Source organism: Streptomyces albidicamelliae, from assembly GCF_025642175.1.
Lineage (GTDB): Bacteria > Actinomycetota > Actinomycetes > Streptomycetales > Streptomycetaceae > Streptomyces > Streptomyces albidocamelliae.
The window spans coordinates 1,418,228-2,337,415 of record NZ_CP106795.1 but is presented as its reverse complement, the minus strand read 5'-3'; the positions used below and the strand labels follow the sequence as shown (position 1 = coordinate 2,337,415).

The window sequence follows — 919,188 nt, the reverse complement described above, 5'->3', positions numbered from 1 at the left end:
CTTCTCGCCCGGCACGGAGTGCTCCCCGCCGTCCCGGGTGAACACGGTCAGGCCGTCCCCGCCCCGGGTGACCACCACGGCCGACGGCCCCGCGGCCAGCCACTCCCGCGGAGTGTCCCCCAGCCAGGCGGCGTCCTCCGCGGAGAGCTTCAGCAGCGTCACCGAGGGCAGCCAGCTCCCGAAACGCGCCCGGTAGGCGTCCGCGTCCGGGATCAGCCCCGCCCGGACATTGGGGTCCAGCGCCGTGAACAGCCCCTGCCCGGCCGCTGCCCGCATCAGCTCCTCGTAGGCGCTCGCCCCCGGTTCCAAAACGAGCGAGCAGGTGCCGAAGGACACCGCGCGCGTGCCGGCGGGCAGGGCGGCCGGCGCGGTGAACAGGCGGTCGGCGGTGCCGTCCACGTAGAAGGAGTAGGCGGCCGAGCCCGCGCTGTCGAGTGTGGCCACCGCGAGGGTCGTCGGCTCCGGCCCGCGCTCCACTCCCGACACGTCGACCCCGGCCCGCCGCAGCCCGTCCAGCAGAGCCTCGCCGAAGGCGTCGGAGGACGTCCGGGAACAGAAGGCGGTGCGCGAGCCGAGCCGGCCGAGCGCCACGGCGGTGTTGTACGGGCCGCCGCCCAGCGCCGGCTTCAGGTCCGCGAGAGCACCGGGGCCCTGCGGTACCAGGTCGATCAGTGCCTCACCGGCGACGACGATCACGAGTCGGTTCCCTTCTCGGACGGCTTGGGGGAGGGAGTGCGCCCGGGCTCCTCGGTCCGCCCGGCTTCCTCGGGGCACCCGCACGAGGCGCGGTGCATGAACGCGCACGGCAGCCGCACCGTCCGGGACGGCCGGTCCGGCTCGGCGAGCCGGTCCAGCAGCATCCGGACGGCCTGTGCGCCGAGTTCCCTGCTGGGCTGGGCGACCGCGGTGAGCCGCGGCGAGAACAGGTCGGCCCACGCGAAGTCGTCGAAGCAGCACAGGGCGATGTCCTCCGGCACGGACATGCCACGTCGGCGCAGGGCCCGCAGGGCGCCGATGGTCATCGCGTTGTTGGCGGTGACGAGTGCCGTGGGCGCGTCCGGCAGGGCGAGCAGCGCGTCCGTGGCCCGCTCGGCACCGGCGGACTCGGAGTTGCCGGTGACGAGGAGACGCTCGTCGTGCCCGAGGCCGGCGGCGCCGAGCCCGTCCAGGTAGCCGGCGATGCGCTCACCGGTCGTGCTGAGCCCGGGCAGGCCGGCGACCAGGCCGATCCGGCGATGCCCCAGTCCGGCGAGATGGGTCACGAGCCGGGCCGTCGGTTCGGCGCTCTCGGAACAGACCTGATCGAAGAACGGAGCCGGCACCCGCGGGTCGATCAGCCGGTCCAGGAACACCGTCGGCACGGTGTGGCGGCCCAGGTAGCCGACGAGATCGTGCGGCTCCGCGGAGGGAGCGACGATCATGCCGTCCACCCGGCGCTCGTGGAGGAGCTGGACGACCTTCCGTTCATGCCGGGGATCGTCGTGCGGGTCCGCGATGAGGAGGCTGTAGCCGGCTTCCAGGGCGGCCGCCTCGACCCCCTGGAGGATCTCGGTGAAGTACGGATTGCTGATCGCCGACACCGCGAGGCCGATGGAGCGGGTTCTGGAGGTCACCAGCGAGCGGGCCAGGGTGTTGGGCGTGTAACCGAGGGCGTCGACGGCGTCCAGCACGGCCTGGCGGGTGTGCGGCAGCACCGGACGGGTGCCGTTGAGGACATGGGAAACGGTGGCCACGGAGACTCCGGCACTGCGGGCCACGTCCGCCATGGTGGGCATCGGCATCTCCTCCCCGGATCGGCGCGACCGCCTGACAGCGCGCCCGGCGACGCACCACGGCCTCACGGCCGGGAAGGTACCCCAGCGGAACCTCCCGCGTAAACGCTTGCGCAAACGTTTACGTCGAGCGGTCCGATTCCCGCATGACGCCGCTCCGCCCCCGGCCAGCCTCCGGGCCAGCCTCTCCGCCCCCGGCCCCCGCCCTGGGCCCCCGCCCTGGGTCCCCCCCTCGGCCCCGCCCTCCGAGCGGCCCTTCTGCCCGGGTATCGTCGCCCTGCACACCCCTTGACCCGTGGAGTTCCCGATGCCCGCCCGATCGTCCGCGAGCCGCCGTACCGTTCTCCGGGGAGCCGCCGCGGCCCCGGTCGCCGGCATCGCCCTGGCTGCCTGCTCCGCGCCGGGCAGCGGGGACACGGCCTCCTCCGCGCCCACCGCACCCGTCGACCTCGGGGCGGAGAGCGAGATCTCGAAGGGCGGCGCCAAGCTCTACCGGGATCACAACGTGGTGGTCAGCCGCGGCGCGGACGGCACGTTGAAGGCGTTCAGCACCGTGTGCACGCACGCCGGGTGCCCGATCAACAAGCTGCAGGGCACCACCCTGATCTGCCCCTGCCACGGCAGCCAGTTCGACGCGGCGACGGGCAAGGTGGTCCAGGCGCCGGCCACCGAGCCCCTGACCGAGCTGTCGGTGAAGAGCACGAACGGCCGGATCGTGGCGGGCCCCGCCGACTGAGCTGGTAAAGCCGCGGAGTCACCGACGCTCCCCGCGCCACGTCCCTCTGCCCCGGCACCCAGGTGCCTCAGCGGGCGGGCGGCCCGTTCACTCCCACTCCCAGGCGATCCCCAGGATGCCCGGGCGTATACGCGGCTCGACGACGTGGACACAGTGGTGCGGCTCGGTCATGGACAGTTCCTGCCGGCCGTTGCGGGGAGCCGCAGCCGAGTGCTGGGTGAAGCGGTGGCAGCGCCCCGGCAGTGCGGCCGTCTCGAAGTGGACCTGGAGGGAGTACTGCCCGCCGGGGAGGTCGAAGCGGTTCAGGTACTCGCCGGAGACGCCGGCCGTGCCGTCGTCGACGCCGTAACGGAAGAGGAACGTGTCGCCGGAGCGGAGCCGGGTGCCGAAGAGCAGCTCGGCCACCAGGACGCCGGTGTCCTGGTCCCAGTGGACACGGCCCGTGCGGCAGTTCTCCAGCGCCCGCACCCGCATGTCGCGTGGGCTGCTGCCGGGGTCGCCGTGGTGCACGGCGAGGAACCGGTCGACGCCGTCGCGGTGGGCGCGCACGATGTGGTGGGCCTCGCGTCCGGCCAGCTCGCGCCGGGCGCCGATCCGGACGTGTTCATGGTGACCGAGGGTGTGCAGCCCGCCGTCCAGGGACCCGCCCAGCTCGGCGCGGAGCCGGTCCTGGACGTCCGAGGCCTCGATCAGGGAGCGGTAGGAGCGGCCCGCCGGGCGGCCGGCCGTCGCGCGGTCGTCGGACTCGGCGAGCAGCCGGATCAGTGACTCGTCCGGCAGACGCAGGATCTCCTCCAGCGCCCGCACCGCCCGGAGCGACTCGGGGCGCTGTGGGCGGCGCGCTCCCTGCTGCCAGTAACTGAGACTGGTCACCCCGACCTTGACCCCGTACCGCGACAGGTGGTGCTGGACGCGCTGGAGTGGCAGTCCGCGTGCGGCGATCGCGGCGCGCAGCGCCACGTGGAAGGGGCCGCCCCGCAAAGCCGTGTCCAGTTCCGCGGTGGGGAAGTCCGCGTGCTCTGTGGCATGCCGCATGCCGAGGGGCCTCTCTGTGAAGTGTCACTACGGCTGGTCAGACCGTCTGCGCGGGTGTGGGCGCGGCCACACCCGTGAGCGCTATGGGCGCCCGTGGCCGTGCGTGCCGCGCCCCCGTCCGCGGGCACGCACCGCCCCGATTCCCGTGCATTGAAGCGTGTTGACCAGACACCGACAACACCTGGAACCCGCCCGTCGCACAGTCCTGGCCGGACAGTGGCCCCCTCGGCGGGTGCCGGAGGACCGGTGCGGGTTCGCCCGGACCGGGCCGAACGGCGCCGCGCCGGAAGCCGGCGGGAGAGCCGGACGGTCCCGGCATGGCCGAAACGCGCCGGTAGGAGGGCCGGCGCGCCTCGGGAGGGCTGCCTGGGAAAGACCGGGAAGCCCGCACCTCCCGGGTGGTGCGCCGGGCGGGGCGGGCGTTGTCCACAGGCCCGACGCGGTGTCGGTGCGCGCCAGTAGGGTGTGAGACATGGCCGACCCCTCCAGCTACCGCCCCAGGCCGGGAGACATCCCGGACACTCCCGGGGTGTACAGGTTCCGCGACGAGCACCGCCGGGTGATCTACGTCGGAAAGGCGAAGAGCCTGCGCCAGCGCCTGGCGAACTACTTCCAGGACCTGGTGAACCTGCACCCGCGCACCCGGACGATGGTGACGACCGCCGCGTCCGTGGAGTGGACCGTGGTGTCCACGGAGGTGGAGGCCCTGCAGCTGGAGTACTCCTGGATCAAGGAGTACGACCCCCGGTTCAACGTCAAGTACCGCGACGACAAGAGCTACCCGTACCTCGCGGTGACGATGAACGAGGAGTTCCCGCGGGTGCAGGTGATGCGCGGTCACAAGAAGAAGGGCGTCCGGTACTTCGGCCCGTACGCCCACGCGTGGGCCATCCGGGACACCGTCGACCTGATGCTGCGGGTCTTCCCGGTGCGCACCTGCTCCGCCGGCGTCTTCAAGAACGCCTCCCGCACCGGCCGGCCCTGCCTGCTCGGCTACATCGGCAAGTGCTCCGCGCCCTGCGTCGGCCGGATCAGCCCCGAGGACCACCGGGAACTGGCCGAGGAGTTCTGCGACTTCATGGCCGGCCGCACCGGCACCTACCTCCGCCGTCTGGAGAGGCAGATGATGGAGGCGGCCGAGGAGATGGAGTACGAGCGGGCCGCCCGCCTGCGCGACGACATCGGGGCCCTGAAGAAGGCCATGGAGAAGAACGCGGTCGTGCTCGCCGACGCGACAGACGCCGACCTCATCGCCGTCGCCGAGGACGAGCTGGAGGCCGCCGTCCAGATCTTCCACGTGCGCGGCGGGCGGGTGCGCGGCCAGCGGGGCTGGGTGACCGACAAGGTCGAGGAGGTCACCACCGGCGCCCTGGTGGAGCACGCCCTGCAGCAGCTGTACGGCGAGGAGACCGGGGACGCCGTGCCCAAGGAGGTCCTGGTCCCGGCGCTGCCCGAGCCGCTCGACCCGGTCCAGGAGTGGCTGACCGCCCGCCGCGGGTCGAACGTCTCGCTGCGCATCCCGCAGCGCGGCGACAAGAAGGCGCTCATGGAGACCGTGCAGCGCAACGCCCAGCAGTCCCTGGTTCTGCACAAGACCAAGCGCGCCTCCGACCTGACCACCCGCTCGCGCGCGCTGGAGGAGATCGCCGAGGCCCTCGACCTGGACAGCGCCCCGCTGCGGATCGAGTGCTACGACATCTCCCACCTCCAGGGCGACGACGTGGTGGCCTCCATGGTCGTCTTCGAGGACGGTCTGCAGCGCAAGAGCGAGTACCGCCGCTTCCAGATCAAGGGCTTCGCCGGGCAGGACGACGTCCGTTCCATGCACGAGGTGATCACCCGCCGCTTCCGGCGCTACCTCGCGGAGAAGGAGAAGACGGGGGAGTGGACCGACGGGAGCGGGGCCGACGGCGCGCTGGCCGACGGGGACACTGCTCTCACCGGCCCGGACACGGTCACCCGCGGTCTGGAGGAGGAGGTGGTCGACGGCTCCCTCAAGGACGACGACGGCCGCCCCAAGAAGTTCGCCTACCCGCCGCAGCTCGTCGTGGTCGACGGCGGCCGGCCGCAGGTCGCGGCGGCCCAGCGGGCGCTGGACGAGCTCGGCATCGACGACATCGCCGTCTGCGGCCTCGCCAAGCGACTTGAGGAGGTCTGGGTGCCGGACGAGGAGGACCCGGTGGTGCTGCCCCGCACCAGCGAGGGTCTCTACCTGCTCCAGCGCGTCCGTGACGAGGCCCACCGGTTCGCGATCACCTACCAGCGCACCAAACGCGCGAAGCGTTTCCGCTCCAGCCCGCTCGACGACGTGCCCGGCCTCGGCGAGACCCGCAAACAGGCGCTCATCAAGCATTTCGGCTCGGTGAAGAAGCTGCGGTCCGCCACAATCGAGCAGATCCAGGAAGTGCCCGGGATAGGCCGGAAGACGGCCGAGACCATCGCCGTGGCCCTCCTCCGCGCGGCCCCGGCCGCACCCGCCGTGAACACGGCGACCGGAGAGATCATTGAGGACGAGGAACCCGACACGACGGGGGGTTCCTCGGGGGAGCCCGTGACCGCGGGCGCCCCGGACGAACGACGGGGGCAGGAGACATGACCGAGCACGAGACACAGCCCACGGCGCCGCGGGATCGGGCGCACGGCGGCACGGACGACGATGCCGTCCGGGACACGGCCGCGCAGGACACGGTTCAGGACAACGGAGCACAGGTGAGTACGGGCAGCGAGACAGCCACAGCCCCCGAGGCGGCCATCCCCGAGCTGGTGATCATCTCCGGCATGTCCGGAGCGGGCCGGTCGACGGCCGCCAAGTGTCTGGAGGACCTCGGCTGGTTCGTCGTGGACAACCTCCCGCCCGCGCTCATCCCCACCATGGTGGAGCTGGGCGCCCGCTCCCAGGGCAACGTGGCGCGGATCGCCGTCGTCGTGGACGTCCGCGGCCGCCGCTTCTTCGACAACCTGCGCGAGTCGCTGGCGGACCTGGAGGCGAAGAACGTCACCCGGCGGATCGTCTTCCTGGAGTCCTCCGACGAGGCTTTGGTCCGCCGCTTCGAGTCGGTGCGCCGCCCGCACCCGCTGCAGGGCGACGGCCGGATCGTCGACGGCATCGCCGCCGAGCGCGAGCTGCTGCGCGAGCTGCGCGGCGACGCGGATCTGGTGATCGACACCTCCAGCCTCAACGTGCACGAGCTGCGCGCCAAGATGGACGCGCAGTTCGCCGGTGAGGAGGAGCCCGAGCTGCGGGCCACCGTCATGTCCTTCGGCTTCAAGTACGGCCTGCCGGTCGACGCCGACCTGGTGGCGGACATGCGGTTCCTGCCCAACCCGCACTGGGTCCCGGAGCTGCGCCCCTACACCGGCCTCAACGAGGAGGTCGCCGCCTACGTCTTCAACCAGCCCGGCGCCAAGGAGTTCCTCGACCGGTACGCCGAGCTGCTGCGGCTCATCGCCGCCGGGTACCGGCGCGAGGGCAAGCGCTATGTGACCATCGCCATCGGCTGTACCGGCGGCAAGCACCGCTCGGTCGCGATGTCGGAGAAGCTCGCCGCGCGCCTCGCGGCCGAGGGCGTGGAGACGGTGGTAGTGCACCGGGACATGGGACGGGAATGACGGAACGTACACGGCGGCTCAGCAGGCTCCGCCGGATGGTGCCGGAGGGCCGCTCGAGCCGCGCCACGGCCGAGTCGCGGACGGCGCGGCCCGTCGAGGCCCGCGGCGGCCGGCCCCGCCGGCGCGGCACCCAGCCCAAGGTCGTCGCCCTCGGCGGCGGCATGGGCCTGTCCGCCTCGCTCGCCGCGCTGCGCCGGATCACCGGTGACCTCACCGCCGTCGTCACCGTGGCCGACGACGGCGGTTCCAGCGGCCGGCTCCGCGACGAGCTGGGCGTGCTGCCGCCCGGCGACCTGCGCAAGGCGCTGGCCGCGCTGTGCGGCGACGACGACTGGGGCCAGACCTGGGCCCGGGTCATCCAGCACCGCTTCCAGTCCCAGGGCGACCTGCACGACCACGCGGTCGGCAATCTGCTGATCGTCGCCCTGTGGGAGCAGCTGGGCGACCATGTGCAGGCACTGGACCTGGTGGGCAAGCTGCTCGGCGCGCACGGGCGCGTGCTGCCCATGTCCGCCGTGCCGCTGGAGTTGCAGGCCCTGGTCAAGGGGCACGACCCGGAGCGGCCGGAGGACGTGGACACGGTGCGCGGTCAGGCGACCGTCGCGCTCACGCCCGGTGAGGTGCAGTCGGTGCATCTGCTGCCGCACGACCCGCCGGCCGTGCCGGAGGCGGTGGCCGCGGTGCTGGACGCCGACTGGGTGGTGCTGGGACCCGGGTCCTGGTTCTCGTCGGTGATCCCGCACCTGCTCGTGCCCGAGCTGCTGGACGCGCTCACCGAGACCAAGGCGCGCAAGGTCCTCTCGTTGAACCTCGCTCCGCAGCCGGGAGAAACCGAGGGCTTCTCCCCGCAGCGTCATTTGGAGGTTTTGGGGCGACACGCCCCTAAACTCGCCCTGGACGTGGTGCTGGCCGACGAGGCCGCCGTGCCCGACCGCGACTCGCTCACCGAAGCCGCCAAGCGGCTGGGAGCCGCGGTCGAGCTGGCGCCTGTCGCCCGGACCGACGGAAGCCCCCGGCACGACCCGGAGCTGTTGGCCGCCGCGTACGACCGTATTTTTCGGATGCATGGAAGGATCGGCCCATGGCGATGACGGCAGCGGTGAAGGACGAGATCTCCCGGCTCCCCGTCACCCGCACCTGCTGCAGGAAAGCGGAGGTCTCCGCCATCCTGCGGTTCGCCGGCGGCCTTCACCTGGTGAGCGGGCGCATCGTGATCGAGGCGGAGCTGGACACGGCGATGGCGGCCCGGCGTCTCAAGCGGGACATCCTGGAGATCTTCGGCCACAGTTCCGAGCTGATCGTGATGGCTCCCGGCGGGCTGCGGCGCGGCTCGCGGTACGTCGTGCGGGTCGTCGCCGGCGGTGACCAGCTGGCCCGTCAGACGGGCCTGGTGGACGGCCGGGGCCGGCCGATCCGGGGTCTGCCCCCGCAGGTCGTGTCCGGGGCCACCTGCGACGCCGAGGCGGCCTGGCGCGGAGCCTTCCTGGCGCACGGCTCGCTGACCGAGCCGGGCCGCTCCTCCTCGCTGGAGGTGACCTGCCCCGGGCCGGAGGCCGCGCTCGCGCTGGTCGGTGCCGCCCGCAGGCTCTCCATCGCCGCCAAGGCCCGCGAGGTGCGGACCGTGGACCGGGTGGTCGTCCGGGACGGTGACGCGATCGGCGCGCTGCTGACGCGGCTCGGCGCGCACGAGTCGGTGCTGGCCTGGGAGGAGCGGCGGATGCGCCGCGAGGTGCGGGCCACCGCGAACCGGCTCGCCAACTTCGACGACGCCAACCTGCGCCGCTCGGCCCGCGCGGCCGTGGCCGCCGGCGCCCGGGTGCAGCGCGCTCTGGAGATCCTCGCGGACGAGGTCCCCGAGCACCTCGCCGCCGCGGGGCGGCTGCGCATGGAGCACAAGCAGGCCTCCCTGGAGGAGCTGGGCGCGCTCGCCGACCCGCCGCTGACCAAGGACGCGGTCGCGGGCCGTATCCGCCGGCTGCTGGCGATGGCCGACAAGCGCGCGTCCGACCTGGGCATCCCGGGCACGGAGGCCAACCTCTCGGAGGAGCTCGCGGACAACCTCGCGGGCTGACCACCTCAACACCCCGGTGCCGACGGCCACTTGGATCCGTCGGCACCGGCATCTCCGGGCCGGGCGAGCCGCTGTTCGCGTGTCCGTGAGGCACTCTTGACTCGATCATCGAGTGACATGAGCCTGGCAACCTGTTCGCCGCCGTGGCGGACCACCGCTAGGGGGGTTCATGAGACACAGGGCGAGATCGATCCTCGCTGTCGGCGCGCTTCTCATCGGCGGAGCGAGTCTTGCACCCGTAGCCCAGGCACAGACCGGAAACCCGGCGACGTCCGACCAGGACGAGGTCAAGGTCTTCCGCGCCGACGTCACCAAGCAGCAGGTACCCCTGCTCCTCAAGGCCGGACAGGACGGCCACGAACTCGGCGAGCAGACCGCGGCGCGGGGGAGGACCCGGGTCGAGGTCTACCTCACCGACCAGCAGGCCGCGAAGCTCCGGAAACAGGGCGTCGACCTCACCGAGCACACCCTCTCCGCGAAGGCGGAGGCACGCGTGGAGGACGCCGCGCAGGGCGTGTTCCGCCCCTACAGCGGGAGCGGCGGGCTCCGGCAGGAGATCCTCGCGGCAGCCCGGGCGAACCCCGGTCTCACCAAGGTCGAGTCCATCGGGAAGACCGTCGACGGCCAGGACATCCTCGCGCTCAGGCTGACCAGGAACGCCCGCAAGTCCAAGGACGGCTCCAAGCCGTCCGTGCTGTACATGTCCAACCAGCACGCGCGCGAATGGATCACGCCGGAGATGACCCGCCGGCTGATGCACTACTACCTGGACCACTACCGGACCGACAAGCGCGTCAGGAAGATCGTCGACTCGACGGAACTGTGGTTCGTGCTCTCGGCCAACCCCGACGGCTACGACTACACGTTCAAGAGCGCCGACAACCGCCTGTGGCGCAAGAACCTGCGGGACGTCAACGGCGACGGCGCCATCAGCACGGGCGACGGCGTCGACCTCAACCGCAACTTCGCCTACAAGTGGGGCTACGACGACGAGGGTTCGTCCCCCAACCCCACCAGCCAGACCTACCGTGGCGCGAGCCCCGCCTCCGAGCCCGAGACCAGGGCCCTCGACGCCTTCGAGAAGCGCGTCGGGTTCACGTACGGCATCAACTACCACTCCGCCGCCGAACTCCTCCTCTACGGCGTCGGCTGGCAGGTGGCCACCCCGACCCCGGACGACGTCCTCTACAAGGCACTCGCCGGCACCCCCGACAACCCGGCGATCCCCGGCTACCGTTCACAGGTCTCCTCGGAGCTGTACACCACCAACGGCGAGGCGGACGGCCAGGCGTCCAACGTCAACGGGATGGCGATGTTCACCCCCGAGATGTCGACGTGTCAGACCGCGTCGGACGTCGATCCGGACGACGCCTGGAAGGCCGCGGACTGCCGGTCGGTCTTCAACTTCCCGGACGACGAGAAGCTGATCCAGCAGGAGTTCGCCAAGAACGTCCCGTTCGCGCTCTCCGTCGCGGAGACCGCCGCGCACCCGGACCGGCCGGTCTCCACGGTCGGGCTGAGCGCCGCCGACTTCACCCCGGCCGCGTTCACCACGTCGTACTCGCGGGGCGCGGACCAGCAGGTCTCGGTCGTCGTGCGCAGGGCGATCCGGGACAAGGAGCTCAAGTACCGCGTCGACGGCGGCCGTACCCACGACCGGGCGCTGAGGCACTGGAAGGGCGGCGAGGTCTACGGCGGCGAGGACGACCTCTACTTCGACGAGTACCGGGCCGCGGTGCGCGACGGCGAGCCGGGCGACAAGGTCGAGGTGTGGTTCACCGGCCGGACCAGGGGCGGCAAGAAGGTCTCCAGCACCCACTTCACGTACACCGTCGCCGAGCGGCCCCGGGCGGACACCCTGGTGGTCGCCGAGGAGGGCGCGACCGCCACGCAGGCACGCACGTACGCGGACGCGCTGAAGGCGGCCGGGCACCGGGCGCTCGTGTGGGACGTGGCCACGCGGGGCGTGCCGGACGCGCTCAACGTGCTGAAGCACTTCCGCACGGTCGTGCACTACTCCGGCGCCAAGGGCCCGGGCAACCCCGTCCAGCTCCAGCTGCGCGCCTACCTCAACGAGGGCGGCCGGCTGATCGAGGCCGGCGAACTCGCCGGCGGCAGCGTCGACCTCGGCGACGGCACCCTGTCGGACGACTTCAGCCAGTACTACCTGGGCGCGTACAGCCGCACGTCGACGAAGGGGGCCACCGGCTTCACCGGGACGGGTGGCCTCGACGGCCTCAGCGCCGCCCTCGCCGACGCCCCCGGCAACCCGCTGGACCGGGCCGGCACGTACGGCGTCACCTCCGACGAGCTGCCGGCCTCCAGGTATCCGCAGTTCCGCAGTGCGGGCGCGGGCCGGTTCGCCGGGACCGTCAACCCGTACGGGCCGTACGCGGGCTCGGGCATGGCCGCCGCCGTCCACACCGACGACGCCTACAAGCGCCTCACCCGCACCATCGACCTCACCGGTGTCACCGCTGCCGACCGGCCGGCCCTGAGCACCCGGCTGCTGTGGGACACCGAACCCGGTTACGACCACGCGGTGGTCGAGGCGCACACCGTGGGCGCCGACGACTGGACGACCCTGCCGGAGGCATCCGGGGCCACGAAGACGGCGGTGCCGGCCGAGTGCGGGGGCGGGTTCCTGATCGGCGAGCACCCGTGGCTCAAGCACTATCTGACGCTGTCCGGCAACGCCTGCGCCGCGAGCGGCACCACCGGCACGTGGAACAGCCTCACCGGCAGCTCCGCCGGCTGGCAGCAGGTGAGCTTCGACCTGAGCGCGTACGCAGGCAGGACGGTGGAGCTCTCCATCAGCTACGTCACCGACCCGGGCAGCGGCGGCCACGGCGTGCTCGCCGACGACGCCTCGCTCGTCACCGGCACCACGGTGAGGGACACCGAGGGCTTCGAGTCGTCACTGGGGGCGTGGAAGGCGGCCGGACCGCCGCCCGGCAGCCCGGCGGTGCTGAAGGACTGGACGCGCACCGGGACCCTGTTCCAGACGTACGGAGCGGTCACCACCCGCGACACCGTGCTGCTCGGGTTCGGCATCGAACAGGTGCCCTCCGCGGCCGATCGGGCGGCGCTGCTGAGGAAGGCGTTCACCTCGCTCGGCCGGTGAGTGAAACAGGTGAGCGGAACCCCCTCTCAGGGGTGCGGAACGGGGTAGTCGACAGGTGAGCAGACCCGCTCACGAACGAGTGAAAGAGGCGCCGAAAACGGGCCGCAAACTGTAAGGAATACGGGCGAAACCACAGTCGATCCCTGGTGTTCCGTACCCCTACCGACGGGTACGGAACGCCTGCCCTCTATGCGGCATCTCGATGTCACCTCGGGGGCCCCGGAGGGGTAGGGTCGGGGGTGGTCGGGGACATCCCAAATACAGCTCGCCGGCACCGCATGGCCGGCGTACCAACGAGGAGATCGGTTCGTGACGATCCGCGTAGGCATCAACGGCTTCGGCCGTATCGGGCGTAACTACTTCCGCGCGCTGCTGGAGCAGGGTGCCGACATCGAAGTTGTGGCTGTCAACGACCTTGGTGACACCGCCACCACCGCTCACCTGCTGAAGTACGACACGATCCTGGGCCGCCTCAAGCAGGAGGTCACCCACACCGCCGACACGATCACCGTCGACGGCCACACCATCAAGGTGCTCTCCGAGCGCAACCCCGCCGAGATCCCCTGGGGCGAGCTGGGCGTCGACATCGTCATCGAGTCGACGGGCATCTTCACCAAGCGCGACGACGCCGCCAAGCACCTCGCCGGCGGCGCCAAGAAGGTCCTCATCTCGGCTCCGGCCAAGGACGAGGACATCACCATCGTCATGGGCGTCAACCAGGACAAGTACGACCCGGCGCAGCACAACGTCATCTCCAACGCCTCCTGCACCACCAACTGTGTGGCGCCGATGGCGAAGGTCCTCGACGAGAACTTCGGCATCGTCAAGGGCCTGATGACGACGGTGCACGCGTACACGAACGACCAGCGCATCCTGGACTTCCCGCACAAGGACCTGCGCCGCGCCCGTGCCGCCGCCGAGAACATCATCCCGACCACGACGGGCGCCGCCAAGGCCACCGCCCTGGTCCTGCCGCAGCTCAAGGGCAAGCTGGACGGCATCGCGATGCGCGTCCCGGTCCCCACCGGCTCGGCCACCGACCTCGTGGTGCAGCTCCAGCGCGAGGTCACCAAGGACGAGGTCAACGCCGCGTTCAAGAAGGCCTCCGAGGACGGCGACCTCAAGGGCTTCCTGGCCTACACCGAGGACGAGATCGTCTCCTCGGACATCGTCGGCGACCCGGCCTCCTGCACCTTCGACTCCTCCCTGACCATGGTTCAGGACGGCAACTCGGTGAAGATCCTCGGCTGGTACGACAACGAGTGGGGCTACTCCAACCGCCTCGTGGACCTCACGGTCTTCGTCGGCGACCAGCTCTGATCGTCGAAGCAGGACCTTGAAGTGAGAGCAGGGCTCGGGCAGCGCACCGTCGCGCTGTCCGGGCCCTGTCCCACGCCCGGACCACGTCCTCTTACGATCAGGTGCACCACGAGCCCTCCTCAGGAGTCCACTCAATGAAGACGATCGACGAACTTCTCGCCGACGGCGTGAGCGGTAAGCGGGTATTCGTCCGCGCCGACCTCAATGTGCCGCTCGCCGACGGGACGATCACCGACGACGGCCGTATCCGCGCCGTCCTGCCCACCGTCAAGGCACTGGCCGACGCGGGCGCGAAGGTGGTCGTCGCCTCGCACCTGGGCCGCCCCAAGGGCGCCCCGGACCCCGCCTTCTCGCTGCTGCCCGCCGCCGAGCGCCTCGGTGAACTGCTCGGCGCCCCGGTCGCCTTCGCCCAGGACACCGTCGGCCCCGCCGCGCACGACGCCGTCGACGGCCTCCAGCCCGGCCAGGTCGCGGTCATCGAGAACCTGCGCTTCAACCCCGGCGAGACCTCCAAGGACGACACCGAGCGGGGCGAGTTCGCCGACCGGCTCGCCGCCCTCGCCGACGTCTACGTCGGTGACGGCTTCGGCGCGGTCCACCGCAAGCACGCCTCCGTCTACGACCTCCCGGCCCGGCTGCCGCACTACGCCGGCTACCTCATCGCCACCGAGGTCGGCGTCCTGAAGAAGCTCACCGAGGACGTCAAGCGCCCCTACGTCGTCGCGCTCGGCGGCGCCAAGGTCTCCGACAAGCTCGCCGTCATCGACCAGCTGCTCGGCAAGGCCGACCGGCTGCTCATCGGCGGCGGCATGGCCTACACCTTCCTCAAGGCCAAGGGCTACGAGGTCGGCATCTCCCTCCTCCAGGAGGACCAGGTCCCGGTCGTCACCGAGTACCTGGAGCGCGCCGAGAAGCAGGGCGTGGAGCTGCTGCTCCCCGTCGACGTCGTGGTCTCCCGGGAATTCCCGGACCTGAAGACCAAGGCGCCGACCGAGAACACCGTGGTCGACGCGGACAAGATCCCCGCCGACCAGGAGGGCCTGGACATCGGCCCGAGGACCCGAGAGCTGTACGCCTCGAAGCTCGCCGACGCCGAGACCGTCTTCTGGAACGGTCCCATGGGCGTCTTCGAGCACCCCGACTACGCCGAGGGCACCAAGGCGGTCGCCCAGGCCCTCGTCGGATCGAAGGGCTTCACCGTCGTCGGTGGCGGCGACTCCGCCGCGGCCGTGCGTACGCTCGGCTTCGACGAGAACGCATTCGGCCACATCTCGACCGGTGGCGGCGCCTCCCTCGAATACCTCGAGGGCAAGACGCTCCCCGGCCTCGCCGCACTGGAGGACTGACCTACATGAGCACGCGCACGCCGCTGATGGCGGGCAACTGGAAGATGAACCTCAACCACCTCGAGGCCATCGCACACGTCCAGAAGCTCGCCTTCGCCCTGGCCGACAAGGACTACGAGGCCGTCGAGGTCGCCGTCCTGCCGCCCTTCACCGACCTGCGCTCCGTGCAGACCCTGGTCGACGGCGACAAGCTGCGGATCAAGTACGGCGCCCAGGACATCTCGCAGCACGACTCCGGTGCCTACACCGGCGAGATCTCGGGCCCGATGCTGGCCAAGCTGAAGTGCACCTTCGTGGCGATCGGCCACTCGGAGCGCCGCCAGTACCACAACGAGACCGACGAGCTGGTCAACGCCAAGGTCAAGGCCGCGTACAAGCACGGCCTGACCCCGATCCTGTGCGTGGGCGAGGAGCTGGACGTCCGCGAGGCGGGCAACCACGTCGCCCACACCCTCGCGCAGGTCGAGGGCGGCCTGAAGGACCTCCCGGCCGAACAGGCCGAGACCGTCGTGATCGCCTACGAGCCCGTGTGGGCCATCGGCACCGGCAAGGTCTGCGGCGCCGAGGACGCCCAGGAGGTCTGCGCCGCCATCCGCGCCAAGATCGCCGAGCTGTACTCGCAGGAGCTGGCCGACAAGGTCCGCATCCAGTACGGCGGCTCCGTGAAGGCGGGCAACGTCGCCGAGATCATGGCCCAGGCCGACATCGACGGAGCCCTGATCGGGGGCGCCTCGCTGGACGCGGACGAGTTCGTCAAGATCGTGCGTTTCCGCGATCAGTGATCATGTCCGTGAGTAGGCGGTAGCGGCGATACGTCGTACCCTTGCGGGGGCGCAGCCAAGACGCTGTGCCCCCGCAGTCCATCCGAATCCGAGGAAGTTGGTCCAGCCGTGGTTTTGGGGTTCTCGATCGCCCTGATCGTCTTCAGCCTGCTGCTGATGCTGCTGGTGCTGATGCACAAGGGGAAGGGCGGCGGCCTCTCCGACATGTTCGGCGGCGGCATGCAGTCCTCCGTCGGCGGCTCCTCGGTCGCCGAGCGCAACCTCGACCGGATCACCATCGTGATCGGTCTGTGCTGGTTCGCGTGCATCATCGTCCTCGGCATGCTGATGAAGACGAACAGCTGATTCGCACAGCAGGCACATCACGCATATTCCGCACGTAACGCCCCATGTTCGGTACGCGCTCCTGAGCGCGGCCTATCATGGGGCTTGCGTCTGGATATGGGGCCGGTAACTCCAATCGCTGGACGCGCGTTGGGCCTTACGTAGACTGAGGCGCTCGCGGCGAAGCGGAACGCCGACTCGCTTCGCGGCACCATCACGCAGGGAGTTACGACCGTGGCAAGTGGCAACGCGATCCGAGGAAGCCGGGTCGGTGCGGGGCCGATGGGCGAGGCCGAGCGCGGCGAGTCCGCGCCGCGTCTGCGCATCTCCTTCTGGTGCTCCAACGGGCACGAGACCCAGCCGAGCTTCGCCAGCGACGCTCAGGTCCCCGACACCTGGGACTGCCCGCGCTGCGGCTTCCCGGCCGGCCAGGACCGGGACAACCCGCCGGACCCGCCGCGCACCGAGCCGTACAAGACGCACCTCGCGTACGTACGGGAGCGGCGCAGCGACGCGGACGGCGAGGCCATCCTCGCCGAGGCGCTCGCCAAACTGCGGGGCGAGATCTAGAACTTCTCATCGGCCGGGCGCCTGCGGGCTCCTGGCCGAAGCCGTCTCGCCCCGCCGCGGACGGCCCCTTGTCAGTGGTGCCCCCTACGGTTGGCCACAACGGCACATCGTGAGGGGGACGCGTGGCTGCGGTCGAAGGGGCGGACGAGGGCGCCCCCATGGCGGGACCGGGCGCTGCGCGCGGTCGGCGTGGCGACGACCCTGTGCAACGTCGGCATGGGCGCCCTCGTCCGCCCCTTCGACCGCACGTCACCCGCTGGCTGCACGCCGGCGGCAGCGGATACGCCGCCGCCATGACGGCGTACTCGGTCACGTTGATGAAGTAGCGCAGCCCCGCCGCCATGGTGGGCCGCGCCCCCTCCGCGTTCCGCACGGCCTCGACCTCCGGCGCCCCGCTCGGTGCCCTCCTCGGCGGAGTGGCCGCCCGGGTGTACGGGCCGAACGGGCCGGCCCTGCTCGCCGTCGTGCTCTTCGCGTCGGCCGTCACCGCGCTGATACCGGCGCGCCGCCCGGACGTACCTGTTGTTGCCCGTGAGGACAGCGTCGCGAGCGCTCCTCCCGCGTGGTGATCAACTAGGTTGGGACCGGCAGCGGGCAAGGTACGCAGCAGGACAGGTGCAGGAAAGAAGGCTGAGGTCGGAAATGAACGCAGACGGCCGTACCAGGCTCAACCACACGCCCGAATGGGCCGCTCTCGCCAAGCACCGCGAGGAGTTCGCGGACACCCGTCTGAGGGATCTGTTCGCCGCCGATCCGCAGCGCGGCGACGCGTACACGCTCCAGGTCGGCGACCTGTACATCGACTACTCGAAGCACCTCGTCACCGATGAGACGCTGCGGCTGCTGCGCGAGCTGGCCGCCGCGAGGGACGTCTTCGCGTTGCGGGACGCGATGTTCCGTGGTGAGCGGATCAACGTCACCGAGAACCGGGCGGTACTGCACACGGCGTTGCGTGCGCCGCGGGACGCGGTGGTCGAGGTCGACGGTGAGAACGTCGTGCCCGGTGTGCACGCCGTGCTGGAGAAGATGGCCGCTTTCGCGGAGCGGGTGCGTTCGGGTGAGTGGACCGGTCATACCGGCCGGCGGATCCGGAACGTGGTCAACGTCGGGATCGGTGGGTCGGATCTGGGTCCGGCGATGGCCTACGAGGCGCTGCGTGCGTTCACCGACCGTGATCTGACGGTGCGTTTCGTGTCCAATGTGGACGGTGCGGATCTGCACGAGGCCACGCGGGATCTGGATCCGGCGGAGACGCTGTTCGTCATCGCGTCGAAGACGTTCACGACGATCGAGACGATCACCAACGCGACGTCGGCCCGCTCGTGGGTGCTGGACGCGCTGGGTGATCAGGCGGCGGTGGCGCGGCATTTCGTGGCGCTGTCGACGAACGCCGAGAAGGTGGCGGAGTTCGGTATCGACGTGGCGAACATGTTCGAGTTCTGGGACTGGGTGGGGGGCCGGTACTCCTTCGACTCGGCGATCGGGCTGTCGTTGATGATCGCGATCGGTCCGGAGCGGTTCCGGCAGATGCTGGAGGGTTTCCGTCTGGTCGACGAGCATTTCCGGAGCGCGCCGGCGGAGGCGAACGCGCCGTTGCTGATGGGGCTGCTGGGGATCTGGTACGGCAACTTCCATGACGCGCAGTCGCATGCGGTGCTGCCGTACGCGCATTATCTGTCGCGGCTCACGGCGTATCTGCAGCAGTTGGACATGGAGTCCAACGGCAAGTCGGTGCAGCGTGACGGTGAGCCGGTGCACTGGCAGACGGGTCCGGTGGTGTGGGGCACGCCGGGTACCAACGGGCAGCACGCCTACTACCAGTTGATCCATCAGGGCACGAAGCTGATCCCGGCGGACTTCATCGGGTTCGCCCGTCCGGTGGGTGAGCTGCGGGGTGGGCTGAGGGGCCAGCACGATCTGCTGATGGCGAACTTCTTCGCGCAGACGCAGGCCCTGGCGTTCGGCAAGACCGCCGAGGAGGTCCGTGCGGAGGGTGTCGCGGAGGAGCAGGTCCCGCACCGCACGTTCCCCGGGAACCGTCCCACCACCACGATCCTGGCCCGGGAGCTGACCCCCTCGGTCCTCGGCCAGCTCGTCGCGCTGTACGAGCACAAGGTGTTCGTCCAGGGCGCGATCTGGAACATCGACTCCTTCGACCAGTGGGGCGTCGAACTCGGCAAGGTCCTCGCCAAACGCGTCGAACCCGCCCTCACCGAAGGCGCCGACGTCCCCGGCCTCGACCCCTCCACCAAGGCACTCGTCGGCAGGTACCGGGAGCTGCGCGAACGCGGCTGACCACCCGGGCCGCGCCCGCCCGGCGATATCCGCTGTGCGTTCGCGCCGCGCATCCCCTAGGGTTCCGCTGATCCAGGGGAGGACGCACGCATGATGCGCAGGGGGTTCGCCGCGGCGGTCGCGGTGGCCGTGGTGGGGATGTCGGTGGCGGGCTGCGGCAGCGGATACCGCCCGTCGAAGGGGGAGCACGGCGCTCCCGCGGCCACCTTCACGGCCCATCCGGCCTACGCGGGACTGTCCGAGGTACCGGAGCGGCTGGAGGCGGACGGGACGACCGTCACGGTCGGGGACCCCGACGCGCCGGTGACGGTCCGCCTGTACGAGGACCCGCGCTGCCCGGTGTGCGAGGAGTTCGAGACCGAGGGCGGCGCTCCGCAGCTGCGCGAGGCCACCATCCGGCGGGAGACGAGGGTCCAGTACACCCTCGCTTCCTTCCTCGACGACCGCCTCGGCGGCTCCGGTTCGAAGAAGGCGGTCAACGCCCTGCGGGCCGCCCTGGACGCCGGGAAGTTCGCCGAGTACCACGACCTGCTGTACGCCAACCAGCCCGAGGAGAGCGTCGACGGCTTCACCGACGCCCGCCTGCTCGCGCTGGCCGGGCAGGTCGACGGGCTGCGCGGGCCGGAGTTCGACTCGGCCGTGCGCACCATGAAGTACCGGTCGTTCGTGACCGCCGCCGAGAAGCGGTACGAGAAGGCGGGCGGCGAGAAGGACCCCCGGGGGCCCGGCACCCCCACCGCCGAGATCGAGGGGGTGCGCATCCCGGCGCAGTACAACGGACTGCTCTTCGACGGGAAGGTGTTCGGCAAGCTGCTGTCCGACATCCGCAACCGGCCGCGGCAGTGGCAGGACATCCCCTTCTGAGCCGGGTGTCCTGCCGAGCCGGTCTCAGGAGACCGCGCTGAGCGTGTCCGCGAGGCGCCGCCGGGCCGCGCGCGCGGCCGGCAGCGCGGCCAGGCCCGCCGCCCCCAGCACCGCGGCCAGGAGCACCAGGAACAGCAGCCCGGGCGAGGGGGACTGGGCGATCCCGGCCCCGATGCCGCTGGAGTCGCCCTGGGCGTCGATCAGCCTGCGGGCCAGCGGCAGCCCCAGGGCCGTGGCGGCGACGGCCGCCGCCAGGGCCGTACAGCTCGTCGCCGTGACGGTGATCGCGGTGATCTGCCGGGGCGACATGCCGATCGCCCGCAGTGCCAGCACGTCCCGCTCGCCCTCGCGGACGCTGCCGCCGATCGCGGTGAGCAGCTCCACGAGTCCGATGAGGGCCAGCACGGCGATCAGCCCGGCGACGACCGCGCGCAGCGGCGACAGCCCGTCGGCGGGGTTCGTCACGGGATGCACGTCCAGATGGCCCTGGCCGGCCTCGGTGAGCGCGGCGGCCACCCGCATCGGATCGGCCCCGGCGCGCAGGCGCAGCTCGTAGAAGGCGGGGGACACCTCGGGATCGTTCTCGCGGAGGGTGTCCAGGGTGGTGGTCACCACCCGGCCGGCGTTCTGCGGTTCGAGGCTGCGGCCCACGATGTGCAGGATCTGCGGGCGGTCGCCCACCGTCATCCGCACCCAGTCGCCGACCCGCGCGTGCAGCAGGTCCAGCAGGCCCTGGCCGGCCACCGCCTCGTCCGGTCCGCGCGCGGCGCGGCCCTCGGCGAGCGCGCAGGGGTAGGGCTCCGCGTGGGTGCCGATGCCGCGCAGGGCGATCGTCCCGGTCTGGCCGGGGACCAGCGCGGCCACCTCGACGCCCGGGTAGGCGGCGGCGACCCGGTGGTCGCGGGTCAGGCCGGCCTGCACGTCCGCCGTGCCGTCGTCGCCGTCGGAGCGGACGGTGAGCGTGGTCGGCAGCCCCACCCGCCCGGGACTGCTGTGGAACCGGTCGATCGTGGTCCACGCGCTCAGCGCCACCACGATCAGCAGCAGCGGGAGGGTCAGCCGGGCCACGGTCGCCAGGGACCGGCCGCGCCCCGCGAACGCCTTGTGGCAGCCGAGGACCAGCGCGGCCGGCAACCGCAGCCCGAGCGCCCGCCGGGCCAGAGGGGTCAGCCGCCCGCCCGCCGGCGCGGACCTGCGCGGCACCGGCACGGGCGGCACCCGCCCCGCCCGCCAGGCCGCGAGCCCGGTGGTCAGGCCGATGAACAGCACCGCGCCCACCGGCACCACGAACAGCGCCAGGGTGTGTCCGGGCAGCCCCTGCCACACCCCCACCGCGTCACCGAGCCGTCCGGGCACCCGGCGGCCCAGTGCCTCGGTGAGCGCGACCGCGCCCACGGCGCCGAGCAGGGCGTACGCGAGATGCTGGAGGAGGAAGATCCGCACCACCTGGCCGGGTGTGAAGCCGATCGCCTTGAGCACCGACAGGTCCCGCAGGTGCCCGCGGATGCGGGTGGCGATCGCGCCGTGCACCGCGAGCCCCGCGGCGATCAGCGCGCCCAGACCGAAGAGGCCGAGGACCTGGCCGAGCAGCCGGTCGTCGCCCTGGGCCTCGGCGCGTGCCTGCTGCCAGGTGGACACCTCGCCGACCGCGCCGGCGCCCAGCACGGTCACGGCACGCTGCACGGCGTAGTCCGTGTCGGCCGGATCGTCGAGCCGCAGGCCGATCACCCGGCCCGCGGGTGCGCGTACGGCGGACGGCAGCGCCCACACCAGACCCGGCTGCTCACCCGGGCTGTAGTGCGGTTCGGCGCTGTCGGCGACGCCCTCCACGGTGAGGGTGCGGGCGGTGCCGGGCAGCGTCAGCGTGTCCCCGGGCTCGGCCAGCAGGGCCCGGGCGAGCCCGGTCTCCAGCACCACCCCGTCCGGTTCGGCCGGGTCCAGCCAGCGCCCGGTGGTGACCAGCGGGCGGCCGATCGAGGGCAGTGCGGGCGTGCCGCGCAGTTCCACGGAGGCACGGGTGCCGCGGGAGGAGACGGTGGCGGCCTCGGTGCGGTAGGGACCGGCGACGGACTCGACGCCGTCCAGCCGGGACAGCTTGCGGGCGTCCGCCGAGGGAGCGGTGTGCAGCCACACGTGCGCGCCGCGGGCCTGGGTGAAGATCCGCTGCCAGGGATTGGTGGCGTAGCCGAACAGGGCGGTGGCCAGCAGCAGGGAGGCGACGATGCCGGCGGTGGCGAGCACGAGGAACAGCGCCTCGCCGCGGTGCGTGCGCAGATCCGAGTGCGCCCAGCGCAGGGTGGCCCGCACGCGCCTCAGCCCCTCGCCCCACGGGAAGCGGTCGCAAGGCCGCTCGTACGGCCGGTCGCGCGGTCGGTCGGCGGCCCTCCCGGCCGGGTCGCCGGCGGCGCCGTCCGCCGAGCCGTCAGCCGCGCCATCAGTCCCTCAGCTCCAGCACACCGGAGATGCCGCGGCGCCGGGACGGCGTGGCGTCCAGGGCGGCGTCGTCGGCTATCCGGCCGTCGAAGAAGCTGATCACCCGGTCCGCGGCGCTGGCGAGCCGGGCGTCGTGGGTGACGAGGACGATGCTCTGCCCGCGTCCGTGGAAGTGGGACAGCAGCCGCATCACCTCGCGGGTGCCCTTGCTGTCGAGGCTGCCGGCGGGTTCGTCGGCGAGCAGCAGCGGCGGGTGGTTGACCAGCGCCCGCGCGAGCGCGACCCGCTGCTGTTCGCCACCGGAGAGCTCGCCGGGCATGCTGCGCTCCTTGCCCGCGAGGCCCAGCTCCGCGAGGAGGGTTTCGCGCTCGGCGCGGGCCTTCTTCGGCGGGACGCCGGCCAGCAGCGCGGGCAGCTCCACGTTGTCGGCGACGGACAGGTTCGACACGAGATTGAAGAACTGGAAGACGATCCCGATGGCCCGGCGGCGCTCCACCGCCCAGCGGGCCTCGCCGAACGAGTCCGTGCACCGCCCGTCGAGCCAGATGCTGCCCTCGTCCGGCCGCTGCAGCCCGCCCAGCAGGTGCAGCAGCGTCGACTTCCCGGCGCCGGACGGGCCGGTGATCGCCACGAACTCGCCCCGCTCGACGCACAGGTCCACCCCGCGTACGGCACGCGCGGGCGCGCCCTCGCCGTGGTGGGTCTTGACCAGCCCCTCGGCGCGCAGCAGGGGAGCGGCAGAGCCGTCGCTCATTCCAGCTCCTCCAGTTCCTCCTGGCACCGCTCCAGCCAGTCGAGGTCGGCCTGCAGATGCAGCATGGCGCCCTCGATCAGCAGGTGGGCGATTCGGTTGTCCCGGTTCTCGGCCGCGGCGAGTTTCGACAGGTCACGCATGGTGTTGAGGTACTGGCGCCGCTGCCGGTTGATGAGGGCGATCTGGTCGGCGAGACCGGTCTGCGGGGCGAGGGCGAGCTTCATGAAGAACTCGTCCCGCACCCGCGGCTCGTCCTCGGTCTCCTCGAACCAGGCGTGCAGCGCCTCCCGCCCGGCGTCGGTGAGGTGGTAGACCTTCTTGTTGGGCCGGCTGGACTGCTCGACGTCCTCGCCCTCGATCAGCCCCGTCTTCTCGAGGCGGCCGAGGGTGACGTAGATCTGGCCGACGTTCGGCTGAGGGTACGCGGAGCCCAGCAGTTGCTCAAGGTCCTGTTTGAGCTCGTAGCCATGGGCCGGACCACGGGCGAGGAGAGCCAGGAGGGGCAGGCGCACTCGTGCTGTCCTCCTGTCTGCTCAATGTGCTCCAGGCCCTAGTATCGCCCATACCTAACAGGTATACATGGCCTCTGACCCCACGGGCGAGGGTGCTCGCGGCGCCGGTGTACAGGGAGGAACCTATGCGGTGGATACGCGCCGCCGGTAGGGGCCTGCTCGTTCTCGCCGTGGTCATGACCGGTTACGTCGCCTCCGGCGCCCGCGCGGAACAGGGGAGCGCCACCGGGCGCGGACCGCTGACCCTGGCCACCGCGGGTGATCTCACCAACTATCTGGGCCCCCTGCTGGCGGGCTGGAACCGCACCCACCCCGGCGAGAAGGTCACGCTCGTCGAGCTGCCGGACTCCGCCGACGAGACCCACGCCCAGATGACGACCGACCTGCGCGGCGGCGACCGGGGCCGCTTCGACGTCCTGAACATCGACGTCAACTGGACCTCCGAGTTCGCGGCGGCCGGCTGGATCCGCCCGCTGGAACGCGGCCGCTTCCCGCTGAAGAGCTTCCTCGACCCGGTCGTGCGCACGGCGACCTACGACGGACACCTGTACGCCGTTCCGTACGTCACCAACGCCGGGCTGCTGCTGTACCGCAAGGACGTCCTGGCCGAGGAGGGAGTACCCCCGCCGCGTACCTGGGCCGAGCTGGAGCAGGACGCGAAGACCATCGCGCCGAAACACGGACTCGGCGGCTACGCGGGCCAGTTCCTGCCCTACGAGGGCCTCACCGTGAACGCGGCCGAGGCCGTGTACTCGGCGGGCGGCACGATCCTCGGCGCCGAGGGCAAGCGCGTCACCGTCGACTCGGCGGCGGCCCGCGAGGGCATCGGCTTCCTCGCGCGCGGCATCCGCGAGGGCTGGATCCCGAGGCAGGCGCTGACGTACAAGGAGGAGGAGTCCAAGCAGGCCTTCCAGGACGGAAAGCTGCTCTTCCTGCGCAACTGGCCCTACGCGTACGCCGTCGCCTCCGCCCGGGGGTCCAAGGTCGCCGGGAGGATCGGCGCCGTACCGCTGCCGGGACCCGACGGGCCGGGGAAGAGCGTCCTCGGCGGCTCCAACCTCGCCGTCAACAGCCACGCCCGGCATCCCGACTCCGCCGCACGGCTGATCTCCTACCTCACCAGCGCGCCCGTCCAGCGCCAGGTGCTCACCCGGGGCGCGCTGCCCCCCGTACGCGCCGCGCTGTACCAGGACCCCGCGCTCATCCGGCAGTTCCCTTATCTGCCGACCCTGCGCACCGCGGTGATACACGCCGAGCCGCGTCCCAAGAGCGCCCACTACGACCAGGTCAGCCTGGCGGTCCAGGCGGTCGTGCAGGACGCGCTCACCGGGCGCGAGACGCCCGAGGCGGCGGTGCGCCGGCTGGCGCACGAGCTGGCTGCCATCTCCAGTCGCTAGTTACTTGTTAGGTAACGCGGAGATCTCATCTGGGTTCGGGCTGCCCCCTTACGTCCGTCTTTGACGGGTCAACTCTCCAGTAGCTTCCGTTCTTTTCATTGACACCTTCGCGACACGCCTACCTAACATGCATGCATGTTGAGTAAGTACCACTGGTGGCGCGACGCGGTGATCTACCAGGTCTACGTCCGCAGCTTCCTGGACAGCACCGGCGACGGCATCGGCGATCTGGCCGGCGTCCGGGCCGGGCTGCCGTACCTGAAGAAGCTCGGCGTCGACGGCATCTGGCTGAGCCCGTTCTACCCCTCGCCCCAGCACGACCACGGCTACGACGTGGCCGACTACTGCGGGGTCGACCCGCTCTTCGGCGACCTCGCCGAGTTCGACCTGCTGATGGCGGACGCCCGGCGCCTCGGCGTCAAGGTGCTCCTCGACATCGTCCCCAACCACTGCTCCAGCGAGCACCCGTGGTTCCGCGAGGCGCTGGCGAGCGGGCCCGGCAGCCCGGCCCGCGCCCGCTTCCACTTCGCCGACGGCCGCGGCCCCGACGGCGGCGAACCGCCCAACAACTGGCACGCGATGTTCGGCGGCCCCGCCTGGACCCGGGTGACGGAGCCCGACGGCCGCCCCGGCCAGTGGTACCTGCACATGTTCACGCCCGAGCAGCCCGACTGGAACTGGCGCGACCCCCAGGTCCCCGCCGAGTTCGACCGCGTCCTGCGGTTCTGGCTGGAGCGGGGCGTGGACGGCTTCCGCATCGACGTCGCCGCCGGCCTGTACAAGCACCCCGCGCTGCCCGACTCGGACGACCCGGAGGCCGACGCCCGCACCCGCGACTCCGTCAACCCGCTCGCCTGGAACCAGCCCGAGGTGCACGAGGTGTGGCGTGCCTGGCGGGCCGTCTGCGAGGAGTACCGCGAGCGCGACGGCCGCGAACGCCTCCTCGTCGGCGAGGTCTCCGTCCCCACCGCCCGCGAACACGCGCTCTACGTCCGCCCCGACGAACTCCACCAGGCCTTCTTCTTCGACCTGCTCGGCGCCCCCTGGGACCCCGACTCCTTCCGCAAGGTCATCTCCGAGGCCATGCAGGACATCGCGGGCACCGGCTCGACCGTCACCTGGGTGCTCAACAACCACGACCAGGTCCGCACCGTCACCCGCTACGGCGAGCCCGCCACCGAGGGCAGCGGCCTCGGCCCCGCCCGGGCCCGCGCCGCCGCCCTGCTGATGCTCGCGCTGCCCGGCGCCGCGTACATCTACCAGGGCGAGGAGCTGGGCCTGCCCGAGGTCGTCGACCTGCCGGACGACGTGCTCACCGACCCGATCTTCCACCGCACCGGCAGCCGCGCCCGCATCCGCGACGGCTGCCGGGTGCCGCTGCCCTGGTCCGGGCAGGCCTCCCCGTTCGGCTTCACCTCCGGAGCCGAAGGCGCCAAACCCTGGCTGCCGCAGCCCGAGTACTTCGCCGAGTACGCCACCGACCGCGCCCTCGCCGACACCCGCTCCTTCTGGCACCTGTACCGCGACGGACTCCAGCTGCGGCACTCCCTGCCGCAACTGGGCGAGGGCACGCTGCGCTGGCTCGACACCCCGCCCGGCGTCCTCGGCTTCGTCCGCGGCGACGGCCTGGTCTGCGCCGTCAACTTCGGTACGGCCCCCACGCCCGCGCCGGTCTCCGGCACCCCCCTGCTCTCCAGCGAGCCCTGCCCGCCCGGCGTCCTGCCCGGCTCCACGGCCGCCTGGTGGCTGAACGACCTCTGAACCCACCCGTCAACGCCCATTCCCCCGAAGGGACATCAACGATGATGCGACGTCGTACGACTCTGCTCACCGGCTGCACCGCCCTCGTCCTCGCCCTCGGCGCCACCGCCTGCGGCGGCGGCCCGGTCTCCGCGGGCGGGGGTGACAAGGCCCTTGACGGCCAGACCGTCACCGTCGCCGGCGTCTGGTCCGGCAGCGAGCAGAAGAACTTCCAGAAGGTCCTGGACGCGTTCACCGAGAAGACCGGTGCCAAGACCCAGTTCGTGTCCACCGGCGACAACGTCTCCACCGTCGTCGGCAGCAAGATCGAGGGCGGCAACGCGCCCGACGTCGTCATGGTCCCGCAGGTCGGCGTGCTCCAGCAGTTCGCGAAGAAGGGCTGGCTGAAGCCGCTGTCGCCGGCCGCGCAGAAGACGATCAGCGCGGACTACGCGCCGGTGTGGAAGAAGTACGGCAGCGTCGACGGCACCCTCTACGGCCTCTACTTCAAGGCCGCCCACAAGTCCACGGTCTGGTACAGCCCCGAGGCGTTCACCCAGGCCGGGGTCAAGCCGCCGAAGTCGTACGACGAGCTGCTCAAGGCCGGCCACACCGTGTCCGACTCCGGTCTCGCCGCCTTCGCCGTCGCCGGACAGGACGGCTGGACCCTCACCGACTGGTTCGAGAACATCTACCTCTCCCAGGCCGGCCCCGAGAAGTACGACGCCCTCGCCGCCCACAAGCTGAAGTGGAGCGACCCCTCGGTCGTCGAGGCGCTCACCACCCTCGGCAAGCTGTTCAAGGACAAGCAGCTGATCGCGGGCGGCCAGAAGGAGGCCCTCAACACCGACTTCCCGGGCTCGGTGGAGAAGGTCTTCGGGCCCAAGGCCGAGGCCGGCATGGTCTACGAGGGCGACTTCGTCGCCGGTGTCGCCCACGACCAGTTCGGCAAGGCCATCGGCAAGGACGCGAACTTCTTCCCCTTCCCCGCGGTCGGCGGCGGCACGGCACCCGTCGTCAGCGGCGGTGACGCGGCGGTCGTCCTGAAGGACGCCAAGAACGCCAAGGCCGGCATGAAGCTCCTGGAGTACCTCGCCACCCCGGAGGCGGCGGCCGTGTGGGCGAAGGCCGGCGGCTTCCTCTCCCCGAACAAGAAGCTCGACCTCGCCCAATACGGCGACGACGTCACCCGCGCCACCGCCAAGTCCCTCGTCGACGCGGGCGACACGGTCCGCTTCGACATGTCCGACCAGGCCCCGGCGGCCTTCGGCGGCACCAAGGGCACCGGCGAGTGGAAGCTGCTCCAGGACTTCCTGCGCGACCCCTCCGACCCGAAGGCGACCGCGGCGAAGCTCGAAGCCGCGGCGGCCAAGGCCTACCAGGACTGAACGGCAGCATCATGACCGCCACACTCGTCAAGGAGCAGGCGGGCCCGCGGGCCGCCGGCGCGGCGCGCGGGCGCCGCAGCCGGCGGCGCGCCCGGCTGATCGCCCTGCTCTTCGTGTTCCCCGCGCTGCTCCTGCTCGGCGCGCTCGTCGTCTACCCGGTGCTGTTCTCCGTCGGCCGCAGCTTCTTCGACGCCTCCGGAACCCGGTTCGTCGGCGGCGGCAACTACGCGGAGATGTTCCGCGACCCGGCCACGCTGAAGGCCATCCGCAACACCACCATCTGGGTGGTGGTGGCCCCGGCACTGCTCACCGGGCTCGGCCTGATCCTGGCCGTCCTGGTGGAGAAGGTCCGCTGGGCCACCGCCTTCAAACTGCTGCTGTTCATGCCGATGGCGGTGTCCTTCCTGGCCGCCGGCATCATCTTCCGGCTCGCCTACGACGAGGACCCGGACAAAGGTGTGCTCAACGCGGCCGTCGTCTCCGTCCACGACGCCTTCACGGGCACATCGACGTATCCCACGGCCCGAGGCCGGGTGGGCCTGCTGGACCAGGGCCGCGACGGCTCCTGGCTGACCCGCGCGGGCGTCTCGCCCGGCGAGTCGGTGGCGATCCCCATGGTCGGGGTGCTGCCCAAGGACCTGCCCGCCGGCACCGAACCCGCGCGGACCGCGGCCTCGCACGCGGTCTCCGCCAAGGAGGTGCGCGGTGTCGTCTATCTCGACTTCACCCCCGGCGGAAGCGGCAGGCAGGGCAAGGTCGACGCCCGGGAGAGCGGCCTGCCCGGCATGAAGGTCGAGGCGCTGCGCGACGGCCACCCGGTCGCGAGCACGACGAGCGCAGCCGACGGCTCCTTCCGCTTCCCCGGTCTGGCCGGCGGCTCGTACACCGTGAGGCTGCCGGCGGCCAACTTCGCCGCGCCCTACCAGGGTGTCTCCTGGCTCGGCCCGACCCTCGTCACCCCCGCCATCATCGGCGCGTACCTGTGGATCTGGACGGGCTTCGCGATGGTGCTGATCGGCGCGGGACTCGCCACGCTGCCGCGCGACGCGCTGGAGGCCGCCCGGATGGACGGCGCGAACGAGTGGCAGATCTTCCGCCGGATCACCGTTCCCCTGCTCGCCCCCGTGCTCACCGTGGTCTTCGTGACCCTCGTGATCAACGTGATGAAGGTCTTCGACCTCGTCTACATCATCGCCCCCGGACCGGTGCAGGAGGACGCCACCGTCCTCGCCACCCAGATGTGGCTCGTGTCCTTCGGCGGCGGCAACAACCAGGGCCTCGGCAGTGCCCTCGGCGTGCTCCTGCTGCTCCTGGTGGTTCCCGCGATGGTGTTCAACGTCCGCCGCTTCCGAAGGAGTCAGCGATGAACGCGATCAGGCGGGGCCTGGGCAACGGACTGGTGCAGGCCTTCCTGGTGGTGATCGGCCTCGTCTGGCTGACCCCGCTCGCGGGGCTGTTCCTGTCCTCCCTGCGCTCGGCACAGGACACGGCGAAGGGCGGCTGGTGGACCGCGCTCGCGAGTCCCGGGCAGCTGTCCTTCGACAACTACTCGGCGCTGCTGAAGAACTCCGGCATGACCCAGGCGTTCTGGAACACCGTGCTGATATCGGTGCCGGCGACCACCCTGGTCGTCGTCATCGCGGCACTCGCCGGATACGCCTTCGCCTGGCTGGACTTCCCGTTCCGGGAGCCCCTCTTCCTGCTGGTGGTGGCCCTGCTGGTGGTGCCGGTGCAGATCGGTCTGCTGCCGGTGGCCAAACTCTTCGGCCAACTGGGCCTGTTCGGCACGATCCCCGGAGTGGTCCTCTTCCACGTGGCGTACGGGCTGCCGTTCGCGGTGTTCCTGCTGCGCAACTACTTCGCCGAGATGCCGAAGGAGATGCTGGAGGCGGCACGGATGGACGGCGGCAGCGAGTGGCGCATCTTCACCCGGCTCGTCCTGCCGGTGGGCCGCCCGGCCATCGCCTCGCTGGCCATCTTCCAGTTCCTGTGGGTCTGGAACGACATGCTGGTCGCCCTGCTCTTCGCCGACAGCTCCGCCCAGCCGCTGACCGTGCAGCTCCAGTCCCAGATCCGCCAGTTCGGCAGCAACATCGACGTCCTGGCGCCGGGCGCCTTCCTGTCCCTGATCGTGCCGGTGGTGGTCTTCTTCGCCTTCCAGCGGCACTTCGTCCAGGGCGTGATGGCGGGCTCGGTCAAGTGACCGGGCCCGCCGGGCTCACGCGTACGTCCAGCGCCACGCGTTGGAGCTGTAGGCGCATCTGATGCGGCTGCCGCTCGCGGTGGTGGTCGTCGCCCCGTGGTCGCTGTTGCGGCAGAACTGGCCCGCCGAGTAGCAGTTGCCCGCGTTGGAGACGATCGAGCAGGTGCCGGTGTGGGTGGAGCCGGAACCGGTGCCGCTGGTGTCACTGCGCACCGTGCCGGCGGCGGCCCTGGTGACGGTGACGGTGGGTCCGGGCTTCCTGACGGTCTTCGTCTTCGTGACCGTCGGCCCGGGCTCGGGCGAAGTGGTCACCGTGGCCGTCGCGGTGACGGTCACGGTGGGGCGGGGCGCCGGCGTGGACGCCTTGGCCGCGCCGTCGTCCGCGGATCCGCAGCCGGCCGCACCCGCGGCCAGCAGGGCCACGCCCACCGCCCACGTCCGCACGCGCCGGCTCGCGTTCTTGTACCTGTGCACGGTCACTCTCCCCGGATGACGTTCTGTCAGTGGAAGGAGATGTAGCCGTTGCCGTCGCGGTCGTCCTTCGACTTGCTGTAGGCGTGGGTGTCCGCGTGGGCGCCGGACGGCTTGGACAGGTAGATGGTGTCCTTGTCGTTGTTCCACATGAAGTTGCAGTTCTGGCGGTAGACGACGTTCTTGGCGTCCGAGTCGGTGCCGTGGCCGCCGCGCAGCTTCACGTAGTCGCCGGGCTCGAGGTAGTGGTTCGAGCGGAAGGTGAACCTGTTGCCGGTGGCGTCCTTGACGACGTAGCCCTTGAGGTTCACCTTCGCCGTGCGCGAGTAGTTCCTGATCGTCAGGTACTCGCTCTTGCTGTTGCCCGTGGTGCAGTTGTTCGAGTCCCGCCCCGGGGCGTCGTACTGGACACCCTTGATCTTCAGGGCCGAGGAGTACTCGGTGGCCTGGGCCGGAGCGGCGATGACGACGGCGAGCGTTCCGGCGGCGGCGGTGGCGGCCAGGGCGAAGCGTATGCGCATGAGGTCCCCCCTCAGTGGTGCGATCGATGCGCTCAGGAGCTTACACACAAGTTGAGTGTTGTATGAATGTTTCGTGGAGAGAGTGAAGGACTCGCTGAGTACTCGCTGAGGGGGAGTCAGCGCACGACAACGACGAGGGCGGCAGGGAGTCGTTCCCTGCCGCCCTCGTTCTCCGGAGATTCAGCGCATCACCGGTTCACCGGCTCATGGTGAAGCCGGCGGATACAGCGACCGCGGCAACTGCGAGGCCGCGGCCGCGTCCAGCAGCCACAGCGTGCGCGAACGGCCGTACGCCCCCGCCGCCGGCGCCTGGATCTCGCCCGCTCCCGACAGCGCGATGGCCGCCGCCTCCGCCTTGTCCTCGCCGGCCGCGAGCAGCCACACCTCGCGGGCCGACCGGATCGCCGGAAGGGTCAGGGTGATCCGGGTGGGCGGCGGCTTGGGCGCGCCGTGCACCCCGACCACCGTCCGCTCGGTCTCCCGCACGGCCGGCAACTCCGGGAAGAGCGAGGCCACATGGGTGTCCGGACCGACGCCCAGCATCAGCACGTCGAAGGCCGGCACCGGCCCGTGGTCCTGCGGCCCGGCCGCCTTCGCCAGCTCCGCCGCGTAGGCCTCCGCCGCCGCCTCGACGTCCGCGCCGTACGGACCGTCGGAGGCGGGCATCGCGTGCACGCGCTCCGGATCCAGCGGCACCGAGTCCAGCAGCGCCTCACGGGCCTGCGTGACATTGCGCTCGGGGTCGCCCTCGGGGAGGAAGCGCTCGTCGCCCCACCACAGGTCCAGCCGGCCCCAGTCGATGGCGTCGCGGGCGGGCGCCGCAGCCAGCGCAGCCAGCAGGCCGTTGCCGTTGCGGCCGCCCGTGAGGACCACGGACGCGGCGCCCCGGGAGGCCTGCGCGTCCACGATCTTCGTGATCAGGCGGGCCGCGGCGGCCTGCGCCATCAGTTCCTTGTCGTGGTGGACGACCAGCTGCGGAGTGCTCACTTCGCCGCCGCCTTCCTCGCGGGTGCCTTCTTCGCGGTCTTGGCCGCGGCCTTCTTCGCCGGAGCCTTCGCGGCCTCCTCGACCGGCCGCTGCTCCGCGACCGCCTCGTCACCGGAGCCGGCCGAGTCGGCGGACCGCTCCGCGGACTGCCCGGGGACGGTGCCGAGGCGCTCCACGCCGTAGCGCAGCGCCGACGCGTAGGTGTCGTCCGGGTCCAGCCGGCGCAGCTCCTCCGCGATCAGCTCGGCGGTGTCCCGCCGCTTCAGCGCCACCGCTCGGGCCGGCTGGCCCTCGATGGTCAGCGTGGCCAGCGAGCCGTCCGCACGGTCCAGGGCGATCGGACCGCTGGTCGTCTCCATCCGGACCGCGGTGAGGCCCGGACCGTCCGACAGCGACCGCTTCACCGGCACGTCCAGCCGGTCGGCGAGCCACATCGCGAGCAGCTCGCAGCTCGGGTTGAACTCCTCGCCCTCCACCTCGACCGCCCGCACCTCGCAGGTGACCTGGTCCAGGGCCGCCGCGAGCATGGAGCGCCACGGGGTGATCCGGGTCCAGGACAGGTCGGTGTCGCCGGGCGTGTAGGCCGCGGCACGGGCGGACAGCTCCCGCACCGGCTGCTCGGCGGCGTAGGTGTCGGTGACCCGGCGCTGGGCGAGCGCGCCCAGCGGGTCCTTCGCCGGGTCCACCGGGGCGTTCACCGGCCACCACACGACGACCGGCGCGTCCGGCAGCAGCAGCGGCAGGACGACCGAGTCGGCGTGGGCGACGACCTCGCCGTACAGCCGGAGCACGACCGTCTCGCCGGTGCCCGCGTCCGCACCCACCCGCACCTCGGCGTCGAGGCGGGAGGAGGTGCGGTCGCGCGGGGTGCGGGAGACCCGCTTGACGACCACCAGCGTGCGCGAGGGGTGCTCGCGCGACGCGTCGTTGGCGGCCTTCAGGGCGTCGTAGGCGTTCTCCTCGTCGGTGACGATGACGAGGGTCAGGACCATGCCGACGGCGGGGGTGCCGATGGCGCGGCGGCCCTGGACGAGCGCCTTGTTGATCTCGCCGGCGGTGGTGTCGGTCAGATCTATCTTCATGGCCGGCGCCAGCTCCGTCCGTCTCGTGCGAGCATCTCGTCCGCCTCCACGGGACCCCAGGTGCCCGACGGGTACTGCGCGGGCCTGCCGTGCTTGTCCCAGTACTCCTCGATCGGGTCGAGGATCTTCCAGGACAGCTCGACCTCCTCCGTGCGCGGGAAGAGGTTGGCGTCGCCCAGCAGCACGTCCAGGATCAGGCGCTCGTACGCCTCGGGGCTGGATTCGGTGAAGGACTCGCCGTAGGCGAAGTCCATGGAGACGTCCCGGATCTCCATCGAGGTGCCCGGCACCTTGGAGCCGAAGCGGACCGTGATGCCCTCGTCCGGCTGGACGCGGATCACGATCGCGTTCTGGCCCAGCTCCTCCGTCGCCGTGTGGTCGAAGGGGGAGTGCGGGGCCCGCTGGAAGACCACCGCGATCTCCGTCACCCGGCGGCCGAGCCGCTTGCCGGTGCGCAGATAGAAGGGGACGCCCGCCCAGCGGCGGTTGTCGATCTCCAGCTTGATCGCGGCGAACGTGTCGGTCTTCGACTTCGGGTCGATGCCCTCCTCTTCGAGGTAGCCGATGACCTTCTCGCCGCCCTGCCAGCCGGCCGCGTACTGACCGCGCACGGTCGACCTGCCCAGGTCCTTCGGCAGCCGTACGGCGCCGAGCACTTTCTCCTTCTCGGCGGCCAGTGCGTCCGCGCCGAAGGAGGCGGGCTCCTCCATGGCCGTCAGGGCCATGAGCTGGAGCAGGTGGTTCTGGATGACGTCACGGGCGGCGCCGATGCCGTCGTAGTAGCCGGCCCGCCCGCCGATGCCGATGTCCTCGGCCATGGTGATCTGCACGTGGTCCACGAAGGACCGGTTCCAGATCGGCTCGAACATCGTGTTGGCGAAGCGCAGCGCCAGTATGTTCTGGACGGTCTCCTTGCCGAGGTAGTGGTCGATCCGGAACACCTGTTCCGGCTCGAACACCTCGTGCACGACCTTGTTCAGCTCCTCGGCCGACTTCAGGTCGTGGCCGAACGGCTTCTCGATGACCGCGCGCCGCCAGGATCCGCCGGACTGGTCGGCGAGACCGTGCTTCTTGAGCTGCTGGATGACCACCGGGAAGGAGCGGGGCGGCACCGACAGGTAGAAGGCGAAGTTGCCGCCCGTGCCCTGGGCCTTGTCCAGCTCCTCGATGGTGGCCCGCAGCCGCTCGAACGCCTCGTCGTCGTCGAAGGTGCCCTGGACGAAGCGCATCCCCTGGATGAGCTGCTGCCAGACCTCCTCGCGGAACGGGGTGCGCGAGTGCTCCTTGACCGCGTCGTGGACGACCTCGGCGAAGTCCTCGTGCTCCCAGTCGCGGCGGGCGAAGCCCACCAGGGAGAAGCCCGGCGGCAGCAGCCCCCGGTTGGCGAGGTCGTACACCGCGGGCATCAGCTTCTTACGGGACAGGTCGCCCGTGACGCCGAAGATGACCAGACCCGACGGCCCCGCGATACGCGGGAGCCGTCGGTCGGCCGGGTCACGAAGCGGGTTCGCTCCGGAACCGGAAACGGGTGACAAGTCAGCCCTCCGTGGGGGCGAGGCGCTCGAGCTCCGCCTGGGTGGACTTCAGCAGGTCGTTCCAGGACGCCTCGAACTTCTCGACGCCCTCGTCCTCCAGCACCTGGACCACGTCGTCGTACGAGATGCCCAGGTTCTCCAGCGCGTCGAGGTCGGCGCGAGCCTGCTCGTACGTGCCGGAGACGGTGTCGCCGGTGATCTCGCCGTGGTCCTCGGTGGCCTCCAGGGTGGCCTCCGGCATGGTGTTGACCGTGTTCGGCGCGACCAGCTCGGTGACGTACATGGTGTCGGGGTAGGCCGGGTCCTTGACGCCGGTCGACGCCCACAACGGACGCTGCTTGTTGGCGCCCGCCTTCTCCAGCGCCTGCCAGCGGTCGGAGGAGAAGACCTCCTCGTACGCCTGGTAGGCGAGACGCGCGTTGGCGACGGCGGCCTTGCCGCGCAGCGCCTTGGCCTCGTCGGTGCCGAGGGCGTCCAGGCGCTTGTCGATCTCGGTGTCCACGCGGGACACGAAGAAGGACGCCACGGAGTGGATCAGGGAGAGGTCGAGGCCCCGCTCCTTGGCCTTCTCCAGACCGGAGAGGTAGGCGTCCATGACGGCCCGGTACCGCTCCAGGGAGAAGATCAGGGTGACGTTGACGCTGATGCCGTGGCCGATCGTCGACGCGATCGCCGGCAGGCCCGCCCGGGTGGCCGGGATCTTGATCAGGGTGTTCGGGCGGTCGACGAGCCAGGCGAGCTGCTTGGCCTCGGCGACGGTCGCCTTCTCGTTGTGCGCGAGGCGCGGGTCGACCTCGATGGAGACCCGGCCGTCCTTGCCGCCGGTGGCGTCGAAGACGGGGCGCAGGATGTCGGCGGCGTCGCGGACGTCCGCCGTGGTGATCATGCGGATGGCCTCTTCCACGGTGACCTTGCGGGCGGCGAGGTCCGAGACCTGCTGGTCGTAGCCGTCGCCCTGGGAGATCGCCTTCTGGAAGATCGTCGGGTTGGTGGTGACGCCCACGACGTGCTGCTGGTCGATCAGCTCGGCGAGGTTGCCGGACGTGATCCGCTTGCGCGACAGGTCGTCCAGCCAGATCGCGACGCCTTCCTCGGAGAGGCGCTTGAGTGCGTCTGTCATGGAATTACATCTCCTACGTGTCGATATGAGCGTCAGCGCTGTGCGGCGGTGATGGATTCCCGGGCCTTGGCGGCCACGTTCTCGGCAGTGAAGCCGAACTCGCGGAAGAGCACCTTGCCGTCCGCGGACGCACCGAAGTGCTCCAGGGAAACGATGCGGCCGGCGTCCCCCACGTACTTGTGCCAGGTCAGCCCGATGCCCGCCTCCACGGCGACTCGGGCCTTGACGGACGGCGGCAGCACGGAGTCCCGGTACCCCTGGTCCTGCTGCTCGAACCACTCCACGCACGGCATGGACACGACCCGGGTGGGCACGCCGTCGGCCTGGAGCCGCTCACGCGCCTCGACGGCCACGTGCACCTCGGAACCGGTGGCGATCAGGATGACCTCGGGGTCGCCGCCCTCGGCCTCGAACAGCACGTAGCCGCCCTTGACCGCGTCCTCGTTGGGCTCGTAGGCCGGCACACCCTGGCGGGTGAGCGCGAGGCCGTGCGGCTGGCCCTTGCCGAACTCCTTGGTGTAGCGCTTGAGGATCTCGCGCCACGCGATCGCGGTCTCGTTGGCGTCGGCCGGGCGGACCACGTTCAGGCCCGGAATGGCGCGCAGCGAGGCGAGGTGCTCGACGGGCTGGTGCGTGGGGCCGTCCTCGCCGAGACCGATGGAGTCGTGCGTCCACACGTACGTCACCGGCAGATGCATCAGGGCCGACAGGCGCACGGCGTTGCGCATGTAGTCGGAGAAGACGAGGAAGGTGCCGCCGTAGACGCGGGTGTTGCCGTGCAGCGTGATGCCGTTCAGCTCCGCGCCCATCGAGTGCTCGCGGATGCCGAAGTGGATCGTTCGGCCGTACGGGTTGGCCTCGGGCAGCGGGTTCCCCGCGGGGAGGAAGGAGCTGTCCTTGTCGATCGTCGTGTTGTTCGACCCGGCGAGGTCGGCGGAGCCGCCCCACAGCTCGGGGACGACCGCGCCGAGCGCCTGCAGCACCTTGCCGGAGGCGGCGCGGGTGGCGACGGCCTTGCCCGGCTCGAACACCGGGAGCTTCTCCTCCCAGCCGGTGGGCAGCTCGCCCCGGCTGATGCGGTCGAAGTCGGCGGCGCGCTCGGCGTTGGCGTCCCGCCATTCCTGGAAGGACTTCTCCCACTCCGCCTTGGCCTGCCGGCCCCGCTCCAGCGCCTGGCGGGTGTGGTCGATGACGTCGCCGTCGACCTGGAAGGACTTCTCCGGGTCGAAGCCGAGGACGCGCTTGGTGGCCGCGACCTCCTCGTCACCCAGCGCGGAGCCGTGGGCGGCCTCGGTGTTCTGGGCGTTCGGGGCCGGCCAGGCGATGATGGAGCGCATCGCGATGAAGGACGGCCGGTCGGTGACCGCCTTGGCCCGCTGGATCGCGGCGAAGATCGCCGCCGGGTCCAGGTCGCCGTTCTCCTGGGCCTCGACGCGCTGCACGTGCCAGCCGTAGGCCTCGTACCGCTTGACGGTGTCCTCGGAGACGGCCGTCTCGGTGTCGCCCTCGATCGAGATGTGGTTGTCGTCCCACAGCAGGACCAGGTTGCCGAGCTTCTGGTGGCCGGCGAGCGAGGACGCCTCGGCGGAGATGCCCTCCTGGAGGCAGCCGTCTCCGGCGATGCAGTAGATGAAGTGGTCGAAGGGCGACTCGCCCTGCGGGGCCTCCGGGTCGAACAGGCCGCGCTCGTAGCGGGCGGCCATCGCCATGCCCACCGCGTTGGCGACACCCTGGCCGAGCGGACCGGTGGTGGTCTCCACACCCCTGGTGTGCCCGTACTCGGGGTGGCCCGGGGTCTTCGAACCCCAGGTACGGAAGGACTCCAGGTCCTCCAGCTCCAGGCCGAAGCCGGCCAGGTAGAGCTGCGTGTAGAGGGTCAGGGAGGAGTGTCCGGCCGACAGCACGAAGCGGTCGCGTCCGACCCACTCCGGGTCGGCCGGGTCGTGCCGCATCACCTTCTGGAAGAGGGTGTAGGCGGCCGGGGCCAGGCTCATCGCCGTACCGGGATGGCCGTTGCCGACCTTCTGCACGGCGTCGGCGGCCAGTACGCGGGCGGTGTCCACGGCCCGCTGGTCCAGGTCGGTCCACTCAAGGTCTGTGGTGGTCGGCTTGGTGCTCACCCTGGGTCAGGGCTCCTCTCCACATGTCGGTCGCCGGTCTTCGGGCCATGCCCGCGACCCGGCCGCCGGCGTGCTTCTGCCCGCCGGCCGTTGTCGAGCCTACCCCCGTGAGGACGTGCGTTTTTTCGAGTGTTTCCAGACTGCCGGGAGTCCGTGCGATCCGCCTCCCGACTGGCCGGGAAGGCATTCGGCACATGAATACGGAGGCGCTCATCTGACTGCTCAATCGAGCCCGATCGCGGCCGATGAGCGACCCCTGTCAACACGAGCCCACCCCCGCGAAGGCCGGGGTCTGGGCAACGTCTAAAGTGGCGTGGTACGCGCGAGCCTTTACCGGGACCTCACACGGGGGGGCTTGCTGGGATGTCTCTGTCAGGGGTGTGCGTGACGGCCGTCGAATCCCGTCCATCGGGTGTGCTCGGTGGTGCGAGCCAGGGCCCGGCTCATCGGCCGTTCGGGGCCCGTGTCAAGGCGTTCGTGGCGCTGACCAAGCCGCGGATCATCGAGCTGCTGCTCATCACCACCGTTCCGGTGATGTTCCTGGCGCAGCAGGGTGTGCCGGACCTGACGCTGGTCCTGCTGACCTGTGTCGGCGGGTACCTCTCGGCCGGCGGCGCCAACGCGCTCAACATGTACATCGACCGGGACATCGACGCCCTGATGGACCGCACCTCGCAGCGGCCGCTGGTCACCGGCATGGTGAGCCCGGTCGAGTGCCTGGTCTTCGGCATCACCCTCGCGGTCGTCTCCACGCTGCTGTTCGGATTCACCGTCAACTGGCTGAGCGCCTGGCTCTCGCTCGGGGCCCTCCTCTTCTACGTCGTCGTCTACACGATGATCCTCAAACGGCGTACGTCGCAGAACATCGTGTGGGGTGGCATCGCGGGCTGCCTCCCGGTGCTGATCGGCTGGTCCTCCGTCACGAACTCCATGTCGTGGGCGCCGGTCATCCTCTTCCTCGTCATGTTCTTCTGGACGCCGCCGCACTACTGGCCGCTGTCCATGAAGGTCAAGGAGGACTACGCGCGCGTGGGCGTGCCGATGCTGCCGGTCATCGCCTCCAACAAGGTCGTCGCGCGGCAGATCGTCATCTACAGCTGGGTGATGGTCGTCGTCTCCCTGCTGCTGACCCCGCTCGGCTACACGGGCTGGTTCTACACGGTGGTCGCCCTCGCCGCCGGCGGCTTCTGGCTCTGGGAGGCGCACGGCCTGCAGAACCGGGCGAAGGCCGAGGTGAGCGGCGCCAAGCTGAAGGAGATGCGTCTCTTCCACTGGTCGATCACCTACGTGTCGATCCTCTTCGTCGCCGTCGCGGTGGACCCCTTCCTCCGCTGACGTCACCTGCTCTCCCGACGGGAGGGGTGCGTGGTCAAGGCCACGCACCCCTCCCGTCGCCGTTTGATCTACCCGTCGGTAGCATCCTGGCCATGGCAGACACGCAGCAGGTTGACCCGAAGGCCGAGGCCAAGGCCGAGCGCAAGGTGGCGAAGCTCGCCCGGCAGATCAGCGCCTTCTCCAAGGCGCACGGCGGTGCCGAGGGCCAGGTGGCCCACATCGGAGAACGCGGCGCCCGCATCGTCCTCGTCGGCGAGGACGGCGGCTGGGGCGACCTGGTGGCCCCCACGTACGCCATCGCCGAGCAGGCGGTGGAGAAGTCCGGCATCACCGTGCACGAGTCCTTCGACGGCGAGTTCGCGGCGAAGGTGCGGACGGGTCCGTACGAGTGGAAGCGGATGGCCGGCATCCAGGTCGGCGGCTGAGCGACCCGCGCCGGAGGGGCGCGGGAAACCGCGGGCAGCCGCATACCGGACGGGCACGGGACACCGTGCGATCAACCACATACGGTCTCAACCCGCCAAAGAACCCGCAGTCCCGGGCTCGGCCGCGACCTCGCACCCCGTTCCCCCGTTAGGCCCCTCGAAGCCAGCGCCCACGGGGAGGCCGGAATGATCGAGACGCCGTCCCTCGTGGACCAGTACTGCCACGGCGTACTGCGCACCGAGCTGGGCCTCGGCACCTTCGAGGCCCAGCTGGCCCGCACCGAGGGGCCGCCGGCTCCGGGCACCACCCTCTTCGACACCCAGACGGGTTTCGCCGTACGGCGCTGGTGCCCGCCCCTGCTCGGCCTGGAGCCGCACTGCCCGCCGGCCCGCTACCTGGCCCGGCGCCGGGAACTGGGGGTCCTGGAGGCGGGCCGCCGACTGCTGCGGGGCAGCGGCATCACCACCTATCTCGTCGACACCGGCCTGCCCGGCGACCTCACCGGGCCCGCCGACATGGCCGGCGACGGCGACGCCGACGCCCGCGAGATCGTCCGGCTGGAACTGCTCGCCGAGCAGGTCGCCGACACCTCCGGCACCGTCGAGGCCTTCCTCGCCAACCTCGCCGAGTCCGTCCACGGCGCCGCCGCGACCGCCGTCGCCTTCACCTCCGTCGCGGGCCTCCGGCACGGCCTGGCCCTCGCGCCCGAGCCGCCCGGACCGGGGAGGTGCGCGGGGCGGCGGGCCGCTGGCTGGCCGGACGGCGCGTCGGCGGGCCGCTGACCGACCCGGTACTCCTCCGGCACGTGCTGTGGATCGCCGTCGCCTCCGGCCTGCCGCTGCAACTGCACGCCGGGCTCGGCGAGCCGGCCTCCCGCATCGACCGCACGGACCCGGTGCTGCTCACCGACTTCGTGCGGGCCACGGCCGGTCTCGGCACCGACCTGATCCTGCTGCACGGCTATCCGTACCACCGTCACGCCGCCCATCTGGCGGGCGTCTTCCCGCACGTCTACGCCGACTCGGGCGCGGCGCTCGTGCGCACCGGCGCCCGCGCGGCCACGGTCCTCGCCGAGATCATGGAGCTGGCGCCCTTCGGCAAGATCCTGTTCTCGACCGGCGCCCACGCCCTGCCCGAGCTGCACGTCGTCGGCGCCCGGCTCTTCCGCGAGGCGCTGGGCCGGGTCCTCGGCACCTGGGTCGCCGACGGCGCATGGTCCCTGGAGGACGCGCAGCGGGTGGCCCGGCTGATCGCGGCGGACAACGCGCGCCGCGTGTACGGGCTGGGATGAAGCCGTACCGGCGGCCGCCCGGCGCACCGGCTGAAACGAGACCTGTACCAGGAAGGCGCCCGCTGTCCAGACTGATCCGATGGCCACCGACACGCTCGTCGCCCGCTTCCTGCGCGAACTGTCCGCCCTCGCACCCCTGGCGGTGTGGGCGCACGGCTCACTGGCCGGCGGGGACTACCAGGAGGGCCGCAGCGACCTCGACCTCATCGCCGTACTGCCCGGGCCCGTGGGCCCCCGGCAGGCCTGGCGGGTGGCCGTGGCGCACCGGCGGCTGCGCGCGGAACCGCTCGCCGGGAAGCTCCACTGCAGCTACTTCGCCCCGGACACCCTCTCCGACCCGGACCGCTCGCACCTGACCTGGGCGCACGGCGGCCTGATGCGCCGCCCGGTCACCCCCGTCACCCGCCGGGAGCTGCACGACTTCGGACTGGTCCTGCACGGCGAGGCGCCCGCCGGACTCCTGCCGCCGGTGTCGGACCGGCAGCTCGGCGACTTCGTCGTACGGGACCAGCGGGACTTCTGGCGGCCGGCGGTGCGCAGGAGCAGGCTGTGGCGGCAGGACGTCTGGGTCGACCTGGGGCTGCTGACCTTCGCCCGGGCCACCGTGACCCTGCGGGACGGAAAGCTTCTCTCCAAGCGGGAGGCGCTCGACGAACTCTCCGCGCTCGGCGCGCCAGAGGAGGTCGTCGCGGACATCGCGCGGCGCCGCTACGAGGATCCGGCCCCGGCCGGCGACGCCTGGCTCGCCCGCCGCGCCGGACTGACCCGCGCCTACCTCGGCCCGGCGATCGACGCGCTGGTCACGGAGTACGGGTGAGCCGGGCGGGGGTGGGTCAGGCGGACGCGCGGACCGTCGCCTCGGCCGCGGGGCCGGGCAGGTCCAGGCCCGCGAGCGGGCGCTCGCGCAGCGAGAGCAGGACGCGCAGGGTGCCGATCCACACCAGGCACGAGCCGAACATGTGCAGGCCCACCAGCACCTCGGGAAGGTGGGTGAAGTACTGCACGTAACCGATCACGCCCTGGGCGAGCAGGATCAGGAACAGCTCCCGGGTCCGGGCCAGCGGGCCCCGGGGCGCGTCCACCGCCTTCAGCACGAACCACAGGGCGAAGGTCAGCGTGACCACGATCCAGGCGAGCACCGCGTGCAGTTTCGCGACGTTCTCCCAGTCGATGTGGATCCGGTCGACCTCGCTGGAGTCACCCGCGTGCGGACCGGCCCCGGTCACCACCGTGCCGACCGCGATGAGCAGCACGGAGGCGGCCACCAGGAACCACACCAGCTGCTGCACGGCCTTGCCGACCAGCGGACGCGGCGCCTCGTCACCCTCCCGGGTGCGCTGCCACATCACCGTCGCCACGGCGATCAGCGCCGAGGACAGCAGGAAGTGCGCGGCCACCGTGTACGGGTTGAGACCGACCAGCACCACGATGCCGCCGAGCACCGCGTTGCCCATGACCACCCAGAACTGGGCCCAGCCCAGCCGGGTCAGGCCGCGCCGCCACGGCTTCCGGGAGCGGGCCGCCACGATCGCCCAGCCGACGGCGGCGCACAGCACGTACGTCAGCATGCGGTTGCCGAACTCGATGACCCCGTGGAAACCCATCTCCCGGGTGGTGGTCAGCGAGTGCTCGGTGCAGGTGGGCCAGGTCGGGCAGCCGAGGCCGGAGCCCGTCAGCCGTACGGCGCCGCCGGTGACGACGATGACCACCGACATCACGAGCGCGGCGAGGGCCGCCCGCTGGACGGTCCGGGGGGCCGGGGTCCACCGTGCGGCGATGAAGGCGAGCGGGTTGCGCAGGGCCGCCTGGACGTCGGCCGGGTTCAGCTTTGGCACGCCCCCATCGTAGGCCGCCGCTTGTGCACGCGTTCACGAGGGGCCGGTCACACGCGCGTCGCGGAGTCCCGCCGGGCGGACCCGCACCGGGTCACTCCCAGCGGAAGAACTTCCCGGCGGCGGCCAGTCCGGCCACCGCCCACACCGCGAGGATGCCCAGATCGCCCCACGGCGTCCCGGCGCCGTGCTGGAGCACGTCCCGCAGGCCGTCCGAGAGGGCGGAGATCGGCAGCAGCCCGAGCACGTGCTGCCCGGCCGGCCCGAACTTCTCCAGCGGCACGATCACCCCGCCGCCGACGAGCAGCAGCAGGAAGACGAGGTTGGCGGCGGCCAGCGTCGCCTCCGCCTTGAGGGTGCCGGCCATCAGCAGCCCGAGCCCCGAGAAGGCGGCCGTGCCGACGATCAGCAGGAGCAGGACGGCGGCCGGGTTCCCGTGCGGCGACCAGCCGAGCGCGAAGGCGATCGCCGTCAGCAGGATCACCTGGAGGACCTCCGTGACCAGCACGGACGCCGTCTTCGCGGTCATCAGGCCCCAGCGGGGCAGCGGGGAGGAGGCGAGCCGCTTCAGCACCCCGTAGCGGCGCTCGAAGCCGGTGGCGATCGCCTGGCCGGTGAACGCGGTGGACATCACCGCGAGGGCCAGGACGCCGGGCGCGAGGAAGTCGACCGCCTTGCCGGAGCCGGTGTCGACGATGTCGACGGAGCTGAACAGCACCAGCAGCAGCGTCGGGATGACGACCGTCAGCAGCAGCTGCTCGCCGTTGCGCAGCAGCATCCTGGTCTCCAGCGCGGCCTGCGCGGCGATCATGCGGGGGAGGGGGGCGGCACCCGGCTTCGGGGTGTAGGTGCCCGAGGCGGTGGTCATGAGCGCAGCTCCTTGCCGGTCAGCTCCAGGAAGACGTCCTCGAGGGTGTGCCGCTCCACCGAGATCCGGTCCGGCATCACGCCGTGCTGGGCGCACCACGAGGTCACCGTGGCCAGCAGCTGCGGATCGACCTTGCCGACGACCCGGTAGGAGCCGGGGGTCAGCTCCGCGGCCGTGCAGTCGGCCGGGAGCGCCTTGAGCAGGGAGCCCACGTCGAGGCCCGGCCGGCCGCCGAAGCGCAGGGTGTTCTCGGCGCCGCCCTTGCACAGTTCCTCGGGCGAGCCCTGGGCGATGACCCGGCCGCCGTCGATGATCGCCACGTCGTCGGCGAGCTGCTCCGCCTCGTCCATGTGGTGCGTGGTGAGGATGACCGAGACGCCGTCGGCGCGCAGGTCCCGCACCAGGTCCCAGGTGGCGCGGCGGGCCTGCGGGTCGAGGCCGGCCGTCGGCTCGTCCAGGAACACCAGCTCCGGGCGGCCCACGACGGCCATGGCGAGCGCGAGGCGCTGCTGCTGGCCGCCGGACAGCCGGCGGTAGCCGGTACGGCCGCAGGAGCCGAGTCCCAGCCGATCGATGAGCGCGTCCACGTCCAGCGGGTGGGCGTGCAGCTTCGCCACGTGCCGCAGCATCTCGTCGGCCCGGGCACCGGAGTAGACGCCCCCGGACTGGAGCATCACGCCGATGCGGGGCCGCAGCCGCGCGGACTGCCGTACCGGGTCGAGGCCCAGGACGCGCACCGTGCCGGAATCGGGCTTCCGGTACCCCTCGCAGGTCTCGACCGTGGTCGTCTTCCCCGCCCCGTTGGGACCGAGGACGGCGGTCACTCCCGCCCCGGCCACCAGGTCGAGGCCGTCCACCGCGGTCTTCGTGCCGTACCGCTTCACCAGGGCCTGGACCTGGACCACGGGCTCGCTTCGCATGGGTCCAAAGTCTAGGGAGACGCCGTGGCGCTCAGTCGTGGGGGTGCGGGAACTCCTCCTCACGGGGCCGGTGCAGCGGCAGCCAGCGCTCCGCGTAGGCCACCGCGTCCGCCACCGGGAACAGCCGCGCGTCCGCCGCGCCGACCGGGCCGCGCAGGACGGGCCGGTCCCTCTCGAAGTCGTGCCCCAGCTCGTCGAAGCGGTCGGAGGTGATGGAGACCTCGACGACCCGCTCCCAGCCTCCGCCGGGGGCGGGCCGGCCGACCTCGACGCGGGGCGCGGGTATCCGGTACTCGGCCAGGTGGAAGCTGGTGCAGGCGCCGTAGCCCGCGCCGAGCAGCAGCACCCGGGCGCCCAGCCGCTCCAGGCGGGCCAGCGGGCTGCGCTCGCCGAGCCGGCAGTCGGGCGCGTGGCCGGCGGTGACGTCCCGCGCCAGCGGACCGAGGGCGGCGAAGGAGGTCTGCGGATGCGCGCTGCGCACGGCGCCGGGCCAGGTCCGCACGGTCTCCGGGATCACCCCGACCCCGCGCGAGGGGGTGATCAGGGGGTCGTACGGCGGCATGGTGGCGCGGACGCGGTCCCACCACTCCTCGGGCACCGGCGGGTCGCTCCACAGGGCCGGATCGGACTGGTCGCCGGTCTGGGTGGGGACGACCAGCGTCCCCGAAGGGCCCAACGCGTCGAGGACCGCCCGGACGACCGCGACGGCCCCGCCGTTCACCCAGCCGAGGGAACTGAGCGAGGAGTGCAGGAGCAGCGTCTCGCCGGTCTCGACACCCAGCAGGCGCAGCTGTCGGGCGATGCTGTCCCGGGTGACGAGAGGGCCGGTCGGAGGGGGTGTGGGCATGGTCCGGGAGTCTTCCCGAAGGGGCCGCACGACGCCAGCGAATTGCCTGGTCGGACGCGTGCGAATGATCGATCAGAAGATCGTTTCCGCAGGTCGGATTAGGTTCGCCTAAGTGACGCAGGGCACCGCCCCATGATCCGGACGGCGCTTGTCAGGCCCGGAGGAATTACGCAACAATGGCGTTGTGAAAAACGTCGGCGAGGCTCGGGAGACCCCCACGGGGGCCCCTCAGGAGGAACTCGCGACCGGTGAGCGCTCGACGCGCAACCGGGTCGCGCGGTCCATCCTGGACCACGGCCCGTCGACCGTCGCCGACCTCGCCGGCCGGCTGGGACTGACCCAGGCGGCCGTCCGGCGTCACCTCGACGCGCTGGTCGCCGACGACGTCGTGGAGCCCCGCGAGCAGCGCGTGTACGGCACGCGCACGCGCGGGCGTCCCGCGAAGGTCTTCGCGCTGACCGACTGCGGCCGCGACGCCTTCGACCAGTCGTACGACAAGCTCGCCGCCGACGCGCTCCGCTGGATCGCCGAGCGGGAGGGCGGGCCCGAGGCGGTCGCCGCCTTCGCCCGCGCCCGGATCGCCGCACAGGCGGGCGCGTACCGCGAGGCCGTCGAGGCCGTGAGCCCCGACAAACGCGCCGAAGCGCTGGCCAAGGCCTTGAGCGCCGACGGGTACGCTGCTACGGCGCGCAGCGCACCGGTCGGTGAGCAGCTCTGCCAGCACCACTGCCCGGTCGCCCACGTCGCGGAGAAGTTCCCGCAGCTGTGCGAGGCGGAGACCGAGATCTTCGCCGAGCTGCTGGGCACGCATGTACAGCGACTGGCGACCATCGCGCACGGCGACGGCGTCTGCACGACGTTCATCCCCAAGATTTCCACTGACGCACCTGCAAGCACGGCCGGGAGGAACCCCGCATGACTCTCCCCACGGAGACTGCTCACCCCGAACTCGAGGGCCTGGGCAAGTACGAATACGGCTGGGCCGACTCCGACGTGGCCGGTGCGTCCGCGCGCCGTGGCCTGAACGAGGACGTCGTCCGTGACATCTCGGGCAAGAAGTCCGAGCCGGAATGGATGACGAAGCTGCGCCTCAAGGGGCTGAAGCTCTTCGAGAAGAAGCCCATGCCGAACTGGGGCTCGGACCTGTCGGGCATCGACTTCGACAACATCAAGTACTTCGTGCGCTCCACGGAGAAGCAGGCGGAGTCCTGGGAGGACCTGCCCGAGGACATCAAGAACACCTACGACAAGCTGGGCATCCCGGAGGCCGAGAAGCAGCGCCTCGTCGCCGGTGTCGCCGCCCAGTACGAGTCGGAGGTCGTCTACCACCAGATCCGCGAGGACCTGGAGGAGCAGGGCGTCATCTTCCTCGACACCGACACCGCCCTGAAGGAGCACCCGGAGCTCTTCAAGGAGTACTTCGGCACGGTCATCCCGGCCGGTGACAACAAGTTCGCCTCGCTGAACACGGCCGTGTGGTCCGGCGGCTCCTTCATCTACGTGCCGAAGGGCGTGCACGTCGAGATCCCGCTCCAGGCCTACTTCCGTATCAACACGGAGAACATGGGCCAGTTCGAGCGGACCCTGATCATCGTCGACGAGGGTGCCTACGTGCACTACGTCGAGGGCTGCACGGCGCCGATCTACAAGTCGGACTCGCTGCACTCCGCGGTCGTCGAGATCATCGTCAAGAAGAACGCCCGCTGCCGTTACACGACCATCCAGAACTGGTCGAACAACGTCTACAACCTGGTCACCAAGCGCGCCGTGGCCTACGAGGGCGCGACCATGGAGTGGGTCGACGGCAACATCGGCTCCAAGGTGACGATGAAGTACCCGGCCGTCTACCTGATGGGCGAGCACGCCAAGGGCGAGACCCTGTCCATCGCCTTCGCGGGCGAGGGCCAGCACCAGGACGCCGGCGCCAAGATGGTCCACATGGCGCCGAACACGTCGTCCAACATCGTCTCCAAGTCGGTCGCGCGCGGTGGTGGCCGCACCTCCTACCGCGGTCTGATCGAGATCGGCGAGGGCGCCCCGGGCTCCAAGTCCAACGTGCTCTGCGACGCGCTGCTGGTCGACACGATCTCCCGGTCGGACACGTACCCGTACGTCGACGTCCGTGAGGACGACGTGTCCATGGGCCACGAGGCCACCGTCTCCAAGGTCTCCGAGGACCAGCTCTTCTACCTGATGAGCCGCGGTCTCTCCGAGGACGAGGCGATGGCGATGATCGTGCGCGGCTTCGTCGAGCCGATCGCCAAGGAACTGCCCATGGAATACGCGCTGGAGCTCAACCGGCTGATCGAGCTGCAGATGGAGGGCGCGGTCGGTTAATCACCGGCCCGCAGTCCCCGTCAAGCCACTTACGCAAGAAAGCGAGCATTACGACAGCCATGGCTGAGGCTCAGAACATCCCCGTGGGCTCCACCACCGCGGGCCAGATCGCGGTGGCCGCCGAGTCGACCGTCGTCTCGCGCATGAGTGCGCCCCCCTCCTTCGACGTGGCGGACTTCCCGGTCCCGCACGGCCGTGAGGAGGAGTGGCGGTTCACCCCGCTGGAGCGGCTGCGCGGACTCCACGACGGCACCGCCGTCGCCACCGGTGACGGTGTGAAGGTCGACGTGCAGGCCCCCGAGGGCGTCACCGTAGAGGCCGTCGGCCGCGACGACGCACGGCTCGGCCGGGCGATGCCCGTGGACCGCGTCGCCGCGCAGGCGTACACCGCCTTCGAGCAGGCCTCGGTCGTGACCGTGCCGAAGGAGACCGTCCTCACCGAGCCGATCCGCATCGCGGTGCACGGCCAGGGCGGTACGGCCTTCGGTCACCAGGTGATCGAGCTGGGCGCCTTCGCCGAGGCCGTCGTGGTCATCGACCACACCGGTGACGCCGTCCTCGCGGCCAACGTCGACTACGTCCTCGGTGACGGCGCCAAGCTGACCGTCGTCTCCGTCCAGGACTGGGACGACAAGGCCGTCCACATCGCCCAGCACAACGCGCTGATCGGCCGGGACGCCTCCTTCAAGTCCGTGGTCGTGACCTTCGGCGGCGACGTGGTCCGGCTGCACCCGCGCGTGGAGTACACCGGCCCCGGCGGCGAGGCCGAGCTGTTCGGCCTGTACTTCACCGACGCCGGCCAGCACCAGGAGCACCGCCTGCTGGTCACCCACAACACCCCGCACTGCAAGTCGAACGTCGTCTACAAGGGCGCGCTCCAGGGCGAGGCCGCCCACGCCGTGTGGATCGGTGACGTGCTCATCGAGGCCAAGGCCGAGGGCACGGACACGTACGAGATGAACCGCAACCTGGTCCTCACGGACGGCGCGCGGGTCGACTCGGTGCCGAACCTGGAGATCGAGACCGGTGAGATCGTCGGCGCCGGCCACGCCTCCGCGACCGGCCGCTTCGACGACGAGCAGCTCTTCTACCTGATGGCCCGCGGCATCCCGGAGTACGAGGCCCGCCGCCTGGTGGTCCGCGGCTTCTTCGCCGAGCTGGTCCAGCAGATCGGCGTCACCGACATCGAGGAGCGCCTGCTCGCCAAGATCGAGGAGGAGCTGGAGGCTTCGGTCGCATGACGACCTTCGTACGCGCCTGCGGACTGAGCGAGCTGGAGGAGGACACCCCGAAGCGGGTGGAACTCGACGGCACGCCGGTCTCGGTCGTGAGGACCGAGGGGGAGGTGTTCGCCATTTACGACATCTGCTCCCACGCGAACGTCTCGCTCTCCGAGGGCGAGGTGGAGGACTGCCAGATCGAGTGCTGGCTGCACGGCTCCGCCTTCGACCTGCGTACCGGCAAGCCGTCCGGCCTCCCGGCCACGCGCCCCGTCCCCGTATACCCCGTAAAGATCGAAGGGGACGACGTGCTCGTCTCCCTCACCCAGGAGTCCTGAGGCACCCATGGCAACGCTTGAAATCCGAGACCTGCACGTCACCGTCGAGGCCGACAACGCCACGAAGGAGATCCTCAAGGGCGTCGACCTCACCGTGAAGCAGGGCGAGACGCACGCCATCATGGGCCCCAACGGCTCCGGCAAGTCGACTCTCGCCTACTCGCTCGCGGGTCACCCGAAGTACACGATCACCAGCGGCACCGTGCTGCTCGACGGCGAGGACGTCCTCGAGATGTCCGTCGACGAGCGCGCCCGCGCGGGCCTGTTCCTGGCGATGCAGTACCCGGTCGAGGTCCCCGGCGTCTCGGTCTCCAACTTCCTGCGCACCTCCGCCACCGCCATCCGCGGCGAGGCCCCGAAGCTGCGTACCTGGGTGAAGGAGGTCAAGGAGGCCATGGAGCGCCTCAACATGGACCCGTCCTTCGCCGAGCGCAACGTCAACGAGGGCTTCTCCGGCGGTGAGAAGAAGCGCCACGAGATCCTCCAGCTCGAGCTGCTCAAGCCGAAGGTCGCGATCCTCGACGAGACCGACTCCGGCCTGGACGTCGACGCGCTCCGCATCGTCTCCGAGGGCGTCAACCGCGTCCGCGAGACCGGCGAGGTCGGCACCCTGCTGATCACGCACTACACGCGCATCCTGCGCTACATCAAGCCCGACCACGTCCACGTCTTCGCCGGCGGCCGCATCGTCGAGTCCGGCGGCCCCGAGCTCGCGGACAAGCTGGAGAACGAGGGCTACGAGGCATACGTGAAGGGTGGCGCATCCGCGTGACACAGCTGCCGGGCCTCCTCGACACCGAGGCGATCCGCAAGGACTTCCCCGTCCTGGACCGACAGATCCACGACGGCAAGAAGCTTGTGTACCTGGACAACGCGGCGACCTCGCAGAAGCCGCGCCAGGTGCTGGACGCCCTGAGCGAGTACTACGAGCGCTACAACGCCAACGTCCACCGCGGTGTGCATGTGCTCGCCGAGGAGGCCACGGCGCTGTACGAGGGCGCGCGCGACAAGGTCGCCGCTTTCATCAACGCGCCGAGCCGCGACGAGGTGATCTTCACCAAGAACGCCTCCGAGTCGCTCAACCTCGTGGCCAACATGCTGGGCTGGGCCGACGAGCCCTACCGCGTGGACCACGAGACCGAGATCGTCATCACGGAGATGGAGCACCACTCCAACATCGTGCCGTGGCAGCTGCTCGCGCAGCGCACGGGCGCGAAGCTGAAGTGGTTCGGCCTGACCGACGACGGCCGGCTCGACCTGTCCAACATCGACGAGATCATCACGGAGAAGACGAAGATCGTCTCCTTCGTGCTGGTGTCGAACATCCTGGGCACGGTCAACCCGGTCGAGGCGATAGTGCGCCGCGCCCAGGAGGTCGGCGCCCTCGTCTGCATCGACGCCTCCCAGGCCGCCCCGCACATGCCGCTGGACGTCCAGGCCCTCCAGGCCGACTTCGTGGCCTTCACCGGTCACAAGATGTGCGGTCCGACCGGCATCGGCGTCCTGTGGGGCCGCCAGGAGCTGCTCGAGGACCTGCCGCCGTTCCTGGGCGGCGGCGAGATGATCGAGACCGTCTCGATGCACTCGTCGACCTACGCCCCGGCGCCGCACAAGTTCGAGGCGGGTACCCCCCCGATCGCCCAGGCCGTCGGTCTCGGTGCCGCGATCGACTACCTGGACTCGATCGGCATGGACCGGATCCTCGCCCACGAGCACGCGCTGACGGAGTACGCCGTACGCCGTCTGGCGGATGTCCCGGACCTGCGGATCATCGGCCCGACCACGGCCGAGGAGCGCGGCGCCGCGATCTCCTTCACGCTCGGTGACATCCACCCGCACGACGTGGGCCAGGTCCTCGACGAGCAGGGCATCGCGGTCCGGGTCGGCCACCACTGCGCGCGGCCGGTCTGCCTCCGCTACGGAATTCCTGCGACCACGCGAGCGTCGTTCTATCTGTACTCCACGCCCGGTGAGATCGACGCACTGGTCGAGGGGCTGGAGCACGTACGGAACTTCTTCGGCTGAGAGGCGTGAGCTGAAACCGTGAAGCTGGATTCGATGTACCAGGAAGTCATCCTGGACCACTACAAGAACCCGCACGGGCGTGGTCTTCGGGATGGCGACGCCGAGGTGCACCACGTGAACCCGACGTGCGGCGACGAGATCACTCTCCGCGTGAAGTACGACGGCACGACGATCGAGGACGTCTCCTACGAGGGACAGGGCTGCTCCATCAGCCAGGCCTCCGCGTCCGTGCTGAACGAGCTGCTGGTCGGCAAGGACCTGGCCCGGGCGCAGCAGATCCAGGAGACCTTCCTGGAGCTGATGCAGTCCAAGGGCCGGATCGAGCCGGACGACGCGATGGAGGACGTGCTGGAGGACGCGGTCGCGTTCGCCGGCGTCTCCAAGTACCCCGCGCGGGTCAAGTGCGCCCTCCTGAGCTGGATGGCGTGGAAGGACGCGACGGCCCAGGCATTGGGTGGCGCCGACGCCGAAAGGAAGACGGCATGAGCGAGACCGCTGAGATGAAGCCGGCCTCGGAGGAAGAACTCCGCGAGGCGCTGTACGACGTCGTCGACCCCGAGCTGGGCATCGACGTCGTCAACCTCGGCCTGATCTACGGCATCCACATCGACGACGCGAACATCGCGACGATCGACATGACCCTGACCTCGGCGGCCTGCCCGCTGACGGACGTCATCGAGGACCAGGCCAAGTCCGCCACGGACGGCCTCGTCAACGAGCTCCGCATCAACTGGGTCTGGATGCCGCCGTGGGGTCCGGACAAGATCACGGACGACGGTCGCGAGCAGCTCCGGGCGCTCGGGTTCAACGTCTGAGGACACCGCGTACGCGAGCGTGACATGAGCGGCGGCACCCGGCCGGGTGCCGCCGCTCACGTGTGCTCAGGCCGGCTTGTCCACCAGCAGGAACGCCGAGTCCGCCCGGTAGAGGTCGGTGTTGCGGTACGGGTCCAGCCGCAGCCGGGAGCCGTCGTGGCGCAGGAAGCGGCCGGAGTGGGCGGCCGACTCCAGCGAGGTCCCGCCGGCGAAGGCGGACGGGCGCGGGCAGAAGGTGGCGTCCCGCTCGAACGCCGGTGATCCGTCGTCGTCTCCGGCGCGCAGGAGGCCGTCCCGGGCGTTCAGGTATCCGCCGCCGGCCGTGGCGAAGGAGTAACAGCGGCCGTTCGCCAGGCCCTTGACCAGCCGGAAGGTGGCGGCGCGGCGGGCGGCGGCGGAGGTGAGCGGGCCGAGCTTCACGTCGTCGCCGCTGAGGTGCCAGTAGTCGCCCGGGTGGTTGAGGGAGCGTACGGCAATCTCCCCGCCCGTGGCCTTGGGCGATCCGCCCTGGCGGAACGGGGACTTGGCCGGCGTCGGGGTCGGGTCGCCGTGGGGCAGGACGGGGGACTCGGCGGCCCGCGGAGCCGCCGGGGACGGGTGTCCGCCGCGCTTCGCGGGGGCGGAGGCCTTCGTGGACACCGAGGCGGACGGCCGCGGGGCGGGGCTGCCGCCGCCCCCGTAGCCCCGCCCCCGTAGACCCGCCGGCCGGCGACCCGTTCGCCGCCGGGGCCGTCCGGCTCTCGGGGGTCCGGCCGTGCACGGCGATCACGGTGACACCGGCGGCCACGGCCGCCAGGACCAGTGCGCCGACGGGCCACAGCAGCCGTCTGCGGCGGCTGCGCGGAGCGCCGGGAAGCGGGTCTTCCGCCGGCCGCTGCTGCTCCGGGGTGAGGGGACTGTTCTCAGGCATGCGTGGGTCTCCACCGCAGTCCGGACGGCGGCCGGGGGCGGGAGGGTGAGGTGGGCGAGAGGTGAGGATGACGGGGTGCCGAGAGGCGGACGTTAGTGAACCCGGCGCCGTCCGGAGGCAGCTTTCGGCGCATCTCTGCCCCGAAAGTGTGACTTTCCCATGATGTGCACTCGTACGTCTGTGCGGTGCACCCCGTGCACCCTCTGCCGTGAGCACCCCGCGTCTCCCGCTGTGTACGCCCGTACGCAACCGTTGTGTACGGCCGTACGCAACCGTTGTGTACGCTCGTACACATGGGATACCTGCTGCTCGCGGGCGCCATCGCCGCCGAGGTCGCCGCGACGACGGCGATGAAGTACACCGAGGGCTTCACCCGGCTCTGGCCCTCCCTCGTGACCTCGCTGGGCTACGTCGTCTCCTTCGCGCTGCTCGCCCAGACGCTGAAGACCGTGCAGATCGGCACGGCGTACGCGATCTGGTCGGGCGTGGGCACCGCCGCCATCGCCGTGCTGGGCCTGCTGCTGTTCGGCGAGGGGCTGAGTCCGGCCAAGGTCGCCGGGATCCTGCTGATCATCGGTGGAGTGGTGGTCCTCAACCTGGGCGGGACGGCCCACTGATGCCCCGCCGCTACGACCCCGACCGGCGCCAGCGGATCATCGACGCGGCGATCCGCGTGGCCGGCCGGGACGGCATCGCCGGGCTCAGCCACCGCTCGGTCGCCGCCGAGGCCGACGTGCCGCTCGGCTCCACCACCTACCACTTCGCGACCCTGGACGACCTGCTGGTGGCCGCCCTCTGCCAGGCCACCGAGGGCTTCGCCGGGGTGCTGGACGACAGCGGGCTGCTGCGGGCGGCCGACGGCGACCTCGCGGCCGGCCTCGCCCGGGTCCTCGGCCAGTGGCTGGACGGCGACCGGCCGGGCGTGGAGCTGGAGTACGAGTTGTACCTGGCGGCCCTGCGCCGGCCCGCCCTGCGGCCCGTGGCCGCCCGCTGGACCGAGGAGACGGCCGAGCGGCTCACCGCGCGGGTCGACCCGGTGACGGCACGCGCGCTGCTGGCGCTGATGGACGGAATCTGCCTCCAGGTGCTGCTGACGGGCGGTTCCTACGACGAGGAGTACGCCCGCGCCGCGCTGGCTCGGCTGATCCCCTGAACCGGCGCCCGCCACCTGAGACGCCCCGGTGGCGGTTGGCCTCCGCGACCCCGCCCACGTTAGGTTTTCCCCCATGACCGACTCTGCTTCCCGCACCACCGGCGCCGTCGCCGCCGGCCTCGCCACGATCGCCTCCGACGGCACCGTCCTCGACACCTGGTTCCCGGCCCCCGAGCTGGTCGCCGAGCCCGGCCCGGCCGGCACCGAGCGGCTGACCGCCGAGCGGGCGGCGGAACTGCTGGGCGGCGGCGCGACCGCGGCGATCGGCCCGGACGGCCGCCGGGGCGTCGAGGTGGTCGCGGTCCGCACGGTCATCGCGTCCCTGGACGAGAAGCCGCTCGACGCGCACGACGTGTACCTGCGGCTGCACCTGCTCTCGCACCGCCTGGTCAAGCCGCACGGCCAGAGCCTGGACGGCATCTTCGGCCACCTCGCGAACGTCGCCTGGACCTCGCTCGGCCCGGTCGCCGTGAACGACATCGAGAAGGTGCGTCTGAACGCCCGCGCCGAGGGCCTGCACCTGCAGGTGACCTCGATCGACAAGTTCCCGCGCATGACGGACTACGTCGCCCCCAAGGGCGTCCGCATCGCCGACGCCGACCGGGTCCGGCTGGGCGCGCACCTCGCCGAGGGCACCACGGTCATGCACGAGGGCTTCGTCAACTTCAACGCCGGCACCCTCGGCACCTCGATGGTCGAGGGCCGCATCTCCGCGGGCGTCGTGATCGGCGACGGCTCCGACATCGGCGGCGGCGCCTCCACGATGGGCACCCTGTCCGGCGGCGGCAACGTGATCATCTCCGTCGGCGAGCGCTGCCTGATCGGCGCCGAGGCGGGCGTCGGTATCGCGCTCGGCGACGAGTGCGTGGTCGAGGCCGGCCTGTACATCACCGCGGGCACCCTCGTCACCATGCCCGACGGCCAGATCGTCAAGGCCCGCGAACTGAACGGCGCCTCCAACATCCTCTTCCGTCGCAACTCGGTCACCGGCAAGGTCGAGGCCCGCCCGAACAACGCGGTCTGGGGCGGCCTGAACGACATCCTGCACAGCCACAACTGACGTACGGCGGCCGTGACCTGCGGCCGCCCGACCGATCACCGCCCCGACCTGCCGCCGAACCGCCGGCAGTCCGCGGGCGCTGGTCATCGCTGAGCGCCCTTCCACGACCCGAGAACGGCCAGGAAGGGCGCTCCGGCTGTAGCCGGGCCCCGCCCGGTGGCGCGGACGCCTGAGAGTACGCGGGATTCGGTGCTGTGCAACGATCCTCGGGGACACGAGGGGGAGCCAGTGAGGTTGCGCAACGTATCGACGGACGATGTCGACGCCTACGTCCGGATGCGATGTGATCCTGTCATGATGGCCGACCTCGGCGGCCCCCAGTCGCGCGAGGAGATGGCGGCCAAGGTTCGCCGGGATGCCGAGCAGGCGGCCGCCGATCTTGCTTGGTTGAAGATGATCGTCCCCGATCCGGCCACCCCCGAGGTGGTGGCGGGGACGGTGACCCTCTGGTCACATGACACGGACAACGGACCGATCTCCGAGATCGGCTGGATGGTTCTCCCTGAGTTCCAAGGGCAAGGGCTGGGCAAGCGCGCGGTCCGCGCTCTGCTGGAGCAGGCCCGGGAAGAGAACCGCTGGGGAGTCGTGCACGCCTTTCCGGCAACAGGCAACGCCGCCTCGAACGGCATCTGCCGCTCGGTCGGCTTCCGCTTCGTCTCAGTGACCGATATGCCCTTCGCCGGACAGATCTTCAAGACCAACCACTGGTCCATGGACCCCAGGACCGACCTGACCTGAGAACGCGACGATCCCGCCGGAAGCGCGCCTCTCGCGACTGCGTACCCGCCCAGTAGGCGCTGGTCCACTGCCGTCACGCTAGGCTCCCGGCCATGCCGATGGGGGGGGAGCCCGTAAATGACGCCGTATCGATTGGGCGAATGGACGGGCTACATCCTCATGGCCCTGGTGGTGGTCTGGGTAGGGACCGGCCGATGGCGGGATCACCCGAGCCCGAGAGGAAGGACGGCACACGAGGTTGCCGCCGTGGCTCGGCGGCGGACCCGACTGTTCAAGCGTTCGGTCCTCGCCATACTTGCGGTCCTGTTCCTGGCGGACATCGTCGTCGGCATCGGCTTCTGAGTCAGCTCGACGCGTGCGGAGCGGGCCGGACACAGGAGCGTCGCCCGCAGCGCAGCCGGGGCTCGATGACGTAGGGAAAGCCTTTGTCCGCGCGACGGATCACCGTTCTCGCGCACCACGACCCCGGCCACGGACGCCTCGGTCATCACCACCCGAGCTTCACCCGCACGTACACGCACCTGATGCCGAACAGCGAAGTCCGTACCCAGGCCGCGGTGGATCGGCGTCTTCCGGGGCGCCGGCAGCATCGAGGACGGCCCGGAAACTGCCCGAGGAGCAAGGTGGTTCCCTGACTTGCGTCGCATCCAGAACAGTTACAACCGACATACGGACGCCGAGCGCCCTCCCGGTCGTGGGCCGGGAGGGCGTTCGTGTGGGAGTGCCGCCGAGGTCGGTGGGGGTGTCAGGCGGGGCGTGGCACGATGCTCAGCGCGCGGTAGTCGTAGCCGTCCTGCTGGAAGCCGGGGGCTTCCCATGTGAGGTCGACCCGCTGGCCGGCCGTCAGGGTGCGGAAGCCGGGCGCCTGGATGTCGGAGTAGTGCCCGAAGCAGCCGCCGGGGGTGTCGGGGGAGTCGAGGACACCCCACCCTTCCTCGTCGTACCACTCGCGGACAGTCGCAGTCACCATGGACGAAATCCCTCTCAGTTCTTGCCGTTGTCGACGATGACCGGGGTGCCGCCCGAGTCCGTGCCGCACGGGACCGCGTACACCGGGTGGGCCTTCGCGGCCTCCTTGTAGGCGTCGAGGCACTGGTTGTACAGGACCTTGTCGCTCAGCGACCGCTCGATGATCTTGTTGGCGGCGGCGATGCCCTCCGCCTCGATCCGCTTGCGCTCCGCCTCCGCCTTGGCCGTGCGCGCCGCCTCGGTGGCCCGCTCGGTGGCCTGCTCCTGCTGGATCTTCTTGTCGATCTGCTCCTGGAGCTTCTTCGACGGCTTGACGTTGCGCAGGTTGACGGAGGTGACGTCGATCCCGCGCGGTGCCAGCCGCTCCTTGACCAGGTCGGCGATCTGTGAACCGATCTGCTCGCGGGCGGACGCGTACCCCTCCTCGCTGGTGTGCTTCGCGAACACGTTGCGGATGATCTCGCGGCTGTCCGGCAGCACCAGCCGCGACTCGACGGCGTCCTCGCTGCCCGCCAGCCGGTACAGCTCGACCGCCTTGGCCGGCACCACGGCCCACTTGATGGTGACGTCCGCGTACAGCACCCCGCCCTGCGAGGAGCGGACCTCGACGGTGTCGTCCTCGTTGAGGTCGAGGTCCACCGGGCGGGTGGAGAAGGAAGTGACGTCGGTGAAGGGTGACTTGAAGTGCACGCCCGAGGTCAGCGGCGTGCCGACCTTGCCGAAGGTCACCGGCACGCCGACCTCGGCGGCGCTGACGACGTGCACGCAGGCGAACGTGCCCGCCAGCAGGGCCGCCACGGCGCTGACGGCCGCTCCCAGCTTCAGGCCCGCCGTGTCGCGGCTGCGGCCTACGAGAAAGAGCACCACCGCGGCTATGAGCAGCAGGATGGACAGCACGAACACAGGAATCCCCCTCAGGAAAGAACGTTTCCGCGCCGCCCAGGGCGCGGCCCCGGCGCATCGTAGCGATCTCAGGTGACCCGGCCGTGCGAAATTCCTGTCGCGGGCAGGCATAGCGGGGGACCTGTCGACGCGTCGGACGGTATGGAGGGCCCGGACACCGAAGGGCCCGGGGGACAGAGAAGGTGACGACGGATGCCCAGGCACAGGAGAGCTTTCGACACTTCGTGGCCGGTAGATCGTCCGCGCTGCTGAGGACGGCCGTCCTGCCGGCCGGCGGCGACCGGCACGCCGCCGAGGACCTCCTGCGGAACGCGCTGGTCAAGGCGGCGGACGGTGGGAGCGGATCGAGGAGCCGGAGGCGTACTTACGACGGATCCTGTACCGGCAGCAGGTCAGCCGCTGGCGGCTGAAGTGGCGGCGGCGTGAGGTCATGGTCGCCGAGCCGCCGGAGACCGGGGCGGGACACGGCAGTCAGAAGGGGCGGCCGCTCAGCGGCCTTCGCTCGCCCGAGGACGACAGCGGCGGCCGCTGGGAGCCCCTGTTCACCACGCGCTGACCAGCTCCTCGTACCGGGCCCGCAGCCCGTCGGCCGTCTCCCGGCCGGCGGGCCGCAAGGCGCGCGGCGGGCCGGCGGGCAGGCCGAGGCGGGCCAGGAGGGCCTTCGCGGTGACCGTGCCCGGCAGACCCGCGCCCATCATCGCCTCGATCAGCGGAATCGCCGCCAGCTGGAGCCTGGTCGCCCGAGCGGTGTCGCCCGCGTCGAAGGCGTCGAGGATCGCCGCGAAGTGCCCGGGCACGGCGTTGGCGACCGTGCTCACGCAGCCCGCCGCGCCCACCGCGTACAGCGCGAGCACATGCTCGTCGCAGCCCGCGTAGTACGCCAGCTCGGTGCGCGCGAGCACCTTCTGGGTGCCGAGGAAGTCGTAGGAGCAGTCCTTGACGGCCACGATCCGGGGATGCTCCGCGAGGCGGATCAGGGTGTCCGGCTCGATCCTGGTGCCCGTGCGGCCCGGGATGTCGTACAGCATCACCGGCAGGCCGCTCGCGTCGGCCACCTCCAGGAAGTGGGCGGCCACGGCCTCCTGCGGCGGCCTGCTGTAGTACGGCGTCACCACCAGTACGCCGTCCGCGCCCGCCTTCTCGGCCGCGACGGCCAGCTCGGCCGTGTGCCGGGTGTCGGACGTGCCCACGCCCGCGACCAGCGCGACCCGGTCGCCGACCGCCGCCCGCACCGCCGTGATCAGCTCCGCCTTCTCCGCGTCCGAGGTGGTGGGCGACTCACCCGTGGTGCCGCTGAGGACCAGCCCGTCGCAGCCCTGCGCCACCAGCAGCGCGGCCAGCCGTCCGGCGCCGTCGGGATCGAGGGCGCCGTCCTCGGTGAACGGTGTGACCATCGCGCAGAGCGTGCGGCCGAAGGGTGGGGCGGGCTGGTGCGTGCTCGTCATGGGAGTAGTCTCGGCGCAAGCCGGATGAAGCTCTACTTAAATTAACTACACCTTATTCCTAAGCACTGCTAATGATTGTGGGGGTGGGGCGGCGGCCCTGTGTCCAACTCGGCACCTCATGGGTCACTATGGCCGGAGGGTCACCGACGTCTGTCATGGGAGGCACCATGAAGCTCGGCAAGGCACTGGCCACCGGCGTCGCCGAGGAGCGGCCGCCCGTCCGCGACGAGGAAGCACGGCTCCCCGAGGAGACCGTCCGCACCGAACCGGCCGAGCCGGCCCGCGAAGAGGTCCCGGCCGTCCGATGAGGATGCGGCTCCCGGCGGAACGCCCCACGGAGCCGCCGACCGGATACAAGATCGCCCACCCGGTGCTGTCCCAGGACGGCACCCGGGCCGGGTTCACCGGCGTGTCACTCGGCGGCGCGCTCCCTTACGGCGTGCTCGACGACGCCGCGTGCGTCTACGGCCGCAGGCACCGCCCGCCCGCGCGCTGGTGCGACTGCGGTTTCCACTGCGTCCACGACCGTACGGCGGCCGAGGCCCTGCTCTGCGCGTCCGAGTACCGCCGGGCGGTGCTGCTCGAGGTGTCCGTCCTCGGCGCGTACATCCGATTCGAGCGCGGCTTCCGCTACGCCCGGCAGCGGGTGCGCACGGCGACCGTGGGACCGTGCGACTGCGGTGCGGGGGCGGCCGGGCTGGCCGACGCCGGCCGGGGCAGGCCCGGCTGGCGCGTCCTGCTCCCCGTCTGCGGGGGCTGCGCGCGCGGCCGTACGACCGTCTCGCTCGCGGGGTTCGCCCGGCTGGCCGGAGAGGGGCTGCGGATGGCTCGGGGAGCCGGTGCCGCTGCCGCGCCGCCCGGCGGGTTGGCGGTCGAGGACGAGTTCGGTGTGCCCGAACTCGCCGCCGAGGCGGCCCTGTTGCAGGCGCGCCTCGACTGGTTCCAGACCCAACTCACCCGACTCGGGGAAAGCGGGGACCGCGGCGGAGGCCAGGGCTAACGGCTCTGCGGCCGGGTACCCGGATGTTCCGTAAGGAAGGAGGCGGGGCACCGTGACCGTGACCCAGCACGCACGGCCCGCGGCCGACGGACACCCCTCCACGGGCGAACTCGTCGGCCGGGCCACCGAACAGGTCTCCCGGCTGCTGCGGCAGGAGGTCGCCCTCGCCAAGGAGGAGCTGGCTGAGAAGGGACGCCGGGCCGGACGCGGCGGCGGACTGCTGGGCGCCGCGGGCGCCGTCGGCTACGTCGGACTGATCGTCCTGGCCGGAGCGGCCACCGCCGCCCTCGGTCTTGCGCTGCCCGTGTGGGCGGCGGCGCTGATCGTGGCCGCGGTGTTCTTCGCCGTGGCCGCCGTGCTGGCCGCGACCGGACGCGCCCAGCTGCGCCGCGCCGCCCCGCCCGCACCGGAGGAGACCCTCGACAGTGTCAGGGCGGACGTCGACGTGATCAGGGAAAGGGCACACCGATGACGCACAGGACCCCGCACGGCTCGGGCGCCAAGGGCCCCGACGAGCTGCGGCAGCAGATCGAGCAGACCAGGCACCAGCTCGGCGACACGGTCGCCCAGTTGATGGAGAAGGCGGATGTGAAGGGCCGGGCCCGCGCGCGGGCGGCCGACCTGCGGGACAAGGCCGGCGCCATGACCGTCCAGCTGCGTGCGAGCGCCGCCCACGCGGGGCACGACATGCAGGACAAGGCAGCCAGGGCGGGGCACGCCGTGCAGGGCGGTGCGGCCAAGGCCGGTCACGCCGTGCAGGGCAGCGCGGCGAAGGCCGGGCACGCGGTGCAGGGCAGCGCGGCGAAGGCCGGGCACGCGGTGCAGGGCAGCGCGGCGAAGGCCGGGCACGCGGTGCAGGGCAGCGCCGCCAAGGCCGGGCACGCCGTGCAGGGCAGGGCGGCCGGTGCCGGGCACAGCCTGGAGGGCTCCGTCCCGCAGCCGCTGCGCGGCGCGCTGCGCAGGGGCGTGCGCCACCCGGGTCCGGTCATCGCGGTCGGTGTACTGGGCGCGGCCGCGGTGGCGGCCGGCATCGCCTGGCGCCGGCAGCACCACCGCTGAGCTGCCGCGACGAGCTCCGAAGGGGCCCCGCGGACGCCCTCCCGGCACCCGTGACACCCTCCTGCCGAAGACTCCTTCCGTCCGGAAGGACGTTCCCGGTGGGAGGGTGGGCGCACGCCGGGCGTGACGTCGCCGGCCGGCCCGCCGTGGAGAGCCGAGCAGGAGCCCCGCCACGTCCGAGGAATTCGAGATCGTCCGTGAGTTCGAGGTCGACGTCCCTCCCGAGCAGGTGTGGGAGGCGGTCACCACCGGAACCGGCGGATACCTGTGGCCGACGGAACCGCCCGAGCCCCGGGTGGGCGGCAAGGGCCCCCTCGGATCCACGGTCACCGCCTGGGACCCGCCCCACCGCTACACCCACCGCAGCGAGGACGCCGGCCTCGGCGACCGGTCGCTCGACCAGGTCGACCACACCGTCGAGCCCCGCGACGGGCGCCGCCGCTCCTGGGTGCGCGGCAGCTGGAGCGCCCCGCTCGGCGTCGGCGTCCACGACTTCGCGCCGGACGCCGACGCCGAGGCGAACCGGACCGCCTGGCAGGACTGGCTGAACGGCGTGTTCGGCCGGTCCTGAGCGGTCCTACGGACGGAACCGCAGCACCTGCGGGTCGTGGTCGCTGATCTGGTCGTTGAACTCCGAGTTGATGTGCACGCTGTCGTACTCGAAGTCGCAGCCGCGGCGGATCGCCGGGCTGACCAGGATCTGGTCCAGGACCTGCTGGTTGCCCTGGTAGTCGTAGGTGTAACGCTCGCTCCGCGGCAGCGACTTGATCGCCGACCACAGCTCGCCGTCACCCTCGAGGATCTGCGCCGTCTCGGAGAACTCGAAGTCGTTCATGTCGCCGAGCGCGATGACGTTCGCGTTCTTCTGCACGGACAGGATGTCCTTGACGAACGTGTTCACCTCGGTCGCCTGCGCGTGGCGCTGCACCTCCGAGCTGCGCACCGGCGGCTGGTACTGCGAGGTCAGCCCCTGGTCGCCACCCTTGGAGTTGAGGTGGTTGGCGATCACGAAGACGGTCTTGTCGCGGAAGACGAACTCGCCCGCGAGCGGCTTGCGGCTCTTGGCCCAGGCCGCGTTCGCCGGGTCGATACGGCCCGGGGAGGCCGTCAGCTGCGCCTTGCCGTGCACCTTGGTGACACCGACCGCGGTGGTCGAGTCGCCGCCGGCACGGTCCACGAAGGACACCCGCTCGGGGTTGAACAGGAACACCTGGCGGATGTTGCCGCCCGGCTCGCCGCCGTCCTGGTCGTTGACCGGGTCGATCGAGCGCCAGTCGTACTTCGGGCCGCCCGCCGCGACGATCGCGTCGATCAGCTTGTTCACGGTCCCGCTCGCGTCGACCGTGCCGTCGTCCTTGGCGCCGTTGTTGTCCTGGATCTCCTCCAGGGACACGATGTCCGGCGACTGCAGGTTGTGCACGATCGCGGCGGCGTGCTGGTCGAAGGTGGCGTCCGACGGGTCGAGGTTCTCGACGTTGTAGGTCGCGACCGCCAGCTCGCGGCTCGACTGCTTCTGCGTCGTCTCGCGCTCCAGGCCGGCGCTCTTCAGCGTCCCCAGCCGGCTCGCGACCAGCGTGTAGCCGCCGAACTGGTTGAAGTCCAGCGGGCCGGTGGTCGCGCCCTCCAGGGTGTCGCCGACGTTCGCCTTCGGGAAGTCGGCGGTGGAGCCCAGGGACTGGATCTGCAGCCGGCCGGTGTTCTGCGACTCGTAGGAGCCGTAGACCGTGCCGCCGCGGTGGCTGCGGTGCTCCCACGGCTTCACCGTGACCCACAGCTCGCTGTACGGGTCCGTCGCGGTGACCACGCGGGCGTCGGCGACCTGGACGTCCATGCCCTCGAGGGACTCGTAGTAGTCCAGGGCGTACTTCGACGGGTCCAGGGTCAGACCGTTGATCGAGCCGGCGGCGGCGGTGTCGCCCTCCGGGGCGTACGCGTCCGGCACCGACCCGCGGTCCACGACGATCGGCGCCGGGACGGCGTTGCCGCTGGAGACGGTGGTGACCACCGGCTTGGTGATCTCCGTCAGCGACTGGTTGCCGGACGAGGCGCCGCCCGGGACGTACTCGGAGACCGTGCCGGTCACCGTCACCGAGTCGCCGACGGCGACCTTCGGCGTGGAGCTGGTGAAGACGAACACACCTTCGCTGGTGGCGGGGTTGTCGTCCGGGGTCGCGTCCTGCATCCAAAAGCCTTTGGAGGACCCGTACGTGCGCGTGGCCGTGACGATGCCCGGCACGTCCGTGACCTTCTGCCCGGCCAGCGGCGATATTCGGGTCGTGCCCTGGACGTCGTGGATGCGCACCGAGTCGGCGTGCGCGGGAGACGTGAGGACGACGGCGGACGTCGCGCTGCAGACGGCGGCGACGGTGAGCGCGGCGAGGCGCGCGGAAGACCTGCTCGGCAAGGGATCCCTCCGGGGACGTGCGTGAGCGCCGGGACGAGGGTGGAACGGGAGCGTGTCGGGCTCGTGGCCCTCTGTGACACGCATAGAGCCGAGTGAACAGTTGTCCCCCCAACTTCTACGCGCGTCAATCTCCTGCCTGACGCCGGGAGTTGTCAAGGTTTCGGCCATGTACGCGGGCTGACCGGTAGATGAACCGGGCTGCATGGGTGGAAATCCGTCTAGGCTGAGCGGCTGAGCCCGTTCACGGTCCGAGGAGAACCAGCCGATGCCAGACAGCTCCCCCCTGCCGCCCGTACGGCTGCGCCCCGAAGCGGAGCTGGCGCACGCCGCGCTGTCCACGCCCCTGCTCTCCCGGGCCGCCCGCCTGGCCCGCTGGGCCGGACCCGAGACCCGCGTGGACGCCGGCGGCGGACTCGCCGAGGAGCAGCTGCCGGCCGCCGTGGAACTCCTCGGGCTGACGGGTGACGACGCCGTCGCCCACGCGAGTGAGGCGTGGCGGGTCGCCGTGGACGCGGGCCTGGTGGAGATCGTCGACGAGGAGGCCGGCACCGTCCGGGCGGGGGCGGAGCTGGGGCTGCTCACCGGGGGTTCCCCGCACGACGTGCTCACCGTGTGGCTCACCGCCCTGGAGACGGTGCTCGCCGACGCGAGCGTGCCCGATCTCGACGACCTGGTCGCCGCCATGGACGAGGACGGCGAGGTCGATTTCTCGTCACTCGACTGGGACCCGGATGCCGAGGCGGAGTTCCTCGACGGCGTCCTCGGCAACCTCTACCTGCTGACCGTCAGTGAGGACGGTCCCGGCGAGGGTCCCGTCCCGCTGCCCGCCCTCGCCGCGTCGATGATCGTGCCGGACGACATGGGCGAGCCCACCAACGACGTCCTGGAGCAGGTCTCCGACGCGATGATGCGCCTCGACGACCAGTTCCGGACCCTGGAGCCGGTCGGACTGGTCGAGTACCGGCCGGTGGACGAGGCGCTGATGGCCGACGCCGACGACGAGCCCGGCGCGCCCGTCGACGACACCGACGTCTCCCGCTACGGGATGGTCCGCCTCACCCCGCTCGGCGTGTACGGGCTGCGGGCGCGACTGCTGGAAGCCGGCTTCGGGGCACCCGCCGTCGGTGAACTCGTCGACAAGGGCGCGGACGCGCTGCTCGACGGCACGTCGGCGTTCGGGCAGTCCGCGGCCCGCGCCGAGACCGAGCAGTGGCTGGCCCGCCGTGAACCCCTGTCCTCGGCACGGGAGTTGCTGGCCGCGGCGCGCGGCGCCGACCCCGGGGCGCCGCTGCGCAGGCTGCGCTGCCAGCAGGCCCTGTCCCTGGTGGGCGCGGAGGCCGAACCGGCTCTGCGGGAGGTCCTCGACGACCCCGAACTGGGCGGGCTCGCCCGGGTGTGGCTGAGCGAACGCGGGGCCGCCGAGGTGCCGGCGCCCTCCGAGGAGCTGGTGTTCTGGCTGACCGTGGACACCGTGGCCGCGCAGCTTCAGGCCGAGGGGAACTCCGACGAGCTCCAGGCTCTCGTGGAGGGACTGGCCGAGCAGCACAGCGGTTTCTTCTCCGCCGCCTGGCGGGTGGACCACCCCGCCACCGCGGACGTGCTGGAGGCGATGGGCCGACTGCACCCCGACAAGAAGGTGGCCAAGGAGGCCCGGAAGGCCGCGTTCAAGGCGCGCTCCCAGCAAGGGGGTTGAGCGACGGGAGCATGGGCCCGGGGCGAGTGACGGAGCCCGGGCCCGGCGGTTCGGCGCCGGCACGCGAGAAGACCGCAAGGCCGGACCCGGGCCCCACCCGCCGTACCGGACGCAGGGGGCGGCGCTTTCGCTGGGCATGGGGCAGTTCATGCGGATTCTCGAACACGGGCCCCCGAAGTAGCCCCGCGTTCAACTCCCGTTCAGAAGTGGACGGGAACGTGTGCGCCGAAACCGAGGCCCGCCACCCTCCACGGCACTCCCACCGTCACAGGAGACACCATGTCGCTCACCCGCAGGGACTTCGCCAGGAAATCCGCGATCACCGGTGCCGGGGTCGCCCTGGCGGGCAGCGTCGGCGCGCTCGCCACCGCGCCGAACGCCCTCGCGTCCACGGAGACCGACACCGAGAGCGCGGACGGCGCGCCGGCACACGGCCACCACGGCGTCGGCTACGGCCCGCTCCTCCCCGACCCCGACGGCATCCTCGCGCTGCCCGCCGGCTTCCGGTACGAGATCATCACCTACAGCGGGAAGACCAAGCTGGAGTCGGGCGAGTTCACCCCGTCCAACCACGACGGCACCGCCACCTTCCGCGGCCCCCGCGGCACCACCCTGCTCGTCAACAACCACGAGCTGGCCGGCGCCCGCGCGCAGTGGCCGCACCCGGTGCCGCTCACCGAGGGCCTCGTGTACGACCCCGCCGCGGCCGGCGGCTGCACCGTCGTCGAGGTCCGCCACGGCGGCGAGGTCGCCGAATGGGTGGGCATCGCCGGCACCGCCACCAACTGCGCGGGCGGCAGCACCCCGTGGGGCACCTGGCTGACCTGCGAGGAGACCGAGGACAAGACCGGCAAGAACGGCTTCACCAAGGACCACGGCTACGTCTTCGAGGTCGACCCCGAGGACCGCCGCGCCAACCGCGACCCCAAGCCCGTCAAGGCCTTCGGCCGCTACGCCCACGAGGCCGTCGTCATCGACCCCAAGCGCGGTCACGCGTACCTCACCGAGGACGCCTCCGGCCCCAACGGCCTGTTCTACCGCTGGGCCCCGCCGGAGGGCTTCCGCCACGGCCGCGGCAAGCTGCGCACCCTCGCCGACGACGCCGGCGTCCTCCAGGCCTTCAAGTGCTTCGACTCCGGCGGCAAGTTCGTCGACGACCTCTCCCGCGCCACGAAGGTCGGCACCGTCTTCGGTGTCGACTGGGTGGACGTCCCCGACCGCGACGCCAGGACGGTCTCCGTCCGCAAGCAGTTCGAGACCGGCCAGGTCACCCGCGCCCGCAAGCTGGAGGGCATGTGGTGGGGCGACGGCGGCGTCTACGTCGTCTCCTCCTTCGCCCGTGCGGAGAGCCCCGTCCAGCACGACGGCCAGGTCTGGTTCTACGACCCCAAGCGCCGCACGCTGACCCTGAAGGTCCTGCTCGGCGTGAACCCCGACCCGGCCGCGGACGGCGCCTTCGACGGGCCGGACAACATCACCGTCTCTCCCTACGGCGGCCTGGTCATCGCCGAGGACGGCGAGGGCGTCCAGCACCTGTTCGGCGCCACCGACAGCGGCCGCACCTACCCGATCGCCCGCAACGAGCTGAACATCGGCACCGCGGAGGAGCCCGAGTACAGCGAGTTCACCGGCGTCACCTTCTCCCCGGACGGCCGCACCCTGTTCGCCAACATCCAGACCCCCGGCATCATGCTGGCCATCACCGGCCCCTGGAAGCGGCAGAAGCGGGGCTGAACCCCGCGCCGCGATTAATTCGCTCGCCCGTCCCGCGGCCCCCCTCCTAGAGTGATGTTCGTCCAGGAGCGGGAGCCGCCGGCCTCGATCTCTGGACACCGAAGAACTTCACGCACCTCCCGGTGCGAAGGCAACGGCTACTTCCCTTTCCCGGAATGAAAAACAGCCGTCGCCGAGCTGATCTCGGGAGGCGCGGCACATGGTGGGTGTCCGGTGCGCAGGCAGCGGTTACTTCATTGATCGGACGGTTGCGGGTTCGAGTCCCGTCACCGACTTCGGGTCGGTGTAGCTCAATCGGTAGAGCATCTGGGTAAACACCGCCGTCGACCCTGATCTCGGGCACCCTCCAGCTGCCGCGCCTCCCTCCGGAAAGACGACGAACACGGTCAGGAATTCGGGGGAATTCACCATGGCGCGATTCAACACGCGTACCGCCAAGGCACAGCCGAAGTCGGCGGTCACGTCGACCGGCCGCATCCTGCGCACCTACGAGGGCGGGCGGGGTCAGGAGCGCGACCCTCGCTCCGAGCTCTTCCTGCTCGCGGTGGCGAACTTCGTCTCGCAGAACACCTTCTACGAGAAGGCCGAGGACCGCGACGACCGGTACACCCGCCTCGTGCGCGATCTCGCCGTGACCGACCCGGTCTGGACGGCCGGGCTGCTGCGCTGGCTGCGCGGTGACGGCAACATGCGGACGGCCTCGATCGTGGGCGCCGCCGAGTACGTGCACGCGCGGCTCGCGGCCGGCGCGACCGACGGACCGTCGAACCGGCAGGTCGTCGACTCCGTGCTGCAGCGTCCGGACGAGCCCGGCGAGCTGCTGGCCTACTGGACGTCGACGTACGGCCGCGCCGTGCCCAAGCCCGTCAAGCGGGGCGCCGCCGATGCCGTACGACGGCTGTTCCACGCCAAGTCGCTGCTCAAGTACGACACCGCGACCAAGGGGTACCGCTTCGGCGACATCCTGAACCTCGTGCACGCGTCCCCGGACGCGGACAAGCCGTGGCAGGGCGAGCTGTTCCGGTACGCCCTCGACCGCCGGCACAACCCGGACACCGCCGTGCCGCCCGCGTCGCTCCCGGTGCTCACCGCGCACCGCGAGCTGATGGCGCTGCCCGTCGCCGAGCGCCGGGCGGTCGTCACCTCGCCCGGCGGCGCCGAGCGGCTGGCCGCTGCCGGGATCACCTGGGAGGCGCTGGCGGGCTGGCTCCAGGGCCCGATGGACAAGGCGGCGTGGGAGGCCGTCATCCCGTCCATGGGCGCGATGGCGCTCGTCCGCAACCTGCGCAACTTCGACCAGGCCGGAGTGTCCGACGAGGTCGCGGCCCGGGTCGCCGCGCGGATCAGCGACCCCGAGCAGGTGGCACGCTCGCGGCAGTTCCCCTTCCGCTATCTGGCCGCCTACCAGCACGCGCCGTCGCTGCGCTGGTCCTACCCGCTGGAGCAGGCGCTCGGCCACTCGCTGGCCAACGTGCCCGTGCTGCCGGGCCGGACCCTGGTGCTGGTCGACCGGTCGGGCTCGATGTTCTGGTCGCCGGTGGCCGAGCGCTCGCAGCTCAACCGGGCCGACGCGGCGGCGATCTTCGGCACCGCCCTCGCGCTGCGGGCGGAGAGCGCCGACCTCGTGCAGTTCGGTTCGACCAGTGACAGGGTGAGGTTCCGCAAGGGGGAGTCGGTGCTGAAGGTCCTGGGGCGCTTCGGTGACCTGGGCGGCACGGACACCACCGCGGCGGTGCGCCGGCACTACAAGAAGCACGACCGGGTGCTGATCGTCACCGACGAGCAGTACGCGCCGAGCGGGCACGGCGGCCCGACCGACCAGATCCCGGACCGGGTCCCGGTCTACACCTGGAACCTGGAGGGCTACCGGGCGGGCCACGGCCCGTCGGGCTCGGGGAACCGGCACACCTTCGGGGGTCTCTCGGACGCGGCGTTCCGGATGGTGCCGCTGATCGAGGCGGCCCGCGACACCCGCTGGCCGTGGCAGCACTGAGCCGCGACGGCCGGCACCGGGCGTGGCCCGCACTTCACGGGGGGTGCGGGCCACATCCGTGTCCACGCGCGGGCCGCACGCCCGGGACCGGCCGGGCCGGGGATCGGTAAAATCCGAGGAGAACCGCCGGTTCGCGAGGAGTTGCTGGATGTCGCAGGTCAGGCCCATGCGCGCGGACGCTCGGCGCAATTACGAGCGGTTGCTCGAGGTGGCGGCGGAGGCCTTCGCCGAGCACGGGGAGAACGCGTCGCTCGACCAGATCGCCAAGCGGGCGGGCGTCGGCTCCGGCACGCTGTACCGGCACTTCCCCACGCGGCGGGCGCTGCTGGAGGCGGCGTACGTGGACCGGATCGAGGCGCTCGGCAGACGCGCCGACGAGCTGGCGGCGGAGCTGCCGCCGGGGGAGGCGCTCCCGGCGTGGCTGACCGAGCTGTGCGCGGCGACGACCCGGCTGCGGGGCATGAAGGCCCTGTTGGGGGCTGCCGTCGCGGACGGCGGCGCGGTGGCGGTGACGGCCTGCGGTACGGCGGTGCAGGGGGCGGCGACCAGGCTGGTCGGGGCCGCGCAGGAGGCCGGGTGCCTGCGGGCGGACCTCTCGCCGGTCGAGGTGCTGCGGCTGGCGCACGGGGTGGCCACGGCGTCGGAGCTGGGAGGCGGGGGGCCCGAGGAGATCCGCCGGTATCTGACCTTGCTGTGGGAGGGGCTGCGGGCGTAGCGGGCGGCCTGCGCGCGGGGCTGTCCTGCGCGCAGGCCGGGGTCGTCCGCGGAGCCGGGGCTCCGGGAAGCTACAGCGCCCTCGCCCCCGGGTCCACCATGTTGCGGACCGTGCGGGCCTTGACGAAGTCGCCGATCGCCGTCATGTCCCACTCGCCGGAGAACTGGCGGACGAGCTTGGCCATCATGACGCCCGTCTGCGGCTCGGCGCCGGTGAGGTCGAAGCGGACCAGTTCCTCGCCCGTCGCCGTGTCGACGAGACGGCAGTACGCCTTGGCGACCTCCGTGAACTTCTGCCCGGAGAACGAGTTGACGGTGAAGACCAGGCCGGTGACCTCCTGGGGGACACGGCCGAGGTCGACCACGATGACCTCGTCGTCGCCGCCGCCCTCGCCGGTCAGGTTGTCCCCGGAGTGCTTGACCGCGCCGTTCAGGATCGTCAGCTTGCCGAAGTAGCAGCTGTCGATGTGGTTGCGCTGCGGGCCGTAGGCGATGACCGAGGCGTCCAGGTCGATGTCCTTGCCGCGGAACGCGGGCTCCCAGCCGAGACCCATCTGCACCCGGGAGAGCAGCGGCCGGCCGCCCTTGACCAGGGACACGGTCTGGTTCTTCTGCAGGCTGACCCGGCCCTTGTCCAGGTTGATCTTCCCGGCGCCCGGCGCGGGGGGAGCGGGCGGTGCCGGGGGCATGGGGGGAGCGGCCGGGGCGGACACCGCCGGGGCCGGCGGGGCGGGTGCCTGCGGCGCGGCGGCGGGAGCGGCGGCCGGCTCCTCCACCGTCACGCCGAAGTCGGTGGCGATGCCGGCCAGTCCGTCGGCGTACCCCTGGCCGACGGCGCGGGCCTTCCACTGGCCGTTGCGGCGGTAGATCTCGACGATGACCAGTGCGGTCTCGGTGCCGAGCTGCGGCGGTGTGAACGAGGCCAGTTCGGTGCCGCCGTCCGCGTCGCGGATCGTGGCGGTCGGCTCGATGCCCTGGAAGGTCTGGCCGGCCGCGTCCGGGCTGGCGGTGACCACGATCTTCTCGATGTCGGACGGTACGGCCGCGGTGTCGACCGTGATGGCGTCGGGTGACGTACCGCCGCCGGAGCGGTACGTCACGCCGGGGCCCGCCGGCTGGTTGTAGAAGATGAAGTCGTCGTCCGAGCGCACCTTGCCGTCGGCGGTGAGCAGCAGGCCCGACACGTCGAGCCGCACCGGGGCGGCGACGTCCACCGTCACGCGCGCGGCGGAGAGAGGGATGTTCGAGCCAGGGGTCATAGCTGTCATGCCGGGTGAACGAACGAGGGCGCTTTACCGTTCCCTTACCAGCCGATCGGCCTACGGCACCACGACGATCTTCCGTCCCACCCCGGCCGCGAACTGCTCCAGAGCCTGGGGGTAGCGCTCCAGCGGGATCCGGTCGCTGATGAGGACGTCCGGGTCCAGCACCCCGCCGGCGAACAGTTCGGCGGCCCGCTCGAAGCTGTGCAGCACGGCCATGGAGCCGGTGATGGTGATCTCCTGGTTGTAGACGCGGTACGGGTCGATGGTGACCCGGGTCGCGTAGTCGGCGACCCCGAACTGCAGGAACGTCCCGGCCTTCGCGACCCGGTCCAGGCCGTCCTGGATGGCCGCCGCGTTGCCGGTCGCGTCGACCACCACGTCCCAGCCGTGCGGCCGGTCGAGTTCGTCCGCGCCGGCCGCCGCGCCCGAGACGCCGAGCCGGCGGGCCGTCTCCAGGCGGGCGGGGTTCACGTCGACCACGTCGACGCTCGCCGCGCCGGTCCGCTTGGCCAGCTCCAGCATCATCAGGCCCATGGTCCCGGAGCCGTAGATCAGGACGTGCGCGCCGAGGCGGGACCGGAGCACGTCGTAGCCGCGGACCGCGCAGGAGAGGGGTTCCACCAGGGCCGCGTCCTCGGTGCGCACGTGGTCGGGCAGCCTGACGCAGTTGGCCACCGGGGCGAGGGCGTACCGGGCCGCGCCGCCCGCCGTCGTCACGCCGATCGCGGCCCACCGCTCGCACAGGTTGTTGTGACCGGTACGGCAGTACCGGCACTCGTGGCAGTACAGCGAGGGGTCGACCGCGACCCGGTCGCCGACGGCGACCTCCGTGACCCGGGTGCCGACCCCGACCACCTCGCCGGCGAACTCGTGCCCCGGCACGATCGGCAGCTCGGGGGCGAACTCGCCCTGGAGGATGTGCAGGTCGGTGCCGCACAGACCGCACGCGGCGACCTCGACGACGACCTCGCGGGGCCCTGGCGTCGGGTCCGGGACCTCGGTGACGACGGCGCGGCCCACGGACTCGATGACGGCGGCCTTCATTTCACGGCTCCCAACGACAGGCCCTGGACCAGTTTGTCCTGGGCGGCGAACCCCGCGGCGAGCACCGGCAGGGAGATGACCAGCGACGCGGCGCACACCTTCGCCAGGAACAGGCCCTGGCTGGTGATGAAGCCGGTCAGGAAGACGGGGGCGGTCTCGGCGACCACGCCCGTCAGGACCCGGGCGAAGAGCAGTTCGTTCCAGCTGAAGATGAAGCAGATCAGGGCGGTGGCGGCGATGCCGGGCAGGGCGATCGGGGCGACCACGCGCGCGAGGATCACGGGCAGTCGGGCGCCGTCGACGCGGGCGGCCTCGATGACGGCGACCGGCACCTCGGCGAGGAAGGACTGCATCATCCACACCGCGATCGGCAGGTTCATGGAGGTGTACAGGACGACCAGGAGCCAGATGTTGTCGAGCATTCCGGTGTTCTTGGCGAAGAGGTAGACCGGCAGCAGTCCCGCGACGGCCGGCAGCATCTTCGTGGAGAGGAAGAAGAACAGGACGTCGGTCCATTTCCGCACCGGGCGGACGGACAGGGCGTAGGCCGCCGGGAGGGCCAGCAGGAGAACGAGGAGCGTGGAGGCCGCGGACGCCACCAGGGAGTTGATCAGGGCGGGCCAGGGGCTCGCCCCGCCGCCGCTGCCGAAGAACTCGCGGTAGCCGTCGAGGGTCGGCGAGGCGGCGAAGGAGGGCGGGTTGGTCGCCGCGTCGGCCTCCGAGTGGAAGGACGTCAGCGCCATCCACGCGACGGGCAGGAAGAACACGATCCCGGTCAGCCAGGCCAGGAGACCCAGGCCGCCTCGGCGCAGGACACTCATGCGCGGGACACCTCCTCGCGGAACAGGGACGACACCACGCGCAGTGCGAAGGTCGCGATGACGATCGAGCCGACGACCACCAGGACGCCCGCGGCGGAGGCGAGCCCGTTCTCGTGGGCCTGGTAGAAGCTCTGGTAGACGGTGTAGGGCAGGTTGGCGGTGCCCAGGCCGCCGGAGGTGAGGGTGAAGACGGCGTCGAAGTTCTGCACGATGTAGACCGACCCCAGCAGGGCGCCGAGTTCGAGGTAGCGCCGCAGGTGGGGCAGGGTGAGGTGGCGGAAGATCTGCCAGTCGCTCGCGCCGTCGACGCGGGCGGCCTCGATCTGCTGCTGGTCGCGGCTCTGCAGTCCGGCCAGCAGGATCAGCATCATGAACGGCGTCCACTGCCACACCAGGGAGGCCTCGACCGCGAGCAGCGGGGTCTTCGAGATCCAGTCCGGCTGCGGGCCGCCCACCAGGTGCAGCAACCCGTTGAACAGGCCGTACTCGGGGTTGTAGAGCACGTGCTTCCACAGCAGGGCGGCGGCCACCGGTACCACGAGGAAGGGGGCGATGAGCAGGGTGCGGACGATGCCGCGGCCGCGGAACCTGCGGTCCAGCAGCAGGGCCAGCGCCAGCCCCAGGACCAGGCTGGCCACCACCACGGCCGCCGTGAGCAGCACGGTCGTCCACACCGAGTGGCGCAGGTCCGTGTCGGTCAGCACCTGGCGGTAGTTGTCGAGGCCGGTGAAGTGACGGGCCTTCGGGTAGAGGGCGTTCCAGTCGAAGAAGGAGATCACCAGCGTGGCCACGAAGGGCAGCTGGGTCACCACGATCATGAAGACCAGGGCGGGCAGCAGCGGGGCCCGGGTGGCCCAGGCGCGCAGCCGGGCGGGGGGCCGCCGTACCGTCCGTGCGGGAGTGGCCGTGAGCGGGGCCGTCGTCGTCGCTGTCATCGTCCCTCGTACTCCTCGGAGATCCGCTCGGCGAGCGCCTGGGACTTCTTCAGGGCCGTGCCGACGGACTGGCGTCCGGCGATGGCCGCGCTGATCTCCTGGGAGACCTTGGTGCCGAGGTCGGTGAACTCGGGGATGCCCACGAACTGGATGCCGGGCGCGGGGCGCGGCTGGACGCCGGGGTTGTCGGGGCGGGCGCTCTCGATGGCCTCCCTGGTCATCTCCTGGAAGGCGGCCGCCTCCTTGCGGTAGGCGGCCCTCTCGTAGGTCGACGCGCGTTTGCCGGCCGGGACGTTCGACCAGCCGCCGGTGTCGCCGACCAGTTGCTCGTAGCCCTTGCCCGAGGCCCAGGAGACGAACTTCCAGGCCTTGTCGGGGTTGCGGGAGGCGTGCTGGATGCCCCAGGCCCAGGTGTAGAGCCAGCCGGAGGACCGGGTCTCCTGCACCGGGGCGGGTGCGTAGCCGAGCTTGCCCCGGACCGGGGAGCCGTCGGCCTCCAGCAGTCCGGCGGCGGAGGTGGCGTCGTACCACATGGCGACCTTGCCCTGCGTCATGTTGTTCAGGCACTCGGCGAATCCGGCCTGGGCGGCGCCGGACTCGCCGTGCTCGCGGACGAGGCCGACGTAGAAGTTCGTGGCCTTCTCGAAGGCCGGGGAGTCGAGGCGCGCCTTCCAGTCCTTGTCGAACCAGGTGCCGCCGAAGGTGTTCACGACCGTCGTCAGCGGTGCCATCAGCTCGCCCCAGCCGGGCAGCCCGCGCAGGCAGATGCCCTTCATGCCGGGCCGGGCGCCGTCCGCCTCGGCGGCGAGCGCGGCGACCTGCCGCCAGGTGGGGTGGGCGGGCATGGTCAGGCCCTTCGCCGCGAACACGTCCTTGCGGTACATCAGGAAGGACGACTCGCCGTAGAAGGGCTGCCCGTAGAGCTTGCCGTCGTCGCCGGTGAGGGACTGGCGCATCGGCTTCAGGACGTCCCGCTCGTCGTACGCGGGGTCCGCGGCGACGTACCCGTTCATGGCGTGCAGCCAGCCGTTGCGGGCGTAGATCGGTATCTCGTAGTTGGAGAGGGTGGCCACGTCGTACTGGCCCGCCTGGTTGGCGAAGTCCTGACTGATCTTGTCGCGGACGTCGTTCTCCGGCAGCACCGTGAAGTTGACCTTGATGCCGGTCTCCTTGGTGAAGTGCGCGGCGGTCAGCTTCTGCAGCTCGGTCATCTGGGGGTTGTTGACCATCAGGACGTTGAGGGAGTCGCCGCCGGAACCGGTCCCGCCCGCACCGGCCCAGCAGCCGGAGATCAGCGGGGCGAGCAGCGTCCCTGCGGCGGCCGTGGCGAGCGTGGCTCGCGGCCTCCGTCGGCTCGGGGTGCGCATGGATCGCTCCTGGAGGTATGGGGATATAAGGGGCGCTCGGAGGGGTGGCGCGCCCTCGGGGGAGGTGGGTGGAGGTGGGTGGGGCAGTCAGACCCGGACGACCTGCGGGCCCAGCAGGGAGTAGCGGTGGGCCTCGGCGGCCGGGAGCAGGGTGCTCGTCACGATCGCCTCCAGGGCGCCGACCTCGGCGAACCGGCAGAAGCTGACCGCTCCGAACTTGGTGTGGACCCCGGCGAACACGGTCCGCCGGGCGCCCCGGATCGCCTGCGCCTTGACCTCGCTGACGGCGGGGTCGGGCGTGGTGAGTCCGTGCTCGCGGGAGATGCCGTTGGCGCCGATGTAGGCGAGGTCGACGACGAATCCGGCCAGCATCCTCGTGGTCCAGTGGTCGACGGTGGCCAGGGTGCCGGGGCGGACCCGGCCGCCCAGCAGCAGGACGGAGACCTGCTCGGCCTCCGCGAGGGCGCCCGCGACCGGCAGGGACGCGGTGACCACGGTCAGCTGCCGGTCCCGGGGGAGGGCTTCGGCGATGAGCTGCGGGGTGAAGCCCTCGTCGACGAAGACGGTCTCGGCGTCCCCGAGCAGCTCGGCCGCGGCGGTCGCGATCCGGCGCTTCTCGGGCACGTGGCTGGTGGCCCGGAAGGCGAGCGTCGTCTCGAAGCCGGCGCTCTCCACCGGGCAGGCCCCGCCATGGGTGCGGCGGACCAGGCCGTGGTCCTCCAGCGCGCGCAGATCGCGCCGTACGGTCTCCTTGGCCACGCCCAGCTCGGCGGCGAGCGCGGTGACGTCCACCGAGCCGGTGGCGCGCGCGGCCCGCACGATCTCGCGCTGGCGTTCTTCCGCCGTCCTCGTGCTCATGCCGTCACCCGCTTCCCTGGGAACTGCCCGTTCGGGCCCATGGGGGAAGTTCTACAGCGGGTGCGCGGCGCTGACCAGGTCTGTTGCGGGCCCGATACTGCCCGGGTGTGCCCGTTCGCCCCCTGCTGTGCCCGTCGCGGACCTGCGGCGGCGTGGGCGGCGGGGTGGGAGCGGGCGGCGCGGATGCCCGAACGCGGCGCGGGCGGGCCCGTTCGGTGCCCGTCCGCGCGCGTGGACGGTCGTTTCCGGCTGCCGGCCCGCCGGTGTGAGGGCTGCCGGGCCCGCCGGCGTCACGGCTGTCGACCCACCGGCGTCACGGCCGTCGGACTCGCCGGTGTCACGGGTCTCCGGCCCGGCGGTCTCCCGGCTGTCCGGAGCCGACGGCGGCTCAGTGGGGCCAGATCGGCGGGTCGGTCACGAAGTGCCCGCCGAGGCGGCCCTGGGCGGGGTCCGCCGGGTCCAGTTCGCCCTGTTCGGCGATCAGCTTCGCGGCCCAGGGTTCGGAGTCGTCCCGCGGTTCGTAGCCCAGCGCCCGTGCCGAGGTGAGGTCCCACCACAGGCGGGTGTTGGCGGAGGAGCCGTAGACCACCGTGTGGCCGACGTCCTCGGCGGTCAGGGCCGCGTGGAAGAGGCGGGCGCCGTCGGCCGGGCTCATCCACACCGAGAGCATGCGCACGCTGGTCGGCTCCGGGAAGCAGGAGCCGATGCGGACGGAGACGGTCTCCAGGCCGTGCCTGTCCCAGTAGAGCTGGGCCAGGTCCTCGCCGAAGGACTTGGAGAGGCCGTAGAAGGTGTCCGGGCGGCGCGGGGTGTCGACCGGGATCAGCGGATCGCCCGCGCGCGGGGCGGGGGTGAAGCCCACGGCGTGGTTGGAGGAGGCGAAGACGATCCGGGGCACGCCTTCGAGGCGGGCCGCCTCGTACAGGTTGTAGGTCCCCTCGATGTTCGACCGGAGCACTTTCTCGAAGGGGGCCTCCAGGGAGATCCCGGCGAGGTGGAGGACCGCGTCCACGCCCCGCACGGCCTCGCGCAGGGCCTCCTTGTCGGCGAGGTCCGCGGTGATCGCGTCCGGCGCGTCCTCCACGGGGCGCACGTCGAACAGGCGCAGTGTGTGACCGTGCTCCGGCAGCAGGGACCGCATCAGGGTGCCGAGCCCGCCTGCGGCGCCGGTGAGCAGGACGGTGCGGGGTGCGGGCATCCTCGGTCTCCTTCGACGTCAACGGCCGCGTTCATGAACGGCATTCACATGCGTGGACACGCTAGGGAGCGCGGACTTGCCTCGTCAAGTGTGCCGTGAACGGGGGAAATCCGCCGCCGATGCGCCCGTTCGCGCGCTTGACCCGCTCCGAGGGCGGCCCGTAGCGTGAGATCGTTCAGAAATATAGACGACGATCAGAAGCATGCACCGACAGGGAGCGCTCGTGACGCCTGCCCCTCTCGCCGCCCGGCTCCGCGACCCGAGCGGGCCGCTCTTCTTCCCCGTCACGGCCTACGGCCCCGACGGCGCCCTCGACCTCGACGTCTTCCGCACCCATGTGCGTCGCGGCGTCGCGGCCGGTGCCGCCGCCGTGTTCGCCTGCTGCGGCACCGGGGAGTTCCACGCGCTGCTGCCGGAGGAGTTCGAGGCCTGCGTCCGGGCGGCCGTGGAGGCCGCCGAGGGGCGGGTCCCGGTCGTCGCGGGCACCGGATACGGCACCGCGCTCGCCGTCCGCTACGCCCGTCTCGCCGAGGGCGCGGGCGCCGACGGCCTCCTCGCCATGCCGCCGTACCTCGTGCTCGCCGGACAGGAGGGGCTGCTGCGGCACTACCGCGAGATCGCCGCCGCCACCGCGCTGCCGGTGATCGTCTATCAGCGGGACAACGCCGTCCTCACCCCGGCGACGGCCGTGGAACTCGCCCGCACCGACGGCGTCATCGGCCTCAAGGACGGCCTCGGCGACCTCGACCTCGTCCAGCGCGTCATCAGCGCCGTCCGCACCGAGGCGCCCGGCGAGTTCCTGTACTTCAACGGCCTGCCCACCGCCGAGCAGACCCAGCTCGCCTACCGCGCCCTGGGCGTCACCCTGTACTCCTCGGCGGTGTTCTGCTTCGCCCCCGGGATCGCGCTCGCCTTCCACCGGGCGCTCGAAGCGGACGACACGGAAACCGTCCGGCGCCTCCTGGACGGCTTCTACCGGCCCTTCGTCGAACTGCGCGCCCAGGGCCGCGGCTACGCCGTCTCCCTCGTCAAGGCCGGCGTGCGGCTGGGCGGCCTGGACGTCGGCGAGGTCCGCCCCCCGCTGCACGAACCGGCCGAGGACCACGTCAAGAAGCTCGCCCGGCTGATCGAGCGCGGGTACGCGCTGCTGGAGGGGGACGCGTGAAGGCGTCGGCGTTCGTCTACCCGTGGGACGTCAACGGGGACCCCGGTGCCGCGGCACGCGTCGCCGGACTCGGCGTCGAGCAGGTGACCCTCGCGTCCGCCTACCACTCCACACGCGCCCTGACCCCCCGCCACCCCCGCCACCGCATCGTCACCGCGGAATACGCGGCCGTCCTCTACCCGCCGGGCGACCGCTGGGCGGGCCGCGGCCTGCGCCCGTACCCCGCCGGCCGCTGGGCGCCCGGCAACGCCTACGGCGAGGCCGCGGCCGCGCTCGCGGACGCCGGTCTGGAGGTGCACACCTGGGTCGTCCTCGCCCACAACTCCCGCCTCGGCGCCGAGCATCCGGACACCTCCGTCGTCAACGCCTACGGCGACCGCTACCCCTGGGCGCCCTGCATCGCCCAGCCCGCCACGCGCGCCTACCTGGTCGACCTCGCGGCCGAGGCCGCGGTACGGCCCGGCGCGCGGGGCACCGAACTGGAGTCCCTCGGCTGGTACGGGCTCCAGCACCTGCACGCGCACGACAAGACCGCCGGGATCGCCCTCGGTGACGCCGGGCAGTACCTGATGTCCCTGTGCTTCTGCCCCTCGTGCCGGGACGGGTACGGCGCGCGGGGCCTCGACGCGGACGGGCTGGCGGCGGCCGTGCGCACCGCGCTGGAGCCGCTGTGGCGGGGCGCCGCGGACGACGGGGGCTGGCCCACGGTCGGCAAGCTGCTCGGCGAGGACACCGCGGCCGCCACGCGCGCGTGGCGTGAGGAAACGGCCGCCGGCCTCCAGGAGGAGGCCGTCACCGCCGTTCGTGCCGCCGCGCCCGAGGACTTCCAGGTCCTGCTGCACGCCGACCCGGTCTCCTACCACTGCGGCGCCAACGTGGGCACCGACCCCGCCCGCGTGCTCTCCGTGGCCGACGGCGTGGTGGTGCCCTGCACGGGGGGTACGGACCTGCTGGCGCCCTTCGCCGAACACGCGGGCGGACGGACGGTGCTGGCCGCCAACCTCACGATCGTCGCCGGCATGGGCGGCGGGCCCGGCACGCTCGCGGCGGACGCGGCACGCGCGCGTGCCGAGGGCGCGACGGAACTGCGGCTGTATCACGCCGGATTGGCGTCGGACGGCGACCTGGCGGCGGTGCGGGAGGCGCTGTCCGCGCGCTGAGCGAGCGCCGCGGCCGTCGCGAGCAGCCCGACGCCGTACAGGGGCAAAAACAGCACGGGGGAGGCCAGTTCGACCAGCCCGGCGCCCGCCCCCAGCCCGACGGCGGTGGGCGAGAGGACGAGGGTGTTCGCGGTGGCCGTCGCGCGGCCCAGCATCGGGCCGGGCGTCTGCCGCTGGACGGCGGTGAACACCGCGACGAGCACGCAGGGCAGGCCCAGGCCGATCCCCGCGGCGGAGGCGAGCGCGACGGCGTCGCAGGGCACCGCCCGCGCGGCGACCGCGCACCCCGTCAGCGCCGTTCCCGCCGCCGCGAACCGGCGCCCGCCGAGCCGCCGCAGCGCGGCCCCCGACACGAGCCCGGCCGTCACCGAACCAGCCCCTGGACGGCGGACAGCACACCCGTCCAGGCGGGGGAGTGGCCGAGGCGGTCCACGACGGCGTACGTCGTCGTGCTGCTCAGCGCGGCCAGCAGCATCGTGGCACCGCCCGCCCGGACCAGCGCGCGCAGCCCGGGGTCGCCCCACAGCCGCCGGACGCCCTCGGCGGTCTCCCGCGACCAGCCGGCGCCGGACCGCACGGGCGGCTCCTCGCGCACCCGCAGCAGCGCGCACAGACCGGCGGCCAGCACGAAGGTGACCGCGTCCAGACAGGCCACGGCCGGGCCGCCGAAGGCCGTGTACAGCGCCGCGCCGGTCAGCGGGGCGAGGAGCTTCGTGCCCTCCGCCGCGGTCATCCGCAGTCCGTTGAAGTCGCCCAGGAGCCGGCCCGGGACGGCCGCGGTGACCAGGGCCGACTCCGCGGCCTCGGCGACGGCGCCGACGGTGCCGTACAGGAACAGGACGGTGCACAGCAGCCACAGCCCGTCGGGCGAGCGGACGGCGAAGAGCGCCATGAGGGCGGCGGCGAGCCCCAGGTTCAGGGCGATGAGCAGGGGCCTGCGGCGCACGCGGTCGGCGATTCCGCCCAGCGCCGGGCCGGCGAGGGTGGGCGCCCACGCGGCGAGCATGCACAGGGCGGGCAGGCTGTCGGACCCGGTCAGGTCCTTGACCCACACGCCGACCGCGGGCGCGAGGGAGGTGGTGCCGAAGGAGGACACCACCACCCCCGCGAGGTACAGCCCGGCGTTGCGGTCCCGCAGGACGCGGCGCACGGTCCAGGAAGTCGTCATGCCAGGTCATCGTGGGCCTGAGGCGGGTACCACCGGATCGGTCAGGTGCCCTGTTCCGGGCCGGGCCGCGGCGGCGACAATCCGTCGGAACCTGGCACCAACGCCCCTGGGGCGCGGGCGGGCGGAACCCTACCGTCGAGCGCATGCGCTACCTCGCTCCGGTCCTCATCGGCCTGCTCTACGTCGTCCTCATGTCCCTCGTCCCCGAGCCGCACCGGCGCCGCCTCAACGCCGTCATGGTGGCCGGTGCGGGCGCCGCCTACCTCGGCGGCGGGGGCCTCGGCGGCTGGGAGTTCGCGTTCACGGCGGTCGCCACCTGGGTCGCCTACCGGGGCCTGGACTCCTGGACCTTCGTCGGCGTCGGCTGGCTGCTGCACACCGCGTGGGACGTCGTGCACCACCTCAAGGGGCATCCGATCGTCCCCTTCGCCCACGACTCCTCGTTCGGCTGCGCGCTGTGCGACCCGGTGATCGCCCTGTGGTGCCTCCGCGGCGGACGCGCGCCGTGGAACCGGGGGCAGGGCACCGATGAGTTTCCGGCCGCCGCCAGGTCAGCCCTGGGTACGGGTACCGCACCTTCGAAGGAGTGAGCCATGACCATGGTGGACCTCGGCCCGCAGACCAGGATCCTCGCGGGGCTCGCCGAGTCCGTGTCCGACGACCGGCTGGCGGACGCCACCCCCTGCCCGGACCTCCCGGTGCGCAACCTGCTCGGCCATCTGCTGCACCTGTCCGTGGCCTTCCGCGACGCCGCCCGCAAGGACCTCGGCGCGGCGACCGACACCAACCCGAACGCCACCCTGCCGGACATCGGCCACGGCTGGCGCGAGGACCTGCCCAAGGTGCTGGACGAGCTGGCCGACGCCTGGCGCGACCCGGCCGCCTGGACCGGTGACACCCGGGCCGGCGGGGTGGACCTGCCGGGGGCGGTGGCGGGTGCCGTCGTCGCGGACGAACTGGTGATCCACGGCTGGGACCTGGCCCGCGCCCTCGGTCTGCCCTACGACCCCGATCCGGACGCCCTCGCGTCCGCCCACGGCTTCCTGCGCGCCGCCGCCGACGACCCGAGCCGCGGCGGCGGCATCTTCGGACCGGTCGTCCCGGTCCCGGCGGACGCACCCCTGCTGGACCGGGCGGTCGGTCTGAGCGGGCGGGACCCGGGCTGGCAGCCGGGGCGCGCGGCTGAGTGTCCGGGCGGGCTCGGCACGAGGGCCCGGGCCGGTGCGGTGGAGGCACGGCGCCGGTGCACCGGCCGACGCCGGCCCGATCGGCGGACGACATGCCCTGACCGGACGGGCCGCGTCCCCCCTTCGGCACGGCGCCGCCAGGATCCACCCGATCCGGTGACCGGAGTTCCGTTTGGCGGAGTGGCGCGGGTCCGGGCGGTCGGCGCCGTACGCTCCCTCCCATGCCGCTCACCCTCACCGTCCTCGGTACCGCCTCGCCCCACCCGGGGCCGGACCGGCCCTGCTCCGGGTACCTGGTGTCCGGTGGGGGCGCCGAGGTGTGGGTGGACGCCGGGCCAGGGACGTTCGCCGCGCTGCAACGGCACACGGACCCGGCGCGGCTCACCGCGATCTGGATCTCGCACCTGCACGCCGACCACAGCGCCGACCTGCTGTCCGCCGCCTACGCGTTCGCCTTCGGTGGCATGACCCCGCCCGCGCCGATCCCGCTGTACGCCCCGCAGGACTGCGCGCGGCGCCTCGCGGGCTTCTTCGGCCGTGCCGACGTCGACTTCCTCAAGGGCGTCTTCGACTTCCGGGCCCTGTACGACGGCTGCGACGTCCGGCACTGGAACCTCCGCCTGACCGCGCGGGCCGTCGTCCACGACACGGAGGCCTACGGGCTGCGCGCCGAGTCCCAGGGCAGCGTGCTGGCGTACTCGGGGGACACCGGACCCTGTCCCGCCCTCGCCGAACTCGCCGCCCGGGCCGACCTGTTCCTCTGCGAGGCGGACGTCGACGCGCACCGCGAGGGCGGACGCCCGCACCCGGTGCACCTGACACCGGAGGACGCCGGCCGGGTCGCCCACGACGCCCGGGTGCGCGAACTGCTGGTCACCCACGTCGGCCCCACGCTGACCCGGGAGTCGGCTGCGGCCCGCGCCGGCGCCGTCTTCGGCAGGCCGGCGCGCATGGCCGTCGAGGGCGACCTCCACGCCCTCTGAGCGTCCTGCGGGTACCGCGCCGACCTCCTTTTGTCAGAGGCATTGACGAAAGCCGGGCCTCCTCCTACCTTCGACGCGTCGTACTTCGTATGTCATATATGAGACGCGCCAGGTGAGATCCGAGAGGGACCGCATGGCCTCCCGCACGGCCGCTGTGCCCCCGCCGATCCCCTCCCGCACGCAGTACGTGCTGGACGCGATCAGACACCGCATCCTCACCGGAGAGCTGACGCCCGGCCGGGCGCTGGTCGAGTCGGAACTGGCCGCGCTGTTCGGGGTGTCCAAGACCCCCGTACGGGAGGCGCTGAAGACCCTCGCCGGGACCGGTCTCGTCGTGATGAACCAGTACAAGGGCGTCACCGTGCGCACGGTGGACGCGGACATGGCGCGCGAGGTGTACGACGTACGGCTGCTGCTGGAGCCCGAGGCCCTGCGCCGGACCGTCCGGCGGGGCGCCTTCCTCGACGCCGCCCGCGACGCGCTGACCCGCGCCGACGAGGCCACCGACACCGCCGAACGCTCCCTGGCCAACCGGGAGTTCCACCGCGCCCTCTACCTGCCGTGCGGCAACCCGCTGCTCGGCCGGATGCTGGACGAGGTCCGCGACCAGGCCGCGCTCGTCTCCGCCGCCGCCTGGGCGGCCGACCCGTCCTGGGAGCGGGAGGCGGCGGAGCACCGCGACATCCTGCGGCTCGCCCTCGGCGGCGACGCGGACGGCGCCGCGAGCGCCCTGCACGCGCACATCGCCTCGTTCGTGGAGCGGGCCTTCCCCCCGGACACCGCGCCCTGGCCCGAGGAGGGCCGACGATGAGCACCCACACCTTCGAGGCGCAGCGGGCGGCCCTGGCCGACGTGGTGGCCATCCCGGTCACCCCCTTCGCCGCCGACGGCTCCGTCGACACCGGCACCCTCCGGGCGCTGCTGCGCCGCCTGCTCGACGGCGGGATCACCACCCTCACCCCCAACGGCAACACCGGCGAGTTCTACGCGCTCACCCCCGAGGAGCGCCGCCTGGTCACCGAGACGACCGTCGAGGAGGCGCGGGACCGTGCCGTCGTCCTCGCCGGGGTCGGGCACGACCTCCCCACGGCGACGGAGTCCGCCCGGCACGCCCGCGACGCCGGCGCCCGCATGGTCATGGTCCACCAGCCGGTCCACCCCTACGTGTCGGCCGCCGGCTGGGTCGACTACCACCGCGCCGTCGCCGAGGCCGTACCCGGGCTGGGCGTGGTGCCGTACGTCCGCGACCCCGGGCTGCCCGGCGCCCGCCTCGCCGAACTCGCCGCGCACTGCCCCAACGTCATCGGTGTGAAGTACGCGGTCCCCGACGCGGCGCGCTTCGCGGCCTTCGCCCGGGACGCCGGCCTCGACCGCTTCGTCTGGGTCGCCGGTCTGGCCGAACCGTACGCCCCGTCCTACTTCTCCGCGGGCGCCACCGGCTTCACCTCCGGACTGGTCAACGTCGCCCCGGCCGTCTCACGGCACATGCTGCAAGCCCTCCGGACCGGCGACTTCCCGGCCGCCATGAAGGTCTGGGAGCGGATCCGGCGCTTCGAGGAACTGCGCGCCGCCCACCGCTCCGCCGACAACGTCACCGTCGTCAAGGAGGCCCTCGCCGCGCTCGGCCTGTGCCGGCGGGACGTGCGCCCGCCGAGCAGGGCGCTGCCCGAGGAGGAGCGTGCCGAGATCGCCGCCGTCGTCGCCGGATGGCCGACATGAGCACACCGCGCCGCGACCCCGCGGAACTGCGCAGCCACCAGTGGTACGGCGCCGACGGACTGCGCTCCTTCAGCCACCGGGCGCGCACCCGCCAGCTCGGCTACCTCCCCGAGGAACACCTCGGCAAGCCGGTCGTCGCCGTCCTGAACACCTGGTCCGACATCAACCCCTGCCACGTCCACCTGCGCGACCGCGCGCAGGCCGTCAAGCGCGGGGTGTGGCAGGCGGGCGGCTTCCCGCTGGAGTTCCCGGTCTCCACCCTCAGCGAGACCTTCCAGAAGCCGACCCCCATGCTCTACCGCAACCTGCTCGCGATGGAGACCGAGGAACTGCTGCGCTCCTATCCCGTCGACGGCGCGGTGCTCATGGGCGGCTGCGACAAGTCGACCCCGGCGCTCCTCATGGGCGCCGCCTCCGCCGATCTGCCCGCCGTGTTCGTACCGGCCGGACCCATGCTCCCGGGGCACTGGCGCGGGGAGGTGCTCGGCTCGGGCACCGACATGTGGAAGTACTGGGACGAGCGGCGCGCCGGCCTCATCGGCGACTGCGAGCTGAGCGAGCTGGAGAGCGGTCTGGCCCGTTCGCCCGGCCACTGCATGACCATGGGCACGGCGTCCACGCTGACCGCGGCCGCCGAGGCGCTCGGGGTGACCGTGCCGGGCGCGTCCAGCATCCCGGCGGTGGACTCCGGGCACGACCGGATGGCGGCCAGGGCGGGGATGACGGCCGTCGAACTGGTCCACCGGGACCGGAAGCTGAGCCGGATCCTCACCCGCGAGGCGTTCGAGGACGCCGTCACCACCGTCCTCGGCCTCGGCGGCTCCACCAACGCCGTGATCCATCTGATCGCCATGGCGGGCCGCGCCGGAGTGAGGCTCACCCTCGACGACTTCGACCGCATCGCCCGCACGGTGCCCGTCCTCGCGAACGTCCGGCCGGGCGGGCGGAAACACCTCATGGAGGACTTCCACTTCGCCGGCGGCCTCCCGGGATTCCTGTCCCGGATCCCCGACCTGCTCCACCTCGACCGGCCGACGGTCACCTGCGACACCCTGCGCGAGCAGCTCGCGGGCGCCGTCGTGCACGACGACGACGTCATCAGGACCCGGGACGACCCGGTCGCGAGCGAGGGCGGGGTCGCCGTCCTGCGCGGCAACCTCTGTCCGGACGGCGCGGTCGTCAAGCACATCGCCGCGGCCCCGCACCTGCTCCGGCACACCGGCCCGGCCGTCGTCTTCGACGACTACCGGACCATGCAGCGCACCATCGACGACCCGGCGCTCGGCATCACCGCCGACAGCGTCCTGGTGCTGCGCAACGCCGGCCCCAGGGGCGGCCCCGGCATGCCCGAGTACGGCATGCTCCCGATCCCGGAGTACCTGCTCAGGCAGGGCGTGCGGGACATGGTCCGGATCTCCGACGCCCGGATGAGCGGCACGAGTTACGGCACCTGCGTCCTGCACGTGGCACCCGAGTCGTACGTCGGCGGACCGCTGGCGCTGGTCCGCACCGGGGACCTGATCACCCTGGACGTCGACGCCCGCAGCCTGCGCCTGCACGTGACGGACGAGGAGCTGCGGCGGCGCCGGGCCGAGTGGACCCCACCGCCCGCCCGCTACACACGCGGCTACGGCGCCCTCTTCGACGAGCAGATCACCCAGGCCGACACGGGCTGCGACTTCACGTTCCTCAGCCGCCCGGGCACAGTAGCGGACCCGTACGCCGGATGAACCTCACGTCCCGCCATCGAACGCCACGCTACTGAGGGGCACTTGTGGACCCGGAAGGGTTCGGTCAAGTGAACGCCACGTGTGGGCAAGGGGAATGTAATGGTCCAGGTCGGCGGGGATGTGGGGGCCGGCGGGGGTGCGTATCGATCGGGTAACAGGGCTCGCGATGTGGTTGTGATGCGCGTAGACAATCTCTGACCTGGTACATCACGTACTTTCACCAGATCCGGAGAATCCATGCGGAAGTCCCTCAGAGCGGCCGCCGCCGGCGCCGCCTGCGTCGTCGCCGGTGCCGCCCTGTACGGCGCGGGCGCGGCCACCGCCGGTCAGTCCACGGCCAACTCGACCCACGAGCCCTACAACATCGGGCTCCTGGTCAAGGACATCGACACCTACTACGGCACCACCGCCGACAGCAACGGCGTCTACCAGGCGTCCCCGGACAGCCCGTACGCCGAGGACCTGGCGCGCATCGACGCCGACGCCAAGCGCTACATCGACAAGGCGGCCCGCAAGGCGCACCGCCACGGTGAGAAGCCGGCCGTCGTCTTCGACATCGACGACACGCTGCTGCTCAGCCTCGACTACGAGAAGCGTTACAACTACACGTACAACTCCACCACGTGGAACGACTACGTGAACAAGGCCGACCGCCCGGCCGTCTTCGGCAGCCCCGAGCTCGTGCGGTACGCCGAGGCCCACGGCGTCGAGGTCTTCTACAACTCCGGCCTCGGCGAGGCCCAGCGGGCCGCCGCGGTGGAGAACCTGAAGAAGGTCGGCGCCGACGTGAACCTCGACGCCGACCACATGTTCCTCAAGGACAAGGCCAACCCGCCGGCCTACCTGAAGGACTGCGCCACCCCGGGCACCTGGAACTGCACGACCGTGCAGTACAAGGGCGGCACCCGCAAGCACATCGAGGACGACCTCGGCTACGAGATCATCGCCAACTTCGGCGACCAGTACTCGGACCTGGACGGCGGCCACGCCGACCGCAGGTACAAGCTGCCCAACCCGACGTACTTCGTCTCCTGACCGCCCCGGCGGCAGGCCGCAGGTCCTGAGCGGACGCTCGTGCCCGGCCCCCGTCACCGGCCCACCGTGCCGGTGACGGGGGCCGCCCGCTGTCCATTCCGTAACACGGCGAAAACCTGAAACAGATGTGGCGCGGGAACAATCCAGCCAGCACCCGCACACCGCTCACCAGGCACCGAGGAGTTGGACCATGTCCGAGTCGCAGAAGGTGGATCAGCGTCCCAGCACCGCGCCACCCGCCCGGAACGGCGTCGACCGGTACTTCCGGATCTCCGAGCGGGGATCCACGTTCGGCCGGGAGATACGCGGCGGCTTCGCCACGTTCTTCACCATGGCCTACATCCTTGTCCTGAATCCGATCATCCTGGGCAGCGCCAAGGACAAGTTCGGCCACTCCCTCGACACCGGCCAACTCGTCACCGCCACCGCGCTGGTGGCCTGTGTGATGACCGTCGTGATGGGCGTCGGCGGCAACCTCCCGCTCGCCATCGCCGCGGGCCTCGGCCTCAACGCCGTCGTCGCCTTCCAGCTCGCCCCGCTGATGAGCTGGTCCGACGCGATGGGTCTGGTCGTCCTCGAAGGCCTGGTCATCTGTCTGCTGGTCCTCACCGGCCTGCGCAAGGCCATCATGAACGCGATCCCGCAGCAGCTGAAGCAGGCCATCGGCGTCGGCATCGGCCTGTTCATCGCGTTCATCGGCTTCGTCGACGCCGGCTTCGTCAGCCGCATCCCGGACGCCGCGCACACCACCGTGCCCGTACAGCTCGGCGCGGTCGGCCGCCTCACCGGCTGGCCCGTCCTCGTCTTCTGCCTCGGCGTCCTGCTCACCATCGCCCTGCTCGCCCGCAAGGTGAAGGGCGCGATCCTCATCAGCATCGTGACGACGACCGTGGTCGCGATCGTCATCGACGCCGCCGCCGACATCAAGAGCTGGGGCCTGACCACCCCGAAGGTCCCGGACAGGATCGTCGCCGCCCCCGACTTCGGACTCGTCGGCCACTTCAGTCTGTTCGGCGGCTTCGCCAAGGCCGGCGTCCTCACCGCCGTCCTGCTGGTCTTCACCCTCGTCCTGTCCGACTTCTTCGACGCCATGGGCACGATCGTCGGCGTCAGCGCCGAGGCCGGACTGCTCGACGACCGGGGCCAGGTGCCCGGCATCGGCCGTGTGCTGTTCATCGACGGCGCCGCCGCCGTCGCGGGCGGAGTCGGCTCGGCCTCCTCCAGCACCGCCTACATCGAGTCCGCGGCCGGCGTCGGCGAGGGCGCCCGCACCGGCTTCGCCAACCTGGTCACCGGCGGCCTCTTCGGCCTCGCCCTCTTCCTCACCCCGCTGCTCACCATCGTCCCGCTCCAGGCGGCGGCGCCCGCGCTGATCGCGGTGGGCTTCCTGATGATGACCCACGTCAAGCACATCGACTGGGACCGCTACGAGATCGCCATCCCGGCGTTCCTGACCATCGCCGCGATGCCGTTCACCTACTCCATCACCGACGGCATCGGCGCGGGCTTCCTGTCCTACGTCGTCATCAAGGCGGTGCTGGGGAAGGCACGGGAGGTCAACTGGCTGCTGTGGGGCGTCTCGGCCCTGTTCCTCGTGTACTTCGCGATCGACCCGGTGGAGCAGATCCTCGGGGTGAGGTGAGGCACGTGGCGCGACCGGTCCGCGGGTGCGCCCGCGGACCCGTCGCGCCCGCGTCGAGCGCTACTTCAGCGCCGCCTGCATCATCGCCTTGGCCACCGGTGCCGCCAGGCCGTTGCCGGAGACCTCGGAGCGCGCCGCGTCCGACTGCTCCACCATGACCGCCACGGCGACCTCCTTGCCGTTGCCGTCCGACTTGCCGTACGAGGTGAACCAGGCGTACGGCGTCTTGCTGTTGTTCTCGCCGTGCTGCGCGGTACCGGTCTTGCCGCCGACGGTCACCCCGTCGATCAGCGCGTTCGTGCCCGTGCCGTCCTTGACGACCGTCTCCATGGCCGACTGGAGCTGCTCGGCGGTCGTGGAGCTGACGACCTCCTCGCTGTCCGCGCCGTCGTCGTAGTCCTTCAGCACCTCACCCCCGCTGTCGGTGATCTGCGAGACCATGTGCGGGGAGACCAGCTTGCCGCCGTTGGCGATGGCAGCGGACACCATCGCCATCTGCAGCGGGGTCGCGGTGACGTCGAACTGGCCGATACCGGACAGCGCCGTCTGCGCCTCGTCCATGTCCGAGGGGTAGACGCTCGCGTAGGCCCGCACCGGGACGTCCCGCTCCTGGTCGTTGAAGCCGAACTTCTCCGCCATGGCCCGCACCTTGTCCTGGCCGAGCTGGACCGCCATGTGACCGAAGACGTTGTTGCACGAATACCGCAGCGCCTCCCGGATCGGAGCGTTCCGGCACGGCGCCGACTTGCTCTCGTTCGGCAGCTCGCGCACCGTGCCCGGCAGGGTGTACGGGTCGGGGCTGTCGGTGGGCACGTCCACGTTCTTGTACAGCCCGTCCTCCAGCGCGGCGGCCGCCACGACCAGCTTGAAGGTCGAGCCCGGCGGCAGCGGCTGACGCAGCGCGCGGTTGGCGAGCGGCTTGTCCTTGTCCGTGGTGAGGGACTTCCAGGCCTTCCCGGCCGTGTTCGCGTCGGTGAGCGAGGCGGGGTCGTACGACGGCGTCGAGACCGCGGCGAGGATCTTGCCGGTCTTCGGGTCGATCGCGACCGCCGCGCCCTTGTTGCCGCCGAGCGCGCGGTACGCCGCCTTCTGCACGGCCGGATCGATCGTCGTCAGCACGTTGCCCGGCTCGGCGCGCCGCCCGGTGACGGTGTCCATCACGGTCTTCAGCTGCGGATCGGTGCCGTTGAGCAGGTCGCTGTAGATGCCCTCCAGCTGCGTGGGGGCGTAGGCCTGCGAGGCGTAGCCCGTCACGGCCGCGTAGAGACTGCCGTTCTTGTACGTCCGCTTGTACGCGAGGTCGCTGCCCTTCGTCCGGGTGGAACCGGTGATCGCGTCGCCGGCCACGATGATGTTCCCGAGCGGCCGCGAGTAGGTCTCGATCGCGTTCCGCCGGTTGTCGTTGTCGTCCGCGAGGGCCTTGCCGTCGTAGAACTGCACCCAGGTCGCCCTGCCCAGCAGAGCGAGCACGAGCAGCAGCGTGAAGACGGACGCCCGCCTGATCGTCTTGTTCATCCCGCTCGGAAGACGAGTGGGACCGGGGCGGACGTTCCCGATCTCACCGCATTCTCATGGAGGCTTCGGTCACCCGGCCCCGCGCGGGGATCAGTCCGCCAGGACCAGGACGACCTCGTCGATCTCCCGGCCGCGCCCGTTCGCGAACCCCCGGGCGCGGGCCGTCTCACGGAACCCGCACTTCTGCAGCACCCGCAGCGAGGCCGCGTTGTCGGCCGCCGCCCGCGCGTACAGAGGCCGCTCGGGCACCTCGGTGACCAGGGCCCGCAGGGCGGCCGTGGCCACGCCCCGCCCCCAGTACGCGCGGTCGATCCAGTACGTCACCTCGCGCTCGCCCGGCTCGCCGTAGACCGCCGTGCTGCCCGCCACCCGTCCGTCGGCCAGGACCGTGCGCACCACGTCGGCGGAGGCCAGCAGACGCTTCCAGCGGACGTCGAAGGCGTCCCGGTCGCCCGGATCTGGTGTGCCGAACGCGGCCATCCGGGCGGCCTCCGGGTCGGTCATCTGCCGGAAGAACACCGCCAGATCGGCGTCCTCCACGGCCCGCAGCGCGATCTCCATGGCTCCCGAGCCTACGACGTGACCCGGCCCGGACCTACGACCACGCGGGCCCGGCCACGGCGGTCCCTCAGAGCCTGCGCGTCGCCAGCGCGAGCCGGTCGCGGGCGTCGAACAGCGCGTCCTTGATGAGCTGCTCGTGGGCGGGGGTCAGCCGGGCCACAGGCACCGAGCAGCTGATGGCGTCGCGGGCGGGGGTGCGGTACGGGATCGCCACGCCGAAGCAGCGCAGCCCCAGGGTGTTCTCCTCGCGGTCGACGGCGAAGCCCTGCTCCCGGACCTGGTGCAGCTCCTCGATGAGCTCCTCGCGGTCGGTGAGGGTGTGCTCGGTGAGCGCGGGCAGCGTCTCCGGCAGCAGCTTGCGCACCTGCTCGTCGGTGTACGTGGCGAGGATCGCCTTGCCGAGGGACGTGGAGTGGGCCGGCAGCCGGCGCCCGACACGGGTGAAGGGCCGCAGGTAGTGCTGGGACTGGCGGGTGGCCAGGTAGACCACGTTGACGCCGTCGAGGCGGGCCAGGTGGATGGTCTCCGTGGTGTCGTCGGAGAGCCGGTCCAGGGTCGGCCGGGCGGCGGCCACCACCTCGTCGCCGTCGATGTACGAGGTGCCCACGAGCAGCGCCCGCACCCCGATGCCGTACCGCGTGCCCGTCGCGTCCGTCTCCACCCAGCCGAGCTCCACCAGGGTGCGCAGCAGCATGTACAGGCTGGACTTGGGGTACCCCACCGCCTCCTGCACGGCCGCGAGGGAGTGCATGCCGGGCCGGCCGGCGAAGTACTCCAGCAGTTCCACGGTCCGTACCGCGGACTTGACCTGCGCCCCGCCGCCTGCGTCGCCTGCCGTCATCGCCCTTGACCCCTTCGTTCGACGAGGACCTGGATATGTGAGGACCCAGATATGTAGTCTCCGAGCAGGAAATTCATCATCAGAGACAGTGTTCAGTATATCGAACGCGGCTGATGGGTGACCGAGGAATTGCGGCCTTACTGGGAGGGACCCGCGGTGACAGCAGCACCAGTCTGGAGTGTCGACCCGCGTACCGGGAAGCAGCGTGAACAGGTCGGGACGGAGGCCACGGCCCAGGAGGTGGACGCGGCGGTCCGCGCGGCCCACGGCGCCCGCGCCGCCCTCGCCGACCGCGCGGTCCGCTCCGCGTTCCTGCGCACGGCCGCCGCGGGCCTGGACGCGGCCAAGGACGGCCTGGTCGAGGCCGCCGACGCCGAGACCGCCCTCGGCCCGGTCCGGCTCACCGGAGAACTCGCCCGCACCGCCTACCAGCTGCGCGCCTTCTCCGACATCGTCGACGAGGGCGCCTTCCTCGACGTCGTCATCGACCACCCCGACGACACCGCGACCCCGCCCGTCCCGGACCTGCGCCGCTACAAGGTCCCGCTCGGCGTCGTCGCGGTCTACTCGGCCTCCAACTTCCCCTTCGCCTTCTCCGTCGCGGGCGGCGACACCGCCAGCGCCCTGGCCGCCGGCTGCCCCGTCGTCGTCAAGGCCCACCCCGACCACCCGGCACTGTCCGAGCTGGTCGCCGGGGTGCTGCGCCGGGCCGCCGCCGAGCACGGCATCCCCGAGGGCGTCGTCGGACTCGTGCACGGTTTCGAGGCGGGCGTCCGGCTGATCGAGCACCCGCTGGTCGCCGCCGCCGGCTTCACCGGGTCCGTACGGGGCGGCCGGGCCCTGTTCGACGCGGCCGCCGCGCGTCCCGTGCCCATCCCGTTCCACGGCGAGCTCGGCTCGCTGAACCCGGTCCTGGTGACCGAGGCGGCGGCGGCCGAGCGCGCCGAGGAGATCGGCGACGGGCTCGCCGGGTCGATGACCCTCGGCGTCGGCCAGTTCTGCGTCAAGCCCGGTCTGGTCCTGGTGCCGTCCGGCGCGGGCGGCGACCGGCTGGTGAAGTCCCTCACCGACGCGGTCGCCGACACCGCACCCGGGGTGCTGCTCGACCACCGGATGCGGGACAACTTCGTCGCCGGGGTGGGCGAGCGCGCCGCCCTGGCGGGCGTCGACTCCCCGGTGCCCCCGGGCGCGGGCGGCGAGCACACGGTCAGCGCCGGGTTCCTGACGGTGCCCGCGGACCGGCTGACCGAGGACGGCGGGCACGACCTGCTGCTGGAGGAGTGCTTCGGGCCGGTCACCGTGGTCGTGCGCTACTCCGACGAGACGGAGGCCACGACCGTGCTGTCCCGGCTGCCGGGCAACCTCACCGCGACCGTCCAGCTCTCCTCCGAGGAGGCCGCCGGACAGGGGCGGGGCCCGGAGATCCTCGCCGAGCTGACCCCGCTGGCCGGGCGCGTGGTCGTGAACGCGTGGCCCACCGGCGTGGCCGTGGCCCCGGCCCAGCACCACGGCGGTCCGTACCCCGCGACGACCTCCGGGTCCACCTCCGTGGGGGGTACGGCCATCGAGCGGTGGCTGCGGCCGGTGGTCTACCAGAACGCGCCGCAGTCCCTGCTGCCGAGGGAACTGCGCGACGACAACCCCCTGGGGCTGCCCCGGCGGTTCGACGGGGTGCTGGAGCGGTAGGCCCGCGGGGGCCCGGCCCGGCGCGAACGAGCTGCTGCGACAATCGGACGATGGACGTGGAACTTCCCGAACTGCCCTTCCCCCTCCGCACGTACGGGCCCGACGGGCACTGGTTCCACGAGGACGGTGTGCTGTCCGGATGGGCGGGCCCCCGGCAGGACCGGTTCGTCACGCCCACCGGCGAAGCCCTCGACCCGGCCTCCGACGCGCCCCGGCTGCTGGGCGCGCCGGAGGGCGACTTCCAGCTGATCGCCCGGGTCACCGTGGGATTCCGCGCCGCGTTCGACGCCGGGGTCCTCTACGTCCACGTCGGCGAACGGGCCTGGGCCAAGCTGTGCCTGGAGTACTCCCCGGACGTGCCCACCGTTTGCACGGTGGTCACCCGGGGGCACTCCGACGACGCCAACTCCTTCACCGTGGACGGCAGCTCGGCGTGGTTGCGGGTCAGCCGGACCGGCCGGTCGTTCGCCTTCCACGCCTCCCGCGACGGCCGGCGCTGGACCTTCGTCCGGCTCTTCACCCTGGGCGACGAGAAGGAGACCGGCGCCGCGCTGGTCGGCTTCATGACCCAGTCCCCGCTGGGGGAGGGCTGCGTGGTCACCTACGACCACATCGAGTTCCGTCCCGCCTGGCCGAGCGACCTGAGAGACGGCAGCTGAGGCTCCTGCCGTCCGCTACGCGGCGAACGCGTCGACGCCCGTCAGTTCTGCCGACAGCGCCCACAGCCGTGCCGCCTGCTCCGGGTCGGTCGCCCAGGCCTTGACGCCGGTGCGCTCCTCGCCCTCGGTGGCGGGTTCCGCGATGTCGCAGTCCTCCAGGTAGACGCCGCCGAGACCGTCCAGCTGGGGAGAGGTGGCCGCCCACACCTGGGTGGCCGCGCCCTGCGGCGGGGTCTTGAAGCCCTCGGGGTCGAGCGGGTTGCCGTCCTCGTCGATCCAGCCGCGCTCGACCATCTCCGCCTTGGGCAGGTGCCGCTGCAGCGGGGTGATGATGCCGCCGGGGTGCAGGGAGAACGCGCGCACACCGGAGTCCCGGCCGAGCCGGTCGAGATGGACGGCGAACAGGGCGTTGGCGGTCTTGGCCTGGCCGTAGGCCTCCCACTTGTCGTAACCCCGCCGCCAGTGCACGTCCTCCCAGCGGATGCCGGAGAAGTGGTGGCCGCGCGAGGACACGGAGACGACCCGGGCGCCGCCGGGGGCGATCGCCGGCCACAACCGGTTGACGAGGGCGAAGTGACCGAGGTGGTTGGTGGCGAACTGGGCCTCCCAGCCGGGCCCCACCCGGGTCTCCGGGCACGCCATGATCCCCGCGCTGTCGATCACGATGTCGAGGGTCCGTCCGGAGGCGAGGAACCGCTCGGCGAAGCCGCGCACGCTGTCCAGGTCGCCGAGGTCCAGCTCGTCGAGCTCGACGCCGGACAGACCGGCCACTGCCTGCTCGGCGGTGGCCGGACGACGGGCGGGCACGACCATGCGCGCGCCGGCCTTCACGAGCGCGCGGGTGGTCTCCAGGCCGATGCCCGAGTAGCCGCCGGTGACGAGGGCGAGCTTCCCGGTCAGGTCGACGCCCCGCAGGACGTCGTCGGCGGTGCTGGTGGCGCCGAAACCGGAACCGATCTTGTGCTGTGCAGTGCTCATGCCCGGAACGCTACGAATTGGAGTGCTCTCGAAGTCAAGCGGAGCCCCGGGCCGGACGGGTGAGGCGGGGCCGGGGAATGAAGCGCGCTGTTTGAAGGTTCACGCACCGGGCGGAGAGAGCCTCCATGCCCGTACGACCGTGAGAGAGCCGAAGAATGCGCGTCGAGATCTGGAGCGACATCGCCTGCCCCTGGTGCTACGTGGGCAAGGCACGCTTCGAGAAGGCGCTGGCCGCCTTCCCGCACCGCGACGAGGTCGAGGTGGTGCACCGCTCCTTCGAGCTGGACCCGGGCCGCGCCAAGGGCGACGTCCAGCCGGTGATCACCATGCTGACCAGGAAGTACGGCATGAGCGAGGCGCAGGCCCAGGCCGGCGAGGACAACCTGGGCGCGCAGGCCGCCGCCGAGGGGCTGGACTACCGCACCCGGGACCGCGACCACGGCAACACCTTCGACATGCACCGCCTGCTGCACCTCGCCAAGGAGCACGGCAGGCAGGACCAGCTGATCCAGGCCTTCTACCGGGCCAACTTCGCCGAGGAGCGGTCGGTCTTCACGGAGGGCGACGAGCGCCTGGTGGAGCTCGCCGTCGAGGCCGGTCTGGACGCCGACCGCGTCCGCGCGGTGCTCGCCGACCCCGACGCGTACGCCGACGCCGTCCGCGCCGACGAGCGCGAGGCCGCCCAGCTCGGCGCCAACGGCGTGCCCTTCTTCGTCCTCGACCGGACCTACGGCGTCTCCGGCGCGCAGCCGGCCGAGGTCTTCACCCAGGCGCTGAGCCAGGCCTGGGGCGAGCGCTCCCCGCTGCGGCTGATCGACGAGGGCGACGACGCCCAGGCGTGCGGCCCGGACGGCTGCGCGGTCCCGCAGCACGGCTGAAACCGCAGGTCGGAGGGCATGTATAAGGATCCCTAAGCGGATCCCCGCAAAATTTCGCAATGGACGGGGACTTCGCCGGACCGCAGAGTGGTCCCATGGAGACCACGGAGACGTTCGAGAGAATCGTCCGCGCCGAGTTCACCCCGAAGAGCACCTACCTCAACACCGCCAGCAACAGCCTGCTCCCCGCCCGTACCGTGGCCGCCCTCCAGGAGGCGGCGCTGCTGCGGGCCGAGGGCCGGCCGCTGACCCCGCTGTACGAGGACGTCGAGGCCTGCCGGGCCGCGTACGCCCGGCTGGCCGGCGTACCGGCCGGCCGGGTCGCGCTGGGCGCATCCGTCGCCGCGCACACCGGAGTGATCGCGGCCTCGCTGCCCGCGGGCGCCGAAGTCCTCACCGCCGACGACGACTTCACCTCCGTGCTCAACCCGTTCCACGTCCGGGGCGACCTCCTGGTCCGCACGGTACCGCTGGAGCGGATCGCCGAGTCCGTCCGGCCGGGCACCGCGCTCGTCGCGGTCAGCGCCGCCCAGTCCGCCGACGGCCGCATCGCCGACCTGCCCGCCCTGCGCGCGGCCGCCCGCGCGCACGGCGCACGCACCTACGTCGACTTCTCCCAGGCGGCGGGCTGGCTGCCGATGGACGCGGGGGCGTACGACTTCACCGCCTCCGTCTCCTTCAAGTGGCTGATGGGCCCGCACGGGACGGCCTTCCTCACCGTTCCCGAGGACTTCGGCGGGCTGAGGCCGGTGCTCGCGGGCTGGACGGCGGGCGAGCGGCCCTGGGAGAGCTGCTACGGCCCGGTCGACGAACTCGCGCTTTCCGCGCGGCGGTTCGACCTCACCCACGCCCTGTTCACCCTCGCGGGGCTGCGCCGCTCCCTGGACCTCGTCGAGGAACTCGGGGTGTCCGCGATCCACGCCCATGACGTGGCCCTCGCCGACCGCTTCCGGACCGGGCTCGCGGACCTCGGGCACAAGCCCGTGCCCGCCCCCGGCTCGGCGATCGTCTCGGTGCCCGGACTCGGCTCCCGGCAGCCGGAGTTGAGCGAGGCGGGCATCGAGATCTCCGACCGCGCGGGCAACCTGCGCGCGTCCTTCCACCTCTACAACACGACCGCGGACGTGGACCGCCTGCTGGACGCCCTGTCCGGCTGATCCGGCCGGTTCCGGACATGACCGGGCCGGGGCCTCCCGTCCCACACGAGGAGGCCCCGGCCCGGTGCTCGGGGGGTCACTTCACCGGGGTCTGCCCGACCGGGGTGAAGTCGCGCGCGCCGATGAAGTCCGGCCTGCGCACCGGAGCCGAGAACGGCTCCACCGCCGTGTTCTCCACACTGTTGAACACGATGAAGACGTTGCTGCGCGGGAACGGCGTGATGTTGTCGCCGGAGCCGTGCATGCAGTTGCAGTCGAACCAGGTCGCCGAGCCGGCCTTGCCGGTGAACAGGCGGATGCCGTGCTCGCCCGCCAGCTCGGTCAGCGCCTCGTCGGACGGTGTGCCCGCGTCCTGCATCTGCAGCGACTTCTTGTAGTTGTCCTCGGGCGTGGCGCCGGCGCAGCCCAGGAACGTCCGGTGCGAGCCCGGCATGATCATGAGCCCGCCGTTGGTGGCGAAGTTCTCGGTCAGCGCGATCGAGACGGACACCGTGCGCATGTTCGGCAGGCCGTCCTCGGCGTGCCAGGTCTCGAAGTCCGAGTGCCAGTAGAAGCCGCTCGCGCCGAAGCCCGGCTTGACGTTGATCCGGGACTGGTGGACGTACACGTCCGAGCCGAGGATCTGCCGAGCCCGGCCGACCACGCGGGGATCGCGCACCAGGTTCGCGAACAGCTCGCTGATCTTGTGCACCTCGAAGACCGAGCGGATCTCCTTGGACTTCGGCTCGACGATCGAGCGCTCGTCGGCGCGGATCGCCGGGTCGGTGACCAGGCGCTCCAGCTCGCGCCGGTACACCTCGACCTCGTCCGGGGTGATCAGCTGGTCGACGGCGAGGAAGCCGTCCCGCTCGTACGCCTGGAGATCGGCGGTCGGGATCGGGCCCGGCGTGTCCGGGGAGCCCCAGACGACCGGGTCCTGCCGGGGGACGGTCACCTCGCTGGTGCCGCGGGTGGGGTACAGGTCGGTGACAGTGGTCATGGGTGTCACACCTCCTCGGGCTCGGTGAGCAGCGGGTACACGCCGTTCTCGTCGTGGTCCTCCCGCCCGGTGACCGGCGGGTTGAACACGCAGATGCAGTGGAAGTCCTCCTTGACGCGCAGCGTGTGCCGCTCGTGCCCGTCGAGGAGGTACATGGTGCCGGGCGTGATCGTGTACGTCTTCCCGGCCTCGTGGTCGGTGAGTTCGGCCTCACCCTTGGTGCACACGACGGCCTCGATGTGGTTGGCGTACCACATCGACGTCTCGGTACCGGCGTACAGGATGGTCTCGTGCACGGAGAAGCCGACCCGCTCCTTGGCGAGGACGATGCGCTTGCTCTCCCACGTGCCGGACTTCGCCTTGACGTGCCGGTCGGTGCCTTCGATGTCCTTGAACGATCGGACGATCACGGTGCTGTACTTCCTCCTTGCTAGACGGTTTCGCGGACCGAACGGGCGAGGATGCTCAGCCCCTCGTCCAGCTCGTCGGGGGTGATGGTGAGGGCCGGCAGCAGTTTGACGACCTCGCCCTCCGGGCCGGACGTCTCGATGAGCAGCCCGAGCTCGAAGGCGCGGCGGGCGACCCGCGAAGCCCGGTCCTTGTCACGGAATTCGAGACCCCACACGAGTCCCCGTCCGCGGTACTCCTTCACATCGGCGAGGTTCTCCTCGGTGATGGAGATCAGCGCCTGTTCGACCTGCTCGCCGCGGGTGCGGGTCTGCTTCTCCATGGCCGAGCCGTCGGTCCAGTACGTCTCCAGGGCCGCGGTGGCCGTGACGAACGCCGGGTTGTTGCCGCGGAAGGTGCCGTTGTGCTCGCCGGGCTCCCAGACGTCCAGCTCGGGCCGGAACAGGCACAGCGACATGGGCAGGCCGTAGCCGCTGATCGACTTGGACACCGTGACGATGTCGGGGGTGATCCCCGCCTCCTCGAAGGAGAAGAAGGCGCCCGTGCGGCCGCAGCCCATCTGGATGTCGTCGACGATCAGCAGCATGTCCTGCCGCTCGCACAGCTCCTTCAGCGCGCGCAGCCACTCGGGCCGGGCGACGTTGATGCCGCCCTCGCCCTGCACGGTCTCCACGATCACGGCGGCGGGCTTGTTCAGGCCGGAGCCCTGGTCCTCCAGCAGCCGCTCGAACCACAGGAAGTCCGGGACCTGGCCGTCGAAGTAGTTGTCGAACGGCATGGGGGTGCCGTGCACCAGGGGGATGCCCGCGCCGGCCCGCTTGAAGGCGTTGCCGGTGACGGCGAGGGAGCCGAGGGACATCCCGTGGAAGGCGTTCGTGAACGACACGATCGCCTCCCGACCCTTCACCTTGCGGGCCAGCTTCAGCGCCGACTCGACGGCGTTGGTGCCCGTCGGGCCCGGGAACATGACCTTGTACGGCAGGTCGCGCGGGCGCAGCACCAGGTCCTGGAAGGTCTGCAGGAACGACCGCTTGGCCGTGGTCGACATGTCCAGGCCGTGGGTGACCCCGTCCCGGGACAGATAGTCGATCAACGCCCGTTTCAGTACCGGGTTGTTGTGGCCGTAGTTGAGTGAGCCGGCGCCGGCGAAGAAGTCGAGGTACGCGTGGCCGTCCTCGTCGTACATGCGGCTGCCCTGGGCACGGTCGAAGACGGCGGGCCAGCTGCGGCAGTAGCTGCGGACCTCGGACTCGAGGGTCTCGAACACGCTGAGGTCGGGCTGGGTGATGGTCACGGTGATTCGCTCCTCAGTGGGGGGTGGAGGCGGTCAGCGGGCCTATGCGGTACAGGACTTCGGGGTCGTGCGGGCCGTCCGGGAAGAGGTCGGCGCCGAACAGCACCTCGCGGTCGACCTGTGCGCCGTGCCGGGCGGCGAACGAGGTGAACAGGCGCTCGGAGGCGGTGTTGCCGGGGGTGATCGTGGTCTCCACCTCCGTGATGCCGCGCTCGGCGGTGAGCCGTGCGGTCAGCCCGTCGAGCAGGGCGGCGGCGATGCCGTGGCCCCGGTGGGCGGAGTCGACGGCCACCTGCCAGACGAGCAGTGTCCGGGGACGGTCCGGTCGCACATAGCCGGTGATGAAGCCGACCGGCTCTCCGTCCGCACCGCGCGCCACCGCCGAGGTGCCGGCGAAGTCCCGGCACCACAGCAGATAGCTGTACGAAGAGTTCAGGTCGAGGGTTTTCGAGTCCTTGGCGAGACGCCAGAGCGTGGCTCCGTCGGTCATCGCCGGTCGGTCGATGAGAAGGTCTGCGGGTGCGGCAGTCATGCGGCACGAATTTAGCGAGGCGAATTAGAAATTGCACGGGCGGTTCCGCTGTGCCGCGCAGGGACTCGGGGGAAATGCCCGTATTACCCCACGGAAAATCGGGACAAAGGTGTCTGGTTGTGGAGTGTGTCACAACAAGGAAACCGTCCGAAACGTGCCGGAAAACTTCCCCGTTTAGCTCCGCGGAAAGCGGGCAGAAGAAGACGGGAAGCTATCGTCCGAAGAATTGGCGGAGTTTGTGAAATTGAATTGAATTCACGATCCGCTGGTTTCGCCGACGCGTTCACGTAAAATGCGCACGCCCGCTGCCCCGGCCAAACCCCCGCCTCCGCCCGCCGAACACCTACCACCCACCGACGCCCTACGGCGCCGCCGAACTTCGCCCCGGTGAGCCCGGGCGGCCGGTCGCCTTGCCGGTGTCCCGCTCGGGGGTGCCGGGGCTCTCGGCCCGGTGAGCCCGGGGGCGGGTGGCCGTGTCTGCATCCCCGCGGACTGGTGGCCGGCCCCTGCCGGGGTGGCAGTGGGGCGGGCGGCCGTATCTGTGTTCGTGCGCATCCGCCCGTAGCTGGCGAACGCCTGCCCGCGACCGGCGTCGGTGCCGTGCGCGCCCGTGGGTGGCGGGTCGTCTTGCCGGCGGCGTCGGCCGGGGGTCGGTGTCCCGCTCGGGGGTGTCGGAGCCCTTGGCCCGGTGTGCCCGGGCGGCCGTGTCCGCGTCCAGGTGCCCCCCCGCCTGCGGCTGGCGAGCGCCCGCCTCTGGCCTGCGGCCGTGCCGCATCGCGTCGGTGGGTGGCCGATTGCCTGGCTGGTGCTGGTGTCCCGCTCGGGGGTGTCGGAGCCCTTGGCCCGGTGTGCCCGGGCGGCCGTGTCCGCGTCCAGGTGCCCCCCCGCCTGCGGCTGGCGAGCGCCCGCCTCTGGCCTGCGGCCGTGCCGCATCGCGTCGGTGGCCGGTCGATTGCCTGGCTGGTGCCGGTGTCCCGCTCGGGGGTGTCGGAGCCCTTGGCCCGGTGCGCCCGGGCGGCCGTGTCCGCGTCCAGGTGCCCCCCCGCCTGCGGCTGGCGAGCGCCCGCCTCTGGCCTGCGGCCGTGCCGCATCGCGTCGGTGGGTGGCCGGTCGTCCTGCCGGTGGCGCCGGTCGGGGCCCGGCGCCCGCTCGGGGGTGGCTGGGGTGAGCCTCCCTGCCGGGGCGGTGTGGTCGGTCAGGGGGTGTTCAGGGCTCGGGCGGCCGACTCGATGTCCACCGGTGCTCCCGCCTCGGCCAGCGCCGCGCCCAGCGCGGTGAGGGATCGGCGGACCGTGTCCAGGGTGGCGTCGGGGCCGTAGTGGTTGACCCGGATCATCTCCTTGGCCAGGGCGCCGCCGCCCGCGGCCAGCGGCAGCGCCGGGTCGCTCTCCAGGGCCCGCGCCACCAGCTCCGACGCCACCAGATCCGACGGCACCCGGAGCGTCGTGGCGACCGGCGCCGCGTCCGCGGCCTCGTACACGTACGGCTCCAGGCCCCCGCCGAGCGCGACCGCACCCGCCCGCGTGGCCAGCGCGGCGCCCCGGTGCCGGGCCATCACCGTGTCCAGCCCCGCCGACCCGATGCGCTCCAGGCACGCCTGAAGGGCCAGCATCTCCAGCTGGGCGGGGGCGTGCGGCAGCACCCTGCGGCCGGCGTCGATCCAGCGGTCCTTCCAGTCGAGCAGCGACAGGTAGGAGCGGCGCGGCGCGTGCGGGTTCGCCGCCATCCGGGCCCACGCCCGCTCGCTCACCGAGATCGCCGACACGCCCGCCGGGCCGCCCATCGCCTTCTGCGCCCCGATCACGCACAGGTCCACGCCCCACGCGTCCGGCAGCACCGGCTCGGCGCCCACGGAGGCGACCGCGTCCAGGTAGAACAGCGCGCCGTGCCGCCGTACCACCTCGCCGATCTCCGCGACCGGGTTGGTGTTGCCGGTGGCCGCCTCGGCGTGCACCAGCGACACGAAGTCGATCTCCGGGTGATCGGCGAACGCCTGCTGGATCTGCCCGGGCGTCACCGCCGTGTGGAAGGGCACGGAGATGTCGTGCACGGTCGCGCCGGAGTCCCGGAGCCAGTTGCCGAAGGTCTGCCCGTACGGGCCCGTGATCACGTTCAGGGCCACCGTGCCGGGACCGGCCGCCGCGCGGATCGCGCCCTCCAGCGGCAGCAGCGCCTCGCCCTGCGTGATCAGCACGTCCTGCCGGGTGTCCAGCAGCCGGGCCACCCCGTCCTCGATGGCGGCGAAGCGCTCGGCACTCAGCGGGGGCAGATCGAGGAACGGGTGGGTCACGGCGGTGCTCTCTTCGCTCACGAGGGTTCACGGGCCGGCCGGAGGCCGACGCACACGAGCGTAACCCTCGCCACATCGGCGCCCGCGAACCGGCGACTTCTCAGGCCGGACGGCTCCGATGCCATCGGTTTGGTTTGAGTGACCCAAACATCTCCTTATAATCGGAAGCCACAGTTCCCCCATAGGAGATCCCCCCATGAATACGCTCCTCGGGCGCCGGACCCGCCTTCTGGCCGCCACCACCGCGACCGCCGCACTCGTGCTCGTCGTGGCCGGCTGCTCCTCCAGCGACTCGGGGAGCGGCAAGACCACCGTCAAGGGCGTCCACCTGGCCAAGGCCGGGCAGCTGACCACCTGCACCCACCTGCCCTACCCGCCGTTCCAGTCGGAGATCGACGGCAAGGTGCAGGGCTTCGACGTGTCCCTCATCGACCTCGTCGCTAAGGACCTGGGCGTCAAGCAGCAGATCCTCGACACGCCCTTCGAGAACTTCAAGACCGGCGCCTTCCTCAACTCCGGGCAGTGCGACCTGGCCGCCGCCGGCATGACCATCACCGCCGAGCGCAAGAAGAACGTCGACTTCTCCGACCCGTACTTCGAGGCCACCCAGGCCGTCCTGGTCGACAAGAGCAGCGGTGTGAACTCGCTCGCCGACGTCAAGGCCAAGGGCAAGAAGCTGGGCGCCCAGGCGCAGACCACCGGCGAGGACTACGTCAAGAGCAAGGGCTACGACCCGATCTCCTTCGAGTCCTCCGACGCGGTCCTCAACGGCCTGCGCACCGGCCAGGTCCAGGCCGTCGTCATCGACTACCCGGTCGTCCAGGGCTGGCTCAAGGACAAGGCGAACGCGGACAAGTTCAAGGTCGTCGACAACCTGAAGACCGGTGAGCAGTACGGCTTCACCGTGAAGAAGGGCAACACGGCCCTGCGCGACGCCATCAACAAGGCGATCAAGAACGCCAAGGCCGACGGCACCTACAAGAAGCTGTACGAGCAGTGGATCGGCCCGTACGACTCCTCCGTCGCCTCTCCCGCGGCCTCATGACCGACACGGACACGACCCTCCAGCCGAAGAAGAAGGGACTGACCCGGCGCCAGAAGCGCGCCGTGTCCCGCGGGGTGCAGTACGCCGTCTTCGTCGCCGCCGTGATCGCCTTCGCGGTCTCGGCGGACTGGGGCCGGCTGCAGAACCAGTTCGCCCAGGCCGACATCGCCGAGCAGATGTTCCCGGACGTCATCACGCTGGCGCTGAAGAACACCGTGCTCTACACGCTGTCCGGCTTCGTCGTCGGGCTCGTCCTCGGCATGGTCGTCGCCCTGATGCGGCTGTCCTCGGTGGGACCGTACCGCTGGCTGGCGGGCGTCTACATCGAGATCTTCCGCGGCCTGCCCGCCCTGCTGATCTTCATCTTCGTCGGCGTGGCCGTACCCCTCGCCTTCCCCGGCACGGAGATCCCCGGCGGGACGTACGGCAAGGTGGCCATCGCGCTCGGCCTGGTCTCGGCCGCCTACATGGCGGAGACCATCCGGGCCGGCATCCAGGCCGTGCCCAAGGGACAGATGGAGGCGGCCCGTTCGCTCGGCTTCTCGCCGGCGAAGGCCATGGTCTCGATCATCGTTCCGCAGGCGTTCCGGATCATCCTGCCGCCGCTCACCAACGAACTCGTCCTGCTCTTCAAGGACTCCTCGCTGGTGCTGTTCCTCGGTGTCACCCTGGAGGAGCGGGAACTGTCCAAGTTCGGCCGCGACCTCGCCAGCACGACCGCCAACTCCACGCCGATCCTGGTCGCGGGCCTGTGCTACCTGCTGGTCACCATCCCGCTCAGCTTCGTCGTCCGCCGTATGGAATCCAAGGCCCAGGAGGCGATCCGGTGAGCCGCCCGGAGATCGAGGTACGCGGACTGCACAAGTCCTTCGGCGCCAACGAGGTGCTGCGCGGCATCGACCTGGAGATCGGCCAGGGCGAGGTGGTCTGTGTCATCGGCCCGTCCGGTTCCGGCAAGTCGACGCTGCTGCGCTGCGTGAACCTGCTGGAGGAGCCCTCCAAGGGGCAGGTCTTCGTCGGCGGCACCGAGGTCACCGACCCGGACGTCGACATCGACGCCGTACGCCGCCGCATCGGCATGGTCTTCCAGCAGTTCAACCTGTTCCCGCACCTGAACGTCACCGAGAACCTCGCGCTGCCCCAGCGCCGGGTCCTCGGGCGGGACAGGGCGACGGCCGCGCGGGTCGCCGCCGAGAACCTGGCCCGGGTCGGCCTGTCCGAGAAGGCGGACGCCTACCCGGCCTCCCTCTCCGGCGGCCAGCAGCAGCGCGTGGCGATCGCCCGGGCCCTCGCCATGGGCCCGCAGGTGATGCTGTTCGACGAGCCGACGTCCGCGCTCGACCCCGAGCTGGTCGGGGACGTCCTCGCCGTGATGCGCAGGCTCGCGGAGGAGGGCATGACGATGATGGTCGTCACGCACGAGATGACCTTCGCGCGCGAGGTCGCCGACCGGGTCGTCTTCATGGACGGCGGGGTGGTCGTCGAGGACGGCAGCCCCGAGCGGGTCATCGGCGACCCGCAGCACGAGCGCACCCGGCACTTCCTGTCCCGGCTGCTCGACCCGGCGATGGCCGAGGTCGAGGAGGAGACCTCCGACCAGGTGGGCAAGGACACGCCGTAGGTCGTTAGGGTGCGGTGCATGAGCGATGGCGCGGTGCTGCACGTGAAGGGCCGGGTCCTGGCCGGACCCGAGGACGTCCGTGACGAGCTGTGGGTGGTCGGGGGGCGGGTCTCCTACGACCGTCCCGCCGGCGCCCGCGACATCACCACCGTGACCGGCTGGGCGCTGCCCGGACTGGTCGACGCGCACTGCCACGTCGGTCTCGGCGCGGACGGCCCGGTGGACGCCGACACCGCCGAGAAGCAGGCCCTGACCGACCGCGAGGCGGGCACCCTGCTGATCCGCGACGCGGGCTCGCCCTCCGACACCCGCTGGGTCGACGACCGCCCCGACCTGCCGAAGATCATCCGGGCCGGCCGGCACATCGCCCGCACCCGCCGCTACCTGCGCAACTACGCCTGGGAGATCGAGCCGGAGGACCTGGTGGCGTACGTCGCCCGGGAGGCCGGGCGCGGCGACGGCTGGGTCAAGCTGGTCGGCGACTGGATCGACCGCGGCGTCGGCGACCTGGCCCCGTGCTGGCCGCGCGAGGCGGTGGAGGCCGCCATCGCCGAGGCTCACCGCCTGGGCGCCCGGGTCACCGCGCACTGCTTCGCCGAGAGCTCCCTGCGCGACCTGGTCGAGGCCGGCATCGACTGCATCGAGCACGCCACCGGCCTGACCGAGGACCTGATCCCGCTGTTCGCCGAGCGGGGTGTCGCGATCGTGCCGACCCTCGTCAACATCGCCACCTTCCCGCACCTCGCGGCCGGCGGCGAGTCCCGCTTCCCGGCCTGGTCCGCCCACATGCGGCGGCTGCACGAACGCCGCTACGACACGGTGCGCGGCGCCTACGACGCCGGTATCCCGGTCTACGTCGGCACGGACGCCGGCGGCTCCCTGGCCCACGGGCTGGTCGCGGCGGAAGTGGCGGAACTGGTCACCGCCGGCATCCCGCCGCTGCAGGCCGTGTCCGCGACGAGCTGGGGCGCCCGCGCCTGGCTCGGCCGGCCCGGGCTGGAGGAGGGCGCACCGGCCGACCTGGTGGTGTACGAGGGCGATCCGCGGGCCGACGTACGGGTGCTGGCGGCGCCGCGGCGCGTGGTGCTCGACGGCCGGATCGTCGAATAGCGGGCGCGCCGGCGGACGGTGGGGCGGCGGGGTCCGGGGGGAACGCCTGTGCCCGGTGATTCGAAGAGACGTGCTGAAACACCCCGATCGAGTGAAGTGACTCAGGATCGCAGACCGTTCACCCACAGTGCGTACAAGGTTGACGGGTCCCAAGCATGTTCCGTCTGGGGGTCCCACCGCCTTGAACAGCAACAACTTCCGCATGCCCGCCCGCCGGCTCGCCGCGGTCGCCACCGTCACCGCGCTCACCGCGGCGCCCGCGGTCCTGGGCGTGGGCGCCGCGCACGCGACCGGCGGCCACGGTCGCGCCTCCGCCGTCGTCCTGCGCACCGGGCTCGACGTGTCCCTGCTCAACAAGACCGTGAACGTCCCGCTCGCGGTCTCGCTCAACGAGGTCCAGGCACCGCAGAGCGCCGACAGAACGGCGTTGTCCGCCCGGCTCGACGGCGTGAACGGCGGAAAGCCGTTCACGGTGCTGGCCGCGGACGTCGCCTCGGCGAAGGCCACGGTCACCGCGAAGCGCGCCGAGGGCTCCGTCCGGCTCGTCCACGCCAAGCTGCACGTGCCCGGTCTGCCGCTGCTGTCGGTGATCGAGACCGACGACGTCACCGCCAAGGCGACCTGCGAGGTCGGCAAGGCACCCGTGGCCGCCGCGAACGTCCTGGGCGCCGTCACGGTCCTCGGCAAGCGGGTCACGCTGACCGCCGGCGGCCCGACCGTGGTGAAGGTGCCCGGCGTCGGCGAGGTCGGGCTGGACCTCGCCGAGCGGCGCACCACGACCCGCACGGCCGCCGCTACCGCCCTGCAACTCAAGGTGTCCGTCAACCCGTTGAAGCTCAACGTGGCGGACGTCCAAGGCACGGTCACCCTCGCCAAGGCCACCTGCGAGTCCCCGATGGCGGCGCCCACCAAGCACCCGGCGCCGAGCCACGACCCGGCAGCCGACGTGCGCCCGCAGGGAGCGCCCGCCAAGGCCGACCTCGCGGAGACGGGCGGCAGTTCGGCGACCCCGTACATCGCGGGCGGCGCGCTGGCGCTGCTGCTGGTCGGCGGGGGAGCGGTGACCGTGGCACGGCGCCGCAGGGGCTGACGGCGGACCGGCTCCGCCGGGCCGGGGAACCCGCCCGGCGGCCCGGGCCCCCGTCACCCGTCCGCCTCCCGGATCACTGCCGGCCGAGCGTGGTCAGCGCGGCCGACAGTGCGTCCAGGAAGCCGCCGGCCGTCGCACGGTCCCGCACGGCGACCCGCACCCACTCCGGCCCCAGCCCCGGGAACGTGTCCCCGCGCCGGACCGCGTAGCCGAGGTCGCGCAACCGCCGTCGTACCGCGGCCGCTCGGTCCATGCGGACCAGCACGAACGGCCCGTGTGCCGGTTCCACCACCCGCACACCCCGGTCGGCGAGGGCGGTCAGCCCCGCCACCAGGTGCGCCCGGTCCACGGCGACGCGATGCGCCGCGTGCCCGGCCTCCGCGAGCGCCCGCGGCGCCACGCACGCCTCGGCGGCGGCCAGCGCGGGCGTCGACACCGGCCACAGCGGCTGGGCCCGCTCCAGCGCGTCGACGGTCTCCGGGTCGGCCAGTACGTAGCCGATCCGCAGCCCCGCCAGCCCCCAGGTCTTGGTCAGGCTGCGCAGCACGACGAGACCGGGCACGTCGGTCCGCCCGGCCAGCGCCTCGCGCTCGCCCGGCACCGCGTCCATGAAGGCCTCGTCGACCACCAGCACCCGCCCGGGCCGGGCCAGTCGGGCGATCGCGCCGGCCGGGTGCAGCACGGACGTCGGGTTCGTCGGATTCCCGATCACGACCAGGTCCGCGTCCTCGGGCACGGCCGCCGGATCCAGCCGGAAACCGTCCTCCGCCCGCAACAGCACCCGGTCCACGGTGTGCCCCGCGTCCCGCAGCGCCGCCTCCGGCTCGGTGAACTGCGGGTGCACCACCACCGGCCGGCGCACCTTCAGCGCCCGTGCCAGCAGCACGAACGCCTCGGCCGCCCCGGCCGTCAGCAGCACCCGCTCCACCGGCAGCCCGTGCCGGGCCGCCACCGCCGCCCGCGCGGCCCGACCGTCCGGGTAGGCCGCGAGCGACGGCAGGGACGCGGCGATCTCCTCCCGCAGCCAGACCGGAGGCGTGTCGGCACGGACGTTGACGGCGAGATCGATCAGCCCCGCCCCCGCGTCCCGGACCTCGGCGTCCCCGTGGTGGCGCAGATCGTGTCCGGCGTCCTCAGTGCGCATGGCTGTGCGAGTGCCCGCCGTGAGGGTGGTGCCCGTGCCCGTGGTGGTGGCCGTCGTCGTCGGGGTGGAAGTGCGGCTGCTGCGGCAGCCCCACCTTGTCCTCGAAGCCCGGCAGCGCGATGCGGTACACGCACGAGTCGCAGTTCATCCGCAGGTCGCCCTTGACGGCCTCCTCGTACCGCTCGATCACCAGGTCGAGCAGCTCCGGCTCCGGCCCGATCACGTCGGCCGACCGCACCTCGACGTCCGGGTGCGCGGCCGCCCAGCCCTCGGTCTGCTGCCGCACCCGGTCCGGCAGGATGCCGGTGAACAGGAAGTACGGCAGGACGACGATGCGCCGCGCGCCGAGCCTGGCGCACCGGTCGAGGCCGCTCGGCACGTCCGGCGCCGCCAGCGACACGAACGCCGTCTCCACGCCGGCGTACCCGCGGCCCTCCCACAGCAGCCGCGCCGCCTTGTGCACCTCGGCGTTGGCGTCCGGGTCGGTCGAACCGCGCCCCACGAGCAGCACCGTCACGTCGGCCCGGTCCTCGGGGGTGCGCGCCGCACCGCCGAGCGCCTCGTCCAGCCGCCGCTCCAGCACGTTCAGCAGCGCCGGATGCGGGCCGAGCGGGCGGCCGTAGGTGTACGAGATGCCCGCGTGCCGCTCCTTCTCACGGGCCAGCGCCGCGGGGATGTCCCCCTTGGCGTGCCCGGCGGACACCAGCATCAGCGGTACGGCCGCGAACCGGCGGACGCCCTTGCCGACCAGTTCGGCGACGGCCTCGCCCAGCGGCGGCGGGGACAGCTCGATGAAGCCGCCGGCGACGGGCAGGTCGGGGCGGCGGCGGCCCAGCTGTCGTACGAAGTCGCGGAACGCCTCGGCTCCGGCGTCGTCACGGGTGCCGTGGCCGGCGATCAGCAGGGCGGGCGGGGTGGTCACGAGGTCTCCTCAGACGAAACGGGGTGGTACAGAAGGGCGTTGAGCGCGGCGGAGGCGACGGCCGAGCCGCCCTTCTCGGACACGTTGCTCACGGCGGGCAGTCCGCTCTCGCGCAGCGCCTCCTTGGACTCGACCGCGCCGACGAAGCCGACGGGCAGGCCGATGACGAGCGCGGGGGAGGCGTCCAGGGTCAGCAGCTCCTCCAGGGCGGTCGGCGCGTTGCCGATCACCCAGAGGGCGCCGGGCCCGACCTGTTCGTAGGCGAGCCGGATGCCGTGCGCGGAACGGGTCAGCCCGGGACCGGCCGTGGCGTCCTTCAGCCGGCAGACGGATTCCCGCCGGGTGATGCCGGCCGCGACCATCTCCACGTCCACGACGACGGGCGCCCCGGCGTGCAGCGCCGCGTGCGCCGCCACCAGGTCCTCCTCCGCCATGACGAGGTCGCTCGCGTACTCCAGGTCGGCGGCGGAGTGGACGACCCGCTCCACCACCGCGCGGGTCAGCGGCGGGAAGTGCGTGGTGTCCAGGCGGGCGCGCAGCCGCCGGTAGGACTCCTCCTCGATGGGGTGGACCACTCGGTTCACCGGGCACTCTCCTGCCAGCGGTAGCCGCGCGGGGTCACCATGCGCCCCGCGACGGTGCGGGTCGCCGTGTTGCCCACGGTCACGACCGTCATCATGTCGACCGTCGCCGGATCCAGTCCGGCCAGCGTGGTGACCCGGCTGGACTCGTCCGGCCGGGAGGCGTTGCGGACGACGCCGACCGGTGTGGCCGGGTCCCGGTGCCCGGCGAGGATGCCGAGCGCCTTCGGCAGCTGCCAGTCCCGGCCCCGCGAGCGCGGGTTGTAGAAGGTCACCACGAGGTCCGCCTCGGCCGCCGCGCGCACCCGGCGCTCGATGACCTCCCACGGCGTGTGCAGGTCGGACAGGCTGATGGACACGTGGTCGTGGCCCAGCGGCGCGCCCAGGACCGCCCCGGCGGCCAGCGCGGCCGTCACCCCGGGCACCCCGACCACGTCGATGTCGTCGGACGCCTCGGCGAGCGCCGGGGAGGCCATGGCGTACACGCCCGCGTCACCGCTGCCGATCAGCGCCACCGCGTGCCCGCGCCGGGCCTCCGCGACGGCCGTACGCGCCCGCTCCTCCTCGGCGCCGAGCCCCGACTCCAGCACCCGGGTGCCCGGTCGCAGCAGATCGCGGATCTGGTCCACGTACTGGTCGAGCCCGACCAGCACCGACGCCCGCCGCAGTTCGGCCGCCGCGCGCGGGGTGAGCAGGTCGCGGGCCCCCGGCCCGAGCCCGACGACGGCGAGCCGCCCGCGTCCCGGGCGCCGTACGACGGCGCAGGTCACCATCGCCGGCCGCCCGTCGGCACGCTCGGACTTCCGCTTGGGCACGAGGAGTTCACCGCCGGCGGCCAGGGCGGCGGCCTCCGCGACCGACGGGGTGCCGACGGCGGCGAGGGGCGCGTCGGACGGGTTGGGCACCTCGACGGCCGCCAGCTCCTCCGCGGAGTACGTCACCAGCGGCACCCCGAGCCGTCCGGCGGCCGCGACGAGGCCGGGCTCCTCCGCCTTGGCGTCCACGGTGGCCAGTTCCGCCACCGACCCGGCGGACAGACCCGCCTCGCGCAGCGCCTCCCCGATCAGCCCGAGGACCTCCTCGGCCGGCGCGCCCCTGGACGCGCCGACCCCGACCACCAGGGACGGCGGCCGCAGCAGCACCTCACGCTCGGCCGGCTCGACCGCCCGGTCGGTGAGCCGCACGGTGTACGCCCCCTCGGCCGAGAACGGCAGCGGCGGCAGCGGCCACGCCACCTCGGCCGCCAGCGCCACCGGCTCACCGTCCAGCAGGGCGCGGGAGACCGCGGCGACCGCACCCTCGTACGGCAGCCCGAGCGTGTCCAGCGCCGCCAGGCCGACGGCGTCCGTCGCGGTCGTCACCACGGGCTCGGCGCCCAGCAACCCGCCCACCTCGCGGGCGAGTTCGTTGGCGCCGCCACCGTGCCCGCCGACCAGGGACACCGCGAACCGGCCGCCCTCGTCCACGCACACCACGCCCGGGTCGGCGGTCTTGTCGCCGAGCAGCGGCGCGAGCAGCCGCACCACGGCCCCCGTCGCCAGGAAGCAGACCAGCTGCTCGCACTCCGCGAACGCGGCCCGTACGGACTCGCCGACGGGTCCCTCGTACACCCGGGTACGGTCCGGCCAGGCCGCGGCCAGCCGGTCCCGCGCCGCCGCCCCCGCCGAGGTGGCGGAAATGAGGCCGATCACTGGGCTACTCCTTCACTGGATGCCCGGGGCCTGTCGCCCCAGAGCAGGAACACTGGATTGGTGGCCGCGAGCCGGGTCACGTCCCCGGGCAGCGGCGCCAGCCGCGACGACTGCAGGAGCACCCCGTCGCAGCGGAACCCGGCGGCCGTCAGCGCCTCCCGCGCCGCCGGCACCCGGTCCAGCGCGGCCACGGCGACGACCACGGTCCGCCGGGCCCGCCGTGCGCACGCGCCGACGACGGCCGGCAGCTCACGCCCCCGCCGCCGACGAACACCGCGTCGGGGTCGTCGGCCAGGCCGGACAGCGCGTCCGGCGCCACACCGTGCACCACCCGCACATCGACACCGTGCGCCCGCGCGTTGGCGCGGACGCGCTCCACCCCGTCCTGGGTCTTCTCGACGGCGACGACGGCCGCGCCGAACCGCGCGCACTCCACGGCCACCGAGCCCGACCCCGCGCCCACGTCCCAGACCAGGTCGCCCGGGCGCGGCCCCAGCCGGGCCAGGGCCAGCGCCCGCACCTCGAACTTGGTGATCATCGAGTCCCGGTGCGCGAACGCGTCCTCGTCCAGCGCCCACCGGTCCGGTCCCGCCGGAACACCGGCGACCGTGCGGACCGGCCCCAGCGCCCGGCGCTCGTCCAGGCAGAGCACCACGCTGACCGACGCGCCCCAGTCCCGGGCCGCCGCCTCGGCGGGCGTCACCCGCTCCACCCGCTCCCGCTCCGGGTCGCCGAGCGCCACCGCCACGACCAGGACGCGCGCGCCCGGGTCCGTCCCCGGACCGGCGAGGGCGGCACCCAGCTCCGCGGGGCCGGCTCCCGGCCCGGTGAGGACCGCGACCTTGGGACGCGCCCGGCAGACGTTCACCGCCGTGCGCAGATCCCGGCCGTGCGCGCTGACCACGACCGCGTCGTCCCAGGGCAGCCCGATCCGGGCGAACGCGGCGGCCACCGAGGACACGCCCGGCCGCACGTCCAGCGCACCGGCGCCGAACCGCTCGGCCAGCGCCCGGACGATCCCGAAGAACCCGGGATCCCCGGAGGCCAGCACGACCACCGGCAGTTCCTTGCCGACGTACCCGGCGATCGTGTCCAGGGCGGGCGCCAGCGGTCCGAGCACGACCCGCTCGGCACCCTCCGGCAGAGCCGCCGCGTCCAGGTGCCGGCGCCCGCCGACCACCAGCGCCGCCCGGTCGAGCACGCCGTCCGGCACCGGCGCCCCGGTCCCCGTACCGACGACGGTGATCAACTGTTCGCCCCCCGCTCGCGCAGTGCCCGCCGGGCCTGCGGGTCGGCCTTGCGGTACCCGTGGAAGTGACCCGGGTGGTACAGGTGCGACCGGGTGCCGTGCGCGTCCAGTGCCGGACCGACCAGGAAGAGCGTGTGCTTCCAGAGCTTGTGCTCCTTGACCGTCTCCTCCAGCGTGCCGATCGTGCACTTCACGACCAGCTCCTCCGGCCAGGTCGCCTGGTGGGCGACGACGACCGGGGTGTCGGTCGGGTAGCCGCCCTCCAGCAGCTCGCGCACCAGCTGCCCGCTGCGCGCCGCCGACAGGAACACCGCCATGGTGGTGCCGTGCCGGGCGAACTCGCGGACCTCCTCGCCGGGCGGCATCGGCGTCTTGCCGCCGCCCAGCCGGGTGAGCACGACCGACTGCGCGACCTCGGGGATCGTCAGCTCGCGCCGCGCCAGCGCCGCCACCGCGGAGAACGACGACACACCCGGTACGACCTCCGTCGCGATCCCGAGCTCCGCGCACCGGTCCAGCTGTTCCTGGGTGCCGCCCCACAGCGCCGGGTCGCCGGAGTGGATGCGGGCGACCCGCAGGCCCTCGGCCAGGGCCCGCTCGTAGACGGCGACGACGTCCTCCAGGGACATCGTGGCCGAGTCCAGGACCTCCGCGCCCGCACGCGCGTGCTCCAGCACCTCCGCCTGGACCAGGCTGGCCGCCCAGATCACCACGTCCGCCTCGGCGATCGCGCGCGCGGCACGGAACGTCAGCAGATCGGCGGCGCCGGGGCCGGCACCGACGAACGTCACCTTGCCGGTGGGGGCATCGGCCATGGGAAGGGTCCTCTCGTACGGGGAACGCAAGCGCGGGACGCAAGCGGAAACCAAGTCGGAATCAGTGAAATGTCAGGGTCTGGGGGAGTGTGTCCGACGCCGGATGTGCGCGAAGGCACCTCCATCGGATAGCAAGGGCCTATGGCGGTCTTCGTCGCGCTCGGCGCGTTCCTGATGACGCTGGCCGGCGGCTGGACGGCACAGCGCGTGACCGACCGCAGGCATCTCGTCCTCGGACTCGCCGGCGGACTGATGCTGGGCGTGGTCGGCCTGGACCTGCTGCCGGAGGCGCTGCGGGCGGCGGACCGCGAGGTCTTCGGCGTACCCGCCGCCCTGTTGCTGTTCGTGGCCGGATTCCTGCTGGCCCACCTGGTCGAGCGCACCCTCGCCGCCCGGCAGGCCGCGCACGGCGGCGCCGAGGGACACCGCCACCGCGCGCCCGAGGTGGGCCTCACGGCGGCCGCCGCGATGGTGGGTCACAGCGCCATGGACGGTGTGGCCATCGGCGCGGCCTTCCAGGTGGGCGGCGGCATGGGCACGGCCGTGGCGCTCGCCGTGATCGCGCACGACTTCGCCGACGGCTTCAACACCTTCACCCTGACGAGCCTGTACGGCAACGCGCGCCGGCGCGCCATCGGCATGCTGGTGGCCGACGCGTGCGCCCCTCTCGTGGGCGCGCTGTCGACCGCCTTCTTCCACATCCCCGAACCGGTGCTCGGCGGGTATCTGGGCCTCTTCGGCGGCGTCCTGCTCTATCTCGCCGCCGCCGAGATCCTGCCCGAGGCCCACCACGAGCACCCCGCCCGCTCCACGCTGCTGTGCACGGTCGCGGGGGTCGCGTTCATCTGGCTGGTGGTCGGCCTCTCCGGCGCCTGACCACGGGCGCGGTGTCACAGCTTGCCGCCCCGCCCGCCGTCCCGGCGCGGGGGCGCGATCAGCGTCGACAGGTACGGCAGCGGCGCCCCGTCCAGCTCGGCGGCCGGCCGCACCGACTCCTCGGGCAGACCCAGTGCCGACCCCCACACCGCGTCCCCGAGCCGCCCGGTCTCCCGCAGTGCCTCGGCGACCTCCGCGGCCTGCCGGCCGAACTTGTAGGCCACGACGGTGCCCGGCCCGGCCAGCGCCTCCTTCAGCACCGCCGACCCGGCGGTGACGGGGACGAGGGTCAGCGGCTCGGTGCCCTCCGTCAGCACGGCGCCCGACCGCGCGGCGAGATCCTGCATGGCCGTGATCCCGGGCACGGTCTCCACCACGACGCCGGGCACCAGCTCGGCGATGGTCTGCGCGAGATACGTGAACGTCGAGTACACGTTGGGGTCGCCGATGGTCGCGAAGGCCACGGAGCCGTGCCGCCGCAGCAGTTCCGCGACCCGTCCGCCGGCCGCGTCCCAGGCCGCCTCGCGGCGCGCCCGGTCCGTCCGCTCGTTCAGCGCGAACACCACCCGGACGATGCGCTCCGCGGGCACGTAGTGCGCCACGGTCGCCTCCGCCCGCCCCCGCTCACCGGTGTCCATCACCGGTACGACGACGACGTCGGCCGCACGCAGCGCGTTGACTCCCTTGACGGTCACCAGCTCCGGATCACCGGGACCGACCCCGACTCCGACCAGCGTGCTGCTCATGACGTCCGGCACCTCTCCACGAACCGACGGGCGACACCGGGCTCGGACGCCCAGTGCGTGTGCAGGTAACTCGCGTGCACGCCCTGCTGTACGAAACCTTCGACCCGCCGGACGGGGGCGCGCACGCCCCAGGCGGGAGCGGCCCCGGCGCCCGGCTCGACGACCGTGCGGTGGAACTCGTGCCCCCGCATCCGCGTCCCCGCGGGCGCCAGGACACTGTCGCCGACGGCCACCGCGTCCCGGTAGCCGAGAGTCAGCCGCTCGCTCATCCGGGCGGAGGCGTCGAGCACCCCGCACATGGGACGTCCGTCCAACTCCCGGCACAGATAAAGCAGTCCGGCGCACTCGGCGGCCACCGGGGCGCCACTGAGCGCGAGGGCGGCGACGGCCTCGCGCAGCGGCTCGTTGGCGGACAGCTCGGCCGCGTACACCTCGGGGAATCCGCCGCCGACGACCAGCCCGGCGGTGTTCTCGGGCAGCCGCTCGTCCCGCAGCGGATCGAAGGTGACCACCTCGGCACCGGCGGCGGCGAGCAGCTCGGTGTGCTCGGCGTAGGAGAAGGTGAACGCGGGACCGCCGGCGACGGCGACCACGGGCCCCGGCCCTCGGGCGGGCCGGACGTCGGGCGTCCAGGGGGCGGTGTCCGCCGGCAGCGGGCCGGCGGCGCGCGCCAGCGCCTCCAGGGCCGCCAGGTCGCAGCCCTCGGACACCGCCGCGGCCATCGCCGCCACGGCCTCCACCGCGGCCGTCCGCCGCTCGGCGACCGGCACCAGCCCCAGGTGGCGCGAGGGCGTCTCCACCGGGGCCGCCCGCCGCAGCGCGCCGAGCACCGGCACCCCCGACGCGTCCAGCGCCTCCCGCAGCAGCGACTCGTGCCGGTCCGAGGCGACCTTGTTGAGGATCACGCCCCCGACCCGCACCCGCGGATCCCAGGACGCGAACCCGTGCACCAGCGCCGCCACCGACCGCGACTGCGACGAGGCGTCCACGACGAGCACCACGGGCGCCCGCAGCAGCTTGGCGACCTGGGCCGTGGACGCGAGCTCCCCCTCGCCCGCGGCCCCGTCGTACAGCCCCATCACTCCCTCGACGACCGCGAGGTCGCAGCCCCGCGCGCCGTGCAGGAACAGCGGAGCGACCAGCTCCGGCCCGCACAGGTACGCGTCCAGGTTGCGCCCCACCCGCCCGGTCGCCAGGGAGTGGTACCCGGGGTCGATGTAGTCCGGCCCGACCTTGTGCGGGGACACGGCGAGCCCCCGCGCGGCGAACGCGGCCATCAGCCCCGTGGCCACGGTGGTCTTGCCGCTGCCCGACGAGGGCGCGGCGATGACCAGCCGGGGCACCGACGTCGTCACCACTCGATGCCCTTCTGGCCCTTCTGCCCCGCGTCCATGGGGTGCTTGACCTTGGACATGTCGGTGACGAGGTCGGCGAGGTCCACCAGCCTCTCCGGCGCGTTCCGGCCGGTGATCACCACGTGCTGCGTGCCCGGGCGGTTCCGCAGCACCTCCACCACCTCGTCCGTGTCCACCCAGCCCCAGTGCATCGGGTAGGCGAACTCGTCGAGCACGTACAGCCGGTACGTCTCGGCGGCCAGGTCCCGCTTGACCTGCTCCCAGCCCTCCCGGGCCTTCTCCTCGTTGTCCATCTGGGCGTCCCGCTGGACCCAGGACCAGCCCTCGCCCATCTTGTGCCAGTCGACGGTCCCGCCCTCGCCGGAGGCTCCGAGCACCCGCAGCGCGTTCTCCTCGCCGACCTTCCACTTGGCCGACTTCACGAACTGGAACACCCCGATGGGCCAGCCCTGGTTCCAGGCGCGCAGCGCGAGCCCGAACGCGGCGGTGGACTTGCCCTTGCCGACCCCGGTGTGCACGACGACCAGCGGACGGTTCCTGCGCTGACGGGTCGTCAGGCCGTCGTCCGGTACGACACTCGGCTGTCCCTGCGGCACTACGCGGCCCTCCTCGACGTCCCCTGCACATCCCTGACCAGACCGGCGATCGAGTCGGCCCGCAGCCCGTCCAGCGTGACGGCCGCACCGCCCAGCTCATCCGCGAGCCGCCCCGCGAGACCGAGCCGTACCGGTCCCGACTCGCAGTCCACGACCACCGAGGCGACCTGCTCGGCCGCGAACAGCCGCGCCGCCCGCCCCGCGTGGGCGACCGGCTCCGGACCACCGGTGGCCCGCCCGTCGGTCACCACCACGACCAGCGCGCGCCGCGCCGGATCCCGCAGCCGCTCCACCCGCAGCACCTCGTGCGCCCTGAGCAGCCCGGCCGCCAGCGGTGTACGGCCACCGGTCGGCAGCGACTCCAGCCGGGCTGCGGCCGCGTCGACGGACGAGGTCGGCGGCAGCGCGACCACGGCGTCCGCACCCCGGAAGGTCACCAGACCCACCTTGTCCCGCCGCTGGTAGGCGTCCAGCAGCAGCGAGAGCACGGCGCCCTTCACGGCGCCCATCCGCTGCCGTGCCGCCATCGACCCGGAGGCGTCCACCACGAACAGCACGAGGTTCCCCTCGCGCCCCTCACGGGTCGCCTGCCGCAGGTCGTCCCGGCGGATCACCAGACCTGGCCCGGACCGGCCGCGGGCCCGCTGGTGCGGGGCGGCGGCCTGCACGGTCGCCGCCAGGTGCAGCTTGGTCAGCGCGCCGCGGGGCCGCCGGGCCCCGGTCGTCCGCCCGTGCTCCGTCCGCGCCCGGGACCGCCGCCCGGCGGCGCCCTCGCCGATGCCGGGCACGCTCAGCACCTTGGCCCGGAACGGCTCGGAGGCCCGCGCGGCCGACTGCTCCTGCGCGCCGGACGCCTGCGGCTGCCCGCCCTCACCGGCCTCGGGCCGCGCGGCACCGCCGGCGTCGTCCTGCGGCCCGCTGTCCGGCGCCGGCTGCCCGCCGCCGCCACCGGGGCCGTCCGGATCGGGGTCGTCGTCGGTGTCGCCGTCGTCCCCGGAGAACTGCTCCAGCGTCTCGTCCAGCTTGTCCTCGTCGAGCCCCGGCGCGTCGAAGGGGTTGCGCCGGCGCCGGTGCGGCAGCGCGAGCAGCGCGGCCTGCCGCACGTCCTCGGCGAGCACGTCGGTCCGTCCGGCCCACGCGGCCAGCGCGGTCGCCGTACGGGCCATCACGATGTCGGCGCGCATGCCGTCCACCTCGAAGGCCGCGCAGGTCGCCGCGATCTGCCGCAGCGCCCCGTCGCCGAGCCGCACCTGCGGCAGCAGCCGCCGCGCCGCCACGATCCGCTGCCGTACGGCGGCCTCCTCCTCGGCCCACCGGGCCCCGAAGGCGGCCGGGTCGTCGTCGTACGCCAGCCTGCGGCGCACCACCTCGACCCGCTGCTCGGGCTCCCGCGAGGCCGCCACCTCCACGGTCAGCCCGAACCGGTCCAGCAACTGCGGCCGCAGTTCGCCCTCTTCGGGGTTCATGGTGCCGACGAGCAGGAAACGGGCCGCGTGCCGTACCGAGACACCCTCGCGCTCCACGTACGACGCACCCATCGCCGCCGCGTCCAGCAGCAGGTCGACCAGGTGGTCGTGGAGCAGGTTGACCTCGTCCACGTACAGGATCCCGCGGTGGGCGTCGGCCAGCAGGCCCGGCTCGAACGCCTTCACGCCCTCCGCGAGCGCCCGCTCGATGTCGAGCGCGCCGACCAGCCGGTCCTCGGAGGCGCCGACGGGCAGTTCCACCATCCGCGCGGGTCGCCGGGCACCGCCGCCCGGCTCGTGCGGACCGTCGGGGCACGACGGGTCCGGTGCCGCCGGGTCGCAGGAGAAGCGGCAGCCGGACACCACGTCGACCTCGGGCAGCAGCGCCGAGAGCGCGCGCACGGCGGTCGACTTGGCGGTGCCCTTCTCACCGCGCACCAGCACACCGCCGACCGCCGGCGAGACGGCGTTCAGCAGCAGCGCGAGCCGCAGGTCGTCCTGGCCGACCACGGCCGTGAACGGGAACGGGGTGGTCACTGGTCGCCCTCCAAGTCGCCTTCCAGCTCCAGATAGGTGGCGCGCAGCCGCTCCAGCGTGTCCGCGTCCGGCTCCGCCCACAGCCCGCGGTCCGCCGCCTCCAGCAGCCGCTCGGTGATCCCGCGCAGCGCCCACGGGTTGGACTTCTTCATGAAGTCCTGGTTCTCCGGGTCGAAGACGTACTCCGCGCTGAGCTTCTCGTACATCCAGTCGTCGACCACGCCGGCCGTGGCGTCGTACCCGAACAGGTAGTCCACGGTCGCCGCCATCTCGAAGGCGCCCTTGTAGCCGTGCCGGCGCATGGCCGCCATCCAGCGCGGGTTCACCACACGGGCCCGGAACACCCGGTGGGTCTCCTCGCCGAGCGTGCGCGTGCGCACCTGGTCGGGTACGGCCGAGTCACCCACGTACGCCTCGGGGTTGGCGCCGGTCAGGTGCCGGACCATGGCCACCATGCCGCCGTGGTACTGGAAGTAGTCGTCGGCGTCGACCAGGTCGTGCTCGCGGGTGTCGACGTTCTTCGCCGCGACCGCGATCCGCTGGAACGCCGTCTCCATGTCGCCGCGCGCCGCCCGCCCGTCGAGCCCGCGCCCGTAGGCGTAGCCGCCCCACACCGCGTACACCTCGGCGAGGTCGGCGTCGGAGCGCCAGTTGCGGGCGTCGATCAGCGGCAGCAGGCCCGCGCCGTACGCGCCCGGCTTCGAGCCGAAGATCCGGGCCGTGGCGCGGCGCCGGTCGCCGTGCCCGGCGGTGTCCTCGTCCACGTGCGCCCGCACGTAGTTGGACTCGGCCGGCTCGTCCAGCTCCGCCACCGCCCGCACCGCGTCGTCGATGAGCCCGACCACGTGCGGGAACGCGTCCCGGAAGAAGCCGGAGATGCGGACCGTGACGTCGATGCGCGGCCGGCCCAGTTCCGCGAGCGGGACCACCTCGAAGCCGGTCACCCGGCGGGAGGCGTCGTCCCACACCGGGCGGCAGCCCAGCAGCGCCAGGATCTCGGCGATGTCGTCGCCCTGGGTGCGCATCGCGGAGGTGCCCCACACCGTGAGCCCCACCGACCTCGGGTACGCGCCGGTGTCCTGGAGGTAGCGGGCGACGAGCGAGTCGGCGAGCGACTGCCCGACCTCCCAGCTCAGCCGCGAGGGGATCGCCTTGGGGTCGACCGAGTAGAAGTTCCGGCCGGTCGGCAGCACGTTGACCAGACCGCGGGTCGGCGAGCCCGAGGGGCCGGCCGGCACGTAACCGCCGTCCAGGGCCCGCAGGATGTGGCCGATCTCGTCGGTGGTGCGGGCGAGACGCGGGACGACCTCGGCACAGGCGAACTCCAGCACGGCCACCGCGTCCGGGAGTTCGGTGCCCAGCACGTCCCGCAGGACACCGGGCACCTCCGCGCCGTCCCAGGCACCCGCCTCCAACCGCTCCGCGATCCGCCGGCACAGCTGCTCCAGCAGGTCGATCGCGTCGGACGCGGTCCGGGCCGGGCCCGCCACCAGGTCGGTCAGCTCCACCGGCACCTTCACCGGGGCGCCCGGCTCGGCCAGCAGTTCCTTCTCCTGCAACCCGAAGTACGCGGCCAGCGCGGCCCGCAGCCCCGGCAGCGCGTTCGCCTGCCCGCCCCACACCTGCGAGGCGCGCAGCACCGCGAGGACCAGGTTCACACGCGGCTCGCCGACCGGACCGCCGCCCAGGATGTGCAGACCGTCACGGATCTGCACGTCCTTGATCTCGCACAGGTAGCCGTCGATGTGCATGACGAACTCGTCGAACGCCTCGTCGTCCGGCTGCTCGGCCACGTGCAGGTCGTGGTGCAGCTCGGCGGCCTTGACCAGCGTCCAGATCTGCGCGCGGACGGCCGGGGCCTTCGCCGGGTCCAGGTCGGAGACGAGCGCGTACTCGTCCAGCAGCTGTTCCAGCTTGGCCAGGTCGCCGTACGTGTCGGCGCGCGCCATCGGCGGGACGAGGTGGTCGACCACCGTGGCGTGCCCACGCCGCTTGGCCTGCGTGCCCTCACCGGGGTCGTTGACGATGAACGGGTAGATCAGCGGCAGTTCGCCGAGGACCGCGTCCGGTGCGCAGCCGGCGCTCAGGCCGAGGCCCTTGCCCGGCAGCCACTCCATCGTGCCGTGCTTGCCCATGTGCACGACCGCGTCGGCGCCGAAGCTGTTGTCCAGCCAGCGGTAGGCCGCCATGTAGTGGTGCGAGGGCGGCATGTCGGGGTCGTGGTAGATCGCGATCGGGTTCTCGCCGAAGCCGCGCGGCGGCTGGATCATCACGACGACGTTCCCGAACCGCAGGGAGGCCAGCACGATGTCGTCGCCGTCCACGTACAGGTTGCCCGGCGGCTCGCCCCACGCCTCGGTCATGGCGTCCCGCAGCTCCGGGTCGAGCTTCTCGAACCAGGCCCGGTAGTCGGCCAGCGGAACCCGGGCGGGCGCCGCGGCCAGCTGGTCCTCCGTCAGCCACTCCACGTCGTGGCCGCCGGCCTCGATCAGCCGGTGGATCAGCTCGTCACCGTTGTCCGGGTACTCGGTGAGGCCGTAACCCGCCTCCCGGAGGGCGTCCAGGACGCGCACCGCCGACGCGGGCGTGTCCAGGCCGACCGCGTTGCCGACGCGCGAGTGCTTCGTCGGGTACGCGGTGAAGACCAGGGCGATCCTCTTCTCCGCGTTCGCCTTGTGCTTCAGCCGCGCGTGCCGCAGGGCGATCCCGGCCACCCGCGCGGCCCGCTCCGGGTCGGCCACGTACACCGGGACGTCGTCGGGGCCCTGCTCCTTGAAGGAGAACGGCACGGTGACCAGGCGGCCGTCGAACTCCGGGATCGCCACCTGCATCGCCGCGTCCATGGGGGACAGGGCGGCGTCCGACTCCTCCCAGGCGGCCCGCGAGGAGGTGAGGCAGAGCCCCTGCAGGACGGGCACGTTCAGGTCGGCGAGGGCGCCGATGTCCCAGGCCTCCTCGTCACCTCCCGCCGACGCCTGCGAGGCGTGTGTGCCGCCGGCCGCGAGCACGGTGGCGACCAGCGCGTCGGCCCGCCCCAGCAGCTCGTACAGCCCGTCGTCCGCGCCGCGCAGCGAACCGCAGTACACGGGCAGGGCGTTGGCGCCCTTCGCCTCGATCGCCTCGCACAGGGTGTCCACGAAGCCGGTGTTGCCGCTCAGTTCGTGCGCCCGGTAGAAGAGCACGCCCACCGTCGGCCGGTCCGCCCGCGGTTCGTACGCCCCGTGCACGCCGTACTCCGGCATGCTGTGCGGGCCCTCGAAGCCCTCACCGGTCAGCAGCACCGTGTCCGACAGGAACCGGGACAGCTCCAGCAGGTTCGCCGGGCCGCCCTCGACCAGGTACTTCAGCGCCTCCGCCACCACACCGGCCGGCACCGACGACTCCGCCATCAGCTCGGCGTCCGGCACGGCCTCGCCGCCCAGCAGCACGGTCGGCACACCGGACGCCCTCAGCGCGGCCAGCCCGTCCTCCCACGCGCGCTTGCCGCCCAGCAGCCGGACGACGGCGATGTCCGCGCCCTCGACCAGGCCCGGCAGTTCGGCGGCGACGTCGACCCGGGTGGGGTTGCCGATCCGGTACCCGGCGCCGCAGGCGCGAGCGGCCAGCAGGTCCGTGTCGGCGGTCGACAACAACAACACTGTGCTCATGCGGGCGCTCCCGGTGGAATGAAAGGCAGTCCTTGCGGCGCGCCCGACTCGATGAGCTGCCAGAGCGCGTCCGTGTCCGCGTGCTGTTCGATCAGGTCGCCGAGCCGGTCGAGCTGCTCCTCGCGCAGCGCGGCGAAACAGGTGTCCGGCGCGGGGACGAAGCGGCGGCCCGCGGCGGCCGCCACCTCGCGCAGGAAGGCCCGCCGGAAACCGTCCGACTCCAGCGAACCGTGCCAGTGCGTGCCCCACGTCCGGCCGACCCGGCAGCCGTCCAGGAAGGGCTCGCCCCCGCCGACGGTGGCCACCCCGTGGTGGATCTCGTATCCCTCGACCGGTTCGCCGAGGGCCTCGCCGACCGGCCGGGTCAGCGTCTTCTCGCGGGCGAACCGCACCCGCACGGGCAGCAGTCCGAGCCCGGCGACCTCCCCGGCGCGCGACTCGACCTCGTCCTCGATGTGCTCACCGAGGATCTGGAAGCCACCGCAGATGCCGAGGACCGGACGTCCCTCGGCCGCCCTCCTGGCGAGGGCCCGCGCGAGCCCGCGCTCCCGCAGCCACTGGAGCGCCCGTACGGTCCCGCGCGTGCCCGGGACCACCACGAGGTCGGCGTCCGCCAGCTCCTCCGGGCGGTCCACGAACCGCACCACGACACCCGGTTCGGCGGCGAGCGCGTCCACGTCGGTGAAGTTGGACATCAGCGGGATCGCGCACACGGCGACCCGCAGCACGTCCTCACCGACCGGGGGCGCGACGGCGGACTCCCGGACCGTGCCGCGCAGCGACACGCGCAGTCCGTCCTCCTCGTCGATGCCGAGGCCGTGCCGGAACGGCAGGACGCCGTAGGTGTGCCGCCCGGTCAGGCCGTGCAGCATGTCCAACCCCGGCTCCAGCAGGCTGACATCGCCCCGGAACTTGTTCACCAGGAACCCGGCGACCAGCTGCTGGTCCTCGGGGGAGAGCAGGGCGACCGTGCCGAAGAAGGAGGCGAAGACGCCCCCGCGGTCGATGTCCCCCACCACCAGCACCGGCAGCCCGGCGCCCCGCGCGACGCCCATGTTGACGATGTCGGTCCGCCGCAGGTTGATCTCGGCCGGGCTTCCCGCCCCCTCACAGATCACCGCGTCATACGTGCCCCGCAACTCGGCCAGGCAGTCCAGCACCGTGCCCAGCAGCCGCTGCTGGCGCCCGCCGTGGTACCCGCGCGCGCTCATCTCGCCCACCGGCCGGCCCAGCAGCACCACCTGGCTGCTCTGCTCGCCGCCCGGCTTCAGCAGCACCGGGTTCATCTGCGCGGTCGGCTCGATCCGGCACGCCTGCGCCTGCATGGCCTGCGCCCGCCCGATCTCCGCACCCTCCCGGGTCACGAAGGAGTTGAGGGACATGTTCTGCGCCTTGAACGGCGCGACCTTCACCCCCTGGCGCACCAGCCACCGGCAGATCCCGGCCGTCACGACGCTCTTGCCGGCGTCGGAGGTGGTGCCGGCGACGAGGAGACCCCCGTTCACTTCCCACGTCCCTTCACGAGTCGGCGCGCGGCGACGGTGACGCCGAGCGCGAGCAGGCCGACGCGGCGGGAGAGCCGTACGGCCCGGTCGATGTCGGTGGCCCGGACGGCGCGCCCGGTCCGGCCGTTGAGCACCGGGCGGTGCTCGACCCGGCCGCCGTAGGACAGCGTCCCGCCCAGGCGGACTCCGAGGGCGCCCGCGAACGAGGCCTCCACGGGCCCGGCGTTGGGGCTCGGGTGCCGGTGCGCGTCGGCCTTCCAGGCACGCAGGGCACCGCGCGGATCGGGGCCGGCCGCGGCGGCGAGTACGGCGGTCAGCCGGGCCCCGGGCCAGCCGGCGAGGTCGTCCAGGCGGGCGGAGGCCCAGCCGTAGCGCCGGAACCGGGGCGACCGGTGACCCACCATCGCGTCCAGGGTGTTGACCGCCCGGAAGCCGAGCAGCCCCGGCACTCCGGCGACGGCACCCCACACCAGGGCGCCCACCACGGCGTCGGACGTGTTCTCGGCGACCGACTCGACCACGGCCCGGGCGATCCCGTCGGCGTCCAGCGCCTGCGGGTCCCGGCCGCACAGATGAGGCAGCCGCGCGCGGGCCGCGTCGACGTCCCCGGTCTCCAGGGCGTGCCCGATGGCCCGGGCCTCCCGGGCGAGCGAAGTCCCGCCGACGACCGACCAGGTGGCGGCGGCGGTCAGCGCGGCCGCGGCGGCGGGGGAGGGGCGTACGGCGCGTGTGGCCAGCGCGCCCAGGGCCACGGCGCCACCGGCGCACACGGCGGTGTGCAGCGTCCCCCAGCCGCGGTGGTCGTGCCACAGCGCGCTCTCCACGGCCCCGGCCGCCCGTCCGAACGCGGCGACGGGATGCCCGCGGCGGGGATCGCCGAGGAGCAGGTCACCGAGAAGGCCGGCGGCGGCGCCGTACGCGTAGGAGCGATCGGCACCCATCGGCTCAGCCGGCCGTGGGCACAGGGGCGGGCCTGGTACTGGTCCTCGATCGGCAGCCGAGCATGGCGATACGTGTCCTCACTCAGGGTGTCCGCGCCCTGGTTCGACTGATCCGGCGGTGAGAGTTCCTGGCTCCCGGGGGTTCTTCCCCGGTCACAGTGGCGGGACCGCGCCGGATTCGCACCGGCTTCCTCTCTTGCCGCCGTACATGGCCTGGGCAGTCCACCACGCGCCCGGAAGGGCCGTCAACTTGCCTTTGACCTGCGTGGGGAGAGTGTGCCGATCCCCACATCGTGGGGCGGGCGAGCATGCCGGAGGCTCCCCTCCCGGGCGGGGAGGGGAGCCTCTGCGGTGCTCGTTCGCGTCCGCCGTGCGGCGGACGCCGGGTCAGGCCTTGGCGACGATGAGATACATGCCGTACGCCACCGCGGCCGCGCAGGCGGCGAAGCAGACGTACGCGCCGGTGACGGCGAGGGCGGCGGAGTCGCCCTGGGCCGCGGCCTGTTCGCGCCGGGCCAGGCCCTTGATACCGAGGGTGAACAGGGCCACCAGGCCCACCGTGACCACGAGGCTGACGCCGAAGACGGAGCCGAGGGCCGCCCAGTCGATCTTCATGGGGATGCTTCCTTCAGTAACCGGGGTGCCGGGGTCAGACGGTGGCGGCCGGCGGCGTAGCCGGGGCGGCGGAGGCGGGGTCGGCGACCCGGCCCGGGCCGGTGGACTGGTGCGGGAAGGCGACGGCCGGGTCCTCGGCGACCGTGCCGGCGGGCGGCGGGATCACGGCGGCGATGGCGGTGGTCACCACGCCGGCCGGCTCCTCGGTCTCGGCGACGACGTTGGTGTGGTCGACGACCTCGCGGCGGGAGAGCTTCCAGATCGCGGCGCTGGCGGAGACCAGGAAGACCGCGACGACGGCGGTGCCCCAGTCACCCAGGTCAGTGACGGACTCGGCGCCCGCGCCGACCAGCGCGGCGGCCGGCAGGGTCAGCGCCCAGGCGACGAACATCCGGGTCGCGGTGGACCAGCGGACCACACCGCCCTTGCGGCCCAGACCCGCGCCCATCACCGAGCCGGAGACGACGTGGGTGGTGGAGAGGGAGAAACCGAGGTGCGAGGAGGCCAGGATGGCGGTCGCGGCGCTGGTCTGGGCGGCGAAGCCCTGGCGCGGCTCCAGGTCGGTCAGGCCCTTGCCCATGGTGCGGATGATGCGCCAGCCGCCGATGTAGGTGCCGAGCGCGATGGCCAGACCCGCGGAGAGGATGACCCAGGTGGGAGGGTTGGAGCCGGGGGAGATGGCACCGCCCGCGATCAGCGCGAGGGTGATGATGCCCATCGTCTTCTGGGCGTCGTTGGTGCCGTGGGCGAGGGAGACCAGGCCGGCGGAGGCGATCTGGCCGGCGCGGTAGCCCTTGCGCGTGGCCTCGGCCTCGGCCTTGCCGCCGATGCCGTACGAGAAGCGGGTGGCCAGCATGGCCGCGAGGCCCGCCACGATCGGCGCGGCGACCGCGGGCAGCAGCACCTTGGTCACCAGGACCTCGCCGTGGACCGCGCCGAAGCCGGCCGAGGCGACGGTGGCGCCGATCAGGCCGCCCATCAGGGCGTGCGAGGAACTGGACGGCAGGCCCACCAGCCAGGTCAGCAGATTCCAGAGGATCGCGCCGACCAGGGCGGCGAAGATGACCTCGGGACGGATGCCGGTCTCGTCGACGAGACCCTTGGAGATCGTGTTGGCGACCTCCACGGAGAGGAATGCGCCCACAAGGTTGAGGGCGGCGGACATGGTCACCGCGATCTTGGGCTTCAGGGCGCCTGTCGAGATGGTGGTGGCCATCGCGTTCGCGGTGTCGTGGAAACCGTTCGTGAAATCGAACGCGAGAGCGGTTACCACCACTATCGCGAGGATCAGCGAGAAGCTTTCCATTTACCCAGGCAATCGTTCGAGGTCGTTGGCTGGTCGACCGTAGGCAACCTGGGTGAACGGAAGATGAACTGGGTCCGGCGTCATGGTGACTGTAACGAGTGTTCGGGGTTCCGCTTGTCCGCTTCCGGCCTGGTCGACTCAAGCGCCCCTTGGGTCTCAGCCCCGGGCGAAGCTCCGCAGCCGGCCCGCCGGGCCGTGGAAGAGATTCTGGTCACCCGGCAGCCCGCCCTTGACCCCGTACTGCCAGAACGTCCAGCGCCGCCATCCGCCGGGCAGCTCCCCCGGGGCTTCACCGCCGTGCCGGGCGATCCACAGGGCGTGGGAGGAGAAGGCGCGGCTGTTCCCGGTGCAGAGCCGCCACCACTGGGTGGTCGTGTAGATCACCGGGCGGCGGCCGGTCTCCCGCCGGATCTCGTCGCTGAACGAGCGGATCCAGCGGACCATCCGCCGGTCGCTCAGTCCGTAGCACTTGTCCGAGCCCCCGTACGGGTTGTACTCGATGTCCAGCGCGGGCGGCAGCGTCCAGCCGTCCGCCCGCCAGTCGCCGCCGTGCCGCACGAAGTAGGCCGCCTGCCGGGCGCCGGAGGACTCGTCCGGCCGCGCGAAGTGGTAGGCGCCCCGGATCAGGCCGGCCTCGCGGGCGCCGCCGTACTGCCGGGAGAAGTAGGGGTTGCGGTAGTCCGTGGACTCGGTCGCCTTCACGTAGACGAACCGCGCCCCCTCCGCGCGGGCCTCCGGCCAGTCGACGTGCTTCTGGTGGGACGACACGTCATGCCCGTGCGACAACCGGGCCGACGCCGTCCGGGGGGCGCGGACGCGGGAACCGCGGGCTCCGGCCCCGACCGCCCCGGCTCCGGCGGCCCGGGGGTCGGTTGCCCGGGGGCGGCTGCGGGAAACGCTGCGGCCCGGGGGTCGGCTGCGGGGAGTGCTGCGGCCCGGGGGCCGGCTGCGGGGAGTGCTGCGGCCTGGGGTGCGGCGGCCTGGGGATCAGCTGCGCGGGGGCTGCGGCCCGGGGCCCGGACAGCCACGGGTCGGGCGCCCGGAGGCCGGGAGTCAGGAACCCGGCCCCTTCCGGCGCTGCCCGGCGGGCGGTGGCCGGGAGGTCCGGGGTCCGGAACCCCGAGGCCCGCGGTGCCGCCGCCTCCCGGGCGCCCGGCGTCCGGGCTTCGAGCGTCTCCGCTCCGGTCGCTCGGTGGCTCGCTTCCGCTTCGGTCGCTCGGTGACCTGTCGCCGTCCGCCCTTCCGTCTCCGGCGGCCGGGCCGCACGCGGACCGGCCGCTTCCAGTCGGGCCGCCCGCAAGGTCGTCGCCGTGGGCGCCGCCGAGGCCGGCGCGGTGGCCGTCAGGGCGAGGGCCGCCGTCGCCGCCGCGAGGACACCGGCGCGGTGGCGGAGGGGGATGCGGTCACAGGCCATGCGTCGACTCCCCGGAAGTGGCGGGCGGATGATCACCGGGCGGGCAAGGGGGCTCATTGAAGTCCCGCCGTCCGCCGGACCCACGGCCATCCCCGGCGATCCGCGGCGACTTCCGCCCGTTCGGAGGTACGGCCCCCCCGGTCGCCCGGACGGCCCCCTCACCCGGCGCGAATCCGGCTGGCAGGATCACCGCATGGCTGAAGAGCGACAGGGCACGGCGGAGGAAGCGGCGCCCGGCGGCGAAGGGGAGTCCCCGCACGCTGACCCGGAGCGACGGGCACCGGACCCGGCGCGCGTCTGGGAGGCGCTGGTCGCCACCGCCCGGCGCACCGTCACCGACGGACTGGTCGTCGGCACTTCCGGCAACGTCTCCGCACGCGTCGGCGACCTCGTCCTGGTCACCCCCACGGGCGTCCCCTACGACCGGCTCACCCCCGACGACATCACCGGCGTCGACCTCACCGGACGCCAAGTCCTCGGCACCCTCGTACCGACCAGCGAGCTGCCCCTGCACCTCGCCGTCTACCGCACCACCGGTGCCCGCGCGGTCGTCCACACCCACGCCGTGCACGCGACCGCCGTCTCCACGCTCGTCCCCGAGCTGCCGGCCGTCCACTACATGGCCGGCGCCCTCGGCGGAACCGTCCGGGTGGCCGCCTACGCGACGTACGGCACCGAGGAACTCGCCGAGAACATGCTCCGCGCCCTCGCCGGCCGCTCCGGCTGCCTGCTCCGCAACCACGGCACCGTCACGTACGGCGACACCCTCGACCAGGCGTACGACCGCACCGCCCAGCTGGAATGGATGTGCCGCCTGTGGCTGACGGCGTCCTCCGTGCCGGGTCTGACGCCGTCCCTGCTGACGGAGGCACAACTTGCCGAAGCCGGGGCACGCTTGAAGGGGTACGGCCAACGGAGGTGACCCCTTGCTGCCCAGCCCCCTGCTCCGCCCGCTGCGGGCCCCGCTCGCCCTGATCCGGCGCACGGTGACGAACCCGCCGGCACCGGCCGCACGCTCGGCGCGTGCCGCCCTTCCACTGGCCGGTGGCCGGAACCGCCCCGACACTGGACACGTGGGCCCAGCCAAAGCGACCGCCACCGCACTCACCGCCGTCCTCGCCGCCGGCGCGGCATCCGTCGCCGCCGGCCGCCTCGCCAGCGACGCCGCCCTGAAGGCGCCCGCCGGCCGACCGCTGCCCACCGAGCCCCGGCTCACCGTGCACGGCACGGCACCCGGCCGCATCGCGCTCACCCGCGACCTGGCCTCGCTGCGCCCCGGCACCTACGGCCTCGCGGGCGACGGCTCCCACGCGGTCGTGGGCCCCGTCCTGGAGACGGCCCCGCACACCGCCGACGCCGTCGTCCGCCGCCTCGAACGGGTCACGCACGGCACCTTCGCCGCCGGCGACTCCGTGTGGCTCACCCCGAACCTGTACGTCGGCGATCCGGCGGCCGCCCTCGGCCTCGACCACGCCGACATCGACGTGCCCGGCGAACTCGGCGCCCTGCCCGCCTGGTTCCTGCCCGGCGGCCGGGACACCTGGGTGATCGCCGTGCACGGTCTCGGCACCACCCGCGAGCAGGCCATGAACGTCATGCGCTTTCTGCACGGCCGCCGTCTGCCGGTCCTCGCGCTCGCCTACCGCGGCGACCTCGGCGCCCCGCGCCCGCCGGACGGGCTGAACCACCTCGGCGAGACCGAGTGGCGGGACGTGGACGCGGCGATCCGCTACGCCGTCCGCTACGGCGCCCGCCGGGTCGTGCTCCTCGGCTGGTCCACCGGCGCCACCATGGCCCTGCGCGCCGCCGAGCACTCCGCGGTGCGCGAGCGCATCGCCGGGCTGATCCTCGACTCGCCGGTACTCAGCTGGGAGGCCACCCTGCGCGCCCTCGCCCGGGCCCGCCGCACCCCGCAGCCGCTGCTGCCGCTCGCGGTGCGGGCCGCCCAGGGCCGGGCCGGGCTGCACGCCGACCGGGTCGCCGAGATCGTCGACCCCGCCCGGCTCGCCGTGCCCACCCTGATCGTCCACGGCCCGCAGGACCGGGTCGCCCCCTGGGAGTTCTCCCGCCGGCTCGCGCACAGCCGCGCCGACCTGGTCACCCTGCACACCGTCCGCGACGCACCGCACGCGGCGATGTGGAACGCGGACCCGCAGGAGTACGAGGAGCGCATGCGGCGCTTCCTCACCCCGCTGATGTAGGAACGGCCGGCCCCCGCCTCCCACCCGGTCCCACCCATTCCGTTTAAGGCCGTACGGCTGGCCGGATCACGTCGGCGCACCCCTCGCCGCGCCCCGTGCGTTGGCCAGCCCCGTCGCCCCCGGTGACATTCCGTTTGGGTTTTCGGACCGTCAACCGGAAGACTGCACCCGTGACGTCCCGTATCCCGCGCGACTCCAGGCTTCGACTCGTCCGACCGCGACCCCTGGCCGCCGCCCCCAGAGCTGTGAACCAGCGGCGCCCGAGCCGCCCCGCACCCCGGCCGCCGGAGGGCACCCCCGCCCCCGCCGAACTGGCCAGAATGGCACGCACCGGCCTGGCCGGCCCGGTCCGCGTCGCCCGCTGGGCCGATGCCGCCCTCGGCCCCGGCAGCGACGGCGCCACCGCCGACGGCAAGGCCACCCTCTCCGAGTCCACCGCCCGACGGGCCGCCGCCGACCTCGGCCTGAGCCTCGCTCAGGTCCGCGCCGACTGGGACACCGCCCGGCTCGCCGGCCTCGTCGAGGTGCAGGCGACAGCGCGCGCCCCGGCTGGCGACTGCGCGCCTGGGACCGCGACGACAGCGCCGTGCTGCGCGGCTGGGTCGCCCTCTTCGACGCCTGGTCGCTCGCGCACCCGGAGCACGAGGAGCACGAGCCCGCCGCCGTCGCCGAGGTCGTCTCGGCCATGCCGCAGCTGCTCTCCTTCCTGCAGCTGTCCGCCGGGCCCGTCCCCGTCGAGCAGCTGCTCGACCTGCTCCAGCAGCGGGTCACCGAACTGCGCACCGAACGCTGTGAGGTGCCCTACGAGCCCGGGACCGAGCAGCCGGCCGGCGCCCCGGGCCCTGCCGAGCCCGCCCCCGCCGCGGACGCCCCGCTCGATCCCCTGCTCGACTGGGCCCTCAAGGCCCTCGCCTCCGTCGGCGCGCTGACCTACGGCGCCGGCCAGGCCACCCTCACCCCGCTGGGCAGCTGGGCGGTCTGGGTCAAGCTGGAGCAGATCTGCGTGGCCGCGCAGAGCCCCGCCGGGAACATCGAGCAGTCCGCCGAGGACATGCTCCGCGGCTGCGCCCAGCTCCGCCCCAACGCGGCCCGTGCCGAGTACCGCGCCTGGCTCGCCGCCCGCCCCGTCGGCAGCGCGGTCACCCAGCTGATCGACGCCGCCCGCGGTGAGGACGCCCTGCTGCGCGGCCTGGCCTTCGAGGCGCTGCGGGTCGTAGGCGCCCCCGCCGAGCCGGACGTCCGGGCGGTCGTGGTGGAGCCGGCGCTCAGACCGTACGCCCTGCTGTGGCTCGCCGAGCACGACGGCGTCGACCCGGAGGACGCCCACGAGGCACTCACCCGGGACGAGGCCACCTGGCTGTGGGTGGACACCGCCGCGGCCGTCGCCGACCACGGTGAGGCGCCGATGCTGGTCCGGCACCTGGAGGCCGCGGTGCAGCCCACCGTCCCCCAGCTGCTCGACGAGGTCCGCGCCGTCGGTCACCCCCGCACCGTGCAGGTGCTGGTCGCGCTCGCCGCCGCGCATCCCGACCCGGCCCTCGCCAAGGCGGTACGCCGGGCGGCCTTCCAGGTGCACACCGGGGGCTGAGCGGCGCGGGGGCCGCTCAGCCGCCGATCTCCGGCGCGTACGTCCCGAAGCTCCACAGGTTGCCCTCGGCGTCCCGGGCCATGTAGTCCCGGGAGCCGTAGTCCTGGTCCGTCGGGGGCATCAGGATCTCCACCCCGTGCTCCACGGCCCGCTGGTGGTGGGCGTCCACGTCGTCCACCACGACGTACACCCCGGCGGGTCCCGCGTCCTTCATCGCCGTGTCGAAGAGGCCGCCGCGGCCCTTGGAGCCGATCATCACCGCGCCGCTGCCCTGGACCAGCTCGGCGTGCATCACCTTGCCGTCCTCCGTCTCGTACACCGAGAGCTCGGTGAAGCCGAGGGCCTCCGTCAGCTGTCTGATCGCCGCCTGCGCGTCCGCGTACAGCAGGGTGGGGTAGATGCTCGGCCGTCCCGTGCCCGTGCCCGCCATGCCGATCACTCCTTCGTGCGTCGGTTCCGTGGCCTGCCGCCCAGTCTCGCAGCCGGCACTGACAACGCGTCAGCGGAACGTGTCGCACCGGCTCATGTCGCCCGTCCGGTACCCCTGCGTGAACCACTGCTGCCGCTGCCTCGCCGACCCGTGCGTCCAGGTCTCCGGCGTCACCCGGCCCTGGAAGCGCTCCTGGATCCGGTCGTCGCCGACGGCCGCCGCCGCGTCCAGGCCCTCGCGGACGTCGGCGGCCGTCAGGCTGGTGATCAGCGGACGGCCCGTCGACTCGTCCGGGGTGGTCGTCGCGTGCCGCGCCCACACGCCCGCGTAGCAGTCCGCCTGGAGCTCGGTGCGCACCGAGTTGCTGTTCGCCCCGGTCAGCCCGTCCTGGGACCGGCCGAGGACACCGAGGAGGTCCTGCACGTGATGGCCGTACTCGTGCGCCACCACGTACGCCTGCGCGAAGGGGCCGCCGGTGGAACCGAACCTCGTCCGCAGGTCGTCGAAGAAGCCCAGGTCCAGGTAGACCTTGCGGTCGCCCGGACAGTAGAAGGGCCCGACCGCCGAGGTGGCCGCCCCGCACGCGGTGCCCACCCGGTCGCTGAAGAGCACCGTCGGCGAGCCGGTGTACGTCCCCCGGCGCCGCCGGAACTCCTGCGTCCAGTAGTCCTGCACGCTGTTGACGACCGCCACGATCCGGCAGTCGTCCCTGGTGTTGGCGTCCCGCCCGGTACGGCAGGTCTGCTGCACCTGCTGGAGCGAGGAGGCCGCCGGCCGCGGGGTGTCACCGCCGGAGGACAGTCCCAGCTCGTCCGGGCCCACACCGAAGAACAGTCCGAGCAGCAGGGCGATCAGCCCGGCGATGCCGCCGCCGACCGTCGCGCGGCCGCCGGGGATCCGGCTGCCGCGCACGTCCTGCACTTCGGAGGTGTCCAGATTGGCGTCGTCGTCGAACTGCACGCGTCACCGCCCTACGTCCCGGTCCCGAGCCCGTGCTCCCCACGGCCGCGAATCCTGGTACCCGCCGCCCCCCACCGGACACCGGCCGTCACCCACGACCACCCACCACCAGCATCCGACCCCACCCCCCACCCCGCATCCCCCGGCGCGCCCCCGCGACGGCCTCCTAGGGCAGGGCGGCTTCTCCGGCCCGGCGACTCCTCGGCCACGACGACCCGCCGCCGCAGCGATCTCCCGGCAGGACCACGCCCTCACCCACGCCCTCCCGGGCCCGGCGGCACCCCGGGCCCGACGTCCCGTGGCAGCGGCTGCCTCCCGAGCCGAGGTCCCGGGCCCCCGGCAGTGCGGCCGGCAGGCCGGCTCGACCGTGACGGCCGCCCGACGGAGTCGCCCGGCAGGCCGCGGCCCGTACGGCGCCTCCCGGCGGACCGGCCCCGGCCGCGCGGGCCACGGACCGCGGCCTACCGGGCGACTCCGGCCATGGCCCCCTCGCGTGAGATCGGCCTCCCGGCGGAACCGCCCTTCCCCGCAGGCCGTGCCCCCGCGCCCCGTACCAGGTCGCAGCCCCGCAGAGGACCGCTACGGGGCGGGAACGATCAGTGGGACGCGGGCCGAACACATGGACGTAGAAAAACCGCTTGCCCGGCCCCGTTAGACTGTCGTCATGGCCATTCTCCTCGCGCATTAGACGGCGGGAACGTCCTCAGCCGCCCACCTGCCAATCCTGTACGCCCTGGAGTCTGTCCGTGATCTCCGCCTCCGGTATCGAGCTGCGCGCCGGTGCGCGCGTCCTCATCGAGAACGCCACCTTCCGTGTCGCCAAGGGCGACCGCATCGGCCTCGTCGGCCGCAACGGCGCAGGCAAGACCACCCTCACCAAGGTCCTCGCCGGCCAGGGCATCCCCGCCGCCGGCACCGTCACCCGCTCCGGCGAGGTCGGTTACCTCCCGCAGGACCCCCGCACCGGCGACCTCGACGTCCTCGCCCGTGACCGCGTCCTGTCCGCCCGCGGGCTCGACGTCCTGATCCGCAAGATGCGCGAGAACGAGGAGCGCATCGCCAACGGCAAGGGCGCCACCCGCGACAAGGCCATGAAGCAGTACGAGCGCCAGGAGACCGAGTTCCTCACCAAGGGCGGGTACGCCGCCGAGGCCGAGGCCGCCACCATCGCCGCCGCGCTCAACCTGCCCGACCGCGTGCTCGGCCAGCCGCTGCACACCCTCTCCGGCGGTCAGCGGCGCCGTATCGAGCTGGCCCGCATCCTCTTCTCGGACGCCGACACCCTGCTCCTGGACGAGCCGACCAACCACCTCGACGCGGACTCGATCATCTGGCTGCGCGACTACCTGAAGACCTACCGCGGCGGCTTCATCGTGATCTCCCACGACGTCGACCTGGTCGAGACGGTCGTCAACAAGGTGTTCTACCTGGACGCCAACCGCTCCCAGATCGACGTCTACAACATGGGCTGGAAGCTCTACCAGCAGCAGCGCGAGGCCGACGAGAAGCGCCGCAAGCGCGAGCGCGCCAACGCCGAGAAGAAGGCCGCCGCCCTCCACTCGCAGGCCGACAAGATGCGCGCCAAGGCCACCAAGACGGTCGCCGCGCAGAACATGGCCCGCCGCGCCGACAAGCTGCTCTCCGGCCTGGAGGCGGTCCGCCAGTCCGACAAGGTCGCCAAGCTGCGCTTCCCGGAGCCCGCGCCCTGCGGCAAGACCCCGCTCACGGCCGAGGAACTGTCGAAGTCGTACGGCTCCCTGGAGATCTTCACCGACGTCGACCTGGCCATCGACAAGGGTTCCCGGGTCGTCATCCTCGGCCTCAACGGCGCCGGCAAGACCACCCTGCTGCGCCTGCTCGCGGGCGTGGAGACGCCGGACACCGGCCAGGTCGTCCCCGGTCATGGGCTCAAGCTGGGCTACTACGCGCAGGAGCACGAGACGCTGGACCCCGACCGCACGGTGCTGGAGAACATGCGCTCGGCCGCACCCGACATGGACCTGGTCGAGGTCCGCAAGGTGCTGGGCTCGTTCCTGTTCTCCGGTGACGACGTCGACAAGCCCGCCGGCGTGCTCTCCGGCGGCGAGAAGACCCGCCTCGCGCTGGCGACCCTGGTCGTCTCCTCGGCGAACGTGCTCCTCCTCGACGAGCCGACCAACAACCTCGACCCGGCGAGCCGCGAGGAGATCCTCGGCGCCCTGCGCACCTACAAGGGCGCGGTCGTCCTCGTCACGCACGACGAGGGCGCCGTAGAGGCACTCCAGCCGGAGCGGATCATTCTGCTGCCGGACGGCGTCGAGGACCTGTGGGGTTCCGACTACGCGGACCTCGTCGCCCTGGCGTGATCGAACGGACTGATCCACTGCGTATGGATCATTCGGCCGATCGGTGATCCATCATCTGTGTGAGATCTCCTCGTATCGAGGTGTGTCGTACACGGATTTTCCGGCCGATCCCTTGGCAGCCAAGGGATCGGCCGCTTCGCATCCCTGACCTGGTACTTCGCGGAACCACCCGTTCGGCCCCGCCGACACGATCCGCTGGAATGGTCCATTCCGCTTGTGGGGACGCGCTCCCGTCGTCACAGCGATGTCCTACGGACCTTGCCGAATGGGTGGCCATCGGGCGCGGGAGGGGTGATCATGAGGAGACCAGAGCGCACTTCCCATGAGGAGGCACGGGTGGCCGAGACTCTGAAGAAGGGCAGCCGGGTGACCGGCGCCGCGCGCGACAAGCTCGCGGCAGACCTGAAGAAGAAGTACGACTCCGGTGCGAGCATCCGGGCGCTGGCCGAGGAGACCGGCCGCTCGTATGGCTTCGTACACCGGATGCTCAGCGAGTCGGGCGTCACGCTGCGTGGGCGTGGCGGAGCGACCCGGGGCAAGAAGGCCGCGACGTCCTGACTCCGGGCGGCCCATCGGCTTCGATGGTGGCCACCCGGTCGGCCGGCTGATCGACCGGGTGGTTACTGTGCAGTCACTTAAGCGTGCCCCCGCACGCGAGCGTGCCCACGGCACGTGCTGCTGACCGCACCCATCGGAGGCGCCCCATGGCTTCGCCCGACCAGGACCTCGCTCCTGTACTCGACAAGGACGGCGTACGGCTCACCGTCGACGACGCGCTCGCGACGGTGACGCTGACCAACGCGGCCAAGCGCAACGCGCAGAGCCCCGCTCTGTGGCGGGCGCTGGCCGAGGCCGGTCGGCTGCTGCCGGGCTCCGTCCGGGTCGTCGTGCTGCGTGGCGAGGGCAAGTCCTTCTCCGCCGGGCTGGACCGTCAGATGTTCACCCCGGAGGGAATCCCGGGCGAGCCGACCTTCATCGATCTCGCGCGCCGTGACGACGCCGGGCTCGACGCGACCATCGCCGAGTTCCAGGAGGCGTTCACCTGGTGGCGGCGCAACGACCTCGTGTCCGTCGCCGCTGTCCAGGGCCATGCCATCGGGGCGGGCTTCCAGCTCGCGCTGGCCTGTGACCTCCGCGTGGTCGCCGACGACGTGCAGTTCGCCATGCGCGAGACCAGCCTCGGCCTCGTGCCCGACCTGACCGGCACGCATCCGCTGGTCGGTCTCGTCGGGTACGCCCGCGCGCTGGAGATCTGTGCGACCGGACGGTCCGTCGGAGCCGAGGAGGCGGTGGCCGCCGGGCTGGCCAACCTCGCCGTGCCCGGGGCCGAACTCGACGCCGCGGCGCGCGATTTGGCGGCGGCGCTGCTGGCCGCGCCGCGTGACGCCGTCGTGGAGACCAAGGCGCTGCTGCGGGGTGCCGTGGACCGCACGTACGACGAGCAGCGTGCGGCGGAGCGGGCTGCCCAGGCGCGGCGGCTGAGGGACCTCGCCGGCGTGGGGAGTGACGACGCCCGCGCGCGGCTGACGAGCCCCCTCTCCGCACGCGCGCGGCCGAGCGCCCCGCCTTCGCCGGGCCGGGGGTCAGTCCACGGCCGTCACCAGGACCGCCACCGTGGGCCGGCCCGCCAGCGCCTCCCGTACGGCCGTGCGGACCTGCCGGGCCACGTCCACGGTCCGGCGGTCCGCGGACACCGCCAGCTCCACCCGGACATGCGGGTGCGGCAGCGCGGCCTCACCGGCACGCTCCTCCACATGGACCGCCCGGCCGAGCCCGCCCAGCGACCCCGTCAGGCCCGTCACCCCGGGCACGGCCAGCGCGGCGGCGGCCACCCGGGTCTCGTCCGGATCGGTGACCTCACGCGCGGGCGCCGGCCGCGGCGCGCGTACGGCCGCGCCGCTCTCCCCGTCGGCCTCCAGCAGGTCCGTCACCCGCAGATCCACCTCCGTCACCGCGAGACCGAGCCGCTCGTGCGCGGCCGTGGCCAGTGCCAGCCGCAGCCGGGCGGCCACCGCCGGCAGAGGTTCGGCGGCCGTCGCCGCGAAATCGGCCGTCACCCGCAGGGCACCGGGCGCCAGCGCCCCCGGCGGAGCGGGTACGACGGGCTCCGGCGCCGCTTCGGGATCGGCCGGCGCGATCCGCAGCGTGCCCAGCCGCACCCCGGGCACCTCGACCGCCGCCACCCGCGCCAGCACCGCCCCGGCCGCGCCCTCCGCGAGCCACGCACCGTCGCGCGGGCCGCCGAGCGGCAGCAGTCTGCCGAGTCCCACCTGCTGCCGCACCGCCTGTGTCCACCGGTCCGCCGTCATTCCTCCAGCCTGCCCCATCCTGGGGCGCAACCGGCGAACCTTGCATACGGTGGTCGAAGGACGACGACCGGAGGGACGTACGGCGATGACCGACATGACGACGAGCCCAGAGGACGGCCAGGAGCCGCAGGTGTCGACCCGCAAGGCCGTTCGGCGCGGCGGTGGCGACCCCGCGGCGCGCGGACGGACCACCATCGCCGACGGCGTCGTGGAGAAGATCGCCGGGCTGGCCGCCCGGGACGTCCTCGGCGTCCACGCCATGGGCAGCGGTTTCGCCCGCACCTTCGGCGCCGTGCGCGACCGGGTGCCCGGCGGCGCCAAGTCCGTGACCCGCGGTGTGAAGGCCGAGGTCGGCGAGGTGCAGACCGCGCTGGACCTGGAGATCGTCGTGGACTACGGCGTCTCGATCACCGATGTCGCACGCGCCGTACGGGAGAACGTGATCGCCGCGGTGGAACGCATGACCGGACTCGAAGTGGTCGAGGTCAACATCGCGGTCAGCGACGTCAAGCTGCCCGACGAAGAGGAGGAGGAGCCCGAAGTGCCCCGCATCCAGTGAGAGTCACGCGTCCGGCACCGCACATCCCTTGAGTCGAGGAGCGCTGCATGAGCATGGCCGTGGCCGGCATGATCGCCGGGATGGCGCTGGGATTCGCCGGCTATTTCGGGGGGTTCGGCGCCTTCCTGCTGGTGGCTGCCCTGGGGGCCGTCGGTTTCGTCGTGGGCCGGTTCGCCGAGGGCGACCTGGAACCGGGCGAGTTCTTCCGTATCCGCGGTGACCGGCGCGACCGGCGGCGGTGACCCGGTGAGCGCCGAGAGCGGCACGCTGCGACCCCCGTCGCCCCTCGTGCCGCCGGGCGAGCGCGGCGCCACCCGGATCGCCGACCGGGTGGTGGCGAAGATCGCCGCACAGGCCGCCCGCGAGGCGCTGCCGCCCCCGCCGGGAGAGGCGGCGGCCCCGCACGCCACCGTCGTCGTGCGGCACGGAACCGCCCGGGTCCGCGTCCACCTCGCGCTCGGCTACCCCTGCGACATCGGCGCCCGCTGCGCCGCCGTCCGCCGCCAAGTCGCCGAACGGGTGGGCGGTCTGGCGGACCTGGAGGTGGCCGAGGTCGCCGTGCGGATCGAACGGCTGCACCTCCCCGCGGCCCCCGGCACGGTCGGGAGGGCGCGATGAGCGAGCCGGGAGCCACCCCGGCCCTCGACGGGGACACCGCCGTCGAGGAGCCCGAGCCCGCGCCCGTGAGCAGCCGGCGCTTCTGGGCCCCGCGCCGGATTCCCGCCGTCGTCGTCGCGCTGCTGCTGGCGGCCGCGTCCGCACTCCTCCTCTACGACGTCGTCGCCGTCCGCGCCGGACACCCGGCGATGCGCTGGCGCCACGCGCTGGCCCGCCAGCTGGCCGAGCGGCAACTGGACGACATGTGGGTGCTGGTGGGCGCGGGCGTCGCCGCCGCCCTGGGCCTGTGGCTGATCGTCCTCGCCGTGACCCCCGGACTGCGCTACCTGCTGCCCATGTGGCGCCCGCGCCCCGACGTCCGCGCCGCGCTCCGGCGCGACGCGGCGGCGCTCCTGCTGCGCGACCGGGCCCTGGACGTCTCCGGGGTGCGCGCGGCACGGGTACGGATGCGCCGCCGGAGGGCCGACGTACGGGCCGTCGCCCACTTCCGCGAACTGGACGACGTACGCGCCGATCTGGAGGCCTCGCTCACCGACACGATCCGGGGCCTCGGCCTGGCCCGGCCGCCCGCGCTGTCGGTGCGCGTGGCCCGGCCCGGACGGAAGGGATGAGGACGATGCGCATCGGTCGCGTCCACCGCGTGCTGCTCGCGCTCGTGGGCCTGCTGCTCCTCGTGGGCGGCGGTTCGGTCCTGGCCGTCGGCCTGGGCGTACGGCCGCCCTTCCGGTGGCTCCACACCGGCCCGCACGACGTACTGCTCAGCCGGGCCGAGCGCACCCACTGGCGGGACACCGGCTGGTGGTGGCCGGCGGTCATCGCCGCCCTGGCCGTCCTGCTGCTGCTCGCCCTGTGGTGGCTGCTGGCGGCCCTGCGCCGGCGCCGGCCGGCCGAGATCCCGGTCGACACCGGGGACGGCGAGGACGCGGTGCTCCTCGGCGGCGCCCTGGAGTCGGCGCTCACCCAGGACGCGGCCCGGCAGGAGGGGGTGGCCCGGGCCCGGGTCCTCCTGCGGGGCCGCCGGGGCGCCCCGACGGCCAGGGCCTGGCTTCAGCTGGAACCGGACGTGGATCCGGCGCCGGCCCTGGCCGACTTCACCCGTCAGGCCCTGGCGCACGCACGCGAGTCGGCGGGCCTCGCGTCGCTCCCCGCCGAGGTACGGCTCGGGGCGGTCAGGCACCACGCGGAGCGGGTGACCTGAGGACCGCCCTCAGAACCCGTGCCGCGTCAGAACCCGTGCCGCGTCAGAACCCGTGCCGCATGCCCCCGTCCACCGGCAGCATGATCCCGGTCAGGTAGGAGGCCGCGGGCGACAGCAGGAACGCCGCCGCCTTCCCGAACTCCTCCGGGGTCCCGTACCTGCGCAGCGGGATCCGGGACTCGTTCGCGGCCCGGGTCGCCTCCGGGTCGGCGGACAGCCCGTCCAGCTCGCGAACGCGGTCGGTGTCGATGCGCGCCGGCAGCAGTCCCACCACCCGGATGCCGCGCGGCCCCAGCTCGTCCGCCAGGGACTTGGCGAAGCCGGCGAGCCCGGGGCGCAGGCCGTTGGAGATGGTCAGCGCCGGGATCGGCTCGTGCACCGAGCCCGACAGCACGAACCCGACGACCCCGCCCTCCTCCAGCTCGGCCGCCGCCGCGCGGGCCAGCCGGACCGCGCCGAGGAACACCGACTCGAAGGCGCTCCGCCACTGTTCGTCGGTGTTGTCGGCGAGGAACCCGGGCGGCGGGCCGCCCACGCTCACCAGTACTCCGTGGAAGCCGCCGAAGTGCTCGCGGGCGGCCGCGATCAGCCGCTCGGGAGCCTGCTCGTCGGCGTTGTCCACGGCCACGCCGACGGCGTTCGGGCCCAGTTCGGCGGCGGCGTCGGCGACCCGCTTCTCGTCGCGGCCGGTGATCACCACCTTCGCCCCGTCGGCGACGAGCTCCCGCGCGGCGGCGTTGCCCAGCCCGCGGGTGGCTCCGGTGACGACGTACACCCGGTCCTTCAGTCCAAGATCCATGGCCCCTATCCTGCCTCCTCGTCCCCGAACAGCGTGAGGGCGGTGTTCACCAGGCCGACGTGGCTGAACGCCTGCGGGAAGTTGCCGAGCTGACGGCGGTGCACGGGGTCGTACTCCTCGGCGAGCAGACCCACGTCGTTGCACAGGCCCACCAGCCGCTCGAACAGCTCCCGCGCCTCCTCGGTCCTGCCGGTCATGTGCAGCGCGTCGGCCAGCCAGAACGAGCAGACGAGGAAGGCGCCCTCGCCGCCCGGCAGGCCGTCGACGACGGAGTCCTCGGTGTCGTAGCGGCGCAGGAAGCCGTGGTGGCCGAGGTCGTCCCGGACGGCGTCGACCGTGCCGACGACGCGCGGGTCGTCGGGCGGCAGGAACCCGACGCGCGGGACGAGCAGCAGCGCGGCGTCGAGTTCGCGGGAGCCGTAGGTCTGGGTGAAGGTGTTGCGCTCGCGGTCGAAGCCCTTCTCGCACACCTCCCGGTACACCTCGTCACGCAGCCGGCGCCAGCCCTCCAGGTCACCTTCGAGCTCGTCGTACCGCTCCAGGGTCCGCACGGCCCGGTCGGCGGCCACCCACACCATGATCTTGGAGTGCACGAACTGCTGCCGGCCGCCGCGCACCTCCCACAAGCCCTCGTCCGGCTGCCGCCAGGCCGACTCCAGGAACTGCATCAGGGAGCGCTGGATGGCCCACATGTGCGGCCGGGTGGGCAGCCCCGCGGCGCGGGCCAGGAACAGCGAGTCCATCACCTCGCCGTACACGTCGAGCTGGAGCTGGTCGACGGCGCCGTTGCCGGTCCGTACCGGCGTGGACCCGGCGAAGCCCGGGAGCCACGGCAGCTCGGTCTCCGGCAGCCGGCGCTCGCCCGCGACGCCGTACATGATCTGGAGGTCGGCCGGATCGCCCGCGACCGCGCGCAACAGCCAGTTGCGCCAGGCCTCGGCCTCCTGGCGGTAGCCCGCGGCGAGCAGTGCGTTCAGCGTGAGCGTGGAGTCGCGCAGCCAGCAGTACCGGTAGTCCCAGTTGCGCACGCCACCGGGTTGCTCGGGCAGGGAGGTGGTCGCCGCGGCGAGGATGCCGCCGGTCGGGGCGTAGGTGAGGGCCTTCAGGGTGATCAGGGAGCGGACGACGGCGTCCCGGTGCGGGCCGTCGTACCCGCACTGCCCGGCCCATCGCCGCCAGTCCGTGACGCTGCTCTCCAGGGCCTCGTACGGGTCGATGAGCGGGGGGCGGGGCTCGTGCGAGGGGTGCCAGGTGAGCACGAACGCGACCCGTTCGCCCTCGGCGACGGTGAACTCGGAGTGGGTGCCGTAGTCCTCGCCCCAGGTGCGGACGTCCGGCTCGGCGCGCAGCCACACCGAGTCGGGGCCCGCGACGGCCACCCGGTGGCCGTCCGAGCGGCGCACCCACGGCGTGACGGAGCCGTGGTCGAAGCGCAGGCGCAGCGTGCCGCGGACGGTGACCCGGCCGCTGACCCCTTCCACGATGCGGACGACATCGGGGGCGTGCTCGCGCTGCGGCATCAGGTCGGTGACGCGGACCGTGCCGTCCCCGGTCTCCCACTCGGTGTCGAGCACCAGGGTGTCGGACCGGTACGCGCGGCGGGTGCAGGTGTCCGCGCCCCTCGGCGCGATCCGCCAGTGACCGTGGTCCTCGTCGCCCAGCAGTCGGGCGAAGCAGGAGCCGGAGTCGAAGCGGGGCAGGCAGAGCCAGTCGATCGAGCCGTCCCTGCCGACCAGGGCCGCCGTCTGTGCGTCGCCGATGAGGGCGTAGTCCTCGATGCGCGATGTCACGCGTTCCGGCTTCCCGGCCTGCCGGGGGGCCAACCAGGTGGTGCGCCGGGGGAGTGATCCGCTCCCGGGGAGCCCGGTGCCGACCGCGGGACGGGTCAGACCGTCGCCGGTTCGCTCTCCTCGGGCTGCTCCTCGGCCGCGGCCTCCTCGCGGTCGCGGATCTCGCGCCGGACCAGGAACCACCAGCCGACCGGTACGGCGGCGGCGAACAGCCACCACTGGATCATGTACGCGTAGTTCAGCGGGGCGTCCTCGCTGCCCGGGTCGGAGATCTGCTCCGGGGACCCGTCCTTGGCCGCGGGTGCCGTCTGTTCCACATAGCCGCCGAGCACACTGGCGCCGAGCCGCCGTGCCTCCTCCGCGCTGTTGATCAGCATGACCTGCCGGTCGGGGAGACCGGCGACGTTCTTGATCCCGCTCGCCGCGGTCGTCTCGTCGGCCTTCAGCCGCCCGGTGACGGTGGTACGGCCGGCCGGCGGGGCGGGGATCTTCGGGAAGTCGGTCTGCGCGCCGTTCGCGGGGATCCAGCCGCGGTTGACGAGGAGCACCTTGCCGTCCGTGAGCACGAACGGGGTGAGGACGTGGAAGCCGACCTCGCCGTCGGCGTTGGTCCGGCGCCGGACCACGACCTCGCGGCCGGTGTCGAAGGTGCCGGTCGCGGTGACCGTGCGGTACTTCTCGGTACGGGTGATCGAGTGCCCGGGGGAGGTCAGCCGCTCGACCGGAACCGGGTCGGCGTGCAGCGCGGTGGAGACCAGGTCGTTGCGTGCGGTGCGCTCCTGGTACCGGTGCTCCTGCCAGAAGCCCAGTCTGATCATCGTCGGGATCAGCGCGATCGCCACGAGGGTGAGGATCACCCACTGGAGGGAGAACAGGAAGCGGTAGCGGTGCACCCCACGACGGTACCTCCGAGCCGTGGGGTGCAATCGGGCGGGTACCGGGTCACACCCGGTCGACCACGCCCGCCTTTCCTTCCGCGCGGGCGCAGTGGGCGCCGCAGTACCAGTGGCCCTCCACCTCGACGCCCTGCCCGATGATCTGCACCCGGCAGTGCTCGCAGATGGGGGCCATGCGATGGATCGCACAGGAGAAGCAGTCGAACACGTGCACAGCGCCCTGTGCGTGGACCTCGAAGGTCATCCCGTAGTCATTGCCGCAAACTTCGCATGTCGCCATGCGCCACAGGGTGAGCCGTCGCCGACCCGCGGGCGAGCGGCCACCGGGTGAGTCGTACGCCAATCACCCATTCGTACGATTACCTGCCGGTCCGGTCGGCTGTGTCCCCACTTGTGCGCGGTCAGCCGTCGGCCGGTTCCACGTCCCCGAGGAGCTGGCCGAAGGCCGCCTCGTCCACGATCGGCGTGCCGAACTGCCGTGCCTTGACCGTCTTCGACGTGCCCGAGTCGGGGTCGTTGGTCACCAGCAGACTCGTCAGGCGCGAGATGCTGGAGGCCACGTGCAGACCGCATTCGGTCGCCCGGTCCTCCAGCAGCTCCCGCTCCGTGGAGGTGTCGCCGGAGAACGCCACCCGCATGCCCTGTTTGAGGCGTTCGCCGTCCTCGTACCGGCCGGGGTTGGGGTAGGGGCAGGCGGGCCGCTTCCGCGAAGGCCGCCAACCACCCGCCCGGTAGCCGCCGTAACCGCCCGACGCCTGGCGCGGCACGGGCCGGTCCGACCACTCCGTCAGCGGCAGGCACTCCAGCAGCGGCAGCCGTACGTCGCCCGCCGCCGCGGCCAGCAGGCTGGGCCGGAACGCCTCCGCCAGCACGCGCGCGTCGTCCAGCGCGTGGTGCGCCCGCTGCTGCACGACCCCGAAGTGCGCCGCGAGCGACTCCAGTTTGAAGTTGGGCAGCGGCAGGCCCAGCTCCTTCGACAGCGCGATGGTGCACAGCCGCTGCCGCACCGGAGCCTCCAGGCGCGCACGCGCGTACTCCCGGGCGATCATCTGCCAGTCGAAGACGGCGTTGTGCGCCACGAGCACCCGGCCGTCCAGCCGGGCCGCGAACTCCTCGGCGACGTCCGCGAACAGGGGCGCCCCTTCGAGCACGTCGCTCGTCAGGCCGTGTATCCACACCGGTCCCGGATCGCGCTCCGGGTTGACCAGCGTGTACCAGTGGTCCTCGACCTCGCCGCGCGCGTCCAGCCGGTAGACGGCCGCCGAGATGATCCGGTCGTCCCGGGCCAGGCCGGTGGTCTCCACGTCAACGACCGCGTATCCCTGGGGATACGCGGCCGGCCACTGGGTGGGGGAGGACACTGCGGTCGCACGGTCTTCGAGCATGGTCATTGAGGATACGGGCCACGACCGACAGCGCCGTCCCTCAGGTGCCGGCCGGCGCTCCGCAATCCGCCCGCGCGATCGGCCGCCGTACGCGCGTGCGTGCCCCCGGCCGCCCTCGCGCCGTCACGCGCCGTCGGATCCGTCCGGCGCCAGCAGGGCCCGCACCAGCGCCTCCACGGCCGTCGTGAACAGCCGCTCCGTGTCGACCGGGCCCGCCAGCGCGCGGGCCAGCGCCGGATCGTCACCGGCGGCCCCCGCGCCCCACAGCTCCTCCTCGCCGGGGTGCTGCGCCGGGGCCCGCTCGCGGTTGCGCTCGACCAGCACGTGCCCGACGACCTGGAACTGCACGGCCCGGACGAACTCGGCGGCCCGTGCCCCGCGCAGCCCGGCCGCGTGCGCCTCGCGCACCAGCGCCTGCTGCGCGGGCAGGAACATCCGCTCGGTCAGGCCCCGTTCGTGCACCAGGGCGACCAGGTGCGGGTGCTCACGCAGCCGGCGGCGCAGGGTGTGCGCGACCGACACGACCCGTGCACCGGGCGTGGCCCCGGACGGGCGGATCTCCCCGAGGTCCGCCATGGTCCGCTCCACGAGCGCGTCCAGCAGGGCCTCCCGCCCGCCGACGTGCCAGTAGATGGACGTCACCGCGGTGCCCAGCTCGGCGGCGAGCCCGCGCATGGTGAGAGCCTCCGGGCCGTGCCGCCGCACCAGCCCGGCGGCTGCCTCCAGCACCGCGTCCCGGGTCAGCGCGCCCCTCGTCCCGCTCGCCATGCGCCCCGACTCCCCTCCGTGCCACCGGCTTCGCCCCGCACGTCTTTACCCCGCACGGAGTCTGCTGTAACTGTGTTACAGATGACGGTCCGTCAGAAGAAGGGCGGTACGGCGTATGGCACGCGTACGGTACGGCGCACGGACCGAGGAGGAGATCGCCGCCGCGCGCGCCGCGAGCGGCCGGCTCCCCGAGATCTGGTCCACGGGCGTGGTGGCCGTCTGGGAGACCGACCCGGACGCCGTGGCCGCGGTGCTGCCGCCACCCCTGAAACCGACCGGCAGCCCCCTCGTCAGGGTGAACATCAGCACCGTCGACCTGCCCGGACAGCCGCTCCCGCTCGGCGCGGGCTCCCTCGCGGTCGCCGCCGCCCACGGTCCGGTCGAGGGCTGGTACCCGCTGGTCATGCCGATGACCCAGGAGCGGGCCCTCACCGGTGGGCGCGAGGTCTTCGGGGAACCCAAGAAGCTCGGCGAGGTGACACTGGAGCGCGACGAGGCCGCCGTCGCCGCGGCGCTGGCCCGGCACGGCGTCGCCTTCGTGACGGTGCGCGGCACGGTCGCCGGTGAGCTGCCCCCGCCGGAGCCGGCGCGCCGGACCGACTTCTACTTCAAGTTCCTCCCCGCGGTGGACGGTTCCGGCTTCGACACCGGCCCCGTCCTGGTGCACTGCCTGCGCCGGGAGAGGACGCGCCGGCTGGAGCGGGTCGACGGCGAGGTCGTCCTGCGGGAGTCGACGTACGACCCCGTGGCCGATCTGCCGGTGCTGCGCCTACGGGAGATCACGCTCGGCGAGAGGACCACCGCGCAGAGCGGCCGGGTCGTCGCACGGGTCGACCCCGACGCCCTGCTGCCCTACGTCCACCAGCGGTACGACGACCCGCTGCAGATCCTCGACGCGCCGGCCGGCGGGCGTCGCTGATGGACCTCGAAGCGGGACAGGTCGCCGTCGTCACCGGTGCGGCGAGCGGCATCGGGCTCGCGCTGGCCCGGAGGTTCGCGGCCGAGGGCCTGAAAGTGGTCCTCGCCGACGTCGAGGCGGCCGCCCTGGACGAGGCCGCCGCCGAACTCCGCGACCGGGGCGCCGACGTGCACGCGCGCGTGGTCGACGTCGGGGTGCGCGAACAGGTCGTGGAGCTGGCCGAGTCGGCGTACGAGACGTACGGCGCCGTGCACGTGCTGTGCAACAACGCCGGTGTCGGCTCCGGCGCCGAGGGCCGGATGTGGGAGCACGAGCCGAACGACTGGCGCTGGGCCTTCGCCGTCAACGTGTGGGGCGTCTTCCACGGCGTCCAGGCGTTCGTGCCCCGGATGATCGCGTCCGGGGCGCCCGGTCACGTGGTCAACACCTCCTCCGGCGACGGCGGTATCGCCCCGCTCCCGACCGCCTCCGTCTACGCCGTCACCAAGGCGGCCGTCGTCACCCTCACCGAGTCCCTGTACGCCCACCTGCGCGCCGAGCACGCGCGCGTGAGCGCGTCGGTGCTCTTCCCCGGGCCGCACATGCTGCGCACGGGCCTGTGGGAGTCGCACCGCAACCGGCCCGGGCGGTACGCCAAGGAACGCCCGCGCAGGACGCCGTACCGCAGCCTCGACCAGTGGGAGACGGCCATGCGCGCGGCGGGCCGGGACGTCCGCTTCACCTCCGTCGAGGACGTCGCCGGACTCGTCGTCACCGGCATCCGGGAGGACCGCTTCTGGATGCTGCCGCCGAGCGAGCACAGCGACGCGCAGATCCGCGCGCGGGCACGCTCGATGCTGGACCGCGCCAACCCGTCGTACCTCGAGAACTTCATTCTGGATTGACCGGGAGGCCGCAGTGACCGACGCCGATTCCGGCCAGGACCCCTACCTGATCATCTCCTCCGACTGCCACGCCGGACCGCCCACCGAGGAGTACCGGCCCTACCTGGAGTCCCGCTTCCACCGGGACTTCGACGAGTTCCTCGCCGGACGCGACCGCCGCCGGGAGGAGATGACCCGGCTCGGCATCCGCAACGAGGAGTTCGCCGACCGCTGGTTCCACGACAACGAGGAGGGCCTGCGCGGCGGCTGGGACTCCGCGCGGCGCCTGAAGGAGCTGGACGGCGACGGGGTGGCCGCCGAGGTCGTCTTCCCGGACGCCGACGCCGTCGACAGCCGGACCGCGGCGCCCTTCGGCGTGGGTCTCGGCCTCTCCGGCGACCAGGACCCCGAACTGGGCATGGCCGGCGCCCGGGCGCACAACCGCTGGCTCGCCGACTTCGTCTCCGCGCACCCCGAACGGCACTGCGGAGTCGCCCTGCTGCCGGTCACCGCCCCCGTGGACCGGGTCGTCGCCGAGATCCACCGCGCCCGGGAGTCCGGCCTCGGCGCGCTGATGATCCCGTCCATGTGGGAGGGGAAGGAGCCCTACCACGACCGCCGTTACGATCCGGTGTGGGCGGCCGCCGCCGAGTGCCGGATGCCCGTGCTCACCCACTCCGGAGCCGCTCCCCGCCACGAGTACGGCGACCATCTCGGCATCTACGTCTCCGAGGTCACCTGGTGGCCCGCCCGCCCGCTGTGGTTCCTGCTCTGGTCCGGTGTCTTCGAACGCCACCCGGGGCTGCGCTTCGGCGTCGCCGAGTCGGGCTGCTGGTGGCTGCCGAACCTGCTGTGGTTCATGGACCGCCTCTACCTCGGCGCCCACGGCGGCAAGAAACTCTCCCCGTTCGAGGGACTGAGGCGCCCGCCGCACGAGTACCTGGACCGCCAGGTGTTCGTCTGCGCCACCAACACCAAACGGCGCGAACTGGCCCAGCGGTACGAGATCGGCGTCGACAACATCCTGTGGGGCAGCGACTTCCCGCACCCGGAGGGCACCTGGCCCGACACCCGCGGATGGCTGCGCCGCACCTTCCACGACATCCCGGTCGCCGAGACCCGCCGCATGCTGGGCCTCGCCGCGGCCGACGTCTTCGGCTTCGACACCGACCGGCTGACCCCCCTGGCCCGCCGCATCGGGCCGACCCCCGCCGACCTCGGCCAGCCGGCCGACCAGAGGGCCGTGGAGGCGTCCTGGGCCCGCTCGCGCGAGACCGGCCGGCACTGGCTGACCGGCGAGGACTTCCCGGCACTGGGGGTGACCCGATGACCGACGACCGCTACACCGTGATCTCCGCCGACTGCCACGCCGGCGCGGACCTGCTGGACTACAAGCCCTACCTGGAGAAGCGGTACCACGACGACTTCGACGTCTGGGCCGCCACCTACGTCAACCCCCACGAGGACCTGCTCGCCGACTCCGCCGACCGCAACTGGAACTCGCGGCGGCGCCTCGCCGAACTGGAGGCGGACGGGATCGTCGCGGAGGTGATCTTCCCGAACACCATCCCGCCGTTCTTCCCGTCCGGCTCGCTCATGGCCCCGCCCCCCGGCGCCGAGGACTTCCGGCGGCGCTGGGCGGGCCTGCGCGCCCACAACCGCTGGCTCGCCGACTTCTGCGCGGCCGCACCGGGCCGCCGCGCGGGCGTCTTCCAGATCCTCCTCGGCGACGTCGAGGAGGCCGTCGAGGAGGTGCGGTGGGCCGCCTCCGCCGGCCTCAAGGGCGGTCTGATGCTGCCCGGCACCCCGCCGGGATCGGGCCTGCCTGAGCTGTACTCGCGCACGTACGACCCGCTGTGGGCCGCCTGCGCGGAACTCGGCGTCCCGGTCAACCACCACGCCGGCTCGGCCTCGCCGCCGCTCGGCGAGGAACCGGCCGCCCGCGCGGTCTTCATGGTGGAGACGACCTGGTTCTCCCACCGCGCCCTGTGGCACCTGATCTTCGGCGGCGCCTTCCGCCGTCACCCGGAGCTCAGGCTGGTCCTCACCGAGCAGGGCTCGGGCTGGATCCCCGGCGTGCTCGGCATGCTGGACTACTACCACGGGCGGCTGGTCGCGGCCGCGTCCGGTGCCGACACCGCGGAGTCGAAGTTCGGCGCCGGACTGGCCGCCGGCATGGGCGCGCCGCCCTCCGAGGTGTGGCGGGACAACTGCTTCGTCGGCGCCAGCTTCATGCGCCCCCACGAGGTGGCGCTGCGCGAGCGCATCGGCGTCGACAAGATCATGTGGGGCAGCGACTACCCGCACGACGAGGGCACCTTCCCCTACACCAGGGAAGCGCTGCGCTTCGCCTGCGCGGGCGTCCCGCGCGCGGAGCTCGCGGCCGTGCTCGGCGGCAACGCGGCCCGCGTCTACGGCTTCGACCTCGCCCTCCTGGACGCCGTCGCCGCGAAGGTGGGCCCCACGGTGACGGAACTCGCCGAACCCCTGCGGACCCCACCGCCCGACGCGACGAGCCCGGTGTTCGCCCGGGGGGCGTCCCTGCGGGTGTGGTGAGACCGGGCACCACCGCCGACGTCGACGGACGCCGCACCCCGGCCACCGCGCCACACCGGCCGTGAGCCTGCACCGGCGGTCGGCGGCGCGCCGACTACGGCGGCGGGCCGGAGGCGGGGCAGAGGCGGGGCAGCTGTCGCGCCGGAGCGGTCGCCAGGATGGGGAGCCGGCCATGGTGCGGTGCCGGCTACGGCGGTGCGCCCGGGGCGGGCAGCCGCTGCCGTGGAGCGGTCGGCACCGCGCGGGAGGCCGGGGAGCGTCGGTGCGGTGACGGTGTCGTTCGGAGTGCGATCCTCCCTGCTGTGACGGAACCCACGCACGACGAGACCCACGGCGGCGCGCTCGGCTCCCGGCTGAACTGGCTGCGGGCCGCCGTGCTGGGCGCGAACGACGGCATCGTCTCCACCGCGGGACTGGTCGTCGGTGTGGCCGGCGCGACCGAGAGCCGGGCCGCCCTGCTCACCGCCGGTCTGGCCGGCCTGCTCGCCGGGTCGATGTCCATGGCGGCCGGCGAGTACGTCTCCGTCTCCACCCAGCGCGACTCGGAACTGGCCGCGCTGGCCGTGGAGCGACGGGAACTGCGCGAGCAGCCGGAGGCCGAACTGCGGGAGCTGACCGACCTGCTGGCGGCACGCGGCCTGTCCCGCGAGGTCGCCCGCGAGGCCGCCGTACAGCTCACCGAACGGGACGCGCTGCGGGCCCACGCGCGCGTGGAGCTGGGCATCGACCCGGACGAGCTGACCAACCCCTGGCACGCGGCCTGGGCGAGCTTCCTGTCTTTCACCGTCGGCGCGCTGCTGCCCCTGCTGGCCATCGTCCTGCCCCCGGCCGGCTCGCGGCTCGCGGTCACGGTCCTCTCCGTCCTGGCCGCGCTCGTCCTCACCGGCTGGAGCAGCGCCCGCCTCGGCGCCGCGGACCCGGGGCGGGCGATCGTGCGCAACGCGGTGGGCGGGGCACTGGCGATGGCGGTCACCTACGCGGCGGGAAGCCTGCTGGGCGCCGCGGGCGTCTGAGCCGGCAGGACACGGCGGCAGGGCACGGCGGCGGGAGCACGGCCCCGCGACGCCGGCCCGAGGGCACCCTCGGCGCGCGGGCCGCGACGGCCGCGGCGTACCGTGAAGTGCGCGTTCGACCACCCCCTGAGCGCGCCGTACGTCTCCGCACACCCCTGCACGAGAAGGACCCCCGCCATGCGCGCCACCACCATCCACGCCCCGTTCGACATGCGCGTGGAGGACGTCCCCGAACCCATGGTGCAGCTGCCCACCGACGCCGTGGTCCGGGTGCTGCGCGCCTGCATCTGCGGCAGCGACCTGTGGGCGTACCGCGGCGAGGCCGCCCGGCAGCCGGGACAGCGCATCGGCCACGAGTTCCTCGGCATCGTCGAGGAGACCGGCTCCGAGGTGGCCACCGTCCGCCGCGGCGACCTGGTGGTCGCGCCCTTCATGTGGTCCGACGGCGTCTGCGACTACTGCCGCGAGGGTCTGACGACGTCCTGCGAGCACGGTGGCTTCTGGGGCTCCGTGGGCTACGACGGCGGCCAGGGCGAGGCCGTGCGCGTGCCGTTCGCCGACGGCACCCTCGTCCAGCTGCCCAAGGAGGCGGCCTCCGACGAACGCCTGCTGTCCGCCCTGCTGACCCTCTCCGACGTCCTCGGCACCGGCCACCACGCCGCCCTCGGCGCGGGCGTCCGCCCCGGCGCCACGGTCGCCGTGGTCGGTGACGGCGCCGTCGGCCTGTGCGCGGTGCTGGCCGCCAAGCGGCTGGGCGCCGAGCGGATCATCGCGCTGGGCCGGCACGAGGTCCGCACCGACATCGCGCGCCGCTTCGGCGCCACCGACGTGGTCGCCGAGCGCGGCGAGGCGGCCGTCGCGGCCGTCCGCGAGCTCACCCGCGGTCAGGGCGCCCACGCCGTCGTCGAGGCGGTCGGCACCGAGCAGTCCATGCGGACGGCCGTCGACATCACCCGCGACGGCGGCGCGATCGGCTTCGTCGGTGTGCCGCACGGCAGCGGCACCGGCCTGGACCTCGGCGTCATGTTCGACCGGAACATCGCCCTGCGCGGCGGTGTCGCCCCGGTCCGCGCCTACATCCCGGACCTCATGCCCGACGTCCTCGACGGCACCGTCGACCCCTCGCCGGTGTTCGACATGACCGTCGGCATCGAGGGCGTGCCGGACGGCTACAAGGCGATGGACGAGCGCACCGCGCTGAAGGTGCTCGTCACCAACGACCGGTGAACCGCTAGGACCAGCGGATCGGCAGCGGCAGCGCGGTGAGCAGTCCCGAGACCGCGACCACCGCGCCCAGCGCGGCCACCTCGGCCCGCGCGGGCGCGCACGCGGTCAGCGGATCGGCGGCCCGGCCGAGCCGGATCCGCGCCCACAGGGCGAGCACGGCGACGACGGCGACCAGGACCACCTTGGCCAGCAGGGTGCGTCCGTACGCCGTCGTCGTCAGCTGCTCCAGAACGGTGCCCGGCGGCATCCGGCGCAGCGCGCTGTACACGCCGGTCGCCGTGACGAGCGCGAGCAGCACGGCCGCCACGCGCGCGTAGCGGCCGAGCAGCGCCGCCCCGGCCGGGTGGCCGCGCCACAGCCGCAGGGTCCGCAGGGCGTGCGGCAGACCACCGGCCCACAGCGCCGCGCACGTCAGGTGCACCAGCGTCAGACCCGAGCCCGCCAGGGCACCGGACTCGCCGGCCGGGTGCGCGCGCAGCGCCTCGGCGACCACCACCGCGGCCAGTGGCCACACATGGGCGGCGCGGCGCCGCGCGAGCACCACCGCCAGCAGGAAGGCGTTCACCTCCAGCAGGGCCAGCCTGCCGTCCCGGGAGTCGTAGAGGCCGCCGACGTCGATCTGGCCCGGGCTGTGCGGGACCAGGTTGCCGGTGGACACCACCGTCGCCAGCGCCAGCGCGGCGAGCAGACCGGCCGTGTTCGCGAACCGCGCCCAGCTGCGCGGCACTTCGGGCGGAGCGCCGGGCAGCCGGCCGGCGAGCCGGTGCACGAACAGCTCGCCCAGGGACACCGACAGCGCCGCGAACAGCACCGCGCGCAGCAGGGCGATGCCGCCCACCCCGGGAGCGGCGGCCTCCCCGGTGCCGTGCAGCGCCGCCGACGGACCGAGCAGGGGGACCAGGGCGCCCAGGGCCACCAGGACCAGGAGGGCCGCGGCCCGGCGGGTGCCGTGCCGCCGGGCCGCGCCGTCCGCGCCGGTCGTCCCGCCGGCCGGTCGTATCAAGGTCACCCCACGATCTTCACCAGTCGCCGCAGAGCCGGGCAAGTCCGGGAAAACAACTGACGGTACGGCATTCCACCGATCCGTACGTTTCCGGCCGCCGGTGTGCTCACCGCCAGGCGGCCGCGTCCGAACCCCAGGGCACGGCGGGCCGGACCCAGTCGGCCGGGCCGCCCGTGAAGGACACCGGCGGCCGGGCGTACCGCAGCCGGCCGAGGGGGCTGTCCGTCTCGGCGAGCCAGGCGTCCGGGCCCGGGTACGGCGGGCCGGTCGCCGGCTCCGGCCGGATCCCGTCCGTCAGCCAGTGCGCGGTCCGGGCGAGGGCCAGCCGTACGCACCGGCCGTACCCGTCGTACGACTGCTCGGTCAGCGCCCGCAGGACGGCCGCCGCCAGCAGATAGCCGGTGCCGTGGTCCAGCACCTGCGCGGGCAGCGCGCCCGGCTTCCCGGCCGAGCCCTCGGTGACCGCGATGCCCGTCGCGACCTGGACCAGGCTGTCGAAACCGCGCCGGTCACCCCAGGGTCCGTACGCGCCCCACGCGGAGATCTGTGCCACGACCAGCCCCGGCCGCCGCGCGGCGAGCGCCCGCGGGGAGAGGCCGAACCGGTCGAGGGCGGCCGGCCGGTAGCCGGTGACCACGACGTCCGCCGAGGCGAGCAGTTCCTCGAACCGGTCCCGGCCGACGGCGAGATCGAGGGTCGCCGACCGCTTGCCGAAGCCCGTGTCAGCGTGCTGGTCGGGGAGTTCGGGCAGCCAGGGTGCGTCCAGGCGCAGTACGTCCGCGCCTAGCAGGGCGAGGGTGCGGGTGGCCACGGGTCCTGCGAGGACCCGGGTCAGGTCCAGTACGCGCAGGCCCGCGGCGGGCAGCAGCACGGCGGAGGCCGGATCGAGCGGAGGGAGCACGGGTGCGCGGGCCGTGTCCAGCCGTTCGCGCTCGACCAGCGGCCGGGCGCGGACCTCTGCGGACTGCTCGTGCGCCCGCCACCGGCCCGGGGTGCGCAGGGCCACGGCCAGGCCGCCCGCGCCGTGGACGGTCTCCTCCGCCTCCAGGGAGGGGAGTTTTGCGAACCGCGCGGCCACCTCGTCGGCCGGGGAGTCCTCGGTGAGGTTCAGCGCGGCGAGCAGCCGGGCCCGGTGGTGCGGGTAGTTGCCGTGGGTGCGCACCCAGCCGTCCGCCGTCCGCCAGAACCGGGACAGCGGTGCGAAGGCGACCGGGGCGCGCCCGTCGACCCGGAGCAGACGCTCGCTGTGGAAGGCGGCCGCGACCGCGCCGTCGTCGACCCGGACGGCGGGCGGGTCACCGAGTCCGGCCCGGCGGGCCGCCAGCTCGGCGGCGGCCAGCGCGCACGCGCCGACGCACGCCCGGGCGAGCTCCCGGACGGGAAGGCGCGCCGGGAGCGCGCCTTCCCGCTTGACGGTGGTGAGCCGTGCCGGGTGGGCGGGATCACCGCCCAGGGCGGACCATGCGTACTCGATAGCAGTCATGACTGCACTATGCAGTATTGACTCGATCAATATGTCTGTCGCGCGGTCCGCCCGCGGAACCGGGTGCCGGGATCTACCTGGTGACGGCGGCCAGTGCGTCCGCCGTGCCCCAGCCGTAGAAGCCGTTGCGGTTCTTCGACCCCTCGCACACCGCGTCGACCTTGCCGTCGCCGTTGATGTCGTACGGGTCGGTGCACGGCGTCGGGTTGGCCTCCGCGTACAGCAGCGCCTTCACCAGGGCCGCCGGGGCGTGCGGATGGGTCGACTTGATCAACGCGGCGACACCCACGACATGCGGCGTCGCCATCGACGTGCCGGCCATGTAGCCCCACTTGCCGCCCGGCAGCGGGCCCAGGATGAGACCGCTGGTCGCCGGGGGCTCCGGCTTCTGGTAGGCCGTCGAGTCACCGCCCGGCGCGGCGATGTCGATCACGCCGAGACCGTAGTTGGAGAAGGACGACTTCAGGCCCTTGGCGCCGGTCGAGGCGACCGTCACGACACCCGGCAGCTGGGTCGGTATGTCGTAGCACTGGTGCGGGTCGATCACCCGGTCCGACGGGGTGCCGTCGTTCGGGGACACCGGGTCGGTGATCGAGTCGGACGCGAGGTCGTAGCTCTCGTTGCCCGCCGCGGCGACGTTGACCGTGCCCTTCCGCTCCGCGTACCGCGAGGCCCGGGTGACGGCGTCCACGAGGGCCCGCTGGTCCGGGTCGTTCTTGCAGTTGAAGTACCACGGGTCGGTGTAATAGCTGTTGTTGGTCACGTCGACGTGGTGCTCGGCGGCCCACATGAAGCCGCAGACCACGGCCTCGGTGTAGAAGTACCCGTCCGGATTGGCGACCTTGATGCCCGCCACCTTGACGCCCGGCGCGACACCGGTGACGCCCACGCCGTTCTTCGCGGCCGCGATCTCGCCCGCCACGTGCGTGCCGTGCGGGCTCTCCGCCGCGCTCGGGCGCCACGACCCGTCCGTCGTGTCCGCCTTGCCCGACACGCAGTTGGCCGACGCCGCGCGGTCGAAGTTCGGCGCGATGTCCGGGTGGGTGTCGTCGACGCCCGTGTCGATGACGGCGACCGTGACGTCCGGGCTGCCCAGCGTCTTCTCGTGCGCCTTGTCCGCCTTGATGGCCGGCAGGTCCCACTGCAACGGCTCCAGCGGGTCCTGGCCGTCCGCCGCCTGCGCGTCGGCGACCTCCTCGGCGGTCAGCACCTTCGGTGTGCCCACGTCGGTGGTGGACTGGGCGGGCAGCGGCGCGTGGCGCGTGGCTCCCGCCGAGTCGACCCCGTGCACCTCGCGGATCTCCTTGGCGAAGTCCGGGTCGGCGGAGTGGACGACGATCACGCCGATCCGGTCGTAGGAGACCACCACCGAGCCGCCGGCCCGGGCGATCGCCTTCCGGACGTGGGCCGAGACCCCGTGTCCCGGGGCCACGTTGACGACGTAGCTGAGCGCGGGCCCGTCGGCGGTGGCCGCGGGAGCGTTGTCCGCGGCGGAGGCGGTGACGTCGGGCAGGAACGCGAGGGCCGTCGCCAGGGCCATTCCCACGGGGATCGCGAGGGCGCGGCGGTAGCGCTGCTTGGGCGCTGTCATTCAGTTCTCTCCAGTTCGTTCGCGGTACGAGCGTGCCGTGCGGGACGTCCTCGTCGTACGACGTCCACCCGCCGGCTACTTGACTGCACGCAGGGCGTCGACGATGCCGAACCCGTAGAAGCCGTTGACCCGCTTGCTGCCGACGCAGGTGGCGTCCACGACTCCGTCGCCGTTCCCGTCATAGGGGCCGGCCGGGCAGCCCGGGTTGTCCGCCTGGGCCTTCAGCAGCGCCTGCAGCTGGGCGGGAGTGGCGTGCCGGTGGGCGGACTTCAGCAGTGCGGCCACCGCGGCCACGTGCGGGGACGCCATCGAGGTGCCCTGCAGGAATCCGTACTGGTTGTTGGGCAGCGTGGACAGGATGCGCCCGTTCTTCGACGGGGTGTCCGGGATCTGGTACTTGTCGCCGCCCGGGCCCGCCACGTCGACGACGCCCTGTCCGTAGCTGGAGTAGTAGGACTTCGCGCCCTGCACGCCCACCGCGCTGACGGTCACCACACCGGGCAGCTGGGTCGGCACGTCGAAGCACTCGTGCGGATCGACCGTGCGGGGGGTCGCCGTCGAGTCGTCCGGGCTGGAGTCGTCCGTCAGCGAGTGCGAGTCGAGGTCGTCGTTGGAGTTGCCCGCCGAGGCCACGTTGAGCGTGCCCCTGTCCTGGGCGTACAGCTGCGCCCTGTTGACCGCGTCCACGATGGCACGTTGATCGGGGTCGTCCATGCAGTTGTACAGCCACGGGTCCACGTAGTAGCTGTTGTTGGTGATCTCGATGCCGTGGTCGGCGGCGAACACGAAGGCGCAGACCACGCTCTCCGGGTAGAACAGCGACGACGGGTCCGGCTGCGCGACGGTGATGCTCGCGACCTTCACCCCGGGCGCCACACCGGCCACGCCGACGCCGTTGCGGGCCGCCGCTATCTCACCGGCCACATGGGTGCCGTGGTAGTGGTCGGCGTCCACCGGCCGCCACGCGCCGTACGTCGTGTCCGGCTTGCCGCTCACACAGTTCGCCGACTGGGCGGCGGAGAAGTTCGGGGCGATGTCCGGGTGGGTGTCGTCGACGCCCGTGTCGATCACGCCGACGGTCACGCTCCTGCTGCCCGGGTCGATCCGCGCGGCCTTGTCGGCGCCGATCGCCCGCAGGTCCCACTGGTCCGCCTCCAGCGGCTCCTCGCCCGCCGCGGCGCCCTTCGCGAGCTTCGCGGCCTCCGCCTTGGACAGGACCTGGACCGCGCCCTCGTCCGTCGTACCCGCCGCGCTCAGCGGCGCCGTACGCGTGGCGCCCGCCGACTGCACGCCGCGCACCGCGCGCATGCGCGCACCGAAGTCCGGGTCCGCCGAATGGGCGACGATCACGCCGATCTTGTCGTAACTGACCACGACCTCGCCGCCGTTGAGGGCGATCGCGCGCAGTACCGAGGCGATCGTGCGGTGGTCCGTCCGGGTGTTGACCACGTACGCGAGATTCGTGCCGTCCGCCGCCCGCGCCGCCGCCGGCGCGGCGGGTGCCGCCGAGGCCGCCGCCGGCAGGAAGCCTAGCGAGGCGGTCAGCGACAGCACGACCGGCACGGCGAGCGCGAGCCGGCGTCTGGAACGCAGATGAGCCATGGGGTCTCCACATCATCCGAAAACGAAACCGCCCGAGACACAGGTGGTGCTCGGGCAGGTGCATGACGGGTGGTGCAGGCCGAAGCTATCTTCCACGCCCGATCTCCGAAAGAGTCCGACCGGCTTGAACCGCTCCGCGCGTGGCGCCGTGACCGTGGACAGGGGGCCCGAGCAGGATCGTGGCCCCCGCCGGAATCACACGGCGGAGTCGGAAGCTGACTTTCGGTAACGTGATCCCGATCCCGTGAGGTCCGACATCGCGCATGACCGTCACCCGAGGAGACTCCGTGGCCACCGAGACACCGCCCCCCGCGCGGGGGACCACACTTCCCTCCACCGAGGAGTTCACCGAGGTGCAGCAGAGCGCGGAGTTCGGTGAACTGCGCCGCGCCTACCGCTCCTTCGCCTTCCCGCTGACCGTCGCCTTCATCGCCTGGTACCTGCTGTACGTGCTGCTCTCCAGCTACGCGGGCGGCTTCATGGGCACCAAGGTGGCCGGCAACGTCAACGTGGCCCTCGTGCTGGGCCTCGCCCAGTTCCTGACCACCTTCCTCATCGCCTGGTGGTACGCGCGGCACGCCGCCGCCAAGCTCGACCCCAGGGCCGAGGCCATCAAGACCCGGATGGAGGGCGGCGCATGAGCCCCGCACAGCACACCCTGCTGGCCGCCGGAGAGGCGAGCGAGCACCGCACGCTGATCATCACGCTGTTCGCGGTGTTCGTCGCCGCGACCCTCGTCATCACCGTCTGGGCGGGCCGCCAGACCAAGGACGCGGCCGACTTCTACGCCGGCGGACGCCAGTTCACCGGCTTCCAGAACGGCCTCGCCGTCTCCGGCGACTACATGTCCGCCGCGTCCTTCCTCGGCATCGCCGGCGCCATCGCCCTCTTCGGCTACGACGGCTTCCTGTACTCCGTCGGCTTCCTGGTCGCCTGGCTGGTCGCCCTGCTCCTCGTCGCGGAGCCGCTGCGCAACTCCGGCCGCTACACGATGGGCGACGTACTGGCCTACCGGATGCGCCAGCGCCCGGTCCGCACCGCCGCCGGCACCTCCACCATCGTCGTCTCGATCTTCTACCTGCTCGCCCAGATGGCGGGCGCCGGCGTCCTCGTCTCGCTCCTGCTGGGCATCACCAGCGACGGCGGCAAGATCGGCATCGTCGCCCTCGTCGGCGTCCTGATGATCGTGTACGTCACCATCGGCGGCATGAAGGGCACCACCTGGGTGCAGATGGTCAAGGCCGTGCTGCTGATCATCGGCGCCCTGCTGCTGACCTTCCTGGTCCTGCTGAAGTTCGACTTCAACATCTCCGACCTGCTCGGCAGTGCCGCCGACAACAGCGCCAAGGGCTCCGCGTTCCTGGAGCCCGGTCTCAAGTACGGCGCCTCCGGCACCACCAAGCTGGACTTCCTCTCGCTCGGCATCGCCCTGGTCCTCGGCACCGCGGGTCTGCCGCACATCCTGATCCGCTTCTACACGGTCCCCACCGCCAAGGCCGCCCGCAAGTCCGTGATCTGGGCGATCGGCCTGATCGGCGCCTTCTACCTGATGACCCTCGCCCTCGGCTTCGGCGCCGCCGCACTGATCAAACCGGACGAGATCATCGCCTCCAACAAGGCGGGCAACACCGCCGCCCCCCTGCTCGCGCTGCACCTCGGTGGAGTGGACTCCAACTGGGGCGCCGTCCTGCTGGCCACCATCTCCGCGGTCGCCTTCGCCACCATCCTCGCGGTCGTCGCCGGCCTCACCCTGGCCTCCTCGTCCTCCTTCGCGCACGACATCTACGCGAACGTCATCAAGAAGGGGAAGGCCACCGAGAAGCAGGAACTGGGCGCGGCCCGCTGGGCCACGGTCGGCATCGGCGCCGTCTCCATCGTGCTCGGCGCCCTCGCCCGCGACCTGAACGTCGCCGGACTCGTCGCCCTCGCGTTCGCGGTCGCCGCCTCCGCCAACCTGCCGACCATCCTCTACAGCCTGTTCTGGAAGCGGTTCACCACCTCGGGCGCCCTGTGGTCGATCTACGGCGGCCTGGTCACCGCCGTCGGCCTGGTGCTGTTCTCCCCGGTGGTCTCCGGCAAGCCGACCTCGATGTTCCCCGACGTCGACTTCCACTGGTTCCCGCTGGAGAACCCCGGGATCATCTCCATCCCGGTCGGATTCCTGCTGGGCGCCGTGGGGACCTGGCTCTCGAAGGAGGTCCCGGACGCCGGCAAGTACGCCGAACTGGAGGTGCGGTCCCTGACCGGTACCGGAGCGCACTGAGCTTCGTACGGACGGCCGCGTCGTCCCGGACTGTACGGTCCTACGACGCGGCCGGGTCGTACCTCGTAAGATCGGGTCGCTGCCCGGTGTCGGCGGTGTCACGTAGGCTCGCAAGTGACGGGCGACATACCTCGCCCGTGAGGACCCTGCATGACCGGGAGAGAGGGAGGGGGCCCACGTGCTCATCGACACCTACGGCCGAGTGGCCACCGACCTGAGGGTCTCGCTGACCGACCGGTGCAATCTGCGGTGCACCTACTGCATGCCCGAGGAGGGGCTGCAGTGGCTGGCCAAGCCCGACCTGCTCACGGACGACGAGATCGTCCGCCTCATCGACATCGCGGTCCGCACGCTCGGCATCGAGGAAGTCCGCTTCACCGGCGGCGAGCCCCTGCTCCGCCCCGGGCTGGTCGGCATCGTCGAGCGCGTCGCCGCGCTCGACCCGCGCCCCCGGATGTCCCTCACCACCAACGGCATCGGCCTGCGGCGCACCGCGCCCGCCCTGAAGGCGGCGGGCCTGGACCGGGTCAACGTCTCCCTGGACACCCTCCGCCCGGACGTCTTCAAGACCCTCACCCGCCGCGACCGCCACAAGGACGTGCTCGAAGGCCTGGAGGCCGCCCGCGAGGCCGGCCTCACCCCGGTCAAGGTCAACTCGGTGCTGATGCCGGGACTCAACGCCGACGAAGCCCCCGACCTGCTGGCCTGGGCCGTCGAGCACGACTACGAACTGCGGTTCATCGAGCAGATGCCACTGGACGCCCAGCACGGCTGGAAGCGCGACGGCATGGTCACCGCCGGGGACATCCTCGACTCCCTGCGCACCCGCTTCGACCTCACCCCCGAGGGCGCCGACGAGCGCGGCTCGGCACCGGCGGAGCGCTGGCTCGTCGACGGCGGCCCGCACCGGGTCGGGGTGATCGCGTCGGTCACCCGCCCGTTCTGCGCGGCCTGCGACCGTACCCGGCTGACGGCCGACGGTCAGATAAGGACCTGCCTGTTCGCCACCGAGGAGACTGACCTTCGCGCCGCCCTGCGCTCCGGCGCCCCGGACGAGGAGATCGCCCGCCTCTGGCGGCTGGCGATGTGGGGCAAGAAGGCGGGCGCGGGGCTGGACGACCCCTCGTTCGTCCAGCCCGACCGGCCGATGTCCGCCATCGGCGGCTGACGAACCCGTCAGGGACGCGGGTCCTCCCACTCGCCGAGCAGGACGACGTCCTTCAGGAACCCGCGCACCCCGAGGAACTGCGACAGATGCTCGCGGTGCTCCTCGCAGGCGAGCCACGTCTTGCGCCGCTCCGGCGTGTGGATCTTCGGGTTGTTCCACGCCAGCACCCACACGGCGTCGACGCGGCATCCCTTGGCCGAACAGACAGGCGTCTCACTCACAGGGTCAGTCACTGGTTCCGTCTCGCAAAGCCCCCGGAAACAAGGCGACGCCGAGCAGCCACGGGGGGAGCTGCCCGGCGTCGGTCCGTCGCTCCGACGGGGGATGCGGAGCGCGTACGCAGTATGTCATGGGTCACCCGCCGCACGGCACCGGAACAGCATGATTGATCTGAGGTTTTCTTGAGCTTCCCGGGTGGCCGCGTTCCGCTTCCGCCACGTCGGCCATGGTCACACCGGGTCGGCCCGCTCGCCCCGCGTTCCGGCCGCCGGGTCCTCGGTCGCGCCCCCCGCGGCGGGCTCCGTCCGCTCGTCCTCACCGCGTGGCGCGTTGATCATCGGACGCGTGGGTGCCGTCACGAACGTGGAGGGCAGCGACGGCGGCCTCTCCCGGCCGGCGTTCGCGATCACTACGGCGACGTAGGGGAGGACGGCACCGAGCACCAGCGCCACGACGGCGACGTACCGCTCGACGTTCCACAGTGTCGCCGCGAGGATCACGGAGACCGTACGGATCGACATCGAGATCACGTACCGTCGCTGCCGGCCCCGCACGTCCTCGGCGAGCCCGGTCCGGGCCCCGGTGATCCGGAAGACCTGGGCGCTGCCGCCGTGCTGTTTCCGCGTCACATTCCACCATCCGCGCGCATCGGACTCACCCCGGGCCCGCACCGTCGTCACACCCGGCGGGGAACCGGCCCGGGCATCTCTTACCGTACGCCGCGCCCGCGCCGGCCACGAGACCGGGGCACCGCCCTGCCAGCGGGAACGCCAGGGGCCCGGACCCGTACGGGGGAGGCCGACATGCGCCGAACGGTGTACACAACCACACTGGCGGTAGTGCTCACGTCGAGCCGTACGAGGAGGAGCCATGGGCTGGTTGTGGGCGATCATCGTGGGATTCGTGCTGGGCCTGATCGCCAAGGCGGTCATCCCGGGCAAGCAGCACAGCCCTCTGTGGCTGACCACCATCTGCGGCATCCTGGGCGCCATCGCGGGCAACGCCATCGCCGGCGCCCTCGGCGTCGCGGAGACCCGGGGCATCGACTGGAGCCGGCACTTCTTCCAGCTCGTGGCCGCGATCATCATCGTCGCGCTCGTCGACGCCCTCTACATGGCGACGCTGGGTAAGAGGAAACAGCAGCGGGCCTGACCCGGCGGCACAGCTGTCGAGCGAGCCGGACCGTTACCGAGCGAGGGGCGCGCCTCCGTACGAGGCGCGCCCGTCGTCGTGCTAGGCGGGGACGACCTCCACCGCGGCGAGGTTCTTCTTCCCGCGGCGCAGCACCAGCCACCGTCCGTGCAGCAGGTCCTCCTTCGCCGGGACGGCGTCCTCGGAGGCGACCTTCACGTTGTTCACGTACGCGCCGCCCTCCTTCACCGTCCGCCGCGCGGCGGACTTGCTGGCGACGAGGCCGACCTCGGCGAGCAGGTCGACGACCGGGCCCAGCTCGGTGACCCGCACGTGCGGCACCTCGGAGAGCGCCGCGGCCAGCGTCGGGCCGTCCAGCTCCGCCAGCTCGCCCTGTCCGAACAGCGCCTTGGACGCCGCGACGACCGCCTCGGTCTGGCCGGCGCCGTGCACCAGCGTCGTCAGCTCCTCGGCGAGTGCGCGCTGCGCGGCCCGGGCCTGCGGACGCTCCTCGGTCTGCCTCTCCAGCTCCTCCAGCTCCTCGCGGGACCTGAAGGACAGGATGCGCAGGTACTTGGAGATGTCCCGGTCGTCCACGTTCAGCCAGAACTGGTAGAACGCGTACGGCGTCGTCATCTCCGGGTCGAGCCAGACGGCGCCGCCCTCGGTCTTGCCGAACTTGGTGCCGTCCGCCTTCGTCATCAGCGGGGTGGCGAGGGCGTGGACCTCGGCACCCGGCTCCAGCCGGTGGATCAGGTCGAGCCCGGCCGTGAGGTTCCCCCACTGGTCGCTGCCGCCCTGCTGGAGCGTGCAGCCGTGGCGGCGGTAGAGCTGGAGGAAGTCCATGCCCTGGAGGATCTGGTAGCTGAACTCCGTGTAGCTGATGCCCTGGTCGGACTCCAGGCGGCGGGCCACGGAGTCCTTCGTCAGCATCTTGTTGACACGGAAGTGCTTGCCGATGTCCCGCAGGAACTCGATCGCGGAGAGGTTCGCGGTCCAGTCGAGGTTGTTGACCATGACGGCCGCGTTCTCACCCTCGAAGGACAGGAACGGCTCGATCTGCGAACGCAGCTTGCCGACCCAGCCGGCCACCGTCTCCGGGTCGTTCAGCGTGCGCTCGGCGGTCGGGCGGGGGTCGCCGATCAGCCCCGTCGCACCGCCCACCAGCGCCAGCGGCCGGTGCCCGGCCTGCTGGAGCCGGCGCACGGTGAGCACCTGCACGAGGTGCCCCACGTGCAGGGACGGCGCCGTCGGGTCGAAGCCGCAATAGAACGTGACGGGACCGTCCGCGAGCGCCTTGCGCAAGGCGTCCTCGTCGGTGGACAGGGCGAACAGCCCACGCCACTTCAGCTCGTCGACGATGTCCGTCACGGTTCTCGTGTCTCCTCGGTGATCTTCGGGGCGGTCGGGTGACAGCCGACTACGAGGTTATACGCCCTGACTGACAGAGCTCATGTTGAAATCGGGGATCCGCAGCGCGGGCATCGCGGCCCGCGTGAACCAGTCGCTCCACTCCCGCGGCAGCGTCTTCTCCGTACGTCCGGCCTCCGCGGCCCGGCCCAGCAGCCCCACCGGGGACTCGTTGAACCGGAAGTTGTTCACCTGCCCGGTCACCTCGCCGTTCTCCACGAGGTAGACGCCGTCCCGGGTCAGACCGGTGAGCAGCAGCGTGGCCGGGTCGACCTCGCGGATGTACCACAGGCAGGTCAGCAGCAGTCCGCGCTCGGTGTCCGCGACCATCTGGTCCAGCGAGCGGTCACCGCCGCCGTCCAGGATCAGGTTCCCGAGCACCGGGGCGACCGGCAGTCCGGTCAGGCCCGCGCTGTGCCGGGTGGTGGTCAGGTGCTTCAGCACCCCCTCGTCGACCCACTCGGTCGCGTGCGTGGGCAGTCCGTTGTCGAACACCGACTGGTCGCCGCCGGAGGAGTGGGCGACCACGAAGGGCGGGCACTCCAGGCCCGGCTCGTTCGGGTCGCTGCGCAGGGTCAGCGGCAGCTCGCTCAGCTTCTCGCCGACGCGGGTGCCGCCGCCCGGCCTGGAGAACACCGTCCGCCCCTCGGCCGCGTCCCGGCCCGACGCCGACCACAGCTGGTAGATCAGCAGGTCGGCGACCGCGGTCGGCGGCAGCAGCGTCTCGTAGCGGCCGGCGGGCAGCTCCACGCGCCGCTCCGCCCAGCCCAGCCGTACGGCGAGCTCGGCGTCGAGCGCCCCCGGGTCGACGTCCTTGAAGTCCCGCGTGGACCGGCCGGCCCAGGCCGAACGGGTGCGGTCGGGAGACTTTGCGTTCAGCTCCAGCGTGCCGGTGGGCTGGTCGTGCCGCAGGCGCAGCCCGGTGGAGGTGCCGACGTACGTCGAGACCACCTCGTGGTTGGCGAAGCCGTACAGCTCCCGGCCACCCGCACGCGCGCGTGCGAACGCCTCGCCCAGCGCCGGGGCGAAGTCGGCGAACACCGCGGAGGAGGTCTCGGCGGGCGCGTCCGTGAAGTCCGGCGACTGCGGCACGCCGCCGACCAGCGGCTGCGCGTCCTCGGCCGGTCCGGCCCCGCGCGCGGCGGCCTCGGCGGCCCGCACCAGGGGCTCCAGCTCGTCCGCGGTGACCGCCGACCGGGACACCACTCCGGACGCGGTGCCCTCCTTGCCGTCCACGGTCGCGATCACGGTGAGCGTACGGCCGCGCGTCACGCCGTTCGTGGTGAGCGCGTTGCCGGCCCAGCGCAGGTTGGCGGTGGACTGCTCGTCCGCGATGACGACGCAGCCGTCGGCACGGGACAGCGCCAGGGCCTGCTCGACGATCTCGTGCGGCTTGTGGGTGCGGGCGCTCATCGACCGGCCTCCTGCGTGGTGTTGAGGATGTTGACGCCCCTGAAGAGCGCGGACGGGCATCCGTGGGACACGGCGGCCACCTGGCCCGGCTGGGCCTTGCCGCAGTTGAAGGCGCCGCCGAGGACATAGGTCTGCGGTCCGCCGACCGCCGCCATGGACCCCCAGAAGTCGGTGGTGGTCGCCTGGTAGGCCACGTCCTTCAGCTGCCCGGTGATCCGCCCGTTCTCGATCCGGAAGAAGCGCTGCCCGGTGAACTGGAAGTTGTACCGCTGCATGTCGATCGACCAGGACCGGTCGCCGACGACGTAGATGCCCCGGTCGACGCCCCCGATCAGGTCCTCGGTGGACAGCCCGGCGGGATCCGGCTGCAGGGAGACGTTCGCCATGCGCTGCACCGGCACATGGCCGGGGGAGTCGGCGAAGGCGCAGCCGTTGGACCGCTCGAACCCGGTCAGCCGCGCGATCCGCCGGTCCAGCTGGTAGCCGACCAGCGTGCCGTCCTTCACCAGGTCCCAGGACTGCGCCTCCACGCCCTCGTCGTCGAAGCCGACGGTCGCGAGGCCGTGCTCGGCGGTGCGGTCACCGGTGACGTTCATCAGCTCGGAGCCGTACTTCAGCTTGCCGAGCTGGTCGAAGGTGGCGAAGGAGGTGCCGGCGTAGGCGGCCTCGTAGCCGAGGGCACGGTCCAGCTCCGTGGCGTGCCCGATGGACTCGTGGATGGTCAGCCACAGGTTCGACGGGTCGACGACGAGGTCGTACAGGCCGGGGTCCACGCTGGGCGCGCGCATTTTCTCGGCGAGCAGTTCGGGGATCCGCTCCAGCTCGGCGTCCCAGTCCCAGCCCGTGCCGGTCAGGTACTCCCAGCCGCGCCCGGCCGGCGGCGCGACGGTCCGCATCGAGTCGAACTCACCGCTGGACTCGTCCACCGACACCGCGGTCAGCTCCGGGTGCAGCCGCACCCGCTGCTGGGTGGTGACGGTCCCGGCGGTGTCGGCGTAGAACTTGTTCTCGTGCACGGTGAGCAGCGAGGCGTCGACGTGGTCGACGCCGTTCGCCGCCAGCAGCCGGGCGCTCCACTCCGCCAGCAGCGCGGCCTTCTCCTCGGCGGGCACGGAGAACGGGTCGATCTCGTACGACGAGATCCACGTCCGCTCCGCGTGCACGGGCTCGTCGGCGAGCTCCACCAGCTCGTCCGACCCGGCCGCCCTGATCACCTGCGCGGAGAGCTTGGCCATGGCCACCGCCTGCGAGGCGACCCGCGCGGCGGCGTCCATGGTCAGGTCGACCCCGGACGCGAAGCCCCACGTACCGCCGTGCACGACCCGGACCGCGTACCCGAGGTCGGTGGTGTCCGACGAGCCGGCGGGCTTGGCGTCCCGCAGCCGCCAGGAGGCGCTGCGCACCCGCTCGAACCGGAAGTCCGCGTGCTCGGCCCCCAGCGCACGCGCGCGTGCGAGCGCGGCGTCGGCGAGGGCCCGTAGGGGAAGCGCCGTGAAGGCTTCGTCGATGGAATGGGGCACGGAGATCTCCCTGCTGTCGTGGCCTGTCGGCTCCGATCATGTCGCGCGATCCGCCCGGCGGACCACATGTTTCCGTTCGTCTTCGGGCGTTTCTGTAGGGACCCGACAGTGACTCCCCTCAGCCACTGTCGGTGCCCGATTGCCCGCGGCAGGGGCGCGACCGATAGGTTTTTGGATGAAGCCGCCTGTCACCAGGTGTTCGGGCGGGCTGTCGGACCGCTGCAGACCGCTATCGAAAGGGTGATCAGTTGAGCCGCTCGGTTCTCGTCACCGGAGGCAACCGGGGCATCGGCCTCGCCATCGCCCGTGCATTCGCCGACGCCGGCGACAAGGTCGCGATCACGTACCGCTCCGGGGAGCCGCCGGCCGGCTTCCTCGCGGTCAGGTGCGACATCACCGACCCGGAGCAGGTGGAGCAGGCCTACAAGGAGATCGAGGAGCAGCACGGTCCGGTCGAGGTTCTCGTTGCCAACGCCGGCGTCACCAAGGACCAGCTCCTGATGCGCATGTCCGAGGAGGACTTCACCTCGGTCATCGACACCAACCTCACCGGCACCTTCCGCGTCGTCAAGCGCGCGAACCGCGGCATGCTGCGCGCCAAGAAGGGCCGTGTCGTCCTCATCTCGTCCGTGGTCGGTCTGCTCGGCTCGGCGGGGCAGGCGAACTACGCCGCCTCCAAGGCCGCCCTGGTCGGCCTCGCGCGCTCCCTCGCCCGTGAGCTGGGTTCGCGCAACCTCACCTTCAACGTCGTCGCGCCCGGCTTCGTCGACACCGACATGACCAAGGCGCTCACCGACGAGCAGCGCGAGAACATCGTCTCGCAGGTGCCGCTCGGCCGTTACGCGCAGCCGGAGGAGATCGCCGCGACGGTGCGGTTCCTCGCCTCGGACGACGCCTCGTACATCACTGGAGCCGTCATCCCCGTTGACGGCGGACTGGGAATGGGTCACTGATCACCATGAGCGGAATTCTCGAGGGCAAGCGCATCCTGGTCACGGGCGTGCTGATGGAGTCCTCCATCGCCTTCCACGTCGCCAAGCTGGCCCAGGAGCAGGGCGCCGAGATCATCCTGACCGCGTTCCCGCGGCCCACGCTGACCGAGCGCATCGCCAAGAAGCTGCCCAAGCCCACCAAGGTGATCGAGCTGGACGTCACGAACGACGAGCACCTCGGCCGCCTGGCCGACGTCGTCGGCGAGGAGCTGGGCGGGCTGGACGGCATCGTCCACTCCATCGGCTTCGCCCCGCAGGACGCGCTCGGCGGCAACTTCCTCAACACGCCGTTCGAGTCGGTCGCCACCGCCATGCACGTCTCGGCGTTCTCGCTCAAGTCGCTGACCATGGCCTGCCTGCCGCTGATGCAGAACGGCGGCTCGGTCGTCGGTCTCACCTTCGACGCCCAGTACGCCTGGCCGCAGTACGACTGGATGGGCCCGGCCAAGGCCGCGCTGGAGGCCACCAGCCGCTACATGGCGCGTGACCTCGGCAAGCAGAACGTCCGCTGCAACCTCATCTCCGCGGGCCCGATCGGCTCCATGGCCGCCAAGTCCATCCCGGGCTTCGGTGAGCTGGCCTCCGTGTGGGACACCCGCGCTCCGCTGGAGTGGGACCTGAAGGACCCGGAGCCGGCGGGCAAGGGTGTCGTCGCCCTGCTCAGCGACTGGTTCCCGAAGACCACGGGTGAGATCATCCACGTCGACGGCGGTCTGCACGCCATCGGCGCCTGATCACCGCGACCGGCGCCCGACCGCCGCACCCGATCGCCGGCGAGGCCCGCACCCCTTCGAGGGGTGCGGGCCTCGGCCGTACGGGGGATTCCCTTCGGGCGTCACCCGTTCGGCCCACCGGCCGGGCCGCCGGGGCACCGGCGGAGCACCCTGGATTACGCGTTCACCTCGCGATTTCCCCACCGCAGCCCGGCGAGGAGGTCCCCTTGTGCGCCTGTCCCGCAGCCTGGCCCCGCTGACCGTGGCCGTGGCCCTCGTGCTCTGTCTGCCGTACGACGCGATGTCGCACGTCCGCGCGGGGGACGGCAAGCCTCCCGCGCCCGGACTGTTCGGCGCCGCCTGCCGTACGTCGGTGGACGGCTCCCACGTGGTCGCCTACTGCCACAACCCCTATGTCGACACCGATCGCGTGCGCCTGCACATCGAGTGCGCCCGCTGGTGGGACATCGACACCGACAGCGCCCCGGTGGACGCCGGGCCCGCCATGACCGTACGGCTCAGCGGCCGCTGCTGGAAGGACGTCGGCTCGGTCTGGGTCAGCCACCAGAAGGTCCGCTGAACCTGTCCGGGCGGCACAGGAACGGATAGCTGGCGGCCTCCACCGCCGCCGCCTCGGCGTCCCCGGTGCGGATCGCGTCCAGCAGCCGGGTGTGGTCCATGTGCGTCTCCGGGGTCAGCTCCGCGCCGACGTCCGCGCGCAGCCAGTCGCGCAGCACCTCGCCCAGGTCGGCGTACATGGCGGTCATGGCGTCGTTGTGGGACGCGGCCACGACGGCCAGGTGGAACGTGGCGTCGGCGGTCACGAAGGCCTCGGCCTCGCCCGTCTCCCACGCCTCCTCGCGCCGCGCGAGGAGCGCGTCCAGCTGCTTGAGGTCCTTCTCGGTGCGCCGCTCGGCGGCCAGCTTCGCCGCGGCCGACTCCAGCGTGGAGCGCAGCTCGGCGATGTGCCGGGGGTCGGCGTCGGCGAAGCGGCGGTGCATCACGCCGGCCAGCTCGCTCGTCGCGACCACGTAGGTGCCCGAGCCCTGCCGGATGTCCAGCAGTCCGTTGTGCGCGAGCGCGCGGACCGCCTCGCGGACCGTGTTGCGGGCCACCCCGAGCTGCTCGACCAGCTCCGGCTCGGTCGGGATGCGCGCGCCGACCGGCCACTCGCCGGAGGTGATCTGGTGGCGCAGCGCGGCGATGACCTGCTCGGACAGCGCCGAACGGCGCGGGTGGCTCAGAGGCATGGCCCACCTTCGCACGTAAGGCCCGGGTGGGGACGCCCCGGGAATGGACAACCAATCATCCCATGATTCTATGATGGGCCTCATGGCTAGTGAGAAGTTCCGGACAGTGGACACCCGTACGGCGATGTCATCCACCGAACGCGGTACGGACGCCCCGGCGGGCACCGAGGAGACGAACCCCGGCGCGGGCCGTACGCGCGCGTGGGCGACCCGGCTGGTCGTCGCCGGCATCCTGCTGTCCGCCCTGAACCTCCGCCCGGCCATCACGAGCCTCGGCGCCCTCCTGGAGGAGGTGCGCGACGATCTCGGCATGAGCGGCAGCGTGGCCGGGCTGCTCACCTCCGTGCCCCCGCTGTGCTTCGCCGTCTTCGGTGTCACCGCGCCACGGCTGGCCCGCCGCTTCGGACCGGCCGCGGTGATCTGCGCCGGCATGGCCGCCATCGCCACCGGCCTCCTGATACGTCCCTACGCCGGCGGCACCCCCGGCTTCCTCGCCGCCAGCGCGCTCGCCCTCATGGGGATCGCCGTCAGCAACGTCCTGATGCCGGTCGTCGTCAAGCGCTGGTTCCCCGACCGGGTCGGCTCCATGACCGGCCTGTACTCGATGGCCCTCGCCCTCGGCACGTCCCTGGCCGCCGCGGTGACCGTCCCGCTGACCGGCGCCCTGGGCGGCAGCTGGCGGTCCGGCCTCGCCGTCTGGGCGGTCCTCGCCATGGCCGCCGTGCTGCCCTGGCTGCCGCTCGTCAGGGACCGCGGCACCGCGCCCGCCCCGTCCCGGCAGCGGACGGCCGCGACGGCGGAACAGCACGCCCCGCTGCGGATGGCCCGGAGCCGCACCGCCTGGGCGCTCGCCGTGTTCTTCGGCCTCCAGGCCACCGCGGCCTACGTCACCATGGGCTGGATGCCGCAGATCTTCCGCGACGCCGGGGTCCCGGCCGGCACCGCGGGCGTCCTCCTCGCCGTCACCATGGTGATGGGCGTGCCGCTGGCCTTCGTCATCCCGCGCGTCGCCACGCGCCTGCCCCACCAGGGACCGATCGCGCTGGTCCTGGGCGTCTGCGGGCTCGCCGGATACGCCGGTCTGTACTTCGCCCCGGCCGCCGGCGCCTGGGCCTGGGCCCTGCTGCTCGGCGTCTCCAACTGCGCCTTCCCGCTCGCGCTGACGATGGTCGGCATGCGGGCCCGCAGCGGACCGGGCGTGGCCCAGCTGTCCGCGTTCGCGCAGAGCACCGGCTACCTGATCTCCATCCCCGGCCCGCTGCTGGTGGGCGTGCTCTACCAGCGCAGCGGCGGCTGGGGCCTGCCGATCGCCCTGATGGCGGCCCTCATGGTGCCCCAGATGGTCATGGGCGTCCTGGCGGGCCGCAACCGCACGGTCGAGGAGGAGGCGGCGGTGCGCTGACCGGGCGACCCCGGCGGACCGGTCCGGACGAAGGGTGCGAGACTGGGCGCATGCAGCCTGTGCTCGACCCGAACCCGAAGAACGGCCAGAAGAAGATGCTGCTCGTCTTCGGCTCGTTCCTCGCCATCTTCGTGATCATCGCCGTCATCGCGACCCTCGCGTCCCCCTGACGGCAGCCCGCACCCGCCGATGGTGGGGCTGGCCCCCCAACCCCTAGGGGGTCAGGGTCAGGGTCAACTGGGTGGACTTCCGGATGGGTTGGCGACCCCGTCGTCCGTATCTTCGAGAAGTGACCGCAGGACGCGGTCACCGACCCGCTCGACGTCACGGAGGCGACCATGCCGGCCCGCACCCCCTCCCGGCCCCACCCGGCGACCACGGGCGGCGTCGACATCCGGCTGCCCTGGTGGGCCCTCGCCCTGCCCGCGCTCGCCTTCCTGGCGCTCCTCGCACTGATACTGAACCCGTCGGACGCCCACGCGGCGACCGGCGACCCGGCGATCACCCACCTCCTGGAACGCGCCCAGCAGCTCCTCGCCCGCTGACCCGGAGCCCCCGCGCGCGGTGAATCCGCATGTCAACTCCCTGCGCCGCGTGGCCTGTTTCATGCGAAGCTGGGTCACATGAGCGCCGCAGAACCCCGCAGGATCGCCCTCTTCCGGCATGCGAAAGCAGACTGGCCCCAGGTGTCCGACCATGAGCGCCCGCTCGCCGAGCGCGGCCGCATGGACGCCGCGGTCGCCGGACGGAAGCTGGCCGACACCGCCATCACCTTCGACCTGGCCCTGTGCTCGACCGCGGTCCGGACCCGCGAGACCTGGAAGCTCGCCGTCCACGAACTGTCGCACCGGCCGAAAACCGTCTACGAGGAGCGGGTCTACGAGGCCTCGCCCGGTGAGCTGATCGCCGTGCTCAACGAGATCCCGGACGACGTGCGGAACGTGATCATGATCGGTCACAACCCCGGCATCCACGGCCTGGCCGACATCCTCTCCGGCGACGCGGAGGGCGATGCCCGCGACCGGATGAACCGCCGCGGCTTCCCCGCCGCCGGCTTCGCGCTGCTCTCCTACGACGGCCCCTGGAAGAGCCTAGAGCCCGCCGTCGCCACGCTGACGGAGTACTGGGCGCCCACCGAGTGAGTCACGGACGACCCGGCGTGTCCGGGACGCGGGAGGGCCCGGCGCCTCAGGGGCGCCGGGCCCTCCCGCGTCCGCACCGCCGGTGCGGGAGCGGACGGGTGCGGGTGGCGGCGTTCAGTCCTCGCCGTGCGTGTCGGCGGTCTCGACCTCTTCGCGGGTGACGCCGAGCAGGTAGAGGACGGTGTCGAGGAAGGGGAAGTTCACCGCGGTGTGCGCCGCCTCGCGGACCACCGGCTTGGCGTTGAAGGCGACACCGAGACCGGCCGCGTTCAGCATGTCCAGGTCGTTGGCGCCGTCACCGATCGCCACGGTCTGCGACAGCGGCACCCCGGCCTCGGCGGCGAACCGGCGCAGCAGCCGCGCCTTGCCCGCCCGGTCCACGATCTCGCCGGTGACCCGGCCGGTCAGCTTGCCGTCGACGATCTCCAGCGTGTTGGCCTGGGCGAAATCGAGCCCGAGCCGCTCCTTCAGATCGTCCGTCACCTGGGTGAAACCACCGGAGACGACACCGACCTGGTAGCCGAGGCGCTTCAGGGTGCGGATCAGGGTACGGGCGCCCGGCGTCAGCCGCACCTCGTCGCGCACCTTCTCCACCACCGAGGCGTCCAGCCCCGCCAGCAGCGCCACACGCGCGTGCAGCGACTGCTCGAAGTCCAGCTCCCCGCGCATGGCCGCCGCCGTCACCTCGGCGACCTTGTCCTCGCAGCCGGCGTGCGCGGCGAACAGCTCGATGACCTCGTCCTGGATCAGGGTGGAGTCCACGTCCATGACCACCAGCCGCTGGGCACGCCGGTGCAGACCCGCCGAGACCACGGCGATGTCGACACCCAGTGCCGCCGCGTCGGAGGCCAGGGCCGTGCGCAGCGGCTCGGTCTCCACCCCGGAGACGGCGAACTCCACCGCGGTCACCGGATACTTGGCCAGGCGGAAGATGCGGTCGATGTTGCCGCCGGCCTTCGCGATGCGCGCGGCGATGGCGGCCGTCGACTCGGCGGTGAGCGGATGACCGAGCACGGTCACCAGGGAGCGCCCGACCCCGCGCGGACGGTTGTCGCCGTGCCCCGAGAGGATCTCCGCCTGCATCTTCATCGACTCGGCCCAGCTGTGCACGGTCGCCCTCAGGTCGCCCTCCCGGCCGGCCGGCGGCTGGGTGACCAGCACGCACAGCACCAGGCGGCCCCGGGTGACGACCTGCTCGATGTCGACCACGTCGACGTAGAAGGCGGCCAGGGTGTCGAAGAGGCCGGCCGTGATGCCCGGCCTGTCCTTGCCGAAGATCTTGACGAGGAGAGTGGGGACCTCGGAGGTCTGCGAAGCGCTCATGGTGTCACCACCGTATCCGGCACCCAGTGCCGCACGCCGCCGAGGTCCGCCTGACGGACAGGGAACAGTGGGTGTCGGCCCGATGTCAGGGATCTTGCCACCGGAGGACACCACGGCCACCCGCCCGCGTGTCTCCGGCTCCACCACGACTGTGCCACGGGACGCCCGCGAAGGCAGTTCCACGACCGCCGGCCCCGCCGGACCGGCCTCCGTCCCGGGCATCGCGCGCTCCCGGGGCGGCGGGCCCTCATCCGCCGCGCTTCGGTCGCCCCGGTGGCGGCGGCGGTGGCGGTGGCGGCGGCCACTCGGAGCCGTCCGGCCCCGGCGGACGCTCACCCGGCCGCGTGGACGGGCGCTTCCGCGGCCGCGGGGAAGGCCGGCCCAGCGGCCGGACGACGGTCGGGGCGCCGTACACGTCGTCCGGGGGCCGCGGCTCCGGGGCGTCCCGCACCTCCTCCGGGACCCGCAGATAGGGGTTCGTGTCGGGGTTGGGCGGCCGGTGGGGCCGGCCCGGCACGTACGGCCCGGCCTCTCCGCCCGGCCCGGTGGCACCTGCGCCGGGCACCGGCCCGCCACCCCCGGACGTCAGGCCGCACACACCAGGCCGCCCCTGATCCGTCAGGTACGCGGACCCGGCCGGGCTCCCGGCGCCCTGCGCTCCGTTCCCGGCCGCCGCCCACGCACCCGCCGCCCCGGTCGCCCGGGCGAGCAGCGCTCCCACCGCCCCGGCCCCGGCACCCCACACGGCCCCGAGGAGCAGGGCCGCGCCGAGGTGCCCGTGCAGGGTGACTCCCGCGCCGAAGGCGTCGAAGCCGAGCACGGACAGGGAGGCGTCCACGGACAGGTCCGTCAGCCGGGCCAGCAGCGGCAGGGCGAGCGCGGTCGCGACCCCCAGCCGCAGCGCACACCGCCCGGCCAGCCCGAAGGCGCTGTCGGCGGCCCCGCCGCCCCGCCTCCCGCCACCGCTCGCCCCGCCGGCCCGGGTGCCGGTCCCGGACACAGGCCCCCGGCCGCCCCCGCCCCCGGGCCAGCGGTGTCCGCAGGGCCGTCAGCACCCCGGCGAGCAGCATGGTCAGCGCGGCCGCCACCGCCAGCAGCCACACCCGGTCGTCCAGTCCGGCCAGCCGCCCGAGGGTCACCGGCTCGTCGGAGCCCCCGCCGAGGAGTTGGTCCAGGGGATGGGGGAGCAGCTTGCCGAGGACGCCGGTGGCGCGGCCGTCCCAGGGGACGAACAGGCCGAGCGGCAGGCCCAGCCAGACCCCGTTGGGCGTGCCGAGCAGGGCCGCGCCGGCGATCCGCCGCGGATGGTCGTCGCCGACGGCCGCGTACGCCGCCGCCGCGGCCCCCGCCAGCACGGCCAGCAGCAGCACGGTCACGAGTGCCGAGACCGCCGGCCGGACCACCCGGTGCAGGGGAGCCCAGCCCGGCGGCAGCGGGGCGCGGCGGGAGGCGAGCAGCGCGATCAGCAGGATTCCGGCGCACCAGCCGAAGCCGCCGAGGAGTGTGGCCGGGGTGTCCACGGTGAAGCCGACCGCCGCCTTGGCGTGGACCAGGTCACCGACCTTGTCCGGCAGCAGCCCGCCGAGGTCCCCGAGGCCCGGGATGCTCAGGCCGCCGCCGCCGCCCTTCCCGCCCCCGCCCGGCAGCCTGTCCAGGCCGAGCGAGTCGCCGTCGATGGTGACGACGTCGTGACCGGCCCAGGCGAGACCGCCCAGCATCGCCACGAAGAGCGCGATCACCGTGCCCGCGCGCGTGAGGAGTTCGGCGGGGGTGACGGCAACTCCGGCCGCGCGCAGGGACCGTAGGAAGAACCACGACAGCAGCAGCGCACCGACCAGCCCCACCCCGAGTGGCGTGATGTCGATGGCGGTGTGCGCCTCCGCGCCTTTCAGCCCGAACACGGACACATCGCCGGACGGCGAGACCGAACCACCCGCGCCCAGCGCCACAACGGCCGCCGTCATGGGGCCCAGGGAGGCCGAGGTGTCGGCCTGCAGCAGGTGCAGGCCGAGCGCGGCGGTGCCCGCCATCCCGATCAACGCCCAGCTCACCGTGGCGATCGCGGACACGGCGATGTCCGTCCAGGGCAGCCCGGTACCGCGCCGTGCGGTCCCGACGTCCGTGGCAGCGCTCATGGCAGACCCCCCGATCCGCGGCGCGGCACCGCAGCCGCGCTTGTCCCCCCTCGCGGGGATTACCACTCTCCGGCCCGGTTTCAACCCCGTCAACGGGGCGAGTTGAAGCGCGCACCGGTGTTCTTCGCAAGGCCCGAGTTTCGGTCAGAGGGCCGAGCCTGAAATAGTTCCCCACGATGTTCGACATCCCTAGACTCCCTGTGATGGGGGTAACTCGGGGGACAACTCAGTGGGGCATGGAGTGCCGGAACTCGTACTGGAATCAAACGGACGGACCTGGACGCTCGACACGTCCCGGTCCTACACCCTCGGCCGCGATCCGCAGGGTGACATCGTCTTCGACGACGCCAGGGTCTCCTGGCGGCACGCCACGGTCAGCTACAACGGCCGCAGTTGGGCCATCGAGGACCACGGCAGCACCAACGGCACGTTCGTGCAGGGCCAGCGGATCCATCAGATGGAGATCGGCCCGGGCTCGTCGCTGCACCTCGGCAACGCGACGGACGGGCCGCGGCTGAACCTGTCCGGGGCCGCCGCCCCGGTCGGCGGACAGCCGCAGGGGGTGGCGCCGTACGCGGCCCAGGGAGCCGGCGCACCGGGCTGGGCCCAGCAGCAGGCGCCGCAGCAGGCCGCGCCGCCGCAGTCCGTGCCGCACCAGGCACCGGCGCAGCAGAACCCGCAGCCCGGCTGGCAGCAGCCGCAGGCGGGGGCCGGCTTCCCGCAGCAGCAGGCGGGACCGCCCGAGCAGTACGCGCAGAAGACGCCCGGTGGAGGCGCGGGGGCGCCGCCGGTGTACGGCGACCGCAGCCCGACCACGTTCCACCAGTTCTCCATCGGCCGCGTGATGCGCATCGGCCGTTCCCTGGAGAACGAGCTGGTCGTCTCCGACCTGCAGGTCTCGCGGCACCACGCCGAGTTCCACTCGACGCCCGACGGCCGCATGGAGATCCGCGACCTGGGCTCGCACAACGGCACCTACGTCAACGGTCAGCCGATCGCCAAGGGCGGCTCGGCGCTGCTCGGCCCGAACGACATCGTCGGCGTCGGCCACTCCACCTTCCGTATCGTCGGCGACCGCCTCGAGGAGTTCGTCGACACCGGTGAGGTCTCCTTCTCCGCACGCCACCTCACCGTCACGGTCGACGGCGGCAAGCAGATCCTGAAGGACGTCTCCTTCGGCGTCCCGGAGAAGTCCCTGATCGCGGTCATCGGCCCGTCCGGGTCCGGCAAGTCGACCCTGCTCAAGGCGCTCACCGGCTACCGGCCCGCCAACCAGGGCGAGGTCCTCTACGACAACCGCAACCTGTACAAGCAGTTCGCGGAGCTGCGCCAGCGCATCGGTCTGGTCCCGCAGGACGACATCCTGCACAAGGAGCTGACCGTCAAGAAGGCCCTGAAGTACGCGGCCAAGCTGCGCTTCCCGGCCGACACCACGGCCCAGGAGCGCGACTCCCGGATAGACGAGGTGCTGCGCGAGCTGAAGCTGGACATCCACAAGGACAAGAAGGTCACGTCCCTGTCCGGCGGTCAGCGCAAGCGTGTCTCGGTGGCCCTGGAGCTGCTCACCAAGCCGTCGCTGATCTTCCTGGACGAGCCGACCTCCGGTCTCGACCCGGGCATGGACCGTGACGTCATGCAGCTGCTGCGCGGCCTCGCCGACGACGGCCGTACGGTCCTGGTGGTCACCCACTCGGTGGCCGAGCTGGCCCTGTGCGACAAGCTGCTGGTGATGGCGCCGGGCGGTGCGGTCGCCTACTTCGGCCCGCCGGAGGAGGCGCTGAACTTCTTCGGCTACGACAGCTGGGCCGATGTCTTCTCCGCCTTCGAGAACTACCGCGACTACGACTGGGCCGGCCGCTGGAAGGGCTCGCAGCACTACCAGATGTACGCCGCGGACATCGACGCGGTGGCGCCGCAGTCCGTACACATGCCTCCGCCGCAGGCGATGAAGCCGCCCAAGCCGCAGGGCTGGGGCTCGCAGCTGATCACCCTGATCCGGCGCTACGTGTCGGTCATCGCGTCCGACAAGGGCTTCCTGGCGCTGACGGTGATCCTGCCGGCCGTGCTCGGGGCGGTCAGCCTGCTCATCGACTCGGACAAGGGCCTGCTGGTCAACCCGGTCAACCCGCGCACCCACGTGCCGATCCCGAACGGCACGGCGACCACCGTCCTGCTGATCCTCGCGGTCGGCGCCTGTTTCGCGGGCGCCGCGAACTCCGTGCGTGAGCTGATCAAGGAACGGGTCATCTACGAGCGGGAGCGGGCGACCGGCCTGTCCCGGTCGGCGTACCTGATGTCCAAGGTGGTCGTGCTGGGCGCGGTCACCGTGCTGCAGGGCCTGATGGTCGGCCTGATCGGCTTCTCCAGCCGGGAGATCCCGGCCGAGGGGGTCGTCCTCGGCAACTCGACGCTGTTCGAGCTGTGCCTGCCGATCATGGCGCTCGGCTTCACCTCGATGATGTTCGGCCTGGTGATCTCCTCGCTGGTGAAGACCGCGGAGAAGACCATGCCGCTGCTGGTGATGTTCGCGATCATCCAGGTCGTCTTCACCGGCTGCCTCTTCACCCTGCACGGCACCGTCGGCGTCAACGAGTTCTCGTACCTGATGCCGTCGCGCTGGGCGGTGGCCGCGGCCGGCGCCACGCTGGACTTCAACAACATCGCCCCGAACGCCGACGACCCGGGCAGCACCGATCCGCTGTGGGACCACGCGGCCTCGGCCTGGGGCATCGACATGGTCGCGCTGATCGTGCTCGGTGTGGTCTGCGGCTTCCTGGTGTCCCGCTTCCTGCGCCGGCACGAGCCGGAGGTCATGCGGAAGTAACCGCGTCACCGCGTCCGGACGACGTGAAGGGCGGCATCCCCCCGAGGGGTGCCGCCCTTCCGCGTTACGTCAGAGGTCCGCGCCGACCTCAGTACGCGCTGTTCACGTTGTCGATCGAACCGTACTTGTCGGCCGCGTAGTTGGCGGCGGCGGTGATGTTCGCGACCGGGTCGTAGATGTTCCACGAGGTGCCGGCGACGTGGTACGCGTTGAAGGTCGGCGGGATGACCTGCAGCAGGCCCTTGGACGGGATGCCGTTGATCGCGTTGATGTCCCAGTTGTTGATGGCCATCGGGTTGCCCGAGGACTCACGCATGATGTTCTTGTGCAGGCCGTGGTAGGAGCCCGGGATGCCCTTGGTCTTCATGATGTCCAGGGCCTGGCGGATCCAGCCGTCCAGGTTGTTCGTGTACGTCTTCGCGGCGACCGGCTGGATCTCGACACGCTGCGTGGAACGGCTCGCGGCGGCCTGGACGGCGTGCGCCTGCGCGGCCTTCTTCGCGGCGGCCTGGACGGCGGCCTTCTTGGCGGCGGCGTCCGCGGCCTTCTTCGCGACGGCGGCGTCGGCGGCCTTCTTCTGGGCCGCGAAGGTGTCGAGCTTGACCGTCTGGGTGGCGAGCTGGTCGGTGACCGTGCCGTGGACGTTCTTCAGGGCGGTGCCGGTGGCGACCTGGGCGGTCGTGGCCGGGGCACCGGTGGTGACCGTGCCGGCGTTGCTGGGGACGGCCGAGGCGGCGATGGCGACGGCGCCGAGAGCGGCGACACCGGCGATCGCGATCTTGTGCTGCTTGGTCAGGTTGCGACTATGAGCTCGACCGAGAATGTTCTTGGGCATGGCTGAAGGACCTCTTCTGTAGCGCGGAGGTCGCTCTGGCGTCCGCCGTGGGAATCGCTTCCTCCCACACGAACGCCGCGGGGCGGAAACCCACGGCGCTGAGCGACGGAAGCAATTCTTAGCTGGCGCAAAATTCCCAGGCAAAGGTGTGACGTACGATCCCCCATAGTGGATCAGGGAAGGGCAAATCGGGACAGACGAGACCGTCTGCCCCGTTCATGTGGGGGTGGTTTATCTCCTATGCCCTTTCGTACGTGATGTGGGCCCTATGTGCGGGCTCACACCGGCCACCCACCGGTCTCACCGGGAGTTGCCGCAGCGATTCGCTGCGTGAGGGCCCTCCTCCCGGAGGAGGAGGTGCACGTCGCCGAACTCGTGCCAGAGGTAGAGCCCGCGCAGCGCCTCGTCGTAGGCACGCTCGACGGCGGGCCGCCCGGCGACCGCCTCCAGCATCAGCAGGTGCGAGGCCTCGGGCTCGTGCAGTCCGGTCAGCAGCCCGTCGACCACCCGCACCCCCCGCTCCGGCGTGACCACCAGGTCCGTCCACCCCCGTGCCGCCCGGACCGCCCCGTCCGCCCCCACCGCCGACTCCACGGCCCGCACCGCCGTCGTTCCCACGGCGATCACCCTGCCCCCACCGGCCCTCGCCGCGTCGATCAGCCGCGCCGAGGCCGCCGGTACCGCGAACCGCTCCGGGTAGGGCGGCTCGTGCGCCTGTGCCGACGCCACCCCCGTGTGCAGGGTGACCGGCGCGAACTGCACCCCCCGGCTCACCAGCTCCGTCACCGTCCGCGCGGTGAAGGGCCGCGCCGCGCTCGGCATCTCCGCGCTTCCCGACCCGTCCGGCGCGGGCAGCGCGAACACCGTCTGGTAGACCGACAGCGGCTGGTCCCGCTCCGTATAGGAGTAGCGAATGGGCCGCCCGTGCTCCCGCAGCACCTCCGGTACGGCCGCCCCGGCGGCACGCGCCCACCACAGCCGCTCCCCGCGCGGGCTCAGCGGCTCCTCCAGCACCAGCCGCCCCCCGCCCGGCAGCACCACCTCCGTCCGCGTGCGCGTGCCCGTACGCGCGCGTGAGGTGCCGCGCCCGTCCGGCTCCCGCAGCTCCACGGCCCACCGCCCGTCGTCCCCGCGCGTGGAGAAGTGCACCACCACGCGCGCGTGGCCGATCCGTCCGTCCACCGCGGCGGCCAGCGTCGGGGAGGTGTTCACCACCAGGAGGTCCCCGGCCCGCAGCAGCCGCGGCAGCTCGGGGAAGTCGTGATGCGTCACCTCCGTGCCGCGCGACACCAGCAGCCGTACGGCGTCCCGGTCCAGCCCCGGCCCCCGCTGCTCGGCCGGCACCCGCGCGGACAGTTCCTCCGGGACCCGCACGTCGACGGTCACGGCGCCTCCAGCAGCGCCGGCGCCGTGTACCGGCCACTGGCCGGCCGCTCGTCCAGCAGCCGCAGGAACGCCGGTACCACCCCGGCCGGCGCCGGCCGCGGACCGTGGTCCTCCGGTACGGCCGCCGCGTACAGGTCGGTGGCCATGTCCCCGGGGTCCACCGCCCACACCCGCAGCCCGGGCTCCTCCACGCCCAGCACCGCCGCGAGCTGGTCGAGGGCCGCCTTCGAGGCGCCGTACCCGCCCCACGTCCCGTACGCCTCGGCCGCCGCGTCCGAGCTGACCGCGATCACCGCACCCGCGGGCGACTCCCGCAGCAGCGGCAGCACCGCCTGGACGAGGCCGAGCGCGGCCGTCACGTTCACCTCCAGCGCCCGCCGCAGCCCCTCCAGGGGCAGCTCGGCCAGCCGCACCAGCGGCTCGGCGCCCAGCGCGCTCGCGTTGCTCACCAGCAGATCGGCGCCCCCGAACTTCTCCGCGGCGGCCACCAGCTCCCCCCGGTGCTCCGCATCCGTGACATCACCGGGCAGAGCCGCCACCCGCGCCCCCGGCCGGCGACCGCCTGAGCGGTCACCGCCAGCGCCCCGGCGCCCCGGGCGTCGAGCACCAGATCCCAGCCGTGCGCGGCCAGCGCCTCGGCGAGCGCCCGCCCCAGGCCCTTCGAGGCCCCCGTGATGATCGCTACCGGCATGACAACCGTCCCCTCGTCGCTCACCGCCCGCGCCGGGCGGTGCCCACAACCTAGGAACGGCACGGACCCCGCCGCCTCGGACGCGGGCCGCAGAGCACGCGGTCCCTTCGGCGTACACCGCGCGCCCCGGGCCGCTGGACGTACACCGCGGGCCCTGGGCCGTAGGGACATGCACCGCGGGCCCTGGGCCGTAGGACATGCACCGCGGGCCCTACGACGCGGGACGTACACCCCGGCCCGGCCCCCCGGGCGTACGTCCCCCGCCCTAGGCCCAGCGGCCCGGCCCCGGCCGCCACAGGTCCGATCCGCACCGCCGGACCCCGCCGGTACCGTGAGGACATGAGTCAAGGCCCCCGGTCCGGCCTCGCCGCGGTCAGCTCCGCGCTGCTGGCCATGAGCAGGCACCTGGAGGTGCGCGACGTCCTCAAGACGATCGTCGCCTCCGCCCGCGAGCTGCTCGACGCGCAGTACGCCGCCCTCGGCGTCCCCGACGACCACGGAGGCTTCGCCCAGTTCGTCGTCGACGGCGTCAGCGACGCCCAGTGGAAGGCCATCGGCCCGCTGCCCCGCCAGCACGGCATCCTCGCCGCGATGCTGCACGAGGCCCGCCCCGAGCGCCTCGCCGACGTGCGCACCGACCCCCGCTTCGAGGGCTGGCCGGCCGCGCACCCCGAGCTGGCCGACTTCCTGGGCCTGCCCATCCGCGACGGCGACGAGGTCATCGGCGCCCTGTTCCTCGCGAACAAGAACTGCCCCAAGCAGCAGGGAAGCTGCGGGTTCACCCAGGAGGACGAGGACTTGCTCGGCATCCTCGCCCAGCACGCCGCCATCGCCCTCACCAACGCCCGCCTCTACGAGCGCAGCCGCGAGCTGACCATCGCCGAGGAGCGCTCCCGCCTCGCCCACGAACTGCACGACGCCGTCAGCCAGAAGCTGTTCTCGCTGCGCCTGACCGCACAGGCCGCCGCGGCCCTCGTCGACCGCGACCCCGCCCGCGCCAAGGGGGAACTGCACCAGGTGGCCGTCCTCGCCGCCGAAGCCGTCGACGAACTGCGCGCCGCCGTCGTGGAGTTGCGGCCCGCGGCCCTCGACGAGGACGGGCTGATCGCCACCCTGCGCACCCAGACGCAGGTCCTCGACCGCGCTCACAGCGCACGCGTCACCTTCAGCGGCAACGGGTTCCGCGCCCTGCCCGCCGCCCAGGAGGAGGCCCTGCTGCGGGTCGCCCAGGAGGCCCTGCACAACGCCCTGCGCCACTCCGGCGCCGGACACGTCGACGTCAGCGTGGCCCGACGCGGCGGCGGAGCGGTCCTGCGCGTCACCGACGACGGCGGCGGCTTCGACCCGCAGACGGTCCGCCGCGCCGGACGCCATCTGGGCCTGGTCTCGATGCGGGACCGGGCGAGCGGGGTCGGCGGCACGCTGACCGTGGAATCGGCGCCCGGCAAGGGCACCACGATCGAGTTGGAGGTCCCCGGTGGGTGAAGCGATCAGAGTGCTGCTGGTCGACGACCACCAGGTCGTCCGCCGTGGGCTGCGCACCTTCCTGGAGGTGCAGGACGACATCGAGGTGGTCGGCGAGGCCGCCGACGGAGCAGAGGGAGTCGCCCGCGCCGAGGAACTGCGGCCCGACGTCGTCCTCATGGACGTCAAGATGCCGGGCATGGACGGCATCGAGGCCCTGCGCAGACTCCGCGAACTCGACCATCCCGCGCGCGTGCTGATCGTCACCAGCTTCACCGAGCAGCGCACGGTCGTCCCCGCCCTGCGCGCGGGCGCCGCGGGGTACGTCTACAAGGACGTGGACCCCGACGCCCTCGCCGGTGCCATCCGCTCGGTGCACGCCGGGCACGTGCTGCTCCAGCCGGAGGTGGCCGGCGCCCTGCTCTCCCAGGAGGAGGCCAACTCCGGCCAGGGCCGCGGCGGATCGCTCACCGAACGCGAGCGCGAGGTGCTCGGTCTCATCGCGGACGGCCGCTCCAACCGGGAGATAGCCCGCGCCCTCGTCCTGTCGGAGAAGACCGTCAAGACGCACGTCTCCAACATCCTGATGAAACTCGACCTCGCGGACCGCACCCAGGCCGCGCTGTGGGCCGTACGGCACGGTGTGACCGGCTGACACCGCGCTCCAGGAGGAGCCGGCCCCACGGTTCCGGGAGGGGTTCCGTTCCGGGCTGAGATTCATACCGTCGTGGGAATGTCACCCGGATGGCGCATCCTCCGGCGATCTCCGCCGTTCTCCAGTGCGTGCCGCGGCGGACCGCCGCGGTGATCGCCTAGGAGGGGTTGAAAGTGAAGAACCTGAAGAAGGCAGCGGCCGTGACGATGGTGGCCGGCGGCCTGATCGCCGCCGGTGCGGGGATGGCCTCCGCCACGGACGGTGCCTGGGCCGGCGGCGCCGCCCACGGCTCCCCGGGCGTCGGCTCCGGCAACGTCGTCCAGGTCCCGGTGCACGTCCCGGTGAACGCGGTCGGCAACAGCGTGAACGTCATCGGCCTGCTGAACCCGGCCTTCGGCAACGTCGGCCTCAACCACTGAGGTCCCCGGCCCCTGGGGGTTCCGCGTGACGCCGGCCGGGCCCAGCCCGTCCGGCGTCACCGCACGCCCGCGACCAGCGGACCGCGCTCAGCGGACCCCCCGCTCCCGCTCCTCCACGACGGAGTTGTACGCCGCCACCTGCGCCCGCCGGGCCGTCCGCTCCACCGGCCGCAGCGCCGCACCCCGCGCCGCCATCTCCCCGGCGCTCACCGCACCGCCGTGCCCGCGGTCGTACGCCAGCGAGACCAGCAGCCCCACCCGCTGGGCCAGCTCCAGGACCCGCACCGCACGCGGCGGATACCCCGGCGCCAGCACCTCCCGCCCCCGCTCGGAGCGCGCCCGGTACGCGTCGATCGCCGCCTCCGCCACGGGCCCCGAGCCGGCGACGTCCAGCTTCGACAGCACCTCGGTGGCATCCCGCAGCGCCTCCGCCAGCTCCCGCTCCGCCTCGCCCAGCGAGGGCACGTCGGCGGGCGGCGCCTCACGCACCGGCAGCACCGACCAGACCACCTCGACATGCACATCACCCTCGGGCCCGGCCTCGTGCACCGCCGGCACCAGCCCCAACGCGGCACCGAAGCAGACCACCGCCTCCTCGGCCTCCAGCGCCCGCGCGTTGAAGTCGGGCGGACCGCTCAGCCCCAGCGGATGACCGGGCGCCGGCAGCGCGACCCGCAGCCCGGTCGTCCCCAGCGTCCGCAGCCGCCCCAGCGCGAGGGTGAGCCCGACCTGCCCGGATTCACCGGGCAGCCCCTCCACCCGGTGCACCGCGTCCTCGCCCACGATGGCGAGTGCGGCGTCGTCCGGAGAGACAAGTCCGGCCAAAAGGGCGTTTCCCCAAGCGGCGAGGCGTCCTGAACGCGGTTCCGAGAGCATGCCCCCACCCTAAGGACCGGACCGATGGAATGGAGCCGGGCACTCGTGGCGTAGATTTCATATGGGCTGCGCCCACCGGCGCGGCGGACCGAGCCACAGGCGTACGCCAGAGCCGAGACCGGCCACACTGCAAGGGGAGACAACGCGCTCATGAGCGATGTTCTGGAGCTTCAGGACGTATCCGTGGTCCGTGAGGGCCGGGCTCTTGTGGACCAGGTCTCCTGGTCGGTGAAGGAGGGTGAGCGCTGGGTCATCCTCGGCCCCAACGGCGCCGGCAAGACCACCCTTCTGAACGTCGCCTCCAGCTACCTCTACCCCAGCACCGGCACCGCCACCATCCTCGGCGAGACCCTCGGCACCCCCGGCACCGACGTCTTCGAGCTGCGCCCCCGCATCGGCGTGGCGGGCATCGCCCTGGCCGAGAAGCTCCCCAAGCGCCAGACGGTCCTGCAGACGGTCCTCACCGCCGCCTACGGCATGACCGCCGGCTGGCAGGAGGAGTACGAGGACGTCGACGAGCAGCGCGCCCGCGCCTTCCTCGACCGCCTCGGCATGAGCGACTACCTCGACCGGAAGTTCGGCACCCTCTCCGAGGGCGAGCGCAAGCGCACCCTGATCGCCCGCGCCCTCATGACCGACCCCGAGCTGCTCCTCCTCGACGAGCCCGCCGCCGGCCTCGACCTCGGCGGCCGCGAGGACCTGGTCCGCCGTCTCGGCCGCCTCGCCCGCGACCCCATCGCACCCTCGATGATCATGGTCACGCACCACGTCGAGGAGATCGCCCCCGGCTTCACCCACGTCCTCATGATCCGCCAGGGCAAGGTCCTCGCCGCGGGCCCCATCGAGCTCGAACTCAGCTCCCGCAACCTGTCCCTCTGTTTCGGCCTGCCGCTCGTCGTCGAGCAGGTCGGCGACCGCTGGACCGCCCAGGGCCTGCCCCTGTCCTGACCCGCGGCCGACCCGCCCCCTCAGGGGCGTCCCGACCCAACGGTGCCCGGCCCGCTCCCTTTTGCGCCCTGTCCGCCGCCCGACCGCGGTCCTACCATGACCCGTGTGAACGACATCGACGCATGGGTGTGGTGGCTCGTCGGCGCGGCGGCGCTCGGAATCCCGCTCGTGGTCACCGCGATGCCGGAGTTCGGCATGTTCGCGGTGGGAGCCGTCGCGGCCGCGGTCGTCGCCGGTCTCGGCTTCGACGCCGTGATCCAGGTGCTCACCTTCGTCGCCGTCTCCGTCGCCCTCATCGCCGTCGTCCGGCCCATCGCCGCCCGCCACAGCAACCAGCGCCCTCAACTCGCCACCGGAGTCGAGGCGTTGAAGGGCAAGCAGGCCGTCGTACTGGAACGCGTCGACGGCTCCGGCGGCCGGATCAAACTCGCCGGCGAAATATGGTCGGCACGCGCCCTCGACACCGGCAGCGCCTACGAGGTCGGCCAGGAGGTGGACGTCGTGGACATCGAAGGAGCCACCGCGATCGTCATCTGAGGCATCCGGCCCACGAGTTGGGCGACGGTCTGTCAGACTCGACCAGCAAGATCTTCAACATCCGCGAGATCTGCCGACGGTGCCGAGGCGGAGAGGGGTACGGGGAACACGATGGAACCGGTCATCATCGTCCTGGTCATTCTGGTGGTGTTGGTCTTCATCGCCCTGATCAAGACCATCCAGGTCATCCCACAGGCCAGCGCGGCCATCGTCGAGCGCTTCGGCCGCTACACGCGCACGCTGAACGCGGGACTCAACATCGTGGTCCCGTTCATCGACACCATCCGCAACCGCATCGACCTGCGCGAGCAGGTCGTGCCCTTCCCGCCCCAGCCGGTGATCACCCAGGACAACCTGGTCGTGAACATCGACACCGTCATCTACTACCAGGTGACCGACGCCCGGGCCGCCACCTACGAGGTCGCCAGCTACATCCAGGCCATCGAGCAGCTCACCGTCACCACGCTGCGCAACATCATCGGCGGCATGGACCTGGAGCGCACCCTGACCTCCCGCGAGGAGATCAACGCGGCCCTGCGCGGCGTCCTCGACGAGGCCACCGGCAAGTGGGGCATCCGCGTGAACCGCGTCGAGCTGAAGGCCATCGAACCGCCCACCTCCATCCAGGACTCGATGGAGAAGCAGATGCGCGCCGACCGGGACAAGCGCGCCGCGATCCTCACCGCCGAAGGCACGCGCCAGGCGGCCATCCTCACCGCCGAGGGCGAGAAGCAGTCGCAGATCCTGCGCGCCGAGGGTGAGGCCAAGGCGGCCGCCCTGCGCGCCGAGGGCGAGGCCCAGGCCGTCCGTACGGTCTTCGAGGCCATCCACGCCGGCGACCCGGACCAGAAGCTGCTGTCCTACCAGTACCTGCAGATGCTCCCGAAGATCGCCGAGGGCGACGCCAACAAGCTCTGGATCGTCCCCAGCGAGATCGGCGACGCCCTCAAGGGGCTCTCCGGAGCCATGGGGAACTTCGGTCCCCTGGGCGGCGGCAACGGCGGCGGCAACGGCGGCGGCGCCTCCGTCCCGCCCCAGAACAGCGGCCCCGCCACCGGCCGCCGCGAGAAGCCCAGCATCGACTAGGGGTCACCAGGACCCGCCGCCGGGTTCCTAACCGCGCCCCCAGGGGCGCGGTGGCCCCTCGCCTAGGCCGCGTCCCTGGCGAGCCATGCCGGAAGCGCCTCGAAGTCCTCGGCACCGAGAGCCAGCAGCATCGCGTCCGCCGGCGTCGGCTCGAACGGCTCCCGCAGCAGAGCCATCCCGGCTTCGTCCGGCGTCCGGTTCGCCTTGCGGTGATTGTCCTCCGCACACGCGGCCACCGTGTTCAGCCACGTGTCCTGGCCGCCCTGTGACCGCGGCAGTACGTGGTCCACGGTCGTGGCCCTGCGCCCGCAGTACGCGCACCGGTGCCGGTCCCGGACCAGCACCCCCCGCCTCGACCACGGGGCTTGTCTTCGGAACGGCACCCGTACGTATCTGCACAGCCTGATGACCCGGGGCGCCGGTATGTCCAGATCGGCACCGCGCATGCGCAGTTCGGGATGGGCCTGCTCGACGACGGCCTTGTCCTGGAGGACCAGGACGACGGCTCGGTTCAGAGTCACCGTCGACAGCGGCTCGAAGCTCGCGTTCAGCACCAGCGTGTCACGCATCCAGCCCACCTCCCGTGTGCACCTGCCCACCCCCCGGCGGGCTCGGATCAACTCTGTACGGGCACGCCGAGATGGACAACGCAATAAAAAATGCCCGCCTCCGATCACTTCCAAGACCGGAGGCGGGCAAACGTTCCATGAACGCTCGGCTGAATCGACGCGGTGCGGTCAGCCCTTGCCGGGGTTCTCGTACTCACCGATGAGCTGGGCACGCGCGATCGCGTGGAACCGCAGGTTGAAGCCGACGACGGCGGGAGAGGCGTCCGAGTCCGGACCGAGCTTCTCCTGGTCCACCGCGTACACCGTGAAGACGTACCGGTGCGGGCCGTCCCCGGGCGGCGGGGCGGCCCCGCCGAACTCCTTCGTCCCGTAGTCGTTCCGCGCGTGCACGGCACCGTCCGGCAGTCCCTCGAACTTGCCGCTGCCCGCACCCGCCGGCAGCTCCGTCACCGAGGCCGGGATGTCGAACAGGACCCAGTGCCAGAACCCGCTGCCGGTCGGCGCGTCGGGGTCGTAGCAGGTCACGGCGAAGCTCTTGGTCTCCGGCGGGAAGCCCTCCCACCGCAGCTGCGGTGAGGTGTCGCCCTCCGCCTGGACCTGAGCGCCGCCCAGCGTCGCGCCCTCCTCGATGTCCGTGCTCGTCACCGTGAACGACGGCACGGGCGGATGGAAGTCGTGGGGGAGCGGCCGCCGCTTGTGCTCGGTCACCTCGGTACCTCCTGAATCAGTGACGGTAGTCAGCAGCTACCGAGCCTAGAACCAGTTCCGCTTGCTGCCGACCTCGGACAGCCACTGGTTGAGGTAAGCCGCCCAGTCGGTCCCCTGCCAGTCGTTCAGACCGACCTGGAAGGAGCGGAAGGTGTCCGAGCCCTCGCTGAAGAGCCCCGGCTTCTTGTCCATCTCAAGGACGACGTCCATCGCGTTCTCGTCGGCGACGAAGCTGACCTCGACCTGGTTCAGGCCGCGGTACTGCGACGGCGGGAAGAACTCGATCTCCTGGTAGAACGGCAGGCGCTGCCGGGTACCCCGGATGTGGCCGCGCTCCATGTCCGCGTTCTTGAAGCGGAAGCCCAGCTGGATGAAGGCGTCGAGGATGGCCTTCTGCGCCGGCAGCGGGTGCACGTTGATCGGGTCCAGGTCGCCGGAGTCGACGGCCCGCGCGATCTCCAGCTCGGTCGTCACACCGATGTGCATCCCGCGCAGCGCCTGGCCGTCGATCATCGTGACCGGCGTCTCCCAGGGGATCTCCAGGCCGAACGGCACCGCGTGCACCGCGCCGGCCTGCAGCTCGAAGGCACCGCCGAGCCGCACCTTGGTGAACTCGATGTCCTGCTTGTACTCCTGGTCGCCGCTCTCCACCTCGACCTTGGCCTGCAGGCCCACGGAGAGACCCTCGATGTTCTGGTTCACGGACCCGCCCTGGATCCGCACCTCACCCTGGACGACACCGCCCGGTACGACGTTGACCTCCGTCAGCACCGTCTCGACCGAGGCCCCACCGGCCCCGAGGCTCGCGAGCAGCTTCTTGAACGCCATTGACTCTCCCTTTGCGAATGGACCCTCGCCCCGTACAAACGCGATCCACCCCCCGCCGGTTCCGCGGGGACGCCGACCCGTCTGGACTACCCTCGGACGGCATGATCGCGCCCCCGGACCGTACGCCACTGCCCCGAGAGTTCTTCGACCGCCCGGTCCTGGAGATCGCCCCCGACCTCCTCGGGCGCATCCTGGTCCGGTCTACTCCCGACGGCACGATCGCACTCCGCCTCACCGAGGTCGAGGCCTACGACGGCCCGAACGACCCGGGGTCGCACGCCTATCGCGGTCGCACCGCCCGCAACGAGGTGATGTTCGGTCCGCCCGGACACGTGTACGTCTACTTCACCTACGGCATGTGGCACTGCATGAACCTGGTCTGCGGTCCGGAGGGCCGGGCGAGCGCCGTGCTGCTCCGCGCGGGAGAGGTGGTCGAGGGCGCCGAACCGGCCCGCAAGCGTCGACTTTCGGCCCGCAACGACAAGGAACTGGCCAAGGGGCCGGCCCGTCTGGCCACGGCCCTTGGCGTCGACCGCTCCCTGGACGGCACGGACGCGTGCGCACCGGGTGACACCCCGCTGAGGATGCTGACGGGCGCCCCCGTCCCTTCCCACCAGGTACGCAGCGGCCCGCGCACCGGAGTGGCCGGCGCAGGCGGAGACGGCGACCGCTACCCCTGGCGCTACTGGGTGGCGGACGATCCGACGGTGAGCCCCTACCGGGCGCACGTGCCGCGGCGCCGACGAAGTTGACTCGCCCCCGCGAGGTGCGTAATGTATCCCGAGCCGCTGAACCGGGTACGGCGATCGCCTGCAGCCGGAGCGGCCAACCCACTACCTAGCTACAGCCCTCGACGGGGTCGATTCTGGCGCGCCCGCGCGCTCGAATTCGAACTCGCGGGACTCGATTATGAGTCACCGAGGGAATCGGCTAACGTAGTGAATGTCGAAAGGCCGACGAGCGAAAGCCCAAAGCCCCAGACAATCCCGCCGACCGGGAATCGGACGCCGAAAGGATCTGATAGAGTCGGAACCGCCGGAAAGGGAAACGCGAAAGCGAGAACCTGGAAAGCACCGAGGAAATCGGATCGGAAAGATCTGATAGAGTCGGAAACATCGAAGGGAAGCCCGGAGGAAAGCCCGAGAGGGTGAGTACAAAGGAAGCGACCGTTCCTTGAGAACTCAACAGCGTGCCAAAAATCAACGCCAGATTAGTTGATACCCCGTCTCCGGTCGTCACGATCGGGACGAGGTTCCTTTGAAAAAACACAGCGAGGACGCTGTGAACCATCGGACTATTCCTCCGGTGGTTCCGCTCTCGTGCGTGTGCACCGGATTACCGGTAAACATTCACGGAGAGTTTGATCCTGGCTCAGGACGAACGCTGGCGGCGTGCTTAACACATGCAAGTCGAACGATGAACCACTTCGGTGGGGATTAGTGGCGAACGGGTGAGTAACACGTGGGCAATCTGCCCTTCACTCTGGGACAAGCCCTGGAAACGGGGTCTAATACCGGATATCACTCCTGCAGGCATCTGCGGGGGTCGAAAGCTCCGGCGGTGAAGGATGAGCCCGCGGCCTATCAGCTTGTTGGTGAGGTAATGGCTCACCAAGGCGACGACGGGTAGCCGGCCTGAGAGGGCGACCGGCCACACTGGGACTGAGACACGGCCCAGACTCCTACGGGAGGCAGCAGTGGGGAATATTGCACAATGGGCGAAAGCCTGATGCAGCGACGCCGCGTGAGGGATGACGGCCTTCGGGTTGTAAACCTCTTTCAGCAGGGAAGAAGCGAAAGTGACGGTACCTGCAGAAGAAGCGCCGGCTAACTACGTGCCAGCAGCCGCGGTAATACGTAGGGCGCAAGCGTTGTCCGGAATTATTGGGCGTAAAGAGCTCGTAGGCGGCTTGTCACGTCGGGTGTGAAAGCCCGGGGCTTAACCCCGGGTCTGCATTCGATACGGGCAGGCTAGAGTGTGGTAGGGGAGATCGGAATTCCTGGTGTAGCGGTGAAATGCGCAGATATCAGGAGGAACACCGGTGGCGAAGGCGGATCTCTGGGCCATTACTGACGCTGAGGAGCGAAAGCGTGGGGAGCGAACAGGATTAGATACCCTGGTAGTCCACGCCGTAAACGGTGGGAACTAGGTGTTGGCGACATTCCACGTCGTCGGTGCCGCAGCTAACGCATTAAGTTCCCCGCCTGGGGAGTACGGCCGCAAGGCTAAAACTCAAAGGAATTGACGGGGGCCCGCACAAGCAGCGGAGCATGTGGCTTAATTCGACGCAACGCGAAGAACCTTACCAAGGCTTGACATACACCGGAAACGTCTGGAGACAGGCGCCCCCTTGTGGTCGGTGTACAGGTGGTGCATGGCTGTCGTCAGCTCGTGTCGTGAGATGTTGGGTTAAGTCCCGCAACGAGCGCAACCCTTGTCCTGTGTTGCCAGCATGCCCTTCGGGGTGATGGGGACTCACAGGAGACCGCCGGGGTCAACTCGGAGGAAGGTGGGGACGACGTCAAGTCATCATGCCCCTTATGTCTTGGGCTGCACACGTGCTACAATGGCCGGTACAATGAGCTGCGATACCGTGAGGTGGAGCGAATCTCAAAAAGCCGGTCTCAGTTCGGATTGGGGTCTGCAACTCGACCCCATGAAGTCGGAGTTGCTAGTAATCGCAGATCAGCATTGCTGCGGTGAATACGTTCCCGGGCCTTGTACACACCGCCCGTCACGTCACGAAAGTTGGTAACACCCGAAGCCGGTGGCCCAACCCCTTGTGGGAGGGAGCTGTCGAAGGTGGGACTAGCGATTGGGACGAAGTCGTAACAAGGTAGCCGTACCGGAAGGTGCGGCTGGATCACCTCCTTTCTAAGGAGCACTTCTCACCAGCTTCGGCTGGTCAGAGGCCAGTACATCGGCAAATGTTCGATGCTGGTTGCTCATGGGTGGAACGTTGATTATTCGGCACGATCCAGGATGGATCAGGCGCTAGTACTGCCCTTCGGGGCGTGGAACGCAGATCTGATCGGCTGATCGTGTCGGGCACGCTGTTGGGTGTCTGAGGGAATGAGTTTCCTTCAGTCGCCGGTCCCGGTAAAGCATCGCGTAAGTGGTGTGTGACGGGTGGCTGGTCGTTGTTTGAGAACTGCACAGTGAACGCGAGCATCTGTGGCCAAGTTTTTAAGGGCGCACGGTGGATGCCTTGGCACCAGGAACCGATGAAGGACGTGGGAGGCCACGATAGTCCCCGGGGAGTCGTCAACCAGGCTTTGATCCGGGGGTTTCCGAATGGGGAAACCCGGCAGTCGTCATGGGCTGTCACCCGCTGCTGAACACATAGGCAGTGTGGAGGGAACGAGGGGAAGTGAAACATCTCAGTACCCTCAGGAAGAGAAAACAACCGTGATTCCGGGAGTAGTGGCGAGCGAAACCGGATGAGGCCAAACCGTATGCGTGTGAGACCCGGCAGGGGTTGCGCATGCGGGGTTGTGGGATCTCTCTTCTGCGGTCTGCCGGCCGTAGGACGAGTCAGAAACCGTTGATGTAGGCGAAGGACATGCGAAAGGTCCGGCGTAGAGGGTAAGACCCCCGTAGTCGAAACGTCAGCGGCTCGTTTGAGAGACACCCAAGTAGCACGGGGCCCGAGAAATCCCGTGTGAATCTGGCGGGACCACCCGCTAAGCCTAAATATTCCCTGGTGACCGATAGCGGATAGTACCGTGAGGGAATGGTGAAAAGTACCGCGGGAGCGGAGTGAAATAGTACCTGAAACCGTGTGCCTACAAGCCGTGGGAGCGTCGGATACGTGCTTGCACGTGTCTCGTGACTGCGTGCCTTTTGAAGAATGAGCCTGCGAGTTTGCGGTGTGTTGCGAGGTTAACCCGGGTGGGGAAGCCGTAGCGAAAGCGAGTCCGAATAGGGCGTTTCAGTAGCACGCTCAAGACCCGAAGCGGAGTGATCTAGCCATGGGCAGGTTGAAGCGGAGGTAAGACTTCGTGGAGGACCGAACCCACCAGGGTTGAAAACCTGGGGGATGACCTGTGGTTAGGGGTGAAAGGCCAATCAAACTCCGTGATAGCTGGTTCTCCCCGAAATGCATTTAGGTGCAGCGTCGTGTGTTTCTTGCCGGAGGTAGAGCACTGGATAGGCGATGGGCCCTACCGGGTTACTGACCTTAGCCAAACTCCGAATGCCGGTAAGTGAGAGCGCGGCAGTGAGACTGTGGGGGATAAGCTCCATGGTCGAGAGGGAAACAGCCCAGAGCATCGACTAAGGCCCCTAAGCGTACGCTAAGTGGGAAAGGATGTGGAGTCGCACAGACAACCAGGAGGTTGGCTTAGAAGCAGCCACCCTTGAAAGAGTGCGTAATAGCTCACTGGTCTAGTGATTCCGCGCCGACAATGTAGCGGGGCTCAAGCGTACCGCCGAAGTCGTGTCATTGCAGCATATAGCCCCAACGGGTGCTGTGATGGGTAGGGGAGCGTCGTCTGCCGGGTGAAGCAGCACCGGAAGGTAGTTGTGGACGGTTGACGAGTGAGAATGCAGGCATGAGTAGCGATACAAACGTGAGAAACGTTTGCGCCGATTGACTAAGGGTTCCTGGGTCAAGCTGATCTGCCCAGGGTAAGTCGGGACCTAAGGCGAGGCCGACAGGCGTAGTCGATGGATAACCGGTTGATATTCCGGTACCCGCTGTGAAGCGTCAAACATCGAGCATCGTGATGCTAAGGCCGTGAAGCCGCCCTGATCTCTTCGGAGTTGAGGGGAGTGGTGGAGCCGCCGAACCAAGCGGTTAGTAGGTGAGTGATGGGGTGACGCAGGAAGGTAGTCCATCCCGGGCGGTGGTTGTCCCGGGGTAAGGGTGTAGGACGCAAGGTAGGTAAATCCGCCTTGCACATAGTCTGAGACCTGATGCCGAGCCGATTGTGGTGAAGTGGATGATCCTATGCTGTCGAGAAAAGCCTCTAGCGAGTTTCATGGCGGCCCGTACCCTAAACCGACTCAGGTGGTCAGGTAGAGAATACCGAGGCGTTCGGGTGAACTATGGTTAAGGAACTCGGCAAAATGCCCCCGTAACTTCGGGAGAAGGGGGGCCACACTCGGTGATCCGATTTACTCGGTGAGCTGGGGGTGGCCGCAGAGACCAGCGAGAAGCGACTGTTTACTAAAAACACAGGTCCGTGCGAAGCCGTAAGGCGATGTATACGGACTGACGCCTGCCCGGTGCTGGAACGTTAAGGGGACCGGTTAGCTCCATTTCGGTGGGGCGAAGCTGAGAACTTAAGCGCCAGTAAACGGCGGTGGTAACTATAACCATCCTAAGGTAGCGAAATTCCTTGTCGGGTAAGTTCCGACCTGCACGAATGGCGTAACGACTTCTCGACTGTCTCAACCATAGGCCCGGTGAAATTGCACTACGAGTAAAGATGCTCGTTTCGCGCAGCAGGACGGAAAGACCCCGGGACCTTTACTACAGTTTGATATTGGTGTTCGGTTCGGCTTGTGTAGGATAGCTGGGAGACTTTGAAGCAGCCACGCCAGTGGTTGTGGAGTCGTCGTTGAAATACCAGTCTGGTCGTGCTGGATGTCTAACCTGGGTCCGTGATCCGGATCAGGGACAGTGTCTGATGGGTAGTTTAACTGGGGCGGTTGCCTCCCAAAGGGTAACGGAGGCGCCCAAAGGTTCCCTCAGCCTGGTTGGTAATCAGGTGTTGAGTGTAAGTGCACAAGGGAGCTTGACTGTGAGACCGACGGGTCGAGCAGGGACGAAAGTCGGGACTAGTGATCCGGCGGTGGCTTGTGGAAGCGCCGTCGCTCAACGGATAAAAGGTACCCCGGGGATAACAGGCTGATCTTCCCCAAGAGTCCATATCGACGGGATGGTTTGGCACCTCGATGTCGGCTCGTCGCATCCTGGGGCTGGAGTCGGTCCCAAGGGTTGGGCTGTTCGCCCATTAAAGCGGTACGCGAGCTGGGTTTAGAACGTCGTGAGACAGTTCGGTCCCTATCCGCTGTGCGCGTAGGAATATTGAGAAGGGCTGTCCCTAGTACGAGAGGACCGGGACGGACGAACCTCTGGTGTGCCAGTTGTTCTGCCAAGGGCATGGCTGGTTGGCTACGTTCGGGAGGGATAACCGCTGAAAGCATCTAAGCGGGAAGCCTGCTTCGAGATGAGTATTCCCACCTCCTTGAGAGGGTAAGGCTCCCAGTAGACGACTGGGTTGATAGGCCAGATATGGAAGCCGGGTAACCGGTGGAGTTGACTGGTACTAATAGGCCGAGGGCTTGTCCATTGATGCTCGCGTTCACTGTGTTGGTTCTGAGGCAACGGCCGTTGCCGGTTTGAGCAGAACGCATAACTACAAAGTGTGCTTGTTCGCTCGAAACCATTAGGGTTTCGGTGGTCATAGCGTGAGGGAAACGCCCGGTTACATTCCGAACCCGGAAGCTAAGCCTCACAGCGCCGATGGTACTGCAGGGGGGACCCTGTGGGAGAGTAGGACGCCGCCGAACAATCTTTGGAGGACCCCTGGTCCCAGCGTTCAGCTGGGACCAGGGGTCCTTTCGTTTTTACAATGCTTGCGGTACCGAAGACAGGAGTCACCATGTCCACCAACTCTCCCGACGATCGACCGGAGCGCGACCAGCGGCGACGGGACAGTGGTGACCGTGGCGATCGGGGCGGCTACCGCAGTGACCGTGGCGACCGTGGCGACCGCGGTGGCTTCCGTCGGGACAACGACCGTCGCGACGACCGAAGTTACGGCCGCCGCGACGACCGCGCCGGCCACGGCGGCCGGCGTGACGATCGCCGTGACGACCGTCGGGACGACCGCGGTGACCGTGGCGGTTTCCGCCGCGACGATCGTCGTGACGACCGGCGCGATGACAACCGTGGTGGTGGCTACCGCCGCGAGGGCGACCGGGGTCCGCGCCCGGCGTACCAGCGTGACGACCGCGACCGTGGCGACCGCGGTGGCTTCCGCGGCCGGGACGACCGCGGCGGCCACGGTGGCCATGGCGGCTTCCGCCGTGACGACCGGCGCGACGACCGCCGTGACGACCGCGGGGGCGACCGCCCCTCGTACCGCCGCGACGACGACCGGGGCGGCTACGGCCGCCGCGACGACCGTGGTGGTTACGGCGGCCGGCGTGACGATCGCCGTGACGACCGTCGGGACGACCGCGGTGAGCGTGGCGGTTTCCGTCGTGACGACCGCCGTGACGATCGTCGTGACGACCGGCGCGATGACAACCGTGGTGGTGGCTTCCGCCGCGAGGGCGACCGGGGTCCGCGCCCGGCGTACCAGCGTGACGACCGCGACCGTGGCGACCGCGGTGGCTTCCGCGGCCGGGACGACCGCGGCGGCCACGGTGGCCATGGCGGCTTCCGCCGTGACGACCGGCGCGACGACCGCCGTGACGACCGCGGGGGCGACCGCCCCTCGTACCGCCGCGACGACGACCGGGGCGGCTACGGCCGTCGCGACGACGACCGCGGCGACCGTGGGGGCTTCCGTCGTGACGACCGGCGCGACGACCGCCGCGACGACCGTCGCGGCGACGACCGCGGTGGCTTCCGCGGCCGGGACGACCGGGGCGACCGTCGGGACGACCGCGGTGGCTTCCGAGGACGCGACGACCGCGGTGCCCGTGGGCCCCGTCGGGACGACCGTGGCGGTCGCCCCGGTGGCTTCCGGGGCCGTGACGACCGGCGTGACGACCGTCGCGGCGACGACCGCAGGGGCGGTGGCCGCTTCCGCGACGAGCGTGACCGCGACCGCGACCGCGAGCCGATCAAGCGGCTGCCCATCCCGGAGGACGTCACCGGCGACGAGATCGACAAGGACGTCCGGCAGGAGCTGCAGAGCCTGCCCAAGACGCTCGCGGAGGACGTCGCCAAGAACCTGGTGATGGTCGCCCGGCTCATCGACGAGGAGCCCGAGAGGGCCTACGGCTACTCCAGGGTCGCCCTGCGCCTGGCCTCCCGTGTGGCCGCCGTGCGTGAGGCCGCCGGCTTCGCCGCGTACGCCACCCAGAAGTACAGCGAGGCCCTCGCGGAGTTCCGGGCCGCCCGGCGAATGACCGGCACCGTGGACCTGTGGCCGATGATGGCCGACTGCGAGCGTGGGCTCGGGCGTCCCGAGAAGGCGCTGGACATGGCCGGTGCCCCGGAGGTGCAGAAGCTGGACAAGGCCGGCCAGGTCGAGATGCGGCTCGTCGCCGCCGGCGCCCGGCGCGACATGGACCAGCTGGACGCGGCCATCGTGACCCTGCAGAGCCCGGAGCTGGCCTCCAGCTCGGTCCAGCCGTGGACCGCGCGACTGCGCTACGCGTACGCCGACGCCCTGCTGGCGGTCGGTCGCGAGAGCGAGGCGCGGGAGTGGTTCGCCAAGGCCGTGGAGGCCGACCGGGACGGCAGCACGGACGCCTCCGACCGGCTCGCCGAGCTGGACGGCGTGGAGTTCGTCGACGCCCTCGACGAGGACGAGGCCGAGGTCCCGGCCGAGGCCGCCGCCGAGCCCGCGAAGGCCGACGCCGACACGTCGGAGAGCGCGGGCGCGAACGACGGCGACACCGAGTCCGCCGCCACCGCCGAGGACGACGGCGACAAGGACTGACCAGGACTGACCAGGACTGACCAGGACCGAAAGGTCTGGCCAGGACCGATGAGAAAAGGGCAGGCCCCGTGGGCCTGCCCTTTTTCATGTGCCGATTTCCTGTGCCGGCCTCGCGGGCCGGCTCAGATCTCCAGCGCCCGCAGCACCAGCCCGGTCGCCGGCTTCGGTCCGAAGGACGTCGACTTGCGGGGCATCGTCACCCCCTGGCGGGCCAGGTCCCGTACGACCTCCTCGCGCACCGGATGCATCAGGACGGCGGTCGAGCCGTCCTGTTCGGCCTTCTCGACCGTGGCCGCCGTGTCGTGGATGTACGCGATGTGGGCCGGCGAGTCCTCGGGGATGTGCCAGACGTGCTCGAGGAGCGTGGCGTGCAGGACGGTGGCGTCCAGGGAGCGCCAGGCGGCCGGCCGGTCCGCCGGGATCGTCCGGGCGAGCAGAGCGGGGTCGGGGTGGTCGAGCAGGTGGAAGGCGCCGTCGCCGGCCAGCAGGAAGGCGTTCCCCGCGCAGGACGCGTCGGCCAGGGCCGCCTGGGCCTCGGCGAGCGGCGTGTCGAGGTGCCGTACCCGGAACAGGCCCTCCACGGCGGCCAGCGCGTCCGCGACGGGCAGGCCGTGCAGCAGCCGGTGGATGGCGCGGACGCGCAGCGGATAGCGGGCGGTGTCGACCAGGAGGACCAGACCGTGGTCCCAGGGGCTCGGGGAGGGGTGCTCCGCACGCAGCCGGCGGTAGGTGGCCCAGCGGTGGTGGCCGTCGGCGATCAGCGCCTGCCGGTGGGCCAGGTCGGACTGGATGAGGCCGAGTTCGGCGGAGTCGGTGACCGCCCACAGCCGGTGCCGGTAGCCGTCCTCGGTGGTCGTCGCCAGCAGGGGCGGGCGCTCGACCGTGCGCTCGACGACGTCCGCCGCCGCGCCGTTGCCGCGGTAGGTCAGCAGCAGCGGTTCCAGGTTGGCGCGTGTGGCGCGCATCAGGGCCGCGCGGTCCGCCACCACCGGCGGCATGACGTCCTCGTGCGGCAGGACCACCCCGTCCTCGGGGTCGGAGACCCGCAGCGCGCCGATGACACCGCGCTGGATCATGCCGTCGCCGTCCCGCTGCTCGTACACGTAGAGGCCCGGCTCGGCGTCGGCGGTGAGGATGCCCTCGTCCAGCCAGCGGCGCAGGGTGTCGGCGGCCTGTTCGGTGCGGGCGCTCGGGGTGCCGGCCTGCGGCAGAATCAGCCGGACGATGTTGTGCGGATCCGCCGACTGGAGGTGGTGCACCCCGTCGGGGCGTACGACGACGTCGTACGGCGGAGAGGTGACGGAAGCCAGGCTGCCGACCCGGTCGGGGTCGTACCGGAGGCCCCGGAACGGGGTGAGTTCCAGCCCTCGGCGCGCCGTTGCTTCCGAGTGACCTGCAGTGTTCATCCCGGCATCGTACGTGTGTCGGTGGCATGCGGGATGATCGGGGGAAAGCGAGTGAACGAGGAGCGATGTGGACATGAGCCAGGGCGTCAGGACGAGTCCCGAGGGCAGTGCGCGGCCCCTGAGCGAGGCGTACGACACGGCGCTGCTCGATCTGGACGGGGTGGTGTACGCGGGCGGGAACGCGATCGCGCACGCCGTGGACTCGCTGGAGGAGGCACGCTCGGGCGGGATGCATCTGGCGTACGTCACGAACAACGCGCTGCGTACGCCGGACGCCGTGGCCGGCCATCTGACGGAGCTGGGCATACCGACGGGGGCGGCGGACGTCATCACCTCGGCGCAGGCCGTCGCGCGGCTGATCAGCGAGCAGGTGCCCGCCGGGGCGCGGGTGCTCGTGATCGGTGGTGAGGGCTTGCGGGTGGCGCTGCGCGAGCGCGGGCTGACGCCGGTGGAGTCGGCGGACGACGACCCGGTGGCGGTGGTGCAGGGGTACGGCGGTCCGGATCTGCCGTGGGGGCGTTTCGCCGAGGCGTCGTACGCCGTCGCGCGTGGCGTGCCGTGGTTCGCGTCCAACACCGACCTGACGATCCCGAGCGGGCGGGGCATCGCCCCGGGCAACGGGGCGGCGGTGGAGGTCGTGCGGATCGCGACCGGTGCCGAGCCGCAGGTGGCGGGCAAGCCGCTGCCCCCGATGCACAAGGAGACGATCATCCGGACCGGCGCGAAGCGGCCGCTGGTGGTCGGAGACCGGCTGGACACGGACATCGAGGGCGCGTTCAACGGCGGGGTGGACTCGCTGCTCGTGCTGACCGGTGTCACCGACGGCGCGCAGCTGCTCGCGGCGCCGCCCCGGCACCGGCCGACCTATGTCGACGGCGATCTGCGCGGACTGCTCGCCGCGCAGCCCGAGGTGACGCGGGACGGGGACGGTTTCCGGTGCGGCGAGTGGACGGCGCGGGCCGGCACGGAGCGGCTGGAGGTCGACGGCGGCGGCGCGGCGGCGCTGGACGGACTGCGCGCCCTGTGCGCGGCGGCCTGGGCGGCGGCCGGTGACGGGGCGTGCGAGCTGGACGGTGGCAAGGCGCTGGCCCGCCTCGGCCTGTGAGCCGGCCCGCCTCGGCGTGAACGAACCCGGGGCCGGCCGCGGATCCGGCCGGGGCGGACCGGACGAACGGAGGGCGACCGGGGATCGAGATCGCATGCGAGGGTAGGCTAACCTAACCACGTGTTGGTCGACAGTCCTCCGGAACAGTGCGCGGAGTCCGCCCCCGCGCCCCCAACCCGCCGGGCGGCGCGGGCCCTTGGGCTCCTGCTCTCGGTCGCGATCCTGGTGCTCGTCGCCGTGGCGAGCATCGCGGTCGGGGCGAAGGCCCTGTCGCCGGACCAGGTCTGGCACGGTCTGTTCCACGACACGGGGACGTACGGGGACGTCGTCGTGGACGAGCGGCTCGCGCGCACGGTCCTCGGTCTGCTGGTCGGCGCCGCGCTCGGGCTCGCCGGCGCGGTGCTGCAGGCGCTCACCCGCAATCCGCTGGCCGACCCCGGACTGCTCGGCATCAACGCCGGTGCCTCCGCGGCCGTCGTCACCGCCATCAGCTTCTTCGGCGTCACCAGCCTGACGGGCTATGTGTGGTTCGCCTTCCTGGGCGCGGCGGCGGTCGGCGCCCTGGTGTGGTTCCTCGGCGGCAGCCGGGGTGCCACCCCGGTACGGCTGGCGCTCGCCGGCACGGCCGTCAGCGCGGCCCTCTACGGCTATCTGCAGGCCGTGATGATCCTGGACGACGCGGCGCTGAGCCGGATGCGCTTCTGGACGGTCGGTTCGCTGGCGTCGGCCACCGACTCGACCATCGTGCAGGTGCTGCCCTTCCTCGCGGTCGGCACGCTCCTCGCGCTCGCGCTGGCCCGGCCGCTGAACGCCGTGGAGATGGGCGACGACACCGCCCGCGCCCTCGGTGCCGACCTCAACCGCACCCGCGCCCTGGCCATGCTGGCCGCCACCGTGCTGTGCGGTGCCGCGACCGCCGCCTGCGGACCGATCCTGTTCGTCGGCCTGATGGTGCCGCACGTCGTGCGCTCCTTCACCGGCCCCGACCTGCGCTGGATCCTGCCGTACGCGACGGTCCTGTCACCCGTGCTGTTGCTCGGCGCCGACGTGATCGGCCGGATCGCGGCCCGGCCCTCGGAGCTACAGGTCGGCATCGTCACCGCGATCATCGGCGGTCCGGTCTTCATCCATCTCGTACGACGGCGGAGGACGGCCCAGCTGTGAAGACTCGCTCCACGAGCCGTGCCGTACGCACCCCCGGCGGTCTCTCGCTGCGCCTGGACCCGCGTGCGCTGATCGTCGTCGTCCTGCTGCTGGCCGCCGCGCTCGCCGCGGCCGTCGCGCTGATCGGCACCGGCGACGCGAAGATCCCCGCCGCCGACGTGCTGCGGACGCTCGCCGGGAACGGCACCGCGTACCAGGACTTCATCGTCAACGAGCTGCGGCTGCCGCGGGTGCTCGTCGGCCTGCTCGTCGGCGCCTCGCTCGGGCTGGGCGGCGCCCTGTTCCAGGCCGTCTCCCGCAACCCGCTGGGCAGCCCGGACGTGCTCGGTCTGTCGCAGGGCTCGACGGCCGGCGCGCTCGTCGTGATCGTGCTGATGTCCGGCAGCGCCACCCAGGTGACCGCCGGTGCGCTGATCGGCGGTCTGGTGACCGGTCTCGCGATCTACCTGCTCGCCTGGAAGCAGGGCGTGCACGGGTACCGGCTGGTCCTGGTCGGCATCGGCGTGTCCGCGGTCGTCACGGCGGTCAACGGCTATCTGCTCACCAAGGCCGACCTGGTCGACGCGACCCGCGCGGTGGTGTGGATGACGGGCTCGCTGAGCGGCCGCGACTGGTCGCAGGTGTGGCCGCTGCTCGCCCTGTGCGCGGTCCTCGTCCCGCTGGTCCTCGCCAACGCGCGCGGTCTGCGGATGATGGAGATGGGCGACGACGTCGCGGGCGCCCTCGGTGTGCGCGTGCAGCGCGTCCGGCTCGTGCTGATGGTCTGCGCGGTCCTGCTCACCGCCGCCGCGACCGCCGCCGCCGGGCCCGTCGGCTTCGTCGCGCTCACCGCGCCCCAGCTCGCCCGGCGCCTGACCCGTTCGCCCGGCCCGAACCTGGTGGCCTCCCTCTGCATGGGCGCCGCGCTGCTCGTCGCGGCCGACTGGGTCTCGCAGCGGGCCTTCGGCGCCGACCAGCTGCCCGTCGGCGTGGTCACCGGCGTCCTCGGCGGCGCCTATCTCCTGTGGCTGCTCGTCACCGAGCGCAGGGCGGGCCGGATATGAGCGCCGCGGAACCCGGGACCAGCGGCACGGAGCCGGCTGTGCGCGATCCGCACCCGAACACCCCTAGGAGCACTGTGAACCGCCTGTCCGCCGAGAACGTCACCCTCGCCTACGACCAGCGCGTGATCGCCGAGGAACTCTCGGTGGAGATCCCCGACAACTCCTTCACGGTGATCGTCGGCCCCAACGCGTGCGGCAAGTCGACGCTGCTGCGGGCGCTGTCCCGGATGCTCAGGCCCAGCCAGGGCCGGGTGCTGCTCGACGGGCAGGCCATCCGGTCGATGCCCGCGAAGAAGGTCGCGCGGACCCTGGGGCTGCTCCCGCAGTCGTCCGTCGCGCCCGACGGCATCACGGTCGCCGACCTCGTCGGGCGGGGCCGCTACCCGCACCAGGGGCTGCTGCGCCAGTGGTCAGCGGAGGACGAGCGGGTCGTGCAGGAGTCGATGCGGCGGACCGGCGTCGCCGAACTCGGCGACCGGTACGTGGACGAGCTGTCCGGCGGCCAGCGGCAGCGCGTGTGGATCGCCATGGCCCTGGCCCAGCAGACCCCGCTGCTCCTGCTCGACGAGCCGACCACCTACCTCGACATCCAGCACCAGATCGACGTCCTCGACCTGTGCGCCGACCTGCACGAGACCCAGGGCCGCACCCTCGTCGCCATCCTGCACGACCTGAACCACGCGGCGCGCTACGCCACCCACCTCGTCGCCCTGCGCGGTGGCCGGGTGATCGCCGAGGGCGCCCCGGCCGAGATCGTGACCGCCGAGCTGGTGGAGGAGGTCTTCGGGCTGCGCTGTCAGGTCATCGAGGACCCCGAGACCGGGACCCCGCTGGTCGTGCCGGCCGCGCGCCGGGCACGGGTCACAGCAGCTTCCTGAGCCGGAACAGGTCCAGCAGGCTCGCCTCCAGCCGCACCCGGCCCCTGCCCCAGGCCGTCGCGAAGTTCAGGTCGCCGCCCACCAGGGCCACCAGGTCGTCGCCGGCCATGGCGAGCCGGATCTGCGCCCTCTCGCGGGGCGGCCCGGGGTGGGTGTCGTCGACCTCGATCCGGCCACCGGTCATCCGGCCCTCGAAGGTGACGTCGAGATCGGTGATGTGACAGCTCACCGAGCGGTCCAGGGCGGCGGCCGCGCGCACGTCGCCCTCGGCGCCCCGCATGTTGTCCGAAAGCTTTCCCAGTGCCGCCCGGCACTCCTCGATCGTGGCCATCGCCACCGACGGTACCCCAGCGGTTCGCGGTAGCGTCTGGGCATGAGCGAGTCCGTGTCCGAGGCCCAGGCCGTCACGCAGGCCGCGGCGGTCGTCACCGAGGCGGAACCGGAGCCGGAGTACGACCCCGCCGCCCCGGCCCCCCTGGACGTCCCCCGCACCCCCACCGGCAACGCCGAGGTGGACGCCCAGCTGGAGCGGGTGGCCGACGTCGACCACCTCGCCACCGACGGCCACATCGAGGTGTACGAGGATGTACACCGGGGGCTGCGCGACGCGCTCACCGCGCTCGACGCCCGCCCGGGACCTCCGGGGCCCTCACCGACGCACCACCAGAGCAGGAGCTGAACCGAACGTGGCAGGAGTCGCACGCCGCCGTCTCGACGCGGAGCTGGTCCGCCGGAAGCTCGCGCGTTCGCGCGAGCACGCCAGCCAGCTGATCGCCGCCGGGCGGGTCACCGTCGACAGGACCGTCGCGACCAAGCCGGCCACGCAGGTCGAGACCGCCGCCCCGATCGTGGTGCAGGCCGACGACAGCGACCCCGACTACGTGTCCCGCGGCGGCCACAAGCTGGCCGGCGCGCTGGCGGCCTTCGTCCCGCAGGGACTCGTCGTCGAGGGCCGGCGCGCGCTCGACGCCGGCGCCTCCACCGGCGGCTTCACCGACGTCCTGCTGCGCGCGGGCGCCACGCACGTCGTCGCGGTGGACGTCGGTTACGGCCAACTCGCCTGGACTCTGCAGAGCGATGAACGCGTCACCGTCAAGGACCGTACGAACGTACGCGAGTTGACGCTTGAGGCGATCGATGGGGAACCTGTGGATCTTGTCGTGGGCGATCTGTCCTTCATCCCGCTCGGGCTGGTGCTGCCCGCCCTGAAGCGGTGCGTGAAACCGGACGCCGACCTGGTGATGATGGTCAAGCCGCAGTTCGAGGTGGGGAAGGAACGGCTCGGCAGCGGGGGTGTCGTACGGAGTCCGCAGCTGCGGGCGGAGGCCGTGCGGGGAGTGGCCGACAAGGCCTGGGAGCTGGGGCTCGGGGTGCGGGGGGTCACCGCGAGTCCGCTGCCCGGCCCGTCGGGCAATGTGGAGTACTTTCTCTGGCTGCGGTCCGGGGCACCCGCACTGGACCCGGCCGACGTCGACCGTGCAGTGGCGGAGGGGCCGCGTTGACACAGAACCAGGCGCGTACGGTTTTCCTGCTGGCCCACACCGGGCGGCCCGCGGCGATCCGCAGTGCGGAACTCGTCGTCAAGGGCCTGCTGCGGCACGGCATCGGGGTGCGGGTGCTGGAGGAGGAGGCCCGCGACCTGCCGCTGCCGGACGAGGTGCGGCTGGTCAAGGAGGCCACCCCGCAGTGCCTCGACGGCTGCGAGCTGCTGATCGTCCTCGGCGGTGACGGCACGCTCCTGCGCGGCGCCGAGTTCGCCCGGGCCTCCGGGGTGCCGATGCTGGGCGTCAACCTCGGGCGCGTCGGCTTCCTCGCGGAGGCCGAGCGGGACGACCTGGACCGGGTCGTCGACCGGGTGGTGGCGCGGTCGTACGAGGTCGAGGAGCGGATGACCGTCGACGTCGTCGTGCACCGCAACGGCGACATCGTGCACACGGACTGGGCGCTGAACGAGGCGGCCGTGCAGAAGGCCGGCGCGGAGAAGCTGCTCGAGGTCGTGCTGGAGATCGACGGGCGTCCGGTGACGGGGTTCGGCTGCGACGGTGTCGTGCTGTCGACGCCCACCGGGTCCACGGCGTACGCGTTCTCCGCCGGCGGCCCGGTGGTGTGGCCCGAGGTGGAGGCGTTGCTGATGGTGCCGATCAGTGCCCACGCCCTGTTCGCGAAGCCGCTGGTGACCTCGCCGGACTCGGTGCTCGCCGTGGAGGTGCTGCCGCACGTCCCGCCGGGCGTGCTGTGGTGCGACGGCCGCCGGACCGTCGAGCTGCCGCCCGGGGCGCGGGTGGAGGTGCGGCGCGGCGCCGTACCGGTGCGGCTGGCCCGGCTGCACCACTCGTCCTTCACCGACCGGATCGTGGCGAAGTTCGCGCTGCCCACCACCGGCTGGCGGGGAGCGCCCCACTAGCGTCCGCCGGCGGATCGGGACCACTCGCCGGAGTGATAGGGGCGGCCTGTGTGCACTCCCCGCCCCGGACCTCGTATGGTCTGTTCCGTGTTGGAGGAGATGCGGATACGGTCACTCGGGGTCATCGACGATGCCGTCGTCGAGTTGTCACCGGGGTTCACCGCCGTCACCGGTGAGACGGGTGCGGGCAAGACCATGGTGGTCACCAGCCTCGGGCTGCTGCTCGGCGGCCGGGCGGACCCGGCGCTGGTGCGGATCGGGGCCGACAAGGCGGTCGTGGAGGGGCGGATCGCCGTGCCCGCGGGTGCCTCCGCCGTCGTACGGGCCGAGGAGGCCGGCGCCGAGCTGGACGACGGCGCGCTGCTGATCAGCCGCACCGTGTCCGCCGAGGGCCGCTCCCGGGCGCACCTGGGTGGACGCAGCGTGCCCGTGGGACTGCTCGCCGAGCTGGCCGACGACCTGGTCGCGGTGCACGGGCAGACCGACCAGCAGGGGCTGCTGAAGCTGTCCCGGCAGCGGCAGGCCCTCGACCGGTACGCGGGCGACACGGTCGCCGTACCGCTCACCAAGTACACCGAGGCCTACCGGCGCCTGCGGGCCGTAGCCACCGAGCTGGAGGAGATCACCACGCGCGCGCGTGAGCGTGCGCAGGAGGCCGACCTGCTGCGGTACGGCCTCGATGAGGTCGCCGCCGTCGAGCCGCGGGCCGGTGAGGACACCGAGCTGGCCGAGGAGGCGGAGCGGCTGGGGCACGCCGAGGCCCTGTCGTCCGCCGCGACGGCCGCGCACGCCGCCCTGGCCGGCAACCCCGAGGACCCCGAGGGGATCGACGCCTCGACCCTCGTCGCGGGCGCCCACCGGGCCCTGGAGGCCGTGCGGTCGCACGATCCGGCACTGGCCGCGCTCGCCGACCGGATCGGGGAGATCGGCATCCTGCTCGGTGACGTGGCCGGTGAGCTGGCCGGATACGCCGACGATCTCGACGCCGACCCGCTGCGGCTCTCCGCGGTGGAGGAGCGCAGGGCCGCGCTGACCGCGCTGACGCGCAAGTACGGCGAGGACGTGAACGCGGTCCTCGCGTGGGCCGAGCAGAGTGCCACGCGCCTCACCGAGCTGGACGGCGACGACGAGCGGCTCGGCGAACTGACCGCCGAGCGGGACGCGCTGCGGACCGAGCTGGGCGGGCTGGCGCAGGCGCTGACCGACGCGCGGACCGGGGCCGCCGAACGGTTCGCGGCGGCCGTGACCGCCGAGCTGGCCTCCCTCGCCATGCCCCACGCGCGCGTGTCCTTCGCCATCCGGCAGACCGAGGACCCCGAGGGCGTCGAGGTCGGCGGACGCGCGGTCGCGTACGGGCCCTCGGGCGTCGACGAGGTGGAACTGCTGCTCGCCCCGCACCCGGGGGCACCGCCGCGGCCCATCGCCAAGGGCGCCTCCGGCGGTGAGCTGTCCCGCGTGATGCTGGCCGTGGAGGTCGTGTTCGCGGGCACCGACCCGGTGCCGACGTACCTCTTCGACGAGGTCGACGCGGGTGTCGGCGGCAAGGCCGCGGTCGAGATCGGGCGGCGCCTGGCGAAGCTCGCCCGGACCGCGCAGGTCGTGGTCGTCACCCACCTGCCCCAGGTGGCCGCCTTCGCCGACCGGCAGCTGCTGGTCGAGAAGACCAACGACGGGTCGGTCACCCGGTCCGGCGTGAAGGTCCTGGAGGGCGAGGAGCGCATCCGCGAGCTGTCCCGGATGCTGGCGGGCCAGGAGGACTCCGAGACGGCCCGCGCGCACGCGGAGGAACTCCTGGAGACGGCCCGGACCGACCGGTGACGAGCCGCGCCGGCTCCTTCGCGCTCGCCGCCGCCGTCACCGGCGCCGGCATGGCCGCGCTGCGCGCCCGCGCTCCCGGCACCCGGGCACGCTGGGAGCGGACGAACCACGCCGGGCGGACGGTCGGGCTGTACGCCGGTCCCGCGTCGGCGGTGGGCGCGGCGGTGGGAGCCGCCCGGGTCCACCCCGCCGCCGGGCTCGCGGTGCTGGTGGCCGGTGCCTGCGGCGCGTACGACGACGTCGCCGGGGACCACCGGCGCGGGTTCCGGGCGCATCTCGGTGCCCTGCGGGGCGGCGAGGTGACCAGTGGCGCCGTCAAGCTGTTCGGTATATCGGCCGCGGGGCTGCTGGCCGGTGCCCTGATGAAGGAACGGCCCGCCGACCGGGTGCTGGCCGGGGTCGTCATCGCCGGATCCGCCCACTTCGCCAATCTCCTCGACGTCCGCCCCGGACGGACCGCGGGCGCGGTGCTCGCGCTCGGGGCGCCCGGACTGCTGCGGAAGGGGCCGGGCGGCGAACTGACCGCGGCCGCCCTGGGGGCCGCCGCGGCCGTCCTGCCCGACGACGCCGGTGAGCGTGTGATGCTCGGGGACACCGGGGCGCACGCGCTCGGAGCGGCGCTCGGCACCGCCGTGGTCGCGAGCAACCGGCGCGCGGGTCTCCTCGCGCACGCCGTCGCCGCCGTGGCCGCCGCCGCGTACGGGGGCCGGGTGTCCGCGTGGGCGGGGGCCCGGTGAGCGGCCGGGACGGTCGTACCCGCGTGTGCTGAGCGTTCGCCCCGTCGCCTCCGCGGCGACGGTGGGGCCGTGGCGGGGTTTCTCTCACCCGTGTGGGTGACGTGCTCCGGCGCATTGCCCCGGCCCGCCGCGGTATGCGCCCTCCCGTGTTCCCGCAACGGCCGGGCCGCCTGGCATGCTTGGCGGGGAACAGGGGGCGGGCGGCGGGCCGGAGCGGTCCGCGCCGCAGGCACGCGGGGTACGTCCTTCCGCCCCCCTGAGCCCGCTACCTTCTGTACGTTTCCTCGTGACCACCCGCGTCGTCGTGACCGCCCCCGCCGAACCAGGAGCCCCGGCCCGTTGAGCCCCGTGAGCAGCAACGCACCGCACGGCCAGTCGCTGCTGCGCACCGTGCAGGTGCTGGGCGGAGGCAACGCCGGCAGCAGCGCGCACGTGCGCTCCCTCGCCGGGGGACTCGTCGCGCGGGGCGTGCGGGTCACGGTGTGCGCCCCCGTCGAGGCCGACCGCACCTACGACTTCACCGGGTCCGGCGCCGAGCACGTCCACGTGCCCCGCAGCAGCGACCCCGCCTCGGTGGCCGCGCTCCGGGCGGCCTGCGCCGACGCCGACCTGGTGCACGCGCACGGGCTGCACGCCTCCTTCCGGGCCGTGCTCGCGCTCGGCGGGCGCGACACCCCGCTGGTGGTCACCTGGCACAACCGGGCACGGGCCGAGGGCGCGCGGGCGCATCTGCTGCGGCTGCTGGAGCGGCGGGTGGTGCGGACGGCGGCGGTGGTGCTCGGCACCAGCTCCGACCTGGTCGACCGGGCACGGCGGCACGGCGCGCGGGACGCCCGGCTCTCGGCGGTCGGCCTGCCGGGCCGGCGCGGGCCCGTCGAGCCCGCGGACCCCGACCGGCCGCGGCCCAAGGTGCGCGCCGAACTCGGCACCACCGGCCGCCCGTTGCTCCTCGCCGTCGGCTCGCTCGACGGGCACCGCGGCTACGAGGTGCTGCTGGACGCGGCCCGCGCCTGGCGCGACCTGGACCCCGTGCCGCTGGTCGTCGTCGCGGGGGAGGGACCGCTGCGGCCGCTCATGCAACGGCGCATCGAGGACGAGGGTCTGCCGGTGCGGCTCCTCGGCCACCGTGAGGACGTGCCCGAACTCCTCGCCGCCGCCGATCTGGCCCTGGTCACCAGCCGCTGGGAATCGCGGTCCGTGCTCGCCCAGGAGGCGCTGTACGCGCGCGTACCGCTCGTCGCGACCCGCGTCGGCGGTGTCCCCGACCTCGTGGGCGACGCGGCCGAGCTCGTCCCGTACGGCGACGCGGAGACGCTCGCGCGGTGCGTGGTCGGGCTGCTCGGTGATCCCGAGCGGCGGGAGCTGCTGCGGGAGCGAGGTGTCCGGCAGGCGGCCACCTGGCCGACGGAGGACGAGACGGTCGCCCAGGTGCTCAGCGTGTACGACGAGTTGACGCAGCCCCGGCCGCTCGCCTGACGCCGCCCGTTCCTAGGGGACATGGCGGCGGGCGCGCAGGGCCAGGCTCAACGCCAGGACCGTCTGCGGGTCGTCGAGGTCGGTGCCGAGCAACTCGCCGATGCGGGCGAGGCGGTTGTAGAGCGTCTGCCGGTTCAGGTGCAGTTCCCGGGCCGTCTCCGCCTTGCGGCCGGCGTGTGCCAGGTAGGTCTCCAGGGTCGGCAGCAGCGGCGGCTTGGAGCGGCGGTCGTGGTCGCGCAGCGGGCCGATCGCACGGTCCACGAAGGCCGCCAGGTCGGGATGGTCGCGCAGCCGCCACAGCAGCAGGTCGATGTCGAGGCGGCGGGCGTCGTACCAGGGCCGGTCGGTCAGGCCCTGGGCCGCCGTCGCCGTCTCCGCAGCGTGCCGCAGCCCCGCCGAGGCCGCGGCCCAGCCGCCGGCCACACCGACCACGACCACCGGCGGCGGCGAGCCCGGCCGCCGCATCCCGGCGCGCTCCACCCCCGTCCGCAGCGCCGCCGCCACCCGGTCCGCGATCGCCGGACGTTCGGACTCCGCCCGCAGCCCCAGCAGCACCAGGACCCGGCCCTCCACCGGTCTGACGCCGAGCAGCACCGGCACGCCCACCGCGGCCAGTTCCTCCGAGACCGCCCGGGCCAGCACGGCCCAGCCGCCGCCGGGCGACAGGGAGTCACCGATCCGCATGACGACGGGCAGCAACGGGCTCTCGCCGGGCCGGAAGCCGAGGACCCGGGCCTGTGCCGGGGCGTCCTCCGCCGCGATACGGCCCTCGGCGAGGTCGGTGAGGAAGTCCCCGCGTCCGCGCGCCGCGAGTTCCTCCTCCTGCCGGGCCTGCATCAGCACCACGGCCAGGATGCCCGCGGCCCGGTCGGCGGCGATCCGGTGCACCGGCGACAGCGGCGAGCGGACCGGCAGCAGCACCAGCCGGGCACGGACCGAACCCGGCGTACCCGGACCGCCCCCGGGCACGTCCACCAGCACGGAACCGGCGGGCGGCGGTGCGTCCTTGTGCGGGCCGCGCAGCCCCTCCCACACCTGCAGCGGGTCCGCGCCCTCCGGCCCGGAACCGGCGGCGTACAACAGCCGGCCGTCGGCGGTCTCCAGGAACACCGGGTTGTCACCGAAGTCGGCCAGGATGCCCAGCACCTGCGGCACCCCGCCGCCCCCCAGCAGGGCCTCGGTACAGCGGCGGTGCACCTCGTCGGCGCGCTGGAGCAGCGCGTAGTGCCCGTTGACGATCTCGGTGTGGATCTCCTCCGTCACCGTCACGAACGGCACCTCGCGGTGCAGCTGGACCAGCGGCAGACCGGCCGTGCGGGCCGTGTCCACCAGGGCCGAGGGCAGCCGGGTGAAGCGCGGGCCCAGCTCCACCACCAGTGCGGCGATCCCGCGCTCGGCGAGGGTCCGGACGAAGGCCCGCTGCTCGGCCGGGCGGGTGCCGAGGCCGTAGCCGGTGGTGAGCAGCAGCTCGCCGCCCTTGAGCAGCGAGGCGATGTTCGGCACCTCGCCCGCGTGCACCCAGCGCACCGTGCGCCCCAGCCGGTCGCCGCCCGCCAGGATCTCCGGCAGACCACTGCGCAGACCGGGCAGCTCCAGCGCCCGCTGCACGGTGATCCCGGCGCCCTGGGTGTCGAATCGGTTGTCCGTACGGCTGTCCATGCAGCGGACGCTACCTGCGCAAACGCCCCGAGGACAGCTTCGGCTCCGGGCCGTTCGCGGCGGTCGGCTACACGGGCCGGATGTTGTGGTTGAAGCGGAACACGTTGTCCGGGTCGTACCGCCGCTTCACCTTCTCCAGACGCAGCGCGTTCTCCTCGCCCAGGCCCGCCCGGACCCGCTCCCGGCCCTCGTCGCCGATGAAGTTGAGGTAGACCGCCCCGGTGCTCCACGGCCGGACGTCCGCCCGCACGTCCCGGACCCAGGCGACGGCCCGCTCGTCGTCGGCCGGATCCGCCCAGATGGCGAACGGGTGCGCGGCCCACGCCGCGTCCCGGTACGGCACCGGGTACTCGTGCGGGCCCGCGGCGATCGCGCCGCCCTGCGGGAACAGCAGGTGCTGGGTGCTGGTCGGCACCGGCATGCTGTCGGCGCGGGCGCAGAAGACGTCCACCAGGTCGTCCGGCAGCCCGCTCAGATACTCCGCCGACCAGTAGTTCCGCAGCCCGGGCGGATCGTCGAGCATGCACTGCACGTCGGCGTACGGCATGTCACCGGCCAGCTCCACCTCGTGCGGCAGCGCCAGCAGCGGCTCGGCGAGCTTGCGCAGGTCGTCCTCGCCGCCCGCGTAGGTCAGCAGGGCGGCGCACACCAGCTTGCCCACCAGCTCGGGCGGGGTGAACTCCTCGGGCGGGCCGGTGATGTACAGCGCCGCGCCGCTCAGCTCGTCCGGTCCGGTGCGGATGACCTCGCGGTAGGTGCGGATCACGTCCGGCCCGAACTGCGGCTGGTACATCAGCAGCACGATGGAGAACTCCGGCAGTTCGTGCAGCTGAAGAGTGAGCGCGGTCGCGATCCCGAAGTTGCCGCCGCCGCCGTGCAGGGCCCAGAACAGCTCGGGGTTCTCGTCGGGGTTCGCGTGCACGCGCTCGGCGTCCGCGGTCACCAGCTCGACGCCGAGGAGGTTGTCGACGGCGAGTCCGAAGGCCCGGTCCAGCCAGCCGGTGCCGCCGCCCAGGACGAACCCGCCCACACCGGTGGTGGAGGCGCGTCCGCCGGTGGTCGCGAGGCCGTGGCGCTGGGTGGCCCGGTCCAGATGGCTCATCGTGGCACCGCCCTCGACCCGGGCCGCCTCGGCGGCCGGGTCCACGGTCACCCGGTGCATCCGGCGCAGGTCCACCACGAGCGCGCCGTCGCCGAGCGCCGACCCGGCCACGCTGTGGCCGCCGCCGCGTACCGCGATGTGCAGGTCCAGTTCCCTGCCGAAGCGCACCGCGCGGACCACGTCCGTGGCGTCCGCGCACTGGGCGATGACCGCCGGCCTGCGGTCGATCATCGCGTTGAAGACGGTACGGGCCTCGTCGTAGCCCGGGTCCCCGGGGGCGAACACGTCCCCGACCAGATCCTCGCGCAGCGCGACGAGGGCCGCGCCCGCCTTCGATGGGGGAGCCATGGCCGCCCCCTTCCGTGCAGGGGCTGGGTGACTCTCCCAGCGTAGGCGCGCGCGGCCCGGTGCTCCTGCTCAGCCGCCGTAGGCGCCCGAGGCCGTCAGCCGCAGCGCGGTGTCGATCAGCGGCACGTGGCTGAAGGCCTGCGGGAAGTTGCCGACCTGCCGCTGCAGGCGCGGGTCCCACTCCTCGGCGAGCAGCCCGAGGTCGTTGCGCAGCGCGAGGAGCCTCTCGAACAGTTTGCGGGCCTCGTCGACCCGGCCGATCATCGCCAGGTCGTCCGCCATCCAGAACGAGCAGGCGAGGAACGCGCCTTCGTCGCCGGGCAGGCCGTCGACGCCCTCGTGCGCGCCCTCGGTCGGGTAGCGCAGGATGAACCCGTCCGTCGTGGACAGCTCGCGCTGGATCGCCTCGATGGTGCCGATCACCCGCTTGTCGTCCGGTGGCAGGAAGCCCATCTGCGGGATGAGCAGCAGCGAGGCGTCCAGTTCCTGCGAGCCGTAGGACTGGGTGAAGGTGTTGCGCTCCTTGTCGTAGCCCTTCTCGCACACGTCCCGGTGGATGTCGTCGCGCAGTTCCTTCCAGCGCTCCAGCGGGCCGTCCGCGTCACCGGACTCGATCAGCTTGATGGTGCGGTCGACGGCGACCCAGGCCATGACCTTGGAGTGCACGAAGTGCCGGCGCGGGCCGCGCACCTCCCAGATGCCCTCGTCGGGCTCCTGCCAGTGGTCCTCCAGGTAGCGGATCAGCTTCAGCTGGAGCAGCGAGGCGTAGTCGTGGCGGGCCAGGCCGGTCATGTGCGCCAGGTGCAGGGCCTCGGTGACCTCGCCGTACACGTCCAGCTGGAGCTGGTGGGCGGCGCCGTTGCCGACGCGGACCGGGGCCGAGTTCTCGTAGCCCGGCAGCCAGTCCAGCTCGGCCTCGCCCAGCTCCCGCTCGCCGGCCAGGCCGTACATGATCTGCAGGTTCTCCGGGTCGCCGGCGACCGCGCGCAGCAGCCACTCGCGCCAGGCGCGGGCCTCCTCGCGGTAGCCGGTGCGCAGCAGCGAGGACAGGGTGATCGCCGCGTCCCGCAGCCAGGTGTAGCGGTAGTCCCAGTTGCGCACCCCGCCGATGTCCTCGGGCAGCGAGGTGGTCGGAGCGGCGACGATGCCGCCCGTCGGGGCGTACGTCAGCGCCTTCAGGGTGATCAGGGAGCGGACCACCGCCTCGCGGTACGGGCCGTGGTACGTACAGTGCTCGACCCACTCGCGCCAGAAGTCCTCCGTCGCCTCCAGCGAGGTCTCCGGCTCGGGCAGCGGCGGCGCCTCCTTGTGCGAGGGCTGCCAGGAGATGGTGAAGGCGATGCGGTCGCCCGGGGCGACCGTGAAGTCGGCGTAGGTGGTCAGCGACTTCCCGTAGGTCTCCGCCTCCGTGTCGAACCACACCGAGTCGGGGCCCGCGACGGCCACCGTGCGGCCCTCGTGCTTGTGCACCCACGGCACGACCCGGCCGTAGGAGAACCGCATCCGCAGGGCCGAGCGCATCGGCACCCGGCCGGTGACGCCCTCCACGATCCGGATCAGCTGGGGGGCGCCGTCACGCGGGGGCATGAAATCGGTCACGCGGACCGTGCCGCGCGGGGTGTCCCACTCCGATTCCAGGATCAGCGAGTCGCCGCGGTAGCTCCGCCGGGCGGCCGTGGGCGGCTCGACGTCGGCGGCGTGCGCCGGGCCGAGCCGCCAGAAACCGTGTTCCTCGGTGCCCAGCAGGCCGGCGAAGATGGCATGCGAGTCGAAGCGGGGCAGGCACAGCCAGTCGACTGTGCCGTCCCGGCAGACCAGTGCGGCGGTCTGCATGTCTCCGATGAGTGCGTAGTCTTCGATGCGCCCGGCCACGTGCAACTCCAGTCGAACGGCCACGTCACCCCCGCGCAGGGGGGCTGTCGCTAGTGCGGTCAAGGGGTCGTTGTTATGCGTCGTTGAGCGGTGAAGCAAAGCAGTCCGCCGAGCCCTGGGGCAACACGACAGTCCTTGCTCAACGAACTGCCGCGCTCTCGTTGTTCCGGATGATGGTGGCGGGGGTGTGCCGTCGTTCCGGCCGGGCTCGGCAGCGAGTGTCCGAGCAGGATACGACGCACGTAGATGATCTGCGTGCCGCTCCGGGCAACCCGTGTGGGCCGAACGAGTGAGCAGCGGGTAAAACCAGTGTGACCCGAGCGCGCCCGTGATGACAGGTGTCGCGCGCCACGCCGTAGCCGGGGAAGCGCGGAGCGTGGCCGGAAGCCATCGCGCTCGGGCGCTGATACCCTGGTAGCCCGTGGACCGGTGGGCCTGAAACCCCCGAACCGCAGCGACGGCACCGACGGCCGGAAGCACAGTGTCTTCCGGGCCGGAAGCCGTACCGCACGACAGCCAGCGACCACGGGAGCCCCCTCTTGGCCATGCCGCCGAAATCTACGACGACCAAGCACATCTTCGTCACCGGGGGTGTCGCCTCCTCTCTCGGCAAGGGCCTCACCGCCTCCAGCCTGGGCATGCTGCTCAAGGCCCGCGGCCTGCGCGTCGTGATGCAGAAGCTCGACCCGTACCTGAACGTCGACCCGGGCACGATGAACCCCTTCCAGCACGGTGAGGTGTTCGTCACCAACGACGGCGCCGAGACCGACCTGGACATCGGCCACTACGAGCGCTTCCTCGACCGGGACCTGGACGGCACCGCCAACGTCACCACCGGCCAGGTGTACTCCACCGTGATCGCCAAGGAGCGGCGCGGCGAGTACCTGGGCGACACCGTGCAGGTCATCCCGCACATCACCAACGAGATCAAGCACCGCATCCGCCGCATGGCCACCGACGAGGTGGACGTCGTCATCACCGAGGTCGGCGGTACCGTCGGCGACATCGAGTCGCTGCCGTTCCTGGAGACGGTCCGCCAGGTCCGCCACGAGGTCGGCCGGGACAACGTCTTCGTGGTGCACATCTCGCTGCTGCCGTACATCGGCCCGTCCGGCGAGCTGAAGACCAAGCCGACCCAGCACTCCGTCGCCGCCCTGCGCAACATCGGTATCCAGCCGGACGCCATCGTGCTGCGCTGCGACCGCGAGGTCCCCACCGCGATCAAGCGCAAGATCTCCCTGATGTGCGACGTGGACGAGGCCGCCGTCGTGGCCTGCCCCGACGCCCGGTCGATCTACGACATCCCGAAGACCGTGCACGGCGAGGGCCTGGACGCGTACGTGGTGCGCAAGCTCGACCTGCCCTTCCGGGACGTCGACTGGACGACGTGGGACGACCTGCTCGACCGTGTCCACAACCCCGACCACGAGATCACCCTCGCCCTGGTCGGCAAGTACATCGACCTGCCCGACGCCTACCTGTCGGTCACCGAGGCCCTGCGCGCCGGCGGTTTCGCCAACAAGGCCCGCGTCAAGATCAAGTGGGTCACCTCGGACGACTGCAAGACCCCGGCCGGCGCCAAGGCGCAGCTCGGCGACGTGGACGGCATCTGCATCCCGGGCGGCTTCGGCGAGCGCGGTGTGACCGGCAAGGTCGGCGCCATCCGCTACGCCCGCGAGAACAAGATCCCGCTGCTCGGCCTCTGCCTGGGCCTGCAGTGCATCGTGGTCGAGGCCGCCCGCAACCTGGCCGACATCCAGGACGCCAACTCCACCGAGTTCGACCCGGCCACCGCCCACCCGGTCATCTCCACCATGGCGGAGCAGATGGACATCGTCGCCGGCGAGGGCGACATGGGCGGCACCATGCGGCTCGGCATGTACCCGGCCAAGCTGGCCGAGGGCTCCATCGTCCGCGAGGTCTACGACGACAGGGAGTACGTCGAGGAGCGGCACCGCCACCGCTACGAGGTGAACAACGCCTACCGCGCGGAGCTGGAGAAGAAGGCGGGCATCCTGTTCTCCGGCACCTCCCCGGACGGCAAGCTCGTCGAGTACGTGGAGTACCCGCGTGACGTGCACCCCTACCTGGTCGCCACGCAGGCGCACCCCGAGCTGCGCTCGCGGCCGACGCGTCCGCACCCGCTGTTCGCCGGCCTCGTGAAGGCGGCCGTCGAGCGGAAGACTTCGAAGTAACACACCAGTTGTACGGTGGCCGGGGTGCGAACCTTCAAAGGTGGGCACCCCGGCTTTCGTATCGGCCGGTTTCTCACTTGCACGTGTGGAAGGACAGGGCATGACGATCAAGGACACCGCCGAGGCGTGGGAGATCCGGGCGACGGACACCCCCTTCGTGGGCAACAAGACCTCCGTCCGCACGGACGACGTGGTCATGCCCGACGGCTCGGTGGTCCGCCGCGACTACCAGGTCCATCCGGGCTCGGTCGCCGTCCTCGCCCTGGACGAGGAGGACCGGGTCCTGCTGATCAACCAGTACCGGCACCCCGTGCGGCACAAGCTGTGGGAGATCCCGGCCGGCCTGCTCGACGTACCCGGCGAGAACCCGCTGCACGCCGCCCAGCGCGAGCTGTACGAGGAGGCGCACGTCAAGGCGGAGGACTGGCGGGTCCTGACCGACGTCTACACCACGCCCGGCGGCTGCGACGAGGCGGTGCGGATCTTCCTCGCCCGCGACCTGTCCGAGGTCGAGGGGGAGCGCTTCGAGGCGGAGCACGAGGAGACCGACATGGAGCACGCGCGCCTGCCGGTCGACGAGCTGGTGCGCCTGGTCCTCGCCGGTGACCTGCACAACAACTGCCTCGTCGTGGGCGTCCTGTCGCTGGTCGCCGCCCGCGGAGGGGACGGCCTGGACGCCCTGCGGCCCGCCGACGCGCCCTGGCCGGCACGCCCCTTCACCTCCTGAACCCACCGCGTCCGCCCATTGGTGTGACCATCGCCTGATCCGATCGGGCGACCCGTCCGCCGCGCTCCCCACGGATCGTCGCAGAGCGTGAACTAGGCTCTGGAAACGCCCGTACCGGAAGATCCGGCGGGCTTGCGCGTGCGGTGGGACGGGAGTGTGGCCCGTGACGGATCAGGCGGTGGACACAGACGAGGCGCGGCTGTCCGCGCACACGGCCGCAGGGGACGGATTCCTGGGCCGCACAAGGGAGTTGAAGGAGCTGCGCGCCGACATCGAGCGTGCGGGCCTGGACACCCTCTCCGGCCGCAAGGCCCCGCGCGCGCGGGTGCTGCTGGTCGCCGGCCGGCCCGGTTCCGGACGGACCGCGCTGGCCGAGGAGCTCGTCCGCCAGGTCGCGGGGCGTTACCCCGACGGGGTGCTGCGGGTACGGCTCGGCGAGCCCGACGGCACCCCGTCCCGGTCGAGCGCGCCGCCCGCGAACTGCTCGGCGCCCTCGGCCTGCCGACCCCCGCCGGAGCCGCCGAGGACGACCTGACCGAGGCGCTGCGCGCCGCTCTCGCCGGCCGGCGGACGCTGCTCCTGCTGGACGACGCCCCCGGCGCCGAACAGGTCGACGCGCTGCTCCCGGAGGCCCCCGACTGCCTGGTGGTGGCCGTCTCCGGCGGACCGCTCACCGGTATCGCCGACGTCCGCCCGTGCACCCTCGGCGGCCTGGACACCAAGTCCGCGGTGGAGCTGCTGACCCGGTTCACCGGCTCGGTCCGCATCACCGTCGACCCGCGCTCCGCCGAGAGCCTCGCCGAGGCCTGCCAGGGCCACCCGGCGGCGCTGGTCCTGGCGGGCGGCTGGCTCGCCGCCCGTCCCCAGGCCGCCGTCTCCGACCTGGCCAAACGTCTGCACGCCGACACCGAGGACGGCACCCCGCTCGCCCGCGTCCTGCGGCTCGTCCATGCCCAGCTGCCCGGCCCCGCCGCCCGGATGCTGCGCATGCTCTCCCTCGCCCCGGCCGGCCTGGCCGACCCGCACACCGCCTCGGCCCTGGCCGGCTGCTCGGTGGAGGGCGCGCGGGCGGTCCTCGACGACCTCGTCGCCCTCGGCCTGCTGCGCACGACCGGCTCCCCCCTGCCCCAGTACGAGGTCCCCGGCTGTCTGCAACCCCTGCTGAAGGCCCTCGCCGAGACCCACGAGAGGCCCGCGGAGCTCCAGCTGGCCCGGGCCCGGATGCTGGAGCGGACCGTCCGGCTCCTGCAGGCCTGCCGGACGATCACCGAGACGGACAGCCCGCAGGCCCGCGAGAAGCTGAACGCCATGCCCCGCGAGGTGCGCTTCCCCAGTCCGCGGGCCGCCGCCGACTGGCTGCGCGTCCGCCGGCCCGCCCTGCTGGCCTCCGCCCGGCTCGCGGTCGCCGACGGGGAGCTGGACACGCTGGCGAGGCGGCTGCTGTCCCAGCTGGTCAGGGCCGTCGTGGCACATGTCGGCACCCGGGCGGCCGCGGCGGACCTGTACGGCGTGCACGGCCTCGTCCTCGACGTCGCCGAGCGGCGCGGACTGTCCCGGGAGAAGGCCGCGGCCCTGCTGAACCTGGGCGATCTCGACGCCCAGACCGGTCGTACCCGGGACGCCCTCGCCCGCTACCGGTCGGCCCTGGACGCCGGACGGGAGGCGAACGATCCGTACGCGACCGGCCGCGCGATGGAATCCGTAGGCGGCGCGTACCAGGAGCTCGGGGATCACGACCGGGCCGCCGACTGGTACGGCCGCGCCCTGTCCGAGCGGCTGGCGCGGGGCGAGCGCGAGCAGGCCGCCCGGCTCTACGGCCGGATCGCCACCGCCCACACCTACGCGGGCCGCTACGGCGAGGCGCTCAGGAACTGGCGGGCGGCCGTGGCCGGCTACCGCAAGAGCGGCGATGTCGCCGCCCAGGCCCGGGCGTTGAGCGAACTGGCCCGGGTGCAGGAGTACGCCGGGCGGCCCGAGGAGTCACTGCGCACCTGCCAGGAGGCGGTGGAGTGGGCGCGGCGCGCCGAGGACGTCCGGCTGCAGGCCGCGCTGCAGCTCAGACTGGCCGACACGCTGGAGCACCTGGGCGACCCCGCGTCGGCCCACCTGCACCGTGCCGCGGCCGAGCGCATGCTGGACGAGGAGCCGTCGAAGGACGACGCAAGCCCGGAACACGACGTTAGCGCCTGCGAAATCCGCAGTGCCGTGAGCGAAGATTGATGCAATGAAAGGCTAGACAGCCGGAACACCTTCATTAGACTGGCTCTGCCGCACACTCCAGCGGTGTCTCCCGGTATGCCCCCGCATGTCTGGGTACGTCTGTAATGCACCCCCATACCCTCTGAGCCAAGGACCGTGATCCACGTGAAGGTCGGCATCCCCCGCGAGGTCAAGAACAACGAGTTCCGGGTGGCCATCACCCCCGCCGGTGTGCACGAGCTGGTGCGCAACGGGCACCAGGTCGTCGTCGAGCGGGGCGCCGGCCTCGGTTCCTCGATCACGGACACCGAGTACGTGGCCGCCGGTGCCGAGATCCTCGAGACGGCGGACGAGGTCTGGACCGCCGCCGACCTGCTGCTGAAGGTCAAGGAGCCCATCGCGGAGGAGTACCACCGCCTCCGCAAGGACCAGATCCTCTTCACCTACCTGCACCTGGCCGCCTCCAAGGAGTGCACGGACGCGCTCGTCGAGTCGGGTACCACGGCCATCGCCTACGAGACCGTCGAGCTGCCGAACCGTGCCCTGCCGCTGCTCGCCCCGATGTCCGAGGTCGCGGGCCGCCTGGCCCCGCAGGTCGGCGCCTACCACCTCATGCGCGCGGCCGGCGGCCGTGGCGTGCTGCCGGGCGGCGTCCCGGGCGTGACCCCGGCGAAGGCCGTCGTCATCGGCGGTGGCGTCTCCGGCTGGAACGCCACCCAGGTCGCCGTCGGTATGGGCTTCGACGTGACCCTGCTGGACCGCGACATCAACAAGCTGCGCGAGGCCGACAAGATCTTCGGTACGAAGGTCAAGGCGATCATGTCCAACGCCTTCGAGCTGGAGAAGGCCGTCCTCGACGCCGACCTCGTCATCGGCGCGGTCCTCATCCCGGGCGCCAAGGCCCCGAAGCTGGTCACCAACGAGCTGGTGTCCCGGATGAAGCCCGGAAGTGTCCTTGTCGACATCGCGATCGACCAGGGCGGCTGCTTCGAGGACTCGCGTCCCACCACGCACGCCGAGCCGACCTTCGAGGTCCACAACTCGGTCTTCTACTGCGTCGCCAACATGCCCGGCGGTGTGCCGAACACCTCCACCAACGCCCTCACCAACGCCACGCTGCCGTACATCGTGTCGCTGGCCAACAACGGCTGGGTCGAGGCGCTGCGCCGCGACGCCGCGCTCGCCAAGGGTCTCAACACCCATGACGGCAAGGTCGTTTACAAGGAGGTCGCCGAGGCCCACGGCCTGGAGCACGTCGAGCTCGAGACCCTGCTCGGCTGACCTACGCGACCTGGTGAGTCGTTAAGTCGTCCCCGGTCAAAAGGCGATTCGTCAACACGTCTCGTCAACATCGCACGCCCGGCCGGACCTTGCCCGACAAGGTCCGGCCGGATGTGTGTATGGTCACTTTGCGACTCTCGGTCAACTCGCCTCGAACGTAACCCTTCGACCGATTCGCACACCGGTGAAACCTGCTGTGCGACGGCCGTACGCCCTTGACAGCGAGATGTTTCATTGCCGACACATCCTGCCGGGTCCGGCGGATTGTGTTGCTGCGGACCGCCGACACGCCATAGAGTCGCCAACCGTCGGCATGGTGCCACGCTGACCTTGTCTAGAAGTTTCCTGGTCACCAAGGAGGTAAGACGACTTGTGAATGAGTCGACATTTTCTCCCGGGGGTGGTCAACCAGGAATGCCCGCACGGGGCCAGGGCCCCGCGGGTGTCGAGGCTGTCGGCTCCGTAGCTGTGCGCACCTTCGCAGCCCACCAGAGTCCGGGGCCGCAGACCGCCCGGACAGCACACCAGAGCATGGATGGCCATCACGTGAACGCCATGGCCGGCGACGGAAGTGGCGCGCCCCACAACCACTTCGCCGACTACGACGAACTGCCCGAGGGGCACTTCTACGACCCCGACGCCGAGTACGAGCCCGATCCCGAGTACGCGGCCACGCTGGCGCCCGACGCGGCCCGCCAGCGCCGTGAGCGCATCGGTCCGACCGGACGCCCGCTGCCGTACTTCCCGATCCCGGGCCCGCTGACCGACCACGGCCCCGCGAAGATCATCGCGATGTGCAACCAGAAGGGCGGCGTCGGCAAGACGACGTCGACCATCAACCTGGGTGCCGCGCTCGCGGAGTACGGCCGGCGCGTGCTGCTCGTGGACTTCGACCCGCAGGGCGCGCTGTCGGTGGGTCTCGGCGTCAATCCGATGGAGCTCGACCTCACCGTCTACAACCTGCTCATGGAGCGGGGCATGTCGGCGGACGAGGTCCTGCTGAAGACGGCGGTCCCCAACATGGACCTGCTGCCGTCCAACATCGACCTGTCGGCCGCGGAGGTCCAGCTGGTCTCCGAGGTCGCCCGCGAGTCGACGCTCCAGCGGGCGCTGAAGCCGCTGCTGCCCGACTACGACTACATCGTGATCGACTGTCAGCCCTCGCTCGGCCTGCTCACGGTCAACGCGCTGACGGCCGCGCACAAGGTGATCGTGCCGCTGGAGTGCGAGTTCTTCGCGCTGCGCGGTGTGGCCCTGCTGACCGAGACCATCGAGAAGGTCCAGGAGCGGCTCAACCCCGAGCTCGAACTGGACGGCATCCTCGCCACGATGTACGACTCGCGCACCGTGCACAGCCGTGAGGTGCTCGCGCGGGTCGTCGAGGCGTTCGACGACCACGTCTACCACACGGTCATCGGGCGCACGGTCCGCTTCCCGGAGACCACGGTCGCCGGTGAGCCGATCACCACGTACGCCTCCAACTCCGTCGGTGCCGCCGCCTATCGCCAGCTCGCCAGGGAGGTGCTCGCCCGGTGTCACGCCGAGTGAGTCTGCCGGGGGCCGACGAACTCTTCCGCACGACAGGGGGAATGGCGCTTCAGCCGTCCAGTCCCCGGCGCGGGGCCAATGGTGAGGCCCGGGTGCCGGCTCCCGCGGGGGAGAGCGACGAGACGGCCGCCACGGACGACGCACCGCAGTCGGTGCCCGTCCAGGGCGGCGACGGAGAGGGCGCAGAGCATGTCGCGGCGGTCGAGACGGAGTCGGCCGAGGCCGGCACCCGTCCGGCGCGACGGCAGGGTCCGCAGGAAGGTTCTGCCGCCGCGCAGCCGCGCAAGCGGGGACGGGCGGCGAACCGGCGGCCCAGCGGGCGCGAGCGGCACGACGAGAAGATCACGGTGTACGTGTCGGCCGAGGAGCTGATGGACCTGGAGCACGCGCGCCTCGTGCTCCGCGGCGAGCACGGTCTCGCCGTCGACCGGGGCCGCATCGTCCGCGAGGCGGTGGCCGTGGTCCTGGCCGACCTGGAGTCCCGCGGGGACGCGAGCATCCTCGTACGACGGCTGCGCGGGCGGTAGCGGTAGCCTGCGGGGGCCATGACCTCGAACGACACCCCCGCCCCCGGCCCAGCAGCCGGCCGCCGGCGTGCGCTGGGCCGGGGACCGGGGACGCCGTCGGCTCCGCGGCCCGAAGCGCCCACGCCGCCCACCGAGCCCGTGCGGGCTGCCGGGGCGGCGGTTGTTGCCGGCCCTGTGTCGGACTCCGAGCCGGTCGCGGTCGCCGAAGCGCTGAGCGCCGCCGAGCCTGCGGCGGCTGCCGGGGCGGTGGATTCCGAGGCTGAGTCGGTCTCCGAGGCGGTCGCGGTCGCTGAAGCGGGGGGAGTCAGCCGGCCCGTGACGTCTGCCGCACCGGCGGTGGCGTCCGAGCCCCTGCCGGACACCGAGCCCGTGCGGGCTGCCGGGGCGGCGGTGGTCGCCGAGCCTGTGTCGGACTCCGAGCCGGTCGCGGTCGCCGAAGCGCTGAGCGCCGCCGAGCCTGCGGCGGCTGCCGGGGCGGTGGATTCCGAGGCTGAGTCGGTCTCCGAGGCGGTCGCGGTCGCTGAAGCGGGGGGAGTCAGCCGGCCCGTGACGTCTGCCGCACCGGCGGTGGCGTCCGAGCCCCTGCCGGACACCGAGCCCGTGCGGGCTGCCGGGGCGGTGGTGGTCGCCGAGCCTGTGTCGGACTCCGAGGCGGTCGCGGTCGCCGAAGCGCTGAGCGCCGCCGAGACTGCCGAACCGGCCCCGCCGTCCGAGCCCGCGGCGGATACCGGACCCGTGCGGGCTGCCGAGGGGGCGAGCGCCACCGGGCCCGTGACGGCCGCCGGAGCGGCGGTGGCGTCCGAGTCCGGGCAAGTGGGGGCGGCGGCGGTCGGTTCCGAGGTGCCCGACGGGGTCTTCACGGTGCGGCTCGCCAACTTCGAGGGGCCCTTCGACCTGCTGCTCCAGCTGATCTCCAAGCACAAGCTGGACGTCACCGAGGTCGCCCTGTCCAAGGTCACCGACGAGTTCATGGCGTACATCCGGGCCATGGGACCGGACTGGGACCTGGACCAGACGACCGAGTTCCTGGTCGTCGCCGCCACCCTGCTCGACCTGAAGGCGGCCCGGCTGCTGCCCCGCGCCGAGGTCGAGGACGAGGCCGACCTGGCGCTCCTGGAGGCGCGTGACCTGCTGTTCGCCCGGCTCCTCCAGTACCGCGCCTACAAACGCATCGCGGACATCTTCAACGAGCGCCTCGCCGAGGAGGCCCTGCGCCGGCCCCGCACCGTCGGCCTGGAACCCGAGCACGCCGAGCTGCTGCCCGAGGTCGTCATCAGCATCGGTCCCGAGGGGTTCGCCAAGCTCGCCGTCAAGGCGATGCAGCCCAGGCCCAAGCCGCAGGTCTACGTCGACCACATCCACGCCCCGCTGGTCAGCGTCCAGGAGCAGGCGGGCATCGTGGTGGCCCGGGTGAGGGAGTGGGGCGAGGTCAGCTTCCGGGTGCTCGTCGAGGACACCGACGACACCCTCACCGTCGTCGCGCGGTTCCTCGCGCTGCTGGAGCTGTACCGCGAGAAGGCGGTCGCCCTGGACCAGGAGACCGCGCTCGGGGAACTGGTCGTGCGCTGGACCGGCGGGGACACGGACGCGGCGCCCCGGGTCACCGACGAGTTCGACCGGCCGCCCGAGGAGCCCAAGGAGGAGAGGAAGCCATGAGCGAGGAGACCGCGGAGCTCCCGGCGGGCCCGCACGGCGCCGCCGACCTCGAGCTGAAGCCCGCCCTGGAGGCGATGCTCATGGTCGTGGACGAGCCCGCGACCGAGGAACACCTCGCCCGGATCCTGGAGCGGCCCAAGCGGCGGATCGGGGACGCGCTGCGCGAGCTGGCCGACGAGTACACCGTGCAGGGCCGCGGCTTCGAACTGCGGTACGTCGCCGGCGGCTGGCGCTTCTACACCCGGGCCGCCTACGCGCCCGCGGTCGAACGGCTGGTGCTGGAGGGGCAGACCGCCCGCCTCACCCAGGCGGCTCTGGAGACCCTCGCGGTCGTCGCCTACCGCCAGCCGGTCAGCCGCAGCCGCGTCTCCGCCGTGCGCGGAGTGAACTGCGACGGCGTGATGCGCACCCTCCTGCAGCGCGGTCTGGTCGAGGAGGCGGGCGCGGAACCCGAAACAGGTGCGATCCTGTACAGGACGACGAACTACTTCCTGGAGCGGATGGGCCTGCGGGGCCTGGACGAACTTCCGGAGCTCGCGCCCTTCCTCCCGGAGGCGGAGGCGATCGAGGCCGAGACCCAGGAGGGCGTACCGTCGTTCGATCCGGACGCCCCGGATTCCGAGGACGCAGACGACAAGACGGAACTTTGATGCGAAGCAGCAGCGGCAGGAACAGCAGCGGAAACAACGGCGGGAGCCGTGGTGGCAACAGCGGCGGCCGCGGCGGGAGCGGTGGTGGCCGCGGTAACTACCGCGGCGCCGGCAACTCCCGTGACGACAACCAGGGCGGCCGGCCGAAGAAGCCGCGTCCGGAGGAGCGGCGCTACGACGTGGGTCCCGGCGCCACCCAGTCCGGCCCGAAGTCCGGACGGGGCGCCTCGGCGCGCGGTGGCGCCAAGGGCGGCCCCCGGCAGGGCCAGGGCACCGGGCGCGACCGTTCGGCGCCGGCCCGCTCGCGCGAGTACGAGACGCGGGTCGAGGAGCGCAACCGGGATCGGTACGCGGGCAAGAAGGACGTCAAGCTGCCCAAGACGTTCCCCGGCGCCGAGCAGGAGGGCGAGCGGCTGCAGAAGGTCCTCGCGCGCGCGGGCTACGGCTCCCGGCGCGCCTGCGAGGAGCTGATCGAGCAGGCCCGGGTCGAGATCAACGGCGAGATCGTGCTGGAGCAGGGCCGCCGGGTGGACCCGGAGAAGGACGAGGTCAAGGTCGACGGCCTGACGGTCGCGACGCAGTCGTACCAGTTCTTCTCGCTGAACAAGCCCGCCGGTGTCGTCTCCACCATGGAGGACCCGGAGGGCCGCCAGTGCCTTGGTGACTACGTCACCAACCGCGAGACGCGGCTCTTCCACGTCGGCCGGCTGGACACCGAGACCGAGGGTGTCATCCTGCTCACCAACCACGGCGAGCTGGCGCACCGGCTGACGCACCCCAAGTACGGCGTGAAGAAGACCTACCTCGCCGCGATCGTGGGCCCGATCCCGCGCGACCTCGGCAAGCGCCTGAAGGACGGCATCCAGCTGGAGGACGGCTACGCGCGCGCGGACCACTTCCGCGTCGTCGAGCAGACCGGCAAGAACTACCTGGTCGAGGTGACCCTGCACGAGGGCCGCAAGCACATCGTGCGGCGCATGCTCGCCGAGGCCGGCTTCCCGGTCGAGAAGCTGGTCCGCACCTCCTTCGGCCCGATCACCCTGGGCGACCAGAAGTCGGGCTGGCTGCGCCGCCTGTCGAACACCGAGGTCGGCATGCTGATGAAGGAAGTCGATCTCTAGACCGCACCTTGCGCCGTTCACCGTCCCCCTTTATTGTCACCGTGACGATAAAGGGGGACGGCGTATGTCCAAGCAGCCGGCGACCGGAGCACTGATCGGCCTCGCCCTCGGGGACGCCCTAGGCTTTCCGACCGAATTCGACGACGTGCCCTCCATCCTCGCCAAGTGCGGGCCCTGGCGGGAGATGGAGCTGCCGAAGCGGGCCTTCGTGTCCGACGACACCCAGATGACCCTCGCCCTCGGGCGCGGACTCCGCACCGCCATGGAACGCGGTCACCTGGCGCCGAAGCGGCTGGAGCGGCCGCTGCGCGAGGAGTTCGTGGACTGGTACCACTCACCGGAGAACAACCGCGCCCCCGGCCGCACCTGCCTGACCGCCTGCGCCCTGCTGAACGACGAGGGCCGGCGCTGGCAGGACGCCAGCCAGATCGGTTCCAAGGGCTGCGGCGCCAACATGCGGGTCGCCCCCATCGGCCTCGCGCCCGGCCTCAGCGACGAACAGCGCTCCGGCGCCGCCCAGTTGCAGTCCGCGCTCACCCACGGCCACCCCACCGCGCTCGCCGCCTCCGACCTCACCGCGCGCGCCGTCCACCTGCTCGCGCGGGGCGTGGACCCGGCCGGCCTGGTCGGGCGCCTGCGCTCGTACGCGCTGGAGAACCGGACCCGTTACGACCACACCTGGCTCGGCGACCTGTGGACCCGCTCCCAGGACCCCGGCCCCGAGCACTTCATCACCCGCGGCTGGGACGAGTGCCTGGCCGTCCTCGACCGCCTCCAGGAGGCCGTGCGGACCGTCTCCCCGGAGACCGACCCGTGCCTGGCCACCGGCGAGGGCTGGATCGCCGAGGAGGCCTTCGCCACCGGACTGCTGTGCTTCCTGCTCTTCCCGGACGAGCCCGTCACCGCGCTGCGCCGGGCCGCCTGCTCCAAGGGCGACTCCGACTCCATCGCCTGCCTGACCGGTGCCTTCGCGGGCGCCTGGCTGGGTGCGGACGCCTGGCCCGCCGACTGGGCCGAGCGGATCGAGTACCGAGGCGACCTGTTGGCCCTGGGAGCGCTCTGGGACGCTTAGGCCCATGATCGAAGACCTCGACATCGACCTCGCCCCCGTGGTCGCGGAACAGCCCGACCCGCTGCTGTTCGCGACCGTCTCCGGCGCCCACCTGTACGGCTTCCCCTCGCGGGACTCGGACGTGGACCTCCGGGGCGTCCATCTGCTGCCGACGGCCGACCTCGTCGGGCTGCGCGAGCCGGAGGAGACCCGCTCGCGGGCCTGGGTGCGGTTCGGTGTCGAGCTCGACCTCGTCACCCACGACCTGCGCAAGTTCGCCCGGCTGATGCTCCGCCGCAACGGATACGTCCTGGAGCAGCTGCTCTCGCCGCTGGTCGTGCACACCTCGGACGCGCACCGGGAGCTGGCCGCGCTCGTCCCGGGCGTCCTCACCGGCCACCACGCCCACCACTACAGGGGGTTCGCGGTGACCCAGTGGCGGCTGTTCGACAAGACCGGCGAACTCAAGCCGCTGCTCTACACGTTCCGGGTGCTGCTCACCGGCATCCACCTGATGCGCAGCGGCGAGGTCCAGGCCCACCTGCCCACGCTCCTCGGCCTGGTGGACGCCCCCGGGTACCTGCCCGAGCTGGTGGCCGCCAAGGCCGAGCGCGAACACGGCACCGCGCGGATCGACCACGCGCGCGTGGAGGCGGACGTGGAGCGGCTGCACGCCGTGCTCGACGAGGCCCAGTCGGCCTCAGTCCTGCCGGACGCGCCCACCGCGCACGACGCCCTGCACGACCTGGTGGTGCGGCTCCGCCTCGAGCGCTGAGGCGCGGCGCACGCGGTAGAGGAAGTCGGCCACCCGCGCGCGGTCCGGCTCCGGCGGCAGCGGGGTGCCCCGCCCGGCCTCCTCGGCCTCGGCCGCCAGCCGGACCATCCACCCCTCGACCTCCGCCCACGGCACCTCGCCGCGCTTCACCGCGAGCAGGGACTCGCGCCGGTCGCCGACGTCGATCCGCAGCTCCCCGGTGCGCAGCAGGTCGCGGGCGCTGATCAGCAGCCGCAGCAGGTGCATCGCGTGCTTCCAGCGCGGTGCGCCCGTCGCGCGGACGTCGGCGTCTAGCTTGCGCCGCTGGCCGAGCGCATAGCGGGTGAAGGTGCCGTGGACGTGGCGGGAGAGGAAGGCGCCCCGCAGGGACAGCAGCTCGCGGCCGGTGCCGTCCACGTGCTCGACCAGGGGCGAGTGCAGGCACTCCAGGATGTTCGGGTTGCCGCGCAGCGCCAGCTCGCAGAACCGCTCCAGCTCCCAGGAGAACTGCTCCTCGCCCGGACCCTCCACATGCGTCGGCGGCTTCTCGAACCGCCAGAACAGGGGGGTGGGGGCGAGGAACACGCCCCGCCGGTCGGTGTCGCTGCCGTCCGTGGCCAGGCCGAAGGCCCGCGAACCCATGACACAGGAGTAGATCGTGTGGTCGCGCACCAGGCGCACGGCGCCTTCGCGGTTCTCGGGGTTCGCGCTGTGCTTCGGGTTCTCGAGCGGCATGCGCGGAGCGTACGCGGAGTGCTCAGGTCAGGCGGATCGAATTTCCCTCCACCTTGATCGACTTCTTCGGCAGCGGCTTCGTGGCGGGGCCGTGGGCCACCGAGCCGTCGGTGACGTGGAACCTGCTGCCGTGGCAGGGGCAGTCGATCGTGCCGTCCGCCACCTTGGCCACCGTGCAGCCCTGGTGCGTGCAGATCGCCGAGAAGGCCTTGAACTCGCCCTTCTTCGGCTGGGTCACCACCACCTTCTCCTCCTTGAAGATCTTGCCGCCGCCCTCCGGGATGTCACTGGTCCGCGCCAGCTCGTTCTGGGTGAAGGCCTCGGCGGCGGGGGAGGTGGACGCCGAGGGGGATGCCGGAGTGCGGGACACCGCGGTGTCCGTGGCCGGAGAGCTCTTGTCGTTCTCGGCGCCGCATCCCACGCATCCCACGGCGAGCGCCGCCGCGCTCGTCGCCAGAACCGTGCGCCGCGTCGTGGGCTGGGTCATGTCACCACTCCGTACAGACGTTGGGGGCAGAAGGTGAAACCGGTACATACCGGGGCGTTCGCATCGTCTCAGTGATCGGGCGCCGCGCGCCCCGCCCGCGCGGGCTGACTACGCTGGACGGATCAGCACAGACACACCTGTCAGCGAGGAGCAGCGCCGTGGCGGTACGAGCGGTCCGGGGGGCCGTCCAACTCGAACGGGACGAGGCCGGACACATGGACGAGCAGGTCGGGGCCCTGCTCACCGCCGTCCTCGAGCGGAACGGGCTGACCGTCGACGACCTGATCAGCATCTGGTTCACGGCCACCCCCGACCTGCACAGCGACTTCCCGGCCGCCGCCGCGCGCAAGCTCGGCATCGTCGACGTCCCGCTGATCTGCGCCCAGGAACTCGACATCGAGGGCGCCATGCCCCGGGTGGTGCGGGTCCTCGCGCACATCGAGTCGGACCGGCCCCGCGCCCGGATCGCCCACGTCTACCTCGGCGCCGCGGCCGCCCTGCGCAAGGACATCGCCCAGTGAGAACCGCACTCGTCATCGGAACGGGCCTCATCGGCACCTCCGCCGCCCTGGCGCTGGTCCAGCGCGGCGTCACCGTGCACCTCGCCGACCACGACCCCCAGCAGGCCCGTACGGCCGCCGCGCTGGGCGCCGGCACCGACGAGGCCCCCGAGGGCCCGGTCGACCTGGCGATCGTCGCCGCCCCGCCCGCCCACGTGGCCGGGGTGCTCGCCGACGCCATGCGCCGGGGCGTGGCCCGCGGCTACCTGGACGTCGCCAGCGTCAAGGGCGGCCCGCGCCGCAAGCTGGAGGCACTGGGCCTGGACCTCACGGGCTACCTCGGCACCCACCCCATGTCAGGCCGGGAGAAGTCCGGCCCGCTGGCCGCCACCGGCGACCTCTTCGAGGGCCGGCCCTGGGTGCTCACCCCGACCCGGGACACCGACACCGAGGTGCTGAACCTCGCCCTGGAGTTGGTCTCCCACTGCCGGGCCGTCCCGGTCGTCATGGACGCCGACGCCCACGACCGCGCCGTGGCCCTCGTCTCCCACATGCCCCACCTGGTGTCGAGCATGGTCGCCGCCCGCCTGGAGCACGCCGAGGAAGCGGCCGTACGGCTGTGCGGGCAGGGCATCCGGGACGTGACCCGGATCGCCGCCTCCGACCCGCGCATGTGGATCGACATCCTGTCCGCGAACCCGGGCCCGGTCGCCGACCTGCTCTCCGACGTCGCCGCCGACCTGGACGAGACGGTGCGGGCCCTGCGGGCCCTGCAGTCCTCCGACGAGGACAAGCGGCGCGACGGCACGGCCGGCGTCGAGGACGTCCTGCGCCGCGGGAACGCGGGCCAGGTGCGGGTACCCGGAAAGCATGGCAGCGCGCCCCGGGTGTACGAGACCGTCGTCGTCCTCATCGACGACCAGCCCGGACAGCTGGCCCGCATCTTCGCGGACGCGGGACGGGCCGGGGTCAACATCGAGGACGTGCGGATCGAGCACGCCACCGGTCAGCAGGCCGGCCTGGTCCAGCTCATGGTCGAGCCGAAGGCGGCGGCGCCCCTGAAGGAGGCACTGCGCGAGCGGGGCTGGGCCCTGCGGCAGTGAGCCCGGTGAGGGCCCCTCCCGCGAGCCAGTAACCTTGTGCGGGGCGCCCTCGCGCCCCCACCCCGCCCACCACCCTTCACCAGGAAGGTGCCCTCCCGTGGAAAACGGCGCCGCCCCGACCGCCAAGCCCGTGATCGTCGCGATCGACGGCCCCTCCGGCACGGGCAAGTCGAGCACGTCGAAGGCCGTCGCCGCCCAGCTCGGCCTGAGCTACCTGGACACCGGCGCCCAGTACCGCGCCATCACCTGGTGGATGGTGGACAACGGCATCGACCTGGCGGACCCGGTCGCCATCGCCGACGTGGCAGGCAAGCCCGAGATCATCTCCGGCACCGACCCGTCCGCCCCGACCATCACGGTCGACGGCGTCGACGTGGCCGGCCCGATCCGCACCCAGGAGGTCACCTCCAAGGTGAGCGCGGTCAGCGCGGTGCCCGAGGTGCGCGCCAGGATCACCGAGCTCCAGCGCACCCTCGCCACCGGCGCGGAGAAGGGCATAGTGGTCGAGGGCCGGGACATCGGTACGACCGTCCTGCCGGACGCCGACCTGAAGATCTTCCTCACCGCCTCGGCGGAGGCCCGCGCGGCCCGGCGCAGCGGCGAGCTCAAGGGCGCCGACGTGCAGGCCACCCGCGAGGCCCTGATCAAGCGGGACGCGGCCGACTCCAGCCGCAAGACCTCGCCGCTCGCCAAGGCCGGCGACGCCGTCGAGGTGGACACCACCGAGCTCACCCTCGCCCAGGTCATCGAGTGCGTCGTCACCCTGGTCGAGGAGAAGCGGGCCGGGAAGTGACCGAGCCGTCCCTCCCCTCGGAGCGGGGCGCCGAGGTCGGGCGGCGTATCGGCGTCGGCCTGATGTACGGGCTGTGGAAGCCCCGGGTGCTCGGCGCCTGGAAGGTGCCCGCCACCGGCCCGGTGATCTTCGCGGTGAACCACTCGCACAACGTCGACGGCCCGATGGTCATGGGCGTGGCGCCCCGGCCGACGCACTTCCTGATCAAGAAGGAGGCGTTCATCGGCCCGCTGAACCCCTTCCTGACCGGGATCGGCCAGGTGAAGGTGGACCGCGCCTCCGCCGACCGCACCGCCATCACCCGGGCCCTCGGCGTGCTGGAGGCCGGGGGAGTCCTGGGCATCTTCCCGGAGGGCACCCGCGGCACGGGCGACTTCGCCTCCCTGCGCGCCGGGCTCGCGTACTTCGCGGTCCGCAGCGGGGCGCCGGTCGTGCCCATCGCCGTGCTGGGAAGCTCCGACCGGCCCGGACGGTTGATCAAGGGGCTCCCGCCCCTGCGGTCCCGCGTCGACGTCGTCTTCGGCGACCCCTTCGAGGCGGGCGACGGCAGCGGGCGGCGCACGCGCAAGGCCCTGGACGAGGCGACCGAGCGCATCCAGAAGCAGCTCACCGCGCACCTGGAAAACGCCAGGCGCCTGACCGGCCGCTAGGCGACACTTGAGTAGTGGATCAGCCGGGAGAAAACCGGACCGATCCACCGACCACCACGAATGAACAACGAGGTACGGACTTCATGAACGACCAGAACCAGCCCGGCGGCTCGGCTGAGCACGAGTACGACCACGGGGCGCTCGGCGACGCCGAGTACGCGGAGTTCATGGAGCTCGCCGCGGAAGAGGGCTTCGACATCGAGGACGTCGAGGGCGCCATCGAGGCGGCGGGCCACGGCCCGCTGCCCGTGCTCGCCGTCGTCGGCCGCCCCAATGTCGGCAAGTCGACCCTGGTGAACCGGATCATCGGCCGCCGCGAGGCGGTCGTCGAGGACAAGCCGGGCGTCACCCGCGACCGCGTCACCTACGAGGCCGAGTGGTCCGGCCGCCGCTTCAAGGTCGTCGACACCGGCGGCTGGGAGCAGGACGTCCTCGGCATCGACGCCTCCGTGGCCGCGCAGGCCGAGTACGCGATCGAGGCCTCCGACGCCGTCGTCTTCGTCGTGGACGCCAAGGTCGGCGCGACCGACACCGACGAGGCCGTCGTACGGCTGCTGCGCAAGGCCGGCAAGCCGGTCGTGCTGTGCGCCAACAAGGTCGACGGCCTGAGCGGCGAGTCGGACGCGGCCTACCTGTGGTCCCTCGGCCTCGGCGAGCCGCACCCGGTCTCCGCCCTGCACGGCCGCGGCACCGGCGACATGCTGGACGCCGTCCTGGAGGCGCTGCCGGAGGCCCCGGCGCAGACCTTCGGCACGGCCGTCGGCGGTCCGCGCCGCATCGCCCTGATCGGCCGCCCGAACGTCGGCAAGTCCTCGCTGCTGAACAAGGTCGCCGGCGAGGAGCGGGTCGTCGTCAACGAGCTGGCGGGCACCACCCGCGACCCGGTCGACGAGCTGATCGAGCTCGGCGGCACCACCTGGAAGTTCGTCGACACCGCCGGTATCCGCAAGCGCGTCCACCTCCAGCAGGGTGCCGACTACTACGCCTCCCTGCGTACGGCCGCCGCCGTGGAGAAGGCCGAGCTCGCCGTCATCCTGCTGGACGCCTCCGAGAACATCTCGGTGCAGGACCAGCGCATCGTCACCATGGCCGTCGAGGCCGGCCGTGCCGTGGTGCTCGCCTTCAACAAGTGGGACACCCTCGACGAGGAGCGCCGCTACTACCTGGAGCGGGAGATCGAGACCGAGCTGGGCCAGGTCGCCTGGGCCCCGCGCGTGAACGTGTCGGCCCGCACCGGCCGTCACATGGAGAAGCTGGTCCCGGCGATCGAGGCCGCGCTCGCCGGCTGGGAGACCCGCGTGCCGACCGGCCGCCTCAACGCCTTCCTCGGCGAGCTCGTCTCGGCCCACCCGCACCCGGTCCGGGGCGGCAAGCAGCCCCGCATCCTGTTCGGCACGCAGGCCGGCACCAAGCCCCCGCGGTTCGTGCTCTTCGCCTCGGGCTTCATCGAGGCGGGCTACCGGCGCTTCATCGAGCGCCGGCTGCGTGAGGAGTTCGGCTTCGAGGGCACCCCGATCCACATCTCGGTCCGGGTGCGCGAGAAGCGCGGCAAGAAGAAGTAGCCCGGACGGCAGCGGCCGTACGGACGAGAAGGGCGGCCCCCCCGGAGCACCGGGGGCCGCCCTTCTCCGTTCGTCCGTCACGCGCCGCGACGCGGCCCGGGCGGCAGGGGCAGGCCCGCCGGGACGTAGTGCATCCCGGTGTCCTGCTGCTGCCGGCCGAGGGTGCCGACGCGCTGCCACTGCGACTGCTGCCGGGCGCTGTACGCCCCGGCGCTGTAGGCGCTGTAGGAGCTGCTGAACGACCCCGCCCGGTGGCCGCCGAGCGACCCGGCACCGTCCGGGATGTCCCCGAAGGCGCTGAACCCGAGCTCCTCCTCGCCGCTGCGGTCGCCCGGCAGCGTACGGAAGGCCTTGACCCACTCCGCGTAGAGCGAGTCGTAGATCGGCGTGGCCGACTGCCCGCCGGCGCCCTCCTGCGCCGCCCGGGCGGACGGGACGGAGGCGAAGGAGGACCGGCGAGGAGGAGGGGGGGTGTCGTATGCGTGCACGTATGTCCAAACGACGGCGCCCGCAAAGGGATGCGGTTGCCTGGCCCGCCTTCGGAGGCGCGGGGCCGCGCCGTACTCAGGTGCCGGCGAGCGGCAGCGCCGCCGCGACCAGCTTCCCGTTCACGGCGGCCTTGTCCAGCGCGTCCCGCAGCAGGTCCTCCCGCGGCTGCCGCCCGATCGAGCCCACCGGCGCCGCGAACATGAGCACCTGCTGGTGCTTGTTGGCCGCCGCCCGCCAGCTGTCGGTCACCTGGAGCGGCTGGTGCGCCTGCCACCAGGCCACCGGCTGGCCCCCGTTCGGGCCGGGCTGGAGCACCGCGTGCAGCTGACCCACGGCGAGCAGACACGACCAGCCGTGCAGCACCGGCGGCACCGAGGCCAGCGCGGTCACCGGCATGAAGCCCTGCTCGATGAGGAGCGGGAGGAAGTCGTCACCCGCGCCGGCGCTGCCCGGGCGCACGATCGGCGAGGTCGGCTCCACCACGAGCGCGGGGTGCAACTCGCCGTCGAGCAGGACGAGTCCGCTGGTCACGCCCAGCACCGCCTGCTGGGGCGCGGCGCTGTGCGGCTCGGCGCCGGCGAAGTCGGCACCGGAGCCGCCGATCGAACGGACGGCGCCCTGCAGCTGCTCCTCGGTGACCTGGACGACCTGCGAGGGCAGACAGCCCGCGTGGGCGAAGGCGAGGACGGCGGTCTCGTCGCCGATGAACAGGACGGTGCTGGTGCGCTCCTGCTCGGAGTCGCCCGGGGTGCGACAGGAGGTGCAGTCGTAACTGCCCGGGGCGTTCTCTCCGGCGAGCAGCCGGTCGGCTTCTTCGTCGCCGATCTCGGCGCGTACGGCGTCACTGACGTCGAGCATGCGCGGCACGGGTGGCTCCCTCGGATGCGGTGCTGGGTCGGCCGGGTGGCTCCCGGCCGATGAGCCCCGGGGTTCCGGGCTCATGAAGAAGACAACGGACGTCCTGTGGTGGGGGTCACGCCCCGCGGGAAACCGGTTCGAACCTTCCACCGCGCTGGGTCACCTTTCGTGCGGAACCGGCCACTCACCGTCAACTGGGCGCCACGTCAAGGAACTTGAATGGGTGAAGTGGGTCACAGATCGCCTGAACAGTTGGTCGACAAATCACGAAATCCACGGACGAACTGGGTGGCCGAAAATCGCCGATACTCGCGGTAACTGTCAACTGGCCTCGCACGACACGTAGTTGGTTGATTCCGGCCGCTCGACCTCCCTACATTCCTCCGCCGTGTGCAACGAGCACCGCTCGGGTTCGTCCGCCACCCGGCACCGGCAGAGCACGATCGCCGGCACCGGGGGCGCGGACGGGGCGGGCGCGGGGGACCGCGGTGATCCGCGGGAAGACGCGCTCCGCCCGGGGGAGCCCGGGTTCGTGGAGAGGGAAATACATGTCCGAGTGTGCCGATACCACCCGCAGCACCGCCCGTGACGACAGCGCCCGCAAGGGCCGTACGACGGCCGCGCTCGCCGGAGCCGCCCTGCTGGCCCCGCTGGGCCTGCTGGCCGCGACCGGCAACGCCGCAGCGGCGGACAACGGAGTGTGGGACCGCATCGCCCAGTGCGAGAGCGGCGGCAACTGGCACATCAACACCGGCAACGGCTACTACGGCGGGCTGCAGTTCTCCGCCGGCACCTGGCGCGCGTACGGCGGCTCCGCCTACGCCCCGACGGCCGACCAGGCCTCCAGGAGCGCCCAGATCGCCGTCGCCACCAAGGTGCAGCAGGCCCAGGGCTGGGGCGCCTGGCCGGTCTGCTCGGCCCGGGCGGGAGCGTCCGGCACGGCACCGACGGCGGCCTCCACCGGCTCCGCGGGCGGAACCGCCTCGAAGGGCGTGACGACGAAGTCCGCCCCGGCGAGGTCCGCCCCGGCGAGGTCCGCCCCCGCGAAGTCCGCCCCGGCGAAGACGCAGGACCGTCCGGCGGCGCAGACGGGCCGCAGCGCGTCCCGCGGCGACCACATCGTCCGCCAGGGCGACACCCTGAGCACCATCGCGGCCTCCCACGGCACCACCTGGCAGCGGATCTACGCCGCCAACAAGGCCGTCATCGGCGAGGATCCGAACCTGATCGTGCCCGGCCAGCGCCTGGACCTCTGAGCACACGCGGGCCCGGGCAGCCGCTGTTCCGACGAGGACAGCGGCTGTCCGCGTCCGCTGGCACACTCGGCCCCATGTTGGAGACCTCGGCACGGCTGCTGCGTCTGCTCTCGCTGCTCCAGGCCCACCGCGAGTGGTCCGGACCCGAACTCGCCGAACGGCTGGGCGTCACCGCGCGCACCGTCCGCCGGGACGTGGACCGGCTGCGCGAGCTGGGCTACCCGGTCAACGCCAGCCCCGGCACCGGCGGCGGCTACCAGCTCGGCGCGGGCGCCGAACTGCCCCCGCTGCTGCTGGACGACGACGAGGCGGTCGCCGTGGCCGTAGGGCTGCGCACCGCGGCGGGGCAGGGCATCGAGGGCATCGGCGAGACCTCCGTGCGCGCCCTCGCCAAGCTGGAGCAGGTGCTGCCGAACCGGCTGCGCCGCCGGGTGGGCGCCCTGAACGCCTTCACGGTGCCGATGCTGCGCGGCGGACCGCCGCTCACCCCGGTCGACCCGGGCCTGCTCACCGAACTCGCCCACCTGTGCCGGGACGCCGAGCGGCTGCGCTTCGACTACGAGAGCCACGAGGGCACCGCGAGCCGCCGTACCGTCGAACCGCACCGGCTGGTGTGCACCGAGCGGCGCTGGTACCTGGTCGCCTGGGACGTCGACCGGGCGGACTGGCGGACCTTCCGCGTCGACCGCATCACCACCAGGCCGCCGCACGGGCCGCGCTTCACCCCGCGCGAACCGCCCGCCGAGGATCTCGCCGCCTACGTGTCCCGGGGTGTCTCCACGGGCGCGTACGCCACGCACGCCACGGTGCGGCTGCTGGTGCCGCTGCCCGAGGCGGCCGAGCGGGTCTCACCGTCCGCGGGGACGCTGGAGCCCGAGGGGGAGGAGACGTGCCTCCTGCGCAGCGGTGCCGCGAGCCTGGACGTGATGGTCGTCCACATCACGATGCTGGGCCTGCCGTTCGAGGTGCTGGAGCCCGCCGAGCTGACGGACGCGGTCAGGAGGATGCGCGACCGGCTCGACGAGGCGCTGGCCCGGGGCGCGGAAGACGGGCCGCGCGCTCCGGGCGGTCCGGGGCGAACGCCGGCGCCGTAGCCGGGGAGCGTACCGCGCTCGGTGTGCGGAAACGGTGAATTTCCTATGCCGCGTCAGCTGCGGTGACCTGCCCGCGGATTGTCGGGACAATCGTGCCCGGGGCCGCCGTGATGCGCGCCGAGCCGCTTTCCGATCGGGGAATTCCGAGCGGCGGCGCGACACGCGTGAATTCTGTTCGACTACCCCGGTAAGCGGTACGAAAACCCCCGTACGTGTGACGGAGTTCGAGCAGAACCGACCCCCGTGGCTGTGACAGAAGCGTGACGGAGCGCGGACGCTTCTCCTACTCGGGCGTGCCGACTAGCCTGGCGGTATGGCACCGATTCCCACTCCATCGGCGGAGCCCCAGGACAGCCCGGACGGGTACGTCGGCCTCGACGCCCCGGACGCCGAGCGGCTCGCTCGGCAGCGGGGGTGGTCGACGGTACGGTCGCTGCCGCCGGGCGCGATCATCACCATGGAGTACCGCACCGGGCGGCTGAACTTCGAGGTCAGGGACGGACTGGTGGCCCGCGCCTGGAAGGGCTGACTCCGGCCCCCGGTACGTGAGTACGGCGAAGGCCCCGCCCCCGGGAGGGGGCGGGGCCTTCGCCGTGGCGCGGGCTGGTCGTGCGTACCGGACCCGCCGCCTGTGTGCCGTCAGCCGCCCGTCAGGGGGCGGGCCGGCTGGGACGTGCCGCGCGGGTGGCGGTCGGCGTGCGGCGGCCGGCGGCTGCCCACCGGGGTGACCGGGGTGCGCTCGGAACGGGCCGTGTGCGGGCCCGGGGCCAGGTGCACCGGGCCGCGGGAGGCGCGCGTGGAGGAGACGGGTTCGCGCGCCGACGGGTTGTCGGCGGCCGCGCCGCGCGGGGTGAGCGCCACCGGCGTGACCGGGACGAGCGGTTCGGTGGCGGGCCGGCCGCGGCGGGCGCGCCAGCGGTCGCGCAGGTCGAAGAGGGCGGTCTCGACCTTGGTGATCAGCGGCTCGAACCAGGGCAGGGCGAGCAGGATCAGCAGACCGGCGGCCCAGCCCAGCAGTACGTCGCTCAGCCAGTGCGTACCGAGGTAGACGGTGGTGAGGCCGACGCCGAGCGAGGTGACCGCCGACAGTGCGGACAGCCAGCGCCGGGCTCGGGGGCTGGAGGCCAGATACGCCAGGATGCCCCAGGTCACCACCGCGTTGGCGGTGTGGCCGCTGGGAAATATATCGCCGCCCAGGCCCATCTCGTTCGAGCCGATGGTGGTCGCGTAGTGCGGACCGAGCCGCCCCATGCCGAGCTTGGCGGCGCCGACCGTGATGTTCAGCAGCAGCAGCGAGGTGGCCAGGGTCAGCAGCGGGCGGAGGGTGTGCTGCCGCCAGGAGCGCCAGCCGAGCCAGGCCGCGACCATCACGGCGGTGGGGCCGCGCTGGCCGAGCACCACGTAGTAGTCGAGGAACGCGTGGATCTGCGGCCACTGCTGGTAGGGCCGGAAGAACATGACCTGCCAGTCCAGCCGGACCAGCCACGAGCTGATCACGACGGCCCACACGATCGCGAGGTAGAAAGCCAGGGTCGCGGTGAACAGGACGACCCGGTGCCGGCTCATCCTCGGCACATCGATGTGGGCCGGTCGTTCCGGCTCACGGTCCAGTCTGGCGAACACCCGGTCCAGACGCCGGGTGAGGTTTCGTTCGGTACGCACCCAATCGACGTTACAGCGAGTGAGCTGTGTTCCCGGTCGAAACAGGGGCTTTGTGATGACGATGTGATGTGGGAAACCTCTCAAGGGCGGTCCGAATTCACGGGATTTCACAATCCCGTGGGGCCGCTCCCGTCAATTCCTTTGATCATGCCGGGTGTTGTTTATATGGCGCTTATGAATGCGTTAACCCGGACCTGGTGCGGAATTCTCCGGGACGTCATCGTCCGGGGGAGTGGATCACGGCGGACCGGAGCCGTTCAGCCAGAACGCCCCGTAGACCGCCGAGGCGACCGCCACCCCGGCCGTGACCAGCGTCGATCGGGAGGTGCGGAGCCGGGCCAGGGCGCAGGCGAGCGGCAGCAGCACCGGGAAGGCGGGCAGCAGCAGCCGGGGCTTGGAGCCGAAGTAGCTGGACGCGCACAGGGCGAGCGCGAGCACGACACCGGTGTACACCAGGAGTTCGACGGGCTGACGGGCGCGGACACCCTTGACGTACAGCCAGATCAGCAGGGCGACACCGATGATCAGGCCGGCGCCGGCGAGGGCGGACGGGAATGACGTGAACTTGTCGGCAACGAATCGGGCGAACGCGTACCCCCCGTCGAACCCGTTGCGCCATCCGGCCTGGACGTCCAGGTATCCGAGCGGGCCCCTGCCGGTGTGCCGGCCCACCCAGAGGACGTACCCCGCGGCACCGAGCGGGGCGAGCGCCATGCCCAGCGCGCGGCGCGTACGGGAGGGGTGCGCAGAGGTCCGTGCGCCGGGGGCGGGCGAGGGGGCTCGTGTGACAGATGGGGTGTATGCGGTACTTGCGTCAGAAGTGGGTGAAGGGGTCGCATGTGCGCGGGGGGCGTGGGGCGTCTCCTGCGCGCCGTCAGTTACCTGATCGCGCCCCGCGTGTGCGCAGTGCTCCTGCGCCGAGGCGTGTTCGTCGCCGCGCGCGCCGTGCGATGCACTCGCGCTTCGGTCCCGCACGAAGGAGAGCGCCCCCGCGACCCATACCGCCGCGACCACCGCCACGCCCACCGGCCGGGTCAGCCCGGCGAACGCCGCCAGCAGCCCCGCGCCGACCCACCGCCCGGTCAGCAGCGCGTACAGCGACCAGGCCGCCAGCGCCGTGAACAGCGACTCGCTGTACGCCATCGACTGCACGATCCCGACCGGCAGCACCGCCCACAGCAGCACCGCGCAGACCCCGGCCCGCCGTCCGTACACCAGGTCGGCGACGGCGAAGATCCCGGCCGCCGCGGCCAGCGAGGAGAGCAGGGCGACGACGAGGCCCGCGTCCGCGTACGACAGCGGGGCGACCGCGTGCAGCAGCCGCTCCAGCCACGGCAGCAGCGGGAAGAACGCGAGGTTGGAGTGGACGTCGCCGTTCGGCAGCCGCACCTCGTAGCCGTATCCCCGCTCGGCGACCCGCGTGTACCAGAGGGAGTCCCAGCGTGCGGTGAGCAAGGTGGACGCGCTCTTGCCGCGCGCGGCACTCCACACCGCCAGCACGAGCAGCCCCAGGACGCGGACCGCCGCGTAGCCCAGGAGGGCGGGGGCCGCCCGGCGCAGGAGGGGGGCGTGGGCCGGTGCCACGCGCGTCTCAAGGTCGGTCACGGGCTCGATTATCGACAGGCGGGGGAACCGGACGGTTCACCGGGTCGTGGTCAAGAGGAGACGGTGTGGCGTACGCCACACGGGTTCCGTTGAGCGTGTGAGAGGTCCGCCACGTGACCGGGCGGTGAACTCGCGTACGCTGACGAGTCACCCGCGTGGGTTTGCGCGGGCCGGAGACCCCGCTCCTCTCCGGCCGTACGACAGGGAGTCCCCACCCCGTCGCTCCGCCCCACGCGAGGGATCATCTGGGAGGTACGTACATGTCCGGGACGACCACGGCTGCCGTACGGCCGCGCCGTCGGACGGCCGGGGCCGGTGCCAACCGCTGGGTCGTCCTCGTCGTCCTCTGTGTGAGCCTGCTGCTCGTCGCCCTCGACGCGACGGTGCTGCACGTGGCGGTCCCCGCCGTCACCGAGGACCTCAGACCCGGCGCCGTGGAACTGCTCTGGATCGTCGACGTCTACCCCCTGGTGTGCGCCTCCCTGCTGATCCTCTTCGGCACCCTCGGCGACCGCGTCGGCCGCAGACGGATCCTGCTGCTCGGCTACTCCCTCTTCGGTGTCGCCTCCGCCGTCGCCGCCTTCGCGCCGACCGCCGAGACGCTGATCCTCGCCCGCGCGCTGCTCGGCGTCGGCGGCGCGATGATCATGCCCGCGACCCTGTCCATCCTGCGGCAGGTCTTCCCCGACCGGCGCGAGCGCGCGCTCGCGATCGGCATCTGGAGCGCGGTCGCCGCCGTCGGCGCGGCGGTCGGACCGCTGCTCGGCGGCTTCCTGCTGGAGCACTTCTGGTGGGGCGCGGTGTTCCTGGTGAACATCCCCCTGATGCTGGTCAGTCTGCCGGTGGGCCGGATCCTGCTGCCCGAGTCCCGCGGCGACGGGCGCGGCCCCTGGGACGTGACCGGCGCGCTGATGGCGGCGGCCGGCCTCTTCGGTGCCGTCCTCGGGGTCAAGCGGGTCGGCGGCGGCGAGGCGGTGCTGAGCCCCTTCACCCTGCTGCCCCTGCTGGGCGGCGCGGCCCTCCTCCTTCTCTTCGTACGGCGGCAGCGCCGGCGCCCCCATCCGCTGGTGGACCTGCGGATGTTCCGCCGGCCCGCGTTCAGCACCTCCGTGGGCTGCATCGTGCTGGCCATGCTGGCGCTGGTCGGTCTGGAGCTGATCGCCGCCCAGTACCTGCAACTGGTGCTCGGCCTCTCGCCCCTGGAGACGGGCCTGCGGCTGCTGCCGCTGACCGTCGCCGCGATGGGGGCGGGACTGGCGGGCGCGCGGATGCTGCGCCGCTTCGGACCGCGCCGGATGGTGTGCCTCGGCTTCTGCCTGACGGCCGCCGCGGTGCTGACCCTGACGGCGATGGGCGCCACCGACAACACCGCACTGCTGCTGGCCGGCTTCGTGCTGCTGGGCTTCGGCCTGGAGACCACCCTCTTCGGCGCCTACGAGTCGATGCTCAGCGAGGCCCCGTCCGAGCAGGCCGGCGGCGCGGCGGCCATCGGCGAGACGTCGTACCAGCTGGGCGCCGGCATCGGCATCGCGCTGCTCGGCAGTGTGATGAACGCGGCGTACGCGCCGGGGTTGCGGTCGGTGCCGGGCGTGCCGCGGCACGCGTCGGCCGCGGCGGGCCACTCGCTCGGCGAGGCCTACGAGATCGCCGGGCGCCTCGGCGGATCGGCCGGGGCCGCGCTGCGCCGGGCGGCGCGGGACTCCTTCGTGCACGGGCTCCATGTGACGCTCCTGGTGAGCGCGGTTCTGCTGCTGCTGGGCGCGGTGATGGCGCTGCGGCTGCCGCGGACCATGCAGTGCGGCGAGGAGCAGGCCGCGGCCGAGGTGGGACTGCCGGCGCCCCGGGAGGCGGAGCGGGCGGCCGAGAAGCCGCGGGTCTCCGCCTGACCCCCTCTGGACGTGCGGGACACTGCACCGTAACGTCGGCCGGAGTGCCGTAACTAGCGCTGCTAGTTTTTGATGAGTTCCCGTGTCCCGGAGGGTGTTCCATGTCCGCGTCCGCGAAGCTGCCCCCGTTCGATGCCGCCGACCCGCTCGGGATCGACGACCTGCTGGACCCGGAGGACCTGGCCGTCCGGGACACCGTCCGCAGCTGGGCCGCCGACCGCGTGCTGCCGTACGTCGCCGACTGGTACGAGAAGGGCGAGCTGCCGCAGATCCGCGAGCTCGCCCGGGAGCTCGGCGCCCTCGGCGCGCTCGGCATGTCCCTCACCGGTTACGGCTGCGCGGGCGCGTCGGCCGTGCAGTACGGTCTGGCCTGCCTGGAGCTGGAGGCCGCCGACTCGGGGATCCGCTCCCTGGTCTCGGTGCAGGGCTCCCTCGCCATGTACGCGATCCACCGGTTCGGCAGCGAGGAGCAGAAGCAGGAGTGGCTGCCCCGCATGGCGGCCGGCGAGGTTATCGGCTGCTTCGGCCTGACCGAGCCCGACCACGGCTCCGACCCCGCCGCCATGCGCACGTACGCCAAGCGCGACGGCGACGACTGGGTGCTCAACGGCCGCAAGATGTGGATCACCAACGGCTCGGTCGCCGGGGTGGCCGTGGTCTGGGCGCAGACCGAGGAGGGCGTGCGGGGCTTCGCCGTACCCACCGACCGGCCGGGCTTCTCGGCGCCCGAGATCAAGCACAAGTGGTCCCTGCGCGCCTCCGTCACCAGCGAACTCGTCCTCGACGACGTACGCCTGCCCGCCACCGCCGTGCTGCCGGAGGTCACCGGACTGCGCGGACCGCTCAGCTGTCTGTCGCACGCCCGCTACGGCATCGTCTGGGGCGCGATGGGCGCCGCGCGCAGCAGCTTCGAGGCGGCCGTGGAGTACGCGAAGACGCGCGAACAGTTCGGGCGGCCCATCGGCGGCTTCCAGCTCACCCAGGCCAAGCTCGCCGACATGGCGGTCGAACTGCACAAGGGGATCCTGCTCGCCCATCATCTGGGGCGGCGGATGGACGCCGGCCGCCTGCGTCCCGAGCAGGTCAGCTTCGGCAAGCTCAACAACGTCCGCGAGGCCATCGAGATCTGCCGGACGGCGCGGACGATCCTCGGTGCCAACGGGATCTCCCTCGAATACCCCGTGATGCGGCACGCGACCAACCTCGAATCGGTGCTCACCTACGAGGGCACCGTCGAGATGCACCAGCTGGTGCTGGGCAAGGCGCTCACCGGGCTCGACGCCTTCCGGTGAGCCCCCGGGGGGAGACAGGGCCGGCGGGCGGCCCTGCCTCAGCTCTGGTTGAAGAATCCGTCCTCACGGCGTGACGCCGGGTCGCCGCTGATGATCTCCGTGTTGGAGGGCGTCAGCAGGAAGACCCGGTTGGCGACCCGCTCGATCGTGCCCCGCAGGCCGAAGGTCAGCCCCGCGGCGAAGTCCACGACGCGCTTGGCGTCGGCGGGCTCCATCGCCGTGAGGTTCATGATGACCGGGACCCCGTCCCGGAACAGCTCGCCGATGGCGCGGGCGTCCCGGAAGCTGTCCGGGGTCACCGTGCCGATCCTGCGCCCCTTCTCCTCGGCCGTGTCCGTGGCCACCTTCACCCGGGGGTCGGTGACCCAGGCGGCCCCGGACTCGGTGCCCTCGGAGTAGTCGTCGTCGTAGTAACGCTCGTCATCGTTGTCGTCGACGAGGCCGAGCCACGCACTCGCCTTGCGTACCGATCCCATGGACGCCTCCTCTCACAGCGGTCTTGCTTTCCGCATCCCTATGGTCATCCATGATGCGGACGGTGCGCCAAGTGGATAGACGCCGCGCGGGGGGTTTGTGACGGTACTGGTGCACAGCGGATCCGTCGAGAGTCCTTGTGCCCCAAGGGCTGAGACTCATACGGATGCTGACTGTGAGTGAAATATGATTGTCAGGGGCGGATGGGTGACGCGCGGGGCGTACGGGTGAACGAGGGCGCTGATACGACCCGACAGTCGGCCGATACGATGCCGAGCTCAACGTCGTGGCACGGCACGGGGGATCGAAGTGTTCGGAATCGTCAGGCCCTGCTCCCACCGGCTCGGGGAGCACCTCAAGGACCAGTGGATGGCGCACTTGTGCGGGCTCTGCCTCGCACTGCGCCGCGACCACGGACAGTTCGCACGGATCGTGACGAACTATGACGGGCTGCTCATATCGGTTCTGACGGAGGCTCAGGCCGGGACGACGGCCGGCTCCCGGCGCACGGCCGGGCCCTGCGCCCTGCGCGGGATGCGCACGGCCTCCGTCGCCCAGGGCGAGGGCGCGCGGCTCGCCGCCGCCGTCTCGCTGGTGCTCGCCTCGGCGAAGGTGCGCGACCATGTCGCCGACCGTGACGGCCTGCTGGCGCGCAGGCCCGTAGCCGCCGCCGCGCGCCGGGTCGCCGCCGGCTGGGGTCGCGCGGGCGCGCACAGCGCAGCCGCGGTCGGGTTCGACACCGGCGTCCTCGTCGACGCGGTCGACCGGCAGCTCGGCATCGAGACGCTCGCCGGTCCCGGCACCCCGATCCTGACGGTCACCGAGCCCACCGAGACCGCGACCGCCGCCGCCTTCGCGCACACCGCGGTGCTCGCCGGACGGCCGGGGAACGCGCGGCCCCTCGCGGAGGCCGGGCGGCTCTTCGGCCGGCTCGCCCACCTGCTGGACGCCGTCGAGGACCAGGGGGCCGACGCGCTGTCGGGCGCGTGGAACCCGCTCACCGCGACCGGCACCTCCCTGACCGAGGCGCGCCGGCTCGCCGACGACGCCCTGCACGGCATGCGGCTGGCGCTGCGGGACGCCGAGTTCAGCGACGGGAAGCTCGTCCATCTCCTCCTGGTCCACGAGCTCCGGCGCTCCGTCGACCGGGCGTTCGGCACGGGGGCGTGCGGACACGGACCCGAGGCCTCCTTCGGACCGCCCCCGGGCCATCACGCGCCCCCGGCGCCGGGCAACCCCTACGGCGCACCCTTCGGCGGCGAGCCGCCGCGCCCGGACAAGCGGGGCTTCTGGGCCGGGTGCGCGGCCGCCATCGGACTGTGCTGCACCTGCAAGGTCTGCTGCGCCGACGAGTACGAGGGGCCGTGGTCCCGCAAGAAGCGTGAGGGCTGCTGCGGCAACTGCGACTGCTCGTGCTGCGAGGCCTGCCAGTGCTGCGAGTGCTGTGAATGCTGCTCGTGCTGTGACTGCGGGATCTGAGGCGCGCCCGGCCTTCCGGTTCCTCAGTCCCTCAGCTCCGGCGGGGAGACGCGGGACGTGGTGAGCGCGGACCCGGACGTGCCCCACTTCTTCAGGATCCGTTGAGGCACTTCAGGCCCGGCTGGTGGGCGAGGGCGTACCGCAGGCCGTTGATCGTGGACATCACGACATCGCTGGGAGGGTCCGGCCGTCGGACAGGTAGGTGGTGCCGGGCGGGGTGCCGTACGCATCGGGAAGCGGTCTCCTGGAGCAGAAGGACGTGAGGCAACGCGAGGAAGGAAAGGCGAGGGGAGGGGTGCGCGTGTGAAGGCGTGGCGGAACACGGGAGAACGCGAGGACACCCGCCGCGAGGCGGGGGCGCGCAGGGGGTCGGCTCAACAGGAGGAGGACCACACGCGACCGAAGTCGATGTGGGAGCGGGTGACCAGCCACTGCTGCGGATGCATGGGCCAAGTGGAACAGGCATCCGATGGCCCGTCAACCGACCTGAGACGTACGGCTCACAGTATGGACATCCTTGACAGCGCACCGAAACGGACGCGTACTCTCGGCGCACGGCCCTGCTGAGGGGCTCGGCCGTGTCCCGCCCCGCTGGGCGCGCCCGTGTGAAGGCACCACCCCCTGACTCTTCCTGTCACGGAGCCTTCGCATGTCATCCGACACCCTCGCCCAAGTCCCCACCGCACCGCTGCTGATGGTCGCGACCCTCTGGTACGCCGTCGTCACCTCCCTGCTCAGCGGCACGGGGGACGCGCGATGAGGCCCCAGCTGGTGATCGTGGGAGCCGGTCCGCGGGGGACCGGCATTCTCGAACGCCTCGCCGCCAACGCCCCCGAGCTGTACGCCGGTACCGGCCTCGACATCCACCTGGTCGACCCGCACCCGCCGGGCAGCGGGCGCATCTGGCGCGAGGCCCAGTCGCCGCTGCTGTGGATGAACTCGCACGCCGAGGACGTCACCATGTTCACCGACGACACCGTGCTGATGGACGGCCCGGTGCGCGAGGGCCCCACCCTGCACGAGTGGGCCGCACTGGGCGGCCGCACCTTCGCCGACCGGCGGCTCCAGGGCCGCTATCTGCGCTGGGTCCACGAACGGGCATGCGCCGAGCTGCCGCCCGGCGTCACCGTCCACCACCACCCCCGCCGCGCCCTGCGGATCACCGGCTCGCCCGAGGGCCGCCAGCAGGTGTGGCTGGAGGACCGCCCGCGCCCCCTCCACGCCGACCTGGTCGTCCTCGCCGTCGGCCATCTGGACGCCGAGCCGGACCCGGCACAGGCCGGGCTGGCGGCGTACGCCCGGGCGCACGGCCTGGTGCACCTGCCGCCCGACTTCACCGCCGACAGCGACCTGTCCGTCCTGCGGGCCGGCGAGCCCGTGCTGGTGCGGGGCTTCGGGCTGGCCTTCGTGGACCTCATGGTGCTGCTCACCGAGGGACGCGGCGGACGGTACGAGGGGGACACCTACCTCCCCTCCGGGCGGGAGCCCGTGCTGTACGTCGGCTCACGGCGCGGGGTGCCGTACCACGCGAAGATCGGCTACGACTGGACCGGCGACCGGCCCCCGCTGCCCCGCTTTCTCGGCCCCGCCGAGGTGCGCCGGCTGCTGGCCCGGCCGGACGGGTTCGACTTCCGGCGCGACGTGTGGCCCCTGGTGGAGAAGGAGCTGGGGTTCGCCCACTACCACCGGCTGTTCACCGCCCACCCCGAGCGCACCGCGATGCCGTGGACCGCCTTCGAGGAGAGGTACGCGCGCACCGGCGGACCCGCCGAGGCGGGCGCGCTGATCGCCGCCGCCGTACCGGACCCGGCCGACCGGCTCGACCTGGCCGCGCTCGACCGTCCGCTCGACGGCGTGCGCCACACCTCCCACGAGGCGTTCCAGGAAGGGCTGCGCGGCTACATCGAGGACGACCTGGCCCGCCGTCACGATCCGGCGTTCAGCGCCGACCTGGGGGTCTTCCTCGGGCTGCTCTCCGTCTACGGGCAGCTCGTGCGGCTCGGGAACACCGGCACCGGATGGCACGGGTTCTTCAGCTATCTGGCCTCCGGTCCGCCCGGACCCCGGCTGCGGCAGATGCTCGCGCTGTCCCGGGCCGGCCTGCTCAGGTTCGTCGGCGCCGACATGGCCGTCACCGCCGAGGACGGGCTGTTCCGGGCCACCAGCCCCACCGTGCCGGACTTCCACGTCGAGGCCCGCGCGCTGGTCGAGGCCCGGCTGCCCGAGCCCACCGTGTCGCGGGCCCGCGACAGCCTGCTGCGCGAACTGCACGCCGACGGCGCCGCCGAGACCTCCGACGGGCTGCTCCGGGTCGACCCCGGCGACGGCCGGATCCTCGACGGCGCCGGGCGCCCGCACCCGCGGCGCTTCGCCCTCGGCCCGTACACCGACGCCCGTACCCCCGGCGCCTTCACACGGCCCCGCACCGGCGGGCCCGCGTTCCGGCAGAACGACGCCGTCGCCCGGGCGGTGCTGACCTTCGTACGGGACCGGGCGGCCGGACGCGCCGCCGCCTGAGCCATCCCCCTTCCGCGAACTCGTAAAGGACACGCATGCGATGACCGTCATGGTCGACATCAGGTCGGTGCACAAGAGCTTCGGCTCGCTCGAGGTGTTCAGGGGCATCGACCTTGTACGAACTCCCCGAGCGCCAGGTGCTCCGACAGCGCACCCGGATCGGTTTCGTCTTCCAGAACTTCCCCCTCTTCCCGCACCTCACGGTCCTCGACAACGTCGTCGAGGCACCCGTGTCCGGGCGGAATCGGCCGCGGAGGGAGGCCGAGGCGAGCGCGCGCCGGCTGCTGGCGCGCGTCGGGCTCGCCGACAGGGCCGGCGCGCCTGTCCACGGCAGTTGTCCGGGCTCGCGCTGGAGCCCCGGCTGCTGCTGTTCCACGAGCCGACCTCGGCACTCGACCCCGAGCCGGCCGGCGAAGTGCTCGCAGTCCGGGACCTGGCCGACCGGGGCACGACGATGATCGTCGTCACGCACGAGATCGGGTTCGCCCGGGAGATCGCCGACACCGTCGTGTTCACGGCCGACGGGAGGATCGTCGAACAGGGCCCACCGCAGGAGGTGCTCGGCGCTCCGCGGGAGGAGCGGACACGGGCGTTCCTCTCGAAGGTGCTGTGAGGATGGCCGGCTCGCGGCCGTCACCGCGGAGCGGCATGCGCAGGCGCGGCGCATGAGCAGTCTGCTGCACCTCGCCGCCGCCCTCGACCAGCTGGACGTCCACGACGCCGGGAGCTACGTCGAACTCGCCCGGCTCGCCGAGCGCGGCGGCCTGGACTTCGTCACGCTGGACGACTCCCCGGACCCCTCCGGTCCCGACGCCCTCGCGGTGCTGTGCCGGGTGGCGCCCGCGACCCGGCGGATCGGACTGGTCCCGACCCTCACCGCCACCCCCACGGCGCCGTACCGGGTGCCGGCGGCCGTGGCCGCCCTGGACCGGGTCGGCCGGGGGCGGGCCGGCTGGCGCGTCGACGTGTCCGGCGGCGCGGAGGAGGCCCGGCCGTCCGGCCGCCGGGCCGTGACACCGGACGGGACGGCGCGGTTCGGGCCGGGTGAGGCCACCGGCTCGGCGGCGGGACCGTGGGAGGAGTGGTGGGCGGGACGGGACGACGGCACGGCGGCGGGTCCGTGGGGCGGCGAGGTCGTGCGGGCCCCGGCGGGCGGCCCGCTCCCCGGACACGACCGGGCGCACCCGGCCGGCTCCACCGCCACCGCCCTCCAGGACCGCGGCCCCACGCCGCTGCCCGGTCCGGCGCCGGGCGACTGCGTCCGCGTGGTCGACGCCACCGACGAGCGGACCTGGAACGGTGCCGCCTTGCACGCGGACGTGGCGCTGGTCCGTGCCGCGACCCCGGCGCGCGCCGCCGCCGTACGAGACGGACTGCGCGCGCGTGCGGCCGTTCACGGACGGCGGCCGGACGCACTGCGGGTGCTGGTGAGCCTGCTGGTGGATCTCGGCGACGGCGAGTACGCGGCCGAACCGGGACACGGCGGCGGGGGGCCGCGGCCCACCACGCGGGGCCCGCTCTACCGCGGCGGCCCGGTCGACCTCGCCGAACTGGTCGGCTCCTGGCACGCGGCCGGTGTCACCGACGGTTTCCACCTGCTGCCCGCCGAACCGCGCCGCGATCTGGAGCGGCTGGTCAACGGCACGGTGGCGCTGCTCCAGCACCGCGGCCTGTTCCGTACCTTCTACCCGGGCGGCACCCTGCGCGAGCACCTGGGCCTCGCCGCACCGGCGTACCGGACGGCCCCGCGGGGAACGGCCGAACACCGATGAGAGGAATGACGGCATGACGACGGACGCGCCCGACGCGTGGAAGCGGTGGCACGAGCAGCGCGTGGAAACGGTTTCCGCGCCCTACGGACCGCTCGCCCTGACCGCGACCCACTGGATCGAGGATTATCCGGAGGGGCGACTTCCGGACATTCCCGGGATCTGGGCCACGGACGGTGCGGGAGTCGTCCTCACCGCCGCCGAAGCCGACGGCCTCACCGTGGACGGCCGGCCCTTCACCGGCGGGCTCCCGCTCACGGCCGACGACGGACCACAGGCCGCGTCGCGCGTCGCCCTCGGCCGCAAACGGCTGTTCGTCCTGGTCCGTGAGGGTGTCTGGGGGGTCCGGGTCTACGACCCCGAAGCCGCGGCCCGCCGTGCCTTCCGGGGTGTCGAGGCCACCCCCTACGACCCCCGCTGGTCGGTGCCGGGGTGCTACACGCCGTACGACGGCCCCCGTACCGTCCGGGTCGGCCACGCGGACGGCCGGGAACGCGGGCTCGCGCTCGCCGGCGAACTCGCCTTCACCCTCGCCGGGCGGGAACGGACGCTGCAGGTGGCACGGCAGGGCTACGGGCGGCTGTGGGCGGTGTTCGCCGACGCCACGAGCGGCGTCACCAGCTTCCGGTTCCGGTTCCTGCATCCCGCGGCGCCGGACGGCGACGGCCGCACCACGGTCGACTTCAACCGGGCCCAACTCCCGCCCAACTCCCGCCGTGCGCCTTCGCCGAGCACTTCATCTGCCCTTTTCCGCCACCCGGCAACACGCTGGACCTGGCGGTCACCGCGGGGGAGCGTGCGCTGACCTGACGTCAGGAAGGAGCCGGGGGCAAGCGCTTGCCGGGGCGGACGCACCGAGATGGTTCAAAGTCCAACGGCCGAAAGGCACCCTTGTGCCGACCGGCCGTTCGGCCGAATACTCCCCCTCAGCGCTTGTCAGGGGCATGCGTGTTCGGAAACCAGCCGCGCCCCTGGCTGCGCCTCACGGGCCCCGACCCCACGCGGGCCCCCGACTTCCCTTGGAGGGAACGAAACGTGAGGATCAAGCGCACCACTCCCCGCAGCGGCACCGCTAGACGGACCCGGCTCCTCGCCGTGGCCACCGGCTTCCTGGCCGCGGCGGCGTTCGCCGCCCCCACCGCGAACGCCAGCGACGCCCACACGTTCAGCGCCACCCAGCTCAGCACGGCGAGCGCCTCCGTGCTCAAGGCCGACGTCCCCGGTACGGCCTGGGCGGTGGACGCCAAGACCAACCGCGTCGTCGTCACCGTCGACAGCACGGTGTCCAAGGCCGAGATCGCCAAGATCAAGGAGCAGGCCGCCGGCAACGCGGGCGCGCTCACCATCAAGCACACGGCCGGCAAGTTCAACAAGCTGATCACCGGCGGCGACGCGATCTACGGCGGCTCCTACCGCTGCTCGCTCGGCTTCAACGTGCACAGCGGCAGCACCTACTACTTCCTGACCGCGGGTCACTGCGGCGAGGTCGCCTCCACGTGGTACAGCAACTCGGGCCACACCACGGTGCTGGGCACCAACGTCGGCTACAGCTTCCCGGGCAACGACTTCGCGCTGGTGCGGTACACCAACTCCTCGGTGGCGCACCCGAGCGCGGTCGGCAGCCAGACGATCAGCCGCGCGGCCACCCCGTCCGTGGGTACGACCGTCTACCGGCGCGGTTCCACCACCGGCACGCACAGCGGCCGGGTGACGGCACTGAACGCCACGGTCAACTACGGCGGCGGTGACGTCGTCTACGGCCTGATCCAGACCACCGTGTGCGCAGAGGGCGGCGACAGCGGCGGTCCCCTCTACTCCGGGTCCACGGCCTACGGTCTGACCTCCGGCGGCAGCGGCAACTGCAGCTCCGGCGGCACGACCTTCTTCCAGCCGGTGACCGAGGCGCTGAGCTACTACGGGGTCACGCTTCCCTGACGGTTCCCCTTCCGGATTCACCGGGCCCCCGCACGCCGTGCCGCGTGCGGGGGCTCGCCGTTGTGCGCTCCGGGGGCGGTGATTTTCGGCCAGGCGTGACGGTCACCGTCCGCCGAGCGGTTACTCGCTCGTAGTGTTTGCAGCGCGAACTTCCAGGCGTGCGCGAGGGCCTGATGGCGAGACGGCGCGTGCGCACCGCCTCCGCGCGCGTCCTGAAGTCGACCTTGTGTGCTCCCTGTGCCGTTAGGAAGAGTAGGCGCCCGTCAACCAGCCTTCCGGCCCGTCAGGTCCCCACAACCCGACCGGCCGACCCCCCACAGGAGGACACGAGTTGAAGCACCGACGCATATCCGGGCGGCGCGCGGCCATGGCGGGCGGCGCTGTGGCCGCACTGGTCGCCGCGGGTGTCACCTTGCAGAATGCGAACGCCAGCGAACCCGCCCCGTCCACGCCGGAGCTGCGGATCCTGTCCGCTCCGGCGGCCGGAAAGCTCGCCTCGACCCTCGGCAGTGACCTCGGCGCCGACTCGGCCGGCAGCTACTACGACGCCCGGGCGAAGCGTCTCGTCGTGAACGTACTCGACGAGACCGCGGCGAAGACCGTCGAGGCGGCCGGGGCCAAGGCCAGAATCGTCGCCAACTCCCTCGCCGAACTGGGTGCCGCGCGCACCACGCTGAAGGCCGACGCGACCATCCCCGGCACCTCCTGGGCGACCGACCCGGTCAGTAACAAGGTGGTCGTCACCGCGGACCGTACGGTGTCCGGCGCCGGGTGGGACAAGCTCAGCAAGGTCGTCGACGGTCTCGGCGCAAAGGCCGAACTGAAGCGGTCCACGGGGAAGTTCAAGCCCTTCATCGCCGGTGGCGACGCGATCAACGGATCGGGCGGCCGCTGCTCGCTCGGCTTCAACGTGGTCAAGGACGGGCAGCCGTTCTTCCTGACCGCCGGTCACTGCACCCAGGCCATCTCCACCTGGACGGACTCCAGCGGCAAGCAGATCGGGAAGAACGAGGAGTCGCACTTCCCGGGGACCGACTTCGGCCTGGTCAAGTACACGGCCCAGGTGGACCACCCCAGCGAGGTCGACCTCTACGACGGCACCTCCCAGAAGATCAGCGGCGCCGCCGAGGCCACCGTCGGCATGAAGGTGACCCGCAGCGGTTCGACGACCAAGGTGCACTCCGGCACGGTCACCGGCCTGAACGCCACGGTCAACTACTCCGAGGGCTCGGTCAGCGGCCTGATCCAGACCGACGTGTGCGCCGAGCCCGGTGACAGCGGCGGCGCGCTCTTCTCGGGCGACGCCGCCGTCGGCCTGACCTCCGGCGGCAGCGGGGACTGCACCGCCGGCGGAGAGACCTTCTTCCAGCCCGTCACCGCGGCCCTGAAGGCCACGGGCACGCAGATCGGCTGACCCGCCCGACACCCCGACACCACGCCCCGCCCCGGCCTCCGGGACGGGGCGTGCGGCTGCGACACCCGGACCGGACGATCGGCAGCGGGTTCGGCCGGTGGTCCGCGGCGGCTTCGGGTGTGTGCTTGTCCGGCGCTGCGGCCCTGGCGGTCGCGGGCCCGTGGATCGGTCGATCCACGGGTGGCCGGGCGTGAGGTCTCGGTCGGGCCTTCGGGGGTGGGGGCGTGTTGGTTCGCCCGGGCCGGCAGAGAGGCCGCGTACCTGGGGACAGGGGGCCGGCCACCGGCCCCGGCCGGCCGCCGGTGCGCACCGCCGGCCGGTGGTTCGACGGCGGCTTCGGGTGTGCGCTCGTCCGGTGCTGCGGCCCTGGCGGTCGCGGGCCCGTGGATCGGTCGATCCACTGGCGGCAGGCGGGCGATCGCGGGGCTCCGGTCGCCGGGGTCAGTCCGCGAGGGCTGCCGGGCGTACCGCCTGGGGGCCGAAGCGGCGGCGTGCCCGGTCCGCGGCGGCTTCGGCCGCGCGTGCCCGCCCGTCGCCGGGGTCCAGCGAGAGCTGGCGGTAGGCGTTACCGGTCGGCAGCAGGCCGTCGGCGCGGATCGCGAAGGCACGGACTCTCGCCCGTTGCAGTCCGAGGGCGGTCAGCAGTCCGAGGGCGGTCGCGGCGAGGGCGGGGGAGTGGTCGGTCGCCTCCGGCAGCGTGCGGGTGCGCGCGCTGGAACTGCGGTCGGCGTACCGCACGGTGAGGGTGAGCCGGCCGGCGACCTGCTTCTCGCCGCGCAGGCGCTGGCCGACCCGGTCGGCGAGGCCGAGGACGGCCCGGTGCTGCTGTGCCGGGTCGAGGCAGTCCCGGTCCAGCACGACGTCCGCGGTCAGGTGCGCCGCCGGTTCCGCCGGGGCGACCGGGCGGGGGTCGCGGCCGTGGGCGCGCTCGGCCAGCAGGCGGGCCGGGCCGGCGCCGAGAAGCCGTTGCAGGGTCGCCATGGGGAGGTCGGTGATCTGGCCGATGGTGTGCAGCCCGTACCTGCCGAGCGTGTCCGCCGTGGCCCGGCCGATCCCCGGCAGCGCGGTGACCGGGCGGGTGTACAGCCAGTCGGCGGCCCGGTCGGCGGGCACCCAGGTGGCGTGTCCGGGCGCGGCGGTGTCGGCCGCCATCGCCGCCAGCATGCGGTTGCCCGCGAGCCCGGCGCTGCTGTCGATGCCGTAGAGGAGCTTCAGCCTGAGCTGGGTCGTCTGGATCAGCTCGTAGGGGGACAGGTCGAAGTACCTGAGCGCCGAGGTCAGGTCCAGCTGGACGGCGTCGGGCGGAACGGCCTGGACATGGGGTGTGACACCGGACATCAGTTCGATGATGTCGTCGTACCGGGTCTCTTCCGGTGCGGCGTGCAGATGGATGTGGGCGATGTGCCGCTGACGCGTCGTCATCCTGCGCTCCCCTGGCTGGTGTACCCGAACTTCTTCAGGTCCGCCGAACGGCTGCCGGCGGGCTGCAGATCGGCGTACGGATGCAGCCGGGCGCCCGTGGTGCCGTTGGCCAGGGTGCGCCGCGGCTGGGCGGGGGTCGGATGCGGATGACGGGAGCCGATGAGGGCGAGCGCGGCCTCCGGGCCGTCGTCGCGGCGGGCGGCGGCGATCTCGTCCAGGTCCCAGGCCATGGTGCCGACGACGGTCCGGCGGGTGCCGCGCACCTGGACCGTGCCGCGGACCAGCAGCAGCCCGCTGTGGAAGACGGTGTACGCGCAGGCCGGGTGGGAGTCCTCGAAGAACGCCAGGTCGACCAGGCCCGAGCCGTCCTCCAGGGTGACGAAGATGATCCGCTTGCCGCTCGCGATCGGCGGTGTCTGGGTGGAGGCCCGCACACCGGCGACGAGGACCTGCTGACCGGCGCGCAGTCCGGCCAGGTGGGCCGCGTCGGTCGCGCCGATCTCGCGCAGCAGCCGGTGGTGGTGCTCCATCAGGTGCTTGGAGACGTCGATGCCGAGGGTGCTCAGTTCGGCGCTCAGGGCCTCGCGGCCGGTCAGCTCCGGCAGACCGCTCGGCTCCGCCCCGCCGACCGCGTGCGTGTCGAAGGGCAACTGGCCCTTGCCCGCCGACCTGCTGCGGGACTGCCGGTGGAGTTCGGCGATCTGGAGCAGCAGGTCACGCCGGGTGAGAGGGCCGTCGTGGAGGGAGTTCAGGGCGCCGATCTCCGCGAGGCGTTCGGCGACCGGCCTGCTGGGACGGGCCCGCTGCCAGAAGTCCGACAGCGATCCGTACGGCTGCTCCTCCTCGATCCGGGCGCACTCCTCCTCGCCGATGCCGTGCACCGCGGAGAGGGCGAGGCGTACACCCCATTGCTCCCCGTCGGTCTTCTCCACGGTGTGCTTCACCCCGGAGCGGTTGACGTCGACGGGCAGCACCGGCACACCGCGCCGGCGGGCGTCGGAGACGAGGACCCGCTTGGGCCACATGCCGGGGTCGTGTTCGAGGAGGCCGGCCAGCAGGAACGCCGGATAGTGCGCCTTGAGCCAGGCGCTCTGCAGGGCGGGTACGGCGAACGCGACCGCGTGCGCCCGGCAGAAGCCGTAGGCGCCGAAGGCCTCGACGGTCTTCCAGACCTGGTCCCGCACCTCCTCGGAGTAACCGCGCGCCTCCGTTCGCTGGTGGAACCAGTCCCTGATCCCCGGCATCCGCTCCTTGTCGCCGAGCGCCCGCCGGGCCATCTCGGCCAGGGCGCGGTCGCAGCCCGTCATCACCGACAGCGTCTCGATGATCTGCTCGTGCCAGATCGTCACGCCGTAGGTGTCGCAGAGCACGGGTTCGAGGTCCGGGTGGGCGTACCGGGGTGTGCCGCCGTGGCGTGCGGCGATGTACCGCTCGGGCATGCCCCCGGCGACCGGTCCGGGACGGAAGAGGCTGATGTCGGCGATGACGTCCTGCGGATCGCGGGGCTGCAACCGGGACAGCAGGTCCTGCTGGCCGGGCGACTCCAGCTGGAACAGCCCCAGGGTCTGGCTCTCCTGGATCAGCTTGAACGCGAAGACGTCGTCGAGCGGCACCTGCTCGGGGTCGTCCAGGTCGATGTGGTTGCCGGTGGTCCGCTCGATCTCGGTGACGGCGTGGGCCATCGCCGACTGCATACGGACCCCCAGCACGTCGAGCTTGATGTTGCCCAGCGCCTCGATCTCCTCCTTCGCCGCCATGGCCATGGGGTAGTCCCCCTGCGGTGTGGGCTGCACCGGCAGCCGGTCCAGCAGGGTCGCGTCGCTGACGACCACGCCGCAGGGGTGCATGGCCATGCCGTGGACCAGTGAGTCGAGGCCTTCGGCGAGCTCCCACAGCGGTCCGTACCGGTCGGCCTCGGCGGCCAGTTGCCGCAGTTCGGGCAGTTCGGCGAGCGCGCGGCTGATGTCCGAGGCCCTCAGGTGCGGAAAGCTCTTGGCGATCCGGTCGATGTCCGCGGGCGCGATGCCGAGGGCCAGGCCGGTGTCCCGCAGGGCCCGGCGGGCCCGGTAGGTCTCGGGCATCGCGGTGACCGCCACCCGCTCCTTGCCGAACCGCTCGAAGATCGTGTCGTAGCACTCCAGCCGCCGGGCGGACTCCACGTCGATGTCGATGTCGGGCAGCGACGCCCGGCGCACGCTCAGGAAGCGTTCGAACAGCAGGCGGTGGTCGAGCGGGTTGGCCGTGGCGATCCCCAGGGCGTGGCAGACCATCGACCCGGCGCCGGAGCCGCGGGCCGCGACCCGGATGCCCTTCTCCCGGATGTCGGCCACGACCTGGCCGACGGCGAGGAAGTACGAGTCGTAGTCCAGCTCGGAGATCACGCCGAGTTCGTCGTCCAGCCGGTCCAGGGCCGCCCGGTCGCGGTCGAGGCCGCGTCGGACCAGGCCGGCCTCGCACCGCGCGCGCAGCAGTTGCGCGGCGCCCGCCGTGCCGGGACCGGCGCCGAAGAGCGTCGGCTCCGGGAAGTGCGGCCTGCCCAGGCCGAGGTCGGCCGCGGGGTCGACGGTGCACAGGTCGGCGGTGGCGGCGGTGTCCGCCAGCAGCCGCTCGGCCCGCCGGGCGTCGGCTCCGGCGCACTCGGCGATCATCAGCGCGGTGGCCGCCATGCTCTTCTCGTCCTTGAGCCAGCGCTGCCCGCTGTCCAGCCGGCGCCGGTCGATCGGGCGCAGCAGTCGCGCGGCGTCCAGGACGTCGGCCAGCCGGTGCTGGTCCGGGTCGGCGTAGCGGACGGAGTTGGAGAGCACCGCGGCGGTACGGGTGCGGTCGGCGAGCGCCAGGGTGCGGGCGGCGAGGCGGAGCGAACCGGGCCCGGTGCCGAAACGTTTATGCACCACGGCTTCCAGCCTGATCCCCCCGCCGAAGATCTCCTGCCACGGCGCCAGCAGCCGCACGGCCACGTCCTCGCGGCCGGCCGCCAGGGCCCGTACCGGTTCCGAGAGCGGTCCGAGCAGCACGGTCAGACCGGGGCCGCCGTACTCGCGCAGCGCCTCCCACGGCACTATCGGAGCCGTACCGGACACCGCGCCGACATGGCCGGCCGACGTGATGCGGCACAACCGGGCCCATCCCTCCCGGTTCTGCGCGAGCAGCGTGAACCGCAGCGGCGGCTCGACGACGTGTGCGCCACCGCGCGCGGGGGTGCGGTGGCGCCGGGCGGGCGGTGGCGGCGCGAGGGCCGCCACCGCGAGGTCGATCCCGAAGAGCGGCCGTATCCCCGCCCCGGCGCACGCCTCGGCGAACCGGACGGCGCCGGTGACGGTGTCCCGGTCGGTGAGTGCGAGCGCGGTCATGCCCCGCTCGGCCGCCCGCCGGGCGAGGAGCTCGGGCTGGGCGGCGCCGTAGCGGACGGAGTAACCGGACGCGACGTGCAGATGGGCGAAGCCCGCCATGCCGCACCTCCCTCACTCCACCCCTTTTCCGCCATACGTCCGATACGTACATCGTACGCTCGTTCGATTACTGTAACCCCACCCGCATCGGTCGGGCGACCAGAAATCGAACGTGTCAGCGATTATCTTCCCGGGACGGAGTGCCGGTGGAACGGGATCTCCCGTGATCCGGCGGGGGCGGGCTCAGTTGGCCCAGGGCGGGGAGAGGCGGGTGCCGTCGGCCAGGCGGGCTTCCAGGCCGATCGAGGTGGTGACCCAGGAGATCGCGGTGTGGTCCGTCGGATTGGTCACGGCCAGGGTCGCCCCCGGATTGATGATCACCGTGTCGCCGGCGGTGATCCGGTCGGTCCGGCCGTCGAGCGTGATGAGCAGCTCGCCGATGAGCAGGTGGAAGATCTCCTCCCGGTTGACGGTGTGGGCGGGGGCCTCGGTGCCCGGCGGTATCTCGCCCCGCCACGCGCACAGCTCCTTGCTGCCGGTGAGCGGGGTGGCGTACGAGACGAACCGGGCGCCGTGGATCTCATGGGTCACGGCTTCCGAGGAGCGGATGACGGGCATGGCGGTGTCTCCCTGGGGAAAGTGGTCAAGCTGCTTGACCATCTCTCCATATGGTCAAGCAGCTTGACCAAATCGTCAAGGGTGTTTCAATGCCTCCGTGCAGAACTCCGACGCCATGGCCCTGTCCGCCGCCCTGCTCGCCGTGGCGGGCGACCTCACCCAGCGCATCCACGACGGGGTGGTGGCCCGCGGCTTCACCGACCTCCGGCCCGCCCACGGCTTCGCCTTCGCGCGGCTCGCGCCGGACGGTGCCACCGTCACCGACCTCGCCGCCCACCTCGGGGTGACCAAGCAGGCGGCGAGTCAACTGGTGGAGGAGATCGTGCGCAAGGGGTACGCCGAGCGGCTGCCGCACCCGGAGGACGCGCGCGCCCGGCTGATCGTGCTGACCGGGCGGGGGTGGGCCTGCACCCGGGCGGCGGAGGAGGCGGCCGCCGAGGTCGTGGGGCGCTGGGCCGAACTGCTGGGCGAGGGTGAAGTGCGCGTGTTGCGCGACCGTCTGGCCCGGATCGCTCCCTACGGTCCGATCAGGCCTGCCTGGTGACGGTCCGTCGGAGCGCCGGTGCGGCGCGCCGGTGATGCTCCGGTTATCACTGGAAGTTTTTACTGACGCGTAACTTCACACTTCCACTACTCGTCCGTAACTTGACGAGTGAACAGCATCCTCGTGATCCGGATCACAGGGTAAGGCCGTCGCACCTCCCTTGAGCCGCAAGGAGATCACACGATGCTGCCCTGGAAGCGAGTGCTCAGACCCCTCGCCGCGCTGCTCCTCACCGCCGCCGTCGCCACCCTCCCCGCCGCCACCGCCCAGGCCGCCTCCGCCCCGAGCAGCGGCTGGAACGACTTCTCCTGCAAGCCCTCCGCCGCCCACCCCCGCCCGGTCGTCCTGGTCCACGGAACCCTGGGCAACTCGATCGACAACTGGCTCTCCCTCGCCCCGTACCTGAAGGACCGCGGGTACTGCGTCTACTCCCTGGACTACGGCCAGCTGCCCGGTGTCCTGCTCTTCCACGGCCTCGGGCCCATCGACAAGTCGGCCGAACAGCTGTCCGCCTACGTCGACAAGGTGCTCGCCGCCACCGGAGCCGCCGAGGCCGACCTGGTCGGCCACTCCCAGGGCGGCCTGATGCCCCGGTACTACCTCAAGTTCCTCGGCGGAGCCGGCAAGGTGAACGCCCTCGTCGGCATCGCACCCGACAACCACGGCGCCACTCTGAGCGGGCTCACCAACCTGCTGCCGTACTTCCCCGGGGCCGCGAACCTGATCAAGGCCACCACCCCCGGCCTCGGCGACCAGATCCCCGGCTCCGCCTTCCTCACCAAGCTCAACGCGGACGGCGACACCGTCCCCGGAGTGCACTACACGGTCCTCGCCACCAAGTACGACGAGGTGGCCACCCCCTGGCGCAGCCAGTACCTGACCGGCCCCGACGTCCGCAACGTCCTGCTGCAGGACCTGTGCCCGCTCGACCTCTCCGAACACGTGGCGATCGGCCTGTTCGACCGGATCGCCTTCCACGAGGTGGCCAACGCGCTCGACCCGGCCCACGCCACCGCCACCACCTGCGCGTCGGCCTTCAGCTGACGCACCGCCGGGGCCCGTCCGGCCTGAGCCGCCGGACGGGCCCCGGAACCCTCACCCGCGGCGGCCGCCCGCGGCGCGCCGCCGCACCGACAGGAACAGCGCCGCCGAACCGAGCGCCAGCGCGGCCGCGCCGCCGATGGCCGCGTACGCGGTGCCGGTGGACGCGCCGGTCTCGGCGAGGTCCTCCGGACTCCCCTCGGCCTTCGGCCGGTCGGGCGCGGCGGCGGGCTCCGCCGAGGTGCTCGCGTCGTCGTCCCCGTGACCGTGGTGCTCGACCGTCGACTTGTCCTCGCCGGCCGCGATCTGCTCGTCGGACGGCGCGGAGGCGACCGGAGCCGGGGTGGACCCGGCGGATCCGGTGCTCTCCGTGCCGCCGGAGCCGGAGCCGGAGCCGGAGCCGGTGTCTTCGGTGCTCCCCGTGCCGCCGCTGCTCTCCGTGCTCCCCGTGCTTCCCGTGCTTCCCGTACCGCCGAAGTCGACGTCCGAGCAGGAGTAGAACGCCTCCGGGCTGTCCGAGCGCTGCCAGATGGCGTACAGCAACTGCCGTCCGGACCGCTCGGGAAGCCTGCCGGCGAAGGTGTAGAAGCCGCCCGAGGCGGAGGGGTCGGTGACCGTCGCCACCGGGTGCTCCAGATCCAGCGCGGACCAGGCCAGCGGCTTCGCGGGGTCGTAACCGGGCTTGGTCAGATAGACCTTGAAGGTCCCCCTGTGCGGCGCGGTCACCCGGTACTCGAAGGTGTACGACCCACCGCGCACGCTCGTCGCCGGCCAGTCGGCGCGGGCCAGGTCGAGCCCCTTGAACTCGGCGTTGCCCGCGCTGCACAGCCTGCCGTCCGGGATCAGCTGCTGGTGCCGGCCGTTCGCATCACCGATCCGGATGCCGTTCCAGTCGTACAGGGCCTGGGTGCCGCCGGCCGTCACGGCCGCCCTGCACGCGGCCGACTTCGGGCTCTCCGGTCCCTCCGCGTAGCACTGCGAGACCCGGCTGACCGGGTCGCCCATCGAGCCGTGCGCGGACGCGGGGGTGGCGGCGAGCGCGGTCAGGGCGAGCGGTGCCGTACCGAGTACGGCGACGGCGGCGGCCTTGCGGCGGGCGCGAGCGGGCATGCGGAACTCCTCCGGACGGTCCGTGGGGGTGGGGTGGATCCCGTGGGGTGATCCGAAACTAGCCCCGGAAGACCGTGGAATCGCCTGCTGGAGGCGGGTGGAGGAGATCCTTATGGTCCCCTTAAGGGGGTGCTCAGACTGCGCTCAGACAGCTACCGTGCGCGGCATGGACGACCAGGAGAACGAGGGGGTCCGGCCGGCCCGCGCTGCCGACGTACCGGCCGTGCGCGCGGTGACGGACGCGGCCTACCGCCCCTACATCGAGCGCATCGGCGTGGTGCCCCGACCCATGGAGGCGGACCACGGAGCGGACGTGGCCGCCGGCCGGGTGTTCGTCACCGGCGACCCCGTCGTCGGGCTGGTGGTGGTCGAGGCGTTCGCCGACCACCTCTTCCTGGACAGCGTCGCCGTCCACCCCGCCGCCCACGGCACGGGCGTGGGGCGGCGGCTGCTGCGCTTCGTGGAGACGCACGCGCGTGAGCTGGGGCTCGGTGAGATCAGGCTCTACACGAACGCGATGATGTGGGAGAACCGGAGGATCTACCCGAAGTACGGGTACGAACTCGTGGAACGCCGCGTCGACGGCCCCTACGACCGGATCCACTACCGCAAGCCGCTGGGCTGACGGCGCCGGGCGGCATCAGCCGTCGGGCCACCAGGTGCGCGCGATGTCCTTGCGCACTTCGGGGCGTCCCGCGGGGCGCTCCTCGGCCTCTTCGCGGATCCGGCGGGTGTCCGTCCTCTTCAGGGGCTTCTGCAGGATCGAGCGGCGCATGGCTGCCTCCTTCAGTGCCTACCGGGTTCCGCGATGTCACGGCGATAGACCCTTTTGGCGAGAGTTCCTCATCGGTGCCGGTCTGTCAGTGGCGGCTGTCACGTCCGCGTTGTCAGTGCTGTGTGTCACTCTCCGGGGATGACGAGCGAGAGTGGACGCACGGTTGCGGATGCCCCGTACGTGGACTGGGATGCCCGGGCCGCCGCGTTCGACGACGAGCCGGACCACGGCCTGCGCGACCCCGAGGTCCGCGAGGCCTGGTCGGACCGGCTCCGCACCTGGCTGCCCGAGGACCCCGCCGATCTCCTCGACCTCGGCTGCGGCACGGGCAGCATGTCGCTCCTCGCGGCCGGCCAGGGACACCGGGTGACGGCCGTCGACCTGTCCCCGGCGATGGTCGAGCGGGCCCGGGCCAAGCTGGCCGGCCACGACGCGGTGGTGCTGCGCGGACAGGCCGCCGACCCGCCGGTGGGGGAGCGGCGCTTCGACGTGATCCTCGTGCGCCACGTGCTGTGGACGCTGCCGGACCCCGCCCGGGTCCTGCGGCGCTGGCGGGACCTGCTGCGGCCCGGAGGCCGCTTCGTGCTGGTCGAGGGCGTCTGGGGCACCCTGCACCCCGTCGGCCTGTCCGCCGGGCGCCTCACCGCCCTGCTGGAGCCGCTGACGGCCGCCCCGCGCGTGGAACGGCTGTCCGGCGACCCGCGGCTGTGGGGCAAGGACGTCGACGACGAGCGGTACGTCGTGATCGCCACCGTGTGAGCGCGCCCGGCGACACCGGACGTCAGGCGAGCAGCTCCGCGAAGCCGCCCGCACGGGCCAGCGCCTCCAGCTCGCCGAGGGCGGCGAGGGCGGCCGACGCGGCCGCGGGGTCCCGCTCCGCCAGACCGCTCTCGGCGAACTCGTCCTCGTCCAGCCGCCGCACGTCCGAGCCGTCGGCGGAGCGCCACAGGTCCAGGTCGAGGTCCTCCACGACCAGTTCGCCGCCGGAGACGACCGCGGGCCGGGTGATGTCGCAGTACCAGCCCTTGAGGGAGCCGTCCGCGGCACGCACCTCCTTCACCGAGTACCAGCGGTCACGCCAGTAGTACTCGGTGAAGACGTCGCCCGGCTCGAACCGCACGAAGCCGAAGTCACGGACTCCGGAACCCGCCCAGGGCGCCCGCACCGCGATCCGGGTGCCGTCGTCCCCGAGCGCGTCCGCCGGGTAACGGATCTTCGTACGGCCCGCCTTGACCAGGACGACCTCCAGACGGGCCGCCGGATCAGCCGAGTTCACGGACATGACGCACCTCCGTGGCGCAGATCTCGTAACCGAGCCACTTGTTGATCGCGATCATCGGGTCGTTCCCCGCGTCGTTCCCGGTGAACGCCTCGGTGAGGCCGGCGGCTCGGGCCCGGTGCAGGGAGTGGGTCTTGGCGAGCTTGGCCAGGCCGCGGCCGCGGTGGGCGCGGGCGGTGCCGGTCATCGCCGTGGAGTAGCGGCCGCCGCCGTCGGTGTAGGCGACGCTGAAGGCGACCGGGCGGCCGTCGACGCACGCGGCCACCGTCAGGTCGCGGTCCAGCAGCGGATGCTTCCAGTACTGCTCGATCCAGGCGTCGTAGTCGGTGTACTCGACGTCGATGTCTCCGGGCTCGTCCCGCATCGTCTCCGTGTCCAGCTCGAACAGCGGACGCGGGTCGTCCGCGAAGTCCGCGGCCGTACGCAGCTCGACACCCGCCGGGGTCTCCGGGAGCGCCGGGAGGGCGGCGCCCGCCAGGTCGAGGCGGAGGAAGTGGGAGGAGCGGCTGCTCCGATAGCCGTGCCGCTCCGCGAAGGCGCGGTGGGCCGGCTCGTCGAGGACCCAGGTGAACAGCCGGGTGGCACCCTCGGCGGTGAGGTGCTCCTCGGCCGCGCGCAGCAGCAGCCCGCCCGCGCCACGGCCGGTCCGGTCGGGCCGGACGTAGATGTTCACCAGGCCCTGGCCCGGCTCGGCGCTGTCGTGGGCCAGATGGACCTGGGCCGTACCGATCACCTCGCCGTCCTCCTCCGCGACCAGGGGGCGGTACCGGGCCTCCGCCGGGACGTGGACGGCGTTGTGACGGACCGAGTCCGAGGTGAACAGGATGTACGGCAGGGCGAGCCGCCGCACCCGGGCGAAGCCCTCGGTGTCGGCCGGGACGTCGGGGCGGAGGTCGCGCACGATCACTGTCATGGGCAGGCACCGTACGCGGCGGACTTCCCCCGGTGCCTCTCATTTTCCGGCGGGTGCGGGACAATCGCCCCGTGAGCCTGAAGATCCGCATCGACGACAGCGCGCCCCCCTACGAGCAGGTACGGGCGCAGATCTCCGAGCAGGCGCGGTCCGGGTCTCTCCCGGTGGGGTACCGGCTGCCGACCGTGCGGGGGCTCGCCGAGTCCCTGGGGCTCGCGGTGAACACGGTGGCCAAGGCGTACCGGGCCCTGGAGGGCGACGGGGTGATCGAGACGCGGGGGCGCAACGGCACGTTCGTGGCCGCCGCCGGCTCGGCCGCCGAGCGCGAGGCGTCGTCGGCCGCCCAGGCGTACGCGGAGCGGGTGCGGCGGCTGGGCCTGGGCGAGGACGAGGCCCTGGCCGCGGTCCGCGACGCCCTGCGCGCCGCCTACGGCGAGTAGCCGGGCCCCGCCGGGGCGGCTCCGGCCCCCGGCCGCACGGCGGTCACCGGTGCCTGGCGGGCTCCGGAAACCGTGTCACCTCAAGACCCGCCCGGCCCGCCGCCCTGCCGAAGACCACCGCGTCTTGGACCGCAGCGCCCCCCGGGTCGTTGTTGAAGTACGCGTACACGTCCTCCGTGCCGCCGAACGTCGTCGCGATCCGGTCCACCCACGTCTCCAGCGACCGTCGGCCGTAGCGCGGCCACGGCTGGGCGCGGCCCTGGTGGAAACGGACGTAGCCCCAGCCTGTGGTGCGCCACAGCGGGGCGACCGGGCGGGCCAGGACGTCAGCCCAGCACAGGGCCGCGCCCCGGGACTCCAGCACCGCGCGCACCTCCGGCGTCCACCACGAGTCGTGGCGCGGCTCGACCGCGACCCGGGTGCCGGCCGGGAAGCAGGCCAGGCAGGCGTCCAGCAGGGACGGGTCGGCACGCAGGGTGGGCGGGAGCTGGAGCAGGACCGGGCCCAGCCGGTCGCCGAGCCCCGCCGCGTGGCTCATCAGCCGCTCCACCGGCTCCCCCGGATCCTTCAGCCGCTTGATGTGGGTGAGATAGCGGCTGGCCTTGACCGCGAACACGAAGTCCGGGGGCACCCGCTCACGCCACGCCTCGAAGTTCTCGCGCGTCGGCAGCCGGTAGAAGGCGTTGTTGATCTCCACCGTCGCGAACAGCCGGGTGTACTCCTCCAGCCACAGCCGCGCCGGGACCCCGGCCGGATAGACGAGGTCCCGCCAGTCCTTGTACTGCCACCCGGAGGTGCCGAGGAACAAGGTCATGGCACCATCAAAGCACTACAGGTACAGGCCCGCGTCCGCCCCTTCGCGGGCGCCGGGCACCGACGTCGGCGTCGTGCCCCTGCGCAGCGCGTACAGCTCGGCGAGGGTCGCCCCCTCCCGGCCGACGCCCTCCTCCGTGCCCAGCCAGTTCACCGCCTCGCCGCGGGTCAGCGGGCCCACCTCGATCCGGGCCAGACAGCGGCCGGGGCGGACCACCGCCGGGTGCAGCCGCTCCAGGTCCTCGTTGGTGGTGACGCCCACCAGGACGTTGCGGCCCTGGCCGAGCAGCCCGTCGGTGAGGTTCAGCAGCCGGGACAGCGCCTGGCCCGCCGTGTGCCGGGCCTCGCCGCGGATCAGTTCGTCGCAGTCCTCCAGCAGCAGGAGCCGCCAGCGGCCCTTGCCGGCGCCGTCGTCCTCGCCGATCGCGATGTCCATCAGATAACCGACGTCGGAGAAGAGCCGCTCCGGGTCGAGCACGCAGTCGACCTGGCACCAGTCGCGCCAGGAGCGGGCCAGGGTGCGCAGCGCCGAGGTCTTCCCGGTGCCGGGCGGTCCGTGCAGCAGGAGCAGCCGCCCGGCGATGTCCTCCGGGGTCGTCTTCATCAGACGGTCCATCGCGTCCGCCACCGGCGCGGTGTAGTTGGGCCGGACCTCGTCCCAGGTGCCCGCCGAGATCTGCCGGGTCGTGCGGTGCGGGCCGCGCCTCGGCGAGACGTACCAGAACCCCATCGTCACGTTCTCCGGCTGCGGTTCGGGCTCGTCGGCCGCGCCGTCCGTGGCCTGGTCGAGGATCCGCTTCGCCAGTTCGGCGCTGGTCGCGGTGACCGTGACGTCCGCACCCCGGTTCCAGCGCGACACCAGCAGGGTCCAGCCGTCGCCCTCGGCGAGGGTCGCGCTGCGGTCGTCGTCGCGGGCGACCCGCAGCACTCGGGCGCCGTCCGGCACCAGGGTCGCGCCGGAACGCACGCGGTCGATGTTCGCCGCGTGCGAGTACGGCTGCTCGCCCGTCGCGAAGCGGCCGAGGAACAGCGCGTCGACGACGTCGGACGGCGAGTCGGAGTCGTCGACGTGGAGCCGGATCGGCAGAGCGTCGTGTGGGTTCGCAGACATGCCGCCATGATCCGGCACGGATGCCCTCCGCGCACGGCATTTCCGCCGCTTGTTCCGGGTGTTCCAGAACTGTTCCGGGTGTTCCCGGAGAGCCGCCCGGCACCCTCCGGCACCACCGGTACGGCCGGTGCCGCCCGCTGACGGCCCGTCAACCCACGGTCCGGTCATGTGCAATAGATGAGCGGTGAACGTTTCGCGTTGATCCTGTTGAGACCACAAAAGTCTTGGCATGGACACTTCCCGTCAACACGCGTAGTTGCTACGACAGTTGTGGCAGAGATGCTGCTAAAGGGAGGTTCCATGAGACGTTCCCGACTTACCGGATTCGTGACCTCGCTCCTCCTCGCCGCCGGCCTCGGTCTCACCGGGGCCGCTTCGGCGCAGGCGTCCACGACCGCCGCCGGTGGCTACGTGGCCCTCGGTGACTCCTACTCCTCCGGGGTGGGATCCGGCAGCTACATCAGCTCCAGCGGCAGCTGTGACCGCAGCACCAAGGCGTACCCGTACCTGTGGAACGCCGCCCACAGCCCGTCGTCGTTCGCCTTCAACGCCTGCTCGGGCGCCAAGACCGACGACGTCCTCGCGGGCCAGCTCGGCTCGCTGAACTCCTCCACCTCACTGGTGTCCCTCACCATCGGCGGCAACGACGCCGGCTTCGCCGACGTCATGACGACCTGTGTGCTCCAGTCCGACAGCGCCTGCATCTCCAAGATCAACACGGCCCGGGCGTACGTCGCCAACACGCTTCCCGGCAAGCTGGACACCGTCTACAACACGATCAGCGCGAAGGCCCCGTCCGCCCGGGTGGTCGTCATCGGCTACCCCCGCTTCTACCTGCTCGGCCAGTCCTGCCTCGGCCTCTCCGAGACCAAGAGGTCCGCGATCAACGACGCCTCCGACTTCCTCAACACCACCATCAAGGCCCGCGCCACCGCCCACAGCTTCGTCTTCGGCGACGTCCGCACCACGTTCTCCGGTCACGAGATCTGCTCGAGCAACTCCTGGCTGCACAGCGTCAACTGGCTCAACATCGGCGAGTCCTACCACCCCACCGCGGCCGGTCAGTCCGGCGGCTACCTGCCGGTGTTCACGAACAACGCGTGACCCGTTCGGGCTCGCCCGTCAGGGTGAACTCGCCGGCGAGCCCGAGGCCGATGCGGAGGCCCCGTCCGACGGGGTCTCCGTCGGGGTGCAGGTCACCGAGAACGGCACGGAGTTCGAGGTCGTCCGCACCGGAGAGCGCACCTCCACGCTGATCTCGTTCTCGACCGTCCCGCCCCCTTCCGGGTACGCCGTGACCGTCACCCGCACCTGTTTGGTCCGTCCGGCGCCCTCCGCGAAGGACAGCGTCCGCCACCCCGGCTCCGACACCGAACCGTGGGCCGCCACCCACCGGTACTCCACGTCGGCCGGCAGCCGCCCCACCGTGAACGTCGCCGTGAACGCCGGCATGCTCGCCGACGGCGGCGGACAGGTCCCGGAGTACGTCGTGCCCGTACCGGTCAGGGTGACGTGCACGGACTGGGCCGGCCGGCTGCTCGCCGACGCGCTGGCGCGCGTGGGCGGCGCAGGTGCCGCCGTGTCCGCGTCGGTGCTGCCGGTGGAGGCGGGGAGTGCGCGCTGCCGCTCGCCCGGCCGGTGTTCGCGGTGTCCTTCCCGCCGTCGCCGTCACCGCCCCGGTGCAGCAGCGCGTACGTCAGTCCCGCCAGTGCCAGGACGACCGCGAGGACGCCGGCGACCAGGACCAGCGCGGCACGGCGGTTCCGCCCGGTCCCCCGATCCGGCTGCGCGGCCGTCGTCGCGGGGTCCGGATACCCGGTGGGCAGCGGCATCGGCGGGGTGCCGGAGGGCCGCGGTGACGGGGACACCGTCGTCGGGGCGTACGGCGACACGACGGCCGCCGTCTCCGTCCGGGACGTGCCGCCCGCCGCCACCAGCCGCAGCTCCCGCTCGGCCTGCTCAGCGGACAGCCGCTCGGCCGGGTCCTTGCGCAGCAGCCCGGCGATCACGGTTGCGAGCGGACCCGCCCGGCGGGCCGGCGGCAACTCCTCGTCCACCACGGCCCGCAGGGTGCTCAGCGGGGTGTCCTGCCGGAACGGGGTGACGCCCTCCACGGCGGCGTACAGCAGCACGCCCAGCGACCACAGGTCCGATTCCGGCCCCGGCGTGCGCCCCAGCGCCCGCTCCGGGGCGAGGAACTCGGGCGAGCCGATCACCTCGCCGGTCATCGTCAGCGCGGACGTGCCCTCGACCGTGGCGATCCCGAAGTCGGTGAGGACCACCCGGCCGTCGTTGGCCAGCAGCACGTTGGCCGGCTTCACGTCCCGGTGGAGCACCCCGGCCGCGTGCGCGCCGCGCAGCGCCGAGAGGACCTCGGCGCCGATGTGCGCGGCCCGCTGCGGCGGCATCGGCCCCTCCGCCTCCAACTGGTCGGCGAGGGACAGGCCGCGCACCAGCTCCATCACGATCCAGGGCCGGCCCGCCTCCATCGCCACGTCGTACACGGTGACCACGTTGCGGTTCGCGACCCTGGCCGCCGCCCACGCCTCACGCTCCAGGCGGGCGTACATCCGCTCCACGTCCGAGGCCGGCAGCCCGGCCGGGGCCCGCACCTCCTTGACGGCCACCTCCCGGTGCAGCGCCTCGTCACGGGCGCGCCACACCGTCCCCATGCCGCCCTCGCCCAGCGGGGACAGCAGGCGGTAGCGGTCCGCGATCACACGTTCACGGCCCGGCTCTTCGGACACGGGCGCCCCCAAGGCATCTCGCGCGAATTCTCCACAAAAGTAGCTCAGCCGAGCGCGGATGCGGCCCCCTTGAGCACCAATCCGATACCCAGGGCCAGCACCACCGACGCGGAGACGAGGGGCAGGGTGCGGCGCACGAGGGCGGTCAGCGGGTGGGCCGTCCAGCGCGGGCGCCGGTCCAGCACCCGGGTGGCGCCGGCACCGAGCCGTACGACGGCGAACCCGGCCGCGCCGAGCGTCAGCGCGAGCCCCGCCCCGTACGCGACGACGAGCAGCAGCCCGAACCAGGCCTTGCCGAGCGCCGCGGCGCCGACCAGCACCACCACGGCGGACGGGCTGGGCACCAGCCCACCGGCGAACCCGAGCAGGATCGTGCCGCGCAGGGTGGGCGCGGTGGGATGGCTGTGGGTGTGACCGCCGTGGGTGTGCACCACACCACCGTGGTGGTGATGCCCGCCGTCGTGGGCGTGGGCGTGGGCGTGGTCGTGATGGTGGTCGTGGTCGTGGTGCCCGTGCCGGTGGGTGTGTCCGTCGTGGCCGTGGTGGTGTCCCGCGCCCGCGGCCTCCGCGTGCGCGCCGACCAGGGCCAACGGGCGTTCTCCGGCGGCCTCGTGGGAGTGCGCCTCGGGACGCGGGTGCGTGGGTACCCGGCTGCGCCAGGCCCGGCGTACGAGGTTGACGCCGGCCACGAGCACCAGCACGCCGCTGGCGACGGACAGCCAGGCGATCACCGAGGGCGTGGCGGCGGAACCGGCCGTGACGAGCAGGCCCAGCGCGACGACGCCGAGGGTGTGGGTCACGGTGACCGAGGCGGCCAGGGGCAGTACGTCCCGCAGCCGGGCCCGGCCCCCGCGTGCCGCCGCCGTCGCGGCCATCAGCGTCTTGCCGTGGCCCGGGGCGAGCGCGTGCATCGCGCCCAGGGCGACCGCGATGAGCAGGGCGAGCGCGGCGAATCCGACGGTGAGGTCACGGCGGGCCACCAGGTCGTCCAGGGCCCGGGTGAAGCGGTCGGCACCCCGGGGCAGCACCCCGGCGCCCGGCGCGTTCTGCCGCTCCTCGGCGAGCGCCGGGCCGCCGGGGCGCACCCGCAGCGACGCGCCGGTGGTGTCGGCGGGCGAGGACAGCAGGTCCTTCGGGTACGTCGTCAGTTCGCGGGACACCGACGTCTTCGGCACGTCCGTCGCGGTGAGCGTCATGCGGTCGCCGCGCGCCGTGATCTCCCGCCAGCCGGGTCCGCCGTCCGCGCCCGCGCCGTGGAAGCCGAGGGCGACGGTGCGGCCGCGGGGAGCGGGGCGGTCAGCCGGCACTCCACGCGGAGGGTGTGCAGACCGGCCTGACCGGGACGCAGCCGTGCCGTGCTCCGGCCGGCCGTGAGCGTGGCCGGCCGCCCGCCGACGGTGAGCCTGCTGTCCTCGGCCGCCCGGGCGCACCGCTGCCGGGCCCAGCCGGCCAGGCCCAGCCGCTTCAGGTCCGGGGCGGCCTGGGTGGCCGGGATCTCGGCCAGGTCCTCCACGTGGTCGACGCGGAGCCGACCGGGAGCGGCGACCAGGCCGTCGTAGCGGTTGACCGTGAAGTTGCCGAGGGGGTGGGCGCTCGCGGTGCCGGCCGGCAGCAGCCCGAGGGCGCACACGGCGAGCAGGACGAACAGCAGACGCGTTTTCACCGGGCGGCCTCCAGGGCCTTGCGGGCCCGCTCGGCACCCAGCGGCGAGAAGCCGGGGTTCAGCCTCAGGGCGGTGCTCAACGAGGCGCGGCCGTCGGTGCGGTGGCCCGTGGCCAGCTCGATCATGCCGCGGTGGTAGAGGAAGGCGGCGTTGCGGTAACCGGTGGCACCGGCCCGGCGGGCGTACGGCAGGGCCTCCTCGTCGAGGCCGTTGACGTGCAGGGCCCAGGCGAGGGCGTCCGCGGTGTGCACGGTGTGCCTGCGGGCCCACTCGGCGCGGGCCGCCCGCAGCGCGGCCCTGCGGTCGCCGTGGTCGGCCGCGGCGAGCGCGGTGTCCAGGTCCGCGTCGACGCCGTTGGCGCGGGCCAGCGCGATCCACGCGTCCACGAGGGCGTACTGCCGCCGGGCCCGCGCCCGGTCGCCGGCCGCGCCCCGCGCCTCGTACAGTTCGCCCAGTTCGACGAGCGGTCCGGGCAGCGGATTCTGCGCGACCACCGTCTCCAGCCCCTTGATCGCCGCCGCGCGGTCCCCGGTCGCCGCCTGCGCGCGGGCCCGGCCCTCCAGCGCAGGCAGATAGGTGTCGTCCGCGGCGAGTGCGCGGGCGTAGTAGGTGAGCGCCGCACTGTGGTCGCCCTGGTTCCAGGCGAGCTGGCCGAGCTGCGCGGCCACGTACGCCGTGTCGCCGGGCGAACTCGCCACGGACAGCGCCTGCTTCAGGACCCGGCGGGCCGTCCGTACGTCGCCCCGCAGCTCGTGCACGTAGGCGTAGCGGGTGAAGACCGGCACTCCCGGCCTGCGCTCGTCGGCCGTCGTGGCCGCCTCGGCCGCCTCGGCGTACCGGCCGAGTTCGACCAGGGCGTCGACGCGGGAGGACAGCGCGCGCTCGCTGTACGGGTTCAGCCGGAGGGCCTGGTCGGCGTGGACCAGGGCGTGCGCGAAGTCGTGCCGGGCCGCGGCCAGAGCGGCGCGTCCGGCCAGCGCCTGGTCGTTGTCCGGTGCCAGCGACAGGGAACGCCCCAGTGCCTTCTCCGCCTGCGGGTACCGGGCGGGGTCGCCCTTGGTCCGCGCCTGCTCGACGTAGGCGAGGCCCAGGGTGGCCCAGCCGCCGGCGTCCCTGGGCTGGGACCGCAGGTGCGCCTGGAGCGCGGCGATGCTCGCGTCCAGGTTCCCGCCGCCGAGGACCCCGGGGTCCACGGCACGGGCGGCGACCGGCACCGACGCGGGCGCCCGGTCGGTACCGAGGGCGATCGCCCCGCCGGTCATGGCCACCGCCAGCAGCACGCCGCACACCGCGAGCTGAGCCCCTCGCCAGTGGCGTCCGGCACCGCGCACCCGCCGGACGGCGACCACCCGGTCGTCGGGCCCGGGAGCCCCGGGCCCGTCGGCGCCGGCCGCGACCTCGCCGGTGCCGGAGGAGGGGGTGTCGTCACCGGTGCCGGCGCCGCGGTGGTCCGTGGCGGGGGTGTCGGGCTTGCCGGTGTCCGTGGCGGGGGTGTTGCGCTCGCTGGTGTCCGCCGCGGAGGTGTCGGGCTCGGCGGTGCCGGGCGCCGCGGTGCCGGCGGTCGCCGCCTCGTCGGTGTGCGGGCCGGACGGTTCACCGGCGTCCGGGCGGGCGTCGGAGGGCCCGCGTCCGCCGGTTCCGGCGGTCACCGCTTCCGTCGCGTCTGCGAAGTCGTTCCTGCGCGGGGCCATGCCCTCTCCTCGGTCGCCCGGTGGTGTCGGAAGGGGAAGGCGCGGCCCGCCGTGGGGGAAGGGAACACGGGCCGCGCCGGTCTGGGGGAGTGCGGATCAGTACGGGCGCTGCAGGCGCCGGCGCCACCACGCGAAGGCGGTGCCGATCAGCAGGATCCCGGCCGCGCCGGAGGCCGCGGAGGCGGCGATCAGCACGGTGTCGTCGGAACCGCCCGCGGACGCGCCGGCCGGCTGGAGGGCGTCACCGAGCTGGCTGCGCACGTCCGTACCCGCGGTCGTGCCCTTGGCGAGCTTGCCCCGCGAACCGGCCGTGGGCTGGGCGACGTACGGGAAGTACTTCTCGAACGACTTGTCGTTCTTGTCGACCGCGTCGCCCAGGTCGTTCTTGGAACCGACCAGTTCACCCTCGACGACCTGGAGCGCCTCGTCGATCACGTCGTCGGTGAGCCGGCGCCCGTTCGGGAAGCCCGCGTTGTCGCCGTCCAGCACACCGAGCCGCTTGGGGTGCATGGCCGGCTTGACCGACGTGTTCAGCCGCAGCTGCTCCGAAGGCTTCACGTTCGGCGGCTGGTTGAGGCCCTTGACGCCCTTCAGGAAGACGTCGACGAGGTCGTTGCGCGGCTCGGCCGGAGCCTTGATCTTGTAGATCGACTCGATGAGCTTCGGCAGCTCCGGATTGGTCACGTTCTTCAGGAACTGCCCGTCGTACGCGGGCTGGGACGCGTTGAACTTGTCCTTGTCCTTCTGCGGGTTGACCACCTCGTTGACCAGCGGGTTGCCGAGGCGCGAGACCTGCGAGTAGTAGCCCTGCGCGTTGCGGCGCTGGGTCGTGGACCAGATGCCGACGATCGGCTGCTTCGCGGACTCGCGGATCAGCGCGTTCGGGACCTGCAGCGCGATCGAGTTGACGTTGTAGCCCTTGAGCGTGTCCCGGCCGACCTCCGTGAGGTTCCCGCCGTACAGCAGGTCGAAGACCCGCAGGTCCAGGAAGAAGGGGTCGTCGGCCTGGCCGGCGAAGGTGGCCGCGCCGCCGGCCGTCTTGTACACGGCCTGCGCGCGCAGCTTGCCGTAGTCCGGCATGGACGCCTTGCCGACGTTCGACGGGGCCACCGGTATGTCGTCCGCGAGCTTCGTCTTCGACATCACGTGCTGGTTCTTCAGCCGGATCAGGTCGATGTCGTACGTCTGCGTGATGTTGAGGTCCGGGTCGTCGAGGCTGGTGACCGGACCGGTGTTGTACAGGAAGGTGTTGCCGTTCTTGGTGTGCGTCTTGAAGGTGTAGCGGAACAGCAGGTCACCCTGCGCGTCACCGTTGCTGTCGACGTGGATGTCGTACTGGGCGTCGTCCGCGAACGTGTAGAAGTTCGGTCCGCCCGCCGGCTCCTCGAACGGGATCCAGTTGGCCACGATCGTCGTCGTGTCGGGCTTGTCGGGACTGACGAACGCGTACAGGTCCGTGTTGTCGTACTGCGGGGTGCCCGAGATCAGCGGGGCCTCCCGGTGGGAGGAGGCGGATGCCGCCCCGGGTTCCAGCGCGGTGACGCCGGCGGCTGCGAGCCCTCCGGCGGCCAGCGCACCGCAGATGAGCGTGACCAGGCCCTTGCGACCTGTGCCGCTCCTGGAGAAGAGAGGTGTCATGCCGTCCGTCCTCAGTGCCGACTTGCCTTTGACGGACGGGTATACGGAGCGGGACCGCCGATCGGTTTGGTCGGACGCCGAAAAACTTTTCCCGAGTTCGCACCCGCGTTTTCGGCCCGTGCATCCGTAACACCTCGGGGAGGTGTGTGCGGTGCGGATGCGCGGTGCGCGGGGAAGAGCCGGCTGCGGCCACGGAGAGGGGGCCCGGATGGCGGCCGACGATCTGCTGGTGCTCGTGGCGGGCGGCGACCAGAGGGCGTTCGAGGAACTGTACGGACTCGTGTCGGGGCCGGTGTACGGACTCGTACGGCGGGTGGTGCGCGACCCCGCCCAGTCCGAGGAGGTCGCCCAGGAGGTGCTGCTCGAACTGTGGCGCTCCGCCGCCCGGTTCGACCCCGGCCGGGGCAGTGCCCTGTCCTGGATCCTCACGCTCGCCCACCGCCGCGCCGTCGACCGGGTGCGCAGCGCCCGGGCGGCCGGCGAACGCGAGCAGCGGGAGGCGCTGCGGGCCGGGGAGCCCGCCTTCGACCAGGTCGCCGAGGAGGTCGAGGCCGGTCTGGAACGCGAATGGGTGCGCCGCTGCCTGAGACGGCTCACCGACCTGCAACGCCAGTCGGTGACCCTCGCCTACTACGACGGCTACACCTACCGTGAGGTGGCCGAGCGGCTGTCGCTGCCGCTCGGCACGGTCAAGACGCGGATGCGTGACGGGCTCACCCGGCTGCGCGAGTGCCTGGGAGGTGCCGCATGAGCGTGCTCGGCAGGCTGCTCGGCCGCGACGACCCGCACTCCCTGGCCGCACCCTACGCGCTCGACGCCCTCGGAGCGGGCGAGCGGCACCGCTTCGAGAAGCACCTGCGCGGCTGCGACCGCTGTGCCGCCGAGGTGCGGGAGCTGGCCGAGGACGCGGTGCGTCTCGCCTGGTCCACGGCGGCCCCGCCGCCCGCCGCCCTGCGCGACCGGGTGCTGGCCGCCGTCCGCGCCACCCCGCAGGAGCAGGCGGCGCCCGCACGCGAGCGCGCGCCCCGACTGCCGCCGCACGTGTGGGGAGTCCAGCCACCCCCGGGCCGCGCGCGTGCGACGGCCCGGCGCCCCCTGTTCGTGCCCTTCGCGACGGCCACCGCCGCCGCGGCCCTCGTCGTCGCCTCGCTGTTCGCGGTCCAGGCGCACCGCACCGAGGGCCGGCTCGACGCCGAGCAGGCCCGGGCACGTGAGATCGCCCACGTTCTCGCCGCCGCCGACGTCCGCGCCACGAGCAGCGCGGATCCGCGGGGGCGCGGTATCGGAGTGATCGCTTCCGCGTCCGAGGGGGAAGCCGTCGTCACGCTCAGCGGGTACGGCAGCCCGTCCGGCGGGCGCGTGCACCAGCTCTGGCTCATGCGCCCCCGCGTGCAACCGCGCTCCCTCGGGCTCTTCGCGGGCGACACGCCCTTGGTGGCCAAGGGGCTCGGCAAGTCCTCGACGTCACTCGCCGTGACCGTCGAGCCTGACGGCGGGTCAGCACAACCCACCAGCCAGCCCATTGTCCAACTCACCCTGAAATCGGTCGGATTCGGAGAGTAGTCAAAGAGGGATGGTCAACCCCCTTGCAGGGAAGGTGAATCCTGTGGCCGTGATACCCGCGTGCCCCACCGGGACGGTAGGGTTACCCTGCCCGGGCCGGGTGGACTCGTACGGGTGGGGAGTGACATGGAGCAGATAACGATGCGCAGCAGGGCCAGGGTCCCTGCGATCACGTGTGGGAGCAGCGCGACCAGTTCGCGTCTCGACCGCCATCTGTCGGTGCTGGGCGGACCCGCCATACCGCAGCGTGAGACGGTCGAGGCGACGTCGCTGATGCGCGAGCTGACGGCGCGTGACACCGTGCACGAGCGCAGCGACCGGGGTACACGCGTCCGTCGCGTCTCCCTCTTCGCGCCGCTGCGCAGGCTGCGCCGCTCGCTGTTCGGCGGCCACTGAGCCGCCCCGAGGGGCCCCGGCCGGTCAGCCGCCGGCCGCCGAGCACCCTCGCCGGGTACCGGCACCGAGCGAACCGGCACACCCGGAGTCCGGTCCCGCCTGCCCGCGCTCAGGCCGCCACGCCGTCCCGGCGCAGCGCTGCGATCTCGTCGTCCGTCATTCCCACGGCGCGCAGCAGCGCCTCGGTGTGCTGACCGAGCGCGGGCACCTCACCCATCCGTGCCTCCTCCCCGCCCGGCAGCGTGATGGGAGGCAGCAGCGCCCGCAGCGGCCCGACCGGCGAACCCACCTCGCGCCACCGCTCCCGGGCCGCGAGCTGCGGATGTTCCGCCAGCTCGTGCAGATCCCTCAGCCGCGCACAGGCGATGCCCGCCTTCTCCAGCCGGGCCAGCGCCTCGTCCGCGTCCAGCCGGCCCAGCGCCCCGGCCACCAGCTCGTCGGTCCGCTCCCGGTTCGCCACCCGCGCCGCGTTCGTCGCGTAGGCGGGATCCGTGCCCAACTCCGGGCGTCTCACGACCTGTTCGGCCAGACGGCACCACTCCCGGTCGTTCTGCACCGACAGCAGTACCCGGCCGCCGTCCGCGGTCGTGTAGGCGTCGTAGGGCGCGATCACGGCGTGCGCGAGCCCGGTGCGCGCCGGCGCCTCGCCTCCGTGCATCGTGTGGTGCAGCGGATGCCCCAGCCACTCGGCGAGCGCCTCCAGCATGGACACCTCCACCGGGCCGCCCCGCCCGGTCGTCCCGCGCCGCACCAGGGCCGCGAGCACGCCCGAGAACGCGTACATGGCGGCGGCGATGTCCGCCGCCGGGACGCCCGCCTTCACCGGCTGCTCCGGGGTCCCGGTCACCGACACGAGCCCCGCCTCGCACTGCACGAGCATGTCGTACGCCCGCTTGTCCGCGTACGGCCCCGAGCCGCCGTACCCCGAGATGTCGACCGCGACGAGTGCCGGGTGCGCGGCGCATAGGGTGGCCGCGTCGAGACCCAGCCGGGCCGCGGCCCCGTGCGCGAGGTTCTGCACGAACACGTCCGCGTCCGCGATCAGCCGCCGTACGACGGCGAGTCCGCGCGGGTCCTTCAGGTCCAGCGCGAGGGACTCCTTGCCGCGGTTGCACCACACGAAGTGCGAGGCGAGACCGCGGGCCGCCGTGTCGTAGCCGCGTGCGAAGTCGCCGCCGTCGATCCGCTCCACCTTGATGACCCGGGCGCCCAGGTCGGCGAGCTGCCGGGTCGCGAAGGGTGCGGCCACGGCCTGTTCGACGGCGACGACGGTGATGCCCTCCAGGGGCAGGGGCTGCTGGTCCATGCCCCGGATCATGCCGGTGACCGGCGGGTTTGTCAGCAGCCCGTCAGCGCTCGCCGCGCGCGTAGCGGCGTACGGCGAGCGGCAGGAAGACCGCGGTCAGGGCGAGACTCCACAGCAGCGACCCGGCGACCGGATGCGCCACCGGCCAGGCGGAGTCCGCCGGGACCGCCGCGTTGCCGAAGAGGTCCCGCAGGGCCGTCGCCACCGCGCTGATCGGGTTCCAGTCGGCGAGCGTGCGCAGCGGGCCGGGCAGGCCGCCCGTCGGGATGTACGCGTCGGACAGCAGGGGCAGTACGAAGGAGGCGGCGCCGAGCTGGCCGGCCGCTTCCTCGCTGCGGGTGAGCAGCCCGAGGAAGATCCCGGCGCAGGTGCAGGCGAACCGGAAGAGCAGCAGCAGTCCCACGGCGCCGGCCGCCCCGGCCGCGGACCCCTCGATCCGCCAGCCCACCGCGAGCCCGACGAGCAGCAGCGGCACGGTCCCGACGGTGGTCACGACGAGGTCCGCGACGGCCTGCCCGAGCGGTACGGCGGCCCGGCTCACCGGCATCGTGCGGAACCGGTCCATCACGCCGCGGTGGGTGTCCTGGGCGGCCTGGAACATGCCGGCCATCAGCCCGCCCGCGGCCGTCGCGACGAGCAGCCCCGGCACCAGGAAGGAGCGGTACTCGCGGCCGGGCATCGCCAGCGCGCTGCCGAACACGTAGCCGAAGAACAGCAGCATGTTGACCGGCATCAGCTGGGTCAGGACCGCCAGTCCCGGGTTGTTGCGGACCCGGCGCAGCTGCCGGCCCGTCATCGCCAGTCCGTCGTACACCGTCGCGGTCATGCGGCGAGCTCCTCGCTGTCGGCGGACTCCCCGGTGAGCCGCAGGAAGACGTCGTCGAGCGTGGGCGGCCGCAGGCTCGCGTCGAGCAACGGCACGCCCGCTGCGTCGAGTTCGCGCACCAGGCGCGGCAGGGTCAGGGTCGTGTCGGTGCTGACCGCGCCCACCGCGTGCCGCTCGCGGTCGAACACGGGCGCGCTGCCGGTGAGCCGGTCGAGGACGCCCGCCGCCTTCGCCAGCGCCTCCCCGTCCGCGACCACGGCCTCCGCGTACGAGCCGACGAGCGCCTTGAGCCGGGCGGGCGAGCCGGTGTGGGCGATCCGCCCCCGGCCCATCAGGGCGACGGTGTCGGCGCGTCCGCGACCACGGCCTCCGCGTACGAGCCGACGAGCGCCTTGAGCCGGGCGGGCGAGCCGGTGTGGGCGATCCGCCCCCGGCCCATCAGGGCGACGGTGTCGGCGAGCCGGTCCGCCTCCTCCAGGTACTGCGTGGTCAGCAGCACGGTCGTGCCGTCCGCCCGCAGGTCGCGCACCGCCTCCTGGATCCGGGTGCGGCCCGCCGGGTCGAGGCCCGTGGTCGGCTCGTCGAGGAAGAGCACCTCGGGCCGGCGGATCAGGCTCGCGGCGAGGTCCAGCCGGCGCCGCATGCCGCCGGAGTACCCCGCCACCCTGCGGTCCGCCGCCTCGGTGAGACCGAAGCGCTCCAGCAGTTCGTCCGCGCGGGCGGCCGGCCCGCGCACCCGGTGCAGCCGTGCGAACAGCCGCAGGTTCTCCCGGCCCGTGAGGTCCCCGTCGACGGAGGCGTACTGCCCGGTGACCGCGATCCGGCGGCGCACGGCCGGTGCCTCCCGGACGAGGTCGTGCCCCGCGATCCGCGCCGAGCCCGCGTCCGGCCGCAGCAGCGTGGTCAGCAGCCGTACCGCCGTCGTCTTCCCCGCGCCGTTCGGTCCGAGCAGACCGCAGACCGTGCCCTCGGCGACGGCCAGATCCAGCCCGCGCAGGGCGTGCACGGCGCCGAAGCGCTTCCCCAGACCTTCACTAAGTACAGCGTACGTAGTAGTCATGCGGAGACCATAGCGCACTACGTACGGTGTACGTAACTAGGATGGTGGCCGAGGTGATGTCCGATGGCAGTCCGAGGGGCCGTTCCCGAGGTGATCTGGGCGCGTCCCGAGCGCACCGGCCGGGGCCCGAAGCCGGCGTACACGCGCGACGACATCGCGGCGGCGGCCGTCCGGATCGCCGACGCGCGAGGGCTCGACGCGGTGTCCATGCGGCACGTCGCGGCCGAACTGGGCTGCGGCACCATGTCGCTGTACAACTACGTCCCCCGCAAGGAGGACCTGCACGAGCTGATGGTGGACGCGGTCAGCGCCGAGCACGTCCTGTGGGAGCCGAGCGGCGACTGGCGGGCCGACATGCTCCGGGTGGCCGGCCGGACACGGGAGCTGATGCACCGCCATCCGTGGCTGCCGCGGCTGATGTCCCCGGTGTACGGCTTCAGCCCGCACGCCCTGCGTTACCTGGAGCACTGCCTGGCCTGCCTGGACCCGCTGGAAGCGGCCTACGGCACCAAGCTGGAGCTGATCGCGATGCTGAACGGCATCGTCACGACGTACGTCCGCAACGAACTCGACACCGCCGAGCGGGTGCGGGCGCTGCCCTGGTCGGAGGACGAGGAGAACGCGGTGCGGATCGCCTACCTCGGCGGCCGGATCGCCTCCGGCGCGTACCCGAGGATGGCGGCGGCGTTCATGGAGGACGCGGGCCCGATCGACCTGGAGGCGGTCTTCCAGCGAGCTCTGGAACGGGTCCTGGACGCCTTCGCGCCGCGTCGGGCCGGCACGGCGGACGCCGGGGGCGTCGCGCGCCCGGAAGCCGCCCCCGGTCGCGGGGCCGACTAGAGCAGGGCGAACTGGCCGTCCGGGCCCTCCTCGTGGTGGTCCAGGACGGAGGCGGGACGGCGGGACGGCTCCGGCGGAGGCAGCACGCCCGCCTCCCGCAGGGCGGCCGCCGTGACCGCCGACGGCACGTCGAAGCCGGCCCGCCGGGCCCGGAGTTCCGCCAGCAGGGCGAGAACCGTGATCAGCTCCAGCAGCTCCGACGTCCAGGTCTGCGGCCAGGTCGCCGGGCGGATCGCGGCGAGCGTGCCCGGTTCGGCCGGGGCGGTGCGGGCGGTGAACCAGGCCTGAAGGACCCGCACTCCGGCCACCTCGTGGTCCCAGGCCGCCGGCGGGACCGGTGCGATGCGGCCCTCGTCGAGATGCAGGGTCTCCTCGTCGCGGTCGTAGTGCAGGGTCAGCGGGCGGCCCGGCAGCGGGGCCCGGACGTAGGGGCGGCGCCCGCCGGGCAGCTTGGGGCGCTCGCCGTCCCGGCGCAGCAGCCACAGCAGACGGCGGCCCAGGTCCACACCGGACGCCCACCGCCCCGGGTCGTCGGTGAGCGGAACGGTCCGGTCCGGCCGGGCCGCCGCCAGCACCCAGGCCAGCACGTCCGGCGCCGTGGGGCGCTCGCCCAGCCGGGCGGCCAGGTGGTCCAGCAGGCCCGGGGCCAGGTTCGGTTCCGTGCCGCCGGGGCGACGCCACAGCGGGCGGATCCGGCCGGCGCGCAGCGTGGGCAGGAGCGAGGTCGCCAGCAGGGGAGCGTCCTCGTCGCCCGTCTCCACCACGAAGACCTGGTGCGGGCCGGCCACCCGCCACAGCTCCGGGCGGGCCGTGTCCAGCAGCCGGTGGTCCGGGATCAGCCACTGCTCGTCGAAGGGCGCCGCCAGCACCCGTACCGGATCCGCGCACGGCCCGTCGGCGCGCGCCAGTCGCCCGGTGCCGGTGGACTGGCCGGGCAGCTGGCCCACGGCGGAGTGCGGCGTGCGGGCGCGGGTCGGCTGGAACAGGGCCTCGCGGTCGGGGCCCTCCGCCTTCAGCAGGGCGTCCCAGCGGGCCTTCAGGGAGACCGGGTCGGGTGCCGTCGGCCAGGCGCGGCCGGGCCGCAGCGGTGCGACGGACCACGGCATGAGGTCCGCCAGCGGCGGAGCGTCGTCGTGCGTCACGCAGGGCATCGTACGGCCTGGGCGGGGCCCGGGATCAGGTCGCCTCCAGCGTGACGGTGAACGAGAAGCGGTCGCCCCGGTAGTGGATCACCGCCACGTCCAGCACCCGGCCGGCCGCGTCGTACGTGACGCCCGTGTAGTGCAGGATCGGGCTGAGCAGGGGCACTTGCAGCAGACGCGCGGTGTCCGGGTCGGCGAGCCGGGCCTCCACGGTGTCCGTGATACGGCTGATGTCCGCCTTCACGACGTCGCGCAGCACCTTCGTCATCGGCCAGCGGGCCAGGTCCTCCGGGTCGACGCGCGCGGCCAGTTCGGGACGCACGTGGTTGACGGCGTGGTTGGTCGGCTCGCCGGTCTTCTCGTCGCTGCGCAGCCGGTGGTAGGTCGCGACCTCGTCGAGGTCGGGGAAGTACTCGGCGAACGCGGCGGGCACCGGTGTGCGCCCGTGGTCCAGCAGTTCGGTCGTCATGCCGGACTGCTGGGCCACGATCGCGTCCACCGAGCCCAGGAGCCGGACCGGGGCCCCGCGCCGGACCCCGGGCTCGATGAAGGTGCCGCGCCGCCGGTGCCGGCTGATCAGCCCCTCGTCCTCCAGTTCCTTCAGCGCCTGCCGCATGGTCAGCACGCTGACGCCGTAGTGCTCCGCCAGCCGCTCCTCGGTGGGCAGGCGCAGCGGGTCCTCGGGCGAGCGGCCGAGTATCGAGGCGCGCAGCGACTGCGACACCTGATACCAGAGCGGCAGCTTGCGGTTCAGGACGATCGAGTCCGGAGCGAAGGAGGTCACGCGGCTATCCGTACTTGAGGAGGAACATCCCGTCCAGTCACCGGGCGCGGAAGTGACGTTCCAGACCCTGCCAGACGTCGTCGTAGCGCTGCTGGAGGTGGCCGGCGCCGGCGGCTTGCGGGGTGAGGGTGACCGGCCAGCGGGTCTCGAACATGAACGCCAGTCCGTCGTCGACCTTCTGGGGCCGCAGCTCGGCCGCGCTCGCCCGGTCGAACGTCTCCCGGTCCGGGCCGTGCGCGGACATCATGTTGTGCAGCGAGCCGCCGCCGGGCACGAAGCCCTCGGCCTTGGCGTCGTAGGCGCCCTCGATCAGGCCCATGTACTCGCTCATCACGTTCCGGTGGAAGTACGGCGGCCGGAAGGTGTCCTCGCCGACCAGCCAGCGCGGGGCGAAGACCACGAAGTCGACCCCGGCCAGACCGGGGGTGTCCGACGGGGAGGTCAGGACCGTGAAGATGGACGGGTCCGGGTGGTCGTAGGAGATGGTGCCGATCACATTGAAACGGCGCATGTCGTAGACGTAGGGCACATGGTTGCCGTGCCAGGCGACCACGTCCAGGGGGGAGTGGTCGTAGGTGGCCGTCCAGAGGTTGCCGCAGAACTTGTTCACCACCTCGACGGGGCCCTCGACGTCCTCGTACGCGGCGACCGGTGCCCGGAAGTCCCGGGCGTTGGCGAGCCCGTTGGCCCCGATCGGCCCGAGGTCGGGCAGCTGGAACGGCGCCCCGTAGTTCTCGCACACGTACCCGCGGGCGGAGTCGTCGAGCAGCTCCACCCGGAACCGCACCCCGCGCGGGATCAGCGCCACGTCGCCCGGTTCCGCGTGCAGCCGGCCGAACTCGGTGTGCAGCAGCAGCCCGCCATGCTCCGGCACGATCAGCAGCTCGCCGTCCGCGTCCGAGAAGACCCGCTCCATCGAGGCGTCGGCGCGGTACAGGTGCACCGCCATACCGGTGCGCTGCGCGGCGTCGCCGTTGCCGCCGAGCGTCCACAGCCCGGCCAGGAAGTCCGTCCCGGCGGGCGGCTCGGGCAGCGGGTTCCAGCGCAGCCGGTTGGGGTCGGGCACCGTCTCGGTGAAGGGGGCCGTGCGGATGGCCCCGTTGCCGGTGCGGGTGAAGGCGGGGTGCGCGGCCGACGGGCGGATGCGGTACAGCCAGGAACGGCGGTTGTGCGCCCGGGGCTCGGTGAAGGCGGTACCGCTCAGCTGCTCCGGGTACAGGCCGAGCGGCGCGCGCTGCGGCGAGTTGCGGCCCTCGGGCAGGGCGCCCGGCACCGCCTCGGAGGCGTGCTCGTTGCCGAACCCGGTCAGATACGACAGCCCCTCGGCGGTCTTCCGTGCGTCCCCGCTCATGCTCGCTCCCTTGCGCCGCTGATTCCTATGCATCACCGTAGGAATGCGTGGTGATCCGCGCAAGAGGGTCCCGAGTACTCCGCGCGGGGGACGGGGAGAACCAGACTTCAGGGGGATCCGGTTGACGGAGCCTTGCCCTAATGTCCGGAGCATGACGAGAACGTCGTGGACGCGCAGGTCGCTCGCCGCGCTCGCGGCCTGCGTCCTGGTGTCGTGCGCGGCGGCGGGCTGCGGCACCGGCGGGCCGGACGGGGGTACGGCGGCGCCCTCACCGGTCGGCAAGGTGCTGGACGGCACCGACGGCGGGGGCCGCCATCTGCGCGAGGTCGCCGAGGAGGACGCCCCCGAGGTCGGCGTCGAGGTGACCCCGAGTCCGGCGGCTGGATGGTCCGGCTGACCTTCCGCCGCTTCCGCTGCTCCGCGCCCGGCACCGGGCCGGCGGCGGCCCCGGGGCGCGGGCTCGCCCACCTCTTCGTCGACGGCCGGCGGGTCGCCCGGCTGCGCGCGCACGAGTACCACCTGCCCGGCCGCCTGGTCCCGCACGGCACGCACCACGTGACGGCGCGCCTGTACGCCGACGACGGCACCGCGTGGGCCGTGCGCGGCAAGCCGGTGCAGAGCACCGCCGACATCACCGTCTCCGACGCCGAGGCGGACGCGCCCGGGCCGTCGGCCGGGACCGGCACACCGCCCCCCGCCACATGAGTGCACGGGCCACCCTTTCGCGTACTGGAGGGCGAGGTTCACCGGATCCCGGCGGAGAGGCATCATGAAACCCGTGCCCCACGCGACATCCCTCCGCCGCGCGCCGGTCCAGCGACGCAGCGCCGAACGGCTGACCCGCATCCTCGACGCGTGCGCCGAACTCCTCGACGAGGTCGGCTACGACGAGCTGAGCACCCGTACGGTCGCCCTGCGCGCCGGCGTGCCCATCGGCTCGGTATACCGGTTCTTCGGCAACAAGCGGCAGATGGCCGACGCCCTCGCCCAGCGCAACCTGGAGCGCTACACCGAGCGCGTGGTGGAGCGGCTGAAGGAGTCCCGCACGGGGGACTGGCGGGCCGCCATGGACGCCGTCCTGGACGAGTACCTGGCCATGAAGCGCACCGCGCCCGGCTTCTCCCGCGTCGACTTCGGCAACCAGATCCCGGTCGGCTCCCGCCAGGCCGAGCCCAACACCCGCGTCGCCGACCGCCTCATCGGGCTGCTCTCGGCCTTCCTCGACCGCAGTCCGGACGAATCGCTGCACCGTGTCTTCCTCGTCGCCGTCGAGAGCGCGGACAGCCTCGTGCAACTGGCCTTCCGCCTCGACCCGCAGGGCGACGAGGCGATCATCGCCGAGACGAGGGAACTGCTGCGGGCCTACCTGGCACGCGTCCTCGACCGGACGGCGTAGACGCGCGGCCGCACGACGGAGGCCCTCGGGGGGCTCCCCTCCATGCCTACCGGTCGGTATGCTCGCGGCAGCTCGTGCGACACCGCCGCCGCCGACCCTCCGGGAGGACCCGTGTCCCGCACCGCCCTGCGTATCTGCCCCCTGTGCGAGGCCACCTGCGGGCTGACCCTGACCCTCGACGGCACCCGCGTCACCGGTGCGCGCGGCGACCGCGAGGACGTCTTCAGCAAGGGCTTCATCTGCCCCAAGGGCGCCTCCTTCGGCGCCGTCGACGGCGACCCCGACCGACTGCGCACCCCGCTCGTCCGGGAGAACGGCACCCTGCGCGAGGCCACCTGGGAGGAGGCCTTCGACGCGGTCGCCGCCGGCCTGCGCCCGGTGGCGGAACGGCACGGCCCGAACGCCGTGGGCGTGGTCCTCGGCAACCCCAACGTGCACACCGTGGCCGGCGCCCTCTACCCGCCGGTCCTGCTCGCCGCCCTCGGCACCCGCAGCCTCTTCACCGCCTCCACGGTCGACCAGATGCCCAAGCACGTCTCCAGCGGACTGCTCTTCGGCGACGCCAACGCCATCCCGGTGCCGGACCTCGACCGCACCGACCACCTGCTCCTCATCGGCGCCAACCCCCTGGAGTCCAACGGCAGTCTGTGCACGGCCCCCGACTTCCCCGGCCGGCTCAAGGCCCTCAAGGCACGCGGCGGCCGCCTCACCGTCGTGGACCCGCGCCGCACCCGCACCGCGAAGCTCGCCGACCGGCACCTCGCGATACGCCCCGGCACCGACGCCCTGCTGCTCGCCGCGATGGCCACCGTGCTCTTCGAGGAGGGCCTGACCGACCTGGGGGACCTGGCCCCGCACGTCGAGGGGGTCGAGGAGGTCCGGCGGGCCCTGGCCGACTTCACCCCGGAGTCGGTGGCCGCGGCCTGCGACCTCGACGCCGGTGACGTCCGCGCCCTCGCCCGCGAACTCGCCGCCGCCCCCAGCGCCGCCGTCTACGCCCGCATCGGCAGCTGCACCGTCCCGCACGGCACCCTGGCGAGCTGGCTGGTCGACGTCCTCAACGTCCTCACCGGCAACCTCGACCGGCCCGGCGGCGCCCTCTTCCCACAGGCCGCCACCGACAGGACACCCCGGCCGGCCGGCCCCGGCCGCGGGTTCGCCCTCGGACGCTGGCACTCCCGGGTGAGCGGACACCCCGAGGCGAAGGGCGAGTTGCCGCTCTCCGCGCTCGCCGAGGAGATCGACACCGCCACCGACGAGGGCGAACCGGTCCGCGCGCTGATCGTGGTCGCCGCCAACCCCGTCCTCTCCGCGCCCGACGGCGACCGCCTCGACAAGGCCCTCGCGTCCCTGGACTTCATGGTCAGCGTCGACCCGTACCTCAACGAGACCTCGCGCCACGCCGACGTCGTCCTGCCCCCGCCCCCGCCGTCCCAGAGCCCGCACCACGACTTCGCCTTCAACACCCTCGCCGTGCGCAACCAGGTCCGCTACACCCGCCCCGCGGTCCCCCTGGAGTCCGGCCGCATGGCCGAGAGCGAGATCCTCGCCCGGCTGGTCCTCGCCGCCACCGGCCTGCACGGCACCGATCCGGCGGCCGTGGACGCGATGGTCGTCGAGCAGACCCTCGGCAGGGCCGTGCAGGAGGAGCACTCGCCCGTGCACGGCCGCGACCCGCACGAACTCGCCGGCCGGCTCACCGGGGACAACGGCCCCGAGCGCCGCCTCGACATGATGCTGCGCCTCGGCCCGTACGGCGACGGCTTCGGCGCCCGCCCCGGCGGACTGAGCCTGGACCGGCTGCTCGCCCACCCGCACGGCATCGACCTGGGCCCGCTGCGCCCGCGCCTGCCGCAGCCGCTGCGCACCCGCAGCGGCAGGGTCGAACTGCTGCCGGGGCCCGTCGCCGACGACCTGCCCCGGCTCCGGGCGGCCCTGCGGGAACGCCCCGCCGGACTCGTCCTGGTCGGCCGCCGCCATCTGCGGTCCAACAACAGCTGGATGCACAACGTGCCCGCCCTCACCGGCGGCACGAACCGGTGCACCCTGCACATCCACCCCGACGACGCGGACCGCCTCGGCGTCCGGGACGGGGCGGACGTACGGATCAAGGGCGCCGGGGGAGAGGTGGTCGCGCCGGCGGAGGTCACCGACGGGGTCCGGCCGGGTGTGGTGAGCCTGCCGCACGGCTGGGGCCACGACCGGCCCGGCACCCGGCTCGGCCACGCCTCCACCGCTCCCGGCGTCAACGTCAACCAGCTCCTGGACGGCAGCCTGCTCGACCCGCTGTCGGGCAACGCGGTCCTCAACGGCATCCCGGTCAGCCTGACCGCAAGCCTGTGACCTGGACTTTCGCGCTTATTGCTCGCACGCCGACCTCTTGCTGACGCCGGACGACGGGACCTAACGTCAACGCACCGCCGACACCCAGGTGCGATGTTCAAGGGCGAACGTTAGGTATCCATCCATGCTCACCATCCTCGGCTTCGCCATGATCGCGACCTTCCTGGTCCTGATCATGCTGAAGAAGATGTCGCCGATCTCGGCGCTCGTGCTGATCCCCGCGCTGTTCTGCGTGTTCGTCGGCAAGGGCGCCGAGCTCGGCGACTACGTCATCGACGGCGTCACCGGCCTCGCCCCCACCGCGGCGATGCTCATGTTCGCGATCGTCTACTTCGGTGTGATGATCGACGTCGGTCTCTTCGACCCGATCGTGCGGGGCATCCTCGGGTTCTGCAAGGCCGACCCGATGCGCATCGTCGTCGGCACCGCGGTCCTCGCCGCGATCGTCTCCCTGGACGGCGACGGCTCGACCACCTTCATGATCACCGTCTCGGCGATGTACCCGCTCTACAAGCGCCTGAGGATGTCCCTGGTCGTGATGACCGGCGTCGCCGCCATGGCCAACGGCGTGATGAACACGCTGCCGTGGGGCGGCCCGACCGCCCGCGCCGCCACCGCCCTCAAGGTCGACGCCGGCGACATCTTCGTGCCGATGATCCCCGCACTGGCCATGGGCCTGGTGTTCGTCCTCGCCCTCGCGTACGTCCTCGGCCGCCGCGAGCGGAGGCGGCTCGGCGTGCTCACGCTGGACGAGGCGCTGGTGGAGGAGACCGAGACGGTGCTCGTGGGTGCGGGTGCGGGCACGGGTGCGGATGCCGGTGCGGGGACCAGGTCCTCGGGAGGTGCCGGCTCCGGTACCGACGCCTCCCGTGCGGAGCCGGCACCCGGGGGCGACGGTTTCCAGGGTCTCGACCCGCACCGCCCCACCCTGCGTCCCCGGCTGTACTGGTTCAACGCGCTGCTCACCGTCGGGCTGCTGACCGCCATGATCATGGAGTTGCTGCCGATCCCGGTGCTCTTCCTGCTCGGCGCCGCGCTCGCCCTGGCCGTCAACTTCCCGCACATGCCGGACCAGAAGGCCCGGATCGCCGCCCACGCCGAGAACGTCCTCAACGTCTCCGGCATGGTCTTCGCCGCGGCCGTCTTCACCGGCGTCCTGCAGGGCACCGGCATGGTCGACCACATGGCCGACTGGCTGGTCGGCAACATCCCCGACGGCATGGGCCCGCACATGGCCCTCGTCACCGGCGTGCTGAGCATCCCGCTCACGTACTTCATGTCCAACGACGGTTTCTACTTCGGCATCCTGCCGGTGCTCGCCGAGGCGGGCCAGGCCCACGGCGTCTCCTCGCTGGAGATCGCCCGCGCCTCGATCGTCGGCCAGCCCCTGCACATGTCCAGCCCGCTGGTCCCCGCCGTCTACGTCCTGGTCGGCATGGCCAAGGTCGAGTTCGGCGACCACACCCGGTTCGTGGTCAAGTGGGCAGCCCTGACCTCGCTGGTGGTGCTCGGGGCGGGACTCGTCTTCGGCACCGTCTGAATCTGCCAGGGAGGGAACGTCCATGGCGCCCGGTCGGAACCGTGGCTGGCTGCTCCGCCTCGTCCTCGCCTTCGGCTTCGCGCAGGGGGCGGTGTCGATGGCCCGGCCCGCGGTCTCCTACCGGGCGCTCGCGCTGGGCGCCGACGAGCGGGCCGTCGGCGTCATCGCCGGTGTCTACGCGCTGCTCCCGCTCTTCGCGGCCGTACCCCTCGGCCGGCGCACCGACCACGGCCGCTGCGCGCCGCTGCTCCCGGCGGGCGTGGTCCTCATCGCCGGGGGCTGCGCGCTGAGCGGGCTCGCCGGCACGCTGTGGGCGATGGCCCTGTGGAGCGGGGTGATGGGACTCGGCCACCTCTGCTTCGTGATCGGCGCCCAGTCCCTGGTCGCCCGCCAGTCCGCGCCGCACGAACAGGACCGCAACTTCGGTCACTTCACCATCGGCGCATCCCTCGGCCAGCTCGTCGGCCCCGTCGCCGCGGGCGCCCTCATCGGCGCCCCCGACATGGCCGGCAGCAGCGCGCTCGCCCTCGTCGTGGCCGGCGCGGGCGCCGCGGTCGCGTTCACCTCGCTGTGGCGCATCGAGGACCGTGCGGCGCTCAAGTCCCCCTTCCCGCAGGGGGAAAGGGTGCCGGTCGGCGGCATCCTGCGGGCCCGGGGCGTCCCGGCGGGGATCCTCGTCAGCCTCTCCGTGCTGTCCGCCACCGACATCCTCACCGCCTACCTGCCGGTGGTCGGCGAGCACCGCGGCATCACGCCCTCGGTGGTCGGCGTCCTGCTCAGCCTGCGGGCCGGTGCCACCATCGCCTGCCGGCTCGTCCTCACCCCGCTGCTGCGGCTGCTCGGCCGGCCCGCGCTGCTCACCGTGACCTGCCTGCTGGCGGCCGTCCTCTGCGCCGGGATCGCCGTGCCGGCGCCGGTGTGGGTGCTCGGTCCGACGCTCACCGCGCTCGGCTTCTGCCTCGGTGTCGGGCAGCCGCTGTCCATGACGACCGTCGTCCAGGCGGCGCCCGACGAAGCCCGCTCCACCGCGCTCGCGCTGCGCCTGACGGGAAACCGGCTCGGCCAGGTGGCCGCCCCGGCCGCCGCCGGTCTGGTCGCGGGGGTGGCGGGCGTGGCCGCGCCGTTCGTGATGCTCGGGGCGCTGCTGCTGCTGTCGTCCGGGGTGGCGCTGCGGTCGCCGGGGCGGCCCGAGGGCGCGGGCCGGGCGGCACCGGCGCGGCCGAAGCGGCCGGGATTGCGCCGCACGAGCGATATCTGACGGCGCGCCGGGCGTTGTTGCCGCGGGCCGCGCGCCCCATGAAGGAGAGTCCAGGCGAAAGAGCGATTTGTATGAAAATCGTCTGAACCCGGAGGATTGCGCATGCCCACCCTGACACTCCCACGTGCCGTCGGCTCCCGCGCGGGCGCCTCCGTCGTCCTCACCGCTCTCGCCGCGGCGGGCGCGTCATGGGTGGCGGCGCCGAACGCGATGGCCGCGGGTGAGAACGGCGACATCAGGATCCACCGCGCCGATGTGTGGCCCGCCTCGGGCGGCAAGGACGATCCGCTGGTCTGCCGCTTCTACCTCGACGCGGTCAACTTCGACGTTCTCACCAGCGTCTCGTACACCATCACGCCGCAGCCCCCGCTGCCGAGCGCGGCCACCGTCTCCGGCAATATCCAGCTCGCCGGCGGCGCCGGGCACACCGACCCGCTCGGGCTGGCGGACGGCCAGTACAAGATCAGCTGGACGGTGCCGCTGGCTCCGGGCATCCCCCCGACCACTCCTCCCACCACGAAGGAGAAGGTCTTCCGGGTCAACTGCCGTGAGGCGCAGCACGACGGCGCGCAGGGTCCGGGCGGTCAGATCGAGGACCATCAGCAGCAGCAGGACAACGGCGCCTGGGGCGGCCACAACGACCAGCAGCCCCCCAAGGGCGGGGTGCACGCGGGCGGCGGCGGACTCATCGACACCGCGGCCGCGTACTCGCCGGTGGCCGGCGCCGCGGCCGTGGGTCTGATCGCGGTCTGCGGTGTCGTGTACTTCCGGCTGATCCGCCGTCGGCCCCATGGTGCCGCGTAGGTACCGACGCAGGCCCTGGTACCGGACCCGCGCCTACCGCCTCGCCAGGACGGCCCTGCTCGTGGTCGTCCTGGTGACGACGGTGAACCGGTGCGGGGGCGAGGCGGCCACCGGGCCCGCGCAGGCGGGCGGCGCCGACGAGGGGGCGGGCCGCACTCCGCACGTACGGACGGCCGCGGACCGGGCCGGCCGGACCCGGAGCCCCCGCCGCGCCCGCTTCCCCGGTCCCGGCCGACGTCCTTCCGGGTCCCCTCGCTGGGGATCGACGCCCCGGTCATCCCCCTACGGCTGGGCCAGGACCGGCAGTTGGAGACACCACCCGTCGACCGGCCCAAGCTGGTCGGCTGGTACCAGGGCGGTGCCACCCCCGGCGAGTCGGGCACCGCGATCGCCGTCGGGCACCGTGACACGACGACCGGACCCGCGGTGTTCGCGGGGCTCGCCCAGATCAGGCCCGGCAAGCACGTCGAGGTCGCGCGCGCGGACGGCCGCAGCGCCGTCTACTCGGTGGACCGGGTCAAGGTCTTCGACAAGGCCGGCTTCCCCGACAAGGAGGTCTACGGCCGGACCGGGCGCCCGGAGCTGAGGATCATCACCTGCGGCGGCCTCTTCAGCCGGCGGACGGGCTACACCAGCAACGTCGTCGTCTTCGCCCACCTGACCGCGACCAGGTGACCGAGGGCGCGGGCCCGTCCCCGCGCCCCCGGCCGCCGTCCGAAACCGCGGCCTCCGTTCCCGTAGCCGCCCGGGCCGGGGCGTCCCGGAGTACGGGATGTCCGTCCGGCGTCTTCCCCGGCCGGGCACATTCCGTTAACTTCCGTGACCCACAGGCCCCGTGCGACTCGCACCGGACCTTCGGACCCACGGAGCAGCGGCGCTCCGGACAGCTCCCGGGGGCGGCAGCCATGACACGCGCCATCTCTCTGCACGACGTGAACAAGACCTACGCGCGCGGCCCGCGCGTGGTGGACCGGCTCTCGCTGGACATCGCACCCGGCGAGTTCCTGGTCCTGCTCGGCCCCTCCGGCTGCGGGAAGTCCACCGTGCTGCGCATGATCGCCGGCCTGGAGGAGATCGACGAGGGCCGGCTGCTGCTCGACGGCGAGTACGCCAACGACTGGCAGCCCTCCGAGCGGGACATGGCCATGGTGTTCCAGAGCTTCGCCCTCTACCCAAGCATGACCAGCCGCGACAACATCGGCTTCCCGCTGCGCATCGAGTCGCCCGGCGCGGACCCCGGCCCGCGGGTCACCGCCACGGCGCGCATGCTCGGCATCGAGGACCTGCTCGACCGCTTCCCCAGCCAGCTCTCCGGCGGCGAGCGGCAGCGCGTCGCCATGGGCCGGGCGATCGCCCGGCACCCCTCCGCCTTCCTGATGGACGAGCCGCTGTCCAACCTCGACGCCAAGCTCCGCAACCACCTCCGCGCCGAGATCGCCCAGCTCACCCGCGAACTGGGCGTCACCACGGTGTACGTCACCCACGACCAGGCCGAGGCGATGTCCCTCGGCGACCGGGTGGCCGTGCTGCGCGGCGGCCTGCTCCAGCAGGTCGGCAGCCCGCGCGAGGTCTACGCCCTGCCCCGCAACGTCTTCGTCGCCGCCTTCATCGGGACCCCGCGCATCAACCTGCTGCGCGGGCTGGTCCGCGCTCCGCTGGACGGCGCCATGACCGTCAGCCTGGGCAAGCAGGCCCTGCGCCTGCCCGAACCCCTGTCCCTGGACCACCAGTTGCTGAGGGTGCAGCAGGGCCGCGAAGTCATCGTCGGGCTGCGCTCGGAGGCGGTGCGGATCGCCGCGCACGGCACCGCCCGGCCCGGAGAGGTGCCGCTCACCGGGCTGGTCGAGCACGTGGAGTTCCAGGGGCACGAGGTCCTCGTGCACTTCAACACCGGCTCGCGGCCCGCCGTCGTACCCGAACTGGAGGCCCCGCGTCCCGCTCCGCGGCCCGCGCGGCGGCGCCGGCGGGAGGGCCCGACGGTGCTGGACCGGCTGCGGGAGCGGGCCGGTTCCCTGCGCGCCGGTCCCGTGGTGGTGCTGGAGCATCCCGAGGACGCCGTACCGGAGCCCGCGCCCCCGGAGGGACGGCTCCCGGGCGACCTGGTCGTGCGCACCACCCCGGACCTCCGGCTCCAGCACGGCATGCAGGTGCCCCTCCTCGTGGACCTCGCCCACCTCTTCGTCTTCGACCAGCACGGCGACCGGATCTGCCCGTCCCCCGACCGGCTGCCCGACCTGGACGAGTGACCGCCCGCGGGGGAGGCGATGATGTCCCGGGACGCCGACGCCCCGGCCCGCCCGCCACTCCGGGGGCGTCCGGCGGCCGAAGGGATGTCTGGCGCGCGAAAACTAACAGCGCTAGTTTGTGTGCCGGACGACGCAGCCCCGCCGGGAGGAAACGCAGCATGAAGGCACACGACGGCCTGTACATCGACGGCGCCTGGCGCCCGGCCGCGAGCACGGACGAGATCGAGGTCGTGAACCCGGCCGACGAGCGGATCATCGCCACGGTCCCGGCCGGCGGCGCGGCGGACGTCGACACCGCCGTACGCGCCGCGCGCGCCGCCCTTCCCGCCTGGGCCGCGACACCGCCGGCCGAGCGGGCCGCGCGTCTCGCCGCCCTCCGGGACGCCCTCGCGGCCCGCGAGGAGGAGATCGCCGAGACGGTCACCGCGGAACTGGGCTCCCCGCTCCCGTTCTCCCGGGCGGTGCACACGGCCGTACCCCTCGCGGTCGCCGGCTCCTACGCCGAACTGGCCGCCACCCACTCCTTCGAGGAGAAGGTCGGCAACTCCACCGTCCTGCACGAGCCGATCGGCGTGGTGGGCGCGATCACCCCGTGGAACTACCCCCTCCACCAGATCGTCGCCAAGGTCGCCCCGGCGCTCGCCGCCGGCTGCACGGTCGTCCTCAAGCCCGCCGAGGACACCCCGCTCACCGCCCAGCTGTTCGCCGAGGCGGTGCACGAAGCGGGCGTACCGGCAGGCGTGTTCAACCTGGTCACCGGCCTCGGTCCGGTCGCCGGCCAGGCCCTCGCCGAGCACCCGGGCGTCGACCTGGTCTCCTTCACCGGCTCCACGGCGGTCGGCCGGCGGATCGGCGCGGTGGCCGGCGGTGCCGTCAAGAAGGTCGCCCTGGAGCTGGGCGGCAAGTCCGCCAACGTGATCCTGCCGAGCGCCGACCTCGCCAGGGCGGTCAACGTCGGCGTCGCCAACGTCATGTCCAACTCCGGCCAGACGTGCAGCGCCTGGACCCGCATGCTGGTCCACCGCGATCAGTACGACGAGGCCGTCGAACTGGCCGCGGCCGCCGCCGCGAAGTACGGCGACCGCATCGGTCCGGTGGTGAGCTCCGGGCAGCGGGCCCGGGTGCGCGGCTACATCGAGAAGGGCGTGGCCGAGGGCGCCCGCCTCGTCGCCGGCGGCCCCGGCTCCGCGCGCGAGACGGGCTACTTCGTCGAACCGACGGTCCTCGCCGACGTCACCCCTGAGATGACCGTCGCCCAGGAGGAGATCTTCGGCCCGGTCCTCACCGTCCTGCGCTACGAGGACGAGGAGGACGCCCTGCGCATCGCCAACGGCACGGTGTACGGCCTCGCGGGCGCCGTGTGGGCCGCTGACGAGGCCGAGGCCGTCGCCTTCGCCCGGCGCATGGAGACCGGGCAGGTCGACATCAACGGCGGCCGGTTCAACCCCCTCGCGCCCTTCGGCGGCTACAAGCAGTCGGGCGTGGGCCGGGAGCTCGGCGCGCACGGCCTCGCCGAGTACCTCCAGACCAAGTCCCTGCAGTTCTAAGAGGAGTCCGTCCGTCATGGCCGTACGTGCCGCCGTCCTGCCCGCCATCGGCGCCCCCCTGGAGATCACCGGGATCGAGCTGCCGGACCCCGGCCCCGGACAGGTCCGGGTCCGTCTCGCCGCCGCCGGCGTCTGCCACTCCGACCTGTCCCTGACCAACGGCACCATGCGGGTGCCGGTCCCGGCCGTCCTCGGCCACGAGGGCGCCGGCACGGTCGTCGCCGTCGGGGAGGGCGTCTCCCACCTCGCCCCGGGCGACCCCGTCGTCCTCAACTGGGCCCCCTCCTGCGGCACCTGCCACGCCTGCGCGCTGGGCGAGGTGTGGCTGTGCGCCAACGCGATGAACGGCGCCGCCGCCGTCCACGCCCGCACCACCGACGGCACCGAACTGCACCCCGGGCTGAACGTGGCCGCCTTCGCCGAGGAGACCGTGGTCTCCGCGTCCTGCGTGCTGCCCCTCCCGGAGGGCGTGCCGCTCACCGACGCCGCCCTCCTCGGCTGCGCCGTCCTCACCGGTTACGGAGCCGTCCACAACGCGGCGCGGGTCCGGCCCGGCGAGACGGTCGCCGTGTTCGGTGTCGGCGGGGTCGGCCTCGCCACCCTCCAGGCGGCCCGGATCGCCGGCGCGTCCCGCATCGTCGCCGTCGACGTCTCGCCCGGGAAGGAGGAGCTGGCCCGCGCGGCCGGCGCCACGGACTACGTCCTCGCCTCCGAGAACACCCCGCGGGAGATCCGCTCCCTCACCGGCAAGCAGGGCGTCGACGTCTCCGTGGAGTGCGTCGGCCGCGCCGTCAGCATCCGCGCGGCCTGGGAGTCCACCCGCCGGGGCGGCCGGACGACGGTCGTCGGCATCGGCGGCAAGGACCAGCAGGTCACCTTCAACGCCCTGGAGCTCTTCCACTGGGGCCGCACCCTGTCCGGCTGCGTGTACGGCAACACCGACCCGGCCCGCGACCTGCCCGTGCTCGCCGCCCATGTGCGCGAGGGACGCCTGGACCTGTCCGCACTGGTCACCGAACGCATCGGCCTGGAGGGCATCCCGGCCGCCTTCGAGAACATGCTCGCTGGCAAGGGCGGCCGGGCGCTGGTCGTCTTCTGACGCTCAGGGCACCTTCTCGGGTCGCGGCTCCCCGGCCGCGACCCGGGTCGACGGCCCACCGCCCGCCCGGGACCGCGACACCGCCACGCCCGCCAGGCACAGCACGCCGCCCGCCAGGGTGAGGACCCCCGGCACCTCGCCGAGCGCCAGCCACGACATCAGCACCACCAGCGCGGGCACGGCGTACGTCGTCGCGCCCATCCTGCTGGCGGTGGTGCGGGCGAGGGCGTAGGCCCAGGTGGTGAAGGCGAGTGCGGTCGGGAAGACGCCCAGGTAGACCATGTTCAGGGTCGCCGTCAGCGGGGCGCGGGCGGCCTCGTGCACCAGCTGCCCGGCGAACGGCAGGCAGGCCACCGCGCCGACCAGGCATCCGAACGTCGTCACCTGCAACGCGCTCGCGCTGCCCAGGGCGGGCTTCTGCGCGACGACACCCGAGGCGTAGGCCACGGCCGCGAGCAGGCACAGCGCCACACCGAGCAGCGAGGACCCGCCGCCGCCCGACATCGACAGCCCCACGGTCACCGCGCCCGCGAACGACACCGCCATGCCCGCGAGCAGTCTCGGCGGCATCGGATCCCCGAGCAGCCGGGAGCCCAGCAGGGCGATCAGCAGCGGGCCGACGTTCACGACCAGGGCCGCCGTGCCCGCGTCCACCTGCTGCTCGCCCCAGTTCAGGACGACCATGTAGAACCCGAACCACAGCAGCCCGGAAAGCAGGATCCCGCGCCAGGCGGCCCTGGGCGGCAGTCCTCCCCTGCGTACGGCCCAGATGATCCCCAGGGCGAGGGCGCCGGACGCCAGCCGGCCGAGGGCCAGGGCACCGGGGGAGTAGGCGCTGCCCGCACTCCGGATCGACACGAAGGCGGAGGCCCACAGGCCGACGGTGACGGCTGCGGCGCCGGTGGCGAGTATGTGCGGACGGTTCCGGTCGAGCTTCATCATGCTCCCGAGGCTAGGCGGGGGTCCGAGCGGCGGGCTGGCGGAAATCGGACAGCTGCCCACCGGGCCGCCCGAGAACAGGACACCATCGGCGGAGGCCCAGGGAAGATCGCGACCGCCCACGACGCCACCACCCCAGGGGCGCGAGGAACAGCGCGACGAGCCACGACGCGCCCGCACGCGACCGACGACGGCACCACCCCGAAGGGGCGCGGGGAACTGCGCGACGAGCCACGACGCGCCCGCACGCGACCGACGACGGCACCACCCCGAAGGGGCGCGGGGAACTGCGCGACCGCCCACGACGCGCCCGCACCGGACGTACGACGGCACCACCCCGAAGGGGCGCGGGGAACTGCGCGACCAGCCACGACGCCCCCGCACCCGACACACCACCGCACCGCACCCCAGCACCCCCTCCCCCCCGCCGAGACCCGCGTCAGCGCAACGCACTGGACGGAATCCCCAACAGCTCCCCCAGCGCCCGCTCGCCCGACGGAGTCACCCTCACCGCCCGCTCCGAGCCGATCCGGACGCACCACCCGGCGGCCAGCGCGTGCCCGCACAGCGCCGCGCCCGCCAGGCCGGCGAGATGAGGGCGCCGCTCGGTCCAGTCGAGGCACGCCCGGGCCACGGGGCGCCGCCCCGAGCGGTCGAGGGAGATGCCCGCCGCGTCGAACCACTCCGTGCCCGCGTCCGTCAGCGCGAACCCCGTGTCCTGCCGCAGCAGCCCCCGCCGCGTCAGCGCGTCCGTGACCGCGATGCCGAGCCGCCCGGCGAGATGGTCGTAACAGGTGCGCCCCCGGGCCATGGCGGAACCGGCGCTCGACTCGCGCAGCGTCCGGGGCGGGCGCCGGACGTCCCCGGCCGGCCCTTGCGCGACGAGGTCCTCGACGAGCTGCGCGACGCGCGCGTCGGCCAGCCGCACGTACCGGTGCCGGCCCTGCCGTTCCTCGGCGAGCAGACCGCCGGCCACCAGCTTGCCCAGGTGCTCGCTCAGCGTGGAGGCGGCGACACCGGCCCGCCGGGCCAGCTCCCCGGCGGTCCAGGCCCGCCCGTCGAGCAGCGCGAGCAGACAGGCGGCCCGGGTCTCGTCCGCGACCAGCGCGGCGAAGGCGGCGAGGGCTGCCGCCCGGGAGTCCCTGGCGGCGTCCCGGGCAGAGTCCTTGGTGGTCATGGACCCAGCATGCGGCACCGTTGCTTCGGCGCACACCGAAGTGTCGGAAGCCGGCTCACGCACGCTCCCGTGCCTGCTCGTACTGCTGCGCCAGACCGTCGAGCAGCGCGCTCAGACCCGTCTCGAAGGCCCGCTCGTCGATCTTCTCCTGCTGCTCGGAGAGCAGATGGGCCTGGCCGAGGTGCGGGTAGTCGGCGGGATCGTACGCGCTCGCGTCGTCGACGAAGCCCCCGGCGAACGAACCGAGCGCGGAGCCCATGATGAAGTACCGCATCAGCGCGCCGATGGAGGTCGCCTGCGCCGGCGGCCAGCCCGCGTCGACCATCGCGCCGTACACCGCGTCGGCGAGCCGCAGGGCGGCGGGGCGGCGGCCCGGGCCCCGGGCGAGGACCGGGACGATGTTCGGGTGGTCGCGCAGGGCGGCCCGGTAGGAGACCGCCCAGTCGTGCAGCGCGGTCCGCCACTCCCGGCCGTCCTCGAACATCGACAGGTCCACCAGGCCGCTGACCGAGTCGGCGACCGCCTCCAGGATCTCGTCCTTGGTGCGGAAGTGGTTGTAGAGCGAGGGCCCGCTGACCCCCAGCTCGGCGGCGAGCCGGCGGGTGGAGACGGCCGCCAGGCCCTCCCGGTCCACGAGTTCCCGTGCCGTCTGGACGATCCGGTCGGTGCTGAGGAGGGGCTTGCGCGGTCGGGCCATGGCGCACATAGTAGGGCTGCGACAGGAAACTAGCAGTGCTAATTTAAATGTACGGCTTTCAAGATCCATCTGGTGTGGGGTGATCTCGTGGTGAACCTGGGGCTCGACGAGGAGCAGGCGGCCGTACGGCGGCTCGCCCGGGACTTCGTGCAACGGGAGATCGCCCCCCACGTGGTCGCCTGGGACCGCGCCGAGGAGGTCGACCGGGGCATCGTGAAGAAGCTCGGCGAGGTCGGCTTCCTCGGCCTCACCGTCGCCGAGGAGTACGGCGGCTCCAGCGGCGACCACCTGTCGTACTGCCTGGTCACCGAGGAGCTGGGGCGCGGGGACTCGTCGGTCCGCGGAATCGTCTCCGTCTCCCTCGGCCTCGTCGCCAAGACGATCGCCGCCTGGGGGAGCGAGGAGCAGAAGCGGCGCTGGCTGCCCGGGCTGACCGCCGGCGAGTACGTGGGCTGCTTCGGCCTCACCGAGCCGGGCACCGGCTCCGACGCGGGCAACCTCACCACCCGGGCCGTCCGCGACGGCGACGAGTACGTCGTCAACGGCTCGAAGATGTTCATCACGAACGGGACCTGGGCCGACGTCGTCCTGCTCTTCGCCCGTTCCACCGACGCCCCGGGGCACAAGGGCGTGTCCGCCTTCCTGGTGCCCACCGACACTCCCGGGCTGACCCGCCGCACCGTGCACGGCAAGCTCGGCCTGCGCGGCCAGGCCACCGCCGAACTGGTCCTGGAGGACGTCCGGGTGCCCGCCTCCGCGATGCTGGGCGCGGAGGGCAAGGGCTTCTCCGTGGCGATGTCCGCGCTCGCCAAGGGGCGCATGTCGGTGGCCGCGGGCTGCGTCGGCATCGCCCAGGCCGCGCTGGACGCGGCCGTCGGGTACGCCGGTGAGCGCGAGCAGTTCGGCAGGCCGATCGCCCACCACCAGCTGGTGCAGGAGCTGATCAGCGACATCGCGGTCGACGTCGACGCGGCCCGGCTGCTGACCTGGCGGGTCGCCGACCTGATCGACCGCGGCGAGCCCTTCGCGGTCGAGTCCTCCAAGGCCAAGCTGTTCGCCTCCGAGGCCGCCGTCCGCGCCGCCAACAACGCCCTCCAGGTCTTCGGCGGCTACGGCTACATCGACGAGTACCCGGTCGGCAAACTCCTGCGCGACGCCCGTGTGATGACCCTGTACGAGGGCACCAGCCAGATCCAGAAGCTGCTCATCGGCCGTGCGCTGACCGGGGTTTCGGCCTTCTGAGTACCTGCCTGAGTATTCCGGCGGATGTGGCGCGGGCCACGTCCGGCGAGGCTGGACGGCATGAGCGAGACAGCGGACAAGTCCCAGAACACGGCGGCCTTCTACGGCCAGGCCGTCGCATCCTTCGCCGTCGCCATGGCCGCGACGGCCGTAGGCATCTACAAACTCCAGGCCGACGCCTGGGTCCGGGCCTTCCTCGGCATCGCCGTCCTGTACCTGGTCACCTCCGCCTTCACCCTGGCGAAGGTGATCCGCGACCGGCAGGACGGCGCGCGGCGGGCCTACAACCCCTTCGAGAAGCTCTGAGCCCCGGCGGCCCCCGCGGGCGAGCAGGCTAAGCGCTCGCTCACCATCGGCGGTATGGTGGTGCTCCTGTGACCGAGAGGGGCCAACGAGCGATGAGTACGGCGGAGGAGACGACCGGCGGCGAAGTGGAGCCGTGGGAAGAGGTCACCCCGGACGCGGCCCGGCGGCTGCTCGTCGCCGCCGTGGAGGCCTTCGCCGAGCGCGGCTACCACGCGACGACGACCCGCGACATCGCGGGCCGCGCCGGCATGAGCCCGGCCGCGCTCTACATCCACTACAAGACCAAGGAAGAGCTGCTCCACCGGATCAGCCGCATCGGCCACGACAAGGCCCTCGACATCCTGCGCACCGCCGCGGGGCGCGAGGGCAGCGCCCGGGAGCGGCTGGCCGACGCCGTCAGCTCCTTCGTCCGCTGGCACGCGGGGCGGCGCACCACCGCCCGGGTCGTGCAGTACGAACTCGACGCCCTCGGTCCCGAGGCCCGCGCCGAGATCGTCGCGCTGCGCCGCCAGGTGGACGCCGAGGTGCGCGGGATCATCGAGGACGGCGTGGCCGCGGGCGAGTTCGACGTGCCGGACGTCCAGGGCACCACGCTCGCGGTGCTCTCCCTGTGCATCGACGTGGCCCGCTGGTTCACCGTGAACGGCCCGCGCACCCCGGAGCAGGTCGGCGCGCTCTACGCCGACCTCGTGCTCCGGATGGTGGGGGCCGAGTAGGCCCTCAGAAGTAGTACCGGGACACCGACTCCGCGACGCAGACCGGCTTGTCGCCGCCCTCGCGCTCGACGGTGAAGGCGACGCTCACCTGCACACCGCCGGCGACCTCCTCGACGCCGGTGATCGTGGCGGTCGAGCGCAGCCGGGAGCCGACGGGGACGGGGGCGGGGAAGCGGACCTTGTTCGTGCCGTAGTTGACGCCCATCCGCACGCCTTCGACGCTGATCAGCTGCGGGCCGAACAGCGGCAGCAGGGAGAGCGTCAGGTAGCCGTGCGCGATCGTGGTGCCGAACGGGCCCGCCGCGGCCTTCTCCGGGTCCACGTGGATCCACTGGTGGTCGCCGGTGGCCTCGGCGAACAGGTCGATCCGCTTCTGGTCGACCTCCACCCAGTCGGTGTACCCCAGCTGCTCGCCCACGGCCGCCTTCAGCTCGTCGGGGGAGGTGAAGGTCCTCGGTTCTGCCATGTTCCCGGCCTCTCGCTCGCGTCTCTAAGCAACTGCTTAGCATGGTCGGGTGGGGAGACGATGTCAACGGATCCCGGGGCGGCCGGGTGGGTAATCTCTGCGGAGTGCCCCAGATTCCCGAGAAGATCCACGAGCTGACCGTCGGCCAGCTGTCCGCGCGCAGCGGCGCTGCCGTCTCCGCCCTGCACTTCTACGAGTCCAAGGGCCTGATCGCCAGCCGCCGCACCACCGGAAACCAGCGCCGGTACGGCCGTGACACCCTGCGCCGCGTCGCCTTCGTCCGCGCGGCCCAGCGGGTCGGCATCCCGCTGGCCACGATCCGGGAGGCCCTGGCCGAGCTTCCCGAGGAGCGGACGCCGACCCGCGAGGACTGGGCGCGGCTGTCGGAGAAGTGGCGCTCCGAACTGGACGAGCGGATCAGGCAGCTGAACCGTCTGCGCGACCACCTCACCGACTGCATCGGCTGCGGCTGCCTGTCCCTGGAGAACTGCGTCCTCTCCAACCCGGACGACGTGTTCGGCGAACGCCTGACGGGCTCGCGGCTGCTGGCGGAGAACCGCTGAGCGCTGCGCTGCGCTGCGCGGCTTCGGCCGGACGGCTGGCGTTTCGTCGTCGGGCGCGGGGCCGTCGTGGCCGGTCGCGCAGTTCCCCGCGTCCCCTCGGGGTGCTCACTCGTACTCGGTGCCGCCCTTGCGCGTCAGGTAGGCGGGGCTCACCGCCTTGGCTATGGTGCGGCCGCCCGTCACCGGGCTGTGGCGCTCCACGGCGGGCCGGATCACCACGCCCTCCCGCAGGTGCAGTTCCCGGCCGGACACGGTCTCCCGGCCGCTCGCGAACTCCAGCACCCGCGTGACGTCGTACGGACCCGCGTACAGCCGGGGCACCACCGGGACCTCCCCGGCCAGCTGCTCCGCCGCGTCCAGCCAGCGCACCGTGCCGTCCACCTCCGCCGAGACGTCGAACGCCGCGTACCCGAGCGTGTCCCGCCGGCCGTCGGCCCCGTACGACAGGTCCTGCACCCCCGCGCCGAAGACCTCCCCGAAGACGCCGACCCGGCGCGCGCCGAGCCGCTCGGCCAGCCGGGCCGCCGCCTCGACGACCCCGTGCCCGCGCACCGCCCGCCAGTACAGGTTCCGCGGATCCTCCCGCAGCGCGAGGGACTTGGACCCGAAGCCCTTGGAGGACACGTACACCCGCCCCTCGTCGGCGAGATAGGTGAGCAGGCACGCCGAACCGTGCAGCTTCTCCGTCAGGACGACCGGCTCGCCCGGTGTGAAGATGTCCGGATACCGCTGGATGTTCTCGATGTCGACCCACGGCAGCAGATCCGGCGCCGACTCGACCTCCCCGCTCATGGTCGGCGGGATCGGCGGCACCCACTTGGCGATGCCCAGCCGTTCCGCGAAGTCCCACCCCTCGGCCGCCGCCCGCATCAGGTCGACGTCCGCCAGCGCGCTGGGCCGGCACACGATGCCCTGCGACAGCTCGCCGCGCAGGCGCACCGCCCGGACCCGGTTGGCGTCGCCGCCCGCCAGCCGCCCGGTCAGCCCCAGTTCCTCGATCAGCCCGGCCGGGAGCACGGCCTGCTCGGGGATGTAGACGGCGGCCTCACCGGTGCGGTACGCGCCCTTGGCGACGACGGCCCGGTACAGGCCCACCTGGGCCAGTTCGAGCGCGTCCGCGTTCGGATGGTCGTGGACGGTCAGCACTTCGGCGGTGACGCGCAGCGTCGACATCGCGAACTCCTCGGGTGGGCGGGCAGGTCGGTGCCCGTCGGGTGTGTCTCCTCACCCCCCACTGTCCGCACGGGAAACGGGTGGAGCCACCGGATTCGGGCCTGCTACCGTCCACGCCGCCACCAACTCGGCGTTCGAGGCGGCCCGTCGGCCGTCCGGCAGCAGCAGCGTGTCCTCCAGGCCGATGCGCGTCGCCAGGCCGAGCCGTCCGGCCAGCCGCAGCACCGGCCAGGTGCCGCCCTCCTCGCCGTGCAGCAGCACCGGACGGCCGGCAGCCGTGCCCAGTTCGGCCAGCAGGGCGCGCGCCGAGGCTTCCGCCGTCGCCGGGTCGGGATCGGTCACCTCGGCCAGCACCCGCAGCACCCGGGGCGCGAGCGGTGACGCCGCGAACCGGGCCGCGCCGTCGGTGCCCGACCAGATGCCCGCCTCCACCCCCACGCCCCGCTCCAGCAGGTGCCCGGCGACGTCCTCCGCACCCGGCTCGTGCCAGTTGACCGACGCGAAGTCGGGCAGCACCGACCAGTCGCGCACCCGCGCGAGGCGGGCCGCCGGGTCGGGCTCCGCCCACGCGCCGGTGGTCACCCCGACCGGCACCCGCACCCGCGCCCTGATCGCCTCCAGCGCCGGCGCGAGCACGCGCGGGGAGAGACTCTCGTGGCCGCACGGGGTCCTCGGGTGGACGTGGACCGACGTGGCCCCGGCCGCCACGGCGTCGGCCGCCGAACGGGCCAGCTCCCCGGGGGACATCGGGACCGCCGCGCCGTCGGCCGCCGACCGGCTCCCGTTGAGACACACCTGCACCATGACACGAGGGTGCCCGCCGGACCGGTGGTCATCCCGGACCGCCTCGAAGCCGGGAGTGCGGCATCCCCTGCGCACCCCCGGTGGGATCCCGCCCTCAGGCCGACATCAGCAGCCGTTCACGCCGGGAGGACGCAAGCGCCCGCGGGGTGAGCACGGGCCGCGGCACCAGGATCCCGCAGTCCGTGCAGACCGGTCCGGACGACGGCTCGTGGTCGAGGCCGTACCGCCAGACCAGGCGCTGTCCGTCGCACACCGGGCAGGAGGAGCCCGGGGCCCGCTTCAGCGCCGCGATCAGCCTGCGCAGCACCTCGGCCAGCGGCTCGTCGGGGTGGACCCGCGGGTCGTCGCACCACGCGACCCCGAATCCGCCCCAGGTCAGCCGGTGCCAGTCGTCCACGCTGCCCGGCCTGCGCAGCCCGTCGTGCTTCTCCTTCCTGCGCCGCTCGGTGAACTCCGTCTCGTACGCGAGCCAGACCGAACGGGCCTCCTCCAACTCCTCCAGCGCGGCCACGAGCCGCACCGGTTCGGGGGAGCGGTCCTCGGGGCCGAAGCCCGACCGGGAGCACAGATGGTCCCAGGTCGCCCGATGCCCGTAAGGGGCGAACTTCTCGAGGCACTTGCGCAGTGAGTACCGCCGCAGTGCCAGATCACAGCCCGGATCGCGTACCTGTCTCGCCAGACTCCGGAAACCGGCCATCGCCCTGCACCTCCGTCACACCTGCACCTGCACTTCGGTCACTTCGGCGTCGTCGCAAGGACGTCGTCGAGTAGACGTATCGACAGGCGAATCGGCTCCATCTCTTCTCGGGTTCTGCTTGCCGGACTTCAAAAACTGACGCATGTTCATCTTTGAACTGGGGGATACCGGCGGTAACGTTCGGCCACCCCTGTCGCTAGGAGCTGCCATGCCACGGCGAACCCCACGTAACGCCCTTGACAGAGTGAGAACGTCCCACCGTCTCTTCGGGTTCCTGAAGACGGCGTCCGTATGCGTCCTGACAGCCGCACTTCTTTCCCCGCTCGGCCAGGCCCCCGCGGCGGCGGCCGGCGCGGCCGCCGCCCCCGACTACTGCGGCGGCCGGTGCTCGGACATCCTGCCGCCCGGTGAGAACGGCAACGCGACCCTCGCGCAGATCCTGCTCAACCAGGCCTTCGGCACCCAGCCCGCGCACGCCGAGGACCAGCTCGGACCGTACGCGGGACTCGCCACGGGCTACCCGGCCCTCACCGACGCGAAGATCAACACGTTCTTCGACGACGCCTCCTTCGGCGTCCCCGCGGACCAGGTCGCCTCCACCGAGAAGCCGGCCGGCCGCGGCGACGTGACGATCGTCCGCGACAAGAAGACCGGTGTGCCGCACATCACCGGTACCACCCGCTACGGCACCGAGTTCGGCGCGGGATACGCGGCCGGCGAGGACCGGCTGTGGCTGATGGACGTCTTCCGGCACGTCGGCCGCGGCCGGCTGACCTCGTTCGCGGGCGGCGCGGCCGCCAACCAGGGCCTGGAGCAGCAGTTCTACCGGAACGCCCCCTACACCGAGGCCGACCTCCAGGCGCAGATCGACAACGCGGTGGCGAAGAACGGCGCCCGCGGCCAGCAGGCGCTCGCCGACGTCAAGGCCTATCTGGACGGCATCAACGCCTACATCGACGCCTCCGACAGCGGCCGCTACTTCCCCGGCGAGTACGACCTGACGGGCCACAAGGACGTCATCACCAATGCCGGCACGATCGAGCACTTCAAGGTCACCGACCTGGTGGCGCTCGCCTCCGTGATCGGCTCGCTGTTCGGCTCCGGCGGCGGCGGCGAGGTCGACAACGCCCTCTCCCTGATGGCCGCCCAGGCCAAGTACGGCGTCGAGGAGGGCACCCGCGTCTGGGAGGCCTTCCGCGAGCGCAACGACCCCGAGGCCGTCCTCACCGTGCACGGCGGCGAGAGCTTCCCGTACGGCGCCAAGCCCGCCGACGCCCGGGGCGCGGCCCTGCCCGACGCCGGTTCGGTCGTCCAGGAGCCGCTCGTCCACGACCGCACCGGCACCGGCGCGAGCGCGAGCGCGAAGAGCATGTCCGCCACGGCCGGCAGGACCTCGCTCGGCTCGGCCCGGCGCGGCATGTCCAACGCCCTCGTGGTCAGCGGCAAGTCCACCGCGAGCGGACACCCCATCGCCGTCTTCGGCCCGCAGACCGGCTACTTCGCCCCGCAGCTGCTCATGCTCCAGGAGATCCAGGGACCCGGCATCAGCGCCCGCGGCGCCTCCTTCGCGGGGCTGAGCATGTACGTCGAACTCGGCCGCAGCCAGGACTACTCCTGGAGCGCGACCACCTCCGGCCAGGACATCATCGACACCTACGCCGTCGAGCTGTGCCAGGACGACTACCACTACCTGTACCGCGGCACCTGCACCGCGATGGAGAAGATCGAGCAGAAGAACGCCTGGAAACCGACCACGGCCGACGGCACCGCGGCCGGCTCGTACACCATGCGGGCGTGGCGCACGAAGTACGGACCGGTGGCGTACCGGGCCACCGTCGGCGGCACGAAGGTCGCCTACACCACCCTGCGCTCCTCCTATCTGCACGAGGCCGACTCGATCATCGGCTTCCAGATGCTGAACGACCCCGACTACGTCAAGGGGCCGCAGGACTTCCAGAGCGCGGCGCAGCACATCAACTACACCTTCAACTGGTTCTACGCCGACTCCCAGCACACCGCCTACTACAACAGCGGCGACAACCCGGTCCGGGCGGACGGAGTCGACGCCGAGTTCCCGGTGTGGGCGCGGCCCGCGTACGAGTGGCGCAACTGGGACCCGGCCGGCAACACGGCCGACTACACTCCGGCCTCCGCCCACCCGAACTCGGTCGACCAGGACTACTACGTCTCCTGGAACAACAAGCAGGCCAAGGACTACACGACGGCGTCCTGGGGCGACGGCTCCGTGCACCGCGGCAACCTGCTCGACGACCGGGTGAGGAGGCTCGTCGCGGCCGGCGGGGTGACCCGCGCCCAGCTGGTGCAGGCCATGGCGGACGCGGCCCTCGCCGACCTGCGCGCCGAGGACGTGCTGCCCGACCTGCTCAAGGTGATCGACTCCTCGGCCGTGAGCGACCCCACGGCCGCCGCGGCGGTGGCCAAGCTCAAGGCGTGGTCGAGCGCGGGCGGCAGGCGTACCGAGACCTCGGCCGGTTCCAAGGCGTACGCGAACGCCGACGCCGTCCGCATCCTGGACGGCTGGTGGCCGCTGCTGGTCAAGGCCGAGTTCGAACCGGGGCTCGGCAGTGACCTGTACACCGCGATCACCCACAACCTGCCCGTCGACGAGGCCCCGTCCGCCGGACACGGCCCGACCGGCTCGCACGCCGGCAGCGCCTTCCAGTACGGCTGGTGGAGCTATGTCGACAAGGACATACGGGCGGTGCTCGGGGAGAACGTGCGGGGCGGTCTCGGACGCACCTACTGCGGCGGCGGCAGCCTCACCGCCTGCCGGGACACGCTGATCGACACGCTGAAGCAGGCGGCCGGCCTGACCGCCGCGCAGGTCTACCCGGGCGATGACCAGTGCTCGGCGGGCGACCAGTGGTGCGCCGACTCGATCGTCCAGCGCACCCTGGGCGGCATCAAGCACGGCCGGATCGGCTGGCAGAACCGGCCCACCTTCCAGCAGGTGGTGGAGTACACCTCGCACCGCTGAGGCGGCACGGGCGGCGGGTCAGGCGATACGGCCCGCCGCCAGTACCACTCTTACCAGTTCGGGGTGCACGATGTCGCTGTGCGCCCCGCTCGGTGCGCCTCCGCGCCGGACCACGGCCGCCACGTCGACGCTCACGCACCCCGACGCCGGCAGTGGTCCGGCCAGGGCCGCCGCGAGGTCCGTACGGGCGGTGCCGGAGACCGCCTGGACCCCGTCGTGGCCCATGGCACCCCATCGCGGGCCCAGCACCGCCGCGATCTCGTTGCCCGCACAGGACCGGTCGTCCCCGGCCAGCCGGGACGCCAGCGGGTAGAACGTGCCGAGCGCCGAGTCGAAGTGCGAGTGGCAGCACACGAGCGGGCCGTCGATCCGCCGCTCCCGGCCCTTGAGCGCCCCCGCCCGGTCCGGGTCGTGCGGCAGCCGGGACGCGAACGCGTAGTGCGAGAAGGCGCCCTGGAGCAGCGTCACCGACTTCACCGCACGCACCCCCTCGGGCAGCCCGCGCAGCGCGAAGGCGACCAGCCGCCCGCCGAAGCTGTGCCCGACCAGATGCACCCGTACCCCGGGCGCCGCCTCGGCCAGCCGCCCGACGAGCGGGCCGAGCCCGTGCTCGCCGACCGCGCCGGCCCGGCGTTTCATCGTGTAGTACGTCGCCTGCCGGAGCAGTTCCTTGGCGCCGTCCCAGGGGTCGGGGAGACCGAATCCCGCGGTCGTGCCCGCCGGGTCCAGCGCGGCCAGGGCCCCCGCCAGTTCCTCGCACACCCCCGCCGGGTCCAGGGTGAAGACGGCCGGCTCGCCCTCCTCGTCCGTGTCGGCGGCGCCCCGCCGCCCCTCGTCCAGCAGCAGCCGCACCAGCCGGCCGAACTCCGTCAACCCGGCCTCTCCGCCCGGGCGTTCGTCGAGCATCCGGGCCAGCCGGTCGACCACCGTGGTCCGGTCGGGAAAGGTCTCCAGCAGCGCGCGCCGCGTGTCCTTGTCCAGCGCCGGGCGTGGTGCCGCCCCGGCCTCCTCGGCCGCCACGGACCGGGGGAAGTCCGGGATCGGTTCGTCGCTGAACCGCATCGACGGCCAGATCACCCCCACGTACCCGAGGCGTGCCCGGGGGGCGAGCTCGGAGACCGGGGCGAAGAAGCGCCGGTACAGCGCGGTCGCGCCCGAGCGGTCGTTGTTCCAGCCGTGCGCGAAGACGACCAGGTCACGGACCCCGCGGTCCGTGACCTGCGCCGTCAGCCGGTCGCGTTCGGGGCCGTCCACGTCCCCGTCCGCGTCGAAGGTCAGCTCCCAGTAGGGAGTCACGCTCATCCCAGGATCCGCCATGTCAGGCTCCCTCGTCCCGCCGGGAACGACGCGTTACGGGCGTATCGTCCTGCGGCGGGGCGGAGTTGGCCATACACCGCGTCTCACTTGTACAGCAGATACTCCTTGCGGATCCGCCGGAACGCGGCGAGTTCCTCCTGCCAGGCACCGGTCACCTCGTCGGTGCCGGCGCCCGCGTCGATCATCGTGCGCACCCGCGTGGAGCCGGTCAGCCTGTCGATCCAGTCGTCCGACCGCCAGGCGAAGCCGTCCCACACCTTCCGCGCGGTCACCAGCAGCCCGATCCCGGTCCGCACGGGGTCGAAGGCGGCCCGGTCGTGGACGTGGATCTGCACCCCGCCGACGGTCCTGCCCTGGAACTTGGAGAACGTCGGCGCGAAGTACGCCTCCCGGAACCTGACGCCCGGCAGCCCGAGCCCGTTCGCGGCGGCGGCCCAGCGCCCGTCGATCCCCTCCGCGCCGAGCAGTTCGAAGGGCCTGGTCGTACCCCGGCCCTCGGAGAGGTTGGTGCCCTCGAACATGCAGGTGCCGGAGTACACCAGCGCCGTGTCCGGGGTGGGCATGTTGGGGCTCGGCGGCACCCAGGGCAGCCCGGAGGCGTCGTAGAAGTCCCGGCGCTTCCAGCCCGTCATCAGCACGGTCTCCAGCGGGACGGGCGTGGCGAGGAACTCCCCGTTGAACAGCCGGGCCAGTTCCGCGACCGTCATGCCGTGCGCCTGCGCGATCGGCTGCCGGCCGACGAACGTGGCGAACTCCTTGTGCAGCACCGGGCCCAGCGCCGCGCGTCCGGTCACCGGGTTCGGGCGGTCGAGGACGACGAACCGCTTCCCGGCGAGCTGCGCCGCCTCCATGCAGTCGTACAGCGTCCAGATGTAGGTGTAGAAGCGGGCACCCGCGTCCTGGATGTCGAAGACGACCGTGTCGACCCCGGAGGCGGTGAAGACGTCGGCCAGCGGGCGGCCGCTCTTGAGGTAGGTGTCGTAGACGGGCAGGCCGGTCGCGGGGTCGTCGTAGCGGCCCTCGGAGCCGCCGGCCTGGGCGGTGCCGCGGAACCCGTGCTCGGGGCCGAAGACGGCCGTCAGCCGCACACGGGGATCGGCGTGCATGACGTCGACGAGGTGGCGGACGTCCCGGGTGATGCCGGTGGGGTTGGTGACGATGCCCACACGCCGGCCGTCGAGGAGGGCGTATCCGTCGGCGGCGAGTCTCTCGAATCCCGTGCGCAGGCGACCGGTTGCGGCTGCGGTCGGCGGTCCGAGCGAGGCGGTGGCCGTGGCCGCTGCGAGTAAGGCTCTTCTGGACAGGTGCATGAGGTGACCTCCACGTCGAGCGCTTCCGCAGGCAGTGTGGCAGGCTGCGGGCCGTCTGTCGTTGATCGCGCGGTCGCCCGCGCCCCTGGCGGGTCGACCCTTCCGTAGCTACATACCGACTGGTTAGTCTGGCCCGGCGGAGCCGATGCGCGCCGCGCGACGTCGTGCCGAAGGAGACCGATGGTGAAAGCCGTGCTGGATGCCGGAGTGGTCGTCACCGGAGCGGGTGGCGGGATCGGGGCCGCACTGGCCAGGCGGTTCGCCGCCGAGGGCGCCCGGGTCGTGGTGAACGACCTCGACGCGGACAAGGCCAAGGCCGTGGCCGAGGAGATCGGCGGGACCGCCGTCCCCGGCGACGCCTCCGCGATCGTCGCCGACGCCCGGGACGCGCTCGGCGGCACCGTCGACGTCTACTGCGCCAACGCCGGCGTCGCCTTCGAGGACGGCGCTGCCGACGGCCCGCTGGACGAGAGGACCTGGGGCCTGTCGTGGGACGTCAACGTGATGGCCCATGTCCGCGCCGCCCACGAGCTGTTGCCGGGCTGGCTGGAGCGGGGCGGCGGCCGGTTCGTCTCCACCGTGTCGGCCGCCGGGCTCCTCACCATGATCGGCGCCCCCTCCTACAGCGTCACCAAGCACGGTGCCTACGCCTTCGCCGAGTGGCTGTCCCTCACCTACCGCCACCGCGGCCTGAAGGTGCACGCGATCTGCCCGCAGGGCGTCCGCACCGACATGCTCGCCGCCACCGGCAGCGCCGGCGACCTGGTGCTCCACCCGACCGCGATCGCACCGAAGGCCGTCGCGGACGCCCTGTTCCGGGGCATCGAGGAGGACCGCTTCCTGATCCTGCCGCACCCCGAGGTGGCCGGCTTCTACCAGGCGCGGGCCGGCGACCCCGACCGCTGGCTGGCGGGCATGAACCACCTCCAGCGCACGTGGGAGGAGACCCGATGACCGCCCCCCGGTACGCCGACCGCCCCTGGCTGGACCTCCTCGACGACGCCCAGCGCGCCCCCGTGGCCCCGGCCGACTCCCTTCTGCACGCCCTGCGCGCCGCGGTCGCGGCGACACCCGAGCGGACCTTCCTCGCCTACTTCGACGCCCGGCTCGACTACCGCGAGGTGGACGAGCTGAGCGACGGCGTGGCGGCCCACCTCGCCGCGCGCGGGCTGGAGCGCGGCGACCGGGTGGCCGTCCTGCTGCAGAACTCCCCGCACTTCGTGCTGGCGCTGCTCGGCGCCTGGAAGGCGGGCGCGACCGTCGTCCCGGTCAACCCCATGTACAAGGCGGGCGAGGTCGCCCACGTCCTGCGGGACGCCGAGGTGTCCGCACTGGTCTGCTCGGACCGGGCCTGGGAGTCGTACCTCCGGGGGACCGCGGCGGACTCTCCGGTGCGGATCGTGCTCACCGGCTGCGAACTGGACTTCCAGACCCGCGGCGACTCCCGGGTGCTCACCTTCGAGCGGCTGCCCCAGCCCCCGGACACCGACGACCTCGTGGCGGTCGCCCGGCAGGGCGGCCGGGCACCCGGGGACCGCACCCCGCGCCCCGACGACATCGCCCTGATCAGCTACACCTCGGGCACCAGCGGCGCCCCCAAGGGCGCCACCAACACGCACGGCAACATCATGCACAACGCCGAGCGCCAGCGGACCGGGCTCGCTCTGCCCGACGCCCCCGTCTACTACGCGCTCGCGCCCCTCTTCCACATCACCGGCATGGTCTGCCAGCTCGGCGCCTGCCTGAACAGCGCGGGGACCCTGGTCCTCGCCTACCGCTTCGACCCCGGGGTCGTCCTGGAGGCGTTCGCCGAGCACCGCCCGCACTACACGGTCGGCCCGTCGACCGCCTACATGGCGCTCGCCGCCCACCCGGACGTCACCCGCGAGCACTTCACCTCCTTCGTGAACATCTCCTCGGGCGGCGCTCCCGTGCCGCCGGCCCTGGTGGAGCGGTTCCGGGAGCGCTTCGGGCCGTACATCCGGGTCGGCTACGGCCTCACCGAGTGCACCGCCCCCTGCGCCTCCGTCCCGCCCGGCCTGGAGGCCCCCGTCGATCCCGTCTCCGGGACGCTGTCCGTCGGCCTGCCCGGCGCCGACACCGTCGTGCGCATCCTGGACGAGCGCGGCGCGGAGGTGCCGTTCGGCGAGCAGGGCGAGATCGTCGTACGCGGCCCCCAGGTGGTCCCCGGCTACTGGCGGCGCCCCGAGGCCACCGCGGAGACCTTCCCGGACGGGGAGCTGCGCACCGGCGACATCGGGTTCATGGACGAGCGGGGCTGGCTGTACGTCGTCGACCGCAAGAAGGACATGATCAACGCCTCCGGCTTCAAGGTGTGGCCGCGCGAGGTGGAGGACGTCCTGTACACGCACCCCGCGGTGCGCGAGGCGGCCGTCGTCGGCGTCCCCGACGGCTACCGTGGGGAGACCGTCAAGGCCTATATCAGCCTCCGTCCGGGCGCCACGACGGACCCGGACGAACTCTCGGTGTACTGCAAGGAGAGACTGGCCGCCTACAAGTACCCGAGGCAGGTGGAGATCCTGCCCGACTTGCCCAAGACGGCGAGTGGGAAGATCCTCCGTCGGGAACTGCGTTCCCGCGCGCACGACGACAACGACGCCGGTCAGTAGGCGACGAGGAAAGGCAGGTGGCGGCAGTGCCCAGGACTACGGACGGAGACGGGACGCCCGTTCCGCAGCGGCTGCTGGCCGCCGCCACCCGGCTCTTCGCGGAGCAGGGTTACGACCGCACCTCGGTGCAGGAGATCGTCGAGGCGGCCGGCGTCACCAAGGGGGCGCTGTACCACTACTTCGGCTCCAAGGACGACCTCCTGCACGAGGTGTACGCGCGCATGCTCCGCACCCAGCAGGAGCGGCTGGACGCCCTCGCGGACGCCGACGAGCCGGTGGAGAAGCGGCTCAGAGCCGCGGCGGCGGACGTCGTCGTCACCACGATCGAGCACCTCGACGACGCGATGATCTTCTTCCGCTCGATGCACCAGCTGAGCCCGGAGAAGAACAAGCAGGTCCGCGCCGAGCGCCGCCGCTACCACGAACGGTTCCGCGCCCTCGTGGAGGAGGGCCAGAAGACGGGCGTCTTCTCCACGGCCACCCCGGCCGACCTGGTCGTGGACTACCACTTCGGTTCCGTCCACCACCTGTCGACCTGGTACCGCCCCGACGGCCCCCTCACCCCCCAGCAGGTCGCCGACCACCTCGCCGACCTGCTGCTGCGTGCCCTGCGCCCGTAGGACCCCCGGCACGGGCGAGGGGCGGCCGCGCCCGCGGCCGCCCCTCGCCCACGTGTGCCTACAGGTACTTCTTCAGCTCCCGCCGCGCCAGCGACCGCTGGTGCACCTCGTCCGGGCCGTCGGCGAGCATCAGGGTGCGGGCGCTCGCGTACAGCTCCGCCAGCGGGAAGTCCTGGCTCACGCCGCCCGCTCCGTGCAGCTGGATCGCGCGGTCCAGGATGCCGACCACCGCCCGCGGAGTGGCGATCTTGATCGCCTGGATCTCCGTGTGGGCGCCCTTGTTGCCGACCGTGTCCATCAGCCAGGCCGTCTTCAGCACCAGCAGCCGCAGCTGCTCGACGGTGACCCGGGCGTCGGCGATCCAGTTCTGCACGACGCCCTGCTGGGCCAGCGCCTTGCCGAACGCGGTGCGCGAGACGGCCCGCCGGCACATCAGCTCGATGGCGCGCTCGGCCATGCCGATCAGCCGCATGCAGTGGTGGATCCGGCCCGGCCCGAGCCGCGCCTGGGCGATGGCGAAGCCGCCGCCCTCCTCGCCGATCAGGTTCGTGACCGGTACCCGGGCGTGGTCGAAGACCACCTCGGCGTGGCCGCCGTGGGAGTGGTCCTCGTAGCCGAAGACCTGCATCGCGCGCCGCACGGTGACGCCGGGGGTGTCGCGCGGGACCAGGACCATGGACTGCTGGCGGCGGATGTCCGCGCCGTCCGGGTCCGTCTTGCCCATCACGATGAAGATCTTGCAGTCCGGGTTCATCGCCCCGGAGATGTACCACTTGCGGCCGGTGACGACGTACTCGTCGCCGTCCCGCTCGATGTGCGTGGTGATGTTCGTGGCGTCCGAGGAGGCCACGTCCGGCTCGGTCATCGCGAACGCCGAGCGGATCTCGCCGGCCAGCAGCGGCTCCAGCCACTGCTTCTTCTGCCGGTCGTCGGCGAACTGCGCCAGCACCTCCATGTTCCCGGTGTCGGGCGCCGCGCAGTTCGTCGCCGTGGGCGCGAGTTGCGGGGAGCGGCCGGTGATCTCGGCGAGCGGCGCGTACTGGAGGTTCGTCAGCCCGGCGCCGTACTCGGTGTCGGGCAGGAAGAGGTTCCACAGCCCCTGCCTGCGGGCCTCCGCCTTCAGCTCCCCGACCACGGCCGGGGTGTCCCACGGCGAGGCCAGCGCGGCCCGCTGCTCCTCTGCGACCGGCTCGGCCGGGTACACGTACTCGTCCATGAAGGCGAGGAGCCTGGCCCGCAGTTCCTCGGTGCGCGCGTCGAACGCGAAGTCCATGTCGGGTCAGCCTTCCTGCAGAGTGGTCAGTCCGTGGTCGATGAAGACGGGCACGAGCTCGCCGATCCGGTCGAAGCCGCGGCCGACCGTCTGGCCGAGCGTGTACCGGTAGTGGATGCCCTCCAGGATCACGGCGAGCTTGAACCAGGCGAACGCCTCGTACCAGGAGACGGCGGAGACGTCGCGCCCCGAGCGCGCGGCGTACCGCTCGATCAGCTCCCGCGGGGAGGGGTGGCCCGGCGCCTCGGCGGTGGTGGAGACCGGGGAGTGGGGCGTGCCGAGCGGCCGGCTGTACATCACCAGCAGACCGAGGTCGGTCAGCGGGTCGCCGAGGGTCGACATCTCCCAGTCGAGGACCGCCTTGATCTCGTCGTCGTCCCCGATCAGGACGTTGTCCAGCCGGTAGTCGCCGTGGACGACGGTGGGCGCGGGGGAGGCGGGCAGCTCCCGGCCGAGCGCCGCGTGCAGTTCGTCGATGCCGGGCAGCTCGCGGTTGCGGGAGGCGTCCAGCTGCTTGCCCCAGCGGCGCAGCTGCCGGTCCAGGAAACCCTCGGGGCGGCCGAAGTCCGCGAGTCCCACCTCGGCGGGGTCCACCGCGTGCAGCTCGACCAGCGTGTCCACGAGGGAGAGCACCGCGTTCCGGGTGCGCTCCTCACCGAGCGGCGCGAGCTGCTGGGCGGTGCGGTACGGGGTGCCCTCCACGAACTCCATGACGTAGAACGGCGCCCCGAGCACCTCCTCGTCCTCGCACAGCAGCACCGGGCGCGGAACCGGCACCCCGGTCGGGTGCAGGGCGTCGATCACCCGGTGCTCACGCTTCATGTCGTGCGCGGTGGCCAGGACATGGCCGAGCGGCGGCCGTCGTACGACCCATTGGGAGGTGCCGTCCGAGAGCGCGTAGGTGAGGTTCGACCGTCCGCCCTCGATCAGCCGGCCGGTCAGCGGGCCGGTGACCAGACCGGGGCGCTCGCGGTCGAGCAGGGCGCGCAGCCGGTCCAGGTCGAGTCCGGGCGGGTGGTCGGCGCTCATACATCACTCCTACGAACGGACGAACAAGTCCCGACTCATGATGCCGACCGGTCGGTATGTAGTCCAGTACGCGTGCCGAACACGGCGCGAAACGTGACCGGAGCCACGATAGGCCGACGGCTCCCCGGCCGGTGTGCCGGGGAGCCGTCGGTGCCGCTTCGCGGACGGGGCGGAGGGTCAGTGATCGTCCCAGTGGTCGCCGTGCTCCGCGTGCCGGTGCCCGTCGTGCAGATAGTCGACGTGGTCCCCGTGCGGCACCTGGGCGTGTCCGCACTCGTCGTGGTGCACGTGCTCATGACCGTCGTGCGCGGTGTGCCCGGCCGGTTCGCACTCGTCCCAGTGGCCTTCGTGCTCCCGGTGCAGATGGCCGTCGTGCGCGTAGTCGAGGTGGTCGCCGTGCGGTACCGCCGGATGCCCGCAGTCCGGACCGTGGGTGTGCGTCCCGTGTGCGGTGTGTTCCTGGTGAAGGGTGGTCATCATGCTCACCTTCGGGGGGTACGGGGTGCTGACGACGGACAGGCTGTCACGCGAAAGCCGCTTATTGGGACATACCGGTTGCGTGGCGCACGAGTACCCCGGAGGGTCGAGGACATGAAGGGCATCAGCTACACCCGCTACGGCGGTCCCGAGGTGCTGGAGTACGGCGAGGTGCGCGACCCCAAGGTCGGCCCCGACCAGGTACTGGTCGAGGTGCGCGCCGCGGCCGTCAACCCGGTCGACTGGAAGTGCCGCGAGGGGTACCTGGACTCCGTCCTGGACGCCGTCTTCCCGGTCGTCCCCGGCTGGGACGTCAGCGGCGTGGTCGTCCGGCCCGGACCCGCGGTCACCGAGTTCGCGGCCGGCGACGAGGTCATCGGCTACGTCCGCGAGGACTTCCTGTCCCGGGGCACCTTCGCCCAGTACGTCGCCGCGCCCGTGCGCACGCTGGCCCGCAAACCCGCCGGCCTGTCCTTCGAGGAGGCCGCCGGACTCCCGCTGGCCGGGCTCACCGCCTACCAGGTGCTGGTGAAGGCGCTGGAGGTCGGACGCGGGGAGACGGTGCTGGTGCACGCGGCGGCCGGCGGGGTCGGTTCCCTCGCCGTGCAGATCGCCGCCCATCTCGGCGCCCGGGTGATCGGCACGGCGAGCGAACGCAACCACGACTACGTACGCGGCCTCGGCGGCGAACCCGTCACCTACGGGGACGGCCTGGCCGAACGGGTGCGCGCCCTCGCCCCCGAGGGGGTCGACGCCGTCTTCGACACCATCGGAGGGGACACCCTGCGCACGTCCGTGGACCTGCTCGCCCCCGGGGGCCGCCTGGCGTCCATCGCCGACCCGGAGGTGCTCGGCCACGGCGGCCGGTACTGCTTCGTCCGCCCCGACGCCGAGGACCTGGCGACCCTCGCCGGGCTGGCGGAGCAGGGTGTCCTCACCGTCCACGTCGAGGAGACGTTCCCGCTGGAGCGCACGGCCGACGCCCACCGCCGCAGCCAGGAGGGCAGCACCCGCGGCAAGATCGTCGTGACGGTCGACCGGCCCGGCGGTGAAACCCCCTAGACCACCAGCACGGCCGCGCACACCGCCGTCGCCACCGCGCACAGCACCGCCGCCGCCGCGTGCCGGGGGGTGAACGCGGGCGGCGGGGTGCCGGCGGAGAGCGTGCGGATGCGGTGGTGGGCCACACCGAGGAAGCCGAGCCACAGGGCACAGCACACCGCGCACATCACCAGCCCGGTCGCCGACCCGTCGCGCAGCGCGGTCCGTACCGCGAGGACGGCGGCCACGGCGGCGGACAGAGTGGTACGGCGCCAGGCCAGACGCGTGCGCTCCGGCTGGAGCCCCGGGTCCCGGCCCGCCGCGCTCACCCCTCCCATCCGACCAGCACCACCACGACCATCGCCACGGCGACCACCGCGACGACCAGGCTCAGCAGGGCCGGGAAGCGGGACGCGGGCAGGTCCTCGCCGCGCCGCATCGCCCGCTCGCAGCGCACCCAGTGGTTCAGCGCCCGCAGGGAACACAGCACACCGGCGCCCAGCAGCGCCAGCGCGAGACCGACCCGCCAGCCCCAGCGCAGGTCCGGCAGGAACTGGTCCACCGCGAATCCGCCGCCGATCAGCGCCAGCGCCGTCCGCAGCCAGGCCAGGAAGGTGCGCTCGTTGGCGAGCGAGAACCGGTAGTCGGGCGTGCCACCCTCTTCCCGCACCTGCTCCGGCGCGAACCACAGCCGGATGGTGCGTACGAATTCGCTCACGCCGACGACCCTACCGGCGCCTCAGTCACCGGCCCGGAACGCCCGCAGCCGCTCGTGGGCGGCCAGCCCGTCGGGCACCCACTCCCACTCGCCGAGCCGCCGCCCGACCTCCTCCTCGGACAGGAAGCCGTACCACTGGACCTCCTCGGCCTGGGGCCACACGGGCAGCTCGCAGCGCACCTCGTACACCGCCGACCACCAGCTCTTCCCGGCCCCGTCGTCGTACAGGAACTTGAAGAGGAACACCGGCCGGGGCAGTCCCCGCACGCCCAGCTCCTCCTCGGCCTCCCGCAGGGCCGCCTCGTCGTAGGACTCGCCCGCCCCCACGACCCCGCCGACGAACAGGTCGTACAGGGAGGGGAACACCAGCTTCGTGGCCGTACGCCGGTGCACGAAGAGCCGGCCGGCCGCGTCCCTGGCCTGGACGAACACACAGCGGTGGCGCAGCCCCAGGGCGTACGCCTCGCCGCGCGGGCGCCGGCCGACGACCCGGTCGTGCTCGTCGACGATGTCGAGGATCTCGTCGGCGGGATTCCGGTAGACGGGGTTCCGGTCGGCGGGGTTCCGGTCGGCAGGATTCCGGTCGGCAGGATTCCGGGCAGCGGGGTTCATGCCCCCCATCCAAGCAGCCGGGTTCAGCGCCGCTGCAGGTCGCCGCGGCGCGGTTCCGGGGTGCCGCAGGGCATCGCCGGGTGCAGACCGAGCAGGACGATGCCGGTGACGACGGCCGCGAGCCCGGCCGCCTCCCACGCCAGCGCCCCGGTGTCGGTGCGCAGCCGGTCCCCGAGGAAACCCACCCCGCACAGGATCCCGGCGAGCGGCTCCGCCGCGGTGAGCGCGGGCAGCGACATGCGCAGCGGCGCGGTCTCGAACGCGCTCTGCACCAGGATCAGCCCGCTGACGCCGCACGCCAGCACACCGTAGGGCTGCCAGCCGGTGAGCAGCTCGGTGAGACCGCCGTCGGAGAACAGCGTGCCGCTGACCCGGGTCAGCGCGTCCTGCACTCCGTAGAGCAGCCCGGCGGCGGTGGCCAGCAGGACCGGCCCCCAGTTGAGCCGGGAGCGCCTGCCGTACGTCGTCAGGACGAGCGCGGCGCCCACCATCGCACCGATGATCAGCCAGTGCCGCAGCGGATCCTCCACCGCGCTGCCGCCGCGCGGTTCGCCGGCCATGATGAACGTGCTCACACCCCCCGCCAGCAGCAGCAGACCGGCCCAGCCCTGGCGGCCGAGCGGCTGTCTGGTCTGGTGGCGCGAGAGGGCGAGCGCGAACAGCAGGTTGGTCGCGAGGAGCGGCTCGACCAGCGAGATCTCCCCCTTGCCGAGGGCGACCGCGCCGAGGACCATGCCGGCCACCATCAGGCCGAGCCCGCCCAGCCAGCGCGGCACCCGCATCAGGTCGAGCAGCAGCCGGAAGGACAGGTAGTCGCTCAGCGGTGCCTTCTGTGCCGCGTTCTGCTGGAGCACGAAGCCGAAGCCCAGACAGCAGGCAGCACTCACGGCGAGAAGGAGAACCAGAACGGACACGCTGCGTACCTCGATCATCCGGCCGGACCACGGACGCGTAGTGGCCGACTGTAGCGCTCCGGGGACCCCGTCGACCCGGAGTGTGCCCGGAACCGGGCAGTTGACTCGGTCACGCCACCCGGTCGGGCACAAGGCGCGCCGAGGCGGGGGCGTACGTCCGGCCATGTTCCGTGGCCCGGCCGCCCGGCGCCATGGCGTACGCCACAGATGACGGACGAAAGCCCCGGAGGAGGCCCCACCTGCACCCCTGATTCCCAAGTTCCGTTTCACACACGGTAGTTGAAGGGAGCAACTCCAGGGTTCCGCTTGACGCCATCCATGGCGGGGGGTTTGCTGTGCGTGACCGGTCGATGGCAGCCCGAGAAACAGGAAGTCCCGCGGTGCCTCCTCTCCCGCCCCTGCTCGGCGTACGCCGGGCCCTCACGGACCAGTCCGGCGACGCGCCGGACGCGCCCGGCGCCTTCGACCACGCCCTCGACGACGAGGGGCTCCGCACCGCCCGCGCCGCCCTCGCCCAGGGCCGCCGGCAGGCCGCCCGCTCCCTGCTGCTGCACACCGGTGACGACTGGGACCGCCGAGCCCACCGCCTGACCGTCCTCGCGCGTGAGCCGTACGCCGCCGCCTGGGCCCACGACTGGGCGCAGGCCGAGCCCGGCTCCGCCGACGCCGCCACCCTGTACGCCCTGGCCCTCGTACGGCGTGCCCTGCGCGGCAAGGAGGACCCCGGCGACGCCCGCGCGGCCTGTGACACGGCCGCCGCGCTCGCCCCGGCCGACCCCACCCCATGGCTCGGCCTGCTGCTGCTCGCCCGCCGCCTCGGCACCGAGGGGAGGTGCTCGGCGCCTTCGCGGAGGTCCGCCGCCGGCACCCCGAGCACCACCACGCCCACCACCTGCTGATCGCCCGCCTCGCCGAACGGCCCCCGGGCGGCCGGCCCGAGGCCCACGAGGCGTACGACGTCGCCGAACGGGCCGCCGCCGAGGCCCCCGCCGACTCCCCGCTGGCCGTCCTCCCGGTCGTCGCCCACGCCGAGCGCCACCGCGTCCTCACCGCCGCGGGACTCGCCCCGGCCGCCTCCGGGCACTGGGCCGGCCCCCGGGCCCGCGGCGTCCTGCGCGCATGCTTCGACTGGTGGCTGGAGTGGGAGCACGACGACCACCCCCGGCGCCTCCTCGACCTCAACCACCTGGCCTTCGCGCTGTCCTCGGCCGGCCGTCCCGCCGAGGCGGCACCCCTGTTCCAGCGCATCGGCGAGCACGCCACCGCGGCGCCCTGGTCGTACGCGCACCCGGACCCCCGGGCCGCCTTCCACGCGGCCCGCGCCCGCGCGCTCGGCCGCTGAGCGGCCGCCGTCGTAGGTGAGAAGTGATGACGGAACTCTTACCGGTGACCCGATTCCCTGGCCCCGCCGGCTCCCGAGTGCTCGAATGAACAGGTGAACCCCGAACGACCCGAACCACCGGAGGAACCGGCCGGACGGCCGATCGGCCGCCGCGTCTTCCTCGGCACCCTCGGCCTGGGCGCGCTCGGCGTGGCCACCGCGCCCGTGCTCCAGCGCGGCCTCGAAGGGCTGCTCGGCTCCGTCGCGGGCGAGGACCCGACAGGCCTGACCGGTCTGCTGCCCAACGGCGGTGGCTTCCGCTACTACTCCGTCGCCGCCTCCGTCCCGCACCGGAGCGCGGCCGACTACCGCCTCACCGTCGACGGACTGGTCGACCGTCCGCGCGGCTACACCCTCGCCGAACTGCGCGCCCTGCCGCAGACCCGGCTGGTCAAGGACGTCCAGTGCGTCACCGGCTGGCGCGTCCCGGGCACCCCCTTCCAGGGCGTACGGCTCGCCGACCTGCTCGACGCGGCCGGTGTCCGCCCGTCGGCCAAGGCGATCCGCTTCACCTGCTTCGACGGCACGTACAGCGAGAGCCTCACCCTCGCCCAGGCCCGCCGGCCGGACGTCCTGGTCGCCCTGCGCATGCAGGACAAGGACATCGGCCACGACCACGGCGGTCCGGTCCGGCTCTACGTCGCCCCCATGTACTTCTACAAGTCGGCCAAGTGGCTCTCCGGCATCACGGTCACCGACCGGGTCCGGCCCGGCTACTGGGAGAACCTCGGCTACGACGTCGACGCCTGGGTGGGCCGCTCGAACGGACGGACCGATGAGCCTACGAGCTGAGACCCCGGCCCCGCCGGGCGCCCGCGTCCGCCGCTTCGGCCGGTCCCAGCGGTGGGTGCACCGCGCGACGGCGGCCCTGATGGGGGTGTGCGTGGTGACGGCGGCCGTCCTCTACATCCCGCAGCTGGCGGTCATGGTCGGCCGCCGGGCCCTCGTCGTGCGGGTCCACGAGTGCGCGGGCCTCGCCCTGCCGGTACCGGTGCTGCTGGGCCTCGTCTCCCGGGGCTTCCGCGCCGACCTGCGCTTCCTCAACCGCTTCGGCCCGCACGACCGGCTCTGGCTGCGTGCCGCGCTCCGCCGCGACCGGCGGCCCGCCTCGCGGCCGGCCGGGAAGTTCAACGCCGGCCAGAAGGTCTACGCCGCCTGGATCGCCGGCGCGACGCTGGTCATGCTCGGCACGGGCCTGATGATGTGGTTCACGCGGCTCACCCCGCTGCTGTGGCGCACCTCGGCGACCTTCGTCCACGACTGGCTGGCGCTGACCATCGGCGTGGTCCTCGCGGGGCACATCGGCATGGCGCTGGGCGACCCCGAGGCCAGGAGGGGCCTGCGGACGGGATCGGTGAGCGGGGAGTGGGCGAAGCGGGAGCACTCCCTGTGGCGCCCCTGACGGCGACCGGCCTCCGCTGGGGGAGTGCGGCCGGTGCAAGGGCGATACGGCTCACGGCGACGGTGTTTGGCCCCCGCGCGGCCCGCCGTCCCGGGACCGGCGGGCCGGCGGCGCCTCCAGGGCGCCGACGCGGGGTAACCGGAACCTACGCTTCCCAAAAGCAAAATGGAAGCCCTCATTCCTGTTGACCGCGCGACGTGCCGCGACGCACTCTGAACCCCACGCGCCACAGAGGAGCAGCACGATGAGCCGAGCCACCGACACCGTCCGCGTCGTCGAGTACTGGACGGACCGGGACACCCACGTGATCATTCCCGTCCAGCGCTGCGAAGAGGTCGACCGCATGAGCGACGCGCAGCTGATCTCACGGTTCGGTGACCCCGAGCACGGGACGGTCGCCCGCATCGTCCACTAGGGACGCGCGTCCCTAGGGGCGCGCGTCCGCCAGGGGCGCGCGGCGAAGTCCAGCAGCACCTTGCAGGACCGCTCCCGGTCGGCGGCCAGCGCGAACGCGGCCTCCGCTTCGGCCACGGGCATGACGGCACTGATCAGTCCGTCGAACTCGCCGCGGGCCGTGAGCAGTTCGAGGGCGTCGTCGAACTCGTCGGCGAACCGGAACGACCCGCGCAGCTCGATCTCCCGGCTCACCACGAGGTTGCCGGCGAACGGGCTCCGCCCCGGCGGCAGCATTCCGAGCTGCACGACCACGCCTCCGCGCCGCACCAGCCGCAGACATGTCTCCAGACCGGCCGCGATCCCCGACGCCTCGACGGCCACGTCCACGTCCTCCGGCCGGCCGGAGTCGCCTGGGCCGTCGGCCCGTACGAGCGTGTCGGCGCCGGCGACGGCCGCGTACCGCAGCGCCTCCGGCACCAGGTCGGTCACCGTCACCCGGGCCGCACCGGCCGCCTTCGCCGCCGCGACCACCAGGCAGCCGATCGGTCCGGCCCCGGTCACCAGCACATGCAGCCCGGACACGTCCCCGGCCCGCCGCACGGCGTGCAGGGCCACCGACAGCGGCTCGGCGAGCGCGGCCCGCCGCAGTCCGAGACCGGCCGGAAGCTCCCTCAACTGGTCGGCCGGTACGGCCACTTGCGCGGCGAATGCGCCCTGCACGTGCGGTGTGCGGGCCGCGCTGCCCAGGTAGCGGGTGTCACGGCACACGTTCGCCCGCCCGTCGGCGCACTCCGGACAGACCCCGCACGGCGTCGCCGGATGCACGGCGACCGCCGTACCCGGGGCCGGGCCGGCCGCGTCCGCGCCGTAGGAGACCACCGTCCCCACCACCTCGTGACCGAGGACCAGCGGCTCGCGAAGCCGGAAGTCCCCGACCCCGCCGTGCCGCCAGTAGTGCAGATCGGACCCGCACACCCCGCCGTACCGGACGGCCACGAGCGCCTCGCCGGGCCCCGGTTCGGGAGCGGGCAGCTCCGTCACCCGGAGGTCGCCCGCGCCGTGGACCACACAACCCAGCACGCCCACCGCCCCCTTCACAGCACGCTGGTCATACCGCCGTCGACGTACAGCACCTGCCCGCCGACGAAGTCCGCGGCGGGCGAGGCGAGGAAGAGCAGTCCGCCCACCAGGTCCTCGGTACGGCCCCAGCGGCCGGCCGGGGTGCGCCCGCGCACCCACGTGCTGAACTCCTCGTCCGCCACCAGGGGACGGGTCAGCTCGGTCTCGATGTAGCCCGGGCCGAGGCCGTTGACCTGCACACCGTACGGTCCCCAGTCCGCGCACATGCCCTTGGTGAGCATCTTCAGCGCGCCCTTGGTCGCCGCGTACGGCGCGATGCCCGGCCGGACGACCTCGCTCTGCAGCGAGCAGACGTTGACGATCTTCCCGTGGCCGCGCCGCGTCATGCCCCGGGCGGCCTCCCGGCCGACCAGGAACGCACTCGTGAGGTTGGTGTCCAGCAGGCGGTGCCAGTTCGCGTCGGTGAATTCCAGCAACGGGGCGCGCAGCTGCATGCCCGCGTTGTTCACCAGGATGTCGAGCGGGCCCACCCGCTCCTCGACGCCGGCGATCCCGGCGGCCACGGCCGGGCCGTCGGTCACGTCGAACACCGCCGTGCGGACGTCGCCGGGCAGCTCGGCGGCGGCCTCGGCCAGCCGGTCGCCGTCGCGCCCGTTGAGGACCACCGTGCAGCCGGCCTCGGCCAGGCCCCGCGCCAGCGCGAGGCCGATGCCCCGGCTGGAGCCGGTGACCAGGGCCGTACGGCCGCCGATGTCGAAGAGGGGGTGGGCCGTCATCGCCGTGACGCTCCTAGATCACCAGGGACAGCAGCAGGATCAGGCCGCCGGAGACCACCGAGATGATCGTCTCCATCACCGACCAGGTCTTCACCGTCTGCCCGACGGTCAGCCCGAAGTACTCCTTCACCAGCCAGAAACCGGCGTCGTTGACATGGCTGAAGAAGAGCGAGCCCGCGCCGATGGCCAGCACCAGCAGCGCCGCGTGGGTGGTCGACATGTCGGCCGCGAGCGGCGCCACCAGACCGGCCGCCGAGACCGTCGCCACCGTCGCCGAACCGGTCGCCAGCCGGATCGCCACCGCGATCAGCCAGGCCAGCAGCAGCGCCGGGATCGACCAGTCCTTGGAGATGTCCAGGATCATCTGGCCCACACCGGAGTCGATCAGCGTCTGCTTGAAGCCGCCGCCCGCGCCCACGATCAGCAGGATGCCCGCGATGGGCATCAGGCCCTTCTCGACGGTCTGCTGGAGGCGGTCCCTGCCGAAGCCGGCGGGCCGGCCCAGCGTGAAGAAGCCGACGAGCACGGCGGCGAGCAGGGCGATCAGCGGGGAGCCGATGACGTCGAAGACCCGCTGCGTGGAGTTCGCGGGGTCGTCGATGACGATGTCCACGAGCGCCTTCGCCAGCATCAGCACCACCGGCAGCAGCATGGTGAACAGGGTCGCGCCGAAGCCCGGGCGGCGCTCCAGCTCGTCCGAGGCGCGCTGGGGCAGCATCCGGTCGGGCGCCGGGACGTCGACCCAGCGGGCCGCGACCTTCGAGAACAGCGGACCGGCGATGATCACCGTCGGGACGGCGACCAGGAGTCCGAGCGCCAGCGTCACACCCAGGTTGGCCTTGACCGCGTCGATCGCGACCAGCGGGCCGGGGTGCGGCGGGATCAGGCCGTGCATCACGGACAGACCCGCGAGGGCGGGGATGCCGATGCGCATGACGGAGTAGTTGCCGCGCTTGGCGACCATCAGCACGACCGGGATCAGCAGCACGATGCCGACCTCGAAGAACAGCGGCAGGCCGATCACGGAGGCGATCAGCACCATCGCCCAGGGCATGGCGCGCCCGCCCGCCTTGGCGAGGATCGTGTCGACGATCTGGTCGGCGCCGCCGGAGTCGGCGAGCAGCTTGCCCAGGATCGCCCCGAGCGCGATCAGGACGCCGACGCCGGCCACGGTGGTGCCGAGTCCGGTGGTGAAACTGACGATGGCCTTGTCGAGCGGCGCTCCCGCGACCGCTCCGAGCACCAGTGACCCGATGGTCAGGGCCAGGAAGGCGTGCAACTTGAACTTGGTGATGAGCAGGACGATCACGGCGATGCCCACCAGGACGGCTATGCCCAGCTGGGCATGTCCGGCGGAGGTGATCGGCGCAGGCGCGTCCGCTGCCAGCATCTCGACGCTGAGTCTGGTCACGGGGGTTCCCTTGTGAGGACGGGGGACGGGGGTGAGGTGTTACTCGGATGCGAGGGGGAGCGCGTCCAGCGCCCGTACGGCGCGTTCGGTGATCTCCTGGGGGCTGCCCGCGACGTCCACGGCGACGCCCGCCTCGTCCGCCCCCAGCGGCTGCAGGGTGGCGAACTGGGAGTCCAGCAGCGCGGTCGGCATGAAGTGCCCCTGCCGCTGCGTCATCCGGTCCTCGATCAGCTTCCGGTCACCGGTGAGATGCACGAACACGACGCCCGGGGCCACGGCCCTGAGCCGGTCGCGGTACGACCGCTTCAGCGCCGAGCTGCTGACCACCCCGCCGAGCCCGGCCCGCCCGTGCGCCCAGTGCCCGATGGCCTCCAGCCAGGGCCACCTGTCGCTGTCCTCGAGCGGGATCCCGGCGGACATCTTGGCGATGTTGGCCGGGGGGTGGAAGTCGTCGCCCTCGGCGTACGGAACGCCCAGTCGCGCGGCGAGCAAGGGACCGATGGTGGTCTTGCCCGTCCCCGCGACGCCCATCACGACGACGACCTGGGGGGTACGCATCACTGCCTCGCTGTCTTCCTCGACATCCGACGCCACGTCGGCGTCGCCACACTGAAACCCATTAGGTACGACGAATTCAAGAGTGTGTGACGTATAAGTCTGACTTTTTGTCTCTGTGATCCAGGCCGTACGCTGAGTGCATGACCACACCGGGCCGGGGCTTGCACGGCCACGTACTGGACACCCTCGGCCCCGCGATCACCGCGGGCGAGTACCCGCCGGGCAGTGTTCTGCGCACCGACGAACTCGCCCAGCACTTCGAGGTGTCACGCTCCGTGATGCGCGAGGCGGTCCGCGTCCTGGAATCCATGCACCTGGTCGAGTCCCGCCGCCGCGTCGGCGTCACGGTCCGCCCCAAGGCCGAGTGGAACGTCTACGACCCGCAGGTCATCCGCTGGCGCCTGGCCGGCGCCGACCGCCCCCACCAGCTGCGCTCCCTGACCGTGCTCCGCTCGGCGGTCGAGCCCCTGGCCGCGGCCCTCGCCGCCCGGCACGCCACGGCGGAGCAGTGCGCCGAACTCACCGAGTGCGCCCTCGGCATGGTGGCCAACTCACGCGGCCACCAGCTGGAGAAGTACCTCATCCACGACATCGCCTTCCACCGCGTCGTCCTCAACGCCTCCGGCAACGAGATGTTCGCCCGCCTCGGCGACGTCGTCGCGGAGGTCCTGGCGGGCCGCACCCACCACGAGGTCATGTTCGAGGACCCCGACCCGGCGGCCGTGACCCTGCACGTACAGGTCGCGGAGGCGGTCCGCGCCGGCGACGCGGCCCGCGCCGAGGAACTGACCCGCCAGATCACCGTGGGCGCCCTCCAGGAACTGGACATCCTGGCGCCCTAGCCGGTCTCACTCCCGCTCTTCGGGAAACTCCCCGTCCACGTACGCCCACGCCCCGTCCACCCGCTCGAACCGGCTCCGCTCCAGTAGCGAACCGCCCCGGTAGGACGCCCGGAACGTCACCGAGCCCGAGCTGTGGAAGGCCGACCCGTCGGTGGCGTCCAGGATCTCCAGACCCGTCCACCTCGTCCCCGGGTCCAGCTCCAGGTGCCCGGGCCGGGTCCGCGGATGCCAGGTGCGCAGCAGATAGCCCGTGTCCCCCTTCACGAACGCGCTGTACCGCGAGCGCATCAGCAGCTCCGCGGTCGGGGCGGCCGCCGAGCCGCCGTGGAAACGGCCGCAGCAGGCGTCGTAGGACGCGGGGAGCCCGCAGGGGCAGGTACGCGAGGTCATGACGCACATTCTGCCCGGACCGGGGAGGCGTCCGCCGCGGCCCGGGTGCACAGTGGAAGGGGCGTGGTCGCCGCGCCCCGCCAAGGCGCGGGCAACCGCGCGACCAGCCACGACGGACCGGCAGGCGACCGGCGGCCCGTAGCGGCCCGACCCGCGGAGCGAGGTGGCGGACGATGACCCGACCGGTGAGCAGCCGTGCTCCGGCCATCAAGGAATGGCGGCTGAACCTGTACCTGTCCGAGCACGACCCGGACACCACGGCCCGGATCGTCCTCGACACCGGCGACAACGTCCTGGAGAGCCACGCGGAGGCCCGGCGCAGCCCCTACGACCAGGCGATACCCGACATCGGCGACGAGCTCGCGGCCGGCCGCGCCCTCATCGCCATGGGCCGGCTGCTGCTGCGCGCGGCCGACGGGGACATGAAGGCGACGGGAGCCGCCGACACGGAGGGCCCCTCCCCGCTCTGGCTGGCCCGGGAGTGACGGAGCGGCACCATGCTCTTCACCGACCGGACCGAGGCGGGACGGCAGCTGGGCAGCCGCCTGCGGCACCACCTCAGGGGCCAGGACGTCGTGGTGCTGGGGCTGCCCCGCGGCGGGGTACCGGTCGCCGCCGAGGTCGCCGAGGCACTCGACGCGCCCCTGGACGTCTGCCTGGTCCGCAAACTGGGCGTGCCCTACCAGCCCGAACTCGGCATGGGCGCCATCGGCGAGGACGGGGTACGCGTCGTCAACCAGGAGGTGCTGCGGCACACCGGCGTCGGCCCGGCCGACCTGGACCGGGTCGAGGCGCACGAGCGCACGGTCCTCGACCGGCGGGCGGCCCGCTACCGCGGCGCCCGCGCCCCCGTCACCGTCACCGGCCGGACCGCCGTGGTCGTCGACGACGGAGTGGCCACCGGCTCCACCGCCCGGGCCGCCTGCCGGATCGCCCGGGCCCGGGGCGCGGCCCGCATCGTGCTGGCGGTACCCGTGGCACCCCGGGACTTCGCCCGCCGGCTCGGCGCCGACGCCGACGACCTGGTCTGCCTCGACACCCCCGCCGACTTCTTCGCCATCGGCCAGTTCTACGGCGACTTCACCCAGGTCGACGACGACGAGGTCACCGCCCGCCTGCGACAGGCCGCCGCCCGCCACGGCCGGGCCACCGCCACCCCCGGCCAGGACCACGAGGTCGAGCCGGTCGCCGGCACCGTACGCCTGCGCGGACGGCTCACCCTGCCGGCCGGCGCCACCGGCGTCGTCGTCTTCGCCCACGGCAGCGGCAGCAGCCGGCACAGCCCCCGCAACCGGTTCGTCGCCCGGGGACTGAACCGGGCCGGACTCGGCACCCTGCTCTTCGACCTGCTCACCGAGGACGAGGAACGCGACCGGGCCAACGTGTTCGACATCCCCCTGCTCGCCGAACGGCTGGCCGGCACCACCGACTGGCTGCGCCGCCGCCCCGACGCCGAAGGGCTCGCCGTCGGCTACTTCGGCGCCAGCACCGGCGCCGCCGCCGCCCTGTGGGCCGCCACCGAACCCTCCGCACGCCCCGCCGCCGTCGTCTCCCGCGGCGGCCGGCCCGACCTCGCCGGGCCGCGCCTGCCCGCGGTGACCGCGCCCACCCTCCTCGTCGTGGGCGGCGCCGACCCGCTGGTCCTCGAACTCAACCGCGCGGCACAGGCCCGGCTGAGGTGCGAGAACCGGCTGGAGACCGTCCCCGGTGCCACCCACCTCTTCGAGGAGCCCGGCACCCTGGAGCGGGTGACCGACCTGGCCCGCGACTGGTTCACGGACCACATGGCACCCGCGCACGTGTAGGCCGGACCGTGCACGAGGGACGCCTCACCCTCTTCCTCGCCGGCGACGTCATGCTCGGCCGGGGCGTCGACCAGATCCTCGCGCACCCCGCCGACCCGGCCCTGCGCGAGGACTGGGTGCACGACGCCCGCGACTACGTCGCCCTCGCCGAGGCCGCGAGCGGACCGATACCCCGGCCCGTCGATCCGGCCTGGCCGTGGGGCGAGGCACTGCCCGCACTGGACCGCGCCGCACCCGACGTCCGCGTGCTCAACCTGGAGACCGCCGTCACCGCGGACGGCGACTTCGCGCCGGGCAAGGGCGTCCACTACCGCATGAACCCCGCCAACCTGCCCTGCCTGGCCGTGGCCCGCCCCGACGTCTGCACCCTCGCCAACAACCACGTCCTCGACTTCGGGACGCGCGGCCTCGCGGACACCCTCGACTCGCTGACGGCGGCCGGCCTGCGGACGGCCGGCGCCGGCCCGGACCCGGACACGGCGTGGCGGCCCGCGACGGTCCCCCTGCGCACCGGCGGACGCCTGCTGGTCCTCTCCTTCGGCATGCCCTCCAGCGGCATCCCGCACAGCTGGGCCGCCACCGCCGAGCGGCCCGGGGTGGCCCTCGTGGCCGCGCCCACCGAACGCGCCGCGGCCCTCCTCGCCGACCGGCTGCGCGCGCGCAGAAGGCCCGGCGACCTCGTGGTCGCCTCCGTCCACTGGGGCTCCAACTGGGGACACACCGTCACCCGCGCCGAGATCCGCTTCGCCCGCGCGCTCGTCGACGCCGGGGTCGACGTCGTCCACGGCCACTCCTCGCACCACCCGCGCCCGGTCGAGGTGTACCGGGACCGGCTCGTCCTCTACGGCTGCGGCGACCTCGTCAACGACTACGAGGGCATCGGCGGCCACGAGCGCTACCGGGACGACCTGCGACTGCTGTACCTGGTCTCCCTGGACAGCGGCACCGGCCGGCTGACCGGCCTGCGCATGGTGCCCCTCAGGGCGCGCCGGATGAGCCTCACGCACGCCTCCGCCCGGGACACGGCCTGGCTGCGCGCCACCCTCGACCGGCACGGCCGCGACCTGGGCACCCGGGTCGACCTCGGACCCGACGGCACCCTCACCGCACGGCCCCTGCGCCCCGGCCCGCCCCGCTGAACGCGCCACCCGGACGGGCATGGCGGAGGCCGGGCAACGCAAAAGGCCCCCGCAGAGCAGGGGCCTCGCTGGTGTCCGAGGGGGGACTTGAACCCCCACGCCCGATAAAGGGCACTAGCACCTCAAGCTAGCGCGTCTGCCATTCCGCCACCCGGACAAGGTGTCTGTCGCGCGGGGTTTCCCTCGCGGCGACGAAGGAAACATTACCAGGCTTTCGGAGGTGCCTGATCACCCCCGGTCCGGGGGCGGCCCGGCGTGAACGGCGTGTGACGGGCCGGTACCGGTCTTTGGCCCGGACAGGGGGCGGAGAGAGGATGAGGGGACCACCGACGGGGACGCCCCCGGCACGACCGCGGACGGGACGACCGGCGGACAGGCAGCAGTGACAGCGGGAGGAAGCAGCGTGAGCGAGACGGACACGGCCAGGAGCGTCACCGGCGAGGACGAGGTCGTGGACCTCTGCCGCGAGCTGATCCGGTTCGACACCAGCAACTACGGCGACCACTCCGGACCCGGTGAGCGCAAGGCCGCCGAGTGGGTGGCCGAGAAGCTCGCCGAGGTCGGCCTGGAGCCACAGATCTTCGAATCGCATCCGGGGCGCGCCTCGACGGTGGCCCGCATCGAGGGCGAGGACCCGTCCCGGCCCGCGCTGCTCATCCACGGGCACCTGGACGTCGTACCGGCCAACGCGGCCGACTGGACCCACCACCCCTTCTCCGGCGAGATCGCCGACGGATGCGTGTGGGGGCGCGGCGCGGTCGACATGAAGGACATGGACGCGATGACCCTCGCGGTCGTGCGGGACCGGCTGCGCAGCGGCCGGCGGCCCCCGCGGGACATCGTGGTCGCCTTCCTCGCGGACGAGGAGGCGGGCGGCACCTACGGCGCCCGGTACCTGGTCGACAACCACCCCGAGCTCTTCGAGGGCGTCACCGAGGCGATCAGCGAGGTCGGCGGCTTCTCCTTCACGGTCAGCGAGCAGCGGCGGCTCTACCTCATCCAGACCGCCGAGAAGGGCATGCACTGGATGAAGCTGGCCGTGGCCGGCAACGCCGGGCACGGGTCGATGATCCACCGCGACAACGCCATCACCGAGCTGTCGGAGGCCGTCGCCCGGGTCGGCCGGCACACGTTCCCGGTCCGGGTCACCAAGACCACCCGGGCCTTCCTCGACGAGCTGGGCGACGCGCTCGGCACCGAGCTGGACCCGGAGGACATGGAGTCCACCATCGCCAAGCTCGGCGGCATCGCCAAGCTCATCGGCGCGAGCCTGCGCAACACGGCCAACCCCACGCAGCTGAACGCCGGCTACAAGGTCAACGTCATCCCGGGCGAGGCCACCGCCCACATCGACGGCCGGTTCCTGCCCGGCCACGAGGAGGAGTTCCTCGCCGACCTCGACCGGCTCCTGGGCCCGAACGTGCGGCGCGAGGACGTGCACGCCGACAAGGCCGTGGAGACCACGTTCGACGGGGCGATCGTCGAGGCCATGCAGTCCGCGCTGCTCGCCGAGGACCCGGCGGCGAAGGCGATCCCCTTCATGCTGTCCGCCGGCACCGACGCCAAGTCCTTCGACGACCTGGGCATCCGCGGCTTCGGCTTCGTGCCCCTGAAGCTGCCGCCGGAGCTGGACTTCGCGGGCATGTTCCACGGGGTGGACGAGCGGGTGCCGGTGGACGGGCTCCAGTTCGGCGTGCGGGTGCTCGACCGCTTCATCGACGCCTCGTGAGGCCCTTTCCCCGGGTAATCGGCCAGCCGTACGAGATCGACTGAGAAGGGTGAATACGACGATAGGCTCGTAGCCTCATTAGTTCCTCCTCGTTACTGGTGATGTGACTCCGCACCTTGGAGTCGCATTGCCAACGAGGAGGAACAATGATCAAGAAGGTCGTCGCTGCTGCGGCTGCCACCGGTGGGCTGGTTCTCGCGGGTGCGGGCCTCGCCGTCGCCGATTCCGGTGCCCAGGGTGCCGCCGTGCACTCCCCGGGTGTCCTTTCCGGCAACGTCATCCAGGTGCCCGTGCACGTCCCGGTGAACGTCTGCGGCAACACGGTCAACGTGATCGGGCTCCTGAACCCCGCCTTCGGCAACACCTGCATCAACAAGTGACGCCGGCTCCCTGAGGGGGCGTCTTTTTGCGAGCCGTCGGCCTCGGAGCGCGCGCCATGCGCTCCGAGGCCGACCGGCCTTTCTGCACCGCTCCACGTCCCGGACCGGTGTACGCGGAATTTCGAAGGCAGGGGGGAACTCAGCATGCGACAAGGCACCCGCAAGGGCCTGATGACCATGGCCGCGGCGACCGGCGTGATCGCCGCCGCGAGCGGCTACGCCCACGCCGACTCGGGCGCGCACGGCACCGCCGGCGGCTCACCCGGCGTACTGTCCGGCAACACGGTGCAGGCGCCGGTGCACGTGCCGGTGAACGTCTGCGGCAACACCGTCGACGTCGTCGGGCTCCTCAACCCGTCGGCCGGCAACGCCTGCGCCAACCGGGGCGGCGGGTCCGGGGGTTACGGCGACTCGGGTTACGGCGACTCGGGCCACCACGGCTCGCACGCCGGCGGCCACACCGGTGGCTCACCGGGCGTCGGTTCCGGCAACACCGTCCAGGTACCGATCGACGTTCCCGTGAACGTCTGCGGCAACAGCGTCGACGTCATCGGCGCCGGAAACGCCACCACGGGTGACGACTGCGTCAACGGCGGAGGCGGTCACCACACCCCGCCGGGCGACGGCCACGGCAACCCGCCCGGCCACCCGGGCCACCCCGGGCATCCGGGCCATCCGGGGCACCCGGGCACTCCCGGTCATCCGGGGCACCCCGGCACGCCCGGTCACCCCGGTACGCCGGGTCACCCCGGTACGCCGGGTCACCCCGGCACTCCCGGTACGCCGGGTCACCCCGGTACGGGTACGCCCGGCAAGGGCGGCCACACGTCCCACGGGTCCACCCAGGTCCACGCGCAGACCGCCGGTTCGACCCGGACACCCGCCACCGCCCAGCTCGCCCACACCGGCAGTGACGTCCCGCTGGGCCTGGCCCTGCCGGTCGGCGCCGGGGCGCTGCTCGCGGGCGCGGTCCTCTACCGCAAGGCACGGGCCGCGGCGTAGACACGACGCCGGACACGCAGCGGGCCCCGCCGTCCCGGCGGGGCCCGCTGCGTTCACCTGTCCTGTCGTGTCCGGTTCCTGTCCGTCCGTCTCACCAGGTGGCGCGCACCTGGCGGATGATGCGCCGGCGCAACCGCACCCTGCGGCTGCCGTCGCGCAGCAGGCTCAGTCGGTCCAACTCCCAGTGTCCGTACTCGGCATGGTCGGTCAGCAGACGCGTGGCCTCCTTGCGGGAGACCCCGCGAGGCACGTACACGTCGACAAATTCGTATTCCGGCATCGCATCTATTGTGCGGGCTGGTGCCCGGTACGGATAGCGTCTGCACTATGTCTGATGCTGCGCAGCCCACCGCTGCCGAGGTACGCGCCGCCGCCGAAGCGGTGAAGACCGCGCTCGACCGCCACCTGGCTGCGGTCGAAGGCCGGTCGGGGGAGGACGACCCGGCCGTCTCCGAGGCGTTCAACCAGCTGGCCGCGGCCGCCGAGGCGTACGACGAGGTGCTCTACGACCGCTACGACGAAGTCACCCCCTTCGAGATCCCGGGTGCGGAGGACACGCTGCCGCCCTACGCCGGCCCCGAGGAGCCGAACGCCGTCAGCGTGCTGATCCGCCGCGACTACACCGTGGCGGAACCCCAGCGGCTGCTGGCGCAGGCCCAGCGGGTCGAGGCGGCCGAGTACGAGGACATCGGCGGCGACGGAAACGGTGCCGGCGCGACCCTCCCCGGGGCGCTGGGCATCCTGTTCGGCGAGTTCGAACCGGACGAGATCGCCTCCCGGCACAAGGAGTTCGGCCTGGAGGAGGGCGACTCCACGCTCTGGGTCACCGCGACCGACGAGGCCCCCGAGGCCGGGGAGTGGCTGGAAGCCCCGTTCGAGCAGGTCGATCCGCAGCAGGTGGTGTGCCGGTTCGACGTCAGCGCGGTGTTCGACGACGAGGACGACGACGGGGACGACGAGGACGATCTCGAATTCGTCGAGGACACGGGCGACGTGGACGAGGCCGTCGACGTGGACGACGCCGAGGACGCCGGGAGGTGATCCCGGCCCGCGGTGCCGTCACGACCCGGGGCCGGCACGGCACCGCCGGACCCCGCCCGCGCGGCTGACGGCCACCGGACCCCGCCGTCGCGGCTGACGGCCACCGCGACGGGGGAGCGGGCCGGCGTCAGTCCGGCGTCGGCACCTGCGAGCGCAGCAGCGTCTGGAGCCGGGTCGTGCGCGGCTTGGCCGTGATCTCCGCGACCGCCTTCGGCAGCGCCTGCTCCACTCCGTGCACCACGGACAGATGCCGCTCCGCCCGGCCGAACGCCGTGTACACCCAGGGCCTGCTGAGCGCCTGCGCCGCGTCGCCGGGCAGCACCACGACCGCCGCGGGCCAGCGCGCGCCGACCGCCTGGTGCGCGGTGAGCGCCCAGCCGTGCCGCACACAGGCCTCCACCCGCTCTCGCGGTACGACCACGGGGGCGCCCGCGCAGGTCAGGTGCAGCCCCTCGGTGTCGGCCTTGACCACCACTCCCGGCACGGCACGGCCCGGCGCGGGGGAGTGCACGATCCGGTCGCCCGGGTCGAAGCCGCCGAAGCGGCCCGGACCGGGGTTGAGCCGCTCCTTCAGGGCGGAGTTGAGAGCCCGCGTGCCCACGGCACCGCCGTGCCCGGGGGTGATGACCACGGTCTGCTCGGCGGGGACGCCGATCGCCCGCGGTACCGAGTCGGCGACCAGCTGCACGGTCCGGTGCACGGCTTCGCCCGCGTCGCGCACCGGCACGATGACGATCTCCTTGCCGGGCGCGTCCACCTGGTTCAGCTCGCCCACGCCGACACCGGAGACCAGCTCGCCGAGCGGGCCGGGGTCGGGGACGCGGGAGGCGATCTGGGGGCAGTTCCGAGCGGCGAGGAGATCCGCGAAGACCCGCCCCGGACCGGCAGACCAGAGCACCCCCGGGTCTCCGCTGAGCAGCAGCCGGGCACCGTCGGGCAGTGACTCCACCAGCATCGCGGCGTGCTCCACGTCCAGCTGGGGCGCGTCCAGCACGATCAGCAGATCGAGTTCCAGCGCACCGTCGGCGTCCCGGCCGGGCCCCTCGGCGCCGGAAAGGAGTCCGTCGACCGTGCCCACGCCGTGCTCCGCCGGCTCCCCGCCGGACAGCGCCGCGAGGCGGTCCCGCCCGTCCGCGGTGTGACAGGCGGCGAAGGCCCGCAGGCCCGCGGCCCGGGCGGCGTCGAGCAGCGCCGCCGGTTCGGCGCGGGCCGCCTCCCCGCCGGTGTGCAGCACCAGGCCGTGCCCCGCGACCGCGCGGACCAGCTCGGCCGGCCCCCGGGACACCCCGGCGACGGCCCCCTCCCAGGCCTGCTCGGCCTCCTTCGGCAGGGAGTTGACCAGCCGGGCCAGGCCGTCGGCGAGGCTCTCCTCCGCCATCGCGTACCGCTCCAGGGCGACGAGGGCCCGGACCGGCCGCTCGGCCTCCTCCTCCTCCTCCTCGGCGTCCTCCTCCCGCACGGCCGGGGCGCCGGGCTCGTCCAGCGGGTCCTGGAACATCAGGGCCTCGCCCTCGGCGAGCGCCTCCTGCACCGCCTCGTCCGGGCCGGGCACCCCCTGCCGGCCCAGAGCCGTGATGAGCGTGGACAGGTCCAGGGCGGTGTGGCCGGCCGTGGCGGCCTGCTCCAGCAGCCAGACCGTGAGCGCGCGGCCCCGCCGCTCGTCGTCCGGACCGCAGGCGGCACCGAGCAGCGCCCGCGCGAAGCCGTCGGCCTGCTCGGGCCTGACACCGGCGACCCGGAGCAGCTGCCACGGGTCCTCCCGCAGCGCCGTGTCGGCGCCCTCACCGAGAGCCGCGGCCACCTGGACGGCCAGCGAATCCGGTGCGCCGCCCTCGGTCAGCACCCGGCGCGCCGCCTCCACGACCTGCGGTGCGGGCGCGTCGGACACGACGGACGCGACGGGCACGGCATGGGCCGGGGCGGGCGCGGGCTGGGGACGCCGGACGGGCTCCGCAGCCGGGTCCCGCGGGGCGGGCGCGGGTGCGGCCGACATCGCGGCCACCGGTTTCCGGCCGCTCTCCACCGCGCGTACGGCCGCGAGCAGGTCGGCCGCCGTGCCGCTGAGCTTGGCACCGCTGGCGATCGGGGCGTCGCGTTCGGCCTTGCGCCGCTCGATGCGCTCCCGCTCGATCCGCTGCGCGGCCAGCTCGGCCGCCGCCTCGGACCGCTCGGCGGGCCCACCCTCCTTGCCCTCGGTGAGGTCCGCGTCCCCCTCGGCGCCGCCGGACCCCGCCGTCTCCCCGGTGTCCTGCCCGGACTCCTGCGTCTCCCCGGTGTCCTGCCCGGACTCCTGCGTCTCCCCGGTGTCCTGCCCGGACTCCTCCGGTTGCCCGGTGTCCTGCGCACGGCTCTCCTCGGGCGCCGCTTCCGGGCCCGCCGTCCCCGGATCGTCCGGTGTCCCCGGCCCGGCTTCCTCCGTGGTCTCCGGCTCCGTGCTCACAGCGTGCTCCAGTCGTGATCGGGATAGCGGTGCACGGGCGCCGACACATCGTCCAGCGCCCGGCAGATCTCGTCAGGAAGACTAAGGGCCTCCACTGACAACGCGGCCGTGAGCTGCTGCGCGTTGCGCGCGCCGACGATCGGCGCGGCCACGCCCGGCCGGTCCCTGACCCAGGCGAGCGCCACCTGAAGGGGGGTGACCGCGAGCCCGTCGGCGGCGGTCGTCACCGCGTCCACGATGCGTGTCGCCGTGTCGTCCAGGTACGGCTCGACGAACAGCGCCAGGTGTTCGGAGGCGCCACGCGAGTCCGGCGGAGTGGCATGGCGGTACTTGCCGGTCAGCACGCCCCGCCCGAGCGGGGAGGACGGCAGCAGACCGACACCGAGATCGAGCGCGGCGGGCAGCACCTCGCGCTCCGCGCCCCGCTGGAGCAGCGAGTACTCCAGCTGCGTGGCGGCCAGCCGGGTCCGGGTGCCCGGCGCCGCGAGCTGCCAGGTGGCCGCCTTGGCGAGCTGCCAGCCGCAGAAGTTGGAGACGCCCGCGTACCGGGCGCGCCCGCTGCTGACGGCCAGATCGAGGGCCTGGAGCGTCTCCTCGAGCGGGGTCTCGGGGTCGTAGGCGTGGACGTGCCACAGGTCGACGTGATCGGTGCCCAGGCGGGCCAGGGACGCGTCGAGCGCGGCGAGCAGGTGGCCGCGCGAGCCGTCGTAGCGACGGTCGGGATCGGGGACGCTGCCCGCCTTGGTGGAGATCACCAGGTCCCGGCGCGGCACCAGGCCGTCCATGAGCCGCCCGAGCAGATACTCCGCCTCCCCGTCGCCGTACACGTCGGCCGTGTCGACCAGGGTCCCGCCGGCATCCCAGAACGCCTTCAGCATGTCCGCGGCGTCGTGCTCGTCGGTGTCCCGGCCCCAGGTGAGGGTGCCGAGCCCGATCCGGGACACACGCAGGCCGGTACGGCCTAGATGCCTCTGCTCCATGCGGGCGAGATTACTGGCCAGAGCCTCTGCCGTGGGTGGCCTGTGGACAACCGGTTCCGCCCAGGTCCTCGGCGCTCCGGGCGCCCGTCCGCCCTGCGTACCCTGCCCCCGGGCGCCACCGCGCGCTAGGGTCACCCCCACAGGGACGTTACTCACGGGTAAGGGGAATGGGCCATGCAGCTCGGGATCAACCTCGGCTACTGGGGTGCCGGAATGGACGGGGACAATCTGGCCGTGGCCCAGGAGGCCGACCGGCTGGGGTTCTCCGTGTGCTGGGCCGCCGAGGCCTACGGGTCCGACGCGGCCACGGTGCTCAGCTGGGTCGCCGCGCAGACCGAGCGCATCGACGTCGGCTCCGCCATCTTCCAGATCCCGGCCCGGCAGCCCGCGATGACCGCGATGACGGCCGCGACGCTCGACTCCCTGTCCGGCGGCCGGTTCCGGCTCGGCCTCGGCGTCTCCGGACCGCAGGTCTCCGAGGGCTGGTACGGCGTCAAGTTCGACAAGCCGCTGGCGCGCACCCGCGAGTACGTGGAGATCGTCCGCCGGGCGATGACCCGGGAGCGGCTGACCTACGAGGGCGAGCACTGGACGCTGCCGCTGCCCGGCGGCCCGGGCAAGCCGATCAAGCTCACCGTCCACCCGGAGCGTGAGCACATCCCGCTGTACATCGCCGCGATCGGCCCGAAGAACCTGGAGCAGACCGGCGAGATCGCCGACGGCGCGCTGCTGATCTTCCCCGCCGCGGAGCACCTGGAGGAGACCACCCTCAAGCACCTGCGCGCCGGCCGGGAGAAGGCGGGGCTCACCCTCGACGGCTTCGACGTCTGCCCGACCCTGCCGCTCGCCGTCGGCGAGGACAAGGACGTGGCCCGGCTCGCCGACACCTTCCGCCCCTACACCGCGCTGTACGTCGGCGGCATGGGCAGCGCCAAGCAGAACTTCTACAACCAGCTCGCGCAGCGCATGGGTTACGAGAAGGAGGCCGCCGAGATCCAGCAGAAGTACCTGTCCGGGGACAAGCAGGGCGCGGCGGCCGCCGTGCCGCAGGACCTCATCGACAAGACCGCGCTGCTGGGCTCCGTGGACCGCATCGCCGACCGGATGAAGGCCTACGCGGCCGCCGGCGTGACCACCCTCAGCCTCGCCCCCGCCGGCTTCACGCTCGACGAGCGGCTCGCCTCCCTGCGGGCCGGCAGCGAGGCCCTGGAGCGCGCCGGCCTCGCCTGACCGGAGGGAAGTTTCCGCGGCCGTGGTGGGGGCTCGGGGGTCTTCCCCGCCACGGCCGTCACGAGGATCAACGCGCCCGGCGGCAGGCGGTTACGACCTCGGCGCGTCCGTCTTTCGGCCGATCGGCTCACCCCCTGTTGCGACCCCACTCTGCCCGCAATTGACTCGTTCTTTGCGGAATCCTGCAGAGAGGTGTCTGCCATGCTGTCGGCCAAGCGTCTGTTCCAGGAGATCCTCGGCAACGACGAGTCCTTCCGGCTCTTCTGCTCCATCGCCGCGGGCGGAGAGGCCCAGGGCGGCTGGGAGAACGGGCGCATCGCCGCACTGGTGCCGCACAGCCAGCGGGCCCTCGCCCCCAAGATCGCCCGCCACGGCGCCGACGAGGACAAGCACGGCCGCATCTTCACCGCCCTGCTGCGCAGACGCGGGCTCACCCCGTGCCCCGTCCCGCCCGAGACCGACTACACGATGCTCCTGGAACGGCGCGGCATCGGCCTCGCCCACGACCGGCTCGCCCGGCAGGAACCGCTGACCGAAGGCGACCTCGTCGTCTACCTCGCGCACAGCAGGGTCACCGAACAGCGCGCCGGCGAACAGATGCGGCTGCTCCTGCGGCACTTCGCCGGCCACCCGGAGATCGGCCGCGCCGTCCGCGTGATCGCGCACGACGAGGACAACCACCTCGCCTACACCCACGAGGAACTGCTGCGCCTCGCCGCCGCCGGGCACGGCCGGCTGATCCTGCGCACCCTGCGCGCGTGCGCGCTCGCCGAGATCCGCGTCCACCGCGACGTCAGCCTCGCCGTCATGGCGCACATGGGCCGCATCCTCGGCTGGCCGAGACCCCGGGCCGCGCTGCTCGCGGCCGGCATCCACACCGTGTACGCCTGGGAACGCCTCGCCGGCTGGCGCCGCATGGTCGCCCTCCGCATGCCCGAGCGCCGTGACGCCCTCGGCGGCCCGGCACCCGCCCCGGCCGCCGAGTACGCCTGAGGACGCCGCCTCACAGCCAGCCGCGCCGCTTGAACAGCCGGTACAGCAGCACCTCCAGCACGGCCATCACGGCGATCACCACCGGGTACGCCCACAGCCAGTGCAGCTCGGGCATGTGCTCGAAGTTCATGCCGTAGATCCCCGCGATCATCGTGGGAACCGCCGCCATCGCCGCCCAGGCCGAGATCTTCCGCATGTCGTCGTTCTGCCGCACGCTCATCTGCGCCAGATGCGCCGACAGGATGTCCGACACCAGCCGGTCCAGGCCGTCCACGGACTCGTTGACCCGCATGAGGTGGTCGCTCACGTCACGGAAGAAGGGCCGCGCCTTCTCGTTCACGAACGGCACCTCGCCGCCGAGCTGCCCCACACCGGCCAGCCGGGTCATCGGCACGGCCAGCGGGCCGGTGGCCCGGCGGAACGCCAGTACCTGCCGTTTGAAGGTGTAGATCCGGGACGCGGTGTTGCGCGAGCCGCCGGTCTCCGGCTGGAACACCTCCGCCTCCAGCTCCTCCAGGTCGGTCTGCAGTTCCGTCGCCACCTCCAGATAGTGGTCGACGACGGCGTCGGAGATCGCGTACAGCACCGAGGTCGGGCCCTTGTCCAGCAACTCGGGCTCCGCCTCCAGCCGGTGCCGTACCGCCGCCAGCGGCGAACCCTCGCCGTGCCGGACGGTCACCGCGAAACCGTCACCTATGAAGATCATGATCTCGCCGCTCGAGACGGTGTCGCTCTCCGGCTCGTAGACGACCGGCTTGAGCACCAGGAACAGCGAGTCGTCGTACACCTCGAGCTTCGGGCGCTGATGCGCCTTGAGCGCGTCCTCCACCGCCAGCGGATGCAGCCCGAACTCCCGGGTGACCAGGTCGAACTCCCGCTCGGACGGCTCGTGCAGCCCGATCCACACGAAGCCGCCCGCCGCCCGCGCCTCCTCGAGCGCGTCCGACAGGTCCTCCGGGCCCTCCGTACGGTGCCCGTGCCGGTAGATGGCACAGTCCACGATCACGTGCCGCATCCTCCCTTCGCCCGGTCGCCGCCGCACGGCGGCGACCACCTACCCTTGCCGCATGCCCACCCTGATCCTCGTAAGGCACGGACGGTCCACCGCCAACACCTCGGGCGTGCTCGCCGGGTGGTCGCCGGGCGTCGCCCTGGACGAGCGCGGCGCCGCGCAGGCCGCCGCGCTGCCGGGCCGGCTCGCGGGCCTGCCCCTCTCCGAGGTGGTCGTCAGCCCGCTCCAACGCTGCCAGGAGACGGTCCGGCCGCTGCTGGAGGCCCGCCCGGAACTGCGCCCCCACACCGACGAGCGGATCGGGGAGTGCCACTACGGCGACTGGACCGGCCGCAAGCTCGCCGAGCTCACGGACGAGCCGCTGATGGAGGTCGTCCAGGCCCACCCGTCGGCCGCCGCCTTCCCGGGCGGCGAGTCCATGCGGGCCATGCAGACCCGCGCCGCCGAGGCCGTACGCGAGTGGAACGCGCGCGTGGAGGCCGAGCACGGCGCCGACGCCGTCTACCTGATGTGCTCCCACGGTGACATCATCAAATCCCTCGTCGCCGACGCCCTCGGACTCCATCTCGACCTCTTCCAGCGGATCTCCGTGGAACCGTGTTCCATCACCGCGATCCGCTACACCCGCCTGAGGCCGTTCCTCGTCCGCCTCGGCGACACCGGGGATTTCGCTTCCCTCGCCCCGCGCGAGGAACCCGGCGAGGGCGACGCACCGGTCGGAGGCGGTGCGGGCGCACCGTGATCGTCGGGCGCAGTAGGGTGAAGCGACCCACCGCGTCGCCCATCCGTATGGCCCGCACCACCGAAACTCTCGAACCCACTGGAGACAGGACGTGTCCCGTCAGGTGTTCCTCTACGACCAGCCGGACCGCTTCGTGGCCGGCACGGTCGGACTGCCCGGGCGCCGTACGTTCTTCCTCCAGGCCACCGCAGGCCCCCGGGTGACCAGCGTGGCCCTGGAGAAGACCCAGGTCGCCGCACTCGCCGAGCGCATGGACGAACTGCTCGACGAGGTCGTGCGCCGCAGCGGGGGCAGCGCCGCGGTCCCCGCCATGGCACCCACCGAAGTCGCCGACAGCGCCCCGCTGGAGACCCCCATCGAGGAGGAGTTCCGCGTCGGCACCATGGCCCTGGCCTGGGACGGCGAGGACCAGTGCATGATCGTCGAGGCGCAGGCCCTCGTCGAACTGGACGCGGACAACGACGAGGACCTGGCCGAGGCCGAGGAGCGGCTCCTCCAGGACGAGGAGAACGGGCCCCCGATGCTGCGGGTCCGGCTGAGCGGCGCGCAGGCCCGGGCCTTCGCCAAACGCGCCCTGGACGTCGTCAACGCCGGGCGGCCGCCGTGCCCGCTGTGCAGTCTCCCGCTCGACCCGGAAGGACACGTATGTCCGCGCCAGAACGGATACCGCCGCGGAGCGTGACGGACGACGGCACGGCCGCCGCCGACCTGCTCGCGCACGGTGAGCTGACCGTACGCGGCCGCATCCGCGAGGCGTCCAACGCGGCACTGTTCTGCACGGTCGCCCGCGACGGCGTGCAGGCCTCCTGCATCTACAAGCCCGTGGCGGGGGAGCGCCCCCTGTGGGACTTCCCCGACGGCACCCTCGCCGGCCGGGAGGTGGCCGCCTACGAGGTCTCCGAGGCTACCGGCTGGGGCCTGGTACCGCCCACCGTCCTGCGCGACGGGCCGTACGGCGAGGGCATGTGCCAGCTCTGGATCGACGTCCGGCCCGAGTCCGAGCTGCTCGCCCTGGTCGACGGCGAGGAACCGGAGCCGGGCTGGAAGGCGATCGGGTTCGCCGACGTCGGCGAGGGCCGCACCGCGCTGCTCGTGCACGCCGACGACGAACGGCTGCGCCGGCTCGCCGTCCTCGACGCGGTGATCAACAACGCCGACCGCAAGGGCGGCCATCTGCTGCCCACCGCCGACGGCCGGCTCTACGGCATCGACCACGGCGTCACCTTCAACGTCGACGACAAGCTGCGCACGCTGCTGTGGGGCTGGGCCGGGGAACCGCTCACCCCCGAGGCGGCCGACGTCCTCGGAGGGCTGCGGCAGGCCCTGGACGGGCAGCTGGGACAGCGGCTGGCCAAACTCCTCACCGCGGCCGAGATCGACGCCACCCGCGCGCGTGTCGACGCGCTGCTCACCGCCGGCCGGCACCCCGAACCGAGCGGGGAGTGGCCGGCGATCCCCTGGCCACCGGTGTGAGCCCGGGGGCGGTGCCCGCACACCGCCGCCGGGGGCTCGGGAGCGTTCGAACGGCTATCCGGCCCGATCCCGTTCGTTGCCGCAGCTCGCCGCCGGTTAGGCTCATGTACATGCATGCCTGGCCCGCTTCCGAGGTCCCCGCCCTGCCTGGTCAGGGCCGCGACCTGAGGATCCACGACACCGCGACCGGCGGCCTCGTCACCCTCGACCCCGGTCCCGTCGCCCGCATCTACGTGTGCGGCATCACGCCGTACGACGCGACCCACATGGGTCATGCGGCGACCTACAACGCGTTCGACCTCGTCCAGCGCGTGTGGCTCGACACCAAGCGGCAGGTCCACTACGTCCAGAACGTGACCGACGTCGACGATCCGCTGCTGGAACGCGCGGAGCGGGACGGCGTCGACTGGGTCGCCCTCGCCGAGAAGGAGACGGCCCTCTTCCGCGAGGACATGACCGCCCTGCGGATGCTCCCGCCCCAGCACTACATAGGCGCCGTCGAGGCGATACCCGGCATCGTCCCGCTGGTGGAGAGGCTGCGCGAACTCGGCGCCGCCTACGAGCTGGACGGCGACATCTACTTCTCCGTCGAGTCCGACCCGCACTTCGGCCAGGTCTCGAACCTCGACGCGGCCGCCATGCGGCTGCTGTCCGCCGAGCGCGGCGGCGACCCGGAACGCCCGGGCAAGAAGAACCCGGTCGACCCGATGCTGTGGATGGCCGCCCGCGAGGGCGAGCCCAGCTGGGACGGCGGCTCGCTCGGCCGGGGCAGGCCCGGCTGGCACATCGAGTGCGTGGCCATCGCCCTCGACCACCTCGGGATGGGCTTCGACGTCCAGGGCGGCGGTTCCGACCTGGCGTTCCCGCACCACGAGATGGGCGCCTCGCACGCCCAGGTGCTCACCGGCGAGTTCCCGATGGCCAAGGCGTACGTGCACGCCGGCATGGTCGCCCTGGACGGCGAGAAGATGTCGAAGTCCAAGGGCAACCTGGTCTTCGTCTCCCGGCTGCGCCGTGACGGTGTCGACCCCGCCGCCATCCGCCTCGCGCTGCTCGCCCACCACTACCGCGCCGACTGGGAGTGGACCGACCAGGTGCTGCGGGACGCCGTCGACCGTCTCGGCCGCTGGCGCGCGGCGGTCTCCCGGCCCGACGGCCCGTCCGCCGACGCGCTCGTGGAGGAGATCCGCGAGGCCCTGGTGAACGACCTGGACGCGCCCGCGGCGCTCGCCGCGGTCGACCGCTGGGCGGCCCGCCAGGAGGAGCAGGGCGGTAGCGACATCGGAGCGCCGGGACTGGTGAGCCGGGCGGTGGACGCGCTGCTGGGCGTGGCCCTGTGACCACCGGCGGCAGCGGCCGGTAGACAGCGAGAGGGGGCGGTTCCCGGCCGGGAACCGCCCCCTCGTCGCTGTCCTCAGTCCTCCGGGCCGTCCTCGTCCTCGCCCTTCGGGCCGCTCCCGGCCGCACCGCCGCCGGAAGAACCCGAACCGCCGGAGGTGTCCGGCTTCGACGGGCGCGGCCTGCCGCCCGGGTTGTCCCGCAGGAACGAGCCGCCCTCGCCGCCCTCGGCCGTCGCGTGGCCGCCCGGCGGACCGGCATCCCGGCGCCGCAGGTACCGCTCGAACTCGCGGGCGATCGCCTCGCCCGACGCCTCCGGCAGCTCGGCCGTGTCCCGGGCCTCCTCCAGCGTCTGCACGTACTCCGCGACCTCGCTGTCCTCGGCGGCCAGCTGGTCCACGCCCACCTGCCAGGCGCGCGCGTCCTCGGGCAGCTCGCCCTGCGGGATGCGCAGGTCCAGCAGGTCCTCCAGGCGGTTGAGCAGTGCCAGGGTGGCCTTCGGGTTCGGCGGCTGGGAGACGTAGTGCGGGACGGCCGCCCACAGCGACACCGCCGGCACCCCGGCGTGCGCGCACGCCTCCTGGAGGACGCCGACGATGCCCGTCGGGCCTTCGTACTTGGTCTCCTCCAGGTCCATGCGGCGGGCCAGGTCCGCGTCGGACGTGACCCCGCTGACCGGCACCGGACGCGTGTGCGGGGTGTCCCCGAGCAGGGCGCCCAGGACGACCACCAGCTCCACGCCCAGCTCGTGCGCGAAGCCGAGCAGCTCGTTGCAGAACGAGCGCCAGCGCATGGACGGCTCGATGCCGCGGACCAGCACGAGATCGCGCGGCTTGTCGCCGCCGACACGGACCACCGACAGCCTCGTCGTGGGCCAGGTGATCTTGCGCACACCGTCTTCCATGAACACCGTGGGGCGGTTCACCTGGAAGTCGTAGTAGTCCTCGGCGTCCAGGGCCGCGAACACCTCGCCCTTCCACTCGCGTTCCAGATGCGCGACCGCCGTGGAGGCGGCGTCGCCGGCATCGTTCCAGCCCTCGAACGCGGCCACCATGACTGGGTCGATCAGCTCGGGAACCCCCTCCAGCTCGATCACCCAGTGCCTCCTTCCGACGTGCCCTCGCTTGACCCACCAACCTTACGGCGTCCGGCGGGGGCGTCCGCAGCCCCCTCGTACGGGGGTGGTGAACGGATCACTGCCCCGATCCCCACCCCGGAACACCCCCGGTCGGCGGCGAGCCCGCGCGGCCCGTGCCGGGCATTTCCCGGGGTGACGCGCGAACGCGGCGCCACCCCGGGGGTGGCGCCGCGCCGGGCCGGGATCCGTCAGCCGAACGCCTTGACGGCCTGGTAGTACGTCCACGCCGTGCCGTTGCAGGTCGTCTTCGTGGCGCCGGAGTAGCCGTTGCACACCCGCTTGAGGTCCTCGTACAGGGCGCTGTCCAGGCGCGCCTTGTTGGCGCTGAAGGTGCCGGCCGCCTTGTAGTTGCGGTAGCCGAAGTCGTGGCGGGCGCAGGAGAGCGAGAAGGGGAAGCCGAAGGGGTTGTCCGGGGAGGAGCTGCAGTAGTCGGTGGACCAGTCGAACTGGTAGGCCGCCCAGGCCGACTGGTTCGCGCGGGCCGCGGCCCAGGTGCTGTAGCTGGACGCGCTGGTCTGCGTCCAGGTGGCGAGCACCTGGGGCTTGTCGGCGGGAGCCGCGGTGGCCGAGCCGGCGGTCGCGGTGACGGTGACGAGGGCCATGGCCGAGGCGGCGAGGCCGGTGGCGAGTCTGCGGTGCATCCCACACCTCCAGGAGACCTGCGATCCGGCCATCGGACCGCAGGTGCATGACAATGGAGGCGGGGGCTGTAGCTCCCCTTTAACGTGCTCCGGCCGCTCCCACAGGGCGGAAGGGGACGGCGGCCGCCGCCCCCCCCGTACGCCTCACCGCCCGGTCAGCTCCAACTCCAGCAGCCACTCCACGACTTCGGTGTGGTGCCGGGCCTGCCGCGGATCCGCGCCCCACACGTACAGCCCGTGCCCGGCGACCACCACCGCGGGCATCCGCGGGTCCCGGGCCGCCTCCAGCCGGTCGCCCAGCTCCGCCATGTCCTGGCTGTTGGCGACGACCGGCAGCCTCACCTCGACCCCGTGCGCGGGCTGTCCGACCCCCTTGAGCATCTCCAGGTCCCGCAGGAGGATCCCGCCGGGCTTCCGGCGCCCCATCGCCACCGACGCCACCGTGTGCACGTGCACCACCGCGCCCGCACCGGTCGACGCGGCCACCCGCGCGTGCAGCGCGGCCTCCGCCGACGGCCGGCCGCCCTGCACGGCCGCGCCCCGCTCGTCCACCAGCACCACGTCGGCGGAGGTCAGCTCCCCCTTGTCACGGCCGCTCGCGGTCACCGCGAGCCGCAGCGGATCACGGGACAGCACCACCGACAGGTTCCCCGACGTACCCCGCATCCAGCCGAACGAGGCGAACCGGGCGGCCTCGGCGGCCAGCACCGCCCCCGCCTCGGCCAGGTCCCGCGCACCGCCGCCCGCGCTCACCCGCCGCTCCGCACCACGGTGATCGCGTCGAACGTCCCCGCCTCCGCGTGGTCGCCGGCACCCCGCGCGAAGTACGGCTCCCCGGGCCGCCGCACCCCGACCGTCCGCCACCCCGCCGCCCGCGCCGCGTCCAGCTCACCGGCACGGTCGGACAGGAACAGCAGCCGGCCCGGCGCGACACCCGTCGCCGACGCGATACGGCGGTACGACTCGGGCTGCTGCTTCGGTCCCGCGTTCTCGGTGTCGTACAGACCGGAGAGCAGCGGCAGCAGATCACCGCCCGGCGCCGAGGAGAACCAGGCCCGCTGCGCGGCCACCGACCCGGACGAGTAGACGTACAGCCGGACGCCCGCCGCGTGCCAGTCGCGCAGCGCCGGGACCACGTCGTCGTAGAAGTGCGGGACCAGGTCGCCCCGGGCGAACCCCTCGCGCCAGACGAGCCCCTGAAGGGTCTTCAGGGCGGTCTCCTTGCGGTCCTCGTCCAGCCAGGCGTTGAGCGTCTTCTCCACCCGGACCGCGTCGGCGTCCGGTTCCCCCGTCACCTCCCGCACCCGCGCCACCGCCCGCGCCACCTCGGGCTCCCCGGCGCGCTCGGTGAGCAGCGCGGCGAACCGGGCGCGCGAGTACGGGTACAGGACGTCCACGACGAACCGCGTGGCGCTCGTCGTGCCCTCGATGTCGAGCACCACGGCGTCCGCCCTCAGGCGCAGGCTCACCCGGCGGCCCCGTCCCGCTCGTACCCGGCGGTCAGCGTGTCGTGGTCCGGGAACAGGGAGGCGATGGCGGAGCCGGTGAAGTTGCCGATCCAGCCGTCCTCCTGGTGGAAGAAGCGGATCGCGGTGAACGACGGCCGCGTGCCCATGTCGAACCAGTGCGTGGTCCCGCGCGGCACGCCCAGCAGATCGCCCCGCTCGCACAGGACCGCGTGCACCTCCCCGTCCACGTGCAGGTAGAAGACACCCGAGCCGGAGACGAAGAAGCGGACCTCGTCATCGTCGTCGTGGGTGTGCTCCTGGAGGAACTTCTCGCGGGCGGCCTCCGCCCGCACCGGGTACTCCGGGTCGTCACCGGGGTGCAGGCCGAGCACGTCGACGGTGGTGAAGCCCTCCTCCGCGCTCAGCCGGTCGATCTCCGGCCCGTACGCGGCGAACACCGCCTCGCCGCCGGCGTCGGCGGGCACGTCAGCGCGGACCGGCCACTGCTCGTAGCGCACCCCGAGGGGCTTCAGGGCGGCCGCGATCTCGGCGGGGTCCGAGGTACGGCGGACCACGGTGTCGGGGCCGGACTCGGGCCAGGTCGTCAACAGGGTCATGGCAGCAACTCCCGCGGTGTTCGGGGGACTTCAGGACACCGAGACAAGCACCCGGGGAGCGGCCAGGGGAAGAGGGCGTGGTCCCGGCGGACCGCCGCCGGACACACGGAAGGGGCGGCTCCGTCGTCGGGAGCCGCCCCCTCACGCCGATCCGGACCCGGTACGGGGGTCCGGAACGCGATGCCGGCCGGTCCAGGTCAGGGGAGGAGCGGACCGGCCGGCACCGACACCTACTTCTTGTCGAGCAGGCCCTGCACCTTGTCGCGGACCTCGTCCGTGGCCAGGCCGCGGATCGTCAGGGTCGTACGGCGGCGCAGGACGTCGTCCGCCGTCTCGGCCCACTCGTGGTCGCGGGCCCACACGACCTGCGCCCAGATCTCCGGGGCCTCCGGGTGGACGCGCTCGGCCAGTTCCGGCTGCTCGTTGGCCAGCCGGGCGATGTCGAACGCCAGCGAACCGTAGTGGGTGGCCAGGTGCTTGGCCGTGTCGGCGGCCATCCGCGGACCCGGCGCCGGGTGGTCCACCAGCAGACGGTGGGCGACCGCGCGCGGGTTGGCGACACCCGGCAGCGGCAGCTTCTTCGGCAGCGAGGAGATCGGCTCGAAGTCGTCGCCGAGCGGGTGGCCCGGCAGCTCCTCCAGCTTCTGCATCACCGTGCGGCCGATGTGCCGGAAGGTGGTCCACTTGCCGCCCGCGACGGACAGCATGCCGCCCCTGCCCTCGGTGACGACCGTCTCGCGCTTGGCCTTGGCCGTGTCGCCGGGGCCGCCCGGCAGCACACGCAGACCGGCGAAGGCGTAGGTGATCAGGTCACGCTGCAGCTGCTGGTCCCGGACGGAGAACGCGGCCTCGTCCAGGATCTGGGTTATGTCCTTCTCGGTGACGGACACGTCCGCCGGGTCGCCCTCGAACTCCTCGTCGGTCGTGCCGAGTAGCAGCATGTCCTCCCAGGGGAGGGCGAAGGTGATGCGGTACTTGTCGATCGGGGTGGCCAGCGCCGCCTTCCACGGGGAGGTGCGCTTGAGCACCAGGTGCGCGCCCTTGGACAGGCGGATGGACGGCGCCGCGTTCGGGTCCTCCATCCGGCGCAGGTGGTCGACCCACGGGCCGGTGGCGTTCAGCACCAGACGGGCGTTGACGCCGAACTCGTCCCCGGAGGTCCGGTCCTTGAGGTCGGCACCGGTGACCCGGCCCTTGGTGAAACGCAGCCCGGTGACCTCGGCGTGGTTGAGGACGACCGCGCCCGCCTCGACGGCCGCGCGGACCGTCATCAGCGCCATGCGCGCGTCGTTCATCTGGTCGTCGCCGTACACGGCCACGGCCTTGAGGTTCTCGGTGCGCAGCTCGGGCACGTCCTGCGCCGCCTTGGCGGGGGAGAGCAGGTGGCCCACGCCGTCACCGAAGGCGGAGAGCGCGGAGTAGGCGAAGACGCCCGCGCCGAGCTTCGCCGCGCCGTGCGGGCCCCCCTTGTACACGGGGAGGTAGAAGGTGAGCGGGTTCGCCAGGTGGGGGGCCACCTGGCGGGAGACCGCACGGCGCTCGAAGTGGTTCTCCGCCACCAGCTTCACCGCGCCGGTCTGCAGGTAGCGCAGACCGCCGTGGAGCAGCTTGGAGGAGGCGGAGGAGGTGGCACCGGCGAAGTCGCCGGCGTCGACCAGCGCCACCCTGAGCCCGGACTGCGCGGCGTGCCAGGCGGTAGAGATGCCCAGGATGCCGCCGCCGATCACAAGAAGGTCGTACGACGCCTTGGAGAGCTGCTCCCTGGTCTCGGCCCGGCTCGGGTTCGAGCCGGAGGCGGGGTGCGTCCCCAGGGCAGGCACGGACTTCAGGGTGGACTGACTGGTCATGTCGGGTACTTACTCCTCGTCAGAGCTTTCTGAGCGGTTCGGGCCGCTCAGTCCTCGTCCTCGATCCAGCCCATGGTCCGGTCGACGGCCTTGAGCCAGTTCTTGTACTCACGGTCGCGGGTGTCCGCGTCCATCTGGGGGGTCCATTCGGCGGCCCGGCGCCAGTTGGCGCGCAGTTCGTCGGTGCTGGACCAGAAGCCGACGGCCAGGCCGGCGGCGTAGGCGGCGCCGAGGCAGGTGGTCTCGGCGACCATCGGGCGCACCACGGGTGCGTCCAGGACGTCGGCGAGGGTCTGCATCAGCAGGTTGTTGGAGGTCATGCCGCCGTCGACCTTCAGGGCCACCAGCTCGTCGCCGGAGTCCTTCACCATGGCGTCCGCGATCTCCCGCGTCTGCCAGGCGGTGGCCTCCAGCACGGCACGCGCGAGGTGGGCCTTGGTCACGTACCGGGTCAGACCGGCGATCACACCGCGGGCGTCGGAACGCCAGTGCGGGGCGAACAGACCGGAGAAGGCCGGCACGAAGTAGGCGCCGCCGTTGTCCTCGACCGAGAGCGCGAGCGTCTCGATCTCGGCGGCGGTGGAGATCAGGCCCATCTGGTCGCGCATCCACTGCACCAGGGAGCCCGTGACGGCGATCGAGCCCTCCAGGGCGTACACCGTCGGCTGCTCGCCGATCTTGTAGCCGACCGTGGTCAGCAGACCGGCGTAGGAGTTGATGATCTTGTCACCGGTGTTCATCACCATGAAGGTGCCGGTGCCGTAGGTCGACTTGGTCTCGCCCTCCGAGTAGCAGCACTGGCCGAACAGGGCCGCCTGCTGGTCGCCGAGCGCGGAGGCGACCGGGATGCCGCCGAGCAGGTCGCCGAGCTTGCCGCCGGTGACCTCGCCGTAGACCTCGGCCGAGGAACGGATCTCGGGCAGGATCTGCAGCGGCACGCCGATGGACTCGGCGATCTTCGGGTCCCACTGCATGGTGTGCAGGTTCATCAGCAGGGTGCGCGAGGCGTTGGTGACGTCGGTGACGTGCCGGCCGCCGTCGACACCGCCGGTCAGGTTCCAGATGACCCAGCTGTCCATGGTGCCGAAGAGGATGTCGCCCGCCTCGGCGCGCTCCTGGAGGCCGTCGACGTGGTCGAGCAGCCAGCGGGCCTTCGGACCGGAGAAGTACGAGGCCAGCGGCAGGCCGGTCTCGCGGCGGAAGCGGTCCTGGCCGACGTTGCGGCCCAGCTCCCGGCAGAGGGCGTCGGTGCGGGTGTCCTGCCAGACGATGGCGTTGTGGACGGGCTCACCGGTGTTCTTGTCCCACAGCACGGTGGTCTCGCGCTGGTTGGTGATGCCGATGGCCTTGATGTCGTCGCGGGTGATGCCGGCCTTCTGGATGGCCCCGGCGACGACCTCCTGGACGTTGGTCCAGATCTCGTTGGCGTTGTGCTCGACCCATCCCGGCTTCGGGAAGATCTGCTCGTGCTCCTTCTGGTCGACGGAGACGATCCGGCCGTCCTTGTCGAAGACGATGCAGCGCGAGGAGGTCGTGCCCTGGTCGATGGCCGCGATGAACGGGCCTGCGGTGTGGGCGTCGGTCACTGTGTGCTCCTGGAAGATCCGTGGTGTTGGGGCTGTACGTACGGCGCGTGCCGGGAAGTCCTGGTGCTTCTTAAGCGAATGCGACGTTGTAGATGCCTGCACCGATGGCGCCGCCGATCAGCGGGCCGACCACCGGGATCCAGGCGTAGCTCCAGTCGGAACCGCCCTTGTTGGGCAGGGGCAGCAGGGCGTGCACGATGCGCGGGCCGAGGTCACGGGCCGGGTTGATCGCGTAGCCCGTCGGGCCGCCCAGGGAGAGACCGATCGAGACCACCACGAGCGCGGTGATCAGACCGCCGAGGACGCCGAGGCCGTTGCCCTTGTCGTTCAGGCCCTGGGTGAGGACCGCGAGGATCAGCACCACCGTGCCGATGATCTCCGTGGCGAGGTTCTGCGCGATGTTCCGGATCTCCGGGCCGGTGGAGAAGACGCCGAGGACCGGGCCCGCGCCCTTCTCCTGGGCCTCGACGGCCTTGGCCGCGGTGGCCTGCGCGCCCGGACCGCCGACGATCTCCTTGTCGGTGAGGTGCGCGTGGAACTGGCCGTAGTAGGCGAGCCACACCAGAGTCGCGCCGATCATCGCGCCGAGCAGCTGGCCGGCGAAGTAGGTCGGAACGTTGCTCCATTCGCCGTCCTTGATCGCCAGGGCGACGGTCACGGCCGGGTTGAGATGGGCGCCCGAGAGCGGCCCGGAGATGTAGACGGCCGTCAGTACGGCGAAGCCCCACCCGAAGGTGATGGCGAGCCAGCCGGCGTTACGGGCCTTGGAGGCCTTCAGCGTCACGGCGGCGCAGACGCCGCCGCCGAGCAGGATGAGTATGGCGGTACCGATGGTCTCGCCGATGAAGATGTCGGAGCTGGACACCCGCGACTCCTTTGTCCTTCGTCCAGGGGTAGCCGAACCCCGGGTCCCTCCGGGGGTCTGGCGCCCTCGGGGGTGAGAGCGATGAGCTGGCCCTTGGCGTTGTCACACTCTAACGCGTATTGCCGGTAGGTGTTCGACAATGCCGACCGATGGACGGGAGTCTTGCTTCGGCGTTACGCGTGCGTCAAGAGTTCTGTTATCGAAAACAGGATCGTTATTGATCGCTGCCGGTTATCGCTCTTCCCTGCGCTGACATACCTTCTCGCCCTATATGTCCATTTCAGAGTATGGCGAGAACCGGAACGCCGCCCGGCGTCCCGGTCACCCACTCGCAGGAGCGCGCAGCGCTCAGAAACGGCCCGCGCCCAAGTCCCTGGAGACGGCCCGGGCGCAGTCGCGCACCGCGGCGATCAGTTCGGGGCGCAGCTCGCCCTCCCGGCACAGCCGCTCCACGGCACCGGTGATGCCGACCGCACCCACGGGCATCCGCCGCCGGTTGTGGATGGGCGCCGCGACGGACGCCACCCCCTCGTACGTCTCCTCCACGTCGGCCGCGTACCCACGCGCGCGCGTCAGGTCGAGAAGATGCTCGAAGTCGCCCGCGTCGCACACCGTGCGGTCCGTGAAGGGCTTGCGGTCGGCCTCCAGCACCTCGCTGTGCGCCACCGGGTCGTACGCCGACAGGACCTTGCCCAGCGCCGTGGAGTGCAGCGGCTGCATCGCCCCGATCTCCAGCACCTGCCGGCTGTCGTCCGGCCGGAAGACGTGGTGCACGATCAGCACGCCCTGCTGGTGCAGGACGCCCAGGTACACGCTCTCCCCGCTGGAGCGGGCCAGGTCGTCCGTCCACACCAGCGCCCGCGCCCGCAGCTCGTGCACGTCGAGATAGGTGGTGCCCAGGCGCAGCAGCTCCGCGCCCAGCTGGTAGCGCCCCGAGGCGTCGTCCTGCTCCACGAAGCCCTCCTGCTGGAGGGTGCGCAGGATGCCGTGGGCCGTGCCCTTGGCGAGGCCCAGCGACGAGGCGATGTCCGACAGGCCGAGGCGCCGCTCGCCGCCCGCCAGTAGCCGCAGCATCGCGGCCGCCCGTTCGAGCGACTGGATGTTCCGTGCCATCGCCGTCCTGCCTCCGTCTCCTCCGACCGCCGACGATCGCCGTCGACGCCGTCCACTGGTGTCGACCGCAGTCGTACACCGTCGTACGTCGTGTTAACCGCCGTTCGGCAATGTCGAACACTACCGGTCGATGCCGACCTCCCGCTAATGGTCCGACGACACCTGTTACATCACACGTGGCCCGGACGTGGTGCCGGGGCCATCCGCGTCCGCCTCGTGGACGCCGCTGCCCATCCAAGCCCACTCCCGGCTACGCTGGCGCCGTGCGGCCCCCGCCCAGCCGGGGAATCCGCATAGCCGACAGCCGTCGCATCCCAGGGAGCCCCTTCATGGCCTCGTTGCCAACGTCCCCTTCCGCCGACAGCCGGACCCGCGTGTCCGCGCTCCGAGACGCGCTCGCCACCCGCGTGGTCGTGGCCGACGGAGCCATGGGCACCATGCTCCAGGCCCAGGACCCCACCCTCGACGACTTCCAGCAGCTCGAGGGCTGCAACGAGATCCTCAACCTCACCCGCCCGGACATCGTCCGCTCCGTCCACGAGGCGTACTTCGCCGTGGGCGTCGACTGCGTCGAGACCAACACCTTCGGAGCGAACCACTCCGCCCTCGGCGAGTACGACATCCCCGAGCGCGTGCACGAGCTCTCCGAGGCCGGCGCCCGCGTCGCCCGCGAGGTCGCCGACGAGTTCACGGCGAAGGACGGCCGCCCCCGCTGGGTCCTCGGCTCCATCGGCCCCGGCACCAAGCTCCCCACCCTCGGCCACGCCCCCTACACCACCCTCCGCGACGCCTACCAGCGCAACGCCGAGGGCCTGGTCACCGGCGGCGCCGACGCCCTGCTCGTCGAGACCACCCAGGACCTCCTCCAGACCAAGGCCGCCGTCCTCGGCGCCCGCCGCGGCCTGGAAGCCCTCGGCATCGACGTGCCCGTGATCGTGTCCGTGACCGTCGAGACCACCGGCACGATGCTCCTCGGCTCCGAGATCGGCGCCGCGCTGACCGCGCTGGAACCGCTCGGCATCGACATGATCGGCCTGAACTGCGCCACCGGCCCGGCCGAGATGAGCGAACACCTGCGCCACCTCGCCCGCAACGCCCGCATCCCCCTGTCCTGCATGCCCAACGCGGGCCTGCCGGTCCTCGGCAGGGACGGCGCCCACTACCCGCTGACCGCGCCCGAGCTGGCCGACGCGCAGGAGACCTTCGTCCGCGAGTACGGCCTCTCCCTGGTCGGCGGCTGCTGCGGCACCACCCCCGAACACCTGCGCCAGGTGGTGGAACGGGTCCGCGACCTCACCCCGGCCCCGCGCGACCCGCGCCCCGAACCGGGCGCCGCCTCCCTGTACCAGTCGGTGCCGTTCCGGCAGGACACCGCCTACCTGGCCATCGGCGAGCGCACCAACGCCAACGGGTCGAAGAAGTTCCGCGAGGCCATGCTGGAGGCCCGCTGGGACGACTGCGTGGAGCTGGCGCGGGAGCAGATCCGCGAGGGCGCCCACATGCTGGACCTGTGCGTGGACTACGTCGGCCGCGACGGCGTCGCGGACATGGAGGAACTCGCCGGACGCTTCGCGACCGCCTCCACCCTGCCGATCGTCCTGGACTCCACCGAGGTCGACGTACTCCGGGCGGGCCTGGAGAAGCTCGGCGGCCGCGCCGTCATCAACTCGGTGAACTACGAGGACGGCGCCGGCCCGGAGTCGCGGTTCGCGCAGGTCACGAAGCTGGCCCAGGAGCACGGGGCCGCCCTGATCGCGCTGACCATCGACGAGGAGGGCCAGGCCCGCACCCCCGAGAAGAAGGTGGAGATCGCCGAACGGCTGATCGACGACCTGACGCGGAACTGGGGCATCCGCGAGGACGACATCCTCATCGACACCCTGACCTTCACCATCTGCACCGGGCAGGAGGAGTCCCGCAAGGACGGCATCGCCACCATCGAGGCCATCCGCGAGCTCAAGCGCCGCCACCCGGCCGTCCAGACCACCCTCGGCCTGTCGAACATCTCCTTCGGCCTCAACCCGGCCGCCCGCATCCTGCTCAACTCCGTCTTCCTGGACGAGTGCGTGAAGGCGGGCCTGGACTCGGCGATCGTGCACGCCTCGAAGATCCTCCCGATCGCCCGGTTCGACGAGGAGGAGGTCCGCACCGCCCTCGACCTCATCCACGACCGCCGCGCCGAGGGCTACGACCCGCTGCAGAAGCTGATGCAGCTGTTCGAGGGCGCCACCGCGAAGTCGCTGAAGGCCGGCAAGGCGGAGGAACTGGCGGCGCTGCCGCTGGAGGAGCGCCTCAAGCGGCGGATCATCGACGGCGAGCGCAACGGCCTCGAGCCGGACCTCGACACGGCGCTCCAGGACCGGCCCGCGCTGGACATCGTCAACGAGACCCTGCTCGACGGGATGAAGGTCGTCGGCGAACTGTTCGGCTCCGGCCAGATGCAGCTGCCGTTCGTGCTCCAGTCGGCCGAGGTCATGAAGGCGGCCGTCGCCTACCTCGAACCGCACATGGAGAAGTCGGACGCCGACGGCAAGGGCACCATCGTGCTGGCCACCGTGCGCGGCGACGTCCACGACATCGGCAAGAACCTGGTCGACATCATCCTGTCGAACAACGGCTACAACGTCGTCAACCTCGGCATCAAGCAGCCCGTCTCGGCGATCCTGGAGGCGGCCGAGGAGCACCGGGCCGACGTGATCGGCATGTCCGGACTGCTCGTGAAGTCCACGGTGATCATGAAGGAGAACCTGGAGGAGCTGAACCAGCGCGGTCTGGCCGCCCGCTTCCCGGTCATCCTCGGCGGCGCCGCCCTGACCCGCGCCTACGTCGAACAGGACCTGCACGAGGTCTACGAGGGCGAGGTCCGCTACGCCCGCGACGCGTTCGAGGGCCTGCGCCTGATGGACGCGCTGATCGGCGTCAAGCGGGGCGTGCCCGGCGCCAAGCTCCCGGAACTGAAGCAGCGCCGGGTACGCGCCACCGCCCCCGTGGAGGTCGAGGAACGCCCGCAGGAGGGCCACGTCCGCTCCGACGTCGCCACCGACAACCCCGTGCCGACCCCGCCCTTCTGGGGGACCCGCGTCATCAAGGGCATCCAGCTCAAGGAGTACGCGAGCTGGCTCGACGAGGGCGCCCTGTTCAAGGGCCAGTGGGGGCTCAAGCAGGCCCGCACCGGCGAGGGACCCACGTACGAGGAACTGGCGGAGACCGAGGGCCGTCCCCGGCTGCGCGGCCTCCTCGACCGGCTCCAGACCGAGAACCTCCTCGAAGCGGCCGTCGTCCACGGCTACTTCCCCTGCGTGTCCAAGGACGACGACCTGATCATCCTGGACGAACAGGGCAACGAGCGCACCCGCTTCACCTTCCCCCGCCAGCGCCGCGGCCGCCGGCTCTGCCTGGCCGACTTCTTCCGGCCCGAGGAGTCGGGCGAGACGGACGTCGTCGGACTCCAGGTCGTCACCGTCGGCAACCGGATCGGCGAGGAGACCGCCAAACTCTTCGAGGCCAACGCCTACCGCGACTACCTCGAACTGCACGGCCTCTCCGTGCAGTTGGCAGAAGCCCTCGCCGAGTACTGGCACGCCCGCGTCCGCGCCGAACTCGGCTTCGCCGGCGAGGACCCGGCCGACATCGAGGACATGTTCGCCCTGAAGTACCGGGGCGCCCGCTTCTCCCTCGGCTACGGCGCCTGCCCCAACCTGGAGGACCGCGCCAAGATCGCCGAGCTGCTGAAGCCCGAGCGGATCGGCGTCCACCTCTCGGAGGAGTTCCAGCTCCACCCCGAGCAGTCCACCGACGCCATCGTGATCCACCACCCGGAGGCCAAGTACTTCAACGCCCGCTGAGCCCTCCCGGGGGTCGGCGTCCGTCGCCCACCCGCCGCTCCGCGTCCGGCCGTGCGCGTGTGCGGCCGGATGCGGGGTCGGTCGCGCAGTTCCCCGCGCCCCTGCGGGGCGCCGAGGTGCCGCCGCAGGGCATGCCGAAGGGCCTCTGGCCTGCGCCGGGGGTGTTTCCAGGGATACCCGAGGGCGCGCGGGATAAACGAGGCGCTTCGGGCGCCGGAGACGTACACTGGTCGGTCCACCGCAGGCCGGTTCCCCGCACGGGAACCGGCCTGGTCGTCCCCCGAGGAGGTGCGCCAGGATGACCAGCACGGTCCCCGCGCTCGGAACCCGTACGGCCGAAGGCTCCGCCCTGCAGGCGGTCCTCCTCGACATGGACGGCACCCTGGTGGACACCGAGGGCTTCTGGTGGGACGTCGAGGTGGAGGTCTTCGCCGCCCTCGGCCACACCCTGGACGACTCCTGGCGGCACGTCGTCGTCGGCGGCCCCATGACCCGCAGCGCCGGCTTCCTCATCGAGGCCACCGGCGCCGCCATCACGCTCGCCGAACTCGCCGTCCTGCTCAACGACGGCTTCGAGGAGCGCATCGGCCAGGCCCTGCCCCTGATGCCCGGCGCCGCCCGGCTGCTCGCCGAACTCCACGAACACGCCATCCCCACCGCCCTGGTCTCCGCCTCCCACCGGCGCATCATCGACCGGGTGCTCACCGTGCTGGGCCCCCACCACTTCGACCTGTCCGTCGCCGGCGACGAGGTCTCCCGCACCAAGCCCTTCCCCGACCCGTACCTGATGGCCGCCGCCCGCCTGGGCGCCGACCCCTCCCGGTGCGCCGTCGTCGAGGACACCGCCACCGGCGTCGCCGCCGCCGAGGCCGCCGGCTGCCGGGTGGTCGCCGTCCCCTCCGTCGCCCCCATCACCCCGGCCGCCGGACGTACCGTGGTCCCCTCTCTCGAAGCCGTCGACCTGGCATTTCTGCGCAGCCTGATGACGGAAATGCGCTAGCCGTTCACCCAGCGTGCAATGTCCATCCAGCCGGGTTGGACACATTCCCGGGGAAGTACACCCGAGTGGAACCCGAGGGGAACACGAGGGGAAATGCAAGTCGGCCGAGCGGCCGGAATGCACTGACTCCCCGCACAGTTACAGGTGTGAGGTTCCCCACGCCCGACGACCTCGACAACGTTGCCGTGCTGTGCTGGTCCACCCCGTTCGGCCCGAAACGGCGGGTCCTTGTGTCCCGATTGATGGGAAGCTGCACTAATCCTGCCGCTGTCGGGTTTTCGGTGCGTCCTCGCCCGGTTCCCCTGCGTGATGAAGGGTCAACTCGCGCGGCCGCGAACCCTCCTGCGCGCGCGGACTAATCTCATCGCGAGAACATCGCCGCAACCCCCGTGACCCGCCGCACCACCCATGCATGCCGGTTACACGGACCCGAACAGCTCTGGAGAAACTCCCGCATGAACCGCAAGACTTTGGTGCTGCCGGCAGTAGCCGGCCTCCTCACCCCGGTTCTCGCCGCGTGCGGCACGTCCGACAGCGGGAGCAACAGCGGCGACGCCATCGTCGTCGGCACCACGGACCGGTTCACCGCCACCGCCGACGCCCCGGCCCCCCTCGACCCCGCCTACGCCTACGACGTCGGCACCTGGAACGTCCTGCGCCAGACCGTGCAGACCCTGATGGCCCAGCCCAAGGGCGAGGGCGACCCCATCCCGGACGCCGCGGAGAGCTGCACCTTCACCGACAGCGGCAGCGAACGCTACGCCTGCAAGCTGCGTGAGGGCCTGAAGTTCGCGAGCGGCGACCCGGTGACCGCGGCCGACGTCAAGTTCTCCATCGAGCGTGCGCTGCGCATCGACGCCGACAGCGGTGTCGCCGCCCTGCTGAACACGATCGACACCATCGAGACGCAGGGCGACCGCGAGGTCGTCTTCCACCTCAAGACGGCCGACGCCACCTTCCCGTACAAGCTGTCCACCCCGGTCGCGGGAATCGTCAACCCGAAGGACTACCAGAAGGACAAGCTGCGCGACGGCTTCGACGTCGACGGCTCCGGCCCCTACACCTTCAAGGCCGACGTCAAGGGCGACGCGATCGCCAGCGCCACCTTCACCAAGAACCCCTCGTACAAGGGCAGCGTGACGGTGAACAACGACGAGGTCGTGCTGCGCGCCTACGACAACGCCGACGCCATGGGCACCGCCATCGACAAGGGCGACGTCGACGTCATGACCCGCACCATGTCGCCCGCCCAGATCCAGAAGCTCGACGGCGGCAGCAGCGACAGCGTCGACCTCGTCGACATGCCCGGCCTGGAAATCCGCTACCTGGCCTTCAACACCACCGCGTCCACGGTCAAGTCCAAGGCCGTCCGCCAGGCCATGGCCCAGATCATCAACCGCGGCGAACTCGTCGCCAAGGTCTACGGCACCCAGGCCGAACCGCTGTACTCGCTGGTCCCGGCCACGGTCACCGGCCACTCCAACTCGTTCTTCAACAAGTACGGCAACCCCAGCGTCGACAAGGCCAAGAACCTGCTCGGCAAGGCGGGCATCACCACCCCGGTGAAGCTGACCCTGCACTACACGACCGACCACTACGGCTCGGCCACCAAGCAGGAGTTCCAGGTCCTGCAGAAGCAGCTCAACAACAGCGGCCTGTTCGACGTCTCCATCAAGGGCCACCCCTGGGCCACCTTCCGCCCCGCCGAGCAGAAGGGCCAGTACGACGTCTACGGCATGGGCTGGTTCCCCGACTTCCCGGACGCCGACAACTTCCTCGCGCCCTTCCTCGACAAGGACAACTTCCTCGGCTCGCCGTACTCCAACACCACCATCCAGCGCAGCCTGATCCCGCAGTCCCGCCGCGAGGCCGACCGCATCGGCGCCTCCAACAGCCTGACCGAGATCCAGGACATCGTCGCCGAGGACGTCCCCGTCCTGCCGCTGTGGCAGGGCAAGCAGTACGTCGGCGCACGGAACGACATCACCGGCGTCGCCTACGCCCTCAACTCCTCCTCCACGCTCCAGCTGTGGGAGCTCGGCCGCGGTGTGAGCGGCTGACGGCTCTCTCAACCCGGGGGCCAGGCACGACGGCCCCCGGGGAACCGGCGCCAGGACGGTGGCTCCGGTGTGACGAACCGACGACAAGGCACAATTCAAGTGAACATGCGCAACCAGTGGCCAGTCCTGCCCGTCGTGGCGGGGCTGGCCTCCGGCCTGTTGACCGGCTGTGGCTCCGAGACCGGTGATTCCGGGGGCACCGGCTCCTCCATGGTGATGGGGATGTCCGACGACGTCCTCGCCACGGACCCGGCATCCGGCTACGACCCCGGCTCCTGGATACTGTTCGACAACGTCTTCCAGACGCTCCTCAGCTTCCCCAAGGGCGGCACCGAACCCGAGCCCGAACTGGCGAAGGAATGCACCTTCACCGACACCCGGGCCATGGTCTACCGGTGCGAACTCAAGGACGGCCTGAAGTTCAGCAACGGCGACGCCCTCACCTCCGAGGACGTCAAGTTCTCCTTCGACCGCATGAGGAAGATCGACGACCCCGCGGGTCCCGCGATCATGTTCCCGATGCTCGGGAAGGTCGACACCCCGAACGAGAAGACCGTCGTCTTCCACCTGAAGGTGCCCGACGCCACCTTCCCCAGCAAGATCGCCTCGGGCGCCGGCTCCATCGTCGACCACCGCCAGTACGACGCCGACGGCCTGCGCACCGACCACAAGGCCGTCGGCTCCGGCCCCTACAAACTGGACTCCTTCGACAAGGACCAGGCCGTCTTCTCCGTCAACGGCAACTACCGGGGCACCTCCGAGATCAGCAACTCCGGAGTCACCCTCAAGTTCTTCCACGGCGACCAGCCCGCCCTCAAGCGCGCCCTCCTCGAAGGCGACATCGACATCGCCTACCGCGGCCTGACCGCCACGGACGTCGCCGACCTCGACCGGCAGAGCGACACCAAGGGCGTCGACGTCATCGAGGGCAGCAGCGCCGAGGTCCAGCACCTCGTCTTCAACATGAAGGACCCGGTCGCCGGCAAGCTCGGCGTCCGCAAGGCCATGGCCCACCTCATCGACCGCGAAGCCCTCATCAAGAACGTCTACGACGGCACCGCCACCCCGCTCTACTCGATCATCCCGGCGGGCATCGCCGGCCACAACACCGCCTTCTTCGACATCTACGGCGACCGACCCGACCGCGCCAAGGCCGCCGCCGCGCTGCGCGCCGACGGCATCACCGGCAAGGTCAAGCTCACCCTGTGGTCCACGCCGTCCCGCTACGGCCCCGCCACCGACGAGGAACTGAAGGCCATCGCCGGCCAGCTCAACGCCAGCGGCCTGTTCGACGCCGACGTCAAGTCCGTCGCCTTCGACCAGTACGAGAAGGACATCGCCAAGGGCCGCTACGGCGTCTACGTCAAGGGCTGGGTGCCCGACTACCCCGACGCCGACAACTTCACCGCACCCTTCTTCGGCAAGGGCAACGTGCTGGCCAACCACTACAGCAACCGCACCATCACCGGATCCCTCATCCCCGGCACCGCCGCACAGAGCGACCGCGCCGCCACCGACAAGGACTTCGGCCGCCTCCAGGACATCGTCGCCGACGAACTGCCCATCCTGCCGGTCTGGCAGGGCAAGCAGTACGCCGTCGTCCGCGACGGCGTCTACGGCCTGGAGTACTGCCTGGACGCCTCCACGGTGTTCCGGTTCTGGGAACTCCACAAGAGCTGACCCCGGACACCACAAGGGCGCCCCCTCCCACCCGGTGGGAGGGGGCGCCCTTCGCCGTCGTACCGGCTACTGCGCGCCCGGCCGCACCAGCCCGCTCTCGTACGCGTACACCGCCGCCTGCACCCGGTCCCGCAGCCCCAGCTTGGTGAGCACATGCCCCACGTGCGTCTTCACCGTCGTCTCACTCACGAACAGGTCCGCCGCGATCTCCGCGTTCGACAGCCCCCGCGCCACCAGCTTCAGCACCTCCACCTCACGGTCGGTGAGCGTGTGCAGGGTGTCCGGCACCGGCTCCTCACCCGACGGCAGATGCGTGGCGTACTTGTCCAGCAGCCGCCGGGTGATGCTCGGCGCCAGCATCGCCTCACCGCCCGCCACGACCCGGATCGCCTGCACCAGCTCGTTCGCCGGCGCGTCCTTCAGCAGGAAGCCGCTCGCACCCGCCCGCAGCGCCTCCACCACGTACTCGTCCAGGTCGAACGTCGTCAGCACCAGCACCTTCGCCGGGCCGTCCCGCCCCGGACCGGTGATCTGCCGGGTCGCCTCGACACCGTCCATCCGCGGCATCCGGATGTCCATCAGCACGACATCCGGCTGCAGGGCCCGCACCTGGTCCAGGGCCTGCAGACCGTCGCCGGCCTCGCCGACGACCGCGAGGTCCTGCTCGGCCTCCAGGATCATGCGGAACCCGGTACGCAGCAGCGGCTGGTCGTCGACCAGTAGGACGCGGATCGCCACGTGACACTCCTTCGCTAGTCCGGCCCCATTCTGCCCTGCGCGACCCCGTCGACGGGCCGCCGGGGCACCCCCGGCACCGGCTCAGCCCACCCCGGGACCCGACTCCACGACCGGCAGCGGATAGGGCGGGGGAGTACCCCCGAACTCCGGGCAGTGCGCCTGGTGGTCGCACCAGCCGCACAGCTTCGTCGGCCGCGGCCGCCACACCCCCGTCCGTGTCGCCTGCGAGATCGCCTCCCACAACGCGTGCAGCTTGCGCTCCACCCGCTCCAGATCCGCGAGATCCGGGTCGTACGTCAGCACGTCCCCACTGCCCAGATAGACCAGCTGCAGCCGGCGCGGGACCACCCGCTTCAGCCGCCACACCACCAGCGCGTAGAACTTCATCTGGAACAGGGCGCCGTCCGCGTACTCCGCCCGCGGCGCCTTCCCCGTCTTGTAGTCGACGATCCGCACCTCGCCCGTCGGCGCCACGTCCACCCGGTCGATGATCCCGCGCAGCCGCAGCCCCGACTCCAGCTCCGCCTCCACGAACAGCTCACGCTCGGCCGGCTCCAGCCGCGTCGGATCCTCCAGCGAGAACCAGCGCTCCACCAGCCGCTCGGCCTCCGCCAGCCAGCGGGCCAGCCGCTCGCCCTCCGGATCGTCCGCGAACAGCTCGGTCACCTCCGGCCTGCTCTCCCGCAACCGGTCCCACTGCCCCGGGATCAAGGCCTTGGCCCGCGGCACCGTCCGCTCCCCGGCCGGCGCGTCGAACAGCCGCTCCAGCACGGCGTGCACCAGCGTCCCCCGGGTCGCCGCCTCACTGGGCTTCTCCGGCAGCCGGTCGATCACCCGGAACCGGTACAGCAACGGACACTGCATGAAGTCACCGGCCCGCGACGGAGACAGCGACGACGGCGCCACCGCGACCCGCCCGGCCACCGGCGCCCCTTCCCCGCCGGCCCCGGACGCCTCCTCAACGGCCCCGGACTCCGCCTCACCGGTCGCGGCACGCGCCGCGGCCGGCACGGGCGCCGCCTCACTGATCGCGGCATCCGCCTCACCGGCACCGGTCCCGGCATCCGCCTCACCGGCGCCGGACGCCACCGGACCGCCCGCGGCCACGTCCGACTCCGGCCCGCCCGCGGCGCCGCCCATCGAGGGGACCGGTCCCGCCTGGGCCGGCAGCGCCGCCCCGGACGCCCTCGGCCCCCCCGGGACGACCGGTTCCGTCTCATCGGCGCCGCCCGCCCGGGGCCCCGCCTCCTCGATGCTGCTGTCCATTCCACAGACCATACGGCCCGCCACCGACAGTGACCCAGCCCGCGACCGCGTCGGCCACCCCACCACGGGGCAAACACAAGGGGTGCCGGGGCGAAACACGCCACCACGGCCGCATACCATCGACCAGAGACCCTTCCGCCCCGTCAGGCGCGGAGGACGCTTCGAACGAGGGGAAACCGTGGACGTGAGCGGCGGGAGCGGGCAGCCGCGGTCCGGCAACGACGAGCCGGCCGAGCACCCCGCAGGTCCAACGGCCCCGGCGACCGGACCCACCGATCACCCCGGCCCCGGGCCCGCACGGCCCCAGCCCCCCACGCCCGGGCAGGACCGGCCCGAACCGTCCGCGACCCCCGCCCCCGCACAGGACACCCCCCACCCGGACCGCCCCACGGCCGACGACGAGCCCGCCCGGCAGCCGGAAACCGGCACCCGACCCGTGACGACCGGCACCGACGACACCCCCGGGACCGGCACCCCCACTGCCCCCGGCGACAGCACCCCCCAGGCCGACCCCCACCACCAGGCCCCCCGCCCCGCGCCCCACGCCGAGCACACGGACCACGCCGAGCACCGCTCCCTCGCACACTCCGGGATCGCCAAGGGCGCACCGCCCCGGCCACGGCCCAAAGAACCCGGCGGCGGCATCCTCATGGGCCGCCCCTTCGGCGTCCCCGTCTACGTGGCCCCCAGCTGGTTCCTCGTCGCCGCCCTCATCACCTGGGTCTTCGGCGGCCAGCTCGACCGCGTCCTGCCCGAACTCGGCGCCGCCCGCTACCTCGTCTCCCTCTTCTTCGCGGTCGCCTTCTACGCCTCCGTCCTCGTCCACGAACTCGCCCACACCGTCGCCGCGATCCGCTTCAAACTCCCCGTCCGCCGCATCCAGCTCCAGTTCTTCGGCGGCGTCTCCGAGATCGAGAAGGAAGCCGAGACCCCCGGCCGCGAATTCGTCCTCGCCTTCGTCGGCCCCCTGCTCTCCCTCGTCCTCGCCGGCCTGTTCTACCTCGCCATGAAACCCGTCGAACCCGGCACCGTCCCCGGCGTCCTGCTCGCCGGACTCATGGTCTCCAACCTCATCGTCGCGATCTTCAACCTCCTGCCCGGCCTCCCCCTCGACGGCGGCCGCATGCTCCGCGCCGTCGTCTGGAAGCTCAGCGGCAAACCCATGACCGGCACCGTCGCCGCCGCCTGGGTCGGCCGCGCCCTCGCCGTCTCCGTCCTCATCGGCCTGCCCCTGCTCAACCAGTCCGGCGCCCTCGGCGGCAGCGGCGAGGACACCGGCGGCATGGACACCGTCACCGACGCGCTGCTCGCCGCCATCCTCGCCGCGATCATCTGGACCGGCGCCGGCAACAGCCTCCGCATGGCCCGCCTGCGCGAACACCTCCCCGAACTCCGCGCCCGCACCCTCACCCGCCGCGCCGTACCGGTCGAGACCGACACCCCCCTCTCCGAAGCCCTCCGCCGCGCCAACGCCGCCGGCGCCCGCGCCCTCGTCGTCGTCGACGCCGACGGCCACCCCCTCTCCCTCGTCCGCGAGGCCGCCATCGTCGGCGTACCCGAACACCGACGCCCCTGGGTCGCCGTCAGCGGCCTCGCCCAGGACCTCACCGACGGCATGCGCGTCTCCGCCGAGCTGTCCGGCGAGGAACTCCTCGACACCCTGCGCGCCACCCCCGCCACCGAGTACCTCGTCGTCGAGGAGAGCGGCGAGATCTACGGCGTCCTGTCCGCCGCCGACGTCGAACGCGCCTTCGTCAAGGCCATGGCCAGGCCCACGCCGTAGTGGTCCGCGGCCCCCGCAAAGGCCGGTAGTCTGTTCACATGTCCGAACCGACCGGTGCCGCCCGCAGGCGCGGGCCCTTCAAGGTCGGGGACCAGGTACAGCTGACCGACCCCAAGGGCCGCCACTACACGTTCACGCTCGAAGCCGGGAAGAACTTCCACACCCACAAGGGCTCCTTCCCGCACGACGAACTGATCGGCGCTCCCGAGGGCAGCGTTGTCCGCACCACCGGCAACGTCGCCTACCTCGCGCTGCGCCCCCTGCTCCCCGACTACGTCCTGTCCATGCCCCGCGGGGCAGCCGTCGTCTACCCCAAGGACGCGGGGCAGATCCTCGCCTTCGCCGACATCTTCCCCGGCGCACGCGTCGTCGAAGCCGGCGTCGGCTCCGGCTCGCTCAGCAGCTTCCTGCTGCGCGCCATCGGCGACCAGGGCATGCTGCACTCCTACGAGCGCCGCGAGGACTTCGCCGAGATCGCCCAGGCCAACGTGGAGCGCTACTTCGGCGGCCCGCACCCCGCCTGGCAGCTCACCGTCGGCGACCTCCAGGACAACCTGTCCGACACCGACGTCGACCGCGTCATCCTCGACATGCTCGCCCCCTGGGAATGCCTGGAGTCCGTCTCCAAGGCGCTCGTCCCCGGCGGCATCCTCTGCTGCTACGTGGCCACCACCACCCAGCTCGCCCGGACCGTCGAGTCCATCCGGGAGATCGGCTGCTTCAACGAGCCGACCGCCTGGGAGACCATGATCCGCAACTGGCACATCGAGGGCCTGGCCGTCCGCCCCGACCACCGCATGATCGGCCACACCGGCTTCCTGCTCACCGCCCGCCGCCTCGCGGACGGCGTCGAGCCCCCCATGCGCCGCCGCCGCCCCGCCAAGGGCGCCTACGGCGAGGACTACGCCGGCCCCAACGCCGACGGCGGCACCGGCCGCTGACCGGCCGCACACCCGGACAACGCAAGGGCGCCGTGCCCGAGTTCCCCCACCACAGGGGGAACTCGGGCACGGCGCCCGTCCGTTGACAGGACACCAATACTCCCGCGCCCCCACGGCCCCGCCCGGACCCACCCCGCGGAAATCCCGGACCCCGCCGTTCCCCCGCACTGTGACGTGTGGCACCATGCTGGCCACCCCCACCGGCACAGCCCTCGCAGGAGACACTCCTAGTGCAGCAATCCGCCGTTCCGGAGCTCGCCCACACCCAGACCCGGCCCATCCACTGGGTGGCGACCGCCACCGCCGTCGCCGGCGTCGTCGCGCTCTCCTCCGTCGTCCAGCCCGGATCGGCCACCGCCGCCCAGACCGCCCCCGCCACCCGGACCCAGTCCGCCCCCGCCGCCGCGGCCCCGCCCAGCACCACCGGCGTGGCCTTCCCGCTGCAGTGCGGACCCGTCAAGGCGATCGTCGTCAAGAAGACCACCGGCGACCTCGACGGCGACGGCAGGCCCGAAACCGTCGCCGTCGTCCACTGCGACGCCCCCATGGGCACCCCGCCCGACGGCGTCTACGTCCTCACCCGCTCCGCCGGCAGCCCCAAGCCCCGCGTGGTCGCCACCCTCGTCGACCCCAAGGACCGCTTCACCGTCACCGACTTCGCGATACGCGAGGGGACGGTCGCCGCAACCCTCCTCGGCTACTCCTCCGACGACGTACCCAGTTGCTGCCCCGACGTGAAGACCCCGGCCACGTGGCGGTGGAACGGCAGCGCCTTCCTCCGCTCCACCCCGGCCGGGGCCCACAGCGTCTGAACCGGACTACTCCGCGTCGGGCCCGTACACCTCGACCTTGTCCGAAACCCGGCGCACATGGATGCACTCCCCGGGACACTCCCTGGCCGAATCCACCACGTCCGCCAGCAGCGGCAGCGGCACCGGCGTCGTCGCCCCGCCGGCCTGCAGCAGCTCGTCGTCCGCGCCCTTCACATAGGCCAGCCCGTCGATGTCCAGCTCGAACACCTCGGGGGCGTACTGGGCGCAGATCCCGTCGCCGGTACACAGGTCCTGGTCGATCCAGACCTCCAGCGCCTCGCCGCCCGGGGCCTCCTGCTGCACGGTCATCTCTCCTGCCGTCGGTTCGCCGGGCGGTCCCGGCACCCCGAGGGCCAGCCGGTTCCGCTCCAGCGGCTGTTGAACACCCCCGACCCTACCTCCGCCCGGAACACGGCCGTCCTCCACCGCCACGCGGTCTCCGCCCCCGGCCCCCGGGTACGAGGGCCCGACCGGGAACAGAGGTACCCCCGCCACGGACCCGCACACTTCAGGCCCCGCCGGCGGTGACCCCGTCCGACCCGACCGTCGCTCTGCGTGATGACCGTACGAGCGCCCTCGCGGCTGCCCGCACCGGGGCCACCCAGCCCGACTGGACAACTCCGGCCAGTAATGAAGGAATTTGACCACCCCGTGCTTGGAACAGGCTGCTTCCCCCTCACGTTGAGTGGGTATCCCCTCCGTGCGAGGGAGAGCGCACCGGGTGACCGACGACACACCTTGACAGTCTTTATGATCTAGGGGTTTCAATCGACACCCACCCAGGTAGGGTCTGGAAGCGTCCAGCTCCCCTTGGAGGAGGTGAGGACCGTGGCAGCCCACGACGACGACATGAACCGCGGCATCCGCCCGGGACGAGGGTCCGACGACCCGGCCGGGCAGATCGCCTACCTTGAGCAGGAGATCGCCGTCCTGCGACGTAAGCTCGCCGACTCTCCGCGACACACGAGGATTCTCGAAGAGCGGATCGTCGAGCTGCAGACGAACCTGGCCGGCGTGTCCGCCCAGAACGAAAGACTGGCCAACACACTCCGCGAAGCCCGCGACCAGATCGTGGCCCTCAAGGAAGAAGTCGACCGGCTCGCCCAGCCGCCGGCCGGCTTCGGAGTCTTCCTGCAGGCCAACGAGGACGGCACCGCCGACATCTTCACCGGCGGCCGCAAGCTCCGCGTGAACGTCAGCCCCAGCGTCGAGCTCGACGACCTCCGGCGCGGCCAGGAAGTCATGCTCAACGAAGCGCTCAACGTGGTCGAGGCCATGGAGTACGAGAGCGTCGGCGACATCGTCACCCTCAAGGAGATCCTCGAGGACGGCGAACGCGCCCTCGTCCTCGGGCACACCGACGAGGAACGGGTCGTACGGCTCGCCGAGCCGCTGCTGGACGTCACCATCCGACCCGGCGACGCCCTGCTCCTCGAACCGCGCTCCGGCTACGTCTACGAGATCGTCCCCAAGAGCGAGGTCGAAGAACTCGTCCTCGAAGAAGTCCCCGACATCGGCTACGAGCAGATCGGCGGCCTCGGCGGCCAGATCGAGGCCATCCGCGACGCGGTCGAGCTGCCGTACCTCTACCCCGACCTGTTCCGGGAGCACGAGCTCCGCCCGCCCAAGGGCGTCCTGCTCTACGGCCCCCCCGGCTGCGGCAAGACACTCATCGCCAAGGCCGTCGCGAACTCGCTCGCCAAAAAGGTCGCCGAGGTCACCGGCCAAGCCGCCGGCAAGAGCTTCTTCCTCAACATCAAGGGCCCCGAGCTCCTCAACAAGTACGTCGGCGAGACCGAGCGGCAGATCCGCCTCGTCTTCCAGCGCGCACGCGAGAAGGCCAGCGAGGGCACCCCCGTCATCGTCTTCTTCGACGAGATGGAATCCCTCTTCCGCACCCGCGGATCCGGCGTCAGCTCGGACGTGGAGAACACCATCGTCCCCCAGCTGCTCGCCGAGATCGACGGCGTGGAAGGCCTCCAGAACGTGGTCGTCATCGGCGCCTCCAACCGCGAGGACATGATCGACCCCGCCATCCTGCGCCCCGGCCGGCTCGACGTGAAGATCAAGATCGAGCGTCCCGACGCCGAGGCCGCCAAGGACATCTTCGGCAAATACCTCACCGAACGCCTCCCCCTGCACGGCGACGACCTCGGCGAGCACGGCGGCGACAAGGCCACCACCGTCCAGAGCATGATCCAGACGGCCGTCGAGCAGATGTACGCCGAATCCGAGGAAAACCGCTTCCTGGAAGTCACCTACGCCAACGGCGACAAGGAAGTCCTCTACTTCAAGGACTTCAACTCCGGCGCCATGATCGAGAACATCGTGGGCCGCGCCAAGAAAATGGCGATCAAGGACTTCCTCGAAAAGAGCCAGAAGGGCCTCCGCGTCTCCCACCTCCTCCAGGCCTGCGTGGACGAGTTCAAGGAGAACGAGGACCTGCCCAACACCACCAACCCCGACGACTGGGCCCGGATCTCCGGAAAGAAGGGCGAACGGATCGTCTACATCCGTACCCTCATCACCGGAAAGCAGGGCGCGGACACGGGACGCTCCATCGACACGGTGGCGAACACCGGTCAGTACCTGTAAAAGCAGGGCGGCTGCGGGTGCCCTCACCGGGTACCCGCAGCCCTTGCGTTTTTCAGGCCACGACCGGAGCAGCCAATGACGCAAATGATCTCCCCACCAGCGCAAAGGCGTTCTAGGCTCGTTCCTACCGCCGAATCGCGCAGTGCGGGGACGGGCACCGCACACGCACCGGAGCGCCAGCGGTACTTGAGCGACGCCCACGACCGAGGGTGCCGCCGGGCAAGGAGGGCCGCATGACCGTACGGCGAGTAATGGGCATCGAGACGGAGTACGGGATCTCCGTCCCCGGCCACCCCAACGCCAATGCCATGCTCACCTCGTCCCAGATCGTCAACGCCTACGCCGCGGCGATGCACCGGGCCCGCCGGGCCCGCTGGGACTTCGAGGAGGAGAACCCGCTGCGCGACGCGCGAGGCTTCGACCTCGCCCGGGAGGCCGCCGACTCCAGCCAGCTCACCGACGAGGACATCGGCCTCGCCAACGTGATCCTCACCAACGGCGCACGCCTCTACGTCGACCACGCCCACCCCGAATACAGCGCCCCCGAGGTCACCAACCCCCGCGACGCCGTCCTCTGGGACAAGGCCGGCGAACGCATCATGGCCGAGGCCGCCGAACGCGCCGCCCAGCTCCCCGGCGCCCAGCCCATCCACCTCTACAAGAACAACACCGACAACAAGGGCGCCTCCTACGGCACGCACGAGAACTACCTGATGAAGCGGGAGACCCCCTTCTCGGACATCGTGCGGCACCTCACGCCCTTCTTCGTCTCCCGCCAGGTCTTCGCCGGCGCCGGCCGCGTCGGCATCGGCCAGGACGGCCACGAACACGGCTTCCAGCTCAGCCAGCGCGCGGACTACTTCGAGGTCGAGGTCGGCCTCGAGACCACGCTCAAGCGCCCCATCATCAACACCCGCGACGAACCCCACGCCGACGCGGAGAAGTACCGCCGCCTGCACGTCATCATCGGCGACGCCAACCTCTCCGAGATCTCCACCTACCTCAAGCTGGGCACCACCGCCCTGGTCCTGTCCATGATCGAGGACGGCTTCATCGCCGTCGACCTGGCCGTCGACCAGCCCGTCCGCACCCTCCACCAGGTCTCCCACGACCCCTCCCTCAAGCGCCTCGTCACCCTCCGCAGCGGCCGCACACTCACCGCCGTCCAGCTGCAGATGGAGTACTTCGAGCTCGCCCGCAAGTACGTCGAGGAACGCCACGGCGCCGACGCCGACGACCAGACCACGGACGTCCTCAGCCGCTGGGAGGACACCCTCACCCGGCTGGAGAACGACCCCATGAGCCTCGCCGGCGAACTCGACTGGGTCGCCAAGCGCGAACTCATGGAGGGCTACCGCCGCCGCGACGACCTCGACTGGGACGCCGCCCGGCTCCACCTCGTCGACCTCCAGTACGCCGACGTACGGGCCGAGAAGGGCCTCTACAACCGCCTGGCGGCCCGCGGACGCATCAAGCGGCTCCTGGACGAGGCCGAGGTCGACAGGGCCCGTACGAAGCCGCCGGAGGACACGCGCGCGTACTTCCGCGGCCGCTGCCTGGAGCAGTACGCCGACGACGTCGCCGCCGCCTCCTGGGACTCGGTCATCTTCGACCTCCCCGGCCGCGACTCGCTGCAGCGCGTCCCAACCCTGGAACCGCTACGCGGAACGCGAAATCACGTCAAGGAACTGCTCGACCGCTGCCGCACCGCGGAAGACCTGGTCAGGGTCCTGTCAGGCGGCTGAGCGCGACCAGCGGGTACTCGTACCGCTCCGGGCGGGCGGGGTGGAAATCCCCCCGCCCGGGAATCATCGAGGTGGCCCCCGCACGTTGTGGAAACTGCGGGGCCGATGTCGGACCCGGCTTGTAGGGTCTGATCATCACCGATCGGCAGGCGAACTGAGCGGGGTGAGGGTTATGGCAACCAAGGACACCGGCGGCGGCCAGCAGAAGGCGACGCACTCGACCGAACAGGCCGAGGAGCAGACGCAGGAAGCACAGGCCTCGGAAGACCTCAAGGAACGGCACGAGAAGCTGTCGGACGACGTGGACTCGGTGCTGGACGAAATCGACGATGTCCTAGAGGAAAATGCCGAGGACTTCGTGCGCTCCTTCGTTCAGAAGGGTGGAGAGTAGGTTCTTCCTTCGAATCGAAGGTGGCGGGGGAGTCGGAAGTTGGAAGGCCTAGACGACGCGAAGCGCTGCTCGCGGTGCAAGCAGAACAAGCCGCGGGCGGCGTTCGCGCGAAACAAGGCTGTGCGTGACGGGCTGCAGGCCTATTGCCGGGAATGCGCGGCTGCCTACCATCAGGCGCGGCAACTGGCCAAGGGGAAAAACGTGCGACCCCCGGTGGAAACACCGGAGGGGCACAAGTTCTGTCGACGCTGCGGGGTGATCAAGCCGCACAGTGAGTGGCACCGCAACGCGACGGCTTCCGATGGGCTGTCGACAAGCTGCAAAGCCTGCCGTGCCCAGAAGGGGCGCGCCGATCACCTGAAGCGCTCCTACGGGCTCACCGAGGCCCAGCGGGACGCGATGGTCGTCTCCCAGCGCGGACTCTGTGTGATCTGCCTGAACGCTCCGGCCGTACATGTGGATCACTGCCACAAGACGGGTAGGGTCCGTGGCGTACTGTGCTTCAACTGCAATTCGGCCATCGGCAAGTTGGGAGACGATCCCGACGCCGTCCGCCGGGCCGCCGCCTACCTGGAAGGAAACTCGTGGAAGCCAATACTCGTGGCACCGGGCGTCTACCAGCTGCCTTCCTGACGCCGGGATCCTCCTCGTTCATGGATTTCCTCTCCGAGCACCAGCCCGAGCTGCTGCCGGGCAAGCGGCAGCTGCCGCCCACGCAGGGTGTGCTCGAGGCGCCGCACGGGACGACCATCGTGGCGGTGACGTTCCCCGGTGGTGTGGTCCTCGCCGGTGACCGCCGGGCCACGATGGGGAACATGATCGCGCAGCGGGACATCGAGAAGGTGTTCCCGGCGGACGAGTACTCGGCCGTCGGTATCGCCGGCACGGCGGGTCTCGCCGTGGAGATGGTCAAGCTGTTCCAGCTGGAGCTGGAGCACTTCGAGAAGGTCGAGGGCGCCCAGCTGTCGCTGGAGGGCAAGGCCAACCGGTTGTCGACGATGATCCGGTCGAACCTGGGGATGGCCATGCAGGGTCTGGCCGTCGTCCCGCTGTTCGCGGGGTACGACGTGGACCGGGAGAGGGGCCGGATCTTCTCGTACGACGTGACGGGCGGGCGTTCCGAGGAGACCCATTTCGCGGCGACGGGTTCCGGCTCGATCTTCGCGCGGGGTGCGATGAAGAAGCTGTTCCGTGACGACCTGTCCGAGGAGCAGGCGACCACGCTGGTGGTGCAGGCCCTCTACGACGCGGCCGACGACGACTCGGCGACCGGTGGTCCCGATGTCGCCCGCCGGATCTACCCGATCATCACGGTGATCACCGAGGACGGTTTCCGCCGGCTCACGGAGGACGAGGCCTCCGGGGTCGCGCGCGCGGTGCTCCAGAAGCGTCTGGAGGAGCCGGACGGTCCCAAGGCCGCCCTGCTCTGAGCGCGGGCCGCGGTGTGTTTTCAAGGTGATCCAGTGACCATGACAGAAAGGGACGGATAACCGGTGTCGACGCCGTTCTATGTCTCACCTCAGCAGGCCATGGCCGACCGGGCGGAGTACGCCCGCAAGGGCATCGCCCGGGGCCGCAGCCTGGTCGTTCTCCAGTACGCCGACGGCATCGTGTTCGTCGGTGAGAACCCGTCCCGTGCGCTGCACAAGTTCAGCGAGATCTACGACCGGATCGGCTTCGCGGCCGCCGGGAAGTACAACGAGTACGAGAATCTGCGGATCGGTGGGGTGCGGTACGCGGATCTGCGTGGGTACACCTATGACCGGGACGACGTGACCGCGCGTGGTCTGGCGAACGTGTACGCGCAGACGCTGGGCACGATCTTCTCCTCGGCGGCCGAGAAGCCGTACGAGGTGGAGCTGGTCGTGGCGGAGGTGGGGGAGACGCCTGAGGGCGATCAGATCTACCGGCTGCCGCACGACGGTTCGATCGTGGACGAGCACGGTTCCGTGGCGGTGGGTGGCAACGCGGAGCAGATCAGCAGTTTCCTCGATCAGCGGCATCGTGAGGGGATGACGCTGGCGGAGGCTCTGAAGCTGGCCGTGCAGGCGTTGTCGCGGGACACCAATGGCAGTGAGCGGGAGATTCCCGCGGAGCGGCTGGAGGTGGCGGTGCTGGACCGTACGCGTCCGCAGAAGCGGAAGTTCAAGCGGATCGTGGGTCGTCAGCTGGCGCGTCTGCTGGAGGCGGGCGGGGCGGCGACGGAGGCGGAGAGCGCCGAGGAGGAGTAGCGGTCGTTCGGCCGGTCCGTGATCGACGGTGTGTGCCCCGTCCGGGTTTCCCGGGCGGGGCACGCGGCCGTTCAGGGGGTGTGTGGCGGGGCTGTGGAGCCGCGGACGACGAGGTGGACGGGGATGTCCTGGCGGTCGGGCTCGCGGCCGTCCAGGACGGCGAGGAGGGCGTGCATGCCGCGTTCGCCGAAGAGTTCGGCGTCGAGTCGGACGGTGGTGAGTTCGGGGTCGAGGGCGGTGGCGAGGGCGAGGTCGTCGAGGCCGGTGACGGAGATGTCCTGGGGGATGCGCAGGCCGAGGCGGCGCAGGGCTTTGTAGGCGCCGGCGGCGAGTTTGTCGTCGTCGCAGACGATGGCGGTGGGGCGGGGGCCGGGTGCGGTGAGTGCGGTGGTGGTGGCGGTGAGGGCGCCTTCGATGGAGATCGGGGCGTGGGCGGTGCGGAGGTGGGTGCCGGGTGTGGCGGCCATGCGGGCCGCGAGTGCGTGCCGGCGTACGTCGAAGGTCCAGGAGGGGACGTCGGCGGCGAGGTGGAGGACGTCGCGGTGGCCGAGGGTGAGGAGGTGGTCGGTGATCTGGCGGATGCCGTCGGTGATGTCGAGGTTGACGGTGGCGGCGCCGAGGCTGCCGTTGGGGTCGCTGTCGAGCATGACGAGGGGGAGTTGGTCGCCGCGGATGGCGGTGAGGGCGTCGGCGGCCATGGAGGAGGCGATGACGCCGTCGAGGGCGGCCTGGGCGGAGGCGAAGGGGTCGCGGGCGGGGCCGATGCCTTCGGGGGAGGGGTAGAGGACGACGCCGAAGCCGTGGTCGGCGGCGACGCGTGCGGCGCCGGTGTAGACGCCGGCGAAGAATTCGGTGGTGAGGGCGGGGACGACGAGGAGGACGGTGCGGGTGTGGCCGAGGCGGAGGTTGCGGGCGGCGAGGTTGGGGCGGTAGCCGAGGTCGCGGGCGGCTTCGCGGACGCGTTCGGCGGTGGTCTCGGAGACGCGGCCGCGCCATTTGTCGCCGAGGACGAGGGAGACGGCGGCCTGGGAGACTCCGGCTGCCTGGGCGACGTCACGGCTGGTCGGGCGCGTGCTGCTGCGTGCCACCGGGGGCGTGCTCCTCTTCTGGTGGTTCGCCGTCGGGGTGTCCGGGGCTCACGTACGGTCGTCTGGACGGGTGAACTGCGCACATGGTACGTATGACGGGGGGCGTTATACGTAACACTTCGGGCCGTCGAGGCGTCCCGGGCGAGCCGTTGGAGGCTGGACATGGCCACGGGATACCTGGAGATCCTGCGGGCGCGGCACGCGTTGCGGCTGCTCACGGGCACCCTGGTGGGGCGGCTGCCCAACGCGACGGCCGCGATCGCGCTGGTGCTGTTCGTGCGCGCGGAGGGCGGCACGTACAGCCTCGCGGGCGCGCTGGCGGCGGTGTACGGCGTGGCGAACGCCGTGGGCCAGCCGATGCTGGGCCGGCTGGTGGACCTGTACGGGCAGCCGCGGGTGCAGTTTCCGGCGGCGGTGCTCTCGGCGCTCGCGATGACGGTCTTCGCCTTCTCGGGGACGGATCCGCTGCCGGTGGCGTACGCGGCGGTTGCGGCGTCCGGTCTGTTCACTCCGCCGCTGGAGGGCGGTCTGCGGGCGCTGTGGCCGTCGGTGCTGCGCCGTGAGGAGCAGGTGCACACGGCGTACGCGATGGACGCGGTGGCGCAGGAGATCATGTTCACGGTCGGGCCGCTGCTGGTGACGGTGTGCGTGTCGGTGTGGGACGAGCGGGCGGCCCTGCTGGTGCTGAGTCTGCTGGGTGTGCTGGGTGCGCTGTCGGTGGTGGTGTCGCCGCCTTCGCGCGCGTGGCGGTCGGCTCCGCGTGAGGCGCACTGGCTGGGTGCGCTGCGTTCGCCGGGGCTGTTGGCGCTGCTGGCGGCCTTCCTGTTCGTGGGGATCGCGCTGGGTTCCATCACGGTCGCGTCGGTGTCGTACGCGGACGGTCACGGTGGGGACGCGGTGTACGGGTGGCTGATGGCGGGGCTGGGGCTGGGTGCGCTGGCCGGCGGGACGGTGTACGGGGCCCGGCGGTGGGCGGGTGTGCCGGAGCGGCGACTGCGGGTGCTGGTGGCTCTTCTGGCGGTGTGTTACCTGCCGCTGATGCTGATGCCGGGTGCGGTGGCGATGGTGTTGCTGAGTGTGGTGTCGGGTGTGTTCCTGGCGCCGTGCATCGCCTGTGCGTTCATCATCGTGGACCGGCACGCGCCGGCGGGGACGGTCACCGAGGCTTTCTCCTGGCTTGTGACGACGTTCACCGTAGGCGCGTCGGTGGGAACGGGCCTGGCGGGGCCGGTGGTCCAGGCGGGGGGCACGCTGTGGGGTTTCGCGCTGCCGGGGGCGGCGGGGGCGGTGTCGTTGCTGGTCCTGCTGGCCACGGGGCGGGTCCTCGCAGCTCCCGCGCGGGGCGCGGTCGTTGCGGCTTCATCGGAAAATGATCCAAATCGTGCTGCCGAACCCCGTTTCAGCTCGGGGGATCGGGCGTAATGTTCAGTCATGGACCGCCGCATTTTCGGGCTGGAGAACGAGTACGGCGTCACGTGCACGTTCAGGGGACAGCGCCGCCTGTCGCCTGACGAGGTGGCGCGGTACCTCTTCCGCCGTGTCGTGTCATGGGGCCGTAGCAGCAATGTCTTTCTGCGGAACGGCGCCCGGCTCTATCTCGACGTGGGATCGCATCCGGAATACGCGACACCCGAATGTGACAACGTGACCGAGTTGGTCACCCACGACAAGGCCGGCGAGCGCATTCTCGAAGGACTCCTGGTGGACGCGGAACGACGCCTGCACGAGGAGGGAATCGCGGGCGACGTCTACCTCTTCAAGAACAACACCGACTCGGCGGGCAACTCCTACGGGTGTCACGAGAACTATCTGGTGGCACGGCACGGGGAGTTCTCCCGGCTCGCGGACATCCTCATTCCGTTCCTGGTGACGAGGCAGCTGCTGTGCGGTGCGGGCAAGGTGCTGCAGACGCCGCGCGGTGCGGTGTACTGCGTGAGCCAGCGCGCGGAGCACATCTGGGAGGGCGTCTCCTCGGCGACGACGCGTTCCCGTCCGATCATCAACACCCGCGACGAGCCGCACGCGGACGCCGAGCGTTACCGCCGGCTGCACGTCATCGTGGGCGACTCGAACATGTCCGAGACGACCATGCTGCTGAAGGTCGGGGCGACCGATCTGGTGCTGCGCATGATCGAGGCGGGCACGGTGATGCGTGACCTCACGCTGGAGAACCCGATCCGGGCGATCCGGGAGGTCAGTCATGACATCACCGGCCGGCGCAAGGTGCGTCTGGCCAGTGGCCGGGAGGCGTCGGCGCTGGAGGTGCAGCGCGAGTACTTCGACAAGGCCGTGGACTTCTGCGACCGGCGCGGTATCCGTACGGGTACGGTCGCGCAGGTGCTGGAGCTGTGGGGCCGCACGCTGGACGCGATCGAGACGGAGGAGCTCGACCGGATCGGCACCGAGATCGACTGGGTGATGAAGTACAAGCTCATCGAGCGGTACCGGGCGAAGCACAACATGACGATGTCGCATCCGCGGGTCGCGCAGATAGACCTCGCGTATCACGACATCCACCGTCGTCGTGGTCTGTACTACCTGCTGGAGAAGAAGGGGCAAGCCGCCCGGATCTGCAACGACTTGAAGATCTTCGAGGGCAAGTCGGTGCCGCCGCAGACCACTCGGGCGCGGTTGCGCGGTGACTTCATCCGGCGGGCGCAGGAGCAGCGCAGGGACTTCACGGTGGACTGGGTGCATCTGAAGCTCAACGACCAGGCGCAGCGGACCGTGTTGTGCAAGGACCCGTTCCGTTCGGTGGACGACCGGGTGGAGAAGCTGATCGCCGGAATGTAGCGAAAAGCGGGCGAGTCAAGCGTTCGGGCCCTGAAATGCCGGAACGCCACACGGGCGCCGTACGTTTACCGTACGGCGCCCTTCTCACGTCGTAGAGTTGCGCGCACGCCCACCACAAGATCGACCGATTACGAGGCCTTCCGTGCGCCGACGTTCACTCCTCCTCGCCGCCCTTCCCGCGGGACTCGTCACGCTCTCCGCCTGCGGTGACGACAAGTCCGGCGCGAGCAAGGGCGCCTCGCCGTCGCCCTCGGTGTCGAGCGCGCCGCCGCCGAAGATCGTGGACGGGCCCCTGCCGGCGATCACGGCGGGCAAGAAGTTCGGTGAGAAGCCGACCGTGGCGAAGGGGACGGGGGATCCGTCGCCGAACCTTGCGGTGAAGACGGTGATCGCGGGCAGTGGCCGCACGATCGCGGAGAACGACTTCATCCAGGCGAACTACCTGGGCCAGATCTGGGACACCGCCAAGGTCTTCGACAACTCCTACGACCGGGGGCGTCCGCTGCTGATGCAGCTGGCGCAGGGGACGATCATCGACGGCTGGCGGTATGCGCTGGCGGGCAAGAAGACCGGCAGCCGGGTGGAGATCGCGGTGCCGCCGGAGCTGGGGTACGGCAAGGCGGGCCAGCCGGACGCGGGGATCAAGGGGACGGACACGCTGGTGTTCGTGATCGATCTGATCGAGTCCTTCAACTCGAAGAGTTCCGCCCAGGGCAAGCCGGTGGCTCAGGATGATCCGGCGCTGCCGAAGGTGGCCACGAACACCGACGGGCAGGTGCCGAAGGTGACGGTGCCGAAGTCGGACCCGCCGAAGAAGCTGGTGTCGGCGTATGTGCTGGAGGGTGACGGTCCGGAGCTGAAGGCCGACCAGACGGTGCTGTGCCAGTTCCAGGGCCTGGTCTGGGAGGGCGGGAAGACCTTCCAGCGGACGTACGGCTCGGGCCGGCTGAGCCAGTTCTCGCTGGAGCAGATGGAGCAGACGGTGAAGGGTCTGGCGCAGGGGCTGACGGGCAAGAAGGTCGGCAGCCGGGTGCTGGTCGTGGTGCCGCCGGAGCTGGGGTACGGCGACAAGCCGCCGACCGGCGGGGTCATCAAGAAGGACTCCACCCTGGTCTTCACGGTGGACATCCTCGCCGCGATGTAGGGCGCGGTGCGTCCGTGGCGGGCGGGAGAGCTGCGGGGATGAAAGACTGTCCGCGTTTCGTGTCGTACACAAGCAGGAGCTTTTGACGTGAGCATCGAGAAGCCCGAGATCGACTTCCCGGGCGGCGAGCCCCCGGCTGACCTCGAGATCAAGGACATCTGGGAGGGCGACGGCGAGGTCGCCTCGGCCGGCGACTTCGTCAAGGTCCACTACGTGGGCGTCGCGTTCTCCACCGGTGAGGAGTTCGACGCCTCCTGGAACCGCGGTACCCCGCTGGACTTCCAGCTCGGTGTCGGCCAGGTCATCCAGGGCTGGGACAAGGGCGTGCAGGGCATGAAGGTGGGTGGCCGCCGTCAGCTGGTCATTCCCGCGCATCTGGCCTACGGCGACCGCGGTGCGGGTGGCCGTATCGCTCCGGGTGAGACGCTGATCTTCGTCTGCGACCTGGTCGGTGTGACCAGGCGCTGACCGGATCCGGTCGGAAGGGGGCCCGTGCGGTACGCGCGGGCCCTTCTTCGTTGCCGCTTGCCGATCAGGAGGGGTCACCTTCCTGGTCCGGCTTTTGTCCGGACACCTGGGAGCGGTACGGTCATCGGTCGGAAGCACCATAGGGAAGGCGAAGGGCGTCGATGGCCATTGCCAAGGCCGAGCGGCTGATGAACCTCGCGTTGTGTCTGCTCGGGACACGGCGGCCGCTCAGCAAGCGTGAGCTGCGCGAGTCCATCGAGGCCTACCTCGAAGCGGGGAACGACGACTCGTTCAACCGGATGTTCGAGCGTGACAAGGACGACCTGCGCGAGCTGGGCCTGGTCATCGAGACGGTGGAGAACCTCGAGGGCGAGGTCGGCTATCTCGCCCGCCGGGACAGCAACCGGCTGCCGCCGATCACCCTGGACGCCGAGGAGGCCGCGGCCCTGGGTCTGGCCGCGAAGGTGTGGCAGCAGGCCCGGCTGGCCGGTGCGGCCAGTGGCGCCCTGCAGAAGCTGCGTGCGGCGGGGCTGCCGGAGGACGTCGATCCGTACGAGGCGCACGGGGCGCTGGAGCCGCGCATCCCGGTGCACGAGGCGGCCTTCGAGCCGTTGATGCTGGCCTGCCGGGACCGCCGGCCGGTGCTGTTCGACTACCGCAAGGCCTCCGCCGTGCATCCGGAGCCGCGGCATGTGGAGCCGTGGGCGCTGGAGTGCTGGCGCGGCCACTGGTACCTGGCGGGCTGGGACCGGGACCGGGGCGCCGAGCGTGTCTTCCGGCTCTCGCGGATCACGGGCCGGGTGCGTTCCCGGGGTACGGGCTTCACCGCGCCGGTGCCCGACGTCGTCACCGTGCGGGAGACCGTGGCGGGCTGGGCGGGGGAGATCGCGGACCGTTCGGCGCTGATCCGGCTGCGGTCAGGTGCCGGTTACCCCTTGCGGGCGAAGGCCGTCGGGGTGCGGGAACTCGGTGACGGCTGGGACGAGTTGGAGATCCCGTACGGGCACGGTCTGGATGCCTGGCTGGTGGAGTTCGGGCCCGACGTGGTGGTGCTGGAACCGGCCGAGCTGCGGGCGGACGTGGTGGACCGGCTGCGTGCCGTGGCCAAGGGCTGAGGGGGAGCAGGACAGTGGCAGGCAAACCGGCCAGGCCCGTGAACGCCATCGACCAGACCCGGCGGATGCTCTCCCTGGTGACCTATCTGCGGGAGCGTCCGGGTGCCCGGATCGCGGACGTCGCCCGTGCCTTCGGCATCAGCGAGGACGAGCTGGTCGCCGACCTCGATCTGCTGCCGATGTGCGGGACGAGCTTCCGCGGCGGGGATCTGCTGGACATCGACACCGACGGCGAGCGCATCTGGTGGCACAACCCGGCGGCGCTCGGCGAGGAGGCGGCGGAGCCGCTGCGGCTCGCCGCCGACGAGGCCACCGCGCTGCTGGTGGCGGCCCGTGCCGTGTCGACGCTGCCGGGGCTGCGGGAGAGCGACCGCCAGGCCCTGCTGCGGGCCACCGCGAAGGTGGAGACGGCGGCCGGTGAGGTGGCCGGTGCCAGTTCCCGGCTGTCGGTGACGTTCGAGTCCGAGGGCGGGGTGTTCGCCGATGTCGACCGGGCGATCTCCGAGCGCCGCCGGCTGTGGATCCGCTACTACTCGCCGGCCCGTGACGAGGTCACCGAGCGCGAGATCGACCCGATCCGCCTGGTCAGTGTCGGGCACACGTACGTCGAGGCGTGGTGCCGGCGCTCGGAGGCCCGGCGCACCTTCCGGCTGGACCGGGTCGCGGAGATCCGGATCCTGGACGAGCCGTCCGCGCCGCCGGAGATCGAGCTGCGGGATCTGTCCGAGGCGCTGGTGCAGCCGGCGGCGGAGGATCCGGAGGTCGTCGTCGAGGTCGGTCCGGGCGGCCGCTGGGTCGCCGAGTACTACCCGCACGACAGCGCCGATGAGCTTCCGGACGGCGGGTTGCGTATCACTCTGCGGACCCCCGATCCGGCGTCCCTGCGCCGGCTGGCGCTGCGGCTGGGCCGCGACGGCAGGATCGTCTCGCCGCCGGAGCTGGCCGACAGTGCCCGCAGCGCGGCCGGACAGGCGCTGGCGGCGTACGACGTGCCGCCGGTCGCGGTGCGGGGTGCCGGCGGCGGGGACGAGCGGCCGGAGTGAGCCGCGGTGGGCGGCACCGGCCGCCGCGGCCCGGGTGTCGGCGACCAGCTACGAAGGAGCGAGGGATTTGAGCGAGTCTCCGGGGTCGGGCGCGGGCGGGATGACGGTGGCGGCGGCCTTCGCCGGGATGAGAAGAGCGGTCCCGGTGATGTTCAGAGCGGGCTGCCCGGACTGCCGGGGCCGTTTCGAACTGGCGGCGAGTGCCCTGCGGCTCGCGATCGGCGGGAGCAGCCGGACGACGTTCTACTCCTTCACCTGCCCCGAGTGCGGGGCGGCGGTCCGCAAGCCGGCGGGGGAGCGGGTGGTGGAGCTGCTCACCGGCGGCGGGGTGCGCACCCTGCGGCTGCACTCCACGGCGTAGGCGGCTGCGTCCGGCGGCGGGAGACGGTCTAGGCTCGGTGGCATGTTCTGGCCGATGTTCGCGGTAGCCGTGGGTTTCCTGGGTCTCGCCGTTCTGGGGGTGCTCGCCGTCCGGGTCTTCGTGGAGGCGCGGCGTCTGGGGCGGCAGGTGGCGGCCTCGGCGAGCCGTATCGACCGGGCGGCGGAGGATCTGGAGCGGTCCGTGGCGAGCGCGTCCCGCGCGGTGGACGCGCTCTGAGCCGTCGCGGGGACGCGGGTGAGGTGGGCGGCACAAGCGGTTTGCGTCACTTCGCCCTGTCATGCTGCCCATCGGGAAAGGTACGCTGCTGGTCGTGGTGCGGCGAACGAGGCCCGTGCCGCTGACCGGGAGTACGCACGGGGATTGCCTGACGTTTACCCCTGAGCGTTACGATCGCTGACAGCACGACCATCGGACGCATGTCCGACGGGTCGGACAGCGCCCACCCCCAGCCGCCTCGGTGAGAAGGTAAAGACTTATGTTCGGAAGGCTCGGAGCTCCCGAGATCATTCTCATCCTCGTCGTCATCATCCTGCTGTTCGGCGCGAAGAAGCTTCCGGACATGGCCCGCTCGCTCGGCAAGTCCGCGCGCATCCTCAAGAGCGAGGCCAAGGCGATGAAGGAAGAGGGCAACTCCTCCCAGCAGGCGCCCGCGTCCAACGAGCAGCCCCCGGCCCAGCGCACCATCAAGGCGGCCCCCGGCGACGTGACCAGCTCGCGGCCGGTCAACGAGCCGACGGATTCCACCCAGCGCTGACGCAGGGCCGGAACGCCCCGGCCCGCCGCACGAGATGAGGACGTGGGTTGCTCAAGCCTGCCCGCAAGAAGGAGAGAGATCCCGAGGGGCGGATGCCCCTCGCGGATCACCTTCGTGAGCTCCGCAACCGGCTCGCGAAGGCCATGCTGGCCATCGTCATCGTGACGGTCGTCGCGGCCTTCTTCTACAACGACATCATCAACTTCCTGACGAAGCCGATCCTCGACTCGGTGGGTTGCCAGGAGACCTTCGAGCAGCTGGCGAAGTCCTCGGACAAGCACACCTGCGCGGAGATCACGATCAACGGCCTGCTCGCGCCCTTCACGCTGGCCCTGCAGGTCTCGCTGACGGCGGGCGTGGTCCTCGCGTCGCCGATCTGGCTGTACCAGCTGTGGGCGTTCGTCGCGCCGGGTCTGCACCAGCACGAGAAGAAGTACGCCTACGCCTTCGTCTTCACCGGCGCCCCGCTGTTCTTCGGCGGTGCGTTCTTCGCGTACAAGGTGCTGCCGACCACCGCGAAGGTGCTGATCGACTTCACGCCGAACGGCGACATCAAGAACCTGCTGCCGCTCGACGACCTGCTCCAGCTCGTCACCCGCATGGTGCTCGTCTTCGGTCTCTCCTTCGAGCTGCCGCTGCTGCTGATCATGCTCAACCTCACCGGGGTGCTGACGGGCCGGCGGATGCTCGGCTGGTGGCGGGCGATGATCCTCGGCATCACCGTCTTCGCGGCCGTGGCCACGCCGAGCACGGACCCGCTGTCGATGCTGGCGCTCGCGGGACCGATCTGGGTGCTGTACTTCGGGGCCGTCGGCTTCTCGCTGCTCAACGACCGCCGCAAGCTGCGCCGCGACGCGGCAGGACCCGGGGACGACGAGGCCTCCGAGCTGGATCTCACGCCCGAGGAGATCGGGGCGGTCGAGCCCATCCCGGCCGCGCGGGCGCTGCCCGAGCAGGCGAGCACGGACCGGGTCAACGGCTACGACGACGTCACCTGAGCCGCGCCGGACCGCTCCGCGGTCCGCTGTGCGATGCCCTCGTCCCACCGGGACGGGGGCATCCGTGTGCTCCGGTCGATCGGTGCCCGTTCCCGATAATGATCGTCCTGTTGTCAGTGGGGCCCGGTACGCTCGAAAGTACGATGACAGAGGACCTCTCACCGGCCGAGCGGTACGCGGCAGCCCGCAGGCGGGCAGCCGAGCAGGCCACCGCGCTCGCGTCCTTCCGCGAGATGTACGACTTCGGCCTCGACCCCTTCCAGATCGAGGCCTGCCAGGCGCTCGAGGCGGGGAAGGGCGTGCTGGTGGCCGCCCCCACCGGCTCGGGCAAGACGATCGTGGGCGAGTTCGCCGTCCACCTCGCCCTCCAGCAGGGCAAGAAGTGCTTCTACACGACACCCATCAAGGCGCTGTCGAACCAGAAGTACGCCGACCTGTGCCGCCGCTACGGCGCCGACAAGGTCGGCCTGCTCACCGGCGACAACAGCGTGAACTCCGAGGCGCCGGTGGTCGTGATGACCACCGAGGTCCTGCGGAACATGCTGTACGCGGGCTCCCAGACCCTCCTCGGCCTCGGCTACGTGGTCATGGACGAGGTGCACTACCTCTCCGACCGCTTCCGCGGTGCCGTATGGGAGGAAGTGATCATTCACCTGCCGGAGTCGGTGACCCTCGTGTCGCTGTCGGCGACCGTGTCCAACGCGGAGGAGTTCGGCGACTGGCTGGACACCGTCCGCGGCGACACCGAGGTGATCGTCTCCGAGCACCGGCCCGTGCCGCTGTTCCAGCACGTGCTCGCCGGGCGGCGGATGTACGACCTGTTCGAGGAGGGCGAGGGCCACAAGAAGGCCGTCAACCCCGACCTCGCCCGCCTCGCCCGCATGGAGGCCACCCGGCCGTCGTACCAGGACCGCCGGCGCGGCCGTGCGATGCGCGAGGCCGACCGGGAGCGGGAGCGCCGGCAGCGCTCACGGGTGTGGACGCCGGGCCGCCCGGAGGTCATCGAGCGCCTGGACTCCGAGGGTCTGCTGCCCGCGATCACGTTCATCTTCAGCCGCGCCGCCTGCGAGGCCGCGGTCCAGCAGTGCCTGTACGCGGGTCTGCGGCTCAACGACGAGGAGGCGCGGGACACGGTCCGCGCCCTGGTCGAGGAGCGCACGGCGCACATCGCGCCGGAGGACCTGCACGTCCTCGGCTACTACGAGTGGCTGGAGGGCCTGGAGCGGGGCATCGCCGCCCACCACGCGGGCATGCTGCCGACGTTCAAGGAGGTCGTCGAGGAGCTGTTCGTGCGCGGCCTGGTGAAGGCCGTGTTCGCGACCGAGACGCTCGCGCTCGGCATCAACATGCCCGCCCGTTCGGTGGTGCTGGAGAAGCTCGTCAAGTGGAACGGCGAGCAGCACGCCGACATCACGCCCGGCGAGTACACGCAGCTGACCGGCCGGGCCGGCCGCCGCGGCATCGACGTCGAGGGCCACGCCGTGGTGCTCTGGCAGCGCGGCATGAGCCCCGAGCACCTGGCCGGTCTCGCGGGCACGCGTACGTATCCGCTGCGCTCCAGCTTCAAGCCGTCGTACAACATGGCGGTCAACCTGGTGGAGCAGTTCGGCCGGCACCGCTCGCGGGAGTTGCTGGAGACCTCCTTCGCGCAGTTCCAGGCCGACAAGTCGGTCGTCGGGATCTCCCGGCAGGTGCAGCGCAACGAGGAGGGCCTGGAGGGCTACAAGGCCTCCATGACCTGCCACCTCGGTGACTTCGAGGAGTACGCGCAGCTGCGCCGCCAGCTGAAGGACCGGGAGACGGAGCTGGCCCGCCAGGGTGCGAGCCAGCGGCGTGCCGAGGCCGCCGTCGCGCTGGAGAAGCTCAAGCCGGGCGACGTGATCCACGTGCCCACCGGCAAGTACGCGGGCCTGGCGCTGGTGCTGGACCCGGGTCTGCCCGCCGGCCGTTCCAACGGGCACCGCGGCTTCGACCACCACGACGGCCCGCGCCCGCTGGTGCTGACCGCCGAACGGCAGGTGAAGCGGCTGGCGTCGATGGACTTCCCGGTGCCGGTCGAGCCGCTGGACCGGATGCGGATCCCGAAGAGCTTCAACCCGCGTTCCCCGCAGTCGCGTCGGGATCTGGCGTCGGCGCTGCGCACCAAGGCCGGGCACATCCCGCCGGACCGGGCCCGCAAGAAGCGTTCGCAGGCCGCGGACGACCGGGAGATCGCCCGGCTGCGGACGGCGATCCGCGCGCACCCCTGCCACGGCTGCAACGACCGTGAGGACCACGCGCGGTGGGCGGAGCGGTATCACCGGCTGCTGCGGGACACCTCGCAGCTGGAGCGCCGCATCGAGGGCCGGACGAACACGATCGCCCGCACGTTCGACCGGATCGTCGCCCTGCTGACCGAGATGGACTACCTGCGCGGTGACGAGGTCACCGAGCACGGCAAGCGGCTCGCCCGGCTGTACGGCGAACTGGACCTGCTGGCCAGCGAGTGCCTGCGCGAGGGCGTCTGGGAGGGCCTGAGCCCGGCCGAACTGGCCGCCTGCGTCTCGGCGCTGGTGTACGAGGCGCGGGTCGGCGACGACGCGATGGCGCCGAAGCTGCCGTCGGGGAAGGCGAAGGCCGCGCTCGGCGAGATGGTGCGGATCTGGGGCCGGCTGGACGCCCTGGAGGAGGACTTCCGCATCAGCCAGACCGAAGGCGTCGGGCAGCGCGAGCCCGATCTGGGATTCGCCTGGGCCGTGTACATGTGGGCCTCCGGGACGGCGCTCGACGAGGTGCTGCGCGAGGCGGACATGCCGGCGGGCGACTTCGTGCGCTGGTGCAAGCAGGTGATCGACGTGCTCGGGCAGATCTCGGCGGCCGCGCCGGCCGAGGGCTCGACCGTGGCGAAGACCGCGCGCAAGGCCGTCGAGCAGGTGCTGCGGGGTGTCGTCGCCTACTCGTCGGTGGGCTGAGCGGAAGGCGGCCACCGGCCGCCGCACGGTGTGAACTCCGGGCCCCCGCCCGGTGGACGCGCCCCCTTGGGTGAGGGGAGCGGGTCCGCCGGGCGGGGGCCGTCGTTCGTCAGCCGACGGACGCCTATTCACTCATCACGGTGAGTGACCTTCGCATACCCGTTCACGGTGACCGAACGTGTTCGAATGGGAGCCGTGCGTGTAAATGGAGCCGAGCGTACTCCTGTCACGCAAGGGATTTCCGGTGCTTGCCGAATATGACACAGCGATGATCCGGTCGGACTAAGCTCGCCCGCGGCGCACCGAGTTGAGGTGAATTCGTGCGCCTGTTCCCAAATCTCCCGAAGATCCCGTCAGTTCCATGAACCTTCCCCTTCCATGCTCCCCCGACACCCAGCCGATTCGTCTCAGAAGGCATCCATGGTGAGTGTTCAGAAGCCTCCCGGTCGCCGTGAACGTCCCTATGCGCGCGTCCTGTTGCCGCCGGCCATAGTGATGGCCGCCGCGAGCGCTGCCGCCATGGCCCTGGTGCCGGCGTCGGCCCGGCTCGCCGTGGGCCTGTGCGGGGCGCTGGCGGTGCTGCTGGTGCTCGTCACCGGCGCGGAGGCCGCCCGCCGGGGCCGCATCCTGCGCGAGACCAGGGCCGAGCACGCCCGTCACCGCGCGTATCTGGAACACCGGCTCGCCGCCCACGACGACCTGATCACCCGCTTCGCCACGGACATCATTCCGACCGGCCTGCTGCGGCTGCGCGCCGGCGAACCGCTGCGGGACGTACTGACCAACGTCTACGACGTCGACCCCGAACTGCGCGGACTGCACGAGTCGTACCGCGAGATGTTCCGCGTCTCGCTGCGCGGCGCCGACCACGAGATCTCGATGCGCGACGCCACCGAGCGCTCCTTCGTGAGCATCGCCCGCCGCGTCCAGGCCATCGTCCACCAGCAGGCCAAGGAACTGCGCGAGATGGAGGAGGACCACGGCCGCAACCCCGAGGTCTTCGACGACCTCCTCCGCCTCGACCACGGCACCTCGCTGATCGGCCGGCTCGCCGACACCATCTCCGTGCTCGGCGGCGGCCGCCCCGGACGCCAGTGGCCCCTGCCGGTCTCCCTCTACAGCGTGCTGCGCGGCGCCATGTCCCGCATCCTCGAGTACCGGCGCATCGAGCTGAGCTCCATCGTCAACATCAACATCAAGGGCACCGCCGTCGAGCCGGTCATCCACGCCGCCGCCGAGCTCCTCGACAACGCCACCCGCTACTCGCCGCCCACGAACAAGGTGCGCGTCACCGCCGCCGAGGTGCAGGCCGGTATCGCCGTCGAGATCGAGGACGCCGGTGTCAGCCTCAGCGAGGAGTCCCGCGCCCGCATCGAGCAGATGATCGAGGACGCCAAGAACGGCGACGACGCGCAGAACCTCGGCGAGAACCCGCGCCTCGGCCTCGCCGTCGTCGGCCGGCTCTGCAAGCACTTCGACATGGAGGTCTCGCTGCGCGCCTCCGCCTACGGCGGTGTCCGCGCGATCCTCATCATCCCGCGCGTCATGACCACCACCGAGCCCGGCGTCGGCGCCGCGCACGGCATCGGCGCCACCGGCGTGCCCCAGCCCGAACTCGGCGCCGTCGAGGGCCCCAAGCGCCCGCCGAAGCGCCGCCGCCCCACCAGCCCCAAGATCCCGGCCGGCATCTCCATGGAGGACGACGTCCCGGAGGTCACCGAGTGGACCGCGGGCGGTCTGCCCCAGCGCCGCAGCCGGGTGAAGACCTCGCTCACCCAGCGGTACGCCGAACAGGCCGCCATCGAACGCGCCGAGCGCGAGGGCAGGCCGACCATCTGGTCCCAGACCCGGTCCGAGCCGGAACCCGAGCCCGAGATCGACCCCGAGCGCAAGAAGCTCATGGACCGGCCGCCCGGCATGTGGATGGAGGCCTTCTGGGACGGCCTGCGCAAGGGCATGCCCGAGGACGCCACCGCCGCCGAGCTGACCGACTTCACGCTCAACCCCACCAAGTACGTGCACCTGCTCAACGATTCGGACGACCCCATCGAGGGGGCCACCGAGGCCGACGACGAGGGGACTCTCAAGTGATCCAGCAGCGAGCGAACCTGGACTGGATGCTCAAGCAGCTGAACGACGGCGTGCCGGGCATCGAGATGATCGTGGTGCTGTCCGCCGACGGACTGCGCATCGCCCGCTACGGCGGCGACCCCGACGCCGCGGACCGGGTGGCCGCCGCCTGCGCGGGCGTGCAGAGCCTGGCCGGCGCCATCATCCAGGAGATCCCCGGCGCCGGGGACATGAAGGTCGTCGTCATCGAGATCGAGGGCGGCTACTTCTACCTGATGAACGCCGGCGCCAACGCCTACCTCGCCGTACTGGCCGACGTGACCTGCGAGCCGGGCCGGATGAGCGGCATGATGCGGGACCTCGTCGTCCGGATCGGCGCCCATCTCACCAGTCCGCCCCGGCGGAACGGGCAGACCGTATGACACCTCCACGACGCAAACGGCGCCAGCCGCAGCACCAGCGACAACACCTGCCGCCCCCGCCCCCGCCGGGGCCCCAGCCGGCGGGCGGCCAGGTGCCGCCAAGGAACCCCGAGCGGCTGTACACGATCGCCGGGTCGGCGGACGGCGCACGGGCCGAACTCGACCTCGTGACGCTGATCGTGGCGCGCTCCGCACCCCAGCCGGCCGCGTCACCGGAGGAGTCGGCGGTGCTCCGGCTCTGCGCGGCCCCCCTGTCCGTGGCCGAGCTCTCGGCCTATCTCCAACTGCCGTTCAGCGCGGTGACCGTACTGATCACCGAGCTGATCGCGGCCGAACTGGTGCAGGCGCGCGCCCCGATCGTCCGCCAGGCGGTCCCCGACCGTTCACTCCTCGAAGCGGTGATGCATGGACTTCAACGGCTCTGACACGCTCCCCGGCCCGCGCACCGAGGACCACCTGCCGCACACCGCGCAGGCCGCGGTGAAGCTGGTGATCGTGGGCGGCTTCGGCGTCGGCAAGACCACCATGGTCGGTTCGGTCAGCGAGATCAGGCCGCTGACCACCGAGGAGACCATGACGCAGGCCGGCATCGGCGTCGACGACAACTACGGCTCCGACTCCAAGACGGCCACCACCGTGGCCATGGACTTCGGCCGCATCAGCATCACCGACAAGCTGGTGCTCTACCTCTTCGGCACCCCCGGCCAGGAGCGCTTCTGGTTCCTGTGGAACGGCCTGTTCGAGGGCGCCCTCGGCGCGGTCGTCCTGGTCGACACCCGGCGTCTGGAAGTCAGCTTCGACGTCATGGGCCGGCTGGAGGAGCGCGGGGTGCCGTTCGTCGTCGCCGTCAACTCCTTCCCCGACGGGCCCCGCTATCCCGTCGAGGAACTGCGCACCGCGCTCGACCTGGCCCCGGACATCCCGATCATCGAGTGCGACGTGCGCCGCCGCGCCTCCAGCAAGGACGTGCTCATGACGCTCATGCGCTTCCTGCACTCCCTGGCCATGTCGGGCGCCCTCACCTGACCCGCAGCCGACCGACCCCCACTCCATCCGTTCCGGAGCGATCACTGTGACGCCTGAACCCCAATACCTCACCGGCACCGACCCCACCCCCGGCCCGCCGCCCGGCTGCCCGGCGCACGGGCTCGGCCCCGGGGGACTGCACCGGCTCTACGGCCCCGACGCCGAGGACCTCGGCGACCTCTACGAGCGGCTGCGCGACCAGCACGGCCCGGTGGCCCCCGTACTGCTCCACGACGACGTGCCGATGTGGGTGGTCCTCGGGCACGCCGAGAACCTGCAACTCGTGCGCAGTCCCTCGCAGTACACCCGGGACAGCCGGATCTGGACGCCGCTGCTGGACGGCGAGGTCAAGCCCGACCACCCGCTCATGCCGCACATCGCCTGGCAGCCGATCTGCTCGCACGCCGAGGGCGACGAGCACCAGCGGCTGCGGGCCGCCGTCACCGCGGCCATGTCGACCATCGACCACCGCAGCGTCCGCCGGCACATCGGCCGCTCCACACAGGCCCTGGTCAACAGCTTCTGCGAGCGGGGCCGGGCCGACCTGGTCTCGCACTTCGCCGAGCACCTGCCGATGGCCGTGATGTGCGAGATCCTCGGCATGCCCGAGGAGTACAACGACCGGATGGTGCAGGCCGCCCGCGACGCGCTCAAGGGCACCGAGACCGCCATCCAGAGCCACGCCTACGTCATGGACGCGCTCAGCCGGCTCACCACCCGGCGCCGGGCCAGGCCCGAGGACGACTTCACCAGTCACCTCATCACCCACCCGGCCGGACTCGACGACGACGAGGTCCGCGAACACCTGCGCCTCGTCCTGTTCGCGGCCTACGAGGCCACCGCCAACCTGCTCGCCAACGCGCTGCGGATGGTCCTCACCGAGCCGGGTTTCCGTGCCCAGCTCAACGGCGGCCAGATGACCGTGCCCGAGGCGATCGAGCAGTCGCTGTGGGACGAGCCGCCGTTCAGCACCGTCCTCGGCTACTACGCCAAGCAGGACACCGAGCTGGGCGGGCAGCGCATCCGCAAGGGCGACGGGCTGCTGTTCGCGCCCGCCCCGGGCAACCTCGACCCGCGCGTCCGCCCGGACCTGTCGGCCGGCATGCAGGGCAACCGGTCCCACCTGGCCTTCGGCGGCGGCCCGCACGAGTGCCCCGGCCAGGACATCGGCCGTGCCATCGCCGACGTCGGTGTCGACGCCCTGCTGACCCGGCTGCCGGACATCGGGCTCGACTGCGCGGAGGACGACCTCCAGTGGCGGGCGTCCATCGCGTCCCGGCACCTGGTGGCGCTGCCGGTGCGGTTCGAACCCAAGCCGCAGCAGGACGTCGACCTGCCGCCGCGGGCCATGCCCCTGCCGCAGCAGCGCGCCGACTGGCAGGTCGGCACCCTGAGCAGCGCCCCCGCCCCGGCCGCCGAACCGCTGCCCGCCCCGCGCCCCGCGCCGGACTTCGTCCCCGCGCCGGCCGGTCCGGACCGGCCGAAGGGCGTCTGGCGGCGCCTGCTGCACTGGTGGCGCGGCGAGTGACCTAAGGCCTGTCGTTCGGATCAGGCCGGCCTGGCCCACGGTGCCTTGTCTGCCGACCCGAGCGGGGCGTGCCACGCCCTGCGGCGCGGGCATGATCCAAACGCCAGGCCCTAGGTCTGCTCGCCACCGGCCCAGGTGTCGTACGACGACCAGGCGCGGAGCACGCAGCCGCTGACGAACGCGTGCTCCGCCCCGGTGACCGGGTCGGTGAACGCCAGCCTGCGCGCCAGCAGTTGCAGCGGGCGCCGGAAATCACCGGGCGGCACCGGGCCGGTCACCTCCGGGTACAGCGGGTCGCCCAGGATGGGCACGCCCAGCGTGTTCAGGTGCACCCGCAGCTGATGCGTCTGCCCGGTCGCCGGGAGAAGCCGGTACCGGGCCAGCCGCTCCCGGTGGGCGGCGAGTTCCACGTACGTCTCGGCGTTCGGCTCACCCTCGACCTCGCGCGCCGCCTGCACCCCGCGCTCCTTGACGATCCGGCTGCGCACGGTGCGGGGGAGGGCCAGCGCGGGGTCGTGGGGGGCGATCGCCTCGTACTCCTTGCGGACCAGCCGCTCGGCGAACAGCGACTGGTACGCGCCGCGCTCCTCGGGCCGCACCGTGAACAGCACCAGCCCGGCGGTCAGCCGGTCCAGGCGGTGCGCGGCCGACAGCGCCGGGATGCCCAGCTCGTGCCGCAGCCGGGCCAGCGCGGTCTGCGCGACGTGCGAGCCGCGCGGGGTGGTGGCCAGGAAGTGCGGCTTGTCGGCCACGACGATGTGCGCGTCCCGGTACACCACCTCCACCGGGAACGGCACCGGTACCTCGGGGGGCAGCTCCCGGTGGAACCACACGAACATCCCCGGCTCGTACGGCGCGCCCGGCGCCACCGGCCGCCCGTCGGCGCCGACGATCAGCCCCGCGTCGAACATCCCCTCGACGACCCCGGGGCCGGCGCCCGTCAGCCGCTCCACCAGGTGCTCGCGCACGGTGGCCCACGCCCCGTCCACGGGGAGCCGCACCCGTACGGGGTCGACCCCGTCGCGCTGGGGGAGCGGGGCGGGCGGCGGCGGGGTACGGCGTCTCATCGGCACCCAGGGTACGAGGGGGTGGTCCATGCGTGCCGATCCGGTGTGGGGCGGGCCCCCCGGTGGGCAGGATGTGGATCATGCCGTTCCTCACCAGCCCGGTGCTGCCTCCCGGGACCCTCGCCCGTACCGCGCAGCCCTCCCTGCCCACCGGCGACGGCCTGCTGCTGCGCCCCTGGCGGGCCGGGGACGCGCCCGCCGTCCACGCCGCCTTCCAGGACCCCTCCCTCCACCAGTGGCACATCAGGACCTGCGACTCCGAGGAGGAGGCCGCCGGCTGGATCGCGCAGTGGCGGGCGGGGTGGGAGGGCGAGCGGGAAGTCCAGTGGGCGGTCGTGGACGAGGCGACGGACGGGCTGCGGGGCCGGGTCGCGCTGCGTCAGATCCTGCTCGGGGACGGTGTCGCCGAGGTCGCCTACTGGACGGTGGCCCGGGCGCGCGGCCGGGGTGTCGCCGCCCGCGCCGCCACCGCCCTGAGCCGCTGGGCCTTCGAGGAGATCGGCTTCCACCGGCTCGAACTCTTCCACGCCACCGCCAATCCGGCCTCCTGCCGGGTCGCCGAGAAGGCCGGCTTCGCTCTGGAGGGCACCAAACGCAGCGCCCTGCTGCACCGGGACGGCTGGCACGACATGCACTTCCACGCGCGGGTGCACGGCGACTGACGGCCGGGGCGGCCCCCGGGACGTACAGGACTCGGGCATCGTCCTCGGGTGCTGGGCGGGCGTGCCATGATGACGGGTCGTCTCCCGTCGTCCCTGGGTGTCCCGCATGCCGGTGTTCGAACTCGCCGACCGACTCGTCGTCGGAGTGGCCTCCAGTGCCCTGTTCGATCTGCGGGAGTCGGACGCGGTGTTCCGGGAGCAGGGCGAGGAGGCCTACCGGGCCCACCAGGAGGAGAACGTCGACCACACGCTGCGGCCGGGGGTGGCGTTCGCCTTCGTCCGGCGGCTGCTGTCCCTGAACGACCTGAGCGAGCCCGGGGACCCGCTCGTCGAGGTGATCATCCTCTCCCGCAACGACCCGGACACCGGCCTGCGGGTCATGCGGTCGATCCAGGCGCACGGTCTGCCGATCAGCCGGGCCATCTTCCGGCAGGGACGCTCCCCGTATCCGTTCATGACGGCGCTGAACATGTCCCTGTTCCTGTCGGCCGACGGGGGCGACGTGCGCGAGGCCGTCGCCGCGGGACTGCCGGCCGGGCATGTGCTGGGGTCGGCGTACGCGGACGACCCCGCCGACCGGGACCTGCGCATCGCCTTCGACTTCGACGGAGTGCTCGCGAGCGACGCCGCGGAGCAGGTGTTCCAGTCGGCCGGTCTGGAGGAGTTCCGCGCGCACGAGGCCCGTAACGCGGCCACCCCGCACGACCCCGGTCCCCTGCGGGACTTCCTCGCGGGGGTGAACCGCATCCAGCGGCGCGAGGAGGAGCGGCGCAGGAGCGATCCCGGCTACGAGATGCGCGTCCACGTCTCCATCGTGACCGCCCGCAACGCGCCGGCGCACGAGCGTGCCGTGCGCAGCCTGAAGGAGTGGGGCGTACGGGTCAACGACGCCTTCTTCCTCGGCGGTATAGACAAGGGGGCGGTCATGAAGGTGCTGAACCCGCACATCTTCTTCGACGACCAGGTGACCCACCTGGAGAGCACGTCCCGGACCACGCCCAGCGTGCACGTCCCGTTCGGCAGGATCAACGAGACGGCGCCCTGAGCGCGGCGGGGCTCACGCGGCGGCCGCGCCGCCCTCCTGCTCCGCCTCGATACGGGCGTTCCAGTCCCGCTTGGAGGCCTGCCAGCCGTCCTCGTTGTGGCCGAGCCGCCAGTAGCCGGAGATGGACAGGTCCTCGCGCGGGATCTGGAGCTCCACGCGGAGCAGCCGGCGCAGCTCCTTCACGAAGCCCGCCTCGCCGTGCACGAAGGCGTGCGGCCGGCCCGCCGGGAAGTCCAGCGCCCGTACGGCCTCCAGCAGGGCCTCGCCGACCGGGCGGGTCCCACGGTGCAGCCAGACGACCTCCACCTCGGAGTCGATCTTCTGCTCCTCCTCGGGGCCGGAGACCTCGATGAAGGCGTGGGCGCGGGCGCCGGCCGGCAGGGTCTCCAGGGCGCGGGCGATCGCGGGCAGCGCGCTCTCGTCGCCGGCGAGCAGATGCCAGTCCGCGTCCGGGGCGGGCGCGTAGGCGCCGCCTGGGCCCATGAAGCGGACCGGGTCACCGGGCCGGACGCGGGTGGCCCACGGTCCGGCCAGGCCCTCGTCGCCGTGGATCACGAAGTCCAGGGTCAGCTCCCGGTGTTCCGGGTCGAAGGCGCGCACGGTGTAGGTCCGGGTCACCGGCCACTGCTCGCGGGGGAACTCCGCGCGGATGCGCTCGAGGTCGAAGGGCTCGGGGTAGGTCACGCCGGGCGGCGCGAACAGCAGCTTCACGTAGTGGTCGGTGCAGGTGTCCGCGGCGAATCCGGCGAGGCCCTCGCCGCCCAGCACCACACGCTGCATGTGGGGGGTGAGGCGTTCGGTGCGTACGACCTGGGCGGTATGGGCCCTGCGCGGCTGACGTCCCGGGCGCTCTGCCATCACGGCCTCCTGCGAGATTGGTTAGGTTTACCTAAGTTAGCACCTCGCTCCGAGTGAACACCTCTCTCCCGAGGGCTCGATGGGAGCCCTTTGCCGGAATATTTCCCACTGGGTCACTCCACGAGCGTGTCCAGCAGCCGTTGCAGGGAGCCGCCCAGGCCCCAGCGCTTCGCCAGGTCCTCCAGTGCCGCCGGGTCGCGCGGGGTGTGCGGCAGGGCGGTGTCGACGTCCGGCAGCGGCACGTCGCCGGCCACCCGGACCACCTTCGGCGCGACCGCGAGGTACGGCCTGGCCTCGGTGAGCCGCTTGCGCTGCGACGGCGTGAGCTTCGCCCGCGGGTCGTCGACCGCGGCCATGATCCCGGCGAGGTCGCCGAACTCGGCGAGCAGCTTGGCGGCCGTCTTCTCGCCGATGCCGGCCACGCCCGGCAGGCCGTCGCTCGGGTCGCCGCGCAGCAGCGCGAGATCCGCGTACCCCCGCCCGTCGACGCCATACTTCTCGCGCAGCACCGCCTCGTCGGTCAGCTGCAGCGTGCCGACGCCCTTGACCGGGTACAGCACCCGGATCCCGCGGCCGTCGTCGACCAGCTGGTACAGGTCGCGGTCGCCGGTGACGATGTCGACCGGGCCGTCGGCGCGGGCGGTGAACGTGCCGATCACGTCGTCCGCCTCGTACCCCGCGACCCCGACGCGGGCGATACCGATCGCGTCCAGGACGTCCTCGATGACCGGCACCTGCGGGGAGAGGGTGTCCGGCACCTCCTCCTCGTCCGGGCCGCCCTCGTGCTCCTCGGCCACCCGGTGCGCCTTGTAGGTGGGGATCAGGTCGACCCGCCACTGCGGGCGCCAGTCGGCGTCCATGCAGGCGACCAGCCTGTCCGGCCGGTGGTCCTTCACCAGGCGGTCGATGAAGTCCAGCAGTCCCCGCACGGCGTTCACCGGCGTGCCGTCGGGCGCCTTCACGGAGTCCGGGACGCCGAAGTAGGCGCGGAAGTACAGCGAGGCGGTGTCGAGGAGCATCAGTCGTCCGGTCACGCTCGCATCATGCCGTACGGCACCGACAGCGTCCCCCCGCGCCGGAACGAGTTGCGTGCTGCGCATCGCCGTGAGCCCTGCCACTTGTGCGTTTGTCCTGGTCGGACGGGGGGAGGTGCGGTTCTCGGAGCGAGGCTGTTGCACTTTTCAACTGTTCGCGGCCCTACGTCTCCTGTTCCTGTCCCCGGAGACGAGAGGTACGCGTGCAAGCCAGGCTTGAGGCGGAGCACCTGTTCAAGGTGTTCGGCAGACGACCGGACGCAGCAGTGAAGACCCTGAAGCAGGGCACCGACCGGGAGGAGCTGCGCGCGGACGGCACGACCGCCGCGGTGATCGACGCGTCCTTCCGGGTGGAGGCCGGTGAGATCTTCGTCGTCATGGGGCTGTCGGGCTCCGGGAAGTCCACCCTCCTGCGCATGCTCAACGGCCTGCTGGAGCCCACCGCGGGCACCGTCCGCTTCGACGGGCAGGACCTGACCGGGCTCGCCGACCGCGAGCTGCGCGAGCTGCGGTCGAAGAAGATCAGCATGGTCTTCCAGCACTTCGCGCTCTTCCCGCACCGCAGCGTCCGCGACAACGCCGCCTACGGCCTGGAAGTGCAGGGCGTGCCCCGCGCCGAGCGCGGACGTCGCGCCGACGAGGCGCTCGCCCTGTGCGGCCTGGCCGGCTGGGAGACGTCCTGGCCCGACGAGCTGTCCGGCGGCATGCAGCAGCGCGTCGGCCTGGCCCGCGCGCTCGCCACCGACGCCGACCTGCTGCTGATGGACGAGTCCTTCAGCGCCCTGGACCCGCTCATCCGGCGGGACATGCAGGACCAGCTGCTGGAGCTGCAGAAGACGCTGAAGAAGACGATCGTCTTCATCACCCACGACCTCAACGAGGCGATGCGGCTCGGCGACCGCATCGCCGTCATGCGCGACGGCCGCATCGTGCAGACGGGCACGGCCGAGGACATCCTGCTGCGCCCCGCGAACGACTACGTCGCCTCCTTCATCCAGGACGTCGACCGCTCCCGCGTGCTGACCGCCGCCGCCGTCATGGACACCGCCCTGCGCGGCGACGAGGCCGACTGCGACTGCGAGACCGCGGCACCGGGCACGCCGTTCACCGAGCTGTGCGCGATCAGCGCACGGCTCAGCCACCCCGTCGCCGTCGTCGACGGCGACGGCACCCTCGTCGGCGTCGTGCCCCGGCAGCGCCTGGTCGGCTTCCTCGGCGACGAGACGAACGAGCCCGCGGTGTGCGGCGACGGCCCGAAGAAGGTGACCGCCCGTGCCTAGGCTTCCCCTCGGCGACTGGGTCGACTCCGGCGTGAACTGGCTGGTCGACCACTTCTCCTGGCTCTTCGACGCCGTCAAGGCGGTCCTGGAGGGCATGTACGACGGCATCGACGCCGTGCTCACCGCGCCCGCGCCGCTGCTGATGGCCGGCATCCTCGCCGTCGTCGCCTGGTGGCTGCGCGGCCTGCTCGCCGGTGTCCTGGCCTTCGCCGGATTCGCGCTGGTCGACTCGCTCGACCTGTGGGACCGCGCCATGTCCACACTCGCGCTGGTCCTCGTGGCGACCGTGATCGCCCTGGTGATCTCGCTGCCGCTGGGCATCTGGGCGGCCCGGTCCAAGGCGGTCAGCGCGGCCGTACGGCCCGTGCTGGACCTGCTGCAGACCATGCCGTCGATGGTGCTGCTGATCCCGGCCATGCTCTTCTTCGGCCTGGGCACCGCCGCCGGTGTGGTGGCCACCCTGATCTTCGCGCTCGCCCCCGGCGTCCGCATGACCGAGCTGGGCATCCGGCAGGTCGACGCCGAACTGGTGGAGGCCGCCGAGGCGTTCGGCACCACCCCGCGCAACACCCTGTGGCGCGTGCAGCTGCCGCTCGCCCTGCCGACCATCATGGCCGGCGTCAACCAGGTGATCATGCTGGGCCTGTCCATGGTCGTCATCGCGGGCATGGTCGGCACCGGCGGCCTCGGCGGCGCCGTCAACGAGGCCATCGGCCAGCTCGACATCGGCTACGGCTTCGAGGCGGGCGTCGGCATCGTCGTCCTCGCCATCTACCTGGACCGGATCACCGGCGCGCTCGGCACCCAGCTGTCCCCGCTGAGCCGCCGGGCCACCGCCAAGGCCCCCACGCGCGCGTGGTCGTACCGCCCCCGGCCGGCGGTGGCCCTCGCCGGTGTGGTGATCCTCGCCCTCGTCGCCGGCGGGCTCGGCGTCTTCGGCGACTCCAGCGGCACCTCCGAGGCCTCCGGCACCGACGTCGGCAAGGGCAGGGAGATCAAGATCGGCTACATCCCCTGGGACGAGGGCATCGCCTCCACCTTCCTCTGGAAGGAGCTCCTCGAGGAGCGCGGCTTCAAGGTGACGACCACCCAGTACGCGGCCGGCCCCCTCTACACCGGCCTCGCCACCGGCCAGCTCGACTTCGAGACCGACTCCTGGCTGCCCACCACGCACGCCGAGTACTGGCGCAAGTACGGCAAGCAGCTCGACGATCTCGGCAAGTGGTACGGCCCCACCTCCCTGGAGCTGACCGTCCCGTCGTACGTCAAGGACGTGAACTCCCTGGCGGACCTCAAGGCCCACGCCTCCGAGTTCGGCGGGAAGATCGTCGGCATCGAGCCCAGCGCGGGCATGATGGGCCTGCTCAAGGACAAGGTGCTCGGCGCGTACGGCCTCAAGGGCGACTACGAGGTGATCGACGGCTCCACCCCGGCGATGCTCGCCGAGCTCAAGCGCGCCTACGCCAAGAAGCAGCCGGTCGTCGTCACCCTCTGGTCGCCGCACTGGGCCTACAGCGACTACGGCCTGAAGAAGCTGAAGGACCCGAAGGGCGCCTGGGGCAAGGGCGACGGGGTGCACACCCTGGCCCGCGAGGGCTTCGCCGCCGACAACCCCGAGGTCGGCCGCTGGCTGCAGGACTTCTCCATGACCGAGAAGCAGCTCACGAGCCTGGAGGCGGGGATCCAGAAGGCCGGCAAGGGCAAGGAGCAGGACGCCGTCCGCGACTGGCTCAAGCGCAACCCGGGCCTGGTCGACAAGTGGGCCCCGGTCGCCAAGGGCGGCACCGACAGCCGGGCGGCCGGGTGACCTGACCGGCCCGGACCGCCTGCCGAGGGGCGGACAGCACCGTACGACGGCGCTGTCCGCCCCTCTCGGCTTCCCGGCCGCCCCGGCCCGCCGGCCACGGATCCGATTCGGCCAATCACCGCACGTGATGACCATGGGCGCGGACGGAGCTGCACCGCCCGCCCGAGCGGCGCAATCACCTCCGGCACAGGCCTGTTCCGGCCGGGCGCGCGCCCGTGACGGGGTGGCGCGAACCGTGGGGGTGCGCTCCCATGCGCATGTCAGCAATATGGCAGCCGCGTGAAACGGTTTGCCGAACATGCGTAGGGTGCAGAGAAGTCATCAGAAGGGGCATGCCTCCCGGCGGGCACCCGGAGAGCGGCACGACGAGCGAGGGAGGGAGCCGAGGCCATGGGCGACCACAAAGAGCAGCAGCCCGTGCGGGTGGGCGCGGCCGTCCGGCGGCGCCGCCGTGCCCTGGAGCTGACCCTCGCGGGCCTCGCCGAGCGCACCGGACTCTCGGTGCCCTTCCTCAGCCAGGTCGAGAACGACAAGGCACGACCCAGCCGCAGCTCACTGGAGAAGCTGGCCGACGCCCTGCGCACCACGGCCGTCGAACTCCTCGCCGCCGCAGACCCCGCCGCCAGCGTGGACGTCGTCCGTGCCGAACCGGTCGCGGACGGCGACTTCGCGCCGCGCACGCGCTCCCTGGTACGCGGCCACCACCAGCTGCACGCCTCCGAGTTCACCGGCGACCACGACGCCGGCCGCGAGTTCCAGCACCGCAACGACGAGCTGATGTACGTCGCCGACGGTGCCGTGGAGATCGAGGCCGAGGGCCGCGCCCACCGTCTCGGCCGCGGCGACACCCTGTACCTGACCGGTGGTGTGCGGCACCGCTGGCGGGCCACCGTCCCGGACACCAGGATCATCGTGGTCGCGGTCGCCGAGCACATCGAAGCGGTCAAGGACAGGTCGCGCTAGAGGTTCCGCGCGGACAGAAGGGCGTGACGCGTGGTGGACCCCGTGTCTCTCGGCGGTGGCCGGCCCGGCGGCTCCCCGCGCCCTTCGGCGGCGCGGGTCGTCTCCCTGGTGCCGTCCCTGACCGAGGCGGTGGCCGAGACCCTGCCCGGCGCCCTCGTCGGCGTCACGGACTGGTGCAGCCGTCCGGCGGACCTGGCCGTCACCCGGATCGGCGGGACGAAGAACCCGGCCCTCGACCGAATCCTCGCCCTCGCTCCCGACCTGGTCGTCGCCAACGAGGAGGAGAACCGCGCCCCCGACCTGGACGCGCTGCGCACGGCCGGTGTGCCCGTGCTGGTCACCGAGGTGCGGACGGTGCCGCAGGCCTTCACGGAACTGGAGCGGGTGCTGACCGCGTGCGGGGCGCGGAGCCGCCCCCGCTGGCTGGACGAGGCGGAGGCCACCTGGGCCGCGCTGCCGGAGCCGGCCGTCCGCACGACGGCGGTCGTCCCGATCTGGCGGCGCCCCTGGATGGTCCTCGGCCGCGACACCTTCGCCGGGGACGTCCTGACCCGCCTGGGCGTCGACCACCGCTACGCCGGCCATCCCGAGCGCTACCCCCGCGTCCCCGTGGAGGAGCTGCGCGCCGCCGCCCCGGACCTGGTGGTCCTCCCCGACGAGCCCTACCGGTTCACCGCCGAGGACGGCCCGGAGGCCTTCCCGGGGCTGCGCTGCGCGCTGGTCAGCGGACGGCACCTGACCTGGTACGGCCCGTCACTGGCGCGGGCGCCGCGGGTGCTGGCCGGAGCCCTGCGGGCAGCGCGCCGCTGAGCAGTCCGCGCACGGTGCCGGAGGCGGCCGCGAGCCAGGCCGCCGCCAGTACGGCGTACAGGCCGGCGGCGAGGGCGCCGTACGCCGTGAGCCCGGTGTGCCGGGCGAGGGCCGCGGCGCCGGTGACACAGGTGCCGACGGGGAAGGTGAACGCCCACCAGGTCATCGAGAACCCCATGCCGTGCCGCCGGGCCCGCACCACGTGGGCGGTCGCGAACGCCAGCCACAGCAGCGCGAACCCCATCACCGGCACCCCGTAGAGCACGGCGAACACCTCCAGGCCGCGCGCGTACGGGGCCGGTACGGCACCGGGAGCGGCCTCCGCGATCAGCGCGACCGCGGTGGTGGACTGGCCGAGCGGGCCGAGCACCAGGAACAGGGTCGGGGCGAGCGCGAGCGGCGGCGGGCCCGAGGCGACCAGCCGGGCGAAGACCAGCGGCAGCATCAGCAGCGTCGCGAACAGGCTCAGCCCGAACAGCGCCAGGCAGGCCAGCAGCAGGGTCGCGCGGGGCTGGCCCGGCGGCAGGTGCGGAACGAGCAGCGGACCGACGGCGGCCGACACCATGGGGGCGACCAGCGGCAGCAGCCAGACCGGACCGGCCTGGGACGGCTCGACGCGGTGCCGTACGGCCATCAGGTACGGGACGGCCACGGCGGCGGCGAGCCCGACCACCGTGCCCGCGGTGAACAGCACCGCGTCCAGGACCACGGCCGCCGCGGTGCCGAGCAGGGGCCGGCCGGCCGTCATGGCACCGCCGCCCACCGCCAGCAGGGCCATCGCCAGACAGCCGTAGAAGGGCGCCGCCGCCGGGTCCAGCAGGTCGCCGCGGGCCCAGTCCCGGTGGCGGGCCCGGCGCAGCGCCCGGGCCGCCAGCAGGGTCACCAGCGCGACCAGCGACAGCACCCAGAACCCCGCCGGGAGCGTGCGCAGGCCCTCCGGGTGCCCGGGCAGCGCGGCACCGGCCGAGCCGATGACGGCGGTGCCCATGACGGACGCGTACCAGTTGGGCCCGAGGTGCTGGAGGCGTGCCGGGCACGGGCCGGCGGGGGCGACGGGGGCGGACGGGGCCGGGGCTACGGTGACCATGGCTCCACGCTCGCGCCGCTGTCCCCGCCTGACCAGGGAGTTCCGCCCTATGAGGGCATAAGCTTGTCTTATGAGTGAGGCGGAGGGGCGGCAGGAGCGCGGGCAGTCGCTGGCACACCGGGTTCCCGATCTGGCCGGGCTGGAGCTGCTGCTGGCGGTGGCGCGGCTGGGCAGTCTGGGCGCGGCCGCGCGGGAGGTGGGCATCACCCAGCCGGCCGCGAGCAGCCGGTTGCGCTCCATGGAGCGGCAGCTGGGCGTCGCGCTGGTCGACCGCTCGCCACGCGGTTCCCGGCTCACCGACGCGGGCGCCCTGGTGACGGACTGGGCCCGCCGGGTCGTGGAGGCGGCGGCCGCGTTCGACGCGGGCGCGCGGGCCCTGCGGGACCGGCGGGACTCGCGCCTCAGGGTCGCGGCCAGCATGACCATCGCCGAGTACCTGCTGCCCGGCTGGCTCCTCGCGCTGCACGCCGAGCGTCCCGACACGGCCGTCTCGCTGCTCGCGGGCAACTCGGCGAAGGTCGCCGAGCTGCTGCTGGCCGGCGAGGCGGACCTCGGCTTCGTGGAGGGGCTGACGGTGCCGACCGGCCTGGACTCCGTGGTCATCGCCCACGACCGGCTGATCGTCGTCACCGCCCCCGGGCACCCCTGGGCCCGCCGCCGGCGTCCGCTGACCCCCGAGGAACTCGCCGGGACCCCGCTGATCCTGCGCGAGCGCGGATCCGGCACCCGGCAGGTGCTGGACGCGGCGCTCGGCGGCCTGGCCCGCCCTCTGCTCGAACTCTCCTCCACCACGGCGGTCAAGGCCTCGGCGGTCACCGGTGCGGGCCCGTCGGTGCTGAGCGAACTGGCGGTGGGGGAGGAGCTGGCCATGCGGCGCCTGGTGAGCATCCCGGTGGAAGGCGTCCCCCTGCGCCGCGACCTGCGCGCGGTCTGGCCGACGGGCCACCGCCCGGCAGGCCCGGCCCGCGAACTGCTGTCGCTGACACGCGGCTGAGAGGTGCGGGACGCGTCGGCGTCTCCCTGTGCTGTGGCCGGCCTGCGGCAGCAACGCACGGGCCCGACCCGCGGAACGGCGACCCGTCGGCCCGCGGTCCGGGCGCAGGAAGACGCCCCGCACCGCCCGACACAGCAGCCCGCCAACGACAGCACACCGGGTGCCCCACCCCCACCGCCCGGCACCGCACACGTCACGACGCAGGAAGACACCCTCGCGCCCAGCAGTCGCAGCCGCGCGTCAGCGGCAGCAACGCTCGGGCCGGCCCGCCGTTCGGACCGCACGCAGGCCACCGGCGCAGGGAGACGCCCCCGCGTCCCGCACGCCTCCGCCGCACGTCACGGAAAACGCTTGGCCGGGGGGCGGGCCGCTCCGCCATCATGATCGGCATGACTCTCACCGCCCCGCCCGCCACCGGCGTCCGCGCCCCCTGGGAAGACCTCCCGCGTGCCGTGCGGGACGCGGTCGGCGGGGTGCTCGGGGCGCCGGTCGTCCACGCCGTGACCCAGAGCGGCGGCTTCTCGCCGGGCGTGGCCGCACGGGTGCGCACCGCGGCCGGCGGCACCGGCTTCGTCAAGGCGGTGAGCGCCGCGGCCAACCCGGACAGCCCCGCTCTGCACCGCAGGGAGGCGCGGATCGCCGACGCGCTCCCGGCCGGTGTGCCCGCGCCCCGGCTGCTCGGGTGCTACGACGACGGCACCTGGGTCGCCCTGGTCTTCGAGGAGGTGACGGGGCGCCAGCCGCACGTGCCCTGGCAGCCGGCGGAGCTGCGCCGGGTGCTGGACGCCGTCACCCTCCTCGCCCGCACCGCCGGCCGGGCGCCCCTGCTCGCCCCGCCCGTCGGCGAGGCCCTGGCCGAGGACTTCACCGGCTGGCGCGCACTCGCCGAGCGCGAAGCCGGCGACCTGCGGGGCGGACTCGGCGCCTGGGCCGCGGATCACCTGCCGGAACTCGCCGCGCTGGAGGCCCGGTGGGCCGAGGGCGCGGCCGGGGACACCCTGGCCCACGGCGACCTGCGCGCGGACAACGTCCTGCTGACGGCAGACGGCCGCGTCGTCCTCGTGGACTGGCCGCACGCCGTGCGGGCCGCCGCCTGGTTCGACCTGCTCGTGCTGCTGCCGTGCGTGCGGGCCCAGGGCGGCCCCGAGCCGGAGGAGGTCTTCACCGCGCACCCGCTCGGAAGCGCGGCGGACCCGGACGCGGTGACCGCCGCGCTGGCCGCCCTCACCGGCTACTTCCTGCGCGGTTCGCTGAAGCCCGCCCCGCCGGGACTGCCCACCCTGCGGCCCTTCCAGCGGGCCCAGGGCGAGGCCGCCCTGACCTGGCTCAGAAGGCGGCTGTGACCAGGGCGCGCATCACCCGCAGGTCCTCGCCCATCTCCGGATGCCACTGGACACCCAGCACCCAGCCCCGCTCCCGCGGCAGCTCGACCGCCTCCACGGTGCCGTCCGCCGCGTAGGCCGACGGCACGAGCCCCGCGCCGAGGGTCTCCACCGCCTGGTGGTGGTACGTCGGCACCGTCAGCTCCTCCGGGACGATCCCCGCGTACAGGGTGCCCGGCACCGGCTTCACCGCGTGACCGCCGAACACGCCGACCACCTCCGCGTGCCCGTCCAGGTGCTGCACCAGGGTCCCGCCGAGGGCCACGTTCAGCAACTGCATGCCCCGGCAGACACCGAGCAGCGGCACGCCCGCCGCGAGGGCCGCGTCGATCAGCGCCAGCTCCCACACGTCCCGCTCGTGCGCGGGCGGCCCCGTGCGGGGCGACCGCTCGGCACCGTAGCGGGCGGGATCGACGTCCGGGCCGCCGGCGATCACCAGCCCGTCCAGGCGGGCGACGGCGGCCGCCGCGTGCGCGGGAGCGTCCGGCGGCAGCATCGCCGCCAGCGCCCCGGCGCGCTGCACCAGCCGGGGATAGGCGGCCGGCAGCAGCGCGGCGGCCAGTTCCCAGACCCCCCAGCGCGTACCGGCCTCCAGGTACGTGCTCACACCGATCAGCGGTCGTACGGTCATGCTGCCCTTCCCGGAAAGCGCAAAGGTGCTCACCCACACCTTTGCAGAAGCCGGCTCAGGTCAGGAAGCCCCGCAGCAGGGCCGCCGTGCCGGCGCAGTGCTCGCGCATCATCTCCCGCGCGCCGCCCGCGTCCCCGTCCAGCACCGCGTCCACCAGTGCGGTGTGCTGGCGCTGGGAGTGCTCCAGGTTGCGCACCAGCAGCGGGATGCAGTCCAGCAGGTCGTTGACGGTGGCCCGGACGGCCGCGTACTGGGCGGTGAGCGACGGCGAACCGCACAGCTCGGCGAGCGTCAGGTGCAGCAGCGTGTCCTGCCGCCGGTAGTCGGCGAGCGGTGCCTCGTGCGTGCGGTGCAGCGCCTCCCGGAGCCGGCCGGCCCGCGCGTCCGTCAGCCCGTGCGCCGCGCACAGCCCGGCCGCCCCCACCTCCAGCACCTCGCGGAAGCGCAGCACGTCCTCGACGTCGACCCCGGCGACGCGCCGCCGCAGCTCGTCCTCGCCGCCCGCGTCCGCGCGCGGCAGCACGAACGTTCCGCCGTACCGCCCGCGCCGCGCCTCCACCAGCCCCTGGTCCTGCAGCACCTTCAGCACCTCGCGCAGGGTCACCCGGCTGATCCCGAGCCGCTCCGCCAGTTCCCGCTCGGCGGGCAGCCGTTCGCCGCCCGGCACCAGGCCCAGCCGGACGACCTGCAGGATCTGCTCCAGCGCCTCCTCGAAGCCGTTGCCCGCCCGCACCGGCCGCAGCACCGGAGCGAGGCGGTCGCCGATCCCCCCGGTGCCCGCCCGCTGCCACTCCGTCTCCCGCGACACCCGCCGTACCCCCTTCCCAAGCAATGGTTCTGAGCAATACCTTATGGCTCCCGGCCCGGCCGAAGAGGCGCGAAGGCGCCGAAGGAGGCTCTCCCGTGGCAGACCGCACAGCCCCGCTCAGCGTCGAGGAACTGCACGCCCTCGTCGCGGGCGGTGAGATCGACACTGTCGTCCTGGCCTTCCCCGACATGCAAGGGCGTCTTCAGGGCAAGCGGTTCGCGGCCCGCTTCTTCCTGGACGAGGTCCTGCACCACGGCACCGAGGGCTGCAACTACCTTCTCGCCGTCGACACCGAGATGAACACCGTCGACGGCTACGCGATGTCCTCCTGGGACCGCGGCTACGGCGACTTCGCCATGCACCCCGACCCGTCCACCCTGCGCCGCATCCCCTGGCACCCCGGCACGGCGCTGCTCGTCGCCGACCTCGCCTGGAACGACGGCTCCCCGGTGGTCGCGGCCCCGCGCCAGATCCTGCGCCGCCAGCTCGACCGTCTCGCCGGTCTGGGCCTCACCGCCCAGGTCGGCACCGAGCTGGAGTTCATCGTCTTCAAGGACACCTACGAGCAGGCCTGGAACGCGAACTACCGCGGCCTCACCCCGGCCAACCAGTACAACATCGACTACTCCGTCCTCGGCACCGGCCGCATCGAGCCCCTGCTGCGCCGCCTGCGCAACGACATGGCCGGCGCCGGCCTCACCGTCGAGTCCGCCAAGGGCGAGTGCAACCCCGGCCAGCACGAGATCGCCTTCCGGTACGACGAGGCCCTCGTCACCTGCGACCAGCACGCCCTGTACAAGACCGGCGCCAAGGAGATCGCCGCCCAGGAGGGCGTCTCGCTCACCTTCATGGCCAAGTACGACGAGCGCGAGGGCAACTCCTGCCACATCCACCTCTCGCTCGCCGACGCCGACGGCGCCAACGCCATGGCCGACGACGAGGGCGGCATGTCGGACGTCATGCGGCACTTCCTCGCCGGACAGCTCGCCGCACTGCGCGACTTCTCGCTCCTCTACGCGCCGAACATCAACTCCTACAAGCGCTTCCAGCCCGGCTCCTTCGCCCCGACCGCCGTCGCCTGGGGCCACGACAACCGCACCTGCGCCCTCCGGGTCGTCGGCCACGGCCGCTCCCTGCGCTTCGAGAACCGCCTCCCCGGCGGCGACGTCAACCCCTACCTCGCCGTCGCCGGACTCGTCGCGGCCGGCCTGTACGGCATCGAGCAGAAACTCGAACTCCCCGAGCCGTGCCCCGGCAACGCCTACACCGCCGACTTCCAGCACGTCCCGACCACCCTGCGGGAGGCCGCCGGACTCTGGGAGAACAGCCCCGTCGCGAAGGCCGCGTTCGGCGAGGAGGTCGTGGCCCACTACCGCAACATGGCGCGCGTCGAACTGGACGCCTTCGACGCCGCGGTCACCGACTGGGAACTGCGCCGCTCCTTCGAACGCCTGTGAGGCGACCACCCGTGAAAGGCCACCACGTGTCCGACCCGCACGAGCTGACGGTCCTCAACCCCGCCACCGAGGAGACCGTCGCCACCGTCCCCGCGGCGAGCGCCGAGGACGTCGACACCGCCGTCGTACGCGCCCTACGCGCCCAGGCCCGGTGGGCCGCCCTCGCCGGCGCCGACCGGGCCCGGCTGCTCCGCCGGTTCGCCGACACGGTCGACGCGCACCTGGAGGAACTCGCCCAGCTGGAGGTCCGCGAGGCCGGCCACACCGTCGGCAACGCCCGCTGGGAGGCCGGCAACGCCCGCGACCTGCTCCTGTACGCGGCCGGCGGCGCCGAACGCCTGCTCGGCGCACAGATCCCGGCGCCCGGCGGCTTCAACGTCACCTTCCACGAGCCCCTGGGCGTCGTCGGCGTCATCGCCCCCTGGAACTTCCCGATGCCGATCGCCGCCTGGGGCTCCTTCCCGGCGCTGGCGGCGGGCAACGCGGTCGTCCTCAAGCCCGCCGAGACCACCCCCCTCACCGCGCTCCGCCTCGCCGGACTCGCCCTGGAGGCGGGCCTGCCCGAGCACGTGTTCCAGGTGCTGCCCGGCCACGGCCACACCGCCGGACGCGCCCTGGTGGACCACCCCGACGTCGCCAAGATCGTGTTCACCGGCTCCACGTCCACCGGCCGCGAGGTCATGGAGCGCTGCGCCCGCCTGGTCAAACCGGTCACCCTGGAACTCGGCGGCAAGAGCCCCAACGTGGTCTTCGCCGACGCCGACCTGGAAGCCGCCCTCGACCCCTTCTCCTTCCTGGACAACTCCGGCCAGGACTGCTGCGCCCGCACCCGCGTCCTGGTGCAGGAGTCGGTGTTCGAGGAGGCCCGCGCGTTCCTCGCCGAGGCGCTGGCCGCCGTCGTCGTGGGCGACCCGGCCGACGACAAGACGCAGATGGGCCCGCTGATCTCCCGGCAGCAGCTGGACCGCGTCCGCTCCTACGTCCCCGAGGACGCCCCGGCCCTGCGCGGCACCGCCCCCGAAGGCCCGGGATTCTGGTTCCCGCCGACCGTCCTCACCGGGGAACGGCCGGACGGCCGGGCCGCCCGCGAGGAGATCTTCGGTCCCGTCGCCGTCCTCCTGCCGTTCGCCGACGAGGCCGACGCCGTCCGTCTCGCCAACGACACCCCCTACGGCCTCTCCGGCTCCGTCTGGACCCGCGACCTGGGCCGCGCCCTGCGCGTCTCGCGGGCCGTAGGCGCGGGCAACCTCTCCGTCAACTCCCACTCCAGCGTCCGCTACTGGACCCCGTTCGGCGGCTTCAAGCAGTCCGGCCTCGGCCGGGAACTCGGCCCCGACGCCCTGACCGCCTTCACCGAGACCAAGAACGTCTTCATCAGCACGGAGGGCCCCGCACAGTGACCGACACCACCGTTTGCCGCCGCCTGGTCGGCCGTACCGCCGTCGTCACCGGAGCCGGCAGCGGCATCGGCCTCGCCGCCGCCCGCAGGCTCGCCTCCGAGGGCGCCCACGTGGTCTGCGCCGACGTGGACGAGACCCGGGGCAAGGCCGCGGCCGACGAGACCGGCGGCCTCTTCGTGAAGACCGACGTCACCGACCCCGAGCAGGTAGAGGCCCTCTTCAGGGCCGCCCACGACACCTACGGCAGCGTCGACATCGCCTTCAACAACGCCGGCATCTCCCCGCCCGACGACGACTCCATCCTGGAGACCGGACTGGACGCCTGGAAGCGCGTCCAGGAGGTCAACCTCACCTCCGTCTACCTGTGCTGCAAGGCCGCCATCCCCTACATGCGCCGCCAGGGCAGGGGCTCCATCATCAACACCGCGTCCTTCGTGGCCCGGATGGGCGCGGCCACCTCCCAGATCTCGTACACCGCCTCCAAGGGCGGCGTGCTCGCCATGTCCCGTGAACTGGGCGTGCAGTTCGCCCGGGAGGGCATCCGGGTGAACGCCCTGTGCCCCGGCCCGGTCAACACCCCCCTGCTCCAGGAACTGTTCGCCAAGGATCCGGAGCGGGCCGCCCGCCGCCTCGTCCACATCCCCGTCGGACGGTTCGCCGAGGCCGAGGAGATCGCCGCCGCCGTCGCCTTCCTCGCCAGCGACGACTCCTCCTTCGTCAACGCCACCGACTTCCTGGTGGACGGCGGGATCTCCGGCGCGTACGTCACCCCCCTGTAGGGGACGAACGGTACGGTCCACGCGTATGCGACACCTTCTCGCGTGGACCCTGGCCGCGGCCGCCGTCCTGGCGGCCGCGCCCGCCGCGAACCCCGCCACCCGGCAGTGCCCCCGCCTGACCGCCCGCTGGTACGGCGACAACCGCGCCCGCCTCCAGCAGGTCGTCGACGCCCACGGCAGTTGCTCCGGACGCTCCGGCGCCGTCGCGGTCTTCGACTGGGACAACACCGTCACCAAGAACGACGTCACCGACGCCACCCTGTCCTGGGCGCTCCGGCACGACCGGCTGCCGCGCCCCGCCCGCTGGAAGGACACCAGCGCCTGGCTGACGGACACCGCCGACCGCGCCCTCACCGAGGCCTGCGGCACGGGCACCCCCGGACCCCTGCGGACGTCCACGCGCCCCCGCTGCACGGACGAGATCGTGGAGATCCGCGAGAACGGCACCACCACGAGCGGCGCCCCCGCCTTCGCCGGCCGCTGGAACCACCGGCGCACCGTCCCGCAGTACGCCTGGGTCCCGCAGCTCTTCGCCGGCCGCACCCCCGCCGAACTCGCCTCCTACGCCCGAGCCGCCCGCCGCGAGGCCCTCGCCGCCCCGCTCGGCGCCACCCGCACCCTCGGCACCCACACGGTCCCCGCCGCGGTCCGCTACTACGACCAGCAGGTCGATCTGATCCGCACCCTCCGGCGGGCCGGCTTCCGGGTGTACGTCGTCTCGGCCGGTGCCGAACCCGTCACCGAGGTCTGGTCACGGGCGGTCGGCGTCGACGCCGCCCACACCATCGCCATCCGCTCCGTCCTCGACCGGCGCGGCCGGATCACCGTCCGCAACGAGGGCTGCGGCGGCGTCCCGGCCGACCGGGGCGCGGTGATCCCGTACATCGACGGCAAGCGCTGCTGGATCGACCAGGAGATCTACGGCGTCCGGGGCGCCCGGGCCTGGGAGCGGCAGCCCGCCCGGCTCCGTCCCGCCCTCGCCGCCGGCGACGCCGACACCGACGTCACCTTCGTCGGCGACGCCACCGGCGCCCACCTCGTGATCAACCGGAACAAGCCCGAGCTGATGTGCCGGGCCTACGACGACGCGGACGGCCGCTGGCTGGTCAACCCCATGTTCCTCGCGGCGCTGCCGCGCCGGACCGCGCCCTACCCCTGCTCGACCACCGCCCGCACCGCCCCCGACGGCGGCCACGGGCCCCTGCGCCGTCCGGACGGCACCGTGGTGCCGGACCAGGCGGACAGCGTGCACTGACAGCGCGCACCGGCGGCGGGTCAGAGGAACGTCCGGCCCTCGCCCCGGTAGGTCGGCACGGTCGCCGTGACCGCGTCGCCCTCGATCAGGTGCAGGACCTCGAACCGCTCGCACAGTTCGCCCGCCTTGGCGTGCCGGAACCACACCTTGTCGCCGATGAGCAGGTCGTCGGCGGGCGAGCCGAGCAGCGGGGTCTGCACCTCGCCGGGGCCCTCCTGCGGGTCGTACGCCAGCCCCTCCGGCAGGTACGGCACCGGCAGCCGGTCCGGTCCGGCGGCGCCGGAGGCCGGGTAGCCGCCGCCGAGCACGGTGACGACGCCCACCCCGGGCCGCCGGACGACCGGCTGCGCGAACAGGGCGGCCGGACGGCCCGTGAACGAGGTGTAGTTGTCGAAGAGCCGCGGCACGTACAGCCCCGAACCGGCGGCGATCTCCGTCACCGCGTCCTCGGCGGCGGTCTGCTGCACGCTGCCGGTGCCCCCGCCGTTGACGAACTCCAGGTCCGGGACGACGGACCGCACCGCACGCACCACGGCTGCCCGCCGCTCGGCCAGCTCCCGCCGGGCCGCGGCCTGCATCAGCCGGATCGCCCGGGAACGCAGCGGCCGGCCGGCCACCGCGTCGCCCACGCCGGCGATGTGCCCCTCGTACGCCATGATCCCCACCAACCGGAAACCCGGCCGCCGGGCCACCGAGCGTGCCAGGTCGGCGAGTTGCGCGGGGGAGCGCAGCGGCGAGCGCCGGGCCCCGACCCGCACCCGGCCGCCGAACAGCTGCAGCGAGGTGTCCAACTCCAGGCAGACGCGCACCACTTCCCGGCCGCCGTCGCGCGCCGCCTCGATGAGGTCGAGCTGGGCCGGGTCGTCCACCATCACGGTGACGGCACCGGCGAGCTTCGGATCGGCGGCCAGTTCCCCGAACCCGGCGCGGTCGGCCGACGGGTAGGCCAGCAGGACGTCGTCGAACCCGGACCGCGCGAGCCACAGCGACTCGGCGAGGGTGAACGACATGATGCCCTGGAAGCCGTCCCTGGCCAGAACCCGCTCCAGCAGGGCGCGGCAGCGGACCGACTTGCTGGCGACCCGCACGGGCTTGCCGGCGGCGCGGCGCACGAGGTCGTCCGCGTTGGCGTCGAAGGCGTCCAGATCGACGATCGCGAGGGGGGCGTCGAGATGGGCGGTGGCCCGGTCGTAACGGGCCCGGTCGGCGGCGAGCGCAGTCATGACGGAAGCCTGCCAGACAGGCCTACCGCAGGGTAGGGGGATGTTCCGGGCAGATGCCCCCGGGGGCCGCCCACGGGTTCTCCGCCGGTGCCCGGCAACCCGTAGAGTGACGCGCACGAACGGCGGAACGCACCCGGCGCACATCTGAACCGGGATGCCGGTCCGGCCGTACGGGTATGCGTGCCCGGAGGGATCTTCCGTACCGGGCGCGGCCGAGCGGCAGGACGGCCCGCGTACGAGAGCGGCCCGGGCACGAGGGAACGGGGGGTGCATGAGCACGGAAGCGCGCCACGCCCCGATTCCGCCGCGCCCCTCCACTCCACCCGGCACCGCCCGCGAGCCGTCGCCCCAGGGCACGCCGGCACCGGCACGCGAGGCCCGCCCGCCCCACGTCGCCCCGCCCCGCCCGTCCCACCCGCCCACACCCCCGACCCCGAGGACGAACCCTCCGTCTTCACCCCCAGAAGCCCGGGCGGCTCCGCCCGGCCCCGCCCCCACGACTCCCGGCTGCCCGCCAGTGGCTCCGCACACGGGCGCCCGGCCGCCGCCGACGCTTCCGGCGGACGCGGTGACGGGCTGCCGGCCGGCCCTGCTCGCGCCGGGCGGGTGCCCGGTGACGCATCTGTCCGCGACGGCCGGCTGCCCGCCGATGGCCCCGCGCGTGGCGGCGGCCCGGCTGTCGGCGGTGACCTGCGGTCGGCGGGGGTCGCGGTGTCGGGCCGCAGGCCGGGAGTGTCGCTCGCGACCAGCGGCGGCCCGGGGGCGCGGCTGCCGCTGACGGGCCGCTGCCCGCCGGGGGCCCGTGCGTGACGGCCGTCCGGCGGCCGGGGGACCTGCGGGTGGCGGGCGTCCGGCTGCCGGTGGTGCTGTCGGCGGTGACCTGCGGTCGGCGGGGGTCGCGGTGTCGGGCCGCAGGCCGGGAGTGTCGCTCGCGACCAGCGGCGGCCCGGGGGCGCGGCTGCCGCTGACGGGCCGCTGCCCGCCGGGGGCCCGTGCGTGACGGCCGTCCGGCGGCCGGGGGACCTGCGGGTGACGGGCGTCCGGCTGCCGGTGGTGCTGTCGGCGGTGATCTGCGGTCGGCGGGTGGTCGCGGTGTCGGGCCGTCCGCCGGGGGCCCCGCTCGGGACGAGTGGGTGTCCGGGGGTGGGGAGGACCTGGGGCGCGGCCGTGCCGTGGACCCTTCGGCTCCCGCCCTGCCCGAGATCGCCGACCCCGTGAGTCCGCCTCCGCCGCCCGCGTCCGCCCGCTTCCCCGACGCGCCGCCGAGCGCGCGCCGCGCGGCCGCGACCGGCCCGGCCCGCCGGCCCGGCGGGTCGCCGGTGCCGGGGGAGACCGTGCCGGAGACGACGGCCCGGCTCCGTCCCGCGGGGACGGCCGCCGCCTGGCGGCCCCGAGGGAGACCCCCGCCGAGACGACGACCCGGCTCCGTCCGATCCGCTCGGCTCCGCCCTCCACCCCGGCGGCCGCCGAGAGCCGTACCGGCGAGGACACCGGCGCACCGGCGGCCGCCGGGCGCACCGCTCCCCGGCGCCCCGAGCCGGCCCCGGCAAGGCCCACCTGGAGCCCCGCCCCGCCGCCGGCCGCGCCCACCGCGCCGGACCCCGCGCTCTCCTGGAGCGCCGGGTCGGCCGCCCGGCCGTACGTGTCGTTCGCGGAGCCCGAGGCGTTCGCCGAGCGCCGGCGCCCGCGGATACGGCCGCGCACCGCCGCGGCCGCCGCCTGCCTCGTGCTCGGCCTCGGACTCATCGGCGGCGCCGTGACCGGCACTTGGCTCACCGGGGACGGCACCGAGGACGTCACGGGCGACACGTACACGAGCGCCGGCACGCTGTGGCACAGCGTGCCCGTCGACCAGCTCTTCCCCCGGACCGTCGAGGGCACCGGCGCCGGACCCGGCGGCGCCGACCGCACCTGGACCCGTGTCGCCGTGGCCCCGGACAGCGGCTGCGCCCAGGCCTTCGACCCGCTGCTGCGGAAGGTCCTCGCCCCCGTCGGCTGCCGGCGGCTCCTGCGGGCCACCTACACCGACGCCACGCAGAGCTACGTCACCACCGTCGGCCTGCTGTTCACCAAGGCCGACCCCGCCGCCATGTCCGCGCTCGCCCGGCGCTTCGACGACGAACGCCTGGACCGGCGCAACGACCTGATCCCCCGGCCCTACGCGGCCAAGGGCACGGTCGCCGCCCACTTCGGCGACGCGCAGCGCGCCTCCTGGACCGTCTCCGTCGTCACCGACGCACCCGTCGTCGCCTTCGCCGTCTCCGGCTGGGCCGACGGCCGTACGGTCGACTCACCGCAGCCCGCCGCGGAAGCGGCCCGCTCCGGCGCCACCACGGCACCGGCCCAGGCGGGCCTCGGCAACGAGGCCCAGGGCCTGGCCGACCGCATCGAACGGCGCCTGCGCCGGACCATCGGCACGGCCACGGAGAAACCCTCATGAGGCGATCGACACCCGCCCGCCGCCGTACCGGAGCCGCGGTGAGCGCGCTGCTCGCCGGCTCCCTCGTCCTGCTGCCGGCCACCGCCGCCCACGCCGACGGCATCCGCGCCCAGCAGTGGGCCCTGTCCGCGCTCCACCTGACCGAGGCCTGGCAGACCACCAAGGGCCGCGGCGTCACCGTCGCCGTCCTGGACACCGGCGTCGAGGCCGACCACCCCGACCTCGCCGGAAACGTGCTGCCCACCAAGGACATGATCGGCTTCGGCGCCGGTCCGGGCGACCGCGACTGGGCCCGGCACGGCACCGCCATGGCCGGCATCATCGCCGGACACGGCCACGGACCCGGCGACACCGACGGCGTGCTGGGCGTCGCCCCGGAGGCGAAGATCCTGCCGGTCCGGGTCATCCTGGAGGACGGCGACTCCGCCCGCACGAAGGCCCGCACCACCCGCGGCAACGCCCTCGCCGACGGCATCCGCTGGGCCGCCGACCACGGCGCCGACGTCATCAACCTCTCCCTCGGCGACGACTCCGACTCCGCCCACCCGGAACCCGGCGAGGACGAGGCCGTGCAGTACGCCCTGAAGAAGGGCGTCGTCGTCGTGGCCTCCGCGGGCAACGGCGGCGCCAAGGGCGACCACGTCTCCTACCCGGCCGCCTACCCCGGCGTCATCGCCGCCACCGCCGTCGACCGCTACGGCACCCGCGCCTCCTTCTCCACCCGCCGCTGGTACGCCGCGGTCAGCGCGCCGGGCGTCGGCGTCGTCATCGCCGACCCCGACCACAAGTACTACGAGGGCTGGGGCACGAGCGCGGCGTCGGCGTTCGTCTCCGGCGTGGCGGCCCTGGTCAGGGCCGCCCACCCCGACCTGAAGCCGGCCCAGGTCAAGAAGCTCCTGGAGGACAGCGCCCGGGACGCCCCGGTGGGCGGCCGCGACGACTCCCGCGGCTTCGGCATGATCGACCCCGCGGCGGCCCTCCGGTCGGCCGCCCGCCTCAAGCCGCAGGGCCTCCACGCGGCGGCCTACGACGGCACGTACTTCGGTCCCGGACCGGACGCCCCCAGGTCCACCGGCAGCACCGCCGACTGGGCGGCCCCGCTCGCCGGCGGCCTCGGGGCAGTGCTCCTGGTGGCGGGCGTGATCCTCTGGCGGGGACGCAGGTCCGCACCGTAGGGCGCATGGCCCCTACGGAACCGACGCGAACGACCCCACCGCGGCCTCGGCCGCGGCCTCCACCAGCGCGATCCCCTTCGCCTGCGTCACCGTCCCCCGGGACAGCACCGCCACCAGGTACCCGGCCGAGTCCACCGTCACCCGCCCGATGCTGTTCACGACCCACAGCCCGGTCGAACTCCGCGGCAGCCACCCGTTCTTCAGCGCGGAGGAACCGCCCGTCGCGGCGGCCGAGACCCCCCACCGCTGATCGGCCTCCACCCCCCGCATCAGCCCCCGCACATACGTCCGCGACGCGGTGCTCAGCAGCGACTCGTCCCCGAAAACCTGCTCCAGCAGCGCCAGTTGGTCGGCGGCCGTCGTCTGCGTCAGCCCCCACAGATCCCCGGACCCCCCCGAGGTCCCGGTCAGCCCGAACCGCGCGTTCGCCGCGTCCAGCCCCTCCGCGCCGCCGATCGCGTGCCACAGCCCGGTCGCGGACGCGTTGTCGCTGTTCTCGATCATCTTCGTGGCCCACGCCCGCTCGGCCGCCGTCAGCCGCCTGCCCGCGTCCTGCGCCTGGAGCAGCAGCGCGGCCAGGATGTCGACCTTGACGATGCTCGCCGAGTCGAAGGCCCCGTCCCCGTGCACGGCGCTCTCACCGGAGCCCAGCTCCATCACCGCCACCGACACCGCCGCGCCCGACGGCACGGCCACCTTCGCCATCGCCCTGCTCAGCAGCGCCTTCCGGTCCACCGCCGCGGGCCCGGTCACGGGCTCCACCGATGCCTCCTCGCCCGCCCCGGCCGAGGGGGAGGCCGAGGGCTTCGCCGCCGACGATACGGCCGCGGGCACCGGGTGCGCCCGCGTGCGCACGTACACCGAGCCGCCGGCCACGACCGCGGTCACGGCGACGGCGGCGAGTGCGCCGGCGAGAAGGGGGCGGCGCGGGGACGGGCGCGCAGGGCCAGCGCGGCGGGCTCGGGGGGACTCCATGCCCGCGATGCTCGGCGCCCGGACTGTGCGCCCCCTGAGCCGGACCTGGGACCCGGATCAGGGAACACGGAGATTCCTGTGCGGACCGGGCGACGGGAGGCCCGGCCCCGTACGGGCCCGGGGTGCGCCCCCCTATAGGGTCGGTGACCGTGGCGAACAAGAACATCCCCGACCCCGGCTTCTCCGACGACGACGGCTCCGCCGACCCGCGGCTGACCGCGGCGCTCGCCGCCTGGGCCGAGGACCGCGGCGCGTCCGGCCCCGTCCTGGAGGCGCTCAGGGGCGCCCGGCTGCTGGTCCCCGTCGTCGCCGTGCTCGGCGAGGTCGAGGAGGACGAGAACGGGCTGCGCCGCGAGAAGACCAGCGACATGGCCGTACCCACCCTGAAGGCCGGCCACCGCACCGCTCTGCCGGCCTTCACCTCGACCGACTCCCTCGCCCGCTGGGACCCCGCGGCGCGCCCGGTCGCCGTACCCCTGCACCAGGCCCTGGAGGCCGCCGCGCACGAGAAGGCGGACACCGTCGTCCTGGACCTCGCCGGGCCCGTGCCGTTCGAGCTGACCGGGCCCGCGCTGCTCGCCCTCGCCGAGGGGCGCACCAGCACCGACCCGCTCGCGGACCCGGCCGTCGTCGAGGCCGTCCGTACGGCCGTGGCGGCCGAGCCCGCCGTGCTCCGCGCCCACCTCGGGCCCGGACGGGCCGACGGCACCCTCGCGCTGGTCCTCGACCCGGCCGCCGCGCCCGCCGAGGCCGCCCGCGCGGTCGCCGAGCGGCTCGCGGCCGACGAAACACTGAGGGCCCGCCTGGTGCGCGGCCTCGACCTGGCACTGCTGCCGGCCGGGACGACGCCTCCGGGCGAGCCCCTGTACGTGAAGGAGTAGATCAGCTGTAGACGGGCCCGGTGTACTTCTCACCGGGGCCCTGGCCCGGCTCGTCCGGGACGATCGACGCCTCGCGGAACGCCAGCTGCAGCGACTTCAGACCGTCGCGCAGCGGTGCCGCGTGGAAGGAGCTGACCTCGGTCGCGCCCGCGTCCAGCAGGCCGGCGAGCGCGGTGATCAGCTTGCGGGCCTCGTCGAGGTCCTTGTACTTGTCGCCCTCCTCGCTGAGCCCGAGCTTCACGGCGGCGGCGCTCATCAGGTTGACGGCGACCGTCACGATCACCTCGACGGCGGGGACCTCGGCGATGTCCCGGGTCATCGCGTCGAAATCGGGGGACTCGGCAGGGGTGTCACTCATGCCCCACACGATAGGCGGTCCGGCCCGGCCTCCCTCAATTAGCCCTTGTCAAGCGATCCTGCTAACCTGGTGGACGACCGGCCGGACATGCCATGAGCAGAATCAGGGCATCCGGCCCACAAGTGGAGGCTCCGATCTCCCACCTGACCGTCCTCCGGGACGGCGGGTCCCCGGTCAGGCGGCCACCATCGTTCCGTACGGACGATGGAGTCGCCCGAAAGCGCGCCCCGCGGCATCGCGGCGGTGCTCCGGTAGTCATTGGAGCCCGCCTGTGATCGTACCGGGGCATTTTTTGTGCCTCGGTGCGGTTGGGTCGCAGGAACAAGACGTTACGCGGCTGTCCGCCAGACCGTCGCGTGGTGCTACCGAGGAGGATCCATCAGCGCCGAGCCCCGCATCAACGACCGGATTCGCGTTCCCGAGGTGCGACTTGTCGGTCCCAGTGGTGAGCAGGTGGGCATCGTCCCGCTCGCGAAGGCACTGGAGCTTGCGCAGGAGTACGACCTGGACCTGGTCGAGGTCGCGGCGAACGCCCGTCCGCCCGTGTGCAAGCTCATGGACTACGGGAAGTTCAAGTACGAGTCGGCCATGAAGGCCCGTGAGGCGCGCAAGAACCAGGCGCACACGGTCATCAAGGAGATGAAGCTCCGGCCGAAGATCGACCCGCACGACTATGACACCAAGAAGGGTCACGTCGTACGGTTCCTCAAGCAGGGCGACAAGGTCAAGATCACGATCATGTTCCGTGGTCGCGAGCAGTCCCGGCCCGAGCTGGGCTACCGACTGCTGCAGCGTCTCGCGGAGGACGTCCAGGACCTCGGCTTCGTGGAGTCGAACCCGAAGCAGGACGGCCGAAACATGATCATGGTTCTCGGTCCGCACAAGAAGAAGACCGAGGCGATGGCCGAGGCCCGTCAGGCGCAGGAGGCCCGCAAGGCCGAGGCGAAGGCGAACCCCGGTAAGTCGCAGAACCCTGCCGAGGCCGAGGCGCCGTCCGAGGAGCCTGCCGAGGCGTGATCCCGGGGGACCCGTGTCCCCGAGGATGTAACCGAAACAAGAGCGACGCTCCACCGTGCCCGGTTTCACGACCGGGCATCGGAGCGCCACCGACGAGGAGAGAACGGCGCTATGCCGAAGAACAAGTCGCACAGCGGTGCCAGCAAGCGCTTCAAGGTCACCGGCTCCGGCAAGGTGCTCCGCGAGCGCGCCGGCAAGCGCCACCTGCTCGAGCACAAGTCGTCCCGCGTCACGCGTCGCCTCACCGGCAACGCCGAGATGGCCCCGGGCGACGCCGCGAAGATCAAGAAGCTTCTCGGCAAGTGACGCACCGGCGCTCACCATTCGCCGAGCGCCGTACGTCAGGACCGGGACCCAGTCGTTTCCGGGTCGTGTGAGTACCCCCCACGACCCCGCTACAAGGAGTTAACAAGTGGCACGCGTCAAGCGGGCAGTCAACGCCCACAAGAAGCGCCGGGCGATCCTCGAGCAGGCCTCCGGCTACCGCGGTCAGCGTTCGCGCCTGTACCGCAAGGCCAAGGAGCAGGTCACCCACTCGCTGGTCTACAACTACAACGACCGCAAGAAGCGCAAGGGCGACTTCCGTCAGCTGTGGATCCAGCGCATCAACGCCGCTGCCCGCGCCAACGGCATCACCTACAACCGCTTCATCCAGGGTCTGAAGGCCGCGAACGTCGAGGTCGACCGCAAGATCCTGGCCGAGCTGGCCGTCAACGACGCGAGCGCCTTCGCCGCGCTCGTCGAGGTCGCGCAGAAGGCGCTGCCCTCGGACGTCAACGCGCCGAAGGCCGCGTGACGCCGCGCTGGCTCTAGCCGACGCTCACTGGACCCGCAGGCTGTCATGGCTTGCGGGTCCTGTTGTTTGGTTCCGGCTGCCGTCGCGGCCGCGGGCTCGTCGTGGTCGCCCGCGCAGTTCCCCGCGCCCCTTCCGGGGCGCCATGACTTTTCGAAGGTACGAGGATGCCGTCCGTGTCTCCTGAGCTGATCTCGTCCCGGTCCGCGCGTGTCCTGGCCGCGCGCCGGCTCGCCAAGCGGAACTTCCGGGGCAAGGACCGGCTGTTCCTCGCGGAGGGGCCGCAGGCCGTGCGGGAGGCCGCGGCGCACCGGGGCCCGGACGGGACCGCGACCCTCGTCGAGCTGTTCGCCACGGTCGAGGCCGCCGAGCGGTACGCCGACATCGTCGGCGCGGCGCGCGGCGCCGGTGCCCGGGTGCACCTCGCCGCCGAGGAGGTCATCGCCGAGATCTCCACCACCGTCACCCCGCAGGGCCTGGTCGGGGTCTGCCGGTTCCTGGACACCCCGTTCGAGGACATCCTCGCCGCCCGGCCGCGGCTCGTCGCCGTGCTCGCCCACGTACGCGACCCGGGGAACGCCGGCACCGTGCTCCGCTGCGCCGACGCCGCCGGCGCCGAGGCCGTGATCCTCACCGACGCCTCCGTCGACCTGTACAACCCGAAGGCCGTACGGGCCTCCGTCGGCTCGCACTTCCACCTGCCCGTCGCCGTCGGCGTACCCGTCGAGCGGGCCGTCGCCGGACTGCAGGACGCCGGTGTGCGCATCCTCGCCGCCGACGGCGCGGGGGACCACGACCTCGACGAGGAACTGGACAAGGGCTGCATGGGCGGGCCGACCGCCTGGGTGTTCGGGAACGAGGCCTGGGGGCTCCCGGAGGAGACCCGCGCCCTCGCCGACGCCGTCGTGCGCGTCCCCATCCACGGGAAGGCCGAGAGCCTGAACCTGGCGACCGCCGCCGCCGTATGTCTCTACGCGTCGGCCCGTGCACAGCGCGCCTCCGGAGGGTGCCGCTCCGTCACCCAGAGCTAGTAGGGTGACCCACTCGGGGCCCTGCGCCGTCTGAGAGGTGGGGTACGGGGATGAGTGTGGCCGGCACGAACGCTGCGCCGGAGGGACGGGACACGCCGGGCACTCCCGCGCCCCCGCACGGTGAGGCCGGCCTCTGCATGGACCCCGACCAGCTGCCCGACGGTCTGGTCGTCGCCGACGAGCGGGGCCGGGTCGTCCGTTTCAACGCCGCCGCCGCCCGCATCACCGCCGTGTCCGCCGCCGACGTCCTCGGGCTGCCCCTGGAGAAGGCGCTGCCCCTGGAGGACCTGGAGGGCCGGCGCTGGTGGCAGCTCACGGACCCCTACGGCGGGCTCGCGATCCGGGTCCGGCAGCCGGAGCGCAACCTGCTGCTGCCCGGCGGCCGCGAGGTGCTGGTCTCCGCCCGGTACGTGCGCGACGCCCCCCTCGCACCCGTGCGGCGCGTGGTCGTCTCCCTGCGCGACACCGAGGCGCGCCGCCGCACCGAACGCAGCCACGCCGAACTCATCGCCACCGTCGCCCACGAACTGCGCTCGCCGCTGACCTCCGTGAAGGGCTTCACGGCCACCCTGCTCGCCAAGTGGGAACGGTTCACCGACGACCAGAAGCGGCTGATGCTGGAGACCGTCGACGCCGACGCCGACCGGGTGACCCGGCTCATCGCCGAGCTGCTGGACATCTCCCGGATCGACTCCGGGCGGCTGGAGGTGCGCCGCCAGCCCGTCGACATCGGCGCCGCCGTCTCCCGGCACATCCAGGCCTACGTCGCCGCCGGCCAGCGGGCCGACCGCTTCCTGCTGCGCCTCGAACAGCCGCTGCCCGCCCTGTGGGCCGACCCCGACAAGGTCGACCAGGTGCTCAGCAACCTCATCGAAAATGCGGTGCGGCACGGCGAGGGAACCGTCACCATTGACGTCACGCCCTCGGCGTCCCCCCGCGAGGGCGAGGAGACAGGCACGTCGGTCACGGTGAGCGACGAAGGGCCCGGCATCCCGGAGGAATCCATGAACCGCGTCTTCACCCGCTTCTGGCGGGGCAGCAAGCGCGGCGGAACCGGCCTCGGGCTCTACATCGTCAAGGGCATCGTGGAGGCCCACGGCGGCACCATCACGGTCGGCCGTGCGCCCGGCGGCGGCGCCGAGTTCCGATTTACGTTGCCCGTGGCGACTCCGGCGTATCTCGCCTGACGGCCCACGGGCTCTTCGTACACCTCCACCCCGTTAGACTCGGCCTTTGGCACCTTTGTGTCCTGCGCACGGCCCGCACGAGTCGGTGACGGGGACCATCCGCCTGGGGGCACCTCCCAGCGTCAGCTGGGGGACAAACGGAAGTACGGGAAGAGATGTCGGCACCCAATAAGTCGTACGACCCTGTCGAGGTCGAGGCGTTGAAACCGGAAGAGATCGAGCGCATGCGGGACGAGGCGCTCGCCGCCTTCGCCGCCGCGGACTCCCTCGACGCGCTGCACGAGGCCAAGGTCGCCCACACCGGCCCCGCCTCCCCGCTGGCGCTCGCCAACCGCGAGATCGGCGCCCTGCCCCCGCACGCCAAGGCCGAGGCCGGCAAGCGCGTCGGCATGGCCCGCGGCGCCGTGAACAAGGCCCTCGCCGGCCGTCAGACCGAGCTGGAGGCGGAGCGGGACGCCCGCGTGCTGGTGGAGGAGGACGTCGACGTCACGCTCCCCTACGACCGCGTGCCGGCCGGTGCCCGCCACCCGCTGACCACGCTCTCGGACCGCATCGAGGACATCTTCGTGGCCATGGGCTACGAGGTCGCCGAGGGCCCGCAGGTCGAGGCGGAGTGGTTCAACTTCGACGCCCTCAACATCGGCCCGGACCACCCGGCCCGCGGCGAGGCCGACACCTTCTTCGTCCAGGGCCCGGACGGCGGCACCGAGTCCGGTGTGGTGCTGCGCACCCACACCTCGCCGGTGCAGATCCGCTCCCTGCTCGACCGTGAGCTGCCGGTCTACGTGATCTGCCCCGGCCGCGTCTACCGCACGGACGAGCTGGACGCGACCCACACGCCCGTCTTCCACCAGGTCGAGCTGCTCGCCGTGGACGAGGGCCTGACCATGGCCGACCTCAAGGGCACCCTCGACCACATGGTCCAGTCCCTGTTCGGCGAGGGCATGAAGACCCGGCTGCGGCCCAACTTCTTCCCCTTCACCGAGCCGAGCGCCGAGATGGACATGCTCTGCTACGTGTGCAAGGGCGAGTCCGTCGGCAACCCCGACCGGCCCTGCCGCACCTGCTCGTCCGAGGGCTGGATCGAGCTCGGCGGCTGCGGCATGGTCAACCCGCGGGTGCTGGCCGCCTGCGGTGTCGACCCGGAGAAGTACAGCGGCTTCGCCTTCGGGTTCGGCATCGAGCGGATGCTGATGTTCCGCCACAACGTCGAAGACATGCGAGACATGGTCGAAGGTGACGTCCGGTTCACCCGGCCCTTCGGGATGGAGATCTGATGCGGGTCCCGCTTTCCTGGCTGCGGGAGTACGTCGACCTGCCGGCCACCGAGACCGGTCGCGACGTCCAGGCCAAGCTCATCTCGGCCGGTCTGGAGGTCGAGACGGTCGAACAGCTCGGCGCCGACCTCAAGGGGCCGCTCGTCGTCGGCCAGGTGCTGACCATCGAGGAGCTGGAGGGCTTCAAGAAGCCGATCCGCTTCTGCACCGTCGACGTCGGTCGGGCCAACGGCACCGGCGAGCCCCAGGAGATCGTCTGCGGCGCCCGCAACTTCGCGGTCGGCGACAAGGTCGTCGTGGTCCTCCCCGGCGCCACGCTCCCCGGCGGGTTCTCCATCGCCGCCCGCAAGACCTACGGCAAGACGTCCCACGGCATGATCTGCTCCACGGACGAGCTGGGCATGGGCGACGACGGCACCCACGGCATCATCGTGCTGCCGCCGGAGACCGAGGTCGGCAAGGACGCCGTCGAGCTGCTGGAGCTGGTCGACGAGGTCCTGGACATCGCCGTCACCGCCAACCGCGGCGACTGCCTGTCCATCCGCGGCGTCGCCCGCGAGACCGCCATCGCCTACGGCCTGCCGCTGCGCGACCCGGCCCTGATCGACGTACCGGCCCCGAACGCCTTCGGCTACCCGGTGAAGGTCTCCGACCCCGCGGGCTGTGACCGCTTCACCGCCCGCACGGTCACCGGCCTGAGCCCCGAGGCACGCTCCCCGATCTGGCTCCAGCGCCGGCTGCAGAAGGTCGGCATGCGGCCGATCTCGCTCGCCGTCGACGTCACGAACTACGTGATGATGGAGCTGGGCCAGCCGCTGCACGCCTACGACCGCCGGCTCGTCCAGGGCACCATCGGCGTGCGCCGGGCCGAGGAGGGCGAGAAGCTCGTCACCCTCGACGGCGTCGAGCGCAAGCTGCACGCCGACGACCTCGTCATCACCGACGACCGCGGCCCCATCGGCCTCGCCGGAGTCATGGGCGGCGCCAACACGGAGATCGCCGACCACGACGACCTCCAGAACGCCACCACGGACGTGGTCATCGAGGCGGCCCACTTCAACGCCGTCTCGATCGCCCGCACCGCACGCCGGCACAAGCTGCTGTCCGAGGCGTCCCGCCGCTTCGAGCGCGGCGTCGACCCGCAGGCCGCGGCCGCCGCCGCGCAGCGCACGGTCGACCTGCTGGTGCTCCTCGCGGGCGGCACGGCCGAGGCCGGCGTCACCGAGATCGTCGCGCCCTCGGCCCCGCACACCGTGACGATCCCGGCCGACCACCCGGACAAGGTCGCGGGCGTCGACTACGGCCGCGAGACGGTCGTGCGCCGGCTCCAGCAGGTCGGCTGCGACGTCATCGGGCAGGACGAGCTCGTCGTCACCGTCCCGTCCTGGCGGCCCGACCTCGCCGAGGCGAACGACCTGGCCGAAGAGGTCATCCGCCTGGAGGGCTACGAGAACCTGCCCTCCACGCTGCCCAAGCTCCCCTCGGGACGCGGGCTGACCCACCGCCAGCGGCTGCACCGCCGGGTCGGCCGCGCGCTGGCCGGCGCGGGCTACGTCGAGGCGCCGAACTACCCGTTCGTCGGCGAGCAGGTCTTCGACCAGCTCGGACTGGAGCCGGACGACACGGCCCGCCGCGTCGTGAAGCTGGTCAACCCGCTCAACGACGAGGAGCCCGCGCTCCGTACGACGCTGCTGCCGGGCCTGCTCGGCGCGCTGCGCCGCAACGACGGCCGGGGCGCGCACGACCTGGCCCTCTTCGAGACGGGTCTGGTCTTCCACCCGCGCGAGGAGCCGGGGACCGCCACGCACCTGTCCGTCGACCGGCGTCCCACCGACGAGGAGATCGCCGCGCTGAACGCCGTGCTGCCCGAGCAGCCCCGGCACGTGGCCGTCGTCCTCGCGGGCGGCCGCGAGCAGGCCGGCTGGTGGGGCAAGGGCCGTCCGGCCGACTGGGCCGACGCGGTGGAGGCCGGACGCGCCGTCGCCCGGGAGGCCGGTGCCGAACTGGTCGTCCGCAAGGGTCAGTACGGCCCGTGGCACCCAGGCCGCTGCGCGGAGCTGGTGGTCGTCGCCGACGGCACCGAGCAGGTCGTCGGCCATGCCGGAGAGCTGCACCCGCGGGTCCTGAAGGCGCTGGGCCTGCCCGAGCGCACCAGCGCGATGGAGCTGAACCTGGACGCGCTGGAGTCCGTGGGCGACGGCGTACCCCAGGCCCCGCGGATCTCCACGTTCCCGGTCGCCACGCAGGATGTCGCGCTCGTCGTCGACCGGCCGGTGCCGGCGGCGGAGGTCGAGGCGGCGCTGCGGGAGGGCGCGGGTGAACTCCTCGAGTCCATCCGGCTGTTCGACGTGTACGAGAACGCCGAGCAGCTCGGCGACGGGAAGAAGTCGCTGGCGTACGCGCTGCGGTTCCGCGCCGGTGACCGGACGCTGACCGTCGACGAGGCCTCGGCCGCGCGGGACGCCGCCGTCGCCCTCGCGGGCGAGCGCACCGGGGCGGTGCTCCGGGGCTAGTCGCCTTCCGGGCTCAGCGGCCGGCCGGTAACGACGTCGTCGTGACCGGCCGGCCGCATAAATGCAGGTTGGCCCGGGCTCGCCTCACTCGTTCGGGTGGGAATCAGGGGTGATCAGGTCCGTCCGGGCCGTCCCTGTCGACAGAATCGGACCGGCCTTTCGGGGTCGGTCCATCTGCTCTGTCAGGGCCCGGATGGGGGACCACAGGCATGATCCGCATCAAGGCACGGCCGACCACCGCGCGCGGAGCGGTACTGCCCACCATGTGGGGGGCCGTGGCGGTCGCCTACAAGTACGGCTGCCCGCTCGCCCAGCAGAACGGGCTCGGCGCACGCATCGTCACCAGCGCGGTGTTCTTCGCGGTGGGCACCGGCCTGGTGGTCCACGTCCGCCGCTCCCTCCTCCGTGAGCTGCGGCTGGCCCGGCGGGCGGCGCGCGTCGCGCAGAGCGTCGTGCTGCGTCCGCCGCCCCCGCGTCTCGACGGGCTGAGCGCCGCCGCCGCACAGCTGTCCGCGGACCGGGGAGCGAGCGTCGGCGGCGACCTGTACGAGGCGATCGCCACCGAGCACGGCGTCCGCGTGGTGATGGGGGACGTACGGGGGCACGGTCTGGCGGCTCTGGGCACGGTCGCCGCGGTCCTGGGCAGTTTCCGCGAGGCCGCTCACGACGAGCCGGCACTCGACCTGGTCATGCGCCGGCTGGAGCGGGCGCTGGACCGGCACCTGCGCGAGCGGGCCCGCGCCGAGCACCCGGCGGCCGGCGGCCCCGACCCGGACCGTCCCGTCGCCGAGGAGTTCGTCACCCTCGTGCTGCTGGAGATCGGCCGGGACGGCGAGCTGCGGGCCCTCAACTGCGGCCATCCGTGGCCGTATCTGCTCAGCGGTACGAGGGTCGAGCCGTTGACGCGTGCGGATCCGCTCCCGCCGCTGGGCCCCTTCCCGCTGCCGCCGGACCTGCGGGCCCGCCCCTGCGGCCGGCTGCTCCCGGACGAGGCGCTGGTCCTCTTCACGGACGGCGCCGAGGACGCCCGGGACGCCCGGGGCCGGTTCTTCGCGCTCCCGGAGGTCCTGCGCAGGGCCGTGCGCGACCATCCGGTCTCCGCCCAGCTGGTCCTGCGCAAGGTCTTCACGGCCCTGCTGCACCACACGGCCGGCAGACCCGCCGACGACGTGGCGCTCCTGGTCCTGCGCAACGACCGCGGCGGCGCCCGGCTCTCCTGCCTGGGAGCGCGGGGGAGCGGGCGGCCGGCCGCCATCGACCCGCATCCGACGACACGTCCCTGACCCGAACCCGCGCGCCGACGCCCGGCCGCGGGCCGGGCCGCCGCTTTTCGAGGGGGAGCCGGCGGCCCGGCCGACCTCTTGCGAGGGATGCCAGTCAACCGGCGGAACACGCTGAGCGACAGCGCGCGTACGCACCGGATGCACGTACTCCGTTCACACCCCGTGTGAACCCGGTGCCACTACGCTGACCGCACCAGGCCATTCGGGGGGCATCCATGCAGCCCAACACTCTGCTCGACGCGATCCTGGACGAGGCGGGGATCTCGCACGCGGGTCTCGCCGCCCACGTCAACCAGGCGGGCCGGCGACGGGGCCTCGCGCTCCGGTACGAGCACACCGCCGTGGCGCGGTGGCTGAAGGGACAGCGGCCCCGCGGCCAGGTGCCCGACCTGATCTGCGAGGTGCTCGCCGGACGTCTGCACCGTCCGGTGACCCTGGACGACATCGGCCTCGGGGTGCCCGGTGAGCCGAGCACCCCGCACGCCGGTTCGCTGAGCGGGTTCGTGGAGCGGGCGACCGCCCTGTGGCGGTCCGACGAGCAGCAGCGGCCGCACGTGCTCGGCGCTCCGGCCGTCACGGGCACTCCCGCCGTCATGCCGGTGTGGGAGTGGGAGAACCCGCCGGAGGACGTCGACGTGTCCCGCGGCGGCCGGCACCGGGTGACCGCCGCCGACATCGAGATGCTGCGGGCCGCCCGCACGCACTACGAGCAGATGTACCGCAAGGCCGGCGGCGTCGCGACGCGGACGCGGATCGTCGGCTTCCTCAACGCCGAGGCCGCGCCGCTGCTGCGCGGCAGCTACACCGACGCCACCGGCCGCCAACTGCACCGCTCCACCGGCGGGTTGGTGGCGATCGCCGGTATCTGCGCGTACGACTCGGACGCCCACGGCCTCGCCCAGCGCTACTTCCACCAGGCGCTCAGGCTGGCGAAGGCCAGCGGGGACCGGGGACTGGGCGCGTACGTGATAGCGCTGCTGGTCAACCAGTCGCTGTTCATGCGGGAGTACCGGCAGGCCGTCGCCTTCGCGGAGGCCGCGCTGCGGGCGGCGGGCCGGCACATCACCCCGGCGCTCGCCTCCGACCTGTACGCGATGCAGGCCAAGGCGTACGCCCACCTCGGCGATTCGGGCAGTGCCCTGTCCTGCATCCGGCGCGCCGAGACGGCCGCCGACCGCATCCGCCGCGGATACGAGCCCGACGAGACCGGCTACGTCCAGCCCGGCCTCGTCAACGTGCAGGTGGCCGAGGCGCTGCTGAGCCTCGGGGAGCTGGCGGCCGCCCGGGAGCACGCGGCCGCGGCGGTCGACAATCCGGCGCACGACCGCGGGCGGGTGCACCGGCTCGCCATGCTCAGCACGATCGAACTGCGCCAGGGCAACGCCGACAAAGCGGTGGTCACGGCCGTGCAAATGGCCGAGCAGGCCCGCGGGATGGAGTCCCAGCGGCTGCGCGACAGACTCCGCGCGGTGCGCGAGCATCTGGTGCGCTGCGGCTCGGCCGGGACCGCCGAAGCCGCCGAACTCATCGACGGCGCCCTGCGCGTACCGCTGTAGGCCCACTGTAGGAGCACCGTCCCTGCTGCGATATTGCCACTTACTCGGCGGAAGGTGGCAGAACCGTGCAGTGGACGAAGCAGAACGAACAAACTGTGTATGCAAACCGCTGGTTCAGGGTCAATCTCGCGGATGTCGAGCTGCCCGACGGCCGGCATCTGGACCACTTCCTGATCCGGCTGCGGCCCGTGGCGGTGGCCACGGTGGTCAACGAGGCCAACGAGGTCCTCCTGCTGTGGCGTCACCGCTTCATCACCGACAGCTGGGGATGGGAACTGGCCGCGGGCGTCGTCGAGGACGGCGAGGACATCGCGGGCGCGGCCGCCCGGGAACTGGAGGAGGAGACCGGCTGGCGGCCGGGGCCCCTGCACCACCTGATGAGCGTGGAGCCGTCCAACGGCCTCACCGACGCCCGGCACCACATCTACTGGTCCGACCGGGGCGAGTACACCGGACACCCCGTGGACGACTTCGAGTCGGACCGTCGGGAGTGGGTGCCCCTCAAACTCGTCCCCGACCTGATCGCCCGTGGGGAGGTCCCGGCCGCCAACATGGCGGCCGCGTTACTGCTGCTGCACCACCTCAGGCTCGCCGAGGGCTAGCGGACCGTCAGCACCTGCCAGACGGCCACGACGAGCGCGCCCAGCGCCGTCAGCGCGGCGAGCGAGGGCAGGGGCCAGCGGGCGTGTTCTAGCGAGACCATGCGGGTGCTCAGCTCGTCCAGCTCCTTCGCCGTCTCCTCGGTGCGGTGACTGAGCAGCGCCAGCCCTCCCTCGACGCGGGCGTAGGCCACATCGAGGCGGCGCCGTAACTCTGCGAGTTCTCCCTGGACCACGGGATGCTCCGGTTCGGCGGTCACGGGTCCGCTCCTTTCGGTGGTCGGTGGGGATGGTTCCGCATCCCTTGCATGCGCATGCAGAGTCAACTCGCCTGGTGGGCGGGAGGGGAGCGTGTGCGAGGGGCATATGCGGGCCCGGCGCGCACACGGAGTGTGAAACGCGCGGGCCCGGCACCGAGATCCGGTGCCGGGCCCGTGGGGGTCGCTCTGCGTGATCAGCCGTAGGGGTAGAAGCCCGAGCCGGTCTTCCGGCCCAGCCGGCCCGCCTCGACCATGCGCTGCAGCAGCGGGGGAGCGGCGTACAGCGGCTCCTTGTACTCGGCGTACATCGAGTTCGCGATGGACACGATGGTGTCCAGACCGATGAGGTCGGACAGCTTCAGCGGGCCCATCGGGTGGGCGCAGCCCATCTCCATGCCGTTGTCGATGTCCTCGCGGCTCGCGATGCCCGACTCGAACATCCGGATCGCGGACAGCAGGTACGGCACGAGCAGGGCGTTGACGACGAAACCGGAGCGGTCCTGGGCGCGGATGGCGTGCTTGCCCAGCACCTTCTCGGCGAAGACCTGGGCGCGGCTGAGCGTGCCCTCGGAGGTCGTGAGCGCCGGGATCAGCTCGACCAGTTGCTGCACCGGGGCCGGGTTGAAGAAGTGGATGCCGACGACGTGGTCGGGGCGGGAGGTGGCGACGGCCAGCTTCACCAGCGGGATCGAGGAGGTGTTGGAGGCCAGGATCGCGTCCGCCCGGGTCACCACCTGGTCGAGCACCTGGAAGATCTCCGTCTTGACCTGCTCGTTCTCCACCACGGCCTCGATGACGAGGTCACGGTCGGCGAACTCGCCGAGGTCGGTGGTGAAGCTCAGGCGCGCCTGCGTGGCGTCCCGCTCCTCCTCCGTGATCTTGCCGCGCTCGGCGGCCTTGGCCAGGGAGCCGAACAGCCGGGTACGGCCGATCTCCAGGGCCTCGCCGGTGGTCTCGGCGACCTTCACGTCCAGTCCCGCGCGGGCGCACACCTCGGCGATGCCCGCGCCCATCTGGCCGCAGCCCACGACTCCGACGCGCTCGATGTCGGTCACATCGTTCCCTTCGCTGGATTCTCCGGCTCGCTGGCAGACCTCCGGGTTCGGCGCCTGCTCCGATCGTGCACGTTACCGCCAAGTATCGATGATCGATCGGCGGGGTGGGGGCATCCTAAGCCGCGGAACGATCCGTGACGGAGCGGATCCGGAGGGTAGGCGGTGTGCGGATGGTGCGGATGTCCCGGCGGGCCTTCACGCTGACCGCGCTGTCGGCGCTGGCCACGGCCGCCCAGGGCGCGACGACGGCGTGCGGCACGGTACCCGGGGGCGGCCCCCGCACGGGGGCGGCAGGGCGCCGGGCCGGAGAACCGGATGACCGCGCAGGGCGGGGCCGCGGCGGGGCGGCGGGACGAGGTCGCCGAGATGCGGGGGGTGTGGGTCGCGACCGTGGCCAACCGGGACTGGCCCTCGCGGCCCGGCCTGCCGGCGAGCACCCAGCGGCGGGAACTGCTCGCCCACCTCGACAAGGCGGTGCGCAACAAGCTCAACACGGTGATCCTCCAGGTGCGGCCCACGGCCGACGCCCTGTGGCCCTCGCCGTACGAGCCCTGGTCCGAGTACCTCACCGGCACGCAGGGCGGGGACCCCGGCTGGGACCCGCTCGGCACGGCCGTACGGGAGGCCCACGCGCGGGGCCTGGAACTGCACGCGTGGTTCAACCCCTACCGGATCGCCAACCACACGGACCCGGGCCGGCTCGTCGCCTCCCACCCGGCGCGCAGACACCCGGACCGGGTGGTCTCCTACGACGGGAGGCTCTACTACAACCCGGGCCTGCCCGAGGTCCGCGCCTTCGTCCGGCAGACCGTCCTCGACGCGGTCGCCCGGTACCCGGTCGACGGGGTGCACTTCGACGACTACTTCTACCCGTACCCGGTCGCCGGCCAGACCTTCGACGACGACGACGCCTACGACCGCCACGGCGGCGCGTTCGACAGCCGGGCCGCCTGGCGGCGGGACAACATCGACCGGCTGGTGCGGGAGACGGCCGAGGGCATCGGCCGGGTACGGCCCGGCACCCGGTTCGGGATCAGCCCCTTCGGGGTGTGGCGCAACGCCTCGACCGACTCCCGCGGCTCGGACACGCGGGCGGGCGTCCAGACGTACGACGACCTGTACGCGGACACCCGCACCTGGGTCAGGAAGAACTGGATCGACTACGTCGTCCCGCAGCTGTACTGGCACATCGGCAACGGTGACGCGGGCTACGCCGAGCTGGTCGCGTGGTGGGCGCGGACCGTCGAGGGGACCCGGACGCGGCTCTACCTCGGCGAGGCGCTCTACAAGGCCGGCGCGGCGGGGGAGCCGTCGGCCTGGCAGGACCCGGTGGAGCTGTCCCGGCACCTCACCCTCGCCGCGGGATATCCGCAGGTGCACGGCCATGTGTTCTTCGCCGCCAAGGACGTGGCGGCGGACCCGGTCGGGGCGATGGCACGCGTGGTCGCCGATCACTACCCGCGACCGGCGACACCACCGCGCTGACCTACCGCTGTTGTTCGCCCCGGTGCTCGACCTGGCAGTCGGGGCCGGGAGACATGATCGCCTCGTGTCCGTCCTGGAAGCGGACCCGGTAGGGCGGGTTGCCCTCCTGCCCCATCACTTCGACGACTTCCGAGACCTGGTCGTGTTGGCCGACCACCCTGCCGTGCTGGACAAGACGGTCGCCCTTGGATGCGCGCATCTACCGGCCCTCCTCATGTTCACGACCGCTGGGTGACGGCGATGCACACGAGCACGGCGACAGCGGTCAGGGGAGCGGCCGCCGTGAAGTGCTCGCCCAGCAGCAGCGCCGACCACACCAGTGTGAGCAGGGGCTGGGCCAACTGCAACTGGCTGGCCCGGGGGATGCCGATGGCCGCCATGCCCCGGTACCAGACGACCAGGCCGAGGAACTGCGAGCCCAGCGCCACCCAGAGGACCCCGGCGACGCCGTGGGCGGTGAGGTGGACCGGCTCGTACGCCAGCGCCACGGCGGCGGCCGGCACGCTCAGCGGAAGGCACAGCGTCAGCGCCCAGCCGATGACCTGCCAGCCCGGCATGACCCGGGCCAGCCGGCCACCCTCGGTGTATCCGGCCGCGCACACGAGCAGGGCCGCGAAGAGGTAGGCGTCGGCGGCGGTGAGCGCCCCGCCGCTCTGCCCGATCGTGAAGGCGAGCACGGCCGCGGCGCCCGCCACGGCCGCCAGCCAGAACCTGCGGGAGGGCCGGCTGCCCGTGCGCACGGCCGAGAAGACGGCGGTGGTCAGCGGCAGCAGCCCCACCACGACGGCGGCGTGCGCGGTGGTGGAGGTCTGCAGGGCGAGCGTGGTCAGCATCGGGAAGCCGAGCACCACGCCGAGGGCGACCACGGCCAGCCCCGGCAGATGGCGCCGCTGCGGCAGCCGCGCCCGCAGCACCAGCAGGCAGCCGCCCGCGACCAGCGCCGCGAGGACGCTGCGCACGGCCACCAGCGACCAGGGTCCGAAGCCCTGAAGTCCCCAGGCGGTGGCCGGGAAGGTCAGGGAGAAGGAGGCGACACCGAGCGCGGCCAGCCCGGTGCCGAGGGCCCGGCGCTCCCGAGGAGTGGTCACCGCTATCGGGGTGGGCGTAGTAGCGCTACTCTGTACTCTCATGTATGAGCGTAGCAGTGTGAGTGAGCTGGCAGAAGAGCTACGCAGGGAGCTCGACCGCTACTCTCCCGGTGGAAAGCTGCCGTCGAGTCGTGCTCTGGTGGAGCGGTTCCGGGTGAGCCCGGTGACCGTGTCACGGGCCCTCGCCCAGCTGTCCGCCGAGGGGCTCGTGATCACCCGGCCCGGCGCCGGGGCCTTCCGGGCCCGGCCGCGCGCGACGGAGACCTCCGCCGGGGACACCTCCTGGCAGGAGGTCGCGCTGAGCGCCGACGGCACCGCCGAACTCGTACCGCGCACCGTGGACGCCTCCGGTGTCACCGTCTCGCTGGCCGCCCCGCCGCCCGGCGTGCTGGAGTTCAGCGGCGGGTATCTGCACCCCTCGCTCCAGCCGGAGCGGGCCATGGCGGCCGCCCTCGCCCGGGCCGGCCGGCGGCCCGGCGCCTGGGGCCGGCCGCCGCTGGAGGGGCTGCCGGAGCTGCGGGAGTGGTTCGCGCGCGGGATCGGCGGCGCGGTGACGGCGGCCGAGGTGCTGATCGCGGCCGGCGGGCAGGCCGCGCTGGCCACCGCACTGCGCGCGCTCGCCCAGCCCGGCGCCCCGGTCCTCGTCGAGTCGCCGACCTACCCGGGCATGCTGGCCCTCGCCCGCGCGGCCGGTCTGCGCCCGGTGCCGGTGCCCGTCGACGCCGAAGGAGTGCGCCCCGACCTGCTCGCCGACGCCTTCCGGGCCAGCGGCGCGCGGGTGTTCGTCTGCCAGCCCCTGTTCCAGAACCCGACCGGTGCCGTGCTCGCCCCCGCGCGGCGCGCGCGGAGGTGCTGCGCATCGCCCGCGAGGCCGGCGCGTTCGTCGTCGAGGACGACTTCGTCCGGCGTCTGGTGCACGCCGACGCGGGCCCGCTGCCCCGGCCGCTGGCCGCCGACGACCCGGACGGCGTGGTCGTCCACGTCGGCTCGCTCACCAAGGCGACCTCGCCCAGCTTCCGGGTGAGCGCCCTGGCGGCCCGCGGTCCGGTGCTGGAACGTCTGCGGGCCATCCAGGTCGTGGACAGCTTCTTCGTCCCCCGGCCGCTCCAGGAGGCCGCGCTGGAACTCGTCGGCGCACCGGCCTGGCCCCGCCATCTGCGCACGATCGCGGGGGAGTTGCAGGCCCGGCGGACCGCCATGACCAGCGCGCTCGCCCGGCACCTGCCCGAACTCGCCCTCCCGCACGTCCCGTCGGGCGGCTACCACCTCTGGCTGCGCCTGCCCGACGGCGCCGACGAGTCCGCGCTGGCCGCGGCCGCCCTCCGGGCGGGCGTCGCCCTCACCCCGGGCCGCCCCTACTTCAGCGCCGAACCCCCGGCCGCCCACGTCCGGTTGAGCTTCGCCGCGGTCGCCGGGACCGGGGAGATCACGGAGGGTGTGCGGCGGCTGCGGGCGGCCTGCGACGAGGTGCTGTGACCGGGGCGCGCGGCACCGGCCGCGATATCCGGTCGACTCCGCCGCCCCGGCCTGTGATGATCACGCGATGAGCGACCGGACCGGACTGCCCGAGGGCTACGAGTTCTCCGCCGACCCCGCACGCGTCGACGTCGACCGGGTGCACCGCTGGCTGTCGACCGACGCCTACTGGGCGATCGGCCGGTCCCGCGAGAAGCACCGGCGGGCGATGGAGTCGTCGCTGAACTTCGGGGTGTACGCGACGGCGTCCGGGGAGCAGGTGGCGTACGCGCGGGTGGTCACCGACCGGGCGCTGTTCGCCTGGCTCGCGGATGTGTACGTCGACCCGGCGGTGCGCGGCAAGGGGGTCGGCACGGCGTTCGTCGGCCGTGTCCGCGACCAGCTGGAGCCGTACGGACTGCGCCGCATCCTGCTCGCGACCCAGGACGCGCAGGAGGTCTACCGGAAGCTGGGCTTCCGGCCGCTGGACCGTCCCGAGCAGTGGATGATCCACCCTTTCGAGTAAGCGCTCGTACACCGCCGGTGACTCCGGACGGCAGCTCTTGACCTGCGCAGCCGCACGGCTCACCATCACCGCATGCCACTGAGGGTGACGTTCGTCGCCGCCGCGCGCAGCTCCTCGCTGCTCGCCGAGCGCTTCGAGGACGACCGGCAGCTGGACCAGGCCGGGTGGGACGAGGTGCAGCGTGCCGCGGGGGACCTGCTGCCGCTGGCCGCCGCCGACCTGCGCTACTGCTCGCCGACCCCGCGCAGCCGGGCCACCGGCGACGCCCTGGGGTACGCCCCGCTGGTGCAGCTCGCCCTGCGGGACTGCGACATGGGCCGCTGGCGCGGGCTGACCCTGGGCGAGGCGATGGCCCGGGAGCCGGAGGCGGTCGACGCCTGGCTCGCCGATCCGCGGGCCACGCCGCACGGCGGCGAGTCGCTGCTCGGGTTCATCTCCCGGGTCGGCGGCTGGCTGGACACCCGGCCGGCGGACGACGGCGGCCGGATCGTGGCGGTCGCCGAGCCGTCGGTGATCCGCGCGGCGCTGGTCTACGCCCTGAAGGCGCCGCCCACGACCTACTGGAACATCGACGTGCGCCCGCTGTCCACGACCACCGTCACCGGCCGCGGCGGCCGCTGGAACCTCCGCCTCGACGGCATCGCCCCCCAGCCCTCGCGGACCTAACCGGTGGTCTCGGCCTCGCGCGCGTACTCGGTGGTGAGGACGAGGTCCTTGGCGGGGCCGGCGACCCGCCAGACCGTGCGCCAGTGGTCGGCGTCGAGGACGGTGAACTCGCCGCGGTAGTGGTCGGCGGCGCAGGGGTGGCCGGCGACGTACCGCCCCGAGGTCAGGTCCAGTTCGTGGAAGGGGCGGCCGTCCGCGAACCGCACGTCCGCCGTCCCCGGGGCGTGTCCCGGCAGGAACCGCAGGGTCCGGGTCGCGGGACGCGCGACGCCCTGCCAGGTGAACGTGCCGGACTCCTCGTGCAGCAGTCCGCCCTCCGGCAGGCGGCTGAAGACGGTCGTGCCGTCGAAACGCCCTTCCTCCCCGCCGGCCAGGTCCCGCACGGTCCGCGTCACGCGCCAGCGCCCCGCGAGGTGGGCCAGCACGTCCGGCACCGGCCGGAACCCGCTCATCGTCGCGCCCTCCCCCGGGCGGAGGGGCCGGACACGAGGACGGGGGGGCGGCGGAGCGTGCATGGGTCGAGCTTACGGTGACGCCGCCCCGCCTCCCGCGGGTCAGGCCGAAGCGGCCGGAGGCTCCTCGGCGGGCTGCTCCAGCGGCAGCAGCCCGCGCTCGGCGAAGACCTTCTTCGCGACGAACGTGGCGTTGAGCGCCTTCGGGAAACCGCAGTAGCCGGCCGAGTGCAGCAGCGCCTCCACGATCTGCTCCGGGGTGAGACCCACGTTCAGCGCGGCGTTGACGTGCACCTCCAGCTGCGGCTCGCAGCCGCCCAGTGCGGTCAGCATGCCCAGGGTCACCAACTGGCGGTCGCGGGGCGCGAGCTGCGGCCGTGCGTAGATCTCGCCGAACCCCCAGGAGACGATCTGGTGGCCCAGCTCGGGGCTGACGTCGGCGAGCGAGTCGATCACCCGCCGGCCCGCCTCGCCGTCGACCGCGTTCAGCACCTCCAGGCCGTGGGCGAAGCGCTCTTCCCGGGTCGTGCTCTCGCTCATACCGACTCCTCCGTCTGCGGCCCCCGCTCGTACGGCGGCCGTTCCTGCTCCGTGTGGAGAACCGTAGGAGTTGGAGTGCGCTCAAGGTCAACCCACCGACGCGCTTCACCTCCGCATCACCCTCCGGAAAATCCGGATTCACCGGGCAGCGGCGAAATTCATCATGCGTTCACCGAATTCGGAGGGATACGCCTCACTTATCGATGAGCACACAACCAACCGGAAAGTCGCCCCGTCTAAGTCCGCGAAATCCGTGAAGTGAATTCGCTGGGGGCCTGCCGAGAAATGCAACGCTTCACCACGCCCGGTGGACCTCGCACACCCGCTCGCGCCGCCGCGCTGCTCGCCGCTGCCGTCACGGTCACGGCTTTCTGCGCCGCCGACGTCCTCGCACGCAGCTATCCCTTCGGTCCCCGCACCCGCAGTGTCAACGACCTCGGCAATCAGTACGTCCCCTTCCACGCCCACCTGTGGGACCTGCTGCACGGCCGGGCCGACGGCGGACTCCTGATCAACTGGCAGTCCGGGTACGGCACCAGCTTCCTGCCGGACCTCGGCACCTACCTCGGCAGCCCCTACGCCCTGCTCGTCGCCGTCTTCCCCCGGGACCGGATCGACCTCGCGGTCTACGCCGTCACCGCCCTGAAGACCGCGTCGGCCGCCGCCGCCATGGCCTGGCTGCTGCTCACCCTGCGCCCCGGCCGCTGGTGGGCGGCCGGACTGCTCGGCGCCTCCTACGCGCTGTGCGGCTGGAGCGTCGCCGACGCCTCGTACAACCCGATGTGGCTCGACGGCCTGATCGCCTTCCCGCTGCTCTGCCTGGTCGGTGAACGGGCGATCGCCGGCCGCGGGAGGCTCCCGGGCGTCCTGATCGTCGCCCTCGCCTGGACCGCCAACTTCTACACCGCCTACATGGCCACCCTCGGAGCCGCCCTCGTCCTGCTGCTGCGCCTGCTGCTCATCCGCCCGCCCCGCCGGCAGGCCCTCGCCGCGGCCGGCCGTGCCGCCCTCACCGTCACCCTAGGCGTGGGCCTCGCCGCTCCGCTGGTCACGGTGATCTGGTTCGGCACCCGGCACGCCCGCCCGGGCCGCGTACGGCAGTTCGCGCCGGTGCCCGTCGAGGACGTGGCGGCCCGGCTGCTGCCGGCGACGTACGGCTTCGGCTCCCCGGCCCTCTACGTCGGCGCCCTCGCCCTGCTGCTCGCCCTCGCCCTGCCCTTCCACCGGGCGGTCCCGGCCCGGGTGCGCGCGGGCTGGACGGCACTGGTGCTCGCGGTGGCCCTGTCGCTCCAGTGGGGCCCCACCCACCTGGTCTGGCACGCCTTCGCCACCCCGCAGGGCAGCGCCTACCGGCAGGCCTTCGTCCTGTGCGGACTGCTGGTCCTCGCCGCCTGGCACGCGCTGTCCCACGGCCCGCCCGGCCCGCGCGCCCTCGGTGCCGCGACCGCGCTGCTGGCCCTGATCACCGCCGTCGCCGCACGCGGCGAGCTGGTCCGGCCGTACACCTGGACCGTGCTGGGGCCGGCCGTCGCGGGCGCGCTGGCCGGCCTCGTGCTGCTGGGCCGGGCCGGGCGGCGCGCCGGACCGGCCGCGCTCGCCGCCGTCCTGCTCCTCGGCGGGCAGCTCGGGGAGACCGCCGCCACCTCGGCCGTCGCCACGAAGCTGCGCCTCGGTCACCTGGACGACTACGCGCCCTGGGGGCCGCGACAGGAGCGGCAGGCCGCCGCGGTCGCGCGGGCCGACGACTGGCCCCGGTACCGCACCGACCCCGGCCGCGAGCAGACCGTCGGCAACGACCCGATGCTGGTGGGCGGCCAGGGCGCCGCGTACTACAGCAGCCTGACCCCGGACGTCCTCAGCCGTACCCTCACCGCCCTCGGCGGCGGCTGGACCTCGCGCGGCCGCAGCGTGCAGAGCCTCGACAACGCCGTCACGGACGTCGTGTTCTCCGTCGGCGCCCGGGTGCACTCCCCGCCGGACCCGCACCAGATGTACCCGCCCGCGGACGGTACCCGGGTGACCGTGAGCCGGCAGGACGTCCCGCCGCTCGTGACCGTGCGGGCCACCGCCGCCACCGGGTCCTTCGGGCCGTCGCCCTACCGCAACCAGGAACTGCTGCTCGGCAGCCGCGTCTACACCGTGCCCCGGCTCACCGTGCACGACGACGACGGGCGGCCGGTCCGGACGCGCCGGGTCGGCACCGGGACCGCCGTGGCGAGGCCGGCCATCACGGCCGTCTGCCCGGCCGGAACCCAGGTGCAGCTGTGGGCGCCGCACTTCTCCGGCACCGCGCGCCTGGCGGGCACCGGCGCCCCGGCGGCCGTCTTCCGGTTCGAGTACCCGCGCAACCGGGCCGCCATGGAGCCGCTCGGCCGCACCCCGGCCTCCGGCCGGGTGCGCGTCGAACTGACCCCGAGCCGCCCGGGCCGGGTCCCGGCCGGCGCCGTCGGCTGCCTGGACACCGGGCGGCTGCACACCGCCGCCGCCCGCCTGAAGGCGACCGGAGCCACCCGCGTGACGGTCTCCGACGGCGTCGTACGGGCCGAACTGCCCGCCGGCAGCAAGGGGGTCGCGGTCGTCGCCGCACCCCGCATCGCCGGCTGGCGGTGCGCGGCGGGCGACGGCCCCGCCCGCCCCGCCGGGCGGTATCACGGCCTGATCGCCGTCCCGCTGGACGCCGGTGCCACCAGCCTGACCTGCACTTTCCATCCACCCGGCCTGCGGCTGGGCACGACCGTCGGGGCCGCCTCGCTCGGGGCCCTCGTCCTGCTCACCGCCTGCACCGCCGTCCGCCGCCGGCGCTCCACCGCGCCGCCCACGCCCACATCACCGCGCGAGCGCGCGACCACCGCTTCCTGACCGCGCCCAGGGGGGATCCGCCATGCTGATATCGATCGTCGCACCCTGCTACAACGAGGAAGACGCCGTCGAACGCTTCCACCAGGAGGTGCAGAAGGTCGCCGACGAACTGCTGCCGCTCGGCCACGACATGGAGTTCGTCTACGTCGACGACGGCAGCCGTGACCGCACCCTCGCCGTCCTCAGGCACCTCGCCGACCTCGACCCGAGGGTGCGCTACGTGTCCTTCAGCCGCAACTTCGGCAAGGAGGCCGCCCTGCTCGCCGGCCTGCGGCACGCCTCGGGCGACTCGGTGATCGTGATGGACGCCGACCTGCAGCACCCGCCGGCGCTGATCCGGCGCATGGTGGAACTGCGGGAACAGGGCCACGACCAGGTCATCGCCCGGCGCTCGCGCACCGGTGACCGCCTCACCCGTACCCTCACCGCCCGCCTGTACTACCGGCTCGTCAACCGCCTGGTCGACGTCGAACTCGTCGACGGCGTCGGCGACTTCCGGCTGCTGTCGCGCAGGGTCGTGGACGCGGTGCTGGCCCTCACCGAGTACAACCGCTTCTCCAAGGGTCTGTTCGCCTGGGTGGGCTTCCCGAGCACGACCTTCGAGTACGGGAACGCCGTCCGCGAGGCCGGCCGCAGCTCCTGGAACCTGCGCGGCCTGCTCAACTACGGCCTGGACGGCCTGCTGTCCTTCAACAACCGCCCGCTGCGGGCCGCCCTGTGGCTCGGCATGGGCCTGCTGCTGTGCGCGGGCCTGTACACCGCCTGGATCGTGGGCGCCGCGCTCGCCAACGGGGTCCAGACCCCCGGCTATGTGACCATCATCACCGCGGTCACCGCCCTCGCGGGCGTCCAGATGGTCATGCTGGGAGTGATCGGGGAGTACACCGGCCGTATCTACTACGAGGTGAAGGGCCGCCCGCACTTCCTGGTGAAGGCGACCAACGTGGAACGCGCGAAGGATCTCATTCCTTGATACGACAGATCATCACCTTCGCCCTGGTCGGTGTGGTCAACACCGCCACCTATTACCTCCTCTATCTGTTGTTCCTGAGATGGCTGCCCTATCTGGCCGCGCACGTGCTCGCCTTCGCGCTCAGCATGGTCGGTTCCTTTTTCCTGAACGCGCGCTTCACCTACCGGACGCGGCCCACCTGGCGGAAGTTCCTGCTGTTCCCGCTGACCAACGCGACCAACTTCGTCATCACCACGGCCGGGGTGTACGTCATCGTCGACGTCCTGCACGCGGGCAGCCGGTTCGCCCCGCTGCTCGCCTCCGCGGCGGCGATCCCGGTCACCTTCGTCGTCTCCCGCTGGGTGATGCTCCCCGGTCGCGAGACCCGGTCGATTGCATAAACGTGCAGCGATACGTATAGTCATGCCATCCAGAGGAGGATGGACATGGTGGTACGTGCGGCGGTGGCCGGGGCGAGCGGATACGCGGGCGGGGAACTCCTGCGCCTGCTCCTCGCGCACCCCGAGGTCGAGATCGGCGCCCTGACCGGCAACACGAACGCCGGGCAGCGGCTCGGCGCGCTCCAGCCGCACCTGCTGCCGCTGGCCGGCCGCGTGCTCACCGAGACCACGGCCGAGCACCTCGCCGGGCACGACGTGGTCTTCCTGGCGCTGCCCCACGGGCAGTCCGCCGCCGTCGCCGAGCAACTCGGCCCCGACGTCCTCGTCGTCGACATGGGCGCCGACTTCCGGCTGCGGAACCCGGCCGACTGGGAGACGTACTACGGCTCGCCGCACGCCGGCACCTGGCCCTACGGCCTCCCCGAACTTCCGGGTGCCCGCGCCGCGCTGGAGGGGTCCAAGCGCATCGCGGTGCCCGGTTGCTACCCCACCGCCGTCACCCTCGCCCTGTACCCGGCCTACGCGGCGGGGCTCGCCGAACCGGAGGCGGTGATCGTCGCCGCGTCCGGCACCTCCGGCGCGGGCAAGGCGCCCAAGCCGCACCTGCTCGGCAGCGAGGTCATGGGCTCGATGTCGCCGTACGGCGTCGGCGGCGGCCACCGGCACACCCCCGAGATGATCCAGAACCTCAGCGGCGCGGCGGGGGAGCGGGTCGCGGTGTCCTTCACCCCGATGCTGGCGCCCATGCCGCGCGGCATCCTGGCCACGTGCAGCGCCTCCGCCGTGGCGGGGGTGACGGCCGACTCGGTCCGCGCGGCCTACGAGAAGGCCTACGCCGACGAGCCCTTCGTCCACCTGCTGCCCGAGGGCCAGTGGCCCGCGACGGCGTCCGTCCACGGTTCCAACGCCGTTCAGGTGCAGGTCGCGTACGACGCCTCCATGAGCCGCATCATCGCGATCAGCGCCATCGACAACCTGACCAAGGGCACCGCGGGCGGTGCCGTGCAGAGCATGAACCTCGCCCTGGGACTCGACGAGACCACCGGGCTTTCCACGATCGGAGTCGCACCGTGAGCGTCACGGCAGCCAAGGGATTCACGGCGGCGGGCATCGCCGCCGGGATCAAGGAGAACGGCAACCCCGACCTGGCCCTCGTGGTCAACGACGGGCCCCGCCGTGCCGCCGCGGGCGTCTTCACCTCCAACCGCGTGAAGGCCGCGCCGGTGCTGTGGTCCGAGCAGGTCCTCAAGGGCGGCCAGGTGTCCGCCGTGGTGCTCAACTCCGGCGGCGCCAACGCCTGCACCGGACCCAAGGGCTTCCAGGACACCCACGCCACCGCCGAGAAGGCCGCCGAGGTGCTCGGCCGGGGCGCCATCGAGATCGCGGTCTGCTCCACCGGCCTGATCGGCGTCCTGCTGCCCATGGACAAGCTGCTCCCGGGCATCGAAACGGCCGCCGCCCAGCTCTCCGAGCACGGTGGTGAGAAGGCCGCCATCGCCATCAAGACCACCGACACCGTCCACAAGACCTCCGTCGTGACGAAGGGAGGCTGGACCGTCGGCGGCATGGCCAAGGGCGCCGGCATGCTCGCCCCCGGCCTCGCCACCATGCTGGTCGTCCTCACCACCGACGCCGACCTCGGCGACGAGGAGCTGGACAAGGCCCTGCGCGCCGCGACCAGGGTCACCTTCGACCGCGTCGACTCCGACGGCTGCATGTCCACCAACGACACCGTCCTGCTGCTCGCCTCCGGCGCCTCCGGCGTCACCCCGGAGCACGCCGAGTTCGCGGAGGCCGTCCGGCAGGTCTGCGACGACCTGGGCCGGCAGCTCATCGGGGACGCCGAGGGCGCCAGCAAGGACATCAAGGTCGAGGTGATCAACGCGGCGAGCGAGGAGGACGCCGTCGAGGTGGGCCGCTCCGTCGCCCGCAACAACCTCCTCAAGTGCGCCCTGCACGGCGAGGACCCCAACTGGGGCCGGGTCCTCTCCGCGATCGGCACCACCGGGGCCGTCTTCGAGCCGGACCAGCTCAACGTCGCCATCAACGGCGTCTGGGTCTGCAAGAACGGCTCCGTCGGGGAGGACCGCGAGCTGGTCGACATGCGCTACCGCGAGGTGCACATCGTCGCCGACCTCGCCGCCGGCTCCGACACCGCGACGATCTGGACCAACGACCTCACCGCCGACTACGTCCACGAGAACAGCGCCTACTCCTCATGACACCCACGCGAAAGCACACCGCGCTGCCCAAGGCGCAGATCCTCATCGAGGCGCTGCCCTGGCTGACCCGGCACAACGGCAAGACCGTCGTCATCAAGTTCGGCGGCAACGCCATGGTCGACGAGGAGCTGAAGGCCGCGTTCGCCAAGGACGTGGTGTTCCTCCACCACGCCGGCCTCAAGCCCGTCGTCGTGCACGGCGGCGGCCCGCAGATCAGTGCCGCCCTGGACCGGCACGGCATCGTCAGCGAGTTCAAGGCGGGCCTGCGCGTCACCACCGAGGACGCCATGGACGTCGTACGGATGGTCCTCGCCGGGCAGGTGCAGCGCGAGCTGGTCGGCCTGCTCAACCAGCACGGCCCGCTCGCCGTCGGCCTCACCGGCGAGGACGCCCACACCATCACCGCCACCCGCCACCAGCCCGAGATCGACGGCGAACTCGTCGACATCGGGCGGGTGGGCGAGATCACCGAGATCGACACGGGCGCGATCGAGGCCCTGCTCGCCGACGGCCGCATCCCGGTCGTCTCCTCCATCGCCCGCAGTCAGGACGACGGACATGTCTACAACGTCAATGCTGATACGGCGGCTGCGGCACTCGCTGCGGCACTGGGCGCCGAGACCCTCATGGTCCTCACCGACGTCGAGGGCCTCTACGAGGACTGGCCCCACTCCGACGAAGTGATCAGCCGCCTCACCGCATCCCAGCTGGAGAAGCTGCTGCCGGAACTCAGCTCCGGCATGGTGCCGAAGATGGAGGGCTGCCTGCACGCCGTCCGCAACGGCGTCACGACCGCCCGCGTCATCGACGGCCGGGTCCAGCACTCCATCCTGCTGGAGATCTTCACCGACGAAGGCATCGGCACCATGGTCGTGCCCGACGAAGCCGAGGGGGAACAGTCATGACGGGGACCGGGAGCAACGCGGAGCTCACCACGCGGTGGCAGGGCGCGCTCATGAACAACTACGGCACCCCCCGGCTGCCGCTGGTGCGCGGTGCGGGCACGACGGTGTGGGACGCCGAGGGCCGCGCCTACCTCGACTTCGTCGGCGGCATCGCCACCAACGCCCTCGGCCACGCCCACCCGGCCGTCGTCGAGGCCGTCAGCCGGCAGATCGGCTCCCTCGGCCACATCTCCAACCTCTTCCTGGCCGAGCCCACCGTCGCCCTCGCCGAGCGGCTGCTGCAGCTGTTCGGCCGCGAGGGCCGGGTCTTCTTCTGCAACTCCGGCGCCGAGGCCAACGAGGCCGCCTTCAAGATCGGGCGGCTGACCGGTCGGACCCACATGGTCGCCACTGAGGGCGGCTTCCACGGCCGCACCATGGGCGCCCTCGCCCTCACCGGCCAGCCCGCCAAGCAGGAGCCGTTCCGGCCGCTGCCCGCCGACGTCACCCACGTGCCCTACGGGGACGCCCAGGCTCTGGCCGCGGCGGTCACCGAGGAGACCGCCCTCGTCGTCGTCGAGCCGATCCAGGGCGAGAACGGCGTGGTCGTACCGCCGCCCGGCTACCTGAAGGCGGCCCGCGCGATCACCGCGGCCACCGGCGCCCTGCTGGTCCTCGACGAGGTGCAGACCGGCATCGGCCGCACCGGCAACTGGTTCGAGTACCAGGCCCACGAGGGTGTGCTGCCCGACGTCGTCACCCTGGCCAAGCAGCTCGGCGGCGGACTCCCGCTCGGCGCCACCGTGGCCTTCGGCCGCGCCGCCGACCTGCTCGGGCCCGGCCAGCACGGCACCACCTTCGGCGGCAACCCGGTCGCCTGCGCCGCCGGACTCGCCGTCCTGGACACCATCGCCGACGACGGACTGCTCGAGAACGTCAAGCGGCAGGGGGCGGCGCTGCGCGACGGAATCGAGGCGCTGGGCCACCCGTTGATCGATTATGTCCGGGGCTCGGGCCTGCTCCTGGGTATCGTGCTCACCGGGCCGCACGCGCCTCAGGTGCAGCAGGCGGCCCAGGAGGCCGGTTTCCTGGTGAACGCCCCCGCCCCCGACGTCGTACGGCTCATGCCGCCGCTGAACCTGCGGGACGACGAGGCGGGAGCGCTGCTCCAGGCACTGCCCGGCATCCTCGACACGGCCCACGGGGACGGACGATCCGGAGAATGAGACGACGATGAGCCAGGCGCAGGACCACGACCAGACGGCGGGCGCCGGGCCGGCCGTGCCGCAGACCCGCACCGCACGGCACCGCCGGATCGTGGACATCCTCAACCGGCAGCCGGTGCGTTCACAGAGCCAGCTGGCGAAGCTGCTCGCCGACGACGGGCTGAGCGTCACCCAGGCGACGCTCTCCCGGGACCTCGACGAACTGAACGCCGTGAAGATCCGCAACAACGACGGCGACCTGATCTACGCGGTGCCGAGCGAGGGCGGGTTCCGCACCCCGCGCGCCCCCCTCGGGGAGTCGGCGAAGGAGGAGCGGATGCGACGCCTGTCGCAGGAGCTGCTCATCTCCGCGGAGGCCTCGGCCAACCTGGTCGTGCTGCGCACCCCGCCCGGGGCGGCGCAGTTCCTCGCCTCGGCCATCGACCAGGCCGAGCTGCACGACATCCTCGGCACCATCGCCGGCGACGACACGCTGCTGCTGATCAGCCGGGAGCCGACCGGCGGGCAGGCCCTGGCGGACCACCTGCTGCGACTGGCGCAGAACGGGCACTGACCCGCGTGCGGGGCCCGGCCCGCCGACGGAGAATGGGTAGGTGATCTTCCGCGGCGAGCGGTCAGGCGGGCGGGCAATCCCCTGGCGGCCGTCGAACGTATACAGAGGTGTGTCGGGTTCCCGGTCCCCCGTCGGCCGTCTCCCGGACGAGGCTCTGCTGTCCGGGCTGGCCACCGGCGATCCGGAGCTCGCCGTGCTCTTCGTACGGAGGTTCCAGCACCGGGTCTTCGGTGTCGCCATGACCGTCACCGGGGACCAGCAACTCGCCGAGGACGTCGCTCAGCAGACGTTCGAGCGTGCGTGGAAACATGCCCAGATCTACGACTCGCGCCGCGGTTCGGTCACGACCTGGCTGACGACCATCGCGCACAACCTCGCCATCGACGCCGTCCGCGCACGGCGGACGGAGCCGATGGCACCCGAGGACCTCGACCCCCTCCTCGGAGTCGTCACCGAGACCCCCGAGCGGTGGGCGCTGGCCGACGAGGCCTCCTCCCAGCTCCGGGCGGCCCTGGCACGGCTGCCGCGGGAGCAGGCCAGGGCCCTGATGATGGCAGGCATCTACGGCATGACGGCCCAGCAGATCGCCGACGCGGAGAAGATCCCGCTGGGCACCGCCAAGACCCGGATCAGGGCGGCGATGGCGAAACTGCGCACCACACTCGCGTCTCCGAAGCGAGGCGACCATGTCCAGTGACGCGAACTGCGAGAAGCTGCGGGAGGTCGGCGCCGAGCTGGCGCTGGGCGTGCTGCCCGGCCGTGAGCGGGCCGAGGCGATCGCCCATCTGGACCGGTGCGCGGGCTGCCGGGAATTCGTCCGGCAACTGACCGGGATCGGCGACCGGTTGATCGGGTTGCTGCCCGACAGCGAACCGCCGCCCGGCTTCGAGACACGGGTGGCGCGCGCTCTGACGCAGCGCTCGGGATCCGAGGGACGGCGGGCCGCCCCTGCCGCCGCCCGCACCCCCGGGGATGCGCGGCCGGGCGCGGCGGGCCAGGCTGCGGGTCGCGGCCGTCGCCGCCGCGGTCACCGTGGCGATCGGCTTCGCCGGCTGGGCGGTCGGCACGGCCGTCCAGGAGGTCACCGCCTCGGCGCCGCCCGCCGTCGGGTCAGAGCCCGTGCTGGTCGGGGACATGACCTCGGCCGAGGACGGCGGGGAGCCCGTGGGCGAGCTCTACGCCCACCCCGGCAGCCCCGGCTGGCTCTTCGTCTCCGTCGCGCTCACCGGCCCGGGCACCCCGCACGACGGCCGGGTCACCTGCCTCCTCGAACGCGCCGACGGCACGACCGTCCGCGCCGGCGATTTCCCCGTGCGCGACGGCCGCGGGGCCTGGGGCGTCGCGCTCCCGCACGACCTGACCGCGTTCTCCGGCGCCCGGCTGACGGCCGCCGACGGCACGGTCCTCGCCACCGCCGAGCTCCAGAAGGGACGGGTCGTGACCCCGCAGGCGTGAAAGGGCGAGCAGCCTCGGGCGGGCCCGCCCGCTCACGTGCGGCGCGGCGGCACCGGCAGCACCCCCGCGAGGGCGGCGGCCAGTTCGGCCATGTGGGGACGGGCCGCGGGATCGGCTTGGAGACAGCCGTCGACGGCGGCGGCGAGCGGATGGGGCAGCCGCCGCAGGGACGCGACCGGCGGCGCGCCCCGCTTCGGTTGCGGGAACCACTCGCCGCCACCGCCGGTCCCGCTGCCGTCGTACGGCTCGCCGCCGCTTACGTGCCCACCGCCCGGGTCGAACGGCGTGTGTCCGCAGGCGAACTCGAACAGGGTGACCCCGATGCCCCATACGTCGGCGGCGGCCGAGAGGGTCCCGCCGCGGGCCTGCTCGGGGGAGAGGTAGCCGCGGGTGCCCAGACCGGCCGGGGCGGGCCCCGGAGCCCGCGCGACGCTCAGGTCCAGCACGGTCGCGTGGCCGCGTTCCACCACGACGTTGGACGGTTTGAGGTCGAGGTGCAGCAGGCCCTGCCCGTGCAGGTAGTGCACCGCCGAGCACAGCTGGACCCCCAGCAGCGCCACATCGGCGGCGGCCGGCCGGCGCCGCAGCCGGTGCAGCAGATGCGACAGCGTCTCGCCGGTCAGGGTCTCCAGGACGACGAGCGGCTCGGGCCGGTCCAGGACGTCGTAGGCGCGGACCAGGTGCGGGTGGGTGAAGTCCCGCAGCCACCGGCCCTCCCGCAGCAGCCGCTCGCCCAGCCGGCGCTCGCCCCTGCGGTCCGGGCGCAGCATCTTGAGCACGCACCGGCAGTTCCGCTCCGCGCTCCAGGCGTCGTGCACGTCGAGCCAGCCGGTACGGGTGAGATGCGCCAGCACCTCGTAGCCGGGGGCCGGTTCGGTGCCGGGCAGCAGCGGCGGGGCCGGTCCGGCGGCGGTGCGGTTCATGGCGGCACCGCTCCCGCGCTCAGCCGGTGCAGCCGGGCGTACGCCCCCTCGCGGCCCAGCAGTTCCCGGTGGTCGCCGCGCTCGACGACCCGGCCGTGGTCGAGCACCACGATGCGGGTGGCGTCGCGGACGGTCAGCAGGTTGTGGGAGATGACGACGGTCGTCCGCCCGGCCATGAGCCGCCGCAGCGGTTCCATGATCCGCCGGCCCGAACCGGCGTCCAGTCCGGCGGTCGGCTCGTCGAGGAGGAGGACCGGCGCGTCCCGGATCATCGCCCGGGCGATCGCCAGCCGCTGGCACTGCCCGCCGGAGAGGGTCCGGCCGCGCTGTCCGACGAGCGTGTCGTAGCCCTCCGGGAGCCGCTCGACGAACTCGTGCGCGTCGGCGGTGCGCGCCGCGGCGGCGATCTCCGCGTCCGTGGCGTCCGGCCGGCCGTAGGCGATGTTGTCCCGCACGGTCCCGTGGAAGACGAGCGTCTCCTGCAGCACCACGGCGACGCTGTCCCGGACGCCGGCCAGGGCGAGGTCCCGCAGATCGGTCCCGTCCAGCCGGACCGCTCCCCGGTCGGGGTCGTAGAACCGCAGCTGGAGCTTGGCGAGGGTGGACTTGCCCGCCCCGCTCGCCCCGACCAGGGCCAGCGTCTCCCCGGGCGCCACGTGGAAGGACACGTCCGACAGCGCCCAGGCGTCCGTACCGGGATAGCGGAACCACACCCCGTCGAACTCCACGTCCCCGCGGGCCCGGCTGATCCGCCGGGCGCCGGGCGCCTCGGCCACCTGGGGCCGCTGGTCCAGCAACTCGATGATCCGTTCCGCCGAGGCGGAGGCCGCGTAGAAGGTGGTGCCGAGGTGGGACAGTCCGCGGACCGGGCTGTACAGCTTGCCGATCAGCGCCAGGAAGACCAGCAGCCCGCCCAGCGTGAGCTGTCCCTGGGCCAGTTTCCAGGTGCCGAGGGCCATCACCGCCAGGCCGCCCGCCACCTCGATGGTCTCGACGACCGGCCCGTAGACGGCGCGGATCCGTACCGAGGCCATGGCGGCCCGGAACCTGCCGACGTTCTCCCGGTCGAACCGCCCCGCCTCCCACCCCTGCCGGTTGTACGCCTGCACCAGCGCGACGTTGCCCAGGGTCTCCTCGGCGATCGCGCTGAGCGAGCCGCTGCGCCGCCGCCGCTCCCGCGAGGCCTCCTTGATCAGCCGCGAGAAGTGCCGGGCCGAGCCCCAGAACAGGGGCACGATGACCAGGGCGAGCAGGGTCAGGTCCCAGCGCAGGTAGAACAGCAGGCCGAGGAAGACGGCGAGGCGCACCACGTAGTAGAGGGCATCGGCGACACCCGAGAGCAGGAACGTCTCCACCGCGTCGACGTCGCCGGTGACGCGGGACAGCACGTCCCCGAGCCGCCGGCGTTCGAAGAAGCCCAGGGACAGGCCCTGGACGTGCCGGAACACGTCGGAGCGCAGCCTGAGCAGGAAGCGCTCGCCCACCCAGGTGGACGTCACGTCGTCGGCGAAGCCGAGCACCCCGGAGCAGACCACCAGTCCCAGGTAGGCCGGGGCGATCCAGAGGAAGGGCCGCAGGTCCCGCGGGACGAGCACGTCGTCCACGACGATCTTGAAGAGCCAGAGCTCCGCCGCGTCGACGACGGGGGCGGTCAGGCTCAGCAGGACCACGGGCAGCAGCCAGCGCCGGCCACCGCGGGTGTACGGCCAGAACCGGCGGAACACCTCGCGCGGGGGCACGTGGGGCGCGGCCGCGACGACGGGGTCGGAGGTCTCGCCCACCGGCGGCGGACGGCGAAGGACGGTCACCATGGTGCGTGTTCACGGACGGGGGGAAGCGGGCCGGGGCCTCCTGTCCCCGGTCCGCTCGGTCCTCGTCGTGCGGTCAGTAGCCGCCGTGTCCGTGGCCGCCGTTGCCGTGGCCATGACCGTTGCCGTGTCCGTGGCCGTGACCGTCTCCGTGGTCGCCGTGATCACCGTGGTCGTGCCGGTGTCCGTGTCCGGAACTGTCGTGCCCGGACGTGTCGTTGCCGTCGTCCCGGTGCCTCGCGGGCATCAGATGGCTGAAGATGGCCATGTTCGTTCCTCCCGAAACTTGCCTCACACCGGATACGTCCGGGAGCGGGAGTCGGATGGCGTTCCGGGGCAAAAAAGTTGAAAAAGGCGCTACCTCAGCCGAGCCGGGCCGCCAGCCCGCCGGTGCACCGCACCTCGTCGCCCGCGGTGATCAGCAGCGCCTCCACCTCGGGCAGCGACTCCAGCCACGCCAGGCCCGCCCGCGATCCCATGGCGAAGGCCGCCGTGGCCCAGCAGTCCACCCAGGTCAGCCGGGGCCCCACGACGGTCACCGCGACCAGGTCCGTGACCGCGGGCCGGCCCGTGCGCGGGTCCATGATGTGCGCTCCGCGCTCCGCAGTCCCGGACGTTGCGACGGACAGCTCCGCCACCCCGGCCGCCGAGATCACCGCCGCGAGACCGCCCGGCCGCAGCGGATCGGCCACCCCGACGCGCCACGGCCGGTGCGGGTCCGGCGCGCCGAGCATCTGGACGTCGCCGCCCCCGTTGACGCTGACCCCCGCACCCCGTCGACCCGCTCCAGCCGCCGGGCCGCACGCTCGGCCGCCCAGCCCTTGACGATGCCGGTGGGGTCCACCGAGCCCCGGTACCGCGGGCTGAACCAGCCCTCGCTCAGCCGCTCGGCCTCGGCGGCGAGCTCCAGCACCGCGGCCACCTCGGGGGCGCAGCGCGCCACGGTCAGCTCGCCGCGGGCCAGCCGGGAGACCTCGCTGTCCTCGCGGTAGGTGCTGAACAGGGCGTCGGCCCGGTGCAGGCCCGCGACGGCCTCGGCGAGTGCCGCCCGTACGGCGCCGGGTTCCCCGCCGCGGACGTCGAAGGAGAAGACGGTCCCCATGACCTCCTCCGCGTGACGCACCGCGGCGGGAGCCTCGGCCGGCTCGGCCACCGTGTCCGTCACCGCGCCTGGTCCAGCGCCGACTGGAGCGACTTCTTGTAGCCGGTGCTGGTGTAGGTCGCCCCGGAGACGGCGTCGATGTCGGCGTTGCCGGCGGCGACGGCCTCCTGGTTGAGCTTGGGGACGGCGAGCTGGGTCTTCTGGTCGCTGAGGCCGCCCTTGGGTGCCTGGACCGCCTCGGCCTTGGTGATCCTGCCGCCGACGAGGGTGATCCGCACCTGGACCGGCCCGTACTGGGTCCGCTCGGCCTTCCCGGTGACCGTCCGGGCCTGCCCGGCGGCCGAGCCGGCGGTGCCCGAGGCCCCAGAACCGCCCGAGGGCGCCGCCGTCCTCATCCTGTCCAGCGCCGACTGGAGCGACTTCTTGTACCCGGCGCTGGTGTAGGTCGCCCCGGAGACGGCGTCGATGTCGGCGTTGCCGGCGGCGACGGCCTCCTGGTTGAGCTTGGGGACGGCGAGCTGGGTCTTCTGGTCGCTGAGGCCGCCCTTGGGCGCCTGGACCGCCTCCGCCTTGGTGATCCTGCCGTTGCTGACGGTCAGCCGCACCTGCACGGCCCCGTACTGCGTCTGCGCCGCGTCACCGGTCACCGTGCCGGAACCGGCGCCGGCCCCGGCGCCGCCGCGCGTGCCGCCCTGCGGGGACTCCTGCCCCGCCGCGGGCTGCTGCGGGGCGGCGCCCACCGCCGACGCCGACGCCGGGTCGGACGCCGGCTTCAGCGACAGCAGCAGCACGACACCGGACACCGTCGCGGCGGTGGCCAGCACGACCCGCCGAATGGGGTGGCTCTTCCTCATCTGTCCGTAGCTCCCGCTCACATCTCGAACGACTCGTGATGGATGCGGCGGGCGGGTACCCCCGCGCCGCGCAGTGCCTCGTACACCGACTGCGCGAACCCGGGCGGGCCGCACATGAAGACGTCGTGGTGGTCGATGTCCGGGATCTTCTTCTGGAGGTTCTCCGCGGAGATGTCCGGCCGTTCGCCCTCGGGGCTGTTGACCGCGTACATCAGCCGGGCGCCCCGCTCCTCGGCGATCGCCGCGAGCTCGTCCCACAGCGCCAGGTCCCCGGTGGTGTTGGCCCGGTAGAGCAGGGTGATGTCCCCGGCCGCCCCGGGCAGCGTCTCGAACAGCGCGCGCATCGGGGTGATGCCGACCCCGCCCGCCACCAGCAGCACCTTGCCGCGGCTGCGGCGCTGCGCGGTGAGCGCGCCGTACGGTCCCTCGGCGTACACCCGGGTGCCGGGCGTCAGTTCGCGCAGCCGGGCACTGTGGTCGCCGATCGCCTTCACGGTGATCCGCAGCATGTCGGGCCGGGGCGCCGCCGACAGCGAGTACGGGTGCGAGCTGAACCGCATGCCCGGCGCGAGGAACCGCCAGCGGAAGAACTGGCCCGCCTCCGCGCCCATCCGGTGCAGCTTCCGCCCGCCGATCAGCACCGAGACGATGCCCGGCGTCTCCTCGACGACCGCCTCCACCCGCATCCGGTGCCGGACGTTCAGCCGGATCGGGGTGAGGATCCGGTACCAGAGAACGAGCGCGGTGACCGTGCCGTACAGGCCGTACCAGAACGTCTTGGCGGCCGGCTCGACCGCGAAGTCGTTGCCGGTGGTGATCTGGTGCCAGAACGTCAGGAACACGGCCGCGTACGTCAGCAGATGGACGTGGTACCAGGTGTCGTACGGCATCCGGCGCCGGATGCCGCCGGTCGACGTCAGCCCGATGAGCACGAACAGGCCCGTGCCGATGGCGGCCTTGCCCATGTCCGGCAGCTGCTCGACGGAGTCCACGGTCTGCTGCACGATGTCGCCGAGCGACTTGCCGGCCTGCAGCGCGTACCCCCACATGGTGAGGAACACGTGCGCGACGATCAGGCAGAGCGTGTAGCGGCCGCTCATCGCGTGCCAGCGGGCCACCCGGTCGGAGCCGACCCGCCGCTCCAGCGCCGGTACGCGCGCCATCTGGAGCACGACGAGCGCCATCAGATAGCCCGCCAGCAGTCCGGTGATCCGGCCCGCGTTGAGGATCCTGCTGTTGTCGTCGGCGATCGAGGGGGTGTTGTGCCACCAGAGCCACAGCACCGCCGTCGCCCCCGCCCAGACCGCGAGCAGCAGCGGGACGGCCGGGGAGCGGCGCGGGCGGATGCGGCGCATCGTCTGGCGGCGGGCGGCACGTCCGCCTGCGAGCGTGGTGGTCACGGTTCCTCCGGGGGGACTTGACCCATGGCCCTCACATACGTGCCGCGTCCGCCCGGTGTTCAGAGGCCGGCCGAGTCGAGGGCGGACTGCAGGGACTGCTGGTAGCCGGTGCTCGTGTAGGTGGCGCCGGACACCATGTCGATCCGCGCGCTCTGCGCCGCCAGCACCTCGCGCCGCAGCTGGGGGAGGGCGTAGCTGTTGATCTCCTGGTCGCGCGGGTTGTCCTGCGGGTACTGCACGGCCGTCACGTCCGTCACCCTGCCGTTCTCGATCGTCACCCGCACCTGCACCGGTCCCCAGCGGGTCTGGACGGTGTCACCCGTGACGGTCCTGCTCTTCGAGGCGGTGCCGCCCGGGGCCGTACCGCCCGACACGGACGGCGACTTCGCGTCGGCGGTCACCACCGTGGGCGGGGTGTGCGGTTTCAGCGACAGCAGCATGACCGTCCCGGACACCGTGGCGGCACTCGCCAGGACGATCCGGCGCAGGGGGCGGTTCTTCTTCAGCGCGTGCATGTGGAGGGCCTCACAGCTCGAACGACTCGTGGTGGATGCGGCGGTCCGGCACCCCGGCCGCCCGCAGTGCCTCGTACACGTCCCGTGCGAAGCCGTGCGGCCCGCAGACGTAGACGTCGTGGCCGGGCAGGCCGGGGACGGCGGCGCGCAGCGACTCCGCGGTGACGGGCGGGCGTTCGCCCCGGGGACCGTTCAGGGCGTACAGCACGCGGGCGCCGCGCCACCGGGCGATCGCCTCCAGTTCGCCGCCGAGCGCGAGGTCCTCCGCGGACCGCGCCCGGTACAGCAGGGTGACCTCGCCGGGCAGCGTCTCGAACAGCGCGCGCAGGGGGGTGACGCCGACCCCGGCCGCGATCAGCAGGGAGCGGTGGCCGGTGGCCCGCCCCGCGGTCAGGGAGCCGTACGGGCCCTCCGCCCACACCCGGGTGCCGGGCCGCAGCAGCGGCACGGCGGCGCTGTGGTCGCCGAGCGCCTTGACCGTGACGCGCAGCATGCCGGGGCGTGGCGGCGCCGACAGGGAGTACGGCGTGGAGGTCCAGCCCATCCCGTCGGCCAGGAACCGCCAGCGGAAGAACTGCCCGGGCAGCGCGCCCAGTTCGTCCAGGTGCCGCCCGCGCACCACGACGGAGTGCACCCCCGGCGCCTCCCGGTGCACGGAGTCGACGCGCAGCCGGTGCCGCCGGTTGAGCCGTACCGGGGCGAGGATCCGGAACCACACCACCAGCGCCGCGACACCCAGGTACAGGACGTACCAGAGGGCGGTGGCCACCGTGCTGCCGGCGAACTGCTCACCCAGCGTGAGCTGGTGGAAGAAGGCCAGGAAGACGGCCGCGTAGGTGAGCAGATGGACGTAGTACCAGAACTCGTGGCGGACGCGGCGGCGGGCGGCCCGCACCGACGTGACGCCGACCACGAAGAGGATCACCGTGCCGGCGGTGGCCTTGAGCATGTCCGGGTAGTCGAGCACCACGGTGACCGTCTCGTGCCACCACGAGACCCGGTCCTGGGCCGCGTACCCGGCCAGGATCAGCGTGACGTGCGCGAGCAGCAGGCAGACCGTGTACCGGCCGGCCATCGCGTGCCAGCGCGCCACCCGGTCCGACCCGATCCGGGTCTCCAGCAGAGGCACCCGCGCCATCAGGCCGACCAGCACCGCGCAGGCGTACCCGCACAGCAGTCCGGCGATGCGTCCGGCTCCGGTCAGCACTCCGGCCGTGCCGACCACCGCGCCGGTGTCCGTCCACCAGAGCGCGACGACGGCCGCCGCCCCCGCCCACAGCACGGCCAGCACCGGCCCGGCGGGGGAGGGCCGTGCCGTCCCCGGCCGGGGCGGGGCGCTCCGCCCGGTCTCCACGGTGGTCATCAGTGCCGTTCCCTTCGTCCGTCGGCCAGGCCACTGTGCGGGCCGAACCTCTGAGCCGGCTCTGAAAGGGGCCACTTCAGAGGGTTCTCCGAGGGTCTTCTCAGAGAGGTCTCAGACAGGGGCGGCACCCTCTCAGAGGAAACTCACAGGACCCGGGGCCGCTGCTCGCCCCGCGCTGGAGCGATGCTGGTGGACGCGATGCACACGACCCGTTCGGGCCGCCCGGCCCTCACCCGCCCCGACGGGACCCCGCTGCGGGTCCTCGTCGTCGACGACGACCCCGACCTCGCGGAGGTCCTCACCGGCGCCCTGCGCTACGAGGGCTGGCAGGTCCGCGCGGCCGGCGACGGGGCCGGCGCCCTCGCCGCGGCCCGCGAACTGCTGCCCGACGCCGTCGTCCTCGACGTGATGCTCCCGGACACCGACGGCTTCGCCGTGCTGCGCGGCCTGCACGAGGTGAAGCCCGACGTGTGCGTGCTGTTCCTCACGGCGCGGGACGCGGTGGAGGACCGGATAGCGGGCATCACCGCGGGCGGTGACGACTACGTCACCAAGCCCTTCAGCCTGGAGGAGGTGGTGGCCCGGCTGCGCGGGCTGCTGCGCCGGGCCGGGATGGCCCGCCGGCCGGAGGAGGGACCGCGGCTGACCGTCGGCGACCTGGTGATGGACGAGGACGCGCGCGAGGTGACCCGGGCCGGCGGGCTGATCGACCTCTCGCCGACCGAGTTCGAACTGCTGCGCTTCCTCATGCGCAACCCGCGCCGGGTGCTCAGCAAGGCGCAGATCCTCGACCGGGTCTGGTCCTACGACTTCGGCGGCCGCGCCCACGTGGTCGAGCTGTACATCTCCTACCTGCGCAAGAAGATCGACGCGGGCCGCGACCCCATGATCCACACCGTGCGCGGGGCGGGCTACGTCCTGAAGCCGGTGACCCGGTGACCCGCGCGGGCCGGCTGCCCCGTCCCCGCAGCCTCCGCGCCCGGCTCACCGCCGGCCTGGTGGTGCTGCTGGCCGTGAGCTGCGCCGCCGTCGGACTGGCCGCGGTCGTCGAACTGAACGGCTTCCTCACCCAGCGCCTGGACCAGCAGCTCACCCAGGCCGGCACCCGTTTCCCGGAGAGCCTGGAGCACGCGGGAAAGCTGCCCGACGACCACGACGGCGACGAACGCGGCGACACCCGCCGCATGGCCACCGGCACCTTCGGCGCCCGTCTGCTGCACGGCAGCGTCACCCACAGCGGCCTCATCCGCTCGGGCGACCCTGCCGCGGACCTGGACGTCGGCCTGACGGCGCGGGACGCGCGGCGGCTGGCCCGGACACCGGCCGACGGCCGGCCCCACACCGTCGAACTGTCCGCGCTCGGCCACTACCGGCTCACCGCGTCCCCCGGCCGGGACGGGGACGTGCTGATCGTCGGACTCCCGCTGGAGCCGGTCGAGGCCACGGTGCACCGGCTGGAACTGGTGGCCGGCGCGGTCTTCGGGCTGGCCCTCGTGGTGACCGGGGTGGCGGGTGCCCTCTGGGTCCGCTGGTCCCTGCGCCCCCTGGCCGAGGTCACCGTCACCGCCACCCGGGTCGCCGAACTCCCGCTGGCCAGCGGCGAGGTGACCCTTCCGGCGCGGACCTCCGACAGCGACCCGCACAGCGAGGTCGGCCGGGTCGCGGCGGCGCTCGACCGCATGCTCGGCCACGTCGGGGACGCCCTCGCCCAACGGCACGCGAGCGAGGAGCGCCTGCGCCGCTTCGCCGCGGACGCCAGCCACGAACTGCGCACCCCGGTCGCCTCGGTCCGCGGTCACGCCGAACTGGCCCTGCTGCACCCCGGCCCGGTGCCGCCCGAGGTCACCCGGGCCCTGGAGCGCATCGCGGCCGAGTCGTCCCGGATGGGCCTGATGGTCGACGACCTGCTGCTGCTCGCCCGGCTCGACGCCGGCCGCCCGCTGGAGCGCCGCCCGGTCGACCTGACCCACCTGGTCCTGGACGCGGTCACCGACGCCCGGGCGGCGGGCCCGGACCACCGCTGGACCCTCGACCTGCCCCGGGAGCCGGTCACCGTCACGGGGGACGCCCACCGGCTCCAGCAGGTGCTGGCCAACCTGCTCGCCAACGCGCGTCTGCACACCCCGAAGGGCACCGAGGTCACGGTGACCCTGGACGCCGGGCCGGAGACGGTCGGGCTGTCCGTGCACGACGACGGCCCCGGTGTCCCCGAGGAGGTCCGGCCGGCCGTCTTCGAGCGGTTCACCCGGGCGGAACACCGCCGCAGGCCGGACGCCCCCGGCGGCGGGGCGGGGCTGGGGCTGGCGATCGTGGCGGCGGTGGTGGAGGCGCACGGGGGCGGCGTCGGGGTGGAGAGCTCCCCGGGTTCGACCGCGTTCTCCGTGCGGCTGCCCGCCGGCGCCGCGCTCAGTAGCGGGTGATCGCCGTGTCCCCGCCGTCCGTCCCGATGGCGACGTGCGGCTTCTTCCCCGGCTCCGCCCACTCCAGGATGCGCCGCATCGCGTCCTCCGGGACGGACACGCAACCGGCCGTCGCGGCCCGGCCGTTGACATGCAGGAAGATGCCGGCGCCGCGCCCGCGCACCGGCCGGTCGTAGTTGAACCCGATGACGAGTCCGTACGCGTACTGCGTCGGGTAGGAGACCAGGTGCTCGGACTCGGCGGCACGGCAGTCGGCGGGCAGGGGGTCCACCCACCGGTTGTAGGCGTCCGAGTCGTTGTCCTGGCACCACCAGGAACTGTCCAGCACCGGCCGGTACGCGACGCGGGTGCCTTCGGGCGCCGCCTTGGTCCCGAAGGCGAACGGGAGGTCGTACAGGCCGGTGGGCGTCGTGTTCGTGCCCTGTTTCCGCGCCCCGCCCTCGACGAGCCCGTTCGCCCCGAACCGTGCCGGTGCGGAGCCGGCCTGCACCCACTGCCCGTCCCGCAGGTCCCACCAGGCGACCGTCCCCGACGTCGCGCCGGTGTCCGCGGCCTGGGCGGTGATCAGCTGGGTGCCGCCGCCCGTGTCCGCCAGCCGCGCGGGCAGCGCGGCCGGCTCGGGGGCGGCCCGGAGGCCGAGCAGGCCGAGGGAGGAGACCGAGACGAGGGCGAGGACGACACCTGGGCGCATGGCTCAGACCGTAGACGGAGGCAGCGGCAGCGGCAGCCCGGGTAGTCCGTCCAGGCTGGTCGCGATGTGCTCCTTCTTGGCGAAGTAGGCGCTCAGCGAGGCGTCGTCCTCCCGGGAGAAGCGCCTGCCGTGCAGATCGCGGTCCTCCTCGTAGGCCATGTGGGGAACGGCGTACCCGCAGCTGTCCCGGACGGTCTCGGCGCGCACGACGACGATCGCGCGCAGCCCGTGCGCCGAGGGCTCGATGTCCGGGAAGCGGGTCAGCAGCTCCGCGAAGCGCGGGTCGTCCCGGAAGACGGGCTCGCCCCGGCCGTGCACGCGCACGATGTTCGGCGGCCCCTGGAAGGCGCACCACATCAGGGTGATCCGCCCGTTCTCCCTGAGGTGCGCGATCGTCTCGGCGGTGGAGCCGGCGAAGTCCAGGTAGGCGACGGTCAGTTCGTCCAGCACGGCGAACGAGCCGCGCAGTCCCTTGGGGGAGAGGTTGACCGTGCCGTCGGCGGACAGCGGGGCGGTGGCGGTGAAGAAGAGGGGCTGCTCCTCGATGAACCTGCGGAGTCTGCCGTCGATGCGCTCATAGGTCTTTCCCATGTCTAACGATTATCGACGAACATCGTTCGGCTGTCTAAGGAATTGCCGAGCCGAAGTCCTGCCCGACGTGTCACCCGGAAGCGCGATTGACGAACCATGCGGAGTTCTGCATACTCATGCATGTCAGCGAATGCACTGTGAGGAGAAACCCGTGACCGAGCGCGTCGTACTCGCCTATTCGGGCGGTCTGGACACCTCCGTCGCCATCGGCTGGATCGCCGAGGAGACGGGCGCCGAGGTCATCGCCGTTGCGGTCGACGTCGGCCAGGGCGGCGAGGACCTGGACGTCATCCGCAAGCGCGCCCTCGCGTGCGGCGCCGTGGAGGCCGAGGTCGCCGACGCCAAGGACGAGTTCGCCGACGAGTACTGCCTCCCGGCGATCAAGGCCAACGCCCTGTACATGGACCGCTACCCGCTGGTCTCCGCCCTCTCCCGGCCGACGATCGTCAAGCACCTCGTCGCCGCCGCCAAGAAGCACGGCGCCACCACGGTCGCCCACGGCTGCACCGGCAAGGGCAACGACCAGGTCCGCTTCGAGGCCGGCATCGTCGCCCTCGCCCCCGACCTGAAGTGCATCGCCCCGGTCCGCGACTACGCGATGACCCGGGACAAGGCGATCGCCTTCTGCGAGGCCAAGCAGCTCCCGATCGCCACCACCAAGAAGTCCCCGTACTCCATCGACCAGAACGTCTTCGGGCGCGCGGTCGAGACGGGCTTCCTGGAGGACATCTGGAACGCCCCGATCGAGGACATCTACGAGTACACCTCCAACCCGGCCGTCCCGCGCGAGGCCGACGAGGTGGTCATCACCTTCAAGCAGGGCGTCCCGGTCGCCCTCGACGGCAAGCCCGTCACCGTCCTGCAGGCCATCCAGCAGCTCAACGAGCGCGCCGGCGCCCAGGGCATCGGCCGGATCGACATGGTCGAGGACCGCCTCGTCGGCATCAAGTCCCGCGAGGTCTACGAGGCCCCGGGCGCGATCGCGCTCATCACGGCCCATCAGGAGCTGGAGAACGTCACCGTCGAGCGCGAGCTGGCCCGCTACAAGCGGCAGGTCGAGCAGCGCTGGGGCGAGCTGGTCTACGACGGCCAGTGGTTCTCCCCGCTCAAGCGCGCCCTGGAGGGCTTCATCGACGAGGCCAACCAGCACGTCTCCGGCGACATCCGGATGACCCTGCACGGCGGCCGCGCGGTCGTCACCGGCCGGCGCTCGGAGTCGTCCCTGTACGACTTCAACCTGGCCACCTACGACACCGGTGACACCTTCGACCAGGCGGCGGCCAAGGGCTTCATCGACATCTACAGCCTGTCGTCGAAGATCGCCGCCAAGCGCGACCTCGCCTGACCGCGTACGGCCTTCGGGTCGCCTCGCGCGCATCAGCCTGACAGCCGCCTCCTCGCCTGCAAGGGTGGGGAGGCGGTCGCACAGAGGCCTCTGTGCCACACAGACCACCTCCGAGGAGCAACGCAAGTGAGCAGCAACAGCGGTGACGTACGGCTCTGGGGCGGCCGTTTCGCCGACGGTCCCGCCGAGGCCCTGGCCAAGCTGTCCGCGTCCGTCCACTTCGACTGGCGGCTCGCGCCCTACGACATCGCCGGTTCGCGTGCCCACGCGCGCGTGCTGCACAAGGCGGGCCTGCTCACCGAGGACGAACTGACGCGCATGATCGCCGGGCTCGACCGGCTGGAGGCGGACGTCGCCGACGGTTCCTTCGTGGGCACGATCGCCGACGAGGACGTCCACACCGCCCTGGAGCGCGGCCTGCTGGAGCGGCTCGGCCCGGACCTCGGCGGCAAGCTGCGCGCCGGCCGCTCCCGCAACGACCAGGTCGCCACCCTCTTCCGGATGTACCTGCGCGACCACGCCCGCGTCATCGGCGGACTGATCGCCGACCTCCAGGACGCGCTGATCGGCCTCGCCGAGGCCCACCCGGACGTGGCCATGCCCGGCCGCACCCACCTCCAGCACGCCCAGCCGGTGCTCTTCGCCCACCACGTCCTCGCCCATGTGCAGTCCCTGTCCCGGGACGCCGAGCGGCTGCGCCAGTGGGACGAGCGGACGGCCGTCTCGCCGTACGGCTCCGGCGCGCTGGCCGGCTCCTCCCTCGGCCTGGACCCGGAGGCGGTGGCCAGGGACCTCGGCTTCGAGCACGGCAGCGTCGGCAACTCCATCGACGGCACGGCGTCCCGCGACTTCGTGGCCGAGTTCGCCTTCATCACCGCGATGATCGGCGTGAACCTCTCCCGGATCGCCGAGGAGATCATCATCTGGAACACGAAGGAGTTCTCCTTCGTGACCCTGCACGACGCCTTCTCCACGGGCTCGTCGATCATGCCGCAGAAGAAGAACCCCGACATCGCCGAGCTGGCGCGCGGCAAGTCCGGCCGGCTGATCGGCAACCTGACCGGGCTCATGGCGACCCTCAAGGCCCTGCCCCTCGCCTACAACCGCGACCTCCAGGAGGACAAGGAGCCGGTCTTCGACTCCTGCGACCAGCTGGAGGTGCTGCTGCCCGCCTTCACCGGCATGGTCGCCACCCTCACGGTCAACCGCGAGCGCATGGAGGAACTGGCACCGGCCGGGTTCTCGCTCGCCACCGACATCGCCGAGTGGCTGGTCAAGCAGGGCGTGCCGTTCCGCGTGGCCCACGAGGTCGCCGGCGAGTGCGTGAAGGCCGCCGAGGCCGAGGGCAAGGAACTGGACGACCTCACGGACGAGCAGTTCGCGAAGATCTCCGCGCACCTCACGCCCGAGGTCCGTACCGTCCTGAACGTCCCGGGCGCCCTCGCCTCCCGCAACGGCCGCGGCGGCACGGCCCCGAGCGCCGTCGCGATCCAGCTGGCGGAGGTCAAGGCGGACGTGGCCGGCCAGCACACCTGGGCGACGGCCCGGCTGCGGGCCTGACCCCGTCCGCACCCTGAGGCGAGAGGCGTCACGGGTTACGTTGGTCGCGAGCCGTACCGTGCCCGACCGAACGGAGCCCGCGATGCCCTTCGCCCGCCTGGCCGCAGCGACGACCCCCACCTGTCACATCGGACTGGGCCTCGCGGCGGTGGGCCGTCCCGGCTACATCAACCTCGGCCGGGACCGCGACCTCGGGGAGAACCGCAGCGCGGATTCCCTGCGCGCCCGCACCCACGAACTCCTCGACGCCGCCTACGCCCAGGGCGTCCGCTACTTCGACGTCGCCCGCTCCTACGGCCGTTCGGAGGAGTTCCTCGCCGACTGGCTCCACGCCCGCCCCGACGTCGACGACGTGGTCGTCGGCAGCAAGTGGGGCTACACCTACACGGCCGGCTGGTCCACCGACGCCGAGAAGCACGAGGTCAAGGACCACGGCCTGGCGACCTACGAACGGCAGCGCGCCGAGACCGACACCCTGCTCGGCGACCGGCTCGACCTCTACCAGATCCACTCCGTGACCCCGGACAGCCCCGCCCTCACCGACAAGGAACTCCACGCCAGGCTCGCCGAGGCCGCGGCCGGGGGCCTGACCGTCGGCTTCTCCACGAGCGGCCCCGCCCAGGCCGAGGCCGTCCGCGCCGCCCTCGCCGTCACGGTCGGCGGCGAACCGCTGTTCCGGACCGTCCAGTCGACGTACAACGCTCTGGAGACCTCCGTGGCCCCGGCGCTCGCCGAGGCGCACGAGGCCGGGCTCACCGTGATCGTCAAGGAGGGCATGGCCAACGGGCGGCTGGCCGCGCCGCACGCCCCGGAGGCGCTGCGGGCCGTGGCCGAGGAGTCGGGGCTCGGCTGCGACGCGGTCGCCCTCGCGTGGATCCTGCGCCGGCCGTGGACCGGGGTCGTCCTCTCCGGCGCCGCGACCCTCGACCAGCTCGTCTCCAACCTCCACGCCCCGGCGGTCGACCTCGACGAGGAGCAACTGGCCCGCCTCGACGCGCTGGCCGAGGAGCCGGGCGCCTACTGGGAGCGGCGCGGACAGCTCCCCTGGCACTGACGAGAACCGGCGAGCACCAGCGGTAATGAGTCACGCATGCCCATCGTGAGACAAAGATGTCTCACCTGGGCTACACTTGTCTCATGGCCCTCGATCGTGACCACGTGCTGCGCAGCGCAGCCGCCCTGCTGACGCGCAAGTCCACCGCCACCATGGACGAGGTCGCCAAGGCCGCGGGAATCAGCAGGGCCACGCTGCACCGCCACTTCGCCGGCCGTGACGCGCTCGTACGGGCGCTGGAGGCGCTCGGCATCGCCGAGTGCGAGGCGGCGCTCGACGCGGCCCGCCCGGACGAGGGCCCGGCGGGCGAGGCCGTCCGCCGTCTGGTCCGCGCGATCGAACCCTCGGCGGCCCTGCTGGCCTTCCTCTACACCGAGAACCAGCTGTTCGAGGGCGAGGGGCAGAACGAGGGCTGGGCCCGCATGGACGAACGTCTCACCGCCCTGTTCCGGCGCGGCCAGGAGAGCGGCGAGTTCCGCATCGACCTCACGCCGGCCTGGCTCACCGAGGCGCTGTACGGCCTGCTGGCCTCCGCCGCCTGGGCCGTGTGCGAGGGCCGCGTGGCCTCCAAGGACTTCACCCACTCGATCGTCGAGCTGCTGCTCGGCGGCGCCCGCCGCCCGAACGCCTGAGGCGACGCACGGCGCGGGAACGGCACGGGCGACAAGAACGACGCACGCAGAAGAGAGGAATCATGACCAGCACCCTGCAGCCGGCTCGCGCGGCGGAGGTGGAGAAGCGCCCGGGCCGCTGGCTCGCGCTCTCCGTCCTCGTCCTGGCCGTGCTGCTGGTGGCCGTCGACGCCACCGTCCTCGGCCTGGCGACCCCCTACATCAGTGAGGACCTGAACCCCTCCGGCAGCCAGCTGCTGTGGATCGGTGACGTCTACTCCTTCGTCATCGCCGGCCTGCTGGTCTCCATGGGCAGCCTCGGCGACCGCATCGGACGCAAGCGCATCCTGCTCTGCGGTGCCACCGCGTTCGGCGCGATATCCGTGCTGAACGCGTACGCGTCGACCCCGGAACTCATGATCCTGGCGCGGGCGTTGCTGGGCGTCGCGGGCGCGACCCTGATGCCCGCCACCCTCGCCCTGATCCGCAACCTCTTCCACGACGCGCGCGAGCGCAGCCTCGCCGTCGGCATCTGGGGGGCCACCGCCTCCGCCGGCACGGCCGTCGGCCCCGTCGCGGGCGGATTCCTGCTCGAGCACTTCTGGTGGGGGTCGGTCTTCCTGATCAACCTGCCGGTCATGGCGGTCCTGGTCCTCGTGGGCATCCGCACCCTGCCCGAGTCCCGCAATCCGAACCCCGGCCCCTGGGACCTGGCCAGCGTGCTGCTGTCGCTGGTCGGCATGATCGGCATCGTGTACGCGGTCAAGGAGCTGGCCACGCACGGCCTCACCTGGTCCACCGCCGCGGCGGCCCTGCTGGGCGCCGCCGCGCTGTACGGGTTCGTCCACCGTCAGCTCACCATGCCGACGCCGCTGCTGGACATGCGGCTGTTCAGGCGCCGGGGCTTCAGCGGGGCGGTCCTCGCCGACCTGCTGACCGTGCTCGGCATGTCCGGCCTGGTGTTCTTCCTCTCCCAGTACCTGCAACTCGTCCAGGGCAGGCGCCCGTTCGAGGCCGGCCTCGCGGAACTGCCCGCGGCCGTCGGCGCGGTCGCGGCCGGTCTGGTCGCCGGCCGCGCGGCCCGGCGCTTCTCGGTCCGCGCCGTGGTCTCGGGCGGTCTGGCGGCCGTCGGCCTGGCCCTGGCCGTGCTGACCACGCTCGGCCGGGCCACCGGCTACCCGCTCCTCGGTGCCGCCCTGCTCGTCGTCGGTGTCGGCGCGGGCTTCTCCTTCACCGTCACCGCCGACGTGATCCTCTCCAGCGTGCCGAAGGACCAGGCGGGCGCAGCCTCGGCGGTCTCCGAGACGGCGTACGAACTCGGCGCGGCCCTGGGCATCGCCCTGCTGGGCTCGATCGTGACCGGCGTCTACCGCGGCTTCACCGGCCCGGCCGGCACCCCGGCCCAGGCCCACGAGTCCCTGGGCGCGGCGGTGGAGTCGTCGGCCCACATGGCCCCGCACTCGGCGGAGGTACTGCTGACGGCGGCCCGCGACTCCTTCGTCCACGGCCTGCAACTGGCCTCGGGCGCCGGAGCGGCGGTCCTGCTGGGCACGGCCGTCGCCGCCTGGTTCCTGCTGAAGGGCCAGAAGCTGGAGAGCGCGGAGTAGACGGAGCCCCTCAGGGGCGCGGGAAGCCGCGTGCGCGAGCACGCCCCACCCGCGCCCTGTGGTGCCCCGTCCCCTCAGCGCTTGTAACCCAGCACGGTCATCATCCCGCTCTCCGAGTGGTACTGGTTGTGGCAGTGCAGCATCCACAGCCCGGGGTTGTCGGCGTCGAAGTCGACGACCAGCTTGCGGTGCGGCAGCACGATCGCGGTGTCCTTGCGGGCGCCGACCGCGTCCAGACCGGTCATCGCGAAGGTGTGCCCGTGCAGGTGCAGGGGATGCCACATGTCCGTGGCGTTGATGAGGGTGAGCCGTACCCGCTCACCGGCGCGGACCGGGTGGCGCTGCCGCACCGAGTAGGGCTCGTGGTCGAAGGCCCAGTCGAACTTCTTCATGCCGCCGGTGAGCCTGATGCGCATCTCGCGGTCGGGGCGGCGGTCGTGGAGGGCCACGGAGTCGTGGGGCAGCAGACGGCGGGCGGGGACGGTGTTCCCGTCGAGTTCGTCCGGGTGGACGTCGGCCGGCGGGAGGTTCTTGTTCCCCTTGGAGGTGCGCAGGACCGCGACGGCCCTGCCCTTCTTGCCCTCGGGAAGGGCGACCAGCGGGAACACGCCGTCCTTGGCGGTGATCAGCACGTCGTAGCGCTCGGCCATGCCGACGAGGAGGGCGTCCGTCGTCTTGTGCTTCACGGGGTAGCCGTCGGTGTGCGTGACGGTCATCCGGTGGCCGCCCAGGGCGACCCGGAAGGCGGTCTCGGAGCCGGCGTTGATGATGCGCAGCCGGACCCGGTCGCCGGGGCGGCAGCGGAACACCGACGGGTCCTTGGGCAGTCGTCCGTTCACCAGGTAGTGCGGGTAGGCGACGCTGCCGCCCTCGCCGTGCAGCATGCGGCTGTGGGAGTCGTGCAGCACCCGGGAGGGGCCCGTGGGCTTCTTGGGCTTCGTGGCGTTCCTGGACGGTGAGGGGTGTGCGGAGTGCTTGCCCGGGCTGTCGTGACCTGGACCCATGGCCATGCCGCCCATGTCCATGGCGCCGCCGGGCTTGAGCTGCTCCAGGACCTGCTCGGGGGTGGAGCCCTCCACTCCGTCCAGCCAGTCGTCGAGGACCAGGACCCACTCCTTGTCGTAGGAGAGGGGCTCCTTGGGGTCGTCGACGACGAGCGGCGCGTACAGCGCCCGGTCGGCCTGCATGCCGACGTGGGAGTGCAGGAGGTAGGTCCCCGGGTGCGGGACGGTGAAGCGGTAGCCGAACTCGTCCCCGGGCCGGATGGCCGCCTGGGTCAGGTCCGGGACGCCGTCCATGTCGCAGCGCAGCCGCACCCCGTGAGAGTGCAGGGTGGTGGTGGCGGGCAGCCGGTTGGCGAACGTCAGGTCGAGCACGTCCCCGGCGGTGACCCGGACCAGCGGGCCCGGCACCGTCTCGTTGTACGCCCAGGTGCGGACCGACCGCCCGCCGAGGTCCAGCTCGGCCTCGGAGGCGGTGAACCGGTAGGTGCGCACGCGGCCCGCCCCGCGCTTCCGTTCGGCGGCGAGCACCTCGGGATCCGACGGATTGACGTACCCCCGTGGCCCCTCTGGGACGAACGCCTTCTCGCCACCCGTGTGTTGGGGGCCGGAGCTGGGCTCGGATCCGGAGCCGGTGCAGGAGGCGAGGAGGCCTGCGCCGGCGGCGGCGATCGGGGCACGGAGAAGGGTACGCCGAGAAGGTTTGTACATGTCTGAATCAGACATGTTATGTGGTCATATGGCCTGTAGATGGGGCCGAATGCCCGATGTGTCGGCGACAGATTCCACCGGCAGGCGGACGGTGCGGGCCGTCGCGTCCGTCCGGGCGGACGGTCTCAGGCGGCCTTGGCCTTCGTGGCGTACATGTCGACGTACTCCTGGCCGGACAGCCGCATGACCTCGGCCATGACCGAGTCGGTCACGGCCCGCAGCACGTAGCGGTCCCGGTCCATGCCGTCGTACCGGGAGAACTCCATGGCCTCGCCGAACCGGACGGTCACCCGGCCGGGCCGCGGGATGCCCCGACCGCCCGGCTGCAGCTTGTCGGTGCCGATCATGGCGAACGGGACGACCGGCGCGCCGGTCATCAGGGTCAGCCGGGCGATACCGGTGCGCCCGCGGTAGAGCCGGCCGTCGGGGGAGCGGGTGCCCTCGGGGTAGATCCCGAAGACCTTGCCCTCCTCCAGGATCCGGCGCCCGGTCATCAGCGCGGCCACGCCGCCGTTGGCGCCGTCCCGGTCGACCGGGATCATGCCGACGCCGGTGAAGAACCACGCCATCAGCCGGCCCTTCACGCCCTTGCCGGTGACGTACTCGTCCTTGCCGATGAAGAGCACCTGCCGCTTGGTGACGACCGGCAGCACGATCGAGTCGATGAACGTGAGGTGATTACCGGCCAGGATCACCGGACCGTCCCCCGGGATGTTCTCCACGCCCTCCACCTGTGGGCGGAACATCAGGCGCATGATCGGTGCGAGCACTGCCTTGATGAGCGCGAAGCGGGACAACGGGTCCTCCGATGTCGAGGTGAGCGATATGAGTCTGTGCAGGTGAGGACATTACTCGCGGCGCGTGGCCGAACGCACATCGGGTGCGGCCGGTTCACCGAGGTCTTACGTACTGTTGACACGCGTTTACCTGCGGTGACGCCTCGTGGGCGGCCCGTCACAAGGTGTAGGAGATGTGACGGACGTCGCGCCGTGTCCTCACTCTTCCGGTTACCCGGGCCCCGCCCGGGGATGCCGACGGGCCGTCAGGTTCCGCCGCCCGGCGGACACACGGCGGCACCCGGGTGTTCCGGTCGAGGTCTCCCGTCCGTCATGTACACACCCCTACGATCGGCCCGCACGCAAGGCGCGAGCCGCACCGCAGGGTGCGGACCGCGAAGGGTGCGCCGACGGTACGGCGCGGCGCGGACGGCAGGAGGACGCCCATGGGCGGCGACCAGGCGAACGAGCGGGCACAGGGCATCACGGGGCGGCGGGCGATCCTCGGCGCGGCGGTGCTCGGCGCGGGCGGAGCGGTCCTCGGACTGCCGGGTGCGGCCAGAGCCGCCGAGTCTCGTACGGCCGGGCACGGCGGCCGCGGACTGAAGGGACTGCCGGTGCCGACGATCATCGGCCACCGGGGCGCCAGCGGCTACCGCCCCGAGCACACCTTCGGCTCGTACGAACTGGCCCTCGACCTCGGCGCCGACATCGTCGAGGCGGGTGACCTCGTCCCGACGAAGGACGGGCACCTCGTGTGCCGGCACGAGCCGGAGATCGGCGGCACCACGGACGTCGCCTCCCACCCCGAGTTCGCCGGCCGCAGGACCACCAAGCTCCTCGACGGTGTCTCCACGACCGGCTGGTTCACCGAGGACTTCACGCTCGCCGAGCTGAAGACGCTGCGCGCGGTCGAGCGGATCCCCGCCAACCGGCCGCACAACACCCTCTACAACGGGCGCTGGGAGATCCCCACGTTCGAAGAGGTCCTCGTCTGGCAGGACGAGCAGACCCGCAAGCGCGGCCGGCAGGTGTGGATCTACCCCGAGACCAAGCACCCCACGTACTTCCGCAAGCTCGGCCTCGGTCTGGAGGAGCGGGTCGCCAAGCTCCTGCGCAAGCACGGCAAGGACGGCCGGAAGTCGCCGGTCGTCCTGCAGTCCTTCGAGCCCACCAGCATCCAGAAGCTGAACCAGCTGGTCGACAACCCGCTCGTCGTCCTGCTCTCCTCGGCCGGCAGCCGCCCCTACGACTTCGTCGAGACGGGTGACCCGCGCACGGTCGCCGACCTGATCACGCCCAAGGGTCTCCGGGAGATCGCCGGCTACGCCCAGGGCATCGGTCCGACCCTGGACCTGGTCATCCCGAAGAACGCGGACGGCACCCTGGCGCAGCCGACCACCCTGGTCGCCGACGCCCACAAGGTGGGCCTGCTCCTGCACCCGTACACCATGCGCAACGAGAACCCCTTCCTGCCGGCCGAGTACCGCAAGGGCAGCGCGCCCGACGGCTACGGCGACGCCTTCGGTGCCTTCAAGAGGTACTTCGCCACCGGGATCGACGGCGTCTTCACCGACAACGCCGACACCGGCCTGCTGGCCCGGGCCGACTTCCTCGACGGCTGATCCGCGTCAACCGGCCGCCGCGCCGGCACCCCGTTCGGGGTGACTCCGGGCCGCCCCGGCAACCCGCCGCCGGGGCGGTTCGTCGTTTCGCACATGACACACGAGCTGGTAGCCGACCTGCATCCGCTGCTCACCGCCGAGGCGCTGGCCGAGGCGCATGCCTCCGGGGGCGAGCCGGGCGACCTGGAGCAGGCCGTCTGGCTCCGCCTGCTGGAGCGGCTGGAGACCGACGGTCCGCCGCCGGACCCCCAGGGCTGGCTGCGCAAGGCCGTCCGCGCCGAGGCCCGCCGCGCCCGTCGCACCACCCGCCTCGAACGCCCCTACGGCGCCGAGCCGGTGGACGACGACCGGCCCGGTCCCGAGCAGCTCGCCCTCCGGGCCGCCCGGCACCGCGCACTGCGGGACGCGGTGCGCCGGCTGCCCGGCCGCTGCCCCCGACTCCTGGAGGCCCTGCTCTCCCCGAAGGACCTCACATACCGGGAGATCGCGGGGGAGTTGGGTATCTCACAGGGCAGTCTCGGCCCGGAACGCTCCAGATGTCTTGGTTGTCTGCGTCGTTTGCTCACCCCGGAGGTTGCTTCCCGTGGAGTGCGGGGATAGGAGTGGGGGACGACAGGTGATCAGGTGAGCGGGAGGCGTGCGCACATGGGCATGAGCGTGACCATCTCGGTGGCGACCGAGCAGGACACGGAGCAGATCTTCAAGCTCCAGTACCTGTGCTTCCAGAGCGAGGCGGCGCTGTACGGCAACTACCGCATCGACCCGCTCGTCCAGACGCTGGACTCCGTCCGTCAGGAGGTCGCCGCCGACTGCGTCTTCGTCGCCCGGCTCGGCGACGAGGTGGTCGGCTCCGTGCGCGGCAAGGTCACCGAGGACGGCGCGGCCGCCATCGGCAAGCTCTGCGTCCACCCGCGCCTCCAGGGCCACGGCATCGGCGCCCGGCTGCTGCGCGCGGCGGAGACGGCCCTGTCCGAGCAGCGCGGCGCCACCCGGTTCCGCCTCCACACCGGCCACCGCAGCGAGGGCAGCCTGCGCCTGTACCGCCGCTCCGGCTACCAGGCGGTGGGCCGGTCGCAGGGCGCCGACGGGGTGGAGATGATCGTGCTGGAGAAGCAGGCGGGCACGTACGCCCAGACCGCGTGAGCCGAACGCCCGGCGGCGGCGCGGGGCGACGTGCGGGAAGCGCGCCGCGTCCGCGCCCGGCCGGACTTCCTCAGCCGGTCCGGCGCTCCCGCGCCTTGCGCAGCCAGTACAGGGCGGAGAGCGGCAGGAGCACGGGGATGAACACGTAGCCCATGCCGTAGTCCGACCAGACGGTGGCGTCGGGGAACGCGGACGGCTCCACCAGGGTCCACGTGCCCACCACCAGCACGCCCACGAGCTCCGCCGCGCAGCACACCAGGGCCGCCCGGCGGGCCGTCTCGCCCCCGCGGACCAGCGTGTACGTGATGAAGCCGTAGACCACGCCGGCCACGGCCGACAGGGAGTACGCCAGCGGCGCCCGGCCGAAGTCCGTCGCGATCTGGTAGGCCGACCGCGACACCGCGCCGACCACCATCACGCCGTAGAACCAGACGAGCAGCATGCCCGGCCCGCCGATCAGCCGGGCCGGCTTCTCCTCCACCGCCGTCACCTCAGCCTCCCCAGATGTCGTAGAGCCGTACTTCGAGCACCGCGAGGACCACGCCGCCCGCCGCGGCCGTCACCGAGCCCCAGCGCGTGCGCTCGGACAGGGACATGAACCCGGCCGCGGGGACGCACGCGAAGGCGCCCAGCAGATACGCCACGAAGATCACCGTGCCCTGGTCCGGCTTCTCGCCCCGTGCCAGCTGCACGATCCCGACGACCAGCTGGATCACCGCCAGCAGCGACACCACGGCCATGCCGATGAAGTGCCAGTCCTTCGTCGGCTGGTCCCGGTAGGCGGCCCAGCCGCACCAGGCGGCGAGCAGCAGCGCGGCGACGCCGGTCACCAGCGTCAGGGCATTGAGCATGCGGTGACCTTATTACGGCGGAATCGGGCCCCCGCCGCCGACCCCGCCGTACGCCGTAGGGTCTAGACCATGACGATCCACGCACACGCACTCCTGTTCGACAACGACGGCACCCTGGTCTCCTCCCTCGACTCCGTCGAGCGCTGCTGGACCCGCTGGGCCGGGGAGTACGGGATCACCGCCGAGCAGTTCGGGCGCGTGGAGCTGCACGGCCGCACCGCGGTGGAGATCGTCGGCGACCTGCTGCCCGCCCACCTCGTCCCCGAGGCCGTCGCCCGCGTCGAGCGGCTGGAGGTCGAGGACGTGCCGAACGGGGGAGTACGGCTGCTGCCCGGCACCCGGGACTTCCTGGACTCCCTGCCCGCCGACCGCTGGGCCGTGGTCACCTCCGCCACCGGCCGCCTCGCCGAGGCCCGCCTCGACGCGGTGGGCATACGCCCGAAGTTGCTGGTCTCCGCCGACGACGTCACCCGCGGCAAGCCCGACCCCGAGCCCTATCTGCTCGCGGCCCGCAGGCTCGGCGTGGACCCGGCGCGCTGCGTCGTCTTCGAGGACGCCCCCGCCGGACTCCGGGCGGGCCGGGCGGCCGGTATGACCACCGTGGCCTTGGCCACAACCCACCGCGCGCAGGAGCTGGACGCCGACCTGGTGGTGCGGGACCTCTCGGCCCTGTCCGCACTGGTCACCCCCGCCGGCGTCGAGGTCGCCGTCCGCCGCTGAGCCCGTGCCCCGGGTGTCCGCCGCTGTCCACTATGCGGACAGCGGTCACCGGTCAGCACCGTACGTCTGCTTTACTGATCGCATGACCACCACGAGCAGCCGCATCCCTGCGACCGAGGCGACCACTACGCCCGGTGCTCGTTGTATGTGTCCGTGCCGAATGTGCGCCTTCTAGAGGGCCCCCGCACCACCTGAGCCTCGCGCCCCGAAGCGAGAGCCACGGCCTGTCCCGCGCCGATTCACGAGCGCGATCGCCGGCCGCCCCGCGCACACGGCGTTCTCCCCGGTCGCACCACCTCCGTGAGAACCGTGCCGCGTCCCTGAACGAACGCACGAATGCACCCGTGCCCGGGCACACCCATGCCCCGCGCACTCGACAGTGACGGAAACCCACGTGATCACCACCTCGGGCCTGACCAAGGTCTACCGCTCCCGCGGCCGTGAGGTCACCGCCCTCGACGGCGTCGATCTCCATGTCCGCGAAGGCGAGGTCTACGGCGTCATCGGACAGTCCGGCGCCGGCAAGTCCTCCCTCATCCGCTGCGTCAACCTGCTGGAGCGCCCCACCACCGGCACCGTGACCGTCGCCGGGCAGGACCTCACCGCCCTGGCCGGCCGCGGACCGCGCGCCGGCCGGGAACTGCGCCGGGCCCGCAGCAGCATCGGCATGGTCTTCCAGCACTTCAACCTGCTGTCCTCGCGGACCGTCCAGGACAACGTCGAACTGCCCCTGGAGATCCTCGGCAGGTCCGGCCGGGAACGCTCCCGCAAGGCCCTGGAACTGCTGGACCTGGTCGGCCTGGCCGACAAGGCCAAGGCCTACCCCGCCCAGCTCTCCGGCGGGCAGAAGCAGCGCGTCGGCATCGCCCGCGCCCTCGCCGGCGACCCCAAGGTGCTGCTCTCCGACGAGGCCACCAGCGCCCTCGACCCGGAGACCACCCGCTCCATCCTCCAGCTGCTGCGCGACCTGAACCGGCAGCTGGGCCTGACCGTCCTGCTCATCACCCACGAGATGGACGTCGTGAAGTCGGTCTGCGACTCCGCCGCCCTCATGGAGCGGGGCCGGATCGTGGAGTCCGGCACGGTCAGCGAGCTGCTGGCCACCCCGGGCTCCGAGCTGGCCGCCGCGCTGTTCCCGGTCGGCGGCGAGGCCTCGGGTGCCGAGCGGACCGTCCTGGACGTCACCTTTCACGGCGAGGCCGCCACCCAGCCGGTCATCTCCCAGCTCTCGCGCACCTACAACGTCGACATCTCGATCCTCGGCGCCGCCATCGACACCGTCGGCGGCCTCCAGATCGGCCGGATGCGCATCGAGCTGCCCGGCCGGTACGAGGACAACGTGGTGCCCGTCGGCTTCCTGCGCGAACAGGGCCTGCAGATCGATGTCGTCGGCCACGAGGGCGCGGCGCCCCTGCTGGTCAAGGAGGGTGCGAAGTGACCTGGTCCGAGATGCAGCCGGTGCTGTCCCAGGCGTGTTGGGACACGCTCTACATGGTCGGCTGGTCCACGCTGATCGCCGTCGTCGGCGGACTTCCGCTCGGCATCCTCCTCGTCCTCACCGACCGGGACGGCCAGCTGCGCAACGTCGTGGTGAACAAGGTCATCGGGCAGATCGTGAACGTCGCCCGCTCGATGCCGTTCATCATCCTCATGGTCGCGCTGATGACCTTCACCCGGTGGATCACCGGCACCACCATCGGCCGCGAGGCCGCGATCGTGCCGCTCGCCATCGGCGCCATCCCGTTCTTCGCCCGCCTGGTGGAGATGTCCGTCCGCGAAGTGGACGGCGGTCTCGTCGAGGCGGTGCAGTCCATGGGCGGCAGCACCTGGAAGGTCGTCCGCAGCGTCCTCGTGCCCGAGGCGCTCCCCTCGCTCATCTCCGGTGCCACCACCACGATCATCGCCCTCATCGGCTACTCCGCCATGGCGGGCACGGTCGGCGCCGGCGGCCTCGGCGACGTCGCCGTCCGCTACGGCTACCAGCGCTTCGAGACCGGCATGATGTGGATCACCGTGGCCATCCTCGCGGTCGTCATCTCCCTGCTCCAGGTCGTCGGCGACTACGCGGCCCGCTCCCTGCACCGCCGCAGCGGCGGTTCCGGCGGCCTGCTCCTCTTCAGGCCCCTGCGCGGCGTCCTCGCCGGCCCGGCCGCCGCCGACGCGGTCAGGAAGAGCTGAGCACCGCTTTCTCCCCAGACTCCCCGTCCACCCGACACGGGGTCGCACCACCCATCAGGAAAGGCACTTTTCGTGCGTAACACCGCCAAGATCACCGCCGCCGTCCTCGCCACCGGAGCCCTCACCCTCGGGCTGACCGCCTGCGGCTCCGGCAAGGACTCCGCCTCCTCCGCCGACTACAGCGGCCCGCTGGTCGTCGCCGCGAGCCCGACCCCGCACGCCCAGATCCTCGACTTCGTCAAGAAGAACCTGGCGTCGAAGGCCGGCCTCGACCTCGAGGTCAAGGAGTTCACCGACTACATCACGCCGAACACGGCGACCGAGGACGGCTCCGTCGGTGCCAACTACTTCCAGAACCAGCCGTACCTCGACGACTTCAACAAGAAGCGCGGCACCCACATCGTGCCCGTCGTCACGGTGCACCTGGAGCCGCTCGGCCTCTACTCCCACAAGGTGAAGAAGGCCGACGCCCTGAAGAGCGGTGCGACCGTCGCCGTCCCGAACGACGCCGTCAACGAGGCCCGCGCCCTGAAGCTGCTCGCCGCCAACGGGCTCATCACCCTCAAGGACGGCGTCGGCACCGAGGCCACCCCGGCGGACATCACCAAGAACCCGCGGAACCTGAAGTTCAAGGAGGTCGAGGCGGCCCAGACCGCGCGCTCCCTGGACGACGTGGACGCGGCCGTGATCAACGGCAACTACGCCATCTCCTCCGGCATCAAGCCCGCCCAGGACGCCCTGGTCCTGGAGTCCGCGAAGAACAGCCCGTACGGCAACTTCCTCGCCGTGAAGAAGGGCGACGAGAAGGACCCGCGGGTGAAGAAGCTCGCGAAGCTCCTCACCTCGCCCGAGGTCAAGAAGTTCATCGAGGACAAGTACCAGGGCTCGGTCATCCCGTCCTTCTGATCGTTCCGGCCGGCCCGGCCCCTCCGGGCCGGCACCGGACGTGCACGGCGTTTCGCGACGCACGGGGTCCACTCCCTCACACGGAGTGGACCCCGTCGTGCGGTTCCGGGGTTTCATGCTGCATGCTGGGCAGTTCAGCGGGGTCGCCCCCGACGGTCCTGATGACCCATCAACTCTTCCGAAGGTTACGGAGCGGCGCATGACTAGCACCTTCCCCAACATCTCCATCAGCACGGAGCGGTTGGTGCTGCGTCCCCTCGACGAGGACGACGTGCCCGCGCTGGCCGAGATGATGAACGACGAGCAGATCGCCGCCTGGACCGACGTCCCCCAGCCCTTCACCGAGGCCGGTGCCCGGCACTGGATCACCCAGTACGCCCCCGCCGAACGCGGCTCCGGCCACGGTCTCGACCTCGCCGTCACCGAGTTCCTCACCCAGCGCCTGGTCGGCATCGTCCAGCTCACCAGGACCGACTGGCGGATCCGCGCCACCGAGCTGTCCTACATCGTCGCCCCCTGGGCCCGCGGCGAGGGGTACGCCTCCGAGGCCGCCCTCGCCACCGCGCAATGGCTCTTCGGCGACCAGAAGTTCGAGCGCATCGAGCTGCGCACCGCCGCGGACAACACCGCCTCCCAGCAGGTCGCCCAGAAGATCGGCTGCATCAGCGAGGGCGTCCTGCGCAACGCCTGCATAGTCCACGTGCGCATGGAGGACGGCACCTGGACCGACATGCGCACCGACTTCATCGTCTGGAGCCTCCTCCCGGAGGACCTCGCGAGCACCGAAGAACAGCTCGCCGACACCAGCGGCTTCACCTCGTACTCCGACTGGAACTGACGCCCGCTCGTCCCGCGGGCCAGGCCCGGGCGCGCGTCCGGCCGCCCCACCGGGTAGTCTCACCAAGCCCGACCGAGGGCCCCTGGCCCTGACGACCTGCGCACATCTGGAGAAACACGACGATGGCCGACCGGGTCACGGTGATCGGCTGGGACGGCTCGCCGCTGACCGCCGCGGCACGCTCCGCCCTCGGCGCCGCCACGCTCGTGGCCGGCGCGGCCCACCACCTGGCGCTGCCCGAGATCCCGCCCGCCGCCGAACGCATCCGCCTCGGCAGCCTCGCCCTCGCCGCCCGCCGCATCGCCGCGCACCGCGGCACCGCCGTGGTCCTCGCCGACGGCGACCCCGGCTTCTTCGGTGTCGTACGCACCCTGCGCGCGCCGGAGTTCGGCCTGGAGGTCGAGGTCGTCCCCGCCGTCTCCTCCGTCGCCACCGCCTTCGCCCGCGCCGGCATGCCCTGGGACGACGCCCAGGTGGTCGTCGCCCACCCGCGCACCCTGCGCCGGGCCGTGAACGTCTGCCGCGCCCACACCAAGGTCGCCGTCCTCACCGCGCCGGGCGCCGGCCCCGCCGAACTGGGCCTGCTGCTGGAGGGCGTCCACCGCACCTTCGTCATCTGCGAGGAACTGGGCACCGAACGCGAACAGGTCAGCGTCGTCACCTCCGACAAGGCGGCCGACCACACCTGGCGCGACCCCAACGTGGTCGTCGTCATCGGCGGAACCACCGCACCGGCCGGCCCGGCCGACGGCGGCGGCTGGATCGCCGGCCGCGACCCCGCCACCGGCCCGCGCGGCTGGGTCCAGCCCGACGAGACGTACGGCGGCGGCCTCGGGGAGGGCGAGACGGAACTGCTCCGGGCCGCCCAACTCGCCCGTCTCGGCCCCCGCGTCGGCGACCTCGTCTGGGACATCGGCTGCGGCTCCGGCGCGTTCGCCGCCGAGGCCGCCCGCGCCGGTGCCGCCGTCATCGCCGTCGACCGGCTCCCGCGGGCCTGCGAGCGGACCGACGCGGCCGCGCGTCACTTCGGCGTCCAGCTTCAGGTGGTCCACGGCACCGCCCCGCACGTGCTCGAAAACCTGCCCGAGCCCGACGTCGTACGGGTCGGCGGCGGGGGCGCGGCCGTCGTCTCCGCGGTCGCCGACCGGCGCCCGCAGCGCATCGTCACGCACGCCGCGACCCGCGACGCGGCGGAACTCGTCGGCCGTGATCTGACCGAGCACGGATACCGCGTCGAGTGCGCCCTGCTGCAGTCCGTCGAACTCGACACCCGGGCCTGGACGGAGACCGAGCGGAACGTAGCGTTCCTGCTCAGCGGGGTTCTGCCGGATCGCGCCCCGTGATCCGGTTGTCGTACCGCGCGCGGTAGGCTGGCCGATCGTTGTACCGCACCGGCGGCCCGGAACTTCGTTCGCCAATGTCCGGAACGCACGCCCGCTTTGAGGGTGGGTGCGGTACTGCGTAACCGGAGGACGCGCAACGTGGCGCAGTCCACAGCGGGCTGTCGCGGATCATGCTGTCGCGACGGGGGAACGGCCGGGACAATGCCACTGAATGGCTTTGTCGCCTTTTTTGGGCGGGTCGTTCGTGCCGCTGGGCACGGACGCTCGTTCTTCACTACGGGGCGGTCGGTGCGCCGTTCCGGGTGAGCTGGTCGTAGGAGCACTAACCGATGGGCGAGGGGTACGCATGACGGACACCGGCCAGGTCCCGGGCGAGGGGCAGCCGGAGAGCGCAGGCATGGTGGAACAGCCGGGCGTTCCCGCGCACGGTGCGTACACCTACCTGTCCGAGGCGCCGGCCGAGGACGAAGACCTGCTGCTGCCGGGTGCCCAGGGCGCGTGGGGCAACGAAGTGCCGCCACCCGCTCCGGAGCCGGTGGTCGAGGCCGTCCACCAGCCGGGCCCGCACGAGACGGCGGGCCGGGACAGCGGTTCGGTCGACCTCAGCGGTGTGCGCCTGCCCAGCCCGGCCCCGGCGTCCGCGGTGTCGTCGCCCATTCTCTCGGCGCCGCACGACCCGGCGGCCGCCCAGCAGCAGGCGCGCCGCCCGCTGCACCTCGGCCCGCCGATCCCCGACGCCTCCGCGAGTCCGGTCCGCTCCCTCGCCGACCGCGGACCCGCCGGAGCGCCGGTACGGCAGCCCGGACCGCAGACCGCCGGTCCCGAGTACTTCGAGGCGCAGCCCCTGCGCGACATGGCCCCGCAGAGCGCGGCCCCGTGGGGTGCCGCGCCCGCCGCCCACGCCCCGGCCGACACGGGCACGGCCCCCGACGCCGCGGTACAGGCCGGCGCGCAGGCGCCGGCTGCCGAAACGGTTGACCCGGCCGCCGTCCCGGTGGCCGACGCCGCCGAGCAGGCCGAGCAGACCGGCGCCGCGCAGGCGACCATCGCCCGTCTCGCCACCCAGGCCGCCGCTCAGGCACCGGCCCAGGTCGTGCACGGCCACGACGGGGTGCAGCCCGCCCACGGTCACGACGGTGTGTCCACGGCTCCCCCGGAGCAGGGCCCCGAGGACCCCGCCGCCGAGGCCGCGCCGGACGGGCAGCCGGTCGAGGGTGCCGCGGTCGCGCCGGAAGAAGGCGTCACGCCTGCCGTCGCCGAGGCCGGGCAGACCGCCGACGCGCCCGCTGACACCGAGGCGGCCGTGCCGGTCCAGGAGGCGGGTACGGCCGAGCCGGGTCCCGGCGCCCAGGAGGCGGACGCACCGGAGACGGACGTCCAGGGCGTGCCGGCGGACGTGCCGGCCGAGGCGATCATGCCCGTCCAGCAGGCCGATCCCGGTCAGCAGGCCGATCCCGCTCAGCCGACAGATCCGGCTCAGCACGCCGATACCGTCCAGCAGCCGGTCCCCGTCCAGCAGCCGGACGCCGCTCCGCAGACGGTTCAGCCGGTGGACGCCCCCGAGCAGAGCGCGGGCGAGCAGACCGCCGACGCGACGCAGGCTCCGGTGCCCGCCGAAGCCGTCGTCGTGACCGAACCCGGGACGGCCGGTGCCGGCCAGGCCGCGGCCGAGGCCACGCCCGAGGTCGCCGACGCCCAGCAGACCGAGCCGCCCGTGGTCGCCGCCGAGGACGCCGCCCAGCCGGAGGATCCGGCGGCCGGCCCCGCCGCCGGGGTGGCGGAGCTCCCCGAGGCGCAGCCCGCGGCCGGGCAGCCGGTGCCCGAAGCCGTCGCCGTACCGGTGACCGAGCCGACGCCGGTACAGCCCGCCGAGCCCGCCGCACCGTCCGAGAACACCCCCGTCGCCGTACCGGAGGAGTCCGCGGCCGAGGAGACCGGAGCCGAGGAGACCGGAGCCGAGGAGACCGGAGCCGAGGAGACCGCGGCCGGGGCCCCCGTGCCGCAGGCCCTTGTGGAGGCCCCCGCCGAGGAAGCCGTACCGGTCCCGACCGCCGTCGAGGCAGAGGGCGCGCCCCAGCCGCACCCCCTCGTCGTCCAGGATCCGCAGCAGGCCGGCCCCGCCGAGCCCGCCGCCGAGGCGCTGCCCACTGCGCCGCTGCCCCAGCCCTCGGTCCACCCGGAGCCGCAGGCCCACCCCGACACCGTGGCGCAGGCCGCCCCCGAGCAGGCCGTCCAGCCCCTCGCCCCGGCCGGCCCGCAGACGCTGCCCGCCGAGCAGGCGCCCGTGCCCGCCCCCGCCGAGGAGACGACCGCGCACCTCGGGACGGCCGCCGCCATCGCGGGCGCGCACCCGGAGACCCCGAGCAGCCGGCCCCCGCCGACGCACCGGCCGCGGACGTCGCGCCGGCGCCGCAGCCGGAGCAGCCGCTCGGCCGGTTCGTGCCGGTGGACGGCCAGGTGCCGACCACCCCGCACCTCGCGCCGACCCCGCCGCAGCCCCTCGTCCTTCCCGCGGACAGGCTCCAGGACCTCCAGGGTCCGCAGGAGCAGCCGGAGCCGGTCGCCGCCACGGTGCCCGCGCCGCGCGAGGGCGAGCCGGCCGTCGTACCGGCCGCGCCGGACGCCGAACGCCCCGATGTCGTACAGCACGCCGACGATCTGCGGACCAGGGCCGCCGACCAGGAAGAAAGCACGGCCGACGTGGCAGAGGCAGAGCGGTCCACCGGCCCGGCGGCGCCCGGCTACGACGACGCCGAACGCGAAGCCGTGCTCAAGGTCATGCGCGAGCGCCGCGACATCCGCAACGGCTTCCGCGGCGACCCGATCCCGCACGAGGTGCTGCTGCGCGTCCTGGAGGCGGCCCACACGGCGCCCTCCGTGGGCCACTCGCAGCCCTGGGACTTCGTCGTCATCCGGTCCGCCGAGACCCGGCGCACCATGCACGAACTGGCGATGCGCCAGCGCGAGGCGTACGCCAAGTCGCTGCCCAAGGGCCGGGCGAAGCAGTTCAAGGAACTGAAGATCGAGGCCATCCTCGACACCCCGGTCAACATCGTCGTCACCGCCGACCCCACCCGTGGTGGCCGGCACACCCTCGGCCGGCACACCCAGCCGCAGATGGCGCCCTACTCCTCGGCGCTCGCGGTGGAGAACCTCTGGCTCGCCGCCCGCGCCGAAGGCCTCGGCGTCGGCTGGGTCAGCTTCTTCGACGAGCGGGAGATGGTCCGCTCGCTCGGCCTGCCCGAGCACCTGGAGGTCGTCGCCTACCTGTGTGTCGGGTACGTCGACGAGTTCCCGGACGAGCCCGAGCTGATGCAGGCCGGCTGGTCCAAGCGGCGCCCCCTGTCCTGGGTGGTGCACGAGGAGACGTACGGCCGCCGCGCCCTGCCCGGAGAGGAACCCCACGACCTGCTCGCCGAGACCGTCGCACAGATCCGCCCGCTCGACGCCAAGGCGCTCGGCGAGGCGTGGGAGCGCCAGAAGCGCATGACCAAGCCGGCCGGCGCGCTCGGCATGCTGGAGATCATCTCCGCGCAGCTGTCCGGGCTGTCCCGGCAGTGCCCGCCGCCGATCCCGGAGCCCGCCGCCGTCGCGATCTTCGCGGGTGACCACGGCGTGCACGCCCAGGGCGTCACCCCGTGGCCGCAGGAGGTCACCGCCCAGATGGTGGCCAACTTCCTGGGCGGGGGAGCGGTCTGCAACGCCTTCGCCAACCAGGTCGGCGCCGAGGTGTGCGTCGTGGACGTCGGCGTCGTCGCCGACCTGCCCGCCACCCCGGGCCTGCTGCCCCGCAAGATCCGCGGCGGCACGTCCGACATGACCACCGGCCCCGCGATGACCCGCGAAGAGGCCAAGGCGGCCATCGAGGTGGGCATCGAGACCGCCCGCGACCTGGTGGCGGCCGGCAACAAGGCGCTGCTCACCGGAGAGATGGGCATCGCCAACACCACCGCGTCCGCGGCGCTGATCTCCGTCTTCACCGGCGCCGACCCGGCCGAGGTGACCGGACGCGGCACGGGCATCAACGACGAGACGCTCGCCCGCAAGACCGACGTCGTCCGCCGCGCCCTGGAGTTCCACCAGCCGGACCCGGCGGACCCCGTCGGCGTCCTCGCGGCCATCGGCGGCTTCGAGCACGCGGCCATGGTCGGACTGCTCCTCGGCGGCGCCTCGCTGCGTACGCCGGTGATCCTGGACGGCGTCAGCGCCGGTGCGGCGGCCCTGGTCGCCCGGGCCATCGCCCCCGAGGTCCTCGCGGCCTGCATCGCGGGCCACCGCAGCGCGGAGCCCGGCCACGTGGCCGCCCTCAACAAGCTCGGCCTGCGCCCCCTGGTCGACCTCGACCTCCGTCTCGGCGAGGGCACCGGCGCCCTGCTCGCCCTGCCGCTGGTGCAGAGCACGGCACGGGCGATGCACGAGGTGGCCACCTTCGACTCGGCGGGCGTCACGGAGAAGTAGCCGTCGCGCGACGGGGCGGTCCGGTGTTCAGCTGCCGGACCGCCCTGCCGTCCGCCGTGCCCACGGCATAAAATCCGCACGTCAGGGCCGCTCCGAAGTTGCAGCGCGCCCATCTCACCAGCGCGCCCGACCCACAGCTGCACGAGGAGCCGTACCTCATGGCCGAACACCCCGCCTACCCCGTAGGCCTCCGCCTCTCCGGCCGTCGCGTGGTCGTCCTCGGCGGCGGTCAGGTGGCGCAGCGACGCCTGCCGGCGCTCATCGCCGCGGGTGCGGACATCGTGCTCGTCTCTCCCGAGGCGACTCCCTCCGTCGAGGCCATGGCGGACACCGGCGAGATCACCTGGCTGCGCCGGGGGTACGAGGACGGCGACCTCGCCGACGCCTGGTACGCCCTCATCGCCACCAGCGACCCCGAGGCCAACACACGGGCGTCGGCCGAGGCCGAGCGGAACCGCGTCTGGTGCGTCCGCTCCGACGACGCCGACCGGGCGACCGCCTGGACCCCGGCGACCGGACACAGCGAGGGCGTCACCGTGGCGGTGCTCACCACCGACGCGCGCGGCCGCGACCCCCGCCACACCGCCGCCATCCGGGACGCGGTCGTGGAGGGCCTGCGCGACGGCACGCTCGTCGCCCCGCACCACCGCACCCGCACGTCCGGCGTCGCCCTGGTCGGCGGCGGCCCCGGCGACCCCGATCTGATCACCGTCCGCGGCCGCCGGCTGCTCGCCGAGGCGGACGTGGTCATCGCCGACCGGCTCGGCCCGCGCGACCTGCTCGCCGAACTCCCGCCGCACGTCGAGGTGATCGACGCGGCGAAGATCCCGTACGGCCGCTACATGGCCCAGGAGGCCATCAACGACGCGCTGATCGAGCACGCCAAGCAGGGCAAGTCGGTCGTCCGTCTCAAGGGCGGCGACCCGTTCGTCTTCGGCCGGGGCATGGAGGAGGTCCAGGCGCTCGCCGAGGCCGGCATCCCGTGCACGGTCGTCCCCGGCATCTCCAGCTCGATCTCGGTACCGGGCGCCGCGGGCATCCCGGTCACACACCGGGGCGTCGCCCACGAGTTCACCGTGGTCAGCGGGCACGTGGCCCCCGACGACGAGCGTTCCCTGGTCGACTGGCCGTCCCTGGCCAGGCTCACCGGCACGCTGGTGGTCCTGATGGGCGTGGACAAGATCGGCAAGATCGCCGAGACGCTCGTCGCGCACGGCAGGTCCCCCGGCACGCCGGTCGCCCTGGTCCAGGAGGGCACCACGGCCGCCCAGCGCCGGGTGGACGCCACCCTCGCCACCGTCGCCGAGACCGTACGGACCGAGGACGTGAAGCCCCCGGCGGTCATCGTCATCGGCGAGGTCGTGCAGGTCGGCCCCGGCACTTCCGCCTGACCCCCGGGCCGCGCGTGGCTCGATCACGCGTAACCCCGGGTAACCCACCCGCTCCCAGCCGTTGGCACCACACCCAGGACAAGGCAGTATCACCCTGTGGCCGATCTCATCACCGTCGACGACCCCGACGACCCTCGCCTCTCCGACTACACGGGCCTGACCGACGTCGAGCTGCGCCGCAAGCGCGAACCGGCCGAGGGTCTGTTCATCGCCGAGGGCGAGAAGGTCATCCGCCGGGCCAAGGAAGCCGGCTACGAGATGCGCTCCATGCTGCTCTCGGCCAAGTGGGTCGACGTCATGCGCGACGTCATCGACGAACTCCCGGCCCCGGTGTACGCCGTCAGCCCCGATCTCGCCGAACGCGTCACCGGCTACCACGTCCACCGCGGGGCCCTCGCGTCCATGCAGCGCAAGCCCCTGCCGACGGCCGCCGAACTGCTCCGCTCGGCCCGCCGCGTGGTGATCATGGAGTCGGTCAACGACCACACCAACATCGGCGCGATCTTCCGCTCGGCCGCCGCCCTCGGCATGGACGCGGTCCTGCTCTCACCGGACTGCGCCGACCCGCTGTACCGCCGCAGCGTCAAGGTCTCCATGGGCGCGGTGTTCTCCGTGCCGTACGCCCGGCTCGAGACCTGGCCGAAGGGACTGGAGTCGGTCCGCGAGGCGGGCTTCACCCTGCTCGCGCTCACCCCGGACGAGAAGGCCCGCAGCCTCGACGAGGCCGCCCCGCACCGGATGGACCGGGTGGCGCTCATGCTCGGCGCCGAGGGCGACGGGCTGTCCACCCAGGCCCTGGTCGCCGCCGACGAGTGGGTCCGCATCCCCATGTCCCACGGCGTCGACTCCCTCAACGTGGGAGCCGCGGCAGCCGTCGCCTTCTACGCGGTGGCAACCGGCCGTCCGGAGTCCTGAGCCGCCCGGCCGGAGTCCCTGGCCGCCCGTACGGAGTCCCGAGCCGCCCGGCCGGGGCTCACCTGCCGAGATCCAGGCTCGGCGCCGACGCGGTACCGCCGGCCGTCGGCACACCGCCGTCGAGCGGTCCGGCGCCTTCGAGCGGCGCGTGGCTCGGCTGCGCCTGCCGCCGGCCGCCGTCACCGCCGAGCCCGCGCGCCGGCCCCTGGCAGCCCTGCGCCACCGCGATGCCGAGCGCCACGAGCAGCGTCACCACCACGAACACGAACAACCGCTGGCGCAGCAGCCGCGGATTGGCCGGCCGCAGCCCGGTGCCCGTCGCGCGCTGCTGTCCCGGACGCCGCGCACCACCGCGCTGAGCGGGACGGCTGCCGGTGTGGGAGCGCGCGCCACCACCGCGCGGCGCCGGAGTCGTACGGGCACCACCCGGGCGGGAGGCCGGACCTCCGCCCCGCGTGCCGCCGCCCCGTGAGGGCACCCCGCCGCGGGACGGAGCGCCGCCGCGGGAGGGGACACCGCCACGCGGCACCGGAGTGTGGGGAGAGGCGCGCCGCTGCTGGTCCGGATAGGTGTCGACGAGCCGCCCCGTGGGCCGGTCCGCCTCCTCCGCGCGCGGCCCCGGCGGCCTCGCCTCGGCGAGACCCTGCGCCTCCCGGGCGGCGATCTCCTTCAGCCGCAGCGACAGCTGCAGGGTGCTCGGCCGGTCCTCGGGGTCCTTCGCCAGACAGGCCCGCACCAGCGGGGCGAGCGCGTCCGGTACGCCGTACAGCTGGGGCTCCTCGTGCACCACGCGGTACAGCATCACCTCGGAACTGCCGTGCCCGAACGGGGAGTCACCGGTCGAGGCGTACGCCAGCGTCGCGCCCAGCGAGAAGACGTCCGTCGCCGGGGTCACCGCCGCGCCGCGCACCTGCTCCGGGGCGAGGAAGCCGGGGGAGCCGACCGCGGTGCCCACGTGGGTGAGCGTGGAGGCGCCGGTGGCCCAGGCGATACCGAAGTCGATGATCCGCGGCCCCTTGGGGGACAGCAGGATGTTGGAGGGCTTGAGGTCACGGTGGACGACACCGGCCTCGTGCACGGCGACCAGCCCCTCGGACAGGGCGGCGCCGATCGCCGCCGTGTCCGCGGCGCCGAGCGGCCCCGCGTCGGCGACCTTGTCGTGCAGGGAGGGGCCGGGCACGTACTGGGTGGCGAACCAGGGCCGCTCGGCGTCCAGGTCGGCGGCGACCAGCCGGGCCGTGCAGCCGCCCCGGATCCGCCGGGCCGCCGAGACCTCACGCGCGAACCGGGACCGGAACTCCTGGTCCTCCGCGAGATCGGGCCGGATCACCTTGAGCGCGACCCGCTGGCCCTTCTTGTCGGAGCCGAGGTAGACCACGCCCATTCCGCCCGCGCCGAGCCGTCGGTGAAGCCTGAACGAGCCGACGACGCGCGGGTCCTCGCGCCTCAGGCGCATCATCGCCATGTTCATCCCCGCTGCCCGGTCCCTGTGACGTGGCACAGCTTACGTTTCCGTGGCCGCCTGCGCGCAGAGGCCGCGCCCTCGGGGCCGAACGGATTGTGGCCACCGCATGTGCCACGTGAAAAACGGTCAGGAACCCGGCGCGTACGCAGGTCTTGAGGAGGCCGACCGAGCAACCGGACGTCAGGAAGGGGAGGTTGGGATCAGTGCGGAGGTGAGCCGGCGGGCCGGGACGCCCGCCGCCGGTCCGACGCGAACGGTGCGGCGGACCGCCCCCGAAGTGGATCACCCGCCTTCCGCGGACCCTTTCCGGCCCCCGGCGCGAGTGAGCGAAGTCACTCCGTCCGGCCCGCCGGACGGATCCGACATGACGGGACACCGCGGGCACCCCCTCGGGGAAGACCCCGAGACGCGGGACCGCGTCTCCACCCTGGGGAGTACCTCGCGGGTCGTGGCTCATCCTCCGGGAGGCCCGCCGATCGGTACGAAGGCATGACGCCCCGGATGCGGCCCACGCCTAGATTTGAGGTCAAGCGGCGGGTGCAGCACTCGTCCCCCGAGGTCGGTCACCCGCCGCTTGCCGAGAACCACACAGACGGTCAGGAGAGGGACCATGGCCCACACGGCACCGCGACGCACGACGTTCGCCCCCCGCCGGACGGGCCGTCGCCACCCCCTGGTGGCGACGCTCATGGCCCTTCCCCTGGCGGCCCTGCTCCTCCTCGTCTTCGACGGCTGGGAGACGGTGGCCACACAGGCGTCGTCCGTGGGTGTGATGCTGGGGCGCTGAGCGGCGCCCCCAGGCCCGGAAGAGCGGTCCGGGTGGGGACATCCATCCAGGAAACCCCGTGGGGACGGGGGTGCGGCGGACGGCACGAATGCCGGCGCAGCTGGGGAGCTGCGCCGGCATTGCGCCGTTTCCGGGTCCGGGCGGCCGTGTCACCGGGGCGGACGCGGCGGCACCGGACGAGCGCGATCGGCCGTGCCTGCCTGACGGCGGCACCGGTCACCACGCGGCCCGCGTCACCTGTCCGCTCGGCGGCACGAGTCACCACACAGCCCGAGTCAGCCGGCACCGGTCACCGCGCAGCCCACGTCAGGTGTCCGCGCAGCGGCACTCCGCGAGCGCATCGGCCCGAGCGCCTCCCGACAGCGGCACCGTCCACCACGCGGCCCGCGCCAGCTCTCCACCCGGCGGCCTGCTCACCACGCGGCTTGCTCCAGCTGTCCGCACGCCACGCGGCTTGCTCCAGCTGTCCGCGCGTCGGCACGGATCACCGCGCAGCCCAGGCCAGCTCTCCGCCCGGCGGCTCCGGTCACCAAGCGGCTTGCTTCAGCTGTCCGCACGCCCGCACGGATCACCACGCGGCCCAGGCCAGCTCTCCGCCCGGCGGCTCCGGTCACCGCGCGGCTTGCTCCAGCTGTCCGCGCGTCGGCACGGATCACCGCGCAGCCCGCGCAAGGTGTCCGCGCAGCGGCTCCGGTCACCGCGCGGCTTGCTCCAGCTGTCCGCGCGTCGGCACGGATCACCGCGCAGCCCGCGCAAGGTGTCCGCGCAGCGGCTCCGGTCACCGCGCGGCTTGCTCCAACTGTCCGCACGCCCGCACGGATCACCACGCGGCCCAGGCCAGCTCTCCGCCCGGCGGCTCCGGTCACCACGCGGCTTGCTCCAGCTGTCCGCGCGTCGGCACGGATCACCGCGTAGCCCACGTCACCTGTCCACGCAGCGGCACGGAGCACGCCGCAGCCCACGCCGGCTGTCCACCCAGCGGCAACCGCCACCACGCACCCCACGCCACCCGTCCGCCCACCCGCTCCCGTCACCCCGCACCCCACCGCGACAGAGCCCGTGCGCCCCGTGCCCCCGCCCGCGTACGCTCACCCCGCACTCCCGCCCGACCCCGAGGGACCCGTGAGCCTCCTTCCCGTACTCACCGCGCAGGCCGAAGCCGCCGCCCACCGCCACACCGGCGCGGCCGCCTGCGCGTGCGGCACCCCCGTCACCCTCGCCGACCGCCCCGACGCCACGGTCGTCCGGCACGCCGGCACCGTCGCCAAGGCCCATGCCCCCGACACCGACCCCGCCGGGCTCGGCATCCGCCTGGCCGTGGCGGCGTACCTCCCCGACGTCCTCCTCGCCCCGCTCACCCCCGCCCCGGTTCCCCTGCGCGACCGCCTGGTGACCTTCTGGCCGTACGGCGCCCCCGTCGACCCCGACGATCCGGACGCGGCCCCCTGGGAGGCCGCCGCCACGCTGCTGGCCCGCCTGCACGGCACCGATCCGCTCGCCGTGGGCGGCGGCGGTCCGGCGGGCCCAGCGGCCCTGCCCCCCATGCGGGGCCCCGCCAAGGCCGCCCGTGCCGTCCGCCGCCTGCGCACCGCCCTGCACGGCGTCCCCCGCGAGTCCGCCGCGCACGCGGCCGCCGTACCCGTGCTCCGGGCCTGGACCGGGCTCCCCGCCTGGGCCAGGGCGGAAGTGCCCATGCCGGGACCGGCCGCCCTGTGCCACGGCGATCTCCATCTCGGCCAGCTCGTCCGGCACCCGGCCCCCGACGGCCCCTGGCGGCTGATCGACGTGGACGACCTCGGCGTCGGCGTCCCGGCCTGGGACCTCGCGCGCCCCGCGGCCTGGTACGCCTGCGGACTCCTCCCACCCGACGAGTGGACCCGCTTCCTGACCGCCTACCGGCGGGCGGGCGGCCCGGCCGTGCCCCCGGACGGCGACCCCTGGGCCGCCCTGGACGTGCCGGCCCGCGCGCTCACCGTGCAGACGGCCGCCCTGACGATCACCAAGGCGCTCGCCGCGGACCGCCCCCTGGACGAGGTGGAGCAGGCCCTGGTCGACGCCTGCGACCGAATGACGTCCGTCCCCCGCCATTTGACCCCCGGATTGTCGGACTAGGCTGCAACCGCCCGGGGGCGGACGGAGTCTGTCCTGGGGAAACACGAAGCACGACCGACCGGCGAGGAGTTGAGCCGACCATGCAGTGTCCGAAGTGCCATGCGCCCATGCACACCTACAACCGCAATGGCGTCCAGATCGAGCAGTGCAGCGGTTGCCGCGGCATCTTCCTCGACTACGGCGAGCTGGAGTCGCTGACCCGCCTGGAGTCCCAGTGGACCCAGCCCGCGCCGCCGCCCCCGCCGGCCCCGCAGGCGTACCCGGCCGCCCCCTCCGCGCCGGCCTGGGGAGCCCCGCACGGCGGCGGCCACCACGGCGGCGGCCACGGCCACTACGGGCACCACCGCCACAAGAGCTTCGGCCACATGCTCTTCTCCAGCTGAGCGCGCACGACGAAGCCCCCGGCCGTACGAGACGGCCGGGGGCTTCGGTGTGTGGACGATACTGGGATTGAACCAGTGACCTCTTCCGTGTCAGGGAAGCGCTCTCCCGCTGAGCTAATCGTCCGCGGGCTGTGACCCTGGAGTCACAGTCGGTGCGCGATACTGGGATTGAACCAGTGACCTCTTCCGTGTCAGGGAAGCGCTCTCCCGCTGAGCTAATCGCGCGGGGTACGGATCTTCGAGAAGACCCTCGGACCTTCGAAGAAGATCCAGTGGACGATACTGGGATTGAACCAGTGACCTCTTCCGTGTCAGGGAAGCGCTCTCCCGCTGAGCTAATCGTCCTTGGAGGTGGAGACGGGATTTGAACCCGTGTAGACGGCTTTGCAGGCCGTTGCCTCGCCTCTCGGCCACTCCACCAGGAGTGTAGGGGATCGGGACGACCCCTTCTTCCTTCGAGCGGACGACGAGGCTCGAACTCGCGACCTCAACCTTGGCAAGGTTGCGCTCTACCAACTGAGCTACGTCCGCCTGTCGTTTCGGTCCGCTTCCGCGTCCCGGCGACGTGTTGAACTCTAGCGGATTCCCGGGCCAGTACAAAAACGCGTTTGCGCAGCGTGCTGCGGTGCATCCGGCGGACCTCGTGGTCAGGGCCCCCGCAGGGACGTCCCCGGGCCAGCTGTCCGACACCCGACCTAGACTCGACCACGTGCTCCACCACCCTTCCGGCCCCGCTTCCCGGCTCTCACCGCTGGCCCGCTTCGGCGACCGCGTCGCCACCGGCCTCCTCGACGTCACCAGCGATCCGGCCGCCCTGGACTCCACCGGTTTCTGGGCCGTGTGCGCGGACTTCGAGGGCCGCCTCACCTGCGCCCGCTTCGCCGACGTACGGGAGGAGCCGGTGCCCGCGCCGGTGCCGGGCGGCTGGCGGGGGCCGGCCGTGGGGGAGTGGACCACCTCCCTGGACCGCGCCGCGTACACGGCGGCCGTCCGCCGGATACGCGAGCACATCGCGGCCGGCGAGGTCTACCAGGCCAACCTCTGCCGGGTGCTCGCCGCGCCCGTCGCCCCCGACGCCGACGTGGACGCCCTGACCTCGCTGCTCGCCCGCGGCAACCCGGCGCCGTACGGGGGGACGATCCGGCTGCCGGAGCACGGCGTGGAGATCGCCACCGCCTCGCCCGAGCTGTTCCTGCGCCGGGACGGCAGGGTCGTGGAGTCCGGCCCCATCAAGGGCACCGGACGCACCGAGGCGGATCTCCTGGAGAAGGACTACGCCGAGAACGTGATGATCGTGGACCTCGTCCGCAACGACATCGGACGGGTCTGCGCGACCGGCAGCGTCTCGGTGCCCGACCTGTGCGCGGTGGAGAAGCACCCCGGCCTGGTCCACCTGGTGTCCACGGTCCGCGGCGAGCTGGCGGAGGGCGCCGGATGGCCGGAGCTGCTCGCGGCGGCCTTCCCGCCCGGCTCGGTGACCGGTGCGCCGAAGTCGAGCGCGCTGCGGATCATCGAGGCCCTGGAGACGGCCCCGCGCGGCCCGTACTGCGGCGGCATCGGCTGGGTGGACGCCGACCGGGGCACCGGCGAGCTCGCGGTGGGCATCCGTACCTTCTGGATCGACCGCGCCGAGGGCGTCCTGCGCTTCGGCACCGGCGCCGGCATCACCTGGGGGTCGGACCCCGACGGCGAGTGGCGGGAGACCGAGCTGAAGGCGTCCCGGCTGCTGGCGGTAGCGTCGGGGACGTACGAGGAGAGCGGAAGGGCGTTCGCATGAGGATCTGGCTGGACGGCGAGCTGCGGGACCTGGAGTCCGCGCGTGTCTCCGTCTTCGACCACGGACTGACGGTCGGCGACGGCATCTTCGAGACGGTGAAGGCGGTCCACGGCAAACCCTTCGCGCTCACCCGGCACCTGGACCGGCTGACCCGGTCCGCCCGTGGCCTCGGGCTGCCCGACCCCGACCACGACGAGGTGCGCGAGGCCTGCGCGGCGGTCCTGGAGGCCAACCCGATGCCGCTCGGCCGGCTGCGGATCACCTACACCGGCGGCCACGGCCCGCTCGGCTCCGACCGCGGCGAGCACGGCCCGACCCTGTTCGCCGCCGTCGGCGAGACCACCCGCCGGCCGGACGTCACGGCCGTGATCACGGTCCCGTGGACGCGCAACGAGCGGGGCGCCCTGACCGGCCTGAAGACCACCTCGTACGCCGAGAACGTGGTCGCCCTGGCCCGCGCCCACCAACACGGCGCGTCCGAGGCGCTGTTCGGCAACACGGTCGGGCAGCTCTGCGAGGGCACCGGCTCGAACGTCTTCGTCGTCCTGGACGGCGAGATCCACACCCCGCCGGTCGCCTCGGGCTGTCTGCCCGGCATCACCCGCGCCCTGGCGATCGAGTGGACGGGCGCCAGGGAGACCGACCTGCCGCTGGACGTGCTCGACCGGGCCGACGAGGTCTTCCTGACCTCCACCCTGCGGGACGTGCAGGCGGTGCACCGGGTGGACGACCAGGAGCTGGACGGCGCCCCCGGTCCGGTGACGGCCAAGGCGATGCGGATCTTCGACGAGCGGGCCGGGCAGGACCTGGACCCCTGACCGGGGCGGGCGGCGGAACGGGCGTCACCGGTCCCGTGGACCGGTGGTGGCGCGCGAACGCCCTTCACCGAGGCGGAAAACGGGCTGACGGGACCGGCCGTCGCGGGTAGAACACCAGTGATGACCACGACCCTGCGGCCGAGCGAGCCGCTCCGGCACCACCCCGACGGGACCCGTTCACGCCGCTTCCAGGTGTGTGTGAACAGCCGTCCCGTCGGCGAGATCCATCTCGGCACCTCACCCTCCCTCGGCGCCTCGGTGGCCCGCGTCCTCGAGCTACGGGTCGAGGAACCGGACCGGCGGCGCGGCCGGGGCACGGTGGCCGCGCTCGCCGCGGAGGAGGTGGCGCGCGGCTGGGGCTGCCGGCAGATCGAGACGGTCGTCCCCGCCGCCGCGGAGGCCGCGCTGCGGCTGTTCGACGCCCTCGGGTACACCGTGCGCAACCGGGGCATGGAGAAGCGCCTCGGCACCGCTCCGCCCGAGCTGCCGCCGGGCAGCCGGGCGCGTCCCACGACGGGGGCCGAGTTCGCGGCGTGGCAGGAGCACGAGCGCGAGACCTACGCCCGCCAGTGGATCGAGCGGGGCGTCCCCGAGGCCGCGGCCCGCGCCAAGGCGGCCGACGACCACGCGCGGCTGCTGCCGCGGGGCCTCGCCACCGACGGGATGGTCTTCAGCGTTCTGGAGCACGACGGGACCCGTGTCGGCACCCTCTGGCTGGCCCTCCAGGAGGCCGCGGCCTTCGTCTACGACGTCCGGGTCGACGCGGCGTCTCGCGGCCGGGGCCATGGCCGCACGCTCATGCTGCTGGCCGAGCGCCAGGCGATCGAGGCCGGCCGCCCGGTCCTCGGCCTCAACGTCTTCGCGGGCAACACCCCGGCCGAGCGGCTGTACGCCTCACTCGGCTACGCGACGGTGACCCACTCCCTCGCCAAGCCCCTGCTGTAGGCCCCCGGCGGGGGGTTCCCGGCGGGGTGCCGCCGGCTCAGGCCTCCCGCTCGGCCAGCAGCCGGTCGGCGATCTCCTCGATCCGCTCGCGCAGCCCCTCCTGGCTCTTGCCGCCGTCGAGGCGTTCGCCGCCGATGACGTACGTCGGGGTGCCGGTCACGCCGACGGCCTTGCCCTCGGCCTGGTCGGCGTCGACGATCAGGATGTGCCGGCCGTCGATCAGCGCGGTGTCGAACTCCTCGGCGTCCAGACCGAGTTCGCGGGCCACCTCGACCAGCAGGGACTCACCCTGCCGGTCCAGCTCCGCCACCCGCTCCAGCACGGCCTCCACGTACGGCCAGCCCTTGCCCTGCTCCAGCGCCTCCTCGGCGGCCTGCGCGGCGGCGAAGGCGTGCTTGTGCTTCTCCAGCGGGAAGTGCCGCAGGCGCAGCTCCAGCCGGTCGCCGTAGCGGGCGCGCAGGGCGCGGACGTCGTCCAGGGCGGTGCGGCAGTCGGGGCACTGCAGTTCGCACCAGACGTCGAGGACGAGGGCATCGGTGCGGGCCGGGGAGGAGTCGCTCATGCGCACCAGTGTTCCAGGCCGGGCGCGGCCGACCCAATCGACCGGCGCGGGGCTCCGGGCCGGAGCGGGGGAGGAGGCGACCGGCACTCCAGGAGGAGCCGACCCGGAGATGTCCCTGATGTCCGCCGGGACCATGGCATCACGGCGGCCGGGCGGTGCAGGATGGAAGGGACGAAGCGCATCCGCGGACGCCGGTGTGCGCTTGGCCGATCGCCACCCGACCGCCGATCGCCACCCGACCGAGCCCGCCAGGAGGACCGGATGATTGCCGAGACCGTCTGCTCCGCCGTGTCCGCGGCGGGCCTGGGCATCGCGGTGGTCACGGCCTACCGCAGGCGCTTTCTGTCGGCGGCCCGCATCGCGGCCTACTCCCTCGTACCGGTCGGCCTGGTGATGACCGGAGTCGTCGGCTGGCTCGCCGACACCGCGCTCAGTCCCACGGCCTGGGCGGGCTTCGGGCTGCTGGGCGCCGCCTGGCTGCTGCTCGCGGGCACCCGCGCGGTGGAGCGCCGGCGTGGCGGCGCCGGTGCCGAGCGCAAGGCGGCCAAGGGCGACCGGCGGGAGGCGGTGGCCCCCGCGGCCTCGGCGCCCTCCCTGGGCCAGGGCTCACGCCCCGCGTCGCGGCCGGCCGCCGCCCCCCGCGCCGCCGACTCGGCCGACGACTTCAGCGACATCGAGGCCATCCTCAACAAGCACGGCATATGACAGTCACACCATTCACGGAAACGACACAGTGGGTCCCGTGACGTCCGGAATCGTTCATGAGACGAACGAGAGATCACGGTTTCGGTGAAGTCCCGCAAGATCCCCGAGTGCTGATCGCGTTCGGGGCGCCGGGTGGGTCATCATCGGCCGCGAGATGCTGGACACAACACAGAGCGAGGCCGCGCCGCCCAAGGACGAGCCGCGCGGATGCCTCTTCGCCCTTTCCCAGCCACCGCTGATGATCTTCCTTGCGGTGATCGGGTGTCTGCTGCTCATGGGTGCGCTGCACGACCTGCTGCTGCTGTGAGCCGTACGCGTCCGTCCCGGCGCCACCCGCCGGGACAGACGTCGCCACGGGCCGTGAGGGGGCCGCCCCCCGGCCCGGCCGGGTCAGCCCGTCGCTTCCTTGCGCCGCGCCCGGTAGGCGGCGACATGCAGCCGGTTCCCGCAGGTCCGGCTGTCGCAGTAGCGGCGCGAGCGGTTGCGGGACAGATCGACGAAGGCGCGCCGGCAGTCCGGTGCCTCACAGCGCCGCAGCCGCTCCTGTTCTCCGGCGACCACGAAGAAGGCGAGCGCCATTCCGCAGTCCGCGGCGAGGTGATCGGCCACGGACGCCCCGGGGGCGAAGTAGTGCACATGCCAGTCGTAGCCGTCGTGGTCCGTGAGACGCGGTGTGGTGCCGGCCGCGGCCACCAGCTCGTTGATCATCCCCGCGGCGGCCCGGGCGTCCGGCGCCGCGAAGATCCCCGCGAACCGGCCGCGGATCTTGCGCACCGCCGAGAGGTCGAACTCGGACAGCACCCCGACATCGCTGATTTCGTGGTTTCGCACGAAGTCGGCGAGAGCCGCGACATCCTGCAGTCCGTCCGTGGAGGTGTCGTCCTCCGGCGCGGAGTTCACCAGATCCACCACGGTGTCGAGTGCGCACCGGGTGTCGTGGGTGATCAGCACGTTTCGCTCCCTGGCCTGGTGGTCGGGCGGGCGCCCGCCGATGCTGGCCGATGGTAGCGACAACGCGCCCACCGCACCGGTCCCGCTCGACCTCGACTGCCGGTAGAACGCCTCCGCGCCCCGGGCGGTTCCCGGACGCGCGGCGCAGGGGCCGAGGAGCCGCCCAGGCGCGGCACGGGCGCACGGGCACAGGCCGACACCGTCCCGCGAACGCTCACGGTGACGGCGCCGGCCTGTGCCGTATGCGGTTGTCTTGGCCCGAGCCGTCTCCCCGAGTGGACGGCGCCGGGCTGCTTGGGGTGGCGGCGACCTAACTCTCCGCCAGGATGTGCGAGAGCTCCTGATCCAGGTCGAAGTGCCGGTGCTCCGTGCCGGGCGGCACGGCGGCGTCGGTTCGCTTCAGGAAGGACTCCAGGGCCCGCGCCGGGGCCTCCAGCAGAGCCTCTCCCTCAGGGGAGCTGAGGGCGATGCAGACGACGCCCTGACCATGGCTGCGCGATGGCCAGACGCGGACGTCGCCGGTGCCGGTGGGCCGGTGCAGCCCCTCGGCGAGGAGGTCGCGGGCGAACACCCACTCGACGGTCTCCTCGGCTCCGGTGTGGAAGGTGGCGTGCACGGCGTAGGGGTCGGCCGTGTCGTACCGCAGGCCTGCGGGGACAGGCAGGGAGGACTCGCTCGACACAACGAGGCGCAGGTGCAGCTCGCAGCTGACCGTGGTGTTCATAAGCGCCAGGGCCTTTCGCTCAGTGTGCGCTCGGGGATTCGCACGTCGGCGAAATCGACATGCCACCTACGGTGCCGTTGTAAACCCCTCTGGGAGTTTTGCCTGGCTTTACGTAACTCTTCCGGCCGAGAACTCGTACCAGATCTACGACCATTCCGGTGACTGGATTCACTCCGGTAGGGTTTGTCTGTATGAATACGGGGAGTGACGAGCCGGGCGAGGTCGCAGTGGCCGGGGACGAGCGGAAGGCGGACGATCGAGTGAGCGAAGCGGACGCCGAGCGGGGCCTCGGCTCCCGTGCGCCGGAATTCATCAAGGCCCGCCGGGCCCTGCACGTGAGCTGGCAGGTCGGTGTCTTCGTGCTCGGCCTGGCGGTCGTTGCCCTGGGCATCGTGATGCTGCCGCTGCCGGGACCCGGCTGGGTGGTGATCTTCGGCGGCATGGCGATCTGGGCGACCGAGTTCGTCTGGGCCCAGCTGGTGCTCCGCTGGACGAAACGCAAAGTCACCGAGGCCGCCCAGCGAGCCCTCGATCCCCAGGTGCGCCGGCGCAACATCACCCTCACCGTGATCGGTCTGGTGATCGTGGGCGTGCTGGTGGGGATCTACCTGTGGAAGTTCGGCGTCGTCATGCCGTGGAAGATCAAGGACCAGTGAGCCGCCGCCCGGGGCCCGGCCGCCCGCCGGTCCGGCCCCCGGTCGGGACCACCCCCTGACATCGGGTAATGTTCTTCCTGCGCCCGGGCGATTAGCTCAGTGGGAGAGCGCTTCGTTCACACCGAAGAGGTCACTGGTTCGAACCCAGTATCGCCCACCCGGACCGACGGCCCATCTGCTTCGAGCAGGTGGGCCGTCGTCGTACCCGCCCCCTGGCTCACGCGGTGGGCCGCTTCGGGCGCGGCATTGCCGCGGGGAGAAGTTCCGGACGCGGGCGGCCGGCGGAAATACCTCGCACGTCTTCCGGAATGCCGTCGCATTTCTTCGCAAGTACGACAAGCGCGGAATTCCCGTGGGCCTCAAGTCCCGAGTGCCGGCACAAATCTGAGCCCCAGTCACTCCGGTCGGCCCGCGCGTCGTCTCGTTCTTCGGCCTATTCCGCTTCGCCGCGTCGAACCCGGCGCCGCCCGGCGAGGAGAGGCCCGCCCGGCCGGGCAGACTCCGGTCATGGACTGGAACCACTACCGCTTCCGGACCCTGTGGTCCCTGCCCGCCCCGCCCGCGACGGTGTACGCGGCGCTGGAGCGGCCCGAGGACTACCCCCGATGGTGGCCACAGGTGCGGACGGTGACCCGGCTGGACGACGAGACCGGTGTGATCACCATCCGCTCCCTGCTGCCGTACGCCATGACCTTCACCGCGCGTACCGCCGGCCGTGACCCGGCCGCGGGCATCCTGGCGGTGGACATGACCGGGGACATCGAGGGGTGGGCGCGCTGGACGGTCACCCCCGCCGGTGCCGGCGCGCTCGTCCGGTACGACCAGGAGGTCGACGTGCGCAAGCCGCTGCTCAGGCGGCTGGCCGTCCCCGGACGGCCCGTCTTCCGCGCCAATCACCGGCTGATGATGCGGGCCGGACGGCGCGGACTGCTGCGGTACCTGCGAGCGGTTTGAACGAACGGCTCCCGGACCTGTATTGTTCAGTGCGTTCCCGGGCGATTAGCTCAGTGGGAGAGCGCTTCGTTCACACCGAAGAGGTCACTGGTTCGAACCCAGTATCGCCCACCGGGAAAGAGCCGGTCCGCAGCAGCGGACCGGCTCTTTTGACGGCGGCGGCCGCTGCCGGCGCTACGCCGCCGCCGGCAGCTCCGGCCGCAGCGGCCACTCCGTGTTGACGATCTCCTCCGAACCGCTGCGCGCGAACCAGGCCTGGAGCCCACGGGCCTGCGCCGCATGCCAGTTGGCCTGGAGGGTGTGCAGATCCGCCGGGGACAGCCGCTCCAGCCGGGTCGCGAACCGCCGGCCCAGGGCCCGTACGACGTCCAGCGCGGCCAGTGCGTCCGCCGCCGCGTCGTGCGCGTCCTGCAGGGTCACACCGTAGTGCCCGCACAGGTCGGTCAGCGTGCGGCGCCCCTTGCGGTATCGGTCCAGATGCTTGTCCAGCACCCTCGGGTCCAGCACCCGCAACGGCACCGGCTCCAGCCAGCGGTCCAGCCCGGACGCCCGGTGCCGGCGCAACTCCCGGTCCAGCAGCGTCAGATCGAACGGCGCGTTCATCACCACCACCGGCCGCCGCATCGCCGCCTGCTCCGCCAGCTGCTCGGCTATCTCGTACATCACCGGCGCCGGCCAGCGGCCGTTGCGCTGCAGGTGCTCCTGCGTCAGCCCGTGCACCGCCGTCGCCGCCTCGGGCACCGCGACCCCCGGATTCACCAGCCAGCGAGTGATCCGGGGCCGGGTGCCCGGCGCATCCTGGACGACGACGGCGGCCGACACGATCCGGTCGGTCTCGACGTCCACGCCCGTCGTCTCCGTGTCGAAGGCCGCCAGCGGCCCCTCGTACCAGGTCGTCATCCGCACACAACTCCTCGTTCACCCATGGCAGGTGACGTTCCGTCTTCTGCCTGTTTGGTGATACCCGGGCCGTTTGCGACGTACGCCGGAAGGAGACAACAGGAATACGGGTCTTTGCAGTTCAGCGGCCCACAGCGGGAAAACTCATTGCTTGGAAGGCTGTTGGTCATGGCCATAGCGCAGCCCGAGCGGGGCGGGCTGCTGCCCGACCGCCCGGGCACCCTCCGCGGCACGCTCGCCACCACCGCCTGCATGGAGACACTGCAGGTCGGCTATCTGCACGCGGTCGCCGCCGCGGCCGGCTGCTCGCTGTCCCAGCCCTTCCCGGACAACGGCATCGACTGGCACGTCAGCCACAGCGCACCCGGACACACCGTCGACGACGAGGTCACCATCAAGGTGCAGCTGAAGTGCACCTACCAGGTCCCGCCCAACCCGCCGGGCCGCTTCTTCTCCTTCACCCTCGACAACGACCACCTGCGCAAGCTGGCCCGCACTCCCGTCTCGGTGCACAAGATCCTGGTCGTCATGCTGGTGCCGCGCGCCCAGGACGACTGGCTGCGCGCGAGCCACGACCGGCTCGACCTGCGGCACTGCTGCTACTGGGTCAACCTGGCCGGCCACCCGGTCACCGGCCGGCACCGGACCACCGTGCGGATACCGACCGCGCGCATCTTCGACGACCGGGCGCTGTGCGAGATCATGACGCGGGTCGGGACGGGAGGCAGGCCATGAGGAGCCGTCCGTACGACGAGCCGGCCCGGCCGGTCCGGCAGCACCCCGACGACCTCCCCTGGAACCGCCCTCCGGAGCCCGCCGAGGTCGACCCGGCCGTGCTCGGCGCCCTGCTGCGCCGGCACGGCTGGCAGCGGCGCGGAGGTGCCGCCGGAAGGTACGGCCGCTGGACCCCGCCCGGCCCGGGCGCCGGCGGCACCAGCCTGCTCGTGCCGGAGAACCGCGCCTTCCCGGACAGCGACGACCTGCTCGGCGAGGCCCTCGACGCGCTGGCCCGCAGTGACACCCCCTCCGCCCGCGAGGTCCTCATCTCCCTCGCCGTACCGAGCGACGAGATCCGCTGGTGGCGGGACACCCCCAGGGGGCCCGTGGGCGCCGCGCACTGGACGGCCGACGAGCAACTGCGCGCCGCCGCCCGGCAGATGCTGCTCGCCGCCGCGCTCGCCACCCGGGCCCGGGCCGGCTACTACGGCGCCCGCCACCGCAGACCGGCCGCCGCCCTCATGGAGGACGTCCTCGTCGGACCCGCCACCGAGGGCCGCACCCTCACCGCCTTCGTGCCCGCGGCCACCGGCCGGCACCTCGCCGTACGGCTCCACCAGGCCCTTTACGCCACCCGGGAGGCCATCGACTACCGGCGGGCCACCGGCGGCATGGACGCCTTCGACGGCGCCGTCGAGGCCGGCGTCAGCCGCGAACTCACCGAGGCGCTCGGCGCGCTCGTGCGGGGCACCGAGGGCGCCCGCGTCGCCGTCGCCTGGGCCCCCGGGGCCGGCGTGCCCGAGGGCTGCGCCGCCTCCGCCGAACCCGTCGAGTTCTCACCGGGCGACCTGCCCGTGCTCCGCGAGGCCGCGGCCCGCTATCTGCGCGAGGAGCCCTCCGTGCCGGTCCGCGTCACGGGTGCCGTCGTCCGCATGCGCCGCTCCGGCCCCACCGGCGAGGGCACCGTCCGCCTGCGCGTCCTCGCCGGCGTCGAGGTCCCGCACCTCCGCGTCACCCTCGACGAGGAGGACTACCGCATCGCCGGCCACGCCCACCTCGTCGGACTGCCCGTCCGGGTGCACGGCCGGCTGGAGCGGCGGGGCGGCTTCCGCCGGCTCACCGGCGCCTCCGGCGTCGTACCCGTGCAGGTGGACGACGCCGAGCGGGACCGGCTGATGAAGGCCCTCCAGGAGAACCTCGACTTCTTCGAGGAGGCGTGCGGAGAGGGGGAGGCGGGAGCGTACGGGGACGCGGACTGACGGTGACCGTTTCGCGGTCGGTGCCGTCGGGTCGGTACGATCGCCTGTGCGCGCGCTCCTGGTATGGCGCCGCATCCCACCTTCAGTCAGGAGAGACCGGTGTCAGACGTCCGTGTGATCATCCAACGCGATTCCGAGCGGGAAGAACGCGTGGTGACGACGGGCACTACGGCCGCCGACCTCTTCGCGGGCGAGCGCTCGATCATCGCCGCGCGCGTGGCCGGCGAGCTGCGGGACCTCAGCCACGAGCTGTCCGACGGCGACGAGGTCGAGGGCGTCGAGATCTCCTCCGAGGACGGCCTGAACATCCTGCGCCACTCCACCGCGCACGTCATGGCGCAGGCCGTGCAGGAGCTGTTTCCCGAGGCCAAGCTGGGCATCGGCCCGCCCGTCAAGGACGGCTTCTACTACGACTTCGACGTCGAGAAGCCCTTCCACCCCGATGACCTCAAGGCCATCGAAAAGAAGATGCAGGAGATCCAGAAGCGCGGCCAGCGCTTCTCCCGTCGTGTCGTCACCGACGAGGCCGCCCGCGAGGAGCTGGCCGACGAGCCGTACAAGCTGGAGCTGATCGGCCTCAAGGGCTCCGCGTCCCACGACGACGGCGCGGACGTCGAGGTCGGCGCCGGCGAGCTGACGATCTACGACAACCTGGACGCCAAGACCGGCGAGCTGTGCTGGAAGGACCTCTGCCGCGGTCCCCACCTGCCGACCACCCGGCTGATCCCGGCGTTCAAGCTGATGCGCAACGCGGCCGCCTACTGGCGCGGCAGCGAGAAGAACCCGATGCTCCAGCGCATCTACGGAACCGCCTGGCCGTCCAAGGACGAGCTGAAGGCGCACCTGGACTTCCTCGCCGAGGCCGAGAAGCGCGACCACCGCAAGCTCGGCAGCGAGCTGGACCTGTTCTCCATCCCGGAGCAGATCGGCTCCGGCCTCGCCGTCTTCCACCCCAAGGGCGGCATCGTCCGCCGCGTGATGGAGGACTACTCGCGCCGCCGCCACGAGGAAGAGGGCTACGAGTTCGTCTACACCCCGCACGCCACGAAGGGGAAGCTCTTCGAGACGTCCGGGCACCTGGACTGGTACGCCGACGGCATGTACCCGCCCATGCAGCTCGACGAGGGCGTGGACTACTACCTCAAGCCCATGAACTGCCCGATGCACAACCTGATCTTCGACGCGCGCGGCCGCTCCTACCGCGAACTGCCGCTGCGCCTCTTCGAGTTCGGGACCGTGTACCGGTACGAGAAGTCCGGCGTCGTGCACGGCCTGACCCGCGCCCGCGGCTTCACGCAGGACGACGCGCACATCTACTGCACCCGTGAGCAGATGTCGGAGGAACTCGACAAGACGCTCACCTTCGTCCTCGGGCTGCTGCGCGACTACGGCCTGACCGACTTCTACCTGGAACTGTCCACCAAGGACCCGGAGAAGTTCGTCGGCTCCGACGAGGTCTGGGAGGAGGCCACCGAGACGCTCCGCCAGGTCGCCGAGAAGCAGGGCCTGCCCCTCGTGCCCGACCCGGGCGGCGCCGCCTTCTACGGCCCGAAGATCTCCGTGCAGACCAAGGACGCCATCGGCCGCACCTGGCAGATGTCGACCATCCAGCTCGACTTCAACCTGCCCGAGCGGTTCGACCTGGAGTACACCGGCCCCGACGGTGCCAAGCAGCGCCCGGTCATGATCCACCGCGCCCTGTTCGGCTCCATCGAGCGGTTCTTCGCCGTGCTGCTGGAGCACTACGCGGGCGCCTTCCCGGCGTGGCTGGCCCCCGTGCAGGCACTCGGCATCCCGATCGGCGACGCGCACGTGGAGTACCTGGAGAAGTTCGCCGCCGCGGCCAAGAAGCAGGGGCTGCGCGTCGAGGTGGACTCCTCCTCGGACCGCATGCAGAAGAAGATCCGCAACGCCCAGAAGCAGAAGGTGCCCTTCATGGTCATCGCGGGCGACGAGGACATGTCGAACGGCTCGGTGTCCTTCCGCTACCGCGACGGCTCCCAGGAGAACGGCATCCCCTTCGACGAGGCGATCGCCAAGATCGCGAAGATCGTGGAGGAGCGGACCCAGGTCTGAACCGCCTGAGCCGCGAGGGCCCCCGGGATCACGGTCCCGGGGGCCCTTTTCTGTCGCTGCCCCGTGTGAACGTCTGCATCAGCCAGGACGAGAACGAACCCGTCACCGCGCCGAGCAGGCCGATCCCGCAGGCCATCATCCCGATCGCGATCGTCCGCCCGAGCCTGGTCACCGGGGTGATGTCGCCGTAGCCGACGGTGCTGAGCGTCGACGCGGCCCACCACACCGCGTCCCCGAAGGTCGTCATGGTGGCGCCGGGCGCCCCGCGCTCCTGCTGGAACACCGCGAGGGCACCCGCGAAGCCCAGCAGCAGCGTGGACAGGCTCGCGTAGGAGATCACCCGGGCGTACAGGGAGAGCCTGGGTTCGCCCTGCCGGCGCTGGATGACGTCGTAGAGCGGGACGATCCGCAGCGGGCGCAGCAGCGGCAGGACGACCACGACGGTGTGCAGGAAGTGCGTGCTGACGAAGCGCAGGAAACGCTGCCCCCCCAGGCGCCACCGCACCAGGTAGTCGGCGGCGAACACCGCCCAGAGGGCGAGCATCACCCACAGGCACAGGTCCCGCCAGTGCGCCAGGCCCACGGCCAGGACGCGGGTGGCGTAGGCGGCCATGAAGACCAGCGACGCCACGAAGAGCGGGATCTCGGTGCGCTGCTCCCAGCGGGCCGCGCGGCTGTCGACGTCCACCGGCCAAGCTTGGCCGGTGACCGTCATCGAGGCGCCCCGGCGACACGCCGCGAACGGGCGAAGCCATATGCTGCCTAGCATGACGAGTGAGCCGGAGCAGCAGATCGGAGTGGGGACGCAGGACGCGTTCCAGCGCCTGTGGACGCCCCACCGGATGGCCTACATCCAGGGCGAGAACAAGCCCACCGGTCCGGGGGCGGACGACGGCTGCCCCTTCTGCTCGATACCGGCCAAGTCCGACGAGGACGGGCTGATCGTGCGACGCGGCGAGCACGTGTACGCGGTCCTCAACCTGTACCCGTACAACGGCGGCCACCTGATGACCGTGCCCTACCGGCACGTGGCCGACTACACCGAGCTGACCGGGCCGGAGACCGCCGAACTCGCCGAGCTGACCAAGCAGGCGATGCGGGCCCTGCGTGCGGCCTCCGGCGCGCACGGCTTCAACATCGGCATGAACCAGGGCACGGTCGCGGGCGCCGGCATCGCCGCCCACCTGCACCAGCACGTCGTCCCGCGCTGGGGCGGCGACACGAACTTCATGCCGGTGGTCGGCCACACCAAGATCCTGCCGCAGCTCCTGGCGGACACCCGCAAGATGCTGGCGGAGGCCTGGCCGGCCTAGCGACCGGGGGGGGCGGCGGCGCGGCTCCCGGACTCCCGGACCGCCGCCGAGGACACCCCCTCGGCCGAGCCGCCGGACGCCTACGCGTCGTACACGTCGGCCTTCCTCGGCGTCGGGTCCTGGACGTTGCCGCTGAGGAACGCCGAGCGGGCACCGAACTTCTCCGTGTCCACGCCGTTCTCCTTCAGCACCCTGATCGCCGCCGAGTGCACCACCCGCAGTACCGGTGTGGCCGCGCGCAGCGCGTCGTCGGCCATGAAGCGGTGCCGCCACGGCTGATCGGCCCAGGCGTGCCGCAGACCGAACGGCTCGGGCAGTCCGAGCGAGCCGCCCAGCCAGTTCAGCAGCGGCGGGTACCAGGTCAGCGGGGCGCGCGCGGCGAGCCGTACCACCTCGTCGGTGGTGACCAGCGGCAGCTTGATCGTGCGGTTCTCCCACGGCTTGAAGGACTTGGCGACCTCCTTGACCGGCGCCTCCGGCTTCGTGGTGAAGAGCGGGTTCACCGGCCCCAGGGCGTGCCCGGTGACCTCGATGCGCAGCGTCTCGTGCAGCACGGTCACCGTGATCAGCATGGTGATGACCAGCTGGCCGTCCCACAGCGTCCACTGGACGCCCAGATAGTGCCGGTCACCGCTGCCGAACTGCTGCTTGTTGCAGATCTCCTGTATGGCGTGCGGCTTGATCTGGAAGGCCTCGACGTCGGTGCCCTCGGGCCGGGACACCGCGGCGGCCTTCTCGCCGATCGGCGTGACGATCCAGTGCTTCACGGACGGCTTGGGGAAGCCGCCCGTGTTCAGCGGGCCGCGCTCCAGCATGGCCAGCTGGTCGTGGATCGCGCGTATGACGTCCCAGCTGCGGAAGGGGTGGATCTCCCTGGTGCCGTCGGCGGGCACCAGTTCCTCGGCGAGCTGCCAGGCGCCCCACCGGGTGCCCATGCCGAGTATGCCCTTGGGGCCGGCGTAGAAGACCGAGTTGGACTGCTGCTCGGCGCTCAGCCGGGCCAGCGACTGGCGCAGCTCCTCCGCGGCCGTCTGGCCGGGCCCGCGCGGCACGGCCTCCGGGACCTTGGCGCCGACGCTGGTGCCGGACAGCAGGCCGTCCCAGCGGGCCCGCAGATCCTGGGCGGCGCTCTCGCAGACCCGCTTGGCCCAGAACCAGCCCAGCACGGGCAGGACGACGCACGCACGGGCGTACCACGCCCAGAGCCCGCCGAACGGCATCTTGACGAAGAACAGCGCGGCGAGCACGCCGACACCGAGGAGCAGGGCCGTGGCGAGGGGGCCGGCCCGCTTGTCGTCGCGCCGGGCGACGAACATGCGCAGCTGGAAGACGAGCAGCCAGACGATCAGCCCGGGCAGGAAGACCAGACCGCACAGCACCGTCACGGCCGTCAGGCGGTTGTCGCGCTCGCGGCGGATGTTGTTCGCCGCCAGACAGTGCTCCACCACGAACTGCGGTTCGGAGCCGAAGGACTGGATGAGCGGCTTGCGGCCGGGGGCGAGCATCCGGTCGATCACGGCACGCGAGAACGACTCACCGAGATTGGGCCGGAGCAGCTTCATCCGGCCGGCCTTGACGGTCGACTGGTGCCATTCGTTGTCGGCCTTCTTGATCTCCTCGACCGGGCTGTCCCGGTACGCGGCGGAAGCCAGCGCGGAGGTCGCCGCCTGTCCCTCGTCGCCCGAGACGGGCACCTGGGGCCCGTCCCACTCCGTTCCAAACGACATTCCCGCCCCCATCACCGCCGGCGTCGCTCCTGCGGCCTTCCCGACTTCCCTGCCCCGCACACCTGTTGACCCGGCCCTCGTGCCGAAACCACCCCCATGACCGGACGGCTGCGGCACCACGTGATCAGGTGATCAGCGTATCCGGCGCCACCGACAAGCGGCGGGCGGACGGCCGAAGCCGCCCGCCCGCACCGGCCGGGCGCGAAAGGACTACGCGCCGTCACCCGCCTGTTCGCGGATCCGCTCGGCGATCTGCGGCGGCATCGGCTCGTGCCGGGCGTACGCCCGGTCGAACCGGGCCGTGCCGTGCGACAGCGAGCGCAGGTCCACGGCGTACCGGCCGATCTCGAACTCCGGCACCTCGGCCCGGATCAGCGTCCGCCCGGTACCCACCTGTTCGGTGCCGAGCAGCCGGCCGCGCCGGCTCGACAGGTCGCTCATCACCGGGCCCACGTAGTCGTCGCCGACGAGGACGGTCACCTCGGCGACCGGTTCCAGCAGATGGATCCGCGCGCCCGCGGCGGCCTCGCGCAGCGCCAGCGCGCCCGCCGTCTGGAAGGCGGCGTCGGAGGAGTCCACCGAGTGCGCCTTGCCGTCCAGCAGGGTGATCCGGACGTCGATGAGCGGATACCCGGCGGCCACGCCCTTGGCGGCCTGCGCCCGGACGCCCTTCTCGACGGACGGGATGAACTGCCGGGGCACCGCCCCGCCGACCACCTTGTCCACGAACTCGATGCCCGAGCCGCCCGGCAGCGGCTCCACCTCGATCTCGCAGATCGCGTACTGCCCGTGCCCGCCGGACTGCTTCACGTGCCGTCCGCGTCCGCCGGCCCGGGCCGCGAACGTCTCCCGCAGGGACACCCGGTGGGGGACGACGTCGACCTGGACGCCGTAGCGGCTGCGCAGCCGTTCGAGGGCGACGTCCGCGTGGGCCTCGCCCAGGCACCACAGGACCACCTGATGGGTGTCCTGGTTCTGCTCCAGGCGCATCGTCGGGTCCTCGGCGACCAGCCGGGCCAGGCCCTGGGACAGCTTGTCCTCGTCGGCCTTGCTGTGCGCCTGGATGGCGAGCGGCAGCAGCGGGTCCGGCATCTGCCAGGGCTCCATCAGGAGCGGGTCGTCCTTCGCGGACAGCGTGTCACCGGTCTCCGCACGGCCCAGCTTGGCCACGCTCACCAGGTCTCCGGCGACGGCGTGCGTCACCGGACGCTGCTGCTTGCCGAAGGGCATGGACAGGGCGCCGATCTTCTCGTCGACGTCGTGGTCCTCGTGCCCGCGGTCGGCCAGGCCGTGCCCGGAGACGTGCACCGTCTGGTCCGGGCGCAGCGTCCCGGAGAACACGCGGACGAGGGAGATGCGGCCGACGTACGGGTCGGAGGAGGTCTTGACGACCTCGGCGACCAACGGGCCGTCGGTGTCGCACGGCTTCAGCTCGCGCCGCTCGCCGTCGATGGTCGTGACACCGGGCAGGGGGTGCTCGAACGGGGTCGGGAACCCGCCGGTGATCAGCTCCAGCAGCTCGACCGTGCCGAGTCCCTGGCGGGCGCCCTCGGCGGCGGGCGCGGCGGCGAGGACGGGGAAGAAGCTGCCACGCGCGACGGCCCGCTCCAGGTCCTCGATCAGCGTCTTGACGTCGACCTGCTCACCGCCGAGATAGCGGTCCATGAGGGTCTCGTCCTCGCTCTCGGCGATGATCCCCTCGATGAGCCGGTTGCGGGCCTCCTCGATGTCCGGCAGCTGGTCCTCGCCGGGCTCGGAGTCCTTGCGCTCACCGGCCGCGTAGTCGAAGAGCTTCCGTGACAGCAGCCCGATCAGCCCGGTCACCGGCGCGTGCCCGTCCGGGCCCTCGGGGCCGCGCAGCGGCAGGTACAGGGGCAGTACGGCGTCGGGGTCGTCGCCGCCGAAGGCCTCCGCGCAGATCCGCGTGGTCTCCTCGAAGTCGGCGCGCGCGGACTCCAGGTGCGTGATCACGATCGCGCGGGGCATGCCGACCGCCGCGCACTCCTCCCACACCATCCGGGTCGAGCCGTCCACCCCGTCCGAGGCCGAGACGACGAAGAGGGCCGCGTCCGCGGCGCGCAGACCGGCCCTGAGCTCACCGACGAAGTCGGCGTATCCGGGGGTGTCGAGCAGGTTGACCTTGATGCCGTCCCATTCGACCGGCACGAGGGAGAGCTGTACGGAGCGTTGCTGCCGGTGCTCGATGTCGTCGTAGTCGGACACGGTGCCGCCGTCCTCGACGCGGCCCGCCCGGTTCACCGCCCCCGCGGTCAGCGCGAGGGCCTCCACCAGCGTGGTCTTGCCCGCTCCGCTGTGGCCGACCAGCACCACGTTCCGGACGGACGTGGGTCGGTCGGCCGCCAGAGCCCTGCCGGCGGCTCCGGGGTGTGTCTGTGTCTTGTCGCCCATGATCCTGCCTCCCGTGCACGGTGAGGTCACTGTGGGCGCGGACACGCGGGACCCGCGTGCACTGGCGGCTCCGGCGACGCCCGCGGTTATTCGAGCTTTCCACTCCCGTCATGCCGCGTCCATACGAACGACCACGAAGGCCGCGGACCGGTACCGATCGCGCCACACACGCCCCGAGTGCGGCCGCCGGCACCGGTTCGAGGCACGAGCCGCGGGTGCCCGCCCGTCGAGCGCGCACGTGCGTGGCTACGATGGGCCAGCCGGCGGCCACCAGGGCCGCGGCGACACCGACCGTCGGGAAGGCCATGCTGAACAAGTACGCGCGTGCATTCTTCACGCGTGTCCTCACGCCGTTCGCCGCGTTTCTCATCCGCCGGGGCGTCAGCCCCGACACGGTCACGCTCCTCGGCACGGCGGGTGTGGTCGCGGGAGCGCTGGTCTTCTACCCCAGGGGCGAGTTCTTCTGGGGCACGGTCGTCATCACCCTGTTCGTCTTCTCCGACCTCGTCGACGGCAACATGGCCCGCCAGCTGGGCCGCTCCAGCCGCTGGGGCGCCTTCCTCGACTCCACCCTGGACCGGGTCGCCGACGGCGCCATCTTCGGCGGCTTCGCGCTCTGGTACGCGGGCAACGGCGACGACAACGTCCTGTGCGCCGTCTCGATCTTCTGCCTGGCGAGCGGCCAGGTGGTGTCGTACACGAAGGCGCGCGGGGAGTCCATCGGGTTGCCGGTGGCGGTCAACGGGCTCGTGGAGCGTGCCGAGCGGCTGGTGATCTCGCTGGTCGCGGCCGGTTTCGCGGGACTGCACAAGTTCGGGGTGCCGGGCATCCAGTGGCTGCTGCCGGTCGCCCTGTGGATCGTCGCCGTGGGCAGCCTCGTCACGCTGATCCAGCGGGTCGTCACCGTCCGCCGTGAGTCCGCCGAGGCCGAGGCGGCCGCCGGGCAGAACACCTCCCAGGGGAGCGAGGCCGCGAAGTGAGCACCGCCGACCGGCTCACCGACTCGCTGTACGGGCTCGGCTGGAGCACCGTCAAGAAGCTCCCCGAACCGGCCGCCGTGCGGCTCGGCCGCACCATCGCCGACCTCGCCTGGAAGAAGCGCGGCAAGGGCGTGCGGCGCCTGGAGTCCAACTACGCGCGCGTGGTGCCCGACGCCACGCCCGAGCGCCTGGCCGAGCTGTCCCGCGCGGGCATGCGCTCCTACCTGCGCTACTGGATGGAGTCCTTCCGGCTCCCCGCCTGGAGCGCCGAGCGGGTGCGGACGGGCTTCGACCCCAAGGACATCCACTTCCTCACCGACGGCCTCGCCTCCGGCCGGGGCGTCGTCCTCGCCCTGCCGCACCTGGCCAACTGGGACCTGGCCGGCGCCTGGGTCACCACCAAGCTCGGGACGCCCTTCACGACGGTCGCCGAGCGCCTGAAGCCCGAGACGCTGTACGACCGATTCGTCGCCTACCGCGAGGGCCTCGGCATGGAGGTCCTGCCGCACAGCGGGGGCTCCGCCTTCGGCACCCTGGCCCGCCGGCTGCGCGACGGCGGCCTGGTCTGCCTGGTCGCCGACCGCGACCTGTCCGCCTCCGGCGTCGAGGTCGACTTCTTCGGCGAGACGGCACGGATGCCCGCCGGCCCGGCCCTGCTCGCCCAGCAGACCGGCGCCCTGCTGCTGCCGGTCACACTCTGGTACGACGACTCGCCGGTCATGAAGGGCCAGGTCCATCCCCCGATCGAGGTGCCGGAGTCAGGCACGCGCGCCGAGAAGACGTCTGTCATGACACAGGCGCTGGCGAACGCCTTCGCCACCGGTATCGCCGACCATCCGGAGGACTGGCACATGCTCCAGCGCCTGTGGCTCGCCGACCTCGACCCCGCGAAGGGACCCTCGTGAGAATCGGGATCGTCTGCCCGTACTCCTGGGACGTGCCCGGTGGCGTCCAGTTCCACATCCGCGACCTGGCCGAGTACTTCATCCGGCTCGGCCACGAGGTCTCCGTGCTCGCCCCGGCCGACGACGACACGCCCCTGCCGCCGTACGTCGTCTCGGCCGGCCGCGCGGTCCCGGTGCCGTACAACGGCTCGGTGGCCCGGCTCAACTTCGGCTTCCTGTCGGCGGCGCGGGTGCGGCGCTGGCTGCACGACGGGGCCTTCGACGTGGTCCACATCCACGAGCCGACCTCGCCCTCGCTGGGCCTGCTGACCTGCTGGGCGGCCCAGGGGCCCATCGTCGCGACCTTCCACACCTCCAACCCGCGCTCGCGCGCCATGATCGCCGCGTACGCGATCCTGCAGGCCGCGCTGGAGAAGATCAGCGCGCGGATCGCCGTGAGCGAGTACGCGCGGCGCACGCTGGTCGAGCACCTCGGCGGGGACGCGGTGGTCATCCCCAACGGCGTCGACGTGGACTTCTTCGCCCGGGCCGAGCCGAGGCCCGAGTGGCAGGGCGACACGATCGGCTTCATCGGGCGCATCGACGAACCCCGCAAGGGCCTGCCCGTGCTGATGCGGGCCCTGCCGAAGATCCTCGCGGCCCGCCCGGGGGCGCGGCTGCTGGTCGCCGGGCGGGGTGACGAGGAGGCGGCCGTCGAGCAACTGCCGAAGGAGCTGCGCTCGCGCGTGGAGTTCCTCGGCATGGTCAGCGACGAGGACAAGGCGCGCTTCCTGCGCAGCGTCGACCTGTACGTCGCGCCCAACACCGGCGGCGAGAGCTTCGGCATCATCCTGGTCGAGGCGATGTCGGCGGGCGCCCCCGTCCTCGCCTCCGACCTGGACGCGTTCGTGCAGGTCCTGGACAAGGGCGCGGCGGGCGAGGTCTTCGCCAACGAGGACGCGGACGCCCTGGCCGAGGCGGCCGTACGGCTGCTCGGCGACCCGGAGCGGCTGGCCGAGCTGCGCGACCTCGGAAGCGCCCACGTGCGGCGCTTCGACTGGTCGACGGTCGGCGCGGACATCCTGTCCGTCTACGAGACGGTGACGGCCGGTGCGGCGGCGGTGGCGGCGGACGAACGCACGACGGGCCTGCGAGCACGCTTCGGCCTGGCCCGGGACCGAGCGGACGTGTAGGGCCCCTCGGCGCGGTGGCGGGGAGGGCTGCTGCCTGCCGCCCCCGCACCTGGCCGGGCCGTCGTGGCTCGGCGGGCGACCGCCTCTTGAGCGGGGGGCGCACTGCGTGCCGCCCCCTGAGACCACCGGCCACCGGCCCGGACGCGTCCCCAGGTCTGCAGGGCCCCTCGGTGCGGGGGCGGGGAGGCTGCGGCTTGCCGACCCCGCACCTGGCCGGGCCGGCTCGGCTCGGCGGGGGACCGGCCTGGCCGGCGGGCGTCCTGTGGGCGCGGGTGCATTGCGCGCCGCCCCCTGAGACCACCGGCCACCGGCCCGGAAGCGTCCCCAGGCCTCAGGGCCCCTCGGTGCGGTGGCGGGGAGGCTGCGGCCTGCCGACCCCGCACCTGGCCGGGCCGACTCGGCTCGGCGGGCGACCGGCGTGTGGGCGGGGGCACACTGCGCGCCGCCCCCCGAGACCACCGGCCACCGGCCCGGAAGCGTCCCCAGGCCTCAGGGCCCCTCGGTGCGGTGGCGGGGAGGCTGCGGCCTGCCGTACCCGCACCTGGCCGGGCCGGCGCGGCTCGGCGGGCGACCGGCGTGTGGGCGGGGGCGCACTGCGCGCCGCTCCCTGAGACCATCGGCCACCGGCCCGGACGCGTTCCCCGGTCGTCCCGATAGCCTTCGCCCGTGACCGCAACCCTCATCTGGATCCTTGTCGCGCTCCTCGCCGTCGGTGTGTACCTGAGCTGGACGGCCGGGCGGCTGGACCGGCTGCACGTGCGGATGGACGCCGCCCGCGCCGCGCTCGACGCGCAGCTGCTGCGGCGGGCCTCCGTGGCGCAGGAACTCGCGACCTCGGGCGTGCTCGACCCGGCCGCCTCGATCGTGCTGTACGAGGCCGCGCACGCGGCCCGGCAGTCCGAGGAGGAGCAGCGGGAGGTGGCCGAGAGCGAGCTGAGCCAGGCGCTGCGCGCCGTCTTCGGGGACGCGCAGCAGGTCGAGGCGGTACGGGAGGCCCCGGGGGGCGAGGAAACGGCCCACGAGCTGGCCGAGGCGGTACGCCGGGTCCCCATGGCCCGCCGCTTCCACAACGACGCCGTCGGAGCCGCCCGGCGGCTGCGCGAACACCGCAAGGTCCGCTGGTTCCGGCTCGCCGGCCACGCCCCGTTCCCGCTGGCCTTCGAGATGGACGACGAGGCGCCCGCCGCCCTGGTGGAACGGGTGTCGTGAACTTGCGCCGACGGGTCCATGACCGAAAAGGATCCACCGGCTCACCATTGGCCCTTGCTGTGGCCTGGTCCACTCACGTTTCCTCGATGCTGCAGAGAAACCCTCTTTCCCTTCAGTGAGGTCACCCGTGTCCACCACCGAGAACCAGGCTCCCGAGACCGGCACCGCCCGTGTGAAGCGCGGCATGGCCGAGCAGCTCAAGGGCGGCGTGATCATGGACGTCGTCACGCCGGAGCAGGCGAAGATCGCCGAGGACGCGGGCGCCGTCGCCGTCATGGCCCTGGAGCGGGTCCCGGCCGACATCCGCAAGGACGGCGGCGTGGCCCGTATGTCCGACCCGGACATGATCGAGGGCATCATCGACGCGGTCTCCATCCCGGTGATGGCCAAGTCCCGCATCGGCCACTTCGTCGAGGCCCAGGTGCTGCAGTCCCTCGGCGTCGACTACATCGACGAGTCCGAGGTCCTCACCCCGGCCGACGAGGTCAACCATTCCGACAAGTGGTCCTTCACCACGCCGTTCGTGTGCGGTGCCACCAACCTGGGCGAGGCCCTGCGCCGCATCGCCGAGGGCGCCGCGATGATCCGCTCCAAGGGCGAGGCCGGCACCGGCAACGTCGTCGAGGCCGTCCGCCACCTGCGCCAGATCAAGAACGAGATCGCCAAGCTGCGCGGCTTCGACAACCACGAGCTGTACGCCGCCGCCAAGGAGCTGCGCGCCCCCTACGAGCTGGTCAAGGAGGTCGCCGAGCTGGGCAAGCTCCCGGTCGTCCTCTTCTCCGCCGGCGGCGTGGCCACTCCGGCCGACGCGGCCCTGATGCGTCAGCTCGGCGCCGAGGGCGTGTTCGTCGGCTCCGGCATCTTCAAGTCCGGCGACCCGGCCAAGCGCGCCGCCGCCATCGTCAAGGCCACCACCTTCTACGACGACCCGAAGATCATCGCGGACGCGTCCCGCAACCTCGGCGAGGCCATGGTCGGCATCAACTGCGACACCCTCCCCGAGACCGAGCGCTACGCCAACCGCGGCTGGTAAGCGAAGGCCCACAGGTACACCACCCCATGAACACTCCTGTCATTGGCGTCCTGGCCCTCCAGGGCGACGTACGGGAGCACCTCATCGCCCTGGCCGCGGCCGACGCCGTGGCCAGGCCGGTGCGGCGCCCCGAGGAACTCGCCGAGGTCGACGGCCTCGTGCTGCCCGGCGGCGAGTCCACCACCATCTCCAAGCTCGCCGTGCTGTTCGGCGTGATGGACCCCCTCCGCGCGCGCGTGCGGGACGGCATGCCCGTCTACGGCACCTGCGCGGGCATGATCATGCTCGCCGACAAGATCCTCGACCCCCGCTCGGGCCAGGAGACCATCGGCGGCATCGACATGATCGTGCGCCGCAACGCCTTCGGCCGGCAGAACGAGTCGTTCGAGGCAGCGGTCGACGTGAAGGGTGTCCCGGGCGATCCTGTGGAGGGCGTCTTCATCCGCGCCCCCTGGGTCGAGTCCGTGGGCGCCCGGGCCGAGGTGCTCGCCGAGCACGAGGGCCACATCGTCGCCGTCCGCCAGGGCAACGCGCTCGCCACGTCGTTCCACCCGGAACTGACCGGCGACCACCGCGTGCACTCCCTGTTCGTCGACATGGTGCGCGCCGACCGGACCCCCGACTCCTTGTAGGATCGCTGGGGTTCGTTACAGAGTTGGGTTACGCGAAGGAGACAGGCAGATGTCCGGCCACTCTAAATGGGCTACGACGAAGCACAAGAAGGCCGTGATCGACGCCAAGCGCGGCAAGCTCTTCGCGAAGCTGATCAAGAACATCGAGGTCGCGGCGCGTATGGGCGGCGTCGACCTCGAGGGCAACCCGACCCTCTACGACGCCGTGCAGAAGGCCAAGAAGCAGTCGGTTCCCAACAAGAACATCGACTCTGCCATCAAGCGCGGCGGCGGCCTCGAGGCCGGTGGCGCCGACTACGAGACGATCATGTACGAGGGCTACGGTCCGAACGGTGTCGCGGTGCTCATCGAGTGCCTCACCGACAACCGCAACCGCGCCGCCTCCGACGTCCGCGTCGCCATGACCCGCAACGGCGGCAACATGGCGGACCCGGGCTCGGTGTCGTACATGTTCAGCCGCAAGGGCGTCGTCATCGTCCCCAAGGGCGAGCTGAGCGAGGACGACGTCCTCGGCGCCGTCCTGGAGGCGGGCGCCGAGGAGGTCAACGACCTCGGTGAGACCTTCGAGGTCATCAGCGAGGCCACCGACCTGGTCGCGGTCCGCACCGCCCTCCAGGAGGCCGGGATCGACTACGACTCCGCCGACTCCAGCTTCGTGCCGTCCGTCCAGGTCGAACTGGACGAGGACGGCGCCAAGAAGATCTTCAAGCTCATCGACGCGCTCGAGGACAGCGACGACGTGCAGAACGTCTTCGCCAACTTCGACGTGAGCGACGAGATCATGGAGAAGGTCGACGCGTAACGCCTCGCGGCTCCGACACGCGTTTTCCGGCGGGCCGGTGGGACACGTCCCACCGGCCCGCCGCGCTGTACGGCGTTGTCAGTGACACCCGATAGCCTGCACGAACAGGTTGTCGACGGGAGGGGCGCTCGTGCGTGTACTGGGGGTGGACCCCGGCCTGACGCGGTGCGGTGTCGGCGTGGTCGAGGGAGTCGCCGGGCGGCCGCTCACCATGCTCGGGGTCGGCGTCGTCCGGACCCCCGCGGACGCCGAGCTGAGCCGGCGGCTGCTCGCCGTCGAGCAGGGCATCGAGGAGTGGCTGGACGAGCACCGGCCCGAGTTCGTCGCCGTCGAGCGCGTCTTCAGCCAGCACAACGTGCGCACGGTCATGGGCACCGCCCAGGCCAGCGCGGTCGCCATGCTGTGCGCCGCCCGGCGCGGCATCCCCGTCGCCCTGCACACTCCGAGCGAGGTCAAGGCCGCCGTCACCGGCAGCGGCCGTGCCGACAAGGCGCAGGTCGGAGCCATGGTCACCCGACTGCTGCGGCTCTCCGCGCCGCCGAAGCCGGCCGACGCCGCCGACGCCCTCGCGCTCGCCATCTGCCACATCTGGCGCGCACCCGCGCAGAACCGGCTCCAGCAGGCCGTCGCCCTGCACACCGCCCACGCAACGAAAGGCCGGACGGCATGATCGCCTTCGTCAGCGGCACGGTCGCCGCGCTCGCCCCCGACGCCGCGGTCGTCGAGGTCGGCGGGGTCGGCATGGCCGTCCAGTGCACGCCGAACACCCTGTCGACGCTGCGCACCGGACAGCCCGCCAAGCTGCACACGTCCCTCGTCGTCCGCGAGGACTCGCTCACCCTGTACGGCTTCGTCGACGACGACGAACGCCAGGTGTTCGAGCTGCTGCAGACGGCGAGCGGCGTCGGCCCGCGCCTCGCCCAGGCCATGCTCGCCGTGCACACCCCGGACGCGCTGCGCCGCGCGGTCGCCACCGCCGACGAGAAGGCCCTCACCGCCGTGCCCGGCATCGGCAAGAAGGGCGCCCAGAAACTGCTGCTGGAACTGAAGGACCGCCTCGGCGAGCCCGTCGGCGCCCCCGCGATCGGCGCCCCGGTCACCCAGGGCTGGCGCGACCAGCTGCACGCGGCTCTGATCGGCCTCGGCTACGCCACCCGCGAGGCCGACGAGGCCGTGACCGCCGTGGCACCGCAGGCCGAGGCCGCGGCCGGCACGCCCCAGGTCGGCCAGCTGCTGAAGGCCGCCCTGCAGACCCTGAACCGCGCCCGCTGACCTGCGCCACCCGCTAGGAGATCTCCGTGAACCGGCACGACCCGACCGACACCCCCGCCGAGGAGCGGCTGGTGGGCTCCGTCGCCGACCGGGAGGACCAGGCCGTCGAGGCCGCCCTGCGCCCCAAGGACCTCGGCGAGTTCATCGGCCAGGAGAAGGTCCGCGAGCAGCTCGACCTCGTCCTGCGCGCCGCACGCGCGCGCGGCGCCACCGCCGACCACGTGCTGCTGTCCGGCGCGCCCGGCCTCGGCAAGACCACCCTGTCGATGATCATCGCGGCCGAGATGGGCGCCCCCATCCGCATCACCTCCGGCCCCGCCATCCAGCACGCCGGCGACCTGGCCGCCATCCTCTCCTCCCTCCAGGAGGGCGAGGTCCTCTTCCTCGACGAGATCCACCGCATGTCCCGGCCCGCCGAGGAGATGCTGTACATGGCGATGGAGGACTTCCGCGTCGACGTGATCGTCGGCAAGGGCCCCGGTGCCACCGCCATCCCGCTGGAGCTGCCGCCGTTCACCCTGGTCGGGGCCACGACCCGGGCCGGTCTGCTGCCGCCCCCGCTGCGCGACCGCTTCGGCTTCACCGCGCACATGGAGTTCTACGAGCCCCACGAACTGGAGCGCGTCGTGCACCGCTCGGCGCACCTGCTGGACGTCGAGATCGAGCCGGACGGCGCCGCCGAGATCGCCGGCCGCTCCCGCGGCACGCCCCGAATCGCCAACCGTCTGCTGCGCCGTGTCCGTGACTACGCGCAGGTCAAGGCGGACGGCGTGATCACCCGCGAGATCGCGGCGGCCGCCCTCGCCGTGTACGAGGTCGACGCGCGCGGACTCGACCGGCTCGACCGTGCCGTGCTGGAGGCCCTGCTCAAGCTGTTCGGCGGCGGCCCCGTCGGACTGTCCACCCTCGCCGTCGCGGTGGGGGAGGAGCGGGAGACCGTCGAGGAGGTCGCCGAACCGTTCCTCGTCCGGGAGGGACTGCTGGCGCGCACCCCGCGCGGCCGGGTGGGCACGCCCGCCGCCTGGGCGCACCTGGGGCTGACCCCGCCCAGGTCCGCGACGACGGGAAACGGACAAGGGGACCTGTTCGGGGCGTGAGGGCGATGTGATCGCTTCGTGACGGCGAGGGCATTGGCCGGAGCAGGAACCCAGGTGCCATGCTGAGCGTTGTTCCATGCGCGCGGACTCGCTTAGACTCCGCCGATGCCGCCCTTGCGGGTGGCGCCGACCCACACCCCCGTCAAGGCCGCTCTCCGTCGCGGTCGCGCGAAGGAAACCCCGTCCCGTGAATGCCTTTACCCTTCTCCCCTTCATCGTGCTCATCGCGGCCATGTTCCTGATGACGCGCTCGGCCAAGAAGAAGCAGCAGCAGGCCGCCTCCATGCGGAACGAGATGCAGCCCGGATCCGGCGTCCGCACCATCGGGGGGATGTACGCGACGGTCAAGGAGGTCAACGAGGACACCGTCCTCCTCGACGCCGGACCGGGCGTCGACCTCCTCTTCGCCAAGAACGCCATCGGTGCCGTGCTCACCGACGACGAGTACAACCGCATCGTGCACGGCGTCGAGCACGACCTGAAGTCCGACGCCTCCGTCGTCCCCGACGACGCCTCCTCCCTCACCGAGAGCGACGAGACCGACGGGCCCGCCGCCGCTGCCGCCGCCGACGACAAGATCGAGCTCGGTAAGAAGGACGCCGCCGAGCGCGGGGACGACGCCATCCAGGCCGCCGAGGACAAGGCCGAAGCGGCCCAGGCCGCCGACGCCAAGGCGGAGGACGAGCCGAAGAAGACCGACGGCGACTCCGACGCGAAGTAGTCACGCCCCGGGACGCGCGGCGGCGGCACCCCGCCCCGCGCACCCCGGGCGCGTCTGTTTCGCACGGGAGCCCGACACCATGTCATGGCCGACCGCGCCGACCGGGCGCGGGGCGGCCCGAGAGGGAGTACGAGAAGGTGGCAGCACCTAAGAGGGGCCGGAGCGCGAGCGCCCAGAGCAAGCCAGGGCGCTCGCTGGCCCTCATCCTGATCGCCATCGCGGCGCTGACCGGAGGGATGTTCCTCTCCGGGCACAAGACTCCGCGTCTCGGCATCGACCTCGCCGGTGGCACGAGCATCACGCTCAAGGCGAAGGCCGACCAGGGGTCCGCGATCAACAAGGCCAACATGGACACCGCGGTCGACATCATGAACCGCCGCGTCAACGGCCTGGGCGTCTCCGAGGCGGAGGTGCAGACCCAGGGGAACGACAACATCATCGTCAACATCCCCAAGGGCACCAACTCCAAGGAAGCCCAGCAGCAGGTCGGCACCACCGCCAAGCTGTACTTCCGGCCGGTCCTGCTGCAGGAGGCCAGCGCCCCCGCGGGCAGCCCCTCGCCGAGCGCGTCTACCAGCGGCGGCTCCTCGCCGAAGCCCGGCGCGAGCCCGTCGTCGAGCTCCTCCGCCAAGGAGAAGGCGACCTCGTCCGGCTCCTCGTCCCCCAACGCCACGGCGACCTCCCAGGGCCGCCCGGTCACCGACGCGCTGAAGGCCGGCTCCCCCTCGCCGAGCGGGTCCCCCTCCGGCAGCGGCAAGCCGTCCGCCAGCCCCTCGGCCTCCGGCAGCGGCTCCGGCGACGCCAAGCAGCTCCAGGCGCAGTTCGCCGCCCTGGACTGCACCAAGCCCACCGACCGCGCCAAGGCCGGCAAGGACGCGAAGCCCGGCGACTCGACCGTGGCCTGCGGCCAGGTCGACGGCAACTGGTACAAGTACCTGCTGGGCCCGGCCGGCGTGGACGGCACCGAGGTGAAGAAGGCCCAGGCGGTCTTCGACACCCAGGGCGCCGCGGGCTGGCAGGTCCAGATGACCTTCACCAAGACCGGTGCGAACAAGTTCGCCGACATCACCGGTCAGCTCGCCCAGAAGCAGAAGCCGCAGAACGAGTTCGGCATCGTCCTCGACGGCGAGGTCGTCTCCAGCCCCTTCGTGCAGCAGGCCATCACCGGCGGCCAGGCGGAGATCTCCGGCAGCTTCAAGCAGGAGGAGGCGCAGAGCCTCGCCAACATGCTGTCGTACGGCGCCCTGCCGCTGTCCTTCCAGGAGCAGTCCGTCACCACCGTCACCGCCGCGCTCGGCGGCGAGCAGCTGCACGCCGGACTCGTCGCCGGCGCCATCGGTCTCGCGCTGGTCGTGATCTACCTGGTGGTCTACTACCGCGGCCTGTCGATCGTGGCCATGGCCTCGCTGCTGGTCTCCGCGATCCTCACCTACCTGATCATGACGTTGCTGGGCCCGGCCATCAATTTCGCGTTGAACCTGCCGGCCGTCTGCGGTGCCATCGTCGCGATCGGTATCACGGCGGACTCGTTCATCGTGTACTTCGAACGCATCCGCGACGAGATCCGCGAGGGCCGCTCCCTGCGCCCCGCCGTGGAGCGGGCCTGGCCGCGCGCCCGGCGCACCATCCTGGTCTCGGACTTCGTCTCGTTCCTGGCCGCCGCAGTGCTCTTCATCGTCACCGTGGGCAAGGTGCAGGGCTTCGCGTTCACGCTGGGCCTGACCACCGTGCTCGACGTGGTCGTCGTCTTCTTCTTCACCAAGCCTTTGATGACGGTCCTCGCACGCCGCAAGTTCTTCGCGGACGGCCACAAGTGGTCCGGACTCGACCCGAAGAGCCTCGGTGCCAAACCGCCGCTGCGCCGCACCCGCCGTCCTGCCGGTCCCACCGCCGGCCCCGTCGACCCGAAGGAGGCCTGAGCCATGTCGAAACTCGGCAACCTCGGCGCTCGACTGCACCGCGGCGAGATCTCCTACGACTTCGTCGGCAAGCGCAAGATCTGGTACGGCGTCTCGATCCTGATCACCATCACCGCCATCCTCGGCCTGGCGGTGCGCGGTCTGAACATGGGCATCGAGTTCCAGGGCGGCGCGGTCTTCACCACGCCCACGGGAATGAGCACGTCGGTCGCCCAGGCGGAGGAGTACGCCAACGAGGCGTCCGGCCACCAGTCGGTCGTGCAGAAGCTCGGCAACGGCAGCCTGCGTATCCAGATCGCCGGCATCGACACCGGCAAGTCCGACCAGATCAAGCAGGACCTGGCCAAGGACCTGAACCTCGACCCCGAGAAGCTCGCCGCCGACCTTGTCGGCCCGAGCTGGGGCGAGCAAATCGCCAACAAGGCCTGGGAGGGCCTGGCGATCTTCATGGTCCTCGTCGTGATCTACCTGGCGATCGCCTTCGAGTGGCGCATGGCCGTCGCGGCTCTGATCGCGCTGATCCACGACATCACCATCACGACGGGCATCTACGCGCTCGTCGGCTTCGAGGTCACCCCCGGCACGGTCATCGGTCTGCTGACCATCCTCGGTTACTCGCTCTACGACACGGTCGTCGTCTTCGACAGCCTCAAGGAGCAGACGAAGGACATCACCAAGCAGACCCGCTTCACCTACAGCGACATCGCCAACCGGTCGATCAACGGCACCCTGGTCCGTTCCATCAACACCACGGTCGTCGCGCTGCTGCCGGTCGCCGGCCTGCTGTTCATCGGCGGCGGCTTCCTCGGCGCCGGCACGCTGAACGACATCTCGCTGTCGCTGTTCGTGGGTCTCGCGGCCGGTGCGTACTCGTCGATCTTCATCGCCACCCCGCTCGTCGCCGACCTCAAGGAGCGCGAGCCGGCGATGAGGGCGCTCAGGAAGCGGGTCCTGGCCAAGCGCGCCCAGGCGACCACGGAGGACGACCTCGCCGAGGCACGCTCCGACGGTGACGACGCCACTCCCGCCGTCGTCGGCCCGCGCAACCAGCCCGCGTCCCGCAACCGGGGCCGTGGCCGGACGCCGGGGAAGCGCCGATGACCGACATCAAGGAGCTGCTGCTCAGCCGCATCCGTGACGTCGCCGACTACCCGGAGCCGGGGGTGATGTTCAAGGACATCACCCCGCTGCTGGCCGACCCGGCCGCGTTCACGGCCCTCACCGACACCCTGGCCGAGATCGCCGCCGGCACCGGCGCGACCAAGGTCGTCGGACTGGAGGCCCGCGGCTTCATCCTGGGCGCGCCGGTCGCCGTCCGCGCGGGCCTGGGCTTCATCCCGGTCCGCAAGGCGGGCAAGCTGCCCGGGGCCACCCTCCGGCAGGCCTACGACCTCGAGTACGGCTCCGCAGAGATCGAGGTGCACGCCGAGGACCTGGCCCCCGGCGACCGCGTGCTGATCGTGGACGACGTCCTGGCCACCGGCGGTACCGCCGAGGCCGCGGTCCAGCTCATCCATCGCGCCGGCGCCGAGGTCTGCGGCGTCGCCGTCCTGATGGAACTGGGCTTCCTGAGCGGCCGCGCCCGCCTGGAGCCGGTCCTGGACGGGGCACCGGTCGAGGCACTGCTCCAGGTCTGAGCCGAGCACAGCAGCACAGCAGCGGCCGTCCCGGCACCACCGGGGCGGCCGCTCGCGTCACCGGACCCGGACCCGGCCCCGCGCATCGCCGTACCGGCATCCGCCGCACCCTCGCGGGACACCCCCCGGACACCTCCCGGAATCCCACGGGAGGTGTCCGCGTTGCAGGGGTAGACGGTCCTCACAGCCGCCTGCAGGCGATGACCACGCGCAGGATCGCTACCATGGGATCTCCGGAGCCTGACCGGGGGACCCGGATCGCGCACGAGGAGCCCTCTTGCCAGACGAGGCCCAGCACCTGACCGCCGCCAAGCCCGAGTCCGCCTCGGCCGCCGCGGCCAAGCCCGCGCCCAACGCGCCCCACGCGAAGAACGACACCCGCGGGCCGGTCGAGCACGCCCAGTCCGCGCCCGTCGAGAAGAGCGCCGAGGCCTCGCGTCCCAAGCCCGCCCCCGCTCCCGAGAGCACCCGGCCCGGGGCGGCCGCGGCGGAGCGCCCGGCACAGCCGCCCGTGGTGCGCCAGCCCGCCACCCCGCCGGCCCGCAGCGGCTCGTCGAACCGCGTCCGCGCCCGCCTCGCCCGCCTCGGCGTCCAGCGCGCGAACCCCTACAACCCGGTCCTGGAACCGCTCCTGCGGATAGTCCGCAGCAACGACCCCAAGATCGAGAACGCTACGCTCCGCCAGATCGAGCGCGCCTACCAGGTCGCCGAGCGCTGGCACCGCGGCCAGAAGCGCAAGAGCGGCGACCCGTACATCACGCATCCGCTCGCCGTCACCACCATCCTCGCCGAGCTGGGCATGGACCCGGCCACCCTCATGGCGGGGCTGCTGCACGACACCGTCGAGGACACCGAGTACGGCCTGGAGGACCTGCGCCGCGACTTCGGTGACGTGGTCGCCCTGCTCGTCGACGGCGTGACCAAGCTGGACAAGGTCAAGTTCGGCGAGGCCGCCCAGGCCGAGACCGTGCGCAAGATGGTCGTGGCGATGGCCAAGGACCCGCGCGTCCTGGTCATCAAGCTCGCCGACCGCCTGCACAACATGCGCACCATGCGCTATCTGAAGCGTGAGAAGCAGGAGAAGAAGGCGCGCGAGACCCTGGAAATCTACGCGCCACTCGCCCATCGCCTGGGCATGAACACCATCAAGTGGGAGCTGGAGGACCTCGCGTTCGCGATCCTCTACCCCAAGATGTACGACGAAATCGTCCGGCTCGTGGCCGAAAGGGCACCGAAGCGGGACGAGTACCTGGCCATAGTGACCGACGAGGTCCAGGCCGACCTGCGCGCCGCCCGCATCAAGGCGACCGTCACCGGCCGCCCGAAGCACTACTACAGCGTCTACCAGAAGATGATCGTGCGGGGCCGCGACTTCGCCGAGATCTACGACCTGGTGGGCATCCGCGTCCTCGTCGACACGGTCCGCGACTGCTACGCCGCCCTCGGCACGGTGCACGCGCGATGGAACCCGGTCCCCGGCCGGTTCAAGGACTACATCGCGATGCCCAAGTTCAACATGTACCAGTCGCTGCACACGACGGTCATCGGGCCCAACGGCAAGCCGGTCGAGCTGCAGATCCGCACCTTCGACATGCACCGCCGCGCCGAGTACGGCATCGCCGCGCACTGGAAGTACAAGCAGGAGGCCGTCGCCGGCGCCTCCAAGGTCCGCACCGACGTGCCGAAGGCCGGCAAGGACAAGGACGCCATCAACGACATGGCGTGGCTGCGGCAGCTGCTGGACTGGCAGAAGGAGACCGAGGACCCCGGGGAGTTCCTGGAGTCCCTGCGCTTCGACCTGTCGCGCAACGAGGTCTTCGTCTTCACCCCCAAGGGCGACGTCATCGCACTGCCCGCCGGGGCGACCCCGGTGGACTTCGCGTACGCCGTCCACACCGAGGTCGGCCACCGCACCATAGGAGCACGGGTCAACGGCCGCCTCGTCCCGCTCGAGTCCACCCTGGACAACGGCGACCTGGTCGAGGTCTTCACCTCCAAGGCGCCCGGCGCCGGCCCGTCCCGCGACTGGCTCGGCTTCGTCAAGTCGCCCCGCGCGCGCAACAAGATCCGCGCCTGGTTCTCCAAGGAGCGCCGCGACGAGGCGATCGAGCAGGGCAAGGACGCCATCGTCCGCGCCATGCGCAAGCAGAACCTGCCGATCCAGCGCATCCTCACCGGCGACTCGCTCGTCACGCTCGCGCACGAGATGCGCTACTCGGACATCTCCGCGCTGTACGCGGCCATCGGCGAGGGCCATGTCTCCGCACCGAACATCGTCCAGAAGCTGGTCCAGGCGCTCGGCGGCGAGGAGGCGGCCACCGAGGAGATCGACGAGGCGGTCCCGCCGTCCCGCGGCCGCGGCCGCAAGCGCCGCTCCAGCGCCGACCCCGGCGTCGTGGTCAAGGGCGTCGACGACGTGTGGGTCAAGCTGGCCCGCTGCTGTACGCCCGTGCCCGGTGACCCGATCATCGGCTTCGTCACGCGCGGCAGCGGTGTGTCGGTCCACCGCAGCGACTGCGTCAACGTCGACTCGCTGTCCCGCGAGCCCGAGCGCATCCTCGACGTCGAATGGGCGCCCACCCAGTCCTCGGTCTTCCTGGTCGCCATCCAGGTCGAGGCCCTGGACCGGTCCCGGCTGCTGTCGGACGTCACGCGCGTCCTGTCCGACCAGCACGTCAACATCCTGTCGGCGGCCGTCCAGACCTCCCGCGACCGGGTGGCCACCTCCCGGTTCACCTTCGAGATGGGCGACCCCAAGCACCTCGGTCACGTCCTGAAGGCCGTGCGCGGTGTCGAGGGCGTGTACGACGTCTACCGGGTGACCTCCGGACGCAGCCGGTCGTAGCCGCGCGGACATGCGAAAGGGCCCCGTACGGTCGTACGGGGCCCTTTCGCATGTCCGGTGAACGGGTCAGCCGCCGAACTCCTCCAGGCCCTTCAGAGCCTGGTCCAGCAGCGCCTGGCGGCCTTCCAGCTCCCGCTCCAGCTTGTCGGCCCGGGAGTTGTTGCCCTGGGCGCGCGCCTGCTCGATCTGTCCCCGCAGCTTGTCCACGGCGGCCTGGAGCTGCCCGGTCAGACCCTCGGCACGCGCACGCGCCTCCGGGTTCGTCCGGCGCCACTCGGCCTCCTCGGCCTCCTGGATCGCCCGCTCGACCGCGTGCATCCGGCCCTCGACCTTCGGACGCGCGTCCCGCGGGACGTGGCCGATGGCCTCCCAGCGCTCGTTGATCGAGCGGAAGGCGGCCCGGGAGCCCTTCAGGTCCGAGATCGGGAGGAGCTTCTCGGCCTCCTCGGCCAGCTCCTCCTTCAGCTTCAGGTTCTCCGCCTGCTCCGCGTCCCGCTCGGCGAACACCGAGCTGCGGGCGGCGAAGAAGACGTCCTGGGCGCCGCGGAAGCGGTTCCACAGGTCGTCCTCGTGCTCGCGCTGGGCCCGGCCCGCGGCCTTCCAGTCCGCCATCAGCTCGCGGTACCGGGCCGCCGTCGGACCCCAGTCCGTGGAGCCGGACAGCGCCTCGGCCTCGGCGACCAGCCGCTCCTTGATCCGGCGGGCCTCCTCGCGCTGCGCGTCGAGCTGCGCGAAGTGCCCCTTGCGGCGCTTGGAGAACGCCGACCGGGCGTGCGAGAAGCGGTGCCACAGCTCGTCGTCGGACTTGCGGTCCAGACGCGGCAGCCCCTTCCACGTGTCCACCAGGGCCCGCAGCCGCTCACCGGCCACCCGCCACTGGTCGGACTGCGCAAGCTCCTCCGCCTCGGCGACCAGCTCCTCCTTGGCCCTGCGGGCCTCGTCGGACTGCTTGGCCCGCTGCTGCTTGCGCTCCTCACGGCGCGCCTCGACGGTCTGGACGAGCTTGTCCAACCGCTTGCGCAGCGAGTCCAGGTCACCGACCGCGTGGTGCGCCTCCACCTGCTCGCGCAGGTGGTCGATCGCCGTCTGGGCGTCCTTCGCCGACAGGTCGGTGGTCTGGACTCGCTTCTCGAGGAGGCCGATCTCGACAACCAGGCCCTCGTACTTGCGCTCGAAGTAGGCAAGCGCCTCCTCAGGGGAGCCGGCCGCCCAGGAACCGACGACCTGCTCGCCGTCGGCCGTACGCACGTACACGGTCCCCGTCTCGTCGACGCGGCCCCACGGGTCGCTGCTCACAGCGCCTCCTCCACATGATGCCTGCGGGGGCCTCAGCACCCCCGGGCATCGTCCACAGTTTCGTCACGGCCAACATAGGCGACCAGCGGGTTGCCTGTCCGCATCCAGCACGACCGAAAATTACGCAGCCCGCCGTTCCCGGGCCCCGGGTGACCTCAGGACTTGGTGACCGTCGCCTTGTCGATCACCACGGTCGCGTTCGGCGCGGTGTTCCCGGTGGTCGGGTCGGCCGCCTGCGCGCCCGCGTCGGCGATCTTCTTCAGCACCTTCATGCCCGCCGCGTCGATCGTGCCGAACGGGGTGTACTGGGGCGGCAGCGGGCTGTCCTTGTACACGAGGAAGAACTGGCTGCCGCCGGTGTGCTTCTGGCCGGTGTTGGCCATCGCCACCGTGCCCGCCGGGTACGAGTTGCCCTTCAGGCTCTTGTCCTTGAGGTTCTCGTCCGGGAGCGTGTAGCCGGGACCGCCCATGCCGCTGCCCTGCGGGTCGCCGCACTGGAGCACGAAGATGTTCTCCGGGGTGAGCCGGTGGCACTTGGTGTGGTCGAAGTAGCCCTGGCCGGCGAGGAAGGCGAACGAGTTCACCGTGTGCGGGGCCGCCGACGTCTTCAGGTCGACGCCGATGTCGCCGCACGTCGTCGCGAGCTTCATCGTGTACTTCGCCGACGTGTCGATCGACATCGCCGGCTCCTTCTTCCAGCTGAGCTTCTTCACCGAGCCTGCCGCCGGCTTGGCGCACGGATCCGGGGCCTTGCTCGTCGGCGCTGCGCTCGGGGTGACCTCGGCACTGGCGTTGGCCTTGCCGCCGTCGTCGTCCTTCAGCACCCCGGTCGTGTACAGGGCGACGCTGCCGATCACGACCACGCCCAGCACCGACGCGATCACGGAGTTGCGCAGGTTGGCCTTGCGCCGCGCCTGGGTGCGCCGCTGCTGCTGCCGCAAGAACTTCTCCCGGGCGAGCTGACGCCGCCGCTGCTCCTGGGTGACCACCGGGTTCTCTCCTCATGCGTCGTGTGTCGGGCGGCACGCGTGCGTCCTGCTGAGCCGAGCGCTGCGTGTAGCCCCGTACCGTATATGGGTTCGCTGAGTAAACGGCAGCGCCGGTAGGCTCTGACGCAGCTGAAGCCGCCTGTAATCGACACAACGAAGGACGATCGTGCTCATTGCCGGGTTCCCCGCCGGGGCCTGGGGGACGAACTGCTATCTCGTCGCCCCCGCCGCCGGTGAGGAGTGCGTGATCATCGACCCCGGCCACCAGGCCGCCGAAGGCGTCGAGGAAGCGCTGAAGAAGCATCGGCTCAAGCCCGTCGCCGTCGTCCTCACCCACGGACACATCGACCACGTCGCCTCGGTCGTCCCCGTGTGCGGTGCCCACGACGTACCGGCCTGGATCCACCCCGAGGACCGGTACATGATGACCGACCCCGAGAAGGCGCTCGGCCGGTCCATCGGCATGCCGCTCATGGGCGAGCTGACCGTGGGGGAGCCGGACGACGTCAAGGAGCTGACCGACGGCGCGCGGCTGTCGCTCGCCGGCCTGGAGTTCTCCGTCGCGCACGCGCCGGGCCATACCAAGGGGTCGGTGACGTTCCGGATGCCCGAGTCGAGCGACGTCCCGTCGGTCTTCTTCTCCGGGGATCTGCTCTTCGCCGGCTCCATCGGACGCACCGACCTGCCCGGCGGTGACATGGCCGAGATGCTCGACTCGCTGGCCCGCGTGTGCCTGCCGCTCGACGACTCGACCGTGGTGCTGTCCGGCCACGGCCCCCAGACGACCATCGGCCAGGAGCGCGCCACCAACCCGTATCTGCGGCAGGTGGCCGCCGGCCCGGGAGCGTATGCCGACGCTCCCCGACGAGGAATGTGACGAGAGCTTCCGTGAGCACCTTCAAGGCCCCCAAGGGCACCTACGACCTGATCCCGCCGGATTCGGCCAAGTACCTCGCGGTGCGTGAGGCGATCGCCGCGCCGCTGCGCAACTCCGGCTACGGCTACATCGAGACGCCCGGATTCGAGAACGTCGAGCTCTTCGCGCGCGGTGTCGGCGAGTCCACCGACATCGTGACGAAGGAGATGTACGCCTTCGAGACCAAGGGCGGCGACTGGCTGGCGCTGCGCCCCGAGGGCACCGCGTCCGTACTGCGCGCGGCGCTGGAGGCCAACCTGCACAAGGCGGGCAACCTCCCGGTCAAGCTCTGGTACTCCGGCTCGTACTACCGCTACGAGCGCCCCCAGAAGGGCCGTTACCGCCACTTCTCCCAGGTGGGCGCCGAGGCGATCGGCGCGGAGGACCCGGCGCTCGACGCCGAGCTGATCATCCTGGCCGACCAGGCGTACCGCACGCTGGGCCTGCGCGACTTCCGCATCCTGCTGAACTCGCTGGGCGACCAGGAGTGCCGGCCGGTGTACCGCGCCGCGCTCCAGGAGTTCCTGCGGGGGCTCGACCTGGACGAGGACACCCTCCGCCGCTCGGAGATCAATCCGCTGCGCGTCCTCGACGACAAGCGCGAGTCGGTGCAGAAGCAGCTCACCGGCGCCCCGCTGCTGCGGGACTACCTGTGCGACGCCTGCAAGGCGTACCACGAGGAGGTCCGTGACCTGATCACGGCGGCGGGCGTGGCCTTCGAGGACGACCCGAAGCTGGTGCGCGGCCTGGACTACTACACCCGCACCACGTTCGAGTTCGTGCACGACGGCCTGGGCTCCCAGTCCGCCGTGGGCGGCGGCGGCCGCTACGACGGCCTGTCCGAGATGATCGGCGGCCCCGCGCTGCCGTCCGTCGGCTGGGCCCTCGGGGTGGACCGCACGGTACTGGCCCTGGAGGCCGAGGGTGTGGAGCTGGACATCCCCGCCGCCACCAGCGTCTTCGCCGTGCCGCTCGGCGAGGAGGCCCGCCGGGTCCTGTTCGCGAAGGTCACCGAGCTGCGCAAGGTCGGCATCGCGGCGGACTTCTCCTACGGAGCCAAGGGCCTCAAGGGCGCCATGAAGAACGCCAACCGCAGCGGCGCCCGCTACACGATCGTCGCGGGCGAGCGCGACCTCGCCGACGGTGTCGTCCAGCTCAAGGACATGGAGTCCGGCGAGCAGACGGCGATCGGCGTCAACGAGATCGTGGCGGAGCTGGAGTCGCGGCTCGGCTGAGCGACCGACCACCGAGGGGCGCCGGGTCTTCCCGGCGCCCCTTCGCCGTACCCCGCGTCAACTCGGCGGCCCCCGGGTTCGCCCTGCCGGACGATCCCCGAAAGAGGCCTCCGCGCCGGCGGCGCCGTCGCGGGGGCCGGGCCCGGATCCAGGCCGCCCACCCAAGGTCACGGCGCCCCGGGCGGCGGCCGGAACCGAACGGTCCGTGCGCCTCGCGCGTACCTCCTTACGTCCACCGAACGGTGGACGCACCAGGCTGTGCGGCACAATGGCCCTGCCCGAAGATGGTCCAACTCTCAAGTGACGGAATCGGCGTGATGAGCAAGACGACAGTGAAAGACGTCTCCACCGAGCCCGGTCCCGAGCGTGCCGCCGACACCCCGCGCACGGTGGGCGGCAGCCGCGCCTTCGCCCTGCTGCTGGTGATCACCGGCGCGGCCGGACTGCTGGCCGCGTGGGTCATCACGATCGACAAGTTCAAGCTCCTCGAGGCCAAGGTCGCGGGCAAGACCTTCACCCCCGGATGCAGCCTCAACCCGGTCGTCTCCTGCGGCAACGTCATGGAGAGCAAGCAGGCCGCCGCGTTCGGCTTCCCGAACCCGATGCTCGGCCTCGTCGCCTACGGCATCGTCGTCTGCGTCGGCATGAGTCTGCTGGCCCGCGCCCGGTTCCCGCGCTGGTACTGGCTGACCTTCAACCTCGGCTGCCTCTTCGGCGTCGCCTTCTGCACCTGGCTGCAGTTCCAGTCCCTGTACCGGATCAACGCCCTGTGCCTGTGGTGCTCCCTGGCATGGGTCGCGACGATCACCATGTTCTGGTACGTGACCTCGTTCAACGTCCGCAACGACCTCCTGCCGGCCCCGCGCCGGCTGAAGGGCTTCTTCGGCGAGTTCACCTGGGTCGTGCCCGTGCTGCACGTCGGCATCATCGGCATGCTGGTCCTCACGCGCTGGTGGGACTTCTGGACCGGCTGAGGCGCCCGCTCCCGGGCCCCGGAGGGATTGTCGGTGGGGTGATTTAGGGTTTCAGCGTGGAACCCGACCTCTTCACCGCCGCAGCAGAAGAACGCCAGGAGAAGGACCCGGCAGCGAGTCCCCTGGCGGTGCGCATGCGCCCGCGCACACTCGACGAGGTCGTGGGCCAGCAGCATCTCCTCAAGCCCGGCTCGCCGCTGCGCCGGCTGGTCGGTGAGAGCGGCGGCGGCCCCGCCGGACCGTCCTCGGTGATCCTCTGGGGCCCGCCCGGCACCGGCAAGACGACCCTCGCCTACGTCGTCTCCAAGGCGACCAACAAGCGGTTCGTGGAGCTGTCCGCGATCACCGCGGGCGTCAAGGAGGTCCGCGCGGTCATCGACGGCGCCCGCCGCGCCACCGGCGGTTTCGGCAGGGAGACCGTCCTCTTCCTCGACGAGATCCACCGCTTCAGCAAGGCCCAGCAGGACTCCCTCCTGCCCGCCGTCGAGAACCGCTGGGTGACGCTGATCGCGGCCACCACGGAGAACCCGTACTTCTCGGTGATCTCCCCGCTGCTCTCCCGCTCCCTGCTCCTCACCCTCGAACCCCTCACCGACGACGACGTCCGCGGCCTTCTCAGACGCGCGCTGAGCGACGAACGCGGCCTCAAGGACGCCGTCGCCCTCCCCGAGGACACCGAGGCCCACCTGCTGCGGATCGCCGGCGGCGACGCCCGCCGTGCCCTGACCGCCCTGGAGGCCGCCGCCGGGGCCGCCCTGGACCAGGGCGAGTCCGAGATCGGCCTCGCGACGCTGGAGCAGACGGTCGACCGCGCCGCCGTGAAGTACGACCGCGACGGCGACCAGCACTACGACGTCGCCAGCGCCCTCATCAAGTCCATCCGCGGCTCGGACGTCGACGCGGCCCTGCACTACCTGGCCCGCATGATCGAGGCCGGCGAGGACCCCCGGTTCATCGCCCGCCGGCTGATGATCTCCGCCAGCGAGGACATCGGCCTGGCCGACCCGAACGCCCTGCCCATCGCCGTGGCCGCGGCCCAGGCCGTCGCGATGATCGGCTTCCCCGAGGCCGCGCTCACCCTCAGCCACGCCACCATCGCCCTGGCGCTCGCCCCCAAGTCCAACTCGGCGACCACCGCGATCGGCGCAGCGCTGGAGGACGTGCGCAAGGGGCTGGCCGGCCCGGTCCCGCCCCACCTGCGCGACGGCCACTACAAGGGGGCCGCCAAACTCGGCCACGCGCAGGGGTACGTGTACCCGCACGACCTGCCCGAGGGCATCGCCGAGCAGCAGTACGCCCCCGACGCCCTCAAGGACCGCGCGTACTACACCCCGACCCGGCACGGCGCCGAGGCCCGCTACGCCGACGCGGTGGAGTGGACGAGGAACCACCTCGGTCGCAAGCGGTCATGAGCACCCTGTAGAATCCGTCGGAGTGCTGCGTCCCGTGTCCGGCTTCGGCCGGCGCCTCAGGCGGGACAACCAGCCGGATCTTTCGATCCAGGAGCGTCGCGCACCGTCGTAGGTGTCGCGGGCAGCCCACCACCACCCGGAGTTCCGGGACCGGTCGGTGGGCCGTTCGTGTGCTGCACGTATGTGCCCAGATCAGGGGAGCGGCTGCCTGACACGTCCCGCGTGGACCTGTCGGGAATTCCCCGGCTGCGGATGCGACCTCCCGTAACCCTGAGGCAGCCGAAAAGGAAAAGGAAAAGAAGTGGCGAACCAGTCCCGCCCCAAGGTCAAGAAGTCGCGTGCCCTCGGCATCGCGCTGACCCCGAAGGCCGTCAAGTACTTCGAGGCCCGCCCCTACCCGCCGGGCGAGCACGGCCGTGGCCGCAAGCAGAACTCGGACTACAAGGTCCGGCTGCTGGAGAAGCAGCGTCTGCGCGCGCAGTACGACGTGTCCGAGCGCCAGCTCGTCCGCGCCTACGAGCGTGCCTCCAAGGTCCAGGGCAAGACCGGTGAGGCCCTGATCATCGAGCTCGAGCGCCGTCTCGACGCGCTGGTCCTGCGTTCGGGCATCGCCCGCACGATCTACCAGGCCCGTCAGATGGTCGTGCACGGCCACATCCAGGTCAACGGCCAGAAGGTCGACAAGCCGTCCTTCCGTGTCCGTCCGGACGACGTCGTGCAGGTCCGCGACCGCTCCAAGGAGAAGACCCTCTTCACGATCGCTCGTGAGGGTGGCTTCGCCCCCGAGGGTGAGACCCCGCGCTACCTCCAGGTGAACCTCAAGGCCCTGGCGTTCCGCCTGGACCGCGAGCCGAACCGCAAGGAGATCCCGGTGATCTGCGACGAGCAGCTCGTCGTCGAGTACTACGCCCGCTGACCCCGGTCACGGCGTACGCCTCAGCCCGCCGTCTCCCCGCCCTTCCGGGTGGGGGAGGCGGCGGGTTCGCGTTTCCCGGACTCCGCGCGCCCCTGGTCCACCGGCCCCCGCGGCGCGGGCAGCGCGCCCAGCGGCCGTACCCCGTCCTGCCGCAGCGCCCGGGCCACGGCCGCGTCCCGGCCCAGCCGCGCCCCCACCCGTACGCACTCCTCGTACCGCGCGTCCCCGAGGGCCTGCCGGGCGGCCGCCTCGCACTGCTCGTGCGGGGCGTTGAAGTACGCCGAGCCGAACAGCGGCAGCCCGACGGACGGCCACATCCCGGCCGCCGCGCCCTGCAGCACCGCCGCCTCGGCCGGGTCGCCCTGGGAGGCGGTCACCAGCGCCAGCAACTCGATGGCCAGCACCGAGCCCAGCAGGTCGTGGAAGGCGTGCACATGGCGCAGGCAGTCCGCCAGCAGCTCCCGCGCCCGCTCGGCGCCGCCGTCCAGCAGGGCCGCGTACGCCAGCACGTAGAGCGCGTACGACCGCGCCCAGCGCTCCCCGTGGTCCTCGCACACCCGGCGCACGTCCTCGCACAGCCGCACCGCGTCCGCCAGGTCCCCCTGGAAGGCCCGGGTCATGGCCAGTTCCACCTGGCCCATCAGCACGTTGCTGTTGAGCTCCCCGATCCGCCGATAGCGGTCCAGCGCCGACCGCAGCAGCGTTTCCGCACGGGCCATGTCGTCGGTGACCAGGGCCAGGCAGCCGGAGCGGTGCTCCGCGTAGGCCGCCGCCGTCGGATCGGCCGACCGCTCCGCCTGCTCGCGGCACTCCCGCAGCGCCTGGAACGCGGGCACGGTGTCGCCCTGCAGGATCGCCACGTAGCCCAGCACCCACAGCGCCTTGAGCCGCGACTGCTCGTACTCCGAGTCCAGCTCCACACTGCGCTCCAGCCAGCGGCGCCCCTCCGCCAGCCGCCCGCAGCCCACCCAGCAGAACCACAGCGAACCCGCCAGGTACTGCCCGAGATGCGCCTCCTCCGGCTCGGTCAGGCAGAACTCCAGCGCGGCCCGCAGATTGGGCAGCTCCGCGTCGACCCGGTCGGCCACCTCCCGCTGCCGGGGCGAGAACCAGTCCAGCTCGCACCAGGTCGCAAGGCCCAGGTACCAGTCGCGGTGCCGCCGGCGCAGCCGGGCCGCGTCCCCCGTCGCCTCCAGCCAGTCGGCGCCGTAGGCACGCACGGTGTCCAGCATCCGGTAGCGGGGGCCCGCCGGGGCCTCCTCGCGGGCGATGACGGACTGGGCGAGCAGCTCCGACAGCACGTCCAGCACGTCCTCGGCGGCCAGTCCGTCCCCGCTGCACACGTACTCGGCCGCCTCCAGGTCGAAGGTCTGCGCGAACACCGACAGCCGGGCCCACAGCAGCCGTTCGGCGGGCGTGCACAGCTCGTGGCTCCAGCCGATCGCGGTGCGCAGCGTCTGGTGCCGGGGCAGCGCGTCGCGGTCGCCGCCGGTCAGCAGCCGGAACCGGTCGTCGAGCCGCTGGAGCAGCTGGGCCGGGGAGAGGGCCCGCAATCGTCCCGCCGCCAGTTCGAGCGCCAGCGGGATCCCTTCGAGGCGCCGGCACAGCTCCCGCACCTCGGGGCCGTCGGTCACCCGCAGCCCCTGTTCCCGGGCCCGTCCGGTGAACAGTTCCGCCGCCTCGTCCGCGCCCAGCGGGGCCAGCGGGAACAACCGCTCGCCGGCCAGCCCCAGCGGACGCCGGCCCGCGGCCAGCACCCGCAGCTCCGGCAGTGTGCGCAGCAGCTCCGCCACCAGCCCGGCGCAGGCCTCCACCAGGTGCTCGTACCCGTCCAGCACCAGCAGCACCCGGCGGCCGGCCAGCTGCTCCAGCAGCACCTGGCGGGGCATCCGCGCGGTGTGGTCGGTCAGGCCCAGCGCCTCCAGGACCGCGTACTCCACGAACTGCGGATCCCGCACCGGCGCCAGCTCCGCCCGCCCCCGGACCGGGCCGTCCGCCGGGGCACCGGCCGCCCACCGCGCCGCCGCCCGCACGGCCAGCCGGGACTTGCCGACGCCGCCGACCCCGGTCACCGTCACCAGCCGGGCCCCGTCGAGCGCCGCCGTCAGCGCGGCGAGCTCGGTCGAGCGCCCGACGAAAGCGGTCAGTTCGAGGGGCGGACCGGCGTCCGTCCAGGGGCCGGGGCTCTGAGGACCTCGCATGGGACACGGAGCGTACTGAAGTGTGTTCATTCCGTACAATCGCTTCCCGCGACCGCGTGCGCGGCACCGGGGAATCCGGTACGGAGCCCCGGCCCCGGCGCGATAGGCTCGGGGCCACGACTTTTTCGATGCTCAGGCACGTTTGAGGGAGTGGGTGCGCACAGTGTCCGGTGGAGAGGTGGCCGGGATCCTGGTGGCCGTCTTCTGGGCGATCCTGGTCTCCTTCCTCGCCGTCGCACTGGCGAGGCTGGCCCAGACGCTCAAGGCGACCACCAAGCTCGTGGCCGATGTGACCGACCAGGCCGTCCCGTTGCTCGCCGACGCCTCCGCGACCGTGCGCTCCGCGCAGACCCAGATCGACCGGGTCGACGCGATCGCCTCCGACGTCCAGGAGGTCACGTCGAACGCCTCCGCGCTGGCCGGCACCGTCGCCTCCACCTTCGGCGGGCCGCTGGTCAAGGTCGCGGCCTTCGGGTACGGCGTGCGCCGCGCACTGGGCGGCCGCAAGGAGGACGTGCCGGCCAAGTCGCCCCGGCGTACCGTGATCGTGGGCCGCACGGTTCCCGCCGCACGACGCAAGCGGAAGTAAGGACTGAGACCGAGCGATGTTCCGTCGTACGTTCTGGTTCAGCACGGGCGTCGCCGCCGGTGTGTGGGCCACCACCAAGGTCAACCGCAAGCTCAGGCAGCTCACCCCGGAGAGCCTCGCCGCGACCGCGGCGAACAAGGCACTGGAGACGGGTCAGCGCCTGAAGGACCGCGCGGTCGGCTTCGCGCTCGACGTCCGCGACAACACGGCGCAGCGGGAGGCCGAGCTGGAGGAGGCCCTCGGCATCCAGGACGACCCCGAACTCCCCGCGCCCCGGCGGTACCCCGCCATCGAGAACGACCGCAGCAACCCGAAGTACATCGAGAACACGACGTACTCGTACAACCGGAATGAGGACCACTGATGGAGTCGGCCGAGATTCGCCGCCGCTGGCTGAGCTTCTACGAGGAGCGCGGGCACACCGTCGTGCCTTCGGCGTCGCTCATCGCGGACGATCCGACCCTGCTCCTCGTCCCCGCCGGCATGGTCCCCTTCAAGCCCTACTTCCTGGGTGAGGTCAAGCCGCCCTTCGCGCGCGCCACCAGCGTGCAGAAGTGCGTGCGCACGCCCGACATCGAAGAGGTCGGCAAGACCACCCGCCACGGCACGTTCTTCCAGATGTGCGGCAACTTCTCCTTCGGCGACTACTTCAAGGAAGGCGCCATCAAGTACGCCTGGGAGCTGCTCACCACGCCCCAGGACAAGGGCGGTTACGGCCTGGAGCCGGAGAAGCTCTGGATCACCGTCTACCAGGACGACGACGAGGCCGAGCGCATCTGGCACGAGGTCGTCGGGGTGCCGAAGGAGCGCATCCAGCGCCTCGGCATGAAGGACAACTACTGGTCCATGGGCGTCCCCGGCCCGTGCGGCCCCTGCTCCGAGATCAACTACGACCGCGGCCCCGAGTTCGGCGTCGAGGGCGGCCCGGCCGTGAACGACGAGCGGTACGTGGAGATCTGGAACCTCGTCTTCATGCAGTACGAGCGGGGCGAGGGCATCGGCAAGGACAACTTCGAGATCCTCGGGGAACTGCCGAGCAAGAACATCGACACGGGCCTCGGTCTGGAGCGGCTCGCCATGATTCTGCAGGGCGTGCAGAACATGTACGAGATCGACACCTCGATGGCCGTCATCGAGAAGGCCACCGCGCTGACCGGCGTCCGCTACGGCGACGCCCACGACTCCGACGTGTCGCTGCGCGTCGTCACCGACCACATGCGCACCGCCACCATGCTCATCGGCGACGGTGTCACCCCGGGCAACGAGGGCCGCGGCTACGTCCTGCGCCGCATCATGCGCCGCGCCATCCGCAACATGCGGCTGCTCGGCGCCACCGGTCCGGTCGTCCAGGACCTGATCGACACCGTGATCGGCATGATGGGCCAGCAGTACCCCGAGCTGATCACCGACCGTGAGCGCATCGAGAAGGTCGCCCTCGCCGAGGAGAACGCCTTCCTCAAGACGCTGAAGGCCGGCACCAACATCCTCGACACCGCCGTCACCGAGACCAAGCAGTCCGGCGGCACCGTCCTCTCCGGCGACAAGGCCTTCCTGCTCCACGACACCTGGGGCTTCCCGATCGACCTCACCCTGGAGATGGCCGCCGAGCAGGGGCTGGCCGTGGACGAGGACGGCTTCCGCCGCCTGATGAAGGAGCAGCGGGAGCGCGCCAAGGCCGACGCCCAGGCCAAGAAGACCGGGCACGCCGACATGGGCGCCTACCGCGAGATCGCCGACGCCGCCGGTGCCACCGACTTCATCGGCTACAGCGACACCGAGGGCGAGACCACGATCGTCGGTCTGCTCGTCGACGGCGTCTCCTCGCCGGCCGCCTCCGAGGGCGACGAGGTCGAGGTCGTCCTCGACCGCACCCCGTTCTACGCCGAGGGCGGCGGCCAGATCGGCGACACCGGCCGGATCCGCGTCGACACCGGTGCCGTCATCGAGGTCCGCGACTGCCAGAAGCCGGTCCCGGGCGTGTACGTCCACAAGGGTGTCGTCCAGGTCGGTGAGGTCACCGTCGGCGCCAAGGCCCACGCCTCCATCGACGCCCGCCGCCGCACGGCCATCGCCCGCGCCCACTCGGCCACCCACCTGACCCACCAGGCGCTGCGCGACGCCCTCGGTCCGACGGCCGCCCAGGCCGGTTCCGAGAACCAGCCCGGCCGTTTCCGCTTCGACTTCGGCTCCCCGTCCGCGGTCCCGACCGCCGTGATGAGCGACGTCGAGCAGAAGATCAACGAGGTGCTCGCCCGCGACCTCGACGTGCACGCCGAGGTCATGGGGATCGACGAGGCCAAGAAGCAGGGCGCGATCGCCGAGTTCGGCGAGAAGTACGGCGAGCGCGTCCGCGTGGTCACCATCGGCGACTTCTCCAAGGAGCTGTGCGGCGGCACGCACGTGCACAACACCGCCCAGCTGGGTCTGGTGAAGCTGCTCGGCGAGTCCTCCATCGGCTCGGGTGTCCGCCGTATCGAGGCCCTCGTCGGCGTGGACGCGTACAACTTCCTCGCCCGTGAGCACACGGTCGTGGCCCAGCTCCAGGAGCTGATCAAGGGCCGCCCCGAGGAGCTGCCCGAGAAGGTCTCCGCCATGCTCGGCAAGCTGAAGGACGCCGAGAAGGAGATCGAGAAGTTCCGCGCCGAGAAGGTGCTGCAGGCCGCCGGCGGTCTCGCCGAGTCCGCCAAGGACGTGCGCGGTGTGGCGTTGGTCACCGGGCAGGTCCCGGACGGCACCACCCCGGACGACCTGCGCAGGCTGGTCCTCGACGTGCGCGGCCGCATCCAGGGCGGCCGGGCCGCCGTGGTCGCCCTGTTCACGGTCAACAACGGCAAGCCGCTGACCGTCATCGCCACCAACGAGGCAGCCCGCGAGCGCGGACTCAAGGCCGGCGACCTGGTCCGCACGGCCGCCAAGACCCTCGGCGGCGGCGGTGGCGGCAAGCCGGACGTCGCCCAGGGCGGCGGCCAGAACCCGGCCGCCGTCGGCGACGCCGTGGACGCCGTGGAGCGTCTCGTCGCCGAGACCGCCAAGTAAGCCACGTAAGAAACGGTCGAGAAGATGCGCAGAGGACGTCGACTCGCGATCGACGTCGGGGACGCCCGGATCGGGGTCGCCTCGTGCGACCCCGACGGGATCCTCGCCACCCCGGTGGAGACGGTCCCCGGCCGGGACGTCCCGGCCGCCCACCGCCGGCTGCGGCAGCTGGTGGAGGAGTACGAGCCGATCGAGGTCGTCGTCGGCCTCCCTCGCTCCCTTAAGGGGGGCGAGGGCCCGGCCGCCGTCAAGGTCCGTGCCTTCGCGCAGGAGTTGGCCAAGGGCATCGGGCCGGTGCCGGTGCGGCTGGTCGACGAGCGGATGACGACCGTGACGGCCAGTCAGGGGCTGCGGGCCTCGGGGGTGAAGTCCAAGAAGGGACGCTCGGTCATCGACCAGGCCGCCGCTGTGATCATCCTGCAGCAGGCCCTGGAATCCGAACGGGTGTCAGGTACAGCACCCGGCGAGGGCGTCGAAGTGGTCATCTGATCGCGATACGGTAACGTTCCGCGCGATGCGCCGGTGTTCGAACAGCCGGGGCACAGCAAGAGGCGGAACGGAAGCCGGCCCACCGGCCGCGAGTCCGTCGGCCTCGCGGCTCTAGGGGATCGATGACTGAGTATGGCCGGGGCCCAGGCTCCGAACCGTGGCATCCGGAGGACCCGTTGTACGGGGACGGCGGATGGGAAGGGCAGCAGGCGCACGTCGGCCGGCAGTCTGCCTACGGCGGCCACCCGCAGCAGCCCTACCCGCAGCAGCCGCAGTACGGCGACTGGAGCCAGGAACAGCAGGCCGCGTACGGCGGACAGCAGCAGCACCAGCACTACGACGGCCAGGGCCACCCGCAGTACGACCAGAATTACGCAGGTCACGCTCAGCAGCAGCAGCATTTCCAGCAGGGCACGTGGGACGCCAGCGGCAGCCACGGCCAGGTGCCCTACGCCGCCGATCCCGGTGATCCGTACGGCCAGCAGCCGGCGGCGTACGGCGCACAACAGCCCGACCTCTACGGCACCGAGGACGCCTACCCGCCGCCGGTGCCGCCCGGCCGCCGCCGCCCGGAACCGGAACCGCAACCGGAACCCGCGGCCGACGAGGAGGAGCACGCCTTCTTCGCGGGAGACGGGGGCGAGGACGACGAGGAGCACGAGCTCCAGAGCCGGCGCGAGAAGCGCGGCAAGGGCCGCAAGCCCGTCAAGAAGAAGAAAGGGCGCACCGGGTGCGCCTGCATGGTGGTCGTCCTCGTCTTCGGCGGTGGCCTCGGCGGGGTCGGCTACTTCGGCTACAAGTTCTACCAAAATCGTTTCGGCGCGGCCCCGGACTACGCGGGCAGCGGCAACGGCGAGCAGATCACGGTCACCATCCCCAAGGGGGCCGGCGGCTGGGCCATCGGCGAGAAGCTGAAGGAGGCGGGAGTCGTCGAGAGCGCGGCCGCGTTCGTCTCCGCGCTCCAGGCCAACCCCCGGGGCAAGGGGCTCCAGGACGGTGTCTACACCCTCCAGAAGGAGATGTCCGCCGCGAGCGCGGTGGAGCTGATGCTCAGTCCGAAGAGCCGCAGCAACCTGATCATCGCCGAGGGGCGGCGCAACACCGAGATCTACAGCATGATCGACAAACGCCTCGGCGTGAAGGTGGGCACCACGGCGCGCGTCGCGAAGAAGGACTACAAGCACCTCGGCCTGCCGGCCTGGGCGCTGAACCACCCCAACCTCAAGGACCCGCTCGAAGGTTTCCTCTACCCCTCCAGCTACCCGGTCGCGAAGGGCCAGGAGCCTGACGCCGTGCTGAAGAGCATGGTGTCCCAGGCCGCCTCGACGTACCAGGAACTGGGTCTGGAGAAGAAGGCCAAGGTCCTCGGGCTCGACAGCCCCTGGCAGCTGCTCACCGTGGCGAGCCTGGTGCAGGCCGAGGGCACGAGCCACGACGACTTCCGCAAGATGGCCGAGGTCGTCTACAACCGCCTCGAACCGGACAACCCGCAGACCTACGGGCGGCTGGAGTTCGACTCCACGTACAACTACGTGAAGAACCAGAGCAAGATCGACCTGAGCATCGCCGAGCTGCGCAAGTACAACAACCCGTACAACACGTACTTCTCCAAGGGCCTGCCGCCGGGACCCATCAGCAACCCCGGCGAGGAGGCGCTCAAGGGCGCGCTCGACCCGACCGACGACGGCTGGTACTACTTCATCTCGATGGACGGCAAGACCAGCAAGTTCACCAGGACGCTCGAGGAGCACGAGAAGCTCGTGAACGAGTGGAACGCGTCGCGGAAGAAGAACTGATGACTGTGAGACGCCGGGCCGCCGTGCTCGGTTCGCCCATCGCGCACTCCCTCTCCCCGGTGCTGCACCGGGCCGCGTACGACGAACTCGGTCTCAACGACTGGTCCTACGACCGATTCGAGGTCGACGAGGCGGCACTGCCCGGGTTCCTCGAAGAGCTCGGGGCGGAGTGGGCGGGGCTGTCGCTCACGATGCCGCTCAAGCGGGCCGTCATCCCGCTGCTGGACGAAATCAGCGACACGGCCGCCTCCGTCGACGCGGTCAACACGGTGGTCCTCACCGAGGACGGCCGCCGCCTCGGCGACAACACCGACATCCCGGGCATGGTCGCCGCCCTGCGCGAGCACGGGATCGAGGAGGTCCCCTCCGCCGCGATCCTCGGCGCCGGCGCCACCGCCTCCTCCGCGCTGGCCGCGCTGGCCCGGATCTGCACCGGCGAGGTCGTCGCCTACGTCCGCAGCGAGGCCCGCGCCGCGGAGATGCGCGAGTGGGGCGAGCGGCTGGACGTGGACGTACGCACCGCGGACTGGGCGGACGCGGCCGAGGCACTGCGCGCCCCGCTGGTGATCGCCACGACGCCGGCCGGGACGACCGACGCCCTCGCCACCGCCGTACCCGAGCGCCCCACCACCCTCTTCGACGTGCTCTACGACCCCTGGCCCACCGAGCTGGCGGCCCGCTGGTCCATGTTCGGGGGAGCCGTGGTCAGCGGGCTCGACCTGCTCGTCCACCAGGCCGTCCTCCAGGTCGAGCAGATGACCGGCCGCTCCCCGGCCCCGCTGGAGGCCATGCGGCACGCCGGCGAGAAGGCGCTCGCCGCCCGCTGACCGCCGCCGTGCCGTCCGCCTGCTGGACCGGCGGCCGGACACCGGCCCCGGACGTGGGAGGATCGTAGGTGGCGTGCCGGGGTCGCGCATCCGGCCGCGCCGTCGCCGTACGCGCGGACACGCGTACTGAGGGCAGTACCGGGCGCGAACACTGAGGAGCACCGTTGAGCAGGCTGCGTTGGCTGACCGCGGGGGAGTCCCACGGTCCGGCACTGGTCGCAACGCTGGAGGGCCTTCCCGCCGGCGTGCCGATCACCACGGAGATGGTGGCGGACCACCTGGCACGGCGACGGCTCGGTTACGGCCGCGGTGCGCGGATGAAGTTCGAGCGGGACGAGATCACCTTCCTGGGTGGCGTCCGGCACGGACTGAGCCTCGGTTCCCCGGTGGCGATCATGGTGGGCAACACCGAGTGGCCCAAGTGGGATCAGGTCATGGCGGCCGACCCGGTCGATCCCGAGGTGCTGGCCGGGCTCGCCCGCAACGCGCCGCTGACCCGGCCCCGGCCCGGCCACGCCGACCTGGCGGGCATGCAGAAGTACGGCTTCGACGAGGCCCGCCCGATCCTGGAGCGCGCCTCGGCCCGGGAGACCGCGGCACGGGTGGCGCTGGGCGCCGTGGCCCGCTCCTACCTGAAGGAGACCGCGGGCATCGAGATCGTCTCGCACGTGGTCGAGCTCTGCTCCGTGAAGGCCCCGCAGGGCGTGTACCCGACGCCGGCCGACGTGGAGAGGCTGGACGCCGACCCGCTGCGCTGCCTGGACGCGGACACCTCCAAGGCGATGGTCGCCGAGGTCGACCAGGCCCACAAGGACGGCGACACCCTCGGCGGTGTGGTCGAGGTGCTGGCCTACGGCGTTCCGGTCGGTCTCGGCTCGCACGTGCACTGGGACCGCAAGCTGGACGCCCGTCTGGCCGGCGCCCTGATGGGCATCCAGGCGATCAAGGGCGTCGAGATCGGTGACGGCTTCGAGCTGGCCCGGGTGCCCGGTTCCCAGGCGCACGACGAGATCGTGCGGACCGACGAGGGCATCCGGCGCACCTCCGGCCGCGCGGGCGGCACCGAGGGCGGCCTGTCCACCGGTGAGCTGCTGCGGGTGCGTGCCGCGATGAAGCCGATCGCGACCGTGCCGCGGGCGCTGCGGACGGTCGACGTCACCACCGGCGAGGCGGCCCAGGCGCACCACCAGCGCTCGGACGTGTCCGCCGTGCCGGCCGCCGGCATCGTCGCCGAGGCGATGGTCGCGCTGGTCCTGGCCGACGCGGTCGCGGAGAAGTTCGGCGGCGACAGCGTGGCCGAGACCCGGCGCAACGTGCGCTCGTACCTCGACCACCTGCAGATCCGGTGAGCGCCATGCCTGCTCTCGTACTCGTCGGTCCGATGGGCGTGGGCAAGTCCACCGTGGGCCGGCTGCTCGCCGAACGGCTCGGCACCGGGTTCCGGGACACCGACGAGGACATCGTGGCCGCCGAGGGCCGCAGCATCGCCGACATCTTCGTGGGGGAGGGCGAGTCCGCCTTCCGCGCCATCGAGAAGCGGGCGGTGCGGGACGCGCTCGCCGGGCACGAGGGCGTCCTCGCGCTCGGCGGCGGTGCCGTCCTCGACGCGGAGACCCGGGCGCTGCTGGCCGGGCACCGGGTGGTCTACCTGTCCATGGACGTGGAGGAGGCCGTCAGGCGCACCGGCCTCAACGTGGCCCGCCCGCTGCTCTCGGTCAACCCGCGCAAGCAGTGGCGCGAGCTGATGGAGGCGCGGCGGCACCTGTACGAGGAGGTCGCCACCGCCGTCGTGGCGACGGACGGCCGCACCCCCGAAGAGGTCACCCGAGCAGCGCTCGACGCACTGGAGTTGAAGGAAGCATGAGCGAGTCAGTCACCCGGATCCAGGTCGCCGGCAGCGCCGGGACCGACGCCTACGAGGTGCTGGTCGGCCGGCAGCTCCTGGGCGAACTGGCCGGGCTGATCGGACCGAAGGCCAAGCGGGTGGCGGTGATCCACCCGGAGGCGCTGGCCGAGACCGGTGACGCGCTCCGCGCCGACCTGGCCGGGCAGGGCTACGAGGCCGTCGCGATCCAGGTGCCCAACGCGGAGGAGGCCAAGACCGCCGAGGTCGCCGCCTACTGCTGGAAGGCGCTGGGCCAGTCCGGCTTCACGCGCACCGACGTCGTCGTCGGCGTGGGCGGCGGCGCGACCACGGACCTGGCCGGTTTCGTGGCCGCGACCTGGCTGCGCGGGGTGCGCTGGATCGCGGTGCCGACCACCGTGCTGGCGATGGTCGACGCGGCGGTCGGCGGCAAGACCGGCATCAACACCGCCGAGGGCAAGAACCTGGTGGGCGCCTTCCACCCGCCGGCCGGCGTGCTGTGCGACCTGGCCGCGCTGGACTCCCTGCCGGTGCACGACTACGTCTCCGGTCTCGCGGAGGTCATCAAGGCGGGCTTCATCGCCGACCCGGTGATCCTGGAGCTGATCGAGTCCGACCCCGAGGCCGCCCGGACCCCGGCGGGTCCGCACACGGCCGAGCTGATCGAGCGGTCGATCCGGGTGAAGGCCGAGGTCGTCTCCTCGGACCTGAAGGAGTCGGGTCTGCGGGAGATCCTCAACTACGGCCACACGCTCGGCCACGCCATCGAGAAGAACGAGCGCTACAAGTGGCGGCACGGCGCCGCGGTCGCGGTCGGCATGCACTTCGCCGCCGAACTGGGCCGCCTCGCGGGCCGTTTGGACGACGCTACCGCGGACCGGCACCGCACGGTGCTGGAGTCCGTCGGCCTGCCGCTGCACTACCGCTACGACCAGTGGCCCAAGCTGCTGGAGGCGATGAAGGTCGACAAGAAGTCGCGCGGCGACCTGCTGCGCTTCATCGTCCTCGACTCGCTCGGCAAGCCGACCGTCCTGGAGGGCCCCGACCCGGCCGTCCTGCTCGCCGCCTACGGAGAAGTGGGCCAGTAGGTCCCGCACTGTTCCGTACGCCCGTTTTCCCTCGGTCCGATTTCCTTTGCGGAACGGGCACTTCGGGCCGCCCCCGGCCGTTTCACCAAACGACGGCCGGGGACGGTACCGTTCGGTACGGCGCGGGGTGCACCCCCGTTGCCAGCACCAACTGCCCGCAGCGGGTGTGCCGGAGGGGCGCGACACCGCCCCGGGCGCCCCGGCGGCGGACGAGCCGAGCGACGAGACGGAGTGGCAACGGATGCAGCACGCAGTGGGGTCTGAGCTGCCTCCGCCGCACCGGCCGGGGCAGGTGCCGCACGCCGGCTGGGCGCCGGCCGGGCACCACCCGGGCCCGCACCAGGGCAGCTCCCAGGGGCCCGCGCCCGTCCCCCCGCCGCCCCCGGCGCCGAGCTTCCCGGCCGCGTCCGCTCCCGTGCCGCCGCCCCCACCGCACACCCCCGCGCAGCCGGCCCCCGATACCACCGGTCACCTGTCCCTGCCACCCGGCGGCCCGGTCGGCGTGCCCATGGCGCCGCCCGCCGCGGTGGTCCCGGACCCGACGGCCACCACCCTGGCCGTCCTGCTGATCGGCCCGGCGGGCGCGGGCAAGACGAGCGTGGCCAAGTACTGGGCGGACCACCGCCGCGTCCCCACGGCCCACATCAGCCTGGACGACGTCCGCGAATGGGTCCGCTCGGGCTTCGCCGACCCCCAGACCGGCTGGAACGACAACTCCGAGGCCCAGTACCGCCTGGCCCGCCGCACCTGTGGCTTCGCCGCCCGCAACTTCCTGGCCAACGGCATCTCCTGCATCCTGGACGACGCCGTCTTCCCGGACCGTCCGGTCGTCGGGCTCGGCGGCTGGAAGCGCCACGTGGGCCCCGGGCTGCTGCCGGTCGTCCTGCTGCCTGGCCTGGACATCGTCCTGGAGCGCAACGCGGAGCGCTCCGGCAACCGCCGCCTCACCGACGAGGAGGTGGCCCGCATCCACGGCCGCATGGCCGGCTGGTACGGCTCGGGCCTCCCGATCATCGACAACTCCCAGCTCGACGTCCCGGGCACCGCGCGGGTGCTGGACGAGGTCCTGGCCAGGGCGATCGCGAGCCCGCCGAGCTGGTGAGACGGGGGCGCGGACCTCCACGCGAACCCCACTCGGCCCCACCCAACCGGCACAAATCGGTCAAAACTCCTACGCTCATCTCATGTCAGAGGTGTACGCGAACCGCCGATCCCGCCTGAGGGAACACTTCAACGCGGCCGGTACCGCGGCAGCGCTCGTCACCCGCCCCGCCAACGTGCGCTATCTCGCGGCCGCAGCCCCTCAGGGCGCCGTCCTGCTCCTCGGTAGGCGCGAGGACCTGCTCGTCTGCGCCGGGCCGCCCGAGGACCGCCCCTACGAAGGCCGGCCCGACGAGAACCTGCGGCTGCACGTGCTGCCCACGCCGGCCGGTGACGCGGCGGTCGCCGCGGCCGGCCTCGCCGCGGCGCAGGGCGCCGATTCCCTGGCGGTCGAGGAACACCACCTCACCGTGGCCCGGCACAGGACGCTGACGTCGGTCGCCCCCGCCGTGCGTCTCGCCGACATCGGCGGGGCCGTGGAACAGCTCAGGGTCGTCAAGGACGAGGAGGAGATCTCCTGCCTGCGCATCGGTGCGGAGATCGCCGACCAGGCGCTCGGCGAGCTGCTGGAGTCCATCCTGGTCGGCCGTACCGAGCGGCACCTGGCGCTGGAGCTGGAGCGGCGCCTGGTCGACCACGGTGCCGACGGCCCGGCCTTCCCCACCTCCGTGGCCACCGGACCGCACTCCGGCCGGCGCGGCCACCGCCCGACCGACCGGCGGGTGGAGGAGGGCGACTTCCTCTCCGTCTGCCTGGGTGCCACCTACCGCGGCTACCGCTGCGAGATCGGCCGCACCTTCGTCATCGGGACCTCGCCCGCCGACTGGCAGATCGAGCTCTACGACCTGGTCTTCGCCGCTCAGCGCTCCGGACGCGAGTCCCTGGCGCCGGGCGCCGCCTACCGTGACGTCGACCGCGCGGCACGGCAGGTCCTGGACTCCGCCGGGTATGCGGAAGCACTGCCACCGCTGACCGGACACGGTGTCGGACTCGAAATCGACGAGGACCCGCAGCTGGCCCCCGCGGCCATGGGTAAACTGGACGCTTGCGTGCCGGTCACCGTCGAACCGGGGGTCCACCTCCCGGGCCGGGGCGGTGTCCGGATCGATGACACGCTCGTCGTACGCCCCGAGGCGGACGGCGGACCCGAGCTACTCACCATCACGACCAAGGAGCTGCTCGCGCTCTAGCCTCTCGCTGAGCGCGAGACCCGGGGTCGTACGTCAGTCCAGGAGATTCCGCAACCGTGGCTTCCACGAACGACCTCAAGAACGGCATGGTGCTCAAGCTCGAAGGCGGCCAGCTCTGGTCCGTCGTCGAGTTCCAGCACGTCAAGCCCGGCAAGGGCCCGGCCTTCGTGCGCACCAAGCTCAAGAACGTGCTCTCCGGCAAGGTCGTCGACAAGACCTTCAACGCCGGCGTCAAGGTCGAGACGGCCACTGTCGACAAGCGCGACATGCAGTTCTCGTACATGGACGGCGACTACTTCGTCTTCATGGACATGGAGACCTACGACCAGCTGATGGTCGACCGCAAGGCCGTCGGCGACGCCGCCAACTTCCTCATCGAGGGCTTCACGGCCACCGTCGCCCAGCACGAGGGCGAGGTGCTCTTCGTCGAGCTGCCGGCCGCCGTCGAGCTGGTCGTCCAGGAGACCGAGCCGGGCGTCCAGGGCGACCGCTCCACCGGTGGCACCAAGCCCGCCACCCTGGAGACCGGTCACCAGATCCAGGTCCCGCTCTTCATCACCACCGGTGAGAAGATCAAGGTCGACACCCGCAGCAGCGACTACCTCGGCCGGGTGAACAGCTAACCGTGGCTGCCCGCAACACGGCCCGCAAGCGCGCCTTCCAGATCCTCTTCGAGGGCGACCAGCGCGGCGCCGACGTCCTGACGGTCCTCGCGGACTGGATCCGGCTCTCCCGGTCCGACACGCGACAGCCGCCGGTCAGCGAGTACACGATGCAGCTGGTCGAGGGCTACGCGGAGCACGCGCGGCGCATCGACGAGCTGATCGCCCAGTACGCCGTGGGCTGGACGCTCGACCGGATGCCGGTCGTCGACCGCAACATCCTGCGGCTGGGCGCGTACGAGCTGATCTGGGTCGACGAGACCCCGGACGCCGTCGTCCTGGACGAGATGGTGCAGCTGGCGAAGGAGTTCTCGACGGACGACTCGCCCTCGTTCGTCAACGGTCTGCTGGGGCGTCTGAAGGAACTGAAGCCCACGCTCCGCCGGGCCTGACCGAACCGCCCCCCGGGGTGGCCGACGTCGTACGAGGGGCGCCGGGAGACCGCAGTACGCCGGCCGCGGGTCGTCCGCGGCCCGTCGTGCGGTCCTCCGCGCCCCTCAGGCGTGTCCGCACCGGCCGGAGAGGTCCCGTGGCCGCCGTGGGACGCCCTCCCGGCGTCCGGTACCGGGGCGCGCCAGCGCAGACGTGAAACGCCGCCGGGGCGGCCGGAACCAGGTGGTTCCGGCCGCCCCGGCGGCACGTTTCTGCTGAGGTGTTCGGCGGGGTCAGGCGTCTTCGTGCGTGGCCACGGCGCGGCGGGCGTCCGCGTCCAGGACGCCCCAGCTGATCAGCTGCTCGGTGAGGACCGAGGGGGACTGGTCGTAGATCACGGCGAGGGTGCGCAGGTCGTCCTGGCGGATCGAGAGCACCTTGCCGTTGTAGTCGCCGCGCTGGGACTGGATCGTCGCCGCGTAGCGCTGCAGCGGGCCCGCCTTCTCGGCCGGCACCGTGGCGAGCCGCTCAAGGTCCAGGACGAGCTTCGGCGGCGGCTCGGCGGCTCCGCCCGGCGTGGTGCCCGGCAGCAGTTCCTGCACCGGGACGCCATAGAAATCGGCCAGCTCGGCGAGACGCTGGACGGTCACGGCACGGTCACCGCGCTCGTAGGAACCGACCACCACGGCCTTCCAGCGACCCTGGGACTTCTCCTCGACACCGTGGAGGGAAAGGCCCTGCTGGGTGCGGATGGCCCGGAGCTTGGCCCCGAGCTGTTTGGCGTATTCGCTGGACATATAGCTCCCCGGACACTGTGTCGACGCGGCCGGCTGTCTTCCCGCCGCGCGGCTGGTAACTCACTGTGAGGTTACGCAGCGTGACTCTCATGCGTCAAGCCGAATGGGCCACCCCGACTCTTCCGTGCCGGTGCCGGCCGATTAGGCCAAGCGGGTGATCGAGACCTCCGGGGAACCTGCTACGGTGGATGGCGCAAATCCGACGTCCTTTAAGGTCCGTCCCGTGAGGCGGAGAAGGAGGTCCGTTTCGTATGGACACGCACGCCAGCGCACAGGCAGCCGATGCGCGACCCGTTCTCGAGGGTCCCGACATCGCGCGGGTGTTGACCCGCATCGCCCACGAGATCGTCGAGCGCGCCAAGGGCGCCGACGACGTGGTGCTCCTCGGCATCCCGACCCGCGGCGTCTTCCTCGCCCAGCGGCTCGCCGCCAAGCTTGAGCAGATCACCGACCGCAAGGTCCCCGTCGGCTCCCTCGACATCACCATGTACCGCGACGACCTGCGCATGCACCCGCCGCGTGCGCTGGCCCGCACCGAGATCCCCGGTGACGGCCTCGACGGCAAGCTCGTCGTCCTCGTCGACGACGTGCTCTTCTCGGGCCGCACCATCCGCGCCGCCCTCGACGCCCTGAACGACATCGGGCGCCCGCGCGCGGTCCAGCTCGCGGTCCTGGTCGACCGCGGCCACCGCGAACTGCCCATCCGCGCCGACTACGTCGGCAAGAACCTCCCCACGTCGCTGCGGGAGACGGTCAAGGTCCAGCTCGCCGAGGAGGACGGTCGTGACACCGTGCTGCTCGGTGTGAAGGCCGACCAGTAGCAACTCAGGCGCCGCGCCGCTTCGGCGTGCCCGCACACGCGCCCGTTTGCCCCATATCTCCCGAATGAACTGCCTTACGGAGCCTGACAGATGCAGCGTCATCTCATCTCGGCCGCCGACCTCACCCGCGACGACGCCGTCCTGATCCTCGACACCGCCGAGGAGATGGCCCGGGTCGCCGACCGGCCGATCAAGAAACTGCCGACCCTGCGCGGCCGCACGATCGTCAACCTCTTCTTCGAGGACTCCACGCGCACCCGGATCTCCTTCGAGGCCGCCGAGAAGCGCCTCTCCGCGGACGTGATCAACTTCTCCGCCAAGGGGTCCTCGGTGTCCAAGGGCGAGTCCCTGAAGGACACCGCCCAGACCCTGGAGGCGATGGGCGTGGACGCCGTCGTCATCCGGCACGGCGCCTCCGGTGCCCCCTACCGCCTGGCGAACTCCGGCTGGGTCGACGCCGCGGTCATCAACGCCGGCGACGGCACCCACCAGCACCCCACCCAGGCCCTGCTGGACGCCTTCACCATGCGCCGTCGGCTGGTCGGCCGGGACGCCGGACTCGGCCAGGACCTGTCCGGCAGGCGGATCACCGTCGTCGGGGACGTCCTGCACAGCCGGGTCGCCCGCTCCAACGTCGACCTGCTGCACACCCTCGGCGCCGAGGTCACCCTGGTCGCCCCGCCCACCCTGGTGCCGGTCGGCGTCGAGAACTGGCCCTGCGAGGTGTCGTACGACCTCGACAGCACCCTGCCCAAGTGCGACGCGGTGATGATGCTGCGGGTCCAGCGCGAGCGCATGAACGCGGCCTTCTTCCCGACCGAGCGCGAGTACTCCCGGCGCTACGGCCTCGACGGCGACCGCATGGCCAAGCTGCCCGAGCACGCCATCGTGATGCACCCCGGCCCCATGGTCCGCGGCATGGAGATCACCGCCGAGGTCGCCGACTCCGACCGCTGCACGGCCATCGAGCAGGTCGCCAACGGCGTCTCCATCCGGATGGCCGTCCTGTACCTGCTGCTCGGCGGCAACGAACCCGCCGTCACCCGCCCCACCGGTTCCGAGGAGAAGTAACAGCATGAGCAAGATCCTGATCCGTGGTGCGAAGGTGCTCGGCGGCGAGCCGCAGGACGTCCTGATCGACGGCGAGACCATCGCCGAGGTGGGCAGCGGGCTGTCCGCCGAGGGCGCCGAGGTCGTGGAGGCCGCCGGCCGGGTGCTGCTGCCGGGCCTGGTCGACCTGCACACCCACCTGCGCGAGCCGGGCCGCGAGGACTCCGAGACGGTCCTCACCGGCACCCGCGCCGCGGCGAGCGGCGGCTACACCGCCGTCTTCGCCATGGCCAACACCTTCCCGGTCGCCGACACCGCCGGCGTCGTCGAGCAGGTCTACCGGCTCGGCCGGGACCACGGCTACTGCGACGTGCAGCCCATCGGCGCCGTCACCGTCGGCCTGGAGGGCAAGAAGCTCGCCGAGCTGGGCGCCATGCACGAGTCCGCGGCCGGCGTCACCGTCTTCTCCGACGACGGCAAGTGCGTGGACGACGCCGTGATCATGCGCCGCGCCCTGGAGTACGTGAAGGCCTTCGGCGGCGTCGTCGCGCAGCACGCCCAGGAGCCGCGCCTGACCGAGGGCGCCCAGATGAACGAGGGCGTCGTCTCCGCCGAGCTGGGCCTCGGCGGCTGGCCGGCCGTCGCCGAGGAGTCGGTCATCGCGCGGGACGTCCTGCTCGCCGAGCACGTCGGCTCCCGCGTCCACATCTGCCACCTCTCGACCGCCGGCTCCGTGGAGATCGTCCGCTGGGCCAAGTCCCGCGGCATCCAGGTCACCGCCGAGGTCACCCCGCACCACCTGCTCCTCACCGACGAGCTCGTGCGCACCTACAACCCCGTCTACAAGGTCAACCCGCCGCTGCGCACCGAGCGGGACGTGCACGCCCTGCGCGAGGCGCTCGCCGACGGCACGATCGACATCGTCGCCACCGACCACGCCCCGCACCCGCACGAGGACAAGGACTGCGAGTGGGCCGCGGCCGCCATGGGCATGGTGGGCCTGGAGACCGCGCTGTCGGTGGTCCAGGAGACGATGGTCGCCACGGGCCTGCTGGACTGGGCCGGCGTGGCCGACCGCATGTCCGCCAGGCCCGCGCAGATCGGACAGGCCACCGGCCATGGACGTCCCGTCTCGGCAGGTGAGCCCGCCAACCTCACCCTCGTCGACACGGAATACCGTGGCCCGGTGGACCCCGCGGGCTTCGCCTCGCGCAGCCGCAACACCCCGTACCAGGGGCGTGAGCTGCCGGGCCGTGTGACGCACACGTGGCTGCGGGGCAAGGCCACGCTCGTCGACGGGAAGCTCACGTGACACCTGTAATCCTGCTGGCCGAGGCCGAGAAGTCGGCCGACGTCACCAACTGGCCCGGCCGCATCGGCTGGCTGGTCGGACTCGCCCTCTTCGTCGCGCTCGTCTACTGGCTGATGCGCGAGGGATGGAAGTGGCGCGGCACCCTCCAGGGCGACCTCCCGGCCCTGCCCACCGCGCCGGACGAGACCGGCCCGGTGAGACTGAGCATGAGCGGCCGCTACCACGGCTCCACCACCGCCGGGCAGTGGCTGGACCGCATCGTGGCCCACGGCCTCGGCACCCGCAGCCGGGCCGAGCTCACCCTGACCGACGAGGGCCTGGAGGTCGAACGTCCCGGAGCGACCGACTTCTTCGTCCCCACCGCCGCGCTGCGCGGCGCCCGGCTCGACAAGGGCATCGCCGGCAAGGTCCTCACCGAGGGCGGACTGCTGGTGGTGACCTGGGCGCACGGCGACAAGCTGATCGACTCCGGCTTCCGCTCCGACCGCTCGGCCGAGCACACCGAGTGGGCCGACACCCTGAACCAGATGACCAACGACACGGAAGGCGCACGATGACGACCTCCACCAGGGGAGCCGCGAAGACTCCCGCCGTACTCGTCCTGGAGGACGGCCGCACCTTCCGCGGCCGCGCCTACGGGGCCGTGGGGGAGACCTTCGGCGAGGCCGTGTTCTCCACCGGTATGACCGGCTACCAGGAGACCCTCACCGACCCGTCGTACGACCGGCAGATCGTCGTCGCGACCGCCCCCCAGATCGGCAACACCGGCTGGAACGACGAGGACGACGAGTCCGCGCGCATCTGGGTCTCCGGCTACGTCGTGCGCGACCCCGCGCGCGTGCCGTCCAACTGGCGGGCCAAGCGCTCCCTGGACGACGAGCTGGTCGCCCAGGGCGTCGTCGGCATCAGCGGGATCGACACCCGCGCCCTCACCCGCCACCTGCGCGAGCGCGGCTCCATGCGCGCCGGCATCTTCTCCGGCGAGGCGATCGCCCCCGAGTCCGAGCTTCTCGCGCGCGTGCAGGCCCAGCCGCACATGAAGGGCGCGAGCCTCTACGAGGAGGTCGCGACGAAGGAGGCGTACGTCGTCCCCGCGGTCGGCGAGAAGCGCTTCACGGTCGCCGCCGTCGACCTCGGCATCAAGGGCATGACCCCGCACCGCATGGCGGAGCGCGGCATCGAGGTGCACGTGCTGCCCGCCACCGCCACGGCCGACGAGATCTACGCGGTCGAGCCGGACGGCGTGTTCTTCTCCAACGGACCCGGCGACCCGGCGACGGCCGACGGCCCGGTCGCGCTGATGAGCGCCGTCCTGGAGCGGAAGACGCCGCTGTTCGGCATCTGCTTCGGCAACCAGATCCTCGGCCGCGCCCTCGGCTTCGGCACCTACAAGCTGAAGTACGGCCACCGGGGCATCAACCAGCCGGTCCAGGACCGGACGACCGGCAAGGTCGAGGTCACCGCGCACAACCACGGCTTCGCCGTCGACGCGCCGCTCGACAAGGTCAGCGACACCGAGTTCGGCCGCGCCGAGGTCTCGCACGTCTGCCTGAACGACAACGTCGTGGAGGGGCTCCAGCTGCTCGACCAGCCCGCCTTCTCCGTCCAGTACCACCCCGAAGCGGCAGCCGGTCCGCACGACGCCGCCTACCTGTTCGACCGCTTCGTATCCCTGATGGAGGGCCAGCGTGCCTAAGCGCACCGATATCCAGTCCGTCCTGGTCATCGGCTCCGGCCCGATCGTCATCGGCCAGGCCGCCGAGTTCGACTACTCCGGCACCCAGGCGTGCCGCGTGCTCAAGGCCGAGGGCCTGCGCGTGGTCCTCGTCAACTCCAACCCGGCGACGATCATGACCGACCCGGAGATCGCCGACGCCACCTACGTCGAGCCGATCACCCCGGAGTTCGTCGAGAAGATCATCGCCAAGGAGCGCCCCGACGCCCTGCTGCCCACCCTGGGCGGCCAGACGGCCCTGAACACCGCCATCGCGCTGCACGACAACGGCGTCCTGGAGAAGTACGGCGTCGAGCTGATCGGCGCCAAGCCCGAGGCCATCCACAAGGGCGAGGACCGCGACCTGTTCAAGGACGTCGTGGAGGAGGTCCGCCGCAAGACCGGACACGGCGAGTCCGCCCGCTCGGTCATCTGCCACACGATGGACGACGTCCTCCAGGGCGTCGAGACCCTCGGCGGCTACCCGGTCGTGGTCCGCCCGTCCTTCACCATGGGCGGCGCCGGCTCCGGCTTCGCGCACGACGAGGAGGAGCTGCGCCGCATCGCCGGCCAGGGCCTCACGCTCTCCCCGACCACCGAGGTGCTCCTGGAGGAGTCCATCCTCGGCTGGAAGGAGTACGAGCTGGAGCTGATGCGCGACAAGCACGACAACGTCGTGGTCGTCTGCTCCATCGAGAACTTCGACCCCATGGGCGTGCACACCGGCGACTCGATCACCGTCGCCCCGGCGATGACGCTGACCGACCGCGAGTACCAGGTGCTGCGCGACGTCGGCATCGCGATCATCCGCGAGGTCGGCGTCGACACCGGCGGCTGCAACATCCAGTTCGCGGTGAACCCCGACGACGGCCGCGTGATCGTCATCGAGATGAACCCGCGCGTGTCGCGCTCCTCGGCCCTCGCCTCCAAGGCGACCGGCTTCCCGATCGCCAAGATCGCCGCCAAGCTGGCCGTCGGCTACACGCTCGACGAGATCCCGAACGACATCACCCGGGAGACCCCGGCCTCCTTCGAGCCCACGCTCGACTACGTGGTCGTCAAGGCCCCCCGCTTCGCCTTCGAGAAGTTCCCGCAGGCCGACTCCACGCTGACCACCACCATGAAGTCCGTCGGCGAGGCCATGGCCATCGGCCGCAACTTCCCCGAGGCCTTCCAGAAGGCGCTGCGCTCGCTGGAGAAGAAGGGCAGCCAGTTCACCTTCGTCGGCGACCCCGGCGACAAGGACACCCTGCTGCGCGAGGCCGTGCGCCCCACCGACGGCCGGATCAACACCGTCATGCAGGCCATCCGCGCGGGCGCCACCCCCGAGGAGATCTTCGCGTACACGAAGATCGACCCGTGGTTCGTGGACCAGCTCTTCCTGATCAAGGAGATCGCGGACGAGCTGGCCGGCGCGCCCGAGCTGACCGGCGACCTGCTCGCCGAAGCCAAGCGGCACGGCTTCTCCGACCAGCAGATCGGCGAGATCCGCGGCCTGCGCGAGGACGTCGTCCGCGAGGTCCGGCACGCCCTCGGCGTCCGCCCGGTCTACAAGACGGTCGACACCTGCGCCGCCGAGTTCGCCGCGCGCACGCCGTACTTCTACTCCTCCTACGACGAGGAGTCCGAGGTCGCGACCCGCGAGAAGCCCGCGGTGATCATCCTGGGCTCCGGCCCGAACCGCATCGGCCAGGGCATCGAGTTCGACTACTCCTGCGTCCACGCCTCCTTCGCGCTGTCCGACGCCGGGTACGAGACCGTGATGGTCAACTGCAACCCGGAGACCGTCTCCACGGACTACGACACCTCCGACCGCCTCTACTTCGAGCCGCTGACGCTGGAAGACGTGCTGGAGATCGTCCACGCGGAGTCCCTCGCCGGCCCGATCGCCGGTGTGATCGTGCAGCTCGGCGGCCAGACCCCGCTCGGCCTCTCGCAGGCCCTCAAGGACAACGGCGTGCCGATCGTCGGCACGTCCCCCGAGGCCATCCACGCGGCCGAGGACCGGGGCGCCTTCGGCCGCGTCCTGGAGGAGGCGGGCCTGCCGGCCCCGAAGCACGGCACGGCCACCACGTTCGAGGGTGCCAAGGCCATCGCCGACGAGATCGGCTACCCGGTCCTGGTCCGGCCCTCGTACGTCCTCGGCGGCCGTGGCATGGAGATCGTCTACGACGAGACCCGCCTCGCCGCCTACATCGCCGAGTCGACCGAGATCAGCCCCTCCCGGCCGGTCCTCGTCGACCGCTTCCTCGACGACGCCATCGAGATCGACGTCGACGCCCTGTACGACGGCGAGGAGCTCTACCTCGGCGGTGTCATGGAGCACATCGAGGAGGCCGGCATCCACTCCGGCGACTCGGCGTGCGCCCTGCCCCCGATCACCCTCGGCGGGTTCGACATCAAGCGCCTGCGCGCCTCCACCGAGGCCATCGCCAAGGGCGTCGGCGTGCGCGGCCTGATCAACATCCAGTTCGCGATGGCCGGCGACATCCTCTACGTGCTGGAGGCCAACCCGCGCGCCTCCCGTACGGTCCCCTTCACCTCGAAGGCGACCGCGGTGCCGCTCGCCAAGGCCGCCGCCCGCATCTCGCTCGGCGCGACCGTCGCCGAGCTGCGCGCCGAGGGCCTGCTGCCGAAGAACGGCGACGGCGGCGAGCTGCCGCTGGACGCGCCGATCTCCGTCAAGGAGGCCGTCATGCCCTGGTCGCGCTTCCGCGACATCCAGGGCCGCGGCGTCGACACCGTCCTCGGCCCGGAGATGCGCTCCACCGGCGAGGTCATGGGCATCGACTCGGTCTTCGGCACGGCGTACGCCAAGTCGCAGGCGGGTGCCTACGGCCCGCTGCCCACCAAGGGCCGCGCCTTCATCTCGGTCGCCAACCGCGACAAGCGCTCGATGATCTTCCCGGCGCGCGAACTGGTCGCCCACGGCTTCGAGCTGCTCGCCACCTCCGGCACCGCCGAGGTCCTCAAGCGCAACGGCATCCACGCCACCGTGGTGCGCAAGCAGTCCGAGGGCACGGGCCCGAACGGTGAGCGGACCATCGTCCAGCTCATCCACGACGGCGAGGTCGACCTCATCGTCAACACCCCGTACGGCACCGGCGGCCGCCTCGACGGCTACGACATCCGTACGGCGGCCGTGGCACGCTCGGTGCCGTGCCTGACGACCGTCCAGGCGCTCGCCGCGGCCGTCCAGGGCATCGACGCCCTCAACCACGGCGACGTGGGCGTCCGCTCGCTCCAGGAACACGCGGAACACCTGACCGCGGCCCGCGACTAGCAGCCCCGAGGGGGACACCGGAAACGGTGTCCCCCTCTTCACGAGGACACCCATGTACAAGATCTTCTTCAATCTCGTCTTCAAGCGCATGGATCCCGAGAAGGCCCACTACCTGGCCTTCCGCTGGATCCGGCTGGCGGTCCGCGTCCCGGTGCTGCGCACCTTCGTCGCCGCCGCCCTCGCGCCCCGCCACAAGGAGCTGCGCACGGAGGCCCTCGGGCTGCGCATGCACGGCCCCTTCGGGCTCGCGGCGGGCTTCGACAAGAACGCCGTCGCGATCGACGGCATGTCCATGCTGGGCTTCGACCACGTCGAGATCGGCACCGTCACCGGCGAGCCGCAGCCCGGCAACCCCAGGAAGCGGCTGTTCCGCCTCGTCGCCGACCGGGCGCTGATCAACCGCATGGGCTTCAACAACGACGGCTCGCTGGCGGTGGCGGCCCGCCTGGCCACGCGCCGGCCGGTCTTCCGGACGGTCGTCGGCGTCAACATCGGCAAGACCAAGGTCGTCCCGGAGGCGGAGGCCGTCGGCGACTACGTGAAGTCGGCCGAGCGCCTCGCGCCCTACGCGGACTACCTGGTCGTCAACGTCTCCTCGCCGAACACGCCCGGCCTGCGCAACCTCCAGGCGACGGAGGCGCTGCGGCCGCTGCTGACGGCCGTGCGCGAGGCCGCCGACCGCACGGTCGCGAACCGGCGCGTCCCGCTGCTGGTGAAGATCGCCCCCGACCTCGCCGACGAGGACGTCGACGCCGTCGCCGACCTCGCCGTGGAACTGGGCCTGGACGGCATCATCGCCACCAACACCACCATCGCGCGCGACGGTCTCGGCCTGAAGTCGGCGCCCTCGCTGGTGAAGGAGGCCGGCGGGCTGTCCGGCGCCCCCCTCAAGGAGCGCTCCCTGGAGGTCCTGCGCCGCCTGTACGCGCGCGTGGGCGACCGGATCACCCTGGTGGGCGTCGGCGGCGTCGAGACCGCCGAGGACGCCTGGCAGCGCATCCTGGCCGGTGCCACGCTGGTCCAGGGGTACAGCGCCTTCGTCTACGAGGGCCCCTTCTGGTGCCGGGCCGTCCACAAGGGCCTCGCCGCCCGCCTGCGCACCAGCCCGTACGCCACCCTCGCCGACGCGGTCGGCGCCGACGTGAGGAAGTCCGCATGACTGTTCTGGAGCCCTTCGGCGCCCGGCTGCGCCGTGCCATGGACGAGCGCGGCCCGCTCTGCGTCGGCATCGACCCGCACGCCTCCCTGCTCGCCGAGTGGGGCCTGAACGACGACGTGGCCGGCCTGGAGCGGTTCAGCCGCACGGTCGTGGAGGCGGTGGCCGACCGGGTCGCCGTCATGAAGCCGCAGAGCGCCTTCTTCGAGCGGTTCGGCTCCCGCGGTGTCGCCGTCCTGGAGAAGTGCGTCCAGGAGGCGCGCGCGGCCGGCACGCTGGTCGTGATGGACGCCAAGCGCGGCGACATCGGCTCGACCATGGCGGGCTACGCCGAGGCCTTCCTGCACAAGGACGCCCCGCTGTTCTCCGACGCCCTCACCGTCTCGCCGTACCTCGGCTACGGGTCGCTCAGCCCCGCCGTCGCGCTGGCCCGGGAGAGCGGCGCCGGTCTGTTCGTGCTCGCCCTGACCTCCAACCCGGAGGGCCCCGAGGTCCAGCACGCGGTGCGCGCCGACGGGCGCAGCGTCGGCGCGACCATGCTCGCCCACCTGGCGGCGGAGAACGCGGGGGAGGAGCCGCTGGGTTCCTTCGGCGCGGTCGTCGGCGCCACGGTCGGCGACCTGTCGTCGTACGACCTCGACATCAACGGACCGCTCCTCGCCCCCGGCATCGGCGCCCAGGGAGCGACCCCGGCGGACCTCCCCGGGGTCTTCCGGTCGGCCGTGCGCAACGTGGTGCCCAACGTCAGCCGAGGTGTGCTGCGGCACGGTCCCGACGCCGGCGCGCTGCGCGGGGCCGCCGAGCGCTTCGCCGAGGAGATCCAGGCCGCCGTCGCGGGTGCCTGAGACCCGCGACGGGCGTTCACCCGGACGTCGACGAGCCGACTTGAGTGTGAATACATCCTCAAATCGGGGGCAGTATGTCTGAAATGTCCGGCCTGGCGGAGGCTGACCAGGACTTTTCCGCTGTTCTCGCTGACTCTGGCGAACTTGCCCGCTAGTCTCCGAGCAGTGGGGGCACCTCCCACGCCCTTCCAGGCAGTGGGGGAGGACGGGCAGCGTGTTGCTCGTGGCTCCCCAGGTGTGGGGCGACTAGGTTCCTCACCGGTCCGTATCCGACAGTTCGACATCCGAGGTGACGTAGGCGTGGCTCTTCCGCCCCTTACCCCTGAACAGCGCGCAGCCGCGCTCGAAAAGGCCGCCGCGGCTCGCCGGGAGCGGGCCGAGGTCAAGAATCGACTCAAGCACTCCGGCGCCTCCCTGCACGAGGTCATCAAGCAGGGCCAGGAGAACGACGTCATCGGCAAGATGAAGGTCTCCGCCCTGCTCGAGTCCCTGCCGGGCGTGGGCAAGGTCCGCGCCAAGCAGATCATGGAGCGTCTGGGTATCTCCGAGAGCCGCCGCGTGCGGGGTCTCGGTTCCAACCAGATCGCCTCCCTGGAGCGTGAGTTCGGCAGCACCGGCTCCTGAGTCCGGGTCTTGCCGGACCAGGAGTCCCGGGCACACCGGGATTGCTGGAATAATCGCTGCATGAGTGAACGTCCGCGGCTGACCGTGCTCTCCGGCCCTTCGGGGGTCGGCAAGAGCACGGTCGTCGCCCATATGCGCAAGGAACACCCCGAGGTCTGGCTCTCGGTGTCGGCGACCACCCGCAAGCCGCGCCCCGGTGAGCAGCACGGAGTCCACTACTTCTTCGTCACCGACGAGGAGATGGACAAGCTGATCGCCAACGGTGAGCTGCTGGAGTGGGCCGAGTTCGCCGGCAACCGCTACGGCACGCCCCGCGCGGCCGTGCTGGAGCGGCTGGAGAACGGCGAGCCCGTCCTGCTGGAGATCGACCTCCAGGGCGCCCGGCAGGTCCGGGAGTCCATGTCCGACGCCCAGCTGGTGTTCCTGGCTCCGCCCTCCTGGGAGGAGCTGGTGCGCAGGCTCACCGGGCGGGGCACCGAGCCGCCGGAGGTCATCGAGCGCCGCCTGGAGGCGGCCAGGACCGAGCTGGCGGCCGAGCCGGAGTTCGATACGACCCTGGTCAACACCTCCGTCGAGGACGTGGCTCGCGAGCTGCTAGCCTTGATGGACGTTGTGTGATCACGAGTGTGTGATCATGAATGATTCTTTCCCACCCATCGGAAGGTAGAGCGTGTCCTCTTCCATCACCGCGCCCGAGGGCATCATCAACCCCCCGATCGACGAGCTCCTCGAGGCCACCGACTCGAAGTACAGCCTCGTGATCTACGCGGCCAAGCGTGCCCGCCAGATCAACGCGTACTACTCGCAGCTCGGCGAGGGCCTCCTCGAGTACGTCGGTCCGCTGGTCGACACCCACGTGCACGAGAAGCCGCTCTCGATCGCCCTGCGCGAGATCAACGCCGGTCTGCTGACCTCCGAGGCCATCGAGGGCCCCGTCCAGTAGGACCGCGCGGTAGTACTTTCAGATTGCGTAAGACTTATCCACAGGCCCGGCAGTCACTCTGCCGGGCCTGTGGTGTGTGATGGAGCCGTGCGTTCGTGTCCGGCGCACATGGCACGAGTCCGGGAGAGACGGTGGACAAGCCGAGGGTCGTTCTTGGGGTCAGCGGTGGCATCGCCGCGTACAAGGCCTGTGAGCTGCTGAGAAGGTTCACGGAGTCGGGCCACGACGTCCGCGTGGTGCCGACCGCCTCCGCGCTGCACTTCGTCGGTGCGGCCACGTGGTCCGCCCTGTCCGGCAACCCGGTCTCCACCGAGGTCTGGGACGACGTCCACGAGGTCCCGCACGTCCGGATCGGCCAGCACGCCGACCTGGTCGTGGTGGCCCCGGCGACGACCGACATGCTCGCCAAGGCCGCCCACGGCCTCGCCGACGACCTGCTGACCAACACACTGCTCACGGCCCGCTGCCCGGTGGTCTTCGCCCCGGCCATGCACACGGAGATGTGGGAGCACCCCGCCACCCAGGAGAACGTGGCCACGCTCCGCCGCCGCGGCGCCGTCGTGATCGAGCCCGCCGTCGGCCGGCTCACCGGCGTGGACACCGGCAAGGGCCGGCTGCCCGACCCCGCGGAGATCTTCGAGGTCTGCCGCCGGGTGCTGGCCCGCGGCGCCGCCGAGCCCGACCTGCGGGGCAGGCACGTCGTCGTCTCGGCCGGCGGTACCCGCGAGCCCCTCGATCCGGTCCGCTTCCTCGGCAACCGCTCCTCCGGAAAGCAGGGCTACGCCCTCGCCCGTACGGCAGCGGCGCGCGGCGCCCGGGTGACGCTGATCGCCGCCAACACCGGCCTGCCCGACCCGGCCGGCGTGGACGTCGTCCAGGTCGGCACGGCGGTCCAGCTGCGCGAGGCCGTCCTGAAGGCGGCGGCGGACGCCGACGCGGTGGTCATGGCCGCGGCCGTCGCGGACTTCCGCCCCGCGGCCTACGCCACCGGGAAGATCAAGAAGAAGGACGGGCAGGAGCCCGCCCCGATCGTCCTGGTGCGCAATCCGGACATCCTCGCGGAGGTCTCCGCGGAGCGCGCCCGCCCCGGCCAGGTGATCGTCGGCTTCGCCGCCGAGACCGACGACGTCCTCGCCAACGGCCGCGCCAAACTCGCCCGCAAGGGCTGCGACCTGCTCGTCGTCAACGAGGTCGGGGAGCGGAAGACGTTCGGTGCGGAGGAGAACGAGGCGGTCGTGCTCGGCGCCGACGGCAGCGAGACCCACGTTCCGCACGGGCCGAAGGAAGCCCTCGCGGACACCGTCTGGGACCTCGTCGCCCCCCGTCTGGCGTGAGCGGGCCGTCGTCCGGGACCGTTCCGCTTCGGCGCTCCGCGCCCGTTCCGGTTCGGCCGTCCGGGACCGTCGCGGTTGGGCCGTCCGGGCAGACTTGTGCCGGTCGTACGACGGCCCGGCACCGGGAGCGCAATGTCGTGCGGCCGCCCTGGCCAAGGCCGTCCGGCATTGTGCAGAATGCCCGTGCCGCAGGTCACAGCGCTCCCGTCAGGCGAGACGGTGGCCCATCGGTCGAGCGCGACCGATAAACTGTTCTCGGACGGCGCCGGGCTGCAGCCCTCGCGTCGTCCGCAAATGATCAGCCAGCAGCCGCTGCAACCCCAGGGAGCGTTGTGTCCCGTCGCCTGTTCACCTCGGAGTCCGTGACCGAGGGTCACCCCGACAAGATCGCTGACCAGATCAGCGACACCATTCTCGACGCGCTCCTGCGCGAGGACCCGACCTCCCGGGTCGCCGTCGAGACGCTGATCACCACCGGCCTGGTGCACGTGGCCGGCGAGGTGACGACGAAGGCCTACGCGGACATCGCGACCCTCGTCCGCAGCAAGATCCTCGAGATCGGCTACGACTCCTCGAAGAAGGGCTTCGACGGCGCCTCCTGTGGTGTGTCGGTGTCCATCGGCGCGCAGTCCCCGGACATCGCACAGGGCGTCGACACCGCCTACGAGTCCCGCGTCGAGGGCGACGAGGACGAGCTGGACCGGCAGGGAGCGGGCGACCAGGGTCTGATGTTCGGCTACGCCTCGGACGAGACGCCGACGCTGATGCCGCTGCCGATCTTCCTGGCGCACCGCCTGTCCAAGCGGCTGTCCGAGGTCCGTAAGAACGGCACGATCCCCTACCTGCGCCCGGACGGCAAGACGCAGGTCACCATCGAGTACGACGGTGACAAGGCGGTCCGTCTGGACACGGTGGTGGTCTCCTCCCAGCACGCCTCGGACATCGACCTGGAATCGCTGCTGGCGCCCGACATCCGCGAGTTCGTGGTGGAGCCGGAGCTGAAGGCGCTCCTGGAGGAGGGCATCAAGCTGGACACCGAGGGTTACCGGCTGCTGGTGAACCCGACCGGCCGCTTCGAGATCGGCGGCCCGATGGGCGACGCGGGTCTGACCGGCCGCAAGATCATCATCGACACCTACGGCGGTATGGCCCGCCACGGCGGCGGTGCCTTCTCCGGCAAGGACCCGTCGAAGGTGGACCGCTCGGCCGCCTACGCGATGCGCTGGGTCGCCAAGAACGTCGTGGCGGCGGGCCTGGCCTCCCGCTGCGAGGTCCAGGTCGCCTACGCGATCGGCAAGGCCGAGCCCGTCGGTCTCTTCGTCGAGACCTTCGGCACGCACAAGGTGGAGACCGAGAAGATCGAGAAGGCGATCGAGGAGGTCTTCGACCTCCGCCCCGCCGCGATCATCCGCGACCTCGACCTGCTCCGCCCGATCTACTCCCAGACGGCTGCCTACGGCCACTTCGGCCGCGAGCTGCCCGACTTCACCTGGGAGCGCACGGACCGCGTGGACGCCCTCCGCCAGGCCGTGGGCCTGTAGTCCCGCACCCGCCTTCCGACCGAGGCCCGGCTCCCGATGGGGGGCCGGGCCTCGGCGTGTGCGCCGGACGGCGACGTACCGTGTGGCCGCCGGTTGTCGGTGCCGTTTGGTAAGAATGCAGGCGTGAGCGGCGAGAACGGGGTGCCCCGGACGGACGGGGACGGCGGGGCCGAGGCGGCGCCGCCGGAACAGCTCGCGCTCATCCGGGAGAGCGTGCGCCGGGCGAAGGCGCCCCGGGCCAAGCCGCGGACCTGGCGTGGGGCCGCGCTCGCCAAGGAGCTGCCCGTAGCGCGGGTGCTGGTGGACAAGGGCGTGCTGCACCTCGACCGCTACTTCGACTACGCGGTGCCCGAGGAACTGGACGAGCAGGCGCAGCCGGGCGTCCGGGTGCGGGTGCGGTTCGGAGCCGGACGCGGCCGGGTGCGCGAGGGCCGCCGCGAGGGGGGCGGGCTCATCGACGGGTTCCTCGTCGAGCGGCGCGCCGAGTCGGACTACTCCGGGCCCCTCGCCGCGCTCGCGCAGGTCGTCTCACCGGAACCGGTGCTGAGCGAGGAACTGCTGGGGCTCGCGCGGGCCGTCGCCGACCGGTACGCGGGCAGCCTCGCCGACGTCCTCCAGCTCGCCGTGCCGCCGCGCAGTGCCCGCGCCGAGCAGCGGCCGTCCCCGCCTCCGCTGCCACCGCCCGACGCGCCGGACGCGGGCTCCTGGGGGCGGTACGAGCACGGCGCCGCCTTCGTCGAGGCGCTGGCCTCCGGCGGCGCCCCCGGGCCGTGTGGAACGCGCTGCCGGGCCCGCAGTGGAGCGAGGAGCTGGCGAGAGCGGTGGCCGCCACGCTCGCCTCGGGACGCGGTGCGCTGGTCGTCGTACCGGACGGGCGGGCCGCCGCGCGGGTCGACGCCGCGCTCATCGCGGTGCTCGGCGAGGGCCGGCACGCGCTGCTCACCGCCGACGCCGGACCCGAGAAGCGGTACGCGCAGTGGCTCGCGGTACGGCGCGGTTCCGTCCGCGCGGTCGTCGGGACGCGCGCGGCGATGTTCGCGCCCGTGCAGGATCTGGGGCTGGTCGCCGTCTGGGACGACGGCGACGACAGCCACAGCGAGCCGCACGCCCCCCAGCCGCACACCCGGGACGTCCTGCTGCTGCGCGCCGCCCTGGACGGCTGCGCCTTCCTGCTGGGCGGCTTCGGCTGCACGGTGGAGGCCGCCCAGCTCGTCGAGAGCGGCTGGGCCCGTCCGCTGGTCGCCGGCCGCGAGCAGGTCCGCCGTACCGCGCCCCTGGTGCGGACCGTCGGCGACGACGACCTGGCGCGGGACGAGGCCGCCCGCGCCGCCCGTCTGCCGTCGCTCGCCTGGCAGGCGGCGCGCGAGGGGCTGCGGCACGGACCGGTGCTGGTCCAGGTGCCCCGGCGGGGTTACGCGCCCCGGATGGCCTGCGCCCAGTGCCGGGCGCCCGCGCGGTGCCGGCACTGCTCCGGTCCGCTCGAAGGGCAGGACGCGGGAGTCCTGAAGTGCGGATGGTGCGGCCGCGAGGAGGGCTCCTGGCACTGCCCGGAGTGCGGCGGCTTCCGGCTGCGGGCCCAGGTCGTCGGCGCACGGCGCACCGCCGAGGAGCTGGGCCGGGCCTTCCCCGCCGTACCGGTGCGCACCTCGGGGCGCGAGCACGTGCTGGACACCGTGCCGGGCACGCCCGCGCTGGTCGTCAGCACCCCGGGGGCCGAGCCGGTCGCCGAGGGCGGCTACGCGGCGGCCCTGCTGCTGGACGGCTGGGCCATGCTCGTACGCCCCGATCTGCGGGCCGGAGAGGACGCGCTGCGCCGCTGGATGGCGGCGGGAGCCCTGGTACGGCCGCAGGGACAGGGGGGCACGGTGGTCGTGGTGGCGGAGCCGACCCTGCGGCCCGTGCAGGCGCTGGTGCGCTGGGACCCCGTCGGACACGCGGTGCGCGAGCTGGCCGAGCGGGCCGAGCTGGGCTTTCCGCCGGTGTCCCGGATGGCGGCCGTGTCCGGCGTGCCCGAGGCGGTCGCCGAGTTCCTGGCGGCGGTCGACATGCCGCCGGACGCCGAGGTGCTGGGCCCGGTCCCGGTGGCTCCCACCTTGCCGGGCCGACCGCGCAGACCCGGCGCCCCGCCATCGGGCGAGCAGTGGGAACGGGCGCTCGTGCGGGTGCCCCCGGGCAGCGGGGCGGCGCTCGCCGCCGCCCTGAAGACCGCGCAGGCCGCGCGCATGGCACGGGGGAGCGGGGAGGCGGTGCGGGTGCGCGTCGATCCGCCGGACATCGGGTGACGGGCCGGTAGGCACGGCGCGTACGGTGCGGCGCCGGGGGCCGTGCCCAGGCCCCGGGCATACGTCTGCCCTCCCGGACGCGGACCGGGAGGGCAGGGGTGGTGGCGGGCCGTCAGCCGTTGCGCGGGCCGGGGAAGGCGGTCGGCCGGGCGTCCTCGCGCAGGGCCGGGCTGCCCGCGGTCGGCTGGGTGGGCATGGAGCGGGCCGCGGGGACCGTCGGCACCGTGGGCAGGGCGGTGTTCACGTTGAGCGGGCGGGAGGCGGACGGATCCGAGGTCCGCTCGGCCTCGGCGGCGGCCTGGGCCGCGGCCCGGCGGGCGCCGTAACGGCGGTGCACCGCCTGCTTGGTGACGCCGAGGGCCGAGCCCACCGCGTCCCACGAGAAGCCGAGCGAGCGGTCGAAGTCCACGGCGGCCGTGACCAGGGTCTCGACACTGTCCCGGAGCTCCTGGGCCAGACGCACCGTCGGGGCGGGGGCGCGTCCGTAGACGACGAAGCCCGTGGACGGGCCGGAGCGGCGCGGGCGGTAGACGTTGCCCAGCTGGGCGGTGAGTGTGCGCAGGGCGTCCACCTGCCGGCGGACCCGCTCGATGTCCCGCACCAGCAAGTGCAGGCTGGCCCGGGCCTGGGCGTCGTGGGTTGCGTGGTCGGCCATGAACAAGCCTCTCGAACCGGCGTTGAAAGGAATTGGGCCGCCAAAGCGGCCCGATGTGGTCAACTCTTTCTTGACCAACGCGTGTGCGCTCCGCTGGTCACGGGGTGGGGGCGTACGGGCATTTGCGTACGCCGCCCTCCGGTCCGTGCGCCGCCCGCTGCCGGGCGGCACCTCGGGGGCCGTTCACCGTCCGCGCCGTCGTGGTCATGGTCATAGACTGGTGCGCTGCCCGCCCGACCCCGCCCGAGAGGCCCGATCCCGCCCATGAAGCTCGTCTTCGCCGGTACCCCCGAGGTCGCCGTTCCCGCTCTGGACGCCTTGATCGCCTCCGGGCGGCACGAGGTGGCCGCTGTCGTCACGCGGCCCGACGCGCCGGCCGGGCGCGGGCGCAGGCTGGTCGCGTCGCCCGTCGCCGAGCGGGCCGAGGAGGCCGGGATCGAGGTGCTCAAGCCGCTGAAGCCGCGGGACCCGGAGTTCCTCGAGCGGCTGAGGCAGATCGCCCCGGACTGCTGCCCGGTCGTCGCCTACGGCGCCCTGCTGCCGAAGGCCGCCCTGGACATCCCCGCCCACGGCTGGGTCAACCTGCACTTCTCGCTGCTGCCCGCCTGGCGCGGGGCGGCGCCGGTGCAGCACTCCCTCATGGCGGGCGACGAGATCACCGGCGCCTCCACCTTCCTCATCGAGGAGGGGCTGGACTCCGGGCCCGTCTATGGCACCGTGACGGAGGAGATCCGCCCCACCGATACGAGCGGCGATCTGCTCACCCGGCTTGCGTTCGCCGGCGCGGGGCTGCTGGCCGCGACCATGGACGGCGTCGAGGACGGCACGCTGAAGGCCGTTCCGCAGCCGTCGGAGGGCATCTCCCTCGCGCCGAAGATCACCGTCGAGGACGCCCACGTGGACTGGGCGGCCCCCGCGCTGCGGGTGGACCGGATGGTGCGCGGCTGCACCCCGGCGCCCGGCGCCTGGACGGCCTTCCGCGGCGAGCGGCTCAAGCTCATCCAGGTCACGCCCGTGCCCGAGCGGACCGACCTCGCCCCGGGCCGGCTCGCGGTGGGCAAGAACAGCGTGCACGTCGGCACCGGCTCGTACGCCGTCGAACTGCTGTGGGTGCAGGCCCAGGGCAAGAAGCCGATGCGCGCGGCCGACTGGGCCCGCGGCGTCCGCATCACGGAGAACGAGACACTCGGAGCCTGATCCCTGCCGGGAGTGCCGGGACGTTGGGGGCATGCCCCGTCGGACGCAGAAGCGGCAGGACGGTGCCTTGTGACGCCGTGCCGTTGGCGGGGGTCTACGAAGCGACCGGGGCCGTACCGGGGCACGGCCCGCGTGCGTGGAGAGCGTGGCTGCCCGCCGGATCCGCTCGACCGGCCGGTGAGGGGTCCTGGGCGGCGGGCGGGTGAGAACGAGGGCCGGGAGACGAGAACGCCGGCCGACTGCCGGCGGTGGGCCGGGTCGGGCTGACCCGGGGAGCGAGCGAAGCAGCCGTGCCCATCGGAGTGGCGGCGGCCGGGCCGGCCGGTGGCGGCCATACGGGCTGCGCCGGGCCCGGCCCGGCGTTCGCGTCCGGGGCGCCGGACGCGGCGGGCGGGTAAGGACGAGGGCGGGGGTCACGAGAACGCCGGCCGGCCGTCGGCGGTGGGCCGGGTCGGGCTGACCCGGGGAGCCGACGGGGCAGCCGTTCTCGTCAGGGCGGCGGTGGCTGGCCCGGCCGGTGGCGGCCATTCGGGCTGCGCCGGGCCGGGCCCGGCGTTCGCGTCCGGGGCGCCGGACGCGGCGGGCGGGTAAGGACGAGGGCGGGGGTCACGAGAACGCCGGCCGGCCGTCGGCGGTGGGCCGGGCCGGGCTGATTCGGGGAGCGAGCGAAGCAGCCGTGCCCATCGGAGTGGCGGCGGCCGGCCCAGCCGGTGGCGGCCATTCGGGCTGCGCCGGGCCGGGGCCGCGGCGTTCGTGACCTGGGCGCCGGACGTGGCGGGCGGCATTGTCCGGGCCGCGGCATGGCACGGTGCGGGGGCGCGGCCACTGGTGCTGCGCCGGGCAGAGGGCGCGGCGTTCGTGTCAGGGGCGGCTGGACGTGGCGGGCGGCATTGTCCGGGCCGCGGCACCGCACGGTGCGCGGGCGGCGAGGTCCGGGGGCGATGCCGTGGCGACGCGCCGGGGCGGCACCATGGGTCGCCATGGAGCGGTCCGGTTGCCCGTCGGCGGGGCGCCCCGGGCGGGGGGAGGGGCCCTGGGGCGACGTAGGCTGGACGGTGCAGCCACCTTCTTCACATCCGGAGCACCTTTTTCGTGAGCGAGCAGTCCCGGCGGCCCCACAAGCCCGCCAAGCCCTACCGCCGTCCCCAGAAGGACCCCGTCCGCATGCTGGCCTTCGAGGCGCTGCGCGCGGTCGACGAACGGGACGCGTACGCCAACCTCGTGCTGCCGCCGCTGCTCAGGAAGGCGCGCGAGAAGGGCGACTTCGACTCCCGGGACGCGGCCCTCGCCACCGAGCTGGTGTACGGCACGCTGCGTCGGCAGGGGACGTACGACGCCGTCATCGCCGCCTGCGTCGACCGTCCGCTGCGCGAGGTCGACCCGCCGGTCCTCGACGTGCTCAGCCTGGGCGTGCACCAGCTGCTCGGCACCCGCATCCCGACGCACGCCGCCGTGTCCGCCTCCGTCGAGCTGGCGCGGGTGGTGCTCGGCGACGGCCGGGCCAAGTTCGTCAACGCCGTGCTGCGCAAGGTCGCGCAGGACGACCTCCAGGGGTGGACGGAGAAGGTCGCGCCGCCCTACGACGAGGATCCCGAGGACCACCTCGCCGTCGTGCACTCGCACCCCCGGTGGGTCGTCTCCGCGCTGTGGGACTCCCTCGGCGGCGGGCGCGCCGGCATCGAGGAGCTGCTGACCGCCGACAACGAACGGCCCGAGGTGACGCTCGTCGCCCGCCCGGGACGGTCCGGCACCGAGGAGCTGCTGCGCGAGGAGTCCGCGGTCCCGGGGCGCTGGTCGCCGTACGCCGTGCGGCTCGCCGAGGGCGGTGAGCCGGCGGCGGTCGACGCCGTGCGCGAGGGCCGGGCCGGAGTGCAGGACGAGGGCAGTCAGCTGGTCGCCCTCGCGCTGGCGAACGCCCCGCTCGACGGGCCCGACGAGAAGTGGCTCGACGGCTGTGCCGGCCCCGGCGGCAAGGCGGCGCTGCTGGCCGCCCTGGCCGCCGAACGCGGCGCCGCCCTGCTCGCCGCCGAGAAGCAGCCGCACCGCGCCGGCCTGGTGGCCAAAGCCCTGCACGGCAACCCGGGGCCGTACCAGGTCGTCACCGCCGACGGGACCCGGCCGCCGTGGCTGCCCGGCAGCTTCGACCGGGTGCTGATGGACGTGCCGTGCACCGGCCTCGGCGCCCTGCGCCGGCGCCCCGAGGCCCGCTGGCGGCGGCGCCCCGAGGACCTCGACAACTTCGCGCCGCTGCAGCGGACCCTGCTGCGCACGGCGATCGACTCCGTGCGGGTCGGCGGGGTCGTCGGCTACGCCACCTGCTCACCGCACCTCGCCGAGACCCGGGCGGTCGTCTCCGACGTGCTCAAGCAGCGCCCGGACACCGAGCTGATCGACGCCCGCCCGCTGCTCCCGGGGGTCCCCGACCTCGGCGACGGTCCCGACGTCCAGCTCTGGCCGCATCTGCACGGCACCGACGCGATGTACCTGGCGCTGATCCGCCGGACCGGCTGACCCCGCCCGCCGGGCACACCCGCGGCACCCGGAGCGCGCGGCACCGCGAACACCGCTGGCACCGCGGACACCGCCGAGCGTCACGGCCCGCTGACCGAGCGTCGCGGAACCGCTCCGGCTACGCCGCGTGTTGTCCACAGGCGGTAGCCCGCGGTCGTACAAATACGACGAACGGCCTCGCCTGTGGACCGGTGCGAACATCAGTGCTTCGGACATGGCAGGCTTGGGTCATGGCCGCGCAGATCAACCCCAGCATCCTGTCCGCCGACTTCGCCCGCCTCGCGGAGGAGGCCAAGGCGGTCCAGGGCGCCGACTGGCTCCACGTCGACGTCATGGACAACCACTTCGTGCCGAACCTCACGCTCGGTGTACCGGTGGTGGAGTCCCTGGCCCGGGCGACGGACACCCCGCTGGACTGCCACCTGATGATCGAGGACCCCGACCGCTGGGCGCCCCAGTACGTGGAGGCGGGGGCCTCGTCGGTCACCTTCCACGTGGAGGCCGCCGCCGCGCCCGTGCGACTCGCCCGCGAGATCCGTGCCAAGGGTGCCCGCGCCTCGATGGCGCTGAAGCCGGCGACGCCGATCGAGCCGTACGAGGACCTGCTGCCGGAACTCGACATGCTGCTGATCATGACCGTCGAGCCGGGCTTCGGCGGCCAGGCCTTCCTCGACATCATGCTGCCGAAGATCCGCCGCACCCGGGAGCTGATCGGCAAGCACGGCCTCCAGCTGTGGCTGCAGGTCGACGGCGGTGTGTCGGCCTCGACGATCGAGCGGTGCGCGGACGCGGGGGCGGACGTGTTCGTCGCCGGCTCGGCGGTGTACGGGGCGCAGGACCCGGCGGAGGCGGTCCGTGCACTGCGCGCCCAGGCGGACACGGCCACCGCCGCGGCGTCCTGGGCATGCGACCACTGAGCCACAGCTACGTGAACGGTTGAGAGTACGGCGCCCATCAGGGCGGATCAGTTGCGCCGAATCTGCAAGGATGAACGGCGAATCCAGAGTGTGAACAGCAGTGAGGAGATCGCCGTGTCGGGTATGTCGGCGGGCCGGTCAGCCATGCGGATGGGACCCGCTGAGCTGGTGCAGGCGGCGGCCATGGCCCGCCGCTTCTACCTCGAGGGCAAGTCCAAGATCCAGATCGCGGAGGAGTTCGGCGTCAGCCGCTTCAAGGTGGCCCGGGTCCTGGAGACGGCTCTCGAACGGGATCTCGTGCGCATCGAGATCCGCGTCCCGGCCGAGCTGGACGCCGAGCGCTCCGACGCGCTCCGCGCCCGCTACGGCCTCAGACACGCCGTCGTGGTCGAATCCCCGGCCGACGCCGAGGAGACCCCCGACCCGGAGAACCTGGGCGAGGTCGCGGCCGACCTGCTCGGCGAACTCGTCAACGAGGGGGACGTGCTCGGGCTGGCCTGGGGACGCTCCACCATCCACATGGCGGCGGCGCTCGACCGGCTGCCGCCCTGCACGGTGGTGCAGCTGACGGGTGTGTACGACGCCGGGACCGCCGAGCGCGGCTCCGTGGAGGCCGTGCGCCGTGCCGCCCAGGTGTCCGGCGGCGACGCGCACCCCATCTACGCGCCGATGCTGCTGCCCGACGCGGCCACCGCGGCGGCGCTGCGCAACCAGACCGGGATCGCCCGGGCCTTCGAGTACTTCGACAAGGTCACGGTCGCCTGCGTCTCCATCGGCTCCTGGGAGCCGGGCATCTCGACGGTCCACGACATGCTCAGCGACGAGGAGCGCGCGCACTACGCCTCGCTCGGGGTCGCCGCCGAGATGTCCGCGCACCTCTTCGACGCCGACGGGCGCCGGATCGGGCGGGACCTCGGCGAGCGGTGCATCACGGTCAAGACCGACCAGCTGCGCCGTATCCCGGAGGTCGTGGCCATCGCCGGCGGGCAGCGCAAGGCGTCGGCGATCGACGCGGTGCTGCGGTCCGGCCTCGTCACCAGCCTGGTGACGGACACCTCCGCCGCGGACTACCTGATGACCGCGGGCCCGACGCCGAAGCCCGCGCTCAACCGCCAGGACCCCGACGGGCCCTGAGCGCGGGTCGCGGCACCCGCGCAGCGGGACGGCCGTGGCAGCATCGTCCCCATGCTGCTGCGGTTCGTCCCCCGCGCGCTCGCGGGACTGCTGGTCTGCCTCTCCGTCCTGCTGACGGGGTGCTCTCCCGGCCCGGTCACCACCACCGCGCCGGCGGCGTCCACCCCGGCGTGGGCCAGGGGCACGGGCACCGTGGCGGCGTCCCGGCTGCCCGCGGAGGCGCGCCGGACGCTCGCGCTCATCGACAAGGGCGGCCCCTACCCCTACGCCCGCGACGGCGTCGTCTTCGGTAACTTCGAGGGCCGGCTGCCGGATCACCGGCGCGGCTACTACCACGAGTACACCGTGCCGACGCCGGGCTCCCGCGACCGCGGGGCGCGGCGCCTCGTCACCGGGCAGGGCGGGGAGATCTACTACACCGACGATCACTACGACACGTTCCGGGCGGTACTGAGATGAGCCAAGACCTGACGGGGCGCTTCGTGGTCGCGCTGGACCTCACCGGGGTCACCGACAAGGCCGGCCTGATGGACCGCGTCGCCCGGGCCCTCGCGCTGCCCGACTGGTTCGGCCGCAACTGGGACGCGCTGGCCGACTCCCTGTGCGACCACACCGTCTGGCCGGAGGGCGCGGTCGAACAGGGGATGCTCGTCGTCGTGCGGGGCTGGCAGCCGTACGCCGAGGCGAGCCCGGAGCAGTGGCGGACGGCCCAGGAGGTGTTCGCCGAGGCGGTGGACCGTACTCCCTCCCTCGCCGTCGTCCTCGCCCTTGGAGGAACCTCCCAGGTGATCGGCCGCGACCCTGGATGTTCTGTCGGGGCATGACCGCCGCGGCGTCATGGGACAATGAAGTACGTGCTCTTTTCCCCTGGCGCACCCGTCGGGGGGTCACCTCTGATCGACTGGGATGTGCAGCACGTGCGTTTCCTCAATGACATCCAGCCCGCGTACGACCTGACGTACGACGACGTGTTCATGGTGCCGAGCCGCTCCGCGGTGGGCTCGCGTCAGGGCGTGGACCTCAGCTCCCCGGACGGCACGGGCACCACCATCCCGCTCGTCGTCGCCAACATGACCGCCATCGCCGGCCGCCGCATGGCCGAGACGATGGCTCGCCGCGGCGGCCTGGTGGTCATCCCGCAGGACATCCCGATCGACGTGGTCACCGATGTCGTCTCCTGGGTCAAGAGCCGGCACCACGTGCTGGACACCCCGATCGTGCTGGCCCCGCACCAGACCGTCGCCGACGCGCTCGCCCTGCTGCCCAAGCGGGCGCACAACGCCGGGGTGGTCGTCGACGAGAACCAGCGACCCGTCGGTGTGGTCACCGACGCGGACCTGACCGGTGTGGACCGCTTCACCCAGCTCGAAGTGGTCATGTCCAAGGACCTGCTCCTGCTGGACGCGGACATCGACCCGCGCGAGGCCTTCCAGACACTGGACACCCACAACCGCCGCTACGCGCCCGCCGTGGACAAGGACGGCAAGCTCGCCGGCATCCTCACCCGCAAGGGCGCCTTGCGGGCCACGCTGTACACCCCGGCGGTGGACGCGCAGGGCAAGCTGCGCATCGCCGCCGCCGTCGGCATCAACGGCGACGTGGCGGGCAAGGCCAAGCAGCTGCTCGACGCGGGCGTGGACACGCTCGTCATCGACACCGCGCACGGCCACCAGGAGTCGATGATCAGCGCGATCAAGGTGGTCCGCGCCCTCGACCCGCAGGTGCCGATCGTCGCGGGCAACATCGTCTCCGCGGAGGGCGTCAAGGACCTCATCGACGCCGGCGCGGACATCATCAAGGTCGGCGTGGGCCCCGGCGCCATGTGCACCACCCGCATGATGACCGGCGTGGGCCGGCCGCAGTTCTCGGCCGTCCTGGAGTGTGCCGCCGAGGCCAGGAAGCACGGCAAGCACGTGTGGGCGGACGGCGGTGTCCGCCACCCGCGCGACGTGGCCATGGCCCTCGCGGCCGGCGCGTCCAACGTCATGGTCGGATCCTGGTTCGCCGGTACCTACGAGTCCCCGGGCGACCTCCAGCAGGACGCCGGGGGCCGGCTGTACAAGGAGTCGTTCGGCATGGCCTCCGCGCGCGCCGTGGCCAACCGGACCTCGGAGGAGTCGGCGTACGACCGGGCCCGCAAGGCGCTGTTCGAGGAGGGCATCTCCACCTCGCGGATGTTCCTCGACCCGGCCCGCCCGGGTGTCGAGGACCTGATCGACTCGATCATCGCGGGCGTCCGTTCCTCCTGCACCTACGCCGGTGCCGGCTCCCTGGAGGAGTTCGCGGAGAAGGCGATCGTCGGCATCCAGAGCGCCGCCGGCTACGCCGAGGGCAAGCCGCTGCACGCCAGCTGGAACTGACGCCAAGTCCCGTCCCGACGGCCCCCGTTGTCCCCCTCCCGGGAACAGCGGGGGCCGTCGGCGTTCCCGGGCTCCGCGCGGCCTGCGGAGCCCGTGGCCGGGCCGTCGTGCAACGGTCGGCAGCCCGCGCGCAACGATTTGGCATTCCGGTCCGATGAACGCAATGATCATGCGGGCATGCGCAAGGTTGCTGCATTACGCCCGTAAAGCCCACCCCCGTAGGGTGCTGCGCTATACGTGGCGGGGACTCCGCTCGGCGGATCCCTGCTCTCGCGGGCTGCCGCCGGTCCCCGCCCCGAGGGTCCTGCGGCCATGCCGGACCCGACCCCACCCAGACCGGCAGCGATAAGGAGCCCACACGTGCTCGACCAAGGCGCACCCCCGCACAACGAGAGAGCGGCCGCCCCCGCGTCCCCGGGCGTCGCCGCGCGCCTCATGCGTCGCAAGCCCGTGGAACGCCTGGTCGCCGAGGGCGGCCAGGGCGAGGGAGGGCAGCTCCGGCGCTCCCTCGGACTGTGGCAGCTGACCATGATCAGCATCGGTGCCACACTTGGCACCGGCATCTTCGTCGTCCTCGGCGACGCCGTCCCGAAGGCCGGTCCCGCGGTCACCCTGGCGTTCGTGATCGCCGGACTCACGGCCCTGTTCTCGGCGCTGTCGTACGCCGAGCTGGCGGGCAGCATCCCGGTCGCCGGCTCCTCCTACTCGTATGCGTACGCAACGCTGGGTGAGCTGGTCGCCTGGGTCTGCGGCTGGTGCCTGGTGCTGGAGTACGGCGTGTCGGTGGCCGCCGTCGCCGTCGGCTGGGGCGAGTACCTCAACGAGCTGCTCGACGGCACCATCGGTGTCACCATCCCGGGCGCCCTGTCCTCGGCGCCGGGCGAGGGCGGCATCATCAACCTGCCCGCCCTGATCGTCGTCCTGCTGGCGATGGTGTTCCTGCTCGGGGGTGCGCGCGAGTCCGCCCGCGCCAACACGATCATGGTCTGTGTGAAGATCGTCGCCCTCGTGCTGTTCTGCGCGGTGGGCTTCATGGGCTTCAAGTCCGGCAACTACGCCGACTTCATGCCGCTCGGCATGACGGGCGTCAGCGCTGCCGGTGCCACGCTGTTCTTCTCGTACATCGGTTTCGACGCCGCCTCCACCGCCGGTGAGGAGGCGAAGGACCCCAAGCGCGACCTGCCGCGGGCGATCATGCTCTCGCTGATCATCGTGACCGTGCTGTACGTGCTCGTCGCGGGTGTCGCGGTCGGCGCCTGGAACTGGAAGAAGTTCGACGGTTCGGAGGCGACCCTCGCCGCGATCATGAACGACGTCACCGGCCAGACCTTCTGGGGCACCATGCTGGCGCTGGGCGCGGTCATCTCCATCGCGAGCGTGGTGCTCACCGTTCTCTACGGCCAGACCCGCATCCTCTTCGCGATGGCCCGCGACGGCCTGGTGCCGAAGGCGCTCGGCAAGGTCCACGCGAAGACCGGCGCGCCCCGCCTCAACACGGTGATCGTGTCCCTCTTCTGCGGTGTGCTCGCCGCGCTCATCCCGCTGGGCAAGCTGGTCGACGCCACCAGCATCGGCACGCTGTTCGCCTTCGCCCTCGTCAACGTCGCGGTGATCGTCCTGCGGTACCGGCGGCCGGGGCTGGAGCGCACGTTCAAGGTGCCGTTCGGGCCGGTGCTGCCGGTGCTGGGCTTCCTGTTCTGCGCGTACAACATGTTCAGCCTCGACACCGTCACGTGGGTCGTCTTCGGATGCTGGATGGCCGTCGGGCTCGTGTTCTACTTCGTGTACGGCTATCGCCGTTCCCGTCTCGCGACCGACGACGCGCTCGCGGTGACGGCAGAGAAGTGACCGAACCGAAGAAGTGAACAACCCCCTGTGCTGAACGATCTCGACGAACGCATCGTGCACGCCCTCGCCGAGGACGCCCGCCGCTCCTACGCGGACATCGGGCAGATGGTGGGCCTGTCCGCGCCCGCGGTGAAGCGGCGCGTGGACCGGCTCCGCGCCACCGGAGCCATCACCGGATTCACCGTCCGGGTGGATCCGGCGGCGCTCGGCTGGGAGACCGAGGGATTCATCGAGATCCACTGCCGGCGCAACACCTCGCCGGAGACCATCCAACGGGGTCTGGAGCGCTACCAGGAGGTCGTGGCCGCGTCGACCGTCACCGGCGACGCGGACGCGATCGCCCAGGTGTTCGCCTCCGACATGCGCCACTTCGAGCGGGTCCTGGAGCGCATCGCGGGCGAGCCGTTCGTGGAACGGACCAAGTCGGTCCTGGTCCTGTCGCCCCTGCTGCGCCGCTTCTCCTCCGGCGCGCCTGGGTAGGAAGGCACGGTTCTCCGCACCTTCCGGGCAGGCTGCGCCGCAGTACCGCAGGGGCGCGGGGGACCGCGCGAGCGACCACGGCGGACCCGCGCCCCGCGACGAGCACAAGCCCCCGCTCTACTCCGCCGCCTTCCGCGCGAGCGGATTGTTGCCGATCGAGTTGTGCACGCTGAAGCTCACCGCGTCCGGCCGGTAGCGGTCGTCCGACCACTCGACCGGCCGGCCCTCCCGTGTCGTCGTCACGCGCCGCACCCGCAGCAGCGGGCTGGTGCGGCGGACCCCCAGCAACTCGGCGTCCAGTGCGCCGCAGGCCACCGCGTCGATGACGTGCTCGCCGTAGGCGAAGACCAGACCGGTGTCGTCGTACAGGCGCTGGGTGACCGACGGGCAGTCGGGTTCGATCACCTCGACCGCGGGGGAGATCCAGTCGGCGTACACCGTGCGCTCCAGCAGCACCGGTTCGCCGTCCAGGCCGCGCACCCGCAGGACGTGCAACACCGGGGTGCTGACGGTGAGTTGCAGGCGTACCGCGTCCTCGTGGCCGGCCGGGCGGTACTCCTGGGTCACCACGTGGCCGGTCGCCTCGTGCCCCATGGCCCGCGCCCACTGCGCGAAGCTGCGCAGTTCCTCGAAGCTCTGGCTGCGGCGGCTGGCCAGGACCACCCGCCGGGCGCCCTGCCGGGACCCGATGAGCCCCTCGGCGGTGAGGGCGGCGACGGCCTGGCGGACCGTGCCGCGCGAGACGCGGTAGTGCGCGGCCAGCTCCGACTCCGAGGGCAGCCGGCTGCCGACCGTGTACTCCTCGCGGTCGATCGCGCGGCGCAGTTCGTCCGCGATCTCCTCGTGTCGCGCCGTCATGCTTCCCCTCTGCGTAGGCCGCTGTGCACAGCGTGACCAGCCTAATAGACGTCGGCTGGTGATCCGTGTCAGCCGGAACTGTGCAGGGACACGGGGTCTGCTGTTTCGCCGGTGTTCATGGACAGGACACCGACGCCGGGCGTACTGAGGCCAACTTGTTCATACAAGTTCTCACTCCACTCCCGTGCGCCCCCTGGAGAGACCGTGACCGTGTCCCTGCCGAGAAACGCCGTCCTCGGCGGCTCCCTCGCCGTCGTCGCCGCGCTCGCGCTCAGCGCCTGCGGCGCCGCGCCCGACAACGCGTCCAGCACCACCAAGACCGGCAAGAACGCCGCCACCGCCACCTCCGCGGCCGACTTCGGCGGCATGGACGCCCTGGTCGAGGCGGCCAAGAAGGAGGGCAAGCTGCACATCATCGCGGTGCCCCGCGACTGGGCCAACTACGGCGCGATCATCGACGGCTTCCAGAAGAAGTACGGCATCAAGATCGAGGACGAGAGCCCCGACGGCTCCAGCCAGGACGAGATCAACGCCGTCACCTCCAGGAAGGGCCAGGACCGCGCGCCCGACGTCCTCGACCTCGGCAGCTCCTTCGCCCTCAGCGCCGCCCAGCAGGGGCTGCTCGCGCCGTACGAGGTGGCCTCCCACGGCGACATCCCCGAGGCCCAGAAGGACCCGAAGGCCCGCTGGTACAACGACTACGGGGGCTACATCTCCATCGGCTGCGACGCCAAGCGGGTGAAGTCCTGCCCCACCACCTTCAAGGACCTGCTCAAGCCGCAGTACAAGGGCCAGGTCGCGCTCAACGGCAACCCCACCAAGTCCGGCTCCGCCTTCGGCGGCGTCTACGCGGCCGCGCTCGCGAACGGCGGCTCCTTCGACGACATCCAGCCCGGCCTGGACTTCTTCGCCGAGCTGAAGAAGAACGGCAACTACACGCCGGTCGAGTCCACCCCGGCCACCGTGGAGAAGGGCGAGACGCCGATCTCCATCGACTGGGACTACCTGAACGCCGGCTACGCCGAGGAGTTCACCTCGAAGGGAGTCGACTGGAAGGTCTCCATCCCGGCGGACGGCCAGTACGCCCAGTACTACTCCCAGGCCGTCAACAAGGACGCCCCGCACCCGGCGGCGGCCCGCCTGTGGCAGGAGTACCTGTACAGCACCGAGGGCCAGAACCTGTGGCTCAAGGGCTACGCCCGCCCCGCCCTGATGACCGCCATGGACAAGGCCGGCACCCTCGACAAGACGGCCGCCGGCAAGCTCCCGAAGGTCAGCGGCACCCCCTCCTTCCCGACCGAGGACCAGCAGAGCAAGGCCAAGACGGCCCTCGCGCAGGGCTGGGGGAAGGCCGTCTCCGGATGACCGCCGCCCTCCCGCGCGCGGACGTGGCGCCCGTCGCTTCGGCGAAGCGGCGGCGCCGCGCCCCCGGCTGGCTCGCCGTGGTGCCCCTGCTGGCGTTCACGGCGATCGCCTTCGGACTGCCGGCCCTGGCGGTCCTGGACGGTGCCTTCACGGTCAAGGACCCGACGACGGGCACCGCCTCCTACACCGCCGCGAACCTCACCGCCTCGCTCCGGGGCCCGTACCTCACCGCCCTGCTCGGCAGCGTGAAGCTGTCCGCGGTCTCCGCCGCGCTCGGCGCCCTGCTCGGGCTGCCGCTCGCCCAGGCCGTGGCCGGCTCCCGCTCCCGCGCGCTGCGCGAGGCCGTGCTGACCGCGTCCGGTGTGCTCGCCAACTTCGGCGGCGTCCCGCTGGCCTTCGCCTTCGTCGCCACCCTCGGCAACGCGGGCGTGCTGACCGTGCACCTCGGCCTGAAGGACAGCGGCTGGGACCTGTACAGCTTCTGGGGACTGGTCCTCGTGTACCTGTACTTCCTGATCCCGCTGATGGTCCTCACCATCACCCCGGCCCTGGACGGCCTGCGCTCCCAGTGGCGGGAGGCCGCGCTGAACAACGGCGCCACCGGTGTGCAGTACTGGCGGCACGTGGCCCTGCCCGTGCTGGCGCCCTCCCTGCTCGGCGGCCTGGTGCTGCTGTTCGGCAGCGCCTTCGCCGCCTACGCCACCGCCGCGGCGATGGTCGGCAGCGCGGTCCCGCTGGTCACCCTGCAGATCGCCGACGCCCTGTCCGGCAACGTCCTGGTCGGCCAGGAGAACGTGGCCCTCGCCCTCAGCCTCGACATGGTGCTGGTGGCGGGCCTGGTGATGGCCGTCTACCTGCCCCTGCAACGACGGAGCGCCCGATGGCTCGACGCCTGACCCCCTGGCGGTGGGCCGTCCTCGGCCTGGCCGCGCTGTACTTCCTGGTGCCGCTCACCGCCTCCGTGATCTTCACGGTCGACGTGCCCGGGCAGGGCGTCACCTTCGACGCCTACACCCGGATCCTGTCCACCGAGGGCTTCGTCTCCAGCCTGCTGCTGTCGCTGGAGCTGGCCGTCGCCACCATCGCGGTCGTCCTGCTGCTGACGGTGCCCGCCGTGGTCGCGCTCAGGCTCGGTGCGCCGCGGATGCGGCCGGTGGTCGAGGTGGTGTGCTCGCTGCCGCTGGTGGTGCCGCCGATCGCGTTCGTCGCCGGGATCGTCACCGTGCTCAAGTGGGGCCCGGAGCACCTGTCCCGGACCCCGCTGTTCCAGACGTTCGTGGTGATCCAGAACGAGAACTTCCCCGTGGTCCTCGTCCTCGCGTACGTCGTGATGGCGCTGCCCTTCGTGTACCGCGCCCTGGACGCCGGCCTGCGCTCCATCGACGTGGGGACCCTCGTCGAGGCCGCCCGCAGCTGCGGTGCCTCCTGGCCGCAGGCGCTCGTCCGGGCCGTGCTGCCGAACCTGCGCGGTGCCCTGCTGAACGCGTCCTTCCTCACCCTGGCGCTGGTCCTCGGCGAGTTCACCGTCGCCCAGCTGCTCGGCTTCAGGCCCTTCGCGGTGTGGATCTACAACGTCGGCGGCTCGCAGGCCCAGATGTCCGTCGCCGTGTCCGTGCTCAGCCTGCTCGTCACCTGGGCCCTGCTCCTCGCGCTCGCCGGTGCCGGCGGCGGACGCACCCGAACCGCTTCTTCCCGGGGATGAACCGTCATGACCGTCACCACGCCTGAGAAGGCCACGGCCGAAAAGGCCGCCACCGTCGAATTCCGCGGTCTGCGCCGGGAGTTCGGCGCCACCGTCGCCCTCGACGGGCTCGACCTGACCGTCCGGCCGGGGGAGTTCCTGGCCCTGCTCGGCCCGTCCGGCTGCGGCAAGACCACCGCGCTGCGCATGCTCGCCGGGTTCGAGCATCCCGACTCCGGCGCCGTCCTGGTGGACGGCGAGGACGTCACCCGGGTCCCGGCCCACCGCCGCGACGCCGGGATGGTCTTCCAGTCGTACAGCCTCTTCCCGCATCTGGACGCCGTCGACAACGTCGCCTTCGGGCTGCGGATGCGCAAGGTCCGCACAGCCGAACGCCGCGCCCGCGCGGCCGAGTTGCTGGAACTGGTCGGCCTCGGCGACAAGGGCGCCCGCTACCCGCACCAGCTCTCCGGCGGCCAGCAGCAGCGCATCGCGCTCGCCCGCGCCCTCGCGCTGCGCCCACGCGTGCTGCTGCTCGACGAGCCGCTGTCCGCGCTGGACGCCAAGGTGCGCCTCACCCTGCGCGAGGAGATCCGCCGGCTCCAGCAGGAGCTCGGCATCACCACCCTGTTCGTCACCCACGACCAGGAGGAGGCCCTGTCGGTCGCCGACCGGGTCGCCGTCATGCGGGCCGGGCGGCTCGAACAGTGCGCCGGGCCCGCCGAGCTGTACGGGCGCCCGGCCACCGCGTTCGTCGCCGAGTTCGTGGGCACCATGAGCCGCCTGCCGGGCGAGCTGAGGGACGGCACCGTCGAGGTGCTCGGGCAGCGGCTGCCCGCCGAGGGCGAGGTGCCCGACGGCGCGGTGGACGTGCTGGTGCGGCCCGAGGCCGTCCGGCTGCACACCGACGAGCGGGGCGGTGCCCGCGTGGTCGCCACCGCCTTCCTCGGCGCGGTCGTCCGGGTCACCGTACGGCTCGCCGACGGCACCGAGGCCAAGGCCGACCTGCCCGCGCACGAGGCCGCCGGGCTCGGCGCCGGAACCGCCGCCACCGTATCGCTGCCCGAGCGGCCCGTGCTGGTGGCCGAACGTATCCAGAAGTGAGGAAAGACCCCGACGTGACCCCCCACGCCCCCGACCGCCCCCACCGCCGGCTGCATGCCGTCCTGTTCGACATGGACGGCACCCTCGTGGACACCGAACGCCTGTGGTGGGAGGCGGTCGAGCAGGTCGCCGGACGGCCGCTGACCGAGGCCGATCAGCCGGAGGTGCTCGGCCGCCCCGTCGAGCACACCGCCGGCTGGCTCGGCGCGGCCACCGGCAGGCCGGCCGCCGATCTCGTCGCCGTCCTGCACCGCGAGTTCGCCGAGCGCGTCCGCACCGGCATCGTGCCCCGCCCCGGCGCCGTCGAGCTGCTGGACGCGCTCGCCGCCGACGGCGTGCCCGCAGCCCTGGTCACCGCGTCCCCGCGCGCGGTCGCCGACGTCGTCCTCGACGCGCTGGGCACCCACCGGTTCGCGGCCTCCGTCACCGCCGACGACACCGCCCGCACCAAACCCGCCCCCGATCCCTACCTGGCCGCCTGCCGGGCCCTCGGTGTCGACCCGGCGGCCTGTGTCGCCGTCGAGGACACCGAGACCGGCGTCGCCTCCGCCGAGGCCGCCGGGTGCACGGTGCTCGCCGTGCCCTCGCTCGCGCCGATCGGCGAGGCGCCCGGCCGGACCGTGCGGGACAGCCTGGCCGGGGTCACGGCCGCCGACCTGGAGCGGATGGCCGTTCCCCGGCTCCGCGTGATGAGCTGGAACCTGTGGCTCGGCGGCAGCGAGGTCGACGACCACCGGGCCAAGCAGGTCCGCGCGGTCGTGGAGAGCGGTGCCGACGTCGTCGGGCTCCAGGAGACCGGCGGGACGGCCGCCCAGGAACTGGCCGAGGCCCTCGGCTGGCACCACCACCGGGCCGGCGAGAACCTCGGCGTCCTCAGCCGCCACCCCGTCACCGCCCGCTTCGGCGACCCGGACGTCGGTTTCTACGGCGCCGCCGGTGTCCGGATCGCGGTCGCCCCCGGCCGCGAGGTGGACATCTGGACCGCGCACCTGCACTACACGCCGTACGGGCCCTACGAGGCCGCCTTCGACGGACTGCCGGCGGCCGCGCTGATCGCCCACGAGGAGCCGCGGCTGAGCCAGATGCGGGACGCGCTGGACCGGATCGCCGAGTCGTCGGACGACGGCGTCCCGGTCGTCCTCGTCGGCGACTTCAACTGCCCCTCCCATCTGGACTGGCCGGACGTGCGCTGGCCGGTGACCGAGGCGGCCGAGGACGCGGGGTTCGCCGACTCCTTCCGCGCGGCCCACCCCGACCCGGTCGCCGAACCCGGGCACACCTGGTCGCCGGTCCATCCGGTGCACGAGGACGGCAGCGGACGGCCCGAACCGCAGGACCGGATCGACTACGTCCTGCACCGCGGACTGACCGTGCTCGACTCCCGGACGCTGGTCACGGGCACCCCGCGGGCCTGGCCGGACGTGGCGGGCAACGACTGGCCCTCCGACCACGCGGCGGTCGTCACCACCTTCGCCCTGCCCGCCGGGTGACCCGGGGTTACCGCAGGTCACCATTGCGGGGCCGGTGCTGATCCCGTAGGTTGTGCCGAACTTTCTACCGACTGGTAACACCGGCAGGTCTCCATGCGCTGGCCCCTCGGCCGTCCCACCACCGTTCGTGCGCGGATCGTGGCGCTCGCGCTCGCCCCCGCCGTCGCCCTGATGGCCCTGTGGAGCTTCGCCATGGTGTCCGTCACCGCCGAACTGCGCGCGCTGGTCCGGCTCCAGGGGGTGTACGAGGACTTCGGCACCCCCGTGGACACCGCGATCGGGCAGATCCAGATCGAGCGGCGGATGTCCGCCACCTACCTGGGCGGCCGCCTCGACACCACCACCGCCGGGCGGCTGCTCGGCCAGCAGCGGCGCACCGACCGGGCCGTGGACGCCATGCGGCAGGCGGTCCGGGACGGTGACCGGGACCGGCTCACGGACCGTCAGCGGCAGGCGCTGGACACCATGGTGAAGGCCACCGGCAGACTGGAGGCACTGCGCGAACGCGTCCTGTCCCGGCGGCTCAGCTGGGACCGGGCCGTGGACGAGTACAGCGCGCTCGTCGAGCCCGGCTTCGACGTGCAGTCCACGCTCACCGCGCTCCAGGCCGGACAGCTCGCCCGCGAGGCACAGGTCGTCGTCGAGCTGGTCCGGGTCCGGGAGTTCGTCTCCCGGGAGGACGCCCTCGTCGCGGGCGCACGCGCGGCCGGCACGCTGACCGACCGGCAGTACGACAGCCTGACCGCGGCCATCGAGGACCGGCGCGTCTTCGAGCGGACGTACGTGCCGGACCTGCCCGCGGACTCGCGGGCCCTGTTCGAGCGGTTCGCCCGGGACGACCTGCACCGCTCCCTGGAGGGGGGCGAGGACGCGCTGCTGCGCTCCGGTGCCGCCGGTGCCGGGCGGGCCGTCGCCACCGACAGCTGGCGCTCCACCACCGACCGGGCCGTCAAGCGGTACATGCTGCTGTGCACCCGGTCCGCCGAGAACTCCGCCGCGCGCGGACGGGCCTTCGCCTACCGGGAGCTGACGAAGGCGGCCGTCGTCGGCGCGGTCGGGCTGGCCGCCGTGGCCCTGTCGCTGTGGTTCGCGGTGCGCGGCGCCCGGCGGATCTCCCGGCGCCTGGAGACCCTGCGGGACGCCGCCGACGTCCTCTCGCAGCGCCAACTGCCCGACGTCATGCGGAGACTGGGCGCCGGCGAGGAGGTGGACGCGGTCGCCGAGGCCCCGCCGCTCGCCGCCGACGACGTGCGCGACGACGAGATCGGGCAGGTCGGCCGGTCCTTCAACGCGGCCCGCCTGGCCGCCGTGGAGGCCGCGGTCCGGCAGGCGACCCTGCGCCGCGGTCTGTTCGCCGTCCTGCTCAACATCGCCCGGCGCAACCAGGCGCTCGTGCACCGCCAGCTGAAGCTCGTCGACACGCTGGAGCGGCGCACCGAGGACCCGGACGTGCTGCGCGAGCTCTTCCGCATCGACCACCTGACCACCCGGATGCGCCGGCACGCGGAGAGCCTGATCATCCTGTCCGGCTCCGCGCCCGGCCGCCGCTGGCGCAGGCCGGTGCCCGTCGCGGACGTCGTCGCGTCGGCCGTCGGCGAGATCGAGGACTACGCGCGCGTGGTCGTGCCGCCGATGCCGGAGACGGGCGTGGCCGCGGACGCGGTCGCCGACGTCGTGCACCTCGTCGCCGAGCTGCTGGAGAACGCCACGGTGTTCTCGCCGCCGCACACCCAGGTCACTCTGCGCACCGGCCGGGTGGGCGGCGGCTTCGTCCTGGAGATCGACGACCGGGGCCTCGGCCTCGACGCCGGGCAGCGGGCCGAGGCCCAGCGCACCCTCACGGACCCCGACGCCTTCGACCCGACCCGCCACGACCGGCTCGGCCTGTACGTCGTCGGCCGCCTCGCCGCCCTCCACGGCATCGAGGTGAGCCTGCGCGACTCGCCGTACGGCGGTACGACGGCGGTGGTGCTGCTGCCCGAGAGCGTGCTGGCGGAACCGGAGCCGGCGCGGGCCGGGGCGGACGTACGCCGGCCGGTGACGCGGGCGGAGACGGGCCGGGGAGCCGGAGCACGGCCGGGGCCGGACGGCACCGCGGACACGGCCACCGGCGCGCCGCCGGCGGGCACCGGGGGCCCGGCGACCGGTGTCCGAGCGGCGCGTGGGCTTCCCGGGCCGCGGACCGGTGAGGGGATCGCCCCGGTGCGGGAGCTGCCGACGAGGAGGCGGGCGCGGTCGCGGCCGGAGCCGGCACCCGCCGGACCGGTCGCGGAGCGGGACTCCGCCGCCCCGGCGCCAACCGCCCCGGCGCCTGCCGCTCAGGAACCTCCCGCCCCGGCGCCTGCCGCTCAGGAATCTCCCGGCCCGGAATCTCCCGCTCGGGAACCCGCCGCGGCCACGCCGGCGCTGCCTTCGCTGCCCAGTCGGACCCGCCAGGCCGCCCTGGCCCCCGAGCTGCGCGACGATCCGGCCGGCCCCGGGGCCGCGCCCGAGCGGGCCCTCGACCCCGAGGAGATGCGCGCGATCTTCGGCGCCTTCCAGCGGGGCCTCGACCGCGGCCGCAACGGCCTCCCCGCGACCGGGGAGCCGGTCGCGGACGGGACGCCCGCCCGGGCCGCCGACCCGACCACCCACGCCGACGAAGGGACGGACACCGACGATGCCCGGTGACGATCACAACCCCGAGCAGACCGACGTGCCCGCGGGAGCGCCCGGCACGGACCTGGGCTGGCTGCTGGACGACCTCGTCGCACGCACCGACCACGTACGCCAGGCCGTGCTGCTCACCGCCGACGGACTGCCGCTGAGCAGCTCCGACGGCATGCGCAGACGCGACATCGAGCACCTGGCCGCCATCTGCTCCGGCTTCCACGGCCTGGCCAGATCGGCGGGGGAGCGGTTCGCGGCGGGCGAGGTGCGGCAGACCATGGTGATGCTGGACGACGCCTACCTCTTCATCACCCCCGCCGGCCACGGCAGCAGGCTCGCCGTGCTGAGCGAGGCCCGGACCGACGTCGGTCAGCTCGCCCACGAGATGGCCCTCCTCGTCCGCCGCCTCGGCAGCCACCTGGACGCCGCGGCCCGATCGGGCTCCTGAACCGGCGTGAGCGACGAGCACTGGTACGAGGACGAGACCGGGTCGATGGTGCGCCCCTACACCGTGACCCGGGGCCGTACCCGGCCCGACGGCCGGCACACCGTCGACCTGATGTCCCGGGTCACCGCGCTGGACACCGACGGGCCGGATCACGCCGTGGACCACGCCGGTGCGGCCCTGCTCGAACTGGTCCGGCGCGGCCCCCGCCCCGTGGTGGAGCTCGCGGCGGACGCCGACCTCCCCCTCACCGTCGTCCGGGTCCTCCTCGGCGACCTGGCCGCGGCGGACCTGATCCGCATCGACGAGCCCCGGCGCGCGGGACCCGACGGCACCGCCACCGACCCGGTCCTGCTCCGCGAGATCGTCCAACGGCTCCGGCAGCTCTAGCACGGGCGCCGAGGCGACCGCCGTACCGGAGCTGACCAGCGGGGACGCGGCCGGTGAACCGACGGCGGTCTTTTTCCGCAGAGGCGGCGGCGGTCCCCACGCGAGCCCCTGCCCGCGCCCGAGCCCCCGCCCGCGGGGGCGCCGGCCCGACGGCCGCGCAACGAATCGCCGCCGAACCCGTGGTGCACGCAACAAACCGCGCACCGGCGCGCAACGGCTCCTTCTTGTCCGGCCGAGCGCCCCGAACGTACCTTTCTTCTGGCCCCCAAAAACCCTTTTCCGGTGAGGACCCCGCATGCGCACCGCCCTGCTCCAGAGCTCCGGCCGCCCCGGCTCCGTCGCCGAGAACCTCAAGGTCCTCGACGCCGCCGCGGGCCGGGCCGCCGCCGCGGGCGCCGTGCTGCTCGTCGCGCCGGAGATGTTCCTGACCGGGTACGCGATCGGCGACGACATCGCCCGCCTCGCCGAGCCCGCCGACGGCGAGTCCGCCGACGCGATCGCCGAGATCGCCGGCCGGCACGGCGTCGCGATCACCTACGGTTACCCGGAGCGCGACGGCGAGACCGTCTTCAACTCCGCCCAGCTGATCTCCACCGACGGCACCCGGCTCGCGAACTACCGCAAGACCCACCTCTTCGGCTGCGCCGAGCGCGAGCACTTCACGCCCGGCGAGCAGTCGCTCGTCCAGGCCCGGCTGGGCGGCCTGACCGTCGGCATCATGATCTGCTACGACGTCGAGTTCCCGGAGAACGCCCGCGCCCACGCCCTGGCCGGCACCGACCTGCTCGTCGTGCCGACGGCGAACATGCACCCCTTCCAGTTCGTCGCCGAGTCCATGGTGCCGGTGCGTGCCTGGGAGAACCAGATGTACGTCGCGTACGTCAACCGGGTCGGCGCCGAGGGCGAGTTCGAGTTCTTCGGGCTCTCCGCCCTCGCCGGGCCCGACGGGATCGCCCGCACCCGCGCCGGCCGCGGTGAGGAGCTGGTCGTCGCCGACGTCGACCCGGCCTTCCTCGCCGCCTCCCGCGAGGCCAACCCGTACCTGAAGGACCGCCGCCCCGGCCTGTACGGATCCCTGGTCTGACCCCCCCGAGCCCTCTCCGATCCACCCGCGCAAGGAGTCCGTACCCCATGACGTCCACGGTGCCCAACGCCGTCGAGCACACCGACGAGCAGCAGCCGCCGATCACCATGTTCGGCCCGGACTTCCCCTACGCCTACGACGACTTCCTCGCCCACCCGGCGGGCCTCGGGCAGATACCGGCGACCGAGCACGGCGCCGAGGTCGCGATCATCGGCGGCGGTCTGTCCGGCATCGTGGCCGCGTACGAGCTGATGAAGATGGGCCTCAAGCCCGTCGTCTACGAGGCCGACCAGCTCGGCGGCCGGCTGCGCACCGTCGGCTTCGAGGGCTGCGACGAGGAGCTCAACTGCGAGCTGGGCGCCATGCGGTTCCCGCCGTCCTCCACCGCCCTTCAGCACTACATCGACCTGGTCGGCCTGGAGACCACGCCGTTCCCGAACCCGCTGGCCGAGGCCACCCCGTCGACCGTGGTCGACCTCAAGGGCGAGTCGCACTACGCCGAGACCGTCGAGGACCTGCCCCAGGTCTACCGGGACGTGGCCGCCGCCTGGAACAAGTGCCTCGAGGACGGCGCCGACTTCTCCGACATGAACCGCGCGATGCGCGAGCGGGACGTCCCGCGCATCCGCGAGATCTGGGCGCAGCTCGTCGAGAAGCTCGACAACCAGACCTTCTACGGCTTCCTCTGCGACTCCGAGGCCTTCAAGTCCTTCCGGCACCGCGAGATCTTCGGCCAGGTCGGCTTCGGCACCGGCGGCTGGGACACCGACTTCCCGAACTCCATCCTGGAGATCCTCCGCGTCGTCTACACCGAGGCCGACGACCACCACCGCGGCATCGTCGGCGGCTCGCAGCAGCTGCCGCTGCGCCTGTGGGAGCGCGAGCCGGAGAAGATCGTCCACTGGCCGTACGGCACCTCGCTGAAGTCCCTGCACGCGGACGGCGAGCCGAAGCCGGCCGTGACCCGGCTGCACCGCACGGCGGGCAACCAGATCACCGTCACCGACGCCAACGGCGACATCCGCACCTTCAAGGCGGCCATCTTCACCGCCCAGTCCTGGATGCTGCTGTCCAAGATCGCCTGCGACGACTCGCTGTTCCCGATCGACCACTGGACGGCGATCGAGCGCACCCACTACATGGAGTCCTCGAAGCTCTTCGTGCCCGTGGACCGGCCGTTCTGGCTGGACAAGGACGAGGAGACGGGCCGGGACGTCATGTCGATGACGCTCACCGACCGCATGACCCGCGGCACCTACCTGCTGGACGACGGCCCGGACAAGCCGGCCGTGATCTGCCTGTCGTACACCTGGTGCGACGACAGCCTGAAGTGGCTCCCACTGTCCGCGAACGAGCGGATGGAGGTCATGCTGAAGTCGCTCGGCGAGATCTACCCGAAGGTCGACATCCGGAAGCACATCATCGGCAACCCGGTGACCGTCTCCTGGGAGAACGAGCCCTACTTCATGGGCGCGTTCAAGGCCAACCTGCCGGGCCACTACCGCTACCAGCGGCGCCTGTTCACGCACTTCATGCAGGACCGGCTGCCCGAGGACAAGCGCGGCATCTTCCTCGCCGGCGACGACATCTCCTGGACGGCCGGCTGGGCCGAGGGCGCGATCCAGACCGCGCTGAACGCGGTCTGGGGCGTCATGCACCACTTCGGCGGCGAGACCGACGCGGTCAACCCGGGCCCGGGTGACGTCTACGACGAGATCGCCCCGGTGGAGCTTCCCGAGGACTGACCGGGACAAGGACCAAGGCGCGGCCGGCCGGCCTCAGACTCCGGCCGCCCGCGCCTTTTCGAACACCTCGGCGGCGACGTCCGTCAGCTCCCGCGCGTCCCGCGCCTCGCCCTGGAGGTCGACGAGGATCTCGTCGAGTCCGATCCGGGCGTGGTCCACGAGATCGGCCACGATCTGGTCGACGCTGCCCTGGAAGGGCCTGCGGTCGGCGCCCTCGTACGGCTTGGCGCGCACGCCGGTGTTCGCCCGCAGCACCGTCCGGATCGGCCCGGTGCGCCCGCGCTCCTCGGCCATGTCCCGCAACCGCCGCCACTGGGCGGCGACCTGCTCCGCGCCGGTGCCCGTGGGCAGCCAGCCGTCGGCGTGGTCGACCAGCCGGCGCAGGGCCCTGCCGTTGCCCGCGGCGAGCAGGATCGGGATCGGCCGGGCGGGCTTGGGCCCGACCACCGCCGAGGCGATCCGGGTGACCGTGCCCTCGTGCACCACCGGATCCGGGCCCCACACCGCGCGGCACACCTCGATGGTCTCGTCCAGCACCCTGCCGCGTTCCTCGAAGGGCCGGACGCCCGAGGCTGCGTACTCGTCCAGGGACCAGCCGGTGCCGAGGCCGGCCACCACCCGGCCGCCGCTGGCCGCGTCCAGCGTGGCCAGGGCCTTGGCGAGCTGGAACGGCAGGTGCAGCGGTGCCACCAGCACACTGGAGCCCAGCTCCACCCGCCGGGTGGCCGCCGCCGCCAGCGTGAGGGTGACCAGCGGATCGGCCACCGCCCGGTAGCGGTCGGGCCAGGGCAGGCCCTCGATGCCGTACAGGCCCTGGGTGGCGGGCTCCGGGAACAGGGCACGCTCGAAGACCCACAGGCTGTCGTAGCCGATCTCCTCGGCCGCGCGCGCCACCCTCGGGACGTCGTCGCCGATCGAGTACTGCCGCATCTGGGGAAGTCCGAGTCCGAGCCGGGTCGCCATGCAGTCGCTCCTCTGCGGTCGGGTGTCGGCAGTTCAACTCCCCGCCGGGACGGAAGAGTTCCGCATACGGCACACCAGGGCGCCGACGGGCCGCGGTGGCCGGTGGAGGGCGGGCCGGATCAGCAGGCGAGCGGGGTCAGCAGCATCCGCCCGGCGAACCCCACCGCCGCGTCCAGCCGTTCGGTGAACTCCTCGGCCACGTCCCCGCAGCGGCGCAGTGCCCACAGCGCCCGCGCCGCCGCCCAGGTGGCGTCCCGGGCCCGCTCCAGGCTCCAGGAGCCCAGCAGATGGGTGAGCGGATCGGCGAGCTGGAGCAGGTCGGGGCCCGGCATCAGCTCCTCGCGGACGCGCTCCTCCAGCGAGACGAGGAGATCGCCCACGCGGTCGAACTCGTCCTCCAGCTCGGCCGGTTCGCAGCCGAGCGTGCGGCAGGCGTCCACCACGGCGAGCGCGAGATCGTGCCCGATGTGCGCGTTGATGCCCGCCAGCGCGAACTGCAGGGGGCGTACCCCGGGGTGGTGGCGGAGCTGGAACAGCGGCCGCCAGCAGGCGGGCGGACGGCGGTCCGCGGCCGCCGTGTCGACGGCCGCGAGATACCGCTCGGCGAACCGCACGTCCAGCGCGATCGCCGCCCGCGGGTCCGTGAACCTCCCGCCGTGCAGGTGCCGTCCGAACTCCTCGGTGACGGCCAGGTAGACGCGGTTGAACACGGCGACCCCGTCCCGCTCGGGCAGTGCCGCGTCGAGGGCGCGCATCCGGGAGAGGACCGCGTCGACGGGAGTGATGAGGTCTTCCGGCTGCGCCATGGGGGAAGGGTCCCAGCCCCGGGCCGACCGGTGTGCCGACCGGCCCGGGGCTTCGCCGGATCGGGGGAACGCGGGGCCGTACGGGATGCGGCACCGCGCGCACGTCAGGCGGACTCGCGGTGGAGGGGGAACGGCACCGGGAGCGGCCCGTGTGCCCTGCGGTCGGCCGGGCGGCGGGCCGCACGCGGCCGAGCCGTCCGGCACCGACTGCCGGCGACGGTGGCCGCGGCGGTCACCGGGATCGGCTTCCGGAGCACGGCCCACGAGATCGCCTACGACCGCCGGGCCCCCGGCGCGGACCACCGGCCTGCCCGCGGGTGAAGCCGCACGGCTGCCGGGCCCGGCCGGGAGCTCACGCCGTCGTGCGCCTACGACTTGGCGCGTGGGTCGCGGTCGTCGTAGCGGGACGTGCCCTCGTCCAGCAGCGGCCCCTGCTGCTTCAGATGGGCCGGGGCGAAGGCGCGCAGGGCGTGGTAGCCGGTGATGACGACGAGGGTGCCGAGCGCGATGCCGCTGAGCGAGAAGGTGTCGGAGAACTTCATGCTCACGTTGCCGACGCCGATGATGATGCCCGCGGCGGCCGGGACCAGGTTCAGCGGATTGCGCAGGTCGACCTTGGCGTTGATCCAGATCTGGGCGCCGAGCAGGCCGATCATGCCGTAGAGGATGACGGTGATGCCGCCGAGGACCCCGCCCGGGATCGCGGCCACGATCGCGCCGAACTTGGGGCAGATGCCGAAGAGCAGCGCGAAGCCGGCGGCGGCCCAGTAGGCGGCGGTCGAGTAGACGCGGGTCGCCGCCATGACCCCGATGTTCTCGGAGTAGGTGGTGTTCGGCGGGCCGCCCACCGCGGTGGACAGCATGGAGCCGACGCCGTCGGCCGAGATTGCCGTACCGAGCTTGTCGTCCAGGGGGTCGCCGGTCATCTCGCCGACGGCCTTCACGTGTCCCGCGTTCTCCGCGACCAGGGCGATGACGACCGGCAGCGCGACCAGGATCGCCGACCACTGGAAGGTCGGCCCGTGGAAGGAGGGCAGGCCGATCCAGTCGGCCTGCGAGACGCCGGAGAGGTCCAGCCGCCAGTGGTCGGTGATCTTGCCGCTGGGGCTCATCGAGTGGATCTTGCCGAAGATCCGGTCGAACGCCCAGGAGACGAAGTACCCGAAGAGCAGCCCCAGGAAGATCGCGATGCGTGACCAGAAACCGCGCAGACAGACGACGGCCAGTCCGGTGAACAGCATGACCAGCAGCGCCGTCCACTGGTCCTGCGGCCAGTAGGTGGAGGCGGTGACCGGGGCGAGGTTGAAGCCGATCAGCATGACCACCGCGCCGGTGACGATCGGCGGCATCGCCGCGTGGATGATCCGCGCCCCGAAGCGCTGCACCGCGAGCCCCACCAGGAAGAGCGCGACACCGACGACGAAGACCGCGCCGGTGACGGTCGCGCTCGTGCCGCCCTGCGCGCGGATGACCGCGGCGACGCCGACGAACGACAGGGAGCAGCCGAGGTAGCTGGGCACCCGGCCGCGGGTGGCGAGCAGGAAGATCACGGTCGACACGCCCGACATCATGATCGCCAGGTTGGGGTCCAGGCCCATGAGCACCGGTGCCACGAAGGAGGCGCCGAACATCGCGACGACGTGCTGCGCGCCCAGTCCGACCGTGCGGGGCCAGGAGAGCCGTTCGTCGGGGCGTACCACCGCTCCGGGCGCGGGCGTGCGCCCGTCACCGTGCAGCTTCCAGCGCACGCCGAGATCCATGGTGGGGTTTCGCTTTCTCTGTACGTGAAGACGGTCCGAACCATTGTCACGTGTACCTCGCGGCTCTACGCTCGCATGGTCCCATTCATGAATTTCGTTCATCTATCTGAACGTTCGCTCCCGGGATCGGAGTGCCCGATGAGAGGAAGCCCCCGTGCGGCCTTGCTGCTCGCCGCCGTGGTGACCTTCACGACAGCCCTGCTCGCCCCCTCCGCGCACGCCGCCCCGGCCGCCCCCGGGGCCCCGCGCACCGCCGTCCTCGACGGCGCCCGTCTCCAGCGGACGCGGGCCGGCCTCGATCACGACCCCCGGCTGCGGCGGACCCTGAAGGACCTCATGACCCGTGCCGACGCCTGGCTGGACCAGGGCCCCTGGACGGTCGTCGACAAGCCGAGGCCGGCGCCCGGGGGCGACGTCCACGACTACCTGAGCCAGGCGCCCTACTGGTGGCCCACGACCACTCCGACGGCCGGCAACCCCTGGGGCTGCCCGTACGTCCAGCGCGACGGGCAGCGCAATCCCGAGGTCGACACCGGCACGGACCGCCAGGACGCCGAGAAGGTCTTCGACGCCACGTACGACCTCGCGCTCGCCTGGTACTACACGGGCGGCCGCGCCTACGCCGTGAAGGCCGGGGACATCCTGCGCACCTGGTTCCTGGACCCGGCCACCCGGATGAACCCGAACCTGGACCACGCCCAGTTCATCCCCTGCAAGTACGACGGCCGGGCCATCGGCGTCATCGACTTCTCGCAGTCGTACACCAGCGTGCTGGACGCCCAGGCGATCCTCGCCACGGGCGCACCCGGCTGGACCGGCGCGGACCGCGCCGCGATGGGCGAGTGGAACTCCGGCTTCCTTGACTGGCTGGAGAACAGCGAGTTCGGCCGGCAGGAGGGGGCGGCCGCCAACAACCACGGCACCTTCTACGACCTGCAGCTCGCCGCCCTCGCCTACGCCACCGGGGACACCGCCCTGGCCCGGCGGACCGTGCTGGCCGCGCGCACCGCCCGGATCGACCCGCAGATCGCGGGCGACGGCAGCCAGCCGCAGGAACTCGCCCGCACCCGCAGCTGGCACTATTCGACCTTCGACCTCGTCGCGTACACCCGGCTCGCGGCCATCGGCCGGCACGTGGGCGTGGACCTCTGGCGCTACCGCGGACCCGACGGGCAGAGCCTGGTCAAGGCCGTCGACTACCTGCTGCCGGCCGCGACCGGCGCCGCACGCTGGCCGCACCCCGAGCTGGACTTCCTCCGGTACGCGGCGGCCGATGTCGTGCACGCGGCGGCGGACGCCGGCGACCGGGCGGCGAAGGCGGCCGTCCCGCGTCTGGAGGCCCCGCCCGGGGGAGATCTGTGGGCCCTGCGGCCCGCCGCCGAGCAGCTGGACTCGATAGCGGGCTGACCAGGCACTTCCCGGTGCGCCGGGCTTCTGAGCGGTCGCTTAGTATGGAAAGCGCCCGGGGGTGGGCGTGCCCCACCCCGCCAGCGACGCCCAGGAGCCCTTCCGTGACCGCCGAAGCCCCGACCGCCCCCGTGGTGTCCCACGGCCGGCTGATTCCCGTCACCGTCCACTTCGACGACCTCGACGCGCTCGGCCTCCTGCACAACGCCCGCTACCCGCTGATGGTCGAGCGGGCCTGGACCGAGCTCTGGAACGAGCACGGCGTCCGCTTCGACGGGGACTGGGCGGCCGCCGGCGACGCGTGCAACGCCGTCCGCGAGCTCACCATCGGCTACGAGGCACCGGTCACCCGCCCCGGCACCTACGCCGTGCACCTCTGGCTGGAGCGGCTCGGCACCACCGGTCTGACCTACGGCTTCCGCTTCTGCTCGGCCGACGGGAGCGAGACCTACGCGCGGGGCACCCGGGTACTCGTCCGGCTGGACTCGGCGACCCTGCGCCCCGCGCCGTGGAGCGACGCCTTCCGGGCCGTGGGCGAGGAACTGCTGCGGGCCGCGGACTGAACCGGGCCGGGCACGGCTAGGGCCTGTCGTTTGGATCAGGCCGGCCTGGCTCACGGTGCCTTGTCGGCCGACCCGAGCGGGGCGTGGTGCGTGCAGCTGCAAGGCGGAGGAGGGCGGCGGCGCGGAGCGTCGACAACCGACGACAACGCCGCAGATGCGCGTGCCACGCCCCGCGACGCCGGCATGATCCAAACGACAGGCCCTAGTGCCAGCAGGTGGCCTCGCCCCCGCCGCTGCCGTCCGCCTTGCTGCCGGCGGACACCTCGAAGGCGATGCCCGAACCCACCTCCGGTGCCGGGGAGATGTATCCGGTGCGGAAGTCGACGGTCAGCAGCAGATGCCGGCCGTGTTCGGTCCTCGTCCAGCAGGCGCCCTCCACGGAGGCGGGCGCCGCCACGGCGCTCGGGTCCCGTTCGGGGCGCCAGCCGGCCGCGGCGGCCGCCCTCGTGTAGTGCGCGACGACGTCACCGGGGCCGCCCGGGAAGGCGTACAGCCGGTCCGCGTGCAGCCAGGGCGCACCGCTGCTGTCGTCGTCGCAGCCGGTGGTCACGCCCGTGCCGCGGTAGTTGGCGGGTTCCGCGGCGCGGGCGGGTGCCGTGCCGAGCACCGGCTCGGCGGCCAGCCGCTTCAGGTCGCCGCCGGTGCCGTGGCAGCCGTCGCCGCCGATGAGCGAGCATCCGCCGAGGAAGGCGGCCGGTACGAGGAGGGCGGTCGCCAGCCCGGCACGGGCGGGGGCGGACGGCGAGGTGGGGGACAACGGGTCTCCTGTCCGGGAACGTCGGAACCCGACGTGCCGGGGCGCGGCGCCGTCAGGGGCGTGGGTCGGGAACCGCCGTGGCCTGCGGGCTGATCTCCTTGCGGCCGCCGCGTTCGGCGGTGCGCAGGACGCCCGCGAACACCGCGAGCCCGGACGCCAGGACCGTCACCACGCAGAACGACACCACCAGGCTGGTCGCCTGGGCAACCCCCCCGATCAGACTCGGTGCGATCAGCCCCGAGGTGTAGGTGATGGTCGCGACGCCCGCGATGGCCTGGCTCGGATTCGGGCCCGCGTGTCCTGCCGCCGCGAAGCAGAGCGGGACGACCACGGCGATGCCGAGACCCATCAGCGCGAACCCGCCCATCGCCACGGCCGGATGGCCGGCGAGGACGATCAGCAGCCCGCCGAGGACGGCCAGCATCCCGCCCGCCCGGACCGTGCGGACCGCGCCGAAACGGTTCACCACGGCGTCCCCGGCGATCCTGGCCACGGCCATCGTCAGCATGAAACCGGTGGTCGAGGCCGCGGCCAGACCGGCCGAACCGTCCAGCCGGTCCCGCAGAAACACCGCCGACCAGTCGAGGCTCGCGCCCTCCGCGAACACCGCGCAGAAGCCGACCGTGCCGATCAGCAGCGCGGAGCGGGGCGGCAGGGCGAACCGCGGGGGCGGCTCCTCGTCCTCGGCCGGCTGGAGGTCGAGCACCCAGTTGCAGGCCAGCAGGCCCAGGAGGGTCAGGGCCGCCGCGGCGAGCGCGTGATGGAGGCGCGCGTCGGAACCGAGGTGCGCGGCGAGCGTGCCCGCCGCCGAGCCGACCAGCGCGCCCGCGCTCCACATGCCGTGCAGGCCCGACATGATCGACTTCTCCAGCAGCCGCTCGATCTCGACGCCGAGCGCGTTCATCGCGACGTCGGCCATCCCGGCGGTGGCGCCGTAGGCGAACATGGCCAGGCACAGCGTGTACAGGTTCGGCGCGAGGGACGGCAGGATCAGCGACAGCGTCCACAGCGTGAGCAGCCCGCGCAGCGCCGTACGGCTCCCGAAGCGGTGGCTGATCCGGCCGGCCAGCGGCATCGCGCACGAGGCGCCGAACGCCGTGAAGGCCAGCGCGAACCCCAACTGGCCGGCGCCGAGCGAGGCGTGGTCCTGGATCCAGGGCACACGGGTCGCGAAGGAGCCGGTCACGGCGCCGTGCACGGCGAACACGGCCGCCACGGCGTACCGGGCGCGCCTGACCTCGTCGCGTGCGTAACCCACGTCACCCATGCTCCAGTCCCTCCCCGGGAGTTCCCCACCCGCCGTGCGGCACGCGCCGTAAACTATCAGGGACCCTGCCTGATAGATAGGTCGTATTCCGCCCCCCGCCGGCGCGGCTCGGGGGACCGACGGGCGGCCCGGTCGCAGCGATCTGGGAGGATTCCCGTCATGCCCGCATCACCGAGCACCGCCCGGGCCATCAACGACCGGGTCGCCCTCCGGCTGCTGCAGCAGGAAGGCCCGCTGACCGCGGGGCAGTTGAAGCAGCTGACCGGGCTGTCCCGGCCGACGGTCGCGGACCTCGTGGAACGTCTCACGGCCTCCGGGCTGATCACGGTGGTCGGCGAGTCAGGCGAGCAGCGCCGGGGCCCGAACGCCCGCCTCTACGGCATCGTCGCCGGCCGGGCCCATCTCGCCGCCCTGGACGTCCGCACCGAGGGCGTCCTCGTGCTCGTCTCCGACCTGGTCGGGCGGGTCCTCGCCGAGGCGTCCGTGCCGATCGGCGGCGACGCGGGCACCGGTCCCGCCGTGGAGCAGGCGGTGGCGGCGGTGGAGCGGACGGCCAAGGAGGCCGGGGCCGACCGGCTGCACACCGTCGGCATCGGCGCGCCCGGTCTCATCGACCCGGCCACCGGCGACCTCCGCGACTCCGCCGGGCTGCCCGCCTGGCACCGCAACCTGGCCGCGGCCCTCCAGGAGCGGCTGCCCGGTGCCCGGGTCACCGTGGAGAACGAGACCAACCTGGCCGCCCTGGCCGAACAGCGTGAGGGCGCCGCCCGGGACCGGGAGACGTTCGTCCTGCTGTGGCTGGGGCACGGTGTCGGCGCCGCGGTCGTCCTGGACGGCATCCTGCGCCGGGGCGCCTCGGGCGGCACGGGTGAGATCGGCTTCCTGCCGGTCCCGGGTACGACGTCCCTGCCGTCGGCGACCGACTGCGACGGCGGCTTCCACTCGCTGACCGGTGCGGCGGCGATCGGCGCGCTGGCGGTCCGGCTGGGCCTGCCGGCCCCCGCGACACCCGACGGCCCGGGCGCGGCGGCGATCGTCCGCCGAGCGGCACGGACGACCGCCGAGGCCGACGGCTCCGCCGGTGCGGATGGGGTGGCTGCAGGCTCGCTGGACGCGGGGCGCGGGCGGCTCGCGCCTGGCGGACCGGCTTCCGTTGCCGGGGCCGCCGCCGCGGACGGGGCCGAGGGTGCCGGTGCCGGTGCCGGTGCCGGTGCTGGTGCCGGCGGGGCGGCCGGCTCGTCGGCGGAGGCCGGGTACGGGGGCTCAGCCCTCGGTGAATCCGCCTCGGTGGACGCGGCTGTCGCCTTCGGCGGTGATGGATCCGCCCCCCTGGACCCGGACCTCGCCGCCCGCTTCCTCGGCGTGCTCGCCGACCGGATCGCCGTGGGTGTCGCCTCCGTCGTGGCCGTCCTCGACCCCGGCTGCGTGGTGCTCGGCGGGGAGGTGGGGCAGGCTGGGGGAGCGGTGCTCGCGCGGCTCGTGCAGGAGCGGCTGCGGCGCATGTCCCCGCTGGCCACCGAGGTGCGGGCCAGCAGCCTCGGCGGCACGGCCGTACTGCGCGGAGCCCTGCTGACCGCCCGCGAGCGCGCCCAGGACGAACTCTTCGCCCCACCGGAACGCCACTAGGGCCGGCCGGCATCGCCTCCGGCTGGACAGGGGAGCCCGCGGCTCGGGGCAGCCCCCTACGGAAGCGGTGCGCCCGCTTCTGCTCGGCACCGCCTCCCCGCCCTTTCCGAGCGGCGTCCAAGTCTCGCTCCGCACCGTCTGCCGGCTGGTCCAGGCCGCATATGGCTCGGGGCCGGCCCTCAGGAAACGATGCGCTCAACTCTGCTCGGCATCGCCTCCCCGCCCTTTCCGAGCGGCGTCCAAGTCTCGCTCCGCACCGTCTGCCGGCTGGGCGACGCCGCATGCGGCGTGGGCTCGTCCCGTCCGGTAGCGGTGCGCCCGCTTCTGCTCGGCATCGCCTCCCCGCCCTTCCGAGCGGCGCCCAGGTCTCGCTCCGCACCGTCTGCCGGCTGGCCCACGCCGCATGCGGCGTGGGCCCGTCCCGTCCGGTAGCGATGCGCCCGCTTCTGCTCGGCACCGCCTCCCCGCTTTCCGAGCGGTGCTCAAGTCACCGTCCGTCGGCCGGGCGGCGCGGCAACCTCGCCCCGACGCCGCGTGGCGGCCGGACCCTGGAGCCCGCGGCTCATCCCCGCCCGTCTCCGAAGCGGTGCGCCAGGTGCTGTTCGAAGCTCACCTTGCCCACCGCGTGGTCCGGTGCCAGGTGACCGCCCGCGCGGAAGGCGCCGTAGGCCTTGCCGAAGAGCGGGAGTCGCACGATCGGGCGGCGCCGGCCGGTGGCCCGCAGGTAGGACCGCGCCAGCGAGTCGAACGAGCGCACCTGCGGACCGCCCATGTCGGGCACCCGCCCGGCCGGTGCGGCGATCGCCAACTCGGCCAGGCGACGGGCCACTTCCGTCACCTCGACGGGCTGGTCCGCCACCCCCGCGGGGAGCACCAGGACCGGCGACTTGGCCAGCCCCCGCAGAACGGAGACCACCAGGTCGTGGAACTGGGTCGTGCGCAGCACCGTCCAGCCCAGCCCCGAGTCCTCGATCTGCCGCTCCACCGCGAGCTTGCTCCGGTAGTAGCCGAACGGCACCCGGTCGACGCCGACGATGGAGATGTAGAGGAGGTGCCCCACCGTGGCCCGTCGCGCCGCCTCGATCAGATGCGCGGCCGCCTTCTCGTCCCCGCCCCTTGGGCTGCTCGCGCAGTGCACGACCGTCTCCACGCCCGCCAGGGCCGTGTCCAGCCCCGGACCGCCCTCGCGCAGATCGACGGCGTACGGCCGCGCGTGCCGGCTGAGCACCCGCACCTCGTGCCCGCCCGCCCGCAACTCGTCCGTGACGACCCGGCCGAGCGTTCCGGTCCCGCCGGTCACCAGGATGGTGGTCATGCTGTTCTCCGTCCCCTCAGGACACCGCGGCACCCCTGGGGGCACCCTTCGGGAAGTGGGACGTGGGACGGCCCCGCGAATGTGACATGGCACCGTGACACGACCCGGCGGCGGGCAAGGGCCGTCGTCACCGCCGCCGGGCCCGCCCGCACCCTAAAAGGACTAGACCAGTGTGGTCAATGGGTTCGAGCCAACGTCAACGCGCCACCTCGATGCGGAAGTTGACCGGCGGTACTGCGCGGAGCAAGGCCCGTGGCACGCACTGTGAGCGAACCCACACCCGCCCCCTGTCTGGGTGAGCGTCCGGCGTGGCACACTGGCCGTGTACCAGAAGCAGCGCACTCCGGGGTCGGTGAAAGTCCGAACCGGCGGTTACAGTCCGCGACCCGACCGCTTCCAGCGGCCGGTTGACCAGGTGAAATTCCTGGACCGACGGTTAAAGTCCGGATGGGAGGCAGTGCGCGGCGGGCGGGCATGCGTCATGTGTGCGCGCCGCCGTATCTGGACTCGTCCGTACGCGGGCGCGTCCTCTTCGGCGTCGCCCCCGATGTGTGTTCACCCGTTGATTCTGTCGTCTTCGACAGGCCCCGGAGTCCGTGCCCCCATGAGGCAGGAGGACCCGGGAAGTGTTCACCGGAATCGTCGAAGAACTGGGTGAGATCACCGCCGTCGAGAATCTCGGCGACGCCTCCCGTTTCCGGCTCCGCGGCCCCGTCGTGACCGAGGGCGCGCAGCACGGCGACTCCATCGCCGTGAACGGGGTCTGTCTCACCGTCGTGGAACACGAGGGCGACGAGTTCACCGCCGACGTCATGGCCGAGACGCTCAAGCGCTCCAGCCTGGGCGCCCTCGCCGTCGGCTCCCGGGTCAACCTCGAACGCCCCATGGCCGTCGGAGCGCGCCTCGGCGGGCACATCGTGCAGGGCCACGTGGACGGCACCGGGCAGATCCTGGCCCGCACCCCGTCCGAGAACTGGGAGATCGTGAAGGTCTCGCTCCCCGCGGACCTCGCGCGCTACGTCGTGGAGAAGGGCTCCATCACGGTCGACGGCATCAGCCTCACCGTGGTCGACGCCGGCGCCGACCACTTCACGGTCAGCCTCATCCCGACCACCCTCGCCCTGACCACCCTCGGCCACAAGCAGCCCGGTGACCCCGTCAACCTCGAGGTCGACGTCGTCGCCAAGTACGTCGAGCGCCTCCTCGGCGACCGCGCGCAGGGAGCCACCAAGTGAACTGGCTGAACTCCGAGGCCTTCACCCTCTTCGGCCAGCACATCATCTGGTCGGACATGGTCGGCAACATCCTCGGCCTCATCACCCTCGCCCTCGGCTGGCGCCGCTCGCTGTGGACCTGGCCCGTGCAGTTCCTGTCCGGCCTCGTGCTCTTCGCGGCCTTCTACGGCCACCTCACCGGCAGCGCCGGCAAGCAGGTCGTCGTCATGGCGGTCGCGCTGTACGGCTGGTGGCAGTGGCAGCGCAGCAAGGACCGGGCCGTGGACGGCCACATCGTCCCCCGGTTCGCCACCTGGCGTGAGCGGGCCGCGATGCTCGGCGCGGCAGCGGCCGGAACCGTCGCGGTGGCCCTGCTCTTCACGGCCTACCCGTCCCTGTCCTGGGATCCCTGGCCGGACGCCTACATCTTCGTCGGCACCGTCGTCGCCATGTACGCCCAGGCCAAGGGCATGGTCGAGTTCTGGTTCGCGTGGCTGCTCGTCGACCTCGTGGGCGTACCCCTCAACTTCGCCAACGGCTACGCGTTCTCCGGCTTCGTCTACGTCATCTACGGCGCACTCGTCCTGTGGGGCATGCGCGACTGGTGGCTGCGCTCCCGCAGGAGCCCGCAGCCCGTCCTGGAAGGAGCGCCGGCATGACCTCGGCACCGATCCTGTACCGCACGGACGACATCGAGAACTTCCGACTCGACCCCGTGGAGCAGGCCATCGCGGACATCGCGGCCGGCCGCCCGGTCGTGGTCGTCGACGACGAGGACCGCGAGAACGAGGGCGACCTCGTCATCGCCGCCGAGAAGGCGACCCCCGAGATCGTCGCGTTCATGATGAGCGAGTGCCGTGGCCTGATCTGCGCCCCCATGGAGGGCGAGGAGCTGGACCGGCTGCGCCTGCCGCAGATGGTCGAGGACAACACCGAGTCGATGAAGACGGCGTTCACCGTCTCCGTCGACGCCTCCGCCGCGCACGGCGTGACCACCGGCATCTCGGCCGCCGACCGCGCCACGACGCTCCAGCTGCTGGCGAACGGCACCGCCGAGCACACCGACTTCGTGCGCCCCGGCCACATCTTCCCGCTGCGCGCCCGGCCCGGCGGCGTCCTCGTCCGCGACGGCCACACCGAGGCCGCCGTCGACCTCGCCCGGCTCGCGGGCCTGCGCCCGGCCGGCGCCATCGTGGAGATCGCCGGCGAGGACGGCCGCATGCTGCGCCTGCCCGAACTGATCCCCTTCGCCCGCAAGCACGGCCTGACGATCATCTCCATCGAGGACCTGATCGCCTACCGCCGCGGCAGCGAGCCCACCGTCCGCCGCGAGGCCGAGACCCGGCTGCCCACCGCGCACGGCACCTTCACCGCCTACGGCTACCGCTCCACCCTGGACGGCGTCGAGCACGTCGCCCTCGTGCACGGCGAGATCGGCACGGGCGAGGACGTCCTCGTCCGCGTCCACTCCGAGTGCCTCACCGGAGACGTCTTCGGCTCCCTGCGCTGCGACTGCGGCCCCCAGCTGGACACCTCCCTGGCCCGCATCCAGGAGGAGGGCCGCGGTGTCGTCGTCTACCTGCGCGGCCACGAGGGACGCGGCATCGGACTGCTGTCCAAGCTGCGGGCCTACCAGCTCCAGGAGCAGGGCCGTGACACCCTCGACGCCAACCTGGAACTGGGCCTGCCCGCCGACGCCCGCGACTACGGCGCCGGCGCGCAGATCCTCGCCGACCTCGGCGTCCGCAGCGTCCGGCTCATGACCAACAACCCCGACAAGACCGACGCGCTGCTGCGCCACGGTCTGCGGGTCACCGGCCGCGAGCCGATGCCGGTCCAGGCCGGCGAGCACAACCTGCGCTACCTGCGCACCAAGCGGGACCGGATGGGACACGACCTGCCCTGGCTGGACACGCCGGCCGTGTCGGCTCCCGCGGCCGCGCCCGCGGCCACCTGCGGCAACCAGTAAGCGAAAGCACTTAGGAGAGACGTGAGCGGCAAGGGTGCACCGGAGCTGTCCGTACGCAACGCGAGCGACCTCAGGGTCGCCGTCATCGCGGCACAGTGGCACGTGAAGGTGATGGACGGTCTGGTGAACGGCGCCCTGCGCGCCCTGCACGAACTCGGCATCGACGAGCCGACGCTGATCCGCGTCCCCGGCAGCTTCGAGCTGCCGGTCGCCGCCAAGGTCCTCGCGGGCCGCGGCTACGACGCGGTGGTCGCCCTCGGCGTCGTCATCCGCGGCGGCACCCCCCACTTCGACTACGTGTGCCAGGGCGTCACCCAGGGCCTCACCCAGGTGTCCATCGAGACCGGCGTCCCCGTCGGCTTCGGCGTGCTCACCTGTGACACCGAGGAACAGGCCCTGGACCGGGCCGGTATCGAGGGTTCCCACGAGGACAAGGGGCACGAGGCGGTGACGGCGGCGGTGGCGACCGCGGCCACGCTCCGCTCAGTATCTGAACCCTGGCACTGAGGCACCGCCCGAACCGCGTAGGGTGGGACCACCATGTCCAAGAAGACGTTCGAGGAGCTCTTCACCGAGCTCCAGCAGAAGGCCGCCCACGGCGACCCCGCCACCTCCCGCACCGCCGAACTGGTCGGGAAGGGCGTCCACGCCATCGGCAAGAAGGTCGTCGAAGAGGCCGCCGAGGTCTGGATGGCCGCCGAGTACGAGGGCAAGGAGGCGGCTGCCGAGGAGATCTCGCAGCTGCTGTACCACGTCCAGGTGATGATGGTCGCCCGCGGGATCTCCCTGGACGACGTCTACGCCCACCTGTAGGCCCGCCCTCCGCACCAGCCGCAAGAAACCCCTTCACGCAAAGGAAGCCGACCTCATGCTGCGCATCGCCGTCCCCAACAAGGGTTCCCTGTCCGGCCCTGCGGCGGAGATGCTGCATGAGGCCGGCTACCAGCAGCGCCGCGAGTCCAAGGAACTGCGCATCGTCGACCCGGAGAACGAGGTCGAGTTCTTCTACCTCCGCCCCCGCGACATCGCGATCTACGTCTCCTCCGGCAAGCTCGACATCGGCATCACCGGCCGTGACCTGCTGATCGACTCCGGCGCCGACGCCGAGGAGATCCTTCCGCTCGGCTTCGCCCGCTCGACCTTCCGCTTCGCCGCCAAGCCCGGCACCGCGGACGGCATCGAGGACCTCAAGGGCAGGACGGTCGCCACCTCCTACGAGGGGATCGTCGCCGGGCACCTCGCCGACCGCGGCGTCGACGCCTCCGTCGTCCACCTGGACGGCGCCGTCGAGACCGCCATCGAGCTGGGCGTCGCCGAGGTCATCGCGGACGTCGTCGAGACCGGCACCAGCCTGCGCAACGCCGGCCTGGAGGTCTTCGGCGAGCCGATCATGAAGTCCGAGGCGATCGTCGTCCGCCGCACCGGCGCCGACTCCGAGGAGGCGAAGGTCCAGCAGTTCCTGCGCCGCCTCCAGGGCGTCCTGGTCGCGCGGACCTACGTGATGATGGACTACGACTGCCGGGTGGAGCAGCTGGAGAAGGCCGTCGCGCTCACCCCCGGCCTGGAGTCCCCGACCGTGTCCCCGCTGCACAACGAGGGCTGGGTCGCGGTCCGCGCCATGGTCCCCGCCAAGGAGGCGCAGCGGATCATGGACGACCTCTACGCCATCGGCGCCCGCGCCATCCTGACCACGGCCATCCACGCCTGCCGCCTCTAGAGGTACGCCACAGATGTCCGACGTTCCCACGCTTCCCGTCACCTTCCGGCCGGGCCACACCCGGGCCATCCTGCTCACCGCCGGCGCCGTGATCTTCGTGGTGATCTCCGGGATCGCGCTGCTGCTCGAGCTCGGCCCGGGGGAGCGGCTCACCTTCGTCCTCACCGGGGCGCTCAGCTTCTGGGCGCTGGCCCAGATCGCCCGGGTGCGGGTCGTCGCCGACGAGTCCGGCGTCACCGTGGTCAACATCGCGAGCAGGCGCCGCCTGGACTGGGCGGAGATCGTCCAGGTGAACCTCCGTCCGGGGGATCCCTGGGTGTTCCTCAACCTCAGCGACGGCACCAGCCTGCCCGCTCTCGGCATCCAGCCGGGCCTCGCCAGACAGCGGGCCGTCGCCGACGCGCGCACCCTGCGGGAACTCGTCGAGACCCGCTCCACGGCCCGCCGCGCACAAGATCAGGGCTGACTCGGGGCCGTCCGCCCTGCCCCACCGGCCCGTGTCTTGATTAATCTGGTGACTGGAGGCGTTTCGCTGCGCCTCCGCCCCTGCGTGCCACCCGGCGCCCGGGGGTTCCTGCTAACTGAGGAGTGACTCCCTCCGGCGATGGACGGATCGTCCTGTAGTACCTGCGCCGCCCCTGCCCGACATACCGGGAAGGCGGTGGCAGCGTGACCATCTCTTTGCTGCTCCTCGGAGCGGCCCTCCTGCTGATCCTCGCCAACGGCTTCTTCGTGGCCGCCGAGTTCGGCCTCGTCACGGTCGAGCGGCCGGACGCCGAGCGGGCCGCCGCCGAAGGCGACCGCCGCGCCCGTACGGTCGTGGAGTCGCTGAAGGAGCTCTCCTTCCAGCTCTCCGGCACCCAGCTCGGCATCACCATCACCTCCCTGGTCGTCGGCATGCTCGCCGAACCGGCCCTGGCCGGGCTGCTGCACAGCCCGTTCGCCGCGCTCGGCATCCCCGAGGGCGCCGTCTCCGGCGTCGCCGTGGTCGTCGGCATGCTGCTGGCCTCGGCCATCCAGATGGTGATCGGCGAACTCGTACCCAAGAACTGGGCGGTGTCGAAGCCGCTGCAGGTCGCGCGCTTCGTCGCCGGCCCCCAGCACCACTTCTCCCGCCTGTTCCGGCCGGTGATCGCCGCACTCAACACGGTCGCCAACCGGCTGGTCCGCGCACTCGGCGTCGAGCCGGCCGACGAACTGGCCTCCGCCCGCACCCCGGGCGAACTGGTGTCCCTCGCCCGGCACTCCGCGCAGGCCGGCGCCCTGGAGCAGGACACGGCCGACCTCTTCGTCCGCACCCTGTCCCTAGGCGAGCTGACCGCGCAGCACGTCATGACCCCCCGGGTGAAGGTCAGCGCCCTGCAGGACTCGGCCACCGCCGAGGACGTGGTCAACCTCACCCGGGCCACCGGACTGTCCCGTTTCCCCGTCTACCGGGAGAAGATCGACGAGATCGTCGGGATGGCCCACCTCAAGGACGCGCTGGCGGTTCCCGTGCACGACCGGCTGCGCACACCGGTCGGCCGCATCATGCGCAAGGCCCTCCTCGTGCCCGAGACCCTGCCCGTCCAGCCCCTGCTCGCCCGCCTGCGCAGCGAGCAGCCCATCGCGGTCGTCGTCGACGAGTACGGCGGCACGGCCGGTGTGGTCACCCTGGAGGACATCGTCGAGGAACTCGTCGGCGAGGTCCGCGACGAGCACGACGCCAAGGACATGCCCGAGCTGGCCCCGGCCCCGCCCGAGGACGGCAGGCCCGCCTGGGACGCGGACGGCAGCTGCCGTGTCGACATCCTCCAGCGCATAGGCCTCGACGTGCCCGAGGGGCCGTACGAGACCGTCGCCGGACTGGTCGCCGACCTGCTCGGCCGCATTCCCGCGCCCGGCGACCGGGCCGAACTGCCCGGCTGGCGCCTGTCGGTCCGGCAGGTCGGCCACTACCGCGCCGAACGGGTCCGCCTGGTCCGGACGGTCCCCGCGGTGAACGTCATGGAGGCCGTCCGATGAGCGTCCTCCAACTGCTCTTCGCCGCGCTGCTGGTGCTCGCCAACGGCTTCTTCGTCGGCGCCGAGTTCGCGCTGGTCTCGGTGCGCCGCAGCCAGATCGAACCGCTCGGCACCGTCCGGGCCCGCCAGGTGCTGGTCGGCCTGGAGCGGCTGCCGCAGATGATGGCCGCCGCGCAGTTCGGCATCACCGTCTGCTCCCTGACGCTCGGCGCGGTCGCCGAGCCGACGGTGGCCCACCTGCTGGAACCGCTGTTCGAGGCGATCCACCTGCCGGACGGCGTGGTGCACCCCCTCGGCTACGTCATCGCCCTGGCCGCCGTGGTCTTCTTCCACCTGGTCATCGGCGAGATGGTGCCGAAGAACCTCGCGATGGCGGCCCCCGAGAAGGCGGCACTCTGGCTCGGCCCCGGCCTGGTCTACTTCGCCCGCCTCTGCAAGCCGATCACCGTGTCCCTCGGCGCCTGCGCCCAGGGCATCCTGCGGCTCTTCCGCGTCGAGCCGAAGGACGAGGTGGAGGCGGTCGTCACCACCGAGCAGCTCAACCGCCTGCTGGAGGACTCCGGTCAGGCGGGCCTCCTCGGCCCCGAGGAGCAGGAGCGGCTGGAGGACGCCCTGGAGCTGGGTTCGCGCCCGGTGACGGACGTCCTGCTGCGCCGGGAGTCCCTGGTCACGGTGGCCCCCTCGGTCACCCCGGGCGAGATCGTGGAGCTGACCGCCCGAACGGGCTTCTCACGCTTCCCCGTAGCGGCGGGGGAGAAGGGGCCCTTCATGGGATACGTCCACGTCAAGGACGTCCTCGACCTGGAGGACTCCGAACGCGCCGTGCCCCAGCACGTCTGGCGCCCCATGACCACCCTGCGCGCCGAGCTGCCGCTGGACGACGCGCTCACGGTGATGCGCCGGGCGGCCACCCACCTGGCCCAGGTGGCCGACCCCACCGGCCGGGTCCTCGGTCTGGTCGCCCTGGAGGACGTACTGGAACTGCTGGTCGGCGAGGTACGGGACCCGGCGCACCGTGAGGTGCCCGACGTCAGGCTGACCGAGCCCAGGGGCAGCGGCGAGCCGGAGGGAGCGCTCGCCGGCTAGCCCGGGCGGTGTCCGGGGATCCGCGCGACCGCACGCGGGCCCCGGCACCGGCCGGGGGACCGGGACACCGTCGGCTACCCGGCCGGCGGATCCTGCGGGCCCCGCCCCGACAGCACCTCGCCGTACGCCTGCATCAGGTCCGGCAGCCGCAGTGTCGCCAGGTCGTCCCGGGACAGCGAGCCGACGCAGGTCGACAGCCGCAGATCCCGGTACGCACAGCTCTTCTCGTACAGCGTCCGCAGGAACCGCCCGTTGCCCAGCTCGTCGATCCACCCCTGGTCGACCACGTGCCCGGCGATCGAGCGCAGCTCCTCCAGCGCCTCCTCGTCCCACCGGTCACCGTTGTCGGCCGCCAGCACCTTGCCGATGTCGGTGAGCTCCAGCGGCCGGTAGGAGGGGAAGTCCACCCGGGTCGTGAAGCGGGAGGACAGCCCCGGGTTCGCCGCCAGCAGCCGGTCCATGCCCTCCGGGTAGCCGGCCAGGATCACCACCAGGTGGTCGCGGTTGTCCTCGGCCCGCTTCAGCAGCACCTGCAGGGCCTCGTCGCCGTACGCGTCCCCCTTGCCGTACCCGGAGTTGGACAGGGAGTACGCCTCGTCCACGAACAGCACCCCGCCGATCGCGGAGTCGATGAGCTCGTTGGCCTTCACGGCCGTCTGTCCGAGGTACTCACCGACCAGGTCGGCCCGCTGGGCCTCCACCAGGTGGTCCCCGCCGAGCAGGCCTAGGGCGTAGAACACCCGTCCGAGGATCCGTGCGACCGTGGTCTTGCCGGTCCCGGACGGCCCGGAGAAGACGAAGTGCCGCTTCGGCGGCTGCACCGGCAGTCCCTGCCCGGCCCGCAGCCGGGCCATGTTCAGCTGCGCGGACAACGCCTTGACCTGGCGTTTGACCGGTTCCAGCCCCACCATCCGCTCCAGCTCGGCGAGAGCCTCCTCCAGCAGTGCCGGATCGGTCGGCCCGGCGGGGATCGCCGACGAACTCACGCCGGTCTTGACCCGCACCACCGGATCGGTCACCGACGGCAGGGGACCGGTCGGCAGGTCCGGCTCGGGCAGCCGCAGATCACGGCCCTCCATGCCGAACACCGGATCGAAGAGGTCGGGCCCGTCCGCGGTGTCCTGCCCGGCACCGGTCAGGGTGATCGCGGCGAGATCGGCGGCGTCGTCGAACCCGTCGCCCTCGGCGATCGCGGCGAGCCGGGCCGAGGTGTCCATGAAGGCCGGGTCGACCCGGTGCACCGCGCGGTACAGCGGGAGGGCGGCGGCCGAGCGGCCGGTCCCCTCGTGGGCGCGCGCCAGCCAGTACCGCAGTTCCTTGCGCTGCGGCTGCTCGCTGCGGCAGCGCATCAGCGCCGCGGCGAGTAGCGGCTCGGCCTGTCCGTACATCTCCAGCCGGACCCGGGCCATGCCGCCGAACAGTCCGGCCTCGATGCCGAGCAGGGTGTCGTCCAGCAGCGGATCGGTGTGCCGGACCAGCTGCTCCCAGTCCTTGACCAGATAGGCACGGCAGGCGTGCAGGAAGCGGACCTGCGGGTCGGTGTCGACCGGGGGCAGCCCGGCGAGGGCCCGGTCCAGCTCCGGCACGTGCCGGCCGTCCAGCCAGTGCGAGGCGTGCGCCAGCAGCAGGTCCCGCGGACTCTCCAGCACCGGCTGCACCCACCAGCCCAGCCAGTACCAGGAGTTGAGGGTCCTGCGGTGCCGGGCCCGCTGTTCCCCGAAGCGCTCGCGGTGCCGGAACATCCGCAGCAGCGCGGTCGTCGTGTCGACGCGCAGCGCGTGCAGCCCGAGCCAGGCGTCGGCCATGCCCGGATCCATCCGCACCGCGGTGCGGAACTCCTCCTCGGCCTGCGGGTAGGCACCCACCGTGTAGGCGTCGACCCCCCGCAGCCAGGCAAGATCGGCCGGGGCCTCGGGGCCCTGCGTGCCGAAGTCCATCCCGTCCCCCCACAGACCGTGTCCCCGTGGTTCACCACCGGGCAGGCACCCGACGGCCGCCGCCGTCGAACCGCCGTGCCGCGGACCGGAGTTGCAGGTGCTCCAGGCAGCAGCTCGAAGGTCGCACCGAGGGCATCGTACCCGCGGGGAGACCGCGTTCCGAAGGGTGCGGCACAGGCCGTCGAGGGAGGTGGGAGCAGACGGGGCGCACACGATTCGGTGACCGAGGGTGAGCGGATCGGTGCGCGCGGCGCCCGGAGAGGCGGCTGCGGACAGAACGAAGCCCCCGATCACGGGGGAACAACCGGGGGCTTCGCGTCTGAGGGGCGGCTCCAAATGGCCGCACATTGAGAACGTAAGTCCTGTCCGGGCTGCGGGTCAAGCGAAGTTGAGGCACTCGGAGAAGTTCGGCCACGGGGGTTTTCACACCTTCACCACATCGCCGATGGCCCCTCACTCTGGGTAGCGGTATGGTCCGGTCCAGGCGTCGACCCGGGCCCCGGCAGTACCTCGTACCCCTCCGCTTTCTGCAGTATCAGCAGATCGGCATGGGGGCGTGAGGGGTCGGCGGCGAAGTGCGCCTGCTCCGCCCGGATCCATCCGTCCCAGAACGCGCGCTGCTCCGCCCCGTCGCGCGAGCGGCCCCGCGCCCAGGACTCCTCCGGCGGCAGCTCCATCCACAGCAGCCGCGCCAGATACGGCCGCAGTGCCCGGCGCCCGGCCCCGACGCCCTCGATGAGCACCACGGGCGCCGCCGGCAGCGGCCGCGGCGCGCCGAACGCGCGGGTGCGCCAGTCGTACGGGGCGCAGTACGCGCTCTCACCGCGGCCGAGCGGACGGATCACCTGGGCCATGAGCCGGTCGGTCCACGCGAAGAGCTGCTCGTGGCTCGCCACGTCGTCGAGGTGGAGCACCGGCGCTCCACCGAGCGCGGCCGCCAGCCGCCCGGCGAAGGTCGACTTCCCGGAGCCGGCGTGCCCGTCGACGCCGATCAGCCGGACCGGCCCCAGGGAGGGGGGTAGCCCGCGCAGCCGGGCGGCGAGGTCGTGAATGGTGAATCCCGAGGTGTGGTGCCGTGTGGGGGTTTTACGGAAACAGTGTAGTGACGGCACCCAGGAGGCCCCCACCACCCACGGGATCGGGCCAAAGGACGTCGCAATTTGAACCATCGGCTGGCGTCCAGTCAATGTCTTCGATAAACATTCCGAATCCCCTGACCGATATGTCGAATTCGGCGTTCCGGGTGCGCCCGCCGCTGAGTAAGGTGCCTTCTGCGCAACTGCGACGCGTCGAACGGGGACGGACGGGTGGAGATGGCCGCGGAGTTATTCGAGGGGCAGTATGTGTGGCACCCGGCGGCCGACGACCGTGTCCTGGCAAGCGTTTGCGTCGATGTGCGCGCCGGACGATATCGGCACGCGCACGAGGCGCTGGCCGAGACACGTGCCGACTTCGCCCTGCGCGCCCACCGCTCACTCGTCCTCGCCTCCGAGGCGGCCGGCACCGACCTGGTCGAGCGCTGGCTGGACGAGGAGCCGTCGCCCGAGGCGGCGCTCATGTGGGCCCGGGTCGCGGTGCAGCGCGCCCTGCGGGCCGCCGACCAGCGGGACGACCGTGCGCAGGCGCTGGAGCGGATCGCGCTGACGGCCTGCGACCGGGCCGCCGCCGCGGCCCCCGGGACCCCACCCCTGGGTCGCCAAGCTGGCCATGGCCCGGCTGCACCGGCTGCGCGACCCGGCCCCGCAGGGGCTGCTCACCGCGCCGCCCGGCCCCTGGCGGCTGTTCGCGCACGTCCTGTCCCTGGACCCCTGGCACCGCGAGGCCCACCACCGCTTTCTGTCCTGCTTCTTCACACGGCACGGCGGTTCCGTCAACGCCGCCTGGGACGTCGCCGCCTTCCTCAGTCAGCGGGCGCCCGCCGACTCCGCCCTGCGGCTCCTGCCCCTGGTGGCCCTGGTGGAGAGCTACAACCCGACCCAGCTGCTCGCCGACCGGGTCTGGGAACAGCCCCAGTGGCGCTCCACCGCGCTCGCGATCTACCACAACTGGCTGCCGGCGGTCGCCGGTTACCGCTTCACCCCGGTGCTCGACCTGGCCTACCTCGCGCACGCGCTGGTCATGGCCCAGCGCGAGTTCGAGGCCCGGGCCGTGTTCGCGGCGATGGGACCGTACGCCTCGCGCATGCCCTGGAGTGCCTTCGGCGACCCCGTCGAGCAGCTCTCCCGGGCCCGGCGCGCCTGCGGACTGCCCGTGCCCGGACCGGCCTGACCCCGCACGTCCCCCCACCTTCCCCCGGAGAGAAAGGCCGATCTGTGTCGGAACGGACATCGACGCCGCGGACCGAGGCCCGCGCGGGCGACGCCCCGGTCGTGCTCGACGACGACGCGACCCTGCACGCGATGGGTTATCCGCGGAAACTCACACGGCGCTTCAAGGCGTTCGACAATTTCGCGATCTCCTTCACCATCATCAATATCCTCTCGGGTATTTTCTCGTCCTTCGGATTCGGTATGAATGCGGGCGGCCCCCGCGTTCTCGTGTTCGGCTGGATAGGCGTGTCCGTCATGGTGCTGCTCATCGGTGCGGCCATGGCGGAAGTCGCCTCCGCCTATCCGACGAGTGGTGCGCTGTATTTCTCGGCCGGTAAACTCGCCAAGCGGCACAAGGGCGCCTGGTCGTGGTTCACCGGCTGGCTGAACTTCGTGGGCCAGATCGGCGGCACCGCCGCCACCGGCTATGCGGCGGCCACCTTCATCCAGGCGTTCGTGCAGCTGCAGTGGCCCTCCTACCAGCCGACCGTGCACCAGACGGTGCTGATCACGGCCCTGATCATCGTGCTCCAGGGGCTCGCCAACACCTACACCGTCCAGCTCGTCGCCGTCCTGAACCGGATTTCCGTGTGGTGGCTGCTGATCGGACTCGTCGTGATCGTGGGCGCACTCGTAGTGATGCCCGATCACCATCAGCCCGCGTCCTTCGTGACGCATTTCGAGAACAACACCGGCTTCACGAACGGGCTTTACGGCGGCATGCTCGGCCTGCTGGTCACCAGCTGGACCTTCACCGGCTTCGACGGCAGCTTCCACATGTCCGAGGAAACGGTCGGCGCCACGGTCAACGCCCCCAAGGGGATCACCCGGGCCATCGGCTATTCGGCGATCACCGGGCTGATCCTGATGCTCGCACTGGTCTACAGCATCGGCGACTACGCCAAGGTGGCCGGGTCGGGTACGCCGCCCGTCCAGATCCTCATCGACGGGCTCGGACTGGGCGTCGCCAAGGTCATGCTCCTCATCGTCATCGGCGCGATGCTCTTCTGCGGTCTGGCCAACCTCACCAGCAACACCCGGCAGATCTTCGCCTTCTCGCGGGACGGCGCCATGCCGGGCTCCCGCTGGTGGCACTCGGTCTCGCTGCGCACCCGTACGCCGGTGAAGGCGGTGTGGCTCGCGGTGGGCTGCTCGCTGGTCCTCGTGGTGCCCGGCTGGTGGTCGCACACGGCGTTCACCGCGATCGTCAGCGTCAACGTGGTCGGCCTCTTCCTCGCCTACGCGGTGCCGATCTTCCTGCGGCTCCGGCTGGGTGACGCGTTCCGGCCCGGTCCCTGGCACCTGGGCCGCTGGGGCCGGCCGATCGGGTGGCTCGCGGTGGTCTGGATCCTGGTGAGCAGCGTGCTGTTCATGCTGCCGCAGGCGTCGCCGATCACCGTCGACTCCTTCAACTACGCGCCGATCGCCCTCGCCGTCGTCCTGCTCGTGGCCACGGTGTGGTGGTTCGCCACGGCCCGCCGCCGCTTCCAGGGCCCGGTCAGCTACGGCCGCCCGGACGAGGTGGCCGCCATGGACCTGGTCTGACCCGCCCTCCGATCCATTCGGCCGCCCCACGGCCACCGTCCGACGCATCGACTCGGCCGGGTCGTCCCCGGCCCGGCCCGTCGGCCACCCCGGCCCCGGCGCGCGACCCGCACGCGCCGGGGCCTTCGGGCACCTGGCGGGAATCTCCGCCTCGGCCGTCCCGCCACCCTCGTGGGAGGTCCGGCCCCGCCCCGGAAACCCCTTTCAGTGGCGCAGACCAATATTCATCGCGCCGCATGTGCGGAAGTGCTGGCAGGGGCATGCCGCCTGATCCATAGTTGGCCCACACACCGTGCACCGGACCAGCCCCGACTCGCACCCCTGGGGGTCAAAGCGCCCATGAGCAGAGCCGAACAGCCGTCCCGCAGAACCGTCCTGGCCGTCGCCGTCGCCGCCGCGGTGACCGGCGCGAGCGCCACCACCGCCAGCGCACAGCCGACCGCCGTCCGGACCCGGGCCTCCGGTCCGACGCCGGCCCGCCCGATCGACTACCACGCCTGGACCACCCACCACGAGTGGCGTTCCGGCGCATCCCAGGGCACCCGGGCCGTCTCGGGCGCCCGCCCGGGCGTCGTGATCGCCGTCCCCGCGGGCCGCAGCGACTACACCGACCCGCACACCGGCACCACCGCCGAGTGGGAGTACGCCACCTGGACCTCGGGCGAGCACCGGCTCACCGTCCCGGCCACCGAGGTCGTCGCCTCCTGGAACGCCCACACCCCGGACGGCACCTGGATCCAGGTCGAGCTGCGGGGCACCTACTCGGACGGCACCGACACCCCCTGGTACGTGATGGGCCGCTGGGCGGCCGGCGACCAGGACATCAAGCGGACCTCCGTGGACGACCAGACGGACGGCCGGAGCACCATCTGGACGGACACCTTCTCCATCGACGACGCGAGCACCGGCCTGCGCCTGACGTCGTACCGGCTGCGGCTGACCCTCTACCGCAAGCCCGGCACGCGGCTGACCCCCACGGTGTGGCGGCTCGGGGCCATGGGCTCCGACATCCCCGACCGTTTCACGGTCCCGGCCTCCACTCCGGGCCTCGCCCAGGAGCTGGCCGTACCGCGCTACTCGCAGGAGATCCACAAGGGGCAGTACCCGCAGTTCGACAACGGCGGCGAGGCGTGGTGCAGCCCCACCTCCTCGCAGATGATCATCGAGTACTGGGGCGGCCGGCTCACCCCCGAGCAGCTGTCCTGGGTGGACCCGTCCTACGCCGACCCGCAGGTGGACCACGCGGCCCGCTTCACCTACGACTACCAGTACGAGGGCTGCGGCAACTGGCCCTTCAACGCCGCCTACGCGGCCACCTTCCACGGCCTGCAGGGCGTGGTCACCCGGCTCGCCTCGCTGACCGACCTGGAGACCCTGGTCGCCGCCGGCATCCCGGCCATAACGTCCCAGTCGTTCCTCAAGACCGAGCTGACCGGCGCGGGCTACGGCACCTCCGGGCACCTGATGACGGTCATCGGCTTCACCGCGGACGGCGACGTGATCGCCAACGACCCGGCCTCGCCGGGCGACGACGCGGTACGGCGGGTCTACCTGCGCCGGGAATTCGAGAACATCTGGCTCCGGACCAAGCGGTACAACGCCTCCGGCGGTGTGTCCTCGGGCACGGGCGGGGTCTGCTACCTCTACTTCCCCGCGCACCCGAGCCCCCGCCAGCGCAAGGCGCTCGCCGCGGTGGGAGTGCGCTGACCCGGCCCGTGTGAGCAACGTCTCCGCCGCGAAAGCCGTCGCGGGTGGCAAGGTGGACAAATGGGTGGGGGGACTCCACTCCGTACGTCCGACCTCTGTGAGAAACCATGACCGCACACCCCGCCACCGCCACCCGCGTCCGCACCGGCGGCCCCCAGGAGGACGGCCCGAAGATCCTCGAGCACGTCATGGGCTGGGTCCTCGTGGTGGTGGTCGCGATGCTCGTGACCCGGCTCGGGCTGCTCTGACCCGGGCCCTCACCGAGCCGGCATGTTCTGACATACTGCGGCTGTCCCACCGACCTACCGGACCAGGGTCGAAAGTGAATATGCCTCAGCAGCGTGCCGCCGCCCGTCCCCGGGTGGGCGGCACCGAGCGATCCACGGCGCGCCGTGCCGAACTCATCGCCATCGGACGGAAGTTGTTCGCGGATACGTCCTACGACGCGCTCTCCATGGACGACATAGCCCGCCAGGCGCATGTCGCCAAGGGGCTGATCTACTACTACTTCCGGTCCAAGCGCGGCTACTACCTGGCCATCATCCAGGACTCCGTGGCCGACCTCGTCTCCTTCGCCGCGAGCGGCACCGAGCTGCCCGCCAAGGACCGGGTCCAGCGCACGGTCGACAGCTATCTGCGCTATGCCGAGCACCATCAGGCCGCCTACCGCACCATCGTCAGCGGGGGCGTCGGCTTCGACACCGAGGTGCACGACGTCCGGAACGGCGTGCGGGAGGCCATCGTCGCCACCATCGCCGAGGGGGCCTACGGTCGCACCGACATCGCCCCGCTGGCCCGGATGGGCCTGCTCGCCTGGGTGTGCAGCGTGGAGGGCGCCACCCTCGACTGGATCGCGCGCCCCGAACTCTCCCGCGACGCCATGCGCGAGCTGCTCGTGAAGACGCTCGGGGGAGCCCTGCGCGCCATCGAGGAACTCGACCCGGCGCACCCGGCCCCGCCGGCGGCCCGCCGGGAAGGCTGACGCGTACGAGGGAGCGGAGGCTCGTGGTCCTCCGCGCCCTCGCCCCGTGGGCCGGGTCAGTGGATGGCCCTGATCAGCTCACCGCCCGCGGTGTCGCCGCTCAGCTCCCAGAAGAAGGTGCCGCCGAGGCCCTGCTGGTCCTTGAACGCCATCTTGGTGCCGATGGTCGCCGGGGTGTCGTAGCTCCACCAGTCGCTGCCGCACTTGGCGTACGCCGTGCCGCCCACCGTGCCGGTCGCCGGGCACTTCGCCTTGAGTACCTTGTAGTCGTCGATGCCCTGTTCGTATGTGCCGGCCGCCGGGCCGGTGGCGGTGCCGCCGGGGGCCGCCTGGGTGACCCCGGTCCAGCCGCGCCCGTAGAAGCCGATGCCGAGCAGCAGCTTGGCGGCCGGGACGCCGAGACCCTTGAGCTTGGCGATGGTCGCGGAGGTGTGGAAGTTCGCCTTGGGGATGCCCGCGTACGAGTTCAGCGGGGAGTGCGGGGCGGTCGGGCCGGTGGCGTCCCAGGCGCCGAAGTAGTCGTACGTCATCGGGTTGTACCAGTCGACGTACCCCGCGGCGCCCGCGTAGTTCGCCGCGTCGATCTTGCCCCCGGCGGTGGCGTCGGCCGTGATCGCGGCGGTGACCAGACTGCCGGAGCCGAACTTCGACCGCAGCGCTGCCATCACGTTCTTGAAGGCCTCCCGTCCGCTGGTGTCGCAGGTGTTGCCGCAGGCGTTCGGGTACTCCCAGTCGATGTCGATGCCGTCGAAGACGCCCGCCCACTTGGAGTTCTTGACCAGGTCGTAGCAGGACTGGGCGAAGGCGGCCGGGTTCTTCGCGGCCTCCCCGAAGCCGCCGGACCAGGTCCAGCCGCCGAAGGACCACAGGACCTTCAGGCCGGGGTGCTTCTTCTTCAGCTTGCGCAGCTGGTTGAAGTTGCCGCGCAGCGGCTGGTCCCAGGTGTCGGCGACGCCGTCGACGGACTCGGCGGCGGTGTAGGCGCGGTCGGTCGCCGCGTAGGAGTCGCCGGGCGCGCACTTGCCGCCGGTGACGTTGCCGAACGCGTAGTTGATGTGGGTCAGCCGGGCCGCTGAGCCCGACGTCTCGATGTTCTTGACGTAGTACTTGCGGTCGTAGGTGCCCCATTCGGTGAAGTAGCCGACGACCTTGGAGCCGGCCTTCACCTGGGGCGCCGCCGGGGCGGCCGCGGTCGCGGTGCCCGCGCCGGCGAGCAGTCCGGCGCCGAGGACGGTGGCGCACGCGGCGGCGACGAGCGCCCGGAACCGGGCGCGGGGGCGGTGGGGAGTGTGCATCGGTGTGTCTCCTCGTGGGGGAGAGGGGAACGCGCGCCGATTGGCATGAACGCGGTAAAGCGTTGGTCATGCACAGTAGGAGGACTAGACCATTAGGTCAATGGTTCGGACCAATCGAGGCTGTCGGGACATCGCCGCCGGATATCCGAAGTAAGCGGTCGTTAACTGGTGACGCGAGCACGCCGATCGGGCATACTCACAGCGCAGCCGCTGGTCAGCAGCTTCCGAGACCCGGAGGCGGGCGCCTTCGGCGATCCGACGATCAGGCGGAGCCGCCCCCCACCCCGGGCCGTACCGCCGGTGCCCGAACAGGGAGGAGACCGACGCCATGTCCGACCGCGACCCGCAGCCGGTGGAGCGTCAACTGCCGACGGAAGAGTCGAGGGATCTGCTCGCACTCGTCCGGGAGATCGCCCAGCGCGAGATCGCGCCGAAGGCGGCCGAGGAGGAGGACGCGGGACGCTTCCCGCGCGACGTCTTCACCCTGCTCTCCGAGTCCGGCCTGCTCGGCCTGCCGTACGACGCGGAGTACGGCGGCGGCGACCAGCCCTACGAGGTGTACCTCCAGGTCCTGGAGGAGCTGGCCTCGGCCCGCCTCACCGTCGGTCTCGGCGTCAGCGTGCACACCCTCGCCTGTCACGCGCTCGCCGGCTACGGCACCAAGCAGCAGCAGGTCGAGCACCTTCCCGCCATGCTCGGCGGCGGCCTGCTCGGCGCGTACTGCCTCTCCGAGCCCGCCTCGGGCTCCGACGCGGCCTCCCTGCGCACGAAGGCCGTCCGCGACGGCGACGCATGGGTGCTCGACGGCACGAAGGCCTGGATCACGCACGGCGGCATCGCCGACTTCTACACGGTGCTGGCGCGTACGGGCGAGGACGGCCCGCGCGGGATCACCGCCTTCCTCGTGCCCGGTGACGCACCCGGGCTGAGCGGCGCGCTCCCCGAGAAGAAGATGGGCATGAAGGGCTCACCGACCGCCCAGGTCCACCTCGACGGCGTCCGGGTCCCCGACGACCGGCGCATCGGCGAGGAGGGCCAGGGCTTCGCCATCGCCCTGGCCGCCCTCGACTCCGGCCGGCTGGGCATCGCGGCCTGCGCCGTCGGCCTCGCCCAGGCCGCGCTCGACGAGGCGGTCGCCTACGCCACCGAGCGCCGGCAGTTCGGCCGGCCCATCGCCGACTTCCAGGGCCTGCGCTTCATGATCGCCGACATGGCGACCCAGATCGAGGCCGGCCGCGCCCTCTACCTCGCCGCGGCCCGGCTGCGCGACGCGGGCAGGCCCTTCGCCAAGCAGGCCGCCATGGCCAAGCTGCACTGCACCGACACGGCCATGAAGGTCACCACGGACGCCGTGCAGATACTCGGCGGCTACGGCTACACCGCCGACTTCCCGGCCGAGCGCTACATGCGCGAGGCCAAGGTGCTGCAGATCGTCGAGGGCACCAACCAGATCCAGCGGATGGTCATCGCCCGTCACGTGGCGGGACCCGAGGCTCGCTGAACTGACCCCGCAGGACCGTGGGGGCCGCCAGCCTGACCCACTCCGGGTCGTGGCGGCCCGGCAGGGTGCGGCCGCCGTCGGCCCAGACCCGCAGGAGATCGCGGTAGATGGGCGGGTCCTGCGGGGGAGGCGGCGGCGGAACCGATTGCGCCGGGCGGGGCACGAAGATGCGGCGCGGACGCCCGGTGACCGTGTGCAAGGGGGTCATACCCCAAGAACGTGACGCGGGTGCCGCGGGTTACCCCCGGGCCGAATCGCGCGTGCGTTCACCGCCGACCTCCTTCCCCCCTCTGGCCGTCTCCGGTCATCTGACGTACCGTCAGCTGACCGTCTCCAGGGGGGTGTCCGTGGCCGACGACGACCGACCCGTACCGCTCGACGAGTACCCCGTGCACCAGGTGCCGCTGTCCATGAAGCACGTGGCGACCGGGGACCGCAACGCCTACGACCGCTGCATCTTCCACGTCCTCGACCACACCGGCCGCGCCCTGCTCATCCTCGGCCTCGGCGTCTACCCCAACCTGGGGGTCGTCGACGCCTACGCCACCCTCCGCACCGGCGACGTCCTGCACGCCGTCCGCGCCTCGGACGCCCTCGGCGAGGACCGGATGCGGCTCGCCGTCGGGCCGCTGCGCATCGAGGTCCAGGAGCCGCTGCGCCGCCTGCGCCTGGTCTGCGAGGACGAGTCGCTCGCCTACGACCTCACCTGGACGGCCGCCTTCCCGGCCCTGTGGGAGCCGCACCACCTCCAGCGCCGGGGCGGCCGGCTCACCCTGGAGGGCCGGCGCTTCGTCCAGGCCGGGACGGTCGCGGGCGTCATCCGCGCGGCCGGCGAGGAACTCGCCGTCTCCTCCGACGGCTGGACCGGCACCCGGGACCGCAGCTGGGGGGTGCGCCCCATGCCGGGCGAGGAGGGCGGACGGCTCGCCGACGACCACCCCGCCGAGGGCTTCCACTGGATCTGGTGCCCGGCCGCCTTCGACGACCGCTTCCTGATGGTCGTCACCCAGGAGGACGCCGACGGCCACCGCTCCCTCAGCGACGCCACCCTCGTCCGCCCCGGCCACCGCGACCGGCAGCTCGGCTGGCCGTACACCGAGATCGGCTACCGCCCGGGCACCCGGCACCCCGAGCGCGCCGTCGTCCACCTCGGCGACCCGCGCGCACCGCGGGTGCTGGAGGTGGAGATCCTCACCTCCTCCCCGCTCGCGATCGGCGCGGGCTATCCGCCCGCCGGCGACTGGCAGCACGGGACCTGGCAGGGCCGGGGCTGGACCGACCGCCGTACCTACGACATGACGTCGCCCGACCCCCTGGCCGCCTACGGCGTCACCGACCACTCCGCCCGGTTCCGGCTCGACGGGCGGACCGGCTACGGGATCTTCGAGCACGGCACCTTCGGCCGGCACGACCCGAGCGGCTTCACCGGATTCGACTCGGTCGCACCCTGAAGGAGGACGAGATGGCCACGGCACCGCGTCCCCGCACCACCACCCGCGACCCCGGGGAACTGACCCGCCGCCTGACCGCCTGGCTCGGCACCCGGCTGCCCGGCGCCCGGGCCACCGGTGTGACCGTCCCGGCCTCCAACGGCATGTCCAGCGAGACCCTGCTGTTCGACATCGATCACCCGCGAACCCCGGTGCGGGCCTGCGCGTTGCGTCTCGCCGCGGACCCGGCGGCCTACACCGTGTTCCCGGAGTACGACATGGCCCGGCAGTACCGCACCCTGCGCCTGGTGGCCGACCACACGGACGTGCCCGTGCCCGGGACGCTCTGGCTGGAGGAGGATCCGGGCCCGCTCGGAGCGCCGTTCTTCGTCATGGCACGGGCCGAGGGACGCGTGCCGCCGGACGTCATGCCGTACACGTACGAGGGCAGTTGGCTGTACACGGCGACCGATGACGAGCGCGAGCGGCTGGAGGCCGCGACCATCGGGCTGCTGGCCCGCCTGCACGACCAAGTGCCCGTCGGCGAGGCCCGGTTCCTCGACCTGCCCGGCGAGGGCGACGCACTGCGCCGGCACGTCACCGCCCAACGCGCCTACTACGCGTGGGTGATCGACGGCCTGGCCCGCTCACCCCTCATCGAGGCCGCCTTCGACCGGCTGGAGGACATGTGGCCCCGCGACCCCGGCGAGGTGGTGCTGAACTGGGGCGACGCGCGCATCGGCAACATCGTCTACGACGGGTTCGACCCGGTCGCCGTACTGGACTGGGAGATGGCGGCGCTCGCCCCGCGCGAGGTGGACCTCGGCTGGACGATCTACCTGCACCGCTTCTTCCACGACCTGACGACCGGCTCCGGGCAACGGGGGCTGCCCGGCCTCCTGCGCCGCGACCGCGTCGAGGCCCGCTACGCCGGGCTGACCGGCCACACCCCGCGGGACATGGACTTCCACATCCTCTACGCCGCACTGCGGCACGCGATCGTGATGCTGCGCATCGCCTACCGGCAGGCGTACTTCGGTGAGGTCGACGTCCCGGCGGACCCGGACGCACTGATCCTGCACCACGACAGTCTGCGCGCCATGGTGCAGGGCAGTCACCCGTACTGAGCGGGGCCTTGCGCGGGCGCCTCAGGCAGCCTGGCGGCGCATCTCCGCCGCCCGCATCGGGCGCGAGCCGGGACCGCCGACGTGCGAGAAGGGCTGCGTCCGCCAGTCCAGGCCCTGGGGCAGCGTCAGCAGCAGGGCGGTGTCCTGCTCCTGCGGGGTGAAGTCCTCGTCCGCGGGGCGGGCCTCGGCCGCCGCACGGCCCGTGCCCGCGCAGACCGTGAGCCCGAACGGGTTCCACGGCGTGGCGCACAGCGCGTGCTCCGGCAGGGCCTCCTCGTCCGCCAGCAGCGCGATCGGCTGCGCGCAGTCCGGGCAGATCACCCGGTACATCTCGAAGGTGTCGTAGGTGTCGAGTTCCTCGTCGAGGGCGTCGGGTTCGACGCCCTCCGGCTCGGGCTCGACGACCGGCTGCTGCCGCTTGGGCGTGGAGCGACCAGGGCGGTTGACACTCTGCATGGGATTCTCCCCCTAAGGCTGGGCCGTGACGGCACTGCGGCCTCGACCACACCAAGCACTTCCCGTCAGCCCTCGGCGGTAATCACGAGAACATCACAGAGCCTGTTCCAGCCATGTGGTGTTCGTCACACGCCGTGCGCAGGTGCCCGGCGGGGGGACCGCCACGGTGCTTTTTGTATCGAACCGGCCATGACCTGCGCTCTCGGCTATCCGAGGAGATCACCCGCACGGTAGGTTTTGGCGCCATGGAGGAGCTGGACCGTCAGATCGTGCAGCTGCTCGTCAAGGACGGGCGGATGAGCTACACAGACCTGGGCAAGGCCACGGGCCTGTCCACCTCGGCCGTGCACCAGCGGGTGCGCCGGCTCGAACAGCGTGGAGTCATCCGCGGCTATGCCGCGGTGGTCGACCCGGAGGCCGTGGGGCTCCCGCTCACCGCGTTCATCTCGGTGAAACCCTTCGACCCCAGCGCCCCCGACGACATCGCGGAACGCCTGGCCGGCGTCCCCGAGATCGAGGCCTGCCACAGCGTCGCCGGCGACGAGAACTACATCCTCAAGGTGCGCGTGGCCACCCCGCACGAGCTGGAGGAGCTGCTGGCCCGGCTGCGCTCCCTCGCCGGGGTCTCCACCCGCACGACGGTGGTCCTGTCGACCCCGTACGAGGCCAGGCCGCCGAAGATCTGAACCCGGGACGCCACGTACCCGGCGTCCCGCCCTCCGGGCGCGCCGCCCCGGTGCCCGCGGCGCCCCGCGCACGCGAGAGACTGTCGGTCATGAGTGAGCAGTCCGCCGAGCCCAAGACCGTCCTGCTGCGCCGCGGGGAGGTGCACAGCCCCGCCGACCCCTTCGCCACCGCGATGGTGGTGGAGCGCGGCCAGGTCTCCTGGGTCGGTTCCGAGGGCGCCGCGGACGCCTTCGCCGACGGGGTGGACGAGGTGGTCGACCTCGACGGCGCCCTGGTCACACCCGCCTTCACCGACGCCCATGTGCACACCACCGCCACGGGCCTCGCCCTGACCGGCCTCGACCTGTCCACGGCCCCGTCCCTGGACGCGGCCCTCGCCCTGGTCCGGGAGTTCGCCGCCGCCCGCCCCGGCGACCGGGTCCTGCTGGGCCACGGCTGGGACGCCGCCCGCTGGCCCGGCGGCCGGCCGCCGACCCGTGCGGAGCTCGACGAGGCCACCGGCGGCCGCCCGCTGTACCTCTCCCGCATCGACGTGCACTCGGCGGTCGTCACCACCGCCCTGCTGGACCTGGTGTCCGCCGACGTCCCGCGCGAGGACGCCCCGCTCACCGCGGACGCCCACCACACCGTGCGCGAGGCCGCCCTGGCCGCCATCACCCCCGCCCAGCGCGCCGAGGCCCAGCGCACCGCCCTGGCCCACGCGGCCTCCCTCGGCATCGGCTCGGTGCACGAGTGCGGCGGCCCGCAGATCTCCTCCGCGGACGACTTCACCGCGCTGCTGCGCCTCGCCGGCGAGATCCCCGGCCCCCGCGTCGTCGGCTACTGGGCCGAGCAGGGCGACGAGGGCGTGACCAGGGCACGCGAGCTCGGGGCCACGGGCGCGGCCGGGGACCTCTTCGCCGACGGCGCCCTCGGCTCGCACACCGCCTGCCTGCACGAGCCGTACGCCGACGCCGGCCACAGCGGCACCGCCTACCTGGACGCCGACGCCGTGGCCGCCCATGTCGTCGCCTGCACCGAGGCGGGTCTCCAGGCCGGCTTCCACGCCATCGGCGACGCCGCCGTGACCGCCGTCGTCGAGGGCCTGCGCGCCGCCGCCGACAAGGTCGGCCTCGCCCGCGTCCGGGCCGCCCGCCACCGTGTCGAGCACGCCGAGATGCTCACCCCCGGGACCGTCGCCGCCTTCGCCGAGCTGGGCCTGATCGCCTCCGTCCAGCCCGCCTTCGACGCCCTGTGGGGCGGCGAGGACGGCATGTACGCCCAGCGCCTCGGTGCCGAGCGGGCCCGCACCCTCAACCCCTACGCGGCTCTGCTGCGGGCCGGTGTGCCCCTCGCCTTCGGCTCCGACAGCCCGGTCACCCCGCTCGACCCGTGGGGCACGGTCCGTGCCGCGGCCTTCCACCACACGCCCGAGCACCGCATCTCCGTCCGCGCCGCCTTCACCGCGCACACGCGCGGCGGCTGGCGGGCCGTGGGACGGGACGACGCGGGGGCCCTGGTGCCCGGCGCGCCCGCCGACTACGCCGTCTGGCGCACCGACGAACTGGTCGTGCAGGCACCCGACGACCGGGTCGCCCGCTGGTCGACGGACCCGCGCTCCGGCACCCCCGGCCTGCCCGACCTCACCCCGGGCCGTGAGCTGCCGGTCTGCCTGCGGACCGTGGTGGGCGGCCGGACGGTGTTCGTACGGCCGGGCGAGTGATCTACCGGGGTGGCGCGGTGGCGGTCGATCCCGGCCGCCGCGTCGCCCGACCTGCGCATCCTCCGCCCGCACCGCAAGGAAGCCGCTGTCCGCGCAGGTCAGGGGAGTGTTGACAGTCGGCGGCCGGGGGCCGGTAGGTTCGGCCGAGTCCACCACCGGACGCCCGACCGGGGAGCGTTCACGCAACTCGTCGCAGCGCCGCTGGGTCAGGGACGGTGTGCCGCACCGGGGCACCGTCACTGGGAGCCAGGCTCAGCGCCCGCGCCGACGGGGGAACCTTCCAGCCGGTCGGCCAGGTGTGACCCGGGTGGGGCCCGGGCGCTCAGTAGACAACGGCTTTCGGTCGATCCGCAGCCAGCGGGTCCCAGGTCGGCCCGAAGGGCGCCGGGCCCCCATCCGTAGCGGCACGCGGTGCCGTAACCGGGCTTCTTACCCCGCTTTTGTGCAATCGACACCGTCGGGGGACCGCGTCGGCGCGTCATGCCAGGCCGCGGCCACTATGGTGGATCCCTGCGTACGACATTGAAGGGGCAGCAGTGAACGACGGCGACGGGACCCTCGCGGCCAAGGCCCAGGGGCGACAGTTCGGTCCGCTCGGCCTGGCCTTGGTGATCATTCCGACCTACAACGAGGCGGAGAACATCAAGACCATCGTCGGCCGGGTGCGCAAGGCCGTCCCCGAGGCGCACGTGCTCATCGCGGACGACAACAGTCCCGACGGAACGGGCAAGCTCGCCGACGAACTCGCCGCCGACGACGCCCACGTGCAGGTGCTGCACCGCAAGGGCAAGGAAGGCCTGGGCGCCGCCTACCTCGCGGGCTTCCGCTGGGGCATGGAGCACGGCTACGGCGTGCTGGTGGAGATGGACGCCGACGGCTCCCACCAGCCCGAGGAACTGCCCCGCCTGCTCACCGCCCTCAAGGGTGCCGACCTCGTCCTCGGCTCGCGCTGGGTGCCCGGCGGCCGGGTGGTGAACTGGCCGAAGTCGCGCGAGTTCATCTCCCGCGGCGGCAGCCTCTACTCCCGCCTCGCCCTGGACCTGCCGCTGCGCGACATCACCGGTGGCTACCGCGCCTTCCGCCGCGAGACGCTGGAGGGCCTGGGCCTCGGCGAGGTCGCCTCGCAGGGCTACTGCTTCCAGGTCGACCTGGCGCGGCGCGCGGTCAAGGCCGGCTACCACGTCGTCGAGGTGCCGATCACCTTCGTCGAGCGCGAGCTCGGTGACTCCAAGATGAGCAAGAACATCGTCGTCGAGGCGCTGTGGCGGGTCACCGCCTGGGGCGTGGGCGACCGTGTCGACAAGATCACCGGCAAGGGCAAGCAGGCCTAGTCCGCACCGCTCCGTTTTCCCCGGTCAGCCCCTTATCCCGCGCTGAGCCGCCGCCAGGCACACTGGGAGCATGACGACTGGCGCTCCCACCTCTCCGTACACCGCCCGCCCCCGGCGCTCCGGGCTGCGCAGGTATCTGCCGCTCGGTGTGGCCGCCTGGCTGGTGCTGGAGATCTGGCTGCTGACCCTGGTCGCGGGCGCGGCCGGGGGGCCCACCGTGTTCCTGCTCCTCGTGGCCGGCGTCGTGGCCGGCTCCGTGGTGATCAAGCGGGCGGGCCGTCGCGCCTTCCAGAGCCTCAACGAGGCCCTTCAGCGGGGCGGATCCCCCGAGCGCGGCGGCGGCAACGGCCTCATGATGCTCGGCGGCCTGCTGCTGATCATCCCGGGCCTGATCTCCGACGCCATCGGTCTGCTCCTGCTGGTCCCGCCGGTCCAGAAGGCCGTGAGCCGCTACGCCGAGAGTGCCGTGGAGAAGCGGCTCCGCAGGGCCACCCCCGGCAGCCTGGGTGACGCCTTCCAGCAGGCCCGCATGCACCGCCCCGACGGCAAGGTGGTGCAGGGCGAGGTCATCCGCGAGGACCGTCCGGAGGCGGGGGAGCAGCGGCCGCCGCTGACGCGCTGAGCCGGGCGGGCGGTCCGGCGCGCCGGACCGCCCGCCGCGACAGAGCATGAAAAACCGCGGGCGCCGTACGTGATGTACGGCGCCCGCGGTTGTGTCTGCGGTGTTACGCGGACTTGCGGCTGTCCCGAGGGTGAACCGCGATGTTCATCGCCCCCGAGCGCAGAACCGCCAGGCGCTCCTCGAGGACCTCTTCGAGCTCCTCACGGGTGCGCCGCTCCATCAGCATGTCCCAATGGGTACGCGCGGGCTTGGCCTTCTTCTCTTCAGGGCCGTCGCCGTCAACGAGGAGTGCTGGGGCCCCGCAGACCTTGCACTCCCACTCCGGCGGGATCTCCGCCTCGACCGAGAAGGGCATCTCGAAGCGGTGCCCCTTCTCGCATGCGTACTCCACGGCCTGGCGCGGAGCCAGGTCGATACCGCGGTCCGTCTCGTAGCTGGTCACTACGAGGCGCGTACCGCGAAGAGCTCGCTCACTCATGAATCGTGCCTCCCGGGCTTGTCGCCCACAGGACAGGTGTCGCTGTCGTCGTCATCCGGTCAACGTCCGGTCGGCGGTAAAGATTCCCGTTCCGTGTCCCGTTCCGGGTCACGCGTCGCCGTCGTAGCCGCCCCTTGTTCTACCCACAGGCGCCCGGTTTGTCACATCTGCTAGCAGATGTCACCCAGCGTTTCGGCATCTTTGACGCGCAGTAACGGTACGCCTGCCAGGCCAAACGCGTACACTACCGCCCTTTGGGTTTGAACGCTAAATCGAAACTAGATCTTCTCCGGAACCGGGTTCCCCGCCGCGCCGATCGCACGCCGCACCGGGACCCGCGCGAGCAGGGCGAACCCGATGACGAAGAAGGCCACGAGCGACAGGATCGCCGAACGGTAGCTTCCGGTCAGCTGGTAGGTCAGGCCGAACAGCAGCGGCCCGAGCCAGCTCATCCCGCGGTCGCTCAGTTCGTACGCGGCGAAGTACTCGGCCTCCTTGCCCGGCGGCACCAGGTGGGAGAAGAGCGACCGGGACAACGCCTGGCTGCCGCCGAGGACCAGTCCGATCCCGGAGGCCAGCACGAAGAACCACACCGGGGCCTTGGCGGGCAGGAACCAGCCGGCCGCCAGGATCGCCGTCCAGGCCACCAGTGAGCCGAGGATCGTCCGCCGGGCGCCGTACGTCCGGGCCAGCCGTCCCATCGCCAGCGCCCCGGCCACGGCGAGGACCTGGACCAGGAGCACGGCTCCGATCAGCGTCGACTGCCCGAGTCCCAGCTCCTCGGAGCCGTAGACCGAGGCCTGGGTGATCACCGTCTGGATGCCGTCGTTGTAGACCAGATAGGCCAGCAGGAACGACAGCGTCAGCGGATGGCCGCGCATGTCCCGGACGGTGTCCACGAGCTGCCGCACCCCGGGAGCCGCCGCCCGCTCCCCGTCCGCGTGGCGGTCCCGGAGCCTGCGCAGCGGTACGAGGGTGAAGGCGCCCCACCACAGGCCCGCCGAGGCCAGGCAGACGCGGACCGCGGCCGTCTCGGACAGGCCGAAGGAGTCGTGCGCCGTGTACAGCACCAGGTTGGCGACGAGGACCAGGGACCCCGCCGCGTACCCGAAGGCCCAGCCGCGCGAGGAGACGGCGTCGCGCTCGTCGGGCGGGGCGATCTGCGGCAGGTAGGAGTTGTAGAGCATCATCGCGACGGACTGCGCCGCGTTGGCCACGACGAGCAGCACCCCGCCGAGCAGGTACCGGTCGCCGTCGAGGAAGAACATGCCGGTGGTCGCCGCCGCACCGGTGTAGGCCGCCGCCGCGAGCAGCGGCTTCTTGCGGCCCGTCCGGTCGGCGGCCCCGCCGACGAGCGGCATCACCACGACGGCCGCGATCACCGACAGGGACACCGAGTAGGCGAAGAAGGAGCCGGCCCGCACCGGGACGCCCAGCGGGTGCACATAGCCGTCGGCGTCCGCGGCGTGCTCGGCGACGGCGGTGAGGTACGGGCCGAGGAACACGGTGAGGACGGTCGTGGAGTAGACCGAGCACGCCCAGTCGTAGAAGTACCAGCCGCGCTGTTCGCGCTTCCGGCCGGCGGTCTCGTCCGCCGTCCGTGTGCGCACGGTCTCGGTGCCCACCCGTGCCCTCGCTTCTCCGCAGAAGTGCCGTGCGAAGGCGGGGCCCCGGCCGGTCCGGGCGGTCAGACCCAGACGCCGCGGTCCTCCATGACCTCGCGCAACGTGTCGATGTGATCGGTCATGATGCCATCAACGCCCAGCTCCAGGAGCCGGTGCATCCGCGCGGGTTCGTTGACCGTCCACACGTGCACCTGCAGCCCGCGCGCGTGGGCGGCGCGGACGAAGCGCTGGTCGACCACCGGGACGCCCGACTGGGCCTCGGGCACCTGCGCCGCGACCGCGGACCGGCGTACCGCCGCGGGCAGCCCCCAGGACCGCAGCCGCAGGCTGAGCACCCCCCGGGTGCCGAACGAGGTGGCCAGACGCGGCCCGGCCAGCCGCTGGGCCCGCAGCACGCGTGCCTCGGAGAAGGAGCCCACGCAGACCCGGTCCCAGGCGTCGGTGCGCTCGATCAGGTCCAGCAGGGGCCGCAGGGCCGGCTCCGCCTTGACGTCGACGTTCCAGCGGACCTCGGGGAAGGTCTCCAGCAGCTCCTCGAACAGCGGCACCGGCTCCCGGCCGCCCACACGCGCCTGCCGTACGTCGTCCCAGCGCAGGTCCGCGATCCGGCCCGCGCCGTCGGTGACCCGGTCCAGGGTCGTGTCGTGGAAGGCGACGAGACGGCCGTCGGCCGTGACGTGGACGTCGGTCTCCATGTACCGGTAGCCCGTCTCGAACGCGCGCCGGAACTGCGCCACGGTGTTCTCCAGCCCGTCGGCGGCCCCGCCGCGGTGGGCGAAGGCGATGGGCCCCGGATGGTCCAGGTACGGGTGGCGTATGGGCGGTGTCGTGAGGGTCACCCCGGCAGTATCGCTCCCTCCGGTGTCGCGGCGGCAACGACCGTGCTGCGGTCCGATGCCGCGGGGACGGCGAACATCCGCAGGAAGAACTGGGCCAGCGGGCCGATGGAGACGGCGTACAGCACCGTGCCGACGCCGATGGTGCCGCCCAGCAGGAACCCGGTGACCACGACCGCGACCTCGATCCCCGTCCGCATCAGCCGGATCGAGCGGCCGGTACGCCGGTGCAGTCCCGTCATCAGCCCGTCGCGCGGGCCCGGCCCGAAGTCCGCCGCGATGTACAGCCCGGTCGCCACGCCGTTCAGCACGATGCCCGCGAGCAGGAGCGGGACGCGTACGGCGAGCGCGTGTGCGTCCGGGAGGAGGGCGAGCGTGCCGTCCATGGCGAGGCCGACGACGAAGACGTTGGAGACCGTTCCGAGTCCGGGGCGCTGGCGCAGCGGGATCCACAGCAGCAGCACCGCCGCCCCCACCACGATCGACACCACGCCGATGGTCAGTCCGGTGAGCTCCGCGAGCCCCTGGTGCAGCACGTTCCAGGGCTCCAGGCCGAGCCCGGCCCGCACGAGCAGCGCGGAACTCGCGCCGTACAGCGCGAGTCCGGCGTACAGCTGGATCGAACGGCGTCCGAGACGGCCGTGCCTCGACATGACGGACACGACATACCCCCCTGGGTGGTGGCGGTGGCCTGACGCATGACACTCTGTGGCTGGGGATGAATCGGCATCCATGGCCAATTCGGGGAAGGTGGACTGATCGTCATGGCGCAGTGGACCTCTGCGATGGGGGCCGCCCAACTGGCGCGGCTCCTCAACTCCCAGCAGGAGCGCCCCGCCGGCCCGGGCACCCGGCGCCCTCCCGCCTACCGTGCCCTGGCCGACGGCATCCGGCTGCTGGTGCTCGAAGGCCGCGTTCCGGTGGCCGCCCGCCTCCCCGCCGAGCGGGAACTCGCCCTCGCCCTCTCCGTGAGCCGGACCACCGTCGCGGCCGCCTACGAGGCGCTGCGCGGCGAGGGCTTCCTGGAGTCCCGCCGCGGAGCCGGGAGCTGGACCGCGGTGCCCGCGGGCAACCCGCTGCCCGCGCGCGGCCTGGAGCCGCTGCCCCCGAGGCCCTGGGCTCGGTGATCGACCTGGGCTGCGCCTCGCTCCCGGCGCCCGAACCGTGGCTCACCCGGGCGGTCCAGGGCGCCCTGGAGGAGCTGCCGCCGTACGCGCACACGCACGGCGACTACCCGGCCGGGCTGCCCGCCCTGCGCGCGATGATCGCCGAGCGCTACACCGCGCGCGGGATCCCCACCATGCCGGAACAGATCATGGTGACGACCGGTGCGATGGGCGCCATCGACGCGATCTGCCACCTCTTCGCGGGCCGCGGCGAGCGGATCGCCGTGGAGTCCCCGTCCTACGCCAACATCCTCCAGCTGATGCGGGAGGCGGGCGCCCGGCTCATCCCCGTCGCCATGGCCGAGGGGCTGACCGGCTGGGACCTGGACCGCTGGCGCCAGGTGCTGCGCGAGGCCGCGCCGCGCCTCGCCTACGTCGTCGCCGACTTCCACAATCCCACCGGCGCGCTCGCCGACGAGGACCAGCGGCGCCGGCTGGTGGACGCGGCCCGCTCGGCCGGCACGGTGCTCGTCGCCGACGAGACGATGTCCGAACTCTGGCTCGACGAGGAGTACGGGAACGGCGGCATGCCCCGGCCCGTGTGCGGCTTCGACCCGGCCGGTTCCACGGTCATCACCGTCGGATCCGCCAGCAAGGCGTTCTGGGCGGGCATGCGGATCGGCTGGGTGCGCGCCGCTCCGGACGTCATCCGCAGCCTGGTCGCGGCGCGTGCGTACGCCGACCTGGGCACGCCCGTCCTGGAGCAGCTCGCCGTGAACTGGCTGTTCAGCACCGGCGGCTGGGAGCAGGCCGTGGACCTGCGGCGCGACCAGGCCCGGGGGAACCGGGACGCGCTGGTGGCCGCCGTACGCCGGGAACTGCCCGGCTGGGAGTTCGAGATCCCGCGGGGCGGCCTGACCCTCTGGGTGCGCGCCGGGGGCCTCTCCGGCTCCCGGCTCGCGGAGATGGGGGAGCGGGTCGGCGTCCGTGTCCCGTCCGGCCCGCGCTTCGGCGTCGACGGCGCCTTCGAGGGCTATGTCCGGCTCCCGTTCACGGTCGGGGGAGCGGTGGCCGACGAGGCGGCGGCCCGCCTCGCGGCCGCGGCCCGTCTCGTGGAATCCGGAGCGACGGGAGGCTCGGAGGCCCCGCGCACGTTCGTGGCGTAGCCGACCGGGGCTGACCGGTGGCGTGCTGCCGGCCGGCGCGCGGCATCCGCCCGCACGTCGCGCGGCGCCGCGATGCCGTGCCGCCGGGGTGTCGCGCCCTTGCGGCGCCGGCCGCCGCGCTGCCGCGGTCACGGGGTGCCGCGTCCCTGCGCCGCCGCGCTGCCCGGTATCCGCCCCCGCGGGGTGACCGCGCCTCCGCGCTGCCGCGCTCTGGGGATGCCGTGGCGCGGGACTACCTGGCTCACCCCCCGCTGCTGTACCGCCGCGCCGACCTGCGGTGTTGCGCCTGGGCACCCTCGCGCCCCTGGAGGGCCGAGCCTCCTGCCGACCCGCCTCGCGCCGCTGGGGTGCCCCGCCTCCGTGTTTTCGCAGCGTCGGGCGCCGTGCCCTCGCGCCGCCGCGTCTGCGGGGGTTCGCGCCGTCGCGCTGCCCTGTGGCCGCCCCGCCGGGGGTACGTGCCGTCGCGCCCTCCCGGGCTACCGATGTCGGCCCGCGCCCCACGCACCCGCCGGGGTGCCCCGGCAGGCATCGCAGCGGGGCCCTACGAGGGTTCCGCGGCCAAGGCCTCTGCGGGAGCCGGGGCGGGCTTCGTGAGGTCCGTCGGGGCCGGCGGCTCCGGCGGCTGCTCGTCCGCCGGGGTCGTGCGCGGCGGCAGCAGCGCCAGCACGGCCTGCCGGTCCACGTCGCTCGTCGCCTCGTCGTACGGATCGGGCGTGCGCGGCACCTGGAGCCGGTGCACCGGGCCCGACCCCAGCCGGGCGTACCCCCGCCCCGGCGGTACGTGTGCGAGGGCCGTCGTGTGCGGCGGCATCCCCAGAACCGCCTCGACCTGTCCCGGTGCCGCGGGCCCGAGCACGACACGCGCGCGGGTGTGCTGCCGTACCGCGTCGCTCAGCGCGTCCGCGCCGTCGATCTGCTCGGCCACCACCACGGTCACGTTCGCGGCGCGGCCGTGCCGCAGCGGCACCTGGAGCAGTGCCTGCGGGTCCTTGCGGCCGTCCGTCGCGGCGAGATGGGCGAAGACGCTCGGGCGGTCCAGCACGATCCACAGCGGTCGCCGGGTGTCCTCGGGCGGCGGGTCGCCCGCCTGCCGGGCCAGGTTGATGGCGATGAGCCGCCGCTCGGTCTCCTGGGCGGCCCACTCCAGGCTGGCCAGCGCCCCGGGGAGGGCGCACTCCACGGCCAGGACGCCGTCCCGGCCGGTCAGGCACGCGTACTCACCCGTGCCGCCGCCGTCGACGATCAGGACGTCGCCGTACTCAAGGGCCTGCAGGGCGATCGAGCGCAGCAGGGTGGAGGTGCCGCTGCCGGGGTGGCCCATGGCCAGCAGGTGCGGCTCGGTGGAGCGGATGCCGGTGCGCCAGACGACCGGGGGGACGTCGATCTCCTCCTCCGCGAAGGACAGGGGGAGCGTGCGCTGGACCTCGCCGGGGTCGGTGAAGCCGAGGACGGTCTCGCCGGGCGCGGTGACGAAGCGCTGGGCGGTGATGTCGGTGGGCAGCGGGGCGAGGACGGTGACCGTGAGCTGGTTGCCCTCCTCGTCCCACGCGAAGCGGTACTCGCGGCCCCGCCCGGCCTTCGCGGTGAGCACCTGCTCGATCCGCGCGCGGGCCGCGGCCTCGCCGTCGGGGAAGTAGGCGGGGTAGCGGATCACGAGGTGACCGACGCGTCCGCCGTCGTCGAACTCGTGCTCGGGGAAGGCCTTCTGCCAGTCCCCGCCGTGCAGGAAGAGCGGCGCGGGGTCCTCGGGACCGGTGAAGTACGGCACCAGGGCCTCGTACAGCGCCTGGAGCCGCTCGGTCTGTGACTCGTCGGGCCCCTCGGGCTCCCGCGGGGTGCGGTCGCGGCCCTGCCAGGCCGCTGCCGCCATCACGGTGATGACGGCGAGCAGCGGCCCGTACGGCACCAGGGCCACGACCAGGAACACCGAGGCCGCCAGGAACAGCAGTGGCCCGCGTCGGTCCTTCGGGGTGTCCGCCCATCTGCGCCGCCCGGCCGTGGCCAGCCGGCGCAGTCCGCGCGAGACGGTGATCAGCGGGTGGAGGACGTCGGTGGCGCTGTCGGCCGCCGTCCGGGCCAGCTCCCGGCTCCGGGCGATCTGCGTCCGGGCGATCTGCGCGCTGTCTTTGCTCAGAATGCGGGGGAGAGGGCGCCGGGCCACTGCTGTCTCCTGATCGTGCGTGCGGGCGTGACGGTCGGGGTCAGAACTTCAGGCCGCCGAGGAGGCTGGCCAGACTCTCGCCGCCTGCCTTGATGCTCGGGGCGATGGCCGTGCTCGACAGGTAGAAGCCGAACAGGGCCGAGACCGTGGCGTGCGAACCCTTCAGTCCGTCCTTGCGGAAGAAGAGGAAGACGATGACGCCGAGCAGGAACACGCCTGACAGGGAGAGGATCATTTCGGGCCTCCTGGTGTCGAAGGTGGGGGACAGTCACCATGAGTTGTTCCAGGATCACAGCATGTATCCATACTATTAAAGGTGCAACTGGGTGAAATACGGCTGATTTCCCCCACTCGGCGGAGCCGATCCGACCCGGTTGACCGGGATTTCCGCCGCCGACGGAGCCTGTCGGTGATCTTTACCTCGGGCAGATCGGGTCATGTGCCGCGAGAGCCAGTACGCTGGCGATTCACTCGTACGGCGGCGTACGGCCGCGTCCCACGCGCTGCCGTACGCTGCCTGACGTTCACCGAAGTTCCGAGGAGAGGCGGTCCGGCCGATGAGCGAAGCCCCCGACCCCGAGGTCGTGGAGCTGGCCACCAAGATCTTCGATCTGGCCCGGCAGGGGCAGACCGAGGCACTCGTGGCGTATGTCGACGCGGGCGTGCCGGCCAACCTCACCAACGACCGCGGCGACTCCCTGGTGATGCTCGCCGCCTACCACGGCCACGCCGACGCGGTGAAGGCGCTGCTCGCCCGCGGCGCGGAGGCGGACCGGATCAACGACCGGGGCCAGACCCCGCTCGCGGGCGCCGTCTTCAAGGGCGAGACGGACGTGATCAAGGTCCTGCTCGAAGCCGGGGCGGACCCCGCCGCGGGCACGCCGTCGGCCGTCGACACGGCCCGCATGTTCGGCAAGGCGGAGCTGCTGGAGTTGTTCGGCGTCAACTGAGCCGGACGTCCTGATCAGGTACGACACGGAAAACGGGGGAGGCGGTAAGAGGCCGCCGTAAATACGGTCGCGGCAGCACACACCGCGGGTCATCATGACGTCGTGATTCACGGACGCGATGGCTGGGCAGGTGTTGCCGCACCGCGCGGGCCGTGATGCGGTCCGCATGGGCCACCGACGAGAGGCAGAGAGAGATGGTCTACAGCAAGCAAGAGACGGCGGGCGCTCCGACGTTGTGTCACGCGGCCAGGTAATGCGTGTTCCCCGGTTGCGTCGACGCTTGATGTGAGGCTGTTTCCCATGTTCGATCCGGTCATAGCGCCCAGCGGTACGCTGCTCGGGCTGCTCCAGCGCGGTCGCGGCGACGGCACGCTGCACGCGCTCACCGCCCCGCGCGCCGAAGCGCTCGCGGCCCTCAACCACTGTGTGCTGAGCGATCCCCGCCACGACTGGCAGGTGGAGAACCGCTCCCTGTACTACGCCCGGCTCTACCTCGACCTGAACGGCGAGCTGGACGCCGTCGAGGCGCACCTGTTCGACGCCGAGGACGTCCTCGACACCGAGGACTCCCGCACCGGCCTGGCACTGGCCGTCCTCGGGCACCTCGCCTCCTACGGCAGGCGGGACGCCCTGGAGCTGCTGCGCAGGTACGCCGCCCACGGCTCCAACTGGGCCTGGGCCCTGGACGAGCTCGCCCTGCGGGACGACGACGCGGGCCTGCGCGCCCTCGCCGCCCCCGTGCTGGCCCGCTTCCCCGCCGATCCCGAAGGCGACGCCGAGCTGGCCGCCACCGTGCGGGACGCCTTCGAACCGCGGCCCTGGCGGCTGTGGGCCGAGGATCCGCGCGAAACGATCGCCACGCGCGTGCGTGCCGCCCACGAAGCCGGCTGTTTCGACCGCTGGCAGCGGCAGATGCGGCCCACCGGGCCGCGCCCCGGCTGGAGCGTGCGCGCCGTCTTCGAATGGGCCCAGCAGGGCATGGACCGCGGCGCCGCCCTCCACGTCCCGGCCGCCCGCTGCCTGGTCGCCGTGGCCGGACCCGAGGACCGGCCCGAGATCCTCCGGGCCGCCCGCGACGGCGACGACGGCGCCCGCTGCACCGCACTGCGCTACCTCGCCGACAGCAACGATCCCGACGCCCTGGACCTCGTCGAGGCGGCCGTCGTGGACGGCACGGCTCCCGTCGTGGAGGCCGCCGTGGACGCCTTCGAGCGGATGCGCAGCGTCGCCGCCGTCGACCGGGCCCGCGGCTGGGCCCAGCGCCCCGACGCCCTCGGCGCCGCCGCCGGACGCGTGCTCGCCTGCCGGGGCGGCACCCAGGACCGTGAACTCGTCCTCGGGGCCCTGCGCGAGGCCGTACGCGGCGAAGGCCCCGACGCACCCACCCTGTGGACGCTCGTCGACGGCGCCGGACGCCTCGGCATCGCCTGCGCGGCCCCCGTGCTGCGCCACGTCTACCGCGAGACGGCCTCCTCCCATCTCCGCGGCCGCGCCGCCCGCGCCTTGGCCGCCACCGATCCCTCCTTCGCCACCGGATTCGCCGTCGAATGCCTGTGGGACTGCGAGGAGACCACCCGCGAAGTGGCCGCCCGGCACGCCGAGACCGGTGACGCGCGGGTCGTGGAGCGACTGCGCCGCCTGGCCGTGGACCCGGCCGAGGAGGACGAGGTGCAGACGGCGGTGCGCAGCCGCTTCGGCCCGGACCTCGCCGCCGGCTGATCCTCCCCCCGCACGCACACGGCCGCGGCGCACGACCGCCCGCCGTGTGAACAACCGGTGACCCGCGGGTCAGGCGGCCATGACGGCCGTCTGACCCGCTCGGGTGTGCGGTCCAACGCTCATGGGACGTTTCCCGCGCGGAAAGATCGAAGTCGACGCGGCCACGTCCGGCACGGCGACAACACCCGTATGCGTGTCGTCATCGTGACCGAATCCTTTCCCCCCGACGTGAACGGCGTGGCCCACTGCGCGTTCCAGACCGCCCGGCACCTCGTAGATCGCGGTCACCTCCCGCTCGTCGTCGCGCCGGCCACCGCCCCCGGCAGCCCGCCGGACACGGATGCCCCGTGCCCGGTCGTCCGAGTCCCCTCCCTCCCCCTCCCCGGCTACCCGCAGGTCCGCGTCGCCCTGCCGAGCAGGCGGCTCGCCGCGGCCCTCACCGAGCACCGCGCCGACGTCGTCCACCTGGCGAGTCCCTTCGTCCTCGGCGTCCGCGGCATGGCGGCCGCCGCCCGCCTCGGCATCCCCGCCGTCGCCGTCTACCAGACCGACCTGGCCGGCTACGCCCGCACGTACATGGGCGCCGGAGAGGCCGCGGCCTGGCGCCGGATACGCTCCGTGCACTCCGCCGCCGACCTCACCCTGGCCCCGTCCAGTGCCGCGCTCGACGACCTGGAGGCACACGGTGTGCCCCAGGTACGGCTGTGGCCGCGCGGCGTCGACACCGTACGTTTCCGGCCAGAGCACCGCGACGCGTCGCTGCGCCGCGAACTCGCCCCGAACGGCGAGCTGATCGTCGGCTACGTCGGCCGGCTCGCCCCCGAGAAGCACGTGGAACTCCTCGCCGGGGTCGACGCGATGCCGGGCGTGCGGCTGGTGGTCGTCGGCGACGGACCCAGCCGGCCCCAGCTGACCGAGGCCCTGCCCGGCGCGGTCTTCCTGGGCCGCCGCACCGGCGGTGAACTGGCCCGGATCTTCGCCTCGCTGGACCTGTTCGTGCACACCGGCCCCTTCGAGACGTTCTGCCAGACCGTCCAGGAGGCCATGGCCAGCGGTGTCCCGGTCGTCGCCCCCGCCGTCGGCGGCCCCCTCGACCTGGTGGCCCACGGCCGCACCGGCCTGCTCGTGCCGCCCCGCGACGCCGCCGCCGTGCACGACGCCGTCCGCGAACTGGCCGCCGACCCCGCGCGGCGCGCCGCCTACGGCACCGCCGCCCGCGCGATGGTCGAGGGCCGCACCTGGGCCGCCGTCGGCGACCGGCTGATCGCCCACTACGACGACGTCCTCGCGACGCGGAAGACGGCGGTGGCGGCATGACCGGCCAGTCCCTGCGCATCGTCCGGCTCGCCAACTTCGTCGCCCCCGCCTCCGGCGGCCTGCGCACCGCCCTGCGTGAACTGGGCAGGGGCTACCGGGCCGCGGGCCACGCACCCGTGCTGATCGTGCCCGGCGAACGCCACACCGACCGCGACACCGAGCAGGGCCGGGTCATCACCCTCCCCGGCCCCCTGCTGCCCGGCACCGGCGGCTACCGCGTCCTCACGGACCGGCGGCGCGTCGCCGCCCTGCTGGAGGACCTCGCCCCGGACCGCCTGGAGGTCTCCGACCGGACGACCCTGCGCTGGACCGGCCGCTGGGCCCGCCGCGCGCGCGTGCCCTCCGTCATGGTCTCCCACGAGACCGCCGACGGCGTCCTGCGCACCTGGGGCCTGTCCGAGCAGCTGTCCCGCCGGGCCGCCGACGCCCTCAACACCCGTACGGCGCACGTCTACTCGCGGGTCGTGTGCACGACGGAGTTCGCCGAGCGCGAGTTCGTCCGCATCGGCGCGCGCAACGTCGTACGCGCCCCCCTCGGTGTCGACCTGATGGAGCGCCACCCCGGGCTGCGCGACCCGGGGCTGCGGGGACAGTACGCGCGCGGGGACGAGACGCTGCTCGTGATGTGCTCCCGGCTGTCCGTGGAGAAGCGGCCCGGCACGGCCCTGGACGCCTTGGAGGCGCTGCTGCGGCGCGGACGGCGGGCCGCGCTGGTGGTGGCCGGGGACGGACCGCAGCGAGCCCGGCTGGAACTGCGCGCGCGGGAGCGCGGGCTGCCGGTGACCTTCCTGGGACACGTCTCCGACCGGTCCCTCCTCGGCGCGCTCCAGGCGTCCGCCGACGTCTGCCTCGCACCCGGACCCGCCGAGACCTTCGGGCTGGCCGCCCTGGAGGCCATGGCCTGCGGCACACCGGTGGTCGCCGGCGCGTCCTCCGCGCTGCCCGAGGTGATCGGGTCCGCCGGCGCGGCCGCGGCCGGTACCGGTGAGGCGTTCGCGGACGCCGTCGAATCCCTCCTCGCGCGCGGCGAGTCCGTGCGGCGGGACGCGGCACGCGCGCGTGCCGAGTGCTTCGGGTGGGGAACGGCCGTCGAGGCGTTCCTGGCGGCCCACGACACCGAGGTGGTGCGCCAGGCGGAGCCCCGCCGCGCGGTCGCGGAGGGCGTGGCATGAGACCCGTCCGCTTCGTGGCCCTCGGCGACTCGCTGACCGAGGGCGTGGGCGACCCCGCCGGGGACGGCCGGCGCGGCTGGGCCGCGCTCCTGGCGGCCGCGCTGCCGGTGGAGTTCACCAACCTCGCGGTCAGCGGGGCCCAGACCCGGGACGTGCTCGAATCGCAGACCCCCGCCGCCCTCGACCTGAGGCCCGGCCTCGTCTCCGTGGTCATCGGCGTCAACGACACGCTCCGGCACACCTTCGACATCCACACCGTCGCCGCCAACCTCGACCGGACCTACGCGGCCCTCACCGGCCAGGGCGCCACCCTGCTCACCGCCTGCCTGCCCGACCCCGGCGCCATGCTCGGGCTCCCCGGCGCGCTGGGCCACCCGCTGGCCCGGCGACAGCGGGCGGTCAACGACGTCGTGCACGCGCTGTCCGAGCGGTACGGCGCCGTCCACCTGCACGCGGCGGACGGCGACTGGGTGAGCGACCGCACGCTGTGGAGCGCCGACCGGCTGCACCCGGGGGAGCGCGGGCACCGGCAGTTCGCGGTCCGCTTCCACGCCCTGCTCGCGGAGGCGGGCCGGGCGACCGGGGAGCCGCCCTCGCCGGAACCGGAGTTCCCGGCGCCGACCCGGACGGAAAGTCTGTGGTGGCTGGCCACCGCCGGCACCGGCTGGGTGGCCCGGCGCTGCAAGGACCTGCTCCCGCAACTGCTGCGCCTGGCCGCCGACGAGCTCCACCACCGCGCCCGGGGCACCAGTTCCCGCCTCGACCTGAGCGCGTCGGCGGCCGTGTCCGCGGCCCTCGCGGCGCTGCCCGAGCGCACCGTCGACGGGGCCGGGGCTCAGCGGCGCCGTACCGGCACGAAGCGGACCGGGGTGCCCGGGAGCGCCTGCGCCGCCGCCGGGAGGTCGGCGGCGCGGACCACCGCGATGACCGGGTAGCCGCCGGTCGTCGGATGGTCGGCCAGGAAGACCACCGGACGTCCGTCCGGCGGGACCTGGACCGCGCCGAGGACCACGCCCTCGCTGGGGAGTTCACCGGGCCGGGCCCGCTCCAGCGGGGGCCCTTCGGTGCGCAGGCCGATGCGGTTGCTCGCCGGGGAGACCCGGTAGGCGCGCGTGGTGAGCGTCCGGACGGCGCCTGCCGTGAACCAGTCCGCGCGCGGCCCGGGGGTCACCCGGAGCACGAGGCCGGCGGGCGGGCGGGGCTGCGGGACGCCGTCCACGCGCGCGGGCGGCCCGGCCGGGGCGCCCAGGGGCAGCACCGTGCCGTCGGTGAGCGGCGCCGGGCCGAGGCCGGACAGCAGGTCCGTGGCCCGGCTGCCGAGGACCGGCTCCACGGCGATGCCGCCGGATACGGCCAGGTACGCGCGCACCCCGGCGGTGGCCGCGCCCACCTCCAGCAGCTCGCCCTCCCGCACGAGGACGGGGGCACCCCACGCGGCCGGGCGGCCGCCCACCCGGACGGGGCAGGGCGCGCCGCCCACCGCCACCGTCACCGTCGAACGGGGGCGCACCGCACAGCCGTCGAGCGTGGTCTCCAGGACGGCCGCGTCCGGCGGGTTGCCGACCAGCCGGTTCACGAGCGCGGCCGCGGGCCCGTCGAGGACCCCGGAGCGGGGCACCCCGAGGTGGGCGTACCCGGGCCGGCCGCGGTCCTGCACGGTGGTCAGCGCCCCGGAGCGCACGACGACGAGCGCACGGTCGGTCACGCGCGCTCCCCGGCCGGCCGCGCCGCGCGGGTACCACGCGTACGCGCGCGTGACCGCTCGTGGCGCCCGGCGTCGGTACCCCGTGCCCGCGCGCGTGGCCCGTTCACGAGTCCTCCGCCGGGACGAACCGCACCCGCGCTCCGGGTGACAGCAGGGCGGCCGGTACGCGCGCGTGGTCCCACAGCACGGCGTCCGTCGTACCGATCAGCTGCCAGCCGCCCGGCGAGGAGCGCGGGTAGACGCCGGTGTAGGGGCCGGCCAGGGCGACCGCGCCGGCCGGGACCGCCGTGCGCGGCGTGGCCCGGCGCGGCACGTCGTAGCGGCCGGGGAGTCCGGTGAGGTACCCGAAGCCCGGTGCGAATCCGCAGAAGGCCACGGTGAATTCGGTGCCCGCGTGGATGCGGCCCACCTCCGCGCGGGGCACGCCCCAGTGCGCGGCGACCTCCGCGAGGTCCGGGCCGTCGTAGCGCACGGGCAGTTCGATCGGCGCACGCGCGCGGGGCGGCGCCGGGGGCACCGCGGCGCGGGCCAGTTCGGCGGCCCGGCGGACCGGGTCGTCCAGGCCGTCGAGGAGGACCGTACGGGCCGCCGGCACGATCTCGCGCACGGCCAGCGAGCCCTCCGCGCGGCGCCGCAGCAGCTCGGCGTGGAGGGCCTGCGCCTCCTCGCCCGAGGCCACCTCGACGAGGAGTGCGTCGTCGCCGACGGGAAGCGCCCTCACGCGAACGCCTCCACCCGTACCCCGGCCGCCAGCAGCCGCTCGCGCACCCGGCGGGCCAGGTCCACCGCGCCGGGCGTGTCGCCGTGCAGGCACAGTGAGCGGGCCCGCACCTGTACGCGCGCGCCGGAGTACGCGGTGACCACGCCGGACCGTGCGAGGCCCACCGAGCGCTCCACGACGGCCTCCGGATCGGTCACCACGGCACCGTCCCGGCCCCGGGGCACCAGCGTGCCCTCGTCGGTGTACGCGCGGTCCGCGAACGCCTCCGTGACGGCCGGCAGCCCCGCCCCGGCGGCCAGTTCCAGCAGCCGCGAGCCGGGCAGGCACAGCAGGGGCAGCGAGGCGTCCGCGAGCAGCACACCGTCGATCACCGCCCGGGCCTGCTCCTCGTCGTGCACGACCCGGTTGTAGAGCGCGCCGTGCGGTTTGACGTACGCCACGCGCGCGCCGGCCGCCCGCGCGAACACCTCCAGGGCGCCGATCTGGTAGGCCACTTCGGCCGCCAGCTCGGCGGGCGGCACGTCCATCGCGCGCCGCCCGAACCCGGCGAGGTCCCGGTAGGAGACCTGCGCGCCGATCGTCACCCCGCGCGCGGCCGCCAGTTCGCACACGCGGCGCATGGTCGCCGCGTCCCCTGCGTGGAACCCGCAGGCCACGTTGGCGCTGGTGACGACGGACAGCAGCTGTTCGTCGTCGGTCAGCCGCCAGCGGCCGAAGCCCTCGCCGAGGTCGGCGTTCAGATCGATCGCGGTCATGGTGCTCTCGTGTCTCCGCTCCGTGTGCGTTCGGGGTGCGTTCTCGGGTGCGGCCGGCTGCGGTCGGGGCCGTGGGCCGGCGGCACCGGTGTCAGTCGACGCCGACGAGCCGGTACTGCTCGTCACGGGCGTCGGTCAGGAACATCTGCCCCGGTGCGTGGGTGATGGCGAACGGCGGCCTGGAGGCCATGACCGCCGCCTGAGGAGTCACCCCGCAGGCCCAGAACACCGGGATGTCGCCGTCCGCGAGGACGACCGGGTCCCCGAAGTCGGGCCGGTCCAGGTCCGCGATGCCCAGGGCGGCGGGGTCTCCGCAGTGCACCGGGCCGCCGTGCACGGCCGGCAGGAGGCTGCTCTCCCGGATCGCGGCGCGCAGGTGCTCCGGCGGCACCGGGCGCATGGACACCACCATCGGGCCGCGCAGCCTGCCCGCCTCGCGGCACGCGCGGCCGGTCGCGTACATCGGCACGTTGCGGCCCTGCTCGACGTGCCGGATCGGCACGCCCGCCCGGGCCAGCGCCCACTCGAAGGTGAAGCTGCACCCGAGCAGGAACGACACCAGGTCGTCCCGCCAGTACGCGCGCGCGTCCGTCGGCTCGTCGACGAGTTCGCCGTCCTGCCACACCCGGTAGCGCGGCAGATCGGTGCGCAGGTCCGCGCCCTCGGCGAGGACGGTCGTCACGGAGCCGGCGTCGGTGACGTCGAGCACCGGGCAGGGTTTCGGATTGCGCTGGCAGAACAGCAGCATGTCGTACGCCCAGTCGGCGGGTACGGCGATCAGGTTGGCCTGCGTGTGGCCCGCGGCGACCCCGGCCGTGGGTCCGGCCAGGCCCTCGCGGAAACGGGCCCGCGCGGTTCCCGGGCTCCACGCGTGCGCGTCTTCGCGGGCCGCCGCGACCGGCCGGTCCCCGGTACGGTGCGGCCGCGTCACGCCAGTTCCCTTCCACGGGTCTCCGGCAGCCCGAGCAGCGCGAGGGCCGCGAGCCCGTAGCCGAGCGCCCCGAAGACCAGCGCACCGCCCACGCCCCAGCTGTCCGCGAGGAAGCCCACCAGGGTCGGGAACACCGCGCCGACCGCGCGCCCGGTGTTGTACGTGAAGCCCTGGCCGGTGCCGCGCACCGCCGTCGGGTACAGCTCGCTCAGATAGGAACCGAAGCCGCTGAAGATGGCCGACATGCAGAAACCGAGCGGGAAGCCGAGCACCAGCAGCAGGGTGTCGGCACCGTGCGGGATGTTCGCGTACGCGAGGACGCACACCGCCGAAAGCAGCGCGAACAGCCAGATGTTGGTCCGCCGGCCGAGCCGGTCGGTGAGGTGGCCGCCGGTCAGGTAGCCGAGGAACGCGCCGGAGATCAGGAACGTCAGATAGCCGCCGGTGCCGACGACCGACAGGCCGCGCTCGGACTTCAGGTACGTGGGCACCCAGGTGGCCAGCGTGTAGTAGCCGCCCTGCACGCCCGTGGACAGCAGGCTCGCGAACACCGTGGTGCGCAGCAGACCCGGAGTGCCGTTCCGGCCCGGGCGGAAGATCGCCGCGAACGAGCCCCGCGCCGGGTCCTGTTCACGGGCCGCCGTCGCCGTCGGGGCGTCGTGGACCCGGCGCCGCAGCCACACCACCAGCAGCGCGGGCAGCGCGCCGGTCCAGAACATCACACGCCAGGCAAGGTCGTCCCCGACGAAGGAGAAGACGAGCGTGTAGACGACCGCGGCCAGCGCCCAGCCGACCGCCCAGGAGCTCTGCACCGCGCCGAGCGTGCGCCCCCGGTGCCGGGCGCTCGCGTACTCGGCGACCAGGATCGCCCCCACCGCCCACTCGCCGCCGAAGCCGAGCCCCTGGAGCGCGCGGAAGACCAGCAACGTCTCGTAGTCGGGCGCGAAACCGCAGGCCACCGTGAACACCGCGTACGTGATCACCGTGATCATCAGGGCCCGGACGCGGCCCACCCGGTCCGCGACCACCCCTGCCACGGCGCCGCCGACCGCGGACACCACCAGGGTGACCGTGGTGAACAGGCCGGTCTGGCCTTTGCTGAGGCCGAAGTACGCGGAGAGAGCCACCATGCTCAGCGGCAGGGTGAAGTAGTCGTAGGAATCCAGGGCGTATCCGCCGAAAGCTCCGGCGAAGGCGCGTCGGCCACGCGGGCCGAGAGCGCGGAGCCAGCCGGACGCGCCGTCCTCGGCGGTGCGTTCGGGGTGCGCCGGCCGTACTCCGGAGGGGGCCGGCCGGGGCGGTGGTGTCGTGCTCATGGGCACCTCGCAGGAGGGGGACGGAGGGTGCGGGGAAGTGAGCCGTGCGGAGCACCGTAGGGGATCGTTCAACGATCCTTCAATACCTCCGTTGTCTCGTTCCGGTGCGTGCGATTGAATTCCGGGCATGGCAGAGCAGCTGGCCGGACTGGCCGACGACCGCGCCCTCCTGGGGCGCACGAGCACGGCGGAGCGGGTTTCGGACATCCTCAGGAGCCGCATCGCCGACGGGTACTTCCCACCCGGCACCCGGCTGTCGGAGGACGGGATCGGCGGGGCGCTCGGCGTCTCCCGCAACACCCTGCGCGAGGCGTTCCGGCTGCTCACGCACGAGCGCCTGCTGATCCACGAGCTCAACCGGGGCGTGTTCGTCCGGGTGCTGACCGTCGAGGACGTCGAGGACATCTACCGCACGCGCTCCCTCGTCGAGTGCGCCGTCGTCCGCGGCCTGGGCGAGCCGCCCTACCCGCTGCGCGGACTGGCCTCCGCGGTCGCCGAGGGCGATGCCGCTGCCGCCGACAATGACTGGAAAGCGATGGGCACGGCCAACATCCACTTCCATCAGGAACTGGTCGCCCTCGCCGGCAGCGAGCGCACCGACGAACTGATGCGCAGCGTCTTCGCCGAGCTGCGGCTGGCCTTCCACGTCGTCGACGACCCGCGCCGGCTGCACGAGCCGTACCTCGCCCGCAACCGCCGGATCCTCCAGGCCCTCCAGGCCGGTGAGCGGACGACCGCGGAACACCTGCTGCAGACCTACCTCGCGGACTCCCTGGAACGCGTGGTCGAGGTGTACCGCCGCCGGGTCGGCGAAGAGGGCGCCGAGTAGGAGCGCCCGGCTCCGGGCGGGGGGCCAAACCGGCGGAGCCTCTCGTTTGGGTCGATGTCAGACCGAGGACCTAGTCTGTGCACCGTGACTTCGCCTGCATCGACGGACAGCGTTCCGCCCCAGCTCAGCGCGGGGCCGCGCCCGGCGCCGGGCCCGGCCGCCGACGAGGGGCTGGCGCGCCGGCTGCGCGCGCTCGCCTGCACCGCGCCGCTGCACGACCTCGACGCGCGCAAGGCCAACCTGGCCGGCGAGTACTCGGTGTACGGGATGGCCGAGGTGGCACTGGCCGCCATCGACCTGGTCACGCTCAACATGGACTTCGACACCGGCGCCGACCACGAGCAGATCGTGGCCCGGCTCGTCCCGCGCATCGGCGCCCAGGCCCCGCACCGCCCCACCGCCGAGCACGAGCGCGTGGCCCGCTGGGTCCTGGAGAACCTGATCAACGTCGGCAGCGTAGACCGCGGCTTCCGCGCGGTCTACGGCACCTTCGCGCCGGACGGCAGCTACGTCCGGCGGGACTACGACTTCAAACTGATCGAAGAGGTCCCCGGCCCCGGCGGCACGGTCTACCTGCGCACCACCGACGAGGCGGTCAACGTCCTGGTCGGCGCCCTCGACACGGATGTCACCAGCGCCCAGATCGCCGCCGAGGTCAAGCTCGAGGTGCTGATCAACCGCGGCCGTCTCGCCGACGCCCAGCTCGCCGCCGAGCAGGCCCGCTACCGCACGGTGCAGTACTCCGAAACCCTGCGCCGAGCCCTCGACGCCACCCGGCGCAACGTCCGCGCGGTGGACTGGCTGGGCGCCGTGCCCGACATGATCGCCGAGGCCCTGGACCACGTGGCCGAGCGCTACCGCCACGAGAACGCCATCCTCACCAACATCCGCAAGGCCCGGGACGAGACCGAGGACGCCGAGCACAAGCGCCGCGCCGCCGAGCTGGTCGACATCGTCAAGGACTGCATCCGGCGCCACACCCAGCTCCAGTCGCGCCTGCTGGAGGCCGGCCCGCTGTTCCGCGCGGAGCAGGACCGGCAGGCCTTCGCCACCCCCGCGACGACCTCCGGTACGGATCTCTACGGCCACCTCGTCGCCCCCCTCCTGCCGCTGCCCCTGGAGCAGGCGACCCGGGTCACGGACGCGTTCTTCGCGCACGGCACCGGCCTGCGCACACCGGTGTCGGTGCGCGTCGCCGACCTGGTCGACATACTGCTGACGCCGCCGGTGGAGCGGGAGCACCTGGGCGCGGAGATGCCCGAGCCGGACCTGATCGCCACACCGGACGACAGCCGGTTCAGCGAGGAGCAGCTGGCCACCGCGACGGACCTGCTGGACCTCCCGGCGGACGCGCCCCGGAGACTGTCCGGGCTGCTCTCCGAGGCACGCCGGACGGGCGACCCCGAGCTGGCCTACCTCGTCGCCCTGCTGGCGGTCCACGCGGCCAGCCCCGCGGTCGGCACCGCCTACCGCCAGGGCGAGGAGAAGCTGCTGTTCGCCGTGGACGACGGGACGGAGCTGGACGACCCCGAGTTCGGCGGCGCGGACCTGATCGTCGGGACGGCCCTGCTGGACGCGGCGGGGATGGCGGCCGACAGGACGGAAGCAGCATGAGTGACCGAGAATGCGACAAGGAGTCAACGCCGTGAGCGAGCACGTCGAGTGGAGTGACACGGAGGCCCCGGCCCCGTCGGCATCCGCCGCCGTCACCCCCGCCGACGCCGCCGACGCGGCGCGGCTCGTCGCCTTCGGACTGCAGCCCAAACTGCAGCCCGCCCGCGACCAGGAGTACGCGGAGCTGCTGCGCCGCTACCGCGACGACCCGCCCTTCGCGCGGCTCGCGGACGCGGTCGCCGCAGGCCTGGGACTCGTCGTGCTGGAGGTGTCCCCGCGCGCCGGCATGGCCGTGACCGCCGCCGAGGACTCGGTGTTCGCCGTCCGCATGGGCGACTACGCGCGTCGCACCGCCGCCGACGCCGGCGACCGCTTCCTGCACGGACTCGCCCATCTCGCCGTCGCCGCCCTGGCGTTCCCGCGCCCCGAGGACCTCGCCGACGACACCTACATCGGCCGTGTCTCGGTCAACGGCGTCGACGCCTTCGTCCGGCAGGCCTGCCGGCGCCTGGAGGAGCGCGCCGAGGAACAGGGCGTGAACACCGACCCCGCGACGGACGCCCCCGGTCTGGAGGCCGCCTGGCGGATCTGGGCCCGCCGCAGCGCCACCGGCGCCACCAAGGACGCCCGCCGCCCGGCCGCCTCCACCACCGGCATGGTCGCGAAGGCGGTGGCCTTCCTCACCGACTCGGGCTTCCTCCAGCGCACCGGCGACGACAACGGCGGCACCTACCGCACCACGGCCCGCTACCAGCTCCAGGTCCGCGACCTGGCCGGCAGCGCCGCCATGGCCGAACTGCTGGAGCTGGGCGTCGTCCCGGTCACCGACGGCACGGCCAGCCTGCTGCCCGCCGAGGACACCGACGACCTGGAACTGGTGGCCGACGCCGGGCTGCCGTTCCACGCGCCCTCGCACCCCTGAACCCCCCGCACCGCAAAGAAGACTGACGAGAGTCCGCCATGTACGAGCTGTCCCGGGTCCGCCTCTACTCCATCGGTCCCGCCGGTGCGCGCTACGCCGACACCGTGCTTGACCTGCGGGGCGTGGGCGAGCCCGTGCCCGACCCGGCGCCCACCCAGGCAGAGTTCTTCGCGGAGGAGCCGTCCGGACCGCCGCGCCGGCCGGCCCCCGCGGGCGTGCTGTTCCTGGAGAACGGCGGCGGCAAGTCCGTCCTGCTCAAGCTGATCTTCTCGGTGATGCTGCCGGGCCACCGCAACACCCTCGGCGGCGCCAGCTCCGGCGTGCTGCGCAAGTTCCTGCTCGCCGACGACTGCGGGCACGTGGCCCTGGAGTGGCAGCACGTGCAGACCGGCGAGTGCGTCGTCGTCGGCAAGGCCAGCGAGTGGCGCGGCCGGCAGGTCTCCAACGACCCGCGGAAGTTCGCCGAGGCCTGGTACTCGTTCCGGCCCGGCCCCGGACTCAGCCTGGACAACCTGCCCGTGGCCGAGTCCACCGCCGTACGGCCGCCCGTCGAGGGCACCTCCGGTGCCCGGGGCCGCCGCCGCACCATGAAGGGCTTCCGCGACGCCCTCACGGAGGCCGGCAAGGCCTACCCGCACCTCGAAGTGCACTGGGAGGAGACCCACGACCGCTGGATCGAGCACCTCGGCGACCTCGGCCTCGACCCCGAACTCTTCCGCTACCAGCGCGAGATGAACGCCGACGAGGGCGAGGCGGCCGGTCTCTTCGCGGTCAAGAAGGACTCCGACTTCACGGACCTGCTGCTGCGCGCGGTCACCGACACCCGCGACACCGACGGCCTCGCCGACCTCGTCAGCGGCTTCGGCAACAAGCTCGGCCGGCGCGCCGAACTGATCGCCGAACGCGACTTCACCGCGGGCTCGGTCGACCTGCTCGGACGCATCGTCGAGGCCGCCGACGCCCGCGGACGCGCGCGTGAGATCCACGCCGGCGCCGAGCGCCGTACCCGCACACTGGCCCGGCGGCTGTCCGCGCGGGCCGTACGGGAACGGGTACGCGCCGCCGACCTCGCCCAGCGGGTCACCGCCGCCGCGTACACCGTGACCCACTCCGAAGGCGCACGCGAGCGCAGCGCCCTGATCGCCGCCGAACTCGCCTACCGGCACGCCTCGCTGGCGCTCGCCGCCGCCGAGAAGTCCGCCGCGGCGCAGAAGCGCGAGCTCGCCGAAGCCCGCACCCTGCACTCCGCCTGGCAGGCCGCGGAAGTCGTACTGCGCCACCGCGCCGCCGCCGACCGCGCCGCGCGCGTGTCCGCCGCCATCCGGGAGGCCGAACGCGACGCGGCCCCCGCGCTCGCGGCCCGCGCCAAGGCGGCCGTGGACCTCGTACGGGCCCTGCAGGCGGCCGCGGAGAGCGCCGAGGCCCTCGCCAACGAGGAGGAGGAGCGCTCCGCCGCCCTCCAGGAGGTCAGCGACTCCGCCTACCGGGACTCCACCTCCGCCGCCACCGAGGCGCAGCGCGCCCGCAGCGAGGCCGGCCACCTGCGCCAGCGCCTCACCGAGGTCGAGCAGGAGACCGCCGAGGCCGTCCGCGCCGGCTGGCTGGACGACAGCTCCCCGGACGCCGACCCGGCGCGCGCCGCGCTCGCCGCCAGCGACGCCGAGAAGACCGCCGTGGCTGCCTGGGACGCGGCCCGCGAGGCCGCCCGCAGGACCACCGAGCACGCGCGCGAGGCGGCCTCCGCCGAGTCCCGCGCCGAGCTGACGGCGGCCCGCGCGGCCGACGCCGGTACGGCTGCCGAGCGCGCCCACGAGGCCGAGCGGCGCCTGGCCGAGTCGCTGGCCACCGAGGAGCGGCTGGCGGAACTGCTGAGCCTGCCGGGCGCACCCGGGGCGGTACGCGTGGGCGTGCCCGCCCCCAGGACCGGAGCGGACGACGGCGCACCGCACACGCCGGCCGCGGACCCGGCGGCACCGGCCGAGAGCCCGCTCACCGCCGAGGAACTCGACCGGTTCGCCGACGAGTTGCGCGCCCTCCTCGACGACGCCGTGTCCGCCGCCGAACGGCACCTCTTCGAACTCCGCACCGCGGCCGCCGACGACTCCCGGATCCTCGGCGCCCTCGGTGACGGCGGACTGCTGCCGCCCGGCCCCGACGTCCTGGCCACCGTCGAGTTCCTCGGCGAGCACGGCATCCCCGCGCTGCCCGGCTGGCGCTACCTCGCCCAGGCCGTCGCCCCCGCCGACCACGCGCGGGTGCTCGCCGCCCGCCCCGAACTCGTCGACGGCGTGATCATCACCGACCCCGACACCCACGCGCGTGCCCGCGAGGCCCTCGGTGACGCCGCCCTGCTGCCCCGCTCCGCCGTGGCCGTCGGCACGGCCGCGGCCCTGCTCGCCCCGACCCCCGCCGACGACGCCGGCCCCGGCGACGTCTTCCTCGTACCGCCGAACCCGGCCATGCACGACGAGCACGCCGCCGACGAGGAACGGCAGGCCCTGCGCGCGCGGGCCGGCGAACGCGACGAGGAGATCCGCACCCTCGCCACCCGCCTCGGCAAGGACCGTGAACTGGCCGCCCGGCTCGCCTCCTGGCGCACCGGCTGCCCCGCGGGGCGCCTCACCGAACTGACCCGCGCCGCCGAGGAGGCCCGCGCCTTCGCCGAGGAGGCCGAGGCCGAACTCGCCGAGGCACGGACCGCACGCGCGGAGGCCGACGAGGCCGCCGCCGAGGCCGCGCAGATCCGCGACGAACGGCAGGAGACCGCCCAGAAGGCCCGCCGCGCCGCCGACGCCCTGGCCGGACTCGCCTTCCGGCTCCGCGAACGCGCCGGCTGGCAGGCCAAGCTGCGCGAACTCGCCGACGAGGCCACCGAGTCCGAGGCCCGCGCCCAGACCTGCCTGGACCGCGCCCGCGCCGCCGACGAGGACCGCAGGGGCGCCCAGCGCGCCGCCGACGACGCCCGCCGCACCGCGCGCGCCCTGCGTGCCGAGCGCTCCGAGATCGCGGGCGCCCCCGACGACGTACCGGACGACGGCGCGGACGCCCCCGAGGCGTCCCTGCCCGCTCTGCGCGAGGCCTACCGGGCCGCCTCCCAGGTGTACGAGAAGGTCGGCGTCGGCGCCGACCTGCGGGCCGAGCAGGCCCGCGCGGAGAGCGACGAGAGCGCCGCCCGCGCCGAACTCGACCGGCTCAGCAACAAGGTGCGCACCCGGGCCGAGCAGCTGCTCCAGTCGCCCGACGGCTCCGACGGACCCTCCCGGCAGGCGGCCGCCGCCCGCGCCGAGGAACTGGTGCAGCTCCTGGAGACCCGGATGTCGACCGCGAGCGAGCAGCTCGGCCGGCTGCGCGGCGAAGCGGAGCGGCACGCGCCCGAGGACGCCGAGACGCACACCGAGCTGCCCGAGGAACTCCTCCCGCGCGACGCCGAGCACGCCCAGGCGCTGCTGCGCACGGCCACGGCCGAACTCGCGGCCCGCGCCGAGGCGCTGGCCGGGGCCCGCGAGGCGCACGCGGAGCTGCTGGAGGCCCACCGCGCCGCCGAGGACGCGGCCGGCGGCTTCGACGAGATCGCCGCGATGCTCCGCGACCTGCTCCGCGAGCACACCCCCGACGAGGAGCAGGAGGAGCCGGAGCCGTACCCCGGCAGCCTGGAGGAGGCCCGGCACTCCGCCGCCGAGGCCCGCCGCTCCCTGCGCGGCTGTGCCGCCGACCTGTCCGCCGCCGAGACCGGCGTGCGCGAGGCGAGCGACGTCCTCGTCCGCCACGCCAACTCCACACGCTACGAACAGGTCCGCACGCCCGCCCGGCAGCAGATCCGCGAACTGCCCGCCGCCGCGCTGCCCGAGCACGCCCAGAAGTGGGCGGACGCCTTCGCGCCCCGGCTGCGCGTCCTGACGGACGAACTCGCCCAGCTGGAGCGCAACCGCGACTCGATCGTGGACCGGCTGCGCGGACTCGTGGAGTCCGCGCTGGCGACACTGCGGTCCGCCCAGCGGCTCTCCCGGCTGCCCGAGGGCCTCGGCGAATGGTCCGGGCAGGAGTTCCTGCGCATCCGCTTCGAGGAGCCCGACCAGGCCACGCTCACCGAACGGCTCGGCGAGGTCATCGACGACGCCACGCGCGCGGCCGTGAAGAAGAACTCCGACCTGCGCCGCGACGGCATGTCCCTGCTGCTGCGCGGTGTCGGGGCGGCCCTCCAGCCGAAGGGCGTCGCCGTCGAGATCCTCAAGCCGGACGCGGTCCTGCGCGCCGAACGCGTCCCCGTCGGCCAGATGGGCGACGTCTTCTCCGGCGGCCAGCTGCTCACCGCGGCCATCGCCCTGTACTGCACGATGGCCGCACTGCGCTCGAACGACCGGGGCCGCGACAAGCAGCGGCACGCGGGCACGCTCTTCCTGGACAACCCCATCGGCCGCGCCAACGCCACCTACCTGCTGGAGCTCCAGCGGGCCGTGTCGGACGCGCTGGGCGTCCAGCTGCTCTACACCACCGGCCTGTTTGACACGACGGCGCTGGCCGAGTTCCCGCTGGTCATCCGTCTGCGCAACGACGCCGACCTCAGGGCGGGCCTGAAGTACATCAGCGTGGAGGAGCACCTGAGGCCCGGCCTGCCGGAGCAGCCGCGGACGGGCGAGGCGGTGCACAGCGAGATCACGGCGACCCGGATGTACAAGAAGCCGGCAGGCAGCACGGCGTGAGGGCGCGGGCGCGGCCGCCGTCCGGCAGCCGCGCCCGCGGCCTCAGGTGCCGAGTCGGTGCGCGTCCTCCTTCAGGAGGTCCGCGCACTTCTCGCCGATCATCATCGTCGTGATGCACGGGTTGACGGTGATCAGGTCCGGCATCACCGACCCGTCGGCCACCCGCAGCCCCTCGACGCCCTTGACCCGCAGCCGCGCGTCGAGCGGTGCCGCGGGGTCGTCGTCCGCTCCCATGCGCACGGTGCACGACGGGTGGTAGACGGTGTTGTGCGTCCGGCGGATGTAGTCCAGCAGTTCGTCGTCCGTCCGGACGTCGGGCCCCGGCGCCAGTTCCGCGCCTGCCCAGCCGCTCAGCGCGGGTTGGGCCGCGATACGGCGCGCCAGCCTCAGCCCGTACGTCATCACCCGCACGTCGTGCTCGTGCGTGAAGTACCGGGGATCCACCTTCGGTTTGTCCCGGTAGTCCCGGGTCCGCAGCCGTACCGTGCCGCGCGACCTCGCCCTCGTCACGTTCGGCGTCAGACAGAACGCGTTCTCCGACGTGGGGTAGCCCCAGCGGGCGGTGTTCATGTCGAACGGCACCGAGCCGTAGTGGAACATCAGGTCGGGCCGGTCGAGGCCGGGTTCGGTGTCGTAGAAGACGCCCGCCTCCCACCACTGGCTGGACGTGGTGGTCATCGGCTGCTTCGCCTCCCACATGATCACGCCCTCGGGGTGGTCTTGGAGGTTCTCGCCGACGCCCGGCGCGTCGACGACCACGTCCACACCGACCTCCCGCAGATGGGCGGCCGGGCCGATGCCCGACAGCATCAGCAGCTTCGGGGAGTCGATCGAGCCGCAGGAGAGGATCACCTCGCGCCGCGCCCGCACCGTGCGGGTGTGCACCAGATCGGGGTCCAGGTACTCGGCGCCCACGCACCTGCGCCCCTCCAGCATCAGCTTCCGGGCCCGCACCCCGGTCCGGACGTCGAGACGGGGGCGTTTGCCGAGCACGGGGTGGAGATAGGCCACCGACGAGGACTGACGGACGTTGTTCTCGTCCGAGTTGATCTGGAACCAGTTCGCCCCGCGCACCACGGTCCTGCCGGTGTTGAACGGGACCGTCGGGATGCCGGCCTGTGCACACGCCTCCAGCAGCGCCGCACCGCACGGGTCGCCGCCCTTCAGCGTGCGCAGCCTGACGGGGCCGGTGCGGCCGTGGTGGTCGCCGGGCGCGTCGTTGTTCTCCAGCCGCCGGTACAGCGGGAACAGGTCGGCCGCGCTCCAGCCCGTGCAGCCCCGGGCCGCCCAGTCGTCCAGGTCCTCCGCCGGCGCCCAGAAGGCGATGCACGAGTTGTGCGAGGAGCAGCCGCCCAGCACCTTCGCGCGCGCGTGCCGCAGGAAACTGTTGCCGGTGGCCTGCGGTTCGACCGGGTAGTCCCAGTCGTACCCGGACTCCAGCAGGCCCATCCAGCGCTCCAGCCGCAGCACGGCGTCGTCGCCGACGTCGCTCGGGCCCGCCTCCAGCAGGCACACCGTCACCGCGGGGTCCTCGGAGAGGCGGGCCGCCACGACGTTGCCCGCGGTTCCGCCGCCCACCACCACGTAGTCGAACTCGTCGATGCTCATACGACCTCCTGGCCGGCCGGGAACGGGGAAATCAGTCGGACGCCGGAGCGGCGAGGGGGGAGGCGGGCGCGCCGGGCGGCACCTCGGAGCGGTGCTCGGCGAGGACGCCGGTGCGGTGGCGCTGGACGAACCAGTAGTAGGCGAAGCCGCCGCCCGCGATGACCGCGACGAACAGCACCGCGCCCCAGCGCAGGTACCAGTGGTGGGGGGCGCTCGCGTTGTAGACCGCGGTGCGGGGCCAGATCAGGTTGACCGTCATGGCGGCGCCCCACACCACCGCGACGATGTTGACCGGCAGCCCCCAGCGGCCCAGCGAGAACCTGCCCCCGCCCGCCGGCTGCCACTTTCCGCGCAGCCGGGCCACCAGCATGGGCGCGGTGACGCCCAGGTAGGCGAGGTAGATCATGATGATGCCGATGCTGGTGACGACCGTGAAGATCTGCGGCTGGCGGATGTTGACCACGAGGATCGCCAGCGCCAGCACACCGATGATCACGGCCGGCAGGACCGGGGTCCGGAAACGGGGGCTGACCCGGGCCATCAGCGAGGACGCGGGCAGGTTGTTGTCCCGGGCCATCGCGAAGGCGAGCCGGATCGCCGCCGTGTGCACGGCCAGCGCGCACACCGTGACCGCGATCAGCACGCACCAGAGCATCGCCTTGCCGGCCGTCGGCCCGAGCACGTCGAGCACCACGAACTGCAGCCCGTCCGTGGACAGCTTGTCGCCCTTGAGGCTGGAGACGCTCATCAGGGCGAGCAACAGCACCAGGCCGCCCAGGACGAAGGAGGCGACGATCGCGCGGATGATGGCGCGCGGGGCGTTGCGCGACGGGTCCAGGGACTCCTCGCCGAGCGAGGCGGCCGTGTCGAAGCCGTACATGACGTACGCCGACGCCAGGGAGGCCACGAGGAAGGCGCCGAGGTAGCCGGCCGAGTACCCCGCGCCGGTGTGGTTCGTCTGCATGACGACCTGCGGACCGCGGACGATGTGGACGGCGAACAGGACGATCAGTACGACGGTGGCGATCAGCTCGATGAACACGCCGGCCGTGTTGATCGTCGCCATGAGCTTGACGCCGAACGCGTTGACCAGCGTGGTGAACAGGATCAACACGGCTGCCAGGACGACGGCGTTGGTCGCCACGTCGTACGTGCCGGTGCCGTCCCCGACGAACTGGAACCTGGCGGAGATCTGCGGCAGTGTCAGCTGGTAGGCGAGGGCGACCGCCGCGATGGACACGATCGACGCGATCAGCATCATCCACCCGGCGAGCCAGCCGAGATGCGGATTGCCGATCTTCTTCGACCAGTTGTAGACCGAACCGGCCACCGGGTAGCGGGCGGCCAGTTCCGCGAAGCACAGGGCCACCGCGAACTGACCGCCGAACACCAGGGGCCACGACCACCAGTAGGCGGGGCCGCCGCTGCCGTAACCGAAGTAGAACAACTGGAAGGTGCCGGTGAGGATGGAGATGTAGCTGATCCCGGCCGCGAAGGTGTGGAAGGTGCCCAGAGTGCGTTTGAGTTCGGGCCGGTAGCCGAACTCGGCGAGTTCGGCGTCGTCCCGGTGGTGCGGGCCTGGCGATTGCTCGGTGGTCGTCATGAGCGGACTCCTCTGGCTGTCAGTCGAACCAGCCCTGTGGTGCCGGCGCCGTGTTGCGCCAGATGTGTTTCGTCTCGCGGTACTCGGCGAGCCCCGCCGGTCCGAGTTCACGCCCGAACCCGGACTGCTTGTAACCACCCCACTCGGCCTGCGGCACGTACGGGTGGTAGTCGTTGATCCAGACCGTGCCGAGACGCAGCCCCGCCGCGACCCGGGCGGCCCGGCCCTCGTCGCGGGTCCAGACGGCACCCGCGAGGCCGTAGACCGTGTCGTTGGCGAGGCGCACGGCCTCCTCCTCGGTGGTGAACCGCTCGACGGTCAGCACCGGTCCGAAGGATTCCTCCCGGACCACCGACATCCCGCTCGTGCACGCGTCCAGGACGGTCGGCAGGTAGTAGAAACCCTCGTCGAGGCCGGGTCCGGAGGGCCGGGCGCCGCCGCAGCGCAGCACCGCACCCTCCGCGAGCCCCCGCGCCACGTACGCCTCGACCTTCGCCCGGTGGGCCGCCGAGATCAGCGGCCCGGTCCGCGCCCGCTCGTCGAACGGGCCACCCGGCCGGATGCCCCGCGCCCGCCGGACCACCTCGGCCGTGAACCGCTCGTGCAGCGAGTCCTCCACCAGCAGCCGGGCCCCGGCGGAGCACACCTGGCCGGAATGCAGGAAGACGGCGGTCAGCGCCATGTCGACCGCCGCCTCGAAATCGGCGTCGGCGAAGACGATGTTCGGGTTCTTGCCGCCGAGTTCGAGCGCGACCTTCTTCACCGTGCCGGCCGCGGCCGCCATCAGCAGGCGCCCGGTCGCCAGGCCACCGGTGAAGGAGACCAGGTCGACGTCCGGATGGTCGCCGAGCGGGGCGCCCGCCACCGGACCCGCGCCCAGCACCAGGTTCCCTGCACCCGCCGGCAGTCCCGCCTCCGCCAGCAGCCGAAGCAGATGGATCGCGGTGTGCGGGGTCAGCTCGCTCGGTTTGAGCACGAAGGTGTTCCCCGCCGCCAGCGCCGGGGCGACCTTCCACGCGGTCTGCAGCAACGGGTAGTTCCAGGGCGTGATCAGGGCGCACACGCCGACGGGCTCGTGCACCACCCGGCTGTCGACACCGTCCCGGCCGGTGTCGATCACCCGCCCGCTCTCGCACGCGGCCAGCCGCCCGAAGTAGCGGAAGCAGCCGACGACGTCGTCGACGTCGTAGGCGCTCTCCACCAGCCGCTTGCCCGTGTCCAGGGACTCGGCGCGGGCCAGGGCGTCCTTGTCGCGCAGCAGGAGATCCGCGACCCGCAGCAGCAGATCCCCGCGCTCCGAGGGCGCCGTACGCGGCCAGGGGCCGGTGTCGAAGGCCCGCCGGGCCGCCGCGATGGCCTCCACCGTGTCCTTGCCGCCGGCCTCGTCCACGACCCCGACCAGGGAGCCGTCGGCGGGACAGCGGATCTCCCGGGTGCGCCCGTCCAGGGCGCCCCGCCACACTCCGTCGACGAAGAGGTCAGGCACGGGAGCCTCCCAGCCGGTCCAGCAGCCACTCGTGGAAGATCCCGATGTGATGCTCGTTGGGGACCAGCACACCGCCGTCGCGGTACGCGCGAGAGGACATCGCCGGCTGGGTGCGCTCGCAGGCCGCGAAGTCCTGGACGTTGACGCGGTGGAACAGCTCCACCGACTTGGACACGTCCGCGCCCGACGCCACCACCTCCGGCGCGTACAGCCAGTCGCACTCCACGACCGTGCGGTCCTCGGCCAGCGGGAACATGCGGTGCAGGATGACGTGGTCGGGCACGAGGTTGACGAACACCGTCGGCTTGACCGTGAGGGCGTAGTAGCGGCGGTCCTGCTCCTCGGCCAGCTCGGGCAGCCGGGTGAAGCCCGCGCTGCCGTCCACCGTGAAGCCCTGGACCTCCGCGCCGAACCGCGCGCCGTGGCCCACGTAGTACTGCGCCGCGTACCCGTCCGCGAACTCCGGCAGCACCTCGGTGAGTTCCGGGTGGATCGTCGCGCAGTGGTAGCACTCCATGAAGTTCTCGACGATCAGCTTCCAGTTGGCCCTCACGTCATAGGTGATGCGTCTGCCGAGCGCCAGGTTGTCCGTGCCGTAGTGCTCGATCGCGGCCGCGTCGCCGAGCCGTTCGACGGCGGCCCCCATCACCGTGTCCTCGAAGGAGGGCGGCGCGTCGGCGAGGCACACCCACGCGTAGCCGAGCCATTCGCGCAGAGCCACCTTGATCAACCCGTACGCGACCCGGTCGACGTCCGGCATCTTGATCAAGTTGGGTGCGGCGATCAACCTGCCGTCGAGGTCGTACGTCCATGCGTGGTACGGGCATTGCAGGCTGCGCCGCACCTGGCCGGACTCCTCGGTGCACAGCCGGGCCCCCCGGTGCCGGCACACGTTGAGGTACGCGCGCAGCCCACCGGTCCGGCTGCGGGTGACCAGGACGCTCTCGCGGCCCACCTGGACCGTACGGAAGGCGCCCGGCCCGGCCAGGTCGGCGCTGCGGACCGCGCAGAACCACAGGGACTCGAAAACGGCCTCCTGTTCCTGCCGGAAGACGTCCGGGTCGGTGTAGTAGCGGCCCGGCAGCGTCGCGACGAGGCTCGGGGAGATCGGGGACGTCGTCACGGGCGTGCTCCTCGTTCGGATGAGTCCCGGGCGGGCGCGGCCGCGAGGCGGGCGGGGTCGAACAGGCCGATCGGGTGCGCGGTGGAGCCGGTCAGGGCCAGGTCGGCCAGGATCTCGCCGACGACCGGGACGAACTTGAAGCCGTGCCCCGAGAACCCGCAGGCGACGGTCACCGACTCCGGGTGGACCGGGTGCCGGGCGATCACGAAGTGCTCGTCGGGCGTGGTGGAGTACATGCAGGTGGCGGCCTTGAGGAAGGTGCCGGGCAGATCCGGGACGCAGCGGGCCATGTGCTCCGCCATCGCCGTGACCTCGTCGTCGTGCACGGTCCGGTCGATGGTCTCCGGCGTGGTGACGCGGCCCTTGCGGAAGAAGGCGACCTTGGCGCCCCCTTCGGGGCCGTCGATGGCCGGGAAGCCGTACACCTGGACCCCTGCCGCGTCCTCCCAGATGTAGACCGGGTGCCGCTCGGGCACGAACCGACCGGTGCCGCCCCTCGGCTGGAACCAGTACATGACCTGCCGCTCGACGGTGACCGGCACCCCCACGTCGGCGAGGAGCCGCGGCGCCCACGCGCCGGGGCAGATCACCAAGTGGTCGGCCGTGTACGTGTTCTCGGCCGTGTGCACGCGCACACCGTCGCGGTACGGCTCCCAGCGCAGCACCGGTTCCTCGAAGTGCAGCGCGGCGCCCTGCCGGGTGGCCAGCTGGAGGTGGGCGGCGACCGTGTTCTCGGGCCGGAGCAGACCGGCCCGCGACTCGTACAGCGCCACCTCGTCGTCGTCCGGAGTCAGGGTCGGGAAGCGACGGCGGATCTCCTTCGCGTCCAGCATCTCGTGCGGCAGGTCCCACCGCTCCGCCGACCGCAGGGAGCCGGCGACGGTCCGCGACTCCGGGCGCCCGACCATCACCCCGCCGCAGAGCAGGGCGATCTCCCGGCCGGTGGCACGCGCGAGGTCCTCGTACAGCTCGTAGGCGCGCAGCAGCAGCGGTACGTACGCCGGGTCCTCGAAGTACGACTGCCGGGTGATGCGGGAACCGCCGTGGCTGGAGCCGCGGCTGTGCACCGGACCGAACCGCTCCAGGCCGAGGACGCGGGCGCCGCGCGCGGACAGGTGGTGGGCGGCGGCGCCGCCCATGCCGCCGAGACCGATGACGACGACGTCGTAGGACGGTGACACGGGGCCTCCTAGCGGCGGATGCGGGTCATCTTCGGGTCGAACAGTGGCTCGTCGGCGACGCTGGCCGCGACCTTCTCGCCGAAGTACACGACCTGGACGCCGGTGCCGGTGGGCAGGCCCGCCGGGAGCCAGGCGTAGGCCACGCAGCGGCCGAGGGTGTAGCCGTACGACGCGCTGGTCACATAGCCGGCGGGGGCGCCGTCGACAAGGACGGGCTCCTTGCCGAGAACGACGGCCGCGGGGTCGTCGAGCAGCAGCGGGGTGAGCCGCCGGGTGGGCTCGGACAGGCCGCGCAGGGCCTCCTGGCCGACGAACTCCTCCTTGTCCATGCGGACCGCGAAGCCGAGGCCCGCCTCGAAGGGGGTGTGCTCGTCGGTCATGTCCCTGCCCCAGGCCCGGTATCCCTTCTCCAGCCGCAGGGAGTCGAAGGCGGAGCGGCCGGCGGCGATCACGCCGTGTTCCTGTCCGGCCTCCCACAGCGTGTCCCACAGCCGCAGGCCGAGGTCGGCCGTGGTGTACAGCTCCCAGCCGAGCTCGCCGACGTAACTGAGCCGCATGGCCGTCACCGGCACGTGCCCGAGCCAGGTCTGCTTCACCCGGAAGTAGCCGAAGCCCTCGTGCGAGAAGTCGTCCGCGGTCAACGGCTGGACCAGGGCGCGGGCGAGGGGGCCCCAGACGCCGACGCAGCAGGTGCCGGAGGTGATGTCCCGGATCCGCACGTCGTCCGGCGCGTACCTCAGCAGCCGGTCCAGATCGGCGGGGGAGTTGGCCCCGACCTGGAAGCGGTCGGGCGCGAGGCGAGCGACGGTGAGGTCGGAGCGGATGCCTCCGGTCTCGTCGAGCAGCAGGGTGTAGGTGACGGCGCCGGGTTTCCGGCGGAGGTTGTTGCTGGTCATCCGGTCGAGGAAGGCGAGGGCGCCGGGGCCGGTCACCTCCAGGCGGCGCAGCGGGGTCATGTCGTACAGGGCGACCTTCTCGCGGGTCGCCATGGCCTCGGCGGCGGCGACGGGCGACCAGTAGCGGGCCGACCAGGCGTCCCGTGGGGGAAGGCCGCCGGGGCCGCCCGTGTCGTCGAGGAGCGCGGCGTTCGCCTCGTACCAGTGCGGGCGCTCCCAGCCCGCCCCCTCCAGGAAGAAGGCGCCGAGCTGCTGCTGACGGGCGTGGAAGGGGCTGACGCGCAGTGGCCGTGGACGCTCCATCGGCTGGAGGGGGTGCAGTACGTCGTACACCTCGACGAACTGCTGTGAGCCGCGTTCACGCACGTACGACGGTGAACGCTGCACCTCTTCGAACCGCGTGAGGTCGCACTCGTGCACGTCGAGCGAGGGCCGCCCGTCGACCATCCACTCGGCCACCGCCTTGGCCACACCGGCGGAATGGGTCACCCAGACCGCCTCGGCCAGCCAGAAACCGCGCAACTGCCGGGCCTCCCCCAGGAGCGGCATACCGTCCGGCGTGAAGGAGAAGACCCCGTTGAACCCGGCCTCGATCCGCGACTCCCGCAGGGCGGGCAGCAACCGCCGGCAGTCCTCCCAGCTCGGCGCCCAGTCCTCGGCGGTGAACGGATACGAGGACGGCATCGCCATGTCCCGGGCACTTGCTTCGTCGTACGCCGGTACGGCGAACGGGTCCACCGGCATCGGCCGGTGCGCGTACGAGCCGATGCCGATGCGGTCGCCGTGCTCACGGAAGTACAGGTCGCGGTCCTGGAAGCGGAGGATCGGCCGGGTGGCCTCCGCCACGGCACCGCTCAGTTCGGGCAGCGGAGCGGTCTTCGCGTACTGGTGGGCGAGCGGTTGCAGCGGTACGTCGACACCGGCCATGCGGCCGACGACCGGGCCCCAGAAGCCGGCCGCCGAGACCACGTGGTCGGCCGGGAAGGAGCCCTGGTCGGTCACGACCGCGGTGACCCGGCCGTGCTCCTGCTCGATACCGGTGGCCGTGTGCCGCTCCAGGAAGCGTGCGCCGCGCGCGGTGGCCCGGTCCATCTGGGCGCGGGCCGCGAGCAGGGCCCGGGCCAGGCCGTCGTCCGGGGTGTGGAGCCCGCCGAGGACCATCGACTCGTCCAGCAGCGGCCAGAGTTCCTTGCAGCGGGCGGTGCTCACGACCTCGGCGCGGATGCCCCAGGAGGCGGCGTAGCCGGCCCTGCGGTGCAGCTCCGCCAGACGCTCGGGGGTGGTGGCCAGTTCCAGGCCGCCGACCTGGTCGAAGCAGGCGTCACCGGCCACGTCGAGGGAACGGAACTTCTCCACCGTGTACTTGGCGAACTCCGCGAGCGTCTTCGAGGGACTGGTCCGGAAGACGAGCCCGGGGGCGTGCGAGGTCGAGCCGCCCGGCGCGGGCAGGGGGCCCTGTTCCAGGACGGTGACGTCGGTCCAGCCCCGGGCGGTCAGCTCGTCGGCGAGGGAACAGCCGACGATGCCGGCACCGATGACGACGACGCGCGGGCCGGGGGCGGGCTGGTGACCGGGGGTGCGGGCGGCCTGGTGGGCGGGGGTGCGGGCGACTTGGCGGGCGCGGTGGCGGAAGTACTCGGGTGTGCTGGACATGCCCCTCCTCGTGGTGACGGGGAATGGGAGTGGTGGCGGGACGGCGGGCGCGGGAAGCCGGTCAGACGGAGGCGAGGTGCGCCCGCTCCGTGGTGGTGGCCGCGAAGGTGCGGGGGAAGAGCGGTGGTTCGTGGTCCTCGGACGGCAGCAGGACAGGCGCACCGGCCGGGACGGAGGGCGTGGCCGCCTTGCGCGGCCTCGCCGCCCCCGCGCTCACAGGACCACCACCGAGCGCAGCACCTCACCCCGGTGCATCTTGCCGAACGCCTCCTCCACCTGGTCGAGGGCGATGGTCTCGGACACGAACGCGTGGAGATCGAGCAGGCCGTACAGGTACTGGTCGATCAGGTACGGGAAGTCGCGGCTCGGCAGGCAGTCGCCGTACCAGGAGGACTTGATGGCACCACCGCGCGAGAAGACGTCGATCAGCGGGAGTTCGATCCTCATCTCGGGCGAGGGGACGCCGACCTGGACCAGCAGGCCCGCGTGGTCGCGCATGTAGAAGGCCTGCTCGAAGGTCTCCGGGCGGCCCACCGCGTCGATCGCGAGGTCCACCCCGTGTCCGCCGGTGAGCTTGCGGACCGCCTCGACCGGGTCGGTGCCCCGGGAGTTGACGGTGTGGGTGGCGCCGAACCTCTCCGCCCGGTCCAGCTTCCTGTCGTCGATGTCGATGGCGATGACCTTCATGGCACCGTTCAGACAGGCCCCCGCGATGGCCGCGTCGCCGACACCGCCGCAGCCGATGACGGCGACCGAGTCGCCCCGGCCGACCTTGCCGGTGTTGACCGCCGCGCCGTACCCGGCCATCACCCCGCAGCCGACGAGACCGGCCGCCTCGGGGCGTGCGGCCGGGTCGACCTTCACCGCCTGACCGGCCGCGACCAGCGTCTTCTCCGCGAAGGCGCCGATCCCCAGGGCGCTGCTGAGCGGAGTGCCGTCCGGCAGGGTCATGGGCTGGGCGGCGTTACGGGAGTCGAAGCAGTACCAGGGCCGGCCACGACGACAGGAACGGCAGCTGCCGCAGGGCGCGCGCCACGCGAGCACCACGTAGTCGCCGGGTTTCACCTCGGTGACACCCGGTCCGACCTCGGCGACGGTGCCGGACGCCTCGTGCCCCAGCAGGAACGGGAAGTCGTCGGTGATCGCGCCCTCCCGGTAGTGGAGATCCGTGTGGCACACCCCGCATGCCTGTACGTCGACGAGGACCTCACCGGGGCCGGGATCGGGAACCACGATCGTCCGCACCTCCACGGGTGCGCCCCTCTTCACGGCGACTACGGCACGGACCTCGTGTGGCACGACAAGCTCCTCTGCTGGCTGTTGCGCATTGCACGATGGGTTGCGTGATGGGGAACATACTGAGAACGCCGCCACGGAGCCGTCAAGAGGTGCGGGACAACCCTCGACCGCCGCGAAACCCACGGGACGGAACCCAACGCACACACAACGGCGCGGGACCAGGTACGTCCCGGTCCCGCGCCGCCGTCCGTGCGTTGTGAACGCTCCGCCGTGTCCGCCTGCCGCTACCTCAGAAGCCGTACCCCATACGGCGCGAGAGCTCCGCGCCCGCCGCCACCGTCCGCTTCGCCACCTCCGGCAGCCGGTCCGCGTTCAGCCGGTACACCGGACCCGAGACGCTGATCGCCGCGATCACCTTCCCGTCGTGCGCGCGCACCGGCGCCGCCACGGCGGCCAGACCCAGCTCCAGCTCCTCGACGGTGAGGCCGTAGCCCTGCTCGACGACGGCCTCCAGCTCGGCGCGCAGCATCGTCGCGCCGGTGACCGTCCGTTCCGTGAACCGTGGCAACGACCGCGCCAGCAGGCCTTCGCGCAGGGTGGGCGACATGTGCGCGAGCAGCACCTTGCCGCTGGAGGTGGCGTGCAGCGGGGTACGTCGGCCCAGCCAGTTCTGTGCGGTGACCGACGCGGTGCCGCGGGCCTGCATGATGTTGACCGCCGCATCGTCGTCCAGGACGGCGATGTTCACCGTCTCGCCCAGCTCGTCGGCGACCTCCCGGCAGACCGGGACACCCTCCTGGGAGATGTCCAGCCGCACCGCCGCCGCCCCCGCCAGGCGCAGGACGCCGGCTCCCAGGTAGTACTTGCCGCGGTCCTTCGCCTGAGCCACCAGGCCGCGGTTCTCCAGGACGCCGAGCAGCCGGAAGGCCGTGGACTTGTGCACGTCCAGCTCGTCGGCGATCTCGGTGACACCCGCCTCGCCGTGCCGGGCGAGGATCTCCAGCACGCTCACGGCGCGGTCCACGGACTGCACCGCACTGGCCGCGCCGCGGCCGCCCTGCCTCCCGGTGGTCCCCGGGTTCTCCGTGGTCTCCTCGTTTCGGTCGGACTGCTTCTGCGCGCGGGTCATGGCTGAACTCTCACCACCTGGGGGCCCGGTTCGGGCCGCATCTGCGGGAAGTGCTTGACGTGACGGTCGTCCCGCCCGGATTCTGTTGCGCATAGCGCCGACTGATGCGCCATGCGAAACATTATGGTACCCAAGTGTCCGGATCCCGGAAGGGTCCCGGGCCACCGGGACCGCCTGGACGCCCTGGACGACCCGGGCGACCCGGGCGACCCGGGCGACCCGTACGGGCGAGGTCCCGCGCCCGGACCGGCCGGCGTCCGCCACTCCCGCACCGCTTACCCGCACCGCCTACCCGCACCGCTTCCCCGGGCCGGACCGGCCGACGGCCGGATTCCGCCCGCACCCTGACGCCTGCATCGAGCAGGTCCCGGACCCGGCGTCCGGGGCCGAGAGGGGGGCCCGTGATTCCCGTCTGCCGCCTCGAAGACCTCCCCGCGGGGGAGTCCCGCCGCGTCGAGACCACGCCACCGATCGCCGTCTTCCACACCGAGCACGGCGAGCTGTACGCCGTCGACGACACCTGCACCCACCAGGACGCGTCGCTCTCCGAGGGCTGGCTGGAGGGCTGCCTGGTCGAATGCCCGCTGCACGCCGCGTCCTTCGACCTCCGCACCGGCGAGCCGGCCTGCCTTCCGGCGCGGCGCCCGGTCCGCACCCACCGCGTCACCGTCGAGGACGGCGTGATCCACGTCCACCTCACGGCGGAGGAGGGCACCGCCGCATGAATCCCGCCGAGCACCGGCCCGGTCCGCCCGCCCCCGCGCACACCGCCCGCACCGCGAGGAGCCGCCCCGCATGAGGACCGTGACCGTCGTCGGCGCCTCTCTCTCCGGACTCCACGCAGCCCGTGAACTGCGCGCCCAGGGCTTCGACGGCCGACTCGTGATCGTCGGCGAGGAACCCCACCGCCCCTACGACCGCCCTCCCCTCTCCAAGGACTTCCTCACCGGCCGCACCGGCGAGGAGCAACTGGCCCTCACCGACGCCGAGGAGACGGCCCACCTCGACGCCGAATGGCTGCTCGGCGTCCGCGCCCGCTGCCTCGACGCCCGCGGCCGCGCCGTCCTGCTCGGCGACGGACGCACCGTGTCCACCGACGGCGTGATCATCGCCACCGGCGCCGCCGCCCGCAGACTGCCCGGCGACCCCCTGGCCGGCGTGCACACCCTGCGCACCCTCGACGACGCCCGCGCCCTGCGCGCCGACCTCGCCGCGGGCCCCCGCCGGATCGTCGTCATCGGCGGCGGCTTCATCGGCGCCGAGACCGCCTCGTCCTGCGCCCGGCTCGGCCACACGGTCACGGTCGTCGAGGCCGCACCGCTGCCGCTGCTGCCCCAGCTCGGGCCACGGATGGCCGCCGTGTGCGCCGCTCTGCATCGCCGCGGCGGGGTGGAGTTGATCGCCGGCACCGGCGTGGCCGGACTGCGCGGCTCCGGCACCGTCACCGGCGTGCGTCTCGCCGACGGCCGCACCCTGCCCGCCGATGTGGTCGTGGTCGGCATCGGCGCCCGCCCCCGCACCGACTGGCTGGACGGATCGACGCTCGCCCTGCACGACGGCGTGCTGTGCGACGACGGCTGCGTGACCGCCCTCCCTCAGGTGGTCGCGGTCGGCGATGTCGCCCGCGTCGGCGGCACCCGCGCCGAGCACTGGACCTCCGCCACCGAGCAGCCCCGCGTCGCCGTCGCCAACCTCCTCGCCGGCCGCACACGGGAGACCTTCCGCCCACTGCCGTACTTCTGGTCCGACCAGTACGGCACCCGCATCCAGTTCGCCGGCCGGTACCGCGACGGAGACACCGTCCAGGTCACCGAGGGCGACTTCACCGACGGCCTGCCCGGCGAGGACGGGTTCCTGGCCCGCTACGAACGCGACCGCCGCACGGTCGCCGTGCTCGGCGTGGACCGGCCACGCGCCTTCACCCGAGCCCGGCGCGAACTCCAGCGGGACCTACGACAACAGGAGGAACGCGGGCGGGCCGAGCAGGCAGTGCTCTGAGCCCACGAACCGTGCGTGCCCGGCCGGGACCGCCCACCCGCCCGCTCCCCGGGTCGTACCCGTGCGCGTGCCGCGCGGGCACGACCCCGGGATCGTCAGGAGTGGGACAACTGCCCGGCGCCACGCCCGCGTATCCGCCCCTGTGCGCGCACGGCCGCCCGCTCCTGACGCCTACGGGCGCGCCGCTCGCGCCGGAGCGTCCGGGCGGTGCTGCTCGGCTCCGAGACCACGCCGTTCCGCTGGTTCCACACCTGGCGGGTCACCCACACGTCGACCACGGCCCAGGTCGCCAGCACCGTGCTCGCCACAGCGCTGATCACCATGGGGAAGGCCAGCCAGGACCCCGCCAACGTGCACAGGAACGCCACCATCGCCTGGATCAGCGTCACCGCGATCACGATGACCGCCCGCACCGCCGCCGTGCGCACCGGATCGGGCAACGGGTGCCGGCGCGCCGGCTCCTCGACCCACAACGGCCGGGCTATCTCCAGCTGTTCACCATCTGTCAGTTCCGAGGTGCGCGCGGGCCCCGGAATGTCGCGATCCGGCGCCCCCCGGACCTGTCGAACCACCGAGCGTCCCGCCACGCTCTCCTCGGACGCCCTGCTCCGCTCCGCCGTGCCCATCACCGTGTCACTCCCCACCGCCGGCAGGCCGCTCGCCCCGGCGTCCGAAGACTCCGACTCCCCAGTGGCTGCCCGGCTTGCGCTGTTTTACGCCGCCGGGATGCGGGATGCGGCTCCTGTGTCCCATTCCGCCCCCATCTCCCACACGTAGGACGATCGAGATCCCACGAAGATTCCCCAGCGGCGAAAAAATCCAGCCAACCGCCTGTCCGACCCGTCGTGTCCGCTCCTTCCGTGTCCCCACGAATCCCGGTGGCAATCTCCCGCAATGCCCGGACAACTCGCCATGTCTCGCCGCCCCTGCGGAAGTTCGCCCTCCGGACATGCCTTCGAGTTATCTGTGAGGCGGTAGTAGGCTCGCGCCGTTTGTTGACGCACATGCGCACCCCCGACCGGCGGGGGTCGAGCTGGGGGAGGCCATGCGCTTTCGCGGGAAGTCGATCCGCCGGAAGATCGTGGCGCTGCTTCTCGTGCCGCTGGTGTCCCTGACCGCCGTCTGGGGCTTCGCCACGGTACTGACGGGTCGCGAAGTCGCCCGGCTGTTCCAGGTGTCCAACGCCGTGCAGGACATCGGCTATCCCGCCGAGGACACCGTGCGTGTCCTGCAGCAGGAGCGGCGCCAGACCCTCGTCTACCTCGCCGACCCGAGGGCCGCCGACGCGCTCACCGCGCTGCACCGCACCCGCAGCGCCACGGACGGGGCGATCGCCAAGGTCCGTAAGAACGCCCAGGACCGCGACCTGCGCGACGGCATGGACGCCGAGGACGGCGAGCACATCACCGCCGTCCTGGACGCCCTCGACGGCCTCGACTCCCTGCGCCGCGGCGTCGAGCAGGGCATGGTCACCCGCGCCCAGGCCCTCGACCGCTACAACCGACTCGTCGACCCCTGCTTCGCGCTGCTCGCCGCCCTCGACGGCATCGACGACGTCGACATGGACCAGCAGGCGCGCGCCATGGTCAACATCACCCGCGCCCGCGAACTGCTCTCCCGTGAGGACGCCCTTCTCGGCTCCTCCCTCGTCGTCGGCCGGCTCACTCCCGCGGAGACCCGGGACATCTCCGACCTCGTCGCCCAGCGCTCCCTCCTGTACGACATCAGCCTGCCGCTGCTGCCCGCCGCGGAGCGCGAACGCTACGAACGCTTCTGGACGAACGCCACCACCGCACCCCTGCGCATGGCCGAACAGACCGTCGCCGACACCGACGACGGAACACCGCGCGGCGTCGACGCCAAGAGCTGGGACACGGCCGCGGCCGGCGTCCTCGACGAACTCGGGGCGCTCGACGACCAGGTGGGGGACGGCTTCCAGGACCGCATGCGCCCGGTGGCCATGAGCGTCATCGTGCAGGCCGCCGTCGTGGGCGTCCTCGGCCTGGTCGCCGTCCTGTTCTCCCTCGTCCTCTCCGTGCGCGTGGGCCGCGCGCTCATCCGCGACCTGAGGCAGCTGCGCCTGGAGGCGCACGAGGCGTCCGGCGTCCGGCTGCCCAGCGTCATGCGCCGCCTGTCCGCCGGTGAACAGGTCGACGTCGAGACGGAAGTGCCACGGCTCGAGTACGACAAGAACGAGATCGGAGAGGTGGGCCAGGCCCTCAACACCCTCCAGCGCGCCGCCGTCGAGGCCGCCGTCAAGCAGTCCGAACTGCGGTCCGGTGTCTCCGAGGTGTTCGTCAACCTCGCCCGCCGCAGCCAGGTGCTGCTGCACAAGCAGCTCACCCTGCTGGACACCATGGAACGCCGGACCGAGGACACCGACGAACTGGCCGACCTGTTCCGGCTCGACCACCTCACCACGCGCATGCGCCGGCACGCCGAGGGCCTGGTGATCCTGTCCGGCGCGGCGCCGTCGCGGCAGTGGCGCCGCCCCGTGCAGCTCATGGACGTCGTCCGCGCAGCCGTCGCCGAGGTCGAGGACTACGAGCGCATCGAGGTACGGCGGCTGCCGCGCGTCGCCGTCACCGGCCCCGCCGTCGCCGACCTCACCCACCTCGTGGCCGAACTCCTCGAGAACGCCACGGTGTTCTCGCCCCCGCACACCGCCGTCCAGGTCCTGGGTGAACGCGTCGCCAACGGGTTCACGCTGGAGATCCACGACCGCGGGCTCGGCATGACGGCCGAGGCACTGCTGGACGCCAACCTCCGCCTCGCCGAGACACCTGAGTTCGAACTCTCCGACACCGACCGGCTCGGCCTGTTCGTGGTCAGCCGCCTCGCCCAGCGGCAGAACGTCCGCGTCTCCCTCCAGCCGTCTCCCTACGGCGGTACCACGGCCGTCGTCTTCATCCCCGACGCGCTGCTGACGGACGACGTCCCGGACACCAACGGCATCGGCTTCCGCCTCGACCGGGAGCGCCCGGCCAAGGACAAGGGGCAGCTCTCGGGAGGCGCCGCCGGACGGTCCACCGTACCGGCGCAGTTGCCGGGCCTGCCCACCTCCCTGCTGGACGGCCCGGTCGAACTGGAGGCGCCCGTCGATCTCGACGCCCTCGACGGCTTCCCGGGCGTCCTTGCGGACGAGGACAGCGAGCGCGGCGGACTCTTCCGGCACCGCCGGACGCTCGCCGGCACCGACGACCGGACGGGCACCCTGGCCGGCGGGCAGCCCCCGGCCGAGGAGCCGCGCGAACCCGGCCCCGTACCACTGCCGCGACGGCAGACGCCGAAACTGGTGAGCTCGCACGGCAGGCCCGTCACCGACCAGCGCTCCCGCCGAGGTGAACCGGAGCAGCAGCCGTCCGCCGGACCGCGCCGCGCCGACACCGGCGGTCTCGCCCCCCTGCCCGCCCGGCGCCGCGGGGCCACCTCCCGCCGCGCGGCGGACCTCGCCGACCTCACGGAGCGCGTCGCGGAACCCGGCACGGCCCCGGCCGACGGCGCTCCCGAGACGGCCGAGCCCCCGGCACTGCCCAGGCGGACCCGGCCCAAGGCGATCGTCTCCGGCAGCCCGGACGACACGCCCACGGCCGCACCAAGGGGCGAGGCGGCACCGATCGACGGTGACCAGCCCCCGTTCGGCGGCCCAGCACCGTGGACGCCCGGTGAGCGCATCTCCAGCGGCGGCGAAACGACCCCGACCGACGGTGAAGCGCCCCGGACCGGTGGTGAGACAGCCTGGCCTGGGAGCAAGCGAACCCCGACCGACGGCGAAGCGCTCCGGACCGGTGGTGAGCAGGCGCCGGCCGACGGCGAGCGGGTCCGGACCGGCGGCCAGGCAGTCCCCACCGGCGGCAGCACCGCCCCGCCACTCGGGGGGACGGGCACGGAACCGGCCACCGGCGCCCTGCCCCGACGTGTCCGCCAGGCCAACCTGGCTCCCCAGCTCAAGCAGGACACCCAACGGCGCGCCGAGCGCGCGGACCGGACTGCCGACCGCGACGCCGACGAGGTCCGCAGCCGGATGGCCTCCCTCCAGCGCGGATGGCAGCGTGGTCGGGAGGAGAACGCCGCGGGCGACGGGGCCCGGAACGGCACAGCACCAGGAACGAACGAGGGGGACGGTCGATGACCGCACCGAACGCGACCGGCCACACAGGAACCGACAAGGTGGAGCTGAACTGGCTCCTGGACGACCTCGTCGACCGGGTCGCCAGCATCCGCAAAGCCGTCGTCCTGTCCGGCGACGGGCTGCCCACCGGCGTGTCCAAGGACCTGTCCAGGGAGGACAGCGAGCACCTCGCCGCCGTCGCCTCCGGCTTCCACAGCCTCGCCAAGGGCGTCGGACGCCACTTCGAGGCGGGCAGCGTACGGCAGACGGTGGTCGAGCTCGACGACGCCTTCCTGTTCGTCACCGCCGCCGGTGACGGCAGCTGCCTCGCCGTGCTCTCCGACGCCGACTCCGACGTCGGGCAGGTCGCCTACGAGATGACCCTGCTGGTCAAGCGGGTCGGTGTGCATCTGGGTGCCGCCCCGCGCACCGATCTGCCCGCAGGCGGGTAGTGGGATGACATGAGCGGAGACGGTCAGGGAAGACACCACTGGTTCGACGACGAGGCCGGACCGGTCGTCCGCCCGTACGCCATGACGCGCGGCCGCACCACGAGTGCGGGCCAGCACCGCCTCGACCTCATCGCGGTGGTCGTCACGGAGCCCGACACGGGCGACCCGGAAGCCGACCCGACGCTGTCGCCGGAGCACGTGGAGATCGTCGCGCTCTGCCGCGACACGCCGCAGTCGGTCGCCGAGATCGCCGCGGAACTCGATCTGCCCGTCGGCGTGGTCCGCGTCCTCGTCGGCGACCTGGTCCACGCGGAACTCGTCCACGTCACTCGCCCGGTTCCCCCGGCCGAACTGCCTGACGAGAGTATTCTGCGCGACGTGATCAACGGCCTCCGGGCGCTGTGACCGGCGCGGAAGCGGAGTACTGACGTGACTGGCTGGCAGTTCTGGGTCGACCGAGGGGGCACCTTCACCGACATCGTCGCCCGTCGCCCGGACGGCCGGCTGCTCACCCACAAGCTCCTGTCCGACAACCCGCGCTACGCCGACGCGGCCGTCACCGGCGTACGCGAACTCCTCGGAACCTCGCGGGAGCCCGTCGAGGCCGTCCGCATGGGTACCACGGTCGCCACCAACGCCCTGCTGGAACGCAAGGGCGAACGGACCCTCCTCGTCATCACCCGCGGCTTCCGCGACGCCCTGCGCATCGCCTACCAGAACCGGCCCCGCATCTTCGCCCGCCGTATCGAACTGCCCGGCCTGCTCCACGAACGGGTCGTCGAGGTGGACGAACGGGTGGCGGCGGACGGCACCGTCCTGCGCGTCCCCGACCTGGACGCCCTCGCGGAGCCGCTCCGGCGGGCATACGACGACGGGATCCGCGCGGTCGCCGTGGTCTGCCTGCACAGCCACCTGTACCCCGCCCACGAACAGGCGATCGGGGAGCTCGCTGCCCGCACCGGCTTCCCGCAGATCTCCCTGTCCAGCGAGGTCAGCCCGCTGATGAAACTCGTTCCGCGCGGGGACACCGCCGTCGTCGACGCCTACCTCTCGCCCGTGCTGCGCCGCTACGTCCAGCACGTCGCCGACGAACTGCACGGCGTCCGCCTGATGTTCATGCAGTCCAACGGCGGCCTGACGGAGGCCGGGCAGTTCCGCGGCAAGGACGCCGTCCTCTCCGGCCCGGCCGGCGGCATCGTCGGCATGGCCCGCATGTCGCAGCGCGCCGGCTTCGACCGGGTCATCGGCTTCGACATGGGCGGGACCTCCACCGACGTCTCGCACTTCGCCGGCGAGTACGAACGGGTCTTCACCACACAGATCGCGGGCGTCCGGCTGCGCGCCCCCATGCTGGACATCCACACCGTCGCCGCCGGCGGCGGCTCGGTCCTGCACTTCGACGGCTCCCGCTACCGCGTGGGCCCCGACTCCGCCGGCGCCGATCCGGGCCCCGCCTGCTACCGCGCCGGCGGCCCCCTCACCGTCACCGACGCCAACGTCATGCTCGGGCGGATCCAACCCGGCCACTTCCCGGCCGTCTTCGGCCCCCATGGCGACCAGCCCCTGGACGCGGACCTCGTCCGGGACCGGTTCACCGCCCTCGCGCGCGAGATCCACGAACGCACCGGCGACGACCGGACCCCGGAGCAGGTGGCCGAGGGATTCCTCCAGATCGCCGTCGCCAACATCGCCAACGCCGTCAAGCGGATCTCCGTGCAGAAGGGCCACGACGTCACCCGCTACGCCCTGACCACCTTCGGCGGAGCGGGCGGCCAGCACGCGTGCCGGGTCGCCGACTCGCTCGGCATCCACAGCGTCCTCGTACCCCCCATGGCCGGTGTGCTCTCCGCGCTCGGCATCGGTCTCGCCGACACCACGGCCATGCGCGAACAGTCCGTCGAGGCACCCCTCGAGGCGGCCGCCATGCCCGGCATCCGCAAGACCGCCGACGACCTGGAGACCGCGGCCCGCACCGAACTCCTCGCCGAGGACGTCCCCGAGGAACGCATCGGGGTCATCCGCCGGGCACAGCTGCGCTACGACGGCACCGACACCGCCCTCACCGTCGAGCTGGCCGAGCCCGACGCCATGACGCACGCCTTCGAAGAACGTCATCGCGCCACGTACTCCTTCACCCTCGACCGCCCGATCGTCGTCGAAGCCCTCTCCGTCGAAGCCACCGGCATCACCGCACCCCCCGATCTGTCCGCCCTCGCCCCGTACGAGGGCCGCCCCACCGCACCCGACACCGTCCGCCTCCACACCGGCGGTGCCTGGCGCGACGTACCCCTCCACCGCCGCGAGGGCCTTCCTCCCGGCGAGACCGTCACCGGCCCCGCGATCGTCACGGAGGCCAGCGCGACGACCGTCGTCGACGACGGCTGGCGGGCCGTGGCGACCGACGACGGGCATCTGGTCATGGAACGCACGGCGATTACGGAGAGTTCCCGACTGGACACGGAAGTCGACCCGGTCCTGCTCGAGGTCTTCAACAACCTCTTCATGTCGATCGCCGAACAGATGGGCGCCCGGCTGGAGTCCACCGCCCAGTCCGTCAACATCAAGGAACGCCTGGACTTCTCCTGCGCCCTGTTCGACCCCGACGGAAACCTGGTGGCCAACGCCCCGCACATCCCCGTCCACCTGGGCTCCATGGGCACCAGTGTCAAAGAGGTCATCCGCCGGCGCGGCACCGCGATGCGCCCGGGGGACACCTACGCCGTCAACGACCCCTACCACGGCGGGACGCACCTGCCCGACGTCACGGTGATCACCCCCGTCTTCGACACCGACCGGGCGACGGACACGGAGGGTGAATCGAAGATCCTCTTCTACGTCGCCTCACGCGGCCATCACGCCGAGATCGGCGGCATCGACCCGGGCTCCATGCCGGCAGGCAGCCGCACCATCGAGGAGGAGGGCGTCCTCTTCGACAACTGGCTCCTGGCGGAGGAGGGCCGGTTCCGCGAGGAGGAGACCCGCCGGCTTCTCACCGAAGCCCCCCACCCCTCCCGCAACCCCACCACCAACCTCGCCGACCTGCGCGCCCAGATCGCCGCCAACCGGAAGGGTGTCGACGAGGTCCGCCGCATGATCGCCGAGTTCGGCCTCGACATCGTCCAGGCCTACATGCGGCACGTTCAGGACAACGCCGAGGACGCCGTCCGCCGCGTCGTCGACGCCCTGGCCGACGGGGAGTGCGCCTACGAGACCGACTCGGGCGCGGTCATCCGGGTCCGGGTGCGCGTCGACCGCGCCGGACGCCGGGCGACCATCGACTTCGGCGGCACCTCCGCGCAGCTCGCCACCAACTTCAACGCCCCCTTCGCCGTCGTCAACGCCGCCGTCCTGTACGTCTTCCGCACCCTGGTCGCCGACGACATCCCGCTCAACGACGGCTGTCTGCGCCCCCTCGACATCGTCGTGCCGCCCGGTTCGATGCTCGCGCCCGAACCGCCCGCCGCGGTCGTCGCGGGCAACGTCGAGACCTCCCAGGCCATCACCGGCGCCCTCTACGCCGCGCTCGGCGTGCAGGCCGAGGGCTCCGGCACGATGAACAACGTCACCTTCGGCAACGAGCGCCACCAGTACTACGAGACCGTCGCCTCCGGATCCGGAGCGGGCGACGGCTTCCCCGGCGCGGACGTCGTGCAGACCCACATGACCAACTCCCGGCTGACCGATCCGGAAGTCCTGGAGTGGCGGCTGCCGGTCAGGCTGGAGGAGTTCGCCGTCCGGCGGGGGAGCGGCGGCGCCGGGCGGTGGCCGGGCGGCGACGGCGCCGTACGCCGGCTCCGCTTCCTCGAACCCATGACCGTCTCCACGCTCTCCCAGCACCGCCGCGTACCCCCGTACGGGATGGCGGGCGGCGAACCCGGAGCGCTCGGCGCCAACCGGGTCGAGCGCACCGACGGCACGGTCACCGATCTCGGCGGCAGCGGCTCGGCCGACGTCGGGCCGGGCGACGTACTCGTCATCGAAACCCCCGGTGGCGGCGGCTACGGCCGGCCGTCGCCCGATTCCCATCAAGCAGGAGAAGAGATCGATGATCTTCGGGCGTTCTGAGCGCGGCAAGCCCCCGGTCGAGCCCGTCACGCTCAAGATCCTCGTGGCCGGCGGCTTCGGCGTGGGCAAGACGACCCTCGTCGGCGCGGTCAGCGAGATCAGGCCGCTTCGGACCGAGGAACTGCTCACCGAGGCCGGTCGTCCGGTCGACGACACGAGCGGGGTCGAGGGCAAGCACACCACCACCGTGGCCATGGACTTCGGCCGGATCACGCTGCGCGAGGACCTGGTGCTCTACCTCTTCGGCACGCCCGGGCAGGAACGGTTCTGGTTCATGTGGGACGAGCTGTCCGAGGGCGCGCTCGGCGCCGTCGTCCTCGCCGACACGCGGCGCCTGGAGGACTGCTTCGCCGCCGTCGACTACTTCGAACGGCGTTCCATACCCTTCCTCGTGGGTGTCAACTGCTTCGAGGAGGCCGCGCGTTATCCCGCCGACGCCGTCCGCCAGGCCCTCGACCTGGACGACGACGTGCCCGTCCTGCTGTGCGACGCCCGCGACCGCGAGTCGGTCAAGGACGTGCTCATCGGCGTCGTCCAGCACGCCATGGAGTACGCCGCGGGCAGCCGCCGGGCCGCCGCGACCTGAACCGGCGGGCACGGCCCGTACCCCCGCCGACAGGGGTACGGGCCGTGGTCCGGTGCGGGCCCCACGCGCGCGTGGGGCGCCCGTCTACGCGCCGTCCTCCTCCAGCCAGCCGAAGCTCTTCTCCACCGCCTTGCGCCAGCTGCGGTACTCGCGGTCGCGCACCGACGCCTCCATCGCGGGTGCCCACTCGGCGTCCTTCCGCCAGTGCGACTTCAGCTCGTCCAGGTCGTTCCACACGCCCGTGGCCAGACCGGCCGCGTAGGCGGCGCCGAGGCAGGTCGTCTCCGACACCCTCGGGCGGATCACCGGAACGCCCAGCACGTCCGCCTGGTGCTGCATCAGCAGATTGTTCTTCGTCATGCCGCCGTCGACCTTCAGGGTCGTGATCCGTACTCCGGAGTCCTGGTACATGGCGTCCACGACCTCACGGGTCTGCCAGCTCGTCGCCTCCAGCACCGCGCGCGCGAGATGGGCCTTGGTGACGTACCGGGTGAGCCCGGTGACGACCCCGCGCGCGTCCGAGCGCCAGTAGGGCGCGAACAGGCCCGAGAACGCGGGCACGATGTAGGCGCCTCCGTTGTCCTCGACGCTCGCAGCCAGTGACTCGATCTCGTCGGCGGTGCGGATGATGCCGAGCTGGTCGCGGAACCATTGGACCAGGGCGCCCGTTATCGCTATGGATCCCTCCAGGCAGTACACCGGCGCCTCCCCGCCGATCTTGTAGCCCATCGTCGTCAGCAGCCCGCTCTTGGACGGCACCGGCCGGTCGCCGGTGTTCAGCAGCAGGAAACTGCCGGTGCCGTAGGTGTTCTTCGCGGTGCCGACGTCGTAGCAGGCCTGCCCGAACACGGCGGCCTGCTGGTCGCCCAGCGCCGAGGCGACGGGCACGCCCGCCAGCTGCCCGACCGCGGTGCCGTACACCTCGGCGGAGGACCTGATCTCGGGGAGCACCGCCTCGGGGATGTTCATGGCGGAGAGGATGGAGGAATCCCACTGGAGGGTCTCCAGGTTCATCAGCATGGTGCGGCCGGCGTTCGTGACGTCGGTGACGTGCCGGCCGCCGTCGGTGCCTCCCGTGAGGTTCCAGATCAGCCAGGAGTCGATGGTCCCGAAAGCGATCTCGCCGTGCTCGGCCCGTTGCCGCAGCCCGGGCACCTGGTCCAGCAGCCAGGCCGCCTTGGGGCCGGAGAAGTAGCTGGCCAGCGGCAGCCCGGTCTGGTCGCGGAAGCGGTCCTGGCCGTCCGTGCCGCCGAGTTCGTGGCACAGGGCGGCGGTGCGGGTGTCCTGCCACACGATCGCGTTGTGCACCGGCTTGCCGGTGGCGCGATCCCACAGCACCGTGGTCTCCCGCTGGTTGGTGATGCCCAGCGCGCTCAACTGGTCGGCGCGCAGCCCGGCCTTCGCCAGCGCCCCGGCGACGACGGCCTGCACCTTGGACCAGATCTCGGTGGCGTCATGCTCCACCCAGCCCGGCTTCGGGAAGATCTGGCGGTGCTCGCGCTGGTCGACGGCGACGATCGCGCCGCTGTGGTCGAAGACGATGCAGCGGCTGGAGGTGGTGCCCTGGTCGATGGCGGCGACGTACTTCTCGGCGTTGTCCGTCATGGCTGTCCCTGGGTCTAGGGTCGGGTCGCTGGTCGTAGGGCGGTGCGGGCCCGCCTGGGGGTGGCGGGCCGGGCGGGTCAGAAGGCGATGTTGTAGAGCAGACCGGCGAGCGCTCCGCCGATGAGGGGGCCGACGACCGGGATCCAGGCGTATCCCCAGTCCGACGTGCCCTTGTTCGGGATCGGCAGGAAGGTGTGCACGACGCGCGGGCCGAGGTCGCGGGCCGGGTTGATGGCGTAGCCGGTGGGGCCGCCGAGGGACAGACCGATGCCGACGACGAGCAGGGAGACGATCAGCACGGTGGTGCCGGACTCCCCGAGTCCCTTCGTCAGCCCGAAGGCGAGCACGGGCAGTACCAGGGCGACGGTCGCGATGATCTCGGTGATGAGGTTGGCGACCGGGCTCCGGATCTCCGGGATGGTCGAGAAGATCCCGAGGGTCGGCACCGGTTCGTCGGCCGTGCCCTCGGTGGTGCCCGTCCTGCGGACGTTGGCCTGGAACTGGGCCAGATAGACCAGGTAGGCCAGGACGGCGCCCAGCATCGCGCCGACGATCTGCCCCAGCAGATACACCCAGACCTTGTCCCACTTGCCGGTGTCCACGGCGATGCCGATGGTCACCGCGGGATTCAGCTGGCCGCCGGAGAGGGGTGCCGCGGTGTACGCGCCGGCGAGCACACCGAAGCCCCATCCGAAGGCGATCACCACCCAGCCCGCGGCCCGCGCCTTGGAATATCTCAGGGTGACGGCGGCGCAGACACCGGCACCGAACAGGATCAGGATCGCGGTGCCGACGATCTCCCCGACGAAGATGTCTCCATTGCTCATGGGCGGCTCCTTTGACGCCGGTCGGGACGATCAGCCCCGACCTCCTGTGCAGGAACGATGCGCGTGGCGACTTCAGCCGACGGCAGGGAGGCCCCGCGCCCCGCCCGGCGTCCGTGACGAGCGTGCCTCGCAGCCGGATCGCCTCGGGCGGACGGGCCGTTGAGCAGGACAGACCCGTGGCACAGCGCCTGATAACGCCGAGAATGTACGGCGATGTCGGCTGACACCGGGAAGTGTTCACCGGCGTCACGGGGGCGTCAAGGTTGCCGACGGGGACGGTGACAGCCACGCTGCCCCACGCGGCGGGAAATCCTCAACGGCGGCGCGCGGGGGAGGGGTTCACCACCGTGGCTCGGCCGCCGCGTAACCCGCCTGCGCCGGTGCCGCGCCCGAGCCGCCGCGTCGCAGCTCGTGGCCCGGCAGCCCCGCGCGCCCCAGCACCCAGCTCGCACCACTGAGCGCCTTGGCCGCCTTCTTCAGCGGAGCGAGCTGGGCGGCGGCCTGCCGATGGTCGCGCACACTGCCCGGCGCACACACCACCGTGGCGAGGGAGAGGGTGACCGGCCGCCCGCCCGCCGCCCACGGCACGTCGAGCACGGCGGCGGCCAGCGGGTCCAGCGCCTCCACATCGGACAGCACCAGGAAGTCGTCGCCGCCGATGTGCCCCACGCGCGCGTGCCCGGCGACCTCCTCGTGCAGCGTGCGCCCCACCGACCGGATCAGCTCGTCACCCGCCGCGAACCCGGCGCCGTCGTTGACCTGCTTGAAGTGGTCGATGTCCAGCCAACTGAGCGCGAACAGCCGCCCGTCCGCGATCCGCCGGTCCACCTCGCCCGTGATCGCGTCCGAACCGGGCAGCCGGGTCAGCGGATTGAGTCCGGCCGCCTCCTCGACCCGGCTCTCGGCCAGTGCCCGCACGAGATCCGCGAGCCGTACGACCCCCACGCACCGGCCGCGCTCGTCGACCACGGCCACATCGTCGGAGGTCCGGTCCCGGCCGCCGACCGCGACCACGTCCAGCACCTCCCAGGCGGTCGCGCCGATGCCCACCGTCCGCGGCGCGTCACCCAGCTTGAACGCCGGCCGGTCCGCGTACAGCGCGTGCCCGTAGCGGCCGGACATCGACAGCAGGAACCGCGACCGGTGCACCGACCGGACCGGTCGGCCGGCCTGGTCCACCAGCAGCACCCCGGAGACGTCGGGCGAGCCCGTCAGCAGCGCCCGTACCCGGCCCGCCGGAGCGGTCACGGGCAGGACGGCGGCCGGACGGACGAACTCCTGCACCGAGGGCCCGGACCGGGGCATGGCTAGGAAGCCGCGCGAGAGCGGCGGAACGTATACGTCCGCCACGGGAATCCGGGCCGGCGGCGCGAACAGCTCACCCTGCGCCAGCTGCGCGCCCGCCGCCACCGCGGCCGCACACTGCAGTTCGGTCTCCACTCCCTCCACCGCCACCAGGGCGCCCAGCTCCTCGCACAGCGCCCGCATGGCCCGCACCGCCGCCGGCCGGGCCAGCAGCGAGGCGTCGAGCTTGACCAGGTGGGGCGCGAGATCGGTGAGCAGTCTGAGGGGTACGTCACCGTCGCCGATCCCGTCGGCGCTGAGCCGGAACCCCTGCTCGCGCAGTACGGCCACCGCCTCCAGCAGCGCCCGATGGGGCACGTGCGTGAAGGGCGGGACGATGTCGAGGGTGACCTCCCAGGGCAGCCGCCCCGCGGCGCGTACGGCGTCGTGCAGCGGCGTGAGACCACCGAGGTCGGCGAGCGTCGCCGCGAACACGTTCAGGTGCAGCGGCAGCAGCGTCTCCTTGCGGGTCGCCGCGCGGAGCGCCAGCACGGCCAGCATGCCGTCGAGTTCGGGGTCACGGCGCGCCTCGGCCAGGATGTCACCGGTCTCCGGGCGAGCCAGTGTCTCCAGTGCGGCGACCGCGCCCGTCCTCAGGTTGACCACCGGCTGGAAGGCGAAGCGGAGAGTATCCGTCCAGGAGTGCACGGGAGCATGATGGCTCCGCCCGGGAACGCCCAGGGCCAGTTCACGAGACGTTCACGCAGGATTCCTGCCTGATCACGGAGCGTATGGATCCCTGGCGTCCCTCGTGCCGCAGAAGCCGCGTGGCGGAGCCGGTCATCTCACCGCGATCACCGACGATCCGTGCCCGAACAGCCCCTGGTTGGCGGTGATGCCCACGCGCGCGCCGGTCACCTGGCGCTCCCCGGCGGCGCCCCTCAACTGCCAGGTGAGCTCGCAGACCTGGGCGATGGCCTGGGCCGGCACCGCCTCCCCGAACGAGGCGAGTCCGCCGCTGGTGTTGACGGGTATGCGGCCGCCCGGTGCCGTCGCCCCCTCCCTGAGCAGCTTCGCCCCCTCGCCCTCGCCGCACAGCCCCAGATCCTCGTACCACTGCAACTCCAGCGCGGTGGACAGGTCGTACACCTCCGCGAGGGACAGGTCCTCGGGTCCGATGCCCGCCTCTTCGTAGGCGGCCCGGGCGATGGACGCCCGGAAGGTCCCGGTTCCGGGTTCCACCGCCACCGCGCAGTCCGTGGCGATGTCGGGCAGGTCCAGGACCGTGTTCGGAAAGCGGGGGGTCACGGTGGACACCGCCCGGATCAGCACCGGACGCATGACGCCGTGCCGGTGCGCGAAGTCCGTGCTGCACAGCACCAGGGCCGCGCCGCCGTCGGAGGTGGCGCAGATGTCGAGGAGCCGCAGCGGGTCGGCGACCACGGCGGAGGCGGCGACCTCCTCGGCGGTGACCCGTCTGCGGTAGCGGGCGTACGGATTGAGCGCCCCGAGCGCCGCGTTCTTCACCTTCACCAGCGCGAAGTCCTCCGGAGTGTCCCCGTGCACCGCCATGCGCCGCCGGGCGTACAGCCCGAAGTACGTCGGATTCGTCGCGCCCAGCACACGGAAGCGCAACCAGTCCGGGTCGTCCGGGCGATCACCGCCCGCCGGCCGGAAGAATCCCTTGGGCGCGGCGTCCGCACCGACCACGAGGACGACGTCCGCGAGACCCGCGAGGATCTGGGCCCGCGCGGTCGCGATGGCCTGCGCCCCCGACGCGCAGGCCGCGTACACACTGGAGACCCGTGCGCCCTGCCAGCCCAGCGCCTTGGCGAACGTCGCTCCGGCCACGTACCCCGGGTAGCCGCCACGCACCGTGTCCGCGCCGACGACGGATCCGACGTCCCGCCACTCCAGCCCGGCGTCCGCGAGCGCCGCCCGGGCCGCTGCCGTGCCGTACTCGACGAAGCTTCGGCCCCACTTGCCCCAGGGGTGCATGCCCGCGCCGAGCACCGCCACGTCCGCCGTCATGCCGTCACCCCCGTCGGCCGCCAGTGCCAGGTCGTCCAGGTCGTCTCCGTGTCCTCGTGGAGCACACCGGCGATGACCTCCACCTCCATGCCCACCGTCAGATCGGCGACGGTGACCCCGGGAGCCGCCTGGCCCAGGACGACCATCCGCTCGGCCTCCAGCTCCACCGCGATCAACGCGTACGGCTCCCAGGGAAGTTCCGGATTACTCACATAGGGTGACGGAGGCCGGTAGCGGCTGTCCGTGTACGACCAGATCCGCCCCCTTCGTGACAGCGGGGTCTCCTCCAGGGCGCCGCCCGCGCAGTGCGGGTTGCGGCAGTGGGTGTCCTCGCGCGGGAAGAAGACGGACGCGCAGGACGCGCAGCGGGTCCCGAGCAGCCGGAAGCCGTCCCCCTCGCCGGTGAACCAGCCGGCGACCGCGGGTGTCGATGCGTGCGGCAAAGCCCCTCCCTCAGGCGATCTGACGAAGCGTCAGGAGTCTGCCACGGGCCACGGGAAAAGGGCAGGCCGTCTCTGTGAACCGAAACGGCCCCCACGGCGTCGTGTTACCTGAGAGGCGGCCGGGATCGACGGGGGTGATTCCGGCCGCCCCTCCTGTCACTCGTCATTCCTTGCGCGCCGATGCCGGAAGACGCCCTTCCTCTGATCGGATACAGTCCGCGCGTGTCCGAAATTCAGCACCCAATTGCCAACTCCGCACCGAACTCGCATTGTTCGAACTGCGGATCGCCCTACGGGGAGGGCGTCTCCGGCTGGCCGCGCAACTGCCCGCACTGCGGGACGGTCGCCTACCGCAATCCGCTGCCGGTCGCGGTCGCGCTCCAGCCCGTGTACGACACCAAGGGCACGGCCCTGGTCGTCATCACCCGAACCATCGCCCCCGCGCGCGGAGGCATCGCCCTGCCCGGTGGCTACATCGACGACCGGGAGGACTGGAAACAGGCCGTCGTACGCGAACTCAAGGAGGAGACCGGAATCGACGCCGCCGCGCGCGACGTCCGGCTCGCCGACGCCATGAGCTCGCCCGACGGCCACCTGCTGCTCTTCGGCCTGCTCCCGGAACGCCCGGCCGAGGGACTCCCGCCGTCCGACGCCACCGACGAGACCGAGGGCTGGAACCTGCTGCGCCGGGCCGAGGAACTCGCGTTCCCGCTGCACACCCTGGCCGCGCGGGCCTGGTTCGAGGGCCGCTACATCTGAGCCGGACGACTCGGCCGAGCCGCCACCGCGCGACACGGCTCAGCCGAGCCCCCGCACCCGCACCGGGCAGGACGGCTCGACCGGGCCGTCCTCCCCCTCCCGGGTGACCACCACCCGCCGGCCCTGCCTGCGCGCGACGTAGCGCTCGATCTCCGGTTCGTCCCAGCCGTCGCCCGCGTCCCGCACCACCAGACCGCCTCCCGTCCGCCCGCGCGCGGGCGCCCAGACCTCCAGCTCGAGACCGTCGTCCGCCCCGCGCACGGGCACGACCGCACCCGCGCGCGCGAACACCGGTATCCGCGACAGCGGCGCGTCTACGAGGACCTGGGCGGGCCCCTCGTACGCCTCCTCCGTGGCCGTGTCGTACCAGCGGCCCGGGGGCAGCTGCACCGCACGCCGGCCGGCACCCGGATCGAGGACCGGGGCCACCAGCAGGCTGTCACCGAGCAGAAACGCGTCCTCGCAGTCCCGGAGCGACCGGTCCTCCGGAGCCCCCCACCACACCGGCCGCACATAGGGCGCGCCGGTCCGCCGCGCCAGATGCGCCAACGTCACGAAGTACGGCAACAGCCGCCGCCGCTCCAGCAGCGCCACGCGCGCGTGCTCCAGCACGTCCGCACCGAACTCCCAGGGCTCCCTGCGCCCCGCCCGCAGACTCGCGTGCGTACGGAACAACGGCAGGTACGCGCCGAGCTGGAACCACCTCAGGTACAACTCCGGCGACGGACTGCCGTCGAAACCGCCCACGTCCGGACCCGAGTACGGAACCCCGCACAGACCCAGCCCCAGCACCAGCGACAGGGACGCGCGCAGCCCCGGCCAGCCCGTCGCCACGTCCCCCGACCAGGTGCCGCCGTACCGCTGCGCCCCCACCCACCCCGAGCGCGAGAACACGAAGGGCCGCTGCTGCGGCGACAGCTCACGCAGCCCCGCGTAGCCCGCCTGCGCCATGCACAGCCCGTACACGTTGTGCGCCTCGCGGTGGTCGCCCTCGCGCCCCTCCAACGCGTGCCGGGCCGAACGCGGCAACGTCGCCTCACCGAACGCGCTGAACGACGTCGGCTCGTTCATGTCGTGCCAGAACCCGGCGAAGCCCTGCCTCAGCCGCTCCTCGTACAGACCGCCCCACCACTTGCGCACGCGCGCGTGGGTGAAATCCGGGAAGACCGAGTCACCGGCCCACACCACGCCCCGCACCGTCCGGCCCGCGGCGTCCCGCACGAACGCGTCCACTTCCGAACCGCTGTCGTACACGGCGTTGCCCGGCACGGCCCGCACCGCCGGATCCACGATCGACACCAGCCGGATCCCGTCCCGCCGCAACTCGTCCGCCAGAACGGGCAGCTTGGCGAAGCGCTCACGGTCGACGGTGAACACCTGATGCTCGTCGTAGTGGTCGATGTCCAGGTGGACGGCGTCCAGGGGCAGACCGCGCTCCTGGTAGCCCGCGACGATCCGGCGCACCTCCTGCTCGCTGCCGAACCCCCACCGCGCGTGATGGTGGCCCAGCGCCCACGCCGGCGGCAGGGCGGGCGCCCCCGTCAGCGAGGCCCACGTGTGCAGCACGCGCGCGGGCGTACCCACCATCACCCAGCAGCGCAGCGGCCCGCCGTCCATCCGCACCTCGCAGCGGCCCGCCCGGTCGTGCCCGGACCCCGCGCCCTCCGCACCCTCCCGCAGCACCACCGTGCCGTCCCACGTGGAGTCGTGGAACACCAGATGCGTGCCTGCGTCGGCCACCACGAGCTGCACCGGCATCGTCAGATAGAGCGGATCGTCACCGGGCCCGAACGCACGGCCCGGATCGGTGTTCCACAGCCGGTACGACCCGTCCCGCAGCCGGGGCCCCGACGCCCGACCGCCAAGGCCGAAGAACCGGGCGTCCGCCGCCACCTCCGACCGCTGCATCCACCGGGCCGCGCCCCCGCCGACCGGCTCCCACCAGCGCGGCGGAAGATCCCGGCGCAGCGTCACCCCGCCCGGAGTGCACACCTCCACCGCACCGTGCCGGGAGACGACGACCGTCACCCGCTCGGCGACCACCCGCCAGCCCCCGTCCTTGTCAGGCTCCAGCACCGCACGCGGATCCGGCTCCGGACTGTTCCCCGCCAGCGCGTACGACGGCTGCGGACCGGCCCCGTCCCACCCCCAGAAGACGGCACCGTTCACGGCGACGGTGATCCGCAGCTCCGACCGGCCGAACCGGATCAGACCGCCCCCCGGCCCCGGCTCCACGCCCTGCACCTGCCCCGGGACCCGCGCCCGTTCGGCCCCCCGCTGCGGCAGCGCGGCCGCGTCGATGCGCCTCCTGCGCCACGCGGCCCGCACGGTACGCAACCCCCGAGCCGCCATCCCCCCACCGACCACACTCACCGAACGCACCAGGTCACGACCGTCCATGCTGCTCACCCTGCCACCGAGCGCCCCACGCGCGCGTGTCGTTCAACTGCCGTTCACCCGTGCCGAGCCCACATCTTCACGACACGGACTATGTGGGGCGCGCCCTGGTGCAGAAGTCGATCACATGGCATCGTCCCTGTCAGCCGCGTCACGCGCACACCCCAGCCGTGCGCGGACCGACGCACACGACGCGCACAGCCCGGGAGCCGCCCCATGTCGACCGCGAACCCCCAGCCGCTCTGGCAGCCCGATCCCGAGCGGATCGCCCAGGCACGCATCACCCAGTTCCAGGCCTGGGCGGCAGAGCACCACGGCGCACCGGCCGAGGGAGGCTACCCGGCACTCCACCAGTGGTCCGTCGAGCAGCTGGACACCTTCTGGAAAGCCGTCACCGAGTGGTTCGACGTGCGGTTCTCGACGCCCTACGCGCGCGTGCTGGGCGACCGCTCCATGCCCGGCGCCGAGTGGTTCCCCGGAGCCACCCTCAACTACGCCGAACACGCCCTGCGGGCCGCCGACGACCGCCCCGGCGAACCCGCCCTCCTCCACGTGGACGAGACCCACGAGCCGCGCCCGGTGACCTGGTCCGAGCTGCGCCGCCAGGTCGGCGCCCTCGCCGCCGAACTCCGCACCCTCGGCGTACGCCCCGGCGACCGCGTCAGCGGCTACCTGCCGAACATCCCCGAGGCAGTCGTCGCCCTCCTCGCCACGGCCGCCGTCGGTGGCGTCTGGACCTCGTGTGCCCCCGACTTCGGCGCCCGCAGCGTGCTCGACCGCTTCCAGCAGGTCGAGCCCGTCGTCCTGTTCACCGTCGACGGCTACCGCTACGGCGGCAAGGAGCACGACCGCCGCGAGACCGTCGCCGAACTGCGCCGCGAACTGCCCACCCTGCGCGCCGTCGTCCACATCCCGCTCCTCGGCACCGAGACCCCCGACGGCGCCCTCGAATGGTCGGCGCTCACCGCCGGCGACACCGCCCCCGTCTTCGAGCAGGTCCCGTTCGACCACCCGCTGTGGGTGCTCTACTCCTCCGGCACCACCGGCCTGCCCAAGGCCATCGTCCAGTCGCAGGGCGGCATCCTCGTCGAACACCTCAAGCAGCTCGGCCTGCACTGCGACCTCGGCCCCGAGGACCGTTTCTTCTGGTACACCTCCACCGGCTGGATGATGTGGAACTTCCTCGTCTCCGGCCTGCTCACCGGAACCACGGTCGTCCTCTACGACGGCAGCCCCGGCTACCCGGACACCGGCGCCCAGTGGCGTATCGCCGAGCGCACCGGAGCCACCCTCTACGGCACCTCCGCCGCCTACGTCATGGCGTGCCGCAAGGCCGGCGTGCACCCGTCCCGCGACTTCGACCTCTCAAAGGTGCGATGCGTCGCCACCACGGGCTCGCCCCTGCCCCCCGACGGCTTCCGCTGGCTGCACGACGAGGTCCGCGACGACCTGTGGATCGCCTCCGTCAGCGGCGGCACCGACGTCTGCTCCTGCTTCGCCGGCGCCGTACCGACCCTGCCCGTGTACACCGGCGAACTCCAGGCGCCCGGCCTCGGCACCGACCTGCAGTCGTGGGACCCCAGCGGAAAGCCCCTCGTCGACGAGGTCGGAGAACTGGTCGTCACCAACCCCATGCCGTCCATGCCCATCCACTTCTGGAACGACGGCGACGGCAGCCGCTACCACGACAGCTACTTCGACACCTACCCCGGCGTCTGGCGCCACGGGGACTGGATCACCGTCACCGGGCGCGGTTCCGTGATCATCCACGGCCGCTCCGACTCCACCCTCAACCGGCAGGGCGTCCGGATGGGTTCGGCCGACATCTACGAGGTCGTCGAGCGCCTGCCCGAGATCAGGGAATCCCTCGTCATCGGCATCGAACAGCCCGACGGCGGCTACTGGATGCCGCTCTTCGTGCACCTCGCACCCGGTGCCGCCCTCGACGAGGCGCTGCTCGGGCGGATCAAGCAGGCCATCCGCGAACAGCTCTCGCCCCGCCATGTGCCCGACGAGGTCATCGAGGTGCCCGGCATCCCGCACACCCTCACGGGCAAGCGCATCGAGGTCCCGGTCAAGCGCCTCCTCCAGGGCACACCGCTGGAGAAGGCCGTCAACGCCGGATCCATCGACAACCTCGCCCTGCTCGGGTTCTACGAGGAGCTCGCCCGCAAGCGCGGCTGAGCCGACCCGGCACCTCACCCACCGCACACGCTTCCCGGACCCCGCCGCACACGGCCGCGGGGTCCGGATCGGCGGCATGCGCCGCCCAGCCCCTTACAAGCCTGTCAACTGCACAGTTGCCCGGTGCTCCCGCCCCCGGCCCCTCGCCCGCGATCCCGTTGTCAGTGGGCCCGGTTACGGTGAGTGAGCATTGATCGACCGCGCACTTGGGGGAAACATGGCGCACACCGACCACCAGACCATGCGACGCGAACTGCGCCGCGAGATCGCCGGCACCATCGGTCTGCTCACCGACGAACACGACTTCCGCACCATGCGGCGCTACCGCAGCTTCACCTTCGACGACCACTCCACCTACCTGCGGCAGGTGGAGTCCGTCCTCAGGAGCCGCGCCGCCCAGGGCACCCACACCACCCTCGCCCTGTTCGACCCTGAGGACTACGCGGTCTACTGCGCGGAAACCGGCCTCGACCCCGAATCCCACACCAGCAGGACCCGGTTCACGGCCGAACTCGCCTCCACCGGCCCCACCGTCCCCTACGACGGCCGCCCCCTCGCCACACTCCTGCCGGCCCTCGTGGACGAAGCCGTACGCCAGGCCACCTGGGAGTACGCCACCACGCTCCTGACCCGCCTGGGCCCCTGCCCCACCTGCGGCGAGGACATCGGCAGGGCCGCCTTCACCCGTGCCTCCGATCTCCTGGTCCGCATCCTCGACACGGCACCGCCCGGCGACCGCCACCTCGTCTGCAGCGTCTCCGGCCCACCGGACACCCTCGTCTCCGTCCTCCACGGAGACCAGGACGCCCAGGGGGACACCCGGCTCGACGAGGCGGAAGCCCTCGAATTCACCAGCGTCCTCGCCCTGGGCCTCGCCACTCGCAGCCCCGGCGGCCTGGTCATGCGCACCAGCGCCCCCGGAACCGCCGACCAGGTCTACGGATGGCGGATGCGCACAGGCGCCTTCGAACCGCTCACCGCATCGGAGGTGTTCGACGCCTACTGCACCGACGCCGAAACCGGCGACCTCATCTCCCCGGAGCCCGGCGTCGACTACTGCGAGCCACCCGACCTCGGAGAGGACCGCACCGGAGAGGGACACCACCACTGACCCCGAGCCCCGACGGCCGAACGCACCAGGGGCGCCCCACCGAAGGCGGGACGCCCCTGCACACCTGGTGCGCCCTACAGACCGCGACTACTCGCCGGACAGCACCGCCTGGGCCGCGCTCCGCGCCTCCTCGGCACTGTCCGCCGCACGGGCGGCCGCCGCGGCACGCTCGCACTGCGCCAGCGTGTACTTCGCCAGCGTCGCCCGTACATACGGAAGGGACGCGGAACCCATGGACAAGGAGGTGACACCCAGACCGGTCAGCACACACGCCAGCAGCGGATCGGACGCGGCCTCGCCGCACACGCCGCAGCTCTTGCCCTCGGCCCTGGCCGCCTCGGCGGACAGCGCGACCAGATCGAGCAGCGCCGGCTGCCACGGGTCCTGAAGCCGCGAGACCGCACCGACCTGCCGGTCCGCCGCGAAGGTGTACTGCGCGAGGTCATTGGTCCCCAGCGACAGGAACTCGACCTCCTGCAGGATCGAACGCGCCCGCAGCGCGGCGGACGGGATCTCCACCATCGCGCCGAACTTCGCGCGCAGCCCCGCCTCACGGCAGGCGTCCGCGAACGCCTTGGCGTCCGCCCGGTCGGCCACCATGGGCGCCATGACCTCGAGGTACACGGGAAGCCCCTCGGCGGCCCGCGCCAGCGCGGTCAGCTGCGTCCGCAGAACGTCGGGATGGTCCAGCAGCGTACGGAGACCACGGACGCCGAGCGCGGGGTTCGGCTCGTCCGCCGGCGTCAGGAACTCCAGGGGTTTGTCCGCACCCGCGTCCAGCACGCGCACGACCACACGGCCCTCGGGGAACGCCTCCAGCACCTGCCGGTAGGCCTCCACCTGCTTCTCCTCGGAAGGGGCGTTCTTGCTGTCGTCGAGGAAGAGGAACTCGGTCCGGAAGAGACCGACACCCTCGGCACCGGCCTCCACAGCCGCCGGCAGGTCCGCCGGACCGCCCACGTTGGCCAGCAGCGGCACCTTGTGCCCGTCCGCGGTAGCGCCCGGACCCGTCGACGCGGCGAGCGCGGCCTTCCGCTCGGCGGCCGCCGCCGCCAGCTGCGCCTTCTTCTCCTCGCTCGGGTTGACGAAGACGTCACCGGTGCTGCCGTCCACGGCCACCACGGTGCCCTCGGCCAGCTCACCGGCACCGGGCAGGGCGACAACGGCCGGCACACCCAGCGCACGGGCCAGGATCGCGCTGTGGCTGGTCGGACCGCCCTCCTCGGTGACGAACCCGAGCACCAGAGACGGGTCGAGCAGAGCCGTGTCCGCCGGCGCCAGGTCCCGCGCGACGAGTACATAGGGCTCATCACTGTCCGGGACACCCGGCATCGGAACGCCCAGCAGCCGGGCGACGATGCGGTTCCGCACGTCGTCGAGGTCGGCCACCCGGCCGGCGAGGTACTCCCCGGCACCGGCCAGCAGCTCCCTGTACGCCGCGAACGCGTCGTACACCGCACGCTCGGCCGTGCTGCCGACGGCGATGCGCCGCTCCACGTCGGCCATCAGCTCGGGGTCCTGGGCCATCATGGCCTGCGCCTCGAGCACCGCCTGCGCCTCGCCCCCGGCCAGGTTGCCGCGTGCCATGAGGTCGGCGGCCACGGCGTCCACGGCCTGGCGCGCCCGGCCCTGCTCACGCCCGGCGTCTTCGGTGGGGATCTGCTTGGCCGGCGGCTCCAGAACCGCCGTCCCCATGTGCCGCACCTCGCCGATCGCCACGCCATGGCTCACGCCGACGCCTCGCAGCGTTGTCTCCATCTCACCCGTCTCCGTTAGTGCGGCGGGTCCGTCGCCGCGGTGGTGGTTGTCCTGTCGGCCGTCCTGCGACGGCGCCGCCGTCAGTTCCAGGCGAAGAGGCTGTCGCCGGCCTTCACGTCTCCGCTGTCCCGGAGGTCGGCCAGGGAGTCGGCCGTGGCTTCCAGTGCGACGACGGGACACACCGGGGACTTGCCGGCCGCCTCGATCGCGGCGGGGTTCCAGCGCACGATGGCCTGGCCGCGCCGGACGGTGTCGCCCTTGGCCACGAGGAGCTCGAAGCCCTCGCCGTTGAGCTGGACGGTGTCGATGCCGAGATGGGTGAGCACACCGTGTCCTTCGTCGTCCACGACGACGAAGGCGTGCGGGTGCAGGGAGACGATGACGCCGTCCACGGGTGACACGGCCTCGGAGGGTTCACGTACGGGGTCGATCGCAGTGCCCGGGCCGACCATGGCCCCGGAGAAGACCGGATCCGGCACGGCGGCCAGTCCGATGGCGCGTCCGGCGAGAGGGGACGTCACGGTGGTCATGGGAAGCCTCCCAGGAGTGGAGCTGCAGGTAGGGCCGTCACTGCCTGTCCCTGACGGCGCACTGAGCAGCAGGGTATGTCAAAGGAAGTGGCGGTTCCGTACGGAACCTACCAGTAAGTGGTCTAGACCACCAACCCTATCGATTTGCACGGGCTCCGACGCCGCGTGTACAGTCGTACTCCTGCTTGGGACGGAGCGGCGCGAAAGTGCGTCCGTCCGGCAGCACCCAAACTTGTCAGATCCTATCTCGGGGTCACCTTCCGCATGTCTGCGGGGCGGTGGTCAGGGGGACGGAAAAACACTGATAGAGTTTGAAACACCGAAGGGAAGCCCGGAGGAAAGCCCGAGAGGGTGAGTACAAAGGAAGCGACCGTTCCTTGAGAACTCAACAGCGTGCCAAAAATCAACGCCAGATTAGTTGATACCCCGTCTCCGGTCGTCACGATCGGGACGAGGTTCCTTTGAAAAAACACAGCGAGGACGCTGTGAACCATCGGACTATTCCTCCGGTGGTTCCGCTCTCGTGCGTGTTCATCCCGATTACGGGAAAACATTCACGGAGAGTTTGATCCTGGCTCAGGACGAACGCTGGCGGCGTGCTTAACACATGCAAGTCGAACGATGAACCACTTCGGTGGGGATTAGTGGCGAACGGGTGAGTAACACGTGGGCAATCTGCCCTTCACTCTGGGACAAGCCCTGGAAACGGGGTCTAATACCGGATATCACTCCTGCAGGCATCTGCGGGGGTCGAAAGCTCCGGCGGTGAAGGATGAGCCCGCGGCCTATCAGCTTGTTGGTGAGGTAATGGCTCACCAAGGCGACGACGGGTAGCCGGCCTGAGAGGGCGACCGGCCACACTGGGACTGAGACACGGCCCAGACTCCTACGGGAGGCAGCAGTGGGGAATATTGCACAATGGGCGAAAGCCTGATGCAGCGACGCCGCGTGAGGGATGACGGCCTTCGGGTTGTAAACCTCTTTCAGCAGGGAAGAAGCGAAAGTGACGGTACCTGCAGAAGAAGCGCCGGCTAACTACGTGCCAGCAGCCGCGGTAATACGTAGGGCGCAAGCGTTGTCCGGAATTATTGGGCGTAAAGAGCTCGTAGGCGGCTTGTCACGTCGGGTGTGAAAGCCCGGGGCTTAACCCCGGGTCTGCATTCGATACGGGCAGGCTAGAGTGTGGTAGGGGAGATCGGAATTCCTGGTGTAGCGGTGAAATGCGCAGATATCAGGAGGAACACCGGTGGCGAAGGCGGATCTCTGGGCCATTACTGACGCTGAGGAGCGAAAGCGTGGGGAGCGAACAGGATTAGATACCCTGGTAGTCCACGCCGTAAACGGTGGGAACTAGGTGTTGGCGACATTCCACGTCGTCGGTGCCGCAGCTAACGCATTAAGTTCCCCGCCTGGGGAGTACGGCCGCAAGGCTAAAACTCAAAGGAATTGACGGGGGCCCGCACAAGCAGCGGAGCATGTGGCTTAATTCGACGCAACGCGAAGAACCTTACCAAGGCTTGACATACACCGGAAACGTCTGGAGACAGGCGCCCCCTTGTGGTCGGTGTACAGGTGGTGCATGGCTGTCGTCAGCTCGTGTCGTGAGATGTTGGGTTAAGTCCCGCAACGAGCGCAACCCTTGTCCTGTGTTGCCAGCATGCCCTTCGGGGTGATGGGGACTCACAGGAGACCGCCGGGGTCAACTCGGAGGAAGGTGGGGACGACGTCAAGTCATCATGCCCCTTATGTCTTGGGCTGCACACGTGCTACAATGGCCGGTACAATGAGCTGCGATACCGTGAGGTGGAGCGAATCTCAAAAAGCCGGTCTCAGTTCGGATTGGGGTCTGCAACTCGACCCCATGAAGTCGGAGTTGCTAGTAATCGCAGATCAGCATTGCTGCGGTGAATACGTTCCCGGGCCTTGTACACACCGCCCGTCACGTCACGAAAGTTGGTAACACCCGAAGCCGGTGGCCCAACCCCTTGTGGGAGGGAGCTGTCGAAGGTGGGACTAGCGATTGGGACGAAGTCGTAACAAGGTAGCCGTACCGGAAGGTGCGGCTGGATCACCTCCTTTCTAAGGAGCACTTCTCACCAGCTTCGGTTGGTCAGAGGCCAGTACATCGGCGCACGTTCGATGCTGGTTGCTCATGGGTGGAACGTTGATTATTCGGCCGGATGTCACGGGTCGGAGGCTGCAAGTACTGCTCGCAAGAGCGTGGAACGCATGATCTTCGGACGGGATCCGGTCGGGCACGCTGTTGGGTGTCTGAGGGAATGATCTTCCTTCAGTCGCCGGCCCCGGTAAAGCATCGCGTAAGTGGTGTGTGACGGGTGGCTGGTCGTTGTTTGAGAACTGCACAGTGAACGCGAGCATCTGTGGCCAAGTTTTTAAGGGCGCACGGTGGATGCCTTGGCACCAGGAACCGATGAAGGACGTGGGAGGCCACGATAGTCCCCGGGGAGTCGTCAACCAGGCTTTGATCCGGGGGTTTCCGAATGGGGAAACCCGGCAGTCGTCATGGGCTGTCACCCGCTGCTGAACACATAGGCAGTGTGGAGGGAACGAGGGGAAGTGAAACATCTCAGTACCCTCAGGAAGAGAAAACAACCGTGATTCCGGGAGTAGTGGCGAGCGAAACCGGATGAGGCCAAACCGTATGCGTGTGAGACCCGGCAGGGGTTGCGCATGCGGGGTTGTGGGATCTCTCTTCTGCGGTCTGCCGGCCGTAGGACGAGTCAGAAACCGTTGATGTAGGCGAAGGACATGCGAAAGGTCCGGCGTAGAGGGTAAGACCCCCGTAGTCGAAACGTCAGCGGCTCGTTTGAGAGACACCCAAGTAGCACGGGGCCCGAGAAATCCCGTGTGAATCTGGCGGGACCACCCGCTAAGCCTAAATATTCCCTGGTGACCGATAGCGGATAGTACCGTGAGGGAATGGTGAAAAGTACCGCGGGAGCGGAGTGAAATAGTACCTGAAACCGTGTGCCTACAAGCCGTGGGAGCGTCGGGATCTTCGGATCCTCGTGACTGCGTGCCTTTTGAAGAATGAGCCTGCGAGTTTGCGGTGTGTTGCGAGGTTAACCCGGGTGGGGAAGCCGTAGCGAAAGCGAGTCCGAATAGGGCGTTTCAGTAGCACGCTCAAGACCCGAAGCGGAGTGATCTAGCCATGGGCAGGTTGAAGCGGAGGTAAGACTTCGTGGAGGACCGAACCCACCAGGGTTGAAAACCTGGGGGATGACCTGTGGTTAGGGGTGAAAGGCCAATCAAACTCCGTGATAGCTGGTTCTCCCCGAAATGCATTTAGGTGCAGCGTCGTGTGTTTCTTGCCGGAGGTAGAGCACTGGATAGGCGATGGGCCCTACCGGGTTACTGACCTTAGCCAAACTCCGAATGCCGGTAAGTGAGAGCGCGGCAGTGAGACTGTGGGGGATAAGCTCCATGGTCGAGAGGGAAACAGCCCAGAGCATCGACTAAGGCCCCTAAGCGTACGCTAAGTGGGAAAGGATGTGGAGTCGCACAGACAACCAGGAGGTTGGCTTAGAAGCAGCCACCCTTGAAAGAGTGCGTAATAGCTCACTGGTCTAGTGATTCCGCGCCGACAATGTAGCGGGGCTCAAGCGTACCGCCGAAGTCGTGTCATTGCAGCATATAGCCCCAACGGGTGCTGTGATGGGTAGGGGAGCGTCGTCTGCCGGGTGAAGCAGCACCGGAAGGTAGTTGTGGACGGTTGACGAGTGAGAATGCAGGCATGAGTAGCGATACAAACGTGAGAAACGTTTGCGCCGATTGACTAAGGGTTCCTGGGTCAAGCTGATCTGCCCAGGGTAAGTCGGGACCTAAGGCGAGGCCGACAGGCGTAGTCGATGGATAACCGGTTGATATTCCGGTACCCGCTGTGAAGCGTCAAACATCGAGCATCGTGATGCTAAGGCCGTGAAGCCGCCCTGATCTCTTCGGAGTTGAGGGGAGTGGTGGAGCCGCCGAACCAAGCGGTTAGTAGGTGAGTGATGGGGTGACGCAGGAAGGTAGTCCATCCCGGGCGGTGGTTGTCCCGGGGTAAGGGTGTAGGACGCAAGGTAGGTAAATCCGCCTTGCACATAGTCTGAGACCTGATGCCGAGCCGATTGTGGTGAAGTGGATGATCCTATGCTGTCGAGAAAAGCCTCTAGCGAGTTTCATGGCGGCCCGTACCCTAAACCGACTCAGGTGGTCAGGTAGAGAATACCGAGGCGTTCGGGTGAACTATGGTTAAGGAACTCGGCAAAATGCCCCCGTAACTTCGGGAGAAGGGGGGCCACACTCGGTGATCCGATTTACTCGGTGAGCTGGGGGTGGCCGCAGAGACCAGCGAGAAGCGACTGTTTACTAAAAACACAGGTCCGTGCGAAGCCGTAAGGCGATGTATACGGACTGACGCCTGCCCGGTGCTGGAACGTTAAGGGGACCGGTTAGCTCCATTTCGGTGGGGCGAAGCTGAGAACTTAAGCGCCAGTAAACGGCGGTGGTAACTATAACCATCCTAAGGTAGCGAAATTCCTTGTCGGGTAAGTTCCGACCTGCACGAATGGCGTAACGACTTCTCGACTGTCTCAACCATAGGCCCGGTGAAATTGCACTACGAGTAAAGATGCTCGTTTCGCGCAGCAGGACGGAAAGACCCCGGGACCTTTACTACAGTTTGATATTGGTGTTCGGTTCGGCTTGTGTAGGATAGCTGGGAGACTTTGAAGCAGCCACGCCAGTGGTTGTGGAGTCGTCGTTGAAATACCAGTCTGGTCGTGCTGGATGTCTAACCTGGGTCCGTGATCCGGATCAGGGACAGTGTCTGATGGGTAGTTTAACTGGGGCGGTTGCCTCCCAAAGGGTAACGGAGGCGCCCAAAGGTTCCCTCAGCCTGGTTGGTAATCAGGTGTTGAGTGTAAGTGCACAAGGGAGCTTGACTGTGAGACCGACGGGTCGAGCAGGGACGAAAGTCGGGACTAGTGATCCGGCGGTGGCTTGTGGAAGCGCCGTCGCTCAACGGATAAAAGGTACCCCGGGGATAACAGGCTGATCTTCCCCAAGAGTCCATATCGACGGGATGGTTTGGCACCTCGATGTCGGCTCGTCGCATCCTGGGGCTGGAGTCGGTCCCAAGGGTTGGGCTGTTCGCCCATTAAAGCGGTACGCGAGCTGGGTTTAGAACGTCGTGAGACAGTTCGGTCCCTATCCGCTGTGCGCGTAGGAATATTGAGAAGGGCTGTCCCTAGTACGAGAGGACCGGGACGGACGAACCTCTGGTGTGCCAGTTGTTCTGCCAAGGGCATGGCTGGTTGGCTACGTTCGGGAGGGATAACCGCTGAAAGCATCTAAGCGGGAAGCCTGCTTCGAGATGAGTATTCCCACCTCCTTGAGAGGGTAAGGCTCCCAGTAGACGACTGGGTTGATAGGCCAGATATGGAAGCCGGGTAACCGGTGGAGTTGACTGGTACTAATAGGCCGAGGGCTTGTCCATTGATGCTCGCGTTCACTGTGTTGGTTCTGAAACCACGACCAGGTCGCCGCCGTGTGGTGGCGTTTCGGTTGAGAGTTTCATAGTGTTTCGGTGGTCATAGCGTGAGGGAAACGCCCGGTTACATTCCGAACCCGGAAGCTAAGCCTCACAGCGCCGATGGTACTGCAGGGGGGACCCTGTGGGAGAGTAGGACGCCGCCGAACTCCTTTTACAGCTCCGGCTCTTGGGCACACGCCCGAGAGCCGGAGCTTTTTTGCGTTGAGGTAGGGTCAGGGGGCATCATCGGATCCTTTTCGCACAGGAGGCCCCCGCGTGGAGGTCCAGGAGACCCGTGTCCAGACGGACCGGGTCCTCACCATCCCCAACATCCTCAGCATGGCGCGGCTCGTCGGCGTACCCGTCTTCCTGTGGTTGATCCTCAGGCCGGAGTTCGGCGGCCCCAAGAGCGATGGCTGGGCTCTCCTCGTGCTGGCGTTCAGCGGGGTCAGTGACTACCTGGACGGCAAGCTCGCCCGCCGCTGGAATCAGATCAGCAGCCTCGGCCGGCTCCTCGATCCCGCCGCCGACCGGCTCTACGTGCTTTCCACGTTGCTCGGTCTCACCTGGCGGGAGATCCTGCCCGTCTGGCTCACCGCCCTGCTGCTGGCGAGAGAACTGGTTCTCCTGGTGATGGTGGGCATCCTCCGCCGGCACGGCTATCCGCCGCCGCAGGTGAACTTCCTCGGGAAGGCCGCCACGTTCAACCTGATGTACGCCTTCCCGCTGCTGCTCCTCAGCGACGGCACTGGTTGGATCGCGTCACTCGCTGCCATTTTCGGATGGGCGTTCGCCGGATGGGGTACAACGCTCTACTGGTGGGCAGGAGTGTTGTACGTGGTACAGGTCCGCCGTTTGGTGCGCGCGGACGCCATGGCCGATTGAGCTCGGCGATTGCCCGAACGTAACGCCTCGATGGCCCGCGGTGGAAATGTGCGGGACAATCAAGACGGGTGAAGTCGGCTAGACCGTCATCTCTTGGAGGAGGACGCTTCCGACATGAAGGCCGTCGTGATGGCCGGTGGCGAAGGCACTCGCCTGCGCCCCATGACCTCGAGCATGCCCAAGCCTCTCCTGCCCGTGGCGAACCGCCCGATCATGGAGCATGTGCTTCGGCTGCTCAAAAGGCACGGGCTCAACGAGACCGTCGTCACCGTGCAGTTCCTGGCATCGCTCGTCAAGAACTACTTCGGTGATGGCGAAGAGCTCGGAATGGAGCTCACTTATGCCAATGAGGAGAAGCCACTCGGTACCGCCGGAAGCGTCAAGAACGCCGAAGAGGCGTTGAAGGACGATGCCTTCCTCGTCATCTCCGGCGATGCCCTGACCGACTTCGACCTCACCGAGCTGATCAATTTCCACAAGGAGAAGGGCGCGCTCGTCACGGTCTGCCTGACGCGCGTACCCAACCCGCTGGAGTTCGGCATCACCATCGTCGACGAGGAAGGCAAGGTCGAACGCTTCCTGGAGAAGCCGACCTGGGGTCAGGTCTTCTCCGACACGGTCAACACGGGCATCTATGTCATGGAGCCCGAGGTGTTCAACTACGTCGACCCCGACGTTCCGGTCGACTGGTCCGGCGATGTCTTCCCCCAGCTGATGAAGGAAGGCAAGCCCATCTACGGCTACATCGCCGAGGGCTACTGGGAGGATGTCGGCACCCACGAGAGCTACGTGAAGGCCCAGGCGGACGTCCTCGAGGGCAAGGTCAACGTCGCCCTCGACGGCTTCGAGATCTCGCCGGGCGTATGGGTCGCCGAAGGGGCCGAGGTGCATCCCGACGCCGTGCTGCGCGGGCCGCTCTACATCGGCGACTACGCGAAGGTCGAGGCCGGCGCGGAGATCCGCGAGCACACGGTCGTCGGCTCCAACGTCGTCGTGAAGAGCGGAGCCTTCCTGCACAAGGCCGTGGTGCACGACAACGTGTACGTCGGGCAGCACAGCAATCTGCGCGGCTGCGTCGTCGGCAAGAACACCGACATCATGCGGGCCGCCCGGATCGAGGACGGCGCGGTCATCGGTGACGAGTGCCTGATCGGTGAAGAATCGATCGTTCAGGGCAACGTCCGCGTCTACCCGTTCAAGACCATCGAGGCCGGCGCCTTCGTCAACACCTCGGTCATCTGGGAGTCCCGCGGACAGGCCCATCTGTTCGGTGCCCGAGGTGTCTCCGGCATCCTGAACGTGGAGATCACACCGGAACTGGCGGTGCGGCTCGCCGGCGCGTACGCGACCACCCTCAAGAAGGGCTCGACGGTCACCACCGCGCGTGACCACTCCCGAGGTGCCCGGGCGCTCAAGAGAGCGGTTATCTCCGCGCTGCAGGCCAGCGCCATCGACGTACGCGACCTGGAGAACGTGCCGCTGCCGGTGGCCCGGCAGCAGACCGCGCGCGGCAGCGCCGGCGGGATCATGATCCGTACCTCGCCCGGTGTGCCGGACTCGGTCGACATCATGTTCTTCGACGGCAACGGCGCGGACCTCTCGCAGGGCAGCCAGCGGAAGCTGGACCGGGTGTTCGCCCGCCAGGAGTACCGGCGCGCGTTCCCCGGCGAGATCGGTGACCTGTACTTCCCGGCGAGCGTCTTCGACTCGTACACCGGATCGCTGCTGCGGAACGTCGACACCACCGGGATCGCGGAAGCGGGTCTCAAGGTGGTCGTGGACGCCTCCAACGGGAGCGCCGGGCTAGTGCTGCCCAGCCTGCTGGGCAAGCTGGGCGTGGACTCGCTGACCATCAATCCCGGTCTCGACGAGTCCAGGCCCACGGAGACGGCCGACATGCGCCGGAGCGGGCTGGTCCGGCTCGGCGAGATAGTGGCCTCCTCGGGTGCCGCCTTCGGTGTCCGGTTCGACCCCGTCGGCGAGCGCCTGTCGCTCGTGGACGAGAAGGGCCGGATCATCGAGGACGACCGGGCGCTGCTGGTGATGCTGGACCTGGTCGCCGCCGAGCGGCGCAGCGGCCGGGTCGCGCTGCCGGTCACCACGACCCGGATCGCCGAGCAGGTGGCCGCGTACCACGGCACCCAGGTCGAGTGGACGACGACGTCGCCCGACGACCTCACGCGCGTGGGCGGCGAGGAAGGCACGATCTTCGGAGGTGACGGCAAGGGCGGCTTCATCGTGCCCGAGTTCAGCAGGGTCTACGACGGCACGGCGGCCTTCGTACGGCTGATCGGGCTGGTGGCGCGCACGCAGCTCACCCTGAGCCAGATCGACGCCCGCATTCCGCGTGCGCACGTGCACAAGCGGGACCTGGCCACTCCGTGGGCCGTCAAGGGTCTGGTGATGCGGCGCGTGGTCGAGGCGGCCGGGGATCGCTTTGTCGACACGACCGACGGTGTGCGGGTCGTGGAGACCGACGGGCGCTGGGTGATGGTGCTGCCCGACCCCGCCGAGGCGGTCACGCACCTGTGGGCCGAGGGGCCCGACGACGCGTCCGCGCAGGCTCTGCTGGACGAGTGGGCGGCCGTGGTGGACAGCGCCGGCCGGTGAGGCCGGTGACGGTGGACGGTTCCCCGAGCGGGGCCGCCGGCCTCTGACGGTCGGCGGCCCCGCTCTGGGAGGGCCTAAAACCACCGCACGCGCGCGTGCCGGACATGTGTCCCCAAGGGGGCCTGTCCGGCACGCCGGTGGGGCCATTCGGAGGTACTGCTCGCGACATGCGACGATGTGCGGCATGCCGCAGCAACCCCCCGTTCGGAGCAGCCCCACGCGGCCGTCGCGCCCGGACGCCTCCATGTCGTTGATCACCAACGTCATGGACCACAGCCTCGACGACGGGTATGCCGAGGCCGCGGCCCGGAGAAAGACCCAGGGCGGGGGCGGGCTGCCGAAGACCCTCCGCGCGAAGCTGGGCCTGGCGTCCGGCCTCGTCCTCGCCGCGCTGGTCGTGACCCTCGGGGCGGCGCAGGCGCGGGTGGCGGCCCCGGTGGTCGCCAAGGAGCGCCAGGAGCTGATCGACCGCATCGACACCGAGACCTCCGCCGCGGACAGGCTCGAGGGCTCCGTGGACAAGCTGCGCGACGAGGTCGGCGCGCGGCAGCGGGCGGCGCTGAGGTCGAGCGGCGGCAGCACCGAAGCCGATCTGGTGGGCCTGCTGTCGGGCGCCACACCGGTGCACGGGCCCGGCGTCAAGCTCGTCGTCAACGACGCCAAGGAGGCCAGTGGCGGCGGCGAGGGGAGCAATCCGCGGGAGACCTCGGGCTTCTCCGACACCGGCCGGGTGCGCGACCGGGACATGCAGCGCGTGGTCAACGGGCTGTGGGCCTCGGGGGCCGAGGCCGTCTCCATCAACGGTCAGCGGCTGACCGCCCTGTCCGCGATCAGGGCCGCGGGTGACGCGATACTGGTCGACAACAAGCCGCTGGTGCCGCCGTACACGGTGCTGGCGGTGGGGGACGGTCAAAAGCTCAGCACGCGGTTCCAGGACAGCCCCGACGGGCTCTATCTGCACGCCCTGCGGGAGAACTACGGCGTCCGGGCCACCATCTCCACGGAGGGCGACGTCCGTCTGCCCGCCGCACCGAGTGTGATCGTACGAACCGCACAGCCGCTCGCCGACACAACTGAGAAGGGCACATCGTGATCGCCGTACTGGGCCTCGTCGTGGGAGTCGTGGCCGGCCTGTTGGTCCGGCCCGAGGTTCCGGCGGTCGTCGAGCCTTACCTGCCGATCGCCGTCGTCGCGGCGCTGGACGCCGTCTTCGGTGGCCTGCGGGCCATGCTCGACGGAATCTTCGACGACAAGGTCTTCGTCGTGTCGTTCCTGTCGAACGTGGTCGTCGCCGCCCTGATCGTCTTCCTGGGCGACAAGTTGGGTGTGGGCGCCCAGCTGTCCACGGGTGTCGTCGTCGTCCTGGGTATCCGAATCTTCTCCAACGCCGCGGCGATCCGGCGGCACGTGTTCCGGGCGTGAGGGCGATGAGCGACGAGAGCAGCCGCAACGGCCAGGACGAACAGAAGCAGAACACGGAGAACGGACCCGAGCGGAACGGCCCGGAGCGTCCGGACGCCGCCGACGGCCGCGGCGGCCGGGAGACGCGGCCGGAGAACGGTCTGCGCAGGGAGCTGCCCGCCGAGGTCCCCGCCCCGGCGCCCGGAGCCGGGCAGACGCCGGGGAGCGGCCCGAGGAGCCGGTGACCGGCCGGCAGCGGCTGGCCGAGGGCCTGTGGCCGCCGCGTGTCACCCGCGCCCAACTCATCGTCGCCGTGCTGCTGTTCGGCCTCGGCTTCGGCCTCGCCGTGCAGGTGGCGTCGAACAGCGACAGCGACAGCGCGCTGCGCGGAGCGCGGCAGGAAGATCTTGTTCGCATCCTCGATGAACTGGATTCGCGTACTCAGCGTCTTCAGGACGAGAAGCAGGGACTGGAGAAGCAGAGTCAGGAGTTGCAGAGCAGCTCCGACCAGGCCGCGGAGGCGCGCAAGCAGACCGCCGAGAAGGAGAGACAACTCGGCATCCTCGCGGGCACCGTGGCGGCGCAAGGTCCCGGCATCACCATGACGATCGAGGACACGAAGGGGACGGTCCAGGCGGACATGCTGCTCGACGCTATCCAGGAGCTGCGCGCGGCCGGTGCCGAGGCGATCGAGGTCAACGGAGTGCGGGTGGTCGCCAACACCTACCTCACGGACTCCGGTGATTCGGTGAGTGTCGACGGGAACAAGATCAACGCCCCCTATCGTTTCAAGGTCATCGGCAAGCCGCAGGACCTGGAGCCGGCGCTGAACATTCCTGGAGGCGTGGTGCAGACCCTGGAGAAGGAGCAGGCCACGGTGACCGTCGAACGGTCCGACAAGATCGTCGTGGATGCCTTGCGGCACGTGAAGCGGCCTGACTACGCTCGGTCGTCCTCCCAGTGAACCGGTGGTGCATGGGGGACGTCAGGCAGGGGCATGAGGTTGCGGGGGGTCGGCGCACCGAAGAGGTGGCGCGTGGTGGAAACTGTCTGGTGGTTACGGACGTTGTGAAGATGTCCGGCTCGGCCGGTGTAGGCAATCAGGGTTCGTCCTGCCCCACGGGCGGGTCTGTTTCGGTCAAGGGGAATCGCCCGTGAAGTTGTTTGCGAAGTTGTTCGGCAAGAGCGCGCGAGAGGGCAGCGACAACGCGACCGCTCGCCATCGCGCGCAGCCTGACCAGGAAGGACAGCGTCCGCTGTTCCGCGACCAGGTCGCTGGTCCGGGCGGTGACATTTCGGGTGGTCAGGGCGCGGCGTCTGTTGACCCTGCCCAGTCCGGCGGCATAGGTTTCGGGCAACCGTCAACCTCAGGTGCGGGTGGAGGGTTCGCCTCCGGTCCGTACGCGTCCAACGCCCCGGGTGGGCAGCCGCGGCAGGAGGATCCGTCGATGTCGGCCCTGGTGTGTACGAGGTGCGGTAACCGCAACGCGGAGAACGCTCGCTTCTGCTCCAACTGCGGTGCGCCGCTGCGTCCCGGTGTGGCGCCCGAGCGCGCCTCCGAGACGACGTCCACGATCTCGATCTCGGGTATCGAGGCCTACGAGGCGGAGGCGACCGGCCAGACCCCGCTGCCGATGCTGTCGCCCGAGGCGCAGGCCGCGGTGGACGCGCTGCCGCTGGGCTCGGCGCTGCTGGTGGTGCGCCGCGGTCCGAACTCGGGCAGCCGCTTCCTGCTGGACAGCGACCTGACCACGGCCGGACGCCACCCGCAGAGCGACATCTTCCTGGACGACGTGACGGTCTCCCGCCGGCACGTGGAGTTCCGGCGCTCCCCGGACGGCTCGTTCACCGTGGCCGACGTGGGCAGCCTGAACGGCACGTACGTCAACCGGGAGCGGATCGACCAGGTCGCCCTGTCGAACGGTGACGAGGTGCAGATCGGCAAGTACCGGCTGGTGTTCTACGCGAGCCGGCACGGCATCTGACCCGCCCCCGGACCGGCGTCCGGGGGGAACCCCAGGGAAGGTCCATGCTTCACACACCGAGCGGCGGTGCCGGAAGCGGTACCGCCGCCAGGGACAGCGGGCTGATGAGCATCGGCGCGGTGCTGAACGCGTTGCGTGACGAGTTCCCCGAGGTCACCATCTCCAAGATCCGTTTCCTGGAGGCCGAGGGGCTCATCGAGCCGCAGCGGACCCCGTCGGGGTACCGCAAGTTCAGCGCCGGGGACGTCGAGCGCCTCGGCCATGTCCTGCGGATGCAGCGGGACCACTATCTGCCGCTCAAGGTGATCCGCGAGCACTTGGACGCGATGGAGCGGGGCGAGGCCGTCCCGCTGCCCCTGGTGGGGCGCCAGCGCACCGGGGACGACGTGCCCGTACGGGCCGAGGGGCCCACGGTGGCCCGGGTCGGCCGCGCCGAGCTGCTCGCGGCGGCGGACATCGACGAGGGCGAGCTGAAGGAGTGGGAGTCCTACGGGCTCCTCGCTCCGCTGGAGGACGGGGCGTACGAGGCGGAGGCCGTCACCGTGGCCGCGCTCGTCGCCGAGCTGGGCCGGTTCGGCATCGAGCCGCGCCACCTTCGGGTGATGAAGGCAGCCGCCGACCGGGAGGCCGGCCTCGTCGACCAGGTGGTGGCCCCGCTCAGGCGCCACCGCAATCCGCAGACCAGGGCACATGCCGAGGCCCGTACGAAGGAGCTGGCCGCGCTCACGGTGCGGCTGCACGCCGCTCTGGTGCAGACCGCCCTCGGTGTGCGGCTGCCCTGAGGCGGGGACGAGGCCGCAGGCGGCCGGATCGGCCACCTGTTCCCGGCCCGACTACCCAAACATCCCGGGCACGGCCTAGGGTTGCTGTGTGAACGAGCTCGATGTCGTAGGTGTCCGGGTCGAAATGCCCTCCAACCAACCGATCGTGCTCCTGCGCGAAGTGGGGGGCGACCGTTACCTCCCCATCTGGATCGGACCGGGGGAGGCGACGGCGATCGCTTTCGCCCAGCAGGGCATGGCGCCCGCGCGACCGCTGACCCACGATCTGTTCAAGGACGTGCTGGAGGCCGTCGGCCAGGAGCTGACCGAGGTGCGCATCACCGATCTGCGGGAAGGCGTCTTCTACGCGGAGCTGGTCTTCGCCAGCGGCGTCGAGGTCAGTGCCCGTCCCTCCGATGCCATAGCGCTGGCCCTGCGCACCGGGACGCCGATCTACGGCAGTGACACGGTGCTGGACGACGCGGGTATCGCCATTCCGGACGAGCAGGAGGACGAGGTGGAGAAGTTCCGCGAGTTCCTCGACCAGATCTCGCCCGAGGACTTCGGCACCAGCAGCCAGTGAGCGGCGGACGCGGCGGCCGGCTCGACGGAACGAGGGCCGGCCGGTCGGCGTGTGCGAGCGGATCGCGGGCATTTGCCACCGGCCATTGAGAGCGTCCTACGGCCCGGCGCGAGCGCATTCGGCTAGCCTTTCCCCGCGGTGGGGCACGGAAAACCACTCCTAGGGTGATTATCACTCGGCGTGCCGAGTGTGGCGATCGTTGACGCACCCCTGGTGACTGCCTACCGTCGAGAAGGCAGGTCAAGGACGGAGGTCGGCGTGAGAACGAGCGGCGACGGTACGGCTGGGGGTGCCCCCGGACGCGGTCTGGGGGAGAGCGGTCCGTACCCTTCCCCGAGCTCTCAGCTGCGTTCGAACAGGGGTCATCCCCATTCCGGCAGCGCGGTCGACAACGCTCCGCAGCGACCGACGGCGGTGCCGAACGGCGGAGGGGCGGCGTCCATGACGTCCGAGGAGATCGGTTACCGCGGGCCCACGGCCTGCGCGGCCGCCGGCATCACCTACCGGCAGCTCGACTACTGGGCCCGTACCGGCCTCGTCGAGCCGAGTGTGCGGCCCGCGTACGGGTCGGGCACCCAGCGTCTGTACAGCTTCCGGGACGTCGTCGTCCTGAAGATCGTCAAGCGGTTCCTCGACACGGGTGTCTCGCTGCAGAACATCCGCACGGCCGTCCAGCACCTGCGGGAACGCGGTTTCCGCGACCTGGAGCGGATGACGCTGATGAGCGACGGGGCGACCGTGTACGAGTGCACCTCGCCGGACGAGGTCCATGCCCTGCTCCAGGGCGGTCAGGGCATCTTCGGGATCGCGGTCGGCGTGGTGTGGCGGGACGTGGAGAGCGCGCTCTCCCAGTTGCACGGGGAGCGCGTCGACACGGGCGAGACCCTCGTCGGTCACAACCCCGCGGACGAGCTGGCGCGGCGCCGCAACCGCGCGGTCTGACCTCGGCGCCGGCGGGCGCGCCCGGGGGCGTCACCGCATTGTCAGTGTCGTGGTGCAGCATCGGAGATGTGAGAAACGCGCCCACGATCCTGCATCTCGACATGGATGCCTTCTTCGCCTCGGTGGAGCAGGCGTCCAAGCCGAGCCTGCGCGGGAAGGCGGTCGTCGTGGGCGGGCTCGGACCGCGCGGGGTGGTGGCGACCGCGTCGTACGAGGCCCGGGTGTTCGGGGTCAACTCGGCGATGCCCATGGCCCAGGCGCGCCGGAGGGCCCCCAACGCCGCCTATCTGGTGCCGCGCTTCACCGTGTACCGGTCGATCAGCGAGCAGGTGATGGCGCTGCTGCGGGAGCTGTCGCCGCTGGTGGAGCCGCTCAGCCTGGACGAGGCGTTCGTGGATCTGGAGGCCGGGGGGACGGCCTGGGACGAGGAGTCGGCGCGGCTGGCCGGGGTGCGGCTGCGCGCGGACATCCGGGCGGTCACCGGGCTCACCGGGTCGGTGGGGCTCGCCGCCTCCAAGATGCTCGCGAAGATCGCCTCCGAGCAGGCCAAGCCGGACGGCCTGGTGCTCATCGAACCGGGGACCGAGCGGGCACTGCTGGCGCCGATGACGGTCCGGACGCTGCCGGGGGTCGGACCTGCCACCGGGGACCATCTGCGCAGAGCCGGGATCACCACGGTCGAGGAGCTCGCCGAGGCGGGGGAGGACGAGCTGGTCCGCCTGCTCGGCAAGGCGCACGGGCACGCGCTGTACGCGATGGCGCTGGCGCACGACGACCGGCCCGTGGTGGCCGAGCGGGAGGCCAAGTCGGTGTCGGTCGAGGACACCTACGACGTGGACATCCACGACCGGCTGCGGGTGGGGCTCGAGGTGCAGCGGCTGGCCGACCGCTGCGTGGGGCGGCTGCGCGGCGCGGGGCTGTCGGGGCGGACCATCGTGCTCAAGGTGCGGCGGTACGACTTCTCGACGCTCACCCGCTCCGAGACGCTGCGGGGGCCGACGGACGACCCGGCGGTGATCCGGGAGGCGGCCGCGCGGCTGTTGGAGGCGGTGGACACGACGGGCGGGGTGCGGCTGCTCGGTGTGGGGGTCACGGGGCTCGCGGACTACACCCAGGAGGACCTGTTCGCGCAGGCGGCGCAGCCGCACTCCGCGGGGGCGGTGGAGGCCGCGCCGGTGGCGGCCGTCGCCGAGGCGGTGCCGGAGCCGGAGGAGCCGGCCGAGCGGCACTGGCGCGCGGGGCAGGACGTACGGCACACGGAGTACGGGCCCGGCTGGGTGCAGGGCAGCGGGCTGGGGCGGGTCACGGTGCGCTTCGAGACTCCGCAGTCGCCTCCGGGGCGGGTGCGGACGTTCTCGGTCGGGGACCCCGCGCTGGAGGCGGGTGAGCCGCTGCCGCTGGTCCTGGACCCGGGCCTGACCCTCTCGCCCACCCGTCCCACCCCGCCGAGCGGCCACATCGCCGTGCCGGGTGCGGGCTGACGCACGGGTGCACCCGGGGCCCGGCGCGCGCACCGCGGGGGTGCCGTCGGCCGGTGTGCCGCCCGCGACGGTTGCCGGGCGTTTGTGCCGCCCGCGACGGTGCCGGGCGTTCGCGGGCAGGCGGCCGCGGACGTGCCGTACCCAGCGGCGCGGGGGCGTGGAGGTGTTCGGATGGGTGGGGCCGGGAGAGGGAAGGAGCCGGCGTCAGGGTTCTTCCGAGCCTGCCAGCTTGCCGAAGTCGTGGTCGGGGAACGTGTGGGGCGGAGCCACGTCGAGGCCGTAGTGGTGGTAGAGCTGGAGTTCCTGCTCGGGGGAGAGATGGCGGCCGACACCGAAGTCGGGGGCGTCCTTGATGAGCGCGCGGTCGAAGGGGACCCGGAGGGCACCCTCGATCAGCTCGCTGGGCTCCAGGGGGACGAAGGCGTCCCGGGAGAACAGGCCGGTGCGTATGGCCGCCCACTCGGGCACACCGGTGGCGTCGTCGAGGTACACCTCGTCGATGGTGCCGATCTTGGTGCCATTGCGGTCGAACGCCTTGCGGCCGATCAGGTTGCGCGGATCGATGTCGGTCAGCACGGTCCCTCTCCCTCCACTTGGTCGCAACTCATCCGTAAGCACTACAAAAGAGCACATTCAAGGAGGCGGCCACTCGAAGCCCCGGGCGTTGACCTCGCTGGTAGGCTGACAGCGGCTGCTGACCCCGTGCGGGAGAGTCCTCCGACCATCCTCGGAGGCGCCGAAGGAGCAAATCCTCCCCGGAATCTCTCAGGCCCACGTACCGCACGGACGAGGTCACTCTGGAAAGCAGGGCGGATGTCGACGGCGTCCGCCCTCACCGACGGTGAAAGCCGGCGTCCGCGGACGTCCGGTGAAGCTCTCAGGTTGAGATGACAGAGGGGGAGGCCGTCGGGGTATCCGTACCGGGGTGCCCCTCGAAGGTCGCGTCAGACCAGGAGGCCTCCGCAATGACCGCCCATCGCACCCCGCTCGCCGAGCTCGAAGCCGGCATTCCCTTCGAGCAGCGCCACATCGGCCCCGACCACGAGGCGCGGGCCAAGATGCTCGCGCACGTCGGCTACGGCTCCCTCGACGACCTGACCGCCGCCGCGGTCCCGGACGTGATCAAGAACGCCGACGCGCTGGACCTGCCGGGTGCCCGCACCGAGGCCGAGGTGCTCGCCGAGCTGCGCTCGCTCGCCGACCGCAACCAGGTCCTCGGCTCCATGATCGGGCTCGGTTACTACGGCACCTTCACCCCGCCGGTCATCCTGCGCAACGTCATGGAGAACCCGGCCTGGTACACCGCCTACACGCCGTACCAGCCGGAGATCTCCCAGGGCCGTCTGGAGGCCCTGCTGAACTTCCAGACGATGGTCGCCGAGCTGACCGGCCTGCCCACCTCCGGCGCCTCCCTGCTGGACGAGGGCACCGCCGCCGCCGAGGCGATGGCGCTGTCCCGGCGCATGGGCAAGAACAAGAAGGGCCTCTTCCTGATCGACGCGGACGCGCTGCCGCAGACGATCGCCGTGATCGAGACCCGTGCCGAGCCGACCGGTGTCGAGGTCGTCGTCGCCGACCTCAGCGACGGCATCCCGGCGGACCTCGCCGCCCGTGAGATCAACGGCGTACTGCTGCAGTACCCGGGCGCCTCCGGAGCCGTACGCGACCTCAAGCCGGTCATCGACCGGGCGCACGAGCTCGGCGCCCTCGTCACCGTGGCCGCCGACCTGCTGGCCCTGACCCTGCTGACCTCGCCGGGCGAGCTGGGCGCGGACATCGCCGTCGGCACCACCCAGCGCTTCGGCGTACCGATGGGCTTCGGCGGTCCGCACGCCGGCTACATGGCCGTCCACGAGAAGTTCGCGCGCAGCCTGCCCGGCCGCCTCGTCGGTGTCTCCGTCGACGCCGACGGCCACAAGGCCTACCGCCTCGCGCTCCAGACGCGTGAGCAGCACATCCGCCGGGAGAAGGCCACCAGCAACATCTGCACCGCGCAGGTCCTGCTCGCGGTGATGGCCGGCATGTACGCCGTCTACCACGGCCCCGAGGGACTGCGGACCATCGCCCGCCGCACCCACCGCTACGCCTCCCTCCTCGCCGCGGGCCTGCGCGCCGGCGGGATCGAGATCGTCCACGGCGCGTACTTCGACACGCTCACCGCGCGCGTGCCCGGCAAGGCCGCCGAGGTCGTCGCCGCCGCCCGGGACAACGGGGTCAACGTGCGTGCGGTCGACGCCGACCACGTCTCCCTCGCCTGCGACGAGACCACCAACCGCGCGCAGCTCGCCGCCGTCTGGTCCGCCTTCGGTGTGGACGCCGACATCGAGGCGCTGGACGCGACGGCCGAGGACACCCTGCCCGAGGCGCGGCTGCGCACCGACGACTACCTGACCCACCCGGTCTTCCACGAGCACCGCTCCGAGACCGCGATGCTGCGCTACCTGCGCAAGCTCGCCGACCGCGACTACGCGCTCGACCGCGGCATGATCCCGCTGGGCTCCTGCACCATGAAGCTCAACGCGACCACCGAAATGGAGCCGGTCACCTGGCCCGAGTTCGGCCAGCTGCACCCCTTCGTGCCCGCCGAGCAGGCCGAGGGCTACCTCACGCTCATCCGCGAGCTGGAGGAGCGTCTCGCCGAGGTCACCGGCTACGACAAGGTCTCCCTCCAGCCGAACGCCGGTTCGCAGGGCGAGCTCGCCGGTCTGCTGGCCGTCCGCGGCTACCACCGGGCCAACGGTGACGAGCAGCGCACCATCTGCCTCATCCCGTCCTCCGCGCACGGCACCAACGCGGCGAGCGCCGTGATGGCCGGCATGAAGGTCGTCGTCGTCAAGACCGCCGAGGACGGCGAGATCGACGTCGAGGACCTGCGCGCCAAGATCGAGAAGCACCGTGACGAGCTGTCCGTGCTGATGATCACCTACCCCTCCACGCACGGTGTGTTCGAGGAGCACGTCGCCGACATCTGTGCCCAGGTGCACGAGGCCGGCGGTCAGGTGTACGTCGACGGCGCCAACCTCAACGCGCTGGTCGGCCTCGCCAAGCCGGGTCACTTCGGCGGTGACGTCTCCCACCTGAACCTGCACAAGACCTTCTGCATCCCGCACGGTGGCGGTGGCCCCGGCGTCGGCCCGGTCGCGGTCCGCGAGCACCTGGCGCCGTACCTGCCGAACCACCCGCTCCAGCCGGCGGCCGGCCCCGAGACGGGCGTCGGCCCGATCTCGGCGGCGCCGTGGGGCAGCGCGGGCATCCTGCCCATCTCGTGGGCGTACGTCCGCCTGATGGGCGGCGAGGGCCTCAAGCGGGCCACCCAGGTCGCCGTGCTCTCGGCGAACTACGTCGCCAAGCGCCTCGAGCCGCACTTCCCGGTCCTCTACACCGGTCCCGGCAACCTGGTCGCGCACGAGTGCATCATCGACCTGCGCCCGCTCACGAAGGCGACCGGCGTGAGCGTGGACGACGTGGCCAAGCGCCTGATCGACTACGGCTTCCACGCGCCGACGATGTCCTTCCCGGTGGCCGGCACGCTGATGATCGAGCCCACCGAGTCGGAGGACCTCATCGAGCTGGACCGTTTCTGCGACGCGATGATCGCCATCCGCGCCGAGATCGAGAAGGTCGCCGCCGGCGAGTGGCCGGCGGAGGACAACCCGCTGGCGAACGCCCCGCACACCGCTGCCGCGCTCGGCGGTGAGTGGACGCACGCCTACAGCCGCGAGGACGCCGTCTTCCCGGCCGGCGTCTCGGCCGCCGACAAGTACTGGCCCCCGGTGCGCCGTATCGACCAGGCCTTCGGCGACCGCAACCTGGTGTGCTCCTGCCCGCCGCTGGACGCGTACGAGGACTGAGCGAACCCGACGGCCGAAGGCCCCGCCCGGAATCCGGGCGGGGCCTTCGGGCTTCCTACGCCGTCGCCAGGGCGACCTCGGTGGACTTGATCAGGGCGATGACGTCGGAGCCCACGAAGAGCCCGAGGTCGCCGGCCGCGTCCTTGGTGATCGCGGCGGTGAGTTCGCCCCCGGCCATGGAGACCCTCACGGTGGCCATGACCTCGCCGAGCAGGAGCTGGGTGACCGTGCCCGGGACCTGGTTGCGGATCGACAGGCCCTCGGTGCGGCTGGTGGCGAGGGCGACCTCGGTCGACTTCACCAGGGCGCGCACCTCGGAGCCCGGGGCGAGGCCGAGCTCCTCGACGGCCTCCAGCGTGATGGCCGCCGTGAGGTTCTGCCCGCCGGTCAGCCGGACCTTCACGGTCGCCATGACCTCGCCCGGCCGCACCTCGGTGACGGTGCCGGGAAGCTGATTGCGGATGCTCAGAGTCATGGGCCCTCACCGTAGTGGGGGAAGGCGTTCAGGCCGGGTATGCGTGCGTCTGCGTCGCCTTGACCGTCGCCCAGACCGGTGCACCCGGATGGAGACCGAGTTCGGCGGCGGCCACCGTGGTCAGGTCCGCGGCCAGGGGCAGCTCACCGGCCAGGTCGGCGCGGATCTGGTCGCCGTGGGTCTCCAGTCCGGTGACCTCGCAGCGCCACAGGTTCCGTGCGCTCGCGCCCGTGGGCCGGTCGCGGAACAGGGTCACGGCGGACGGCGGGAACGCCACGAACACCGGCCCGGACAGGTCTTCCGTGGTGGTGATCGAGGGGCCGGCGTCGAGCCGTACCGTGTGCCGGTCGGCGCGTCCGCGGTAGAGGTTGAGGCCGACGAGCTGGGCGATGTAGTCCGTGCGTGGATGACGGGCGATGTCGGAGGGGGTGCCCTGCTGGACGACCCGGCCGTGCTCGACGACCACCAGCCGGTCCGCGAGCACCATGGCGTCCAGCGGGTCGTGGGTGACCAGCACGGCGACCGCCTCGAACGCGGCCAGGTGGCGGCGGAGCTGGGCGCGGACCTCCAGACGGGTGCGGGCGTCCAGTGCGGCCAGCGGTTCGTCCAGCAGTAGCAGCCGGGGGCGGGTGGCCAGGGCGCGGGCGACCGCCACACGCTGGGCCTGGCCGCCGGAGAGCCGGCGGGGCTTGGCACCGGCGTGGTCGGCGAGCCCCATCCGGTCCAGCCACGCGGCGGCCTGGGCGCGGGCCTCCGCCTTGCCCACGCCCTGGCAGCGGGGGCCGAAGGCCACGTTGTCCAGCGCGGACAGGTGCGGGAAGAGCAGGTAGTCCTGGAAGACGACGCCGACCGGACGGTTCTCCGGGGGCGTGCGCTCCAGGGCGCTGCCGTCCAGGCGCAGGTGTCCGGCGCTGAGCGGGACGAGGCCGGCGAGGGCGCGCAGGGCCGTGGTCTTGCCCGCGCCGTTGGGCCCGAGGAGGGCGACGACCTCCCCGGGGACGGCCGTCAGGGCCACGTCCAGGCGGAAGGCGGAGCGCTCGACGACGAGGTGGGCGTCGAGGCCGGCGTCACCTGCGAGGGGCTCCCGCGGTGGGGCGGCGGCCACGGAGTGTTCCCGTACGGTTTCCGCGTCCCGTCCGCCGGAGGATCCGGCGTCGTCGGCCGTCCTGGAATGCGGATTGCTCATGATGTCGTCATCCAGCGGTCGCGCAGGCCGGCCAGTACCGTGATGGACACGGCCAGCAGGACCAGGCTCAGGGCGATGGCGGCCTCCGGGTCGTTCTGCAGGGCGAGGTAGACCGCCAGGGGCATGGTCTGGGTGCGGCCGGGGAAGTTGCCGGCGAAGGTGATCGTCGCGCCGAACTCGCCGAGCGCGCGGGCCCAGGCGAGCACGGAGCCCGCCGCGACACCGGGGGCGATCAGGGGCAGCGTGACCCGGCGGAACGCGGTGAACCGGGACGCGCCGAGCGTGGTGGCCGCCTCCTCGTAGCGCGGGTCGGCCGCGCGCAGCGTGCCCTCGACGCTGATGACCAGGAACGGCATCGCGACGAACGCCTCCGCGATCACCACGCCAGCGGTGGTGAAGGGCAGGGTGATCCCGAACCAGGAGTCGAGCCACTGGCCGACCACCCCGTTGCGGCCGAGGGCCAGGAGCAGGGCCACACCGCCGACCACCGGGGGCAGGACCAGGGGGAGCGTCACCAGGGCGCGCACGAGACCGCGGCCGGGGAACTCGGTGCGGGCCAGCAGCCAGGCCAGCGGCACGCCCAGGACGAGGCTGACGGCCGTGGCGGCGGTGGCGGTGATCAGGGACAGCTGCAGCGCCTGCCACACCTCGGGGCTGGTCAGCTGTTCCGGCAGGCTGCGCCAGGGCGCCCGCAGCAGCAGCGCGAGCAGCGGCAGGAGCAGGAACACCAGGGCGATCAGGCCCGGCAGGAGCAGTGGCAGGGGCACCCCGCGCCGGCCCCCGTGCCGGCGCGGCGGCGCCGCGGCCGGCCCGTGCGGGGGCCGGCCGCGGCGCCGGGCTCGTCGAGCCGGGTCACGGCTTGAGGAACCCGGCCTTGCTCAGCACCTGCTGCCCTTCGGCGGACTGCACGAGGGCGATGAACGCCTTGGCGGTCTCAGCGTGCTCGGCGTTCTTCAGCAGGGCGATCGGGTAGTCGTTGATGGCCTTGGCCGACTCGGGGAACTCCACGCCTTCCACCTTGCCACCCGCGGCCTTCACGTCGGTCTTGTAGACGACGGCGGCGTCGGCCTCCTTCAGCTGCACCTTGTTCAGGGCGCCCTTGACGTCCTGCTCGTAGGAGACCGGGGTGAGCTTGAGGCCGCCGGCGTCCAGGGCCTTCTGCGCGGCGGCGCCGCACGGCACGGTCTTGTCGCACAGGACGACCTTCAGGCCGGACTTGGTGAGGTCCTTCAGGGAGGCCACCTTGTGCGGGTTGCCCGGCACGGTGGCGATCTCCAGCTGGTTGCGGACGAACGTGGCCGGAGCGCCGACCGCGTCCTTCTTGTCCGTCACGATCGCCATGGTCTTGGGGCTCGCGGCGGCGAAGACGTCCGCCGGGGCGCCGCTGGTGATGCTCGCGGCGAGCGCGTCGCTGCCGCCGAAGTTGAAGCTGACCTTGGTGCCCGGGTGCTGCTTCTCGAACTCCTTGCCCAGGGTCGTGAAGCTCTCCTTCAGGGAGGCCGCCGCGAACACGGTGACCGTGCCGGAGAGCTTCGGCGAGGCCGGGGTGTCCGACTTCCCGGAGGTGTCGGTGGCCTTGTCGGTGTCGGACGAGGAGGAGCAGGCGCTGAGTGCCATCAGGGCGGCGGCTCCCGCACCGGCCAGCTGCAGCGTCCGGCGGGTCCGGCGCACGGAACGGGTCTTCACGGATCTACTCCTCGGGTTCTGTGGATCAACTGTCGCGCCCTGTCGGCCAGGCGATCGGCCGTGCGGCGATGATACTGCCGCATCTGCCAGGAGTAAGTCTCCTGTCGCATCGCATGAGCTGCGAACCCGCGGTTTGTAGCTTGCATGTGCGTTTGTACGGCACTTCCGGGCGGGTACGGTGCTGCGGGAGGTGGTCGACGGTGACGCTCGCGGAACTCGCCCTGACCGGCGATCTGGTACGACCCGCCCTGCTGACCGTGCCGCGGCTGCTGCGCTGGCCGCAGCACCGTGCGGACGTCAGCTTCGAGTGCGCGACCAGCGGCACCCGGCACCACCGGTTCGCCGGACCGCGCCTGTACGACGTACTCGCCGACGCCGGCCCCGGCTTCGATCCGGGGCGGCGCAAGGACCGGCTGCGGTTCCTCATCGCGGTCACCGGCACCGACGGCCACCACGCAGTGCTGTCCTGGGCCGAGATCGACCCGGACTTCGCCGCCGCGCCCGTACTGCTGGCGGTCTCCATCGACGACACCCCGCTGGACGCGGCGGGGCCTCAGCTGGTCCTGCCGCAGGACCGGTGCGGAGCCCGGCACATCAGCGGGATCACCGCGATCCGGGTGGACGGGGGGTACCGCTTCGAGCCGGACGGTTCGCGCGGGTCGGCTCTGCGGCGTCCAGCGCCAGCCACACCCGGTCGCGCGTCAGCGGCCGGCCGGCTGGGCGACGTGTGGCAACTCGTCGGAGGATGCGTGCCGGACACCGTGCTGCACGGTGGCACCGCGGCGCCCGTGGCCGGTCCCGAGGGCCTGCCCGGCGCGCCGGCCCAGGCCCGCTACGCCCTCTCCGCGGCCCGGACCGGCGCGCCGGGCACGTCACGCCTCACCGACGCGACGTCGCTGACCAGCCTCGACGGCCTGCTCGCCGGGGTACCGGCCGAGGTGCGCCGGGCCTTCGGCGCCAAGGTCCTCGGCCCGCTGCTGGAGACCGGCCGGCCGCCGATCGCCGCCCTGCTCGACACGCTGGAGACCTTCCTCGCCTGCGACGGCTCCTGGGCGCGGACCGCACAGGCACTGCACCTGCACGTCAACACGGTGCACTACCGGGTCGAGCGCATCGAGCGGCTGACGGGGCGTGACCTGTCCCGGCTGACGGACCGGCTCGACCTGTGGGCGGCGCTGCTGTGCCGCTGAGGGGCTTCGACCACCGGCGCCCGGTGGGTCAGACGCGGTCGATGTGCACGTTGGTGGACTTCACGCGCGCGGTGGCCTCCATGCCCACCTCCAGGCCCAGCTCCTCCACCGCCTCCCGGGTCAGCAGCGACACCAGCCGGTGCGGGCCCGCCTGGATCTCCACCTGGGCGGCGACGTCACCGAGTTTGATGGCGGTGACGATCCCGGGGAAGGCGTTGCGGACCGAGGTGTAGGAGGCGTCCTCCTCGCCGCCGCCCGTCCTGGCCAGTTCGACCGAGAACGCGGCGAGATCCTGGCCGTCGATGAGACGGCGTCCCGCTTCGTCGCGATGGGTGGCCACCCGGCCCGCGTCGGCCCAGCGGCGGGCGGTGTCCGGGCTCACGCCGAGCAGCCGCGCCGCCTGGCCGATCGTGTAGGACTGCATGCCGGTCACGATAGGGCCAGGCGGCGGGCACCGCGGACCGGGGTCGGCCGTCGCGGACGACGGGAGGGCCGGACGGGGAGCCGCCGCCGGCGCGCCCGGGGTCAGCGCGTGTGCACGGGCGGGGCCGGCCGGTGGGGACGCGCGGGGTTCAGCCCGTGTGCACGCGCGGCCTGCGCGCACGGTCCGGTTCCGCCTCGCGCAGCACCTCGCGGGTGACCGGGGCGACCTCGCCCTGGCCGAACAGGAAGAACCGCAGGAAGTTGGCGAACGGCGTGCCCTCGGTCCATTCGAAGTAGATGTGCGGGGTGCAGCCGGTGGTGTTCCGGGCGTGCAGGAGCAGCGCGGCCAGGGCGTTGGGGATGGAGGAGTGCTCCAGGGTCAGCACGCGGTAGCGGCCGTGCAGGACCTCGCCGCGGACGGTCATGCCCGTCTCGAACTCGGACGGGTCGGTGACCGTGACCTCGGCGAAGACGAAGTCCTCCTGCTCGGGCATGTCGTTGTCCGCGCGGATCTGCTCGATCTTGTCCCGGTACTCGGCCTTGTCACGGCGGTCCGGCTCGTTCGCGATGAACCGCATCTTGCGGCTGGCCATGTCCCGGATGAAACGTTCGGCCATCGGATCGAGCGTCACGCTGGTCACGCGCAGTTCGAAGGCGCGGGCCAGCCGGGACAGGAAGGAGACCAGCATGATGCCGACGATGAAGCAGGCGCCGATCTTGACACCGTCCGGGCGCTCGATGACGTTCACCACGGTCGTGTAGAGGAAGACCGTGGCGATCACCGCGAACGCGACGGTCCAGTGCCGCTGCCGGGCCTTGCGGGCGGCGATGGTCACGGCGATCGCCGCCGAGCTGATCAGCACCAGGACACCGGTGGCGTACGCACCGCCCTGCTTGTCGACGTTGGCGTCGAAGATCCAGGTCACCAGGAAGGCGACCAGCGTGAAGACGATGACCATCGGGCGCACCGCGCGCGCCCACTGCGGGGCCATGCCGTAGCGGGGCAGGTAGCGCGGCATCAGGTTGAGCAGGCCGGCCATGGCGGACGCGCCCGCGAACCACAGGATGCAGATGGTCGAGACGTCGTAGACCGTGCCGAAGGCGCCACCGAGGTACTCGTGCGCGAGGTAGGCGAGCGCACGGCCGTTGGCCGCACCGCCGGGCTTGAACTCGTTCTCCGGGATCAGCAGGGTGGTGATGAAACTGGTGGTGATCAGGAAGCAGCTCATGATGAGCGCGGCGGTCGTCAGCAGCTTCTTGGTGTCCCTGATCCGGCCGGTCGGCCGCTCCTCGGTGTCGCCCGGGTCGCCCTGGACGTGCGGCATGACGGCGACGCCGGTCTCGAAGCCGGACAGGCCGAGGGCGAGCTTCGGGAAGACGATCAGGGCCACGCCGATCATCACGAAGACGTTGCCGTGTTCCGCCGTCAGGGCGGACGCCCAGTCCGCGACGACGTGTTCGGCCGTGAGGACGTGGTAGATGCCGACGATCACCACGACGAGGTTGAGCACGAGGTAGATGCCGACCAGGGCGACCGCGACGCCGATGGCCTCCAGGAAGCCCTTCAGGAACACCGCGCCGAGCAGGGCCACCAGGAAGAGGGTGATCACCATCTGGTGGCCCTGGAGGGTGCTGGTGAGATGCGGGTTCTCCACCAGGTGGGTGGAGGCGTCGGCCGCGGACAGGGTGATGGTGATCAGGAAGTCCGTGGCCGCGAAGCCGAGCAGGGTGAGCACGAAGAGCTTGCCCTGCCAGAACGACAGCAGCCGCTCCAGCATCGCGATCGAGCCCTCGCCGTGCGGGCTCTCCTCCGAGACGCGGCGGTAGACCGGCAGGGCGCCGGCCAGGGTCACGATGACGAGGACGATGGTGGCGATGGGGGAGAGCAGGCCGGCCGCCAGAGCCGCGATGCCCGGCTGGTACCCGAGGGTCGAGAAGTAGTCGACACCGGTCAGGCACATCACCCGCCACCAGCGCTGCCCCTTGTGCGGGGGTTCGGGTTCGGCGTGCGGTCCCGTGTGGCCACCGGGCTTGCCCATGTCGGACAGGCCCTCCAGCATCCAGGCGCGCAGGCGGCCGGTACTGGGAGGGCGTTCGGTCGTGGCCATGGAGGTGCTCCTGACGTGTGGCTCCGAGGGTTCCGGCCATCACGCGGACGGCGGCACCAGCGTAAGCAGAGAGTGACGCCAGGGCCCACGGATCGGGGCTCCGTGGGCGTCAATCTTGCGTTAAGAATGGCCCCCTGCCGCGCGCACCGCATCAAGAAGCGGAGGCGGGAGACGGTCGGCCGGCAGGGAACCGACCGGGAACCCGAACGCGGCATCGCCCGAGAGGCGGACACCGAGCGTCATGTTCTACGACGCGGGAGGGCATGCGGTGTGGCGGGCCCGGGTGGTCAGTCCAGGCCCGAGGCGCGGAAGACGCTCAGGGCCGTCTCCCGGTCGAGGTCGTCGGCGAGGCTGTGCAGGGCCGCCGTGCCGCGCCGCAGCGTTCCGTTCCTCTCCGAGCCGCGCGTGCCCTCGTCGAGGCGGTACCAGAGGTCGGGATTGCGGATCAGGAGTTCGGGGTCGATCTCGACGCGGTCGCCGAAGGCGTCGGCCAGCACCAGGCGCCGGGTCACGCCGTTCACCGGGCGTACCGTCACCAGCAGGTCGGTGCGGACCCGGCGGGTGCGCAGCAGGCGGCGGCTGGCGAGCCAGCCCTCGCCGGCCGACACCCGGGCCGGGAACAGGACGAGGAGCAGGAGCAGCGCCAGCAGCAGCCACAGGCCGCCGCGCCACCAGTCGAGGGAGCCCGCCGCCCAGTCGACGAACAGCAGCAGGACGAACAGCGCGGCGGAGCAGCGGGCCGACGTGCGTACCTCCTCGGCCCAGCTGCGGTCGTGCACCACCCCTCCGGCGAGGGGGCGCAGGTCGTCGCGGTGCTTCATGGTGTCGACGGTAGACAGTGGCCGCCCCGGTGGAAACCGTCCGCACCGCCCCCTGACGGCGCCCTGACGCCTGCGGGGCCGTTCTTGACGCGGTCACAGCACCCGGCCCTCTCTCACAGACCCCGGGTGTCCATGCGCAGATGCCAGGTGTTGCGCCGGTGCACGGACAGCAGCTCGGACTCCAGCGGGGACGGGGGCACCGCGAGGACCGGACAGCGGGCGTGGGCCAGGCAGTGCCGGGAGACCCGGCCGGAGAAGGCGCGTTGCAGGCCGCGCCGCCCCGCGCCGACGACCAGCAGGTCGTTGTCCCGGTCCGCGGTCGCGACCAGCGCCCGGCCCGGGGCGCCGCGGACGATGACGGGGTGCATCGGCACCCCGGGGCCCTCGGTCCCGAAGATCTCGTCCAGCACCGATGCCAGCCGCTGTCCGGCCAGCCGTTGCCACTCCTCGACCAGCAGGGCGGCGGCGGGGGAGCGCCGCGCGGCGGGGTCCCCGCCCGGCGGTTCCCAGGCGAGTACCGGCCACAGTTCGGCGCCCAGCCGGCGGGCGAGCGCGGTGGCCCGCCGCAGAGCCGTGACGCTGCCCAGGGAGCCGTTCACACCGACCACCACACGGGCGGCCGCCGAGGCGTCGTAACCGGACATGACTCCCCCGTTCGTTGCGTACGGGCGCCGACCGGGCGACTTTTGCGGGCGCGAGACCCGCGAGGCCCTTGCTCTCCTTCCATCCCACTCCCGCGGCGGCGATTCGACCAGCCGGGCGGCGGGGTCCGGGCGGGCGGCACCGCCGACCTCTTCGCAACTCGCCCCGAAGACGCGGGAATCGGCGCTTCGACCGAAACATTCGAGCACCGAACGGGGGAGTCCGCCGCCATGTCTCCCGGTCCCCCCGAGCCCCCGCGCGCCCAACTCGTGCGCGACACCTTGACGCTCCCCACCCGCCTTCCTAGAGTCCGGGTTCGGAACGTTCGGGACTTGCTCCGAATGTTTCGAAGTGCCGGGCTGGGGTCAGCGTGACGGACCACGCGTCACGAGCCCAGCGCTTCTCGTCCGGACCTCTCCGAAGCAAACCCGAAAGTTTCGAAGGAGCGCATGATGGGCGACCCCGCACTGTCCCGCCGCGGCTTTCTGGCGGCCTCCGTGGCCGCCGGCCTGGGAGCGACCGCGCTCAGCGGTTGCGGCGGCGACTCGGACGGAGGGTCGTCCTCGGGGACGACCACGATCGAGTGGTGGAACATCTCGACCACGGAGCCGACCAAGACCGTGTGGGCCGGCCTCGCCAAGAAGTTCGAGGCCGAGCACCCCACGGTCAGAATCAAGATCGTCCAACTGGAGAACGACGCCACTCGTGCGGAAGACCGGAGTGCTGCCGGTCGTCCCCGCCGCCGAGAGCGCCCTCGGCGACCGCAACCTCAAGGCCGTACAAGCCCAGTTGAAGGCCGCGACCGGCTTCCAGCTCTACCTCGACCAGGCCTACGCGCCCGCCGTCGGCCAGGAGGTCAACGACAGTGTGACCGCGCTGATCGCCGGGTCCAGGACACCCGAGCAGGTGGCGCGGTCGATCACGAAGGCCGCCGGGGAAGCGCAGTAACCGGCGATGACCTCCACCTTCCTCCCGGACCGGCGCACCGGCTCCGCCGCCGGCCGAACGGCACCGGACGCGGCCGGCGGGCGGACACGGCGGCGCGCGCTGCACTGGCTCACCGCGGTGGGCTTCCAGCTGCCCGCGCTGCTGCTGTTCACCGGACTGGTACTGCTGCCGGTGCTGTTCGCGCTGTACGCCGCCTTCTTCCGCTGGGGCGGGTTCGGCATGCCCTCCGACTATGCCGGCGGCGACAACTTCACCCGGCTGTTCGAGGACCCGGTCTTCCTGGGCGACCTCTGGCGCTGCCTGGTCCTGGTCGTCCTGTCGCTCGCCCTCCAGCTGCCCTTCGCCCTGGCCATGGCCGTACTGCTCAACCAGCGGCTGCGCGGGCGGGCCGTCTACCGGACGCTGTTCTTCGCGCCGTACGTCCTGTCCGAGGCCATCACCGGTGTGCTGTTCGGCATGGTCTTCGCCCCCGGCGACGGGCTCGCCGACCACGTCCTCGGCGCGGTCGGCCTCGACGGCCTGGGCGGCGAGTGGTTCGCCGGGCCCTCCTCCGTCATGGCGACTCTCTTCCTGGTCATGACCTGGAAGTACTTCGGCTTCCACATGATGCTCCATCTGGCCGGACTCCAGGCGGTCCCGGCCGAGTTGACCGAGGCCGCGCTGATCGACGGCGCGGGCCCCTGGCAGCGCTTCCGCAACGTCACCCTGCCGCTGCTCGCGCCCACCCTGCGCATCAGCGTCTTCCTGTCCGTCATCGGGTCGATCCAGCTGTTCGACCTGGTGTGGGTCGTGACCCAGGGCGGTCCCGACCACCACTCCGAGACGATGGCCGTGACCGTGTTCCAGTACGGCTTCAAGCGCTACCAGGTCGGCTACGCCAGCGCGATCAGCGTGGTCATGTTCGGCATCTGCCTCGTCTTCGCCCTCGCCTACCAGCGGTTCGTGCTCCGCCGTGACCTGGAAGGGGCCACCACCACGATGAGGGGAGCCGGCACATGAGCCGTAGGACCTTACGGACGCTGCCGCTGCACGCGATCCTCGTCGTGGTCGGCGTGGTGATGCTGGTGCCCCTGGCGTACGCCGTGCTGTCCGGCTTCAAGTCCACCGACGAGCTGTCCCGCAATCCGTTCGGCCTCCCGGACCGGTGGCTGACCGGCAACTACACCGGCATCCTCGGCTCGGGCGACTTCTGGCGGCTCCTCGGGAACAGCACGCTGATCGCGGTGGCGACCACCGTCCTCGTGGTCGCGGTGTCCGCGCTCGCGGCCTTCTCCTTCGCCCGTTTCGCCTTCCGCGGACGGGAGTTGCTGTTCACGTGCTTCACGCTGGGGCTGATGTTCCCCTTCGCGGTGGCCGCCCTGCCGCTGTTCCTGCTGCTGCGCTCCCTGGACCTGCTGGACAACCCGCTCGGGGTGATCCTTCCGCAAGCCGCGTTCGGAGTGCCGATGACGATCATCATCCTGCGCGGATTCTTCCGGCAGATCCCCGGCGAACTGGAGGAGGCGGCCACGCTCGACGGATGCGGTGCCTTCGGGTTCTTCTGGCGGGTGCTGCTGCCCATGGCCCGGCCCGCGCTCGGCACGGTCTCGGTCCTCGCCGTGGTCACCAGCTGGAACAACTTCTTCCTGCCGCTGCTGGTGTTCACCGACGGCACCTGGTGGACCCTGCCCATCGGCGTCCAGCAGTTCCAGGGACAGTACTCGGCGGAGTACGCGCGGGTCTTCGCCTACCTGGTGCTCGCCATGGTCCCCGCGCTCGCCTTCTACTCGGTCGCCGAGCGCCAGCTGGTCGGCGGCCTCACGGCGGGCGCGACCAAGGGCTGAACCGTGCCCACTGTCACCTCTGGCTACGGACGGTGACCGGCCCCGGACACACGTCGGGGCCGGTGCGCACCGGGTGTGTGCGGCCGGCCCCTCGGGTCGCTCGTGCTCTGCTCAGGCGGCGGTCATCACGCGCTCCGCGCCCAGCGGACGGTGCGGAGCGATGATGCGGCCGTCGGGCAGCAGCTCACCGGTGTCCTCGAAGAGGAGGACGCCGTTGCACAGCAGACTCCATCCCTGCTCCGGGTGGTGCGCCACGAGTCGGGCGGACTCCCGGTCGGCGGATTCTGCTGGCGGGCACGGTGGCTGGTGCTGGCACATGGGTGGGATCTTTCGCTGTGTCGTGGTCATGTCCGGTCCCCCGTGGTGATGAGTCGGTCGGTCCCAGTGTTGCCCTCTGGGCGTCGTTCCGCAGGGATTTCGCAGCACCGCTTCTCATAGGTTCATGACGTGTCACCCGCGCGGACGGTTCAGTCCAACTGCACTGTCTCTTCGGGTGGTTTCCCGTGGTCAGAACGGGCTAGTCCGCTCGGTGCGACCGGGCGCGCGGCTACGCAGCCGTACCTCATGTGCACACACAGTCGTACCCCGCTTCCCTGGAGGGAAGCGGGGTACGAGGCCCTCGGTCAGGCGGGTGAGCCGAGCAGCGGGACAGGAGTGGCGCGATGGGTCAGCACCGGCAGCAACTCGGCTACCGGGAAGGGCCGGTGCGTGGGTATGCCGGGCGGTGCCGGTGCCAGCGGGACGAGCAGATCGGTGGCCGCCGGGTGGCCCTCGGCGCCGTCGGCCGCGCAGTCGCCGTGCAGCCACAGGGTGAGCATGTAGAGACCGGGCACGGACAGCAGTCGTGCCTGGTACGGCTGTTGCAGCGCCTCGGCCTGCTCCAGTGCGCGCTCGGTGGAGGTGACGTACGGGCCCTCGAAGAAGTGCGAGAAGGCCCAGCCGTCGGGGGTGAGCATGGTGTCCGCCGCGGCGACGGCCCGGTCGCCGCAACGGATCAGGAAGCGCCAGCCCGCCAGTCGGGTGGCGGACAGGCCCTGCGCGGTGATGCGGTCCAACACGTGGACAGGCAGCGGAAGTTCGGGTGTCGCGGGGCCCTGCGCGGCGCGCAGGGAAGGGGTGCGGGCCTCACGCACCGCGGTCGGGGAACCGAGGGCGGTGAGGACGGAGCGCAGGGCGGGCGCAGGGGCAGGGGGCACGTGAAGCGGCATGTGGGTCGCCTCTCAGTCGACAGGCGCGGCGGCGCGAGGAGGGGTGGGGCGGACGGCGCTGTCTGCTCACGGAAGGCCAAAGGGGTGTGGGCCCGGGTCGGTGAACAAAGGGTGCGGCTCGGCCCGCCGCCCGTCGTGGTGACGGCAGGAACGCGGCAGGAACCAGGACCGAGGGCGCCAACCTTCTGCCTTGTGGACGAAGTTTATATGACGCATGTTCGGCCGTTGTTTCGTCTATCCCATTTCGGTAAGTCCCGCAAGGCGCTAATGAGTCGTCGATTTGCGGGGCTCATCCCGATTCCCGAGCCGGTACCTCACCGCTGACCTGGTTCTACGCGCCGGTAGCGGTCGGCCGAATGTCGTCGGCGTTTTTCACGAGGCGTTCGGGGCACCCGAAGATGCACGGTGCAGCATGCCCCGTGAATGTGCCGCGGGGAACATTCGACAGACTAGCGGGCGCCGGGCCCGCGCGGGACGTTATCGATCGCCCGGGCTGGGCATCATCCCACCTGACCCGGGAGAGCCCGGCGGCCGGATCGTCGGCCCGCCCATCCGAGGAGGGACACTTCGATGGGGGAGAAGGTCGCGGCAGGGCAGTTCGACCTGTCCGATCGCCAGCGCTACCGCGAAAAGCTCCAAAAGTGCCTGACGGGACTCGAGCGCCTGCTGGCAGAGAAGCGGTTCGATCGCCCCAAGAACCTCATGGGGGTCGAGATCGAATTGAATCTCGCGGGATCCGACGGCATGCCCAAAATGTTGAACGGGCAGGTACTGGAGCGCATCGCGAGCCGAGATTTCCAGACCGAACTGGCGATGTTCAACCTGGAGGTCAACATCGCCCCGCACCGGCTGGGCGGACGGGTATTCGACCGGCTGGCCGAAGAACTGCGGACCTCGCTCGCCTACGCCGACCGCAAGGCCGGCGAGGTGGACGCGGGCATCGTGATGATCGGCATCCTGCCCACCCTGGACCGGGACGACCTGGTCTCCTCCAACCTGTCCGAGGTCGACCGGTACACCCTGCTCAACGACCAGATCGTGGCCGCGCGCGGGGAGGACTTCCGGCTCGACATCGAGGGCGTGGAGCACCTGGTCTGCACGTCCAAGTCGATCGTGCCCGAGGCGGCGTGCACGTCCGTGCAGCTGCACCTGCAGGTCACTCCGGGCCGGTTCGCCGACGTGTGGAACGCGGCGCAGGTGGCGACCGCCGCGCAGATCGCCGTCGGCGCCAACTCGCCGTTCCTCTTCGGTCACGAGCTGTGGCGCGAGTCCAGGCCGCCGCTGTTCCTGCAGTCCACCGACACCCGGCCCCCCGAGCTCCAGGCGCAGGGCGTACGGCCGCGCACCTGGTTCGGCGAGCGCTGGATCACCTCCGCGTACGACCTGTTCGAGGAGAACCTGCGCTACTTCCCGGCGCTGCTGCCGCTGTGCGACGACGAGGAACCGCTGGAGGTCCTGGAGGCGGGTGGCGTTCCCAAGCTCGCCGAGCTGGTCCTGCACAACGGCACGATCTACCGCTGGAACCGGCCGGTGTACGGCATCGCGGACGGCGTCCCGCACCTCAGGGTGGAGAACCGGGTACTGCCGGCCGGGCCGACCATCACCGACGTGATCGCCAACGCGGCCTTCTACTACGGCCTGGTGCGCGCCCTCGCCGAGGAGTCCCGCCCGGTGTGGACCCGGATGCCCTTCGAGGTGGCCGAGGCCAACTTCGACGCGGCCTGCCGGCACGGGATCGACGCGCGGTTCGTCTGGCCGCGCCGGGGCCGGTACGGCGGTACGGGCGAGGTCGACGCGGTGACCCTGGTCCGCGACGAACTGCTGCCGCTCGCCGCCGCCGGGCTGGACGCGTGGGGCGTCGAGGCCGCCGACCGCGACCTCTACCTTGGCGTCATCGAGGAACGCTGCCGGCGCCGGGTCAACGGCGCGTCCTGGCAGGCGGCGACCTTCCACCGCGCCCTGGAGCAGGGCCTGAGCCGTGAGGCCGCGCTGGCCGCGACGACACGGCGCTACGCCGAGCTGATGCACGTGGGCGAACCGGTCCACACCTGGCCGGTCGGCCTGCCCGAACCGGTACCGCTGGGCTGAGCCCGCAGAGGTGCGTCGTGGCCGGCTGAGGGGTGCCCGCGAAGACCGTCGGCTGGGCGCCGCTCTGTGCCGGGGGCCGCGGTGATCGGCTGCGATCGACTGCGATCGGCTGCGTCAGGGGGCCGGGCGGGGTATCGGCCTGCGCTGACGACGTGCGGGCGGGCCGGTTCGTTCTACCCGGTCGCCGGTCGCCGGTCGCCGGTCGCCGGTCGCCGGTCGCCGGTCGCGCGGTGAGCGCTGCGGGCGCTGCGGGCGTGCCGGGCGCTCGGCCCCCTCAGCCCACCGAGCCGCCCTTGCCAGGTCCTGCGAGCCGCCCTTGCCAGGTCCTGCGTACCGCGATGCGCTCATCCGGGAGCCCTGGGCGTGGGCCTTGGCGGGGTGCTCCCAGGCTCTTCTGCGATCCTTGCGGGCGAAGGTGGGCCGGGGGTCCATGAGCCGGTGGAGGCAGGAGTGCAGGTGGACGCTGAGTCGGTGGCCGATTCCGGGATGCGGGAGCGTGATCCGCGGCGGATGCTGCGCGACGAGACGCTGCTCGTCCTCGCGCTCTCGCTGGGCGCGAGCGGTGTCTCCGCGCTGATCAGTTTCATCGGCTCGGTCACCAAGCCGGGCGGTCTGAAGGACCAGGCTGCCACCCTGAACGCCTCGGCGGCACCCGGCCGCCCATGGCTCGACCTCGCCTGGCAGCTCTTCGGCATCGCCTCCGCCCTGGTGCCCGTGGCGCTCGTCGCCCACCTGCTGATGCGCGAGGGACGGAGCATGCGGACGCTCGGCTTCGACCGCACCCGCCCGTGGCCCGACCTCGGCCGGGGAGCCGCCGTCGCGGCCGTGATCGGCAGCACCGGCATCGCCTTCTACCTGGCCGCCCGCGGCTTCGGATTCAACCTCACCGTCGTACCCGAGGCACTTCCCGACGTGTGGTGGAAGTACCCCGTGCTCGTCCTGTCCGCGCTGCAGAACGCGATCCTCGAAGAGGTCATCGTCGTCGGCTACCTGCTGCGCAGGCTGGGCCAGCTCGGCTGGACCCCGGGCACCGCGCTGGTCGCCAGCGCGGTGCTGCGCGGCTCGTACCACCTCTACCAGGGCATCGGCGGCTTCATCGGCAACATGGTCATGGGCGTGGTGTTCGTCTGGCTGTACCGCCGCTGGGGCCGGGTCGGCCCGCTGGTCGTCGCGCACTCGCTGCTCGACATCGGCGCGTTCGTCGGCTACGCCCTGCTCGCGGGGAAGGTGGGCTGGCTGCCGACGGCCTGACCGCCGCGGGCGCCGCTCAGGCGCGCAGCTCGCCCTCGATGACCGTGACCGCGTGCCCGGTGAGCAGCGTGCGCGCGCCGCGCAGACCGACGCGCACCAGCCCGCTGCGCGGGGACGCCTGGAGCCCGGTGAGGTCGTCGCGGCCGAGACGGGCCGCCCAGTGCGGGGCGAGTGCCGTGTGGGCGCTGCCGGTCACCGCGTCCTCGTCGATGCCGACGTTGGGAAAGAAGCAGCGGGAGACGAAGTCGTAGCCCCGGGCCGGGTCCTCGGCCCGGGCGGTGACGATGATGCCGCGCGCGGAGTGGGCGCCGAGCGCCCTGTGGTCGGGGGAGAGGCCGAGGACGGTCTTCTCGTCGGCCAGTTCCACGAGGAGGTCGCCCACGTTCGGGCCGGTGTCGAAGGCCGCGGCCGGCTCCGCGCCCAGTGCCTCCGCGACCCCGGCCGGCGCCTCCACGCGGGTGAGCGGGGCCGTCGGGAAGTCCAGGGTGACCGAGCCGTCCGCAGCGGGCGTGGCGATGAGCACACCGCTGCGGGTGGCGAACCGCACCGGGCCCTCGTGGGCACCGGTGGTGCGCAGCACGTGGGCCGTGGCGAGGGTGGCGTGGCCGCACATCGCGACCTCGGCGACCGGGGTGAACCAGCGCAGTGCCCAGTCCGCCTCGCCGTCTCCGGGCAGCCGGTGCGCGAACGCGGTCTCGGCGTGGTTGACCTCCATGGCGACGTTCTGGAGCCAGTCGTCGTCCGGGAAGACGTCGTCGAGGAGCAGTACTCCGGCCGGGTTGCCGGCGAAGGGGCGGTCGGTGAAGGCGTCGACGATTCGGATACGCATGGCGCCGACGCTAGTGAACGCGCCGGCGCCACGCCCAAGGCCAATTCACGGCTGCCGGACTGATTTCCGCCCGGCGGTCGCGCGGACCGCCCACGCCCACGGGAGGAGCTGCGCAGCCCCGAACGACATCTCCACCACGAGGAACGGCCACAGCACCGCCGGCCCGCCGTGCGCCAGCGCATAGGCCTGCCAGAGGGAGAACAGGACGCGCGCCATCCCGTCCAGCAGCCCGTGCTCCGGAACGGGCCGTAGCACCCGCAGGAGGGACCAGGCCACCACGACCGAGCCCATGAGGTTGGCGTAGAGCGTCTGCATCGGGGTGAGTGCGGGCATGGTGCCGAGACCCGCCGCGTCCCCCGCGGCCGACAGCAGACGGTGCACCAGGGCGTAGCTCCAGGGGGTCGCGAAACCGGCCGTGACGACCAGGTCGTACCAGCCGCTCGTCCGGACGAGACGCAGGTAGGCGGGGGCGGCAGGGCTCATCGGGACTCCTCGGGAGGGGCTTGCTCGGGCGCCGCTCACGCTAGACAGCGGAGTACGCTCCAAGGTCAAGTCGACCGAGCGGCGGGGGAGCCATGCGGATCGGAGAACTGGCCGCGCGCAGCGGGGTGTCCAAGGACACGCTGCGCTTCTACGAGAAGATCGGCCTGATCGCGGGCGACCGCCTGCCCAACGGCTACCGCGACTTCCGGCCGGAGACGGTGACCTGGCTGCGCCACGTCCGCACCGCGCAGTCGCTGGGGTTCACCCTCGCCGAGATCGCCCGGCACGGTGCGGAACTGCGGGACGCCCCGGACAGTGGCGAGGCGCTGTCCGCCCTGCTGGCGGAAAAGATCCGCCTCGTCGACGAGCGCATGGCCGCGCTCGCGGCTCTGCGGGCCGACCTCACCTCCCGGGCCGGGACCGCCTGCCCCCTGCGCGCGAACGAGGCCTCCTGAACCCTGCCCTGCCTACGATGGACCGCATGGTCCATTGCGGAGGAGGCGGGCGTGGGCGCGAAACTGACCGCGAAGGGGCGGGCGACCCGGAGCCGGATCGTCGAAGGGGCCGCCGAGGTGCTGCGGGAGAAGGGTGTCGCGACGGCGACCCTGGAGGACGTGATGGCGCGGACCAGCACCAGCAAGAGCCAGCTGTTCCACTACTTCCCGGCCGGCAAGGACGAACTGCTCCTCGCCGTGGCGCGGTTCGAGGCGGATCAGGTCATCGAGGACCAGCAGCCCGAACTCGGCCGCCTCGACTCGTGGGAGGCCTGGGAACGGTGGCGGGACGTGGTGGTCGAGCGGTACGAGGCCCAGGGGGACACCTGCCCGCTCGGCTCGCTGTTCCTTCAGGTCGGGCGTTCGACCCCGGGGGCGCGGGCGATCGTGATCGAGCTGATGCGGCGCTGGCAGGAGGGCCTGGCCGCGGGCATCCGGTCGCTGCAGGCGACCGGCAGGCTCCCCGCCGGAGTCGACGTGGACGCGCGCGCGGCGGCGCTGCTCGCCGCGGTCCAGGGGGGTGTCTCCATCCTGCTGTCGACGGGCCGTTCCACCCACCTGCGCGCCGCCCTCGACCAGGGCATCGAGGACCTGCGCCGGGCGGCTCCGCCGCTCTCCTGAGGGCGCGTCGCGGGACCGGCCGCGTCCCCTTTCCTCACCCGGCGATCACGGCTGCCGCGGTGCGGCCGCCGTCGACGTCCAGGACGATGCCGTGGACGAAGGAGGACTCGTCCCCGGCCAGGTACACCGCGGCGTCGGCGACGGCCTCGGGGGTGCCCATCCGTCCCGCGGGCGTGCCCTTCATCATGACCTCGGCGGGGTGGACCTCCCCGGGGGCGGCCGTCTGCACCACGCCGGGGGAGATCGCGTTCACTCGCACCCCGTGCGGGCCGAACTCCGCCGCCCAGGCGCGGGTCAGCGTCTCCATGGCGCCCTTGGTGGAGCTGTAGAGGGCACCGACCGGGATGCCGAGGCGTGCGATCCAGGAGCCCAGGTTGATGATCGTCCCGCCGCCGGCGTCCACCATGGCGGGCGCGACGGCCGCGGTGAGGAAGAACGGCGCCTTCACGTTGACCGCGTACACCTCGTCGAAGGTCTTCTCGTCGGTGGCCGCCGTGGTGTCGCCGGGGTAGATGCCGGCGTTGTTGACCAGCACGTCGACACGGCCGCCCAGGACCCGTGCCGCCTCCCGCGCCAGTGCCGTCGAGGCGGCGGCGCTCCCGTCCAGGTCGGCCCAAACGAAGTCGGCGAGTCCGCCGCGTGCGCGGATCCCCTCGACGACCTCCCGGCCGCGCTCGGGACTGCGGCCCGACACGGCGACCTGGGCACCCTCCGCGGCGAACGCCTCCGCGATGGCCCGCCCGATGTTGCTGGTCGCGCCGGTCACCAGGGCAGTCCGGCCCGCAAGTCGCATCGACATCGACATGATCCACTCCGTTGCTCGGGTCTCTCGGTTCGTTCGGTACGAAGCCACTGTGCGAGGCCACTGTGCGAGCCAGAAATTGGACCTGCAAGTCCAGAGAGCAGCTACGCCCCGGGTGTGGGGAGGGTTGTCAGGCAATCGGTTCCGATATATCGTTGAGCCATCGCGAACGATACGCGATGCATACACGACAGATCATCGATGTAATGGAGTGATCGCGATGCGTTCCCACGGATACGAGCGTGGACATCGGCACGAGGGCCCCGGCCGCTGGGGCCAGGGCGGCTTCGAGGGCCGGCGGGCGGCTTTCGGGCCCTTCGGTCCGGGCGGTCCGGGTTTCGGCCCGGGTGGTCCCGGGTTCGGCCCCGGACCCTGGGGGCCGCGAGGGCGCGGGGGCCCGCGAGGAAGGGCGCGGCGAGGTGACGTGCGCGCCTCGATCCTGGCCCTGCTCAAGGAGCGGCCCATGCACGGCTACGAGATGATCCAGGAGATCGCCGAACGCAGCGGCGGCGCGTGGAAGCCGAGCCCCGGCTCGGTCTACCCCACCCTGCAACTGCTGGAGGACGAGGGCCTGATCGCCAGCGAGAGCGAGGGCGGCAAGAAGCTGTTCTCCCTCACGGACACCGGGCGCAGCGCCGCCGAGGAGGGCCCGGAGGCCCCCTGGGAGGAGGCTTCGCGCGGGGTCGACTGGGAGGCCCTCAGCGAGATCCGTCAGGCAGGCTTCGGGTTGATGGAGGCCTTCGGCCAGGTCTGGAAGACCGGCAGCAAGGAGCAGCGCGAGAAGGCGCTGACCGTCATCAACGACGCCCGTAAGAAGCTGTACCTCATCCTGGCCGACGAGCACTGAGCCAACGGCCGTGAAGGCGCCCCGCGCGACACCCGCGCGGGGCGCCTTTCCGCGTCCCGGCTCAGGTCACCAGACCGTCCAGCTTGCGCAGCGACTCGTTCAGGGCGGCCGTCGCGGAGTCCTTGAGCTTGCCCGCCATCAACGACACCGCGGCTCCCGTGAACTCGCCGTCGATGCGCAGGGTTGTGGCCTCTCCGTCGGGGGTGAGCGTGTAGCGGGTGGCGACGGTCACCGCCATCGGGCCCTTGCCGCGAATCGCGAGCACCCGGGCCGGCTCCAGTTCCTCGATGGTCCAGTCGACCTCCGCGGGGAAGCCCATCAGTTTCATGTTCTCCTGGAACGTCCCGCCGACCGCCAGGGTCTTGGGGCCGCCCTCGGGGAAGCTGGTGTGGGTCGCGTTCCACTCCGGGTACGACGGCCAGTCGGTGAGCTGGGCCCACACCTTCTCGGCCGGCGCCTGGATGCGTGCCTCCGCGCTGACTTCGGCCATGCGACCACCCCTTCGGGTCGGGCGTATCGGGCTACGGTGTCGCGGAAAGTAGCCGCAGAGGCGTGAACATTCAATACTGATGAACCGTCAGGGCGGTGGTCGGGAGACGGACCCGGGTGAGCCAGGAGCGCCGGCCAGGTTCCGGTGTCCTGTGCCGAACCGGTCAGATCTCCTCCGTAAGGATGAGATTCCGGCCGGGGTTGTCCACTCGGTGTGGGACGCGCAAATGGTTCCCCTCGTGGATGACGCCCCTCGTTGTGGCTGATGAGGTGGGGGATGTGCAACCCCGTACAGCCCCCCTTGCCGTCCGGGACGAGGCGGCTGCGCACTTCGCGGACGATGCAGGGCTCGACGCCGAGCCGGCAGCGGTGCTCGCCGGTGCCCGCCGCAGGGCGGTCCGGGACGGGGACCGCCAGGTCGACACCGCCCACCTGCTGCACTCCCTCCTCGAGCACGACCCCGAGGTGCGTGCCGCCGTCGGCGGGGCGCCCCGGCTCGTCCGGCTGCTCGGCTATCTCGTGCAGCGCAGCATCGGCTACGGACTGCGCTGGCAGAGCACGGTGGAGGACTCCGGGGCGCCGGCGGCGGTACCCGCGCCGGCCGAACCGGGGTCGTCCGTCACGCCCCCGAGCCCCGTGCGGTGACCGCACCGGCCGGTCCGCCCGCCCCGGCGGCAGGTGTGGTTCCCCCGCCCGTGCGGTGACCGCACCGGCCGGTCCGCCCGCTCCGGCGGCAGGTGTGGTTCCTCCCGCCCGTGCCGCGCACGGCGGGCCCCGGGACGGAGCGGGCTGGTCGCCCGCCGCGTTCGCGGCCCTCGCCAGGGCGCGCGAGCGTGCCGCGCGCCGGGGCGAGGACCGAGTCAGCGGCACCGACCTGTTCGCCGCGCTCCTCGCCGACCCGCGTTCCCGCGCCGTCGAAGTCCTCGGGCGGGCCGGCATCTCCGCACGGGAACTGACCGCCCGGGTCGAGAGCACCGCCGAGCAGCCCACCGGCGAGGGCACGGCGACCTGCTGACGCTGCGGCCGTGGACGGCACGGTGTCCTGCTGACGCGTCGGTCGGCGATGGCACCGCGAACTCGTGACGGTTCGGCCGGGGACGGCCGCGGTGTCCTGCTGACGCTTCGGCCGGTGCCGGCAGGGCGAGCCGCCGGCGATCCGGGCCGTAAGCGGAACGGTGTCCTGTTGGCGATTCGGCCGTGGACGGCACGGTGTCCTGCTGACGCCGCGGTCGGCGACGACAGGGTGACCTGGTGACGCGTCGGCCGGCGACGGCGCCGCGAACTCGTGACGCGCCGGCCGTAGCCGGAACGGCGACCTGCTGATGCTTCGGCCGTGGACGGCACGGTGACCCGCCGGCGCTTCGGCCGGTGCCGGCAGGGCGAGCCGCCGGCGCTGCGGCGCCCGGTGCGGCAGGCCGTCCACCAGCTGAGACAGGTGCCAACAGTGGTGACGGTACTGTCTTCTCCTGTCATCATGTGCCGGTGCATACGTCTGTGAGCAGTCAGGGCGGCCGCGGCAAGGGTGTCGGGCTCGGTCTCGCGCTCGCCTCGGCCCTGGCCTTCGGCGGGTCCGGAGTGGCCGCCAAGCCGTTGATCGAGGCGGGTCTGGACCCGCTCCACGTGGTGTGGCTGCGGGTGACCGGCGCCGCCCTGGTCATGCTGCCGCTCGCCGTGCGGCACCGCGCCCTGCTGCGCCGCCGTCCGGCGCTGCTCGCCGGCTTCGGGCTGCTCGCGGTCGCCGGTGTGCAGGCCTGCTACTTCGCCGCGCTCTCCCGCATCCCGGTGGGCGTGGCGCTGCTGATCGAGTACCTGGCTCCCGCCCTCGTCCTCGGCTGGGTGCGGTTCGTGCAGCGGCGGCCCGTCACCCGTGCCGCCGCGCTCGGCGTGGTCCTCGCGGCCGGCGGTCTCGCCTGCGTGGTCGAGGTCTGGTCCGGGCTGAGCTTCGACGCGCTGGGCCTGCTGCTCGCGCTCGGCGCGGCCTGCTGCCAGGTCGGCTACTTCGTCCTCTCCGACCAGGGCGGCGACGCCGGCGACGAGGCCCCCGATCCGCTCGGAGTCATCGCCTACGGGCTCCTCGGTGGCGCCGCCGTGCTGACGGTCGTCGCCCGCCCCTGGGGCATGGACTGGTCGGTGCTGGCCGGTTCCGCGCACCTCGACGGCACCGCCGTGCCGGCCTTCGCGCTGCTGGCGTGGATCGTGCTGATCGCCACGGTGGCCGCCTACGTCACCGGAGTGCTCTCCGTGCGGCGGCTGTCCCCGCAGGTCGCCGGTGTCGTCGCCTGCCTGGAAGCGGTGATCGCGACCGTGCTGGCCTGGGTGCTGCTCGGCGAGCACCTGTCCGCGCCGCAGATCGCGGGCGGGGCGATCGTGCTGGTCGGCGCGTTCATCGCCCAGTCCTCCGCGCCGGCCGACGGCTCCCCGCGGCCGGTCGCCCAGGGCGGTGCGGAACTGGAGTTGTCCGCTCGCGGTACGGCGGCCTAGGGTGCTGGACATGGCGTCGAACGCACTCGTCCTCCCGCCCCCGGCCGTCTGAGGCGGGCTTCCGGTACACATGCCCGGCGCATCCGCGCCGGGTCCGACGGTGCAGCCCGCAGCTGAAGTCCGCGCGCCCCGCCCGAAGGGGTCGCCCTCGAACTTCCGCACCACCGTGTGCGCCTCTGCGGAGAGAATCCCTTGTCGAACGTCGCATCCGGCCTGCCCGTGGGGCGTGGCCTGCTCTATCTGATCATCACCGGTGCCGCCTGGGGCACCGCCGGCGCCGCGGCCTCGCTGGTCTACCGGACCAGTGACATGGGCGCCTTCGGGCTGTCCTTCTGGCGCTGTGCGCTGGGGCTCCTGCTGCTGCTGGCCGGCCGCGGGCTGCGTCCGCGCGTCCGCCCGGTCGCCGTCGAACCCCGGGCCGCCGGGTCGGCCGCGCGGTGGCCACCGGCCTGGGCCTCGCGGTGTTCCAGACCGCCTACTTCGCGGCCGTCGGGTCCACCGGACTGGCCGTGGCCACCGTCGTCACGCTCGGCGCGGGCCCGGTGCTGATCGCGCTCGGCGCCCGGCTCCTGCTGGGGGAGCGGCTCGGCGCCGGAGGCGTCCTGGCCGTCGCCGGTGCGCTCGGCGGACTGGCCGTCCTCACCTTCGGCGGCTCGGCCGCGACCGTCCGCCCGGCCGGTGTGCTGCTGGCGCTGGTGTCGGCGGCGGGGTACGGCGCCATGACCCTGCTGACCCGCTGGTGGGGCCGGGACGGCAGTGCCGACGCGTCCGACACCACCGTGGGGGCGTTCGCCGTGACCGCCCTGTGCCTGCTGCCGTTCGCGCTGCACGAGGGACTGCTGCCGCACACCGCCCACCCGGCGCGGCTGCTGTGGCTGCTGCTGTACACCGCGGCGGTGCCGACGGCCCTGGCGTACGCGCTCTACTTCGCGGGTGCGGCCGTCGTACGGTCCGCCACCGTGTCCGTGATCATGCTGCTGGAACCGGTGACCGCGGCCGTGCTCGCCGTGGCCCTGCTCGGCGAGCGGCTCACCGCGGCCACCGCGGCCGGCACCCTGCTCCTGCTGGGCGCGGTCGCCGGACTCGCCGTGAGCGAGGCACGCGGGGCCCGGCGGCAGCCCGCGCCGGTGTGACCCGTGGGCCCGCCGCCCGCGGCGATGCCCGTCAGGGCGCCGACAGGTAGTCCGGCAGTCCGATGCCGGGCGCGAGGTCGGCGTTGGCGACGGGGGTGTCGTAGCCCTTGCGGAGCGGGACGACGCCGGCCCAGTGGGGGAGGCCCAGGTCCTCCGGCTCGTCGTGGGCGCCGCCGGTGCGGACCTTGGCCGACACCTCCCGGAGGTCGAGGCGGATCACCGCGGTGGCGGCCAGCTCCTTCTTGTTCGCGGGCCGGGAGTCGGCTGCCCGGCCCGCGACGACGTGGTCCACCAGCGCGTCCAGGGCCAGCCGCCGCTCCTCGGGGTCGGTCACCTCGTGCGCGACACCGTGCACCACGACCGAGCGGTAGTTGATCGAGTGGTGGAAGGCCGACCGGGCCAGCACCAGCCCGTCGACGTGCGTGACTGTGAGGCACACCCGCAGGCCGGGGTCGGCCTGGCCGGTCATCCGCAGCGGGCGCGAGCCGGTGGACCCGTGGACGTAGAGGCGCTCGCCGACCCGGCCGTACAGCGTCGGCAGCACCACCGGCGCGCCGTCGCGGACGAAGCCGAGGTGGCAGACGTATCCCTCGTCGAGTATCGCGTGGACCAGTTCCTTGTCGTACGACGCCCGGTCCGCGGAGCGCGTGGGGACGGTGCGGTCGGTCGGCGTGTAGGCGGCGGTCCGCGCTTCCTCGGTCGTGCCCTGCATGACGGGTCCTCCTGGCGATCTCTATTGCACTAGTGCATAATAGGCTTTGTGCTAGGAGAGTATCGGATTCAAGGACGGGGCGCAGCCGAGATCGCCGCCGGTGTGGAGCGGGCGGTGGGTGCGGGCGAGCTGCAGCCGGGGCAACCCCTGCCTCCCATGCGGGAGTTGGCGGCCCAGCTGGGGGTGAACCCGAACACCGTCGCGGCCGCCTACCGCATCCTGCGGGAACGCGGGGTCATCGAGACGGCCGGCCGCCGGGGCAGTCGGGTCCGGCCCAAGCCGGCCACCACCGGCCGTGAGGAACTGCGGGTGGAGGTGCCCGCGGGGGGCCGCGACCTGTCCACCGGCAACCCCGATACGGCCCTGTTGCCCCGCCTGGCACCGGCCCTGGCCGCGGCGGCCGAGCAGGGCGACCGCCGGCCCGTCCTCTACGGAGACGACCCCGTCGACGCGGAACTCGTCCGCCTCGCGCGTGCCGAGTTCGACGCCGACGGCCTGCCGACGGGCCCGGTGACGGTCACCTCCGGCTCCCTGGACGCCATCGAACGCGTCCTCGCCGCCCATCTCAGGCCGGGCGACGCGGTCGCCCTGGAGGACCCCGGCTGGGGCAGCGCCCTCGACCTGGTCCCCGCTCTCGGGCTGCGCCCGGTCCCCGTCGGTGTCGACGACGACGGGCCGCGCCCCGACGACCTGCGTCGCGCCCTGGAGTCCGGGGCCCGCGCCCTCATCGTCACCGACCGCGCGCAGAACCCGACCGGCGCCTCCGTGACCGCGTCGCGCGCGCACGACCTGCGGGCGGTGCTGCGCGCGCACCCGGAGACGCTGCTCATCGAGGACGACCACGGCCACGGCATCGTCGACCTGCCGCTGCACCCGCTCGCCGGCGTCACCCGGCACTGGGCCTTCGTCCGCTCCGCCGCCAAGGCCTACGGCCCCGACCTGCGACTCGCCGTCCTCACCGGCGACGGTGTCACCGTCGACCGGGTGCGGGGCCGGCAGCGCCTCGGCCCTGGCTGGGTGAGCCTGCTGCTGCAGCGGGCCGTGGTCCGGCTGTGGGCGGACGGCGCGGTCGACCGGGCGGCGGTGGCGCAGTCGTACGGCGCCCGCCGGAATGCCCTCGTCGACGCGCTGGCGACCCACGGGGTCGCGGCGCACGGCCGCAGCGGGATGAACGTGTGGGTGCCGGTGCCCGACGAGACCGGCGCGGTGGCCCGCCTCCTCCAGGCGGGATGGGCGGTCGCCCCGGGCGCCCGCTTCCGGCTGGCGTCCCCGCCCGGCATCCGCATCACGGTCTCACCCCTCACCCCGGAGGACATCACCCCGCTGGCGACCGCGGTCGCGACAGCGGTCCGCCCCTCCCCGGTCCGGGTCTACGGCTAGGGCCTGTCGTTCGGACCAGGCCGGCCTGGCTCACGGTGCCTTGTCGGCCGACCGCGACGCGGGCATGATCCAAACGACAGGCCCTAGGCGCACGCGCGGTCCGACCCTCCCCGGGCCGCGTCCACGGCTGGGCGTACGGGCGGGGCCGAGTGGGGGCCGGAGGACATCGGCGACCCGCGCCCCGGCACGCGCCGAATCGCTAGGCGCCCCGGCGGCGGACCTGGGTGAGGGCCGCGCCCGCCAGGACGACGACCGCGCCCACCGGTGTGGTCCAGCGCAGTGACTCTCCCAGGATCGCCACGCCCGCGGCCGTGGCGATGACCGGGATGAAGTACGTGACCATCTGCGCGGTGGTCGGGCCGACCTCGGCGACCAGCCCGTACTGGAGGAGCACCGCCAGCCCCGTGCCCAGCGCGCCCAGCGCGGCGATCGCCAGCAGCGGCACCACGGAGACATGGGTGGGGAACCCGGCGAACAGCGGGGTGACGACGGCCAGCTGGAGCGTCGCCAGCATCAGCTGCGCGCCCGTCATCGACAGGTGGGAGTTGCCCGTGCCCGCCAGCTTCCGCCGGACGTAGATCCACCCCACCGGGTAGCTCAGGGAGGCGAGCAGCGCCATCGCCGTGCCCCTCGCGTCCAGACCGTGGAAGCCCTGCCAGGCGCCGAGCACCGTCAGAACGCCGAGGAAGCCGAGGCCGAGACCGGCGACGCGCACCCGGGTGGGCCGGTCCTCGGAGAGGGCGACCAGGGACAGCGCCATGCCCCACAGCGGGGACGTCGCGTTGCAGATGCCGGCCAGCGTGGACGGGATCGTCAGCTCCGCGTAGGCGAAGAGGGAGAACGGCAGGGCGTTCAGGAAGAACGCGGCGACCGCCATGTGGCCCCACAGACGGGCCCCGCGCGGCAGCCGCTGCCGCTTCACGGCCATCGCCGCCGCCAGCACCGCCGAACCGAACACCAGCCGCCCGAGCGTCACCTGGAACGGCGCGTACCCGTCCGTGCCCACCTTGATCAGCAGGAAGCTGAAGCCCCAGATCAGGGAGAGGGCGCCGAAGCGCAGGCGCCAGTCGAGGCGGGCGCGGGGGCGGGCGGGTGCGGGGGACTGGGTCCGGGGTGCGGTGACCGTGCTCATGGCGTCAACGATGCTTGAAGCAACCTCGTAGCACAATCGAGAATTGTCACTCGATATCTCTTAGTATCTCTTACATGTTGAACATCGAGCGCCTGCGCACCCTGGACGCCCTGGCCCGGCACGGCTCGGTCAGCGCGGCGGCCGAGGCGCTGCACGTCACCACGTCCGCGGTCTCCCAGCAGCTGAGCAAGCTGGAGCGGGAGATCGGCCAGCAGCTCCTCGCCAAGAACGGGCGCGGCGTACGCCTCACGGACGCCGGCCGGCTGCTGTCGGAGCACGCGGGGCGCATCCTGTCGCAGGTCGAGCTGGCCGAGTCCGACCTGGAGGCGCACCGCGGCCAGGTCGTGGGCGAACTCCGGCTCTCCGCCTTCCCGACCGCCGCCCGCGGCCTGTTCCCGGACGCGCTGGCCACCCTGCGCGCCCAGCATCCCGGGCTGCGCCTGCGCTCCAGCGAGCTGGAGCCGGAGAAGGGCGTCGCCGGGGTGGTCCGCGGCGATCTCGACCTGGCCGTCGTCCTGGACTGGTACAACAAGCCGATGCCCGTCCCGGACGGCCTGGTCAAGGCGCCCCTGCTGGACGATCCCGCGGAGGTCGCCATGCCCGCCGGGCACCGGCTCGCCGGCCGGGACGAGGTGGACCTCGCCGAGTTCGCCGAGGACGAGTGGATCACCTGGGGCGAGGGCGAGTTCTGCCACGAGTGGCTGATGTTCACGCTGCGGTCCAAGGGCATCGAGCCGATCATCGGCCACCGCGCCGGCGAGACCCACACCCAGCTCGGCCTGGTCGCCGCCGGGCTCGGGGTGTGCATCGCGCCGCTGCTCGGCCGCCGTCCCGTGCCCGAGGGCCTGGTCCTGGTCCCGCTGCGGCAGCGGATCCGTCGCCATGTGTACGTCGTCTGGCGGGCGGACGCCGACCGCCGGCCCTCGATCCGCGCGGCGGTCGAGGCCCTGCGCACGGCGGCCCGCCGGCTCGACTGACCCCTACGCACCGCCCAGCTTGCGGAAGTCCCAGGAGACGATCTTCTCCGGGGTCAGCCGGGCCCAGGCGTGCCGCCCGTCGTGCGGCATCTCGTCCAGGCCGAAGTTCTTCCGGGCGAACAGCGTCTCGGCCGTGTCGAGCTCCGCGCACAGCTCACCGGTGCGCGGTACCTCGCCCACGAACTCCACCCGGCCGGCCAGCTCGACGCCGCGCAACTGGTCGTACTCCTCGCCCGAGTCGACCACGACCGCCACCCGCGGATCGCGGCGCAACTGCGCCCAGCGCCTGCTGCGCACCACCGAGTACAACCACAGCGACGTCCCGTCCCAGGCGAACCACAGCGCGCTCACGTGCGGTGCGCCGTCCGCCGAGACGGTCGCGACCCGGCAGGTGCGCTGGGCGGTGAGGAACTCGTCCAGCTCGCCCGGCGTCATCATGATCTTCCGGCCCCGGCGCTGCTGAGTGACGGTCATACGGCCCCCTCTTCTCCCACGTCGTGCCAGAGAACTACCCTGTACCGGTGATCCTCTGACATCACGTCAGAAAAAGGAATGCCTCGTCTTCCACCCGCGCCCGGACACGGCTACTCTCACCGCCCCGAGCCCCGGTGAAAGAGTGCGTGATGCCGTCGTACGAGCAGCTGCGGGACCTCCTCGACCCCGCGCACACCGTCCTGCTGACCGTGGAGTGCCAGCAGGGGGTGGTCGGACCGGACAGCGCCCTGCCCGAACTGGCCCGCGAGGCCCGCTCCTCCGGAGCTCTGGGCAATGTATCCCGGCTGGTCGCCGCCGCGCACCGGGCTGGCGTCCAGGTGATCCACGCGGTCGCCGAGCGCCGCCCGGACGGCCGGGGCGCGAACCGCAACGCCCGCCTGTTCCGCGCCGCCGGACGGCTCCCCGTCCAGCAGCTGACCGGCACCAGCGCGGTCCGGGTCGCGCCTCCGATCGAGGTCGCCGAGGAGGATCTCGTCGTACGGCGGCTGCACGGCCTGTCCCCGATCCACGGCACCGGCGTCGACGCCCTGCTGCGCAACCTCGGCTGCCGCACACTGGTGGTCACCGGGGTCTCGGCCAACGTGGCCGTGCCCAACGCGGTGTTCGACGCCGTGAACCTCGGCTACACCGCCGTCGTGCCGGCCGACGCCGTCGCGGGGGTGCCGGCGGACTACACCCCCGCGATGATCCGCCACACCCTCGCACTGGTCGCCACCGTCACGACCACCGACGACGTCCTTGGCTGCCTGTTCCCGCAACCGGCGGGACCGACCCCGCTCAGGCCAGCTTGATGTCCTCCCCGGAGACGGTGATCTTCGCCGCGGGCAGCGGCTTGGTCGCCGGTCCCTTCTTCACGCTGCCGTCCTCGGCGGAGAAGTGGCTGTTGTGGCACGGGCAGACGATGACGCCGTCCGCCACACTGCCGACCGCGCAGCCCTGGTGGGTGCACTTGGACGAGAACGCCTTGAACGTGCCCGCCGCCGGCTGGGTGACCACGACACCCTGATTTTTGAATATCCTGCCGCCCCCCTCGGGGATGTCCGAGGTCTTGGCGAGCGTGCCGCCCGCGGCCTGTCCGGCCCCGGTGTCGACGGTGTCGGACGAGTCGTCGCCCGAACCGCAGGCGGTCAGCGCGGCGGCGAGCCCTGCCGCTCCCGCCGCCGCCATGACGGTACGGCGGGCCGGTCCCGATGCGGGCTGGAGCGAAGCGCTGGTCATGTGGGCAATCCCTTCCGCGGAGCTCGACGTGATCCGTCATGGGGTACGGCCCCGGGGCGGCGGCCGTTCAGACGGGCACCCAGATCCTTGCGGCCGGGTGGTGGGCGGGCCGTGAACCGTGGCTGTGGGCCCGCTGTCGGCCGGGCGCCCGCCGCGATCAGTAACCTGGGGCGATGCTCAAGGAAGTCACCGCCACCCGTTACATCACGCCCCTGCGTGAGGGGGGCTCGCTGCCGGGACTCGTCGAGGCCGACGACTTCGGGACGTACGTCATGAAGTTCACCGGTGCCGGTCAGGGCCGCAAGACACTGGTCGCCGAGGTGGTCTGCGGCGAACTCGCCCGGCGCCTCGGGTTCCGGATGCCCCGCCTGGTCACCGTCGAGCTGGATCCGGTGCTCGGGCTCGGCGAGCCCGAACAGCAGGTGCAGGACCTGCTCCGGGGCAGCGGCGGCACCAATCTCGGCATGGACTTCCTGTCCGGTGCCCTCGGCTACGACCCGCTCGCCTTCGAGGTGAGCGCGGAGGAGGCGGGCCGGATCGTCTGGTTCGACGCGCTGATCAACAACGTCGACCGGTCCTGGCGCAATCCCAACCTCCTGGTGCACCGGGAGGAACTGTGGCTCATCGACCACGGCGCCACGATGATCTGGCACCACAACTGGCCCTCCGCCGAGGCCTCCGCGGCCCGTCCCTACGACGCCGCCGACCACGCCCTCGCCCGTTTCGCCCCGGACGTCACCGCCGCGGCGGCCGAACTGGCACCCAGGGTCACCCAGGACCTGCTGGACGAGGTCACCGCCGAGATCCCCGAGGCGTGGCTCGCCGGGGAGCCCGGCTTCGACACCCCGGACGAGCTGCGCCGGGCCTACGCGCGGCCGCTGCTCGCGCGGGCCGCCGTCATCGCCGGACGCATCACCGGCATCGGCTTGGAGGAGGGCAAGTGAGCGAGCGTCACATCCACATGGCCGGCCATGTGACCGAGCGGCACATCACCCGGGCGGGTCAGGGCGGCGACCGGGACGTGTTCGAGTACGCGCTGCTGCGGGTCGTTCCGCGCGTGGAGCGCGGCGAGTGCATCAACGCGGGCGTCGTCGTGTACTCCCGCGCCCGGGCCTACGTGGGGGCTCGAACCCATCTGGACGAGGCCCGGCTGCTGGCCCTGGACCCGCGGGCGGACCTGACCGGGATCCGGGCCGCGCTCGACGCCGTGGAGAAGGTGTGCGCGGGCGGGGACGGCGCCGGCCAGGCGGCCGGTGACGACGCCGGACGGCGCTTCCGGTGGCTGATCGCGCCGCGTTCCACCGTCGTCCAGCCCGGGCCCGTGCACACCGGTCTGACCACCGACCCGGCCGCCGAGACGGAACGGTTGCTGGACCTCCTGGTGAGGTAATGGATCACACCGGCCGGGTGTGCCGTTGACACCGGGTGCCAGGGCTTCTAGCGTCACGGGTGCTGAAGGTACTAAGCGGTCGCTCACCGCATGAGGGGCCTCCGACGGGGGCCCCGACAGGTTCTCTCAAGGGCGAGGAGAAGCAGCAATGTCCACCACTGAACAGCGGGTCGCGGTAGTCACCGGCGCGGCGCGCGGCATCGGCGCCGCCACCGCCGTACGGCTGGCCGCCGAGGGTCGCGCGGTCGCCGTGATCGACCTCGACGAAGCCGCCTGCAAGGACACCGTCGAGAAGATCACCGCGGCCGGCGGCAAGGCCGTCGCGATCGGCGCCGACGTCTCCGACGAAGCCCAGGTCGAGGCGGCCGTCGCCCGGATCGTCGAGGAGCTGGGCGCCCCGACGATCCTCGTCAACAACGCGGGCGTGCTGCGCGACAACCTGCTGTTCAAGATGAGCGTCTCCGACTGGGACACCGTCCTGAACGTGCACCTGCGCGGCTCCTTCCTGATGACCAAGGCCGTCCAGAGGCACATGGTCGACGCCGGCTTCGGCCGGGTCGTCAACCTCTCCTCCTCCTCGGCGCTCGGCAACCGCGGCCAGGCCAACTACTCCGCCGCCAAGGCCGGTCTGCAGGGCTTCACCAAGACCCTCGCCATCGAGCTGGGCAAGTTCGGCATCACCGCCAACGCCGTGGCCCCCGGCTTCATCGCCACCGAGATGACCAAGGCCACCGCCGACCGCGTCGGCATGGGCTTCGACGACTTCAAGGCCGCCGCCGCCACCCAGATCCCGGTGCAGCGCGTGGGCGAGCCCGAGGACATCGCCAACGCCATCGCCTTCTTCACCGGCGAGGCGGCCGGCTTCGTCTCGGGCCAGGTGCTGTACGTCGCCGGCGGACCGCTCGACTAGGGACCTTGGGGAATCACCGACATGACTGAACTTCCGGAGCTGTCCGGCCGGGTCGCCCTCGTGACGGGCGCCAGCCGCGGTATCGGCTACGGCGTGGCCGAGGCGCTGGTCGCCCGCGGCGACCGCGTCTGCATCACCGGCCGCACCGAGGACGCCCTCAAGGAGGCCGTCGACCGGCTCGGCGCCGAGCGTGTCATCGGCGTCGCCGGTAAGGCCCACGACCTCGACCACCAGACCGAGGCCGTCGAGCGCACCATGGAGGCCTTCGGCCGCCTCGACTTCCTGGTCAACAACGCCGGTACCAACCCGGTGTTCGGCCCGATCGCGGACCTCGACCTGAACGTCGCCCGCAAGGTCTTCGAGACCAACGTGATCTCCGCGCTCGGCTTCGCCCAGAAGACCTGGCACGCCTGGCAGAAGGACAACGGCGGCGCGATCGTCAACATCGCGTCGATCGCCGGCCTCGCGCCCTCGCCGTTCATCGGCGCCTACGGTGTCAGCAAGGCCGCGATGATCAACCTGACCCAGCAGCTGGCGCACGAGTTCGCGCCGAAGGTGCGGGTCAACGCCATCGCCCCGGCGGTCGTCAAGACCAAGTTCGCGCAGGCCCTGTACGAGGGCCGCGAGGAGGAGGCGGCCGCCTCCTACCCGCTCGCCCGGCTCGGCGTGCCCTCCGACATCGGCGGCGCGGCGGCGTTCCTCACCTCGGAGCAGTCCGACTGGATCACCGGCCAGACGCTCGTGGTCGACGGCGGCCTCTTCCTCAACGCCGGCGTCTGACCGTCCGACTGCCGGACGTCCGTATCGGGCGCCGTTTCCCCGCGGAACGGCGCCCGAAACGCCTCTGGGGATACATCCAGCGGCATGACAACGTAGTCATCGTTCAATCGATCAAGAACGCCTGCTTCGGAGGAGGTTCAGGGGCCCGGACGCTGCGGTATGGTCTGCCGACCCTTGGTATGGCAGATCGAGGAGCGTGCGCGTGTTCAACCGGAACCGATTCCTGCGGAGAGTCGCGGCGATCGCGTCCATATCCCTGGTGACCGGCTGCAGTCTGCTGTCCGACAGCGACCCCGAGAGCGAGGGGCCGATCGTCGTGGGCACCACCAGCGCGCCCAGCACGCTGGACCCGGCCGGAGCGTGGGACGGCTCCTGGGAGCTGTACCGCAACATCTTCCAGACGCTCCTCGCCTACCCCAGCGGCGCCACCTCCCCGCAGCCCGACGCCGCCGAGAGTTGCGCCTTCACCGACAACAGCAGCCGCACCTACCGCTGCAAGCTGCGCTCGGGGATGAAGTTCGCCGACGGCGACCCGCTGAACGCGGAGGCCGTCCAGCACTCCATCGACCGCATCCGCACCATCAACGCCCCCGGCGGGCCCGCGGGGCTGCTCGGCAGCCTGGACCGCGTCCAGACCTCCGGCGACCGCGAGGTGATCTTCCACCTCAACCAGCCGGACGCCACCTTCCCGTTCGTCCTGGCCACCCCCGCCATGTCGATCGTCGACCCGGACGACTACCCCGCCAACTCCCTGCGCAAGGACACCAAGGTCTACGGATCCGGACCGTACAAGCTCCAGTCGTACGAGGACGGCAAGCAGGCCGTCCTGGTCGGCAACGGCAACTACCGGGGCTTCGCCGACCGGCAGAACGACGCGGTGACCATCCGCTACTTCCAGGACTCGTCCACCATGGTCAAGGCGCTGCGCGACAAGCAGATCGACGTCACCTACCGCGGTCTCGCCGCCGACGACATCATCGCGCTGCAGCAGCACGACACCGCCGATCTGCAACTGGTCGACGGCGCCGGCACCGACATCAGCTACCTGGTGTTCAACCCCAAGGACCCCTGGGCCAAGCAGCCCGCGGTGCGCAAGGCCGTCGCCCAGGTCGTCGACCGCGGCGCGATCTCGCACAAGGTCTACCGCGACACCGTCGACCCGCTGTACTCGATGGTGCCCAAGGGCCTCACCGGGCACGCCACCAGCTTCTTCGACGACTACGGCGACCCGAGCGTCCCCAAGGCGCGCAAGATGCTCACCGACGCGGGCATCACCCGCCCCGTCCCGCTCACCCTCTGGTACACCACGGACCGCTACGGCTCCGAGACGGCACTGATGTTCAAGGAGATCAAGCGGCAGCTGGAGGCCTCGGGCCTGTTCACCGTCACCCTCAAGAGCCGCCCCTGGAAGACCTATGTGGTCGGCTACCAGAAGGGCGAGTACCCGGTGTTCGGCCGCGGCTGGTTCCCGGACTTCCCGGACGCCGACAACTTCATCGCCCCGTTCGTCGGTGCGAAGAACGCGCTCGGCACGCCCTACCCGGCCAAGGAGATCACCGACCGGCTGCTGCCCCACTCGCGCGCGGAGAGCGACCGTGCCCAGACCGTCAAGGACATGGAGCAGGCCCAGCAGGTCCTGGTCGACGACGCCCGGCTGATCCCGCTGTGGCAGGGCCGGCAGTACGTGGCGGCCAGCGACGACGTCTCCGGCGGCGAGCAGGCCCTCGACCCGTCGACGATCATGATGATGTGGATGCTGCACCGCAAGACCAGTTGGTGAACGGCCCTCACGGCAGCCGTTGTCAGTGGTCGCCTGTAGGTTCTGGAGCAGTGACCGCAGGCCGTAGTTGATCGACATCGTGAGGACGTTGACGTGACCGACATCGCCATGCTGCCCGAGTCCTGGCGCGGGGTTCTGGGCGACGAGCTGGAGCAGCCCTACTTCAAGGAGCTGACCGAGTTCGTCGAGGAGGAGCGGGCGAACGGCCCTGTCTACCCGCCGCGCGAGGAGGTCTTCGCCGCGCTGGACGCCACGCCGTACGAGCAGGTCAAGGTCCTCGTCCTGGGGCAGGACCCCTACCACGGCGAGGGCCAGGGCCACGGCCTGTGCTTCTCGGTCCGCCCGGGGGTGAAGACCCCGCCCTCCCTGCGGAACATCTACAAGGAGATGCAGGAGGAGCTGGGCCTGCCCGTCCCGGACAACGGCTACCTGATGCCGTGGGCACAGCAGGGCGTCCTGCTGCTCAACGCGGTCCTCACGGTCCGGGCCGGCGAGGCCAACTCGCACAAGGGCAAGGGCTGGGAGAAGTTCACGGACGCGGTGATCCGTGCGGTGGTCTCCCGCCCGGACCCGGCGGTCTTCGTCCTGTGGGGCAACTACGCGCAGAAGAAGCTCCCGCTGATCGACGAGACCGGGCACATCGTGGTCAAGGGCGCCCACCCGTCGCCGCTGTCGGCGAAGAAGTTCTTCGGCTCGCGCCCCTTCACCCAGATCAACGAGGCCATCGCCCGGCAGGGCCACCAGCCCATCGACTGGACCATCCCGAACCTGGGCTGACGGCCACCGGTCCCGGCGCGACGGCGCCGCCTGACCGGATATGCCCACGGCGCCGGTTAGCGTCGGCAGTGGACCATTGCCGACGTCCCGGAGGGACACCGTGGCGGAGCGACAGGAGCAGGCGGCAGCGGACGCCGTGCTGACACGGATCGGGCAGGTCGTGATGCTCCACCACGGTGGCGACCGCGAGGAGGCCCGCAGCCGCTTCCTGGACCTGTGGGCCGAGATCGGCGAGGACGGCGCCCCCCTGCACCGATGCACCCTCGCCCACTACCTCGCCGACACCCAGGACGACCCCGCGGACGAACTGGCCTGGGACCTCAGGGCGTTGTCGGCGGCGGAGGAGCTGGCGGACGGTCGCGGCGGCGATCCGCCGGGTGTGCGGGGGTTCCTCCCCTCCCTGCACCTGAATCTGGCCGCCGACTACGTCAAGCTCGGCCGTGCGGAGGCCGCCCGCAGCCATCTGCGCCGGGCCCGGACCGCCGCGGGCGCACTGGCCGACGACGGCTACGGCAGCGGCGTCCGGGCCGCGATCGGCCGGCTGGAACTGCGGCTGGGTGAGGACGGCGCGGCGGGCGGGGACCTGTGGGGGCCGCCCCGGCAGCGGCCGAGCTAGGACCGGCGGACCGGGGTCCTGCGGGTCCGCGCATCCCCTCAGTGCCCGTAGGCCCGCTCGCAGATGACCGATTCGGGGCTGTCGCCGCGCCAGCCGCCGTACCGCTCGCCGAGAGCGCACACGTCCGGTGCCTTCGGGACGGGCTGTGAGACGTCCGGGACATCGGCACCCGTGTTCCGCCGGCGCTCCGGCTGCCGCCGCTCGGGCTCGGGCGCCGGCGGGGCGGGCGCCCGGTGCGCGACCGGCGGCGCCGCGGAACGCGGGGCCCGAGGTGCGGAGTGCGCGGGGTGCCGGGAGGGACCGACCATCTCCAACGCCTCCTGCGCCGGTGCCTGCACCACCCGGGGCTCCGCGCCGCGCTCCGGCCGGGCCGCCGTCGGCCGCGCCGGCGCCGTGTCCGGTGGCGGTCCCGGTGCCGCCTGACGCTCGACCGTCATACAGCCGGAGAGGGCCGAGACGGCCACGCTGACGAGGAGCGCTGCGGTGGTGGTCGATCGATGCACCCGCGCCACTTTGGTGGTTCGGGTGCCGGCTCGGCAGCAGGGAGCGGACGTCGGGCCCCCGCACGGGTGATCTCGTGCCCCGTACGAATGTCTTCGGAGGACCGAGGGTGACGTCCGGCGCCGCCGGGGCGCCTCTCCCCGCAGGTCTCAGCGCCCCAGCATGCCCGCCAGCAGTTCCCGCAGGCCCGTGCGGATCGCCTTCTCGTCCGGCACCTCCGTGCCGAAGGACCCGGCCGCGCACGAGAACATCAGCCCGTCGGCCCAGGCCACCAGGGACAGCACATGCCGGGCCGGGTCGGGCGAGCCGACGGCCGTGAGCATCGCGGCGAGCTGCTCCTTGAAGACGGCACCGGTCCGGTCGTAGAAGGCGCGCAGTTCGGGCCGGCGGGTGGCTTCCAGGGCCAGTTCGTAGCGGGCGATCAGCAGGTCGCGGTCGCGGGTCAGGGAGCGGTGGACGGCGAGCGCGAGCCCCCGAGCCAGCGCGTCCAGCCCGCCGCCCGGCTCCGGCATCTCCTGGATCGCGAGCACCCGGGCCTCCCGCTCGGCGTGCCGCCGCACGGCGAGTTCGAGCAGCGCCTGCCGGGTCCGCGCCACGTTCGACGTCGAACCGAGCGGCAGCCCCGCCGCCTCGTCCACCGCCCGGTGGGTCAGCCCGCGCATACCGCGCTCGGCCAGCAGGGCGAGGGCGGTGTCGGCGACGAAGTCGGCGCGGGAGGCCCCGGAGGTCCCGGAGGAGCCCGGGGTGCTGGGCGTGCCGGGCGTGCTGGGTGTGCTCACGGACATGGGGACGACCCTACCCACTTGACTACGGCTGTAGTATCGTCAGCCCGTACTACAGATGTAGTCCACGGAGTAGGGGGAGAGCCATGGCACAGCCGAAGCGCGCGATCGTCATCGGCGGCGGGATCGGGGGTCTGACCGCGGCCGCGGCCCTGCACCGGCGCGGCCTCGACGTCACCGTCCTGGAGCGGGCCCCTTCCCTTCAGCCCGTCGGCGCGGCCATCTCGCTCGCCCCCAACGCCCTGCGCGCCCTGGACGTCCTCGGCATCGGCGACGAGATCCGCGACCTCGCCGCCTGGCAGGGCGACGGGGGACTGCGCACCCCGCGCGGACGCTGGCTGTCCCGCTCCAGCGCCGAGGCCGCCGAAGCCCGGTTCGGCGGCCCGCTGGTCCTGCTGCCCCGCGCCACCCTCGTCGACCGGCTCGCCGCCCTGCTCCCGCCCGGCACCGTGCGCACCGGGGCCACCGCCACCCTCGCCGACCCGGGCGACCGCACCCGGCCCGCCCGGGTGACCACGGGCACGGCGGAGCTGGAGGCCGACCTGGTGGTGGGCGCGGACGGCGTCAACTCCCGTGTCCGCGGCACCCTGTTCCCCGAGCACCCCGGCGCCGTGTACGCCGGGTTCACCACCTGGCGCGTCCTGATCACGGTGCCCGGCGTGGAGTTCGCCTCGCACGAGACCTGGGGCCGCGGCCACATCTGGGGCACCCACCCGCTGCAGGACGGCCGGGTCTACGCCTACGCCGCCGCCACGGCCCCGGCGGGGGAGAAGGCCCCGGACGACGAACGGGCCGAACTCCTGCGCCGGTACGGCGACTGGCACCAGCCCATCCCCTCCGTCCTCGCCGCCGCCCGCCCCGAGGACGTGCTCCGGCACGACGTCCACCACATCGCCCGGCCCCTGCCCGCCCACCACCGCGGCCGGGTCGCCCTCCTCGGCGACGCGGCCCACGCCATGCCGCCGACCCTCGGGCAGGGCGGCAACCAGGCCATCGAGGACGCCGTGGTCCTCGCCCACCACGCCGCCGACCTGCCCGCCTACACCACCGCCCGGCTGCCCCGAACGACCGCGATCGCCCGCCGGGCGGTCCGGGTGGCCCGCCTCGACATGGCGGGCAACCGCGCCGTCGTCGCCGTACGCGACACCGCGATCGCCGCCCTGTCCAAGGCCGGACCGACGCTGGTCCTGCGCGGCTTCGACGGCATCGCCGACTGGCGGCCCCCGTATGCTGCCGATCGGACGCACACAGGCGAGCGGGACAGGGAGCACACGTGAAGGTCGGCTGCATCGGACTCGGGGACATCGCGCAGAAGGCGTACCTGCCGGTGCTGGGCACGCAGCCGGGAATCGACCTGCACCTGCAGACCCGCACGCCCGCGACCCTGCACCGGGTCGCCGACACCCTGCACCTGCCCGCGGAACAGCGCCACACGAGCCTGGACTCGCTCCTCGCCGCCGGCCTCGACGCGGCCTTCGTGCACGCGCCCACCGCCGTCCACCCGGAGATCGTCACCCGGCTGCTGGAGGCGGGCGTGCCCACGTACGTGGACAAGCCCCTCGCCTACGAACTCGCCGAGTCCGAGCGGCTGGTGGCCCTGGCCGAGCGGCGCGGAGTCGCTCTGGCCGTCGGCTTCAACCGGCGCTACGCCCCGGGATACGCGCAGTGCGCGGACCACCCGCGCGAGCTGATCCTCATGCAGAAGAACCGGATCGGGCTGCCCGAGGAAGCCCGCTCGGTGATCCTCGACGACTTCATCCACGTCGTCGACACCCTGCGGTTCCTGGTGCCCGGACCGGTCGACGACGTCACCGTGCGCGCCCGCGTCGAGGACGGGCTGCTGCACCACCTCGTCCTCCAGCTCGGCGGGGACGGCTTCACCGCGCTCGGCGTGATGAACCGGCTCAGCGGCTCGGCCGAGGAGATCCTCGAGGTCTCCGGGCAGGACACCAAGCGTCAGGTGCTCAACCTCGCCGAGGTGATCGACCACAAGGGCCAGCCGACTGTCCGCCGCCGCGGCGATTGGGTGCCCGTGGCCCGTCAGCGCGGCATCGAGCAGGCGGTCCTCGCCTTCCTCGACGCCGTCCGCGCGGGGAAGGTCCTCAGCGCCCGGGACGCGCTGGCGACTCATGAACTGTGCGAGCGCGTGGTACGAGCGGTTCAGGACCGTTCCGGCGCAGCCTGAGCGCCCGCACTCCCTCCGCCCCGCACAGCGCGGCCAGCACCAGCAGCGCCCCGTGCACCGGCCAGTCGCCGTAGCGGACGTACGGCGTGACGCCGTGCGCGAGCGGAACGTCGTACACGCGCGCGGTGCTGGCGTCCGTGCCGAGCCACGGGCCGAGGCGCTGCCCGCCCGGCCCGTACACGGCCGAGACACCGGTGAGCGTGGCGTGCACCATCGGGCGGCCGGTCTCCGCCGCGCGCAGCGCCGCCAGCGAGGCGTGCTGCTCCGGAGCCCAACTGTGCTGGAACGAGGACGTGGAGGTCTGCCCGAGGAGGAGGTCCGCGCCGTCCTCGGTGAGATGCCGGCTCATGTCCGGGAACGCCGTCTCGAAGCACACCAGCGGACCGATCCGCAGCCCGTGCCCGACGTTCATCACGACCTGCTCGCTGCCGCGCCTGCGGTCCTCGCCCGCCGCCTTGCCGACCGACGTGGCCCAGCCCAGCAGCGAGCGGGCCGGTATGTACTCACCGAACGGCACCAGTCGCATCTTGTCGTACCGCTGGCCGTCCGGGCCGTCCGGGCCGACCAGCACCGAACTCTTGTAGATCCCGGGCCGGTCGGAACGGCGGGCGTCCACGTTCACCAGCACGTCCGCGCCGGTGTCGCGGGACAGCGCCGCGATCCGCCGGGCCAGGTCGGGCCGGTCCCCCAGGTCGAAGCCCACGCTGGACTCGCCCCACACGACGAGGTCGACGTCCTGGCCGGCGAGCCGCCGGGTCAGCTGCTCCTCGCGGTCGAAGCGCTTGTCGCCGCTGTCCTGCCCGTCCACGACGCCCGGCTGGACGACGGCGATCCGCACCCGCCCGTCCACGTCCGGGTGCGGTGCCCACGCCCACGCCGCCGAGGTCGCGGCGGCCGTGGCGACCAGGGAGGCCACGGCCGGCACCCGCGACTCGCGCACGGACACCAGGACGGCCAGGGCCACGTTGACCGCCACGACCAGGAAACTGAGCAGCCACACCCCGCCGACCGAGGCCAGCCGCAGCGCCGGGCCCACCTGCCACTGGCTGGAGCCCAGCATGCCCCACGGCCCGCCGAGCCCCTGCCAGGACCGCACCAGCTCCACCGCCAGCCAGGCCGACGGCAGTACCAGCAGCGCGGCGGCGCCCCGGCCCGGTGACGGATCGCCGCCCAGGAAGCGGCGGATCAGCATGCCCCAGGGAGCCCAGAGCGCGCCCAGCAGGACGGCTATGAGGAAGATGAACACGTGCAGGCTCGGCAGCAGCCAGTGGTGCACCGCTACCAGGAAGCCGAAGCCGCCCGACCACCCGTCGTACGCCGCCCGCCGTGCCGTCGGCGCCGAGCGGGCCAGCAGGATCCAGGGGACCAGTGCCACGTACGCGAACCACCACAGGGAGGGGGCCGGGAACGCGAGCACGGGCAGGGCACCCGCGAGGGCGGCGGCACCGGAGCGCCGCCAGGGGGAGGTGAGCCAGTGGCCGATCGTCCTCATAAGGACCCTCTTTACCCAGCACTGGCTCCAGTGTGCGCGTCGCGTCGGATCTCCGACAGTGCGTCGTCGCGGGGGAACGGGGCGTGGCGAGGTGCGCGACGGGCGGATGCGGCGCCGGGTTGCCGGTACCGCGCCCGCCGGGTGCTCAGTCCCGCAGGTCCGCGGGGCTGCGTTCGGGCAGGCGGCGCCACTTCTCGTGGACGACGACCTCACTGAGCCGCCAGCCCTCCCGGGTGCGCAGGAGCCCGAAGTCGTAACGCCCGCCGCACACCAGGTCGGGCGCGGCGGGGCCGCCGTCGGACGTGAACCGCATCGGGTTGAGGTAGTCGGCGCGTACCCGGGCGGTGTCTCCGGTGTCGTGGTCCAGGAGACCGAACCGCACCCGGCGGTTCACGATCAGGTGCTGGCGCATGTCGAACAGGGCCAGGCTCTCGGCCAGCCATCCGGCGACCTGTGCCGCGTCGCCCTCGATGCCGCCGGCCGAGCGGTAGTCGGCCCGCCCTTCCGCGGTGAACAGCCGGCGGTACGCCGTCCAGTCGCCGTCGTCGACCGCCCCCGCGTACTCGGTGATCAACTCGTCCACGGTCAGCCGGTCCAATACGGTGGCGAGCTCAGCGCGCTGCGTCATCGGCACAGTTTTGGGCATGGGAGGCGTGGAGCCAAGAGGGACGCCCGAGATCGGGTGCCGCGTGGTGCGACCGGAACGCGAACCCGCCGGTACGCACGAACACACCGTCGAGAGCGAACCGCACTTCCGACGCGTCCCCGGGGTCCAGGGCCTACTCCACCTCGATGCCGTAGTCCGCGACGAGCTCCTCCAGGCCGCCGGTGTAGCCCTTGCCGCCGAGGACGAAGTCCCAGTCGCCGCTGGATCTGCGCCGGAAGGAGCCGAGTACCAAAGCGGTCTCGCCCGGCCGGCCGTCGGAGACCTCCAGTCTGCCCAGTTCGGTCATCGCGGGGTCGAGGAGCCGGATGCGCGCGTCCGTGAAGCCGGAGAGGTCGGCGTCCGGGTTGACCTCCGGATCGACGGCGGCGACGAGGACGAACCGGTCGGCCCCACTCGGCAAAGCGTCGAAGGAGACACAGATCGCGGCCTTGTCGGGCGCGTTCGCGGGCAGGGCGCGGACGGTCCCGTCCGGTGTCCGCGGATTGTTGAAGAAGACGAAGTGGTCGTCGCTCAGGACGCGGTTGCCGCGGCAGACCAGCGCGCACACGTCCAGGGCGACACCGCCCGTCCACGACATGCCCAGGACGTTGTAGTCGTCGGGCAGCCGGGAACCCGCCACCGGAGCCGCGGGCTGCGTTCCGCTACGGCGGGCACCCTCGCCCAGCCGGCCGCGGAGTCCGTGACGGTGCAGCAGGTCGACGAGTTCGGTTCCCGGGATCAGTTCCAGCGGCTTGCCGTTGGCGAAGGTGTGGGAGCCGGGGCCGAACCCCGAGGTCGTCACGAGCACGCCCTTGTTGGCGCCGGCGTCCTGGACCGTGCCGTACAGGTCGCGCACGGCGGTGGGCGGCACCGTGTTGCGGTAGCGCTTCACCTGGACGACGATCTTGCCGCCCCGGATCGGTGCCGGGTCCAGGGCGTCGACGTCCACCCCGCCGTCATTCGAGCGCTGGGTGGTGACCGCCTGCATGCCCATGGCCCGGAAGAGATCGGCGACGAGGTTCTCGAAGGCGATCGGATCCATCTCGTACAGGTCGGGGTCCTCGTCGCCGCCGTGCGTGACGACACGGTTGCCGACCTCCTGCGGCCGGCGACTCGGCCGCACCGGCGCGAGTTGGTCGGGCCGGGCCGAGAGCTGCCCGCGCAGTCCGTCGGCCAGGCAGCTGCAGGCGTCCACCTGTGCCAGGTGCAGATCGCGGAACGCCGAGCGCGCGGCCATGACGGTCGCGAGGTAGATGTGACCCGGCCGGCCCGTCGTGGGGTCGTGCCCGTCCACGAATCCGTTCAGGGACACGGACTCGAGCGCGCCCAGCTCGTCGGCGGCGAAGAGTTCGTGCGGGACGAGCAGCATGCACTGCGCCAGCACCTCACGGTAGAGGGCTCTGCGTTGACCCACGGGCCGGGGCGTCTCCTTCTCCTGGTCCAGGCTGGGCATGTACCGGACGGACTTGGCCTCGGGGACGACGTCGTAGGCGGGCAGTTCCCAGTCGAGCACCAGCTGTCCGGCCGCCGGGTCGTAGGCCGCCGTCACCTGGCGCGGGAAGCCCTCCGGCCACGCGGTGGACGCGTAGAGAGCGGCGGAGAAGTACTCGACCACCGCCTCGGGATCGCGGCGCCGGACCCCCTCGGTCAGCTCCACGACGCCGGCGTTGTGCCGCCGCACCTCGGCCAGCTGGGTGTCGGCCCACTGCTGGTACTCCCGCTGGTACGACGCCAGTTGCCGCTGCCGCTGGGCCTCCGCCGCCTGGGCGGCGTGCCAGTCCCGCTCGAACCGCGCGCGGGCCTCCGCCTGCGCCTGGGCGCGGCGGCCCGCGGTCCACCCGGTCTGCGTCTGGTAATGATCGAAGTCGGGCATCGGCACGGGCCGCGCCAGCGGACCGGGAGCGAACGGCCGGACCTCCTCGGGGCGCATGAGGGAGGCGGCCCGGAAGGCCGGCGCCCGGCAGCCCGAGGCGAGCAGACCTTGCAGCGAGGTGACCCGCGCGTCCAGCTCCTCGGTGCGGCGCAGCGCCTCCGCCTGCCGGTACTCGCGGTGACTCTGGACCGCCCGCCGCTGATGGGCACGTGCCTGCTGTGCTTCCTGTCTGCGCCGTCGGGCTTCCGCCTCCGACTGCCTCTGCTGCTGCCGCTGCATCTCGGCCCAGACCCCGACCAAGCCACTGGAGCGTCGACTCATGTCCCGCAGGCCCTCCCCAAGGCGCTCTGGTTGTCCCCACAACCAGGTGTGACGGCACGACTCTAGTCAGCGAGGGCCGTCTCGCACATCCACTCGGCACGAGCGGGGTGCGCCATCCGCTTCCGTGGGCTCGACCACGGCGGCGGCGCGAGCGCGATCGGTGGCGCCGGGCGGCGGGCACGACGCGTCGGCGCCGGTGCGGCCCCCTGCCGGACGGTTACGCGGCTCAGGCCGCCTCGATGACGCGGGTGCGGATCGCTTCGGCCCATTTGACCACCAGCAGTTCGTACTCCGCGCGCTCCTGCGCCGACAGGGTGCCGCCCGCACGCAGCCACAGCGCCCGGATCTGCTCGTTCAGCTCGGCAGCGGAGCGCACGGAACCAGAGGGCATGGAATCGGGGGACATGCGGACAAGCCTAGGGGCAAGCACTGACACTGCGCTACCGCATGGCTACACAGAAGGTATGCGGTTGGTCACCGCCGGCGCCCTCACGCCCACCGTCAGTCGACCCGGACCAGAACGCACATGCCCTGCTGGGCGGCCGTCCGGAAGAACGCGCTCGTGAGGGTGAAGTACCGGCTCAGGTAGGCGCGTACGTCGCCCCGGAAGCCGTCGAACCCGCAGGCCGCGGCCGCCGCGGAGGGGTCCGCCGGCAGGGTGGCGAGGACATCGTCCAGGGCGAACTCGTCGAGGGCGCGGGAGATGTCCGAAACGGCGGCCGGTGCCAGGAGCCGCGGCGGGCCGTCGTACCCGTCGTAGACCTCGGGATGGTCGAGGAACTCCACGTCCCCGCCGGGGTCGCCGCTGGTCACCCTGTCGAGCAGCCGGTCCGCCGCGCTGTCCCCGAGCCGGTCGCGGCAGTACCACTTGAGTCCCCACGGTGCCCAGTCCGCGTCCAGGGTGTCGTGCGCCGGCGGGTCCCAACCCGGCTTCGCCTCCGCCGAGTCGAGCGCCGAGGCGCGGCAGCGCTCCAGACAGGCGGGGGTGACGCGGGCGAACTGCTGGGTGAGGGCCATGCGTCCGGAGCGTAGCCCGCGGGGTCCGGCGTCAGCTCGCCGATTCCGCCGCGTGCGGGCTCAGCACGTCCGCCGAGACCAGGGCGATGATGACGACGCCGAGGGCGATGCGGTACCAGACGAACGGCATGAAGCTCTTGTTGGAGATCCACTTCATGAACCACGCGATGACCGCGTATCCCGAGGCGAACGCGATCACCGTCGCGAACAGCGTCGGGCCCCACGCCACATGACCCTCGCTCACCGAGTCCTTCACCTCGAAGGCACCCGAGGCGAGCACCGCCGGGATGGCCAGCAGGAAGGAGTAACGGGCCGCCGCCTCGCGCCGGTAGCCCATGAACAGGCCGCCGCTGATGGTCGCGCCGGAGCGGGAGACGCCCGGGATGAGGGCGCAGGCCTGGCACAGGCCGAACACCAGGCCGTCCTTGACGCTCAGGTTCTCCAGGGACTTGCGCTGTTTGGGCGCCCGGTGCCGGCCGCCCGTCTCGTCGCGGGCCGCCAGCCGGTCGGCTATGCCGATGACGACACCGACGACGATGAGCATGGTGGCGGTGATCCGCAGGTCCCGGAACGGCCCCTCGATCTGGTCCTTCAGCGTCAGACCCAGCACACCGATCGGAATCGAGCCGACGATCACCAGCCAGCCCATCTGGGCGTCGTGGTCGTGGCGCATGGCCTTGTCGAACAGCGAGCGGAACCAGGCGGAGACGATACGGCCGATGTCCTTGCGGAAGTAGATCAGGACCGCGGTCTCCGTACCGATCTGCGTGATCGCCGTGAAGGCCGCACCGGGGTCCTCCCAGCCCGAGAACGCCGCGGTCAGTCGCAGGTGGGCGCTGGAGGAGACGGGCAGGAACTCGGTCAGCCCCTGGACGAGTCCGAGGACGAGGGATTCAAACCAAGACATGGAGGTACGGCGTCCAAGTGCTGAGGGGAGAAGGGCCGGAGCGAGACGTGCTGATCATGTGACGAAGGCAGCGTAGCGGGCCCGGGTGACGGCACGGCAACAGGGGTTGGACGGCAGTTCGATCGGCTCGACGGGTTCCGGCGGGGCGTGTGTCAGGCCGCGGTCGGTCCCGAGACCGTCCATCCCGGCGCCTGGGGGTGGGCCGTCAGGTCCTCGTGCCGTACCGGGTCGCCACAGGCCCGGCAGGTGACCACCGGCACCAGTTCGTTGCCGCAGGCGTGCTCGACGACCATGGGCAGGTCGGTGCCCTGGCGGAGGTGGCGGTCGCCCCACTCCTTCAGGGTCATCAGGACCGGCTCCAGCTCCAGGCCCGCCGGCGTCGGCCGGTACTCGAAGCGCTGGGGGCGCTCGCTGTAGACCTTCTTGGTCAGGATTCCGGCGTCCACGAGCCGGCGCAGCCGTGTGGCCAGGACGTCACGGGGGGCGCCGATGTTGCGCACGAGCTGGTCGAAGCGGCCGTTGCCCAGGCACACCTCCCGCAGGACGAGCAGGGAGTACTTCTCGCCGACCAGCGCGAGGGCGTCGGCGATCGAGCAGGGGCGCGGGTCCTTCGTGGCGGCCATGAGCCCAGTCTAGGGGCCGGCGCCTAGAGGGTTTGATTTTCCAACTCACGGCGCTATGGTGAGTTCGGATTTCTTACTCACTAGTAGCTGCCGCTCCACCTCTACCTCTCGGGTACCGGGCGGCCAAGGAGGCCCGCACCATGCGCGACGCAGTCATCGTCGAAGCCGTACGCACACCCATCGGCAAGGGCAAGCCGAACGGCTCCCTCGCCCACGTCCACCCCGTCCAGCTCCTCGCGCACACCCTGCGCACCCTGGTCGAGCGCTCCGGCGTCGACCCCGGGCTGATCGACGACGTCATCGGCGGCACCGTCGACCAGGTCGGCGAGCAGGCCATGAACACCACCCGGTACGCCGTTCTCGCGGCCGGCTTCCCCGAGACCGTCCCGGCGACCACCGTCGACCGCCAGTGCGGCTCGTCCCAGCAGGCCGTGCACTTCGCCGCGCAGGGCGTCATCTCCGGCGCCTACGACCTCGTGGTCGCGTGCGGTGTGGAGTCGATGAGCCGGGTGCCGATGTGGTCGAACGTGCCCGCCGGCAAGGACCCGTTCGGCCCCGGAGTCGCCGAGCGCTACCCCGAGGGCCTGGTCCCCCAGGGCATCAGCGCCGAGCTGATCTCCGCCAAGTGGTCGCTCACCCGCGCGCGCATGGACGAGTTCGCCGTCGCCTCGCACCACAAGGCCGCCGCCGCGTGGGAGGCGGGGCTCTTCGACGCCGAGGTGGCACCGCTGGACGGCGTGTCCCGCGACGAGTGCGTACGGCCCGGCAGCACCCCGGAGATCCTCTCCGGGCTCAAGCCCGCCTACTACGACCCCGGCTTCGCCGAGCGCTTCCCGCAGATCGAGTGGAACGTCACCGCGGGCAACGCGAGCCCCATCAACGACGGTGCCTCCGCCGTCCTCATCACGTCGAGCGAGACCGCGGCCCGCCTGGGGCTGCGCCCGCTGGCCCGTCTGCACAGCTTCGCCGTGACCGGTTCCGATCCGCTGCTGATGCTGACGGGTGTCATCCCGGCGACGGAGAAGGTGCTGCGCCGGGCCGGGCTGGACCTCGGCGACATCGACCTCTTCGAGGTCAACGAGGCGTTCTCCAGCGTGGTCCTGGCCTGGCAGCAGGAGACCGGCGCCGACCTCGCCAAGATCAACGTGCACGGCGGCGCCATCGCACTCGGCCACCCGCTGGGCGCCAGCGGCACCCGTCTGACGACCACGCTGGTCCACGCGATGCACGAACGCGGTGCCCGTTACGCCCTCCAGACCATGTGCGAGGCGGGCGGCCTGGCCAACGCGATGATCCTTGAGGGAGTCTGAGCGCTCCCCGTCCGACCCGCCCCCCGGGGCACATCCGCCCACATCCGCCAACGGCCCACCCCGGCACCGACGACCGAGCCCAGCCGCGCGGCCACCGACCGCTGGTGCGTCCCGCGCCGGCGGCAGGGCCGTACACGGGCTCCGGCCGGTCGGTGCGGGGGACGGCCGGTTGTCGGCGGCCGGTCCGAGGCGGCCTGGCCGCGCCGTGCCCGTCTGCTCGCCGTCCGAACGGCCGCCGGGCGGTTCCGCGGCCGTTGGTCCGTCCGGCGGCGGTGAGACGCGTCGCTGCGTGGTGTCCCGGCTGCTTTCCGGCCGGCCGATCCGGCGGTCGGGGCCGTTGCAGGCGGCCGGCCCAGCCGCCGTCCGCTCGACGGCCGCCGGTGCGTCCCGCCCGGGCCGCAGGGCCGATCACCGGCTCCGGCCGGTCGGTGCGGGGGACGGCCGGTTGTCGGCGGCCGGTCCGAGGCGGCCTGGCCGGGCCGAGCCCGGCTGCTGGCTCGCCTAAAGGCCGCCGGAACTGGTGCGTCCTGCGCCGGCCGCAGGGCCGTACACCGGCTCCGGCCGGTCGGGGGCGGGGGTGGCGGGCTGATCGGGCGGGCCGGTGGTGGCCGGGTTGGTCAGTGGCCGCGCAGTTGGTGGCGTTTGCGCCAGGCCACCGCCGTGCCGACCAGCGCGGGTACGGCGATGCACGCCATCGCGATCAGGAAGGCGGGGGAGGTGGGGGACGAGGCGCGGGCCCCGGCGACCGCGTAGGCGGCCGTGTTCGGGATCGAGCCGAGTGCCGTGGCCAGCAAGAAGGACAGCCAGCCCATGCGCGACACGGAGGCGCAGTAGTTCGCCACCCAGAACGGCACCCCCGGGAACAGCCGCGCCACCATCATGGAGCGGAACCCGTGCCGGCTGAGCTGCCCGTCGGCCGCCTTCAGCCAGCGGCCCCGCAGCAGCGGGCGCAGCGCGTCCTGCCCGAGGACACGGCCCAGCCCGAAGGCCACCCCGGCCCCGAGCACCGTGCCCGCCAGCGCCGTCGTCAGTCCCACCTGTGAGCCGAACAGGGCACCCGCCGCCAGGTTCAGCAGGGGGCGCGGCACGAACGCCACGGTGCACAGGCCGTACGCCGCCCCGAACACGACGGCCGCGGCGGCCCCGCCGAGCTGCGGCGGCCAGCCCTGCGTCAGCAGCCGTTGCGGCTCGAACAGCAGCACGCACGCGGCGGCGGCAGCGAGCAGGACGCAGAGCAGGGAGAGCCGGGCGTAGGGGGACAGCAGCACGCGAGTGCAGCGTGCGGCCGGTCCCGCGGGACGCGGCGGCGGCGGCACGGGGACGGTGAGCTCCGTGGCGGCGACCCGGGGAGAGGCCGTGGCGGTGCCAGAGCGGTTGGCATCGAGCATCCGGTGACATTAACCGACGAGCGTGTCTGATCGCCGTATGGTTCGTCTCATGACCGTCACGGGCGCGGCCCCGCCGGACGTACCGCGCAGCGCCCTCGCCGACACGGTCCTGGACCGCCTGACCACCGCGTACGCGGCCGCGGCCGATCCCGGGCGGGCGGCCGCCATGGGGGCGTACATGAAGGACGTCACACCTTTCCTGGGCATCCCCACCCCGGCCCGCCGCGCCCTGTCGCGCACCGTGCTGGCCGGTACCGCGCGCCCCGACGAGGCCGACTGCACGGCGGTCGCCCTGCGCTGCTGGGCGCTGCCCGAGCGCGAATACCACTACTTCGCCGTCGACTTCCTGCGGCGGCACGCGGCCCGCTGCTCCCCGGGCTTCCTGCCGGTGACCCGGTACCTCGTCACGACCGTCCCCTGGTGGGACACCGTCGACCTGCTCGCCGCGCACGTCGTCGGCGCGCTGGTCGCCGCCGCCCCGGAACTCACCGCCGCCATGGACGTCTGGATCACCGACGACGACCTGTGGGTGGCCCGCACGGCGCTCCTCCACCAGCTCCGCTACAAGGAACGCACCGACGCCGACCGGCTGTTCGTCTACTGCCTGCGCCAGTCGGGCCACCCCGACTTCTTCATCCGCAAGGCGATCGGCTGGGCGCTGCGCGAGTACGCCAAGACCGACCCCGGCGCCGTACGGGACTTCCTGGCGCGGGAGCGCGGCCGGTTCGCCCCGCTGACCGTGCGGGAGGCGCTGAAGAACGTCGGCGCCTGACCCGGCCGCGGCCCCTTCCCGCACCGCGCCGACCGGCGGCTCCCGGCCCCACTCACCGTCAAAAACCATTCGACGCCGGGCAGACCGTCGGCGATGATCGGCCTCATGTTCCGGTACGCCTTCCTCCTCGCAGCATCCGCCGTCGCGGATGCGCCGAAGGCTGCCGTCCCGTTCCTCGCGGCCGCTGTCGACGGCGCCCGAAGCTGACCCTCTCCGGATCGACCGGCGGACCCCGCAGGGGGAGGGTCGGCCACTCACCGGGGTCCCGCGTTCCCGTACGACCGGAGAGGCTCCGAGGTACAGCCATGTCCAAAACGGCCTACGTGCGCACCAAGCCGCACCTGAACATCGGCACCATGGGTCACGTCGACCACGGCAAGACCACCCTGACCGCCGCCATCACCAAGGTCCTGGCCGAGCGCGGCACCGGCACGTTCGTGCCGTTCGACCGCATCGACCGGGCCCCCGAGGAGGCCGCCCGCGGCATCACCATCAACATCGCGCACGTCGAGTACGAGACCGACACCCGGCACTACGCCCACGTCGACATGCCGGGCCACGCGGACTACGTCAAGAACATGGTCACCGGCGCCGCGCAGCTCGACGGGGCCGTCCTCGTCGTCTCCGCGCTCGACGGGATCATGCCGCAGACCGCCGAGCACGTGCTGCTCGCCCGGCAGGTGGGCGTCGACCACATCGTGGTCGCGCTGAACAAGGCCGACGGGGCGGGGGACGAGGAGCTCGTCGACCTGGTCGAGCTGGAGGTCCGCGACCTGCTCACCGCGCAGGGGTACCCGGGCGACTCCGTACCCGTCGTCCGTGTCTCCGGTCTTAAGGCGCTGGAGGGCGACCCGCGTTGGACGGCGTCCATCGAGGCGCTGCTCGACGCGGTGGACACCTACGTGCCGATGCCGGAACGCTACGTGGACGCCCCGTTCCTGCTGCCGGTGGAGAACGTGCTCACCATCACCGGCCGGGGCACGGTCGTCACGGGCGCCGTGGAGCGCGGCAGACTCCGCGTCGGGGACCGGGTGTCGGTGCTCGGCGCGGACGTCGAGACCGTGGTCACCGGTCTGGAGACGTTCGGCAAGCCGATGGACGAGGCGCAGGCCGGGGACAACGTGGCCGTGCTGCTGCGCGGGGTGCCCCGGGACGCCGTCCGTCGCGGGCACGTGGTGGCGGCGCCGGGCAGCGTGGTGCCGGCGCGGCGGTTCTCGGCCCAGGTGTACCTGCTGTCGGGGCGCGAGGGCGGCCGCACGACACCGGTCGCCACCGGGTACCGGCCGCAGTTCTACATCCGTACCGCGGACGTGGTGGGGGACGTGGACCTCGGCGCGGCCGCCGTCGCCCGGCCGGGGGAGACGGTGCGGATGACGGTGGAGCTGGGCCGGGAGGTCCCCCTGGAGCCCGGCCTCGGGTTCGCCGTCCGCGAGGGCGGGCGGACCGTCGGAGCGGGGACCGTCACCGCCGTGGAGTGAGGGCGGCGAGCGTGGAGGACCGCGCGGGCGCGAGGACCGCCCGCGTGGTCCTCCGCGCTCCCGCGCCGGCGCGGTCACCGACAATGAAAGGGTGAACGCATCGATACCCGTGACCCGGGTCACCGACCACGGCACCGCCAAGCTGATGCCGGACGTCGACCGTGCGCGGGCCTGGCTGCTCACGGTCGACGGGGCACCGCAGTCGTACGTGGATCTCGACGACCCCGCGTACCTGGAGTTCGAGTACACACGGCGGCTCGGATACGTCCTGGACGCCGTGGCCGAAGAGGGGCGGCCGCTGCACGTCGTCCACCTCGGGGGAGGGGGGCTGACGCTGCCGCGCTACGTGGCCGCCACCCGGCCCGGCTCCCGGCAGGAGGTGATCGAGGCCGACGGCGCCCTGCTGGAACTGGTCGCCGAGTACCTGCCCCTGCCGCCGGACTCGGGTGTCACGCCGCACGCGGCCGACGCCCGGGCCTGGCTGGAGGCGGCCCCCGACGACCACGCCGACGTGCTGATCGCCGACGTCTTCGGCGGGTCACGGGTACCGGCCCACCTCACCACGCTCGCCTACGCCCGCGAGGCCGAGCGCGTGCTGCGCCCCGACGGGGTCTACCTGGCCAACCTCGCGGACGCGGCGCCGTTCGGCTTCCTGCGGTCCCAGCTGGCCGCGTTCGCCACGGTCTTCGAGGAACTCGCGCTCATCGCCGAGCCGGGGGTGCTGCGCGGGCGACGGTTCGGCAACGCCGTGCTCGTCGCCGCGCACCGGCCGCCCGCCGTCGCGGTGCTGGCCCGCCGGGCCGCCGCCGACGCCTTTCCCGCACGGGTCGAACACGGAGCGGCGGTGAGGGAGTTCATCGGGTCGGCCCGGCCGGTCGACGACGCGGACGCCGTGCCGTCACCCGAGCCCCCCGACGGGGCTTTCGGCATCGGCTGACGCCTGCGGGGCGGCTGCGGGGCGGCTGCGGTGGATCAGCCGATACGGATCAGGACGGGTGCGGGTGCCGGCGCGGTGATCGCGGGCGTGCCGGGAGCCTGGGCATCGCCCGTGTTCGGTGCCTCGCCCCCACCGGCGACTCCGCCTGCGTGCGGTCCGGCGGTTGCGGGTGATCCCGCCGTGCCCGGGTCCGGCGCGAGTCCGTCGGCCCACAGCTGGTCGACACGGGAGCGCTCGGTGACGTTCGGGTAGCGATTGGTGCAGGACGGGCCGGCGGTGCCCCCCGACATCAGCTCGCTGCACGGCCCGCCGTAGTGGTCCGGCAGACCCAACACGTGTCCGGTCTCGTGAGCGACGACGCGGACCGAGTCGTACTGCTGGTTCTGGGTGTAGTCGAGGAACACGTAGCCACTTCCGTGGTTGTTGGAGGAGCTGTAGGACCCGCGCGGGTCGTTGCCCTCGCGGTAGGAGAAGTCGGCACCACCGCTCGCCGCCTCCTGCAGCTTGACGTGGGACTCGGAGCTGTTCCAGATCGAGGCCGCGCTCGCTATCTGGGCACGGAAGCTCGGTGCCTGCGAGGCGTCGTAGTAGACGGTCACCGCCTGCGCATTCGGCTGGGCGGCACGTTTCTCGGCAACGGACTTCTGCACGGCCTCGAAGAACGCCTTGTTGTTCGCGGCCTCCTCGGCCGACCCGGAGTACCGCGCCACGGAGGTACCGGTGGCAGCGGACGCGGTGTCGGCCGGCACGGCGCCGGCCGGTACCGCCGCGCCCAGCGCGCTGGTGGCCAGACCCAGAGCGAGGGCGAGGAGCCTCGCGGACGTTCGGGACGACTTCATGTGGGGGGCTCCTACTCACTCGGTGACGCCGAACGCCCGGTGCCCGGTCGGCTGCGTGTGCACACCGGTTCCGAACTGCGGCGACGTCCTGTGGGGCGTCATTCTTGGAGCGGCTCGACAAGAGCGCAAAGGGTCCTCGCCACTACGTCGCCTCGTAGGTCCCCGGACCCCGTCAGGGCAGGCACGGGTCTCCGGTCCGTGCACGGCGGGGCGGACGGGAAGGGCTGTCGCGGCGTCAGAAGCCTTACGTCACCGGGCGACGGGGCGTGCGGCCCGACCGGGGGAGTCCCAGAACGTGCGGCGGGATCCCCATCCGGGCCAAGGCGGACAAATCCCTAGATGTCTTCCATGGTGTGTCTACTAAGGGACCCGAGTTGTCGGCGGAACTCTGTGGTGGACGTCACAGAAAGGGAGCTTTCGCTTCTTTCGGATCACTTGACCCGGCACCCGTGGGCCGCCGTGACCGTGGCGGCCCACGGGTCCGGAGGGGTCACTCGTTCGTGGGCATGCCGTGCAGCCGGACCGTGGCGAGGACCTTGAGGACGCTCGCCTTGGGGACCTCGCCCTTGGCGCCCTTGGCGCCGTAGAAGTTGAACGACACGTAGTTGTGCGCGGCGTTCTTGAAGCCGAAGGTGAGCGCCTTGCCGTCGGTCACGCACTTGCCCTTGCGCGGGGTGTGGGTCGACTGGGCCCACGCGTAACTGCCCTTGACGCCCGAGGTGGTGGTGAAGGGGGTGGCCTTCTTGTCCCAGGAGATGCTCTTCTTGTCCGGCATCGTGTAACCGCCGTAGACCCACCAGGGCGGGGTGTTGATCGCGATCTCGTCCGTGTTCTTCGCGGTGTTGGCGCCCTTCGTGCCCACCACCGCCAGCGGGGTGTCGCTGGTGCGGCCGTCCTTGTCGTCGTCCGAGGTGCACCACTTGGGCTTGTACTCGGCGCTGGCCGACACGGTGATGCCCTTCTGCTTCGGGTCGTCGAACTCGAAGCCGATGGAGAGGCCGGGCTGGTTCACCTGCCAGTCCGCGGGCACGTCGAAGGCGATGCCCCACTTGGTGTTCACGACGACCTTCCAGCCCGGGATGGTCGGCTTCTCGGCCTCGCCGCCGCGCGGGTTGTCCTCGGAGGCCGAGGCGGAAGGGTCGGTCGCCGGGGTGCTGGGTGCGTGGGTCTTCTTCTGCCCGCCGCCCTTGCCGCCGTCCGCCTCGTCGTCCTTCGAACCGCCCAGCACCAGATAACCGGTGACGGCGGCGGTGACCACGACCGCCGTGGCCGCGACGATGGCGATCAGCTTGGTGCGGCCGCCACCGCCGCCCTGCGGGGGTGCGGGGACGGGCGCCGTGGGGGGCTGCCCCCACTGCTGCTGGCCGTACGGGCCGGCCTGCTGCTGGCCGTACGGGCCCGCCTGCGGATACTGCTGAGGTCCGGGCTGCTGGTACGGATTCTGCTGCTGGTAACCCGGCTGCTGGTACGGGTTCTGCTGCGGGTTCTGCGCGCCCCCTGGCGGCTGCTGATCTGGCCACATGGCCAGTAACACTAGTGCCGTCGTGTACGGGGCGGATCAACCGGTCCTCGTCAAGGTGCCCGGCGGTGGCGTGACCGTCGGCACAGGATCTGGTCAGGTGCTGCTACTCGTAAGTAACATGGCGTCCATGAGCGCAGACCAGATGTCGATCGGCGAGATGCTCGCCGCCACCGTGCCGATGGCCCGGACCCTGAACCTGGAGTTCCAGGAGACCACCCCGGACAAGGCCGTGGTGTCCCTGCCGGACCAGGGCGAGTACCACAACCACGTGGGCGGACCGCACGCCGGCGCGATGTTCACGCTCGGGGAGTCGGCCAGTGGGGCCATCGTGCTGGCCGCCTTCGGGGACCAGCTCTCGCGTGCCGTACCGCTCGCCGTGCGGGCCGACATCGCCTACCGGAAGCTGGCGATGGGCGCCGTCACCGCGACCGCCACGCTGGGCCGTCCGGCCGCCGAGGTGGTCGCCGAGCTGGACGCCGGGCAGCGTCCGGAGTTCCCGGTGGCGATCGAGATCCGGCGCGCGGACGGAGCGGTGACCGGCGAGATGAGCGTCCTGTGGACGCTGCGCCCCATCGACCAGCAGAAGTGAGCCACAGGCCCGGCACGGGGTCCCTCGCGGACCCCGTGGCCGGGCCCGTCGGCCGTCGGCGGGCGGGGAACTGAGCGGATCGCGGCTCCCGGGCCGCCGCCGTTTCAGGCCGCCCGGCCACGTCCCCGGACACCGGTGGACCCCGCGTCGCCGGTGCCGCCGGGTTCCAGTGCGGTGACGAACTCCTTGAGCCAGGCGGTGAATTCCGGCCCCAGGTCCGGGCGTGCGCACGCCAGGCGGACCACCGTGCGCAGATAGTCGGCCTTGTCACCGGTGTCGTAGCGCGGGCCCGTGAAGACGACGCCGTGCACGGTGCCCTCAGCCGCCAACTCCTGCAAGGCGTCCGTCAGCTGGATCTCCCCGCCGCGGCCCGGCGGAGTGCGCTCCAGGACGCCGAACACGGCCGGGTCGAGGACATAGCGGCCGATGACCGCGTACCGGCTCGGCGCGGTTCCGGGCGCCGGTTTCTCCACCAGACTCGTCACCCGGACGAGGCCCGCCTCGTCCGTCGGCTCCACCGCCGCGCAGCCATAGAGGTGGATCTGTGCCGGGTCGACCTCCATCAGGGCGACCACGCTGCCCGCGTACCGCTCCCGGACCTCCAGCATCCGGCTGAGCAGGGGTTCGCCGGGGGCGATCAGATCGTCGCCGAGGAGGACCGCGAAGGGCTGGTCCCCGACATGGTGGCGGGCGCACAGCACGGCGTGGCCGAGACCGAGCGGGTCGCCCTGCCGGATGTGGTGGATGTCGGCGAGCCGCGCCGGATCGCGTACGGCGTCCAGGCGCACGGTGTCGCCCTTGGCCGCCAGGGCCTGTTCCAGCTCGAAGGCGTGGTCGAAGTGGTCCTCGATGGCCCGCTTGTGGCGGCCGGTGACCATCAGGACGTCGTCGAGCCCGGCCGCTGCCGCCTCCTCGACCACGTACTGGATGGCCGGCTTGTCGACTACGGGCAGCATCTCCTTGGGTGTGGCCTTGGTCGCGGGCAGAAACCGGGTGCCGAGACCGGCGGCCGGTACGACCGCCTTGCGGACCGTGCGGGCGGCGGCGGAGGGCGTGGTGGAGTGGGGGGCGATCATGCGGCCATGCTGGGACACGCCGATGAGAGCGCGCCCGGAGAATCATGGGAACCGGCTGTGGGAGACGCGCCGCGTGCGGTGCGGAATTCGGAGATGTGGTGTGCCATCCCCCTTTCGCCGCACACCGGTTGACCGGCTTGTGACCGCCGTTCGGACGCCCATTCGGAGCGTACCGACGGTAACCCACGGATGGTGGGCCGATGTTGGCGCCGAGTCAATCGAACTTCTTGTTTCCTGTGATGCGCGTGTGCGAAGGTGAGCCTCCCCACGGGAGGGCAGAGGCAGGCGCCCGACGCCCGGGCCGGCCCTCAGGTACACACCAATCCGGCACTGCTTTCCGACAGGACACCCGCTTTCGCACACCGTCCTGCGGCTGGAAAGGAAATGGTTCCGTGCAGTCCCCCCACCCCCCACGCCCGCCGTATCCGCCGCTGCCCGGCTCGACCGGGGAGTCCGACCGTCATCTCATCGCCCGGCTCGCCGGTCCGCACGTCGCCCGTCACCACGCCGTCGCCCTGCTGCTCGCCCGGCACTGGCGGGCCGCCGCTGACTACGCCGTCGTCTGTCTGACCTCCGCCGGACCCACCGCCCACCTCGTGGCCACCGCGTCCTTCCACGAAGTCCTCGGCCGTATGACGGGCGGCGCGGTCGGCGGAGCGCTGCGCCCCCAGCTCCTGGTCGCCGTCCGCGACAGCGTCCGCGCCTGGGCGACGGACGAGAGCGCCTGCGCCGCACTGCCGGAATTGCGCAGAACCGCCGGTGGTCGCGGACTCAGTGCGACAAAGCCCGGCACACCGGAAAGGCGACAGCTCGCCGAACGCGCTTTCCAGGCTCTTCCCGGCGCCTCGCAAAGCCTTCTCTGGCATACCGAGGTCGAGGCGGAACCCATAAACATACCCGCCGGTCTGCTGGGTATCGACGTGCCCACCGCGAGGGCGGCACTGGACCAGGCCCGCGAACAATTCCGCACCGGTTGCGTACGCGCCCACCGCGAACTCGCGCCTTCCAGGGAATGCCGTTTCTACAACCGGCTCCTCGACGTCCCCATTCGGCGTGGCGGTGCCCTGCTGCCCGAGGTGCGGCGGCATCTCGCGGGGTGCGGACACTGCCGGTACGCAGCCGAGCAGTTCGCCCACTTCGACGGCCGACTCGGGGTGCTGCTCGCCGAGACCGTGCTCGGCTGGGGCGCCCGCCGTTACCTCGACTCGCGCCCCGGACGCGCCGCGGCCGTCGGGACGGAGCCAGAGGTGGAGGCGGACCGTCCGGTGAGCGGCGGCCGTCATCGCACCCGACCGCACCACCGTCACCGTACGGCGATGGCCGTCGGCGTCGGGCTGACCGCACTCGCGCTGCTCGCCACCGTCCTCGTGACGCGGAGCTGGTCCGATGACAACGGTGTCCCCGGGCGGGGCACCGCCCGGCACTCCCCGGTCGGTGGTACGCCTCGTTCGGCCGGGCCCGGCACCGGCGCGCGTTCCGCAGGCTCGTCCTCGGCGGCGTCGGCCGGATCCGCCGGTTCCACCGGTTCCGCCAACTCCGCCGCCTCGGTCGGTGAGTCCGCCGAGGTGGCCCACGGCAGGCTGCGCGGTCTCGCCTCCGGGCTCTGCCTGGACGCGCGCGGCGACGAGCCGGGCACGGGCGTACGGCTCGCGCACTGCTCGGCCGCGACCTCGCAGCAGTGGTCGTACCGGGTCGGCGGTCTGTTGCGCAGCGCCGCCGACCCCGCACGCTGCCTCGCCGCCGATCCCGCCGGGAGGCGCGTCGTGATGGACGGCTGCGGGGAGCGCGCGGCGGCGACGTCCTTCGACATCACCGTGCGCGGCGAGATCATTCTCCGCGAGCACCGGGGTCTCGTGCTGACGCCGGGTCGGGGCGGAGCGGCCACCCGGGTGGGGATCGCCGCCCGGAACGGCTCGCCGTCGCAGCGGTGGCTGCTGGATACGGGCGTACCCGGGCCCTCGCACTCCGGCGGCGGAGAGCCGTCGTCACCGGCGCTGCAAGGGCGGTCGTCGCAACCGGCGGAGAGAGCGGGGGGACGGGCGCCCGAAGGGCGAACAGGCGCCGCCACGCCTCGCGTGGTCCCCGGAGCGGAGGGTGGCGGCCCCGAGTACGGTGCCCCTGCCCCGCGCATCGCCCAGGCGGGCGCGGAGGACCGGCGGCGGCCGTCCGCCGGCGCCGGCGTGCCGGGCGTGGCCGGTGACCTCGTCGCCTCGGTCACCGGCCTGCCGGCGTCGCTCGTCGCGGGCAGGCCGACACCGCCGTTCCCCGGCGCTGCCGTACCGGCCGTCCTGGGCTCGACCTCCGGCTGACACCGCGGGGCACCGGCGCGCCGCGAAGGGTCACTCCGACAGGGGTGGCCCTTCGGGCTGCCCGGCCGGTACAGGTGCGCTGACCTGCGGATTCCCCGCAGGTCTCCGGACTGTCCGGGCGGTGCACCTGACGGTTCGTCAGCTACTGAGGAGTTCCATCGGCAGGGTTCGAGCCACGGGGCAGGGGTCATGCGGAATTTACAGACGTCGTCCCGGTGTAGTGACGCGTTGCGTTCACATGTGGGTGCGGTGAACGGCGCGCACGCTTTGGCGGGCTTGTGCCGGTGTGACACCCCGCACCGGACCGCCGTACAGGCAGAGCGGGCCGGTCAATTGCCAGGATTTCCGGCTCCTTGCGGGGAATTCGGCGGCCTGGCCGAATCGATGCCACCGCGCACGAAATGGCTGCGACGTCATTGACCCGCCAGTAAGTACCTCGCTAGTTTCCGTTGGCCTCGCACCAGAGCGTCCCGCCGCACAAACCCCCCACCGTGCTGTCTCGCCGATTGTGTCGGAGCATCATGACCTCCCTTGTGCGCGCCCATGACCTGATCCTGTGCCTCACCCCCTTCGGCGAACCCGACGCCGCCCTCGCCGCCGCGGCCTGCGCCGCGGGCGCGTTCGGCGTCCTCGACCTGGGCACCGGCGACCGAAGATCCCGGGAGGAACTCTCCAGACTGAGACGGGCCGCGCCGGGCCGGTTCGGCGTACGGGTGACCGGCCGCTGCGCCCTGGATCCCACCGACCTCGCCGGTGGCCCCGACACCGTGATCCTCGCGCCGGACGCTCCCTGGCCGGTGAACCGACTCAGCTCCGCGTACCGGGTGTTGGCGGAGGTGACCGACTCGGTACGGGCCCGGCAGGCCGTACGCGACGGCGCCCACGGGCTGATCGCCCGGGGGGCGGAGGCGGGCGGCCGGGTCGGTGAGCTGAGCACCTTCGTCCTGCTGCAACAACTGCTGGCGGACGAGGAGTTGGACGGCGTCCCCGTCTGGGCGTGCGGGGGCGTCGGACCGCACACGGCCGCCGCCGCGGTCGCGGGCGGAGCGGCCGGGGTCGTCCTCGACAGTCAGCTGGCGCTCCTGGCGGAATCCTCGCTGCCCGAGTCCGTGCGGGCCGCGTTGCGGTCCCTCGACGGCTCGGAGACCGTGGTGCTGGGCGGGCACCGGGTACTGCGCCGTCGCGGGCCGGGCACGCCCACGCCACCGGCCGACGACCAGGAGACGGTCGCGTCCCTGCTGGGCGCCCGGGACCTGCGTACCCAACTGCTCCCCGTGGGCCAGGACGGCTTCCTGGCCGCCCGGTTCGCCGACCGGTGGGCCGACGTGCGCGGAGTGGTGAGCGCGGTGTCCGGGGCGATCCAAGCACTGGCCGACGCCGCTCCGGCCGACGGGGCCGACCTGGCGAACGGCTCGGCTTCGGCCGACGGGGCCGACTTGGTGAACGGCTCGGCTTCGGCCGACGGGGTCGACTTGGTGACCGGTTCGGCTTCGGCCGACGGGGTCGACTTGGTGACCGGTTCGGCTTCGGCCGACGGGGCCGACTTGGTGACCGGTTCGGCTTCGGCCGAGGGAGCCGGCCTGGTGACCGGTTCGGCTTCGGCCGACGGAGTCGACCTGGCGACCGGCTCGGCTTCGGCCGACGGGGCCGACCTGGCGACCGGCTCGGCTTCGGCCGACGGGGCCGACTTGGCGAACGGCTCGGCTTCGGCCGAGGGAGCCGGCCTGGTGACCGGTTCGGCTTGGGCCGACGGGGCCGACTTGGCGAACGGCTCAGCTTCGGCCGACGGGGCCGACTTGGCGAACGGCTCAGCTTCGGCCGAGGGAGCCGGCCTGGTGACCGGCTCGGCTCCGGCCGACGCAGCCGGACGGGAGGCCGTCGACCGTGGGGACGGAACCGCTGGCCCGAGCGGTGCCGATGGAGCGAGCCGTGCCGCCGGACCGGGCGGTTTCGCCGGAGCGAGCGGTGCCGATGGTCCGACCGGTTTCGCCGGAACGAGCGGTGCCGATGGTCCGACCGGTTTCGCCGGAGCGAGCGGTGCCGATGGTCCGAGCCGTGCCGCTGGCCCGAGCCGTGCCGATGGAGCGAGCCGTGCCGTCGGACCGACCGGCGTCGCCGGAGCGAGCGGTGCCGATGGTCCGAGCCCGGCCGATGGACCAACCGGCGCCGACGGACCGGCCAGAACCGCCCGACCGCACGGACCTGCCGGCGTCGAGTACCCCGCGTTCGCCGGTGCCCTGCGGCCCGGGTCCGGCATGAGCCGGGCCCTCGGCACCCGACTGCCGGTGGCGCAGGGGCCGATGACCCGCGTCAGCGACCAGGCGGGCTTCGCCGCGGCCGTCGCCCGGGACGGGGCCCTGCCCTTCCTGGCACTGGCCCTCGCCGACGGCGAGCGGACCCGGTCGATGCTGACCGAGGCGCGAGCGGTGCTGGACGGACGGCCCTGGGGCGTGGGCGTGCTCGGCTTCGCACCCGAGGACATCAGAAACGCCCAGCTCGAAGCCGTACGGGAGCTGCGGCCCACGCACGCGATCATCGCGGGTGGCCGGCCCGCCCAGGCCGAGGCGCTGGAGCGCGCCGGGATCCGCACGTTCCTGCACGTGCCGTCGCCGGGGCTGCTGCGGCAGTTCCTGGACGCCGGGGCACGCCGGTTCGTCTTCGAGGGCTCGGAGTGCGGCGGACACGTCGGGCCCCGGGCCTCCTTCCCGCTGTGGGAGGCCCAGCTCGCCGCCATCGAGGACTTCCTGGCCGACACCGCGGGTCCCGGCGACGACGCGGCCCACGGCCTGGAGATCTTCTTCGCGGGCGGCATCCACGACGAGCGGTCGGCGGCCATGGCCGCCGCCCTCGCCGCGCCCCTCACCGCACGGGGTGCCGCGGTCGGCGTCCTCATGGGCACCGCCTACCTGTTCACCGAGGAGGCCGTCGCCCACGGCGCCGTCCAGCCGCTGTTCCAGCACCAGGTGCTCGCCGCCACCGCGACCGCGCTGCTGGAGACCGCACCGGGGCACGCGACCCGTTGCGTACCCAGCCCCTTCACGCACGACTACCGTGACCGTGAGGCCGCGTTACGCACGGCGGGCGTGCCCGACCGGGAGGTCTGGGAGACGCTGGAGCGCCTCAACGTGGGCCGGCTGCGCATCGCCAGCAAGGGCCTCGAGCGCACCGCAGACGGCGCGTTACGGACCGTGGCCGAGCAACGGCAGCTCACCGACGGGATGTTCATGGCGGGTGAGGTGGTCGTCCTGCGCACGGCCACCACCACCATGGCGGACCTGCACCGCTCCGTGACGGACGGCGCCGCCGACTTCCTCGCCGCGCGTACCGCCCCACTCGCCCGGACCGCCGAGCTCGCCCGGGCCGCGCACGCCTCGTGGCCGAAACCGGGATCCACGGCCGAACCACAACCGCCCGCACCGCTGGACGTCGCGATCGTCGGTATGGCCTGCATGTTCCCGCAGGCGCCCGACCTCGCCACCTTCTGGGCCAACGTCGTCTCCGGGCACGACGCCGTCACCGAGGTCCCGCCGGACCGCTGGGATCCCGCCGTGCACCACGCCGCCGGCAGCACGGCCTCCGTCTGGGGCGGTTTCCTGCCCCGCATCCCCTTCGACCCGCTGCGCTACGGCATCCCGCCCGCCTCCCTCGGCAGCATCGAACCCGTCCAGCTGCTCTCCCTGGAGGCGGCCCGCAGAGCACTGGACGACGCCGGATACGGAGCGGGGGGAAAGGAGTTCGACCGCTCGCGGACGTCCGTCGTCTTCGGTGCCGAGGCGGGCAGCGACCTGTCGAACGCCGTCACCCTGCGGGCCGTCCTGCCGGCGTACTACGGCAGGGTGCCCGACGGCCTGGACGAGCAACTGCCCCGGCTGACCGAGGACTCCTTCCCCGGCATGCTCGCCAACGTCATCTCCGGCAGGATCGCCAACCGCCTGGACCTCGGCGGCGCCAACTACACCGTCGACGCCGCCTGCGCCTCCTCCCTCGCCGCCCTCGACGTGGCCTGCAAGGAACTCGTCTCCGGCACCAGTGACGTCGTGCTGTGCGGCGGCGCCGACCTGCACAACGGCATCAACGACTACGTGCTCTTCTCCTCCGTCCACGCGCTCTCGCCGACCGGCCGGTCCCGCGCCTTCGACGCCTCCGCCGACGGCATCGCCCTCGGTGAGGGAGTGGCCTGCGTGGTCCTCAAGCGGCTCGCCGACGCCGAACGCGCCGGCGACCGGATCTACGGCGTGGTCAGGGGCCTGGGATCCGCCAGCGACGGCCGCTCGCTGGGCCTGACCGCGCCCCGGCCCGAGGGCCAGCGGGCCGCGCTGGAACGCGCGTACCGCAACGCCGGTGTCTCACCCGCCGACGTCGGCCTCGTCGAGGCGCACGGCACCGGCACCGTCGTCGGCGACCGAACCGAACTCGCCGTACTGGCGGAGGTGTTCACCGCGGCGGGGGCCAGGGCGGCGGGCTGCGCGCTGGGGTCCGTCAAGTCGCAGATCGGGCACACCAAGTGCGCCGCCGGTCTCGCCGGGCTGATCAAGACCACCCTCGCCCTGTACACCGGGGTCACCCCGCCCACCGTGCACCTGGAGCGCCCCAACCCGGCCTGGGCGAAGGACGACAGCCCGTTCGTCTTCCACACCCGGGCCCGGCCCTGGACGGCACCGGCCGCCGAACGACTGGCCGGAGTCAGCGCGTTCGGCTTCGGCGGCACCAACTTCCACGCGGTGCTCTCCGCCCACGAGGGTGCCCCACCGCCCCGGCGGACGCTGGACGCCTGGCCGGCCGAGCTGTTCCTGATCCGGGGACGGGACACCGCGGCGGCCCACCGGGAGGTCACGGAACTGCTGCGGGCCGTCGAGGCCGAGGGCCGCCCCTGGCGCCTGCGCGACCTGGCCCTCGCCGCGGCACACCGGGCCGACACCTCGAACGAACCGGTGCGCGCCGCGCTCGTGTCCCGGGACACCGCGGAGCTGGCCGGGCAGCTGCGGCGGGTCCTCGCCGGGGAGCACGATCCGGCCGCCGGCATCCACCTCGCGGACCGCACGGACGGCGACGCGGTGCCGGACGCGGCCCACCCCGCCGATCCCGCACCGGCGGGCAAGATGGCCTTTCTGTTCCCGGGCCAGGGCAGCCAGCGGACCGGCATGCTCGGCGACCTGCTGATCGCCCTGCCCGAACTGCGCCACTACCTGCACCTCGGCCACGTCCACGAGGACCTGATCTACCCGCCGGCCGCCTTCGACGACACCGCCCGTGAACGCCACCGCACCGCCCTGACCGACACCCGCACCGCACAGCCCGCGCTCGGCATCACCGGCCTCGCCGCCCACGCCTTCCTCACCGCCGCGGGCGTACGGCCGGACATGGCGGCCGGACACAGCTACGGCGAACTCGCCGCGCTCGCCGCGGCCGGTGCCCTCGATCCGGAGACGCTGCTGGAGCTGAGCGCCGAGCGGGCCGAGGCGATCCTGGCCGCGGCCGGGGACGAGCCCGGCACCATGGCCGCCGTCGGCGCCGGCGCCGAGGACGTCGTACGGGCCCTCCGGGCGGCCGGGGCGCCCGGGTCGGTCGTCGTCGCCAACCTCAACTCGCCCGAACAGACGGTGATCTCGGGACCGACGGCGGACGTGGACACCGCCGTACGGCTGCTGCGCACCGCCGGTCTCGGCGCCCGCCGCATCCCCGTGGCCTGCGCCTTCCACAGCCCGCTGGTGTCCGCGGCGGGAGAGCGGTTCGCCGAGGTCCTCGCGGAGAGGACCGTACGGCCGCCCGAGTTCCCGGTGTGGGCCAACCGCACCGCCGCGCCGTACCCGCACGACCCCGACGGGGTGCGCGCCGAACTCGCCGCGCAGATCGGGTCCCCCGTCGGATTCGCCGCCCAGATCCGGGCGATGTACGCGGCGGGCGCGCGCACCTTCGTCGAGGCGGGCCCGGGCACGGTGCTCACCCGGCTCGTCGGGCAGATACTCGGCGACCGCCCGCACCGCACGATCGCCTGCGAACCACGTGCGGACAGCGGCCTGCCCGGCTGGCTCGACGCCCTCGCGCGCCTGGCCGTCGCGGGAGTCCCCGTGCAGACCGCCTGGCTGCTGAGGGGACGCGACGCCGTCGACGCGCTGCGCGCACCGGTACCCGAGCGGCCCGGCTGGACGGTCGACGGTCACCTCGTCCGCACCGCCGACGGAGCCCCCCTGCCCGGTGCCCTCGCACCGGCCCGACGAGTCCTGGAGACGACTGTGACGAGCGACCAGCCGTACGGCGCCCCCGCCGACCGGGACGCCCTGATCTCCGAGTTCCTGCGCACCAGCCGGGAGATGATCGCCGCCCAGCGCGACGTGCTGCTCACCTACTTCGGTGCCGGCCCGGCGGCGCCCGCCGCACCGCCCCTCCCGCCGCAGCAGCTGCCCGCGGCACCCGTCCGGCACGCCGTGGCGCCACCGGAGCCCGAGCCCGCGACGGCCGGCGGTGACACCGCCGGGCCGGACGTCGAGCGGCTCGTCCTGCAGATCATCAGCGAACGCACCGGCTACCCCGTCGACATGATCGAGCCGGACCTCGACCTGGAGGCGGACCTGAGCATCGACTCCATCAAGCGGGCCGAGATCGCCGGTGAGCTCGCCAAGCGGCTGGGCATCGCGGACGGGGCACAGGTCCTGGACGACGCCGAGCTGGAGGAACTGGCCAAGGCGCGTACGGCGGCGGCGGTGACGCACTGGCTCACGGCGCGGACGGGAGCCGATCCAGGTGGCGGTGGCCAGACCGATCCACCGGTCGAGCAGCGGTCCGCGCCCTCGGACCACGGGCCCGAGCAGCCCACGACACCACCCGGGGAGGGGATCGAGGGGCTGGAGGTCGCGGCTCCCCGCCGTCTGGAGCTGCGGCCCGTTCCGCTCCCCGCACCGCAGGCCGCCGATCCGGACCGTGTCCTGGCCGGACGCCGGTTCGTCCTCCTCGGCGGCGGTGCCGGCGACGGCGAGGGCCCCGGCACGGAGGAGCCCGCCTACGAGCGCGGCACCGCAGGCGTCGCGGAGGCGGTCGCGCGACGACTCACCGGGCACGGCGCGGACGTCCGGCTCCTCGGCCGTGACCACCTCCTCGCCGCGGGCGACCCCGCGCTCGACGGCCCGCCCGACGGCGTGGTGTACCTGGGCGCGCTCACCGGCCCGGACGCCCCGGTGCTGCCCGACGCCTTCCCGGTGGTGCGGGCGGCGCTGGCACGCGGACCGCGCCGGCTGCTCGCGGTCCGCACCGCCGACCGGAGCGGGTCACCGCGGTCCGCCGGACTCGACGGACTGTTCCGGACCGTCGCACGCGAGTACCCGGACCTCCTGGCCCGCGTCGTCGCCGTCCCGGACACCTCCGCGCCGGCCGTCGCCGACGCCGTACTCGCCGAACTGCTCGCCCCCGAACCGGCCCCCGTCGTCCTGCGCACGGCGGACGGAGCCCGGCAGGGCCTGGAGCTGACGCCCGCACCGCTCGGCCCGCTGGGCGGCACCGGCGCCGGGCCGGCCGGCGAGGGCGCCGCCGAGGCCGCGGCGCTCGGTCTCGACCGTGACTCCGTCGTGCTGCTGGTCGGCGGCGCCCACGGCATCACCGCGAGGTTCGCGGCCACGCTCGCCACGGCCTCCCGGTGCCGTATCGAACTCCTCGGCCGCACCCCCGCACCCACCGGACCCGAGCCCGCGTCGACCGCCGCCGCCCGCACCCCCGTCGAACTGCGGGCCGCGCTCGCCGCCGGGCCCGGCGCGCCGAAGCCCGCCGAGATCGACCGGGCCGCCCGGCTGATCCTGGCCCAGCGCGAGATCACCACGACCCTCGCCGAACTCACCGCACACGGCAGCGCGGCCCGCTACCGCTCCGTGGACTTCCGCGAGCGGGACGCCGTCCTCCAGGCCGTCAAGGAGATCCACGCCGAACACGGCCGGCTCGACGGTGTCGTATTCGCCGCCGGGATCATCGAGGACCGGCTCATCGCCGAGAAGACCCCGGAGTCCTTCCAGCGCGTGTACGGCACGAAGACGGCGGGTGCCGCCGCACTGTTCGCCGCGCTGGACGACCTGCCCTCCGCACCCGCGTTCACCGTGCTGTTCGGCAGCATCGCCGCCGTCCTCGGAAACCGCGGCCAGGCCGACTACGCCGCCGCCAACGACGCCCTGGAGACCCTCGGCGCGCGGTGGGCCGCCCGCACGGGCAACCGGGCGCTCACCGTGCACTGGGGCCCGTGGGCACCGTCCGGCACCCACACCGGCATGGTCGGCGCGGAGCTCGGCCGCGAGTACGCCCGGCGCGGGGTACGGCTGATCGACCCGGACGAGGGCACCGCCGCCCTGTTGCGAGAACTCGCCTGGGGCGACCCGGCGGTCCGTGCGGTCGTCCACACCGCGTCGGGCTGGTGAGATGACGCAGCCCCAGACACCCGTCGCCATCGTCGGGATGGCGGTGCTGCTGCCCGGCGCGCCCGGCCTCGACGCCTACTGGCGCAACCTGCGGGACGGCGTCGACGCGATCCGGGACGTCCCCGCCGACCGCTGGGACGCCGACTACTACGACCCCGGCTCCGCCGCCGGGCCCGCCGTCCCCGACCGGGTGTACTGCCGCCGCGGGGGCTTCGTGGACGGCCTGGCCGAGGTGGAGGTCACCCGCTACGGCATCATGCCCGCCTCCGTGCCCGGCACCGAACCCGACCAGATGATCGCCCTGGACGTGGCCGCCGCCGCGCTCGCCGACGCGGGCGGCGCGGACCGGCTGCCCGAGCGGCACCGGGTCGGGGTGACCCTGGGCCGCGGCGGCTACCTCACCCCCGGCCTGGCCCGGCTGGACCAGCGGGTACGGACGGCCGGGCAACTGGTGCGCACCCTGGGCGAGTTGCTGCCCGAGCTGTCGGCCGCCCAACTGGACCGGGTGCGGACGGCGTTCACCGAGCGGCTCGGGCCCGACAGCCCCGACTCGGCGATCGGACTGGTCCCCAACCTCGCGGCCTCCCGCATCGCCAACCGGCTCGACCTGCGCGGCCCCGCCTACACCGTGGACGCGGCCTGCGCCTCCTCACTGGTCGCCGTCGACCAGGCGGTCACCGAACTCGCCGTCGGGCGCTGTGACGTGATGCTGGCCGGGGGAGTGCACCACTGCCACGACATCACCCTCTGGAGCGTCTTCTCCCAGCTGCGCGCCCTCTCCCCGAGCCAGCGCATCCGGCCCTTCCACCGCGACGCGGACGGCATCCTGATCGGGGAGGGCACCGGTGTCGTCGTCCTCAAACGGCTCGCGGACGCCGAGCGCGACGGCGACCGCGTCTACGCCGTGATCCGCGGGACGGGCGTGGCCGGCGACGGCCGTACGGCCGGCCTGGTCAGCCCCGACCCGGGCGGACAGGCCCGGGCCGTGCGGCAGGCCTGGCGGGCCGCCGGGCTCGACCCGGCCGCCCCCGGCTCGATCGGCCTGCTGGAGGCCCACGGCACCGCCACGCCCGCCGGGGACTCGGCCGAACTCAGCACGCTCGCCACGGTGTTCGGCCCTCGCGGCAGCCTCGGCGAGGGCCGGCGCCCGGTCCTCGGCTCCGTGAAGTCGATGATCGGCCACACCATGCCGGCCGCCGGGGTGGCGGGCCTGGTCAAGGCGGCCCTCGCGCTGCACCACGGCACCCTGCTGCCCACCCTGCACTGCGACGACCCCCACCCCGCCCTCGCCGCCACCCGCTTCCGCACCCTGGAGCGCGCCGCCCCCTGGGAGACCGACGCGGGCGGACCGGTCCGCCGGGCGGCCGTGAACGCGTTCGGCTTCGGCGGCATCAACGCCCACGTGGTACTGGAGGAACCGCCACGAGCGCGCCCGGCCCCGACGCCCGCCGCGCCGCCCGCTCCGGCGTCTGCCGTGCGGCCCGTGCCGGCGTCCGGCGCGCTGCCCGCTGCGGCGTCCGGCGCGCTGCCCGCCTCGGCGTCCGGCGCGCTGCCCGCCTCGGCGTCCGGCGCGCCGCCCGCTCCGGCGTCCGGCGCGCCGCCCGCTCCGGCGTCCGGCGCGCCGCCCGCTCCGGCGTCCGGCGCGCCGCCCGCTCCGGCGTCCGGCGCGCCGCCCGCTCCGGCGTCCGGCGCGCCGCCCGCCTCGGCGTCCGGCGCGCCGCCCGCCTCGGCGTCCGGCGCGCCGCCCGTCCCGGCGTCCGGCGCGCCGCCCGTCCCGGCGTCCGCCGCGCCGCCCGCTCCGGCGTCCGCCGCTCCGGCGTCCGGCGCGCTGCCCGCTGCGGCGTCCGTCGCGCTGCCCGTCCCGGCCTCCGTGAGCCTGGTCGAGCCCGAGCGCGTCCTCCTTCTCGCCGGCGAGCGCACGGAAGACCTCACCGTCTCCCTCGCGGCCGACGACACCGCCGTCCTCGCCGCCGGACTCGACCCCTCGCGGCCCCACCCCCACGCCGGTCCCGTCCGGCTCGGTGTCGTGGACCCGACCGCCAAGCGGCTCGCGCTGGCCCGCCGCGCGCTCGCCAAGGGCCGTGCCTGGCAGGGGCGCAACGACGTCTGGTTCCGGCCCGGCCCCCTGCTCGGCCCCGCCGGCAGGGGCAGGCTGGCCTTCGTCTTCCCCGGCCTGGAGGGCGACTTCACCCCTCGCACCGACGACGTCGCCGCCCACTTCGGCCTGGCACCGGTCTCCGGCACCGGCACGGACGTACGGGTCGACGACGTCGGGCGGCACGGCTTCGGCGTGGTGGGCGTGGGCCGGCTGCTCGACCGGGCGCTGCGCCGCATGGGCGTCGTCCCGGACGCGGTCGCCGGGCACAGTGTCGGCGAATGGACGGCGATGGTGGCCGCCGGGATGTACTCGGCCGCCGAAGTGGACGCCTTCATGGCCGAGTTCGACCCGGACACGGTGACCGTGCCCGGTCTCGCCTTCGCGGCCGTCGGCGCGTCCGCCGCACAGGTCGGTGCCGCGCTCGCCGAGTCCTGGACGGACTCCGGGATCGTCCTCTCCCACGACAACGCACCACGCCAGTCCATGGTGTGCGGGCCGGACGCGGCGGTGGAGGGCTTCGTACGGTCGTTCCGGGCGCGGGGCGTGATCTGCCAGGTGCTGCCCTTCCGATCCGGCTTCCACACACCGATGCTCGAACCGTACCTGGCCCCCATCGAGCGGGCCGCCGACCGCTTCCGGCTCCATCCGCCGACCGTGCCGGTCTGGTCCGGGACCACCGCGGCGCCCTTCCCCGAGGCCGAGCCGGCGGTGCGGCGGCTGTTCGTGCGGCACCTGCTGGAACCCGTCCGCTTCCGCGAACTCGTCGAGGCCCTGTACGCCGACGGGCATCGCGTCTTCGTCCAGACAGGGCCGGGCAGGCTCACCTCCCTGATCGGGGACACCCTCGGCGACCGCGACCACCTGGCCGTCGCCGCCAACACGGCCCACCACGGCGGCCTGGCCCAACTGAGGCGCGCGGCGACGGCGTTGTGGACGGCGGGCGCGGCGGTGGCCCCGGCCGTCCCCGCGCCCGCACCGTCGCCCCGGCCGCCCGCCGACCACCTGCCGTACGCGAAGCAGCCGCCGACAGCCGGGCAGCCGCCGACAGCCGGGCAGCCGCCGACGGCCGAGCCGTCCATGCCCGCCGAGCCGTCGATGCCCGCCGAGCACGTACCGGCCGGGCCGACGGCGTCCCGGGGGCTCCCGCCGGGCGCCCCCGGTCCGGCTCGATCTCGGCGGCGCCCTCGTGTCGCTGGACGGACCCGGCCTCGCCGCCCTGCGCGCGGACCTGCGGCCGGTCGCGCAGCCGGCGGGCACGCCCACCGTGCTGGACGGACTCGCCACGCGCTTCCCGGCCGCCGCGGAACTCACCGCCCTGCTCCAGGACACCGCGGACACGGCGGCGCAGCTGATCGCGGCGCACCACCGGCGCACCACGGCGACCGCCCCTCCGGCCCGCCCGGACCCGGCGGCGGCCGCGATCCGCAACCCGCCCGCGGGCACCGCACCGGCCGGCCCGCCAGAACCGGCGGCCGGCCCCACCGTCACCACCCTCCACGTCTCCCCGCAGACCATGCCCCACCTCCTCGACCACTGCTTCTTCCCGCAGCGTCCCGGCTGGCCGGAGGTGGCGGACCGCTGGCCGGTGGTGCCCGCCACCACGATCGTGCGGCACATGACGGACGCGGCGGAGCGGGCGAGACCCGGGCTGCGGGCGGTCGCCGTGCTCGGGGCCCGGTTCGACCGGTGGCTCACCGCGACACCTCCCGTCGACGTGGCGGTCGCCGTCACCCCGGTGGCCGGGCACCCCGACCGGGTCGGCGTGACGTTCGGGCCGACGGCCCGCGCCGTGGTCGAACTCGCCCCGCACCACCCGGCACCACCTCCGCCCCGTCCTCTCCCGGACGCCCCCGAGCGCGTCCCGGAGCACACGGCCGCCCAGCTCTACCGCGACCGCTGGATGTTCCACGGCCCGGGATTCCAGGGCCTGACGGAGCTGACCGCGATCGGCGAGCGGCACATCCGGGGCGTGATCACCGCCCCCGCGGCACCGGGCGCCCTGCTGGACAACGTGGGCCAGCTCCTCGGCTACTGGATCATGGCGACCCGTACCGAACGGACCGTCGTCTTCCCCGTGCAGATCGGGCGGTTGCGCTTCCACGGACCCCACCCCGCGCCCGGCACGGAGGTCCGCTGCCTGGTGCGGATCACCTCACTCACGGACACCCTGCTGGAGGCCGACGCCGAGCTGACCGTCGGCGGCAGGGTGTGGGCCGTGCTCGGCGGCTGGCAGGACCGCCGCTTCGACAACGACCCGACGACCAGGCCGGTCGAACGCTTCCCCGAGCGCCACACCCTGTCCGAGGCGCGGACCGGTGGCTGGGCTCTCGTGCACGAGCGGTGGCCGGACCTCGCCTCACGCGAGCTGATCATGCGCAACTCGCTGGGCGGTGCGGAGCGGGCCGCGTACGCCGACCGGCCGCCGCGCGGCCGCCGGCAGTGGCTGCTGGGAAGGATCGCGGTCAAGGACGCCGTACGGCAGTGGCTCTGGCGGCACGGCGAAGGGCCTGTCTTCCCGGCCGAGATCCAGGTCCGCAACGACGAACTCGGCCGCCCGTACGTCACCGGGGTGCACGGCCGCACCCTGCCCCCGCTGGACGTGTCGCTGGCCCACCGGGCCGAGGCGGGCGTGGCGATCGTACGGCCGCACTCTCCCCGCCCCGGCCCGGGCATCGACGTCGAGGAGGTCACCGACCGCGACCCGGCGACCCTCGGTACCGCGCTAGGCCCGGCCGAACTGCGGCTCCTGCGGGACCTGTCGGCGGACGGAACCGGAGCCGAGGCCCTGTGGTTCACCCGCTTCTGGGCCGCCAAAGAAGCGGTCGCCAAGGCCGAGGGCGTCGGATTCGGCGGCCGTCCACGGGACTTCACCGTGCTGGAGGCCGCCCCGGACGGCGGCAGGCTGCTCGTCGCCGGCCGCCTGGAACGCGCCTACACCGTGCACTGCGCACCCGCGCACAACCCACCCGCCCTGCCACCGCGCGACTACGTCGTGGCCTGGACGACCGGGCCCGCAGCCGGCGACAGACCGGCCGACCACGGTCAGGACCACGGTCGGGACCCACGACAACCCCCCACCGCAGCCGAGGAGAACACCCGATGAACCCCACCCCGCCGGACCCGGCGCGGCACACCGCGGACACCGTGCTCGCCGACGTCACCGGCATGCTCCGCACGGTGCTGGCGGAGTACGGCGACGACGACGTGGCGATCGGCATGGCCACGTCCTTCAACCGCGACCTGGAGCTGGAGAGCATCGACCTCGTCACGCTGGCGGGCCTGCTGGAGGAGCGCTACGGGGAGCGGGTCAACCTCGCCGAGTTCCTGGCCGGCATGGAGTTCGACGAGATCATCGAGCTGACCGTCGGCCGGCTCGTGGACCACGTGGTGCGGAGCCTGACGACGGCCCAGGCGGGCTGAGCCATGGCCATGGTCGACGCGGGCGGCATCCGGCTGCACGTCCAGCGCATGGGCCCCGCCGGCGGCCGCGCCCCGCACGCCACGGTCGTCCTGGTCCACGGACTCCTCACGGACAGCCTGGCCAGCCACTACTTCACCGTCGCCCCCGCGCTCGCGGCGGCCGGACTCGACGTCGTCATGTACGACCTGCGCGGCCACGGCCGCAGCGAGCGCCCGCCGCGGGGCTACACCCTGGACCACAACATCGACGACCTCACGTCCCTCCTGGACCGCCTGGACCTCACCGGGCCGCTGCACCTCGTCGGCAACTCCTACGGGGGCACCATCGCGTTCGGCCACACGGCCCGCCACCCCGACCGCACGGCCAGCCTCACGCTGATCGAGTCCGAGCCAGCCACCGCCGGCTGGGCGGCCAAGATGGGCCGCATCCTGCGCCGGGTGAGCACGGAACTCGCCCGCGACGAGGACGCCGCGCTCGCCTGGATCGCCGCCCACCGCGGCCGCCACACCGCCCGTCTCGCCAGAGGAGCGGCCCGGCTCGTGCGCGAGACCACCCTCGGCCGGGACATCCCCGCCAGCCGGGTGCTCACCGACGCCCAGATCAGGGCCGTCCGCCGCCCGGTGCTGGGCGTGTACGGCGGCGACTCCGACCTGGTGGACCTGCTTCCCCTGAAACGCCGGCTGCTGACCGACTTCCGGGCGGTCGTCCTGCCTGGACACGAGCACTCGGTGCTGGTGGAGGCGCCCGGCACGGTCGGCGGGCACATCCTGGACCTCATCCGGCCCGGGGCGGGCGTGCGGTGAGCGCCTACCTCTTCGTCGTCCCGCCGCTCACCGGGCACATCAACCCCGCCGTCGGTGTCGCCGCCCGGCTCGCCGCGCACGGCAACCGGGTGGCCTGGGCCTGCGCCGATGCCGCACTCGTACGGCGGCTCGCGGGCGCCGACGCCGAGGTGTTCGCGTGCGCCGGCCCGGTGCCGGGCGCCGAGGGCGCCGTACGACCGCCGGAGCTGCGCGGCGCCGAGGCGCTGAAGTTCCTCTGGGAGTGGTACCTGCTGCCGCTCGCCGACGCGATGGCACCGGGGGTCCGCACCGCCGTCACCGAGTTCCGGCCGGACGTGGTGATCGCCGACCAGCAGGCCTTCGCCGGCGCACTGGTGGCCGAACGCCTCGGAATCCCCTGGGCCACCTCCGCGACCACCTCGGCGGAGTTCACGGGCGCCTACGACGGTCTGCCCAAGGTCGCCGACTGGCTGCGGCTGCGCCTGGCCGAGCTGCGCGCACGCGTCGGCGACCCGTCCGGCAGTGCCGACCCGCGCTTCTCGCCGCACCTCCTGCTGGTGTTCAGCACACCCGAACTCATCGGCCCACTGGCCCCCTTGGCGCCGCACATCCACTACGTCGGACCCTCCGTCGCCGGGCGTCCTCCCGCGACCGGCTTCCCGTGGGCATGGCTGGACCACGGCCGGGCCAAGGTCCTGGTGACCCTGGGCACGGCCAACACCGACACGGGGGGCCGGTTCCTCGCCGCGTGCGCCGCCGCACTGCGGGACCGGGCCGACCGCGTCCAGACGGTGTTCGCCGACCCGGGCGGCGCGCTGCCCGCCACGGCCGGCGACAAGGACGTGCTGGTCCTGCCGTCCGTCCCCCAGCTCCCGCTCCTGGCACGGATGGACGCCGTCGTCTGCCACGCGGGCCACAACACCGTGTGCGAGGCCCTGTGGCACGGCGTCCCGCTGGTCGTGGCGCCGATCCGCGACGACCAGCCCGTGGTGGCCGGACAGGTCGTGGACTCGGGCGCGGGCGTCCGGGTCAGGTTCGGCCGGGTGACCGCCGACCGGCTCGGCGAGGCCGTCGACACCGTCCTGCACGATCCCGCCCACCGGTCCGCCGCCGCCCGGGTCCGCACCGCGTTCCGCGCGGCCGGCGGCGCCCCGGCCGCGGCGGCCCACCTCGAACGACTCGCAGCGGAGACCCGATGAGCGACCACCGAGCGAAGTCCGACCGCATCGCCGGCCTGCGTCCCCGCTACCGGAAGGACCTGGCCGGCGGCACCGACCGCTTCTTCGCCCCCCGGCGCACCACCTGCCCCTGGTGCGGGTCGGAACGGCTCGCGGCCCGGCTGCACACCACCGACCTGCTGCAGCACAAGCCGGGCCGCTTCACCCTCGACCGCTGCGCCGACTGCGGCCACGTCTTCCAGAACCCCCGGCTCACCGACGAAGGACTGGAGTTCTACTACCGGGACTTCTACGACGGCCTCGGCGAACAGCGGATGAGCGGCACCTTCGGCGGCCGTACCGCGATGTACCGGAGCCGCGCCGAGGCCATGCTGCCGCACGACCCCGCACCGAAGACCTGGCTCGACGTCGGCACCGGCCACGGCCACTTCTGCGCGGCCGCCCGCACCGTCCTGCCCGCCACCTCCTTCGACGGGCTCGACTTCACCGACGGTGTCGAACTCGCCGCCCGCGAGGGCCGTGTGGCCCACGCCTGGCGCGGCGCCTTCCCGGACCTCGCCCCCGAACTGGCCGCCCGCTACGACGTGGTGAGCATGTTCCACTACCTGGAGCACAGCACCGACCCCGACCGGGAACTCCGCGCCGCCCACGAGGCCGTGCGCCCCGGCGGTCACCTCGTCGTCGAGGTGCCGGATCCGCGCAGCCGGTACGCCCGCCTCCTCGGCCGCTGGTGGCTGCCCTGGCTCCAGCCCCAGCACCTGCACCTCGTGCCCGCCGCCAACCTGCGGCGCCGGCTGACCGAGCGGGGCTTCACGGTGGTCGCCGAGCAGCACGCCGAGGCGCACGACCCGGTCGACCTGCTCGCCGCGGTCTGGCTCGCCCTCGACCGCGCCGCCCCGCGCGAGGACGCCCCGTGGCTGCCCGAACCGCCCGGTGCGCTCCGGCGCGGCCTGCGCGCCGCGATCCTCCTCGCGGGTGTGCCGGCCCTGGCCTCGGCGGCCCTGCTCGACCGCTTCGCGGTGCGCCCCCTGGCCCACCGCCTCGGCCTGTGCAACGCCTACCGCCTGGTGGCCCGCCGCGAGTAGCGGGGAGCCGGCCGGGGGCGCCCGGTGCTCACAGCGCCCCGCCGCGGAACATGGCGGAGAGCGTCAGGGCGCCGGGCAGGAGCGGGAGCCAGTCGGTCAGGACGCGGAAGCCGATCACCGTCGCCGTGGCCATGGGCGGCGCGGCGCCGAACACGATCAGCGTCCACACGAGCGCCGCGTCCACCGCCAGCCCGCCCGGCGCCGGCACCGCCCCGCCCGCCGTACCCGCCGCGAGGTGGGCCAGCGCCACCTGCTCCCACGGCAGCCCCAGCCCCAGCGAGGTCCCGACGCACGCCAGGGTGCTCGCCTGCACCAGCGGCATGGCGACCGCCCCGCCCCACAGGGCGGCCACCCGGCAGGGCCGCGCGTGCACCGCCCGGGCGTCGGCGAGCGCGGAGCGCAGCAGTCCCGTCACCGGGCGCCGCAGCGGTCGTACGACCGTCAGCAGGACCCCCGCGAGCGCGAGGACACCGCCCGTCACGGCGGCCGCCGGAACCAGCAGCCGGCCGTCCGGGACCAGGTCGCCGAGGCGCCGCCAGGCCGGCGACACCGCCAGGAACACCAGCAGCACCAGCGTCTTCGCGGACGACTTCGCCAGGGAGTACAGCCCGATCGAGGCGGTGGCCCGGTCCAGCGGCACCCCTCGCGCGCGCAGGAAGCGCAGGGTGACGGCATGGGCGCCCAGAGCGCCGGGCAGCACGTGGTTCGCGGCACCGGCGGCGAACTGCGAGGCGAGCAGCCGGCCCGGGGGCAGCGGGTCCGGCAGCGCGCCCTGCCGCACGCACGCGGCCGCCACCCAGTTCAGACAGGTGAGGCCGGCACCGGCCAGCAGCCACCACGGATCGGCGGCGAGCAGCCGCCGGACCCCCTCGTACAGGACGGGCCGGTTGGTCACGGCCCAGCCCCCGGCGAGCAGCACGGGAGCCAGGCACAGGGCCAGCCGCGCGGGCCGGCCGTACAGCGGTGAGGACGGCCGGGCGGGCGCGCCGGCGCCGGAACCGGGCACCACAGGTCCGGCGGCGGTCCCCGGTCCGGGACACGGGGGAGCGGCGGCCGGGCCGAGCGGGGGGAGCGGGGACACTGAGGACACGGGGACGTCGTCCTTCCGCAGCGGGCCCCGCGACGGGGGCCTGGGGGAGGCGGGCGGGCCAACCGCGAAGAGCCTTCCCCTCCCGCGTGACACCGGGACGTCCGCAATCCCAATGAGCGAGGGCGGTCCGGTGCCGCCGGGCAGGTGCGCGCGAACCGCCGTTCACCGCCGACCAGGTAGCCTTCCCATGGGGTGCGCTTCGCATGCGGGACCCCGGCCCGTACAGCGAACAGGGGAGGAACCGGCGGTGCACGTCACTGAATGGCTGGACTCGGTGCCCGCCGCCGCGGTGTACGCCGTGGTGGCCCTGGTGATCGGACTGGAGAGCCTGGGCATCCCCCTGCCGGGCGAGATCGTCCTCGTCTCGGCGGCGCTGATGTCCTCGCAGCACTCCGGCGTCAACCCCGTCGTGCTCGGTGTGTGTGCCACCGCCGGCGCGGTGATCGGCGACTCCATCGGCTACGCGATCGGCCGCAAGGGCGGACGCCCGCTGCTGGCCTGGCTCGGCGCGAAGTTCCCGAGGCACTTCAGCGAGGGCCATGTGGCGACCGCCGAGCGCTCCTTCGAGAAGTGGGGCATGTGGGCCGTCTTCTTCGGCCGCTTCGTGGCGCTCCTGCGTATCTTCGCCGGGCCGCTCGCGGGCGTGCTGCACATGCCGTACTGGAAGTTCCTGATCGCCAACGTCCTCGGCGGCATCTGCTGGGCGGGCGGTACGACGGCCGTCATCTACTACGTGGGCGTCGTCGCCGAGGACTGGCTGAAGAGGTTCTCCTACCTCGGTCTGGTGGCCGCCCTGCTGATCGGCCTGGCCTCCATGCTGATCATCAAGCGCAAGGCGAAGAAGGCCCAGACGGACCGGACCGCGGCACCGGAGGCGGAGCCGGTGAATGCCGGGGACTGAGACGCCCCCCGCAGGCCCCTACTGGTGCACGTCCCGGTGCGTCTTCGCCAGCTCCGCGTAGAGCGTGCCGTTGAGCGTCACACCCTGCCGCTCCTCCTCGCTCAGCTCCCGCCGCACCTTCGCCGGCACTCCCGCCACCAGCGATCCGGGCGGCACCACCATCCCCTGCGGCACCAGCGCCTGGGCGGCGACGAGCGACCCGGCCCCGATCACGGCCCCGTTGAGCACGGTCGCCCCCATGCCGATCAGGCAGTCGTCCTCCACGGTCGCCCCGTGCACCACCGCGTTGTGCCCGATCGACACCCGCTCCCCGACGCTCACCGGGAACCCGGGGTCGGCGTGCAGCGTCACGTTGTCCTGGACGTTCGCGCTCGCACCCACGGTGATCCGCTCGACGTCGCCCCGCACCACCGCGCCGTACCAGACGCTGGCCCCCGCGTGCAGCGTGACGTCACCGATCACGGAGGCCGTGGGCGCCACGAACGCCTCCGGATCGATCTGCGGCTCCTTGCCGCCGATACCCACGATCAGCGCCTGCTGCGTCATCACCGTCTCCTCGCGTCCGTCGGTTCCCCGCACGGTACGGCACCGGGTGGGGTGAAGATCACAGCAGCCCGCCCTCTCGCCCGGGGCGACCGGTGAGTAACGTGACCCCGTGCCGAAGCGCAAGAACACGTTCTCATCCTGGCGACGCAGGCTGCTTCAGCGCGCCGTGCACACGGGCTGGGCCTGGGCGCAGCGCACGGGAGCGGTGTCGGCGGAGAACCCCGGCCGCTTCCGTTTCGGCTCCATCGGCGAGGCCACCCGGCTGGCCTTCCCGCTCGGCACGGTCTTCGGCGAACCCTGGATCCACCTCGGCTCGCACTGCATCATCGCGGAGCAGGTCACCCTCACCGCCGGGCTGATGCCCGACCTCGATCTCGGTCCGGACCCCATCCTTCGGGTCGGCGACGGTGTGGTCCTCGGCCGCGGCAGCCACGTCATCGCGGACACCACGGTCACCATCGGCAGGGACTGCTACTTCGGACCGTACGTCTACGTCACCTCGACCAACCACTCCTACGACGACCCCCACCAGCCCATCGGCAGGCAGTGGCCGCGCATGGAGCCCGTCGAGATCGGCCCGGGCTGCTGGATCGGCACCGGCGCGGTGATCCTGCCGGGTGCCCGGATCGGCCGGAACGTGGTCGTGGCGGCCGGCGCGGTCGTGCGCGGCACGGTGCCCGACCACGCCGTGGTGGCCGGCGCCCCGGCGCGGGTCGTACGGCGCTGGACCCAGGAGGACGGCTGGCAGCCGCCGCTGCGGACGCCGGCCCCGGTGCCGATCCCGGACGGCACCACGCCGGCGGAGCTGCGGGCACTCGCCGACCTGGACGAGGAGGCGGTGGCCCGGCTCGCCGCGCTGGAGCCCGAGGGCTGACGCGGCGCGTGCGGGCGTCAGCCGGTCGCCAGCAGGAGCGTGCCCACCAGCGCGAGCCCCGCGCCCGCCGCCTGCACCGCGCGCAGCCGCTCGCTGAGGAAGCCGCGCGCCGCCAGCGCGGTCACCACCGGGTACAGCGAGGCGAGGACGGCCGCCACGGTGACCGGACCGTGCTGGGCGGCGACCGCGTACGTGCCGTTCGCCGCGACGTCGGCGAGCCCCACGAAGGCCAGCGCCGGCATCGACGCCCAGGGGAAGCCGTCCTCCGGTACGGCGGCGCCGCCCCGCCGGACCGACGCGGCGAGCGCGACCCCGCCGACCGCGACGTTCGTCACCCGCTGCACGAACAGGGCCAGGAACAGTCCGGTGACACTCGTGGACGCCTCCGTGATCAGCGCGAACACCGTGCCGAAGCCGAGCGCAGCGACCAAAGTCAGCAGCACCGTCCGGCGCTGCACGGCCGCGCCCCGCAGCTGCGGACCGCCGGCCAGGACGACACCCGTGACGGCCACCGCGATGCCGGCGGCCTGGAGCAGCCCGGGGCGCTCGCCGAGGAACAGGCCGACACCGACCGGGACGGCCACGCTGAGGGTGGCGATGGGCGAGACCACGCCCATCGGGCCGAGCGCGAGGGCCTGGTAGAAGGAGAGCAGGGCCACCGGCCCGATCAGACCCGCCGCGAACGCGAACCACAGCCGGGGACCGGCCTCGCTCCAGCCGCCGGTGGCGACGACGACCGCGCCCAGCACGGCCGCCGCGACGGCCTGCGACACGACCACGACCGTGAGCGCGGGCGTACGGCGGGTCAGCAGCCCGCCGCCGAAGTCGGCCAGCCCCCACAGCAGGCTCGTGGTCAGGGCGAAGAAGGCGGTCACGATGCCTCGCAGTACAGTTTGTTGAACGAGCGGGTGCGTCCCACGGTAGTTCACTCTGGTGAACTGCGTCATTCAAAATATTTGCCCATCTCGGATATTGGACGGATCGTGTCGGACCTCGAACTCCTGACCCAGTCCCTGGCGCGCAATGTGAAGCACTGGCGAACGGTGCGGGGCTTCACGCTGGACGTGCTCGCCGCCCGGGCCGGCGTCAGCCGCGGGATGCTCATCCAGATCGAGCAGGCCCGCACCAACCCGAGCATCGGCACGGTCGTCAAGATCGGTGACGCGCTCGGCGTCAGCGTCACCACGCTTCTCGACTACGAGCGGGGTCCCAAGGTCCGTGTCGTCCCGGCCGACCGGGCCGTACGCCTGTGGCACACCGAGGCCGGCAGCTACAACCGCCTCCTCGCGGGCACGGAGGCCCCCGGTCCGCTGGAGATGTGGGACTGGCGGCTGATGCCGGGGGAGAACAGCCCCTCCGAGCCGCATCCGGTCGGCACGGTCGAACTGGTCCACGTCACCACGGGTGTGCTGACCCTCACCGTGGACGGCGAGGACCACCTGGTCCCGGCCGGCGCGAGCGCCTCGTTCGAGGCCCACCTGCCGCACACCTACGGCAACCGGGGCGAGGCCCCGATGGAGATGGTGATGGCCGTCTCCGTGCCGCCCGTGCCCTGAGACACCCGTACGGCGCACGGGCGGGACTTGTTAGCGTGCGGCCATGCGCGCACCCATCGGAGACTTCGACACCGCCACCCCGGCCCCGGACTGCCTGGACGAACTGACCGCGCCGGTCGCCGACGCCGTACGCGGCTGGCAGGGCGCCGTCCCCGCCGACCGGATCCTCTACGTCGACACCGACCCGCGCTGGGCCGACACCGCCGTCTTCGTCGAGCACTACGGCCGCGACCTGCTGGAGCGGTCGGCGAACTGCGTCGTGGTCGCGGGCAAGCGGGGCGGCGAGACCACCCTCGCGGCGTGCCTGGTCCTCTCCACCACCCGGGTCGACGTCAACGGTGTCGTCCGCCGCCAACTCGGCGCCCGCAAGGCCTCCTTCGCCTCCATGGAGACGGCGACCGGCGAGACCGGCATGGAGTACGGCGGCATCACCCCGCTCGGCCTGCCCACGGGCTGGCCCGTGCTGGTCGACTCGGCCGTCGTCGACCTGCCCTACGTCCTGGTGGGCAGCGGCCGCCGCCGCGGCAAGCTCCTGATCCCCGGCAAGGCCCTCGCCGAACTCCCGGGCGCGCTGGTCCTGGAGGGCCTCGGCACCACCTGAGTCACCGGGGCGGGGCTTCGCGGGGGACGCCGGTCCGCCGCGGGTGCGTCCGTCAGGCCGGCAGGTGATGGGCGAGGGCCAGGTGCGGGTCGGTCTCGCCGGGCGCCGGCGCCGGGTCGGCGTGGACCAGCGCGGCGGTCAGGCGCGGTACGGCGTGCAGCAGCGCGTGTTCCGTCGCCACGGCGATCGCGTGCGCCTGCCGTACCGTCGCCTCGCCGTCCACCACGACCGCGAGTTCGGCCCGCAGCCGGTGCCCGATCCAGCGCAGCCGCAGCTCGCCCACCTCCCGCACGCCCGGTACCTCCCGCACCGCCCGCTCGGCCCGGTCCACCAGCGCCGGATCGACCGCGTCCAGCACGCGCCGGAACACCTCCCGCGCCGCGTCCCGCAGCACCAGCGCGATCGCCGCCGTGATCGCCAGCCCCACCAGCGGGTCGGCCGCCCGCCACCCCAGGGCGGAGCCCGCCGCGCCCAGCAGTACGGCCAGCGAGGTGAAGCCGTCGGTACGGGCGTGCAAGCCGTCGGCGACGAGTGCGGCCGAGCCGATCTCCCGCCCCACCCGGATCCGGTACCGGGCCACCCACTCGTTCCCCGCGAAGCCGACCAGCGCGGCGACCGCGACCACCGGCAGATGCGTCACCGGCCGCGGGTCGAGCAGCCGCCCGACGGCCGCCCAGCCGGCGAAGACCGCCGAGGCGGCGATGACCAGCACGACGACGAGTCCCGCGAGGTCCTCGGCCCGCCCGTACCCGTAGGTGAACCGCCGGTTCGCCGCCCGCCGCCCCAGGACGAAGGCGATGCCGAGGGGAACGGCGGTCAGCGCGTCGGCCGCGTTGTGCACCGTGTCCCCGAGCAGCGCCACCGATCCGGACACGGCCACGACGCCGGCCTGCGCCAGCGCGGTCGCCCCGAGCACCGCCAGCGACACCCACAGCGCACGCATCCCGCGTGCCGAGGACTCCAGCGCCGGGTCCACCTTGTCGGCCGTGTCGTGGGAGTGCGGGGAGAGCAGGTGGGCGAGACGGCGGCGCGGGCCGGTGGAGGAGCCGTGCGGGTGCGGGTGCGGGTGCGCCCCGTGCTGATGAGGGTGCCGTTCACTCACGTCGAGCCCCTTCGCGGTGTGCGGAAGTGGACGCGCGGCGCCCACGGAGCCATTATGTGCGTATGAGCGCACGCATGCACCTATCACCTGCACACCATGCGCATCCGCGCAGCCCGGGCGAGGAGCGGTTCGCGCTCGCCGCCGAACTCCTCTCCCTGCTGGGCGACCGCACCCGCCTCGCGCTGCTGCACGCCCTGGCGGAGGGCGAGGCCGACGTCGGCACGCTCACCGAGGCGTGCGGAGCCGCCCGCCCGGCCGTCAGTCAGCACCTGGCCCGGCTGCGGCTCGCCGGCCTGGTGGACACGCGCAAGGAGGGCCGCCGGGTGATCTACTCACTCCGCCACGGCCATCTGCGCCGGCTGGTCGAGGAGGCGCTGCGGACGGCGGACCACCGGCTCGCCGAGCGCGGTGGTGAGGCGGGGACGGCCGGCGGTGAGGGACCGGTCACCGAAGCGGGGCGCTGAGCCGTTCCAGCAGGCCCAGCCTCTTCCGGGGCCACCGTCGCGGGAGCGGCCCCGTGTCTCAGCGGCCGTACGAGCGCGGTGGCCTCCGCCGTCCGAGCCGGCCGCCACCGCGTTCGTACGGGCCGCCGGATCAGAACGCGGTGGCCGTCCCGAGGTAGCGCTCGGCGAAGGCCGCCGCCGCGGCCGGCGAGGTGAACAGCCGGCGCAGCCGGGCCAGCGCGGTCCCGGTGCGGTAGGGGTCGCCGGAGGAGGCGCCGTGGTAGATCCCGGAGAGCCACTCGGAGAACTCGTGGTAGTCCCACACGCGCCGCAGACAGGTCTCCGAGTAGCCGTCCAGGCCCGCGGAGTCGCCCTCGGTCAGCTGGGCCACGAGGCCGTCGCCGAGCAGGAACGCGTCGTGCAGCGCGAGGTTCATGCCCTTCGCGGCGATCGGCGCGACGAGATGGGCGGCGTCGCCGGCCAGCAGGAGACGGCCGAACACCATCGGTTCGACGACGTAGTTGTGCATGTCCAGCACGCGTTTCTCCAGCAGCCGCCCCTCCGCGAGCGGCGGGCGGTCCGCCGCGTGCAGGCGCCGCTGGAGTTCGTCCCAGACACGGGCGTGCGACCAGTCGTCCGGGTCGTCGCCGGGCGGGCACTGGAGGTAGTAGCGGGTCACCTCGGCGCTGCGGGGCATGTGCCCGGCGAACCCGTCGGCGTGTATGCCGAACAGCACGCGGTCGGCGGACGGCGGCGCCTCGGCCAGCAGCGCCAGCCAGCCGATGCCGTAGTCGTACCGGGACGTCCGCGCCCGCGCGGGCAGCGCGGCCCGGCTCGCCCCGCGGGCGCCGTCGCAGCCGGCGACGAAGTCGCAGGTCACCAGCCGGCGTTCGCCGCTGTCCGGGTCGGTGTACGACACGGAGGGCCGGTCGGACTCCAGGTCGTGCAGGCGTACGTCGCGCACGCCGAAGCGGATCTCACCGCCGCGTACGTCGGCGTACTCCCGCACGAGGTCGGTCACGAGCAGCGGCTGCGGGTAGACCCAGTGGTGGCGTCCCGTCAGTTCGTGGTACGGGAAGCGGTGGCCCCGGCCGTCGAAGCGGAACTCGAACTCGGTCTGCCGTTCCGCGCGCCCCAGCAGGCCGCCGGCCAGCCCGCGCCGTTCGAGACCGCGTACGGCCCATTCCTCGATGACGCCGGCGCGGGGCCGCTGCTCGATGAACGCACGGGTCTCGGTCTCCAGGACCAGACAGTCGACGCCGGCGGCCCGCAGGATGTTGCCGACGGTCAGACCGGCCGGCCCGGCGCCCAGGACGACGACCGGAAAGCGGGCGGCGCAAGGGGAGTCGGTGTGGGGGGAGGGAGACATCACGCCAGCATAATGACGGTGTCCCGCCGGACGAGCCGACGGGACACCGTGGGTGACGCGGGAGCGGGTCAGTGCGCGGGCATGTCCGTGACCACGACTTCCTCGATGCTGCGCTCGATCGCCTCCGGCTTCGAGGCGGTGGCCTTGGCCCAGTAGTAGATGACCACGGAGAAGGCCGCCACGACCAGGATGTCCCAGTACATCGGGATGGTGCCACGGCCGCCGAAGCCGCCCAGCCAGGAGATCAGGCCCAGGCCGAACAGGTAACCGGGCAGCCACTGCGCCGCCTTGAAGTCCATCCGGGGCGCGTCCGGCCGGCGCTTCGCGGTGGCGTACCAGGCGTACGAACCGAGCAGCACGTAGCCGAGCAGGATCGCGAAGCCCAGCCGCCACAGGGTGTCCCAGCCGGCCCAGTAGATGATCAGGTTGGCGACCACGAACGACGCCGGCGAGATGAACTTGCCGAAGGGCAGCCGGTAGGGGCGATCGTGGTGCGGCAGCCGGTCGGAGAAGACGCCGTACGCCAGCGGGGCGCCCGCGTACATCAGCACACTCGCCGAGGTGATGAAGCCGACCAGCTCCTGCCAGCTCGGGAAGGGCAGGAAGCAGACCACACCGGTGACGAACGACATGAGCAGGCCGAACCACGGCACGCCGCGCTTGTCGGTCTTGGCGAACGCCTTCGGCGCGTAGCCGTTCTTGGCCAGGCCGAAGGAGACGCGGGAGGTGGCGGTGGTGTAGATCAGGCCGGTGCCACCGGGGGAGATGATCGCGTCGACGTAGAGCACCCAGCCCAGCCAGCCGAGGCCCACCAGGGTCGCCAGGCCCGCCCACGGGCCGCTGATGCCGGCGAAGTCGAGCTTGGCCCAGCCGTGCGCGAACGAGGCGTGCGGCAGCGCGGCGATGAACACGATCTGCAGCAGGATGTAGATCACGGCGCCGATCGCCACCGAGCCGAGGGTCGCCCGCGGCAGGTCACGCTTCGGGTTGCGGCTCTCGCCCGCCAGCTGGATCGCCTGCTCGAAGCCGAGCAGCGCGAAGATGATGCCGCTGGAGCTGATGGCGCCCAGGACGCCCTTCATGCCGAACGGCGCGAAGCCCTCCGAGGTGAAGTTGCTGCCGTGGAAGTTGCCCACCGCGATGATGAAGATCGCCGCGAGCGGGACGGCGATCTTCCACCAGGTGGCCGCGCTGTTGGTGTGCGCGAGGGCGCGGACACCGAAGAAGTTGACACCGACGAAGATCGCCATCAGCACGACGGCCGAGAGGAAACCGCTGGTCGTCAGTGTGCCGTCGGCGTGCTGCAGACCCTGGGCCCACTGCCAGTGACCGGCGTAGCCGATCATCGCCTCGACCTCGATCGGCGCCACGGTGGCCGCCTGCAGCCAGGCGAACCAGCCGAAGGACATGCCGGCCAGGCCGCCGAACGCGTAGTGCGGGTAGCGGGCCGTGCCGCCGGCGACCGGGAACATACCGCCGAGTTCGGCGTGCACCAGCGCCAGCAGCACGATGGCCACCGTGCCGATCACCCACGAGATGATCGCCGCGGGGCCGGCCACGACGACCGCCTTCTCGGCGCCGTACAGCCAGCCGGATCCGATGATGGAGCCCACGGAGGCCCACATCAGACCGATCAGTCCGACGTCCCGGCGCAGACCGCCGGACTCCGTCGTGGCCTGTGGCAAGGCGTCGACTTTCGCCATGTCAAGTGGCCTCTCAGTTCATGAACGCAGAATTAACGAACGACGCCACAGGCTAGGAAGGCATTCCGCGCCACGGAAAGACTGTTTAGGAAAACTTGACCCAGGATCTTGCCTGTCTTGGGAACGGTCACGCTGACGGTCTTCGCACAGGTCAGACATCAACTCGGAATGTCAATATTCAGCGGTGAATTGTGAGAAGAAGGTGAGACAGCTCACCGCAACAGGGGAATTTCGATCGCCGGGCAGCGGTCCATGACCATCTCCAGACCCGCCTCCCGGGTCCGCGCCCGGGCGGCCTCGTCGACCACGCCCAGCTGGAACCACACCGCCCGCGCGCCCTTCGCCACGGCCTCGTCGGCCACCGCGCCCGCCAGCTCGCTGTGCACGAAGACGTCCACCACGTCGACGTCGAAGGGGATGTCCGCGAGGGTGGCGTACCCCTGCTCGCCGTGCACCGTCTCGGCCTTCGGGTGCACCGGCACGATCCGCTTCCCGTACCGCTGGAGCACCTGCGCCACCCCGTACGCGGCGCGGCTCCGGTTCGTGGACAGGCCGACCACGGCCCAGGTGTCGCCCAGCTCGGTCAGGATCCTGCGGATCGTCGCTTCGTCGCCGTACACCGGCTGCCTCCAGAGGATGTCGGGTGGTCGGAACGCCGGCCGGACCGGTTCTCCCCGTCCGGCCGCGTCCCGGCTGCTTCGTCCGGGCAACAGCACCCTCCGGGCGCTGATTCCCGCCCCCGTACCCCGGCACGGCGACCGGAATCGGGGCAAGGTGCCTGCGCGGCGCCGCCCGCCCGCCTACGCTCGGCCCGTGCTGCGCATCCTCGACGCCCGTACCGGTGAGCCCGTCCCCGCCGCGCCCGCCCGGCGCGGCCTGACCCGTATCGAGGCCCACGCCTCCGGCCTGGACCCCACGGACCTGCGGGTGCTGCTCACCGCCGACCTCCTCGTCCGGGCCCTGGAACTGGGCGGCACCCCCGTCTGGACCATCCTCACCGCGCCCCTCCGGCTGGCCGAGCTCCGTACGGCCGCCACGGCCCTGGCGATCCGCCCGTTCGAGGACGGCCGCGACCTGGCGTCCGGGCTGGGGGACGCGCAGGCGATCCATGTCGTGGCCGGGGACGGCGGACCCGTACCGGGCCCGGGGCCGGTCGCGAGCGTGGCGCCGGTGGTGTGGACCGGGGAACCGGGGCCGCCCGCCGCCGACGGGACACGGTCCGGCGCCACGCCCGCGGACTCCGGCGTGGGCCGGGACGCCGTCCCCGGTGTGCCGCCGGGCGCTTCCCCGACGCCCCCGCGCCTCCCGCTGCCCGACCTCCTCGCCGACCCCGCCGCCCTGCGCCTGGCCCTGCTCTCGGTGCCGCGCGGCGAACCGGTGCACCTGGACCGCGCCGGGCTCGACCGCGCCGCACAACGGCTCACCCACTGGCGGCGGGCCGTGGCCGCGTGGGCGCGCAGGCCCTCGCGGCCGGTGCCCGAGGAAGTGCGGGTGCGGCTGCGGGCCGCCTGGGAGGACGATCTCGACCTGCCCGCGGTCCTGGAGGTCCTGCGGGACGTGGAGGGCGCACCCGGCGTGCCCGACGGCGCCCGCTTCGAGACGTACGTCTACGCCGACCGGCTGCTCGCCCTCGACCTGCCCCGCGACCTGGGGACCCTCGCGTGATCGAGCGGGCGGGCGCCGGCCCGATGCGCCGTCTGATGGTGCTGCGGCACGCCAAGTCCGCCTGGCCCGAAGGGGTCGAGGACCACCGCAGGCCCCTCGCGCCGCGCGGACTGCGGGACGCCCCGGCGGCCGGCCGCGCCCTCGCGGAGGCCGGCGGCCTGCCCGACCTCGCCCTCTGCTCCACCGCCGTACGCGCCCGCCGCACCTGGGAGCTGGCCGCCGCCGAATGGGGCACCCCGCCCCCGGTCCGCTACGACCGCCGGCTGTACGCGGCCGACGCGGCGGATCTGCTCGACGTCGTGCGCGAGGTCCCGCGGGAGGTGGAGGCGCTGCTGCTGGTCGGACACAACCCCGGCCTGGAGGAACTGGTGGCGGAACTGGCCGGCGACGGACTCGACGACTCGCTGGAGCGGCTGCGGGCCAAGTTCCCGACGTCCGCGCTCGCGGTCCTGACCTGGCGCGGCACCGGCTGGCCGGCCCTCGGCCCGGGCACCGCCCTGCTCACCTCCTTCATGGTGCCGCGCGGGAAGAAGTAGCCGGGGGAGCGGAGGGGCGAGAAGGCCGACCCGGCTCTGGGCGGGGGCGCCCGCACCGCGATCATGGCCCGCGGCCGCCTCGCCTAGGCTGACGGGATGCAGGACGAGTACCGCACAGTGGCCCGCGCGGGCGTGCACGAGACCGAGGTCAACCGCTCCCGCTTCCTGTGCGCCGTCGCCCCGGCCGCCACCGAGCAGGAGGCGCAGGAGTTCATCGCCTCCGTCCGCAAGGAGCACGCCGACGCCTCCCACAACTGCTGGGCGTACGTCATCGGCGCGAACGCCCAGGTGCAGAAGGCCAGCGACGACGGCGAACCCGGCGGCACCGCGGGCGTTCCCATGCTCCAGATGCTCCTGCGCCGGGACATGCGCTACGTCGTCGCGGTCGTCACCCGCTACTACGGCGGCGTCAAGCTCGGCGCCGGCGGACTCATCCGCGCCTACGGCGGATCCGTCGGCGAGGCCCTGGACACGCTCGGCACGATCACCCGGCGCCGCTTCCGGCTGGCCACCGTGACCGTCGACCACCAGCGCGCGGGCAAGGTCCAGAACGACCTGCGCGCCACCGGACGCGAGGTGCGGGACGTCCGCTACGGCGAGGCGGTCACCATCGAGATCGGCCTGCCGGACGCCGACGTGGACGCCTTCCGGGCCTGGCTCGCCGACACGACGGCGGGCACGGCGGTCCTCGAGCTGGGCGGGGAGGCGTACGGCGACGCGTGAGCCGGGGCGCCCGGGGCTCCGGAGCACGCCCGCGCCGAGTGCATCCGCTCACACGGGACGCAGGGGGTGAAAGGCGTGAACCATCCGCGCCGATGGGTGGGAAAGCCGCTTCTTTCGCTTTTGTCCGTTCGAGGTGGCGGCCCGCACGCCCTTCGGCCGAGACCCCCAACGGCCCTTCACGGGCGGCCCGTCGAGCGCGTGCCACCGCCACCGCGGGGCGGCGGGGACGTCAGGTACGGAAGGAGCCGGGCGAAGAGGGGAAGACGGGAGTTACCGCCCGTGATGTCGGACCCGGCCGTTAGTCTCGGGGATCATGAGACTCCTGCACACCTCCGACTGGCATCTCGGCCGGGCCTTCCACCGGGTGAACATGCTCGGGGCCCAGGCCGAGTTCATCGGTCACCTCGTCGCCACCGTGCGCGAGCGCGAGGTGGACGCGGTGGTCGTCGCCGGGGACGTGTACGACCGCGCGGTGCCCCCGCTCGCCGCGGTCGAGCTGTTCGACCGGGCCCTGCACCGCCTCGCCGCCATCGGCGTGCCCACGGTGATGATCTCCGGCAACCACGACTCGGCCCGCCGCCTCGGCGTCGGCGCGGGACTCATCGACCGCGCGGGCATCCACCTGCGCACCGAACCCTCCGCCGTCGGCACCCCGGTCGTGCTGTCCGACGCCCACGGCGACGTCGCCTTCTACGGCCTGCCGTACCTCGAACCCGCCCTGGTGAAGGACGAGTTCGCAGTCGACCGGGCCGGTCACGAGGCCGTGCTCGGCGCCGCGATGGACCGCGTCCGCGCCGACCTCGCCACGCGCGCGCCGGGCACCCGCTCCGTCGTCCTCGCCCACGCGTTCGTCACCGGCGGCCAGGGAAGCGACAGCGAACGGGACATCACCGTCGGCGGAGTGGCCGCCGTACCCGCCGGGGTCTTCGACGGCGTCGACTACGCGGCACTCGGGCATCTGCACGGCTGCCAGACGATCACCGAGCGCGTGCGCTACTCGGGCTCCCCGCTCGCCTACTCCTTCTCCGAGACCGACCACCGCAAGAGCATGTGGCTGGTCGACCTCGCCGCCGACGGCTCCGTCACCGCCGAGCGCCTCGACTGCCCGGTCCCACGCCCGCTCGCCCGGATCCGCGGCACCCTGGAGGACCTCCTCGCCGACCCGGGACTGACGCACCGCGAGGACGCGTGGATCGAGGCCACCCTCACCGACGCGGTCCGCCCGGCCGACCCCATGGCCCGGCTCACCGAGCGCTTCCCGCACACCCTCAGCCTCGTCTTCGACCCCGAGCGGGCCCCGGACGACCCGCAGGTGTCGTACGCCAGGCGGCTCGCGGGCCGCAGCGACCAGCAGATCGCCCAGGACTTCGTCGCCCACGTCCGCGGCGCCGGCCCCGACGAGCGGGAGACGGCCGTGCTGCGGGACGCCTTCGACACGGTCCGCGCCGACCACGCCGTACGGGAGGTGGCCCGGTGAGGCTGCACCGGCTCGACATCACCGCCTTCGGGCCCTTCGGCGGCTCGCAGCGCGTCGACTTCGACGCCCTGTCCGCCGCCGGGCTCTTCCTGCTGCACGGCCCGACCGGCGCGGGCAAGACATCCGTGCTCGACGCCGTCTGCTACGCCCTCTACGGTTCCGTGCCCGGCGCCCGTCAGAGCGGCCAGGGCATGAACCTGCGCAGCGACCACGCCGAGCCGGGCATCCGGACCGAGATCCGCCTCGAACTGACCGTCGCCGGACGCCGGCTGGAGATCACCCGGCAGCCGCCGTGGGAGCGGCCCAAGCTGCGCGGCAAGGGCACCACCGTCGACAAGGCGCAGACCTGGCTGCGCGAGTACGACTCCACCGCCCGCGCCTGGCAGGACCGCAGCCGCTCCCACCAGGAGATCGGCGAGGAGATCACCCAGCTGCTCGGTATGAGCCGCGAGCAGTTCTGCCAGGTCGTCCTGCTGCCCCAGGGCGACTTCGCCCGCTTCCTGCGCGCCGACGCCGAGGCCCGCGGCAGGCTGCTCGGCCGCCTCTTCGACACCCAGCGGTTCGCCGACGTCGAGAAGCGCCTCGCCGAACGCCGGCGCGCCACCGAGGCACGCGTGCGGGACGGCGACGCGACACTGCTCGCCGACGCCCACCGCATGCAGCAGGCGGCCGGGGACGCGATGGAGCTGCCCGAGCTGGCCCCGGCGAGCCCGGCCTGGCCGAAGCCGTCCTCCAGGCGGCCGCCGTCGCCCGCGCGACCGCCCGCGAACGCCTCACCGTGGCCCACTGCCGCCTCGGCGCCGCCGAGTCCGCCCACACCGAAGCCCGCCGCGCCCTCGGTGACGCACGCGAACTCGCCCGGCTACAGGACCGGTTGGCCGAGGCGCGCCGGCGCGCCGAGGACCTTCAGGAGCGGGCCGGCGCGCACCGCGAGGACCAGCAGCGCATGGAGCGCTCCCGCAAGGCGGAGTCGGTCGCACCCGCGCTGGAGCTGCGGGACGTCACCGAGGAGGAGCACCGCCGGGCCGACCGGGCCGAGGCGCACGCGCGCGGCCTGCTGCCCGACTCCTACGCCGACGCCGACGCCGGCACACTCGCCGGTGCCGCCCGCCGTGCCGCCGAGGAACTGGGCGGTCTGGACGCCGCCCGGCGCGCCGAGCAGCGGCTCGCCGCCCTGATCGAGGAGCGGGCCGGGCTCGATCGGCAGGAGCGCGCCGACGACGACGTGCTGCGCGAGGCCGAGTCCTGGCTCGCGGACTGGGACACCACACGCGCGGCCCTGCAGACGCGCATCGACTCCGCCCAGGAGGCCGCCACCCGCGCCGAACAGCTCGCCGTACGGCAGGAGCCCATGGCGGCCCGGCTCGCCGCCGCCCGCACCCGGGACGAGCTGGCCGCCGACCTGGAAGCGGCCGGGCAGCGCGCCCGCGCCTCCGAGCAGAGCGCCCTCGACGCCCGCGCCCACTGGCTGGACCTCAAGGAACAGCGCCTGAACGGCATCGCCGCCGAACTCGCCGCCCACCTCACCGACGGCGAGCCCTGCGCGGTGTGCGGCGCCACCGCGCACCCCGCCCCGGCACGCAAGGTCGCCGGACACGTCGACCGGGAGGCCGAGGAGCGGGCCCACGCGGACTCCCGGCGGGCGGACCGGCAGCACGCCGAGGACGAACGCCGCCTCGGCGTCGTCCGCGAGGCCCTGGCCGCCGCCACCGCCGAGGCCGGCGACACACCCACCGCCCGGCTCGAAGCGCAGACGGCGGAGCTGGAGCGGGAGCACGCCCGCGCCCGCCGTGACGCCTCCGCGCTGCACGCCGCGCACGAGGAGCTGCGGCGCGCCGAACAGGAGCGCGAGCGGCGCCTCGCCGACCGCCAGCAGGCGGCCGTCCGCACCGCCTCCCGCCTCACCCGGCGCGAGACCCTGGAGAGGGAACAGGCGCTTCTGGAGGAGGAGTTGGCGCAGGCGCGCGGCACCGCGGACAGCGTGGCCGCCCGTGCCGCCCAGCTGGAACGGCAGGCGGCGCTGCTCACCGGTGCCGCCGACGCCGCGCGCGCCGCCGAGGACACCGCCCAGCGGCTGAAGGACGCCGACGCCCGTCTCGCCGACGCCGCCTACCGGGCCGGTTTCGACACCCCGCGGGCAGCCGCCGCCGCGCTCCTGGACGACGCCGCGCACCGGGAACTCCAGCACCGCCTGGACGCCTGGCACAGGGACGAGGCAGCCGTGCGCGCCGTACTGGCCGAGGCCGACACCGCGGACGCCGCCCGGCTCCCGGCCGCCGACGTGCCGGCGGCGGAGCGGACCGCGGCCACGGCGGAACGCCGCCTGCGCGAGGCGGCCTCCGCGCGCGACGCCGCCGACCGCTGCTGCACCGAGCTGGACCGTCTGTCCGCCGGGGCCACCGAGGCCGTACGACGCCTCGGGCCGCTGCGCGACGAGTACGACCGGGTCGCCCGGCTCGCCGCCCTCACCGCCGGCACCTCCGCCGACAACGAACGCCGGATGCGCCTGGAGTCGTACGTACTGGCCGCCCGGCTGGAGCAGGTCGCCGCCGCCGCGACCGTCCGCCTCCAGCGCATGTCCTCGGGCCGCTACACCCTCGTCCACTCCGACGACCGCACCGGACGCGGCCGCAGCGGGCTCGGGCTGCACGTGGTCGACGCCTGGACCGGGCGGGAGCGGGACACCGCCACCCTGTCCGGCGGCGAGACCTTCTTCGCCTCCCTCGCGCTCGCCCTCGGCCTGGCCGACGTCGTCACCGACGAGGCGGGCGGTGTCCGCCTGGACACCCTCTTCATCGACGAGGGCTTCGGCAGCCTCGACGACCAGACCCTCGACGAGGTCCTGGACGTCCTCGACTCCCTGCGCGAACGCGACCGCAGCGTCGGCATCGTCAGCCACGTCGCCGACCTCCGCCGCCGTATCCACGGCCAACTGGAGGTCGTCAAGGGCAGAACGGGATCGGTGCTGCGGCAGCGGGAGGCGGGCTAGCGGCCCAGGGGGCGGCGGGGCAGCGGGGAGGAGTAGACGACGCTCGTCGTCACCGAGCCCAGGGCGCCGATCTTCCCCGAGATCTCCTCCAGGTGGGACATGGACCGCGCGGTGACCTTGATGACGAAGCAGTCGTCGCCGGTGACGTGGTGGGCCTCCAGGATCTCGGGGGTCGCCGCGACCAGGTCGTGGAACGGCCTGTAGTTGCCGTTCGGGTACCTGAGCCGCACGAAGGCCAGTATCGGCAGGCCGAGCCGCTCGGGGTCGACGACCGCCGCGTACCCCTGGATGACGCCCGCCTCCTCCAGCCGCCGGACCCGTTCGGTGACGGCACTCGGCGACATGGAGACCGCCCGGGCCAGCTCGGCGTAGCTGGCCCGTCCCTCGCGTTGGAGGACTTCGAGGATGCGCCAGTCGGTGGCGTCCGGGGAATACACGGTCATCCCGGATGAATAGCAGGGGAATCCCCGGCCCGGCAAGGGCAGGACCGTGGATCGTCCCTTCAGGGTGGGGGCGGCGGACCGTAGATTTCCCTGCATGATCACTCACGCCTCCGAGAACCCCGTCCTGCGGGTCGCCCCCGCGGCTCCCGCCGAGGCCGCCGCCCACTTCCGGGCGAGCCTCGCCTTCCACGCCGACGTCTCCGACGTGGCCGCCGCCCTCACGGCCGGCACCGACCCCGGCTTCGCCGTCGTCGACACCCGCTCCACCGCGTCCTGGGACCAGGGCCACGTCCCCGGCGCCGTGCACCTGCCGACCGCGCTCGTCCCCGAGCAGGCCGAGCGGCTCCTCGACCGGTCCGTGCCCGTCGTGACCTACTGCTGGGGACCCGGATGCAACGGCGCCACCCGCGCCGCCCTCGCCCTCGCCGAACTCGGCTTCCGGGTCAAGGAGATGCTCGGCGGCTTCGAGTACTGGGTCCGCGAGGGCTTCCCCTACGAGACCTGGCAGGGGCCCGCCCGACGGGACGCCGACCCGCTGACGGCACCCGTGGAAGGCGAGTGCGGCTGCTGACGGCCCGCCGTGTAGGTTCTGGCGCCATGGCTCGATACGCGGATCCAGGCGTACTGGAGTGGGTGGAGTCGGGCGGCGGCCCGCTGATAGCCGTACCGGAGACGGTCCTGCCGTTCTGGGCGGGTGCCGACACCGAGGAACTCGACACGGACTACGACCGGGCGTGCGAGGTCGCCGGACACATCGGCCTGCTGCCGGTCGGCGACAGCGCGGCCCTCGTCCTCGGTGACGAGCCGGCCTCCACCTCCTACCTGCCCGAGCACCACACTCTCGTCCGCTGGTCGGCGGCGGACTCCGAGGACGAACTGCTCGCCGCCGTCCCGGCCGCGCTCGCGGAGGCCGAGTGGGGCGACGAGGTCCGCTGGACCGTTCCCGGCCCCGTCGTCCTCTTCGACTCCGCCCGGCAGGGCGGCGACACCCCGCACGTCGAACACCTCCGCATCCCGCTGGACCCGGGCCCGTACGCGGTGCGAGCCGCCTGGGCCACTCCGCGACCCGAGACCTGGGTCGGCCTGGTGCAGCTCAGACGGCTCGCCGGCTGACGGGCCGCTCGCCCGTCACACCCTCAACGCAGGTCGTCGAAGGCGATGTTCAGGTGCCGGGGGCCGCGCAGCACGGCGTTCGGCCGGTACGGCGGCGGGTCCTCGACCAGCCGCGGGTTCTCCAGCCGGCGGGCCAGCTCGGTCAGGGCGATCTGTGTCTCCAGCCGGGCCAGCGGAGCGCCGAAGCAGCTGTGGATGCCGCTGCCGAAGCCGAGGTGCTGGATGTCCTCCCGGTCCGGGTCGAACCGCTCGGGGTTCTTGAACCGCTCCGGGTCCCGGTTGCCGGCCGCGATCATCAGCCAGATGCGGGACCCCTTGGGGATGGTGACCCCGCGCACCTCGATGTCGGCGATGCAGGTGCGCTGCGGCACGATCTGCACCGGCGGCTCGTACCGCAGCAGCTCCTCCACGATGTTGACCGCCAGCCCCGGCTCCTCCCGCAGCCGCCGCAGGACGTCCGGGTGGCGCAGCAGGGTCAGCATGCCGTTGGTGATGAGGTTGACCGTCGTCTCGTGACCGGCGATCAGCAGCAGCACGGCGGTGCTGAGCACCTCCATCATCGTCATCGAGCCGTTCGGGCCGTCGCTGCGCACCAGGTCGGAGAGCAGGTCGTCCTGCGGCTCCTTGGTGCGCTGCTCGGCCAGGCCGGCCAGGTACATGCCGAGCGCCATCCGGGACTCCCGCAGCGAGTTCAGGAACTCCTCGTCCGCGCCCTGGCGGGTGTCGGGGTCGAGGCTCGCGACCAGCGGATCGACCCAGGCGCGGAACTTCGGCTCGTCCTCGCGGGGCACCCCGAGCAGCCGGCAGATCACCGTCACCGGGAACGGATAGGCGAACTGGTCGACCAGGTCGACCTGCCGGGCGTCGCCGAAGCCGTCGATCAGGTGGGTGACCGTCGCCGCCATGTCACCCCGCAGGTTGTCGACCCGGCGGGGCCGGTGGGGCGGCCCGAAGCCGCTGTTGGCGATGCGCCGCAGCCGGTCGTGCTCGGGCGGGTCCAGGCGCAGGAAGGACGGCGGCAGCCCGCCCGTCTCCTCCAGGTCGTTCAGCGCGTCGCGCCCCGAGGCGGCCACGTTGGCGGCGTCGGAGCTGATCCGCGGATCGTGGAGCAGGGCCTTGATGTCGTAGTAGGAGCTGAGGACGTAGGGGCCGCCCTCCTCCTCGTGCAGCACCGGGGTGGTGCGGAGCTCCTCGTACAGCGGGTACGGGTCGGCGCGGTTCGCGAAGTCGGTGATCCGGTTGACCAGCGAGTCCTCTGTCATGGCAGGTCCTTGGGCGTCGGGCCGGACGGCCGTCTAGTGGCGGGCGGGGTGGAAGACAAGCTGCTGGTCGGCCGGCGAGTAGCCGCTGAGGGTCACGGTGGGGCCGTGGGTGGGCAGCGACGGGTCGGGGAAGTCGGCGGCCACCGGCTGCCGGCCCTCGGGACGCCGGTCCATCGTCGGGTACTCCACCGGGAACGGCGCGCCCCGCTCGATCTGCCGCGCGTAGAACTCCAGCCACCGGGTGTTGTCGAAGCTCACGGCGGCGATGACGCGGCCCTGGTAGCCGTACACGCTGACGAACCGGCGCTCGGCCGGCGAGCCCTGCGTGATCATGATCTGGTCGCCCATCGGCGGCACACCGACGGACTTGATGTTCACGCCGAACATCGACGACCAGAAGGCCGGCATCCACAGGTGCGGCCGCCGGTCGGCGCCGTGGCAGATCATGTTGTGCGCGGCCGTCTCCGCCTGCGCCACGGCGTTGCCCCAGTGCTCCAGCGACAGGAACTGGTAGCCGAACAGCGCGTGCGGGGACCGCGCGACGTCACCGGCGACGAAGACGTCGTCCGTGACGATGCCCCGGAAGTCGAAGGCACGGCAGCCCGCGTCGCAGGCGATGCCCCGGGGCCCGGCGCCCAGCCCGGACCCGGCCAGCCACTCCGTGTTCCGCAGCGAACCCAGCGAGACCACGACCACGTCCGCCTCGACGACATTCTCGTCGGACAGGTGCACCGCCCGCACCCTGCCCGTCGCGTCGCCCTCCAGACCGGTCACCGTGACATGCGTGCGCAGATCGACGCCGTTCTCCAGCTGGAGTTCCGCGGCGACCGCGCCGACCACCCCGCCGAGGGCACCCACCAGCGGCGCACCCGCGCGCTCCGCGACGGTGACGGGGATGCCCATCTCCCGGCAGGCAGAGGCGACCTCCGAACCGGCGAACCCGGCACCGATGACGAACACCCGGCGCGGCCCCGCCTTCAGCCGGTGGTACAGGTCGGCCGCGTCGTCCCGCGTCCGCAGCAGACAGACGCCGTCCAGCCGGGCCTCCTCCTCCTTCGGCCAGGGCCGGGCGCGGACACCGGTCGCGATGAGCAGCCGGTCGTACTCCACCTCGTCGCCGTCGGCCAGCCGGACCCGTTTGGCCGACAGGTCGAGCCCGGCCGCCGGCACACCGAGCCGCCACTTGGCGTCGATCTCCCGGCGGTGCGGCAGTTCGGTGTGCAACGGCGACGCCCTGCCCAGCAGCACAGACTTCGACAGCGGCGGCCGGTCGTAGGGCTCGTACGGCTCGTCGCCGATCAGGGTCAGCTCCCCGGCGAAGCCCTCGGCGCGCAGGGTCTCGGCGGCGCGCAGGCCCGCCAGGGAGGCGCCGACGACGACGATCCGGCCCTCACGCCTGAGCCATTCCACCTGGTCAGTGGCCATCGGAGGCCCCCAGCGCGGACTGGGACGCCGACTCCTTCGCACCGTCCAGACCGTCCGCGGTGATCGCCTGCACCGGGCACGCGGCGACGGCACGTGCCAGCCGCTCCCGCTGCTCCTCCTCCGCCCGGGGGTTGTACACCAGCGACTCCTCGCCGTGCATGGCGAAGACGTCGGGGGCGAGGAACGCGCACTGCGCGTACCCCTGACACTTGTTGAGATCGACGACGAGCCTCATCGACGCTCCGCCCTTTCCGGTGGCCAGGTCCGGTGCGCTCCACCCCGTGGCGTGCGGTCAGCTCCGGACGGCGGTCATGTCCCGCACGCCAGCATGGGAGCCGGTCCGCGGTGCCGCCCGCCGGGAGGACCGTCCGGGTGAACGGCGACGCGGGGGCACCGGCACGGTCAGGAGGACGCGGCGGCCCGGGCCCTCGCGCGGCGGCCGACCACGAGGATGTGCAGGCTGAGCACGAGTGACCAGCCCGGGAAGACCAGTTCCGCCCAGGGCACGTTCGGGCAGACGAAGAGCAGCGTCAGCGTGGTGAGGATGCCCACGACCGACAGCCAGCGCGGCAGCACCCCGAGGCGGTGGCCCATCACCGACAGGGAGCACACGAAGACGGCCGCCATCCGCATGCCGTACCCCACCAGCAGCGTGTACGCGAAATTGCGGCCGAAGTCCCAGACGGACGGCCCGGGCGTCGCGCCCGTGGGAGCCTCCAGGGCGAGGACGGCGGACGCCGCCGCGGCGCCCCCGAACATCATGGCAGTGAAGATCAGTCCGCTGCCCAGGAAGACGGTGGCCAGAAACCGGTCCTCGACCGCCCCGACATGGGTGCGTACGGCGCCGACGAACCACAGGAAGAAGATGCCGGCGAAGGGCACCAGCGTGAGGGCCGCCAGCACGGCCCTGCGCCGCCCGGACTGCTGGAAACCCTGGGCGGTGATCGCGTCGGCCCCCGCGGGGACCCCCAGCCGGACCAGGACGATCGTCGCCGCCAGCAGCAGCGCGAACACGACCCCGGCCAGCCCGGCCGCCCCGGGTGTCTCCAGCACCCGCTGCCGCGGCCTCTTCTCCCGCATTCCCGGCCCGCCTCCTCCGCGTCGCCCCGGCACCAGCTAGCGGCCTGGCCGCCGCGGCCGCCACCGGGGGACGGCCGGACGGCCGACGGGGCGGGCGCCGCCTGCCCCCAAGGCGGGCCGTACCGGGCGGTCGGGCGGGCCGTGGTCGAGCGGTACGAGGTCCGCCGCCCGCTCGCCGGTCCCCCGCACCGGGCGCGGCGCACCCCTGCCGTGGCCGGTCATGTCCCCAGACGCGCACCACCCCACCCCCGAGGACCTGTGCCGGGACCCCGCTGCCCCTGCTGGGCCGTAGGGCCCTCGCCACCGGCGCCGGCCGGCGGGCGGGCGGGGATCAGGCACGCTGTCGCCCGGCGGCCGGCCGCGTACGGCGCCGCCGTCCACCTCCACCGTCACGTACCGCACGACGAACGCCCTCAGCGGCCGCGACGGCACCCCGGACGAGGTCGACGCCGCGATGCCGGACGCGCACACGCGGCCGTCGCGGCGCGGTTCCCGGCCGGACGCTGAGGGCTGCCCGGCGACCCGGCCCGCCTCGTCGCCTGGCCGGCCACCGACGAGGCGGGCTGGATCACCGGAGAGGACATCAACTGCGAAGGGCGGTTGCGGCGTTGAACCGGCGGACGACGGCCGGGAAGCCCCGGGAGGTCAGAGCCGGGCCAGCTCGTCCACCAGGTCGTCCAGGCCCAGCGAACCCTGCGACAGCGCCGCCATGTGCCAGGCCTTCAGGTCGAACGCGTCGCCGTGCCGCGCGCGGGCCTTCTCCCGGCCCAGCAGCCATGCCCGCTCACCGAGCTTGTAGCCGATCGCCTGACCCGGGATCGTCAGGTACCGGGTCAGCTCGCTCTCCACGAAGTCCGCGGGCCGGCTGCTGTGCGCCCCGAAGAACTCCTGCGCCAGTTCCGGCGTCCAGCGCTCCCCGGGGTGGAACGGCGAGTCCGCCGGGATCTCCAGCTCCAGGTGCATGCCGATGTCCACGATCACCCGCGCCGCCCGCATCATCTGCGCGTCCAGGTAACCGAGCCGCTCCTCCGGACCCGTGAGGTAGCCCAGCTCGTCCATCAGCCGCTCCGCGTACAGCGCCCAGCCCTCGGCGTTGGCGCTGACCCCGCCGACGGTCGCCTGGTAGCGGGAGAGGTTCTCGGCCACGTGCGCCCACTGCGCGAGCTGCAGATGGTGGCCGGGCACGCCCTCGTGGTACCAGGTCGAGACCAGGTCGTACACCGGGAACCGGGTCTGGCCCATCGTCGGCAGCCAGGTGCGGCCGGGCCGGGAGAAGTCCTCCGAGGGCGCGGTGTAGTACGGGGCGGCCGCGCCGCCGGGCGGGGCGATGCGCGACTCCACCTTCCGCACCCGCTCGGCGAGTTCGAAGTGCGTGCCGTCCAGGTCCTCGATGGCCTTGTCCATCAGGCCCTGGAGCCACTCACGGACCTCTTCCACGCCCTCGATGTGCCGCCCGTGCTCGTCGAGGTGCGCGAGTGCCACCCACGGGGTCTCGGCGCCGGGCAGGATCTTCTCCGCCTCCTGCCGCATCTCGCCGAGGATGCGGTGGAACTCCGACCAGCCGTACGCGTACGCCTCGTCCAGGTCGAGGTCGGTGCCGTTGAAGTAGCGGGACCAGCGCGCGTACCGCTCCCGGCCCACCGTGTCCGGGGCGCCCTCGACGGCCGGCGCGTACACGTCCCGCAGCCAGTCCCGCAGCTCCACCAGGGCGCCGGTGGCCGCGCGGGCGGCTTCCTGGAGTTCCGTGCGCAGGGCCTGCGGGCCACCGTCGGCGAAGTCCTCGAACCAGCCCCGGCCCGAGCCGTCGGTGTCCGTCCACTCCGTGAGCTGTTCGATGAACGTCGCGGTCGGGCGCGGGGCGGCGAACAGCTTGCGGTCCAGACCGAGTTGCAGCGACTCGTGGTACCCGGCGAGGGCGGCCGGCACCGCGCGCAGCCGCTCGGCGATCGCCGCCCAGTCCTCGTCCGTCTGGGACGGCGTGACCGTGAAGATGTCCCGCACCGAGTGACCGGGCGTGTGCATGTTGCCGACCGCGCGCAGGTGCTCGCCCGCCTCGTGCACGGCGAGTTCGGCGGTCAGCCGCTCGCGCAGCAGCCGGCCGCAGCGCCGCTCCACGTCGCTGTCCGCGCCGGGCCGGCGTTCCGCCTCGTCCAGCTTCGCCAGGGTGGTCCGGGCCAGCTCCGCCAGGGCCTCCTGACCTGCCGGCGAGTAGTCGGGCAACCTGCTCGAACTCTCCTGTACGCCGAGGTAGGTACCGGTGATCGGATCGAGGGCGATGAGGTCGTCCACGTACGCGTCGGCGACCTGACGGGGGAGCGGGCTCTTGGTGTCAGACATGCCGCCCATCCTCGTACGCCGGGGATCACCGCGTCACCCACGCATCGGGGGATTCAGCTCTGGGCGTGGCCGGGCGGCAGCAGTGGCCCGCACTCCCACTGCTGGAAGATCAACCGGGTCTCCACCCGGGCCACCTCCCGCCGTGCCGTGAACTCGTCCAGCACCAGCCGCTGCAGATCGGCCATGTCCGCGACGGCCACGTGCACCAGGTAGTCGTCGGGGCCGGTCAGGTGGAACACCGAGCGCGCCTCCGGCAGCTCGCGGATCCGCTCGACGAACGGTCCCACCAGCTCCCGCCGGTGCGGACGCACCTGCACCGACAGCAGCGCCTGCAGCCCGCGGCCCAGTCTGCCCGGGTCGACCTGCAGCCGGTGGCCGAGTATCACGCCCGAGCGGCGCAGCCGGGTCACCCGGTCCAGACAGGTCGACGGCGCCACGCCCACCTGCGCGGCGAGGTCCCGGTAGGTGGTCCGGGCGTCGTTCTGCAACAGACGCAGCAGGTGGAGGTCCACCGGATCCAGTACGACAGATTCGGCCATTGGCCGAACGTAGCACGGTGTTCGATTCCGGTGAACCGTTCGATGTTCACCCTTCCGCCCATGGACACAGCGAGCACCGGTGCCTACGACGACGTACGCACCGCCACGAGAGCACTGGCCACCGAGGCCGTGCACGCCGGCCGCGACGATCTCGCCCGCCAGGGTCTGCACGCCCCGCCGATCGACCTGTCCACCACCTACCCGTCGTACGACAGCCGCGGCGAGGCCGCCCGCATCGACGCCTTCGCCGCCGACGGCGCCGATCCGGTGGGCCCGCCCGTCTACGGCCGCCTCGGCAACCCCACCGTCGCCCGCTTCGAGACCGCGCTCGCCCGTCTGGAGGGCACCGAGTCCGCCGTCGCCTTCGCCAGCGGCATGGCCGCGCTCAGCGCGGTCCTCCTCGCCCGCTCGGCCGTGGGCCTGCGGCACGTCGTCGCGGTACGGCCCCTGTACGGCTGCAGCGACCACCTGCTGACCGCGGGGCTCCTCGGCTCCGAGGTCACCTGGACCGACCCGGCCGGCATCGCCGACGCGCTGCGCCCGGACACCGGCCTGGTGATGGTCGAGTCCCCGGCCAACCCCACGCTCGCCGAGGTCGATCTGCGGGCCGTCGCTCACGCCTGCGGTTCCGTCCCGCTGCTCGCCGACAACACCTTCGCGACCCCCGTGCTCCAGCGTCCGGCCGAGCAGGGCGCCCGGCTGGTGCTGCACAGCGCCACGAAGTACCTCGGCGGTCACGGCGATGTGCTCGCCGGGGTCGTCGCCTGCGACGAGGAACTCGCGGGCCGGCTGCGGCAGATACGGTTCGCCACGGGTGGCGTGCTGCATCCGCTGGCCGGCTACCTGCTCCTGCGCGGCCTGTCCACGCTCCCCGTCCGGGTCAGGGCCGCGTCCGCCAACGCCGCCGAACTGGCCCGCCGACTCGGCGACGACCCGCGCGTCGCCCGCGTCCGCTATCCACGGCTCGGCGGCGCGATGGTCGCCTTCGAGGTGCACGGCGACCCGCACGAGGTCATCAGCCGGGTCCGGCTCGTCACCCCGGCGGTGAGCCTGGGCAGCGTCGACACCCTCATCCAGCACCCCGCGTCCATCAGCCACCGGATCGTCGACGCCGACGACCGGCGTGGCGCTGGCGTGAGCGACCGGCTGCTGCGGCTGTCCGTCGGCCTGGAGGACGTGGACGACCTCTGGGCCGACCTCGACCAGGCCCTCGGTGTCCCGGCCCGCACCCCGGTACCCCTCCGGGAAGCGGTCCACTGACCGGGGTGTCCGCCGTCGTCCGGGTCGGGGGACCGGACGATCGGCGGGCGGGAGCGGTCGGCGGTGGTGCGCGAGGCGGCACCGCCGGCCGCCGGGCTCTGACCGCCGCCGTCGGCGTTCCCCGCGCGGACCCCGCCCGGCCCTGGCGCAGCGGTGGCACGAGGGCGGTCGGATGCGGCCGGCCCGGAGGCGAGGTGATGGCGGCCGGGACGCGGCCGCCCGCACCCGGCGGAACGCGGAACGCCCCGACCGGGCGGGACGCACCGCTCGCCGCGCTTGGCGGGTCAGTCCCGGCGCGTCGGGGCGCCGAGCTGGTCCTGCGCGGTGTCGTAGGCGGGCCGGGCGACGGCGGGTGCGGCGTCCAGCCGGGCCGTGATCACCAGGGTGCCCTCCTCGATCTGGTAGTCCAGGGGCAGTCCGAGACCGCGCATCGCGGCGACCATGCCGGTGTTGGAGGCCTGCGTCACCGCGTACACGCTCTCGCAGCCCGCCTCCACGGCCATCGTCACCAGCCGGCCGAGCAGTTCCGCGCCGATACCGCGCCGCTGCCACGCGTCCTCGATCAGCAGCGCGATCTCGGTCTCGTCGCCGTCCCACAGCAGATGCCCGAGGCCGACGACCCGGCCCGAGGTGGTCTGCGCGGCGAGGGTCCGCCCGAAGCGCGGGCTGAGCAGATGGTTCAGATAGCGGTCGGCGTCGGCGACCGGACCGTGGTAGCGCATGCCGAGGGTGCGCGCCGAGCACCGCTCGTGCATCGCCTTCGCCGCCGGCACGTCCCCGGTGTCGATCCGCCGCACGGTGATCTCGTTGCCCTCGGGCAGCGTCAGCACGTCCCGGCCCTCCGGGATCCGCGGGCCGAGCCGGCTGTCCAGCTCCACCAGCGCCCGGGCCCGCGCGAACTCGGTCGGCGTGAACGGCAGATACGGCCGCTCCACGGTGAGCACCCCGCCCTCCGGCCCCCTCAGCCGCATGACGGTGTCCTCCAGGACGCCCTCCACCGGCACCGGCTCCGGCCCGCGCCCGCCGCCGACCGGCGTCCCGGGCAGCGAGCGGATCGAGCACCGGCCCAGCAACTGACGCAGGGCGAGGGGAAGTTCGGCGGGGTCCAACGCGGTGCGGGCCGCGAGGCCCAGCACCCGGGTCGGGGCGTCGACCAGATCGTGGGCGTCGGCCCGCTCGATCCAGGTGGACCTGCCCCCGGCCAGCGAGACCGCCCGGGTGAGTTCGGCCGCCTGCAGTCCGCCCGGCGCCCGGACCAGGAACTCGTCCACGGTGCCGTCGGCCAGCGGGTGCGTCTGCAGGCTGAGGATGTCGACCCGGAACTCGGCCAGCGCTGCGCAGAGCGCCGCCAGCGATCCGGGTTCGTCCTTCACCGTCGTCCGCATCCGCCACAACGCACCGGTGCCGGCCACCTCGTCCGTCGAGGCGCCGGGCTGCCCGGTGGGCCCGGCCGACCGCGTCCGCGCGGCCGGCCGGGCACCGGTATCACTGACCGGCGGTGCGTGTCCGTGGCGCCGTGCCCACCAGACGTGGAAGCCTGCCGTCGCCGCCAGCACCATCGCGGAGATCACCAACAGGGTCGGACCGTCGGGTCCGTGGCCGATCAGGTTCGCCACCGCGTCCGCCACGGCGACGGCCGTGAAGAGCGCGGCGAGTTCGACGACGTCCCGCCGCCAGTGGTGCACGGGCCGTCCGTGCTTCGTCCGGGTCACATCAGACATGTCTGGAGTCATGCAGCCACTGTGAAGGAAGGGTGTTGCGTGATCACGAACGGTTTGTGACCGATGGGTAAAGCATGCTCCGCCCCATTTATTGCATTTTCTATTGCTGAGGGTGCGGCCAGGTCGCGCCCGGAGGCCGGTCCACGGCCCGGCCCGACCGGTTCACGCGGCCAGCGCCTGCGAGGCGAGCGCGGCGCGCAGCCGCCGCGCCTCGGTGACCAGCCGGGAACTCCCCTTGCGCGCGGCGATGCCCGCCAGATGAGGCACCTCCCCGTGTGCCCCGCAACGCTCGGCGCAGTCCGCCGCGGCGGCCAGCAGATCCCCGAACCCTCTGGCGGGGACGGCGGACGCCTCCGGCCGGCCGGTCGCGAGGTCGGCGCACAGCACGGGAAGGGTGTGCCGCAGAATCTCCCAGACCGTCGCGTGGGCACCGGTGGCCGCCGCCGTCCGAGCCGAGTCGGCCAGCCGCTGCGGCTTCACCGCGCCGCGCCGCACCAGCTGGCCCAGGTCCGCGCCCAGCGCCGCGGCGTCGAGCTGACCGCGCCCGGCCAGCACCAGCAGGGCGTCCACGGCGGCGAGCCGGTCCTCAGCGTGCCGTGCCCCGAGACCGTAGGCCACGCACAGGTGCACGGCCTCACCGGCCGGTCCACCGGACTCGGCGAGCAGCGGCAGGACGCCGGCACCCCGGCCGTCGTCCACGGCCGTGGCCGTCACGTCGTGCAGCAGCCGGACCGCGACCAGCTCCCGGCGCTCCGGCAGCACCGCGAGCCAGTGACGGCGCAGCGCGTGGTCCCAGTGACCGCACCAGCGCTCGGTGAAGACGGAGACCGGGCCGCCGAGCCGGTGGAACTCCTGCGGGAGACCCTCCACGAGCTCCGGCAGTTCACCGAGCTCCAGCAGTACGCGCGGGCCGTGGACGCGCCGCCGGACCGGAGGCCGGACCGGACCGCCCGCCGACAGCAGATGGGCCAGCCGCGCACCCTCGTGGGTGCGGAGCTCCCGCGCGTGCCGCGCGGCCTCCTCGGCCGCCGCGCGGTCGTCCGTGCGCACCCGCAGCAGAGCCTGGGCGAAGTCGGCCGCGCCGACCCGGGCGCCCAGCCGCCGGTACTCCGCGAGGCGGGCCACCAGGTCCGCCGGCTCCAGCAGGCCGGTGCTCCAGGTGGGTGTGGCGAGCAGCAGCGGCAGCGGATCCGTCCGGAGGCGGTACGCCACCTCGCGCAGCCGGGCGTCGAACACCCGGCTGAGGCCGGCGTGCGGGCACTCGTGCTCGTTGGGGCCGCGCCGCACCGCGTCCAGCAGCGTGGCCGTGCTCACCTTGCCCTGCAGGGTCGCGAGGAGCAGGTCGAGACCCTCGCCGGCGCCGAGTGCGCCGTAACGGCCGTTGCCGAACATGTCGTCCATACGCGGCCAGTGGGTGTCGTCCGAGGTCGCCCACCAGCGGTTCGCGACGACCGGTCCGAGCGCCTCACGCAGCGCCTCGGGGTCCCGGTGGGCGTGGCGCACCAGGCCGTCCAGCACCCGCTCGTAGGCGGCGACGCCCTCGTCGGCGGAGGCCAGCACCGCGCCGATCTCCTCGGCCAGTTCCACCGCCGTCTCCGGCGCGGGCCGCAGACGCACCGGCTCGGGGGCGGGCGGCAGGACCTCCTCGTACACCTCCGGCGACGCCACGGTGATGCCCGGCAGCGTGGCCGCCCTGGCGCGCAGCACGGGGGACAACTGCTCGACCGCCCAGCCCAGCTCCTCGAGCGAGCCCAGCCGTGCGGCATGCCGTTCGACCAGTTTGAGGGCGCGCTCCTGCACCTGGGCGTCCTCGTGCCCGAACGCCTGGGCCACCACCGGCAGCAGCTCCGCCGCGGTGCCCGGCTCACGGGCCAGCACCTTGCCGAGCAGCACCAGCTGCGCCCGCACCAGCTTCTTCTCCGCGCGGAACAACAGTCCCTCGGAGGCCTCCGCCAACTGCCGCGAGGTGAGCTCGCCGTCCAGGGCCAGGGACGCGAGCACCGCCTGGGCATGGCCGGCCACGGGGGAGACCGCGTCCCGGGCGAGGGCGGTCCACTCGGCGACCCGCTCCCGCTCCTCCTCCCGCCCCAGGGCGAGCCCGGTGAGCAGCGGCAGGAAGACCCGGTGGTCCGTGGGGCCGCCACCGCGCAGCAGCCGGGCGACGCAGGCGTCCACGAGGAACGCGCGGTCGAGGACACCGTCCCGCGCCAGAGTGAGGAGCGCGCTCTGCCACGAGTGCGGTCCGTCCTCCAGCAGCCAGCGCACCTCGCCGAGGTCCGAGAGCGTGAACAGACCGGCGACCAGAGCGGCCAGATGAGGCTCGACGCGCAGCGCGTCCAGCACCTTCGACTCGTCCCACCGGCCCCCGACGTGCTGGACCCAGCCGACGAGGTAGGCGTCCGTGACGGGCACCTCGCAGCCCGCGCGCGCCACGAGCCCGGACACCAGCGGGTACGGCACCCGCGCGGACACCGGCCGGCGTGCCAGCCGGTGTGCGACATCGGCCAGCCAGCCGGCGTCCCGGTGCTCCAGCGCCCGCAGGACGCTCTCGGTGGGGGCCTGACGCCAGCGCATGTCCGCGCCGGCGAGCCAGTCGGCGGCCGCCGCCGCGCCCGTCTGACAGGCGGCCCCCGCCAGATGCAGCGCCGGGGAGATCCGCTCGGACCGGGACTCCCACCACGGGACCGCCCGCATCTCCTTGCGCAGCTCCTTCAACTCCGGCAGATGAAGCCGCCGTTCGGCATCCGTCAGCCCGGTCAGCAGTTTCAGCGTGTCCGCCGTGCGGCCCGCCCGGACCGCTTCCATCAGCTCGCTCATCGCACACCCCCATCGATTCCCGCCAGACCCCGCCGCACCGCGCCGGCGCTCGCCGCCGCTCCCGGCACCGCGCCGCGCCGGACCATCCGCACCGCCAGCGCGTGCTTGCACGGCCCGCGCCCGCCCCGGTACCTCGCCCACCACAGACAGCTGCAGGTGAGCACCCCCGCCTCGTCCCGGACCCGGTGCAGATGGCCGTCCTCCGCCGTCACCGTGGCGAGGGCGCCGTCCACCGCCACCGCGCCCGCCTCGACCAGCGCCCGCGCCGAGCGCAGCCGCGGGTTGTGCCGCTCGGCCCGCCCCGAGTCGTACGGCAGCTCACGGTGGAAGTGGGCCGCCTCCGCCGTGTCGTACCCGACCTGGCCCGAGGTGCCCAGCCGGACCAGGGCGGCACGGACCCGCTGCGGGGTGAGCCCGGACGCGGCCGCGAGGTCGGCCACGTCGACGCGCGGCTCCCAGGCCAGCAGGACCGAGATCAACTCGGCGTCCTCCGCCGCCTCTTCCGTGGCCAGCGCGTCCAGCACCCCGCCCTCACCGGAGAAGCCGCGCGAGGCGTCGGGTGACAGCGTCAGCGTGAGCCGCATGCCGGGCAGGACGACCTCCCAGGCGGCGGCCGCCGGGGCCGTACCGGTGACGGCGGGGCCGTAGACCCGCAGGGCCGTCGCGTGGCGCAGCACCCGCTGGAGTGCGGTCAGCCGCTCCGGGCCCGGCAGGCAGACCGCGCCCGGCACCGGACGGGTCGTCGGCCGCAGCCCCCGGCCCACCGGTATCACCCAGCGCGGCGCGGCGGGGGCCCGGCGGCCGCCGTCGGAGCGGGGCAGTCCGCGCAGGAACCGCACGGCCTCGGCCGCCGGCAGTTCGGCCCGCAGGTCGAAGCCCGCCGCCACCACCTGCGCCTCGGCGAAGCCGCGCAGCCAGCGGTCGGGCAGCGGGACCTTCTTCTCCACCACCGGTCCGCCCAGGGTGGTGACCGCCAGCTCGTCCGGGCCGACCCTCAGGTGCAGCGGGTCGTCGCCGCCGAGGCGGGTCAGCGCCTCGCGCAGCGGGTTGTTGACGTCGACGTTCGTGGTGCCGTGACCCACCTCGCCGCCGTCCAGGCCCGGGGTGAGCACGTCCAGGCGGGCGTACACCCCGCCGCAGCCGGAGAAGGACTCGAAGCGCAGCCGGTCTCCGTTCCCCGTCACGACCGGGTCGAGCGAGGCACGCAGCTGCGGCTGGTAGTACCGGGCGGCCGCCACGTCGGCCACCGCGAGCAGTCCCGCCGCCGCCACCTGGGGTGTAGTCAGAAAGCCCGCGAAGAAGCTCGGATGGTCCTGGACACCCGTCGGTGTGGCCCCGCGGGAGGTTTCCAGCCCGAGTCGGCGCCCGTCCGCCGCCGACTCCAGCGCGGAGGGTCGGCGATAGGCCACGGCCTGCAGTGATCGCGTCATGGAAAAACCGTAGAGGCGACCACTGACAATGGGTCCGACCTGCGGAAACAGCCGAGACGCAGGGGCAGTTGCCGTGCCGCGCTCCGGGGGATGACGCCGGGGCGCGGCACACTCGACAGGGTACGGGGCGCGGGGGCCCCGCCGGTGTTACTGGCCGACCCGGCCCGGCTGGAGCGACTTCGTGAACAGCACGGTCCCGTCCTGCTCGCGCAGCCGGACCGTCAGCTCGCCGCTGCCGCCGTCGATGTCGACCTCGCCGAAGAACTGGTAGCCGCCCGCGGGCGACACGTTCGACGCGGTCGGCGCCTTCACGAACACCCGCTCCGGACCGAAGGTGCCGTCCAGCGCGCTCGCCGGGAACGCGCCCGCGTTGAGCGGACCGGAGACGAACTCCCAGAAGGGCTCGAAGTCGGTGAACGCGGCGCGCGACGGCTGGTAGTGCTGGGCGGAGGTGTGGTGCACGTCCGCCGTCAGCCACACGGTGCCGGTGATCCGCCGGTGCTTGATGAACCTGAGCAGTTCGGCGATCTGCAGCTCACGGCCGAGCGGGGCGCCCGGGTCGCCCTGCGCCACCGCCTCGAAGTTCGGGCGGCCCTCCGTCGTGTCGGGCACGACGAGACCGATCGGCATGTCCGCGGCGATCACCTTCCACACCGCGCGCGAACGGGACAGCTCACGCTTGAGCCACTGCAGCTGCTCGCGGCCGAGGATGCCCTGCGGGTCGACGGTCTGGCCGTCGGGGGAGTTGGCGTTGCGGTAGGTGCGCATGTCCAGCACGAACACGTCCAGCAGCGGGCCCTGGCGCAGCACGCGGTGGACGCGGCCCTCCTTCGCGCCCGGCCGCAGCGTGGAGATCGGGAAGTACTCGCCGAACGCCCGCCGGGCGCGTGCGGCGAGCACGTCGACGCTCTTCTCGGTGTACCGGGTGTCCGTGGCCGCGATCACCTCGCCCGGGTACCAGTTGTTGCGGACCTCGTGGTCGTCCCACTGGATGACCGAGGGCACCTGGGCGTTGAACCGGCGCAGGTTGTCGTCGAGCAGGTTGTAGCGGAAGTTGCCCCGGAACTCCGCGAGCGTCTCGGCGACCTTCGCCTTCTCCTCGGTGGTGACGTTCCGCCAGGTGCTGCCGTCGGGCAGGGCCTGGGTGGCACTGATCGGGCCGTCGGCGTAGATGTTGTCGCCGCTGCACAGGAAGAAGTCGGGGTCGAGCCCGGCCATCGCGTCGTAGATGCGGTAGCCGCCCCGGTCGGGGTTGATGCCCCAGCCCTGACCGGCCAGGTCACCCGACCACAGGAACCGTACGCCGTTGCGGCGGTGCCGGGAGACGGTACGGAAGGCGCCCGCCACCGGTTCGCCCGTGCGGCGCGGGTCGTCGGGGTCGGCGAGGAGCACGCGGTAGTGGATCTGTTCGCCGGACGGCAGGCCGTGCAGCCGGGTCGTGCCGGTGAAGTCCGTGCCGGCGTCCAGCAGCGGGCCGTGGAAGCGGCGCGGGTTGCGGAACGACTCCGTCGCCGACGTCTCCACGATCATCCGGGCCGGCCGGTCCGAACGCACCCACACCAGGCCGGAGTCGGTGGTCACGTCGCCCGTCTGCACGCCCCAGCCCGCCTGGGGGCGCCCGGACCGGGCGAACGCCGGGGCCGCGCCGAGGCCCACGGGCAGGGTCAGGGCCGCCGACGCGGCGAGGGAACCGCGCAGAACGCTGCGGCGGCCCGGGAACGGACGGTGTGACATGGCTGCGCCTCCAGGAACGGGATCCGGCCAGTGTGCAGAGCCACACCTACTGGGGTGCTGCGGCGCGCACGGAAACCGAAGGTGAACAACGGACCGTGCGGCCACCGGACTCCGTCGCGCTCACGAAGACCGACGGTACGTCAGCCGGTGGGCGCACTGGGTGGCATCGGCGCGGGTCGACGCCTACGGGACGGCTGCGGGGAGGGGCTGATACAGGTGCGCCGTCGGGTCGACCGGCACGCGGCCGTGCCGGGGCCCAGCGCGTGGCCCCTGCCGCCGAGCCGGCCACGCGCGCGTGGCTGCCCTGAAGCGCGCGTGTGCTGAGCCGGGCGACAGCGGCGGCGGGACGGCAAGTACGCCTGGCAGCTGCCGCTGCGGCGACAATCGAGACCGGCCGGTACGCGGCCGTGCCGGGGTCTCCCGCCCGCGACCGGCGCCGGTCGCAGGTTGCCGCTGGCATGGCGACGCGCGGCGAGCCCGTGCGCGACTGCCCTGACACCGCGCCCGTGCCGCGACGGCTGCCTCTGGGGCGGCGTCGATACGGGAACCGTGTCCGTCAGCGGCTGCCGTCGAGGATGACCCGGGCGACCAGGGCCGGGTCGTCGTTCATCGGGCAGTGGCCGCAGCCGGGCAGCCGCACCAGGCGGGCGTGCGGGATCATCTGCTTGGCGCGTATGCCCTGGCGGCGCAGGAGCAGCCGGTCCTGCGTCCCCCAGGCCACGGTGACCGGCAGGCCCGGCAGGTCGTCGGTGAACCGGACGGCGGTGCCCGCGCGCAGGGTGGCGTCGAAGCCGGTCGCCCCCACGAGGGCGAGCGTCTCGGCCACCACGGCCTCCGGAGCGCGGCGCGCGGGCCGGCTGTAGATGGTGCTCGTCAGCGCCGTACGGCCGGCCGCGCTGCGGCTCAGCCGCTCCACCAGCGGCAGCGGCAGCCGCTGGGCGATGCCCCGCATCGCCAGCAGCACCGCGAAGGCGTACCGGCGCTCGGCCTCCGTCCAGAACCCGGCGGGGGACAGCGCCGTGACGGACCGTACGCGCTTCTCGCGGCCCAGTTCCAGGGCGAGTAGTCCGCCCAGCGAGTTGCCGGCGATGTGCGGGCGGTCCAGTTCCAGGGCCTCGAACAGGGCGCCGAGCACGGTGTTGGTCGTGGGCAGGTCGTAGGCGAGGTCGCCCGGCAGGGCGGGGGAGGCGCCGAAACCCGGGAGGTCGACGGTGATCACGTCCCGCTCGGTGGCGAGGATGTCCACGACCGGGTCCCAGGCCTGCCGGTGATGGCCGATCCCGTGCAGCAGGACCAGCGGTGCTCCGTGTCCCACGCGCGCGTAGGACACGGTCACGTCCTTCGGGCCGTGCGCGGTGGGGACCTGGAAGGAGACGGTGGCGGACATGGGTGCTCCTCGTCTGGGTGCCGGCGGACGCCGTAGACAGCTTGTCAGCAATTACTACCGACGGGTAGCCCCAGATCGCCCCGGACCGGCCCCGCACGGGACCCGCCGGCAGCTCTCGGCGCCGGCCGCGCCGAGAGCTGCCGGCGCCGACACGCCGCCCACCGCGTCGACTCATGGCGCTGCGGGTACGCCCATGCTCGGACCGGTGTGGACGGACCGGTTCCGGGTGGACACCCGTCAGGTGTGTCGGATGGGATGACGAGGTGACCACCGACCTCACCGACGTCTTCGAAACCCACCGGCCCCTGCTCATGGGGGTGGCGTACCGCATGCTGGGCCGGGTCGCCGACGCCGAGGACGTGGTCCAGGACGCCTGGCTGCGCTGGTCCCGTGCCGACCGCGGCGAGATCGGCGAACCGCGCGCCTACCTGGTGCGCATCACCACCCGGCTCGCCATCGACCGGCTGCGCCGCGCCAAGGCGCACGGCGAGGCGTACATCGGCCCGTGGCTGCCGGAGCCCTGCGTCACCGAGTTCGGCGGCACCGCCCCCGACACCGCGGAGCGTGCCGTGCTCGCGGACACGGTCTCCCTCGCCGTCCTGGTCGTCCTGGAGTCGCTGTCCCCGCTGGAACGGGCCGTCTTCGTGCTCAGGGAGGCCTTCGGCTACCCGTACGCCGAGATCGCCGCCCTGCTCGACCGCGGCGAGGCGGCGGTACGGCAGCTCGCCGGGCGCGCCCGCCGCCACGTGGCCGAACGACGACCGCGCTACGACGTGGACCCGGCCCGGCGCCGTGACCTGACCGAACGCTTCCTCGCCGCGGCGGGCGGCGGCGATCTGGAGGGCCTGCTGACCCTGCTCGCCACGGACGTCCGCCTCGTCGGCGACAGCGGCGGCAAGGCCAAGGCGCCGCTGCGCACCCTGCACACCGCGGACAAGGTGGGGCGCTTCCTGATCGCCGTGTCGGGCACCGTCCCCGACCTGGCCGTGCGCTTCCTGGAGGTCAACGGCGGTCCCGCCGTGCTGATCCTGTCCGGCGGCAAGCCCGACAGCCTGATCCAGGTGGACGTCGCCGACGACCGCGTCAGCACCGTGTACATCGTCCGCAACCCCGACAAGCTGCGGCACCTCGCCGACCGCTGAGGCGCCTTCGCCGGCCGGACCCCGCGAGCCCCCGTCGTGCGACGGGGGCTTTGCCGCGATGTCACACACACCGCCCATGACGAACGCTTCGTGAACGCTCCACCGCGGACGTCCGGGTCAGGGCGCAGGGGGCCGAGGATTGGTCTTGACCAAGGGTGACGGCAGCCCTATCGTCGCAGAGAAGTGCAACAACCTTTAATAAACAAGGGCGCTAAAAACCGCCGGACCACGGCTCTTGCGGAGGACAGGGTGGGGACCACGCAGCTGGAATCGGTGCCGGAACCGAAGTACTGGCATCTCAAGACCGTGCTCACCGAGGCACTCGACTCGGAGTTCTCGGTCGGTGAGATCCTGCCCAACGAGCGCGACCTCGCCGCCCGCTTCGGCGTGGCGCGCGCGACGCTCCGCCAGGCCCTCGAACAGCTCGAGCTGGAAGGGCGCCTGCAGCGTCGGCGCGGCGTCGGCACGACCGTGGCGCCGCCGCGCGTGGGGGTCGCCGTCGGCACCGAGCAGCACACCTGGCCGGGGGCCGCCCAAGACGCCTGGCAGCCCGTCGACAGTGCCCAGGAGACCCCGCCGGCCGCGGTCGCCGCCGGCCTGGAGACCGGCCCGGACGACGCCGTGCACACCGTCCGCCGCTCGCGTATGTCCCACGGCCAACTGGTCGCCACGGAGCTGCTGTACATCCCGGCGGACTCGGTCCCCGACCTCACCGCGATCGACGCCCCGTCCGGCCCGGCACGCGCGCGTGCGGTGCTGCGCGAGCTCCAGCGGCTCGACCTGGAGGGGCAGGACCGCGCCGTCGAGCTGGGGTCCGCCCGCGCGGACGACGCAAGGGAACTCGACCGGCTGCCCGGCTCGCCCGTCCTGGTCGTCACCACCCGCTTCTTCGCCCGGGGCGGCCGCACCGCGGCGCTGTCCGTGGCGACCTACCGCGCCGACACCTGCCGGCTCACCTTCGGCGACTCGGCAGGCGTCGAAATACACCACGACCCCGAGCGGCAGGCCTCCTGACCCCTCCGCCGAGACTCCCTTCCGGGCGTGGGACGGACTCCGCGAGCCCGTCCCACGCACGCCCACGGCACCCCGTCGCGCCCCGGAACTCCACCGGGGCGCCGGGCGTCTGACGGTCCGGTACACCAGCGTGCACGCGCACCGACACCGTCAGCGCGGCCGTCGCCGAAACGTGCGGCTTCGCCGGTCAGAGCCACCTCACCCGGACCATGCGCCGCCACCTGGGCCTGACCCCCGGCGCCCTGCGCCCGGACCGCGCGGAAGCCGCCACCAGTGGCGACGACGGCCTCCCGTTCGACGCCTGAGCCGTCTCCTTCGCCGGCCGGCCCTCGATGTCCACGGCGACAGCGGCAAGGCGCTCCCCGTACGTCCCGAGGCGCCCCGCCCCGGCAGGCCCCCGGCAGGCCCCGTCCCGGTCAGCGGCGGGTCGTCGCCGCGCCCTCCACCGCGAACAGCTGCGCCTCCACGTGGTCCAGCGCGAGACGGAGCGCCCCCGTGGCCACGACGGCCTCGCCCAGCAGCGAGAGCGCCACCCGGGGCGGCCGCAGGCAGTAGCGGGCCAGTTCGCGGCGCAGCGGCTCCAGGACCCCGTCGAGTCCGGCAGCCCAGCCGCCGATCACGACCAGCTCCGGATCGAGCGCCAGTACCAGCGCGGCCACGTCGTGCACGAGCCGGTGGTTGAACCGCTCGACCGCCGCCCGCGCCCGCTGGTCGCCGTCCCGCGCCAGCGCGAACACCTCGGCGACCGCCTGCTCGTCCAGCGGGTGCAGCGGCTCGTCCGTGGTCGACAGCAGGGTCTCCGGCGTGGCCTCCCGGCCCAGCAGGTGCAGCGCGCCGATCTCCCCGGCCGCCCCTCCGTACCCGCGGTGCAGCCGGCCGCCGATCAGCGAACCCGCCCCGGGACTGAGCCCGGCCAGCACGAACACGACGTCGTCGGTCCCGGTCGCCGCGCCCTTCCAGTGCTCGGCGACGGCCGCCGCGTTGGCGTCGTTCTCCACCAGCACCGGGCACTTGAAGGAGCGGCTGAGCCGGTCACCGAGCTTCAGACCCGTCCACTGCGGCAGGGCCGTGCTCAGCCGCACCGTTCCGTCGGCCTCCACGATGCCCGGCGTGCCCACGCCCACCGCCCGCAGCGAACCGCGCGCGACCCCGGCCCGCCGCAGCAGCTCGGCGACCGCTCCGCGCAGCCGGTCGAGCCGCTCGTCCGCCGGGGCGGACTCGTCGACCTCCTTGGCCTGCGCGCCGAGCACCCGCCCGTCCAGGTCGGACAGCAGCGCGGCGACCCGGTGCGGCCCGATCTCCAGGCCCAGCAGATGGCCCGCCTCGGCCCGGAACCGGAACCGCCGGGCCGGCCGGCCCTGGCGTCGCGCGGTGCCCTCGTCGGCCGCGGTCTCCACGACGAGCCCCGCCTCGATGAGGCCCTCGACCACGCCCTCCACGGTCGGCCGGGACAGACCGGTGACCCGGGTGACCTCGGTGAGCGTCGCGCAGTCCGTGGCCCGCAGCGCGTGCAGCACCACCGCGGAATTGATCCTTCGCAGCAGCGAGGGATCGCCGCCGGTCAGCTGCCCCACCGTCCGTCCTTCCAGCTCGCGGGCGTGTTTGCCGGATCGTACTCGGCCCGGCGCACCCCGGCGAGTGCGGGTCGCCCCGGGCCGCGTGCCCGCCGTCGACGGCGGCCACGGCCGCCCGCACCCGGTCAGCCCGGCTCGACGAATCCCGACTCGTACGCGGCGATGACCGCCTGGGTGCGGTCGCGCGCGCCCAGCTTGGCGAGCACGCCGCTCACATGCGTCTTCACCGTCTCGGTACCCACGACCAGCCGTTCGGCGATCTCCGCGTTGGACAGCCCTCGCGCCATGAGCCGCAGCACCTCCGCCTCCCGTTCCGTCAGCCGGGCCCGCTCCAGCGCGGCCTGCGCCGTGCGTTCACCGTCGCCGTACCGGGCGGCCAGGCGTCGTACGGAGGCGGGGAACAGCAGCGACTCGCCCTCCGCCACCAGCCGTACGGCGTGCACGATCTCGGCCGGCCGGGCCCGCTTCAGCAGGAACCCGTCGGCACCGGCGCGCAGCGCCTCGTACACGAACTCGTCGTCCTCGAAGGTGGTCACCACCAGGATCTTCGGCGGCTCGGGCACCGTGCGCAGCACCGCGCGGGTGGCCTCGATGCCGTCCAGCAGCGGCATGCGGACGTCCATCGCGACGACGTCCGGCCGCAGTTGACGCACCAGCGGGATGACGGCGGCCCCGTCGGCCGCCTCACCGACCACCTCGATGTCGGGCTGTGCCTCCAGAACGGCCCGCAGACCCGCGCGGACCAAGGGCTCGTCGTCGACGAGGAGTACGGTGACCGGCATCCCGCCAGCGTAGATCAACTCAGCGGCAGCTCCGCGCGCACCTGCCAGTCGCCCTCGTCGGGGCCGGTGCGGGCGGTGCCGCCGAGCAGCGCGGCCCGCTCGCGTATGCCGCGCAGACCGCTGCCCCGGCCCGGACCGGGCACCGGAGCCGGCAGCGGATTGCGGACCTCCAGGTCCAGCCGGTCGCCGGTGACCCGGACACGGACCCGCACCGGGACGGCTCCCGCGTGCCGCAGCACGTTGGTGAGCGCCTCCTGGAGGATGCGGTAGCCCTCCCGGGACACCGGTCCGGGCAGGGCGGCCACCGGACCGCTCACCTCGGCGTCGACCTTCGCACCGGAGGTCCTGGCCGAGTCCAGCAGCCGGCCCGCGTCGGCCAGGGTGGGTCTCGCGCTCACCGGCCGGTCGGCCTCGCGCAGCACGCCCAGCACCCGCTCCAGGTCCTCCAGGGCCGCCCGGCCGGTCTCCTCGATGGCGGCCAGCGCACGGTCGGTGAAGCCGGGATCGCCGGCCGCCCGTGCCGCGCCCGCCTGCACCACCGCGACCGTCAGGGCGTGCCCGATCGAGTCGTGCAACTCCCGCGCGATGCGCGTGCGTTCGAGAAGCTGCTCGGTGCGCAGCTCCAGGGCCTCCAGCCGCTCGGCGGCGGACGGACCCAGCAGCCGGCGGGCCCCGGCGGTGGCCAGTGCGCCGAGGCCCACCACCAGGCCGTACAGGGCGATCAGGGGGAGCGGGACGAGGAGCCCGTACGCCCAGTGCGGCTGCACCTCGTCCAGCAGCGGGGAGTGGGGGTTGGTGTGCCCGCCCGCGAGCCGGCCCAGCTCGTAGGAGAAGACCGGCAGCCACACCGAAGCGAACGTCGTCGGCACGGCGAGGAGCATCCGCAGCTCCAGCCAGAGCACCGTACGCCCTCGGTCCCGCCAACTCGCCGACGGCGTCACCGATATGCCCGGCTCCGCCGTGCCGGGCGTCAGCAGCAGCCGGGCCTGGACGCCCTCACCCACGCGCACGGCGGGCACCAGGCCGACCGGCAGGAGGACGAGCGCGGGCACCCACGGCTTCGACATGTCGATGAACAGCCACACGCTCTCCATCAGCATGGGCACCCACAGATGCAGCAGCCGGGTGTACGTCGTCCCCCGCAGGAGCGGGCGAAGGCAGCGGACCATGAGCACATCGTCGCAGGTGGCGCCGGAGACGGACCTCCCCCGCACGGGGGAGGCGGTCCCCACCGGCGGGGGAGGGGCAACCGTCCGCGAAGGGCCAGGCTGTGGGTCATGTTGAGCATCGACGTGCGAGACCTCACCAAGGAGTACGCCGGCCGCCGGGCCGTGGACGGCCTGACCTTCAGCGTGCGCCCCGGCAGTGTCACCGGCTTCCTCGGCCCCAACGGCGCGGGCAAGTCCACCACCATGCGACTCGTCCTCGGCCTCGACCGGCCCACCTCCGGTACGGCCGTGATCGGCGGCCGCGCCTACACCGAACTGCGGGATCCGCTGCGCCGGGTGGGCGCCCTGCTCGACGCGCGTGCCGCACACGGCTCCCGGACGGCACGCGACCATCTGCGGGCCCTGGCCGTCAGCAACCGCATCCCGGCCGGGCGGGTCGACACGGTGCTGGAGGAGACCGGACTCGCCGCGGTCGCGGGACGCCGGGTGAGGACGTACTCCCTCGGCATGCGCCAACGGCTCGGCATCGCCGCCGCCCTGCTCGGCGACCCCGAGGTGATCCTGCTCGACGAGCCCGCGAACGGCCTCGATCCCGAAGGCATCGTGTGGATCCGCTCGTTGCTGCGCGGGCTCGCCGCTGAGGGCCGTACGGTCCTGGTCTCCAGCCATCTCATGGGCGAGACCGCCGCGTTCGCCGACCACCTGCTGATCCTCGGCCGGGGCCGCCTGCTCGCCGACACACCGGTGCGGGAGTTCATCGACGCACGCGTACGGCCCCACGTCCGCGTCCGCAGCACCGATCCCGTCGTCCTCGGTGCCCTGCTCGCCCGGCACGGGTACGACGCCTCCCGCGGTGGGGACGGCAGTTGGACGGTGCGGCACGAGCGCGTGGACGACATCGGCCGGCTGATGTCCGAGGCGGGCGTCCCGGTCCTCGAACTCGCGGCCGGTGAGGCCACCTTGGAGGAGGCCTACCTCGATCTGACCGCTGCCGAGGCGGAGTTCGCCGCACAGCCCATGGAGGCCTGACCATGTCGTTCGTCCCCGTGTTCCACGCCGAGTGGATCAAGATCCGCACCCTGCGCTCCCTGCGGGGCGCACTCGCCGGAATCCTCCTGGCCACCGCCGCGTTCTCGGCGCTCGCCTCCGCCGACGCCGACACGGGCGACGCCGACCCGCTGTTCGCGGTGTTCTTCGGCGTCAGCTTCGGCCAGATCGCCGCGATCGCCTTCGGTACGACGGCCGTCTCGTCCGAGTTCCGCGGCGGCGCGCTGGGGCTGACGCTGGCGGCGGTGCCGGACCGGCGGCGCTGGTTCGCCGCGAAGGCTACGGCGATCGCCCTGCCCGTGCTGGCGGTCGGCCTGCTGACCGGGCTGGTGACGCTCGTGGTGGGCAAGGCGGTGCTCGGGAACGCCGGACCCGGCTGGACCGAGGGGCTGCGGGGCGCGGTCGGCTGCGGACTCCAGCTCACGCTCATGGCGCTGTTCGCCGCCGGTCTTACGGCCGTGCTGCGCAGCGGGGTCGCGACTCTCTCGGTGCTGATCCCGTTCCTGCTGATCGTGTCCTTCGTCGTCGGCGACCTGTCCGGCGGGGTCGCCGACCTCCTGCCCGACCGGGCCGGCCAGGTCGTCCTGCACAGCACCTGGGACGGCACCCTCGGCCCGTGGACCGGCCTCGCGGTGACCGCCCTGTGGACGGCAGTGAGCCTGCTCGCGGGCGGCTGGTGCCTGAAGACCCGCGACGTGTGACGGCACACCCCGACGCCCGTCGTGAACCGTCCGGCGCCGGACGACGTGGCGCTCGGGTGCCGTCCGCCGACCTGATCAGCCCTGGCCGGCGCGGTCCCCCGGGGCGAACGCGGTCTGTCGCAGGCGGGCGAACTCCTCGGCCATCGTGGCCGCCGTCCAGTGCGCGTTCAGTCCGCTCGGATTGGGCAGCACCCACACCCGGCTGTCCCCGACGACCCGCTCCTGCGGGCCCACCCGCGCCGTGCGGTCGCCGAACGCGGACCGGTACGCGGTCACGCCCACCACGGCCAGCCACCTCGGCCGCAGCTCCGTCACCTTCGCGGTCAGCAGCCGTCCGCCCGCCACGTACTCCTCGGCGGTCAGCTCGTCCGCCCGCGCGGTCGCCCGCGCCACCACGTTCGTGATGCCGAGGCCGTACGACAGCAGCTCGCCCTGTTCGGCCGGCCTCAGCAGCCGCGGGGTGAACCCGGACAGGTGCAGCACCGGCCAGAACCGGTTGCCGGGGCGGGCGAAGTGGTGGCCCGTCGCCGCCGTCATCAACCCGGGGTTGATGCCGCAGAACAGGACGTGGAGGCCGTCCGCGACGACGTCCGGTACGACACGGTCGCGGGCGGCCTCCAGCTCCGCCTTCGTGAAGCGGGGCGAGCGGGGGGAGCCGCTCAGAGGATCGCCCCCGGGGTGTAGCCGGCGGCCTCCGGATGCTGCTTGGCGAGCTCCTCGATCCGGCCGACGACCACGCCGACCTGGTCGGCCGCGGCACCGGTGAAGGACAGCTTGTCGGCCATCAGCGCCGCCAGCTGCTCCCGGTCGAGCGGCAGCCGCTCGTCGGCGGCGAGCTTGTCGAGCAGCTCGTTGCGCTCGGCGCCCTGCTCCCGCATCGCGAGCGCGGAGGCGACGGCGTTCTCCTTGATCGCCTCGTGCGCGACCTCGCGGCCCACGCCCGCGCGCACGGCACCCATGAGCACCTTGGTGGTGGCGAGGAACGGCAGGTAGCGGTCCAGCTCGCGGGCGACGACCGCCGGGAAGGCGCCGAACTCGTCGAGGACCGTCAGGAAGGTCTCCAGCAGGCCGTCCAGCGCGAAGAACGCGTCCGGCAGCGCGACCCGGCGCACCACCGAGCAGGACACGTCGCCCTCGTTCCACTGGTCGCCCGCCAGCTCACCGGTCATCGAGGCGTAGCCGCGCAGGATCACCATGAGGCCGTTGACGCGCTCGCAGGAGCGGGTGTTCATCTTGTGCGGCATCGCCGAGGAGCCGACCTGGCCGGGCTTGAAGCCCTCGGTGACCAGCTCGTGCCCGGCCATCAGCCGGATCGTCTTGGCCAGCGAGGACGGCGCCGCCGCCAGCTGCACCAGGGCGGTGACGACCTCGTAGTCCAGCGAGCGCGGGTAGACCTGGCCGACCGAGGTGAACGCCTGCGAGAAGCCGAGGTGCCCGGCGATCCGGTCCTCCAGGTCGGCGAGCTTCGCCGCGTCGCCACCGAGCAGGTCCAGCATGTCCTGCGCGGTGCCGACCGGGCCCTTGATGCCGCGCAGCGGGTAGCGGCCCAGCAGCTCCTCGACACGGCCGTACGCCACGAGCAGCTCGTCGGCGGCCGTCGCGAAGCGCTTGCCGAGGGTCGTGGCCTGCGCGGCGACGTTGTGCGAGCGGCCGGCCATGACCAGCTCCGCGTACTCGCCCGCGAGCTTGCCCAGCCGCGCCAGCACGGCCACCGTGCGGTCGCGCATCAGCTCGAGGGAGAGCCGGATCTGCAGCTGCTCGACGTTCTCGGTGAGGTCGCGGGAGGTCATGCCCTTGTGCACGTGCTCGTGCCCGGCGAGGTCGTTGAACTCCTCGATCCGCGCCTTCACGTCGTGCCGGGTGACCTTCTCGCGCTCGGCGATCGAGGCGAGGTCGACGGTGTCGAGAACGCGCTCGTAGTCGGCGATCGCCGCGTCCGGCACCTCGATGCCGAGGTCCTTCTGGGCCCGCAGCACGGCGAGCCAGAGCCGGCGCTCCAGCTTCACCTTCTGCTCGGGCGACCAGAGCGTGGCGAGCTCGGCGGAGGCGTAACGTCCGGCGAGGACGTTCGGGATGCGGGGCTTGGCGGGCGCAGAAGTCACGTGTCCAGATTCTACTGGCGATTCGTGCAGGCCAGCGCCACGGGGTGGTTCGGCGGAAGCTACGAGACGCCCGTCACCCCGTCCGGGCCGGGGGGCACCCGCGGTCTCGCCGGCGGCACCGTCCGCTCCACGGGCCCGGTGCACGGCCACGACCTCGGCCCGGGCGCCGTCCCGCCTCCTCTTCAGGGGGCGTGGGCGAACGGCCGTACCGCCGGTGCGGCTACGCCAGGTCCTCGTACGGCAGCAGCTCCGGCCGCTTCGCCGGACGGCCGTCCCCGGAGGAGCGGCCGGTCAGGCGCCGCCCTATCCACGGGAGCAGGTGCTGCCGGGCGAACCGCGCGTCCGCGACCCGCCGGGTCATCCAGCCCGGCGGCAGGGTGGCCGGCATCGGCACCCGCCAGTCGGGGTCCTCGGGCGGGTAGCCGAGCGTCTGCCAGACCGCCTCGGCGACCCGGCGGTGCCCCTCGGCGGTCAGGTGCAACCGGTCCACGTCCCACAGGCGCGGGTCGGACAGCGAGGGCGCCCCGTACAGGTCGACGACCAGGGCGCCGTGCTTGCCCGCCAGCTCGTCCACGCACGCGAACAGCTCCTCCATGCGCGGCCGGAACCGCTCCAGCACCGGGCCCTGGCGGCCGGGGCTGCGCATCAGCACCAGCTGCTCGCAGGACGGCGCGAGGCGCTCCACGGCCTCGGTGAGCAGGTCCCGGACCCGGACCATGTCGCACTTGGGCCGCAGGGTGTCGTTGAGGCCGCCGACCAGGGTGATGACGTCGGGCCTCATGGCCGCGGCCACCTCGACCTGCTCGTCGACGATCTGCCGGATCAGCTTCCCGCGCACGGCGAGGTTGGCGTACCGGAAGCCGGAGGTGCGGGCCGCCATCCGCGTGGCGAGCAGATCGGCCCAGCCGCGGTAGGAGCCGTCGGGGAGCAGGTCCGACATGCCCTCGGTGAAGGAGTCGCCGACCGCGACCAGGCTGGTGTGCGTGGGAGGTGTGGGATTCGTCTGCATGGCGACAGCGATGGTATCCCGGCTCCATACCCGCCGGTCGGTCGGCCCGGTCCCGCCCACGGACGGGACCGGGCCGCGGGCGCGGCCAGGGTCAGGCGGGCTGGCCGAACAACTGCCGCAGCACGTCCTCCATGGTCACCAGACCGGCCAGCCGGCCGTCGTCGCCGAGCACGGCCGCGAGGTGCGTACGACTGCCCCGCATGGCGGTGAGCACGTCGTCCAGCGGGGTCCCCTCGCGCACCCGCGGGATGGGCCGCATGTCCCGCAGCCGGAACGGCACGTCCCGCGGCGAGGCGTCCAGCGCGTCCTTGACGTGCAGATAGCCCACGATCCGCCGGCCCGCGTCGACCACCGGGAACCGGGAGAAGCCCGAATCGGCCGCCAGCCGCTCCAGCTGCTCCGGTGTGACGCCCACGCGCGCGTAGACGACGCGCTCCAGCGGGACCACCACGTCCCGCACGGGCCGGCTGCCCAGCTCCAGGGCGTCGTGCAGCCGCTCCTGGGCCCGGCCGTCGATCAGCCCGGCCTCGCTGGCGTCCTTGACGATCTCGGCGAGTTCGGCGTCCGTGAAGGTCGCCGCGACCTCGTCCTTGGCCTCCACGCGCAGCAGCTTCAGCAGGCCGTTGGCGAAGGCGTTCACGGTGAAGATCACCGGTCGCAGCGCCCGGGACAGGCCGACCAGCGGCGGCCCGAGCAGGAGCGCGCTGCGCACCGGTTCCGCGAGGGCGATGTTCTTGGGCACCATCTCGCCGAGCAGCATGTGCAGATAGGTCGCCAGGGTCAGCGCGATCACGAAGGAGACCACGTGGCCCGCGCTCGCGGGCACGCCGACCGCGTGGAACACCGGCTCCAGCAGGTGCGCGATCGCCGGCTCGGCGACCACGCCGAGGACCAGGGTGCACAGCGTGATGCCGAGCTGGGCGGCGGCCAGCAGCGCCGACACGTGCTCCAGACCCCACAGCACGCTCCGGGCCCGCCGGTCGCCCTCCTGCGCGAGCGGCTCGATCTGCGAGCGGCGCACGGAGATCAGCGCGAACTCGGCGCCGACGAAGAAGGCGTTGACGACGAGCGTCGCCAGGCCGATCAGCAGCTGTACGGCGGTCATCGCGCCCCCTCCGGCATCTCGTCGGCCCGCTCGTCGTCCAACGGCGCGTGCAGCAGCACCCGGGCCGCGCGGCGGCCGGAGGCGTCCACCACGTCCAGCTGCCAGCCCGCGACGCGGACGGTGTCACCGATCTCGGGTATCCGCCCCAGTTCGGTGGCGACCAGGCCGGCCAGCGTCTCGTACGGCCCGTCGGGGACGCGCAGTCCCACGCGCGCGAGCTGGTCGGTGCGGGCGGCGCCGTCGGCCGAGTACAGGGCCCGGCCCTCCTCGTCCGCGCCGGCCGGGGCGAGGTCGGGCGTCTCGTGCGGATCGTGCTCGTCGCGCACCTCGCCGACGACTTCCTCGACGATGTCCTCCAGCGTGGCCACGCCCGCCGTGCCGCCGTACTCGTCTATGACGACGGCCATGGTGCGCCGGCCGCCGAGCCGGTCCAGCAGCCGATCCACGGTCAGCGACTCGGGCACCAGCAGCGGCTCGCGCATCACCTGGGCGACCGTGCGGTGGCGCCGTTCGTCGGCGGGCACGGCCAGCACGTCCTTGATGTGCGCGGTGCCGACCACCGAGTCCAGGCTGCCGCGGTAGACCGGGAACCGGGACAGGCCGGTGGCCCGGGTCGCGTTCGCCACGTCCTCGCAGGTGGCCTGGGTGTCGAGGGCGACGACCTGGACGCGTGGCGTCATCACGTTCTCCGCCGTCAGGTCGGCCAGGTTCAGCGTGCGGACGAACAGCTCCGCGGTGTCCGCCTCCAGCGCGCCCTGCTTGGCGGAGTGCCGGGCGAGGGCGGCCAGCTCCTGCGGGCCGCGCGCCGAGGCCAGTTCCTCCGCCGGTTCGATGCCGAGGCGGCGCACGAAACGGTTGGCCGTGTTGTTCAGATGGGTGATGAACGGGCGGAAGGCCGCGCTGAACAGGCGCTGGGCGCTGCCCACCCGCTTCGCCACCGCCAGCGGTGAGGAGATCGCCCAGTTCTTGGGCACCAGCTCGCCGACGACCATCAGGAACACCGTGGACAGGGCCGTGCCCAGCACCAGTGCGACGGAACTCGCCGTGGCCGGGGACAGCCCCAGTGCCTCGAACGGGCCGGACAGCAGCTTGGCGATCGACGGCTCGGCGAGCATGCCGACCACCAGGTTGGTGACGGTGATGCCCAGCTGGGCGCCGGAGAGCTGGAAGGTCAGGCTCCGTACGGCCTTGAGGGCGCCCGAGGCTCCGCGCTCGCCGCGCTCGGCGGCCCGCTCCAGCTCGCCGCGCTCGACCGTGGTCAGCGAGAACTCCGCCGCCACGAAGGCGCCGCAGGCGAGCGACAGCAGGATCGCCACCAGGAGGAGCAGCACTTCGGTCATCGGGTCACCCCCGTCCCATGATCGGACAGGGCAGGGGGAAGCGCGCGGTGTCGCGGACCGGGAGGCTCGCCCATGGGCGGACGCTCACAACCTTTCATGGAGGGACGGGTGCTCCCTCAATGGTAAAGGATGGGCAAAGAGTGCGGTGATCTCATTCCGTCAGCGGCTTCACCCAGCGCCGCCACTGCTCCTGCGGCCCGTAACCGGCGGCCCGCCAGGCCTGCTGCCCGCTCTCGTTACGGACCAGCACCATCGCGTCCGCGCGCCGGCCGCCGAGCCGGGTGAACCGCTCCTCCGCGGCGGCGAGCAGCGCGGAACCGATACCTCTGCGGCGCCGCTCCGGATGCACCGCGAGCCGGTAGAGATGACACCGCCAGCCGTCGAAACCGGCGATCACCGTGCCCACCAGCTGCCCGCCGGACTCGGCGAGCAGCAGCGCGTCGGGGTCCCGCTCGACCAGCCTCTCCACACCGGCGCGGTCGTCACTGATGCTCGTCCCCTCGGCGGCCGTCTTCCAGAAGGCGAGGACGGCGTCGAGATCGTCCGGCCCGGCAGGTCGTACACGCAGCTCGGTCATGCGGTCATCGGATCACGGACGACCCGGCCGGGCACGGGAATTCCGTCATGCGGACTCCTCGCGCAGCCGTCGCATCACCGGCGCGAACGCCTCCATGGACGGCTCCAGCACGGTCAGGTACGAGAACCCGAACCGCTCCCGCTGCGCCCGCACCCGCGCGACGAGCTGCTCCAAGGTCCCGACCAGCATGATCGGCAGGGCCAGTGCCCGGTCCAGGTCCAGCTGCGGGTGCCGTTCCAGCAGCGGCCTGAGTACGGGTCCGGGGTCGTCGGTGACGGCCACCAGCTGGATCAGCAGGTTCAGCTCGGCCGGTGCGGGGCGGTCAGCCGCCAGCTCGCGGTAACGGGCCACGCGTTCGTCCAGCTCGTCCGCGGTGAGCGGCGTCAGCGTGCCCGCCGCGTCCCGGGCCCGGGCACCGGTGAACGCGGCGATGTCCGCGTGCTCGGCGGTCAGCCGCAGCATCCGGTCGCCGTTCGCGCCGATCAGCAGCGGCACCCTCGGCTGAGCCGGGCGCGGCCGGTGTTCCGCGGAGCGGAGCGCGCGTTCCAGCTCCCCGACGGTACGGCGGAGCAGGTCCACCCGCTCCCGCGGCGAGCCGAACGGCAGCCCGGCCGTCTCGTGCTCGGCCCGGACGTACCCAGTGCCCAGGCCCAGTTCGAGGCGGCCGCCGGTCAGCGCGTCCGTGGTCGCCACCTCACGCGCCAGCAGCGCCGGGTTCCAGAAGCCCGCGTTCAGCACGAACGTGCCGAGCCGGGGCCGCTCGGTCGCCCCGGCCGCCGCGACGAGCGCAGGGAACGGCGCGACCATGCCCAGGTGGTCGGGCACGAGGATCACGTCGTAGCCGAGTTCCTCGGCGCGACGGCACTTGGCCCGCCACTCGGCGGCCGACGCGGACGTGAGCAGGTTGACCCCGAAGCGGAACGGGCGCGGCATGAACTCTCCTCACCGACAAGTGACTTGGCTCTCCCCCGCGATTCCATCACGTCCGCGACCGGCCCGGCACGGGTGCGCTGTCCACGTCCGCGGCCCGCCCGGCACGGTTCCGCTCACTAGACCCGCTGCCGACCTGGCACGGGTGCGCTCTCTACGCCGGCGGCCCGCCCGGTACGCGTGCGCTCTCTACGTCGGCGGCCCGCTCGGCACGTGCGCGCCCACTAGGTCGGCTGCCGGCCCACCACGCGCGCTCACTGCGTCCGCTGCCGTCCCGGTACGCGTGCGCTCTCTACGTCGGCGGCCCGCTCGGCACTGACGCGCCCACTAGGTCTGCTGCCGGCCCGGCACGCGCGCTCACTGCGTCCGCCTCCCACCCGGTGCGCGTGTGCTCACCACGTCCACGGCCAGCTCGCCACGCGCGCGTCCAACTAGGTCTGCTGCCGGCCCACCACGCGCGCTCACCACGTCCGCTGCTGTCCCGGCGCGGGTGCGCTCACTGCGTCCACGGCCCACCCGGCACGCGTGCGCTCACTCGTGCGCGATCGCCGTCAGCACGTTCATCCGCGACGCCCGCAGTGCCGGCAGCAGGGCCGCTACGACGCCCACCACCGCCGAGCCGATCACGACCGCGACGATGGTGCCCCAGGGGATCGCGAACGCCGTCAGGCCGCGCAGCGCCAGCACCTGCTGCACGCACACACCCCACACGAGCCCCAGCGCCAGCCCGAGGACCGCGCCGAACACGGCGATCACCACCGACTCCAGCCGGATCATCCGGCGCAACTGCCGCCGACCGAGCCCGATCGCGCGCAGCAGCCCGATCTCCCGGGTGCGCTCGACCACCGACAGCGCGAGGGTGTTGACCACACCGAGGACCGCGATGACGATCGCCAGCCCGAGCAGCGCGTACACGAGGTAGAGCAGCACCGAGATCTGGTCGTGGACCAGCTTCTTGTAGTCGGTCTGGTTGCGCGTCTGGACCTGGGGATACGGCTTGAGCGCCTGTTCGAGCCGGGGGCGCAGCTCCTCCGCGCCGGTCCCGGAGGCCGCGTTCACGTAGAGCGCGGAGTCCTGGCCGTCCGGCACGTACCGGTCGAGGGTGCCGAGCCCGAGGAAGAGGCCGCCCTGGGCGCCGAACCCCTGCGTCGTCTCCTGATCGGTGAGGGCGCCGACCGTCAGCTCGGTGTGCCGTCCGCCCGGGAACTCCGCCGGCAGCACGCTGCCGACACGCACACCGTGGTCCCTGGCGAAGTCGGCGTCCATGGCGAGGTGCCCGTCGGCCAGCGCGGCCGCCGAACCGCCCCGCGCGTAGGGGATGTGCACGACGTCGTCGAGCCCCGGCCCGTACGCGGCGGCGGACGTCTTGACCCGGTCCCCGTCCGGCAGCCGTACGGCGAGGGGGGTCAGCCGCTGCGGCACCACGAGCCCCACGCCCGGCGTCCCGCGCACGGCGGCCCGCACCTCCTTGGTGAACGGGGCGAAGTTCGTGTTCTGGACGATCAGGTCGGCGCCCAGGGTCCTGTCGATCTGCCGGTCGAACGACGCGGACAGCGAGGCGCTCGCCACCGACATCCCGCCGACCAGGGCCAGACCCACCATCAGCGCGGCGGCCGTTGCACCGGTACGGCGCGGATTGCGCAGGGCGTTGCGCTGGCTCATGCGGCCGACCGGCCCGAACAGCGCGGGGAAGGCGCCGCCCAGCACCCGGATCACCGGCCGCACGAGCAGCGGCCCGGCGACCACGGTGGCGATCAGCGTCAGGACCACGCCGAGTCCCAGCAGAGCGGCCGCCTGCGCGGTCCGCGTGGCCGCGGCGCACCCGGCGAGCGCGGCGGCACCGGCCGTCCCGACCACCGTTCCGACGATCGCCCGGACCCTCAACGGCTTCCCCACACCGGCCACTTCGGCGTCCGCGAGCGCCGCCATGGGGGAGACGGCCGCCGCTCGGCGCGCGGGCAGGTAGGCGGCGACGAAGGTGACCCCCAGACCGACGACGTAGGCCGCGACGGGCGTGCCCCAGCCGATGACCATCTCGGTGGTCTTCAGGTTCATCCCGAAGGCGCTCATCAGCCGGATCAGCCCGAAGGCCAGCCCGATCCCGGTGGCGAGACCGAGTGTCGAGCCGACCAGGCCCAGCAGCACCGCCTCCGTGAGCACCGAGCGCCGCACCTGCCGCCGGTCGGCGCCGAGCGCCCGCAGCAGGCCCAGTTCCCTGGTGCGCTGGGCGATGAGCATGGAGAAGGTGTTGACGATGAGGAACACGCCGACGAGCAGCGCGATGCCGGCGAAGCCCAGCATCACGTACTTGATCACGTCGAGGAAGGTGCCCAGGTTGGCGGAGGCCGACTTCGCCTGCTCGTTCGCGGTCTTCAGGTCGTAGGCACCGGTGTCGACCGCCGTGCCGATCCGGCGCTTGAGCTCGGTGTCGGACACGCCCCTGGCCGCGTCGGCCTGGATGCTGGTCGCCTTCGCGGCGGAGCCGAGCAGTTCCCGGCCGGCCACCGCCGGGTCAAGGTAGATCAGGGCGGAGCCCGGATTGGTGGTGGTGAACGTGGCGATGCCGGTGACCCGCACCCGGAAGGTGCCCGGCTGCGCGTGCACGGTCAGCGTGTCCCCGATCCACACGCCCTTCTTGGCGGCGGTGTCGGCGTCCAGCAGCGCCTCGCCGGAACCCCGCGGCGCATGGCCCGAGGTGAGCTTCACCGGGCTGTGCGGAGTGACGTACCAGGCCATCGCGATGGTCGGGGCGCCGGTGGTGGGGCCGACCGACTTGTCCTGGGCGTCGACCACGACGGCGTTCTGCACGGACACCTCGGCCCGGGCCGCCGCGACCCCGTCGGTCTTCGCCACACGGTCCCGCAGCGACGCGGGCAGGGTCGGCACCGAACCGCTCAGCCGGGCCGACCGCAGGTCCTCCTGCTTCGGCAGCACCGTCACATCGGCCGCGGTGGAGGCGAACAGCCGGTCGAAGGTTCGGGTGACGGTGTCGGAGAAGATCAGGCTGCCCGCGACGAACGCCACGGACAGGACCACGGCCAGCGCGGACAGGGCGAGCCGCCCCTTGTGCGCGAGGAAGCTCCTCAGGGTCGCCTTGAGCACCGGGTCAGTCCTCCCCGGCGGTGACGCCGTCACCGAGCCGGCCGCGCACCACGTCGAAACGCTTCATGCGTTCCAGCACGGTGTCCGCCGTCGGCCGTTCCATCTGGTCGACGATCCGCCCGTCGGCGAGGAAGAGCACCAGGTCGGCGTGGGCGGCGGCGCCCGGGTCGTGGGTGACCATGACGACGCTCTGGCCGAGATCGTCGACCGCGCCGCGCAGGAAGCCCAGCACCTCCAGGCCGGCCCGTGAGTCGAGGTTGCCGGTCGGCTCGTCCGCGAAGATCAGCTCGGGCCGGGAGGCCAACGCCCGCGCGCACGCGACGCGCTGCTGCTGGCCGCCGGAGAGCTGCGCGGGCCGGTGCGTCAGCCGCCCGCGCAGGCCGAGGGCGTCGATGACCTGGTCCAGCCACTGCTGATCGGGCCGGCGTCCCGCGATGTCCATCGGCAGGGTGATGTTCTCGGCGGCCGTCAGCGTCGGGATCAGGTTGAACGACTGGAACATGAACCCGATCCGGTCCCGCCTCAGCCGGGTCAGCTCCCGCTCCTTCAGCCCGGTGATCTCGGTGTCGCCCAGCCAGACCTGACCGCCCGACACGTTGTCGAGGCCGGCCAGGCAGTGCATGAGCGTGGACTTCCCGGACCCCGAGGGGCCCATCACGGCCGTGAAGCGACCGCGCGCGATGTCGACGTCGACCGAGTCCAGGGCGACGACGGCCGTCTCCCCGGAGCCGTAGGCCTTGGTCAGCGCGCGGGCGCGGGCCGCGATCCCGACGTCCGGTGCCCGGCCCGGAACGTGCTCCGCAGCAGTGGTGGACAAGACCGCCTCCCGGTCGCCTCGACGTCACGCCCCGACTCCTTGGTGGGCCGAGCCTAGTGTGACCCGGCACACAGCCGGAATCCCACCTTGGCCCGAGACCCGGACCACGTCCAAGGGACGCGGTCCGGTCGGGGGCCCCTTGCCGTGCTAGCACTCCGGCGCTAGCGTCGAAACCATGGCGAAGACCCAGCTGAACGTGCGCGTGGACGAGGGCACGGCCCGCGCGGCCCGCGAGCGCGCCGTGGCCCGCGGTATCAGCGTCAACCGCTACATCGAAGAGCTGGTCAGACAGGACACCGGGGAGGCCGGCCGTACGTTCGTCGACGCGGCCGCCGACTTCATGAAGCAGTACGAGTCCGTGTTCGCCGAGGAGTTCGCCGAAACCCGCGGCACCGACCCGGTCGAAGACCGCCTCTGATCCCTTGGACGCGCTCACCGTCGACCTCGCCTGGCTGCTCATGCTCGCCGAGCAGAAGACGCCCGGGGACCCGCAGGTCACCGACTGGGGCGCGCTCGTCGCCGCCGTCGCCCGGCACCGGGCCGAGATATTCGGCGTCCCGGTGTACGACAGCCCGCACGCCCGCGCCGCGTCCCTGCTCCAGCTGCTGATCCACGTGCCCGCGCTGGAACGCTCCAACGCGCTGTTCGCCTCGGCGGTCGCCTACGCCTACCTGGTCGCCGGCGGCGAGAAGATCGCCACCACGCCCGAGCAGGTCCGCGACCTCGCCCGGCTGGTCAAGGACGGCGCGGCGGGCGTCGACGACATCGCGCGGGAACTGCGCGGCTGGAGCGTCTGATCAGCGGGCGGCCGGCTCGTCCGGCCGCCAGGCCACCCCCAGCGAGCAGTACGACGTCGGCAGCACGGGCCCCTTCTCCGGCAGCAGCACCCGCCGCTGCGGGCCGATGAGGAACCCGGCCTCGCGCAGGGCGGCCACCGGCTCACGGGAGAGATGGCAGCCGCCGTTCAGCACGGGCCACAGCGTGCGGTCCAGCGCCCGCTGCGTCAGGGTCATGGCCCGGCCGCCGCCACGCCCGTGCTCGAAGAAGCGCACCTCGCCGCCCGGCCGGAGCACCCGCCGTACCTCGCCCAGCGCCCGCGGCACGTCCCGCACGCTGCACAGCACCAGCGACAGCACGACGGCGTCGAAGGCCTCGCTCTTGACCGGCAGTGCCTCGGCCGCGCCCGGCACCACGTCCACCGGCACCTGGGCGCGCAGGGCGGCCCGCAGCGCCAACTTCCTGAGCGACGGCTCCGGTTCGATCGCGACGACCTCCGCGACCGAACCCGGGTAGTGGCCGAAGTTCAGCCCGTTGCCCGCGCCGATCTCCAGCACCCGGCCGGACAGCCCGGCGAGGAGCCGCTCGCGCACCCCGCCCATGCCCAGCCTGGTCTCGGCACCCACGCTGAGCCGGGCGTAGTAACGGGCGAACAGCGGATGGTGGACAGGACCCCGCGCCACCTTGCGCGAGCCGGTGGACAGCAGCCGCATGGCAACCTCCCGAAGCAGGACGGCCCTGCCAGGAGTGTCCCCCGCGGGACGCCCGGGCACCCCCGCCGAACGGATTCGGTGGCGAAAAACGGCCGAACGGGTGCGCGCGGTACGGGCGCCCGGCTCAGGCGAACGCCGGAGGCGCCTCCCGTACCTTGAACGCCTCCGCGTCCCAGGTGCCGTCCAGGCGGGGCGCGAGCCAGGTCGGGGCCGCCGTGCGGAACTCGGCCGGCGGCAGCGCGCCGGCGCGGGCGGGCAGGGCGCCGAGCAGCGGGGCCCCGGCCACCACGGGCAGGTCGGCCACGTTGCAGCGGGTGGCCAGGTCGGGGGCGTCGGGCCAGCTGCCGATGACCACGCCGGCGAACTCCAGCTCGCGAAACCGCAGTTCACGAGCCGTCAGCTCGGTGGTGTTCAGCGTGCCCAGCCCGGCCGTGGCGACGACCAGCACCGGGGCGTGCAGCAGCCGGGCCACGTCGGCCAGGGTGCCGCCCGTCGCGTCGAACCGGACGAGCAGCCCGCCCGCCCCCTCCACCAGCACCAGATCGTGCTCGGTGGCCAGCTTGGCGGCCCGGTCGGCGACCTCGTGCGGATGCACCGGCGCCATTCCCGCCCGCCGGGCCGCCGTGCCCGGTGCCAGCGGCTCCGGGTAGCGGGCCATCTCATCGGCCGTCACCGGACCCGCGAGCCACGCGACCTCGTCGGCGTCCCCGCGTTCGTCCGGCGTCACACCCGTCTGCGCGGCCTTCAGCACCGCCACCGAGCGGCCGGCCGCGAGCGCCGCGGCGGCGACGGCCGCGGTGGTGACGGTCTTGCCGACCTCCGTGCCCGTTCCCGTGATCACCAGTACCGGCATCTCATCCCTCCCGCGCCGCGGCGCACACCGCGCGCGTGATCCGTTCCAGGTCCGCGTCCGAGGTGACGTACGGCGGCATCGTGTAGATCAGGTCGCGGAAGGGCCGCAGCCACACACCCTCCCGTACGGCCGCCGCGGTCGCCGCGGCCATGTCGACGTCGTGGTCGAGCTGTACGACGCCGATGGCGCCCAGCACGCGGACGTCCCGCACCCCGGGCAGATCCGCGGCCGGTGCGAGTCCCTCGCGCAGGCCCGCCTCGATCCGCCCGACCTGCGCGCGCCAGTCCTGTCCGAGCAGCAGTCCGAGGGACGCGCAGGCCACCGCGGCGGCCAGCGGGTTGCCCATGAACGTCGGACCGTGCGCGAGCACCGGCACCTCGCCGCGCGAGATGCCGTCGGCGACCCGCGCGGTGCACAGCGTGGCCGCCATCGTCAGATAGCCGCCGGTCAGCGCCTTGCCCACGCACATCACGTCCGGGGTGACGGCCGCGTGGTCGGCCGCGAACAGCGCGCCCGTGCGGCCGAATCCGGTGGCGATCTCGTCGAACACCAGCAGCACGTCGTGCGCGTCGCACGCCTCGCGCAGCACCCGCAGGTACGCGGGCGAGTGGAAGCGCATCCCGCCCGCGCCCTGCACCACCGGCTCCACGATGACCGCGGCCAGCTCGTCCGCGTGCCGCGCGATGAGCTCGCGCAGATGCTCGGCGTACGACTCCTCGTACTCCGTGGGCGGCGCGTCCGCGAAGAGCTGGCGCGGGAGCACACCCGTCCACAGCTCGTGCATCCCGCCCTCGGGGTCGCACACCGACATGGGGTTCCAGGTGTCGCCGTGGTAGCCGCCGCGCCAGGTCAGCAGCCGCTGCTTGCCCGTCCGGCCGAGCGAACGCCAGTACTGCAGGCACATCTTCACCGCGACCTCGACCGAGACCGAGCCCGAGTCGGCCAGGAAGACATGCTCCAGGCCGTCCGGTGACATGTCGACAAGGAGCTTCGCGAGCCGTACGGCGGGCTCGTGGGTGAGCCCGCCGAACATCACATGGCTCATCCGGCCCAGCTGCTCGTGCGCGGCCTCGTTGAGCACGGGGTGGTTGTAGCCGTGGATGGCCGACCACCACGACGACATCCCGTCGACCAGCTCGCCCGAACCGTCCGCGAGCCGCAGCCGGACCCCGCTCGCCGACTCCACGACGAGCGGTTCGGCACGGCCCGGCATCGGCCCGTAGGGATGCCAGACGTGCTTGCGGTCCAGTTCCAGCAGCTCCGGGACGCTCGGCCGGGACAGGTCAGGCATTGGGCGCGAGGTCCGTTCCGGCACCACGGCGGCGCACGGCGACGAGATCGGGGCGCGCCTCCTGGGCGGCGGGCGTGGCCGGCGTGGCCGCCGTACCGCACACCCCGCCGGCGGCGTGGGACCCGCAGCCCGCCTCGGCGTGCGAGCCGCAGCCGGCCTCCGCCCCTGACCCGCACCCGGCACCTTCGTGCGAGCCGCAGCCGCCGACGGCGGCCGTGGCCCGGTGCTCCGGGAGCGTGACCTCACCGGCGCCCTCCACCTCGAACCCGGCGTCCGCGATCATCTCCAGGTCGGCCTTGCCGGCCTGGCCCTCGCTGGTCAGGTAGTCGCCGAGGAAGATGGAGTTGGCCAGGTTCAGCGCGAGCGGCTGCATCGTGCGCAGGTGGACCTCGCGGCCGCCCGCGATCCGGACCTCCACGTCCGGGCAGACGAAGCGGACCATCGCGAGGATGCGCAGGCAGCGCTGCGGGGTGAGGTTCCACTCCTTGGCCAGCGGGGTGCCCTCGAACGGGATCAGGAAGTTCACCGGCACGGAGTCCGGGTCCAGCGCGCGCAGGGAGTAGACGACGTCGACCAGGTCCTCGTCGCTCTCGCCCATGCCCGCGATCAGACCGGAGCAGGCGGACAGACCGGCCGCGTGCGCCTTCTGCACCGTGTCCACCCGGTCGGCGTACGTGTGGGTGGTGGTGATGTCCCCGTAGGTGGACTCGGAGGTGTTCAGGTTGTGGTTGTAGGCGTCCGCGCCGGCCTCGCGCAGCCGCTCGGCCTGGCCGTCGGAGAGCAGACCGAGGCAGGCGCACACCTCGACGTCCTCGTTCTGGTCCTTGATGGCCTTGATGGTGTCCGAGACCCGGTCCACGTCCCGGTCGGTCGGACCGCGGCCGCTGGCCACCAGGCAGACGCGCTTGGCGCCGCCGGCCAGCCCGGCGGCGGCCGCCTGGGAGGCCTCGTCCGGCTTGAGCCAGGTGTACTTCAGGATCTCGGCCTTGGAGCCCAGCCGCTGGGAGCAGTAGGAGCAGTCCTCCGGGCACAGGCCGGATTTCAGGTTCACCAGATAGTTGAGTTTCACCCGGCGCCCGAACCAGTGCCGGCGCACCTTGCCGGCCGCGGCCACCACATCGAGCAGGTCGTCGTCGGAGGTGGCCAGCACGGCGAGTGCTTCCTCGCGGGTCGGCAGCTCGCGCCGCAGCCCCTTGTCCACCAGCGTGTTCAGCAGGTCCATGAGGTCCGATCCTGGCCTACGGGACCGCCCCTGGCCAAGGAGACTTTGCACAAGCCCGACAGTTCTCCGTGTGGGTATCGCCACACAGTGGGCGGCCGGACGGCCCGCTAGGGTCTGTGCGCTACCTACAAAAGCACCGGAGGGGTTCATGGCGTTCGGGTGGATCGACGAGCAGGCGCAGGCGCGCCGCCGCGCCGGACTCGTACGGACCCTGCGGCCGCGCCCCGCCGACTCGCCGCTGCTGGACCTGGCGAGCAACGACTACCTGGGCCTGGCGCACCACCCCGAGGTGACCGAGGGCGCGGCGCGGGCCGCCCGCACCTGGGGCGGGGGAGCCACCGGTTCACGTCTGGTCACCGGCACCACCGAGCTGCACGCCGAGCTGGAGCGCGAACTGGCCGCCTTCTGCGGATTCGAGGCGGCCCTGGTCTTCTCCTCCGGTTACGCGGCCAACCTGGCCGCGGTCACCGCGCTCGGCCCGCACGGCTCGCTGATCGTCTCCGACGCGGGCAACCACGCCTCGCTCATCGACGGCTGCCGGCTCGCCAGGGGTGCGACGCAGGTCGTCGGGCACGGCGATCCCGAGGCCGTGCGCAAGGCCCTGGCCACGCACGAGGGGACGGCGATCGTCGTCTCCGACACCGTGTTCTCGGTCGACGGGGACCAGGCGCCGCTGGCCGAACTGGCCGCGGCGTGCCGGGAGCACGGCGCGGGCCTGGTGGTGGACGACGCCCACGGTCTCGGTGTGCTGGGCGAGGGCGGACGGGGCGCGCCGTACGCGACCGGTCTGGCCGGTGCCGAGGACGTGGTCGTGACGGCCACCCTGTCCAAGTCGCTGGGCAGCCAGGGCGGGGTGGTGCTCGGCCCGGCCCGGGTGATCGGCCATCTGGTCAACGCGGCCCGGACATTCATCTTCGACACCGGTCTGGCGCCGGCGGCGGCGGGTGCCGCGCTGGCCGCGCTGCGGCTGCTCGTCCGGGAGCCGGAGCGCGCGGCGCGGGCCCGGGAGGTGGCTTCGGAACTGCACGCACGGCTGACCGCCGCGGGCCTGGAAGCGGTACGTCCGGACGCCGCGGTGGTCTCCGTGCGGGCACCGTCCCCGGAGCAGGCGGTGCGCTGGGCGGCCGACTGCCGTACGGCGGGTCTGGCCGTGGGCTGCTTCCGTCCTCCTTCCGTGCCCGACGGCATCTCACGGCTGAGGCTGACCGCCCGGGCCGACCTCTCCGGGGCCGAGATCGAACGCGCTGTACGAGTGATCGGCGAGACGCGACCATGAGTCGGCGTGACACGGCCGGGCGTCGCCGCGAGGGGATGTGATCAGAGGCGGGCGGGGTCTTGGCGGATCACGGGAGCGTGGTCACGAACCCCGCCCAGCTCTCGGGGGAGAAGAGCAGCGCGGGTCCGGCCGGGTCCTTCGAGTCGCGCACGGCGAGCAGTCCGGCCCAGGGGCCGGTGTGCGGCCGGGCCGTCTCCACGCAGTTGTTGGCTCCCGTGCTGTGGCTGCTGCGCAGCCAGCTCACGTCGTGCAGGTCGGTACTGGCAGGGACGTTCCGAGGCAGAGCGGTCATGGTGCCTCCTTACGCGCCGTCACCTATCCCGGCGATGTAGTCCAACGAGTCCTCGGGTGAAAGGGCTTGGTCCTGAAGGGACTTGAAGGCCTGCGAGTAGGCCACCAGGTCTTCTTTCCGTTCGAGGTAGAGGCTACTCGTCAACTGGTCGACAACAACCACATCCAGATCAGAAGTGCTCGGAAATGAGAAGATAACGAAAGGCCCGGTGAGGCCGACATGCGCTCCGGCGCCGAACGGCAGTACCTGGAGCCGTACTTGGGGCAGCCGGGCCGCCTCCTCCAGCCGCTCCCGCTGCCGTGCCATCACCTCGGGACCGCCGACCTCGCGGCGCAGCACCGCCTCGTCGAGCACCGCGCTGAGCTCCAGCGGCGGGTGCGAACGCAGCACGTCCTGCCTGGCCAGACGCACCTCCACCAGCGCGTCCAGGTGCTCCTCGTCCAGGTCGTTCACGGCCGCCCGGGTCACCGCGCTGGCGTACTCGGCGGTCTGCAGCAGCCCCGGCACGACCGTCGTCTCCAGGGTGCGCATGGCGCTCGCCTGCGACTCCAGACTGATGAAATCCCGGTACGTCGGCGGCAGCACCCCGCGATAGGCGTGCCACCACCGGTTGCTTCCACCGGCCTCCTCCGGCCCCGCCAGCATCAGCAGCAACTCGCGCAAGTGCCCGTCCCGCACCCCGTACGCGTCCAGAAGTAACCGCAGATCGGCCGGTTTCACACCGCTCGCGCCGGTCTCGATGCGGCTCACCTTCGACTGGTGCCAGCCGACCAGCTGCGCCGCCTCCCCGCTCGTGAGCCCCGCACCGGTACGCAGCGTGCGCAGTTCGGCGCCCAGTTTGCGGCGGCGCACCGCGGGACCGTTCTGCATGGGCTCCTCCTTACTCCTTATGGACCGCCCGAATACGGCTGCGCGTCGCAGAGTTCACCGCTTCGGGCGACAGATATATGCATATCTTGGTGGATCGCTCCCCGTGACCGGCCCGGTGATGGCAGTCTGGCGACCAGCACCAGTCCGGGACCGTACTCGAACCATCCGCTCCATGTCGGACTGCGGTCCCGTGGGAAAGGGACGACGTCGCCATGGCAGACCATCTGGAAGCATCCGTCACTCTGCCGAGCGATCCCGCCTCGGTCGCCGCGGCCCGCACCTACGTGGTGGGGACGCTCGCGGAGTGGGGCCTTCCGTCGGACACCGACGTGGCCGACACCGTCCGGCTCATCGTCTCCGAACTCGCCACCAACGCCGTACAGCACACCTTCGGACAGTCACCCACCTTCACGGTCGACATCGCGCTGGACCGTGACGAGCACCTGCGCATCGGCGTCACGGACAGCCATCCCCGCTTCCCCAAGAGACTGCCCGCCGCCGTCCAGCAGGACAACGGGCGCGGCATGGTCATCATCCGCTGCCTCACCGCCGAGTGCGGCGGCAAGCTCCGCGTCCGCCCGACCCGTGAGGGGGGCAAGACGGTCTTCATCGAGCTGCCGTGGGCGCTGCCGGTCGAGCCGGTGACGGCCGGAGGGCAGCAGGAGCCGTAGCCCGGCACGGGCGCCAGAACGCCGCGACGCCCCGGCCGAGGCCTCCGAGGAGGCCTCGGCCGGGGCTGGACACCCGTGTCCGGGACGCCGCTGTTCGCGCTGATCCTCCGTGCGCCGGCCCCGAGCCGCCCGCGGACTCCGGGCGGGCGCCCAGGCGGCACTGACGGACCCTTGGGCCATGGGAGGAGCGGACCCGCCGCCGGGGCCGCTCCTGCCGTGACGTCGGGTCAGCTCACCCGGCCGTACCACACGCTCTTCGTCCAGATCTTCTGCAGCCGCACCACGTCACCGGTCCTGGGCGCGTGCCAGATCTTGCCGTGACCGGCGTAGATGCCGACGTGGTAGACGCTGGAACCGGAGTGGAAGAACACCAGATCGCCTGCCTTGCGGCTCCTGGCCGAGATGTGGTGCGACTTGTTGTACTGCTGGGCGGCGGTGCGCGGCAGCTTCTTGCCCGCCTTCTTGAACGAGTAGAGCGTCAGACCCGAGCAGTCGAAGCGCCGCGGCCCGGTGGCCCCGTACTGGTACGGAGCCCCCTTCTTGGAGGCCGCGATCTTCAGTGCCTTCGTCGCGGTGGCCGCGGTGGTCGCGGCCGAGGCGTCGGTGGCGAGGCCGGGCACCGCGATGGAGCCGCCGACGGCGGCGAGTGTCAGAGCCGAGGCCGTGCCGGCCCGGGCCATCAGCGACGGGACACGATTGAGCGCAGACATGCGCAACCCTTCGTCAGCCGCCTGTGAAGGATGACCTGTCGGATTCGGGCTGGCGAAGTTGCCCGGCCGCGTTGCCGCGGCTTCACCCCAAGGGCTGCTCGGAACATCCGGCCGTCCGCATCCAGCGGACGAACATCCGTTCCGGCGACCCGTCTAGCTTGGGTCCTCCACTCCTGCCGATCCACTCCTGTCGACCGGTCATCCGGGCGGCGGCAGGACTCGGCGTCCGCCCGGATCGCCCCGCCGCCGTGGCGGGGTCTTGTCGTCAGACAGGGATCTTCACTCACAGGTGTCCGAAAATCCCAATGGAATCGGGGATTTGTGGCGTTACTCACCACTCACCCGTTCGGGTGGACATTGCTCTGTTCGAGACGTCGTCAAGTCCCGTTCGTAGCCCCCGACCTGGGGCGGAGCACGTGCCGGGGCACCACGGACCGGTCCCGCGCGCAAGCCGGGAGCGTCAGAAAATCATCTGGATATACCTCGGTCGGCGGACAGTCGTTCGGGCCGTTTCAACTCCGGCCCGAACGGCGCGTCGACGCCCGGGCCCGCGCGGGCCCCACGCGCGTCCGGATCAGCCGACGCCGTCGGGCGGGAGCGCGACGCGAGCGGTGCGGCGCTCGCCGTCCAGCACCCGCAGGGCCCGTGCCAGCGTGTCCCCGTGCAGCTCCGTCTCGCCCCGCGCGTGCATCAGCGCGAGCGCGTCACGCAGCTCCGCCGCCTTGCGCACCAGGGCCTGCGCGGCCCGCAGGCCGGGGTAGGTGGCACCGTCGCGCGCGGGGTTGATCCGTCCCAGCAGGTCGGCCGCCTCCAGGTAACGGTCGATCAACTCGCCCTCCGCCCGGGTCAGCGCGGGCAGCGGCGGCAGTTCCGGAGGCAGCATCGGGCGCTCACCTCGCGTCCGGTGCGCCGGGCACCTCGCGGCGGCTGGGCACGACACCGTCCACCAGGCCGTAGGCCAGGGCCCCGGAGGCGTCCAGGATCAGATCCCGCTCCAGGTCCCGGTGGACCTGCTCCGCCGTGCGCCCCGTGTGCGCCGTGAGGATCGTCTCCGTCAGTGCACGGGTCCGGGCCAACTCCCCGGCCTGGATCGCGAGGTCGCTGGGCTGCCCCCGCACCGGCTCCGGCAGGGTGGGCTGTTCGAGCACCATGCGGGCGCTCGGCAGCGTGAACCGCTTGCCGGGGGTGCCGGCCGCGAGCAGCACCGCGGCGACGGAAACGGCCTGCCCCAGGCAGTACGTCGCGATGTCGCAGCCGACGTACCGCATCGTGTCGTAGATCGCCGTCATCGCCCCGAAGGAACCGCCCGGGGAGTTGATGTACAGCGTGATGTCCCGGTCGGGGGCGGCGTGTTCGAGGTACATGAACTGCGCCGTCACGTCGTTCGCCGCGGCGTCGTCGACCGGTGTGCCGAGGAAGACGACCCGGTCCTCGAAGAGCTTGCCGTACGGATCGAGAGTGCGCGCGCCGCTGCCGACGTGCTCGGTGAACTCGGGCAGGACGTGACGGGCGGACGGTCGGGACATGGGCATACCCCTCCTCATGCCGTGGCCCCTCGCGGACCCGGCTTCTGTACAGAATGTACAGTACGTACGTGACGTTATGATGGGGGCATGGCCTACGAGATTCCGGTGACGCAAGCCAGGGCTGAGCTCGCCGACCTGATCAACCGGGTGGTGTACGGCGGCGAGCGCGTCGTGGTGACCCGCCACGGCAAGCCGCTCGTCGCGATGGTCTCGGCAGCCGATCTGGACCGGCTGGCCGCCCTCGACGAGCAGGGCGAGGACGGGATGGTCAGCACGGTGTCCGGGGTCCGCGAGGCCGGTTCCGTCGCCCGCGAACAGCAGCGCTTCGGCATCGCGGCCGAGCACCGCCGGCCCGGCGCGCCCTAGCCCGCCGGGTATGGGCTGGCCCATCGCACGGTCATCCGGGGCCCAAGGCCTGGTTAACGTCGCTGAAACTCCGGCGAACTAGCCTTCCGCTCCACGCCACCAGGGGTTCTTCTGCCCGCGTTTCGTCATCCTCGGGCAATTTGTCTGTGTGTTACACCTATCCCGCCGTGGTGGCTGCGGCAACCGGACCCCGCACGGTCCGGAGCAAGGACTGTGAGGTGGGACGTGCAACTGACCCCGCACGAACAAGAGAGGCTGCTGATCCACGTGGCGGCCGACGTGGCCGAGAAGCGCAGGGCCCGCGGGCTCAGGCTCAACCACCCGGAGGCGGTCGCCCTCATCACGTCGCACATCCTGGAGGGCGCCCGGGACGGCCGTAGCGTCGCCGAGTTGATGTCCTCCGGCCGCAAACTCCTCACCCGGGACGACGTCATGGACGGCGTGCCCGAGATGATCCACGACGTCCAGGTGGAGGCCACCTTCCCGGACGGCACCAAACTCGTCACGGTCCACGAGCCGATCATCTGAAGGGGGCCGCGATGATTCCCGGAGAGATCCTCTTCGCCGAGGACCCCGTCAACTTCAACGACGGGCGTGAGGTCATCCGTCTGACGGTACTCAACGCCGCCGACCGGCCCGTCCAGGTCGGCTCGCACTACCACTTCGCCGAGGCCAACCCCGGCCTGGAGTTCGACCGCGCGGCCGCGCGCGGCAGGCGGCTGAACATCGCCGCCGGCACCGCCGTGCGCTTCGAACCCGGCATCCCCGTCGACGTCGAACTCGTCGCCCTCGCCGGCACCCGGATCGTGCCCGGCCTGCGCGGGGAGACCGGAGGTGCCCTCGATGCCTGAGATCTCCCGCGGTGCCTACGCCGACCTGTTCGGGCCGACCACCGGCGACCGGATCCGGCTCGCCGACACCGACCTGCTGATCGAGATCGAGGAGGACCGCTCCGGCGGCCCCGGCCGCTCGGGCGACGAGGCCGTCTTCGGCGGCGGCAAGGTCATCCGCGAGTCCATGGGCCAGTCCCGGGCCACCCGGGCCGAGGGCACCCCCGACACCGTGATCACCGGTGTCGTCGTGATCGACCACTGGGGCATCGTCAAGGCCGACGTCGGCATCCGCGACGGGCGGATCACCGGCATCGGCAAGGCCGGCAACCCCGACACCATGGACGGCGTCCACCGCGACCTGGTCATCGGCCCCGAGACCGAGATCATCGCGGGCAACGGCCGCATCCTGACCGCCGGTGCCATCGACGCCCACGTCCACTTCATCTGCCCGCAGGTCGCCGACGAGGCCCTGGCCTCCGGCATCACCACCCTGGTGGGCGGCGGCACCGGTCCCGCCGAGGGCTCCAAGGCGACCACCGTGACGCCCGGCCCCTGGCACCTGGCCCGGATGCTGGAGGCGATGGAGGCGTACCCCGTCAACGTCGGCTTCCTCGGCAAGGGCAACACCGTCAGCCACGAGGCGATGCTCTCCCAGATCCGCGGCGGCGCCGTCGGGCTCAAGCTGCACGAGGACTGGGGCTCCACCCCGGCCGTCATCGACGCCGCGCTCACCGTGGCCGACCGGACCGGCATCCAGGTCGCCATCCACACGGACACCCTGAACGAGGCGGGCTTCGTCGGCGACACCCTCGCCGCGATCGCCGGCCGGGGCATCCACTCGTACCACACCGAGGGTGCGGGCGGCGGGCACGCGCCGGACATCATGACCGTGGTCTCCCGGCCGAACGTCCTGCCCAGCTCCACCAACCCGACCCGGCCGTTCACCGTCAACACCGTCGAGGAACACCTCGACATGCTGATGGTGTGCCACCACCTCAATCCCGCGGTGCCGGAGGACCTGGCGTTCGCGGAGTCCCGGATCAGGCCTTCCACGATCGGCGCGGAGGACATCCTCCACGACCTCGGCGCGATCTCGATCATCTCCTCCGACTCCCAGGCCATGGGACGCGTCGGCGAGGTGGTCCTGCGCACCTGGCAGACGGCCCATGTGATGAAGGGCCGCCGGGGGGCGCTGCCCGGTGACGGCCGCGCGGACAACCACCGGGTACGTCGCTATGTCGCCAAATACACGATCAACCCGGCGCTGGCCCAGGGACTCGCCGCCGAGATCGGCTCGGTCGAGACCGGCAAGCTCGCCGACCTGGTGCTGTGGGAGCCCGCGTTCTTCGGCGTCAAACCGCTCCTCGTCATCAAGGGCGGGCAGATCGCCTACGCGCAGATGGGCGACGCCAACGCCTCCATCCCCACCCCGCAGCCGATCCTGCCCCGCCCGATGTACGGGGCGATCGGCCGGGCCCCGGCCGCCAACTCCGTCAACTTCGTCGCCTCCCTGGCGATCGAGGACGGGCTGCCGGAGCGGCTTCGGCTCGGCAAGCGGTTCGTGGCGATCGAGTCGACGCGCCGGGTCACCAAGGCCGACATGCGGGAGAACGACGCCCGGCCGGACGTCCGGATCGACCCCGACAGTTTCGCCGTGCACATCGACGGCGAACTGGTCGAGGCCACACCGGCGGCCGAACTGCCCATGGCCCAGCGCTACTTCCTCTTCTGAGGGGCGGTGTGATGTCGAGGGCAGCACTGCTCGTCCTGGCCGACGGCCGCTTCCCGGCCGGAGGGCACGCGCACTCCGGCGGGGCGGAGGCGGCCGTCAAGGCCGGCCGGATCACCTCGGCGGCGAGCCTGGAGGCCTTCTGCCGGGGCCGGGCCCACACCGCAGGTCTGGTCGCGGGAGCACTCGCCGCGGCCGCGGTACTCGGAGCGGACGCAGGGGAGCTGGACGCGGCGGCGGACGCGCGGACACCGTCGCCCGCCCTCCGGGCGGCCGCGCGGCGACTCGGCCGGCAACTCCTGCGGGCGGCGCGGGCCAGCTGGCCGTCCGGCGAACTCGACGCGCTGGCCGGCCGGTTCCCGAAGGGGGCGCATCAGCCCGTGGTCCTCGGGCTCGCCGCCCGGGCGGCCGGACTCGGACCCGAGGACGCCGCGTACTGCGCGCTGTACGAGAGCGTGAGCGGGCCGGCCACGGCCACGGTACGGCTCCTCAGCCTCGACCCGTTCGACGCGACCGGCGTCCTGGCCCGGCTGGCACCGGAGCTGGACCGGATCGCCGACACGGCGGTCGAGGCGGCGCGCCGGGTGGCCGACGAGGGCGTCGACGCCCTGCCGTCGGCGTCCGCACCGCTGCTGGAGATCGGCGCGGAATGGCACACGACGTGGCCCCTGAGACTGTTCGCCTCCTGAGCCGCCCCACACTCCGGCGGATCCCTTCGCCAGGGGGCCCCGCCCCCGTCTCCGACAGGGACAGACCCGGACCGGCCCGTCCCCGACCCGGATGAGCCACGAAGGCGGCCCGCCCTCCGATCCCGACCGACCATCGACCCGTCACCCCCGACCCAGACGTCCCCGAACCGATCCCTCAGGCAGCCCCTGCGGGCCCGTATCGGCCCACCTCCGACCTCGGCGGGCCTCGCACCGGTCCACCACCCCTGCCTCAAGCACCCCGCCCCGCCCCCTCACCCCCAACCACGACCGCCCCGCACCTTCCCGTCCGCCCCCCGGGCGGGCGGCGGACGTCAGGGGCGCGCCACAGGAGACGTTCATGCATCTCGACCACGCTCACCACGGGCCCGCCGCTCTCAGTGCGGACGCCCGCCGGCCGGACGGGTCCCGGCGTGCCCTGCGTATCGGGCTCGGCGGGCCCGTCGGGTCGGGCAAGACCGCCACCGTCGCCGCGCTCTGCCGTGCGCTGCGCGCGGAGCTGTCCCTCGCCGTCGTCACCAACGACATCTACACGCGCGAGGACGCCGAGTTCCTGCTCCGGGAGGCCGTCCTGCCGCCCGAGCGGATCACCGCCGTGGAGACGGGCGCCTGCCCGCACACCGCCATCCGGGACGACATCTCCGCCAACCTCGAAGCCGTCGAGGACCTGGAGGAAGCGGTCGGCCCCCTGGACCTGATCCTCGTCGAGTCCGGTGGGGACAACCTCACCGCCACCTTCTCCAAGGGTCTGGTGGACGCCCAGATCTTCGTGATCGACGTGGCCGGCGGCGACGACATCCCGCGCAAGGGCGGCCCCGGCGTCACCACCGCCGACCTGCTCGTCGTCAACAAGACCGACCTCGCCCCCCACGTCGGCTCCGACCTCGCCCGGATGGCCGCGGACGCCAAGGCGCAACGGGCCGAACTGCCGGTCGTCCTACAGTCGTTGCGCGGCGAGACCGGTGTCGCGGACGTGGCCGCCTGGGTGCGGGAGCGACTCGCGTCGTGGACGGCGTGGACGGCGTGACGGCCACCGGGGTCCGCGCGTTCGCGCGGATCGTCGCCCGCGCGGACGGACGCGGCGGTACGGCGCTGCCCGTGCTGGACGGCGAGGGCCCCTGGCGCTGCGCCGCACCAGGGCGAGCGGAGCCGAGGCGAAGGTGCTGGTGGTCGGCGCGATGAGCGGCCCGCTGGGCGGCGACCGTCTCACCCTCGCCGTGCGGGCGGAACGGGGCGCCCGGCTGCACGTCGGTTCCGCCGCCGCCACCCTCGCGCTGCCCGGCCAGACCAAGGACACGGCCCACTACGACGTCCGGCTCGACGTGGCCGAGGACGCGGAACTGCACTGGCTGCCCGAGCAGTTGATCTCGGCCGGCGGCAGCGACCTGTACGTCACCACACGGGCCGAACTCGACGACGGGGCACGACTCGTGCTGCGCGAGGAGCAGGTACTAGGCCGGGCCGGCGAGCAACCGGGTCGGCTCACCAGCCGGTTGACCGTACGGATCGCCGGCCGGACGGTCCTCGACCAGGAGGTGGCCTGCGGTCCCGGAGCGCCGGGTGGCTGGGACGGCCCCGGTGTGCTCGCGGGTCATCGAGCGGTCGGTCAACTGATCGTCGTACGACCGGAGTTCGCCGACCGTCCGATGGCCGCCCGGATGCTGGGGGAGTGCGCCGCGCTGATGCCGCTCGCCGGCCCCGCCGTCCTGGTGAGCGCGGTGGCAGCCGACGCCCTGCGGCTGCGGCGGCTGCTGGACGAGGCACTGCTGCTCCTGGGCCGGTGAACACCCGCCCGCTCAGCGGGACGTGATCATCCGGTTATCGGATTGGTAAAGATGGGTGTCAACCCCTGTTCTCAGACGGCTCACAGCAGAAAGGATCCCCGCCTGACGCACTTACAGCGAAGCTCGGGGAGGGGCCCACTTGAGGCAGAACAGACCGAAGAGCCGCCTGCTGGCACTCGGTTCGGCCGGAGCACTCGTCACCGCCACCCTGATCGCCGGCGCGGTCACCGCGCCCGCCGCGAGCGCCACCGGGCGTCCCGCGCAGGACCGCGAGGCCAAGGGCGCGGAGATCGCCGCCGCCAGGGCGGCCAAGGCCGGCATCCACTGGCAGGACTGCGCGGCCGACTGGGGCCTGGAGAAGCCCATCCAGTGCGGCTGGGTCAGCGTGCCGCTGGACTACGCCCACCCCTACGGCAAGCAGATCAAGCTCGCCGTGGACCGCATCGGCAACACCGGCACCAAGAAGGAGCGCCAGGGCGCGCTCATCTACAACCCGGGCGGTCCCGGCGGGTCCGGCCTGCGCTTCCCGCGCCGGGTCGTCACCCAGAACGCCGTCTGGGCGAACACCGCCAAGGCCTACGACTTCGTCGGGTTCGACCCGCGCGGCGTCGGCCACTCCGCGCTCATCTCCTGCATCGACCCGCAGGAGTTCGTCAAGGCGCCCAAGGCCGACCCGGTGCCCGGCAGCGAGGCCGACAAGAGGGCCCAGCGCAAGCTGGCCCGTGAGTACGCCGAGGGCTGCGGCAAGCGCAGCGGCGCGATGCTGCCGCACATGACGACGCCGAACACCGCCCGCGACCTCGACGTCATCCGTGCCGCGCTCGGCGAGAAGAAGCTCAACTACCTGGGCGTCTCCTACGGCACGTACCTCGGCGCCGTCTACGGCACCCTCTTCCCGGGTCACCTGCGCCGCATGGTCGTGGACAGCGTGGTCGACCCGGCCCGCGAGAACATCTGGTACGAGGCCAACCTGAACCAGGACATCGCGTTCGAGGGCCGCTGGAAGGACTGGGAGGACTGGGTCGCCGCGAACGACGCCGCCTTCCACCTCGGCACCACCCGCGCCGCCGTCCAGGACAAGTGGCTCCAGCTGCGCGCCGCCGCCAAGAAGAGCCCCATCGGCGGGGTCGTCGGCCCGGCCGAGCTGATCTCCTTCTTCCAGAGCGCGCCGTACTACGACTCCTCGTGGGTGCCGGTCGCCACGGTCCTGAGCAAGTACACCGCCGGTGACACCCAGGCGGTGGTCGACGCGGCCGCCCCGGACCTGTCCGACACGGCGGGCAACATCGCCTCGGAGAACAGCAACGCCGTCTACACGGCCGTCGAGTGCGCCGACGCCAAGTGGCCCACCAGCTGGCGGAAGTGGGACCGGGACAACACCCGGCTCAACAAGAGCTACCCGTTCATGACCTGGGCGAACGCCTGGATGAACCTGCCCTGCGCCACCTGGCCGGCCAAGCAGCAGAACCCGCTCGAGGTCAAGACCCACAAGGGCCTGCCGAAGGTCCTGATCGTGCAGTCCACCCGGGACGCGGCCACCCCGTACGAGGGTGCCGTCGAACTGCACAAGCGTTTCAAGGGCTCCCGTCTCATCACCGAGAAGGACGCGGGCTCCCACGGTGTGACCAGCCTGGTCAACCCCTGCATCAACCAGCGCGTCGACGCCTACCTGCTCTCCGGCAAGCTGGACGGCAAGGACGTGACCTGCGCCCCGCACGCCACGCCCAAGCCGTAACCCCCGCGGAACGGTGACGAGGGGCGGCCGGTCCTCCGGCCGCCCCTCGCTCCTGTCCGGGGCTCACGCGCCGAGCCAGGCGTCCTCCGCCGCGTAGTCGAACAGGTCGCCGTAGGCCTGCGCCATCTTCGGGTACGCCGTACGCCAGTCCGTTCCGGCGAGCCGGTCGGCGATGGACGCCACGGTCTCGGGGAGGGAGTCGGCGTACCCGACCACCGGGCGGTAGCCCAGTTCCCGCTCCGCCGCCGACATGTCGACGACGACCGGACGCGGCACCGACCAGGGAGTCTCGCCCACCCGCGGAGCCGGGGGAGGGCCGTCGACGGACACCGTCTCGGTGCGCACCCCCATCACCGCGTCGATCGCCGCGGCGATCGAGGCGACCGTGGGCGCCTCCGCGTCGCAGGCGTTCAGCACCCGGGACCCGGGCCGCGCCGCGGCCAGCCGGATCAGCTCGGCGAGGTTGTGCACGCTCGCCGGATGGAAGCGGCTCGCCCCGCCGTACGCGAGCACACGACGTCCCCGCCCGTCCAGGTTCCGCTTGACGAAGTACAGCTCGCGGGGGCTGCGGCAGTGCGGTCCGTGCACCGCGCCCGCCCGCAGCACGGTGGCCGGCAACCGGTCGCCCGCCGCCAGGAGTTCCCGCTCCAGCGCCACCTTGCGCGTGCTGTACGTGGCCTCGCCGGGAGCCACCGTCCGCTGGGTCTCCGGCAGGGGCACCGGGTACTCCGGGAAGCCGTCGGGCCGCTCCTGGGTGTCGAAGCCACGGCCCCTGCCGTCCTCGTACACCGACACGCTGGAGATGACCACGGCCGACCCGATCCGGTCGGCGAGGGCGGTCAACTGCCGGGCGTGCGCGGCCCCGAAGGCGACCATGTCGACCAGCACGTCGCAGCCGCCGCCGACCACCCGGGCCAGCGCGTCCCCGTCCTCCCGGTCCAGCCGTACGGTCCGTACCCCCTCCGGCCAGGCCGCGTCCCGGCCGCCGCTCCGCGAGGCGGCCGTCACCGCCCAGCCGTCCCGCGCCAGCGCGTTCACCGCCGGACGCCCGATCTGCCCCGCCGCTCCGATCACCACAGCACGTCTCATCCCGCGACCGTACGGCCGGGCGGACACGGCACGCCACGGTCCTCTGCCGACGGCAGAAGCCGTCAGCCGAGCGGCGCCCGGGGGAACCGCCGCTCCCGCACGCCCTTCTCCGCCGCCCGCCGCTCCTTGACGACGGCCGCGTACTCGTCGACGTACTCCTGCTCGGACAGCGTCAGGATGGCGTACATGAGTTCGTCGGTGATGGCCCGCAGGACCGCCTTCTCGTTCTCCATGCCGGCGTACCGGGAGAAGTCGAGCGGCTTGCCGAAACGGATGGTCACGGGGTGCATCCTCGGGACCACCTTGCCGGGCGGCTGCGCCTCGAAGGTGCCGATCATCGCGCAGGGCACCACCGGCACGCCCGCCCGCAGCGCCATCACCGCGACACCTACCTTGCCCTTGTAGAGGCGGCCGTCGTGCGAGCGGGTCCCCTCCGGGTAGATGCCGAGCAGTTCCCCCCTGCCGAGCACCCCGAGGCCCTCGCGGATCGCGGCCTGCCCCGCCTCCTTGCCGGAGCGGTCCACCGGGATCTGGCCGGCGCTGCGGAAGAAGAACGCGGTGAGCCTGCCCTTGACCCCCGGCCCGGTGAAGTACTCCGCCTTGGCCAGGAAGGTGATGCGCCGCTTCAGGATCGCGGGCATCAGGAAGTGGTCGGAGAACGACAGGTGGTTGCCCGCGACGATCGCGGGACCCTCCGCGGGCACGTTCTCCAGGCCCTCGATCCGGGGCCGGAAGACGAGTCTGAGCAAGGGGCCCAACAGCACGTACTTGAGCAGGTAGTAGAACACGTCTCGCCCCTCACTCTGCCGGATGCGGCTCGACACCGGTGGATGAGCGCCCATGATCTCCGAGCGGGCCCGGACAGCGCTCCCCGTCATCTGTAACCGTCCGGAATCCACCTCATGCCGCCCCCGGGCCCGGGGTTACGGAACCACGCGCGCACGGCCCTTACGGTCCACACGTGCCGGGCACACGGGCGGGGCCGGTGCCCGCGGCACCGGCCCCGCCCGCGGATCCGTCAGACCAGCACCTTCTCCAGGGCCGCCAGCGCGGAGCGCAGCTCCTCCGCCGTGATGGTCAGCGGGGGCGCCAGCCGGATCGTGGAGCCGTGGGTGTCCTTGACCAGGACGCCCTCCCGCATCAGCCGCTCACTGATCTCACGGCCGGTACCGATCGCCGGGTCGACGTCGACGCCCGCCCACAGTCCGCGCGAGCGGAAGCCGAGCACGCCCCGGCCGACCAGCTCCGTCAGCCCGTCCCGCAGGACCACGCCGAGATCGGCGGCCCGGCGCTGGAACTCCCCGGTCTCCAGCAGCCCCACCACGGCCGTGCCGACGGCCGCGGCGAGCGGGTTGCCGCCGAACGTCGAGCCGTGCTCGCCCGGGTGCAGCACGCCCAGCACCTCGCGCCGGGCCACCACCGCCGACACCGGCACGATGCCGCCGCCCAGCGCCTTGCCGAGCAGCAGCACGTCCGGCACCACGTCCTCGTGCTCGACGGCGAGGGTACGGCCCGTACGGCCGAGGCCGGACTGGATCTCGTCCGCGATGAACAGGCAGCCCTTGCGCCGGGTCAGTTCGCGCACGCCGGCCAGATAGCCCTCGTCCGGGATGACGACACCGGCCTCGCCCTGGATGGGCTCGATCAGCACCGCCGCCGTCGTCTCGTCGACGGCCTCCTCCAGCGCCGCCAGGTCGTTGTACGGCACGATCCGGAAGCCCGGCGTGAACGGGCCGAAGCCCGCGCGGGCCGTCTCGTCCGTGGAGAAACTGACGATGGTCGTCGTCCGGCCGTGGAAGTTCTCCGCCGCGACCACGATCGTCGCCCGGTCGGCCGGGACGCCCTTCACGTCGTACGCCCACTTGCGGGCCACCTTGATGCCGCTCTCCACGGCCTCCGCGCCGGTGTTCATGGGCAGCACCATGTCAAGACCGGTCAGCTCCCCGAGCCGCTCCGCGAACTCCGCGAGCCGGTCGTTGTGGAAGGCGCGGGAGGTGAGCGTCAGCTGGTCCAGCTGCCGGTGCGCGGCCTCGACCAGGGCCGGGTGCCGGTGGCCGAAGTTGAGCGCCGAGTATCCGGCGAGCATGTCGAGGTAGCGCTTGCCCTCGACGTCCTCCACCCAGGTCCCCTCGGCCCGGGCCACCACCACGGGCAGCGGGTGGTAGTTGTGCGCGAGGACGGGCTCCTCCGCACGGATCAGCTCGGCGGACGTGCGCGTGCGCGCGGGTGCGGTCATCAGCGGATCTCCTGGGTGCAGCACTTGATGCCGCCGCCGGCCTTGTGGAACTCCGACAGGTCGACGGGGACGGGGACGTAGCCGTGGCGGGCCAGGCGCTCGGCGAGGGCCTCGGCGTGGGGTGCGATGAAGACGTTGCGGCCGTCGGACACGGAGTTCAGGCCGAACGCCATCGCGTCCTCCCGGGTGGCGAGCACGGCGTCCGGGTACAGCCGCCGCAGCACCTCCCGGCTGCCCGCCGAGAACGCCTCCGGGTAGTAGCAGATGTTGTCGTCGTCCAGCACGAACAGCGCCGTGTCCAGGTGGTAGAAGTACGGGTCCACCAGGGTCAGGCCGATCACCGGGTGGCCGAGGAACTCCTGCGCCTCACGGTGGGCCTCGCGGGTGGTGCGGAACCCGGTGCCGGCGAGCACGTACCGGCCCGTCCACACCAGGTCGCCCTCGCCCTCCGACACCGACTCGGGGCGGTACACGTCGTAGCCCGCCGCCTTGAACCAGGTGTCGTAGTGGACCGACTCGGGACGCCGCTCCGGCGCGTGGAAGAGGGAGCCGAAGACCCGGCCGCCGACCACGAACGCGGCGTTCGCGGCGAAGACCATGTCCGGCAGGCCGGCGACCGGCTCGACGGACTCGACGGTGTGACCGTGGGCGCGGTACGTGCGGATCAGCGCCTGCCACTGGTCACGGGCGAGGTCCACGTCGACGGGCCGGTCGGGATGCATCCATGGATTGATCGCGTACTGCACCGCGAAATGTGCGGGTTCGCAGACGAGAAAGCGCCGGTGGCGCGGCACACGATGTTCGGACACAGAGGGTTTCCTCCGCTTTCCAGTGTGTCACTGAGGGATGACACCACGGTAGGAAGCCCGGATCACCGCGACAAGCGCGAAAGGCTGCGCGTCGGCGCACCATCGCTGCGTCGTGACCAGGGCGGACGCACGACCGTTGCGCATGACCGGGGTCATTCCGGCGCCGCATGGGTGGCGCCCGCCTCCGGGCTTTCCGGGAGGAGGTGGGACAACACCATCACACTGATCGTCTTGCGGATGAACGGCTCGGTGCGGATCCGTTCCAGCACCTCCTCGAAGTGCTCCACGTCCCGCGCCCGCACGTGCAGCAGCGCGTCGGCGCCGCCGGTCACGGTCATGGCGGCGGTGATCTCCGGGTGGTTGCGGACCACCTCCGCCAGGCGCCGCGGCGGGGCCGCGCCCTCGCAGTAGACCTCGACGTACGCCTCCGTGCGCCAGCCGAGCGCCGAGGGCTGCACCGTCGCCGTGAACCCCGTGATCACCCCGGTCTCCCGCAGCCGGTCCACCCGCCGCTTGACCGCGGTCGCGGACAGCCCCACGTCCGCCCCGATCTCGGCGAAGCTGGTGCGGGCGTTCGCCATCAGCGCGGTGGTGATCTTGCGGTCGAGGTCGTCGAACGTGGGCGTCCTGCTGTTCATGCGGGCACTGTAGGTCAGCCCCGCCACCGGGGCGCCCTCAGGACTGGGTGACGACCATCGCGAGTGTCAGCAGCCCCAGGACGACCCAGCCGAACCACAGCCAGCCGTTGCTGCCGAGAGCGACCGTGTAGGCGGTCACGACGACGAGACCGCCGACCGTGAGGGCCCCCATCGCCCTGGTGGAGCCGTTCGTGGAACCGTTCGTTGGGCCGTTCGTGGAACCGGGCATCGCGACACCCTCCTCGTGGACCGTCCCCACCATGGTGCCCCGGTTCCCGCCCGTACGGGATGCCCGGACGGAAAGCGCTCCCGCCTAGCCCTCGCGTGCGTTCAGCGAAGCCAGGTAGGCGTTGTACGCCTCCAGCTCCTTGTCGCCGTCCCGGTCCGCGGCCCGGTCCTTGCGCTTGGCCTGCCGCTGCTCGGAGCCGTACCACTGGAACAGCAGCGCGATCAGCACCAGCACGGACGGGATCTCGCTGAAGGCCCACGCGATGCCGCCGGCCGCGTTCTGGTCGGCGAGCGCGTCGATGCCGAGGGAGACGGGCGGGTTCCGGAAGGTCTCCACCATCGGCGTCGACGCCATCATCAGCGCGATGCCGAAGAACGCGTGGAACGGCATGCCCGCGAACAGCTCCAGCATCCGCATCAGGTACCCCGGCCGGTGCGGGCCCGGGTCCACGCCGATGATCGGCCAGAAGAACACGACACCGACCGCGAGGAAGTGCACCATCATCGCGACGTGCCCCGTCCGGGAACCCATCAGGAAGTCGAAGAGCGGACTGAAGTACAGCGCGTACAGGCTCGCGATGAACAGCGGGATCGTGAACGCGGGGTGGGTGACGACCCGCATGTACCGGCTGTGCAGCAACGCCAGCAGCACCTCGCGCGGGCCCTTCCTGCCCCGGCCGGCGGTCGGCAGCGCCCGCAGCGCCAGCGTGACCGGGGCGCCGAGGAGGATCAGGATCGGCGACAGCATACTGATCACCATGTGCTGCACCATGTGCACGCTGAACATGACCATGCCGTAGTCGTTCAGCCTGGTGCACATCACCAGCGCGATGGTGAGCACACCGACGACGTACGACACCGTGCGGCTGACGGGCCAGGCGTCCCCGCGCCGCCGCAGCCGTACGACCCCCCAGCCGTACAGGGCCAGGCCGGCCAGACAGGCGAGGAGGAAGAAGGGGTCCGCCGACCACGCAAGCCCTCGTGCCAGCGTGAACGGCGGCAGATCCATCATCATGCCGTGCCCGCTGTGATCCATCCGCCGGCTCCTGATTCGTGGGGGTTGTACGCGTCTGTCCGCCCACAAGAGTAGAACCGCCCCCGGTCACGACCGTGACCCGGGGCGGGTTGTCCACGGCTGGACTACAGCACGCACTCCGCCTCGTCGTAGCGCTCGGCGGGCACCGTCTTCAGGGACTCGACCGCTTCCGCGAGCGACACCATCACGATGTCCGTCCCGCGCAGCGCGGTCATCCGGCCGAACTCCCCGCGATGGACCGCCTCCACGGCGTGCCAGCCGAACCGGGTGGCGAGCACCCGGTCGTACGCCGTCGGCGTGCCGCCGCGCTGCACGTGCCCGAGGATCACCGGCCGCGCCTCCTTGCCCAGGCGGTGCTCCAGCTCGACCGACAGCTGCCGCGCGATCCCCGCGAAGCGCTCGTGGCCGTAGATGTCCTTGCCGCCCTCGTCGAACTCCATGGAGCCCGGCCGCGGCTTGGCGCCCTCGGCGGCGACCACGATGGCGAACCGCTTGCCCGCCTCGAACCGCTCACCGACCTTCTTCGTCAACTCGTCGATGTCGAAGGGCCGTTCCGGTACGACGATGGCGTGGGCGCCGGCCGCCATGCCGGAGTGCAGCGCGATCCAGCCGGTGTGGCGGCCCATGACCTCCACGATCAGCACGCGCTGGTGGGACTCGGCGGTCGTCTTCAGCCGGTCGAGGGCCTCCGTCGCCACGGTCACCGCGGTGTCGAAGCCGAAGGTGACGTCCGTGACGGCGATGTCGTTGTCGATCGTCTTCGGCACGCCCACGATGGGCAGGCCGTTGTCCGACAGCAGGCGGGCCGCCTTCAGCGTGCCCTCGCCGCCGATCGGGATGATCGCGTCGAGACCGAGCTCCCGGACATGCCCGCGGGCCCGCTCCACGCCGTCCCGCAGGTGCTCGGGACGGACCCGGGAGGAGCCGAGGATGGTGCCGCCGCGCGCCAGGATGCCGCCCACGGCGTCGAGGTCGAGCTTGAGGTAGTCGCACTCCAGGAGGCCCTTCCAGCCGTCCCGGAAACCGATGACCTCGTCGCCGTGGTCGGCGACGGCACGGTGCACGACGGACCGGATGACGGCATTCAGGCCGGGGCAGTCGCCGCCGGACGTGAGGACACCAATGCGCATAGCCCGATTTACCTTCTCAACGTGGGCCGGGAGACCGGACCACGTTGTCCGGCGGATTCCCGGCCACCCTACCGGCGGGACGGGGTGGCTCCGTAGCGGGCGTCCGCCTGCTGGACGCGCCTGCACATGTGAGCAGACGCGCCGTCAGCCGGGCCCGTCACGAAGCCTGCCGGAAGGTGCTGAAGGGTGCCTTCAGCACACGTGATCACACCGCGCGGGCCGCCGCGCGACCGTGCCTACGCGGGCTGCTGCGCGGCGGCGATGCGCTCGTTGCGCAGCGCCTCGTACCAGCGGTCGTCGATCGGCGGCAGCGCGTTGACGTCCAGCGCCAGCTTCAGCAGCAGGTCGGCGATCTGCGGGTTGCGGGCCAGCACCGGACCGTGCATGTAGGTGCCGAAGACCGTCCCGTTGTACGCGCCCTCCGTGCCGTCCCCGGTGCCGTTGCCCTTGCCGATGCGGGTGCGGGCGAACGGGCGGGCCGAGGCACCGAGCTGCGTGACGCCCTGGTGGTTCTCGAAGCCGGTCAGCGGGGGCAGCCCGAGCTGCGGGTCGATGTCCGCCAGCACGTCACCGACGCACCGCTCGCCCTCGCCGCGCACCGAGACCACGTCGAGCAGGCCGAGGCCCGGCTCGCGCTGTCCGAGGTCGTTGATGAACTCGTGGCCGAGGATCTGGTAGCCGGCGCAGACGGAGAACACGATCGCGCCGTTCTGCACCGCACGCTGGAGATGGCCGTCGCGGCGCAGCCGCTCGGCCGCGAGCCGCTGCGGACGGTCCTCGCCGCCGCCGATCAGGTAGATGTCGCCGGAGGTCGGGATCGGCTGGTCGCTGCGCACGTCGAGACGGGCCACGTCCAGACCGCGCTGCCGGGCCCGGCGCTCCACGACGAGGGCGTTGCCCTGGTCGCCGTAGGTGCTCAGCAGGTCCGGGTAGATCCACACCAGCCGCAGTTGGTTGTCGCTCATGAGTGATCGCCCTTCGAAGATCAGTTGCCGACGCGGCGGCGCAGGTCCTGGAACGCGGTGTAGTTCGCGATGACCTCGATCCGTCCGGGCGGGCACATCTGCACGGCCTGGTCGAGGTCGTCGCAGACCTGGAAGTGCTGGTTGGCCACTTCCAGGCGGACGGCGAGGTCCAGCTTCCGGTCGCCGATGACGAAGATCGGGTGGCCGGTCAGCCGGGTGTAGTCGACGTCCCACAGCCAGGAGGTGTCGGTGCCGTCGGCCCCGCGGGCGTTCACGGACAGGATGACCGGCGCGGGCGGCGGGTCGATCAGGGAGAACGTCTCCAGCCAGCCGGCCGGGTTCTTGGCCAGCAGCAGCCGCAGGTCGCGGTTCTGGAACTGGACGACGTCGTACCGGCCGGCCACGGCCTGCACCTGGTACATCCGCTCCAGGGCGACCTGCGGCGGCACCCCGAAGACGGCGGCGACGGCCGCGGAGCTGGCGGCGTTGGCCTTGTTGGCGCGGCCCGGCAGCTGGAGGTGGATCGGCCAGGCGGAGCCGTGCGGGTCCAGCACGTGGTCCCCGGACAGCGCCCAGGTCGGCGTCGGCCGGCGGAAGCCGCACTCGCCGCAGAACCAGTCGTCGCCGGGGCGCTGCATCACGCCGCCGCACGACGGGCAGGACCAGGCGTCGTCCTTCCACATCTGCCCGGCCGCGACCCAGATCACGTTCGGGGAGGAGGAGGCGGCCCACACCACCAGCGGGTCGTCGCAGTTGGCGACGATGACGGCCTTCGACCCGGCGAGACCCTCACGCCAGTTCTCCGCGAGCATGCGGGTCTCGGCCGCGCGGTCCAGCTGGTCGCGGGAGAGGTTCAGCAGGGCGATGCACTTGGGGCTGGTGTCCCGCGCCACGCCGGCCAGGTACTTCTCGTCGACCTCGATGACGCCGAACTTCGACTCCGAGCCGCCCGCGAGGGCGGAGGTGATGCCGGCCGGCATGTTGGCGCCGAGCGCGTTCGACACGACCGGGCCGGCGGCGCGCAGAGCCTCCGCGATGAGCCGGGTGGTGGTGGTCTTGCCGTTGGTGGCCGACACCAGGACGACGTCCAGGTTCTGGGCCAGCCGCCCGAGAAGGTCGGGGTCGAGCCTCAGTGCGACCCGGCCACCGATCACCGACCCGCTGCCCCGTCCCGCGGCGCGCGATGCCGCAGCGACCGCCTTGCCCGCGGTCACGGCCAGCTTGGCCCGCGGCGAGAGCGGGTCCGAGTTGCCTGCCATCAGTTCTCGATCCTCCTTGCGTACGCGCCGCGCCTCAGGCCATCCGGCAGCGTGGTGTGAACCTCAGCCTATCGAGATCCATTCGCACACCCGAATCCCGGCCCATGCCTCCGGCGGCGGGCTTGAGCTGAACGAACCGTACCCTTGCCGCCATGCGACACGGCACGATCCCGGGCGCCCACGGGCGCGTCCGGCCTCTTACCCTGCTCGGAGACGCGGTACTGCGCGAGCGGTGCCGGGAGGTCACCGACTTCGGCCCCGAACTGGCGGCGCTCGTGGAGGACCTGTTCGCCACGATGTACGCGGCGCGGGGGGTGGGGCTGGCCGCGAATCAGATCGGCGTCCCTTTGCGGGTGTTCGTCTACGACTGTCCCGACGACGAGGACGTGCGTCATCTGGGCCACGTGGTGAACCCCCGCCTGGTGGAGAAGGACGGCGTGGAGATCCGCGGCCCGGAGGGCTGTCTGTCCCTGCCAGGCCTGGAGGCGGGCACCGAACGGTACGACCACGCGGTGGTCGAGGGTCTCACGGTGACGGGGGAGCCGGTCACCGTGCACGGCACCGGCTTCTTCGCCCGGTGCCTGCAGCACGAGTACGACCACCTGGAGGGCGCGGTGTACGCCGATCACCTCATGGGCTGGCGGAAGCGCAGGCTGGCGCGGCAGGTCACCCGGGCCTCCTGGCACCGGTGAGGTGAGTCACCGGGCGGGCCCGGGGTCGGGTCCGTGCCCGGCTCGGGCGGGACGGCCCGTACCGGCTCCCGCCCGGCGGCGGGACGCCTCAGAAGCCCGGGCCGCCCACCTTGTCCCCGGCCGCCGCGAGCCGCCCCCACAGCAGATCGGCGAGGGAGCGCACCAACTCGGCGCGGGAACACGGCCGCTCGCCCAGCCACCAGTCGCCGGCCGCGTGCATCATCCCGACGATCCCGTGGCCCCACACCCGCGCGAGCTGCTGGCTGCCGGGTCCGAGGTCCACCCGCTCCTCGATGACCCGGGCCAGTTCCTCGCCCATGCGCCGCAGCAGCGGAGCGCTGTGCTTGCCGACGTCGAAGCCCTGGTCGCCGCCGGCGCTGCCCTCCGCCGGATGCATCAGAAACCGGTACACCTGCGGTCGTGCCTCGATCGCGGCGAGGTAGGTGTCCAGCGTGGACTCGACCCGCTCCCGCCGCTCGGCGGGGGCGTCCAGCGCCGCCCGCAGGGAGCCGAGCAGGGCGTCGGTGTGCCGCATGGCTAGCGCCGCGTAAAGTCCGCCCTTGTCGCCGAAGTGGCGGTAGAGAATGGGCTTCGTGATGCCCGCTTCCGCCGCGATCGCGTTCATCGACGCCTGCGGGCCGTCGCGCAGGACCACGCGGTCGGCGGCCTCCAGCAGCTCGCGCCGTCGGCGGTCCGCGGACCGCTGCTGGTCGGTCCGCTGTGTGGTGTCCATGTGCTCTCCCCACCCGTGCTGATTCGGTGACGCCAGCGCAAACTAACACTGACTGTGCCCCTGACATCGAACGGGATGCCGAGGCGTCATCGGCGGTTGACTTTTCCTACCCGTCGGTAACAGACTCGGGTTACCGCTAGTAACACGCACTGCCGCTGGAGGGGACATGGCCGAGTTCACCATGGAGCTCAACGACGAACAGAAGGAGGTCCGGGACTGGCTGCACGGCTTCGCCGCCGACGTCATCCGCCCCGCGGCCGCCGAATGGGACGAGCGTGAGGAGACTCCCTGGCCGGTCATCCAGGAGGCGGCGAAGGTAGGCATCTACTCCCTCGACTTCTACGCTCAGCAGTTCTTCGACCCCACCGGCCTCGGTATCCCGATGGCCATGGAGGAGCTGTTCTGGGGCGACGCGGGCATCGCCCTGTCCATTGTGGGCACGGGCCTCGCCGCGGTGGGCGTCCTCGCCAACGGAACCGAGGAACAGATCGGCACCTGGATCCCCCAGATGTACGGCGACCAGAACGACGTCAAGGTCGCCGCGTTCTGCTCCTCCGAGCCCGACGCCGGCTCCGACGTCGCCTCCATGCGCACGCGTGCCGTGTACGACGAGGCCAAGGACGAGTGGGTGATCAACGGCACGAAGACCTGGGCGACCAACGGCGGCATCGCCAACGTCCACGTCGTCGTCGCCGTGGTCGACCCGGAGCTGGGCTCCAAGGGCCACGCGTCCTTCATCGTCCCGCCGGGCACCCCGGGTCTCACCCAGGGCCAGAAGTTCAAGAAGCACGGCATCCGCGCCTCGCACACCGCCGAGGTCGTCCTGGACGGCGTCCGCGTCCCGGGCTCCTGCCTCCTCGGCGGCAAGGAGAAGCTGGACGAGCGCCTCGCCCGCGCCCGGGAGAAGGCGAAGGCGGGCGGGGAGCGGGTGAAGAACGCCGCGATGGCGACGTTCGAGGCCTCGCGGCCGGCCGTGGGCGCCATGGCCGTCGGCACCGCCCGGGCCGCGTACGAGGTGGCCCTCGAGTACGCCACGACCCGTGAGCAGTTCGGCCGGCCGATCATCGACAACCAGGGCGTCGCCTTCCAGCTGGCCGACATGCGGACGCAGATCGACGCCGCCCGGCTGCTCGTGTGGCGGGCCTCGTGGATGGCGGTCAACAACAGGCCGTTCACCGCCGCCGAGGGCTCCATGTCCAAGCTGTTCGCGAGCGAGACCGCGAAGAAGGTCACCGCGCAGGCGATCCAGATCCTGGGCGGCAACGGCTACACCCGTGAGTACCCGGTCGAGCGGATGCACCGGGACAGCGCGATCTACACGATCTTCGAGGGCACGAGCGAGATCCAGCGGCTCGTCATCGCCCGCACGCTGGCGGGCATGCCGATCCGGTAGACGCGACGCGAGGGGGCGGGTCCGCGAGGGGCCCGCCCCCCACGGCGTCACCGGTGCCTGAGCGGAGTCAGCTGCTGGATGTCGTACTTCCCGCGCAGCGCCTCGATGGCCTCCTGGTCCGGCGGGCCGCCGTCGCGCAGGATCTCCAGCAGCTCCTCGAAGTAGCGCTCGTGGTCCGGGGGCGGGCTCGCCTGGAAGAACATCTTCGCGGGCGTGTCCGTCGGGTTCGCGAACGCGTGGGGGCAGCCGGGCGGTACGACGATCACCGTGCCCGGGGTCGCGCGGACCACACGGCTGCCCGAACTCGACTCCCATCTCTGCCAGTTGTCGGGGGTTCGGATGCGCGGCTCGAAGGCGAGGACGTCCAGCTCGCCCTCCAGGATGTAGAACAGCTCCTCGCTGCGCGTGTGCACGTGGGCGCCGACGTCGAAGCCCGGCGGGACCTCCACCTCGAAGGTGGAGGCCATCCGCGAGTGCGTACCGGTGACCTTGAAGGTCACCCGCTGGGCGGCCGTCTCGACGACCCGGCCGTGGCCGGGCGGCACCAGCAGGCCCTCGGTCGGATCCGGCTCCCGGCCCGGCGGGTCCGCCTGGGCCGCGAGTCCTTCGGTCGTCGTCATCGTCCGCTCACCACGTCACGGGCAGGGCCTCGGGCCCACGGATCAACGCGCCCTTCTTGAAGGGCACCTGGTCCGGCGGGACGGCCAGCCGCAGGCCGGGCACCCGGTCCAGCAGGGCGTCGACCAGCAGCTCGGACTCCAGCCGGGCGAGCTGACCGCCCGGGCAGTAGTGCGGGCCGAAGCCGAAGGCCACGTGCGGGTTGGGGCTGCGGGAGAAGTCGATCGTCTCCGGGTCCGGGAAGACCTCCGGGTCGCGGTTGGCGGCCAGGTAGGAGACGTAGACGGGATCGCCCGCGCGGATCCGGACCCCGCTGATCTCCACGTCCTCAAGGGCGATCCGGGAAAGCCCGACCGCGTTGCGGTGCGGTATGTAGCGCAGCAGCTCGTCGATGGCCCGGGGGCGGATCTCCGGCTCGGCGCGCAGCCGTTCCGCGAGCTCGGGGCGGGACAGCAGCAGGTAGAACATCTGCCCGCTGTTGTTGGTGACCGCCTCGCCGCCGATCTGGAGCAGGACGGCGAGTCCGACGGCCTCCTCCAGGGTGACCTCCTCCCGGCCCACGGCGGCGCCGAGCAGGGAGGCCACGTCCTCGCCCGTACTGTTCTCCCGCAGGCCGACGAGGTCGGAGAAGTAGGCGCTCATCTCACGCTTGGCCTTCTCGCTGACCTCCTTGCCGTGCGCGGAGGACAGGATGAGCTGGGTCCAGGCGTGCATGTCGTGCCGGTCGCCGGCCGGGACACCCATCAGCTCGCAGATCACCGCGATCGGGAACGGGCTGAGCACCGACGCGGTGAGATCGGCGGGCGGGCCGTCCTGGAGGAGTTCGTCGACCAGTTCGTCCAGCATGCCGCGCGCCTTGTCGCGGATGCGCTCCACGCCCTTGGCCGTGCACGCGGCGGCGACCGAGCGGCGCAGCCGGGTGTGGTCGGGCGGGTCGAGGAAGCCGACCGCACCCCGGTCGGGGATGAAGTGCGGGGCCAGCCGGGTGACCGGTGCCTCCATGACCGCCTCCCGGCCGAACCGGGGGTCGTTGGCCACCGCGCGCACGTCCTCGTACCGGGTGACCAGCCACGCCCAGCCCTCGCCGTTGGGCAGCTGGATGCGGGTGACCGGGCCCTCCCGCATCAGCTCCGCCAGCACCGGGTCGAAGTCCGTCCCGGTCAGGTCGGCCACGGGCCACTGCCTGACCGGGGGCGGGCTCTCGGTGAGCGTGCTCTCCTCGGTCATCGCGAGTCCCCGTCGCCGCTGACCCAGCGGCCCACCGTCATCTCGGCGGTGATGCCCGGTCCGAAGCCGGCGAGCAGTCCGCGGGCCCGGTCCTCGGGACCGCCCTCCTCGAACAGCCGCCGCAGCGCGTCCAGTACGACGGCGCTGGCGATGTTGCCGTACTCGGTGAGCGTGGACCGGCTGAACCGGAAGGCGTGCGGGTCGACCTGCAGGAACGTGCTGAGGTCGTCGAGTATGCGAGGCCCGCCCGCGTGGATGATGTAGAAGTCCAGGTCGGACGCGTCCCAGCCGTGCGTGCCCGCCAGGTCCTTCAGCGCGGGGGCGAGCGGCTCCATGGTCGTCGGCACCCGCTTGTCCAGCAGGAAGTGGAAGCCGGTCGACCGGACGTCGTACGCGATCCAGTCCTCGGTCTTCGGGATGAGGTACGAGCCGTTGCGCTCCAGCCGGACGCCGGTGCCGCCGTTGCCGCGGACCACGGCGGCCGCGATGCCGTCGCCGAACAGGCCGTTGGACAGCAGTGAGCCGATGCCGAGGTCGGTGGGCTGGTAGCACAGCGAGCAGAACTCGCAGGCCACGATGAGCGCGTTGGCGTTCGGGTAGGCCGTGCAGAAGTCGTGCGCACGGTTGATCGCCGCGCCGCCGGCCGCGCAGCCCAGCTGGGCGATCGGGAGCTGTCGGGTGGTGCTGTCGAAGTCCATCTCGTTGATCAGCCACGCCGTGAGCGAGGGCATCATGAAGCCCGTGCACGAGACGTAGATGATCACGTCGATGTCGGTGGTGAGGAGCTCGGCGTCGTCGAGGGCCCGCTGGATCACCGCGGGGACCCGGGCCTTGGCCTCGGCCTCGTAGAGCTTGTTGCGGTCCTCGAAGCCCGGGTGCTTGAGGGTCTCCTCGATGGGCTGCACGATGTGCCGGGTCTTCACGCCCGTGTTCTCGATCAGCCGCAGTGCGAGTGGCAGTTGAGGGTGGTCCTGGTGGCGGGAGCGCGCCAGCTCCAGCGTCTCCTCCATCGTGATCACGTGCTCCGGGACCGACACCGAGGGTCTGCACAAAGTCGCCATGAACCGTCCCTGCTTTCCGCTTTCCGGAGGGCCTTCGCCCACCGGCCCAGAAGGTGGTTCACCTCAGGAGGTGCTGCACCCACCGTCACCCGGGAGGCCGATGACTTCGCGTTGGATTACTCCGAATCGGGGACGCGGGGTCGGGCCCGAAGGGCGACTTTCGCGGCCGGACGAGGGAAAACGCCGGGACCGCCGTTACGGCGAAGGGCCTGCTGGGGAAGGCCGTCACGGCACTCCCGCCCCGGCCGGGCGGCCGTGTCCGCGGCGCCGCGCGCCGAAGCCGGACGGGCAGCCCCGGAGGGGGCGCCGAGGAGCCGGGGAGGCGGTGGACGGTCCTGGCCGAGCGGAACCCCGCCGCGCCGGACCAGGTGATCGGGGGCGGCCCGCCGGCCCGGGCGATCAGGGGCGGCCCGCCGGCTCGGCCACCTCGGCGGCGGGCGGCCGAGGGAGGTACCGGGGAGAGGGGGACGGGGACCGGCGGGCGGGCCGCCGCAGAGCCGTCCGCCCCGGCCTTCGACGGACACGGCCGTCAACTGCGTTTGCTAGAAGCGTCGTTGACCGTGGATGACCGTAGCGCGTGCATCCGCCACGGCCGCACGGGCTACCTCACGGAGCCCCGCTGCTGTGGGCGATGCACGCCACGTCGATGCGGTCCGCGAGCTTCGCCAGCTCGATGGTCAGGGCGGCGACGGTGTCCTCGTCGAGCCCCTGTTCCCCCGCCTCGACGAGATGCAGCCAGCGTCCGCCGACGGTCCGCAACAACTTACTCACGTCGGCCGCGGCCACCTGCAAGGTACCGCGGTCGTCGACGATCAGAGGCAGGGTCACTTCGCGGTTCACAAAAGGGGATGGTAGCCGCGCACCCCTCACGCACCCTGCCAAACCGTGGTGATGTTGCAGAACTCCCGGATTCCGTGCCCGGACAGCTCACGCCCGTACCCCGAGCGCTTCACGCCGCCGAACGGGAACGCCGGGTGGGAGGCGGTCATGCCGTTCACGAACACGCCACCCGCCTCCAGATCCCGGGCGAACCGCTCCACCTCGTCCTCGTCCCGCGTCCACACGTTCGAACTGAGTCCGAACGGCGAGTCGTTGGCGATCAACACCGCCTCGTCCAGGTCGCCGGCCCGGTACAGCGTGGCGACCGGTCCGAACGCCTCCTCCCGGTGGATGCGCATCTCCCGCGTGATGCCCGCGAGCACGGTCGGCGGGTAGTACCAGCCGGGCCCGTCCGGCCGCTGCCCGCCGCACAGCACCTCGGCCCCGCTGCGCCGGGCGTCGTCGACCAGCTCCTCCAGGTCGGTGCGCCCCTGCTCGCTGGAGAGCGGACCGATCTCGGTCTCCTCCTCCAGCGGGTCGCCGATCCGGAGGGCCTCCATGCCCGCCACGAACCGCTCGGCGAAGGCGTCGTAGACGTCCGTGTGCACGATGAACCGCTTGGCGGCGATGCAGGACTGCCCGTTGTTCTGCACCCGCGCGGTCACCGCCACCTGGGCCGCCCGGTCCAGGTCGGCCGAGGGCATGACGACGAACGGGTCACTGCCGCCCAGCTCCAGCACGGTCTTCTTGATCATCTCACCCGAGGTGGAGGCGACGGCCCGGCCCGCGGGCTCGCTGCCCGTCAGGGTGGCCGCCTTCACCCGCTCGTCGCGCAGGATGTCGTCGACCGCGCCGGAGCCGACCAGCAGCGTCTGGAAGCAGCCCTCCTGGAAACCCGCACGGTGGAAGAGGTCCTCCAGGTACAGGGCCGTCTGGGGGACGTTCGAGGCGTGCTTGAGCAGGCCCACGTTGCCGGCCATCAGCGCGGGCGCGGCGAACCTGATCACCTGCCAGAGCGGGAAGTTCCAGGGCATCACGGCGAGGACCGGGCCGAGCGGGCGGTAGCGCACCCGCACCCGGGACGCGCCGGAGTCCCGGACGTCCGACTCGGCGGGCTCCTCGTCCGCCAGCAGCCGCTCGGCGTTCGCGGCGTACCAGCGCATCGCCTTGGCGCACTTCGCGGCCTCCGCGCGGGCCTGTTTGACCGGCTTGCCCATCTCCGTGGTCATGACGCGGCCGATCTCCTGCTGGTCCTCCTCCAGCAGATCGGCCGCCTTGTCCAGCAACCGGGCACGATCGGCGAACGCGGTCGTCCGGTAGGTGCGGAACGTGGCCTCGGCGAGCTGGAGCCGGCGTTCCAGCTCCTCCTCGCCCATGGCCTCGTACGTCTTGAGCGTCTCGCCGTTCGCCGGGTTGACCGTCGCGATGGGCATGGCTGACCTCCCTGGGAGCGGGCTTGTCTCGACCTTCGCGCGCGCCCGCGTGGAGCGCAACGCGTGAGCCGCTGTTCAGCCCGAGTGCTCCGCCAGTCGGTCGAGAAACGCGGCCTGCGCCGTGATGATCACCTCGCGGGCCCGGTCGAGGCCCAGCCATGCCACCCGGTCCAGCTCCGGGAACTCCTGGATCCGCCCGGACCGCGGGGGCCACTCCATGCGGAAGGTCCCGGGGTTGACCGACGCGGGGTCCAGGTCCGCCTCGATGGCCCAGGCCGTGACGATCTTGCCGTTGCTCTGCACGACCTCGCCGAGCGGTACGGCCTCCCCGTCCGGCGGCGCCAGCCCCAGCTCCTCCTGGAACTCCCGGCGGGCCGCCTCCCAGGCCGGCTCGTCCGGTTCGTACTCGCCCTTGGGCACGGTCCACGCGCCCGCGTCCTTCTTCGCGAAGAACGGGCCGCCCATGTGCCCCAGCAGCACCTCCTGTCCCTCGTCGGTGTGCCGGAACAACAGCAGACCCGCGCTGCGCTTCGTCGCACGCACCGTCACGGCTTGACCTCCGGGTGGGCCGCCAGCAGGGCCTCCACCGTATCGGCGTCCTCGGGGCGTTTGTCCTCGCGGTAGCGGACCACGCGCGCGAACCGCAGGGTGACGCCGGCCGGGTAGCGGGAGGAACGCTGGAGGCCGTCGTAGGCGATCTCCACGACGAGTTCGGGGCGGACCCGGACCACCCCGCCCTCGTCCCCCACCGCCAGCTCCCGCAGTCGCTCGGTCTGCCAGGCGAGGACGGCGTCGGTCATGCCCTTGAAGGTCTTGCCGAGCATGGCGAAGGTGCCGTCGGGGTTGCGTGCGCCCAGGTGCAGGTTGGACAGCTTGCCGGTACGGCGGCCGTGGCCCCACTCGGCGGCCAGCACCACCAGGTCGAGGGTGTGGACCGGCTTGACCTTGAGCCAGGAGGCGCCGCGCCGGCCCGCGCTGTAGGGCGCGTCGAGGGCCTTGACCACCACGCCCTCGTGGCCCCGCGCCAGGGTCTCGGCGAGGAACCGTTCCGCCTCCGCGATGTCCTCCGGCCCCGTGGCGACCGTGCGCCGTACCCGCATCGGCTCGGGCACCAGCTCGGCCAGTCGCGCGTGCCGTTCGGCGAACGGCAGGTCGAGCAGGTCGTGCCCGTCGACCGACAGCGCGTCGAAGAAGACGGGGGAGACCGGCACCTCGCCGGCGGCCTTCGCCACGTCCGTGCGGGACCCGACCCGGCCCGCCGTCTCCTGGAAGGAGCGGGGCCGGCCCTCGGCGTCGAAGGAGATCACCTCGCCGTCCAGGATGAACCGCTCGCCCCGCAACTCAAGGGCGGCGGACGTCACTTCGGGCAGCCGGGCGGTGATGTCGTCGAGCGTGCGGGTGTGGACGCGGACGGTTCCGCCGTCCCGGTGCACCTGGACCCGGATGCCGTCGAGCTTCTCCTCCACCACGCACGAGCCCAGCTTCTCCACCGCCTCCGCGACCGAGGACGCGCTGTGCGCGAGCATCGGCAGGACCGGCCGGCCGACGGTCAGCCGGAACCGGTCGAGAGCCCCGGGGCCCTCACCGAGCAGGGCCTGGGCCACCGGCTGGAGCGACCCGGCGAGCATCACCGCCCGCCGTACGTCCGCCGGATCCGCGCCGGTCGCCCTGGCGAGCCCCTCCGTCGCGACCGCGTCCAGGGCACCCTGCCGTACCTCCCCCGTGAGCAGGCCGAGCAGGAAGCGCTGCTCCTCCTCGGTGGCCGCGCCCATCAGCTCGCCGACGAGCCGGACCCGCTCCGCCTGCGAGCCGGGCCCGGACACCTTGCCCAGGCCGGTGAGGCGGGCGTCGACCTCCCGCACGGTCAGGGAGGGCTCGGCCGCCGGCGGGACCGGCCGGCCCAGCACCTTCCAGCCGACACCCAGCCGGCCCTGCGGCAGCCGCCCGGCCAGATAGGGGATGACGATCGGCACGTCGTCCGCCTCCGCCTCCCGGAACAGCTCCGCGAGCAGCGCGGTCTTGCGGGACCGGGCCGCGGTGGCGGCCACCTCCCGGGACACCTGGGCGAGCCGGGTCAGCAGCATGCAGTCATGGTGCACCGGGAACGCGGGCTCTACACCCGGGCGGCCCCGTCCAGGTCGGCGAAGAGCAGTTCCCCGTTGATCGCCGCTCCCGCCCGGTAGCCCCGGCCGGCCGCGTTCACCACCTGCTCGGCGAACCCGCTCGCGTTGCCCGCCGCCCACAGCCCCGGCACGGTCGTCAGACCCCGCTCGTCGATCACCGGGTAGGCGCCGAACGGCGTCTCGCGCAGCTGTGCGCCGAGGCGGACGAGCAAGTCGTTGCGGGGCACGGCGCGCGGGGCGGCGTAGAGCACCTCGCGCTCGTGGACCGTCCCGTCGGCGAGCCGGACCCCGGTGAGCCGGTCGTCGGCGACCACGAGTTCCCCGACCCGGCCCGGGACCAGGGTGACCCCGGCGGTGGCCAGCCGGCGCAGGTCCTCCGCCGCCAGCTCCGACTCGCTCAGCTCGTGCAGGAAGAGCCGCACGTCCTTGGACCACTGCGTGACCATGAGTGCCTGGTGCGCGCTGAGCGGGGAGGTCGCCAGTACTCCGGTCGGCAGGTCGCGCACTTCCCAGCCGTGGCAGTACGGGCAGTGCACCACGTCCCGGCCGAACCGCTCGGCCGGCCCCGGGACCGCCGGCAGCTCGTCCGCCAGGCCGGTGGCGATCACCAGCTGCCGGGCCCGTACGCTCCGGCCGCTCGCAAGTTCCACCGTGAAGCCCGCCGCGTCCCCGCGCGCGTCCACGGCCCGGTCCCGGACCAGCTCCACCCCGTACCGGGCGATCTCCGCCCGCCCCACCGCAAGGAACTCCGCCGGGGACATGCCGTCCCGGGTCAGATATCCCTGCAGGTGCGCGGACGGCGCGTTGCGCGGCTCGCCCGCGTCGACGACCAGGGTGCGGCGCATGGCCCGGCCCAGCACCAGCGCCGCGGACAGACCGGCCGCGCCGCCGCCGACGACCACGTCCCGGTTCTCGGTCATGGTGACCACCTCCGCGCCCGACGGTGGCCCGGGTACTGCCGGATTGACAAACTTCTTTGCCGAACCTGCAATACCGGTATGAGCACGGAGACGAGTACCGACGACGTCCTCGCGGAGGTGGGTCCGCGGCTGCGGCGGATCCGCAAGGAGCGGGAGGTGACCCTGGCGGCCCTGTCCGAGACCACCGGCATCTCCGTCAGCACGCTCTCGCGGCTGGAGTCCGGACTGCGCAGACCCAGCCTGGAACTGCTGCTGCCCATCGCACAGGCCCACCAGGTGCCGCTCGACGAGCTGGTCGGCGCGCCGCCGGTCGGCGACCCCCGGGTGCGGGCGAAGCCCATGGTGCGCCACGGCCGCACCTTCTGGCCGCTGACCCGGCAGCCCGGCGGCCTCCAGGCCTTCAAGGTCCTCGAACCGAAGCGGACCGCCGAACCGGAGCCGCGCAGCCACGAGGGCTACGAGTGGCTGTACGTGCTGTCCGGGCGGCTGCGGGTCGTCCTCGGCGAGCACGACGTGGTGCTGTCGGCGGGGGAGGCGGCCGAGTTCGACACGCGGGTGCCGCACTGGTTCGGATCCACCGGGGAGGGGCCCGTGGAGTTCCTCAGTCTGTTCGGGCCGCAGGGGGAGCGGATGCACGTCAGGGCGCGGCCGGCCCGCACGTGACGCGTCCTACTGTTCCCTGATCGGCAAGCGACCGCTTAGTATGCGGTCGGACCCGGTCAGACGAAGCAGTCCCGTGGAGGCCCCGCATGCAGGCATGGCAAGTGCACGAGAACGGCGAGCCGAGCGAGGTGATGCGCCTGGCGGAGGTGGAACGGCCCACGCCCGGCGACGGCCAGGTGCTGCTGCGCGTGCGGGCCGCCAACATCAACTTCCCCGACGCACTGCTGTGCCGCGGCCAGTACCAGGTGCGCCCGCCGCTGCCCTTCACCCCCGGGGTGGAGATCTGCGGTGAGACCGAGGACGGCCGCCGGGTGATCGCGAACCCCGCGCTGCCGCACGGCGGTTTCGCCGAGTACGCCCTCGCCGACTCCCGCGCCCTGCTGCCGGCGCCCGAGTCGCTGGACGACGCGCAGGCCGCCGCCCTGCACATCGGCTATCAGACCGGCTGGTTCGGCCTGCACCGCCGCGCCCGCCTGGAAGCCGGGGAGACCCTGCTCGTGCACGCGGCCGCCGGCGGTGTCGGCAGCGCGGCCGTGCAGCTCGGCAAGGCCGCCGGAGCAACGGTGATCGGTGTGGTCGGCGGACCGGACAAGGCCGCCGTCGCCCGCGAACTCGGCTGCGACGTGGTGGTCGACCGGCGCGCCGAGGACGTCGTCGCCGCCGTCAAGGAGGCCACCGGCGGCAGGGGCGTCGACGTCGTCTACGACCCGGTCGGCGGCGAGGCCTACACGCAGTCCGCCAAGCTGGTCGCCTTCGAGGGCCGGATCGTCGTCGTCGGCTTCGCCGGCGGCACCATCCCCAGCCCGGCGCTCAACCACGTCCTGGTGAAGAACTACTCGATCCTCGGCCTCCACTGGGGCCTGTATAACACCAAGAACCCCGCGCTGGTCCAGCACTGCCACGAGCAGCTCACCGCACTGGCCGAGCGCGGCGCGATCCGGCCGCTGGTGAGCGAGCGGGTGCCGCTGGACGGCGCCGCAGCCGCCGTCCAGCGGGTCGCCGACGGCGTGACCACCGGCCGGGTGGCCGTCGTCCTGGAGAAGGGAGCCGGCGCATGACCGACGCCGAGGAACTGCGCGGCCGCACGCGCGAGCTGCTGGCCGCCCACCCGCCCGCGGGCACCGACCACATGGAGTTCCTGCGGGCCCGCTTCGACGCCGGCCTGGCCTGGGTGCACTACCCCGAGGGGCTCGGCGGCCTCGGGGCCCCGCGCTCCCTCCAGGTCGTGGTGGACGCCGAACTGGAGGCCGCGGGCGCGCCGGACAACGACCCCCGGCGCATCGGCATCGGCCTGGGCATGGCCGCGCCGACGATCCTGAAGTACGGCACCGAGGAGCAGAAGCGGCAGTTCCTGCGGCCCCTGTGGACGGGCGAGGAGGTCTGGTGCCAGCTGTTCAGCGAGCCCGGCGCCGGCTCCGACCTGGCCGCCCTCGGCACCCGCGCGGTCCGCGAGGGCGACTCCTGGGTGGTCAACGGCCAGAAGGTGTGGACCTCCAGCGCCCACCTCGCCCGCTGGGCCATCCTCATCGCCCGCACCGACCCGGACGTGCCCAAGCACGCGGGCATCACCTACTTCGTCTGCGACATGACCGACCCGGGCGTCGAGGTGCGGCCGCTGCGCCAGATCACCGGCGAGGCCGAGTTCAACGAGGTCTTCCTCACCGACGTCCGCATCCCCGACTCCCGCCGCCTCGGCGAGGTCGGCGACGGCTGGCGGGTCGCGCAGACCACCCTCATGAACGAGCGCGTCTCCATCGGCGGCATGCGGCTGCCCCGGGAGGGCGGCATGATCGGCCCGATCGCGCGGACCTGGCGCGAACGCCCCGAACTGCGCACCCACGACCTGCACCAGCGCCTGCTGAAGCTGTGGGTGGAGGCCGAGGTCTCCCGGCTCACCGCCGAACGCCTGCGCCAGCAGCTCGTCGCCGGCCAGCCCGGCTACGAGGGCTCCGGGATGAAGCTGGCCTTCGCCCGCCTCAACCAGGAGATCAGCGGCCTGGAGGTGGAACTCCGCGGCGAGGAGGGCCTCGCGTACGACGACTGGACCATGCGCCGCCCCGAGCTGGTCGACTTCACCGGCCGCGACGCCGGCTACCGCTACCTGCGCTCCAAGGGCAACAGCATCGAAGGCGGGACCAGCGAGGTCCTGCTGAACATCGTCGCCGAGCGCGTGCTGGGCCTGCCCGCCGAGCCGCGCACCGACAAGGACGTCGCCTGGAAGGACCTCGCCCGATGAGCACCGAGCCGGATCTCCTCTACACCGAGGAGGAAGAGGCGCTGCGCGCCGCCGTCCGCGACCTGCTCACGGACCACTGCGCCGCCCCGGACGTCATCGCCCGCACCGAGTCGGACGCGCCGCACGACCTCGCCCTGTGGAAGACCCTGGCCGCCACCATGGGCCTGGCCGGGCTGCTGGTGCCCGAGGAGCTGGGCGGCCAGGGTGCCACCCACCGCGAGGCGGCCGTCGTCCTGGAGGAACTGGGCCGCTCGGTCGCGCCGGTGCCGTACCTGACCAGCGCGGTCGTGGCCACCGAGGCCCTGCTCGCCTGCGGCGACACCGAACTGCTCACGCAGCTGGCCACCGGGCGGTCCGTCGGCGCGCTCGCCGTCGCCCTGCACCACGCGCCCGGCGCCGCCCACAGGACGGTACGCGTCGAGAACGGCACGCTGCACGGTGAGCTCACCGGCATCGCGGACGCCGCCGCGGCCGACGTGCTGCTCGTACCGGGCGACGACGGCGGGCTGTACGCCGTGACCGCCGACGCCGTCACGGTCACCCCGCAGACCTCCCTGGACCTCACCCGCCCGCTCGCCACCGTCGCCCTCGACGGAGCCGCCGCCCGCCGGCTCGGCGATGCCGAACCCGCCGTACGCCGGGCCCTGCGGGCCGCGGCCGGACTGCTCGCCTCCGAGCAACTCGGCGTCGCCGACTGGGCGTTGACGGAGACGGTCCGGTACCTCAAGGAGCGCAAGCAGTTCAACCGGCCGGTCGGCGGCTTCCAGGCGCTCAAGCACCGGCTCGCCCAGCTGTGGCTGGAGGTCGTCAACCTCCGGGCCGCCGCCCGCGCCGCCGCCGACGCGCTGGCCTCCGGCGAGGACACCGACGTCTCGGTCGCCGTCGCCCAGGCGTACGCGGCGCCCGTCGCCGTCCACGCCACCGAGGAGGCACTGCAACTGCACGGCGGCCTCGGCATGACCTGGGAGCATCCGATCCACCTGTACCTCAAGCGGGCCAAGGCCGACTCGCTCGCCTACGGCACCGCGGGCGCCCACCGCGAGGCACTGGCCGGACTGGTCGGCCTCCAGGCACCCTGAGCGTCACGATGAAGCCCGCCCCACCCGGGGCGGGCTTCATCGTGCGCCCTCCCCGGAGAAGTGAACACAGAGCGGCGATCCAGCCAACTCGGCCACCGACAAAGGCCGTTGTCTGCTCCAGCCACGCATACTCTCCCCGGTCCCACCACCCCAGGGAGGCAGCGCATGGCCCTCAGCACCCGTCGCAGTGCCCTCACCACCCTCGGTGCCCTCGCCGGCACGCTCGTCCTGCCCGCCACGCAGGCCCGGGCGGAGGCCGGCCGCACCGGCGGACGCCCGCTCCGGCACGCCCACGCCCACAACGACTACGAGCACCCGCACCCCCTGTTCGACGCGCTCGACCACCGCTTCGGCAGCGTCGAGGCCGACATCTTCCTCGTCGGCGACCAGCTCCTCATCGGCCACGACGCCTCCGACCTCGACCCCTCCCGCACCCTCGCGTCCCTGTACCTCGACCCGCTCGCCGCCCGGGTGCGGGCCAACCACGGCTCCGTGTACCGCGGACACCGCCGGCCGCTGCAGCTCCTCATCGACATCAAGACCGAGGGCGCGTCGACGTACCGCGCACTCGACCGCCATCTGAGGCGCTGTCCGCACCTGTTCACCCGGTACGTGCACGGCCGCGTCCACCCCGGCCCGGTCACCGCCGTCGTCTCCGGCGACCGGGCGGCCCGTGCCCCCATGGAGGCGCAGAGCGAGCGCCGCGCCTTCTACGACGGCCGGCTGACCGACCTCGGCGGCGCGGCCCCCGCCTCCTTCGTCCCGCTGATCAGCGACAACTGGACGCTGAACTTCACCTGGCAGGGCGAAGGCCCCTTCCCGGACGCCGAGCGGCGCAAGCTGCGCGGCATCACCGCCGCCGCCCACGCGCGCGGGCAGCGGATCCGCTTCTGGGCGACCCCGGACGCGCCCGGCCCGGCCCGGGACGCCCTGTGGTCGGAACTGCTCGCGGGCGGCGTCGACCACCTCAACACCGACGACCTCGCCGGGCTCGAAGCCTTCCTCGACGGCCACCCCTCCGCGTAACACCACACGATCGGAGGACATGTCAGCCGCCCGGCGGAACCCTCCGCTACGCCACACTTGCGGCCGAACGCCGCTCCTGGGGCGTGGCGGAGGAGGTTCTGATGGCCATTTCCATCTCTGTGGTGCTGCTGCTCCTGATCCTGGCAGTGGTGTTCATCCGCAACGGCGCGCTGAAGATCTCGCACGCGCTGGTCTGCATGCTGCTCGGCTTCTACCTGGCCAGTACCAGCATGGCGCCCACCATCCACAGCGGGCTCACCGCGACCGCCGACCTGGTCAGCAGCCTGCGACCCTGACGGGGGCGGCCGAGTCGGGCGGCTCGGTCCGGCCGCCCGTCGGGCACCCGGCCGGGCAGTCCGTCAGGCGGCGGAGAAGATGCCGATGCCGTTCGGGACGGGCCGTTCCGCGCCGCCGCTCGGATGGTTGCGGACCGACACGGCACCGGCGTCCCCCTCGCGGGCGACCAGCTCGGACGAGCCGCCGCCGTCGAGGTTGAGGGCGTCGGACGCGCCCAGCGTCCGCATGGCCTCCGCCTCCTCCGCGACCGTCATGCCGGTCCGGTACCGCGCGGCCCCGTCCAGCACCAGGATCAGCAGCTGCTGTCCGCCGCCCTTGAAGCCCACGACCGTGCGCACCGCCGAGGTGCCGTCGTCGAGACCGGACAGCGGCTTGCCGGCCCGCAGCACGGGGAAGCCGCCGATCGCGAACGCGTACGGCACCCCGGACGTCGCCGCCGTCAGGCTGTGCTCGACCGTCACCGGGTCGCCGACCGACAGCTTCCGCAGCTGCCGCGCGCCCTCCTCACGGCCCAGCAGGACCGTGGTGCCCGCGGCGATCGTGCCGCTGCCGGGGGTGCCGGAGGCGGCCACGACCCGGCCGCCCCGCACCGTCACCTCGTAGGTGTCGTCGCTGCACGGCGCCGCCCGCTCGGAGTCGGTGCCGCAGACGGCCCGTTGCCGCGAGACACCGCCCCACTTCGCGGTGAACGCGCCGACGGAGCCCTGCGGGAGCGCGTACTGGTTGAGGCCCTTGAGGGGCAGCCGCCCGTCCGGCGTGGTGACCGAGCCGACCAGGGCGAGCCGGTCCAGCCGGGCCCGCCGGTCGGTGCCCACGCCGAGCACCTCCTGGGTGTTGGTGCCCGGCGGGAGCGCGGGCCCGAACCGCTGGCCCTTGGGCACCGCCGCCTTGAGCGCCTGCCCGGCGGCGACGGCCGGTCCGACGGGCGCGCCGGTGGCCTCCACGCCCGGGTGCTGGGTCTCGGTGATGTTGAAGAAGTCGCCGTTGATCCCCGCGACCGCCCCGGCCGAGTCCGCGAGCCGGGAGACGGTGGACCGCGCCGCCACCGCACCCGGATACAACAGGTCCACACCCACATGCGGATTCGCCAGATCGACCGTGAGCAGATGGGCGTGCGCCGTGCCCGCTGCCGTGTCGACGTCGAACTGCCGGTAGGTGACGCCCGGCGCGATCCGCCGGCCCGCCGGCGCGGCACCGGCCGGTGCCGCGCCCGCCAGGGCCGCGCCGGCCAGCACACCGAACGCCGTGACAACCGTGAGTACCGCTCTGCCCGCTGCCGAACGCCCGCGACGTCTGGTCACCGTGCCCCCTGATGCCTCGTCAACTTTCCCTGTGTCGAGGGCAGTGCACCAGACGACGGCGGCGAACGGGACGACTAGGCGTCGACTACGCGAGAACGGGTGAGAAAACGCACCCCCTCGGGTGCCTCCAGGGAGAATCCGCTGCCCCGGCCCGGGACGACGTCCACGATCAGCCGGGTGTGGCTCCACGCCTCGTACTGGCTCCGCGACATCCAGAACGTGACGGGCTCCTCGACACCGTCCACGGCCAGTTCGGCCAGCAGCACGTCCGAGCCGCCCGTGCGGAACTCGCCGTCGGGGTAGCACATCGGCGCGCTGCCGTCGCAGCAGCCGCCCGACTGGTGGAACATCAGCGGCCCGTGCAGGTCGCGCAGCCGGCGCACCAGCTCGGCGGCCTGCGGGGTGAGCTCGACGCGGGGGACTTCCTCTTCCATGGCACCGTCCTGGAGCACCGGGGACGTCGGAGACGTCGGACCCGGTCCAGTCTCACGGCTCGTCATGAGCGCGTCCAGATCGCGTCGTTCCGCCCTGGCGGCGCGTCAGCGGTGGGAGAGGACGTTGACCACCTTGCCGGCCGGGTCCCGCACGAAGAACCGGCGCACGCCCCACTCCTCGTCGGTCAGCGGATGCACGATCTCCGCGCCGCGCGCCACCATCGCCGCGTACACGGCGTCGACGTCCCCGACCTCGACGCTCAGGTCCGGGACGACGGGGGCGGTGCGGTCCTCGCTCATCAGGCTCAGCTGCACGGACGGGTCGTCGGGGGAGGCGAGGGTCATGATCCAGCCGTGGTTCATGACCTCCTCCAGCCCCAGGACGCCGTAGAACTCCGCGCTCTCCGGCAGCGCGGTCGTCCGGACGTTGGGCACGACACGGCGTACATGCATGGCGCGGCTCCGAGGGTCGACCGGCTGTGACGGTCGGTCAGCGTAGTCCTCGTGCGGCACGGTTCGCCCGCCGGCCCGGGGCGCGCGCGGGCCGCACGGGCTCACCCGGTGGCGCGGGCGCGGCGCATCAGGGGCGCGTACACCCCGGCGGCCACGAGCAGGCCGGCGGGCAGGGACAGGTCGACGCCGCCCAGGGCCGCCGCCACGGGGCCGGTGTAGACGGTGTCGACGCAGACCGCGGAAGCCGCCACGCCGGCGACGAGGGCCAGCGCTCCGGACCGGTTGACGCCGCCGGTGTACCAGAAGGGGCCGGCGGGGGTCTCGTCGGCGAGGGCGGGGCCGTCGTAGCGGTTGCGGCGCAGCAGGATGTCGGTGGCGTACACCGCCGTGCTGGGGCCGAGCAGCACCACGGTCAGCTGGAGCACGTTGCCGACGGTGTCGAGGAAGTCGGAGACGAGCAGCGCGTACAGGGTGAGGGAGACGGACACGGCACCGTCGACGAGGACGCTCAGCGAGCGCCGGATGCGGATGCCGACGGCCTGGAGGGCGAGGCCGGCGCTGTAGGCGGTCAGTGCGTTCAGGGCGACGGTGCCGAGGACCAGGGCCAGCAGGAACACGGGCCGGAACCAGCCGGGCAGCAGCCGTTGCAGCGAGGACTCGGGATCGGCCATGTCGACCGCGGTCGCGGCGAGCGCGCCGAGGCCGCACACCAGGACGCCGGGCAGGAAGCCGCCGAGCGCCGTCCAGCCGGCCACGGCCCTCGCCGGTGTGGTGCGGGGCAGATAGCGGGAGAAGTCGGCGCTCGTGGTGTACGACAGCGGGCCCGAGGCGATGAGGGCGACTCCCGCGAGGACGGTGGCCCACAGCTCCGTGCCGGTCAGCGGCCGGTCCGGTACGTAGCCGAAGTCGGTGTGCCGTACCACCGCCACGGCCAGCACGGCGAAGACCGCCGTGAGGGCCAGGGTGATCGGGACGTAGAGCCGGACGATCGTCAGGTGGCCGTAGACGCTGATCGCCAGCGTGACCGCGGCGATGAGCACCACGACGGCCGCCTTCACGGGGGTGGTCACCGGCAGCCCGGTCCGGCCCACCAGGGAGAAGGCCGCGGTCGCGGCGGCGGCCAGGTTCAGCGCGAAGTAGCAGACGGAGATCATCCAGCCGGTGACCGCGTTGTTCACCCGGTTCCCGCGCACCCCGTACAGCGTCCGCGTGATCACCTCGCTGGGCGCGCCCGCCGCCGGTCCCGGGATCGCGAGCAGGCCGGTGAGCAGCCAGAACAGATTGCCGACGACGATCACCGCCAGTGCCTGCCACAGGCTCAGGCCCATCAGCACCAGCGCTCCGCCCACCACCAGGCTCAGGTAGTTGACGTTGGCGGCGGCCCACACGGAGAACAGCTCGCGGGGGTGGCCGCGCCGTTCGGAGTCCGGGATGTGGTCGATGCCGTGGGCCTCGACGCCACCGGTCCGCCCGGCGGCCGGGGGCGCGGCGTCGGGCCCGTCGGCGGCCGTGCGCCGTCCGTCGGGATGCGGGTCGGGGAGCGTGGACGCCATGGGGCCCTCCGGGGGCGGTGGGATCGGCCCGGCCACTTATTGGGCGCGTGACCAGTTGCTTATTGGTCGCACACTCAATAGCATTGACGTCATGTCGTCAAGCGTTCAGCGCAAGCGGATCCGCAAGGACCCGGCCGCCCGACGTGCGGAGATCGTCGACGCGGCCGCCGCCGTCGCCCTGACCGAGGGCCTGGAGTGCGTCACCCTGCGCCGCATCGGTGAGGAACTCGCCGTACGTCCCGGCCTGATCAGCCACTACTTCCCCTCGGCCGAGGACCTCGTCGCGGAGGCCTTCGGCAGCGCCGCGACCGGGGAACTCGACCGTCTCCTCCCCGCGGTCCGCCCCGAGGGCAGCCCCACCCGCCACCTGTCCCGCTTCCTGTCCCGCACCTCGGGAGAGGCGTACGACGCCCTCAGCCGGCTGTGGATCAACGCCCGCCACCTCAGCCGGTACCGGCCCGTGCTGCGCGACCGGGTGGAGCGGCAGGAGGCCGACTGGCGCGACCGGATCGACGGGCTGATCCGGGACGGTGTGGCCGCGGGCGAGTTCGTCACGGACGACTCCCTGACGGCCACCGTCCAGATCCTCGTCGTCCTCGACGGCCTCGGCGCGCACGCCAACACGGCGACGCCGCGACGGCCCCCCGCGGTCATGCGCATGGCCGTCACCACCGCCGAACGAGAACTCGGGCTGCCGCGCGGCGCGCTCGACCCGGGGGACGACTGAGCATTGCCGGTGATTCGCGGTGCATCGCCGGTGTGCTTCCGGTGGGCTGCCGGCGCGCTGCCGGCGCGCTGCGGTTGGTGTCGGTGGGTTCGTCCGTGTCCGGGTCGGGCAGCGCGCGCCGGGAGCGGGCTGTCGGTGCGCCATCCCGGGGGTCGGGTCTTGTCCGTGCCTCGTCCGGGGGTGGCCGGTCTTGTCCGTGTCGCGTCCGGGGGTGGGTCCTGTCCGTGTCGCGTCCGGGGGTGGCCGGTCCTGTCCGTGCCGCGTCCAGGGATGGCCGGTCCTGTCCGTGTCGCGCTCGGGATCGTCCGCGTCTGGTTCGGACGGCGGGCGGGTGGCCTGCCCGCGCCCCGTCCGGGGTGGGCCGGTCCTGCCCGTGTCTCGTCCGAGTCGGCTGGCCTTGTCCGTGCCGCGTCTGGGTGCGGCCGGTCCTGCCCGTGTCTCGTCCGGGGTCACCCGGTCCTGCCCGTGCCCCGTCCGGGGTCACCCGGTCCTGTCCGTCCCCCCCGATCGGCCTCCGAGTCGGCTTCGTCCTCGGGGCGTCAGCCGGCGAGTCGTCCGCCCGGATATGCGATCGGCTCCGGTGACTCCGCGACATCCACCGGGCCTTCCCCCCATCCACTTCCCCCCGTCACCAAGGAGCAGCCTCGTGCCCGCCGACCTCGTCCTCCTCTCCGCCCGGCTGCTCGACCCCGGTACCGGCCGGTTCCTTCCGCACACCGCGCTCGCGGCCGAGCACGGACGGATCAGCTTCCTCGGTGACGACCGGGAGGCCCGTGCCCTCGCGGGACCCGGCAGCACGGTCGTGGACCTGCGAGGAGCGGTGGTAACGGCGGGCCTCACCGACGGGCACCTCCACCCGGTCTCCGGCGCCGAACGCACCATGGGGGCCGACCTGTCCGCCTGCCGCGACCTGCCCGCCGTACGGACCGCGCTCGCCGAGGCCGCCCGGAACCTGCGCCCCGGCACCTGGCTGCGCGGCTGGGGCCTGGACCCCAACGCCTTCGGCACCGCCCCGGTCGGCCACGCGGCCCTCGGACCCGTCCTCGACGGCATCCCCGCCCTCATCGACCTGTTCGACGCCCACTCGCTGATCGCCAGCGAACGGGCACTGGAACTGGCCGGCGTCGACGGACCGCGCTCGTTCGACCAGGGCTCGGAGATCGTCTGCGACGCCGACGGCCGGCCCACCGGCCTGCTGCTGGAGGACGCCGCGTGCGCACTCGTCGAGGCCGTCGCCCCACGGCCCACCGACGCCGAGCTACGCGCCCGGACCGCACGGGTGCTGGGCGCCATGGCCGCGTCCGGACTCACCGGCGGCCACGCCATGGACGCGAACGGGGACAGTCTCGCCGTCTACGCCGCGCTGGAGGCCGAGGGAGCCCTGCCCCTGCGGCTGCGCGTCGCCCCCTGGTGCCGGCCCGACGCCGACGACGCCACTGTGGACGGTCTCGTCCGGGCGCAGGGCACCGGGGGCAGGCTGTGGCAGGTGGCCGGTGTGAAGCTGTTCATGGACGGCACCATCGACAACGGCACCGCCTGGCTGGAGAGCCCCGACTGCCACGGCGAGTCGGCCGCCGCCCACTGGCCCGACCCGCGGCGCTACACGGACGTGATCACGGCGCTCCATCGCGCCGGCGTGCCCACGGCCACCCACGCGATCGGCGACGCGGCGGTACGCCACGTCCTCGACTCCGTCGAGAAGGCACAGGCACAGGCTCCGGGATCGGTACGGGAGCCGGCGAAGGGGTCCGTACGGCACCCGGCACCAGGGTCCGCCCCAGGGCCGGTACGCCACCGGGTCGAGCACATCGAGACCGTCCCCGACGACACCGTGCGACGGTTCGCGCCCCTCGGAGTCGCCGCCTCCATGCAGCCCACCCACTGCTGCGAGTTCACACGCGCCGATCACACCGACAACTGGTCGCGCCGACTCGGCGACGAGCGCGCCGCTCGTGCGTTCCGCTGCCGTGACCTCTGGGAAGCCGGCGCCCGGGTCGTCCTCGGCTCGGACTGGCCCATCGCGCCGTACCCGCCGCTGCAGGTCATGGCCGGCGCCCGGCACCGCCGCCCCGCCGACCTCTCCCTGCCCCCGCACGGCCCTGGCCAGGCTCTAACCCCGCTCCAGGCACTCCAGGGGATGACGGTCAACGCCGCCTGGGCCGCGGGAGAGGAAGACGACGCGGGCCGGCTCTCCGTCGGACGGCGCGCCGATCTGACCGTCCTGGCCGAGGACCCGCTCGCGGTGCCCGACACCGACCTCGCGGCGCTCCCCGTCCTGCTCACCGTGGTGGGAGGACGGACGACCCACCGGGCGGCGGATCTGTGACCGTGCCGAGGGCACGGCACGGTCCGGCACGTCAGGGCACCAGACCGCGTCGCGCGCCCCGGCGTCCGCGGCGTGTCGTCTCGGTCCTCCCGGTTGCCTCCTTCGGCCGCACGGCTCGGCCGACGGCGGGCTTGGCGGTGTTCCCGCGTGTCCGGCCCGGCCCGGCTCGCTCCGGCCCGGTCAAGAGTCGGCCCGGCCCGGTCAGGGCCGGGTGCGGCGGCGCTCGCGGTGGGCACGCCCGGCCTCGATCAGCAGCGGCAGCATCGAGAGGGCGACGACCACGGCGACCAGCGGGAGCAGGTACTCGTCGAGATGCGGGAAGGAGGCGCCCAGGGTGTACCCGGCGAGTATCAGGGTCTGCGACCAGAGCACACCGCCCACGGTCTGCCACACCGTGAAGGGCCGCCTGGGCACCCCGAGCGCACCGGCCACCGGGTGCAGGACCGTCCGCAGCAGCGGCACGAACCGGCCGATCACCAGCGCCTTGCCGTAGCCGTACCGGGCGAGCAGGTCCTCCGCCCGGGCCACCGCGCCCTTCACACGCCGGTTGGACGTGCGGCTCAGAAGTCTTCGCCCACCGTGGCTCCCGATCAGATAGCCCACCTCGCCACCGGCCACCGCGCCGACGGCCCCGCACAGCATGACCTGCCACAACTCCAGCCGGGGATCCTGCTGAGCACTGCCGGCGCACAGCACACCGGCGGGGAACAGCAGCGTGTCACCGGGCAGGAAGAAGCCGACGACCAGCAGACCCGACTCGGCGAAGATCACGGCGAGGAGCCCGAGCGCCCCGAAGGCAGCCAGCACCGAGGCACTGTCCATCGGGTTGACGGCTGTCACCGCCATCGCCTCCAGGCCGTCCTCGTCGGTCGCTCTCCCTCCCAGCATCTCGTGTCACCGCGGCACAGGCGTTTGCGGTGGCCACGTCACATGCCGTGGCCGGCCAAGGAGGGCGCCCGCCAGGCACCTGACCCGGTCGGACGCCCTGGCGTCGTTCGGTTCGGCCCACGAGTCCGTTCGTGGATCCGTCCGGCGGACGGCTCTAGAAGAAGCCGAGCTTCTTCGCCGAGTACGACACCAGCAGGTTCTTCGTCTGCTGGTGGTACATGCCTGGCCTCGCTCCTGACCTGCGACAAAGAGTGGAAATGTCGAGTGCCGAACTGATTCGGTCCGCACCTGGTCCGGATCTTGATGGGTGGTACGTGGTGCTAGCGAGTGGGCCGCGGTATCACATGGCACAGGTAGGCCGAACCGTCTTCTGGGGTCGGCTGTCAGCGTGGCGCCCGAAGCGGTCGCCGCACCGCGGAGCACAACCGCTCGCGGAAGCGGTCGTGAGCGGTCGAAGTACGCGTCAGCTGACCCGAAGACCGACCGCCAGCGTCAGTTCAAGGACCCGGTGTGGCGATGCGAGATCCGGAAACAGCTCCCGCAGCTGCGACATCCGGTACCGGACTGTCTGGGGATGGACGAACAACGCCGCCGCCACGTCGTCGCGCCTGCCCTGGTGCAGCAGCCACGCCCGCAACGTCTCCTCCAGCCGCCGTGCGGTCGCGACTGGCAAGGTCCGCAACGGTGCGAGGGCTCGGGCACGCAGGTCTGCGAACGCGTCCACGTCGGCGCTCAGCACCAGCTCGGGCAGGTGGTCCTCGGTGTCGCGAATATCAGAGGAGAGGGAGCGCGCGCGTGCGGCTCGTGCGTACGAGGAGGACGCACGAGTCCATGGCCGGGCCGGGCCGACCACAGCGGTGCGGTCGGTCAGCTGCCGCAAGAGATGTGATCGGTCGGCATCGGGGACGAGCAGCACACCGGTGGCGTCCGGGAGATCGTCGAGGACGAGGGTGCTCGGATCGAGCGCGCGGTAGGCAGGCCGGGCCTGGGCGGCGGGCAGCAGGACCGCGGTCAGCGAAACCGGAGGCTGCCACCCGGCCCGTTCAGCAGAGGCCAGCAGCACGTCCGGGCTCGCGCCGGCGAGGAGGTCGCGGGCCAGGTGTTCCAGGTGGCGCTCCTGGGCCCTGCCCCGGGCGGCCAGTTCGTCGGCATGGCCCGCGGCGCTCGCGGCGGAGAGCTCGTCGATGTAGGCGAAGGTCAGCTCGGCGAACTTGGCGACCTCGGCGGCGGGCAGACCTGCGGGTACGGCACCCGCTGCCAGGCATCGCCAGGCCACGCGGGCGCCGACGCGGTAGGCGCTGAGCAGGGCGTCCATCGAACGGCCGTCGCGTACCTCGCCGCGGCCCAGCTCGTAGGCTGCGTCGCCGCCGTCGCCGCCTGTGGCGTTCCCGCTCGCGAGGTCCAGGTAGTTCCCCAGGGCGGTGCGGACGGCTCGGCGGATGGTGCCGCCCATGCTGCCCGAAAGGGCGTTGGCGTAGGAAGGGACCTCGTCGATGATCGCCTGGACGACCTCGTCGGCGGTGGTCTTCAGCGCGGCCCGAAGTGCGGTGACCGTCGTCTCATCCAGGGCCAGTTCGCTGGCCCTCCGGATTGCATGGCTCACGTTTTTGTTTCCTGCGAACAATTCGACCGACCAGATTCACGTCCTGCGGTCAGGACTTTACGCCTTGAGACGCAGCAAGCTGGAGTCATGACGAGTACTGCCCTCCGCAGCAGGGCATGGAAATTGCTGGAGATGGTCACGACGCCGCTGCTGCCGTCGGACTACCTCGACCTGGTCAGCCCGCTGCGTGCGGGCGCCGACATGCGGGGGCGCATCGAAGCCCTGCACCCCGAGACGGATGACGCCGCGACGATCGTGATCAGGCCGGGACGGGACTGGCGCGGCCACACAGCCGGTCAGTACGTGCGGATCGGGGTCGACGTCGACGGGGTGCGCCTGTGGCGTGCCTACTCCATCACCTCACCGACGAACCGCCAGGACGGCCGCGTCACGATCACCGTGAAGGCGATCCCGGACGGCAAGGTCAGCAACCACCTGGTCCGCAGGGCGACACCGGGCACGCTGATCCAACTCGACCAGCCGACCGGCGACTTCGTGCTGCCGCAGGCCAAGCCCGCCAAGGTGCTCTACCTGACGGCCGGCAGCGGCATCACGCCCGTGATGGGCATGCTGCGCGACACCGAGTTCGACGACGTCGTCATGGTCCACTGCGCGCCACGGCCGCAGGACGTGATCTTCCGCAACGAACTGCACACTCTGGTCGCGGACAAGAAGCTGCGGCTCATCGAGGTGCACACCGACACGGACGGCATGCTCGACATCGCCCGTCTCGACGAACTGGTGCCCGACTGGGCCGAGCGCGAGACCTGGGCCTGCGGGCCCGCGGGCCTGCTCGACGCTGCCGAAGAGCACTGGAGCGGGCACGGCGTCCAAGGGCGCTTGCACACCGAGCGCTTCCGCCCCGGCATCGTCGTCGCCGGTGACGGATACGGCGGCGGCGAGGTCACGTTCCGCGCCACCGGCAAGACCGTCGACGCGGACGGCGCCACGCCGTTGCTGGACGTCGGCGAGGAGGCCGGCGTGCTCATGCCGTCCGGGTGCCGCATGGGCATCTGCTTCGGCTGCGTCACGCCGCTCAAGGCGGGCGCCGTTCGCGACCTGCGCACCGGCGAGATCACCGAGGCCGAGCCGGGCGTCCTCATCCAGACCTGTGTGTCCGCCGCGGCGGGCCCTTGCGACATCGAACGGTAGGAGCACCTTGACCGCCATCGACCCCACCGCCCACCTGACGGCGGAGCAGATCGAGGAGCTCGGCCACGAGCTGGACGCGATCCGCGACGAAGTGATCGCCGGACGCGGCGAGAAAGACGCCGTCTACATCCGTAGGGTCATCTCGGCACAGCGCAAGCTCGAGCTGGCCAGCAGGGGCGTGCTGCTGTTCTCGATCTTCCCGCCCGCGTGGCTGCTCGGCACCGCCTGTCTGTCGGTGGCGAAGATCATGGACAACATGGAGATCGGCCACAACGTCCTGCACGGCCAGTGGGACTGGATGCGAGACCCGAAGATCCACTCCACCACCTGGGAGTGGGATCACGTCTCACCGGCCGACCAGTGGAAGCACTCGCACAACGAGCTGCACCACACGTACACCAACGTGATCGGCAAGGACAACGATCTCGGCTACGGCATCATGCGCGTCGACGAGGACCAGAAGTGGCACCCGTTCCACCTCGGACAGCCGCTGTGGAACTTCATCAACGCCTGCTTCTTCGAGTACGGCATCGCAGCGTACGACCTGGAGCTCGGCAAGAACCTGCACAAGCGCCGCCGCAAGAACCCGGAGTTCCGCGCGCGGGCCAAGGCCGTGGGCCGCAAGATCCGCAAGCAGGTACTCAAGGACTACGTGATCCACCCGCTGCTGTCTGGCCCGTCGTTCCTCACCACGCTCGCCGCCACGTTCACCGCGAACCTGGTCCGCAACATCTGGTCCCACTCGGTGATCATGTGCGGGCACTTCCCCGAGGGCGTGCAGGTCTTCGAGCGCCGGTCGATCAAGGGCGAGACGCGCGGCCAGTGGTACCTGCGCCAGATGATGGGTTCGGCGAACATCAGCGGCAGCAGGGCCATGCACTTCATGACCGGCAACCTGTCGCACCAGATCGAGCACCACCTGTTCCCGGACCTGCCGAGCCACCGGTACGCCGAGGTCGCGGTGAAGGTGCGCGCACTGTTCGAGAAGTACGAGCTGGAGTACGTCACCGGACCGCTGCCCAAACAGGTGTTCTCCGCGTGGCGCAAGGTCTTCCGGCTCTCGCTGCCGAACAAGAGGCCCGGGGTCAAGACGCCGGACCGCGAGCAGGAGCTCGTCGCCGCCTGATCCTTGGTACTGGTTCAGATCTGTCGGCCGTACCGGCGGCACCGCCGGGTTCGGTGAGATCGGTTGCGGACAGTGCGCGGCCGCGCCATCAGACCGTACGACACGAAATCCGGGCAGCCCGGTGTCCGGCTGCGCTGCGAAGTCCTGGCGCGCAAGCGCGGTGCGCAGGCGGACGCCGCTGACCGGCCGCGACTTCCGAGGGAGGTGTCGGCGTGTCGACGGGCGATCCGCCGGCACCTCCACAAGGTCGGCGCCGAACGCCGACCGACGGACACGTGAGGAAAAGGCCTCGCCCTCCGTCGTCTTCGCTGCCGGCGCGGCGGAGATGCGGGGAGTGGTGGCCTCCGTCCGAGACCTCGCACACGCCCTCGTCCACGTCCCGGTCGCGCACCCCGACCATTCCGTCGGTGACAAAGGCGGGCACAGTATCCTCGGCGACCTTGAGCTCCCTGCTCTCGAACGGCAGCCCGCCGATACCGGGCAGGCCTGCCGGCAAGGTGCTAGAAGAACCCCACTGCCTTCGGGAGTAGCTGCAATAAAGGTTCTTCGTCTGCTGGTGGTGCAGCACTTGTATGCATGGTGACCTGGGCAGGTGGTGCCTGCAGGAGATTTCGGGAGGCTGTTGGTCCGGAAACGGTCGGATCTTGGTCCGATGGGCACCCGCCGGGCCGTGTCGTCTGCCGGGTCAGCGTGGCCGCGGCTGGCAAGGCCGTGTTCGCCAGGCCCGCCAAAGGCGGCAGCGCGGCCACCGACTTCTGGGTCCGGGTCGGTAACGCCACCAAACAGCTGCATGGTGAGGGTCTCCTGCGGTACCGGGACGAGCACTGGGGGTGATCGTCCGCGAAGAGGACCTACCTTGAAACAACCCGCGAGCATGCCGCCGTGTGACCACGTCTGACGCCCGACTCGTCCCCACTTCTTCGTATGCTTCGCACCGCCGCGGACGACGCAAGGTAGCACCTCAGCCGGTCCGTGGCCGGTCCGGGACGGGCACCGACTCGCGGTGAACGAGTTCGGAAGGTGCTGAGCGGTCACGGATGGTCGCTGCAGCCTATGGGTGCCTGAAAGGGGAAAGCCCTCGCCAGGCACCCGACTTGAGGCTCTAGAAGAACCCAAGCTTCTTCGGGCTGTAGGAGACCAAAACGTTCTTGGTCTGCTTGTGGTACAGCAGCTGCACCTGCATTGACCAGGCGAAACGGTAATTGGCGCAGTCTTCGGTCGGGAGCTGGTCCGGACATGGTCCGGATCTTGCTCTGGAGGTGTCGGTTCGGTTCATGCTGCGACTGCAGTGCGAGCGATTGGGAGCGAGCGGGACTTGACGGCGCAGATGGTTGCCTGGCCTCGTCGGGCTCTTCCAGCACATAGGAGGCGCCGGTCGCCGGTGACTCGCGGGCCGTACCGTCGCACAACGCAGGGGCTCCGGGATGGTTGCCGCCTGCGGAATCGCGACCGCGCACGCGGCACAGGCGTCGGCGCTGCCAGGTCCGGCCCCAGTCTGCCCGGATCAGTACCAGTTGCTCTGAGCCTCGCTCTCGCGCGGGCCTGGAGCCAGGAGCTTCGCGGGGCCACCGCGGAGATGGAAGGCGAGCGGCTCCGCGGCATCGTGTCCACCGCTTTCCCCTACCTGCGCGAAGCAGGGGAGGACCGCAGAGCGGGCCAGATCGAGCGGCCTGAACGGGACGTAGCTCAAGTCGGTCGGAGTGTCAGTGGTCGCCGCCATACTCAGAAGATGTGCAACTGACTTTCAGGCGCATGTCCAGGAGTCCTCGACCGAGTAGGAACGAATTGACACCCGAGAGCGACGCGGTGCCTGACCGCGACCCCTACCTTCTGGCGCAGATACGAGAGGCCTTCGGGCGCGTGGTCTACAGCCACAAGACCCATGAGAAACAGGCGGACATCTGCTTCACCAAGCACCGGTGGCAGCAGGGCGTCCTCATTGCTCTCACCGCGATCAGCTCGGGCACCTTCCTTGCCGCGGTGGTCGGCCTGCTCGGCAACGCAGTGCTGACGAGTCTCGCGACCTCTTCTATCGCGCTCCTGGTCAGCTGGATGAGCCTTGGGACGAAGACCTTCAAGTTCGAGGAGGAGTCCGATGCCCACCGCGGCATCGCCTCTCGGCTGTGGGACGTCCGGGAGTCCTATATCTCCCTCATCGCCGACCTGATGTCCGGCACTGTCTCCGTCGCGGAGGGCCGAGAGCGGCGGGACGAGCTGCAGCGGGCCGCGCGCGACGCGTACGCCGACGCGCCTAGGACGAGCAGCAGGGCGTTCGCGCGCGCCCAGGGCGGGCTGCAGAACAACGAGGAGATGACGTTCACCTCGCGCGAGATCGACCTCTTCCTCCCGGAGGCGCTCCGGCTCGGCGAAGGCGAGGCATGAAGATGAAGACCTCAGAGATCTTCGAAACGCTGCTCGAAAACCTAAAGGTCGGAGACACGGCCACGACGGTCGCCTCGCGCCGGGATGAGATCACGAAGGCGCTCAACAAGGACTTCCGCGACAAGGACGGCTGCACCGACTACAAGCTGATGGTTGGATCGTTCGGCCGGCACACCGCGATCAAGGGCGTGTCCGACCTCGACATGATCTTCATCCTGCCGCCCGGGATCCGGTCGAGCTACGACGGGGACACCGGCCCGCGGAGGATTCTCGAGAGGGTTCGCGACGACCTTAAGGCGCGGTACAAGAACACGGAGATCCGCGTCGACCAGTGCGTCGTCCGAGTGCGGTTCGCGTCCAACGCCTTCAAGTTTGAGGTCCAGCCTGCGTTCGAGAACGCCGACGGCAGCTTCGACTACCCGGACACGAAGGCTGAGGGCTGGAAGGTCACCAAGCCGCGCGAGGAGATCGCCGCGACCAAGGAGTGCAACGACCGCACCTCGACGAACATGCGCCACCTCGCCCGGATGGCACGGGCCTGGAAGAACGCGAACGGCGTAAACATGGGCGGCCTGCTCATCGACACCCTCGTCTACAACTTCTTCGACCAGACCGACGACTACGACGCAGCGGGCACAGGCTCGTTCGACCTCATGGCCCGCGACTTCTTCGAATTCCTCAAGGATCAGTCAGAGCAGGAGTACTACCTGGCGCTGGGCAGCCGACAGCGGGTCCACGTCAAGGCGCAGTTCCAGCCGAAGGCCAAGAAGGCGTACAACCGATGCCTCGAGGCGATCGCGGACGAAGGCAAGACGTCCGCCAACAAGAAGTGGCGCGAGGTCTTCGGTACGTCGGTGCCGCTGGCGAAGAGCGCGAGCGAGTCGTCCCGGTCGTTCAGGGACACCGAGGAGTTCATCGAGGATGAGTTCCCGGTCGACGTGTCCGAGACTGTGTCCATCGACTGCGAGGTCACGCAGGCCGGATGGCGTCCGACCTGGCTTCGCGCGATGCGTCGCGGCGGGATCCTGCTAAAGGCCGACAAAAACTTGAGGTTCGTGGTCACCAGTTGCTCGGTCGGGGAGCCCTACACGCTGAAGTGGAAGGTGCTCAATCGTGGTCCGGAAGCCGAGCGGCGGGACGCGATCCGCGGCCAGATCGTCGACTCGAGCAAGCGGGGAGTCCGCATCGAGCACTCGGACTTCAAAGGCGAGCACGTCGTCGAGTGCTACGTAGTCAAGGACGGGGTCGTCGTCGCTCGGGACCGGATCGACGTGCCGATCGGCAACACGAGCGTGAAGAGGGCGAACGCCTTGTAGAAGACCGATCCTCGAAGCGTGACGAGGCCCCGACGACTCTGCCGGGGGCTCGTCGCATCAGACGCATCCGCCCCCCAGGGTTGAAGTATGGGCAGCTCTCTCGCTGTCATGTCCGAGTGCCTGCTCAACGCGGAGCTGGCTTCCGCGAAAGCGGTAGGCTGCCCGCCGCCCGGCTGAGCTGCGTTCCGGGGATCCCGGCAGGTCCGCTGAGTGGATCGTCGATCTGCTCAGCGACGAAGCAGATGCCGCGGAAGAGGAGTTTCGGCGGGTTTGGGACCTCGGCTGAAGCTGGTTTTCCGTCGGACGCTTCCGGAGAATGGTGCCGTGGAACGGCGGATCGACTTCTGGCGAGAGCGGCAGATGTTCTGTGGGCGCTGCGATCATGGGTGGCGTGTCGATTTGGACTGGATCGATCGGTGGGAGCAGGCGACGGAAACCTGCCCCGGCTGCGGCATGACCTGCGAGCACGAGGATTCGCCTCGGGTGACGCTCGACTCCTGCGACCCGGCACTCGACGGCGACAGGGTCGCGCAGTTTTCTGGTACCACGCCAGTACGCAGGCGCACTGGCCGACGCGGGACTTCGACCCGTCAGCCGTCTTGACTCCCGAGATGCGCAGGAGGATGGGCGGAGAGCAGCGGGTTTCCGCGTGGGTCGCGAGCCAGCGGGCGAAGGCCCTCCACGTCGGCAGGTACGAGGCCGCTGTCCACAACATGCTGCGTCGGATCCGTGACCAGGCCGACCAGCGCAGCCAGTTCAATCTGTATCAGGTCCGTCTGAAGCCATCCGTTGTGGTGCGGGAGGGGTGGCTCGTCGACCCCGCAAACTTCGTCGGCGACGTCGTGCTCGACGAGGTCTGCCCGCCAGGCGTCGACGTCGCCCGCTACCTGAATTACCACGAGGATCCGGGAGGGCTCTCGCTCGCACTGGGGAGGAACGCGATCGCCAGCGTTCAGCGGATCGCGGTTCCGCTCCCCGACACCCGGGATGGCGGCTGGGTGCGCGATGCCGTCGCGGCTCTTGAAGGCGTGAGCGACACCGCCGCCCCGGCGACCGGCAAGCTGGCCCTCCGCATGCGGCCGCCATCGGCGCGCGCCGTCCTGGGCCGACAGCTCGGTGCGTCCCTGGCTGACAGACTGCCGGTCAATCTCCGGAACCAGTTCAGGTCGGCCGCGGCGTTCGCGGAAGGAGAGGATCCAGAGCGCTGGGCGCGACGGACCAGCGGCCTGTTCGATCTGATCGACGATCCGACTTCCGTGCTGGCTGCGCTCGACCAGCAAGATCCCCGGGAGGTCTGAGAACGGCCTGTCCCGCTTCTGTGGGGCAGGAAGCCCTGAGGTCGCTGCCGGTCTTTCAGGTGGGCGCCGCCCTGAGTGGGGAGAGCGTGAGCAGCTCAAACGCCGCGGAGCGTCATGCTGACCGCGGAGTCGATGACGGCTTGGGAAAGTCGCTTCCATCCGATTTCGTTATCCCGGTCTAGTGCCGCCGTGTCGAGACCATCGAGGCCATCGTAGATTTCGCGAATCGCGGCGTGCTCCCCGGCGCGCACCGCTTCCAGGAGGCGCAACGTCTGCATCTTGAAGGGCATGCACGTCACCCTCGCCTGGAGACTGAGCTGTTCGGCCAATCATGCCTGACGTGATGCTGACGAGAATGGACAGCACTTGATGGCTCTCAGGGGCAGGTGGTGCGTCGGCTTCGCCGACCAGGACCATGAGTGAGGCGCGGCACTCAGGCACGCCGGAGGCGACGGACAGCTCCACACGCAGCCCTACATCGTGCAGGGTCCTGGCGATCACCTGCGGATGCATGGGCCGCTCGACCGAATACGCGTGGATGGATTGAAGGGGTTCCAGGGCATCGTTCCATCGGTTTTGATACACCAGGACCTCGGTGAGGAACCCTCTCAGCTCAAGGCGCTGGGGGCCGCGCAGACCGTCGTCCTTAAGCAGCGTTCGGCAGCATTGCTCGACTTCCTCGTCGGTCATGAGCCCGGTCGTGAGGGTGTCATTGATCTGGCCGATCTCGCGCTGAATGCGCGCGGACGGAATGGTCGGCATCCGTTGGCTCAGCGAGTCGAGATCGGCGGCGAGGGCTTGCACCTCTGGCTCCGGGGTGCCATGGCCAGTGTGCCTGCGGAGCACTGTCAGGCAGTTGGCGATGGCCAAGGACGCGTCCTCGGGCGGGGAGTCGGCCAGTTGGAAGGCGAGGTCTCGGGCGCGCTGTAGATGGTGCAGCCATATTGCCGGCGCTTCTAGGTACCCTGTCGCGCTTACCGGCGGACCGATCCGGCGGCAACACGACCCAGCTCTCACCGGGCGCGATCAAGATGCGATGGCACGGCCTCGCGTCCATCCGGATGGGGCAGGGCGCCGGCGGACCGGTAGGCGAGCCAAAACCCTCGGCCGGGACTCGAAATTGTGTTCGGGGATCGTCGCAAGGGCGAGAAGCGGGAACGATCCAGATCCGGATGTATCCGGCCTCTTGCCTGCCGTTTTCCCTCCCCGAGGCAGCCTGGCCTATCCCGTCATCGGCTCGGGCCGAGTCCCGTTGTCAGTGGTGGCCTCTACGGTTCCTTGTGGCCGGCGCGGAATGCCCATGCGCGGCTGTGCGGGCATGAGTGCCGATCGAGTGGGGCGTCCATTTTCTCTGTTGGCGGGAAATGCGGTCGTACTTGCTGGGGTAGTGAGAGGGCAGGATGTATGGAGTTGGACTACGACCGCCTGGTCGCCCTGCGGAAGCAGAGCGCTGCTTGGCGGCTGCTGAAGGCCGACAATGCGGCACTGATGTTGAGCTTCTTCAACAAGGTGTTCGTCGAGCAGGGAGCGCGCTCGATTGCCGGTGCGGAGCTTGTCGAACGTCTGGACGATGAGTTGTTCGCCCTCAATGACCGGCTCGGGCAGGGCACGTTTCCCAAGTCCGCGAAGGCGTATCTGGATGTCTGGTCGGCACCGGGGAACGGCTGGCTGCGCAAGTATTACCCGGCGGATTCGGACGAGCCGCACTACGACGCCACGGCCGCGGTCGAGAAGGCGATCGCGTGGGTCCGGTCGCTGGAAGAGCGTTCGTTCGTCGGTACGGAGTCGCGCCTGAATACGATCTTCGATCTGCTGCGGCAGATGACGTTCGGCACCGAAACGGACCCCGAGGCGCGACTGGCCGAGCTCTCCCGGCGACGGCATGAAATCGACCAGGAAATCGAGCGTGTTGAGGCCGGCGAGGTAGACGTTCTGGACAGCGCGGCGCTGCGGGACCGCTACCAGCAGGTGACAACGACGGCGCATGGGCTGCTGGCCGACTTCCGCGAGGTTGAGGCGAACTTCCGGGACTTGGACCGGGACCTGCGGAGCAAGATCGCCGCGTGGGACGGGGCCAAGGGCGAACTCCTGGATGAGGTGCTGAGCAGCCGCGAGAGCATCGCTGAGTCGGACCAGGGACGGACCTTCCAGGCGTTCTACGACTTCCTGCTCGCCCCGAGCCGTCAGGACGAACTCAAGACGCTGCTGGCCGAGGTTGAGGCCATGGAAGCCATCGACGAGCCTGACCCGCGCATGCGTCGCATGCCCCGGGACTGGCTGGAGGCCGCCGAACGCACCCAGGCCACGGTGCGGCAGCTGTCCCATCAGCTCCGCCGATTCCTGGACGACCAGGTGCGCTCGGAAGACCGCCGTGTCCTGGAACTGGTGCGCGCGATCGAGACGCAGGCCCTGGCCCTGCGCGACGTGCCGGGCGTGAATCTGGTCGCCGAGATCGATGCGGCAGCCCCGGCCATCGCCCTGCCGATGGAGCGGCCCTTGTATACGCCGGTGGTCAAGGCGCCGATCGACAGTACCGGCATCGAGGCGGGGGACGATGAGTTCACCGCCGACGCCTTGTTCGAGGCGGTGTATGTGGATCCCGCCCGGCTCACGGCCGCGGTGCACCACGCCCTGGGCTTGCGCACGCAGGTGTCCTTGGCCGAGACGCTGCGCGAGCACCCTCTGGAGCAGGGGCTTGCCGAACTGGTCGCCTACTTCGCGCTACCGGACGACGGGTTCACCACCGTGTTCGACGACGACCGCCAAGAAGAGATCACGTGGATCGGCGAGGACGACGTCCAGCAGGTCGCCACCGTGCCCGTGGTCACCTTTGCTCGCACCAGCCCCGGCATCGCCTGGGTATCCAGCCCGAAGGAGGGGCGATGACCACACCTGCCACCCCCACCCCGCAGCAGCCGTACGCCCTCTCGCTGCCGGTCAACCAGCTACTCAAGGGCCCGGTCTTCCGCGACCAGCACGAGCGGGCCTGGGACGCGCTGCTGCACCACAGTGCCGGCGTGAAGGACTACGTCGACGTCATGGGGCTGCGCGTGGTGATCGACGAGATGGAGGGCTACGCCTTCCTCCAGTCGAAACCCGACGAGGAGGACGATGACCGCGATCCCCGCATGGCGCCGCCGCGGCTGATGCCCCGCCGCTCGCTGTCCTACCCCGTCAGTCTGCTGGTCGTGCTGCTGCGCAAGAGGCTTGCCGAGTTCGACGCGGGCGCCGACGGCACCCGCCTGATGATCACCCGGGACGAGATCGTCGAGATGATCCGGATGTTTCTCCCGGCCGGCAGCAACGAGGCACGTCTGGTCGACCAGATCGACGGCCACATCAACAAGGTGGTGGATCTACAGTTCCTGCGCCGCGCTCGCGGGCAGGAGCAGCTGTTCGAGGTGCAGCGGATCATCAAAGCCTTCGTCGACGGGCAGTGGCTCGCCGACTTCGACACGAACCTGGCCCAGTACGCCGCCACCCACACCCCCCAGGAGAAGTAGCAATGATCCCCGCCCAGCCCGGCCCCGCCGACACGAGTGCCTCCACCGACCTGGCTGCGGCAGGCTTCCGACTGGAGCGTATGGAGGTCTACAACTGGGGCACGTTCGACAAGCACGTGTGGTCGTTCGGTCTCGGCGGCGCCAACGCCCTGCTGACCGGTGACATCGGTTCCGGCAAGTCCACCCTGGTGGATGCGATCACCACGCTGTTCATGCCCGCCCGCAAGATCGCCTACAACAAGGCAGCCGGTGCGGAGAGCGGCGAGCGCAGCCTGCGCTCCTACGTGCTGGGCCACTACAAGTCCGAACGCAACGAGACCACCGGGACGACCAAGCCAGTAGCGCTGCGAAAGCCGGGCAGCTACTCCGTCATCTTGGGCGTGTTCACGAACCCGGCGATGGCTGCGACCGTCACGCTGGGGCAGGTGTTCTGGCTGGCCGACGGGAATCGCCACCAGCCCCGAGCGGCTGTTCCTCGTCGCCGACCGGACGCTGTCCGTCGCCGGGGACTTCGCCGACTTCGGCACCGAGGTGCGGGCGCTGAAGAAGCGTCTCGAAGCGGGCGATGTCCGCGTCCACAAGACGTTCCCGCCATACAGCAAGGATTTCCGGCGCCGGATGGGCATCGAGTCCGAACAGGCGCTGGAGCTCTTCCATCAGACGGTGTCGATGAAGTCGGTGGGCAGCCTGGACGAGTTCGTGCGCAGTCACATGCTCGAACCGTTCGATGCGGCGGCGATGACGGACAACATCGTGAGCCACTTCGACGCTCTGACTACTACCTACAACTCCGTTCAGCGGGCCCGTGCCCAGATCGAGGCCCTCACCCCGCTGCTTGAGGACTGCGACGCCTATGAGGGCCTGGCCGCACGCATCGAGGAGGCCGACGGCCAGCAGGCCGCCTTGCGGTACTTCATCGCCCAGCGCACGTCGGCGCTGCACGAAGCCCAGCGCGCCGAGGCGGAGCGGATGCTCGCCCGCCTGGAGGGCGAGAAGAAGACCGCGAAGGACGAGCTGGAGCGGCTGCGGGACCAGGAACGCCGGTGGGAACTGCAGCGTGAGGGCCTGGGCGGCGGGCGCCTGGGCGAACTGGAGCGCCAGATCGAGGAGACGGAGCAGCAGCGCGCCGCTCAGGAGAAGCGTGCCCGCCAGCACGCAACCCTGCTGGAGCAGGCAGAGCTTGCCCCGGTCACCGATCAGGCGCAGTTCACCGACCGCCTTGAGGAGGTCGCCCGGGCCCAGCACGACGTCGCCGGGACGACACAGGAGACGCGCACGGCCCTGGAGACGCTCGCAGTCGAGGCCGCACAGCTGAAGCAGCGGGCCGAGGACCTGAACGCAGACCTGATCAGTCTGCGCTCGCGCCGCAGCAACATCCCCCGCAAGCAGCTGGAGGTACGCGCTCGCCTGAGCCGCGAACTCGGCATCGAAGACAGTGCTCTGCCCTTCGCCGGCGAACTCATTCAGGTCCGAGACGAGGAACAGGCGTGGGCCGGAGCCGCCGAGCGGCTGCTGCGCGGCTTCGCCGTGTCCCTCCTGGTCCCCGGCGATCAGTACGCTCGCGTCTCCGACTGGATCAACGACCACCACCTGGGGACGAAGCTGGTCTACTTCCGCGTCCCGGAGAAGCTCCCGCCACGGCGCCTGCCCACCGGTGCGTCCATGGCGCTGTTCACCAAGCTCGAAGTGCGCGAGGACTCGCCGTTCGCTCCGTGGCTGGCCGGCGAGCTCGAACGCCGTGCCTCCCACGCCTGCGTGCCGACGATGGAGGACTTCCGGCACGCCGAACTAGCTATCACCGCACAGGGGTTGATCAAGGGGACGCGGGGCCGCCACGAGAAGAACGACACCACCCGCATCGACGACCGCAGCACGTATGTGCTCGGCTGGACGAACCAGGCGAAGATTGATGCCCTCCTGGATCAGGCGGGACGAGTCCATGGCGCCCAGCGCGAGATGGACGAGAAGAGACGCACGTTGGGGGCCGCCTACGAGGACGCCATCAGCCGTGACAAGGTCCTCGACCGGCTGACGGCGATGGTGGACTACAGCGAGATCGACTGGCCGTCCGCGGTACGGCGCATCACCGAGCTGACCGCGGAGAAGCAGCGCCTGCAAGCCGCCTCCAACGACCTGGACGAACTCACCCGCCGCCTCACCGAGACCGCAGACGAAATCGCCGAACAGGGAGCCGCCTACGAGAAGGCCAGCCAGAGCTGGGGACGGGTCGACGGCGAGCGCGACGCCGCTGAACGCGCCCGCGACGAGGCCCGCGCGGTACTCGACGAACCGGCCGCCGGCGCTGCACAGGCGCACTTTCCGGCCCTCGAACAGCGCTTGAACACCGCCCGCCTGGCGTGCCGGACCGCGCAGGAGTGCGCGCAGACGGAAACCCGGCTGCGCGAGGAGATGACGGCGCACAAGCACCGCTGGGCCAAGGAGCAGACCCGCCTCGCCCAGACGATCGCCGCCCAGATGAGCTCCTTCCGCACCACCTATCAGGTCGAGACCAGCGAACTCGACGCCTCGGTTGCCTCCGCCCCTGGCTACCGTGCCCTGACCAGCAGCTCGTTGCCGACGACCTGCCGCGCTTCCAGGACCAGTTCCGCACCTACTTGAAGACCAACGTGATCCGCGAAATCGCCGGATTACACGCGCAGTTGAACATCTGGGCCGACGAGATCGGCGACCGCATCAACACCATCAACGAGTCGCTGGCCGGCATTGACTACAACCCGGGCCGCTACATCATGCTCAAGCCCGAGCAGACGCCCAACACCGAGATCCGCGAGTTCACCGCGGAACTGCGCGCCTGTACCGACGACGTCCTATCCGGCGACGACTCCGACCTGTACTCCGAGGAGAAGTTCCACCAGGTCCAGCACCTAATCGAACGCTTCAAGGGCCGCGAAGGCCACGCGGACAGCGACCGCGGCTGGACCAAGCGCGTCACCGACGTGCGGTACTGGTTCGTCTTCAGCGCCAGCGAACGACGCCGCGAGGACGACTCCGAGTACGAGGTGTACTCCGACTCCGGCGGCAAGTCCGGCGGACAGAAGGAGAAGCTCGCGTACACCATCCTGGCCGCCTCTCTCGCCTACCAGTTCAAGCTCGACACCACCCACAGCAGAAGCCGTACCTTCCGCTTCGTGGTCATCGACGAAGCCTTCGGGCGCGGCTCGGAGGAATCCGCCCGCTTCGCCCTGGACCTCTTCAAACGTCTGGGCCTGCAACTCCTTATCGTCACCCCACTGCAGAAGATCCACGTCATCGAGCCCTACGTGTCCGCCGTCGGCTTCGTCGACAACCCCAGCGGACACCATTCCCGCCTACGCACCCTGACCATCGCCCAATACCGCCAAGAACGCCTCGCCCACACCCTGGCCAGACTGCAGCCCGCCGCCGGACAGGGAGACTGAGATGACGACGCATCAAAACCTCAACTGGACTACGCCGCAGGCCGTCCTCGAACGCCTCCGCAAACGCTGGAACACGGGTACCTACCTCACCCAACTCGCCAACGGGGCACCCTGGGAACCCGTCGAGATTCCCCTGCGCGGCCCGAAAGCCGGCGACATCACCCGCCACTACGACGACGTCCTCGCCTGGACCGAATCGTGGGCGCCCAGCGCACACCGGCACCTGCGCATCGAATACCGCCGGCTCGGCGAACGCCTGGCCGGCGTGAACTACATCCCCGACCGCGTCTGGGTCGACGACCGCGACGACCTCTGGCGCATACTCGGCGTCACCCCCACGGTCGCCCGCTACCAAGCCCTGCTGGCCTCCACCCAGGAAAGGCTGCCCGCTCTCATCGACTGGATGGTTGCCCACCCCATGCAGGTCCTCCAGCGGGAGGCCGACTGGCATCGCCTGGAGGGCACGATCCGCTGGATCACCGACTACCGTGGCCCAGCCGTCTACCTACGCCAGCTCGACGTACCTGGGGTGGACACCAAGTTCATCGAACGCCACCGCGCTATCCTGACCACCCTGCTCGAACAGTGCCTTCCCGACGACCGCATCGACGCCGAGGCCGCGCGCACTGACTTCGCCGCCCGCTTCCGTTTCCTGCGCAAGCCCGCCTACCTGCGATTTCGGCTGCTCGGCGGCGAGTCGCTGGGGGGCTTCAGCGAACTCATGATCCGCGCGGATGAGTTCACCGCGCCGCCGCCCGGCATCACGACCGTGTTCGTCATCGAGAACGAAACCACCTACCTCGCTTTCCCCGACCAGCCCCACAGCATCGTGATCCACGGCGGCGGCTACGCCGTCACCCAACTGTCCGCCCTGACCTGGCTGCACGATGTACGCCTTGTGTACTGGGGCGACCTGGACACTCACGGTTTCACCATCCTCGACCGGCTGCATCGGGCCTTCCCGCACACGCAGTCCATCCTGATGGACCGGAGCACTCTCTTGGAGCACCGCGGCCAATGGGTGAAGGAGGACGCCCCCACCCACCAGCCTCTCGGCACGCTCACCCCGGACGAAGCCGACGTCTACGCCAGCCTCGCGGACGGCGAGTTCGGCCCCAACGTGCGACTCGAACAAGAACGCGTGCGCTACCACCTGCTCGAAGTCGCCCTCAACGACCTGCGCCAAGGGCCGCGGTGACTAACCCTCGTGCCTGGCCGGCAGTCGGAGACCGGGAACTGCGGCGTCGCTGCCGTTCTGTCGCGCCCCGGGGTGCAGGCGCGGCGTCGGAGCCGAGCGGTTCGATCTGCAGACCAAATACCCAGAGCGGCATGGGCCCCACGACCGATGGGCTGCGCGGCAATCGCCGCTGGGACTACATGGGTTGAGGCAACCCCTTTTTCGGAACAGACGTTCGAAACGAATGATGCTCCGGCGGGGGGTCCTGCGTAGGTCGCATCGGCCGCGCGTAGCGCGCTGGCTGCACGACGACGCCCCGCCGCAGCAAGCCGGCGGGGCGTCGTCGTATCAGGCCCCCGGTGCAGGTGCTTGGTGGGCGCCAGCCCGGGGCGGTGCAGGCATCGGACCGTGGCGCATCGAGCACACACCTGGGCACCAACTTCTCCGCCGTGCTGCCGACTACTGACCGGGTGCCCGCGCGGCGGGGCCCTCCAGCCAGTGCCTGATGCGCCGGGACCACTCCTGAATCTCGAACGCAGCCCGCGACCGTTCGTCTCCGTACTGGTCCAGCACGGCGAAGCTCGCGTCAACCACACTCAGGGCGTCGTCGTGACGTCCTTCGTCGCCGAGCAGGACGGCGAAATTGATCAGGCTCATGGCGTGGTCCGTCCAGACGCGCCGCGCCTCCTCCGGAGGCAGGGCACCGTAGATCTGGGTAGCCTCGGCGACGGCCGTCCGAGCCTCGCCCTGCCGTCCCAGGTCGCCCAGGCGGCTGCCCAGGTTCGTGAGACTCCTCGCCAGATCGCCCCCAACCGCCGGCTCACCCAGCTCGGCCCTTCTGCGCCCGATGAGAACAGCCTCCTCGATAGCCTGGAGTGCCTCACGGTACCGACCTGCCTCCGCCAAGCGGTTGGACTGGTTGTTCAGGGTCATGGCGTGGCCCGCGCCGAAGAAGCCGAAGTCCCGGCGACTCAGCTCCCGGTACAGCGTCTCCGCTTCTGCGACCGCGTCGAGACTCTCCCGCGCCCGGCCGGCTTCGCCCAGTCGCACGGAAAGATTACTGAGGGCCTCGGCGAGACCAGACGAGAAGGGGACGGGGGCGGAGTTACCCCCTACCGACAGCAGCTCTCGGTACACCTCCACGCTCTCCAGGGCCGCAGCGAGCGACTCCTCCCGCTGCCCCACGGAGGCCAGTTGGTTCGAGAACGTCAGGAGAAGACGGGCGAATTCCAGCCCGTAGGTGCCGATGTCCCGCCCCGCCAGATCCCGAACCCGCCGGACGTCCTCAGCGACGACCTCCTCCGACGCTCGGTCGGCCGTCGGGCCTCCGGACGCAAGGGCGAACGCCTCGGCCAGGGTAGCGGCGGAGGGTCTGCGGGCGGGGTCACGCTCCAAGCAACGCCAAAGAGTCCGCAGGAGCACCGGGCCGATCCTGGGGTTGGTCAGGGGACCATGTCGCGAGTTGTCGTCCCTGGGGTCGCTCCACCGTCCCGAGAGGAAGGCCAGCAGCAGCGCACCGACGGCGTACACATCGCTCTGCGGCGTGAGCGACCGCTCGTCGTCGTCCGCCTCCAGGTAGGTGTCGCTGAGGGGCAGCACGTCGCGGTGAGCACTGTCGACTCCGTCGATCGTCGCGGTCGCCCAACCGACCAGCCGGACGTCGCGGTCGGTCACGAGAACGGCCAGGGGTGAGAGCGAGCCGTGCACGAGCCCCCGAGAGTGGGCGAAGGCAACGGCCTCCGTCAGGCCCAGCCCGATCCGCAAGAAAAGCTCCTCCGGGACCATTCCCCCGTGTTCGTCGAGGACGGCGCGCAGGTTCGGTGCGGGCGGTGAGGACGGGGCGTCTGTGCGGCCGTGGACGCAGCTCGCCGCGACCCACGGCAGCTCCCCTGTGGTGGGCGCCGCCACACCGAGGAGTGCGGGGGCATGCGTGCCCTGCATCCGCGTCAGGCACTCGGCTTCCGTCCGGACGAGGTCCCGCGCGGTTCCCGGGTCGCGGGTATGCAGCATGACCGGCGCCCGGACCGTGGCGACGGTGCCGTCATCGTCCTCGGCCAGGTACATCGTCAGGTGAGGCCACCCGTGGGCACTGCGTGCACGGAGCCGGAATCGACCGAGCCGTACCGGGTCCTCCGGCAGGAGCTCCACCCAGCCGGCTGGCAGGGTCTCGCCCGGCGCGTCGTCGTACGCCTCATCAGTCCCGGCGGCTGCGGAGTCCCGGGGCTCGGTGGAATCCCCGGTCTCGCCCTCGGGGACACGGGTTTTCGGCATGGGCGCCACTGGCCTTGCGTCGGCGGACGGGATGCCGAGCCGCGATAGTGCCTGCTCCCGTAGCCAGCCGAAGGAGCGCCCGGTGTCGTCGATGACGGCCGCGCCGTCCGGGTGCCCGACCCACGCCGGGAAGACCGGGGCGCGGCCGACGGCGGCCTCAATGCGCTGCGTCACAGCCTCGGCGGTGCGCAGCAATTCCCTAGGGGAGACGGCGCTGAGGAGAACGCGCCGGGCGCCGTCTGTGAAGTCGTACCGCCGGTGGTGCGGCAGCCGGTCCGCACCGTCGGCGTCGAGCTCGTGCATCAAGCCCCCTAGGAACACCTCCATGAGGTGTCCGATGTCTGTCGGCGGCCCGAGGGCGGCCTGCACCAGGCGCATCACGGGCGGCGTGACGGGGGCGACGGCCGCCACGTGGGCCGCGAGCCGATACGCCTCGGCGGACGTGGCCTCCCTGAAGCGGAGTACCGCTTCGGCGGCGTCGCCGTCCCGGGCGTCGGCGACGGTCCGGCTGGAGCCGGGACGGCCGGCGTCCCACAGCGGGAGGAGCGCTGTGCCGCCGGGTGAGGCGACGAGCCACGCCCAGTCGGCGACGGCCGCAGGGGTCGGCGCGAGGACCGGGACGGGTACGGAGTCGAAGCGGACCAGGTCCGGCGGCAGGTCAGGGTCGGTGACGTGCCAGGCGCGGGTGGGGCCGCCGCGGCGATGGGTGGTGACCTGCCAGCGCCGTGCGCCGATGCCGGTGCTCGCCCAGAGCCGGGACGGCAGTGCCTGGACGATCGCGATGGGACCGCAACGTCCCCAGCGGTCCGTCACCCGGCGCATCCCGCCGTCCCGCCAGGCTTCGCCCACACCGTCGCTGACGACCAGGACGAGGGTGTTGCCGGTTAGGTCGCACAGGACCTTCGGCGATAAGAGCCGGCCGCGGTGGCGGTAGGGGGTGGTCCGCAGAGACGGAGTGTCGCTGCGCGTGTCGAGTCCGTACACACGCACGTCTCGGAAGGCCCCAGCACGTTCCATCAGTGCCCGGACGTCGGCGGCGAGCCGCTGCCAGAGGACCATGGAGACGCCGTCGTCAACCACGAGGGCCAGGGACAGCCAGCGGGTGCGCACCGCACGGGCGACGGTCTCGGGCACGCCCGTCTCAGCGATGGCAGCGACGGTTCGTGTGACGTCGAGTTCCTGCTGGCGCCGGTCGGGGAAGCGCTGCCGCAGCGGCCGGAGGGACTTGCCGAGCCGGAGCTGCCCGGCGCCGAGGATGCTGCTGTCCGGGGCGCGGACTGCGAACGCCGGTGACAGGCCCGCGAGCGCTGGCGCGTCTTCGGTGGGACTGGCCTGCGCCGAGGCCAGAAGCGGGCGCGCGGACCGCTTCTTCGTGGACTCCGCAGCGGTCGGCTCTGGTGCGGGCTCCGCGGCCTCCGGCGCCGCCACCGTCGACCCCTCGTGGTGGGGCTCGCCGTGCCGCTCCGAGCTCGCAGCGGCCACGCCGATGGAGCGCACCAGGGGCCCGGAGTCCCGAGGCAGCTTCCCGGCGAGCCACATGGCGTCCAGGAGTTCCTCCAGAGAGAGCTCCACCCCGCTCTCGGCCAGGACCTTCGTCACGCGCGAGATCACGGCGTCACACGGCTCCGCCGAGACGGTGCAGGACGCCCTGGAGGAGGGAAGCCGCGTCGAGGTTCACGCCACCCTTGCGGAGGAAGACTGCGTTCAGCAGCTGATCGGTGGCCAGTTCGCCCTCGGCACGGCGTTCGAGGAACTCCCGCAGCAGGTCGTCGGTGTCGTCCAGGGCGTCGGGACCGAGGTGCGCGGCGACGATCTCCCGAAGCCGCCGCTCGTTGGGCTCGGGGAGATCGAGGCGAACGCAGCGCCGCAGGAAGGCGGGCGGGAATTCCCGTTCGCCGTTACTGGTGATGACTACAACCGGGAACTCACGGCAGCGGACGCGGCCGCGCGTGACCGGGGCGGTCTCATCCAGGTCGTCGGTTCGAACGTGTACCGGTGCGTGGCTCGCGGGCAGCCGGGTGAGTTCGGAGATGGCGAACTCACCCTCCTCGAAGACGGTCAGCAGGTCGTTGGGTAGATCGACGTCACCCTTGTCCAGCTCGTCGATGAGCAGCACGCGGGGGCGCTCCCGGGGCACAAGCGCGTTGCCCAAAGGGCCGAGCCGGATGTACTGGCCGATGTCCGGTTCGGTGCCGTCCGCGTCGCGCCGCAGGGTCGCCTCGCGCAGCCGGCCGACGGCGTCATAGAGGTAAAGGGCATCCTGAAGAGTTGAGCGGCTGTTCACCGGCCACTGCAGGACACGGCCGAGCGCGAGTTCGTGAGCGATGGCGTGGGCCAACGAGGACTTGCCCGTGCCGGGCTGCCCGGTCACCAGGAGGGGTCGGCGCAGGTGGAGTGCCGCGTTCACCACCTCCACCTCGTCGGGGCCGATGAGGTAGGGCCGCGGGTACGGAACCCTGTCACCGGTCACGGTCTCCTGCCGGTCGAACCGGCGCCACGGGGGTGCAGCGGGGAACGGTACCTCACGGCGCTCGCCGTCTCCGCGGAACAGCCACCAGTCGTCGCCTCCGCCGTCGGAGGATGAAAGCCGAGGGCTTGTACCGGCCAGGGGCTCTGAGGTGGTCATGACGCGTGCGATCCTCTCCAAGGGTCACTCAGTTGAAGCGACTCAGTCTGCGGGAGACGACCTTCCGGTTCCCACACGAGGGAGGGCCGTGCCCGCCGCTCCGCCGGGCAAGCCGCCGAGTCGCTCCGGAAGCCCCGGACCCGCTCGGGAAGTCCCTCCAGGTCGCCGGCGGGAGCCAGGATCTCCAGTCTCCCTGCGTCCTCGTAGCCAATGGCCTCACGGTCCCACAGCACGACCGGGACGCCCAGGACGAGACATTTCAGCAACCAGGACCGACGCTCGTTGGCGGGGCCGTGGAGAACCACCCGCGCGGTATCACGATGCTCAGTCTTCAGCAGATTCACGAGCTGCCTGGCGTCGCCGGACGTCCGGCCGGTGACGAGCACCGACGCGCGTCCGTTCTTCCACCGGCGCTCCTGGTCGCCTTCGCGTTCCGGCCTCTGGTCACTGAGTTCCGGGCAGCTCAGGGAGACGCGGTATTCCGCTCCGATCGGCCACGCCGGAAGAATGTCGTCGAGCGCTCCGGGCTCCCATTCGTCGACGGCCAAGTCGAGCCCCGCCCGGTCGACCACGACGGTCACCCACGGCACATGGTCGCCTTGCCCCGGCTCCTGGGCCGCGGCGAAGACCGCCTCGCTCAGGGTGCTCGCCGCCTCCCGCGGGGTCTTGGGCTCCGACTCCGCCTCCTTGAGCACGCGGTACGAACCGTCGTCGCGGACGAGCAGAATCCGGACCCGGTACCGGTCGTCTCCTGCGGCGGGGTCGTGTGCCAACTCCATCACGACCCGCGACACCGGCGACGCTGCGCGCTTCGCCCACTGGGCGGCGTCCGCACGCCGCTCGGCCAAGGCCCCGGCGTGGATACCGAGCCGCCGGGCGGTCTTCCCCGACCACGCGCGCAGGTCGTCGCCCAGCCCGTTGCCCGCGGCCGCCGCCACGTACTCGACGAGCCGCAGTAGCGCCGGCACCGGCGGGGCATCCTCGGGACCGCTCACACCGTCGGACAGATCCTCCAAGCCCTCGACCACGCCGCAGACATCGTCCGCGCTGAGCTGCGGACGGGTGAGGATCTCCGGAAGTACGACGTACCGCAGCGCCTCACCGGCTGTTCGGGGCAGCAGCGCCGGCTGCTTCTCGCAGAGCCGGCGCAGCAGGCCGATCAGGGCGTCGTACTCGTTCACGGAGAGCAGCGACCCGCAGTCGAGTCCCCTGGCCCACGAGAACAGACGAGTCAGCGCGGTGCGGGCCGTCCCCTGCGCGCTGCTCGCGAGGGCTTCGCCGAGAGACGCGAGCGCTCGGGGATGGGCCATGAGGAGCGCCACGAGGTCGGCAGCAGTGGGCTCATACCCCTGGGCCTCGTAGCCCAGTTCGCGCGCCAGGGCCCGGGCGTGGTCGACACGGACGCCGGGGTGCGAGAACAACGGCGCAAGCAGCGTCTCCAGTTCGCGCTCAGCGGGCGTGCGCTCGGCGGCGGGCCCGGCCTCGGGCAGGGACGCGCCGATCGCACTCAGCTCGGGAGACCGACCGGTTTGCTCCTCGACGTGGGACACGAAGCCGCCGTCCCCGGCGAAGGAGGACACCGGCAGGGCGATCAGCCGACGGGCTCCGTAGGCGTGGTCCTCCTCGGTCACGACGCCGACGAGGTGGCCGCCGCAGAAGATCGCCGTGCCCGAGGCCCCGCCCCAGGCGTTCCCGCCGTCGGTACGGGCGGTGGGGGCCGGTCCCTGGTCGAGGACGTAGCGGTCCTTGCCTCCAGAGAGGACCGGCAGCACACCGCGCAGGTGCTCCGGGGCCCGGGTCTCCCCTTTGGCGGCCCAGGGATAGCCGAGGCCCTCGTACGGCAACGGCGCGGTGCCCGCTGGGCAACCCCAGCGGACGGAGCCGGGCGGATCGATCTTGCGGTCGATGCGCAGCAGTGCGACGTCCAGCCCGTCCGGGTGGGCCCAGAGCAGCTCCGCGTCCGCGCGCGTCGTCTCGCCGTCGAGGTGGTGGCCTACGCGTACGGTGATGACCGGCCACAGCGTTCCCGTGTCGCGGTCCTCCAGCACATGGCGGGCGGTCAGTACGAGCCGCGGGGCGATCAGATAGCCGGAGCCGACGGTGAGGCGCCCCTCACCGGTGCCCCCGCTGCGGATCAGAGCCAGTCTGCGGCGATCCACGTCACTCCTCGTCCAGCGACCCGAACTCGTCGTCGCCGATCTCGGGGCGCGCGC

Annotated in this window: 805 protein-coding genes, 8 tRNA genes, 6 rRNA genes, 37 pseudogenes and 4 riboswitches (2 of these 860 only partly in view); of the genes and pseudogenes, 510 read left to right on the top strand and 346 right to left on the bottom strand. The window is 72.4% G+C overall.

From position 1 onward, the window contains the following. Together N8I86_RS10890 and N8I86_RS10885 are read right to left on the bottom strand one after the other, a co-directional pair. Positions 1-696 carry the 5' portion of a carbohydrate kinase family protein gene (locus N8I86_RS10890; protein WP_263277665.1) on the bottom strand. The gene continues 216 nt to the left of window position 1, outside the view, so only the first 696 of its 912 coding nucleotides appear in the window; the start codon lies at positions 694-696; its stop codon lies beyond the left edge, outside the window. After that, positions 693-1,775, bottom strand: a complete 1,083-nt coding sequence (locus N8I86_RS10885; RefSeq protein ID WP_263277664.1) for a LacI family DNA-binding transcriptional regulator — start codon at positions 1,773-1,775, stop codon at positions 693-695. The genes N8I86_RS10890 and N8I86_RS10885 overlap by 4 nt, the downstream gene beginning before the upstream one ends. A 304-nt stretch (positions 1,776-2,079) precedes the next feature. On the opposite strand from N8I86_RS10885, the gene N8I86_RS10880 reads away from it, so the two are divergent. Beyond that, positions 2,080-2,508: a Rieske (2Fe-2S) protein gene (locus tag N8I86_RS10880; RefSeq protein ID WP_263277663.1), complete on the top strand. Its 429-nt coding sequence runs from the start codon at positions 2,080-2,082 to the stop codon at positions 2,506-2,508. Between the two features lie 87 nt (positions 2,509-2,595). On the opposite strand, the gene N8I86_RS10875 is transcribed toward N8I86_RS10880, so the two are convergent. Beyond that, the gene (locus tag N8I86_RS10875; protein WP_263277662.1) at positions 2,596-3,543 is read right to left on the bottom strand and encodes a hypothetical protein; all 948 of its coding nucleotides are present in this window, start codon (positions 3,541-3,543) and stop codon (positions 2,596-2,598) included. 472 nt (positions 3,544-4,015) lie between these two features. Between N8I86_RS10875 and uvrC the strand changes: the two genes are divergently transcribed. The 13 genes and pseudogenes from uvrC (at position 4,016) to N8I86_RS10810 (ending at position 19,848) form a co-directional block, all read left to right on the top strand. Further along, the gene (gene uvrC, locus N8I86_RS10870) at positions 4,016-6,139 is read left to right on the top strand and encodes an excinuclease ABC subunit UvrC (protein ID WP_073892615.1); all 2,124 of its coding nucleotides are present in this window, start codon (positions 4,016-4,018) and stop codon (positions 6,137-6,139) included. Next, the gene (rapZ, locus tag N8I86_RS10865) at positions 6,136-7,152 is read left to right on the top strand and encodes an RNase adapter RapZ (protein WP_073892614.1); all 1,017 of its coding nucleotides are present in this window, start codon (positions 6,136-6,138) and stop codon (positions 7,150-7,152) included. Before uvrC ends, rapZ begins: the two co-directional genes overlap by 4 nt. Continuing rightward, positions 7,149-8,243, top strand: coding sequence for a gluconeogenesis factor YvcK family protein (locus tag N8I86_RS10860; RefSeq protein ID WP_073892613.1), 1,095 nt, complete (start codon positions 7,149-7,151; stop codon positions 8,241-8,243). The genes rapZ and N8I86_RS10860 overlap by 4 nt, the downstream gene beginning before the upstream one ends. Beyond that, entirely contained in the window at positions 8,234-9,223 is a 990-nt protein-coding gene (gene whiA, locus N8I86_RS10855; RefSeq protein ID WP_073892612.1) for a DNA-binding protein WhiA, read from the top strand. Before N8I86_RS10860 ends, whiA begins: the two co-directional genes overlap by 10 nt. Before the next feature lie 169 nt (positions 9,224-9,392). Further along, a complete protein-coding gene (locus tag N8I86_RS10850; RefSeq protein ID WP_263277661.1) occupies positions 9,393-12,347 on the top strand; it encodes a M14 family metallopeptidase in 2,955 nt (984 codons plus the stop codon). Positions 12,348-12,656: 309 nt separating this feature from the next. Beyond that, a complete protein-coding gene (gene gap / locus N8I86_RS10845) occupies positions 12,657-13,667 on the top strand; it encodes a type I glyceraldehyde-3-phosphate dehydrogenase (protein ID WP_073892610.1) in 1,011 nt (336 codons plus the stop codon). A 134-nt stretch (positions 13,668-13,801) separates the two neighbouring features. Continuing rightward, on the top strand, positions 13,802-15,013 hold the full coding sequence (locus tag N8I86_RS10840; RefSeq protein ID WP_123438272.1) for a phosphoglycerate kinase: 1,212 nt from the start codon (positions 13,802-13,804) through the stop codon (positions 15,011-15,013). A 5-nt stretch (positions 15,014-15,018) separates the two neighbouring features. Then, complete coding sequence (gene tpiA, locus N8I86_RS10835; RefSeq protein WP_073892608.1) at positions 15,019-15,795, top strand: triose-phosphate isomerase; 777 nt, start codon at positions 15,019-15,021, stop codon at positions 15,793-15,795. Positions 15,796-15,903: 108 nt separating this feature from the next. Next, a complete protein-coding gene (gene secG / locus N8I86_RS10830) occupies positions 15,904-16,140 on the top strand; it encodes a preprotein translocase subunit SecG (protein WP_073892607.1) in 237 nt (78 codons plus the stop codon). Positions 16,141-16,353: 213 nt separating this feature from the next. Then, the gene (locus N8I86_RS10825; protein WP_003957010.1) at positions 16,354-16,689 is read left to right on the top strand and encodes an RNA polymerase-binding protein RbpA; all 336 of its coding nucleotides are present in this window, start codon (positions 16,354-16,356) and stop codon (positions 16,687-16,689) included. Positions 16,690-16,848: 159 nt separating this feature from the next. Then, positions 16,849-17,258 (top strand): annotated as a pseudogene (locus tag N8I86_RS10820) (MFS transporter); the annotation flags it as partial. Between the two features lie 73 nt (positions 17,259-17,331). Next, positions 17,332-18,984 carry a glucose-6-phosphate isomerase gene (gene pgi / locus N8I86_RS10815; RefSeq protein ID WP_263277660.1) on the top strand — a complete coding sequence of 551 codons (1,653 nt, stop codon included), beginning with the start codon at positions 17,332-17,334 and terminating at the stop codon, positions 18,982-18,984. Positions 18,985-19,074: 90 nt separating this feature from the next. Continuing rightward, positions 19,075-19,848 carry a DsbA family protein gene (locus N8I86_RS10810; protein WP_263277659.1) on the top strand — a complete coding sequence of 258 codons (774 nt, stop codon included), beginning with the start codon at positions 19,075-19,077 and terminating at the stop codon, positions 19,846-19,848. Between the two features lie 24 nt (positions 19,849-19,872). Here the strand turns inward: N8I86_RS10810 and N8I86_RS10805 are convergent, their stop codons facing one another. The 3 genes from N8I86_RS10805 to N8I86_RS10795 all read right to left on the bottom strand — a co-directional run bounded on the left by N8I86_RS10805 (position 19,873) and on the right by N8I86_RS10795 (position 23,547). Then, positions 19,873-22,155, bottom strand: coding sequence for an ABC transporter permease (locus tag N8I86_RS10805; protein WP_263277658.1), 2,283 nt, complete (start codon positions 22,153-22,155; stop codon positions 19,873-19,875). Positions 22,156-22,282: 127 nt separating this feature from the next. Continuing rightward, the gene (locus tag N8I86_RS10800) at positions 22,283-23,035 is read right to left on the bottom strand and encodes an ABC transporter ATP-binding protein (RefSeq protein ID WP_073892601.1); all 753 of its coding nucleotides are present in this window, start codon (positions 23,033-23,035) and stop codon (positions 22,283-22,285) included. Further along, the gene (locus tag N8I86_RS10795) at positions 23,032-23,547 is read right to left on the bottom strand and encodes a PadR family transcriptional regulator (protein ID WP_073892599.1); all 516 of its coding nucleotides are present in this window, start codon (positions 23,545-23,547) and stop codon (positions 23,032-23,034) included. Before N8I86_RS10795 ends, N8I86_RS10800 begins: the two co-directional genes overlap by 4 nt. A gap of 125 nt (positions 23,548-23,672) precedes the next feature. Here N8I86_RS10795 and N8I86_RS10790 point away from each other — a divergent pair, with 125 nt between their 5' ends. The 5 genes from N8I86_RS10790 to N8I86_RS10770 all read left to right on the top strand — a co-directional run bounded on the left by N8I86_RS10790 (position 23,673) and on the right by N8I86_RS10770 (position 30,275). After that, positions 23,673-24,944, top strand: coding sequence for an ABC transporter substrate-binding protein (locus tag N8I86_RS10790; protein ID WP_263277657.1), 1,272 nt, complete (start codon positions 23,673-23,675; stop codon positions 24,942-24,944). 135 nt (positions 24,945-25,079) lie between these two features. After that, positions 25,080-26,705 (top strand): glycoside hydrolase family 13 protein, encoded by a 1,626-nt coding sequence (locus tag N8I86_RS10785; protein WP_198960384.1) that lies wholly within the window; start codon positions 25,080-25,082, stop codon positions 26,703-26,705. A 41-nt stretch (positions 26,706-26,746) separates the two neighbouring features. Beyond that, positions 26,747-28,072, top strand: coding sequence for an ABC transporter substrate-binding protein (locus tag N8I86_RS10780; protein WP_073892594.1), 1,326 nt, complete (start codon positions 26,747-26,749; stop codon positions 28,070-28,072). A gap of 11 nt (positions 28,073-28,083) precedes the next feature. After that, positions 28,084-29,439 (top strand): ABC transporter permease, encoded by a 1,356-nt coding sequence (locus tag N8I86_RS10775; protein WP_263277656.1) that lies wholly within the window; start codon positions 28,084-28,086, stop codon positions 29,437-29,439. After that, positions 29,436-30,275, top strand: coding sequence for a carbohydrate ABC transporter permease (locus tag N8I86_RS10770; RefSeq protein ID WP_073892590.1), 840 nt, complete (start codon positions 29,436-29,438; stop codon positions 30,273-30,275). The genes N8I86_RS10775 and N8I86_RS10770 overlap by 4 nt, the downstream gene beginning before the upstream one ends. A 15-nt stretch (positions 30,276-30,290) precedes the next feature. On the opposite strand, the gene N8I86_RS10765 is transcribed toward N8I86_RS10770, so the two are convergent. From N8I86_RS10765 to tkt, 7 genes are all read right to left on the bottom strand, one after another. Next, complete coding sequence (locus tag N8I86_RS10765; RefSeq protein ID WP_263277655.1) at positions 30,291-30,749, bottom strand: hypothetical protein; 459 nt, start codon at positions 30,747-30,749, stop codon at positions 30,291-30,293. Between the two features lie 26 nt (positions 30,750-30,775). After that, entirely contained in the window at positions 30,776-31,267 is a 492-nt protein-coding gene (locus tag N8I86_RS10760; protein ID WP_123438278.1) for a lamin tail domain-containing protein, read from the bottom strand. Positions 31,268-31,471: 204 nt separating this feature from the next. After that, positions 31,472-32,254, bottom strand: coding sequence for a 6-phosphogluconolactonase (gene pgl, locus N8I86_RS10755; protein WP_073892584.1), 783 nt, complete (start codon positions 32,252-32,254; stop codon positions 31,472-31,474). Then, on the bottom strand, positions 32,251-33,336 hold the full coding sequence (gene opcA / locus N8I86_RS10750; RefSeq protein WP_073892581.1) for a glucose-6-phosphate dehydrogenase assembly protein OpcA: 1,086 nt from the start codon (positions 33,334-33,336) through the stop codon (positions 32,251-32,253). The genes pgl and opcA overlap by 4 nt, the downstream gene beginning before the upstream one ends. Continuing rightward, positions 33,333-34,871, bottom strand: a complete 1,539-nt coding sequence (gene zwf / locus N8I86_RS10745) for a glucose-6-phosphate dehydrogenase (RefSeq protein WP_123438281.1) — start codon at positions 34,869-34,871, stop codon at positions 33,333-33,335. Before zwf ends, opcA begins: the two co-directional genes overlap by 4 nt. A 1-nt stretch (position 34,872) precedes the next feature. Further along, positions 34,873-35,991 carry a transaldolase gene (gene tal, locus N8I86_RS10740; protein ID WP_073892576.1) on the bottom strand — a complete coding sequence of 373 codons (1,119 nt, stop codon included), beginning with the start codon at positions 35,989-35,991 and terminating at the stop codon, positions 34,873-34,875. 32 nt (positions 35,992-36,023) lie between these two features. Then, on the bottom strand, positions 36,024-38,111 hold the full coding sequence (tkt, locus tag N8I86_RS10735; protein WP_073892574.1) for a transketolase: 2,088 nt from the start codon (positions 38,109-38,111) through the stop codon (positions 36,024-36,026). Positions 38,112-38,489: 378 nt separating this feature from the next. Between tkt and N8I86_RS10730 the strand changes: the two genes are divergently transcribed. From N8I86_RS10730 to N8I86_RS10715, 4 genes and pseudogenes are all read left to right on the top strand, one after another. Further along, a complete protein-coding gene (locus N8I86_RS10730; RefSeq protein WP_073892568.1) occupies positions 38,490-39,446 on the top strand; it encodes a heme o synthase in 957 nt (318 codons plus the stop codon). Positions 39,447-39,538: 92 nt separating this feature from the next. Beyond that, the gene (locus N8I86_RS10725; protein WP_073892565.1) at positions 39,539-39,871 is read left to right on the top strand and encodes a hypothetical protein; all 333 of its coding nucleotides are present in this window, start codon (positions 39,539-39,541) and stop codon (positions 39,869-39,871) included. Positions 39,872-40,057: 186 nt separating this feature from the next. Then, a pseudogene (locus N8I86_RS10720) lies at positions 40,058-41,163 on the top strand (amidohydrolase family protein). A 79-nt stretch (positions 41,164-41,242) separates the two neighbouring features. After that, the gene (locus N8I86_RS10715) at positions 41,243-41,980 is read left to right on the top strand and encodes a nucleotidyltransferase domain-containing protein (RefSeq protein WP_263277654.1); all 738 of its coding nucleotides are present in this window, start codon (positions 41,243-41,245) and stop codon (positions 41,978-41,980) included. 16 nt (positions 41,981-41,996) lie between these two features. Here N8I86_RS10715 and N8I86_RS10710 read toward each other — a convergent pair whose 3' ends face one another. The 4 genes from N8I86_RS10710 to N8I86_RS10695 all read right to left on the bottom strand — a co-directional run bounded on the left by N8I86_RS10710 (position 41,997) and on the right by N8I86_RS10695 (position 45,630). After that, a complete protein-coding gene (locus N8I86_RS10710; protein ID WP_263277653.1) occupies positions 41,997-42,998 on the bottom strand; it encodes a COX15/CtaA family protein in 1,002 nt (333 codons plus the stop codon). A 91-nt stretch (positions 42,999-43,089) separates the two neighbouring features. Then, a complete protein-coding gene (locus tag N8I86_RS10705; RefSeq protein ID WP_123438283.1) occupies positions 43,090-43,863 on the bottom strand; it encodes an ABC transporter permease in 774 nt (257 codons plus the stop codon). Continuing rightward, on the bottom strand, positions 43,860-44,783 hold the full coding sequence (locus N8I86_RS10700) for an ABC transporter ATP-binding protein (RefSeq protein WP_073892554.1): 924 nt from the start codon (positions 44,781-44,783) through the stop codon (positions 43,860-43,862). The genes N8I86_RS10705 and N8I86_RS10700 overlap by 4 nt, the downstream gene beginning before the upstream one ends. A gap of 31 nt (positions 44,784-44,814) precedes the next feature. Beyond that, positions 44,815-45,630: an AAC(3) family N-acetyltransferase gene (locus tag N8I86_RS10695; protein ID WP_073892552.1), complete on the bottom strand. Its 816-nt coding sequence runs from the start codon at positions 45,628-45,630 to the stop codon at positions 44,815-44,817. A 184-nt stretch (positions 45,631-45,814) separates the two neighbouring features. On the opposite strand from N8I86_RS10695, the gene N8I86_RS10690 reads away from it, so the two are divergent. From N8I86_RS10690 to N8I86_RS10655, 8 genes are read left to right on the top strand one after another with little or no spacing between them, the layout of a single operon-like run. After that, on the top strand, positions 45,815-46,549 hold the full coding sequence (locus N8I86_RS10690) for a helix-turn-helix transcriptional regulator (protein WP_073892549.1): 735 nt from the start codon (positions 45,815-45,817) through the stop codon (positions 46,547-46,549). Then, on the top strand, positions 46,546-47,967 hold the full coding sequence (sufB, locus tag N8I86_RS10685) for a Fe-S cluster assembly protein SufB (protein ID WP_073892546.1): 1,422 nt from the start codon (positions 46,546-46,548) through the stop codon (positions 47,965-47,967). The genes N8I86_RS10690 and sufB overlap by 4 nt, the downstream gene beginning before the upstream one ends. Before the next feature lie 59 nt (positions 47,968-48,026). Then, positions 48,027-49,208 carry a Fe-S cluster assembly protein SufD gene (gene sufD / locus N8I86_RS10680; protein ID WP_123438285.1) on the top strand — a complete coding sequence of 394 codons (1,182 nt, stop codon included), beginning with the start codon at positions 48,027-48,029 and terminating at the stop codon, positions 49,206-49,208. Continuing rightward, positions 49,205-49,525 carry a non-heme iron oxygenase ferredoxin subunit gene (locus N8I86_RS10675; RefSeq protein WP_073892540.1) on the top strand — a complete coding sequence of 107 codons (321 nt, stop codon included), beginning with the start codon at positions 49,205-49,207 and terminating at the stop codon, positions 49,523-49,525. Before sufD ends, N8I86_RS10675 begins: the two co-directional genes overlap by 4 nt. Before the next feature lie 7 nt (positions 49,526-49,532). Continuing rightward, on the top strand, positions 49,533-50,297 hold the full coding sequence (gene sufC, locus N8I86_RS10670; protein WP_073892537.1) for a Fe-S cluster assembly ATPase SufC: 765 nt from the start codon (positions 49,533-49,535) through the stop codon (positions 50,295-50,297). Next, a complete protein-coding gene (locus tag N8I86_RS10665; protein WP_073892534.1) occupies positions 50,294-51,550 on the top strand; it encodes a cysteine desulfurase in 1,257 nt (418 codons plus the stop codon). Before sufC ends, N8I86_RS10665 begins: the two co-directional genes overlap by 4 nt. Before the next feature lie 18 nt (positions 51,551-51,568). Next, on the top strand, positions 51,569-52,036 hold the full coding sequence (gene sufU, locus N8I86_RS10660; RefSeq protein WP_073892532.1) for a Fe-S cluster assembly sulfur transfer protein SufU: 468 nt from the start codon (positions 51,569-51,571) through the stop codon (positions 52,034-52,036). After that, complete coding sequence (locus N8I86_RS10655) at positions 52,033-52,365, top strand: metal-sulfur cluster assembly factor (RefSeq protein WP_031166063.1); 333 nt, start codon at positions 52,033-52,035, stop codon at positions 52,363-52,365. Before sufU ends, N8I86_RS10655 begins: the two co-directional genes overlap by 4 nt. 66 nt (positions 52,366-52,431) lie before the next feature. Here N8I86_RS10655 and N8I86_RS10650 read toward each other — a convergent pair whose 3' ends face one another. Beyond that, positions 52,432-53,004: an AbfB domain-containing protein gene (locus N8I86_RS10650; protein WP_263277652.1), complete on the bottom strand. Its 573-nt coding sequence runs from the start codon at positions 53,002-53,004 to the stop codon at positions 52,432-52,434. Positions 53,005-53,568: 564 nt separating this feature from the next. On the opposite strand from N8I86_RS10650, the gene N8I86_RS10645 reads away from it, so the two are divergent. The 4 genes from N8I86_RS10645 (at position 53,569) to N8I86_RS10630 (ending at position 56,226) form a co-directional block, all read left to right on the top strand. Then, entirely contained in the window at positions 53,569-53,892 is a 324-nt protein-coding gene (locus N8I86_RS10645) for a DMT family transporter (protein ID WP_073892529.1), read from the top strand. Further along, complete coding sequence (locus N8I86_RS10640; protein WP_263277651.1) at positions 53,892-54,428, top strand: TetR/AcrR family transcriptional regulator; 537 nt, start codon at positions 53,892-53,894, stop codon at positions 54,426-54,428. The genes N8I86_RS10645 and N8I86_RS10640 overlap by 1 nt, the downstream gene beginning before the upstream one ends. Positions 54,429-54,501: 73 nt before the next feature. Then, positions 54,502-55,488, top strand: coding sequence for a 2,3,4,5-tetrahydropyridine-2,6-dicarboxylate N-succinyltransferase (dapD, locus tag N8I86_RS10635; protein WP_073892523.1), 987 nt, complete (start codon positions 54,502-54,504; stop codon positions 55,486-55,488). 228 nt (positions 55,489-55,716) lie between these two features. Beyond that, on the top strand, positions 55,717-56,226 hold the full coding sequence (locus N8I86_RS10630) for a GNAT family N-acetyltransferase (RefSeq protein ID WP_263277650.1): 510 nt from the start codon (positions 55,717-55,719) through the stop codon (positions 56,224-56,226). A 745-nt stretch (positions 56,227-56,971) separates the two neighbouring features. Here the strand turns inward: N8I86_RS10630 and N8I86_RS10625 are convergent. Then, positions 56,972-57,196 (bottom strand): cold-shock protein, encoded by a 225-nt coding sequence (locus N8I86_RS10625; RefSeq protein ID WP_263277649.1) that lies wholly within the window; start codon positions 57,194-57,196, stop codon positions 56,972-56,974. A 14-nt stretch (positions 57,197-57,210) separates the two neighbouring features. Further along, positions 57,211-58,098, bottom strand: coding sequence for a prohibitin family protein (locus tag N8I86_RS10620; protein WP_263277648.1), 888 nt, complete (start codon positions 58,096-58,098; stop codon positions 57,211-57,213). A gap of 182 nt (positions 58,099-58,280) precedes the next feature. Between N8I86_RS10620 and N8I86_RS10615 the strand changes: the two are divergent. After that, positions 58,281-58,561 (top strand): annotated as a pseudogene (locus N8I86_RS10615) (SigE family RNA polymerase sigma factor); the annotation flags it as partial. Positions 58,562-58,640: 79 nt separating this feature from the next. On the opposite strand, the gene dapA reads toward N8I86_RS10615, so the two are convergent. After that, positions 58,641-59,543 (bottom strand): 4-hydroxy-tetrahydrodipicolinate synthase, encoded by a 903-nt coding sequence (dapA, locus tag N8I86_RS10610; protein WP_263277647.1) that lies wholly within the window; start codon positions 59,541-59,543, stop codon positions 58,641-58,643. A 167-nt stretch (positions 59,544-59,710) separates the two neighbouring features. Between dapA and N8I86_RS10605 the strand changes: the two genes are divergently transcribed. The 5 genes from N8I86_RS10605 (at position 59,711) to N8I86_RS10585 (ending at position 62,173) form a co-directional block, all read left to right on the top strand. Beyond that, complete coding sequence (locus tag N8I86_RS10605; RefSeq protein ID WP_185091421.1) at positions 59,711-59,851, top strand: hypothetical protein; 141 nt, start codon at positions 59,711-59,713, stop codon at positions 59,849-59,851. Next, positions 59,848-60,543 (top strand): hypothetical protein, encoded by a 696-nt coding sequence (locus N8I86_RS10600; RefSeq protein ID WP_123438292.1) that lies wholly within the window; start codon positions 59,848-59,850, stop codon positions 60,541-60,543. Before N8I86_RS10605 ends, N8I86_RS10600 begins: the two co-directional genes overlap by 4 nt. 52 nt (positions 60,544-60,595) lie before the next feature. After that, positions 60,596-61,015, top strand: coding sequence for a phage holin family protein (locus N8I86_RS10595; RefSeq protein ID WP_073892511.1), 420 nt, complete (start codon positions 60,596-60,598; stop codon positions 61,013-61,015). After that, complete coding sequence (locus N8I86_RS10590; RefSeq protein ID WP_263277646.1) at positions 61,012-61,602, top strand: DUF3618 domain-containing protein; 591 nt, start codon at positions 61,012-61,014, stop codon at positions 61,600-61,602. Before N8I86_RS10595 ends, N8I86_RS10590 begins: the two co-directional genes overlap by 4 nt. A gap of 229 nt (positions 61,603-61,831) precedes the next feature. After that, positions 61,832-62,173, top strand: coding sequence for a hypothetical protein (locus N8I86_RS10585; RefSeq protein WP_263277645.1), 342 nt, complete (start codon positions 61,832-61,834; stop codon positions 62,171-62,173). A 6-nt stretch (positions 62,174-62,179) separates the two neighbouring features. Here N8I86_RS10585 and N8I86_RS10580 read toward each other — a convergent pair whose 3' ends face one another. Continuing rightward, positions 62,180-64,006: an endonuclease/exonuclease/phosphatase family protein gene (locus tag N8I86_RS10580; protein WP_263277644.1), complete on the bottom strand. Its 1,827-nt coding sequence runs from the start codon at positions 64,004-64,006 to the stop codon at positions 62,180-62,182. Positions 64,007-64,271: 265 nt separating this feature from the next. Here N8I86_RS10580 and N8I86_RS10575 point away from each other — a divergent pair, with 265 nt between their 5' ends. The 4 genes from N8I86_RS10575 to N8I86_RS10560 all read left to right on the top strand — a co-directional run bounded on the left by N8I86_RS10575 (position 64,272) and on the right by N8I86_RS10560 (position 70,141). Continuing rightward, complete coding sequence (locus N8I86_RS10575; protein ID WP_263277643.1) at positions 64,272-65,699, top strand: hypothetical protein; 1,428 nt, start codon at positions 64,272-64,274, stop codon at positions 65,697-65,699. Between the two features lie 279 nt (positions 65,700-65,978). Then, positions 65,979-67,433 (top strand): PhoX family protein, encoded by a 1,455-nt coding sequence (locus N8I86_RS10570; protein WP_263277642.1) that lies wholly within the window; start codon positions 65,979-65,981, stop codon positions 67,431-67,433. Positions 67,434-67,842: 409 nt separating this feature from the next. Then, positions 67,843-69,426, top strand: coding sequence for a TROVE domain-containing protein (locus tag N8I86_RS10565; RefSeq protein WP_263277641.1), 1,584 nt, complete (start codon positions 67,843-67,845; stop codon positions 69,424-69,426). Between the two features lie 148 nt (positions 69,427-69,574). Continuing rightward, positions 69,575-70,141, top strand: a complete 567-nt coding sequence (locus tag N8I86_RS10560) for a TetR/AcrR family transcriptional regulator (RefSeq protein WP_123438299.1) — start codon at positions 69,575-69,577, stop codon at positions 70,139-70,141. 70 nt (positions 70,142-70,211) lie between these two features. On the opposite strand, the gene N8I86_RS10555 is transcribed toward N8I86_RS10560, so the two are convergent. From N8I86_RS10555 to N8I86_RS10525, 7 genes are all read right to left on the bottom strand, one after another. Continuing rightward, a complete protein-coding gene (locus tag N8I86_RS10555) occupies positions 70,212-71,399 on the bottom strand; it encodes a TerD family protein (protein WP_263277640.1) in 1,188 nt (395 codons plus the stop codon). A gap of 60 nt (positions 71,400-71,459) precedes the next feature. Continuing rightward, complete coding sequence (locus N8I86_RS10550) at positions 71,460-72,449, bottom strand: zinc-dependent alcohol dehydrogenase family protein (protein WP_073892488.1); 990 nt, start codon at positions 72,447-72,449, stop codon at positions 71,460-71,462. Beyond that, positions 72,446-73,270 carry a carbohydrate ABC transporter permease gene (locus tag N8I86_RS10545; protein ID WP_073892485.1) on the bottom strand — a complete coding sequence of 275 codons (825 nt, stop codon included), beginning with the start codon at positions 73,268-73,270 and terminating at the stop codon, positions 72,446-72,448. Before N8I86_RS10545 ends, N8I86_RS10550 begins: the two co-directional genes overlap by 4 nt. Further along, on the bottom strand, positions 73,267-74,205 hold the full coding sequence (locus tag N8I86_RS10540; protein ID WP_263277639.1) for a carbohydrate ABC transporter permease: 939 nt from the start codon (positions 74,203-74,205) through the stop codon (positions 73,267-73,269). The genes N8I86_RS10545 and N8I86_RS10540 overlap by 4 nt, the downstream gene beginning before the upstream one ends. Then, positions 74,202-75,572: an ABC transporter substrate-binding protein gene (locus N8I86_RS10535; protein WP_123438302.1), complete on the bottom strand. Its 1,371-nt coding sequence runs from the start codon at positions 75,570-75,572 to the stop codon at positions 74,202-74,204. The genes N8I86_RS10540 and N8I86_RS10535 overlap by 4 nt, the downstream gene beginning before the upstream one ends. Positions 75,573-75,659: 87 nt before the next feature. Continuing rightward, positions 75,660-76,430 (bottom strand): DeoR/GlpR family DNA-binding transcription regulator, encoded by a 771-nt coding sequence (locus tag N8I86_RS10530; RefSeq protein WP_263277638.1) that lies wholly within the window; start codon positions 76,428-76,430, stop codon positions 75,660-75,662. Between the two features lie 388 nt (positions 76,431-76,818). Further along, positions 76,819-77,628, bottom strand: a complete 810-nt coding sequence (locus tag N8I86_RS10525) for an NAD-dependent epimerase/dehydratase family protein (protein WP_263277637.1) — start codon at positions 77,626-77,628, stop codon at positions 76,819-76,821. Between the two features lie 223 nt (positions 77,629-77,851). On the opposite strand from N8I86_RS10525, the gene N8I86_RS10520 reads away from it, so the two are divergent. Together N8I86_RS10520 and N8I86_RS10515 are read left to right on the top strand one after the other, a co-directional pair. Next, positions 77,852-78,793: a 5-dehydro-4-deoxyglucarate dehydratase gene (locus tag N8I86_RS10520; protein WP_073892473.1), complete on the top strand. Its 942-nt coding sequence runs from the start codon at positions 77,852-77,854 to the stop codon at positions 78,791-78,793. Then, positions 78,790-79,953: a hypothetical protein gene (locus N8I86_RS10515; RefSeq protein WP_263277636.1), complete on the top strand. Its 1,164-nt coding sequence runs from the start codon at positions 78,790-78,792 to the stop codon at positions 79,951-79,953. Before N8I86_RS10520 ends, N8I86_RS10515 begins: the two co-directional genes overlap by 4 nt. Here N8I86_RS10515 and N8I86_RS10510 read toward each other — a convergent pair. Continuing rightward, positions 79,890-81,121: pseudogene (locus N8I86_RS10510) on the bottom strand (MFS transporter). The gene N8I86_RS10515 and the pseudogene N8I86_RS10510 sit on opposite strands and share 64 nt — an antisense overlap. Positions 81,122-81,264: 143 nt before the next feature. On the opposite strand from N8I86_RS10510, the gene N8I86_RS10505 reads away from it, so the two are divergent. The 8 genes and pseudogenes from N8I86_RS10505 to N8I86_RS10470 all read left to right on the top strand — a co-directional run bounded on the left by N8I86_RS10505 (position 81,265) and on the right by N8I86_RS10470 (position 89,417). After that, a complete protein-coding gene (locus tag N8I86_RS10505; protein ID WP_073892465.1) occupies positions 81,265-81,711 on the top strand; it encodes a DUF6010 family protein in 447 nt (148 codons plus the stop codon). A 3-nt stretch (positions 81,712-81,714) separates the two neighbouring features. Continuing rightward, positions 81,715-82,293 (top strand): annotated as a pseudogene (locus tag N8I86_RS10500) (TIGR03086 family metal-binding protein); the annotation flags it as partial. A gap of 236 nt (positions 82,294-82,529) precedes the next feature. Beyond that, a complete protein-coding gene (locus tag N8I86_RS10495; protein ID WP_123438307.1) occupies positions 82,530-83,291 on the top strand; it encodes an MBL fold metallo-hydrolase in 762 nt (253 codons plus the stop codon). Between the two features lie 133 nt (positions 83,292-83,424). Next, on the top strand, positions 83,425-84,102 hold the full coding sequence (locus tag N8I86_RS10490) for a GntR family transcriptional regulator (RefSeq protein WP_263280091.1): 678 nt from the start codon (positions 83,425-83,427) through the stop codon (positions 84,100-84,102). Continuing rightward, on the top strand, positions 84,099-85,010 hold the full coding sequence (locus tag N8I86_RS10485) for a dihydrodipicolinate synthase family protein (protein ID WP_263277635.1): 912 nt from the start codon (positions 84,099-84,101) through the stop codon (positions 85,008-85,010). The genes N8I86_RS10490 and N8I86_RS10485 overlap by 4 nt, the downstream gene beginning before the upstream one ends. Next, on the top strand, positions 85,007-86,740 hold the full coding sequence (araD, locus tag N8I86_RS10480; protein WP_263277634.1) for an L-arabinonate dehydratase: 1,734 nt from the start codon (positions 85,007-85,009) through the stop codon (positions 86,738-86,740). The genes N8I86_RS10485 and araD overlap by 4 nt, the downstream gene beginning before the upstream one ends. Before the next feature lie 237 nt (positions 86,741-86,977). Further along, positions 86,978-87,775: an HAD family acid phosphatase gene (locus N8I86_RS10475; RefSeq protein ID WP_073892452.1), complete on the top strand. Its 798-nt coding sequence runs from the start codon at positions 86,978-86,980 to the stop codon at positions 87,773-87,775. 190 nt (positions 87,776-87,965) lie between these two features. Beyond that, entirely contained in the window at positions 87,966-89,417 is a 1,452-nt protein-coding gene (locus N8I86_RS10470) for an NCS2 family permease (RefSeq protein WP_263277633.1), read from the top strand. 60 nt (positions 89,418-89,477) lie between these two features. Here N8I86_RS10470 and N8I86_RS10465 read toward each other — a convergent pair whose 3' ends face one another. The 3 genes from N8I86_RS10465 to N8I86_RS10455 all read right to left on the bottom strand — a co-directional run bounded on the left by N8I86_RS10465 (position 89,478) and on the right by N8I86_RS10455 (position 92,334). Further along, entirely contained in the window at positions 89,478-90,932 is a 1,455-nt protein-coding gene (locus N8I86_RS10465) for a peptidoglycan D,D-transpeptidase FtsI family protein (protein WP_263277632.1), read from the bottom strand. Between the two features lie 90 nt (positions 90,933-91,022). Further along, positions 91,023-91,493 carry a GNAT family N-acetyltransferase gene (locus N8I86_RS10460; RefSeq protein WP_073892442.1) on the bottom strand — a complete coding sequence of 157 codons (471 nt, stop codon included), beginning with the start codon at positions 91,491-91,493 and terminating at the stop codon, positions 91,023-91,025. Between the two features lie 67 nt (positions 91,494-91,560). Continuing rightward, a complete protein-coding gene (locus N8I86_RS10455) occupies positions 91,561-92,334 on the bottom strand; it encodes an IclR family transcriptional regulator (protein WP_123438311.1) in 774 nt (257 codons plus the stop codon). A gap of 156 nt (positions 92,335-92,490) precedes the next feature. Here N8I86_RS10455 and N8I86_RS10450 point away from each other — a divergent pair, with 156 nt between their 5' ends. Next, positions 92,491-94,020 (top strand): aldehyde dehydrogenase (NADP(+)), encoded by a 1,530-nt coding sequence (locus N8I86_RS10450; protein ID WP_263277631.1) that lies wholly within the window; start codon positions 92,491-92,493, stop codon positions 94,018-94,020. Positions 94,021-94,070: 50 nt separating this feature from the next. Next, the gene (locus N8I86_RS10445; RefSeq protein ID WP_073892433.1) at positions 94,071-94,679 is read left to right on the top strand and encodes a DUF1349 domain-containing protein; all 609 of its coding nucleotides are present in this window, start codon (positions 94,071-94,073) and stop codon (positions 94,677-94,679) included. 15 nt (positions 94,680-94,694) lie between these two features. On the opposite strand, the gene N8I86_RS10440 is transcribed toward N8I86_RS10445, so the two are convergent. Further along, positions 94,695-95,657 (bottom strand): SDR family NAD(P)-dependent oxidoreductase, encoded by a 963-nt coding sequence (locus tag N8I86_RS10440; RefSeq protein ID WP_263277630.1) that lies wholly within the window; start codon positions 95,655-95,657, stop codon positions 94,695-94,697. A gap of 155 nt (positions 95,658-95,812) precedes the next feature. Here N8I86_RS10440 and N8I86_RS10435 point away from each other — a divergent pair, with 155 nt between their 5' ends. Together N8I86_RS10435 and N8I86_RS10430 are read left to right on the top strand one after the other, a co-directional pair. Continuing rightward, on the top strand, positions 95,813-96,535 hold the full coding sequence (locus N8I86_RS10435; protein WP_073892428.1) for a DsbA family oxidoreductase: 723 nt from the start codon (positions 95,813-95,815) through the stop codon (positions 96,533-96,535). Between the two features lie 95 nt (positions 96,536-96,630). Then, entirely contained in the window at positions 96,631-97,692 is a 1,062-nt protein-coding gene (locus tag N8I86_RS10430) for an aminotransferase class V-fold PLP-dependent enzyme (protein WP_123439756.1), read from the top strand. 76 nt (positions 97,693-97,768) lie between these two features. On the opposite strand, the gene thpD is transcribed toward N8I86_RS10430, so the two are convergent. From thpD to N8I86_RS10405, 5 genes are all read right to left on the bottom strand, one after another. Further along, positions 97,769-98,671 (bottom strand): ectoine hydroxylase, encoded by a 903-nt coding sequence (gene thpD, locus N8I86_RS10425; RefSeq protein ID WP_073892425.1) that lies wholly within the window; start codon positions 98,669-98,671, stop codon positions 97,769-97,771. Positions 98,672-98,676: 5 nt separating this feature from the next. After that, positions 98,677-99,081, bottom strand: a complete 405-nt coding sequence (locus N8I86_RS10420) for an ectoine synthase (RefSeq protein WP_073892423.1) — start codon at positions 99,079-99,081, stop codon at positions 98,677-98,679. Positions 99,082-99,101: 20 nt separating this feature from the next. Then, on the bottom strand, positions 99,102-100,373 hold the full coding sequence (gene ectB, locus N8I86_RS10415; protein WP_073892420.1) for a diaminobutyrate--2-oxoglutarate transaminase: 1,272 nt from the start codon (positions 100,371-100,373) through the stop codon (positions 99,102-99,104). A 13-nt stretch (positions 100,374-100,386) separates the two neighbouring features. Further along, on the bottom strand, positions 100,387-100,905 hold the full coding sequence (ectA, locus tag N8I86_RS10410) for a diaminobutyrate acetyltransferase (protein WP_073892417.1): 519 nt from the start codon (positions 100,903-100,905) through the stop codon (positions 100,387-100,389). A gap of 1,195 nt (positions 100,906-102,100) precedes the next feature. Next, positions 102,101-103,195, bottom strand: coding sequence for a pyridoxal-phosphate-dependent aminotransferase family protein (locus N8I86_RS10405; protein WP_263280090.1), 1,095 nt, complete (start codon positions 103,193-103,195; stop codon positions 102,101-102,103). Between the two features lie 196 nt (positions 103,196-103,391). Here N8I86_RS10405 and N8I86_RS10400 point away from each other — a divergent pair, with 196 nt between their 5' ends. From N8I86_RS10400 to N8I86_RS10380, 5 genes are all read left to right on the top strand, one after another. Next, complete coding sequence (locus N8I86_RS10400) at positions 103,392-104,240, top strand: transporter substrate-binding domain-containing protein (RefSeq protein WP_073892414.1); 849 nt, start codon at positions 103,392-103,394, stop codon at positions 104,238-104,240. After that, complete coding sequence (locus tag N8I86_RS10395) at positions 104,237-105,070, top strand: amino acid ABC transporter permease (RefSeq protein ID WP_073892411.1); 834 nt, start codon at positions 104,237-104,239, stop codon at positions 105,068-105,070. Before N8I86_RS10400 ends, N8I86_RS10395 begins: the two co-directional genes overlap by 4 nt. Continuing rightward, a complete protein-coding gene (locus tag N8I86_RS10390; RefSeq protein ID WP_073892409.1) occupies positions 105,067-105,861 on the top strand; it encodes an amino acid ABC transporter ATP-binding protein in 795 nt (264 codons plus the stop codon). Before N8I86_RS10395 ends, N8I86_RS10390 begins: the two co-directional genes overlap by 4 nt. Positions 105,862-105,879: 18 nt before the next feature. Further along, a complete protein-coding gene (locus N8I86_RS10385; protein ID WP_263277629.1) occupies positions 105,880-106,971 on the top strand; it encodes an amidohydrolase family protein in 1,092 nt (363 codons plus the stop codon). A 181-nt stretch (positions 106,972-107,152) separates the two neighbouring features. Continuing rightward, positions 107,153-108,061, top strand: a complete 909-nt coding sequence (locus N8I86_RS10380) for an SCO1860 family LAETG-anchored protein (protein ID WP_263277628.1) — start codon at positions 107,153-107,155, stop codon at positions 108,059-108,061. 73 nt (positions 108,062-108,134) lie between these two features. Here N8I86_RS10380 and cobC read toward each other — a convergent pair whose 3' ends face one another. From cobC to cobM, 6 genes and pseudogenes are all read right to left on the bottom strand, one after another. After that, the gene (cobC, locus tag N8I86_RS10375; RefSeq protein WP_123438316.1) at positions 108,135-109,205 is read right to left on the bottom strand and encodes an Rv2231c family pyridoxal phosphate-dependent protein CobC; all 1,071 of its coding nucleotides are present in this window, start codon (positions 109,203-109,205) and stop codon (positions 108,135-108,137) included. Then, positions 109,195-110,127 (bottom strand): sirohydrochlorin chelatase, encoded by a 933-nt coding sequence (locus tag N8I86_RS10370; RefSeq protein ID WP_073892397.1) that lies wholly within the window; start codon positions 110,125-110,127, stop codon positions 109,195-109,197. Before N8I86_RS10370 ends, cobC begins: the two co-directional genes overlap by 11 nt. Further along, positions 110,124-110,711: a precorrin-8X methylmutase gene (locus tag N8I86_RS10365; protein WP_123438317.1), complete on the bottom strand. Its 588-nt coding sequence runs from the start codon at positions 110,709-110,711 to the stop codon at positions 110,124-110,126. Before N8I86_RS10365 ends, N8I86_RS10370 begins: the two co-directional genes overlap by 4 nt. After that, positions 110,708-112,399: a precorrin-3B C(17)-methyltransferase gene (cobJ, locus tag N8I86_RS10360; protein ID WP_263277627.1), complete on the bottom strand. Its 1,692-nt coding sequence runs from the start codon at positions 112,397-112,399 to the stop codon at positions 110,708-110,710. The genes N8I86_RS10365 and cobJ overlap by 4 nt, the downstream gene beginning before the upstream one ends. Continuing rightward, positions 112,396-113,648, bottom strand: a pseudogene (gene cbiE, locus N8I86_RS10355) (precorrin-6y C5,15-methyltransferase (decarboxylating) subunit CbiE). The gene cobJ and the pseudogene cbiE (N8I86_RS10355) overlap by 4 nt, the downstream one beginning before the upstream one ends. Further along, a complete protein-coding gene (gene cobM, locus N8I86_RS10350; RefSeq protein WP_073892387.1) occupies positions 113,645-114,463 on the bottom strand; it encodes a precorrin-4 C(11)-methyltransferase in 819 nt (272 codons plus the stop codon). The pseudogene cbiE (N8I86_RS10355) and the gene cobM overlap by 4 nt, the downstream one beginning before the upstream one ends. Before the next feature lie 141 nt (positions 114,464-114,604). Between cobM and N8I86_RS10345 the strand changes: the two genes are divergently transcribed. Then, positions 114,605-115,339 (top strand): ZIP family metal transporter, encoded by a 735-nt coding sequence (locus tag N8I86_RS10345; RefSeq protein WP_073892385.1) that lies wholly within the window; start codon positions 114,605-114,607, stop codon positions 115,337-115,339. A 14-nt stretch (positions 115,340-115,353) separates the two neighbouring features. Here the strand turns inward: N8I86_RS10345 and cobI are convergent, their stop codons facing one another. From cobI to N8I86_RS10295, 10 genes and pseudogenes are all read right to left on the bottom strand, one after another. Further along, positions 115,354-116,085, bottom strand: coding sequence for a precorrin-2 C(20)-methyltransferase (gene cobI, locus N8I86_RS10340; RefSeq protein ID WP_123439759.1), 732 nt, complete (start codon positions 116,083-116,085; stop codon positions 115,354-115,356). Next, positions 116,082-117,443, bottom strand: a complete 1,362-nt coding sequence (locus N8I86_RS10335) for a cobyrinate a,c-diamide synthase (RefSeq protein WP_263277626.1) — start codon at positions 117,441-117,443, stop codon at positions 116,082-116,084. Before N8I86_RS10335 ends, cobI begins: the two co-directional genes overlap by 4 nt. Beyond that, complete coding sequence (cobO, locus tag N8I86_RS10330; RefSeq protein WP_263277625.1) at positions 117,437-118,036, bottom strand: cob(I)yrinic acid a,c-diamide adenosyltransferase; 600 nt, start codon at positions 118,034-118,036, stop codon at positions 117,437-117,439. The genes N8I86_RS10335 and cobO overlap by 7 nt, the downstream gene beginning before the upstream one ends. Further along, the gene (locus tag N8I86_RS10325) at positions 118,036-120,039 is read right to left on the bottom strand and encodes a putative cobaltochelatase (RefSeq protein WP_123438321.1); all 2,004 of its coding nucleotides are present in this window, start codon (positions 120,037-120,039) and stop codon (positions 118,036-118,038) included. The genes cobO and N8I86_RS10325 overlap by 1 nt, the downstream gene beginning before the upstream one ends. After that, on the bottom strand, positions 120,036-123,686 hold the full coding sequence (cobN, locus tag N8I86_RS10320) for a cobaltochelatase subunit CobN (protein WP_263277624.1): 3,651 nt from the start codon (positions 123,684-123,686) through the stop codon (positions 120,036-120,038). The genes N8I86_RS10325 and cobN overlap by 4 nt, the downstream gene beginning before the upstream one ends. Next, entirely contained in the window at positions 123,683-125,191 is a 1,509-nt protein-coding gene (locus N8I86_RS10315; RefSeq protein ID WP_263277623.1) for a cobyric acid synthase, read from the bottom strand. Before N8I86_RS10315 ends, cobN begins: the two co-directional genes overlap by 4 nt. Then, complete coding sequence (locus N8I86_RS10310; RefSeq protein ID WP_073892369.1) at positions 125,188-126,132, bottom strand: cobalamin biosynthesis protein; 945 nt, start codon at positions 126,130-126,132, stop codon at positions 125,188-125,190. Before N8I86_RS10310 ends, N8I86_RS10315 begins: the two co-directional genes overlap by 4 nt. A 102-nt stretch (positions 126,133-126,234) precedes the next feature. Beyond that, a riboswitch (cobalamin riboswitch) is annotated at positions 126,235-126,375 on the bottom strand. A 144-nt stretch (positions 126,376-126,519) separates the two neighbouring features. Next, positions 126,520-126,747, bottom strand: a complete 228-nt coding sequence (locus N8I86_RS10305; RefSeq protein ID WP_073892368.1) for a hypothetical protein — start codon at positions 126,745-126,747, stop codon at positions 126,520-126,522. A 34-nt stretch (positions 126,748-126,781) separates the two neighbouring features. Next, complete coding sequence (locus N8I86_RS10300) at positions 126,782-128,053, bottom strand: inorganic phosphate transporter (RefSeq protein WP_073892366.1); 1,272 nt, start codon at positions 128,051-128,053, stop codon at positions 126,782-126,784. Positions 128,054-128,209: 156 nt separating this feature from the next. Beyond that, positions 128,210-128,956 (bottom strand): annotated as a pseudogene (locus tag N8I86_RS10295) (lysozyme); the annotation flags it as partial. 704 nt (positions 128,957-129,660) lie between these two features. On the opposite strand from N8I86_RS10295, the gene N8I86_RS10290 reads away from it, so the two are divergent. From N8I86_RS10290 to N8I86_RS10280, 3 genes and pseudogenes are all read left to right on the top strand, one after another. After that, a complete protein-coding gene (locus N8I86_RS10290) occupies positions 129,661-130,389 on the top strand; it encodes a class II aldolase/adducin family protein (protein WP_073892364.1) in 729 nt (242 codons plus the stop codon). A 151-nt stretch (positions 130,390-130,540) separates the two neighbouring features. Beyond that, positions 130,541-131,668 carry an alpha/beta hydrolase gene (locus N8I86_RS10285; RefSeq protein WP_073894064.1) on the top strand — a complete coding sequence of 376 codons (1,128 nt, stop codon included), beginning with the start codon at positions 130,541-130,543 and terminating at the stop codon, positions 131,666-131,668. A gap of 320 nt (positions 131,669-131,988) precedes the next feature. Beyond that, positions 131,989-133,256, top strand: a pseudogene (locus N8I86_RS10280) (hypothetical protein). A 16-nt stretch (positions 133,257-133,272) separates the two neighbouring features. Here N8I86_RS10280 and N8I86_RS10275 read toward each other — a convergent pair. Then, on the bottom strand, positions 133,273-133,686 hold the full coding sequence (locus N8I86_RS10275) for a VOC family protein (RefSeq protein ID WP_123438325.1): 414 nt from the start codon (positions 133,684-133,686) through the stop codon (positions 133,273-133,275). A 69-nt stretch (positions 133,687-133,755) separates the two neighbouring features. Beyond that, on the bottom strand, positions 133,756-134,646 hold the full coding sequence (ypfJ, locus tag N8I86_RS10270) for a KPN_02809 family neutral zinc metallopeptidase (RefSeq protein ID WP_073892358.1): 891 nt from the start codon (positions 134,644-134,646) through the stop codon (positions 133,756-133,758). Between the two features lie 746 nt (positions 134,647-135,392). On the opposite strand from ypfJ, the gene abc-f reads away from it, so the two are divergent. From abc-f to N8I86_RS10255, 3 genes and pseudogenes are all read left to right on the top strand, one after another. Next, positions 135,393-136,991 carry a ribosomal protection-like ABC-F family protein gene (gene abc-f, locus N8I86_RS10265; protein WP_073892356.1) on the top strand — a complete coding sequence of 533 codons (1,599 nt, stop codon included), beginning with the start codon at positions 135,393-135,395 and terminating at the stop codon, positions 136,989-136,991. 336 nt (positions 136,992-137,327) lie between these two features. Next, positions 137,328-137,549 carry a helix-turn-helix domain-containing protein gene (locus N8I86_RS10260; protein ID WP_010355597.1) on the top strand — a complete coding sequence of 74 codons (222 nt, stop codon included), beginning with the start codon at positions 137,328-137,330 and terminating at the stop codon, positions 137,547-137,549. A gap of 146 nt (positions 137,550-137,695) precedes the next feature. Continuing rightward, positions 137,696-138,493: pseudogene (locus N8I86_RS10255) on the top strand (enoyl-CoA hydratase/isomerase family protein); the annotation flags it as partial. Positions 138,494-138,574: 81 nt separating this feature from the next. On the opposite strand, the gene N8I86_RS10250 reads toward N8I86_RS10255, so the two are convergent. Next, complete coding sequence (locus N8I86_RS10250; RefSeq protein ID WP_263277622.1) at positions 138,575-139,300, bottom strand: nucleopolyhedrovirus P10 family protein; 726 nt, start codon at positions 139,298-139,300, stop codon at positions 138,575-138,577. 85 nt (positions 139,301-139,385) lie between these two features. On the opposite strand from N8I86_RS10250, the gene N8I86_RS10245 reads away from it, so the two are divergent. From N8I86_RS10245 to amaP, 5 genes are read left to right on the top strand one after another with little or no spacing between them, the layout of a single operon-like run. Next, the gene (locus tag N8I86_RS10245) at positions 139,386-139,859 is read left to right on the top strand and encodes an Asp23/Gls24 family envelope stress response protein (RefSeq protein WP_073892348.1); all 474 of its coding nucleotides are present in this window, start codon (positions 139,386-139,388) and stop codon (positions 139,857-139,859) included. Between the two features lie 47 nt (positions 139,860-139,906). Further along, complete coding sequence (locus N8I86_RS10240; protein ID WP_073892346.1) at positions 139,907-140,101, top strand: hypothetical protein; 195 nt, start codon at positions 139,907-139,909, stop codon at positions 140,099-140,101. Continuing rightward, on the top strand, positions 140,076-140,477 hold the full coding sequence (locus N8I86_RS10235; RefSeq protein WP_382986192.1) for an Asp23/Gls24 family envelope stress response protein: 402 nt from the start codon (positions 140,076-140,078) through the stop codon (positions 140,475-140,477). The genes N8I86_RS10240 and N8I86_RS10235 overlap by 26 nt, the downstream gene beginning before the upstream one ends. Next, a complete protein-coding gene (locus N8I86_RS10230; protein ID WP_263277621.1) occupies positions 140,474-141,088 on the top strand; it encodes a DUF6286 domain-containing protein in 615 nt (204 codons plus the stop codon). The genes N8I86_RS10235 and N8I86_RS10230 overlap by 4 nt, the downstream gene beginning before the upstream one ends. Further along, positions 141,085-141,675, top strand: coding sequence for an alkaline shock response membrane anchor protein AmaP (gene amaP / locus N8I86_RS10225; protein ID WP_404830802.1), 591 nt, complete (start codon positions 141,085-141,087; stop codon positions 141,673-141,675). The genes N8I86_RS10230 and amaP overlap by 4 nt, the downstream gene beginning before the upstream one ends. A gap of 43 nt (positions 141,676-141,718) precedes the next feature. Here amaP and N8I86_RS10220 read toward each other — a convergent pair whose 3' ends face one another. From N8I86_RS10220 to N8I86_RS10195, 6 genes are all read right to left on the bottom strand, one after another. Beyond that, positions 141,719-142,474, bottom strand: a complete 756-nt coding sequence (locus N8I86_RS10220) for an SDR family oxidoreductase (protein ID WP_073892339.1) — start codon at positions 142,472-142,474, stop codon at positions 141,719-141,721. A 5-nt stretch (positions 142,475-142,479) separates the two neighbouring features. Further along, the gene (locus N8I86_RS10215) at positions 142,480-144,297 is read right to left on the bottom strand and encodes a glycoside hydrolase family 15 protein (protein ID WP_263277619.1); all 1,818 of its coding nucleotides are present in this window, start codon (positions 144,295-144,297) and stop codon (positions 142,480-142,482) included. A gap of 62 nt (positions 144,298-144,359) precedes the next feature. Continuing rightward, on the bottom strand, positions 144,360-145,157 hold the full coding sequence (locus N8I86_RS10210; protein WP_263277618.1) for an SURF1 family cytochrome oxidase biogenesis protein: 798 nt from the start codon (positions 145,155-145,157) through the stop codon (positions 144,360-144,362). A 49-nt stretch (positions 145,158-145,206) separates the two neighbouring features. Beyond that, positions 145,207-145,440 (bottom strand): hypothetical protein, encoded by a 234-nt coding sequence (locus tag N8I86_RS10205; RefSeq protein ID WP_073892333.1) that lies wholly within the window; start codon positions 145,438-145,440, stop codon positions 145,207-145,209. A gap of 121 nt (positions 145,441-145,561) precedes the next feature. After that, positions 145,562-146,545 (bottom strand): DEDDh family exonuclease, encoded by a 984-nt coding sequence (locus N8I86_RS10200; protein WP_107423697.1) that lies wholly within the window; start codon positions 146,543-146,545, stop codon positions 145,562-145,564. A gap of 123 nt (positions 146,546-146,668) precedes the next feature. Beyond that, positions 146,669-147,313 (bottom strand): TetR/AcrR family transcriptional regulator, encoded by a 645-nt coding sequence (locus tag N8I86_RS10195; protein ID WP_073892331.1) that lies wholly within the window; start codon positions 147,311-147,313, stop codon positions 146,669-146,671. 115 nt (positions 147,314-147,428) lie between these two features. Here N8I86_RS10195 and N8I86_RS10190 point away from each other — a divergent pair, with 115 nt between their 5' ends. The 6 genes from N8I86_RS10190 (at position 147,429) to N8I86_RS10165 (ending at position 153,891) form a co-directional block, all read left to right on the top strand. Continuing rightward, positions 147,429-148,232 (top strand): acetoacetate decarboxylase family protein, encoded by an 804-nt coding sequence (locus N8I86_RS10190; RefSeq protein WP_263277617.1) that lies wholly within the window; start codon positions 147,429-147,431, stop codon positions 148,230-148,232. After that, positions 148,232-149,116, top strand: a complete 885-nt coding sequence (locus N8I86_RS10185; protein WP_263277616.1) for an SDR family NAD(P)-dependent oxidoreductase — start codon at positions 148,232-148,234, stop codon at positions 149,114-149,116. Before N8I86_RS10190 ends, N8I86_RS10185 begins: the two co-directional genes overlap by 1 nt. A 13-nt stretch (positions 149,117-149,129) precedes the next feature. Continuing rightward, positions 149,130-150,425 (top strand): amidohydrolase family protein, encoded by a 1,296-nt coding sequence (locus tag N8I86_RS10180; RefSeq protein WP_263277615.1) that lies wholly within the window; start codon positions 149,130-149,132, stop codon positions 150,423-150,425. After that, positions 150,422-151,651, top strand: a complete 1,230-nt coding sequence (locus N8I86_RS10175; protein WP_073892323.1) for an amidohydrolase family protein — start codon at positions 150,422-150,424, stop codon at positions 151,649-151,651. Before N8I86_RS10180 ends, N8I86_RS10175 begins: the two co-directional genes overlap by 4 nt. Before the next feature lie 302 nt (positions 151,652-151,953). Further along, positions 151,954-152,664 (top strand): VIT1/CCC1 transporter family protein, encoded by a 711-nt coding sequence (locus N8I86_RS10170; protein ID WP_073892293.1) that lies wholly within the window; start codon positions 151,954-151,956, stop codon positions 152,662-152,664. 177 nt (positions 152,665-152,841) lie between these two features. Next, complete coding sequence (locus tag N8I86_RS10165) at positions 152,842-153,891, top strand: zinc-dependent alcohol dehydrogenase family protein (RefSeq protein WP_123438335.1); 1,050 nt, start codon at positions 152,842-152,844, stop codon at positions 153,889-153,891. 4 nt (positions 153,892-153,895) lie between these two features. On the opposite strand, the gene N8I86_RS10160 is transcribed toward N8I86_RS10165, so the two are convergent. From N8I86_RS10160 to N8I86_RS10145, 4 genes are all read right to left on the bottom strand, one after another. Next, positions 153,896-154,900, bottom strand: coding sequence for a CopD family protein (locus N8I86_RS10160; protein ID WP_263277614.1), 1,005 nt, complete (start codon positions 154,898-154,900; stop codon positions 153,896-153,898). Positions 154,901-155,000: 100 nt separating this feature from the next. Next, positions 155,001-156,377, bottom strand: coding sequence for a CoA transferase (locus tag N8I86_RS10155; protein ID WP_263277613.1), 1,377 nt, complete (start codon positions 156,375-156,377; stop codon positions 155,001-155,003). Positions 156,378-156,450: 73 nt separating this feature from the next. Further along, complete coding sequence (locus tag N8I86_RS10150; protein ID WP_123438338.1) at positions 156,451-157,968, bottom strand: S8 family peptidase; 1,518 nt, start codon at positions 157,966-157,968, stop codon at positions 156,451-156,453. Positions 157,969-158,043: 75 nt separating this feature from the next. Then, positions 158,044-159,570, bottom strand: a complete 1,527-nt coding sequence (locus tag N8I86_RS10145; RefSeq protein ID WP_263277612.1) for a S8 family peptidase — start codon at positions 159,568-159,570, stop codon at positions 158,044-158,046. Between the two features lie 287 nt (positions 159,571-159,857). Here N8I86_RS10145 and N8I86_RS10140 point away from each other — a divergent pair, with 287 nt between their 5' ends. From N8I86_RS10140 to moaA, 3 genes are all read left to right on the top strand, one after another. Further along, positions 159,858-160,211, top strand: coding sequence for a DUF485 domain-containing protein (locus N8I86_RS10140; protein ID WP_073892284.1), 354 nt, complete (start codon positions 159,858-159,860; stop codon positions 160,209-160,211). Continuing rightward, positions 160,208-161,833, top strand: coding sequence for a solute symporter family protein (locus N8I86_RS10135; RefSeq protein ID WP_073892283.1), 1,626 nt, complete (start codon positions 160,208-160,210; stop codon positions 161,831-161,833). Before N8I86_RS10140 ends, N8I86_RS10135 begins: the two co-directional genes overlap by 4 nt. A gap of 178 nt (positions 161,834-162,011) precedes the next feature. After that, entirely contained in the window at positions 162,012-163,001 is a 990-nt protein-coding gene (gene moaA / locus N8I86_RS10130) for a GTP 3',8-cyclase MoaA (RefSeq protein ID WP_073892282.1), read from the top strand. Between the two features lie 8 nt (positions 163,002-163,009). On the opposite strand, the gene N8I86_RS10125 is transcribed toward moaA, so the two are convergent. Both N8I86_RS10125 and N8I86_RS10120 read right to left on the bottom strand, forming a co-directional pair. Beyond that, a complete protein-coding gene (locus tag N8I86_RS10125; protein ID WP_185091425.1) occupies positions 163,010-163,222 on the bottom strand; it encodes a hypothetical protein in 213 nt (70 codons plus the stop codon). Between the two features lie 228 nt (positions 163,223-163,450). Continuing rightward, entirely contained in the window at positions 163,451-163,849 is a 399-nt protein-coding gene (locus N8I86_RS10120; RefSeq protein WP_073892280.1) for a DUF3099 domain-containing protein, read from the bottom strand. 241 nt (positions 163,850-164,090) lie between these two features. Here N8I86_RS10120 and N8I86_RS10115 point away from each other — a divergent pair, with 241 nt between their 5' ends. Next, positions 164,091-164,372: a GlsB/YeaQ/YmgE family stress response membrane protein gene (locus N8I86_RS10115; protein WP_073892279.1), complete on the top strand. Its 282-nt coding sequence runs from the start codon at positions 164,091-164,093 to the stop codon at positions 164,370-164,372. A gap of 81 nt (positions 164,373-164,453) precedes the next feature. On the opposite strand, the gene tyrS is transcribed toward N8I86_RS10115, so the two are convergent. From tyrS to N8I86_RS10100, 3 genes are read right to left on the bottom strand one after another with little or no spacing between them, the layout of a single operon-like run. Beyond that, positions 164,454-165,722, bottom strand: coding sequence for a tyrosine--tRNA ligase (gene tyrS / locus N8I86_RS10110; RefSeq protein WP_123438342.1), 1,269 nt, complete (start codon positions 165,720-165,722; stop codon positions 164,454-164,456). Between the two features lie 57 nt (positions 165,723-165,779). Further along, a complete protein-coding gene (locus N8I86_RS10105; RefSeq protein ID WP_073892277.1) occupies positions 165,780-167,174 on the bottom strand; it encodes a metallopeptidase TldD-related protein in 1,395 nt (464 codons plus the stop codon). Then, positions 167,171-168,694: a TldD/PmbA family protein gene (locus N8I86_RS10100; protein WP_073892276.1), complete on the bottom strand. Its 1,524-nt coding sequence runs from the start codon at positions 168,692-168,694 to the stop codon at positions 167,171-167,173. Before N8I86_RS10100 ends, N8I86_RS10105 begins: the two co-directional genes overlap by 4 nt. Positions 168,695-168,942: 248 nt before the next feature. Here N8I86_RS10100 and fabG (N8I86_RS10095) point away from each other — a divergent pair, with 248 nt between their 5' ends. The 3 genes from fabG (N8I86_RS10095) (at position 168,943) to N8I86_RS10085 (ending at position 170,979) form a co-directional block, all read left to right on the top strand. Continuing rightward, the gene (fabG, locus tag N8I86_RS10095) at positions 168,943-169,647 is read left to right on the top strand and encodes a 3-oxoacyl-[acyl-carrier-protein] reductase (protein WP_073892274.1); all 705 of its coding nucleotides are present in this window, start codon (positions 168,943-168,945) and stop codon (positions 169,645-169,647) included. 5 nt (positions 169,648-169,652) lie between these two features. After that, entirely contained in the window at positions 169,653-170,420 is a 768-nt protein-coding gene (fabI, locus tag N8I86_RS10090) for an enoyl-ACP reductase FabI (protein ID WP_073892272.1), read from the top strand. A gap of 208 nt (positions 170,421-170,628) precedes the next feature. Further along, positions 170,629-170,979 carry a hypothetical protein gene (locus N8I86_RS10085; RefSeq protein WP_073892270.1) on the top strand — a complete coding sequence of 117 codons (351 nt, stop codon included), beginning with the start codon at positions 170,629-170,631 and terminating at the stop codon, positions 170,977-170,979. Here the strand turns inward: N8I86_RS10085 and N8I86_RS10080 are convergent. Continuing rightward, the gene (locus N8I86_RS10080; RefSeq protein WP_073892268.1) at positions 170,957-171,649 is read right to left on the bottom strand and encodes a FadR/GntR family transcriptional regulator; all 693 of its coding nucleotides are present in this window, start codon (positions 171,647-171,649) and stop codon (positions 170,957-170,959) included. The two genes, N8I86_RS10085 and N8I86_RS10080, sit on opposite strands and share 23 nt — an antisense overlap. Positions 171,650-171,731: 82 nt before the next feature. On the opposite strand from N8I86_RS10080, the gene N8I86_RS10075 reads away from it, so the two are divergent. The 4 genes from N8I86_RS10075 (at position 171,732) to N8I86_RS10060 (ending at position 174,193) form a co-directional block, all read left to right on the top strand. Continuing rightward, the gene (locus tag N8I86_RS10075; protein ID WP_404830801.1) at positions 171,732-173,051 is read left to right on the top strand and encodes a CynX/NimT family MFS transporter; all 1,320 of its coding nucleotides are present in this window, start codon (positions 171,732-171,734) and stop codon (positions 173,049-173,051) included. A gap of 50 nt (positions 173,052-173,101) precedes the next feature. Further along, entirely contained in the window at positions 173,102-173,221 is a 120-nt protein-coding gene (locus N8I86_RS10070) for an SGM_5486 family transporter-associated protein (RefSeq protein ID WP_107423674.1), read from the top strand. A 168-nt stretch (positions 173,222-173,389) separates the two neighbouring features. Next, positions 173,390-173,596 (top strand): hypothetical protein, encoded by a 207-nt coding sequence (locus tag N8I86_RS10065; RefSeq protein ID WP_073892266.1) that lies wholly within the window; start codon positions 173,390-173,392, stop codon positions 173,594-173,596. Between the two features lie 78 nt (positions 173,597-173,674). After that, positions 173,675-174,193, top strand: a complete 519-nt coding sequence (locus N8I86_RS10060) for a SixA phosphatase family protein (RefSeq protein ID WP_073892264.1) — start codon at positions 173,675-173,677, stop codon at positions 174,191-174,193. A 114-nt stretch (positions 174,194-174,307) separates the two neighbouring features. Here N8I86_RS10060 and serB read toward each other — a convergent pair whose 3' ends face one another. The 3 genes and pseudogenes from serB to N8I86_RS39325 all read right to left on the bottom strand — a co-directional run. After that, a complete protein-coding gene (serB, locus tag N8I86_RS10055) occupies positions 174,308-175,516 on the bottom strand; it encodes a phosphoserine phosphatase SerB (protein ID WP_123438346.1) in 1,209 nt (402 codons plus the stop codon). Positions 175,517-175,763: 247 nt separating this feature from the next. Then, entirely contained in the window at positions 175,764-176,516 is a 753-nt protein-coding gene (locus N8I86_RS39330; protein WP_404830872.1) for a streptophobe family protein, read from the bottom strand. 79 nt (positions 176,517-176,595) lie between these two features. Beyond that, positions 176,596-177,546 (bottom strand): annotated as a pseudogene (locus tag N8I86_RS39325) (streptophobe family protein); the annotation flags it as partial. 346 nt (positions 177,547-177,892) lie between these two features. Here N8I86_RS39325 and N8I86_RS10045 point away from each other — a divergent pair. Next, positions 177,893-180,475 carry an ABC transporter ATP-binding protein/permease gene (locus tag N8I86_RS10045; protein WP_123438348.1) on the top strand — a complete coding sequence of 861 codons (2,583 nt, stop codon included), beginning with the start codon at positions 177,893-177,895 and terminating at the stop codon, positions 180,473-180,475. A gap of 88 nt (positions 180,476-180,563) precedes the next feature. Here N8I86_RS10045 and N8I86_RS10040 read toward each other — a convergent pair whose 3' ends face one another. From N8I86_RS10040 to N8I86_RS10030, 3 genes and pseudogenes are all read right to left on the bottom strand, one after another. Continuing rightward, positions 180,564-181,310: a transglycosylase SLT domain-containing protein gene (locus tag N8I86_RS10040; protein ID WP_073892256.1), complete on the bottom strand. Its 747-nt coding sequence runs from the start codon at positions 181,308-181,310 to the stop codon at positions 180,564-180,566. A 300-nt stretch (positions 181,311-181,610) separates the two neighbouring features. Then, the gene (locus tag N8I86_RS10035) at positions 181,611-182,696 is read right to left on the bottom strand and encodes an S-adenosylmethionine:tRNA ribosyltransferase-isomerase (RefSeq protein WP_263277610.1); all 1,086 of its coding nucleotides are present in this window, start codon (positions 182,694-182,696) and stop codon (positions 181,611-181,613) included. Further along, positions 182,693-183,387, bottom strand: a pseudogene (locus N8I86_RS10030) (SDR family NAD(P)-dependent oxidoreductase). The gene N8I86_RS10035 and the pseudogene N8I86_RS10030 overlap by 4 nt, the downstream one beginning before the upstream one ends. Before the next feature lie 339 nt (positions 183,388-183,726). Between N8I86_RS10030 and N8I86_RS10025 the strand changes: the two are divergent. From N8I86_RS10025 to N8I86_RS10015, 3 genes are all read left to right on the top strand, one after another. Next, complete coding sequence (locus tag N8I86_RS10025; RefSeq protein ID WP_073892250.1) at positions 183,727-184,872, top strand: GAF domain-containing sensor histidine kinase; 1,146 nt, start codon at positions 183,727-183,729, stop codon at positions 184,870-184,872. Next, on the top strand, positions 184,865-185,506 hold the full coding sequence (locus tag N8I86_RS10020; RefSeq protein WP_073892248.1) for a response regulator: 642 nt from the start codon (positions 184,865-184,867) through the stop codon (positions 185,504-185,506). The genes N8I86_RS10025 and N8I86_RS10020 overlap by 8 nt, the downstream gene beginning before the upstream one ends. A gap of 173 nt (positions 185,507-185,679) precedes the next feature. Beyond that, positions 185,680-185,925, top strand: a complete 246-nt coding sequence (locus N8I86_RS10015) for a chaplin (RefSeq protein ID WP_263277609.1) — start codon at positions 185,680-185,682, stop codon at positions 185,923-185,925. Between the two features lie 87 nt (positions 185,926-186,012). Here N8I86_RS10015 and N8I86_RS10010 read toward each other — a convergent pair whose 3' ends face one another. After that, positions 186,013-186,801 (bottom strand): hypothetical protein, encoded by a 789-nt coding sequence (locus tag N8I86_RS10010; RefSeq protein ID WP_073892244.1) that lies wholly within the window; start codon positions 186,799-186,801, stop codon positions 186,013-186,015. Positions 186,802-186,951: 150 nt separating this feature from the next. On the opposite strand from N8I86_RS10010, the pseudogene N8I86_RS10005 reads away from it, so the two are divergent. The 3 genes and pseudogenes from N8I86_RS10005 to N8I86_RS09995 all read left to right on the top strand — a co-directional run. Beyond that, positions 186,952-187,482: pseudogene (locus N8I86_RS10005) on the top strand (ABC transporter ATP-binding protein); the annotation flags it as partial. 372 nt (positions 187,483-187,854) lie between these two features. Continuing rightward, a complete protein-coding gene (locus tag N8I86_RS10000) occupies positions 187,855-188,286 on the top strand; it encodes an NfeD family protein (protein WP_073892240.1) in 432 nt (143 codons plus the stop codon). A 111-nt stretch (positions 188,287-188,397) separates the two neighbouring features. Continuing rightward, a complete protein-coding gene (locus tag N8I86_RS09995; RefSeq protein WP_123438352.1) occupies positions 188,398-189,372 on the top strand; it encodes an SPFH domain-containing protein in 975 nt (324 codons plus the stop codon). 62 nt (positions 189,373-189,434) lie between these two features. On the opposite strand, the gene N8I86_RS09990 is transcribed toward N8I86_RS09995, so the two are convergent. The 3 genes from N8I86_RS09990 to N8I86_RS09980 form a co-directional block, all read right to left on the bottom strand. Continuing rightward, a complete protein-coding gene (locus tag N8I86_RS09990; RefSeq protein WP_073894058.1) occupies positions 189,435-189,941 on the bottom strand; it encodes an HNH endonuclease in 507 nt (168 codons plus the stop codon). Positions 189,942-190,109: 168 nt separating this feature from the next. Further along, on the bottom strand, positions 190,110-190,649 hold the full coding sequence (locus N8I86_RS09985; RefSeq protein WP_093478816.1) for a YbhB/YbcL family Raf kinase inhibitor-like protein: 540 nt from the start codon (positions 190,647-190,649) through the stop codon (positions 190,110-190,112). A gap of 45 nt (positions 190,650-190,694) precedes the next feature. Further along, positions 190,695-191,477: a sporulation protein gene (locus N8I86_RS09980; RefSeq protein ID WP_073892232.1), complete on the bottom strand. Its 783-nt coding sequence runs from the start codon at positions 191,475-191,477 to the stop codon at positions 190,695-190,697. 101 nt (positions 191,478-191,578) lie between these two features. Here N8I86_RS09980 and N8I86_RS09975 point away from each other — a divergent pair, with 101 nt between their 5' ends. The 4 genes from N8I86_RS09975 to rrf (N8I86_RS09960) all read left to right on the top strand — a co-directional run bounded on the left by N8I86_RS09975 (position 191,579) and on the right by rrf (N8I86_RS09960) (position 197,996). Beyond that, complete coding sequence (locus tag N8I86_RS09975; protein ID WP_073892230.1) at positions 191,579-192,229, top strand: DNA-3-methyladenine glycosylase; 651 nt, start codon at positions 191,579-191,581, stop codon at positions 192,227-192,229. Between the two features lie 596 nt (positions 192,230-192,825). Beyond that, positions 192,826-194,351 (top strand): 16S ribosomal RNA (locus N8I86_RS09970). A 302-nt stretch (positions 194,352-194,653) separates the two neighbouring features. Beyond that, positions 194,654-197,776: ribosomal RNA gene (locus N8I86_RS09965) — 23S ribosomal RNA — on the top strand. A gap of 103 nt (positions 197,777-197,879) precedes the next feature. Then, positions 197,880-197,996: ribosomal RNA gene (gene rrf, locus N8I86_RS09960) — 5S ribosomal RNA — on the top strand. Together the 16S, 23S and 5S rRNA genes form the textbook arrangement of a ribosomal RNA operon. A 29-nt stretch (positions 197,997-198,025) precedes the next feature. On the opposite strand, the gene N8I86_RS09955 is transcribed toward rrf (N8I86_RS09960), so the two are convergent. Then, complete coding sequence (locus tag N8I86_RS09955; RefSeq protein WP_263280226.1) at positions 198,026-198,865, bottom strand: hypothetical protein; 840 nt, start codon at positions 198,863-198,865, stop codon at positions 198,026-198,028. 423 nt (positions 198,866-199,288) lie between these two features. Here N8I86_RS09955 and N8I86_RS09950 point away from each other — a divergent pair, with 423 nt between their 5' ends. Next, a complete protein-coding gene (locus N8I86_RS09950; protein WP_241841330.1) occupies positions 199,289-200,104 on the top strand; it encodes an FUSC family protein in 816 nt (271 codons plus the stop codon). A 122-nt stretch (positions 200,105-200,226) separates the two neighbouring features. On the opposite strand, the gene N8I86_RS09945 is transcribed toward N8I86_RS09950, so the two are convergent. Beyond that, the gene (locus tag N8I86_RS09945) at positions 200,227-201,510 is read right to left on the bottom strand and encodes a DUF1015 domain-containing protein (RefSeq protein ID WP_073900002.1); all 1,284 of its coding nucleotides are present in this window, start codon (positions 201,508-201,510) and stop codon (positions 200,227-200,229) included. 73 nt (positions 201,511-201,583) lie between these two features. On the opposite strand from N8I86_RS09945, the gene N8I86_RS09940 reads away from it, so the two are divergent. From N8I86_RS09940 to N8I86_RS09925, 4 genes are all read left to right on the top strand, one after another. Further along, a complete protein-coding gene (locus N8I86_RS09940) occupies positions 201,584-202,615 on the top strand; it encodes an HAD hydrolase-like protein (protein WP_073900000.1) in 1,032 nt (343 codons plus the stop codon). Between the two features lie 120 nt (positions 202,616-202,735). Next, positions 202,736-203,779 carry a FecCD family ABC transporter permease gene (locus N8I86_RS09935; RefSeq protein WP_263277608.1) on the top strand — a complete coding sequence of 348 codons (1,044 nt, stop codon included), beginning with the start codon at positions 202,736-202,738 and terminating at the stop codon, positions 203,777-203,779. Further along, positions 203,776-204,822, top strand: a complete 1,047-nt coding sequence (locus N8I86_RS09930) for a FecCD family ABC transporter permease (protein WP_263277607.1) — start codon at positions 203,776-203,778, stop codon at positions 204,820-204,822. The genes N8I86_RS09935 and N8I86_RS09930 overlap by 4 nt, the downstream gene beginning before the upstream one ends. Before the next feature lie 74 nt (positions 204,823-204,896). Further along, complete coding sequence (locus N8I86_RS09925) at positions 204,897-205,700, top strand: ABC transporter ATP-binding protein (RefSeq protein ID WP_317633604.1); 804 nt, start codon at positions 204,897-204,899, stop codon at positions 205,698-205,700. On the opposite strand, the gene N8I86_RS09920 is transcribed toward N8I86_RS09925, so the two are convergent. Further along, positions 205,684-206,031, bottom strand: coding sequence for a sterol-binding protein (locus tag N8I86_RS09920; protein WP_123439762.1), 348 nt, complete (start codon positions 206,029-206,031; stop codon positions 205,684-205,686). The two genes, N8I86_RS09925 and N8I86_RS09920, sit on opposite strands and share 17 nt — an antisense overlap. 42 nt (positions 206,032-206,073) lie before the next feature. On the opposite strand from N8I86_RS09920, the gene N8I86_RS09915 reads away from it, so the two are divergent. The 6 genes from N8I86_RS09915 to N8I86_RS09890 all read left to right on the top strand — a co-directional run bounded on the left by N8I86_RS09915 (position 206,074) and on the right by N8I86_RS09890 (position 212,135). After that, positions 206,074-206,379 (top strand): hypothetical protein, encoded by a 306-nt coding sequence (locus tag N8I86_RS09915; protein WP_073899990.1) that lies wholly within the window; start codon positions 206,074-206,076, stop codon positions 206,377-206,379. A gap of 7 nt (positions 206,380-206,386) precedes the next feature. Next, a complete protein-coding gene (locus N8I86_RS09910) occupies positions 206,387-207,202 on the top strand; it encodes a TlyA family RNA methyltransferase (protein ID WP_263277605.1) in 816 nt (271 codons plus the stop codon). Then, positions 207,199-208,104, top strand: coding sequence for an NAD kinase (locus N8I86_RS09905; protein WP_123438358.1), 906 nt, complete (start codon positions 207,199-207,201; stop codon positions 208,102-208,104). The genes N8I86_RS09910 and N8I86_RS09905 overlap by 4 nt, the downstream gene beginning before the upstream one ends. Positions 208,105-208,179: 75 nt before the next feature. Continuing rightward, positions 208,180-209,922: a DNA repair protein RecN gene (gene recN / locus N8I86_RS09900; protein ID WP_263277604.1), complete on the top strand. Its 1,743-nt coding sequence runs from the start codon at positions 208,180-208,182 to the stop codon at positions 209,920-209,922. A 50-nt stretch (positions 209,923-209,972) separates the two neighbouring features. After that, positions 209,973-210,659, top strand: coding sequence for a hypothetical protein (locus N8I86_RS09895; protein WP_263280089.1), 687 nt, complete (start codon positions 209,973-209,975; stop codon positions 210,657-210,659). Between the two features lie 339 nt (positions 210,660-210,998). Further along, positions 210,999-212,135 (top strand): glycosyltransferase family 4 protein, encoded by a 1,137-nt coding sequence (locus tag N8I86_RS09890; RefSeq protein ID WP_073899982.1) that lies wholly within the window; start codon positions 210,999-211,001, stop codon positions 212,133-212,135. Between the two features lie 12 nt (positions 212,136-212,147). On the opposite strand, the gene N8I86_RS09885 is transcribed toward N8I86_RS09890, so the two are convergent. The 3 genes from N8I86_RS09885 to N8I86_RS09875 all read right to left on the bottom strand — a co-directional run bounded on the left by N8I86_RS09885 (position 212,148) and on the right by N8I86_RS09875 (position 217,116). After that, positions 212,148-213,794 (bottom strand): PucR family transcriptional regulator, encoded by a 1,647-nt coding sequence (locus N8I86_RS09885; RefSeq protein ID WP_073899980.1) that lies wholly within the window; start codon positions 213,792-213,794, stop codon positions 212,148-212,150. Positions 213,795-213,861: 67 nt separating this feature from the next. Next, entirely contained in the window at positions 213,862-215,244 is a 1,383-nt protein-coding gene (locus N8I86_RS09880) for an FAD-binding oxidoreductase (protein WP_263277603.1), read from the bottom strand. 69 nt (positions 215,245-215,313) lie between these two features. Beyond that, positions 215,314-217,116: a glycoside hydrolase family 15 protein gene (locus N8I86_RS09875; RefSeq protein ID WP_073899976.1), complete on the bottom strand. Its 1,803-nt coding sequence runs from the start codon at positions 217,114-217,116 to the stop codon at positions 215,314-215,316. A 545-nt stretch (positions 217,117-217,661) separates the two neighbouring features. Here N8I86_RS09875 and N8I86_RS09870 point away from each other — a divergent pair. The 11 genes and pseudogenes from N8I86_RS09870 to N8I86_RS09820 all read left to right on the top strand — a co-directional run bounded on the left by N8I86_RS09870 (position 217,662) and on the right by N8I86_RS09820 (position 230,846). Continuing rightward, positions 217,662-219,311 carry a CTP synthase gene (locus N8I86_RS09870; RefSeq protein WP_073899974.1) on the top strand — a complete coding sequence of 550 codons (1,650 nt, stop codon included), beginning with the start codon at positions 217,662-217,664 and terminating at the stop codon, positions 219,309-219,311. A 100-nt stretch (positions 219,312-219,411) separates the two neighbouring features. After that, positions 219,412-220,038 carry an NUDIX domain-containing protein gene (locus N8I86_RS09865; protein ID WP_073899972.1) on the top strand — a complete coding sequence of 209 codons (627 nt, stop codon included), beginning with the start codon at positions 219,412-219,414 and terminating at the stop codon, positions 220,036-220,038. Positions 220,039-220,201: 163 nt separating this feature from the next. Continuing rightward, a pseudogene (locus N8I86_RS09860) lies at positions 220,202-222,258 on the top strand (tetratricopeptide repeat protein). Positions 222,259-222,393: 135 nt separating this feature from the next. Continuing rightward, complete coding sequence (gene ald, locus N8I86_RS09855; protein ID WP_123438365.1) at positions 222,394-223,518, top strand: alanine dehydrogenase; 1,125 nt, start codon at positions 222,394-222,396, stop codon at positions 223,516-223,518. Between the two features lie 414 nt (positions 223,519-223,932). Next, positions 223,933-225,066 (top strand): ParA family protein, encoded by a 1,134-nt coding sequence (locus tag N8I86_RS09850; RefSeq protein WP_073899967.1) that lies wholly within the window; start codon positions 223,933-223,935, stop codon positions 225,064-225,066. Further along, the gene (locus N8I86_RS09845; protein WP_123438366.1) at positions 225,051-225,593 is read left to right on the top strand and encodes a hypothetical protein; all 543 of its coding nucleotides are present in this window, start codon (positions 225,051-225,053) and stop codon (positions 225,591-225,593) included. Before N8I86_RS09850 ends, N8I86_RS09845 begins: the two co-directional genes overlap by 16 nt. Positions 225,594-226,211: 618 nt before the next feature. Continuing rightward, the gene (locus N8I86_RS09840) at positions 226,212-227,249 is read left to right on the top strand and encodes a segregation and condensation protein A (protein ID WP_263280088.1); all 1,038 of its coding nucleotides are present in this window, start codon (positions 226,212-226,214) and stop codon (positions 227,247-227,249) included. Next, positions 227,246-227,899: an SMC-Scp complex subunit ScpB gene (gene scpB, locus N8I86_RS09835; RefSeq protein ID WP_073899963.1), complete on the top strand. Its 654-nt coding sequence runs from the start codon at positions 227,246-227,248 to the stop codon at positions 227,897-227,899. Before N8I86_RS09840 ends, scpB begins: the two co-directional genes overlap by 4 nt. Continuing rightward, entirely contained in the window at positions 227,899-229,020 is a 1,122-nt protein-coding gene (locus N8I86_RS09830) for a pseudouridine synthase (RefSeq protein WP_073899961.1), read from the top strand. The genes scpB and N8I86_RS09830 overlap by 1 nt, the downstream gene beginning before the upstream one ends. Before the next feature lie 64 nt (positions 229,021-229,084). Then, complete coding sequence (locus N8I86_RS09825; RefSeq protein ID WP_073899959.1) at positions 229,085-230,092, top strand: ADP-ribosylglycohydrolase family protein; 1,008 nt, start codon at positions 229,085-229,087, stop codon at positions 230,090-230,092. 4 nt (positions 230,093-230,096) lie between these two features. After that, positions 230,097-230,846 (top strand): nucleotidyltransferase domain-containing protein, encoded by a 750-nt coding sequence (locus tag N8I86_RS09820; RefSeq protein WP_263277602.1) that lies wholly within the window; start codon positions 230,097-230,099, stop codon positions 230,844-230,846. Here N8I86_RS09820 and N8I86_RS09815 read toward each other — a convergent pair. Together N8I86_RS09815 and N8I86_RS09810 are read right to left on the bottom strand one after the other, a co-directional pair. After that, positions 230,772-231,560, bottom strand: coding sequence for a nucleotidyltransferase domain-containing protein (locus tag N8I86_RS09815; protein ID WP_263277601.1), 789 nt, complete (start codon positions 231,558-231,560; stop codon positions 230,772-230,774). The genes N8I86_RS09820 and N8I86_RS09815 overlap by 75 nt on opposite strands. A gap of 22 nt (positions 231,561-231,582) precedes the next feature. After that, entirely contained in the window at positions 231,583-232,047 is a 465-nt protein-coding gene (locus tag N8I86_RS09810; RefSeq protein WP_123438370.1) for a Rieske (2Fe-2S) protein, read from the bottom strand. A 158-nt stretch (positions 232,048-232,205) separates the two neighbouring features. Between N8I86_RS09810 and aroH the strand changes: the two genes are divergently transcribed. The 5 genes from aroH (at position 232,206) to der (ending at position 236,655) form a co-directional block, all read left to right on the top strand. Further along, positions 232,206-232,568, top strand: a complete 363-nt coding sequence (gene aroH, locus N8I86_RS09805; protein ID WP_073899950.1) for a chorismate mutase — start codon at positions 232,206-232,208, stop codon at positions 232,566-232,568. Beyond that, positions 232,565-233,650 carry a prephenate dehydrogenase gene (locus N8I86_RS09800; protein ID WP_263277600.1) on the top strand — a complete coding sequence of 362 codons (1,086 nt, stop codon included), beginning with the start codon at positions 232,565-232,567 and terminating at the stop codon, positions 233,648-233,650. Before aroH ends, N8I86_RS09800 begins: the two co-directional genes overlap by 4 nt. Positions 233,651-233,747: 97 nt before the next feature. Continuing rightward, entirely contained in the window at positions 233,748-234,443 is a 696-nt protein-coding gene (gene cmk / locus N8I86_RS09795) for a (d)CMP kinase (protein WP_073899946.1), read from the top strand. Positions 234,444-234,505: 62 nt separating this feature from the next. After that, positions 234,506-235,093, top strand: coding sequence for a lysophospholipid acyltransferase family protein (locus N8I86_RS09790; RefSeq protein ID WP_385325707.1), 588 nt, complete (start codon positions 234,506-234,508; stop codon positions 235,091-235,093). Positions 235,094-235,176: 83 nt separating this feature from the next. Then, positions 235,177-236,655: a ribosome biogenesis GTPase Der gene (gene der / locus N8I86_RS09785; RefSeq protein WP_073899942.1), complete on the top strand. Its 1,479-nt coding sequence runs from the start codon at positions 235,177-235,179 to the stop codon at positions 236,653-236,655. Positions 236,656-236,732: 77 nt separating this feature from the next. Here the strand turns inward: der and N8I86_RS09780 are convergent, their stop codons facing one another. Beyond that, entirely contained in the window at positions 236,733-237,143 is a 411-nt protein-coding gene (locus N8I86_RS09780) for a hypothetical protein (protein ID WP_073899940.1), read from the bottom strand. 76 nt (positions 237,144-237,219) lie between these two features. Next, the gene (locus N8I86_RS09775) at positions 237,220-238,011 is read right to left on the bottom strand and encodes a hypothetical protein (protein WP_123438374.1); all 792 of its coding nucleotides are present in this window, start codon (positions 238,009-238,011) and stop codon (positions 237,220-237,222) included. Positions 238,012-238,550: 539 nt separating this feature from the next. Here N8I86_RS09775 and N8I86_RS39585 point away from each other — a divergent pair. The 3 genes from N8I86_RS39585 to N8I86_RS09760 all read left to right on the top strand — a co-directional run bounded on the left by N8I86_RS39585 (position 238,551) and on the right by N8I86_RS09760 (position 240,881). Next, positions 238,551-239,258 (top strand): transglycosylase family protein, encoded by a 708-nt coding sequence (locus N8I86_RS39585; RefSeq protein WP_263277598.1) that lies wholly within the window; start codon positions 238,551-238,553, stop codon positions 239,256-239,258. A gap of 74 nt (positions 239,259-239,332) precedes the next feature. Further along, positions 239,333-240,352 (top strand): helix-turn-helix transcriptional regulator, encoded by a 1,020-nt coding sequence (locus tag N8I86_RS09765; RefSeq protein WP_073899934.1) that lies wholly within the window; start codon positions 239,333-239,335, stop codon positions 240,350-240,352. Positions 240,353-240,665: 313 nt separating this feature from the next. Next, on the top strand, positions 240,666-240,881 hold the full coding sequence (locus tag N8I86_RS09760; protein ID WP_263277597.1) for an I78 family peptidase inhibitor: 216 nt from the start codon (positions 240,666-240,668) through the stop codon (positions 240,879-240,881). A 110-nt stretch (positions 240,882-240,991) separates the two neighbouring features. On the opposite strand, the gene N8I86_RS09755 is transcribed toward N8I86_RS09760, so the two are convergent. Both N8I86_RS09755 and N8I86_RS09750 read right to left on the bottom strand, forming a co-directional pair. Beyond that, complete coding sequence (locus tag N8I86_RS09755; protein ID WP_073899930.1) at positions 240,992-242,014, bottom strand: phosphatase PAP2 family protein; 1,023 nt, start codon at positions 242,012-242,014, stop codon at positions 240,992-240,994. 237 nt (positions 242,015-242,251) lie between these two features. Then, entirely contained in the window at positions 242,252-243,619 is a 1,368-nt protein-coding gene (locus N8I86_RS09750; protein ID WP_263277596.1) for a mannosyltransferase family protein, read from the bottom strand. Between the two features lie 260 nt (positions 243,620-243,879). Between N8I86_RS09750 and N8I86_RS09745 the strand changes: the two genes are divergently transcribed. Further along, a complete protein-coding gene (locus N8I86_RS09745; protein WP_123438378.1) occupies positions 243,880-245,505 on the top strand; it encodes an MFS transporter in 1,626 nt (541 codons plus the stop codon). A 101-nt stretch (positions 245,506-245,606) separates the two neighbouring features. Further along, positions 245,607-246,797 (top strand): acyl-CoA dehydrogenase family protein, encoded by a 1,191-nt coding sequence (locus N8I86_RS09740; protein WP_073899922.1) that lies wholly within the window; start codon positions 245,607-245,609, stop codon positions 246,795-246,797. Between the two features lie 38 nt (positions 246,798-246,835). On the opposite strand, the gene N8I86_RS09735 is transcribed toward N8I86_RS09740, so the two are convergent. Further along, positions 246,836-247,273 carry a cell division protein SepF gene (locus tag N8I86_RS09735; protein WP_073899920.1) on the bottom strand — a complete coding sequence of 146 codons (438 nt, stop codon included), beginning with the start codon at positions 247,271-247,273 and terminating at the stop codon, positions 246,836-246,838. Positions 247,274-247,580: 307 nt separating this feature from the next. Here N8I86_RS09735 and N8I86_RS09730 point away from each other — a divergent pair, with 307 nt between their 5' ends. Further along, positions 247,581-248,750, top strand: a complete 1,170-nt coding sequence (locus N8I86_RS09730; RefSeq protein WP_263277595.1) for a DUF5685 family protein — start codon at positions 247,581-247,583, stop codon at positions 248,748-248,750. A gap of 23 nt (positions 248,751-248,773) precedes the next feature. Here the strand turns inward: N8I86_RS09730 and N8I86_RS09725 are convergent. Beyond that, positions 248,774-248,925: pseudogene (locus N8I86_RS09725) on the bottom strand (ABC transporter substrate-binding protein); the annotation flags it as partial. 581 nt (positions 248,926-249,506) lie between these two features. Here N8I86_RS09725 and N8I86_RS09720 point away from each other — a divergent pair. The 6 genes and pseudogenes from N8I86_RS09720 (at position 249,507) to N8I86_RS09695 (ending at position 256,385) form a co-directional block, all read left to right on the top strand. Further along, entirely contained in the window at positions 249,507-251,267 is a 1,761-nt protein-coding gene (locus N8I86_RS09720; protein WP_263277594.1) for an FAD/NAD(P)-binding protein, read from the top strand. A 40-nt stretch (positions 251,268-251,307) separates the two neighbouring features. Then, positions 251,308-251,880: pseudogene (locus N8I86_RS09715) on the top strand (amino acid ABC transporter ATP-binding protein). Positions 251,881-251,932: 52 nt separating this feature from the next. Further along, complete coding sequence (locus N8I86_RS09710) at positions 251,933-253,039, top strand: LLM class flavin-dependent oxidoreductase (RefSeq protein ID WP_263277593.1); 1,107 nt, start codon at positions 251,933-251,935, stop codon at positions 253,037-253,039. 13 nt (positions 253,040-253,052) lie between these two features. After that, positions 253,053-253,846, top strand: a pseudogene (locus N8I86_RS09705) (DUF1684 domain-containing protein). A 225-nt stretch (positions 253,847-254,071) separates the two neighbouring features. Beyond that, on the top strand, positions 254,072-254,971 hold the full coding sequence (locus N8I86_RS09700; RefSeq protein WP_073899910.1) for a S1 family peptidase: 900 nt from the start codon (positions 254,072-254,074) through the stop codon (positions 254,969-254,971). Positions 254,972-255,302: 331 nt separating this feature from the next. Then, positions 255,303-256,385, top strand: a complete 1,083-nt coding sequence (locus tag N8I86_RS09695; RefSeq protein ID WP_263277592.1) for a S1 family peptidase — start codon at positions 255,303-255,305, stop codon at positions 256,383-256,385. A 441-nt stretch (positions 256,386-256,826) separates the two neighbouring features. On the opposite strand, the gene N8I86_RS09690 is transcribed toward N8I86_RS09695, so the two are convergent. From N8I86_RS09690 to N8I86_RS09680, 3 genes are all read right to left on the bottom strand, one after another. Continuing rightward, entirely contained in the window at positions 256,827-257,807 is a 981-nt protein-coding gene (locus tag N8I86_RS09690) for a DNA polymerase Y family protein (protein WP_263277591.1), read from the bottom strand. After that, positions 257,804-261,256, bottom strand: coding sequence for a DNA polymerase III subunit alpha (locus tag N8I86_RS09685; protein ID WP_263277590.1), 3,453 nt, complete (start codon positions 261,254-261,256; stop codon positions 257,804-257,806). The genes N8I86_RS09690 and N8I86_RS09685 overlap by 4 nt, the downstream gene beginning before the upstream one ends. 183 nt (positions 261,257-261,439) lie before the next feature. Beyond that, entirely contained in the window at positions 261,440-261,814 is a 375-nt protein-coding gene (locus tag N8I86_RS09680; protein ID WP_263280087.1) for a cupin domain-containing protein, read from the bottom strand. A gap of 97 nt (positions 261,815-261,911) precedes the next feature. Here N8I86_RS09680 and N8I86_RS09675 point away from each other — a divergent pair, with 97 nt between their 5' ends. Together N8I86_RS09675 and N8I86_RS09670 are read left to right on the top strand one after the other, a co-directional pair. Further along, complete coding sequence (locus N8I86_RS09675) at positions 261,912-262,358, top strand: MarR family winged helix-turn-helix transcriptional regulator (protein WP_073899899.1); 447 nt, start codon at positions 261,912-261,914, stop codon at positions 262,356-262,358. A 183-nt stretch (positions 262,359-262,541) separates the two neighbouring features. Further along, complete coding sequence (locus N8I86_RS09670; RefSeq protein ID WP_263277589.1) at positions 262,542-263,402, top strand: esterase/lipase family protein; 861 nt, start codon at positions 262,542-262,544, stop codon at positions 263,400-263,402. Positions 263,403-263,453: 51 nt separating this feature from the next. Here N8I86_RS09670 and N8I86_RS09665 read toward each other — a convergent pair whose 3' ends face one another. Further along, positions 263,454-264,509, bottom strand: coding sequence for a lytic polysaccharide monooxygenase auxiliary activity family 9 protein (locus N8I86_RS09665; RefSeq protein ID WP_263277588.1), 1,056 nt, complete (start codon positions 264,507-264,509; stop codon positions 263,454-263,456). A gap of 166 nt (positions 264,510-264,675) precedes the next feature. On the opposite strand from N8I86_RS09665, the gene N8I86_RS09660 reads away from it, so the two are divergent. After that, positions 264,676-265,134 (top strand): GNAT family N-acetyltransferase, encoded by a 459-nt coding sequence (locus tag N8I86_RS09660; protein ID WP_263277587.1) that lies wholly within the window; start codon positions 264,676-264,678, stop codon positions 265,132-265,134. A 15-nt stretch (positions 265,135-265,149) separates the two neighbouring features. Here N8I86_RS09660 and N8I86_RS09655 read toward each other — a convergent pair whose 3' ends face one another. Further along, positions 265,150-265,284: a hypothetical protein gene (locus N8I86_RS09655; protein WP_107423831.1), complete on the bottom strand. Its 135-nt coding sequence runs from the start codon at positions 265,282-265,284 to the stop codon at positions 265,150-265,152. Between the two features lie 138 nt (positions 265,285-265,422). Between N8I86_RS09655 and N8I86_RS09650 the strand changes: the two genes are divergently transcribed. Continuing rightward, positions 265,423-266,043, top strand: a complete 621-nt coding sequence (locus N8I86_RS09650) for a class I SAM-dependent methyltransferase (protein ID WP_263277586.1) — start codon at positions 265,423-265,425, stop codon at positions 266,041-266,043. A 22-nt stretch (positions 266,044-266,065) separates the two neighbouring features. On the opposite strand, the gene N8I86_RS09645 is transcribed toward N8I86_RS09650, so the two are convergent. Together N8I86_RS09645 and N8I86_RS09640 are read right to left on the bottom strand one after the other, a co-directional pair. Continuing rightward, on the bottom strand, positions 266,066-266,566 hold the full coding sequence (locus N8I86_RS09645; RefSeq protein WP_073900089.1) for a ribonuclease FAU-1 family protein: 501 nt from the start codon (positions 266,564-266,566) through the stop codon (positions 266,066-266,068). Continuing rightward, the gene (locus N8I86_RS09640) at positions 266,547-267,476 is read right to left on the bottom strand and encodes a GNAT family N-acetyltransferase (protein ID WP_263277585.1); all 930 of its coding nucleotides are present in this window, start codon (positions 267,474-267,476) and stop codon (positions 266,547-266,549) included. Before N8I86_RS09640 ends, N8I86_RS09645 begins: the two co-directional genes overlap by 20 nt. A gap of 71 nt (positions 267,477-267,547) precedes the next feature. Between N8I86_RS09640 and N8I86_RS09635 the strand changes: the two genes are divergently transcribed. Then, the gene (locus N8I86_RS09635) at positions 267,548-267,916 is read left to right on the top strand and encodes a GntR family transcriptional regulator (RefSeq protein ID WP_073899886.1); all 369 of its coding nucleotides are present in this window, start codon (positions 267,548-267,550) and stop codon (positions 267,914-267,916) included. A 43-nt stretch (positions 267,917-267,959) separates the two neighbouring features. Here the strand turns inward: N8I86_RS09635 and N8I86_RS09630 are convergent, their stop codons facing one another. Beyond that, complete coding sequence (locus N8I86_RS09630) at positions 267,960-268,730, bottom strand: DUF72 domain-containing protein (protein WP_263277584.1); 771 nt, start codon at positions 268,728-268,730, stop codon at positions 267,960-267,962. Positions 268,731-268,745: 15 nt separating this feature from the next. Next, complete coding sequence (locus N8I86_RS09625) at positions 268,746-269,840, bottom strand: DUF5925 domain-containing protein (RefSeq protein WP_073899882.1); 1,095 nt, start codon at positions 269,838-269,840, stop codon at positions 268,746-268,748. A 300-nt stretch (positions 269,841-270,140) separates the two neighbouring features. Between N8I86_RS09625 and N8I86_RS09620 the strand changes: the two genes are divergently transcribed. After that, entirely contained in the window at positions 270,141-270,944 is an 804-nt protein-coding gene (locus N8I86_RS09620; protein ID WP_073899880.1) for an SGNH/GDSL hydrolase family protein, read from the top strand. A gap of 18 nt (positions 270,945-270,962) precedes the next feature. Here N8I86_RS09620 and N8I86_RS09615 read toward each other — a convergent pair. From N8I86_RS09615 to N8I86_RS09600, 4 genes and pseudogenes are all read right to left on the bottom strand, one after another. Continuing rightward, positions 270,963-272,587: pseudogene (locus N8I86_RS09615) on the bottom strand (serine/threonine-protein kinase). A gap of 44 nt (positions 272,588-272,631) precedes the next feature. Then, positions 272,632-274,250 (bottom strand): annotated as a pseudogene (locus N8I86_RS09610) (HoxN/HupN/NixA family nickel/cobalt transporter). Then, positions 274,247-275,941, bottom strand: coding sequence for a tetratricopeptide repeat protein (locus tag N8I86_RS09605; RefSeq protein WP_263277583.1), 1,695 nt, complete (start codon positions 275,939-275,941; stop codon positions 274,247-274,249). Before N8I86_RS09605 ends, N8I86_RS09610 begins: the two are co-directional and overlap by 4 nt. Positions 275,942-276,037: 96 nt before the next feature. Then, the gene (locus N8I86_RS09600; RefSeq protein ID WP_263277582.1) at positions 276,038-277,579 is read right to left on the bottom strand and encodes a DUF4331 domain-containing protein; all 1,542 of its coding nucleotides are present in this window, start codon (positions 277,577-277,579) and stop codon (positions 276,038-276,040) included. Between the two features lie 208 nt (positions 277,580-277,787). On the opposite strand from N8I86_RS09600, the gene N8I86_RS09595 reads away from it, so the two are divergent. The 3 genes from N8I86_RS09595 to N8I86_RS09585 all read left to right on the top strand — a co-directional run bounded on the left by N8I86_RS09595 (position 277,788) and on the right by N8I86_RS09585 (position 279,538). After that, entirely contained in the window at positions 277,788-278,330 is a 543-nt protein-coding gene (locus N8I86_RS09595; protein WP_073899872.1) for a sigma-70 family RNA polymerase sigma factor, read from the top strand. Continuing rightward, positions 278,327-279,142 (top strand): anti-sigma factor, encoded by an 816-nt coding sequence (locus tag N8I86_RS09590; RefSeq protein WP_263277581.1) that lies wholly within the window; start codon positions 278,327-278,329, stop codon positions 279,140-279,142. Before N8I86_RS09595 ends, N8I86_RS09590 begins: the two co-directional genes overlap by 4 nt. 126 nt (positions 279,143-279,268) lie before the next feature. Beyond that, positions 279,269-279,538, top strand: a complete 270-nt coding sequence (locus N8I86_RS09585) for a hypothetical protein (protein ID WP_073899868.1) — start codon at positions 279,269-279,271, stop codon at positions 279,536-279,538. 109 nt (positions 279,539-279,647) lie between these two features. Here the strand turns inward: N8I86_RS09585 and N8I86_RS09580 are convergent, their stop codons facing one another. From N8I86_RS09580 to N8I86_RS09565, 4 genes and pseudogenes are all read right to left on the bottom strand, one after another. After that, positions 279,648-280,844, bottom strand: coding sequence for a CaiB/BaiF CoA transferase family protein (locus tag N8I86_RS09580; protein WP_263277580.1), 1,197 nt, complete (start codon positions 280,842-280,844; stop codon positions 279,648-279,650). A gap of 43 nt (positions 280,845-280,887) precedes the next feature. After that, a complete protein-coding gene (locus N8I86_RS09575; protein WP_263277579.1) occupies positions 280,888-281,670 on the bottom strand; it encodes an ABC transporter permease in 783 nt (260 codons plus the stop codon). Beyond that, the gene (locus N8I86_RS39580) at positions 281,667-282,002 is read right to left on the bottom strand and encodes a hypothetical protein (protein WP_450169255.1); all 336 of its coding nucleotides are present in this window, start codon (positions 282,000-282,002) and stop codon (positions 281,667-281,669) included. Before N8I86_RS39580 ends, N8I86_RS09575 begins: the two co-directional genes overlap by 4 nt. 12 nt (positions 282,003-282,014) lie before the next feature. After that, positions 282,015-282,730: pseudogene (locus tag N8I86_RS09565) on the bottom strand (ABC transporter ATP-binding protein); the annotation flags it as partial. 63 nt (positions 282,731-282,793) lie between these two features. Here N8I86_RS09565 and N8I86_RS09560 point away from each other — a divergent pair. Next, entirely contained in the window at positions 282,794-283,570 is a 777-nt protein-coding gene (locus tag N8I86_RS09560; RefSeq protein WP_241841324.1) for a TetR/AcrR family transcriptional regulator, read from the top strand. Here the strand turns inward: N8I86_RS09560 and N8I86_RS09555 are convergent. Genes N8I86_RS09555 through hmgA form a run of 3 tightly spaced genes read right to left on the bottom strand, consistent with a single transcriptional unit; the run spans position 283,567 to position 286,847 of the window. Further along, on the bottom strand, positions 283,567-284,721 hold the full coding sequence (locus tag N8I86_RS09555; protein ID WP_263277578.1) for a type ISP restriction/modification enzyme: 1,155 nt from the start codon (positions 284,719-284,721) through the stop codon (positions 283,567-283,569). The two genes, N8I86_RS09560 and N8I86_RS09555, sit on opposite strands and share 4 nt — an antisense overlap. A gap of 25 nt (positions 284,722-284,746) precedes the next feature. Further along, positions 284,747-285,496 carry a GntR family transcriptional regulator gene (locus N8I86_RS09550; RefSeq protein ID WP_263277577.1) on the bottom strand — a complete coding sequence of 250 codons (750 nt, stop codon included), beginning with the start codon at positions 285,494-285,496 and terminating at the stop codon, positions 284,747-284,749. A 37-nt stretch (positions 285,497-285,533) separates the two neighbouring features. Next, complete coding sequence (hmgA, locus tag N8I86_RS09545) at positions 285,534-286,847, bottom strand: homogentisate 1,2-dioxygenase (RefSeq protein WP_073899834.1); 1,314 nt, start codon at positions 286,845-286,847, stop codon at positions 285,534-285,536. A gap of 151 nt (positions 286,848-286,998) precedes the next feature. On the opposite strand from hmgA, the gene N8I86_RS39005 reads away from it, so the two are divergent. The 11 genes from N8I86_RS39005 to N8I86_RS09495 all read left to right on the top strand — a co-directional run bounded on the left by N8I86_RS39005 (position 286,999) and on the right by N8I86_RS09495 (position 299,080). Beyond that, positions 286,999-287,244, top strand: a complete 246-nt coding sequence (locus tag N8I86_RS39005) for a hypothetical protein (protein ID WP_317633602.1) — start codon at positions 286,999-287,001, stop codon at positions 287,242-287,244. Continuing rightward, positions 287,232-287,552: a hypothetical protein gene (locus tag N8I86_RS39000; RefSeq protein WP_317633601.1), complete on the top strand. Its 321-nt coding sequence runs from the start codon at positions 287,232-287,234 to the stop codon at positions 287,550-287,552. The genes N8I86_RS39005 and N8I86_RS39000 overlap by 13 nt, the downstream gene beginning before the upstream one ends. A 64-nt stretch (positions 287,553-287,616) precedes the next feature. Continuing rightward, complete coding sequence (locus tag N8I86_RS09535) at positions 287,617-288,243, top strand: TetR/AcrR family transcriptional regulator (RefSeq protein ID WP_073899830.1); 627 nt, start codon at positions 287,617-287,619, stop codon at positions 288,241-288,243. A 111-nt stretch (positions 288,244-288,354) separates the two neighbouring features. Next, positions 288,355-290,586 (top strand): molybdopterin oxidoreductase family protein, encoded by a 2,232-nt coding sequence (locus N8I86_RS09530; protein ID WP_263277576.1) that lies wholly within the window; start codon positions 288,355-288,357, stop codon positions 290,584-290,586. Between the two features lie 124 nt (positions 290,587-290,710). After that, a complete protein-coding gene (locus tag N8I86_RS09525; RefSeq protein WP_263277575.1) occupies positions 290,711-292,126 on the top strand; it encodes a CitMHS family transporter in 1,416 nt (471 codons plus the stop codon). Between the two features lie 22 nt (positions 292,127-292,148). Beyond that, positions 292,149-293,384, top strand: coding sequence for an MFS transporter (locus N8I86_RS09520; protein WP_263277574.1), 1,236 nt, complete (start codon positions 292,149-292,151; stop codon positions 293,382-293,384). A gap of 102 nt (positions 293,385-293,486) precedes the next feature. Further along, a complete protein-coding gene (locus N8I86_RS09515) occupies positions 293,487-294,188 on the top strand; it encodes a hypothetical protein (RefSeq protein ID WP_093478944.1) in 702 nt (233 codons plus the stop codon). Positions 294,189-294,278: 90 nt separating this feature from the next. After that, positions 294,279-294,863: a class F sortase gene (locus N8I86_RS09510; RefSeq protein WP_263277573.1), complete on the top strand. Its 585-nt coding sequence runs from the start codon at positions 294,279-294,281 to the stop codon at positions 294,861-294,863. A 230-nt stretch (positions 294,864-295,093) separates the two neighbouring features. Beyond that, positions 295,094-296,434: an ABC transporter ATP-binding protein gene (locus N8I86_RS09505; RefSeq protein ID WP_073899818.1), complete on the top strand. Its 1,341-nt coding sequence runs from the start codon at positions 295,094-295,096 to the stop codon at positions 296,432-296,434. A 158-nt stretch (positions 296,435-296,592) separates the two neighbouring features. Further along, a complete protein-coding gene (locus N8I86_RS09500; RefSeq protein WP_263277572.1) occupies positions 296,593-297,981 on the top strand; it encodes an aldehyde dehydrogenase family protein in 1,389 nt (462 codons plus the stop codon). Between the two features lie 16 nt (positions 297,982-297,997). Then, positions 297,998-299,080 (top strand): Zn-dependent alcohol dehydrogenase, encoded by a 1,083-nt coding sequence (locus tag N8I86_RS09495; RefSeq protein WP_073899814.1) that lies wholly within the window; start codon positions 297,998-298,000, stop codon positions 299,078-299,080. Positions 299,081-299,083: 3 nt separating this feature from the next. On the opposite strand, the gene N8I86_RS09490 is transcribed toward N8I86_RS09495, so the two are convergent. From N8I86_RS09490 to N8I86_RS09480, 3 genes are all read right to left on the bottom strand, one after another. Beyond that, positions 299,084-300,019 carry a DMT family transporter gene (locus N8I86_RS09490; RefSeq protein ID WP_404830871.1) on the bottom strand — a complete coding sequence of 312 codons (936 nt, stop codon included), beginning with the start codon at positions 300,017-300,019 and terminating at the stop codon, positions 299,084-299,086. Between the two features lie 439 nt (positions 300,020-300,458). Next, positions 300,459-301,196 carry an ArsR/SmtB family transcription factor gene (locus N8I86_RS09485; protein WP_263277570.1) on the bottom strand — a complete coding sequence of 246 codons (738 nt, stop codon included), beginning with the start codon at positions 301,194-301,196 and terminating at the stop codon, positions 300,459-300,461. Between the two features lie 55 nt (positions 301,197-301,251). Further along, positions 301,252-301,893 carry a TetR/AcrR family transcriptional regulator gene (locus N8I86_RS09480; RefSeq protein ID WP_263277569.1) on the bottom strand — a complete coding sequence of 214 codons (642 nt, stop codon included), beginning with the start codon at positions 301,891-301,893 and terminating at the stop codon, positions 301,252-301,254. 90 nt (positions 301,894-301,983) lie between these two features. Between N8I86_RS09480 and N8I86_RS09475 the strand changes: the two genes are divergently transcribed. The 3 genes from N8I86_RS09475 to N8I86_RS09465 all read left to right on the top strand — a co-directional run bounded on the left by N8I86_RS09475 (position 301,984) and on the right by N8I86_RS09465 (position 304,157). After that, positions 301,984-303,135, top strand: coding sequence for an acyl-CoA dehydrogenase family protein (locus tag N8I86_RS09475; protein ID WP_263280086.1), 1,152 nt, complete (start codon positions 301,984-301,986; stop codon positions 303,133-303,135). Between the two features lie 60 nt (positions 303,136-303,195). Then, complete coding sequence (locus N8I86_RS09470; protein WP_073899806.1) at positions 303,196-303,441, top strand: YiaA/YiaB family inner membrane protein; 246 nt, start codon at positions 303,196-303,198, stop codon at positions 303,439-303,441. Between the two features lie 92 nt (positions 303,442-303,533). After that, a complete protein-coding gene (locus tag N8I86_RS09465; protein ID WP_073899804.1) occupies positions 303,534-304,157 on the top strand; it encodes a TetR/AcrR family transcriptional regulator in 624 nt (207 codons plus the stop codon). A gap of 4 nt (positions 304,158-304,161) precedes the next feature. On the opposite strand, the gene N8I86_RS09460 is transcribed toward N8I86_RS09465, so the two are convergent. Continuing rightward, positions 304,162-304,623 carry a MaoC family dehydratase gene (locus N8I86_RS09460; protein WP_073899802.1) on the bottom strand — a complete coding sequence of 154 codons (462 nt, stop codon included), beginning with the start codon at positions 304,621-304,623 and terminating at the stop codon, positions 304,162-304,164. 104 nt (positions 304,624-304,727) lie between these two features. Here N8I86_RS09460 and soxR point away from each other — a divergent pair, with 104 nt between their 5' ends. Beyond that, a complete protein-coding gene (gene soxR, locus N8I86_RS09455) occupies positions 304,728-305,186 on the top strand; it encodes a redox-sensitive transcriptional activator SoxR (RefSeq protein WP_073899800.1) in 459 nt (152 codons plus the stop codon). A 105-nt stretch (positions 305,187-305,291) separates the two neighbouring features. On the opposite strand, the gene N8I86_RS09450 is transcribed toward soxR, so the two are convergent. The 3 genes from N8I86_RS09450 to N8I86_RS09440 form a co-directional block, all read right to left on the bottom strand. Continuing rightward, on the bottom strand, positions 305,292-306,359 hold the full coding sequence (locus N8I86_RS09450; protein WP_263277568.1) for an RNA ligase (ATP): 1,068 nt from the start codon (positions 306,357-306,359) through the stop codon (positions 305,292-305,294). Between the two features lie 51 nt (positions 306,360-306,410). Continuing rightward, a complete protein-coding gene (locus tag N8I86_RS09445; protein WP_073899796.1) occupies positions 306,411-307,163 on the bottom strand; it encodes a 3-keto-5-aminohexanoate cleavage protein in 753 nt (250 codons plus the stop codon). 94 nt (positions 307,164-307,257) lie between these two features. Then, positions 307,258-307,860 carry a hypothetical protein gene (locus N8I86_RS09440; RefSeq protein ID WP_073899794.1) on the bottom strand — a complete coding sequence of 201 codons (603 nt, stop codon included), beginning with the start codon at positions 307,858-307,860 and terminating at the stop codon, positions 307,258-307,260. Between the two features lie 208 nt (positions 307,861-308,068). Here N8I86_RS09440 and N8I86_RS09435 point away from each other — a divergent pair, with 208 nt between their 5' ends. Next, positions 308,069-310,858, top strand: a complete 2,790-nt coding sequence (locus tag N8I86_RS09435) for a penicillin acylase family protein (RefSeq protein WP_263277567.1) — start codon at positions 308,069-308,071, stop codon at positions 310,856-310,858. A gap of 18 nt (positions 310,859-310,876) precedes the next feature. On the opposite strand, the gene N8I86_RS09430 is transcribed toward N8I86_RS09435, so the two are convergent. Continuing rightward, a complete protein-coding gene (locus N8I86_RS09430) occupies positions 310,877-312,175 on the bottom strand; it encodes a serine-threonine protein kinase (protein ID WP_263277566.1) in 1,299 nt (432 codons plus the stop codon). Between the two features lie 83 nt (positions 312,176-312,258). Then, complete coding sequence (locus tag N8I86_RS09425; RefSeq protein ID WP_123438408.1) at positions 312,259-313,485, bottom strand: exo-beta-N-acetylmuramidase NamZ family protein; 1,227 nt, start codon at positions 313,483-313,485, stop codon at positions 312,259-312,261. 180 nt (positions 313,486-313,665) lie between these two features. Between N8I86_RS09425 and N8I86_RS09420 the strand changes: the two genes are divergently transcribed. From N8I86_RS09420 to N8I86_RS09410, 3 genes are read left to right on the top strand one after another with little or no spacing between them, the layout of a single operon-like run. Further along, on the top strand, positions 313,666-314,439 hold the full coding sequence (locus N8I86_RS09420; RefSeq protein WP_263277565.1) for an SDR family oxidoreductase: 774 nt from the start codon (positions 313,666-313,668) through the stop codon (positions 314,437-314,439). Next, positions 314,436-316,115 carry a class I adenylate-forming enzyme family protein gene (locus tag N8I86_RS09415; RefSeq protein WP_263277564.1) on the top strand — a complete coding sequence of 560 codons (1,680 nt, stop codon included), beginning with the start codon at positions 314,436-314,438 and terminating at the stop codon, positions 316,113-316,115. The genes N8I86_RS09420 and N8I86_RS09415 overlap by 4 nt, the downstream gene beginning before the upstream one ends. 26 nt (positions 316,116-316,141) lie before the next feature. Beyond that, positions 316,142-316,735 carry a TetR/AcrR family transcriptional regulator gene (locus N8I86_RS09410; RefSeq protein ID WP_073899781.1) on the top strand — a complete coding sequence of 198 codons (594 nt, stop codon included), beginning with the start codon at positions 316,142-316,144 and terminating at the stop codon, positions 316,733-316,735. 58 nt (positions 316,736-316,793) lie between these two features. On the opposite strand, the gene N8I86_RS09405 is transcribed toward N8I86_RS09410, so the two are convergent. The 3 genes from N8I86_RS09405 to N8I86_RS09395 all read right to left on the bottom strand — a co-directional run bounded on the left by N8I86_RS09405 (position 316,794) and on the right by N8I86_RS09395 (position 319,514). After that, the gene (locus N8I86_RS09405; RefSeq protein WP_263277563.1) at positions 316,794-318,008 is read right to left on the bottom strand and encodes an acyl-CoA dehydrogenase family protein; all 1,215 of its coding nucleotides are present in this window, start codon (positions 318,006-318,008) and stop codon (positions 316,794-316,796) included. A gap of 6 nt (positions 318,009-318,014) precedes the next feature. Beyond that, positions 318,015-319,037, bottom strand: a complete 1,023-nt coding sequence (locus N8I86_RS09400) for a phosphotransferase family protein (protein ID WP_263277562.1) — start codon at positions 319,035-319,037, stop codon at positions 318,015-318,017. Between the two features lie 177 nt (positions 319,038-319,214). Further along, entirely contained in the window at positions 319,215-319,514 is a 300-nt protein-coding gene (locus N8I86_RS09395; protein ID WP_073899775.1) for a hypothetical protein, read from the bottom strand. 114 nt (positions 319,515-319,628) lie between these two features. Between N8I86_RS09395 and N8I86_RS09390 the strand changes: the two genes are divergently transcribed. Further along, positions 319,629-320,576, top strand: a complete 948-nt coding sequence (locus N8I86_RS09390) for an NADP-dependent oxidoreductase (protein ID WP_073899773.1) — start codon at positions 319,629-319,631, stop codon at positions 320,574-320,576. Here N8I86_RS09390 and N8I86_RS09385 read toward each other — a convergent pair. The 4 genes from N8I86_RS09385 to N8I86_RS09370 are packed head-to-tail and all read right to left on the bottom strand — an operon-like array spanning position 320,573 to position 322,799. Then, a complete protein-coding gene (locus N8I86_RS09385) occupies positions 320,573-320,893 on the bottom strand; it encodes a DUF202 domain-containing protein (RefSeq protein ID WP_073900080.1) in 321 nt (106 codons plus the stop codon). The genes N8I86_RS09390 and N8I86_RS09385 overlap by 4 nt on opposite strands. Further along, complete coding sequence (locus tag N8I86_RS09380) at positions 320,881-321,273, bottom strand: YidH family protein (protein WP_123438411.1); 393 nt, start codon at positions 321,271-321,273, stop codon at positions 320,881-320,883. The genes N8I86_RS09385 and N8I86_RS09380 overlap by 13 nt, the downstream gene beginning before the upstream one ends. A gap of 21 nt (positions 321,274-321,294) precedes the next feature. Continuing rightward, complete coding sequence (locus N8I86_RS09375) at positions 321,295-321,885, bottom strand: NUDIX domain-containing protein (protein ID WP_263277561.1); 591 nt, start codon at positions 321,883-321,885, stop codon at positions 321,295-321,297. Positions 321,886-321,908: 23 nt separating this feature from the next. Further along, positions 321,909-322,799: a DMT family transporter gene (locus N8I86_RS09370; protein WP_263277560.1), complete on the bottom strand. Its 891-nt coding sequence runs from the start codon at positions 322,797-322,799 to the stop codon at positions 321,909-321,911. A 380-nt stretch (positions 322,800-323,179) separates the two neighbouring features. Here N8I86_RS09370 and N8I86_RS09365 point away from each other — a divergent pair. The 4 genes and pseudogenes from N8I86_RS09365 (at position 323,180) to N8I86_RS09350 (ending at position 325,997) form a co-directional block, all read left to right on the top strand. Continuing rightward, a pseudogene (locus N8I86_RS09365) lies at positions 323,180-324,141 on the top strand (hypothetical protein). Between the two features lie 93 nt (positions 324,142-324,234). Then, positions 324,235-324,972 (top strand): molybdopterin-dependent oxidoreductase, encoded by a 738-nt coding sequence (locus N8I86_RS09360; RefSeq protein ID WP_123438413.1) that lies wholly within the window; start codon positions 324,235-324,237, stop codon positions 324,970-324,972. After that, complete coding sequence (locus tag N8I86_RS09355; protein ID WP_263277559.1) at positions 324,956-325,582, top strand: cytochrome b/b6 domain-containing protein; 627 nt, start codon at positions 324,956-324,958, stop codon at positions 325,580-325,582. Before N8I86_RS09360 ends, N8I86_RS09355 begins: the two co-directional genes overlap by 17 nt. A gap of 244 nt (positions 325,583-325,826) precedes the next feature. Beyond that, positions 325,827-325,997: a hypothetical protein gene (locus N8I86_RS09350; RefSeq protein WP_176985783.1), complete on the top strand. Its 171-nt coding sequence runs from the start codon at positions 325,827-325,829 to the stop codon at positions 325,995-325,997. Here the strand turns inward: N8I86_RS09350 and N8I86_RS09345 are convergent. Genes N8I86_RS09345 through N8I86_RS09330 form a run of 4 tightly spaced genes read right to left on the bottom strand, consistent with a single transcriptional unit; the run spans position 325,994 to position 329,803 of the window. Further along, positions 325,994-327,058: an L-idonate 5-dehydrogenase gene (locus N8I86_RS09345; RefSeq protein ID WP_263280085.1), complete on the bottom strand. Its 1,065-nt coding sequence runs from the start codon at positions 327,056-327,058 to the stop codon at positions 325,994-325,996. The two genes, N8I86_RS09350 and N8I86_RS09345, sit on opposite strands and share 4 nt — an antisense overlap. 14 nt (positions 327,059-327,072) lie before the next feature. Next, on the bottom strand, positions 327,073-327,834 hold the full coding sequence (locus N8I86_RS09340; RefSeq protein WP_263277558.1) for an SDR family oxidoreductase: 762 nt from the start codon (positions 327,832-327,834) through the stop codon (positions 327,073-327,075). Between the two features lie 13 nt (positions 327,835-327,847). After that, on the bottom strand, positions 327,848-329,245 hold the full coding sequence (locus N8I86_RS09335; protein ID WP_263277557.1) for a GntP family permease: 1,398 nt from the start codon (positions 329,243-329,245) through the stop codon (positions 327,848-327,850). 39 nt (positions 329,246-329,284) lie between these two features. After that, positions 329,285-329,803, bottom strand: coding sequence for a gluconokinase (locus tag N8I86_RS09330; protein WP_093695828.1), 519 nt, complete (start codon positions 329,801-329,803; stop codon positions 329,285-329,287). A gap of 140 nt (positions 329,804-329,943) precedes the next feature. On the opposite strand from N8I86_RS09330, the gene N8I86_RS09325 reads away from it, so the two are divergent. After that, a complete protein-coding gene (locus tag N8I86_RS09325) occupies positions 329,944-330,645 on the top strand; it encodes a FadR/GntR family transcriptional regulator (protein WP_123438417.1) in 702 nt (233 codons plus the stop codon). A 6-nt stretch (positions 330,646-330,651) separates the two neighbouring features. Here N8I86_RS09325 and N8I86_RS09320 read toward each other — a convergent pair whose 3' ends face one another. Continuing rightward, entirely contained in the window at positions 330,652-331,035 is a 384-nt protein-coding gene (locus tag N8I86_RS09320; protein WP_263277556.1) for a YchJ family protein, read from the bottom strand. Positions 331,036-331,208: 173 nt separating this feature from the next. On the opposite strand from N8I86_RS09320, the gene N8I86_RS09315 reads away from it, so the two are divergent. Genes N8I86_RS09315 through N8I86_RS09305 form a run of 3 tightly spaced genes read left to right on the top strand, consistent with a single transcriptional unit; the run spans position 331,209 to position 333,979 of the window. After that, on the top strand, positions 331,209-331,520 hold the full coding sequence (locus N8I86_RS09315) for a dsRBD fold-containing protein (RefSeq protein WP_123438419.1): 312 nt from the start codon (positions 331,209-331,211) through the stop codon (positions 331,518-331,520). A 12-nt stretch (positions 331,521-331,532) separates the two neighbouring features. Beyond that, the gene (locus N8I86_RS09310; RefSeq protein WP_263277555.1) at positions 331,533-332,840 is read left to right on the top strand and encodes a phosphoribosyltransferase family protein; all 1,308 of its coding nucleotides are present in this window, start codon (positions 331,533-331,535) and stop codon (positions 332,838-332,840) included. An 8-nt stretch (positions 332,841-332,848) separates the two neighbouring features. After that, a complete protein-coding gene (locus tag N8I86_RS09305) occupies positions 332,849-333,979 on the top strand; it encodes a CapA family protein (RefSeq protein ID WP_263277554.1) in 1,131 nt (376 codons plus the stop codon). A 69-nt stretch (positions 333,980-334,048) separates the two neighbouring features. Here the strand turns inward: N8I86_RS09305 and N8I86_RS09300 are convergent. Then, positions 334,049-334,136 (bottom strand) — tRNA-Leu (locus N8I86_RS09300). Positions 334,137-334,382: 246 nt separating this feature from the next. Here N8I86_RS09300 and N8I86_RS09295 point away from each other — a divergent pair. The 3 genes from N8I86_RS09295 to N8I86_RS38995 all read left to right on the top strand — a co-directional run bounded on the left by N8I86_RS09295 (position 334,383) and on the right by N8I86_RS38995 (position 337,090). Next, entirely contained in the window at positions 334,383-335,708 is a 1,326-nt protein-coding gene (locus N8I86_RS09295) for a M20/M25/M40 family metallo-hydrolase (RefSeq protein ID WP_073899769.1), read from the top strand. A 146-nt stretch (positions 335,709-335,854) separates the two neighbouring features. Next, entirely contained in the window at positions 335,855-336,088 is a 234-nt protein-coding gene (chpH, locus tag N8I86_RS09290) for a chaplin ChpH (protein ID WP_073899767.1), read from the top strand. Between the two features lie 144 nt (positions 336,089-336,232). After that, positions 336,233-337,090 (top strand): chaplin, encoded by an 858-nt coding sequence (locus N8I86_RS38995; RefSeq protein ID WP_317633600.1) that lies wholly within the window; start codon positions 336,233-336,235, stop codon positions 337,088-337,090. A 91-nt stretch (positions 337,091-337,181) separates the two neighbouring features. Here the strand turns inward: N8I86_RS38995 and N8I86_RS09275 are convergent, their stop codons facing one another. Beyond that, positions 337,182-337,370 (bottom strand): DUF5703 family protein, encoded by a 189-nt coding sequence (locus N8I86_RS09275; RefSeq protein ID WP_014671721.1) that lies wholly within the window; start codon positions 337,368-337,370, stop codon positions 337,182-337,184. A 47-nt stretch (positions 337,371-337,417) separates the two neighbouring features. Between N8I86_RS09275 and N8I86_RS09270 the strand changes: the two genes are divergently transcribed. Beyond that, on the top strand, positions 337,418-338,131 hold the full coding sequence (locus tag N8I86_RS09270) for a hypothetical protein (RefSeq protein ID WP_123438424.1): 714 nt from the start codon (positions 337,418-337,420) through the stop codon (positions 338,129-338,131). A 127-nt stretch (positions 338,132-338,258) separates the two neighbouring features. Here N8I86_RS09270 and N8I86_RS09265 read toward each other — a convergent pair whose 3' ends face one another. Beyond that, positions 338,259-340,571, bottom strand: coding sequence for a helix-hairpin-helix domain-containing protein (locus N8I86_RS09265; RefSeq protein WP_263277553.1), 2,313 nt, complete (start codon positions 340,569-340,571; stop codon positions 338,259-338,261). Then, complete coding sequence (locus tag N8I86_RS09260) at positions 340,568-341,551, bottom strand: aldo/keto reductase (RefSeq protein ID WP_073899758.1); 984 nt, start codon at positions 341,549-341,551, stop codon at positions 340,568-340,570. Before N8I86_RS09260 ends, N8I86_RS09265 begins: the two co-directional genes overlap by 4 nt. A gap of 174 nt (positions 341,552-341,725) precedes the next feature. On the opposite strand from N8I86_RS09260, the gene N8I86_RS09255 reads away from it, so the two are divergent. Together N8I86_RS09255 and N8I86_RS09250 are read left to right on the top strand one after the other, a co-directional pair. After that, entirely contained in the window at positions 341,726-342,781 is a 1,056-nt protein-coding gene (locus N8I86_RS09255; RefSeq protein ID WP_123438427.1) for an LLM class F420-dependent oxidoreductase, read from the top strand. Positions 342,782-342,982: 201 nt separating this feature from the next. Beyond that, the gene (locus tag N8I86_RS09250) at positions 342,983-343,774 is read left to right on the top strand and encodes a hypothetical protein (RefSeq protein WP_073899753.1); all 792 of its coding nucleotides are present in this window, start codon (positions 342,983-342,985) and stop codon (positions 343,772-343,774) included. 10 nt (positions 343,775-343,784) lie between these two features. On the opposite strand, the gene corA is transcribed toward N8I86_RS09250, so the two are convergent. Further along, positions 343,785-344,780, bottom strand: a complete 996-nt coding sequence (corA, locus tag N8I86_RS09245) for a magnesium/cobalt transporter CorA (protein WP_073899751.1) — start codon at positions 344,778-344,780, stop codon at positions 343,785-343,787. A 61-nt stretch (positions 344,781-344,841) separates the two neighbouring features. Here corA and N8I86_RS09240 point away from each other — a divergent pair, with 61 nt between their 5' ends. From N8I86_RS09240 to mshC, 4 genes are all read left to right on the top strand, one after another. Then, positions 344,842-345,528 (top strand): histidine phosphatase family protein, encoded by a 687-nt coding sequence (locus N8I86_RS09240; protein ID WP_073899749.1) that lies wholly within the window; start codon positions 344,842-344,844, stop codon positions 345,526-345,528. Positions 345,529-345,619: 91 nt separating this feature from the next. Then, positions 345,620-346,210: a DUF3090 domain-containing protein gene (locus tag N8I86_RS09235; protein ID WP_073899746.1), complete on the top strand. Its 591-nt coding sequence runs from the start codon at positions 345,620-345,622 to the stop codon at positions 346,208-346,210. Continuing rightward, positions 346,174-347,001 carry an SCO1664 family protein gene (locus N8I86_RS09230; RefSeq protein ID WP_073899744.1) on the top strand — a complete coding sequence of 276 codons (828 nt, stop codon included), beginning with the start codon at positions 346,174-346,176 and terminating at the stop codon, positions 346,999-347,001. Before N8I86_RS09235 ends, N8I86_RS09230 begins: the two co-directional genes overlap by 37 nt. A gap of 110 nt (positions 347,002-347,111) precedes the next feature. Continuing rightward, positions 347,112-348,341 carry a cysteine--1-D-myo-inosityl 2-amino-2-deoxy-alpha-D-glucopyranoside ligase gene (gene mshC, locus N8I86_RS09225; protein WP_073900078.1) on the top strand — a complete coding sequence of 410 codons (1,230 nt, stop codon included), beginning with the start codon at positions 347,112-347,114 and terminating at the stop codon, positions 348,339-348,341. 74 nt (positions 348,342-348,415) lie between these two features. Here the strand turns inward: mshC and N8I86_RS09220 are convergent, their stop codons facing one another. The 9 genes from N8I86_RS09220 to N8I86_RS09180 all read right to left on the bottom strand — a co-directional run bounded on the left by N8I86_RS09220 (position 348,416) and on the right by N8I86_RS09180 (position 357,594). Then, positions 348,416-349,435 carry a PAC2 family protein gene (locus N8I86_RS09220; protein ID WP_073899742.1) on the bottom strand — a complete coding sequence of 340 codons (1,020 nt, stop codon included), beginning with the start codon at positions 349,433-349,435 and terminating at the stop codon, positions 348,416-348,418. Positions 349,436-349,665: 230 nt separating this feature from the next. Further along, entirely contained in the window at positions 349,666-350,118 is a 453-nt protein-coding gene (locus N8I86_RS09215; protein WP_263277552.1) for a phospholipase, read from the bottom strand. A 144-nt stretch (positions 350,119-350,262) separates the two neighbouring features. Next, positions 350,263-350,871, bottom strand: coding sequence for a methylthioribulose 1-phosphate dehydratase (mtnB, locus tag N8I86_RS09210; protein ID WP_263277551.1), 609 nt, complete (start codon positions 350,869-350,871; stop codon positions 350,263-350,265). Continuing rightward, positions 350,868-351,587, bottom strand: a complete 720-nt coding sequence (gene mtnC / locus N8I86_RS09205; protein WP_263277550.1) for an acireductone synthase — start codon at positions 351,585-351,587, stop codon at positions 350,868-350,870. The genes mtnB and mtnC overlap by 4 nt, the downstream gene beginning before the upstream one ends. Beyond that, positions 351,584-352,183 carry a 1,2-dihydroxy-3-keto-5-methylthiopentene dioxygenase gene (locus N8I86_RS09200; protein ID WP_263277549.1) on the bottom strand — a complete coding sequence of 200 codons (600 nt, stop codon included), beginning with the start codon at positions 352,181-352,183 and terminating at the stop codon, positions 351,584-351,586. The genes mtnC and N8I86_RS09200 overlap by 4 nt, the downstream gene beginning before the upstream one ends. 230 nt (positions 352,184-352,413) lie before the next feature. Beyond that, positions 352,414-354,030, bottom strand: a complete 1,617-nt coding sequence (locus N8I86_RS09195) for a glycerol-3-phosphate dehydrogenase/oxidase (protein ID WP_263277548.1) — start codon at positions 354,028-354,030, stop codon at positions 352,414-352,416. Between the two features lie 47 nt (positions 354,031-354,077). Further along, complete coding sequence (gene glpK, locus N8I86_RS09190) at positions 354,078-355,616, bottom strand: glycerol kinase GlpK (protein WP_073899730.1); 1,539 nt, start codon at positions 355,614-355,616, stop codon at positions 354,078-354,080. 70 nt (positions 355,617-355,686) lie between these two features. Next, a complete protein-coding gene (locus N8I86_RS09185; protein WP_123438434.1) occupies positions 355,687-356,481 on the bottom strand; it encodes an MIP/aquaporin family protein in 795 nt (264 codons plus the stop codon). A gap of 348 nt (positions 356,482-356,829) precedes the next feature. Then, a complete protein-coding gene (locus N8I86_RS09180; protein WP_073899725.1) occupies positions 356,830-357,594 on the bottom strand; it encodes an IclR family transcriptional regulator in 765 nt (254 codons plus the stop codon). 329 nt (positions 357,595-357,923) lie between these two features. On the opposite strand from N8I86_RS09180, the gene metH reads away from it, so the two are divergent. The 4 genes from metH (at position 357,924) to N8I86_RS09160 (ending at position 366,179) form a co-directional block, all read left to right on the top strand. After that, entirely contained in the window at positions 357,924-361,439 is a 3,516-nt protein-coding gene (gene metH / locus N8I86_RS09175) for a methionine synthase (protein ID WP_263277547.1), read from the top strand. Positions 361,440-361,737: 298 nt separating this feature from the next. Next, positions 361,738-362,439, top strand: a complete 702-nt coding sequence (locus N8I86_RS09170) for an HAD family hydrolase (RefSeq protein WP_263277546.1) — start codon at positions 361,738-361,740, stop codon at positions 362,437-362,439. Between the two features lie 455 nt (positions 362,440-362,894). Further along, a complete protein-coding gene (locus N8I86_RS09165; RefSeq protein ID WP_073899719.1) occupies positions 362,895-364,499 on the top strand; it encodes an ABC transporter substrate-binding protein in 1,605 nt (534 codons plus the stop codon). 99 nt (positions 364,500-364,598) lie between these two features. After that, positions 364,599-366,179: an ABC transporter substrate-binding protein gene (locus tag N8I86_RS09160; RefSeq protein WP_123438437.1), complete on the top strand. Its 1,581-nt coding sequence runs from the start codon at positions 364,599-364,601 to the stop codon at positions 366,177-366,179. A 66-nt stretch (positions 366,180-366,245) separates the two neighbouring features. Here N8I86_RS09160 and N8I86_RS09155 read toward each other — a convergent pair whose 3' ends face one another. Together N8I86_RS09155 and N8I86_RS09150 are read right to left on the bottom strand one after the other, a co-directional pair. After that, positions 366,246-366,917, bottom strand: a complete 672-nt coding sequence (locus N8I86_RS09155; protein ID WP_073899715.1) for a response regulator — start codon at positions 366,915-366,917, stop codon at positions 366,246-366,248. A gap of 81 nt (positions 366,918-366,998) precedes the next feature. After that, on the bottom strand, positions 366,999-368,183 hold the full coding sequence (locus N8I86_RS09150; protein WP_317633599.1) for a RecB family exonuclease: 1,185 nt from the start codon (positions 368,181-368,183) through the stop codon (positions 366,999-367,001). A gap of 178 nt (positions 368,184-368,361) precedes the next feature. Here N8I86_RS09150 and N8I86_RS09145 point away from each other — a divergent pair, with 178 nt between their 5' ends. From N8I86_RS09145 to N8I86_RS09135, 3 genes are all read left to right on the top strand, one after another. Further along, positions 368,362-369,966, top strand: a complete 1,605-nt coding sequence (locus N8I86_RS09145; RefSeq protein ID WP_073899713.1) for a site-2 protease family protein — start codon at positions 368,362-368,364, stop codon at positions 369,964-369,966. A gap of 38 nt (positions 369,967-370,004) precedes the next feature. Continuing rightward, complete coding sequence (locus N8I86_RS09140; RefSeq protein WP_073899711.1) at positions 370,005-370,907, top strand: tRNA (adenine-N1)-methyltransferase; 903 nt, start codon at positions 370,005-370,007, stop codon at positions 370,905-370,907. 230 nt (positions 370,908-371,137) lie between these two features. Continuing rightward, the gene (locus N8I86_RS09135; protein ID WP_263277545.1) at positions 371,138-371,719 is read left to right on the top strand and encodes a hypothetical protein; all 582 of its coding nucleotides are present in this window, start codon (positions 371,138-371,140) and stop codon (positions 371,717-371,719) included. Between the two features lie 6 nt (positions 371,720-371,725). Here the strand turns inward: N8I86_RS09135 and N8I86_RS09130 are convergent, their stop codons facing one another. After that, positions 371,726-372,028, bottom strand: a complete 303-nt coding sequence (locus N8I86_RS09130; RefSeq protein WP_073899707.1) for a ferredoxin — start codon at positions 372,026-372,028, stop codon at positions 371,726-371,728. A 519-nt stretch (positions 372,029-372,547) separates the two neighbouring features. On the opposite strand from N8I86_RS09130, the gene arc reads away from it, so the two are divergent. The 6 genes from arc (at position 372,548) to prcA (ending at position 378,681) form a co-directional block, all read left to right on the top strand. After that, a complete protein-coding gene (arc, locus tag N8I86_RS09125) occupies positions 372,548-374,314 on the top strand; it encodes a proteasome ATPase (protein ID WP_073899705.1) in 1,767 nt (588 codons plus the stop codon). A gap of 233 nt (positions 374,315-374,547) precedes the next feature. Continuing rightward, positions 374,548-376,059 carry a depupylase/deamidase Dop gene (gene dop, locus N8I86_RS09120; protein ID WP_351943782.1) on the top strand — a complete coding sequence of 504 codons (1,512 nt, stop codon included), beginning with the start codon at positions 374,548-374,550 and terminating at the stop codon, positions 376,057-376,059. A 172-nt stretch (positions 376,060-376,231) separates the two neighbouring features. Beyond that, positions 376,232-376,450: a ubiquitin-like protein Pup gene (locus tag N8I86_RS09115; RefSeq protein ID WP_073899701.1), complete on the top strand. Its 219-nt coding sequence runs from the start codon at positions 376,232-376,234 to the stop codon at positions 376,448-376,450. Positions 376,451-376,489: 39 nt separating this feature from the next. Continuing rightward, positions 376,490-377,083, top strand: a complete 594-nt coding sequence (locus tag N8I86_RS09110) for an endonuclease VII domain-containing protein (RefSeq protein ID WP_263277544.1) — start codon at positions 376,490-376,492, stop codon at positions 377,081-377,083. Next, entirely contained in the window at positions 377,035-377,880 is an 846-nt protein-coding gene (prcB, locus tag N8I86_RS09105) for a proteasome subunit beta (protein WP_263277543.1), read from the top strand. Before N8I86_RS09110 ends, prcB begins: the two co-directional genes overlap by 49 nt. Before the next feature lie 63 nt (positions 377,881-377,943). Beyond that, positions 377,944-378,681 carry a proteasome subunit alpha gene (gene prcA, locus N8I86_RS09100; protein WP_073899694.1) on the top strand — a complete coding sequence of 246 codons (738 nt, stop codon included), beginning with the start codon at positions 377,944-377,946 and terminating at the stop codon, positions 378,679-378,681. Positions 378,682-378,752: 71 nt separating this feature from the next. On the opposite strand, the gene N8I86_RS09095 is transcribed toward prcA, so the two are convergent. Further along, complete coding sequence (locus N8I86_RS09095; protein ID WP_263277542.1) at positions 378,753-379,769, bottom strand: LacI family DNA-binding transcriptional regulator; 1,017 nt, start codon at positions 379,767-379,769, stop codon at positions 378,753-378,755. A gap of 162 nt (positions 379,770-379,931) precedes the next feature. Between N8I86_RS09095 and N8I86_RS09090 the strand changes: the two genes are divergently transcribed. The 16 genes from N8I86_RS09090 to N8I86_RS09015 all read left to right on the top strand — a co-directional run bounded on the left by N8I86_RS09090 (position 379,932) and on the right by N8I86_RS09015 (position 396,463). Continuing rightward, positions 379,932-381,191: an MFS transporter gene (locus tag N8I86_RS09090; protein WP_263277541.1), complete on the top strand. Its 1,260-nt coding sequence runs from the start codon at positions 379,932-379,934 to the stop codon at positions 381,189-381,191. Positions 381,192-381,200: 9 nt separating this feature from the next. Beyond that, complete coding sequence (gene pafA, locus N8I86_RS09085) at positions 381,201-382,562, top strand: Pup--protein ligase (RefSeq protein WP_073899688.1); 1,362 nt, start codon at positions 381,201-381,203, stop codon at positions 382,560-382,562. A gap of 142 nt (positions 382,563-382,704) precedes the next feature. Next, positions 382,705-383,706: an FKBP-type peptidyl-prolyl cis-trans isomerase gene (locus tag N8I86_RS09080; protein ID WP_073899686.1), complete on the top strand. Its 1,002-nt coding sequence runs from the start codon at positions 382,705-382,707 to the stop codon at positions 383,704-383,706. Between the two features lie 87 nt (positions 383,707-383,793). Then, on the top strand, positions 383,794-384,174 hold the full coding sequence (locus N8I86_RS09075; RefSeq protein ID WP_073899684.1) for an FKBP-type peptidyl-prolyl cis-trans isomerase: 381 nt from the start codon (positions 383,794-383,796) through the stop codon (positions 384,172-384,174). 161 nt (positions 384,175-384,335) lie between these two features. After that, positions 384,336-385,289, top strand: coding sequence for a helix-turn-helix transcriptional regulator (locus N8I86_RS09070; RefSeq protein ID WP_073899682.1), 954 nt, complete (start codon positions 384,336-384,338; stop codon positions 385,287-385,289). A 14-nt stretch (positions 385,290-385,303) separates the two neighbouring features. After that, positions 385,304-386,332 carry a helix-turn-helix transcriptional regulator gene (locus N8I86_RS09065; protein WP_123438446.1) on the top strand — a complete coding sequence of 343 codons (1,029 nt, stop codon included), beginning with the start codon at positions 385,304-385,306 and terminating at the stop codon, positions 386,330-386,332. Positions 386,333-386,432: 100 nt separating this feature from the next. After that, on the top strand, positions 386,433-386,693 hold the full coding sequence (locus tag N8I86_RS09060) for a hypothetical protein (RefSeq protein WP_073900074.1): 261 nt from the start codon (positions 386,433-386,435) through the stop codon (positions 386,691-386,693). Positions 386,694-386,735: 42 nt separating this feature from the next. Beyond that, complete coding sequence (locus N8I86_RS09055; protein WP_073899678.1) at positions 386,736-386,930, top strand: hypothetical protein; 195 nt, start codon at positions 386,736-386,738, stop codon at positions 386,928-386,930. A gap of 259 nt (positions 386,931-387,189) precedes the next feature. After that, positions 387,190-387,468 carry a Sec-independent protein translocase subunit TatA gene (gene tatA, locus N8I86_RS09050; protein ID WP_073899676.1) on the top strand — a complete coding sequence of 93 codons (279 nt, stop codon included), beginning with the start codon at positions 387,190-387,192 and terminating at the stop codon, positions 387,466-387,468. Positions 387,469-387,515: 47 nt separating this feature from the next. Further along, positions 387,516-388,466, top strand: coding sequence for a twin-arginine translocase subunit TatC (gene tatC, locus N8I86_RS09045; protein ID WP_263277540.1), 951 nt, complete (start codon positions 387,516-387,518; stop codon positions 388,464-388,466). Positions 388,467-388,564: 98 nt separating this feature from the next. After that, the gene (locus N8I86_RS09040) at positions 388,565-391,417 is read left to right on the top strand and encodes a DEAD/DEAH box helicase (protein WP_073899672.1); all 2,853 of its coding nucleotides are present in this window, start codon (positions 388,565-388,567) and stop codon (positions 391,415-391,417) included. A 420-nt stretch (positions 391,418-391,837) separates the two neighbouring features. Continuing rightward, on the top strand, positions 391,838-393,508 hold the full coding sequence (locus N8I86_RS09035; RefSeq protein ID WP_263277539.1) for an ATP-binding protein: 1,671 nt from the start codon (positions 391,838-391,840) through the stop codon (positions 393,506-393,508). Beyond that, entirely contained in the window at positions 393,505-393,909 is a 405-nt protein-coding gene (locus tag N8I86_RS09030) for a roadblock/LC7 domain-containing protein (protein WP_073899668.1), read from the top strand. Before N8I86_RS09035 ends, N8I86_RS09030 begins: the two co-directional genes overlap by 4 nt. Further along, entirely contained in the window at positions 393,906-394,334 is a 429-nt protein-coding gene (locus N8I86_RS09025) for a DUF742 domain-containing protein (protein WP_123438448.1), read from the top strand. The genes N8I86_RS09030 and N8I86_RS09025 overlap by 4 nt, the downstream gene beginning before the upstream one ends. Beyond that, positions 394,315-394,935, top strand: coding sequence for a GTP-binding protein (locus N8I86_RS09020; RefSeq protein ID WP_073899664.1), 621 nt, complete (start codon positions 394,315-394,317; stop codon positions 394,933-394,935). Before N8I86_RS09025 ends, N8I86_RS09020 begins: the two co-directional genes overlap by 20 nt. Before the next feature lie 46 nt (positions 394,936-394,981). Continuing rightward, a complete protein-coding gene (locus tag N8I86_RS09015) occupies positions 394,982-396,463 on the top strand; it encodes a cytochrome P450 (RefSeq protein WP_263277538.1) in 1,482 nt (493 codons plus the stop codon). Positions 396,464-396,573: 110 nt separating this feature from the next. Here the strand turns inward: N8I86_RS09015 and N8I86_RS09010 are convergent, their stop codons facing one another. Next, positions 396,574-397,530: a pseudouridine synthase gene (locus tag N8I86_RS09010; protein WP_263277537.1), complete on the bottom strand. Its 957-nt coding sequence runs from the start codon at positions 397,528-397,530 to the stop codon at positions 396,574-396,576. Positions 397,531-397,610: 80 nt separating this feature from the next. On the opposite strand from N8I86_RS09010, the gene N8I86_RS09005 reads away from it, so the two are divergent. Both N8I86_RS09005 and N8I86_RS09000 read left to right on the top strand, forming a co-directional pair. After that, positions 397,611-398,192 (top strand): GNAT family N-acetyltransferase, encoded by a 582-nt coding sequence (locus N8I86_RS09005; RefSeq protein WP_073899659.1) that lies wholly within the window; start codon positions 397,611-397,613, stop codon positions 398,190-398,192. Positions 398,193-398,298: 106 nt separating this feature from the next. Then, positions 398,299-399,237, top strand: a complete 939-nt coding sequence (locus N8I86_RS09000; protein WP_073899657.1) for a 5'-nucleotidase — start codon at positions 398,299-398,301, stop codon at positions 399,235-399,237. A 12-nt stretch (positions 399,238-399,249) separates the two neighbouring features. Here N8I86_RS09000 and N8I86_RS08995 read toward each other — a convergent pair whose 3' ends face one another. Together N8I86_RS08995 and N8I86_RS08990 are read right to left on the bottom strand one after the other, a co-directional pair. Beyond that, entirely contained in the window at positions 399,250-400,095 is an 846-nt protein-coding gene (locus tag N8I86_RS08995; protein ID WP_263277536.1) for a siderophore-interacting protein, read from the bottom strand. Between the two features lie 113 nt (positions 400,096-400,208). Then, complete coding sequence (locus tag N8I86_RS08990) at positions 400,209-401,129, bottom strand: 5'-3' exonuclease (protein ID WP_073899653.1); 921 nt, start codon at positions 401,127-401,129, stop codon at positions 400,209-400,211. A 203-nt stretch (positions 401,130-401,332) separates the two neighbouring features. On the opposite strand from N8I86_RS08990, the gene N8I86_RS08985 reads away from it, so the two are divergent. The 4 genes from N8I86_RS08985 to N8I86_RS08970 all read left to right on the top strand — a co-directional run bounded on the left by N8I86_RS08985 (position 401,333) and on the right by N8I86_RS08970 (position 405,989). Then, the gene (locus N8I86_RS08985) at positions 401,333-402,409 is read left to right on the top strand and encodes a quaternary amine ABC transporter ATP-binding protein (RefSeq protein WP_123438452.1); all 1,077 of its coding nucleotides are present in this window, start codon (positions 401,333-401,335) and stop codon (positions 402,407-402,409) included. Next, complete coding sequence (locus N8I86_RS08980; protein WP_073899649.1) at positions 402,402-404,216, top strand: ABC transporter permease/substrate binding protein; 1,815 nt, start codon at positions 402,402-402,404, stop codon at positions 404,214-404,216. Before N8I86_RS08985 ends, N8I86_RS08980 begins: the two co-directional genes overlap by 8 nt. 390 nt (positions 404,217-404,606) lie before the next feature. Further along, a complete protein-coding gene (locus N8I86_RS08975; RefSeq protein ID WP_073899647.1) occupies positions 404,607-405,179 on the top strand; it encodes a helix-turn-helix domain-containing protein in 573 nt (190 codons plus the stop codon). 33 nt (positions 405,180-405,212) lie between these two features. Continuing rightward, entirely contained in the window at positions 405,213-405,989 is a 777-nt protein-coding gene (locus tag N8I86_RS08970; RefSeq protein ID WP_263280083.1) for a helical backbone metal receptor, read from the top strand. Here the strand turns inward: N8I86_RS08970 and N8I86_RS08965 are convergent. Then, on the bottom strand, positions 405,901-407,076 hold the full coding sequence (locus N8I86_RS08965) for a TDT family transporter (RefSeq protein ID WP_263277535.1): 1,176 nt from the start codon (positions 407,074-407,076) through the stop codon (positions 405,901-405,903). The genes N8I86_RS08970 and N8I86_RS08965 overlap by 89 nt on opposite strands. A 70-nt stretch (positions 407,077-407,146) precedes the next feature. Between N8I86_RS08965 and N8I86_RS08960 the strand changes: the two genes are divergently transcribed. Both N8I86_RS08960 and N8I86_RS08955 read left to right on the top strand, forming a co-directional pair. After that, positions 407,147-408,070 carry a LysR family transcriptional regulator gene (locus N8I86_RS08960; protein WP_123438455.1) on the top strand — a complete coding sequence of 308 codons (924 nt, stop codon included), beginning with the start codon at positions 407,147-407,149 and terminating at the stop codon, positions 408,068-408,070. A gap of 389 nt (positions 408,071-408,459) precedes the next feature. After that, on the top strand, positions 408,460-409,413 hold the full coding sequence (locus N8I86_RS08955) for an aminoglycoside phosphotransferase family protein (protein ID WP_263277534.1): 954 nt from the start codon (positions 408,460-408,462) through the stop codon (positions 409,411-409,413). On the opposite strand, the gene N8I86_RS08950 is transcribed toward N8I86_RS08955, so the two are convergent. Next, positions 409,397-410,083 carry a gamma-glutamyl-gamma-aminobutyrate hydrolase family protein gene (locus tag N8I86_RS08950; protein ID WP_263277533.1) on the bottom strand — a complete coding sequence of 229 codons (687 nt, stop codon included), beginning with the start codon at positions 410,081-410,083 and terminating at the stop codon, positions 409,397-409,399. The two genes, N8I86_RS08955 and N8I86_RS08950, sit on opposite strands and share 17 nt — an antisense overlap. A gap of 55 nt (positions 410,084-410,138) precedes the next feature. Then, the gene (locus N8I86_RS08945) at positions 410,139-410,849 is read right to left on the bottom strand and encodes a FadR/GntR family transcriptional regulator (protein WP_263280082.1); all 711 of its coding nucleotides are present in this window, start codon (positions 410,847-410,849) and stop codon (positions 410,139-410,141) included. 137 nt (positions 410,850-410,986) lie between these two features. On the opposite strand from N8I86_RS08945, the gene N8I86_RS08940 reads away from it, so the two are divergent. The 4 genes from N8I86_RS08940 to N8I86_RS08925 are packed head-to-tail and all read left to right on the top strand — an operon-like array spanning position 410,987 to position 415,782. Continuing rightward, positions 410,987-412,348: a glutamine synthetase family protein gene (locus N8I86_RS08940; RefSeq protein WP_263277532.1), complete on the top strand. Its 1,362-nt coding sequence runs from the start codon at positions 410,987-410,989 to the stop codon at positions 412,346-412,348. A gap of 26 nt (positions 412,349-412,374) precedes the next feature. Further along, positions 412,375-413,748, top strand: coding sequence for an aldehyde dehydrogenase family protein (locus tag N8I86_RS08935; protein ID WP_263277531.1), 1,374 nt, complete (start codon positions 412,375-412,377; stop codon positions 413,746-413,748). After that, positions 413,745-414,527: a 3-oxoacyl-ACP reductase gene (locus N8I86_RS08930; RefSeq protein WP_073899634.1), complete on the top strand. Its 783-nt coding sequence runs from the start codon at positions 413,745-413,747 to the stop codon at positions 414,525-414,527. Before N8I86_RS08935 ends, N8I86_RS08930 begins: the two co-directional genes overlap by 4 nt. Before the next feature lie 25 nt (positions 414,528-414,552). Further along, the gene (locus N8I86_RS08925) at positions 414,553-415,782 is read left to right on the top strand and encodes an HAD family hydrolase (RefSeq protein WP_263277530.1); all 1,230 of its coding nucleotides are present in this window, start codon (positions 414,553-414,555) and stop codon (positions 415,780-415,782) included. Positions 415,783-415,802: 20 nt separating this feature from the next. On the opposite strand, the gene N8I86_RS08920 is transcribed toward N8I86_RS08925, so the two are convergent. Then, positions 415,803-417,005 (bottom strand): amino acid deaminase/aldolase, encoded by a 1,203-nt coding sequence (locus N8I86_RS08920; protein ID WP_073899626.1) that lies wholly within the window; start codon positions 417,003-417,005, stop codon positions 415,803-415,805. 1,642 nt (positions 417,006-418,647) lie between these two features. Between N8I86_RS08920 and N8I86_RS08915 the strand changes: the two genes are divergently transcribed. Next, on the top strand, positions 418,648-419,445 hold the full coding sequence (locus N8I86_RS08915) for a hypothetical protein (RefSeq protein WP_263277529.1): 798 nt from the start codon (positions 418,648-418,650) through the stop codon (positions 419,443-419,445). Further along, positions 419,442-420,620, top strand: a complete 1,179-nt coding sequence (mycP, locus tag N8I86_RS08910) for a type VII secretion-associated serine protease mycosin (protein ID WP_073899624.1) — start codon at positions 419,442-419,444, stop codon at positions 420,618-420,620. The genes N8I86_RS08915 and mycP overlap by 4 nt, the downstream gene beginning before the upstream one ends. Before the next feature lie 12 nt (positions 420,621-420,632). On the opposite strand, the gene N8I86_RS08905 is transcribed toward mycP, so the two are convergent. Next, on the bottom strand, positions 420,633-421,595 hold the full coding sequence (locus N8I86_RS08905; RefSeq protein ID WP_263277528.1) for a serine hydrolase: 963 nt from the start codon (positions 421,593-421,595) through the stop codon (positions 420,633-420,635). Positions 421,596-421,744: 149 nt separating this feature from the next. Between N8I86_RS08905 and N8I86_RS08900 the strand changes: the two genes are divergently transcribed. Continuing rightward, complete coding sequence (locus N8I86_RS08900; RefSeq protein WP_073900062.1) at positions 421,745-422,476, top strand: SseB family protein; 732 nt, start codon at positions 421,745-421,747, stop codon at positions 422,474-422,476. A gap of 1 nt (position 422,477) precedes the next feature. Here N8I86_RS08900 and N8I86_RS08895 read toward each other — a convergent pair whose 3' ends face one another. Further along, positions 422,478-422,834 carry a DUF1844 domain-containing protein gene (locus N8I86_RS08895; RefSeq protein WP_073899622.1) on the bottom strand — a complete coding sequence of 119 codons (357 nt, stop codon included), beginning with the start codon at positions 422,832-422,834 and terminating at the stop codon, positions 422,478-422,480. A gap of 378 nt (positions 422,835-423,212) precedes the next feature. Between N8I86_RS08895 and infC the strand changes: the two genes are divergently transcribed. The 10 genes from infC (at position 423,213) to N8I86_RS08845 (ending at position 434,093) form a co-directional block, all read left to right on the top strand. Beyond that, complete coding sequence (gene infC / locus N8I86_RS08890; RefSeq protein ID WP_078637498.1) at positions 423,213-423,851, top strand: translation initiation factor IF-3; 639 nt, start codon at positions 423,213-423,215, stop codon at positions 423,849-423,851. Positions 423,852-423,962: 111 nt separating this feature from the next. Beyond that, complete coding sequence (gene rpmI / locus N8I86_RS08885; protein WP_004933563.1) at positions 423,963-424,157, top strand: 50S ribosomal protein L35; 195 nt, start codon at positions 423,963-423,965, stop codon at positions 424,155-424,157. A 106-nt stretch (positions 424,158-424,263) separates the two neighbouring features. Next, positions 424,264-424,647: a 50S ribosomal protein L20 gene (rplT, locus tag N8I86_RS08880; protein ID WP_014671645.1), complete on the top strand. Its 384-nt coding sequence runs from the start codon at positions 424,264-424,266 to the stop codon at positions 424,645-424,647. Positions 424,648-424,811: 164 nt separating this feature from the next. Beyond that, the gene (locus N8I86_RS08875) at positions 424,812-425,675 is read left to right on the top strand and encodes a TrmH family RNA methyltransferase (RefSeq protein WP_263277527.1); all 864 of its coding nucleotides are present in this window, start codon (positions 424,812-424,814) and stop codon (positions 425,673-425,675) included. Positions 425,676-425,725: 50 nt separating this feature from the next. Further along, positions 425,726-426,862: a sensor histidine kinase gene (locus tag N8I86_RS08870; RefSeq protein WP_263277526.1), complete on the top strand. Its 1,137-nt coding sequence runs from the start codon at positions 425,726-425,728 to the stop codon at positions 426,860-426,862. Positions 426,863-427,017: 155 nt separating this feature from the next. Next, entirely contained in the window at positions 427,018-428,139 is a 1,122-nt protein-coding gene (gene pheS / locus N8I86_RS08865) for a phenylalanine--tRNA ligase subunit alpha (RefSeq protein WP_073899616.1), read from the top strand. Continuing rightward, positions 428,139-430,652, top strand: coding sequence for a phenylalanine--tRNA ligase subunit beta (gene pheT / locus N8I86_RS08860; RefSeq protein ID WP_263277525.1), 2,514 nt, complete (start codon positions 428,139-428,141; stop codon positions 430,650-430,652). The genes pheS and pheT overlap by 1 nt, the downstream gene beginning before the upstream one ends. Before the next feature lie 209 nt (positions 430,653-430,861). Further along, positions 430,862-431,935, top strand: coding sequence for a PP2C family protein-serine/threonine phosphatase (locus N8I86_RS08855; RefSeq protein WP_263277524.1), 1,074 nt, complete (start codon positions 430,862-430,864; stop codon positions 431,933-431,935). A gap of 215 nt (positions 431,936-432,150) precedes the next feature. Further along, the gene (locus tag N8I86_RS08850) at positions 432,151-433,491 is read left to right on the top strand and encodes a transcriptional regulator (RefSeq protein WP_073899610.1); all 1,341 of its coding nucleotides are present in this window, start codon (positions 432,151-432,153) and stop codon (positions 433,489-433,491) included. A gap of 65 nt (positions 433,492-433,556) precedes the next feature. Further along, positions 433,557-434,093 carry an NUDIX hydrolase gene (locus N8I86_RS08845; protein WP_073899608.1) on the top strand — a complete coding sequence of 179 codons (537 nt, stop codon included), beginning with the start codon at positions 433,557-433,559 and terminating at the stop codon, positions 434,091-434,093. Here N8I86_RS08845 and N8I86_RS08840 read toward each other — a convergent pair. Then, entirely contained in the window at positions 434,090-434,350 is a 261-nt protein-coding gene (locus N8I86_RS08840) for a hypothetical protein (RefSeq protein WP_073899605.1), read from the bottom strand. The genes N8I86_RS08845 and N8I86_RS08840 overlap by 4 nt on opposite strands. A 194-nt stretch (positions 434,351-434,544) precedes the next feature. Further along, positions 434,545-435,405 carry a 3-hydroxybutyryl-CoA dehydrogenase gene (locus N8I86_RS08835; RefSeq protein WP_073899603.1) on the bottom strand — a complete coding sequence of 287 codons (861 nt, stop codon included), beginning with the start codon at positions 435,403-435,405 and terminating at the stop codon, positions 434,545-434,547. Positions 435,406-435,720: 315 nt separating this feature from the next. Between N8I86_RS08835 and N8I86_RS08830 the strand changes: the two genes are divergently transcribed. Further along, positions 435,721-436,890: a glycoside hydrolase family 10-like protein gene (locus N8I86_RS08830; protein ID WP_404830798.1), complete on the top strand. Its 1,170-nt coding sequence runs from the start codon at positions 435,721-435,723 to the stop codon at positions 436,888-436,890. A gap of 1 nt (position 436,891) precedes the next feature. Here N8I86_RS08830 and N8I86_RS08825 read toward each other — a convergent pair whose 3' ends face one another. Together N8I86_RS08825 and N8I86_RS08820 are read right to left on the bottom strand one after the other, a co-directional pair. Then, positions 436,892-437,089, bottom strand: coding sequence for a DUF1918 domain-containing protein (locus N8I86_RS08825; RefSeq protein ID WP_073899599.1), 198 nt, complete (start codon positions 437,087-437,089; stop codon positions 436,892-436,894). A gap of 19 nt (positions 437,090-437,108) precedes the next feature. After that, positions 437,109-438,020, bottom strand: coding sequence for a DMT family transporter (locus N8I86_RS08820; protein ID WP_263277523.1), 912 nt, complete (start codon positions 438,018-438,020; stop codon positions 437,109-437,111). On the opposite strand from N8I86_RS08820, the pseudogene N8I86_RS08815 reads away from it, so the two are divergent. The 3 genes and pseudogenes from N8I86_RS08815 to N8I86_RS08805 all read left to right on the top strand — a co-directional run bounded on the left by N8I86_RS08815 (position 438,019) and on the right by N8I86_RS08805 (position 440,625). Further along, positions 438,019-439,454 (top strand): annotated as a pseudogene (locus N8I86_RS08815) (aminotransferase-like domain-containing protein). The gene N8I86_RS08820 and the pseudogene N8I86_RS08815 sit on opposite strands and share 2 nt — an antisense overlap. A gap of 67 nt (positions 439,455-439,521) precedes the next feature. Next, a complete protein-coding gene (locus N8I86_RS08810) occupies positions 439,522-439,959 on the top strand; it encodes a GNAT family N-acetyltransferase (protein WP_123438469.1) in 438 nt (145 codons plus the stop codon). A gap of 72 nt (positions 439,960-440,031) precedes the next feature. Beyond that, positions 440,032-440,625 (top strand): histidine phosphatase family protein, encoded by a 594-nt coding sequence (locus tag N8I86_RS08805; protein ID WP_073899593.1) that lies wholly within the window; start codon positions 440,032-440,034, stop codon positions 440,623-440,625. Here the strand turns inward: N8I86_RS08805 and N8I86_RS08800 are convergent. Beyond that, positions 440,622-441,077 (bottom strand): DUF6314 family protein, encoded by a 456-nt coding sequence (locus tag N8I86_RS08800; RefSeq protein ID WP_263277522.1) that lies wholly within the window; start codon positions 441,075-441,077, stop codon positions 440,622-440,624. The genes N8I86_RS08805 and N8I86_RS08800 overlap by 4 nt on opposite strands. 102 nt (positions 441,078-441,179) lie before the next feature. After that, the gene (locus N8I86_RS08795; RefSeq protein ID WP_073899589.1) at positions 441,180-441,617 is read right to left on the bottom strand and encodes a carboxymuconolactone decarboxylase family protein; all 438 of its coding nucleotides are present in this window, start codon (positions 441,615-441,617) and stop codon (positions 441,180-441,182) included. Between the two features lie 285 nt (positions 441,618-441,902). On the opposite strand from N8I86_RS08795, the gene N8I86_RS08790 reads away from it, so the two are divergent. The 10 genes from N8I86_RS08790 to N8I86_RS08745 all read left to right on the top strand — a co-directional run bounded on the left by N8I86_RS08790 (position 441,903) and on the right by N8I86_RS08745 (position 452,169). Further along, complete coding sequence (locus N8I86_RS08790; RefSeq protein ID WP_073899587.1) at positions 441,903-444,476, top strand: YfhO family protein; 2,574 nt, start codon at positions 441,903-441,905, stop codon at positions 444,474-444,476. 22 nt (positions 444,477-444,498) lie between these two features. Next, positions 444,499-445,449, top strand: a complete 951-nt coding sequence (locus tag N8I86_RS08785) for a glycosyltransferase family 2 protein (RefSeq protein WP_263277521.1) — start codon at positions 444,499-444,501, stop codon at positions 445,447-445,449. Continuing rightward, complete coding sequence (locus tag N8I86_RS08780) at positions 445,449-445,829, top strand: GtrA family protein (RefSeq protein ID WP_073900058.1); 381 nt, start codon at positions 445,449-445,451, stop codon at positions 445,827-445,829. Before N8I86_RS08785 ends, N8I86_RS08780 begins: the two co-directional genes overlap by 1 nt. Before the next feature lie 45 nt (positions 445,830-445,874). Further along, positions 445,875-446,903, top strand: a complete 1,029-nt coding sequence (gene argC / locus N8I86_RS08775) for an N-acetyl-gamma-glutamyl-phosphate reductase (protein ID WP_073900056.1) — start codon at positions 445,875-445,877, stop codon at positions 446,901-446,903. Continuing rightward, a complete protein-coding gene (gene argJ / locus N8I86_RS08770; protein WP_073899582.1) occupies positions 446,900-448,051 on the top strand; it encodes a bifunctional glutamate N-acetyltransferase/amino-acid acetyltransferase ArgJ in 1,152 nt (383 codons plus the stop codon). Before argC ends, argJ begins: the two co-directional genes overlap by 4 nt. Next, complete coding sequence (argB, locus tag N8I86_RS08765) at positions 448,048-448,956, top strand: acetylglutamate kinase (protein WP_073899580.1); 909 nt, start codon at positions 448,048-448,050, stop codon at positions 448,954-448,956. Before argJ ends, argB begins: the two co-directional genes overlap by 4 nt. Further along, positions 448,953-450,161, top strand: coding sequence for an acetylornithine transaminase (locus N8I86_RS08760; RefSeq protein ID WP_073899578.1), 1,209 nt, complete (start codon positions 448,953-448,955; stop codon positions 450,159-450,161). Before argB ends, N8I86_RS08760 begins: the two co-directional genes overlap by 4 nt. A gap of 7 nt (positions 450,162-450,168) precedes the next feature. Continuing rightward, positions 450,169-450,714, top strand: coding sequence for an arginine repressor (locus N8I86_RS08755; RefSeq protein WP_073899576.1), 546 nt, complete (start codon positions 450,169-450,171; stop codon positions 450,712-450,714). 109 nt (positions 450,715-450,823) lie between these two features. Continuing rightward, positions 450,824-451,411, top strand: a complete 588-nt coding sequence (locus tag N8I86_RS08750) for an RNA polymerase sigma factor (RefSeq protein WP_073899574.1) — start codon at positions 450,824-450,826, stop codon at positions 451,409-451,411. 275 nt (positions 451,412-451,686) lie between these two features. Beyond that, positions 451,687-452,169 carry a hypothetical protein gene (locus tag N8I86_RS08745; RefSeq protein ID WP_263277520.1) on the top strand — a complete coding sequence of 161 codons (483 nt, stop codon included), beginning with the start codon at positions 451,687-451,689 and terminating at the stop codon, positions 452,167-452,169. Positions 452,170-452,201: 32 nt separating this feature from the next. On the opposite strand, the gene N8I86_RS08740 is transcribed toward N8I86_RS08745, so the two are convergent. From N8I86_RS08740 to N8I86_RS08705, 8 genes and pseudogenes are all read right to left on the bottom strand, one after another. Then, positions 452,202-453,092 (bottom strand): serine/threonine-protein kinase, encoded by an 891-nt coding sequence (locus N8I86_RS08740; protein ID WP_263277519.1) that lies wholly within the window; start codon positions 453,090-453,092, stop codon positions 452,202-452,204. Further along, positions 453,089-454,903 carry an ABC transporter ATP-binding protein gene (locus tag N8I86_RS08735; RefSeq protein ID WP_263277518.1) on the bottom strand — a complete coding sequence of 605 codons (1,815 nt, stop codon included), beginning with the start codon at positions 454,901-454,903 and terminating at the stop codon, positions 453,089-453,091. The genes N8I86_RS08740 and N8I86_RS08735 overlap by 4 nt, the downstream gene beginning before the upstream one ends. Before the next feature lie 73 nt (positions 454,904-454,976). Beyond that, positions 454,977-455,168 carry a hypothetical protein gene (locus N8I86_RS08730; RefSeq protein ID WP_073899566.1) on the bottom strand — a complete coding sequence of 64 codons (192 nt, stop codon included), beginning with the start codon at positions 455,166-455,168 and terminating at the stop codon, positions 454,977-454,979. A gap of 94 nt (positions 455,169-455,262) precedes the next feature. Beyond that, positions 455,263-456,002: pseudogene (locus tag N8I86_RS08725) on the bottom strand (FAD:protein FMN transferase). A 59-nt stretch (positions 456,003-456,061) separates the two neighbouring features. After that, a complete protein-coding gene (locus tag N8I86_RS08720) occupies positions 456,062-456,856 on the bottom strand; it encodes an FMN-binding protein (RefSeq protein WP_263277517.1) in 795 nt (264 codons plus the stop codon). A 17-nt stretch (positions 456,857-456,873) separates the two neighbouring features. Further along, positions 456,874-458,256, bottom strand: coding sequence for a ferredoxin reductase family protein (locus N8I86_RS08715; RefSeq protein WP_263277516.1), 1,383 nt, complete (start codon positions 458,254-458,256; stop codon positions 456,874-456,876). Between the two features lie 59 nt (positions 458,257-458,315). Continuing rightward, positions 458,316-458,771, bottom strand: coding sequence for an FMN-binding protein (locus tag N8I86_RS08710; RefSeq protein ID WP_073899561.1), 456 nt, complete (start codon positions 458,769-458,771; stop codon positions 458,316-458,318). A 10-nt stretch (positions 458,772-458,781) separates the two neighbouring features. After that, positions 458,782-460,134 (bottom strand): ferredoxin reductase family protein, encoded by a 1,353-nt coding sequence (locus N8I86_RS08705; protein WP_263277515.1) that lies wholly within the window; start codon positions 460,132-460,134, stop codon positions 458,782-458,784. A 198-nt stretch (positions 460,135-460,332) separates the two neighbouring features. Here N8I86_RS08705 and N8I86_RS08700 point away from each other — a divergent pair, with 198 nt between their 5' ends. Next, the gene (locus N8I86_RS08700; RefSeq protein WP_073900050.1) at positions 460,333-461,073 is read left to right on the top strand and encodes a response regulator transcription factor; all 741 of its coding nucleotides are present in this window, start codon (positions 460,333-460,335) and stop codon (positions 461,071-461,073) included. Continuing rightward, the gene (locus tag N8I86_RS08695) at positions 461,070-462,554 is read left to right on the top strand and encodes a sensor histidine kinase (protein ID WP_263277514.1); all 1,485 of its coding nucleotides are present in this window, start codon (positions 461,070-461,072) and stop codon (positions 462,552-462,554) included. The genes N8I86_RS08700 and N8I86_RS08695 overlap by 4 nt, the downstream gene beginning before the upstream one ends. On the opposite strand, the gene N8I86_RS08690 is transcribed toward N8I86_RS08695, so the two are convergent. Both N8I86_RS08690 and N8I86_RS08685 read right to left on the bottom strand, forming a co-directional pair. After that, on the bottom strand, positions 462,541-463,245 hold the full coding sequence (locus tag N8I86_RS08690; protein WP_263277513.1) for a L,D-transpeptidase family protein: 705 nt from the start codon (positions 463,243-463,245) through the stop codon (positions 462,541-462,543). The genes N8I86_RS08695 and N8I86_RS08690 overlap by 14 nt on opposite strands. 3 nt (positions 463,246-463,248) lie before the next feature. Continuing rightward, positions 463,249-463,836 carry a pyridoxamine 5'-phosphate oxidase family protein gene (locus N8I86_RS08685; protein WP_263277512.1) on the bottom strand — a complete coding sequence of 196 codons (588 nt, stop codon included), beginning with the start codon at positions 463,834-463,836 and terminating at the stop codon, positions 463,249-463,251. Between the two features lie 151 nt (positions 463,837-463,987). Between N8I86_RS08685 and N8I86_RS08680 the strand changes: the two genes are divergently transcribed. The 5 genes from N8I86_RS08680 to N8I86_RS08660 all read left to right on the top strand — a co-directional run bounded on the left by N8I86_RS08680 (position 463,988) and on the right by N8I86_RS08660 (position 470,013). Then, positions 463,988-465,181 carry an argininosuccinate synthase gene (locus tag N8I86_RS08680; RefSeq protein ID WP_180361917.1) on the top strand — a complete coding sequence of 398 codons (1,194 nt, stop codon included), beginning with the start codon at positions 463,988-463,990 and terminating at the stop codon, positions 465,179-465,181. Positions 465,182-465,307: 126 nt separating this feature from the next. After that, positions 465,308-466,741 (top strand): argininosuccinate lyase, encoded by a 1,434-nt coding sequence (gene argH, locus N8I86_RS08675; RefSeq protein WP_263277511.1) that lies wholly within the window; start codon positions 465,308-465,310, stop codon positions 466,739-466,741. A gap of 82 nt (positions 466,742-466,823) precedes the next feature. Next, positions 466,824-467,795: an aldo/keto reductase gene (locus tag N8I86_RS08670; RefSeq protein WP_073899547.1), complete on the top strand. Its 972-nt coding sequence runs from the start codon at positions 466,824-466,826 to the stop codon at positions 467,793-467,795. An 83-nt stretch (positions 467,796-467,878) separates the two neighbouring features. Continuing rightward, positions 467,879-468,427, top strand: a complete 549-nt coding sequence (locus tag N8I86_RS08665; protein ID WP_185091438.1) for a TetR/AcrR family transcriptional regulator — start codon at positions 467,879-467,881, stop codon at positions 468,425-468,427. 62 nt (positions 468,428-468,489) lie between these two features. After that, the gene (locus N8I86_RS08660) at positions 468,490-470,013 is read left to right on the top strand and encodes an MFS transporter (protein ID WP_263277510.1); all 1,524 of its coding nucleotides are present in this window, start codon (positions 468,490-468,492) and stop codon (positions 470,011-470,013) included. Between the two features lie 74 nt (positions 470,014-470,087). Here N8I86_RS08660 and N8I86_RS08655 read toward each other — a convergent pair whose 3' ends face one another. Together N8I86_RS08655 and N8I86_RS08650 are read right to left on the bottom strand one after the other, a co-directional pair. Continuing rightward, positions 470,088-471,725: a multicopper oxidase family protein gene (locus N8I86_RS08655; protein WP_263277509.1), complete on the bottom strand. Its 1,638-nt coding sequence runs from the start codon at positions 471,723-471,725 to the stop codon at positions 470,088-470,090. A 125-nt stretch (positions 471,726-471,850) separates the two neighbouring features. Continuing rightward, positions 471,851-472,480, bottom strand: a complete 630-nt coding sequence (locus N8I86_RS08650; protein ID WP_079192742.1) for a lysophospholipid acyltransferase family protein — start codon at positions 472,478-472,480, stop codon at positions 471,851-471,853. A 467-nt stretch (positions 472,481-472,947) separates the two neighbouring features. On the opposite strand from N8I86_RS08650, the gene N8I86_RS08645 reads away from it, so the two are divergent. The 3 genes from N8I86_RS08645 (at position 472,948) to N8I86_RS08635 (ending at position 475,269) form a co-directional block, all read left to right on the top strand. Next, positions 472,948-474,126, top strand: coding sequence for a glycerophosphodiester phosphodiesterase (locus N8I86_RS08645; protein WP_263277508.1), 1,179 nt, complete (start codon positions 472,948-472,950; stop codon positions 474,124-474,126). Positions 474,127-474,219: 93 nt separating this feature from the next. Next, positions 474,220-474,726 carry an RNA polymerase sigma factor gene (locus tag N8I86_RS08640; RefSeq protein ID WP_073899535.1) on the top strand — a complete coding sequence of 169 codons (507 nt, stop codon included), beginning with the start codon at positions 474,220-474,222 and terminating at the stop codon, positions 474,724-474,726. Positions 474,727-474,771: 45 nt separating this feature from the next. Beyond that, a complete protein-coding gene (locus tag N8I86_RS08635; protein WP_073899533.1) occupies positions 474,772-475,269 on the top strand; it encodes a GNAT family N-acetyltransferase in 498 nt (165 codons plus the stop codon). A gap of 70 nt (positions 475,270-475,339) precedes the next feature. On the opposite strand, the gene N8I86_RS08630 is transcribed toward N8I86_RS08635, so the two are convergent. Together N8I86_RS08630 and N8I86_RS08625 are read right to left on the bottom strand one after the other, a co-directional pair. After that, positions 475,340-475,759 carry a hypothetical protein gene (locus tag N8I86_RS08630; RefSeq protein ID WP_073899531.1) on the bottom strand — a complete coding sequence of 140 codons (420 nt, stop codon included), beginning with the start codon at positions 475,757-475,759 and terminating at the stop codon, positions 475,340-475,342. A 1-nt stretch (position 475,760) separates the two neighbouring features. After that, a complete protein-coding gene (locus N8I86_RS08625; protein ID WP_073899529.1) occupies positions 475,761-476,120 on the bottom strand; it encodes a hypothetical protein in 360 nt (119 codons plus the stop codon). A 69-nt stretch (positions 476,121-476,189) separates the two neighbouring features. Here N8I86_RS08625 and N8I86_RS08620 point away from each other — a divergent pair, with 69 nt between their 5' ends. The 9 genes and pseudogenes from N8I86_RS08620 to N8I86_RS08580 all read left to right on the top strand — a co-directional run bounded on the left by N8I86_RS08620 (position 476,190) and on the right by N8I86_RS08580 (position 488,869). Continuing rightward, the gene (locus N8I86_RS08620; RefSeq protein WP_073899527.1) at positions 476,190-476,840 is read left to right on the top strand and encodes an HAD family hydrolase; all 651 of its coding nucleotides are present in this window, start codon (positions 476,190-476,192) and stop codon (positions 476,838-476,840) included. 394 nt (positions 476,841-477,234) lie between these two features. Beyond that, positions 477,235-478,278, top strand: a complete 1,044-nt coding sequence (locus N8I86_RS08615; protein ID WP_073899525.1) for a methionine ABC transporter ATP-binding protein — start codon at positions 477,235-477,237, stop codon at positions 478,276-478,278. After that, positions 478,275-479,018 (top strand): methionine ABC transporter permease, encoded by a 744-nt coding sequence (locus N8I86_RS08610; protein WP_073899523.1) that lies wholly within the window; start codon positions 478,275-478,277, stop codon positions 479,016-479,018. Before N8I86_RS08615 ends, N8I86_RS08610 begins: the two co-directional genes overlap by 4 nt. Positions 479,019-479,090: 72 nt before the next feature. After that, complete coding sequence (locus tag N8I86_RS08605) at positions 479,091-479,924, top strand: MetQ/NlpA family ABC transporter substrate-binding protein (RefSeq protein WP_073899521.1); 834 nt, start codon at positions 479,091-479,093, stop codon at positions 479,922-479,924. 199 nt (positions 479,925-480,123) lie between these two features. Further along, positions 480,124-480,762 (top strand): GNAT family N-acetyltransferase, encoded by a 639-nt coding sequence (locus tag N8I86_RS08600; protein WP_073899519.1) that lies wholly within the window; start codon positions 480,124-480,126, stop codon positions 480,760-480,762. A 122-nt stretch (positions 480,763-480,884) separates the two neighbouring features. After that, entirely contained in the window at positions 480,885-482,105 is a 1,221-nt protein-coding gene (gene cbiE, locus N8I86_RS08595; RefSeq protein WP_073899517.1) for a precorrin-6y C5,15-methyltransferase (decarboxylating) subunit CbiE, read from the top strand. A 346-nt stretch (positions 482,106-482,451) separates the two neighbouring features. Then, a pseudogene (gene cobT, locus N8I86_RS39575) lies at positions 482,452-486,563 on the top strand (nicotinate-nucleotide--dimethylbenzimidazole phosphoribosyltransferase). Between the two features lie 158 nt (positions 486,564-486,721). Continuing rightward, positions 486,722-487,954: a uroporphyrinogen-III C-methyltransferase gene (gene cobA / locus N8I86_RS08585; RefSeq protein WP_073899515.1), complete on the top strand. Its 1,233-nt coding sequence runs from the start codon at positions 486,722-486,724 to the stop codon at positions 487,952-487,954. 96 nt (positions 487,955-488,050) lie between these two features. Next, positions 488,051-488,869 carry a TrmH family RNA methyltransferase gene (locus N8I86_RS08580; protein WP_073899513.1) on the top strand — a complete coding sequence of 273 codons (819 nt, stop codon included), beginning with the start codon at positions 488,051-488,053 and terminating at the stop codon, positions 488,867-488,869. A 58-nt stretch (positions 488,870-488,927) separates the two neighbouring features. Here N8I86_RS08580 and N8I86_RS08575 read toward each other — a convergent pair whose 3' ends face one another. Continuing rightward, the gene (locus N8I86_RS08575; RefSeq protein WP_263277507.1) at positions 488,928-490,340 is read right to left on the bottom strand and encodes a serine/threonine-protein kinase; all 1,413 of its coding nucleotides are present in this window, start codon (positions 490,338-490,340) and stop codon (positions 488,928-488,930) included. A 604-nt stretch (positions 490,341-490,944) separates the two neighbouring features. Here N8I86_RS08575 and N8I86_RS08570 point away from each other — a divergent pair. The 3 genes from N8I86_RS08570 to N8I86_RS08560 all read left to right on the top strand — a co-directional run bounded on the left by N8I86_RS08570 (position 490,945) and on the right by N8I86_RS08560 (position 493,616). Continuing rightward, a complete protein-coding gene (locus tag N8I86_RS08570; protein WP_185091440.1) occupies positions 490,945-491,121 on the top strand; it encodes a hypothetical protein in 177 nt (58 codons plus the stop codon). Between the two features lie 1,122 nt (positions 491,122-492,243). Then, on the top strand, positions 492,244-493,233 hold the full coding sequence (locus N8I86_RS08565; protein ID WP_263277506.1) for a phosphotransferase family protein: 990 nt from the start codon (positions 492,244-492,246) through the stop codon (positions 493,231-493,233). Between the two features lie 80 nt (positions 493,234-493,313). Next, positions 493,314-493,616 carry a TFIIB-type zinc ribbon-containing protein gene (locus N8I86_RS08560; RefSeq protein WP_073899509.1) on the top strand — a complete coding sequence of 101 codons (303 nt, stop codon included), beginning with the start codon at positions 493,314-493,316 and terminating at the stop codon, positions 493,614-493,616. Between the two features lie 52 nt (positions 493,617-493,668). On the opposite strand, the gene N8I86_RS08555 is transcribed toward N8I86_RS08560, so the two are convergent. The 5 genes from N8I86_RS08555 to N8I86_RS08535 form a co-directional block, all read right to left on the bottom strand. Then, a tRNA-Val gene (locus tag N8I86_RS08555) sits at positions 493,669-493,740 on the bottom strand. Positions 493,741-493,769: 29 nt separating this feature from the next. Next, positions 493,770-493,841 (bottom strand) — tRNA-Val (locus tag N8I86_RS08550). Between the two features lie 48 nt (positions 493,842-493,889). Then, a tRNA-Val gene (locus N8I86_RS08545) sits at positions 493,890-493,961 on the bottom strand. Between the two features lies 1 nt (position 493,962). Then, positions 493,963-494,036: transfer RNA gene (locus N8I86_RS08540), tRNA-Cys, on the bottom strand. 38 nt (positions 494,037-494,074) lie between these two features. Continuing rightward, positions 494,075-494,147, bottom strand: a tRNA-Gly gene (locus N8I86_RS08535). A gap of 178 nt (positions 494,148-494,325) precedes the next feature. Between N8I86_RS08535 and N8I86_RS08530 the strand changes: the two genes are divergently transcribed. The 3 genes from N8I86_RS08530 (at position 494,326) to N8I86_RS08520 (ending at position 497,156) form a co-directional block, all read left to right on the top strand. Next, positions 494,326-495,393 carry a chorismate-binding protein gene (locus tag N8I86_RS08530; RefSeq protein WP_073899507.1) on the top strand — a complete coding sequence of 356 codons (1,068 nt, stop codon included), beginning with the start codon at positions 494,326-494,328 and terminating at the stop codon, positions 495,391-495,393. Next, entirely contained in the window at positions 495,390-496,211 is an 822-nt protein-coding gene (locus N8I86_RS08525) for an aminotransferase class IV (RefSeq protein ID WP_073899505.1), read from the top strand. Before N8I86_RS08530 ends, N8I86_RS08525 begins: the two co-directional genes overlap by 4 nt. Positions 496,212-496,331: 120 nt before the next feature. Beyond that, positions 496,332-497,156 (top strand): GNAT family N-acetyltransferase, encoded by an 825-nt coding sequence (locus N8I86_RS08520; protein WP_123438494.1) that lies wholly within the window; start codon positions 496,332-496,334, stop codon positions 497,154-497,156. A gap of 37 nt (positions 497,157-497,193) precedes the next feature. Here the strand turns inward: N8I86_RS08520 and N8I86_RS08515 are convergent, their stop codons facing one another. Next, positions 497,194-497,718, bottom strand: a complete 525-nt coding sequence (locus N8I86_RS08515; protein WP_073899500.1) for a DsbA family protein — start codon at positions 497,716-497,718, stop codon at positions 497,194-497,196. Positions 497,719-497,979: 261 nt separating this feature from the next. Here N8I86_RS08515 and N8I86_RS08510 point away from each other — a divergent pair, with 261 nt between their 5' ends. Then, entirely contained in the window at positions 497,980-498,423 is a 444-nt protein-coding gene (locus N8I86_RS08510; RefSeq protein WP_263277505.1) for a type 2 periplasmic-binding domain-containing protein, read from the top strand. 154 nt (positions 498,424-498,577) lie between these two features. Continuing rightward, complete coding sequence (locus N8I86_RS08505; protein WP_185091441.1) at positions 498,578-498,730, top strand: hypothetical protein; 153 nt, start codon at positions 498,578-498,580, stop codon at positions 498,728-498,730. Between the two features lie 83 nt (positions 498,731-498,813). Here N8I86_RS08505 and N8I86_RS08500 read toward each other — a convergent pair whose 3' ends face one another. Further along, the gene (locus N8I86_RS08500; protein ID WP_073899496.1) at positions 498,814-499,374 is read right to left on the bottom strand and encodes a CGNR zinc finger domain-containing protein; all 561 of its coding nucleotides are present in this window, start codon (positions 499,372-499,374) and stop codon (positions 498,814-498,816) included. 310 nt (positions 499,375-499,684) lie between these two features. Further along, positions 499,685-500,098 carry an SsgA family sporulation/cell division regulator gene (locus tag N8I86_RS08495; protein ID WP_004002642.1) on the bottom strand — a complete coding sequence of 138 codons (414 nt, stop codon included), beginning with the start codon at positions 500,096-500,098 and terminating at the stop codon, positions 499,685-499,687. Between the two features lie 191 nt (positions 500,099-500,289). On the opposite strand from N8I86_RS08495, the gene N8I86_RS08490 reads away from it, so the two are divergent. From N8I86_RS08490 to N8I86_RS08475, 5 genes and pseudogenes are all read left to right on the top strand, one after another. Further along, positions 500,290-500,754 carry a TIGR02611 family protein gene (locus N8I86_RS08490; protein WP_073899494.1) on the top strand — a complete coding sequence of 155 codons (465 nt, stop codon included), beginning with the start codon at positions 500,290-500,292 and terminating at the stop codon, positions 500,752-500,754. Positions 500,755-500,839: 85 nt separating this feature from the next. After that, a tRNA-Val gene (locus N8I86_RS08485) sits at positions 500,840-500,911 on the top strand. 99 nt (positions 500,912-501,010) lie between these two features. Then, positions 501,011-501,133 (top strand): annotated as a pseudogene (locus N8I86_RS39295) (sugar ABC transporter substrate-binding protein); the annotation flags it as partial. A 128-nt stretch (positions 501,134-501,261) separates the two neighbouring features. Then, on the top strand, positions 501,262-501,708 hold the full coding sequence (locus tag N8I86_RS08480) for an SRPBCC family protein (RefSeq protein WP_123438496.1): 447 nt from the start codon (positions 501,262-501,264) through the stop codon (positions 501,706-501,708). Positions 501,709-501,747: 39 nt separating this feature from the next. Further along, a tRNA-Val gene (locus tag N8I86_RS08475) sits at positions 501,748-501,819 on the top strand. A gap of 63 nt (positions 501,820-501,882) precedes the next feature. Here the strand turns inward: N8I86_RS08475 and N8I86_RS08470 are convergent. Then, the gene (locus N8I86_RS08470) at positions 501,883-502,608 is read right to left on the bottom strand and encodes a 3'-5' exonuclease (RefSeq protein WP_073899490.1); all 726 of its coding nucleotides are present in this window, start codon (positions 502,606-502,608) and stop codon (positions 501,883-501,885) included. A 168-nt stretch (positions 502,609-502,776) separates the two neighbouring features. Between N8I86_RS08470 and N8I86_RS08465 the strand changes: the two genes are divergently transcribed. The 3 genes from N8I86_RS08465 (at position 502,777) to thrS (ending at position 506,660) form a co-directional block, all read left to right on the top strand. Further along, on the top strand, positions 502,777-503,343 hold the full coding sequence (locus N8I86_RS08465) for a DUF4365 domain-containing protein (RefSeq protein ID WP_123438497.1): 567 nt from the start codon (positions 502,777-502,779) through the stop codon (positions 503,341-503,343). Continuing rightward, complete coding sequence (locus N8I86_RS08460; protein WP_263277504.1) at positions 503,340-504,584, top strand: hypothetical protein; 1,245 nt, start codon at positions 503,340-503,342, stop codon at positions 504,582-504,584. The genes N8I86_RS08465 and N8I86_RS08460 overlap by 4 nt, the downstream gene beginning before the upstream one ends. Before the next feature lie 99 nt (positions 504,585-504,683). Then, complete coding sequence (thrS, locus tag N8I86_RS08455) at positions 504,684-506,660, top strand: threonine--tRNA ligase (protein ID WP_123438499.1); 1,977 nt, start codon at positions 504,684-504,686, stop codon at positions 506,658-506,660. Positions 506,661-506,688: 28 nt separating this feature from the next. Here the strand turns inward: thrS and N8I86_RS08450 are convergent, their stop codons facing one another. After that, on the bottom strand, positions 506,689-507,348 hold the full coding sequence (locus N8I86_RS08450) for a potassium channel family protein (protein ID WP_263277503.1): 660 nt from the start codon (positions 507,346-507,348) through the stop codon (positions 506,689-506,691). Between the two features lie 67 nt (positions 507,349-507,415). Here N8I86_RS08450 and N8I86_RS08445 point away from each other — a divergent pair, with 67 nt between their 5' ends. Continuing rightward, on the top strand, positions 507,416-507,973 hold the full coding sequence (locus N8I86_RS08445) for an HIT family protein (protein ID WP_073899480.1): 558 nt from the start codon (positions 507,416-507,418) through the stop codon (positions 507,971-507,973). 80 nt (positions 507,974-508,053) lie between these two features. On the opposite strand, the gene N8I86_RS08440 is transcribed toward N8I86_RS08445, so the two are convergent. Continuing rightward, positions 508,054-509,700: a hypothetical protein gene (locus N8I86_RS08440; protein WP_107423826.1), complete on the bottom strand. Its 1,647-nt coding sequence runs from the start codon at positions 509,698-509,700 to the stop codon at positions 508,054-508,056. Positions 509,701-509,910: 210 nt separating this feature from the next. Next, on the bottom strand, positions 509,911-512,109 hold the full coding sequence (locus N8I86_RS08435; protein WP_263277502.1) for an elongation factor G-like protein EF-G2: 2,199 nt from the start codon (positions 512,107-512,109) through the stop codon (positions 509,911-509,913). A gap of 251 nt (positions 512,110-512,360) precedes the next feature. Here N8I86_RS08435 and pgsA point away from each other — a divergent pair, with 251 nt between their 5' ends. From pgsA to N8I86_RS08360, 15 genes are all read left to right on the top strand, one after another. Beyond that, positions 512,361-513,089: a phosphatidylinositol phosphate synthase gene (pgsA, locus tag N8I86_RS08430; protein WP_073899474.1), complete on the top strand. Its 729-nt coding sequence runs from the start codon at positions 512,361-512,363 to the stop codon at positions 513,087-513,089. After that, complete coding sequence (locus tag N8I86_RS08425) at positions 513,086-513,994, top strand: phosphatidylinositol mannoside acyltransferase (RefSeq protein WP_263277501.1); 909 nt, start codon at positions 513,086-513,088, stop codon at positions 513,992-513,994. The genes pgsA and N8I86_RS08425 overlap by 4 nt, the downstream gene beginning before the upstream one ends. Then, positions 513,991-515,166, top strand: a complete 1,176-nt coding sequence (locus N8I86_RS08420) for a glycosyltransferase family 4 protein (RefSeq protein ID WP_073899470.1) — start codon at positions 513,991-513,993, stop codon at positions 515,164-515,166. The genes N8I86_RS08425 and N8I86_RS08420 overlap by 4 nt, the downstream gene beginning before the upstream one ends. 666 nt (positions 515,167-515,832) lie before the next feature. Further along, a complete protein-coding gene (locus N8I86_RS08415; protein WP_073899468.1) occupies positions 515,833-516,375 on the top strand; it encodes a LemA family protein in 543 nt (180 codons plus the stop codon). Between the two features lie 127 nt (positions 516,376-516,502). Further along, a complete protein-coding gene (gene pdxS, locus N8I86_RS08410; RefSeq protein WP_031161827.1) occupies positions 516,503-517,408 on the top strand; it encodes a pyridoxal 5'-phosphate synthase lyase subunit PdxS in 906 nt (301 codons plus the stop codon). 26 nt (positions 517,409-517,434) lie between these two features. Then, positions 517,435-518,040, top strand: a complete 606-nt coding sequence (gene pdxT, locus N8I86_RS08405; protein ID WP_073899466.1) for a pyridoxal 5'-phosphate synthase glutaminase subunit PdxT — start codon at positions 517,435-517,437, stop codon at positions 518,038-518,040. Positions 518,041-518,089: 49 nt separating this feature from the next. Continuing rightward, on the top strand, positions 518,090-518,842 hold the full coding sequence (locus tag N8I86_RS08400) for a YebC/PmpR family DNA-binding transcriptional regulator (RefSeq protein WP_073899464.1): 753 nt from the start codon (positions 518,090-518,092) through the stop codon (positions 518,840-518,842). 130 nt (positions 518,843-518,972) lie between these two features. Continuing rightward, a complete protein-coding gene (gene ruvC / locus N8I86_RS08395) occupies positions 518,973-519,512 on the top strand; it encodes a crossover junction endodeoxyribonuclease RuvC (protein WP_073899462.1) in 540 nt (179 codons plus the stop codon). After that, a complete protein-coding gene (ruvA, locus tag N8I86_RS08390; protein WP_263277500.1) occupies positions 519,509-520,114 on the top strand; it encodes a Holliday junction branch migration protein RuvA in 606 nt (201 codons plus the stop codon). Before ruvC ends, ruvA begins: the two co-directional genes overlap by 4 nt. 26 nt (positions 520,115-520,140) lie before the next feature. Then, positions 520,141-521,211, top strand: a complete 1,071-nt coding sequence (gene ruvB, locus N8I86_RS08385) for a Holliday junction branch migration DNA helicase RuvB (RefSeq protein WP_073899458.1) — start codon at positions 520,141-520,143, stop codon at positions 521,209-521,211. A gap of 187 nt (positions 521,212-521,398) precedes the next feature. Continuing rightward, the gene (yajC, locus tag N8I86_RS08380) at positions 521,399-521,932 is read left to right on the top strand and encodes a preprotein translocase subunit YajC (protein WP_073899456.1); all 534 of its coding nucleotides are present in this window, start codon (positions 521,399-521,401) and stop codon (positions 521,930-521,932) included. A 137-nt stretch (positions 521,933-522,069) separates the two neighbouring features. Next, a complete protein-coding gene (gene secD / locus N8I86_RS08375) occupies positions 522,070-523,851 on the top strand; it encodes a protein translocase subunit SecD (RefSeq protein ID WP_263277499.1) in 1,782 nt (593 codons plus the stop codon). A gap of 3 nt (positions 523,852-523,854) precedes the next feature. Next, positions 523,855-524,952, top strand: a complete 1,098-nt coding sequence (secF, locus tag N8I86_RS08370; protein ID WP_073899450.1) for a protein translocase subunit SecF — start codon at positions 523,855-523,857, stop codon at positions 524,950-524,952. Continuing rightward, the gene (locus N8I86_RS08365; RefSeq protein WP_073899448.1) at positions 524,949-525,488 is read left to right on the top strand and encodes an adenine phosphoribosyltransferase; all 540 of its coding nucleotides are present in this window, start codon (positions 524,949-524,951) and stop codon (positions 525,486-525,488) included. Before secF ends, N8I86_RS08365 begins: the two co-directional genes overlap by 4 nt. 277 nt (positions 525,489-525,765) lie before the next feature. Then, the gene (locus tag N8I86_RS08360; protein WP_073899444.1) at positions 525,766-528,333 is read left to right on the top strand and encodes a RelA/SpoT family protein; all 2,568 of its coding nucleotides are present in this window, start codon (positions 525,766-525,768) and stop codon (positions 528,331-528,333) included. Positions 528,334-528,399: 66 nt separating this feature from the next. Here N8I86_RS08360 and N8I86_RS08355 read toward each other — a convergent pair whose 3' ends face one another. Together N8I86_RS08355 and N8I86_RS08350 are read right to left on the bottom strand one after the other, a co-directional pair. Further along, positions 528,400-529,629 (bottom strand): DUF349 domain-containing protein, encoded by a 1,230-nt coding sequence (locus N8I86_RS08355; RefSeq protein WP_073899442.1) that lies wholly within the window; start codon positions 529,627-529,629, stop codon positions 528,400-528,402. Between the two features lie 155 nt (positions 529,630-529,784). Then, positions 529,785-530,618 (bottom strand): peptidylprolyl isomerase, encoded by an 834-nt coding sequence (locus N8I86_RS08350; protein ID WP_073899440.1) that lies wholly within the window; start codon positions 530,616-530,618, stop codon positions 529,785-529,787. Positions 530,619-530,784: 166 nt separating this feature from the next. Between N8I86_RS08350 and N8I86_RS08345 the strand changes: the two genes are divergently transcribed. From N8I86_RS08345 to rpsD, 5 genes are all read left to right on the top strand, one after another. Continuing rightward, complete coding sequence (locus N8I86_RS08345) at positions 530,785-531,495, top strand: MBL fold metallo-hydrolase (RefSeq protein WP_073899437.1); 711 nt, start codon at positions 530,785-530,787, stop codon at positions 531,493-531,495. Between the two features lie 11 nt (positions 531,496-531,506). Further along, entirely contained in the window at positions 531,507-532,769 is a 1,263-nt protein-coding gene (gene hisS, locus N8I86_RS08340; protein WP_263277498.1) for a histidine--tRNA ligase, read from the top strand. Positions 532,770-533,086: 317 nt separating this feature from the next. Then, complete coding sequence (locus tag N8I86_RS08335; protein WP_073899433.1) at positions 533,087-533,743, top strand: vitamin K epoxide reductase family protein; 657 nt, start codon at positions 533,087-533,089, stop codon at positions 533,741-533,743. A gap of 56 nt (positions 533,744-533,799) precedes the next feature. After that, positions 533,800-535,155: a replication-associated recombination protein A gene (locus tag N8I86_RS08330; RefSeq protein WP_073899431.1), complete on the top strand. Its 1,356-nt coding sequence runs from the start codon at positions 533,800-533,802 to the stop codon at positions 535,153-535,155. A gap of 301 nt (positions 535,156-535,456) precedes the next feature. Beyond that, positions 535,457-536,071 (top strand): 30S ribosomal protein S4, encoded by a 615-nt coding sequence (gene rpsD, locus N8I86_RS08325; RefSeq protein WP_018570215.1) that lies wholly within the window; start codon positions 535,457-535,459, stop codon positions 536,069-536,071. A 20-nt stretch (positions 536,072-536,091) separates the two neighbouring features. Here the strand turns inward: rpsD and N8I86_RS08320 are convergent, their stop codons facing one another. Continuing rightward, positions 536,092-538,272 carry an ATP-binding protein gene (locus tag N8I86_RS08320; protein WP_198960512.1) on the bottom strand — a complete coding sequence of 727 codons (2,181 nt, stop codon included), beginning with the start codon at positions 538,270-538,272 and terminating at the stop codon, positions 536,092-536,094. 154 nt (positions 538,273-538,426) lie between these two features. Here N8I86_RS08320 and N8I86_RS08315 point away from each other — a divergent pair, with 154 nt between their 5' ends. From N8I86_RS08315 to nusB, 13 genes are all read left to right on the top strand, one after another. Beyond that, positions 538,427-538,861, top strand: coding sequence for a DUF948 domain-containing protein (locus N8I86_RS08315; protein WP_093479181.1), 435 nt, complete (start codon positions 538,427-538,429; stop codon positions 538,859-538,861). Positions 538,862-538,877: 16 nt separating this feature from the next. Beyond that, positions 538,878-539,225 carry a hypothetical protein gene (locus tag N8I86_RS08310; RefSeq protein WP_263277497.1) on the top strand — a complete coding sequence of 116 codons (348 nt, stop codon included), beginning with the start codon at positions 538,878-538,880 and terminating at the stop codon, positions 539,223-539,225. Beyond that, positions 539,225-541,897: an alanine--tRNA ligase gene (gene alaS / locus N8I86_RS08305; protein WP_263277496.1), complete on the top strand. Its 2,673-nt coding sequence runs from the start codon at positions 539,225-539,227 to the stop codon at positions 541,895-541,897. The genes N8I86_RS08310 and alaS overlap by 1 nt, the downstream gene beginning before the upstream one ends. A 24-nt stretch (positions 541,898-541,921) precedes the next feature. Beyond that, a complete protein-coding gene (ruvX, locus tag N8I86_RS08300; RefSeq protein WP_073899424.1) occupies positions 541,922-542,386 on the top strand; it encodes a Holliday junction resolvase RuvX in 465 nt (154 codons plus the stop codon). A gap of 122 nt (positions 542,387-542,508) precedes the next feature. Further along, positions 542,509-544,182 carry an endolytic transglycosylase MltG gene (mltG, locus tag N8I86_RS08295; RefSeq protein WP_263277495.1) on the top strand — a complete coding sequence of 558 codons (1,674 nt, stop codon included), beginning with the start codon at positions 542,509-542,511 and terminating at the stop codon, positions 544,180-544,182. Continuing rightward, complete coding sequence (locus tag N8I86_RS08290; protein WP_263277494.1) at positions 544,182-545,009, top strand: shikimate dehydrogenase; 828 nt, start codon at positions 544,182-544,184, stop codon at positions 545,007-545,009. The genes mltG and N8I86_RS08290 overlap by 1 nt, the downstream gene beginning before the upstream one ends. Before the next feature lie 164 nt (positions 545,010-545,173). Then, entirely contained in the window at positions 545,174-546,358 is a 1,185-nt protein-coding gene (gene aroC / locus N8I86_RS08285; protein WP_073899419.1) for a chorismate synthase, read from the top strand. Positions 546,359-546,363: 5 nt separating this feature from the next. Then, the gene (locus tag N8I86_RS08280; protein WP_263277493.1) at positions 546,364-546,873 is read left to right on the top strand and encodes a shikimate kinase; all 510 of its coding nucleotides are present in this window, start codon (positions 546,364-546,366) and stop codon (positions 546,871-546,873) included. After that, complete coding sequence (aroB, locus tag N8I86_RS08275; RefSeq protein ID WP_073899415.1) at positions 546,870-547,961, top strand: 3-dehydroquinate synthase; 1,092 nt, start codon at positions 546,870-546,872, stop codon at positions 547,959-547,961. The genes N8I86_RS08280 and aroB overlap by 4 nt, the downstream gene beginning before the upstream one ends. A 241-nt stretch (positions 547,962-548,202) precedes the next feature. Then, positions 548,203-549,063, top strand: a complete 861-nt coding sequence (locus N8I86_RS08270; protein ID WP_123439786.1) for a Pro-rich N-terminal domain-containing protein — start codon at positions 548,203-548,205, stop codon at positions 549,061-549,063. An 82-nt stretch (positions 549,064-549,145) separates the two neighbouring features. Then, entirely contained in the window at positions 549,146-550,252 is a 1,107-nt protein-coding gene (locus N8I86_RS08265) for an aminopeptidase P family protein (protein WP_073899413.1), read from the top strand. A 56-nt stretch (positions 550,253-550,308) separates the two neighbouring features. Further along, positions 550,309-550,875: an elongation factor P gene (efp, locus tag N8I86_RS08260; protein ID WP_073899411.1), complete on the top strand. Its 567-nt coding sequence runs from the start codon at positions 550,309-550,311 to the stop codon at positions 550,873-550,875. A gap of 2 nt (positions 550,876-550,877) precedes the next feature. Beyond that, entirely contained in the window at positions 550,878-551,306 is a 429-nt protein-coding gene (nusB, locus tag N8I86_RS08255) for a transcription antitermination factor NusB (RefSeq protein ID WP_073899409.1), read from the top strand. A 273-nt stretch (positions 551,307-551,579) separates the two neighbouring features. Here nusB and bldD read toward each other — a convergent pair whose 3' ends face one another. Further along, the gene (gene bldD / locus N8I86_RS08250) at positions 551,580-552,083 is read right to left on the bottom strand and encodes a transcriptional regulator BldD (RefSeq protein ID WP_020938842.1); all 504 of its coding nucleotides are present in this window, start codon (positions 552,081-552,083) and stop codon (positions 551,580-551,582) included. A 251-nt stretch (positions 552,084-552,334) separates the two neighbouring features. On the opposite strand from bldD, the gene pyrR reads away from it, so the two are divergent. The 14 genes and pseudogenes from pyrR to N8I86_RS08180 all read left to right on the top strand — a co-directional run bounded on the left by pyrR (position 552,335) and on the right by N8I86_RS08180 (position 568,988). Continuing rightward, a complete protein-coding gene (pyrR, locus tag N8I86_RS08245; protein WP_073899407.1) occupies positions 552,335-552,904 on the top strand; it encodes a bifunctional pyr operon transcriptional regulator/uracil phosphoribosyltransferase PyrR in 570 nt (189 codons plus the stop codon). A 90-nt stretch (positions 552,905-552,994) separates the two neighbouring features. Then, on the top strand, positions 552,995-553,975 hold the full coding sequence (locus N8I86_RS08240; protein WP_073899405.1) for an aspartate carbamoyltransferase catalytic subunit: 981 nt from the start codon (positions 552,995-552,997) through the stop codon (positions 553,973-553,975). A gap of 4 nt (positions 553,976-553,979) precedes the next feature. Beyond that, positions 553,980-555,266 (top strand): dihydroorotase, encoded by a 1,287-nt coding sequence (locus N8I86_RS08235; protein WP_263277492.1) that lies wholly within the window; start codon positions 553,980-553,982, stop codon positions 555,264-555,266. Next, positions 555,263-555,823 (top strand): PH-like domain-containing protein, encoded by a 561-nt coding sequence (locus N8I86_RS08230; protein WP_073899400.1) that lies wholly within the window; start codon positions 555,263-555,265, stop codon positions 555,821-555,823. The genes N8I86_RS08235 and N8I86_RS08230 overlap by 4 nt, the downstream gene beginning before the upstream one ends. Then, the gene (gene carA / locus N8I86_RS08225) at positions 555,820-556,962 is read left to right on the top strand and encodes a glutamine-hydrolyzing carbamoyl-phosphate synthase small subunit (protein ID WP_263277491.1); all 1,143 of its coding nucleotides are present in this window, start codon (positions 555,820-555,822) and stop codon (positions 556,960-556,962) included. Before N8I86_RS08230 ends, carA begins: the two co-directional genes overlap by 4 nt. Further along, on the top strand, positions 556,955-560,263 hold the full coding sequence (carB, locus tag N8I86_RS08220; RefSeq protein ID WP_073899395.1) for a carbamoyl-phosphate synthase large subunit: 3,309 nt from the start codon (positions 556,955-556,957) through the stop codon (positions 560,261-560,263). The genes carA and carB overlap by 8 nt, the downstream gene beginning before the upstream one ends. Positions 560,264-560,315: 52 nt before the next feature. Further along, positions 560,316-561,422, top strand: coding sequence for a quinone-dependent dihydroorotate dehydrogenase (locus N8I86_RS08215; protein ID WP_073899393.1), 1,107 nt, complete (start codon positions 560,316-560,318; stop codon positions 561,420-561,422). After that, positions 561,419-562,264, top strand: a complete 846-nt coding sequence (pyrF, locus tag N8I86_RS08210; protein ID WP_073899391.1) for an orotidine-5'-phosphate decarboxylase — start codon at positions 561,419-561,421, stop codon at positions 562,262-562,264. The genes N8I86_RS08215 and pyrF overlap by 4 nt, the downstream gene beginning before the upstream one ends. Positions 562,265-562,564: 300 nt before the next feature. After that, entirely contained in the window at positions 562,565-562,888 is a 324-nt protein-coding gene (locus N8I86_RS08205) for an integration host factor (protein WP_003977346.1), read from the top strand. Positions 562,889-562,948: 60 nt separating this feature from the next. Further along, positions 562,949-563,506: a guanylate kinase gene (gene gmk / locus N8I86_RS08200; protein ID WP_031174486.1), complete on the top strand. Its 558-nt coding sequence runs from the start codon at positions 562,949-562,951 to the stop codon at positions 563,504-563,506. Positions 563,507-563,558: 52 nt separating this feature from the next. Further along, positions 563,559-563,831, top strand: a complete 273-nt coding sequence (gene rpoZ, locus N8I86_RS08195; RefSeq protein ID WP_030810584.1) for a DNA-directed RNA polymerase subunit omega — start codon at positions 563,559-563,561, stop codon at positions 563,829-563,831. A gap of 131 nt (positions 563,832-563,962) precedes the next feature. After that, on the top strand, positions 563,963-565,165 hold the full coding sequence (gene coaBC, locus N8I86_RS08190) for a bifunctional phosphopantothenoylcysteine decarboxylase/phosphopantothenate--cysteine ligase CoaBC (RefSeq protein ID WP_123438518.1): 1,203 nt from the start codon (positions 563,963-563,965) through the stop codon (positions 565,163-565,165). Between the two features lie 332 nt (positions 565,166-565,497). After that, complete coding sequence (gene metK, locus N8I86_RS08185; protein ID WP_263277490.1) at positions 565,498-566,706, top strand: methionine adenosyltransferase; 1,209 nt, start codon at positions 565,498-565,500, stop codon at positions 566,704-566,706. A 123-nt stretch (positions 566,707-566,829) separates the two neighbouring features. Continuing rightward, positions 566,830-568,988: pseudogene (locus N8I86_RS08180) on the top strand (primosomal protein N'). A gap of 112 nt (positions 568,989-569,100) precedes the next feature. On the opposite strand, the gene N8I86_RS08175 reads toward N8I86_RS08180, so the two are convergent. Continuing rightward, on the bottom strand, positions 569,101-569,643 hold the full coding sequence (locus tag N8I86_RS08175; RefSeq protein ID WP_073899383.1) for a hypothetical protein: 543 nt from the start codon (positions 569,641-569,643) through the stop codon (positions 569,101-569,103). A gap of 264 nt (positions 569,644-569,907) precedes the next feature. On the opposite strand from N8I86_RS08175, the gene fmt reads away from it, so the two are divergent. From fmt to N8I86_RS08130, 9 genes are all read left to right on the top strand, one after another. After that, on the top strand, positions 569,908-570,840 hold the full coding sequence (fmt, locus tag N8I86_RS08170) for a methionyl-tRNA formyltransferase (protein WP_073899381.1): 933 nt from the start codon (positions 569,908-569,910) through the stop codon (positions 570,838-570,840). A 1,092-nt stretch (positions 570,841-571,932) separates the two neighbouring features. Further along, the gene (locus N8I86_RS08165) at positions 571,933-573,351 is read left to right on the top strand and encodes an RsmB/NOP family class I SAM-dependent RNA methyltransferase (protein ID WP_073899379.1); all 1,419 of its coding nucleotides are present in this window, start codon (positions 571,933-571,935) and stop codon (positions 573,349-573,351) included. 230 nt (positions 573,352-573,581) lie between these two features. Next, positions 573,582-574,268 (top strand): ribulose-phosphate 3-epimerase, encoded by a 687-nt coding sequence (gene rpe, locus N8I86_RS08160; protein ID WP_073899377.1) that lies wholly within the window; start codon positions 573,582-573,584, stop codon positions 574,266-574,268. 90 nt (positions 574,269-574,358) lie between these two features. Then, the gene (locus N8I86_RS08155) at positions 574,359-575,402 is read left to right on the top strand and encodes a sugar-binding transcriptional regulator (protein WP_073899375.1); all 1,044 of its coding nucleotides are present in this window, start codon (positions 574,359-574,361) and stop codon (positions 575,400-575,402) included. Positions 575,403-575,453: 51 nt separating this feature from the next. Further along, a complete protein-coding gene (locus N8I86_RS08150; RefSeq protein ID WP_073899373.1) occupies positions 575,454-575,861 on the top strand; it encodes a guanyl-specific ribonuclease in 408 nt (135 codons plus the stop codon). After that, a complete protein-coding gene (locus N8I86_RS08145; RefSeq protein WP_123438522.1) occupies positions 575,858-576,226 on the top strand; it encodes a barstar family protein in 369 nt (122 codons plus the stop codon). The genes N8I86_RS08150 and N8I86_RS08145 overlap by 4 nt, the downstream gene beginning before the upstream one ends. Before the next feature lie 84 nt (positions 576,227-576,310). Next, positions 576,311-577,762: a GuaB1 family IMP dehydrogenase-related protein gene (locus N8I86_RS08140; protein ID WP_123438523.1), complete on the top strand. Its 1,452-nt coding sequence runs from the start codon at positions 576,311-576,313 to the stop codon at positions 577,760-577,762. A 360-nt stretch (positions 577,763-578,122) separates the two neighbouring features. Then, positions 578,123-579,610, top strand: a complete 1,488-nt coding sequence (locus N8I86_RS08135; RefSeq protein ID WP_073899369.1) for an amino acid permease — start codon at positions 578,123-578,125, stop codon at positions 579,608-579,610. 27 nt (positions 579,611-579,637) lie between these two features. Continuing rightward, positions 579,638-580,090, top strand: a complete 453-nt coding sequence (locus N8I86_RS08130; RefSeq protein ID WP_073899367.1) for an Lrp/AsnC family transcriptional regulator — start codon at positions 579,638-579,640, stop codon at positions 580,088-580,090. 117 nt (positions 580,091-580,207) lie between these two features. On the opposite strand, the gene N8I86_RS08125 is transcribed toward N8I86_RS08130, so the two are convergent. Then, positions 580,208-580,948, bottom strand: a complete 741-nt coding sequence (locus tag N8I86_RS08125) for a GntR family transcriptional regulator (RefSeq protein ID WP_263277489.1) — start codon at positions 580,946-580,948, stop codon at positions 580,208-580,210. A 204-nt stretch (positions 580,949-581,152) separates the two neighbouring features. Between N8I86_RS08125 and N8I86_RS08120 the strand changes: the two genes are divergently transcribed. The 10 genes from N8I86_RS08120 (at position 581,153) to N8I86_RS08075 (ending at position 592,901) form a co-directional block, all read left to right on the top strand. After that, entirely contained in the window at positions 581,153-582,313 is a 1,161-nt protein-coding gene (locus tag N8I86_RS08120) for an ABC transporter substrate-binding protein (protein ID WP_123438525.1), read from the top strand. Next, positions 582,310-583,209: an ABC transporter permease gene (locus N8I86_RS08115; protein ID WP_073899360.1), complete on the top strand. Its 900-nt coding sequence runs from the start codon at positions 582,310-582,312 to the stop codon at positions 583,207-583,209. Before N8I86_RS08120 ends, N8I86_RS08115 begins: the two co-directional genes overlap by 4 nt. Next, on the top strand, positions 583,194-584,015 hold the full coding sequence (locus tag N8I86_RS08110; protein ID WP_073899358.1) for an ABC transporter permease: 822 nt from the start codon (positions 583,194-583,196) through the stop codon (positions 584,013-584,015). The genes N8I86_RS08115 and N8I86_RS08110 overlap by 16 nt, the downstream gene beginning before the upstream one ends. Positions 584,016-584,021: 6 nt before the next feature. Then, positions 584,022-585,098 carry an ABC transporter ATP-binding protein gene (locus N8I86_RS08105; RefSeq protein WP_263277488.1) on the top strand — a complete coding sequence of 359 codons (1,077 nt, stop codon included), beginning with the start codon at positions 584,022-584,024 and terminating at the stop codon, positions 585,096-585,098. 14 nt (positions 585,099-585,112) lie between these two features. Further along, entirely contained in the window at positions 585,113-586,588 is a 1,476-nt protein-coding gene (locus N8I86_RS08100; RefSeq protein WP_263277487.1) for an HAD-IA family hydrolase, read from the top strand. Between the two features lie 93 nt (positions 586,589-586,681). Further along, positions 586,682-589,258, top strand: coding sequence for a nitrate- and nitrite sensing domain-containing protein (locus N8I86_RS08095; protein WP_263277486.1), 2,577 nt, complete (start codon positions 586,682-586,684; stop codon positions 589,256-589,258). Then, a complete protein-coding gene (locus tag N8I86_RS08090; protein WP_079192735.1) occupies positions 589,248-589,685 on the top strand; it encodes a roadblock/LC7 domain-containing protein in 438 nt (145 codons plus the stop codon). The genes N8I86_RS08095 and N8I86_RS08090 overlap by 11 nt, the downstream gene beginning before the upstream one ends. A 6-nt stretch (positions 589,686-589,691) precedes the next feature. Continuing rightward, complete coding sequence (locus tag N8I86_RS08085) at positions 589,692-590,072, top strand: DUF742 domain-containing protein (protein ID WP_263277485.1); 381 nt, start codon at positions 589,692-589,694, stop codon at positions 590,070-590,072. A gap of 295 nt (positions 590,073-590,367) precedes the next feature. Then, on the top strand, positions 590,368-591,156 hold the full coding sequence (locus N8I86_RS08080) for a carbon-nitrogen hydrolase family protein (protein WP_263277484.1): 789 nt from the start codon (positions 590,368-590,370) through the stop codon (positions 591,154-591,156). A 47-nt stretch (positions 591,157-591,203) separates the two neighbouring features. Beyond that, the gene (locus tag N8I86_RS08075) at positions 591,204-592,901 is read left to right on the top strand and encodes a flavin monoamine oxidase family protein (RefSeq protein WP_073899350.1); all 1,698 of its coding nucleotides are present in this window, start codon (positions 591,204-591,206) and stop codon (positions 592,899-592,901) included. 33 nt (positions 592,902-592,934) lie between these two features. On the opposite strand, the gene N8I86_RS08070 is transcribed toward N8I86_RS08075, so the two are convergent. From N8I86_RS08070 to N8I86_RS08060, 3 genes are all read right to left on the bottom strand, one after another. Then, positions 592,935-593,864 (bottom strand): LLM class F420-dependent oxidoreductase, encoded by a 930-nt coding sequence (locus N8I86_RS08070; RefSeq protein ID WP_073899348.1) that lies wholly within the window; start codon positions 593,862-593,864, stop codon positions 592,935-592,937. A 119-nt stretch (positions 593,865-593,983) separates the two neighbouring features. After that, positions 593,984-594,670, bottom strand: coding sequence for a DUF5995 family protein (locus N8I86_RS08065; protein WP_073899346.1), 687 nt, complete (start codon positions 594,668-594,670; stop codon positions 593,984-593,986). Positions 594,671-595,038: 368 nt separating this feature from the next. Then, positions 595,039-596,430 carry a uracil-xanthine permease family protein gene (locus N8I86_RS08060; protein ID WP_073899344.1) on the bottom strand — a complete coding sequence of 464 codons (1,392 nt, stop codon included), beginning with the start codon at positions 596,428-596,430 and terminating at the stop codon, positions 595,039-595,041. Between the two features lie 138 nt (positions 596,431-596,568). Between N8I86_RS08060 and N8I86_RS08055 the strand changes: the two genes are divergently transcribed. Together N8I86_RS08055 and N8I86_RS08050 are read left to right on the top strand one after the other, a co-directional pair. Further along, positions 596,569-597,837 (top strand): alginate lyase family protein, encoded by a 1,269-nt coding sequence (locus N8I86_RS08055; RefSeq protein ID WP_263277483.1) that lies wholly within the window; start codon positions 596,569-596,571, stop codon positions 597,835-597,837. A 104-nt stretch (positions 597,838-597,941) separates the two neighbouring features. After that, positions 597,942-598,400: an acyl-CoA thioesterase gene (locus N8I86_RS08050; RefSeq protein ID WP_073899340.1), complete on the top strand. Its 459-nt coding sequence runs from the start codon at positions 597,942-597,944 to the stop codon at positions 598,398-598,400. 202 nt (positions 598,401-598,602) lie between these two features. Here N8I86_RS08050 and N8I86_RS08045 read toward each other — a convergent pair whose 3' ends face one another. Beyond that, positions 598,603-599,157, bottom strand: a complete 555-nt coding sequence (locus N8I86_RS08045; protein WP_263277482.1) for a hypothetical protein — start codon at positions 599,155-599,157, stop codon at positions 598,603-598,605. A 52-nt stretch (positions 599,158-599,209) separates the two neighbouring features. Beyond that, positions 599,210-600,424 carry an MFS transporter gene (locus N8I86_RS08040; RefSeq protein WP_123438536.1) on the bottom strand — a complete coding sequence of 405 codons (1,215 nt, stop codon included), beginning with the start codon at positions 600,422-600,424 and terminating at the stop codon, positions 599,210-599,212. Positions 600,425-600,583: 159 nt separating this feature from the next. Between N8I86_RS08040 and N8I86_RS08035 the strand changes: the two genes are divergently transcribed. Continuing rightward, positions 600,584-602,050 (top strand): ROK family transcriptional regulator, encoded by a 1,467-nt coding sequence (locus N8I86_RS08035; RefSeq protein ID WP_263277481.1) that lies wholly within the window; start codon positions 600,584-600,586, stop codon positions 602,048-602,050. 562 nt (positions 602,051-602,612) lie between these two features. On the opposite strand, the gene N8I86_RS08030 is transcribed toward N8I86_RS08035, so the two are convergent. Beyond that, positions 602,613-603,365 carry an SDR family oxidoreductase gene (locus N8I86_RS08030; RefSeq protein WP_263277480.1) on the bottom strand — a complete coding sequence of 251 codons (753 nt, stop codon included), beginning with the start codon at positions 603,363-603,365 and terminating at the stop codon, positions 602,613-602,615. Between the two features lie 334 nt (positions 603,366-603,699). Then, a riboswitch (FMN riboswitch) is annotated at positions 603,700-603,830 on the top strand. Positions 603,831-603,991: 161 nt separating this feature from the next. Between N8I86_RS08030 and N8I86_RS08025 the strand changes: the two genes are divergently transcribed. The 9 genes from N8I86_RS08025 to N8I86_RS07985 all read left to right on the top strand — a co-directional run bounded on the left by N8I86_RS08025 (position 603,992) and on the right by N8I86_RS07985 (position 611,354). After that, positions 603,992-604,600: a riboflavin synthase gene (locus N8I86_RS08025; protein WP_073899328.1), complete on the top strand. Its 609-nt coding sequence runs from the start codon at positions 603,992-603,994 to the stop codon at positions 604,598-604,600. Beyond that, positions 604,597-605,238: a nicotinamide mononucleotide transporter family protein gene (locus N8I86_RS08020; RefSeq protein WP_073899327.1), complete on the top strand. Its 642-nt coding sequence runs from the start codon at positions 604,597-604,599 to the stop codon at positions 605,236-605,238. The genes N8I86_RS08025 and N8I86_RS08020 overlap by 4 nt, the downstream gene beginning before the upstream one ends. Beyond that, positions 605,235-606,548 (top strand): bifunctional 3,4-dihydroxy-2-butanone-4-phosphate synthase/GTP cyclohydrolase II, encoded by a 1,314-nt coding sequence (locus N8I86_RS08015; RefSeq protein ID WP_073899326.1) that lies wholly within the window; start codon positions 605,235-605,237, stop codon positions 606,546-606,548. Before N8I86_RS08020 ends, N8I86_RS08015 begins: the two co-directional genes overlap by 4 nt. A 21-nt stretch (positions 606,549-606,569) precedes the next feature. Continuing rightward, positions 606,570-607,055 (top strand): 6,7-dimethyl-8-ribityllumazine synthase, encoded by a 486-nt coding sequence (gene ribH, locus N8I86_RS08010; protein ID WP_073899324.1) that lies wholly within the window; start codon positions 606,570-606,572, stop codon positions 607,053-607,055. A 33-nt stretch (positions 607,056-607,088) separates the two neighbouring features. After that, positions 607,089-607,361 (top strand): phosphoribosyl-ATP diphosphatase, encoded by a 273-nt coding sequence (locus tag N8I86_RS08005; RefSeq protein ID WP_023552153.1) that lies wholly within the window; start codon positions 607,089-607,091, stop codon positions 607,359-607,361. Between the two features lie 55 nt (positions 607,362-607,416). Continuing rightward, positions 607,417-608,265 (top strand): ATP phosphoribosyltransferase, encoded by an 849-nt coding sequence (gene hisG, locus N8I86_RS08000; protein WP_073899322.1) that lies wholly within the window; start codon positions 607,417-607,419, stop codon positions 608,263-608,265. A 13-nt stretch (positions 608,266-608,278) separates the two neighbouring features. Further along, positions 608,279-608,731 carry a PH domain-containing protein gene (locus N8I86_RS07995; RefSeq protein WP_073899320.1) on the top strand — a complete coding sequence of 151 codons (453 nt, stop codon included), beginning with the start codon at positions 608,279-608,281 and terminating at the stop codon, positions 608,729-608,731. Positions 608,732-608,934: 203 nt separating this feature from the next. Then, positions 608,935-610,269, top strand: a complete 1,335-nt coding sequence (locus tag N8I86_RS07990; RefSeq protein ID WP_073899318.1) for a hemolysin family protein — start codon at positions 608,935-608,937, stop codon at positions 610,267-610,269. Further along, complete coding sequence (locus N8I86_RS07985) at positions 610,266-611,354, top strand: hemolysin family protein (protein ID WP_073899316.1); 1,089 nt, start codon at positions 610,266-610,268, stop codon at positions 611,352-611,354. The genes N8I86_RS07990 and N8I86_RS07985 overlap by 4 nt, the downstream gene beginning before the upstream one ends. A gap of 74 nt (positions 611,355-611,428) precedes the next feature. Here N8I86_RS07985 and N8I86_RS07980 read toward each other — a convergent pair whose 3' ends face one another. Both N8I86_RS07980 and N8I86_RS07975 read right to left on the bottom strand, forming a co-directional pair. After that, positions 611,429-613,291 carry an AAA family ATPase gene (locus tag N8I86_RS07980; RefSeq protein WP_073899314.1) on the bottom strand — a complete coding sequence of 621 codons (1,863 nt, stop codon included), beginning with the start codon at positions 613,289-613,291 and terminating at the stop codon, positions 611,429-611,431. A gap of 431 nt (positions 613,292-613,722) precedes the next feature. Beyond that, entirely contained in the window at positions 613,723-614,403 is a 681-nt protein-coding gene (locus N8I86_RS07975) for a uridine kinase family protein (RefSeq protein ID WP_382988474.1), read from the bottom strand. A gap of 201 nt (positions 614,404-614,604) precedes the next feature. On the opposite strand from N8I86_RS07975, the pseudogene N8I86_RS07970 reads away from it, so the two are divergent. The 5 genes and pseudogenes from N8I86_RS07970 to N8I86_RS07950 all read left to right on the top strand — a co-directional run bounded on the left by N8I86_RS07970 (position 614,605) and on the right by N8I86_RS07950 (position 619,834). Continuing rightward, positions 614,605-615,559 (top strand): annotated as a pseudogene (locus tag N8I86_RS07970) (hypothetical protein). Between the two features lie 44 nt (positions 615,560-615,603). Then, a complete protein-coding gene (locus N8I86_RS07965) occupies positions 615,604-617,145 on the top strand; it encodes an amino acid permease (protein WP_073899310.1) in 1,542 nt (513 codons plus the stop codon). A gap of 339 nt (positions 617,146-617,484) precedes the next feature. Then, entirely contained in the window at positions 617,485-618,852 is a 1,368-nt protein-coding gene (locus N8I86_RS07960; protein ID WP_073899308.1) for a peptidase C39 family protein, read from the top strand. Between the two features lie 107 nt (positions 618,853-618,959). Beyond that, positions 618,960-619,100 carry an SCO1431 family membrane protein gene (locus N8I86_RS07955; RefSeq protein ID WP_107423822.1) on the top strand — a complete coding sequence of 47 codons (141 nt, stop codon included), beginning with the start codon at positions 618,960-618,962 and terminating at the stop codon, positions 619,098-619,100. A gap of 74 nt (positions 619,101-619,174) precedes the next feature. Next, complete coding sequence (locus N8I86_RS07950; RefSeq protein WP_123438542.1) at positions 619,175-619,834, top strand: TetR/AcrR family transcriptional regulator; 660 nt, start codon at positions 619,175-619,177, stop codon at positions 619,832-619,834. Positions 619,835-619,890: 56 nt separating this feature from the next. Here N8I86_RS07950 and N8I86_RS07945 read toward each other — a convergent pair whose 3' ends face one another. Then, positions 619,891-621,129 (bottom strand): glycoside hydrolase family 18 protein, encoded by a 1,239-nt coding sequence (locus N8I86_RS07945; protein WP_073899304.1) that lies wholly within the window; start codon positions 621,127-621,129, stop codon positions 619,891-619,893. 328 nt (positions 621,130-621,457) lie between these two features. Between N8I86_RS07945 and N8I86_RS07940 the strand changes: the two genes are divergently transcribed. From N8I86_RS07940 to N8I86_RS07930, 3 genes are all read left to right on the top strand, one after another. Next, positions 621,458-622,630, top strand: coding sequence for an acyl-CoA dehydrogenase family protein (locus tag N8I86_RS07940; protein WP_073899302.1), 1,173 nt, complete (start codon positions 621,458-621,460; stop codon positions 622,628-622,630). 410 nt (positions 622,631-623,040) lie between these two features. After that, positions 623,041-624,081, top strand: coding sequence for an Rv3169 family protein (locus N8I86_RS07935; RefSeq protein WP_263280081.1), 1,041 nt, complete (start codon positions 623,041-623,043; stop codon positions 624,079-624,081). 11 nt (positions 624,082-624,092) lie between these two features. Beyond that, a complete protein-coding gene (locus N8I86_RS07930; RefSeq protein ID WP_263277479.1) occupies positions 624,093-625,187 on the top strand; it encodes a phosphotransferase family protein in 1,095 nt (364 codons plus the stop codon). Positions 625,188-625,208: 21 nt separating this feature from the next. Here the strand turns inward: N8I86_RS07930 and N8I86_RS07925 are convergent, their stop codons facing one another. Beyond that, on the bottom strand, positions 625,209-625,643 hold the full coding sequence (locus N8I86_RS07925; protein WP_073899296.1) for a hypothetical protein: 435 nt from the start codon (positions 625,641-625,643) through the stop codon (positions 625,209-625,211). A gap of 245 nt (positions 625,644-625,888) precedes the next feature. Here N8I86_RS07925 and N8I86_RS07920 point away from each other — a divergent pair, with 245 nt between their 5' ends. The 4 genes from N8I86_RS07920 to fxsA all read left to right on the top strand — a co-directional run bounded on the left by N8I86_RS07920 (position 625,889) and on the right by fxsA (position 629,985). Further along, on the top strand, positions 625,889-626,329 hold the full coding sequence (locus tag N8I86_RS07920) for an Lrp/AsnC family transcriptional regulator (protein WP_073899294.1): 441 nt from the start codon (positions 625,889-625,891) through the stop codon (positions 626,327-626,329). Positions 626,330-626,418: 89 nt separating this feature from the next. Further along, on the top strand, positions 626,419-628,032 hold the full coding sequence (locus tag N8I86_RS07915) for an amidohydrolase (protein ID WP_073899292.1): 1,614 nt from the start codon (positions 626,419-626,421) through the stop codon (positions 628,030-628,032). A 536-nt stretch (positions 628,033-628,568) separates the two neighbouring features. Continuing rightward, on the top strand, positions 628,569-629,363 hold the full coding sequence (locus tag N8I86_RS07910) for a polyprenol monophosphomannose synthase (RefSeq protein ID WP_073899290.1): 795 nt from the start codon (positions 628,569-628,571) through the stop codon (positions 629,361-629,363). Positions 629,364-629,433: 70 nt separating this feature from the next. Then, a complete protein-coding gene (fxsA, locus tag N8I86_RS07905) occupies positions 629,434-629,985 on the top strand; it encodes an FxsA family membrane protein (protein WP_263277478.1) in 552 nt (183 codons plus the stop codon). 103 nt (positions 629,986-630,088) lie between these two features. Here fxsA and N8I86_RS07900 read toward each other — a convergent pair whose 3' ends face one another. From N8I86_RS07900 to yczE, 4 genes are all read right to left on the bottom strand, one after another. Continuing rightward, a complete protein-coding gene (locus N8I86_RS07900) occupies positions 630,089-630,463 on the bottom strand; it encodes an RNA polymerase-binding protein RbpA (protein ID WP_009187548.1) in 375 nt (124 codons plus the stop codon). 278 nt (positions 630,464-630,741) lie between these two features. After that, entirely contained in the window at positions 630,742-632,088 is a 1,347-nt protein-coding gene (locus tag N8I86_RS07895) for an MFS transporter (protein ID WP_263277477.1), read from the bottom strand. 62 nt (positions 632,089-632,150) lie between these two features. Continuing rightward, positions 632,151-632,927, bottom strand: coding sequence for a glycerophosphodiester phosphodiesterase (locus tag N8I86_RS07890; protein ID WP_073899284.1), 777 nt, complete (start codon positions 632,925-632,927; stop codon positions 632,151-632,153). Continuing rightward, positions 632,924-633,577, bottom strand: a complete 654-nt coding sequence (gene yczE, locus N8I86_RS07885) for a membrane protein YczE (protein ID WP_073900029.1) — start codon at positions 633,575-633,577, stop codon at positions 632,924-632,926. Before yczE ends, N8I86_RS07890 begins: the two co-directional genes overlap by 4 nt. Before the next feature lie 111 nt (positions 633,578-633,688). Between yczE and N8I86_RS07880 the strand changes: the two are divergent. After that, positions 633,689-635,196 (top strand): annotated as a pseudogene (locus N8I86_RS07880) (SCO1417 family MocR-like transcription factor). A 541-nt stretch (positions 635,197-635,737) separates the two neighbouring features. Here the strand turns inward: N8I86_RS07880 and N8I86_RS07875 are convergent. Continuing rightward, on the bottom strand, positions 635,738-637,357 hold the full coding sequence (locus tag N8I86_RS07875) for a P-loop NTPase family protein (protein ID WP_073899280.1): 1,620 nt from the start codon (positions 637,355-637,357) through the stop codon (positions 635,738-635,740). Between the two features lie 40 nt (positions 637,358-637,397). Further along, positions 637,398-637,592: a hypothetical protein gene (locus N8I86_RS07870; RefSeq protein WP_073899278.1), complete on the bottom strand. Its 195-nt coding sequence runs from the start codon at positions 637,590-637,592 to the stop codon at positions 637,398-637,400. 322 nt (positions 637,593-637,914) lie between these two features. Here N8I86_RS07870 and N8I86_RS07865 point away from each other — a divergent pair, with 322 nt between their 5' ends. From N8I86_RS07865 to N8I86_RS07845, 5 genes are all read left to right on the top strand, one after another. After that, complete coding sequence (locus tag N8I86_RS07865) at positions 637,915-638,307, top strand: ankyrin repeat domain-containing protein (RefSeq protein ID WP_073899276.1); 393 nt, start codon at positions 637,915-637,917, stop codon at positions 638,305-638,307. A 300-nt stretch (positions 638,308-638,607) separates the two neighbouring features. After that, positions 638,608-640,026: a HEAT repeat domain-containing protein gene (locus N8I86_RS07860; protein ID WP_073899274.1), complete on the top strand. Its 1,419-nt coding sequence runs from the start codon at positions 638,608-638,610 to the stop codon at positions 640,024-640,026. 189 nt (positions 640,027-640,215) lie between these two features. Beyond that, positions 640,216-641,343 carry a glycosyltransferase family 4 protein gene (locus N8I86_RS07855; RefSeq protein WP_263277476.1) on the top strand — a complete coding sequence of 376 codons (1,128 nt, stop codon included), beginning with the start codon at positions 640,216-640,218 and terminating at the stop codon, positions 641,341-641,343. Further along, positions 641,340-642,515: a glycosyltransferase gene (locus N8I86_RS07850; protein WP_263277475.1), complete on the top strand. Its 1,176-nt coding sequence runs from the start codon at positions 641,340-641,342 to the stop codon at positions 642,513-642,515. Before N8I86_RS07855 ends, N8I86_RS07850 begins: the two co-directional genes overlap by 4 nt. Beyond that, positions 642,512-643,450, top strand: coding sequence for an SGNH/GDSL hydrolase family protein (locus N8I86_RS07845; RefSeq protein WP_263277474.1), 939 nt, complete (start codon positions 642,512-642,514; stop codon positions 643,448-643,450). Before N8I86_RS07850 ends, N8I86_RS07845 begins: the two co-directional genes overlap by 4 nt. Here N8I86_RS07845 and N8I86_RS07840 read toward each other — a convergent pair. The 5 genes from N8I86_RS07840 to N8I86_RS07820 form a co-directional block, all read right to left on the bottom strand. After that, entirely contained in the window at positions 643,351-644,220 is an 870-nt protein-coding gene (locus N8I86_RS07840) for a 5-oxoprolinase subunit C family protein (protein ID WP_263277473.1), read from the bottom strand. The genes N8I86_RS07845 and N8I86_RS07840 overlap by 100 nt on opposite strands. 103 nt (positions 644,221-644,323) lie before the next feature. Then, the gene (locus N8I86_RS07835) at positions 644,324-644,941 is read right to left on the bottom strand and encodes a 5-oxoprolinase subunit B family protein (protein ID WP_263277472.1); all 618 of its coding nucleotides are present in this window, start codon (positions 644,939-644,941) and stop codon (positions 644,324-644,326) included. Continuing rightward, positions 644,938-645,696: a LamB/YcsF family protein gene (locus N8I86_RS07830; protein ID WP_263277471.1), complete on the bottom strand. Its 759-nt coding sequence runs from the start codon at positions 645,694-645,696 to the stop codon at positions 644,938-644,940. Before N8I86_RS07830 ends, N8I86_RS07835 begins: the two co-directional genes overlap by 4 nt. Before the next feature lie 91 nt (positions 645,697-645,787). Further along, positions 645,788-646,627, bottom strand: a complete 840-nt coding sequence (locus N8I86_RS07825; RefSeq protein ID WP_123438559.1) for a putative hydro-lyase — start codon at positions 646,625-646,627, stop codon at positions 645,788-645,790. Beyond that, positions 646,624-647,943, bottom strand: coding sequence for an MFS transporter (locus N8I86_RS07820; RefSeq protein WP_263277470.1), 1,320 nt, complete (start codon positions 647,941-647,943; stop codon positions 646,624-646,626). Before N8I86_RS07820 ends, N8I86_RS07825 begins: the two co-directional genes overlap by 4 nt. Positions 647,944-648,070: 127 nt before the next feature. On the opposite strand from N8I86_RS07820, the gene N8I86_RS07815 reads away from it, so the two are divergent. The 4 genes from N8I86_RS07815 (at position 648,071) to N8I86_RS07800 (ending at position 656,008) form a co-directional block, all read left to right on the top strand. After that, positions 648,071-648,772 carry a GntR family transcriptional regulator gene (locus tag N8I86_RS07815; protein WP_123438561.1) on the top strand — a complete coding sequence of 234 codons (702 nt, stop codon included), beginning with the start codon at positions 648,071-648,073 and terminating at the stop codon, positions 648,770-648,772. A gap of 84 nt (positions 648,773-648,856) precedes the next feature. Further along, the gene (locus N8I86_RS07810; protein WP_263277469.1) at positions 648,857-650,386 is read left to right on the top strand and encodes a hypothetical protein; all 1,530 of its coding nucleotides are present in this window, start codon (positions 648,857-648,859) and stop codon (positions 650,384-650,386) included. Between the two features lie 31 nt (positions 650,387-650,417). Then, on the top strand, positions 650,418-651,308 hold the full coding sequence (locus tag N8I86_RS07805; RefSeq protein ID WP_073899252.1) for a hypothetical protein: 891 nt from the start codon (positions 650,418-650,420) through the stop codon (positions 651,306-651,308). Positions 651,309-651,346: 38 nt separating this feature from the next. Beyond that, positions 651,347-656,008, top strand: a complete 4,662-nt coding sequence (locus N8I86_RS07800; protein ID WP_263277468.1) for a hypothetical protein — start codon at positions 651,347-651,349, stop codon at positions 656,006-656,008. Between the two features lie 42 nt (positions 656,009-656,050). Here N8I86_RS07800 and N8I86_RS07795 read toward each other — a convergent pair whose 3' ends face one another. The 9 genes from N8I86_RS07795 to N8I86_RS07755 form a co-directional block, all read right to left on the bottom strand. After that, the gene (locus tag N8I86_RS07795) at positions 656,051-657,616 is read right to left on the bottom strand and encodes a GMC family oxidoreductase (protein ID WP_263277467.1); all 1,566 of its coding nucleotides are present in this window, start codon (positions 657,614-657,616) and stop codon (positions 656,051-656,053) included. Positions 657,617-657,647: 31 nt separating this feature from the next. Next, positions 657,648-659,219 (bottom strand): APC family permease, encoded by a 1,572-nt coding sequence (locus N8I86_RS07790; protein ID WP_263277466.1) that lies wholly within the window; start codon positions 659,217-659,219, stop codon positions 657,648-657,650. A 19-nt stretch (positions 659,220-659,238) separates the two neighbouring features. After that, a complete protein-coding gene (locus N8I86_RS07785; protein ID WP_263277465.1) occupies positions 659,239-660,705 on the bottom strand; it encodes an aldehyde dehydrogenase family protein in 1,467 nt (488 codons plus the stop codon). Next, complete coding sequence (locus N8I86_RS07780) at positions 660,698-661,828, bottom strand: aromatic ring-hydroxylating oxygenase subunit alpha (protein WP_263277464.1); 1,131 nt, start codon at positions 661,826-661,828, stop codon at positions 660,698-660,700. Before N8I86_RS07780 ends, N8I86_RS07785 begins: the two co-directional genes overlap by 8 nt. Beyond that, entirely contained in the window at positions 661,825-663,009 is a 1,185-nt protein-coding gene (gene solA / locus N8I86_RS07775; protein WP_263277463.1) for an N-methyl-L-tryptophan oxidase, read from the bottom strand. The genes N8I86_RS07780 and solA overlap by 4 nt, the downstream gene beginning before the upstream one ends. Positions 663,010-663,017: 8 nt before the next feature. After that, positions 663,018-665,558, bottom strand: coding sequence for a GcvT family protein (locus tag N8I86_RS07770; RefSeq protein ID WP_263277462.1), 2,541 nt, complete (start codon positions 665,556-665,558; stop codon positions 663,018-663,020). A 61-nt stretch (positions 665,559-665,619) separates the two neighbouring features. Continuing rightward, positions 665,620-665,775 carry a hypothetical protein gene (locus tag N8I86_RS07765; RefSeq protein WP_263277461.1) on the bottom strand — a complete coding sequence of 52 codons (156 nt, stop codon included), beginning with the start codon at positions 665,773-665,775 and terminating at the stop codon, positions 665,620-665,622. Continuing rightward, entirely contained in the window at positions 665,772-666,857 is a 1,086-nt protein-coding gene (locus N8I86_RS07760) for an S-(hydroxymethyl)mycothiol dehydrogenase (protein ID WP_263277460.1), read from the bottom strand. The genes N8I86_RS07765 and N8I86_RS07760 overlap by 4 nt, the downstream gene beginning before the upstream one ends. A gap of 229 nt (positions 666,858-667,086) precedes the next feature. Continuing rightward, positions 667,087-667,926 (bottom strand): IclR family transcriptional regulator, encoded by an 840-nt coding sequence (locus N8I86_RS07755; protein WP_198960510.1) that lies wholly within the window; start codon positions 667,924-667,926, stop codon positions 667,087-667,089. A gap of 401 nt (positions 667,927-668,327) precedes the next feature. On the opposite strand from N8I86_RS07755, the gene N8I86_RS07750 reads away from it, so the two are divergent. Both N8I86_RS07750 and N8I86_RS07745 read left to right on the top strand, forming a co-directional pair. Then, positions 668,328-668,651: a bifunctional 3-phenylpropionate/cinnamic acid dioxygenase ferredoxin subunit gene (locus N8I86_RS07750; protein WP_073899238.1), complete on the top strand. Its 324-nt coding sequence runs from the start codon at positions 668,328-668,330 to the stop codon at positions 668,649-668,651. Between the two features lie 70 nt (positions 668,652-668,721). Further along, on the top strand, positions 668,722-669,924 hold the full coding sequence (locus N8I86_RS07745) for an NAD(P)/FAD-dependent oxidoreductase (RefSeq protein WP_263277459.1): 1,203 nt from the start codon (positions 668,722-668,724) through the stop codon (positions 669,922-669,924). 95 nt (positions 669,925-670,019) lie between these two features. On the opposite strand, the gene N8I86_RS07740 is transcribed toward N8I86_RS07745, so the two are convergent. After that, positions 670,020-670,550: a hypothetical protein gene (locus N8I86_RS07740; RefSeq protein ID WP_263280080.1), complete on the bottom strand. Its 531-nt coding sequence runs from the start codon at positions 670,548-670,550 to the stop codon at positions 670,020-670,022. 419 nt (positions 670,551-670,969) lie between these two features. On the opposite strand from N8I86_RS07740, the gene N8I86_RS07735 reads away from it, so the two are divergent. The 5 genes from N8I86_RS07735 to N8I86_RS07715 are packed head-to-tail and all read left to right on the top strand — an operon-like array spanning position 670,970 to position 679,138. Next, the gene (locus N8I86_RS07735; protein WP_263277458.1) at positions 670,970-674,056 is read left to right on the top strand and encodes a nitrate- and nitrite sensing domain-containing protein; all 3,087 of its coding nucleotides are present in this window, start codon (positions 670,970-670,972) and stop codon (positions 674,054-674,056) included. Then, positions 674,053-674,487 (top strand): roadblock/LC7 domain-containing protein, encoded by a 435-nt coding sequence (locus tag N8I86_RS07730; protein ID WP_073899232.1) that lies wholly within the window; start codon positions 674,053-674,055, stop codon positions 674,485-674,487. The genes N8I86_RS07735 and N8I86_RS07730 overlap by 4 nt, the downstream gene beginning before the upstream one ends. A 9-nt stretch (positions 674,488-674,496) precedes the next feature. Next, positions 674,497-674,892, top strand: a complete 396-nt coding sequence (locus N8I86_RS07725) for a DUF742 domain-containing protein (protein WP_073899230.1) — start codon at positions 674,497-674,499, stop codon at positions 674,890-674,892. A gap of 24 nt (positions 674,893-674,916) precedes the next feature. Next, a complete protein-coding gene (locus N8I86_RS07720) occupies positions 674,917-678,552 on the top strand; it encodes a hydantoinase B/oxoprolinase family protein (protein ID WP_263277457.1) in 3,636 nt (1,211 codons plus the stop codon). Next, the gene (locus N8I86_RS07715) at positions 678,533-679,138 is read left to right on the top strand and encodes a GTP-binding protein (protein WP_073899226.1); all 606 of its coding nucleotides are present in this window, start codon (positions 678,533-678,535) and stop codon (positions 679,136-679,138) included. The genes N8I86_RS07720 and N8I86_RS07715 overlap by 20 nt, the downstream gene beginning before the upstream one ends. A gap of 84 nt (positions 679,139-679,222) precedes the next feature. On the opposite strand, the gene glpK (N8I86_RS07710) is transcribed toward N8I86_RS07715, so the two are convergent. From glpK (N8I86_RS07710) to N8I86_RS07690, 5 genes are all read right to left on the bottom strand, one after another. Further along, positions 679,223-680,743 (bottom strand): glycerol kinase GlpK, encoded by a 1,521-nt coding sequence (gene glpK / locus N8I86_RS07710; RefSeq protein ID WP_073899224.1) that lies wholly within the window; start codon positions 680,741-680,743, stop codon positions 679,223-679,225. Positions 680,744-680,820: 77 nt separating this feature from the next. Beyond that, a complete protein-coding gene (locus N8I86_RS07705; RefSeq protein WP_263277456.1) occupies positions 680,821-681,570 on the bottom strand; it encodes an MIP/aquaporin family protein in 750 nt (249 codons plus the stop codon). A 339-nt stretch (positions 681,571-681,909) separates the two neighbouring features. Beyond that, positions 681,910-683,562 (bottom strand): GGDEF domain-containing protein, encoded by a 1,653-nt coding sequence (locus N8I86_RS07700; RefSeq protein ID WP_263277455.1) that lies wholly within the window; start codon positions 683,560-683,562, stop codon positions 681,910-681,912. A gap of 132 nt (positions 683,563-683,694) precedes the next feature. After that, positions 683,695-684,885 carry a lipid-transfer protein gene (locus tag N8I86_RS07695; protein ID WP_073899218.1) on the bottom strand — a complete coding sequence of 397 codons (1,191 nt, stop codon included), beginning with the start codon at positions 684,883-684,885 and terminating at the stop codon, positions 683,695-683,697. Then, on the bottom strand, positions 684,882-685,328 hold the full coding sequence (locus tag N8I86_RS07690) for a Zn-ribbon domain-containing OB-fold protein (protein ID WP_263277454.1): 447 nt from the start codon (positions 685,326-685,328) through the stop codon (positions 684,882-684,884). Before N8I86_RS07690 ends, N8I86_RS07695 begins: the two co-directional genes overlap by 4 nt. 222 nt (positions 685,329-685,550) lie before the next feature. On the opposite strand from N8I86_RS07690, the gene N8I86_RS07685 reads away from it, so the two are divergent. Next, entirely contained in the window at positions 685,551-686,087 is a 537-nt protein-coding gene (locus N8I86_RS07685; protein WP_073899214.1) for an NUDIX domain-containing protein, read from the top strand. 39 nt (positions 686,088-686,126) lie between these two features. Here N8I86_RS07685 and N8I86_RS07680 read toward each other — a convergent pair whose 3' ends face one another. Continuing rightward, positions 686,127-688,487 carry a glycoside hydrolase family 31 protein gene (locus tag N8I86_RS07680; RefSeq protein ID WP_263277453.1) on the bottom strand — a complete coding sequence of 787 codons (2,361 nt, stop codon included), beginning with the start codon at positions 688,485-688,487 and terminating at the stop codon, positions 686,127-686,129. A 213-nt stretch (positions 688,488-688,700) separates the two neighbouring features. Here N8I86_RS07680 and N8I86_RS07675 point away from each other — a divergent pair, with 213 nt between their 5' ends. Then, on the top strand, positions 688,701-690,668 hold the full coding sequence (locus N8I86_RS07675; RefSeq protein WP_263277452.1) for an acetoacetate--CoA ligase: 1,968 nt from the start codon (positions 688,701-688,703) through the stop codon (positions 690,666-690,668). Positions 690,669-690,885: 217 nt separating this feature from the next. After that, positions 690,886-691,779, top strand: coding sequence for a hypothetical protein (locus tag N8I86_RS07670; protein WP_263277451.1), 894 nt, complete (start codon positions 690,886-690,888; stop codon positions 691,777-691,779). A gap of 87 nt (positions 691,780-691,866) precedes the next feature. Here the strand turns inward: N8I86_RS07670 and ptsP are convergent, their stop codons facing one another. Together ptsP and N8I86_RS07660 are read right to left on the bottom strand one after the other, a co-directional pair. After that, a complete protein-coding gene (ptsP, locus tag N8I86_RS07665) occupies positions 691,867-693,537 on the bottom strand; it encodes a phosphoenolpyruvate--protein phosphotransferase (protein WP_263277450.1) in 1,671 nt (556 codons plus the stop codon). 80 nt (positions 693,538-693,617) lie between these two features. Continuing rightward, entirely contained in the window at positions 693,618-694,067 is a 450-nt protein-coding gene (locus N8I86_RS07660; protein WP_073899206.1) for a PTS sugar transporter subunit IIA, read from the bottom strand. Between the two features lie 553 nt (positions 694,068-694,620). Here N8I86_RS07660 and N8I86_RS07655 point away from each other — a divergent pair. From N8I86_RS07655 to N8I86_RS07595, 13 genes and pseudogenes are all read left to right on the top strand, one after another. Beyond that, positions 694,621-696,146 (top strand): 16S ribosomal RNA (locus tag N8I86_RS07655). Positions 696,147-696,450: 304 nt separating this feature from the next. Then, positions 696,451-699,567 (top strand): 23S ribosomal RNA (locus N8I86_RS07650). 86 nt (positions 699,568-699,653) lie between these two features. Next, positions 699,654-699,770 (top strand): 5S ribosomal RNA (gene rrf / locus N8I86_RS07645). 109 nt (positions 699,771-699,879) lie between these two features. Continuing rightward, positions 699,880-700,488, top strand: coding sequence for a CDP-alcohol phosphatidyltransferase family protein (locus N8I86_RS07640; protein WP_073895264.1), 609 nt, complete (start codon positions 699,880-699,882; stop codon positions 700,486-700,488). Between the two features lie 114 nt (positions 700,489-700,602). Continuing rightward, positions 700,603-703,098, top strand: a complete 2,496-nt coding sequence (locus tag N8I86_RS07635) for a mannose-1-phosphate guanyltransferase (RefSeq protein ID WP_073895262.1) — start codon at positions 700,603-700,605, stop codon at positions 703,096-703,098. Positions 703,099-703,273: 175 nt separating this feature from the next. Further along, complete coding sequence (locus tag N8I86_RS07630; RefSeq protein ID WP_123438584.1) at positions 703,274-704,191, top strand: DUF881 domain-containing protein; 918 nt, start codon at positions 703,274-703,276, stop codon at positions 704,189-704,191. After that, positions 704,188-704,520, top strand: coding sequence for a small basic family protein (locus N8I86_RS07625; RefSeq protein WP_003988855.1), 333 nt, complete (start codon positions 704,188-704,190; stop codon positions 704,518-704,520). Before N8I86_RS07630 ends, N8I86_RS07625 begins: the two co-directional genes overlap by 4 nt. Positions 704,521-704,525: 5 nt before the next feature. Beyond that, positions 704,526-705,463: pseudogene (locus tag N8I86_RS07620) on the top strand (DUF881 domain-containing protein). Positions 705,464-705,653: 190 nt separating this feature from the next. Beyond that, entirely contained in the window at positions 705,654-706,484 is an 831-nt protein-coding gene (locus N8I86_RS07615; RefSeq protein WP_185091450.1) for an FHA domain-containing protein, read from the top strand. A 44-nt stretch (positions 706,485-706,528) separates the two neighbouring features. Continuing rightward, entirely contained in the window at positions 706,529-707,266 is a 738-nt protein-coding gene (gene ftsR, locus N8I86_RS07610; RefSeq protein ID WP_073895256.1) for a transcriptional regulator FtsR, read from the top strand. A gap of 88 nt (positions 707,267-707,354) precedes the next feature. Then, a complete protein-coding gene (locus N8I86_RS07605; RefSeq protein ID WP_026253112.1) occupies positions 707,355-707,828 on the top strand; it encodes a bifunctional nuclease family protein in 474 nt (157 codons plus the stop codon). A gap of 258 nt (positions 707,829-708,086) precedes the next feature. Then, positions 708,087-708,770 carry a MerR family transcriptional regulator gene (locus N8I86_RS07600; protein ID WP_185091451.1) on the top strand — a complete coding sequence of 228 codons (684 nt, stop codon included), beginning with the start codon at positions 708,087-708,089 and terminating at the stop codon, positions 708,768-708,770. Between the two features lie 68 nt (positions 708,771-708,838). Then, on the top strand, positions 708,839-710,251 hold the full coding sequence (locus tag N8I86_RS07595; protein ID WP_263277449.1) for a DNA polymerase IV: 1,413 nt from the start codon (positions 708,839-708,841) through the stop codon (positions 710,249-710,251). 204 nt (positions 710,252-710,455) lie between these two features. Here the strand turns inward: N8I86_RS07595 and N8I86_RS07590 are convergent, their stop codons facing one another. After that, positions 710,456-710,827, bottom strand: a complete 372-nt coding sequence (locus N8I86_RS07590; RefSeq protein ID WP_185091452.1) for a PRC-barrel domain-containing protein — start codon at positions 710,825-710,827, stop codon at positions 710,456-710,458. Positions 710,828-710,946: 119 nt separating this feature from the next. Continuing rightward, a riboswitch (glycine riboswitch) is annotated at positions 710,947-711,042 on the top strand. Between the two features lie 174 nt (positions 711,043-711,216). On the opposite strand from N8I86_RS07590, the gene gcvP reads away from it, so the two are divergent. Further along, positions 711,217-714,102 (top strand): aminomethyl-transferring glycine dehydrogenase, encoded by a 2,886-nt coding sequence (gene gcvP, locus N8I86_RS07585; RefSeq protein WP_263277448.1) that lies wholly within the window; start codon positions 711,217-711,219, stop codon positions 714,100-714,102. A 55-nt stretch (positions 714,103-714,157) separates the two neighbouring features. On the opposite strand, the gene N8I86_RS07580 is transcribed toward gcvP, so the two are convergent. From N8I86_RS07580 to modA, 4 genes are all read right to left on the bottom strand, one after another. Next, positions 714,158-714,577, bottom strand: coding sequence for a TOBE domain-containing protein (locus tag N8I86_RS07580; protein ID WP_073895250.1), 420 nt, complete (start codon positions 714,575-714,577; stop codon positions 714,158-714,160). Between the two features lie 28 nt (positions 714,578-714,605). Next, positions 714,606-715,763, bottom strand: coding sequence for an ABC transporter ATP-binding protein (locus tag N8I86_RS07575; protein ID WP_263277447.1), 1,158 nt, complete (start codon positions 715,761-715,763; stop codon positions 714,606-714,608). Then, entirely contained in the window at positions 715,760-716,530 is a 771-nt protein-coding gene (locus N8I86_RS07570) for an ABC transporter permease (RefSeq protein ID WP_317633598.1), read from the bottom strand. Before N8I86_RS07570 ends, N8I86_RS07575 begins: the two co-directional genes overlap by 4 nt. Before the next feature lie 85 nt (positions 716,531-716,615). After that, positions 716,616-717,449 carry a molybdate ABC transporter substrate-binding protein gene (gene modA, locus N8I86_RS07565; protein WP_263277446.1) on the bottom strand — a complete coding sequence of 278 codons (834 nt, stop codon included), beginning with the start codon at positions 717,447-717,449 and terminating at the stop codon, positions 716,616-716,618. 200 nt (positions 717,450-717,649) lie between these two features. Here modA and N8I86_RS07560 point away from each other — a divergent pair. Further along, positions 717,650-718,081: pseudogene (locus N8I86_RS07560) on the top strand (molybdopterin-dependent oxidoreductase); the annotation flags it as partial. Then, entirely contained in the window at positions 718,067-718,639 is a 573-nt protein-coding gene (locus N8I86_RS07555) for a PucR family transcriptional regulator (protein WP_317633647.1), read from the top strand. The pseudogene N8I86_RS07560 and the gene N8I86_RS07555, both read left to right, overlap by 15 nt. Positions 718,640-718,667: 28 nt before the next feature. Here the strand turns inward: N8I86_RS07555 and N8I86_RS07550 are convergent, their stop codons facing one another. From N8I86_RS07550 to N8I86_RS07535, 4 genes are all read right to left on the bottom strand, one after another. Then, positions 718,668-719,063 (bottom strand): TOBE domain-containing protein, encoded by a 396-nt coding sequence (locus N8I86_RS07550; RefSeq protein ID WP_073895242.1) that lies wholly within the window; start codon positions 719,061-719,063, stop codon positions 718,668-718,670. Between the two features lie 148 nt (positions 719,064-719,211). Then, positions 719,212-721,170, bottom strand: coding sequence for an APC family permease (locus tag N8I86_RS07545; RefSeq protein ID WP_263277445.1), 1,959 nt, complete (start codon positions 721,168-721,170; stop codon positions 719,212-719,214). Positions 721,171-721,457: 287 nt separating this feature from the next. Continuing rightward, positions 721,458-721,991, bottom strand: a complete 534-nt coding sequence (locus tag N8I86_RS07540; protein WP_263277444.1) for a hypothetical protein — start codon at positions 721,989-721,991, stop codon at positions 721,458-721,460. A gap of 113 nt (positions 721,992-722,104) precedes the next feature. After that, entirely contained in the window at positions 722,105-722,635 is a 531-nt protein-coding gene (locus tag N8I86_RS07535) for a universal stress protein (RefSeq protein ID WP_073895236.1), read from the bottom strand. Between the two features lie 450 nt (positions 722,636-723,085). Between N8I86_RS07535 and N8I86_RS07530 the strand changes: the two are divergent. The 3 genes and pseudogenes from N8I86_RS07530 (at position 723,086) to N8I86_RS07520 (ending at position 725,404) form a co-directional block, all read left to right on the top strand. Continuing rightward, positions 723,086-723,581 (top strand): annotated as a pseudogene (locus N8I86_RS07530) (hypothetical protein). 6 nt (positions 723,582-723,587) lie between these two features. Next, the gene (locus N8I86_RS07525; RefSeq protein WP_073895232.1) at positions 723,588-724,580 is read left to right on the top strand and encodes a carbohydrate ABC transporter permease; all 993 of its coding nucleotides are present in this window, start codon (positions 723,588-723,590) and stop codon (positions 724,578-724,580) included. Then, positions 724,577-725,404 (top strand): carbohydrate ABC transporter permease, encoded by an 828-nt coding sequence (locus tag N8I86_RS07520; RefSeq protein ID WP_073895230.1) that lies wholly within the window; start codon positions 724,577-724,579, stop codon positions 725,402-725,404. Before N8I86_RS07525 ends, N8I86_RS07520 begins: the two co-directional genes overlap by 4 nt. A gap of 111 nt (positions 725,405-725,515) precedes the next feature. Here the strand turns inward: N8I86_RS07520 and N8I86_RS07515 are convergent, their stop codons facing one another. Then, a complete protein-coding gene (locus N8I86_RS07515) occupies positions 725,516-725,722 on the bottom strand; it encodes a DUF5999 family protein (protein ID WP_073895228.1) in 207 nt (68 codons plus the stop codon). 305 nt (positions 725,723-726,027) lie between these two features. Next, entirely contained in the window at positions 726,028-726,612 is a 585-nt protein-coding gene (locus N8I86_RS07510) for a hypothetical protein (protein ID WP_073895226.1), read from the bottom strand. Positions 726,613-727,182: 570 nt separating this feature from the next. Here N8I86_RS07510 and N8I86_RS07505 point away from each other — a divergent pair. Together N8I86_RS07505 and N8I86_RS07500 are read left to right on the top strand one after the other, a co-directional pair. Further along, complete coding sequence (locus N8I86_RS07505) at positions 727,183-728,700, top strand: glutamate--cysteine ligase (RefSeq protein WP_073895224.1); 1,518 nt, start codon at positions 727,183-727,185, stop codon at positions 728,698-728,700. A 486-nt stretch (positions 728,701-729,186) separates the two neighbouring features. After that, positions 729,187-729,951 (top strand): CPBP family intramembrane glutamic endopeptidase, encoded by a 765-nt coding sequence (locus N8I86_RS07500; protein WP_382987985.1) that lies wholly within the window; start codon positions 729,187-729,189, stop codon positions 729,949-729,951. Between the two features lie 16 nt (positions 729,952-729,967). Here the strand turns inward: N8I86_RS07500 and N8I86_RS07495 are convergent, their stop codons facing one another. Next, positions 729,968-730,780 carry a PhzF family phenazine biosynthesis protein gene (locus N8I86_RS07495; protein WP_073895220.1) on the bottom strand — a complete coding sequence of 271 codons (813 nt, stop codon included), beginning with the start codon at positions 730,778-730,780 and terminating at the stop codon, positions 729,968-729,970. A gap of 45 nt (positions 730,781-730,825) precedes the next feature. After that, positions 730,826-731,263, bottom strand: a complete 438-nt coding sequence (locus N8I86_RS07490) for a hypothetical protein (RefSeq protein ID WP_263277443.1) — start codon at positions 731,261-731,263, stop codon at positions 730,826-730,828. Between the two features lie 92 nt (positions 731,264-731,355). Between N8I86_RS07490 and N8I86_RS07485 the strand changes: the two genes are divergently transcribed. Both N8I86_RS07485 and N8I86_RS07480 read left to right on the top strand, forming a co-directional pair. Beyond that, complete coding sequence (locus tag N8I86_RS07485) at positions 731,356-731,718, top strand: MerR family transcriptional regulator (RefSeq protein WP_073895216.1); 363 nt, start codon at positions 731,356-731,358, stop codon at positions 731,716-731,718. 51 nt (positions 731,719-731,769) lie between these two features. Next, positions 731,770-732,378 (top strand): TetR/AcrR family transcriptional regulator, encoded by a 609-nt coding sequence (locus tag N8I86_RS07480; RefSeq protein WP_123438597.1) that lies wholly within the window; start codon positions 731,770-731,772, stop codon positions 732,376-732,378. A 34-nt stretch (positions 732,379-732,412) separates the two neighbouring features. Here N8I86_RS07480 and N8I86_RS07475 read toward each other — a convergent pair whose 3' ends face one another. Beyond that, on the bottom strand, positions 732,413-733,177 hold the full coding sequence (locus tag N8I86_RS07475) for an SDR family NAD(P)-dependent oxidoreductase (protein ID WP_263277442.1): 765 nt from the start codon (positions 733,175-733,177) through the stop codon (positions 732,413-732,415). Positions 733,178-733,400: 223 nt separating this feature from the next. Here N8I86_RS07475 and N8I86_RS07470 point away from each other — a divergent pair, with 223 nt between their 5' ends. After that, positions 733,401-734,027 (top strand): PadR family transcriptional regulator, encoded by a 627-nt coding sequence (locus tag N8I86_RS07470; RefSeq protein ID WP_073895396.1) that lies wholly within the window; start codon positions 733,401-733,403, stop codon positions 734,025-734,027. Between the two features lie 61 nt (positions 734,028-734,088). Here the strand turns inward: N8I86_RS07470 and N8I86_RS07465 are convergent, their stop codons facing one another. Beyond that, positions 734,089-734,517, bottom strand: a complete 429-nt coding sequence (locus N8I86_RS07465; protein WP_073895212.1) for a type II toxin-antitoxin system Rv0910 family toxin — start codon at positions 734,515-734,517, stop codon at positions 734,089-734,091. 278 nt (positions 734,518-734,795) lie between these two features. Here N8I86_RS07465 and N8I86_RS07460 point away from each other — a divergent pair. From N8I86_RS07460 to N8I86_RS07445, 4 genes and pseudogenes are all read left to right on the top strand, one after another. Beyond that, a pseudogene (locus tag N8I86_RS07460) lies at positions 734,796-735,134 on the top strand (peptidase); the annotation flags it as partial. 121 nt (positions 735,135-735,255) lie between these two features. Beyond that, complete coding sequence (locus N8I86_RS07455) at positions 735,256-735,531, top strand: hypothetical protein (protein ID WP_404830792.1); 276 nt, start codon at positions 735,256-735,258, stop codon at positions 735,529-735,531. A gap of 461 nt (positions 735,532-735,992) precedes the next feature. After that, positions 735,993-736,997: an EamA family transporter gene (locus N8I86_RS07450; protein ID WP_073895208.1), complete on the top strand. Its 1,005-nt coding sequence runs from the start codon at positions 735,993-735,995 to the stop codon at positions 736,995-736,997. Between the two features lie 192 nt (positions 736,998-737,189). Beyond that, positions 737,190-738,130 (top strand): annotated as a pseudogene (locus tag N8I86_RS07445) (DMT family transporter). Between the two features lie 31 nt (positions 738,131-738,161). Here the strand turns inward: N8I86_RS07445 and N8I86_RS07440 are convergent. Then, positions 738,162-738,842, bottom strand: coding sequence for a pyridoxamine 5'-phosphate oxidase family protein (locus tag N8I86_RS07440; protein ID WP_073895205.1), 681 nt, complete (start codon positions 738,840-738,842; stop codon positions 738,162-738,164). 48 nt (positions 738,843-738,890) lie between these two features. Between N8I86_RS07440 and N8I86_RS07435 the strand changes: the two genes are divergently transcribed. Continuing rightward, positions 738,891-740,222, top strand: a complete 1,332-nt coding sequence (locus N8I86_RS07435; protein ID WP_263277441.1) for an aminotransferase class I/II-fold pyridoxal phosphate-dependent enzyme — start codon at positions 738,891-738,893, stop codon at positions 740,220-740,222. Positions 740,223-740,421: 199 nt separating this feature from the next. Here the strand turns inward: N8I86_RS07435 and N8I86_RS07430 are convergent, their stop codons facing one another. Beyond that, entirely contained in the window at positions 740,422-741,354 is a 933-nt protein-coding gene (locus N8I86_RS07430; RefSeq protein WP_263277440.1) for a DMT family transporter, read from the bottom strand. A gap of 74 nt (positions 741,355-741,428) precedes the next feature. Here N8I86_RS07430 and N8I86_RS07425 point away from each other — a divergent pair, with 74 nt between their 5' ends. Next, entirely contained in the window at positions 741,429-742,331 is a 903-nt protein-coding gene (locus N8I86_RS07425; RefSeq protein ID WP_073895199.1) for a LysR family transcriptional regulator, read from the top strand. A 3-nt stretch (positions 742,332-742,334) separates the two neighbouring features. Here the strand turns inward: N8I86_RS07425 and N8I86_RS07420 are convergent, their stop codons facing one another. Further along, positions 742,335-742,805 (bottom strand): pyridoxamine 5'-phosphate oxidase family protein, encoded by a 471-nt coding sequence (locus tag N8I86_RS07420; RefSeq protein WP_073895197.1) that lies wholly within the window; start codon positions 742,803-742,805, stop codon positions 742,335-742,337. Positions 742,806-742,954: 149 nt separating this feature from the next. Here N8I86_RS07420 and N8I86_RS07415 point away from each other — a divergent pair, with 149 nt between their 5' ends. Continuing rightward, a complete protein-coding gene (locus N8I86_RS07415; protein WP_263277439.1) occupies positions 742,955-743,617 on the top strand; it encodes a cysteine hydrolase family protein in 663 nt (220 codons plus the stop codon). On the opposite strand, the gene N8I86_RS07410 is transcribed toward N8I86_RS07415, so the two are convergent. Further along, positions 743,604-744,044, bottom strand: a complete 441-nt coding sequence (locus tag N8I86_RS07410) for a Rieske (2Fe-2S) protein (RefSeq protein ID WP_263277438.1) — start codon at positions 744,042-744,044, stop codon at positions 743,604-743,606. The genes N8I86_RS07415 and N8I86_RS07410 overlap by 14 nt on opposite strands. A gap of 173 nt (positions 744,045-744,217) precedes the next feature. Here N8I86_RS07410 and N8I86_RS07405 point away from each other — a divergent pair, with 173 nt between their 5' ends. The 7 genes from N8I86_RS07405 (at position 744,218) to N8I86_RS07375 (ending at position 750,297) form a co-directional block, all read left to right on the top strand. Continuing rightward, the gene (locus tag N8I86_RS07405; RefSeq protein WP_073895191.1) at positions 744,218-744,988 is read left to right on the top strand and encodes a HipA family kinase; all 771 of its coding nucleotides are present in this window, start codon (positions 744,218-744,220) and stop codon (positions 744,986-744,988) included. 17 nt (positions 744,989-745,005) lie between these two features. Next, positions 745,006-745,434, top strand: a complete 429-nt coding sequence (locus tag N8I86_RS07400) for a DUF3037 domain-containing protein (protein ID WP_073895393.1) — start codon at positions 745,006-745,008, stop codon at positions 745,432-745,434. Positions 745,435-745,582: 148 nt separating this feature from the next. Continuing rightward, positions 745,583-746,344 (top strand): 3-oxoacyl-ACP reductase FabG, encoded by a 762-nt coding sequence (gene fabG, locus N8I86_RS07395; protein ID WP_073895188.1) that lies wholly within the window; start codon positions 745,583-745,585, stop codon positions 746,342-746,344. 21 nt (positions 746,345-746,365) lie between these two features. Next, positions 746,366-747,124, top strand: a complete 759-nt coding sequence (locus tag N8I86_RS07390) for an SDR family oxidoreductase (protein ID WP_073895186.1) — start codon at positions 746,366-746,368, stop codon at positions 747,122-747,124. Positions 747,125-747,326: 202 nt separating this feature from the next. Continuing rightward, positions 747,327-748,904: an ABC transporter substrate-binding protein gene (locus N8I86_RS07385; RefSeq protein WP_073895184.1), complete on the top strand. Its 1,578-nt coding sequence runs from the start codon at positions 747,327-747,329 to the stop codon at positions 748,902-748,904. 93 nt (positions 748,905-748,997) lie between these two features. After that, positions 748,998-749,681 carry a uracil-DNA glycosylase gene (locus N8I86_RS07380; protein WP_263277437.1) on the top strand — a complete coding sequence of 228 codons (684 nt, stop codon included), beginning with the start codon at positions 748,998-749,000 and terminating at the stop codon, positions 749,679-749,681. Between the two features lie 100 nt (positions 749,682-749,781). Then, positions 749,782-750,297, top strand: coding sequence for a tetratricopeptide repeat protein (locus N8I86_RS07375; RefSeq protein ID WP_073895180.1), 516 nt, complete (start codon positions 749,782-749,784; stop codon positions 750,295-750,297). A gap of 38 nt (positions 750,298-750,335) precedes the next feature. Here N8I86_RS07375 and N8I86_RS07370 read toward each other — a convergent pair whose 3' ends face one another. Beyond that, positions 750,336-750,800, bottom strand: coding sequence for a hypothetical protein (locus tag N8I86_RS07370; protein ID WP_317633597.1), 465 nt, complete (start codon positions 750,798-750,800; stop codon positions 750,336-750,338). A gap of 147 nt (positions 750,801-750,947) precedes the next feature. Continuing rightward, positions 750,948-751,583, bottom strand: a complete 636-nt coding sequence (locus N8I86_RS07365) for a TetR/AcrR family transcriptional regulator (RefSeq protein WP_073895176.1) — start codon at positions 751,581-751,583, stop codon at positions 750,948-750,950. An 83-nt stretch (positions 751,584-751,666) separates the two neighbouring features. On the opposite strand from N8I86_RS07365, the gene N8I86_RS07360 reads away from it, so the two are divergent. Then, positions 751,667-752,857, top strand: coding sequence for an FAD-dependent monooxygenase (locus tag N8I86_RS07360; protein ID WP_263277435.1), 1,191 nt, complete (start codon positions 751,667-751,669; stop codon positions 752,855-752,857). Further along, entirely contained in the window at positions 752,854-753,765 is a 912-nt protein-coding gene (locus tag N8I86_RS07355) for a Gfo/Idh/MocA family protein (protein ID WP_123438615.1), read from the top strand. Before N8I86_RS07360 ends, N8I86_RS07355 begins: the two co-directional genes overlap by 4 nt. Here the strand turns inward: N8I86_RS07355 and lnt are convergent. The 7 genes from lnt to N8I86_RS07320 form a co-directional block, all read right to left on the bottom strand. Further along, positions 753,683-755,257, bottom strand: a complete 1,575-nt coding sequence (gene lnt, locus N8I86_RS07350) for an apolipoprotein N-acyltransferase (RefSeq protein WP_263277434.1) — start codon at positions 755,255-755,257, stop codon at positions 753,683-753,685. The genes N8I86_RS07355 and lnt overlap by 83 nt on opposite strands. Positions 755,258-755,402: 145 nt before the next feature. Then, positions 755,403-755,885: a nuclear transport factor 2 family protein gene (locus tag N8I86_RS07345; protein ID WP_073895168.1), complete on the bottom strand. Its 483-nt coding sequence runs from the start codon at positions 755,883-755,885 to the stop codon at positions 755,403-755,405. Positions 755,886-756,036: 151 nt separating this feature from the next. Continuing rightward, positions 756,037-758,097 carry a restriction endonuclease gene (locus N8I86_RS07340; protein ID WP_263277433.1) on the bottom strand — a complete coding sequence of 687 codons (2,061 nt, stop codon included), beginning with the start codon at positions 758,095-758,097 and terminating at the stop codon, positions 756,037-756,039. Positions 758,098-758,323: 226 nt separating this feature from the next. Beyond that, the gene (locus N8I86_RS07335) at positions 758,324-758,503 is read right to left on the bottom strand and encodes a hypothetical protein (protein WP_073895166.1); all 180 of its coding nucleotides are present in this window, start codon (positions 758,501-758,503) and stop codon (positions 758,324-758,326) included. 95 nt (positions 758,504-758,598) lie between these two features. After that, positions 758,599-759,114, bottom strand: coding sequence for a YfbM family protein (locus N8I86_RS07330; RefSeq protein WP_263277432.1), 516 nt, complete (start codon positions 759,112-759,114; stop codon positions 758,599-758,601). Between the two features lie 31 nt (positions 759,115-759,145). Beyond that, positions 759,146-760,021: an undecaprenyl-diphosphate phosphatase gene (locus N8I86_RS07325; RefSeq protein WP_073895162.1), complete on the bottom strand. Its 876-nt coding sequence runs from the start codon at positions 760,019-760,021 to the stop codon at positions 759,146-759,148. A 152-nt stretch (positions 760,022-760,173) separates the two neighbouring features. Then, the gene (locus tag N8I86_RS07320) at positions 760,174-760,644 is read right to left on the bottom strand and encodes a winged helix-turn-helix transcriptional regulator (protein WP_073895160.1); all 471 of its coding nucleotides are present in this window, start codon (positions 760,642-760,644) and stop codon (positions 760,174-760,176) included. A 140-nt stretch (positions 760,645-760,784) separates the two neighbouring features. Between N8I86_RS07320 and N8I86_RS07315 the strand changes: the two genes are divergently transcribed. Next, positions 760,785-761,954: a thiolase family protein gene (locus N8I86_RS07315; RefSeq protein ID WP_123438619.1), complete on the top strand. Its 1,170-nt coding sequence runs from the start codon at positions 760,785-760,787 to the stop codon at positions 761,952-761,954. A 617-nt stretch (positions 761,955-762,571) separates the two neighbouring features. Here the strand turns inward: N8I86_RS07315 and N8I86_RS07310 are convergent. Next, the gene (locus tag N8I86_RS07310; protein ID WP_263277431.1) at positions 762,572-763,342 is read right to left on the bottom strand and encodes a TVP38/TMEM64 family protein; all 771 of its coding nucleotides are present in this window, start codon (positions 763,340-763,342) and stop codon (positions 762,572-762,574) included. A gap of 49 nt (positions 763,343-763,391) precedes the next feature. Between N8I86_RS07310 and N8I86_RS07305 the strand changes: the two genes are divergently transcribed. The 3 genes from N8I86_RS07305 to N8I86_RS07295 all read left to right on the top strand — a co-directional run bounded on the left by N8I86_RS07305 (position 763,392) and on the right by N8I86_RS07295 (position 766,529). Beyond that, positions 763,392-764,114, top strand: a complete 723-nt coding sequence (locus N8I86_RS07305) for a DNA alkylation repair protein (protein ID WP_263277430.1) — start codon at positions 763,392-763,394, stop codon at positions 764,112-764,114. 305 nt (positions 764,115-764,419) lie between these two features. After that, positions 764,420-765,592 carry an elongation factor Tu gene (gene tuf, locus N8I86_RS07300; RefSeq protein WP_073895152.1) on the top strand — a complete coding sequence of 391 codons (1,173 nt, stop codon included), beginning with the start codon at positions 764,420-764,422 and terminating at the stop codon, positions 765,590-765,592. A 91-nt stretch (positions 765,593-765,683) separates the two neighbouring features. Beyond that, entirely contained in the window at positions 765,684-766,529 is an 846-nt protein-coding gene (locus tag N8I86_RS07295; protein WP_073895150.1) for a spermidine synthase, read from the top strand. Positions 766,530-766,564: 35 nt separating this feature from the next. Here N8I86_RS07295 and snpA read toward each other — a convergent pair whose 3' ends face one another. Together snpA and N8I86_RS07285 are read right to left on the bottom strand one after the other, a co-directional pair. After that, positions 766,565-767,368 (bottom strand): snapalysin, encoded by an 804-nt coding sequence (gene snpA, locus N8I86_RS07290; protein ID WP_317633596.1) that lies wholly within the window; start codon positions 767,366-767,368, stop codon positions 766,565-766,567. 490 nt (positions 767,369-767,858) lie between these two features. After that, on the bottom strand, positions 767,859-768,890 hold the full coding sequence (locus N8I86_RS07285; RefSeq protein ID WP_073895148.1) for a hypothetical protein: 1,032 nt from the start codon (positions 768,888-768,890) through the stop codon (positions 767,859-767,861). 142 nt (positions 768,891-769,032) lie between these two features. On the opposite strand from N8I86_RS07285, the gene N8I86_RS07280 reads away from it, so the two are divergent. Next, entirely contained in the window at positions 769,033-769,479 is a 447-nt protein-coding gene (locus N8I86_RS07280) for a DUF4442 domain-containing protein (RefSeq protein WP_263280079.1), read from the top strand. Between the two features lie 104 nt (positions 769,480-769,583). On the opposite strand, the gene galU is transcribed toward N8I86_RS07280, so the two are convergent. After that, positions 769,584-770,555, bottom strand: coding sequence for a UTP--glucose-1-phosphate uridylyltransferase GalU (gene galU, locus N8I86_RS07275; RefSeq protein WP_123439800.1), 972 nt, complete (start codon positions 770,553-770,555; stop codon positions 769,584-769,586). A gap of 392 nt (positions 770,556-770,947) precedes the next feature. Between galU and N8I86_RS07270 the strand changes: the two genes are divergently transcribed. From N8I86_RS07270 to N8I86_RS07240, 8 genes and pseudogenes are all read left to right on the top strand, one after another. After that, positions 770,948-772,864 carry an RICIN domain-containing protein gene (locus N8I86_RS07270; RefSeq protein ID WP_263277429.1) on the top strand — a complete coding sequence of 639 codons (1,917 nt, stop codon included), beginning with the start codon at positions 770,948-770,950 and terminating at the stop codon, positions 772,862-772,864. A 521-nt stretch (positions 772,865-773,385) separates the two neighbouring features. Beyond that, on the top strand, positions 773,386-781,257 hold the full coding sequence (locus tag N8I86_RS07265; RefSeq protein WP_263277428.1) for a type I polyketide synthase: 7,872 nt from the start codon (positions 773,386-773,388) through the stop codon (positions 781,255-781,257). Position 781,258: 1 nt separating this feature from the next. Further along, positions 781,259-784,297, top strand: a pseudogene (locus N8I86_RS39290) (beta-ketoacyl synthase N-terminal-like domain-containing protein); the annotation flags it as partial. 244 nt (positions 784,298-784,541) lie between these two features. Continuing rightward, complete coding sequence (locus N8I86_RS39285) at positions 784,542-786,458, top strand: 4'-phosphopantetheinyl transferase superfamily protein (RefSeq protein ID WP_404830791.1); 1,917 nt, start codon at positions 784,542-784,544, stop codon at positions 786,456-786,458. Further along, complete coding sequence (locus tag N8I86_RS07255; RefSeq protein ID WP_073895143.1) at positions 786,455-786,775, top strand: acyl carrier protein; 321 nt, start codon at positions 786,455-786,457, stop codon at positions 786,773-786,775. Before N8I86_RS39285 ends, N8I86_RS07255 begins: the two co-directional genes overlap by 4 nt. Positions 786,776-786,778: 3 nt before the next feature. Then, entirely contained in the window at positions 786,779-787,579 is an 801-nt protein-coding gene (locus tag N8I86_RS07250) for an alpha/beta fold hydrolase (RefSeq protein WP_263277427.1), read from the top strand. Beyond that, positions 787,576-788,757 (top strand): glycosyltransferase, encoded by a 1,182-nt coding sequence (locus tag N8I86_RS07245; protein WP_263277426.1) that lies wholly within the window; start codon positions 787,576-787,578, stop codon positions 788,755-788,757. Before N8I86_RS07250 ends, N8I86_RS07245 begins: the two co-directional genes overlap by 4 nt. Continuing rightward, positions 788,754-789,821 (top strand): class I SAM-dependent methyltransferase, encoded by a 1,068-nt coding sequence (locus N8I86_RS07240; RefSeq protein ID WP_263277425.1) that lies wholly within the window; start codon positions 788,754-788,756, stop codon positions 789,819-789,821. The genes N8I86_RS07245 and N8I86_RS07240 overlap by 4 nt, the downstream gene beginning before the upstream one ends. 28 nt (positions 789,822-789,849) lie before the next feature. On the opposite strand, the gene N8I86_RS07235 is transcribed toward N8I86_RS07240, so the two are convergent. Beyond that, positions 789,850-790,827 (bottom strand): lysylphosphatidylglycerol synthase transmembrane domain-containing protein, encoded by a 978-nt coding sequence (locus N8I86_RS07235; protein ID WP_263277424.1) that lies wholly within the window; start codon positions 790,825-790,827, stop codon positions 789,850-789,852. Positions 790,828-791,158: 331 nt separating this feature from the next. On the opposite strand from N8I86_RS07235, the gene N8I86_RS07230 reads away from it, so the two are divergent. Further along, positions 791,159-791,812 carry a DedA family protein gene (locus tag N8I86_RS07230; RefSeq protein WP_263277423.1) on the top strand — a complete coding sequence of 218 codons (654 nt, stop codon included), beginning with the start codon at positions 791,159-791,161 and terminating at the stop codon, positions 791,810-791,812. Positions 791,813-791,830: 18 nt separating this feature from the next. On the opposite strand, the gene N8I86_RS07225 is transcribed toward N8I86_RS07230, so the two are convergent. After that, positions 791,831-792,358 carry a gamma carbonic anhydrase family protein gene (locus N8I86_RS07225; protein WP_073895133.1) on the bottom strand — a complete coding sequence of 176 codons (528 nt, stop codon included), beginning with the start codon at positions 792,356-792,358 and terminating at the stop codon, positions 791,831-791,833. A gap of 109 nt (positions 792,359-792,467) precedes the next feature. Between N8I86_RS07225 and N8I86_RS07220 the strand changes: the two genes are divergently transcribed. Beyond that, positions 792,468-793,232 carry an acyltransferase gene (locus tag N8I86_RS07220; RefSeq protein ID WP_263277422.1) on the top strand — a complete coding sequence of 255 codons (765 nt, stop codon included), beginning with the start codon at positions 792,468-792,470 and terminating at the stop codon, positions 793,230-793,232. Between the two features lie 17 nt (positions 793,233-793,249). Here N8I86_RS07220 and N8I86_RS07215 read toward each other — a convergent pair whose 3' ends face one another. Beyond that, on the bottom strand, positions 793,250-794,107 hold the full coding sequence (locus N8I86_RS07215; protein ID WP_073895129.1) for a DMT family transporter: 858 nt from the start codon (positions 794,105-794,107) through the stop codon (positions 793,250-793,252). A gap of 108 nt (positions 794,108-794,215) precedes the next feature. On the opposite strand from N8I86_RS07215, the gene N8I86_RS07210 reads away from it, so the two are divergent. Together N8I86_RS07210 and N8I86_RS07205 are read left to right on the top strand one after the other, a co-directional pair. Then, complete coding sequence (locus tag N8I86_RS07210) at positions 794,216-794,788, top strand: helix-turn-helix domain-containing protein (RefSeq protein ID WP_073895127.1); 573 nt, start codon at positions 794,216-794,218, stop codon at positions 794,786-794,788. Between the two features lie 43 nt (positions 794,789-794,831). Continuing rightward, positions 794,832-795,389 carry a YbaK/EbsC family protein gene (locus N8I86_RS07205; protein ID WP_263277421.1) on the top strand — a complete coding sequence of 186 codons (558 nt, stop codon included), beginning with the start codon at positions 794,832-794,834 and terminating at the stop codon, positions 795,387-795,389. 52 nt (positions 795,390-795,441) lie between these two features. On the opposite strand, the gene N8I86_RS07200 is transcribed toward N8I86_RS07205, so the two are convergent. Beyond that, on the bottom strand, positions 795,442-796,491 hold the full coding sequence (locus N8I86_RS07200; RefSeq protein WP_263277420.1) for a cation diffusion facilitator family transporter: 1,050 nt from the start codon (positions 796,489-796,491) through the stop codon (positions 795,442-795,444). A 62-nt stretch (positions 796,492-796,553) separates the two neighbouring features. Here N8I86_RS07200 and N8I86_RS07195 point away from each other — a divergent pair, with 62 nt between their 5' ends. Beyond that, complete coding sequence (locus tag N8I86_RS07195) at positions 796,554-796,955, top strand: ArsR/SmtB family transcription factor (RefSeq protein WP_263277419.1); 402 nt, start codon at positions 796,554-796,556, stop codon at positions 796,953-796,955. Positions 796,956-797,085: 130 nt separating this feature from the next. On the opposite strand, the gene N8I86_RS07190 is transcribed toward N8I86_RS07195, so the two are convergent. From N8I86_RS07190 to N8I86_RS07180, 3 genes are all read right to left on the bottom strand, one after another. Continuing rightward, on the bottom strand, positions 797,086-798,303 hold the full coding sequence (locus tag N8I86_RS07190; protein WP_263277418.1) for a 4-hydroxybenzoate 3-monooxygenase: 1,218 nt from the start codon (positions 798,301-798,303) through the stop codon (positions 797,086-797,088). 68 nt (positions 798,304-798,371) lie between these two features. Then, complete coding sequence (locus N8I86_RS07185; RefSeq protein WP_073895119.1) at positions 798,372-800,006, bottom strand: APC family permease; 1,635 nt, start codon at positions 800,004-800,006, stop codon at positions 798,372-798,374. 212 nt (positions 800,007-800,218) lie between these two features. Continuing rightward, on the bottom strand, positions 800,219-800,626 hold the full coding sequence (locus N8I86_RS07180; RefSeq protein WP_073895117.1) for a CoA-binding protein: 408 nt from the start codon (positions 800,624-800,626) through the stop codon (positions 800,219-800,221). Positions 800,627-800,819: 193 nt separating this feature from the next. On the opposite strand from N8I86_RS07180, the gene N8I86_RS07175 reads away from it, so the two are divergent. From N8I86_RS07175 to N8I86_RS07155, 5 genes and pseudogenes are all read left to right on the top strand, one after another. Next, a complete protein-coding gene (locus N8I86_RS07175) occupies positions 800,820-801,671 on the top strand; it encodes a hypothetical protein (RefSeq protein WP_263277417.1) in 852 nt (283 codons plus the stop codon). Continuing rightward, positions 801,668-802,207 (top strand): SixA phosphatase family protein, encoded by a 540-nt coding sequence (locus N8I86_RS07170; protein WP_263277416.1) that lies wholly within the window; start codon positions 801,668-801,670, stop codon positions 802,205-802,207. The genes N8I86_RS07175 and N8I86_RS07170 overlap by 4 nt, the downstream gene beginning before the upstream one ends. Before the next feature lie 96 nt (positions 802,208-802,303). Next, the gene (locus tag N8I86_RS07165) at positions 802,304-802,930 is read left to right on the top strand and encodes a YigZ family protein (RefSeq protein WP_263277415.1); all 627 of its coding nucleotides are present in this window, start codon (positions 802,304-802,306) and stop codon (positions 802,928-802,930) included. 313 nt (positions 802,931-803,243) lie between these two features. Beyond that, positions 803,244-804,407 (top strand): exonuclease SbcCD subunit D, encoded by a 1,164-nt coding sequence (locus N8I86_RS07160; protein ID WP_073895113.1) that lies wholly within the window; start codon positions 803,244-803,246, stop codon positions 804,405-804,407. Next, positions 804,404-807,396: pseudogene (locus N8I86_RS07155) on the top strand (AAA family ATPase). Before N8I86_RS07160 ends, N8I86_RS07155 begins: the two are co-directional and overlap by 4 nt. Here the strand turns inward: N8I86_RS07155 and N8I86_RS07150 are convergent. Further along, on the bottom strand, positions 807,393-807,839 hold the full coding sequence (locus tag N8I86_RS07150) for an Lrp/AsnC family transcriptional regulator (RefSeq protein ID WP_073895110.1): 447 nt from the start codon (positions 807,837-807,839) through the stop codon (positions 807,393-807,395). The pseudogene N8I86_RS07155 and the gene N8I86_RS07150 sit on opposite strands and share 4 nt — an antisense overlap. A 94-nt stretch (positions 807,840-807,933) precedes the next feature. Here N8I86_RS07150 and N8I86_RS07145 point away from each other — a divergent pair, with 94 nt between their 5' ends. After that, a complete protein-coding gene (locus tag N8I86_RS07145; protein ID WP_073895107.1) occupies positions 807,934-808,410 on the top strand; it encodes a rhodanese-like domain-containing protein in 477 nt (158 codons plus the stop codon). A gap of 26 nt (positions 808,411-808,436) precedes the next feature. Then, a complete protein-coding gene (locus tag N8I86_RS07140) occupies positions 808,437-808,952 on the top strand; it encodes an Imm21 family immunity protein (RefSeq protein WP_073895105.1) in 516 nt (171 codons plus the stop codon). Between the two features lie 23 nt (positions 808,953-808,975). On the opposite strand, the gene N8I86_RS07135 is transcribed toward N8I86_RS07140, so the two are convergent. The 6 genes from N8I86_RS07135 to N8I86_RS07110 all read right to left on the bottom strand — a co-directional run bounded on the left by N8I86_RS07135 (position 808,976) and on the right by N8I86_RS07110 (position 815,595). After that, positions 808,976-810,214 carry a cytochrome P450 gene (locus N8I86_RS07135; protein ID WP_263277414.1) on the bottom strand — a complete coding sequence of 413 codons (1,239 nt, stop codon included), beginning with the start codon at positions 810,212-810,214 and terminating at the stop codon, positions 808,976-808,978. Between the two features lie 33 nt (positions 810,215-810,247). Beyond that, positions 810,248-811,639 (bottom strand): NAD(P)/FAD-dependent oxidoreductase, encoded by a 1,392-nt coding sequence (locus tag N8I86_RS07130; protein WP_263277413.1) that lies wholly within the window; start codon positions 811,637-811,639, stop codon positions 810,248-810,250. Then, positions 811,629-811,874, bottom strand: coding sequence for a ferredoxin (locus N8I86_RS07125; RefSeq protein ID WP_073895099.1), 246 nt, complete (start codon positions 811,872-811,874; stop codon positions 811,629-811,631). The genes N8I86_RS07130 and N8I86_RS07125 overlap by 11 nt, the downstream gene beginning before the upstream one ends. 167 nt (positions 811,875-812,041) lie before the next feature. Continuing rightward, positions 812,042-812,719 carry a hypothetical protein gene (locus N8I86_RS07120; protein ID WP_123438645.1) on the bottom strand — a complete coding sequence of 226 codons (678 nt, stop codon included), beginning with the start codon at positions 812,717-812,719 and terminating at the stop codon, positions 812,042-812,044. Positions 812,720-813,364: 645 nt separating this feature from the next. Beyond that, positions 813,365-815,056, bottom strand: a complete 1,692-nt coding sequence (locus N8I86_RS07115; protein ID WP_263277412.1) for a DUF885 domain-containing protein — start codon at positions 815,054-815,056, stop codon at positions 813,365-813,367. A gap of 53 nt (positions 815,057-815,109) precedes the next feature. Further along, the gene (locus N8I86_RS07110; protein ID WP_073895094.1) at positions 815,110-815,595 is read right to left on the bottom strand and encodes an Lrp/AsnC family transcriptional regulator; all 486 of its coding nucleotides are present in this window, start codon (positions 815,593-815,595) and stop codon (positions 815,110-815,112) included. Between the two features lie 60 nt (positions 815,596-815,655). On the opposite strand from N8I86_RS07110, the gene N8I86_RS07105 reads away from it, so the two are divergent. Then, positions 815,656-816,855 (top strand): trans-sulfuration enzyme family protein, encoded by a 1,200-nt coding sequence (locus N8I86_RS07105; RefSeq protein WP_263277411.1) that lies wholly within the window; start codon positions 815,656-815,658, stop codon positions 816,853-816,855. 284 nt (positions 816,856-817,139) lie between these two features. On the opposite strand, the gene N8I86_RS07100 is transcribed toward N8I86_RS07105, so the two are convergent. The 5 genes from N8I86_RS07100 to N8I86_RS07080 form a co-directional block, all read right to left on the bottom strand. Beyond that, positions 817,140-818,576: a GNAT family N-acetyltransferase gene (locus N8I86_RS07100; protein WP_241841014.1), complete on the bottom strand. Its 1,437-nt coding sequence runs from the start codon at positions 818,574-818,576 to the stop codon at positions 817,140-817,142. A gap of 162 nt (positions 818,577-818,738) precedes the next feature. Beyond that, entirely contained in the window at positions 818,739-821,393 is a 2,655-nt protein-coding gene (locus N8I86_RS07095; protein WP_263277410.1) for a DUF7824 domain-containing protein, read from the bottom strand. After that, a complete protein-coding gene (locus N8I86_RS07090) occupies positions 821,390-822,823 on the bottom strand; it encodes an SWIM zinc finger family protein (RefSeq protein WP_263277409.1) in 1,434 nt (477 codons plus the stop codon). Before N8I86_RS07090 ends, N8I86_RS07095 begins: the two co-directional genes overlap by 4 nt. A gap of 147 nt (positions 822,824-822,970) precedes the next feature. Next, complete coding sequence (locus N8I86_RS07085; RefSeq protein ID WP_263277408.1) at positions 822,971-824,557, bottom strand: alkaline phosphatase D family protein; 1,587 nt, start codon at positions 824,555-824,557, stop codon at positions 822,971-822,973. A gap of 556 nt (positions 824,558-825,113) precedes the next feature. After that, on the bottom strand, positions 825,114-825,944 hold the full coding sequence (locus N8I86_RS07080) for an alpha/beta fold hydrolase (protein WP_073895088.1): 831 nt from the start codon (positions 825,942-825,944) through the stop codon (positions 825,114-825,116). 263 nt (positions 825,945-826,207) lie between these two features. On the opposite strand from N8I86_RS07080, the gene N8I86_RS07075 reads away from it, so the two are divergent. The 3 genes and pseudogenes from N8I86_RS07075 to N8I86_RS07065 form a co-directional block, all read left to right on the top strand. Next, positions 826,208-827,086, top strand: a complete 879-nt coding sequence (locus N8I86_RS07075) for an RNA polymerase sigma-70 factor (protein ID WP_263277407.1) — start codon at positions 826,208-826,210, stop codon at positions 827,084-827,086. Between the two features lie 249 nt (positions 827,087-827,335). Beyond that, positions 827,336-828,100 carry a GntR family transcriptional regulator gene (locus tag N8I86_RS07070; protein WP_073895084.1) on the top strand — a complete coding sequence of 255 codons (765 nt, stop codon included), beginning with the start codon at positions 827,336-827,338 and terminating at the stop codon, positions 828,098-828,100. A gap of 170 nt (positions 828,101-828,270) precedes the next feature. Further along, positions 828,271-828,405, top strand: a pseudogene (locus tag N8I86_RS07065) (hypothetical protein); the annotation flags it as partial. A gap of 111 nt (positions 828,406-828,516) precedes the next feature. Here N8I86_RS07065 and N8I86_RS07060 read toward each other — a convergent pair. The 3 genes from N8I86_RS07060 to N8I86_RS07050 all read right to left on the bottom strand — a co-directional run bounded on the left by N8I86_RS07060 (position 828,517) and on the right by N8I86_RS07050 (position 831,625). Then, positions 828,517-829,674: an ROK family transcriptional regulator gene (locus N8I86_RS07060; RefSeq protein ID WP_073895082.1), complete on the bottom strand. Its 1,158-nt coding sequence runs from the start codon at positions 829,672-829,674 to the stop codon at positions 828,517-828,519. Positions 829,675-829,799: 125 nt separating this feature from the next. Beyond that, positions 829,800-830,456: a response regulator transcription factor gene (locus N8I86_RS07055; RefSeq protein ID WP_263277406.1), complete on the bottom strand. Its 657-nt coding sequence runs from the start codon at positions 830,454-830,456 to the stop codon at positions 829,800-829,802. Positions 830,457-830,470: 14 nt separating this feature from the next. Further along, entirely contained in the window at positions 830,471-831,625 is a 1,155-nt protein-coding gene (locus N8I86_RS07050) for a sensor histidine kinase (RefSeq protein WP_073895078.1), read from the bottom strand. Positions 831,626-831,733: 108 nt separating this feature from the next. Here N8I86_RS07050 and N8I86_RS07045 point away from each other — a divergent pair, with 108 nt between their 5' ends. After that, positions 831,734-832,654: an ATP-binding cassette domain-containing protein gene (locus tag N8I86_RS07045; protein WP_263277405.1), complete on the top strand. Its 921-nt coding sequence runs from the start codon at positions 831,734-831,736 to the stop codon at positions 832,652-832,654. A 2-nt stretch (positions 832,655-832,656) separates the two neighbouring features. Beyond that, positions 832,657-833,373, top strand: a complete 717-nt coding sequence (locus N8I86_RS07040) for an ABC transporter permease (protein ID WP_073895074.1) — start codon at positions 832,657-832,659, stop codon at positions 833,371-833,373. 75 nt (positions 833,374-833,448) lie between these two features. Here N8I86_RS07040 and mug read toward each other — a convergent pair whose 3' ends face one another. The 9 genes from mug to N8I86_RS06995 all read right to left on the bottom strand — a co-directional run bounded on the left by mug (position 833,449) and on the right by N8I86_RS06995 (position 844,355). Beyond that, positions 833,449-833,994: a G/U mismatch-specific DNA glycosylase gene (mug, locus tag N8I86_RS07035; RefSeq protein ID WP_263280078.1), complete on the bottom strand. Its 546-nt coding sequence runs from the start codon at positions 833,992-833,994 to the stop codon at positions 833,449-833,451. A 38-nt stretch (positions 833,995-834,032) separates the two neighbouring features. Then, on the bottom strand, positions 834,033-835,475 hold the full coding sequence (gene purB / locus N8I86_RS07030; protein ID WP_123438655.1) for an adenylosuccinate lyase: 1,443 nt from the start codon (positions 835,473-835,475) through the stop codon (positions 834,033-834,035). A 220-nt stretch (positions 835,476-835,695) separates the two neighbouring features. Then, positions 835,696-836,484, bottom strand: coding sequence for an SGNH/GDSL hydrolase family protein (locus tag N8I86_RS07025; protein ID WP_123438656.1), 789 nt, complete (start codon positions 836,482-836,484; stop codon positions 835,696-835,698). A 91-nt stretch (positions 836,485-836,575) separates the two neighbouring features. Continuing rightward, entirely contained in the window at positions 836,576-837,589 is a 1,014-nt protein-coding gene (locus N8I86_RS07020) for a hemolysin family protein (protein WP_123438657.1), read from the bottom strand. After that, positions 837,586-838,929 (bottom strand): hemolysin family protein, encoded by a 1,344-nt coding sequence (locus N8I86_RS07015; protein WP_263277404.1) that lies wholly within the window; start codon positions 838,927-838,929, stop codon positions 837,586-837,588. The genes N8I86_RS07020 and N8I86_RS07015 overlap by 4 nt, the downstream gene beginning before the upstream one ends. Before the next feature lie 151 nt (positions 838,930-839,080). Beyond that, positions 839,081-839,506 carry a GNAT family N-acetyltransferase gene (locus N8I86_RS07010; protein WP_263277403.1) on the bottom strand — a complete coding sequence of 142 codons (426 nt, stop codon included), beginning with the start codon at positions 839,504-839,506 and terminating at the stop codon, positions 839,081-839,083. A gap of 45 nt (positions 839,507-839,551) precedes the next feature. Continuing rightward, entirely contained in the window at positions 839,552-840,439 is an 888-nt protein-coding gene (locus tag N8I86_RS07005; RefSeq protein WP_073895062.1) for an LLM class F420-dependent oxidoreductase, read from the bottom strand. 528 nt (positions 840,440-840,967) lie between these two features. Beyond that, positions 840,968-843,538, bottom strand: a complete 2,571-nt coding sequence (locus N8I86_RS07000) for an ABC transporter permease (RefSeq protein WP_263277402.1) — start codon at positions 843,536-843,538, stop codon at positions 840,968-840,970. Between the two features lie 4 nt (positions 843,539-843,542). Beyond that, entirely contained in the window at positions 843,543-844,355 is an 813-nt protein-coding gene (locus N8I86_RS06995) for an ABC transporter ATP-binding protein (protein WP_123438659.1), read from the bottom strand. Positions 844,356-844,530: 175 nt separating this feature from the next. Between N8I86_RS06995 and N8I86_RS06990 the strand changes: the two genes are divergently transcribed. Both N8I86_RS06990 and N8I86_RS06985 read left to right on the top strand, forming a co-directional pair. Then, positions 844,531-844,773 (top strand): toxin-antitoxin system HicB family antitoxin, encoded by a 243-nt coding sequence (locus tag N8I86_RS06990; protein WP_263277401.1) that lies wholly within the window; start codon positions 844,531-844,533, stop codon positions 844,771-844,773. 40 nt (positions 844,774-844,813) lie between these two features. After that, on the top strand, positions 844,814-845,152 hold the full coding sequence (locus N8I86_RS06985; RefSeq protein ID WP_382987604.1) for a fic family toxin-antitoxin system, toxin component: 339 nt from the start codon (positions 844,814-844,816) through the stop codon (positions 845,150-845,152). Here N8I86_RS06985 and N8I86_RS06980 read toward each other — a convergent pair whose 3' ends face one another. From N8I86_RS06980 to bioB, 4 genes are all read right to left on the bottom strand, one after another. After that, on the bottom strand, positions 845,153-845,845 hold the full coding sequence (locus N8I86_RS06980; RefSeq protein ID WP_263277400.1) for a class I SAM-dependent methyltransferase: 693 nt from the start codon (positions 845,843-845,845) through the stop codon (positions 845,153-845,155). Positions 845,846-845,969: 124 nt separating this feature from the next. Continuing rightward, on the bottom strand, positions 845,970-846,698 hold the full coding sequence (bioD, locus tag N8I86_RS06975; RefSeq protein ID WP_073895050.1) for a dethiobiotin synthase: 729 nt from the start codon (positions 846,696-846,698) through the stop codon (positions 845,970-845,972). 1 nt (position 846,699) lies between these two features. Continuing rightward, positions 846,700-847,989: an adenosylmethionine--8-amino-7-oxononanoate transaminase gene (locus N8I86_RS06970; protein ID WP_073895048.1), complete on the bottom strand. Its 1,290-nt coding sequence runs from the start codon at positions 847,987-847,989 to the stop codon at positions 846,700-846,702. After that, on the bottom strand, positions 847,982-849,211 hold the full coding sequence (gene bioB / locus N8I86_RS06965; protein WP_263277399.1) for a biotin synthase BioB: 1,230 nt from the start codon (positions 849,209-849,211) through the stop codon (positions 847,982-847,984). Before bioB ends, N8I86_RS06970 begins: the two co-directional genes overlap by 8 nt. Before the next feature lie 148 nt (positions 849,212-849,359). On the opposite strand from bioB, the gene N8I86_RS06960 reads away from it, so the two are divergent. Beyond that, on the top strand, positions 849,360-850,487 hold the full coding sequence (locus N8I86_RS06960) for an 8-amino-7-oxononanoate synthase (RefSeq protein WP_263277398.1): 1,128 nt from the start codon (positions 849,360-849,362) through the stop codon (positions 850,485-850,487). Between the two features lie 67 nt (positions 850,488-850,554). Here N8I86_RS06960 and N8I86_RS06955 read toward each other — a convergent pair whose 3' ends face one another. Together N8I86_RS06955 and N8I86_RS06950 are read right to left on the bottom strand one after the other, a co-directional pair. Then, on the bottom strand, positions 850,555-850,779 hold the full coding sequence (locus N8I86_RS06955) for a DUF397 domain-containing protein (protein ID WP_123438665.1): 225 nt from the start codon (positions 850,777-850,779) through the stop codon (positions 850,555-850,557). Between the two features lie 9 nt (positions 850,780-850,788). Beyond that, entirely contained in the window at positions 850,789-851,649 is an 861-nt protein-coding gene (locus N8I86_RS06950; protein WP_263277397.1) for a helix-turn-helix domain-containing protein, read from the bottom strand. A gap of 212 nt (positions 851,650-851,861) precedes the next feature. Here N8I86_RS06950 and N8I86_RS06945 point away from each other — a divergent pair, with 212 nt between their 5' ends. After that, a complete protein-coding gene (locus N8I86_RS06945; protein ID WP_073895038.1) occupies positions 851,862-852,320 on the top strand; it encodes an ATP-binding protein in 459 nt (152 codons plus the stop codon). 227 nt (positions 852,321-852,547) lie between these two features. Here N8I86_RS06945 and N8I86_RS06940 read toward each other — a convergent pair whose 3' ends face one another. The 3 genes from N8I86_RS06940 to N8I86_RS06930 all read right to left on the bottom strand — a co-directional run bounded on the left by N8I86_RS06940 (position 852,548) and on the right by N8I86_RS06930 (position 854,556). After that, positions 852,548-853,030: a C40 family peptidase gene (locus N8I86_RS06940; protein WP_073895036.1), complete on the bottom strand. Its 483-nt coding sequence runs from the start codon at positions 853,028-853,030 to the stop codon at positions 852,548-852,550. Positions 853,031-853,033: 3 nt separating this feature from the next. Continuing rightward, positions 853,034-853,187, bottom strand: a riboswitch (cyclic di-AMP (ydaO/yuaA leader). Positions 853,188-853,604: 417 nt separating this feature from the next. Further along, positions 853,605-853,913 (bottom strand): hypothetical protein, encoded by a 309-nt coding sequence (locus N8I86_RS06935; protein ID WP_073895034.1) that lies wholly within the window; start codon positions 853,911-853,913, stop codon positions 853,605-853,607. Positions 853,914-853,920: 7 nt separating this feature from the next. Next, positions 853,921-854,556 (bottom strand): ATP-dependent Clp protease proteolytic subunit, encoded by a 636-nt coding sequence (locus N8I86_RS06930; RefSeq protein ID WP_263277396.1) that lies wholly within the window; start codon positions 854,554-854,556, stop codon positions 853,921-853,923. 87 nt (positions 854,557-854,643) lie between these two features. On the opposite strand from N8I86_RS06930, the gene N8I86_RS06925 reads away from it, so the two are divergent. The 8 genes and pseudogenes from N8I86_RS06925 (at position 854,644) to N8I86_RS06890 (ending at position 861,710) form a co-directional block, all read left to right on the top strand. Then, on the top strand, positions 854,644-854,922 hold the full coding sequence (locus tag N8I86_RS06925; protein WP_073895030.1) for a type II toxin-antitoxin system Phd/YefM family antitoxin: 279 nt from the start codon (positions 854,644-854,646) through the stop codon (positions 854,920-854,922). Between the two features lie 225 nt (positions 854,923-855,147). After that, positions 855,148-855,450, top strand: a complete 303-nt coding sequence (locus tag N8I86_RS06920; protein ID WP_073895028.1) for an urease subunit gamma — start codon at positions 855,148-855,150, stop codon at positions 855,448-855,450. An 11-nt stretch (positions 855,451-855,461) separates the two neighbouring features. Then, entirely contained in the window at positions 855,462-855,773 is a 312-nt protein-coding gene (locus N8I86_RS06915) for an urease subunit beta (protein ID WP_263277395.1), read from the top strand. Continuing rightward, a complete protein-coding gene (locus tag N8I86_RS06910; protein WP_073895024.1) occupies positions 855,766-857,487 on the top strand; it encodes an urease subunit alpha in 1,722 nt (573 codons plus the stop codon). Before N8I86_RS06915 ends, N8I86_RS06910 begins: the two co-directional genes overlap by 8 nt. An 11-nt stretch (positions 857,488-857,498) precedes the next feature. Further along, complete coding sequence (locus N8I86_RS06905) at positions 857,499-858,173, top strand: urease accessory protein UreF (protein WP_263277394.1); 675 nt, start codon at positions 857,499-857,501, stop codon at positions 858,171-858,173. A gap of 358 nt (positions 858,174-858,531) precedes the next feature. After that, positions 858,532-859,218 carry an urease accessory protein UreG gene (gene ureG, locus N8I86_RS06900; protein WP_263277393.1) on the top strand — a complete coding sequence of 229 codons (687 nt, stop codon included), beginning with the start codon at positions 858,532-858,534 and terminating at the stop codon, positions 859,216-859,218. Continuing rightward, a pseudogene (locus tag N8I86_RS06895) lies at positions 859,206-859,975 on the top strand (urease accessory protein UreD). Before ureG ends, N8I86_RS06895 begins: the two are co-directional and overlap by 13 nt. A 139-nt stretch (positions 859,976-860,114) precedes the next feature. Continuing rightward, positions 860,115-861,710 (top strand): alpha/beta hydrolase, encoded by a 1,596-nt coding sequence (locus N8I86_RS06890; protein WP_263277392.1) that lies wholly within the window; start codon positions 860,115-860,117, stop codon positions 861,708-861,710. A 63-nt stretch (positions 861,711-861,773) separates the two neighbouring features. On the opposite strand, the gene N8I86_RS06885 is transcribed toward N8I86_RS06890, so the two are convergent. The 10 genes from N8I86_RS06885 to N8I86_RS06840 all read right to left on the bottom strand — a co-directional run bounded on the left by N8I86_RS06885 (position 861,774) and on the right by N8I86_RS06840 (position 871,100). Next, positions 861,774-862,787, bottom strand: coding sequence for an NAD-dependent epimerase/dehydratase family protein (locus N8I86_RS06885; protein WP_263280077.1), 1,014 nt, complete (start codon positions 862,785-862,787; stop codon positions 861,774-861,776). Between the two features lie 74 nt (positions 862,788-862,861). Then, positions 862,862-863,587: a lysophospholipid acyltransferase family protein gene (locus N8I86_RS06880; protein ID WP_073895016.1), complete on the bottom strand. Its 726-nt coding sequence runs from the start codon at positions 863,585-863,587 to the stop codon at positions 862,862-862,864. Positions 863,588-863,817: 230 nt separating this feature from the next. Further along, positions 863,818-865,035, bottom strand: coding sequence for an ornithine--oxo-acid transaminase (gene rocD / locus N8I86_RS06875; protein WP_123438676.1), 1,218 nt, complete (start codon positions 865,033-865,035; stop codon positions 863,818-863,820). Next, on the bottom strand, positions 865,035-865,844 hold the full coding sequence (gene ddaH, locus N8I86_RS06870) for a dimethylargininase (RefSeq protein ID WP_263277391.1): 810 nt from the start codon (positions 865,842-865,844) through the stop codon (positions 865,035-865,037). The genes rocD and ddaH overlap by 1 nt, the downstream gene beginning before the upstream one ends. Before the next feature lie 152 nt (positions 865,845-865,996). Next, on the bottom strand, positions 865,997-866,482 hold the full coding sequence (locus N8I86_RS06865) for an Lrp/AsnC family transcriptional regulator (RefSeq protein ID WP_073895370.1): 486 nt from the start codon (positions 866,480-866,482) through the stop codon (positions 865,997-865,999). 37 nt (positions 866,483-866,519) lie between these two features. Then, a complete protein-coding gene (locus N8I86_RS06860) occupies positions 866,520-866,711 on the bottom strand; it encodes a hypothetical protein (RefSeq protein ID WP_073895368.1) in 192 nt (63 codons plus the stop codon). An 84-nt stretch (positions 866,712-866,795) separates the two neighbouring features. After that, positions 866,796-867,746 (bottom strand): cytochrome c oxidase assembly protein, encoded by a 951-nt coding sequence (locus N8I86_RS06855; RefSeq protein WP_073895010.1) that lies wholly within the window; start codon positions 867,744-867,746, stop codon positions 866,796-866,798. 104 nt (positions 867,747-867,850) lie between these two features. Continuing rightward, entirely contained in the window at positions 867,851-868,876 is a 1,026-nt protein-coding gene (locus N8I86_RS06850; RefSeq protein WP_073895008.1) for a 6-phosphofructokinase, read from the bottom strand. 236 nt (positions 868,877-869,112) lie between these two features. Next, positions 869,113-869,841, bottom strand: coding sequence for a type 1 glutamine amidotransferase (locus tag N8I86_RS06845; protein ID WP_073895005.1), 729 nt, complete (start codon positions 869,839-869,841; stop codon positions 869,113-869,115). Positions 869,842-869,861: 20 nt separating this feature from the next. After that, entirely contained in the window at positions 869,862-871,100 is a 1,239-nt protein-coding gene (locus N8I86_RS06840; protein WP_073895003.1) for a MurT ligase domain-containing protein, read from the bottom strand. Positions 871,101-871,252: 152 nt separating this feature from the next. Here N8I86_RS06840 and def point away from each other — a divergent pair, with 152 nt between their 5' ends. Next, a complete protein-coding gene (gene def / locus N8I86_RS06835) occupies positions 871,253-871,792 on the top strand; it encodes a peptide deformylase (RefSeq protein ID WP_263277390.1) in 540 nt (179 codons plus the stop codon). An 88-nt stretch (positions 871,793-871,880) separates the two neighbouring features. Here def and N8I86_RS06830 read toward each other — a convergent pair whose 3' ends face one another. After that, positions 871,881-872,525 (bottom strand): TetR/AcrR family transcriptional regulator, encoded by a 645-nt coding sequence (locus N8I86_RS06830; RefSeq protein WP_073895000.1) that lies wholly within the window; start codon positions 872,523-872,525, stop codon positions 871,881-871,883. Positions 872,526-872,691: 166 nt separating this feature from the next. Here N8I86_RS06830 and N8I86_RS06825 point away from each other — a divergent pair, with 166 nt between their 5' ends. Further along, entirely contained in the window at positions 872,692-873,918 is a 1,227-nt protein-coding gene (locus N8I86_RS06825; protein WP_073894998.1) for an acyl-CoA dehydrogenase family protein, read from the top strand. Positions 873,919-873,965: 47 nt separating this feature from the next. On the opposite strand, the gene N8I86_RS06820 is transcribed toward N8I86_RS06825, so the two are convergent. The 8 genes from N8I86_RS06820 to N8I86_RS06785 form a co-directional block, all read right to left on the bottom strand. Continuing rightward, on the bottom strand, positions 873,966-874,538 hold the full coding sequence (locus N8I86_RS06820) for a cupin domain-containing protein (RefSeq protein WP_073894996.1): 573 nt from the start codon (positions 874,536-874,538) through the stop codon (positions 873,966-873,968). Between the two features lie 7 nt (positions 874,539-874,545). Further along, the gene (locus N8I86_RS06815; protein ID WP_263277389.1) at positions 874,546-875,763 is read right to left on the bottom strand and encodes a cytochrome P450; all 1,218 of its coding nucleotides are present in this window, start codon (positions 875,761-875,763) and stop codon (positions 874,546-874,548) included. Continuing rightward, the gene (locus N8I86_RS06810) at positions 875,760-876,824 is read right to left on the bottom strand and encodes a type III polyketide synthase (protein ID WP_073894993.1); all 1,065 of its coding nucleotides are present in this window, start codon (positions 876,822-876,824) and stop codon (positions 875,760-875,762) included. The genes N8I86_RS06815 and N8I86_RS06810 overlap by 4 nt, the downstream gene beginning before the upstream one ends. A 606-nt stretch (positions 876,825-877,430) precedes the next feature. After that, a complete protein-coding gene (locus N8I86_RS06805) occupies positions 877,431-877,664 on the bottom strand; it encodes a DUF6213 family protein (RefSeq protein ID WP_073894992.1) in 234 nt (77 codons plus the stop codon). Positions 877,665-877,690: 26 nt separating this feature from the next. Beyond that, positions 877,691-879,076 (bottom strand): NADP-dependent succinic semialdehyde dehydrogenase, encoded by a 1,386-nt coding sequence (locus tag N8I86_RS06800; protein ID WP_073894991.1) that lies wholly within the window; start codon positions 879,074-879,076, stop codon positions 877,691-877,693. A gap of 75 nt (positions 879,077-879,151) precedes the next feature. Beyond that, complete coding sequence (locus N8I86_RS06795) at positions 879,152-879,625, bottom strand: NUDIX hydrolase (RefSeq protein ID WP_073894988.1); 474 nt, start codon at positions 879,623-879,625, stop codon at positions 879,152-879,154. Next, positions 879,622-881,160, bottom strand: coding sequence for an ATP-dependent DNA ligase (locus N8I86_RS06790; RefSeq protein WP_073894986.1), 1,539 nt, complete (start codon positions 881,158-881,160; stop codon positions 879,622-879,624). The genes N8I86_RS06795 and N8I86_RS06790 overlap by 4 nt, the downstream gene beginning before the upstream one ends. 29 nt (positions 881,161-881,189) lie before the next feature. Continuing rightward, on the bottom strand, positions 881,190-882,119 hold the full coding sequence (locus tag N8I86_RS06785; protein WP_263277388.1) for an NAD(P)/FAD-dependent oxidoreductase: 930 nt from the start codon (positions 882,117-882,119) through the stop codon (positions 881,190-881,192). Between the two features lie 78 nt (positions 882,120-882,197). On the opposite strand from N8I86_RS06785, the gene N8I86_RS06780 reads away from it, so the two are divergent. The 6 genes from N8I86_RS06780 (at position 882,198) to N8I86_RS06755 (ending at position 887,419) form a co-directional block, all read left to right on the top strand. After that, complete coding sequence (locus N8I86_RS06780) at positions 882,198-882,782, top strand: helix-turn-helix domain-containing protein (RefSeq protein WP_073894984.1); 585 nt, start codon at positions 882,198-882,200, stop codon at positions 882,780-882,782. A gap of 86 nt (positions 882,783-882,868) precedes the next feature. Beyond that, a complete protein-coding gene (locus N8I86_RS06775) occupies positions 882,869-883,840 on the top strand; it encodes an NADPH:quinone oxidoreductase family protein (RefSeq protein ID WP_263277387.1) in 972 nt (323 codons plus the stop codon). Continuing rightward, positions 883,837-885,018, top strand: coding sequence for an acyl-CoA dehydrogenase family protein (locus tag N8I86_RS06770; RefSeq protein WP_073894980.1), 1,182 nt, complete (start codon positions 883,837-883,839; stop codon positions 885,016-885,018). Before N8I86_RS06775 ends, N8I86_RS06770 begins: the two co-directional genes overlap by 4 nt. Continuing rightward, complete coding sequence (locus tag N8I86_RS06765) at positions 885,015-886,097, top strand: acyl-CoA dehydrogenase family protein (protein ID WP_073894978.1); 1,083 nt, start codon at positions 885,015-885,017, stop codon at positions 886,095-886,097. Before N8I86_RS06770 ends, N8I86_RS06765 begins: the two co-directional genes overlap by 4 nt. Before the next feature lie 165 nt (positions 886,098-886,262). Continuing rightward, entirely contained in the window at positions 886,263-887,123 is an 861-nt protein-coding gene (locus N8I86_RS06760) for a phosphatidylinositol-specific phospholipase C/glycerophosphodiester phosphodiesterase family protein (protein ID WP_073894976.1), read from the top strand. 101 nt (positions 887,124-887,224) lie between these two features. Continuing rightward, the gene (locus N8I86_RS06755; RefSeq protein WP_020938562.1) at positions 887,225-887,419 is read left to right on the top strand and encodes a hypothetical protein; all 195 of its coding nucleotides are present in this window, start codon (positions 887,225-887,227) and stop codon (positions 887,417-887,419) included. A gap of 63 nt (positions 887,420-887,482) precedes the next feature. On the opposite strand, the gene N8I86_RS06750 is transcribed toward N8I86_RS06755, so the two are convergent. From N8I86_RS06750 to N8I86_RS06735, 4 genes are all read right to left on the bottom strand, one after another. Then, positions 887,483-888,721, bottom strand: a complete 1,239-nt coding sequence (locus tag N8I86_RS06750; protein WP_263277386.1) for a phosphodiester glycosidase family protein — start codon at positions 888,719-888,721, stop codon at positions 887,483-887,485. Between the two features lie 74 nt (positions 888,722-888,795). Beyond that, positions 888,796-889,155, bottom strand: a complete 360-nt coding sequence (locus tag N8I86_RS06745; protein WP_073894972.1) for a DUF779 domain-containing protein — start codon at positions 889,153-889,155, stop codon at positions 888,796-888,798. A 105-nt stretch (positions 889,156-889,260) separates the two neighbouring features. Further along, on the bottom strand, positions 889,261-889,608 hold the full coding sequence (locus tag N8I86_RS06740) for a VOC family protein (RefSeq protein ID WP_263277385.1): 348 nt from the start codon (positions 889,606-889,608) through the stop codon (positions 889,261-889,263). Positions 889,609-889,709: 101 nt separating this feature from the next. Continuing rightward, positions 889,710-891,161 carry a purine-cytosine permease family protein gene (locus N8I86_RS06735; RefSeq protein ID WP_263277384.1) on the bottom strand — a complete coding sequence of 484 codons (1,452 nt, stop codon included), beginning with the start codon at positions 891,159-891,161 and terminating at the stop codon, positions 889,710-889,712. 91 nt (positions 891,162-891,252) lie between these two features. Between N8I86_RS06735 and N8I86_RS06730 the strand changes: the two genes are divergently transcribed. Further along, positions 891,253-891,888: a TetR/AcrR family transcriptional regulator gene (locus N8I86_RS06730; RefSeq protein ID WP_263277383.1), complete on the top strand. Its 636-nt coding sequence runs from the start codon at positions 891,253-891,255 to the stop codon at positions 891,886-891,888. Between the two features lie 646 nt (positions 891,889-892,534). Next, on the top strand, positions 892,535-894,214 hold the full coding sequence (locus N8I86_RS06725; protein WP_263277382.1) for an amidohydrolase: 1,680 nt from the start codon (positions 892,535-892,537) through the stop codon (positions 894,212-894,214). A 201-nt stretch (positions 894,215-894,415) separates the two neighbouring features. Here the strand turns inward: N8I86_RS06725 and N8I86_RS06720 are convergent, their stop codons facing one another. Together N8I86_RS06720 and N8I86_RS06715 are read right to left on the bottom strand one after the other, a co-directional pair. Further along, the gene (locus N8I86_RS06720) at positions 894,416-895,054 is read right to left on the bottom strand and encodes a DedA family protein (RefSeq protein ID WP_073895364.1); all 639 of its coding nucleotides are present in this window, start codon (positions 895,052-895,054) and stop codon (positions 894,416-894,418) included. Between the two features lie 511 nt (positions 895,055-895,565). After that, positions 895,566-896,705, bottom strand: coding sequence for a PucR family transcriptional regulator (locus N8I86_RS06715; protein ID WP_263277381.1), 1,140 nt, complete (start codon positions 896,703-896,705; stop codon positions 895,566-895,568). Positions 896,706-896,792: 87 nt separating this feature from the next. Between N8I86_RS06715 and N8I86_RS06710 the strand changes: the two genes are divergently transcribed. The 5 genes from N8I86_RS06710 to N8I86_RS06690 all read left to right on the top strand — a co-directional run bounded on the left by N8I86_RS06710 (position 896,793) and on the right by N8I86_RS06690 (position 903,979). After that, the gene (locus N8I86_RS06710; RefSeq protein WP_263277380.1) at positions 896,793-897,857 is read left to right on the top strand and encodes a ferredoxin reductase; all 1,065 of its coding nucleotides are present in this window, start codon (positions 896,793-896,795) and stop codon (positions 897,855-897,857) included. A gap of 7 nt (positions 897,858-897,864) precedes the next feature. After that, entirely contained in the window at positions 897,865-898,983 is a 1,119-nt protein-coding gene (locus N8I86_RS06705) for a fatty acid desaturase family protein (protein ID WP_263277379.1), read from the top strand. Positions 898,984-900,768: 1,785 nt separating this feature from the next. After that, the gene (locus N8I86_RS06700; RefSeq protein WP_263277378.1) at positions 900,769-901,365 is read left to right on the top strand and encodes an SLATT domain-containing protein; all 597 of its coding nucleotides are present in this window, start codon (positions 900,769-900,771) and stop codon (positions 901,363-901,365) included. Further along, positions 901,362-902,681 carry a nucleotide-binding domain-containing protein gene (locus tag N8I86_RS06695; protein ID WP_100572685.1) on the top strand — a complete coding sequence of 440 codons (1,320 nt, stop codon included), beginning with the start codon at positions 901,362-901,364 and terminating at the stop codon, positions 902,679-902,681. Before N8I86_RS06700 ends, N8I86_RS06695 begins: the two co-directional genes overlap by 4 nt. 623 nt (positions 902,682-903,304) lie before the next feature. Then, entirely contained in the window at positions 903,305-903,979 is a 675-nt protein-coding gene (locus tag N8I86_RS06690; RefSeq protein ID WP_263277377.1) for a hypothetical protein, read from the top strand. A 95-nt stretch (positions 903,980-904,074) separates the two neighbouring features. On the opposite strand, the gene N8I86_RS06685 is transcribed toward N8I86_RS06690, so the two are convergent. Continuing rightward, complete coding sequence (locus tag N8I86_RS06685; RefSeq protein ID WP_100572683.1) at positions 904,075-904,269, bottom strand: hypothetical protein; 195 nt, start codon at positions 904,267-904,269, stop codon at positions 904,075-904,077. Between the two features lie 244 nt (positions 904,270-904,513). On the opposite strand from N8I86_RS06685, the gene N8I86_RS06680 reads away from it, so the two are divergent. From N8I86_RS06680 to N8I86_RS06655, 7 genes and pseudogenes are all read left to right on the top strand, one after another. Next, entirely contained in the window at positions 904,514-904,909 is a 396-nt protein-coding gene (locus tag N8I86_RS06680) for a hypothetical protein (protein WP_263277376.1), read from the top strand. A 474-nt stretch (positions 904,910-905,383) separates the two neighbouring features. After that, the gene (locus N8I86_RS06675) at positions 905,384-906,865 is read left to right on the top strand and encodes a DUF3375 domain-containing protein (RefSeq protein WP_263277375.1); all 1,482 of its coding nucleotides are present in this window, start codon (positions 905,384-905,386) and stop codon (positions 906,863-906,865) included. Continuing rightward, positions 906,862-907,482 carry a DUF4194 domain-containing protein gene (locus tag N8I86_RS06670; protein WP_263277374.1) on the top strand — a complete coding sequence of 207 codons (621 nt, stop codon included), beginning with the start codon at positions 906,862-906,864 and terminating at the stop codon, positions 907,480-907,482. The genes N8I86_RS06675 and N8I86_RS06670 overlap by 4 nt, the downstream gene beginning before the upstream one ends. 2 nt (positions 907,483-907,484) lie before the next feature. Further along, a pseudogene (locus N8I86_RS39280) lies at positions 907,485-907,724 on the top strand (ATP-binding protein); the annotation flags it as partial. 289 nt (positions 907,725-908,013) lie between these two features. Beyond that, entirely contained in the window at positions 908,014-910,101 is a 2,088-nt protein-coding gene (locus N8I86_RS06665) for an ATP-binding protein (protein WP_263277373.1), read from the top strand. An 8-nt stretch (positions 910,102-910,109) separates the two neighbouring features. Beyond that, positions 910,110-910,901 carry an SbcC/MukB-like Walker B domain-containing protein gene (locus N8I86_RS06660; RefSeq protein ID WP_263277372.1) on the top strand — a complete coding sequence of 264 codons (792 nt, stop codon included), beginning with the start codon at positions 910,110-910,112 and terminating at the stop codon, positions 910,899-910,901. A gap of 1 nt (position 910,902) precedes the next feature. Beyond that, positions 910,903-912,099 carry a Wadjet anti-phage system protein JetD domain-containing protein gene (locus N8I86_RS06655; RefSeq protein WP_263277371.1) on the top strand — a complete coding sequence of 399 codons (1,197 nt, stop codon included), beginning with the start codon at positions 910,903-910,905 and terminating at the stop codon, positions 912,097-912,099. Between the two features lie 438 nt (positions 912,100-912,537). On the opposite strand, the gene N8I86_RS06650 is transcribed toward N8I86_RS06655, so the two are convergent. The 4 genes in view from N8I86_RS06650 to N8I86_RS06635 are tightly spaced (at most 16 nt apart) and all read right to left on the bottom strand, a layout consistent with a single transcriptional unit that may run on beyond the window. Continuing rightward, positions 912,538-915,948 (bottom strand): protein kinase family protein, encoded by a 3,411-nt coding sequence (locus tag N8I86_RS06650; RefSeq protein ID WP_263277370.1) that lies wholly within the window; start codon positions 915,946-915,948, stop codon positions 912,538-912,540. Between the two features lie 16 nt (positions 915,949-915,964). Next, positions 915,965-916,975 carry an AAA family ATPase gene (locus tag N8I86_RS06645; RefSeq protein WP_100572677.1) on the bottom strand — a complete coding sequence of 337 codons (1,011 nt, stop codon included), beginning with the start codon at positions 916,973-916,975 and terminating at the stop codon, positions 915,965-915,967. Then, a complete protein-coding gene (locus N8I86_RS06640; RefSeq protein WP_263277369.1) occupies positions 916,972-919,134 on the bottom strand; it encodes a serine protease in 2,163 nt (720 codons plus the stop codon). Before N8I86_RS06640 ends, N8I86_RS06645 begins: the two co-directional genes overlap by 4 nt. A gap of 1 nt (position 919,135) precedes the next feature. Beyond that, positions 919,136-919,188, bottom strand: partial view of a trypco2 family protein gene (locus N8I86_RS06635; protein ID WP_100572675.1) — the end only. Its footprint extends 262 nt past the window's final position; the window shows 53 of its 315 coding nt (coding positions 263-315); the start codon falls outside the window, past its right edge — the gene reads right to left on this strand; its stop codon occupies positions 919,136-919,138.

Coding starts and splice junctions, on each gene's coding strand:
- N8I86_RS10885 (WP_263277664.1), bottom strand. CDS start 1,775: ATGCCCACCATGGCGGACGTGGCCCGCAGTGCCGGAGTCTCCGTGGCC.
- N8I86_RS10880 (WP_263277663.1), top strand. CDS start 2,080: ATGCCCGCCCGATCGTCCGCGAGCCGCCGTACCGTTCTCCGGGGAGCC.
- N8I86_RS10875 (WP_263277662.1), bottom strand. CDS start 3,543: ATGCGGCATGCCACAGAGCACGCGGACTTCCCCACCGCGGAACTGGAC.
- uvrC (WP_073892615.1), top strand. CDS start 4,016: ATGGCCGACCCCTCCAGCTACCGCCCCAGGCCGGGAGACATCCCGGAC.
- rapZ (WP_073892614.1), top strand. CDS start 6,136: ATGACCGAGCACGAGACACAGCCCACGGCGCCGCGGGATCGGGCGCAC.
- N8I86_RS10860 (WP_073892613.1), top strand. CDS start 7,149: ATGACGGAACGTACACGGCGGCTCAGCAGGCTCCGCCGGATGGTGCCG.
- whiA (WP_073892612.1), top strand. CDS start 8,234: ATGGCGATGACGGCAGCGGTGAAGGACGAGATCTCCCGGCTCCCCGTC.
- N8I86_RS10850 (WP_263277661.1), top strand. CDS start 9,393: ATGAGACACAGGGCGAGATCGATCCTCGCTGTCGGCGCGCTTCTCATC.
- N8I86_RS10840 (WP_123438272.1), top strand. CDS start 13,802: ATGAAGACGATCGACGAACTTCTCGCCGACGGCGTGAGCGGTAAGCGG.
- tpiA (WP_073892608.1), top strand. CDS start 15,019: ATGAGCACGCGCACGCCGCTGATGGCGGGCAACTGGAAGATGAACCTC.
- pgi (WP_263277660.1), top strand. CDS start 17,332: ATGAACGCAGACGGCCGTACCAGGCTCAACCACACGCCCGAATGGGCC.
- N8I86_RS10810 (WP_263277659.1), top strand. CDS start 19,075: ATGATGCGCAGGGGGTTCGCCGCGGCGGTCGCGGTGGCCGTGGTGGGG.
- N8I86_RS10800 (WP_073892601.1), bottom strand. CDS start 23,035: ATGAGCGACGGCTCTGCCGCTCCCCTGCTGCGCGCCGAGGGGCTGGTC.
- N8I86_RS10790 (WP_263277657.1), top strand. CDS start 23,673: ATGCGGTGGATACGCGCCGCCGGTAGGGGCCTGCTCGTTCTCGCCGTG.
- N8I86_RS10785 (WP_198960384.1), top strand. CDS start 25,080: ATGTTGAGTAAGTACCACTGGTGGCGCGACGCGGTGATCTACCAGGTC.
- N8I86_RS10780 (WP_073892594.1), top strand. CDS start 26,747: ATGATGCGACGTCGTACGACTCTGCTCACCGGCTGCACCGCCCTCGTC.
- N8I86_RS10775 (WP_263277656.1), top strand. CDS start 28,084: ATGACCGCCACACTCGTCAAGGAGCAGGCGGGCCCGCGGGCCGCCGGC.
- N8I86_RS10770 (WP_073892590.1), top strand. CDS start 29,436: ATGAACGCGATCAGGCGGGGCCTGGGCAACGGACTGGTGCAGGCCTTC.
- N8I86_RS10760 (WP_123438278.1), bottom strand. CDS start 31,267: ATGCGCATACGCTTCGCCCTGGCCGCCACCGCCGCCGCCGGAACGCTC.
- opcA (WP_073892581.1), bottom strand. CDS start 33,336: ATGAAGATAGATCTGACCGACACCACCGCCGGCGAGATCAACAAGGCG.
- tal (WP_073892576.1), bottom strand. CDS start 35,991: ATGACAGACGCACTCAAGCGCCTCTCCGAGGAAGGCGTCGCGATCTGG.
- N8I86_RS10725 (WP_073892565.1), top strand. CDS start 39,539: ATGGCAGACACGCAGCAGGTTGACCCGAAGGCCGAGGCCAAGGCCGAG.
- N8I86_RS10715 (WP_263277654.1), top strand. CDS start 41,243: ATGGCCACCGACACGCTCGTCGCCCGCTTCCTGCGCGAACTGTCCGCC.
- N8I86_RS10705 (WP_123438283.1), bottom strand. CDS start 43,863: ATGACCACCGCCTCGGGCACCTACACCCCGAAGCCGGGTGCCGCCCCC.
- N8I86_RS10700 (WP_073892554.1), bottom strand. CDS start 44,783: ATGCGAAGCGAGCCCGTGGTCCAGGTCCAGGCCCTGGTGAAGCGGTAC.
- N8I86_RS10695 (WP_073892552.1), bottom strand. CDS start 45,630: ATGCCCACACCCCCTCCGACCGGCCCTCTCGTCACCCGGGACAGCATC.
- sufB (WP_073892546.1), top strand. CDS start 46,546: ATGACTCTCCCCACGGAGACTGCTCACCCCGAACTCGAGGGCCTGGGC.
- sufD (WP_123438285.1), top strand. CDS start 48,027: ATGGCTGAGGCTCAGAACATCCCCGTGGGCTCCACCACCGCGGGCCAG.
- N8I86_RS10675 (WP_073892540.1), top strand. CDS start 49,205: ATGACGACCTTCGTACGCGCCTGCGGACTGAGCGAGCTGGAGGAGGAC.
- sufC (WP_073892537.1), top strand. CDS start 49,533: ATGGCAACGCTTGAAATCCGAGACCTGCACGTCACCGTCGAGGCCGAC.
- N8I86_RS10655 (WP_031166063.1), top strand. CDS start 52,033: ATGAGCGAGACCGCTGAGATGAAGCCGGCCTCGGAGGAAGAACTCCGC.
- N8I86_RS10645 (WP_073892529.1), top strand. CDS start 53,569: ATGGGATACCTGCTGCTCGCGGGCGCCATCGCCGCCGAGGTCGCCGCG.
- N8I86_RS10640 (WP_263277651.1), top strand. CDS start 53,892: ATGCCCCGCCGCTACGACCCCGACCGGCGCCAGCGGATCATCGACGCG.
- dapD (WP_073892523.1), top strand. CDS start 54,502: ATGACCGACTCTGCTTCCCGCACCACCGGCGCCGTCGCCGCCGGCCTC.
- N8I86_RS10625 (WP_263277649.1), bottom strand. CDS start 57,196: ATGGTGACTGCGACTGTCCGCGAGTGGTACGACGAGGAAGGGTGGGGT.
- dapA (WP_263277647.1), bottom strand. CDS start 59,543: ATGACGAGCACGCACCAGCCCGCCCCACCCTTCGGCCGCACGCTCTGC.
- N8I86_RS10605 (WP_185091421.1), top strand. CDS start 59,711: ATGAAGCTCGGCAAGGCACTGGCCACCGGCGTCGCCGAGGAGCGGCCG.
- N8I86_RS10600 (WP_123438292.1), top strand. CDS start 59,848: ATGAGGATGCGGCTCCCGGCGGAACGCCCCACGGAGCCGCCGACCGGA.
- N8I86_RS10590 (WP_263277646.1), top strand. CDS start 61,012: ATGACGCACAGGACCCCGCACGGCTCGGGCGCCAAGGGCCCCGACGAG.
- N8I86_RS10575 (WP_263277643.1), top strand. CDS start 64,272: ATGCCAGACAGCTCCCCCCTGCCGCCCGTACGGCTGCGCCCCGAAGCG.
- N8I86_RS10570 (WP_263277642.1), top strand. CDS start 65,979: ATGTCGCTCACCCGCAGGGACTTCGCCAGGAAATCCGCGATCACCGGT.
- N8I86_RS10565 (WP_263277641.1), top strand. CDS start 67,843: ATGGCGCGATTCAACACGCGTACCGCCAAGGCACAGCCGAAGTCGGCG.
- N8I86_RS10560 (WP_123438299.1), top strand. CDS start 69,575: ATGTCGCAGGTCAGGCCCATGCGCGCGGACGCTCGGCGCAATTACGAG.
- N8I86_RS10555 (WP_263277640.1), bottom strand. CDS start 71,399: ATGACCCCTGGCTCGAACATCCCTCTCTCCGCCGCGCGCGTGACGGTG.
- N8I86_RS10550 (WP_073892488.1), bottom strand. CDS start 72,449: ATGAAGGCCGCCGTCATCGAGTCCGTGGGCCGCGCCGTCGTCACCGAG.
- N8I86_RS10545 (WP_073892485.1), bottom strand. CDS start 73,270: ATGAGTGTCCTGCGCCGAGGCGGCCTGGGTCTCCTGGCCTGGCTGACC.
- N8I86_RS10540 (WP_263277639.1), bottom strand. CDS start 74,205: ATGACAGCGACGACGACGGCCCCGCTCACGGCCACTCCCGCACGGACG.
- N8I86_RS10535 (WP_123438302.1), bottom strand. CDS start 75,572: ATGCGCACCCCGAGCCGACGGAGGCCGCGAGCCACGCTCGCCACGGCC.
- N8I86_RS10530 (WP_263277638.1), bottom strand. CDS start 76,430: ATGAGCACGAGGACGGCGGAAGAACGCCAGCGCGAGATCGTGCGGGCC.
- N8I86_RS10525 (WP_263277637.1), bottom strand. CDS start 77,628: ATGCCCGCACCCCGCACCGTCCTGCTCACCGGCGCCGCAGGCGGGCTC.
- N8I86_RS10505 (WP_073892465.1), top strand. CDS start 81,265: ATGCGCTACCTCGCTCCGGTCCTCATCGGCCTGCTCTACGTCGTCCTC.
- N8I86_RS10495 (WP_123438307.1), top strand. CDS start 82,530: ATGCCGCTCACCCTCACCGTCCTCGGTACCGCCTCGCCCCACCCGGGG.
- N8I86_RS10490 (WP_263280091.1), top strand. CDS start 83,425: ATGGCCTCCCGCACGGCCGCTGTGCCCCCGCCGATCCCCTCCCGCACG.
- N8I86_RS10485 (WP_263277635.1), top strand. CDS start 84,099: ATGAGCACCCACACCTTCGAGGCGCAGCGGGCGGCCCTGGCCGACGTG.
- araD (WP_263277634.1), top strand. CDS start 85,007: ATGAGCACACCGCGCCGCGACCCCGCGGAACTGCGCAGCCACCAGTGG.
- N8I86_RS10475 (WP_073892452.1), top strand. CDS start 86,978: ATGCGGAAGTCCCTCAGAGCGGCCGCCGCCGGCGCCGCCTGCGTCGTC.
- N8I86_RS10470 (WP_263277633.1), top strand. CDS start 87,966: ATGTCCGAGTCGCAGAAGGTGGATCAGCGTCCCAGCACCGCGCCACCC.
- N8I86_RS10465 (WP_263277632.1), bottom strand. CDS start 90,932: ATGAACAAGACGATCAGGCGGGCGTCCGTCTTCACGCTGCTGCTCGTG.
- N8I86_RS10460 (WP_073892442.1), bottom strand. CDS start 91,493: ATGGAGATCGCGCTGCGGGCCGTGGAGGACGCCGATCTGGCGGTGTTC.
- N8I86_RS10455 (WP_123438311.1), bottom strand. CDS start 92,334: ATGACGGCAGGCGACGCAGGCGGCGGGGCGCAGGTCAAGTCCGCGGTA.
- N8I86_RS10445 (WP_073892433.1), top strand. CDS start 94,071: ATGGACGTGGAACTTCCCGAACTGCCCTTCCCCCTCCGCACGTACGGG.
- N8I86_RS10440 (WP_263277630.1), bottom strand. CDS start 95,657: ATGAGCACTGCACAGCACAAGATCGGTTCCGGTTTCGGCGCCACCAGC.
- N8I86_RS10435 (WP_073892428.1), top strand. CDS start 95,813: ATGCGCGTCGAGATCTGGAGCGACATCGCCTGCCCCTGGTGCTACGTG.
- N8I86_RS10430 (WP_123439756.1), top strand. CDS start 96,631: ATGGAGACCACGGAGACGTTCGAGAGAATCGTCCGCGCCGAGTTCACC.
- thpD (WP_073892425.1), bottom strand. CDS start 98,671: ATGACCACTGTCACCGACCTGTACCCCACCCGCGGCACCAGCGAGGTG.
- ectA (WP_073892417.1), bottom strand. CDS start 100,905: ATGACTGCCGCACCCGCAGACCTTCTCATCGACCGACCGGCGATGACC.
- N8I86_RS10400 (WP_073892414.1), top strand. CDS start 103,392: ATGAATACGCTCCTCGGGCGCCGGACCCGCCTTCTGGCCGCCACCACC.
- N8I86_RS10395 (WP_073892411.1), top strand. CDS start 104,237: ATGACCGACACGGACACGACCCTCCAGCCGAAGAAGAAGGGACTGACC.
- N8I86_RS10385 (WP_263277629.1), top strand. CDS start 105,880: ATGAGCGATGGCGCGGTGCTGCACGTGAAGGGCCGGGTCCTGGCCGGA.
- cobC (WP_123438316.1), bottom strand. CDS start 109,205: ATGCGCACTGAGGACGCCGGACACGATCTGCGCCACCACGGGGACGCC.
- cobM (WP_073892387.1), bottom strand. CDS start 114,463: ATGGCCGATGCCCCCACCGGCAAGGTGACGTTCGTCGGTGCCGGCCCC.
- N8I86_RS10345 (WP_073892385.1), top strand. CDS start 114,605: ATGGCGGTCTTCGTCGCGCTCGGCGCGTTCCTGATGACGCTGGCCGGC.
- cobI (WP_123439759.1), bottom strand. CDS start 116,085: ATGAGCAGCACGCTGGTCGGAGTCGGGGTCGGTCCCGGTGATCCGGAG.
- cobN (WP_263277624.1), bottom strand. CDS start 123,686: ATGAGCACAGTGTTGTTGTTGTCGACCGCCGACACGGACCTGCTGGCC.
- N8I86_RS10310 (WP_073892369.1), bottom strand. CDS start 126,132: ATGGGTGCCGATCGCTCCTACGCGTACGGCGCCGCCGCCGGCCTTCTC.
- N8I86_RS10305 (WP_073892368.1), bottom strand. CDS start 126,747: ATGAAGATCGACTGGGCGGCCCTCGGCTCCGTCTTCGGCGTCAGCCTC.
- N8I86_RS10300 (WP_073892366.1), bottom strand. CDS start 128,053: ATGGAAAGCTTCTCGCTGATCCTCGCGATAGTGGTGGTAACCGCTCTC.
- N8I86_RS10290 (WP_073892364.1), top strand. CDS start 129,661: ATGGCTGAAGAGCGACAGGGCACGGCGGAGGAAGCGGCGCCCGGCGGC.
- N8I86_RS10275 (WP_123438325.1), bottom strand. CDS start 133,686: ATGGCGGGCACGGGCACGGGACGGCCGAGCATCTACCCCACCCTGCTG.
- N8I86_RS10250 (WP_263277622.1), bottom strand. CDS start 139,300: ATGACGGCGGACCGGTGGACACAGGCGGTGCGGCAGCAGGTGGGACTC.
- N8I86_RS10245 (WP_073892348.1), top strand. CDS start 139,386: ATGACCGACATGACGACGAGCCCAGAGGACGGCCAGGAGCCGCAGGTG.
- N8I86_RS10240 (WP_073892346.1), top strand. CDS start 139,907: ATGAGCATGGCCGTGGCCGGCATGATCGCCGGGATGGCGCTGGGATTC.
- N8I86_RS10230 (WP_263277621.1), top strand. CDS start 140,474: ATGAGCGAGCCGGGAGCCACCCCGGCCCTCGACGGGGACACCGCCGTC.
- amaP (WP_404830802.1), top strand. CDS start 141,085: ATGAGGACGATGCGCATCGGTCGCGTCCACCGCGTGCTGCTCGCGCTC.
- N8I86_RS10220 (WP_073892339.1), bottom strand. CDS start 142,474: ATGGATCTTGGACTGAAGGACCGGGTGTACGTCGTCACCGGAGCCACC.
- N8I86_RS10205 (WP_073892333.1), bottom strand. CDS start 145,440: ATGGCGACATGCGAAGTTTGCGGCAATGACTACGGGATGACCTTCGAG.
- N8I86_RS10200 (WP_107423697.1), bottom strand. CDS start 146,545: ATGCTCGAAGACCGTGCGACCGCAGTGTCCTCCCCCACCCAGTGGCCG.
- N8I86_RS10195 (WP_073892331.1), bottom strand. CDS start 147,313: ATGGCGAGCGGGACGAGGGGCGCGCTGACCCGGGACGCGGTGCTGGAG.
- N8I86_RS10190 (WP_263277617.1), top strand. CDS start 147,429: ATGGCACGCGTACGGTACGGCGCACGGACCGAGGAGGAGATCGCCGCC.
- N8I86_RS10185 (WP_263277616.1), top strand. CDS start 148,232: ATGGACCTCGAAGCGGGACAGGTCGCCGTCGTCACCGGTGCGGCGAGC.
- N8I86_RS10175 (WP_073892323.1), top strand. CDS start 150,422: ATGACCGACGACCGCTACACCGTGATCTCCGCCGACTGCCACGCCGGC.
- N8I86_RS10165 (WP_123438335.1), top strand. CDS start 152,842: ATGCGCGCCACCACCATCCACGCCCCGTTCGACATGCGCGTGGAGGAC.
- N8I86_RS10155 (WP_263277613.1), bottom strand. CDS start 156,377: ATGACTGCTATCGAGTACGCATGGTCCGCCCTGGGCGGTGATCCCGCC.
- N8I86_RS10150 (WP_123438338.1), bottom strand. CDS start 157,968: ATGACAGCGCCCAAGCAGCGCTACCGCCGCGCCCTCGCGATCCCCGTG.
- N8I86_RS10145 (WP_263277612.1), bottom strand. CDS start 159,570: ATGGCTCATCTGCGTTCCAGACGCCGGCTCGCGCTCGCCGTGCCGGTC.
- N8I86_RS10135 (WP_073892283.1), top strand. CDS start 160,208: ATGAGCCCCGCACAGCACACCCTGCTGGCCGCCGGAGAGGCGAGCGAG.
- N8I86_RS10115 (WP_073892279.1), top strand. CDS start 164,091: ATGGGCTGGTTGTGGGCGATCATCGTGGGATTCGTGCTGGGCCTGATC.
- N8I86_RS10105 (WP_073892277.1), bottom strand. CDS start 167,174: ATGAGCGCCCGCACCCACAAGCCGCACGAGATCGTCGAGCAGGCCCTG.
- fabI (WP_073892272.1), top strand. CDS start 169,653: ATGAGCGGAATTCTCGAGGGCAAGCGCATCCTGGTCACGGGCGTGCTG.
- N8I86_RS10080 (WP_073892268.1), bottom strand. CDS start 171,649: ATGCCTCTGAGCCACCCGCGCCGTTCGGCGCTGTCCGAGCAGGTCATC.
- N8I86_RS10075 (WP_404830801.1), top strand. CDS start 171,732: ATGGCTAGTGAGAAGTTCCGGACAGTGGACACCCGTACGGCGATGTCA.
- N8I86_RS10070 (WP_107423674.1), top strand. CDS start 173,102: ATGCAGCCTGTGCTCGACCCGAACCCGAAGAACGGCCAGAAGAAGATG.
- N8I86_RS10065 (WP_073892266.1), top strand. CDS start 173,390: ATGCCGGCCCGCACCCCCTCCCGGCCCCACCCGGCGACCACGGGCGGC.
- N8I86_RS10060 (WP_073892264.1), top strand. CDS start 173,675: ATGAGCGCCGCAGAACCCCGCAGGATCGCCCTCTTCCGGCATGCGAAA.
- serB (WP_123438346.1), bottom strand. CDS start 175,516: ATGAGCGCTTCGCAGACCTCCGAGGTCCCCACTCTCCTCGTCAAGATC.
- N8I86_RS10040 (WP_073892256.1), bottom strand. CDS start 181,310: ATGCCCAAGAACATTCTCGGTCGAGCTCATAGTCGCAACCTGACCAAG.
- N8I86_RS10025 (WP_073892250.1), top strand. CDS start 183,727: ATGAGTCAAGGCCCCCGGTCCGGCCTCGCCGCGGTCAGCTCCGCGCTG.
- N8I86_RS10010 (WP_073892244.1), bottom strand. CDS start 186,801: ATGCTCTCGGAACCGCGTTCAGGACGCCTCGCCGCTTGGGGAAACGCC.
- N8I86_RS09995 (WP_123438352.1), top strand. CDS start 188,398: ATGGAACCGGTCATCATCGTCCTGGTCATTCTGGTGGTGTTGGTCTTC.
- N8I86_RS09990 (WP_073894058.1), bottom strand. CDS start 189,941: ATGCGTGACACGCTGGTGCTGAACGCGAGCTTCGAGCCGCTGTCGACG.
- N8I86_RS09980 (WP_073892232.1), bottom strand. CDS start 191,477: ATGGCGTTCAAGAAGCTGCTCGCGAGCCTCGGGGCCGGTGGGGCCTCG.
- N8I86_RS09975 (WP_073892230.1), top strand. CDS start 191,579: ATGATCGCGCCCCCGGACCGTACGCCACTGCCCCGAGAGTTCTTCGAC.
- N8I86_RS09955 (WP_263280226.1), bottom strand. CDS start 198,865: ATGGCCACCGTGGCCGCCGCGGTCGTCCCGGCCGCGGAAGCCACCGCG.
- N8I86_RS09945 (WP_073900002.1), bottom strand. CDS start 201,510: ATGAACACTGCAGGTCACTCGGAAGCAACGGCGCGCCGAGGGCTGGAA.
- N8I86_RS09940 (WP_073900000.1), top strand. CDS start 201,584: ATGAGCCAGGGCGTCAGGACGAGTCCCGAGGGCAGTGCGCGGCCCCTG.
- N8I86_RS09920 (WP_123439762.1), bottom strand. CDS start 206,031: ATGGCCACGATCGAGGAGTGCCGGGCGGCACTGGGAAAGCTTTCGGAC.
- N8I86_RS09915 (WP_073899990.1), top strand. CDS start 206,074: ATGAGCGAGTCCGTGTCCGAGGCCCAGGCCGTCACGCAGGCCGCGGCG.
- recN (WP_263277604.1), top strand. CDS start 208,180: ATGGTCTGTTCCGTGTTGGAGGAGATGCGGATACGGTCACTCGGGGTC.
- N8I86_RS09895 (WP_263280089.1), top strand. CDS start 209,973: ATGGCCGCGCTGCGCGCCCGCGCTCCCGGCACCCGGGCACGCTGGGAG.
- N8I86_RS09885 (WP_073899980.1), bottom strand. CDS start 213,794: ATGGACAGCCGTACGGACAACCGATTCGACACCCAGGGCGCCGGGATC.
- N8I86_RS09880 (WP_263277603.1), bottom strand. CDS start 215,244: ATGGCTCCCCCATCGAAGGCGGGCGCGGCCCTCGTCGCGCTGCGCGAG.
- N8I86_RS09870 (WP_073899974.1), top strand. CDS start 217,662: ATGCCGCCGAAATCTACGACGACCAAGCACATCTTCGTCACCGGGGGT.
- N8I86_RS09865 (WP_073899972.1), top strand. CDS start 219,412: ATGACGATCAAGGACACCGCCGAGGCGTGGGAGATCCGGGCGACGGAC.
- N8I86_RS09850 (WP_073899967.1), top strand. CDS start 223,933: ATGCCCGCACGGGGCCAGGGCCCCGCGGGTGTCGAGGCTGTCGGCTCC.
- scpB (WP_073899963.1), top strand. CDS start 227,246: ATGAGCGAGGAGACCGCGGAGCTCCCGGCGGGCCCGCACGGCGCCGCC.
- N8I86_RS09830 (WP_073899961.1), top strand. CDS start 227,899: ATGCGAAGCAGCAGCGGCAGGAACAGCAGCGGAAACAACGGCGGGAGC.
- N8I86_RS09825 (WP_073899959.1), top strand. CDS start 229,085: ATGTCCAAGCAGCCGGCGACCGGAGCACTGATCGGCCTCGCCCTCGGG.
- N8I86_RS09820 (WP_263277602.1), top strand. CDS start 230,097: ATGATCGAAGACCTCGACATCGACCTCGCCCCCGTGGTCGCGGAACAG.
- N8I86_RS09815 (WP_263277601.1), bottom strand. CDS start 231,560: ATGCCGCTCGAGAACCCGAAGCACAGCGCGAACCCCGAGAACCGCGAA.
- N8I86_RS09810 (WP_123438370.1), bottom strand. CDS start 232,047: ATGACCCAGCCCACGACGCGGCGCACGGTTCTGGCGACGAGCGCGGCG.
- N8I86_RS09790 (WP_385325707.1), top strand. CDS start 234,506: ATGTACGGGCTGTGGAAGCCCCGGGTGCTCGGCGCCTGGAAGGTGCCC.
- der (WP_073899942.1), top strand. CDS start 235,177: ATGAACGACCAGAACCAGCCCGGCGGCTCGGCTGAGCACGAGTACGAC.
- N8I86_RS39585 (WP_263277598.1), top strand. CDS start 238,551: ATGTCCGAGTGTGCCGATACCACCCGCAGCACCGCCCGTGACGACAGC.
- N8I86_RS09765 (WP_073899934.1), top strand. CDS start 239,333: ATGTTGGAGACCTCGGCACGGCTGCTGCGTCTGCTCTCGCTGCTCCAG.
- N8I86_RS09760 (WP_263277597.1), top strand. CDS start 240,666: ATGGCACCGATTCCCACTCCATCGGCGGAGCCCCAGGACAGCCCGGAC.
- N8I86_RS09745 (WP_123438378.1), top strand. CDS start 243,880: ATGTCCGGGACGACCACGGCTGCCGTACGGCCGCGCCGTCGGACGGCC.
- N8I86_RS09740 (WP_073899922.1), top strand. CDS start 245,607: ATGTCCGCGTCCGCGAAGCTGCCCCCGTTCGATGCCGCCGACCCGCTC.
- N8I86_RS09735 (WP_073899920.1), bottom strand. CDS start 247,273: ATGGGATCGGTACGCAAGGCGAGTGCGTGGCTCGGCCTCGTCGACGAC.
- N8I86_RS09720 (WP_263277594.1), top strand. CDS start 249,507: ATGAGGCCCCAGCTGGTGATCGTGGGAGCCGGTCCGCGGGGGACCGGC.
- N8I86_RS09710 (WP_263277593.1), top strand. CDS start 251,933: ATGAGCAGTCTGCTGCACCTCGCCGCCGCCCTCGACCAGCTGGACGTC.
- N8I86_RS09690 (WP_263277591.1), bottom strand. CDS start 257,807: ATGACGACGCGTCAGCGGCACATCGCCCACATCCATCTGCACGCCGCA.
- N8I86_RS09685 (WP_263277590.1), bottom strand. CDS start 261,256: ATGGCGGGCTTCGCCCATCTGCACGTCGCGTCCGGTTACTCCGTCCGC.
- N8I86_RS09680 (WP_263280087.1), bottom strand. CDS start 261,814: ATGCCCGTCATCCGCTCCTCGGAAGCCGTGACCCATGAGATCCACGGC.
- N8I86_RS09670 (WP_263277589.1), top strand. CDS start 262,542: ATGCTGCCCTGGAAGCGAGTGCTCAGACCCCTCGCCGCGCTGCTCCTC.
- N8I86_RS09665 (WP_263277588.1), bottom strand. CDS start 264,509: ATGCCCGCTCGCGCCCGCCGCAAGGCCGCCGCCGTCGCCGTACTCGGT.
- N8I86_RS09660 (WP_263277587.1), top strand. CDS start 264,676: ATGGACGACCAGGAGAACGAGGGGGTCCGGCCGGCCCGCGCTGCCGAC.
- N8I86_RS09655 (WP_107423831.1), bottom strand. CDS start 265,284: ATGCGCCGCTCGATCCTGCAGAAGCCCCTGAAGAGGACGGACACCCGC.
- N8I86_RS09650 (WP_263277586.1), top strand. CDS start 265,423: ATGACGAGCGAGAGTGGACGCACGGTTGCGGATGCCCCGTACGTGGAC.
- N8I86_RS09645 (WP_073900089.1), bottom strand. CDS start 266,566: ATGTCCGTGAACTCGGCTGATCCGGCGGCCCGTCTGGAGGTCGTCCTG.
- N8I86_RS09640 (WP_263277585.1), bottom strand. CDS start 267,476: ATGACAGTGATCGTGCGCGACCTCCGCCCCGACGTCCCGGCCGACACC.
- N8I86_RS09630 (WP_263277584.1), bottom strand. CDS start 268,730: ATGACCTTGTTCCTCGGCACCTCCGGGTGGCAGTACAAGGACTGGCGG.
- N8I86_RS09625 (WP_073899882.1), bottom strand. CDS start 269,840: ATGTCTGCGAACCCACACGACGCTCTGCCGATCCGGCTCCACGTCGAC.
- N8I86_RS09620 (WP_073899880.1), top strand. CDS start 270,141: ATGAGACGTTCCCGACTTACCGGATTCGTGACCTCGCTCCTCCTCGCC.
- N8I86_RS09605 (WP_263277583.1), bottom strand. CDS start 275,941: ATGGCCCCGCGCAGGAACGACTTCGCAGACGCGACGGAAGCGGTGACC.
- N8I86_RS09600 (WP_263277582.1), bottom strand. CDS start 277,579: ATGACACCTCTCTTCTCCAGGAGCGGCACAGGTCGCAAGGGCCTGGTC.
- N8I86_RS09595 (WP_073899872.1), top strand. CDS start 277,788: ATGGCGGCCGACGATCTGCTGGTGCTCGTGGCGGGCGGCGACCAGAGG.
- N8I86_RS09590 (WP_263277581.1), top strand. CDS start 278,327: ATGAGCGTGCTCGGCAGGCTGCTCGGCCGCGACGACCCGCACTCCCTG.
- N8I86_RS09585 (WP_073899868.1), top strand. CDS start 279,269: ATGGAGCAGATAACGATGCGCAGCAGGGCCAGGGTCCCTGCGATCACG.
- N8I86_RS09580 (WP_263277580.1), bottom strand. CDS start 280,844: ATGGACCAGCAGCCCCTGCCCCTGGAGGGCATCACCGTCGTCGCCGTC.
- N8I86_RS09575 (WP_263277579.1), bottom strand. CDS start 281,670: ATGACCGCGACGGTGTACGACGGACTGGCGATGACGGGCCGGCAGCTG.
- N8I86_RS39580 (WP_450169255.1), bottom strand. CDS start 282,002: ATGGGCCGGGGGCGGATCGCCCACACCGGCTCGCCCGCCCGGCTCAAG.
- N8I86_RS09560 (WP_241841324.1), top strand. CDS start 282,794: ATGGCAGTCCGAGGGGCCGTTCCCGAGGTGATCTGGGCGCGTCCCGAG.
- N8I86_RS09555 (WP_263277578.1), bottom strand. CDS start 284,721: ATGCCCTGCGTGACGCACGACGACGCTCCGCCGCTGGCGGACCTCATG.
- hmgA (WP_073899834.1), bottom strand. CDS start 286,847: ATGAGCGGGGACGCACGGAAGACCGCCGAGGGGCTGTCGTATCTGACC.
- N8I86_RS39005 (WP_317633602.1), top strand. CDS start 286,999: ATGACGAGAACGTCGTGGACGCGCAGGTCGCTCGCCGCGCTCGCGGCC.
- N8I86_RS39000 (WP_317633601.1), top strand. CDS start 287,232: ATGGTCCGGCTGACCTTCCGCCGCTTCCGCTGCTCCGCGCCCGGCACC.
- N8I86_RS09535 (WP_073899830.1), top strand. CDS start 287,617: ATGAAACCCGTGCCCCACGCGACATCCCTCCGCCGCGCGCCGGTCCAG.
- N8I86_RS09525 (WP_263277575.1), top strand. CDS start 290,711: ATGCTCACCATCCTCGGCTTCGCCATGATCGCGACCTTCCTGGTCCTG.
- N8I86_RS09520 (WP_263277574.1), top strand. CDS start 292,149: ATGGCGCCCGGTCGGAACCGTGGCTGGCTGCTCCGCCTCGTCCTCGCC.
- N8I86_RS09515 (WP_093478944.1), top strand. CDS start 293,487: ATGCCCACCCTGACACTCCCACGTGCCGTCGGCTCCCGCGCGGGCGCC.
- N8I86_RS09505 (WP_073899818.1), top strand. CDS start 295,094: ATGACACGCGCCATCTCTCTGCACGACGTGAACAAGACCTACGCGCGC.
- N8I86_RS09500 (WP_263277572.1), top strand. CDS start 296,593: ATGAAGGCACACGACGGCCTGTACATCGACGGCGCCTGGCGCCCGGCC.
- N8I86_RS09495 (WP_073899814.1), top strand. CDS start 297,998: ATGGCCGTACGTGCCGCCGTCCTGCCCGCCATCGGCGCCCCCCTGGAG.
- N8I86_RS09490 (WP_404830871.1), bottom strand. CDS start 300,019: ATGAAGCTCGACCGGAACCGTCCGCACATACTCGCCACCGGCGCCGCA.
- N8I86_RS09485 (WP_263277570.1), bottom strand. CDS start 301,196: ATGACCACCAAGGACTCTGCCCGGGACGCCGCCAGGGACTCCCGGGCG.
- N8I86_RS09480 (WP_263277569.1), bottom strand. CDS start 301,893: ATGGCCCGACCGCGCAAGCCCCTCCTCAGCACCGACCGGATCGTCCAG.
- N8I86_RS09470 (WP_073899806.1), top strand. CDS start 303,196: ATGAGCGAGACAGCGGACAAGTCCCAGAACACGGCGGCCTTCTACGGC.
- N8I86_RS09465 (WP_073899804.1), top strand. CDS start 303,534: ATGAGTACGGCGGAGGAGACGACCGGCGGCGAAGTGGAGCCGTGGGAA.
- N8I86_RS09460 (WP_073899802.1), bottom strand. CDS start 304,623: ATGGCAGAACCGAGGACCTTCACCTCCCCCGACGAGCTGAAGGCGGCC.
- N8I86_RS09450 (WP_263277568.1), bottom strand. CDS start 306,359: ATGTCGACGCTGCGCGTCACCGCCGAAGTGCTGACCGTCCACGACCAT.
- N8I86_RS09445 (WP_073899796.1), bottom strand. CDS start 307,163: ATGGTGCAGGTGTGTCTCAACGGGAGCCGGTCGGCGGCCGACGGCGCG.
- N8I86_RS09440 (WP_073899794.1), bottom strand. CDS start 307,860: ATGGCCGGTTTCCGGAGTCTGGCGAGACAGGTACGCGATCCGGGCTGT.
- N8I86_RS09435 (WP_263277567.1), top strand. CDS start 308,069: ATGCCACGGCGAACCCCACGTAACGCCCTTGACAGAGTGAGAACGTCC.
- N8I86_RS09430 (WP_263277566.1), bottom strand. CDS start 312,175: ATGGCGGATCCTGGGATGAGCGTGACTCCCTACTGGGAGCTGACCTTC.
- N8I86_RS09425 (WP_123438408.1), bottom strand. CDS start 313,485: ATGCACCTGTCCAGAAGAGCCTTACTCGCAGCGGCCACGGCCACCGCC.
- N8I86_RS09420 (WP_263277565.1), top strand. CDS start 313,666: ATGGTGAAAGCCGTGCTGGATGCCGGAGTGGTCGTCACCGGAGCGGGT.
- N8I86_RS09415 (WP_263277564.1), top strand. CDS start 314,436: ATGACCGCCCCCCGGTACGCCGACCGCCCCTGGCTGGACCTCCTCGAC.
- N8I86_RS09405 (WP_263277563.1), bottom strand. CDS start 318,008: ATGGACTTCGCGTTCGACGCGCGCACCGAGGAACTGCGGGCCAGGCTC.
- N8I86_RS09400 (WP_263277562.1), bottom strand. CDS start 319,037: ATGAGCGCCGACCACCCGCCCGGACTCGACCTGGACCGGCTGCGCGCC.
- N8I86_RS09395 (WP_073899775.1), bottom strand. CDS start 319,514: ATGACCACCCTTCACCAGGAACACACCGCACACGGGACGCACACCCAC.
- N8I86_RS09390 (WP_073899773.1), top strand. CDS start 319,629: ATGAAGGGCATCAGCTACACCCGCTACGGCGGTCCCGAGGTGCTGGAG.
- N8I86_RS09385 (WP_073900080.1), bottom strand. CDS start 320,893: ATGGGAGGGGTGAGCGCGGCGGGCCGGGACCCGGGGCTCCAGCCGGAG.
- N8I86_RS09375 (WP_263277561.1), bottom strand. CDS start 321,885: ATGAACCCCGCTGCCCGGAATCCTGCCGACCGGAATCCTGCCGACCGG.
- N8I86_RS09355 (WP_263277559.1), top strand. CDS start 324,956: ATGAGCCTACGAGCTGAGACCCCGGCCCCGCCGGGCGCCCGCGTCCGC.
- N8I86_RS09350 (WP_176985783.1), top strand. CDS start 325,827: ATGAGCCGAGCCACCGACACCGTCCGCGTCGTCGAGTACTGGACGGAC.
- N8I86_RS09340 (WP_263277558.1), bottom strand. CDS start 327,834: ATGACGGCCCACCCCCTCTTCGACATCGGCGGCCGTACGGCCCTGGTC.
- N8I86_RS09330 (WP_093695828.1), bottom strand. CDS start 329,803: ATGCGTACCCCCCAGGTCGTCGTCGTGATGGGCGTCGCGGGGACGGGC.
- N8I86_RS09325 (WP_123438417.1), top strand. CDS start 329,944: ATGACCACACCGGGCCGGGGCTTGCACGGCCACGTACTGGACACCCTC.
- N8I86_RS09320 (WP_263277556.1), bottom strand. CDS start 331,035: ATGACCTCGCGTACCTGCCCCTGCGGGCTCCCCGCGTCCTACGACGCC.
- N8I86_RS09315 (WP_123438419.1), top strand. CDS start 331,209: ATGACCCGACCGGTGAGCAGCCGTGCTCCGGCCATCAAGGAATGGCGG.
- N8I86_RS09310 (WP_263277555.1), top strand. CDS start 331,533: ATGCTCTTCACCGACCGGACCGAGGCGGGACGGCAGCTGGGCAGCCGC.
- chpH (WP_073899767.1), top strand. CDS start 335,855: ATGATCAAGAAGGTCGTCGCTGCTGCGGCTGCCACCGGTGGGCTGGTT.
- N8I86_RS38995 (WP_317633600.1), top strand. CDS start 336,233: ATGCGACAAGGCACCCGCAAGGGCCTGATGACCATGGCCGCGGCGACC.
- N8I86_RS09275 (WP_014671721.1), bottom strand. CDS start 337,370: ATGCCGGAATACGAATTTGTCGACGTGTACGTGCCTCGCGGGGTCTCC.
- N8I86_RS09270 (WP_123438424.1), top strand. CDS start 337,418: ATGTCTGATGCTGCGCAGCCCACCGCTGCCGAGGTACGCGCCGCCGCC.
- N8I86_RS09260 (WP_073899758.1), bottom strand. CDS start 341,551: ATGGAGCAGAGGCATCTAGGCCGTACCGGCCTGCGTGTGTCCCGGATC.
- N8I86_RS09255 (WP_123438427.1), top strand. CDS start 341,726: ATGCAGCTCGGGATCAACCTCGGCTACTGGGGTGCCGGAATGGACGGG.
- N8I86_RS09250 (WP_073899753.1), top strand. CDS start 342,983: ATGCTGTCGGCCAAGCGTCTGTTCCAGGAGATCCTCGGCAACGACGAG.
- N8I86_RS09240 (WP_073899749.1), top strand. CDS start 344,842: ATGCCCACCCTGATCCTCGTAAGGCACGGACGGTCCACCGCCAACACC.
- N8I86_RS09230 (WP_073899744.1), top strand. CDS start 346,174: ATGTCCGCGCCAGAACGGATACCGCCGCGGAGCGTGACGGACGACGGC.
- mshC (WP_073900078.1), top strand. CDS start 347,112: ATGCATGCCTGGCCCGCTTCCGAGGTCCCCGCCCTGCCTGGTCAGGGC.
- N8I86_RS09215 (WP_263277552.1), bottom strand. CDS start 350,118: ATGCACCGCAGACTCGCCACCGGCCTCGCCGCCTCGGCCATGGCCCTC.
- N8I86_RS09200 (WP_263277549.1), bottom strand. CDS start 352,183: ATGACCCTGTTGACGACCTGGCCCGAGTCCGGCCCCGACACCGTGGTC.
- N8I86_RS09195 (WP_263277548.1), bottom strand. CDS start 354,030: ATGACCAGTCAGTCCACCCTGAAGTCCGTGCCTGCCCTGGGGACGCAC.
- N8I86_RS09180 (WP_073899725.1), bottom strand. CDS start 357,594: ATGGCACGGAACATCCAGTCGCTCGAACGGGCGGCCGCGATGCTGCGG.
- metH (WP_263277547.1), top strand. CDS start 357,924: ATGGCCTCGTTGCCAACGTCCCCTTCCGCCGACAGCCGGACCCGCGTG.
- N8I86_RS09170 (WP_263277546.1), top strand. CDS start 361,738: ATGACCAGCACGGTCCCCGCGCTCGGAACCCGTACGGCCGAAGGCTCC.
- N8I86_RS09165 (WP_073899719.1), top strand. CDS start 362,895: ATGAACCGCAAGACTTTGGTGCTGCCGGCAGTAGCCGGCCTCCTCACC.
- N8I86_RS09150 (WP_317633599.1), bottom strand. CDS start 368,183: ATGGACAGCAGCATCGAGGAGGCGGGGCCCCGGGCGGGCGGCGCCGAT.
- N8I86_RS09140 (WP_073899711.1), top strand. CDS start 370,005: ATGTCCGAACCGACCGGTGCCGCCCGCAGGCGCGGGCCCTTCAAGGTC.
- N8I86_RS09130 (WP_073899707.1), bottom strand. CDS start 372,028: ATGACCGTGCAGCAGGAGGCCCCGGGCGGCGAGGCGCTGGAGGTCTGG.
- dop (WP_351943782.1), top strand. CDS start 374,548: ATGACCGTACGGCGAGTAATGGGCATCGAGACGGAGTACGGGATCTCC.
- N8I86_RS09115 (WP_073899701.1), top strand. CDS start 376,232: ATGGCAACCAAGGACACCGGCGGCGGCCAGCAGAAGGCGACGCACTCG.
- N8I86_RS09090 (WP_263277541.1), top strand. CDS start 379,932: ATGGCCACGGGATACCTGGAGATCCTGCGGGCGCGGCACGCGTTGCGG.
- pafA (WP_073899688.1), top strand. CDS start 381,201: ATGGACCGCCGCATTTTCGGGCTGGAGAACGAGTACGGCGTCACGTGC.
- N8I86_RS09070 (WP_073899682.1), top strand. CDS start 384,336: ATGGCCATTGCCAAGGCCGAGCGGCTGATGAACCTCGCGTTGTGTCTG.
- N8I86_RS09060 (WP_073900074.1), top strand. CDS start 386,433: ATGACGGTGGCGGCGGCCTTCGCCGGGATGAGAAGAGCGGTCCCGGTG.
- N8I86_RS09055 (WP_073899678.1), top strand. CDS start 386,736: ATGTTCTGGCCGATGTTCGCGGTAGCCGTGGGTTTCCTGGGTCTCGCC.
- tatA (WP_073899676.1), top strand. CDS start 387,190: ATGTTCGGAAGGCTCGGAGCTCCCGAGATCATTCTCATCCTCGTCGTC.
- N8I86_RS09040 (WP_073899672.1), top strand. CDS start 388,565: ATGATCGTCCTGTTGTCAGTGGGGCCCGGTACGCTCGAAAGTACGATG.
- N8I86_RS09035 (WP_263277539.1), top strand. CDS start 391,838: ATGGTGAGTGTTCAGAAGCCTCCCGGTCGCCGTGAACGTCCCTATGCG.
- N8I86_RS09025 (WP_123438448.1), top strand. CDS start 393,906: ATGACACCTCCACGACGCAAACGGCGCCAGCCGCAGCACCAGCGACAA.
- N8I86_RS09020 (WP_073899664.1), top strand. CDS start 394,315: ATGGACTTCAACGGCTCTGACACGCTCCCCGGCCCGCGCACCGAGGAC.
- N8I86_RS09010 (WP_263277537.1), bottom strand. CDS start 397,530: ATGAGACGCCGTACCCCGCCGCCGCCCGCCCCGCTCCCCCAGCGCGAC.
- N8I86_RS09005 (WP_073899659.1), top strand. CDS start 397,611: ATGCCGTTCCTCACCAGCCCGGTGCTGCCTCCCGGGACCCTCGCCCGT.
- N8I86_RS09000 (WP_073899657.1), top strand. CDS start 398,299: ATGCCGGTGTTCGAACTCGCCGACCGACTCGTCGTCGGAGTGGCCTCC.
- N8I86_RS08995 (WP_263277536.1), bottom strand. CDS start 400,095: ATGGCAGAGCGCCCGGGACGTCAGCCGCGCAGGGCCCATACCGCCCAG.
- N8I86_RS08975 (WP_073899647.1), top strand. CDS start 404,607: ATGGGCGACCACAAAGAGCAGCAGCCCGTGCGGGTGGGCGCGGCCGTC.
- N8I86_RS08965 (WP_263277535.1), bottom strand. CDS start 407,076: ATGGTCACCGTAGCCCCGGCCCCGTCCGCCCCCGTCGCCCCCGCCGGC.
- N8I86_RS08960 (WP_123438455.1), top strand. CDS start 407,147: ATGAGTGAGGCGGAGGGGCGGCAGGAGCGCGGGCAGTCGCTGGCACAC.
- N8I86_RS08955 (WP_263277534.1), top strand. CDS start 408,460: ATGACTCTCACCGCCCCGCCCGCCACCGGCGTCCGCGCCCCCTGGGAA.
- N8I86_RS08950 (WP_263277533.1), bottom strand. CDS start 410,083: ATGACCGTACGACCGCTGATCGGTGTGAGCACGTACCTGGAGGCCGGT.
- N8I86_RS08925 (WP_263277530.1), top strand. CDS start 414,553: ATGCGACACCTTCTCGCGTGGACCCTGGCCGCGGCCGCCGTCCTGGCG.
- N8I86_RS08920 (WP_073899626.1), bottom strand. CDS start 417,005: ATGACTGCGCTCGCCGCCGACCGGGCCCGTTACGACCGGGCCACCGCC.
- mycP (WP_073899624.1), top strand. CDS start 419,442: ATGAGGCGATCGACACCCGCCCGCCGCCGTACCGGAGCCGCGGTGAGC.
- N8I86_RS08905 (WP_263277528.1), bottom strand. CDS start 421,595: ATGGAGTCCCCCCGAGCCCGCCGCGCTGGCCCTGCGCGCCCGTCCCCG.
- N8I86_RS08895 (WP_073899622.1), bottom strand. CDS start 422,834: ATGAGTGACACCCCTGCCGAGTCCCCCGATTTCGACGCGATGACCCGG.
- rpmI (WP_004933563.1), top strand. CDS start 423,963: ATGCCGAAGAACAAGTCGCACAGCGGTGCCAGCAAGCGCTTCAAGGTC.
- N8I86_RS08875 (WP_263277527.1), top strand. CDS start 424,812: ATGCCGTCCGTGTCTCCTGAGCTGATCTCGTCCCGGTCCGCGCGTGTC.
- N8I86_RS08870 (WP_263277526.1), top strand. CDS start 425,726: ATGAGTGTGGCCGGCACGAACGCTGCGCCGGAGGGACGGGACACGCCG.
- pheS (WP_073899616.1), top strand. CDS start 427,018: ATGTCGGCACCCAATAAGTCGTACGACCCTGTCGAGGTCGAGGCGTTG.
- pheT (WP_263277525.1), top strand. CDS start 428,139: ATGCGGGTCCCGCTTTCCTGGCTGCGGGAGTACGTCGACCTGCCGGCC.
- N8I86_RS08855 (WP_263277524.1), top strand. CDS start 430,862: ATGATCCGCATCAAGGCACGGCCGACCACCGCGCGCGGAGCGGTACTG.
- N8I86_RS08850 (WP_073899610.1), top strand. CDS start 432,151: ATGCAGCCCAACACTCTGCTCGACGCGATCCTGGACGAGGCGGGGATC.
- N8I86_RS08830 (WP_404830798.1), top strand. CDS start 435,721: ATGACCGCGCAGGGCGGGGCCGCGGCGGGGCGGCGGGACGAGGTCGCC.
- N8I86_RS08825 (WP_073899599.1), bottom strand. CDS start 437,089: ATGCGCGCATCCAAGGGCGACCGTCTTGTCCAGCACGGCAGGGTGGTC.
- N8I86_RS08820 (WP_263277523.1), bottom strand. CDS start 438,020: ATGAGAGTACAGAGTAGCGCTACTACGCCCACCCCGATAGCGGTGACC.
- N8I86_RS08810 (WP_123438469.1), top strand. CDS start 439,522: ATGAGCGACCGGACCGGACTGCCCGAGGGCTACGAGTTCTCCGCCGAC.
- N8I86_RS08805 (WP_073899593.1), top strand. CDS start 440,032: ATGCCACTGAGGGTGACGTTCGTCGCCGCCGCGCGCAGCTCCTCGCTG.
- N8I86_RS08800 (WP_263277522.1), bottom strand. CDS start 441,077: ATGAGCGGGTTCCGGCCGGTGCCGGACGTGCTGGCCCACCTCGCGGGG.
- N8I86_RS08795 (WP_073899589.1), bottom strand. CDS start 441,617: ATGAGCGAGAGCACGACCCGGGAAGAGCGCTTCGCCCACGGCCTGGAG.
- N8I86_RS08790 (WP_073899587.1), top strand. CDS start 441,903: ATGCAACGCTTCACCACGCCCGGTGGACCTCGCACACCCGCTCGCGCC.
- N8I86_RS08785 (WP_263277521.1), top strand. CDS start 444,499: ATGCTGATATCGATCGTCGCACCCTGCTACAACGAGGAAGACGCCGTC.
- argC (WP_073900056.1), top strand. CDS start 445,875: ATGGTGGTACGTGCGGCGGTGGCCGGGGCGAGCGGATACGCGGGCGGG.
- argB (WP_073899580.1), top strand. CDS start 448,048: ATGACACCCACGCGAAAGCACACCGCGCTGCCCAAGGCGCAGATCCTC.
- N8I86_RS08760 (WP_073899578.1), top strand. CDS start 448,953: ATGACGGGGACCGGGAGCAACGCGGAGCTCACCACGCGGTGGCAGGGC.
- N8I86_RS08755 (WP_073899576.1), top strand. CDS start 450,169: ATGAGCCAGGCGCAGGACCACGACCAGACGGCGGGCGCCGGGCCGGCC.
- N8I86_RS08745 (WP_263277520.1), top strand. CDS start 451,687: ATGCGCGGCCGGGCGCGGCGGGCCAGGCTGCGGGTCGCGGCCGTCGCC.
- N8I86_RS08740 (WP_263277519.1), bottom strand. CDS start 453,092: ATGAACCGCACCGCCGCCGGACCGGCCCCGCCGCTGCTGCCCGGCACC.
- N8I86_RS08735 (WP_263277518.1), bottom strand. CDS start 454,903: ATGGTGACCGTCCTTCGCCGTCCGCCGCCGGTGGGCGAGACCTCCGAC.
- N8I86_RS08730 (WP_073899566.1), bottom strand. CDS start 455,168: ATGGCCATCTTCAGCCATCTGATGCCCGCGAGGCACCGGGACGACGGC.
- N8I86_RS08720 (WP_263277517.1), bottom strand. CDS start 456,856: ATGAGGAAGAGCCACCCCATTCGGCGGGTCGTGCTGGCCACCGCCGCG.
- N8I86_RS08710 (WP_073899561.1), bottom strand. CDS start 458,771: ATGCACGCGCTGAAGAAGAACCGCCCCCTGCGCCGGATCGTCCTGGCG.
- N8I86_RS08705 (WP_263277515.1), bottom strand. CDS start 460,134: ATGACCACCGTGGAGACCGGGCGGAGCGCCCCGCCCCGGCCGGGGACG.
- N8I86_RS08700 (WP_073900050.1), top strand. CDS start 460,333: ATGCACACGACCCGTTCGGGCCGCCCGGCCCTCACCCGCCCCGACGGG.
- N8I86_RS08690 (WP_263277513.1), bottom strand. CDS start 463,245: ATGCGCCCAGGTGTCGTCCTCGCCCTCGTCTCGGTCTCCTCCCTCGGC.
- N8I86_RS08685 (WP_263277512.1), bottom strand. CDS start 463,836: ATGGGAAAGACCTATGAGCGCATCGACGGCAGACTCCGCAGGTTCATC.
- N8I86_RS08670 (WP_073899547.1), top strand. CDS start 466,824: ATGCCCTTCGCCCGCCTGGCCGCAGCGACGACCCCCACCTGTCACATC.
- N8I86_RS08665 (WP_185091438.1), top strand. CDS start 467,879: ATGGCCCTCGATCGTGACCACGTGCTGCGCAGCGCAGCCGCCCTGCTG.
- N8I86_RS08660 (WP_263277510.1), top strand. CDS start 468,490: ATGACCAGCACCCTGCAGCCGGCTCGCGCGGCGGAGGTGGAGAAGCGC.
- N8I86_RS08655 (WP_263277509.1), bottom strand. CDS start 471,725: ATGTACAAACCTTCTCGGCGTACCCTTCTCCGTGCCCCGATCGCCGCC.
- N8I86_RS08650 (WP_079192742.1), bottom strand. CDS start 472,480: ATGCGCCTGATGTTCCGCCCACAGGTGGAGGGCGTGGAGAACATCCCG.
- N8I86_RS08645 (WP_263277508.1), top strand. CDS start 472,948: ATGGGCGGCGACCAGGCGAACGAGCGGGCACAGGGCATCACGGGGCGG.
- N8I86_RS08640 (WP_073899535.1), top strand. CDS start 474,220: ATGACACACGAGCTGGTAGCCGACCTGCATCCGCTGCTCACCGCCGAG.
- N8I86_RS08635 (WP_073899533.1), top strand. CDS start 474,772: ATGGGCATGAGCGTGACCATCTCGGTGGCGACCGAGCAGGACACGGAG.
- N8I86_RS08625 (WP_073899529.1), bottom strand. CDS start 476,120: ATGCTCAATGCCCTGACGCTGGTGACCGGCGTCGCCGCGCTGCTGCTC.
- N8I86_RS08620 (WP_073899527.1), top strand. CDS start 476,190: ATGACGATCCACGCACACGCACTCCTGTTCGACAACGACGGCACCCTG.
- N8I86_RS08600 (WP_073899519.1), top strand. CDS start 480,124: ATGACTAGCACCTTCCCCAACATCTCCATCAGCACGGAGCGGTTGGTG.
- cbiE (WP_073899517.1), top strand. CDS start 480,885: ATGGCCGACCGGGTCACGGTGATCGGCTGGGACGGCTCGCCGCTGACC.
- cobA (WP_073899515.1), top strand. CDS start 486,722: ATGGCCGAACACCCCGCCTACCCCGTAGGCCTCCGCCTCTCCGGCCGT.
- N8I86_RS08575 (WP_263277507.1), bottom strand. CDS start 490,340: ATGAACATGGCGATGATGCGCCTGAGGCGCGAGGACCCGCGCGTCGTC.
- N8I86_RS08570 (WP_185091440.1), top strand. CDS start 490,945: ATGGCCCACACGGCACCGCGACGCACGACGTTCGCCCCCCGCCGGACG.
- N8I86_RS08560 (WP_073899509.1), top strand. CDS start 493,314: ATGCAGTGTCCGAAGTGCCATGCGCCCATGCACACCTACAACCGCAAT.
- N8I86_RS08525 (WP_073899505.1), top strand. CDS start 495,390: ATGAGGATCTGGCTGGACGGCGAGCTGCGGGACCTGGAGTCCGCGCGT.
- N8I86_RS08520 (WP_123438494.1), top strand. CDS start 496,332: ATGACCACGACCCTGCGGCCGAGCGAGCCGCTCCGGCACCACCCCGAC.
- N8I86_RS08515 (WP_073899500.1), bottom strand. CDS start 497,718: ATGAGCGACTCCTCCCCGGCCCGCACCGATGCCCTCGTCCTCGACGTC.
- N8I86_RS08510 (WP_263277505.1), top strand. CDS start 497,980: ATGATTGCCGAGACCGTCTGCTCCGCCGTGTCCGCGGCGGGCCTGGGC.
- N8I86_RS08505 (WP_185091441.1), top strand. CDS start 498,578: ATGCTGGACACAACACAGAGCGAGGCCGCGCCGCCCAAGGACGAGCCG.
- N8I86_RS08495 (WP_004002642.1), bottom strand. CDS start 500,098: ATGAACACCACGGTCAGCTGCGAGCTGCACCTGCGCCTCGTTGTGTCG.
- N8I86_RS08490 (WP_073899494.1), top strand. CDS start 500,290: ATGAATACGGGGAGTGACGAGCCGGGCGAGGTCGCAGTGGCCGGGGAC.
- N8I86_RS08480 (WP_123438496.1), top strand. CDS start 501,262: ATGGACTGGAACCACTACCGCTTCCGGACCCTGTGGTCCCTGCCCGCC.
- N8I86_RS08470 (WP_073899490.1), bottom strand. CDS start 502,608: ATGACGACCTGGTACGAGGGGCCGCTGGCGGCCTTCGACACGGAGACG.
- N8I86_RS08465 (WP_123438497.1), top strand. CDS start 502,777: ATGGCCATAGCGCAGCCCGAGCGGGGCGGGCTGCTGCCCGACCGCCCG.
- N8I86_RS08460 (WP_263277504.1), top strand. CDS start 503,340: ATGAGGAGCCGTCCGTACGACGAGCCGGCCCGGCCGGTCCGGCAGCAC.
- N8I86_RS08445 (WP_073899480.1), top strand. CDS start 507,416: ATGCTGCCTAGCATGACGAGTGAGCCGGAGCAGCAGATCGGAGTGGGG.
- N8I86_RS08440 (WP_107423826.1), bottom strand. CDS start 509,700: ATGTCGTTTGGAACGGAGTGGGACGGGCCCCAGGTGCCCGTCTCGGGC.
- N8I86_RS08435 (WP_263277502.1), bottom strand. CDS start 512,109: ATGGGCGACAAGACACAGACACACCCCGGAGCCGCCGGCAGGGCTCTG.
- pgsA (WP_073899474.1), top strand. CDS start 512,361: ATGGGCCAGCCGGCGGCCACCAGGGCCGCGGCGACACCGACCGTCGGG.
- pdxT (WP_073899466.1), top strand. CDS start 517,435: ATGAACACTCCTGTCATTGGCGTCCTGGCCCTCCAGGGCGACGTACGG.
- N8I86_RS08400 (WP_073899464.1), top strand. CDS start 518,090: ATGTCCGGCCACTCTAAATGGGCTACGACGAAGCACAAGAAGGCCGTG.
- ruvA (WP_263277500.1), top strand. CDS start 519,509: ATGATCGCCTTCGTCAGCGGCACGGTCGCCGCGCTCGCCCCCGACGCC.
- secF (WP_073899450.1), top strand. CDS start 523,855: ATGTCGAAACTCGGCAACCTCGGCGCTCGACTGCACCGCGGCGAGATC.
- N8I86_RS08365 (WP_073899448.1), top strand. CDS start 524,949: ATGACCGACATCAAGGAGCTGCTGCTCAGCCGCATCCGTGACGTCGCC.
- N8I86_RS08335 (WP_073899433.1), top strand. CDS start 533,087: ATGAGCAAGACGACAGTGAAAGACGTCTCCACCGAGCCCGGTCCCGAG.
- N8I86_RS08320 (WP_198960512.1), bottom strand. CDS start 538,272: ATGCGAGGTCCTCAGAGCCCCGGCCCCTGGACGGACGCCGGTCCGCCC.
- N8I86_RS08310 (WP_263277497.1), top strand. CDS start 538,878: ATGTTCCGTCGTACGTTCTGGTTCAGCACGGGCGTCGCCGCCGGTGTG.
- alaS (WP_263277496.1), top strand. CDS start 539,225: ATGGAGTCGGCCGAGATTCGCCGCCGCTGGCTGAGCTTCTACGAGGAG.
- ruvX (WP_073899424.1), top strand. CDS start 541,922: ATGCGCAGAGGACGTCGACTCGCGATCGACGTCGGGGACGCCCGGATC.
- mltG (WP_263277495.1), top strand. CDS start 542,509: ATGACTGAGTATGGCCGGGGCCCAGGCTCCGAACCGTGGCATCCGGAG.
- N8I86_RS08290 (WP_263277494.1), top strand. CDS start 544,182: ATGACTGTGAGACGCCGGGCCGCCGTGCTCGGTTCGCCCATCGCGCAC.
- N8I86_RS08280 (WP_263277493.1), top strand. CDS start 546,364: ATGCCTGCTCTCGTACTCGTCGGTCCGATGGGCGTGGGCAAGTCCACC.
- aroB (WP_073899415.1), top strand. CDS start 546,870: ATGAGCGAGTCAGTCACCCGGATCCAGGTCGCCGGCAGCGCCGGGACC.
- N8I86_RS08270 (WP_123439786.1), top strand. CDS start 548,203: ATGCAGCACGCAGTGGGGTCTGAGCTGCCTCCGCCGCACCGGCCGGGG.
- N8I86_RS08265 (WP_073899413.1), top strand. CDS start 549,146: ATGTCAGAGGTGTACGCGAACCGCCGATCCCGCCTGAGGGAACACTTC.
- bldD (WP_020938842.1), bottom strand. CDS start 552,083: ATGTCCAGCGAATACGCCAAACAGCTCGGGGCCAAGCTCCGGGCCATC.
- pyrR (WP_073899407.1), top strand. CDS start 552,335: ATGGACACGCACGCCAGCGCACAGGCAGCCGATGCGCGACCCGTTCTC.
- N8I86_RS08240 (WP_073899405.1), top strand. CDS start 552,995: ATGCAGCGTCATCTCATCTCGGCCGCCGACCTCACCCGCGACGACGCC.
- N8I86_RS08235 (WP_263277492.1), top strand. CDS start 553,980: ATGAGCAAGATCCTGATCCGTGGTGCGAAGGTGCTCGGCGGCGAGCCG.
- carA (WP_263277491.1), top strand. CDS start 555,820: ATGACGACCTCCACCAGGGGAGCCGCGAAGACTCCCGCCGTACTCGTC.
- N8I86_RS08215 (WP_073899393.1), top strand. CDS start 560,316: ATGTACAAGATCTTCTTCAATCTCGTCTTCAAGCGCATGGATCCCGAG.
- pyrF (WP_073899391.1), top strand. CDS start 561,419: ATGACTGTTCTGGAGCCCTTCGGCGCCCGGCTGCGCCGTGCCATGGAC.
- gmk (WP_031174486.1), top strand. CDS start 562,949: ATGAGTGAACGTCCGCGGCTGACCGTGCTCTCCGGCCCTTCGGGGGTC.
- N8I86_RS08175 (WP_073899383.1), bottom strand. CDS start 569,643: ATGGCCGACCACGCAACCCACGACGCCCAGGCCCGGGCCAGCCTGCAC.
- fmt (WP_073899381.1), top strand. CDS start 569,908: ATGAAGCTCGTCTTCGCCGGTACCCCCGAGGTCGCCGTTCCCGCTCTG.
- rpe (WP_073899377.1), top strand. CDS start 573,582: ATGGCCGCGCAGATCAACCCCAGCATCCTGTCCGCCGACTTCGCCCGC.
- N8I86_RS08150 (WP_073899373.1), top strand. CDS start 575,454: ATGCTGCTGCGGTTCGTCCCCCGCGCGCTCGCGGGACTGCTGGTCTGC.
- N8I86_RS08145 (WP_123438522.1), top strand. CDS start 575,858: ATGAGCCAAGACCTGACGGGGCGCTTCGTGGTCGCGCTGGACCTCACC.
- N8I86_RS08125 (WP_263277489.1), bottom strand. CDS start 580,948: ATGACGGCGCGACACGAGGAGATCGCGGACGAACTGCGCCGCGCGATC.
- N8I86_RS08115 (WP_073899360.1), top strand. CDS start 582,310: ATGACCGCCGCCCTCCCGCGCGCGGACGTGGCGCCCGTCGCTTCGGCG.
- N8I86_RS08110 (WP_073899358.1), top strand. CDS start 583,194: ATGGCTCGACGCCTGACCCCCTGGCGGTGGGCCGTCCTCGGCCTGGCC.
- N8I86_RS08105 (WP_263277488.1), top strand. CDS start 584,022: ATGACCGTCACCACGCCTGAGAAGGCCACGGCCGAAAAGGCCGCCACC.
- N8I86_RS08095 (WP_263277486.1), top strand. CDS start 586,682: ATGCGCTGGCCCCTCGGCCGTCCCACCACCGTTCGTGCGCGGATCGTG.
- N8I86_RS08090 (WP_079192735.1), top strand. CDS start 589,248: ATGCCCGGTGACGATCACAACCCCGAGCAGACCGACGTGCCCGCGGGA.
- N8I86_RS08080 (WP_263277484.1), top strand. CDS start 590,368: ATGCGCACCGCCCTGCTCCAGAGCTCCGGCCGCCCCGGCTCCGTCGCC.
- N8I86_RS08075 (WP_073899350.1), top strand. CDS start 591,204: ATGACGTCCACGGTGCCCAACGCCGTCGAGCACACCGACGAGCAGCAG.
- N8I86_RS08070 (WP_073899348.1), bottom strand. CDS start 593,864: ATGGCGACCCGGCTCGGACTCGGACTTCCCCAGATGCGGCAGTACTCG.
- N8I86_RS08065 (WP_073899346.1), bottom strand. CDS start 594,670: ATGGCGCAGCCGGAAGACCTCATCACTCCCGTCGACGCGGTCCTCTCC.
- N8I86_RS08060 (WP_073899344.1), bottom strand. CDS start 596,430: ATGGATCTCGGCGTGCGCTGGAAGCTGCACGGTGACGGGCGCACGCCC.
- N8I86_RS08055 (WP_263277483.1), top strand. CDS start 596,569: ATGAGAGGAAGCCCCCGTGCGGCCTTGCTGCTCGCCGCCGTGGTGACC.
- N8I86_RS08040 (WP_123438536.1), bottom strand. CDS start 600,424: ATGGGTGACGTGGGTTACGCACGCGACGAGGTCAGGCGCGCCCGGTAC.
- N8I86_RS08035 (WP_263277481.1), top strand. CDS start 600,584: ATGCCCGCATCACCGAGCACCGCCCGGGCCATCAACGACCGGGTCGCC.
- N8I86_RS08030 (WP_263277480.1), bottom strand. CDS start 603,365: ATGACCACCATCCTGGTGACCGGCGGGACCGGAACGCTCGGCCGGGTC.
- N8I86_RS08015 (WP_073899326.1), top strand. CDS start 605,235: ATGACCTCGGCACCGATCCTGTACCGCACGGACGACATCGAGAACTTC.
- N8I86_RS08005 (WP_023552153.1), top strand. CDS start 607,089: ATGTCCAAGAAGACGTTCGAGGAGCTCTTCACCGAGCTCCAGCAGAAG.
- hisG (WP_073899322.1), top strand. CDS start 607,417: ATGCTGCGCATCGCCGTCCCCAACAAGGGTTCCCTGTCCGGCCCTGCG.
- N8I86_RS07995 (WP_073899320.1), top strand. CDS start 608,279: ATGTCCGACGTTCCCACGCTTCCCGTCACCTTCCGGCCGGGCCACACC.
- N8I86_RS07985 (WP_073899316.1), top strand. CDS start 610,266: ATGAGCGTCCTCCAACTGCTCTTCGCCGCGCTGCTGGTGCTCGCCAAC.
- N8I86_RS07980 (WP_073899314.1), bottom strand. CDS start 613,291: ATGGACTTCGGCACGCAGGGCCCCGAGGCCCCGGCCGATCTTGCCTGG.
- N8I86_RS07960 (WP_073899308.1), top strand. CDS start 617,485: ATGAGCAGAGCCGAACAGCCGTCCCGCAGAACCGTCCTGGCCGTCGCC.
- N8I86_RS07955 (WP_107423822.1), top strand. CDS start 618,960: ATGACCGCACACCCCGCCACCGCCACCCGCGTCCGCACCGGCGGCCCC.
- N8I86_RS07945 (WP_073899304.1), bottom strand. CDS start 621,129: ATGCACACTCCCCACCGCCCCCGCGCCCGGTTCCGGGCGCTCGTCGCC.
- N8I86_RS07940 (WP_073899302.1), top strand. CDS start 621,458: ATGTCCGACCGCGACCCGCAGCCGGTGGAGCGTCAACTGCCGACGGAA.
- N8I86_RS07935 (WP_263280081.1), top strand. CDS start 623,041: ATGAAGCACGTGGCGACCGGGGACCGCAACGCCTACGACCGCTGCATC.
- N8I86_RS07930 (WP_263277479.1), top strand. CDS start 624,093: ATGGCCACGGCACCGCGTCCCCGCACCACCACCCGCGACCCCGGGGAA.
- N8I86_RS07925 (WP_073899296.1), bottom strand. CDS start 625,643: ATGCAGAGTGTCAACCGCCCTGGTCGCTCCACGCCCAAGCGGCAGCAG.
- N8I86_RS07920 (WP_073899294.1), top strand. CDS start 625,889: ATGGAGGAGCTGGACCGTCAGATCGTGCAGCTGCTCGTCAAGGACGGG.
- N8I86_RS07915 (WP_073899292.1), top strand. CDS start 626,419: ATGAGTGAGCAGTCCGCCGAGCCCAAGACCGTCCTGCTGCGCCGCGGG.
- fxsA (WP_263277478.1), top strand. CDS start 629,434: ATGACGACTGGCGCTCCCACCTCTCCGTACACCGCCCGCCCCCGGCGC.
- N8I86_RS07900 (WP_009187548.1), bottom strand. CDS start 630,463: ATGAGTGAGCGAGCTCTTCGCGGTACGCGCCTCGTAGTGACCAGCTAC.
- yczE (WP_073900029.1), bottom strand. CDS start 633,577: ATGTCGAGGCACGGCCGTCTCGGACGCCGTTCGATCCAGCTGTACGCC.
- N8I86_RS07870 (WP_073899278.1), bottom strand. CDS start 637,592: ATGATCCTCTCCCTGTCAGGCGTGTTCCTGCTCGGCGTCATCGTCTTC.
- N8I86_RS07865 (WP_073899276.1), top strand. CDS start 637,915: ATGAGCGAAGCCCCCGACCCCGAGGTCGTGGAGCTGGCCACCAAGATC.
- N8I86_RS07860 (WP_073899274.1), top strand. CDS start 638,608: ATGTTCGATCCGGTCATAGCGCCCAGCGGTACGCTGCTCGGGCTGCTC.
- N8I86_RS07855 (WP_263277476.1), top strand. CDS start 640,216: ATGCGTGTCGTCATCGTGACCGAATCCTTTCCCCCCGACGTGAACGGC.
- N8I86_RS07850 (WP_263277475.1), top strand. CDS start 641,340: ATGACCGGCCAGTCCCTGCGCATCGTCCGGCTCGCCAACTTCGTCGCC.
- N8I86_RS07845 (WP_263277474.1), top strand. CDS start 642,512: ATGAGACCCGTCCGCTTCGTGGCCCTCGGCGACTCGCTGACCGAGGGC.
- N8I86_RS07830 (WP_263277471.1), bottom strand. CDS start 645,696: ATGACCGCGATCGATCTGAACGCCGACCTCGGCGAGGGCTTCGGCCGC.
- N8I86_RS07820 (WP_263277470.1), bottom strand. CDS start 647,943: ATGAGCACGACACCACCGCCCCGGCCGGCCCCCTCCGGAGTACGGCCG.
- N8I86_RS07815 (WP_123438561.1), top strand. CDS start 648,071: ATGGCAGAGCAGCTGGCCGGACTGGCCGACGACCGCGCCCTCCTGGGG.
- N8I86_RS07800 (WP_263277468.1), top strand. CDS start 651,347: ATGTACGAGCTGTCCCGGGTCCGCCTCTACTCCATCGGTCCCGCCGGT.
- N8I86_RS07795 (WP_263277467.1), bottom strand. CDS start 657,616: ATGAGCATCGACGAGTTCGACTACGTGGTGGTGGGCGGCGGAACCGCG.
- N8I86_RS07790 (WP_263277466.1), bottom strand. CDS start 659,219: ATGACGACCACCGAGCAATCGCCAGGCCCGCACCACCGGGACGACGCC.
- N8I86_RS07770 (WP_263277462.1), bottom strand. CDS start 665,558: ATGTCCAGCACACCCGAGTACTTCCGCCACCGCGCCCGCCAAGTCGCC.
- N8I86_RS07755 (WP_198960510.1), bottom strand. CDS start 667,926: ATGACCCGCGCGCAGAAGCAGTCCGACCGAAACGAGGAGACCACGGAG.
- N8I86_RS07745 (WP_263277459.1), top strand. CDS start 668,722: ATGAGGACCGTGACCGTCGTCGGCGCCTCTCTCTCCGGACTCCACGCA.
- N8I86_RS07740 (WP_263280080.1), bottom strand. CDS start 670,550: ATGGGCACGGCGGAGCGGAGCAGGGCGTCCGAGGAGAGCGTGGCGGGA.
- N8I86_RS07735 (WP_263277458.1), top strand. CDS start 670,970: ATGCGCTTTCGCGGGAAGTCGATCCGCCGGAAGATCGTGGCGCTGCTT.
- N8I86_RS07730 (WP_073899232.1), top strand. CDS start 674,053: ATGACCGCACCGAACGCGACCGGCCACACAGGAACCGACAAGGTGGAG.
- N8I86_RS07725 (WP_073899230.1), top strand. CDS start 674,497: ATGAGCGGAGACGGTCAGGGAAGACACCACTGGTTCGACGACGAGGCC.
- N8I86_RS07715 (WP_073899226.1), top strand. CDS start 678,533: ATGATCTTCGGGCGTTCTGAGCGCGGCAAGCCCCCGGTCGAGCCCGTC.
- glpK (WP_073899224.1), bottom strand. CDS start 680,743: ATGACGGACAACGCCGAGAAGTACGTCGCCGCCATCGACCAGGGCACC.
- N8I86_RS07705 (WP_263277456.1), bottom strand. CDS start 681,570: ATGAGCAATGGAGACATCTTCGTCGGGGAGATCGTCGGCACCGCGATC.
- N8I86_RS07695 (WP_073899218.1), bottom strand. CDS start 684,885: ATGACGGCGGACGTGGCGGTGCTCGGCGCGGGCATGCACCCCTGGGGC.
- N8I86_RS07680 (WP_263277453.1), bottom strand. CDS start 688,487: ATGGACGGTCGTGACCTGGTGCGTTCGGTGAGTGTGGTCGGTGGGGGG.
- N8I86_RS07675 (WP_263277452.1), top strand. CDS start 688,701: ATGTCGACCGCGAACCCCCAGCCGCTCTGGCAGCCCGATCCCGAGCGG.
- N8I86_RS07670 (WP_263277451.1), top strand. CDS start 690,886: ATGGCGCACACCGACCACCAGACCATGCGACGCGAACTGCGCCGCGAG.
- ptsP (WP_263277450.1), bottom strand. CDS start 693,537: ATGGAGACAACGCTGCGAGGCGTCGGCGTGAGCCATGGCGTGGCGATC.
- N8I86_RS07660 (WP_073899206.1), bottom strand. CDS start 694,067: ATGACCACCGTGACGTCCCCTCTCGCCGGACGCGCCATCGGACTGGCC.
- N8I86_RS07635 (WP_073895262.1), top strand. CDS start 700,603: ATGAAGGCCGTCGTGATGGCCGGTGGCGAAGGCACTCGCCTGCGCCCC.
- N8I86_RS07630 (WP_123438584.1), top strand. CDS start 703,274: ATGTGCGGCATGCCGCAGCAACCCCCCGTTCGGAGCAGCCCCACGCGG.
- ftsR (WP_073895256.1), top strand. CDS start 706,529: ATGCTTCACACACCGAGCGGCGGTGCCGGAAGCGGTACCGCCGCCAGG.
- gcvP (WP_263277448.1), top strand. CDS start 711,217: ATGACCGCCCATCGCACCCCGCTCGCCGAGCTCGAAGCCGGCATTCCC.
- N8I86_RS07580 (WP_073895250.1), bottom strand. CDS start 714,577: ATGACTCTGAGCATCCGCAATCAGCTTCCCGGCACCGTCACCGAGGTG.
- N8I86_RS07575 (WP_263277447.1), bottom strand. CDS start 715,763: ATGAGCAATCCGCATTCCAGGACGGCCGACGACGCCGGATCCTCCGGC.
- N8I86_RS07550 (WP_073895242.1), bottom strand. CDS start 719,063: ATGCAGTCCTACACGATCGGCCAGGCGGCGCGGCTGCTCGGCGTGAGC.
- N8I86_RS07545 (WP_263277445.1), bottom strand. CDS start 721,170: ATGGCCACGACCGAACGCCCTCCCAGTACCGGCCGCCTGCGCGCCTGG.
- N8I86_RS07540 (WP_263277444.1), bottom strand. CDS start 721,991: ATGAAGCACCGCGACGACCTGCGCCCCCTCGCCGGAGGGGTGGTGCAC.
- N8I86_RS07535 (WP_073895236.1), bottom strand. CDS start 722,635: ATGTCCGGTTACGACGCCTCGGCGGCCGCCCGTGTGGTGGTCGGTGTG.
- N8I86_RS07525 (WP_073895232.1), top strand. CDS start 723,588: ATGACCTCCACCTTCCTCCCGGACCGGCGCACCGGCTCCGCCGCCGGC.
- N8I86_RS07520 (WP_073895230.1), top strand. CDS start 724,577: ATGAGCCGTAGGACCTTACGGACGCTGCCGCTGCACGCGATCCTCGTC.
- N8I86_RS07515 (WP_073895228.1), bottom strand. CDS start 725,722: ATGTGCCAGCACCAGCCACCGTGCCCGCCAGCAGAATCCGCCGACCGG.
- N8I86_RS07510 (WP_073895226.1), bottom strand. CDS start 726,612: ATGCCGCTTCACGTGCCCCCTGCCCCTGCGCCCGCCCTGCGCTCCGTC.
- N8I86_RS07505 (WP_073895224.1), top strand. CDS start 727,183: ATGGGGGAGAAGGTCGCGGCAGGGCAGTTCGACCTGTCCGATCGCCAG.
- N8I86_RS07500 (WP_382987985.1), top strand. CDS start 729,187: ATGCGGGAGCGTGATCCGCGGCGGATGCTGCGCGACGAGACGCTGCTC.
- N8I86_RS07495 (WP_073895220.1), bottom strand. CDS start 730,780: ATGCGTATCCGAATCGTCGACGCCTTCACCGACCGCCCCTTCGCCGGC.
- N8I86_RS07490 (WP_263277443.1), bottom strand. CDS start 731,263: ATGAGCCCTGCCGCCCCCGCCTACCTGCGTCTCGTCCGGACGAGCGGC.
- N8I86_RS07485 (WP_073895216.1), top strand. CDS start 731,356: ATGCGGATCGGAGAACTGGCCGCGCGCAGCGGGGTGTCCAAGGACACG.
- N8I86_RS07475 (WP_263277442.1), bottom strand. CDS start 733,177: ATGTCGATGCGACTTGCGGGCCGGACTGCCCTGGTGACCGGCGCGACC.
- N8I86_RS07470 (WP_073895396.1), top strand. CDS start 733,401: ATGCGTTCCCACGGATACGAGCGTGGACATCGGCACGAGGGCCCCGGC.
- N8I86_RS07465 (WP_073895212.1), bottom strand. CDS start 734,517: ATGGCCGAAGTCAGCGCGGAGGCACGCATCCAGGCGCCGGCCGAGAAG.
- N8I86_RS07440 (WP_073895205.1), bottom strand. CDS start 738,842: ATGCAGGGCACGACCGAGGAAGCGCGGACCGCCGCCTACACGCCGACC.
- N8I86_RS07430 (WP_263277440.1), bottom strand. CDS start 741,354: ATGAGCACGGTCACCGCACCCCGGACCCAGTCCCCCGCACCCGCCCGC.
- N8I86_RS07425 (WP_073895199.1), top strand. CDS start 741,429: ATGTTGAACATCGAGCGCCTGCGCACCCTGGACGCCCTGGCCCGGCAC.
- N8I86_RS07420 (WP_073895197.1), bottom strand. CDS start 742,805: ATGACCGTCACTCAGCAGCGCCGGGGCCGGAAGATCATGATGACGCCG.
- N8I86_RS07415 (WP_263277439.1), top strand. CDS start 742,955: ATGCCGTCGTACGAGCAGCTGCGGGACCTCCTCGACCCCGCGCACACC.
- N8I86_RS07410 (WP_263277438.1), bottom strand. CDS start 744,044: ATGACCAGCGCTTCGCTCCAGCCCGCATCGGGACCGGCCCGCCGTACC.
- N8I86_RS07405 (WP_073895191.1), top strand. CDS start 744,218: ATGCTCAAGGAAGTCACCGCCACCCGTTACATCACGCCCCTGCGTGAG.
- N8I86_RS07400 (WP_073895393.1), top strand. CDS start 745,006: ATGGCCGGCCATGTGACCGAGCGGCACATCACCCGGGCGGGTCAGGGC.
- fabG (WP_073895188.1), top strand. CDS start 745,583: ATGTCCACCACTGAACAGCGGGTCGCGGTAGTCACCGGCGCGGCGCGC.
- N8I86_RS07390 (WP_073895186.1), top strand. CDS start 746,366: ATGACTGAACTTCCGGAGCTGTCCGGCCGGGTCGCCCTCGTGACGGGC.
- N8I86_RS07365 (WP_073895176.1), bottom strand. CDS start 751,583: ATGTCCGTGAGCACACCCAGCACGCCCGGCACGCCCAGCACCCCGGGC.
- N8I86_RS07360 (WP_263277435.1), top strand. CDS start 751,667: ATGGCACAGCCGAAGCGCGCGATCGTCATCGGCGGCGGGATCGGGGGT.
- lnt (WP_263277434.1), bottom strand. CDS start 755,257: ATGAGGACGATCGGCCACTGGCTCACCTCCCCCTGGCGGCGCTCCGGT.
- N8I86_RS07345 (WP_073895168.1), bottom strand. CDS start 755,885: ATGACGCAGCGCGCTGAGCTCGCCACCGTATTGGACCGGCTGACCGTG.
- N8I86_RS07340 (WP_263277433.1), bottom strand. CDS start 758,097: ATGAGTCGACGCTCCAGTGGCTTGGTCGGGGTCTGGGCCGAGATGCAG.
- N8I86_RS07335 (WP_073895166.1), bottom strand. CDS start 758,503: ATGTCCCCCGATTCCATGCCCTCTGGTTCCGTGCGCTCCGCTGCCGAG.
- N8I86_RS07330 (WP_263277432.1), bottom strand. CDS start 759,114: ATGGCCCTCACCCAGCAGTTCGCCCGCGTCACCCCCGCCTGTCTGGAG.
- N8I86_RS07325 (WP_073895162.1), bottom strand. CDS start 760,021: ATGTCTTGGTTTGAATCCCTCGTCCTCGGACTCGTCCAGGGGCTGACC.
- N8I86_RS07320 (WP_073895160.1), bottom strand. CDS start 760,644: ATGGCCGCCACGAAGGACCCGCGCCCCTGCTCGATCGCCGACGCCCTC.
- N8I86_RS07315 (WP_123438619.1), top strand. CDS start 760,785: ATGCGCGACGCAGTCATCGTCGAAGCCGTACGCACACCCATCGGCAAG.
- N8I86_RS07310 (WP_263277431.1), bottom strand. CDS start 763,342: ATGCTCGATGCCAACCGCTCTGGCACCGCCACGGCCTCTCCCCGGGTC.
- N8I86_RS07305 (WP_263277430.1), top strand. CDS start 763,392: ATGACCGTCACGGGCGCGGCCCCGCCGGACGTACCGCGCAGCGCCCTC.
- tuf (WP_073895152.1), top strand. CDS start 764,420: ATGTCCAAAACGGCCTACGTGCGCACCAAGCCGCACCTGAACATCGGC.
- snpA (WP_317633596.1), bottom strand. CDS start 767,368: ATGAAGTCGTCCCGAACGTCCGCGAGGCTCCTCGCCCTCGCTCTGGGT.
- N8I86_RS07285 (WP_073895148.1), bottom strand. CDS start 768,890: ATGTGGCCAGATCAGCAGCCGCCAGGGGGCGCGCAGAACCCGCAGCAG.
- N8I86_RS07280 (WP_263280079.1), top strand. CDS start 769,033: ATGTCGATCGGCGAGATGCTCGCCGCCACCGTGCCGATGGCCCGGACC.
- galU (WP_123439800.1), bottom strand. CDS start 770,555: ATGATCGCCCCCCACTCCACCACGCCCTCCGCCGCCGCCCGCACGGTC.
- N8I86_RS07265 (WP_263277428.1), top strand. CDS start 773,386: ATGACCTCCCTTGTGCGCGCCCATGACCTGATCCTGTGCCTCACCCCC.
- N8I86_RS07255 (WP_073895143.1), top strand. CDS start 786,455: ATGAACCCCACCCCGCCGGACCCGGCGCGGCACACCGCGGACACCGTG.
- N8I86_RS07250 (WP_263277427.1), top strand. CDS start 786,779: ATGGCCATGGTCGACGCGGGCGGCATCCGGCTGCACGTCCAGCGCATG.
- N8I86_RS07240 (WP_263277425.1), top strand. CDS start 788,754: ATGAGCGACCACCGAGCGAAGTCCGACCGCATCGCCGGCCTGCGTCCC.
- N8I86_RS07225 (WP_073895133.1), bottom strand. CDS start 792,358: ATGACGCAGCAGGCGCTGATCGTGGGTATCGGCGGCAAGGAGCCGCAG.
- N8I86_RS07205 (WP_263277421.1), top strand. CDS start 794,832: ATGCGCGCACCCATCGGAGACTTCGACACCGCCACCCCGGCCCCGGAC.
- N8I86_RS07195 (WP_263277419.1), top strand. CDS start 796,554: ATGAGCGCACGCATGCACCTATCACCTGCACACCATGCGCATCCGCGC.
- N8I86_RS07190 (WP_263277418.1), bottom strand. CDS start 798,303: ATGTCTCCCTCCCCCCACACCGACTCCCCTTGCGCCGCCCGCTTTCCG.
- N8I86_RS07185 (WP_073895119.1), bottom strand. CDS start 800,006: ATGGCGAAAGTCGACGCCTTGCCACAGGCCACGACGGAGTCCGGCGGT.
- N8I86_RS07165 (WP_263277415.1), top strand. CDS start 802,304: ATGCAGGACGAGTACCGCACAGTGGCCCGCGCGGGCGTGCACGAGACC.
- N8I86_RS07160 (WP_073895113.1), top strand. CDS start 803,244: ATGAGACTCCTGCACACCTCCGACTGGCATCTCGGCCGGGCCTTCCAC.
- N8I86_RS07150 (WP_073895110.1), bottom strand. CDS start 807,839: ATGACCGTGTATTCCCCGGACGCCACCGACTGGCGCATCCTCGAAGTC.
- N8I86_RS07145 (WP_073895107.1), top strand. CDS start 807,934: ATGATCACTCACGCCTCCGAGAACCCCGTCCTGCGGGTCGCCCCCGCG.
- N8I86_RS07140 (WP_073895105.1), top strand. CDS start 808,437: ATGGCTCGATACGCGGATCCAGGCGTACTGGAGTGGGTGGAGTCGGGC.
- N8I86_RS07135 (WP_263277414.1), bottom strand. CDS start 810,214: ATGACAGAGGACTCGCTGGTCAACCGGATCACCGACTTCGCGAACCGC.
- N8I86_RS07130 (WP_263277413.1), bottom strand. CDS start 811,639: ATGGCCACTGACCAGGTGGAATGGCTCAGGCGTGAGGGCCGGATCGTC.
- N8I86_RS07125 (WP_073895099.1), bottom strand. CDS start 811,874: ATGAGGCTCGTCGTCGATCTCAACAAGTGTCAGGGGTACGCGCAGTGC.
- N8I86_RS07120 (WP_123438645.1), bottom strand. CDS start 812,719: ATGCGGGAGAAGAGGCCGCGGCAGCGGGTGCTGGAGACACCCGGGGCG.
- N8I86_RS07115 (WP_263277412.1), bottom strand. CDS start 815,056: ATGTCTGACACCAAGAGCCCGCTCCCCCGTCAGGTCGCCGACGCGTAC.
- N8I86_RS07110 (WP_073895094.1), bottom strand. CDS start 815,595: ATGGCCGAATCTGTCGTACTGGATCCGGTGGACCTCCACCTGCTGCGT.
- N8I86_RS07105 (WP_263277411.1), top strand. CDS start 815,656: ATGGACACAGCGAGCACCGGTGCCTACGACGACGTACGCACCGCCACG.
- N8I86_RS07100 (WP_241841014.1), bottom strand. CDS start 818,576: ATGTCTGATGTGACCCGGACGAAGCACGGACGGCCCGTGCACCACTGG.
- N8I86_RS07095 (WP_263277410.1), bottom strand. CDS start 821,393: ATGAGCGAGCTGATGGAAGCGGTCCGGGCGGGCCGCACGGCGGACACG.
- N8I86_RS07090 (WP_263277409.1), bottom strand. CDS start 822,823: ATGACGCGATCACTGCAGGCCGTGGCCTATCGCCGACCCTCCGCGCTG.
- N8I86_RS07085 (WP_263277408.1), bottom strand. CDS start 824,557: ATGTCACACCGTCCGTTCCCGGGCCGCCGCAGCGTTCTGCGCGGTTCC.
- N8I86_RS07080 (WP_073895088.1), bottom strand. CDS start 825,944: ATGTCCGCCACCGTCTCCTTCCAGGTCCCCACCGCGCACGGCCCGAAG.
- N8I86_RS07055 (WP_263277406.1), bottom strand. CDS start 830,456: ATGCCGGTCACCGTACTCCTCGTCGACGACGAGCCCTTGGTCCGCGCG.
- N8I86_RS07050 (WP_073895078.1), bottom strand. CDS start 831,625: ATGGTCCGCTGCCTTCGCCCGCTCCTGCGGGGGACGACGTACACCCGG.
- N8I86_RS07045 (WP_263277405.1), top strand. CDS start 831,734: ATGTTGAGCATCGACGTGCGAGACCTCACCAAGGAGTACGCCGGCCGC.
- N8I86_RS07040 (WP_073895074.1), top strand. CDS start 832,657: ATGTCGTTCGTCCCCGTGTTCCACGCCGAGTGGATCAAGATCCGCACC.
- N8I86_RS07025 (WP_123438656.1), bottom strand. CDS start 836,484: ATGCAGACGAATCCCACACCTCCCACGCACACCAGCCTGGTCGCGGTC.
- N8I86_RS07020 (WP_123438657.1), bottom strand. CDS start 837,589: ATGACCGCCGTACAGCTGCTGATCGGCCTGGCGACGCTCGTCGTCAAC.
- N8I86_RS07015 (WP_263277404.1), bottom strand. CDS start 838,929: ATGACCGAAGTGCTGCTCCTCCTGGTGGCGATCCTGCTGTCGCTCGCC.
- N8I86_RS07010 (WP_263277403.1), bottom strand. CDS start 839,506: ATGACCGAGCTGCGTGTACGACCTGCCGGGCCGGACGATCTCGACGCC.
- N8I86_RS07005 (WP_073895062.1), bottom strand. CDS start 840,439: ATGCCGCGCCCGTTCCGCTTCGGGGTCAACCTGCTCACGTCCGCGTCG.
- N8I86_RS06990 (WP_263277401.1), top strand. CDS start 844,531: ATGGCGAAGACCCAGCTGAACGTGCGCGTGGACGAGGGCACGGCCCGC.
- N8I86_RS06985 (WP_382987604.1), top strand. CDS start 844,814: ATGCTCGCCGAGCAGAAGACGCCCGGGGACCCGCAGGTCACCGACTGG.
- N8I86_RS06980 (WP_263277400.1), bottom strand. CDS start 845,845: ATGCGGCTGCTGTCCACCGGCTCGCGCAAGGTGGCGCGGGGTCCTGTC.
- bioD (WP_073895050.1), bottom strand. CDS start 846,698: ATGCCGGTACTGGTGATCACGGGAACGGGCACGGAGGTCGGCAAGACC.
- N8I86_RS06970 (WP_073895048.1), bottom strand. CDS start 847,989: ATGCCTGACCTGTCCCGGCCGAGCGTCCCGGAGCTGCTGGAACTGGAC.
- bioB (WP_263277399.1), bottom strand. CDS start 849,211: ATGGACCTGCTGAACACGCTGGTGGACAAGGGGCTGCGGCGCGAGCTG.
- N8I86_RS06960 (WP_263277398.1), top strand. CDS start 849,360: ATGGCGTTCGGGTGGATCGACGAGCAGGCGCAGGCGCGCCGCCGCGCC.
- N8I86_RS06955 (WP_123438665.1), bottom strand. CDS start 850,779: ATGACCGCTCTGCCTCGGAACGTCCCTGCCAGTACCGACCTGCACGAC.
- N8I86_RS06950 (WP_263277397.1), bottom strand. CDS start 851,649: ATGCAGAACGGTCCCGCGGTGCGCCGCCGCAAACTGGGCGCCGAACTG.
- N8I86_RS06945 (WP_073895038.1), top strand. CDS start 851,862: ATGGCAGACCATCTGGAAGCATCCGTCACTCTGCCGAGCGATCCCGCC.
- N8I86_RS06940 (WP_073895036.1), bottom strand. CDS start 853,030: ATGTCTGCGCTCAATCGTGTCCCGTCGCTGATGGCCCGGGCCGGCACG.
- N8I86_RS06935 (WP_073895034.1), bottom strand. CDS start 853,913: ATGCTGCCTCCGGAACTGCCGCCGCTGCCCGCGCTGACCCGGGCGGAG.
- N8I86_RS06930 (WP_263277396.1), bottom strand. CDS start 854,556: ATGTCCCGACCGTCCGCCCGTCACGTCCTGCCCGAGTTCACCGAGCAC.
- N8I86_RS06925 (WP_073895030.1), top strand. CDS start 854,644: ATGGCCTACGAGATTCCGGTGACGCAAGCCAGGGCTGAGCTCGCCGAC.
- N8I86_RS06915 (WP_263277395.1), top strand. CDS start 855,462: ATGATTCCCGGAGAGATCCTCTTCGCCGAGGACCCCGTCAACTTCAAC.
- N8I86_RS06910 (WP_073895024.1), top strand. CDS start 855,766: ATGCCTGAGATCTCCCGCGGTGCCTACGCCGACCTGTTCGGGCCGACC.
- N8I86_RS06905 (WP_263277394.1), top strand. CDS start 857,499: ATGTCGAGGGCAGCACTGCTCGTCCTGGCCGACGGCCGCTTCCCGGCC.
- ureG (WP_263277393.1), top strand. CDS start 858,532: ATGCATCTCGACCACGCTCACCACGGGCCCGCCGCTCTCAGTGCGGAC.
- rocD (WP_123438676.1), bottom strand. CDS start 865,035: ATGACCGCACCCGCGCGCACGCGCACGTCCGCCGAGCTGATCCGTGCG.
- N8I86_RS06865 (WP_073895370.1), bottom strand. CDS start 866,482: ATGAACAGCAGGACGCCCACGTTCGACGACCTCGACCGCAAGATCACC.
- N8I86_RS06860 (WP_073895368.1), bottom strand. CDS start 866,711: ATGCCCGGTTCCACGAACGGCCCAACGAACGGTTCCACGAACGGCTCC.
- N8I86_RS06855 (WP_073895010.1), bottom strand. CDS start 867,746: ATGGATCACAGCGGGCACGGCATGATGATGGATCTGCCGCCGTTCACG.
- N8I86_RS06850 (WP_073895008.1), bottom strand. CDS start 868,876: ATGCGCATTGGTGTCCTCACGTCCGGCGGCGACTGCCCCGGCCTGAAT.
- N8I86_RS06845 (WP_073895005.1), bottom strand. CDS start 869,841: ATGAGCGACAACCAACTGCGGCTGGTGTGGATCTACCCGGACCTGCTG.
- N8I86_RS06840 (WP_073895003.1), bottom strand. CDS start 871,100: ATGGCAGGCAACTCGGACCCGCTCTCGCCGCGGGCCAAGCTGGCCGTG.
- def (WP_263277390.1), top strand. CDS start 871,253: ATGCGACACGGCACGATCCCGGGCGCCCACGGGCGCGTCCGGCCTCTT.
- N8I86_RS06830 (WP_073895000.1), bottom strand. CDS start 872,525: ATGGACACCACACAGCGGACCGACCAGCAGCGGTCCGCGGACCGCCGA.
- N8I86_RS06825 (WP_073894998.1), top strand. CDS start 872,692: ATGGCCGAGTTCACCATGGAGCTCAACGACGAACAGAAGGAGGTCCGG.
- N8I86_RS06820 (WP_073894996.1), bottom strand. CDS start 874,538: ATGACGACGACCGAAGGACTCGCGGCCCAGGCGGACCCGCCGGGCCGG.
- N8I86_RS06815 (WP_263277389.1), bottom strand. CDS start 875,763: ATGACCGAGGAGAGCACGCTCACCGAGAGCCCGCCCCCGGTCAGGCAG.
- N8I86_RS06810 (WP_073894993.1), bottom strand. CDS start 876,824: ATGGCGACTTTGTGCAGACCCTCGGTGTCGGTCCCGGAGCACGTGATC.
- N8I86_RS06800 (WP_073894991.1), bottom strand. CDS start 879,076: ATGCCCATCGCGACGGTCAACCCGGCGAACGGCGAGACGCTCAAGACG.
- N8I86_RS06790 (WP_073894986.1), bottom strand. CDS start 881,160: ATGCTGCTGACCCGGCTCGCCCAGGTGTCCCGGGAGGTGGCCGCCACC.
- N8I86_RS06785 (WP_263277388.1), bottom strand. CDS start 882,119: ATGACCGAGAACCGGGACGTGGTCGTCGGCGGCGGCGCGGCCGGTCTG.
- N8I86_RS06780 (WP_073894984.1), top strand. CDS start 882,198: ATGAGCACGGAGACGAGTACCGACGACGTCCTCGCGGAGGTGGGTCCG.
- N8I86_RS06775 (WP_263277387.1), top strand. CDS start 882,869: ATGCAGGCATGGCAAGTGCACGAGAACGGCGAGCCGAGCGAGGTGATG.
- N8I86_RS06770 (WP_073894980.1), top strand. CDS start 883,837: ATGACCGACGCCGAGGAACTGCGCGGCCGCACGCGCGAGCTGCTGGCC.
- N8I86_RS06765 (WP_073894978.1), top strand. CDS start 885,015: ATGAGCACCGAGCCGGATCTCCTCTACACCGAGGAGGAAGAGGCGCTG.
- N8I86_RS06760 (WP_073894976.1), top strand. CDS start 886,263: ATGGCCCTCAGCACCCGTCGCAGTGCCCTCACCACCCTCGGTGCCCTC.
- N8I86_RS06755 (WP_020938562.1), top strand. CDS start 887,225: ATGGCCATTTCCATCTCTGTGGTGCTGCTGCTCCTGATCCTGGCAGTG.
- N8I86_RS06745 (WP_073894972.1), bottom strand. CDS start 889,155: ATGGAAGAGGAAGTCCCCCGCGTCGAGCTCACCCCGCAGGCCGCCGAG.
- N8I86_RS06740 (WP_263277385.1), bottom strand. CDS start 889,608: ATGCATGTACGCCGTGTCGTGCCCAACGTCCGGACGACCGCGCTGCCG.
- N8I86_RS06735 (WP_263277384.1), bottom strand. CDS start 891,161: ATGGCGTCCACGCTCCCCGACCCGCATCCCGACGGACGGCGCACGGCC.
- N8I86_RS06730 (WP_263277383.1), top strand. CDS start 891,253: ATGTCGTCAAGCGTTCAGCGCAAGCGGATCCGCAAGGACCCGGCCGCC.
- N8I86_RS06710 (WP_263277380.1), top strand. CDS start 896,793: ATGACGAGTACTGCCCTCCGCAGCAGGGCATGGAAATTGCTGGAGATG.
- N8I86_RS06695 (WP_100572685.1), top strand. CDS start 901,362: ATGAAGATGAAGACCTCAGAGATCTTCGAAACGCTGCTCGAAAACCTA.
- N8I86_RS06690 (WP_263277377.1), top strand. CDS start 903,305: ATGGGCGGAGAGCAGCGGGTTTCCGCGTGGGTCGCGAGCCAGCGGGCG.
- N8I86_RS06685 (WP_100572683.1), bottom strand. CDS start 904,269: ATGCCCTTCAAGATGCAGACGTTGCGCCTCCTGGAAGCGGTGCGCGCC.
- N8I86_RS06675 (WP_263277375.1), top strand. CDS start 905,384: ATGGAGTTGGACTACGACCGCCTGGTCGCCCTGCGGAAGCAGAGCGCT.
- N8I86_RS06670 (WP_263277374.1), top strand. CDS start 906,862: ATGACCACACCTGCCACCCCCACCCCGCAGCAGCCGTACGCCCTCTCG.
- N8I86_RS06655 (WP_263277371.1), top strand. CDS start 910,903: ATGACGACGCATCAAAACCTCAACTGGACTACGCCGCAGGCCGTCCTC.
- N8I86_RS06645 (WP_100572677.1), bottom strand. CDS start 916,975: ATGACCACCTCAGAGCCCCTGGCCGGTACAAGCCCTCGGCTTTCATCC.